General features: G+C 70.3%; 798 protein-coding genes, 2 tRNA genes, 3 rRNA genes, 23 pseudogenes and 3 riboswitches (1 of these 829 cut by a window edge). Of the genes and pseudogenes, 343 read left to right on the forward strand and 483 right to left on the reverse strand.

Annotation, left to right across the window (positions count from 1 at the left end):
• Positions 1-270: the 3' end of a gamma-glutamyl-gamma-aminobutyrate hydrolase family protein gene (locus AB5J53_RS10475; protein WP_369245349.1), read on the forward strand. Its footprint begins 420 nt before the window's first position; only the last 270 of its 690 coding nucleotides appear in the window; its start codon lies beyond the left edge, outside the window; its stop codon occupies positions 268-270.
• 188 nt (positions 271-458) lie between these two features.
• Here the strand turns inward: AB5J53_RS10475 and AB5J53_RS10480 are convergent, their stop codons facing one another.
• Positions 459-1,382, reverse strand: a complete 924-nt coding sequence (locus AB5J53_RS10480) for a LysR family transcriptional regulator (RefSeq protein ID WP_369252149.1) — start codon at positions 1,380-1,382, stop codon at positions 459-461.
• Between the two features lie 340 nt (positions 1,383-1,722).
• Here AB5J53_RS10480 and AB5J53_RS10485 point away from each other — a divergent pair, with 340 nt between their 5' ends.
• Genes AB5J53_RS10485 through AB5J53_RS10495 form a run of 3 tightly spaced genes read left to right on the forward strand, consistent with a single transcriptional unit; the run spans position 1,723 to position 3,690 of the window.
• Positions 1,723-2,856, forward strand: coding sequence for a TDT family transporter (locus AB5J53_RS10485; protein WP_369245350.1), 1,134 nt, complete (start codon positions 1,723-1,725; stop codon positions 2,854-2,856).
• Entirely contained in the window at positions 2,853-3,092 is a 240-nt protein-coding gene (locus AB5J53_RS10490) for a Tn3 family transposase (protein WP_369245351.1), read from the forward strand. Before AB5J53_RS10485 ends, AB5J53_RS10490 begins: the two co-directional genes overlap by 4 nt.
• 43 nt (positions 3,093-3,135) lie before the next feature.
• Positions 3,136-3,690 carry a Tn3 family transposase gene (locus AB5J53_RS10495; protein ID WP_369245352.1) on the forward strand — a complete coding sequence of 185 codons (555 nt, stop codon included), beginning with the start codon at positions 3,136-3,138 and terminating at the stop codon, positions 3,688-3,690.
• Positions 3,691-4,198: 508 nt separating this feature from the next.
• Here AB5J53_RS10495 and AB5J53_RS10500 read toward each other — a convergent pair.
• The 5 genes from AB5J53_RS10500 to AB5J53_RS10520 all read right to left on the reverse strand — a co-directional run bounded on the left by AB5J53_RS10500 (position 4,199) and on the right by AB5J53_RS10520 (position 8,469).
• Positions 4,199-4,564, reverse strand: coding sequence for a hypothetical protein (locus AB5J53_RS10500; protein WP_369245353.1), 366 nt, complete (start codon positions 4,562-4,564; stop codon positions 4,199-4,201).
• A gap of 832 nt (positions 4,565-5,396) precedes the next feature.
• On the reverse strand, positions 5,397-6,131 hold the full coding sequence (locus AB5J53_RS10505) for a helical backbone metal receptor (RefSeq protein ID WP_369245354.1): 735 nt from the start codon (positions 6,129-6,131) through the stop codon (positions 5,397-5,399).
• Positions 6,128-6,925, reverse strand: coding sequence for a class I SAM-dependent methyltransferase (locus AB5J53_RS10510; RefSeq protein WP_369245355.1), 798 nt, complete (start codon positions 6,923-6,925; stop codon positions 6,128-6,130). The genes AB5J53_RS10505 and AB5J53_RS10510 overlap by 4 nt, the downstream gene beginning before the upstream one ends.
• A gap of 143 nt (positions 6,926-7,068) precedes the next feature.
• Complete coding sequence (locus AB5J53_RS10515) at positions 7,069-7,647, reverse strand: helix-turn-helix domain-containing protein (RefSeq protein WP_369245356.1); 579 nt, start codon at positions 7,645-7,647, stop codon at positions 7,069-7,071.
• A gap of 150 nt (positions 7,648-7,797) precedes the next feature.
• A complete protein-coding gene (locus AB5J53_RS10520) occupies positions 7,798-8,469 on the reverse strand; it encodes a hypothetical protein (protein ID WP_369245357.1) in 672 nt (223 codons plus the stop codon).
• Positions 8,470-8,559: 90 nt separating this feature from the next.
• Here AB5J53_RS10520 and AB5J53_RS10525 point away from each other — a divergent pair, with 90 nt between their 5' ends.
• The gene (locus AB5J53_RS10525; protein ID WP_369252151.1) at positions 8,560-8,808 is read left to right on the forward strand and encodes a recombinase family protein; all 249 of its coding nucleotides are present in this window, start codon (positions 8,560-8,562) and stop codon (positions 8,806-8,808) included.
• A gap of 503 nt (positions 8,809-9,311) precedes the next feature.
• On the opposite strand, the gene AB5J53_RS10530 is transcribed toward AB5J53_RS10525, so the two are convergent.
• Positions 9,312-11,927 (reverse strand): ABC transporter permease/substrate binding protein, encoded by a 2,616-nt coding sequence (locus AB5J53_RS10530; protein WP_369245358.1) that lies wholly within the window; start codon positions 11,925-11,927, stop codon positions 9,312-9,314.
• Positions 11,920-13,008: a glycine betaine/L-proline ABC transporter ATP-binding protein gene (locus AB5J53_RS10535; protein ID WP_369245359.1), complete on the reverse strand. Its 1,089-nt coding sequence runs from the start codon at positions 13,006-13,008 to the stop codon at positions 11,920-11,922. The genes AB5J53_RS10530 and AB5J53_RS10535 overlap by 8 nt, the downstream gene beginning before the upstream one ends.
• Positions 13,009-13,297: 289 nt before the next feature.
• Between AB5J53_RS10535 and AB5J53_RS10540 the strand changes: the two genes are divergently transcribed.
• On the forward strand, positions 13,298-14,227 hold the full coding sequence (locus AB5J53_RS10540; RefSeq protein ID WP_369252153.1) for a 5'-3' exonuclease H3TH domain-containing protein: 930 nt from the start codon (positions 13,298-13,300) through the stop codon (positions 14,225-14,227).
• Between the two features lie 101 nt (positions 14,228-14,328).
• The gene (locus tag AB5J53_RS10545) at positions 14,329-15,165 is read left to right on the forward strand and encodes a siderophore-interacting protein (protein WP_369245360.1); all 837 of its coding nucleotides are present in this window, start codon (positions 14,329-14,331) and stop codon (positions 15,163-15,165) included.
• Positions 15,166-15,358: 193 nt separating this feature from the next.
• On the opposite strand, the gene AB5J53_RS10550 is transcribed toward AB5J53_RS10545, so the two are convergent.
• The 3 genes from AB5J53_RS10550 to AB5J53_RS10560 all read right to left on the reverse strand — a co-directional run bounded on the left by AB5J53_RS10550 (position 15,359) and on the right by AB5J53_RS10560 (position 17,984).
• Entirely contained in the window at positions 15,359-16,135 is a 777-nt protein-coding gene (locus AB5J53_RS10550) for an ABC transporter permease (protein ID WP_369245361.1), read from the reverse strand.
• Positions 16,132-17,145: an ATP-binding cassette domain-containing protein gene (locus tag AB5J53_RS10555; RefSeq protein ID WP_369245362.1), complete on the reverse strand. Its 1,014-nt coding sequence runs from the start codon at positions 17,143-17,145 to the stop codon at positions 16,132-16,134. Before AB5J53_RS10555 ends, AB5J53_RS10550 begins: the two co-directional genes overlap by 4 nt.
• Positions 17,146-17,333: 188 nt before the next feature.
• Positions 17,334-17,984, reverse strand: coding sequence for a PadR family transcriptional regulator (locus tag AB5J53_RS10560; protein ID WP_369252155.1), 651 nt, complete (start codon positions 17,982-17,984; stop codon positions 17,334-17,336).
• Positions 17,985-18,225: 241 nt separating this feature from the next.
• On the opposite strand from AB5J53_RS10560, the gene AB5J53_RS10565 reads away from it, so the two are divergent.
• Entirely contained in the window at positions 18,226-19,764 is a 1,539-nt protein-coding gene (locus tag AB5J53_RS10565; RefSeq protein ID WP_369245363.1) for an amino acid permease, read from the forward strand.
• A gap of 29 nt (positions 19,765-19,793) precedes the next feature.
• The gene (locus AB5J53_RS10570) at positions 19,794-20,780 is read left to right on the forward strand and encodes an RluA family pseudouridine synthase (RefSeq protein WP_369245364.1); all 987 of its coding nucleotides are present in this window, start codon (positions 19,794-19,796) and stop codon (positions 20,778-20,780) included.
• An 87-nt stretch (positions 20,781-20,867) separates the two neighbouring features.
• Here the strand turns inward: AB5J53_RS10570 and AB5J53_RS10575 are convergent, their stop codons facing one another.
• The 6 genes from AB5J53_RS10575 to AB5J53_RS10600 all read right to left on the reverse strand — a co-directional run bounded on the left by AB5J53_RS10575 (position 20,868) and on the right by AB5J53_RS10600 (position 26,388).
• Complete coding sequence (locus AB5J53_RS10575; RefSeq protein WP_369245365.1) at positions 20,868-22,337, reverse strand: cytochrome P450; 1,470 nt, start codon at positions 22,335-22,337, stop codon at positions 20,868-20,870.
• A gap of 74 nt (positions 22,338-22,411) precedes the next feature.
• Complete coding sequence (locus tag AB5J53_RS10580) at positions 22,412-23,032, reverse strand: ATP/GTP-binding protein (protein ID WP_369245366.1); 621 nt, start codon at positions 23,030-23,032, stop codon at positions 22,412-22,414.
• Positions 23,013-23,435 (reverse strand): DUF742 domain-containing protein, encoded by a 423-nt coding sequence (locus AB5J53_RS10585; RefSeq protein WP_369245367.1) that lies wholly within the window; start codon positions 23,433-23,435, stop codon positions 23,013-23,015. The genes AB5J53_RS10580 and AB5J53_RS10585 overlap by 20 nt, the downstream gene beginning before the upstream one ends.
• A complete protein-coding gene (locus tag AB5J53_RS10590; protein WP_369245368.1) occupies positions 23,432-23,839 on the reverse strand; it encodes a roadblock/LC7 domain-containing protein in 408 nt (135 codons plus the stop codon). The genes AB5J53_RS10585 and AB5J53_RS10590 overlap by 4 nt, the downstream gene beginning before the upstream one ends.
• On the reverse strand, positions 23,836-25,428 hold the full coding sequence (locus AB5J53_RS10595; RefSeq protein ID WP_369245369.1) for a sensor histidine kinase: 1,593 nt from the start codon (positions 25,426-25,428) through the stop codon (positions 23,836-23,838). The genes AB5J53_RS10590 and AB5J53_RS10595 overlap by 4 nt, the downstream gene beginning before the upstream one ends.
• Before the next feature lie 333 nt (positions 25,429-25,761).
• Positions 25,762-26,388: a TetR/AcrR family transcriptional regulator gene (locus AB5J53_RS10600; protein ID WP_369245370.1), complete on the reverse strand. Its 627-nt coding sequence runs from the start codon at positions 26,386-26,388 to the stop codon at positions 25,762-25,764.
• Between the two features lie 210 nt (positions 26,389-26,598).
• Here AB5J53_RS10600 and AB5J53_RS10605 point away from each other — a divergent pair, with 210 nt between their 5' ends.
• From AB5J53_RS10605 to atzF, 4 genes are all read left to right on the forward strand, one after another.
• A complete protein-coding gene (locus tag AB5J53_RS10605; protein WP_369245371.1) occupies positions 26,599-27,423 on the forward strand; it encodes an urea amidolyase associated protein UAAP1 in 825 nt (274 codons plus the stop codon).
• Positions 27,420-28,019, forward strand: coding sequence for an urea amidolyase associated protein UAAP2 (locus AB5J53_RS10610; protein WP_369245372.1), 600 nt, complete (start codon positions 27,420-27,422; stop codon positions 28,017-28,019). The genes AB5J53_RS10605 and AB5J53_RS10610 overlap by 4 nt, the downstream gene beginning before the upstream one ends.
• Positions 28,016-31,543 (forward strand): 5-oxoprolinase/urea amidolyase family protein, encoded by a 3,528-nt coding sequence (locus tag AB5J53_RS10615; protein ID WP_369245373.1) that lies wholly within the window; start codon positions 28,016-28,018, stop codon positions 31,541-31,543. Before AB5J53_RS10610 ends, AB5J53_RS10615 begins: the two co-directional genes overlap by 4 nt.
• A gap of 195 nt (positions 31,544-31,738) precedes the next feature.
• Positions 31,739-33,415 carry an allophanate hydrolase gene (gene atzF, locus AB5J53_RS10620; protein ID WP_369245374.1) on the forward strand — a complete coding sequence of 559 codons (1,677 nt, stop codon included), beginning with the start codon at positions 31,739-31,741 and terminating at the stop codon, positions 33,413-33,415.
• A 664-nt stretch (positions 33,416-34,079) separates the two neighbouring features.
• Here atzF and AB5J53_RS10625 read toward each other — a convergent pair.
• The 12 genes from AB5J53_RS10625 to AB5J53_RS10680 form a co-directional block, all read right to left on the reverse strand.
• Entirely contained in the window at positions 34,080-36,941 is a 2,862-nt protein-coding gene (locus AB5J53_RS10625) for a DEAD/DEAH box helicase (protein WP_369245375.1), read from the reverse strand.
• A gap of 40 nt (positions 36,942-36,981) precedes the next feature.
• The gene (locus AB5J53_RS10630) at positions 36,982-37,872 is read right to left on the reverse strand and encodes a diacylglycerol kinase (protein ID WP_369245376.1); all 891 of its coding nucleotides are present in this window, start codon (positions 37,870-37,872) and stop codon (positions 36,982-36,984) included.
• A gap of 31 nt (positions 37,873-37,903) precedes the next feature.
• Positions 37,904-38,848 carry a twin-arginine translocase subunit TatC gene (gene tatC, locus AB5J53_RS10635; RefSeq protein WP_369245377.1) on the reverse strand — a complete coding sequence of 315 codons (945 nt, stop codon included), beginning with the start codon at positions 38,846-38,848 and terminating at the stop codon, positions 37,904-37,906.
• 47 nt (positions 38,849-38,895) lie between these two features.
• On the reverse strand, positions 38,896-39,180 hold the full coding sequence (gene tatA, locus AB5J53_RS10640) for a Sec-independent protein translocase subunit TatA (RefSeq protein WP_189187874.1): 285 nt from the start codon (positions 39,178-39,180) through the stop codon (positions 38,896-38,898).
• 238 nt (positions 39,181-39,418) lie between these two features.
• Complete coding sequence (locus AB5J53_RS10645; protein WP_369245378.1) at positions 39,419-39,613, reverse strand: hypothetical protein; 195 nt, start codon at positions 39,611-39,613, stop codon at positions 39,419-39,421.
• A 10-nt stretch (positions 39,614-39,623) separates the two neighbouring features.
• Positions 39,624-39,950 (reverse strand): hypothetical protein, encoded by a 327-nt coding sequence (locus AB5J53_RS10650; protein ID WP_369245379.1) that lies wholly within the window; start codon positions 39,948-39,950, stop codon positions 39,624-39,626.
• Between the two features lie 20 nt (positions 39,951-39,970).
• On the reverse strand, positions 39,971-40,996 hold the full coding sequence (locus AB5J53_RS10655; protein ID WP_369245380.1) for a helix-turn-helix transcriptional regulator: 1,026 nt from the start codon (positions 40,994-40,996) through the stop codon (positions 39,971-39,973).
• 15 nt (positions 40,997-41,011) lie between these two features.
• Positions 41,012-41,965 (reverse strand): helix-turn-helix transcriptional regulator, encoded by a 954-nt coding sequence (locus AB5J53_RS10660; protein ID WP_369245381.1) that lies wholly within the window; start codon positions 41,963-41,965, stop codon positions 41,012-41,014.
• 199 nt (positions 41,966-42,164) lie between these two features.
• Complete coding sequence (locus AB5J53_RS10665) at positions 42,165-42,536, reverse strand: FKBP-type peptidyl-prolyl cis-trans isomerase (RefSeq protein WP_369245382.1); 372 nt, start codon at positions 42,534-42,536, stop codon at positions 42,165-42,167.
• 55 nt (positions 42,537-42,591) lie between these two features.
• Positions 42,592-43,575, reverse strand: coding sequence for an FKBP-type peptidyl-prolyl cis-trans isomerase (locus AB5J53_RS10670; protein WP_369245383.1), 984 nt, complete (start codon positions 43,573-43,575; stop codon positions 42,592-42,594).
• A gap of 370 nt (positions 43,576-43,945) precedes the next feature.
• Positions 43,946-45,307, reverse strand: coding sequence for a Pup--protein ligase (pafA, locus tag AB5J53_RS10675; protein ID WP_340382033.1), 1,362 nt, complete (start codon positions 45,305-45,307; stop codon positions 43,946-43,948).
• Positions 45,308-45,316: 9 nt separating this feature from the next.
• The gene (locus AB5J53_RS10680) at positions 45,317-46,576 is read right to left on the reverse strand and encodes an MFS transporter (protein ID WP_369245384.1); all 1,260 of its coding nucleotides are present in this window, start codon (positions 46,574-46,576) and stop codon (positions 45,317-45,319) included.
• 120 nt (positions 46,577-46,696) lie between these two features.
• Here AB5J53_RS10680 and AB5J53_RS10685 point away from each other — a divergent pair, with 120 nt between their 5' ends.
• On the forward strand, positions 46,697-47,725 hold the full coding sequence (locus tag AB5J53_RS10685; RefSeq protein ID WP_369245385.1) for a LacI family DNA-binding transcriptional regulator: 1,029 nt from the start codon (positions 46,697-46,699) through the stop codon (positions 47,723-47,725).
• Between the two features lie 710 nt (positions 47,726-48,435).
• Here AB5J53_RS10685 and prcA read toward each other — a convergent pair.
• The 6 genes and pseudogenes from prcA to arc form a co-directional block, all read right to left on the reverse strand.
• Positions 48,436-49,182, reverse strand: a complete 747-nt coding sequence (gene prcA / locus AB5J53_RS10690; protein ID WP_369245386.1) for a proteasome subunit alpha — start codon at positions 49,180-49,182, stop codon at positions 48,436-48,438.
• A gap of 53 nt (positions 49,183-49,235) precedes the next feature.
• Positions 49,236-50,051: a proteasome subunit beta gene (gene prcB, locus AB5J53_RS10695; protein WP_369252157.1), complete on the reverse strand. Its 816-nt coding sequence runs from the start codon at positions 50,049-50,051 to the stop codon at positions 49,236-49,238.
• A pseudogene (locus AB5J53_RS10700) lies at positions 50,033-50,113 on the reverse strand (recombination endonuclease VII); the annotation flags it as partial. The gene prcB and the pseudogene AB5J53_RS10700, both read right to left, overlap by 19 nt.
• Before the next feature lie 115 nt (positions 50,114-50,228).
• Positions 50,229-50,447: a ubiquitin-like protein Pup gene (locus tag AB5J53_RS10705; protein WP_054231164.1), complete on the reverse strand. Its 219-nt coding sequence runs from the start codon at positions 50,445-50,447 to the stop codon at positions 50,229-50,231.
• Between the two features lie 155 nt (positions 50,448-50,602).
• Positions 50,603-52,114 (reverse strand): depupylase/deamidase Dop, encoded by a 1,512-nt coding sequence (dop, locus tag AB5J53_RS10710; RefSeq protein ID WP_369245387.1) that lies wholly within the window; start codon positions 52,112-52,114, stop codon positions 50,603-50,605.
• A gap of 234 nt (positions 52,115-52,348) precedes the next feature.
• On the reverse strand, positions 52,349-54,115 hold the full coding sequence (gene arc, locus AB5J53_RS10715; protein ID WP_369245388.1) for a proteasome ATPase: 1,767 nt from the start codon (positions 54,113-54,115) through the stop codon (positions 52,349-52,351).
• A gap of 253 nt (positions 54,116-54,368) precedes the next feature.
• On the opposite strand from arc, the gene AB5J53_RS10720 reads away from it, so the two are divergent.
• Entirely contained in the window at positions 54,369-54,674 is a 306-nt protein-coding gene (locus AB5J53_RS10720; protein WP_369245389.1) for a ferredoxin, read from the forward strand.
• Positions 54,675-54,768: 94 nt separating this feature from the next.
• Here AB5J53_RS10720 and AB5J53_RS10725 read toward each other — a convergent pair whose 3' ends face one another.
• From AB5J53_RS10725 to AB5J53_RS10735, 3 genes are all read right to left on the reverse strand, one after another.
• Positions 54,769-55,341 (reverse strand): hypothetical protein, encoded by a 573-nt coding sequence (locus AB5J53_RS10725; protein WP_369245390.1) that lies wholly within the window; start codon positions 55,339-55,341, stop codon positions 54,769-54,771.
• A gap of 202 nt (positions 55,342-55,543) precedes the next feature.
• Positions 55,544-56,446: a tRNA (adenine-N1)-methyltransferase gene (locus AB5J53_RS10730; protein WP_339128330.1), complete on the reverse strand. Its 903-nt coding sequence runs from the start codon at positions 56,444-56,446 to the stop codon at positions 55,544-55,546.
• A 74-nt stretch (positions 56,447-56,520) separates the two neighbouring features.
• Complete coding sequence (locus AB5J53_RS10735) at positions 56,521-58,074, reverse strand: site-2 protease family protein (protein WP_369245391.1); 1,554 nt, start codon at positions 58,072-58,074, stop codon at positions 56,521-56,523.
• Positions 58,075-58,248: 174 nt separating this feature from the next.
• On the opposite strand from AB5J53_RS10735, the gene AB5J53_RS10740 reads away from it, so the two are divergent.
• Both AB5J53_RS10740 and AB5J53_RS10745 read left to right on the forward strand, forming a co-directional pair.
• Positions 58,249-59,295 (forward strand): RecB family exonuclease, encoded by a 1,047-nt coding sequence (locus AB5J53_RS10740; protein ID WP_369245392.1) that lies wholly within the window; start codon positions 58,249-58,251, stop codon positions 59,293-59,295.
• A 14-nt stretch (positions 59,296-59,309) separates the two neighbouring features.
• Positions 59,310-59,981, forward strand: a complete 672-nt coding sequence (locus AB5J53_RS10745) for a response regulator transcription factor (RefSeq protein WP_010988071.1) — start codon at positions 59,310-59,312, stop codon at positions 59,979-59,981.
• Positions 59,982-60,052: 71 nt separating this feature from the next.
• On the opposite strand, the gene AB5J53_RS10750 is transcribed toward AB5J53_RS10745, so the two are convergent.
• From AB5J53_RS10750 to metH, 4 genes are all read right to left on the reverse strand, one after another.
• A complete protein-coding gene (locus AB5J53_RS10750; protein ID WP_369252159.1) occupies positions 60,053-61,636 on the reverse strand; it encodes an ABC transporter substrate-binding protein in 1,584 nt (527 codons plus the stop codon).
• A 66-nt stretch (positions 61,637-61,702) separates the two neighbouring features.
• Positions 61,703-63,304 (reverse strand): ABC transporter substrate-binding protein, encoded by a 1,602-nt coding sequence (locus AB5J53_RS10755; RefSeq protein WP_369245393.1) that lies wholly within the window; start codon positions 63,302-63,304, stop codon positions 61,703-61,705.
• A gap of 421 nt (positions 63,305-63,725) precedes the next feature.
• Positions 63,726-64,427 (reverse strand): HAD family hydrolase, encoded by a 702-nt coding sequence (locus AB5J53_RS10760; protein ID WP_369245394.1) that lies wholly within the window; start codon positions 64,425-64,427, stop codon positions 63,726-63,728.
• Positions 64,428-64,679: 252 nt separating this feature from the next.
• Positions 64,680-68,207: a methionine synthase gene (gene metH / locus AB5J53_RS10765; protein ID WP_369245395.1), complete on the reverse strand. Its 3,528-nt coding sequence runs from the start codon at positions 68,205-68,207 to the stop codon at positions 64,680-64,682.
• Between the two features lie 269 nt (positions 68,208-68,476).
• On the opposite strand from metH, the gene AB5J53_RS10770 reads away from it, so the two are divergent.
• The 7 genes from AB5J53_RS10770 to AB5J53_RS10800 all read left to right on the forward strand — a co-directional run bounded on the left by AB5J53_RS10770 (position 68,477) and on the right by AB5J53_RS10800 (position 77,162).
• A complete protein-coding gene (locus tag AB5J53_RS10770; RefSeq protein WP_369245396.1) occupies positions 68,477-69,241 on the forward strand; it encodes an IclR family transcriptional regulator in 765 nt (254 codons plus the stop codon).
• Between the two features lie 327 nt (positions 69,242-69,568).
• Positions 69,569-70,363: an MIP/aquaporin family protein gene (locus AB5J53_RS10775; protein ID WP_369245397.1), complete on the forward strand. Its 795-nt coding sequence runs from the start codon at positions 69,569-69,571 to the stop codon at positions 70,361-70,363.
• Between the two features lie 116 nt (positions 70,364-70,479).
• Positions 70,480-72,018 carry a glycerol kinase GlpK gene (gene glpK / locus AB5J53_RS10780; RefSeq protein WP_369245398.1) on the forward strand — a complete coding sequence of 513 codons (1,539 nt, stop codon included), beginning with the start codon at positions 70,480-70,482 and terminating at the stop codon, positions 72,016-72,018.
• 8 nt (positions 72,019-72,026) lie between these two features.
• On the forward strand, positions 72,027-73,643 hold the full coding sequence (locus tag AB5J53_RS10785; protein ID WP_369245399.1) for an FAD-dependent oxidoreductase: 1,617 nt from the start codon (positions 72,027-72,029) through the stop codon (positions 73,641-73,643).
• 138 nt (positions 73,644-73,781) lie between these two features.
• Entirely contained in the window at positions 73,782-74,900 is a 1,119-nt protein-coding gene (locus tag AB5J53_RS10790) for an LLM class flavin-dependent oxidoreductase (RefSeq protein ID WP_369245400.1), read from the forward strand.
• A gap of 240 nt (positions 74,901-75,140) precedes the next feature.
• On the forward strand, positions 75,141-76,199 hold the full coding sequence (locus AB5J53_RS10795; RefSeq protein ID WP_369245401.1) for an LLM class flavin-dependent oxidoreductase: 1,059 nt from the start codon (positions 75,141-75,143) through the stop codon (positions 76,197-76,199).
• 291 nt (positions 76,200-76,490) lie between these two features.
• Positions 76,491-77,162 carry a FadR/GntR family transcriptional regulator gene (locus AB5J53_RS10800; RefSeq protein ID WP_369245402.1) on the forward strand — a complete coding sequence of 224 codons (672 nt, stop codon included), beginning with the start codon at positions 76,491-76,493 and terminating at the stop codon, positions 77,160-77,162.
• Between the two features lie 32 nt (positions 77,163-77,194).
• Here AB5J53_RS10800 and AB5J53_RS10805 read toward each other — a convergent pair whose 3' ends face one another.
• Genes AB5J53_RS10805 through AB5J53_RS10820 form a run of 4 tightly spaced genes read right to left on the reverse strand, consistent with a single transcriptional unit; the run spans position 77,195 to position 82,080 of the window.
• On the reverse strand, positions 77,195-78,214 hold the full coding sequence (locus AB5J53_RS10805; protein WP_369245403.1) for an ABC transporter permease: 1,020 nt from the start codon (positions 78,212-78,214) through the stop codon (positions 77,195-77,197).
• Positions 78,211-79,737 carry a sugar ABC transporter ATP-binding protein gene (locus tag AB5J53_RS10810; protein ID WP_369245404.1) on the reverse strand — a complete coding sequence of 509 codons (1,527 nt, stop codon included), beginning with the start codon at positions 79,735-79,737 and terminating at the stop codon, positions 78,211-78,213. The genes AB5J53_RS10805 and AB5J53_RS10810 overlap by 4 nt, the downstream gene beginning before the upstream one ends.
• Position 79,738: 1 nt before the next feature.
• Positions 79,739-80,770 carry a sugar ABC transporter substrate-binding protein gene (locus AB5J53_RS10815; RefSeq protein ID WP_369245405.1) on the reverse strand — a complete coding sequence of 344 codons (1,032 nt, stop codon included), beginning with the start codon at positions 80,768-80,770 and terminating at the stop codon, positions 79,739-79,741.
• Positions 80,767-82,080, reverse strand: a complete 1,314-nt coding sequence (locus AB5J53_RS10820; RefSeq protein WP_369245406.1) for an enolase C-terminal domain-like protein — start codon at positions 82,078-82,080, stop codon at positions 80,767-80,769. The genes AB5J53_RS10815 and AB5J53_RS10820 overlap by 4 nt, the downstream gene beginning before the upstream one ends.
• Before the next feature lie 270 nt (positions 82,081-82,350).
• On the opposite strand from AB5J53_RS10820, the gene AB5J53_RS10825 reads away from it, so the two are divergent.
• On the forward strand, positions 82,351-83,427 hold the full coding sequence (locus AB5J53_RS10825) for a PAC2 family protein (RefSeq protein ID WP_369245407.1): 1,077 nt from the start codon (positions 82,351-82,353) through the stop codon (positions 83,425-83,427).
• A gap of 77 nt (positions 83,428-83,504) precedes the next feature.
• Here the strand turns inward: AB5J53_RS10825 and AB5J53_RS10830 are convergent, their stop codons facing one another.
• Positions 83,505-84,440, reverse strand: coding sequence for an SMP-30/gluconolactonase/LRE family protein (locus AB5J53_RS10830; RefSeq protein ID WP_369245408.1), 936 nt, complete (start codon positions 84,438-84,440; stop codon positions 83,505-83,507).
• A gap of 361 nt (positions 84,441-84,801) precedes the next feature.
• On the opposite strand from AB5J53_RS10830, the gene AB5J53_RS10835 reads away from it, so the two are divergent.
• Positions 84,802-86,553 (forward strand): S8 family serine peptidase, encoded by a 1,752-nt coding sequence (locus AB5J53_RS10835; protein ID WP_369245409.1) that lies wholly within the window; start codon positions 84,802-84,804, stop codon positions 86,551-86,553.
• Between the two features lie 59 nt (positions 86,554-86,612).
• On the forward strand, positions 86,613-87,311 hold the full coding sequence (locus tag AB5J53_RS10840; RefSeq protein WP_369245410.1) for a hypothetical protein: 699 nt from the start codon (positions 86,613-86,615) through the stop codon (positions 87,309-87,311).
• A gap of 76 nt (positions 87,312-87,387) precedes the next feature.
• Here AB5J53_RS10840 and mshC read toward each other — a convergent pair whose 3' ends face one another.
• The 4 genes from mshC to AB5J53_RS10860 all read right to left on the reverse strand — a co-directional run bounded on the left by mshC (position 87,388) and on the right by AB5J53_RS10860 (position 91,126).
• A complete protein-coding gene (gene mshC, locus AB5J53_RS10845) occupies positions 87,388-88,617 on the reverse strand; it encodes a cysteine--1-D-myo-inosityl 2-amino-2-deoxy-alpha-D-glucopyranoside ligase (RefSeq protein ID WP_369245411.1) in 1,230 nt (409 codons plus the stop codon).
• Between the two features lie 329 nt (positions 88,618-88,946).
• The gene (locus tag AB5J53_RS10850) at positions 88,947-89,765 is read right to left on the reverse strand and encodes an SCO1664 family protein (protein ID WP_369245412.1); all 819 of its coding nucleotides are present in this window, start codon (positions 89,763-89,765) and stop codon (positions 88,947-88,949) included.
• Positions 89,729-90,319 carry a DUF3090 domain-containing protein gene (locus AB5J53_RS10855; protein WP_369245413.1) on the reverse strand — a complete coding sequence of 197 codons (591 nt, stop codon included), beginning with the start codon at positions 90,317-90,319 and terminating at the stop codon, positions 89,729-89,731. Before AB5J53_RS10855 ends, AB5J53_RS10850 begins: the two co-directional genes overlap by 37 nt.
• A gap of 120 nt (positions 90,320-90,439) precedes the next feature.
• Positions 90,440-91,126: a histidine phosphatase family protein gene (locus AB5J53_RS10860; protein WP_369245414.1), complete on the reverse strand. Its 687-nt coding sequence runs from the start codon at positions 91,124-91,126 to the stop codon at positions 90,440-90,442.
• A 62-nt stretch (positions 91,127-91,188) separates the two neighbouring features.
• Between AB5J53_RS10860 and corA (AB5J53_RS10865) the strand changes: the two genes are divergently transcribed.
• On the forward strand, positions 91,189-92,187 hold the full coding sequence (gene corA, locus AB5J53_RS10865) for a magnesium/cobalt transporter CorA (protein WP_369245415.1): 999 nt from the start codon (positions 91,189-91,191) through the stop codon (positions 92,185-92,187).
• A 60-nt stretch (positions 92,188-92,247) separates the two neighbouring features.
• On the opposite strand, the gene AB5J53_RS10870 is transcribed toward corA (AB5J53_RS10865), so the two are convergent.
• Both AB5J53_RS10870 and AB5J53_RS10875 read right to left on the reverse strand, forming a co-directional pair.
• Entirely contained in the window at positions 92,248-93,036 is a 789-nt protein-coding gene (locus tag AB5J53_RS10870; RefSeq protein WP_369245416.1) for a ferritin-like domain-containing protein, read from the reverse strand.
• A gap of 229 nt (positions 93,037-93,265) precedes the next feature.
• Positions 93,266-94,321: an LLM class F420-dependent oxidoreductase gene (locus tag AB5J53_RS10875; RefSeq protein WP_369245417.1), complete on the reverse strand. Its 1,056-nt coding sequence runs from the start codon at positions 94,319-94,321 to the stop codon at positions 93,266-93,268.
• Between the two features lie 151 nt (positions 94,322-94,472).
• On the opposite strand from AB5J53_RS10875, the gene AB5J53_RS10880 reads away from it, so the two are divergent.
• Positions 94,473-95,456 carry an aldo/keto reductase gene (locus AB5J53_RS10880; protein ID WP_369245418.1) on the forward strand — a complete coding sequence of 328 codons (984 nt, stop codon included), beginning with the start codon at positions 94,473-94,475 and terminating at the stop codon, positions 95,454-95,456.
• Positions 95,453-97,666 (forward strand): helix-hairpin-helix domain-containing protein, encoded by a 2,214-nt coding sequence (locus tag AB5J53_RS10885; RefSeq protein WP_369245419.1) that lies wholly within the window; start codon positions 95,453-95,455, stop codon positions 97,664-97,666. The genes AB5J53_RS10880 and AB5J53_RS10885 overlap by 4 nt, the downstream gene beginning before the upstream one ends.
• A gap of 634 nt (positions 97,667-98,300) precedes the next feature.
• On the opposite strand, the gene AB5J53_RS10890 is transcribed toward AB5J53_RS10885, so the two are convergent.
• Complete coding sequence (locus AB5J53_RS10890; protein ID WP_369245420.1) at positions 98,301-98,990, reverse strand: hypothetical protein; 690 nt, start codon at positions 98,988-98,990, stop codon at positions 98,301-98,303.
• A gap of 47 nt (positions 98,991-99,037) precedes the next feature.
• Here AB5J53_RS10890 and AB5J53_RS10895 point away from each other — a divergent pair, with 47 nt between their 5' ends.
• Positions 99,038-99,226, forward strand: coding sequence for a DUF5703 family protein (locus AB5J53_RS10895; protein WP_028801646.1), 189 nt, complete (start codon positions 99,038-99,040; stop codon positions 99,224-99,226).
• Positions 99,227-99,329: 103 nt separating this feature from the next.
• Here the strand turns inward: AB5J53_RS10895 and AB5J53_RS10900 are convergent, their stop codons facing one another.
• From AB5J53_RS10900 to AB5J53_RS10910, 3 genes are all read right to left on the reverse strand, one after another.
• On the reverse strand, positions 99,330-100,136 hold the full coding sequence (locus AB5J53_RS10900) for a chaplin (protein ID WP_369245421.1): 807 nt from the start codon (positions 100,134-100,136) through the stop codon (positions 99,330-99,332).
• Between the two features lie 149 nt (positions 100,137-100,285).
• Positions 100,286-100,519, reverse strand: coding sequence for a chaplin ChpH (gene chpH / locus AB5J53_RS10905; RefSeq protein ID WP_010988036.1), 234 nt, complete (start codon positions 100,517-100,519; stop codon positions 100,286-100,288).
• 167 nt (positions 100,520-100,686) lie between these two features.
• Entirely contained in the window at positions 100,687-102,012 is a 1,326-nt protein-coding gene (locus AB5J53_RS10910; protein ID WP_369245422.1) for a M20/M25/M40 family metallo-hydrolase, read from the reverse strand.
• Positions 102,013-102,198: 186 nt separating this feature from the next.
• On the opposite strand from AB5J53_RS10910, the gene AB5J53_RS10915 reads away from it, so the two are divergent.
• Positions 102,199-102,286: transfer RNA gene (locus AB5J53_RS10915), tRNA-Leu, on the forward strand.
• Between the two features lie 76 nt (positions 102,287-102,362).
• On the opposite strand, the gene AB5J53_RS10920 is transcribed toward AB5J53_RS10915, so the two are convergent.
• Both AB5J53_RS10920 and AB5J53_RS10925 read right to left on the reverse strand, forming a co-directional pair.
• Positions 102,363-103,718 (reverse strand): HEXXH motif-containing putative peptide modification protein, encoded by a 1,356-nt coding sequence (locus AB5J53_RS10920; RefSeq protein ID WP_369245423.1) that lies wholly within the window; start codon positions 103,716-103,718, stop codon positions 102,363-102,365.
• Positions 103,715-105,124: an FxsB family cyclophane-forming radical SAM/SPASM peptide maturase gene (locus AB5J53_RS10925; RefSeq protein ID WP_369245424.1), complete on the reverse strand. Its 1,410-nt coding sequence runs from the start codon at positions 105,122-105,124 to the stop codon at positions 103,715-103,717. Before AB5J53_RS10925 ends, AB5J53_RS10920 begins: the two co-directional genes overlap by 4 nt.
• A gap of 280 nt (positions 105,125-105,404) precedes the next feature.
• Between AB5J53_RS10925 and fxsA the strand changes: the two genes are divergently transcribed.
• The 3 genes from fxsA to AB5J53_RS10940 all read left to right on the forward strand — a co-directional run bounded on the left by fxsA (position 105,405) and on the right by AB5J53_RS10940 (position 110,555).
• Positions 105,405-105,623: an FxSxx-COOH cyclophane-containing RiPP peptide gene (fxsA, locus tag AB5J53_RS10930; protein WP_369245425.1), complete on the forward strand. Its 219-nt coding sequence runs from the start codon at positions 105,405-105,407 to the stop codon at positions 105,621-105,623.
• A 147-nt stretch (positions 105,624-105,770) separates the two neighbouring features.
• Positions 105,771-109,454 carry an FxSxx-COOH system tetratricopeptide repeat protein gene (gene fxsT, locus AB5J53_RS10935; RefSeq protein WP_369245426.1) on the forward strand — a complete coding sequence of 1,228 codons (3,684 nt, stop codon included), beginning with the start codon at positions 105,771-105,773 and terminating at the stop codon, positions 109,452-109,454.
• Between the two features lie 84 nt (positions 109,455-109,538).
• A complete protein-coding gene (locus tag AB5J53_RS10940; RefSeq protein ID WP_369245427.1) occupies positions 109,539-110,555 on the forward strand; it encodes a hypothetical protein in 1,017 nt (338 codons plus the stop codon).
• Here AB5J53_RS10940 and AB5J53_RS10945 read toward each other — a convergent pair.
• The 4 genes from AB5J53_RS10945 to AB5J53_RS10960 form a co-directional block, all read right to left on the reverse strand.
• Positions 110,533-112,842 carry a hypothetical protein gene (locus AB5J53_RS10945; protein ID WP_369245429.1) on the reverse strand — a complete coding sequence of 770 codons (2,310 nt, stop codon included), beginning with the start codon at positions 112,840-112,842 and terminating at the stop codon, positions 110,533-110,535. The two genes, AB5J53_RS10940 and AB5J53_RS10945, sit on opposite strands and share 23 nt — an antisense overlap.
• A 119-nt stretch (positions 112,843-112,961) precedes the next feature.
• A complete protein-coding gene (locus AB5J53_RS10950) occupies positions 112,962-114,029 on the reverse strand; it encodes a hypothetical protein (RefSeq protein WP_369245430.1) in 1,068 nt (355 codons plus the stop codon).
• Positions 114,026-115,279 carry a hypothetical protein gene (locus AB5J53_RS10955; protein WP_369245432.1) on the reverse strand — a complete coding sequence of 418 codons (1,254 nt, stop codon included), beginning with the start codon at positions 115,277-115,279 and terminating at the stop codon, positions 114,026-114,028. Before AB5J53_RS10955 ends, AB5J53_RS10950 begins: the two co-directional genes overlap by 4 nt.
• A gap of 221 nt (positions 115,280-115,500) precedes the next feature.
• On the reverse strand, positions 115,501-116,727 hold the full coding sequence (locus AB5J53_RS10960; protein WP_369245433.1) for a hypothetical protein: 1,227 nt from the start codon (positions 116,725-116,727) through the stop codon (positions 115,501-115,503).
• A gap of 622 nt (positions 116,728-117,349) precedes the next feature.
• Between AB5J53_RS10960 and AB5J53_RS10965 the strand changes: the two genes are divergently transcribed.
• The 3 genes from AB5J53_RS10965 to AB5J53_RS10975 all read left to right on the forward strand — a co-directional run bounded on the left by AB5J53_RS10965 (position 117,350) and on the right by AB5J53_RS10975 (position 123,080).
• Entirely contained in the window at positions 117,350-121,225 is a 3,876-nt protein-coding gene (locus tag AB5J53_RS10965) for a Pls/PosA family non-ribosomal peptide synthetase (protein ID WP_369245434.1), read from the forward strand.
• 77 nt (positions 121,226-121,302) lie between these two features.
• A complete protein-coding gene (locus AB5J53_RS10970) occupies positions 121,303-122,682 on the forward strand; it encodes a M1 family metallopeptidase (RefSeq protein ID WP_369245435.1) in 1,380 nt (459 codons plus the stop codon).
• Between the two features lie 20 nt (positions 122,683-122,702).
• On the forward strand, positions 122,703-123,080 hold the full coding sequence (locus tag AB5J53_RS10975; protein WP_369245436.1) for a YchJ family protein: 378 nt from the start codon (positions 122,703-122,705) through the stop codon (positions 123,078-123,080).
• A 44-nt stretch (positions 123,081-123,124) separates the two neighbouring features.
• Here AB5J53_RS10975 and AB5J53_RS10980 read toward each other — a convergent pair whose 3' ends face one another.
• Positions 123,125-123,826, reverse strand: coding sequence for a FadR/GntR family transcriptional regulator (locus AB5J53_RS10980; protein WP_369245437.1), 702 nt, complete (start codon positions 123,824-123,826; stop codon positions 123,125-123,127).
• Positions 123,827-123,956: 130 nt separating this feature from the next.
• On the opposite strand from AB5J53_RS10980, the gene AB5J53_RS10985 reads away from it, so the two are divergent.
• The 4 genes from AB5J53_RS10985 to AB5J53_RS11000 are packed head-to-tail and all read left to right on the forward strand — an operon-like array spanning position 123,957 to position 127,744.
• Positions 123,957-124,484, forward strand: a complete 528-nt coding sequence (locus AB5J53_RS10985; protein ID WP_369245438.1) for a gluconokinase — start codon at positions 123,957-123,959, stop codon at positions 124,482-124,484.
• Positions 124,485-124,538: 54 nt separating this feature from the next.
• A complete protein-coding gene (locus AB5J53_RS10990) occupies positions 124,539-125,936 on the forward strand; it encodes a GntP family permease (protein WP_369245440.1) in 1,398 nt (465 codons plus the stop codon).
• 10 nt (positions 125,937-125,946) lie between these two features.
• A complete protein-coding gene (locus AB5J53_RS10995; RefSeq protein ID WP_369245441.1) occupies positions 125,947-126,705 on the forward strand; it encodes an SDR family oxidoreductase in 759 nt (252 codons plus the stop codon).
• Between the two features lie 13 nt (positions 126,706-126,718).
• Positions 126,719-127,744 (forward strand): L-idonate 5-dehydrogenase, encoded by a 1,026-nt coding sequence (locus AB5J53_RS11000; protein ID WP_369252161.1) that lies wholly within the window; start codon positions 126,719-126,721, stop codon positions 127,742-127,744.
• Between the two features lie 194 nt (positions 127,745-127,938).
• Here the strand turns inward: AB5J53_RS11000 and AB5J53_RS11005 are convergent, their stop codons facing one another.
• The 5 genes from AB5J53_RS11005 to AB5J53_RS11025 form a co-directional block, all read right to left on the reverse strand.
• Positions 127,939-128,574 (reverse strand): cytochrome b/b6 domain-containing protein, encoded by a 636-nt coding sequence (locus tag AB5J53_RS11005; protein WP_369245442.1) that lies wholly within the window; start codon positions 128,572-128,574, stop codon positions 127,939-127,941.
• Entirely contained in the window at positions 128,558-129,253 is a 696-nt protein-coding gene (locus AB5J53_RS11010; protein ID WP_369245443.1) for a molybdopterin-dependent oxidoreductase, read from the reverse strand. Before AB5J53_RS11010 ends, AB5J53_RS11005 begins: the two co-directional genes overlap by 17 nt.
• Positions 129,254-129,531: 278 nt before the next feature.
• Complete coding sequence (locus tag AB5J53_RS11015) at positions 129,532-131,097, reverse strand: APC family permease (RefSeq protein ID WP_369245444.1); 1,566 nt, start codon at positions 131,095-131,097, stop codon at positions 129,532-129,534.
• A gap of 65 nt (positions 131,098-131,162) precedes the next feature.
• A complete protein-coding gene (locus AB5J53_RS11020) occupies positions 131,163-132,113 on the reverse strand; it encodes a hypothetical protein (RefSeq protein ID WP_369245445.1) in 951 nt (316 codons plus the stop codon).
• Between the two features lie 167 nt (positions 132,114-132,280).
• A complete protein-coding gene (locus AB5J53_RS11025) occupies positions 132,281-133,936 on the reverse strand; it encodes an FAD-binding dehydrogenase (RefSeq protein WP_369245446.1) in 1,656 nt (551 codons plus the stop codon).
• 312 nt (positions 133,937-134,248) lie between these two features.
• On the opposite strand from AB5J53_RS11025, the gene AB5J53_RS11030 reads away from it, so the two are divergent.
• Complete coding sequence (locus tag AB5J53_RS11030; RefSeq protein ID WP_369245447.1) at positions 134,249-135,142, forward strand: DMT family transporter; 894 nt, start codon at positions 134,249-134,251, stop codon at positions 135,140-135,142.
• A gap of 97 nt (positions 135,143-135,239) precedes the next feature.
• The gene (locus tag AB5J53_RS11035) at positions 135,240-135,773 is read left to right on the forward strand and encodes an NUDIX hydrolase (RefSeq protein ID WP_369252163.1); all 534 of its coding nucleotides are present in this window, start codon (positions 135,240-135,242) and stop codon (positions 135,771-135,773) included.
• On the opposite strand, the gene AB5J53_RS11040 is transcribed toward AB5J53_RS11035, so the two are convergent.
• On the reverse strand, positions 135,755-136,540 hold the full coding sequence (locus AB5J53_RS11040) for a hypothetical protein (RefSeq protein ID WP_369245448.1): 786 nt from the start codon (positions 136,538-136,540) through the stop codon (positions 135,755-135,757). The genes AB5J53_RS11035 and AB5J53_RS11040 overlap by 19 nt on opposite strands.
• A gap of 53 nt (positions 136,541-136,593) precedes the next feature.
• Between AB5J53_RS11040 and AB5J53_RS11045 the strand changes: the two genes are divergently transcribed.
• On the forward strand, positions 136,594-136,986 hold the full coding sequence (locus AB5J53_RS11045) for a YidH family protein (RefSeq protein WP_369245449.1): 393 nt from the start codon (positions 136,594-136,596) through the stop codon (positions 136,984-136,986).
• Positions 136,983-137,309, forward strand: coding sequence for a DUF202 domain-containing protein (locus AB5J53_RS11050; protein WP_369245450.1), 327 nt, complete (start codon positions 136,983-136,985; stop codon positions 137,307-137,309). The genes AB5J53_RS11045 and AB5J53_RS11050 overlap by 4 nt, the downstream gene beginning before the upstream one ends.
• A 99-nt stretch (positions 137,310-137,408) precedes the next feature.
• On the opposite strand, the gene AB5J53_RS11055 is transcribed toward AB5J53_RS11050, so the two are convergent.
• The gene (locus AB5J53_RS11055; RefSeq protein ID WP_369245451.1) at positions 137,409-138,344 is read right to left on the reverse strand and encodes an NADP-dependent oxidoreductase; all 936 of its coding nucleotides are present in this window, start codon (positions 138,342-138,344) and stop codon (positions 137,409-137,411) included.
• A 114-nt stretch (positions 138,345-138,458) separates the two neighbouring features.
• On the opposite strand from AB5J53_RS11055, the gene AB5J53_RS11060 reads away from it, so the two are divergent.
• From AB5J53_RS11060 to AB5J53_RS11070, 3 genes are all read left to right on the forward strand, one after another.
• Positions 138,459-138,755 (forward strand): hypothetical protein, encoded by a 297-nt coding sequence (locus AB5J53_RS11060; RefSeq protein WP_369245452.1) that lies wholly within the window; start codon positions 138,459-138,461, stop codon positions 138,753-138,755.
• Between the two features lie 138 nt (positions 138,756-138,893).
• A complete protein-coding gene (locus AB5J53_RS11065; RefSeq protein ID WP_369245453.1) occupies positions 138,894-139,916 on the forward strand; it encodes a phosphotransferase family protein in 1,023 nt (340 codons plus the stop codon).
• A 6-nt stretch (positions 139,917-139,922) separates the two neighbouring features.
• A complete protein-coding gene (locus AB5J53_RS11070; RefSeq protein WP_369245454.1) occupies positions 139,923-141,146 on the forward strand; it encodes an acyl-CoA dehydrogenase family protein in 1,224 nt (407 codons plus the stop codon).
• Positions 141,147-141,331: 185 nt separating this feature from the next.
• Here the strand turns inward: AB5J53_RS11070 and AB5J53_RS11075 are convergent, their stop codons facing one another.
• The 3 genes from AB5J53_RS11075 to AB5J53_RS11085 form a co-directional block, all read right to left on the reverse strand.
• The gene (locus tag AB5J53_RS11075) at positions 141,332-141,925 is read right to left on the reverse strand and encodes a TetR/AcrR family transcriptional regulator (protein WP_189187803.1); all 594 of its coding nucleotides are present in this window, start codon (positions 141,923-141,925) and stop codon (positions 141,332-141,334) included.
• 80 nt (positions 141,926-142,005) lie between these two features.
• Entirely contained in the window at positions 142,006-143,667 is a 1,662-nt protein-coding gene (locus tag AB5J53_RS11080; RefSeq protein ID WP_369245455.1) for a class I adenylate-forming enzyme family protein, read from the reverse strand.
• The gene (locus tag AB5J53_RS11085) at positions 143,664-144,428 is read right to left on the reverse strand and encodes an SDR family oxidoreductase (RefSeq protein ID WP_369245456.1); all 765 of its coding nucleotides are present in this window, start codon (positions 144,426-144,428) and stop codon (positions 143,664-143,666) included. Before AB5J53_RS11085 ends, AB5J53_RS11080 begins: the two co-directional genes overlap by 4 nt.
• Positions 144,429-144,664: 236 nt before the next feature.
• Here AB5J53_RS11085 and AB5J53_RS11090 point away from each other — a divergent pair, with 236 nt between their 5' ends.
• Both AB5J53_RS11090 and AB5J53_RS11095 read left to right on the forward strand, forming a co-directional pair.
• Positions 144,665-145,903: an exo-beta-N-acetylmuramidase NamZ domain-containing protein gene (locus AB5J53_RS11090; protein WP_369245457.1), complete on the forward strand. Its 1,239-nt coding sequence runs from the start codon at positions 144,665-144,667 to the stop codon at positions 145,901-145,903.
• Between the two features lie 93 nt (positions 145,904-145,996).
• Positions 145,997-147,319 (forward strand): serine-threonine protein kinase, encoded by a 1,323-nt coding sequence (locus AB5J53_RS11095; protein WP_369245458.1) that lies wholly within the window; start codon positions 145,997-145,999, stop codon positions 147,317-147,319.
• Between the two features lie 153 nt (positions 147,320-147,472).
• On the opposite strand, the gene AB5J53_RS11100 is transcribed toward AB5J53_RS11095, so the two are convergent.
• Complete coding sequence (locus AB5J53_RS11100) at positions 147,473-150,268, reverse strand: penicillin acylase family protein (RefSeq protein WP_369245459.1); 2,796 nt, start codon at positions 150,266-150,268, stop codon at positions 147,473-147,475.
• 288 nt (positions 150,269-150,556) lie between these two features.
• On the opposite strand from AB5J53_RS11100, the gene AB5J53_RS11105 reads away from it, so the two are divergent.
• The 3 genes from AB5J53_RS11105 (at position 150,557) to AB5J53_RS11115 (ending at position 153,231) form a co-directional block, all read left to right on the forward strand.
• Entirely contained in the window at positions 150,557-151,159 is a 603-nt protein-coding gene (locus AB5J53_RS11105) for a hypothetical protein (protein ID WP_369245460.1), read from the forward strand.
• A 149-nt stretch (positions 151,160-151,308) separates the two neighbouring features.
• Complete coding sequence (locus AB5J53_RS11110) at positions 151,309-152,037, forward strand: 3-keto-5-aminohexanoate cleavage protein (RefSeq protein ID WP_369252165.1); 729 nt, start codon at positions 151,309-151,311, stop codon at positions 152,035-152,037.
• Between the two features lie 126 nt (positions 152,038-152,163).
• Positions 152,164-153,231, forward strand: a complete 1,068-nt coding sequence (locus tag AB5J53_RS11115; protein WP_369245461.1) for an RNA ligase (ATP) — start codon at positions 152,164-152,166, stop codon at positions 153,229-153,231.
• Between the two features lie 120 nt (positions 153,232-153,351).
• Here the strand turns inward: AB5J53_RS11115 and soxR are convergent, their stop codons facing one another.
• A complete protein-coding gene (gene soxR / locus AB5J53_RS11120; RefSeq protein WP_369245462.1) occupies positions 153,352-153,861 on the reverse strand; it encodes a redox-sensitive transcriptional activator SoxR in 510 nt (169 codons plus the stop codon).
• A gap of 107 nt (positions 153,862-153,968) precedes the next feature.
• Between soxR and AB5J53_RS11125 the strand changes: the two genes are divergently transcribed.
• Positions 153,969-154,430, forward strand: coding sequence for a MaoC family dehydratase (locus AB5J53_RS11125; protein ID WP_369245463.1), 462 nt, complete (start codon positions 153,969-153,971; stop codon positions 154,428-154,430).
• Between the two features lie 108 nt (positions 154,431-154,538).
• On the opposite strand, the gene AB5J53_RS11130 is transcribed toward AB5J53_RS11125, so the two are convergent.
• From AB5J53_RS11130 to AB5J53_RS11140, 3 genes and pseudogenes are all read right to left on the reverse strand, one after another.
• Positions 154,539-155,165, reverse strand: a complete 627-nt coding sequence (locus AB5J53_RS11130) for a TetR/AcrR family transcriptional regulator (protein ID WP_369245464.1) — start codon at positions 155,163-155,165, stop codon at positions 154,539-154,541.
• An 86-nt stretch (positions 155,166-155,251) separates the two neighbouring features.
• Positions 155,252-155,458 (reverse strand): annotated as a pseudogene (locus tag AB5J53_RS11135) (YiaA/YiaB family inner membrane protein); the annotation flags it as partial.
• Between the two features lie 102 nt (positions 155,459-155,560).
• Complete coding sequence (locus AB5J53_RS11140) at positions 155,561-156,712, reverse strand: acyl-CoA dehydrogenase family protein (RefSeq protein ID WP_369245465.1); 1,152 nt, start codon at positions 156,710-156,712, stop codon at positions 155,561-155,563.
• A 111-nt stretch (positions 156,713-156,823) separates the two neighbouring features.
• On the opposite strand from AB5J53_RS11140, the gene AB5J53_RS11145 reads away from it, so the two are divergent.
• The 3 genes from AB5J53_RS11145 to AB5J53_RS11155 all read left to right on the forward strand — a co-directional run bounded on the left by AB5J53_RS11145 (position 156,824) and on the right by AB5J53_RS11155 (position 159,382).
• Entirely contained in the window at positions 156,824-157,465 is a 642-nt protein-coding gene (locus AB5J53_RS11145) for a TetR/AcrR family transcriptional regulator (RefSeq protein ID WP_369245466.1), read from the forward strand.
• A gap of 92 nt (positions 157,466-157,557) precedes the next feature.
• Entirely contained in the window at positions 157,558-158,283 is a 726-nt protein-coding gene (locus AB5J53_RS11150) for an ArsR/SmtB family transcription factor (RefSeq protein ID WP_369245467.1), read from the forward strand.
• Between the two features lie 127 nt (positions 158,284-158,410).
• Positions 158,411-159,382: a DMT family transporter gene (locus tag AB5J53_RS11155; RefSeq protein ID WP_369245468.1), complete on the forward strand. Its 972-nt coding sequence runs from the start codon at positions 158,411-158,413 to the stop codon at positions 159,380-159,382.
• Between the two features lie 22 nt (positions 159,383-159,404).
• Here the strand turns inward: AB5J53_RS11155 and AB5J53_RS11160 are convergent, their stop codons facing one another.
• The 12 genes from AB5J53_RS11160 to AB5J53_RS11215 all read right to left on the reverse strand — a co-directional run bounded on the left by AB5J53_RS11160 (position 159,405) and on the right by AB5J53_RS11215 (position 173,715).
• Complete coding sequence (locus AB5J53_RS11160) at positions 159,405-160,739, reverse strand: MFS transporter (protein WP_369245469.1); 1,335 nt, start codon at positions 160,737-160,739, stop codon at positions 159,405-159,407.
• A 193-nt stretch (positions 160,740-160,932) separates the two neighbouring features.
• Positions 160,933-162,015: a zinc-binding dehydrogenase gene (locus AB5J53_RS11165; protein ID WP_369245470.1), complete on the reverse strand. Its 1,083-nt coding sequence runs from the start codon at positions 162,013-162,015 to the stop codon at positions 160,933-160,935.
• Between the two features lie 16 nt (positions 162,016-162,031).
• On the reverse strand, positions 162,032-163,420 hold the full coding sequence (locus tag AB5J53_RS11170) for an aldehyde dehydrogenase family protein (protein ID WP_369245471.1): 1,389 nt from the start codon (positions 163,418-163,420) through the stop codon (positions 162,032-162,034).
• A gap of 127 nt (positions 163,421-163,547) precedes the next feature.
• A complete protein-coding gene (locus AB5J53_RS11175) occupies positions 163,548-164,003 on the reverse strand; it encodes a DUF3574 domain-containing protein (RefSeq protein ID WP_369245472.1) in 456 nt (151 codons plus the stop codon).
• Between the two features lie 20 nt (positions 164,004-164,023).
• Entirely contained in the window at positions 164,024-165,367 is a 1,344-nt protein-coding gene (locus tag AB5J53_RS11180; protein WP_369245473.1) for an ABC transporter ATP-binding protein, read from the reverse strand.
• Positions 165,368-165,641: 274 nt separating this feature from the next.
• Complete coding sequence (locus AB5J53_RS11185) at positions 165,642-166,406, reverse strand: class F sortase (protein ID WP_369245474.1); 765 nt, start codon at positions 166,404-166,406, stop codon at positions 165,642-165,644.
• The gene (locus tag AB5J53_RS11190; protein WP_369245475.1) at positions 166,393-167,055 is read right to left on the reverse strand and encodes a hypothetical protein; all 663 of its coding nucleotides are present in this window, start codon (positions 167,053-167,055) and stop codon (positions 166,393-166,395) included. The genes AB5J53_RS11185 and AB5J53_RS11190 overlap by 14 nt, the downstream gene beginning before the upstream one ends.
• A 102-nt stretch (positions 167,056-167,157) precedes the next feature.
• On the reverse strand, positions 167,158-168,387 hold the full coding sequence (locus AB5J53_RS11195) for an MFS transporter (protein ID WP_369245476.1): 1,230 nt from the start codon (positions 168,385-168,387) through the stop codon (positions 167,158-167,160).
• 172 nt (positions 168,388-168,559) lie between these two features.
• Complete coding sequence (locus tag AB5J53_RS11200; RefSeq protein WP_369245477.1) at positions 168,560-169,981, reverse strand: CitMHS family transporter; 1,422 nt, start codon at positions 169,979-169,981, stop codon at positions 168,560-168,562.
• A 121-nt stretch (positions 169,982-170,102) separates the two neighbouring features.
• Positions 170,103-172,370, reverse strand: coding sequence for a molybdopterin oxidoreductase family protein (locus AB5J53_RS11205; protein ID WP_369245478.1), 2,268 nt, complete (start codon positions 172,368-172,370; stop codon positions 170,103-170,105).
• A gap of 131 nt (positions 172,371-172,501) precedes the next feature.
• Positions 172,502-173,119, reverse strand: coding sequence for a TetR family transcriptional regulator (locus tag AB5J53_RS11210; RefSeq protein WP_369245479.1), 618 nt, complete (start codon positions 173,117-173,119; stop codon positions 172,502-172,504).
• Positions 173,116-173,715: a hypothetical protein gene (locus AB5J53_RS11215; RefSeq protein ID WP_369245480.1), complete on the reverse strand. Its 600-nt coding sequence runs from the start codon at positions 173,713-173,715 to the stop codon at positions 173,116-173,118. Before AB5J53_RS11215 ends, AB5J53_RS11210 begins: the two co-directional genes overlap by 4 nt.
• Positions 173,716-173,932: 217 nt before the next feature.
• On the opposite strand from AB5J53_RS11215, the gene hmgA reads away from it, so the two are divergent.
• From hmgA to AB5J53_RS11230, 3 genes are read left to right on the forward strand one after another with little or no spacing between them, the layout of a single operon-like run.
• Positions 173,933-175,285, forward strand: coding sequence for a homogentisate 1,2-dioxygenase (hmgA, locus tag AB5J53_RS11220; protein ID WP_369245481.1), 1,353 nt, complete (start codon positions 173,933-173,935; stop codon positions 175,283-175,285).
• 49 nt (positions 175,286-175,334) lie between these two features.
• Complete coding sequence (locus AB5J53_RS11225; RefSeq protein ID WP_369245482.1) at positions 175,335-176,084, forward strand: GntR family transcriptional regulator; 750 nt, start codon at positions 175,335-175,337, stop codon at positions 176,082-176,084.
• A 12-nt stretch (positions 176,085-176,096) separates the two neighbouring features.
• Positions 176,097-177,281 (forward strand): type ISP restriction/modification enzyme, encoded by a 1,185-nt coding sequence (locus tag AB5J53_RS11230; protein ID WP_369245483.1) that lies wholly within the window; start codon positions 176,097-176,099, stop codon positions 177,279-177,281.
• Here the strand turns inward: AB5J53_RS11230 and AB5J53_RS11235 are convergent.
• Complete coding sequence (locus tag AB5J53_RS11235; RefSeq protein ID WP_369245484.1) at positions 177,278-177,991, reverse strand: TetR/AcrR family transcriptional regulator; 714 nt, start codon at positions 177,989-177,991, stop codon at positions 177,278-177,280. The two genes, AB5J53_RS11230 and AB5J53_RS11235, sit on opposite strands and share 4 nt — an antisense overlap.
• Before the next feature lie 63 nt (positions 177,992-178,054).
• Here AB5J53_RS11235 and AB5J53_RS11240 point away from each other — a divergent pair, with 63 nt between their 5' ends.
• The 3 genes from AB5J53_RS11240 to AB5J53_RS11250 all read left to right on the forward strand — a co-directional run bounded on the left by AB5J53_RS11240 (position 178,055) and on the right by AB5J53_RS11250 (position 181,263).
• Positions 178,055-179,023: an ATP-binding cassette domain-containing protein gene (locus AB5J53_RS11240; protein WP_369245485.1), complete on the forward strand. Its 969-nt coding sequence runs from the start codon at positions 178,055-178,057 to the stop codon at positions 179,021-179,023.
• Complete coding sequence (locus tag AB5J53_RS11245; RefSeq protein WP_369245486.1) at positions 179,020-179,802, forward strand: ABC transporter permease; 783 nt, start codon at positions 179,020-179,022, stop codon at positions 179,800-179,802. The genes AB5J53_RS11240 and AB5J53_RS11245 overlap by 4 nt, the downstream gene beginning before the upstream one ends.
• 252 nt (positions 179,803-180,054) lie before the next feature.
• Complete coding sequence (locus AB5J53_RS11250) at positions 180,055-181,263, forward strand: CaiB/BaiF CoA transferase family protein (protein ID WP_369245487.1); 1,209 nt, start codon at positions 180,055-180,057, stop codon at positions 181,261-181,263.
• A gap of 177 nt (positions 181,264-181,440) precedes the next feature.
• On the opposite strand, the gene AB5J53_RS11255 is transcribed toward AB5J53_RS11250, so the two are convergent.
• The 3 genes from AB5J53_RS11255 to AB5J53_RS11265 all read right to left on the reverse strand — a co-directional run bounded on the left by AB5J53_RS11255 (position 181,441) and on the right by AB5J53_RS11265 (position 183,248).
• A complete protein-coding gene (locus AB5J53_RS11255) occupies positions 181,441-181,710 on the reverse strand; it encodes a hypothetical protein (RefSeq protein WP_369245488.1) in 270 nt (89 codons plus the stop codon).
• Between the two features lie 115 nt (positions 181,711-181,825).
• Positions 181,826-182,614, reverse strand: coding sequence for an anti-sigma factor (locus AB5J53_RS11260; RefSeq protein ID WP_369245489.1), 789 nt, complete (start codon positions 182,612-182,614; stop codon positions 181,826-181,828).
• Between the two features lie 91 nt (positions 182,615-182,705).
• A complete protein-coding gene (locus AB5J53_RS11265) occupies positions 182,706-183,248 on the reverse strand; it encodes a sigma-70 family RNA polymerase sigma factor (RefSeq protein ID WP_189191544.1) in 543 nt (180 codons plus the stop codon).
• Positions 183,249-183,488: 240 nt separating this feature from the next.
• On the opposite strand from AB5J53_RS11265, the gene AB5J53_RS11270 reads away from it, so the two are divergent.
• The 4 genes and pseudogenes from AB5J53_RS11270 to AB5J53_RS11285 all read left to right on the forward strand — a co-directional run bounded on the left by AB5J53_RS11270 (position 183,489) and on the right by AB5J53_RS11285 (position 190,036).
• Positions 183,489-185,027, forward strand: coding sequence for a DUF4331 domain-containing protein (locus AB5J53_RS11270; RefSeq protein WP_369245490.1), 1,539 nt, complete (start codon positions 183,489-183,491; stop codon positions 185,025-185,027).
• Between the two features lie 140 nt (positions 185,028-185,167).
• Entirely contained in the window at positions 185,168-186,664 is a 1,497-nt protein-coding gene (locus tag AB5J53_RS11275) for a tetratricopeptide repeat protein (RefSeq protein WP_369245491.1), read from the forward strand.
• A pseudogene (locus AB5J53_RS11280) lies at positions 186,661-188,347 on the forward strand (nickel transporter). Before AB5J53_RS11275 ends, AB5J53_RS11280 begins: the two are co-directional and overlap by 4 nt.
• Positions 188,348-188,392: 45 nt before the next feature.
• Entirely contained in the window at positions 188,393-190,036 is a 1,644-nt protein-coding gene (locus AB5J53_RS11285) for a serine/threonine-protein kinase (RefSeq protein WP_369245492.1), read from the forward strand.
• A gap of 8 nt (positions 190,037-190,044) precedes the next feature.
• Here AB5J53_RS11285 and AB5J53_RS11290 read toward each other — a convergent pair whose 3' ends face one another.
• Positions 190,045-190,854, reverse strand: coding sequence for an SGNH/GDSL hydrolase family protein (locus tag AB5J53_RS11290; RefSeq protein ID WP_369245493.1), 810 nt, complete (start codon positions 190,852-190,854; stop codon positions 190,045-190,047).
• A gap of 315 nt (positions 190,855-191,169) precedes the next feature.
• Between AB5J53_RS11290 and AB5J53_RS11295 the strand changes: the two genes are divergently transcribed.
• From AB5J53_RS11295 to AB5J53_RS11325, 7 genes are all read left to right on the forward strand, one after another.
• The gene (locus AB5J53_RS11295) at positions 191,170-192,378 is read left to right on the forward strand and encodes a S8 family peptidase (protein WP_369245494.1); all 1,209 of its coding nucleotides are present in this window, start codon (positions 191,170-191,172) and stop codon (positions 192,376-192,378) included.
• Positions 192,379-192,554: 176 nt separating this feature from the next.
• A complete protein-coding gene (locus tag AB5J53_RS11300) occupies positions 192,555-192,980 on the forward strand; it encodes a hypothetical protein (protein WP_369245495.1) in 426 nt (141 codons plus the stop codon).
• Between the two features lies 1 nt (position 192,981).
• Positions 192,982-194,076, forward strand: a complete 1,095-nt coding sequence (locus tag AB5J53_RS11305; protein ID WP_369245496.1) for a GNAT family N-acetyltransferase — start codon at positions 192,982-192,984, stop codon at positions 194,074-194,076.
• 373 nt (positions 194,077-194,449) lie between these two features.
• Positions 194,450-195,268: a glycosyltransferase family 2 protein gene (locus AB5J53_RS11310; RefSeq protein ID WP_369245497.1), complete on the forward strand. Its 819-nt coding sequence runs from the start codon at positions 194,450-194,452 to the stop codon at positions 195,266-195,268.
• Entirely contained in the window at positions 195,265-196,278 is a 1,014-nt protein-coding gene (locus AB5J53_RS11315) for a glycosyltransferase family 2 protein (RefSeq protein WP_369245498.1), read from the forward strand. Before AB5J53_RS11310 ends, AB5J53_RS11315 begins: the two co-directional genes overlap by 4 nt.
• A complete protein-coding gene (locus tag AB5J53_RS11320; RefSeq protein WP_369245499.1) occupies positions 196,275-197,072 on the forward strand; it encodes a polysaccharide deacetylase family protein in 798 nt (265 codons plus the stop codon). The genes AB5J53_RS11315 and AB5J53_RS11320 overlap by 4 nt, the downstream gene beginning before the upstream one ends.
• On the forward strand, positions 197,065-200,904 hold the full coding sequence (locus tag AB5J53_RS11325) for a lipopolysaccharide biosynthesis protein (protein ID WP_369245500.1): 3,840 nt from the start codon (positions 197,065-197,067) through the stop codon (positions 200,902-200,904). Before AB5J53_RS11320 ends, AB5J53_RS11325 begins: the two co-directional genes overlap by 8 nt.
• A 45-nt stretch (positions 200,905-200,949) precedes the next feature.
• Here AB5J53_RS11325 and AB5J53_RS11330 read toward each other — a convergent pair whose 3' ends face one another.
• A complete protein-coding gene (locus AB5J53_RS11330; RefSeq protein ID WP_369245501.1) occupies positions 200,950-202,365 on the reverse strand; it encodes a xylan 1,4-beta-xylosidase in 1,416 nt (471 codons plus the stop codon).
• A 167-nt stretch (positions 202,366-202,532) separates the two neighbouring features.
• Between AB5J53_RS11330 and AB5J53_RS11335 the strand changes: the two genes are divergently transcribed.
• Positions 202,533-203,627 carry a DUF5925 domain-containing protein gene (locus tag AB5J53_RS11335; protein WP_369245502.1) on the forward strand — a complete coding sequence of 365 codons (1,095 nt, stop codon included), beginning with the start codon at positions 202,533-202,535 and terminating at the stop codon, positions 203,625-203,627.
• A 35-nt stretch (positions 203,628-203,662) separates the two neighbouring features.
• Complete coding sequence (locus AB5J53_RS11340; protein ID WP_369245503.1) at positions 203,663-204,433, forward strand: DUF72 domain-containing protein; 771 nt, start codon at positions 203,663-203,665, stop codon at positions 204,431-204,433.
• A 200-nt stretch (positions 204,434-204,633) separates the two neighbouring features.
• On the opposite strand, the gene AB5J53_RS11345 is transcribed toward AB5J53_RS11340, so the two are convergent.
• Positions 204,634-205,002 carry a GntR family transcriptional regulator gene (locus AB5J53_RS11345; protein WP_369245504.1) on the reverse strand — a complete coding sequence of 123 codons (369 nt, stop codon included), beginning with the start codon at positions 205,000-205,002 and terminating at the stop codon, positions 204,634-204,636.
• 71 nt (positions 205,003-205,073) lie between these two features.
• Here AB5J53_RS11345 and AB5J53_RS11350 point away from each other — a divergent pair, with 71 nt between their 5' ends.
• A complete protein-coding gene (locus AB5J53_RS11350; protein ID WP_369245505.1) occupies positions 205,074-206,003 on the forward strand; it encodes a GNAT family N-acetyltransferase in 930 nt (309 codons plus the stop codon).
• Positions 205,984-206,484, forward strand: a complete 501-nt coding sequence (locus AB5J53_RS11355) for a DUF402 domain-containing protein (protein ID WP_369245506.1) — start codon at positions 205,984-205,986, stop codon at positions 206,482-206,484. The genes AB5J53_RS11350 and AB5J53_RS11355 overlap by 20 nt, the downstream gene beginning before the upstream one ends.
• A gap of 76 nt (positions 206,485-206,560) precedes the next feature.
• Here the strand turns inward: AB5J53_RS11355 and AB5J53_RS11360 are convergent, their stop codons facing one another.
• Entirely contained in the window at positions 206,561-207,178 is a 618-nt protein-coding gene (locus AB5J53_RS11360; RefSeq protein WP_369245507.1) for a class I SAM-dependent methyltransferase, read from the reverse strand.
• Between the two features lie 136 nt (positions 207,179-207,314).
• Here AB5J53_RS11360 and AB5J53_RS11365 point away from each other — a divergent pair, with 136 nt between their 5' ends.
• A complete protein-coding gene (locus AB5J53_RS11365) occupies positions 207,315-207,449 on the forward strand; it encodes a hypothetical protein (RefSeq protein WP_356140129.1) in 135 nt (44 codons plus the stop codon).
• 65 nt (positions 207,450-207,514) lie between these two features.
• Here the strand turns inward: AB5J53_RS11365 and AB5J53_RS11370 are convergent, their stop codons facing one another.
• Positions 207,515-207,964, reverse strand: coding sequence for a GNAT family N-acetyltransferase (locus AB5J53_RS11370; protein ID WP_369245508.1), 450 nt, complete (start codon positions 207,962-207,964; stop codon positions 207,515-207,517).
• A 169-nt stretch (positions 207,965-208,133) separates the two neighbouring features.
• Here AB5J53_RS11370 and AB5J53_RS11375 point away from each other — a divergent pair, with 169 nt between their 5' ends.
• Positions 208,134-209,159, forward strand: a complete 1,026-nt coding sequence (locus tag AB5J53_RS11375) for a lytic polysaccharide monooxygenase (protein ID WP_369245509.1) — start codon at positions 208,134-208,136, stop codon at positions 209,157-209,159.
• 58 nt (positions 209,160-209,217) lie between these two features.
• Here the strand turns inward: AB5J53_RS11375 and AB5J53_RS11380 are convergent, their stop codons facing one another.
• Positions 209,218-210,078 (reverse strand): esterase/lipase family protein, encoded by an 861-nt coding sequence (locus tag AB5J53_RS11380; protein WP_369245510.1) that lies wholly within the window; start codon positions 210,076-210,078, stop codon positions 209,218-209,220.
• Positions 210,079-210,249: 171 nt separating this feature from the next.
• The gene (locus AB5J53_RS11385) at positions 210,250-210,696 is read right to left on the reverse strand and encodes a MarR family winged helix-turn-helix transcriptional regulator (protein WP_369245511.1); all 447 of its coding nucleotides are present in this window, start codon (positions 210,694-210,696) and stop codon (positions 210,250-210,252) included.
• 116 nt (positions 210,697-210,812) lie between these two features.
• On the opposite strand from AB5J53_RS11385, the gene AB5J53_RS11390 reads away from it, so the two are divergent.
• Positions 210,813-211,187 carry a cupin domain-containing protein gene (locus tag AB5J53_RS11390; protein WP_369245512.1) on the forward strand — a complete coding sequence of 125 codons (375 nt, stop codon included), beginning with the start codon at positions 210,813-210,815 and terminating at the stop codon, positions 211,185-211,187.
• A gap of 111 nt (positions 211,188-211,298) precedes the next feature.
• Here AB5J53_RS11390 and AB5J53_RS11395 read toward each other — a convergent pair whose 3' ends face one another.
• The 12 genes from AB5J53_RS11395 to AB5J53_RS11450 all read right to left on the reverse strand — a co-directional run bounded on the left by AB5J53_RS11395 (position 211,299) and on the right by AB5J53_RS11450 (position 227,787).
• Positions 211,299-212,279: an ImpB/MucB/SamB family protein gene (locus tag AB5J53_RS11395; protein ID WP_369245513.1), complete on the reverse strand. Its 981-nt coding sequence runs from the start codon at positions 212,277-212,279 to the stop codon at positions 211,299-211,301.
• A complete protein-coding gene (locus tag AB5J53_RS11400; RefSeq protein ID WP_369245514.1) occupies positions 212,276-215,728 on the reverse strand; it encodes a DNA polymerase III subunit alpha in 3,453 nt (1,150 codons plus the stop codon). Before AB5J53_RS11400 ends, AB5J53_RS11395 begins: the two co-directional genes overlap by 4 nt.
• A 498-nt stretch (positions 215,729-216,226) precedes the next feature.
• Complete coding sequence (locus AB5J53_RS11405) at positions 216,227-217,309, reverse strand: S1 family peptidase (RefSeq protein WP_369245515.1); 1,083 nt, start codon at positions 217,307-217,309, stop codon at positions 216,227-216,229.
• Between the two features lie 298 nt (positions 217,310-217,607).
• Positions 217,608-218,489: a slipin family protein gene (locus tag AB5J53_RS11410; protein WP_369245516.1), complete on the reverse strand. Its 882-nt coding sequence runs from the start codon at positions 218,487-218,489 to the stop codon at positions 217,608-217,610.
• 176 nt (positions 218,490-218,665) lie between these two features.
• Positions 218,666-219,565 (reverse strand): S1 family peptidase, encoded by a 900-nt coding sequence (locus tag AB5J53_RS11415; RefSeq protein WP_369245517.1) that lies wholly within the window; start codon positions 219,563-219,565, stop codon positions 218,666-218,668.
• A gap of 267 nt (positions 219,566-219,832) precedes the next feature.
• Entirely contained in the window at positions 219,833-220,693 is an 861-nt protein-coding gene (locus tag AB5J53_RS11420; RefSeq protein ID WP_369245518.1) for a S1 family peptidase, read from the reverse strand.
• A 316-nt stretch (positions 220,694-221,009) separates the two neighbouring features.
• Entirely contained in the window at positions 221,010-221,792 is a 783-nt protein-coding gene (locus AB5J53_RS11425) for a DUF1684 domain-containing protein (RefSeq protein ID WP_369245519.1), read from the reverse strand.
• A 4-nt stretch (positions 221,793-221,796) separates the two neighbouring features.
• A complete protein-coding gene (locus AB5J53_RS11430) occupies positions 221,797-223,182 on the reverse strand; it encodes an NtaA/DmoA family FMN-dependent monooxygenase (protein WP_369245520.1) in 1,386 nt (461 codons plus the stop codon).
• A complete protein-coding gene (locus AB5J53_RS11435) occupies positions 223,179-224,258 on the reverse strand; it encodes an LLM class flavin-dependent oxidoreductase (protein WP_369245521.1) in 1,080 nt (359 codons plus the stop codon). Before AB5J53_RS11435 ends, AB5J53_RS11430 begins: the two co-directional genes overlap by 4 nt.
• A 49-nt stretch (positions 224,259-224,307) precedes the next feature.
• Positions 224,308-225,105, reverse strand: coding sequence for an amino acid ABC transporter ATP-binding protein (locus AB5J53_RS11440; RefSeq protein WP_369245522.1), 798 nt, complete (start codon positions 225,103-225,105; stop codon positions 224,308-224,310).
• A 43-nt stretch (positions 225,106-225,148) separates the two neighbouring features.
• Positions 225,149-226,930 (reverse strand): FAD/NAD(P)-binding protein, encoded by a 1,782-nt coding sequence (locus tag AB5J53_RS11445; RefSeq protein ID WP_369245523.1) that lies wholly within the window; start codon positions 226,928-226,930, stop codon positions 225,149-225,151.
• Positions 226,927-227,787: an amino acid ABC transporter permease gene (locus AB5J53_RS11450; protein WP_369245524.1), complete on the reverse strand. Its 861-nt coding sequence runs from the start codon at positions 227,785-227,787 to the stop codon at positions 226,927-226,929. Before AB5J53_RS11450 ends, AB5J53_RS11445 begins: the two co-directional genes overlap by 4 nt.
• A gap of 395 nt (positions 227,788-228,182) precedes the next feature.
• Here AB5J53_RS11450 and AB5J53_RS11455 point away from each other — a divergent pair, with 395 nt between their 5' ends.
• Positions 228,183-229,136 carry an ABC transporter substrate-binding protein gene (locus AB5J53_RS11455; RefSeq protein ID WP_369245525.1) on the forward strand — a complete coding sequence of 318 codons (954 nt, stop codon included), beginning with the start codon at positions 228,183-228,185 and terminating at the stop codon, positions 229,134-229,136.
• An 87-nt stretch (positions 229,137-229,223) separates the two neighbouring features.
• Here AB5J53_RS11455 and AB5J53_RS11460 read toward each other — a convergent pair whose 3' ends face one another.
• The 5 genes from AB5J53_RS11460 to AB5J53_RS11480 all read right to left on the reverse strand — a co-directional run bounded on the left by AB5J53_RS11460 (position 229,224) and on the right by AB5J53_RS11480 (position 234,639).
• The gene (locus AB5J53_RS11460; RefSeq protein WP_369245526.1) at positions 229,224-229,826 is read right to left on the reverse strand and encodes an ATP/GTP-binding protein; all 603 of its coding nucleotides are present in this window, start codon (positions 229,824-229,826) and stop codon (positions 229,224-229,226) included.
• Entirely contained in the window at positions 229,810-230,151 is a 342-nt protein-coding gene (locus AB5J53_RS11465; RefSeq protein ID WP_369245527.1) for a DUF742 domain-containing protein, read from the reverse strand. The genes AB5J53_RS11460 and AB5J53_RS11465 overlap by 17 nt, the downstream gene beginning before the upstream one ends.
• On the reverse strand, positions 230,148-230,576 hold the full coding sequence (locus tag AB5J53_RS11470) for a roadblock/LC7 domain-containing protein (RefSeq protein WP_369245528.1): 429 nt from the start codon (positions 230,574-230,576) through the stop codon (positions 230,148-230,150). The genes AB5J53_RS11465 and AB5J53_RS11470 overlap by 4 nt, the downstream gene beginning before the upstream one ends.
• The gene (locus AB5J53_RS11475) at positions 230,573-233,218 is read right to left on the reverse strand and encodes a nitrate- and nitrite sensing domain-containing protein (RefSeq protein WP_369245529.1); all 2,646 of its coding nucleotides are present in this window, start codon (positions 233,216-233,218) and stop codon (positions 230,573-230,575) included. The genes AB5J53_RS11470 and AB5J53_RS11475 overlap by 4 nt, the downstream gene beginning before the upstream one ends.
• 188 nt (positions 233,219-233,406) lie before the next feature.
• Positions 233,407-234,639 carry a DUF5685 family protein gene (locus AB5J53_RS11480; protein ID WP_369245530.1) on the reverse strand — a complete coding sequence of 411 codons (1,233 nt, stop codon included), beginning with the start codon at positions 234,637-234,639 and terminating at the stop codon, positions 233,407-233,409.
• Between the two features lie 290 nt (positions 234,640-234,929).
• Between AB5J53_RS11480 and AB5J53_RS11485 the strand changes: the two genes are divergently transcribed.
• Positions 234,930-235,367 carry a cell division protein SepF gene (locus AB5J53_RS11485; RefSeq protein ID WP_189191504.1) on the forward strand — a complete coding sequence of 146 codons (438 nt, stop codon included), beginning with the start codon at positions 234,930-234,932 and terminating at the stop codon, positions 235,365-235,367.
• A gap of 47 nt (positions 235,368-235,414) precedes the next feature.
• Here AB5J53_RS11485 and AB5J53_RS11490 read toward each other — a convergent pair whose 3' ends face one another.
• Positions 235,415-236,605: an acyl-CoA dehydrogenase family protein gene (locus AB5J53_RS11490; RefSeq protein WP_369245531.1), complete on the reverse strand. Its 1,191-nt coding sequence runs from the start codon at positions 236,603-236,605 to the stop codon at positions 235,415-235,417.
• Positions 236,606-236,799: 194 nt separating this feature from the next.
• Complete coding sequence (locus tag AB5J53_RS11495) at positions 236,800-238,404, reverse strand: MFS transporter (protein WP_369245532.1); 1,605 nt, start codon at positions 238,402-238,404, stop codon at positions 236,800-236,802.
• Positions 238,405-238,664: 260 nt separating this feature from the next.
• Here AB5J53_RS11495 and AB5J53_RS11500 point away from each other — a divergent pair, with 260 nt between their 5' ends.
• The gene (locus AB5J53_RS11500; RefSeq protein WP_369245533.1) at positions 238,665-239,846 is read left to right on the forward strand and encodes a glycosyltransferase family 39 protein; all 1,182 of its coding nucleotides are present in this window, start codon (positions 238,665-238,667) and stop codon (positions 239,844-239,846) included.
• Positions 239,847-240,086: 240 nt separating this feature from the next.
• On the forward strand, positions 240,087-241,115 hold the full coding sequence (locus AB5J53_RS11505; RefSeq protein ID WP_369245534.1) for a phosphatase PAP2 family protein: 1,029 nt from the start codon (positions 240,087-240,089) through the stop codon (positions 241,113-241,115).
• Positions 241,116-241,220: 105 nt separating this feature from the next.
• Here the strand turns inward: AB5J53_RS11505 and AB5J53_RS11510 are convergent, their stop codons facing one another.
• On the reverse strand, positions 241,221-241,436 hold the full coding sequence (locus tag AB5J53_RS11510) for an I78 family peptidase inhibitor (protein WP_189191499.1): 216 nt from the start codon (positions 241,434-241,436) through the stop codon (positions 241,221-241,223).
• Between the two features lie 405 nt (positions 241,437-241,841).
• Here AB5J53_RS11510 and ctaD (AB5J53_RS11515) point away from each other — a divergent pair, with 405 nt between their 5' ends.
• Entirely contained in the window at positions 241,842-243,533 is a 1,692-nt protein-coding gene (gene ctaD / locus AB5J53_RS11515) for a cytochrome c oxidase subunit I (RefSeq protein ID WP_369245535.1), read from the forward strand.
• Here the strand turns inward: ctaD (AB5J53_RS11515) and AB5J53_RS11520 are convergent.
• Complete coding sequence (locus AB5J53_RS11520) at positions 243,415-244,452, reverse strand: helix-turn-helix transcriptional regulator (RefSeq protein WP_369245536.1); 1,038 nt, start codon at positions 244,450-244,452, stop codon at positions 243,415-243,417. The genes ctaD (AB5J53_RS11515) and AB5J53_RS11520 overlap by 119 nt on opposite strands.
• A gap of 63 nt (positions 244,453-244,515) precedes the next feature.
• On the opposite strand from AB5J53_RS11520, the gene AB5J53_RS11525 reads away from it, so the two are divergent.
• A complete protein-coding gene (locus AB5J53_RS11525) occupies positions 244,516-245,688 on the forward strand; it encodes an epoxide hydrolase family protein (RefSeq protein ID WP_369245537.1) in 1,173 nt (390 codons plus the stop codon).
• A 144-nt stretch (positions 245,689-245,832) separates the two neighbouring features.
• Here AB5J53_RS11525 and AB5J53_RS11530 read toward each other — a convergent pair whose 3' ends face one another.
• Both AB5J53_RS11530 and AB5J53_RS11535 read right to left on the reverse strand, forming a co-directional pair.
• A complete protein-coding gene (locus AB5J53_RS11530; protein ID WP_369245538.1) occupies positions 245,833-247,119 on the reverse strand; it encodes an ABC transporter substrate-binding protein in 1,287 nt (428 codons plus the stop codon).
• Entirely contained in the window at positions 247,094-247,630 is a 537-nt protein-coding gene (locus AB5J53_RS11535; RefSeq protein ID WP_369245539.1) for a hypothetical protein, read from the reverse strand. Before AB5J53_RS11535 ends, AB5J53_RS11530 begins: the two co-directional genes overlap by 26 nt.
• A 129-nt stretch (positions 247,631-247,759) precedes the next feature.
• Between AB5J53_RS11535 and AB5J53_RS11540 the strand changes: the two genes are divergently transcribed.
• From AB5J53_RS11540 to AB5J53_RS11550, 3 genes are read left to right on the forward strand one after another with little or no spacing between them, the layout of a single operon-like run.
• Positions 247,760-248,242, forward strand: a complete 483-nt coding sequence (locus tag AB5J53_RS11540; RefSeq protein ID WP_369245540.1) for a hypothetical protein — start codon at positions 247,760-247,762, stop codon at positions 248,240-248,242.
• Entirely contained in the window at positions 248,242-251,526 is a 3,285-nt protein-coding gene (locus tag AB5J53_RS11545; RefSeq protein WP_369245541.1) for an ATP-binding cassette domain-containing protein, read from the forward strand. The genes AB5J53_RS11540 and AB5J53_RS11545 overlap by 1 nt, the downstream gene beginning before the upstream one ends.
• Positions 251,523-252,242 (forward strand): ABC transporter ATP-binding protein, encoded by a 720-nt coding sequence (locus AB5J53_RS11550; protein ID WP_369245542.1) that lies wholly within the window; start codon positions 251,523-251,525, stop codon positions 252,240-252,242. Before AB5J53_RS11545 ends, AB5J53_RS11550 begins: the two co-directional genes overlap by 4 nt.
• Here the strand turns inward: AB5J53_RS11550 and AB5J53_RS11555 are convergent.
• Both AB5J53_RS11555 and AB5J53_RS11560 read right to left on the reverse strand, forming a co-directional pair.
• On the reverse strand, positions 252,139-252,804 hold the full coding sequence (locus AB5J53_RS11555; protein WP_369252167.1) for a transglycosylase family protein: 666 nt from the start codon (positions 252,802-252,804) through the stop codon (positions 252,139-252,141). The two genes, AB5J53_RS11550 and AB5J53_RS11555, sit on opposite strands and share 104 nt — an antisense overlap.
• Positions 252,805-252,931: 127 nt before the next feature.
• Positions 252,932-253,600, reverse strand: a complete 669-nt coding sequence (locus AB5J53_RS11560) for a transglycosylase family protein (protein WP_369245543.1) — start codon at positions 253,598-253,600, stop codon at positions 252,932-252,934.
• 538 nt (positions 253,601-254,138) lie between these two features.
• On the opposite strand from AB5J53_RS11560, the gene AB5J53_RS11565 reads away from it, so the two are divergent.
• On the forward strand, positions 254,139-254,912 hold the full coding sequence (locus tag AB5J53_RS11565; protein ID WP_369245544.1) for a hypothetical protein: 774 nt from the start codon (positions 254,139-254,141) through the stop codon (positions 254,910-254,912).
• A gap of 423 nt (positions 254,913-255,335) precedes the next feature.
• Complete coding sequence (locus AB5J53_RS11570) at positions 255,336-255,536, forward strand: hypothetical protein (RefSeq protein ID WP_369245545.1); 201 nt, start codon at positions 255,336-255,338, stop codon at positions 255,534-255,536.
• A 58-nt stretch (positions 255,537-255,594) separates the two neighbouring features.
• Here the strand turns inward: AB5J53_RS11570 and der are convergent, their stop codons facing one another.
• From der to AB5J53_RS11600, 6 genes are all read right to left on the reverse strand, one after another.
• Entirely contained in the window at positions 255,595-257,070 is a 1,476-nt protein-coding gene (gene der / locus AB5J53_RS11575; RefSeq protein ID WP_369245546.1) for a ribosome biogenesis GTPase Der, read from the reverse strand.
• 78 nt (positions 257,071-257,148) lie between these two features.
• Complete coding sequence (locus AB5J53_RS11580; protein WP_369252169.1) at positions 257,149-257,766, reverse strand: lysophospholipid acyltransferase family protein; 618 nt, start codon at positions 257,764-257,766, stop codon at positions 257,149-257,151.
• Between the two features lie 53 nt (positions 257,767-257,819).
• Positions 257,820-258,512, reverse strand: a complete 693-nt coding sequence (gene cmk, locus AB5J53_RS11585; protein WP_369245547.1) for a (d)CMP kinase — start codon at positions 258,510-258,512, stop codon at positions 257,820-257,822.
• A gap of 243 nt (positions 258,513-258,755) precedes the next feature.
• Positions 258,756-259,841 carry a prephenate dehydrogenase gene (locus AB5J53_RS11590; RefSeq protein ID WP_369245548.1) on the reverse strand — a complete coding sequence of 362 codons (1,086 nt, stop codon included), beginning with the start codon at positions 259,839-259,841 and terminating at the stop codon, positions 258,756-258,758.
• Positions 259,838-260,200, reverse strand: a complete 363-nt coding sequence (gene aroH, locus AB5J53_RS11595; RefSeq protein ID WP_369245549.1) for a chorismate mutase — start codon at positions 260,198-260,200, stop codon at positions 259,838-259,840. Before aroH ends, AB5J53_RS11590 begins: the two co-directional genes overlap by 4 nt.
• A 115-nt stretch (positions 260,201-260,315) precedes the next feature.
• Positions 260,316-260,741 carry a YidB family protein gene (locus AB5J53_RS11600; protein WP_369245550.1) on the reverse strand — a complete coding sequence of 142 codons (426 nt, stop codon included), beginning with the start codon at positions 260,739-260,741 and terminating at the stop codon, positions 260,316-260,318.
• A 176-nt stretch (positions 260,742-260,917) separates the two neighbouring features.
• Between AB5J53_RS11600 and AB5J53_RS11605 the strand changes: the two genes are divergently transcribed.
• From AB5J53_RS11605 to AB5J53_RS11620, 4 genes are read left to right on the forward strand one after another with little or no spacing between them, the layout of a single operon-like run.
• Positions 260,918-261,586 (forward strand): hypothetical protein, encoded by a 669-nt coding sequence (locus AB5J53_RS11605; protein WP_369245551.1) that lies wholly within the window; start codon positions 260,918-260,920, stop codon positions 261,584-261,586.
• Between the two features lie 50 nt (positions 261,587-261,636).
• Positions 261,637-262,221, forward strand: coding sequence for a DUF6529 family protein (locus AB5J53_RS11610; protein ID WP_369245552.1), 585 nt, complete (start codon positions 261,637-261,639; stop codon positions 262,219-262,221).
• On the forward strand, positions 262,218-262,640 hold the full coding sequence (locus AB5J53_RS11615) for a Rieske (2Fe-2S) protein (RefSeq protein ID WP_369245553.1): 423 nt from the start codon (positions 262,218-262,220) through the stop codon (positions 262,638-262,640). Before AB5J53_RS11610 ends, AB5J53_RS11615 begins: the two co-directional genes overlap by 4 nt.
• A 22-nt stretch (positions 262,641-262,662) precedes the next feature.
• Entirely contained in the window at positions 262,663-263,457 is a 795-nt protein-coding gene (locus tag AB5J53_RS11620) for a nucleotidyltransferase domain-containing protein (RefSeq protein WP_369245554.1), read from the forward strand.
• On the opposite strand, the gene AB5J53_RS11625 is transcribed toward AB5J53_RS11620, so the two are convergent.
• The 15 genes from AB5J53_RS11625 to AB5J53_RS11695 all read right to left on the reverse strand — a co-directional run bounded on the left by AB5J53_RS11625 (position 263,353) and on the right by AB5J53_RS11695 (position 280,377).
• Complete coding sequence (locus tag AB5J53_RS11625) at positions 263,353-264,135, reverse strand: nucleotidyltransferase domain-containing protein (protein ID WP_369245555.1); 783 nt, start codon at positions 264,133-264,135, stop codon at positions 263,353-263,355. The genes AB5J53_RS11620 and AB5J53_RS11625 overlap by 105 nt on opposite strands.
• Before the next feature lie 3 nt (positions 264,136-264,138).
• Positions 264,139-265,161 carry an ADP-ribosylglycohydrolase family protein gene (locus tag AB5J53_RS11630; protein WP_369245556.1) on the reverse strand — a complete coding sequence of 341 codons (1,023 nt, stop codon included), beginning with the start codon at positions 265,159-265,161 and terminating at the stop codon, positions 264,139-264,141.
• The gene (locus AB5J53_RS11635) at positions 265,158-265,916 is read right to left on the reverse strand and encodes an NUDIX domain-containing protein (protein WP_369245557.1); all 759 of its coding nucleotides are present in this window, start codon (positions 265,914-265,916) and stop codon (positions 265,158-265,160) included. The genes AB5J53_RS11630 and AB5J53_RS11635 overlap by 4 nt, the downstream gene beginning before the upstream one ends.
• A gap of 159 nt (positions 265,917-266,075) precedes the next feature.
• The gene (locus AB5J53_RS11640; protein WP_369245558.1) at positions 266,076-267,557 is read right to left on the reverse strand and encodes a DHA2 family efflux MFS transporter permease subunit; all 1,482 of its coding nucleotides are present in this window, start codon (positions 267,555-267,557) and stop codon (positions 266,076-266,078) included.
• Between the two features lie 31 nt (positions 267,558-267,588).
• The gene (locus AB5J53_RS11645) at positions 267,589-268,203 is read right to left on the reverse strand and encodes a TIGR03086 family metal-binding protein (RefSeq protein WP_369245559.1); all 615 of its coding nucleotides are present in this window, start codon (positions 268,201-268,203) and stop codon (positions 267,589-267,591) included.
• Complete coding sequence (locus AB5J53_RS11650; protein WP_369245560.1) at positions 268,200-269,195, reverse strand: sigma-70 family RNA polymerase sigma factor; 996 nt, start codon at positions 269,193-269,195, stop codon at positions 268,200-268,202. The genes AB5J53_RS11645 and AB5J53_RS11650 overlap by 4 nt, the downstream gene beginning before the upstream one ends.
• A 189-nt stretch (positions 269,196-269,384) precedes the next feature.
• Positions 269,385-270,497: a pseudouridine synthase gene (locus AB5J53_RS11655; RefSeq protein ID WP_369245561.1), complete on the reverse strand. Its 1,113-nt coding sequence runs from the start codon at positions 270,495-270,497 to the stop codon at positions 269,385-269,387.
• Complete coding sequence (scpB, locus tag AB5J53_RS11660; RefSeq protein ID WP_369245562.1) at positions 270,497-271,153, reverse strand: SMC-Scp complex subunit ScpB; 657 nt, start codon at positions 271,151-271,153, stop codon at positions 270,497-270,499. The genes AB5J53_RS11655 and scpB overlap by 1 nt, the downstream gene beginning before the upstream one ends.
• The gene (locus tag AB5J53_RS11665; protein ID WP_369245563.1) at positions 271,150-272,349 is read right to left on the reverse strand and encodes a ScpA family protein; all 1,200 of its coding nucleotides are present in this window, start codon (positions 272,347-272,349) and stop codon (positions 271,150-271,152) included. Before AB5J53_RS11665 ends, scpB begins: the two co-directional genes overlap by 4 nt.
• Before the next feature lie 18 nt (positions 272,350-272,367).
• On the reverse strand, positions 272,368-272,940 hold the full coding sequence (locus AB5J53_RS11670) for a hypothetical protein (RefSeq protein ID WP_369245564.1): 573 nt from the start codon (positions 272,938-272,940) through the stop codon (positions 272,368-272,370).
• Positions 272,925-274,052, reverse strand: a complete 1,128-nt coding sequence (locus AB5J53_RS11675; protein ID WP_369245565.1) for a ParA family protein — start codon at positions 274,050-274,052, stop codon at positions 272,925-272,927. Before AB5J53_RS11675 ends, AB5J53_RS11670 begins: the two co-directional genes overlap by 16 nt.
• A gap of 388 nt (positions 274,053-274,440) precedes the next feature.
• On the reverse strand, positions 274,441-275,556 hold the full coding sequence (ald, locus tag AB5J53_RS11680) for an alanine dehydrogenase (protein WP_369245566.1): 1,116 nt from the start codon (positions 275,554-275,556) through the stop codon (positions 274,441-274,443).
• Between the two features lie 144 nt (positions 275,557-275,700).
• On the reverse strand, positions 275,701-277,782 hold the full coding sequence (locus AB5J53_RS11685; RefSeq protein ID WP_369245567.1) for a tetratricopeptide repeat protein: 2,082 nt from the start codon (positions 277,780-277,782) through the stop codon (positions 275,701-275,703).
• Positions 277,783-277,952: 170 nt separating this feature from the next.
• A complete protein-coding gene (locus AB5J53_RS11690) occupies positions 277,953-278,579 on the reverse strand; it encodes an NUDIX domain-containing protein (RefSeq protein WP_369245568.1) in 627 nt (208 codons plus the stop codon).
• 130 nt (positions 278,580-278,709) lie between these two features.
• On the reverse strand, positions 278,710-280,377 hold the full coding sequence (locus tag AB5J53_RS11695) for a CTP synthase (RefSeq protein ID WP_369252171.1): 1,668 nt from the start codon (positions 280,375-280,377) through the stop codon (positions 278,710-278,712).
• Positions 280,378-280,891: 514 nt separating this feature from the next.
• On the opposite strand from AB5J53_RS11695, the gene AB5J53_RS11700 reads away from it, so the two are divergent.
• Together AB5J53_RS11700 and AB5J53_RS11705 are read left to right on the forward strand one after the other, a co-directional pair.
• Positions 280,892-282,700, forward strand: a complete 1,809-nt coding sequence (locus tag AB5J53_RS11700) for a glycoside hydrolase family 15 protein (RefSeq protein WP_369252173.1) — start codon at positions 280,892-280,894, stop codon at positions 282,698-282,700.
• A gap of 152 nt (positions 282,701-282,852) precedes the next feature.
• The gene (locus AB5J53_RS11705; RefSeq protein WP_369245569.1) at positions 282,853-284,235 is read left to right on the forward strand and encodes an FAD-binding protein; all 1,383 of its coding nucleotides are present in this window, start codon (positions 282,853-282,855) and stop codon (positions 284,233-284,235) included.
• Positions 284,236-284,239: 4 nt separating this feature from the next.
• Here AB5J53_RS11705 and AB5J53_RS11710 read toward each other — a convergent pair whose 3' ends face one another.
• Entirely contained in the window at positions 284,240-284,446 is a 207-nt protein-coding gene (locus AB5J53_RS11710; protein WP_369245570.1) for a hypothetical protein, read from the reverse strand.
• Between the two features lie 61 nt (positions 284,447-284,507).
• Between AB5J53_RS11710 and AB5J53_RS11715 the strand changes: the two genes are divergently transcribed.
• Complete coding sequence (locus AB5J53_RS11715; protein WP_369245571.1) at positions 284,508-286,148, forward strand: PucR family transcriptional regulator; 1,641 nt, start codon at positions 284,508-284,510, stop codon at positions 286,146-286,148.
• Positions 286,149-286,160: 12 nt separating this feature from the next.
• Here AB5J53_RS11715 and AB5J53_RS11720 read toward each other — a convergent pair whose 3' ends face one another.
• Positions 286,161-287,297 (reverse strand): glycosyltransferase family 4 protein, encoded by a 1,137-nt coding sequence (locus AB5J53_RS11720; RefSeq protein ID WP_369245572.1) that lies wholly within the window; start codon positions 287,295-287,297, stop codon positions 286,161-286,163.
• A gap of 615 nt (positions 287,298-287,912) precedes the next feature.
• Positions 287,913-288,260, reverse strand: coding sequence for a hypothetical protein (locus tag AB5J53_RS11725; protein WP_369245573.1), 348 nt, complete (start codon positions 288,258-288,260; stop codon positions 287,913-287,915).
• Between the two features lie 823 nt (positions 288,261-289,083).
• Between AB5J53_RS11725 and AB5J53_RS11730 the strand changes: the two genes are divergently transcribed.
• The 4 genes and pseudogenes from AB5J53_RS11730 to AB5J53_RS11745 all read left to right on the forward strand — a co-directional run bounded on the left by AB5J53_RS11730 (position 289,084) and on the right by AB5J53_RS11745 (position 290,845).
• Positions 289,084-289,299, forward strand: a complete 216-nt coding sequence (locus tag AB5J53_RS11730) for a hypothetical protein (protein ID WP_369245574.1) — start codon at positions 289,084-289,086, stop codon at positions 289,297-289,299.
• A gap of 175 nt (positions 289,300-289,474) precedes the next feature.
• A pseudogene (locus tag AB5J53_RS11735) lies at positions 289,475-289,699 on the forward strand (UTRA domain-containing protein); the annotation flags it as partial.
• 61 nt (positions 289,700-289,760) lie between these two features.
• Complete coding sequence (locus tag AB5J53_RS11740) at positions 289,761-290,300, forward strand: transposase (RefSeq protein ID WP_369243776.1); 540 nt, start codon at positions 289,761-289,763, stop codon at positions 290,298-290,300.
• Entirely contained in the window at positions 290,297-290,845 is a 549-nt protein-coding gene (locus tag AB5J53_RS11745; protein WP_369251986.1) for a transposase, read from the forward strand. The genes AB5J53_RS11740 and AB5J53_RS11745 overlap by 4 nt, the downstream gene beginning before the upstream one ends.
• 230 nt (positions 290,846-291,075) lie before the next feature.
• On the opposite strand, the gene AB5J53_RS11750 is transcribed toward AB5J53_RS11745, so the two are convergent.
• From AB5J53_RS11750 to AB5J53_RS11770, 5 genes and pseudogenes are all read right to left on the reverse strand, one after another.
• Positions 291,076-292,548, reverse strand: coding sequence for a sialidase family protein (locus tag AB5J53_RS11750; RefSeq protein ID WP_369245575.1), 1,473 nt, complete (start codon positions 292,546-292,548; stop codon positions 291,076-291,078).
• Between the two features lie 835 nt (positions 292,549-293,383).
• Positions 293,384-293,590: a hypothetical protein gene (locus tag AB5J53_RS11755; protein ID WP_369245576.1), complete on the reverse strand. Its 207-nt coding sequence runs from the start codon at positions 293,588-293,590 to the stop codon at positions 293,384-293,386.
• A 350-nt stretch (positions 293,591-293,940) separates the two neighbouring features.
• Positions 293,941-294,216, reverse strand: a complete 276-nt coding sequence (locus AB5J53_RS11760) for a hypothetical protein (protein WP_369245577.1) — start codon at positions 294,214-294,216, stop codon at positions 293,941-293,943.
• 479 nt (positions 294,217-294,695) lie between these two features.
• A pseudogene (locus AB5J53_RS11765) lies at positions 294,696-294,833 on the reverse strand (o-succinylbenzoate synthase); the annotation flags it as partial.
• Between the two features lie 708 nt (positions 294,834-295,541).
• Positions 295,542-295,899: pseudogene (locus AB5J53_RS11770) on the reverse strand (hypothetical protein); the annotation flags it as partial.
• 359 nt (positions 295,900-296,258) lie between these two features.
• On the opposite strand from AB5J53_RS11770, the gene AB5J53_RS11775 reads away from it, so the two are divergent.
• The 3 genes from AB5J53_RS11775 to AB5J53_RS11785 all read left to right on the forward strand — a co-directional run bounded on the left by AB5J53_RS11775 (position 296,259) and on the right by AB5J53_RS11785 (position 298,271).
• Complete coding sequence (locus tag AB5J53_RS11775; RefSeq protein WP_369245578.1) at positions 296,259-296,696, forward strand: cupin domain-containing protein; 438 nt, start codon at positions 296,259-296,261, stop codon at positions 296,694-296,696.
• Positions 296,697-296,979: 283 nt separating this feature from the next.
• On the forward strand, positions 296,980-297,723 hold the full coding sequence (locus AB5J53_RS11780; protein ID WP_369245579.1) for an SDR family oxidoreductase: 744 nt from the start codon (positions 296,980-296,982) through the stop codon (positions 297,721-297,723).
• Positions 297,724-297,881: 158 nt separating this feature from the next.
• Positions 297,882-298,271, forward strand: coding sequence for a signal peptidase I (locus AB5J53_RS11785; protein WP_369245580.1), 390 nt, complete (start codon positions 297,882-297,884; stop codon positions 298,269-298,271).
• Between the two features lie 74 nt (positions 298,272-298,345).
• On the opposite strand, the gene AB5J53_RS11790 is transcribed toward AB5J53_RS11785, so the two are convergent.
• The 4 genes and pseudogenes from AB5J53_RS11790 to AB5J53_RS11805 all read right to left on the reverse strand — a co-directional run.
• The gene (locus tag AB5J53_RS11790) at positions 298,346-298,525 is read right to left on the reverse strand and encodes a hypothetical protein (RefSeq protein ID WP_369245581.1); all 180 of its coding nucleotides are present in this window, start codon (positions 298,523-298,525) and stop codon (positions 298,346-298,348) included.
• Between the two features lie 107 nt (positions 298,526-298,632).
• Positions 298,633-298,800 carry a recombinase family protein gene (locus AB5J53_RS11795; RefSeq protein WP_369245582.1) on the reverse strand — a complete coding sequence of 56 codons (168 nt, stop codon included), beginning with the start codon at positions 298,798-298,800 and terminating at the stop codon, positions 298,633-298,635.
• A gap of 350 nt (positions 298,801-299,150) precedes the next feature.
• Positions 299,151-299,324 (reverse strand): hypothetical protein, encoded by a 174-nt coding sequence (locus AB5J53_RS11800; protein WP_369245583.1) that lies wholly within the window; start codon positions 299,322-299,324, stop codon positions 299,151-299,153.
• Between the two features lie 4 nt (positions 299,325-299,328).
• Positions 299,329-299,595, reverse strand: a pseudogene (locus tag AB5J53_RS11805) (hypothetical protein); the annotation flags it as partial.
• Between the two features lie 394 nt (positions 299,596-299,989).
• Between AB5J53_RS11805 and AB5J53_RS11810 the strand changes: the two are divergent.
• Positions 299,990-301,192: an IS110 family transposase gene (locus tag AB5J53_RS11810; RefSeq protein ID WP_369244300.1), complete on the forward strand. Its 1,203-nt coding sequence runs from the start codon at positions 299,990-299,992 to the stop codon at positions 301,190-301,192.
• A gap of 77 nt (positions 301,193-301,269) precedes the next feature.
• On the opposite strand, the gene recN is transcribed toward AB5J53_RS11810, so the two are convergent.
• From recN to AB5J53_RS11830, 4 genes are all read right to left on the reverse strand, one after another.
• The gene (gene recN / locus AB5J53_RS11815; RefSeq protein WP_369245584.1) at positions 301,270-303,000 is read right to left on the reverse strand and encodes a DNA repair protein RecN; all 1,731 of its coding nucleotides are present in this window, start codon (positions 302,998-303,000) and stop codon (positions 301,270-301,272) included.
• A gap of 136 nt (positions 303,001-303,136) precedes the next feature.
• Entirely contained in the window at positions 303,137-304,042 is a 906-nt protein-coding gene (locus AB5J53_RS11820; protein WP_369245585.1) for an NAD kinase, read from the reverse strand.
• Positions 304,039-304,854, reverse strand: a complete 816-nt coding sequence (locus tag AB5J53_RS11825) for a TlyA family RNA methyltransferase (protein WP_369245586.1) — start codon at positions 304,852-304,854, stop codon at positions 304,039-304,041. The genes AB5J53_RS11820 and AB5J53_RS11825 overlap by 4 nt, the downstream gene beginning before the upstream one ends.
• Positions 304,855-304,861: 7 nt before the next feature.
• Positions 304,862-305,173, reverse strand: coding sequence for a hypothetical protein (locus AB5J53_RS11830; protein ID WP_369252175.1), 312 nt, complete (start codon positions 305,171-305,173; stop codon positions 304,862-304,864).
• Positions 305,174-305,302: 129 nt separating this feature from the next.
• On the opposite strand from AB5J53_RS11830, the gene AB5J53_RS11835 reads away from it, so the two are divergent.
• Positions 305,303-305,650, forward strand: coding sequence for an SCP2 sterol-binding domain-containing protein (locus AB5J53_RS11835; protein ID WP_369245587.1), 348 nt, complete (start codon positions 305,303-305,305; stop codon positions 305,648-305,650).
• Here the strand turns inward: AB5J53_RS11835 and AB5J53_RS11840 are convergent.
• The 4 genes from AB5J53_RS11840 to AB5J53_RS11855 all read right to left on the reverse strand — a co-directional run bounded on the left by AB5J53_RS11840 (position 305,634) and on the right by AB5J53_RS11855 (position 309,905).
• Entirely contained in the window at positions 305,634-306,566 is a 933-nt protein-coding gene (locus AB5J53_RS11840) for an ABC transporter ATP-binding protein (RefSeq protein WP_369245588.1), read from the reverse strand. The genes AB5J53_RS11835 and AB5J53_RS11840 overlap by 17 nt on opposite strands.
• On the reverse strand, positions 306,527-307,597 hold the full coding sequence (locus AB5J53_RS11845) for a FecCD family ABC transporter permease (RefSeq protein WP_369245589.1): 1,071 nt from the start codon (positions 307,595-307,597) through the stop codon (positions 306,527-306,529). The genes AB5J53_RS11840 and AB5J53_RS11845 overlap by 40 nt, the downstream gene beginning before the upstream one ends.
• Entirely contained in the window at positions 307,594-308,637 is a 1,044-nt protein-coding gene (locus AB5J53_RS11850; RefSeq protein WP_369245590.1) for a FecCD family ABC transporter permease, read from the reverse strand. Before AB5J53_RS11850 ends, AB5J53_RS11845 begins: the two co-directional genes overlap by 4 nt.
• A gap of 215 nt (positions 308,638-308,852) precedes the next feature.
• A complete protein-coding gene (locus tag AB5J53_RS11855; protein ID WP_369245591.1) occupies positions 308,853-309,905 on the reverse strand; it encodes an HAD hydrolase-like protein in 1,053 nt (350 codons plus the stop codon).
• A 72-nt stretch (positions 309,906-309,977) separates the two neighbouring features.
• Between AB5J53_RS11855 and AB5J53_RS11860 the strand changes: the two genes are divergently transcribed.
• On the forward strand, positions 309,978-311,270 hold the full coding sequence (locus tag AB5J53_RS11860) for a DUF1015 domain-containing protein (RefSeq protein WP_369245592.1): 1,293 nt from the start codon (positions 309,978-309,980) through the stop codon (positions 311,268-311,270).
• Between the two features lie 69 nt (positions 311,271-311,339).
• On the opposite strand, the gene AB5J53_RS11865 is transcribed toward AB5J53_RS11860, so the two are convergent.
• The 6 genes and pseudogenes from AB5J53_RS11865 to AB5J53_RS11890 form a co-directional block, all read right to left on the reverse strand.
• A complete protein-coding gene (locus tag AB5J53_RS11865) occupies positions 311,340-312,197 on the reverse strand; it encodes a hypothetical protein (protein ID WP_369252177.1) in 858 nt (285 codons plus the stop codon).
• A gap of 387 nt (positions 312,198-312,584) precedes the next feature.
• Positions 312,585-313,376, reverse strand: a pseudogene (locus AB5J53_RS11870) (hypothetical protein); the annotation flags it as partial.
• Between the two features lie 203 nt (positions 313,377-313,579).
• Positions 313,580-313,696: ribosomal RNA gene (gene rrf / locus AB5J53_RS11875) — 5S ribosomal RNA — on the reverse strand.
• Between the two features lie 104 nt (positions 313,697-313,800).
• Positions 313,801-316,923, reverse strand: a 23S ribosomal RNA gene (locus AB5J53_RS11880).
• 317 nt (positions 316,924-317,240) lie between these two features.
• A 16S ribosomal RNA gene (locus tag AB5J53_RS11885) occupies positions 317,241-318,766 on the reverse strand.
• The 16S, 23S and 5S rRNA genes sit together here, the layout of an rRNA operon.
• A 553-nt stretch (positions 318,767-319,319) precedes the next feature.
• Positions 319,320-319,715, reverse strand: a pseudogene (locus tag AB5J53_RS11890) (DNA-3-methyladenine glycosylase); the annotation flags it as partial.
• 16 nt (positions 319,716-319,731) lie between these two features.
• On the opposite strand from AB5J53_RS11890, the pseudogene AB5J53_RS11895 reads away from it, so the two are divergent.
• Positions 319,732-320,208 (forward strand): annotated as a pseudogene (locus AB5J53_RS11895) (recombinase family protein); the annotation flags it as partial.
• A gap of 16 nt (positions 320,209-320,224) precedes the next feature.
• Positions 320,225-321,253: a recombinase family protein gene (locus tag AB5J53_RS11900; RefSeq protein WP_369245593.1), complete on the forward strand. Its 1,029-nt coding sequence runs from the start codon at positions 320,225-320,227 to the stop codon at positions 321,251-321,253.
• 477 nt (positions 321,254-321,730) lie between these two features.
• Here the strand turns inward: AB5J53_RS11900 and AB5J53_RS11905 are convergent, their stop codons facing one another.
• A complete protein-coding gene (locus AB5J53_RS11905; RefSeq protein WP_369245594.1) occupies positions 321,731-322,249 on the reverse strand; it encodes a winged helix-turn-helix transcriptional regulator in 519 nt (172 codons plus the stop codon).
• Positions 322,250-322,347: 98 nt separating this feature from the next.
• Between AB5J53_RS11905 and AB5J53_RS11910 the strand changes: the two genes are divergently transcribed.
• The 3 genes from AB5J53_RS11910 to AB5J53_RS11920 all read left to right on the forward strand — a co-directional run bounded on the left by AB5J53_RS11910 (position 322,348) and on the right by AB5J53_RS11920 (position 324,533).
• A complete protein-coding gene (locus tag AB5J53_RS11910; RefSeq protein ID WP_369245595.1) occupies positions 322,348-323,133 on the forward strand; it encodes an SDR family oxidoreductase in 786 nt (261 codons plus the stop codon).
• 25 nt (positions 323,134-323,158) lie between these two features.
• Entirely contained in the window at positions 323,159-323,518 is a 360-nt protein-coding gene (locus AB5J53_RS11915; protein WP_369245596.1) for a nuclear transport factor 2 family protein, read from the forward strand.
• Positions 323,519-324,107: 589 nt separating this feature from the next.
• Positions 324,108-324,533 (forward strand): hypothetical protein, encoded by a 426-nt coding sequence (locus AB5J53_RS11920; RefSeq protein ID WP_369245597.1) that lies wholly within the window; start codon positions 324,108-324,110, stop codon positions 324,531-324,533.
• A 1,083-nt stretch (positions 324,534-325,616) separates the two neighbouring features.
• Here the strand turns inward: AB5J53_RS11920 and AB5J53_RS11925 are convergent.
• Both AB5J53_RS11925 and AB5J53_RS11930 read right to left on the reverse strand, forming a co-directional pair.
• A complete protein-coding gene (locus AB5J53_RS11925; protein WP_220294613.1) occupies positions 325,617-326,228 on the reverse strand; it encodes a DNA-3-methyladenine glycosylase in 612 nt (203 codons plus the stop codon).
• A gap of 14 nt (positions 326,229-326,242) precedes the next feature.
• Positions 326,243-326,500 (reverse strand): annotated as a pseudogene (locus tag AB5J53_RS11930) (DNA-3-methyladenine glycosylase); the annotation flags it as partial.
• A gap of 197 nt (positions 326,501-326,697) precedes the next feature.
• On the opposite strand from AB5J53_RS11930, the gene AB5J53_RS11935 reads away from it, so the two are divergent.
• The 3 genes from AB5J53_RS11935 (at position 326,698) to AB5J53_RS11945 (ending at position 328,728) form a co-directional block, all read left to right on the forward strand.
• The gene (locus AB5J53_RS11935; protein WP_369245598.1) at positions 326,698-327,483 is read left to right on the forward strand and encodes a sporulation protein; all 786 of its coding nucleotides are present in this window, start codon (positions 326,698-326,700) and stop codon (positions 327,481-327,483) included.
• Between the two features lie 40 nt (positions 327,484-327,523).
• Positions 327,524-328,063: a YbhB/YbcL family Raf kinase inhibitor-like protein gene (locus AB5J53_RS11940; protein ID WP_369245599.1), complete on the forward strand. Its 540-nt coding sequence runs from the start codon at positions 327,524-327,526 to the stop codon at positions 328,061-328,063.
• A 158-nt stretch (positions 328,064-328,221) separates the two neighbouring features.
• Positions 328,222-328,728 (forward strand): HNH endonuclease, encoded by a 507-nt coding sequence (locus tag AB5J53_RS11945; RefSeq protein ID WP_369245600.1) that lies wholly within the window; start codon positions 328,222-328,224, stop codon positions 328,726-328,728.
• A gap of 57 nt (positions 328,729-328,785) precedes the next feature.
• Here the strand turns inward: AB5J53_RS11945 and AB5J53_RS11950 are convergent, their stop codons facing one another.
• The 3 genes from AB5J53_RS11950 to AB5J53_RS11960 form a co-directional block, all read right to left on the reverse strand.
• Positions 328,786-329,721 carry an SPFH domain-containing protein gene (locus tag AB5J53_RS11950; RefSeq protein ID WP_362517106.1) on the reverse strand — a complete coding sequence of 312 codons (936 nt, stop codon included), beginning with the start codon at positions 329,719-329,721 and terminating at the stop codon, positions 328,786-328,788.
• 130 nt (positions 329,722-329,851) lie between these two features.
• On the reverse strand, positions 329,852-330,286 hold the full coding sequence (locus AB5J53_RS11955; RefSeq protein ID WP_369245601.1) for an NfeD family protein: 435 nt from the start codon (positions 330,284-330,286) through the stop codon (positions 329,852-329,854).
• Between the two features lie 120 nt (positions 330,287-330,406).
• Positions 330,407-331,198 carry an ABC transporter ATP-binding protein gene (locus AB5J53_RS11960; RefSeq protein ID WP_369245602.1) on the reverse strand — a complete coding sequence of 264 codons (792 nt, stop codon included), beginning with the start codon at positions 331,196-331,198 and terminating at the stop codon, positions 330,407-330,409.
• Positions 331,199-331,319: 121 nt separating this feature from the next.
• Between AB5J53_RS11960 and AB5J53_RS11965 the strand changes: the two genes are divergently transcribed.
• Entirely contained in the window at positions 331,320-332,108 is a 789-nt protein-coding gene (locus tag AB5J53_RS11965; protein WP_369245603.1) for a hypothetical protein, read from the forward strand.
• 342 nt (positions 332,109-332,450) lie between these two features.
• On the opposite strand, the gene chpE is transcribed toward AB5J53_RS11965, so the two are convergent.
• The 3 genes from chpE to AB5J53_RS11980 form a co-directional block, all read right to left on the reverse strand.
• The gene (gene chpE / locus AB5J53_RS11970; RefSeq protein WP_369245604.1) at positions 332,451-332,696 is read right to left on the reverse strand and encodes a chaplin ChpE; all 246 of its coding nucleotides are present in this window, start codon (positions 332,694-332,696) and stop codon (positions 332,451-332,453) included.
• A gap of 205 nt (positions 332,697-332,901) precedes the next feature.
• Positions 332,902-333,543: a response regulator transcription factor gene (locus tag AB5J53_RS11975; RefSeq protein WP_189187395.1), complete on the reverse strand. Its 642-nt coding sequence runs from the start codon at positions 333,541-333,543 to the stop codon at positions 332,902-332,904.
• The gene (locus tag AB5J53_RS11980; protein ID WP_369245605.1) at positions 333,536-334,681 is read right to left on the reverse strand and encodes a GAF domain-containing sensor histidine kinase; all 1,146 of its coding nucleotides are present in this window, start codon (positions 334,679-334,681) and stop codon (positions 333,536-333,538) included. The genes AB5J53_RS11975 and AB5J53_RS11980 overlap by 8 nt, the downstream gene beginning before the upstream one ends.
• Before the next feature lie 187 nt (positions 334,682-334,868).
• Here AB5J53_RS11980 and AB5J53_RS11985 point away from each other — a divergent pair, with 187 nt between their 5' ends.
• From AB5J53_RS11985 to AB5J53_RS11995, 3 genes are all read left to right on the forward strand, one after another.
• Positions 334,869-335,564 carry an SDR family NAD(P)-dependent oxidoreductase gene (locus AB5J53_RS11985; protein ID WP_369245606.1) on the forward strand — a complete coding sequence of 232 codons (696 nt, stop codon included), beginning with the start codon at positions 334,869-334,871 and terminating at the stop codon, positions 335,562-335,564.
• Positions 335,561-336,682, forward strand: coding sequence for an S-adenosylmethionine:tRNA ribosyltransferase-isomerase (locus tag AB5J53_RS11990; protein WP_369245607.1), 1,122 nt, complete (start codon positions 335,561-335,563; stop codon positions 336,680-336,682). Before AB5J53_RS11985 ends, AB5J53_RS11990 begins: the two co-directional genes overlap by 4 nt.
• Positions 336,683-336,983: 301 nt before the next feature.
• A complete protein-coding gene (locus tag AB5J53_RS11995; protein WP_369245608.1) occupies positions 336,984-337,766 on the forward strand; it encodes a transglycosylase SLT domain-containing protein in 783 nt (260 codons plus the stop codon).
• Positions 337,767-337,846: 80 nt separating this feature from the next.
• Here AB5J53_RS11995 and AB5J53_RS12000 read toward each other — a convergent pair whose 3' ends face one another.
• Positions 337,847-340,345, reverse strand: coding sequence for an FHA domain-containing protein (locus AB5J53_RS12000; RefSeq protein ID WP_369245609.1), 2,499 nt, complete (start codon positions 340,343-340,345; stop codon positions 337,847-337,849).
• A 241-nt stretch (positions 340,346-340,586) separates the two neighbouring features.
• On the opposite strand from AB5J53_RS12000, the gene AB5J53_RS12005 reads away from it, so the two are divergent.
• Together AB5J53_RS12005 and serB are read left to right on the forward strand one after the other, a co-directional pair.
• Positions 340,587-342,374, forward strand: a complete 1,788-nt coding sequence (locus AB5J53_RS12005; RefSeq protein WP_369245610.1) for a streptophobe family protein — start codon at positions 340,587-340,589, stop codon at positions 342,372-342,374.
• Positions 342,375-342,992: 618 nt separating this feature from the next.
• Positions 342,993-344,204, forward strand: a complete 1,212-nt coding sequence (gene serB / locus AB5J53_RS12010; RefSeq protein WP_369245611.1) for a phosphoserine phosphatase SerB — start codon at positions 342,993-342,995, stop codon at positions 344,202-344,204.
• Positions 344,205-344,267: 63 nt separating this feature from the next.
• Here serB and AB5J53_RS12015 read toward each other — a convergent pair whose 3' ends face one another.
• The 4 genes from AB5J53_RS12015 to AB5J53_RS12030 all read right to left on the reverse strand — a co-directional run bounded on the left by AB5J53_RS12015 (position 344,268) and on the right by AB5J53_RS12030 (position 346,782).
• Positions 344,268-344,786 (reverse strand): histidine phosphatase family protein, encoded by a 519-nt coding sequence (locus AB5J53_RS12015; protein WP_369245612.1) that lies wholly within the window; start codon positions 344,784-344,786, stop codon positions 344,268-344,270.
• Between the two features lie 100 nt (positions 344,787-344,886).
• The gene (locus AB5J53_RS12020) at positions 344,887-345,102 is read right to left on the reverse strand and encodes a hypothetical protein (RefSeq protein WP_369245613.1); all 216 of its coding nucleotides are present in this window, start codon (positions 345,100-345,102) and stop codon (positions 344,887-344,889) included.
• A 167-nt stretch (positions 345,103-345,269) separates the two neighbouring features.
• Positions 345,270-345,386: an SGM_5486 family transporter-associated protein gene (locus AB5J53_RS12025; protein ID WP_369245614.1), complete on the reverse strand. Its 117-nt coding sequence runs from the start codon at positions 345,384-345,386 to the stop codon at positions 345,270-345,272.
• Positions 345,387-345,417: 31 nt separating this feature from the next.
• On the reverse strand, positions 345,418-346,782 hold the full coding sequence (locus AB5J53_RS12030) for a CynX/NimT family MFS transporter (RefSeq protein WP_369245615.1): 1,365 nt from the start codon (positions 346,780-346,782) through the stop codon (positions 345,418-345,420).
• Between the two features lie 102 nt (positions 346,783-346,884).
• Between AB5J53_RS12030 and AB5J53_RS12035 the strand changes: the two genes are divergently transcribed.
• Positions 346,885-347,592: a FadR/GntR family transcriptional regulator gene (locus tag AB5J53_RS12035; RefSeq protein ID WP_369245616.1), complete on the forward strand. Its 708-nt coding sequence runs from the start codon at positions 346,885-346,887 to the stop codon at positions 347,590-347,592.
• On the opposite strand, the gene AB5J53_RS12040 is transcribed toward AB5J53_RS12035, so the two are convergent.
• The 3 genes from AB5J53_RS12040 to fabG form a co-directional block, all read right to left on the reverse strand.
• The gene (locus AB5J53_RS12040) at positions 347,576-347,920 is read right to left on the reverse strand and encodes a hypothetical protein (protein WP_369245617.1); all 345 of its coding nucleotides are present in this window, start codon (positions 347,918-347,920) and stop codon (positions 347,576-347,578) included. The genes AB5J53_RS12035 and AB5J53_RS12040 overlap by 17 nt on opposite strands.
• 153 nt (positions 347,921-348,073) lie before the next feature.
• Positions 348,074-348,841 (reverse strand): enoyl-ACP reductase FabI, encoded by a 768-nt coding sequence (gene fabI, locus AB5J53_RS12045; RefSeq protein WP_369245618.1) that lies wholly within the window; start codon positions 348,839-348,841, stop codon positions 348,074-348,076.
• A gap of 5 nt (positions 348,842-348,846) precedes the next feature.
• Complete coding sequence (gene fabG / locus AB5J53_RS12050; protein ID WP_189187409.1) at positions 348,847-349,551, reverse strand: 3-oxoacyl-[acyl-carrier-protein] reductase; 705 nt, start codon at positions 349,549-349,551, stop codon at positions 348,847-348,849.
• Positions 349,552-349,799: 248 nt separating this feature from the next.
• On the opposite strand from fabG, the gene AB5J53_RS12055 reads away from it, so the two are divergent.
• From AB5J53_RS12055 to tyrS, 3 genes are read left to right on the forward strand one after another with little or no spacing between them, the layout of a single operon-like run.
• Positions 349,800-351,323 carry a TldD/PmbA family protein gene (locus AB5J53_RS12055; protein ID WP_369245619.1) on the forward strand — a complete coding sequence of 508 codons (1,524 nt, stop codon included), beginning with the start codon at positions 349,800-349,802 and terminating at the stop codon, positions 351,321-351,323.
• Entirely contained in the window at positions 351,320-352,714 is a 1,395-nt protein-coding gene (locus tag AB5J53_RS12060) for a metallopeptidase TldD-related protein (protein ID WP_369245620.1), read from the forward strand. The genes AB5J53_RS12055 and AB5J53_RS12060 overlap by 4 nt, the downstream gene beginning before the upstream one ends.
• Before the next feature lie 43 nt (positions 352,715-352,757).
• Positions 352,758-354,026: a tyrosine--tRNA ligase gene (gene tyrS, locus AB5J53_RS12065; protein ID WP_369245621.1), complete on the forward strand. Its 1,269-nt coding sequence runs from the start codon at positions 352,758-352,760 to the stop codon at positions 354,024-354,026.
• Positions 354,027-354,167: 141 nt separating this feature from the next.
• Here the strand turns inward: tyrS and AB5J53_RS12070 are convergent, their stop codons facing one another.
• Positions 354,168-354,443 (reverse strand): GlsB/YeaQ/YmgE family stress response membrane protein, encoded by a 276-nt coding sequence (locus AB5J53_RS12070; RefSeq protein ID WP_369245622.1) that lies wholly within the window; start codon positions 354,441-354,443, stop codon positions 354,168-354,170.
• A gap of 245 nt (positions 354,444-354,688) precedes the next feature.
• On the opposite strand from AB5J53_RS12070, the gene AB5J53_RS12075 reads away from it, so the two are divergent.
• Complete coding sequence (locus tag AB5J53_RS12075; RefSeq protein ID WP_369245623.1) at positions 354,689-355,099, forward strand: DUF3099 domain-containing protein; 411 nt, start codon at positions 354,689-354,691, stop codon at positions 355,097-355,099.
• 211 nt (positions 355,100-355,310) lie between these two features.
• Positions 355,311-355,559: a hypothetical protein gene (locus tag AB5J53_RS12080; protein WP_369245624.1), complete on the forward strand. Its 249-nt coding sequence runs from the start codon at positions 355,311-355,313 to the stop codon at positions 355,557-355,559.
• Positions 355,560-355,609: 50 nt separating this feature from the next.
• Here AB5J53_RS12080 and moaA read toward each other — a convergent pair whose 3' ends face one another.
• From moaA to AB5J53_RS12095, 3 genes are all read right to left on the reverse strand, one after another.
• A complete protein-coding gene (gene moaA, locus AB5J53_RS12085) occupies positions 355,610-356,599 on the reverse strand; it encodes a GTP 3',8-cyclase MoaA (RefSeq protein ID WP_369245625.1) in 990 nt (329 codons plus the stop codon).
• 170 nt (positions 356,600-356,769) lie between these two features.
• Entirely contained in the window at positions 356,770-358,389 is a 1,620-nt protein-coding gene (locus AB5J53_RS12090) for a cation acetate symporter (protein ID WP_369245626.1), read from the reverse strand.
• Entirely contained in the window at positions 358,386-358,742 is a 357-nt protein-coding gene (locus AB5J53_RS12095; RefSeq protein WP_369245627.1) for a DUF485 domain-containing protein, read from the reverse strand. The genes AB5J53_RS12090 and AB5J53_RS12095 overlap by 4 nt, the downstream gene beginning before the upstream one ends.
• Positions 358,743-359,116: 374 nt before the next feature.
• Here AB5J53_RS12095 and AB5J53_RS12100 point away from each other — a divergent pair, with 374 nt between their 5' ends.
• The 5 genes from AB5J53_RS12100 (at position 359,117) to AB5J53_RS12120 (ending at position 365,503) form a co-directional block, all read left to right on the forward strand.
• Positions 359,117-360,643 carry a S8 family serine peptidase gene (locus AB5J53_RS12100; protein WP_369245628.1) on the forward strand — a complete coding sequence of 509 codons (1,527 nt, stop codon included), beginning with the start codon at positions 359,117-359,119 and terminating at the stop codon, positions 360,641-360,643.
• Between the two features lie 98 nt (positions 360,644-360,741).
• Complete coding sequence (locus AB5J53_RS12105; protein ID WP_369245629.1) at positions 360,742-362,268, forward strand: S8 family serine peptidase; 1,527 nt, start codon at positions 360,742-360,744, stop codon at positions 362,266-362,268.
• A 75-nt stretch (positions 362,269-362,343) separates the two neighbouring features.
• A complete protein-coding gene (locus tag AB5J53_RS12110) occupies positions 362,344-362,889 on the forward strand; it encodes a hypothetical protein (protein ID WP_369245630.1) in 546 nt (181 codons plus the stop codon).
• Between the two features lie 7 nt (positions 362,890-362,896).
• On the forward strand, positions 362,897-364,321 hold the full coding sequence (locus AB5J53_RS12115; protein WP_369245631.1) for a CoA transferase: 1,425 nt from the start codon (positions 362,897-362,899) through the stop codon (positions 364,319-364,321).
• A 171-nt stretch (positions 364,322-364,492) separates the two neighbouring features.
• The gene (locus tag AB5J53_RS12120) at positions 364,493-365,503 is read left to right on the forward strand and encodes a CopD family protein (RefSeq protein WP_369252179.1); all 1,011 of its coding nucleotides are present in this window, start codon (positions 364,493-364,495) and stop codon (positions 365,501-365,503) included.
• 3 nt (positions 365,504-365,506) lie between these two features.
• On the opposite strand, the gene AB5J53_RS12125 is transcribed toward AB5J53_RS12120, so the two are convergent.
• From AB5J53_RS12125 to AB5J53_RS12160, 8 genes are all read right to left on the reverse strand, one after another.
• Positions 365,507-366,550: a zinc-dependent alcohol dehydrogenase family protein gene (locus tag AB5J53_RS12125; protein WP_369245632.1), complete on the reverse strand. Its 1,044-nt coding sequence runs from the start codon at positions 366,548-366,550 to the stop codon at positions 365,507-365,509.
• Positions 366,551-366,589: 39 nt separating this feature from the next.
• Complete coding sequence (locus AB5J53_RS12130) at positions 366,590-367,276, reverse strand: lysoplasmalogenase (RefSeq protein ID WP_369245633.1); 687 nt, start codon at positions 367,274-367,276, stop codon at positions 366,590-366,592.
• Positions 367,273-368,145 (reverse strand): sterol desaturase family protein, encoded by an 873-nt coding sequence (locus tag AB5J53_RS12135; RefSeq protein WP_369245634.1) that lies wholly within the window; start codon positions 368,143-368,145, stop codon positions 367,273-367,275. Before AB5J53_RS12135 ends, AB5J53_RS12130 begins: the two co-directional genes overlap by 4 nt.
• Positions 368,146-368,267: 122 nt before the next feature.
• A complete protein-coding gene (locus tag AB5J53_RS12140) occupies positions 368,268-368,978 on the reverse strand; it encodes a VIT family protein (RefSeq protein WP_369245635.1) in 711 nt (236 codons plus the stop codon).
• A gap of 54 nt (positions 368,979-369,032) precedes the next feature.
• Positions 369,033-370,259, reverse strand: a complete 1,227-nt coding sequence (locus AB5J53_RS12145) for an amidohydrolase family protein (RefSeq protein ID WP_369245636.1) — start codon at positions 370,257-370,259, stop codon at positions 369,033-369,035.
• Positions 370,256-371,539 (reverse strand): amidohydrolase family protein, encoded by a 1,284-nt coding sequence (locus AB5J53_RS12150; protein ID WP_369245637.1) that lies wholly within the window; start codon positions 371,537-371,539, stop codon positions 370,256-370,258. Before AB5J53_RS12150 ends, AB5J53_RS12145 begins: the two co-directional genes overlap by 4 nt.
• An 11-nt stretch (positions 371,540-371,550) precedes the next feature.
• Positions 371,551-372,435, reverse strand: a complete 885-nt coding sequence (locus AB5J53_RS12155) for an SDR family NAD(P)-dependent oxidoreductase (protein ID WP_369245638.1) — start codon at positions 372,433-372,435, stop codon at positions 371,551-371,553.
• The gene (locus AB5J53_RS12160) at positions 372,435-373,232 is read right to left on the reverse strand and encodes an acetoacetate decarboxylase family protein (protein ID WP_369245639.1); all 798 of its coding nucleotides are present in this window, start codon (positions 373,230-373,232) and stop codon (positions 372,435-372,437) included. The genes AB5J53_RS12155 and AB5J53_RS12160 overlap by 1 nt, the downstream gene beginning before the upstream one ends.
• Before the next feature lie 123 nt (positions 373,233-373,355).
• Between AB5J53_RS12160 and AB5J53_RS12165 the strand changes: the two genes are divergently transcribed.
• The 7 genes from AB5J53_RS12165 to AB5J53_RS12195 all read left to right on the forward strand — a co-directional run bounded on the left by AB5J53_RS12165 (position 373,356) and on the right by AB5J53_RS12195 (position 382,036).
• Positions 373,356-373,973: a TetR/AcrR family transcriptional regulator gene (locus AB5J53_RS12165; RefSeq protein WP_369245640.1), complete on the forward strand. Its 618-nt coding sequence runs from the start codon at positions 373,356-373,358 to the stop codon at positions 373,971-373,973.
• A 166-nt stretch (positions 373,974-374,139) separates the two neighbouring features.
• Entirely contained in the window at positions 374,140-376,719 is a 2,580-nt protein-coding gene (locus tag AB5J53_RS12170; RefSeq protein ID WP_369245641.1) for an MXAN_6230/SCO0854 family RING domain-containing protein, read from the forward strand.
• Between the two features lie 168 nt (positions 376,720-376,887).
• A complete protein-coding gene (locus AB5J53_RS12175; protein WP_369245642.1) occupies positions 376,888-377,889 on the forward strand; it encodes a DEDDh family exonuclease in 1,002 nt (333 codons plus the stop codon).
• 251 nt (positions 377,890-378,140) lie between these two features.
• A complete protein-coding gene (locus tag AB5J53_RS12180; RefSeq protein WP_054232337.1) occupies positions 378,141-378,374 on the forward strand; it encodes a hypothetical protein in 234 nt (77 codons plus the stop codon).
• Between the two features lie 140 nt (positions 378,375-378,514).
• Entirely contained in the window at positions 378,515-379,306 is a 792-nt protein-coding gene (locus tag AB5J53_RS12185) for an SURF1 family protein (RefSeq protein WP_369245643.1), read from the forward strand.
• An 85-nt stretch (positions 379,307-379,391) separates the two neighbouring features.
• Positions 379,392-381,275 carry a glycoside hydrolase family 15 protein gene (locus AB5J53_RS12190; RefSeq protein WP_369245644.1) on the forward strand — a complete coding sequence of 628 codons (1,884 nt, stop codon included), beginning with the start codon at positions 379,392-379,394 and terminating at the stop codon, positions 381,273-381,275.
• A 5-nt stretch (positions 381,276-381,280) separates the two neighbouring features.
• Entirely contained in the window at positions 381,281-382,036 is a 756-nt protein-coding gene (locus tag AB5J53_RS12195) for an SDR family oxidoreductase (RefSeq protein WP_369245645.1), read from the forward strand.
• 87 nt (positions 382,037-382,123) lie between these two features.
• Here AB5J53_RS12195 and amaP read toward each other — a convergent pair whose 3' ends face one another.
• Genes amaP through AB5J53_RS12220 form a run of 5 tightly spaced genes read right to left on the reverse strand, consistent with a single transcriptional unit; the run spans position 382,124 to position 384,499 of the window.
• Positions 382,124-382,702 carry an alkaline shock response membrane anchor protein AmaP gene (gene amaP, locus AB5J53_RS12200; protein WP_369245646.1) on the reverse strand — a complete coding sequence of 193 codons (579 nt, stop codon included), beginning with the start codon at positions 382,700-382,702 and terminating at the stop codon, positions 382,124-382,126.
• 5 nt (positions 382,703-382,707) lie between these two features.
• Entirely contained in the window at positions 382,708-383,382 is a 675-nt protein-coding gene (locus AB5J53_RS12205) for a DUF6286 domain-containing protein (protein ID WP_369245647.1), read from the reverse strand.
• On the reverse strand, positions 383,379-383,762 hold the full coding sequence (locus tag AB5J53_RS12210) for a hypothetical protein (RefSeq protein ID WP_369245648.1): 384 nt from the start codon (positions 383,760-383,762) through the stop codon (positions 383,379-383,381). Before AB5J53_RS12210 ends, AB5J53_RS12205 begins: the two co-directional genes overlap by 4 nt.
• A 3-nt stretch (positions 383,763-383,765) precedes the next feature.
• Positions 383,766-383,951, reverse strand: a complete 186-nt coding sequence (locus AB5J53_RS12215; protein WP_369245649.1) for a hypothetical protein — start codon at positions 383,949-383,951, stop codon at positions 383,766-383,768.
• A 59-nt stretch (positions 383,952-384,010) separates the two neighbouring features.
• Positions 384,011-384,499 (reverse strand): Asp23/Gls24 family envelope stress response protein, encoded by a 489-nt coding sequence (locus AB5J53_RS12220; RefSeq protein ID WP_369245650.1) that lies wholly within the window; start codon positions 384,497-384,499, stop codon positions 384,011-384,013.
• Positions 384,500-384,586: 87 nt separating this feature from the next.
• Between AB5J53_RS12220 and AB5J53_RS12225 the strand changes: the two genes are divergently transcribed.
• Positions 384,587-385,318, forward strand: coding sequence for a nucleopolyhedrovirus P10 family protein (locus tag AB5J53_RS12225; protein WP_369245651.1), 732 nt, complete (start codon positions 384,587-384,589; stop codon positions 385,316-385,318).
• 59 nt (positions 385,319-385,377) lie between these two features.
• Here AB5J53_RS12225 and AB5J53_RS12230 read toward each other — a convergent pair whose 3' ends face one another.
• The 4 genes from AB5J53_RS12230 to AB5J53_RS12245 form a co-directional block, all read right to left on the reverse strand.
• The gene (locus AB5J53_RS12230; RefSeq protein WP_369245652.1) at positions 385,378-386,169 is read right to left on the reverse strand and encodes an enoyl-CoA hydratase/isomerase family protein; all 792 of its coding nucleotides are present in this window, start codon (positions 386,167-386,169) and stop codon (positions 385,378-385,380) included.
• Positions 386,170-386,306: 137 nt separating this feature from the next.
• Positions 386,307-386,528, reverse strand: coding sequence for a helix-turn-helix domain-containing protein (locus AB5J53_RS12235; RefSeq protein ID WP_006123601.1), 222 nt, complete (start codon positions 386,526-386,528; stop codon positions 386,307-386,309).
• A 373-nt stretch (positions 386,529-386,901) separates the two neighbouring features.
• Entirely contained in the window at positions 386,902-388,500 is a 1,599-nt protein-coding gene (locus tag AB5J53_RS12240; protein WP_369245653.1) for an ABC-F family ATP-binding cassette domain-containing protein, read from the reverse strand.
• 91 nt (positions 388,501-388,591) lie between these two features.
• Positions 388,592-389,179 (reverse strand): hypothetical protein, encoded by a 588-nt coding sequence (locus AB5J53_RS12245; RefSeq protein WP_369245654.1) that lies wholly within the window; start codon positions 389,177-389,179, stop codon positions 388,592-388,594.
• A gap of 689 nt (positions 389,180-389,868) precedes the next feature.
• On the opposite strand from AB5J53_RS12245, the gene AB5J53_RS12250 reads away from it, so the two are divergent.
• Both AB5J53_RS12250 and AB5J53_RS12255 read left to right on the forward strand, forming a co-directional pair.
• Entirely contained in the window at positions 389,869-390,759 is an 891-nt protein-coding gene (locus AB5J53_RS12250; RefSeq protein WP_369245655.1) for a neutral zinc metallopeptidase, read from the forward strand.
• 116 nt (positions 390,760-390,875) lie between these two features.
• Positions 390,876-391,298, forward strand: a complete 423-nt coding sequence (locus AB5J53_RS12255; RefSeq protein ID WP_369245656.1) for a VOC family protein — start codon at positions 390,876-390,878, stop codon at positions 391,296-391,298.
• A gap of 44 nt (positions 391,299-391,342) precedes the next feature.
• Here AB5J53_RS12255 and AB5J53_RS12260 read toward each other — a convergent pair whose 3' ends face one another.
• The 3 genes from AB5J53_RS12260 to AB5J53_RS12270 all read right to left on the reverse strand — a co-directional run bounded on the left by AB5J53_RS12260 (position 391,343) and on the right by AB5J53_RS12270 (position 395,071).
• Positions 391,343-392,737 (reverse strand): hypothetical protein, encoded by a 1,395-nt coding sequence (locus AB5J53_RS12260; protein ID WP_369245657.1) that lies wholly within the window; start codon positions 392,735-392,737, stop codon positions 391,343-391,345.
• Between the two features lie 213 nt (positions 392,738-392,950).
• Positions 392,951-394,078, reverse strand: coding sequence for an alpha/beta hydrolase (locus AB5J53_RS12265; RefSeq protein ID WP_369245658.1), 1,128 nt, complete (start codon positions 394,076-394,078; stop codon positions 392,951-392,953).
• 261 nt (positions 394,079-394,339) lie between these two features.
• Positions 394,340-395,071: a class II aldolase/adducin family protein gene (locus AB5J53_RS12270; RefSeq protein ID WP_369245659.1), complete on the reverse strand. Its 732-nt coding sequence runs from the start codon at positions 395,069-395,071 to the stop codon at positions 394,340-394,342.
• Positions 395,072-395,267: 196 nt separating this feature from the next.
• Here AB5J53_RS12270 and AB5J53_RS12275 point away from each other — a divergent pair, with 196 nt between their 5' ends.
• From AB5J53_RS12275 to AB5J53_RS12295, 5 genes are all read left to right on the forward strand, one after another.
• Complete coding sequence (locus tag AB5J53_RS12275; RefSeq protein ID WP_369245660.1) at positions 395,268-396,017, forward strand: lysozyme; 750 nt, start codon at positions 395,268-395,270, stop codon at positions 396,015-396,017.
• A 178-nt stretch (positions 396,018-396,195) separates the two neighbouring features.
• Complete coding sequence (locus AB5J53_RS12280; protein ID WP_369245661.1) at positions 396,196-397,437, forward strand: anion permease; 1,242 nt, start codon at positions 396,196-396,198, stop codon at positions 397,435-397,437.
• A 12-nt stretch (positions 397,438-397,449) separates the two neighbouring features.
• The gene (locus AB5J53_RS12285; protein WP_369245662.1) at positions 397,450-397,671 is read left to right on the forward strand and encodes a hypothetical protein; all 222 of its coding nucleotides are present in this window, start codon (positions 397,450-397,452) and stop codon (positions 397,669-397,671) included.
• 232 nt (positions 397,672-397,903) lie between these two features.
• Positions 397,904-398,758: a helix-turn-helix domain-containing protein gene (locus tag AB5J53_RS12290; protein ID WP_369245663.1), complete on the forward strand. Its 855-nt coding sequence runs from the start codon at positions 397,904-397,906 to the stop codon at positions 398,756-398,758.
• A 41-nt stretch (positions 398,759-398,799) separates the two neighbouring features.
• Complete coding sequence (locus AB5J53_RS12295) at positions 398,800-399,462, forward strand: hypothetical protein (RefSeq protein ID WP_369245664.1); 663 nt, start codon at positions 398,800-398,802, stop codon at positions 399,460-399,462.
• Here the strand turns inward: AB5J53_RS12295 and AB5J53_RS12300 are convergent.
• Together AB5J53_RS12300 and AB5J53_RS12305 are read right to left on the reverse strand one after the other, a co-directional pair.
• On the reverse strand, positions 399,395-399,703 hold the full coding sequence (locus AB5J53_RS12300) for a hypothetical protein (RefSeq protein WP_369245665.1): 309 nt from the start codon (positions 399,701-399,703) through the stop codon (positions 399,395-399,397). The two genes, AB5J53_RS12295 and AB5J53_RS12300, sit on opposite strands and share 68 nt — an antisense overlap.
• Positions 399,696-400,019 (reverse strand): DUF397 domain-containing protein, encoded by a 324-nt coding sequence (locus AB5J53_RS12305; RefSeq protein WP_369245666.1) that lies wholly within the window; start codon positions 400,017-400,019, stop codon positions 399,696-399,698. Before AB5J53_RS12305 ends, AB5J53_RS12300 begins: the two co-directional genes overlap by 8 nt.
• Positions 400,020-400,180: 161 nt before the next feature.
• A riboswitch (cobalamin riboswitch) is annotated at positions 400,181-400,324 on the forward strand.
• A 117-nt stretch (positions 400,325-400,441) separates the two neighbouring features.
• On the opposite strand from AB5J53_RS12305, the gene AB5J53_RS12310 reads away from it, so the two are divergent.
• From AB5J53_RS12310 to cobI, 7 genes are read left to right on the forward strand one after another with little or no spacing between them, the layout of a single operon-like run.
• On the forward strand, positions 400,442-401,497 hold the full coding sequence (locus tag AB5J53_RS12310) for a cobalamin biosynthesis protein (protein ID WP_369245667.1): 1,056 nt from the start codon (positions 400,442-400,444) through the stop codon (positions 401,495-401,497).
• A complete protein-coding gene (locus tag AB5J53_RS12315) occupies positions 401,494-403,005 on the forward strand; it encodes a cobyric acid synthase (protein ID WP_369245668.1) in 1,512 nt (503 codons plus the stop codon). The genes AB5J53_RS12310 and AB5J53_RS12315 overlap by 4 nt, the downstream gene beginning before the upstream one ends.
• Entirely contained in the window at positions 403,002-406,655 is a 3,654-nt protein-coding gene (gene cobN / locus AB5J53_RS12320; protein ID WP_369245669.1) for a cobaltochelatase subunit CobN, read from the forward strand. The genes AB5J53_RS12315 and cobN overlap by 4 nt, the downstream gene beginning before the upstream one ends.
• Positions 406,652-408,661, forward strand: a complete 2,010-nt coding sequence (locus tag AB5J53_RS12325) for a putative cobaltochelatase (protein WP_369245670.1) — start codon at positions 406,652-406,654, stop codon at positions 408,659-408,661. The genes cobN and AB5J53_RS12325 overlap by 4 nt, the downstream gene beginning before the upstream one ends.
• Positions 408,661-409,260, forward strand: coding sequence for a cob(I)yrinic acid a,c-diamide adenosyltransferase (cobO, locus tag AB5J53_RS12330; protein WP_369245671.1), 600 nt, complete (start codon positions 408,661-408,663; stop codon positions 409,258-409,260). The genes AB5J53_RS12325 and cobO overlap by 1 nt, the downstream gene beginning before the upstream one ends.
• A complete protein-coding gene (locus tag AB5J53_RS12335) occupies positions 409,260-410,696 on the forward strand; it encodes a cobyrinate a,c-diamide synthase (protein WP_369252181.1) in 1,437 nt (478 codons plus the stop codon). Before cobO ends, AB5J53_RS12335 begins: the two co-directional genes overlap by 1 nt.
• Positions 410,693-411,442: a precorrin-2 C(20)-methyltransferase gene (gene cobI, locus AB5J53_RS12340; RefSeq protein WP_369245672.1), complete on the forward strand. Its 750-nt coding sequence runs from the start codon at positions 410,693-410,695 to the stop codon at positions 411,440-411,442. Before AB5J53_RS12335 ends, cobI begins: the two co-directional genes overlap by 4 nt.
• Positions 411,443-411,459: 17 nt before the next feature.
• Here the strand turns inward: cobI and AB5J53_RS12345 are convergent, their stop codons facing one another.
• Complete coding sequence (locus AB5J53_RS12345) at positions 411,460-412,188, reverse strand: ZIP family metal transporter (RefSeq protein WP_369245673.1); 729 nt, start codon at positions 412,186-412,188, stop codon at positions 411,460-411,462.
• A 107-nt stretch (positions 412,189-412,295) separates the two neighbouring features.
• On the opposite strand from AB5J53_RS12345, the gene cobM reads away from it, so the two are divergent.
• The 6 genes from cobM to cobC are packed head-to-tail and all read left to right on the forward strand — an operon-like array spanning position 412,296 to position 418,814.
• A complete protein-coding gene (gene cobM / locus AB5J53_RS12350) occupies positions 412,296-413,120 on the forward strand; it encodes a precorrin-4 C(11)-methyltransferase (protein WP_369245674.1) in 825 nt (274 codons plus the stop codon).
• Positions 413,117-414,370, forward strand: a complete 1,254-nt coding sequence (gene cbiE / locus AB5J53_RS12355) for a precorrin-6y C5,15-methyltransferase (decarboxylating) subunit CbiE (RefSeq protein WP_369245675.1) — start codon at positions 413,117-413,119, stop codon at positions 414,368-414,370. Before cobM ends, cbiE begins: the two co-directional genes overlap by 4 nt.
• Positions 414,367-416,157: a precorrin-3B C(17)-methyltransferase gene (gene cobJ, locus AB5J53_RS12360; RefSeq protein ID WP_369245676.1), complete on the forward strand. Its 1,791-nt coding sequence runs from the start codon at positions 414,367-414,369 to the stop codon at positions 416,155-416,157. Before cbiE ends, cobJ begins: the two co-directional genes overlap by 4 nt.
• Before the next feature lie 5 nt (positions 416,158-416,162).
• Positions 416,163-416,783, forward strand: a complete 621-nt coding sequence (locus AB5J53_RS12365) for a precorrin-8X methylmutase (RefSeq protein ID WP_369252183.1) — start codon at positions 416,163-416,165, stop codon at positions 416,781-416,783.
• On the forward strand, positions 416,780-417,715 hold the full coding sequence (locus AB5J53_RS12370; protein WP_369245677.1) for a sirohydrochlorin chelatase: 936 nt from the start codon (positions 416,780-416,782) through the stop codon (positions 417,713-417,715). Before AB5J53_RS12365 ends, AB5J53_RS12370 begins: the two co-directional genes overlap by 4 nt.
• Positions 417,705-418,814 carry an Rv2231c family pyridoxal phosphate-dependent protein CobC gene (cobC, locus tag AB5J53_RS12375; protein WP_369252185.1) on the forward strand — a complete coding sequence of 370 codons (1,110 nt, stop codon included), beginning with the start codon at positions 417,705-417,707 and terminating at the stop codon, positions 418,812-418,814. Before AB5J53_RS12370 ends, cobC begins: the two co-directional genes overlap by 11 nt.
• 198 nt (positions 418,815-419,012) lie before the next feature.
• On the opposite strand, the gene AB5J53_RS12380 is transcribed toward cobC, so the two are convergent.
• Positions 419,013-419,921: an SCO1860 family LAETG-anchored protein gene (locus AB5J53_RS12380; RefSeq protein WP_369252187.1), complete on the reverse strand. Its 909-nt coding sequence runs from the start codon at positions 419,919-419,921 to the stop codon at positions 419,013-419,015.
• Between the two features lie 381 nt (positions 419,922-420,302).
• Here AB5J53_RS12380 and AB5J53_RS12385 point away from each other — a divergent pair, with 381 nt between their 5' ends.
• Positions 420,303-421,568, forward strand: coding sequence for a serine hydrolase domain-containing protein (locus tag AB5J53_RS12385; RefSeq protein ID WP_369245678.1), 1,266 nt, complete (start codon positions 420,303-420,305; stop codon positions 421,566-421,568).
• 184 nt (positions 421,569-421,752) lie between these two features.
• Here AB5J53_RS12385 and AB5J53_RS12390 read toward each other — a convergent pair whose 3' ends face one another.
• From AB5J53_RS12390 to AB5J53_RS12405, 4 genes are read right to left on the reverse strand one after another with little or no spacing between them, the layout of a single operon-like run.
• Positions 421,753-422,844 carry an amidohydrolase family protein gene (locus tag AB5J53_RS12390; protein ID WP_369245679.1) on the reverse strand — a complete coding sequence of 364 codons (1,092 nt, stop codon included), beginning with the start codon at positions 422,842-422,844 and terminating at the stop codon, positions 421,753-421,755.
• Positions 422,845-422,878: 34 nt separating this feature from the next.
• Positions 422,879-423,688: an amino acid ABC transporter ATP-binding protein gene (locus AB5J53_RS12395; RefSeq protein WP_369245680.1), complete on the reverse strand. Its 810-nt coding sequence runs from the start codon at positions 423,686-423,688 to the stop codon at positions 422,879-422,881.
• Entirely contained in the window at positions 423,685-424,518 is an 834-nt protein-coding gene (locus AB5J53_RS12400) for an amino acid ABC transporter permease (RefSeq protein WP_369245681.1), read from the reverse strand. The genes AB5J53_RS12395 and AB5J53_RS12400 overlap by 4 nt, the downstream gene beginning before the upstream one ends.
• Positions 424,515-425,381 (reverse strand): transporter substrate-binding domain-containing protein, encoded by an 867-nt coding sequence (locus AB5J53_RS12405; protein ID WP_369245682.1) that lies wholly within the window; start codon positions 425,379-425,381, stop codon positions 424,515-424,517. Before AB5J53_RS12405 ends, AB5J53_RS12400 begins: the two co-directional genes overlap by 4 nt.
• Before the next feature lie 341 nt (positions 425,382-425,722).
• Here AB5J53_RS12405 and AB5J53_RS12410 point away from each other — a divergent pair, with 341 nt between their 5' ends.
• The 5 genes from AB5J53_RS12410 (at position 425,723) to thpD (ending at position 430,559) form a co-directional block, all read left to right on the forward strand.
• Positions 425,723-426,823: an alanine--glyoxylate aminotransferase family protein gene (locus AB5J53_RS12410; protein ID WP_369252189.1), complete on the forward strand. Its 1,101-nt coding sequence runs from the start codon at positions 425,723-425,725 to the stop codon at positions 426,821-426,823.
• A 519-nt stretch (positions 426,824-427,342) separates the two neighbouring features.
• Positions 427,343-427,906, forward strand: a complete 564-nt coding sequence (gene ectA, locus AB5J53_RS12415) for a diaminobutyrate acetyltransferase (RefSeq protein ID WP_369245683.1) — start codon at positions 427,343-427,345, stop codon at positions 427,904-427,906.
• Positions 427,907-427,953: 47 nt separating this feature from the next.
• Entirely contained in the window at positions 427,954-429,225 is a 1,272-nt protein-coding gene (gene ectB / locus AB5J53_RS12420; RefSeq protein ID WP_369245684.1) for a diaminobutyrate--2-oxoglutarate transaminase, read from the forward strand.
• A gap of 35 nt (positions 429,226-429,260) precedes the next feature.
• On the forward strand, positions 429,261-429,665 hold the full coding sequence (locus tag AB5J53_RS12425) for an ectoine synthase (RefSeq protein WP_189187471.1): 405 nt from the start codon (positions 429,261-429,263) through the stop codon (positions 429,663-429,665).
• 6 nt (positions 429,666-429,671) lie between these two features.
• Positions 429,672-430,559: an ectoine hydroxylase gene (thpD, locus tag AB5J53_RS12430; protein WP_369245685.1), complete on the forward strand. Its 888-nt coding sequence runs from the start codon at positions 429,672-429,674 to the stop codon at positions 430,557-430,559.
• A 59-nt stretch (positions 430,560-430,618) separates the two neighbouring features.
• Here thpD and AB5J53_RS12435 read toward each other — a convergent pair whose 3' ends face one another.
• The 6 genes from AB5J53_RS12435 to AB5J53_RS12460 all read right to left on the reverse strand — a co-directional run bounded on the left by AB5J53_RS12435 (position 430,619) and on the right by AB5J53_RS12460 (position 435,901).
• Positions 430,619-431,647, reverse strand: coding sequence for a maleylpyruvate isomerase family mycothiol-dependent enzyme (locus AB5J53_RS12435; RefSeq protein ID WP_369245686.1), 1,029 nt, complete (start codon positions 431,645-431,647; stop codon positions 430,619-430,621).
• Between the two features lie 103 nt (positions 431,648-431,750).
• A complete protein-coding gene (locus AB5J53_RS12440) occupies positions 431,751-432,347 on the reverse strand; it encodes an RNA polymerase sigma factor (RefSeq protein WP_369245687.1) in 597 nt (198 codons plus the stop codon).
• A 53-nt stretch (positions 432,348-432,400) separates the two neighbouring features.
• Positions 432,401-433,486: an aminotransferase class V-fold PLP-dependent enzyme gene (locus AB5J53_RS12445; RefSeq protein ID WP_369245688.1), complete on the reverse strand. Its 1,086-nt coding sequence runs from the start codon at positions 433,484-433,486 to the stop codon at positions 432,401-432,403.
• A 60-nt stretch (positions 433,487-433,546) separates the two neighbouring features.
• Positions 433,547-434,266, reverse strand: coding sequence for a DsbA family oxidoreductase (locus AB5J53_RS12450; protein ID WP_369245689.1), 720 nt, complete (start codon positions 434,264-434,266; stop codon positions 433,547-433,549).
• A 133-nt stretch (positions 434,267-434,399) separates the two neighbouring features.
• Positions 434,400-434,906: an N-acetyltransferase family protein gene (locus AB5J53_RS12455; RefSeq protein WP_369245690.1), complete on the reverse strand. Its 507-nt coding sequence runs from the start codon at positions 434,904-434,906 to the stop codon at positions 434,400-434,402.
• The gene (locus AB5J53_RS12460; protein ID WP_369245691.1) at positions 434,903-435,901 is read right to left on the reverse strand and encodes a GlxA family transcriptional regulator; all 999 of its coding nucleotides are present in this window, start codon (positions 435,899-435,901) and stop codon (positions 434,903-434,905) included. Before AB5J53_RS12460 ends, AB5J53_RS12455 begins: the two co-directional genes overlap by 4 nt.
• A gap of 70 nt (positions 435,902-435,971) precedes the next feature.
• Here AB5J53_RS12460 and AB5J53_RS12465 point away from each other — a divergent pair, with 70 nt between their 5' ends.
• Positions 435,972-437,351: an MFS transporter gene (locus tag AB5J53_RS12465; RefSeq protein WP_369245692.1), complete on the forward strand. Its 1,380-nt coding sequence runs from the start codon at positions 435,972-435,974 to the stop codon at positions 437,349-437,351.
• A 182-nt stretch (positions 437,352-437,533) separates the two neighbouring features.
• On the opposite strand, the gene AB5J53_RS12470 is transcribed toward AB5J53_RS12465, so the two are convergent.
• Positions 437,534-438,142, reverse strand: a complete 609-nt coding sequence (locus AB5J53_RS12470; RefSeq protein ID WP_369245693.1) for a DUF1349 domain-containing protein — start codon at positions 438,140-438,142, stop codon at positions 437,534-437,536.
• Between the two features lie 179 nt (positions 438,143-438,321).
• A complete protein-coding gene (locus AB5J53_RS12475; protein ID WP_369245694.1) occupies positions 438,322-439,851 on the reverse strand; it encodes an aldehyde dehydrogenase (NADP(+)) in 1,530 nt (509 codons plus the stop codon).
• A 144-nt stretch (positions 439,852-439,995) separates the two neighbouring features.
• Between AB5J53_RS12475 and AB5J53_RS12480 the strand changes: the two genes are divergently transcribed.
• The 6 genes from AB5J53_RS12480 to AB5J53_RS12505 all read left to right on the forward strand — a co-directional run bounded on the left by AB5J53_RS12480 (position 439,996) and on the right by AB5J53_RS12505 (position 446,053).
• Entirely contained in the window at positions 439,996-440,769 is a 774-nt protein-coding gene (locus AB5J53_RS12480) for an IclR family transcriptional regulator (protein WP_028803360.1), read from the forward strand.
• 10 nt (positions 440,770-440,779) lie between these two features.
• Entirely contained in the window at positions 440,780-441,253 is a 474-nt protein-coding gene (locus AB5J53_RS12485) for a GNAT family N-acetyltransferase (RefSeq protein ID WP_369252191.1), read from the forward strand.
• 303 nt (positions 441,254-441,556) lie between these two features.
• A complete protein-coding gene (locus AB5J53_RS12490) occupies positions 441,557-442,582 on the forward strand; it encodes a hypothetical protein (RefSeq protein WP_369245695.1) in 1,026 nt (341 codons plus the stop codon).
• Positions 442,579-443,838, forward strand: a complete 1,260-nt coding sequence (locus AB5J53_RS12495) for a sensor histidine kinase (RefSeq protein ID WP_369245696.1) — start codon at positions 442,579-442,581, stop codon at positions 443,836-443,838. The genes AB5J53_RS12490 and AB5J53_RS12495 overlap by 4 nt, the downstream gene beginning before the upstream one ends.
• Positions 443,835-444,506: a response regulator gene (locus AB5J53_RS12500; RefSeq protein ID WP_369245697.1), complete on the forward strand. Its 672-nt coding sequence runs from the start codon at positions 443,835-443,837 to the stop codon at positions 444,504-444,506. The genes AB5J53_RS12495 and AB5J53_RS12500 overlap by 4 nt, the downstream gene beginning before the upstream one ends.
• A gap of 95 nt (positions 444,507-444,601) precedes the next feature.
• Positions 444,602-446,053: a peptidoglycan D,D-transpeptidase FtsI family protein gene (locus tag AB5J53_RS12505; RefSeq protein WP_369245698.1), complete on the forward strand. Its 1,452-nt coding sequence runs from the start codon at positions 444,602-444,604 to the stop codon at positions 446,051-446,053.
• A 120-nt stretch (positions 446,054-446,173) separates the two neighbouring features.
• Here AB5J53_RS12505 and AB5J53_RS12510 read toward each other — a convergent pair whose 3' ends face one another.
• Complete coding sequence (locus tag AB5J53_RS12510; protein WP_369245699.1) at positions 446,174-447,625, reverse strand: NCS2 family permease; 1,452 nt, start codon at positions 447,623-447,625, stop codon at positions 446,174-446,176.
• A gap of 258 nt (positions 447,626-447,883) precedes the next feature.
• Here AB5J53_RS12510 and AB5J53_RS12515 point away from each other — a divergent pair, with 258 nt between their 5' ends.
• The 4 genes and pseudogenes from AB5J53_RS12515 to AB5J53_RS12530 form a co-directional block, all read left to right on the forward strand.
• Complete coding sequence (locus tag AB5J53_RS12515) at positions 447,884-448,450, forward strand: SigE family RNA polymerase sigma factor (protein ID WP_369245700.1); 567 nt, start codon at positions 447,884-447,886, stop codon at positions 448,448-448,450.
• On the forward strand, positions 448,447-449,310 hold the full coding sequence (locus tag AB5J53_RS12520) for a hypothetical protein (protein WP_369245701.1): 864 nt from the start codon (positions 448,447-448,449) through the stop codon (positions 449,308-449,310). The genes AB5J53_RS12515 and AB5J53_RS12520 overlap by 4 nt, the downstream gene beginning before the upstream one ends.
• A 124-nt stretch (positions 449,311-449,434) precedes the next feature.
• A complete protein-coding gene (locus tag AB5J53_RS12525; protein ID WP_369245702.1) occupies positions 449,435-450,265 on the forward strand; it encodes a pectate lyase in 831 nt (276 codons plus the stop codon).
• A 163-nt stretch (positions 450,266-450,428) separates the two neighbouring features.
• Positions 450,429-450,938 (forward strand): annotated as a pseudogene (locus AB5J53_RS12530) (polysaccharide lyase family protein); the annotation flags it as partial.
• A 72-nt stretch (positions 450,939-451,010) separates the two neighbouring features.
• On the opposite strand, the gene AB5J53_RS12535 reads toward AB5J53_RS12530, so the two are convergent.
• Entirely contained in the window at positions 451,011-452,168 is a 1,158-nt protein-coding gene (locus AB5J53_RS12535) for a right-handed parallel beta-helix repeat-containing protein (RefSeq protein WP_369245703.1), read from the reverse strand.
• A 263-nt stretch (positions 452,169-452,431) separates the two neighbouring features.
• On the opposite strand from AB5J53_RS12535, the gene AB5J53_RS12540 reads away from it, so the two are divergent.
• A complete protein-coding gene (locus tag AB5J53_RS12540) occupies positions 452,432-454,642 on the forward strand; it encodes a family 43 glycosylhydrolase (RefSeq protein ID WP_369245704.1) in 2,211 nt (736 codons plus the stop codon).
• On the opposite strand, the gene AB5J53_RS12545 is transcribed toward AB5J53_RS12540, so the two are convergent.
• From AB5J53_RS12545 to AB5J53_RS12630, 18 genes are all read right to left on the reverse strand, one after another.
• Entirely contained in the window at positions 454,635-455,429 is a 795-nt protein-coding gene (locus AB5J53_RS12545; RefSeq protein ID WP_369245705.1) for an HAD family acid phosphatase, read from the reverse strand. The genes AB5J53_RS12540 and AB5J53_RS12545 overlap by 8 nt on opposite strands.
• Before the next feature lie 97 nt (positions 455,430-455,526).
• Positions 455,527-456,639: a chondroitinase-B domain-containing protein gene (locus AB5J53_RS12550; protein WP_369245706.1), complete on the reverse strand. Its 1,113-nt coding sequence runs from the start codon at positions 456,637-456,639 to the stop codon at positions 455,527-455,529.
• 100 nt (positions 456,640-456,739) lie between these two features.
• On the reverse strand, positions 456,740-457,753 hold the full coding sequence (locus AB5J53_RS12555; RefSeq protein ID WP_369245707.1) for a pectinesterase family protein: 1,014 nt from the start codon (positions 457,751-457,753) through the stop codon (positions 456,740-456,742).
• A 1-nt stretch (position 457,754) separates the two neighbouring features.
• Positions 457,755-458,897 carry a pectinesterase family protein gene (locus tag AB5J53_RS12560; RefSeq protein ID WP_369245708.1) on the reverse strand — a complete coding sequence of 381 codons (1,143 nt, stop codon included), beginning with the start codon at positions 458,895-458,897 and terminating at the stop codon, positions 457,755-457,757.
• A 2-nt stretch (positions 458,898-458,899) separates the two neighbouring features.
• Positions 458,900-460,216 (reverse strand): polysaccharide lyase family 1 protein, encoded by a 1,317-nt coding sequence (locus AB5J53_RS12565; protein ID WP_369245709.1) that lies wholly within the window; start codon positions 460,214-460,216, stop codon positions 458,900-458,902.
• 75 nt (positions 460,217-460,291) lie between these two features.
• Entirely contained in the window at positions 460,292-461,089 is a 798-nt protein-coding gene (locus tag AB5J53_RS12570) for a rhamnogalacturonan acetylesterase (protein WP_369245710.1), read from the reverse strand.
• A gap of 153 nt (positions 461,090-461,242) precedes the next feature.
• Positions 461,243-462,580, reverse strand: a complete 1,338-nt coding sequence (locus AB5J53_RS12575) for a sugar ABC transporter substrate-binding protein (RefSeq protein ID WP_369245711.1) — start codon at positions 462,578-462,580, stop codon at positions 461,243-461,245.
• A 293-nt stretch (positions 462,581-462,873) separates the two neighbouring features.
• Entirely contained in the window at positions 462,874-464,415 is a 1,542-nt protein-coding gene (locus tag AB5J53_RS12580; RefSeq protein WP_369245712.1) for a family 43 glycosylhydrolase, read from the reverse strand.
• Positions 464,412-465,254 (reverse strand): PmoA family protein, encoded by an 843-nt coding sequence (locus AB5J53_RS12585; RefSeq protein ID WP_369245713.1) that lies wholly within the window; start codon positions 465,252-465,254, stop codon positions 464,412-464,414. Before AB5J53_RS12585 ends, AB5J53_RS12580 begins: the two co-directional genes overlap by 4 nt.
• The gene (locus AB5J53_RS12590; RefSeq protein WP_369245714.1) at positions 465,251-466,396 is read right to left on the reverse strand and encodes a Gfo/Idh/MocA family protein; all 1,146 of its coding nucleotides are present in this window, start codon (positions 466,394-466,396) and stop codon (positions 465,251-465,253) included. Before AB5J53_RS12590 ends, AB5J53_RS12585 begins: the two co-directional genes overlap by 4 nt.
• Positions 466,393-466,581 (reverse strand): hypothetical protein, encoded by a 189-nt coding sequence (locus AB5J53_RS12595; RefSeq protein WP_369245715.1) that lies wholly within the window; start codon positions 466,579-466,581, stop codon positions 466,393-466,395. Before AB5J53_RS12595 ends, AB5J53_RS12590 begins: the two co-directional genes overlap by 4 nt.
• A 35-nt stretch (positions 466,582-466,616) precedes the next feature.
• Positions 466,617-467,522, reverse strand: coding sequence for a carbohydrate ABC transporter permease (locus tag AB5J53_RS12600; RefSeq protein WP_369245716.1), 906 nt, complete (start codon positions 467,520-467,522; stop codon positions 466,617-466,619).
• The gene (locus tag AB5J53_RS12605) at positions 467,519-468,454 is read right to left on the reverse strand and encodes a carbohydrate ABC transporter permease (RefSeq protein WP_369245717.1); all 936 of its coding nucleotides are present in this window, start codon (positions 468,452-468,454) and stop codon (positions 467,519-467,521) included. Before AB5J53_RS12605 ends, AB5J53_RS12600 begins: the two co-directional genes overlap by 4 nt.
• Positions 468,455-468,596: 142 nt before the next feature.
• Complete coding sequence (araD, locus tag AB5J53_RS12610) at positions 468,597-470,318, reverse strand: L-arabinonate dehydratase (protein ID WP_369245718.1); 1,722 nt, start codon at positions 470,316-470,318, stop codon at positions 468,597-468,599.
• Positions 470,315-471,223, reverse strand: coding sequence for a dihydrodipicolinate synthase family protein (locus AB5J53_RS12615; protein ID WP_369245719.1), 909 nt, complete (start codon positions 471,221-471,223; stop codon positions 470,315-470,317). Before AB5J53_RS12615 ends, araD begins: the two co-directional genes overlap by 4 nt.
• Positions 471,220-471,876: a GntR family transcriptional regulator gene (locus AB5J53_RS12620; protein ID WP_369245720.1), complete on the reverse strand. Its 657-nt coding sequence runs from the start codon at positions 471,874-471,876 to the stop codon at positions 471,220-471,222. Before AB5J53_RS12620 ends, AB5J53_RS12615 begins: the two co-directional genes overlap by 4 nt.
• A 227-nt stretch (positions 471,877-472,103) precedes the next feature.
• The gene (locus AB5J53_RS12625) at positions 472,104-472,859 is read right to left on the reverse strand and encodes an MBL fold metallo-hydrolase (protein WP_369245721.1); all 756 of its coding nucleotides are present in this window, start codon (positions 472,857-472,859) and stop codon (positions 472,104-472,106) included.
• A 127-nt stretch (positions 472,860-472,986) separates the two neighbouring features.
• Entirely contained in the window at positions 472,987-473,574 is a 588-nt protein-coding gene (locus AB5J53_RS12630; protein ID WP_369252193.1) for a TIGR03086 family metal-binding protein, read from the reverse strand.
• Between the two features lie 198 nt (positions 473,575-473,772).
• Between AB5J53_RS12630 and AB5J53_RS12635 the strand changes: the two genes are divergently transcribed.
• Both AB5J53_RS12635 and AB5J53_RS12640 read left to right on the forward strand, forming a co-directional pair.
• Entirely contained in the window at positions 473,773-474,741 is a 969-nt protein-coding gene (locus AB5J53_RS12635; protein WP_369245722.1) for an NAD(P)-dependent alcohol dehydrogenase, read from the forward strand.
• A gap of 63 nt (positions 474,742-474,804) precedes the next feature.
• Positions 474,805-476,042 (forward strand): annotated as a pseudogene (locus AB5J53_RS12640) (MFS transporter).
• On the opposite strand, the gene AB5J53_RS12645 reads toward AB5J53_RS12640, so the two are convergent.
• Positions 475,976-477,145, reverse strand: a complete 1,170-nt coding sequence (locus tag AB5J53_RS12645; protein ID WP_369245723.1) for a hypothetical protein — start codon at positions 477,143-477,145, stop codon at positions 475,976-475,978. The pseudogene AB5J53_RS12640 and the gene AB5J53_RS12645 overlap by 67 nt on opposite strands.
• A 66-nt stretch (positions 477,146-477,211) precedes the next feature.
• On the reverse strand, positions 477,212-478,153 hold the full coding sequence (locus tag AB5J53_RS12650) for a 5-dehydro-4-deoxyglucarate dehydratase (RefSeq protein ID WP_369245724.1): 942 nt from the start codon (positions 478,151-478,153) through the stop codon (positions 477,212-477,214).
• Between the two features lie 324 nt (positions 478,154-478,477).
• Here AB5J53_RS12650 and AB5J53_RS12655 point away from each other — a divergent pair, with 324 nt between their 5' ends.
• From AB5J53_RS12655 to AB5J53_RS12690, 8 genes are all read left to right on the forward strand, one after another.
• On the forward strand, positions 478,478-479,302 hold the full coding sequence (locus AB5J53_RS12655) for an NAD-dependent epimerase/dehydratase family protein (protein ID WP_369245725.1): 825 nt from the start codon (positions 478,478-478,480) through the stop codon (positions 479,300-479,302).
• A 274-nt stretch (positions 479,303-479,576) separates the two neighbouring features.
• The gene (locus AB5J53_RS12660; RefSeq protein WP_369245726.1) at positions 479,577-480,347 is read left to right on the forward strand and encodes a DeoR/GlpR family DNA-binding transcription regulator; all 771 of its coding nucleotides are present in this window, start codon (positions 479,577-479,579) and stop codon (positions 480,345-480,347) included.
• A 141-nt stretch (positions 480,348-480,488) separates the two neighbouring features.
• On the forward strand, positions 480,489-481,859 hold the full coding sequence (locus tag AB5J53_RS12665; protein WP_369245727.1) for a sugar ABC transporter substrate-binding protein: 1,371 nt from the start codon (positions 480,489-480,491) through the stop codon (positions 481,857-481,859).
• Entirely contained in the window at positions 481,856-482,794 is a 939-nt protein-coding gene (locus AB5J53_RS12670; RefSeq protein WP_369245728.1) for a carbohydrate ABC transporter permease, read from the forward strand. Before AB5J53_RS12665 ends, AB5J53_RS12670 begins: the two co-directional genes overlap by 4 nt.
• A complete protein-coding gene (locus AB5J53_RS12675; protein ID WP_189187512.1) occupies positions 482,791-483,642 on the forward strand; it encodes a carbohydrate ABC transporter permease in 852 nt (283 codons plus the stop codon). Before AB5J53_RS12670 ends, AB5J53_RS12675 begins: the two co-directional genes overlap by 4 nt.
• Positions 483,639-484,628: a zinc-dependent alcohol dehydrogenase family protein gene (locus tag AB5J53_RS12680; RefSeq protein WP_369245729.1), complete on the forward strand. Its 990-nt coding sequence runs from the start codon at positions 483,639-483,641 to the stop codon at positions 484,626-484,628. Before AB5J53_RS12675 ends, AB5J53_RS12680 begins: the two co-directional genes overlap by 4 nt.
• Before the next feature lie 264 nt (positions 484,629-484,892).
• A complete protein-coding gene (locus tag AB5J53_RS12685; protein ID WP_369252195.1) occupies positions 484,893-486,131 on the forward strand; it encodes a TerD family protein in 1,239 nt (412 codons plus the stop codon).
• Positions 486,132-486,353: 222 nt separating this feature from the next.
• Positions 486,354-488,969 (forward strand): NACHT domain-containing NTPase, encoded by a 2,616-nt coding sequence (locus AB5J53_RS12690; RefSeq protein WP_369245730.1) that lies wholly within the window; start codon positions 486,354-486,356, stop codon positions 488,967-488,969.
• Positions 488,970-488,992: 23 nt separating this feature from the next.
• Here the strand turns inward: AB5J53_RS12690 and AB5J53_RS12695 are convergent, their stop codons facing one another.
• On the reverse strand, positions 488,993-489,559 hold the full coding sequence (locus AB5J53_RS12695; protein WP_369245731.1) for a TetR/AcrR family transcriptional regulator: 567 nt from the start codon (positions 489,557-489,559) through the stop codon (positions 488,993-488,995).
• 136 nt (positions 489,560-489,695) lie between these two features.
• Between AB5J53_RS12695 and AB5J53_RS12700 the strand changes: the two genes are divergently transcribed.
• Positions 489,696-491,129: an MFS transporter gene (locus AB5J53_RS12700; RefSeq protein WP_369245732.1), complete on the forward strand. Its 1,434-nt coding sequence runs from the start codon at positions 489,696-489,698 to the stop codon at positions 491,127-491,129.
• Between the two features lie 64 nt (positions 491,130-491,193).
• Here the strand turns inward: AB5J53_RS12700 and AB5J53_RS12705 are convergent, their stop codons facing one another.
• The 4 genes from AB5J53_RS12705 to AB5J53_RS12720 form a co-directional block, all read right to left on the reverse strand.
• The gene (locus AB5J53_RS12705) at positions 491,194-492,210 is read right to left on the reverse strand and encodes a 1-aminocyclopropane-1-carboxylate deaminase (protein ID WP_369245733.1); all 1,017 of its coding nucleotides are present in this window, start codon (positions 492,208-492,210) and stop codon (positions 491,194-491,196) included.
• A 14-nt stretch (positions 492,211-492,224) separates the two neighbouring features.
• Entirely contained in the window at positions 492,225-492,878 is a 654-nt protein-coding gene (locus tag AB5J53_RS12710) for a GntR family transcriptional regulator (RefSeq protein WP_369245734.1), read from the reverse strand.
• Between the two features lie 78 nt (positions 492,879-492,956).
• Positions 492,957-494,537, reverse strand: coding sequence for a TROVE domain-containing protein (locus AB5J53_RS12715; RefSeq protein ID WP_369245735.1), 1,581 nt, complete (start codon positions 494,535-494,537; stop codon positions 492,957-492,959).
• A 494-nt stretch (positions 494,538-495,031) separates the two neighbouring features.
• The gene (locus AB5J53_RS12720) at positions 495,032-496,486 is read right to left on the reverse strand and encodes an alkaline phosphatase PhoX (protein ID WP_369245736.1); all 1,455 of its coding nucleotides are present in this window, start codon (positions 496,484-496,486) and stop codon (positions 495,032-495,034) included.
• Positions 496,487-496,889: 403 nt separating this feature from the next.
• Between AB5J53_RS12720 and AB5J53_RS12725 the strand changes: the two genes are divergently transcribed.
• The 3 genes from AB5J53_RS12725 to AB5J53_RS12735 all read left to right on the forward strand — a co-directional run bounded on the left by AB5J53_RS12725 (position 496,890) and on the right by AB5J53_RS12735 (position 498,740).
• Positions 496,890-497,027 carry a hypothetical protein gene (locus tag AB5J53_RS12725; RefSeq protein WP_369245737.1) on the forward strand — a complete coding sequence of 46 codons (138 nt, stop codon included), beginning with the start codon at positions 496,890-496,892 and terminating at the stop codon, positions 497,025-497,027.
• Positions 497,028-497,098: 71 nt separating this feature from the next.
• Positions 497,099-498,256, forward strand: a complete 1,158-nt coding sequence (locus tag AB5J53_RS12730) for a hypothetical protein (protein ID WP_369245738.1) — start codon at positions 497,099-497,101, stop codon at positions 498,254-498,256.
• 37 nt (positions 498,257-498,293) lie between these two features.
• A complete protein-coding gene (locus AB5J53_RS12735) occupies positions 498,294-498,740 on the forward strand; it encodes a hypothetical protein (protein ID WP_369245739.1) in 447 nt (148 codons plus the stop codon).
• A gap of 123 nt (positions 498,741-498,863) precedes the next feature.
• Here AB5J53_RS12735 and AB5J53_RS12740 read toward each other — a convergent pair whose 3' ends face one another.
• Positions 498,864-500,300, reverse strand: coding sequence for a hypothetical protein (locus tag AB5J53_RS12740; RefSeq protein ID WP_369245740.1), 1,437 nt, complete (start codon positions 500,298-500,300; stop codon positions 498,864-498,866).
• Positions 500,301-500,691: 391 nt separating this feature from the next.
• Between AB5J53_RS12740 and AB5J53_RS12745 the strand changes: the two genes are divergently transcribed.
• Positions 500,692-502,518 carry an endonuclease/exonuclease/phosphatase family protein gene (locus AB5J53_RS12745; protein WP_369245741.1) on the forward strand — a complete coding sequence of 609 codons (1,827 nt, stop codon included), beginning with the start codon at positions 500,692-500,694 and terminating at the stop codon, positions 502,516-502,518.
• Positions 502,519-502,647: 129 nt separating this feature from the next.
• On the opposite strand, the gene AB5J53_RS12750 is transcribed toward AB5J53_RS12745, so the two are convergent.
• The 5 genes from AB5J53_RS12750 to AB5J53_RS12770 all read right to left on the reverse strand — a co-directional run bounded on the left by AB5J53_RS12750 (position 502,648) and on the right by AB5J53_RS12770 (position 505,702).
• On the reverse strand, positions 502,648-503,382 hold the full coding sequence (locus AB5J53_RS12750) for an SRPBCC domain-containing protein (RefSeq protein ID WP_369245742.1): 735 nt from the start codon (positions 503,380-503,382) through the stop codon (positions 502,648-502,650).
• A gap of 19 nt (positions 503,383-503,401) precedes the next feature.
• On the reverse strand, positions 503,402-504,025 hold the full coding sequence (locus tag AB5J53_RS12755; protein ID WP_369245743.1) for an ArsR/SmtB family transcription factor: 624 nt from the start codon (positions 504,023-504,025) through the stop codon (positions 503,402-503,404).
• Between the two features lie 95 nt (positions 504,026-504,120).
• Complete coding sequence (locus AB5J53_RS12760) at positions 504,121-504,822, reverse strand: antibiotic biosynthesis monooxygenase (RefSeq protein ID WP_369245744.1); 702 nt, start codon at positions 504,820-504,822, stop codon at positions 504,121-504,123.
• Positions 504,823-504,911: 89 nt separating this feature from the next.
• Positions 504,912-505,577, reverse strand: coding sequence for a hypothetical protein (locus AB5J53_RS12765; RefSeq protein WP_369245745.1), 666 nt, complete (start codon positions 505,575-505,577; stop codon positions 504,912-504,914).
• Positions 505,574-505,702 carry a hypothetical protein gene (locus tag AB5J53_RS12770; RefSeq protein ID WP_369245746.1) on the reverse strand — a complete coding sequence of 43 codons (129 nt, stop codon included), beginning with the start codon at positions 505,700-505,702 and terminating at the stop codon, positions 505,574-505,576. The genes AB5J53_RS12765 and AB5J53_RS12770 overlap by 4 nt, the downstream gene beginning before the upstream one ends.
• Before the next feature lie 415 nt (positions 505,703-506,117).
• Here AB5J53_RS12770 and dapA point away from each other — a divergent pair, with 415 nt between their 5' ends.
• A complete protein-coding gene (dapA, locus tag AB5J53_RS12775; RefSeq protein WP_369245747.1) occupies positions 506,118-507,029 on the forward strand; it encodes a 4-hydroxy-tetrahydrodipicolinate synthase in 912 nt (303 codons plus the stop codon).
• Here dapA and AB5J53_RS12780 read toward each other — a convergent pair.
• Both AB5J53_RS12780 and AB5J53_RS12785 read right to left on the reverse strand, forming a co-directional pair.
• On the reverse strand, positions 507,016-508,221 hold the full coding sequence (locus AB5J53_RS12780; protein ID WP_369245748.1) for a WD40 repeat domain-containing protein: 1,206 nt from the start codon (positions 508,219-508,221) through the stop codon (positions 507,016-507,018). The two genes, dapA and AB5J53_RS12780, sit on opposite strands and share 14 nt — an antisense overlap.
• Entirely contained in the window at positions 508,218-508,775 is a 558-nt protein-coding gene (locus AB5J53_RS12785; RefSeq protein ID WP_369245749.1) for a SigE family RNA polymerase sigma factor, read from the reverse strand. Before AB5J53_RS12785 ends, AB5J53_RS12780 begins: the two co-directional genes overlap by 4 nt.
• A 137-nt stretch (positions 508,776-508,912) precedes the next feature.
• Between AB5J53_RS12785 and AB5J53_RS12790 the strand changes: the two genes are divergently transcribed.
• Complete coding sequence (locus tag AB5J53_RS12790) at positions 508,913-509,422, forward strand: hypothetical protein (protein ID WP_369245750.1); 510 nt, start codon at positions 508,913-508,915, stop codon at positions 509,420-509,422.
• On the opposite strand, the gene AB5J53_RS12795 is transcribed toward AB5J53_RS12790, so the two are convergent.
• The 4 genes from AB5J53_RS12795 to AB5J53_RS12810 all read right to left on the reverse strand — a co-directional run bounded on the left by AB5J53_RS12795 (position 509,404) and on the right by AB5J53_RS12810 (position 512,013).
• The gene (locus AB5J53_RS12795; protein ID WP_369245751.1) at positions 509,404-509,565 is read right to left on the reverse strand and encodes a hypothetical protein; all 162 of its coding nucleotides are present in this window, start codon (positions 509,563-509,565) and stop codon (positions 509,404-509,406) included. The genes AB5J53_RS12790 and AB5J53_RS12795 overlap by 19 nt on opposite strands.
• 82 nt (positions 509,566-509,647) lie before the next feature.
• Positions 509,648-510,637 (reverse strand): 2,3,4,5-tetrahydropyridine-2,6-dicarboxylate N-succinyltransferase, encoded by a 990-nt coding sequence (gene dapD / locus AB5J53_RS12800; RefSeq protein ID WP_369245752.1) that lies wholly within the window; start codon positions 510,635-510,637, stop codon positions 509,648-509,650.
• Between the two features lie 484 nt (positions 510,638-511,121).
• Positions 511,122-511,658, reverse strand: coding sequence for a TetR/AcrR family transcriptional regulator (locus AB5J53_RS12805; RefSeq protein WP_369245753.1), 537 nt, complete (start codon positions 511,656-511,658; stop codon positions 511,122-511,124).
• Positions 511,659-511,692: 34 nt separating this feature from the next.
• The gene (locus tag AB5J53_RS12810) at positions 511,693-512,013 is read right to left on the reverse strand and encodes a multidrug efflux SMR transporter (RefSeq protein WP_369245754.1); all 321 of its coding nucleotides are present in this window, start codon (positions 512,011-512,013) and stop codon (positions 511,693-511,695) included.
• Positions 512,014-512,279: 266 nt separating this feature from the next.
• On the opposite strand from AB5J53_RS12810, the gene AB5J53_RS12815 reads away from it, so the two are divergent.
• On the forward strand, positions 512,280-513,245 hold the full coding sequence (locus AB5J53_RS12815) for a hypothetical protein (RefSeq protein ID WP_369245755.1): 966 nt from the start codon (positions 512,280-512,282) through the stop codon (positions 513,243-513,245).
• Between the two features lie 133 nt (positions 513,246-513,378).
• Here AB5J53_RS12815 and AB5J53_RS12820 read toward each other — a convergent pair whose 3' ends face one another.
• Complete coding sequence (locus AB5J53_RS12820) at positions 513,379-514,389, reverse strand: sulfotransferase (protein WP_369245756.1); 1,011 nt, start codon at positions 514,387-514,389, stop codon at positions 513,379-513,381.
• A gap of 264 nt (positions 514,390-514,653) precedes the next feature.
• Between AB5J53_RS12820 and AB5J53_RS12825 the strand changes: the two genes are divergently transcribed.
• The 7 genes from AB5J53_RS12825 (at position 514,654) to AB5J53_RS12855 (ending at position 522,643) form a co-directional block, all read left to right on the forward strand.
• Positions 514,654-515,613 carry an AbfB domain-containing protein gene (locus AB5J53_RS12825; RefSeq protein ID WP_369245757.1) on the forward strand — a complete coding sequence of 320 codons (960 nt, stop codon included), beginning with the start codon at positions 514,654-514,656 and terminating at the stop codon, positions 515,611-515,613.
• 63 nt (positions 515,614-515,676) lie between these two features.
• Complete coding sequence (locus AB5J53_RS12830) at positions 515,677-516,048, forward strand: response regulator transcription factor (protein WP_369245758.1); 372 nt, start codon at positions 515,677-515,679, stop codon at positions 516,046-516,048.
• A gap of 4 nt (positions 516,049-516,052) precedes the next feature.
• Entirely contained in the window at positions 516,053-518,038 is a 1,986-nt protein-coding gene (locus AB5J53_RS12835) for a sensor histidine kinase (RefSeq protein WP_369245759.1), read from the forward strand.
• 31 nt (positions 518,039-518,069) lie between these two features.
• Complete coding sequence (locus tag AB5J53_RS12840) at positions 518,070-518,648, forward strand: hypothetical protein (RefSeq protein WP_369245760.1); 579 nt, start codon at positions 518,070-518,072, stop codon at positions 518,646-518,648.
• A gap of 4 nt (positions 518,649-518,652) precedes the next feature.
• Positions 518,653-519,741, forward strand: coding sequence for a TRAP transporter substrate-binding protein (locus tag AB5J53_RS12845; RefSeq protein WP_369245761.1), 1,089 nt, complete (start codon positions 518,653-518,655; stop codon positions 519,739-519,741).
• A 38-nt stretch (positions 519,742-519,779) separates the two neighbouring features.
• A complete protein-coding gene (locus tag AB5J53_RS12850; protein ID WP_369245762.1) occupies positions 519,780-521,975 on the forward strand; it encodes a histidine kinase in 2,196 nt (731 codons plus the stop codon).
• Positions 521,969-522,643: a response regulator gene (locus AB5J53_RS12855; RefSeq protein ID WP_369245763.1), complete on the forward strand. Its 675-nt coding sequence runs from the start codon at positions 521,969-521,971 to the stop codon at positions 522,641-522,643. The genes AB5J53_RS12850 and AB5J53_RS12855 overlap by 7 nt, the downstream gene beginning before the upstream one ends.
• Before the next feature lie 91 nt (positions 522,644-522,734).
• Here the strand turns inward: AB5J53_RS12855 and AB5J53_RS12860 are convergent, their stop codons facing one another.
• The 8 genes from AB5J53_RS12860 to AB5J53_RS12895 are packed head-to-tail and all read right to left on the reverse strand — an operon-like array spanning position 522,735 to position 529,286.
• Positions 522,735-523,073: a metal-sulfur cluster assembly factor gene (locus AB5J53_RS12860; protein ID WP_028803403.1), complete on the reverse strand. Its 339-nt coding sequence runs from the start codon at positions 523,071-523,073 to the stop codon at positions 522,735-522,737.
• Positions 523,070-523,534: a Fe-S cluster assembly sulfur transfer protein SufU gene (gene sufU / locus AB5J53_RS12865; RefSeq protein ID WP_369245764.1), complete on the reverse strand. Its 465-nt coding sequence runs from the start codon at positions 523,532-523,534 to the stop codon at positions 523,070-523,072. Before sufU ends, AB5J53_RS12860 begins: the two co-directional genes overlap by 4 nt.
• A 15-nt stretch (positions 523,535-523,549) precedes the next feature.
• Positions 523,550-524,806 (reverse strand): cysteine desulfurase, encoded by a 1,257-nt coding sequence (locus AB5J53_RS12870; protein ID WP_369245765.1) that lies wholly within the window; start codon positions 524,804-524,806, stop codon positions 523,550-523,552.
• Complete coding sequence (sufC, locus tag AB5J53_RS12875) at positions 524,803-525,567, reverse strand: Fe-S cluster assembly ATPase SufC (RefSeq protein ID WP_369245766.1); 765 nt, start codon at positions 525,565-525,567, stop codon at positions 524,803-524,805. Before sufC ends, AB5J53_RS12870 begins: the two co-directional genes overlap by 4 nt.
• A gap of 7 nt (positions 525,568-525,574) precedes the next feature.
• The gene (locus tag AB5J53_RS12880; RefSeq protein WP_369245767.1) at positions 525,575-525,895 is read right to left on the reverse strand and encodes a bifunctional 3-phenylpropionate/cinnamic acid dioxygenase ferredoxin subunit; all 321 of its coding nucleotides are present in this window, start codon (positions 525,893-525,895) and stop codon (positions 525,575-525,577) included.
• Entirely contained in the window at positions 525,895-527,076 is a 1,182-nt protein-coding gene (sufD, locus tag AB5J53_RS12885) for a Fe-S cluster assembly protein SufD (protein WP_369245768.1), read from the reverse strand. The genes AB5J53_RS12880 and sufD overlap by 1 nt, the downstream gene beginning before the upstream one ends.
• Positions 527,077-527,133: 57 nt before the next feature.
• The gene (gene sufB, locus AB5J53_RS12890; protein WP_369245769.1) at positions 527,134-528,558 is read right to left on the reverse strand and encodes a Fe-S cluster assembly protein SufB; all 1,425 of its coding nucleotides are present in this window, start codon (positions 528,556-528,558) and stop codon (positions 527,134-527,136) included.
• Positions 528,555-529,286, reverse strand: coding sequence for a helix-turn-helix transcriptional regulator (locus tag AB5J53_RS12895; RefSeq protein ID WP_369245770.1), 732 nt, complete (start codon positions 529,284-529,286; stop codon positions 528,555-528,557). The genes sufB and AB5J53_RS12895 overlap by 4 nt, the downstream gene beginning before the upstream one ends.
• A gap of 160 nt (positions 529,287-529,446) precedes the next feature.
• Between AB5J53_RS12895 and AB5J53_RS12900 the strand changes: the two genes are divergently transcribed.
• Genes AB5J53_RS12900 through AB5J53_RS12915 form a run of 4 tightly spaced genes read left to right on the forward strand, consistent with a single transcriptional unit; the run spans position 529,447 to position 533,035 of the window.
• Positions 529,447-530,283 carry an aminoglycoside N(3)-acetyltransferase gene (locus AB5J53_RS12900; RefSeq protein WP_369245771.1) on the forward strand — a complete coding sequence of 279 codons (837 nt, stop codon included), beginning with the start codon at positions 529,447-529,449 and terminating at the stop codon, positions 530,281-530,283.
• An 11-nt stretch (positions 530,284-530,294) separates the two neighbouring features.
• On the forward strand, positions 530,295-531,218 hold the full coding sequence (locus AB5J53_RS12905; RefSeq protein WP_369245772.1) for an ABC transporter ATP-binding protein: 924 nt from the start codon (positions 530,295-530,297) through the stop codon (positions 531,216-531,218).
• Positions 531,219-531,268: 50 nt separating this feature from the next.
• Positions 531,269-531,985 (forward strand): ABC transporter permease, encoded by a 717-nt coding sequence (locus tag AB5J53_RS12910; protein WP_369252197.1) that lies wholly within the window; start codon positions 531,269-531,271, stop codon positions 531,983-531,985.
• Positions 531,986-532,027: 42 nt separating this feature from the next.
• Entirely contained in the window at positions 532,028-533,035 is a 1,008-nt protein-coding gene (locus AB5J53_RS12915) for a heme A synthase (RefSeq protein ID WP_369245773.1), read from the forward strand.
• On the opposite strand, the gene AB5J53_RS12920 is transcribed toward AB5J53_RS12915, so the two are convergent.
• The 4 genes from AB5J53_RS12920 to AB5J53_RS12935 all read right to left on the reverse strand — a co-directional run bounded on the left by AB5J53_RS12920 (position 533,022) and on the right by AB5J53_RS12935 (position 536,535).
• The gene (locus AB5J53_RS12920) at positions 533,022-533,786 is read right to left on the reverse strand and encodes a nucleotidyltransferase (RefSeq protein ID WP_369245774.1); all 765 of its coding nucleotides are present in this window, start codon (positions 533,784-533,786) and stop codon (positions 533,022-533,024) included. The genes AB5J53_RS12915 and AB5J53_RS12920 overlap by 14 nt on opposite strands.
• Positions 533,787-533,807: 21 nt before the next feature.
• On the reverse strand, positions 533,808-534,914 hold the full coding sequence (locus tag AB5J53_RS12925; protein WP_369245775.1) for an amidohydrolase family protein: 1,107 nt from the start codon (positions 534,912-534,914) through the stop codon (positions 533,808-533,810).
• Between the two features lie 226 nt (positions 534,915-535,140).
• Positions 535,141-535,497: a hypothetical protein gene (locus tag AB5J53_RS12930; protein WP_369245776.1), complete on the reverse strand. Its 357-nt coding sequence runs from the start codon at positions 535,495-535,497 to the stop codon at positions 535,141-535,143.
• An 84-nt stretch (positions 535,498-535,581) separates the two neighbouring features.
• A complete protein-coding gene (locus AB5J53_RS12935; RefSeq protein ID WP_369252199.1) occupies positions 535,582-536,535 on the reverse strand; it encodes a heme o synthase in 954 nt (317 codons plus the stop codon).
• 355 nt (positions 536,536-536,890) lie between these two features.
• Between AB5J53_RS12935 and tkt the strand changes: the two genes are divergently transcribed.
• The 5 genes from tkt to pgl are packed head-to-tail and all read left to right on the forward strand — an operon-like array spanning position 536,891 to position 543,472.
• Complete coding sequence (tkt, locus tag AB5J53_RS12940; RefSeq protein ID WP_369245777.1) at positions 536,891-538,978, forward strand: transketolase; 2,088 nt, start codon at positions 536,891-536,893, stop codon at positions 538,976-538,978.
• A gap of 34 nt (positions 538,979-539,012) precedes the next feature.
• Positions 539,013-540,131: a transaldolase gene (gene tal / locus AB5J53_RS12945; RefSeq protein ID WP_369245778.1), complete on the forward strand. Its 1,119-nt coding sequence runs from the start codon at positions 539,013-539,015 to the stop codon at positions 540,129-540,131.
• A gap of 4 nt (positions 540,132-540,135) precedes the next feature.
• Entirely contained in the window at positions 540,136-541,659 is a 1,524-nt protein-coding gene (gene zwf / locus AB5J53_RS12950; RefSeq protein ID WP_369245779.1) for a glucose-6-phosphate dehydrogenase, read from the forward strand.
• Positions 541,656-542,693, forward strand: a complete 1,038-nt coding sequence (gene opcA, locus AB5J53_RS12955) for a glucose-6-phosphate dehydrogenase assembly protein OpcA (RefSeq protein WP_369245780.1) — start codon at positions 541,656-541,658, stop codon at positions 542,691-542,693. The genes zwf and opcA overlap by 4 nt, the downstream gene beginning before the upstream one ends.
• Positions 542,690-543,472 (forward strand): 6-phosphogluconolactonase, encoded by a 783-nt coding sequence (gene pgl, locus AB5J53_RS12960; protein ID WP_369245781.1) that lies wholly within the window; start codon positions 542,690-542,692, stop codon positions 543,470-543,472. The genes opcA and pgl overlap by 4 nt, the downstream gene beginning before the upstream one ends.
• A gap of 209 nt (positions 543,473-543,681) precedes the next feature.
• Here pgl and AB5J53_RS12965 read toward each other — a convergent pair whose 3' ends face one another.
• From AB5J53_RS12965 to AB5J53_RS12985, 5 genes are all read right to left on the reverse strand, one after another.
• The gene (locus AB5J53_RS12965) at positions 543,682-544,521 is read right to left on the reverse strand and encodes a carbohydrate ABC transporter permease (RefSeq protein WP_369245782.1); all 840 of its coding nucleotides are present in this window, start codon (positions 544,519-544,521) and stop codon (positions 543,682-543,684) included.
• Entirely contained in the window at positions 544,518-545,876 is a 1,359-nt protein-coding gene (locus AB5J53_RS12970) for an ABC transporter permease subunit (protein WP_369245783.1), read from the reverse strand. Before AB5J53_RS12970 ends, AB5J53_RS12965 begins: the two co-directional genes overlap by 4 nt.
• Positions 545,877-545,881: 5 nt before the next feature.
• A complete protein-coding gene (locus tag AB5J53_RS12975) occupies positions 545,882-547,207 on the reverse strand; it encodes an ABC transporter substrate-binding protein (protein ID WP_369245784.1) in 1,326 nt (441 codons plus the stop codon).
• A 57-nt stretch (positions 547,208-547,264) separates the two neighbouring features.
• Positions 547,265-548,902, reverse strand: coding sequence for a glycoside hydrolase family 13 protein (locus AB5J53_RS12980; protein ID WP_369245785.1), 1,638 nt, complete (start codon positions 548,900-548,902; stop codon positions 547,265-547,267).
• A 196-nt stretch (positions 548,903-549,098) separates the two neighbouring features.
• Positions 549,099-550,370: an ABC transporter substrate-binding protein gene (locus tag AB5J53_RS12985; RefSeq protein ID WP_369245786.1), complete on the reverse strand. Its 1,272-nt coding sequence runs from the start codon at positions 550,368-550,370 to the stop codon at positions 549,099-549,101.
• 189 nt (positions 550,371-550,559) lie between these two features.
• Between AB5J53_RS12985 and AB5J53_RS12990 the strand changes: the two genes are divergently transcribed.
• Genes AB5J53_RS12990 through AB5J53_RS13005 form a run of 4 tightly spaced genes read left to right on the forward strand, consistent with a single transcriptional unit; the run spans position 550,560 to position 554,306 of the window.
• Complete coding sequence (locus AB5J53_RS12990; RefSeq protein ID WP_369245787.1) at positions 550,560-551,075, forward strand: PadR family transcriptional regulator; 516 nt, start codon at positions 550,560-550,562, stop codon at positions 551,073-551,075.
• Positions 551,072-551,845 carry an ABC transporter ATP-binding protein gene (locus AB5J53_RS12995; RefSeq protein ID WP_369245788.1) on the forward strand — a complete coding sequence of 258 codons (774 nt, stop codon included), beginning with the start codon at positions 551,072-551,074 and terminating at the stop codon, positions 551,843-551,845. The genes AB5J53_RS12990 and AB5J53_RS12995 overlap by 4 nt, the downstream gene beginning before the upstream one ends.
• 35 nt (positions 551,846-551,880) lie before the next feature.
• Entirely contained in the window at positions 551,881-552,009 is a 129-nt protein-coding gene (locus AB5J53_RS13000; protein WP_369245789.1) for a hypothetical protein, read from the forward strand.
• A gap of 5 nt (positions 552,010-552,014) precedes the next feature.
• Positions 552,015-554,306, forward strand: a complete 2,292-nt coding sequence (locus AB5J53_RS13005; protein ID WP_369245790.1) for an FtsX-like permease family protein — start codon at positions 552,015-552,017, stop codon at positions 554,304-554,306.
• Between the two features lie 19 nt (positions 554,307-554,325).
• On the opposite strand, the gene AB5J53_RS13010 is transcribed toward AB5J53_RS13005, so the two are convergent.
• The 16 genes and pseudogenes from AB5J53_RS13010 to AB5J53_RS13085 form a co-directional block, all read right to left on the reverse strand.
• Positions 554,326-555,291, reverse strand: a complete 966-nt coding sequence (locus AB5J53_RS13010; protein ID WP_369245791.1) for a hypothetical protein — start codon at positions 555,289-555,291, stop codon at positions 554,326-554,328.
• 95 nt (positions 555,292-555,386) lie between these two features.
• Positions 555,387-557,039 carry a glucose-6-phosphate isomerase gene (pgi, locus tag AB5J53_RS13015; RefSeq protein WP_369245792.1) on the reverse strand — a complete coding sequence of 551 codons (1,653 nt, stop codon included), beginning with the start codon at positions 557,037-557,039 and terminating at the stop codon, positions 555,387-555,389.
• Between the two features lie 68 nt (positions 557,040-557,107).
• Positions 557,108-558,318 (reverse strand): annotated as a pseudogene (locus tag AB5J53_RS13020) (MFS transporter).
• 213 nt (positions 558,319-558,531) lie between these two features.
• The gene (locus tag AB5J53_RS13025; protein WP_003957010.1) at positions 558,532-558,867 is read right to left on the reverse strand and encodes an RNA polymerase-binding protein RbpA; all 336 of its coding nucleotides are present in this window, start codon (positions 558,865-558,867) and stop codon (positions 558,532-558,534) included.
• 236 nt (positions 558,868-559,103) lie between these two features.
• Positions 559,104-559,334, reverse strand: a complete 231-nt coding sequence (gene secG, locus AB5J53_RS13030; protein WP_362070579.1) for a preprotein translocase subunit SecG — start codon at positions 559,332-559,334, stop codon at positions 559,104-559,106.
• Between the two features lie 116 nt (positions 559,335-559,450).
• Positions 559,451-560,227, reverse strand: coding sequence for a triose-phosphate isomerase (tpiA, locus tag AB5J53_RS13035; RefSeq protein ID WP_369245793.1), 777 nt, complete (start codon positions 560,225-560,227; stop codon positions 559,451-559,453).
• 5 nt (positions 560,228-560,232) lie between these two features.
• Positions 560,233-561,444 (reverse strand): phosphoglycerate kinase, encoded by a 1,212-nt coding sequence (gene pgk / locus AB5J53_RS13040; protein ID WP_369245794.1) that lies wholly within the window; start codon positions 561,442-561,444, stop codon positions 560,233-560,235.
• A gap of 128 nt (positions 561,445-561,572) precedes the next feature.
• Positions 561,573-562,583 carry a type I glyceraldehyde-3-phosphate dehydrogenase gene (gene gap, locus AB5J53_RS13045; protein WP_369245795.1) on the reverse strand — a complete coding sequence of 337 codons (1,011 nt, stop codon included), beginning with the start codon at positions 562,581-562,583 and terminating at the stop codon, positions 561,573-561,575.
• Positions 562,584-562,774: 191 nt separating this feature from the next.
• Positions 562,775-565,732, reverse strand: coding sequence for a M14 family zinc carboxypeptidase (locus tag AB5J53_RS13050; protein ID WP_369245796.1), 2,958 nt, complete (start codon positions 565,730-565,732; stop codon positions 562,775-562,777).
• A gap of 175 nt (positions 565,733-565,907) precedes the next feature.
• The gene (gene whiA / locus AB5J53_RS13055; protein ID WP_010987695.1) at positions 565,908-566,897 is read right to left on the reverse strand and encodes a DNA-binding protein WhiA; all 990 of its coding nucleotides are present in this window, start codon (positions 566,895-566,897) and stop codon (positions 565,908-565,910) included.
• On the reverse strand, positions 566,888-567,958 hold the full coding sequence (gene yvcK, locus AB5J53_RS13060; RefSeq protein ID WP_369245797.1) for a uridine diphosphate-N-acetylglucosamine-binding protein YvcK: 1,071 nt from the start codon (positions 567,956-567,958) through the stop codon (positions 566,888-566,890). The genes whiA and yvcK overlap by 10 nt, the downstream gene beginning before the upstream one ends.
• On the reverse strand, positions 567,955-568,986 hold the full coding sequence (gene rapZ / locus AB5J53_RS13065) for an RNase adapter RapZ (protein ID WP_369245798.1): 1,032 nt from the start codon (positions 568,984-568,986) through the stop codon (positions 567,955-567,957). Before rapZ ends, yvcK begins: the two co-directional genes overlap by 4 nt.
• On the reverse strand, positions 568,983-571,028 hold the full coding sequence (gene uvrC, locus AB5J53_RS13070) for an excinuclease ABC subunit UvrC (RefSeq protein WP_369245799.1): 2,046 nt from the start codon (positions 571,026-571,028) through the stop codon (positions 568,983-568,985). The genes rapZ and uvrC overlap by 4 nt, the downstream gene beginning before the upstream one ends.
• A gap of 66 nt (positions 571,029-571,094) precedes the next feature.
• Positions 571,095-571,766, reverse strand: coding sequence for a response regulator (locus AB5J53_RS13075; RefSeq protein ID WP_369245800.1), 672 nt, complete (start codon positions 571,764-571,766; stop codon positions 571,095-571,097).
• 300 nt (positions 571,767-572,066) lie between these two features.
• The gene (locus AB5J53_RS13080; protein WP_369245801.1) at positions 572,067-574,793 is read right to left on the reverse strand and encodes a PAS domain S-box protein; all 2,727 of its coding nucleotides are present in this window, start codon (positions 574,791-574,793) and stop codon (positions 572,067-572,069) included.
• Entirely contained in the window at positions 574,790-576,157 is a 1,368-nt protein-coding gene (locus AB5J53_RS13085) for a sugar ABC transporter substrate-binding protein (protein ID WP_369245802.1), read from the reverse strand. Before AB5J53_RS13085 ends, AB5J53_RS13080 begins: the two co-directional genes overlap by 4 nt.
• Before the next feature lie 169 nt (positions 576,158-576,326).
• Here AB5J53_RS13085 and AB5J53_RS13090 point away from each other — a divergent pair, with 169 nt between their 5' ends.
• On the forward strand, positions 576,327-576,683 hold the full coding sequence (locus AB5J53_RS13090; RefSeq protein ID WP_369245803.1) for a response regulator: 357 nt from the start codon (positions 576,327-576,329) through the stop codon (positions 576,681-576,683).
• Positions 576,684-576,967: 284 nt separating this feature from the next.
• Here the strand turns inward: AB5J53_RS13090 and AB5J53_RS13095 are convergent.
• Positions 576,968-577,378, reverse strand: a pseudogene (locus tag AB5J53_RS13095) (hypothetical protein); the annotation flags it as partial.
• Positions 577,379-577,764: 386 nt separating this feature from the next.
• On the opposite strand from AB5J53_RS13095, the gene AB5J53_RS13100 reads away from it, so the two are divergent.
• Positions 577,765-578,712, forward strand: coding sequence for a hypothetical protein (locus tag AB5J53_RS13100; protein WP_369245804.1), 948 nt, complete (start codon positions 577,765-577,767; stop codon positions 578,710-578,712).
• A gap of 31 nt (positions 578,713-578,743) precedes the next feature.
• Here AB5J53_RS13100 and AB5J53_RS13105 read toward each other — a convergent pair whose 3' ends face one another.
• Complete coding sequence (locus AB5J53_RS13105) at positions 578,744-579,172, reverse strand: Rieske (2Fe-2S) protein (protein WP_369245805.1); 429 nt, start codon at positions 579,170-579,172, stop codon at positions 578,744-578,746.
• Positions 579,173-579,434: 262 nt separating this feature from the next.
• Here AB5J53_RS13105 and AB5J53_RS13110 point away from each other — a divergent pair, with 262 nt between their 5' ends.
• Both AB5J53_RS13110 and AB5J53_RS13115 read left to right on the forward strand, forming a co-directional pair.
• Entirely contained in the window at positions 579,435-580,493 is a 1,059-nt protein-coding gene (locus AB5J53_RS13110) for a LacI family DNA-binding transcriptional regulator (protein ID WP_369245806.1), read from the forward strand.
• A complete protein-coding gene (locus tag AB5J53_RS13115; RefSeq protein WP_369245807.1) occupies positions 580,490-581,401 on the forward strand; it encodes a carbohydrate kinase in 912 nt (303 codons plus the stop codon). The genes AB5J53_RS13110 and AB5J53_RS13115 overlap by 4 nt, the downstream gene beginning before the upstream one ends.
• Before the next feature lie 8 nt (positions 581,402-581,409).
• Here AB5J53_RS13115 and AB5J53_RS13120 read toward each other — a convergent pair.
• A pseudogene (locus tag AB5J53_RS13120) lies at positions 581,410-581,505 on the reverse strand (transcriptional regulator); the annotation flags it as partial.
• A gap of 3 nt (positions 581,506-581,508) precedes the next feature.
• Here AB5J53_RS13120 and AB5J53_RS13125 point away from each other — a divergent pair.
• Positions 581,509-581,850: pseudogene (locus AB5J53_RS13125) on the forward strand (YceI family protein); the annotation flags it as partial.
• 109 nt (positions 581,851-581,959) lie between these two features.
• Here the strand turns inward: AB5J53_RS13125 and uvrA are convergent.
• Positions 581,960-585,001 carry an excinuclease ABC subunit UvrA gene (gene uvrA / locus AB5J53_RS13130; RefSeq protein WP_369245808.1) on the reverse strand — a complete coding sequence of 1,014 codons (3,042 nt, stop codon included), beginning with the start codon at positions 584,999-585,001 and terminating at the stop codon, positions 581,960-581,962.
• Positions 585,002-585,224: 223 nt separating this feature from the next.
• Here uvrA and AB5J53_RS13135 point away from each other — a divergent pair, with 223 nt between their 5' ends.
• The 5 genes from AB5J53_RS13135 (at position 585,225) to AB5J53_RS13155 (ending at position 589,557) form a co-directional block, all read left to right on the forward strand.
• The gene (locus tag AB5J53_RS13135) at positions 585,225-585,914 is read left to right on the forward strand and encodes a maleylpyruvate isomerase family mycothiol-dependent enzyme (protein ID WP_369245809.1); all 690 of its coding nucleotides are present in this window, start codon (positions 585,225-585,227) and stop codon (positions 585,912-585,914) included.
• Positions 585,915-585,923: 9 nt separating this feature from the next.
• Positions 585,924-586,580: an MBL fold metallo-hydrolase gene (locus tag AB5J53_RS13140; RefSeq protein WP_369245810.1), complete on the forward strand. Its 657-nt coding sequence runs from the start codon at positions 585,924-585,926 to the stop codon at positions 586,578-586,580.
• Positions 586,581-587,024: 444 nt separating this feature from the next.
• The gene (locus AB5J53_RS13145) at positions 587,025-587,909 is read left to right on the forward strand and encodes an ABC transporter substrate-binding protein (protein WP_369245811.1); all 885 of its coding nucleotides are present in this window, start codon (positions 587,025-587,027) and stop codon (positions 587,907-587,909) included.
• Positions 587,906-588,808, forward strand: coding sequence for an amino acid ABC transporter permease (locus AB5J53_RS13150; RefSeq protein ID WP_369245812.1), 903 nt, complete (start codon positions 587,906-587,908; stop codon positions 588,806-588,808). Before AB5J53_RS13145 ends, AB5J53_RS13150 begins: the two co-directional genes overlap by 4 nt.
• Positions 588,805-589,557, forward strand: a complete 753-nt coding sequence (locus tag AB5J53_RS13155) for an amino acid ABC transporter ATP-binding protein (protein WP_369245813.1) — start codon at positions 588,805-588,807, stop codon at positions 589,555-589,557. Before AB5J53_RS13150 ends, AB5J53_RS13155 begins: the two co-directional genes overlap by 4 nt.
• Before the next feature lie 24 nt (positions 589,558-589,581).
• On the opposite strand, the gene AB5J53_RS13160 is transcribed toward AB5J53_RS13155, so the two are convergent.
• From AB5J53_RS13160 to aroQ, 3 genes are all read right to left on the reverse strand, one after another.
• Complete coding sequence (locus AB5J53_RS13160) at positions 589,582-589,776, reverse strand: hypothetical protein (protein WP_369245814.1); 195 nt, start codon at positions 589,774-589,776, stop codon at positions 589,582-589,584.
• 70 nt (positions 589,777-589,846) lie between these two features.
• Positions 589,847-590,437 carry a hypothetical protein gene (locus AB5J53_RS13165; RefSeq protein ID WP_369245815.1) on the reverse strand — a complete coding sequence of 197 codons (591 nt, stop codon included), beginning with the start codon at positions 590,435-590,437 and terminating at the stop codon, positions 589,847-589,849.
• Positions 590,438-590,496: 59 nt separating this feature from the next.
• Complete coding sequence (aroQ, locus tag AB5J53_RS13170; protein WP_369245816.1) at positions 590,497-590,970, reverse strand: type II 3-dehydroquinate dehydratase; 474 nt, start codon at positions 590,968-590,970, stop codon at positions 590,497-590,499.
• 101 nt (positions 590,971-591,071) lie between these two features.
• On the opposite strand from aroQ, the gene AB5J53_RS13175 reads away from it, so the two are divergent.
• Complete coding sequence (locus AB5J53_RS13175; RefSeq protein WP_369245817.1) at positions 591,072-592,118, forward strand: S66 peptidase family protein; 1,047 nt, start codon at positions 591,072-591,074, stop codon at positions 592,116-592,118.
• A 60-nt stretch (positions 592,119-592,178) separates the two neighbouring features.
• Positions 592,179-593,480 carry an MFS transporter gene (locus AB5J53_RS13180; protein WP_369245818.1) on the forward strand — a complete coding sequence of 434 codons (1,302 nt, stop codon included), beginning with the start codon at positions 592,179-592,181 and terminating at the stop codon, positions 593,478-593,480.
• 39 nt (positions 593,481-593,519) lie between these two features.
• On the opposite strand, the gene AB5J53_RS13185 is transcribed toward AB5J53_RS13180, so the two are convergent.
• The 7 genes from AB5J53_RS13185 to AB5J53_RS13215 all read right to left on the reverse strand — a co-directional run bounded on the left by AB5J53_RS13185 (position 593,520) and on the right by AB5J53_RS13215 (position 602,246).
• Positions 593,520-594,620 (reverse strand): calcium:proton antiporter, encoded by a 1,101-nt coding sequence (locus tag AB5J53_RS13185; protein ID WP_369245819.1) that lies wholly within the window; start codon positions 594,618-594,620, stop codon positions 593,520-593,522.
• Between the two features lie 96 nt (positions 594,621-594,716).
• Positions 594,717-595,019, reverse strand: a complete 303-nt coding sequence (locus AB5J53_RS13190; protein WP_369245820.1) for a hypothetical protein — start codon at positions 595,017-595,019, stop codon at positions 594,717-594,719.
• Between the two features lie 129 nt (positions 595,020-595,148).
• Positions 595,149-596,138: a TerC/Alx family metal homeostasis membrane protein gene (locus AB5J53_RS13195; protein WP_369245821.1), complete on the reverse strand. Its 990-nt coding sequence runs from the start codon at positions 596,136-596,138 to the stop codon at positions 595,149-595,151.
• Positions 596,139-596,408: 270 nt separating this feature from the next.
• Positions 596,409-598,427, reverse strand: coding sequence for a TerD family protein (locus AB5J53_RS13200; protein WP_369245822.1), 2,019 nt, complete (start codon positions 598,425-598,427; stop codon positions 596,409-596,411).
• Between the two features lie 43 nt (positions 598,428-598,470).
• On the reverse strand, positions 598,471-599,049 hold the full coding sequence (locus AB5J53_RS13205; protein WP_189187596.1) for a TerD family protein: 579 nt from the start codon (positions 599,047-599,049) through the stop codon (positions 598,471-598,473).
• 160 nt (positions 599,050-599,209) lie between these two features.
• Positions 599,210-601,339: an excinuclease ABC subunit UvrB gene (gene uvrB, locus AB5J53_RS13210; protein ID WP_369245823.1), complete on the reverse strand. Its 2,130-nt coding sequence runs from the start codon at positions 601,337-601,339 to the stop codon at positions 599,210-599,212.
• A gap of 40 nt (positions 601,340-601,379) precedes the next feature.
• Positions 601,380-602,246 (reverse strand): MHYT domain-containing protein, encoded by an 867-nt coding sequence (locus AB5J53_RS13215; protein ID WP_369245824.1) that lies wholly within the window; start codon positions 602,244-602,246, stop codon positions 601,380-601,382.
• A gap of 279 nt (positions 602,247-602,525) precedes the next feature.
• On the opposite strand from AB5J53_RS13215, the gene AB5J53_RS13220 reads away from it, so the two are divergent.
• Positions 602,526-603,395: a glycerophosphodiester phosphodiesterase gene (locus tag AB5J53_RS13220; protein WP_369245825.1), complete on the forward strand. Its 870-nt coding sequence runs from the start codon at positions 602,526-602,528 to the stop codon at positions 603,393-603,395.
• Between the two features lie 88 nt (positions 603,396-603,483).
• Positions 603,484-604,038 carry a methylated-DNA--[protein]-cysteine S-methyltransferase gene (locus AB5J53_RS13225; protein WP_369245826.1) on the forward strand — a complete coding sequence of 185 codons (555 nt, stop codon included), beginning with the start codon at positions 603,484-603,486 and terminating at the stop codon, positions 604,036-604,038.
• Positions 604,039-604,196: 158 nt separating this feature from the next.
• Here the strand turns inward: AB5J53_RS13225 and AB5J53_RS13230 are convergent.
• Positions 604,197-604,549: pseudogene (locus AB5J53_RS13230) on the reverse strand (cupin domain-containing protein).
• Positions 604,550-604,683: 134 nt separating this feature from the next.
• On the opposite strand from AB5J53_RS13230, the gene fdhA reads away from it, so the two are divergent.
• Positions 604,684-605,916: a formaldehyde dehydrogenase, glutathione-independent gene (gene fdhA, locus AB5J53_RS13235; protein ID WP_369245827.1), complete on the forward strand. Its 1,233-nt coding sequence runs from the start codon at positions 604,684-604,686 to the stop codon at positions 605,914-605,916.
• Positions 605,917-605,982: 66 nt separating this feature from the next.
• On the opposite strand, the gene AB5J53_RS13240 is transcribed toward fdhA, so the two are convergent.
• Complete coding sequence (locus AB5J53_RS13240; RefSeq protein ID WP_369245828.1) at positions 605,983-606,411, reverse strand: VOC family protein; 429 nt, start codon at positions 606,409-606,411, stop codon at positions 605,983-605,985.
• 97 nt (positions 606,412-606,508) lie between these two features.
• On the opposite strand from AB5J53_RS13240, the gene AB5J53_RS13245 reads away from it, so the two are divergent.
• On the forward strand, positions 606,509-607,414 hold the full coding sequence (locus AB5J53_RS13245; RefSeq protein WP_369245829.1) for a pseudouridine-5'-phosphate glycosidase: 906 nt from the start codon (positions 606,509-606,511) through the stop codon (positions 607,412-607,414).
• 38 nt (positions 607,415-607,452) lie between these two features.
• Positions 607,453-608,358 (forward strand): carbohydrate kinase family protein, encoded by a 906-nt coding sequence (locus tag AB5J53_RS13250; protein WP_369245830.1) that lies wholly within the window; start codon positions 607,453-607,455, stop codon positions 608,356-608,358.
• A 500-nt stretch (positions 608,359-608,858) separates the two neighbouring features.
• Here the strand turns inward: AB5J53_RS13250 and AB5J53_RS13255 are convergent, their stop codons facing one another.
• Entirely contained in the window at positions 608,859-609,653 is a 795-nt protein-coding gene (locus AB5J53_RS13255) for a methyltransferase domain-containing protein (protein WP_369245831.1), read from the reverse strand.
• 260 nt (positions 609,654-609,913) lie between these two features.
• Here AB5J53_RS13255 and corA (AB5J53_RS13260) point away from each other — a divergent pair, with 260 nt between their 5' ends.
• Positions 609,914-611,041, forward strand: coding sequence for a magnesium/cobalt transporter CorA (corA, locus tag AB5J53_RS13260; protein ID WP_369245832.1), 1,128 nt, complete (start codon positions 609,914-609,916; stop codon positions 611,039-611,041).
• A gap of 102 nt (positions 611,042-611,143) precedes the next feature.
• Here corA (AB5J53_RS13260) and AB5J53_RS13265 read toward each other — a convergent pair whose 3' ends face one another.
• The 3 genes from AB5J53_RS13265 to AB5J53_RS13275 form a co-directional block, all read right to left on the reverse strand.
• Positions 611,144-611,563 carry a CBS domain-containing protein gene (locus AB5J53_RS13265; protein ID WP_369245833.1) on the reverse strand — a complete coding sequence of 140 codons (420 nt, stop codon included), beginning with the start codon at positions 611,561-611,563 and terminating at the stop codon, positions 611,144-611,146.
• Positions 611,564-611,708: 145 nt separating this feature from the next.
• Complete coding sequence (locus AB5J53_RS13270; protein WP_369245834.1) at positions 611,709-612,122, reverse strand: PPOX class F420-dependent oxidoreductase; 414 nt, start codon at positions 612,120-612,122, stop codon at positions 611,709-611,711.
• Between the two features lie 59 nt (positions 612,123-612,181).
• Entirely contained in the window at positions 612,182-612,814 is a 633-nt protein-coding gene (locus AB5J53_RS13275; RefSeq protein ID WP_369245835.1) for a uridine kinase, read from the reverse strand.
• Between the two features lie 165 nt (positions 612,815-612,979).
• On the opposite strand from AB5J53_RS13275, the gene AB5J53_RS13280 reads away from it, so the two are divergent.
• From AB5J53_RS13280 to AB5J53_RS13290, 3 genes are all read left to right on the forward strand, one after another.
• Positions 612,980-613,672: a DUF2293 domain-containing protein gene (locus tag AB5J53_RS13280; protein ID WP_369245836.1), complete on the forward strand. Its 693-nt coding sequence runs from the start codon at positions 612,980-612,982 to the stop codon at positions 613,670-613,672.
• Positions 613,673-613,974: 302 nt separating this feature from the next.
• A complete protein-coding gene (locus AB5J53_RS13285) occupies positions 613,975-614,454 on the forward strand; it encodes a DUF1772 domain-containing protein (RefSeq protein ID WP_369245837.1) in 480 nt (159 codons plus the stop codon).
• Positions 614,455-614,671: 217 nt separating this feature from the next.
• Positions 614,672-616,159 carry a glutamate synthase subunit beta gene (locus AB5J53_RS13290; protein ID WP_369245838.1) on the forward strand — a complete coding sequence of 496 codons (1,488 nt, stop codon included), beginning with the start codon at positions 614,672-614,674 and terminating at the stop codon, positions 616,157-616,159.
• A 69-nt stretch (positions 616,160-616,228) separates the two neighbouring features.
• On the opposite strand, the gene AB5J53_RS13295 is transcribed toward AB5J53_RS13290, so the two are convergent.
• Positions 616,229-616,729 (reverse strand): carboxymuconolactone decarboxylase family protein, encoded by a 501-nt coding sequence (locus AB5J53_RS13295; protein ID WP_369252202.1) that lies wholly within the window; start codon positions 616,727-616,729, stop codon positions 616,229-616,231.
• 62 nt (positions 616,730-616,791) lie between these two features.
• Between AB5J53_RS13295 and AB5J53_RS13300 the strand changes: the two genes are divergently transcribed.
• Positions 616,792-618,234 carry a PLP-dependent aminotransferase family protein gene (locus AB5J53_RS13300; protein ID WP_369245839.1) on the forward strand — a complete coding sequence of 481 codons (1,443 nt, stop codon included), beginning with the start codon at positions 616,792-616,794 and terminating at the stop codon, positions 618,232-618,234.
• Positions 618,235-618,773: 539 nt separating this feature from the next.
• Positions 618,774-618,959: a hypothetical protein gene (locus tag AB5J53_RS13305; RefSeq protein ID WP_369245840.1), complete on the forward strand. Its 186-nt coding sequence runs from the start codon at positions 618,774-618,776 to the stop codon at positions 618,957-618,959.
• 13 nt (positions 618,960-618,972) lie between these two features.
• Here AB5J53_RS13305 and AB5J53_RS13310 read toward each other — a convergent pair.
• The 3 genes and pseudogenes from AB5J53_RS13310 to AB5J53_RS13320 form a co-directional block, all read right to left on the reverse strand.
• Positions 618,973-619,829, reverse strand: a pseudogene (locus AB5J53_RS13310) (SAM-dependent methyltransferase).
• 84 nt (positions 619,830-619,913) lie between these two features.
• Positions 619,914-620,177, reverse strand: coding sequence for a DUF397 domain-containing protein (locus tag AB5J53_RS13315; protein WP_189187615.1), 264 nt, complete (start codon positions 620,175-620,177; stop codon positions 619,914-619,916).
• Positions 620,178-621,038, reverse strand: a complete 861-nt coding sequence (locus AB5J53_RS13320; RefSeq protein WP_369245841.1) for a helix-turn-helix transcriptional regulator — start codon at positions 621,036-621,038, stop codon at positions 620,178-620,180.
• A gap of 179 nt (positions 621,039-621,217) precedes the next feature.
• Between AB5J53_RS13320 and AB5J53_RS13325 the strand changes: the two genes are divergently transcribed.
• The 3 genes from AB5J53_RS13325 to AB5J53_RS13335 all read left to right on the forward strand — a co-directional run bounded on the left by AB5J53_RS13325 (position 621,218) and on the right by AB5J53_RS13335 (position 624,530).
• A complete protein-coding gene (locus AB5J53_RS13325) occupies positions 621,218-621,931 on the forward strand; it encodes an ATP-binding protein (protein ID WP_369245842.1) in 714 nt (237 codons plus the stop codon).
• A gap of 77 nt (positions 621,932-622,008) precedes the next feature.
• Entirely contained in the window at positions 622,009-622,374 is a 366-nt protein-coding gene (locus AB5J53_RS13330; RefSeq protein WP_369252204.1) for a hypothetical protein, read from the forward strand.
• Between the two features lie 293 nt (positions 622,375-622,667).
• Positions 622,668-624,530, forward strand: coding sequence for an ABC transporter ATP-binding protein (locus AB5J53_RS13335; RefSeq protein WP_369252206.1), 1,863 nt, complete (start codon positions 622,668-622,670; stop codon positions 624,528-624,530).
• Between the two features lie 67 nt (positions 624,531-624,597).
• Here the strand turns inward: AB5J53_RS13335 and AB5J53_RS13340 are convergent, their stop codons facing one another.
• The 4 genes from AB5J53_RS13340 to AB5J53_RS13355 all read right to left on the reverse strand — a co-directional run bounded on the left by AB5J53_RS13340 (position 624,598) and on the right by AB5J53_RS13355 (position 628,461).
• Positions 624,598-624,771 (reverse strand): hypothetical protein, encoded by a 174-nt coding sequence (locus tag AB5J53_RS13340; protein WP_369245843.1) that lies wholly within the window; start codon positions 624,769-624,771, stop codon positions 624,598-624,600.
• 145 nt (positions 624,772-624,916) lie between these two features.
• Positions 624,917-625,630: a DUF899 domain-containing protein gene (locus tag AB5J53_RS13345; protein WP_369245844.1), complete on the reverse strand. Its 714-nt coding sequence runs from the start codon at positions 625,628-625,630 to the stop codon at positions 624,917-624,919.
• 153 nt (positions 625,631-625,783) lie between these two features.
• Positions 625,784-627,094: a cytochrome P450 gene (locus AB5J53_RS13350; protein ID WP_369245845.1), complete on the reverse strand. Its 1,311-nt coding sequence runs from the start codon at positions 627,092-627,094 to the stop codon at positions 625,784-625,786.
• Positions 627,095-627,117: 23 nt separating this feature from the next.
• Positions 627,118-628,461: an amidohydrolase gene (locus tag AB5J53_RS13355; RefSeq protein ID WP_369245846.1), complete on the reverse strand. Its 1,344-nt coding sequence runs from the start codon at positions 628,459-628,461 to the stop codon at positions 627,118-627,120.
• A 149-nt stretch (positions 628,462-628,610) separates the two neighbouring features.
• Between AB5J53_RS13355 and AB5J53_RS13360 the strand changes: the two genes are divergently transcribed.
• Positions 628,611-629,564, forward strand: coding sequence for an endonuclease/exonuclease/phosphatase family protein (locus AB5J53_RS13360; RefSeq protein ID WP_369245847.1), 954 nt, complete (start codon positions 628,611-628,613; stop codon positions 629,562-629,564).
• Positions 629,565-629,596: 32 nt separating this feature from the next.
• Here the strand turns inward: AB5J53_RS13360 and AB5J53_RS13365 are convergent, their stop codons facing one another.
• From AB5J53_RS13365 to AB5J53_RS13375, 3 genes are all read right to left on the reverse strand, one after another.
• Positions 629,597-631,477 (reverse strand): FUSC family protein, encoded by a 1,881-nt coding sequence (locus AB5J53_RS13365; protein ID WP_369245848.1) that lies wholly within the window; start codon positions 631,475-631,477, stop codon positions 629,597-629,599.
• Between the two features lie 547 nt (positions 631,478-632,024).
• Positions 632,025-632,756 carry a hypothetical protein gene (locus AB5J53_RS13370; RefSeq protein ID WP_369252208.1) on the reverse strand — a complete coding sequence of 244 codons (732 nt, stop codon included), beginning with the start codon at positions 632,754-632,756 and terminating at the stop codon, positions 632,025-632,027.
• A gap of 109 nt (positions 632,757-632,865) precedes the next feature.
• Complete coding sequence (locus AB5J53_RS13375; protein WP_369245849.1) at positions 632,866-633,651, reverse strand: nucleotidyltransferase domain-containing protein; 786 nt, start codon at positions 633,649-633,651, stop codon at positions 632,866-632,868.
• 277 nt (positions 633,652-633,928) lie between these two features.
• Here AB5J53_RS13375 and AB5J53_RS13380 point away from each other — a divergent pair, with 277 nt between their 5' ends.
• On the forward strand, positions 633,929-634,576 hold the full coding sequence (locus tag AB5J53_RS13380) for a hypothetical protein (protein WP_369245850.1): 648 nt from the start codon (positions 633,929-633,931) through the stop codon (positions 634,574-634,576).
• Between the two features lie 161 nt (positions 634,577-634,737).
• On the forward strand, positions 634,738-635,142 hold the full coding sequence (locus AB5J53_RS13385) for a RidA family protein (protein WP_369245851.1): 405 nt from the start codon (positions 634,738-634,740) through the stop codon (positions 635,140-635,142).
• Between the two features lie 114 nt (positions 635,143-635,256).
• On the opposite strand, the gene AB5J53_RS13390 is transcribed toward AB5J53_RS13385, so the two are convergent.
• Both AB5J53_RS13390 and AB5J53_RS13395 read right to left on the reverse strand, forming a co-directional pair.
• On the reverse strand, positions 635,257-635,997 hold the full coding sequence (locus tag AB5J53_RS13390) for an aspartate/glutamate racemase family protein (protein ID WP_369245852.1): 741 nt from the start codon (positions 635,995-635,997) through the stop codon (positions 635,257-635,259).
• Positions 635,998-636,002: 5 nt separating this feature from the next.
• The gene (locus tag AB5J53_RS13395; protein WP_369245853.1) at positions 636,003-637,478 is read right to left on the reverse strand and encodes an NCS1 family nucleobase:cation symporter-1; all 1,476 of its coding nucleotides are present in this window, start codon (positions 637,476-637,478) and stop codon (positions 636,003-636,005) included.
• A gap of 151 nt (positions 637,479-637,629) precedes the next feature.
• Between AB5J53_RS13395 and AB5J53_RS13400 the strand changes: the two genes are divergently transcribed.
• Entirely contained in the window at positions 637,630-638,307 is a 678-nt protein-coding gene (locus tag AB5J53_RS13400; RefSeq protein WP_369245854.1) for a GntR family transcriptional regulator, read from the forward strand.
• Between the two features lie 80 nt (positions 638,308-638,387).
• On the opposite strand, the gene pip is transcribed toward AB5J53_RS13400, so the two are convergent.
• Together pip and AB5J53_RS13410 are read right to left on the reverse strand one after the other, a co-directional pair.
• Positions 638,388-639,350 carry a prolyl aminopeptidase gene (gene pip / locus AB5J53_RS13405; protein ID WP_369245855.1) on the reverse strand — a complete coding sequence of 321 codons (963 nt, stop codon included), beginning with the start codon at positions 639,348-639,350 and terminating at the stop codon, positions 638,388-638,390.
• A 9-nt stretch (positions 639,351-639,359) separates the two neighbouring features.
• Positions 639,360-640,160 (reverse strand): uracil-DNA glycosylase, encoded by an 801-nt coding sequence (locus tag AB5J53_RS13410; RefSeq protein WP_369245856.1) that lies wholly within the window; start codon positions 640,158-640,160, stop codon positions 639,360-639,362.
• 190 nt (positions 640,161-640,350) lie between these two features.
• Between AB5J53_RS13410 and AB5J53_RS13415 the strand changes: the two genes are divergently transcribed.
• Positions 640,351-640,914, forward strand: a complete 564-nt coding sequence (locus tag AB5J53_RS13415) for an RNA-binding S4 domain-containing protein (RefSeq protein WP_369245857.1) — start codon at positions 640,351-640,353, stop codon at positions 640,912-640,914.
• Between the two features lie 106 nt (positions 640,915-641,020).
• Here AB5J53_RS13415 and AB5J53_RS13420 read toward each other — a convergent pair whose 3' ends face one another.
• The 3 genes from AB5J53_RS13420 to AB5J53_RS13430 form a co-directional block, all read right to left on the reverse strand.
• On the reverse strand, positions 641,021-641,461 hold the full coding sequence (locus AB5J53_RS13420; RefSeq protein ID WP_369245858.1) for a DoxX family protein: 441 nt from the start codon (positions 641,459-641,461) through the stop codon (positions 641,021-641,023).
• Positions 641,462-641,684: 223 nt separating this feature from the next.
• Positions 641,685-642,371 carry a class I SAM-dependent methyltransferase gene (locus tag AB5J53_RS13425; RefSeq protein ID WP_369245859.1) on the reverse strand — a complete coding sequence of 229 codons (687 nt, stop codon included), beginning with the start codon at positions 642,369-642,371 and terminating at the stop codon, positions 641,685-641,687.
• 69 nt (positions 642,372-642,440) lie between these two features.
• Entirely contained in the window at positions 642,441-643,427 is a 987-nt protein-coding gene (locus AB5J53_RS13430) for an acyltransferase domain-containing protein (RefSeq protein WP_369245860.1), read from the reverse strand.
• 94 nt (positions 643,428-643,521) lie between these two features.
• On the opposite strand from AB5J53_RS13430, the gene AB5J53_RS13435 reads away from it, so the two are divergent.
• Complete coding sequence (locus tag AB5J53_RS13435; RefSeq protein WP_369245861.1) at positions 643,522-643,818, forward strand: DUF6343 family protein; 297 nt, start codon at positions 643,522-643,524, stop codon at positions 643,816-643,818.
• A gap of 7 nt (positions 643,819-643,825) precedes the next feature.
• On the opposite strand, the gene AB5J53_RS13440 is transcribed toward AB5J53_RS13435, so the two are convergent.
• The 4 genes from AB5J53_RS13440 to AB5J53_RS13455 all read right to left on the reverse strand — a co-directional run bounded on the left by AB5J53_RS13440 (position 643,826) and on the right by AB5J53_RS13455 (position 647,610).
• Positions 643,826-644,206 carry a tetratricopeptide repeat protein gene (locus AB5J53_RS13440; RefSeq protein WP_369245862.1) on the reverse strand — a complete coding sequence of 127 codons (381 nt, stop codon included), beginning with the start codon at positions 644,204-644,206 and terminating at the stop codon, positions 643,826-643,828.
• Between the two features lie 50 nt (positions 644,207-644,256).
• Positions 644,257-644,865, reverse strand: a complete 609-nt coding sequence (coaE, locus tag AB5J53_RS13445) for a dephospho-CoA kinase (RefSeq protein WP_369245863.1) — start codon at positions 644,863-644,865, stop codon at positions 644,257-644,259.
• A 58-nt stretch (positions 644,866-644,923) separates the two neighbouring features.
• Positions 644,924-645,862 (reverse strand): PAC2 family protein, encoded by a 939-nt coding sequence (locus tag AB5J53_RS13450; RefSeq protein ID WP_369245864.1) that lies wholly within the window; start codon positions 645,860-645,862, stop codon positions 644,924-644,926.
• A 221-nt stretch (positions 645,863-646,083) separates the two neighbouring features.
• Complete coding sequence (locus AB5J53_RS13455) at positions 646,084-647,610, reverse strand: flavin monoamine oxidase family protein (protein WP_369252210.1); 1,527 nt, start codon at positions 647,608-647,610, stop codon at positions 646,084-646,086.
• A 300-nt stretch (positions 647,611-647,910) separates the two neighbouring features.
• Here AB5J53_RS13455 and AB5J53_RS13460 point away from each other — a divergent pair, with 300 nt between their 5' ends.
• Positions 647,911-648,873: a right-handed parallel beta-helix repeat-containing protein gene (locus tag AB5J53_RS13460; RefSeq protein WP_369245865.1), complete on the forward strand. Its 963-nt coding sequence runs from the start codon at positions 647,911-647,913 to the stop codon at positions 648,871-648,873.
• A 167-nt stretch (positions 648,874-649,040) separates the two neighbouring features.
• On the opposite strand, the gene rpsA is transcribed toward AB5J53_RS13460, so the two are convergent.
• Positions 649,041-650,540 carry a 30S ribosomal protein S1 gene (rpsA, locus tag AB5J53_RS13465; protein WP_369245866.1) on the reverse strand — a complete coding sequence of 500 codons (1,500 nt, stop codon included), beginning with the start codon at positions 650,538-650,540 and terminating at the stop codon, positions 649,041-649,043.
• 337 nt (positions 650,541-650,877) lie between these two features.
• On the opposite strand from rpsA, the gene AB5J53_RS13470 reads away from it, so the two are divergent.
• Together AB5J53_RS13470 and hrpB are read left to right on the forward strand one after the other, a co-directional pair.
• Positions 650,878-651,738 carry a class I SAM-dependent methyltransferase gene (locus tag AB5J53_RS13470; RefSeq protein ID WP_369245867.1) on the forward strand — a complete coding sequence of 287 codons (861 nt, stop codon included), beginning with the start codon at positions 650,878-650,880 and terminating at the stop codon, positions 651,736-651,738.
• Positions 651,739-651,899: 161 nt separating this feature from the next.
• A complete protein-coding gene (gene hrpB / locus AB5J53_RS13475) occupies positions 651,900-654,515 on the forward strand; it encodes an ATP-dependent helicase HrpB (protein WP_369245868.1) in 2,616 nt (871 codons plus the stop codon).
• Here the strand turns inward: hrpB and AB5J53_RS13480 are convergent.
• The 3 genes from AB5J53_RS13480 to AB5J53_RS13490 all read right to left on the reverse strand — a co-directional run bounded on the left by AB5J53_RS13480 (position 654,505) and on the right by AB5J53_RS13490 (position 657,526).
• A complete protein-coding gene (locus AB5J53_RS13480) occupies positions 654,505-655,497 on the reverse strand; it encodes a DUF3068 domain-containing protein (protein WP_369245869.1) in 993 nt (330 codons plus the stop codon). The two genes, hrpB and AB5J53_RS13480, sit on opposite strands and share 11 nt — an antisense overlap.
• Positions 655,498-655,559: 62 nt before the next feature.
• The gene (locus AB5J53_RS13485) at positions 655,560-655,694 is read right to left on the reverse strand and encodes an SPW_0924 family protein (RefSeq protein WP_369245870.1); all 135 of its coding nucleotides are present in this window, start codon (positions 655,692-655,694) and stop codon (positions 655,560-655,562) included.
• 143 nt (positions 655,695-655,837) lie between these two features.
• Positions 655,838-657,526 carry a lytic murein transglycosylase gene (locus AB5J53_RS13490; protein ID WP_369245871.1) on the reverse strand — a complete coding sequence of 563 codons (1,689 nt, stop codon included), beginning with the start codon at positions 657,524-657,526 and terminating at the stop codon, positions 655,838-655,840.
• 295 nt (positions 657,527-657,821) lie between these two features.
• Here AB5J53_RS13490 and AB5J53_RS13495 point away from each other — a divergent pair, with 295 nt between their 5' ends.
• Positions 657,822-658,676: a DUF4184 family protein gene (locus AB5J53_RS13495; RefSeq protein WP_369245872.1), complete on the forward strand. Its 855-nt coding sequence runs from the start codon at positions 657,822-657,824 to the stop codon at positions 658,674-658,676.
• On the opposite strand, the gene AB5J53_RS13500 is transcribed toward AB5J53_RS13495, so the two are convergent.
• Together AB5J53_RS13500 and polA are read right to left on the reverse strand one after the other, a co-directional pair.
• Positions 658,597-659,580 carry a serine hydrolase gene (locus AB5J53_RS13500; protein ID WP_369245873.1) on the reverse strand — a complete coding sequence of 328 codons (984 nt, stop codon included), beginning with the start codon at positions 659,578-659,580 and terminating at the stop codon, positions 658,597-658,599. The genes AB5J53_RS13495 and AB5J53_RS13500 overlap by 80 nt on opposite strands.
• A gap of 669 nt (positions 659,581-660,249) precedes the next feature.
• Complete coding sequence (polA, locus tag AB5J53_RS13505) at positions 660,250-662,976, reverse strand: DNA polymerase I (RefSeq protein WP_369245874.1); 2,727 nt, start codon at positions 662,974-662,976, stop codon at positions 660,250-660,252.
• A 123-nt stretch (positions 662,977-663,099) separates the two neighbouring features.
• On the opposite strand from polA, the gene AB5J53_RS13510 reads away from it, so the two are divergent.
• The 8 genes from AB5J53_RS13510 to AB5J53_RS13545 all read left to right on the forward strand — a co-directional run bounded on the left by AB5J53_RS13510 (position 663,100) and on the right by AB5J53_RS13545 (position 672,761).
• Entirely contained in the window at positions 663,100-665,403 is a 2,304-nt protein-coding gene (locus AB5J53_RS13510; RefSeq protein ID WP_369245875.1) for an FdhF/YdeP family oxidoreductase, read from the forward strand.
• A gap of 61 nt (positions 665,404-665,464) precedes the next feature.
• Positions 665,465-665,926, forward strand: a complete 462-nt coding sequence (locus AB5J53_RS13515) for a PaaI family thioesterase (protein ID WP_369245876.1) — start codon at positions 665,465-665,467, stop codon at positions 665,924-665,926.
• Positions 665,927-666,053: 127 nt separating this feature from the next.
• On the forward strand, positions 666,054-666,716 hold the full coding sequence (locus tag AB5J53_RS13520; protein ID WP_369245877.1) for a hypothetical protein: 663 nt from the start codon (positions 666,054-666,056) through the stop codon (positions 666,714-666,716).
• Positions 666,717-667,112: 396 nt separating this feature from the next.
• On the forward strand, positions 667,113-668,333 hold the full coding sequence (locus tag AB5J53_RS13525; RefSeq protein WP_369245878.1) for a branched-chain amino acid ABC transporter substrate-binding protein: 1,221 nt from the start codon (positions 667,113-667,115) through the stop codon (positions 668,331-668,333).
• Between the two features lie 111 nt (positions 668,334-668,444).
• Positions 668,445-669,377, forward strand: coding sequence for a branched-chain amino acid ABC transporter permease (locus AB5J53_RS13530; RefSeq protein ID WP_369245879.1), 933 nt, complete (start codon positions 668,445-668,447; stop codon positions 669,375-669,377).
• 5 nt (positions 669,378-669,382) lie between these two features.
• Entirely contained in the window at positions 669,383-671,152 is a 1,770-nt protein-coding gene (locus AB5J53_RS13535; protein WP_369252212.1) for a branched-chain amino acid ABC transporter permease, read from the forward strand.
• A 5-nt stretch (positions 671,153-671,157) separates the two neighbouring features.
• On the forward strand, positions 671,158-672,048 hold the full coding sequence (locus AB5J53_RS13540) for an ABC transporter ATP-binding protein (protein ID WP_369245880.1): 891 nt from the start codon (positions 671,158-671,160) through the stop codon (positions 672,046-672,048).
• Positions 672,045-672,761 carry an ABC transporter ATP-binding protein gene (locus tag AB5J53_RS13545; protein ID WP_369245881.1) on the forward strand — a complete coding sequence of 239 codons (717 nt, stop codon included), beginning with the start codon at positions 672,045-672,047 and terminating at the stop codon, positions 672,759-672,761. Before AB5J53_RS13540 ends, AB5J53_RS13545 begins: the two co-directional genes overlap by 4 nt.
• Positions 672,762-672,838: 77 nt before the next feature.
• Here AB5J53_RS13545 and AB5J53_RS13550 read toward each other — a convergent pair whose 3' ends face one another.
• A complete protein-coding gene (locus AB5J53_RS13550) occupies positions 672,839-673,495 on the reverse strand; it encodes an ANTAR domain-containing response regulator (RefSeq protein ID WP_369245882.1) in 657 nt (218 codons plus the stop codon).
• A 98-nt stretch (positions 673,496-673,593) separates the two neighbouring features.
• Between AB5J53_RS13550 and AB5J53_RS13555 the strand changes: the two genes are divergently transcribed.
• The 4 genes from AB5J53_RS13555 to AB5J53_RS13570 all read left to right on the forward strand — a co-directional run bounded on the left by AB5J53_RS13555 (position 673,594) and on the right by AB5J53_RS13570 (position 675,944).
• A tRNA-Leu gene (locus AB5J53_RS13555) sits at positions 673,594-673,676 on the forward strand.
• Positions 673,677-673,764: 88 nt separating this feature from the next.
• A complete protein-coding gene (locus tag AB5J53_RS13560; protein WP_369245883.1) occupies positions 673,765-674,544 on the forward strand; it encodes a helix-turn-helix domain-containing protein in 780 nt (259 codons plus the stop codon).
• Between the two features lie 106 nt (positions 674,545-674,650).
• Positions 674,651-674,881 carry a hypothetical protein gene (locus AB5J53_RS13565; protein WP_369245884.1) on the forward strand — a complete coding sequence of 77 codons (231 nt, stop codon included), beginning with the start codon at positions 674,651-674,653 and terminating at the stop codon, positions 674,879-674,881.
• 16 nt (positions 674,882-674,897) lie between these two features.
• Positions 674,898-675,944: an alkyl sulfatase dimerization domain-containing protein gene (locus tag AB5J53_RS13570; protein WP_369245885.1), complete on the forward strand. Its 1,047-nt coding sequence runs from the start codon at positions 674,898-674,900 to the stop codon at positions 675,942-675,944.
• Between the two features lie 64 nt (positions 675,945-676,008).
• Here the strand turns inward: AB5J53_RS13570 and pyk are convergent, their stop codons facing one another.
• A complete protein-coding gene (gene pyk, locus AB5J53_RS13575) occupies positions 676,009-677,439 on the reverse strand; it encodes a pyruvate kinase (RefSeq protein ID WP_369245886.1) in 1,431 nt (476 codons plus the stop codon).
• A 211-nt stretch (positions 677,440-677,650) separates the two neighbouring features.
• Positions 677,651-678,388, reverse strand: coding sequence for an SIMPL domain-containing protein (locus tag AB5J53_RS13580; protein WP_369245887.1), 738 nt, complete (start codon positions 678,386-678,388; stop codon positions 677,651-677,653).
• 138 nt (positions 678,389-678,526) lie between these two features.
• On the opposite strand from AB5J53_RS13580, the gene AB5J53_RS13585 reads away from it, so the two are divergent.
• The gene (locus AB5J53_RS13585) at positions 678,527-680,332 is read left to right on the forward strand and encodes a bifunctional UDP-sugar hydrolase/5'-nucleotidase (protein WP_369245888.1); all 1,806 of its coding nucleotides are present in this window, start codon (positions 678,527-678,529) and stop codon (positions 680,330-680,332) included.
• Positions 680,333-680,384: 52 nt separating this feature from the next.
• Here the strand turns inward: AB5J53_RS13585 and AB5J53_RS13590 are convergent, their stop codons facing one another.
• From AB5J53_RS13590 to AB5J53_RS13620, 7 genes are all read right to left on the reverse strand, one after another.
• Positions 680,385-681,533, reverse strand: coding sequence for a GDSL-type esterase/lipase family protein (locus AB5J53_RS13590; RefSeq protein ID WP_369245889.1), 1,149 nt, complete (start codon positions 681,531-681,533; stop codon positions 680,385-680,387).
• A gap of 51 nt (positions 681,534-681,584) precedes the next feature.
• Positions 681,585-683,006, reverse strand: coding sequence for a lysine N(6)-hydroxylase/L-ornithine N(5)-oxygenase family protein (locus tag AB5J53_RS13595; RefSeq protein ID WP_369245890.1), 1,422 nt, complete (start codon positions 683,004-683,006; stop codon positions 681,585-681,587).
• Positions 683,003-684,454, reverse strand: a complete 1,452-nt coding sequence (locus AB5J53_RS13600; RefSeq protein ID WP_369245891.1) for an aspartate aminotransferase family protein — start codon at positions 684,452-684,454, stop codon at positions 683,003-683,005. Before AB5J53_RS13600 ends, AB5J53_RS13595 begins: the two co-directional genes overlap by 4 nt.
• Positions 684,455-684,817: 363 nt before the next feature.
• Positions 684,818-687,307 (reverse strand): aminopeptidase N, encoded by a 2,490-nt coding sequence (gene pepN, locus AB5J53_RS13605; protein WP_369245892.1) that lies wholly within the window; start codon positions 687,305-687,307, stop codon positions 684,818-684,820.
• 141 nt (positions 687,308-687,448) lie between these two features.
• A complete protein-coding gene (locus AB5J53_RS13610) occupies positions 687,449-687,979 on the reverse strand; it encodes a two-component system response regulator (RefSeq protein ID WP_369245893.1) in 531 nt (176 codons plus the stop codon).
• A gap of 142 nt (positions 687,980-688,121) precedes the next feature.
• On the reverse strand, positions 688,122-688,490 hold the full coding sequence (locus AB5J53_RS13615) for a chorismate mutase (RefSeq protein WP_369245894.1): 369 nt from the start codon (positions 688,488-688,490) through the stop codon (positions 688,122-688,124).
• A gap of 75 nt (positions 688,491-688,565) precedes the next feature.
• Entirely contained in the window at positions 688,566-689,450 is an 885-nt protein-coding gene (locus AB5J53_RS13620) for a helix-turn-helix domain-containing protein (protein ID WP_369245895.1), read from the reverse strand.
• Positions 689,451-689,597: 147 nt separating this feature from the next.
• Here AB5J53_RS13620 and AB5J53_RS13625 point away from each other — a divergent pair, with 147 nt between their 5' ends.
• The gene (locus AB5J53_RS13625; protein ID WP_369245896.1) at positions 689,598-691,415 is read left to right on the forward strand and encodes a beta-galactosidase family protein; all 1,818 of its coding nucleotides are present in this window, start codon (positions 689,598-689,600) and stop codon (positions 691,413-691,415) included.
• Here AB5J53_RS13625 and AB5J53_RS13630 read toward each other — a convergent pair.
• The 5 genes and pseudogenes from AB5J53_RS13630 to AB5J53_RS13650 all read right to left on the reverse strand — a co-directional run.
• Positions 691,307-694,372, reverse strand: a pseudogene (locus tag AB5J53_RS13630) (endo-alpha-N-acetylgalactosaminidase family protein); the annotation flags it as partial. The gene AB5J53_RS13625 and the pseudogene AB5J53_RS13630 overlap by 109 nt on opposite strands.
• A 121-nt stretch (positions 694,373-694,493) precedes the next feature.
• Positions 694,494-694,970, reverse strand: a complete 477-nt coding sequence (locus AB5J53_RS13635) for a GNAT family N-acetyltransferase (RefSeq protein WP_369245897.1) — start codon at positions 694,968-694,970, stop codon at positions 694,494-694,496.
• Positions 694,971-695,209: 239 nt separating this feature from the next.
• Positions 695,210-696,454, reverse strand: coding sequence for a sensor histidine kinase (locus AB5J53_RS13640; protein WP_369245898.1), 1,245 nt, complete (start codon positions 696,452-696,454; stop codon positions 695,210-695,212).
• A gap of 928 nt (positions 696,455-697,382) precedes the next feature.
• Positions 697,383-698,039 (reverse strand): response regulator, encoded by a 657-nt coding sequence (locus AB5J53_RS13645; RefSeq protein ID WP_369245899.1) that lies wholly within the window; start codon positions 698,037-698,039, stop codon positions 697,383-697,385.
• Between the two features lie 253 nt (positions 698,040-698,292).
• Positions 698,293-699,075 (reverse strand): trypsin-like serine protease, encoded by a 783-nt coding sequence (locus tag AB5J53_RS13650; protein WP_369245900.1) that lies wholly within the window; start codon positions 699,073-699,075, stop codon positions 698,293-698,295.
• A gap of 220 nt (positions 699,076-699,295) precedes the next feature.
• Between AB5J53_RS13650 and AB5J53_RS13655 the strand changes: the two genes are divergently transcribed.
• Both AB5J53_RS13655 and AB5J53_RS13660 read left to right on the forward strand, forming a co-directional pair.
• Positions 699,296-700,192, forward strand: a complete 897-nt coding sequence (locus tag AB5J53_RS13655) for a hypothetical protein (RefSeq protein WP_369245901.1) — start codon at positions 699,296-699,298, stop codon at positions 700,190-700,192.
• A gap of 92 nt (positions 700,193-700,284) precedes the next feature.
• Positions 700,285-701,016 (forward strand): ankyrin repeat domain-containing protein, encoded by a 732-nt coding sequence (locus AB5J53_RS13660; protein WP_369245902.1) that lies wholly within the window; start codon positions 700,285-700,287, stop codon positions 701,014-701,016.
• A gap of 251 nt (positions 701,017-701,267) precedes the next feature.
• Here the strand turns inward: AB5J53_RS13660 and AB5J53_RS13665 are convergent, their stop codons facing one another.
• Positions 701,268-702,710: an MFS transporter gene (locus AB5J53_RS13665; protein WP_369245903.1), complete on the reverse strand. Its 1,443-nt coding sequence runs from the start codon at positions 702,708-702,710 to the stop codon at positions 701,268-701,270.
• 191 nt (positions 702,711-702,901) lie between these two features.
• Here AB5J53_RS13665 and AB5J53_RS13670 point away from each other — a divergent pair, with 191 nt between their 5' ends.
• Entirely contained in the window at positions 702,902-703,408 is a 507-nt protein-coding gene (locus AB5J53_RS13670; protein ID WP_369245904.1) for a MarR family winged helix-turn-helix transcriptional regulator, read from the forward strand.
• A gap of 189 nt (positions 703,409-703,597) precedes the next feature.
• Here AB5J53_RS13670 and AB5J53_RS13675 read toward each other — a convergent pair whose 3' ends face one another.
• The 4 genes and pseudogenes from AB5J53_RS13675 to AB5J53_RS13690 form a co-directional block, all read right to left on the reverse strand.
• A complete protein-coding gene (locus tag AB5J53_RS13675; RefSeq protein WP_369252214.1) occupies positions 703,598-705,433 on the reverse strand; it encodes a LuxR C-terminal-related transcriptional regulator in 1,836 nt (611 codons plus the stop codon).
• Between the two features lie 498 nt (positions 705,434-705,931).
• Positions 705,932-706,333, reverse strand: a pseudogene (locus AB5J53_RS13680) (ATP-binding protein); the annotation flags it as partial.
• A 419-nt stretch (positions 706,334-706,752) separates the two neighbouring features.
• Complete coding sequence (locus AB5J53_RS13685; protein ID WP_369245905.1) at positions 706,753-707,667, reverse strand: SDR family oxidoreductase; 915 nt, start codon at positions 707,665-707,667, stop codon at positions 706,753-706,755.
• Between the two features lies 1 nt (position 707,668).
• Positions 707,669-708,409: an SDR family oxidoreductase gene (locus tag AB5J53_RS13690; RefSeq protein WP_369252216.1), complete on the reverse strand. Its 741-nt coding sequence runs from the start codon at positions 708,407-708,409 to the stop codon at positions 707,669-707,671.
• A 101-nt stretch (positions 708,410-708,510) separates the two neighbouring features.
• On the opposite strand from AB5J53_RS13690, the gene AB5J53_RS13695 reads away from it, so the two are divergent.
• Genes AB5J53_RS13695 through AB5J53_RS13715 form a run of 5 tightly spaced genes read left to right on the forward strand, consistent with a single transcriptional unit; the run spans position 708,511 to position 712,658 of the window.
• Entirely contained in the window at positions 708,511-709,263 is a 753-nt protein-coding gene (locus AB5J53_RS13695; protein ID WP_369245906.1) for an enoyl-CoA hydratase family protein, read from the forward strand.
• The gene (locus AB5J53_RS13700; RefSeq protein WP_369245907.1) at positions 709,260-710,144 is read left to right on the forward strand and encodes a CoA transferase subunit A; all 885 of its coding nucleotides are present in this window, start codon (positions 709,260-709,262) and stop codon (positions 710,142-710,144) included. The genes AB5J53_RS13695 and AB5J53_RS13700 overlap by 4 nt, the downstream gene beginning before the upstream one ends.
• The gene (locus tag AB5J53_RS13705) at positions 710,141-710,956 is read left to right on the forward strand and encodes a CoA-transferase subunit beta (protein ID WP_369245908.1); all 816 of its coding nucleotides are present in this window, start codon (positions 710,141-710,143) and stop codon (positions 710,954-710,956) included. Before AB5J53_RS13700 ends, AB5J53_RS13705 begins: the two co-directional genes overlap by 4 nt.
• Positions 710,956-712,020 (forward strand): NAD(P)H-dependent flavin oxidoreductase, encoded by a 1,065-nt coding sequence (locus AB5J53_RS13710; RefSeq protein WP_369245909.1) that lies wholly within the window; start codon positions 710,956-710,958, stop codon positions 712,018-712,020. The genes AB5J53_RS13705 and AB5J53_RS13710 overlap by 1 nt, the downstream gene beginning before the upstream one ends.
• Positions 712,017-712,658 (forward strand): SIMPL domain-containing protein, encoded by a 642-nt coding sequence (locus AB5J53_RS13715; protein ID WP_369245910.1) that lies wholly within the window; start codon positions 712,017-712,019, stop codon positions 712,656-712,658. The genes AB5J53_RS13710 and AB5J53_RS13715 overlap by 4 nt, the downstream gene beginning before the upstream one ends.
• 69 nt (positions 712,659-712,727) lie before the next feature.
• Here AB5J53_RS13715 and AB5J53_RS13720 read toward each other — a convergent pair whose 3' ends face one another.
• The 3 genes from AB5J53_RS13720 to AB5J53_RS13730 are packed head-to-tail and all read right to left on the reverse strand — an operon-like array spanning position 712,728 to position 715,327.
• Positions 712,728-713,885, reverse strand: a complete 1,158-nt coding sequence (locus AB5J53_RS13720) for an acetyl-CoA C-acetyltransferase (RefSeq protein WP_369245911.1) — start codon at positions 713,883-713,885, stop codon at positions 712,728-712,730.
• A 23-nt stretch (positions 713,886-713,908) separates the two neighbouring features.
• A complete protein-coding gene (locus AB5J53_RS13725; RefSeq protein ID WP_369245912.1) occupies positions 713,909-714,520 on the reverse strand; it encodes a TetR/AcrR family transcriptional regulator in 612 nt (203 codons plus the stop codon).
• A gap of 15 nt (positions 714,521-714,535) precedes the next feature.
• On the reverse strand, positions 714,536-715,327 hold the full coding sequence (locus AB5J53_RS13730; protein WP_369245913.1) for an SDR family oxidoreductase: 792 nt from the start codon (positions 715,325-715,327) through the stop codon (positions 714,536-714,538).
• Positions 715,328-715,399: 72 nt separating this feature from the next.
• Here AB5J53_RS13730 and AB5J53_RS13735 point away from each other — a divergent pair, with 72 nt between their 5' ends.
• The 3 genes and pseudogenes from AB5J53_RS13735 to AB5J53_RS13745 all read left to right on the forward strand — a co-directional run.
• Positions 715,400-716,545 carry an acyl-CoA dehydrogenase family protein gene (locus AB5J53_RS13735; protein ID WP_369245914.1) on the forward strand — a complete coding sequence of 382 codons (1,146 nt, stop codon included), beginning with the start codon at positions 715,400-715,402 and terminating at the stop codon, positions 716,543-716,545.
• Positions 716,545-716,973 (forward strand): annotated as a pseudogene (locus tag AB5J53_RS13740) (acyl-CoA dehydrogenase family protein); the annotation flags it as partial. The gene AB5J53_RS13735 and the pseudogene AB5J53_RS13740, both read left to right, overlap by 1 nt.
• 486 nt (positions 716,974-717,459) lie before the next feature.
• Positions 717,460-717,978 (forward strand): annotated as a pseudogene (locus tag AB5J53_RS13745) (acyl-CoA dehydrogenase family protein); the annotation flags it as partial.
• Here the strand turns inward: AB5J53_RS13745 and AB5J53_RS13750 are convergent.
• The 3 genes from AB5J53_RS13750 to AB5J53_RS13760 are packed head-to-tail and all read right to left on the reverse strand — an operon-like array spanning position 717,953 to position 720,979.
• Positions 717,953-719,629 (reverse strand): cytochrome bc complex cytochrome b subunit, encoded by a 1,677-nt coding sequence (locus AB5J53_RS13750; RefSeq protein ID WP_369245915.1) that lies wholly within the window; start codon positions 719,627-719,629, stop codon positions 717,953-717,955. The pseudogene AB5J53_RS13745 and the gene AB5J53_RS13750 overlap by 26 nt on opposite strands.
• Before the next feature lie 58 nt (positions 719,630-719,687).
• Positions 719,688-720,263, reverse strand: a complete 576-nt coding sequence (locus AB5J53_RS13755; protein ID WP_369245916.1) for a HutD family protein — start codon at positions 720,261-720,263, stop codon at positions 719,688-719,690.
• Positions 720,260-720,979, reverse strand: coding sequence for a VWA domain-containing protein (locus AB5J53_RS13760; protein WP_369245917.1), 720 nt, complete (start codon positions 720,977-720,979; stop codon positions 720,260-720,262). Before AB5J53_RS13760 ends, AB5J53_RS13755 begins: the two co-directional genes overlap by 4 nt.
• Positions 720,980-721,145: 166 nt before the next feature.
• Between AB5J53_RS13760 and AB5J53_RS13765 the strand changes: the two genes are divergently transcribed.
• Together AB5J53_RS13765 and AB5J53_RS13770 are read left to right on the forward strand one after the other, a co-directional pair.
• A complete protein-coding gene (locus AB5J53_RS13765; RefSeq protein WP_369245918.1) occupies positions 721,146-722,066 on the forward strand; it encodes a rhomboid family intramembrane serine protease in 921 nt (306 codons plus the stop codon).
• 454 nt (positions 722,067-722,520) lie between these two features.
• Positions 722,521-723,429 (forward strand): chitosanase, encoded by a 909-nt coding sequence (locus AB5J53_RS13770; RefSeq protein WP_369245919.1) that lies wholly within the window; start codon positions 722,521-722,523, stop codon positions 723,427-723,429.
• Between the two features lie 42 nt (positions 723,430-723,471).
• Here the strand turns inward: AB5J53_RS13770 and AB5J53_RS13775 are convergent, their stop codons facing one another.
• A complete protein-coding gene (locus AB5J53_RS13775; RefSeq protein ID WP_369245920.1) occupies positions 723,472-724,509 on the reverse strand; it encodes a hypothetical protein in 1,038 nt (345 codons plus the stop codon).
• Between the two features lie 32 nt (positions 724,510-724,541).
• Positions 724,542-726,368: a DUF2334 domain-containing protein gene (locus AB5J53_RS13780; protein WP_369245921.1), complete on the reverse strand. Its 1,827-nt coding sequence runs from the start codon at positions 726,366-726,368 to the stop codon at positions 724,542-724,544.
• 584 nt (positions 726,369-726,952) lie between these two features.
• On the opposite strand from AB5J53_RS13780, the gene AB5J53_RS13785 reads away from it, so the two are divergent.
• From AB5J53_RS13785 to AB5J53_RS13795, 3 genes are all read left to right on the forward strand, one after another.
• A complete protein-coding gene (locus tag AB5J53_RS13785; protein WP_369252218.1) occupies positions 726,953-728,152 on the forward strand; it encodes a glycosyltransferase in 1,200 nt (399 codons plus the stop codon).
• A gap of 185 nt (positions 728,153-728,337) precedes the next feature.
• Positions 728,338-729,501: a non-hydrolyzing UDP-N-acetylglucosamine 2-epimerase gene (wecB, locus tag AB5J53_RS13790; protein ID WP_369245922.1), complete on the forward strand. Its 1,164-nt coding sequence runs from the start codon at positions 728,338-728,340 to the stop codon at positions 729,499-729,501.
• Complete coding sequence (locus tag AB5J53_RS13795; protein WP_369245923.1) at positions 729,498-730,202, forward strand: family 16 glycoside hydrolase; 705 nt, start codon at positions 729,498-729,500, stop codon at positions 730,200-730,202. Before wecB ends, AB5J53_RS13795 begins: the two co-directional genes overlap by 4 nt.
• Before the next feature lie 116 nt (positions 730,203-730,318).
• Here AB5J53_RS13795 and AB5J53_RS13800 read toward each other — a convergent pair whose 3' ends face one another.
• The 3 genes from AB5J53_RS13800 to AB5J53_RS13810 all read right to left on the reverse strand — a co-directional run bounded on the left by AB5J53_RS13800 (position 730,319) and on the right by AB5J53_RS13810 (position 737,468).
• On the reverse strand, positions 730,319-731,779 hold the full coding sequence (locus tag AB5J53_RS13800) for a glutamate synthase subunit beta (protein ID WP_369245924.1): 1,461 nt from the start codon (positions 731,777-731,779) through the stop codon (positions 730,319-730,321).
• On the reverse strand, positions 731,772-736,370 hold the full coding sequence (gene gltB, locus AB5J53_RS13805) for a glutamate synthase large subunit (protein WP_369245925.1): 4,599 nt from the start codon (positions 736,368-736,370) through the stop codon (positions 731,772-731,774). The genes AB5J53_RS13800 and gltB overlap by 8 nt, the downstream gene beginning before the upstream one ends.
• 366 nt (positions 736,371-736,736) lie before the next feature.
• Positions 736,737-737,468 carry a VIT1/CCC1 transporter family protein gene (locus tag AB5J53_RS13810; RefSeq protein WP_369245926.1) on the reverse strand — a complete coding sequence of 244 codons (732 nt, stop codon included), beginning with the start codon at positions 737,466-737,468 and terminating at the stop codon, positions 736,737-736,739.
• A 286-nt stretch (positions 737,469-737,754) separates the two neighbouring features.
• On the opposite strand from AB5J53_RS13810, the gene AB5J53_RS13815 reads away from it, so the two are divergent.
• The 7 genes from AB5J53_RS13815 to AB5J53_RS13845 all read left to right on the forward strand — a co-directional run bounded on the left by AB5J53_RS13815 (position 737,755) and on the right by AB5J53_RS13845 (position 746,669).
• Positions 737,755-738,966, forward strand: coding sequence for an ADP-ribosylglycohydrolase family protein (locus AB5J53_RS13815; protein ID WP_369245927.1), 1,212 nt, complete (start codon positions 737,755-737,757; stop codon positions 738,964-738,966).
• Positions 738,967-739,979: 1,013 nt separating this feature from the next.
• Positions 739,980-741,122 (forward strand): ADP-ribosylglycohydrolase family protein, encoded by a 1,143-nt coding sequence (locus AB5J53_RS13820; RefSeq protein WP_369252220.1) that lies wholly within the window; start codon positions 739,980-739,982, stop codon positions 741,120-741,122.
• 7 nt (positions 741,123-741,129) lie between these two features.
• Positions 741,130-742,299: an ADP-ribosylglycohydrolase family protein gene (locus AB5J53_RS13825; RefSeq protein ID WP_369245928.1), complete on the forward strand. Its 1,170-nt coding sequence runs from the start codon at positions 741,130-741,132 to the stop codon at positions 742,297-742,299.
• A complete protein-coding gene (locus AB5J53_RS13830) occupies positions 742,287-743,735 on the forward strand; it encodes an ADP-ribosylglycohydrolase family protein (RefSeq protein ID WP_369245929.1) in 1,449 nt (482 codons plus the stop codon). Before AB5J53_RS13825 ends, AB5J53_RS13830 begins: the two co-directional genes overlap by 13 nt.
• Positions 743,732-744,634 carry a ribokinase gene (gene rbsK, locus AB5J53_RS13835; protein WP_369245930.1) on the forward strand — a complete coding sequence of 301 codons (903 nt, stop codon included), beginning with the start codon at positions 743,732-743,734 and terminating at the stop codon, positions 744,632-744,634. Before AB5J53_RS13830 ends, rbsK begins: the two co-directional genes overlap by 4 nt.
• Positions 744,631-745,836, forward strand: coding sequence for a CaiB/BaiF CoA transferase family protein (locus AB5J53_RS13840; protein WP_369245931.1), 1,206 nt, complete (start codon positions 744,631-744,633; stop codon positions 745,834-745,836). Before rbsK ends, AB5J53_RS13840 begins: the two co-directional genes overlap by 4 nt.
• Positions 745,833-746,669 carry a CoA ester lyase gene (locus tag AB5J53_RS13845; RefSeq protein ID WP_369245932.1) on the forward strand — a complete coding sequence of 279 codons (837 nt, stop codon included), beginning with the start codon at positions 745,833-745,835 and terminating at the stop codon, positions 746,667-746,669. The genes AB5J53_RS13840 and AB5J53_RS13845 overlap by 4 nt, the downstream gene beginning before the upstream one ends.
• Positions 746,670-746,899: 230 nt before the next feature.
• Here the strand turns inward: AB5J53_RS13845 and lgt are convergent, their stop codons facing one another.
• The 11 genes from lgt to hisI form a co-directional block, all read right to left on the reverse strand.
• On the reverse strand, positions 746,900-747,862 hold the full coding sequence (gene lgt / locus AB5J53_RS13850; protein WP_369245933.1) for a prolipoprotein diacylglyceryl transferase: 963 nt from the start codon (positions 747,860-747,862) through the stop codon (positions 746,900-746,902).
• Positions 747,863-747,979: 117 nt separating this feature from the next.
• Positions 747,980-748,756, reverse strand: a complete 777-nt coding sequence (locus AB5J53_RS13855) for a DsbA family protein (RefSeq protein ID WP_369245934.1) — start codon at positions 748,754-748,756, stop codon at positions 747,980-747,982.
• A 103-nt stretch (positions 748,757-748,859) separates the two neighbouring features.
• Entirely contained in the window at positions 748,860-749,675 is an 816-nt protein-coding gene (gene trpA, locus AB5J53_RS13860; protein ID WP_369245935.1) for a tryptophan synthase subunit alpha, read from the reverse strand.
• Positions 749,672-750,964 carry a tryptophan synthase subunit beta gene (gene trpB, locus AB5J53_RS13865; protein ID WP_369245936.1) on the reverse strand — a complete coding sequence of 431 codons (1,293 nt, stop codon included), beginning with the start codon at positions 750,962-750,964 and terminating at the stop codon, positions 749,672-749,674. Before trpB ends, trpA begins: the two co-directional genes overlap by 4 nt.
• A 459-nt stretch (positions 750,965-751,423) precedes the next feature.
• Complete coding sequence (trpM, locus tag AB5J53_RS13870; protein ID WP_369252223.1) at positions 751,424-751,660, reverse strand: tryptophan biosynthesis modulator TrpM; 237 nt, start codon at positions 751,658-751,660, stop codon at positions 751,424-751,426.
• Between the two features lie 82 nt (positions 751,661-751,742).
• Positions 751,743-752,552, reverse strand: a complete 810-nt coding sequence (gene trpC / locus AB5J53_RS13875; RefSeq protein WP_369245937.1) for an indole-3-glycerol phosphate synthase TrpC — start codon at positions 752,550-752,552, stop codon at positions 751,743-751,745.
• A 166-nt stretch (positions 752,553-752,718) separates the two neighbouring features.
• Positions 752,719-753,165 (reverse strand): DUF2752 domain-containing protein, encoded by a 447-nt coding sequence (locus tag AB5J53_RS13880; RefSeq protein ID WP_369245938.1) that lies wholly within the window; start codon positions 753,163-753,165, stop codon positions 752,719-752,721.
• A 96-nt stretch (positions 753,166-753,261) separates the two neighbouring features.
• Positions 753,262-753,510: an HGxxPAAW family protein gene (locus AB5J53_RS13885; protein WP_369245939.1), complete on the reverse strand. Its 249-nt coding sequence runs from the start codon at positions 753,508-753,510 to the stop codon at positions 753,262-753,264.
• Between the two features lie 167 nt (positions 753,511-753,677).
• The gene (locus tag AB5J53_RS13890) at positions 753,678-754,340 is read right to left on the reverse strand and encodes a TIGR02234 family membrane protein (protein ID WP_369245940.1); all 663 of its coding nucleotides are present in this window, start codon (positions 754,338-754,340) and stop codon (positions 753,678-753,680) included.
• 76 nt (positions 754,341-754,416) lie between these two features.
• Positions 754,417-755,895 (reverse strand): anthranilate synthase component I, encoded by a 1,479-nt coding sequence (locus AB5J53_RS13895; RefSeq protein WP_369245941.1) that lies wholly within the window; start codon positions 755,893-755,895, stop codon positions 754,417-754,419.
• A gap of 11 nt (positions 755,896-755,906) precedes the next feature.
• A complete protein-coding gene (hisI, locus tag AB5J53_RS13900) occupies positions 755,907-756,320 on the reverse strand; it encodes a phosphoribosyl-AMP cyclohydrolase (protein WP_369245942.1) in 414 nt (137 codons plus the stop codon).
• 154 nt (positions 756,321-756,474) lie between these two features.
• On the opposite strand from hisI, the gene AB5J53_RS13905 reads away from it, so the two are divergent.
• Positions 756,475-757,110, forward strand: a complete 636-nt coding sequence (locus AB5J53_RS13905) for a TIGR03085 family metal-binding protein (protein ID WP_369245943.1) — start codon at positions 756,475-756,477, stop codon at positions 757,108-757,110.
• A gap of 9 nt (positions 757,111-757,119) precedes the next feature.
• On the opposite strand, the gene AB5J53_RS13910 is transcribed toward AB5J53_RS13905, so the two are convergent.
• The 10 genes from AB5J53_RS13910 to hisD all read right to left on the reverse strand — a co-directional run bounded on the left by AB5J53_RS13910 (position 757,120) and on the right by hisD (position 764,917).
• Positions 757,120-758,484 carry an MFS transporter gene (locus tag AB5J53_RS13910; RefSeq protein WP_369245944.1) on the reverse strand — a complete coding sequence of 455 codons (1,365 nt, stop codon included), beginning with the start codon at positions 758,482-758,484 and terminating at the stop codon, positions 757,120-757,122.
• Positions 758,485-758,510: 26 nt separating this feature from the next.
• The gene (locus AB5J53_RS13915; protein ID WP_369245945.1) at positions 758,511-759,098 is read right to left on the reverse strand and encodes a helix-turn-helix domain-containing protein; all 588 of its coding nucleotides are present in this window, start codon (positions 759,096-759,098) and stop codon (positions 758,511-758,513) included.
• Between the two features lie 129 nt (positions 759,099-759,227).
• Positions 759,228-759,983: an imidazole glycerol phosphate synthase subunit HisF gene (gene hisF, locus AB5J53_RS13920; RefSeq protein ID WP_369245946.1), complete on the reverse strand. Its 756-nt coding sequence runs from the start codon at positions 759,981-759,983 to the stop codon at positions 759,228-759,230.
• The gene (locus AB5J53_RS13925) at positions 759,980-760,375 is read right to left on the reverse strand and encodes a RidA family protein (RefSeq protein ID WP_369245947.1); all 396 of its coding nucleotides are present in this window, start codon (positions 760,373-760,375) and stop codon (positions 759,980-759,982) included. Before AB5J53_RS13925 ends, hisF begins: the two co-directional genes overlap by 4 nt.
• Complete coding sequence (priA, locus tag AB5J53_RS13930) at positions 760,372-761,100, reverse strand: bifunctional 1-(5-phosphoribosyl)-5-((5-phosphoribosylamino)methylideneamino)imidazole-4-carboxamide isomerase/phosphoribosylanthranilate isomerase PriA (protein WP_369245948.1); 729 nt, start codon at positions 761,098-761,100, stop codon at positions 760,372-760,374. Before priA ends, AB5J53_RS13925 begins: the two co-directional genes overlap by 4 nt.
• The gene (gene hisH / locus AB5J53_RS13935; protein WP_369245949.1) at positions 761,100-761,747 is read right to left on the reverse strand and encodes an imidazole glycerol phosphate synthase subunit HisH; all 648 of its coding nucleotides are present in this window, start codon (positions 761,745-761,747) and stop codon (positions 761,100-761,102) included. Before hisH ends, priA begins: the two co-directional genes overlap by 1 nt.
• A complete protein-coding gene (locus AB5J53_RS13940; RefSeq protein WP_189187717.1) occupies positions 761,738-761,902 on the reverse strand; it encodes a hypothetical protein in 165 nt (54 codons plus the stop codon). The genes hisH and AB5J53_RS13940 overlap by 10 nt, the downstream gene beginning before the upstream one ends.
• On the reverse strand, positions 761,899-762,492 hold the full coding sequence (gene hisB / locus AB5J53_RS13945) for an imidazoleglycerol-phosphate dehydratase HisB (protein ID WP_369245950.1): 594 nt from the start codon (positions 762,490-762,492) through the stop codon (positions 761,899-761,901). The genes AB5J53_RS13940 and hisB overlap by 4 nt, the downstream gene beginning before the upstream one ends.
• Entirely contained in the window at positions 762,489-763,598 is a 1,110-nt protein-coding gene (locus tag AB5J53_RS13950; RefSeq protein ID WP_369245951.1) for a histidinol-phosphate transaminase, read from the reverse strand. Before AB5J53_RS13950 ends, hisB begins: the two co-directional genes overlap by 4 nt.
• A complete protein-coding gene (gene hisD, locus AB5J53_RS13955; RefSeq protein ID WP_369245952.1) occupies positions 763,595-764,917 on the reverse strand; it encodes a histidinol dehydrogenase in 1,323 nt (440 codons plus the stop codon). The genes AB5J53_RS13950 and hisD overlap by 4 nt, the downstream gene beginning before the upstream one ends.
• 254 nt (positions 764,918-765,171) lie before the next feature.
• Between hisD and AB5J53_RS13960 the strand changes: the two genes are divergently transcribed.
• The 4 genes from AB5J53_RS13960 to ybaK all read left to right on the forward strand — a co-directional run bounded on the left by AB5J53_RS13960 (position 765,172) and on the right by ybaK (position 769,311).
• Positions 765,172-766,752: an oxidoreductase gene (locus tag AB5J53_RS13960; protein WP_369245953.1), complete on the forward strand. Its 1,581-nt coding sequence runs from the start codon at positions 765,172-765,174 to the stop codon at positions 766,750-766,752.
• A gap of 269 nt (positions 766,753-767,021) precedes the next feature.
• Positions 767,022-768,041, forward strand: a complete 1,020-nt coding sequence (locus AB5J53_RS13965; protein ID WP_369245954.1) for a hypothetical protein — start codon at positions 767,022-767,024, stop codon at positions 768,039-768,041.
• An 11-nt stretch (positions 768,042-768,052) separates the two neighbouring features.
• Positions 768,053-768,793 (forward strand): LON peptidase substrate-binding domain-containing protein, encoded by a 741-nt coding sequence (locus AB5J53_RS13970; RefSeq protein WP_369245955.1) that lies wholly within the window; start codon positions 768,053-768,055, stop codon positions 768,791-768,793.
• 14 nt (positions 768,794-768,807) lie between these two features.
• Complete coding sequence (ybaK, locus tag AB5J53_RS13975) at positions 768,808-769,311, forward strand: Cys-tRNA(Pro) deacylase (RefSeq protein WP_369245956.1); 504 nt, start codon at positions 768,808-768,810, stop codon at positions 769,309-769,311.
• A gap of 290 nt (positions 769,312-769,601) precedes the next feature.
• Here ybaK and AB5J53_RS13980 read toward each other — a convergent pair whose 3' ends face one another.
• From AB5J53_RS13980 to AB5J53_RS13995, 4 genes are all read right to left on the reverse strand, one after another.
• Positions 769,602-770,279, reverse strand: a complete 678-nt coding sequence (locus AB5J53_RS13980) for an AAA family ATPase (RefSeq protein WP_369245957.1) — start codon at positions 770,277-770,279, stop codon at positions 769,602-769,604.
• A gap of 34 nt (positions 770,280-770,313) precedes the next feature.
• Positions 770,314-771,135, reverse strand: a complete 822-nt coding sequence (locus AB5J53_RS13985) for an ABC transporter permease (RefSeq protein WP_369245958.1) — start codon at positions 771,133-771,135, stop codon at positions 770,314-770,316.
• 733 nt (positions 771,136-771,868) lie between these two features.
• Positions 771,869-772,891 (reverse strand): ABC transporter ATP-binding protein, encoded by a 1,023-nt coding sequence (locus AB5J53_RS13990; protein WP_369245959.1) that lies wholly within the window; start codon positions 772,889-772,891, stop codon positions 771,869-771,871.
• Positions 772,892-772,966: 75 nt separating this feature from the next.
• The gene (locus AB5J53_RS13995; RefSeq protein ID WP_369245960.1) at positions 772,967-774,184 is read right to left on the reverse strand and encodes an NYN domain-containing protein; all 1,218 of its coding nucleotides are present in this window, start codon (positions 774,182-774,184) and stop codon (positions 772,967-772,969) included.
• 231 nt (positions 774,185-774,415) lie between these two features.
• On the opposite strand from AB5J53_RS13995, the gene AB5J53_RS14000 reads away from it, so the two are divergent.
• Positions 774,416-774,595 (forward strand): hypothetical protein, encoded by a 180-nt coding sequence (locus tag AB5J53_RS14000; RefSeq protein WP_369245961.1) that lies wholly within the window; start codon positions 774,416-774,418, stop codon positions 774,593-774,595.
• A 113-nt stretch (positions 774,596-774,708) separates the two neighbouring features.
• Here AB5J53_RS14000 and dnaE read toward each other — a convergent pair whose 3' ends face one another.
• Complete coding sequence (gene dnaE / locus AB5J53_RS14005; protein ID WP_369245962.1) at positions 774,709-778,248, reverse strand: DNA polymerase III subunit alpha; 3,540 nt, start codon at positions 778,246-778,248, stop codon at positions 774,709-774,711.
• A gap of 278 nt (positions 778,249-778,526) precedes the next feature.
• Between dnaE and AB5J53_RS14010 the strand changes: the two genes are divergently transcribed.
• The 4 genes from AB5J53_RS14010 to AB5J53_RS14025 all read left to right on the forward strand — a co-directional run bounded on the left by AB5J53_RS14010 (position 778,527) and on the right by AB5J53_RS14025 (position 783,408).
• Positions 778,527-779,855: a DUF2252 domain-containing protein gene (locus AB5J53_RS14010; RefSeq protein WP_369245963.1), complete on the forward strand. Its 1,329-nt coding sequence runs from the start codon at positions 778,527-778,529 to the stop codon at positions 779,853-779,855.
• Positions 779,856-779,946: 91 nt separating this feature from the next.
• Positions 779,947-780,642, forward strand: coding sequence for a hypothetical protein (locus tag AB5J53_RS14015; RefSeq protein ID WP_369245964.1), 696 nt, complete (start codon positions 779,947-779,949; stop codon positions 780,640-780,642).
• A 79-nt stretch (positions 780,643-780,721) separates the two neighbouring features.
• Positions 780,722-781,540, forward strand: coding sequence for a thioredoxin domain-containing protein (locus AB5J53_RS14020; RefSeq protein WP_369245965.1), 819 nt, complete (start codon positions 780,722-780,724; stop codon positions 781,538-781,540).
• A gap of 197 nt (positions 781,541-781,737) precedes the next feature.
• Positions 781,738-783,408: an alkaline phosphatase gene (locus AB5J53_RS14025; RefSeq protein WP_369245966.1), complete on the forward strand. Its 1,671-nt coding sequence runs from the start codon at positions 781,738-781,740 to the stop codon at positions 783,406-783,408.
• A 7-nt stretch (positions 783,409-783,415) separates the two neighbouring features.
• Here the strand turns inward: AB5J53_RS14025 and AB5J53_RS14030 are convergent, their stop codons facing one another.
• On the reverse strand, positions 783,416-783,985 hold the full coding sequence (locus AB5J53_RS14030) for a dienelactone hydrolase family protein (protein WP_369245967.1): 570 nt from the start codon (positions 783,983-783,985) through the stop codon (positions 783,416-783,418).
• A gap of 108 nt (positions 783,986-784,093) precedes the next feature.
• On the opposite strand from AB5J53_RS14030, the gene AB5J53_RS14035 reads away from it, so the two are divergent.
• Complete coding sequence (locus AB5J53_RS14035; RefSeq protein WP_369245968.1) at positions 784,094-785,248, forward strand: mechanosensitive ion channel family protein; 1,155 nt, start codon at positions 784,094-784,096, stop codon at positions 785,246-785,248.
• Between the two features lie 58 nt (positions 785,249-785,306).
• Here the strand turns inward: AB5J53_RS14035 and AB5J53_RS14040 are convergent, their stop codons facing one another.
• The 6 genes from AB5J53_RS14040 to AB5J53_RS14065 all read right to left on the reverse strand — a co-directional run bounded on the left by AB5J53_RS14040 (position 785,307) and on the right by AB5J53_RS14065 (position 791,449).
• Positions 785,307-786,047 (reverse strand): SDR family NAD(P)-dependent oxidoreductase, encoded by a 741-nt coding sequence (locus AB5J53_RS14040; protein ID WP_369245969.1) that lies wholly within the window; start codon positions 786,045-786,047, stop codon positions 785,307-785,309.
• A gap of 106 nt (positions 786,048-786,153) precedes the next feature.
• Positions 786,154-787,740: a Na+/H+ antiporter gene (locus AB5J53_RS14045; protein WP_369245970.1), complete on the reverse strand. Its 1,587-nt coding sequence runs from the start codon at positions 787,738-787,740 to the stop codon at positions 786,154-786,156.
• Between the two features lie 217 nt (positions 787,741-787,957).
• Positions 787,958-788,446, reverse strand: a complete 489-nt coding sequence (locus AB5J53_RS14050; protein ID WP_369245971.1) for a GNAT family N-acetyltransferase — start codon at positions 788,444-788,446, stop codon at positions 787,958-787,960.
• Positions 788,443-789,387 (reverse strand): RluA family pseudouridine synthase, encoded by a 945-nt coding sequence (locus tag AB5J53_RS14055; protein ID WP_369245972.1) that lies wholly within the window; start codon positions 789,385-789,387, stop codon positions 788,443-788,445. Before AB5J53_RS14055 ends, AB5J53_RS14050 begins: the two co-directional genes overlap by 4 nt.
• 79 nt (positions 789,388-789,466) lie before the next feature.
• A complete protein-coding gene (gene lspA, locus AB5J53_RS14060) occupies positions 789,467-790,174 on the reverse strand; it encodes a signal peptidase II (RefSeq protein ID WP_369245973.1) in 708 nt (235 codons plus the stop codon).
• A gap of 129 nt (positions 790,175-790,303) precedes the next feature.
• Complete coding sequence (locus tag AB5J53_RS14065) at positions 790,304-791,449, reverse strand: TraR/DksA family transcriptional regulator (RefSeq protein ID WP_369245974.1); 1,146 nt, start codon at positions 791,447-791,449, stop codon at positions 790,304-790,306.
• A 597-nt stretch (positions 791,450-792,046) separates the two neighbouring features.
• Here AB5J53_RS14065 and ileS point away from each other — a divergent pair.
• The gene (ileS, locus tag AB5J53_RS14070) at positions 792,047-795,190 is read left to right on the forward strand and encodes an isoleucine--tRNA ligase (RefSeq protein ID WP_369245975.1); all 3,144 of its coding nucleotides are present in this window, start codon (positions 792,047-792,049) and stop codon (positions 795,188-795,190) included.
• Positions 795,191-795,574: 384 nt separating this feature from the next.
• Here the strand turns inward: ileS and AB5J53_RS14075 are convergent, their stop codons facing one another.
• The 16 genes from AB5J53_RS14075 to rsmH form a co-directional block, all read right to left on the reverse strand.
• Positions 795,575-796,729 (reverse strand): DivIVA domain-containing protein, encoded by a 1,155-nt coding sequence (locus AB5J53_RS14075; protein WP_369245976.1) that lies wholly within the window; start codon positions 796,727-796,729, stop codon positions 795,575-795,577.
• Between the two features lie 46 nt (positions 796,730-796,775).
• Complete coding sequence (locus AB5J53_RS14080) at positions 796,776-797,060, reverse strand: YggT family protein (RefSeq protein WP_028803186.1); 285 nt, start codon at positions 797,058-797,060, stop codon at positions 796,776-796,778.
• Positions 797,061-797,111: 51 nt separating this feature from the next.
• Positions 797,112-797,753 carry a cell division protein SepF gene (gene sepF, locus AB5J53_RS14085; RefSeq protein ID WP_369245977.1) on the reverse strand — a complete coding sequence of 214 codons (642 nt, stop codon included), beginning with the start codon at positions 797,751-797,753 and terminating at the stop codon, positions 797,112-797,114.
• A gap of 129 nt (positions 797,754-797,882) precedes the next feature.
• Complete coding sequence (locus AB5J53_RS14090; RefSeq protein WP_369245978.1) at positions 797,883-798,602, reverse strand: YggS family pyridoxal phosphate-dependent enzyme; 720 nt, start codon at positions 798,600-798,602, stop codon at positions 797,883-797,885.
• A 6-nt stretch (positions 798,603-798,608) separates the two neighbouring features.
• The gene (gene pgeF, locus AB5J53_RS14095; protein WP_369245979.1) at positions 798,609-799,346 is read right to left on the reverse strand and encodes a peptidoglycan editing factor PgeF; all 738 of its coding nucleotides are present in this window, start codon (positions 799,344-799,346) and stop codon (positions 798,609-798,611) included.
• Positions 799,343-800,533 carry a cell division protein FtsZ gene (gene ftsZ, locus AB5J53_RS14100; protein ID WP_369245980.1) on the reverse strand — a complete coding sequence of 397 codons (1,191 nt, stop codon included), beginning with the start codon at positions 800,531-800,533 and terminating at the stop codon, positions 799,343-799,345. The genes pgeF and ftsZ overlap by 4 nt, the downstream gene beginning before the upstream one ends.
• A 275-nt stretch (positions 800,534-800,808) precedes the next feature.
• Complete coding sequence (locus AB5J53_RS14105; RefSeq protein ID WP_369245981.1) at positions 800,809-801,594, reverse strand: cell division protein FtsQ/DivIB; 786 nt, start codon at positions 801,592-801,594, stop codon at positions 800,809-800,811.
• 25 nt (positions 801,595-801,619) lie between these two features.
• The gene (murG, locus tag AB5J53_RS14110) at positions 801,620-802,711 is read right to left on the reverse strand and encodes an undecaprenyldiphospho-muramoylpentapeptide beta-N-acetylglucosaminyltransferase (protein WP_369245982.1); all 1,092 of its coding nucleotides are present in this window, start codon (positions 802,709-802,711) and stop codon (positions 801,620-801,622) included.
• Positions 802,712-802,717: 6 nt separating this feature from the next.
• A complete protein-coding gene (ftsW, locus tag AB5J53_RS14115) occupies positions 802,718-804,082 on the reverse strand; it encodes a putative lipid II flippase FtsW (protein WP_369245983.1) in 1,365 nt (454 codons plus the stop codon).
• A gap of 191 nt (positions 804,083-804,273) precedes the next feature.
• On the reverse strand, positions 804,274-805,701 hold the full coding sequence (gene murD, locus AB5J53_RS14120; protein ID WP_369245984.1) for a UDP-N-acetylmuramoyl-L-alanine--D-glutamate ligase: 1,428 nt from the start codon (positions 805,699-805,701) through the stop codon (positions 804,274-804,276).
• Positions 805,683-806,756 carry a phospho-N-acetylmuramoyl-pentapeptide-transferase gene (gene mraY / locus AB5J53_RS14125; protein ID WP_369245985.1) on the reverse strand — a complete coding sequence of 358 codons (1,074 nt, stop codon included), beginning with the start codon at positions 806,754-806,756 and terminating at the stop codon, positions 805,683-805,685. Before mraY ends, murD begins: the two co-directional genes overlap by 19 nt.
• Positions 806,753-808,159 (reverse strand): UDP-N-acetylmuramoyl-tripeptide--D-alanyl-D-alanine ligase, encoded by a 1,407-nt coding sequence (gene murF / locus AB5J53_RS14130; RefSeq protein WP_369245986.1) that lies wholly within the window; start codon positions 808,157-808,159, stop codon positions 806,753-806,755. Before murF ends, mraY begins: the two co-directional genes overlap by 4 nt.
• A gap of 4 nt (positions 808,160-808,163) precedes the next feature.
• On the reverse strand, positions 808,164-809,684 hold the full coding sequence (locus AB5J53_RS14135; RefSeq protein WP_369245987.1) for a UDP-N-acetylmuramoyl-L-alanyl-D-glutamate--2,6-diaminopimelate ligase: 1,521 nt from the start codon (positions 809,682-809,684) through the stop codon (positions 808,164-808,166).
• A gap of 192 nt (positions 809,685-809,876) precedes the next feature.
• A complete protein-coding gene (locus tag AB5J53_RS14140; RefSeq protein ID WP_369245988.1) occupies positions 809,877-811,829 on the reverse strand; it encodes a peptidoglycan D,D-transpeptidase FtsI family protein in 1,953 nt (650 codons plus the stop codon).
• 5 nt (positions 811,830-811,834) lie between these two features.
• A complete protein-coding gene (locus tag AB5J53_RS14145) occupies positions 811,835-812,365 on the reverse strand; it encodes a hypothetical protein (protein WP_369245989.1) in 531 nt (176 codons plus the stop codon).
• 282 nt (positions 812,366-812,647) lie between these two features.
• Complete coding sequence (gene rsmH / locus AB5J53_RS14150) at positions 812,648-813,604, reverse strand: 16S rRNA (cytosine(1402)-N(4))-methyltransferase RsmH (RefSeq protein ID WP_369245990.1); 957 nt, start codon at positions 813,602-813,604, stop codon at positions 812,648-812,650.
• 421 nt (positions 813,605-814,025) lie between these two features.
• On the opposite strand from rsmH, the gene AB5J53_RS14155 reads away from it, so the two are divergent.
• The 4 genes from AB5J53_RS14155 to AB5J53_RS14170 all read left to right on the forward strand — a co-directional run bounded on the left by AB5J53_RS14155 (position 814,026) and on the right by AB5J53_RS14170 (position 819,625).
• Positions 814,026-814,574: a beta-class carbonic anhydrase gene (locus AB5J53_RS14155; protein ID WP_369245991.1), complete on the forward strand. Its 549-nt coding sequence runs from the start codon at positions 814,026-814,028 to the stop codon at positions 814,572-814,574.
• A gap of 262 nt (positions 814,575-814,836) precedes the next feature.
• The gene (locus AB5J53_RS14160) at positions 814,837-815,874 is read left to right on the forward strand and encodes a MoxR family ATPase (protein WP_189187758.1); all 1,038 of its coding nucleotides are present in this window, start codon (positions 814,837-814,839) and stop codon (positions 815,872-815,874) included.
• Positions 815,874-817,238 carry a DUF58 domain-containing protein gene (locus AB5J53_RS14165; protein WP_369245992.1) on the forward strand — a complete coding sequence of 455 codons (1,365 nt, stop codon included), beginning with the start codon at positions 815,874-815,876 and terminating at the stop codon, positions 817,236-817,238. Before AB5J53_RS14160 ends, AB5J53_RS14165 begins: the two co-directional genes overlap by 1 nt.
• Complete coding sequence (locus AB5J53_RS14170; RefSeq protein WP_369245993.1) at positions 817,235-819,625, forward strand: DUF3488 and DUF4129 domain-containing transglutaminase family protein; 2,391 nt, start codon at positions 817,235-817,237, stop codon at positions 819,623-819,625. The genes AB5J53_RS14165 and AB5J53_RS14170 overlap by 4 nt, the downstream gene beginning before the upstream one ends.
• A 493-nt stretch (positions 819,626-820,118) precedes the next feature.
• Here the strand turns inward: AB5J53_RS14170 and AB5J53_RS14175 are convergent, their stop codons facing one another.
• The 3 genes from AB5J53_RS14175 to AB5J53_RS14185 all read right to left on the reverse strand — a co-directional run bounded on the left by AB5J53_RS14175 (position 820,119) and on the right by AB5J53_RS14185 (position 822,287).
• Positions 820,119-820,514, reverse strand: a complete 396-nt coding sequence (locus AB5J53_RS14175) for a DUF3040 domain-containing protein (RefSeq protein ID WP_369245994.1) — start codon at positions 820,512-820,514, stop codon at positions 820,119-820,121.
• A 274-nt stretch (positions 820,515-820,788) separates the two neighbouring features.
• A complete protein-coding gene (locus AB5J53_RS14180; RefSeq protein ID WP_369245995.1) occupies positions 820,789-821,559 on the reverse strand; it encodes a methyltransferase in 771 nt (256 codons plus the stop codon).
• 188 nt (positions 821,560-821,747) lie between these two features.
• On the reverse strand, positions 821,748-822,287 hold the full coding sequence (locus AB5J53_RS14185; protein WP_369245996.1) for an SAV_6107 family HEPN domain-containing protein: 540 nt from the start codon (positions 822,285-822,287) through the stop codon (positions 821,748-821,750).
• Between the two features lie 168 nt (positions 822,288-822,455).
• On the opposite strand from AB5J53_RS14185, the gene AB5J53_RS14190 reads away from it, so the two are divergent.
• The 5 genes from AB5J53_RS14190 to AB5J53_RS14210 all read left to right on the forward strand — a co-directional run bounded on the left by AB5J53_RS14190 (position 822,456) and on the right by AB5J53_RS14210 (position 828,504).
• A complete protein-coding gene (locus tag AB5J53_RS14190; RefSeq protein ID WP_369245997.1) occupies positions 822,456-823,223 on the forward strand; it encodes an ATP-binding cassette domain-containing protein in 768 nt (255 codons plus the stop codon).
• A complete protein-coding gene (locus AB5J53_RS14195) occupies positions 823,195-825,279 on the forward strand; it encodes a YhgE/Pip family protein (protein ID WP_369245998.1) in 2,085 nt (694 codons plus the stop codon). Before AB5J53_RS14190 ends, AB5J53_RS14195 begins: the two co-directional genes overlap by 29 nt.
• Positions 825,280-825,314: 35 nt before the next feature.
• Positions 825,315-825,944, forward strand: a complete 630-nt coding sequence (locus AB5J53_RS14200) for a TetR/AcrR family transcriptional regulator (protein WP_369245999.1) — start codon at positions 825,315-825,317, stop codon at positions 825,942-825,944.
• A 376-nt stretch (positions 825,945-826,320) separates the two neighbouring features.
• Positions 826,321-826,935, forward strand: coding sequence for a DUF4126 domain-containing protein (locus AB5J53_RS14205; protein ID WP_369246000.1), 615 nt, complete (start codon positions 826,321-826,323; stop codon positions 826,933-826,935).
• 45 nt (positions 826,936-826,980) lie between these two features.
• Positions 826,981-828,504 (forward strand): phytoene desaturase family protein, encoded by a 1,524-nt coding sequence (locus AB5J53_RS14210; protein ID WP_369246001.1) that lies wholly within the window; start codon positions 826,981-826,983, stop codon positions 828,502-828,504.
• A gap of 69 nt (positions 828,505-828,573) precedes the next feature.
• Here the strand turns inward: AB5J53_RS14210 and AB5J53_RS14215 are convergent, their stop codons facing one another.
• From AB5J53_RS14215 to AB5J53_RS14240, 6 genes are all read right to left on the reverse strand, one after another.
• Complete coding sequence (locus tag AB5J53_RS14215; protein ID WP_369246002.1) at positions 828,574-829,551, reverse strand: hypothetical protein; 978 nt, start codon at positions 829,549-829,551, stop codon at positions 828,574-828,576.
• Between the two features lie 56 nt (positions 829,552-829,607).
• Complete coding sequence (gene metF / locus AB5J53_RS14220; RefSeq protein ID WP_369246003.1) at positions 829,608-830,531, reverse strand: methylenetetrahydrofolate reductase [NAD(P)H]; 924 nt, start codon at positions 830,529-830,531, stop codon at positions 829,608-829,610.
• Between the two features lie 150 nt (positions 830,532-830,681).
• The gene (thiE, locus tag AB5J53_RS14225; RefSeq protein ID WP_369246004.1) at positions 830,682-831,341 is read right to left on the reverse strand and encodes a thiamine phosphate synthase; all 660 of its coding nucleotides are present in this window, start codon (positions 831,339-831,341) and stop codon (positions 830,682-830,684) included.
• A 168-nt stretch (positions 831,342-831,509) separates the two neighbouring features.
• Positions 831,510-831,875, reverse strand: a complete 366-nt coding sequence (locus AB5J53_RS14230; RefSeq protein WP_028803215.1) for an Rv2175c family DNA-binding protein — start codon at positions 831,873-831,875, stop codon at positions 831,510-831,512.
• 196 nt (positions 831,876-832,071) lie between these two features.
• On the reverse strand, positions 832,072-833,307 hold the full coding sequence (locus tag AB5J53_RS14235; protein ID WP_369246005.1) for an NAD(P)/FAD-dependent oxidoreductase: 1,236 nt from the start codon (positions 833,305-833,307) through the stop codon (positions 832,072-832,074).
• A gap of 85 nt (positions 833,308-833,392) precedes the next feature.
• A complete protein-coding gene (locus AB5J53_RS14240; protein ID WP_369246006.1) occupies positions 833,393-833,752 on the reverse strand; it encodes a hypothetical protein in 360 nt (119 codons plus the stop codon).
• A 52-nt stretch (positions 833,753-833,804) separates the two neighbouring features.
• Positions 833,805-833,918: riboswitch (TPP riboswitch) on the forward strand.
• On the opposite strand from AB5J53_RS14240, the gene thiO reads away from it, so the two are divergent.
• From thiO to AB5J53_RS14270, 6 genes are all read left to right on the forward strand, one after another.
• Entirely contained in the window at positions 833,916-835,082 is a 1,167-nt protein-coding gene (thiO, locus tag AB5J53_RS14245) for a glycine oxidase ThiO (RefSeq protein ID WP_369246007.1), read from the forward strand. Its footprint overlaps the riboswitch before it by 3 nt.
• On the forward strand, positions 835,079-835,279 hold the full coding sequence (gene thiS, locus AB5J53_RS14250; protein WP_369246008.1) for a sulfur carrier protein ThiS: 201 nt from the start codon (positions 835,079-835,081) through the stop codon (positions 835,277-835,279). The genes thiO and thiS overlap by 4 nt, the downstream gene beginning before the upstream one ends.
• 3 nt (positions 835,280-835,282) lie before the next feature.
• Positions 835,283-836,077 (forward strand): thiazole synthase, encoded by a 795-nt coding sequence (locus AB5J53_RS14255; RefSeq protein WP_369246009.1) that lies wholly within the window; start codon positions 835,283-835,285, stop codon positions 836,075-836,077.
• 236 nt (positions 836,078-836,313) lie between these two features.
• A complete protein-coding gene (pknB, locus tag AB5J53_RS14260) occupies positions 836,314-838,257 on the forward strand; it encodes a Stk1 family PASTA domain-containing Ser/Thr kinase (RefSeq protein ID WP_369246010.1) in 1,944 nt (647 codons plus the stop codon).
• Between the two features lie 307 nt (positions 838,258-838,564).
• Positions 838,565-839,434 (forward strand): deoxyribonuclease IV, encoded by an 870-nt coding sequence (locus tag AB5J53_RS14265; protein WP_369246011.1) that lies wholly within the window; start codon positions 838,565-838,567, stop codon positions 839,432-839,434.
• A gap of 197 nt (positions 839,435-839,631) precedes the next feature.
• Positions 839,632-840,078: a DUF4396 domain-containing protein gene (locus tag AB5J53_RS14270; protein WP_369252225.1), complete on the forward strand. Its 447-nt coding sequence runs from the start codon at positions 839,632-839,634 to the stop codon at positions 840,076-840,078.
• A gap of 19 nt (positions 840,079-840,097) precedes the next feature.
• Here the strand turns inward: AB5J53_RS14270 and AB5J53_RS14275 are convergent, their stop codons facing one another.
• Positions 840,098-840,730, reverse strand: coding sequence for a sulfite oxidase-like oxidoreductase (locus tag AB5J53_RS14275; RefSeq protein WP_369246012.1), 633 nt, complete (start codon positions 840,728-840,730; stop codon positions 840,098-840,100).
• Between the two features lie 155 nt (positions 840,731-840,885).
• Between AB5J53_RS14275 and bfr the strand changes: the two genes are divergently transcribed.
• A complete protein-coding gene (gene bfr, locus AB5J53_RS14280; RefSeq protein WP_369246013.1) occupies positions 840,886-841,365 on the forward strand; it encodes a bacterioferritin in 480 nt (159 codons plus the stop codon).
• A gap of 7 nt (positions 841,366-841,372) precedes the next feature.
• On the opposite strand, the gene AB5J53_RS14285 is transcribed toward bfr, so the two are convergent.
• From AB5J53_RS14285 to AB5J53_RS14295, 3 genes are all read right to left on the reverse strand, one after another.
• Positions 841,373-841,615, reverse strand: a complete 243-nt coding sequence (locus AB5J53_RS14285) for a bacterioferritin-associated ferredoxin (RefSeq protein WP_369246014.1) — start codon at positions 841,613-841,615, stop codon at positions 841,373-841,375.
• A gap of 168 nt (positions 841,616-841,783) precedes the next feature.
• Complete coding sequence (locus AB5J53_RS14290) at positions 841,784-843,136, reverse strand: class II 3-deoxy-7-phosphoheptulonate synthase (protein WP_369246015.1); 1,353 nt, start codon at positions 843,134-843,136, stop codon at positions 841,784-841,786.
• 129 nt (positions 843,137-843,265) lie between these two features.
• A complete protein-coding gene (locus AB5J53_RS14295) occupies positions 843,266-844,486 on the reverse strand; it encodes a glycoside hydrolase domain-containing protein (protein ID WP_369246016.1) in 1,221 nt (406 codons plus the stop codon).
• 147 nt (positions 844,487-844,633) lie between these two features.
• Between AB5J53_RS14295 and AB5J53_RS14300 the strand changes: the two genes are divergently transcribed.
• Complete coding sequence (locus tag AB5J53_RS14300) at positions 844,634-844,690, forward strand: trp operon leader peptide (RefSeq protein ID WP_369252227.1); 57 nt, start codon at positions 844,634-844,636, stop codon at positions 844,688-844,690.
• A 106-nt stretch (positions 844,691-844,796) separates the two neighbouring features.
• Positions 844,797-846,677, forward strand: a complete 1,881-nt coding sequence (locus AB5J53_RS14305) for an anthranilate synthase family protein (protein WP_369246017.1) — start codon at positions 844,797-844,799, stop codon at positions 846,675-846,677.
• Here AB5J53_RS14305 and AB5J53_RS14310 read toward each other — a convergent pair.
• From AB5J53_RS14310 to AB5J53_RS14330, 5 genes are all read right to left on the reverse strand, one after another.
• Complete coding sequence (locus AB5J53_RS14310) at positions 846,629-847,624, reverse strand: 2-hydroxyacid dehydrogenase (RefSeq protein ID WP_369246018.1); 996 nt, start codon at positions 847,622-847,624, stop codon at positions 846,629-846,631. The two genes, AB5J53_RS14305 and AB5J53_RS14310, sit on opposite strands and share 49 nt — an antisense overlap.
• A gap of 71 nt (positions 847,625-847,695) precedes the next feature.
• Positions 847,696-848,724, reverse strand: a complete 1,029-nt coding sequence (locus AB5J53_RS14315; RefSeq protein ID WP_369246019.1) for a 6-phosphofructokinase — start codon at positions 848,722-848,724, stop codon at positions 847,696-847,698.
• Positions 848,725-848,867: 143 nt separating this feature from the next.
• Complete coding sequence (locus AB5J53_RS14320; RefSeq protein ID WP_189190613.1) at positions 848,868-849,515, reverse strand: response regulator transcription factor; 648 nt, start codon at positions 849,513-849,515, stop codon at positions 848,868-848,870.
• A 141-nt stretch (positions 849,516-849,656) separates the two neighbouring features.
• Positions 849,657-850,874, reverse strand: coding sequence for a MacS family sensor histidine kinase (macS, locus tag AB5J53_RS14325; RefSeq protein WP_369246020.1), 1,218 nt, complete (start codon positions 850,872-850,874; stop codon positions 849,657-849,659).
• Positions 850,875-850,918: 44 nt separating this feature from the next.
• Positions 850,919-851,725: a lysophospholipid acyltransferase family protein gene (locus AB5J53_RS14330; RefSeq protein ID WP_369246021.1), complete on the reverse strand. Its 807-nt coding sequence runs from the start codon at positions 851,723-851,725 to the stop codon at positions 850,919-850,921.
• A 171-nt stretch (positions 851,726-851,896) separates the two neighbouring features.
• On the opposite strand from AB5J53_RS14330, the gene AB5J53_RS14335 reads away from it, so the two are divergent.
• Both AB5J53_RS14335 and AB5J53_RS14340 read left to right on the forward strand, forming a co-directional pair.
• Positions 851,897-852,706 carry an alpha/beta hydrolase gene (locus AB5J53_RS14335; RefSeq protein ID WP_369246022.1) on the forward strand — a complete coding sequence of 270 codons (810 nt, stop codon included), beginning with the start codon at positions 851,897-851,899 and terminating at the stop codon, positions 852,704-852,706.
• A complete protein-coding gene (locus AB5J53_RS14340; protein WP_369246023.1) occupies positions 852,699-853,334 on the forward strand; it encodes a hypothetical protein in 636 nt (211 codons plus the stop codon). Before AB5J53_RS14335 ends, AB5J53_RS14340 begins: the two co-directional genes overlap by 8 nt.
• A gap of 7 nt (positions 853,335-853,341) precedes the next feature.
• On the opposite strand, the gene AB5J53_RS14345 is transcribed toward AB5J53_RS14340, so the two are convergent.
• From AB5J53_RS14345 to AB5J53_RS14370, 6 genes are all read right to left on the reverse strand, one after another.
• The gene (locus AB5J53_RS14345) at positions 853,342-854,106 is read right to left on the reverse strand and encodes an endonuclease/exonuclease/phosphatase family protein (protein WP_369246024.1); all 765 of its coding nucleotides are present in this window, start codon (positions 854,104-854,106) and stop codon (positions 853,342-853,344) included.
• 435 nt (positions 854,107-854,541) lie between these two features.
• Entirely contained in the window at positions 854,542-855,495 is a 954-nt protein-coding gene (locus tag AB5J53_RS14350; protein WP_369246025.1) for an ROK family glucokinase, read from the reverse strand.
• A 54-nt stretch (positions 855,496-855,549) separates the two neighbouring features.
• A complete protein-coding gene (locus AB5J53_RS14355; protein WP_369246026.1) occupies positions 855,550-856,035 on the reverse strand; it encodes a DUF5304 domain-containing protein in 486 nt (161 codons plus the stop codon).
• A 93-nt stretch (positions 856,036-856,128) separates the two neighbouring features.
• Positions 856,129-857,298 carry an ArsA family ATPase gene (locus AB5J53_RS14360; protein WP_369246027.1) on the reverse strand — a complete coding sequence of 390 codons (1,170 nt, stop codon included), beginning with the start codon at positions 857,296-857,298 and terminating at the stop codon, positions 856,129-856,131.
• Between the two features lie 200 nt (positions 857,299-857,498).
• Positions 857,499-857,942, reverse strand: coding sequence for an SRPBCC family protein (locus tag AB5J53_RS14365; RefSeq protein ID WP_369246028.1), 444 nt, complete (start codon positions 857,940-857,942; stop codon positions 857,499-857,501).
• A 394-nt stretch (positions 857,943-858,336) separates the two neighbouring features.
• Complete coding sequence (locus AB5J53_RS14370; protein ID WP_369246029.1) at positions 858,337-859,134, reverse strand: metallophosphoesterase; 798 nt, start codon at positions 859,132-859,134, stop codon at positions 858,337-858,339.
• Between the two features lie 296 nt (positions 859,135-859,430).
• On the opposite strand from AB5J53_RS14370, the gene AB5J53_RS14375 reads away from it, so the two are divergent.
• Positions 859,431-861,227 (forward strand): long-chain fatty acid--CoA ligase, encoded by a 1,797-nt coding sequence (locus AB5J53_RS14375; protein WP_369246030.1) that lies wholly within the window; start codon positions 859,431-859,433, stop codon positions 861,225-861,227.
• Positions 861,228-861,399: 172 nt separating this feature from the next.
• Here AB5J53_RS14375 and AB5J53_RS14380 read toward each other — a convergent pair whose 3' ends face one another.
• Complete coding sequence (locus AB5J53_RS14380; RefSeq protein WP_369246031.1) at positions 861,400-862,542, reverse strand: glycosyltransferase family 4 protein; 1,143 nt, start codon at positions 862,540-862,542, stop codon at positions 861,400-861,402.
• A 191-nt stretch (positions 862,543-862,733) separates the two neighbouring features.
• On the opposite strand from AB5J53_RS14380, the gene AB5J53_RS14385 reads away from it, so the two are divergent.
• Positions 862,734-863,927, forward strand: a complete 1,194-nt coding sequence (locus AB5J53_RS14385; protein WP_369246032.1) for a glycosyltransferase 87 family protein — start codon at positions 862,734-862,736, stop codon at positions 863,925-863,927.
• Here the strand turns inward: AB5J53_RS14385 and AB5J53_RS14390 are convergent.
• On the reverse strand, positions 863,888-865,198 hold the full coding sequence (locus tag AB5J53_RS14390; RefSeq protein WP_369246033.1) for an MATE family efflux transporter: 1,311 nt from the start codon (positions 865,196-865,198) through the stop codon (positions 863,888-863,890). The two genes, AB5J53_RS14385 and AB5J53_RS14390, sit on opposite strands and share 40 nt — an antisense overlap.
• 164 nt (positions 865,199-865,362) lie before the next feature.
• Between AB5J53_RS14390 and AB5J53_RS14395 the strand changes: the two genes are divergently transcribed.
• Positions 865,363-865,893, forward strand: a complete 531-nt coding sequence (locus tag AB5J53_RS14395) for a PadR family transcriptional regulator (RefSeq protein WP_369246034.1) — start codon at positions 865,363-865,365, stop codon at positions 865,891-865,893.
• A 103-nt stretch (positions 865,894-865,996) separates the two neighbouring features.
• Here the strand turns inward: AB5J53_RS14395 and AB5J53_RS14400 are convergent, their stop codons facing one another.
• The 5 genes from AB5J53_RS14400 to AB5J53_RS14420 form a co-directional block, all read right to left on the reverse strand.
• Positions 865,997-867,193, reverse strand: coding sequence for a hypothetical protein (locus AB5J53_RS14400; RefSeq protein WP_369246035.1), 1,197 nt, complete (start codon positions 867,191-867,193; stop codon positions 865,997-865,999).
• Positions 867,194-867,225: 32 nt separating this feature from the next.
• Positions 867,226-868,248, reverse strand: a complete 1,023-nt coding sequence (locus AB5J53_RS14405) for an NlpC/P60 family protein (protein WP_369246036.1) — start codon at positions 868,246-868,248, stop codon at positions 867,226-867,228.
• Positions 868,249-868,474: 226 nt separating this feature from the next.
• Positions 868,475-869,506 (reverse strand): NlpC/P60 family protein, encoded by a 1,032-nt coding sequence (locus AB5J53_RS14410; protein ID WP_369246037.1) that lies wholly within the window; start codon positions 869,504-869,506, stop codon positions 868,475-868,477.
• Between the two features lie 305 nt (positions 869,507-869,811).
• Complete coding sequence (locus tag AB5J53_RS14415) at positions 869,812-871,161, reverse strand: NYN domain-containing protein (RefSeq protein ID WP_369246038.1); 1,350 nt, start codon at positions 871,159-871,161, stop codon at positions 869,812-869,814.
• A gap of 34 nt (positions 871,162-871,195) precedes the next feature.
• Positions 871,196-871,435: a hypothetical protein gene (locus tag AB5J53_RS14420; RefSeq protein WP_037624014.1), complete on the reverse strand. Its 240-nt coding sequence runs from the start codon at positions 871,433-871,435 to the stop codon at positions 871,196-871,198.
• Between the two features lie 154 nt (positions 871,436-871,589).
• Here AB5J53_RS14420 and AB5J53_RS14425 point away from each other — a divergent pair, with 154 nt between their 5' ends.
• Both AB5J53_RS14425 and AB5J53_RS14430 read left to right on the forward strand, forming a co-directional pair.
• Entirely contained in the window at positions 871,590-872,342 is a 753-nt protein-coding gene (locus AB5J53_RS14425; protein WP_369246039.1) for a rhomboid family intramembrane serine protease, read from the forward strand.
• A gap of 42 nt (positions 872,343-872,384) precedes the next feature.
• Positions 872,385-872,666 (forward strand): Lrp/AsnC family transcriptional regulator, encoded by a 282-nt coding sequence (locus AB5J53_RS14430; protein WP_189190445.1) that lies wholly within the window; start codon positions 872,385-872,387, stop codon positions 872,664-872,666.
• A gap of 149 nt (positions 872,667-872,815) precedes the next feature.
• Here AB5J53_RS14430 and AB5J53_RS14435 read toward each other — a convergent pair whose 3' ends face one another.
• The 6 genes from AB5J53_RS14435 to AB5J53_RS14460 form a co-directional block, all read right to left on the reverse strand.
• Positions 872,816-874,177: an aminotransferase class V-fold PLP-dependent enzyme gene (locus AB5J53_RS14435; protein WP_369246040.1), complete on the reverse strand. Its 1,362-nt coding sequence runs from the start codon at positions 874,175-874,177 to the stop codon at positions 872,816-872,818.
• A 190-nt stretch (positions 874,178-874,367) separates the two neighbouring features.
• A riboswitch (SAM riboswitch) is annotated at positions 874,368-874,484 on the reverse strand.
• Positions 874,485-874,723: 239 nt separating this feature from the next.
• Positions 874,724-875,788 (reverse strand): anthranilate phosphoribosyltransferase, encoded by a 1,065-nt coding sequence (gene trpD / locus AB5J53_RS14440; protein ID WP_369246041.1) that lies wholly within the window; start codon positions 875,786-875,788, stop codon positions 874,724-874,726.
• A 140-nt stretch (positions 875,789-875,928) separates the two neighbouring features.
• On the reverse strand, positions 875,929-877,566 hold the full coding sequence (locus tag AB5J53_RS14445; RefSeq protein WP_369246042.1) for a cytochrome bc complex cytochrome b subunit: 1,638 nt from the start codon (positions 877,564-877,566) through the stop codon (positions 875,929-875,931).
• Positions 877,563-878,627 (reverse strand): Rieske 2Fe-2S domain-containing protein, encoded by a 1,065-nt coding sequence (locus tag AB5J53_RS14450; protein ID WP_369246043.1) that lies wholly within the window; start codon positions 878,625-878,627, stop codon positions 877,563-877,565. The genes AB5J53_RS14445 and AB5J53_RS14450 overlap by 4 nt, the downstream gene beginning before the upstream one ends.
• Positions 878,624-879,433 (reverse strand): c-type cytochrome, encoded by an 810-nt coding sequence (locus AB5J53_RS14455; RefSeq protein WP_369246044.1) that lies wholly within the window; start codon positions 879,431-879,433, stop codon positions 878,624-878,626. Before AB5J53_RS14455 ends, AB5J53_RS14450 begins: the two co-directional genes overlap by 4 nt.
• A 63-nt stretch (positions 879,434-879,496) precedes the next feature.
• Positions 879,497-880,117, reverse strand: a complete 621-nt coding sequence (locus AB5J53_RS14460) for a heme-copper oxidase subunit III (protein ID WP_369246045.1) — start codon at positions 880,115-880,117, stop codon at positions 879,497-879,499.
• Between the two features lie 178 nt (positions 880,118-880,295).
• Here AB5J53_RS14460 and AB5J53_RS14465 point away from each other — a divergent pair, with 178 nt between their 5' ends.
• On the forward strand, positions 880,296-880,697 hold the full coding sequence (locus AB5J53_RS14465) for a hypothetical protein (protein WP_369246046.1): 402 nt from the start codon (positions 880,296-880,298) through the stop codon (positions 880,695-880,697).
• Between the two features lie 122 nt (positions 880,698-880,819).
• On the opposite strand, the gene AB5J53_RS14470 is transcribed toward AB5J53_RS14465, so the two are convergent.
• The 4 genes from AB5J53_RS14470 to coxB form a co-directional block, all read right to left on the reverse strand.
• Positions 880,820-882,079, reverse strand: coding sequence for an Ig-like domain-containing protein (locus tag AB5J53_RS14470; RefSeq protein ID WP_369246047.1), 1,260 nt, complete (start codon positions 882,077-882,079; stop codon positions 880,820-880,822).
• Positions 882,080-882,209: 130 nt separating this feature from the next.
• Positions 882,210-882,608 carry a cytochrome c oxidase subunit 4 gene (locus tag AB5J53_RS14475; RefSeq protein ID WP_369246048.1) on the reverse strand — a complete coding sequence of 133 codons (399 nt, stop codon included), beginning with the start codon at positions 882,606-882,608 and terminating at the stop codon, positions 882,210-882,212.
• On the reverse strand, positions 882,605-884,341 hold the full coding sequence (gene ctaD / locus AB5J53_RS14480; RefSeq protein WP_369246049.1) for a cytochrome c oxidase subunit I: 1,737 nt from the start codon (positions 884,339-884,341) through the stop codon (positions 882,605-882,607). Before ctaD (AB5J53_RS14480) ends, AB5J53_RS14475 begins: the two co-directional genes overlap by 4 nt.
• On the reverse strand, positions 884,338-885,303 hold the full coding sequence (coxB, locus tag AB5J53_RS14485; RefSeq protein WP_369246050.1) for a cytochrome c oxidase subunit II: 966 nt from the start codon (positions 885,301-885,303) through the stop codon (positions 884,338-884,340). Before coxB ends, ctaD (AB5J53_RS14480) begins: the two co-directional genes overlap by 4 nt.
• A gap of 348 nt (positions 885,304-885,651) precedes the next feature.
• On the opposite strand from coxB, the gene AB5J53_RS14490 reads away from it, so the two are divergent.
• Positions 885,652-887,028, forward strand: a complete 1,377-nt coding sequence (locus AB5J53_RS14490; protein ID WP_369246051.1) for a cysteine desulfurase/sulfurtransferase TusA family protein — start codon at positions 885,652-885,654, stop codon at positions 887,026-887,028.
• Between the two features lie 138 nt (positions 887,029-887,166).
• Here the strand turns inward: AB5J53_RS14490 and AB5J53_RS14495 are convergent, their stop codons facing one another.
• The gene (locus AB5J53_RS14495) at positions 887,167-888,141 is read right to left on the reverse strand and encodes a carbohydrate kinase family protein (RefSeq protein ID WP_369246052.1); all 975 of its coding nucleotides are present in this window, start codon (positions 888,139-888,141) and stop codon (positions 887,167-887,169) included.
• Positions 888,142-888,275: 134 nt separating this feature from the next.
• On the opposite strand from AB5J53_RS14495, the gene AB5J53_RS14500 reads away from it, so the two are divergent.
• Both AB5J53_RS14500 and AB5J53_RS14505 read left to right on the forward strand, forming a co-directional pair.
• Positions 888,276-888,485, forward strand: a complete 210-nt coding sequence (locus AB5J53_RS14500) for a hypothetical protein (protein WP_369246053.1) — start codon at positions 888,276-888,278, stop codon at positions 888,483-888,485.
• A 184-nt stretch (positions 888,486-888,669) separates the two neighbouring features.
• On the forward strand, positions 888,670-890,274 hold the full coding sequence (locus AB5J53_RS14505; RefSeq protein WP_369246054.1) for a hypothetical protein: 1,605 nt from the start codon (positions 888,670-888,672) through the stop codon (positions 890,272-890,274).
• A gap of 123 nt (positions 890,275-890,397) precedes the next feature.
• Here AB5J53_RS14505 and AB5J53_RS14510 read toward each other — a convergent pair whose 3' ends face one another.
• A complete protein-coding gene (locus tag AB5J53_RS14510; RefSeq protein ID WP_161305473.1) occupies positions 890,398-890,754 on the reverse strand; it encodes an iron-sulfur cluster assembly accessory protein in 357 nt (118 codons plus the stop codon).
• Between the two features lie 349 nt (positions 890,755-891,103).
• Between AB5J53_RS14510 and nadA the strand changes: the two genes are divergently transcribed.
• Positions 891,104-892,288 carry a quinolinate synthase NadA gene (gene nadA / locus AB5J53_RS14515; protein ID WP_369246055.1) on the forward strand — a complete coding sequence of 395 codons (1,185 nt, stop codon included), beginning with the start codon at positions 891,104-891,106 and terminating at the stop codon, positions 892,286-892,288.
• Between the two features lie 175 nt (positions 892,289-892,463).
• Here nadA and AB5J53_RS14520 read toward each other — a convergent pair whose 3' ends face one another.
• The 5 genes from AB5J53_RS14520 to AB5J53_RS14540 form a co-directional block, all read right to left on the reverse strand.
• Positions 892,464-895,595: an efflux RND transporter permease subunit gene (locus AB5J53_RS14520; RefSeq protein WP_369246056.1), complete on the reverse strand. Its 3,132-nt coding sequence runs from the start codon at positions 895,593-895,595 to the stop codon at positions 892,464-892,466.
• Between the two features lie 168 nt (positions 895,596-895,763).
• Positions 895,764-896,447, reverse strand: a complete 684-nt coding sequence (locus tag AB5J53_RS14525) for a response regulator (RefSeq protein ID WP_369246057.1) — start codon at positions 896,445-896,447, stop codon at positions 895,764-895,766.
• On the reverse strand, positions 896,444-897,664 hold the full coding sequence (locus AB5J53_RS14530) for a sensor histidine kinase (protein ID WP_369246058.1): 1,221 nt from the start codon (positions 897,662-897,664) through the stop codon (positions 896,444-896,446). Before AB5J53_RS14530 ends, AB5J53_RS14525 begins: the two co-directional genes overlap by 4 nt.
• A 188-nt stretch (positions 897,665-897,852) precedes the next feature.
• Positions 897,853-898,131 (reverse strand): hypothetical protein, encoded by a 279-nt coding sequence (locus AB5J53_RS14535; protein WP_369246059.1) that lies wholly within the window; start codon positions 898,129-898,131, stop codon positions 897,853-897,855.
• Positions 898,132-898,174: 43 nt separating this feature from the next.
• The gene (locus AB5J53_RS14540; protein WP_369246060.1) at positions 898,175-898,969 is read right to left on the reverse strand and encodes a PspA/IM30 family protein; all 795 of its coding nucleotides are present in this window, start codon (positions 898,967-898,969) and stop codon (positions 898,175-898,177) included.
• Between the two features lie 266 nt (positions 898,970-899,235).
• Between AB5J53_RS14540 and AB5J53_RS14545 the strand changes: the two genes are divergently transcribed.
• The 3 genes from AB5J53_RS14545 to AB5J53_RS14555 all read left to right on the forward strand — a co-directional run bounded on the left by AB5J53_RS14545 (position 899,236) and on the right by AB5J53_RS14555 (position 901,805).
• Positions 899,236-899,862: a DUF3043 domain-containing protein gene (locus AB5J53_RS14545; protein WP_369246061.1), complete on the forward strand. Its 627-nt coding sequence runs from the start codon at positions 899,236-899,238 to the stop codon at positions 899,860-899,862.
• 83 nt (positions 899,863-899,945) lie between these two features.
• Positions 899,946-900,647, forward strand: a complete 702-nt coding sequence (locus tag AB5J53_RS14550; RefSeq protein ID WP_369246062.1) for a class I SAM-dependent methyltransferase — start codon at positions 899,946-899,948, stop codon at positions 900,645-900,647.
• Between the two features lie 60 nt (positions 900,648-900,707).
• On the forward strand, positions 900,708-901,805 hold the full coding sequence (locus AB5J53_RS14555) for a S1C family serine protease (protein ID WP_369246063.1): 1,098 nt from the start codon (positions 900,708-900,710) through the stop codon (positions 901,803-901,805).
• Positions 901,806-901,945: 140 nt separating this feature from the next.
• Here AB5J53_RS14555 and AB5J53_RS14560 read toward each other — a convergent pair whose 3' ends face one another.
• Entirely contained in the window at positions 901,946-902,158 is a 213-nt protein-coding gene (locus AB5J53_RS14560; RefSeq protein WP_099500908.1) for a hypothetical protein, read from the reverse strand.
• Positions 902,159-902,271: 113 nt separating this feature from the next.
• Between AB5J53_RS14560 and AB5J53_RS14565 the strand changes: the two genes are divergently transcribed.
• A complete protein-coding gene (locus tag AB5J53_RS14565; protein ID WP_369246064.1) occupies positions 902,272-903,471 on the forward strand; it encodes a bifunctional adenosylcobinamide kinase/adenosylcobinamide-phosphate guanylyltransferase in 1,200 nt (399 codons plus the stop codon).
• Positions 903,472-903,519: 48 nt separating this feature from the next.
• Here AB5J53_RS14565 and AB5J53_RS14570 read toward each other — a convergent pair whose 3' ends face one another.
• Positions 903,520-904,581: a class I SAM-dependent methyltransferase gene (locus AB5J53_RS14570; RefSeq protein WP_369246065.1), complete on the reverse strand. Its 1,062-nt coding sequence runs from the start codon at positions 904,579-904,581 to the stop codon at positions 903,520-903,522.
• 163 nt (positions 904,582-904,744) lie between these two features.
• Between AB5J53_RS14570 and cobT the strand changes: the two genes are divergently transcribed.
• From cobT to AB5J53_RS14585, 3 genes are all read left to right on the forward strand, one after another.
• Positions 904,745-905,836 (forward strand): nicotinate-nucleotide--dimethylbenzimidazole phosphoribosyltransferase, encoded by a 1,092-nt coding sequence (gene cobT / locus AB5J53_RS14575; RefSeq protein WP_369246066.1) that lies wholly within the window; start codon positions 904,745-904,747, stop codon positions 905,834-905,836.
• A 702-nt stretch (positions 905,837-906,538) separates the two neighbouring features.
• Positions 906,539-908,335, forward strand: coding sequence for a phosphatidylglycerol lysyltransferase domain-containing protein (locus AB5J53_RS14580; RefSeq protein ID WP_369246067.1), 1,797 nt, complete (start codon positions 906,539-906,541; stop codon positions 908,333-908,335).
• The gene (locus AB5J53_RS14585) at positions 908,332-909,042 is read left to right on the forward strand and encodes a hypothetical protein (protein ID WP_369246068.1); all 711 of its coding nucleotides are present in this window, start codon (positions 908,332-908,334) and stop codon (positions 909,040-909,042) included. The genes AB5J53_RS14580 and AB5J53_RS14585 overlap by 4 nt, the downstream gene beginning before the upstream one ends.
• Here AB5J53_RS14585 and AB5J53_RS14590 read toward each other — a convergent pair.
• Positions 908,979-909,746: a hypothetical protein gene (locus AB5J53_RS14590; RefSeq protein ID WP_369246069.1), complete on the reverse strand. Its 768-nt coding sequence runs from the start codon at positions 909,744-909,746 to the stop codon at positions 908,979-908,981. The genes AB5J53_RS14585 and AB5J53_RS14590 overlap by 64 nt on opposite strands.
• Before the next feature lie 157 nt (positions 909,747-909,903).
• On the opposite strand from AB5J53_RS14590, the gene AB5J53_RS14595 reads away from it, so the two are divergent.
• Together AB5J53_RS14595 and AB5J53_RS14600 are read left to right on the forward strand one after the other, a co-directional pair.
• Positions 909,904-910,698: an adenosylcobinamide-GDP ribazoletransferase gene (locus AB5J53_RS14595; RefSeq protein WP_369246070.1), complete on the forward strand. Its 795-nt coding sequence runs from the start codon at positions 909,904-909,906 to the stop codon at positions 910,696-910,698.
• A gap of 89 nt (positions 910,699-910,787) precedes the next feature.
• The gene (locus AB5J53_RS14600) at positions 910,788-911,411 is read left to right on the forward strand and encodes an RDD family protein (protein ID WP_369246071.1); all 624 of its coding nucleotides are present in this window, start codon (positions 910,788-910,790) and stop codon (positions 911,409-911,411) included.
• Positions 911,412-911,660: the final 249 nt, after the last annotated feature.

A 911,660-nucleotide genomic window follows, 5' to 3' on the forward strand; every position in this document is an offset into this window, starting at 1 on the left:
GACGTCGGGGTCTTCGGGCATCACGAGGTGTCGCCCGTGCCGGGCAGTCTCTACGCCGGGGTCGCGCCGGAGGCGTGCGCCGTGCCCACGTACCACCACCAGGCGGTGGATCGCCTCGGCGAGGGGCTGCTCGCGTCGGCGCACGCGGCGGACGGGACCGTGGAGGCGATCGAACTTCCCGGCTCCGCCTGGGTGTTGGGGGTGCAGTGGCACCCGGAGATGGGCGAGGATCTGCGGGTCATGCGGGCGCTGGTCCGCGCGGCCTCCTGAGCCACCCGGCGGGGGTGCTGGGCTGGAGGTTTTTCGCCCCCTCCGCCCCTACCCGTCCCGTACCTGGGGGCTGCGCCCCCAGACCCCCGGCAAAAGACCGCGCAGTTCCCCGCGCCCCTGAAAAGGGGCGCGGGGAACTGCGCGAACGGGGTCTGGGGCGGAGGGGGCGAAAAAACCCACCCCCGTCGCTACACCCCGCGCGTCAGTGACAGCAGGTCGCGGGCCGGGCCGGTGGGGCGATGCCCCGTCGGCCAGACCGCCCGGAGGGCGCGGTTGAGTTGGACGTCGGCCAGCGGGATGGTCACCAGACGGTGGGCCGAGAGTTCCTCACCGAGGGCCAGCTCGCTGAGGACGGCGGGCCCGGCACCGCTGACCGCGGACGCCTTGACCGCCGTCGTCGAGGAGAGCTCGATGAGCGGACGGGCGAGCCCGCCGAGCGCCGTGTCGAGGACTTGCCGCGTGCCCGACCCCTCCTCGCGAAGGATGAGCGGCGTGGCCGCGAGCTCCGCGGCGGACAGGGGCGAGCGGCGACGCGCCCACGGGTGCCCAGGCGCCGTCACGACGACCAGCCGGTCGTGGGCGATGGTCGTCGAGTCCAGGCCCGTAGGGACCGAGAGGCCCTCGACGAAGCCGAGATCCGCCTCGCCGGCGAGAAGTCGCTCCGCGACGGCGGCGGAGTTCCCGGCGAGCAGCGACACCGCCGTGTCGGGCCGCTGCGTGCGCAGTGCGATGAGCCAGCCCGGGAGCAGATACTCGGCGATCGTCATGCTCGCCGCCACCCGGAGCCGCGAGTCCCGACGGTCCCGCAGCGCCTGCGCCCCCGCGTCGAACGCCTCGGCCGCCTCCACCACCCGCCGCGCCCAGTCCGTGACGAGCGCCCCCGCGTCGGTGAGCCGGGATCCGCGCGGTGAGCGGTCGACGAGCGCCACCCCGAGCTGGCGCTCCATGGAGCGGATACGGCTGCTGGCCGCCGGCTGGGTGATCCCCAGTTCGCGTGCTGCGCGCCCCAGACTCCCAAGGCGCGCCACGGCCAGCAAGAGTTCCAGCGCGCCGAGATCCGGCACCCGGTGCGCGATCCCGGTCGCGGCCGGCGCCTCGCCCCTGCTCCCGATCGGTCCTGTACCGGTCGGCCCGGTTCCAGTCGGTCCTGTACCGGTCGGCCCAGGTCCGACCGGCCCCGTTCCCGTCAGCCCGGTTCCGACCGGCCCCGTTCCCGTCAGCCCGGTTCCGACCGGCGCCGTTCCCGTCGGCCCCGTTCCCGTCGGCCAGGCTTCGAACGGCTCTGTTCCGGTAGGCCCTGTACCGGTCGGCCCAGGTCCGACCGGCCGTGTTCCGGTCCGCCCGTTCCCGGTCGGCCCCGCCGTCTCTTCCGCCTTGCCCATAAACCCAGCTTATGCCCTCATAGAACGATGCTCCCTGGTGGGGAGCACCTCACCGCGCGACCGTGGGGACATGGTCACCGCAGCCCAGCCCCTCACCCTTCGCAAGGCGGGTACGTCCCGCAAGGCGGGAACCCCCCGCGCCGCCGCCGTCCGGTACCTCGGGCCGAACTGGTACGCCTCAGTGATGGGCACCGCGATCGTGGCGACGGCGGGCGCCGGGCTTCCTGGGCACGTTCTGGGCCTGCGGACCGCCTGCACGGCCGTATGGGCGCTCTCGTTCACGATGCTCCTGGCCCTGCTCGCCGCCCGCGCCCTGCACTGGACCTACCACCGCGACCAGGCCCGCGCGCACCTCCTCGATCCGGCGATGGCCCCTTTCTACGGCTGCCTCTCGATGGCTCTGCTGGCCGTCGGCGGCGGCGCCCTGGTCGTCGGCCAGGCCTGGATCGGGACACGAACGGCGGTCGTCCTGGACTTCGTCCTGTTCGGCGCCGGTACCGCGATCGGACTCGTCGCCGCCGTGGCCGTCCCGTACCTCATGGTCGTCCGCCACCGCATCGAGCCCGGCCAGGCCAGCCCCGTATGGCTCCTCCCCCTCGTCGCTCCGATGGTCTCCGCGGCCCTCGGCCCCCTGCTCATCCCCCATCTCCCGGCCGGACAGCCGCGGGAGACCCTGCTGCTCGCCTGTGTCGCGATGTTCGGGCTGAGCCTGCTCGCCGTCTTCGTGATGATGCCGGTGATCCTCGCGCGGCTCATCACCACGGGTCCGCTGCCGCTCGCGCTCACCCCGGCCCTGTTCCTCGTGCTCGGCCCGCTGGGCCAGTCGACCACCGCCGTCGGCAAGTTCGCGGACTTCGCACCCGGTGTGGTGCCCGCCCCGTACGAGCAGGGCTTCGGCACCCTCGCCGTCCTCTACGGCGTGCCCGTGATGGGCTTCGCGCTGCTGTGGCTGGGACTGGCCACCGCGATGGTGCTGCGGGCCCGTCGGCGGGGCATGGGCTTCGCGATGACCTGGTGGGCGTTCACCTTCCCCGTGGGGACCTGCGTCACCGGCGCCGAGGCGCTGGCCCGGCACACCGGCCTGGTCGCCTTCGAGGTGCTCGCGGTCGCCCTGTACGTACTGCTCGTGGCCGCCTGGTCCGTGGCGGCCGTCCGCACGGCCCGGGGTCTGGTCAGCGGCGAGCTGCTCGCAGCGCCTCGATGAAAGTAACCTCTTGCGTCGCGCCTCCAGCCTTCACCGTCCTCATTGGCCCCGGACTCCACTGCACGGACGCCGGGATCGAGTCGAACTACGTGGACACGCACTGTGCCTCCGTGGTCGGGTTCGCCTTCACCGAGCTGCTCAACTTCCGACTGCTGCCCCGACTGAAGAACATCGGCAGCATCCGCCTGTACCGCCCGGACGACGCCCCGGCCGGCCGGCGCTCGGCGGCTCGCTGACCAGGCCGATCCGCTGGGACTGATCGAGCAGCAGTACGACCAGATGGTCAAGTACGCCACCGCGCTCCGGCTGCGGACGGCCGAGGCCGAACAGGTGCTGAGGCGCTTCACCCGCCGCGACCCGAAGCACCCCACGTACCAAGCCCTCGAAGAGCTGGGCCGCGCCGTACGCACGATCTTCGCCTGCTACTACCCGGCCAGCCCCGACCTGCTTCGGGAGACCCACGGTGGCCTGCAGGTCGTGGAGAACCGGGACAGCGCCAACACCGTGCTGCACTACGGCAAGGACGGCGCCCTGACCGGCCCGGACAAGGAGCACATCGAGACCTCGATGCTCGCCCTGCACCTGCTCCAGTCTGCGCTCGTCCACGTCAGCACCCTGCTGTTGCAACAGGTCCTCGCCGAACCGGCCTGGGCCAAGAAGCTGTCCGACGCGGACCGGCGCGGTTTGACCGCGTTGTTCTGGTCGAACATCGACCCGTACGGCACCTTCCGCCTCGGCATGGACAAGCGGCTCGAACTTCCGCCGGCCGTCAGGGTGCCCGGTCCGCGCCATGCGGTCGGTGACGCTGCCAGAAAAGGCGATTCCTCATCATGACGCCATGCGGCGCCCTGCCCGGAGGAGGTATACCGATGCGGCCGCCGGGACCAGCACGCTGGGGCGACGAGAGTGAACAGCCCCGGATCGAGCGGCCCCGTTGTTGTCTCCGACAGCAGCTGAATCAGGATCGGATCGAACTCCTTAAGCGGGTGTTGCAGGTTCGAATCCTGCCGGGGGCACAGAGAGAAGGGCCAGCTCAGGAGGGGTTTCCTCCCAGGCTGGCCCTTCGGCGTTTCAGGCGCCGTGCCACAGGCGTGCCACTACGTGCCGGTGGGGTCCTCTTCGGGGGTTCTTTGTCGTCCAGATCGGTCGGCGGGTGCCGCACCACAACCCCACCATTGCCCGAGGCCGCCGCGTCCGTCGTCCCCTGTCCCGGAGCCAGTCGCAGCCGCATACGCAGGCCAGTCGTCGAAGTGACTGCCGGCGAGTGCGCACGACGGCGTTCTGGAAGGTCCGGCCAGGCCGAGGGGCAGGGGCGTCGGTACGGGAGCCTTCGGCGGGTGTGTCAGGCGGGTGGGCATCCGAACCAGTTCACCGTGCCGTTGCTGGAGGTATAGCCCAGGCACCTGATGGTTCTGTTGTGCAGGGTCTCGGTCCGGTCGACCCCTGCGTCCAGAGTGTCCCCCTTGTAGTGGGTCTGTTCGAGGGTGTCGATCTCGATGGTGTACCAGCGGCTCTTGTTGGTCGGGATGCTGCAGCGGTGGCCGGTCACGTTGCGGCTGGGCCCGTTGCTCCACATGTCCTGTTCGGCGCGGTCGCAGTACGCGCTGTCGGCGGCGCCGGCGGTGCCGGCGCCGGTGCCAAGCAGGGCCGCCGCGCCCGTGGCCACCGCCGCGGTAACGCCGAGCAGGCGCTTCAGAGTGAGGTTCATCGATTGGGTCCTCCTGCCAGGTGTGGTGACGGCTCGGAGTCGCCATGTCACCTTGGTGTGATCGTCACACTTATCCGGGATGTCCGGCCCGGCAGCCGACGGCGCAGTCCCCCGACCCGGTGACGTGGGTGATGCCAATGCAGCAGGCCGCGGTCACGCCCCCGGCCGGCCGCGGAGCGGGCCTCGGTTGGTGCCGGGGAGCGCCGCCCCATCCTGGTCACCGCCGACGGCCGACGAGCCCTCACGGTGTGGAGACAATGGCGGCCACGGCCGGCCGACCAGCACCGTGCCCAGGAGTGCGAGGCCCTGCGTCCCCTCCACCACGGCGAGCAGGTCGCGCGACTCGCAGCGCAGGCCCACGTGGAGGAGGAGCGCAGGCGGGCCGCAAGCGAGAAGTTCTACGCAGCCGCCGCGCGGCTGCACGGCTGGGTGAGCCATCGTCACCGAGCAGCGAGGGGAACAGCAACTCCTCCGGCCGGAGCATGACTTCTGAGCTGCCCCGAACTGTCGGCCGGAGTTGGTGGGTTGACGACCACTTTCGCGCTCTCCGGCAACTTCCCGAGCACCGCTCTAGCCGTCAGCTACCACTCAGCGCGCGCAGATCACAGAAGTTGACCAGGACCACGACTCGCTGACAAAGCTGCACTGTCGTGGCGGACTGTCGCCGGCCGGGGCTCAGACGTCCAGGGCCCCATCTGAGGTACTGCGGTACGAAGGCATCGTGTTCACGTGCCAGATCCTGCAGGGAACCACGGGAACACCGGGCCTTGGCTCCGCGATCAACCAGGCGCCGACACCGCCCCTCCACGGGTCGGCCCGACCGCTGCTTGGCTCATCCCGGTGGAACTCGCAGCGCCTCGCTGAGCAGCCGGGGCGCCTGCGCCAACGAGGGCCCGTACCAAGTCAGTTGGCGACCGTCCACGAGCGCGCAGGGCACGCCCTCGAAGGCCTCGGGTCCGTCGTCGGCGGTGAAGCGGTACGGCTCGTCGGGCAGGACGACCAGATCCGGGTCCGCCGCCCTGAGCTCGGGGAGCGGGATGCGGGGGTACCGGTCCTCGTGGCGCGCGTACACGTTGTCCACTCCGAGCCGGGCCAGCACGTCCCCGGCGAAGGTGTCCCGGCCGAGGACCATCCAGGGCCGCCGCCAGATCGGCACGATCGCGGTCCTACGGCGGTCGGGAGCGGGCAGCTCGGCCCACGCCGTCTCCGCCTCGTCGAGCCAGCGCGGCCGGGTCGCCGCCCCGCACGCGCCCAGCACCCGCGTCAGTTCACGGAAGGCGCCCGGCACATCGCGCACCTCGGTGACCAGTACGTCGATTCCCGACTGGCGCAAGGCGGTCAGATCGGGCTCGCGGTTCTCCTCCTCGTTGGCGACGACCAGGTCGGGGGCCAGCCGCACGATCCTGTCGACCTGAGGATTCTTGGTGCCCCCGATCCGTACGACATCGAGATCCGCGGGATGGCTGCACCAGTCCGTCGCGCCGACCAGGGCACCGGGTACGGAGACGGCCACCGCCTCCGTGAGCGACGGGACGAGCGACACCACGCGAGGCAGGGGACGCGTCATGGCCTTAGGCCCCAAGTCGTGATCAGCGGATAGGAGTTGACGGCGAAGTCGGGGTCGTCGAGGAGGCGCAGACATTGCTCCAGCTGCTCCTCCGTCAGGCCCTCCTCGGGCAGTCGGCCGCCCAGCCGGCGGATGTTGACCTGGTGCAGCCGGGCGCCCGGCGAGCCGACGCGCCACGATTCCGCGTACGTGGCGGACGCCACGTCGGTCAGACCCGCCCGACGCAGCGCCGCGTACGCGTGCGCGCCCCAGCGCATGTCGGCTCCGGCCGCCGTGATGATGCCCATCACCGCCTCATGCGTCTTCTCGAACAGTTCGGCCGCCCCGGGCGAGGGGGACGCGAGCACCGGGATCCAGCCGCAGTCGAACTCGTCCAGGACCAGCATGCCTCCTGGGCGCAGCGCCCGCACCAGCCGGTCCAGGGCCGCCCTGCGTTCGGGCACGTGCGGCAGCACGAGCCGGGCGTGGATCAGGTCGAAGCCGCCCTCCGGCAGCTCTTCCGCGCCGATGTCGTGCCGCACGACGCGCAGGTTGGCGCACCCGGGCAGGCCGTCCATCCAGCGCGGTTCGATGTCGGTGACGAGGACGGAACCCGTCGGACCGACCCGGTCGGCGAGCCAGACGGCGGCGGAGCCGCCGCCTCCGCCCAGCTCCAGGCAGCGCGTCCCGGGGCCGACGCCCAGGTCGGCGAGGCGGGCGGAGGAAACCGGGTCGTAGCAGCTCTCCAGGGCGTCGAAGCGCCCGCCGGCGTGCTCGGAGATGTCGTCGAAGGCGTAACCGGAGGTGCCGGACATGGCGTCAGTATCGCAGTGCGGCCCGGCACGGATCCGCCACGGAAGGGTCAGCGCCACCCAAAGGTGTACCGGCCCCCGTGGAGCGCTCGGCACCGCCCGAAGGCGTACCGGCTCTCAAGGCGTACCGGCCCTCCGGGGAGCGGTCAGCGCTTGCCGAAGCCGTGCCGGTCCTCCACCGCGTCGATGTGGTCGGCGACCTCGACGACGATCACCCGGGTGTCCGGCACGGTCGCCCGCCACCGATGGCGCACACCGCCCGTCAGATACAGCGTGTCGCCACGTCCGAGGCGATGAGCGCGGCCCTCCGCCTCGACCTCGACGGCGCCGTCGGCGACGTACATCAACTTGTCGTTGCGGTGCTGGAGTTCGCGCCCCTCGTCGTGGTCGCCGGTGAACTCTGTGGCGTGCAACTGGTGGTGACCGCGCACCAGGGGGCGCACCCGGGCCTCGGGGGTGAAATCCGCGCCGTCCGCGCGCACCACGTCGACGCTGCACGCCGGGTCGGCGGCGGCGAGCAGCTCGACCGCGGTGGTGCCGAGTGCGTCGGCGACTCTCTCCAGGGAGCTCTTGCTGGGCCGGGCCCGCTCGTTCTCGACCTGGCTGAGAAAGGGGACCGACAGGCCGCTGCGCTCGGCCACGACGGCGAGGGTGAGCTCCAGTGCCCGGCGCCGCCGCCGGACGGCCGCGCCCACTCGAAGGGGCTGTTCTTTGTGGTCGCCCATCGCTCCGGCTCCCTCCCTTGCGTCGTCGGTCCGCTGAATCTTCGGTTTCTTCGGTCCAATACTTCTGATGAGTTGTTTGCACCCTACGCATGTTCGGCAAACCGTTTCATGCACCCGTCACATCGCTGACACATCGAAGGAGTGCGAGGGTCACAGTTCTCGCCAATACACGAGCTGTCCCGACTCCCCCGGCGCCGCTCCCTCGCGCGGCACGAAAAGGCTGACCAGCAGGGCCGGATGTCCGTCCGGATCGATCAGCAGCGTCGCCGAGGGGTTGGCGGAGGCCCAGCTGCCGCCGTGGGTGCAAGGGGTCAGCCGGTCGGCCCGCCCGGTCACGGGATCGTAGGCGTACGCCCGCCGGCTCCCGAAGTCGTCACGCCACCGCTGGCCCTCGATCAACACCAGGCTCCTTCCCCCAAGTTCCGGGAGCGAGCTGTCGCCTATGTTGCCGCCGGTCCCCCAGGACTCCAGGGCACGGTCGAGGCGCCGGCCGGGCTCGGCGAGCCCGGTCGTGAAGTCCCTGAATGCGCTGCGGAGTTGGCGGTCCATGTCGCACTCGGCCCGGTAGTGGCCGGTGAGTTCGACCGTGCCGTCGTGCGCGGAGGTGATGTCCGGCGTGCCCTCGGCGCACCGCGAGAGGGTGCGCGGCGCGTCGTACGCGTGGGCGGTGTCCCCGGACAGGAAGGCGCCCAGATCGCGTAGACGCGTATCACGACGTGGTTGTCCGGATCCTTCTCGTACGCCAGTACGTAGCCACCGGTGTCGTCGACCGCGAGTGCGGGCCGGCTGGTGCCCGCGCCGAAGTCGTGACGGCGGGTCCACCAGAGTGACGGTTCAGGGCCTCCCCTTCGCCTCTGGTGCATCCGGATCTTCACCGACAAGAAGTCCGGCAAGAACGCCGACCGCGAGGAACTGTGGAAGGCCCTCGATTTCCTGCGCGAGGGCGACACGCTCGTCGTTCCGTCGCTGGACCGGCTCGCCCGTTCCATCCAGGACCTCATCGCCATCGTGTCCGGTTTGCGCAAGCGTGGCATCGGGTTCACCTCGCTGCACGAGGCGCTCGACACGACCACGCCCGGCGGGCGCCTGGTCTTCCACGTGTTCACGGCCTCGCGGAGTTCATCCGCGAGCTCATCGTGCAGGGCACCAACGAAGGCCTGAATGCCGCCCGCGCTCGCGGCGCCCGACTCGGCCGCCCGCCGGCCATGACCGACGAACAGGTACGCCACGCCCCCGGCACCCCGAGTCGGTCGCCTGCCCGGCGATCCGCAAGGTACGGGCCGAGGGCCTCACGGCGTGGGCCCAGCTGACGGAGGCGCTGGTGGCCGAGCGCCGCCCCGACCGGCCGGTACCGCCGATGGCCGGTACCGCCGGGATCGGGGCGGTTGTGGCGAACCTCGGCGACACCGCCGGGCGGTGTGCCGGCCAACCATGATCGTTCTCGCCGACAACCGCTGTACCGATGTTCTCCAAGGCCGGATTCCGCCCGCCTGACGCGGACCGCACGCACGACATCCGTCGCCGCCCGGGATGCGAAAGCGGAGGACCAGTGCGCCCAAGACCGCTCGGGACGCGCCGGCGGGTCTTGCTCACCGCCTGGGAACGCCCTCTCACGCGTGCGTGGGCGGTCGGTTTCGAGACGGACCGCCCACGCACGCGTGGTCCTACTGCGGAGTCATGCGCTCCACCATGTCCGGGTGCTCCTCCAGCCACGCGGCGACGGCGTCCTCCTCGTGCCCCTGGCCGCGCTGCTTGATCTCGCTCTCCAGGCTGCCGAGTTCGGACTCGCTCATCCTGAAGTTCTTGATCCACTTGGTGAGCTGCGGGTACTGGCCCGGGAACTTCGCGCTGGAGATGGTGCGGATCGTGTTGCCCTCGCCGAACAGCTTCTTGTCGTCCGCGAGCTTGGTGAGCTTGTACTCGCTGTAGGCCCAGTGCGGGGACCACAGGACGACGGCGACCGGCTGCTTCTTGGCGTAGGCGCGCTTCAGCTCGGCCAGCATCGCGGGCGTGGAGCCGTCGACGACCTTGTACTCCTTGTCCAGGCCGTAGCCCGGAAGCACCTTCGTCTTGAGGAGGTTCATCTCACCGGTGCCCGGCTCGATGCCGATGATCTTCCCGCCGAAGGTGCCGGCCTTGCCCTTGAGGTCGGCGAGGGACTTGACGTCCTTCACGTACGAGGGCACGGCGATCTCCAGAGAGGTCGGCTGGTACCAAGTACCGAGATCTCTCAGGTCGTTCTTGTGCTGGTCCCAGTAGTTCGCCTGGGCGTACGGCAGCCAGGCGTCGAAGTTGAGGTCGAGGTCACCGGAGGCCAGGCCCGTGTAGACGGGGCCGACGTCCATTTGCTTGAGGTTCAGCGTGTAGCCGCGGCGGGCCAGGACGTTCTTCCACAGGTAGGTGACGGCGACGTCCTCGTCCCAGGGGAACCACGCGACGTCCAGCGCGCGCTTCGCCTCGGCCGGGGCGGCGGCCGCCGAGCTCTTGACCGGGGCCAGCTTGTCGACGAGTCCCGGGTTCTTCTTCAGCCAGGCGCGCACGGCGTCCTGCTGCTTGCCCTTGCCCGCCTTGTTGATCTCGGCTTCCAGGCTGGTGAGCTGATTCTCGGTCATCTTGAAGTTCTTGAGCCACTTGCCGACGACCGGGTTGTCCTGGGCGAAGCTCTTGCGGGAGAGCGTGTGCACTCCGTCGCCCTTGCCCCAGGCGCCCTTCGGGTCCTTGAGCTTCTTCAGCTTGTAGTCGCTGTACGCCCAGTGCGGCGACCAGAGCGTGACGACGATCGGCTCCTGCTTGGCGTACGCGCGCTTCAGCTCGGCCAGCATGGCGGGCGTGGAGCTGTCGACGACCTTGTACTCCTTGTCCAGGCCGTACCCCCCCAGGACCTTGCTCTTGAGCAGGCCCATCATTCCGGCGCTGGACTCAATGCCGGTGATCTTGCCGCCGAAGGTGCCGGCCTTGCCCTTGAGGTCGTCCAGGGAGTTGACGTCCTTCATGTACGAGGGGACGGTCAGCTCAAGGGACGTCGGGCCGTACCAGGAGCCCAGGTCGTCGAGCTGCTTGCCGTACTTCTTCCAGTACTGCTCGTGCGTGGTCGGCAGCCAGGAGTCCGTCTCGAAGTCGATGTCGCCCTGGGCGAGCGAGGTGTACAGCGGACCCGCGTCGAACTGCTTGGTGTCGACCTGGAAGCCGCGCTGCTCCAGGACCTCCTTCCACAGGAAGGTGGAGGCGACGCCCTCGTCCCACGGGATGTAGCCGATGGTGACCTTCTTGCCCTGGCCGACGTTCTCGCCGTCGGCCGCGGTGGAGGTCGAGCTCGTACCGCCGAAGATGCCCATGCCGCCCGCGACCAGCGCGAGGACGACGACGCCCACCATGGCCACGGCGGGCCGGGGGCGGTAGGACCAGATCTTCAGGCCCTGCGCGGCACGCAGCTTGGCGGCGGCGCGGCGGCCCAGCGGCGAGACCTGGGTGCCCAGCGCGCTGGTCATGCGGTCCAGGTAGATGGCCAGGATGACGATGGCCACGCCGGCCTCGGAGCCGAGGCCGACGTTGAGCTGGCCGATGGCCTCGTTGACGTCGCCGCCGAGGCCGTCGGTGCCGACCATGCCCGCGATGGCGGCCATGGACAGGCTCAGCATGATGACCTGGTTGACGCCCGCCATGACCGTGGGCAGCGCGAGCGGAAGCTGGATGCGCAGCAGGGTGTTGCGGGGTGTGGTGCCGAACGCGTCGGCGGCCTCGACCAGTTCCTTGTCGACCTGGCGGATGCCCAGCTCGGTCATGCGGACGCCGGGTGCCAGCGCGAAGATCAGGGTGGCGACGATGCCGGCGGGGGCGCCGGTGCCGAAGAAGAGGATCGCCGGGATGAGGTAGATCATCGCGGGCAGCGTCTGCATGAAGTCGAGCACCGGGCGGACGATGCCGCTCACCCGGTCGGAGCGCGCCGCCCAGATGCCCACGGGCACGGAGACGACGAGCGCGATGATCGTCGCCACGAGGACGAGCGACAGGGTCATCATCGCGTCCTCCCACAGTTCGAGGGAGTCGATGAAGGCGAATCCCACGAAGGCGAGGGCAGCGGCGGAGGTGCCGCGCAGCCAGAACGCGATCACCGTGAAGATGCCCGCGAGGAGGAGCGGTTGGGGAGCCTGGAGGACGGCGTTGATGCCGTCGTAGGTGCCCTGGAAGACGGTCTTGAAGAAGTCGAAGAGCCACGACATGTGGTGCAGCAGCCAGTCGACCGTGTCGTTGACCCAGTCGCCGAAGGGGATCCTAGGCACCGGCCTTCACCGCCTCGTCGCGCTGGTCGCGCGGGCTGGCGCAGCGTTCGGGTGCGCCCTGTTCGTCGCCGAGGAAGCCGACGAGCCGCTGACGCGGGACGACTCCGACGAGTTTGCGGGTCTTGTCGAGCACCGCGACCGGGTGTGACAGGCGGGCACTGATCGCGCAGAGGTCCACGAAGGAGGTGTCGGGCGTGGCGGTCGCGCAGGCGCAGTCCGCCTCGTCGCCGCGTACGTCCGTGTCCATGACGGCGCCGGCGGTCAGGACGCGGGAGCGGTCGACGTCCTGGGTGAAGGAGGCGACGTAGTCGTTGGCCGGGCTGACCAGGATGTCCTCGGCGCTGCCGATCTGCACGATGCGGCCGTCGCGCATGACGGCGATCCGGTCGCCCAGGCGCATCGCCTCGTTGAGATCGTGCGTGATGAAGACGATGGTCTTCTTGAGCTTCTTCTGCAGCTCGATCAGCTGGTCCTGCATGTCGCGGCGGATCAGCGGGTCGAGCGCGCTGAAGGACTCGTCCATCAGCAGCAGGTCGGCGTCGGTGGCGAGCGCGCGGGCGAGGCCCACGCGCTGCTGCATTCCGCCGGACAGTTCGTCGGGCCAGGACTTCTCCCAGCCCGCGAGCCCGGCCAGCTCCAGGGCCTTGGTCGCGCGTTCCTTGCGCTCGGCACTCGGCACGCCCTGGACCTCCAGGCCGTACGCGGCGTTCTCCAGGACGCTGCGATGCGGGAACAGCGCGAAGTGCTGGAAGACCATGCTGATCTTCTTCGAGCGCACCTCGCGCAGTTCACGGGCGCTGAGCGCGGTCAGGTCCTGGCCGTCGAAGCGCACCTGTCCTGCGGTCGGCTCCAGAAGTCCGTTGAGCATCCGCAGCAGCGTGGACTTGCCGGACCCGGACAGGCCCATGACGACGAAGATCTGGCCCGGCTCCACCGTGAAGGAGGTGTCGATCACCGCGGCGGTCGTGCCGTCGGCGCGCAGTTCCTCACGGTCGGCTCCCTGCCGGAGCCGCTCGACCGCCTCTTCTGGTCGTCTTCCGAACACCTTGTACAGATGCTCCGCTTCAAGCCTGGCTGACACGTGTGCCTCTCGGTGGACGCTGGGACCGGTGCGAACGGTTGAAAACGCAACCGGGTTCGCCCCGATGCCGCGCCTGCCCCCGCTTACGCGGAGCAAACACAGGAGTGGCCGAGGTCACTGTCAGTGGCCTATGTGGTGGACGGTGACGGATGTGGTGGGCGGTGACGGAAAAGAAGGTCACTGTCGGTGGTCTACGTGGTGGACGGTGACGGACACGAGGGTCACTGTCAGTGGCGTACGTCGTTGTCGGTGGCGTACGGACACGTCACTGTCAGTGGCGTACGGCATGATGCGAAACGTGACCCGACGCCTGATGCTCCTCGACACCGCCTCGCTGTACTTCCGCGCCTATTTCGGCGTCCCGGAATCCGTGAAGGCCCCGGACGGCACACCTGTGAACGCCGTGCGCGGGCTGCTGGAATTCATCGACCGCCTGGTCAAGGACCACCGCCCCGACGACCTGGTCGCCTGCATGGACGCGGACTGGCGCCCGCAGTGGCGGGTCGATCTGATCCCCTCCTACAAGGCGCACCGGGTGGCCGAGGAGCACGAGGTGGGTCCGGACGAGGAAGAGGTGCCGGACACGCTGTCGCCGCAGGTGCCGATCATCGAGGATGTCCTGGACGCGCTCGGCATCGCGCGCGTGGGGGTCGAGGGGTACGAGGCGGACGATGTGATCGGCACGTTCACCGGGCGGGCCACCGGCCCCGTCGACATCGTCACCGGCGACCGCGACCTCTATCAACTCGTCGACGACAAGCGGGGAGTGCGCGTCCTGTATCCCCTCAAGGGCGTCGGCACGCTCCAGCTCACCGACGAGGCATGGCTGCGCGAGAAGTACGGTGTGGACGGCCCGGGTTACGCGGATCTGGCGCTGCTGCGCGGCGACCCGAGCGACGGTCTGCCCGGAGTGCCCGGCATCGGCGAGAAGACGGCGGCCAAACTGCTCGCCGAATTCGGCGATCTGGCCGGGATCATGGCCGCGGTCGACGACCCGAAGGCCAAGCTGACTCCCTCGCAGCGGGGGCGCCTCGACGAGTCGCGGCCCTACATCGCGGTCGCGCCCACGGTCGTCAAGGTCGCCGGTGACGTCCCCCTGCCGGATGTGGACACGGCACTTCCGCACGCGCCGCGCGACCCGGCCGCGTTGGACGAACTCGCCGTACGCTGGGGCTTGGGCGGCTCGCTGCAGCGGTTGCTGTCGACTCTGCAGACGTAGGTGAACTCTTCAGGCATAGGTCGTACCGCTTCACGCATAGGTCGCACAGAGGGAAGGGTGCTAACTTAGGTAAGCCTAAGCATGTGAATCTGGAGGTCGTCATGGCAGAGCGCCCGGCACGCAAGCCCCGGAAGCCCCACTCCGCGCAGGTGGTGCGGACCGAGCGACTGACCCCGCATATGCAGCGGGTCGTGCTGGGCGGCGACGGCTTGGCCGAGTTCACGGCGGGCAGCAGCACCGACCACTATGTGAAGCTGCTGTTCGGCGCCGAAGGTGTCACCTACCCCGAGCCCTTCGACATGCAGCGCATTCGCGAGGAGTTCCCGCGCGACCAGTGGCCCGTGACACGGACGTACACCGTGCGTGCCTGGGACTCCGAGGTGCGCGAGCTGACCCTGGACTTCGTGATTCACGGGGACGAGGGTCTGGCCGGCCCGTGGGCCGCCCGGGTCCAGCCGGGCGAGGTCGTACGGTTCATGGGCCCCGGCGGCGCGTACGCCCCCGACGCGAGCGCCGACTGGCATCTGCTGGCCGGCGACGAGAGCGCGCTGCCCGCGATCGCGGCCGCCCTGGAGGCGCTGCCCGACGGCGCGGTGGCCCATGCCTTCGTCGAGGTCTCCGGCCCCGAGGAGGAGCAGAAGATCGACTCCGATGTGGAGGTCGTCTGGCTGCACCGCGGGGACCGGCCCCTGGGCGAGGCCCTGGTGGAGGCCGTACGCGCCCTCGCATTCCCCGAGGGCCGGGTGCACGCGTTCGTGCACGGCGAGGCGGGCTTCGTGAAGGAGCTGCGCCAACTGCTGCGGGTCGAGCGCGAGATCGCGCGCGAGGACCTGTCGATCTCCGGCTACTGGCGCCTCGGGCACAACGAGGACGGCTGGCAGGCGACGAAGCGGGAGTGGAACGCGCAGGTGGAGGCGGAGCAGGAGGCGTCCGCGTAGGCGCTTGGAGACTTGAGTGACCAGAGGCGGCCACCTGCTCGGTGGCCGCCTCTGGTCAACTGCCCGGCGGTCGACGCCTGTTCAACTGCCCGGTGGCCGAGTTCTGTTCAACTGCCCGGTGGCCGACTCCTGTTCAACTGCTCAGTGGCCGCCTCTGTTCAACTGCCCGGTAGCCGATTCCTGTTCAACTGCATTACACCGACCGCTGGTACGACCGGAATGTGCGGATCGACAGCCACACCGCCGCCACCGCGAGCGCGAGCAGCGCGCCGCTCCGGCTGAACACGTCGCCCCAGTCGGGATGCGCGGACAGCGCCGAGCGGCCTGCCACCATCGCCCAGTTGAGCGGGTTGAAGTCGGCGATGTGCCGCATCCAGCCGGGCATCTGGGACGGGGCCATGAAGGCCGAGGACAGGAACGTCAGCGGCAGCAGCAGGAAGGTGTTGATGCCGATGATCGACTCCCGCTCCTGGACCAGCATGCCCAGCGCGTTGGAGAGCGCCCCGAAGATCGTGCCGAGCAGCACCGAGGCGATGATCAGGATCGCGACGCCGCCGATCCCGCCCGGATAATCGGCACCACCGAGCAGTCCGAGCAGCACGATGATGACCGATTGCAAGGCGGTGACCAGGCCGTTGTTGACGACATTGCCGTTCATCAGGGCCGCCCGGCTGACGGGTGTGGTCAGGAACCGGTCGAGCGTGCCCCGTTGGATCTCGTCGAGCGTGGTCATGCCCGCCCACATGTTGGAGCTGAGCGCGCTCATCACGACGACGCCGGGCACGAGGTAGTCGAGATACGAGGTGGTGCCGAAACCGCCGAGCTCGACGACCTTCTTGAAGAGGTTGCCGAACAGGAACAGCCAGACCACCGGCTGGATCAGGGTGATCAGCATGTACGCGGGCTGCCGTACGAACACCATGAGCTGACGCTGGGTCATGTACCAGGTCTGGGAGACAGCGGTACTCATCGGGCACCTCCGGTGAGGACAAGGCTGTCGGCGCCTTCCGCCTCGGCCTCGGAGTAACGGCGGCCCGCGTAGCGGAGATAGACGTCGTCGAGCGAGGGCCGGGCCACGGTCGCGGCGGCGACGCCGACCCCGGCGCGCTCCAGCGCCCCGAGCAGAGCGGGCACGGCGGCGGCCCCGTCGTCGGCGCGAACACTGATGCGGCGGCCGTCGAACAGCGCCTCGTGCACGCCGGGCAGCCGGGTGAGGGCGCCGCCCAGCAGCGTACGACCGGCTTCGCCGACCGCGTCCCGGAGCTCCAGATGGACGGCGTCGCCGCGGAGTTCGCCCTTGAGGGCATCCGGGGCTCCCTCGACCACGACACGTCCGCGGTCGACGATCGCGATGCGCTCGGCGAGCCGGTCGGCCTCTTCGAGGTAGTGCGTGGTGAGCAGGATGGTCAGGCCCTCGTCGCCGGCGAGGCGGGCGATCTCGTCCCACATCGCGGTGCGCGCCTCGGGGTCGAGACCGGTGGTGGGCTCGTCGAGGAAGAGCACCTCAGGGCGGTGGACTAGGCCGAGCGCCACGTCCAGGCGCCGCCGCATCCCCCCGGAGTAGCCCTTGACCTGGCGCTTCGCGGCGTCGGCGAGCCTGAAGCGGTCGAGGAGCTCGTCCACCCGGCGGTTCAGCCCGGCGCCCTTCAACCCGTAGAGCCTGCCCTGGAGTTGGAGGTTCTCCCGGCCGGTCGCCACCGGGTCGGCGCCCGAACTCTGGGCGACCACGCCGATCGCACGGCGCACCCGGTCCGGGTGGCGCAGCACGTCGTGGCCCGCGACGGTGGCGGTGCCCGAGTCGGGGCGGGCCAGAGTCGTGAGGATCTTGACGGTGGTGGACTTGCCGGCGCCGTTCGGACCGAGTAGTCCGAAGACGGTGCCTGGCTCGACGGTGACGTCCATGCCGCTGAGCGCGGTGACGTCGCCTGGATAGGACTTGATCAGCTGACGCGCCGCGACTGCGGGCGCACGGGTACTCATCGCGAGTGCTCTCCTGTGTGAGCGGTGATCTCGGGCAGGGCCGAACCGATCCGCGTGAAGAGCGCCGGGCTATCCTGGGTGTGCCGCACCTCGATCGCCTGGAACTGCCTCACGGCGGATTCAGTTCGGGGTTCGAGACCCTGGCGGGGCTGCTGCAACAGCTCTGCCGGGGTCTTTTTTCATGGGGGTCACTTCTCGAAGGGGCGGTCCTCCCCGTTCTCGATGTCCTGGAACTCCGGAGGAATCTCCCCCGTCTCGTGGAACGTCCGCCACCCCTTCACGCCGGGCAGAGTGCCTTCCCTCAACTCCGTGAGGAAGCCTCGGACCCACTCCGCCTGCGCCTCGATCATGTGCAGCTGGTACTCGCTCTCCACGAGGAAGATCCGGGGCAGCGTCTCGTACAGCTTCTCCAGACCTCCCCGGGCGCTCGCGGCCTGCACTTCAAGGGAGTTGAGCCGCTCTTCGACCAGCCGTGTCACCTCATCGGGATGGAGCACGCCCATCAGTGAGAGCGCGGTCTCGAAGATCGGATACTCCCGCGCCGGGACGGCCACCAGGTCGGAGAGCCACTCGGTCGTCTCCTCACGCCCGGCAGCGGTGATCCCGTAGATCGTGCGCTCCGGACGGTTGCCCTGCCGCTCCACATCCGTGACCTCCACGAAGCCGTGCTTCTCCAGGTTCTGCACGACCGTGTAGAGCGAGCCGTAGTTGATCTTCGTGCTGGTGTCTTTGCCCTGACGGCGCAGCGTCTGGGCGATCTCGTACGGATGCATCGGCTTCTGCCAGAGCGTCGTCAGCACGGCGAGCGCCAGCGGGTTGCTCAGCTTGCGCCGCTTCATCGCCACGATGACCTCACCTCGCCCCCGAATATCCGTAGCCGAACATATCGCGTATCGAGAGCAAGCGTCAATACACACGATGTATCGCGATTTTCTGCCGCCCGCAAGGGCGTGAGCACTTCGGCGCGACCCCGACATGGCCGCGTCACGCAAGCGAAACAGGGCCTCCCTAATTTCTGTCACCCGACAGGAACTCCGCTCGGATCCCGCCCACCCTTCCGCGCCGAAGGCAGGTGCCGCCGTGACCACCACCGCCCCCTCCGACGTACGCCCCGACCCGCCGGAGTCCTCCGGCGACCGCTCCCTTGCCGAGTTCGGCTACCGCCAGGAGCTGCACCGCAGCCTCGGCCGGTACGCCTCGTTCGCCGCCGGGTTCTCCTTCATCTCCGTCCTCACGACCGTCTTCCAGTTCTTCGCCTTCGGGTACGCGTTCGGCGGTCCGGTCTTCTTCTGGACCTGGCCGGCCGTGCTGGTGGGCCAGTTGCTGGTCGCCGCGTGCTTCGCGGAGCTGGCCGCGCGCTATCCGATCTCTGGCGCGATCTACCAGTGGTCGTCGCGCCTGTCGAACCTCTCGTTCGGCTGGTTCGCCGGATGGATCATGGTGATCGGGCAGATCGTGGTCGTCGCGGCGGCGGCGCTGGCGTTGCAGATGGTGCTGCCGGCGATCTGGTCCGGCTTCCAGCTGGTGGGCAGCGATCCGGCCCCGACGAGCCCCGACGGGGCGGCCAACGCGGCCGTGCTCGGCGTGATCCTGCTGGTCCTGACCACACTGGTCAACGTCGTCGACAACCGTGTGATGTCCGTGATCAACCGGATCGGCGTGACCGCCGAGATCATCGGCGCGGTCCTGATCATCGTGCTGCTGCTCACCCACTCCGAGCGCTCCCCCGGCATCACTTTCCACACCGGCGCGGGCAGCACCGGCCTCTTCGGGGCGCTGATGGTCGGGTCCTTCATGGCGGCGTACGTGATGATCGGCTTCGACAGCGCGGGCGAGATGAGCGAGGAGACCCGCAATCCGCGCCGCACCGCGCCCCGTACGATCCTCACCGCGCTCGGCGCGGCGGGCCTGCTCGGCGGGCTGATCGTGCTCGGCGGCCTGCTGGCGGCGCCCAGCCTCACGGACGGGCACCTCGGTGTCGACGGCCTGAGCTACGTCCTGACCAGCAGCCTCGGCGACGGGGTCGGCCGTGCGTTGCTCGCCGACGTGGTGGTGGCCATCGCGGTGGCGACGCTGGCGATCCAGACGGCCGCCTGCCGCATGCTCTTCTCGATGGCCCGCGACAACCAGCTCCCCTTCTCCCCCCGCCTCGCCAAGGTCAACCCGCGCACCGGCATGCCGAGCGCCCCCGCCCTGGTCGTCGGCATCCTCGCCGCCGCCCTGCTGCTCCTCAACTTCGCCTCCCCGGACGCGTTCCTGGCGATCGGCACCACCTGCATCGTGATGCTGTACCTGGCGTACGCGATGGTGACCGGGCCGCTGCTGGTGCGCCGCCTGCGCGGCGAGTTCCCCGGCTCGGACGGCGTCGACGAGGAGGGCCGCCCCCTCTTCTCCCTCGGCCGCTGGGGCGTCCCGGTCAACGCGCTCGCCCTCCTCTACGGACTCTTCATGACCGTCAACCTCGCCTGGCCCCGCGCCGCGGTGTACGACCCGGCGGGAGGGCACTGGTACTTCCAGTGGTTCACCCTGCTCTTCCTCGGCGTGACGCTGGTCGCGGGCGCGGCGTACCGGGCGTACCGGGCGCGGGCGACGGTGGCGGAGGCACCTGCGTACGCCTGACAGGCACCCGGCCTCGTACGCTTGACCAGGTGAGACGCAAGCCCCGGATCCCGCCCTCCCCCCTGCCGCAGCGCCACGGGGTCGACCCCGTGCGGATCAAGCTGCCGCAGGGCGGGGGCTGGGCCACCGTGCGGGAGCATCTGGTGGAGCGGCTCGCGGCGGGGGCCGGGGTGATCGACCGGATGATCGGCGAGGGGCTGATCATCGGGGAGGACGGGCGACCGCTGAGCGCCGACGCGGCGTATGCGCCGGGGATGTTCGTGTGGTTCCACCGGGAACTGCCGGACGAGGAGCGGGTGCCGTTCGCGCTCGACGTCGTGTACCGCGACGAGCACATCGTCGTGGCCGACAAGCCGCACTTCCTCGCCACCACCCCGCGCGGCAGCCATGTCGCCGAGACCGCGCTCGCCCGGCTGCGGCGGGAGCTGGACCTCCCGACGCTGGGCGCCGCGCACCGCCTGGACCGGCTCACCGCCGGACTCGTGCTGTTCACCGTGCGGCCCGAGGAGCGCGGCGCGTACCAGTCGCTGTTCCGCGACAAGCGCGTCGGCAAGGAGTACGAGGCCGTGGCCGCGTACGACGCCGAGCTGGACCTGCCGCGTACGCTCCGCAGCCGGATCGTGAAGGAGCGCGGTGTGATGGCCGCCCGGGAGGTGGCGGGCGAGCCCAACGCGGTCAGCCGGGTCGAGCTGCGCGAACACCGTGACGGAGTGGGGCGCTACCGGCTGACGCCCAGCACGGGGCAGACCCATCAACTCCGGGTGCACATGAACGCGTTGGGCGTGCCTATCCTCGGCGATCCGCTCTACCCGGCGGTGACCGGCCCCGTGCCGGCCGGTGACTTCCGGCGTCCGCTGCAACTGCTGGCGCGGGTGCTGGAGTTCACCGATCCGGTCACGGGGCACGCGCACCGGTTCGTCAGCGAGCGGGTGCTGGAGGCCTGGGCCTCGTACGACGCGTGGGCGTCCTGCGACGCCTGGACACCCTGTGGCACAGGGCCGCCTCGTGGCGCGTAGGCACCCACTGACGCGTAGCCGTCGTACGACTGTTGGGGCCGCGGCCGGACCCGCCGGGGTGGCCCGCGGCCCTCGCCGCGCGGCGGCTCAGTAGCCGCGCCACCAGCGCAGGAAGCGCTGCCAGGCGCCGAGGCGGTGAGCGGGTTCCGGTGCCGACGCGGGCTGGGGGGCCACCGGCTGCGGTGCGGGCGCGACCGGCTCGGCCTTCTCCGTCGTGACCTGCCAGTTCGGCCGCTGGCGCGGCACCGCGTTGACGGCGGGACGCTGCATCACGTCCTGCGGCGGCTTCGGCGCGAACCGCACGGGCAGCTCCACCAGGTGGCGCGAGGACAACGAAGCCCGCCAGCGCAACTCGCTCTCATCGCAGTCGAGTTCCACATCCGGCAGGCGCAACAGCAGTGCGTCGACGCCGACATCGGCGATGGCACGGCCGATGTCCTGACCGGGGCACTCGTGCGGGCCGCCGCCGAAGGCGAGGTGGGAGCGGTTGCCCTGCATGTTGGCGGCGAGGTTGGGGCGGACCCGCGGGTCGACGTTGCCCGGCGCGATCGCGAAGAGCAGTCCGTCGCCCTTGCGGATGCGCCGGCCGCCCAACTCCGTTTCCTGCTTGGCGAAGTAGCCAAGGACGGCGCTGAACGGCGGCTCGTCCCACAGGGACTGCTCGACCGCCTCGGGCACCGTCATCTGGCCGCCGTTCAGCTGGGCGCGGAAGCGCGGGTCGGTGAGCACCATGCGCAGCACGTTGGCGATGAGGTTGGCCGTGGCCTCGTACGCGGCGAGCAGGACGAGACGCAGATGCTGGGCGACCTCGTCGTCGGTGAGCCCGGCCGGGTGGTTGATGAGGTGGCTGGTGAAGTCGTCCTCGGGCCTGGCCCGGCGCCGGGTGGTGAGCTGCATCAGCACACCCATGACGTACTCGTTGCTGGCGATCGCGGTCTCGGTGCCCTTGAGCAGGTCGCGAGTGGCGTGCACCATGCGGTCGTTGTAGTCCTCGGGCATGCCGAGGATCTCGCAGAGCACGGCCATGGGCAGGTGCTCGGCGAACTGGCCGACCAGGTCGGCCTTGCCGATCTCGCAGATCTGGTTGACGAGGTGCTGCGTGGAGCGGTTGATGTGGCGCCGCAGGCTGCGGAAGTCGATGGTCGTCATGGCGCCGGTGACCGCCCCGCGCAGCCGCAGGTGCTCGTCGCCCTCGGCGTGCGAGCAGATGGGCTGCCAGGCGATGAGGGGCATCAGCGGGTTGTCGGGCGCCACCGTGCCGTCCTGGACGGCGGTCCACAGGCGGCTGTCGCGGGCGAAGTGCGAGGGGGTGCTCACCATGTGCAGGTTCTCGCCGTGGCCGAGCACCACCCAGATCGGCACGTCGTCGTGGAGCAGCAGAGGCGCGACGGCGCCGTGCTCGGCACGGAGTTTCTCGTACAGGGCTCCCAGGTCCTCCGCCTCGGGTCCGTACAGGCGGTGCAGCCCGCCGGGACCGAGGCCGTGGGCGGGGCAGCCGGGCGGCGGGCCGAGCGTGGGGTCGTCCGTACCGGTCGGGGAGTGGGATTCAGGCGTCACGGTGATCGCTCCGAAACTGAAATGGATCCGGCTTATGGGAAGTTGGCGTATGGGTGCTGCTGTCGGTGGGTGGCTCAGGCACGCGCCCGGGACATGGCCAGCGAGTGCAGGAAGCGCATCAGCGTCATCAGGACATCCCGGCTGGAAGCCCTGCGGCGCGCGTCGCACTTCACGATCGGGATCTCCTCGGACAGGTCGAGCGCCGTCCGCAGGTCCTCGATCGGGTAACGGGGCGCGTCCGGGAAGTCGTTTATGGCGACGACGAACGGCACACCGCGCTCCTCCAGGCGGCCGATCACGTCGAAGCTGACCTCCAGGCGGCGGGTGTCGATCAGCACGACCGCGCCGAGCGCGCCCTCGAAGAGGCCGTTCCACAGGAACCAGAAGCGCTCCTGCCCGGGCGTACCGAACAGATAGAGCACCAGCTGTTCCGTGATGGAGATGCGGCCGAAGTCCATGGCGACGGTGGTGGCCGTCTTGGTCTCGGAACCGTAGTTGTCGTCGACTCCGATGCCGGCCTGCGTCATGGTCTCCTCGGTGGTCAGCGGCCTGATCTCGCTGACGGAGCCCACCATGGTCGTCTTGCCGACCCCGAAGCCGCCCACGATCACGATCTTCACCGCCGCCTGTGTGGTGTGCGGCAGATGGTCCTCGGTGCGAGGGCCCGTGATGGTGTCAGAGCTTTTGAAGTCCATGCATCACCGCTTCGAGGAGGGAACGGTCGGGGAGCGCCTGACGGACGATCGGGGCGCGCGCCTGTACCAGTTCGGCCGCCAGCAGCTCGGTGAGCAGGACGGTCACCACGCTGAACGGCAGGTTGAGATAGGCCGAGAGCTCGGCCGCGGACAGAGGGGCCTTGCAGAGCCGCAGCAGCGCCGACTGCTCCGGCTGGGTGGCGGGCGGCGGCGCGTCGGCGCGCGCCACGATTAACGTGACCAGGTCGATGTCGGCCCGGTCGCCGCCCTCCCCTCCGCCCGTGAGCACATACAGGCGACCGGGATCCTTGGGGTTCTCCTCGCCCTCCGGAGCGGGACCCGCTTTGGGTGGCTCCGGGGGTTCTTCCTTGGGGTAGCGCCGCCGGCGTTGCGGAGGAGTCATACGGTCTGCCCGTTGCGCCGCGGCGGACTCGTCAGATGGGCGCCGATCCGTACGACGAGGTCACGCATGCGGTTGCTCATCAGCCCGGGCTCCGCGGTCTGGTTGGCGAGCACCGCGAGATACGCGTTGGGCCCCGCGGACATCAGATAGAAGTAGCCGCCGTTGATCTCGATGATGACCATGCGCATCCGGCCGTCACTGCGGGGGATCTCGCTCGCGACGGCTCCGGCCAGGCTCTGCAGGCCCGCGCAGGCCGCGGCGACACGGTCGGCGGCGTCCGGATCGCCGCCGTAGCGGGCGATGCGCAGTCCGTCGGCGGAGAGCACCACGATCTGCTGGATGCCTGGTACGCCGTCGGCGAGCTCCTTGAGCATCCAGTCGAAGTTGGCTCGCTGCTGGATCACTTGAGGTCCCCCTCGTCGTCGGCCTCGACAGGGGCCGGCTCGTTGTTCCTGGTGAATGCGGTCGGGTCCGGGTCACCCTTGAGTCCGTTCATGAACGCCTCGACCCACAGGCCCGGTTCGGGCTCCTTCTCCTCCGGGACGGGCTCGGGCGACCATGCGGAGGCCGCTGCGGCCTTGGCCTCGGCAGCCTCCGCCTCGGCCCGGGCGGCCTCGGCGAACCGCTGGCTGAGCGGGACCTTGACCCGGCTGCGACGCTGCGGCAGCCCGTTGGCCGTCCATTCGGTCACCGTGGGGACGTCGTCCTCCATGGCCTCGCCCGTCGGGGAGGGGATCCGGGGGCCGGTCGTCGGACGGCGCTTCTTGGGCTTGCGTGCCGGACCCTCGACACCGCCGGTGTCCACACCCGTCACGGAGGCCGCGCCGACGCCGTGCGCGAGACCGGGGGCCGGGTCGGTGGTGAGCATGTCGCGGGGCGCGACGAGGACGGCGCGGACACCGCCGTACGCGGACTGCCGCAGCGAGATCTGCATGTTGTACATCTGCGCGAGTCGGCCAACGACGGCCATGCCGAGCCGCGGAGCCTGGCCCATGACGTTCGGGTCGACGCCGGCCGCGGCCAGTCGGAGCAGCTCCTCGATCTTTCCGCGGGCCTCGTCGCTGAGGCTGACGCCGCCGTCCTCGATCTCGATGGCGACGCCGGTCTGCACCTCGATGGCGGTCACGTGCACCTTGGTGTGCGGCGGCGAGTAGCGCGTGGCGTTGTCGAGGAGCTCGGCCAGGGCGTGGATGAGCGGTTCGACGGATACGCCCTTGACGGCGACGTCGACGATGTTGTGCAGCTCGATGCGGCGGTACTCGAGGATCCGGGACATCGCGCCGCGCAGCACGCTGAACAGCGATACGGGCTGGGGCCATTGGCGTCCGGGACGGCCGCCGCCGAGGACGGCGATGGAGTCGGCGAGGCGGCCGATCAGCGCGGTGCCGTGGTCGATGCGCAGGAGGTCGTCGAAGACCTCGGGGTTGCGCCCGTGGTCCTCCTCCATCTCACGCAGTTCCTTGTTCTGCTGGTGGACGATGGCCTGGACGCGCCGGGCGATATTGACGAAGGAGCGCTGCGCCGCGTCGCGCATCGACTCCTCGATGTCGATGATCTTGAGCAGCGTCTTCAGCAGGTCGCGCTGCGCCTCGGGGATTCCGCGGTGGTCCGGGTTGTCTCGGCCCAGGGTGCGAATCACCTCTGCGGGGGAATCGCCGCCGCGCAGCTGGTCGAGCGCGGCGGGCAGGACGTTCTCGTGCAGGTACACGATGTCCTGGTCGTGGGCGGCGATGCGCTGTTCCAAGTAAGCGGTGCGTCGCGCGAGTTCGGCGCGAAGGTCGCGGGCGATGCGGCCGCGGCGTACGGCTTCGGCGCCGATCACGACGACCAGGAGCGTCGCGATGCCGCCGCACCAGCCGACGGCGGCCCGGGCCGGGTCGGTCACGACGGCGACGGCGGCTCCGGTCGCCGCGGCCATCAGTATGGCCGGCAGCAACAGCACGCGCGCGTAGGGAAGTTCACGGCCACCGGGAGGCGATTGAACACTCACCATGTATGCCCTCTGAGACAAATCGACTGGGGGGGTCGGGGAAGGTTGTGGGGGAAACGGCAGGGTCAAACTGAATCTTCGGAACTTTTGGGAACAAGCGCACGAATACACCTCAACTCGGTGCGCTGCGGGCGAGCTTAGTCCGACCGGATCATCGCTGTGTCATATTCAGCAAGCACCTGAAATCGCCTTCGGGACAGGAGTACCCTCGGTCTATTTACACGCTGAGGCTTCGTTCGCACACGGTGCGTGACGGCGTACGGGCATACGAATGCCACCCCCCGGAGGGGTGAGACCTCCGGGAACTCCTTCTCGGATTCCGGCTCGGATTCCGGCTCAGATTCCGGCGATCCGCAGCGCCGCGTCCGCCGTGGCCTCGGCGAACGCCGACACCGGCCGTTCCGGATCCGAGCGGTGCACGAGGATGACTCCCTCGATCAGCCCGAACAGCAGATCCGTCCGCAGATCCAGCTCACTCTTGGCGAGCGCGCCCCCCGCCGGCGTCGCGGCGAGCAACTGCCGGTAGGCGTCCTTGAGTTCGGCCCGTACGGCATGGAAGCCCGCGAAGCGTTCGGTGCGCACCTCGGGCAGCAGATAGAGCCCACCGAGGTTGTGCGGGCCGCCGCAGAGCAGCTCCACGTCCGTACGGCACAGCTCCCACAGTCGGCCCTCCGCCGGGGTCCCGTCGTCCGCGAGGAGCTCACGGGCGAGGGTCAGCGAGGGCGTGACCGTGGACTCCAGGAGCTCGGCGAGCAGTTCTTCCTTGCCGGAGACGTAGTGGTACATGGACGCCTGGCGCATGCCGGCCCGCTCGGCGACGGCACGGGTGGTCGTCGCGGCGTAGCCGCGCGTGGTGAACAACTCGGCGGCGGCGTCGAGCAGTTCGGCGCGCGGGGTCAGCCCGCTGTCCGGCCGCTGCGATGCGCGTGGCCTGCCGACGCGTCGTCCACCACCGGTTCCCATGCGTTCGATCCTAACTGCGGGCCGTACGCGGCCGGTCGCACCCATGCGGCGGAGCCGCACGACGCCACAGCCCCGCACCCCTGCGGGGCGCTCCCGTGAGGGATCGGTAACCCGACGGCAACGCACGAGACACGGCATCGACCCGACCCGCCCCTAATTTCTGTCGGGCGACAGAAATGACCCGAGCCGTCAACAGCCGGAGGTCCCGCGATGGCGACAGCGACCACTTACGGAGCCCGCGACCACGCCCGATCCCAGGAAGGCACTCGCGCCGAGGCCATGCCCGTCGTCCCGGCGAGTGCCTGGCCGACGCCCCCCTGCGAGGCGGGCCACCTGGTGTGGGCGGAGACGGTGGCGGGCGGCAACTACACGCACAAGGTGCTGGCCCGCGGCACCGAGCTGCGGCTGACCGACCTGCGCGGCGAGGCGTGCGCGCACCTCCTGCTGTACGTCGCCGACCGGCCCTGGGAGCGCCTGAACGTGGCGGACACGGTCAAGGTCCAGTGGAACGCCTACCTGGGCGAGGGGCAGCTGCTCCTGTCCGACCAGGGGCGAGTGCTGGCCTCGGTGATCGCCGACACCTCCGGGCGGCACGACGCGCTGTGCGGCACCTCCACGCTCGTACGGAACACGGAGCGGTACGGGGACGGTACGCCGCAGTCTCCCTCCCCGGCCGGCCGCGAGCTGTTCAAGCTGGCCGCCGCCAAGAACGGCCTCCAGCCGCGTGATCTGCCGCCGTCGCTCTCCTTCTTCCAGGGCGTGGAAGTCCGCGACGACGGCTCGCTGGACTTCACCGGCTCGGCCGGGCCCGGCGGCAGCGTGACCCTGCGCGCCGAGCAGGACGTCACCGTACTGATCGCGAACGTGCCGCACCCGGCCGATCCCCGGCCTGAGTACATGAGCACCCCGCTGGAGGTGCTCGCCTGGCGCTCGGAGGCGACCAAGCCGGGCGACCCGCTGTGGGAGGCGACGCCCGAGGGCCGCCGCGCCTTCCTGAACACCGCCGAATTCCTTGCCGCGAGGGGGATCGCATGACCCGCACCGTTGTTCCGGCCCGGGCCGCCTGGTCTGCCGTCGTCCGCGCCGGCCAGACGCTCACCGTCACCGATCTGCACGGCAACCAGGCCGTCGACTTCCTGGTGTACGACGCCCACGACACCGCCGTGCGCTACAGCGCGCCCGACACGATCCACGCGCAGGGCAACCTCTTCCTGACCACGGGCAGCGTGCTCATGTCCAACGAGCACACGCCGCTGATGACCGTCGTGGCTGACGAGGTCGGCCGGCACGACACGGTCGGCGGTGCCTGCTCCAAGGAGTCGAACACGCTGCGGTACGGGCACCACACCTGGTCCCAGCACGCCTGCGTGGACAACTTCCTCGCGGAGGGGGCCAAGTACGGCCTCGGCAAACGGGATCTCGTCTCGAACATCAACTGGTACATGAACGTGCCGGTCGAGAAGGACGGCACCCTCGGCATCGTCGACGGCATCTCGGCCCCGGGGCTCGAGCTCACCCTGCGCGCCGAGCGCGATGTGATCGTGCTGGTCTCCAACTGCCCTCAGATCAACAACCCTTGCAACGGCTTCGAGCCGACCGCCGTGGAGATGACCATCGGGGCGCCGGAATGACCTTCGACACGCTGCTCGTCGCCAACCGGGGCGAGATCGCGGTGCGGATCATCCGGACGGCCCGCGAACTCGGCCTGCGCACGGTCGCCGTGTACTCCGACCCCGACCGCGGCGCACCTCACGTCCGGCTCGCCGACGAGGCGGTACGGCTGGGGCCCGCGCCCGCGAAGGAGTCGTACCTCGACGCCGACCTCGTCCTGAAGGCGGCCAAGGACACCGGTGCCGGGGCGATCCACCCCGGGTACGGCTTCCTGTCCGAGGACGCGGCGTTCGCGCGGCGCTGCGAGGACGCCGGGATCGTGTTCGTGGGGCCGACTCCGGATCAGCTGGAGCTGTTCGGCGCGAAGCACACGGCGCGGGCGGCGGCCGAAGCTGCGGGCGTACCGCTGGCGCCGGGTACGGGGCTCCTCCCGGGCCTTCCACAAGCTCTGGAGGCCGCCGAGCGCATCGGCTATCCCGTCATGCTCAAGGCCACCGGCGGTGGCGGCGGCATCGGTATGTCGGCATGTCGCTCCACCGACGAGTTGACCGAGGCCTGGGAGCGGGTGCAGCGCGTCGCCGCCGCCTCCTTCTCCTCCGCGGGGGTCTTCCTGGAGCGCCTGGTCGAGCACGCCCGCCATGTCGAGGTGCAGGTCTTCGGCGACGGCCGGGGCCGTGTCGTCACCTTCGGCGACCGCGACTGCTCGCTCCAGCGCCGCAACCAGAAGGTGCTGGAGGAGGCTCCGGCCCCGGGACTGCCCTCCCGTGTGCGCGACCAACTCGCCTCTTGCGCCCGAGACTTGTGCGCCTCGGTGGACTACCGCTCGGCCGGAACGGTCGAGTTCGTCTACGACGCCGCCCGCGAGGAGGCCTACTTCCTGGAGGTCAACACCCGGCTCCAGGTGGAGCATCCGGTCACCGAGGAGATCTACGGCGTCGACCTCGTCGCCTGGATGCTGCGGCTGGCGCGCGGGGAATCGGATGTCGTACGGGACCCGGGGGCGCCCCGCGGTCATGCCGTCGAGGCCCGCGTGTACGCCGAGGACCCCTCGCGCGAACACCGGCCGAGCGCGGGCCTGTTGACGCGGGTCGAGTTCCCCGGCGGCATCCGCGTGGACGGCTGGGTCGAGACGGGCACCGAGGTGACCACGTCGTACGACCCGATGCTCGCGAAGGTCATCGCATACGGCCCGGACCGGGCGCACGCCCTGGAACGCCTCGACGACGCGCTGGCCAGGACCCGGGTCGACGGCATCGAGACGAACCTGGGGCTGGTGCGGGCGGCGCTCGCGGAGGAGACCTTCCGGGCGGCGGCGCACTCGACGGCGACGCTGGCCGCGGTCACCGACCCGACGGCACGCATCGAGGTCCTCGCCGGCGGCACCCTCACCACCGTCCAGGACTGGCCCGGCCGCACCGGCTACTGGCAGGTGGGTGTGCCGCCGTGCGGCCCGATGGACGACCTGTCCTTCCGGCTGGGCAACCGGGCGCTCGGCAACCACGAGGGCGCGCCGGGACTCGAATGCACCTTGCAGGGACCGACTCTGCGGTTCACCCACGCCACGACCGTGTGTGTCACCGGTGCTCCCGCGCCGGTCACGGTGGACGGCACGGCAGTCACGCAGTGGGAGCCGGTGACGGTTCCCGCGGGAGCCGTACTGGAGGTGGGCGCCCCCGCCGAGCACGGCCTGCGCACCTATGTGCTGTTCGCGGACGGCGGCCTGGACGTGCCGCCGTTCCTCGGCAGCGCGGCCACGTTCACGCTGGGCCGGTTCGGCGGGCACGGGGGGCGGACGCTGCGGACCGGGGATGTGCTGCACGGAGGGTCGGTGACGGATCGCGGGGTGCCCGTGCCCCTGGGCGACCGACCCGTGTTCGCGTCCGCATGGCGGGTCGGCGCGCTCGAAGGCCCGCACGCCGCACCGGAGTTCTTCACCGAGGACGACATCCACGACTTCTACGCCGCCGACTGGAAGGTCCACTTCAACTCGGCGCGCACGGGTGTACGACTGGTCGGGCCGAAGCCCCGCTGGGCGCGTACGGACGGCGGCGAGGCGGGCCTGCACCCCTCCAACATCCACGACACGCCCTACTCGGTGGGCGCGGTCGACTACACGGGTGACATGCCGGTGCTGCTCGGCCCGGACGGCCCCTCGCTCGGCGGCTTCGTCTGCCCCGCGACGGTCGTCAGCACGGAGCGGTGGAAGCTCGGGCAGTTCCGCCCCGGTGACACGGTGCGCTTCGCGCCGCTCGCCGAGGACGGCTCGGCGCGGGCCGCGATCGTGGACGGCGGGGTGCTCGCCCGGGACGGTGATGTGACCTTCCGCCGCAGCGGCGACGACAACCTGCTGGTCGAGTTCGGGCCCATGCAGCTGGACCTGGCCCTGAGGATGCGCGTCCACGCGCTGATGGAGGCGGTCGCCGAGGCGGATCTCGACGGCGTCACGGACCTGACACCCGGCATTCGCTCCCTGCAGATCCAGACGGACCCGCGCAGGCTCCCACAGCGCGAACTCCTCGCCACCGTCAGGGAGATCGCCGCGGCGCTCCCCCCTTCGGACCAGCTGGTGGTCCCCTCCCGCACGGTCCATCTCCCGCTCTCCTGGGACGACCCGGCCACCCGCGAGGCGATCGCCCGCTATATGGCGGGCGTCCGCGACGACGCGCCCTGGTGCCCGTGGAACATCGAGTTCATCCGCCGTGTGAACGGCCTGGACTCGGTGGAGGACGTGTACCGCACGGTCTTCGACGCGGAGTACCTCGTACTGGGCCTGGGCGACGTGTACCTGGGTGCCCCGGTCGCGACCCCACTGGACCCGCGCCACCGCCTGGTCACCACCAAGTACAACCCGGCCCGCACCTGGACGGCCGAGAACTCGGTCGGCATCGGCGGCGCGTACCTCTGCGTCTACGGCATGGAGGGCCCCGGCGGCTACCAGTTCGTCGGCCGTACGACCCAGGTCTGGTCCGGCTGGCAGCAGCGCGGCGCGTTCGAGCCGGGCTCGCCGTGGCTGCTGCGCTTCTTCGACCGCATCAAGTGGTACCCGGTGTCGCCCGAGGAACTGTTGCAGCTGCGCGCCGACATCACCTCGGGCCGCTTCGTCCCCCGCATCGAGGAGGGCGAATTCTCCCTGGCCGACTACGAGGCCTTCCTCGCCGAGAACGCCGACTCCATCGCGGAGTTCCGGTCCCGGCAGGGTGCCGCCTTCTCGACGGAACGGGATGCCTGGGAGGCGGCGGGCGAGTTCGCACGGGCGGAGGCGGCGACCGCGCCCGCCGCGACCCCCGTGGAGGTCTCCGTGCCCGAGGGCGGCCGCCTGATCGAGGCCGAATTCGCGGCGTCGGTTTGGCAGCTCAACGTCCGAAAGGGCGACGCGGTCACTGCCGGCCAGCCCCTCCTCGCCCTGGAAGCGATGAAAATGGAGTCAAGGGTGCCCGCGCCGATGAACGGCATCGTCCAGCAGATCCTCGCCAGGCCGGGCGACCAGGTGGAAGCGGGCACGGCCCTGATGGTCCTCGCGCCGACAGGACCAACAGTGTCTTGAAACCCCGCCCGGTGATCTGTGGGCGGGCGTTCCGCAGGGCACCTTGAAAACCCGCCGGTCGTCTGTGGGCAGTCGTTCCACAGGGCACCTTGAAAACCCGCCCTTCGTCCGTGGGCAGTCGTTCCGCAGGGCGGAACGGGTGGGCACGGACGACCACCGCCCGCAGTCGACCATCCACCCAGGCAAGGAGCACCGATGTCGTCCCCCACTCTCACCCGAGTCCGCATGGCGTACGCCCGCGTCGAGGCCACCGACCGCCCCGAGATCTGGATCGACCTACGCCCACGGGCGGAGGTCGAGCAGGAAGCCCGAGCCATCGACGCCCGCGTCGCCGCGGGCGAGCGCCTCCCCCTCGCCGGCAAGCTCTTCGCCGCGAAGGGCAACATCGACGTCGCGGGCCTCCCCACCACCGCCGGCTGCCCGGCCTACGCGTACACCCCGGAGGGCGACGCCCCCGTAGTCGCCCGTCTCCGCGCGGCAGGCGCGATCGTGCTGGGCACCACGAACCTGGACCAGTTCGCGACGGGCCTGGTCGGCACCCGCTCCCCCTACGGCGCCGTACGCAACGTCTTCGACCCGACCAGGGTCAGCGGCGGCTCCAGTTCAGGATCGGCCGTAGCCACAGCCCTCGGCATCGTCGACTTCGCCCTCGGCACGGACACCGCCGGCTCGGGCCGCGTCCCCGCCGCCTTCAACGGCGTCGTCGGCCTGAAGCCGACCCGCGGCCTGGTCCCGACGACCGGCGTCGTCCCGGCCTGCGCCTCGCTGGACTGCGTGACCGTGTTGGCCCGTACGCTCCCGGAGGCCGAGCAGGCCCTCGCGTACATGGCGTCCCCGTCCGGCCGTGACCTCCCGGCGCTCCCCCAGCGAGCCCCCGGCCCCTGGCGCATCGCCGTGGCGCCGACGGCACAGCTCGGAGAGCTGGACGAGGGCTGGGCGGAGGCGTACGAGGCGGCGGTGGCCCAGCTGGCGGCGGCGGGCGCGGAGATGCGCACCCTCGACCTCACCCCGTTCACCGAGGCCGCCGCGATGCTCTACGGAGGCGCGTTCGTCGCCGAGCGCTACACCGCCGTGGGGAGCTTTGTCGACAAGTTGATCGCCGAGGGCGGTGCGGGCCTCGACCCGACCGTCGCCGGGATCATCACCCGTGCCCGGGACATCCCGGCCCACCAGTTGTACGCGGACCAGGACCGGCTGGCCGAGCTCCGCGCCCGGGCGCTCACCGAACTCGGCGACGCGGACGCGCTGTTGCTGCCGACCACGCCGGGCCACCCCACGCTCGCCGAGGTCGCCGCCGACCCGCTGGGCGCCAACGCCCGCCTGGGCCGCTTCACCAACTCCACGAACCTCTTCGACCTGGCCTCGGTCGCCGTGCCCGGGGGCACCGTGGACGGGCTGCCCTTCGGTGTGATGCTGATCGGCCCCGCGTTCACCGACGAGCGCCTCGCCCGGATCGCCGCGCTGCTCCGACCGCGGCTGTCCGTCGCCGTCGTCGGCGCACATCTGTCGGGCCAGCCTCTCAACACCCAACTTCTCTCCCTGGGAGCCGAGTTCGAAGGTACGACCACGACGGCACCGGCCTACCGTCTGCACGCCTTGTCCACCACTCCCGCCAAGCCGGGCCTGGTCCATGTGGGCACGGGCGGCAGCGCCATCGAGACGGAGGTGTGGCGGCTGCCCGCCGAAGGCCTCGGGTGCCTGCTCGCCGAGCTGCCCCGGCCGATGGCACTGGGCCGGGTCGAGCTGGCCGACGGCACCCACGTACCCGGCTTCCTGTGCGAGCCCGGCGCGCTCGAAGGCGCTAAGGACATCACGGAGTACGGCGGCTGGCGCGGTTACCTGCGGGCGCGGTCCGCGCAGCCGAGGCTTTAGCCGCTCCCGCGACCATCGGAGTCCGCTCACCCTGCCCGGACAACCAGGGAATCAGGGAATCAGGGAGGCCGACTCCGATGACCAGGATCCTCACCGCCCGCCCCCGCGTCACCCTCCTGTTCGTCCTGCAGCGTGGCCGGTACGGCGCGCTGCTTGGCCGCCGAGGGCCTACGGGGTTCGAGCCGGACGGGACCGAGCACACGGAAGCGCATGACGACACCAGCTCCTCTCCACTCCGGGGGACCAGGGTCCCGCGGCCTCCGGGAGCCGCACGGGAGCCGGACGGGAGACCCGACTGGAGCCCCGCGGGAGACCCGACTGGAGCCCTTCGGGAGAAGCGGCGGGAGTCGGACGGGAGGATCTCTGGAGCCGCCGAAGGGGGCCGTCCCTCCGCGCACCGGACTTGATCGACCGGCCCCCGACCGCCGGGCCGGGCCGACCGCCCTCGGCGCCTTCGACGCTGATCTCGTACGTCTCTTCCGCCCCCCCGACGCCCCGTCCGCGGCCGTACGGCAGGCGGCCTCGGCCCTGTCCCGAAACGCCGCTCGACTCTCGTACGAGACGCGCAAGCCCCCGCACAAGCCGCTGTACAAAAAGGCGCGCCGCCTCCCGACCATCAGGGAGACGGCGCGCCACGAGCCCAGGCACCACGAGCCCACCAGGCTCAGCCCACCGACGAGTAGGCCACCACCCCGCGCAACAACGCGTCGACGGCCTTGCGCGCGTTCTTCGAGACCGTGGAGCCCCCACCGCCGGAGACGGGCGCGGCGGCCGCGATCTGGCCCAGTACGTCGATGACCTGCTTGCACCAGCGCACGAAGTCACCGGCGGGCATCTCGGCCTCGCGCAGCACCTCGTCGAGGCCCTTGCCGGAGGCCCACTCGTGGGCGGCCCAGGCGAAGCCGAGATCCGGTTCGCGCTGGCCGACGCCCTCGGTCTGGGTGATCCGGAAATCCTCCTCCAGCGCGTCGAGGCGGCCCCAGATGCGCACCATCTCGCCGAGCGCGGCCTTGGCCTTGCCGGACGGCACCTTCGGTGCCATCGCGTCGTCGGCGACCCGGGACTCGTACACCAACGCCGAGACGCAGGCGGCGAGTTCGGCGGGGCCGAGTCCCTCCCAGACGCCGGCGCGAAGGCATTCGCTGGCGAGCAGGTCGAGTTCGCCGTAGAGCCGGGCGAGCCGCTTGCCGTGTTCGGTGACCTCGTCGCCACGCAGGTAGTCCAGCTCGGTGAGGAGGGCGACGATGCGGTCGAAGGTTCGGGCGATGGTGTTCGTCCGGCCCTCGATGCGGCGCTCCAGCTGCGTGGTGTCGCGCTGCAGCCGGTGGTAGCGCTCGGCCCAACGGGCGTGGTCCTCACGGTCGTTGCACCCGTGGCAGGGGTGGGCCCGGATCGCCGTGCGCAGCCGGGCGATCTCACGGTCGTCGGCGGCCTCGGACCGCTTCTTGCGGTGCCGGTCGGGGACGATGTGCCCGGCCTTGGTGCGCAGCGCGGACGCCAGGTCGCGACGCGACTGCGGCGAGCGCGGGTTGAAGGACTTGGGGATCCGCATCCGGTCCAGCGCTTCGACCGGCACCGGGAAGTCCATCGAGGCCAGCCGCTTCACCTGGCGCTCGGCGGTGAGCACCAGCGGGCGCGGGCCGTCGTGGTACTCGAAGCCACGGTGGCCGTTCGATCGGCCCGCGGGCAGCCCGGGGTCCAGCACCAGGGCAAGTCCCGCGTACTTTCCGGTCGGAACGTGGATCACGTCACCGGGCTTGAGCTTCTCCAGGGCGACGGCCGCTTCGGCGAGACGCTGCGACGCTCCCTGCCTGGCCAGCTCGGTCTCGCGCTCCTTGAGCTCGCGGCGCAGCCGCATGTACTCGTCGAAGTCGCCCAAGTGGCAGGTCATGGACTCCTTGTAGCCCTCAAGACCTTCCTCGTTGCGCTGCACCTGCCGGGAGATCCCGACGACCGACTTGTCGGCCTGGAACTGCGCGAAGGACGTCTCGAGGAGTTCGCGCGAGCGGTGCCGCCCGAACTGCTCGACCAGGTTCACCGCCATGTTGTACGACGGCTTGAAGCTGGAGCGCAGCGGATACGTACGCGTGCCCGCGAGTCCCGCCAGGTGCTCGGGGCTGAAGCCGCGCTGCCACAGCACGACCGCGTGGCCCTCGACATCGATGCCGCGCCGCCCGGCGCGGCCGGTCAGCTGGGTGTACTCGCCGGGGGTGATGTCGGCGTGCTGCTCGCCGTTCCACTTGACGAGCTTCTCCAACACCACTGAGCGGGCGGGCATGTTGATACCGAGCGCGAGGGTCTCCGTCGCGAACACGGCCTTGACCAGGCCGCGTACGAAGAGTTCCTCGACGACCTCCTTGAAGGTCGGCAGCATGCCCGCGTGGTGGGCCGCGATGCCGCGCTCCAGACCCTCCAGCCACTCGTAGTAGCCCAGGACGTGCAGGTCCTCGGTCGGGATGGAGGCGGTGCGCTCCTCGACGAGTTCGCGCACCCTCGCCCGCGACTCGTCGTCGTTCAGCCTGAGGCCCGCGTACAGGCACTGCTGGACGGCGGCCTCGCAGGCCGCGCGGCTGAAGATGAACGTGATGGCGGGCAGCAGTCCTTCGGCGTCGAGCCGCTCGATGACCTCGGGGCGGCCCGGTGTCCACATGCGGGAGCGCTGTCTGCGCTCCCGCTCGCGGTCGGCCTCGCGCATGGCGCGGCCCCGTCTGCGGTCCTGGTACGAGGGACGGCTGGCCTCCATGCGCGCCATGCGTGTGAGGTCGGGGTTGACGGCCTTCTTCTGGCCCTCGCCCTCCTCGAAGAGGTCGTACATCCGGCGCCCGGCCAGCACGTGCTGGAACAGCGGCACGGGCCGGTGCTCGGAGACGATCACCTGGGTGTCGCCGCGCACGGTGTCCAGCCAGTCTCCGAACTCCTCCGCGTTCGACACGGTTGCCGAGAGCGACACCAAAGTCACCGACTCGGGCAGGTGGATGATCACTTCCTCCCAGACGGCGCCCCGGAAGCGGTCGGAGAGGTAGTGCACCTCGTCCATGACCACATAGCCGAGGCCGAGGAGGGTCTGGGAGCCCGCGTACAGCATGTTGCGCAGCACCTCGGTGGTCATCACGACCACCGGGGCTTCGGAGTTGACGCTGTTGTCGCCGGTGAGCAGGCCGACCTTGGACGCGCCGTAACGGCGGCACAGATCGGCGTACTTCTGGTTCGACAGCGCCTTGATCGGCGTCGTGTAGAAGCACTTCTTGCCCTGCTGGAGGGCGAGGTGGACGGCGAACTCGCCGACTACCGTCTTGCCCGAGCCGGTGGGCGCGGCCACAAGGACGCCCTTGCCCCCTTCAAGAGCTTCACAGGCCTCGATCTGGTAGGGGTCGAGGCCGAAGTCGTACAACTCGCGGAAGGAGGCGAGCGCGGTGGCCTGCTCGACAGCGCGCTGCCGTGCTGCCGCGTACCGCTCGGCCGGTGAGAGGTCCTCTGTCATCGTGCTTTCGAGACTACCGGGAGGCACTGACAACAGGACGATCAATATCCGGATCCCACGATGTGAGACCCGGGATCCGCGCAGCTCAGGGAACCGCCACCCGCACCGCCGCCGGTATGCAGCGCGCGGTGAGCGGCAACGGCCCGAGCTGCTCACCGTCCGCGTACCCGGTGATGCCCTCCGCGACGAGTTCGACCTTCGCCGCCCGGTGCACGGTGACCTTGGGATGGTCGAGGTGGGTGCCCTTGTAGACCCTCGGGAACACCTTGAGCAGCGTCGTGCGGCTGCAGTCCCCGACGACCGTGATGTCGAACAGCCCGTCACCGAGGTCCGCACCCGCGCAGATCTTCATGCCGCCGCCGTACGACGATCCGTTGCCGACGGCCACGAGCGTCGCCTCGATCTCCTGGACCTCGCCGTCGTCGAGCGTGATCCGGTACGGGAAGGGCTTGAAGGCGGCCAGTTCGGCGAGCATGGCCAGGTCGTACTTGAAGCGCCCTGTGGGCCATCGCATGCGATTGCCGCGGTCGTTGACACGGGAGTCGAAGCCGGAGGCGAGGACGGTGCCGAACCAGGTGTCGCCCACACGCCCCAGGTCGATGTCGCGCAGCCGCGCCCCCTTGAGGGCCTCGGCGACCCCCCGCCCCGCGGCCGCGGGGTCGCGTACGGGCAGGCCCAGCGCCCGCGCGAAGTCGTTCCCGGTGCCGACGGCGACGAGGCCGAGCGGGGTGCGGGTCCCGGCGACGGCCTGCAGGGCCAGGTTCGCCATGCCGTCGCCGCCGACGGCGATGAGGGCGCCGGTGCCGCCCTCCACAGCGGCACGCGCGCGCGTGAGGGCGTCTTCCGCGTTCTCGCCGAGGATCGTACGGACGGAGAATCCCGCTGCCCGCAAAGCCGAAGCGGCCGGCTGCGCCGCGTGGGCGCCCCGGCCGCGTCCCGCGGTGGGATTGACGAAGAGGGTGATCTCGCTGGTCACGGCCCTGACCCTACGAGGTCCGAGCGCTTCGTCAGGTCACGTCGTCATAACCGTTGACCCGGTCCGAGCTCGCCTGCTCCGGCAGTGCCCGGCTGGCCGACACGGTCTCGACCTCGCCGATCTCCTCGGGCGTGAGGTCCAGGTCGGAGGCCTCGTCGTCGTCCGGGCCCTCGGCCTCGCGCCGACGCTTGCGCCGGTCGTTGACGAGCGAGAAGGCGACGGCGCCGAAGTACAGGATCCAGATGGGTCCGGCGAGCGCCAGCATGGTCAGCGGGTCGGTGCTGGGCGTGGCGAGGGCGGCGAAGACCGTGATGCCCATGATCATGGCGCGCCACCAGCCGAGCATCCTCTTGCCGGTGATGGCACCAGTGAGGTTGAGCATGACGAGGAGCAGAGGCAGCTCGAAGGAGAGACCGAAGACGAGGACCATGCGCGTGACGAGGTCGAGCAGGTCATCCAGCGGCAGCAGGTTGGAGACGCCCGACGGCGTGAAGCCGATCAGCACCTTCGCCGTGGTGGGCAGCACCGAGTAGGCGAAGTACGCGCCGGCGAGGAACAGCGGGGCGCCCGTGCCGACGAAGGCGTACGCGTACTTCCTCTCGTGCCGGTGCAGGCCGGGCGCGATGAACGCCCACAGCTGGTACAGCCAGACCGGCGAGGCGAATACGACACCAGCCATCAGCGAAACCTTGAGCGCCAGCGTGAAGGGTGTGAGCAGGCCGTTGACCGTGATCTGCGCGCACTGGCCCTTGGAAGACTTCGCCAGCTCCTCGAAGGTCTTGTCGCAGCCGACCGAGTCGAGGATCGGCTTGGTGATGATGTTGATGATGTCGTTGTAGAAGAAGGCGGCCAGGACCGTGATGACGACGATGGCCAGCATCGCCTTCGCGAGCCGGTTCCGCAGCTCACGAAGGTGCTCCGCGAGGGGCATCCGCCCCTCGGGATCCTTCTCCTTGTTGCGGGCAGACTTGAGCAACCCACGTTCCCATCTCGTGCGGCGGGCCGGAGGTCACCGGCCCTGCGTCAGCGCTTGGTCGTGTCCGTCGGCTCGGTGACCGGGCGCGAGCTGGTCACGTCGCCGGGGGCGGCCTGGATGGTGCGCTGCGCGGGGGGCTGCTCGTCGGTGTTCGGCGGGCCGGCCGGGGCGGGCGTGCTGCCCTCGTCCTTCATCGCCTTGGCCTCGCTCTTGAGGATGCGCGCGGACTTGCCGAGGGAGCGAGCCATGTCCGGAAGCTTCTTCGCGCCGAACAGCAGGATGATGACGACGAGGATGAGAATGATCTCGGGAGCTCCGAGCCTTCCGAACATAAGTCTTTACCTTCTCACCGAGGCTGCATGGTCGGGGTGCTGTCCGATCGGTCGGACATGCGTCCGAACGTCGTGTTGACAGCGATCGTAACGCTCAGGGGTAAACGCGGGGCAATCCCTGTGCGTACTCCCAGTTCGCGACTCGCGCCTCGTTCTCCGGGCCGCGACCAGCAGCGTACCTGCCGTTGCCGGAAAGGTGACAGGGCGAAAGCCACTCAAAGCACAACGAGCCCGCGACTCACAGTGCATCCACAGAGCTCGCCGTGCTCACGGCCGCCCGCTCCAGATCCTCCGCGGCCCTGCTGATACGGCGCGCGGAGTCGGAAACCTGTCGGCCCAGACGCTCCGCCTCCAGAAAGACACGGACGGCGAGCACGCCGAGCACGGCGATTCCCAGGAATCCCACAGCGATCGCAAACATCGGCCAGAACATGACGCCGACCCTAGAGGGTGGAGTGCAGGCGCAGGGTCCGCACCCCGCCCCCGGTGAGCAGCTCGACGATGCGTTCACCCGCGGGCTTGCGCACGGCGGCGCCGCACTCGGGGCAGGTGAAGGAGTAGAAGGTGGTGCGGCTGCTGGCGCCGATGGCCAGCCGCAGGGCGCTCGCCGTGAGCTCGAAGCCGGCCCGGCAGTCGGGGCAGGCGGCCTTGAACATCACATCGACCACCCTTCTCATCCCGGCGAAGGCCGTCACCACCGACATCTCCGGCGCACCCGAGGGCGCGCCGGCCTTCCCCGGGGTGCCGGTCCGCTCCGGCGCACCGGACATCCCAGACATCGACGACGTGCTCAAAGGCCCTGCTCCTGCCTGTCGTACGGCCCGTCCTGATCCCCGTGCGGCCCGTCGAGCCCGTCGTAGGCGGCGAGCGCCTCGCGGGCCGCCTGCCGGGCGCTGTCCGCGAGGTCCTGCGGCGACACGATCCGGCCCTCGCCGCCGAGGCGCAGCGCCAGCCGCCGCAGTGACGTGGGATCGGGGGTCCGCAGAGTGATACGCAGCCCGCCGTCCGGCAGCTCATCCGCGCTGTCGTGCGGGTAGTACTCGGCGACCCAGCGCCCGCCGGGTCCGACCTCGACGACCACCTCGGGATCCTCGGCGGCGGGCTGCACCAGCCCCTCGGAGAGGTCCCGCAGCTCGACCTCGGGCGGCGCGGACGGCTCGTCCAGGATGCGGATCTCGGCGACCCGGTCGAGCCGGAAGGTGCGGCGCGCCTCGGAGCGGCGGCACCAGGCCTCCACGTACGTGTGCCCGACGCTGACCAGGCGGATCGGGTCGATCTCGCGCTCGGTGAGCTCGTCCCGCGAGGGCGAGTAGTAGCGGATCCACAGCCGGCGTCGCTCGGAAATCGCCCGGTCGACGTCCGCGAAGACACCGCCCTCGGACTCGAAGGTCACCGAAAGGCGGGAGCTGGCGCCCGCCGCCTCGCCCGAGGCGGCCTCCACCTTGGCGGTGGCGCGCAGCAGCGCCTGCCGGTCGCCCTCGCGCAGGCCGGGCAGCGTGGACACCGCGCGGGCGGCCACCAGCAGCGCGGTCGCCTCGTCGGCGGCGATACGCAGGGGCTCCGCGACGTCGTCCGGGTTGTGCCACCAGATCCGGTCACCGTCGGTGTCGATGTCGAGCAGATCGCCGCCGCGGAAGCTGGTCCCGCACAGCGGCAGTACGTCGAGGTCGGAGATCAGCTCGTCCTCGGTGATCCCGAAGGCCCGGGCGACGTCGCCGACGCGCGCGCCGGGGCGCTCACGCAGATAGGTCACCAGGGAGAGCATGCGCCGGGTCTGGTCGATCGCGTTCGTGGGCCTGGCCGGTTTTCCTACCACTTTCTTACGTCCCCCTCAGCCCTTGGCCACGGCGCGCAGCCGGTCCACGACGTCGGCCCGCAGCTCGGCGGGCTCCAGGACCACCACGTCGGGCCCGAACTCGACGAGCCAGGCGTCCAGGCCGTGCCCGTACGGAATCTCCAACTCGTCCCAGCCGTCGCCCAGTTCGCGTACGGAGACGGCCTTGGCCCGCAGCGGGTAGCCCGAGCCGGAGCGCAGCCGGATCACCGCGGAGCGGTCGGCGATCTCCCCCGCCCAGCCGGCGACCGTCTCGCGCACGGTGACGACGTCGGGCACCTCGGCCGTGTACCGCCCCGCGCGGGTGCGGACCTTGCCGGTGATCCGGGAGAGCCGGAAGACGCGCTCGGCGCCGCGGTCGCGGTCCCAGCCCGCCAGATACCAGTGGCCGCGCCAGCACTCCAGGGCCCACGGCTCGACGTGCCGGGTCTCGGGGTGCGCGGCGGTGGCCTTGCGGTAGTCGAAGACGACGGGGCGGCGGTCGCGGCAGGCGAGCATCAGCGGTTCGAAGGCCGCCTCGTGGACGGGGATGTGCGGCTCCAGGGCGCTATGGGCCTCGTACGGGTCCACGTCCTCTGGCATGCCCGCGGCGCGCAGCTTCTGCAGGGCGCCGCTCGCCGCGCCGGCGAGGCGAGCCTGCTGCCAGACCTTGGCGGCGAGGCCGAGGGCGGCGGCCTCCTCGGCGTCGAGCGTGATGGGCGGCAGACGGTTGCTGTCGCGGCGGGCGAGATAGCCGACCTCGCCGTCGAGGTTCTCCACCGTCTCGATGACCAGGCCGAGTTCGCGCAGATCGTCCTTGTCGCGCTCGAACATCCGGTTGAAGGAATCGTCCGAGCCGGCTTCGAGGTAGGCCTCGATGGACTCGCGCAGCTCGCGCTTGCTGAGCGGCCGCCGTGTCCCGAGCAGACACAGCGCCAGGTTCATCAGCCGCTCGGCCTTGGCAATGGCCATCGACGCCCTTCCCTATGGTGCTTCCGACCGATGACCGTACCGCTCCGGAGTGTCGCGGCAAAAGCCGAGGGCCCATGCCCGGACAGGCATGGGCCCCAGGTGATCGAGTCCGGTCAGACCCTGATCACACGGCATACGAAGATCGGACCGAAGTCCGGCCGTCATGATGATCGGGCCATAACCCGATCGCGGCGGCGGATCAGACCGAAACCAGGTCGCAGACGAAGATCAGCGTCTCGCCGGGGGCGATACGGCCGCCGGCGCCGCGGTCGCCGTACGCGAGGTGCGCCGGAATGATCAGCTGGCGGCGGCCGCCGACCTTCATGCCCTGCACACCCTGGTCCCAGCCGCTGATGACCTGGCCGACGCCGAGCTGGAACTCGAGCGGGGTGCCGCGGTTCCAGGAGGCGTCGAACTCCTCGCCGGTGGAGAAGGCCACGCCCACGTAGTGGACCTTGACGAAGTCGCCGGCCTTGGCGACCGGGCCGTCGCCCTCCCAGATGTCCTTGATCTCGAGGTCCGCCGGGGGCTCGCCGCCCGGGAAGTCGATCTCGGGCTTCTCGATGCTCACTTCATTACTCCTTGTTGCACGGCCTGCGTCCCGGACAGTCTCACAGACTCTGTGGTCAGACCGTGCCGAGGATATCGACCACGAAGACGAGAGTGTTCTTGGCCAGCTCGCTGCTGGGGCTCGCGCCATAGCCGAGGGACGGCGGGATCACCAGCAGGACGCGGTCGCCCACGTTCTTGCCGACGAGGCCCTTGTCCCAGCCGGCCACCACGGAGCCGGTGCCGATCTGGAAGGCGGTGGCGCCACCGTGGTCCCAGGAGGAGTCGAACTTCTTGCCGTCCTCCCACTTCACCCCGGTGTACTGGGCGATGAGGCCCTGGCCGGCCTCCACCTTCTTGCCGGTGCCCTTGATCAGCACCTGCTCCTTGAGGTCCTTGGGAGCCTTGGTGTCCTTGGGGATGGTGATGGTCGCCGCCTTCGGCGCGGGGGCCGACACCGTGGGCATGCCCGCATCGGGTGCCGCCTGCGTGCCCTTGACATAGGCCTTCGCGTCGACGTGGGCGGAGCCGACCGCGTCGACCACCCAGATCAGCACATCCTTGGCGGTGATGCCGGAGGAGGTGTTCAGTCCCGCGCCGATCAGGTCGCCCGCGGTGCCCTGCACCAGGATCCGGCTGCCCGTCTTCTGCCCCTTCACGGCGTCCAGGACCTTGGCGGGCAGCTGCTGGCTCTGCTTGCCGATCTGGTCGACGGACTGCTGCCGCGGCGTCTTGGAGCCGGCGGTCGCCGAGGCCCAGGTGCCACCCAGCGCCTGACTGCTCCCCCACTTCTCGACGGTCCAGTCCAGCCGTACGAAGTCGGAAGCCTTGATCACGGCTCCGCTGCCCGTCGAGACCGTCTTGACCACGGTCTTGTCGGACGGCTTCCCGCTCTTGGGCACGGAGATCTCGGGCTTGGCCCCGAACTCCCCCTTGACCTGAGCGACGCCCGCCGACGCCTCGCTGTCACTCTTGTCGTCCGATCCGCACGCCACGGCGGTGAACAACAGGGCGGGAACGGCCAGCAGCGCCACGGCACGTCGTTTCACGTTGTAGTTCATCAGTCCAACTGGGAGTCGGGGGTGGGGGGCAATGGCCGCCACTCTACGACCTACGTGCGCCCCGTACGGGCTGACGCGAGACACGCCGTCGCCCGGACCGGTGACCTGTCCGGGCGACCGTCAGCCCTGAGTGATCCGCGGACGGTCCGTCAGAAGGCCGTCTTCGCGGACAGCGGGCGCAGCTCGCGAAGGACTCCGTCCGGTTCATCCGGTCGGAGGGTCCCCGTCCTACGCACCACGCGCGTAGGTGGCGTCGACGACAGTGTCGCCGGCGTCCCGATAGGGGAAGACGCCCGATGCCCGGAGGTGGTGACACCTCCGGGCATCGGGCATCCAGGGCCGACCAGCACGCGAGCGGGCCGGAGCCGGCTCACATTCCGGCGATCAGCTTCTCCACCCGGTCGTCGACGGAACGGAACGGGTCCTTGCACAACACGGTGCGCTGCGCCTGGTCGTTCAGCTTCAGATGGACCCAGTCGACGGTGAAATCGCGGCGCTGTTCCTGAGCGCGCCGGATGAAGTCGCCGCGCAGCCGCGCCCGAGTGGTCTGGGGCGGCACGGACTTGCCCTCGAAGATCTTCAAGTCGTTGCAGATCCGGGTGGCCTGGCCCTTCCTCTCCAGCAGGTAGTACAGGCCACGGCGACGGTGGATGTCGTGGTAGGCGAGGTCTATCTGCGCGACCCGCGGGTGCGACATCGTCATGTTGTGCTTGGCGCGGTACCGCTCGATGAGCTTGTACTTCATGACCCAGTCGATCTCGGTGCCGATCCGGTCGAGGTCCTCGGCCTCGATCGCGTCGAGCGTGCGGCCCCACAGTTCGAGGACCTGCTCGACGGTGCCGGTGCGGATGCCGCGGCGCTCGCAGAAGTCCACGGCCTTCTCGTAGTACTCGCGCTGCACTTCGAGGGCGGAGGCCTCGCGGCCGCTGGCCAGGCGCACCTTGCGGCGGCCCGTGATGTCGTGGCTGACCTCGCGGATCGCCCGGATCGGGTTCTCCAGGGTGAGGTCGCGCATGACCGTACCCGCCTCGATCATGCGCAGGACGAGGTCGGTGGCGCCGACCTTGAGGAGCATGGTCGTCTCGGACATGTTCGAGTCGCCGACGATGACGTGCAGCCGGCGGTAGCGCTCGGCGTCGGCATGCGGCTCGTCCCGCGTGTTGATGATGGGCCGGGAGCGGGTCGTCGCGGAGCTGACGCCCTCCCAGATGTGTTCGGCGCGCTGGCTGACGCAGTACACGGCGCCGCGCGGGGTCTGCAGCACCTTGCCGGCACCGCACAGAAGCTGCCTCGTGACAAGGAATGGGATGAGGATGTCCGCGAGTCGGGAGAACTCCCCGTGCCGGGCCACAAGATAGTTCTCGTGGCACCCGTAGGAGTTGCCCGCCGAGTCGGTGTTGTTCTTGAACAGGTAGACGTCGCCCGCGATTCCTTCCTCGTGCAGGCGTCGTTCGGCGTCCACCAGGAGTCCTTCGAGAATGCGCTCGCCGGCCTTGTCGTGGGTGACGAGTTCCGTCACGTTGTCACATTCGGGTGTCGCGTATTCCGGATGTGATCCCACGTCGAGATAGAGGCGGGCACCGTTCCGCAGAAAGACATTGCTGCTGCGGCCCCATGACACGACACGGCGGAAGAGGTACCGCGCCACCTCGTCGGGAGACAGGCGGCGCTGTCCCCTGAACGTACACGTGACGCCGTACTCGTTCTCCAGCCCGAAAATGCGGCGGTCCATGACTGAACATTACGCCCGATCCCCTGAGCTGAAACGGGGTTCGACGGCACGGTTTGGATCATTTTCCGATGAAGCCGCAACCACCGCGCCCTTCCCGGTAGCTGCGAGGACCCGCCCCGTGGCCAGCAGAACCACCAGCGCGGCGGCCCCCGCGGCACCCGGCACGGCGAAGCCCCACACGGCCCCGCCCCACTCGACTACGGGACCCGCGAGGCCCGTTCCGACGGACGCTCCCACGGTGAACGTCGTCACGAGCCAGGAGAACGCCTCGGTGACCGTGCCGCGCGGCGCATGCCGGTCGACAAGGACGAACGCGCAGGCGATGCACGGCGCCAGGAAGACTCCCGCGAGCGTGGTGAGCGCCGTCATGGCGACCGGGCCCGGCACCAGCGTCAGTGGCACATAACACACCGCCAGAAGCGCCACGAGCACCCGCAGTCGCCGCTCGGGCGCACCAGTCCACTGCCGCATGCCGTACACCGCCCCGCCGATGAGCGCTCCGAGGCCGATGCCCGCCATCAGCCAGCCGTACACCGCGTCCCCGCCGTGGCCGTCCGCGTACGACACCGCGGCGACCGTGATCGAGCCGAGCGCGATCCCCACGAACAGGAAGGCACCCAGCAGAGCCAGCAGCCCCGACGAGCGCAACGCACCGAGCCAGTGCGCCTCGCGCGGAGCCGAGCGCCACGCGCGCGACGGCGGCGAGACGACTACGGAGAGGGCGCCCAGGACACCGATGACGTTCAGGACGAGCAGCGCGGCCTGCGCGGACCAGAGCGACACGCACAGCGTCACGAGCAGCGGCCCGACCGTGAACATGACCTCCTGGGCCACCGCGTCCATGGCGTACGCGGTGTGCACCTGGTCCTCCTTGCGCAGGACGGAGGGCCACAGCGCCCGCAGCCCGCCCTCCAGGGGCGGCGTGAAGAGCCCGGCGACGGCCATGGAGACATAGGCGAGCGGCAGCGGATCCGTGCCCGCGAACGCGAAGACACTCATCCCAAGGGCCGAGACGAGCGCGGCCGGCAATTGGACACGCGGCTGCCCGTAGAGGTCCACGAGCCGCCCGAGCAGCGGCTGCCCCACGGCATTGGCCACCCCGTAGACGGCGGCCAGCGCACCGGCCAGGCTGTACGTGCCGCCCTCCGCGCGAATGAAGAGCACGACGGCGATGGCGGCGGTGGCGTTCGGCAGCCGCCCTGTGAGCGTGCCGACGAGCAGCCGTGCGGCGTGCCTCGCCCTGAGGATCTCCAGGTATCCCGCAGCCATGTCCCGCCTTCTCTCGGAAGCACCCCAGCCGACCCGGCGACTCAAGTTTTACGTATAACGCCCTGTGTCATACGTACCATGTGCGCTGTCCGGGAGTCCAGACGAGGGAGCAGGTCGACGGTGGCACGAGGTAGCACGCGCCCTACGAGCCGGGACGTCGCCCAGGCCGCCGGTGTGTCCCAGGCCGCCGTCTCGCTCGTGCTCGGCGAGAAGTGGCGCGGCCGGGTCTCCGAAGCCACGGCGGAGCGCGTCCGGGAGGCCGCCCAGGAGCTCGGCTACCGCCCGAACCTGGCCGCCCGCAACCTGCGCCTGGGCCGCACCCGTACGGTCCTCCTGGTGGTCCCCGCGCTCACCACGGAGTTCTTCGCGGGCGTCTACACGGGCGCGGCCCGCGTCGCGGCCGAGCACGGCTTCGGCGTGGTCCTGTACCCCTCCCCCGAGGGCATCGGCCCCGCCCGCAACCCGTTCGGCTCGGCGGCGGCCGCCCTCGACGGCGTGATCGCCTCCTCCATGGCCGCCGACGCCCTCACGGCGATCCGTGGCGACCAGCTCCCCCTGGTCATGCTCGACAGCGACCCTGAGGGCAGCCTGGGCGCGGCCACGGTCAATCTCGACATCAAGGACGGCGTACGACAGGTCGCCGAACACCTCCTCGCCCTGGGGCACCGGCGCTTCCTGCACCTGGCGGCCGACATCGCCTCCTGGACCTTCGAGGTACGCGCCCGCGAACTCGCCACGCGCCTCGCCGCGGTCCCCGGCACGGACCTCCGCACCGCCCGCGCCCCCATCTCCATCGACGACGCCCTCGCCTCCGCGGCAGCCGCCCTGTCCGCCCCCGGCCCCCGCCCCACCGCCCTGGTCTGCGACGACGACAAGCTCGCAGCCAGCGCCTACAAGGCAGCCCGCCGCCTGGGCCTGCACATCCCCGACGACATCTCCATCACCGGTCTGGACGACCTGGCCCTGGCCCGAGCCATCGACCCCGAACTGACCACCGTCCGCCTGGACGCCGAACTCTTCGGCGAACGCGGCATGAAAGCGCTCCTGGCCGTCCTGGACGCCCGCACACCCCCACAGGGCGACATCCCAGTCGAACTGGTCGTAAGAGGCTCCACAGCCCCACCACGCCCCCCTCAGCCCCACGACTAGCCCCAATCCCCTGCGCACCCGGCACTGCTCGCCCCCTCCGCCCCTACCCGTCCCGCACCTGGGGGCTGCCGCCCCCAGACCCCCGCTACCGGCCTTAACGGCCTCGCCCTCAAACGCCGGACGGGCTGAAGACCTGCAGGCCGGGGTGGATGGGGTGCACCCGGGGAGGGTGGGAGACGGACGGACCCCGCTGCGGGCAATCGTGCCGCTGGGGCGGCGCCCGTCCCACAGCGAGCGGCACCCAGTAGGCGCCGGTAAGCGCACCCACCCCGACGTCGGCCCGGGTGCGCTCGGCCTAGTCGTCAGACGCCGGACCAGCCGGATGGTGTCGTCCGGGTTGGTGGGGAGCCACCTCCGGTCTCGTCCCGAGCAAGAGGGACGAGACGTCAGGTAGATGGTGTCGGCCAGGAGGCGAGAGATTGCTGGGCCCCGGCCCCCACGCACCCGCGGTCGGCGACGTACGGAAGGGGCCGTGCCGGTACATCGAATGCCCGCATCCGGACGGATCCAAAAAGACAGCACCCTTCCACCCCACAGCCGATCCGTTCGAATGCGGGCGGATGTACCGGCACAGCCCCGACCCACCCACGCACGGCCCCGACCCACCCACCGATGGACAGCCGCACCCGGCTCACAACCACCCCGAAACGCCACGCGCGCCCCGGCCGATGCAAGGCCGGGACGCGCGATGGGCAAGGCAGAGCCGAGGGTCACTCCTCGTCGTCGGAGTCCTCGGCCTCCGTGGCGGTCTCCGCGCCACCCGCCTCCAACAGACGGTCCAGCTGACGCCCCACAATCCGCTTGAACTTCCGCTGCTGCGGCCGCGTACGGTCCAGCACCGCGACCTCCAGGCGCTCCGCGGGAATCTCCCGCTCACCACCGTTCGGCTCCCGCGACAGCGACTGCACGGCCAGCTTCAGCGCCTCCGCCAGCGACATCCCGTCCTGGTGCCGCTGATCCAGATAGCTACTGATCTGCTCGGCATTGCCACCGACCGCGACCGAACCGTGCTCATCCACGATCGACCCGTCGTGCGGCAGCCGGTAGATCTGGTCACCCTCGGGGGTCTCCCCCACCTCGGCGACGACCAGCTCCACCTCGTACGGCTTCTCGGCCGCCGAGGAGAAGATCGTGCCCAGAGTCTGGGCGTACACATTGGCGAGACCCCGAGCGGTCACGTCATCACGGTCATAGGTGTAACCACGGAGATCGGCGTAACGCACACCACCGATCCGCAGGTTCTCGTATTCGTTGTATTTACCGGCGGCGGCAAAGCCGATCCGGTCATAGATCTCGCTGAACTTGTGCAGCGCACGGGACGGGTTCTCGCCGACGAACACGATGCCGTCGGCATACTGCAGCACGACCAGGCTGCGGCCGCGGGCGATGCCTTTGCGGGCGTACTCGGCCCGGTCGGCCATGGCCTGCTGGGGTGAGACATAGAACGGCGTCGACACCGGTTATCCGTCCCTTTCTGTCGAAGTCACTGGATCACCTGAAAGAGCCGGGCTCAGAGCAGCGCGGCCCGCGGACCGTCGGGCTGCTCAAGGCGCCGCTCCAGGATCGAGCGGGCGATCTCGGAGGACTCCTCGTCGGTGATACGACGGAATCCCTCTTCGGTGATCACGGTGACGATCGGGTAGATCCGGCGGGCGACATCGGGGCCACCGGTCGCCGAGTCGTCGTCGGCCGCGTCGTACAGGGCCTGGACGACGAGGGTCGTGGCCTGCTGTTCGGTCAGGTCGTTGCTGTAGAGCTTCTTCATGGCACCGCGCGCGAAGAGCGAGCCGGAGCCGGTGGCGGCGAAGCCGTGCTCTTCGGAGCGGCCGCCGGTGACGTCGTAGGAGAAGATGCGGCCCTTGCCGCGGTCCACGTCGAACCCGGCGAAGAGCGGGACCACGGCGAGGCCCTGCATGGCCATGCCGAGGTTGGAACGGATCATTGTGGAGAGGCGGTTCGCCTTGCCCTCCAGGGAGAGCGTGGCACCCTCCACCTTCTCGAAGTGCTCCAGCTCCAGCTGGAACAGCTTCACCATCTCGACGGCCAGGCCCGCCGTACCCGCGATGCCCACCGCCGAGTACTCGTCCGCCGGGAAGACCTTCTCGATGTCGCGCTGCGCGATGACATTCCCCATGGTGGCCCGCCGGTCACCGGCGAGCACCACGCCACCGGGGAACGTGGTGGCGACGATGGTCGTGCCGTGCGGGGCCTCGATCACGCCCTTCATGGGCGGCAGCTGCCGATTGCCCGGGAGCATGTCCGGCTGGTGCTCGGCCAGGAAGTCCATGAACGAGGACGAGCCGGGCGTCAGGAAGGCAGCCGGCAGACGCCCGGTGCTACGAGGGTTGGCTTCCACGCGATTCCTTCCACGTAGGCTGCGGCCCGCCGTGGACGGCCGAGCCGATCATCAAATCTGTGCACGGACCATACCCGCGCGAACGCCGGTCATCCGTCCCGGCGCCGACCAGCTGGATCGGGCCGGCTCCGGGGCGGACAACTGGCGTTACTCGCCGCCCTTTTGGACGAAGGAACGCACGAAGTCCTCGGCGTTCTCCTCGAGGACGTCGTCGATCTCGTCCAGCACGGAGTCGACGTCGTCCGACAGCTTCTCCTGGCGCTCCTTGAGGTCGTCGGATACCTGCGCGTCCTGCGCCTGCTCCTCGACCTCCTCGGTGGAACGCGTTGCCTTCTGCTGTCCGCCGCCGGTGTCCTTGGTCGCCATAACCCTCACCCCGCTCGGTTCGACGTTCTTGATCAGACCCTACAAGCAGGGTCCGACATCGGCCCCGCAGTTGCTACAACGTCCGGGGGCCACCTCGATGATTCCCGGACGTCGCCTTTTTCCACCCCGACCGGCCCGTACGCTCCCTGGGCCGCTCAGCCGCCCGACAGGACCCTGACCAGGTCTTCAGCCGTACGGCAGCGGTCGAGGAGCTCCTTGACGTGATTACGCGTTCCGCGAAGCGGCTCCAGGGTTGGAACGCGCTGGAGCGAGTCCCGGCCGGGCAGATCGAAGATCACCGAGTCCCAGGAGGCCGCCGCGACGTCGTCCGCGTACTGCTCCAGGCAGCGCCCGCGGAAGTACGCGCGCGTGTCCTCCGGCGGCTTGGTGCGGGCCCGGTCGACGTCCGCCTCGTCCAGGAGGCGCTTCATCTTGCCGCGCGCCGCGAGACGGTTGTAGAGGCCCTTCTCGGCCCGTACGTCGGCGTACTGGAGGTCGACCAGGTGCAGCCGGGCGGCGTCCCAGTCGAGGCTGTCACGGCGCCGGTAGCCCTCCATGAGCTCCCGCTTGGCGACCCAGTCCAGCTCTCCGGAGAGGCTCATCGGATCGTTCTCCAGGCGGTTCAGGGTGTCCTCCCAGCGCAGCAGGACGTCCTTGGTCTGCTCGTCGGCGTCGGCCCCGAACCGTTCCTCCACGTACTTGCGCGACAGCTCGAAGTACTCCATCTGGAGTTGTACGGCCGTCAGCGTGCGCCCGCTACGGAGCGTGACGAGTCGCTTCAGCGTGGGGTCGTGCGAGACCTGGTGCAGAGTGCGTACGGGCTGGTCGACGGCCAGGTCGACGGCGATGAAGCCGTCCTCGATCATGGACAGGACCAGGGCCGTGGTGCCCAGCTTGAGGTAGGTGGAGATCTCCGAGAGGTTGGCGTCGCCGATGATCACGTGCAGCCGGCGGTACTTCTCGGCGTCCGCGTGCGGCTCGTCACGCGTGTTGATGATCGGGCGCTTGAGGGTGGTCTCGAGGCCCACCTCGACCTCGAAGTAGTCGGCGCGCTGGCTGAGCTGGAAGCCGTGCTCGTGCCCGTCCTGACCGATACCGACGCGGCCCGCTCCGGTGACGACCTGGCGTGAGACGAAGAACGGCGTGAGGTGGCGCACGATGTCCGAGAAGGGGGTCTCCCGCTTCATCAGGTAGTTCTCGTGCGTGCCGTACGAGGCGCCCTTGTTGTCGGTGTTGTTCTTGTAGAGGTGGATCGGCTGGGCGCCGGGGAGCTGGGCCGCGCGCTCCGCGGCCTCCGCCATGATGCGCTCGCCGGCCTTGTCCCACAGGACGGCGTCCCACGGGTTGGTGACCTCCGGGGCGCTGTACTCCGGGTGTGCGTGGTCGACGTACAGTCGTGCGCCATTGGTGAGGATGACATTGGCCAGGCCGATGTCCTCGTCGGTGAGCTGGCTGGCGTCGGCGGCCTCGCGGGCGAGGTCGAAGCCTCGCGCGTCCCGCAGCGGGTTCTCCTCCTCGAAGTCCCAGCGGGCGCGGCGCGCCCGGTGCATCGCCGCCGCGTAAGCGTTGACGATCTGGGACGAGGTGAGCATGGCATTGGCGTTGGGGTGGCCGGGGACGGAGATCCCGTACTCCGTCTCGATGCCCATTACTCGCCGTACGGTCATGCGGCCCTCCTTGCCCGGCGGCGCCCTCGGTCGGGGACGCTGCTCAAGTACCGCTGGTGCTCCGGTGCGTGTGCGGTGCCCGTCCCCGCAACGCGCGACTCGGCGGTACGAAAGAGCCTAGAACGCCTTTGCGCTGGTGGGGAGATCATTTGCGTCATTGCTCTGCTCCAGCCGTGCCCCGGAAAACAGTCGACTGCGGGTACCCACTGAGGGCACCCGCAGCCGCCCTGTCTTTTACAGGTACTGACCGGTGTTCGCCACCGTGTCGATGGAGCGTCCGGTGTCCGCACCCTGCTTTCCGGTCACCAGGGTACGGATGTACACGATCCGTTCGCCCTTCTTGCCGGAGATGCGGGCCCAGTCGTCCGGGTTGGTGGTGTTCGGCAGGTCCTCGTTCTCCTTGAACTCATCCACGCAGGCCTGGAGGAGGTGGGAGACCCGAAGGCCCTTCTGGTTCTGTTCGAGGAAGGCCTTGATGGCGGCCTTCTTGGCGCGGCCGACGATGTTCTCGATCATGGCGCCGGAATTGAAGTCCTTGAAGTACAGGACTTCCTTGTCGCCGTTGGCGTAGGTGACCTCGAGGAAGCGGTTCTCCTCGGACTCGGCGTACATCTGCTCCACGGCGTTCTGGATCATGCCATGGACGGTGGCCGCCCGGTCCCCGCCGTGCTCACCGAGGTCGTCGGAGTGCAGCGGGAGGCGTTCCGTGAGGTACTTCGCGAAGATGTCCTTCGCGGCCTCGGCGTCCGGGCGCTCGATCTTGATCTTCACATCGAGTCGTCCGGGGCGCAGGATCGCGGGGTCGATCATGTCCTCACGGTTCGAGGCGCCGATCACGACCACGTTCTCCAGGCCCTCCACGCCGTCGATCTCGGCGAGCAGCTGGGGGACGATGGTGTTCTCCACGTCCGAGCTGACGCCCGATCCACGGGTGCGGAACAGGGACTCCATCTCGTCGAAGAAGACGATGACGGGTGTGCCCTCGCTGGCCTTCTCACGAGCACGCTGGAAGACCAGGCGGATCTGCCGCTCGGTCTCACCGACGTACTTGTTCAGGAGCTCGGGTCCCTTGATGTTGAGGAAGAAGCTCTTCCCGGCGGCCTGCCCGGTCACCTCGGCGACCTTCTTGGCCAGCGAGTTGGCGACGGCCTTGGCGATAAGTGTCTTGCCGCATCCGGGGGGCCCGTACAGCAGCACGCCCTTGGGCGGCCGCAGTTCGTGCTCCTTGAAGAGGTCGGGGTAGAGGTAAGGGAGCTCGACCGCGTCGCGGATCATCTCGATCTGGTTTCCCAGGCCGCCGATCTGCTCGTAGCCGATGTCCGGGACCTCTTCGAGGACGAGCTCCTCGACCTCGCTCTTCGGGACAACTTCGTAGACATAGCCGGAACGGGGTTCGAGAAGCAGGGCGTCGCCGGGGCGGATGGTGACGTCCAGCAGCGGCTCGGCGAGCCGTACCACCCGTTCCTCGTCGGTGTGCCCCACCACGAGGGCGCGTTCGCCGTCCTCGAGGATCTCCTTGAGGGTGACGATGTCGCCGACGCTCTCGTACTCCATGGCCTCGACCACGTTGAGGGCTTCGTTGAGCATCACTTCCTGGCCGCGCCTGAGCTCTTCGAGCTCGACGCTGGGGCTGACGTTCACCCGGAGCTTGCGGCCCCCGGTGAAGATGTCCGCCGTGCCGTCCTCGTTCGCCATGAGGAAGACACCGAAGCCCGCCGGCGGCTGCGCGAGCCGGTCGACCTCTTCCTTGAGGGCCACGATCTGGTCGCGGGCCTCACGGAGCGTGTTGGCGAGCCGCTCGTTCTGTGCGGACACGCCGGCCAGGTTGGTCTGCAGCTCGACGATCCGCTCTTCGAGAATCCTCGTGTGCCGCGGAGAGTCGGCGAGCTTGCGTCGCAGGACGGCGATCTCCTGCTCAAGGTAGGCAATCTGCCCGGCGGGGTCATCGGACCCTCGTCCCGGGCGGATGCCGCGGTTCATGTCGTCGTCGTGGGCTGCCACGGTCCTCACCTCCTCCAAGGGGAGCTGGACGCTTCCAGACCCTACCTGGGTGGGTGTCGATTGAAACCCCTAGATCACAAAGACTGTCGGGGTGTGTCCGATCTTCACCCTTGCGCTCTCCCTCACGCCAGGGGAATACCCACCGAACATGATTGGGAAGCGGACGGAGGTAGGGTCGAAGTGTTCAACACCCGTCAGAGCTGGCCCGATTCCCCAGTCTACGGATCGCTCGGCGCAGGAAACGGCAGGAGAAATGACCGTGCAGCAGGAGGCCGCAGTCGACGGCGAGGCGCTCGAGGTCTGGATCGATCAGGATCTCTGTACCGGCGACGGGATCTGCGCCCAGTATGCGCCCGAGGTCTTTGAGCTGGACATCGACGGCCTGGCCTATGTGAAGAGCCCCGACGACGAGCTGTTGCAGGCTCCGGGCGCCACAACGCCCGTACCGCTGCCGCTTCTGCGCGATGTGACGGACTCCGCGAAGGAGTGCCCGGGCGACTGCATCCATGTGCGTCGAGTTTCGGACAGGGTCGAGGTCTACGGCCCTGACGCGGAGTGACTTGAGAGGTACTCCGCGTCACTGCTGTCTGTTTGCTCACACCCTCCGCGGCGCGGGGGGTGTTTTCCTATGTTCCGCACGTCGGAAGGTGTGCTCAGACACTCCGTGCTTCGGACGGGGTCGAGCGGACGAACACGCCGCCCTTCCACTGCCACTTGGCGCTGTCCTTCACGTCCGGGCAGCAACTCGGTACGTCGGAGGAGGAGTAGCCGAGGAGGGTGGCGGTGACGGCTTCGTCGCGCAGCGCGAAGTCCGTGACGCTCAGGCGGTCCTTGGGATCGACCAGAGTCGCCACGACGCGGGGCTTCTTCGCACCCGCGGCCTGGGTGAGGACGTAGACGCCGTTGGGCGGGGTGCCCGAGCCCGCGTCGCAGCGGACGACGGCCACGGTCTCCGGGCGGCCGTCGCCGTCGAGGTCTCCGGAGGCCTTCTTCTGTACGAGGACCTTGGTGGGCCCGCACTCGATCGGGAAGTCGACACCGGCGGGGTCAGGAGCCGCGACGGCCGCCGCCGACTTCACCTCGGGGCCGGGCTGGGCCGCCCGCGCCGGGTCGGGCTGCAGGACGGAGGACAGCGCGACGACTCCGGCGACGGCGGTGGCCGTGGCGACCCACTGGATGGGGCTGGTGTTCGTGTGTGCCAGTTCCGGGACGGCGGATTGCTGCACTAGGAGTGTCTCCCGTGAGGGCTGTGCCGGTGGGGGTGTCCCGCATGGTGCCACACGTCACAGTGCGGCGGAACGGCGGGGTCCGGACTTCTGGCGGCGCGTCAACAGAAAAGGACTGTGGCCGAGTTCCCGGGCGATTTCGGGAACTCGGCCACATTTGTGGTGCGTTGGGTATGTCCGCGACAGGCGCGCGACGGATGCGTCAGCGGGCAGTGCCGCCATCAGCGTTGGGGCCGGCGTAGTCCTCGCCGTACGCGCCCTTGGCGGGGCGACGGCGGCGCATGGGCGGCTCGACGCCGTCCGCGAGGCGGCGGGCGGTGAGCAGGAAACCGGTGTGGCCGATCATCCGGTGGTCCGGGCGGACGGCCAGGCCCTCGATGTGCCAGTTACGGATCATCGACTCCCAGGCGGTCGGCTCGTTGAAGCAGCCGATCTCGCGAATGGACTCGACGGTCCGCGCGAGCTGGGTGGTGGTCGCCACGTAGCAGCACAGGATGCCGCCCGGGACGAGCGCCTTGGAGACGGCCTCCAGGCACTCCCACGGGGCGAGCATGTCGAGGATGACGCGGTCGACGTCGGTGTCGCTCAGGTTGTCCTGGAGGTCGCCGACGGTGAGCTGCCAGGCGGGGTGCGGGCCGCCGAAGTAGCGCTCCACGTTCTGCTGGGCGATCTCGGCGAAGTCCTCGCGGCGCTCGTAGGAGTGCAGCATGCCCTGGTCGCCGATGGCCCGCAGCAGGAAGCTGCTGAGCGAGCCGGAGCCGACGCCCGCCTCCACGACGCGCGCGCCGGGGAAGATGTCGGCGAAGGCCAGGATCTGCCCCGCGTCCTTGGGGTAGACCACGGCGGCGCCGCGGGGCATGGACAGGACGTAGTCGGGGAGCAGGGGGCGCAGCGCGAGATAGGCGACGTTCCCCGTGGTGCGGACAACGCTGCCCTCGGGAGCGCCGATCAGCTCGTCGTGCGGGAAGGAACCCTTGTGGGTGTGGAAGTTCTTCCCCGCTTCGAGCGTGAACGTGTAGTGGCGGCCCTTGGGGTCGGTCAGCTGAACCTGGTCCCCGACCTTGAAGGGCCCGCGCCTGCGGGCGGCACCGGTCGGTTCGGACATGTGACCAGCCTACCGGTCCTGGCAGGGGCCGAAGACCACGCACGCGTGCCGTGCGCTCGGCCCTGAGCCCGGCCTCAGCTGGGGCGGGCCATGGCCTTCACGAAAGCGCGCTCCACGTCGGCCGCGGACAGGACTCCGTAGATCTCACCGGACTCCTCCACCACCAGGTACTCGGTGGCCGGGGTCGCGCGCAGGGTGTCCAGGAGGGCCTCGCCCGCGAGCTCGGCGGACACGCGCATGCCGTCGGTGAGGTCCTGGGCGAGGCCGCTGACCGCGACCCAGGGGCGGCGGTGCTCCGGTACGCCGACGATGGCGGCCTCGCGGACGAGGGAGAGCGGTTCGCCGTCGGCGTCGACCACGACCAGGGCGCGGGCGCCGGCGTCGTTGGCGCGGCGCAGTGCCTCCGAGAGCGGGGTGTTCGTCTCGACCGGGACCGCGCGCCGGGTGAGCGAGCGGGCGCGCAGCTCCGGCAGGTGTTCGCGCAGCCGGGCCATCCGGAGGCTGTTGCCGGCGCCGGTCCAGATGATCGCGGCGAGGATGGCGGCCAGCAGGGCGTCCGTGACGGTGTCCATGCCGCCGATGTTGTCCGGGGTATCGCCGAGTGCTCCGGACTGGGTGAGCAGGGGCAGCCCGATCAGTACGGAGACGGCGAGGGCGCGGCCGACCCAGGCGGCGGCGATCGTGCCGCTCATCGGCCTGCCGGTGATCTTCCAGACGACGGCGCGGAGCATGCGGCCGCCGTCGAGGGGCAGTCCGGGCAGCAGGTTGAAGACGGCCACGATGAGGTTGGAGATCATCAGGCCGGCCACCAGGACGCCCGGGACGGTGCCCGGTTCGACGGTCTGCATGGCGAGAAAGAAGAGGCCGGACAGGATGAGCGAGAGCAGCGGGCCGACGAAGGCCAGCACGAACTCCCGGCCCGGGGTCTCGGCCTCCTTCTCGATCTCCGAGACTCCGCCGAAGAACTGCAGCTGGATCCGGCGCACCGGCAGCTTGAAGCGCAGGGCGGCAACGGTGTGGGCCAGCTCGTGGACGAGTACGGAGGCGTAGAAGGCCACCGCGAAGAAGAGGGAGACCAGGTAACGCGCGGCGCCGAGTTCCGGCAGCACACGGTCCAGCTGACCGCCGAACACCCAAGTGATCAGTGCGGCCACGAGGAACCAGCTGGGCGCGACATATACGGGTACACCGAAGGGCCGCCCCATGAGCAGCCCACCACCGGGCTCCCTGCCGCGCCGCGGCGGCCGTCCCTTGCCGGTTCCGGACTGGGCCAGAGTCCGGCCCGACTCGGGTTCCGGCGGCTGGGGGGCGTCCCGCACGAGGGTTTCCTCGGCGGCACCGGTGTCGGAGGGGGAGCCGTCCGGGCGACCCGTGTGCGCCTTGGGCTCGTTCGAGGCCTCGGTGGCGGTCTCGGCATCGTCCCCGGGCCGGGCCTCGTCCGAGGAGTCGGCATCGGACCGTGGCTCGGGATCGCCAGTGGGCGTCGGCCCGGTGGGGCGATCGTGCCGGGCCGGTCCGGGGCGCGCGGTGTCCGCGGCCGGGCCCGTGGAGCCCTGGGGCTCCTCGTGGCGCTCGGTCGCTTCATCGGTACCGGACCGCGGCTGCCCGCTCCCGCCGCTCTCGTCCACGATGTCCCCTCGTTCGAAGCGTCTCCCGCCCCGATCATGCGGAGCAGGAGGGTCTGTCGTCGATGGTATGCGGCCGTCGCGACGCGTTCCGCCCCGGCACCCCCTCCGTTTTCCAGGCCGTCGCCCGCGCCTCGGCCGGGTCACTGTCAGTGGCGGGCCGTAAGGTCTGTCGTCATGGAGACCAGCACCGAGGGCGTCGCGGAGACGGGCAGCGACGACAGCGCCGGGGCCGCCGTGCCGGCTGAGCGGCCAGAGGCCGTCGAGGCAGAGCCGACCCAAGCCGTCGCAGCCGAGCCGGCCGAAGCCGTCGAAGCCGTCGAAGCCGTCGCGACCATAGCGGCCGCACCGGCCGCACGGGCCGCCGCGCCCGCCGTGCCGCCCGCGTCCCTGTCGCCCTCGCGTGCCAGTGACTTCATGCAGTGCCCGCTGCTCTACCGGTTCCGGGTGATCGACAAGCTGCCGGAGAAGCCGAGCGAGGCGGCGACGCGCGGCACGCTGGTGCACGCGGTCCTCGAGCGGCTCTTCGACGCACCGGCGACGGAGCGGACGGCGCCGCGCGCCAAATCACTGATCCCCGGGCAGTGGGACCGGCTGCGGGAGACCAAGCCGGAGGTCGTGGAGCTGTTCGCCGACGACCCGGAGGGCGAGCGGCTGGCGCGCTGGCTGACCGAGGCCGAGCGGCTGGTGGAGCGCTGGTTCACGCTGGAGGACCCGACCCGGCTGGAACCGGCCGAGCGGGAGCTGTTCGTCGAGGCGCAGCTCGACTCCGGGCTCAAGCTGCGCGGCATCATCGACCGGGTCGACGTGGCGCCGACGGGCGAGGTCCGGATCGTCGACTACAAGACGGGCAAGGCGCCACGGCCCGAGTACGCCGAAGGCGCCCTGTTCCAGATGAAGTTCTACGCCCTGGTGGTGTGGCGGCTGAAGCGGGTGGTCCCGCGCCGGCTCCAGCTCGTCTATCTCGGCAGCGGTGACGTGCTGACGTACGACCCGGTGATCGCGGACCTGGAGCGGATCGAGCGCAAGCTGCTCGCCCTGTGGGACGCGATCCGGCAAGCCACCGAGACCGGTGACTGGCGGCCCCGGCCCACCAAGCTGTGCGGCTGGTGCGACCACCAAGCGGTATGTCCTGAATTCGGCGGTACTCCCCCGCCGTATCCGCTCCCGGTCAGGGCGCTGGAGTCCGGTGGTGACGAGCAGGGCAGAATGGGGCCGGACTAGCGAAGGAGACTTACGTGGCCATCCGTGTCCTACTGGTCGACGACCAGCCGCTACTGCGTACCGGCTTCCGGATGATCCTGGAGGCGGAGCAGGACCTTGCGGTCGTCGGCGAGGCCGGTGACGGTCTCCAGGCACTCGACCAAGTACGTGCCCTGCAGCCCGATGTGGTTCTGATGGACATCCGTATGCCGCGGATGGACGGTGTCGAGGCGACCCGGCAGATCACCGGCCCCGGCCGGGACGGTCCGGCGAAGGTGCTCGTCCTGACCACCTTCGACCTCGACGAGTACGTGGTCGAGGCGCTGCGCGCGGGCGCCAGCGGCTTCCTCCTCAAGGACGCGCCCGCCAATGAGCTGGTGCAGGCGATCCGGGTGGTCGCGGCGGGGGAGGCGATGCTCGCGCCGAGCATCACGCGTCGGCTGCTCGACAAATACGCGGGCCATCTGCCCTCCGGCGACGAGCCGGTTCCGGACACGCTGCACACGTTGACCGAGCGTGAGGTCGAGGTGCTGAAGCTGGTGGCGCGCGGTCTGTCGAACGCGGAGATCGCGGCCGACCTGTTCGTCAGCGAGACCACGGTCAAGACGCATGTGGGTCACGTCCTGACCAAGCTGGGGCTGCGCGACCGGGTGCAGGCCGCGGTGTACGCGTACGAGAGCGGGTTGGTGCGCCCCGGCGCGCAGTAGCCCACCACAGCACACGCGTTGAGGGCGCCCCCTTCTGGAAGGGGGCGCCCTCAACGTACGTACAGGGGTGGTCAGCCCTTGCTGATCTCCCAGAAGCGGAACACGGTCGAGGCGTCGAGGCAGTACTCCAGGCCGTAGACGTTGTCGCGGACGACGGCGTACTGCTTGGCCTGCCAGATCGGGATGACCGGCAGTTCGTCGGCCACGAGGTCCTGGAGCGTGCCGTAGTCGGTGTCCGTCGCGGAGCGGTCGCTCTCGGCGGCCGTCCTCGGGATGAGCTGCCCGGTGATCGTGCTGTTGGAGAAGTTGTTGCTCAGCACGTTGCCCTTGCCGAAGAAGGGGGCCGTGAAGTTGTCCGGGTCCGGGTAGTCGGGCACCCAACCCTTCACGTACACGCCGTACTTGCCCTTGGCGATGTCCGCCTCGTACTGGTCGAAGGCGACGGACTTCACGGTCGCGTCGAAGAGCCCGCTGGCGTTGAGCTGCTTGGCGATCGCCTTGAACTCCGCGTCGGTGGACGGGCCGTAGCGCGACGGTGTCGACCAGAGGGTCAGCTTCACCTTGCCGGTGATGCCCTCGGCCCGCAGCGCGGCCTCGGCCTTGGACTTCGAGGGGCGGGCGCCGTAGGTGTCGAAGAAGGACGTGTTGTGGCCCGTGATACCGGCCGGGATGATCGAGTAGAGCGGCGTCGCCGTGTCGTCGTAGACCTCGTTGACCAGGGCCTCGCGGTCGAGCAGATAGGCGATGGCCTTGCGCACGCCGAGCTTGCCGGCGACCGGGTCGTCCATGTTGAAGACCAGGTGCTGCACCTCGGCGCTGCTGCCCTCGACGACGTTGATGCCCAGGCCGGTGGAGGCGTTGTTCTCGATGTCGCTGATGTCGTCGGCGGCGAGGCCTCGGTAGGCGACGTCGATCTCGTCGTTCGTCAGCGCGTTCTTCAGGGCGGCCTGGTCGCCGTGGAAGAACTTCAGGGTCACGCCGGAGTTCTGCACCTTGGCGGTGCCCTTGTAGCTGTCGTTGACCGAGAAGACGGCCTTGTCCTTGCTGAAGGACTCCAGCTTGTAGGGGCCCGAGCCGACCGCTCCGTCGTCCTTGCGCAGTCCGTCGGCGGAGTACTGCTGGTGGTCCACGATCGAGCCGGCGCCGGAGGCGATCTTGCTCGGGAAGGTGGCGTCGGCGTACTTGAGGTGGAAGACGACGGTCTTGGCATCCGGCGTCTCCACCGTGCCGAGCATGGGGAACATGATCGCGGGACCGGCGTCGTCGTCGATCTTCAGCATGCGGTCGAAGGAGAACTTCACGTCCTTCGAGGTGAGCTCGTCACCGTTGCTGAACTTCAGCCCGTCCTGCAGCGTGCACTTGTACACCTTGGTCTGGGTGTCCGTGAAAGCGCACTCCTTTGCGGCCTCGGGTTCCGGCTCGGTGCCGCCCTTGGGGAAGCTCAGCAACGACTGGAAGACGTTGTTGAACAACAGCCAGGAGCCGGGGTCGTAGCCGGACGCCGGGTCGGTGGCCAGGACGTCGTCGGACATCCCCATGACCACGGAGGAGCCGCTGTCCCCTGCGTCGCCCGTGTCGGAGCCGCATCCGGTGAGAAGGCCGGAGGCCAGCCCCGCCACGATCGGCAGGACTGGCCACTGGTTGCGCATGTTCACGTGCATGTGCCTTGTCGTCGGGTCTCGGACCCCGGGGCAGTCCCAGCCCCGGGGCGGGGAGATCGGTCAGCCGATGCCGCGGCCGAGCTCCCACAGCTGGAGGGTCGAGGAGGAGTTGAGCGCCCACTCGGCACCGGTGATGTCGTCCCGCGCGGCGATGTACTGCTTGCCCTGCCACAGGGGCAGCAGCGGGACGTCGTCGGCCACGATGTCCTGGATGTCCGTGAGGCTCTTCGACGCGGTGAGGCGGTCGGCCTCACGCCGGGACTCCGGGATCAGGTTGTTGATGATGTTCTTGTTCGTGTACGGCGACTTGAGGAAGTTGTCCTTGTCGAGGAACGGCGCCAGGTAGTTGTCGGCGTCCGGGAAGTCGGGGAACCAGCCCATGCCCCAGACGTCGTAGTCGCCCGCCCGCTCGGCCGGGACGAACTTGTCCCAGGTCGTGCCGGTGATGCTGACATCGAACAGGCCGCTGGAGTTGAGCTGCTTCTTCAGCACCTCGAACTCCTGCTTGGTGGCCGCGCCGTAGTGGTCGGTCGTGTAGTGCAGGGTGACCTTGACCGGGGTGGTGATGTTGGCGCTCGCCAGCAGCGACTTGGCCCTGCTGACGCTCGGGTCCCCGTACTTGTTGAAGAACGAGTTGGAGTGGCCGGTGATGGTGGCCGGGACCATCGAGTAGAGCGGCTCGGCCTGCGAGCCGTACACCTTGGCGATGAGTTCGCCGCGGTTGACGATCTGCGCCATGGCCTGGCGGACGGCCCGGGTCTTCACCGTCGGGGCGTCGGTGTTGAAGGCCAGGTAGCGGATCTCCAGGCCGGGCATCTCGACCAGGTCGATCTTGCTGTCCGTGGCGCTGCCGAGCTTGTTGATCTGGGCCGGCGTCATCGAGCGGTTCATCAGGTCGATGTCGCCCTTTTCGAGCGCGGCGCCCATGGCATCGGCGCTCTCGAAGGAGCGCATCTCGACCTTGGAGTTCTTCACCTTCAACTGACCCTCGTAGTTCGGGTTCTTGGTGAAGACAGCCTTGACGATCGCGTCGTCCTTGACCTCGGTCTCGAGGGTGTACGGTCCGGAACCGTCCACCGAGAAGCCGTCGCGCAGCTTGCCCTTCTCGTAATCGTCGGGGTTGACGATGCCGGCGACCGGGGTCGACAGCTTGAACGGGAAGGTGGCGTCCGCGGTCTTGAGGTGGAAGATCACCTCGCGGTCGCCCTGCGTCTCGACGGTGTCGATGGTGGACAGCAGCGCGAACACACCACTGTCGGCCTTGAGCGACAGCGCGCGGTCGATGGAGAACTTGACGTCCTTCGCCGTAACGGGGTCGCCGTTGGAGAACTTCAGGCCCTTGCGCAGGGTGCACGCGTAGCGCTCGTTGCCGGTGTCGGTGAAGCCGCACTTCTCGGCGGCCTCGGGCTCCGGCTCACCGTCGCCGCGCGGCTGGACCATCAGGGTCTGCACGGTCTGGCGGAGGATGTTCCAGGTGCCGACGTCGTACGCGTATGCCGGGTCGAGGGGAGCCGGGGCATCCTTCGACGCTGTGAACCGGTCCGTGGTGCCGACAACGATGGCATCGCCGCTGTTGCTCCCGCTGTCCGACCCACCACAGGCGGCGAGCACGGGGGCGAGCAGGCCGACCACGGCCGGCAGCACCAAAGTCTTGCGGTTCATGCTCGAGTTTCTCCAGAGCTGTCGAGTCCGTGTACCCGGCATGCAGGGGTGTCGCTGCGGATCACGGGGTTGTGGCGATGTTCTCGCGATGAGATTAGTCCGCACCACCAGGACAGCTCACAGGGACCGGAGTTGAGTTTCCATCACGCTGCGAAACCGGGCGCGGACACACCGATAACCCGACAGCGGAAGGATTCGTACAGCGTTCCACCAATCGGGACACAAGGACACGTCCACCACCCCCGAAAGGGGGGTAAGGGCACACATCGACCCCGATGTCGACCCCCTGTCGGGTGACGAACGTCACACCCTCAACTGGGTTGGCGAGTACCGGAATTCGGCCATCCGCCGGCGATCGAATTCCCCGAGGCGGCTCTCTCCCGCTTTTCCGCGCATTCGGTCATGCACGCTGGGTGAACGCCTAGCGCATTTCCGTCATCAAGCCGCGTAGAAAAGGCAGGTCGACCTCTTCGAGAGACGTCACCACCGTGCGCCGGGCGGCCGGGGCGATGGGCGCGACCGAGGGTACGGCGACCACCTGGCAGCCCGCGGCCTCGGCGGCCGCGACGCCCGTGGCGGTGTCCTCGATGACGGCACAACGGGCCGGATGCGCGCCGAGCCCGGCGGCCGCGAGCAGATACGGGTCGGGGTACGGCTTGGTCCGTGTCACCTCGTCGCCCGCGACGGTCAGCGCGAAGTACTGGGGGCCGACCGAGCTCAGCACGCGGTCGATGATCCGCCGGTGCGAGGCGGAGACCAGGGCGGTGGGGATCTCGTGCGCCGCCAGCTCGGCGAGGAGTCTGGCCGCGCCCGGCATCAGCGGCAGCGAGCGGCCGATCCGGTCCTCGAACCCGTCGTTGAGCAGCACGGTCAGCTCGGCCAGGGTGATGTCGGCTCCGGTGGCCTCGATGAGGAATCCGGCACTGCGGGTCATGGGGCCGCCCACCACCACATGGCGCCAGGACTCGTCGAGGGCGTGGCCGAGGGCCTTGAAGACGTCGACCTCGACGTCCCACCAGAAGCCCTCGGTGTCCACCAGAGTGCCGTCCATGTCGAGGAGCACGGCCTCCAGGGCAGAGCCTTCGGCCGTACGGGTACCGAGCGCGGGGACCGTACTGGTCATCCGGGCGCACCTCCTTGAGGGACGATCAGGCCGGTTGCCCTTTTTTGGCAAAGGGGCAACCGGCCTGCAGTGGACCGACCAGTGTACGACGTATCCGATCAGCGCGCGTGCCGGTACTTCTCAGGGCGCGTCGCGCTACGCCTCAGGGCACCTCTCGGTACGTCTCAGCGCGCGTCGCGGCACATGTCAGCACGCGTCGACGTACTTTCTCAGCGCCGTCGGCGTACTTCTCATCGTCCTTCACCGTGCGTCTCAGCGCGCGTTGAAGTACTTCGCCTCGGGGTGGTGGATCACGATCGCGTCCGTGGACTGCTCCGGGTGGAGCTGGAACTCCTCCGAGAGGTGGACGCCGATGCGCTCCGGCTCGAGGAGGCGGGCGATCTTGGCCCGGTCCTCCAGGTTGGGGCAGGCGCCGTAGCCGAGCGAGAAGCGGGCGCCACGGTACTTGAGGTCGAACATGTCCTCGATGGCGACCGGGTCCTCACCGGCGAAGCCCAGCTCCGAACGCACGCGCGCGTGCCAGTACTCGGCCAGCGCTTCCGCCAACTGCACCGAGAGGCCGTGCAGTTCGAGGTAGTCGCGGTACGAGTTCGACTCGAAGAGCTTGGCGGTCTCCTCGCCGATCCGCGAGCCGACGGTGACGACCTGGAGGCCGACGACGTCCCTCTCACCGGACTCCTCCGGCCGGAAGAAGTCGGCCAGGCAGAGCCGGCGGCCGCGGCGCTGGCGCGGGAAGGTGAAGCGGGTGCGTTCATTGCCCTGCTCGTCCAGGATGATCAGGTCGTCATCCTTGGACACGCACGGGAAGTAGCCGTAGACCACGGCCGCCTCCAGCAGGTTCTCCGTCTGCAGCTTGTCCAGCAGCCCGCGCAGCCGCGGACGGCCCTCGGTCTCGACCAGTTCCTCGTACGTCGGCCCGTCGCCCGTGCGGGCCTGCTTGAGGCCCCACTGGCCCTTGAACAGGGCGCCCTCGTCCAGCCAGGAGGCGTACTCCTTGAGTTGGATGCCCTTGATGACGCGGGTGCCCCAGAACGGCGGCTTGGGCACGGGGTTGTCGACGGCGACGTCGGAGCGGACGTGGCCCTCCTCGGGGCGCTGCTCGACGACCGTGTCGGCCGAGGCGCGCACCCGGCGCTGCTTCAGCTCGGGCAGCACCGCTCCGGGCACCCCGCGCTTGACTCCGATCAGCGCGTCCATCAGGCGCAGGCCCTCGAAGGCGTCCCGGGCGTAGCGGACTTCGCCCTGGTAGATCTCGTACAGGTCCTGCTCGACATATGCCCGGGTCAGCGCCGCCCCGCCGAGGATGACGGGGTAGTCCGCCGAGAGGCCGCGCTGGTTCAGCTCCTCCAGGTTCTCCTTCATGATCACCGTGGACTTGACCAGGAGTCCGGACATGCCGATGACGTCGGCCCGGTGCTCCTCGGCGGCTTCCAGGATCGCGGAGACCGGCTGCTTGATGCCGAGGTTGACGACGTTGTAGCCGTTGTTGGACAGGATGATGTCGACGAGGTTCTTGCCGATGTCGTGGACGTCACCGCGCACGGTGGCGAGCACGATGGTGCCCTTGCCCTCGGCGTCCGACTTCTCCATGTGCGGTTCGAGGTAGGCGACGGCCGCCTTCATGACCTCGGCGGACTGGAGCACGAACGGCAGCTGCATCTGCCCGGATCCGAAGAGCTCGCCGACGACCTTCATGCCGTCGAGGAGCGTCTCGTTGACGATGTCGAGCGCGGGCCGGTCCTGGAGCGCCGTGTCGAGGTCCGCCTCCAGACCGTTCTTCTCGCCGTCGATGATCCGCCGCTTCAGCCGCTCGTCCAGCGGCAGTGCGGCCAGTTCCTCGGCCTTGCCCGCCTTCAGCGACTTGGTGGTGGCGCCCTCGAACAGGGCCATCAGCTTCTGCAGCGGGTCGTAGCCCTCGGAGCGCCGGTCGTAGATGAGGTCCAGAGCCGTCTGCACCTGCTCCTCGTCGAAGCGGGCGATCGGCAGGATCTTCGACGCGTGCACGATCGCCGAGTCCAGGCCCGCCTTGACGCACTCGTCGAGGAAGACCGAGTTGAGCAGGATGCGGGCGGCCGGGTTGAGGCCGAAGGAGATGTTCGACAGGCCCAACGTGGTCTGCACGTCCGGGCGGCGGCGCTTCAGCTCGCGGATCGCCTCGATCGTCGCGATGCCGTCCTTGCGGGACTCCTCCTGACCCGTGCAGATGGTGAAGGTCAGGGTGTCGATGAGGATGTCCGACTCGTGGATGCCCCAGTTCGTCGTCAGGTCCTCGATCAGCCGCTCGGCGATGGCGACCTTGGTCTCGACGGTACGGGCCTGGCCCTCCTCGTCGATGGTCAGCGCGATCAGCGCGGCGCCGTGCTCCTGCGCCAGACGGGTGACCTTGGCGAAGCGCGACTCCGGGCCGTCGCCGTCCTCGTAGTTGACGGAGTTGATGACCGCGCGGCCGCCGAGCTTCTCCAGGCCCGCCCGGATGACGGCGACCTCGGTGGAGTCGAGGACGATCGGCAGCGTGGAGGCGGTGGCGAAGCGTCCGGCCAGCTCCTCCATGTCGGCCACGCCGTCGCGGCCCACGTAGTCGACGCACAGGTCGAGCATGTGCGCGCCCTCGCGGATCTGGTCGCGGGCCATCTCCACGCAGTCGTCCCAGCGGCCGTCCAGCATGGCCTCGCGGAACTTCTTCGACCCGTTGGCGTTGGTGCGCTCGCCGATCGCCATATAGGCGGTGTCCTGGCGGAACGGGACGGTCTGGTAGAGGGAGGCGGCGCCGGGCTCGGGCTGCGGGTGCCGCTCGGGGGGCGTGACCCCGTTGACGCGCTCGACGACCTGGCGCAGGTGCTCGGGCGTCGTACCGCAGCAGCCGCCGATGAGGGAGAGGCCGTAGTCGCGTACGAAGTTCTCCTGGGCGTCGGCGAGCCCCTCCGCGTCGAGCGGGAAGTGGGCGCCGTCCTTGGTGAGGACCGGCAGACCGGCGTTCGGCATGCACAGCAGGGGGATGCGGGAGTGGCGGGTGAGGTAGCGCAGGTGCTCGCTCATCTCGGCCGGGCCCGTCGAGCAGTTCAGGCCGATCATGTCGATGCCGAGCGGTTCCAGGGCGGTCAGCGCAGCGCCGATCTCGGAGCCGAGGAGCATCGTGCCGGTCGTCTCGAAGGCCATCGAGACGAGCAGGGGGATGTCGACGCCGGTCGCCTCCATGGCGCGCCGGGCGCCCAGGACCGAGGACTTCGTCTGGAGCAGGTCCTGGGTGGTCTCGACGATCAGGGCGTCGGCGCCGCCGGCGATCAGGCCCTCGGCGTTCGCCTGGAATCCGTCGCGCAGGGTGCCGTAGCCGACGTGACCGAGGGTCGGCAGCTTCGTACCGGGGCCGATGGAGCCCAGGACCCAGCGCTGGCGGCCGTCACGGGCGCCGAACCCGTCCGCGACCTCGCGCGCGATGCGGGCCCCGGCCTCGGAGAGCTCGAAGACACGGTCGGCGATGTCGTACTCGGCCATCGCGGAGTGGTTCGCCCCGAACGTGTTCGTCTCGACGCAGTCGACGCCCACCTCGAAGTACGCCTCGTGGACGGAGCGGACGATGTCGGGACGGGTGATGTTCAGGATCTCGTTGCAGCCTTCGAGGTCCTCGAAGTCTTCCAGCGTCGGGTCCTGCGCCTGGAGCATCGTGCCCATCGCACCGTCGGCCACCACCACACGGGTGGCGAGGGCCTGGCGGAGTGCGTCGATGCGCCTGCGGCTCTCGGCAAGCTCGGACGAAAGGGACGGGTTCGGCAACGAGGCCATGAAGGTGCTCCCTGGAGTGCGACGGCTGTCGGCTTTGCGCTTCCCATGGAAGGCGCACGCCGTCAGGGTAGCCCGGAGCACGCCGAAGGGTCAGGGGCGTCCACGGGGCGGGACGGGCGTGGTGTGTGCGACGGCGGTGTGAAGACCGTCGAAACATGTGGCGACCACCCATTGGCGGGAGCTCGGTCACGACCGGTAGTGTTCGACATTGCCGAACGGCGTCGGGAAGCCGCACGCCGAAGGTCGAAGGGGACGGAGGCAGCACGGCGATGGCACGGAACATCCAGTCGCTCGAACGGGCGGCGGCGATGCTGCGGCTGCTCGCGGGCGGCGAGCGACAGCTCGGCCTGTCGGACATCGCCTCCTCGCTGGGCCTGGCCAAGGGTACGGCCCACGGGATTCTGCGCACCCTCCAGCAGGAGGGGTTCGTCGAGCAGGACGCGGCCTCGGGGCGCTATCAGCTCGGCGCCGAACTGCTGCGCCTGGGCACCACCTATCTGGATGTGCACGAGTTGCGGGCGCGCGCCCTGGTGTGGACCGACGACCTGGCCCGTTCCAGCGGCGAGAGCGTCTATCTGGGCGTGCTGCACCAGCAGGGCGTGCTGATCGTGCACCACGTGTTCCGGCCCGACGACAGCCGTCAGGTCCTGGAGGTCGGGGCCATGCAGCCGTTGCACTCCACGGCGCTGGGCAAGGTCCTCTCGGCGTACGACCCGGTGGCGCACAGCGAGGTCCTGGAAGCCGAGCGGAAGTCGTTCACGCCGCGCACGATAAGCGAGCTGGACCTGTTCGAGGGCGTGCTCGACATGACCCGCGCGCGTGGGTTCGCCGAGGACGTCGAGGAGACCTGGACGGGCGTCGCCTCGGTAGCCGCCCCCATCCACAACCGGCGGCGGATGCCGGTCGGCGCGGTCGGCATCACGGGGGCCGTGGAGCGCGTCTGCCAGGACGGCGAGCTGCGCCCGGACCTGATCGCGGCGGTACGGGACTGTGCCCGCGCGGTGTCGCGGGATCTGGGCGCCGGACGGTTCTGAGGCGCGGAGAGTTCTGAGATTCGTACAAGAAGAGGCCGGGACACCAGGGGTGTCCCGGCCTTCGTCGTGCGGCCTCAAGATCGACGTCTCACCAATAGCACACAGCGATCAATAACGATCGTGTTTTCGATGACAGGGCCCTTGACGAGCTGGTAACGCGGAAGCAAGACTCCCGTCCATCGGTCGGCATTGTCGAACACCTACCGGCAATACGCGCTAGAGTGTGGCAACGCCAAGGGCCGTATCGCTCTCGCTCCCTGAGAGCAACGAACCACCGGAGGGACCCGGGGTTCGGCTTCCCCTGGACGAAGGACAAAGGAGTCGCGGGTGTCCAGCTCCGACATCTTCATCGGCGAGACCATCGGTACCGCCGTACTCATCCTGCTGGGCGGTGGCGTGTGCGCCGCCGTCACGCTGAAGGCCTCCAAGGCGCGCAACGCCGGATGGCTCGCCATCACCTTCGGGTGGGGCTTCGCGGTACTGACCGCGGTCTACATCTCGGCGCCTCTCTCCGGCGCGCACCTCAACCCGGCCGTGACGCTCGCGCTCGCGATCAAGGACAACGACTTCAGCAACGTCGCCACCTACTGGAGCGGCCAGCTGCTCGGCGCCATGATCGGCGCGACCCTGGTCTGGCTCGCCTACTACGGCCAGTTCCACGCGCACCTCACCGACCGCGAGATCGTCGGCGGTCCGGGCGCGCAGGCCACCAAGACCAAGGCCGTCGAGGCGCAGGAGACCGGAGCCGGCCCCGTGCTCGGCATCTTCTCCACCGGCCCCGAGATCCGCAACGCGGTGCAGAACCTCGCCACCGAGATCATCGGCACCGTCGTGCTCGTCCTCGCGGTCCTCACCCAGGGCCTGAACGACAACGGCAACGGCCTGGGCACCCTGGGCGCCCTGATCACCGCCCTCGTGGTGGTCAGCATCGGCCTCTCCCTCGGTGGCCCCACCGGCTACGCGATCAACCCGGCCCGTGACCTCGGTCCGCGCATCGTGCACGCCCTGCTCCCCCTGCCCAACAAGGGCGGTTCCGATTGGAGCTACGCCTGGATCCCGGTCGTCGGTCCGCTGATCGGCGGAGCGATCGCCGCAGGCATATACAACGTCGCCTTCGCTTAACAGCACCGCTCAGAGCACTGCTTGAGAGCCGCTCGCTTCACAGCACCGCTTGGTAGCCACGCTCAACAGCACCGCGCCGTAGATACAGCCCCTCATACGGAATTCAGGAGCACACCGTGACCGACGCACACACCGCGGGCCCCTTCATCGCCGCGATCGACCAGGGCACCACCTCGTCCCGCTGCATCGTCTTCGACCGCGACGGACGCATCGTCTCCGTCGACCAGAAGGAGCACGAGCAGATCTTCCCGAAGCCGGGCTGGGTCGAGCACAATGCCGCCGAGATCTGGACCAACGTCCAGGAGGTCGTCGCCGGAGCCATCGAGAAGGCCGGCATCACCAGCGACGACATCAAGGCCATCGGCATCACCAACCAGCGCGAGACCACCGTGCTGTGGGACAAGAACACCGGTGAGCCCGTCCACAACGCCATCGTCTGGCAGGACACCCGCACCGACGCGCTCTGCAAGGAGCTCGGCCGCAATGTCGGGCAGGACCGCTTCCGCCGCGAGACCGGTCTGCCGCTCGCGTCGTACTTCGCCGGTCCGAAGGCCCGCTGGCTTCTCGACAACGTCGAGGGCCTGCGCGAACGCGCCGAGGCCGGGGACATCCTCTTCGGCACCATGGACTCCTGGGTCATCTGGAACCTCACCGGTGGTGTCGACGGCGGCCACCACGTCACCGACGTGACCAACGCCTCCCGCACCATGCTGATGAACCTGCACACCCTGGAGTGGGACGAGAAGATCGCCGAGTCCATCGGTGTCCCGCTGGCGATGCTGCCCGAGATCCGCTCCTCCGCCGAGGTGTACGGCGAGGTCACCGGCGGTTCGCTCGGCGAGATCCTCGGCGGCATCCCGGTCGCCTCCGCGCTCGGCGACCAGCAGGCGGCCCTGTTCGGCCAGACCTGCTTCTCGGAGGGCGAGGCCAAGTCCACGTACGGCACCGGCACGTTCATGCTGATGAACACCGGTGACAAGATCATCAACTCGTACTCGGGCCTGCTGACCACGGTCGGCTACCGCATCGGCGACCAGGCTCCGGTCTACGCCCTCGAGGGCTCGATCGCCGTCACCGGTTCGCTGGTGCAGTGGATGCGCGACCAGATGGGCCTGATCAAGTCCGCCGCCGAGATCGAGACGCTCGCGTCCTCGGTCGAGGACAACGGCGGCGCCTACTTCGTGCCGGCCTTCTCCGGTCTGTTCGCCCCGTACTGGCGCTCCGACGCCCGCGGTGTGATCGCCGGTCTGACCCGGTACGTCACCAAGGCGCACATCGCGCGTGCCGTCCTGGAGGCCACCGCCTGGCAGACCCGTGAGATCACCGACGCCATGACGAAGGACTCCGGCGTCGAGCTCGCGGCCCTCAAGGTCGACGGCGGCATGACCTCCAACAACCTGCTGATGCAGACCCTGGCCGACGTCCTGGACGCCCCCGTGGTGCGCCCGATGGTCGCCGAGACCACCTGCCTCGGCGCTGCCTACGCCGCCGGTCTCGCCGTCGGCTTCTGGTCCAACACCGAGGACCTGCGCGCCAACTGGCGCCGGGCCGCGGAGTGGACCCCGAACATGGCCGCGGAGACCCGCGACCGTGAGTACAAGAGCTGGCTCAAGGCCGTCGAGCGGACCATGGGCTGGATCGAGGACGAGGAGTAAGAACCCGCATGACCAGTCAAGCCACCCTGCAGTCCGTGCCTGCCCTCGGTACGCACCCGGCCTTCGGCGTAAGCCCGAGCCGCGCCGAGACCCGGGAGCAGCTTTCCAAGGCGACGTACGACCTCCTCGTCATCGGCGGCGGCATCCTGGGCATCTCCACCGCCTGGCACGCCGCGCAGTCCGGGCTGCGGGTGGCCCTGGTCGACGCCGGCGACTTCGCCGGCGCCACCTCTTCCGCCTCCTCCAAGCTTCTCCACGGCGGTCTGCGCTACCTGCAGACCGGCGCGGTGAAGTTGGTGGCGGAGAACCACTTCGAGCGCCGTGCGGTCTCCCGCCAGGTGGCCCCCCACCTGGCGAACCCGCTCACGTTCTACCTCCCCGTGTACAAGGGCGGGCCGCACGGCGCTGCGAAGCTCGGAGCGGGCGTCTTCGCCTACTCCGCACTGTCGGCGTTCGGCGACGGCGTGGGTCACCTGCTGAGCCCCTCGAAGGCCGCGCAGGACGTGCCCGAGCTGCGCACCGACAACTTGAAGGCCGTGGCCGTGTACGGCGACGACCAGATGAACGACTCCCGGATGGCCTTGATGACGGTCCGCGCGGCCGTCGAGTCCGGCGCCGTCGTCCTCAACCACGCCGAGGTCACCGGCCTGCGCTTCACCAAGGGCCGGGTCACCGGCGCCGACCTCAAGGACCGTACGAACGGCGAGGAGTTCGGCGTCAACGCCCGCCTCGTGCTCAACGCCACCGGCCCCTGGGTCGACCACCTGCGCAAGATGGAGGACCCGAACTCGGCGCCCTCCATCCGCCTGTCGAAGGGCGCGCACCTGGTCCTCAAGCGCACCTCCCCCTGGAAGGCCGCCCTCGCCACCCCGATCGACAAGTACCGCATCACCTTCGCCCTCCCGTGGGAGGACATGCTGCTGCTCGGCACGACCGACGAGGAGTACGAGGGCGACCCGGGCGAGGTCGCCGTCAACGAGAAGGACATAGCCCAGATCCTGGACGAGGCCGCGTTCTCCATCCGGGACCAGCAGCTGTCGCGTGACCTGATCACGTACTCCTTCGCGGGTCTGCGGGTGCTGCCGGGCGGTCCCGGCGACACGTCGAAGGCCAAGCGCGAGACGGTCGTCACGGAAGGCCGTGGCGGGATGCTGTCCGTCGCGGGCGGCAAGTGGACCACCTTCCGGCACATCGGCCGTACGGTCATGAAGAAGCTGGAGGCGCTGCCGGGCCAGCCGCTGGGCGAGGACTTCGAGCCGATCTCCCAGCTGCCGAAGAAGCTCCCGCTCCCCGGCGTCGCCAACCCGCGCGCGGTCGCCCACCGCCTGCTCGTCGACGGTCCGGCGCCCGGCCCGCGCATGGCGGCGGACACCGCCAAGCACCTGGCCACGCACTACGGCTCGCTGGCCTTCGACATCGCCCGCCTGGCGAACGAGAACCCCGAGCTCGGCGAGCGCGTCCACCCGGATGCCCCGGAGATCTGGGCGCAGGTCGTCTACGCCCGCGACAACGAGTGGGCCCAGACGGCCGACGACGTGCTGCGCCGCCGTACGACGCTGACGATCCGCGGGCTTGCCACGGACGAGGTGCGCGGCAAGGTGCAGGACCTGCTCGACAAGAAGTAGGCGTCCAGCGGCACTGGAGGGGCGGTTCCCACGGGGGGGAGCCGCCCCTCTCGCGTGTTCGGGCACCGGGGAAGGGCTTCCGGCACGCTGCCATACCGCGTACATACGCCCGCAATGTCCTGGAGCGAGAGTGGGAGGATGCCTCCGGTTCCCCTCTCCGTGCTCGATCTCGTGCCCATCTCGTCCGGCTCCGACGCTCCGACCGCGCTGCGCAATACCGTTGAACTGGCGCGTGCGGCGGAGGAGTTCGGCTATCGCCGCTACTGGGTGGCCGAGCATCACCTCAATCCCGGCGTCGTGAGCTCCGTGCCCGCGCTGGTGATCCAGGCCGTGGCGGCGGCGACCCGGGAGATCCGGGTCGGCTCGGGCGCCGTACTGCTCGGCCATCAGACGCCGCTGTCCGTCGTGGAGCAGTTCGGGATCCTCGACGCGTTGTTTCCGGGGCGGATCGATCTGGGGCTCGGGCGGTCGGGTCGGCCACGGAAGCCTCCCGCGGCGGTCGGTCCGGGTCAGGGCACCTTCACGGACGAGGGCCTGTATCTGCCGCCCCGCTTCACGGGCTTCGCCCGGCTCCTCCAGTCCCCGCGTTTTCGGCTCCAGTCGAGCCTGTTGCAGCAGCCCGGTGCCGAGGCTCCGGCGTACGAGGAGCAGGTTGCCGACATTCTCGCTCTGCTGGCCGGGACGTACGCCGACGAGGACGGCACCGAGGCGCGGGCGGTGCCCGGTGCGGGGGCCGACGTCGATGTGTGGGTGCTCGGCAGCAGCGCGGGCGAGAGTGCGGAAGTGGCCGGGGCGCGGGGGCTGCCCTTCGCCGCGAACTATCACGTCTCGCCCTCCTCGGTCGTGGAGGCGGTGACGGCCTACCGCAAGGCGTTCAAGCCGTCCTGGGCCCTCGCCGAGCCCTATGTCGCCGTCTCGGCCGACGTCGTGGTCGGGCCGGACGACGACACCGCGCGGCGGCTCGCGGCCGGGTACGCGCCCTGGGTGCGGTCCATTCGCAGTGGCGAGGGGGCGATTCCGTTTCCTGCGCCCGAGGAGGCGTATGCGCATCAATGGACGGACTCCGACCGGGAGTTGGTGGCCGATCGGGTCGATACGCAGTTCGTGGGGGCGGTGGGGACGGTTGTGGAGCGGTTGCATGCGTTGCGGCGGGCCACCGGGGCCGATGAGCTGGTGATCACCACCATTACGCATGATCACGCGGACCGGGTGCGCTCGTACGAGTCGCTGGCGCGGGCCTGGCAGAAGCCGGGGTGAGGGGGCTGGGTGGGGTTTCCTCGCCCCCTCCGCCCCTGCCCGTCCCGTCCCTGGGGGCTGCGCCCCCAGACCCCCGCTAAAAGATCGCGCAGTTCCCCGCGCCCCTAAAAAGGGGCGCGGGGAACTGCGCGACAAGCCCCCACCCACCCGCAGCCGAAAGGCTGGTCGGGACGGGCAGGGGCGGAGGGGGCGAAAACCATCCCCGTCCGATGCCACGTGCCTCTCCCCCGAAGGGACATCATGAAATTCCAGGTGCTCTCCATCATCGGTCACACCCCTCATCCGCTGAGCGGTGAACTTCCCTCGACCGCCGACCGGTTGGCGGAGGTCGTCGACGTCGGTGTGGCGGCGGAGCGGCTCGGCTATGACGCGTATGCGGTGGGCGAGCGGCACGCGGGGGCGTTTCTGTCGTCGTCGCCGACCGTGGTTCTGGGAGCGCTGGCGGCCCGTACCAGCCGTATCAGGCTGCTCACGGGCGTCACCGTGGTCGCGATCCTCGACCCGGTCCGGGTCGCCGAGGACTACGCGACGCTCGACCAACTCTCACGCGGGCGGATCGAGTTGGTGGTCGGCAAGGGCGCGGAAGCCGGGCACTTCGATCTCTTCGGGCTCGACGAGGAGCGGCAGTGGGATCTGCAGAAGGAGAAGTACGAGCTGCTGCGCCGGCTGTGGAGCGAGGAGAACGTCGACTGGGAGGGCGAGTTCAGGCCCGCGCTGAAGAACGTGACCACCGTGCCACGCCCGTACGACGGCCCGCCGCGCGTTTGGCACGGCTCGGCGACCTCGCTCAACTCCCCCGAGCTGGCGGCGAAGCACGGCGATCCGCTCTTCACGGCGAACGCCATCCAGCCGCGCGCCGCCTACGCCAGGCTGATCGACCACTACCGGGAGCGGTTCGAGGAGCACGGACACGATCCGGCGAACGCGCACGTGGCGGCGGGCTCAGGCGGGCTGCTCATCGCGGACACGCACGAGCAGGCGATCGCCCGGTACAAGGAGCTGTACGAAGCGAAGGTGCGGCAGTCGTTCAAGCCGCATCTGGAGGGCAGGGCGGGCTACAACACACCGTTCCGCACCATCGAGGACGCGATCGCCGACGGGCCGCAGCTCATCGGCTCTCCCCAGCAGATCATCGACAAGATCCTCGGCTATCACGAGGTGTACCGGCACGATCTCCAGTCGATCACCGTGGACGCCTACGGCCAGTCGACGGCCGAGCAGATCGAGACGCTGCAGCGGTTCGCGGAGGAGATCGCGCCGGTGGTGCGCCGGGAGGCGCCCTCCAGGCTGTGGGAGTGAGTGCCCGCACGACGGCGCGTACGTCCTCGGGGCCGGTCAACTCGGCCGTCTCCGCCCCGGCGAGGCCCAGGGACTCGGTCCAGCCGGGGACCAGGAAGCGGTCGAGGCAGCGTCGCTGGGTGCCGTCCGGCAGGCCGCCCTCGTCCACAAGGCGGCCGGCGACCCCACGGCTGCCGGCACCGGGCAGGTGGCCCTCACCTGATCCAACATCGGCTTCTCTGCCCCGTTCAGCCCACTGAACCCCCATAATGGCGTGAGACATCGGATGTCTGAGCGACAGGGAGGCCCGCCATGGCAGTCACCGATGAGGCGATCGAGAAGATCAAGGGAATGATCGTCTCCGGCTCGCTGCGCCCCGGCGACCGGCTTCCCAAGGAGAGCGAGCTTGCGGCCGAGCTGGGGCTGTCCCGCAACTCCCTGCGGGAGGCCGTACGCGCGCTGTCGCTCATCCGCATCCTGGACGTACGACAGGGCGACGGCACGTATGTCACCAGTCTGGATCCCCAACTCCTGCTGGAGGCGCTGAGCTTCGTCGTCGACTTCCACCGCGACGACACGGTGCTGGAATTCCTCGCGGTGCGCCGGATCCTGGAGCCGGCCGCCACGGCGATGGCGTCCTCGCGCATCAGCGAGCAGCAACTGGACGCGCTGACCGCCCAGTTGGACGCCCTTGGCGCGGCGCCCTCGGTGGAGGAGCTCGTCGCCTGTGACCTGGAGTTCCACCGGGGCATCGTGCAGAGCTCCGGCAACTCGGTGCTGTGCTCGCTCCTCGACGGCCTGTCCGGGCCCACGACCCGAGCCCGCATCTGGCGCGGCCTGACCCAGGAGGACGCGGTCAGCCGCACCCTGCACGAGCACCGGGCGATTCTCGCGGCCCTGCGGGACCGCGACGCGGAGGCGGCCCGCTCCTGGGCCACCGTCCACATCGCCAGCGTGGAGCAGTGGCTGCGCTCGACGCTGTAGTCCCCCGGCGAAGGCTCGTGGCCCCGGAAGACTCAGTCCTGCTTCTCGCCGCTCGCGAACCGCGAGATCACCAGCGCCACGATGATGATCGCCCCGTTGAGGAACTGGTTCCACAGCGCGGGCACGCCGCCCAACGTCATGACGTTGACGACGAGTTGCAGGGTCAGTACGCCGGTCAGCGCGCCGAAGAGGGTGCCCCGGCCGCCCTTCAGGCTGATGCCCCCGATCACCGCCGCCGCGAAGACCTGGAAGATCCATCCGTTGCCCTGTGTCGCCGCGACCGAGCCGTAGTGGCCGGTGTAGAGGACGCCGGCGAAGGCGGCGAGCAGGCCGCCGATCGCCAGGACGATCCAGGTGATGCGGTCGACCCGGATCCCGGCCGCGCGGGCGGCCTCCGGGTTGCCGCCGATCGCGTACAGCGCGCGCCCGTGCCGGAACCAGGCGAGCACACAGCCGCCGATCGCGAAGAGCGTGAGGCAGATCCAAACGGCGGCGGGCGCCCCGAGCCAGTCCGTCTTGCCCAGGTACCGGAAGGATTCCGGCACATCGGTGATCGACTTGCCCTCGGTGATGCCGATGTGGAGGCCGCGCAGCATGGTGAGCATGCCGAGCGTGGCGATGAAGCCGTTGACCCGCAGCTTGAGCATCAGGAAGCCGTTGACGCCACCGATCAGCAGGCCGGTCAGCAGGCAGAGGGGAATGGCCGTCCAGACGGGGAGCAGGCCGAGGCCCGCGAAACGCCCCCCGTGCGCCGGCAGCACCAGCCACATGGCGACGACCGGCGCGATGCCGATCGTCGACTCCAGCGAGAGGTCCATCCGGCCACAGATGAGGATCAGCGCCTGGCCCAGCACGAGCAGGCTCAGCTCGCTCGACTGCTGCACGACGTTGATGAGGTTCGTGGAGGTCAGGAAGACCGGCGAGACGATGTACCCGATCACCATCAGGACGAGGATCACGGGGACGAGCGAGAAGTCGCTCCAGCGCACATACCGCACGAACTGCAGAGATCGTTCCTTGGCGGCGGTCGGCGGCCGCAGGGTCTCCGTCATGCTCCCTCCTTCTGCCCGGTCACAGGGGACTCCCGCTCGCCCACGCCCTCCATGGCCGCCACCAGCTCCCGGTCGGTCCACCCGGCGCCGTACTCCCCCACCACTCGCCCGTGGAAGAGCACCAGCAGCCGGTCGCAGACCCGCAGGTCGTCCAGCTCGTCGGAGACGATCAACGCCGCCTGCCCCTCGTCGGCGACCCGTCGTACGACGGAGAGCAGGGCCTCTTTGGAGCGGACGTCGACCCCGGCGGTGGGGCGCAGCGCCACCAGGGCGTGCGGGCGGCGGGCCAGCGCCCGTGCCACGACGACCTTTTGCTGGTTGCCGCCGGACAGCCCCGACACGGGCTGGTCGGGTCCGCGGGTCTTGATGTCGAGCGAGCGGATCATGGAGGCCGCGAACTCCCGGGTGCGGGAGGGCAGTACGGTCCCCCAGGGGCCCAGCTGGTCGGCGACGGTGAGCGTGGCGTTCTCGGCGACACTGCGGCCGGTGACGAGTCCCTGGCGGTGCCGGTCCTCTGGGATGTAGCCGATGCCCGCCTCCAGGGCGTGCGGCACACTGCCGACCCGGATCGCTCGTCCACGGACGCGGATCGCGCCCGCCGTCGGCGTGCGCATGCCCACCAGCGTCTCGCCGAGCGCGGTGCCCCCACTGGCCGCCGCTCCGGCGAGGCCGAGTACTTCACCGGGGCGCACCGTGAAGTCGACGGGCTCGAACTCACCCTCCAGGGCGAGTCCTTGGGCCTCGAGGTGCGGTGGGACGTCGGCGCCGCCCGTCCGTCGCGGCTCCCAGTCGGCCATGGCCGACGCCTCCTCCCCCGTCATCGCCGCGACGAGGTCCGCCTTGGCCAGGCCCGCCACCGGCGCGGTCAGCACCCGGCGGGCGTCGCGCAGGACGGTCACGGTGGAGCAGAGCTCGTACACCTCCTGGAGGTGGTGCGAGATGTACAGGAACGCGACCCCGTGCGCCTGGAGGTCGCGGAGCTTGTCGAAGAGGCGCTGAATGCCGTGCGCGTCCAGCTGTGCGGTCGGCTCGTCGAGGATGATCAGCCGGGCGCCGAAGGAGAGCGCCTTGGCGATCTCGACGAACTGCCGCTGTTCGACCGTGAGTTCCTTGGCGCGTAGGCCCGGGTCGACGTCGACCCCGTACTCGGCGAGCAGCGCCCGCGCGCGGGCGCGAAGCCGCGGCCACCGGATGAACCGCCCGGCGAACCGGTTGAGGAACAGATTCTCCGCGACGGTGAGTTCCGGCACGACCATCGACTTCTGGTAGACGCAGGCCACCTTGGACTGCCAGGCCGCCGTGTCCCCGTACGGCGGCGCCGGCTCCCCGTCGAAGCGGACGGTCCCTGCGTCCGGGCGGTGCAGCCCGGTCAACACACTGACCAGTGTCGACTTGCCCGCGCCATTGCGCCCCACGAGCGCGTGCGACTCGCCGGGCCGTACGGTGAGGTCGACACCGTCGAGAGCGAGGGTCGGCCCGAAGCGTTTGCGGACGCCCTCGGCTTGAACTGCCGCCGCCCTCACGCTACTTGCCCAACTGATTGGCCCAGAGTTTCGGGTCGTCCACGTTGTCCTTGGTGACCAGCGGCGCGGGCAGCTGGTCCTCGTACCCGTTGGGGATCTTGATGATCATGGAGTCGTGATCGGTCGCGCCCGTCTTCACCTCGACGTCGTCCAGGGCCTGCTTCGCCCAGTAGAGCGCGTACTTGGCGTACAGGTCGGCGGGCTGCGAGACCGTCGCGTCGATCTTTCCCGCGCGGATCGCGTCCAGCTCCTGCGGGATGCCGTCATTGGAGATGATCGTGATGTGGCCCTTGGTCCCGGCGGGTTTGAGCAGCTTCTTCTGTTCGAGCAGAGCCAGGGTCGGCTCCAGGAAGACACCGCCGGCCTGCATGTAGATTCCGCTCAGGTCCGGGTTGGCGGCCAGCGTCGACTGGAGTTTCGCCGACGCGACCTCGCCCTTCCACTCCGTGGCCAGCTCGAAGACCTTGATCTTCGGATAATTCTTGGTCATGCAGGACTTGAACGCCTCGGATCGGTCCCGCCCGTTGATGGACGCCAAGTCGCCCTGGAACTCTGCGACTTTGCCCGTCCCCTTCAGCTGCTCGCCGAGATACTTGCAGGCCTTCTCGCCATACGCGCGGTTGTCGGCCCGTACGACCATGTAGACCTCGCCCTTGTCGGGGCGGGTGTCGACGCTGACGACCGGGATCTTCTTCTCCTGAAGGGTGTTGAGCGTCTCGGCGACCGCGCCGGTGTCCTGCGGGGCCATGATCACGGCCTTGGCACCCTGGTCGGTGAAGGTCTGTACGTTGGCCGCGAGCCGCCCGATGTCGTTCTGTGAGTTGGTCAGTGGCAGCGTGGAGAGCTTGTCGGCCTTGATGTCCTTCTTGACGTAGTCCTGGTAGGAGTTCCAGAAGTCGCTGTCGTTGCGGGGCATGTCGATGCCGATCTTGTCGCTCGACGAGCCGCCGCCCGAGTCCCGGTTGCAGGCGGCGAGCACGGTCGAGGCCAGCAGGGCGGCGCAGGCCAGCGCGGTTGTCGTACGCAGTCTCATCGGGTGCCACTCCCTTTCGACGTCTGCCAGACGGGCCCGTCCGGATAGGAATGCGCGGCGATCGACTCGGGGCGCATCCGGGCCGAGAAGCCGGGGGCGCTCGGCGCCCTGTAGCGGCCCGCCACGACGACCGCCGGGTCGGTGAAGTGCTCGTGCAGATGGTCGACGTACTCGATGACCCGGTCCTCGCGGCTGCCGGAGACCGCCACGTAGTCGAACATCGCCAGGTGCTGGACCAGCTCGCACAGCCCGACCCCGCCCGCGTGCGGGCAGACGGGGACCTGGAACTTCGCGGCGAGCAGCAGGATCGCGAGATTCTCGTTGACGCCGGCGACCCGGGCCGCGTCGATCTGCACGAAGTCGACGGCGCGGGCCTGCAGGAGCTGCTTGAAGACGACGCGGTTGGCGACGTGCTCACCGGTGGCGACGCGGACCGGCTGGCCGTCGCGGACGGCCGCGTGGCCCAGTACGTCGTCGGGGCTGGTGGGTTCCTCGATCCAGTGCGGCTCGTACGGAGCCAGGGCCGCCATCCACCGGACCGCCTCGCCGACGTCCCAGCGCTGATTGGCGTCGACCGCGATCCGCACGTCCGGGCCGACCGCCTTGCGGGCCAGGCGCATGCGCCGGACGTCCTCCTCGATGTCCACGCCGACCTTCAGCTTGATCTGGGTGAAGCCGTCCGCGACGGCGTGCTCGGCGAGGCGGACCAGCTTGGCGTCGTCGTAGCCGAGCCAGCCGGGCGTGGAGGTGTACGCGGGATAGCCGTCCTTGATCAGCTGCTCCGTCCGTCGTGCGCGGCCCGGTTCGGCGGCCCGCAGGACGGTCAGCGCCTCGTCCGGGGTGAGGGCGTCGCTGAGGTAGCGGAAGTCGACCAGGCAGACCAGCTCCTCGGGGGTCATCCCCGCGAGGAAGCGCCACACGGGCAGGCCCGCCCGCCGGGCCGCGAGGTCCCAGGCGGCGTTGATCACCGCGCCCGCCGCCATGTGCATCACCCCCTTCTCGGGCCCCAGCCAGCGCAGCTGAGAGTCGTGCGTGACCGCGAGATGGACGGCGGCGAGATCCGCCGCGGTACGAGGGACCGGGCGCCCGACGACATACGGGCGCAGCGCCTCGATCGCCGCGGCCACGACCTCGTTGCCGCGGCCGATGGTGAAGCAGAAGCCGTGGCCTTCCGATCCATCGGAGGTCTGCAGCACCAGATAGGCGGCGGAGTAATCCGGATCCGGATTCATCGCGTCCGAGCCGTCGAGCTGCTCCGAAGTGGGAAACCGGATGTCGTGCACCTCGAAGCCGGTGACGGTCTCGTCCATGCGTGCCCCTTGTCGCCCACTGAACATCGGACCTCTCGCGGTCATCCGACGTATAGCGCGGCCTCACGACAACGTCCAGGGTCCTCGGTGAAGTTGACCAAGGACAGCTCGGATGACTGAGAGGTGACCCAGGGCGGCGATCAAGAGTGTTCCCGGGCTCTCGGCGGGGCAGTGATCCGTTCACTCCCCCGTGCAAGGGGGCTGCGGAGGCCCCCTCGGAACGCCGTAAGGTTGGGGCGTACGCGAGGGCACGTCGGAAGGAGGCGCTGGGTGATCGAGCTGGAGGGGGTTCCCGAGCTGATCGACCCAGTCATGGTGGCCGCGTTCGAAGGCTGGAACGACGCCGGCGACGCCGCCTCCACCGCGGTCGCGCATCTGGACAGGGAGTGGAAGGGCGAGGTGTTCGCGGCACTGGACGCCGAGGACTACTACGACTTCCAGGTGAACCGCCCCACGGTGTGGCTGGACGGCGGCGTACGCAAGATCACCTGGCCGACCACGCGGCTGTCGGTGGTCCGGGTCGGCGGCGAGAAGCCGCGCGACCTGGTGCTGGTCCGCGGTATCGAGCCGTCGATGCGCTGGCGCTCGTTCTGCAACGAGCTGCTGGGCTTCGCGCACGAGCTGGGTGTCGAGCTGGTGGTGATCCTGGGCGCCCTGCTCGGTGACACCCCGCACACACGTCCGGTGCCGGTCAGCGGGGTCACGTCCGATCCCGATCTGGCGCGCACCATGGACCTGGAGGAGACCAAGTACGAGGGCCCCACGGGCATCGTCGGCATCCTCCAGGAGGCGTGCACGCACGCGGGCGTACCGGCCGTGTCCCTGTGGGCGGCCGTACCGCACTACGTCTCGCAGCCGCCCAACCCGAAGGCGACGCTGGCCCTCCTCAACCGCTTGGAGGACCTCATCGACCTGCGCATTCCGCTGGGCGAGCTGCCCGAGGACGCGCGTGCCTGGCAGCTCGGCGTGGACCAGCTGGCCGCCGAGGACAGCGAGGTCGCCGAGTACGTGCAGACGCTGGAGGAGGCCCGGGACACCGCCGAGCTGCCCGAGGCGTCCGGCGAGGCGATCGCCCGCGAGTTCGAGCGCTATCTGCGCAGACACGACGGCAGCGGTCCGGCGGCGGGGGCCGGCGGCCACGCCGCGGAGAGCGGCGACACCGCCTCGTACCTCCGCGACAGCCCCAGCGGCCGCAACCGGCCGCCGATGCCGCAGCGGCCCGAGACGGACGCCGGATCAAAGGCGGACACCGGATCGGACGCCGAGGCCGACCGCGAACCCGAGGCCGACGCCGGACCCGACGTCGACGGCAAGGAGAGCGGCTCCGAGGACTCCTCGGAGGACTGACCGAGGACTCCTCGGAGGACTGAACCAGCAGGGGCGGTGCTTACGACGCGCATCGCCCCTGAATCATCGGAGGCCCGTCAGACCCGGTCCACCGCCACCACGTCGTAATCCGTGTCCGGCGTCGGCTCGACGTCGAAGCGGGCGTTCGGCAGATACAGCCGGTCGTCCCACGCCGCGACCGTCGTCGGGATCCTGAAGCGCGGGTCGGTGATCCGGGCGATCGCCGTGCCCTTGGTGCCGGAGGCGTTCAGGCGGAAGACGTCGATCAGGTTCTGTTGCTGCTGAACGGCGTAGAGGGTGCGGCCGAGGAGCAACAGGCCGTCCCCGTTGGGGAGTTCGGAAGCCCCCAGGTCCACGGCGGTGGCCGCCCCCGTACGCGGGTCGACCCGCATGAGTCCGCCGCCGCCCGCGACCGTGTTCACCACGAGCAGCGCGCGGCCGTCGGGCGTGCGCTCGATGCCATTGGCGGTGAAGTCGGGGCCCTGCTCCCAGTCACCGGTGAGCGGCACGGTCGTGACGGCCCCCGGCTCACCGTGGCTGCCGAGCGCGAGCCGGTAGAGCCGCGCCTGATAGGAGTCGGTGAACCAGGCGGCGTCCGGGGTGAGGATCACGTCGTTCACGAAGGTGCCCCCGACGGCGTACACCTTCTCGATCTCGCCGCTGCGGGCGTCGACGGTACGCAGCTCGCCGCTGCCGCCGCCGGCGAGGAAGAGCCTGCCGTGGCGGCCGATCTTGAGGCCCACGGTGGGGTGTTCGGCCCCGAGGCCCTTGCTGATGACGCCGCCGAGCCCGGTGCTCAGGCTCGCGCGGTAGATGTCGCCGTTGGCGAGCGATCCGAAGTAGGCGAACGGGGCTGAGCCGATGGTGATGCCCTCGGGCTGGAAGCCATGGGGCAAGGAGAATTGGGTGGGCCGATGTTGTTCGGCCGCGTGGGCGGTACTGCCCAGCAACGCCGCTCCTCCCAGTGCGGCGGTCGCGGTGAGCAGTCTTCGACGTGCGAAGGAACGGTGCATGGAGCGTCCTTCCGCAGGGGGCCGGCTCGGGCCGGCCGAGGGGTCAACAGCCGCTGCCACCCCATCACATGACTTACGCCCCCGCAGCCTTTGGCCGGATTGCGGCGTGACATCTGTTTCAAGACGGATTGCACAGGGTTCCCCATTCAACTTGTTTTCAAACCAAGTTGGCGAAGGCGGGGTGGACGAGTTGCCGTGGGCGTGCCAGGTTGTGCCCCGAAGGCGCGGCCCGGGGACGGGACATGGCACCGCGTCGTCCCGCGACAGAGCACCGCAAGGAGTCACGGCACGGCAGTGGACAGGGCACGGCAGAGCACACGCAGGGACCGGCACCCGCATGGATCGAAGGGAGCGGTACGCGATGACCGACCAGGTACAGCCGGCGCAGGGCCCGGGAATGTCCGGGCCGGGGCCCGACGGAGCGGGATTCACCTACCGAGGAGCCGAGCAGGAGCTGATCGTCGTCGCACGCCCCGAGGCCCGGCTTCGCGCCCGGGCCGAGGGCGTCCGCTCGGCGGTGGGCGCTGACGTATCGGCCCTCAACATGTTCCTCAGCGACGAACAGCTCGCCCTGGAACCGCTGTTCGGCAGCGAGGAGCGCCTGCAGCAGTCGCAGCAGCAGTCCACGGCGGCGGGCACCGACGCCGGGCCCGACCTGGCGCTCTTCTACCGGGTGCGCGGCGTCGAGAGCCGCGCCCAGGAACTGCGCTCGCGGATCGCCGCGCTGCCGGAGATCGACACGGCGTACGTGAAGCCGGGTGCCGTTCCCGCCTCGGTGGGGTCGGTCGGGCAGAGCTCGGACGACAGTCGGCGGATGAAGGAAGGGGCGCCCGTCACCCCCGACTTCACCAGCCGCCAGGGCTATCTGCGTCCGGCGCCCGAGGGCATCGACGCCTACTGGGCCTGGCAGCGTCCGGGCGGTACGGGCCAGGGCGTGACGGTGATCGACGTGGAGGGGGCCTGGCAGCTGGGCCACGAGGACCTGGCCGCGAAGCTCGCCGGCGTCGTCGTCGGCACCCCGCTGACGGACGTCGCCTGGCGCAACCACGGCACCGCCGTGATCGGGGTGATCGGCGGCGACCGCAACGAGTACGGCATCACCGGCATCGTGCCGGACGCCGTGACCGCGGCCGCGTCCTTCCAGGGCATCGGCACGGCGGCCGCGATCCACGCGGCGGCCGACCGGCTCGGCCCCGGCGACATCCTCCTGATCGAACTGCACGCTCCAGGACCGCGGTTCGACTTCGAACAGCGCGACGACCAGCAGGGCTACATAGCGATCGAGTGGTGGCCGGACAACTTCGCGGCCATCCGGTTCGCGACCGCCAAGGGCGTCGTCGTCGTGGCCGCCGCCGGCAACGGCGCCGAGTCGCTCGACGACGCGGTGTACGAGCGCCGCCCCGCCGAGTTCCCCGAGTGGTGGCGCAACCCCTTCAACCCCTCCAACCAGTCCTCCGGCGCGGTCCTGGTCGGCGCGGGCGCACCGCCGCCCGGCACACACGGCCGCGACCACGGCCCGGACCGCTCACGGCTCGCGTTCTCCAACTACGGGGCACGCGTGGACGCGCAGGGCTGGGGACGCGAGGTCACGACCACCGGCGGCTTCTGGGACCGGCCCGGCGATCTGCAGGGCGGTGCCGAGGAGATCGGCTGGTACACGGACACGTTCTCCGGGACCTCCTCCGCCTCCCCGGTGGTGGTCGGTGCCCTGGCCGCACTGCAAGGCATGCTCAAGGCTGCGGGCCAGGAACCGATGTCCCCGGAGCGTGCCCGCGCGGTGCTGCGGGCCACGGGCTCCCCGCAGCAGGACGCGCCGGGCCGACCCGCATCCCAGCGGATCGGCAACCGGCCGGACATCAAGGCGGCGGTCACCCATCTGCTGCCGGAGGCGGTCGGCTCGGGCCAGGCCGAGCGGTACTGGGACGAGCTGCTGCCGTATCCGCGCGAACTCCCGCCCAGGCTCCGGCTGTACGTGTCCGGCGCCTGGCGCAACCTCAACAACCCGTCCCCCGAGATCCGCCAGGCGGTGCACACCGCGTTCGCGGGGGGACGGCCCGACGTACGTGTCTGGTTCTCGGACGACGAGATCGTCGGCCTGGTGGTCACGGGCTGATCGTCACGGGCTGACGGAACCCAACCAATGCTCAACCAATGAGGGAAGGTGGCACCCGCATGAGCACCACCCCGCAGATGAGCCAACTGGGACAGCAGCAAGGACAGCACATGGGCCAGCAGGGCCCGAGCACGGCACCGCCGCAGCAGGTCGGGCAGCCGCAGGGCATCGGCCAGCAGCAGCCCTTCGGGCAGCAGATGCAGCAGCCGCACGGACAGCAAGGCATCGGTCAGCAGCAGATGCAGCAGCCGCACGGACAGCAAGGCATCGGTCAGCAGCAGATGCAGCAGCCGTACGGACAGCAGGGCATCGGCCAGCAGCAGATGCAGCAGCCGCACGGACAGCAAGGCATCGGCCAGCAGCAGATTCCGCAGCAGCAGAACCCGCAGCAGATTCCGCAGCACCTGCAGCAGCAGCTCCAGCAGCTCGGCCAGCAGCAGCCCTTCCAGCAGCTGCTCCAGCAGCTCGGTGGGCAGCAGCAACAGCAGCAGCTGGGCCAGCCGCTGGTCCTGCAGAGCGCCGTCGAGACCCAGGCGCTGGTGAGTGGCGTGGCCACGCGTTTCTGGGACGTCGTCACGCCGCTCCCGGGCCAGCCGTCGATTCTCTACCTGCTCATCAACAACGTGTGGCGCGGTCTGGTCAACCCCAACCAGGTGACGCATGACGAGGTCCAGGAAGCCTTCGCCTACGGGCAGCAGGTCATCGGGATCTACGACTCCACCAGCGGCGCCATCCAGGCCGTCATCGTGAACAAGTAGCGGGGACGGCTCCACGCACAAAGGGCGCCGGGCGGGTGAGAACCCGCCCGGCGCCCGGCCGTTGCTGTCCCTGTTGTCAGAGAGCCACTCCGAGGAGGGCGTCCACGGCGCGCGAGACGACGCCGGGGCCGCCCTCGTCCGTGCCGCCCCGCTCGTGCTGGAGCGCGGCCCAGCGGTCGACCGCGGCGAGCGCCGCCGGCGCGTCCAGGTCGTTCGCCAGGGCGTCGCGGATCTCCTGGACGAGCGCGTCGGCGGACGGGCCGTCGGGCCGCGACACCGCCGCCCGCCAGTTCTCCAAGCGCGCGAGCGCCTCTTCGAGGACGGAGTCCGTCCACTCCCAGTCGGCCCGGTAGTGGTGCGCGAGCAGCGCGAGCCGTATGGCGGCCGGGTCGACCCCGTCGCGCCGGAGCTTGGACACGAAGACCAGGTTGCCCTTGGACTTCGACATCTTCTCGCCGTTGAGGGCGACCATGCCGGCGTGCACGTACGCCTTGGCCATCGGGAACTCGCCGGTCAGCACCTGGGCGTGGGACGCGCCCATCTCATGGTGCGGGAAGGCCAGGTCGGAACCGCCGCCCTGGACGTCGAAGCCCATCCCGAGGTGGTCGAGGGCGATCGCGACGCACTCGATGTGCCAGCCGGGCCTGCCGCGGCCCAGCGAGCCGCCGTTCCAGCTCGGCTCGCCCTCGCGGGCCGCCATCCAGAGCATCGGGTCGAGCGGGTTCTTCTTGCCCGGACGGTCCGGGTCACCCCCGCGCTCGGCGGACAGCAGGCGCATCGCGGCGGCGTCCAGGTTGGACACCTGCCCGAAGTGCGGGTCGGACTCGACGGAGAAGTACACATCCCCCTCGAGCTCGTACGCCGCTCCCGCGTCCCGCAGCCGCTCGACGAGCGGCACGATGCCGGGTATCGCCTCGACGGCGCCGATGTAGTGCCGCGGCGGCAGCATCCGTAGAGCGGTCATGTCCTCACGGAAGAGGGCGGTCTCCTTCTCGGCGAGTCCTACCCAGTCGACGCCGTCCCGCTCCGCCCGCTCCAGGAGCGGGTCGTCGACGTCGGTCACGTTCTGGACGTAGTGAACCTGCCGCTTGGTGTCGAGCCACACGCGCTGAACGAGGTCGAACGCGTTGTAGGTCGCCGCGTGCCCCATGTGGGTCGCGTCGTACGGCGTGATGCCGCACACGTAGATACGGGCGACGGGACCGGGGTCAAGGGTGACGAGCCCACCGGTCGCGGTGTCGTGGATCCGGAGGTCGCGGCCCTCACCAGGCAGGGCGGGGACCTCAGAAGCGGGCCAGGCATGCATGTCATGAGCCTAACCGGACGGAACTTCCGTATACGAACCGGCCAGCACGTGATGGCCGAGAGGGCACTCTTGCGCGCCATCGGGTGATGTGTCCTGGGACACCTGAGAGCTCGGGGGATCCGGCACTGCGGCACGCCTGACGCCGGGGCGGCTGCCCACTGTCCAGGCTGCGGGCAACCGTGCCGCTGGGGCGGCCGCCCACCCGGCAGCGGCAGTCTTCGTTGCTGCGGGCATGCGTGCCGCCAGGGGCGGCACCCGTCCCCGAGAGCGGCACCCCGAAAGCGCCGGGGTGCGCACCACCCCCTACGACGCCCCCACCCGGGGATACCTCACACCGGCGGCCAAGGAATCGCAGGCCACTCCCCACTCGGCTCCGGGTGCTTGCCGGAGGCGAGCATCGCCGAGACACGCGTGCGCGTGGCATCGACTTCGGCGACAGTGATGAGTTCGGCCAGCCGAGTGGAAAGCGGTGCGCCCGGCGCCAAGCCGTCCCGCAGGGACGCGAGCACGGACACCGCCTCCGCCGTCAGCGCCTCCCCCGCCCACCCCCACAACAGCGTCCGCAACTTGTTCTCGGCGTTGAAGGTGACCCCGTGGTCGATCCCGTACAGCCGCCCCTCACCATCGGGCAGCAGATGCCCGCCCTTGCGATCGGCGTTGTTGATCACGGCATCGAGCACGGCCAGCCGTCGCAGCCGAACATCGTCGGCGTGCACCAGCAGCGCCGTCTTCCCCTCACCGACCTCGGCGAAGCCGATCGCCTTCCAGCCCTCCTCGGGCTCCTCACGGTCCACCAGGGCGAGCAGCTCGGCCTCCGGGGACGCCTCGATCCACAGCTGGCACATGCCCTGCCCGTACGGCCCCTCACGCAGCACGGTGGGCGGCACGAGCCCCCACCCGGTCGCCTCGGACACCTCGTACGCCGCGACCTCGCGCTGCGCCAGCGTGCCGTCCGGGAAGTCCCACAGCGGCCGCTCACCGGCGACGGGCTTGTAGACGCAGAACGCGTCCCGGCCCTCGTACGACACGGAGCAGTAGAGCACCGCGTTCGACGCCTCACGAATCCGTCCGCGCACCTTCAGCTCACCCTTGGCGAGCAGCTCGGCCGTGGTCACGCTCCGCGGCGGTATCCGTTCTGGCGCGGACATACGTGTCCTTCCGGGTCGAGCGGGAGGCTGCACAGCGGGCAGGGCGGCCGGCCCGCGTTGACGACGTCGAGGGCGCGCTTGGCGAAGGCCCGGGCCTGCGCGCCGGTGAGCCGGACCCGGAGCATGGGCGGACCGTTCTCCTCGTCCTGGAGCAGCCGCTCCTCGGCCTCGGCGAGGTCCTCCTCGGAGTCCGCGTCGAGCTCCACGAGCGCCTGCGCCTCGACGATCATGCGCTGCTCGTCACCGTCCCAGGCCAGCGCCATGGTGCCGACCCGGAACTCCTCCTCCACGGGGGTGTCCAGGGGCGCGGTGTCGGACACCTCGGTCGGGGCCATGGCCGGAACGGGCGCGCTGCCACCGGTGCGCCGTACGACCTCGTCGAGGAGCTCGTCCATGCGCTCGGCGAGCGCGGCGACCTGGGTCTTCTCCAGGGCCACGCTGGTCACCCGCGGTCCTGAGGAGGCCTGCAGGAAGAAGGTACGGCGCCCGGGCAACCCGACCGTACCGGCCACGAAGCGGTCCGGGGGGTCGTAGAGGAACACCTGACGGGACACGTCCTGTCTCCATTGAATCGACATGAGGACCGGCTGACTGCGTCGGTCCGCATCGGCTGCTGAGAACCTGCTGACAACTACTGTGCTGCTTCGACCGCTTCACCCTACTGCGGCCGACGATCACGGTGCGCCCGCACCGCCCCCCACCGGGGCGTCCGCGCTCGGGGGCTCCTCGCGCGGCGCCAGGGACGCGAAATCACCGGTGTCGCCGAGGCGTACGAGAAACGGCCTCATGCGTGTGTAGCGGATCGCGGTGATGGAACACGGTTCAACAGAGATCCGCTGGAAGAGGTCGAGATGAAGTCCGAGTGCGTCCGCGACAAGGGACTTGATGATGTCGCCGTGCGAGCACATGAGGTACACGGCGTCACCACCGTGATCGCGCTCCACGCGCGCGTTCCACTCGCGCACGGCCTCGGCGGCCCGTGTCTGCATGGCCCGCATCGACTCGCCGCCGGGGAACGCGGCCGCGGACGGATGCGCCTGTACGACTTCCATCAGCGGCTCGTCCTTGAGTTCGGCGAGCTTGCGGCCGGACCAGTCGCCGTAGTGGGCCTCCCCGATGCGGTCGTCGGTGTGCACTCGCAGCTCGGGCCGGGCGTCGAGCAGCGGCTGGACGGTCTCCTGGCAGCGCTGCAGGGGGCTGGTGACGACCTCGGAGATCGGCAGGCCGGCGAGCCGCCCGGGCAGGGCCGCGGCCTGTTGGGCGCCGCGCTCGTCGAGGGCGACGCCGGGCGTCCAGCCGGCGAGCAGTCCCGCGGTGTTGGCGGTGGAACGTCCGTGCCGGACGAGGATCAGGGTGGGCATGCGGCCCAGCCTAGGCGCCCGCTGGGGTGCGCCCCCGAGCGGACGGCGGGAGAATACTCTCCGTGATCGTCGACTGCGCCATCTATCGTGACGGGCGCCGGACGGAGGGTCCCGACGACCTCTCCGACGCCTTGGCGCAGTGCCGTGCCGGGCATGACGCATTCGTCTGGATCGGCCTGTACGAGCCCACGGAGAAGGAGTTCGACCGGGTCACGGAGGAGTTCGCGCTGCACCCGCTGGCGATCGAAGACGCCCTCAAGGCGCATCAGCGCCCCAAGCTGGAGGTGTACGACGACTCGCTGTTCATGGTCCTCAAGCCGGTGGCGTACGACGCGGAGCACGACACGGTCTCGTCCGGCGAGGTCATGGTCTTCATCGGGGACTCGTTCGTCGTCACCGTGCGGCACGGTGAGGAGTCGCCCCTCGCGGCCGTGCGGCACCGGCTGGAAGAGGAACCCGAGATGCTCCGGCACGGTCCGACGGCGGTGCTGTACTCCATCGCCGACGCCGTGGTCGACCACTACGTGGACGTCGCGGGCGAGCTGGGAACGGACTTGGAGGAGCTGGAGGCGGAGGTGTTCTCGCCGTCCGGTGGAAGCTCCCGGAGCACCGCGTCCCGGATCTACAACTTCAAGCGGCAGATCCTCGAGTTCCGCAGGGCCACGGGTCCGCTGGCCCAGCCGCTGGTCCGGCTCGCGGGCATCGGGCCCTTCCTGGCCTCGCTGCCCTTTGTGCACGACAAGGCACAGCCGTTCTTCCGGGACGTCAGCGACCATCTGACCCGGGTCAACGAGTTGGTCGAGGGTCTGGACCGGCTGGTCTCGGACATTCTGTCGGCGCATCTCGCGCAAATGACCGTGCGGCAGAACGACGACGTGCGGAAGATCTCCGCATGGGCGGCCATGGCCGCGGTCCCCACGATGATCGCCGGGATCTACGGGATGAATTTCGACCACATGCCGGAGCTGCACTGGCTGTGGTCGTATCCGGCACTGATCCTGGTGCTGGTCATGCTGGAACTCTGCCTGTATCGCCTCTTCAAGCGGCGGGGCTGGCTGTAACAGAACACATCACGCTTCCCGTGGGGATCGTGAGGTGTTCCACGCACGCGTGAAGGTCGATCACGCGAACTCGGGAGCGGCCGCCGCCGGCCCGCCCAGTGCGTCGCGCCGTTCGGGCATCTTCAGGGAGACCATCCGGCGCCAGCCGACGGCCCGCTCGTAGGCGTGGACGGCGTGGATGCCGGCGGCGAGCGTCGCCGTCTTGGCCCTGGGCCAGCCCAGGATGCGCCCCATGTGGGCCATCACGGCGAGACTGACATCCCGGTAGATGCGGATCTCGGCGTGCGCGCACTCGCGCAGCGTCCGCTGGATGGCGCGGCCGTGTCCGGCGCACGCGAAACGCAGCAGCTCCTCGTGGCAGTAGGCGAGGTGGTTGTCCTCGTCGTTGGAGATCATCTTCACCGCGCGGCCGACATCCGGGTGGTCCGCGAAGTGCTTGCGCAGCAGCTCCATCTGCTCGGAGGCGCGCTGCTCGGTGACCCGGCTGTGGGCGAGATACGCGACGATGTCCTGCACGGTGAGCGGCTGATCGCCCTTGAGCTTCTCGTGCGCGAGGCCGATGCCGTGCCGCTCCAGGAGCATGGTGTAGTCGGTGTCGGAGGGAACCTCGACGGGTTCGAGGCCGCGCTTCTTCATAAGGGCGTTGAAGATCCGCCCGTGTTTGTCCTCGTCGGCGCCGTGCCGGGCGATCTTGGGCGCGAGCCCGCGCTCGCTCTGCGGAACGAGCGCCGCGATCCGGGCGTTCTCCCAGCCCCCTTGCGACTCCCCACTGGCGGCGATGGAGCAGAACAGCCGGAACGACTCGTCGTTGTCCAGGATCTCCTGGAACAGACTCTTCGCCGAAAGCATCACTGACACCTCTCTGCAGGGTTGCGCAGAAAACGAGTCAAATGGGATGCCAGGAGCGCGGCAACCGATGTGTCGGACAAATCCGCCAAACGACGGATGACGAGACAGGCCCGGGCGCGTAACCAAGGGGGCGCCGTCGCGTTGTTCCCCGTGACGGCCGTGGCGGGGAAGACCCCCCGAGCCCCCACCACGGCCGCAGAAACTCTCCTTGGACCTGTTACTCCGCGCCTTACGCGAGCCCTGCCCGCTCCAGCGCTTCGAAACCGGCCCGGAGCGAGGCGATCCGGTCGTCCAGCGTGAACCCCGCGGGGGCCAGCGTGAGCGTGGTGACCCCGGCGGCGGCATACGCCTTCATCCGGTCGGCGATGCGGTCGACGGAGCCGAGCAGGGTGGTCTGGTCGATCAGGGCGTGCGGGATGGCGGCGGCCGCGCCCTCCTTGTCGCCGGACAGGTACTTGTCCTGGATCTCGGCGGCTTCCTTCTCGTATCCCATGCGCTGGGCGAGCTGATTGTAGAAGTTCTGCTTGCGGCTGCCCATGCCGCCCACGTACAGCGCGGTGTAGGGGCGGAACATGTCGGCGAGCGCCGCCACGTTCTTGTCCTCGCCGAGGGCGAGCGGCAGCGTCGGGCAGACGTCGAAGCCCTCCATCGTCTTGCCGGCCTTCTCGCGGCCCGCGCGCAGGTGCCTGATCGCGGTGTCCTCGAGGTGGTCGGCGGAAGGGAAGATCAGCAGCGCGCCGTCGGCGATCTCGCCGGTCTGCTCCAGGTTCTTGGGGCCGATCGCGGCGACGTAGAGCGGAATGTGCTCGCGCTCGGGGTGCACGGTCAGCTTGATCGGCTTGCCCGGGCCGCCGGGCAGCGGCAGCGTCCAGTGCTCGCCCTCGTACGAGAGGCGCTCGCGCGTCATCGCCTTCCGTACGATCTCCACGTACTCGCGGGTGCGCGCCAGGGGCTTGTCGAACTTGACGCCGTACCAGCCCTCGGAGACCTGCGGTCCGGAGACGCCGAGACCGAGGCGGAAGCGGCCGCCCGACAGCGAGTCGAGGGTGGCGGCGGTCATCGCGGTCATCGCGGGCTGGCGGGCCGGGATCTGGAAGATGGCCGAGCCGACGTCGATGCGCTCGGTCTGGGCGGCGACCCAGGTGAGCACGGTCGCCGCGTCGGAGCCGTAGGCCTCGGCGGCCCAGCACACGGCGTATCCGAGCCGGTCGGCCTCCTGGGCGACGGCGAGATTGTCCGCGTCCATTCCGGCGCCCCAGTAGCCGAGGTTGATCCCGAGCTGCATGGCCGTTCCCCTTACCGATCAGTAACGTCCCTTGTTGCGGAGACCCTAGCGCGCTGGTGGGCGCGGCGGCAGGCACGGGTTCGCGCTTGCCCGAACCTCGTTGTCCACAGGGCCCCCACGTAGTGAGTTCTGGCCAGTAATCTCGGCGTCCATGGAGCAGAGGCATCTCGGCCGTACCGGCCTGCGTGTGTCCCGGATCGGACTCGGCACCCTCACATGGGGGCGGGACACGGACGAGCATGACGCCGCGGACCTCTTGAAGGTGTTCTGGGAAGCGGGCGGGACCCTCGTCGACACCGCGGACGTGTATGGGGACGGGGAGGCCGAGTATCTGCTCGGACGCCTCACAGAAGGGCTCGTGCCGCGCCGGGACCTGGTCATCTCGACGAAGGCGGGGAGTGTGCCCGACCCGGACCGCCGCTTCGACGGCTCGCGCGGCCATCTGCTGTCGGCGCTCGACGCCTCGCTCGCCCGCCTCGGCACGGACTACGTGGACCTGTGGCACGTCCACGCGTACGACCCCGACACTCCCCTGGACGAGACCCTTCAGGCGCTCGACCTCGCGGTCAGCAGCGGTCGCGCGCGCTACGCGGGAGTGTCCAACTTCTGCGGCTGGCAGCTCGCCAAGGCGGCGACCTGGCAGCTCGCGGCGCCCGGGATACGGACACGCCTCGCCAGTACGCAGATGGAGTACTCCCTGCTCCAGCGCGGCGTAGAGCGAGAGGTACTGCCGGCCGCTCTCGACCTGGGCATCGGCCTGCTGCCCTCCTCGCCGCTCGGGCGGGGCGTGCTCACGGGCAAGTACCGGAGTGGGACGCCCTCCGACTCCCGGGGCGGCTCGGAGCACCTCGCGCCCTTCGTCGCGCCGTACCTGGACGACACGGCGAGCGGCATCGTGGACGCGGTGACGACCGCGGCGGACGGTCTCGCCGTGACCCCGCTCCAGGTGGCTCTCGCCTGGGTCCGCGACCGGCCCGGCGTCGCCGCCCCCATCGTCGGCGCGCGCAACGCGCAGCAGCTCGCTGCCGCGTTGTCAGTGGAGACCCTTAGTCTTCCTGACGAGATCTGCCGGGCGCTCGACGACGTGTCGGCACCGGTGCACCACTATCCCGATCACGACTGGAGCACGCTGTGAGCACGGAGCCCGAGACCACGGAGGACGCGGAGCCGGGGGCACCGGGCGCGGACACGGCCGACGGCGCCGTCGAAGGCGCTGAGGCTGCCGCGGTCGACACGGCCGCGCCCGCCGAGGGCGTGGACGCCGACGCGGCAGCCTCCGCAGGGACCGAAGCCTCCGAAGCTGCCGCCCAGTTGTCCGAGGCCGAGGCCGAGCTGAAGGCCCAGCGCCTGGAGCGGGAGCGCATCGAGCGGCGGAAGGCCGAGAAGCAGGGGCCGATCGAGGCCGGGGCCAAGCTCAGCGGGAAGGCCGCGGATCTGCTCGCGGCGGTGCGGGCCGTGGAGAGCGGCGAGAAGCCGGTGGCCACCGCGTTCCACGAGCCCGAGCCCGCTCCGCGCGGGGTCACACAGGAGCCCGTGCGGCGGCCGCAGCCCGTGGTCGCCCCGGCCGCCGTGCCGTCGGCCGCCGCACCGCGGGCCGTCGAGGCCGTGCGGGCCGTACTGACCGAGGGCGGCGCGCCGGACGCGCTCGCGGCACAGGTCGTCACGGCCCTCGGCGAGGGCGCCGACGAGCAACTGCGCGAGGATCCCTGGCAGTTGCTGCGTGTCTTGGGCGTGCGGCCCGAGCAGGCCGACGGGTTCGCCCGCGCGATGCTCGGCGCGGAGTGCGGCCCGGACGACGAGCGGCGCGGCCGGGCGCTCACGGTCTGGCTCCTGGAGCAGGCCGCCCTCGCCGGACACACCGCCCTCGACGCCCCGGCGCTCACCGCCGCGCTCGCCCAGCGCTCGGTGCCGGACCCGGACGCGGCCGTGCAGAGCACCCTGGCGGAGGGTGAGGCCCTGGTCTTCCAGGACGCGCTCGACACGGCGGCCCCCGTTCAGGAAGAGGGCGCCGCGGAGGGCGAAGAGCGCCCGGTCCGCGTCCTGGTGGGCCTGGAGCGGTACGCCCTCGCGGAAGAGAGCCTCGCCGACGGGCTGGCCCGGGTGATGAACTCCGTGCCGAAGGAGGACGGTTCGGCCGCCGACTGGGAGCAGGCCGCCGCGTCGGCCACGCGCTCCGCCGCCGAGCTGATCCGCGCGGTCGCGGGCCACGGCCTGGTCCTGCACACCGGCGGGAACGCGTCCCAGGCCGAGGCGGCGGCGCTGCTGTGCGCCGCGCGCGGTCTCGGCCTGCGCGGCTGGGCCGCCACGCACACGCCGAGCGGCCGCGACCGCTTCACGGCCCACCCGGCCCTCCGCGACCTGCCGGACGGCGCCGAGGACGGCACGGGCACGGGGGTCGCCACCGTCGCCGGGCTCCTCTCCGGCGCCGAGGGCCCGGGCCGGGACACCGACGGCGCCTTCGATCTCGACCTCCTCGTCGTCCTGGACGCGCCGCAGCTCGACGTCGAGACGGCGGCCGTGCTCGCCGAGTCGCTGCCGGACGGCGCGCGGCTGGTGCTGAGCGGGGACCCGGGGGTGCTGTGGTCGGCGGGTCCGGGGAAGGTCTTCGCGGATCTCCTCGCCGCCCGCGCATGCCCGCAGGTGGCCTCCCGGACGCCGGACTCCGGGCCCATCGGAGAGCTGGTCTCCGGAGTCGGCATCGGTGAGCTGAACCAGGTCGAGGCGCCCGGCAAGGAGGTCGTGATCGTCCCGGTGCGCGACGCCGGCGAGGCGGTGCACCGGACCGTGCAGCTGGTCGCGGACTCGGTGCCGCGCGCGATCGGCATCCCGGCCGAGCAGACGCAGGTGATCACGCCGGGGCACGGCGGGGCGGTCGGCACGCGCGCGCTCAACACCGCGCTCAAGGAGCGACTGAATCCCGGTCCCGGCCGCTTCGGCGGCTTCGACCCGGGCGACCGGATCGCGTACTCCCCCGCGCCGGGGCGTTCGGTGCCGGGGCATGTGGTGAAGGCCGACGCCGAGGGGCTGCATCTGGAGTGCGCCGGGCTCCCCGTCGTCGTACCGAAGGAGCGGGTGGAGCAGTCCGTGCGGCACGGGTGGGCGCTCACGGCGCACCAGGCGGTGGGCGTGCGCTGGCCCGCCGTTGTCGTGGTGCTCCCCGGCGATGCCGCGCAGTCCCTGACCAGGCCCTGGGTGTACACGGCCTTCGGCCGCGCCGAGCGTCATCTGTCCGTGGTGCACGGGGTGGAGGGGGCCTTGCAGCGGGCGGTGGCGGAGGTGCCGCAGAAACCGCGCACCACGCGCCTGCCGGTCCTGCTCAAGGCACAGGCCCCGGCGGCCGGCTGACCTCCCGGCGCCGGAGTGCACCACCGTGTGTGGGAGCACCCGGCGCCGGGGGCAACCGGGGCTGGGTGCGCGGCTCGGCGCTTACGAGGTGCCGCTCTCTTTGGGACGGGTGCCGCACCAGCGGCACCATTGCCCACAGCTGAGACGGCTGCGACGGCCCGCGCCCAGCAGGCCCGCACCCCATGCCGCCGCAGGTCGGCTGCGACGGCACCCCGCAGGCTCGCACCCCATGCCGCCGCAGGTCGGCTGCGACGGCACCCCGCAGGCCAGCACCCCATGCCGCCGCAGGTCGGCTGCGACGGCACCCCGCGGGCCCGCACCCCATGCCGCCGCGGCTGGGCTGCCGTCCGCAGCGCCACGCACACCCGCAGCTACGACAGCTGCGACAGCGCCCACGCATGTCCCGCCCCGTGCCGCGGCGGGTGGGCTGCCCGCCGCTCGCCGCACGCACGCCCACGGCTAAGACGGCCATGACGGCGCCCCGCGTGCCCCCCATCCTGTGCCACTGCGGGTGGGGCTACCGCCCTAGCGGCACGCACGTTCACAGCCGCGGTGGCTGCCCCACGCCGCACGCAGGCCCGCAACCACGGTGGCTGCCCCTCCGGCGCTGCCGCCCGCGGCTGCGCCGTCGAGATCAGCGGTCCGCGTCCAATGGCTCCAGGTCGCCGTCGGGGCCGAGGCCGTCCTCCAGGTCGTCGTCGTCCGACTCTTCGTCGAAGACCGCGCTGACGTCGAAGCGGCAGACCACCCGTTGTGGGTCGATCGACTCGAACGGGGTCTCCAGCCATTCGCCGGGCTCGGCGGGTTCGTCGGCGGCGGTCACCCAGAGCGTGGAGTCACCCTCCTCCAGGCCGAACTCCTTGTGCCGGGAGGCGATCTCGTCCGGTTCGAACTCGCCGAACAGGACCCCGAGCGCCCCATGGATCGTGCCGGCCGCCGCGTCGAAGCCCGCGGTGGCGGTGGCCCCCTCCTCCTCCACGGCTTCCACCCGCTGGGCCTGCGCCAGCAGTCGCTGCGGTTCCACCACCGCGTAGTCCCGGCGGATCAGTACGCTCAGCGCATTCGGCTCCTCGGGGCCCGTGTACGGCGGCAGCGTGTCGTCACTGCCGGGGATCTCGAAGGGCGTGACCTCGTCGTAGCGGTCGTAGAGGAGCTCGTCGTACTCCTCGGCCGCGGCGGCCAGCTCATTGAACGCCTCGTAGACACCCGGGTCGTCTTCACCCGTCCTGCGCTCGACCGCGGCCAGGTGGCGGTCGAGCGCGGTCTTGACCGCCTCGGCGGCGGCGCGTACCTCGGCAGCGGTGGGCTGCACAGCATCAGACATAGTGCAGACGCTATCCGTACACGGGCTCTGCCCGCACAATAGATGCGATGCCGGAATACGAATTTGTCGACGTGTACGTACCGCGCGGGGTTTCCCGCAAGGAAACGACACGCCTGCTGACGGACCATGCCGAGTACGGACACTGGGAGTTGGACCGCCTGAGCCTGCTGCGCGACGGCAGCCGCAAGGTGCGGCTGCGCCGGCGGATCATCCGCCAGGTACGCGCCACGTGGTGACGGAAGGCGGCTGAGAACGGAGCGGGCCCCGCACTGGCGGGGCCCGCTCCGTTCTCCACGCCACCGGGGAAGTTTGTGGCGTTGTGATCAGGTTCGTACCGTTCTACGCCGCCGATCGTGCCCTGCGGTAGAGCATGGCGCCCGCCAGCAGCGCGCCCGCGCCAACCGGCACGACCACACCGAGCGGCAGGTCACTGCCGGTGTGGGCGAGCTGCGCGGTGCCCTGGGGCTGGGTGACGGACTGCGCCCCCGGGTGGTTGACGTGCGAGGAGCCGCCCGGCGTCCCCCCTCCGGGGTTGGAGGGCTGGCTCGGGTGGCCAGGATGCCCCGGAGTACCCGGCTGACCCGGCTGTCCGGGCTGGCCCGGGTGTCCGGGGTGCCCCGGCTGGCCGGGCGTGCCCGGAGGCGGCGTCTCGTGACCGCCGCCGGGCGGAGTGGTGGAGTGACCGCCACCCGTCCCGTTGGCACACTCGTTGCCCGCCGCCGCGTTGCCGATGCCGATCACGTTGACGCTGTTGCCGCAGACGTTGACCGGTGCGTCGATCGGCACCTGTACGTGGTTCCCGGACCCCACGCCCGGCGAGTCACTGGTGTGGCCGCCGGCCTGGGAGCCGCCGGAGTGGGAGCCCGAGTCGCCGTGGCCGCCCCCGGAGGAACCGCTGCCGCCGCCGTGGTTGACGCATGTGTTGCCCATCGCAGGGTTGAGCACCCCGACGACGTTCACGGTGTTGCCGCAGACATTGACCGGCACGTGCACCGGCGCCTGCACCGTGTTGCCCGACAGCACGCCGGGTGAGTCCGAACTGAAACCGTTCGCACCCGAGTCGGCGTGTGCGTAGCCGCCCGTCGCGGCGAGTACGCCGGTCGCGGCCGCCACCGTCATCAGGCCCTTGCGGGTGACCTGTCGCATAGCTGTATCCCTGCCTTAACCCTGTGTCATGGACCGTTCGGAACGCGCACGCACCCTCAGTGCGTGCGCGGAAAGCCGGTCGGCCCCGGAGCGCATGGCGCGCACTCCGGGGCCGACGGACTCAGACCCTCATGGGGTGAGGCACAACGTCACTTGTTGATGCAGGTGTTGCCGAAGGCGGGGTTCAGCAGCCCGATCACGGAGACCGTGTTGCCGCAGACGTTCACCGGGACGTGAACGGGCACCTGGATGACGTTGCCGGAGACGACACCCGGGGAGTGCACGGCGGCACCCTGGGCACCCGAGTCGGCGACGGCCAGGCCCGCACCCGCGAGAACCAGACCACCAGTGGCAGCCGCAGCAGCGACGACCTTCTTGATCATTATTCCTCCTTGTTGGCAAATGCGATCCCAAGCAGCGGATCACGTCACTTGTAACGAGGAGGGAGTAGTAGAGCTACGAGCTTATGGTCCGATTCACTCTTCTCAGTCAGTTCCGCACGGGCTGGCGAATACTGAAGTTTCGTTTCAGTGGGCGAATTCAGGACGCCTCAGGACGCCTCGATGAAACGGTCGAGCACGCGTACGCCGAACTTCAGCGCATCCACCGGCACCCGCTCGTCGACACCGTGGAACATGCCCGCGAAGTCCAGCTCCGGCGGCAGCTTCAGCGGGGCGAAACCGAAGCAGCGGATGCCGAGGTCCGCGAAGGACTTGGCGTCGGTGCCGGCCGAGAGCATGTAGGGCACGGCTCGCGCGATCGGGTCCTCGGCGGACAGCGCGGTCTGCATCGCGTCGACGAGGGCGCCGTCGAAGCTGGTCTCCAGTGCCTTGTCCGCGTGCACGTCCTGACGCTTCACGCTCGGGCCGAGAATGCGGTCCAGGTCGGCGAGGAATTCCTCCTCGTACCCCGGCAGATAACGCGCGTCGACATGCGCGGTGGCCTGCCCTGGAATCACGTTGACCTTGTACCCGGCACCCAGCTGGGTCGGATTGGCGGTGTTCTGCAGCGAGGCGCCGATGAGCTTGGCGATGCCGCCGAGCTTGGCGAGCGTCTCGTCCATGTTCTCCGGGTCGAGCTCGGTGCCGAGCGCGTCGCCGAGTTCGTCGAGGAAGTGCCGCAGTGTCTTGGTGACGCGCACCGGGAACTTGTGCCGGCCGAGCCGCCCCACGGCCTCGGACAGCTCGGTGATCGCGTTGTCCTTGTGGATCATCGAACCGTGGCCGGCGGTGCCGTCCACGGTCAGCTTCATCCAGTGCATGCCCTTCTGTGCGGTCTCCACGAGATACAGCCGCAGCTTCTCGTTGACCGTGAAGGAGAACCCGCCGACCTCACCGATCGCCTCCGTGACGCCCTCGAAGAGGTCCGGGTGGTTGTCGACCAGGTGCCGCGCGCCCCATGTGCCGCCCGCTTCCTCGTCCGCGAGAAAGGCCAGGACGATGTCGCGCGGGGGCTTCCTGCCACTGCGCAGCCGGTCCCGTACGACCGCCAGCGTCATGGCGTCCATGTCCTTCATGTCGACCGCGCCGCGGCCCCACACCATCCCGTCCGCGATCTCGCCGGAGAAGGGGTCGTGGGTCCAGTCCGCCGCGTTCGCCGGTACGACGTCGGTGTGGCCGTGGATGAGCAGTGCGGGCCGTGAGGGGTCCTCGCCCTCGATACGGGCCACCGTGGAGGCGCGGCCCCGGTGCGACTCGAAGATCTGCGGTTCGAGCCCCACCTCGGCGAGCTTCTCGGCCACGTACTCCGCGGCCTCGCGCTCGCCCGGCCCGGAGTGGTCCCCATAGTTGCTGGTGTCGATCCGGATCAGCTCGCGACAGAGGTCCACGACCTCGTCCTCGCCAGAGACGCTCCTGGCCGTGTTCGACTCGCTCACGCTGCTTCCTCCCACTGTCACTGCTGGTGGTCCCCCCCATCCTCTCTCCGACCCCCTGCCCTCCCCAAGGCCGGACCCGGCCCGTCACACGCCGTTCACGCGGGAACAGGGCGTGATCAGGAGCCCTCGAAAGCCTGGTAATGTTTCCTCTGTCGCCGCGAGGGAAACCCGCGCGACAGACACCTTGTCCGGGTGGCGGAATGGCAGACGCGCTAGCTTGAGGTGCTAGTGCCCTTTATCGGGCGTGGGGGTTCAAGTCCCCCCTCGGACACCAGATGATGCAGCAGAAGGCCCTGGCCGGGAGCAATCCCGGCCAGGGCCTTGTGCTGTGCGGGAGCGGGCGCCGGTTGTCACACGGGCAGCGCTCGCGCCCTCCCGTTGCGGTCGCGCCAGGCGTCCCGGTGCGCCTGTGCCGCGGCCTCGGCCCGGCGCAGGGCCGGGGCGGGCACCGGCAGTCGGCACAGGGCGTCGAGGGTGTCCAGCATCCGCCCGGCGAACCGCTGCCCGAGCGGAGTGAGCCGGCCGGAGTCCAGGAGCAGGAGGGTCGCCTCCCGGGTGGCCGTGCGCCAGCGCGCGAACCGGACGTGCGCGGCGGCCCGCAGCTCTGGGTCCCGCTCCGTCTCACGGCGCCGGTTCCAGAACTGTGCCACCCCCAGATGCGCGTACGCCCCGTGGAAGAGACCGAGCAGCGGGCGCGGGTCGGTGCGCCAGGGCGCGTAGTACAGCTCCTGGCCACCCGCCTCGAACAGGTCGAAGAGGTGCAGCAGGGCGGCGAACTTGTTGTGCTGCATCTCGTGCGCCATCGTCACCGCGAAAAGGGTCCCCGACGGGGGCAGCGACAGCGCGATGCAGCCGAAGGTCTCCGCGCTGCTGCCGCTGACGCTTCCCCGGCCGGTGCCGGTCAGGGGCACCAGGAGCCGTGGACCGGCGGCCAGCTCCGCGTAGGTCTCCGGATGGTCGGCCCGCAGCAACCGGCAGGCGTCGCGCGCCACCGCGCTCCAGCGGCGCACCTCGTCGACGCCGAGGTCTCCGGGCCGCCCCTCCGCGTGCGGGAAGCACGACGGGTCCAGGGGGTCGAGCAGGAGCGGGGAGTCGGTGTCGAGGGCGACCAGCAGGTGCGCGCCCCGCCAGCGCCCCTTGCCCCGGTACGGATCCCTGGGCACCGTGACCGGCCCGGGGGCGAGGGCTGATCCGGGGAGAGCGATCCGGGCCCGGCCGTCGTTGTCCACGCGGACCTCGACGCTCTCGCCGGGGCGGGCGCCGGGGAAGTGGGCCCGGCCGAGCGACGGCAGCGCCACCCAGGGGCCGGCCGCCTGCCACCGCACGCGCCCGGGCAACCCGGCGCGGACCGCCGCCGTGGCCGCGAGGGCGGTGAACCAGTGCACCGGCGGCTGCGCGTCCTCGCGGCGTTGGGTCAGGCGGGCGAGCAGGCCGAACAGCGCCGGACCGGCCGACGGATGGGTCAGGACGGCGGCCGCTGCGTCGGGCGCCGCGCTCCGGGCGGCGGCCAGGAGCTCCCACGCCCCCTCGGCCTCTTGGGCCACGGCGCCCCCGGTCTCACGGGCGGCGGCCGTCACCGCGTACACGCAGGCGAGACGTCGGCTGTGCTCGGCACGGGCGAGCAGCCGCAGGGCCCCGGCGCCGCCGCATCCCGCGGCGACCTCGTCGAACAACACGCCCGGCATGCGATGCGGCGACGGCGTCATGCCACCTCCGACGGCAACGAGGACGCCGGCCGCGCGGGCGCCGACGTGACGGGAGCCGGCGGCGGGGGCGTCGATTCCGTCTGCGGTGGCGGCGTCCGTCCCGACGGCCGTGAGGTCGCCGACCCCGTAGACGGTGAAGCCGACCCCGTAGACGGTGAAGTAGTCGCCGCCCTCTCGCCCAGGGGCCCCGAAGCCAGGCCCGGCACGTCCGCGGCCAGTCGTCCGCGCACCCGTCCGATCAGCGCCGTCAGGTCGGCGCAGTACACACTCGGATTGGCGAATCCGGTGTCGCGGCGGTACCGGTTGGCGTAGTGGCCGCCACCGCACACCCGGTGCAGCGGGCAGGCGCGGCATGCGGCGCACAGTCCGTCGGCGCCCCACTGGCGGGCCGCGACGCCGGGGTGGCGCAGCAGCGTGTCGAAGGAGTGCCGCCACACGTCGAGCCCGGTGCGCGCGGCCCCGTCGTACGCGGTGCGCAGGGTGTCGTCCTGGGCCAGCGAGCCGTCGGTCTCCACCACCGCGTAGCGGACCGGGGAGAGTCCGAGGGCCTCCGTCTGCGGGGCGGCGCCCAGCAGAAGGGCCATGAGGTCGTCGAGGAGACGTACGCCGGTCTCGCGCACAGCCGCTCCGTACCAGCGCTCGAAGACCGCCCACAGCCAGTCCGCGTACGGGGTGCGCCGCCCTGCGGAGTCGAGGCCGGGCGGCGGGGTGTGCCAATTGCCCAGCGGAAGAAGGAAGTCGACGGTGGGCGGACGGTGGGAGAGCAGCTGCTCATAGGTGCGTACGGGGTCGTTGCGCAGGTCGATCGTGCACAGCAGCGCGGCGAACAGCGGCCGGTAGGGCTCGCTCGCCAGGAGCCGCAGGGCCGCGTCGACCCGGCCGTGGCTGCCGCGCCCGTCGGCGCCGCGGCGGTGCCGGTCGTGGGCGGCGCGTCCGCCGTCGGTGCTCACCCCGATCCTTATGCCCAGTTCGCCGCAGAGGTCGAGCCGCCGCTCGGTGAGGCGTACGCCGTTGGTCTGCAGGGAGAGGTGGAGCCGTACACCGTCGCCGACGGCCGCGCGCAGCGCGCGGACCGTGCGGGCGAGCGCGGCGTCGCCGGCGAGCAGGGGTTCTCCGCCGTGCAGGACGACGCCCGCCTCGTACAGCCCGTGCGCGGACAGGTGCTCGGCGATCCGCTCGGCCGTGCGCTCGACGGTGGCGGGGGCCATGGCGCGCGGCTGGGTGCGCCAGCTCTGGTCGTGCGAACGGTACATGTAGCAGTAGTCGCAGGCCAGATCGCAGCGGCTGTGCACCTTGAGGACGAAGGAGTGGAGCGGGTACGGAACCCAGCCGGCCGTCTCCCGTGCCATCACGTCGGCAGCCCTCGGCCAGGGCGGCTCCGCATGGCGCAGTGGCGGTCGACTCATCCGCTTCCCCCCGAAGATGTGCGCCGCCGCCTGTCGCAGACCAGGACCGGGCGCACTCTGTTCGACCAGTATTCGTTCGGGGTGTGTCGAGCGTCAACATCACGAATGAGCCAACAGGTCTCGTGCCGCGGCCAGTTGAGGAGGCCCGGTGTTTGCACGACCGCTGCCGCTGGGGCAGGGGGTGGCGTTACGCTGAAGTGGACATCGGTCACCCGTTCCGCGTACACGCGGGGCGGGCCTCAGCCGCACAGCGGTCCACGAACACCATGGAGTGGACACCATGGCAGTTGCCGAGGGCGTCACCCCCGCCGAGCCGCGTACGGGCGAGGCCCGAGGTCCGGCGCCCGACGCCCAGTCCGTCGTCCTGGACATCGCCGGACTGGCGCTCGAAGACGTCGCCGCCCTGCCGGACTCCGTCCTCGGCGCGCTGCTGCGCCGGGTGCACGAGAGCTGCGCGGCGGGCGATCCGTTCGTCACCGGACACACCGAGAGCGCGTGAGCAAAGTGGGCGGGGTGCGGGCGAGCCGCGGATCCGCCGTACACCGGGCGCGCGCAGGCGGGCGCAGCACGGCGGACCCTATACTGACACCCTCGCATGTCCGTTATGTCCACCTTCCCTTGCTGTGCCGCGCCGAGCGGAGAGGTCATGCCAGACGCCAACCCCCTTGACCGCGCTGGTTCGTTCGCCATTTTCTTCACCACGTCGGAGAACCTCGGGCTGAGCACCACCCTGCGCAACGCGGCGGACATTCTCGCCGAGGGCAACCGCAGTGTGCTGCTCGTGGACGGCCGTTCGGGCGATCCGGCGGGCGGCACGGTGGTACCCGAACCGGTGCCTGGGCAGGTCGCCACCACGACGCTCACCGCCCCGCACGCGCTGACCGGGCTCGCCGACGACCCCGTCGCGACCCGCTTCGACCACGTCCTCGTCGAGGCCCCGGTGCCGGACGCTCCCGGCGCCGTGGAACCGGCCCGGCTGGCTGGGTTCGCCGACTCGATCGTCATCTGCTTCGCGTTGACCGCGTGGTCCATCGACGGTGCGGCCGCCCTCGCCGAGGACCTGTCCGGCCGGCAGGGCGACCGGCCCGTTCGGCTCCTCACTCTCGGGCTCAAGAGCGACGTCGGCGTGCACGACCGGCTGCGCGACGCGCGCGAGCGGGTGCGCCGCAAGTTCGGACCGCTCGCCCAGGCCCGCGACGAGCGCGAGTTCCCCTTCCTGGAGATCCCGTACAACCCCCTCTACCTGGACAGCCGCAGCCTCGCCGTCGAGGCCGAGGGCGTCGGCACGGTCACCGGCCTGCGTCCCTACTACGAGCGGCTCGCCGACTGGCTGCGCGTACGCCGCCCGGCCCGGTTGACCCACGTCACCGTCGTCCACTCCGCACGGCACGCCCTCTGGGCCGCCTGGCTGCAGGACCGGCTCGGCGAAAGAGACGTCCGGACCGAGCTGCGCAGGGACGACACCTACGCCGGTGAGCGCCCCGAGCCCGGTACGGCCCTGCTCTTCCTCTCACCGGGGGACGCGGACGACACCCTGCTCGCCCAGATCGGCGCCCTCTCCCACACCGACGTGCGGATCGTCCTGGTCGACGAGGCGTTCCCCAACACCGAGGCGGCCCACCACGAGCGGATCGACCTGCGCGACACCACCGAGGACGAGGCGCTGCGGCTGCTGTACAGCGGCCTCGGCCTCGGCGCTGCCCAGCCCCGAGAGGGCGGCCGGGGCGCTCGTTTCCCGCGACTGCCCGAGACCACCAACGTCGCCCCGCGCAACGGCGATTTCATCGACCGCGACGCCCTGCTCGCGAGGCTCGACGAGCAGCTGCGGGGGGCCGGCCGCGAGGGCAGCTGCCTGGTACTGCACGGCCCCAGCGGCTGGGGGAAGAGCGAGACGGCCCGGGAGCTGTGCCACCGCTACGGCGCCAGATACGACGTCGTGTGGTGGGTGCGCGCCTGGGAGACACTGCGGGTGCAGCGAGGCCTGGCCCGACTCGCCGGCCACCTCGGCACCGCGGAGGACCAACTCGGCATCGTGGCCCCCGACGGCGGCGTCTCCCGCCTGCTGACCCGTCTGTCGCGCCCCGACTCCGACTCGGTGAACTGGCTGATCGTCTACGACGGTGTGGTGGACCCCGCCGAACTGCACGGCCTGCTGCCCGTTCCGCACGAGCGGGGCCATGTACTGATCACCAGTCGCGTCCCACCGGCCGAGCCACAGCCGAACGTCCGCCCACCACACCTGGCGGCCCTCGGCATCGGCCCCATGAAGCCCGCCGAGTGCCGTGCCCTGCTGTGCGAACGGCTGCCGGAGATCACCGAGGAGCAGGCCCAACAGGTGGGCAGCGTGGTGGACTTCGTCCCGCTCGCCCTGCATCTGGCCGCCCACTGTCTCGCCGAGCGGGCCACTGCCCACCAGCGCGACGACCACATGGGGCCGGACGCGGCGGCCCGCGCGGCCGTCGCGGACCTCCTCGCGGAGTACCGCACCTGCAAGACCGAACTCCTGGGCGAGACCGGCGCCGTACCGCCCGTCACCGTCATGGTCCGGGTGGCCCAGCACGTCGCGCGGGGCACCCTCGGCGCCGCCGCATGGCGCGCCGAGAGCCCCGCGCACGACGCCCTGGGCTGGCTCCTTGGCGCCGCCTCCCTGCTCACCGGGCGAGGCACGGGCCTGGAGCTGCTGCGCTCGCGCCGCATCCTGTCCGAGCTGGCCCGCGACGACTCGGCCCAGCCACAGGCCGCCGCGGGCGCCGACCGGCGGCGCCACCCCGACGACGTACAGCTGCCCGACGAGCACATGGTGGACGTCGCCCTGTGGGCCCTGGCCCAAGTAGGTCTGCTCGACGTCGACTTCGACCGCAAGGAGCAGCCCCTCGTCCAGCACCACGCGCTGCGCGACCTGATCCGCGACGGCATGGACCCCGACGAGCGGCAGCACGTCGAGTCGGTGCTGCGCAGTGTTCTCGCCGAGTACGTACCGCAGGAGGACCAGGACCTGCCCGCCGACTGGGCGCGCGAGGTGTACTCGCTGCGACTGTGGGAGGACTCCCGGCCCCGGGTGCGCCGTTCGCTGCTGCGCCACCTCAACGCGCTCAGCCAGCGCGGCGAGAGCGCCGACCTCGACCGCCTCCTCGACATCGCCGGCCGGGCCCGGCAGGCCTGGCGGGCCGGCGGTGACGAGCAGACGCCCGAGTACCTGCGGCTGCTCAATCTCACCGCCCGCGCCCACCGCCTGGGCGGCGAGTACGAATGCTCCCGCGAGCTGTCCCAGGAGGCGCTGCGCGGCCACCGCAGGCTGCTCGGCCTGACGCACCCCCGCACCCTGCTGTCCGCCGACTCGCACGCCGCGACCCTGCGGGCGCTGGGCCGTTTCGAGGACGCCCTGATCCAGATCAGACCCGCCATGGACGGGCTGACGCTGCTGCTCGGCTGGAAGCATCCCGCCACGGTCCAGGTCGAGCACAACCTCGCCCTCACCGAGGCGCTCACGGGGCGAGTCTCCGTCGCCCTGAGCCGGCTCCAGGAGCGCTTCCGCTACCGGCAGGCCGTCGGCGGCAAGGAGGACCCGATCGCCTGGCGCGCGGCCGATCTGCTCGCCTACCTGTACCGGATGACAGGGCGTGACGGCGAGGCCCGGGACCTGCTGCGCCAGCGCCTTCGCCGGTACGGCGACACCTGGGACGGGGCGCGCCTGCGCACGGAGGTCGGCCTGGCCGTCAGCGAGCGCCGCCTCGCCGACGGCTTCCCCGCCGTCAGGGACCCCCGCTACGGCCTGGAGATGGCCCATGAGCGCGATCTGCGGGCCTTGAAGCTGTACGTCAGCCGCTTCGGCGCCGACCGTTTCGACACGCTGCGCTGCCAGTTCAGCTACGCCGCAGACCTGCACGCGCTCGGCAAGGTGGAGGAGGCCGAACAGCAGGCGCGCCAGTGCGGGGAAGCGCTGGCCACCCGGTTCGGTGTGGGGCACCCCTACACGGGGCTCAGCCAGGTCCGGCACGCGGTGTATCTGCGTGCGATGGGCGAACTGCAGCGCGCGGAGGACGAGGGCCGCGCCGCCGTGCACCTGCTGACCCACAAGGTCGGCCAGTCCCACCCGTGGGTGGCCGCCGCGGAGAACTCCCTCGCCGCCACCCTGGCCGCGGCAGGGCGCGGCGACGAGGCGGCCGGGCTCGCCCACAATGCCCTGAACCGGCTGCGCGACCTGGGCGTCGCACACCGCCCCGACGGGCGTCGGGTGCGCGCGCATCACGCGCGGCTGACCGGATCCGACACCTCCCGCCCGGTTCCGCCGTCGGGCTTCGACATCGACCTGGAGCTGCCGGGGCTGTAAGAAGAGCACGGACACGAGGAAGGCACCGGCAGGGACGCCGGCCGCACAGGCGTCCCCGTAGTCCCCACCGAAAGGCGAGCGCACGTGGCAGCCCCCGCACCGCACCGCATCGACATCCTGACGGAGTACCACTGGTCTGCCGAACGCCACGGCCGGATAACGGCGATGTGCGAGGAGGCGGCCGCCGCCGCTCCCGAGATCCGGTCGTTGTCCCACTACAGCAACGGCATCCTCGACTTCGTGGTCTGCCGCGCCGACCGGGCCCCCCTCAGCAGTCTGGTCACCGAGGCCGACGACGACCTGCACGACGAGTCGCTGCCGGGCAGTCGGCTGCTGCTCTGCGCGCAGGACCTCGGCGCGGTCCTGCGTCCGCTGGGCACCGGAGAGCTGATGCGTACCGTCGTCGCCAACGTGCGCGGCGGCCTGTGGGGCGGGCGTGTCAAGCCGGGTGAGTACCTGGCGGCCCTCAGCGACAGCCCCGACTGCGTGCCCGCCATGGACGCCGCCATGAACCACCTGGTCACCCGGGTCCGTACCGAAGTGCACACGCTGCCCGACGAGTTGCCCGGAGGCGCCCCGGACGCACCGCCGCGGCTCGCCTCCACGGACACCGAGAACGAGGCGCTGCGCATCGACTTCGGCACGGCCGCCGCGCCCGTCCCCGCCTACGAGCAGCGGCTGCGCGCCCTGTGGCACAACCATGTGAACACCACCGACCTCCAGTACGCCGGCTACTACCGCGACTGGACGCTGGTATGCGTCGGTGACGTCTTCGACGCGCCGGAACTCGGTCCGCGCTTCATGGACGTGAGCGTGCGCAGTCGGCGCACCGCCTACCGCGACCTCTCCCGGGGTCTGCGCGGCCACTTGGTCCGCCTCACCGACGCGCTGCATCTCGTGGCGCCGGCGGTGGACGGCCAGCCGCCGGTCGACCGGCTCGTCCTCGACGTGCAGGAGGGCGCGGTGTACGTCACCTGGCTCTCGCCCCGCGAGTTCGTCGTCGGTGTCACCCTCGACCAGACGCAGGTCGGCCACGCCGAGGCCCGGCTGCGTCGGCTCGCGCTCGCTCTCGGTGAGATCAGGGCACAGTCGCCGCGCTGAGCGTGCCCCACACCTCCTCGGCCAGCACCTCCACCGTGCGGGCCGCGGTCAACCGGTGCGGAGGGCCCGCACTGCCCAGCAGGTGCACCGGCAACACCTCGACCGCGCTCTCGTACTCCCGGCAGATCCGGCGCAGTTCGCTCAGCTGGTCCGCGGTCGGCACACCCCGCAGCGCGGTGCGGTGCCAGGCCGCGACGGCTCCCCGGAACTCCTCCGTCAGCGCCCGTACCAGCGTTGCGCAGCCCAGCGCGCCCAGCTCCACCGGTGTCGCGGTGCTGCGCCGTGTCATGGTCCGCCCGGCCACCCGCCGGGTCACCGTGTCGAGGACCGACAGCGCCTCCAGGAACCGGCGCCGCACCGGCCCCGGCAGTTCCGCCGCCGGTGACTCCGGCTCGGGCGTCGCTCCGGCGTGCGGCGTCGTGGACGGCTCCGCACGCGGCAGCACCGCTCCCGGGCGCGCTTCCAGCGCCAACGCGGCCATCGCCTGGCGGAGTTCGGCGAGCTGAGCCGTCTGCTGCTCCAGGTCCCGGCGCATCCGCTCGCCCAGCTGGACGAGATCCCCCTCCCTCCGGTCCTCCTCGAGCCGCCTGCCGAGCTGCCGCAGCGCCTCGTCGACGCCCTGCGCGAACGCCCCCTGCCGGTATACCAGCGGCCGCGAGCCGATCGAGCGCGCGAGGCGGTCCTGCATGGACTGCGACACATGGCCGTTGACCACGAGCAGCGCCTCGAACCGTGCCGGATGCACCGCGCTGCGCAGGCCGTGCACATGGGCGGCGACCCGTTCCGCGTCGTCGGCCAGGAGGACGGAGGAGGTGAGGATCAGCGCGAGATAGCTGTTGGGTGCGGGGGCGAGCCAGTACAGGACCTCCTCGTCGGTCCCCGGCGGGGACGACAGGCGGGGCGGGACCGGATCGCGGGAGGCGATGCGCCACTGCCCCAGGTCCAGGGCCTTGTGCACGTCCGCCGTGACCTCCCGCCGCGAGACCTTCTCGTGCAGTGAGCGGACCGCCGCCAGCACGGCCGTGGCGGTCACCTCCCGTACCGAGCCGTGCTCGTCCTCGCTGAGCTGCCAGGCCTTGCGGCAGGTCCTGAGCACCTCGCGGGGCACGCCCTCGGTCACCTCGTACAACAGCCGCAGCGCCTCCGCACCGAACGGGCCGGCGGACCGGCGCGCCCGCGGGCCGCTCCTGATGGGGCCCGCCTCGACGTAGGCCGCCACCAGCTCACCGGTGAGGTCCTGGTCGAAGCCGGTCGGCCACAGCTGCACCACGCGTTCGTGGACGCTCGCCCGCAGCGCCTGCAGCCCGTCCGGCGAGACGCAGAACACCAGGAGACCGCCCCGGCTCGCATAGATGTTGACGAGGCGTTCGAAGGCGTCCACGAAGGTGCGCCGGCTCTCCTCGGGCCAGTCGAGGACCTTCTCCAGGGAGTCCATCAGCAGCACATACGGACTGCCGACCCGGCCGTGCAGAAAGCCCTGCACCGCCAGCGCGTCGAAGACCCGGTCTATGCCGGCCGCGGTGTACTGCTGTCCGCCGGTGCCCGCCGACGGTCCGATGGCCTCGGTGATGCCACGTTCGCGCAGTGGCTCGGCGGGCTCTTCGCCGTTCAGCCACTTCCACACCATCCTGGTGAACGGCGGGTCCTGGAGCAGCGCCAGCGCGGTGGCGAACCGGCGGTGCTCGGTGACTTCGCCCAGCGTGCCGCGCAGATCCGCGTGGATCACCTCCGGGTCGTAGCGCAGCGCCGACACCACCTTGTCCGGGTCGAGACTGCCGTCCCGCAGTCCCGCGGCTATCTCGTCGAGCGTGCCAAGGCGCGGATCGCTGCCCTGTTCGCCGACGCGATTGGCGGTCACGTACGCGTAGTAGTCCCGGACCAGTCCTTCGAACGCGCGGCGGCCCCTGGGGGTGTCGCCGGGACCGCGTAACCGGTCCCGGTACATCCGCCCCATGTCCTGTGCCGGCTCGTCCACGATCCACATCGCGGGGCCGTCCGACCGGGCGCCGAGCGTGGCGTACACCTCGCGCAGCGCATGGCTCTTGCCCAGGCCGAACTCGCCGACCAGGGCGATCGTCCTGCCGCGCCGGCCACCGGCGGGACGGTCGGCGAGATAGTCGTCGACCAGTTGGGAGAGCTCCCTGAGGGTCGGGGTGCCGACGGTCGCGTTTCCGGAGTCCGCCGCTTCGACCGGCGCGGCCCCGAGGTCGGCGGAGGGGCCGAGGCGCACGACTGGGATCAGCGGGAAGGGGTTGCTGTGCCAGATGTCTCCACTGCCTGAGGCCACGATGGCACTCCTCGTGTTTCCGATGACGTCGATGCGAGCGGCGGGCGGGTGCGGGGGTGCGGTGCTGGTTCGAAAGCCCGTGGGTGGTCGGGCCGACGGGGCGGCGCCGTGCGGTGGGGTCACAGGCGCCGCAGGTCCGGACCGGATCCGCCCGACGTGTGCTGTCTCAGGTCGTCGGCGGTGATCCGCACTCTGCCCGAGTGCCGTTGTCCTTCGGCCACCGCGTGAAAGACCCGCCGCAACTCCCGTACGTCGGCGGGCTGCCACTGCTGGTGGACGCGGAGCAGCTCGTCCCCCGCGGTCGCCGGGTTGCGAGGGGGTGCGTCGTCCGGGTCGGGATGACCCGAGCGGACGCTCTGGCTGAATTTCACGGTGTCCTCCGGCCTGAGGCTGCCGAGGGCGAGATGGGTGACCGCGTCGTTGGGCAGCAGCTCCGCGACCACCTCGTCCGCGGTCTCGGTCGTTCCATGGCTGACTTCGACGAGGAGTACGATCCGGCTCTGCGCATGACTCAAGCAGGTTTTGAGGAATCTGGTCCGCACGCCCACGTCCTTCCAGTCGATGTGGGGAACCACGGCGAACAGCAGTGCGTCCTGCTGCGCCAGCAGCGCGCTGATCGCGCCGAACGCCTTGAACGGGGCTTCTTGGGACATCGCCGGGTCCAGCGCGATGCCGGCGAAGTGCGTGCGCAGCCTGGCGACGACCTTGTCGCGGATGGTGGCGTTGATGGCCGGGGTCGACGCGAAGTCGCCGTTCTCGTCGACGCTGATGGCGCGGCCGTCGTTGCCGTACCCGGCGGTCATCGCCACGAGCTGGCCCAGGGGGCCGCGCGCGCCGGGCTGCGGGGTGCCGGCCGCCTCGTTCAGCTGCCTGATGTACTCCCGGGCCCGGTAGATGCACTGGTGGATGAGGGTGGTCTTGCCCATGCCGACGGGCCCGGTCACCACCACCAGGCGCCCCTGGTCCACCCCCGGTGTGACCAGGTCCGCGAGTCTGAGCAGGCACTGCTCGAAGAGGTCCAGCTGCTCCCGCGCGTGATCGACGTCCACCCACTGGCCCGCGTGGCTCTCGTCCTCCCACGGCACCAGCGGGTGGTCGGCCCTCGGCGGGACGACGAACCCCGGCAGGCTCTGCCTGCTGCCCGGTACGTACACGCCGTACGGGTTGTCCTGGATCGGCGCGGTCATGCGGCCGCTCCAGGGGTGGCGGGGGCGGGATGTTCACGCAAAGTACGCCATCTCCAGTACAGCGCACGGCCGTTGAGGTCCGGCACGATGCGCAGCCGGCCGTCCACGGTCTGTCGTACCCCCTGTGCCTCCTGGGCGCGGGCGTGCGTCCCGAGGAAGGCGCCGTCGCGGGCGTCGGGGAGCGGCCGGGCCAGCGGCAGTTCGTCGGCCAGCCGGCGGGCCGCGCTACGGCGGGCGCCGGGGCCGGCCACCTGGGCGAGGGTGCCGGTCAGCGCGTCGCGCGCGGTGAGGACGGCCGTGTGGTCCGCGTGCGCGTCGCGCTCGTACGCCGCCAGGTACTCCCGTACGGCAGTCCGAAACGCCGCCTCGCCGGAGTCCAACTGCTGTTTGATCTGCCGACGTTCGGCCGAAACGCGCTCCGAGAGCTGGCCGCCGAGGGTGATCAGTGCACCGGCCGCCAGCAGGGGCAGTGATTTAAGGAGCGTCACGAACCAGTCGTCCTCCGCGGTGTCCTTGGCCGCCGCGCCCGGGGAGTCGGACTCGGCCGCCATCAGCGCGGAGCAGGCCCGTCCGAAGTCGTCCTGGCGGCGCTCGGCCCACTTCTCCAGCGTCATCCGCCCACCGGACCCGGTGGGTCTGACCGTGTCCTGAGCGGCCGCGTCGGCCTTGAGGAGGCCGAGACGTACGGCGGCCGCGACGAGGTCTCCGCGGTGCGAGGTGTCGAGGCAGTACACGAGTTGGGCGTCGCGCTCCTCGGATGCTCCGGGCGCGGCGAACGCCGGGGCGGCGGTGACGCCCAGCAGCACCAGTACCGCGACGGCGGCCGCCCGCCGGGTACGGCGGCAGCCGCGGCCTGCGCGGCTGGTTCGGTGGACGTCGCCGACGCGGGAAGGGGACGGGAGGTGCCACAGGCGCCCGTTCGGCCCACCCTGGGACGCGGGTAGCGCGTCGGCGCCTGACAACGGCGCCTCTCGCCCCTCGACCTCACCTCGGCTCAACCCTCCACCGCCCGAGGTGCCCGGCGGCGAGACCGCACGCACCACCGCCAACTCCCGGCCCAGCCATCCACCGCGCGCGATGCGCGGGAACACCCCCGCACACACCACGCCCAAGTCCTGCCTCAACAGCCCCCCTCGGCCCGTGCCCACCAGCGAGGCCGCACGCACCACTGCCAACTCCCGGCCCAACCAGCCGCCGCGCACGGTGCGCGGGAACAGCACCGCACACACCACGGCCAAGTCCTGCCTCAACAGCCCCCCGCGACCCGCACGCGGCAGCGAAGCCGCACACAGCGCGACCGTGTCCTCGTGCTGTCGGTCGGCGTGTGGTGATGCCGGTAAGCCGTGCTCCATCCCCTGCCCCATGCGGACTCTCCCCGTCCGGCCACTGCCGTGCGCCGGTTCCCTCGTCTGACTCCCCTGATTCCCGCGTTCCGGTACCGGGCCCGGGTGTGCGGCGCTCCGGACAGCGGTTACGCCGGGGATCGCCCGTTCGCCAACGGCTCCTGCGCCGGCGGCTTTTCGCATGGGGAGGGACGCTCGTCATCGGCGACGAGTTCCCGGCGCCCGCGCGTCCGCCGCAGGCGGGGCGAATGTGCGAGCAGCACATGCGACGTGCCGTACAGCACGTTCACGGTGACCACGGCGGGACCGACGGTGGAGACCGTGCCGGGGAAGTCGCGCTCCAGGGTGAGCGCGATGAGGATGGCCGTGATGCCGTTCTGCTGGCCGAGCCCGAGTGCGATCCAGTCCCGCCGTTCGAGGCCCCGTACGAACAGGGGCATCACCCCCAGCGCCACCACCGCCTGAGCGCCGAACGCCGCGACGCCGAGGACGAATCCCGGCAGCAGCGCCACGCCTTGCGCGAGGAACAGCCCGAGCGCGAGAGCCGCGGCCAGGAAGGCGCCGCCGACCGCGCGGTCGAGCGTCCTGTCGAATGCCGCCGTACGCACCACGAGGCCTGCCACCGCCACCGCGAGCATCAGCATGTTCCCCGCGGCGAGCGCCAGCATCGCCACGACGAGCAGTCCCGCCAAAGCCGTTCCGGCGCGTCGGGCGCGCGGCGAGGCGGACATCCGGGCCCCCGCTCTCCGTCCGGCCCACCACAGGAGCAACACCCCCGCGAGCAGCGCGGCGTTGAGGGCGATCCCGTTCGCGTAGCCGCGCGCGCCGCCGCCCGCGACCGCAGGTGTGCCCTCGTGCCCCGCCTTCGTATAGGCGTAACCGGCGACATACAGCGTCAGCAGTACCGTCATCGGGTCGTCGAACGACGCCCACGCTGCCAGCAGTGAGCGGGCACGCGGCGACATGCGTCCGCTTCTGCTGAGGGCCGCGACGGACAGCGGGTCGATCTGGGCCACCGCGATACCGAGCACCAGGTACTCGGGCCGCCCGAACGCCAGCACCATCACCCCCGTGATGAGCGCTGCCTTCAGGACGACGCCGAGCGTCACGGCCACCACCACGCCGCGCACGTCGGCGCGCACGGCCTGGAGGTCGATCGAGTACGTGCTCCCGTACAGGCCGACGGCGAGCAGGAGGCCCGCGCCGAAGACATAGCCGCTGGTGCCGACGAGTGCGGACGGATCCACCACCAGACCGGCGACCAGGCCGAGGCCCAGCAGACCGACCCCGCCGAGCACGATGCCGGGAACCGACGCCGGCAGCATCCAGGCACGGGCGCGTTCGGATGTCGCCACTGCCACTTCCCCCTCCCGTTCCCCCACGGCGCCCGCAGGACGGGCCCGTCGCCGTCGCCTCGCGATCCGCTCGGCACTGCCTACGGCGTCTTGCGTGGTTGCGGTCGTCCGCTGTGAACTCGGAACTGCCGTGCTGCCTGGCCTGTTCGGGTCGCCGCCTGCCGGCACGCGATACCGCCCCGCGGCTGTCCGCTGCCGTGGGGCAGCTGAATCGTAGGGGTCCCGAGTGCCGTGCGAAAGCCGAACATCGGCCTGTCGTACGGCAGTTGACCACCGCCCGTATGAATATTCGGAATGGAGCGCCGGAACCGCGTGGCACGGCCCTGCCTTGACGATGCCCGTTCCCGAGCACCGTCGAACGCGAGGCCCGCCGGGTGCCTCCTCCTGTGTTACGGCGATGTGTGGGGCAGATCTCGTCAGGATGACATACCCCCACGTCAGAGCTCCGGAACAAGGGCTTCCGGTGCCCCGGTAGGGCGTCTTCGCATGGCTGACGACCAGGTCCGCGGCTAGCGTCGTACTAAAATTTCACGCTTGTTCGGAGCTGGACCGGAAGATCCCCAGGCATACCTGCGGGCCCACCAGCGCCCCGGAGACTCCGGGAACAACACGTGAGGACCCGATGGCAGCCCTCGAGCAAGGCCCCGCACTCGCGCTGTTCGACGAGGAGGTGCGCGCGGAGTTCGGCGACCCCGCACGCTTCTCCGCCTCCTCCGCCGCCTCGCCCCGCACCCTTGTCGACATCCTCGACGCCTCCGTCCGGGCGTACCCCGACGAGCCCGCGCTGGACGACGGGCACCGCTGTCTCACCTACCGTGCCCTGGCCTTCGAGGTCGAGACCCTGCGGCGGCGGCTGAGCGAGGCCGGGGTCGGCCTCGGCGACCGGGTCGGTGTCCGGGTCCCCTCCGGCACCAACGAGCTGTACGTCGCCATCCTCGCCGTACTGGCCGCCGGTGCCGCCTATGTGCCGGTGGACGCCGAGGACCCGGACGAGCGGGCCGAGCTGGTGTTCGGCGAGGCGGAGGTGCGCGCGGTCGTCGGGGCCGGGCACGAGCTGACCGCGAGCGGCCGGTCGGAGGCTCCCGCCGCGCGGCCCGGTGTCGAGCACGACGCCTGGATCATCTTCACCTCCGGGTCCACGGGCAAGCCGAAGGGCGTGGCCGTGAGTCACCGCAGCGCCGCCGCTTTCGTCGATGCCGAGGCGGACCTCTTCCTCACGGAGGACCCGATCGGGCCCGGTGACCGGGTCATGGCCGGCCTCTCCGTCGCCTTCGACGCCTCCTGCGAGGAGATGTGGCTGGCCTGGCGGTACGGCGCCTGTCTGGTGCCCGTGCCGCGTGCCCAGGTCCGCAGCGGTGCCGACCTCGGGCCCTGGCTGGTCGAGCAGGAGATCACCGTCGTCTCCACCGTGCCCACCCTGGCCGCCCTGTGGGAGCCCGAGACGCTCAACGAGGTCCGGCTGCTGATCTTCGGTGGCGAGGCCTGCCCGCCCGAACTGGTCCAGCGGCTGGTGACCGAGGGCCGCGAGGTGTGGAACACCTACGGGCCCACCGAGGCCACCGTCGTCGCCTGCGCCTCCCTGATGACGGGCGAGGAGCCGATCCGGATCGGGCTCCCGCTGAACGGCTGGGAACTGGCCGTGGTGGACGAGGCCGGCGAACCCGTGGCCATGGGTGACAGCGGCCAGCTCGTGATCGGCGGCGTCGGGCTCGCCCGCTATCTCGACGCCGAGAAGGACGCGGAGAAGTACGCGCCGCTGGAGTCGCTGGGCTGGGAGCGGGCGTACCGCAGCGGTGACCTGGTCAAGGCCGAGCCGGAGGGCCTGATCTTCCTCGGACGGGCCGACGAGCAGATCAAGCTCGGCGGGCGCCGGATCGAGCTCGGTGAGGTGGACGCGGCCCTGCAGGCCCTGCCCGGAGTCGCGGGCGCTGCCGCCGCCGTGCGCACCGCCCGCGGCGGCAACCAGCTGCTCGTCGGCTATGTGGTCACCCAGGACGGCTGGGACCAGGCCACCGCCGTGGAGAAGCTGCGCGCCGAGCTGCCCGCCGCCCTGGTCCCGCTGCTCGCCCCGGTCGAGGACCTGCCGACCAGGACGTCCGGGAAGGTCGACCGCAACGCCCTGCCCTGGCCGCTGGAAGGCCTGCAGACCGGCGGCGCGAAGGAACAGCTCTACGGCACCGAGGCCTGGCTCGCCGAGCAGTGGAGCGAGGTACTCGGCATCCCCGTCGCCGGCGCGTCCGACGACTTCTTCGCGATCGGCGGCAGCAGCCTCGCCGCCGCCCAGCTCACGACCAGGCTGCGCACCCGCTATCCGAGCGCGGCCGTCCTGGACATCTACCAGCAGCCCGTCCTGCGCAAGCTGGCCCGGCACTTGGAGAAGTCCGCGCAGGACGACGGCGCCGAGCGGACGATCGCGCCGGTCCCGCTGCGCACCAAGGCGACCCAGTTGCTCCTGCTGATCCCGCTGTTCACGCTCCTCGGCCTGCGCTGGACCGTGGCGCTGGCCGCGCTCGGGAACGTACTGCACTGGTTCGGGCCGTATCCGTGGGCGCCGAGCGCGTCGTGGTGGCTCGTCGCCGCCGGTGCGCTCGTCTTCTTCAGCCCGCCGGGGCGGCTCGCGATCGCGGCGGGCGGGGCACGGCTCCTGCTGCGCGATGTGAAGGCCGGGCGCTACCCGCGCGGTGGAAGCGTCCACCTCCGGCTCTGGACGGCCGAGCGGCTCGCCGAGTTCAGCGGCGCGACCTCGCTCACCGGTTCCTGGCTCGAGCGGTACGCCCGTGCCCTGGGCGCCAAGGTCGGCCCGGACGTCGACCTGCACTCGCTGCCGCCGGTGACCGGCATGCTCAAGCTGGGCCGGGGTGCCGCCGTCGAGTCCGAGGTGGACCTGTCGGGTCACTGGCTGGACGGTGACCGGCTGGAGATCGGCCCGGTGAAGGTGGGCGCGCACGCGGTGGTCGGCACCCGCAGCCTGCTCTTCCCCGGTGCGCGCGTGGGCAAGCGGGCCGAGGTGGCCCCCGGTTCCGCCGTGGCCGGACACATTCCCACCGGGCAGCGCTGGGCCGGAGCGCCCGCGGTCAAGCTCGGCAAGGCGAAGCGCGCGTGGCCCAAGGAGCGGCCGCAGCGCGGCACCTACTGGCGGGCGATGTACGGGGCGACCGGCTTCGCGCTGAGCGCGCTCCCCGTCCTTGCGGGCGTCGCCGCCCTCCTGGTGGCCCGTGTGTTCGTGAGCGCGGACGCCGGGCTCGGCGCGGCCCTGCGTGGTGCCGCGCTCGCCCTGGTGCCGGCGACGCTCGCCTTCGGTCTCGCGTACGCGCTGCTGCTCCTGATCGCCGTACGCCTGCTGAGCCTGGGGCTGCGCGAGGGCACGCATCCGACGCACAGCCGGATCGGCTGGCAGGCCTGGACGGTCACGCAGCTGATGGACCGCTCCCGGGAGACGCTGTTCCCGCTGTACGCCGGGCTGATCACCCCGGTGTGGCTGCGGCTGCTCGGCATGAAGATCGGGCGGGGCGCCGAGGTCTCCACCGTCCTCGCGCTGCCCAGCCTCACCACCGTCGGTGAGGGCGCCTTCCTCGCGGACGACACGCTGACCGCGCCGTACGAGCTCGGTGGCGGCTGGATGCGGATCGGGCGGGCCGAGATCGGCCGCCGGGCGTTCCTCGGCAACTCCGGGATGACGGCGCCCGGCCGCAGCGTGCCGGACGGCGGTCTGGTGGGCGTGCTGTCGGCGACGCCGAAGAAGGCGAAGAAGGGCAGCTCGTATCTGGGGCTGCCGCCGGTGAAGCTGCCGCGTTCGACGCAGGACGGCGACCAGAGCCGTACGTACGACCCGCCCGCGCACCTGCTGTGGGCTCGGGGTCTGGTGGAGCTGTGCCGGATCGTGCCGGTGTTCTGCTCGGCGGCGCTGGCGGTGCTGACGGTGGCCGCGCTGAGTGCGCTGGGGGCGTGGGCCTGGGCCCTGTCCGGGGTCGTGCTGCTCGCCGTGGGCGCGGTGGCGTGCCTGGTCTCCATCGTGGCGAAGTGGCTGCTCGTGGGCCGGCACCGGAGCGGTGAGCACCCGCTGTGGAGCGGCTTCGTGTGGCGCAACGAGCTCGCGGACACGTTCGTCGAGGTCGTCGCCGTGCCATGGCTGGCCGGATCCGTGCCCGGTACGCCGCTGATGACGGCGTGGCTGCGCGGGCTCGGCGCCCGCATCGGCCGGGGTACCTGGGTCGAGAGCTACTGGCTGCCCGAGACGGACCTGGTGACGCTGGAGGACGCGGCGACGGTGAACCGGGGCTGTGTCCTGCAGACCCACCTCTTCCACGACCGGATCTTGCGGACGGATACTGTGGTCCTCCGTGAGGGCGCCACCCTGGGCCCGGGCGGAATCGTCCTGCCCGGCAGCACCGTCGGGGCCCGCTCCACCCTGGGTCCCGCGTCGCTGGTGATGGCGGCGGAGTCCGTTCCCGACGACACCCGCTGGCTGGGCAACCCGATCGAGGCATGGCGTTCATAGAAGACATGACCGGATCGGATACGAAGGGCGGTACAGCGGCACGTCGTACGAGCACAGGGCAGGGAGCAGTCGCAGCGGTGAGCGTTCAGCAGACAGTGGGATCGGACCCGTACTTCCCGGCCAACGGTGATCCCCGCTACCGGGTGCACCGGTATGAGCTCGCGCTGGACTACCGCCCCGGCCCGAACCGGCTCTCGGGCACGGCGCGGCTCAACGCCATAGCCGGCCGTGCCCCGCTCACCGAATTCCAGCTGAACCTGGCCGACTTCCGGATCGGCCGGGTCCGCGTCGACGGCAAGGCACCGCACTACACGCACCGCGGCGGCAGGCTGCGCATCCGCCCGCCCAAGCCGATCCGGGCCGGTGCCGCCTTCACCGTCGAGGTGCACTGGTCGGGCAACCCCAAGCCGGTGGGCAGCCCCTGGGGCGGGCTCGGCTGGGAGGAGCTGGAGGACGGGGCGCTGGTGGCGAGCCAGCCGATCGGCGCGCCCTCCTGGTACCCGTGCAACGACCGCCCGGCCGACAAGGCCTCGTACCAGATCTCGATCACCACACCCTCCGCCTACTCGGTGGTGGCGGGCGGCCGGCTGCTGACGCGTACGACGAAGGCTTCCACGACCACCTGGGTGTACGAGCAGGCGGCGCCGACGTCCAGCTATCTGGTCGGGCTGTCGATCGGGAAGTACCAGACGGTGCTGCTCGGCGACCCGGGTCTCGGCGGCATACCGCAGTCCGGTCATCTGCCCGCGCATCTGCTCTCCGAGTTCTCCCGGGACTTCGCGCGCCAGCCCGCGATGATGGAGCTGTTCGAGGACCTCTTCGGGCCGTATCCGTTCGGCGAGTACGCGGTGGTGGTGACGGAGGAGGAGCTCGATGTCCCCGTCGAGGCTCAGGGGTTGTCGCTGTTCGGCGCCAACCACGTGGACGGGGCGCGGGGTTCGGAGCGGCTGGTTGCGCACGAGCTGGCGCACCAGTGGTTCGGCAACAGTGTCTCCATCGCGGACTGGCGGCACATCTGGCTGAACGAGGGCTTCGCGAAGTACGCGGAGTGGCTGTGGTCGGAGCGGTCCGGTGGGCGCCCGGCGCAGCAGCTGGCCGGCGCCGCGCACCGGAAGCTGGCCGCGCGGCCGCAAGACCTGGTCCTGTCCGACCCGGGCCGCAAGCTGATGTTCGACGACCGGCTCTACGAGCGCGGCGGCCTCACCCTGCACGCGCTGCGCTGCGCGATGGGCGACGACGCGTTCTTCCGCATGCTGCGCGGCTGGGCGACCCTGCACCGGGGCGGAGCGGTCACCACGGCGGCCTTCACCGCGCACGTCGCGCGCTTCGCGCCGGAGCCTTTGGACGACGTGTTCGCGGCCTGGCTGTACGAGTCCGCCCTCCCGCCACTGCCGACGCTCGCCGTGCCGTTTCCCGCGCGGCCCACGTACCCGCCGACGAACGCCGACTCGGCCTAGGCCTCGGCAGAATGGCAGCCATGACCAGTCGTTCCTGCCCCTGCGGACTACCCGAGCCGTACGCGAAGTGCTGCGGGCGGTTCCACCGCGGTGAGGCCGCGGCGCCGACCGCCGAGACGCTGATGCGGTCGCGGTACTGCGCCTTCGTGAAGGAGGACGAGGGGTATCTGCTGCGGACCTGGCATCCGCGGACGCGGCCGGCGCGGGTGGAGTTCGACGCCGGGATGCGGTGGACGGGGCTGGAGATCCTCGGTACGAGTCAGGGGTCGGCGTTCCACTCCGCGGGGACCGTGACCTTCCGGGCCTCCTACCGGGGCGGCTCGCTGCACGAGCGCAGCCGCTTCGAGCGGGTCGACGGGGCGTGGGTGTACGTGGACGGGGACTTCCTCGACCAGTAGAACCAGCAGAACTCGACCAGTGGAACCAGAAGGAACCAGTTGGCCTACGGCGCCAGGATGTCCAGCTCCTGGAGCGCGCCGACCGTGATCTCGCGGGTGAGTTCCTCCGCGCGGGCCGCGTCGCCTTCCCGTACGGCCTCCGCGACCTGGACGTGCAGGGTGACGGCGGCGGGGTCGGGGTCCTCGAACATGACCTCGTGGTGGGTACGGCCCGCCAGGACCTCCGCGACGACGTCACCGAGACGGGCGAACATCTCGTTGCCCGACGCGTTCAGAATCACCCGGTGGAAGGCGACGTCGTGGACGAGATACGCCTCCAGCTGGTGCCCGCGTGACGTGGCGACCATACCCAGGGCGCACTCGGTGAGTTCGGCGCACTGCTCGGCCGTGGCATGCCGGGCGGCCAGGCCCGCGGCGATCGGCTCGACGGCGGAACGCAACACGGTGAGCGAACGCAGCTGGTGGGGGCGGTCGGCGCCGGCCAGCCGCCAGCGGATGACCTGAGGGTCGTACACGTTCCACTCGGCCTTGGGGCGGACCGTGACGCCCACGCGGCGGCGGGACTCGACGAGGTGCATGGATTCGAGCACCCGGACCGCCTCGCGCATCACGGAGCGTGACACCTCGAAGCGCTGCGCGAGCTCGTCCGTGCGCAGCACGCTGCCGGGCGGGTACTCGCCCGCCGTGATCTCCGGCCCGAGGGTCTCCAGTACATGTGCGTGCAGCCCCCGGCCCCGTGTGGTCATGGGGTCAGCGTACGAGGACATCGTCGTGAACAAAAAGTCAGACTTATATGTCACAGACTCTTGAATTCGTCGTACCTAATGAGTTTCAGTGTCGTCGACATCAGATGTCGATGAAGACAGCGAGAGCACGATGCAGCTGACGCGTACCCCCCATGTCGTCGTGGTCATGGGCGTGGCAGGAACCGGCAAGACCACCATCGGTCCCCTGCTCGCGGCCCGGCTCGGCGTTCCGTACGCCGAGGGCGACGACTTCCACCCGCAGGCCAACATCGCCAAGATGACGGCCGGCACACCGCTGACCGACGAGGACCGTTGGCCGTGGCTGGACGCGATCGGCGCCTGGGCGCACGAGCGGGCCGGACTCGGCGGAGTGGTCAGCAGTTCGGCGCTGAAGCGCAGTTACCGGGACCGGCTGCGGGCGGCGGCACCCGGAGTCGTGTTCGTGCACCTCACCGGTGACCGCAAGCTCATCGAGGACCGGATGTCGCACCGCCAGGGGCACTTCATGCCGACGGCGCTCCTGGACTCCCAGTTCGCCACCCTGCAGCCGCTGGAGGCGGACGAGTCGGGCGTCGCCGTGGACGTGTCGGGCGGCCCCGAGGAGATCACCGAGCGGGCCGTGGCCGCGCTCCAGAGGCTCGCCCAGCCCTCGCAGTAACCCTTCGCCGTACCCCTGTCCCCGTTCGTACCTTTCTCAAGCAAGGGATCAACCGTGACCAGACTCAGCGCCGAGATGCTGGCAGCGGACGCCGTCGAGCCGATCACCTCGGCGGGCCACGCTCAGCTGGGCATCGCCGTGCTGGCGGGCATCGCCGTCATCGTCGTGCTCATCACCAAGTTCAAGCTGCACGCATTCCTGGCCCTGACCATCGGCTCGCTCGCCCTCGGCGCGTTCGCCGGGGCCCCGCTCGACAAGACCATGCTCAGCTTCACGACCGGGCTCGGCTCGACCGTCGCCGGCGTGGGTGTACTGATCGCGCTGGGCGCGATCCTCGGCAGGCTGCTCGCCGACTCCGGCGGCGCCGACCAGATCGTCGACACGATCCTCGCCAAGGCGGGCGGGCGCGCCATGCCGTGGGCGATGGTCCTGATCGCCTCCGTGATCGGTCTGCCGCTGTTCTTCGAGGTCGGCATCGTGCTGCTGATCCCGGTCGTCCTGATGGTCGCCAAGCGCGGCAACTACTCCCTGATGCGCATCGGCATCCCGGCGCTGGCCGGTCTGTCCGTGATGCACGGTCTCATCCCGCCGCACCCCGGCCCGCTGGTCGCGATCGACGCGGTCAAGGCCAACCTCGGCCTCACGCTCGCGCTCGGTGTCCTCGTCGCGATCCCGACGGTGATCATCGCGGGCCCGGTGTTCTCGAAGTACGCGGCCCGTTGGGTGGACGTCCCGGCCCCCGACCGCATGATCCCCACCCGCGCCTCCGAGGAACTGGAGAAGCGTCCGGGCTTCGGCGCCACCCTCGCCACCATGCTGCTTCCGGTCGTGCTGATGCTGGCCAAGGCGCTGGTGGACATCATCGTCGACGACCCGACGAACATGACTCAGCGCGTCTTCGACATCGTCGGCGCTCCGCTGATCGCGCTGCTCGCGGCCGTGATCGTGGGCATGTTCACCCTGGGCCGGGCGGCCGGGTTCACCAAGGAGCGCATCTCGACGACCGTCGAGAAGTCCCTCGCCCCGATCGCGGGCATCCTGCTGATCGTCGGCGCGGGCGGCGGCTTCAAGCAGACCCTGATCGACTCCGGTGTGGGCCAGATGATCCTGGACATCTCCAAGGACTGGTCGATCCCCGCGCTGCTGCTCGCCTGGCTGATCGCGGTGGCCATCCGACTCGCGACCGGTTCGGCGACGGTCGCCACCATCTCGGCGGCCGGTCTCGTCGCACCCCTCGCGGCCGACATGTCGACCGCCCACACCTCCCTCCTCGTCCTGGCGATCGGCGCGGGCTCGCTCTTCTTCAGCCACGTGAACGACGCCGGCTTCTGGCTGGTCAAGGAGTACTTCGGTCTGAACGTCGGCCAGACCATCAAGACCTGGTCGGTCATGGAGACGATCATCTCGGTGGTGGCCGGTGGACTGGTCCTGCTGCTGTCCCTCGTGATCTAGGAGTACGCAGATGAGTCACCCGCTCTTCGACATCAGCGGCCGTACGGCTCTGGTCACCGGCTCCAGCCGCGGCATCGGGCTCGCGCTGGCGCGCGGTCTCGCGGAGGCCGGCTGCACGGTCGTCCTCAACGGGCGCGACGCCGAACGGCTCACCAAGGCCGCCTCGGAGCTGCCCGGTGACGTCCACACCGCGGTGTTCGACGTCACCGACGGACCCTCGGTGGCCGCCGGAATAGCGGACGTCGAGGAGCGGGTGGGTCCGCTCGACATCCTCGTCAACAACGCGGGCATGCAACTGCGCGCCCCGCTCCTGGAGTTCACGGACGCGGACTGGCACCGGATCCTGAACACCAACCTGACGAGCGCGTTCCTGGTCGGTCGCGAGGCGGCCCGCCGGATGACCGAGCGCGGCCACGGCAAGATCGTCAACATCTGCTCGTTGCAGAGCGAGGTCGTCCGCCCGGGCATCGCCCCGTACGCGGCCACCAAGGGTGCGCTGAAGATGCTCACCAAGGGCATGTGCGCGGACTGGGGCCCACTCGGTGTGCAGGTCAACGGACTCGGCCCGGGCTACATCGAGACCGAGCTCACCGAGCCCCTCGTGGCCGACGAGGAGTTCAGCGCGTGGGTGCGGCGGCGCACCCCGGCCGGGCGGTGGGGCCGCACCGACGACCTGGTCGGCGGAGTGCTCTTCCTCGCCTCCCCCGCGGCGGACTTCGTCAGCGGGCAGGTGCTGTACGTCGACGGCGGCATGACGAGTGTGCTCTGAAGGGGACTTGACGATGCTCGGTTGCGTGATCCACGGCCAGGGCGACCTGCGGGTCGACGAACTGCCCGTGCCCTCCCCCGGCCCGGGCCAGGCGCTCGTCGCCGTCCGGTACGGCGGGGTGTGCGGGTCCGATCTGCACTACTGGCGGCACGGCGGGGTCGGGGACTTCCGGCTGCGCGAGCCGATGGTGCTGGGACACGAGGTCGTCGGGACGGTGATCTCGTACGGTGACGGAGCCTCAGGTCCGCTGCCCGGTACGGCCGTTGCCGTGCACCCGGCCACTGCGTGCCGGGTCTGTCCCGAGTGCGTCGACGGCCGCGCCAACGTCTGCCGTGACACCCGGTACCTGGGCAGCGCGGCGCGCACTCCGCACGTCCAGGGCGGTTTCGCGGCCCAAGTCGTCGTCCCGGCCGACCAGTTGCGGGCGCTGCCCGCGGACCTGGACCTCGAGCGGGCCGCGCTCGCCGAGCCGTTGTCCGTCGCACTGCACGCGGTACGCCGGGCCGGGGCCGTGGCCGGCCGCCATGTGCTGGTGACGGGGGCCGGGCCCATCGGCTGCCTGGTGGTGGCCGCCGCAAAGGCCGCGGGCGCCGCGCGGGTCACGGTCACGGACCTGCTGCCGCAGGCACTGTCGTACGCCGTATCGGTGGGCGCGGACGCGGTCGTACGGGCCGACGATCCCGCCGATCCCTCCTGGCCCTCCGAGGTCGACGTCGCCATCGAGGCGTCCGGTGTCGCCGCGGGCCTCGACACCTGCCTCCGCCTCGTGCGACGCGGCGGAGTCGTGGTCCAGCTGGGCATGCTGCCGCCCGGGCAGAGCCCGTTCGCGGGGAACCTGGTGGTGAGCCGGGAGATCGAGCTGCGGGGCGCGTTCCGCTTCGACGCGGAGTTCGACGACGCGCTGGCGCTGCTCGCGGTCGAGCCTCGGTTCGACGAGCTGATCAGTGCGGTGGTGCCCCTTGGGGAGGCGGAGTCGGCGTTCGCCTTGGCGGCGGACCGAAGCCGGTCCTGCAAGGTGCTGCTGGACTTCGGGATGTAGCTCGCCCCCTCCGCCCCTGCCTGCGCAGTTCCCCGCGTCCCTGAAAAGGGGCGCGGGGAACTGCGCAATCTTTTTGCGGGGGTCTGGGGGCGCGGCCCCCAGGGACGATGGGGGTCCCCCCCGCTCGAGCGAAGCCGAGAGTGGGGGAGGGCAGGGGCGGAGGGGGCGAAAGAACCACCCGCGCACCCGGCGGCCTAAGGACGCCAGAGCGGATGCTCGCTCTCCGCCCACTCCCGGCTCACCGACCCCGTCCGCAGCCCCTCCCGGGCCTCCGGGTCCCCCAGCGCCATGCCGATGTGGCCCGCGAGGACGATGCCGATCGTCAGGGCCAGCCAGTCGTGCACGAAGGTCGCGCTGGTGCGCCACATCAGGGGGGTGAGGTGGGTGAACCACATCAGCAGGCCCGTGCCCAGCATCACCAGCGAGGCCCCGGCGATCCAGGCCGCGTAGATCTTCTGCCCGGCGTTGAACTTGCCCGCCGGGCGGGACTTCGGGCTCTTGCCGCGCCGCAGCGCCGCGCGCAGCCACACCCGGTCGTGCGGCCCGAAGCGGTTCAGGAAGCCCAGGTCCGCGCGGAAGGCGCGGGAGGCCAGCCCCGCCAGGACCGGCACGGGGAGCATCACCCCCGCAATCTCGTGGACGCGCACCACGAGCTCACGGCGGCCCACGAGTTCGGCGAGCTGGGGGATGTAGAGGCAGGCGGCGGTGGCCACGCACACACCCATCAGCAGGGCGGTCACGCGGTGCACCCAGTGCTCGGCGCGGCTGAAGCGCCGTACACGGGAGGAACGCGGCGACACCGCCGGGGTGTCGTCAACTCGTGGGTGCATCGTCGCGTCCGTTCGAGCGGCCGACCCACGCGTCCACGTCGTAGCCCCGGTCCTCCCAGTAACCGGGACGGACGTCCTCGGTGACGGTGATGCCGGAGAGCCACTTGGCGGACTTGTAGAAGTACATGGGGGCTACATAGAGGCGGACGGGGCCGCCGTGGTTGTGGCCGAGGGGCTTGTCCTGCATGCGCAGGGCCACCAGCACGTCGGCGCGACGGGCCTGCCGCAGCGTGAGGCTCTCCGTGTATGTCCCGTCGAAGCAGGTGAACCGGATCGCCCCGGCCGAGGAGCGCACCCCCGCGGCGTCCAGCAACCGGGACAGGCGTACGCCCTCGAAGGGGGTGCCCGGTACCCGCCAGCCCGTGACGCACTGGACGTCGTGCACGAGGCGGGTCTGGGGCAGGGCCCGCAGCTCGGCGAGGGTGTAGGACCTGGGGTGGTCGACCAGGCCGTCGATGGTGAGGCGGTAGTTCGTCTCGTTCTTGTGCGGGACGGACGACGCCACCGAGTAGTAGCGGAAGCCGCCGCCGTTGGGCAGCAGGCCGGTGAGGCCGGTGGGGTCCTTCTCGGAGGCACCGGCGAGGAAGGATTCGAGACCGCGCTGGAGCGGCGGCGCGGCGATCACGCCGAGCGCGCCGAGTCCGAGCGTGCCGAGCAGCACCCGGCGTCCGATCGGCACGCCGCGCTCCTCGGGCCGCTCCGGACTCCGGGCCTCGGGCCGCTCCGGACTCCGGGCCTTCGGAGTCCGGAGCTCCGGCCGCCTCGGACTTCGCTCTTCGGGCCGCTCCCGGGCGCGCTCGTCGGATCGCTCCGGTTCGCGCTCCTCGGGCTGTTCAGGGTTCACACACTGATTCGAGCACCCGCGACCCCCAAAAGGCCAGCGGCGGCGGGTGCCCGTCAGTGTTCCGTAATGACTTCTTACGTGCCGTTCAGGAAGCGTGCTCCAGGCGGGCCGCCTCAGGACGCGGACTCGGCCGCCTTGTCCAGTTGGAACGCCTCGTTGCCGAGCCCGATCCGGGCATGCGCCTCGGGCTTGCGGGCGCGCAGCACCAGGCCCTGGATCACGCCGACGACCAGGGCGGCCCCGATGATCGCGGGCAGCAGCCAGCTCAGCGAGGAATCCGGTCCCGCACCGACGAGCACGTCGAAGTCCTTGACCGTGTAGACCGCGATGACGAGCAGCGCGACGCCCGCGACGGCAGACGTGGCGAGGCGCCAGGCCTGGGCCCGGGCGGCGCCCCGGCGGACGAAGAAGACGATGACCGAGAGCGAGGCGGCCGCCATCAGGACGATGACGCCGAGCGCGCCGATGTTGCCGCCCCAGGTGAACAGGTGCAGCACGGGCGCGGTCGGGTCGCCGGTCGGCTTGTCGTCGGCGACCGCGAAGGCGATCACGAACACCAGGGACACGGCGGTCTGCAGCAGCGACCCGGTGCCGGGGGCCCCGCTGGTGCCGGTCGTCCGCCCGAACGCCCGGGGCAGCAGTCCCTCGCGGCCCATGGCGAAGGCGTACCGCGCGACGACGTTGTGGAAGCTGAGCATCGCCGCGAACATGCCGGTCACGAACAGGACGTGCAGGACGTCCGTGAAGGTGCCGCCGAGCCGTGACTCGGTGAGGAAGAAGAGCAGGCCCGCGCTCTGCTTCTGGGAGGCGCCGACGATCCCCGAGGGGCCGGTGGCCACGGTGAGCGCCCAGCAGCTGAGCGCGAAGAAGAGGGCGACACCGCCGACGGCGAGGAACATCACGCGTGGCACGAGGATGTGCGGGCGGCTGGTCTCCTCGGCGTACACGGGGGCCTGTTCGAAGCCGAGGAAGGCGGCGATGCAGAAGCACAGCGCGGTGCCGACTCCGGCGCCGGTGAGGGTGTCGGGGTTGAAGGCGTGCAGCGACAGGCCCTCCTTCGCCGGGTCGGCGACCGCGGCGATGTCGAAGATGACGACGAGGGCGACCTCGATGACCAGCAGAACGCCCAGCACGCGCGCGTTCACGTCGATCTTCAGCCAGCCGAGCGCGCCGACGACGAGCACGGCCACCAACGCCGGTATCCACCAAGCGACTTCGAGGTCCAGGTAGGTGGAGAACAGCCCGGACACCTCGAAGCCGAAGATGCCGTAGATGCCGACCTGGAGGGCGTTGTACGCGACGAGGGCGACCAGCGCCGCGCCCGCGCCGGCGGTGCCGCCGAGGCCGCGTGAGATGTACGCGTAGAAGGCGCCCGCGTTGTGGACATGACGGCTCATCTCGGCGTACCCGACGCTGAAGAGCACGAGGACGACGCCGAGGATGACGAAGAGCAGCGGCTGTCCCACGATGCCCATCACCGCGAATGTGGTGGGCATGACACCCGCGACCACCATGAGCGGGGCGGTCGCCGCGAGGACGGACAGCAGCAGGCCGCCCGTGCCCAGCCGGTCGGCGCGCAGGGCGCGCTCCTGTCCCTTGAAGGTGCTGATGCCGCCGCCGTCGGCGGCCGGTCTGCCCGTGCTCGACGTACTCGATGTGCTCGAACTGCCCGTCGTCATCGCGGGGTCGTCCCTTCGGAAGTTCGGATCTCAGGGGTGGTCAGGGGTTGGTCGCGCGTGGTCGTTCACACCGTGCCGAGCGCGCTGTCGCGTGCGGCACGGAAGGCTTTGTGCGGGTCGCGGTCCGGGTACGACCACGGCGCCGGGGTGGCGTGCTCTGCGATGCGGTGGAAGAGGGCGGCTGCCTCGGCACCCCGGCCCTCGCAGAACTTGGCGTGGGCGAGGAAGTTGAGGTCGATGAAGCGGCGCGGGTGGTCGTCGCGCTCCCACTCCAGCCACCAGTCGAAGGCGGCCTTCATCACCTGGCGGGCCCGGCGGCCGACCCAGTGCCCGGAGGCGACCGGATCAGCGGGCTCACTGCCGGCGGCGGCGAGCACGCGGTAGCGCTCGGCGTGCGCGACGACCGGGAGGATGGCGAGCGGCGAGTCGGCGGGGGCCTGCTCGGCGGCCCAGTTGGCGAAGTCGTACACCTCGTGCAGCGGGTCCTGGCCCGCTTCGGCGCGGCGCTCGGCGAGCCGGGCGACCATCAGGTGGTGCGCGTGGTGGTGGTCGGGGCAGCGGTGGCGCACCTCGTCGAAGAGCTGGACCACGTCGTCCTCGGTGCCGAGGGAGCGCTCCAGGACGAGCAGGCCGAGCCAGGGGGTGGGGTCGGCGGGCGCGAGTGCCGCGGCGGTGTGGCAGGCCTCGCGGGCGCGCTCCGGGCGTTCCTTGCCCTTCAGGGCGCGCTGGACGGCGGCACAGCCGAGGAGTGCGGCGGCGTCGGCGGACTCCGGTTCGGCGAGCTGCCAGTCGCGGGCCCAGGCGAGCGCGGCGGACTCCTGCGCGAGGACGGTGACGCGATGGCCACGCCGATCCCAGTCGTCGCCGGTCGCGGCGAGCAGCGCGCGGACCGCGGTCCATCGCCCCTGGTTCAACGAGCTGCGCGCGGCGGCGAGTTCGGCGTCGTCGAGCGCGGCGTCGAATGCCTGGGCCGCGCGCTTGCGACCGCGGCCGAGGGGAGGCGGGGGTGGTGACACCGCGGGTCTTCCTCACAGGCGCGGTTCGTCAGGAGCCGATCACGCACAGCAAACCCGCAGCCAAGGGTTTTAGTCAAGGGCCGCCCCATCCGCTACACGTGTCAACTACCCCTGCGGGCCGCGGAGTTGAACCCGCGACCCGCCACCTGCCGGAAGCTCGCCGGGGCTCAGCCCACGGCGTTGGCCGCCGCCCGTCCCGCCGTACGCCCGGAGAACAGGCAGCCGCCCAGGAACGTACCTTCGAGGGACCGGTAGCCGTGGACCCCGCCACCGCCGAACCCGGCGGCCTCTCCGGCGGCGTACACGCCCTCCAGCGGGTCGCCGCCCTCGGTGAGGACACGCGAGGAGAGGTCGGTCTCGAGCCCGCCGAGGGTCTTGCGGGTGAGGATGTTGAGGCGGACGGCGATCAGCGGGCCCGCCTTGGGGTCGAGGATGCGGTGCGGGGACGCGGTACGGATCAGCTTGTCGCCGAGGAACCTGCGGGCGCCGTGAATCGCCGTCACCTGAAGGTCCTTGGTGAACGGGTTGGCGACCTCCCGGTCGCGCGCGACGATCACCCGGCGCAGCTCCGCCTCGTCGATGAGCGGCTCCTTGGTGAGCGCGTTCATCCCGCGTACGAGCGCGCCGAGGTCCTTCTCGACGACGAAGTCCACGCCGTTGTCCATGAACGCCTTGACCGGGCCCGGCACATCGGCGCGCGCCCGCCCGATGACGTCCCTGACGGACTTCCCCGTGAGGTCGGGATTCTGCTCCGAGCCGGAGAGCGCGAACTCCTTGCCGATGATCTTCTGGTCGAGCACGAACCAGGTGTAGTCGTACCCGGTCCTCATGATGTGTTCGAGCGTGCCGAGCGTGTCGAAGCCCGGGAACAGAGGCACCGGCAGCCGGTTGCCGCGCGCGTCGAGCCAGAGGGAGGACGGGCCGGGGAGGATGCGGATGCCGTGGTTGGCCCAGATGGGGTTCCAGTTCTGGATGCCCTCGGTGTAGTGCCACATGCGGTCGCGGTTGATGAGGTGGGCGCCCGCCTCCTCGGCTATCCCGAGCATCTTGCCGTCGACGTGCGCGGGGACGCCGGAGATCATCCGCTCGGGCGCAGTGCCCAGTCGCTCCGGCCAGTTGGCGCGTACGAGGTCGTGGTTGCCGCCGATGCCACCCGACGTGACGACGACCGCCTGGGCCTTGAGCTCGAAGGCGCCGGTGACGCTGCGGCTGCTGGCCCGACCGCGCTCGATGCCGGACGGCTCCAGGATCTCGCCGGTGACCGTGTCGACGGATCCGGCGCTGCGCGAGAGGCCGGTGACGCGGTGGCGGAACTTCAGCTGCACGAGGCCGCGGGCGACGCCGGCCCGCACCCGCCGCTCGAAGGGCGCGACCAGGCCCGGCCCGGTCCCCCACGTGATGTGGAAGCGGGGCACCGAGTTCCCGTGGCCGCCCGCGTCGTAGCCGCCGCGCTCGGCCCAGCCCACCACCGGGAAGAAGCGCACGCCCTGCCGGTGCAGCCAGGAACGCTTCTCGCCTGCCGCGAAGTCGACGTACGCCTCGGCCCATTGACGCGGCCAGTGGTCCTCGGGCCGGTCGAAGGCGGCCGTGCCCATCCAGTCCTGGAGGGCGAGCGCGTGGCTGTCCTTGATCCGCAGGCGGCGCTGCTCGGGCGAGTCGACGAAGAAGAGCCCGCCGAAGGACCAGTGCGCCTGACCGCCGATCGACTGCTCCGGTTCCTGGTCGAGGAGGATCACCGTGCGGCCCGCGTCGACGAGCTCCGCGGTCGCCGCGAGCCCCGCGAGGCCCGCTCCGATCACGATCACATCTGCGTCGTAGGCCATGGGCGCGTCCTCTCGGCATTCCGACTGGTCGGATCGGCGTCGTCATGAGGGGGCCTCATGAAGTTCCCCATGAGCGTGGTCATGAGGTTTGTCACGAACCGATCGGCATCGTCGCTGGTTGATGAGACATTGGTGGAGGTTGACCGCGCTGGTCGGCCACACCTTGTTACTGATCGGTCAGATCCTTCGGCAAGAAGAGTGACCGAGTCAACTGCCTGGTTCCGGGTACTCCTGGGGGCAGGCCCCGGCCCTTGGCACTACAGTCGGCGGATACGCAACCGTGGCCCGCCTGACCGTCTCGAGGTACACAGCGTGTCGGTTCTCGTTCTGATCCTTGCCGTGAGCGCGGCCTGCTGTCTGGGCTTCGGCTTCGTGCTCCAGCAGAACGTCGCCTCGCATGCGCCGCTGAGCGACTTCCTCTCCCCCCGACTGCTGCTCGACCTGATCCGGGTTCCGCGGTGGCTGGGCGGCATCGGGCTCATGGTCTGCGGCATGGTCCTCGGCGCGATCGCCCTGGGCAAGGGCGAGATCTCCCTGGTGGAACCACTCCTCGCGACGAACCTGCTCTTCGCGCTCGCGCTCTCCCGTTACCAGACCAAGCAGGCGCTGGGGCGACAGGGCTGGACCGGGCTCGTGCTGCTCGCGGGCGGCGTCACGGCGTTCATCGTGGCGGGTCAGCCGCAGGGCGGCGACGCCGTCACCAACCCCCTTCGGCACTGGCTGATCATCGGGATCATGGTCGGCCTCGCACTGCTGCTGACCACCTACGCGAAGCGGTCCCGGCTGAGCTCCGGGCCCGTGCTGCTCTCGCTGGCCGCGGGGTTGCTGTACGGCGTCCAGGACGCGCTCACCCGGGTCAGCGGGCAGCGGTTCGGCGCCGGCGGCTGGAGCGAGCTGCTCACCGGCTGGCAGCCGTACGCGGTGCTGGTGCTCGGCGTGACGGGCCTGGTCCTGGTCCAGAGCGCCTTCGAGACCGCACCGCTGCGGATGTCACTGCCCGCGCTCACCGCGGCCCAGCCGCTGGCCGGGATCGTCTGCGGGGTGGGCTTCCTCGGCGACCAGCTCCGTACGGACGTGGGGGCGCTCGCCTGGCAGGCGGCGGGGCTCGCGTCCATCGTGGTGGGGATCGTGCTGCTGGGGCTGCATCCGGCGATGCCGGCGGGGACCGCACATGCGGAGCCGTCACGGGATCTTCAGGCGCATTGAGAGTGGCGGGAGCGCTGCCGCTCCACCCAGGGCCCGGGGCTGCTTGGATGGAGCCATGAGCGTGGACGGGGACGCCGACATGAGCGCGGCTTGGGGCATGGGTGTGGCCGGGGGCACGAGTCCCGCTGACGAGATCCTCGACATCGTCGACGAGAACGACCAGGTCGTCGGGCAGTCCCCGCGCGGGGAGGCGTATGCGCGTGGGCTGCGCCACCGGTGCGTGTTCATTCAGGCCCGGGATGCCGAGGGCCGCGTCTTCGTCCATCGCCGGACGCCTACGAAGCTGGTCTTCCCCTCCCTGTACGACATGTTCGTCGGCGGAGTCGTCGGGGCGGGCGAGTCCTACGACGACGCGGCGCTCCGCGAGGCCGAGGAGGAACTCGGCGTCTCCGGGCTGCCCCGGCCCTCGCCCCTCTTCACGTTCCTGTACGACAACGGTGCCGGTCAGACCTGGTGGTCGGCCGTGTACGAGGTCCGCTGCGAGCTGCCGGTGAACCCTCAGGCCGAGGAGGTCGCCTGGCACGACTTCCTCCCCGAGGAGGAGGTGGAGCGGCGGCTGACGGAGTGGGCGTGGGTGCCGGACGGGCTCGCCGCCTACGAGCGTCTGAGGGACTACCGCGCAGGGGACTGATCGATGGGCCCAGCCGCTCCCAGCGCACCGGCCAGCGCCCGCGCCTGGGCAGGCGTGATCCCCATGGCCAGGGGCACGGCCCGCGGGCTGTAGCGGCCGTCGCAGAGCGCGAGCGGGCTGGGCTCGGCCGTGCCCCCGCTCAGCGGGCTCGCGCCGCGGACCGCCCATGTGGGGCCGTCCCAGAACGGATGGTCAAGGAGTCGCTCCGCCACGCCGGACGCCGACTTCGCCGGAACCCCCACGGCGACGAGCGCGCCGGAAATCCGGGACAGGGCCTTGGCCATCGGCACGTCCGCGTCTCCGAACGCGGGCAGCAGCAGGAGCAGCCGCACGTCCGGGTCGCGTATGCCCTCCGCGTCCGCCGGAGCCGAGTCGGCAACGGCGACCAGCTCGGGCCAGGACAGCCCCGGACCGCTGAAGTGCCCCTCGATCGAGGCCAGGGACGCGTCCCGGTCCCAGTCGGTGTGCGTGATCAGATAGTCCGTGCCGGGGTCATCCGGAAAGTTGCGGTGGACGATCCACAGCAGGTGACCGCCGGTGAGCGGTATCCGGTAGGCGGGCCAGACCTCCGTCGCGTCGTACAGCGCCTCGGTCGCGGCGTCGACATCCGCCGCGTCGGCGCCGAAGAGCTCGGGCTCCTCCATGAACTCGTCCCAGCCCGGGACGAAGTAGGCGGGCCAGAACCCGGGCAGCTCGACCAGCTCCTCGGCGGGCGCGATGCCGTGGCCGGGCTCGGCATACCGGGCCAGTGACGTGGGACAGTCCATGCTCCGCACCGTAGCGAGCCGCACTGACAACACGCCCCGGTAGGGTCCTGCACGTGATCGAACTCGTGCGGAATGTCCGGCTGTGGTTCGCGCCCCAGGAGGTCCGGGAGGAGGGCAGGACGCCCGACTACCGGTTCTCGTTGGCGAACGAGCGGACCTTTCTGGCCTGGCTGCGCACCGCTCTCGCCCTGATCGGCGGCGGCTTCGCCGTGGACCAGTTCCTGCCCGATCTCCGGTGGGGCTGGCGCGTCGGCCTGGCCCTGGCCCTGCTGGGCGCGGGCGTGCTCTGCTCGCTGCGCGCCGTCAATCACTGGATCCGGTGCGAGCGGGCGATGCGGAAGGGCGAAGACCTGCCGGTGTCCCGCTTCCCGGCCGTGCTGAGCATCGCTGTCGCGATCGTCGCCGTCGCGATGGTCGTCGTCGTACTCGTCGGCTGGGAAGGATGACCGAGCCCACCCGGGAACGCGACCCGGGCCTGCAGCCGGAACGCACGCGGCTCGCGTGGCGCCGTACGACCCTGTCGGGCACCGTCGCCGCCGTGCTCGCCGCGAAGGCCGCCCTGCACGGCGGCCTCACGGTGGCCTCAGTCGTCGTCTGCGCCGTCTGCTGCGCGCTCTGGCTGGGTTTCCTGGCCGTCGCCCACCGTCGTATCCGTGTGCTCGCGGCATCCGGCACCGACGGCCCGCCGGCGCTCACGCCACGCCACGCGACGGCGGCGACCCTGTGCACGGTCGCACTGGCCGTATGCGCGGTGGCACTGGTGTTCTGAGGATGGCCCGGGGTTCAGTCCGCCTCTGAGGTGGGCCGGCGTCGAGTCCGCCTCTGAGGGTGGGCCGGCGTCGAGTCCGCCTCTGAGGATGGCCCGGGTTCAGTCTCCCCAGTCCACCGTCACCACGATCTTCCCCTGCGTACGCCCCTCCGCGCTCAGCCGATGCGCGTCCGCCGCCCGCTCCAGCGGGAACGTCTCGGAGACATGGACCGAGACGACGCCCTGCTCGGCGAGGTCGCACAGGCTCTGCAGGTCGTACGGGTCGGGGCGGACGAAGTAGTAGCGGCCGCCGAAGCCGACCACGTCGGGGTCGGCGATGGAGGCCAGCCGGCCTTCGGGGGCCAGCAGATCGGCGGACATCCTCATCGTGTCGCCGCCGATCGTGTCGAAGGCCGCGTCCACACCCTCCGGTGCGAGGGCCCGTACGCGCTCGGCGAGACCCTCGCCGTGGCTGACGGGGTCGCCGCCCAGGGACCGTACGAAATCATGGTGAGGCTCGCTCGCCGTGCCGATCACGCGTGCCCCCAGGTGGCGGGCGAGCTGGACCGCCATCGACCCGACGCCGCCCGCGGCCGCGTGGACGAGGACGGTGTCGCCCGCCGTCACGTCGAGCACCTTGGTGAGCATCTGGTACGCGGTGAGCCCCACCAGCGGCAGGCCCGCCGCCTGCTCGAAGGAGAGGTTCAGCGGTTTGCGGGCGAGGGTGCGCAGGGGCACCGCGACGTACTCGGCGAAGGTGCCGCGCGAGAGGAAGTCCTCGCGGGCGTATGCGATGACCTCGTCGCCGACCGCGAACTCGGTGACGGACACGCCGGGTTGGACGACCACGCCGGAGACGTCCCAGCCGGGGATCACCGGGAAGACGGGGTCCAGGATCCCGTCCAGGTGGCCCTCGCGGCACTTCCAGTCGACGGGGTTCACGGACGCCGCGCGCACCTTCACCAGGACGGAGTCGGGTCCGACCTTGGGGTCCCGGACGTCTCCGTACTCCAGGACGTCGGGCCCGCCGTACCGGCTGTAGCTGATCGCCTTCATGCCCTCGACCCTCCGGGGTAGTCGGACGGCACGCAAGCCGGAATAGCCGGAATTACTACAGTTTGCGGCGTTAGCCTGAGGCGTCCTTCCACGCCACTTCCGAAGGTGAGCAGCATGACCACCCTTCACCAGGAACACCCCACCCACGAGCACGCCCACGGCCCGAACTGCGGTCACACCGAGGTGCGGCACGGGGACCACGTCGACTACGCGCACGACGGCCATCTGCACCGCGAGCACGCGGGGCACTGGGACGAGTGCGAGCCGAGCGGTCACATCGCGCACGACGGACACGGCCACCAGCACGGCGAGGACTGCGGGCACCCCGCCGTCGCGCACGGCGACCACCTCGACTATCTGCACGACGGCCACCGGCACGCCTCGCACGAGGGCCACTGGGACGACCACTAGGCCGGTTCGACCGGCGTCTCGCCCCGGATTCGCCGACTCCGGGGCGAGACGCCGATCACGTTTGGCGCACTCTCTGGACGACATACCGACTGGTCGGCATCATAGTCACGTCCCGTTTCCGTGTGCGTAGGAGCAATGATGAGCCCAGACCACCCGCCAGGTCTCGATCTCGACCAGTTGCGCGGCCTGCTCGACCGTGAGCGGCCCGGACTGGTGAACGGCCCCCTGACCGGCCGGCTGATCGAAGGCGGACGGTCGAATCTCACGTACGCGGTCTCGGACGGTACCGCGAAGTGGGTCGTACGACGGCCCCCGCTGGGCCATGTGCTGGCCACCGCGCACGACATGAAGCGCGAGCACCGGGTGATCAGCGCGCTGCACCCGACGGCCGTGCCGGTGCCCCGCACGGTGCTGCTGTGCGAGGACGACGCGGTGCTCGGCGCGCCCTTCTACGTCATGGAGTTCGTGGAGGGCATGCCCTACCGCACCGCCGAGCAGCTCGCCCCGCTCGGCCCGGAGCGCACCCGCGACGCGGTGCTCGGGCTCGTGGACACGCTGGTGGAGCTGCACTCGGTGGACCCCGCCGAGGTGGGCCTCGCGGACTTCGGCCGGCCCGAGGGCTTCCTCGACCGGCAACTGCGCCGCTGGGGCAAGCAGCTGGACGCCTCCAGGAACCGTGAGCTCGCGGGGATCGACGAGTTGCACGCGGCCCTGGGGCGCGCGCTGCCGCACTCCCCCGCGCCCGCAGTCGTGCACGGCGACTACCGCCTCGACAACGTGCTGATCGGTACCGACGACCGGATCAAGGCCATCCTGGACTGGGAGATGTCCACGCTCGGCGATCCGCTCACCGACCTGGGGCTGCTGGTGATGTACAGCGCCCCGCTCGATCTCCCCGACTCCCCCATCAGCACGACCGCTTCGGCCGCCGGGCACCCGGCCCCGGCCGAGATCGTCGAGCGGTACGCCGCGCGCTCGGGGCGCGACGTGTCCGCCGTCTCCTGGTACACGGCGTTCGCCTGGTTCAAGCTCGCCGTGATCCTGGAGGGCATCCACTACCGCTACACGCTCGGCCAGACGGTCGGCGCGGGCTTCGACCGCATCGGTGAACTGGTCCCCTTCTTCATCGAGCACGGCCTGACCACCCTTCAGGAAGGCTGATCCGCCATGGACTTCGCATTCGACGCGCGCACCGAAGAGCTGCGCCAGAAGCTGCTCGCCTTCATGGACGAGTACGTCTATCCGGCGGAGGCCGTCGCCGAGGAGCAGCGCGCGCGGCTGGCCTCGCCGTGGGACACGCCGGCCGTGGTCGGGGAGTTGAAGGCCGAGGCCCGCAGGCAGGGTCTGTGGAACCTGTTCCTCCCCGACTCCGAGTACGGGGCCGGGCTCACCAACCTCCAGTACGCCCCCCTCGCCGAAATCACCGGCCGCAGCCCGCACTTGGCGCCCACCGCGCTGAACTGCGCCGCGCCGGACACCGGCAACATGGAGGTGCTCGCGCAGTTCGGCGACGAACAGCAGAAAAAGCAGTGGCTGGAGCCGCTGCTCGCCGGTGAGATCCGCTCGGCCTTCGCGATGACCGAGCCGGATGTGGCCTCCTCGGACGCCACGAACATCACTACCCACATCGAGCGAGCCTCCGATGGCACAGACGAGTACGTCATCACCGGCCGCAAGTGGTACATCTCCGGGGCGATGAACCCCGACTGCAAGATCTTCATCGTGATGGGCAAGACGGACCCGGAGGGCGCGGACATCCGCCGCCAGCAGTCCATGGTGCTCGTACCCCGCGACACCCCGGGTCTCGAAGTCCGGCGCGCCATGCAGGTGTACGGGTACGAGGACCACTCCCACGGCGGGCACGCCGAGGTCGTCTTCGACCACGTCCGGGTGCCCGTGAGCAACCTGGTAGGCGAGGAGGGCGGCGGCTTCGCCATCGCCCAGGCGCGGCTCGGGCCCGGGCGGATCCACCACTGCATGCGGCTGATCGGCATGGCCGAGCGGGCGATCGAGCTGATGTGCCGCCGGGCCGTGTCCCGTACGGCCTTCGGCAAGCCGCTCGCCCAGCAGGGCGTGGTCCAGAACTGGATCGCCGACGCGCGCGTGGCTGTCGAGCAGCTCCGTCTGCTGGTCCTCAAGACCGCCTGGATGATGGACACCGTCGGCAACAAGGGCGCCCACACCGAGATCCAGGCCATCAAGATCGCCACCCCGCGCACGGTCGTCGACATCCTCGACAAGGCCGTCCAGTTGCACGGTGCGGGCGGTGTCAGTCAGGACTTCCCGCTCGCCGAACTCTGGGCGAGCGCCCGCACGCTGAAGCTCGCGGACGGTCCGGACGAGGTGCATCAGCGCTCGCTGGCGCGACAGGAGATCAAGAAGTACGTGTGAGTCGGGCGGTGGGGTGGGGGTGGGGGTGGGTTTTTCGCCCCCTCCGCCCCTGCCCGTCCCGTACCTGGGGGCTGCCGCCCCCAGACCCCCGCTAAAAGATTGCGCAGTTCCCCGCGCCCCTTTTCAGGGGCGCGGGGAACTGCGCGAACGGGGTCTGGGGCGGAGCCCCACGTCGGATCCCCCAGCTACGGCCGCAGCGCTCGAAGCAGCAGGTCAGCCAGGTGGTCGGCGACCTGCTGTGGGGTGAGCGGGCCGTCGGGGCGGTACCACGTCGACAGGTGGTGCACGGAGCCGAAGTGGTAGTCGACGACCAGGTCGGCGGGGGTCGCCGTGGAGAAGACGCCCTTCTTCTGGCCCTCCTCGACGAGCGCGCGGAACCGCTCGTGGTAGCGGCGCCGCTCCGCGCGCACCTGCTTGTGCTTCTCGGGGCTGAGGTGATGCATCGAGCGGAAGAAGATCGACGCGTCGTCAAGATTGTCGATCGTGGTGACGACGACGTCCGCCGCGGCACCGCGCAAGCGCTCCTCGACCGGCGCGTCGGCATCCGCGAAGGCGTCCAGACGCTCCTGCTGGATGCGCAGCACGCGCGCGTACACCTCGTGCAGGAGGTCGTCCTTGGAGCCGAAGTAGTGGTACAGCGCCCCCTTGGTGACGCCCGCCGCCTCGACGATCTCCTGCACCGAGGTGCGGTCGTAGCCCTGCTCGGCGAAGAGCCGGGTGGCGGCGGCCAAGAGCCGCTGCGGGACGGGCGTACCGTCACCGTCCGTCGTCCTGGGCACTGCCGCCACCTGCCTTCCAATCGTTGTCGTCCATAACGCTCCAGTCAGTCCTGGTGCGTCTTGGTGCGTTCCAGAGGGTTTTACCGGGTCTCTTGGGACCGGGAACGAAGTTCCCGACGGAGGATCTTTCCACTCGCCGTCTTCGGCAAGTCGGGCAGGATCTCCACCTGCCGCGGATATTTGTAGGCCGCCAGTCTCTCCTTGCAGTACGCGGCGAGCGCGTCGGGGTCCTCTTCGGCCCCGGGCCGCAGGCTGATGTACGCCTTGACGGTCTCTCCGCGGTAGCCGTCGGGTATCCCGACGACGGCCGCCTCGCGGACCGCCGGGTGCGTGTAGAGGACGTCCTCGACCTCGCGGGGCCATACCTTGAAGCCGGACGCGTTGATCATGTCCTTCTTGCGGTCGACCACGTAGAGCCAGCCGTCGGAGTCCATGAAACCGATGTCGCCGGTACGCAGCTCGCCGCCCGGGAAGGTCTCCGCGGTGGCTTCGGGGCGGCGCCAGTAGCCGGGCACGACCTGCGGTCCGCGTACGAGGATCTCGCCCTGCTCCCCGAACGGCACCTCCTGGCCCTGGTCGTCGACGATGCGTACGACCGTGTCCGGGCCCGGCACACCGACGGCCAGCGTTCCCGAGACCGGGTCGACGGGAGCCTCCCGGCCCGGGGGCACGGAGGCGCAGGGCGCGGTGCACTCGGTGAGCCCGTAGCCGTTGCGGATGTAGGGACCGAAACCGGCCCGGAACTTCTCCACCAGGGCGGGCGGCAGCGGGGCGCCGCCGGAGGAGATGATCACGAAGGAGGAGAAGTGGTCCGGCGTGACCGCCGGGTGCGCGGCCAGCGCCATGAAGGCGGTCGACGGGCCCACCGTGTAAGCGGGCCGGTGCTCGGCGAACGCGTCGAGGACGACCCCGGCCTCGAAGCGGTACGCGAGGACCAGCGTGCCCGCGCTGTTGAGGCAGGCGGCGAGCTGGCAGACCATCCCGGTGATGTGGAACAGCGGCGCCATCGCGAAGTAGACGGGCGCCTCGGGCAGCCCCAGGCCCGTCCGCTGCCGCTCGGCGTTGTACATGATGTTGCCGTGCGTGTTGGTGGCCCCCTTGGGGGTGCCGCTCGTGCCGGAGGTGTAGCTGATCAGCGCGGTGTCAAAGGGGCCGAGGTCACGGCCCTCGGGGGCCTTGTGGCCTTGCCGGGCGACCGCCACGAGGTCGTCGGCACCCTCCGCTACCGGCAGTCGCTCGAAGCTCAGCACGCGCGCGTCGTTGCGGGTTTGGAGATCCAACTCACAGGCCGTCAGCACGATGCGTACGGGTGAGTCGGCGGCCGTCTCGCGCAGGTAGGACTCCCACGCGCGGTCCGAGCACACCAGGGCGCTCACTTCCGCGTCGTGGAGTACGTGCCGGACCTCGCCCGACTTGTACATCGGGTTGACGGGCACGACCGTCGCGCCCGCCTTCCAGGCACCGAGCAGGGCCAGCACGAAGTGCGGGGAGTTCTGCAGCAGGATCGCGACCCGGTCGCCGCGCTCCAGGCCGTGGGCGGCGAGGTGTCCGGCGACGGAGTCGCTCAGCTCGTCCACCTCGCGGTAGCTCAGCCGCCCGTCGAAGTAGGCGAGTGCGGTGCGGTCCGGGGTGTGCGTCACGACCTCGCGGAGGGCGTGCACCAAGGTGTCGGCGGGGCTCACCGGGCCGCGCTGGTCCTCGTTGAGCAGAGCCGCCCAGGGCCGGTCGGCGTAGGTGGTCACCGGCCCGCCTCCCACTTCTGCTGGATGTGGTTCATGTTCGTCAGCCAGCGGTCGGGCTCCGCGGCCCGCACCTGGTAGTACCCCGCGACCTCGGGGTGCGGCAGGATCAGGAAGCGGTCCTCCTCGATCCCCTTGAAGAGCGCGTCTGCGACGTCCTCGGGCTCGATGGCGGTGGGCTGGAGGACGAGATCGCCCGCGCTGCCGGTGGCGTCGAGCATGTCGGTGCGCACGCCCTGCGGACAGATCGCGTGGACCTTGAGGCCTCGGTGGCGGTAGGTCAGCGAGAGCCACTCGGCGAAGGCGTACGCACCGTGCTTGGTGACGCTGTAGGGCGCGGCGCCGATCATGGTGAGCAGTCCGGCGGCCGAGACGGTGGAGACGAAACGGCCGCTGCCACGCTCCAGCCAGGCCGGGAGCAGCTCCTGGGCCGCGCGGACGTGCGCCATCACGTTGACGTCCCAGGCGAGCGCCCAGACCTTCTCGTCGGCCGCCTCCGAGCCGCCGGAGGCGACGCCGGCGTTGGCGCAGTACACGTCGACCGTGCCGCCGAGGGCGTCGCGGGCCTCGGCCACGATCGCGGACGCGTCGCCCGGGACCGCGATGCCGCCGATCTCGTCGGCCACGGCCTTGGCCTTGGCGGCGTCGAGATCATTGACGACGACCCTGGCCCCCTCGGCCGCGAAGCGACGGGCCACCGCGGCCCCGATACCGCCTCCCGCTCCGGTGACGACCACTCCGGCATCCTGCACGGCTTCCACCATCGGTCTCCTTCGACGCGACGCGAATCGGCTCTGCTGCGACGCCAGACTAACCAGTCGGTATGTAAAGAGGGAAGGGGCGCCCTCGGCGGAGGCGCCCCTTCGGGGGCGCGGGGCTGTGACAGATGCGGCTCCGCCGCGTGGGCGCGACAAGCCACAGACGCCCCAGAGCTTACGAACTCACCGCGGGAGCGCTTAGCGTTCCCTGTGCAACCTTCCGCGATCACGGAGGTCACACCATGCGCTTGTCCAGACGGACGTTCCTCGCCGCAGGCACCGCCTCGGCGACCCTGGCATCGGTTCCGGCGATGGTGGGCGAGGCCGGTGGCGGCAGGCTCCGCACCGGCTTCGAGCGCCTGCAAGCAGACGGCTACGCCAAACTCCGCGGCCAGCGAACCGGCATCGTGACGAACCCCACGGGCATCACCAGAGACGTACGCCACATCGTCGACGTCATGCACGCCGACGACCGCGTGAACCTGGTCGCCGTCTTCGGCCCCGAGCACGGTTTCCGCGGCACCGCGCAGGCGGGCGGCTCGGAGGGCCGCTACGACGACCCGGCGACCGGGCTGCCCGTCTACGACACGTACCTGAAGAGCGGCCGGCCGCTCGCCGACATCTTCACCGCCTCCGGCGTGGACACCGTCGTCTTCGACATCCAGGACGTGGGCGCGCGCTTCTACACGTACATCTGGACGCTGTACGACTGCATGGAGGCGGCTCAGCTCGCGGGCAAGCGCTTCGTGGTGCTCGACCGGCCGAACCCGGTGACCGGGCGGGCGGCCCAAGGACCCGTCCTGCACAAGGAGTTCGCCTCCTTCGTCGGGCGGCAGCCGATCGCGCAGGCGCACGGGATGACGGTGGCGGAGCTGGCGCGGCTGTTCAACGGGGAGTTCCTGGCGGCGCCGGTGGCGCTGGACACCGTACTGATGTCGGGCTGGAAGCGCTCGGAGTTCTACGACACCTCCGGGCTCCCCTGGGTGCCGCCGAGCCCGAACATGCCGACGGCGGACACCGCCCTGGTGTACTCGGGGACCTGCCTCTTCGAGGGGACGAATCTGTCGGAGGGGCGCGGCACCACCCGTCCGTTCGAGCTGCTCGGCGCCGAAGGCATCGACGGACGTTGGGCCCTCGAAGCCGGTCGGCTGGGGCTCCCCGGCGTGCACTTCAGGGAGGCGTACTTCGCTCCCACCTTCTCCAAGTTCCAGGGCAAGACCATCGGGGGCGTGCAGATCCATGTGCACGACCGGGCGGCGTACGACCCCGTGCGCACCGGCATCGCCCTCCTCGTGACCGCCAAGAAGGTCTGGAGCGGCTTCACCTGGCGCTCCGACAACTGGATCGACAAGCTGACGGGCTCGACGCTGGTGCGCACGATGATCGACGCGGGGTCGACGGCCGACGAGGTCGTGGCGGCCTGGCAGGACGAACTCAAGGCATTCCAGCGGGTGCGGAAGGAGTACCTCCTCTACGGATGAGTTACGGATGAGTCGTGACGTATGGCCAACCTTCGCCCCCGGTAGGACGATGCGCCCAGATCGCACCGCCCACGGGGGACGAGGGGGCTTGTCATGGCCGATCCGGCAGTGAGTGTTTCTCCCTACTGGGAGCTCACCTTCGACGCGGACGGGGACGTCGACGGCCGGGAGCGGGACCGGCTGCTGAAAGAGGTACCGCAGCGCAAGGTCCGTGACGTGGTCGTCTTCGCGCACGGCTGGAACAACGACCGCTCGGGCGCCACCCGCCTCTACAGCCGCTTCTTCGAGCCCGTCCCGGCGCTCGCGCCCACGGCGCGCCTGGGATACGTGGGAGTGGTGTGGCCCTCGATGCGGTTCTCTGACGAGCCGATCCCCGACTTCCCGGCGTCAGTGGCCGCCGACACCGCCACGACCGCGCGGCCCGTCCTCGACAAGAACACCCGGCACGCGCTCCTGGATGTGTTTCCGGGCCGCGCGACGGTGGTCGAGCAGATCGCGCGGCTGCTGGACCAACAGCCCGACGAGGGCGCCTCGTTGGAAGAGTTCGGACGTCTCGTACGGCTGCTCGTAGAGGTCCGGCCGCAGGGGCCGCAGGCCGCCTTCACCGCGGACACGCTGGCGGAGGGGGTGCCGGAGAGCGACCCCGAGATGCTCTTCGGGGACACGGCGACGGTCTGCGGCGAGTTCGCGCAGGCGCTGGCCGAGGCCGAGACTCCCGGCGCCGCCTCGTTCGCGCTGCCACGGCTGTGGGACGGCGCGCACGAACTGCTGCGCCAGGCCACGTACTACGCGATGAAACGGCGCGCCGGCACGGTCGGCGAGCGAGGGCTCGGGCGCGCGATCGGGCAACTCGCCGAGGCGGCGCCCGATGTGCGCGTCCATCTCGTCGGGCACAGCTTCGGCGGGCGCCTGGTCTCCTTCGCGCTGCGCGGACTGCCCGAGGGCGTGCGCACGGTGAAGTCGGTGACGCTGCTCCAGGGGGCCTTCTCGCACTACGCGTTCGCGGCGCGGCTGCCGCACGACGCACGGGCGAGCGGTGTGCTGGACGGCCAGCAGAACCGGATCGACGGTCCCCTGGTGTGCTGCTACTCCCACTTCGATTCGGCGCTCGGCACGATCTATCCGCTGGCCTCGCGCATGGCGGGCGACTCCCGGACGGTCACGGCGGACTTCGGCATCGGCCGTGCCCTTGGCGCCCAGTGGGGTGCGATGGGGCACGACGGGGTGCAGGCGGTGGCGGGCACGAAGTCGTACACGCTCGCCGACGCCCTGCGCACGCGGCTCCCCACGTCGGGATGCGTGAACATCGACGCCGCGGCCGTGGTCAAGCGTGGCGGTCCCCCGTCCGGGGCCCACAGCGACATCTGCCATCGGGAACTGGCGCGGGTGGTGCTGGCGGCGGGCCGTATTCACTGACCCGCCGCCCACCGGCGTTGGCCAACCAGCGTTGGCCAACCGGTATTGACCAACCGGTGTTGGCCAACCGGTGTTGGCCAACCCGTGCTGACCAACCGGTGTCGGCCAACAGACGTAGGCGAAACGCCCGTTGGCCAACACCCGTAGGCACCGTCACCGGTGTGACGTGTACTCCACCACCTGCTGATAGGTTGGCCGGTTCTGCCAGCTGATCTTTCCGTGCTTGATGCCGCCGAGCGTCCGCTGGACGATCGAGTCGGCGCACCACTGGTCGCCCGCCGAGCACTGGTCGTCGCCGGGATAGACGTCGGACGCGGTCTGGCCGGCCGCCTCCTTCAGCGTGCTGATCAGGGTGTCCCGGCAGGCACTGAGGCTGCCGCCGCCGCAGTACTTCTGCGTCAGACCGCCCTGCACCGACTCCCCGAGCACCGCCCGGATGTCCTTGTCGACATAACTCCACCAGCCGTACTGGAAGGAGCTTCCGGCGTGCGAGCCGGTCGGGCCGTGCGCCGCCGACGGCGACTCGTCGATGGGGAGGTTGTTGCCGAACGCGGTGTACAGGTCGCTGCCGAGCCCCGGCTGGAACTCCGCCTTCACCAGCAGCGGCCACCAGGCGTCCAGGATGCGGATCGCGTCGGCGTTGGCATAGGTGTGCGAACCGGACGAGGTCTCCGTGCGCTTGGCACCCGCCGTCACCCACGCGGACAGCTTGCCGACGGCCGCCGCGGCCGTCGAGTCCGTGACCGTCGAGCTGTTGATGACCTTCAGCAGGTCCGGCAGCACGTCCTCGGCCCGCAGGTCGGCCAGGGCGGCGTCGGCCATGGCCTTCACCAGCGCGGACCGTGTGACACCGCCGGCCGCGACCAGCTTCTTCACCCGGTCTTCAAGCAGGTTGCCGCGGTGGACCGAGCCGTCACCCCAGGAGGCTGTCGTGTAGTCCTTGGCCTGCTTGTTGTTCCAGGAGATGTAGTAGTCCTGGTCGATGGAGTTGGGGTGGGCGGACGCCGGCGTGTAGTCGGCGGTGTTCGTCGTCGGGTTCCAGTTTTTCCATTCGTAGGCCGCCTGCGCCCACATGGGGAACTCGGCGTCGACACCGGTGGCGCGCACCGGGTTGTCGCCGCTGTTGTAGTACGCGGTGTGCGAGGAGTCGGCGTAGAACCAGTTGAAGGTGTAGTTGATGTGCTGCACCGCGCTCTGGAAGGTCGCCGGGCTCTTGACGTAGTCCGGGTCATTGAGCATCTGGAAGCCGATGATCGAGTCGGCCTCGTGCATGAAGGAGGAGCGCAAGGTGGTGTACGCGACCTTCTTGCCGCCGACCGTCGCGCGGTACTCCACCGGGCCGTACTTGGTCCGGTAGACCTGCATACGGTACGAGCCCGCGGCAGTGCCGTCGGCGACGGTCGGCTTCCACGAGTTGGTCCGCTCGACCTTGTCCATGGCCGTGCAGGTGCCGTGGTACAGGTAGTGGTAGTCGTCCTGGCACAGCTCGACGGCGTAGGTGTCGATGATGTCCTGGCCGGAGGTCGTCGCGCTCCAGGAGTAGTCCTGGCCGCGGCCGAGTTCGACGTACATGCCCAGGCCCGCGAAGGAGGCGCCGCGGGCGCTGATGCCCGGGCCCTGGATCTCCTGAAGCATGAGCAGCTGTGGCGCGAAGTAGCCGGTCTGCGGGCCGAAGACGGCGATCGGGTGGCCGCCGGCGGTGTACTTGCCGCTCACCACGAGGGCGTTGGACATGCCACGCTTTGCCGAGCCGAGGGAGGTCTTGGCCGCCGTGGTCGAGGCGCTGGTGGCACTGGCGGTGGCCGCGCTGCCGGTGCGGTCGTAGACCAACTGCTCCTGGGTCACCGAACCGGCGTCGGGCAGGGCCTCGCCCTGCGGGGAGCCGGGCTTCGAGGCGTACGGGAAGCTCTCGCCGTTGTGGACGGTCAGGACCGCTTCGGGGTCGTTGCGCTCACGGAAGGACTCCCAGATCTTGGTGCCTTCGGTCACGCCGTACTTGGATTGGGCGGCGAGGAGCGAGATGGCGTTGTTGACCTCGCCGCCTCCTCCTGAGCCGAAGAGCGCGCCGATGACGGAGGCCAGCGCGACCAGATCGGTGAGCTTGAAGTGGTCGATGGTGCCGGCGTTGGTGATGGAGTCCTTGTGGCCGGTCAGGACGTACTCGCCGGGGAAGTAGCGACCGCTGTCGGAGGCGTCGATATAGGCGTTGATGCCGTCGATGTAGGCGTCTGCGTCGGCGAGGGCCTGCTGACCGCGCGCGCCGTTGCCGGCGATGGCGTTGTCGATCTGGGCCTGCAGATCGGCCTCGGTGTAGGGAGCGTTGCGCCAGAACTCCTGCTCAAGGCCCTGGTTGGACGCCGCGCCGCCGGCGAAGGTGGTCAGCTGGCCGCGTCCGACGTGCCGGAAGACGTCCATCAGCCACAGTCGGTCCTGGGCGGCGGCGTACCCGGCGCCGTACTCGGTGCCGTAGCGGGTCGTGCCGGTGATGTGCGGAACGCCCGTCTTCTTGTCGCGGACGATCGTCACGTCGCTGCGCGGCTTGGTGGTCGAGGCGACCTGGTCCGAAGCGACTCCGAAGGACGCGTCGTTGAAGAAGTCGTTGATCTTGGCGTCGGTGAGCGTGGAGTGGCCCGAGGCCAGGTTGCCGTAGGGGGCGAGCTGGTCCTCGGCGTGGTCGGGCTGGGTGCCGAAGGCCTGGTTGAGGAGGATCTGGGCGAGGGTCGCGTTGCCGTTCTCGCCGGGCGGGAGGATGTCGGAACACTGGCCGCCGCAGTAGTCGTTCGCGGCAGCCGCCGACGGTGCTGCCGAGGTCTCGGCGGCCGCGGCCTGGGAAAGCGGCGACAAAAGACCGGCAATGAGCACGCATACGGATGCGGCCTTGAGGAACTTGGGGAATCTGCGGGGAGTTCTCAGTCTGTCGAGCGTGGTGCGTGGGGTGCGCCGTGGCATGGCAGCTCCTCCCGACGGGGGTGGGCCGGACGTTACCGCCGGTATCCCCGAGATTGAAGATGAACATGCGTCAGTTTTTGGGATTCATCACGTCCGGACAGCGCCGTCGACAGGCGGCTGACAGCGGCGGGAGGTAGGCCGGGGGCAGCTCGGCGGGTGGCTTATGGCGGTCATCGAAAAATGGATGGAGCCGAATCGCTTGTCGATACGTCTATTCGGCGACGTCCGTACGACGACGACGCCGAAGTGACCGAAGTTCAGGTGCAGGTGTGACGGAGGTGCAGGGCGATGGCGGGTTTCCGGAGTCTGGCGAGACAGGTGCGAGATCCGAGGTGCGACCTGGCACTGCGGCGCTACTCACTGCGCAAGTGCCTTGAGAAGTTCGCCCCTTACGGGCATCGGGCGACCTGGGACCATCTGTGCTCCCGGGCCGGGTTCGGTCCCGAGGACCGGTCCCCCGATCCAGCGCGGCTCGTGGCCGCACTGGACGAGTTGGAGGAGGCCCGCTCCGTCTGGCTCACCTACGAGGCCGAGTTCGCTCAGCGTCGCAAGAAGGAGAAGCACGACGGGCTGCGCAGCCCGGGCAGTGTGGACGACTGGCACCGGCTGACCTGGGGCGGCTTCGGGGTCGCGTGGTGCGACGACCCGAGGATCCACCCCCATGGACCACTGACCGAGGTGCTGCGCCGGCTGATCGCCGCGCTGGAGCGCGAGCCGGGCGCGGTCTGCCCGGTGTGCGCCGGGGAGCGCCTCTCATGGAAGTACGACCTGGCCCACGAACCGTCGTCGGGCCCGGTGTGCACGAGTTGCGGAATCGTGGTGCCGCGCCCCGTTCTGACGCCCGAGGCGCTGGCGGAGGCCAGGCGCGGGCGCCTCCTCGTATCGGCGTGAGCGCTCCGCTTGGTCGATCGGTTGGGTACGGGAACTGCGGGTGAGCCGTCCGCCGCGGGTGGTTCGTGGCTGGGCGCGCAGTTCCCCGCGCCCCTGTCAGGGCGCTGCACACACCGGCGGTGTCAGTCGTGACTGGCACTATCGAGAGCATGGTGCAGGTCTGTGTGAACGGAGCCCGCGGGTCGGCGGACGGCGCGGTCGTGCCGATGTCGCCCGAAGCGATGGCCCAGTCAGCGGCCGAGGCCGTCTCGGCCGGAGCGTCGGACATCCATGTCCATCCCAAATCCCCCTGTGGACAGGACACATTGTCGCCGAAGGCGGTCGCGGCGACGCTCGAAGCGATACGGGCGCGGGTGAGCGTCCCCGTCGGCGTGACCACCGGCGCGTGGGCCGAGCCGGATCCCGCGGCCCGCGTGGAGCGCGTGCGTTCCTGGACCGTCCTGCCCGACCACGCCTCGGTCAACTGGCATGAGCCGGGCGCCGAGGAGGTGGCGGCGGCGCTCCTCGACCGCGGCATCGGCGTGGAGGCGGGCATCTGGTCCGGCACGGAGGGCGCCGCACGCTTCGCGGCGTCGCCGCTCGCGCCCCGGGTGCTGCGAGTGCTGGCCGAGGTCATGGACACCACCCCTCAGACGGCCCAGGAGTCGGCCCGAGCCCTCCTCGCCGGCCTCGGCACACACCACGCCCGCCCTGTCCTGCTGCACGGCCTGGAGGGCGGCACCTGGCCGGTGCTGCGCCTCGCGGGGCGGCTGGGGCTCGCCACCCGGATCGGCCTGGAGGACACCTTGGTCCTGCCGGACGGGGAGCGGGCGATGTCCAACGGTCAGTTGGTGGCGGAGGGGTTGGTTCAGTACGAGGCTGCCCAGCGCCTGTCGTAGGCGAGCTCGCGGACTTCGGCGCGGGCGGCCCGACGCTACCAGCCGCAAATCCGCTCGCTCCAGTGCTTTCCCCTCCGGACAGTTGGGGGCGATGAAACCCGGCTGAGGAACCCGAGGAGTCCCGACATGTCGACGCTGCGCGTCACCGCCGAAGTGCTGAGCATCCATGAGCATCCGAACGCCGACGCGCTCGAATTGGCCCAGGTGGGCCTGTATCGAGCCGTCGTCGCCAAGGGCGCTTACCGCACCGGCGAGCGCGCTCTCTACATCCCGGAGCAGTCCGTGCTCCCGGCCGACCTGATCGAGGAGCTGGGGCTGACCGGGCGGCTGGCGGGAAGCAAGGCGGACCGGGTCAGGGCCGTACGGCTGCGCGGTGAGCTGTCGCAGGGAATCGTCTGCCGCCCGAAGGCACTGGCGGACGTCGACCTGGCGAAGGCCGCCGAGGACGGAACGGACTTCGCCGAGGCGCTCGGCATCGTCAAGTGGGTGCCGCCGATCCCGCCCACAATGAACGGCGAGGTCGAGTCCGCGCCCGATCTGCTGCCCTGGGTCGACATCGAGAACATTCAGCGGTATCCGGACATCTTCACCCCTGGCGAGCCCGTCGTCCTCACCGAGAAGCTGCACGGTTCGGCCTGCCTGCTGACATACGTCGCCGACGAGGGCCGCGTGCACGTCTCGTCGAAGGGCTTCGGCGCCAAGTCCCTGGCGCTCAAGGAGGATCCGCGCAATCTGTACTGGCGCGCCGTCCACGGCCATGGGGTCGCGGACGCCGCGGCCCGGCTCGCCGGACGGCTGGGCGCGCGCCGGGTCGGAATCTTCGGCGAGGTCTACGGGGCGGGCGTACAGGACCTGTCGTACGGCGCCGACGGACGCCGCGAGACGATCGGTTACGTCGTGTTCGACGTGTCCGCGGAGATCGACGGCGAGGTCCGCTGGCTGGACGCGGCGGCACTGCTGGACGGCGAACTCCCGCTGGTGCCACGGCTGTACGAGGGCCCGTACGACATCGAGCGCGTCCTGGAGGTCGCCTCGGGCCGGGAGACCGTGTCCGGGCGCGAGCTGCATCTGCGTGAGGGCGTCGTGATCCGCCCTGCCACCGAGCGGTACAGCCCGGTGACGGGCGGCCGGGCGATAGCGAAGGCGGTCAGCCCGGCGTATCTGACGCGGAAGGGCGGCACCGAGTACGAGTAGGGGGCGGGCGTACGGAGCCTTCGGGGTTCCGTACGCGCGCCGTCACCGTGTCACCGTGCGGACCTCCTAGGAGGCACGTGGGCGATCCTGAGGTGGCTGCTCCCGCCCATGCGGTCGCGGTCAGCGGCAGTCCTCGGGCTCCCGCTGCCGCTTCTGTGGTTTCCGCTGCGCGCCGTCGCGTTCCACCATGAGCCGGGAGCCGGTCCGGCGCTCGCCGAAGACGTCGTCCGGGTTGGAGAGCACGCAGTTCTCCAGTGACAGACAGCCGCATCCGATGCAGTCCGTGAGGTGGTCCCGCAGTCGGCTCAGCTGTGTGATCCGCTCGTCGAGTTCGGAGCGCCAGGCCTCCGAGAGCCGGGCCCAGTCCTCCCGCGTCGGAGTGCGCTCCTCCGGAAGTTCGGCGAGGGCCTCGCGGATGGTGGCGAGCGGGATGCCGACGCGTTGCGCGGCGCGCACGAAGGCGACGCGGCGCAGCGCGTCCCGGTGGTAGCGGCGCTGGTTTCCCGTGGTGCGGCGGCTGCTGATCAGGCCCTTTGACTCGTAGAAATGCAGGGCGGAGACGGCGGCGCCGCTGCGGGCCGACAGCTGGCCGACCGTGAGTTCATGGATCTTCTCGGGAATCTGGGGCACCCCTCGAACCTAACCCACCTCGGCACCCCCGCGGTGCGTTGACAGGAGGCCCTCACCCGACCATGCTAAGCAGTCGCTTAGACATTGCGACGCGGGAGGCCAGGGACATGGCAGAGCCGAGGATCTTCACGTCCGCCGACGAACTGAAGGCGGCGGTGGGCGAACAGTTGGGTCACAGTGACTGGCTGGAGATCGACCAGAAGCGGATCGACCTGTTCGCGGACGCAACAGGCGACCACCAGTGGATCCACGTGGACCCCGAGAAGGCGGCCGCGGGCCCATTCGGTACGACCATCGCGCACGGCTACCTCACGCTGTCGCTGCTGCCCGCGCTGGTGCCGCAGGTGATGCGCGTCGAGGGCATGAAGATGGGCGTCAACTACGGCTCGAACAAGGTGCGGTTCCCCGCCCCGGTGCCGGTGGGGTCCCGCCTGCGCGCGACCGCGGTCCTCACGGAGGTCACCGAGGCCGGGGGTGGCGTCCAGGTCACGGCCGCGGTGACCGTGGAGCGCGAAGGTGGGGACAAGCCGGTGTGCGTGGCCGAGTCGGTGTCTCGGTACTACTTCTGAGTGCACCGAACTACTTCTGAGTGCGCCGACGAAAGCCTCGGGCCGTCCGTTTTCCGCGGGTCGCCTGTGGCTGGGCGCGCAGTTCCCCGCGCCCCTACCGGGGCGCGGTCACTCCTTGGCCCCGACCATCCGCAGGACGAGGTCGGCATAGAGCGCGCCGACCTCGTCCGGGGTCCGGGGGCCGTTGACGTTGAACCAGCGGGCCACGTCGATGCACAGGGAGAGGATGGCGAGCGTGGTGCCGGGGATGTCCGGGACGTCGAAGTCGCCGGCGGCCACGCCCTCCTCGATGATGCCGCGCACCTCGGCGTCGACCTGGCGGCGCAGGGCGATGATCTCGGCGCGGGCGTCCGGGCCGAGCGAGTCCAGTTCGTACTGCACGACCCGTGCGGTGGTGCGACCCCCCGCGTGCCAGCGCACGAAGGAGCTCACGGCGTCGGCCAGGCGCTCGGTCGCGCCGCCCTCGCCCTGGGCGGCCGTCCGCAGGATGTCGAGGGCCTTCTCGTGGCCGATCCTGCTGATGCGGTGGAGCAGCTCTTCCTTGGTCTTGTAGTGGATGTAGAGCGCGGCCGGGCTCATGCCCGCGCGGCCCGCGATGTCCCGGGTCGTCGTCGCGTGGTACCCGCGCTCGGCGAAGGCCTCCACGGCGGCGACGAGCAGCCGTCGGGCCGCGTCCGGGGTGACCTCGGCCCACGGCTGCATCTCCGCGCCGGCCGTCTCCTCCGCCGTACTCATCGCTGTCCGCCCCTTCTCCACTGCCAGGGTGAACACCATACCCCCGAACCTGAGCGAGCGCTTAGTGTCCCCGCTCAGCGCACCGCCTCCTGGCGGTCCCGGATCACCTTGGCCAGCGTGAAGGACGAGGTCACCAGATAGAGGACGGCGACGCCCAGGAAGGAGCGCACCCAGGCGTCGGCCTCCAGTTTGAAGATGCCGACGGCGGTCGCGACGATGGCGACGGAGAACGAGGCGACCGCCTGGCCGTAGAAGGCCGCGGTCGACTGCTGCTTGACCGGTGTCCCATTCATGTTCATGCGGACCAGGGTCGGACGATGCGGCCGCCACCACATCCGCTCGGATACTCAGCCCACGTACTCAGAACATCGAGAGCGCTGTTCCGATTGCTAGGCTCAGAAGGCCGAGACTCCCGTCAGCGCCCGCCCGATGACCAGTTTCTGGATCTGGCTCGTGCCCTCGTAGAGGGTCATCACGCGGGCGTCGCGCAGCAGCTTCCCCGCCGGGTATTCGTCGATGTAGCCGTAGCCGCCGAAGACCTGGAGGGCGTTGTTCGCGGCGCGGACGGCGGCCTCGGAGGCGAAGAGCTTGGCCTTCGAGGACTCGGTGGCGAACGGCAGCCCGCGGTCGATGAGATCGGCGACCCGCCAGGTCAGCAGGCGAGCCGCGTCCACGTCGACGGCTATGTCACTGAGCAGTTCCTGCACGAGCTGGTGATGGGCGATGGTCTTTCCGAACTGCTCGCGCTCGGTCGCGTACGTCACCGCCGCGTCCAGTGCCGCCTGGGCGATCCCGACGCAGCCCGCGGCCACGGACATCCGCCCCTTGGCGAGCGCGGACATGGCGACGGTGAACCCCTTGCCCTCGGGCGCCATCATGGTGCTGGCGGGCACGCGCACGTCCTGGAGGACCAGCTCGGCGGTGGCCTGACCGCGCAGACCGAGCTTGCCGTGGATGGTGCGGCGGGTCAGACCGGGCGTGTCGGTCGGTACGAGGAAGGCGGAGACGCCCTGGTGGCCGGGCGCGTCCGTGGACCGGGCGAAGAGCAGCACGACGTCGGCCCAGGTGCCGTTCGTGATGAACATCTTGGTGCCGTTGATGACGTAGTCGTCGCCGTCGCGCACGGCCTTCGTCGACAGATTGCCCGCGTCCGAGCCGGTGCCGGGTTCGGTGAGCCCGAAGCAGCCGGTGTACTCACCGGAGGTCAGCCCCGGCAGCCACCGCCGCTTCTGCTCTTCGCTCCCCCAGTACGCGATCGACTTGGCGACCAGGCCCAGCGAGACGGAGACGATTCCGCGCACCGAGGAGTCACCGCGGCCCAGTTCCTCCGTGACGAGGCAGTACGCGAGGTGGTCGCCGCCGCTGCCGCCGTACTCCTCGTCGATGGTGAGCCCGAGGAACCCGACCTCGCCGAGCTTCTTCACGATGGACCGGTCGACCTCTTCGGCGCGGTCCCACTCGATGACGTGGGGGGCGATCTCGCGGTCCACGAAGTCCTTGGCGAGTTGCCGGACGGCGGTCTGCTCCTCGCTGAGCTCCAGGTTCATGCCGAGTCACCCCACAGATAGACGGACAGCGGCCTTCGAAAGCCGTCCATTGAAAACCGTACATTTAAATTAGCACTGCTAGTTTCTGTATGCAGCCCTACTATGTGCGCCATGGCCCGACCGCGCAAGCCCCTCCTCAGCACCGACCGCATCGTCCAGACGGCACGGGCCCTGGTGGACGCCGAGGGCCTGGCGGCCGTCTCGACGCGCAGGCTCGCGGCCGAGCTGGGGGTGAGCGGGCCGTCCCTCTACAACCACTTCCGCACCAAGGACCAGATCCTGGAGGCGGTCGCGGACTCGGTGAGCGCTCAGGTCGATCTGTCGATGTTCGAGGACGGCCGTGAGTGGCGTACGGCCCTGCACGACTGGGCCGTCTCCTACCGGGCGGCGCTGCGCGACCACCCGAACATCGTCCCGGTCCTCGCCCGCGGGCCCGGCCGCCGACCCGCCGGGCTGCGCCTTGCCGACGCGGTGTTCGGGGCGATGGTCGATGCGGGGTGGCCGGCGGCTCAGGCCACGTCGATCGGGGCGCTGATGCGGTACTTCATCATGGGGTCCGCGCTCGGCTCGTTCGCCGGCGGCTTCGTCGACGACGCGACCGCGTACGATCCGGCCGACTATCCCCACCTCGGACAGGCCCATCTCCTTGCCGAGCAGCAGGAGAAGATCGACGAGCGGGCGTTCGAGACGGGGCTCAGCGCGCTGCTGGACGGGCTGACGCTGCAGTACGAGCGGGTGACTCGGGGGGACTGAGGGTTTTTCGCCTCCGCTGCCCCTACCCGTTCCCGTCACTCGTGGGCTCCACCCCCACGACCTTTCGGTCGCCACCGAAGCGTTCATGTCGCATGCTGGGGAGCATGACGAGGCCGAAGGATCCGGTAGGCCCAGGGCTCGCGGCGTTGGCCGGGCTGATGGCGGACGAGACGCGGGCCGGGTTTCTGCTGGCGCTGCTCGACGGGCGAGCGTGGACGGCGGGTGAACTGGCGCGGTACGCCGGAGTCGCGCCTTCCACCGCCAGCGAGCACCTCGGCAAGCTCGTGACCGGCGGCCTCCTCACCGAGGAACGACAGGGCCGCCACCGCTACGTACGGCTGGCCGACGCCCGCGTCGCCCAACTCGTCGAGGATCTCGCCGCCCACGTGAGACCACATGCGGCCGAACGCCCCCGCACCCTGCGGGAGTCCAGCGCGGGCTCGGCGATGGCCCGCGGTCGCACCTGTTACGACCACCTCGCCGGACGGCTCGGCATCGCCCTCACCGACGCCCTGACCGGGCGCGGACTGCTCCGCCAGGACACGGGGTTCGCGCTCACGGACGCCGGATTGCGGTGGTTCGACACCGCGGGCATCAGCCTCGACCGCACCGGCCGCCGCCCCCTCACCCGCGCCTGCCTCGACTGGACCGAGCGTCGCCCCCACCTCGCGGGCACCGCCGGCGCGGCGCTGTGCCGTCACGCCCTGGACGCGCACTGGTGCGTACGCATCGGGTCGGAACGGGCGGTCAAGGTGACCTCCGAAGGCGAACGCGCCTTCGCGGAGCTCCTCGGGATCGAGCCGACGACGCTCCACTGATCAGGCGAAAACCCCTTACTCATGCGTCTCATGACGAGTGAAGGCGCCCCACCTGTGCCTACGCGCCGCACCACCGCGTCCGAAATCCGCCAGCCCCCACCCCGCACCCCCACCTAGCCTCAGGAGCATGATGACCAAGACCCGACCAGCCCCGCACCCCCGCCGCGCGGAACTGCTCGCCGCCGGCGCGGCGACCGTCACCGTCGTGCTGTGGGCCTCGGCCTTCGTGTCGATCCGGAGCGCGGGCGCCGCGTACTCGCCGGGCGCGCTGGCGCTGGGGCGGCTGCTGGCGGGAGCCGTCGCGCTCGGGGCCGTCTGCCTCGTGCGCAGGGAGGGTTGGCCTCCGCGCGCGGCCTGGCGCGGGATCGCCATATCCGGGCTGCTGTGGTTCGGCTTCTACATGGTCGTCCTCAACTGGGGCGAGCAGCAGGTGGACGCCGGCACGGCGGCACTGGTGGTGAACATCGGTCCGATCCTGATCGCCCTGCTCGGCTCCCGACTGCTCGGTGACGCGATGCCGCCGCGGCTGCTGGCGGGCATGGCGGTGTCGTTCGCCGGTGCGGTCGCCGTGGGGCTGTCGATGTCCGGCGAGGGCGGTTCCTCGGTCCTCGGGGTCGTCCTGTGTCTGCTCGCCGCCATGGGCTACGCGGCCGGTGTCGTCGCGCAGAAGCCGGCGCTCGGCCGGGCGAGCGCGCTCCAGGTCACGACGTTCGGCTGCCTGGTGGGAGCGGTCGCGTGCTTGCCCTTCGCCGGGCAGCTCGTCCAGGACGCGGCCGACGCGCCGGCTTCGGCCACGCTCAATATGGTCTACCTGGGCGTCTTCCCGACCGCTCTGGCCTTCACGACCTGGGCGTACGCCCTCGCCCGTACGACCGCGAGCCGCATGGGCGCGACCACGTACGCGGTGCCCGCCCTCGTGGTGCTGATGTCCTGGCTGTTCCTCGACGAGGTCCCGGGGCTGCTCACCCTGGCGGGCGGTGCGCTGTGCCTGGCGGGTGTGGCGGTGTCCCGTTCCCGTCCGCGCGCCGGGAGGGCCACGGCTCCGGAGCGCACTCCGCAGCCGCGGCCCGAGCCCGAGCCCGAGCGGGAACAAGCCTGATTCCAGGTTCCCTTCCCCTGCGTCAGTGCTCCTGCGCCGCCCGGCCCGCGAGGATCCTGATCGAGACGAGGGCGATCACCGCGAGCCCGATGATGTACGCGGACACGGCCATCGACGTGCCGGTCGCCTCGAGGAGCAGCACCATCACGAAGGGGGCGAGTCCGCCGCCGAACACGGCCGCGATCTGGTAGCCGAGCGAGGCGCCCGTGTACCGCATCTCGGGCGTGAACAGCTCGGCGAACAGGGCGGCTTGAGGCCCGTACATGATGCTGAGGAAGCAACTGGCGACGAATGTGCCGACGGCCAGCCACACCAGCGAACCGGTGTCGATGAGCAGGAACATCGGCACGGCCCACAGCGCGATGCCGGCCGCCCCGAGCGCGTAGATCCTGATGCGCCCGATGCGGTCGGAGAGCGCGGCGGACGCGGGGATCAGCACCAGCTGGGTGAGGCTGACGCAGAGCGAGACGGTGAGCACCGCGCTGCGTTTCATGTCGAGTTCGCGGGTGGTGTAGTCGAGGACGCCCGTGATGAGGATGTAGAAGGTCGCGGTGTTCACGGCGAAGGAGCCGCCCGCGAGGAACACCGTGCCGAGGTGCCCGCGCAGGATCGTGCGCAGCGGAGAGCTCCGGGATCCCTTCTCCTCGGCCGCCAACGCCGCCTCCGCCGCCCGGAATTCGGGCGTTTCCTCGACGCGGGTGTGGATGTACCAGGCGAGCCCGAGCACGAGCAGGCCGACCAGGAAGGGCAGTCGCCAGCCCCACGCCGCGAACGCGCTCTCACTGGTGGTCGCCCCGGCGACGAGGAAGACGGTGTTGGCCGTCACCACGCCGATGGGAACGCCGAGTTGGACGAAGCTGCCGTACACGCCCCGCTTGCCCTCGGGGGCGTACTCGGTGGCGAGCAGCATGGCGCCGCCCCATTGCGCGCCGACGGCGATGCCCTGCACGACGCGCAGGGCGACGAGCAGGATCGGGGCGGCGATGCCGATGGTGTCGTACGTGGGGAGCAGGCCTATGCCGGTGGTGGCCAGGCCCATCAGGGTCAGGGCGAGCACCAGCATGGGTTTGCGGCCGTGCTTGTCGCCGAGCTGCCCCGCGATGACTCCGCCGAGCGGACGGGCCAGGAAGCCGACGGCGAAGGTCGCGAAGGAGGCGAGGACTCCCGCGGACGAACTGCCCGCCGGGAAGTAGAGGTCGCCGAGCACCAGGGCGGCGGCGATACCGAAGACGAAGTAGTCGTACCACTCGACGGCCGAGGCGAGCGCGGCCGCGGTGGCCACCTTGCGTCGGTTGCGTACAGCGGGGGAAGTGGCGGACCGAGGGTGAGCGGATGCTGCGGAAGGTGCCGTGTTCATGCGTGCACACTCCGGTGGGTGCGGGGACGGAACTGGGGGGTGGCCGCGGTTCCGGGGAACATACTGACCGGACGGTACGGGGGTCAACGGGTCGTACAGCAGCAGTTTTTACCTGCACATGGCAACCATGGGTGACCGTGGGCACGCCGAAGACCCCGGGCGCCTCGGCGGCCGGGGTACCGGACAGAACCGACTAGAAGACGACCAGGGCGCGCCCGCCCTTGCCCGCGATCATGTTGTCGAAGGCCGCCGGAATGCCCTCGAGGGCGATCCGGTCGGTGACCAGGCTGCCGAGGTCGAGGCGGCCGGCGCGGACGTGCTCCGCCAGCACCGGCAGATCCCGCGCCGGGTCGGAGTTGCCGTACACGCAGCCCGAGAGCGTCCTGCCCCAGTGGAAGATCTCCAGCGCGTTGAAGGTGACCTGCTGGTCCTTGCCGCCGATGCCGACGACCGTGGTGCGGCCGCCGCGCCGGGTGGAGTCCCAGGCGGTGCGGATGGTCACGGCGCGGCCCACGCACTCGACGGCCACGTCGACGCCCTGCTTGCCGGTGAGGGCGCGGATCTCGCGTGCGGTGTTGTCGGAGGCGACGACATAGTCCGTCGCGCCCGCCTCGCGCGCCAGGGACTCCTTCTCGGGCGAGACGTCGACCGCGACGATCTTCGAAGCGCCCGCGATCCGGGCGGCCCGGAGAGCCGCGAGCCCCACCCCGCCGACCCCGAACACCGCGACGGTCTCGCCCTGCCGGACCTTGGCGGAGTGGTGGACGGCGCCGTATCCGGTGAGGACGGCACAGCCGAGGAGGGCGGCGTCGGCGAGGGGTACGCCGTCCGGTACGGGCAGGACGCATCCGGCGGCCACGACGGTCTCCTCCGCGAACGCGGCGACGTTCAGGCCGGGGTGGAGGTCACTCCCATCGGAGGCGCGATGCGCGTACACCTCCCCGGCGCCGGTCAGCGCGTTGGCGCACAGCCAGACCTCGCCGAGCGAGCAGGCGTGACAACTTCCGCAGGACGGCGCCCAGTTGAGGACGACACCGTCGCCGGGAACGACGTGCGTGACACCCTCGCCGACGGCCACGACGGTGCCGGCGCCCTCGTGGCCGAGGACGGCGGGGACGGGCACCCTCATGGTGCCGTCGGACAGGGAGAGGTCGGAGTGGCAGACCCCGGCGGCGGCGAGCCGCACGCGGACCTGGCCGGGGCCGGGGTCCGGCAGGTCGATCTCGGCGATCTCCAACGGAGCGCCCACGGCGGGAAGTACGGCAGCGCGAACCACGTGAATGCTCCTGGGCCTAGAACTGAAGGGACTTGGTCTGGAGGTACTCGGACAGCCCGTGCGAACCCAGCTCGCGCCCGACCCCCGACTGCTTGTAACCCCCGAACGGGGCAAGGGGGTTGAACCGTCCGCCGTTGATGTCGACCTGCCCGGTGTCGAGCCGCCGCGCGAAGGCGACCGCCTCGGCCTCGTCGTCCCCCCACACCGCGCCCGCGAGCCCGTACACCGTGCCGTTGGCGATCCGGACGGCGTCCTCCTCGTCCTCGTACCGGATGATCGACAACACCGGTCCGAAGATCTCCTCCTGAGCGATCGTCACGTCGGGTGTGACGTCGGCGAAGACGGTCGGGCTGACGAAGTACCCCTGATCGCGGGGAGATTCGGGGCCACCCGCGACGAGCCGGGCGCCCTCCGCGACGCCCTTCTCGATATAACTCCGCACCCGTGCCTGCTGCTTGGCGCTGACGACCGGGCCGATGCGATCGCCGTACTTCGCCGCAGCCGCCGCGGCCAGCTCGACCGCCTCGTCGTACCGCGCGGTGTGCACCAGCATGCGGGTCCAGGCGCTGCATGTCTGGCCGGAGTTGGACATCACGTTGGCGACGCCGACGTTGACGGCCTTGGCCAGGTCGGCGCTCGGCAGGATGACGTTGGCGGACTTGCCGCCGAGTTCGAGGGCGACCCGCTTGACCGCGGCGCCGGCCGTCGCGCCGATCCGCTTGCCGACCGCCGTGGAGCCGGTGAAGGAGACCAGATCCACGTCCGGGTGTTCGGCGAGGGCCTGACCGGCGACCGGACCGAGGCCGGTGACGAGGTTGAAGACACCGGCCGGGACACCCGCCTCGGCCACGGCCTCCGCGAAGAGCTGGGCGGTGAGCGGGGTGTCCTCGGCGGGCTTCAGGACGACCGTGCAGCCCGCGGCGAGCGCCGGGGCAACCTTGGCGACGATCTGGTGCAGCGGGTAGTTCCAGGGTGTGATGGCGCCGACGACACCTACAGGCTCCTGGTAGACGGTCGAGTTCCCGACCTTCTCCTCGAAGGGGTACGTCGCCGCCAGTTCGGCGTACGAGCCCGCCACCGCGATCGGCACGCCCGCGTGCACCGTCTGCGAGAACGGCAGCGGCGAACCGAGCTCGGCGGTGACGGTCTCGGCGATCTCGTCCTTGCGGGCGACGAGCACGTCACGCAGGGCGGTGAGCTTCGCGGCCCGTTCGGCGGGCGGGGTCGCGGCCCACCCGGGGAAGGCGGCGCGTGCGGCCCGTACGGCGGTGTCGACGTCCTCGGGGGTGCCCGCCGGGACCCGGCCGATCACCTGCTCGTCGACGGGGTTCACGACCTCGATCGTGTCCGCGCCGGCGGCGGGGCGCCAGGCGCCGTCGATGTACATGCCGTCCTGTGCCTTCATCGTGTTCCTCCCGGGCGGGGCCGCGTCGTCCGCACCCTAAACTAGCGATGATAGTTTTCGGGCGCCAGAGGGACCCGGCGGAACCGGGCCGGACCTGGTTCCCAGGGGCATCCTCGGCCCGTGCGGCTCAGAAGTCGACCCTGGTCCGATCGTCCACCCTGGCCACGGATTCCTGGGCGAAGGCCTTCTCGTAGGCGATGCGGATCTCCTCGATCTTCTTGTCGCTCGCGCGTGCCTGGGTCACCGGATACAGCAGGATCAGCGCGTAGGACCGCTCGCGCTCGATCGTGCCGTGCGCGTCCCGCCACTGCCCGCGCCCGTTCTGCACGGTGAGCCCGTTCGGGAAGTCCGGCGTCACCTCCTTGTCGACGAAGGCCATGAACTGCCGGTCGGTGACGGCCGCGCCGCCGTCGGGCCGTTCGGTGCCGAAGAAGAGCCGGCTCTCGATGTACGCCTCACCGCGGACCGGGACTTGAGGGTCGGGGTCGTCGAGGAGGGCGTACGCGGCCGGGGCGCCGACGGCGAGCAGGGCGGTGGCGGTCATGGCGCCCAAACGGGCGCGGGTGCCGCTGTGCGGAGTCATGCGCGCCTGCCTAGCGGAACTCACTCCTCCAGATCCGGCAGCCGCGCCGGAGCCGGGCAGATGCGTTCACCATGCTGGTCGAAGACGAACAGATGGGCGATGTCGACGAGGAGGGGAACCTGCATGCCGTGGCGGAGTTCGATGTCGGGGGTGGTGCGGACGACGAGGTCACCGGGCAGGCGGCCCTCCGGCGGCGCCGGTTCGGGGTAGTCGGATCCCGCATCCGCCGGATGCTCCATGACCACGACCGGTCCGGCCCGCAGCGCCCCGGCGCGCTCCCGCAGCCGGTCCAGGACAGTGCCGTCACGGCGCCGCCGCCGGGCCGGACGGGTCGGGCGCGGCGCCTCCAACTCCGGTACGACGGCGGGCCGCGAGCCGGTGTTGAAGTGGACGAGAACCTCGTGCCCCTGGAACTCCACGTGCTCGACGAGCCCGCTGATCGCCACCTCGCCGGGCCGCGCGGCGGACGGCTTGGCGAGCCGGACCGCCTCGGAGCGCAGCCCGACGATGACCTCGCGGCCCTGCTGCACCCGCAGCAACTGGTGGTCCAGGGAAAGCGGTTCGGGCAGCCGCAGGTACTGCTTGCCGAGGCTGATCGACATGGCTCCGTCGAGCGGCGCCCGGACGAGGCCGCGCAGCAGGTTGATCCGCGGGGTGCCGATGAAGGCGGCGACGAAGACGTTCGCGGGCAGCCCGTAGACCGTGCGGGGCGTGCCCAGCTGCTGCAGGACACCTCCGCGCAGGACCGCGACACGGTCACCGAGCGACATCGCCTCGGCCTGGTCGTGGGTGACATACACCGTCGTCGCGCCCAACTCCCGGGTGAGCTTGGAGATTTCGGCCCGAAGGTGATTGCGGAGCTTGGCGTCGAGGTTGGACAGCGGCTCGTCCATCAGGAAGGCGGAGGGATGGCGCGCGATGGCCCGGCCCATGGCGACACGCTGGCGTTCGCCGCCGGAGAGCTGATTGGGGAAGCGGTCGAGGAGGTCCTGAATGCCGAGCATCCGGGCGGTGGCGTCCACGCGCGGACGCGGATCCTCGCCGGGTGTCTCGATGCGCAGCGGGAAGCCGATGTTGTCGCGGCTGGTCATGCTCGGGTAGAGGGCGAAGTTCTGGAACACCATCGCCATGTCCCGTCCGGACGGCGGCAGATCGTTGGCGTACTCGCCGTCGAGGCGCACCTCGCCCTCGGTGACCTCTTCGAGCCCGGCGATCATTCTCAGCACGGTCGACTTGCCGCAGCCGGACGGCCCGAGCAGCACGAGGAACTCGCCCGGCCGGATGTCGAGCGACAGCCGCTCCACCACGCGGACACCGCGGGTGTACGCCTTGCTGACGTTGTGCAGAGAGATGGCGCGTGTCATGACAGGTGCCCCCGGGGGCTCACGGGACTCTGGTGCTCCGCGGTCGGACGTCCCGTGCGGGTCGTACGGGACGTATGAGTCACGGAAGTTAACGGACCGCGCACGCCCGGGGGAAGACGCGCGGCGGGATCGGACGGTCCGGTTCGACACGGGCGGAAACGGACGATCGCGTACCGGTGGAGCGGAGCATCGCGCACCAGGTGAAGCGGACGATCGGATACCGGGGGACCGACGTCCGGTTTTTTGCGCCGCCGGGCTCGACGCGGTGGGTGCCTCACGTGGTGCGGGCCCGCCCCCGGGTCCCGGTGAGGTGGGCGAACACGACGACGTTGCCGGCGTAGCCCTTCTTGCGGTCGTACACACCACCGCACGTGATCAGACGCAGTTCGGGACGCCCCCTGTCGCCGTACACCTGCTTGTCGGGGAAGTGGGCCTTCTCGTACGTCTTCACGGCGTCCACCGTGTAGACGGCGGTCCGCCCGTCGGCGCGGCGGGCTTCGACGAGCCTGCCGGGTCGGAGTTGGTCGAGCGCGACGAAGATCGCGGGCCCCGTCCTGGTGTCGCGGTGACCGACGGCGACGGCCGTGCCCGACTCGCCCGGCGTCGGCCCGCCCTCGTACCAGCCGACCAGTTTCGGATCATCCACGGGCGGCGCGGTCAGCCGCCGCTCACGATCGAGCCGGAGACCGGCGACCGGGGCCTCCAGACCGAAGTACGGGATGCGGAGCGAGGTCGCCGGGGAGCGCGGGAGCGGCTTGGGCGGGGGTGCGGGCCGCACCGGCCGGGCGGGCGAGAGACGGCGGGGCTTCGCGCCGCGTGCGTCGCCGCCGGGCCGACGGGAGTTCGTCCCGGCGGCGGGTCCGCCCGTCCCGGCGGAGTCGGCGTACTGGGCGCCGGCCGCGACGGGCTCCGCGGGCTCGTCGTCCCCCGCCCACCGGACGCCGCCCACCACCAGACCGACGACGACCACGACGGTCCGCGTCAGGCGATAGGCGCGCGTCCGGTACCAGGGCCTGCGGAAGCGTCTACGCGGCGCCATCGGGGCGGCGGCGCAGCCGGAGGTACACGACTCCCCCCGTCACGACGAGGCCCACGGCCACCGCGCCGGCGACCGGCGCGTAGTCCCGGGGGGCGACACCGCCGCCGCCGGCGGGGGGTCCGCCGTTCGGGCCGCCGTGGCCGCCGCCGTGCCCAGTCTTCGTCGGCGTCGGCGTCGGGGTCGGCGTCGGCGTCGGGGTCGGGGTTACGTTGGTGCAGTCGACCTTGAAGACCTTGTGCTTGCCCGCGCCGCTCTCGCCTGCGAAGGTCCAGGTGAGCTTGTACTGGCCGTTCGGCAGCGAGAGATCATCGGTCCAGCCGTGGCCGGAAGGGGGGATGGTGATGCTGCCCTTGAGCGTGACACCGTCCGCCACAAGGGGTTGTGTCTCGATGGACCAGCTGACGCTCTGCAAGCCGTCGAAGTTGAAGGCGTCGAGGTAGAACTTGCACACCTTCGGGTCGTTGTTCTGAGAGTCCTCAAGTGTGCGGGGGTTGTCCGCCTTGTGGATCTTTACGTCTCCGTTGTCACCGGGAGCTGCGACGGCGGCCGGTGCCCCCAGCAGGGCGGCGCTCGCGACAGTGAGGGCCGCCAGGGTGGCGGCGGCGCCCGTGCGTGCGCCCGCGCGGCGCGAAAGAGACGAGGTGGGCATGCGCAGTCCTCCGAGTCAGATGATTGTCATACGAATCCCGCTGTCATCTGACTGCTTCTCACATCCGCCCCGGCAAGTTCGGCAACAGCGCCCGACATCCCGTCAGATATCGCTCTTGCGGCGCAACGGGACCTCGGCCCGCCGCCCCTCGCCGCGGACCCGGGCAGGCTTCGCCGGCGAGCGCAGCGCGATCCCCGACGACACCAGCAACAACGCGCCGAGCATCACGAACGGCGCGGCCACACCGGCGACTCCGGCAACGAGACCCGCGGCGGCGGGCGCGGCGACCTGTCCGAGCCGGTTGCCGGTGAGGCGCAGGGCGAGGGCCGTCGAACGGGCTTCGTCCGGGGCCGCCTGGACGACCGTCGTCATGGACAGCGGCTGGCCGACACCTAGGCAGAAACCGAGAACGGTGAGCATCAGCGCCAGCGTCCACACCGGTACGGGCAGTGCGATGCCGGCGCAGAGCACGGCCGCCAGCAGGCAGGTGACGGTGAGCAGAAGGGCGCGGCCGAGCATCCGCAGCAGCGGCGTCAGCACCAGACGGCAGGCGATGGTCGCCGCCGCGCGCAGACTCAGCAACAGGCCGATCACGGACGGCGCGATGCCCCGGTGCTCGCCGACCACCGGGAGGTAGGCGGTGAGGATGTCGGTCGCGGACAGCACGGCGAGGCTGACGAAGATGCCCGCGGGCACGCCCCGGGTGCGCAGAATGCGCTGGACGGGGACCCGGTCGCCTTGCGCGGTACGGGACGTGTCGACCACAGGGTGCTCGATGCGCCATAGCGAGGTGAACGCGACCGCCGCGACCGCACCCGCGACGAGCAGCGCGAGCGCGCTGCTGCCCGCCATGTCGGGACCACCGATCAGGGCACCCGCCGCGATCGGGCCGACCAGCTGGCCGAGCGAGGCGCCGATGGTGAAGTGACCGAAGTTGCGGTCCTGTTCGTGCGGCGCGGACTGGCGAGCGACGAGCGACTGGGCGCCGATCACGAAGCAGAGGTGGCCGAGGCCCATCACCCCACTCCAGACAGCCATCCCCCACAGGCCGTCGGCCAGGCCGCTCATCGCGCAGCCACCGGATATGAGGACGACGCCGACGGGCAGCAGAGGTGCGCAGCGCCCGTGATCCGTGCGACGACCCAGCGGTACTGCGGCGAACAGCGGCAGCAGCGCGTACACGCCCGCGATCACACCGACCGCCCGCTCGTCCGCGCCCAGCGCGAGGGCCCGGTAGGAGACGGCGGGCCGGGCCATCGACACCGCCCCTTGCGCGAAGCCGAAGGCGATGACGAGGCGCAGCAGCCAGCCGCGGTTCCGACCGGGCCCCACAGGGATCCTCCATCCGATGAGGACGACAGATGATGGACGACAAGTGACGTACGACAGATATCAGATGACGGATATCGGCTGACAGATAACAGATATCGACATCTGTTATCTGACTTCTGTTATCTGACTTCTGTCAGCTGTCAGCCGATAGTTGTCAGCCGATAGTTGTCGGTCAGATGATGCCGAACAGAATTCCGGCCCCCAACACCACCAGCGACGTGAGCGCCGCCCACTTCACCACGAACCTCGTGTGGTCGCCGAACTCCACCTTCGCCATGCCGACCAGGACGTATACAGCCGGCACCAGCGGGCTCGACATGTGCAGCGGCTGGCCGATGAGCGAGGCCCGGGCGATCTCCAGGGACGAGACGCCGTGCGCCTGACCCGCCTCGGCGAGGACGGGAAGGATGCCGAAGTAGAAGCCGTCGTTCGACATGAAGTACGTGAGCGGGATGCTCAGGACACCGGTGACGAAGGCCATGTGCGGGCCCATGCCGTCCGGGATGTTGGAGACCAGCCACTTGGCCATGTGGTCGACCATGCCGGTGCCCTGCAGGACGCCGGTGAAGACGGCGGCGGCGAAGACCATGCCGGAGACGTTGAGGACGTTCTCGGCGTGGGCGCCGAGGCGGGCCTTCTGCTCTGCCATGTTCGGGAAGTTGACGGTCAAAGCCAGTGCCGCGCCGAGCAGGAAGAGGACCGGGATCGGCAGCCACTCCATGATCATGGCGGTGAGCAGCGTGACCGTGAGCAGCGCGTTGAACCAGTAGAGCTTGGGGCGCAGGGTGGCACGGTTGGGGTCGAGTCCCTGGAAGCCGTCGTCCTCGGAGGAGTCCGCCTCCGGGGCGTCCGCGTCCGTACCGGAGCCCGAACCCCCGGTCGCCACAGCCTTCTTGCCGGCGGAGCCGGACCCCGAGCCGCGCGAGCCGACCAGAACCGTCTCCGCCTCCTGCGGCTCCAGCACCTCGTCCAGCGTCAGCACGCCCAGCCGCTTGCGCTCGCGGCGACCGAGGACGTACGCGAGGGCGAAGACGCCGAGGAGGCCGACGGCGAGTGCGGGGATCATCGGGACGAAGATGTCGCTCGCGTCGAGCTTGAGCGCGGTCGCGGCGCGGGCGGTCGGGCCGCCCCAGGGCAGCGTGTTCATCACGCCGTTGGCCATCGCGGCGACACCGGTCATCACGACCAGGCTCATCTTCAGGCGCTTGTACAGCGGGTACATCGCCGAGACCGTGATCATGAAGGTGGTCGAGCCGTCGCCGTCGAGGGAGACGATCGCGGCGAGGACCGCCGTGCCGACCACGATCCGCAACGGGTCGGCCTTGCAGAACTTGAGAATCCCCCGGACGATCGGGTCGAAGAGACCGACGTCGATCATCACACCGAAGTAGACGATCGCGAACATCAGCATCGCCGCCGTGGGCGCGAGGCTGGTGACGCCGTCGATGACGTAGTCACCGAGCTTGGCGCCCTTTCCGACGAAGACGCAGAAGAGTGCCGGAATCAGCACGAGCGCCGCGATCGGCGACATCTTCTTCAGCATGATCAGGACCAGGAAGGTCGCGATCATGGTGAAGCCGAGGATGGTCAGCATGTGTGGATACCTAACGTTCGCCCTTGAACTCCCACCAGGGCCGGCGGTAGGGCGACGTTAGGTCGGGCCCGCAAGCGTTAACAAGATGTTGACACGCGAGCAATAAGCGCAAAACTCCAGGTCACAGGCTTGTCTCGGTGAGCGCGAGCTCCACGGGCACGCCATTGAGCACCGCCGTGCCCGACAGCGGGTCGAGGAGCGAGCCATCGAGGAGCTGGTTGACGTTGACGCCCGGGTCCAGGGCGGCGTGGCTCATCCGGGTGCCGGGGCGGTCGTGTCCCCAGCCGTGCGGCAGGCTCACCACACCGCGTCGTACCGCGTCGGTGAACTCGGCGGGGGCCGTCACCTCTCCCCCGGCGCCCTTGACGCGTACGGCGGCCCCGTCGGTGAGCCCGAGGCGTTCGGCGTCCTCGGGGTGGATGTGCAGGGTGCAGCGGTTGGAGCCACCGGTGAGGGCGGGCACGTTGTGCATCCAGCTGTTGTTGGAGCGCAGATGGCGGCGGCCCACCAGCACCAGGGCCGCCGGACGCTCGCGCAGGGCGGCCCGTAGGCGCGGCAGATCGTCGGCGATCGGTCCGGGCAGCAGCTCGATCTTCCCGCTGGGTGTCTTCAGCGGCTGGGGCAGGCGCGGCCGCAGCGGTCCGAGGTCGATGCCGTGCGGATGGGCGAGCAGCTTCGCCAGGCTCAGCCCGTCCGGCCGGGCGCCGAAGCCGTCGCCGTACGGGCCGAGGCGCAGCATCATGTCGAGCCGCCGCTCGGGGCCGTTCTCACCGGTGAGTTGGGCGGCGAGTTCCTTAGGGTCGCGGCCGTGCACCGGGGAGTGTGCCTCGGTGACGGACTTGCCGAGGGTGGTGTCGATGACCATGGTGTCGACGGCGGACGGGTCGGCGCCGTGCATGCCGGTCGCGGCGAGGACGAGCCGGGCGAGGATCTCGGTCTCCGCCATGCGACCCGGCTCCAGGGGGACGGCCGGGCGGTTGTAGCGGACCTGGTTGCGTACGGCGAGGGTGTTGAAGGCGAAGTCGTGGTGCGCGCTCTGCGAGGGCGGGGGCGGCGGAAGGACGACGTGCGCGTGGCGCGAGGTCTCGTTCAGGTACGGGTCGACGCTGACCATGAAGTCCAGCGAGTCCAGGGCCTTGTCGAGGCGGTCGCCGTCCGGTGCGGACAGGACGGGGTTGGCGGCGACGGCTATGACGGCGCGGACCGGGCTGCCCTCCTCGGTCGCGGTGTCGATCTCCTCGGCGAGGGCGGAGAGCGGCAGTTCGCCCTTGGCCTCGGGATAGCGGCTCACCCTGCTGTGCCAGCGGCCGAGCGCGAAGCCGCGGCCGGGGCCGGCGGGCCGGGGTGTCTTGTCGGTCGCGGCCTGCGGGAAGAGGGCGCCGCCGGGCCGGTCGAGATTGCCGGTGAGGATGTTGAGGACGTCGACGAGCCAGCTGGCGAGGGTGCCGTGCGGGACGGTGCAGCTGCCGATGCGGCCGTAGACGGCGGCGGTGGGCGCGGCGGCGAGCTCGCGGGCCAGTGCCCGGATGATGTCCGCGTCGACGTCGCAGGCCTCGCTCGCGGCTTCGGGGGTGAAGTCGCGGACGGCGTCGGCGAGTTCGTCGAGGTCCTGGACGTGCGGCGCGAGGGCGCCGAGGTCGACGAGCTTCTCCTCGAAGAGGACGTACGCCATCGCCGCGAGCAGCAGTGCGTCGGTGCCGGGCCGGATGGCCACATGCCGGTCGGCGAGCTTCGCCGTGCGCGTCCGGCGCGGGTCGATGACCGTCAGCGTGCCGCCACGTGCGCGCAGCGCCTTGAGCTTGCCGGGGAAGTCGGGGGCGGTGCACAGACTCCCGTTGGATTCCAGGGGGTTGGCCCCGATGAGCAGGAGGTGGTCGGTGTGGTCGAGGTCCGGTACGGGGATCGCGTTGGCGTCGCCGTACAGCAGTCCGCTGGAGACGTGCTTGGGCATCTGGTCGACGGTGGAGGCGGTGAAGAGGCTGTGGGTGCGCAGCGCGGTGAGCAGGACGGGCGGGTAGAGGGCGCCGGCCATGGTGTGCACGTTCGGGTTGCCGAGGACGATGCCGACGGCGTGCGGCCCGTACTGCTCGACGACGGGCCGCAGGCCCGCGGCCACCGCGTCGAACGCCTCGTCCCAGGTCGCCTCCCGCAGTTCGCCGTCCTTGCGGACGAGGGGAGCGCGCAGCCGGTCCGGATCCCCGTCGACCGCCCCGAAGGAGGCGCCCTTCGGGCAGATGAACCCTTTGCTGAACACATCGGCGCGGTCGCCCCGGGCGCCGGTCACGCGGGTGCCCTCGATGGTGAGCGTCAGTCCGCAGGTGGCCTCGCACAGAGGGCACACGCGCGGGGCGGTGCGGGAGTCGGGGGTGGTGCCGGAGGTGCGGGACACGGGTCCTCCCGGAGGGCGGTGACGGCGGTGGCACACGGGCTGGGGCGAGCATACCGACCGGTACGCATGGCGGGGAGGGCCTCCGAGGGGTGAGGTCGGAAATTCGCGAGCGGCTCACCGCCCGTGAACCCTCAGTCCAGGACCCTGGCCAGGTACGCCCGCAACAGCTCCCGCGCCTCCTCGATGATCCGTTCGTCCCCCTCCGGCGCGACCCGGAAGGCCAGGTGGACCAGGGTGTCCGCGGTCTCCACGGCGATCAGGAAGGTGCGGCGGAGGTCCTCGTCGGGGGTGCGGTCGAGGTAGCCGGAGAGCAGTTCGGTGAGGCGGTCGGCGACTCGGGTGTTGGGCTGGGCGGTTCCGGAGCCGACGGGGATCTGGTTGCCGAAGTCGACGAGGGAGAAGCCGGGCGCGGTGCGCTTCATGGCGAGGTATTCGTCGAGCACGGCGTCCATGGCCGCGCGCCAGCCCCCGCCGCCTGTCTCCAGGAGGCGCTCGGTGACGCGCTCGGCATAGCGCTCCAGGTTGCGCTGGGCGAGCGCGTCGGCCATGGCGCGCTTGTTGCCGAAGAAGCGGTAGACGGAGCCGATGGGCACGCCGGCCCGCTGGGCCACGGCGCGGGTGCTCAGGGCGTCGTAGCCGACCTCGTCGAGGAGGTCGGCGCAGGCGTCGAGGATTCTGGTCAGTCGTTCGGCACTGCGCCGTTGTACGGGCGCTCTGCGCAGCGAGGTCGCATGGGGCACGGGCTTCATGATGCCTTTCCGCCGGGGTCCGGTGAACCTCCCGTATCAGTACGGGCCCCGGTGCCGCTCCCACTCATGGTCGTGGTCGCGGTCGGTGGCGCCGCCGACCCGGCCTCCGACGCCGTGATGTCCGCGGTGCTTTCGACGGGCTTGCCGTGGACGGCCCACACGGTGCCGTCGTCCGCGTACAGGCGCGCGGTGACATGGTGGGTGCCGCGCGGGACGAGGTCGCCGTCGAGGTGGTACTCGGCGGTGCGGAGCCGGGCGATGGTCCGGCCGTCCACGTAGAGGTGGGCGATGCCCCGGCCGGCCACGGGAACGGAGCGCGTGCCGACGGGCGAGAAGCGGAAGTGGTGGACGGTCAGCGTCACGTCCCAGCTGTCGTCGGAGTCCGGCTGGATCTCGATCGCGACTTCCGGCGCACCCTTCTTGTCCACCTCACGGTAGAGCCGCCCCTCCTCGTCGGCCTCGTCCAGCAGCTTGCCCACGGGCGAGGCCGACGGTCCGTCCTTCCGCTCGTGCGCGTCGCTGGTGGCGCAGCCCGCCGATCCGCCGAGCAGGGCGCAGACCGCGAGCGCTGCGAGCAGTCCACGCGTCCACGACATGCCGGGGAGCGTAGAACAACGCTCTGACAGTCGGATCCCCCTGGAGTCGGGTTCTTGGGCCGTACGGCCAGCCCTGAGTAGTACGCCGGGCGGCGATTTCCGTCAGGCCGGTACGCCGACCATGGCCGATCCCATGCGGTGGGTCGAGTCGACCTCTTGCGCGCGGAAAATCTGAATCCTACGGTGATGCATAGGAATCAGGCGCAAGGGAGCGATCATGAGCGGGGACGCGAGGAAGACGGCCGAGGGGCTGACCTACCTCTCCGGTTTCGGCAACGAATTCAGCTCGGAGGCGGTCCCGGGGGCGCTGCCGCACGGCCGCAACTCGCCGCAGCGCGCCCCGCTCGGGCTGTACGCGGAGCAGCTGAGCGGCACGGCGTTCACCGAGCCGAGGGCACACAACCGGCGCTCGTGGCTGTACCGGATCCGTCCGTCCGCCGCGCACCCCGCGTTCACCCGCGTGGACAACGGCCCGCTCCGCACGGCTCCCTTCACCGAGACGGCACCCGACCCGAACCGGCTGCGCTGGAATCCGCTGCCCGAGCCCCCCGCCGGGACGGATTTCCTGCAAGGCCTGTGGACCCTCGGCGGCAACGGCGACGCGACCCAGCGCACCGGCATGGCGGTGCACCTCTATCACGCCAACTCCTCGATGGAGCGGGTGTTCAGCGACGCCGACGGTGAACTGCTGATCGTGCCGGAGCGCGGCGGGCTGCTGCTGCACACAGAGTTCGGCCTGCTGCATGTGGAGCCGGGCCAGGTCGCGCTGATTCCCCGTGGTGTCCGCTTCCGCGTGGAGCTCCTGGACACCGCATCGACCGGCGAGCAGAGCCCGACCGCCCGGGGATATGTGTGCGAGAACTACGGGGCGCCCTTCCGGCTGCCCGACCTCGGCCCGATCGGCGCCAATGGTCTCGCCAACGCCCGTGACTTCCTCGCGCCGGTCGCCGCGTACGAGGACATCGAGGGCCCGGTCGAGGTGGTGAACAAATTCTGCGGCAACCTCTGGACGGCGACGTACGACCACTCGCCGCTGGATGTCGTCGCCTGGCACGGCAACCATGTGCCGTACATCTATGACCTGCGCCGTTTCAATGTGATCGGCACCATCAGCTACGACCATCCGGACCCGTCGATCTTCACGGTGCTGACGTCACCGTCGGACACCCCGGGTCTGGCCGGCGTCGACTTCGTCGTCTTCGCGCCGCGCTGGCTGGTGGGCGAGGACACCTTCCGGCCGCCGTACTTCCACCGGAATGTGATGAGCGAGTACATGGGGCTCATCGAGGGCGCGTACGACGCGAAGGCGGAGGGCTTTGTTCCGGGCGGTGGTTCGCTGCACAACATGATGTCGGCGCACGGGCCGGACCGGGAGACCTTCGACCGGGCGAGCGCCGCGGAGCTGCGCCCGCAGAAGATCGACGACGGGCTCGCCTTCATGTTCGAGACGCGCTGGCCGGTGACCGCGACGGCCCAGGCGGCCCGGGCGGAGCATCTGCAGCAGGCGTACGACGACGTGTGGCAGGGGCTGCAGCGGCACTTCCGCCCGGACTCCCGCCCGGCCGACTGAGATTCACCGCCCGTTGCATTCACGGCCCGCGACCGGTACGGATACCCTCGTGACCTCCTTCGCCCCGGACTCGATCGTCCTGAACCGCAAGCTGCCGCTCTGGTATCAGGTCTCGCAGTCCCTGCGTGCCTCCATACTCGGCCGCTCGCCCCAGGACCCGCTGCGGCTGCCCACGGAGGAGCAGCTGGCGGGGCACTACGGGGTGAGCGTGCTGACCATGCGGCAGGCGCTCAAGGAGCTGGAGGTCGAGGGGCTCATCACGCGCCATCGCAGGCGGGGCACGTTCATCGAGCCGAGCGCCCAGCGGGGCGTGCCCGTGCGGCTGCTCGGCTCGGTGGACGCGATCGTGGCACAGCAGTCCGGCATGGCCACCGAGCTGCTGGAACAGGGGAAAGCTCCGGTTTCAGGTGAATTGGTGGAGTACTTCCCGGACTTGGACGAGGTCGCGACGTATCACCGGTTGCGCGGCGACGAGAAGACGGGCGAGCCGACGAACCACGCGCGCAACTACATCAGGCCGGAGCTGGCGGAGCGCATCGACCGGGAGGATCTGATCCGCTGGCCGATGACCAAGGTGCTGCGGGACGTGATCGGCGTCAGCATCAGCCGTATCACCGACACCGTGGAGGCGCGGCTCGCGGACCCGGAGACGGCGCGACTGCTCCAAGTGCCGCTGCTCAGCCCGATCCTGCGCTACACGGGTGTCATCTACGACCAGGACGGGCAGGCCCTCGACGTCGCCGTCATCCACTACCGGGGCGACCGTTTCTCCTTCACGGTCACCCTCGACACCCACTGATCACGTCGTACGATGCCGAGCGTGACGCACGACGACGCGCCGCTGCTCGCGGACCTCATGCCGTGGTCCGTCGCACCGCCGAGGCTGGGCCGGGGGTGGCCGACGGCCCCTGATGCCGCGTCTCTGAGGGCGCGCTGGGACGCCTTGGTGAAGGCCGAAGGGCCGGACCGCGAGGCGCTGTTCGGCCCGACGCGCTCGCGCACGACGCACTCGGCGGTGGCGCAGCTGCCGGGGCAGTCCACGGGGACGGGTCGTCTGGCACGCGAGTCGGGTCCCTGCCCGGAGCCGGTACGCGTGCTGCACGGCCCCTTCGACGAGCAGTGGCTGATTCCCGACCACCGGCTGATCGACGCGGCGCGCCCCGAGTTGTGGCGGGTGGCCGACGAGCGGCAGGTGTTCGCGGTCGAGCAGACGGTCGTGCCGGATGCGTCGGGGCCGGTGCTGCTGGCAGCCTCCGCGCTGCCCCTGAGCGCCGGTCGCGCGGGCCGCGTCCGTCCCCTCTACCGGCGCCCCGGCGGCCTCGAACCGAATCTGGCCCCAGGCCTGTTGGAGCACCTCGGCACCCGCCTGGGCCACTCCCCCGCCCCCGTCGACGTCCTCGCCTGGACGGTGGCGGTCGCGCGCCCCGGCCGCGACGGACGGGCCGTCCCGCTCACCGCCGAGCCCGAAGCATGGGCGCACGGTGTCGAGTTGGGCCGCCGGATGCTGTGGCTGATGCGCCGCGACGGTGAGCGCCCCAAGCTTCCGGGCGGCCGCCGCCCGTACGTCCGCGCCCCGCTCCCTGCCCGCCCCCTGGATCTGCGCTACGACCGTGACGAGGAGGCCCTCCACCTCGACGACGGCCGGATCTCGCCCGTACCGCCGCAGGCCTGGGACTTCGAGGTGGGCGGGGTGCGCGTACTGGAGCAGTGGTTCACGGCCAGGACGGAGCTGCCGCCCGAGCCGGGCGCCCTGGAGTCGATCCGCCCCGCCACATGGCCGCAGACGTGGACGTCCGAGTTGCTGGAACTCGTCACGGTGCTGGCGCTGCTCGCGGAATTGCGGCCCCAGCAGGCCGAGTTGACGATCGAATCACCGATCACACAGGCCGAGCTGCGCAAGGCGGGCGTGCTCCCGGTGCCGGACGCGGCGCGGCGGCCGGCCTCGGTCCTCGACCACCACGAAGAGGGCCCCGAGGGGCAGTTCGCCCTGCTCTAGCCTTTCGGTTCGAACGCGTCCAGGACCCGCCCCAGCGCCCGTTCGAAGACCGCCTCCAGGTCGATGGGCCCGGCGTCCTCCATGAAGGCCGCGGCCATGCGCGGATAGGCGCCGGTCGCCACCTGCGACCCCAGATAGGCGATCCGGACCGCGTTCTCCTGCTCCTCCGACCAGGGCAGCGACCGGGTGCGTTCGGCGGTGGCCAGCTCATTGCCGACGTATGTCGTGACGACCCCGTTGAGCATCGCGATCAACTCGAACTTCGTGCCGTACGGCACGTCGAGCGGGTCGAGGCAGGCCAGGCAGTGCTCCAGGTAGCGCAGGGCGTTGGGGCTGAAGCCGTAGACCGGGGACATCAGGCCCGGCAGCCAGGGGTGACGGTGCATGAGGGCGCGGGTCTGACGGGCGACCCGGAGCATGTCGGCGCGCCAGTCGCCCGAGGGCTCCTGGATGTCGTGCTCGCCGCTGATGGCGTCGACCATCAGCTCGTACAGGTCCTCCTTGCGCGGCACGTAGTTGTAGAGCGACATCGTGCCGCAGCCCAGCTCGGCGGCCACGCGCCGCATCGAGACCGCGTCGAGCCCCTCCGTGTCCGCGATGCGCACGGCGGCGGCCGCGATGTCCGCACGGCTGTACGCCGGCCGCGGACCACGGCCCGCGCGCTCGGGACGGGCCCAGATCACTTCGGGTACGACGTTGCGCCCTGCCATTGGTCGATCACCTCGCGACCATCCTAGTTACGTACAGCGTACGTAGTGCGCTATGGTCACTCCATGACTACTACGTACACTGTACTTAGTGAGGGTCTGGTGAAGCGCTTCGGGGACGTCCACGCGCTTCGCGGCCTCGACCTGGCGGTGGCGGAGGGCACGGTCTGCGGGGTGCTCGGGCCGAACGGCGCGGGCAAGACCACGACCGTACGGCTGCTCACCACACTGCTGCGACCCGACGCGGGGTCCGCGCGTGTCGCCGGGCACGATCTCGTACGGGAGGCCGCGGCCGTCCGCCGGAGCATCGGGGTCACCGGGCAGTACGCCTCCATCGACGGCGACCTCACCGGGCGCCAGAACCTGCGGCTCTTCGCGAAGCTGCATCGCATGAAGGACGCGGGGGCGCGGGCCGCCGAGCTTCTCGACCGCTTCGGGCTGGCCGAGGCCGCCGACCGGCCGGCGTCCACCTACTCGGGCGGCATGCGACGGCGCCTCGACCTGGCGGCGAGTCTGATCCGCCGCCCCTCGGTGCTCTTCCTGGACGAGCCCACCACCGGGCTCGACCCCGCGAGCCGCAACCAGATCTGGGCGGCCGTGCGCGCTCTGAAGGGCGAGGGCACGACCGTGCTGCTGACCACGCAGTACCTGGAGGAGGCCGACCAACTGGCCGACGACATCGTCCTCGTGGACCGGGGCAGGGCCACCCACACCGGCTCGCCCGCCGAACTCAAGGCGCTCATCGGCTCGTACGCCGAAGTCGTCGTCGCCCACGCGGAGGCCATGGCCGGGGCGGCCGCCGTACTGGACCAACTCACCGGCAATGAGCCCACGTTCGCCGAGGAGCGGCACGCGGTGGGCGCCGTCACCACCGATCCGACGCTGACACTCCCCCGTCTGGTCCGTGAACTCGACGCGGCGGGCGTTCCGTTGCTCGACGCGAGCCTGCGTCCGCCGACCCTCGACGACGTCTTCCTCCGGCTCACCGATGGCCAGAGCCAAGCCCCTACCGACCACAAGGAGCTCGTGACATGAGTGCGTTGGCCTACGACGGGACCGCCATGCTGGGCCGTCAGCTGCGGCGGATCCGGAACAATCCGGGCCTGGCGATCCTCACTCAGACCATGCCGATCACCATGCTGCTGTTCTTCGGGTATGTCTTCGGCAGCGCCCTCGCGATGCCCGGCGAGGAGTACCGGGCCTTCCTCGTGCCGGGGCTGATGGTGGCGACCGCGGCCAACGGGATCATGACCGGCATGTTCCAGGCGGCCCAGGACTCACACCGGGGCGTGATGGACCGCTTCCGCACGCTGCCGATGAGCCGGGCGGCCGTCCCGCTCGGGCAGGCGGTGGCGGACCTGGTCGTCACGGCCGTCGGGACGGTGCCGCTGCTGCTCGTCGGGCTCGCGGTCGGCTGGCGGATCGAGGGGTCGGCGCTCGAAGCGGCGAGCGCCGTCGGACTGCTGCTGCTGTTCCGGTTCGCGACCACGTGGATCGGGATCTTCCTCGGCCTCCTCTCCCGGAGCGAGGAGGCCGCCGGTCAGCTGGGCAGCGCGACCTTCATGCTGCCACTGCTGTCCAACGCGTACATTCCCACCGACAATCTGCCGGGCTGGCTGCGCGCGATCGCCGAGTGGAATCCGATCAGTGCGGTCACCACGGCCTTGCGGGACCTGTTCGGGAACGCCCCCGTGCCCGAGGGGGCCGCCTGGCCGGTGGCCCACCCCGTCGCCGGGTCGCTGGCGTGGTCCTGCGTGATCATCGCCGTATTCCTGCCATCGGCCGTCCGCCGGTACGCGACCGGCCGGGGGTGAAGGGCGTACCCCTTGCCCCGCGAAAGGCCGCGCGGGGCGTCGTACTCGCCGCTGAAGCCGATGACCGGGCCTCCGTGCCTGGCCGTTCGCGGTCGTCGAGTCGTGTTCATGCTGGTCGTGCGGGTCGCACACGCGCACCTCCGGGTGAGGTCGGGTGTATCGGTCAATGAGTCGTGTAAACGATCAGCCGCCCTGGCCCCGGAAGATTGTCCCGTCAACATCCACGCATGACAAAGGTGTTACGCACAGGACATGATCCAGCGCATGCAGCCACTTCCCCTGCCCTTGGAGGGCATCACCGTCGTCGCCGTCGAGCAGGCCGTCGCCGCGCCCTTCGCCACCCGCCAGCTCGCCGATCTCGGCGCTCGAGTCGTCAAGGTCGAACGGATCGACGGCGGGGACTTCGCCCGCGGTTACGACACCGCGGCCGCCGGACTCGCCTCGCACTTCGTGTGGTGCAACCGGGGGAAGGAGTCCGTCGCCCTCGACCTGAAGGACCCGCGCGGGCTCGATGTCGTACGCCGTCTGGTCGCGGACGCGGACGTGTTCGTGCAGAACCTCGCGCAGGGTGCGGCGGCGCGGCTCGGCCTGGACGCGGCGACGCTGTGCGCCGCGCATCCGCGGCTGATCGCCGTGGACATCTCGGGGTACGGGGCGTCGGGACCGTACGCCGACAAACGCGCGTACGACATGCTCGTGCAGTGCGAGGCGGGACTGGTGTCGGTGACGGGGACGCCGGAGCAGCCGGTGAAGGCGGGGATTCCGGCGGCGGACATCGCGGCGGCCATGTACGCGTTCTCGGGGGTGCTCGCGGCGCTGGTGAGGCGCGGCACGACCGGGCGCGGAGGGCCGGTGGAGGTGTCGATGCTGGAGTCGCTCGCCGAGTGGATGGGACATCCGCTGCACCATGCGATGCACGGCGGAACACCCCCGGCGCGCACGGGTCTCGCGCACGCCGTCATCGCGCCGTACGACGCCTATCCGACGGCGGACGGCGGGCGGGTGCTGCTGTCGGTGCAGAACGACCGGGAGTGGCGGCGGCTCGCCCAACAGGTACTGGACGAGCCGGAATTGGCGGACGATCCGGCGTACGCGACGAACGCGGCACGGGTCGAGAACCGGGAGCGCACGGACGCGCTGGTGGCGAAGGCGCTGGGCATGCTCGGCACGGACGAGGCCGTGGCCCGGCTGGAGGGGGCGGGCATCGCCTGCGCCCGCCTGAGGGACCTACGAGAAGTGGCGGAGCATCCACAGCTGGCGGCCAGGGACCGGTGGCGGGAAGTGGGGTCACCGGTGGGGCCGCTGCGGGCGCTGCTGCCGCCGATCACGCTGCCGGGTGGGGAGGAGGCGCGGATGGGGGCCGTCCCCCGGCTCGGGGAGCACACCGGGACGGTGCTGCGGTCGCTGGGGATGACGGATGCGGACGTCGCGGAGTTGCTGCGGGACGGGGTGGTCCGCTGAGCGTGATTGCTTACAGGGGGCGATGACCTGCCGAGTGTGGTGACCCGCGCCCCGGCGTGGTGACCCACCGGGCGCCGCTGCCTGCCGTGGGGATGACGGACGCGGAAGTGCAGCGCTGCGCCGGGTCGGTGGTGTCGCCGGAGCGCGGGTCGGGGAACGCCGGTGTCGAACCGCTGCTCAGCGGCTGCCGAACAGCGAACGGCGCAGCCGCCTCAGCGGTGCGAAGAGCGAGACCCGCCTCACTCGCGCGCCCCTGCCGCTGCTCTCGTGCGCGGTGTCACGCGCGGTGAGCTCACGCATCAGCGACGTCGCCTCGACCGTTTCGCGCTGCGGGATGGCAGGGCCACCCAGCACCGCGAGATGGCGGTCGAGGCGCGAACTGGTCGCGCTGCTCCCGCAGGTGATCGCAGGGACACGTGCCCTGCTGCGCACTGTTATCTGTTCCATGTCACTCCCCACCCGTACGAGTCCACCCGGCCCGGGCAGGCTAACCCTATCGCTCCCTCGTGGCACTCGTGTATCGCGGGCACAGGATTCACCTTCCACGTAAGGGTGTTGACGATTACTCTCCGAATCCAACCGATTCCAGGGCGAGTTGGACAACTGGTGTGGTGGTGGGCTGTACTGAGCCCCCGTGAGGTTCGACAGTCACAGCGAGTGACGTCGCATTCGTATTCAGTCCGTCGGCGACCAAGGGCGTGTCGCTGTCGAAGAGCCCCAGGGAGCGCGGATTCTCGCCCGGGCGCATGAGCCACAGCTGGTGCACCCGCCCTCCGGAGGGAGTGCCGAGTCCGCTCACCGTCACGACGGCGCGCCGCTCCGACGCGGAGGCGACAACTCCGATTCCGCGTCCCTGTGCGTCCCGTTCACTGGTCGCGCGTGCGTCGGGTGCCGCGAGAACGTGGGCGATCTCACGTGCCTGGGCGCGCTCCTGGTCGAGTTCGTCCTGGGTCTGCGTCGCCTGTACGGCGAACAGGGAGGCGACGACGAGGGCCGCGGCGGCCGTGGTGGTGGCGAGCGGGGCGAGGAGGGGCCGGAAGCGGGGGGCACGCGCGCGTGAGGGCTGCTGGGGGGCACGCGTGCGTGGTGCCTCCTGGCGCGGCGCCTCCTGCGGTGTGGTGCGTACGGCGGTCAGCACCCGGTCCCGCAGCGCGGCCGGCGCCGGCGCCGCCGTCGACCAGGCGAGCCGCACCGCGTCCTCGGTCAGCGCCCGCACCTCGGCGGCGCAGCGCACACAGCCACGCAAGTGGCGTTCGAAGCGGCGGCGCTCGTCGGGTTCGAGGGCGTCGAGGGCGTAGGGGGCGGCGAGGGAGTGCAGATCGCGGCGCAGGAAGCGGTCGAGCAGGCTCATGCGATGCCTCCCCCGAGGTAGCGGGCGCCACTGGGACGAGCCGGGGAGCCACCCCGGCCGTGCTGGGCGCCACCGGGGCGGTACAGGGCGCTCATGCGGCACCTCCCAGGCATTCGCGCAGGCGCGTGAGGCCGTCGCGCATTCGGGTCTTGACGGTGCCCAGGGGCAGCTTGAGCCTTTCGGCCACTTCACGGTACGTGTAGCCGTCGTAGTAGGCGAGGGTGACCGACTGGCGTTGCAGGGCGGTGAGCCGGTCGAGGCAGCGCCGCACCCACTCGCGTTCGAGCCCGGCCTCGACCTCCTCGGCGACCTGGTCGAAGGCGGGGTGATGAGCCCGCCGCCCCTCGCGCTGCTCGCGTTCGGTGGCCGCGCGGGCGCTGCGGACCCGGTCGACGGCGCGGCGGTGCGCGAGGGTGAGGATCCAGGACAGGGCGCTGCCGCGTCCGGGGTCGAACCGCGCGGCGGAGCGCCAGAGTTCGAGCAGCACCTCCTGGGCCACCTCCTCCGTCTGTGCCGGGTCCCGGACCACTCGGCGCACCAGACCGAACACCGGCCCGGACACCAGTCCGTACAGCTCCTCGAATGCCTTCTGGTCACCTCCGGCCACGAGCACCAGAAGTTCGTCCGCCTCCACCCGTCCCCCTCTCCGGCCGCACACGGCCCGTCCTTTCCCCTACGTGTTCGCAGCGAGCGTGTCTATGGATGGGGTTACGGATCAGCGAACCGAAAACGCGGGTCCGCGAGCCAACAAACGCCCTCGTCGATGAAACAAGCCGACGAAGCCGCCGTAAGAACGTTTGGGATTCGACCAATCCACCCCGGCGACCGCTCCGAATGGCGTGCGTCAGGCAATTGGGACGTGAGGACGGACGGCATGACACCTTTCTCCAGGAGCGGCGCGGGACGCAGGAGTCTCGCGACCCTCGTATGTGGTGCGCTGGCCGCCGGGGGGCTCGCAGCCGCCGGCATGACCGCGCTGGAACCGGGGGCGGCCTCCGCCTCCAGCCACCGGGAGGCCCCGCTGATCTCGGGGCAGCCCCAGTACGACAACACGGACGTGTACGCGTTCGTGAGCCCCGACAAGCCCAACACCACGACCATCGTGGCGAACTGGATCCCCTTCGAGGAACCGGCCGGCGGACCGAACTTCTACACCTTCGCCGATGACGCCCAGTACGACATCCACATCGACAACAACGGTGACGCGCAGGGCGAGTTGGTCTACCGCTACACCTTCAAGACGCACCGCAAGAACGGCGACACCTTCCTCTACAACACGGGTCCGGTCACCAGCCTCGACGACCCGGACCTGAACATCACGCAGACGTACGACATCGATCTGCTGCGGCTGCACAACCAGAAGCTGGTGTCGCGGACCAAGGTCGCCGACGACGTTCCGGTGGCCCCGTCGAACGTCGGCAAGGCGTCGATGCCGGACTACGGCAAGCTGCGCGACCAAGCCGTCTACAAGCTCGCCGGCGGTTCCACGACGTTCGCCGGGCAGGCGGATGACCCGTTCTTCCTGGACCTGCGCGTCTTCGACCTGCTGTACGGCGGGAACCTGACCGAGGTCGGGCGGGACACCCTCAAGGGCTACAACGTCAACTCGATAGCCCTGCAGGTCCCGAACGACATGATCCGTGAGTCGGCCGGACAGCCGGTCGTGGGCATCTGGTCCACCACCCAGCGCAAGGACGCGCACGGCGACTGGACGCAGGTCTCCCGGCTCGGCATGCCGCTGGTCAACGAGGTCGTCAACCCGCAGAAGGACAAGGACAAGTTCAACGCGTCCGCGCCGTGGAACGACGGCCAGTTCCTGAAGAACGTGACCAACCCGGAGCTGCCGAAGCTCATCGAGGCGATCTACAAGATCAAGGCCCCGGCGGAGCCCCGCAACGACCTGGTCGACGTCTTCCTGAAGGGCGTGAAGGGCCTCAACCAGCCGCCCAATGTGCGCCCGGCGGAGGAGCTGCGGCTCAACACCTCGATCAAGCCCACCATGCATCCCAAGCGGCTCGGTGTGCTCGACGGCGACAACGCGGGCTTCCCGAACGGACGTCGGCTCACCGACGACGTGATCGACGCCTCGCTCCAGGTCGTCGAGGGTGAACTGGTCGGGTCCAAGAACGACTTGGGCGACGCGGTCGACAAGAACGACAAGAAGTTCGAGAACTACTTCCCGTACGTGGCCGAGCCGACCTCGGGTTCGCGCGGACCGCTCGCCAAGGGCACGACCAGCGGGACCGATGTGCGCAACCAGCTGGGTGACGCTCTGAAGCCCGCGGGATCCTCCGGCGGCGGCACCGACACCACGCTGATCGCGGCCTCCGCGGCGGCGGGCGCGGCCGGGTTCCTGCTGATCGCCACCGGCCTCATGTGGTGGCGCCGGCGGATGCACAACCGGGCCTACTGACCCGGTTGCACGACCGGGCCTTCTGGCCCGGCCCACGGACTGGCGCGGCCCGCACGTACCCATCCCCCACGGCGCGGGCCGCGCCGCCCCGTCCCACCCCCGCAAGCGACCGTTTCCACCAAGGACTTTGAGGAGAGGGCATGGCCCCGCGTACGAACGAGAGCGCGACGACGGACGCCGAGGAGGCCACGCCCGACACCAGCACCACGGGCGCCACGGAAGCGACCGACACCAGCACCACGGGGGCCACGGAAGCGACCGGCGACGAGCGCGTCGCCGCCGTGCGACGGCTGTCGGCGTCCCAGCGACGTTGGCGTGCGGCCCAACTCACCGCCTGCGCCGCCGCGTTGGCTGTCGCGCTCACCGCGGGTGCGGTGGTGCTCGGGGCCGTCCGGGACGGCGGAACCACCACCTCCACCGTGGCGTCCGCGCCCAGCGGCGTATCGCCGCAGTTGCTCGCCAGTGGGGATCTGGACGCGAGCATCACCTCTCTGCAGGCCCATCTCAAGGATCAGCCGAAGGACTTCGGCGGCTGGGCCACGCTCGGGCTCGCGTACGTGGAGCAGGCCCGCACGAAGGGCGATCCCTCCCGGTATCCGCAGGCCGAACAGGCGCTGGACCGATCCCTGGAGCTGCGCCCCGACAACGAGTCCGCGCTCGCCGGACGCGCCGCCCTCGCCGCCGCGCGGCACGACTTCACCGGCGCCCTGAAGTACGCGGACAAGGTGCTGAAGGAGAACCCGTACAGTGAGCGCGCCCTGTGCTCCCGCATCGACGCCCTCGTCGAACTCGGGCGCTACGACGAGGCGTCGAAGGCCGCCGACCTGGCCGACTCGCGCCGCCCGGGCGTGCCCGTCTTCACGCGGTACGCCTATGTGCGCGAGCTGCGCGGCGATGTGAAGACCGCCCGCAGGGTCCTTCAGCAGGCGCTCAGCACGGCCACGACCCGCGGCGACGTCTCCTACGTGGCGACCGCCCTCGGGCAACTCGCCTGGAACCAGGGTCAGTACGGCACGGCACTCACGTACTACGCGCGGGCGCTCGGCGCCGACGACACCTATCTCCCCGCACTCGAAGGCCGCGCCCGCGCCCAGGCGGCGCAAGGGGACCGCGCGGCGGCGATCCGCGGCATGGAGCAGGTCGTGGACCGCTATCCGCTGCCCCAACCCCTCGTGGAACTGGGCGAGCTGTACGAGGCGCGCGGCAAGAAGGGCGATTCCCAGCAGGCCCACGACCAGTACTCCCTGGTGAACGCCTGGGTCTCGCTGGCCCGCGCCAACGGTGTCAACGCCGATCTCGACACCGCCCTGGCCGCCGCCGACCACGGCGACCGCGAGGCCGCGCTGAAGGCAGCCCGCGCCGAGTGGGCCCGCCGTCACACCGTGCACACCGCGGATGCCCTCGCCTGGGCCCTGCACGTCAACGGCCGCGACGGGGAAGCCCTGCCGTACGCCCGCCGGGCCACGGCCACCGGCTACCGCAACGCGTCCTTCCTCTACCACCGCGGCATGATCGAGCGCGCCACCGGCCACTCGAAGGAGGCCCGGGCCTCGCTGACGTCGGCCCTCGACCTGAACCCGGGCTTCTCGCCGCTGGGCGCCCGTGCGGCCCGTGAGGCACTGGAGGCCGCGAAGTGAAGCCCCGTCGCGTCCTCGCCTCCTGTGCGGCCGTCCTCACCGCCGCCTGCGCGCTCGTGCTCGTACCCACCGGGGCCGCGAGCGCGCACCCGCTCGGCAACTTCACCGTCAACCGGTACGACGGGCTCGTCGCCGCCCCCGGGCAGCTCAGGGTCGACCACGTCGAGGACCTCGCGGAGATCCCGGCCACGCAGGCCCAGCCGCAGATCAAGAAGCTCGGTATGACGGACTGGGCCCGCGAGCGGTGCGCGTCGGCCGCGCGTGGCAGCGAGGTCACCGTCGGCGGGCGCGAGGTGCCGCTCGCCGTCGGCGCGAGCCACGCACGCGTGCGGCCCGGGCAGGCGGGCCTCAACACCCTGCGTGTGGAGTGCCGGTTGACGGCGCCGCTGCCCAAGGGTGGCACCGTTTCGCTCGGCTTCCACGGCGCCGGGGCCGACCGGGGGCCCGGCTGGCGCGAGATCACCGCGCGCGGCGACCGGATGACGCTCACCTCGTCGGACGTACCGAAGAAGTCGGTGTCCAAGGAGCTGACCGACTACCCCAAGGCGCTGCTCTCCTCGCCGGCCGACACCGCGACCGCGTCCTTGCGGATCCGCCCCGGCGGTCCCGCTCTTGTCGAGGAGCGGCGGGACGCGCCCGCCGCCTCCGTACTGCCGCGCGGCGCCGACCGCTGGACCCAGGCGCTCGACGGCCTGGTCGCCCGCCATGATCTGACGTTCGGTTTCGCCGCCCTCGCCCTGCTCATCTCGGTGGGCCTGGGCGCGATGCACGCGCTCGCGCCGGGCCACGGCAAGACCCTGATGGCCGCGACGGCGGCGGCACGCGGCGGCCGGGCGCGTCTGAAGGACGTCCTGCCGCTGGCCGCCTCCGTGACGGTCACCCACACCCTGGGCGTCGTCGCCCTCGGCCTCCTGGTCACGGCCGGTTCGGCCGCGGCGCCCTCCGTGATCGCGTGGCTCGGCATCGCGAGCGGCGTCCTGGTGACGATCGCGGGCATGACGCTCCTTCGACGGGCCTGGCGCAACCGCGCAAATGGGCACGGGCACTCCCATGGTCACGGACATACGCACGACCATGCCCCCGGTCACGACCACACGCACGACCACGACCGTGACCACGGGCATACGCACGACCACAACCACGACCACCCACACCATCCTCACGAGCACGCAGAAGAGCACGAACGCCCCTTGGTCCTCGCACACGCCCACGCATCCCCGGCGACGGACACCGAAAGCGGGCCCCACCCCCACGGTCGCCCGCATACGCACACCCCCCCGCCCCCTCCCCCACCCTCGAAACACCCACGGCGGCTTCACCCACACCCACTCCACCGCCCCCACTGTCCGCGGCACGATCCTGCTCGGCTTCGCCGGGGGCCTCGTGCCCAGCCCGTCCGCCGTCGTCGTACTCGTCGGCGCCGCGGCCCTGGGACAGGCCTGGTTCGGTCTCCTCCTCGTCCTCGCGTACGGCGTCGGGCTCGCCCTGACGCTCACGGCGGCCGGGTTCGCCGTCGTCAAGCTGGGCGGCGGGATGACCCGGGCCCTGGCCAAGCGTCCGCGGTGGGCCGGGGGACCCATGGCGGCCCTGTTGCGCAGGACCGCACCGCTGGGATCGGCGTTCGTCGTCGTAGCGCTTGGGGCTGGATTGGTGTTCAAGGGGGCGGCATCCGCACTCGGCTGAGCTACTTTTGTGGAGAAATCGCGCGGATGCGAATGGGGGACGCACGTGTCCGAAGATCCGGGCAGTGAACGTGTGATCGCGGGGCGCTACCGTCTGCTGTCGCCCTTGGGCGAGGGCGGCATGGGGACGGTGTGGCGCGCCCGCGACGAGGTGCTGCAGCGCGAGGTCGCCGTCAAGGAGGTCCGCGCCCCGGCCGGGCTTCCGGCGCACGAGGTCGAGCGGATGTACGCGCGGCTGGAACGCGAGGCCTGGGCCGCCGCCCGTATCTCGAACCGCAACGTGGTGACGGTGTACGACGTGGCCACCGAGGACGGCCGGCCGTGGATCGTGATGGAGCTGATCCGTGGCCTCGCCCTCTCCGACCTGCTGGACGCCGAAGGCCCGCTGCCTCCGCAGCGGGCCGCGCACATAGGCGCCGAGGTGCTCGCCGCGCTGCGTTCCGCGCACGAGGCGGGGGTCCTGCACCGCGATGTGAAGCCGGGCAACGTCCTGATGGCGAACGACGGACGGATCGTCCTCACAGACTTCGGTATCGCGATGGTCGAGGGCAGTTCCGCGCTGACCATGACCGGCGAGGTCATCGGCTCGCCCGAATTCCTCGCTCCGGAGCGGGCGTTGGGCCGCACACCCGGGCCCGAGTCGGACCTGTGGTCACTCGGGGTGCTCCTGTACGCGGCGGTCGAGGGCAACTCGCCCTTCCGCCAGAACACTCCGCTGAGCACCCTGCGGGCCATCGTCGACGAGCCGCTTCCGACGCCCCGCCGTGCGGGCTCCCTCGGACCCGTCATCGAGGGGCTGCTCGCCAAGGATCCAGCCGAGCGGTTGGGCGCCGAACAGGCCGAGCACGAACTGCGGATCATCGCCGCGGGCGGCACTCCGCCCACCCCGACCCGGGGCATGCCGTCCCCGGCACCGCTCTACGCGCAGACGCGCGCGGCGTCCCCCCAGCCTCCGCCCGGACCGCCGCAACCGCAGGGGTTCGGGCCGGCCTCGGCCACCCTGCCCGCGGCCTCCACCACGCCCGAGCCCGCACGCAATCGCCGCGCCGCCGTGGTTCTGATCGCGGGCATGGTCGCACTCGCACTCGCCCTCGGCGGACTGACGTACGCCCTGTTGAACCGGGACAGCGGAGGCAACGGCAACGGCGGCCAAGGGACCGCCGGCAACAGCGGTGGCGCCAACAACGGTTCCAGTGGGGGAAGTTCCGGCGGAGGCAACACCAACAGCGGGAGCGGCAACACCGGCGCGACCGGCAGAACTCCGTCCACCACCCAGCCCGGTGGGGGGCATTCGACCACGACCCCGCCCGCGCAGTCCGTGCAGGTGACGGTCGCGGGCCGGCGAACCGACTACTCCGGTGCCTGTCCGCCGCCCGCCGCCCAGGCCCCCGCCTTCACCGCGACCTTCACGGTCGGCCGCGTGCCGGTGGACGTCGAGTACCGCTGGGTGACGAAGACCGGCGATGTCACGGACCCGGGCTGGAAGACGCTCTCGTTCCCGGCAGGCGGCGGCAAGACCCAGCAGAAGACGGTCGTGGCGACGACGTACGACACGAGCGGGACCTTCCAGAACGAGATCAGTGTGGAGGTCCGCAGTCCCGTTCGCACGACGTCCAACTCGGTGCCGTTCTCGATCACTTGCGCGACGGAGACCCCGACGGACGAGGCCTCCGCTTCCACGTCACCCTAGGTGGATGATCAGGCCACGCCGTTCAGGACCGGCAGATATCCGCCGGACTGGCCGGCCGCGGTCGGGTGGTACGACTCGCCGATGTTCAGCCAGTTGAGGCTGTGCAGCCAGGCGTCGCTGGAGCAGATCTCATGGCCGGTGAAGGTGCCCCTGACGTCGCCGAAGGTGAAGCCGTGGTCGGCTGCGCGCTTGGCGATCGCGCTGTCCAGATAGTCGGCCGCGCCGTTGATCGCGGACCGTTTGGTCTCCGAGAGGCCCGCCGCGCAGGAGCCGCTCAGCTTGTAGAAGCGGGGGTAGCCGAGGACGACCACGTGGGCGGCCGGGGCTTTCGCGCTGATCGCCGAGTAGACGGTGTCGAGTTGGCCGGGGAGCGTCGAGTCGACGTACGCCTTCGCCGTGGCGATCCGCGCGAGGCAGGAGCTGTCGGACTGGAGCACACACGTCGTCATGACGTCGGAGAAGCCCGCGTCGTTGCCGCCGATGGTGATGGAGACGAGGCCGGTGGAGGAGTTGAGCGGGCCCAGCTGGTTCGCCGTCACATCACCCGTTCGAGCGCCCGAGCAGGCGGTGAAGTCGAACGACGAGGGTGAGTGAGCGGCAGCCCAGAGGTAGGGGTACGCCTTCGTGCTGCGCTTGCAGTCGCCGCTGGCGCTGATGTAGCTGCCCGCGCCGACACCGGAGGAGTAGGAGTCGCCGAGGGCCACATAGCCGGTGGCCGCGGCGGTTTGGGACGCCTGCGCCGTCGCCGCCCCGGTAAGGGCGAAGCCGACGGCGAGGAGGAGTGAGGTCACGTATGCCGTAATTCGGGAACGTCTCATGGAACCTCCCTTTAGCAGGATCTCTGCCATAACCGTCGTAGCAGCTACGCGTGTTGACAGGAAGTGTCCATGCCAAGACTTTTCGACCCTTACCGGTTCCCACCCTGTGTGTTCACCATGTGTTTGATTACGTGTCCATGACAGCGTTGTGACAAGGCGTCAACTCCCTTGAGCCACACCGGTGGATGACCGAGGCTTTACTCGGTCTTGGGGCGGAACGCGACGCTCCAGGGCTGTGCGCGCGATGACGCGCGCATCCCCCACAGTCGTGCGCCCCACCCAGGCGCGCGCTGCCTAGAGGAGGACTCCCTCGTAATGGCACAGCTGCGTAGCAAGAAGATCCGGATAGCCGCGGTCACCTCCGTGGCGACCGCCGCCCTTCTGGGCGGACTCACCGCACTTCCCGCCCAGGCCGCCCCGGCCGAGGGCAAGGTGCTCGCCGCCGACTCCCCCACAGCGATCAAGGGCAGCTACATCGTCACGCTCAAGAAGGGCGCAGGCTTCAAGGCCGCGTCGAGCGCGGGCAAGGGCCTGATCAACGAATACGGCGGCACGGTGAAGAAGACGTTCGGCGCCGCGCTGAACGGCTATACGGCGGGCCTCTCCGCGACCGAGGCCAAAAGACTCGCCGCCGACCCGGCGGTGGCCTCCGTCGAGCAGAACCAGACGGTGCACCTGACCGACACCACGCAATCCAGCGCCCCCTGGGGCCTGGACCGCATCGACCAGGCGGCGCTGCCGCTGTCCGGCACCTACACCTACCCGGACACCGCGGGCAGCGGTGTGACGGCGTACGTCATCGACACCGGCGTCCGCATCACCCACACCCAGATCAGCGGCCGTGCCTCGTACGGCTACGACGCCGTGGACGGCGACACCACCGCCTCGGACGGCAACGGCCACGGCACCCATGTGGCCACGACCATCGCGGGCACGACCTACGGTGTCGCCAAGAAGGCGAACATCGTGGCCGTGCGGGTGCTCGACAACAGCGGCTCCGGCACCACCGCCGGCGTCATCGCGGGCATCGACTGGGTGACCGCGAACCACACCACCCCGTCGGTCGCCAACATGTCGCTCGGCGGCTCCGCCTCCACCTCGCTGGACACGGCCGTGGCGAACTCCATCGCCAGCGGTGTGACCTACGCGGTCGCGGCGGGCAACAGCAGCGCCAACGCCTCCTCCTACTCGCCCGCCCGCGTCGCCACGGCCATCACGGTCGGCGCCACCACCAGCACGGACGCCAAGGCCAGCTACTCCAACTACGGCTCGACCCTGGACATCTTCGCCCCCGGCTCCTCGATCCTGGCGGGCTACAACACCAGCGACACCGCCACCGCGACGCTCTCGGGTACGTCGATGGCCACCCCGCACGTCGCGGGCGCGGCCGCCGTCTACCTCGCGGGCCACACCTCCGCCACCCCGGCGCAGGTCGCCACGGCCCTGGTGAACGGCGCCACCTCCGGCGTGGTCACCAGCGCGGGCACCGGCTCGCCGAACAAGCTCCTGAAGATCGTGTCGTAGTAAGTCAACTCGCCTGACCTGAACGGAAGTTCCCCGGAGGCAGCCGGCGCCTCCGGGGAACACATGTTTGAAGATGGCCAAGAACCCGCGAGAGCGTCTTCCGCACCTTGACGGCCCCCCGCCCGCTGCGCGACATTGAAGCCCGGCATCCGGCGCTTCAGGGGGCAAAGTCGCCAATGCAGACCATACGCATCAAGACACCTTCGTCCGGCAGCGCGGAGCGGTCGGGACAGGATCCGGGGAGGGACCTGTTGCCGCTGCTCGCGGGTGCCGCGACGGTGGTCGGGGTGGTCGGTGCGGTCCTCGCGCTCGCCGACGTGGACTCACCGCTGCGTGGCCCGTTCACGTTGTTCTTCCTGCTCGCGGCGCCGTCGGTCGCCATTGCTGCCGCGCTGCGCGGGCTCGAACCGTTCAGCCGCATCCTGGCGTCGGTCGCGGGCGCGGTCGCCGTCAACATGCTGGTGGCCCAGGGCATGCTGGCCGTGCACCGGTGGTCGGTCCGCGGCGGGATCGCGGCCGTGACCGCGATCAGCTCGCTCATTCTCCTCCTGGTGCTGGTACGGCGCATGCGCGGCCGTACGGCGGGAACGCGGGCCTCCTGACGTGGACATCAGCGTGTACCGCCCCGGCGAGCTGAGCGCAGCCGACCGGGCGGCCTGGACCGCTTTCCAGTCGAAGGCCCACCTGAGCGGCTCGCCCGGGTTGGCGAACCCGTTCCTGTCCCCCGAGTTCACGCTCGCGGTGGGCCGCTGCAGACGCGGCGTGCGGATCGCGGTCTTACGCGAGGACGGCGAGCCCGCGGCGTTCTTCCCGTTCCACAGAACCACCGCCGGCGTCGGCCGGGCTGTCGGCCTCGGCATCTCCGACTGCCAGGGTCTCGTGCACCGCCCCGGTTTCACCTGGGAAGCCCACGAGCTGCTGCGGGCCTGCGGGCTCGCCGTCTGGGAGTTCGACCACTTGGCGGAAGGCCAGGGGCCGTTCGAGGCGGGAGCCTCCGGCACCTTCCCGTCCCCGGTCATGGACCTCGACCAGGGCTACGAAACATATCTGCGCCGACTGCGCGCCCGGTCGCCGAAGTTCACCCGTACCACCTTCGCCAAGGAGCGCAGGCTCGGCCGGGACGTCGGCGGGGTGCGCTATGTGCACGACGAGCGCGACCCGGCGGTGCTGCGCACGCTGATCGACTGGAAGTCCGCGCAGTACCGCAGGACCGGGCGCAGCGACCGCTTCGCGCACGCCTGGATCAGCCACCTGGTCCAGCAGCTCTACCACTCCCGCTTCGATCCGTTCGCGGGGATCCTGTCGGTGCTGTACGCGGACGGCAAGCCGGTCGCCGCGCACTTCGGGCTGCGCACCGAACGGGTCATGGCGTGCTGGTTTCCGGCGTACGACCCGGCGTTCGCGAAATACTCCCCGGGCCTGATCCTGCATTTGCGCATGGCCGAGGCGGCCGCCGCCGACGGAATTGCTTATGTGGATCTTGGGCGGGGCCAGAAGGATTACAAGGACTCCCTCAAGACACGGGATCTCTCCGTGTCCGAGGGGTGGGTGACACGACGTCATCCCGTCGCATTCGGGCACCGGGCGCACCGCGCCCCGGTCCGGGCACTGCGCAATGCGGTGCTGTCCCGGCCGGAGCTGTTCGAGCCGGCCGACAGTATCCTCAAACGGATGGGGAAAATCCGTTCGAGGCGTTAGGTAACGGCCATACCAACAAAAACGTGAGGCCTCGTTCCAGGTCTTGCCATAGGGACGCAATCGTCAATACCGTCATACATCTCACCCGCATCGGTCCATCTCGCTCGTGCGATCTAGGGGAGGGCTCAAGATCGCGTAGATGGCCCGGCGCGGGGCGCGGTAGGGGGGTGCCGTGCTCGGTGACCACATCTGTGCCGAGTCGTGCCGCGCGACCGGCTTCCGCTTTCCCGAAAGCCGGCCAGCTTTGCCAGCTCACCCGGCAGGCACGGAGATCCATTTCGTCATGCCGTAAGTGAGAACCCCCCTTTCGAACCGGACAAAGAACCGGACTGCCCAGGGGCGGGCGGTCCACCGGACGAGAGGGACCAGACTCATGAGCTCAGTCCTGCGCCCAGCCATTTCGGGCCAAGATCCGTTAATGGCCAACAAGTACCGGCCCATCTCCTCTCACCTGGCCATAGCGCCACCGGTGAGTGTCGTGATTCCCGCCATGAATGAGGCCGAGAATCTCCCGTACGTCTTCAAGACCCTTCCCGGCTGGATTCACGAAGTGGTTCTTGTGGACGGCAATTCCACCGACAACACCGTCGAAGTGGCCCGCGAGCTGTGGCCGGACGTCAAGGTCGTCGAACAGCACGGAAAGGGCAAGGGCGACGCCCTGATCACCGGATTCGAGGCGTGCACCGGCGACATCATCGTGATGGTCGACGCGGACGGCTCGGCCGACGGCAACGAGATCGTGTCGTATGTCTCCGCGCTGGTGTCCGGGGCGGACTTCGCCAAGGGCTCCCGCTTCGCCAACGGCGGCGGCACGTCCGACATGACGCCGATCCGCAAGCTCGGCAACCACGTGCTGTGCGCGGTCGTCAACGCCAAGTTCGGCGCCCGCTACACCGACCTCTGCTATGGATACAACGCGTTCTGGCGGCACTGCCTCGACAAGATCGAACTCGACTGCACCGGCTTCGAGGTCGAGACCCTGATGAACATCCGGGTGGTCAAGGCGGGCCTCAAGGTGCAGGAGATACCCAGCCACGAGTACCTCCGCATCCACGGCACGAGCAACCTGCGCGCCGTGCGGGACGGGTTCCGGGTGCTCAAGGTGATCCTCAAGGAGCGCTCCAACCGGCGCGCGCTGCGCCGCAGGCCGCACGCCGCTCAGCTCAACTCGGGTCGGGGAGAGGCGTCTTGAGCGAGACGGACATCTCCGTAGTGGTCTGCGTCTACACCGAGGACCGCTGGGAGGACATCCTGGCGGCGGTCTCCTCGGTGCGGGCGCAGTCCCTGCCCGCCCTGGAGACGCTCCTGGTCGTGGACCACAACGCCACGCTTCTGGAGCGGCTGACCAGGGAGTACAAGGAGACCGACGGGGTGCGGGTGCTCGCCAACGCGGGCCCCCGCGGGCTGTCCGCGGGCCGCAACACCGGTATCGCCGCCTCGCGCGGCGAGATCATCGCGTTCCTCGACGACGACGCCGTGGCCGAGCGGGACTGGCTGCGGCACTTCGCCGCGGGGTACGCGGACCCGCGGGTCATGGCCGTCGGCGGCCGTACGATGCCGATCTGGGCGTCGGGCCGCCGCCCGGTCTGGTTTCCCGAGGAGTTCGACTGGGTGGTGGGCTGCACATACAAGGGGCTGCCGCCGGGCCGTGTGCAGGTCCGCAACGTCCTCGGCGGAAACGCTTCTTTCCGTCGTACAGCGTTCGACGCGGCGGGCGGCTTCGCGACCGGCATCGGCCGCGACGGCGACAAGCGCCCGCTGGGCTGCGAGGAGACGGAGCTGTGCATCCGCCTCACCCGCGCACGCCCGGACGCGATCCTGCTGATCGACGACCGGGCGGTCATCCACCACCGGGTGCCCGAGGCCCGCGAGCACTTCGGGTACTTCCGCACGCGCGCGTACGCCGAGGGCCTGTCCAAGGCGCTCGTCGCCCGAAGTGTCGGTTCCGACAAGGGCCTTGAGTCGGAACGCCGTTACGCGACCCGCGTCCTGCCCGCCGGAGTGCTGCGCGGACTGCGTGACGCGGCGCTGGCCCGCCCGGGCGGCGCGGGACGCGCGGGCGCGATCGTCGCCGGGGTTCTGACGGCGGCCGGTGGGTACGTTCTCGGGAGCGTCCGGGCGCGCAGGGGCGGCGCCGTCTTTTCGGTGGTCTCCGTCGTGGAGATCGAGGGGGTCCCGGGCGACGAGGGGGCTGCAGCATGAGCGAACCTGTGCCGATTCTCATGTACCACTCGATCGCGACCGCGCCCAACGACGCGACCCGCGAACTGTCCGTGGCACCCGAGGCGTTCGCCGAGCAGATGGCGCTGCTCGACGACCGTGGGTTCACCCCGGTGGACACGGCACGGCTGGCGGCGAGTTGGCGCTCGGGCGGCCCGCTGCCGGCGCGTCCGGTCCTGATCACCTTCGACGACGGCTACGAGGGCGTGCACCGGCACGGCCTGCCCGTGCTCGCCAAGCACGGCTTCGCCTCCACGCTGTTCGTCTCGACGGGGTGGATCAAGGGCGCGTACGACACCGGGGGCGGCCTCGACACCATGCTGGAATGGGACCAGGTGCGCAGGCTCGCCGAGGAGCAGGTGGAGATCGGCGGGCACAGTCATACCCACCCGCAGATGGACCAGCTCCCCGACGACGCGCTCTGGTTCGAGCTGCTGCGCTGCAAGGAGATCATCGCCGACGAACTGGGCGCCCGCCCCGTGTCGTTCGCGTACCCGTACGGCTACTCCAGCCGCCGGGTGCGCCGTACGGTGCGCGAGGCGGGGTTCGCCCAGTCGCTCGCCGTCGGCAACGGTCTGGCGCGGCGTCGTCAGGGCCCGTACGCCCTGCAGCGCGTCACCGTGCGCCGCAGCACCGGTATCGAGGAGTTCGAGCGGCTGGTCGAAGGCCGTGCGATCGCCCGCAACTTCGCCCGGGACCGCGCCCTCACCAAGGGGTACGCCATGGTCCGAAGAGCACGACAGGTCCGCCGGAAGGCCATCCGTTCCCGTGTCTGACACGACGACCACAACCCAGGCTTCCACACCCACGACCGAGGCACCCGAGCAGCAGTCGGGGCGCCGCCTCCGCCTGCCCGGCAGGAGCCGCAAGGGTGCAGGAGGGGGCAACCAGCTGTTCCGCAACGCCTACGCCCTGATGCTCAACACCGGGATCTCCGCGGTGCTCGGGCTCGGCTACTGGCTGGTCGCCGCCCGCTACTACTCCGAGTCCGCGGTCGGCCAGGGCTCCGCGGCGATCGCCGCGATGAAGCTCCTCGCGGGCCTCACCGCGGTGACGCTGACGGGCGCCCTGGCCCGCTTCATCCCGGTCGCCGGACGCGCCACCGGGCGACTCATCTTCCGTACGTACGCGGGCAGTTCGGTGGTCGTGGCGCTGGCAGCCGTGGTCTTTCTGCTCACCCTGAACCTGTGGGGACCCTCGTACCGCTTCCTGCACGGGCCGCTCAACGGCCTCGGGTTCATCCTCGCGGTCGTCGCCTGGTCGCTGCTGACGCTCCAGGACGGTGTGCTGACCGGGCTGCGCAGCGCGCTGTGGGTGCCGGTGGGCAACACCGTGTTCTCCGCGGTGAAGCTGATGCTGCTCGTCGGCCTCGCCGCCGCGATCCCCACCACGGGCGTCTTCGTCTCCTGGGTGGCGGCGATCGCCCTGTCGGTGGTGCCGCTCGGGCTGCTGGTCTTCCGGCGCCTGGTGCCCCGGCACATCAAGGCGACCGAGGAGCACGCGAAACCGCCCTCCTTCAGGGAGATCGGGCGCTTCCTGGCCGGCGACTACACCGGCTCCCTCTTCTCGCTCGCCGTGGTCTACCTGGTCCCAGTGATCGTCGCCGCGCAGGTCAGCTCCACCGACAACGCGTACTTCTACATCACCACCACGATCGGCGGCACGGTCAACCTGCTCGCCATCAACATGGGCGCGTCGCTGACCGTCGAGGGCTCGCACGACCCGGCGCGCCTGGCCGCCAACACCCGGGCCGCGCTCAAGCGGATGGCGCGGATCATGCTGCCGGTGTGCGGGCTGCTGTTCCTCGGCGCGCCGTTCATCCTGCATGTCTTCGGCGACGGCTACGCGCACGCGGCGACCCCGCTGCTGCGCTGGTTCGCCGTCGGCGCGGTGCTGCGGGTCGTCATGGAGACGTACTTCGCGGTGCTGCGCGCCCAGAGCCGCACCTCCGGACTCGCCTATCTGCAGGGCCTGTTGTGCGTGCTGGTGCTGGGTCTCACGGTGATCCTGCTGCCGCGCATGGGCCTGACCGGCGCGGGCGTCGCCGAGATCTCCAGCCTCGCGGTGATCGTGACGATCGCCTCCCCCAAGCTGTACAAGATCGTGCGGACCGCGCCGCCCGCGGAGGTCCCCGCGGACGCGGCGCCGGACGGGGACCTCGCCGACCTGGGGGCGCGCGAGGTCCCCGCGACGAAGAGCGGTCCTTCCTGGGCGAAGAAGCTGGACGCCGACACCCTCGCGCTCGGTATCCACGTCGACTTCGACCACCAGGAACGCAGGCCGGACGTACGACCGGGACCGGGCACACCGCCCACCGGGACGCCCTCGGTACGGCCGGACCACCGCCCGACATGGGCGCTGCGGCCGCAGGTGGGGCTGCCGGTCGAGGCACGGGAGCCGGGTTCGGAGGCGTCGCTGGGCCCCTCCGAGGCCCCGGAGATCGACGCGCCCTTTGAAGCGGACGCCCAGGAGAGCGCCTCTCCAGGGGCGCGGGGCGTGACATCGAGCGGCTCCGCCGCGGCGGCGCGACAAGCCACCGACGACCCGCAGCCGGCAGACGACCGCACACCCCTCTCCCTTCGCGAACGCGTAACGCACCCGACCAAACCCGGCGTGGTCCTCGGCTGCCTACTGATCTCCGCGCTACTCCTCTACTGGGTCCCCGCACTCGGCCTCAACGACGGCTCCCTCGCCCGCATGGGCGGCCTGGGCCTGATCTCCGTCCTGCCACTGCCGACCCTGGTCGGCGCGGCCCTGCTGATCACGGTCTTCGCCTCGCTGCTCTGGATGAACCGCGAGCACAAGGGCCTGCTGCTCGTCACCCTGCTCGCCACCGTGGTCTCGCTGCACGCGCTCCCCGCCGTGATCGAGACCGAGCCGCGGTTCGCGACGGCCTGGCAGCACCTCGGGTTCCTCGACTACATCGACCGGACGGGCTCGGCCGTACCCGACCTGGATGCACGCTGGAGCTGGCCGGGCTTCTTCGCCGCGGCCGCGTTCATCGCGAAGGCCTGCGGGGTCACCGACCTCACCGAGGTCATCCGCTGGTGGCCGCTGGCCATCCAACTCCTCTACCTGGCACCGATGTTCCTTCTCGTGCGCTCGATGCGGGCGAGCTGGCGGGCCAAGTGGACGGGTATCTGGATCTTCGTGCTGAGCGGCTGGGTCGGGCAGGACTACTTCTCGCCGCAGGGCTTCACGTATCTGCTCTATCTCGTCTTCGTGGCGGTTCTGCTCGTGTGGTTCCGGGCGCCGCGTGTGCTGTGGGCGAAGGCGCGCCCCGGCGAGGCGGAGGTCGAGCCGACGAACCGCCGTCAGCGCGCCGTCCTCCTCATGGTCCTGATAGGGCTGTTCGCGGCGACCGTCCCGGCGCACCAGCTCACGCCGTTCGTGATGCTGGGCGTCCTCGCGGTCCTCGTCCTCATCGGCCGCTCCGAACTGCGCGGCCTGCCCATCCTGTTCGCGGTGCTGGTCTCGGTCTGGATCGCCTTCATGGCCGAGCCGTACTGGTCGGGGCACTTCGACGACCTGTTCGGCGGAGTCGGCGGCGTCGGCGGCAATGTGTCGTCGTCCGTCTCGGGCCGTATCCAGGGCGGCAGTTCGACCCACAAGCTCGTGCTGTACACGCGCGTGCTGCTGGCCGGCGGTGTGATGGCGTTCGCCTGCTGGGGCTGGTGGCGCCGACGCGACCACAAGTACCGCGAGCGCTCGCTGCTCGTCCTCACCTTCGTACCGTTCCTGGGCTTCGGCATGCAGTCGTACGGCGGCGAAATGGCCCTGCGCGTCTTCATGTTCGCCCTGCCGGGCGCGGCCCTGCTCGCCGGTCTCGCCCTCTTCCCGCGCACCGGCGTCACCGCCAAGGAGCGGGACAAGGACCGGGTGAGCCTCGCCCCCCTCGCGGCCCTCATGGCGGGCCTGCTCCTCATGGGCGGCTTCCTGGTGGCCCGTTGGGGCAACGAGTCCTTCGAGCGGATCAGGCCGGGCGAGGTCGCGGCCATGAACTACGTGTACGAGCACGACGACCCGACCGTACGGCTGCTGTGGCTGAGCAACGACACGCTCGACAACGTGACGCCGGCGATGCCCTGGGGCACACGGGACATGGAGAAGGTGAACTACGTGCCCACGCTGGCGCCCGCCGACCCGGTCCTGGTGTCCGGGCTCGTCAAGGCGCTCAAGGACGCGGGCCCGAACTCGTATCTGATGATCAACCGCAGTCAGGTGGTCTACCTCGAGATGGATGTGGGCTATTCGGCGACCTGGGAGTCGAGGCTGATCAGCAACCTCGACGACCGGCAGGAGCTGAAGAAGGTCCTCGTCAACGACGACGTGACGATGTACGCGCTGCGCAAGCAGCCCGCGGGCAAGGTCCCCAAGGCCGATCCGGGGCCGATCGGGCCCCAGGTGACCTGGACGCCGTGGTCGGTCGTCGGCGGTCTGGCGGCGATCGCGCTCATCGTGCTGCTGACGGCACGGGAGGTCGTACGGGTCGCGATGCGGCCGAGCGTGCGGCAGCTGCGCTGGCTGCAGAGCAGCTTCTGGTTCTCGCTGCCGCTGCTGGCGGTGTTGCTGGCCTCGATGGTGCAGCGGTTCCTGACGATGAAGTAGTACGCACTGCGCGAGTACTGAAGTGGCTCACCCGGTAAGCCCCGCTTACCGGGTGAGCCACTTCACCTCGTACGCCCGCATCTCGAACCGCTTGCCGTCCACCTGGGCGCTGATGGAGCGGTCCAGGGTGTTCACCACGAGGGCGACCTTGTCGGTGGCGAGGACGCGGACGTTGGGCACGTCGTCGGCGGCGACGGACACGGTCCGGTACTTCGTCCCGGGCGGGAACTCCTTGCTGAAGCGGGAGACCAGGTCGTACATGGGGAGTGCCTTCCCCCCGCCGGCGCTGTCGGTCGGTGTCCACAGGCAGCCCGCGCAGTCGGAGCCCTTCTCCTCCTCCGGGTTCCAGTAGAAGCCGGACGAGGCGCCGCCCTTGACCATCGCGATCATTCCGGCGGCCTGGACGGCGGCGCGGTGGGTCTCCGACCAGCCCTTGCGGTCGTCGTTGCCGTCGGCCGGTTCGACGTAGTACTCGGCCCACCACAGCGGCAGGTCGTGCGTCTGCTCGCGCACCCACTCGCCGACGGCCGTGAGCTTGTCGGTGGCGGCGAACTCATTGGGCAGCATGTCGTCGTCGTTGGTGTAGCTGGAGCCGTCCACGACGACGAAGTCGGCGCCCACCTTGTTCTTGTTCCAGTAGGCGAAGGCGTCGAGGACCCGCTGGTCCATGGCGCCCCAGGTGCCCTTCACGGTGGTGGACGCGTTGTCCGTCTGACGCGGGTCGAAGCTGTCCATGACCAGGTAGGGGCCGCCCACCATGATGCCCTTGTCGACCTTCTTCAGCGCCGTGTAGACCAGGTTGTAGAGCTCGGTGTAGCCCTCGTAGTCCCAGCGGGCCTCGCTGTCGTTCCAGAAGCCCTTGAACTCGTTCCAGACGATGAAGTGCCGTACGTCCGGATAGCGTTTGGCTACGGTCGCGGCGAGCGCGGCGAAGTCCTTGTAGTGGGCGCGGTCCGGGGCGGTCTCCAAGGAGGCCTGGCTCCAGTCGGTGACGCCGGACTTGCCGCCCTTCATCCAGTCCGGGGAGCAGCACAGGGTGACGATCGGGGTGCCGCCGGACTTGCGGATGAAGTCGATACGGCGGTCCATCTCGGAGAAGTCGTAACGCCCCCTGGACGGCTCGGGGTTGCCCGCGCCCCAGCCCATGATGTGCTGGTTCTGCGGCAGCGACTGCTTCTCCAGCAGCCCCTCGGCACGCTCGGTGGCGGCGGCGTCCCCCTCGTCGGCGCTGAACTGGGTGTGGGTGAAGCCCCAGCCCACCTCCGGCCTCGGCGACTGGGGCGGGGTGACCGGAGTGCCGTGCACCTTGTCCCCGTCGCGGGTCGTGCCCGCGGTGCTCCCGCCGTCTCCCGGCAGGGTGTTGAGCAGGGTCACGACCAGGGCCAGAGCGGCCGCACCGACACCGAGCAGCGCGGTGAGCCGCCACCGTCGTGCCTCCGAATTCCACCCATGACGTCCCATCATGGGCAACAGTAACGGCGGGGAACGGCCGTAGGACAGATCCCGTAACACCACAGCCCTGTAACAGGACGGAGGGGACACACCGGAAGCGGTGGACGACAGCCGACACACAGGACGCACTGCGGAAACCGGGTGCACAGGGCGCCCGCGTGACGGATCATGGCGGCATGTCTGCGAACCCACACGACGCTCTGCCGATCCGGCTCAACGTCGACGACAGCGACTCGCCGTCGGACGTCGTCGACGCGCTGTTCCTCGGCCGCTTCGCGACGGGCGAGCAGCCGCACTCGCACGCGGCGAACATCGACCGCGTACGGTCCGGGGCGACCCTGCTCCCGCCGGGCGCCCGTGTGCTGCGCTCCGCGCGGGACGACGACCGCAGCGCGACCCTCGCCGAGGGTGAGGGCTGGACCCTCCTGGTGTCCCGCTGGAACCGCGGCGCCGATGTCACGGTGACCGCGACCAGCGAGGAACTGGCCGAGAAGGTGCTCAACCAGGCGACGGACGGCGCGGCGGACGAGCCGGAGCCCCAGCCGGAGAACGTGACGATGGGGTTCTGGTACGTGTCTCCGCGCAGAGGCCCGCACCGTACGACACGCCAGATCTCGGCGGGTACGTGGGAAGAGGTCCGCCCCAACTACACGGCACCGGTGGCGGACGCGATGGACCGCCTGATGAAGACGACGCCGGAGGACATCGCGGGCCGTCTGCTGCTGTTGCACGGCCCGCCGGGCACCGGCAAGACCTCCGCGCTGCGCACGCTCGCCCGCTCCTGGCGCGACTGGTGCCAGGTCGACTGCGTCCTGGATCCCGAACGGCTCTTCTCGGACGTCGGCTATCTCATGGACATCGCGATCGGCGAGGAGGACGGCACGGGGAAGGGCCGCTGGCGGCTGCTCCTCCTGGAGGACTGCGACGAGCTGATCCGCGGCGAGGCCAAGCACACGGCGGGTCAGGCGCTCTCGCGCCTGCTCAACCTCACGGACGGGCTGCTGGGCCAGGGCCGCAATGTGCTCGTGGGCGTCACCACCAACGAGGACCTGGAGCGCCTCCACCCCGCCGTCGTCCGCCCCGGCCGCTGCCTCGCCCGCATCGAGGTCGGCCCGCTGACCCGCCGCGAAGCGGTGAACTGGCTGGGCACGGAGGAGGGCGTCTCGCGCGAGGGCGCGACCTTGGCGGAGCTGTACGCGCTGCGCCGGGGGACGACTCCCACGTCGGTACCGGACCAGCGCGAGGGCGCGGACGCGGGGCTGTATCTGTAGCCGCCGCATAGTCCATGCGGTGCTTTGATGGAGGTATGACCCTGTACGTCGGCACGTCGGGGTGGCAGTACAAGGACTGGCGCGGCGTCCTCTACCCGGACCGGCTGCCCCTGCGGCTGTGGCTGGAGGAGTACGCGGCGCGGTTCGCGACCGTCGAGATCAACAACGCTTTCTACCGGCTGCCGTCGCGGCAGAACTTCGAGAGCTGGCGGGAGCGCACTCCCCCGGACTTCGTCGTCGCCGTCAAGGCGAGCCGCTATCTGACCCACATCAAGCGACTACGGGACCCGGCGGAGCCGGTGCACCGCCTGATGACCCACGCGGCCGGCCTGGGCGACCGGCTCGGCCCGGTCCTGCTCCAGCTCCCGCCCACACTGCGCGCCGACACCACCCTCCTCGACGACTGCCTCGCCTGCTTCCCTTCAGGCACGCGGATCGCGGTCGAACCGCGCCACGACTCCTGGTGGACACCTGAGGTGCGCGAGGTGCTGGAGTCACGGGGCGCCGCCCTCTGCTGGGCCGACGTCCTGGCCCGCCCGGTGACCCCCCTGTGGCGGACCACCGACTGGGGCTACGTCCGCTTCCACCAGGGCCGCGCCCTGCGGTGGCCGCACTACGGCCGGCAGTCCCTGACGACCTGGATACAGCGCATCGCCGACACCTGGCCCGACGACCACGACGTGTACGTGTACTTCAACAACGATCCGCATGCGGCGGCGGTCCAGGACGCGGTGACCTTCGCCAGGGCGGCGAGGGCGGCGGGCCTGACGGTGACCCGCACACCGGGCCACATGCCGGCGTCGTGAGGTGACGGCAGCCTTTACTCGCCGCGGCTCTCCTTTCCGCCTCTTGCCACCTGGACGGCGCCGCGGCTCTTTCCGTCTGGACGGCGCTCCCGCTTTTTCCGCCTGGACGTGCTCCGGCTCTTTCCGCCCGGCGGCGCTCCGGCACGGCGACGTACCCGGCCGGCGGTGCGAACTCGCCCGGCCGCGCCGGCAACACTCTCCTAGCCTCCGTAAGCCGCCCGCAGGGCATCCCGTACGGCGTCGAGCGCGGCCGACTCGGTGAGGCCGAGGCGGCGCGCCCGATCGGCGTAAGCCTGCGCGGCGGTCGCGGCCTCGCGTGACGCGGCGTCGCCGGCGGCGGCCACGAACGTTCCGTTGCGCCCCCGGGTCTCGATCACCCCGTCCGCCTCCAGAGCCCGGTACGCCTTGGCGACGGTGTTGGCAGCGAGGCCGAGCGACTCGGCAAGGCCGCGCACCGTGGGCAGCTTGTAGCCGACCGGCAGCGCGCCGGACCGGGCCTGCTCGGAAATCTGGGCGCGCACCTGCTCGTACGGCGCGGCCCCCTCAGCGATGTGGATCTTCAGGGTCACGCAGCGATTGTCCCGTACCCACCGGAAAATGAGAGGCATCCGCACACGACCCACGCGTAGCGTGCGACTCCATGACAGTGCTCGTTCGCGAACTGCGCCGCGGGGACCGGGCGGACGCCGAGGCCTTCGCCCGCATCCGTCACCTGGCCCTCCCGTTCATGCTCTTCACCCCCGAGTCCATCGGCTACGACCTGGAGCACGCCCACCCCGACTCCCACTACCAGCCGCTGCTGGCCGAGGAGGACGGCGAGTCCATCGGCACGGCACAGGTGGGTGTCGTGTACGACAGCCCGGAGCCCGGCCAGGCGTACGTCAATGTCTATGTGCACCCGGAGCGGACGGGACGCGGCGCGGGTGCGCTGCTGGTGCGCGCCGCCGAGGAGCGGCTGAGCGCCCTGGACGCGACCAGGCTGCACGCCTGGGTCCTGGACGAACCCCGCAACCGCGCCTTCGCGGAGAAGCACGGCTACCGCGCCGCCCGCTCGGCGCACTTCCTCCGCCTCGACCTGGCGAACGGCACCCTGCCGCCCCTCCAGTCCCCGCCGCCCGGCGTGGAGCTGCGCACCGCCGCGGACTTCGCCGACGATCCGCGACCGCTGTTCCGCCTGGACGCGGAGACGCTCCTGGACGAACCGAGCGACGTCGACCGCGAGTTCACGGACTACGAGGCCTGGCTGACGGAAACCTGGCACCACCCCCTCCTGAGCCACGAGCTGACCTCGGTCGCCGTGGTCGACGGCCGGCCCGCCGCGTTCAGCGCGGCCCGCACCGACGGCGGCACCCGCTACGGCACGGTGATGACGGGCACCGCCCGCGCCTTCCGGGGCCGCGGCCTCGCCAAGCTCGCCAAGAACGACTCCTTGCACCGCGCCCGCTCGGCCGGCTTCACGGAGGCGTTCACGGGCAACGACTCCGGCAACGGGCCGATGCTGGCGATCAACAAGTGGTTCGGATACGAGATCTGCGCGACGGAGGTGAAGTATGTCCGCGACCTCGGCTGACACCCCGGGCTCGTTGGAGGTCGTCCTCGTCAAGTACGGCCGTACGAAGATCAGTTACCCCGCGGAGCTGCTCGACGACGACGGCACGCGCGTCATCGTACGCGCGCCGTGGGCGGGCGACAGCGCACGCGACTTCGGCTTCGTACGGTTCGAACAGGGCGATGTCTTCACCGAGTACTACTGGCGGGACCGCTGGTACGCGGTGAAGGAGGTCCGTGACGCGGAGGGTGTGCTGAAGGGCTGGTACTGCGACATCACCCGCCCGGCCACCGTCTCCGGCGGTGAGCTGGTCGTCGAGGATCTCGATCTGGACCTGTGGCGCTCGGCCGACGGCAAGGCCGTACTCCGCCTGGACGAGGACGAGTTCGCGGCGAGCGGTCTGGCGACCACCGATCCGGAGGCCGCGACCGCCGCCGAGAACGCCCTGGACGAACTCGAACGGCTGGCCCGCGGGGGCGACTTCGAGGGGCTGCTGGCCTAGGGCCTGTCGTCGAATTCCCTCCTGCCCCGCGGGCAGACGGCGGGAGTTCGACGACAGGCCCCAGACCCCCGTGTTGTCACTCGACGGTGGCCACCACCGCGTACCGCTCGTCCTCCACCTCCCGGCCCCACAGCCGCGCGTCGCCCGACAGCGGCTCCACGCTGAGGTGGGTCACCAGGGGGTCGAGGAGGGCGGTCAGCCGCTCGGCGGGTATGCCGACCGGGCTCACGGTGCCCCAGACGCCCTCGACGAGGACGAGCCGCCCTCCGGGGCGCAGCAGCCCGCGCCAGTGCCGCAGGACGCGCTCGGGGTCCGGCAGCGTCCACAGCACATGACGGCAGAGCAGCACGTCGAACCGCTGCTCGCCGATGGGCGGTGCCACCGCGTCACCCACCAGGAACACCGCGTCACGGCCGGCCAGCTTTGCGCGGGCGAGGTCGACCATGCGCGGCGAGCGGTCGACCCCGGTGACCCGGTGCCCCCGCTCGGACGCGAGGAGCGACAGGCTGCCGGTGCCGCAGCCCACGTCGAGGACGTCTGACGCGCGCTCCGGCAGCCATGCCCGCAGCCGGGCCGCCCAGGCCTCCCTTACGACGGGGGCGCGCAGGCCGTGGTCCGGCTCCTCGTCGAACGAGACGGACTCCGCGTCCCAGTCGACACCCGCCCCCGGATTCATGTCACTGTTACTCGCCATGCGCCCCAGGGTGACACCCGCCACTGACAGTCGATTCGTGACAGCCGCCACAGACAGATCCCGACCGATGAGGAACTCTCCCGGAAAGGGTCTACCTCCGTACACAACGGAACCCGGTAGGCACAAGGAGGCAGCCATGCGCCGTGTGACCGTGCAGAAGCCCCTGAGGAAGTCGGACTCCCGCCGCGTTCGGGACGAGGCCGACGAGCGCCCGGCCGAGCGCCCGGAGGTCCGAAAGGACATCGCACGAACGTGGTGGCCGGACGGCTGAGCCGCCACGACCACCACCAGGAACGTCAGTCCACCGACGAAACCGTCGGTCGACCACCAGAACCGTCAGGCCAGCCGCTTGCGATAGTGGATCCGGTCGTACGGACCGTCGACGCGCCGCTCGACCACCTCGTACCCGTACCTCGGGTAGATCTTCTGGTTCTCCCACATCAGCGCGTTCGTCAGGAGCCTGATCTCGGGCAGTCCGAGCTCACGCGCGCGTGCGTCCACGAAGTGCAGCAGCCGGCGCCCGATGCCCTTGCCATGGGCGTCGGGGTGGACGGCGATGATGTCGAGGTAGAGATGCTCCTCGCGCTCCTCGACCACCACGAGCCCTGTCACCGGCTTCCCCGTCACGAACACCTGCCCCGCGGCCACGTTCGCCGCGTGATCCGCCTCCATGGGCGCCGGAACCAGCCCGATGCGCGCGATGTAGGGATGGAACGCCGCGTCGATCACGGCCTTCACGACCGGCACGTCGGCGGCGACGGCCGACCGGATCTCCTCGTCTGTCATGCCGCGAACGCTACCTACCTGATCGCAGTCTCAGCACTCCCTTAACGCGGCCATAAGGATCTCCATCACCCGCCTCCAGCAGGCGATTTCACGGTTTCTTGAGGCTAGCTTGCTGATCGCCCCCGCGGGTTCGCCGCATGTCCGAAGGACCGTTTCGAGGAGTTCCCCCATGTCTGCTCGCCGCAAGGCCGCCGTCGTCGCCGTCGGCATCGCCCCGCTCGCCCTGACCGCGCTGGCAGCCGCGCCCGCGTCCGCGCACGGCACGATGGGTGACCCGGTCAGCCGGGTGTCCCAGTGTTATGCGGAGGGTCCCGAGAACCCCAAGTCGGATGCCTGCAAGGCAGCCGTCGCGGCGGGTGGCACGCAGGCGCTCTACGACTGGAACGGGATCCGGATCGGCGACGCGAACGGGCAGCACCAGGCTCTGATACCGGACGGCAAGCTGTGCAGCGCGAACAACGACGAGTTCAAGGGGCTCGACCTGGCGCGCGCCGACTGGCCCGCGACCGGGGTGAGCAGCGGCTCGTACACCTTCAAGTACCGGGTGACGGCCCCGCACAAGGGCACGTTCAAGGTGTACATCACCAAGGCGGGTTACGACCCGTCCCAGCCGCTCGCCTGGGACGACCTGGACCTGGCGCACCCGGTCGCGACGGCCACCGACCCGGCCGCCTCGGGCGGCTTCTACACCTTCTCCGGCACGCTCCCTGAGCGCTCGGGCAAGCAGCTCCTGTATGCGATCTGGCAGCGCTCGGACAGCCCGGAGGCGTTCTACTCCTGCTCGGACGTGGCCTTCGGCGGAAGCGGCGACGCAAGCGGCGGCACCGGAAGTGGCAGCGGTGGTGCGGGGAGCGGCTCCTCCCCCGCCCCGACGGCCTCCGCGCCCTCCGAGGAGCAGATCGAGGACGGTGCCGACAAGTCGACCGTCGAGCACCACGGTCACGGTGACGACGACGCCAGTACGTCGGCGGAGCCGACGGCGGCCGGGAGCACCGCGAGCGCCGCAGCGGCCGACGCGGACGCGGCGAACCAGCCGAAGACGGACGGTTCCTCGCAGAACCTCGCCGAGACCGGTGGCGACTCCTCCACCTCGTACATCGCGATCGGCGGGGCGACCGCCCTGGCGCTCGGTGCGGCGGCGCTGTTCGCCTCGGTCCGGCGGCGCGCGATGTCGGGCGGCCGCCACGGCCGCTAGGGCGCGGGACTCCGGGGTCTGTCCGGCGGCTCAGGCCGGACAGACCCCGGCGGCGTGCTCAACTGAACACGGACGCACAGGTGGTCGCGGTGGCATGCGCCGGATCGAGGGCGTTGGCCACCTCGTGGAACGCGATCCGGTCGAGGAGTCCGATCGCCACGTGCTCGGAGAGGTCGACCGAGCACAGGTTCTGCAGCAGGACGTTGTGCACGTCGGAGCCGGTGAGGAACTGGGAGTTGTACGGCGTGGCCACCTCGTCGTACTTGGTGGCGATGACCGTGTAGTGGACGCCCGCGACGGTGTCGCCGCCGGCGTTGAGCTTGGTCAGGAACGCGGATCCGGCGACCTGGTCCGCGAGTCCCGGTGTGGCCGTCGACAGCAGGTCCTCGGCGCCCGGGAAGTACGGCAGCAGGTTGGCGAGACCGCTGAGGGTGGTGCCGTGATTGTCGGGCGCGATACCGACGAGCGCGTTCACCTTGGCGGCTCCGCCGAGGAATTTGAGGTAGTAGCGGGGCATCATGCCGCCCTGCGAGTGACCGACGAGGTCGGCCTTGGCGGCGCCGGTCGCGGCGAGCACCTTGTCGACGAATGTCTGGAGCTGTTCGGCCGACTTGTCGATGGGGCCGAGGCCGTTGAAGAGCGGGACGCCGGGCAGTTGCCCGTAGTCGACGGAGTAGACGCAGTACCCGCGGCCCACCAGGTAGGGCGCGAGGGCCAGCCAGTTGTCTACGGAATTCCCGAAAGTGCCGTGGACGAGGACGACGGGGCGGGGGTGGGCGGCGGACGGTTTGCAGGAGTAGTTGTTCCAGCCACTGCTGGGGGCGGAGTCCGCCCGGGCGGTGGCGGCGGGGACGATGGCGACGGCGGCGGTCAGGAGCAGCGCGGTCAGGGGTCTGAGCACTCGCTTCCAGGGCAGCATCGTGTGATCTCCTTGCGGCTCAAGGGAGTTGCGACGGCGTACGCCCTGTGATCCGGATCACGAGGATGCTGTTCACTCGTCAAGTTACGGGCGAGTAGCTCAAGTGTGAAGTTACGCGTCAGTAAAAACTTCCAGTGGTAACCAGGGGCAGCGGTTGCAGCCGATGAACCGTCACCAGGCGGGCCTGATGGGACCGTAGGGCGCGATGCGCACCAAACGGTCGTGCAACGCGCGCATTTCACCCTCCCCGAGCAGCCCGCCCCACGCCCGCACGACGTCGGCGGCCGCCTCCTCCGCCGCGCGTGTGCAGGCCCAGCCGCGCTCGGTCAGCACGATCAGCCGGGCGCGTGCGTCGTCGGGATGCGGGCGCCGCTCGACGTACCCCTTGCGGACGAGCTCCTCGACGAGCTGACTGGCCGCTTGCTTGGTGACCCCGAGGTGGGCGGCGAGGTCGGTGACCGTCGCACCGTCCGGGGCGAGCCGTGTGAACGCGAAGCCGTGCGCGGGCCGCAGCCCCTCGAACCCCCGGGCGACCACGCCCTCGTTAATGCGTTGCGTCAGCTCACCGGCGACGGCGAGCAGCGCGGCGGACAGGGCCATGGCCTCGGAGTTCTGCACGCATGCATTGAAACACCCTTGACGAATTGGTCAAGCAGCTTGACCATAGGAGCCACGCACGTAGTCAAGCAGCTTGACCATCTCACCCTTTCGCATCCACCTCCCCGGAGGCACCTGTGCCCGTCATCCGTCCGTCCGAAGCCGTCGTCCACGAGATCCACGGAGCCCGTTTCATCTCGCACGCCACTCCCCTGAGCGGCAGCAAGGAGCTGTGCGCCTGGCGCGGCGAGATACCCGCGGGGACCAAGGCCCCCGTCCACACCGTCAACCGCGAGGAGATCTTCCATCTCCTCGCCGGCGAACTGCTGATCACCCTCGACGGCCACACCGATCGCGTCACCGCGGGCGACACGGTGATCATCAACCCGGGCGCCACCCTCGGCGTCGAGAACCCGACCGACGAGGTCGCGATCTCCTGGGTCACCACGTCCATCGGCCTTCAGGCGGAGCTGGCCGACGGCTCGGTCCTCACTCCGCCGTGGGCGAACTGACCTGGAGGGCGAACTCGGAGCGAGTGAACTCGAGCAAGCGGACGCCCATCCAGACTTCCATGCCCCACATGACCGCCTTCACCAGGAACCAGTGATTCTCGGCAAAGGCAGTCAGTCAGCCAGAGCGGCTGGGCGTACAGCCTCCGGCCCGAAGCGTCGACGGGCACGGTCGGCGGCGGCTTCGGCTGCGCGGGCACGAGCATCGCCAGGATCCAAAGAGAGCTGCCAGTAGGCACTGCCGGCCGGCAGCAAGTGGTCAGCACGGATGGCGAAGGCCCGGACTCGTGCCCGCTGCAGCCCCAGGTCGGTCAACAGCCCCAGGGCAGCTGCGGCAAGGGCTGGTGAGTGGTCAGTGGGTTCCGACAGCCCGCGGGTACGTGTGGTGGAGCTGCGGTCGGCGTACCGCACGGTGAGGGTGAGCCGGCCGGCGATCTGCCTTTCTCCGCGCAGGCGTTGGCCCATCCGGTCGGCAAGTCCCAGGACCGCTCGGTGATGCTGTGCCGGGTCCAGGCAGTCCTGCTCCAGCACGAGGTCGGCGACCAGGCGCGCTGCCGGTTCCGACGGGGTGACCGGGCGGGGATCACGGCCGCGGGCACGCTCGGCCAGCAGCCGGGCCGAGCCGGCTCCGAGCAGTCGCTGCAGGGTTGCTGCAGGCAGGTCGGCGACCTGGCCGATGGCGTGCAGCCCATACCTGTTGAGCGTTTCCGCTGTTGCGCGGCCGATGCCCGGCAGCGCGGTGACCGGGCGGGGGTGGAGCCAGTCGGCGGCCTGCCCGTCGCGGATCCAGGTGGTATGGCCCGGCGCCGACGCGTCGGCCGCCATGGCGGCCAGCATGCGGTTGCCGGCGAGGCCGGCGCTGCTGTCGATGCCATAGAGGGCCTTCAGCCTCATCTTCGCCAGCTGGACCACGTCGTAGGGAGGCAGATCGAAGTACCGGAGCGCCGATGTCAGGTCGAGTTGGACGGCATTGGGCGGGACGGCCTGAACGTGAGGCGTGATACCAGACATCAGTTCGATTATGTCGTCGTACTGAGCCTCGCTCAGTGCTGCGTGCAGATGGAGGTGGGCGATGTGCCGCTGACGTGTGGTCATCCCGCGCTCCCCGGACTGCGATGGCCGAGCTTCTTCAGGTCGGCCGAGCGGGTACCGGCGGGCTGCAGGTCGGCGTACGGGTGCAGCCTGGCGCCTGTGGTGCCGTTGGCCAGGGTGCGCTGCGGCTGGGCGGGGGTGGGGTGCGGGTGACTGGCGCCGAGGAGGGCGAGCGCGGCCTCGGGGCCGTTGTCGCGGCGGGCCGCGGCAATCTCATCGAGGTCCCAGGCCATGGTGCCGACGACGGTGCGACGGGTGCCGCGTACCTGGACCGTGCCGCGGACCAGCAGCAGTCCGCTGTGGAAGACGGTGTGCGCGCAGGCCGGGTGGGAGTCCTCGAAGAAGGCCAGGTCGACCAGGCCGGAGCCGTCCTCCAGGGTGACGAAGATGATCCGCTTGCCGCTGGCGATCGGCGGAGTCTGGGTCGAGGCCCGTACCCCGGCGACGAGGACCTGCTGCCCGGCGCGCAGACCGGCCAGGTGCGCCGCGTCTGTCGCGCCGATCTCCCGCAGCAGCCGGTGGTGATGCTCCATCAGATGCTTGGAGACGTCGATGCCCAGGGTGCCCAACTCGGCGCTCAGGGCTTCGCGTCCGGTCATCTCCGGCAGACCGCTCGGCTCCGCTCCTCCAACAGCGCCTGCGTCAAAGGGCAGTTGACCGACACCTGCGGACCGGGTCCGGGAGGCCCGGTGGAGTTCGGCGATCTGCAGCAGCAGATCGCGCCGCGTGAGGCGTCCGTCGTGGAGACAGTTCAGGGCGCCGATCTCGGCGAGGCGTTCGGCGACCGGTCTGCTCGGGTGGGCTCGCTGCCAGAAGTCCGACAACGATCCATACGGCTGACCCTCCTCGATCCGGGCGCACTCCTCCTCGCTGATGCCGCGCACCGCGGACAGCGCGAGCCGTACGCCCCACCGCCCTCCGTCGGCCTTCTCCGCGGTGTGCATCACCTTGGAGTGGTTGATGTCGACGGGCAGAACCGGCACGCCGCGTCGACGGGCGTCGGAGACCAGGACCCGCTTGGGCCACATACCGGGGTCGTGTTCGAGGAGGCCGGCCAGCAGGAAGGCCGGGTAGTGCGCCTTGAGCCAGGCGCTCTGCAGAGCCGGTACGGCGAAGGCGACCGCGTGGGCGCGGCAGAAGCCGTACGCGCCGAAGGCCTCGACGGTCTTCCACACCTCGTCCCGTACGGTCGCGCTGTAACCGCGCGCGCGTGCCAGTCCGTCGAACCAGTCCTTGATCCTGGGGAGTCGGTTCTTGTCGCCGAGCGCCCGCCGGGCGATCTCCGCAAGGGCCCGGTCGCAGCCGGTCATCACCGACAGCGTCTCGATGATCTGCTCGTGCCAGATGGTCACGCCGTAGGTGTCGGCGAGCACCGGCTCCAGGTCCGGGTGGGCGTACCACGGCGTGCCGCCGTGGCGGGCGGCGATGTACCGCTCGGGCATGCCACCGGCGACCGGTCCGGGACGGAAGAGACTGATGTCGGCGATGACGTCCTGCGGATCGCGGGGCTGCAGCCGAGACAGAAGATCCTGCTGGCCGGGCGACTCGAGCTGGAACAGGCCCAGGGTCTGACTCTCCTGGATGAGCTTGAACGCGAAGACGTCGTCGAGCGGCACCTGCCGCGGGTCGTCCAAGTCGATGTGGTTGCCGGTGGTCCGTTCGATCTCGGCGACGGCGTGAGCCATGGCGGACTGCATCCGAACTCCCAAGACGTCCAGTTTGATATTGCCCAGCGCCTCGATCTCCTCCTTCGCCGCCATTGCCATCGGGTAGTCGCCCTGCGGCGTGGGCTGCACCGGCAGGCGGTCCAGGAGCGTCGCGTCGCTGATGACCACTCCGCAGGGATGCATGGCCATGCCGTGGACCAGGGAGTCGAGGCCCTCGGCGAGTTCCCACAGAGGTCCGTACCGGTGCGCCTCGGCCGCCAGCTGACGCAGCTCGGGCAGTTCGGCGAGTGCACCGGTGATGTCGGAGGCCCGCAGGTGCGGGAAGCTCTTGGCGATCCGGTCCACCTCCGCCGGTGCTACGCCCAGGGCCAGACCGGTGTCCCGCAGGGCGCGGCGGGCCCGGTAGGTCTCGGGCATGGCGGTGACCGCCACCCGTTCCTTGCCGAACCGGTCGAAGATCGCGTCGTAGCACTCCAGCCGTCTGGCGGACTCCACGTCGATGTCGATGTCGGGGAGCGACGCCCGGCGCACACTCAGGAAACGTTCGAACAACAAGTGGTGGTCGAGCGGGTTGGCGGTGGCGATGCCCAGCGCGTGGCAGACCATCGACCCGGCGCCCGAGCCGCGGGCCGCGACCCGGATGCCCTTCGCCCGGATGTCGGCCACGACCTGGCCGATGGCGAGGAAGTACGAGTCGTAGTGCAGTGTGGAGATCACCTCGAGTTCTTCGTCCAGCCGGTCAAGGGCGGCTCGGTCGCGGTCCAGGCCACGTCGGGCCAGACCTGCCTCGCATTGTCGGCGCAGCAACTGTGCCGTTCCTCCCGCTCCGGGCCCGGCACCGAAGAGCGCCGGTTCCGGGAAGTGCCGCGTGCCCAGCCCGAGGTCCGCTTTCGGGTCGACGACGCACTCGGCCGCCGTGGCGGCGGTGTCCGCCATCAGGCGGCGGGCCCGCCGGGCGTCCGTTCCGGCGCATTCGGCGACCAGCTGCGCGACGGCTGTCATCGCCCTCTCGTCCTTGAGCCAGCGCTGCCCGCTGTCCAGGCGACGCCGGTCGATCGGCCGCAGCAGCCTCGCGGCGTCCAGGACATCGGCGAGCCGGTGCTGGTCCGGGTCGGCGTAGCGAACGGCGTTGGAGAGCACGGCGGTGGTGTGAGTGCGGTCGGCGAGTGCCAGGGTTCGTGCAGCCAGCCGGAGTGATCCAGGCCCGGTGCCGAAACGTTTATGCACAACAGCTTCCAGCCTGATCCCCCCACCGAAGATCTCCCGCCACGGCGTCAGCAGCTTCACCGCGACGTCCTCCCGTCCCGCCGACAGCGCCCGCACCGGCTCCGAGAGCGGTCCGAGCAGCACTGTCAGGCCAGGGCCGCCGTACTCGCGCAGCGCTTCCCACGGCACCACCGGTGGTGCGCCGGCTCCGGAGCGAGCATGGGCGGCCGATGTGATGCGGCACAGCCGCGCCCAGCCCGTTCGATTCTGGGCGAGCAGCACGAACCGCAGCGGCGGCTCGACGACGTGGGCGCCGCCGCGCGCCGGGGTGCGGCGTCGCTGCGCAGGAGGCGGCGGCGCGAGGGCCTCCACCGCCAGGTCGACACCGAAGATCGGCCGAATGCCGGTCCGGGCGCAGGCCTGCGCGAACCGGACGACACCGGTGACCGTGTCCCGGTCGGTGAGCGCGAGCGCCGGCATGCCCCGCTCGGCCGCCCGCCGGGCGAGATGCTCGGGGTGGGCGGCACCGTAGCGAGCGGAGTAACCGGACGCGACGTGCAGATGGGCGAAGCCCGCCATGCCGCACCTCCATCACTCCGCCCCTTTTCAGCCATACACCCGATATGTTCATCGTACGCCCGTTCGATTACTCTAACCTCATCAGCCCCGGTCAGCGACCTTATTCGAACGTGGAATCGAATCCGGGAGGACCGGAGAGGCGGCCGAAACAGGCGCCTTCCCGTCACCTCCGCTGCAGGGCAATGCACTTGGGGGCAATCGCCCTCCGCGCGCCCACATCCGCCCGCCGCGATGAGGTTCCTCACGTGACGCAGAGCGTGGGCCACCCCTGGCGGCCACGGCGATGGGCCGGCCCGCGATCACTCGAACCCGACACTGATGACGAGCACTGGAACCAGCACCGCGAGAAGCGCCCGCCGGTCCGCGGCGCGCGGTGATCCGGCTCCGCCGCACCCGGGGCACCCAGGGCACCCGGGGACGGCCGCACGGCATCGCGACAGACGAAAGCCCCGCCCCCGCACAAGGCGGGAACGGGGCTCCGTCGGACAGTGCCGGCCGTCAGCCGATCTGGGCGCCGAACGTCGAGAGCGCCTCGGTGACCGGCTGGAAGAAGGTCTCGCCACCCGAGGTGCAGTCGCCACTGCCGCCGGAGGTGAGGCCGATCGCGGAGTCGCCGTCGAACAGCGAGCCGCCGCTGTCACCGGGCTCGGCGCAGACGTCGGTCTGGATGAGTCCGTTGACGATGTCGCCGTTGCCGTAGTTCACGGTGGCGTCCAGGCCGGTGACCGTGCCGTCGTGCACGTGGGTCGTCGAACCGCTGCGGGTCACCTTCTCACCGACGGTCGCTTCGGCCGCCTTGGTGATCTTCTGCGTGGAGCCGTTGTAGAGGTCGACCTCGCTCGGGTGGTCCACGTTCCCGGTGTACTTGACCAGACCGAAGTCGTTGTCCGGGAAGCTGGACTGCTCGTTCGTGCCGATCTCGTTGCCGCTGGAGTCCGACCAGGTGGAGATCGCCTCGGTGCAGTGCCCGGCGGTGATGAAGTACGGCTGCCCGCCCTTGACCACGTTGAAGCCGAGCGAGCAGCGCCCGCCGGAGCCGCTGATGGCGTCGCCACCCGCGATGAAGGGCTTGAACTCCCCCTTCGTGTACTGGAGTTCGGCCTTGGCGCCGAGACCGTCGACGACCTTGGTCAGCTTCTCCAGAGCGGCGCCCTTGACCGTACGGTCCGCGGTGACGACGACCTTGTTGGTCGCCGGGTCGGTCGCCCAGGACGTGCCCGGGATGGTCGCGTCCTGCTTGAGCGTGGTACGGGCGCTCTTCAGCTCGGCGAGGGAGTTCTCGACGATTCTGGCCTTGGCGCCGGCCGCCGCGACGGTCTTGGCCGCGGTCTCGTCGAGCACGTTGACGACGAGGTGCTGAGACTTCGCGTCGTAATACGTTCCCGCCGCGTCGGCACCCAGGTCCTTGCCGAGTGTCGAGGCGAGCTTTCCGGCCGCTGCGACCGAGAGCGTGTGCGGCGCGGAGGTCTTGGGAGCCTCGCTCGCGTTCGCAGTCTGGAAGGTGACTCCGGCGGCGACGAGTGCGGCGATGCCCGCACCCGTCATGACGGCACGCCTCTTGGGTATGCGTCGATGCTTCAACTTACGTCCTCCTGTGGGGGGTTGGTCACGGAGGTTGTGGGGACCTCCGTGACCGGAAGGCGTACGGACATGGACCCGGCGCACGACAAAAAGTTGCGCCGAAACGCATTGAGCCGTGTCCATGCCAGTTGTTCGCGGCCCACTATTCCGAGGCGCACAGGGGGCACACAAGGTCGACTTCAGGACGTGCGTACACCAACGGGCGTACGCCCCCTGCGCCTTGACTGTGCGTGGTCACACCACGTCGGTTCCCAGTGCAAACACTGCGTGCGTGTGACCGTCGTACAGCCTGTGAGGTCTAGTCCTGTCTGGTTTTCGATCCCTCGGCGTCCGGATCCAAGGAGGCGTCCAGCGAAGGCGGTTGCTCCTGCACCGGTTGCTGAACCGCGGGCGGCGCCTGCTCGGGTGCCGGGGCGACCGGCTGTTGCGCCCGCTCAAGGAAGCGCAGCAGCTCCACCGGGAAGGGCAGCACGAGCGTGGAGTTCTTTTCGGCCGCGACGGCCACCACTGTCTGCAGCAGCCGCAGTTGGAGCGCGGCGGGCTGCTCCGACATCACGCCGGCGGCCTCCGCCAGCTTCTTCGACGCCTGCAGCTCCGCGTCCGCGTTGATGACCCGGGCGCGCCGCTCACGGTCGGCCTCGGCCTGCCGGGCCATCGACCGCTTCATCGTCTCCGGCAGCGACACGTCCTTGATCTCGACGCGGTCGATCTGCACACCCCAGCCGATCGCCGGGCTGTCGATCATCAACTCGAGACCCTGGTTGAGCTTCTCGCGATTGGACAGGAGGTCGTCGAGGTCGCTCTTGCCGATGATCGAACGCAGCGAGGTCTGCGCCATCTGCGAGACCGCGAAACGGTAGTCCTCGACCTGGATGACCGCGTCGGCGGCATCGATCACCTTGAAGTAGATGACGGCGTCCACCCGGACCGTGACGTTGTCCCGGGTGATGCCGTCCTGCGCGGGCACCGGCATCGTCACGATCTGCATGTTGACCTTACGCAGTCGGTCCACGAAGGGCACGACCATCGTGAACCCCGGCCCGCGCACCTCCGAGCGCAGCCGGCCCAGCCGCAACACCACGCCCCGTTCGTACTGTTTGACGACGCGGGCCCCGGCCATCACATAGACCAGCCCCACGGACGCGACGGAGACTCCCGCCGCCACCAGTTCACCGACCATTACGGCCCCCCAGGGTCCGAAGTGGTGCATCAGGCGTGTACAGCGTGTACTTCGACGGTAACTCCGTCACCTGACCAAGGGCGAGCCCCCGCACGTCAGTTGCGTGCGGGGGCTCGCCTGCTGCTGGCTGCAGGTCTGGCCGTGCGGAAGCCGTGTGGGGGGTGGCAGCCAGTCGGTCAGCCGACGCTCACGCCGTAGTAGTTCAGCGCCTCGACGACCGGCTGGAAGAAGGTCGTACCGCCGGAGGTGCAGTTGCCGCTGCCGCCGGAGGTGAGGCCGTAGGCGACGGTACCCGCGTAGAGCGGACCGCCGCTGTCGCCGCCCTCGGCGCAGACGGTGGTCTGGATCATCTGGTAGACCACGTCACCGCCGCCGTAGTTGACCGTGGCGTTCAGGGCGGTGACCCGGCCGCTGTGCGTGCCGGTGGTCGAGCCACGCCGGTAGACGGTCGTGCCCACGCTGGGCGTGGCGGCGCTGGAGATGGTCTGGCTGCCGACCGCGCTCGGGTGGGCGATCGAGGAGTTGGTGTAGCGGACCAGCGCGAAGTCGTTGGTCGGGAAGCTGTAGCTGACGTTCGTGCCCAGCGTCGTGGTGTGCCCGGAGTTGGAGTACCAGGTGGAGGCGACCTCACCGCAGTGGCCGGCGGTCAGGAAGTAGTAGGTGCTCCCGCTGTGCACGTTGAAGCCGAGAGAGCAGCGGTACTGGCCGCCGTAGATGGCGTCGCCGCCGGTGATCAGCTTCTTGAACTTGCCGGCGGTGTGCTTGATGGTGAGGGCGGAGGCGTTGCTGCCCGCGTCCTTCTTGATCTTCGCGATCTCGGCCTTCGAGACCGTGCTGTCGACGGTGACGACCACGCGGTTCGTCTTGGCGTCGACCGCCCAGGCCGTGCCCGCGATGTCGGACTTGAGTACCGACTTGTTGACACTGCTCAGCTGAGTGGCGCTGAAGGTCTGGACGTCGGACGCGTTCGCGCTGGGGACCGCGAACGATGCGGCGGCCACGAGGCCGGTGGTGACGGCGATCAGCCGGGTCCGTCTCGTTATGCCACTGCGGGGGGTGGTGCGCTTGATCCTCACGTTTCGTTCCTCCGAAGGGAAGTCGGGGGCCCCTCGTGTCGTGGGGTGGGGGGCCCGTGAGGCGCAGCCGGGGGCCGCACATCCGGATTCCGGACAAGCCGTGCCCCTGACAAGCGCTGTGGGGGAGTATTCGGCCGCACGGCCGACCGGCGCAAGGGCGCCTTTCGGCCGTGCAGCGTTCAACTTACGTACCCCGTACGGGGGTTGATCTTGCGTGGCAATCTCTTGCGGAGCTCTGCGCGGGGCCCGGTTCAGACCCCGTACGGATCAGTAGATGCTGACCCCGTACGCGCTGAGCGCCTCGGTCACCGGCTGGTAGAACGTCGTGCCGCCGGTCTGGCAGTCGCCGCTGCCGCCCGAGGTGATGCCGATCGCCTTGGTGCCGTCGTACAGCGGACCGCCCGAATCTCCGGGCTCCGCGCAGACGTTGGTCTGGATCATGCCGCTCACCGTGCCGCCGCCCTGGTAGTGGACCGTGACGTTCAGCGCGGTGACGGTTCCGCTGTGGGTGCCGCTGGTCGAGCCGGTGCGCCTGACCGACTCGCCCACATAGGCGTTGGCCGCGCTGTAGCCGCCGGGGTGGCTGAGCGCGGTGTTGTCGTAGCGCACGAGCGCGTAGTCGTTGCCGGGGAAGCTGTAGCCGATGGTCGGGCCGATCAGTGTGTTGTGCGCCTGGTCGGTGTACCAGCTCTTGGCCACCTTGCCGCAGTGACCTGCGGTCAGGAAGTAGTAGGTACTGCCGCTCACCACGTTGAAGCCGAGCGAGCAGCGGTACTGGCCGCCATAGATGGCGTTGCCCGCGGAGAGCAGCGGGCTGAAGACGCCCGCGGAGCGCTGGACTCTGAGGGTGCTCGCGTCGGCGCCCGCGGCCTTCTTGATCTGCGCGATCTCCGCCTTGGAGACCGTGCTGTCCGCGGTGACGACGACGCGGCCCGAGGCCTGGTCCACATACCAGGCGGTGCCGCCGACCGAGGCGCTGTGCACGGCGTCCTCGACCTGGGCGAGTTGGGCGGCACTGGGGGCGCTGGTGCTCGTGGCCGCGGCCGTCCCGGCGCCGGGCAGGGCGACCACGGTGGTGGCGACGAGTCCCGCGGCGACGGCGAGCAGTCGGGTGCGCTTGATCCTCACTGATCCTCCTCGTGGGAAGCGGAAGGCCCTACGGGGTGGGGGCCCGTGAGACGCTGCCGAGAATGGCGTGTTCCTGACATGCACCGTTGCGAGGATGACGCCGGACCAGAACGCGCACAAGAGGCTCACAGCAGAGGAAACGGGATGGGCACGCCAACGCAACGCGCGCGCCGACGGTGGTGATGCACCGTCGGCGCGCGCGTCAGGCCGGAACGGGATCGCGTTCCGCCGACCGAGGTTCGGGCCGGGTTCCGCCGACCGGGGTTCGGGCCGGGTTCCGCCGATCAGGGGTCAGGCCAGGTCCCGGCGATCGGGGTCAGGCCAGATTCCGCTCCCCCGCCGCGATCGCGGCGCCCAGCGTGTTCCCGGGCGGCGGGAACGGGCAGATGAAGTGGTCCGCGAAGGCGCACGGAGGCAGCAGCGCCCGGTTGAAGTCCACCGTCGTACGCCCCTCCGCGTCGGGCGCCGCGGGACGCAGGAACCGGAAGCGGTAACTGCTGTCCCCGCTGGTGGCGTCGGCGAAGACGGCCCACAGCGAACCGTCGCCCTCGACCGACACCTGGAGCGTGAGGTCCTCTCCGTCCAGGGTGAAGGCGAGGACGCCGCCGAGCCCAAGACCGCGGGAGACTCCGTCCGCGTTCTCCACACGTACGGTGCGGTCCTCGCCGTACGGCGTGAAGTGTCCCGGCACCGACCAGCGCGGATCGTAGGGGGTCGCCTCGATGCCCTGGAAGGCTCCCCGCGCGGGTGCGGCGGGGTCGTAGTCGCGTACGCCCCAGATCCCTTCGCGCACCAGGACGACGAAGCGGCGCTCGCCGCGCCCGACGCGGGCCCCGGACGCCGGCCCGAGGTCGGCGTCGAGCACGACCTCGCCGGCGAAGGGCTCCCCGTCGAGGGTGAGTCCGTCCTCGGCCGTCGCCGTCAGGACGACCGCGTCGTCCTTGGCGGCCCAGTGCCCGGGGATGTCCGGAAGTCGCCCCTCCGGATAGTCCTCGATCCAGTGCGTGCCCGTGAGCGCGAGCGGTCCGTAGGGCGCGGACACCGTCTCGGTGCGGTGCTCGTGCCAGTGCTTCCAGTCCTCGGATACGTCCGTCGTCATGTGATCAACCCTTCCATACGGACTCCGCCAACCCGAGGTGTGAGCGCAGCGTCGTGCCCGTGTATTCCGTGCGGAACGCGCCGCGCTCCTGGAGCAGCGGCACCACCCGGTCCACGAACTCGTCGAGTCCGCCGGGTGTCAGATGCGGTACGAGGATGAAGCCGTCGGCGGCATCCGTCTGGACGAACTCGTCCAGCTCGGCGGCGATCGCGTCCGGGGTGCCGATGAAGGACTGCCGCCCGGACGCCTCGATGACGGTCTGCCGGATGGACAGGCCCTTCTCGCGCGAGAGAGTCCGCCATTTCTCGGCGACCTCGAAGGGGTCGGCGACACGCACCCGGCCCTGCACCAGGGTCGACTCCGGGTCCGGGTCGATGTCGGGAAGCGGCCCGTCGGGATCGTACGAGGAGAGGTCGACGCCCCAGATCTGCTCCAGGGTGAGGATCGCGTTCTGCGGCGAGATCTGCTGCCGCCTGATCTCGGCGGCCCGCTCCTGCGCCTCGGCCGCCGTGTCGCCGAGCACGAAGGTGACCCCAGGCATGATCTTCAGGTCTTCGGGCGCCCGCCCGTACGTCGCGAGCCGCCCCTTCACATCGGCGTAGAACTCCCGGCCCGCCTCCAAGGTCCCGTGCCGCGTGAAGATGACGTCGGCGGCGGACGCGGCGAACTCGCGGCCCTCCGGCGAGTCCCCGGCCTGGATGATGACGGGGTGCCCCTGCGGCGAGCGCGGCACGGTGAATTCGCCCGCGATGTCGAAGTGCCGCCCTCGGTGCGCGAACGGGCGGGGCAGGCCGTCAGGTGTCCAGGAGTCCCACAACTCCCGGGCCGTCGCCACGAATTCGGCGGCGCGGGTGTACCGGTGGGCGCGGTCGAGATAGCCGCCGCGCCGGAAGTTCTCCCCGGTGAAGGCGTCCGACGACGTCACCACGTTCCAGGCGGCCCGGCCCCCGCTGAGATGGTCCAACGAGGCCAGCCTGCGGGCGAGTTCGTACGGCTCATTGAAGGTCGCGTTGACCGTGGCGGCGAGCCCCAGCCGCTCGGTGACGGCGGCGAGGGCGTTCAGCACGGTGAGGGACTCCGGGCGTCCCACGACGTCGAGATCGTGGATACGTCCCTTGTGCTCGCGCAGCCGCAGTCCCTCGGCGAGGAAGAAGAAGTCGAAGAGTCCGCGTTCGGCGGTGCGGGCGAGATGCGCGAAGGAGGCGAACTCGATCTGGGATCCAAAAGAGGGGCGGCGCGATGGGGGTCCCCCCAGGCGTTCAGCACTGGGGGAGCCTCCTGCCGGGGTGGTGGTCGGGTGACGGGAGGGACGGTCGGCCCAGACGGTGGTGTTGTTGACGCCCGGGAAGTGGGCCGCGAGATGAATCTCTTTGCGAGGCCGTACGGTCATGACGCTCCCCCTGCCACGGCGTACTGGTTGGCGGGCCGGGCAAGACCCAGGTGTTCCCTGAGCGTGCTGCCCGGATAGAAGGTGCGGAACAGACCGCGGTGCTGGAGCAGCGCGACCGTTCCGTTGACGAGCCGCTCCAGGTCACGGCGCGGCTCGACGGGCGTGAGGTGGAAGCCGTCGGCGGCGTCGGCCCCGTGCCAGGCGGCGATCAGCTCGGCGAGGTCGACGGGGCCGCCGCGGTACAGCGGACCCTGCGCGGTCTGCCGGGGCCCACCGCCGCCGTGGCCCGGCTCGGCCGCGTGCTCGCCGTCACCGAGGTCGACGGTGAGCCCGGCGAGGACGCGCAGATCGTCGGGGTTTCGCCCGAACTCGGCTGCCGTGTCGCGCAGTTCGGCCCGTATGGCGCGCACCTGTGCCGGGCCGGCGACCCGGACGAGCGCCACGTCCGCGTACCGGGCCGCGATCCGCCGGGCGGGCCCCTCGGTCGCGTCGACGATCCGTACGGGGTGGCCCTGCGGGGGCCGCGGCACGATCGAGGGGCCCTTCACGGAGAAGGTGGCGCCCTCGAAGTCGACGTAGTGCAGCTTGTCCCGGTCGATGAAACGGCCCGTGGCCTCGTCGCGTATCTCGGCGTCGTCCTCCCAGCTGTCCCAGAGCCGGGCCGCCGCATCGGCGACTTCACCGGCCTCCTGCCACAGCGCCTCGGCGGGGGCTGCGTGACGCCGGCCGAACAGCCGGGCCTCGCCCTCGGTCGTCGACACATCGATGTGCCAGCCGGCCCGGCCGCGGCTGACCCAGTCGAGGGTCGCTACGGCGGCCTGGACGTGGAAGGGCTCGGTGTGCGTGGTGGTGACAGTGGGCACCAGACCGATCCGGCCGGTGGCGGGCGCGACGCGGGAGAGCACGGCGAGCGCGTCGAGCCCGGGCCGCGCGAAGGTGTCGCCGAGTGTCACGAAGTCGAGCGCGCCGCGCTCCGCGAGTTGCGCGAGCTCCACGTGCGAGGCGGCGTCGTAGGCCGCCTGCTGATCGAGGGCCGCGGCCAGGTGCAGCAGCGCCCGGCCGTGCGGTGCGGTCATGCGGTGAACCTTTCTGTGGGGTGGCTTCGGATGACCAAGGCGACTGGATTCACAGGACCTTGGAGAGAAACGCGCGGGTGCGCTCGTGCCGCGGCCTGTCGAGTACGTCGGCGGGGGCGCCCTGCTCGACGATGCGGCCGTCGTCCATGAAGACCACGGTGTCGGCGACCTCGCGGGCGAACCCGATCTCGTGCGTGACGACGATCATCGTGGTGCCTTGGTGGGCCAAGTCCTTGATGACATCGAGGACTTCACCGACCAGCTCCGGGTCGAGCGCCGAGGTCGGCTCGTCGAAGAGCAGCAGCTTCGGTTCCAGCGCGAGGGCGCGGGCTATGGCGACGCGCTGCTGCTGGCCGCCGGAGAGCTGCTTCGGGTAGGCGTCGGCCTTGTCGGCGAGCCCGACCCGGTCGAGCAGCTTCCGCGCGGTCTCGACGGTGTCCTTACGGGGCCGCTTCAGGGCGGAGACCGGCGCCTCGACGATGTTGTCCAGCACGGTGAGGTGCGGGAAGAGGTTGAAGTTCTGGAAGACGAAACCGATCCGGGTGCGCTGCTTGAGGATCTCGCGCTCGGGCAGCTCGTACAGCTTGTCGCCGGACCGGCGGTAGCCGACGAGCGAGCCGTCGACACTGATCCGGCCCCGGTCGACCTTCTCCAGGTGGTTGATGGTCCGCAGCAGCGTCGACTTGCCGGAGCCGGAGGGCCCGAGGACGACCGTGACCTCCCCGGCCCGTACTTCGAGGTCGACGCCCTTGAGCACCTTGAGCGGACCGAAGCTCTTGTGGACGGACTTGATGTCGACCATGGCCGTGGCGTCGACCGGATCGTCCTTGGTGAGTGACGCGCTCATAGGGAAGTTCCTCACAGGTGTGGGTGATGTGGGCGGGGCGCGTTCAGGCGGCGGCGCGACAGGACAGCGCGCGCAGGAACGCCAGCGCGGCACGCGCCGTCGCGTCGTTCTGCCGGAAGGCGGGGCCACCGGTACGCGGCCGGGTGAACGCGCCCGAACCCCGGGCATCGGTGTGCGGGCCGAGGGCGAAGCGCCGGGGGTGCGGGGTGCCGGAGCGGTCCAGGACCCGCCCGTCGGCGGGGTCCACGGCGAGCAGTCCCTCAGGAGTGGCGGCGGCCCCGTCGGCGTACAGCTCCCGCAGCAGCGAGTCCCGGGTGCGCTCGACCGTGGGGTGCGGCAGCCGCGCTTCGACGAGCGCGCGTGCCTCGATCGTCGCGCCGGGCACGGTGGCGCTGCCCGCCCGGAAGACCCCGCCCTCGGCGGTGACGGTCATGTCTGCGCCGACGAACTTCAGGATCCCGGCCCGCGACAGCGCGAGCATCTGACGCAGCCGCGGCCCGGGCGGCCCCGACGCCAGATAGCTGAAGAAGCCGTGCCACCAGGACCCGATGTCACCGAGCCTGACCAGCTGCCCGTAGACGGAGAGCAGCCCGAGGAAGACCGCCAAGTCGGGGCTGTGCGAGGGGTCGTGACGTCTTTCCAGATCTCCCTCGATGTACCCGCGCAGGCCGCTTTGGAGCTCCTCGTACGAGGTGTGCCGCACCCCGTCCAACGGGTGATCGAGGGCGTCGAGGTCCAGCCGGTCGGCGGGGTCGGGCACGGCGGACGCCACCAGCGCCTGGATCTCGACGCCCTCCGCGGCCGCGTACTTCTCCTCGAAGTCCGTCCAGGCGATCCGGGTGCGCTCGGGGTGCGCGGCGAACAGCCGGTGGTAGTGCGCGAACCCCAGCTCCTTCTCGGCCAGCGGCCAGACGTCCCGCCGGAAGTCGAAGCCGCCGGGGCGCGCGAGGAGTTCGTCGATCTGGGCGGGCCCGAAGAACCGTGGCAGCGGGGGCCGTTCGCCCTCCCAGCCGTAGCCGATCTTGGAGTGGTAGGGGACACCGCGCCGCGAGCCGACGTGCAGGATCGGCTCCCGCCCGGACGGTTGGTACGTCTCCCCGTCGTAGCGTCCGCCGCGCCCCTCCGTCAGCAGCACCATCAGGTCGACGAAGGCGAGCCCGAAGCCGCGGACGAGGACGGGTTCGCCCGGAGCGAGGGCGGACAGATCGCTGTCGGCGGTGAAGTCCGGCGGCAGATGGACCAGCCCGTGCTCACGCGCGTACGCAGCCAACTCACGCTGTTCGTCGTCGAGTTCGGCGTCGAGGTGGCCGAGGGCCAGCACGACCAGGTCGGCGAGGAGCGGGCGCGGCCGGCCCTCCAGCCACACCTGCTGGCGGCCTTCGCGGGGTCCGTTGACGCGCAGGGCACGGCGCTGATGGTGCTGGACCCGGATGCCCGGCGGCAGGGCGGCCACGGCACGCTCGTACACCCAGCGCATGTACGCGCCCTGCCGTGGCCGGTCCGCGAAGGTGCGTCCGTCGAGGCTGGCCCACTCGTGCAGGGTGGGGCCTTCGAGCACCGGCCCGGCCATGTCCACCGTCTCGTCGGTGAACATCGTGACGTCCTGGGCCTCGGAGTTCATCCACAGCAGCGGCGACTGCTCCTCGCGCCAGATGCGTCCGGCGCCCGGCGGATACGGGTCGACGAAATGGATGTCGAGACCTTCGATGCCTTGAGTGCCCGAATCGCCGTACAGCTCGGGCGCGTTGGCGGCGATCCGCTCCAGGAGACCGGTCCCCCGCGGCCCGGCCCCCACGATCACGAGCGAGGGACGTCCTGTACTCATCGGCCGCGCTCCGAACCGCGCGCGTAGTGCTTCTCGGCGTAGTACTGACCGACGCTCAGCACCGAGGTGACGATGACGTACCAGAGCGTGGCCACCATCAGGAGCGGCATGACCTGGTAGGTGCGGTGGTAGACGAGCTGAACGGAGTAGAGCAGGTCCTGCACGGCGATGACGCTGACGATGGAGGTGCCCTTGAGGGTGCCGATCAGCATGTTCCCGGCCGGCGGCACGATGGAGCGCATCGCCTGCGGCAGCACGATCTTCCACCAGCGGCGCCATCGGCTCAGGCCCAGCGCCTGCGCGGCCTCGATCTGACCGCGGTCGACGGAGAGAATGCCGCCGCGCACCACCTCGGCGGCATACGCGGCCTCGTGCAGGGTGAGGCCGACGACGGCGACGGTGACCGGGCCGAGCAGATTCACCGTCTTCACGCCGAGGATCTGCGGGTAGAGCGCCCCGATGTTGAACCAGAACAGCAGCTGCACCAGGATCGGCATCGACCGGAACAGCCAGACGTATCCCCAACTCACCGCCCCCAGCACGGGATTGGTGGAGAGCCGGAACGCGGCGAGCAGGGTGCCGAGCGCGAAGCCGAGCGCCATCACGACCGCGGTCAGCCAGAGGGTGAGCCAGAGGCCGCGCAGGACGGAGGCCGAGGTGAAGTAGTCGCCGACGACGCCCCACTGGAACGCGTCATTGCGTACTACGGAGTTGAGGGTGAGCCCGAGCAGGGCCAGGACGACGACGGCGGCGGTCCACTGGCCGGGGCGGCGCTGCGGGACGATGCGCAAGGGCGCCGCGTCTTCCGGATCTTCCGGTGCGGCCGCGGCGGCCTTGGTAAGGGTGTCGGAGGACATGCGAAGGCTCCGTGATGCGTCGGGATCGAACGCGGCTGATGCCTTCACACGGAGCGCCACGAGGCGCGTACGGCCGAGCCCCTCAGCAGGACCGTCCACCGAGAGTACGGGGACGTTTCCCCTCACTGTCAAGGCTGTCCATACTGTGAGCGTTACGTCTCAGCACAGTTGACGCGGAAACGGATGCCTGTTCCACTTGGGCCCATGAATCGGCAGCAGTGGCTGGTCACGCGCTCCCACATCGACTTCGGTCGAGTGTGGTCCTCGTCCTGTTGAGCTGACCCCCTGCGCGCCCGCTTCTGACGGGCGCCTTCGCGTTCTCCCTCGCCTTCACACGCGCACCCCTCCCCTCGCGCTTCCTTCTCTCACCTTCTGCTTCCAGGAGACCGCACACCATGCGTACGCCCACGCGTGCCCGCAATCGGTATTTTGCGCCCTTTGCCCTGATCGCTTCGGCGACCCTGCTCCTCACCGCATGCGGCTCCGGCTCGGACGACTCCACCGGCGGCACCGCCCAGGCCGCGGCCAAGTCGGACAAGATCCCCACCACGGACGTCGTCTCCGCCGTCAAGAAGGACGAGGCCGCCGCCAAGCTGCTGCCCTCCGGAGTACGGAGCCTCACTGTCGCGGTCAGCGTCGGCGGTACGCCGCCCGGCACCGCGTACCTGAACGATGGCAAGACCCTGACCGGCCAGGACGTCGACTTCGCGAACGCCGTCGCCAAGGCGCTCGGCATCAAGCTCAAGACGGAGCAGGCCTCGTTCGAAGCGATCCTGCCGGCCCTCGACAGCGGCAAGTACGACTTCGGGGCCAGCAACTTCGGCGTGACCGACGAGCGCCGCAAGGTGATCGACTTCGTCACCTACATCAATGACGGCCAGGGCTTCGCCACCCGCAAGGACAGCAAGCTCACGAAGGTCACCGACCTCAAGCAGCTGTGCGGCCTGAACGTCGCGACCGGCGCGGGCACCACCTTCGAGGCGACGCTGGAGGAGAACAAGAAGGTCTGCGCCGACGCGGGCAAGAAGGCGTACAAGGTGCAGACCTACAGCGAGCAGGGCGCGATCTGGTCCTCGCTGCAACAGGGCCGCAGCGACATCGTGATGAGCACGATCAACGGCCTGCGCTACGCCGTCGCCCACCAGCAGGGCGTGAAGTTCCTCAACGAGTTCCATCGTCTCGATGTGGGCTTCGCCTTCAAGAAGGGCACGAAGCTGGCGCCCGCCTTCCAGGCCGCCGTGAACAAGCTCCTCGCCGACGGGACGTACGAGAAGATCCTGACGAAGTGGGGCACGACGGGTTCGGCGATCGAGAAGTCCCAGATCTCGCCACCGGAGCTGAAGAACTGAGGTACACGGCGCCTTCCCCGCGCCCTTCGCGGGAGCGCCCCGTCAGGGGCGCGGGGAACTTCGTGACCAGCCACGTACAACCCGCGGCTAACGAACGACCAACGCAGCCGTACGCCGCCGCGGCACCGCCCGAGTACCGATCACCCGATCCATCAGCGCGGCCAGCACATCCCGCACGGAGCTCCGGTCACGGGCGTCACACTCCAACACCGGTACGTCATCGGGGAGTTCAAGCGCCTCCCGCACCTCGTCAAGTGCGAACCGCTGAGAACCGTCGAATCGGTTGACCGCGAGTACGAACGGGGCGCGATGGGCCTCGAAATAATCGAGGGCCGGGAAACAGTCCTCGATACGCCGAGTGTCGACCAGGACAACCGTGCCGAGCGCCCCCTCGACCAGGTCGTCCCACAGGAACGAGAACCGGTCCTGCCCGGGCGTACCGAAAAGGTAGAGCGCGATCGACGGATCGAGAGTGATCCGTCCGAAGTCGAGGGCGACGGTGGTGGTCGTCTTGGACTCGACACCGTCGAGCGAGTCGACTCCGACGGACACCTGGGTGATCGCCGCCTCCGTGTCGAGGGGTTCGATCTCCGAGATGGCACCGATGAACGTCGTCTTGCCGACCCCGAGTCCGCCGCTGACCACGATCTTCACGGCCAGCGGCACGATCCTGTCAGAGCGCGCGGACATGGTCCCTGATCCTTTCGAGCGTGTGGAGCGGCAGCTCCGCGGGTTGTTGACAGGCGAGCCGCCCGGCCACGACGAGGTCGGAGATCAGCACCTTGGCGACCCCGAGCGGCACCCCGACGGCGTCGGCGATCTCGGCGACGGTCGTGGGCCGCTCGCACAGCGCGACGATCTGCTGCCGCTCGAGCGCGAGCGGTTCCTCGGACACACCGACGGCGACGACCAGGGTCTCCAGGCGCAGATCCGCCTGCGCGGGCTCGGACCGGCCGCCGGTGATGATGAACGGCCGCACGAACGTCGCCTCCTCCATGGGCTGTTCGCCGCTCACCGTGGCAGCACCTGGCGCAGATCGGCGATGAGTGCCGGGGTGAGCAGATCACCCGCCCGCTCCGCGAGCACCGCCATCTCGTAACCGACCAGGCCGAGTTCACCGCTGCTGTCGGCCAGGACCCCGAGACAACTCCCGTCCCGGACGGCCGAGACGAGCAGGAACCCACGCCCCATCTCGATCATGATCAGCTTGACCCCGTCGAAGCCGTACCGCTTGGACGCGCTGCGCGCCAGGCTGCTCAGCCCGGACACGATCGCCGCGAGATGGTCGGCCTCGGTCCGCCCGAGCCCGTCCGACACCGCGATCAGCAGCCCGTCCGACGAGACCGCGACGGCATCGCGCACCCCGTCGGTGTTCCGGACGAAGTTCGCGAGCAGCCAGTTGAAGGTCCGCGAGTCGTTGTGCGTGTCGAGGGTGGTCACTTGGCTTCACCCTTCTCCACGGAACCGTCCTCGACGGAATCCGTCTCGGCGTAGCCCGACTCGGCGTAGCCCGACTCGGCAGAGCCCGACTCGGGGGAGCCCGACTCGGCGGACTTCCCTGCGGACTTCCCGCTGGCGGGCGGTGCGCTCCTCCCCCTGTCGCGCCCTTTCTCCTTCTCCTTCTCCTTCTCCACGCTGATCCCGCCCCGCATGTGCGCGCTGCGCAGGGTCGAGAGCATCCCGGAGATCTCCTCGGGGCTGCGGTCGGGGGTCGGTTCGGAAGGTGCCGGACGGCTGGGGCGGTCGGTCTCGCTGACGGCCTCTGAGATCGCGCTGCGGCGGGGGCGCTTGACCAGCCCGTTGCGGGTACGTGCGGCCGAGGCGCCACGGGCGGGCTCCCCGCGCTGGGCGACCGTGTTCGCCGTACGCGAGGCGGGAGCATCCTGCGTACGTGAGGCAGGCGCGTCTTGCGTCGGTGAGGCAGGCGCGTCCTGCCTGCGTGAGGCGGACGCGTCCTGCGCACCTGAGGCGGACGCCTCCTGCGCGTCCTCGCCCGACCCGACGCGCGTGTCCTTTCCCGACCCGACGGAGACGAGCAGTCCGCCGCGCTCGTCGGACGGTGCGGCGCCCCGCCCGGCCGGCATCACGTCGGCCGCGCCGCGCGGCGAGGGCAGCGCGGCCTTCTCCTTCGGTGCCGCCACCGCCGGGGCGCCTTCCGTGAGCAGCGCCGTGGGGATCAGCACTCGCGCGACGACGCCCGCGGCGGGCGCCTCGCCCAGCCGTACCTCGATCCCGCACTTGCGGGCGAGCGCTCCGACCACGAAGTGGCCGAGGAACCGGGTGGGTTCGGCCATGAAGCTGGCGGTGCCGGAGAGCCGTACGTTCGCCTCGGCGAGTGCCTGGGTGTCCATGCCAAGCCCGTGGTCGACGATCGCGACCAGATACCCGGCACTGGTGCGGCGCCCCTCGATCTCCACATCGGAGTCCGGCGGCGAGAAGCCCAGCGCGTTCTCCACCAACTCGGCGAGCAGGTGCGCGATTTCGGCGACGACCGAGCCGTTGATGGACGCGGGCTCGATGCGGCGCAGCGTGACCCGGCGATACTCCTCGACCTCGGAGAGCGAGGCGCGCAGTACGTCCGTGACCGACAGCGGCGTGGACCAGGGCCGGGGGCTGGACTCCCCGGCGAGCACGAGCAGGCTCTCGGCGTTGCGGCGCATACGGGTGGCGAGGTGGTCGAGTTCGAAGAGGTTGGCGAGGGTGGCCGGGTCGGCGTCCTCGTGCTCCAGCTTGTTGATGAAGCTGATCTGACGACGCACCAGGTTCTGGTTGCGACGGCCGAGGCTGACCAGCGAGTCGGTGGTGTTGCGGCGCAGCACGGCCTGCTCGGTGGCGAGGTCGAAGGCGGCCCGCTGCACCCGGTCGAAGGCTTCGGCGACCTCCCGCACCTCGGCCCCGGCCTTCTCGGGCACGGCGAGAGGCGCGGGCGGCTCGGGGTTCTCCCCCGAGGACGCGGCCTGCACTCGGGCCACGGCCCGGGGCAGCCGCTTGCCCGCGACGTCGCGGGCCTGCTGGGCGAGGTCGGTGAGAGGCGTGGACACGGAGCGTACGCAGTCGAGGGCGAGCCCGCCGAGCGCGGCGATCGTCCCGAGTGCGAGCAGCACGAACAGCAGCAGATCGCGCTGGGCGGCGCTCTCCAGCCCGGCGGCCCGGTTCTCGACATCGGCGCCGAGCGAAATCTGCACGTCCCGCAGACCGTTGATGGTCGAGGTCATGCTGTCCCACCACGCCATCGGCGGGATGCCGCGCGAGCTGAGCTGCCCTCCGCCGTGCACGGCGACACTCTCGTACGACAGCGCGCGCTCGGCGTCGGGCGTGGTCAGCGCCGCGTCCAGGCGCCGCACCTGCGCGTCGGAGGCGGAGCGCGGGAACGCGTCGAGCGCGGCGAGTCGTCCGGCGCGGATCTCCATGAACCGGCTGTAGTCGTCGCCGCGGAACCGCCCGGCGCGCACCGAGCCGAGCACGATGGCACGTTCCTCGCCGGTGAACTCCTTGGCGTTGCCGAGGACTTGGAGCGTCTGATAGGCGTCCCGCAGCGTGCTGTCGTGGACGTCGTCGAGGCCGAGCCCGAGCCGGTCGAGGACGGTGATCGTGGTGGTGAAGTAGTCGAAGGTGTCCTTCACCACGCCGCTGCCGTCGTCGGCGTGCTTGCGGATCCCGGCGAGGCCCTTCAGCCGGCCGAGGGACTCGCGCACGGAGTCGGCGGCCTCGTCGCCGCGCCCGGCGAGCGCCCGGTCGAGCTCCGCCCGCGCCGCGTCCGTCGCCTTGCGCTGCGCGGGCAGCTTCGCGCTGAACTGCCGTACGCCGCCCACGAATCCGGTGGTGAGGCCGCGCTCCTTCTGCAGCTCGTGGACGAGGCCCTGGAGGGTGATCTCCAGGCGCGCGTTGTCGGCCGTGGTGGCGGCATTGCGATAGGCCACGATCTGCTCGACCGCGGCGGTGCCGAGCAGCGCGAGCAGCACGGCGAGGGCGAGGATCAGGATTCTGAGGAGCCTGGTGCGGATGGTGCGGGGAGCCGTACGGCCCGTCCCGCCGCGGGCGCCGGGCACGCGCCCGGTCGTCGCTTTCGGTGTGACGTCCACTGAAGTGCCTTATGGGGAGGACGAGTTGATGGCAGGCAGAAATGGTTCTGCGCCGGACCAACGACCCTCACGGCACCTCGGTCACCCGATCATGTTTTTGTTTTACCCTCCGGAAACAAGAGGTCCACGGTCCCGCAGGTCGGGTCCTCGCCGCCGAGCGACCACGGCACGGCCGTATACGCGGATCGTCACAATCCGCAGTCGCAGCACGAGCAGCACTCACAGCATTCGCAGGCCTCGCAGCAGCCGCAGTCACCATCGCAGTTGCTGAGGCACCCTTCGCGCTTCTTGCGCGACCACGGGCCCTCGTACTCGTCGGCGCAGCACACCTTGCATGTGCAGCACAGCCCGATCGCGGCCGCGCACCCGGCCCAGAAACCGCGCTTGCCGGGCCCCGGCGGCTGGAAGGAGGGCCCGCCGCCGAAGGGGTTGCCCCCGCCGACGTGGGGGCTCCCGGGGTCGTACGGGCTCTGCGGACTGTACGGCCCGCCCTGCTGCGGCGGCCCGAACGAGCCCTCCGGCGCGTGCCCGCAACCCGACGTCCCGAACGCCCGGTCCACCGACCTCGCGAGCTCGTGCGTGAGCAGCACATGCGCCAGCTTGCTGTCGGTGCTGTGCTTTTCCCGGGGGACCCCGGACCCCCAGGCCACCTCGCGCAGCGCGAGCCGTATCCCGTGCAGGGCGTCATCGGCGAGCCGGCGGGCCTCGGCCAGGGACGTGCCCGTGGCTGTCAGCGGGTTCCACGCCCCCGACGCGGCGTCAGTTTCCCTGTCCTCCACGGCATCCAGGAGATGCGCGAGCCGTCCGAAGAACCGTCCGGCCTCGGCGAGCGGCTCGGCGTTGCCGGGGCGCCCGGCCAGCACGGCCGTGTGCGCGAAGGCCGCGGCGGTGGCGGTCTCGGTCGGTTCGGTGACGCTCAGCAGCGGCGTTCCGAGCCCGGCCAGTGTCTCGATGCCGACCTGCCGGTCCACGGCGTCGACGAGTACGGCGGTGTCGAAGCCGACGTCGGAGCCGGTCCGCGCACCGGCCTTGCCCCAGCTCGCGGCGACCCGGCGCGCGGCGAGCGCCACGGGCCTGCGGGCCAAAAGCCCGTCACCGTCGGCGACATGGTCACGCACCTTCGCCGAGGCGAGCACCAGCGAGACGGCGGCGGCGAGCCGCGCGCCCTCGCCCCGCGCGACGGACGCGGTCCGCATACCCCGCAGCGGACAGGGCCCGGCGGTCCGTCGCAATCCTGTCGTCCGGTCGGCCTGAGCGTCCGTCAAAACCGATATCAGCAGCCCGTCGTAGTTGGTGACAACCCTGGCGAACTGACCGTGGTCCCCGCGCAGGGCGAGGCACAGCCCGCACAAATGCGCCATCCATTGCGTCTTGAGTCCTTCACCGAGGCGGTGACTGCAGGGCCTCACAATTCCGAACACGACACTCCCCCGTGACACGTACGACGTTGAGGTGCGGCATCGTATCGACCACTTCGTTCACCCGTACGCACCGCCCGTCACCCGAACGCCGTGAGAAATCATATTTCACTCTCAGTCAGCAGCCGTACACGGCAAGACCCTTGGGACACGCGGGCTCTCGACGGATTCGCTGTGCACCAGTACCGTCACGAAACCCCCGCGCGGCGTCTATCCACTTGGCGCGACATCCGCATCATGGACGACCATGGGGATGCGGAAAGCAAGAAAGACCGCTGTGAGAGGAGGCGTCCATGGGATCGGTGCGCAAGGCGAGTGCCTGGCTTGGCCTCGTCGACGACAACGATGACGAGCGTTACTACGACGACGACTACGCCGAGGGTCAGGAATCCGGCGATGCCTGGGTCACCGACCCGCGGGTGAAGGTCGCGTCCGAGACGGCGGAGGAGAAGGGCCGCCGGATCGGCACGGTCACCCCGGACAGCTTCCGGGACGCGCGCGGCATCGGCGAGCTCTTCCGGGACGGTGTCCCGGTCATCATCAACCTCACGTCCATGGAGCCCGCCGACGCCAAGCGCGTGGTGGACTTCGCGGCCGGCCTGACCTTCGGTCTGCGCGGCACGATCGAGCGGGTCGCCACCCGTGTCTTCCTGCTGACGCCTGCCAACACGGAGATCGTCAGCGGCGAGGCCGCGGGCCGTCAGACGGACGGTTTCTTCAACCAGAGCTGAGGCAGGGCCGCTCACCGGCCCTGCCCCATGGGGTCCCTCAAGGGTCCTCAGCGGAAGGCATCGAGTCCGGTGAGCGCCTTGCCCAGCACGAGTTGATGCATTTCGACGGTGCCTTCGTAGGTGAGCACCGACTCCAGATTCGTGGCGTGCCGCATCACGGGGTATTCGAGCGAGATGCCGTTGGCGCCGAGAATCGTCCGCGCGGTACGGCAGATCTCGATGGCCTCCCGTACGTTGTTGAGCTTGCCGAAGCTGACCTGTTCGGGGCGGAGCCGTCCCGCGTCCATGCGCCGCCCCAGGTGATGGGCGAGCAGAATCCCCTTGTGCAGCTCGACCGCCATGTCGGCGAGCTTGGCCTGGGTGAGCTGAAAGCCGCCGATGGGCCGTCCGAACTGCTCGCGCGTCTTCGCGTACTCGACGGCGGCCTCGAAGCTGGACCGCGCGGCGCCCATGGCACCCCACACGATCCCGTACCGCGCGTGCGAGAGACAGCTGAGCGGCCCCTTCAACCCGGTCACCTCCGGCAGCACGGCGTCGGCGGGCAGCCGTACGTCGTCGAGGATCAGCTCGCTGGTGACGCTGGCCCGCAGCGACCACTTGTGCTTGATCTCGGGAGCGGAGAATCCGGGCACGTCCGTGGGCACGACGAACCCGCGGATCCCGTCGTCGGTCTGCGCCCAGACGACGGCGACCCCGGCCACGGACCCGTTGGTGATCCACATCTTCCGCCCGTTGAGGACCCAGTCCCCGCCGTCGCGCTTGGCGTGCGTCCGCATGGAGCCGGGGTCGGACCCGTGGTCGGGCTCGGTGAGCCCGAAGCACCCGATGACGTCACCGGAGGCCATGTCCGGCAGCCACCGCTGCTTCTGTTCTTCGCTGCCGAACCGATGAATGGCGTACATGGCAAGGGAGCCCTGCACGGACACGAGCGAGCGAATCCCGGAATCGGCGGCCTCGAGCTCCAGACATGCGAGCCCGTACTGAACGGCACTGGCCCCCGCGCACCCGTACCCCTGGAGCGACATCCCGAGCGCCCCGATCCCGCCCAGCTCCCGCGCCAGCTCCCGGATCCCGGGCAGCTCCCCCTTCTCGTACCACTCGGCGACGTACGGCAGCACCCGGTCCGCGGCCCAGGCCCGCACGGTCTCGCGGATCGCGAGATCCTCCGGCTCCAGGAGGTCATCGATGCCGAGGGGGTCGGCGGGGTCGAAGGGCGGGAGCTTCGAGGACGCGGACATGGGGCAGCCTCCGGATGACTAAAACTAGCACCGCTAGTTACGATTCCGACCCGACGTTACGACGCAGTGTCCCGCAAGTCCAGGCCCCGCCCGACGCCGACCCGGCAGCCGCCGACGGCGCCCCGTCCCCGCAGGAGACCAGCACTTGCAAGCGTGGCAGAAACGGACATTGCGTGGGCGGGAGAAGAAGTCGGCTACGCGGACACGCGCGACTCGGCAACTTCCCTGGGCGCGGGAATCGCCGAGCCCGCCGCAGGCGCCCCGCACTCCATGACCCGCGGCAACCGCAGCGCCATCACGGCCCCCAGCATCAACAACCCCGCGCTGACCAGCAGGGTCACATGCAACCCGTGCACAAAGGAGTCCCGAGCAGCATGCCGAAGCGCCGCCCCGGGAGACCCCCCGAGCCGCCCGGCAACCTCGTACGCCTCCCCGAGCGAGTGTCCCGCGGCACGTGAATCGGCCGCCGAAACGCCGGGAACCGACGACAGTCCGGGCGCGTACGCCGCGTTCATCACGCTCCCCAGGAGCGCGATACCGATCCCGGCGCCCAGCTGGTACGAGGTCTCGCCGATCGCGGCGGCCCCACCCGCCTGCGCCGGCGGCGCCTCGCTGAGCATCGACTCGTACGCCCCGAAGAGCGTCGTCTCCAGCCCGAACCCCAGCAGAATGAACCCGAAGAGCAGCAGCCCCGTGTTGTCGTCCGCGCCCATCGCCGTGAGCGTCACCACCGCGGCCGCGGTGAGACAGAACCCGAAGCAGACCATCGCGCGTGGCCCGAACCGCCGCAGCATCTTCGCCCCGGCGAGCCCCGACGCCATCGCCGCGACCGTCAGCGGAAGCAGCCGCAGCCCGGTCTCCAGCGGCGACAGCCCGAGCACGAGCTGCAAGTACTGCGCGGCGATCAGCTCGAGCCCGACGAGGGCGAGCATGGCCAGCACGATGCACCCCACGGACGTACTGAACGCGGGCCGCGAGAACATCCGCAGATCGACCAGCGGCTGCTCACGCCGCCGCTGTCGCCGTACGAACCCGGCCATCAGCGCACCGCCCACGAGCAGCGGCACCAGCGTGAACGGACTGAACGGCGCCTCACCGCCACCGAGCCGCTTCACTCCGAGGACGATCCCGAAAAGCCCGGCGGCGGCCATCAAAGCCCCCACCACATCCCAGGGACCGTTCCGGTCGCCCCGCGACTCGGGCAGCAGCAGCCGCCCGATCGGCAGGCTGACCAGCATCAGCGGGATATTGACGAGGAAGACGGACCCCCACCAGAAGTGCTCCAGGAGGAAGCCGCCCAGCAGCGGCCCCACCGCCGCTCCCACCGCGGCGACCGCGCTCCAGATGCCGATCGCGAGCGCCCGCTCCCGCCGGTCGGGAAAGACCTGGCGCAGGATCGACAGCGTCGCGGGCATGATCATCGCGCCGCCGACGCCGAGCAGGGCGCGCGCGCCGATGAGGACCTGGGCGTTGTCGGCGAGGGCCGCGATCCCGGAGGCGACGCCGAAGAGCCCGTACCCGAGAAGGAGGACACGTCTGCGGCCGACGCGGTCACCGAGCGTGCCGAAGAGTATGAGCAGCGAGGCGCAGACGAGCGGGTAGACGTCGACGATCCAGAGCAGTTCTATCGCGCCGGGCTTGAGGTCCTCGGTGACGGCGGGCACCGCGACATGCAGCACGGTGGCGTCGAGGGCGACCAGCAAGAGGCTGACGCAGAGGACGACGAGGACGACCCAGCGGTTGGCACCGGCCCCGGCCTCCCGACGGCATCGCGCAGCGGCCGTGGTCGTCCCGGACATGTACGTACCTCCCAGATGTTCCCTCGCGTTCGGCGGAACCTCAGGGTGGGGACTCCCTGGGGCTGCGGCCTGGGAGAGCGGAATCCCGGGGCCCACGCAACAAAGGCGAGTGAGCGGCCAGCGTACGCGAGTTCCCGCCGATGACGCGTGGCAGACCTCTCACGTTCTTCCCGCCGAGCGTGTGGCGTGCGCCACGCTCCCCTTGGTGCACCACGCCCCGCGGGGCCTGCCGGTTCCGGGAGCAACCGATAATCGAGCCCGTGACCGATCTTGAGACGCCTGTCGCGACACCGCCCCGCACGGGCGCCCTGCGCCGGGCCGCGCCCGCACTCCTGGGGTACGCGGCCGTGCGCGCCCTGGGCCTCATCGCCCTGGCCGTGTGGAGCGCGGCGCACGGCAAGAGCGCCCACACGCTGCTGACGGCGCGCTGGGACTCGCTCTGGTACACCCGGGTCGCCGATCTCGGCTACGGCTACGAGGTCCGCCTCCCGAACGGCGACGTGCACTCGAACCTCGCGTTCTTCCCGCTGCTGCCCTGGCTGGAGCGGCTCGTCTCGGCGGTCACACCGCTGTCGTACGCGGACGCGGGCCTGCTGGTCAGCACCTTGGCCTCGCTCGCCGCGGCCTGGGGGATCTTCGCGGTCGCGGACCATGTGTACGGCCGCCGGGTGGGTGTCTGCGCCGTGCTCGTGTGGGCGGTGCTGCCCGTCGGCATCGTGCAGTCGATGGCGTACAGCGAGTCCCTGTTCACGGCGCTCGCGGCCTGGTCGCTCTACGCGATGCTGACCGGCCGCTGGCTGACGGCCGGCCTGCTCGCCTCGCTCGCCGGGCTGACCCGCCCGGTGGGCATCGCGGTGGTCGCTGCCCTGTGGACGGCGGCGATTACCTCGTTCGCGGGAGAATTCGTACGGGACCGGAGCGCGCCGCGGCCGGACGGCGCATTCGTGTGGCCGCGCGCCCTCGGCATGCTCCTCGCGCCCCTCGGTGCCGCGGGCTACGTGCTGTGGGTCGGCCATCGCACGGGCAAGGGCCCGCTCGGATATCTCGACGTCCAGGCGGGCTGGCGCAACGGCTTCGACGGCGGTTACGCCTTCGCCCGCTTCATCGGCGACAAGTTCACGTCATTTCCGTCGGCCCTGGCCGGTGTCGGGCTGATCGTCGGGGTCGCGCTGATCGTCTGGCTGTACGTGACGTGCGTACGCCAGGGGCAGCCGCTGCCACTCCTCGTGTACGCGGGTGTCGTCACCGCGCTCGCCCTGTGCGCGTCGAGCTACTTCGGCTCGAAACCGCGCCTCCTGCTGCCCGCCTTCCCCCTTCTCCTCCCCCTCGCGGTGGCCCTGGCCCGGCTGCGTACGTCCAGGTCAGCGCTGGTTCTCGGCGGTGTGGCGGTGGCTTCGGCGGTCTATGGCGCGTTCTGGCTGAACGGCTCCGGGCCGCCGTGATCCACTCCCCGGGGCCCGGTGAGCGGCCGGAGAATTCCAAGCCAGCATTCGGTGAACGAATATATAAGCGCCATAAAACCGAAGGCCGTACGAGATCAATGGAATTGAAGGGTCCGGGCGCCGATCATTAGTGATTCATTGGAAATAAACATGGTTCTGAGAGGAATCCCACATCACATCGTCATCACAAAGCGAGTGATTCGGCCTGGAACACAGCTCACTCGCTGTAACGTCGATTGAGTGCGTACCGAACGAAACCTCACCCGTCTGGACCGGGTCTTCGCCCGGCTGGACCGTGAGCCGGAACGACCGGCCCACATCGATGTGCCGAAGATGAGCCGGCACAGGGTTGTGCTCTTCGGAGCCACCCTGGCCTTCTACGTGGCCATTGTGTGGGCCGTGGCGATCACGTCGTGGCTTGTCCGGTTCGACTGGCAGGTCATGTTCTTCCGGCCCTATCAGCAGTGGCCGGAGATCCACGCGTTCCTCGACTACTACGTGGTGCTCGGCCAGCGCGGCCCCACCGCCGTGATGGTCGCCGCCTGGCTCGGCTGGCGCTCCTGGCGGCAGCACACCCTGCGCCCGCTGCTCACGCTGGGCGCCTCGCTGCTGCTGCTCAACATCACGGTCGGCGCCGCCAAGCTCGGCATGGGCCGCCTCGGCCCGCACTACGCCATCACGATCGGCTCGAACGAGATGGGGCTCGGCGGCGATATATTCCCTTCGGGCCACACCGCGAACGCCGTCGTGACCTGGGGAATCCTGGCCTATCTGGCCTCGACCCCAAGGGCCCGACGCTGGCTGTCCGCCCTGTCCGCCGTGACCTCGCTCGGCGTCGGCCTCACCACCGTGTACCTCGGTACGCACTGGCTGAGCGACGTACTCCTGGGCTGGGCCGCGGGTCTGCTGATCCTGCTGGCGCTGCCGTGGGTCGAGCCGCTGATCGCGCGTGCCGAGGCCGGGATCTTCTCGCTGCGCGACTCCTGGCGCGCGCGTCGCGACCGCAGCGTGCCCGCTCCGACGGCCTCGCCGGTCGCCGCGCCCGTCATGGTCCCGCAGCCCACCGGCGCGGACGGGGAGGTGCCTGCCCGCGAGACGGTCGGCGCCGCCCGCTCGCCCCGGGCGCCCGTCTACCTGGCCCCCGGGCCGCACACCGCCCGCTCGGAGCGCACCCCGGTCACGCCGGTCGGCAGCCGCCGTCCGCCGCACCCGGACCGCGTGGCACGCGGGACCACGGCCGCCTCGGCTCGCCCCCTGACCGGCGGCTGAGGACAATAGGACAGCGGGGCCGGTACGCACAGCCTCTCCCCGCACCGCGAAGGCCCCCGGCTCCTGACGAGCCGGGGGCCTTCGCACGTTCCGTGGGCTGTGCCGTCAGCCCTTCCAGCAGCGGGTCACCCTGCCGTCGGTGACCTCGAAGTTCAGTCGCCCGAAGCGGTACTCCATGGTGATGATCGCGCCGGGCGGCAGCGAACGCACCGAGGACCAGCCGTGCTCGCGGGCACGACGCTCGGCGCTGTTCGCCTCCAGCCCGACATAGCTCTCCGGACTGTCCTGGGGCTCCGCGGGAGGGGTGGGAATGGGTGCCATGACCGCCACGTTAGGCGGCACACTCCTGCCGGGGAAGCCCGAACCCGCCACCAAGCGTCACCCATCCCCCTCCGGTCACGCTTCTGTCACAGGATCACGACACGCGTTTCGGCCGAACTCCGTCACACGTACGAGGGGTTCCGTACGTGTTCCGCACGCCTTCGAACGTAATTCGGAGCTAACGTGGCGCAGTCCCGAATAGCCCAATGGAATGTGCGGATCCGACGGTGCGGCCAAGCCTTTTCATTCCGATTCCGGAGAGTGCCGTGGAAGCTGATGCCACATAGGAAATACACGGTTTAAGCACACAACCCCCGCACGCCCCCTGTCGGAGCGCGGGGCGACGCGAGCATCATGGCGTGAGCTTCAGCAGGCCCAGAACGCGCGACGGCGAAGGGGCGAGCGATGGGGACGGACACCGCGCAGGCGACGGCGCGACCCGTGCGGACCAATCGGCCGGGGCGACTGGTCGTCGACTGGCTGACGACCACCGATCACAAGAAGATCGGCCACCTCTACCTGGTCACGTCCTTCGCGTTCTTCCTGATCGGCGGCGTCATGGCGCTGATGATGCGCGCCGAACTCGCCCGGCCCGGCCTGCAGATCATGGACAACAACCAGTTCAACCAGCTGTTCACCATGCACGGCACGATCATGCTGCTGCTCTTCGCGACCCCGACGTTCGCCGGGTTCGCCAACGAGATCATGCCGCTGCAGATCGGCTCCCCGGACGTCGCGTTCCCGCGGCTGAACATGCTGTCGTACTGGTTCTTCCTCTTCGGCGGTCTGATCGTGCTGGGCTCGCTGCTGGTGCCCGACGGACCGGCCGCCTTCGGCTGGTTCGCCTACGCCCCGCTCAACAGCCTGGAGCGCTCGCCGGGCATCGGCGCCGACATGTGGATCATGGGCCTCGCGCTGGCCGGCTTCGGAACGATTCTCGGCGCGGTGAACTTCATTACGACCATCGTCGGAATGCGCGCGCCCGGCATGACGATGTTCCGGCTGCCGATCTTCACCTGGAACACCCTCTTCACCTCGATCCTGATCCTCTTCGCGTTCCCGGTGCTCGCGGCGGCGCTGCTGGTACTGGAGGCGGATCGGCGGTTCGGCTCGGTGGTGTTCGAAGCGGCCAACGGCGGAGCGCTGCTGTGGCAGCACCTGTTCTGGTTCTTCGGCCATCCCGAGGTCTACATCATCGCGCTGCCGTTCTTCGGGATCATCACGGAGATCCTGCCGGTCTTCAGCCGGAAGCCGATCTTCGGCTATCTGACGCTGGTCGCCGCGACCATGGCGATCACCGGTCTCTCGATCGTCGTATGGGCACACCACATGTTCGCGACCGGCGCGGTGTTGCTGCCGTACTTCTCCTTCATGTCGTTCCTGATCGCCGTGCCGACCGGCGTGAAGTTCTTCAACTGGTCCGGCACGATGCTCAAGGGGTCCCTGTCCTTCGAGACACCCATGCTGTGGGCGACGGGCTTCCTGGTGACGTTCCTGTTCGGCGGCCTGACCGGGGTGATCCTGGCCTCGCCGCCTATTGACTTCCACGTCACCGACTCGTACTTCGTGGTCGCCCACTTCCACTACGTCGTCTTCGGTACCGTCGTCTTCGCGACCTTCGGCGGCTTCTACTTCTGGTGGCCCAAGTTCACCGGCAAGATGCTCGACGAACGGCTCGGCAAGATCCATTTCTGGACGCTGTTCATCGGCTTCCAGACCACGTTCCTGGTGCAGCACTGGCTGGGCGCCGAGGGCATGCCGCGCCGGTACGCGGACTATCTGGCCGCCGACGGCTTCACCGCGCTCAACACCATCTCCACGATCGGCGCCTTCCTGCTGGGCATCTCGACCCTGCCGTTCCTCTACAACATCTGGAAGACCGCCAAGTACGCCGCGAACGTCGAGGTCGACGACCCCTGGGGCTTCGGCCGCTCCCTGGAGTGGGCGACCTCGTGTCCGCCGCCCCGGCACAACTTCGTCACGCTGCCCCGGGTCCGCTCCGAGTCCCCGGCGTTCGACCTGCACCATCCCGAGTACGCGGCGCTTGAGCCGAAGCCCGGTCCAGAGCCCGAGACAGCCGGTCCCGGGACGTCCTGATCGCGTCGGTGAGCTCGGCGGGTTCGAGGATCTCGAACTCGAAGCCCATCAACATCACGTGAATGACCATCACGTCGAGGCTCGCCGCTCCGGTGCGCAGAACGCAGCTGTCCGTCCCGTCGGCTTCCAGGGTCCCGGCGGAGGGTGAGATCCGCTCGGCCGCCTCCTCCAGGGGCACGAGCAGCCTGATGGCGGCGTGCGAGGCGTACGCGCGCGTGGAGACGCCCTTGGAGACGTACGCCGCCAGGTCCTCGGCCGGTGGCGTACGGGGCGGGAAGCGCGGTCCGTGCGGCGGCTTGGGCTTGATGCGGTCGACCCGGAACGTACGCCAGTCGTCGCGGTCGACGTCCCAGGCGACCAGGTACCAGCGGCGCTCGGTGCACACCAGGCGGTGCGGTTCGACCGTACGGCGGGTGGCCGCACCGCCGTGGTCGCGGTACTCGAAGCGCAGCCGCTCCGAGTCGCGGCACAGGTTGGCCAGCTCGGTGAGGACGGCGGGGTCGACGGCCGACGGCTGGGGGCCGCGCAGCATCGGCACGGTGAACGCGTTCAGGGCGCCCACCCGGCGGCGCAGCCGGTGCGGCAGCACCTGTTCGAGCTTGGCGAGGGCGCGTACGGAGGTCTCGCCGATGCCCTCGATGCCCTGCCCGGCGGCCGTGCGCAGCCCGACCGCCACGGCCACCGCCTCGTCGTCGTCCAGGAGCAGCGGCGGCAGTTCGGCGCCCGCGCCGAGCTGGTAGCCGCCGCCCGTGCCGGGACTGGCGTTGACGGGATAGCCCAGCTCGCGCAGCCGGTCCACATCGCGGCGGACGGTCCTGGGCGTGACGCCGAGGCGGTCCGCCAGGTCGGCCCCGGACCATTCGCGGTGGGCCTGCAGCAGCGAGAGCAGGCGCAGGAGTCGTGCCGATGTCTCCAACATGGTTCCGAGTCTGCCAGGAGTTGCGGACAGTAACTGTCCGCAAGGGTTCCTACCGTAGGAGACATGGCAGACAACGCAGACACCACGGTGCACCCCTTCCGGATCGAGATCCCCCAGGCGCAGCTGGACGACCTGCACACGCGCCTGGACCTGACCCGCTGGCCCGACGAGCTGCCGGACGCCGGCTGGGAGTACGGGGCATCACTGCCGTACCTCCGCGAGCTTGCGGCCTACTGGCGGAACGCCTACGACTGGCGCAAGCACGAGGCCGCGCTCAACGAGTTCCCGCAGTACGTCACGGAGATCGACGGCGCCCGCGTGCACTTCCTGCACGTGCGCTCGCCCGAGCCGGACGCCGTGCCGCTTCTGCTGACGCACGGCTGGCCGGGCTCGATCGTCGAGTTCCTCGGCCTGATCGGTCCGCTCAGCGACCCGCGCGCCCACGGCGGCGATCCGGCCACCGCCTTTCACTTGGTCATCCCGTCCATCCCCGGCTTCGGCTTCTCCGGCCCCACCAGGGAGCGCGGCTGGAACGTCAGCCGTACGGCCCGGGCGTGGGCCGAGCTGATGCGCCGACTCGGCTACGAGCGCTACGGCGCCCAGGGCGGCGACCTCGGCGCGCTGATCTCGCCCCAGCTGGGCCGGATCGCGCCCGAGTCGGTGATCGGCGTCCATGTGAATGCGGCGTCGGTGGGCTTCATCCCACTCGGTCCGGTGCCCGACGATGTGCGGGCCGAGCTGACGGAGAAGGAGCGGCGACGCCTTGCGTCCATCGCGACGTTCACGACGGACGGCTTCGGCTACAACGCGATCCAGTCGACCCGCCCGCAGACCCTCTCCTACGGCCTGACCGACTCGCCCGTCGGCCAACTCGCCTGGATCTTCGAGAAGTTCAAGGAGTGGACGCACTCCTCGGCGGAGCTGCCCGAGGACGCGGTCGACCGGGACGTCCTCCTGACGAACGTGATGCTGTACTGGCTGACCGGCACGGCCGGTTCGGCGGCCCGCATGTACTACGAGAACAGCCACTCCGGCGACTGGTTCCCGGTCAGCCGCTCCGACGTTCCCACCGCCGTCGCGAACTTCGACGAGGACGTCGCGATTCGCCGCTGGGCCGAGCAGACCAACACCGTGGTCCGCTGGACGGAGTTCGAGCGGGGCGGGCACTTCGCGGCCCTGGAGCAGCCGGAGCTGCTGACGGGGGACATCCGCGAGTTCTTCAGCACGCTGCGGTGACTGTGTAGGTTTTCGCGCCCCTGGAGGGGCGCGGGGAACTGCGCGACAAGCCCCCACCGGCCCGCGCCAAAAGAACAACCCGGGGGGTCTGGGGGGCAGAGCCCTCAGGTACGGGAATGGGTAGGGGCGGCGGGGGCGAAAAACTCAAGGCCGATACGACAGCTGCGGCACGTCGAAGCACGTGGTGTTCATGTTCCCTTGCGAGACCCAGCCCTTGCCGTCCTCCCAACGCGTCACGGACAGACACGTCCTGCGGGTCTTCGGCGGCTCGGGCAGACGCTCGTACGTGACGGGAACCAACAGCCCACCGGCGGTGTAGGGCTCGCCCCGGTTCATGAAGTCGTCGACGCACGCACGCGTGACCCCCGTACGCGCACAGGACTTCGCCGCGTCGGTGAACCACATCGCGGCGGCCCACCCCTCCAACTGCCACTGGGAGTGGGTGCCCAGCCCCTTGGTCGCGTCCCGGAACTCCCGTACGGCCGGATCCCCCATGTCCTCGTAGTTGCGACTGGAACCGGTGGCCCACAGGACATTGCGGCACCGCGGCGAGTCCCTGTAGTCCTGGGGAACGGTCGAGGCCCAGTTCTGCACATTGGTGACCTTGGCAATGACCTTGGCCCCGACGTCGTCCATCGCCTTGCACAGCTGCGCGTTCCCATGCGTGTCGATGGCGTCGAAGACGAGATCGGCGCCCTGCTCCTTCAAATCGGCTGCCGCGGCACGGAAGTTGGGCAGCGCGAAGTCGACCTGCTCCGTGACCACCTTGTAGCCCTCGGCCTTCAGCCCCTGGGTCACGAGCCGGGCGTACGCGGCGGACGCGGACTGGTTGTAGGAGATGACGGCGGCGGTCCGGGCACCCTGCGCGCGCTTGAAGTAGCGGTAGACCTCGGTGCCGCCGTACAGCTTGCCGTCCCAGCCGGTCCTGCCGTTCCGCGGAGCGAGGCTGCCGTAGATGCCGTACAGGTGCGGATACGTGTCGTACGCCGGGCCGATGGGCTGGCCGCCGATGTCGGGCACGCGCGCGTGGGACACGCGAGAGGCGCCCGCGTAGTCGAGGGCGGTGGTGGCGACGAGGGCGACGACCTTGTCCTCGTCGACGAGTTTGTGCACGCATTCGTTGTTGCCCACGCCGCTGCCGCCGTCGTCGCACAGGCGTACCTCGACCCGGCGCCCTTCGATGCCACCACGGGCGTTGAGGCGGTCGAAGTACGCCTTCGCCCCGTCCCGTGGCCCGGTGAAGGTCGAGCCGCCGACCGGGCTCGTGGCGCTGGTGATGACGCCGACGCGGATCGGGGCGCTGCCTCCTTGCCGCGTGGGCGTGGAGCGGTTCTCGAAGTCGCTCTCGGGGAGGCGGCTGCCGCAGGCCGTGCCGAGGAGGAGCAGCAGGCCCAGGGCAGCGCACTCAGCAGCCGGGGCCCGGCGACTCATTGCCGCTCAGCTGGACCAGCGCGCACAGCGTCTTGACGGATACCTTCCAGGTGCCGTCCTGTTCGACGGCCGTCCCGGAGGCGCCCGGCAGGGCGGTCGCGCCCTTCAGGGTCAGCGAGTACGTCACGTTCGCGTCGGTCGGCGAGGTGAACTCCACCTTCTCGACCTTCGCCTGCACCTGCCGGCCGCGCTTGTCGCCGTTGAAGCTCTGCAGGACCTTGGTCATCTGGTCGCCGTTCTCCAGCACGGCCTGCTTGTCCTTCTGCGCGACGGCGGGGTCGAAGAACTTCTCCCAGTTCTGCTTGATCTCCTGTTCGGCGGCCGCCGGATCGGACGGGGCCGTGGGACTGGGCTGGGCGCTGCTGGACTGCTGCACGGAGGGGGTGGGTGGGGCGGTGCTCCCGCCACCGCTCTCGTCGCTGCACGCCGTGAGGGCCGCGGCGAGGACGAGAACCGCCACCGCTGCCGCGCCCCCGCCGTTGCCCCGCCTGAGATCGCTCCCGAGAACCATCTGGCTCACCACCGGTGTCGGTCCGGGACATGTGCGCCCGGAGCTTTCAGGGTCAGCTTGCAGAAGGCATAGTGCAAGTCCATTGGCGGACTTGGAAGACAGACAGACACACGACGTCTGGGAGCCCGGATGCGGACAGCTCGACTGCGGACTGTGCACCCCGTCCTGTGGGCCGGGTGGGCCGCGCTCGCCGCCGGAGCGGTGTTGTGCGTCATCGGCTGGTACGGCATCTCGGGCGAGCGGTACGCGGAGCGGCAACTGCCGTATCTCGCGTCGTGCACGGTGCCCGGCGCGGCGCTGATCATCGCGGGCGCGGTGCTGCTCACACACGGCAGGAACGCGCTGGCGGCGGCGCGCGTCGAGGAGTTGTACGGGCTGCTCGTGGCGGCCGAGCCCGCCGACGTGGACGAGTCCGGGCAGGTGGCGGCCGCGCCCCTCGCCATCAGCGGCGAGCTGCTGATGGTGCCGGGCGGCACGCTGTGGCACCGCGCGGACTGTCCGCTGGTCGCCGGCAAGCCGGAGGCCGTCCCGGTGGACTCGCGGGTGCTGGCCGGCGGGGAGTTGGGGCCGTGCCCGATCTGTGAGCCGTCCGCCGCGGATCCGGTCGACTGATGGCGTCGCTGACGTACGACCTCACGCTCGCCGGTCTCTCGGTCGGCAGTGCCGCCGCGCTCACCGGGATCGGACTGGTCGTCACCCACCGGGCGACCGGCGTGCTCAACTTCGCGCACGGCGCGATCGCGATGGTGTGCGCGTATCTGCTGCGCCAGTTCACGGTCGAGTGGGGCTGGCCGCTCGCGCTCGGCGCCTCGGTGACACTGCTGCTGGTCGCACCGGCGATCGGCATGATCCTGGAGCGTTTCGTCTTCCGCCCCTTGTCGGTCCTCGGCAGCGACCCGGCGCAAACGCTCGTCGCGTCCATCGGCGTCTTCGTGCTGCTGGTCGGCGGGGCCGCGCTGGTGTGGGGCACAGGGGCGCGCGCGGACGCGCCGACGCTGGTGTCGGCGGATCCCTGGGGGCAGTTGGCGGTGGCCCTCGCGCTGGCCTTGGGCGTCGGCGCCGTGACGCGGTGGACCCGGTTCGGCACCGAGCTGCGCGCCGTCGTCGACGACCGCTCGCTCGCCGTCCTCGGCGGCATCGACGCGGACCGGGTGGCCGCGGCGGGCTGGGCCTTCGGCTCGTTCACGGCGGGCCTGACGGGCGTGCTCCTCGCGCCCTACGTGCGCCTCGACCCGTACGGCATGCCGCTGCTCGTCATGGAGGTGATGGCGGTGGCGGTGGCCGCCCGCATGCGCAGCCTCCCGGTCGCCGTCGTGGTGGCCCTCGGCATCGGGGTCGCCCAGAGCCAGCTGACGCGCCTGCACCCCGCGGGCTGGGCCGAACCACTGCTCCAGGCGGTCGGCGCGAACCTGTTCGTGGTCGCGCTGCTGATCGCGGCGCTGGTCCTCCCCGGCATCGGCACCCGCGACGCGCTCCCGCGCTCGGCGACGGCCCGCGTGGCGACGCCGCCGGGCGCGTGGATCGTGGCGGTCGTCCTCTTCCTGCTGCCCCTCGGCTTCGCGGGCTCCGACCTGCATACGTCGGTGCAGGTCCCGGCGTTGGGCGTGGTGCTGCTGTCGCTGGTCGTCGTGACGGGCCGGGGCGGCCAGATCTCGCTCGGGCAGGCCGCGTACGCGGGTCTGGGCGCCCTCTTCACGGCGCTGCTGGCGGCGGGCCGCTTCCCCGGCCTGCCGCGCCTGCCCGAACTCGCGGCGCTGGCAGTGGCCGTGATCCTGATCGCCCCGCTCGGCGTCCTGACCGGCTGGCCGGCCATCAGCCGCCACGGCCTTGCCCTCGCGCTGGCCACCTTCGCGGTCGGCGTGGGCGTCAGCCGCTTCGTCTTCGCCCAGCCGTACGCCACGTCGGGGCTCTCCCTCGACCGCCCGGCCGGCTTCGACGGCGACCGCGCCTACTACGTGCTCGAACTGGCCCTGCTGGCCACCGCGTTGCTCACCGCGAACGCCCTGCGCCGGGGCCGTACGGGCCGGGCCCTGGCCGCCATGCGCGACCACGAATCGGGCGCCTCGGCGGCGGGCGTCCGCGTCCCTGCCCTGAAACTGACCGCGTTCGTCGCGGGCGCCGCCCTGGCCGCGCTCGGCGGCGGCATGCTCGGCATGGGCCTGCGCGCCTTCGACGCCACGGCGTACGACCCCGTACGCGGGCTGCTCTGGTTCGCGGCGGTCGTCGTCCTCGGCGCCGACAGCGTCCTCGGCGCACTGGCCGCCGCGGCCCTCCTGGTGGGGCTCGACGCGGGGGCCCGGGGCGGCGTGGCGGCCGCCCTGATCGGCGTACTGGCCGTCCTCGTCGGCCGCTTCCCCGGAGGCCCGTACGAAGCGCTGCGCACGGCGGCCTCCCGACTGCGACTGCGCCGCCGGGCGACGCTGACACCCCTGGGGACACGGGTCCGACGCCAACTGCGGCCGGTGGAGCCGAGGAGAGCCGGGGCGCTTGTACCGACGGGGGCGACCGCGATGGCGGACACGGGGAGGAGCGCACCGGGCGTAGCGGGACGGCGCCCGGGAGCACCCGGTCTTGACGAGCCCGACCGACCAAGGGGCTCGGCACCGCGTCCGACCGCGCGGCGTCATCCGGAGACACCCGAACCGCGAAGCACCCGACACACCCCGGCCGAGCCCGCCCACCCCAGCGGCGGGCTCCTGGGGCCCGCCGCCCCCGCGCCCAGCACGACCGGATGGCCCGGCACCGGCCGGAAGGCGCGGGCCACCGAGCGGCCGGGCAGCACGGCAGAGCCGCTGAGCGAGACTCCCGCCCGGAAGCCGGGCGAGCCCCCGAACCACCCGGACGACGCCGCGCCACCCCGACGCGACGCGCCCGACGAAGAGCCGAGCCCCCCTCCGAACCGACGGGCCAACACTCCACCACCACGCGACGACACATCCGCCCACGCACGCCCCGGCCGACAGGCCGACCCCGCACCACCCGGCGACGGCGCCCCCGGCCAAGAACCGGACACTCCACCGAACCCACCGGCAAACACCCGACCACCACACGACGACGCGCCCGACCAAGAACCCCACGCACCGCCGGACAGCCCCCTGAGGACGCCCGGTACGGCGGCCGTACCGCGGCCGAGCTCGATCGGAGGGGCTCCGGCCCCGCGCCGCGCGATCGGCGCCCCCCGTCGTTCACGCGCCCCTGTCGAATCCACCCCCCAGCCCCTGACCGCCCGCCGACTCCACGTCACCTACGGCGGCTTCACCGCCCTCGACGGAGTCTCTCTCGATGTCCGGCCCGGGCGCGTCACCGCGGTCGTGGGACCCAATGGCGCGGGAAAGAGCACCCTCTTCCACTGTCTCGCCGGGACGCTGCGCCCTTCGCGCGGGCAGGTGCTGCTCGGGGGGCGGGACATCACCAGGACGGCCGCGTACGCCCGTACCCGGCTGGGGGTCGCGCGGACCTTTCAGCAGCTGGCGGTTTTCCCCTCGTTGACCGTGGCCGAGAATGTTCGGGTGGGCGCCGAGCAGGGACGGATCGCCGATCCGGGGGCGGTGGAGCGGGCGTTGCGGCTGCTCGCGCTCGACGGGCCGGTGCGGGCGCTGCCCGCGGCGGGGCTGCCGACCGGCACGCTCCGGCGCGTCGAGCTGGCGCGGGCGCTAGGCGGGAGTCCGCGCGTGCTGCTGCTCGACGAGCCCGCGGCAGGACTCGACACCGGTGAAGTGACGGCGCTGGCCCGCGTGTTGCGGGCCCTGGCCGCGGACGGCATGGCCCTGCTCGTCGTCGAGCACGACCTCGACCTGGTCGCCGACCTGGCGCATACGGTCCATGTCATGGCGGCGGGGCGGATCGTCACCTCCGGTCCCGCCGACCGCGTACTGGAGACGAGGGCCGGCGGATGAGCATCGCCCTGCGCCACGCGCACGTGCGCTACGGCCCCCTGGAGGCCCTGCACGGCCTGACCCTCGTCGCGCCGGGCCCGGGCCTCACCGTGCTGCTGGGCCGCAACGGCTCCGGCCGTACGACCGTGCTGCGCGCCCTCGCGGGGACCGTGCCGCTGTCCGGCGGCGCGGTCGTCTGGGACGGCGCCGATGTGACGCGCATGCCCGCGTACGAGCGCGCCCGGCGCGGACTGTGCCTCGTCCCGGAGCGCCGCGCCGTGTTCGGCTCGCTCACCGTCCGCGAGAACCTGGAACTGGCCGTGGGCGACCACACCGCCGCCCTCGACGCCTACCCACAGTTGGAGCCCCTCCTCCCCCGCCGCGCCGGCACCCTCTCCGGCGGCGAGCAGCGCATGCTCGCCCTCTCCCGCGCCCTGCTGGCACGCGCGCGCGTGGTGCTCGTCGACGAACCCGCACAGGGCATGTCGCCGTCGGTCGCGGCACGGACGTACGAACTGCTGAGCGGTCTCGACGCGTGTGTGGTGGTCGCGGACCAGCGGCTGCCGCCCGGCCTGCGCGAGCGGGCGGGCCGGACGACGTACGTCCATGAACTGCGCCGCGGAGCGGTCGTGTTCAGCGGAGAGGCGGCCGAGGTCGCACGGGGGACGACGGGGCGAGGGGCGGGCCGAACAGGACGCGGTCCGCGTGCCGGGCGCCGCCCGAACCCTTCGGGATGACGAGCAGCGTGCCCACGCTCAGCCGGCCCGGATCGCTGCCGATCATCTGCTTGTTGGCCTTGTACAGCGCCTTCCAGCCGCCCTTGACCTGATACTTGCGGGCGATGGAGGAGAGCGTGTCGCCGGCCTTCACCACATGCATACGGCCCTGGAGTTTGTACCTCTTGGCACAGACGGGCCAGGCCTCCCATCCCTGGAGGGCGAGCACCTCCTCGGCGACCTTGATCTGCTCCTCGCGCGTGGCGAGATCGGCCCGCGGGGCGTACGCGAGCCCACCGAACTCCTCCCAGGTGGGCTGCCAGAACTGCAGCCCTCCGTAGAAGGCGTTCCCGGTGTTCGCGTCCCAGCGTCCGCTGCTCTCGCACTCGGCGATGCAGGCCCAGGGCCACTGGTCCTTCACGCAGTCGTACGGCACCCGTACCGACTGGGAGCCAGGAAGCGGGGGCGGTGGCGCGGCGGCCGCCCCCGAAGGAGGAACGAGGACGGCCAGGACGGCGGCGATCACGGCCGCGCACCGAACGCGCCTGGTGTACAGGGTCGGCACGATCCGCGTGGTCGGCATCAGGAACATCCGGCCACGCTAAGCAGCGCGCCCCGCCCGCCCGTTGAGCCACGCCCGGGGCGGCCAGGGCCCCACCCGGTCGGAGGACCGGGTGGGGCCCCGTGCCCGGGACCGGGGGGAGCGGGACTCAGAAGTCGAGCCGCTGCCCGGGCACGATCATATTGGGATCACCACCGATGACCGCCCGGTTGGCGGCGTAGATCTTCCGCCAGGTGGTCCCGTGCCGCGCGGCGATACCGCTCAGCGTGTCTCCGCTGCGGACGGTGTAGTCGCCGCGGGAGGAGCCGCGGTTGGTGTGGCCCGACGTACGTGCCGGCGCCTTCGACGGCTTCGACTTCGACGGGGCCGACTTGGGTGTTGACTTCGTGGCGGCCGACCCTCCGGTCGACCCGGCGCCCGAGGACGCGGGCGCGTTGCCGTACGCTCCGGCGCGCGCCGAACAGGTGGGCCACGCGCCCCATCCCTGTGCGCGCTGGACCTTGGTGGCGACGGCGATCTGCGCGGCCTTGGAGGCCTTGTCGGCGGTCGACCCGTAGGCGGTGCCGCCGTAGGCGCGCCAGGTGCCGGCGGAGAACTGGAGTCCTCCGTAGTAGCCGTTGCCGGTGTTGATGTGCCAGTTCCCGCCGCTCTCGCACTTCGCGATGCGGTCCCACACTCCACTGTCGGCCGCTGCGGCGTTGCCGGTCGCGGCGAGCAGTCCGAGCGGGGCGAGCAGTGCCGCCCCGGCGAGGACCGCCGTCGTACGAGCCTTGGTCGTCGTACGAGCCTTATGAGTGTTCTCGGCACATGCGGACATGTATTTCCCTCTCGAAACACCCGGGGTCCCCCAAGGCGGGGCACGATTCCCTGCGCATAGGACGCCGGTCGTCGCGCTCCGCCCCGTCCGCCGGAGGCTGTGCTGCGAGCTGGCTTGGTTCGGCCGGCGGACGTACCCGAGCGGTGCTCGTTGCACACGGCCGAGGAATCTAGGGAGCTTGTCGCCCCGATATCAACCAACTCCTTGTCATTCGAGGCCAGTTCGCCGTTACCGCGAGTATCGTCGATTTTCGGCCACCCACTTCATTGGGTGATTTCCGGATTTGTCGACCTGTCACCCTGGCGATCTGTGACTCACTTCACCGCCTCAACTTCCTTGGCAGTCCGAGAAGTTGACTTGGAGTAACCGATTCCGCAGGTCAGCTCACCCTGCGCGTCGGATGGTTCGATTCCGTTCGCTCTCGGGCGTGACTCCGGCCACAGATCGCCCGTTGTCATCTTCATGAGCCGGGGACCCCCCGGCCTCATGGGCCGGGAGCCACCCGGCACCGCCACGCACCGCATCCCGAGGAGCCACCGTGCCGCGCATGCTCGACGTCAGCGACGACGTACGCGCCGAGATCGGCGACGAAGAAGCCGACCGGCTGCTCGCCGGAGAGAACGCCCCCGGCAGTTACGACTGCACGTCCTGCCGCACCCCGGGCGACTCGGAACAGGAGCGCACCAGCACCGTCCTGTTCATCGGCGACGAGACCGCCGTCCTCGCCTTCGCCCACGCCACCTGTCTGCCCTCGCAGGTCGTGCAGGTCACCGAGGAGCAGCTGCAGGGCGCCGTCCGCTCGATCAACCCCGACGGCCCGCCCGTCGAGGCCGCGCCCGAGCAGGCCGTGCTCGGTGTCACCAGCGGACTCGTCCTGATCAGCGGCGAGTTGCACCCGGCGCTCGTCGTCGAGCCGACCGGCCCCATCGTGCGCCCGGGCTCGACCGACGTCGGCGACGACTTCCTGCCCCTTCTCATCGAGCAGGGCTTCATGCCGGTGACCGAGCTGAACTCGGTGCCGCCGGTGCTGCACGGCTGGTCCGTACTGCTCGCCATGGGCCAGCTGCACGCCGTGCTGCAGCCGGGCACCGGCGGCGGCTCGCCCGTCGCCTGGTGGCAGGCGCACCAGGCGCTGCAGGTCGCCGAGAGCTGGCGGGCGGCCGCCAACAAGCACCAGCAGGTGCTCCTGTTCGCCGCCCCGGTCGGCTCGATCGGCCGCCAGCCCCGCGAGGACCTGCTGCGCGACGCGCTGGACAAGGCGGCGGCCAACGGCAAGCTCGTCGCGGCCGCGATGCCGCTCGCGGGGACCTGAGCCGGAGCCTGAGCCGGAGCCCGGACCGCAGCCCGATCCCGATCCCGATCCCGGGCCCGTACCCGAGCCCCGACCGGAGCGCGGACAGTCCGAAAGTGCGCCGGGCACACTCCGGTTGACCTGCGAAAAGCGACGCGGTGGCCGCATCCGTTGGGCGGCGGGGTCGTTGGCACATACGTGCACACCTACGACGTCCCCCGCCGCCAGTCCTTCCCGTCGGACCCTCCCCCAAGCTCTCAACTTCGTTCGAGCAGGGAGGTACCCCCGGCGCGACCGGCTCAGGATCCTCCGGGCAGCCCTTCGGCCACGCCGATCTACGACGCGCTCTCCGCCGAGTGGGTCAGATCCTTCAGGGCCCTGCCCGGCGACCGGCACGGCGAAGAGAACCTCGGCTTCACGGCTTTCGGGAGCCTCCCGCACGGCATGGGTTCGTACGGTGCGTCGAGCTCGTACAACTCCTACAGCTCGTACAGCGCGGGTGCGCACTCGGCGCGGCAGAGCGGCGCGCAGCACGGTCACACCGCGACGGCGACCGTCGTCTGGCAGACGAGCGGGCGGCAGCACAGCACGGGGATGCATCACATCCCGGCGGCGCTGCCGCCCGCACCCCGCAGAGGGCTCTGACGCACGCACGGGTAAGGGGCGGCTCCTTGAAGGAGCCGCCCCTTACGTTGTCGCTACGTCACTTCTTCTTGGCGCCGCGCTTCTCGCGCACCCGCACCGAGATGTGGATCGGCGTGCCCTCGAAGCCGAACTGCTCGCGCAGCCGACGCTCGATGAAGCGCCGGTAGCCGTGCTCGATGAAGCCGGAGGCGAAGAGCACGAACCGCGGGGGCTTGGTGCCCGCCTGCGTACCGAAGAGGATCCGGGGCTGCTTGCCGCCGCGGATCGGGTGCGGGTGGGCGGCGACGAGCTCGCCGAGGAAGGCGTTCAGCCGGCCGGTCGGGACGCGGGTCTCCCAGCCGTCCAGCGCCGTCTCGATCGCCGGGACGAGCTTCTCCATGTGACGCCCGGTGCGCGCCGAGACGTTCACGCGCGGCGCCCACGCCACCTGGAGGAGCTCGGTCTCGATCTCGCGCTCCAGGTAGTAGCGGCGCTCCTCGTCGAGGGTGTCCCACTTGTTGAAGGCGAGGACGATCGCGCGGCCGGCCTCGACGGCCATGGTCACGATGCGCTGGTCCTGGACGGAGATGGTCTCGGACGCGTCGATCAGAATGACGGCGACCTCGGCCTTCTCGACGGCGGCGGCCGTGCGCAGCGAGGCGTAGTAGTCGGCGCCCTGCTGGAGGTGGACGCGCTTGCGGATGCCCGCCGTGTCGACGAACTTCCAGGTGACACCGCCGAGTTCGATGAGCTCGTCGACAGGGTCGCGGGTGGTGCCCGCGACCTCGTTGACCACCACGCGGTCCTCGTTCGCCACCTTGTTCAGCAGCGAGGACTTGCCGACGTTCGGGCGGCCGATGAGGGCGATGCGGCGGGGGCCGCCGACCGCGGCGCCGAAGGTCTGCTCCGGGGCCTCGGGCAGCGCCTCCAGGACGGCGTCCAGCATGTCGCCCGTGCCACGGCCGTGCAGCGCGGAGACGGGGTGCGGCTCGCCGAGGCCCAGGGCCCAGAGATACGAGGCGTCTGCCTCGCCGCTCGGGCCGTCGACCTTGTTGGCGCACAGGACCACGGGCTTGCCGGCCTTGCGCAGGAGTCGTACGACCGCCTCGTCGGTGTCGGTGGCACCGACCTTGGCGTCGACGACGAAGACCACCGCGTCGGCCGCCTCGATCGCGTACTCGGCCTGGGCGGCCACGGAAGCGTCGATGCCGAGGACGTCCTGCTCCCAGCCGCCGGTGTCGACGAGCTTGAAGCGGCGGCCCGCCCACTCGGCCTCGTAGGTGACGCGGTCGCGGGTGACGCCGGGCTTGTCCTCGACGACGGCCTCGCGGCGGCCGATGATGCGGTTCACCAGGGTCGACTTGCCGACGTTGGGACGGCCGACGACGGCGAGGACGGGCAGCGGACCGTGGCCCGCCGCCTCGATCGCGCCCTCGACGTCCTCGATGTCGAAGCCCTCTTCCGCGGCGAGCTCCATGAACTCCGCGTACTCGGCATCGCCGAGCGCCCCGTGGTCGTGCTCTGCCGAGCCCTCGGGCTGGATGTCGTCGTTCATGAAGTCCGTACCTCGTCGTTCATTCGTGGTGATCGGTGGACCACCCGCATATCGGGTGATCCACTACTCAAGTGTCGCCTAGCGCCCGGTGGGGCGCCCGGCGTTTTCCCGGCGTCCGGTCAGACGCCTGGCGTGGTCCAGATGGGCGCTGAGATGCTTCTGGATGCGGGCGGTCGCCTCGTCCAGCGCCTTGCGCGTACGCCGTCCACTGCCGTCGCCCGCCTCGAAGGGGTCGCCGAAGACGACGTCGACCCGGCTGCGCAGCGGGGGCAGCCCCTTTATCAACCGGCTGCTCTTCTCGGAACTTCCCAGCACCGCCACCGGGACGATCGGCGCCCCGCTGCGTACCGCGAAGTACGCGAGCCCGGCGCGCAGCGAGGCGAAGTCGCCCTCGCCGCGGGTGCCCTCCGGGAAGATACCCAGGACGCCGCCATTGTCCAGGACACCCAGCGCCTGGGTGATGGCCGTGCGGTCGGTGGTCTCGCGGTCCACCTTCAGCTGGCCGATGCCGAGCAGGAAGGGGTCGAGCGGGCCGATGAACGCTTCCTTCTTGATCAGGAAGTGCGTGGGCCGGGGCGCCACGCCCATGACCATCGGGCCGTCGATGTTGTGCGAGTGGTTCACGGCCAGGATCGCCGGGCCGGTCGCCGGGACCTTCCAGGCGCCGAGGACACGCGGCTTCCACAGCCCGTACATCAGGCCGACGCCGATACGGCGCCCGACCTCGGCGCCCCGCTCCGAAGGTGCGGTCACTTGGCGGCCCGCTTCTCCTCGACGAGGGTGACGACGCACTCGATGACCTGCTGGAGCGTGAGGTCGGAGGTGTCCACCTCGACCGCGTCGTCCGCCTTGGCGAGCGGGGAGGTCTTGCGGCTGGAGTCGGCCGCGTCGCGCTTGAGCAGGGCCTGGCGCGTCTGGTGCACGTCGGCGCCCTTCAGCTCACCGCTGCGGCGGGCGGCACGCGCCTCCGGGGACGCGGTGAGGAAGATCTTCAGGTCGGCGTCCGGCAGCACGGTGGTGCCGATGTCCCTGCCCTCGACGACGATCCCGCGCTCCGCGGACCCGGCGAGCGAGCGCTGCAGCTCGGTGATCCGGGCACGCACCTCGGGCACCGCGCTGACCGCGCTCACCTTGGAGGTGACCTCCTGCGTACGGATCGGGCCCGCGACGTCGGTCCCGTCGACGGTGATCGTCGGCCCGGACGGGTCGGTGCCGGAGATGATCTCCGGCTTCTCGGCCGCGGCGGCGATCGCGGACGGGTCCGTGATGTCGATCCCGTTGTTGACCATCCACCAGGTGATCGCGCGGTACTGGGCCCCGGTGTCCAGGTAGCTCAGTCCGAGCTGCGCGGCGACGGCCTTCGAGGTGCTCGACTTGCCCGTGCCGGAGGGTCCGTCGATGGCGACAATCACAGCCGGGGCGGTCCGGGCGGCCTTTTCCACGGTGACGGACACCTTCCTGGTACGGGGTGGTGGGTATGTGCGGGACACGAACGCGCCCCGCACAAGGTTACTGGGTGCGCCGAGCCGCCCGGCACGCCGCTGCGCTCGGGGGTTCCAGCCCGTCCGGCGTTCGAGGACGAGCGCGTCGGCGCGATACGGGGGGTCTGGGGGGGCGGAGCCCCCAGGAAAGGGACGGGTAGGGGCGGAGGGGGCGAAACCGCCCTCACGCCGGCCCCCGCGCACCTACTGCCGCAACGCCCAGCCCCGCTCCCGCAACGCCGCGCTCAGCACCGGCACCGCCTTGGGCTCCACCATCAGCTGCACCAGACCGGCCTGCTGCCCGGTCGCGTGCTCGATCCGCACGTCCTCGATGTTGACCCCGGCCATCCCCGCGTCGGCGAAGATACGGGCCAGCTGGCCCGGCTGGTCGTCGATGAGGACGGCCACGACCTCGTACGCGCGCGGAGCGGACCCGTGCTTGCCGGGCACCCGGACCTGGCCCGCGTTGCCGCGACGCAGCACGTCCTCGATGCCGTCGGCGCCCTCACGACGCTTCGACTCGTCGGAGGACTGGAGGGCACGCAGGGCCTGGACGGTCTCGTCGAGGTCGGCGGAGACGTCCGCGAGGAGGTCGGCGACCGGCCCCGGGTTCGCGGAGAGGATGTCGATCCACATCCGGGGGTCCGAGGCCGCGATGCGGGTCACGTCACGGATGCCCTGACCACAGAGCCGTACCGCCGCCTCCTCCGCGTGCTCCAGGCGCGCGGCGACCATGCTGGACACCAGATGCGGCATGTGCGAGACGAGCGCGACCGCACGGTCGTGGGCGTCCGCGTCCATGACGACGGGCACGGCACGGCAGTGCGAGACCAGCTCCAGGGCGAGGTTGAGGACCTCGGTGTCCGTGTCCCGGGTGGGCGTCAGGACCCAGGGGCGCCCCTCGAAGAGATCACCGGTGGCGGCCAGGGGACCCGACTTCTCACGGCCGGACATCGGGTGCGAACCGATGTAGGAGGAGAGGTCGAGGCCGAGCGCCTCCAGCTCGCGGCGTGGGCCGCCCTTGACGCTGGCCACGTCGAGGTAGCCGCGGGCGACCCCGCGCCGCATGGCGTCCGCGAGGGTCGCGGCCACGTGCGCGGGCGGCGCCGCCACGATCGCGAGGTCGACGGGCCCCTCGGGCGCCTCGTCCGTGCCGGCGCCGAGCGCGGCCGCCGTGCGGGCCTGCTCCGGGTCGTGGTCGGCGAGGTGCACGACGACGCCGCGCGCGGCCAGCGCGAGCGCCGCCGACGTACCGATCAGCCCGGTTCCGATGACGAGTGCGGTCCTCACTGGGCGATGTCCTTGCGCAGCGCGCCCGCGGCGCCCAGGTAGACGTGCACGATGTCGGCGCGCGGCCGGTCGGACTCGATGTGCGCGAGGACCCGTACGACACGGGGCATCGCGCCCTCGATGTCCAGCTCCTGCGCACAGATCAGCGGTACGTCGACGATGCCGAGCTTGCGCGCCGCGGCCGCCGGGAAGTCGCTGTGCAGATCGGGCGTCGCGGTGAACCAGATGCTGATCAGGTCGTCCGTGGTGAGCTCGTTCCGCTCCAGGATGGCGGTGAGCAGCTCGCTGACCTGCTCGTCCATGTGCCCGGCCTCGTCCCGCTCCAGTTGGACGGCGCCCCGGACCGCTCGTACCGCCACGGTGATACTCCTCGCTGATCTGTCTGCACGTCTTGTCACACCAGCGTAGTCAGCCCGCAACACGCGGGTGCGCGGCGCCCGCCTGACGAGACGGCCGCCGCGCACCGGGCACGGCTCAGAGGTTCTGCGCCTTGATGATGTCCTCCAGGGAACCGGACGGCATCTCTCCGGTCGGCGTCAGCCTGTCGACCGCCTGGGGCAGGACCTGCGCGATCTGCTCCGCGGCGTGTTCCGGGCTGACACCGGCCTCGGCCGCGACCTTCTGGAGCGCGTCGTCGGGCAGCGCCTGGGCGACCTGCGCGCCGCTCACGGGCTTGTTCTCCCCGGTGCCGACCCAGGACTGCGCCTCCTCGGTCAGCCCGGACCTGGCCAGCATGTCCACCAGCCCGCCGAGCGGATTGCTCCCGCTGCCGCCGCCCTGGCCCTTCATGAGGGCCCCGAGCAGCGAGGCCAGGATGTTCCCGCTGCCGCCGGAGGTACCACCCTGGCCACCTCCGCCGAGGAGACCGCCGAGCAGGCTGCCGAGATCGTTACCCGCCATGGTCACGCCTTTCGAGAGTGCGGCCGGGGGCAGGTCCCCGCCCGGCCTCAAACCCTGCCAATGTCACTCGAATCGCCCCATTCCGCCACTTGTAGTGAGAACGCACCCGTGCGCCTCTGGACGCGCGGGCACGGGTCCGCTCTCATGGCAGGAGACTCGCCTCGGGGGAGGCCCGTATGAAGCGTCCAGGACCCCTTCTCACTCTTCTCGCGGGGCTGCTGCTCGGGGTGTTCATGCTGTCGCTCAACGCGACGACGGGGACGAAGAGCGCGTCGTCCTACCGGGAGGAGTCGCCGGGCGTCACGGTGTCGCCGAGCCCGCCGCCCAGTTCGTCGCCGACGAGGACCACTCCGTCACCGTCTCCTTCGAAGAGCGCTGCGCCCAACGCCGACTACGCGGGCCGAACCGACGACGACTCCTCCGCGGTCGCCGTCTCCCTGCGGAACGGCAAGGCGATCGCGTACTTCTGCGACGGGCACGACAAGGAGTCGTGGCTGAAGGGCGACGTCAAGGACGACGGCACCATGAAGCTCACCGGCAAGCACGGCGCCGAGCTGAACGGCACCCTCAAGGAGGGCAAGAGCATCCGCGGCACCGTCGACCTGGGCGGGCAGCGCTACGGCTTCACCGCCGACAAGGCGGTCAGGCCGTCCGGGCTGTACCGGGCGACGGCCACCGTACGGGGTGCCAAGCTCGACGGCGGCTGGATCGTGCTGCCCGGCGGCAAACAGGTCGGCATCCTCGACCGCGACGGCAAACCCGCGGCGGCACCCCGGATCGACCCGGAGACCGGCGCCGTGACGATCGACGGCGAAAAGCTCACCGCACGGCCCGTCACACCCTGACCCAGCCCCGCTCCTCCCGTTCCGACCCCCTCCTCCGCAGGGAGCCGATCATGACCGTGGACCCGAACGCAGCCACCCAGGGCTTCCCCTCGCCCCAGCCCGCCCACCGCCGCGCGAGTGCGGCGCGCTATCTCGTCCCGGCGCTGGTCGCCGCCGCGGTCGCGGTGGGGCTCGGCGCGTACGGCAAGGTGCACGACCCAGCGGGAACCGCCTTCAATCTCGCCGGTTTCAGCAGCACGGGCGCCGTGAAGTCGTGGCTGGCGACGACGGCGTTCGCCTTCGCTCTTGTCCAGCTCGTCTCGGCTTTCATGGTGTACGGAAAGCTGCCGGGGCCGAGTTGGGCGCCGGTACTGCACCGCTGGTCGGGACGGATCGCCTTGCTGGTGGCGGTGCCGGTCGCGGTGCACTGTCTGTACGCGTTGGGCTATCAGACGTACGAGCCGCGCGTGCTGTGGCACTCGTTTCTGGGTTGCTTCTTCTTTGGGGCATTCAGTGCCAAAATGCTCTTGCTCCGCTCGGAGCGACTGCCCGGCTGGCTGCTGCCGTTCGTCGGGGGACTCGTCTTCGTCGTCCTCACGGCCATCTGGCTCACGTCGGCTCTCTGGTTCTTCCGCACGTTCGGAGTGACGACATGACGAACCCCCCTGCGCGGCGCACAGTTCTTGGAACCGGCGCGGCCGCCGTCCTGCTCGTGGGGTGCAGCAAGTACGGCGACAACAACAGCAGCAGCAATAGCAGCAGCAACGCCTCCCCGGCGGCGGCCGGCGGTGACGTACTCGCCAAGACGTCCGACATCCCGGTCGGCGGGGGCAAGATCTTCAAGGACAAGAAGGTCGTGGTCACCCAGCCCAAGAAGGGCGAGTTCAAGTGCTTCTCGGCCATCTGCACGCATCAGGGCTGCACGGTGGGCAAGGTCGCGGACGGCACCATCGACTGCCCCTGCCACGGCAGCAAGTTCCGCATCACCGACGCTTCGGTGGCCCATGGGCCCGCCACGCGTCCGCTGCCCGCGGAGAAGATCACAGTGGACGGAAATTCGATCCGCCTGGCCTGACCGGGCACGTACGCTCCGGGGCATGGATTCCGAGGCTCTGGAGCCTGCCCACGAGGCGCTGGTGCGCGACCACACGATCTACTCCTGCGTGATGGGTTCACGCGCCTTCGGTCTGGCCACGGACACCAGCGACACGGACCGCCGGGGCGTGTTCCTCGCCCCGACCCCGCTCTACTGGCGTTTCGAGAAGCCGCCGACGCATGTCGAGGGCCCGGCCGAGGAGCAGTTCAGCTGGGAACTGGAGCGCTTCTGCGCCCTCGCGCTGCGTGCCAACCCGAACATCCTGGAGTGCCTGCACTCCCCCCTCGTCGAGTACGCCGACGACACGGGCCGCGAACTCCTCGCCCTCCGCGAGGCGTTCCTCTCCCGCCGGGCGCACGACACGTTCGCCCGCTACGCCCTGGGCCAGCACAAGAAGCTGGAAGCCGACGTACGCAAGCACGGCGCGCCCCGCTGGAAGCACGCCATGCACCTCCTGCGCCTCCTCATGAGCTCCCGCGACCTCCTGCGCACCGGCGTCCTGACGATCGACGTCGGCGACCAGCGCGCGCCGCTGCTCGCGGTGAAACGGGGCGAGGTCTCCTGGCCGGAGTTCGAGACCTGGATGTCCCGCCTGGCGACGGAGGCCGACGAGGCGGCCTCGCAAAGCCCCCTTCCACCCGAGCCGGACCACGCCCGCGTGGAGGACTTCCTGATCCGCGTGCGCCGCGCCTCAGCCCTCCAGGCCGTCCCGCTCGCCCCCGAAGCCCTCCAGGCGGACACGTACGACGAACGCGTGCAGGGCGTCGTACACGGACGGGGCGTCCGGCAGCGCTGAGGCGTTCTGCGCTTCGTCCAGCAGGGCGTGCAGCCGCTCCACGTCGTCCTGCACGCGCGCGTGGTCGACGTCCGCGTCCGAGTGTTCCTGTTCCGCCTTCGCGGCGATCAGGTCCGGCAGATACGCGGGAGCTTCGACCTGCCCGATCAGCGTGGGCAGATCGGCCTGCACCTCGCCGCTGCGCATGAGGTGAATGCCGGTGAGCAGCACGCGGAACGTGTAGAGCAGCGGCTTGAGTTCGCCGGTCTTCTCGAACAGCCGCCACTGCGTCGTCGCGAACCCCCGGTAGTGGTGGGCGTGATGGCTGGTGAGGACGCCGGGGGCGAGCGAGACCAGCTCGCGGTGTGCCTCACTGGTGTGCACGACGAGCGGCGAGAGCAGCTGTTCCAGCACATAGCCGTTGCGGCGCAGCATCAGCCGTACGAACTTGCGCAGGTCGTGCGTGACCAGGTCCATCTCGACCCCGTCCCGGTCCCACATCCGCGACCGGGTCTCCTCGGGCTCGCGCAGCCCCACCAGTGCGGCGGTCGGCAGCAGATGGACGCCCCGCAGGTCGACGTCCGAGTCGCGCGAGGGGAAGCCGTACAGGTGCGCCCCGGAGACGGTGGCGAACAGCACCGGGTCGGGCTGCTCGGCCACCACGGCCGCGAGGTCGATGTCCAGGACGTCGTCAGTCATCCCTCAAGCGTCCCAGAGGGCTCCCAACGACATCAGGTCGCCCTGGTACTCGATGCGGTCGGCCCACTCCGTCGGCCAGGCGTCCGAGCCGTGGTAGGCGCCCGCGAAGGCGCCCGTCAGGCAGGCGATGGAGTCGGAGTCGCCGGAGGTGCAGGCCGCGCGGCGCAGCGCGGTGACGGGTTCGTCGACCAGGAGCAGGAAGCACAACAGGCCGGTGGCGAGCGCCTCCTCGGCGATCCAGCCCCCACCGGTGGCCAGGCACGGGTCGGTCTCGGGCGAGACGGTGCGCACGGCGTGCCGGAGGTCGTCCAGGGCGCCCAGGCACTCGTCCCAGCCGCGGGAGATGAACTGCTCCGGCGTGGGGTCCTCGCTGTAGGTCCACAGGTCGCCGAGCCAGCGGGAGTGGTAGCGATGACGGTTCTCGTACGCGTACGACCGCAGCCGGCCGACGAGTCCCATCGGCTCGGCGCCCTGGGTGAGGAGCCAGATCGCGTGTGCCGTGAGGTCTGCCGCGGCGAGCGCCGTGGGGTGTCCGTGGGTGAGCGCGGCCTGGAACTGGGCGGCGCCCGCGCGCTGTTCGTCGCTGAGCCCGCGTACCAGCCCCACGGGCGCCACGCGCATGTTGGCGCCGCAGCCCTTGGAACCGATCTGGCTGGCCTCCTGCCAGCGGCGCTTCTCGTTCTTGAGGAGGTTGCAGGCGACGAGGCAGGTGCGGCCGGGCGCACGGTTGTTGTCGGGCGACTGGTACCAGTTCACGAACTCCTCGCGCACCGGCCGCTCCATCCGCAGCGGGCCGAGCAGGCCGCGGTCCGTGGCCGTGCGCAGCCCCCGCGCCAGCGCCAGCGTCATCTGTGTGTCGTCGGTGACCTTCGCGGGCCTGGGCAGCTTCATCTGCCGCCAGGGCCCGCACTTGGCGAGGATCGCCGGGACGGAGTTGAACTCGGTCGGGAACCCGAGCGCGTCGCCCAGCGCGAGTCCGATCAGGGAACCGGTGGCGGCGCGCTTCGCGAGCGTCGTGGTGGTCATGAGGGCCGTCCTTCCGAAGTGGGACGCAGCAGGGGTGGGTGCAGGGCTTTGGCACCGCCCGCCCGGTAGAGCGCGGCGGGCTTGCCCCGGCCTCCGGTGAGGCGCGCGGCACCGGGGATCCGTTCGACGAAGCCCGGCGTGGCGAGGACCTTGCGCCGGAAGTTGGGCCGGTCGAGGGCGGTGCCCCACACGGTCTCGTAGACCTGCTGCAGCTCTCCGAGGGTGAACTCGGGCGGGCAGAAGGACGTGGCGAGACAGGTGTACTCGAGCTTGGCGCCGACGCGTTCGTGGGCGTCGGCGAGGATCCGGTCGTGGTCGAAGGCGAGCGGACCGAGCGCGTTGTACCGCAGCCACTGGGCCTGCGCCGCGTCACCGCCGCCGCGCGGCTCGGGAGGGTCCGGGAGCAGCGCGGCGTAGGCGACGGAGACGACCCGCATCCTGGGGTCGCGGTCGGGTTCCGTGTACGTCCGCAGCTGTTCCAGATGGAGTCCGGAGACGTCCGACAGGCCGGTCTCCTCGGCGAGTTCGCGCCGGGCCGCGGTCTCCGCTGACTCGTGCGGCAGCACGAAGCCGCCGGGCAGTGCCCAGCGGCCCGCGTAGGGCTCCTGCCCCCGCTCGACGAGCAGCGCTTGAAGCACTCCCCCGCGAACCGTCAGAACGGCCAGGTCGACGGTGACGGCGAAAGGCTCGAACGCGTACTTGTCGTAGCCCTCCGGTGCCTTGCCGCCGGGCGCGCGGCCTTCCCGTGCGAGCACGCCCACCCACCCCCTATTAATAGTCAGATCGACTAATAGTCATTACGACTATAAAGAGGTGAGCGGGCGTCTACAAGCCCCCGGGCGTGGGGAATTAACGGTTTTTCAAGCACCGTTCGCGAAAATTGTCAGCCCCTGAGGCCGGGGCGGCGGAAGGTGTCAGCCCTGAGCACGGGCGCGGGAAACATCCGGCTTCCGAGCCCCGGCGCGGGGAGCATCCGGGCTCTGGGCCCGGGCGCGCGCCGGTGCGAACGCCGCCACCACCGCGCCCACCGCAGCGACTCCCGCCGATACCCACAGCGCGGGTCCGCAGCCGTCGACGAAGGACTCCGCCGAGCCGTAGCCCCCGTACCGCGTGAACACGGCCGCGGCGACGGCGACTCCGAAGACCCCGCCCAGCTCGCGCAGCGCGTTGTTGACGCCGGCCGCGACGCCCGCGTCCCCGAGCGGCACCGACGAGGTCACGGCGTTCGCGACGGTCGGGAAGACCATGGAGATGCCGATGCCCGCGACGATGAGCGGCACGACCAGGCTTCCGTAGCCGACGCCTGGCTCCACCTGCCAGGCCAGCAGCCCGAGGCCCACCGCCTGCAGGACGAGGCCCGTCAGCATGAAGGGCCGGTTCCCGAACCGGTCGGCGAGCGCGCCCGCGAGCGGCGCGACGACCAGCGGCATGCCGGTCCACACCAGGATCCGGACGCCCGCCTGCAACGGGGAGTTGCCCAGACCGAGTTGGAAGAGCTGCGTGATCATGAAGAGGGAGCCGAGCAGTGACATGAAGGTCAAGAACGCCACCCCGTTGGCGGTGGCGAAGCCGCGCCTCCTGAAGTGCGCGAGCGGCAGCATCGGGTAGCGCGCCCGCGACCGCTCCCAGCCGAGGAAGGCCGCCAGGAAGACGACGCCGACGGCCAGCGCGCCCAGGACCTCGACGCTCCCCCAACCCGCCTCCGGGGCGCGCACCGGCGCCCAGGCGAGACCGGTCAGGCCCACGGCCGCCAACAGCAGCCCCACGACGTCGAGTTGGGGACGGGGGCCGTGGCTCTCGCGGAGCTTGAGGGCGGCAAGCGGCAGCATCGCGAGCCCCGTCGGCACGTTCAGCCAGAAGATCCACTGCCAGGACAGGCCCTCGGTGACAGCGCCGCCGAGTACCGGCCCCGCGGCCACGCCGAGCCCGGTCACCCCGCCCCACACGCCGATCGCTACGCCCCGCTTCTCGGCCGGGAACGCCTCGCTGATCAGGGTCAGTGTGAGCGGCAGCAGCACGGCCGCTCCGGCGCCCTGGACCACCCGCGCGGCGATGAGCTGCCCCGGGCCTCCCGCGAGCGCGGCCAGGGCCGAGGCCAGCGTGAAGACCGCGAGCCCGACGACGTACATGCGCCGCCGCCCGAAGCGGTCCCCGAGCGCCGCTCCGGTCAGGGTGAGGCAGGCGAAGACGAGGTTGTACGCGTTGATCGTCCACTCCAGGTCGGACAGGCTCGCCCCGAAGTCGGCCCGCAGCGCGGGCAGCGCCGTGGCGACGACGACCACGTCGAGGGAGCAGAGCAGTGCCCCGAGTCCGGCCAGTACGACGGTCCAGGCGCGGTGCGGCGGCGCGGCACCGGCAGCCGGTGCGCGGACCGGGGCACGCAAAGTGTCAGCCATGACGGTTCCTTCCATGAGGTCAAGGGATCACTCACGGAAGGCAGACCGGGCCCGGTCCGGAAAGGAATCGCGGCGCCTCGGGAAGCCGCCCCAGGAAGGCGAGCAGCCGGTCACGGGGCGGGGCGGACGGCGACACGGCGACCGGCTGCGCGAAGCGCACGCCGCGATCCTCGTCCGCGACCACGCACCGCGCCACGGGCAGCAGTTCGACGGCGAGCGCGGACGGAATCGGCCGCGCCTGTCCGCAGGCCTGGGACACGTCCCACCCGTGCACGGCGATCTCCACGGCACCCACGGCCGTCATCACCCGGGCGTCCAGCGGCCGGTCACCCACCACCACGGCCTCCGGGTGCCCCGCGGCCCACGCGCCGAGCACGGCGCAGGCCCGCCTGCGGAAGCCGCAGACGGGGTCGGAGTCCGCTTCCAGGAAGAGCCCTCGCGGGAAAGGCCCTTCGGGAAAGAGCCCGATGGGCCTGCCCGTGAGTCCCTCGTACAGGGCGTCCAGCGAGTCGTCGAGGTGCCCGAGCAGCTCCCCCAGGTCCCACTCCGCGCAGGGTGTGACCCGCTCCAGACTCCCGGGTACGACGGCGGAAACGCTCCCCAGGGCGTAGGCGAGCGAACGCTCCAGCAGCTCCCCGGGGTTCACGACAGCACCGCCGGCATCCCGAAGCGTGCGAAGAGCCCCGGGTCCAGGAAGACGGTGATGCGCGCGATCGCCGGTTCCTCGGGCGCTCGCCCGACCGCCCCTTCGACCGCTCGCCCGACGGTGAGCACCTGCAGGGAGTGGGCCCTGAAGACGCCGTCGCCGCCGCGTTGGTACATGGCCGCGGTCGGCTGCCCGTTCGCGCGCGTGGGAAGCATCCGCAGCCCTCCCTTGACGTGTGCCCGTGTCTCCAGGAACCGCAGCACGTCCTTCTTGCCGCTGAACCACTCCACGTAGGGAGGCATTTCCAGTTCGACACCGTCCTGGAGGAGGCCCAGAAGCGCGTCCATGTCGGCGCGTTCGAAGGCCGCCATGTAGCGGTCGATCAGCTCGCGGTCCCCGGGGACGTCGGGCTCGGTCACCAGCTCCTCGTCGGGCGCCACCTCGTCGAGCCGGGCACGCGCGCGTTGGAGGCTGCTTTTGACGGCCGCCGTGGAGGTGCCGAGCAGGGCGGCGACCTCGGGTGCCCGCCATGCCAGCACGTCCCGCAGGATGAGCACGGCCCGCTGCCGCGCCGGCAGGTTCTGCAGCGCGGCGACGAGCGCGAGCCGCAGACTCCCCCGTGCCGCCACCACCCTCGCCGGGTCGACGAGCGCGTCGGGCAGCGGCTGCAGCCACGGCACGTCCGTAGCAGGGGCCCCCAGAGGCTCCTCAGGCCCGTCCGAGGGCCCGCCGAGCCCAGAGGGCAGCGGACGGCGCACACGGCCCTCCAGAGCCGTCAGACACGTATTCGTGGCGATCCGGTGCAGCCAGGTGCGCAGCGACGCCCGGCCCTCGTACCCCTCGTACGACCGCCAGGCCCGCAGATACGTCTCCTGGACGAGGTCCTCGGCGTCGTCGACCGACCCGAGCATGCGGTAGCAGTGGGCGAGCAGCTCCCGCCGGTACGGATCGGTCAGCCTTACGAATTCGTCGCGGTCCGTCGTCGTGGTCATCCCCGCTCCCTTCGCACACCGGCACGCGCCGGGGGATCGTCCACCGGCACACAGCGGTGGATCGTTCACCGGTACAGACCGGCGGAGCGGCGAAAACGAATCGGCCGGTCCCGGAGAAGTTCCGGGACCGGCCGTCGTATGGATGTGCTCTGCGAGCTCCAGAGCCCGACTGGATGTGCTCTACGAGTTCTAGAGCCCGACCTCGGCCATGAGCATGCCGACCTCGGTGTTCGACAGGCGGCGCAGCCAGCCCGACTTCTGGTCGCCCAGGGTGATCGGGCCGAAGGCGACGCGCACGAGCTTGTCGACCGGGAAGCCGGCCTCGGCGAGCATGCGGCGCACAATGTGCTTGCGGCCCTCGTGGAGGGTCACCTCGACGAGGTAGTTCTTGCCGGTCTGCTCGACGACGCGGAAGTGGTCCGCCTTCGCGTAACCGTCCTCCAGCTGGATGCCGTCCTTGAGCCGCTTGCCCAGGTCACGCGGGATCGGGCCCACGATGTGCGCGAGGTAGACCTTCTTCACGCCGTACTTGGGGTGGGTCAGGCGGTGGGCCAGCTCACCGTGGTTGGTGAGCAGGATGACGCCCTCGGTCTCGGTGTCGAGCCGGCCGACGTGGAAGAGCCGCGTCTCGCGGTTCGTCACATAGTCGCCGAGGCACTGACGGCCCTCGTTGTCCTCCATGGTCGAGACGACACCGGCGGGCTTGTTCAGCGAGAAGAACTGGTACGACTGCGTCGCGACCGTCAGCCCGTCGACCTTGATCTCGTCCTTCTCCGGGTCGACGCGCAGACCCTGCTCCAGGACGATCTCGCCGTTGACCTCGACCCGGGCCTGTTCGACCAGCTCCTCGCAGGCGCGCCGGGAACCGTAGCCCGCGCGCGCGAGCACCTTCTGCAGGCGCTCGCCCTCCTGCTCGGCGCCCGGGAAGGTCTTGGGCAGCTTGATGTCCTTCTTGCCCGCGTACCGATCCCGGTTGCGCTCCTCGGCCCGCGTCTCGTACTCGCGGGAGCGCGCGGGCTCCGTACGGCCGCCGCGCTGCTGGCCCTGCTTGGGTCCGCCCTTGGCGCCGCCGCGGGCCGCGTTGCCGCGCCCGGACTTCGGGCCGTCCTTGGAGGCGCCGGGGCCCACGTCGTAGCGGCGCTCCTCGGGGCGGGGCCTGCCCTCGCGCTTCGGCTTGTCGTCGCGCCCTGCTCCGCTCCTCGGCTGGGAGCCGCGCCCACCGGTCCCCCGGGCGCCGCCGCCCCCACTGGTCCCCCGGGGGTTGCCGCGCCCGCTGTTCCTGCCACTGCCACTGCTTCGCATCAAAGTTCCGTCGTCGTCGTGTCGTCTGCATCTGCATCCGGTGCATCCGGATCGAACGACGGGACCCCTTCCAGCGTCTCGGCCTCGATCGCGTCCGCCTCGGGGAGGAAGGGCGCGAGCTCCGGGAGCTCGTCCAGACCGCGCAGGCCCATTCGCTCCAGGAAGTAGTTCGTCGTCGTGTACAGGATCGCACCTGTTTCGGGTTCCGTGCCCGCCTCCTCGACCAGACCGCGCTGCAACAGGGTGCGCATCACACCGTCACAGTTCACTCCGCGGACCGCCGAGACCCTCGAACGGCTGACCGGCTGGCGGTACGCGACGACCGCGAGGGTCTCCAGAGCCGCCTGCGTGAGCCGGGCCTGCTGCCCGTCCAGGACGAAGCGTTCGACGGCCGCCGCGTACTCGGGCCGGGTGTAGAACCGCCACCCACCCGCGATGAGCCGCAGCTCGAAGCCGCGGGCCTGCACGGTGTACTCGTCGGCAAGCTCGCGCAGCGCGTCCGCGATCTGCCGCCGCGGCCGCTCCAGGATCTTGGCGAGGTGCTCCTCGGTCGCGGGTTCGTCCACGACCATGAGGACGGCTTCCAGGGCGGGCTTGAGATCGAGGTCGGCGACGGTGCGCAGCCCTGCCGGGATCTCGGTGGTGTCCTCGCTCACGCCTTCTCCTTCTTGGCGTCGTCCTTGAATTCCTCCGGCGGCCGGTCGAACTCGTCCGTGACGGTCGGCTGCTCGTCCCCGTCCCCGCCCGTCCAGCGCACCATCAGGTCCCCGAGGGCCTCCTCCTGGTCGAGCACGACGGCCTTCTCCCGGTAGAGCTCCAGAAGCGCCAGGAACCGCGCCACGACCGTGAGGGTGTCGTCGGTGTCCTCCACGAGCGCGCGGAAACTGGCCTCCCCGAGCTCCCGCAGCCGCGCCACCACGATCCCGGCCTGCTCCTGCACGCTGACCAGCGGCGCGTGGATGTGGTCGACGTACACCTGCGGCTTGGGCTTGGGCTGCATCGCCTTCACGGCGAGCTTCGCGAACCCCTCAGCCCCGATGCTGATGACCACCTCGGGAAGCAGCTCGGCGTGATGGGCTTCGAGCCCGACGGTACGGGGGTAGCGGCGGGCCTCTTCTGCCAGCCGCGCGTTGAAGATGTCCGCGATCTGCTTGTACGCGCGGTACTGCAGCAGCCGCGCGAACAGCAGGTCCCGCGCCTCCAGCAGCGCGAGGTCGGCCTCGTCCTCGACCTCGGCGGAGGGCAGCAGCCGAGCGGCCTTGAGGTCGAGCAGCGTGGCCGCGACGACGAGAAACTCGGTCGTCTGGTCGAGATCCCAGTCCGGCCCCATGGCCCTGATGTGCGCCATGAACTCGTCGGTCACCTTCGACAACGCGACTTCGGTCACATCGAGCTTGTGCTTCGAGATCAACTGAAGCAGCAGATCAAAGGGCCCCTCAAAGTTCGAGAGCCGCACTTTGAAGACACCGTCACCCGGCTCGGCGGAAGCTTCGGGCTCGGGCTGGGGCTCGGGCTCGGGGACGGCGACGGCATCGGGCTCGGCGACGGCTTCGGCAGCGGGCGGTTCCTCGGCCACTCCGCCGGCGTCGTGGGCAGTCGTCCCGCTGGGCGGGACGGGTGGGCACGACGCCCCACGATCTGCAGCCGAAGAATCCGTCTCGACCAGAGAAGCGCTGTCCGCCGCAGGCGGCTCGGGCTCCGCGGCAGGCGGAGCAGCCTCAGGCTCCGCCTCCGCAGGGGGCAAGACCTCAGCCGGAGGCTCAGCCAGGGGCGCAGCCCCAGGCCCCCGCCCGAGCGCACGCCGACGCCCGGCGGAGCCGGAAGCGGAGACAGGGGCGTCGTTCGAGGTCATAGCCGTCGCAGGCTACCGCTACCGCCCACGCAGCCGTCGTACGAGGATGCTCGCGTCCCCCCGGGACTCAAGATCCGCGAGCACCACGGCAACCGCCTCGCGGACGATCCGCCCACGGTCGACCGCGAGCCCGTGCTCCCCGCGGAGCACCAGCCGGGCGTGCTCGAGATCCATGAGCTCCTCGGCGGACACATACACCGTGATCTTCTCGTCGTGCCGCTCCCGCCCACTGGGTCGACGGTTGGCGGCACGCCCCCGCTTGCCGCGGGAGGACTGCCCGGCGGGGGCAGAACCTTCCTGCGCCGCCGGACGACGCCCGGAGCGCTCCGGAGCCGCACCCCGGCTGCGGGACTCTCCCGCGTCGGACTCGGCGTCGGCAGCGACGTGTTCGTCGCCCTCGCCGTCACCGCCCTGGACGGGCACCGACTGGGGCGCGTCCTCCCCGGCGGCCGCCGCGTCGCTCTCGCCCGCGGGAGCCGGCACCCGGGCCTCGCCGTTGGTCCGGCGTGAGGGCGTGGACGCCTGGAGCGCCATTCCCCCGGTGGTACGGAACAGTTCGTCGGCCCCCGGCAGACTCACTCGGCGTGACACCGGGCGAGCACCTCCCTGGCGAGCTGGCGATAGGCGGCGGCACCGACGGAGTTGGAGGCGTACGTGGTGATCGGCTCACCGGCGACGGTGGTCTCCGGGAAGCGGACGGTCCGGCCGATCACCGTGTGGTAGACGTGATCGTCGAAGGCCTCGACCACGCGCGCGAGCACCTCACGGCTGTGCACCGTGCGGGAGTCGTACATCGTGGCGAGGATGCCGTCGAGCTCCAGCTCGGGGTTGAGCCGCTCCTGGACCTTCTCGATGGTCTCGGTGAGCAGCGCGACACCACGCAGCGCGAAGAACTCGCACTCGAGCGGCACGATCACCTTGTGAGCCGCCGTCAGGGCGTTGACGGTGAGCAGGCCGAGCGAGGGCTGACAGTCGATCACGATGTAGTCGTAGTCGGCCATCAGCGGCTTCAGGGCGCGCTGCAGCGTGGACTCGCGGGCGACCTCGCTCACCAACTGCACTTCGGCGGCGGACAGGTCGATGTTGCTGGGCAGCAGGTCCATGTTCGGGACCGCCGTCTTCAGGAGTACGTCGTCGGCCGCCATGCCCCGCTCCATGAGCAGGTTGTAGACGGTGAGGTCGAGCTCCATGGGGTTGACGCCGAGACCCACGGACAGCGCGCCCTGCGGGTCGAAGTCGACGAGCAGGACCCGGCGTCCGTATTCCGCGAGCGCGGCACCCAGGTTGATGGTCGACGTGGTCTTGCCGACGCCGCCCTTCTGGTTGCACATCGCGATGATCTTCGCGGGGCCGTGGTCGGTCAGCGGGCCCGGGATCGGGAAGTACGGCAGCGGGCGCCCCGTCGGGCCGATGCGCTCACGGCGCTGACGGGCAGCGTCGGGCGCGAGCGTGGCCGCGTACTCCGGATCGGGCTCGTATTCGGCGTCGGGGTCGTAGAAGTGCCCCTCGGGCAGTTCGTCGTAGTCGGCGAAGTGGGTGTGGTTCTCGCCACTTCCGTTGCCGGCCATGGCGTTCACGTGATGGCCATCCATGCTCTGGTGTGCTGTCTGAGTCATCCGGGGACTCTTTTGGGCTGCGAAGGTTCGGACAGCGACGGAGCCGACAGCCTCGAGCCCCGTGGGGCTCTGGCCCCGCGCCGGCATTCCTGGTTGACCACCCCCGGGAGAAAATGTCGACTCATTCACAAGTCGTCTTACCTCCTTGGTGACCAGGAAACTTCTAGATAGGTCAGCGTGGCACCATGCCGACGGTTGGCGACTCTATGGCGTGTCACCGGTCCGCAGCAACACAATCCGCCGGACCCGACCCGATGTGTCGGCAACCGAACACCCCTCTGTCAAGGGCGTAAGGGCGTCGCACGGTAGGTTTCACCGGTGTGCGAATCGGTTGAAGAGTTACGTTCGTGGCGAGTTGAACGAGTGTCGCAAAGTGACCCGACACACATCCGGCCGGACCTTGTCGAGCAAGGTCCGGCCGGGTGCGCTGGGTTGACGACCTGTATTGACGTATCGCCTTTTACCCGTTGATGACTTAACCGAGCAGGGTCTCCAGCTCGACGTGCTCCAGGCCGTGCGCCTCGGCGACCTCGCGGTAAACCACTTGGCCGTCATGGGTGTTGAGACCCTTGGCGAGCGCGGGGTCACGGCGCAGCGCCTCGACCCAGCCGTTGTTGGCCAGCGACACGATGTAGGGCAGCGTGGCGTTGGTGAGGGCGTTGGTGGAGGTGTTCGGCACAGCGCCCGGCATGTTGGCGACGCAGTAGAAGACCGAGTTGTGGACCATGAAGGTCGGCTCGGCGTGCGTGGTGGGACGCGAGTCCTCGAAGCAGCCGCCCTGGTCGATCGCGATGTCGACAAGGACACTTCCCGGCTTCATGCGGGACACGAGCTCGTTGGTGACCAGCTTCGGGGCCTTGGCACCCGGGATGAGGACGGCGCCGATGACGAGGTCGGCGTCGAGGACGGCCTTCTCCAGCTCGAAGGAGTTGGACATGACGGCCTTGATCTTCGTGCCGAAGATCTTGTCGGCCTCACGCAGCTTGTTGATGTCGCGGTCGAGCAGCGTCACGTCGAAGCCCATACCGATGGCGATCTGCGCGGCGTTCCAGCCGGAGACGCCACCGCCGATGACGACGGCCTTCGCCGGGACCACGCCCGGGACACCACCCGGCAGGACGCCCCGGCCGCCGGCCGCGCGCATCAGGTGGTACGCGCCGACCTGCGGGGCCAGACGGCCCGCGACCTCGGACATCGGGGCGAGCAGCGGCAGCGCGCGGTTCGGCAGCTCGACCGTCTCGTAGGCGATCGCCGTGGTGCCGGACTCGATCAGCGCGTCCGTGCACTCCTTGGAGGCGGCCAGGTGCAGGTAGGTGAAGAGCGTCTGGTCCTTGCGGAGGCGGTGGTACTCCTCCGCGATGGGCTCCTTGACCTTCAGCAGCAGGTCGGCCGTGGCCCAGACCTCGTCGGCGGTGGGAAGGATCTGCGCACCGGCGGAAACGAACTCGTCGTCCGTGATCGAGGAGCCGACGCCGGCGTTCTGCTCGATGAAGACCTGGTGGCCGCCTCGCACCAGCTCGTGCACGCCGGCAGGGGTGATGGCCACCCGGAACTCGTTGTTCTTGACCTCGCGGGGGATACCGACCTTCACGTCGATCACGGTCCTTGGCTCAGGGGATGTGGTGCATTACAAGACATACCCACATGTGCGGGGGCACATCGGGAGACACCGCAGGAGAAGGTGCGGCAGAGCCAGTTTAATGAAGGTGTTCTCTCTGTCTAGCCTTTCATTGCATCAATCTTCCGCGGATGTACTGCGGATTTCGCAGGCGTTAGCGCCTTGTTCCCTGGCCGAAGCAGTCTCCGGGAGCTCATCACCCAGCATTCGCTCGGCCGCGCTGCGGTGCAGCCGGGCGGCCGCGGGGTCGCCGAGCCGGTCCAGGGTGTCGGCCAGCCTGAGCTGCAGCGCGGCCTGCAGCCGTACGTCGTCGGCGCGGCGCGCCCACTCGACCGCCTCCTGGCAGGTGCGCAGCGACTCCTCGGGCCGCCCCGCGTACTCCTGGACCCGCGCCAGCTCGCTCAACGCCCGGGCCTGGGCGGCCACATCACCGTTCTTGCGGTGACCGCTGACGGCGGCGCGCCAGTTGCGCAGCGCCTCGCCGTAGCGGCCCGCGTAGGTGTGCGCCGTGGCGATCCGGCCGTACAGCCGGGCCGCGTCCACGCGCTCGTCGCGGGCGAGGCGCTGGGCGAGCGCTCTTCCGTACCAGTCGGCGGCCCGGTCGTAGTCCCCCAGCTCCTGGTGGGCGCCGCCTACGGATTCCATCGCGCGGCCGGTCGCATACGGGTCATTCGCTTCGCGCCCGGCGTCCAGGGCGGCCCGGTAGCGGACCAGCGCCTCGGTCGTACGGCCGGTCTGCGCGTCCAGGTCGGCGAGGTTCAGCAGGGCCGCGGCCTTCTCGCGCGGCAGGTTCCGTCGCTCGGCGACGTCCAGGACGAGCCGGTGGATGCCGTACAGCTCGGGCGCCGCCGCCCGCGTACCGACGTGCGCGACCATCGCCCTCACCAGCGCGGCCATGAGGCGGCGGGCCAGCGTGTCCAGCTCTCCGTCGGCGACCGCGAGCCGGGCGGAGGCCAGCAGCGCGGGCTGCCGGATGCGCAGCCAGTCGGCGGCGGCCCGGGGATTGGGGAAACGCAGGGCGCGAGGCATTCCGGCGAGCTTCTCGCGGGCGGGCGAACTGTCGGTCTCGGTGATCGCGCGGCAGGACACCAGCAGCCGTACGGTCCGCTCGAGCATCCGGGCGCGGGCCAGCTGCAGCTCGGCCGGGCGGTCGTGAGTCTCGGCGAGCGCGCGCAGCAGCGGCTGCAGACAGCCGGGCACCTCGTACTGGGGCAGCGGCGACTCGACCGCCCTGACCAGGCCGAGCGCGGCGAAGTCGTCCAGTGCGGTGCGGGCGGCGCCCACCGAGCAGCCGGCCAGCGCGGACGCGGTGTGCGGGTCGACGAGGCCGGCGGGGGCCAGCGAGAGCAGTCGCAGTATCCGCGCGGCGGTGCTCGGCAGTGAGGCGTAGCTGAGCCGGAAGACGCGGGCCAGCGGGGTGCCCTCCTCACCGTCGCTGCGCAGATTCTTGGCGAGGTCGGCGACGGCCGACTGCGGGCGGGCCGCGAGCCAGCCGCCCGCGAGCACCAGGGCGGCGGGCTGGCCCGCGCACAGTTCCACCAGGCCCTCGGCGGCGAGCGGGTCGACGGTGATGCGCACCGAGCCGGTGAAGCGGTCGAGGAGTTCCAGGGCGGACTTGGTGTCCAGACCGCCCAGGGTGCAGGGGCGGACATCCGCGATGCCGGTGAGCGGTCCGCCGGAGACGGCGACGACCAGGCATTCCGGGGTGTCGGGCAGCAGCGCGTCGACCTGCTCGGCGTCGGCCGCGTCGTCGAGCAGGAGCAGTACGCGACGGGTGGCGAGGGCCTCGCGCACCGCCTCGCTCAGGTCGTCGGCGGCGGCCCCGGGCGGTGTGGGCCGCTCCAGGGCGCAGAGGAGCTCCCGAGCGGTGCGTTCGGTGGGCACCCGGGTGCCGTCGGGCTCGGTGAGCCGGGCGCGCAGCACACCGTCGGGGTAACTCTCGGCGACCTGCCGTACGAGCTCCTCGGCGAGCGCGGTGCGGCCCGAGCCGGGCTTGCCCGCGATGAGCAGCACGCGCGCGCGTGGCGCCTTCCTGCCGGAGAGGGTGTCCAGGCCCGCGCGCTCGATGTCGGCCCGGAGTTCCTTCAACTCTCTTGTACGGCCGAGGAACTGACCCTCCGTAGGAGCGGACCCGGCAGCCGGGCGCTGCCCCTTGGACGACACCTTCGTGCCGCCGTTGTCCACCGCCTGATCCGCCACGGGCCACACTCCCGTCCCACTGCACGCTGGGGCCCGCCGGGACTCCGGTTCGGGCGTTTCCAGAGCCTAGTTCACGCTCTGCGACGATCCGGGAGGAGCGCGGCGGACACGTCCCCCGATCGGATCAGGCGATCGTAGGACTGATGGCGTCGCGGTGCGTCAGAGGTGCGTCAGACCTCGAAGGGCCGCGCGGGCCACGGCGCCTCCGCCTGGCGCAGCGCGTCGAGGCCGTCGCCGTGCCGCGCGGCGACCAGGGAAAGGACACCGACGACGAGGCAGTTGTTGTGCAGGTCACCAGCGAGCACGCCCCGTACGAGCTCGTCGACGGAGACCCGGGCCAGCTCCATGTCGGCCTCTTCGTCCTCGACCTCGAAGCGCTGCCCCTCGGCTTCGGAGAGGTCGCGGGCGAGGAAGATGCGCACGGCCTCGTCGCAGCCGCCGGGCGTCGTGTAGACGTCGGTGAGCACGCGCCAGTCCTCGGCCTTGACGTGCGCCTCTTCGTAGAGCTCGCGCTGGGCGGCGTGCAGCGGGTTCTCGCCCGGGATGTCGAGCAGGCCCGCGGGGATCTCCCAGAGCTTGTGTCGTACGGGGTGGCGGTACTGGCGGATGACCAGCACACGGCCCTCGTCGTCGAGGGCGAGGACGGCCACGGAGCCGGGGTGGACCTGGTAGTCGCGGCGGGCGACCGATCCGTCGGGCATGACCACGTCGTCGGTGCGCACCGAGGTCTTGTTGCCCTTGAAGGGGGTCTCGGTCGCCCGGACCTCCCACTCCTCGGCGGTGTCCTTGAGCGTCATGGCCTGTCCTTCCCACACGTACAACAGAAGCCGGTCACGGCCGAAAGAAATCGGCCACAGCGGGGCTGCAACGGAAACCGGGGCGCGCACCTCGAAAGACGCGCACCCCGGCCACCGTACAACCCTTGTGTTACTTGCCCGTCTTGCGCTCCACCGCGGCCTTGACCAGGCCGGCGAAGAGCGGGTGCGGGCGGGTCGGGCGGGAGCGCAGCTCGGGGTGCGCCTGGGTCGCGACCAGGTAGGGGTGGACGTCACGCGGGTACTCGACGTACTCGACGAGCTTGCCGTCCGGGGAGGTGCCGGAGAACTGCAGAGCGGCCTTCTTCTCCAGTTCGGCACGGTAGGCGTTGTTCACCTCGTAGCGGTGACGGTGGCGCTCCTCGACGTACTCCTTGCCGTCGTACACCTCGCGCACGATCGAACCGTCGGCGAGCTTGGCCGGATACATACCAAGGCGCATCGTGCCGCCCATGTCGCCCTCGCCCGCCACGATGTCGAGCTGCTCGGCCATGGTGGAGATGACCGGGTGGGCGGTGGCGGAGTCGAACTCGGTGGAGTTGGCGTCCGGGATATCGGCCAGGTTGCGCGCGGCCTCGATCACGATGCACTGCAGGCCGAGACAGAGTCCGAGCAGCGGGATCTTGTTCTCGCGGGCGTACTGGATCGCGCCGACCTTGCCGGAGACGCCGCGGTCGCCGAAGCCGCCGGGGATGCAGATCGCGTCGACGTCGCCCAGCTGCCCCGCGGCACCCGCCGGGGTCTTGCAGTCGTCCGAGGTGACCCACTTGATCTTCACGCGGGCCTTGTTGGCGAAGCCGCCGGCGCGCAGGGCCTCGGTCACGGACAGGTAGGCGTCGGGCAGGTCGATGTACTTGCCGACGAGCGCCAGGTTGATCTCGTGGATCGGGTTGTGGACGCGGTCGAGCAGGTCGTCCCAGGTCGTCCAGTCCACGTCACGGAAGGGCAGGTCCAGCTTGCGCACGACGTACGCGTCGAGACCCTCGGTGTGCAGGACCTTCGGGATGTCGTAGATCGACTTGGCGTCGATGGCCGCGACCACGGCCGCCTCGTCGACGTCGCACATCAGCGAGATCTTGCGCTTGATCGCCGTGGGCACCTCGCGGTCGGCGCGCAGCACGATCGCGTCCGGCTGAATACCGATGTTGCGCAGCGCCGCAACCGAGTGCTGCGTCGGCTTCGTCTTCAGCTCCCCGGACGGGCCGATGTACGGGAGGAGCGAGATGTGCACGACGAACACGTTGTCGCGGCCGACCTCGTGACGGACCTGGCGGACCGTCTCCAGGAACGGCAGGGACTCGATGTCGCCGACCGTGCCGCCGACCTCGGTGATGACGACGTCGACGTCGTCGGTGGCCATGCGGCGGATGCGGTGCTTGATCTCGTTGGTGATGTGCGGGATGACCTGCACGGTGTCGCCCAGGTACTCGCCGCGCCGCTCCTTGGCGATGACCGTCGAGTACACCTGGCCGGTGGTGACATTGGCCGAGCCGTCCAGGTCCACGTCGAGGAAGCGCTCGTAGTGACCGATGTCCAGGTCGGTCTCGGCGCCGTCGTTGGTGACGAACACCTCACCGTGCTGGAACGGGTTCATGGTGCCCGGGTCGACGTTCAGGTAGGGGTCGAGCTTCTGCATCGTGACCCGCAGACCCCGCGCCTTGAGCAGCGCGCCCAGGCTGGAGGCGGTCAGGCCCTTGCCGAGGGAGGAGGCGACACCCCCGGTGACGAAGATGTGCTTGGTCGTCGTGGCTGTGCTGTTTCGAAAAGCAGCGGGCGGCATGGCCAAGAGGGGGCTCCCGTGGTCGCGGTCTGGGTGCGTACCGGCGTGGTGTCCGGAGATTTCCGGAGGCGCCGTCGCTGCGGTTCGGGGGTTTCTTGCCCACCGGTCCACGGGCTACCAGGGTATCAGCGACGGGACGAGACCGCTTCCGGCCACGCTCCGCACACACGTCGGCACAGACCCCACACGGCGCTCACTCGATCGGCCCCCCCGGGTTGCCGGGAGCGGCACGCGGATCTTCCACGTGCGTCGTATCCTGCTCGGACACTCGCTGCCGAGCCCGGCCGGCACACGGCACCATCCCCGCCCGTACCCCGGAACAACGAGAGCTCGTCAGTTCGTTTCGAAACGACAATCGCAACGACAATCGAACCGACAATTGACGTTTCGCAGCGACACATGACCATCGTTCCGCACAACTGACGTTCCCCATCAACCGACGTTCCGCATTAACAACGTTCCCTGACCGCAGAGCGACCGCCCCTCGGGGGGCGACGTGGCCGTTCGACTGGAGATGCACGTGGCCGGGCGCATCGAGGACTACGCACTCATCGGAGACATGCAGACAGCTGCGCTGGTCTGCCGGGACGGCACAGTCGACTGGCTGTGCCTGCCCCGCTTCGACTCGCATGCCATCTTCGCGGGACTGCTCGGCACGGAGGAACACGGATTCTGGCGGCTCGGTCCCGCGCACGCGACCGACGCCGAACCGCCGACGGCGGCGCGCCGCAGGTACCGCGGGGACTCGCTGATCCTCGAATCCGAGTGGGACACACCGCGCGGCACGGTCCGAGTGACCGATTTCATGCCCCCGCGTGACGGCGCCCCGCAGCTGATCCGGATCGTCGAGGGCGTCACGGGCCGGGTGCCGATGCGCTCGGCTCTGCGGATGCGTTTCAGTTACGGCCGAGTGGTGCCCTGGGTGCACAAGCACGAGGGGCGGACGGTCGCCGTCGCCGGGCCCGACTCGGTGTGGTTCGACACCGCCTGCGAGACCTACGGCAAGGCGCTGACCACGTACGCGGACTTCACGGTCGCGCCGGGTGACCGGATCGCGTTCACCATCTCGTGGGAACCGTCACACAAGGAGCCGCCCGCGCTGCCCGAGCCGGAGCAGTCCCTGGAGGCCACCGAGGACTTCTGGCGCGAGTGGGTCGAGCAGTGCACGTACCACGGCCCCTACCGCGAGGCCGTCGTCCGCTCGCTGATCACGCTGAAGGCCCTGACGTACGCGCCCACGGGCGGCATCGTCGCCGCCCCGACGACCTCGCTCCCGGAGGAGATCGGCGGTGTACGCAACTGGGACTACCGCTACACGTGGCTGCGCGACGCCGCGATCACCCTCTCCTCGCTGCTGCGCACCGGCTACCGCGAGGAGGCCCGCGCCTGGCGCGAATGGCTGCTGCGCGCCGTCGCCGGCGACCCGGAGAACCTGCAGATCATGTACGGCATCGCGGGCGAACGGGAGTTGGGCGAGGCGGAGCTCGACTGGCTTCCCGGGTACGAGAATTCGGGGCCTGTACGGGTGGGGAACGGCGCCGCGCACCAGCTTCAGCTGGACGTCTACGGCGAGGTCACCGAGGCCCTGCACCTGGCCCACATGACGGGCCTGTCGCGCAACGACTACGCCTCGCTCCTCCAGTTGAAGCTGATCCGCTACCTGGAGAACCACTGGGACCAGCCGGACGAGGGCATCTGGGAAGTCCGCGGCCCGCGCCGCCACTTCGTGCACTCCAAGGTGATGGCCTGGGTCGCCGTCGACCGCACCATCAAGCTCATCGAGTCCGGTGACGCGGACGGCCCGCTGGAGAAATGGCGCGAACTGCGCGACGACATCCACCGTGACGTGTGCGAGAAGGGCTACGACAAGGAGCGCAACACGTTCACGCAGTCGTACGGCTCCAGGGAGCTGGACGCCTCGCTGCTCCTCATCCCGCAGATGGGCTTCCTGCCCCCGGACGACAAGCGGGTGATCGGCACCATTGAGGCGATCCAGCGCGAGCTGTCCACCCCGGACGGCTTCATCCTGCGCTACCCGACCATCGGCGAGGAGGCGGGCGTGGACGGTCTGGAGGGCGACGAGGGCGCCTTCCTGGCGTGCTCGTTCTGGATGGCGGACGACCTCGCGATGATCGGCCGTGTGGACGAGGCCCGCAAACTCTTCGAGAGGCTGCTGGCACTCAGGAACGACCTCGGTCTGCTCGCCGAGGAGTGGGACCCGCGCCTGCAGCGACAGGTCGGGAACTTCCCGCAGGCGTTCAGCCACGTGCCCTTGATCGACACGGCACTGAGGCTGACAGCGAGCGGCGCGTACGGCGGCTGATGCCGAGCAAGTAGTGCAACCGCGCCCCGTGAGGGGCGCGGGGAACTGCGCGAACCAGCCACGGCCGGCTGCACAGCTCCGAACGGCGCCCGCCCAGGAGAACGCCTACGCTGAAAACAGCTCCTGTCCCCTGCTGAAAGGGGGCGGCTGCCATGGCTCCCCTTTCGAAGGCGCACGCGGCGCTTGCCGCGCTCCGCGCGGATTTGGTCGGCGACGTCTTCGCCCCGGACGACCAGGGGTACGACGAGGCCCGGACGGTCTTCAACGCGATGATCGACCGGCGCCCCGCCGTGATCGCGCAGTGCGAGAGCGAGGCCGATGTGGTCCGTTCGGTGCACTTCGCGCGCGACCTGGACCTGAAGATCGCGGTGCGCGGCGGCGGCCACAGTGTCTCGGGCATGTCGCTCAACGACAACGGCCTGGTCGTCGACTTGCGCCGGATGCACACGGTGACGGTCCATCCCGGTTCCGAGACGGTGCGGATCGAGGGCGGCGCCGTGATGAGCCACCTCGACCGCGCCACCCAGCCGTACGGCCTCGCGACCACCGGCGGCCGCGTGTCGACCACCGGCGTCGGCGGCTTCGTGCTCGGCGGTGGAAACGGCTGGCTCGACCGGACCTTCGGCCTCGCCGTCGACAACCTGCTCGGCATCGAACTGGTGACGGCCGACGGCTCGACGGTTCTGGCCACCGACCATGAGAACCCGGAACTGTTCTGGGCGCTGCACGGCGGCGGCGGGAACTTCGGCGTCGCGACCGCGCTGACCCTGAAGCTGCACCCGCTCCCCGAGCTCTCGATCGCCCTGCTGATGTACCAGCCGGACGCCGGCCCGGACGTGCTCCGCATCTACCGCGAGGTCATCGAGAACGGCGCGTCGGAGGTGAGCGGCGCGTTCATGTATACGACAGGGCCGCCCGAGGAGTTCGTCCCCGAGCACCTGGTCGGCAAACGGCTGATCGTCGCCCTCCTCACGTATGCGGGCAGCGAGGAGGACGTGCGCAAAACCGCCCAGCCACTGCTGGCACTGCCCCACGAGGCGGAGACCCTCACCGCCATCCCCTACGCCGACCTCCAGTGCATGCTCGACAACCCGCCCGGTATGCGGAACTACTGGTCGGCGGAGTTCCTGACGGGCCTTCCCGACGAAGTCGTGGACGTCTTCTGCGCCCTCGGCCGGTCCGTGCCCGTGCCCACGGGAACCCAGCACATGCTGTTCCCCCAGGGCGGCGCGATCGCCTCGGGCCCGGCCCGGTTCCCGGTGCCCTTCCGGGACGCGCTCTGGGGTGTGCACCCCTTCGGGATCTGGGAGGACCAGGCCGACGACGAGCGGTGCGTCCAGTGGGTCAAGAAGGTCCGCGAGGAGGTCCGGCCCTGGAGCACCGGCGCGGTCTACCTCAACTTCATCGGGGACGAAGGCGGCGACCGGGTCGTGGCCGGCCTCGGCGCGGAGAACCTCCGGCGCCTGTCCGCCGTGAAGGCCGAGTACGACCCGGACAACGTCTTCCGCTTCAACCACAACATCAGGCCCGCGTAAGCGTTTACGCAAGCGTATGAATAACCGCGCCCACGACGGCGATACCGGGAGCGGGGGAGGCAGCGGCGGCGTCTCCGGGAGCGGCCGCCACGCTCGCGGTCGTGGTCGCCGTAGCGGTCGCCGCGAGGGCCGCCGCGCCCTTCGGGAGGGAGCGCAGATACAGGAGGTCGCGCAATTTCGGCGCAGCGGCCGACGCATTGTTCGCGTGCATGCCGCCCGCCGTAGCCGGTCGGAGATGTCCCCGGAACGCGACCGCGGGTAGCGTCCGCTGCATGGACAGCCGTATGGACAGCCGTTACGACACCCAGGGCGCCGGAATCACCGTGCAGCGGGCGCTTGAGCTGCCCGGGCTGCGCAGTGGGCTGCCGGAGATCCTCGCGGGGGCCGACCGGCTGCAGCGCACCGTGCGCTGGGTGCACGCGGGCGAGGTCCCGAACATCGCCTCGCTGCTCAAGGGTGGCGAACTCCTGCTGACCACCGGCTACGGCCTCGGCACCCGCCCGGCCGATCAGCGCGCCTTCGTCCGCACCCTGGCCGAGCGCGGCATCGCGGCGCTGGTCGTGGAGCTCGGGCCGCGCTTCACCCGGCTGCCGGCGGCCCTCGTGGAGACGGCACGCAGCGCCGGCCTCCCGCTGGTCCAGCTGCACCGCGAGGTGCCCTTCGTGACGGTCACGGAGGAGATCCACACCGAGATCGTCAACGGCCACTACGCGCTGCTCCAGCAGGCCGAAGAGGTGCACCGACGATGCACCGAAGCGCTCCTCGGCGGCGGCGGAATCCCCCAAGTCCTCGGCATCCTCGCGGACTTCAGCGGCAACCCTGTCTTCCTGGAGACGGCGGACGGCCAGCTCCTGTACGCCGCCGGGGCCGGCTCCGCGGGCGCCGATCCGCTCCAGGTGTGGGACGGGCTGCGCGGCCAGCACAAGGAGCAGCCGCCCGCCGGAACGACCCTCGTGGACGTGCCCGGCGGCGGCCCCGGCACGGGCTCGGTACGGGCCCGGCTGGTCCTCCTGCCCGTCAGCTCCCCCGTCGCGCCGGTGCACCGGATCGCCGCCGAGCGGGCCGCGGGCATCCTGGCCGTCGTCCTGATGCAGGCCCGCCAGGAGGAGGAGCTCGCGGCGCGGGGGCGCGGCGACTTCCTCACCGACCTCGCGGAGGGCCGCATCGAGGCCGAGGACGCGCCCGCTCAGGCCCGCGTGCTCGGCTTCAAGCCCGGCAACAGCCCGCTCCTGCCGGTCGTGATGCGGCTCGCCGACGGCCTGTCCCCCGGCGGCGGCTGGGCGGTCCTGGCTCGGGCTGTCGCCGAAGAGCTGGCCTCCGTGGGAGTCCCGGTGCTTCTGGGCGTACGTCCGGTCGAGGGCCGTGTCCCGCTGCTCCTGGGCCTGCGCTCGGAGTCCGAACGCGCGGCCGTGGCGGACCGGGTCGCGGCGGCACTGCGGGCGGGCGTGGAGCGCGCCGGCATGCAGCGGCCCGGTGCGCAGCCGCCGGTGGTGGTGGTCGGGGTCGCGGGCGGCTGGGCGGCCGCGTCGGCGGGCCTGCGGCACGCGGCGGAGACGGCGACGGCGGCACAGGGCCTCTCGGACCGCCCGTGGTACGACGCACGCCGCCTGGACATCGACCTGCTCCTGTGGCGCCTTCGCGAGCACCCGGACCTGGCCGCCTTCGTGGACCGCGCGATCGGCCCCCTCCGCGACCACGACAACCGCTCCAAGCCGCCGCTGCTGCCCACCCTGGAGACGTACTTGGCCCACGCCGGCCGCAAGGCGGAGACCGCTCGCGAGCTGCACCTCAACCGGCAGACCCTCTACAACCGCCTGGCCCGGATCGGCGAGTTGCTGGGCACGGACCTGGACGACCCGCAGACGGTGCTGGCGTTGAGCCTGGCGCTGCGGGCGCGCCGACACGTTCCCTAGCCGAGACGTCCCCTAACCAAAGGGCCTGGGCTGGGTCAACTCGTCATAGACGCTGAGCACTTGGGCCACGGTCTCGTCCTCGGTGGGCCAAGTGGCGGCCTGTCGGGCACCCTTCGCCTTGAGGAGCTCCCGGCGACCGGGGTCGTCGAGGAGGCGGACGACGGCGTCGGCGAGCGCCTCCGCGTCCCCGTACGGGACGAGTTCGGCAGCGTCGCCGACCAGTTCGGGGATGCCGCCGACCGCCGTCGCGACGAGCGGCACGCGCGCGTGGAGGGCCTCTTGCGCGAGGACGGAGCGGGATTCCCAACTGCTCGGCAGCAGCGCGAGATCGGCGGCCGCGAGCAGCTCCGTGATGTCCTCGCGCCGGCCGATCAGCCGGACGGGCAGCCCTTCGTCCTCGATACGGCGCTGCAGAACCGTCCGCAGCGGCCCCTCCCCCGCGATCACGAGCAGCGGCAGGGGATCGAGGCGACGCCACGCGCGCGCGGCGTCCAGCAGGGTGTCGTAACCACGATGCCGGTCGAGCGAGCCGACGGCCATGAGCAACGGCCGGTCGGTGGCGCCGAGTTCGGCCCGCGCCTTGTGCCGCAACCGGTCGGGGTCGCCTTGCTCGACGGGCGTGCGCGGTGCGGGGAAGGCGACGGCGGCGAGCCGTGCGTCGCGCGCTCCCCTGCTGCGGGCACGGTCCACGAGGTCGGACGAGGTCCCCAGCACGACTGCCGCCGCTCTGGCCACCCTCCGCTCCAGGAGCCGCAGCAAGTGGGCCCGTGCCCCCTCCGCGTGCGAGCGCGTGTGCCAGGTGACGACGAGCGGCACGCGCCGCCCGCTGAGCGCGAGCGTGGCCCGCAGCGCCGCGTGCAGCCCGTGCGCGTGCACCAGGTCGGCGTCCGCGCAGGCCGTCCGCAGCGCGGCCACGGAGGCCGGGTCGCTGCTGCGCGGCACCGGAACGTGCTGCGCGCCCACGCCGGTGAACCCGTACGCGCGATCGGCCTCGACGGGTGCGCAGACGGTGACCCGCACACCCCGGGCGACGAGCCCCGAGGCCAGCGACCGCACATGCGCACTGCTGCCCGCGCTCCCGCCGCCGAGCACCTGCACGGTGCGCAGCGGCGACTGGCCGTGCGGTGAGTGGCTGCTCACGTGGCTCACGTGGCCGGGGCTCCTGGTTCGGCGTCGGACGGTCACGAAGAAACGTACAGAAGGATCGCGCAGAGGGGGGTGTACCGCACGTCGTGCTCCGCGTACTACGCCAAGGATGCCAGGCCGCACGGGTGTTCCGGGACGGCCGCCGAACGATGGTCGCGGGGAGTTGGGCAACACGCCTGGGGTAGTCACTCACACGAGTGAGAAGTGCGGGGGTTTTGGGTGGAGTTGGGGCGCTGGGGTGCTGGGAAGTTGCCGGGAGGCTTCGGGGGTGGGTCGCCGGGGGCGCCGGAAGGCGCTTGGGTGTGGGCGGCTGCGGGGCGCGCGCTTGCCGCCGCTCGGCGCGCCGGGGCGCGGGTCGCGAGCGTCCGACCTCTCGGCGGGCGTTAGTGTGCCGCGCTTTTAGAGCGGCCGTCCCAGAACGTCTTGAGCTTGATCGTCCGGATTGTTTCAGGGTGATGAGACGGAGGGAGGCCGGGCCGTCGTGGGCCGTCCGAGGTCGACCAACAACGACAGCCGACGGCAACTAACGGTAAGTCTCCCCCAGTTCGGAGACGGTCGCAGGTGTCCACCTCCGGAGCAGAGTTGAGGAACGACAGACGCCCGCTGTAGCGGGACCGCCTAGATCCAAACCGACCGGGCGCCTGCCACTGTCGCGATGACGACACCCGCGCCGGCGAGCCAGGCCGGACCACGGAGATCTTCCATCGCCTGTTCCCAGACGAGACGCTGCGCCCATTCGTAGCTGTACGCCAGGCGGCCCGTGTTGAAGGCGGGCTGACGGATGGCCGTCATGGCTGCCGAAGGGTCAGGGTAGGTCCCCGCAGGTGCTTGGATGATCTGGTCGATGGCTGTGAGGTCGGCTACGAGGCGTCGGTAGTCTCGCCGCAGGGAGACACCGCCCCAGATGACGGCCGCCAGCGGCAGAAGACCGCCACAGATGGTCATCAGGGTCAAGGTCAGTTTCATGGCCAGGCCCGGCTCCTCTGCTCGATGACGTGGCCGGCAGGGACAGCACGGCACGCTCACCCTGTGAAGATGCTGACATCCAGCCCTGACATCAACGCTGGCGGACGGGGGCAGACAGTGACGGTCCCCAGCGACTATGGTCACCGGCCGGTGCCCCTGGTCACCTGCGGAACCTTCACTGTTATGAGAACCCTAGGCATGCGCGGGTGTCACGCTCCCTAACAGCGCGCGCTGACACCCCCCTGACACCTGGCCCTGACACCCGCGCACGGTTCCCCCACGCTCCTGCAGACGGCAGCAGGCGGCAGACGTGGGCAGGTGCCGCCGGGCCTCCCCGCTCTCTGTGGTTCACCACGGCTTTTCAGGCGGGGCGGGAAGCCGGGCCCGCGATCCCGCCCCGCCTGAAAAGCCATCCCCAGCAAAACTTGAGAGTTAAGGGAAAATAGCGTCCGCAGCGTCCGCCGGGGATCGCTCGCCCCCCTCTGACCTGAACTTTTCCTGCGGACGCCAAACAGAATGTGTAGCGTCCGCCAGCGTCCGCAGTGTCCGTCCACCCTCCGCCACTAAGAGCGCGTTTCCGCAGGTCAACAGGGCTATGAGCATTGGGCCGGTTGCGGACGCTGCCCCCTCCAGAACAACGAAGGGACCACCCATCCGGCCGGGGTGGTCTCTTCGTTCCAGGGCCTGTCCGACGGGTCCCGTCACCGACCCCGCACCCGACAGCTTTTTCACCCGAATGGAGCAACATGACGTGCCACCCACATGGGTGAAGATCAAGCTGACTAGTGCCCCAACCGAGGCAATCCGTGAAAAGGGGAACCAAATGCGCATTCGACGAATCCTCGCCGCCGTCATCGCCACGGCAGCCCTCGCTGGACTCGGCCTCACAGGCGCCGTCACCGCCACCGCCGCCACCGCACAGGGTGCCCCTTCCTACGTCACCCCTTCTCAGTGCAAGCAGGGCGGCGGAACGCCCGCGATCAATGAGGCGGGCAACTACTGCAAGGGCGGTACGTACGACGGGGAGCAGATCGACTAAACCCCACAAGGCGCCCCGCAGCCACGCGCCGCGGGGCGCTCCCGCGCGAGCGTAGCCGGGAGAGTCGCAGGGACTGTGCCGACCCGTCGAACACGCTAGGTCCGAGTCGGCCCGGAAGCACGCGGCGGGCGGGAGCTCCCGAACGCCGTCGCGCGCGAGCGCAGCGAGCTGCGGCATGGCCGTAATCGGGGTCACCGTCAGCCACGGCGTGGAGCAGGCGGAGCCAAGGCAGGCGACTGCCGAGGAGGCATCACTGCTCGGCATTCAGAAGGCCGCGCTCGTCACGCACATCCGGCGGACGTACTACAGCGACCAGGGGCGGCCCGTGGAGACGGCGGACATCGTGGTGCCCGTCGCTCATTGCGAGATCGTCTATGAGATCCCGATCAACCGTTACTGACTTTTGCGGCGTGATGTCGTTGAGGGATGACGATGTGTGATCGTCGCGGTATGCCGGTTGTGTGAGATATCCGCAGGGTGGTGGGCTGACGCCTGAACGGCAGGCGTTTCGCGAGCGGATCCGGCTGGAGGCCGCGGAGCGCTTCGCAGTCGGTGCCTCCACCGCCGAGGTCGCCAAGGAATTACGGGTGAGTGTGCGCTCGGTGCAGCGCTGGCGCCGGGCCTGGCACGACGCCGGCGCGGAGGGGCTGCGGTCTGCCGGACCGGTATCGCTGCCCAAGCTGAGCGAGAAGCTGTTCGCCGTGCTCGAGCAGGAGCTGGCCAAAGGGCCGGTCGCCCATGGCTGGCCGGACCAGACGTGGACGCTGGCGCGGATCAAGACGCTGATCGGGCGCCGGTTCCACAAAAGCATGACGCTGTCGGCGATCGCGCGGATGCTGCACCGGCACGGCTTCAGTCACCAGGTCCCAGCCCGCCGAGCCATCGAGCGCGACGAGGAGGCCGTGGCGGGCTGGGTGAAGGAGACCTGGCCGCAGGTGGAAGGGCCGTGGCGGCGCTCGACGCCTGGCTGTGCTTCGAAGACGAAGCCGGGTTCTCGATGACGCCGCCCACCGCACGGACCTGGGCCCGACGCGGCCACACACCCGTCATCCGGGTCCGGGGACGCTCCCAGCGCCGCTTCTCCGTTGCCGCGCTCGCCTGCTACAAGCAGGGCGAACACTCACGGCTGATCTACCGGCCCAAACGGCATCTCGATCACAAACGCGGTGGCAGACGCAGTTTCACCTGGACCGACTATCGCGACCTGCTCATCGCCGCCCACCGGCAACTCGGCGCACCGATCGTGCTGGTGTGGGACAACCTCAACGTCCACAAAGACCGCCGATTACGGGAGTTCATCGACACCCACGACTGGATCACCTGCTACTTTCTGCCGGCCTACGCACCCGACCTCAACCCCGTCGAGGGCATCTGGTCCCTGCTGCGGCGCAGCAGCCAGACCAACACCGCCTTCACCGACCCCGACCACCTCATCAGCACGCTTCGGCACGGTCTCCGCCAGATTCAGTACCGCAGCAAGCGCATCGACGGATGCCTCGCCGAAACCGGCCTCACCTTGACGACATCACAGCGACAACGTCAGTAGCGGGCGGGCGACCGGCGGCGCGTTGGTTCTTCGAATGCCAGATCTCAGGCGTGTCCCACGCGTGCCCCTTCCGTGCCCGACAGACCGGGAAACCACGCGACCCCAGAGCAGCAGGCCCGCCCCGCCGGGCGGGACGCGGCCAAACCTCCCCGCCCGACGTGGTCACGGAGTGGGTCCGAGGCCTGTCTGCAGCCGTCGGCGGTCGGGCCGGCCGACGGCGTCCGCGTCGGTCAGCGCGTGCGGAGACTGCTGGTGTACACGTCCGTACGGTTCTGTGGTGCGCCGGAGTGGGTCTCGGTGAGCACCGCCCGTACTCCCTTGCCGTCTGCCACCAGGCCTTGGTAGTCACCGAGGAAGTAGCCCCCGGCGAACGGCGCCTGCAGCCAGTCGAAGACCCGCGAGATCCGTCGTTCGGTCCGGAGCTTCGGGTTTCCGTGCTGCAGCGTGGCCAGTTGGTGGGCGGTGGGCAGGGTGGTGGTGTTGCCGGGCTTGAGGAAGCGCAGGTCGTAGTAAGTGAGCGCGACCGTGCCCCGCTCGGCTACCGCGATCGACGGTGAGAAGGCCGGAACGCCCTTGGGGCTGACCAGCTCCGGGGTCCCCCAGGTGCGTCCGCCGTCGGTGGACCGCACAAGCTGGACGGAGTCGAACTTTCCACTGGAGAAGTCCGAGCCCTCGTAGGCCATGTACAGCGTGCCTGTCTTGGGGTCGACGGCCGGGCTCGGCAGGGTGGCCGCGGCGCGCAGCAGTTTGGTGGGGTCGTTCGGGTCGACCTCCGGTACGGACGTGTCCCGGGCCACGGTGACCGGGGCACTCCAGGTCTCTCCGGCGTCGGTCGAGGTGACCACCTCGTAGCGGGCTTCGACGACGGTGCTCAGGTCGTCGGAGTAGCTGATCCGGTCGAAGAAGTCGTACAGGGTGCCGGTGCGCCGGTCGGCGACGATCAGATGGCCGATGGTCTGGGTGTTGGGCACGGTGCTGGTGTCGACGAACGGCCGGGCCTTGCTCCAGGTACGGCCGCCGTCGCGGGTGAGGGAGATGTAGCCGGGACCGTCGAGGGAGCTGGGGCCGGGTGGGTCGTTGTCGAGGCGGTTCCAGACCTGGTAGGCGGTGCCCTTGCGGATCGGGTCGGCGGTGAGTGAGGGCTTGTCGTTGAAAAATGGCTGCTCGTCGACGTGCGTGGTGGTGAGGTTCTGCCAAGTGCGGCCGCCGTCGCGGGACGTGACTGCCAGGAGGGCGCTGCGCGTGCTCTTCGTGAAGTCGACGCCCTCCCCGCCGGCGTAGACCGTGCCGTCCGGTCCGGTACTCACCCAGGGGTCGGAGGCCCGTTCGTAATCCGCGCCGCCGGGGGCGCACAGGCTGAACGGCAGCGTGCTCCGGTGGAAGGTGTGGCCGTCCGTGGTCCAGCCGGCCGCCAGGCCACGCGCGCCGCCGTCGTTCCAGCGGTCCTGCTGGAACACGGTGACCACGCGCTTGGGGTCGCGCGGATCGACGGACAGGTACGGCTCGACCTCGGTGGCCGGGTAGACGATGCTGTCGGGGGACCTCGCTCCGATGGTGCACTTCGCGTACGGGTCGCCGTGGGACACCTTGACCAGTGGTGGGCCGTCGGGGTTCCGGTCTGCTGCGGCGGGAGTCGCGCCGGTGACCGTGACGAGCAGGAGCGCGGCGGCGGTGACGGCGGTCAGGGGCAGGAAGACGCGCATGCGGGATTTCCTCCGCGGGCCTGTCGGCCGGGTACGGGACCGCCGTCATCGGGGCGGACTGGGGCGCGGAGGCGTACGGGAACGCGAGGGTGGGGCGACTCCGCTTGGTCCTTTTCGGCGTTGCAGCCGGTGCCCTTGATGGGCCGAACGACGGAGTCATCCCCGGGGTCGTCGAGGAGCACGGCGGAGCCGACCGGCGGGTGCACCGTGCCGGTCGGCTCCTTGGTCGTGCTGTTACGGCGCCGTCTCGTAGGTCCCCGGAGAGGGCCGTGGGCCGCGTGCCGGTTGGCGATGCCGGCGGGGTCGGCCTTGGCTCAGACGGGTTGGAGCGGGATGGCCTGCTGGACCTCTTCCACAGTGGGGATGAGTCAGGGCATCGGCAAAGGGCCACCTCAATGCCGACAGCGGCGCGATCATCGCCCGCGCCAGAAGGAAGACTCCATCACCGTCGGCACATCCAGGCTCGAGGCCGGCGGGACTGCTCGTTCTTCTGCGCCTGTTCAAGACCTGCCGAGTGTCAACAACGCTCGTGATCAATACAGCTGGGAAATCCCAATCAATACAGCTAGGAAATGCGAACGACCTCGTCGGTCACTGTATGACGACATGGCCGAGGCCGTTCAGGACGGCGGCGAGCGCGGTGTTCAGGACAGCGCGGACCGTCTCGAAGCGGTGACGGCCTTGGCTTCGAGACGGTCGGCGTCCACCATCGCGAGTGCCGCGGTGTCGAGACGAGCGCGGGCGATCCACCCGACGGTGGACCGGGTGCCGTTACTCCATACCCACCGCGCCGGGTGCACCGGCCGGACTGGTTGCCCAGCCGTGCGCCGATCCCTCAAGTGATCGCCTGCGTGGTCCCGTCAGGCAGCGCGCAGGCCTCGCCGGCGTAGGGGCGTGAAATGATCTGTCCGCCGGCGGCCGTGCAGTCGTCTCTGGAGATTTTCGGAGACGAGGCGGCCCCGGCGCTGACAGCGCCGACGGCGCTCACGCCGACAAGGGTTGCCGCGGCCAGGGCGAGGCCCAGGATTCTTCTCATGCGCATGACTTCCTCCTCCTCTCAGGCGCCTTCGTTCGGCCTTCGGGAAGGACAAGTCTCAAGACGACGGCGCCCTCTTGCTCAGCATGGGCGCTCCGCATGAGGCCCGCGAGGCGAGGCTGGGCGCCGCGCCCGGGCGGTGACTGCCGGCCCCGGAGAGGCATGACGTCACCGACCTCGACCGGCCGCATCGGTACGCCGCGTACGCGTCGGTAGGAGCGGGGCGACGTCGATGTCCTTGGCGTCGAGACTGCCCACCGGGGCCGCGTTGTGTCCGGGCAGGCCGGGGGTTGGGGAGGAGACGGGCCGTACCTGCCTCCGACCGGTGCCGGCGGGCGGCTGCCCCGCGCGGTCCTCTAACGCGGTTCGTGGGCCGCCGCCCGGCAGGCAGCGGTCGCGGCGCCGCCCGCCACTCCGGCCCCGGTCAGCCCGGTCACACAACTCTGCAGGTCTCCGACCACGCCACGGCTGCAGGCCGCTGTCACGGAGTCGGAAGCGGTGGCACCGGCCAGTTCGGCCATCTGTATGCAGGCGGGGATGTCCGCCCGGACCGCGGGAGCGGCGAGGACCGCACCACCGAGGGTGAGGGTCAGGCCGGTGAGGGCACCGGCGATACGGGTCGACGTGTGCATGGGACGCACCTGCCTTCCGGGGTGGTCGCGCGGTCCTGGTCCCGGGGGGGGCCGGATCCACGCGGTAAGGCCGCCTGGCGACGCTCGGTGAGTGGTGCCCCGGCCGGCGGGCTCACAGACTGACCGCACGATTCTGCGTCGCATCCATTGAGCCGCACCGGGACATGGTCGCCAGGCCGAAGGAGAGGGCCTCGGACCGGATGAGACGCACTCGGACCTCCACTCGCGGGCCCCTCACTCCAGCGTCGCATCCTCTCCCCCGCCCGTCCTGGGCATCCGGGGGGGGCCGCGCTGAGTAACTGCGATTGCGCGAAGCGCGGTAGCCGGCCCGCCGGCCGACCAGCTGGATCGGACGGCCCAGCGTCCCGCCCGGCCTGTCCCCTGCACACCGCCGGGCGCGGCTCGGCCGGGGAGGCGGCCGGCTTTCGCTTCCCCGCGAGGTGCTGGGCCGCCACTGCGGTGGCACTTCACGGCGAGCGCCGATGGGAGGCCAAGGTGTCGCCGGGGAGAGCGGAGCCCGGCAGGGCCGCGAGGGCGGCGCGGCCCATGCCGGTCTCCAGCATGTCGCCACACCGGACCGGGACGCTGTGGGCGCGGGCGATGTCGCGGGTACGGCGGCCCCCGAGGCAGGCGTCGACGGCAGCGCCCCTCCCCAGCGTCCCAAGATCCGGACCGTTTCCGGACCAGCCCCGCCCAAGGAGCCGCACCGACCGCCGTCTTCGCTGGTCAGCGTGGGCGAAGCCGCTGTACAGCCAGCAGACGGCAGACGAAGAACATTCTTTGTTCCTACAGCCCCAAGAAACTTGGGTTCTTCTAGAGTCCGAAGTCGGTTGCCTGGAGGCCTCTTGCGCTTCAGGCAACCCGACACAGGTCACCATCCACGATCAGCGCGACAGCTTCCGTCACTGATTGAGTTGGGAGTGCATCCGCCCCGGACCAGCCGCGGACCAAGCGACGTCCTTGTGAAACGACTACGGACGGGTGTGTCCGAGGCCCGTGTCGCGTTCGGGGTTGACGACACCGGCTTTCCGGACCCGCAGAGAAATTCCCGGCTCGACCCTGACCGGGCAAGCCATGCTCATGGCAGCCCTTGTTATCGCGTACCAGCTGGTGACTTCCTGAGGAACGCCAGCAATCAATGCGGCTGCTTCGAAGGCATGCTGAGCAGAGCGGAGCTGCCCCCACTCCTCTTGTCTGCCTTCAGACCACACCGCTTCTTCCGAGGCGCTCATGGCGCTTCGGGCATCTGCACGAGCTTGGCGACGTTCGGGGCCAGCGCTTACGTACTGCGTGACGAGCCCACCCACGCTGCCGGCACCGAGGATCGCCCGCCGCCGCGGCGTGGGTTCGCGCTCGGGATCCTTGTGCTTGCCGCCGCGTTCGGCCCACTGCCTGCCGGGGTGCGGCTGGAGGTTGAGCGGACCGAACTCATCGACGCACAAGACCACGACCGGCTCACCGACTTCGGGTATGACCTCGCCGTGGGCGATCGCGTAGAGGTGCTCGATACGGGCCTTCTTCGCGGCGTAGTCGGGGTCGCGCGAGGCCTTCCAGGTGTGCTGACAGCAGCACCGTCTGGGCCCGCCGCCACGTCACGACCGAGCCGGTGCCTCTGCGGATGATCCGCAGCAACCTCCGGCCTTCATCGTCATCGATCGCACGAACCCGCACACGTGCTGCCACCCGGACCGACTCATGGTGACGCACCGCTGCGCCAGCACCCGAGCGGCGCGTCACACCACAACAGTGCAGACGCTGCTTGATACGGCGCTAGATGCCCGCCGATGCGGTCTCGATGCCGCTGGCTCTCGGATTGTGGCGGCCGCCGACGGGAGGCAGGGTGGTGTCGAGACCGTTTGGGCGAGGCAGAAGGCACACGGCCTGTCACGGATGCGGGCTGTGGCCTGTCCTCATCGCGAAGCGAGTTGTGTGAGCCGGGAACCGGCGAACTTGGTCACCGCCGAACGAGTGGGTCGGTACACCCGTCCGGAATGCGGTGACCAACGCAAGATCGTCTGGGCAGGCTTACGGAGGTGTGGTACATGTCAGCGAAGGACACAGAGCACGGGAGCGCCCATGAGGTCTCCTTGCCGCCCGAAGTCAAGTTGCTGCAGGAAGTCACTCCGCCCTTCTTTCCCGAAGGTGGTTCGGGAATGACCATCCTCGTCGAGTGGCCTCCCGGTCACCCCGGGCTCCCTCCGCATCGCCACTCGGGCCCGTCGTTCGGCTACGTGATGGAGGGCGCGCTCCGGTTCGAGCTCGAGGGTGAGCCGGAGCGTGTGGTCGAGGCCGGTGGGACGTTCTGGGAGCCAGGCGGTGACGTGATCCACTACCAGGACGGCAACGCCCTGTCGGACGCACCGACCAAGTTCGTGGTGACCATGGTGTGCGCGCCGGGTCAGCCGATGCTCACGCTGGTCGACGAGGAGGAGCTGAAGGAACGGGCGCACCTGCGCGCCCCGCGTCCCTCCGGAGGCTGATCCGCGAGATCGACAGTGCGGAGTCCGGAACACCGATCCAGGTGCCGGGCTTTGCAGCAACCTCCGGCCTTCATCGTCATCGATCTCACGAACCCGCACACGTTCTGCCACCCGGACCGACTCATGGTGACGCACCGCTGCGCCAGCACCCGAGCGGCGCGTCACACCACAACAGGGCAAACGTTGCCTGATACGGCACTAGGACACCGACTGCCGGGATGTGGTCGTGGCCGCTGAGGGTGACGCTGGGAAGGGCAGCCCGAGTGACGGAGGAGAGATCACCATGCGCATCGCCATCGCCGGCGCAACCGGGAACATCGGGGCCCGCACAGTCGCGGCCCTGGAACAGGCCGGCCACGAAGTCGTGCGCATCAGCCGCTCACTCGGCGTGGATCTGACCACCGGGGACGGTCTGGACGCCGCACTGACCGGCGTCGACGCCGTTGTGGACGCCACGAGCCACGAGGCAGACGACCGGGACCAGGCGGTGGCGTACTTCGGCACGACCACCCGGAACCTGCTCACCGCCGAGGAACGGGCCGGTGTCCGTCACCATGTGCTGCTCTCGATCGTCGGTGTCGATCGTATTGAAGGCAATCCGCACTACGCCGGCAAACGCGAGCAGGAGCGTCTCGTGACCGAGGGCCCGGTGCCATGGACGATCGTTCCTTTCACGCAGTTCCACGACTTCGCCGCAACGTTGACAAGTTGGACCGAGCAGGACGGCGTCGCCACGATCGCACCGCTGCTCGTACAGCCGATCGCTCCCACGGACGTGGCCGACATCCTCACCGAGATCGCCACGAGCGCACCGCAGGGGCGTTACCGCGATGTCGCCGGCCCGGAGACGCAGGACCTGGTGGACATGGCCCGGCGCACCCACGACGCGCGCGGACACGCGGTCAAGCTCGTGCCGACGTGGTCATCGCTGCTCGGCCCGGAGTGGGCCGGCGACGTACTCCTGCCCGGCGAGGGCGCCCGCATAGCGCCAACCACCTTCGAGGAGTGGCTCGCAAAGCCGCAATAGCGTCACCCGGCCCAGCACCCTGACTGGCGGAACAGGCAAGCCGCCGACGAACGCCTACGCAAGGTCGTCAACAGGGCGAACGTTGCCTGATGCGGCACTACTATCCGTCGCGGATGGGTTGATCATGCTCACGCAGCCCGCTGCTAGTGTCCGGGTGCGTGGATGGATGCGTGTACGTGGGGAACGCCGGCAAGGACGCAGCGCTCGACCGGGGTTGGCTCCTGGGGCACTTCAAAGGTGCTGGCGACCCTCGGCACAGTTCGGCCGTGGAGATCAAATGGGGCGTTCACCCGTGCGGCGATGAGCGAGCAGCGTGGGTGAAGGGCGAGGAACGAACAGCTCTCCTGGTCCTCATCAGCGGGCGCTTCCGCGTTGAATTCCGCGGCCGCAGTGTTCTCTTGGAACAGCAGGGTGACTACGTCGTGTGGGGGCACGGAATCGATCACTCCTGGTTCGCCGAGGAAGAATCAGTCGTGTTGACGGTTCGGTGGCCCTCCGTGCCCGGTTATGCGGTGCCGCAGACGGATCCGGCACCAGGGCACGGCTGACCTCAAACACTGGGCACAGTCACACGCCAAGCAAGATTCTTTCGACGTTCGCGGATCTACCTGCGATGCGCTTCCTAGTCGAGCGGGTTCGGCTCGATCTCCACTCGATCGGTGTCGAACACCCTGCCCTTCGACGTCGGCGGGCGGACGATCACAGCAGCGAACAGGAACCGATAGATCGCGTTCATGCGCGCGTGTTCCTCGCCTTTCTCCAGCCTCGTCCAGTTGGCTTCGGCCTCTGCGTCCGCGACCACGTCCGCTTCTGCTCGCCCTCGGCGCGCGGCTCGGAACTCCCTGAACCTTTGGACCTCGTCCCACTGGCCACGGTCGATGATGGCGGGCCACGCTCCGACTCCCACCTCTACGCCCCGGTGGATCCGGATGCCGGCCACAAAGACGACAGCACATGGCGAACGTTCTCAGGCGGCCATGGCTTTCCCTTGGCTGTGGGGATTGAACGTGCAGTGAGGTCCTGAGCGATCCCCTCCGGTGATTCACCATCCAGGTAGCGGCGGAAGTCCTCGCGCACGATCTCCGCCTCGTTCTCGATGACCTCGCCCCCGCGCGCCCTGTCCGCCAGAGCGTCTTTGATCCTTCGAGACGCATCGTCAGAGGAGCGTCAGGCGTGTGCCACTTCGATGCGGAGGATGAACCGGTCGTCCGGGTCTGACAGATCGCGTCGGTTCGCTTCTCAGGGCAGGAGGATGCGCTTGTCGTCGGCTATGGAGAGCAACTCTTCGGGATCCCTGGGCTGCCTCATGAGCCGGTCGGGGTGGTAGACGATGACATGGCGGATCTCTCCCTCCCCATCGCCTTGAGCATCTCTTCCCAACCTGGCCGCTTACGGTTGCGCTGCCAGGCGGAACGGTTGTTGTCCACCTAGACATGGGCCGACTCGACACGGAGTTGAAGCCGCTCGGCGATCACCCGGCAGATGCGTTCCTGCCGGTCGACTCCGGTCTGATCCTCGTCTTTGGTGTGCGAGATGCGGCAGTTGATGGCTGCGGACTCGCCTGGTGTGATCGCGGTCCTGCCTAACTTCGGTTGGCTCATGCCGAATACCGTATGAGCCGGGTATGACATCACCGTCCCGCAGCGCCCCCAGGTGTGCCCGGAACCCACGCCGGGGGTCATCCGCGCCCACGACATCGTCGTACGCCACACGCACCGGGCCCGCGTACAGCTCGACGGTCCGTCCGGCGAAGTTCTTGCGCTCCCAGCGCTCGGGACCGCCCGGCGCCTTGGAACGCAGGGCGGCGATTCCCGCTCGGGTGACCGCCGCAGCCGTGCCGAATGCGGCACCCCTACCCACAAATGTGCTGATCCCGGAAACCCTAAGGGCCCGTGGAGCGGGCCGGATACAGGGACCGCGGAGCGGTCGCCACGGGCAGGCGGGCGGGAAACCCCGCCGCGGAGCGGCGGAGACCGGACCCCGGGGCGGTCAAAGCCCCCCCCCGTTATCTTCTTCGCGGTCCTGCAAGAGGGCCGCTGGCCTCCGGGCCCGGCATGACTGTTCCCCCCTGTCGAACGGATGACCTGGGGGGTGGTGTCACCGGGCCCGAGAGGCGCCGTTGGAGACGCTGATGAGAGGTCTGACCACCGCCTGGCCTGGCGCAATGCCCGGCATCCCGCGGGCGGCAGGTCTGCATAACGTGGATGCGCGCATACGACGCCAACGCCCTGGCCAGCACCACACGAACCCCGCTCGGGAGGATGGGTTGTACGACATCGACGACGTGGGCGTCTTCCTCGGCCTGGACGTCGGCAAGAGCGTCCACCACGGGCACGGCCTCACCCCGGCCGGCAAGAAGGTCTTCGACAAACAGCTGCCCAACAGCGAGCCGAAGCTTCGGGCCGTCTTCGACAAGTTGGCCGCGAAGTTCGGCACCGTGCTGGTGATCGTGGACCAGCCCGCCTCGATCGGCGCCCTGCCCCTGACGGTCGCCCGGGACGCCGGCTGCAAGGTCGCCTACCTGCCCGGACTCACGATGCGGCGGATCGCCGATCTGTATCCCGGCGAGGCGAAGACCGACGCGAAGGACGCCGCGGTGATCGCGGACGCAGCCCGGACCTTGCCGCACACCCTGCGCTCGCTGGAGCTGACCGACGAGATCACCGCCGAACTGACCGTGCTGGTGGGCTTCGACCAGGACCTGGCGGCCGAGGCCACCCGCACCTCCAACCGGATACGCGGCCTGCTCACCCAGTTCCACCCCAGCCTGGAGCGCGTTCTCGGGCCGCGCCTGGACCATCAGGCCGTGACCTGGCTTCTGGAACGCTACGGATCCCCGCAAGCTCTGCGCATAGCCGGACGCCGCAAGCTGGTTGAGGTGATCCGGCCCAAGGCCCCGCGCATGGCCCAGCGGTTGATCGACGAGGTCTTCGACGCGCTCGACGAACAAACTGTCGTGGTCCCGGGAACCGGCACTCTCGACGTCGTGATCCCGTCCCTGGCCCGCTCGCTCGCGGCCGTTCACGAACAGCGACGAGCCCTGGAAGCGCAGATCGGGCAGTTGCTGGAGGCTCACCCTCTTTCCGCAGTCCTGACCTCGATGCCGGGGGTCGCGGTCAGGACTGCCGCCACCTTGCTGGCCACCGTCGGCGACGGCACCAGCTTCCCTACCGCCGCCCACCTGGCCTCCTACGCCGGCCTCGCCCCGACTACGAAGTCTTCGGGAACCTCGATCCACGGCGAACACGCGCCCAGAGGCGGCAACCGGCAGCTCAAGCGAGCGATGTTCCTGTCCGCGTTCGCCGCCCTGCACGATCCCGCCTCCCGCACCTACTACGACAAGTGCCGGACCCGCGGAAAGACCCACACGCAGGCTCTTCTCCGCCTGGCCCGCCACCGCATCAGCGTGCTGTTCGCGATGCTCCGCGACGGCACCTTCTACGAAGCCAGAACCCCGCGGCTCGCTTGACGAAAGACATAGAGGCACCCCCCGCGAAGCGGCTGAGACCAGACCGCGGAGCGGCGGAGAAGAAGGCCCTCCGACGGCTACCCGTCGGCCCGAGCCGTGGCCAGCAACTCCTCCGCATGTGCCCGAGCCGTCTCCGAGTCCTCCTGCCCCGCAAGCATCCGGGACAGCTCACGGATCCGGTCCTCGCCCTCCAGAACCTTGACCCCGGACCGGGTCACCGACCCGTCGTTGGTCTTCTCCACCAGCAACTGCCGGTCGGCGAACGCGGCCACCTGCGGCAGATGCGTCACCACGACCACCTGCGCGGTCTTCGCGAGCCGCGCCAACCGCCGCCCGATCTCGACCGCGGCCTTGCCGCCGACCCCCGCGTCGACCTCGTCGAACAAATACGTCGGCACCGGATCCGTACCCGCGAACACGACCTCCACCGCGAGCATCACGCGCGACAGCTCACCGCCCGACGCCCCCTTGGCGATCGGCCGCGGCGGCGCCCCGGGATGCGGGGCGAGCAGCAGCTCGACCTCGTCGACGCCGGCGGGCCCGTACGCGACCGTGCGTCCGCCAACCCCCACACCCTCCGGGTCGTCGGTCTGCCGGATCTCGAACGACACGCGCGCGTGCGGCATCGCGAGCGAGGCCAGCTCGGCGGTCACGGCGGCGGCGAACCGCTCGGCGGCCTCCGTGCGGGCGTCCGTCAACGCCTGGGCGAGCCCGCCCAGTTCGGTCCGCAGCGCGTCCCGCTCGGCGGTCAGCTCGCCGATCCGCTCGTCGTCGCCGTCGAGTTCGAGGAGCCGAGCGGCCCCTTCTTCGGCCCAGGCCAGCACCGCGTTGATGTCCTCGCCGTACTTCCGGGTCAGCTGGGTGAGTGAGGCCCGGCGCTCCTCTACGGCCGCGAGCCGCAGGGGATCGGCGTCGAGGTCGTCGGCGTACCCCGCCAATTCACCCGCCACATCGCCCAGCAGAATCCCGATCTCCCCGATCCGCCCGGACAGCGCGGCAAGGGCTGAGTCGTGGGACCGTACGGCCTCCAGGGCCCGGTGCGCCCCCGCGACGAGCGTGGTGGCGTCGATGCCCTCCGGGTCCTCGGGATTGCCCACGAGCGCGGCGTGCGCGGCCGTGGCGGCCGACGCGAGCGCCTCCGCGTGGCCGAGGCGCTCGGCCTCGGCGGCCAGCTCCACGTCCTCGCCCGCTCGCGGCTCGACCGCCGCGATCTCGTCGAGCCCGAAGCGCAGCATGTCGGCTTCCTGGGCCCGCTCACGCGCGCGCGTGGTGATCTCGTCCAGCTCGGCCGAGATGGCGCGCAGCCGCCGGTAGGCGCCCGCGTACTTGGCGAGCGGCACGGCGACCGCGTCGCCCGCGTACCGGTCGAGGGCCTGTCGTTGCCGGGACAGCTTGAGCAGCCCCTGCTGGTCGGTCTGTCCGTGCACGGCGACGAGCTCGTCGGCGATCTCGGCGAGCACACCCACCGGCACGGAACGCCCACCCAGGTGCGCCCGCGACCGCCCCTCGGCCGAAACGGTACGGCTGATCAGCAGCGCCCCGTCGTCGAGCTCGGCTCCGGCCTCCTCGGCCCGTACGACGGCCGTCCCGCCCGTGGGTACGGCGATCCGCCCCTCCACGACGGCGTTCTTGGCGCCGATCCGTACGAGGGCCGGGTCCGCGCGCCCGCCCAGCAGCAGCCCGAGGCTGGTGACCACCATCGTCTTGCCCGCGCCGGTCTCACCGGTCACGGCGGTGAAGCCTGGCGACAGCTCGACGACCGCGTCGTCGATGACTCCGAGCGACCGTATCCGCATCTCCTCCAACACGGACACGACCTTACGAGGTCGGGGCCCGGGTGTGCGACGGGCCCCGCCCCGCTGCCGCGAAGGCGCAGGTGACAAGGCCCCACAAAGAGGCCGTTGTCACCCGCGGGAGTGGGCTGCCGTACAAGCCGTCGTACGCCTAGTGCGGCGCCCCGCGCCACCCGGACACCGGCAACGCGAACTTGGCCACCAGCCGGTCGGTGAACGAAGCGTGGTGCAGCCGGGCCAAGCGCACCGGCACAGCCCCCCGCCGCACCTCCACCCGCGCCCCCGGCGGCAGCTCCACCGTCCGCCGCCCGTCGCACCACAGCACTCCCGGCGGAATGTGCGGCAGCACCTCCACGGCGAGCACGGAGTCCGGCGAGGTCACCAGCGGTTTGGCGAACAGCGCGTGCGCGCTGATCGGCACCATGAGCAGCGCCTCGACCTCCGGCCACACCACGGGCCCGCCGGCGGAGAACGCGTACGCCGTCGAACCGGTCGGCGTGGACAGCACGATCCCGTCGCAGCCGAACCCGGTCACCGGCCGCCCGTCGATCTCCAGCACGACTTCCAGCAGCTTCTCGGCGCCCGCCTTCTGCACGGCCGCCTCGTTCAGCGCCCAGTCGGTGTGCACGATGTCGCCGTTGCTGTGCACGACGACGTCGACGGTCATCCGCTCCTCGACCTCGTACGCCTTCGTCACCACCCGGTCGACCACCTTGTCGAGGTCGTCGCGCTCGGCCTCCGCGAGGAAGCCGACGCGGCCGAGATTGACGCCGAGCATCGGCACCCCTGAGGCGCGGGCGAACTCGGCGCCGCGCAGCAGCGTGCCGTCACCGCCCAGCACGATCAGCAGTTCGCAGCCGTCGAGGCACTGCGGAGTCGCCTCCTTGACCAGCTCCACCTCGCCCGGCAGCGGCAGGTCGGCCGCCTCCGCCTCCAGGACCCGTACGCCGATCCCGGAGCGCAACAGCCCCTGGACCACCAACTCGGCGCTGCGGATGGCTGCCGGCCGCCCGGTGTGGGCCAGCAGGAAAACAGTACGAGCTCGGGTCTGTGTCAACGCGGCCCCTCCGCCACTGCACGGTCAACGTCGGCCGGGTCGAGTTCGGGTGCCCCGGCACGCAGCCACAGAAAGTACTCGACATTGCCCGAGGGTCCGGGCAACGGGCTTGCGGTCACCCCCTGCACTCCGAGCCCCAGTTCCCGGGCTCGTTCGGCCACTCCGCGCACGGCCTCCGCGCGCAGTTCGGGGCTGCGTACGACACCGCCGCTCCCCAACCGATCCTTCCCCACCTCGAACTGCGGCTTCACCATCATCACCAGGTCGGCATCCGGCGCCGCGCACCGCACGAGGGCGGGCAGCACCAGTCCGAGCGGGATGAAGGACAGATCCCCGACGACAAGATCCACGGGCTCCCCATCGATCGCCTCCAACGTCAACTCGCGTACGTTCGTACGGTCCTTGACGGTGACGCGTTCATCGCTCTGAAGAGACCAGGCGAGTTGTCCGTAGCCGACGTCGACGGCGACGACATGGGCGGCGCCCGCGCGCAGCAGTACGTCGGTGAAGCCTCCGGTGGACGCCCCGGCGTCCAGTGCGCGCCTGCCCTCGACCTTCAGCCCCTGCGGCACGAAGGCCGCCAGGGCGCCCGCGAGCTTGTGCCCGCCGCGCGAGACGTAGTCGGGGTCACTGTCGTCCTGGGTGACCACGATCGCGGCCGCGGTCTCCACCTGCGTGGCGGGCTTGGTCGCGAGGGTCTTGCCGACGGTGACCCGCCCCGCGGCGATCAGCTGGCTGGCATGCTCGCGCGAGCGCGCCAGCTTCCGGCGGACCAGCTCGGCGTCGAGTCGGCGGCGTGCCACTCCTGCCACGTTCGGTTCAGCTCCTAGGGCCGTACGTCGATGGGGGCGCCGGAGGTCCCGGGCGGGCGTCGAGCGCGGTGAGCGCGTCGCGCAGCCCCCGATGTACATCCTCGTACACCTCGACGTGCCCGTCCGTGGCGAGGTGGTCGGCATCGGCCAGCCGGTCGAGCTGGGCGTCGACGTCGGCGTTGCCGGTGGGGGTGCGGTCCACGTTCAGCGGAGCCGGGGCGGCGGGGTCGTACGAGGGTTCGACCGCGAGCCCGGCACCCGGCTCATCGTCGGGTTCGGGTCCGGCCGCAGGGCCGGCCTCGGGTTCGGGTCCGGCCACGGGCCCGGCGTCCGGTTCGAAGGCAGTGCCGGGCTCCGGTGCCCGCACGTCCTGCCGGACCTCGGTCTCCGGCAATGAGTCGCTCATGCCCCGACGCTACCGCGAAGCGCTGCGGTACCGTCGATCACGATGGCGACGATTGAGGAGTGCCGCACCGCACTCGACAAGCTCTCGGACAACCTTGCTGGCGCCGAAGGGGACGTACGCAGCGCTGCGGCCCTGGACCGCTCGCTGAGCTGCCGTATCACCGACCTGGACATCACCTTCGTGGGCCGTCTCAGGGACGGCCGGATCGAGGTGCTCGACACGCTCCAGGGCCCGCCCCGCGAGAAGGCCCAGATCCGGCTCACGATGAAGGGGGACGACCTGGTGTCGATGGTGAACGGCGACCTGCACTTCGCGAAGGCCTGGGGCTCGGGCCGGGTGAAGCTGGAGGCGGGCCTGCGGGACCTGTTCCGCCTCAGGACCCTTCTGTAGCCGATACAGCCGATCCGGACACAGCCGATGCCGACGCGACCGATGCAGCCGATACCGACGCGGCCGTACGTGCCTTGCGTGCCGCCGGCACCACCAGCGGCGTCCCCGTCTCCGGGTCGTCGATGACCTGGCAGCGCAGCCCGAAGACCTGCTCGACCAGCTCGGCCGTGACGATGTCGTTCGGCGCGCCCTCGGCGATGACCTCGCCGTCGCGCAGGGCGATGAGGTGGGTGGCGTACCTGGCGGCGTGATTGAGGTCGTGCAGGACCGCGACCAGCGTCCGCCCCCGTTCCTCGTGAAGCTCCGCGCACAGGTCGAGCACGTCGATCTGGTGCTGGATGTCGAGGTAGGTCGTCGGCTCGTCCAGAAGCAGCAGCGGGGTCTGCTGGGTGAGCGCCATCGCGATCCACACGCGTTGCCGCTGACCGCCCGACAATTCGTCGACAAAGCGATCGGCGAGCTCGGCGACCCCGGTCGAGGCCATCGACTCCTGCACCACCCGCTCGTCCTCCGTCGACCACTGGCGCAGCAGCCCCTGGTGCGGATAGCGACCCCGGCCGACCAGGTCGCCGACCGTGATCCCGTCCGGCGCGATCGACGACTGCGGCAGCAGTCCGAGCGTGCGGGCCACCTTCTTCGCCGGCATCGACTGGATGACCTGTCCGTCGAGCAGCACCCGCCCCTCGGAGGGCTTCAGCATCCGCGAAAGGGCACGCAACAGCGTGGATTTGCCGCAGGCGTTCGGGCCGACGATCACGGTGAAGGAGTTGTCGGGGATCTCCACCGACAGCTTCTCCGCGATGACGCGCTGGTCGTAGCCGAGGGTGACGTTGTCTGCGGACAGGCGGTTCACAGTCGTAGCGCTCCTCTTGATGTTCAAATCCGGCCTGCCTTGCGCTCGGTGACAAGGAGCCACAGCAGATAGACCCCGCCCAGGACTCCGGTCACGACGCCGACGGGCAGCTGGTCGGCGCCGAAGGCCCGCTGGGAGGCCCAGTCCGCGACGATCAGCAGGGTCGCGCCCATGCACATCGACGGCACCAGGTTCGGTCCGGGCGACCGGGTCAGCCGCCGTGCCAGCTGCGGCGCGGTGAGCGCCACGAAGCCGACAGGGCCCGCGGCGGCGGTGGCGCCCGCGGTGAGGAGCACCGCGGCCAGCATCAGCAGCAGCCGCGTCCGCTCGACGCGCACTCCGAGGGCGTACGAGACGTCGTCGCCCATCTCCATCATGCGCAGCCCCCGCGCATTGCCCAGGACGAGCGGTACGAGGACGGCGCACATGACGAGCAGGGGCCAGACCTGGTCCCAGTCACGGCCGTTGAGCGAGCCGGTCATCCAGACGACCGCGCGGGCCGCGTCGACGATGTCGGCCTTGGTGAGCAGATAGCCGTTGACCGCCGTGACGATCGCGGAGACACCGATACCGACCAGGACCAGCCGATAACCGTGCACGCCCCGCTTCCAGGCAAGCAGATAGATGGCGAGTCCGGTCACGAGACCGCCGATGAGCGCCCCGAGGGCGACCTGGTTCGCGCTCCCCGAGAACAGCACGATCATCACGAGCGCGCCGGCCGTCGAACCCTGCCCGAGGCCGAGCACGTCCGGACTGCCCAGCGGATTGCGGGAGATGGACTGGAAGAGCGCCCCGCCGAGCCCGAGCGAAGCCCCCACGAGCAGTCCGACGAGGACCCGCGGCAGCCGCAGGTCGTTGACGATGAACTCCTGGCTCGCACTGCCGTTGCCGACCAGCGTCTTGAGGACGTCGGCGGCCGATATCGGGAAGTCGCCGGTGCCGATCAGCACCACACTCGCGGCGAGCGCGGCCACCAGCAGCAGCACGACGACGGTGAACGCCCTGACGTCGAGCCGGACGGAGAGACCGCCGGGCGTGCGGACCGACCGAATGACGGGAGTCGGCTTGTCTGTGGTCGTCCGAGTGGTCGTCACAGCTGTGCCGTCCTCCGCCGTCGTACGAGATAGATGAAGACCGGGCCGCCCAGGACCGCGGTGACGATGCCGACCTGCAGCTCAGCGGGCCGGGCGACCATCCGCCCGAGCACATCGGCGCCGAGCAGCAGCACGGGCGACAGGACGGTGGCGTACGGCAGGATCCAGCGCAGGTCGGGCCCGGTGAAGGACCGTACGACGTGCGGGACCATCAGCCCGACGAAGACGATCGGCCCGCAGGCGGCGGTCGCGGCACCGCACAGCACGGTCGCGGCGGCCATGGACAGCGCGCGGGTGCGGTTCAGGTTGGCGCCGAGCGCGCGGGCGGTGTCGTCGCCCATGGCCACGGCATTCAGCGGCCGGGCCAGGGCCAGCGCGACGACCGTGCCGACCGCGAGAAACGGCAATACCTGCTTGATGGTCGTGTCGGTGGCCGACGCCAGCGAACCGACGGTCCAGAAGCGCATCTTGCCGAGCGCGGCGTCGTCCATGATCATCACGGCCTGGAGGTAACCGTAGAGGGCGGCGCTGATCGCGGTGCCCGCGAGCGCGAGCCGCACCGGCGTCGCACCCCGGCTGCCGCCCAGGAACCAGACCAGAGCCCCCACCGCCGCCGCCCCGAAGAAGGCGAACCAGACGTAGCCGCTCAGACTCGTGACGCCGAAATACGTGATGGCGGTGACGACCGCGGCGGACGCGCCCGCGTTGATGCCGAGCAGTCCGGGGTCGGCCAGCGGATTGCGGGTGAGCGCCTGGAGGACGGCACCGGACAATCCGAGCGCGGCGCCGACCAGCAGCCCGAGGACGGTACGGGAGACCCGGTCGGCGACCACGACGTCGGCGTATGTCCCCGAGTCGTGGAACAGGCCGTGCCAGACCTGGTCCAGCGGCAGAGCCTTCGCACCGATCGCGATACTCGCGAGGGCGACGAGCACCAGGACCCCCACGGACGCGAGGAGCCCAAAGGCACGTATCGCCCTGCGGGTTGGGGGCGCGGGGGCGGTCTCCGCGCGCTGTTCGGGAGGACTGTCGACCAACACGAGGTTAGGTTAGCCTACCCTCGCATCGCGACTCGATCCCCCCGTCACCGCTGATGAGCCGCCGACTGTCCGGGGTCACTGGTGAGCAGTCGATCGTCGGAGCAGTCGCTGATGAGTCACCCGAATGCCCGAAGAGTCGTCCATGAGTTGACCGAGTACCCGGACAGTCGCTGACGAGCCGTCGACCGCCTCGCTGCCGGATGCCCGGGGTGTACTCAAAGCCCCAGCCGCGCCAGCGCCTTCCCCCCGTCCAGCTCGCAGGTGCCTTCCCCGGCCGCCGTCCACGCCGCCGCGCACAGCGCCCGCAGCCCGTCGAGGGCCTCGCCGTCGCCCTCCAGCTCCAGCCGCCCCCAAGCTCCCGACGTCGCCCCCATGCTGCCGGCCGTCGCCGTCCAGCCGCCGCAGCGGAACCCGTCGCCCGCCTCGACGACCTCGGGCTGCCCGGTGAGCAGACCGCGCAGATCCGAGTCGACGTACGTCGGCCGGTGCTGCGGCGGGGCCGCGAGAAGCTGCGCGCCGTCCGTCACGCCGGTGAGCACGAGCAGCGAGTCCACCTCGCCGTTGAACGCGCCCTCGATGTCCGTGTCCAGCCGGTCGCCGACCACCAGCGGCCGCTTCGCCCCGGTCCGCAGGATCGTCTCGCGGTGCATCGGGGGCAGGGGCTTGCCCGCCACCTGTGGCTCGGCGCCCGTGGCGATGCGCACGACCTCGACCGCCGCGCCGTTGCCCGGAGCGATTCCCCGCGCACTCGGGATCGTCAGATCCGTGTTGGACGCGAACCACGGCACCCCGCGCGCGATGGCGTAGCACGCCTCCGCGAAGCGCCCCCAGGGCAGGTCGGCGCCGCCGAAGCCCTGGACGACCGCCGCTGGATCGTCGTCGGCCGACTCGACCGGTTCGAGCCCGCGCTCGCGCAGCGCGACCCGCAGCCCCTCCCCGCCGATGACCAGCACGCGCGCGCCCGCAGGCACCTGCTCGCTGATGAGCCGGGCGGCAGCCTGCGCCGAAGTGATGACATCGGATGCCTCCGTCGGTATGCCCAGCTCCGTCAGGTGCTCGGCCACCACGTCCGGCGTACGCAGCGCGTTGTTCGTGACGTACGCGAGATGCATCCCGCCCGAACGGGCCGTGGCGAGGGACTCCACGGCGTACGCGATCGCGTTACCACCCGCGTACACCACCCCGTCCAGATCGAGCAGCGCCGTGTCGTACGCCTCGCTCAGGGCCTGGCCAGTGCCCTCGGGCCGCGTCCTGACGGTCTGGCTCATTACACATCGCTCCTCGTTCGATCCCTTTCCCCCGATCATCGCGCATGCCACTGACACACTTACGATGCCTCAATGAACTATGCAGGTCCCGAGGAGGAAACAGCGGCGCGCAGCGGCCTCGAACTGACCCCGTTCCGGGGCCTGCGCTACGACCCGGACCGGGTCGGCAGTCTGGCCGCGGTGACATCCCCGCCGTACGACGTCATCGTGCGGCCCGACGGCCTCCTCGAACTCGAATCCGCCGACCCGCACAACATCGTCCGGCTGATCCTCCCCCAGGACGGCACCCCCACCGCCCGCAACCAGCAGGCGGCCGAAACCCTGAGCCGCTGGCTGTCGGAAGGCGTCCTGACGACCGACCCCGAGCCGGGCCTGTACGTGTACGAGCAGCGCGACGGCGACCTGCTGCAACGCGGCGTCATCGGCGCCCTGCGCCTGTCGGAGCCGTCGGACTCCGTCGTCCTCCCGCACGAGGACGTCATGCCCCACGTCGTCGCGGACCGCGCGGCCCTGATGCGCGCCACCTCCGCCAACCTCGAACCCCTGCTGCTGACTTATCGCGGCAACGGCTCCCGGGTCGGCACGGCCGCCGTCATCGAACGCACCGCCGAACGCACACCGCTGCTGTCGACGACCACGGAGGACGGCTTCAGCCACCGTCTGTGGGCGGTCACCGATCCGGCCGAGCTGGCCGAGATCCAGACAGATCTCCACCACCATCAGGCCCTCATCGCCGACGGCCACCATCGCTGGGCCACATATCTGCGTCTACGCGCGGAGCACCCCTCCCCCAGCCCGTGGGACTACGGCCTGGTCCTCCTGGTGGACACCGTGCGCTTTCCGCTCCGCGTCCGCGCGATCCACCGCCTGCTGCACCGCCTGCCGGTCCCCGACGCCCTGGCCGCCCTCACGGACTCCTTCCGGGTACGCCATCTCGACGTCCCCCTCTCCGAAGCCCTGGAGGCCCTCTCCGTAGCGGCCGCCGAGGGAAACGCCTTCCTCCTTGCCGGCGACGGCGCCTTCCACCTGGTCGATCGCCCGGACCCCGACCTCCTCGCCCGTACGATCCCGGCCGACCACCCGGAAGCCTGGCGCACCCTGGACGCGACGGTCCTGCACGCCACGCTCCTCGACCACATCTGGGGCATCCCGGAGGACTCGCCCGAGCACATCGCGTACATCCACGACACGACCGCCACGGTCGAGAAGGCGGAGCACGACGGCGGCACAGCAGTCCTGATGCACCCGGTCCACGAGGAGGTCGTACGCGACCTCGCCCGCCAAGGCGTCACGATGCCCCGCAAGTCGACGTCGTTCGGCCCCAAGCCGGCGTCAGGGCTGGTGCTGCGGGCTCTCACCCTCTAGAGACGCCGACGGGCGGCGGGACTCCTTCCGGAGTCCCGCCGCCCGTGTGTTGCTCAGTGCGCCTGGATGTCAGCTCCGAGGAGCGTCGTCCTCGGAACCGTCCTCTTCGTCGCCGTCGCCTTCGGCCGGGGCCTGCGCAGCCTTCGGAGCGTCGGCCTCGTCTTCGTCTTCGACCTCGTCCTCGACCTTGGTCTCAAGCTCGGTCTCGGTGTCAAGCTCGGTCTCGGTCTCGGTCTCGTCCTCATCCTCGACGAGCGCGTCGACGAACTCGACGCCGTCCAGCTCCGCGAGCCGGTCGGAGGCGTCCGTGCTGCCGTCCTTGTCGGACTCGACCGCCTTGGCGAACCACTCGCGCGCCTCGCCCTCACGACCGGCCGCGAGAAGCGCGTCGGCGTACGCGTAGCGCAGACGCGCGGTCCAGGGCTGCACGGAGTTCGACGCGAGCTCCGGACTCTGGAGGGTCACGATGGCGGCCTCCAGCTGCCCCATGTCCCGCCGCGCACCGGCGGCCACGAGCCGCATCTCGACCTGACCGGCCTTGTCCAGCTTCTGCACCTCGGGCGCACCCGCCATGTCCAGCGCCTTCTCGGGCCGCCCCAGACCGCGCTCACAGTCCGCCATGACGGGCCACAGCTCCACGCTGCCGGTCATCCGACGCGCCGCCCGGAACTCGGCGAGAGCCTCGCTGAACTTCTGGTTCGCGTACGCGGCGAAACCGGCCGCCTCGCGTACGGCGGCGACGCGCGACGCCAGCCGCAGGGCGATCTTCGAGTACGCGTACGCGCCCTCGGGGTCCTCGTCGATGAGCCGGGCGACCATCACCAGGTTCCGCGAGACATCCTCGGCAAGCCCCTTGGGCAGGCTCTGGAGCTCCTGCCGTACGTCCTTGTCGATCTCCTCGCCCGTGACGTCATCGGGGATCGGCAGCCGCTTGATCGGCTCACGGTCACGATCCCGCTCGTCACGGAAACGGCCACCACCGCGCCGGTCGTCGCCCCCACGGTCGTCACGGCCGCGGAAGCCGCCGGGGCGCCCGCCCCGGTCGTCACGACGGGGACCACCGCGTTCGCGGTCGTCGCGGCCACGGAAGCCGCCGCCCCGGCTGTCGTCACGGCGGTCGTCCCGCCTGTCGTCGCGCCTGTCATCACGACGGACGGCCGGCCGGTCGCCCTCGCGGCGGTCGTCACGCCGGAAGTCGCCGCGGTCACCACGGTCGTCACGCCGGAAGCCACCGCGATCGCCACTGTCACGACGGTCATCACGACGGAAACCACCACGGTCATCGCCCCGACGATCATCACGCCGGTCATCCCTGCGGTCGTCACGGCGGAAGCCACCACGATCACCGCTGTCACGACGGTCGTCGCGGCGGAAGGCCGGACGGTCCCCGTCGCGACGGACGCCTCGGTCGTCGCCCCGACGATCGTCGCGGCGGTCGTCCCGCCTGTCGTCGCGCCTGTCATCACGACGGACGGCCGGCCGGTCGCCCTCGCGACGGTCGTCACGCCGGAAGCCGCCGCGGTCACCACGGTCGTCACGCCGGAACCCACCACGATCGCCACTGTCACGACGGTCATCACGACGGAAACCACCACGGTCATCGCCCCGACGATCATCACGCCGGTCATCACGCCTGTCGTCCCGACGGAAGCCGCCACCACCACGGTTGTCGTCGCGACGGAAACCACCGCGATCACCGCTGTCACGACGGTCATCACGACGGAACCCACCGCGGTCGTCATCGCGGCGCGGGCGACTGGCATCGTCACGACGGACGGCCGGGCGGTCGCCCTCACGGCGGAAGCCACGGTCACTGTCGCGGTCGTCGCGACGCGGCCCGCTGAGACGGTCGTCTCGACGCGGCCCGCTGGGGCGGTCGTCGCGGCGGAACGGCGGACGACCGCCGCGATCGCCCTCGCGCCGATCATCACGGCCACGGAAGCCACCGCCACCACGGTTGTCATCACGACGGCTGTCATCACGACGGCTGTCATCACGACGGAAGCCGCCGCGGTCGCCGCCTCGATCACCGTCGCGGCGGTCATCACGCCGGCCAAAGCCGCCCCGGTCAGACCCGCCCCGGTCGTTGTCGCGGCGGGGGCCCCCGCGGTAGCCGCCGCGGTCACCACTGTCCCGGCGGCGCTGGTCGCGCTCGGGTCGCTCATCGGGAGAGTTGGTGGACATGGGTGACTCCTGTCTTCGGTACCGCAAGTCATTCTCGCGCAGCCGGGTACCCGGCGCGCTTCGGAAAAACAAAAAAGGACCTCTGGCCCCAGCGAGTCGCTGGGACCAGAGGTCCTCCAAAGATTGTTCGGCGGCGTCCTACTCTCCCACAGGGTCCCCCCTGCAGTACCATCGGCGCTGTAAGGCTTAGCTTCCGGGTTCGAAATGTAACCGGGCGTTTCCCTCACGCTATGACCACCGAAACCCTAATGGTTTCGAGCGAACAAGCACACTCTTCAATTGAATGTTCTGCTCAAAGCCGACAACGGTCGTTGTCTCAGAACTAACACAGTGGACGCGAGCAACTGAGGACAAGCCCTCGGCCTATTAGTACCAGTCACCTCCAGCGGTTGCCCGCCTTCCAGATCTGGCCTATCAACCCAGTCGTCTACTGGGAGCCTTAACCCCTCAAGGGGGTGGGAGTCCTCATCTCGAAGCAGGCTTCCCGCTTAGATGCTTTCAGCGGTTATCCTTTCCGAACGTAGCCAACCAGCCATGCCCTTGGCAGGACAACTGGCACACCAGAGGTTCGTCCGTCCCGGTCCTCTCGTACTAGGGACAGCCCTTCTCAAGACTCCTACGCGCACAGCGGATAGGGACCGAACTGTCTCACGACGTTCTAAACCCAGCTCGCGTACCGCTTTAATGGGCGAACAGCCCAACCCTTGGGACCGACTCCAGCCCCAGGATGCGACGAGCCGACATCGAGGTGCCAAACCATCCCGTCGATATGGACTCTTGGGGAAGATCAGCCTGTTATCCCCGGGGTACCTTTTATCCGTTGAGCGACGGCGCTTCCACAAGCCACCGCCGGATCACTAGTCCCGACTTTCGTCCCTGCTCGACCCGTCGGTCTCACAGTCAAGCTCCCTTGTGCACTTACACTCAACACCTGATTGCCAACCAGGCTGAGGGAACCTTTGGGCGCCTCCGTTACTCTTTGGGAGGCAACCGCCCCAGTTAAACTACCCATCAGACACTGTCCCTGATCCGGATCACGGACCCAGGTTAGACATCCAGCACGACCAGACTGGTATTTCAACGACGACTCCACACTGGCTGGCGCCAATGCTTCACAGTCTCCCAGCTATCCTACACAAGCCGAACCGAACACCAATATCAAACTGTAGTAAAGGTCCCGGGGTCTTTCCGTCCTGCTGCGCGAAACGAGCATCTTTACTCGTAGTGCAATTTCACCGGGCCTATGGTTGAGACAGTCGAGAAGTCGTTACGCCATTCGTGCAGGTCGGAACTTACCCGACAAGGAATTTCGCTACCTTAGGATGGTTATAGTTACCACCGCCGTTTACTGGCGCTTAAGTTCTCAGCTTCGCCACCCCGAAGAGTGACTAACCGGTCCCCTTAACGTTCCAGCACCGGGCAGGCGTCAGTCCGTATACATCGCCTTACGGCTTCGCACGGACCTGTGTTTTTAGTAAACAGTCGCTTCTCGCTGGTCTCTGCGGCCACCCCCAGCTCAAGGAGCAAGTCCTCTCACCAGTGATGGCCCCCCTTCTCCCGAAGTTACGGGGGCATTTTGCCGAGTTCCTTAACCATAGTTCACCCGAACGCCTCGGTATTCTCTACCTGACCACCTGAGTCGGTTTAGGGTACGGGCCGCCATGAAACTCGCTAGAGGCTTTTCTCGACAGCATAGGATCATCCACTTCACCACAATCGGCTCGGCATCAGGTCTCAGCCTTGATGTGCGACGGATTTGCCTGCCGCACGGCCTACACCCTTACCCCGGGACAACCACCGCCCGGGATGGACTACCTTCCTGCGTCACCCCATCACTCACCTACTACCACCTTGGGCCGACGGCTCCACCACTTCCCTTTCCCCGAAGGGTCCGGGACGGCTTCACGGTCTTAGCATTAATGGGCTCGATGTTTGACGCTTCACAGCGGGTACCGGAATATCAACCGGTTATCCATCGACTACGCCTGTCGGCCTCGCCTTAGGTCCCGACTTACCCTGGGCAGATCAGCTTGACCCAGGAACCCTTAGTCAATCGGCGCACACGTTTCTCACGTGTGTATCGCTACTCATGCCTGCATTCTCACTCGTGAACCGTCCACCACTGCCTTCCGGCGCGGCTTCACCCGGCACACGACGCTCCCCTACCCATCACAGCCTCCGTTGGGAGTATTGCTGCAATGACACGACTTCGGCGGTACGCTTGAGCCCCGCTACATTGTCGGCGCGGAATCACTAGACCAGTGAGCTATTACGCACTCTTTCAAGGGTGGCTGCTTCTAAGCCAACCTCCTGGTTGTCTGTGCGACTCCACATCCTTTCCCACTTAGCGTACGCTTAGGGGCCTTAGTCGATGCTCTGGGCTGTTTCCCTCTCGACCATGGAGCTTATCCCCCACAGTCTCACTGCCGCGCTCTCACTTACCGGCATTCGGAGTTTGGCTAAGGTCAGTAACCCGGTAGGGCCCATCGCCTATCCAGTGCTCTACCTCCGGCAAGAAACACACGACGCTGCACCTAAATGCATTTCGGGGAGAACCAGCTATCACGGAGTTTGATTGGCCTTTCACCCCTAACCACAGGTCATCCCCCAGGTTTTCAACCCTGGTGGGTTCGGTCCTCCACGACCTCTTACAGCCGCTTCAACCTGCCCATGGCTAGATCACTCCGCTTCGGGTCTTGAGCGCGCTACTATACCGCCCTATTCGGACTCGCTTTCGCTACGGCTTCCCCACACGGGTTAACCTCGCAACACACCGCAAACTCGCAGGCTCATTCTTCAAAAGGCACGCAGTCACGACGCACTGAGTAAACTCAATGCGCGACGCTCCCACGGCTTGTAGGCACACGGTTTCAGGTACTATTTCACTCCGCTCCCGCGGTACTTTTCACCATTCCCTCACGGTACTATCCGCTATCGGTCACCAGGGAATATTTAGGCTTAGCGGGTGGTCCCGCCAGATTCACACGGGATTTCTCGGGCCCCGTGCTACTTGGGTGTCTCTCAAACGAGCCGTTGACGTTTCGACTACGGGGGTCTTACCCTCTACGCCGGACCTTTCGCATGTCCTTCGCCTACATCAACGGTTTCTGACTCGTCCTGTCGCCGGCAGACGACAGAAGAGAGATCCCACAACCCCCCAAGCGCAACCCCTGCCGGGTCTCACACGCTTGAGGTTTGGCCTCATCCGGTTTCGCTCGCCACTACTCCCGGAATCACGGTTGTTTTCTCTTCCTGCGGGTACTGAGATGTTTCACTTCCCCGCGTTCCCTCCACATGCCCTATGTGTTCAGGCATGGGTGACAGCCCATGACGACTGCCGGGTTTCCCCATTCGGAAACCCCCGGATCAAAGCCTGGTTGACGACTCCCCGGGGACTATCGTGGCCTCCCACGTCCTTCATCGGTTCCTGGTGCCAAGGCATCCACCGTGCGCCCTTAAAAACTTGGCCACAGATGCTCGCGTCCACTGTGCAGTTCTCAAACAACGACCAACCACCCATCACCCCCGGTACAACCCGGAGTTCACTGGGGCCGGCACTGAAGGCAGCCGCATTCGGCCGTACCCTCAGACACCCAACAGCGTGCCCGACCGGATCCCGTCCGGAGATCATGCGTTCCACGCCCCGAGGGGCAGTACTTGCAGCCTCCGACCCGTTGAACCCGGTCGAATAATCAACGTTCCACCCATGAGCAACCACCGTCGAACGTGTGCCGACGTAATGGCCCTGGACCACCGAGCAAGCTCGGCGGCCTAGATGCTCCTTAGAAAGGAGGTGATCCAGCCGCACCTTCCGGTACGGCTACCTTGTTACGACTTCGTCCCAATCGCCAGTCCCACCTTCGACAGCTCCCTCCCACAAGGGGTTGGGCCACCGGCTTCGGGTGTTACCGACTTTCGTGACGTGACGGGCGGTGTGTACAAGGCCCGGGAACGTATTCACCGCAGCAATGCTGATCTGCGATTACTAGCAACTCCGACTTCATGGGGTCGAGTTGCAGACCCCAATCCGAACTGAGACAGGCTTTTTGAGATTCGCTCCGCCTCGCGGCTTCGCAGCTCTTTGTACCTGCCATTGTAGCACGTGTGCAGCCCAAGACATAAGGGGCATGATGACTTGACGTCGTCCCCACCTTCCTCCGAGTTGACCCCGGCAGTCTCCTGTGAGTCCCCATCACCCCGAAGGGCATGCTGGCAACACAGAACAAGGGTTGCGCTCGTTGCGGGACTTAACCCAACATCTCACGACACGAGCTGACGACAGCCATGCACCACCTGTCACCCGACCACAAGGGGGGCACCATCTCTGATGCTTTCCGGGTGATGTCAAGCCTTGGTAAGGTTCTTCGCGTTGCGTCGAATTAAGCCACATGCTCCGCTGCTTGTGCGGGCCCCCGTCAATTCCTTTGAGTTTTAGCCTTGCGGCCGTACTCCCCAGGCGGGGCACTTAATGCGTTAGCTGCGGCACCGACGACGTGGAATGTCGCCAACACCTAGTGCCCACCGTTTACGGCGTGGACTACCAGGGTATCTAATCCTGTTCGCTCCCCACGCTTTCGCTCCTCAGCGTCAGTAATGGCCCAGAGATCCGCCTTCGCCACCGGTGTTCCTCCTGATATCTGCGCATTTCACCGCTACACCAGGAATTCCGATCTCCCCTACCACACTCTAGCCTGCCCGTATCGACTGCAGACCCGGGGTTAAGCCCCGGGCTTTCACAACCGACGCGACAAGCCGCCTACGAGCTCTTTACGCCCAATAATTCCGGACAACGCTTGCGCCCTACGTATTACCGCGGCTGCTGGCACGTAGTTAGCCGGCGCTTCTTCTGCAGGTACCGTCACTTTCGCTTCTTCCCTGCTGAAAGAGGTTTACAACCCGAAGGCCGTCATCCCTCACGCGGCGTCGCTGCATCAGGCTTTCGCCCATTGTGCAATATTCCCCACTGCTGCCTCCCGTAGGAGTCTGGGCCGTGTCTCAGTCCCAGTGTGGCCGGTCGCCCTCTCAGGCCGGCTACCCGTCGTCGCCTTGGTGAGCCACTACCTCACCAACAAGCTGATAGGCCGCGGGCTCATCCTTCACCGCCGGAGCTTTCAACCGCAGACCATGCGGTCCGCAGTGTCATCCGGTATTAGACCCCGTTTCCAGGGCTTGTCCCAGAGTGAAGGGCAGATTGCCCACGTGTTACTCACCCGTTCGCCACTAATCCACCCCGAAGGGCTTCATCGTTCGACTTGCATGTGTTAAGCACGCCGCCAGCGTTCGTCCTGAGCCAGGATCAAACTCTCCGTGAATGTTTTCCCGTAATCGGGACGACACCACGAGAGCGGAACCGTCCGAGGAATAATCGAAACGGTTCACAGCGTCCTCGCTGTGCGCCTGCCAGGCATCGCCCGGCAGGACTTTTTCAAAGGAACCTCGCCACCGGAAGTTTCCGGCAGACGGGGTATCAACATATCTGGCGTTGATTTTTGGCACGCTGTTGAGTTCTCAAGGAACGGACGCTTCCTTTGTACTCACCCTCTCGGGCTTTCCTCCGGGCGCTTCCCTTCGGTCTTGCGTTTCCGACTCTATCAGACTCTTTCGTGTCCGATTCCCGGTCGGCGGGCTGTCATTCGGGCTTTGAGTGCTTTCGCCTCGCGGCCTTTCGACATTCACTACGTTAACCGATTCCCTCCGCAACTCATAATCGAGTTCCGCGAGATTGAATTCAGGCATGCAGGCACGCCGAACTCGCCCCCGCCGAGGGGAAGTCGTAGGTAGTGGGTTGGCCACTCTCGGCTGCTGGCTGAACGCCGTAACCGGTTCAAGCGGCTCGGGCTACATTACGGATCCCCCAGGGACGCGTCAAGTTGAGCGACGGCGTGGCGTATGGGCCCGATAAGGGCTCACCGTCGGGTCGTTGGCGATCCAGAAGCGCCACGGGTGGACGCCCCCGTCGCCGGCCACGCCGGTGCGAGGACCACTGCGTACCTGGTCGGAGTGGACGGGGGTGCCCGTGAGGAGGGTCAGTGGGGAGCCCTCGGGGGCGCAGGCGTCCGTGCCGTCGAGCGATCGGTCCACCCCGAGTGCCGTGGCGAGGCGTGCGGACCCTTTGGCCAGTTCCTTGTCATTTCGGGCTGAGAGTCGACGTTTGCGGGCGCGTTCGGCGCCTGCGATGACCTCGCCGGCCCGTAGCAGCACCGCACTGGCTCTGCCCTCCGGACCGCACACCAGGTTCATGCAGTGCCACATGCCGTAGGTAACGCACTGAACATGTATGTCGTTGCATCATCGGCAGGGCGACGACGAGCAGGAGAGACAGGCAGTGCGAGCGATTATCTACGCCAGGCTCAGCCCGACCCCGAGGGGCGAGGAGTCCAAGGGTGGGAACCTCACGCAACAGGTCGAACTGAGCCAGGCACTGTGCGACCGGAACGGCTGGACGGTTGTAGAGGTCATCACAGAGAAGGACTCTTCGGCGTCGAAGTTCCGCGTCGTTGAGGGCCGCAAGGTGTCGGCTCGCGGTGAAGGCTGGAGGCGCGTGGTCGAGCTGGTTCGTACAGGTACGGCTGATGTCGTCGTAGCCAGGCACTACGACCGCCTCTACCGCACGACACGAGACTTGGTCGAGTTGGTGGACCTGGCCGAGGAGACCGGCGTTCATCTGGCCGCCGCACAGGCCCAGGGAGTCCTGGACTTGGCAACTCCTTCGGGTCGTCTGGCTGCGCGCATCGGCGCTGCGGTGGCCGAGAACGAGACCGAGAACCGAGATGCGAGTAGAGCGTCAGGTGCTCGGTCATCAGCGCCGCAGGGAGTCGGGCAGGCCCTTCTGGAGCACTCGCCCCTTCGGCTTCGAGCGGGACGGCACGCATCGCGAGGAGGAGGCGGAAGCCCTGAGGCAGGCGTACCGGGATGTCCTGGCCGGAGTCTCCCTGTGGTCCATCGCGAAGGACTGGAACGCTCGCGAGCTGCTCTCGCCGCACGGCAAGGAGTGGCGTAGCTCGAACCTCCGGGGCGTCCTCTTGAAGCCGAGGAACGCGGGCATCCAGACGTACTCCCAGTGGGTCGAGAAGCCGGATGGGAGACGCGTACGGGAGACCGAGGAAACCGGCACAGGCAACTGGGAGCCGATCGTCTCCGAGGGCATGTTCCGGGCCCTGGCGCGCTACCTGAGCGACCCTGAGCGCAACACGGGCGGCGGAGGGAAGCGCAAGGCTCTGTTGTCCGGCGTGGTCCGCTGCTCGAAGTGTCAGGCCGTCGTTACGCAGGGTTGGAGCCGGAAGGACGCGGCAGGCGAGCGATACCGCATCTACACCTGTTCGGGTGGCCGGTGCATCACATGCCCAGCAGACCCGCTTGACGCCTACGTGGTCCGGCAGGTCATCTCCCGAGCCGAGGAATGGAACCAGGCTCCGGCCACGGATGCCGCAGACGAGGAGCGCGAGGCCGAGCTACTGGCCGAGGAGGTGGCCACATCCGAGAGGCGTACCGCCCTGGCGGAGATGTTCGCCGTAGGGGACATCGACGCATCGACCATGCGTGCAGGCATCGGCAGGTGTGATGCCGACTTGGGGAAGATCAGGACCGAGCTGGCCGACCTGGCGGCGAAGCGGGTGCGGGTAGATCTGGGGGACGTCGAGTACCTGTGGGAGGAGTTGGACTATGAAGACCCCGACCGGATCGACTACGTGCGAACGGTGGTCATGCAGGTCTGCGAGCGGGTGGAGCTCCTGCCGAGGGGGCGAGGAGTCCGAGGGTTCAAGTCGGATCACTGCCGGATCACTTTCCGGAACCCGTGAGCGATGCGTGACAGCCGAGCGGACGATAGCCAACGACAGGGGCGCCCTACGAGGCGCCCCGTCGTGTCATCACTGCAAGTGGACGACCGTTCCCTCGACGGGCGGCGCGGCGGTTGACGTGGGTGCTCGCCTGCCAGCCGCCATGTCTTAGCAGCCGAGATTCCGCCACGGTTCCAGGGTCCGTCTGCTGTGCCGCAGGTCGCCACGGCGAACCCTATGACCTGGTCACAGGCTTGGCCTGCCTTGTTCGCAGCGGCGGAAGGCGGCAAGGAACTGCGTCTTGCGACGCTTCCTGTGGGGTGATGGGGATTCCTGGAAACGACCGGTGTTGCTCCTCGCCTCACTTGATCCACTTCTCAACGACTGGGGAGGGTTGGCAGGCATCACGCCGGCGACAAGCCGGTGCCGCGAGGCTGGTCAGGTGCAGCCCGTGCTCGCGGCCCTGCTCAAGGCTGTACGAGGCTCTCCCGGGCGCACTTACGCCTCTTCCGCGGGAATGGCCGGCCGTGCCGCGTAGCGGCTGCGCATCGCGTTGCTGGCTGCGGGGCCCGCGGTGAAGACGTAGGCGGTGCTGTCGTCGAGTCGGCGGCCGGTTTTGGCGTCGACGACGACGGGCTCGACTTCCTCGCCGCTGTGCGCGTCGACAAGGATCATGCTGCGCTCCGTCGGCGTGAGGCGGGCATTGCCCCACGCGGCCAGGGCGACGATCACCGGGCGCAGCGAGCGCCCGAGTTCGGTGAGTACGTACTCGTGCCGGACGGGGCTGGTCTGGTAGGGCCGGCGCTCCAGCAGACCGTCCGCGACCAGGGTCTTCAGCCGGGTGGTGAGCATGCTGGAGGAGATGCCCAGGCTCTCCTGGAACTGGTCGAAGCGGGTGTAGCCGTCGAAGGCGTCGTGGAGGATCAGCAGTGTCCACCACTCGCCGACGTGTTCCACCGTCGTGGACAGCGGGCACTCCCGGTCCTCCAGCCTGATCCGGCTTGCCACGGCGACCATCCCCTCAGTTACTGCTAAAGTCGAAGTTATTGGCTTCTATTTTAGCAGTCGAGACGGGACGGCGCATCGTATACCCGCGCCCGGGAACGGAGCACACCGTGAGCACATCCATCAGCGAATCCCTCGAAGGCCGACGCGCTCTGGTCACCGGCGGCACCAAAGGCACCGGAGCCGCGATCGCCCGACGGCTCGCCGAGGCCGGCGCGACCGTGCTGGTCACCGCCCGCAGCCGCCCCGACGACGTCGAGGAGAAGACGTTCATCACCGCCGACCTGTCCACCGCCCAGGGCGCCGCCCACGTCGCCTCCGAGGTGGACGCCCGCGTGGGAGGCGTCGACATCCTGGTCAACACCCTCGGCGGCTCCGAGGCACCGGCAGGAGGATTCGCCGCGCTCAGCGAGGACGACTGGGCCAGGGAGCTGAACACGAACCTGCTGGCCGCCGTCCGCCTGGACCGCGCACTCCTACCGCACATGATCGCCACGGGCAAGGGCGCGGTCGTGCACGTCACCTCGATCCAGCGCCGCATGCCGCTGTGGAACGGCACCCTGGCCTACGCCGCCGCCAAGGCCGCCCTGACCACGTACAGCAAGGGCCTGGCCAACCAGGTCGCCCCGCACGGCGTCCGCGTCAACACCGTCTCACCCGGCTTCGTCCAGACCTCGGCCGCCGACAACCTCGTCGCCCGGATCGCCCACGACGCCGGCATCAGCCAGGAAGCGGCGCTGGGCCGGCTCATGGACTCCCTGGGAGGCATCCCGCTCGGCCGTCCCAACCGGCCCGAGGAGGTCGCCGAGCTCGTCGCCTTCCTCGTTTCCGACCGCGCCTCGGCCATCGTCGGCGCCGAACACGTCATCGACGGCGGCACCACCCCCACCGTCTGAACCCGCCACCACCATCAGGAGCGTCATGCACGACAACCAGCCCCGGACCATCACCCCGGCCGACCTGCCCGAGGTGATCACCCGCTACCTCACAGCGCACCGCGCCCACGACACCGCCACCGCGGTCACGACGTTCACCGACGACGCCACAGTGATCGACGACGGCAACACCTACCAGGGCAGCGCCGCGATTGAGCGGTGGCTGGACCGATCCGCCACCGAATTCACCTACACCATCCACCTCACGAACGCTCAGGAGACCGACACGGCCCACTACATCGCCACACACCACCTCGAAGGGAACTTCCCCGGCGGCACCATCGATCTCCGCTATCGGTTCACGCTGCGCGACGACCTCATCGAACACCTCGCCATCGAACCCTGAGCCCGCTCCCGCACCACCTGTTCCCGCCCACGAGAGAGACCCCACCCACCCCAGACCGTCCCGTCCCAGCCCTCGTGCCCACCCAGCCACCCGACCCAGAGCCAGCCCTCAAGTTGGGCATCCACCCGCAGATCAGCACTTGCACGCCTGAGGAATCAAGGCGAGCAACTCCGGTGCCATCCTCAGCACAGGGTGAGGAGATTCAAAGATCCCCGTCAGGGGCGCGGTAGCGCCCCCCTCGGTCTTACTGGCTTGCTCCTGCCGGCCCCATCCGGGGCCGCATTGTCATTGGCTACTGCGACCGTGGCGGCCGGTAGGCCGCCCCTTCCGCTCCCTCCTTTGTCGCTGTCCCGCCCGCCCTAAGGAAGTCGTTGCTCTTGGTGGGCGGGTGCCGGGCATCATGGTCGTCGTAAGGGGCCGTACACGAGAGAGTGAGTGCAGCAGGTGCCTGAAGGCGGACAGCCGGCTTTGACGGAGCTCTGGCGGCAGAGATGGCCCGACTGCCCCCCCGGTTGGGTACAAGCTTCGTGACCCGTATCGAGATGTCTGGGTCCGCTTTCACAGCCTGCCGGAGTCAAAGCGGTACGCAGTGGACGAGAGCGAGCACGCCGTCGTTCTGGAGCGTTTCAACACCGTCCTCGACGAGTTGTTCGCTGGCACAGAGGTGTACGTGATCACTCCCTTCTGGGCGACCGAACCCGAGGTCCCGCTGCTCGAACCAGACGCAGGCTATTGGCAGAGCCTGCTGGTGGAGGACGATCCAGAGCCAGAGTTCCGCACGTACTGTCACCTCTTCGCCGCCCAGTTGCCTTGGCAACGCGGCTGCATCGACAAGCTGCTCCGAGACACTGCCGACGACAAGGTGGCAGGGGTCCTCGTCACCGACAGCCTGATGCAGCGCATCTACCACCCCTACGACGGTGGCGCCGACGTCTTCCTCACCACGCCCGAGGAACGGGACCGAATACGCGATCGGCATACCGACTGGCTCTCCAGCCATCCGTCAGGTCTCTGACCGGCAGTTCACCCCGCCCACCCACGCTGCACTGTCGTTGAGCGCTGCAACCATGGCGGCCGGGGCGCTGCCGCTCCCCTACTTCCCTTGCTGTTAATCCAAGCTGCTCTCCTCAGTCGGCCCCTTGAGGGCCGCACTGCACTGGAGGCTAAATAGATAAGAAAGGATGCGAACGTTTCCGCAGGTCAAAGCCTATGCCGATGCATGCCAGACGTGCTCTGGCTACACGCCTGGCGTGTAGTCACCGGTCCTGATGCAGACGGCAGGGGGCTGGCGCACCCTTGCCCTTCTGGTCTGGAACAGGTAAGGCGGAAGCAAGAGGCAGGCGGCCCCGGACCGGGGCGACACAAGGCCCAGCGCCTTGGCGCGGGCTACCGCGTTACGCGTGCTCTGTTCGGACAGCGGTTTGCCGTCCTTGCCCAGCAGTACGGCCAACCGGCCGGGACCGAAGCCTGCGTGTCCGTGCCGGTCGGCCCATCCGATGGAAACGCGGTAGGTGAGCGGGTGTCAGGGGTCTTGCGTCAAGCGCAGGAACTCGTGCTGGGAGACAGCGCCCCACGGGCGGTCATGGCCGAAGCTGATAGCCACCGGGAGTGGCTCCTTCCTGTGAGGCGCACACGGGTGCGCCAGTGACCCCCGCCGGATGGCGGGACATGTGCCTCCCTTTCTTCGCGGGGATGGACCGGCCATGGCTGGCACGGTCTCTTCACAGGTGACGCCCAAGGCTTTGTGCTTGGACTCGGTCTCGTGCAGTCGGGAGCGACGGCGGCGACCTGGCCGAGTGACCTTACACGAAGGAGGGGGCCCCGTTAGGGAGCCCTCCCGTGTGGTGCAGCCCTGTTCAGCCATCCGACTATGTACCCCTTCGCTGCTCGTCGTTGTGCACAGTGACCGAGATCCTGGCGGTGCGGACGAACGCACCAAGGGGTCATCCACCCACCTCTCCGGCCCGGGTCGGCGCACGTCGACAATCACCCGACCGGCCAGGAACGCGTCACGCGCCACGCTCGCGAGCGGTCACGCGTCTTCGGACCCAACTCCGCGCCGACCCACCGGCGAGCCGCGAGCAAGGCGCACAGCGGCTCAGGCTCCGGCGGACGGCTTGGCTCTCGGGCTCAGTCGGTACGCCGAGACCGTTGGATCACCGGCGAGGTAGAAGCGGTGCTGCCAGTCATGGGCTTTGCTCACGCCTACCCGAGGACCGACCCGGATGAGTGCGGCGGGTACCGGCTCACCCTCGGACAGCGCGACCGAGGCGCCTGTCAGCAGGTCTGTGCCGTTGTGCTCTGCCGTGATGCCGAGCGCTTGGCAGAAGTTCCCCGGACCCCGCGCGAGACGTGGACTCTCAACCTTTCCCCCTCGCCGCTCGCGGGCCAGGTCTTCCCCTTCGATGACCCTGCCTGCCCGGATGAGGACAGCTGTAGCGATGCCGTCTGCCCCGGTGACGACGTTTGCGCACCAGTGGAGTCCGTGAGACCGGTAGACGTACAGGTGTCCCGCACGTCCGAACATGACGGCATTTCGGGGTGTCCTGCCTCGGTACGCGTGGGAGGCGGGGTCGGCCGAACCGGAGTACGCCTCGGTCTCCGTGATCGTGATGCTCACGGTTCCCTCAGGTGTCTCGTGGGTGAGGATGGCACCGAGCAGCTTGGGGGCGACTTCTTCAGCGGGGTGAGCAAGATCCATGACGTTCATGCTGACCGCCTTGACATGCCGTAGGTGAAGTAGACGTACACGTGGCCTGGCGGACCGAACATCACGTCCTTGCGGGCTGTGGGGCCGCGATAGGCGTGGGAGCCGGGGTCGTTCGGGCCGTCGTACGCCTCGACCTCTGTGATGCGGAGTTCGATCGGACCGTCCGGGGTGGTGCGTACGAGGATGCGCCCCAGGAGGTCGGGGGCGACGTCCAGTACGGGGCGGTCGAAGAACTCGCGTGTGAGGGGCGTACGGTCAGGGGCCGCGATCATGGCGTCCGAGCGTAGTCCACCAGTCCGGCGTAGTACTGAGTAGTCCGGACGGATGCTTGTCGATGGGGTGGCCAGGGGTCCTCTCTCTTGGAAGGGTGAGGGCGTGGAACCGGCCGCGGTCGGATCGCGTTTGTAGGGATCAAGGAATACAGACGGACACGGCAGATGGAACAGGCGTTGCCTGGGGAGGAAGTGACATGGGGTTCAAGCGGCTGCTTGCGAGCCTGGGGGCCGGTGGGGCTTCGGTCGAGACGGTGCTGACGGAGGTCAACACCGTTCCGGGCGGCGTCGTCCAGGGTGAGGTGCGGATCCAGGGCGGGTCGGTGAATCAGGCGATCGAGGGTCTGTCGGTCGGTCTGCAGGCCAAGGTCGAGGTCGAGGGCCACGACGACCAGGAGTACAAGCAGGACATCGAGTTCACCAAGCTGCGGCTCGGTGGGGCCTTCGAGCTCCAGGCGGGCGCGGTGCACGCGGTGCCGTTCGGTCTGGAGATCCCCTGGGAGACGCCGATCACCATGATCGACCGGCAGAGCCTGCGCGGGATGCACATCGGTGTGACGACGGAGCTGGAGATCGCGCGCGCCTTGGACTCCGGTGACCTGGACCCGATCAATGTGCATCCGCTGCCGGCGCAGAAGGCGCTCCTGGACGCCTTCATCCAGCTGGGCTTCCGCTTCAAGAACGCGGACATGGAGCGCGGCCACATCCGGGGTACGCGGCAGAAGCTGCCGTTCTACCAGGAGATCGAGTTCTTCCCGCCGTCGCAGTACCGCGGACTGAACCAGGTGGAGCTGAGCTTCGTCGCGGACGACCGTGCGATGGACGTCGTCCTGGAGATGGACAAGAAGCCGGGCCTCTTCTCTGAGGGCAGCGACTCGTACCGGTCCTTCCAGGTGGGTCTGCACGACTACCAGGGCACGGACTGGGCCGCGTACCTGAATCAGTGGCTGTCGGAAGTCGGTAGCAAGCGCAGCTGGTTCTAGGCTGAAGACGCAGTCAGTCGGCCGAATCGGAGGTTGAGACGTGACCGAGGCGAAGAGAGCCCCGCTTCCCCATGACTTCCATCCGCCGGTGCCGTCGTTCACGGTGGTGAGCGACGACATCGCGCCGGGTGCGGTACTTGCGGACGCCCAGGTGTACTCGGCGGGCAATACGTCGCCGCATCTGCGCTGGGAGGGCTTCCCGGCCGGCACGAAGAGCTTCGCCGTGACGTGCTTCGATCCGGATGCTCCGACGGGCAGCGGGTTCTGGCACTGGGTGCTCTTCGACATCCCGGCGTCGGTGACGGAACTGCCCCCGGGCGCGGGCAGCGGCAAGTTCGAGGGGCTCCCCGAGGGCGCCGTGCACGTCCGCAACGACTACGGGTCGAAGGACTTCGGCGGGGCGGCGCCGCCGCCCGGGGACGGACCGCACCGGTACGTCTTGACGGTGTATGCCGTCGACAGCGAGAAGCTGGGGCCGGACTCCGAGGTGTCGCCCGCCGTCGTGGGCTTCAACCTGCGGTTCCACACACTGGCGCGTGCCCAGTTGATCGGCGAGTACGAGAATCGGTCGGCAAGCTGAGCCAGCCAAGCGTTCACTGAACGTTTGCCCGCCTCTGGTCTTGGAAGTGATCAGAGGCGGGCATTTTTTATTGCGTTGTCCATCTCGGCGCGCCCGGCCAGAGTTGATCCAAGCCCGTCCGCCAGGGGGTGGGCCGGTGCACACGGGAGGTGGGCTGGATGCGGGACACGCTGGTACTGAACGCGAGCTTTGAGCCGCTGTCGACGGTGACGTTGAACCGAGCCGTCGTTCTGGTGCTGCAGGACAAGGCGGTCGTGGAGCAGGCCCACCCCGAACTCCGTATGCGCGGAGCGGCGCTCGACATACCCGTGCCCCGGGTGATCAGGCTCTGCCGCTATGTCCGGGTGCCGTTCCGAAGACAAGCGCCGTGGTCGCGGCGCGGTGTGCTGGTACGTGACCGGCACAGGTGCGCGTACTGCGGTCGGCGCGCCACGACCGTGGACCACGTGGTGCCGCGGGCGCAGGGCGGCCGGGACTCCTGGCTGAACACGGTCGCCTCGTGCGCGCAGGACAACCACCGCAAGGCGGACCGTACACCGGAGCAGGCGGGTATGCCGCTGCTGCGGCAGCCCTTCGAGCCGACGCCCGCGGACGCGATGCTGCTGGCGCTCGGCCAGGACGACTTCGACGCGCTGCCGGAGTGGCTGGGACAGCCCGCGGCCTAGCTCGTACGACGATGGGGCCCACCTCCCGTGAGAGGTGGGCCCCATCGTCGTACACGGTCAGTCGGTGACGGACGGCTTCTCGCGGCGCTCTGTGCCGCCGTTGCCCGAACCGCCGCCCATGGGGCCGAAGTTGCCCATGGCGCCGCTCAGCCCCTTGAGCGCGTCGCCGATCTCGCTGGGCACGATCCAGAGCTTGTTGGCGTCGCCCTCGGCGATCTTGGGGAGCATCTGGAGGTACTGGTAGGCGAGGAGCTTCTGGTCCGCATCGCCGGCGTGGATGGACTCGAAGACCGTACGGATGGCCTGGGCCTCGCCCTCGGCGCGCAGGGCGGCCGCCTTGGCCTCACCTTCGGCGCGCAGGATCGCGGACTGCTTCTCACCTTCGGCGGTGAGGATCTGCGACTGGCGGATACCTTCGGCGGTGAGGATCGCGGCGCGCTTGTCACGGTCGGCGCGCATCTGCTTCTCCATCGAGTCCTGGATGGAGGTGGGCGGCTCGATCGCCTTGAGCTCGACGCGGTTGACGCGGATGCCCCACTTGCCGGTGGCCTCGTCGAGGACGCCGCGCAGGGCCGCGTTGATCTCCTCGCGGGAGGTCAGGGTTCGCTCCAGGTCCATGCCGCCGATGATGTTGCGCAGCGTGGTGACGGTGAGCTGCTCGATCGCCTGGATGTAGCTGGCCACTTCGTACGTGGCCGCGCGGGCGTCGGTCACCTGGTAGTAGATGACCGTGTCGATGTTGACGACCAGGTTGTCCTGGGTGATCACCGGCTGCGGCGGGAACGGCACGACCTGTTCGCGCAGGTCGATGCGGTTGCGGATGGAGTCGATGAACGGGACGACGATGTTCAGGCCGGCGTTCAGGGTGCGCGTGTAGCGGCCGAAGCGCTCGACGATGGCGGCGCTGGCCTGTGGGATGACCTGGATGGTCTTGATCAGGGCGATGAAGACCAACACCACCAGAATGATCAGGACGATGATGATCGGTTCCATCGTTGCTCCCCGTACCCTTCTCCGCTCGGTAACTCCGGAAGATCTTATGGTTGTTGAAGATCTTGCTGGACGAGTCTGACAGACCGTCGTCTGCCACGTGGGGCGTTCGGTTCACTTGCGTCGTACGAGGTCACATGACGATCGCCGTGGCCCCGTCGATGTCGACGACGTCCACTTCTTGGCCTACCTCGTAGGCCTGTCCGGCGTCGAGGGCACGTGCCGACCAGATCTCTCCGCCGAGTTTGATCCGGCCACCGCCCGAACCGTCCACCCGCTCCAGGACGATGGCCTGCTTGCCCTTCAACGCCTCCACGCCTGTGGCGAGTTGGGGCCGCTGGGCGCGGTGCCGGGCAGCGATGGGCCGTACGACGGCGATGAGGGCTACCGAGACGACGGCGAAGACGAGTACTTGGAGGACGACACCACCGCCGAGCCCCGCAGAGACCGCGGCGGCGACAGCGCCCACGGCGAGCATGCCGAACTCCGGCATCGCGGTCACGACGAGCGGGATGCCGAGCCCGGCCGCCGCAACGAGCCACCACACCCACGCGTTGATGTCGTTCACATGGTCATGGTAGGACCGCGCTGCTCTGGCGGACAGGGCGCGCGATCAACTGGGACACGCCCGGTCCGCAGATCGGGTGCGGGCGCTCCGGAGTTCAATCGGGTCCGGGCTCTGCGGTGTTCAGGCCATCGGCAGACCCTGCGCGGTCCAGCGCTCGCCGATCTGCTCGACGACGAGCGGGAGGCCGAAGCAGAGGGAGAGGTTGCGCGAGGTGAGTTCGAGCTCCAGCGGGCCGGCGGCGAGCACCTTGCCCTGACGAATCATCAGGACATGGGTGAAGCCGGGGGCGATCTCCTCGACGTGGTGCGTGACCATAATCATGGAGGGTGCAATCGGGTCGCGGGCGAGGCGGCCGAGGCGACGGACGAGGTCCTCGCGGCCGCCGAGGTCGAGGCCCGCGGCGGGCTCGTCGAGCAGGAGCAGCTCGGGGTCGGTCATCAGGGCGCGGGCGATCAGGGTCCGCTTGCGCTCGCCCTCGGAGAGCGTGCCGAACTTGCGGTCCAGGTACTCGCTCATGCCGAGGCGGTCAAGGAAGGCGCGGGCGCGCTGCTCGTCGACGTCCTCGTAGTCCTCGTGCCAGCCGGCGGTCATGCCGTACGCGGCGGTGAGCACGGTCTGCAGGACGGTCTGGCGCTTGGGAAGCTTCTCGGCCATGGCGATGCCGGCGACGCCGATGCGCGGGCGCAGCTCGAAGACGTCGACCTTGCCGAGCGTCTCGCCGAGGATGGTGGCGGTGCCCTGGCTGGGGAAGAGGTAGCTGGAGGCGACGTTCAGAAGGGTCGTTTTTCCGGCGCCGTTCGGGCCGAGGATGACCCAGCGCTCCCCCTCCTTGACCGACCAGGAGACCTGGTCCACCAGAGCCCGGCCCTCGCGGACCACGGATACGTCCTCCAGCTCCAGTACATCGCTCATGAGCGCGTTGTCTCCCATTGCAGTCTCGGCCGTCGCTTACGTCTGTGGACGCAGCCCCCAGGGAAAACCTACGCCACCGGTCGGTCGCTCCATTCCATCGGTCGGTCCTTAGGGTGGGGGGATGCTCTCGGAACCACGCTCTGGACGGCTGGCCGCATGGGGAAATGCCCTTTTGGCCGGACTTATTTCACCGGATGACGCGGTGCTCGCCATCGTCGGCGAGGACGCGGTGCACCGGGTCGAGGGGCTGCCGGGCGAGTCGGGGCCCGTGGGGCTCACGCTCGCCCTCGGCCGGCTGCGCACGCTCGGGGTGACCGGGCTGCGGGTCGCGCTGCCCGCGCCGGGGCATCCGCTCGGGCTGAGCGGCCCGCCGGACTTCAACGCGCGCGCCCTCGATGCCGAGGAGGCCGTCGTCTGCCATGGCGCTGCGCTGGGGCTGGTGCCGGAGGTGTACGAGGCGGGGCCTGATGGCGATGTGCACGTGGAGGTCGTCTGGCACTGTCTGCCGGTACGGCAGGCGCCGCCTGCCGATGTGCCGTCGCTCGGGGAGGCCGAGCGGGAGCTGGCGGAGGCGCTGCGCGAGGCGACGGAGGTGTTGTCGCGGCTGGATGTGGCGGGGTCGGGGCCGGTTGCCGAGGCTGCGATCGATGCGTATCGGGCTCGGGCGGAGCGGGGGCGGGAGGTTCTTGCTCCCGGGTATCCGCCGCGGGCGGTGCGGGTGCTGGAGCTTGCTCAGCGGGTGGGGCTGCTGATCTCGGTCGCGTACGAGAACGGGCACGGTGGGGCGATGAGTGCCTCGGAGATCGCGGCACGGGCGGAGGCCTTGCGGCCGGTGGAGCGGACGGCTCGGCGGGCGCAGGTGGCCGCGTACAACGCGTTTGTGGAGGAGCGGGAGCGGGGGGTTCGCTGAGCGGGGGTGCCTGTTGCCCCGAGTGGGGGCTGAACTCGGGGTGGGTGCGCGTACCGGCGCTTGAGGGTGCCGCTCTCTCTGGGACGGGTACCACCCTGGCGGCACGATTGCCCACAGCTGAGACGGGCGGGCCGGCCGCTTCCAGCACGCATGCCCGCAGCGCGGGCAACGTGGAAAGACCCCGCGAGGCGTCTTCCTTCGCGGGGCACCTACAGCTGCGGGTCAGTCGCTTACGACCTTGTTGCCGAAGGCCAGGTTCAGGCCGACGATGAGGCGACAACCTGACCGGCCTCCCAAGGGATCCCTGGAAGGCCGGTGGTCATGATGGTTCCGCTACGGAACTCAGCGGTTGACGCCGAGGTTGCCGAAGGCCGGGTTCAGAACGCCGATGACGTTCACGCTGTTGCCGACCGCGTTCACGGGGACGTGCACCGGGGCCTGGATGAGGTTGCCCGAGACGACGCCCGGGGAGCCCTCGGCGTTGCCGCTCGCGCACGCACCGTCGGTGGCGGAGGCCATACCGGCACCGGCGGCGACCAGGCCGCCGGCCACCATCGCGACAGCAGTGGCCTTCTTCAGGTTCTTCACTTCGAAACCCCTCCTTGCGATCACTGCGGCAAGTCGCCGCAGCACGCATTGGAGAACGGGTGAGATCCACAGAGGATGCGCCATCCGGGGGACATACACCCGACGGTATGAATCTCATCCCGGAGTGGAACCCTCCGAATTGCCGCGCGCCGACCGGTCCCCAGGAGCGCTGCGGAGCGCGCATCCGCCGCGTATCAGCTGGTGATCAGCCCGCCACCCCATGCCGTACGGCCCAGAGCGCGGCCTGGGTCCGGTCGGCGAGGTCGAGTTTCATCAGGATGTTCGAGACATGCGTCTTGACGGTCTTCTCGGAGAGGACGAGGGCGCGGGCGATTTCGCGGTTGGAGCGGCCGTCCGCGATGAGACCGAGCACCTCGCGCTCCCGCTCGGTGAGGGAACCGCCTCTCCCCTGGCCCGAGTTGGCCTCCTCCTGGGACAGCAGCGCGCCCGCGACCTCGGGCTGCAGCAGGATGTGCCCGGCGTGCACGGAGCGGATGGCGCCGGCCAGGGCGTCCGGGTCCACGTCCTTGTACACATACCCGGCGGCGCCCGCGCGCAGGGCCGGGACGACCGTGCGCTGCTCGGTGAAGCTGGTGACGATCAGCACGCGCGCGGGGTTGGCGAGTTCGCGGAGCTTGCGCAGCGCATCGATGCCGTCCATGCCCGGCATCTTGACGTCCATGAGGACGACGTCGGGCTTCAACTCCTCGGCGCGGGCGACTCCTTCGGCGCCGTCGGACGCCTCTCCCACGACCTCGATGTCGTCCTGAACTTCGAGGAAGGTGCGCAGGCCCCGGCGGACCACTTGGTGGTCGTCGACGAGCAGCACCTTGATTGCGTCAGCCACCAGGGACCTCCATCTCGATCGTGGTGCCCTTGTCGGGCGCCGATTCCACGGTGAGTGTGCCGCCGACTCCGCTCGCCCGGTCGCGCATCGACACAAGCCCGAGATGGCGGCCCGCGCTGCGTATCGCGGTGGGTTCGAAGCCGCTGCCGTCGTCGGTGACGCGCAGCACGGCGCCCGGTCCGCGCTTTTCCAGGGTCACGTCGACCTGGGCGGCGCCGGAGTGCCGCAGCGCGTTGTGCAGGGCCTCCTGGGCAACGCGCAGCATGGCCTCCTCCTGGGCGGCGGGCAGCGCCCGTACCCCACGGCCGGCGAAGGTGACGCGCGCGGAGTGGGCGCGGTCGAGGACCTGTATGTGGGTGCGCAGGGTGGCGACCAGGCCGTCCTCGTCGAGCGCGGCGGGGCGCAACTCGACGACGGCGGCGCGCAGTTCGTCGGCGGCCTCCGCCGCGAGCACGGCCACCTGCTGGAGTTCGCCCTTGGCGCGCGACGGGTCGCGGTCGACGAGGGCGGCGGCGGCCTGCGCGGTCAGGCGCAGGGAGAACAGCTTCTGGCTGACCGCGTCGTGGAGCTCATGGGCGAGCCTGGAGCGCTCTTCGGCGATGGTGAGCTCACGGCTGCGCTCGTACAGGCGGGCATTCGTCAGGGCGATCGCGGCGTGCTGGGCGAGGATCGTGAGCAGTTCCTCGTCGTCCTCGGTGAAGCCGCAACTGCCTTCCTCTTTGGGGCAGTTCTTGTTCGCGAGGAACAGTGCGCCGATGATCTCGTCGCCGTCGCGGATCGGCAGGCCCAGGAAGTCGGACATGTCGGGGTGAGCCGAGGGCCAGCCTTCGAAGCGGGGGTCCTTGCGCACGTCGGCCAGGCGCTCGGGGCGGGCCTCGTGCAGCATCGCGGCGAGGATGCCGTGCTGGCGCGGGAGCGGGCCGATGGCCTTCCACTGGGCGTCACTGACGCCGTCGACGACGAACTGGGCGAAGCCGCCGTGGTCGTCGGGCACGCCGAGGGCCGCGTACTGCGCGTCGAGCAGCTCTCGGGCCGAGGCGACGATCGTCTTGAGGACGTCGCGTACTTCGAGATGCCTGCTCATGGCCAGTAGCGCGGAACTCACCGCGTACAGGCCCGACCGGGGTACTTGGCTCATGACCCCAAAGTACCGGCGGGGTGTGACAACGCGTATCGGACCTGTGATGGCGGTCGCCTGGGCCGGGAGGACTAGGACGAAGGGCCCTGGATCATTGCGGCCCGCGCACGAGGCGGTGGCGCGGCCGGGTTCCTACGTTGAAGACACCCGCCGGCAGCGGCGGTCACGGGACGAGGGGACGGATGTCATGCCGGTAGCGATCATCACGGGGGCTTCGAAGGGGCTGGGGCGGGCGCTCGGTGCGGCCCTGGCGGAGCGCGGCTGGGATCTGGTGCTCGACGCCAGAACCGCCGGAGTACTGGAGGACACGGCGGTGGCACTGTCCGGGTACGGGACGCGCGTGGAGGCGCTCCCAGGGGATGTCATGGACGCCGGGCACCGCGCCGAGCTGGTCGCGGCGGCCCGGAAGCTCGGTGGTGTCGACCTTCTGGTGAACAACGCGAGCGCGCTGGGCGCCGAGCCGCTGGTGCGTCTGGAGGAGCTGCCCCTGGACGGGCTGCGGCAGGCCCTCGAGGTGAACGTGGTCGCCGCTCTGGGCCTGATCCAGGAGGCGCTGCCGCTGCTGCGGGCCGCGAAGGCGGGCACGGTCATCGACATCAGCTCGGACGCCGCCGCCGAGGCGTACGAGACGTGGGGCGGCTACGGGGCGTCGAAGGCGGCCCTCGACCACCTCTCCGCGGTCCTCGGCGAGGAGGAGCCAGGCCTGCGGGTCTGGGCGGTCGACCCCGGGGACATGGGCACGGACCTGTACGCGGCGGCCGTACCGGACGACGACGATCCACGGCCGACGCCGGACAGTGTGGTTCCGGCATTTCTGCGGCTGCTCGACGAGCGGCCGGTCAGTGGTCGTTACGGCGCCCCGGCCCTGCTGGAGGAGCGATGACGACCGCGACGGGTGTCCCCCCGCTCGACGAGCGGGGTTCAGAGTGGAGGGTTCCGGAGGAGCTGTCGGCGCGGGTGCCGGCCGAGCAGCGGGGGCCCGGGCTCGACCGGGACTCGGTACGGCTGCTGGTTTCGCGTGGCACCGAGGTGTCGCATCACGAGTTCGTGGAGCTGCCCCTGCAGCTGAAGGCGGGAGATCTGCTCGTCGTCAACACCTCCACCACCCTGGCGGCCGCCATCGACGCAAGCGTCGGGCACGCGCGCGTGGTGGTGCATTTCTCCACGCTCGGCGACGACGGGCGGTGGGCGGTCGAGCTGCGGGATCCCGACGGAAGGGGAACCACGCGTGCGCGTGCGGGCGGGCCCGCGGGGACAGAGGTGCGCCTCCCCGGGGACGTACGACTCGTACTGGAGGAGCCGCTGGCCGCGCGGAGCCCACGGTTGTGGTGGGGGCGGGTGTCGGACGCGGACGTCCTGGGGCTGCTGCGGCGGCACGGGCGGCCCATTCGCTACTCCTATACACAGAGGGATCAGCCGCTGTCCGTGTACCAGACGGTGTTCGCGCTGCCGTCCGCCGACGGCACGGGCAGCGCGGAGATGCCGAGTGCGGCGCGCCCCTTCACCGCGCGCATGGTGGCGGAGCTGGTGAGCCGGGGTGTGCAGTTCGCGCCGATCACGCTGCACACGGGAGTCGCGTCGGCTCAGGCCCATGAGCCGCCGTATCCGGAGCGGTACGAGGTGCCTCAGGCGTCGGCGCGGCTGATCAACGCGGCGAGGGCCGGTGACGGGCGGATCATCGCGGTCGGTACGACGGCGGTACGCGCCGTCGAGTCCGCTACGGGCCCCGACGGGGTGGTCCGGGCGGCGCAGGGCTGGACCGACCTCGTGGTGACCCCGGAGCGCGGGGTGCGGGTCGTCGACGGGCTGCTGACCGGGCTGCACGAGCCGGAGGCCTCGCATCTGCTGATGCTGGAGGCGATCGCGGGACGGGCGGCGATCGACCGCGGCTACGACGAGGCGCTGCGCGAGTTCTACCTCTGGCACGAGTTCGGGGACGTGCACCTCATCCTTCCGGAAGAGGGTCCTCACTCTGAGCATTGCTCCAGCAACTGCTGGTGAGATTGATACACGACCGATGTGAGCCCGCACATAGGGGGCACATCACATACGAAGGGACATAGGAGATAAAGGTAGCCCGCATGAGCGGGGCAGACGTGACAGTCTGCCCCGTTTTGCCCTTTCTAGGTCCACTACCCGGCTTCGTACGTCACACCTTTGCCACAGGATTTTGCGACCGCTAAGAATTGCCTCCGTCGCTCAGCGCCGCGAGGTTCCGCCCCACGGCGCTTGTTCCGGAAACACTCTGTCCCCCACCGGACCGAGAGCGACCTCCGCGCTATTCGAACGAGGTCCATCAGTGATGCGCAAGAACATCAACACTCCTGGTCATAGTCCGAAGCTGAGCAAGGCTCACAAGCTTTCCGTCGCGGGTGTCGCCACCCTCGGTGCCGCCGCTCTCGCCTTCTCCCTGGTCCCGGGCAACTCCCAGACCACCACGACCGACGCCGTCTCCACGGCCCAGGTCGCCTACAGCGAGCAGCCGATCAAGGACGTGAAGGCCCGCATCACGGACCAGCTGGCCGGCGCCGATCTGAAGGCCCAGGCCGTCGCGGCGAAGAAGAAGGCCGCTGACGACGCCGCTGCCGCCGCGAAGAAGAAGGCGGCCGACGCCGCCGCCGCGAAGAAGGCTGCCGCCGCCGCGAAGAAGGCCGCCGCCGAGGCCGCCGCGAAGAAGAAGGCCGAGGAGGACCGCGCCAAGGTGCAGGCCGCGAGCCGCTCCGCGCAGCGCCCCACGGTCCAGACCGTCGCCCTGAAGAGCTACACCAACAACCTCGACGGCTGGATCCGCCAGTCCCTCGACATCATGGCGAAGCACGGCATCCCGGGTTCGTACAACGGCCTGTACCGCAACATCATGCGCGAGTCCTCGGGCAACCCGAACGCCATCAACAACTGGGACATCAACGCCATCAACGGCATCCCGTCGAAGGGCCTGCTCCAGGTCATCCCGCCGACGTTCAACGCGTACCACGTGCCCGGCACCTCGTGGAACATCTACGACCCGGTCGCCAACATCACGGCCGCTGCCAACTACGCGGCCGACAAGTACGGCTCGATGGACAACGTCAACAGCGCGTACTGAGGCCGAGCGCGGAGCTCCGACACGTACGCGGAAGGGCGGCACCCCAGCTGGGGTGCCGCCCTTCCGCCATGGCTGAGCGATTACTTCCGCATGACCTCGGGCTCGTGGCGGCGCAGGAAGCGGGCCACGAAGAAGCCGCAGAGTACGCCGAGGACGATCAGGGCGACCATGTCCAGGGTCCAGGCCCCGGCCGTGTGGTCCCACAGCGGATCCGTGCTGCTCGGGTCGTCCTGGTTCGGGAAGATGTTGTTGAAGTCCAGCGTGGTACCGGAGGCGGCGACCGCCCAGCGGGCCGGCATCAGGTACGAGAACTGGTTGACGCCAGGTGTGCCGTTCAGGATGAACAGGCAGCCGGTGAAGACGACCTGGACGATCGCGAACATGACCAGCAGCGGCATGGTCTTCTCGGCGGTCTTCACCAGCGAGGAGATGACCAGGCCGAACATCATCGACGCGAAGCCGAGGACCATGATCGGGATGGTGAGCTCGACCTTGGGCAGGCTGGTCAGGATCAGACCCTCGTCCGGGACCGTGCGGCTGCCGAAGCCGATGGCGCCGACCAGGGCACCCTGCAGCAGGGTGACCACACCGAGGACGATCACCTTGGACATCAGATACGCGGACCGGGACAGGCCCGTCGCGCGCTCCCGCTCGTAGATCACCCGTTCCTTGATCAGCTCACGGACCGAGTTGGCGGCGCCCGCGAAGCACGCGCCGACCGCGAGGATCAGGAGCACCGTCGTGGCCGTGCCGTTCGCGACGTGTACGCCGGCCTGCGTCACTTGCTTGTTGACCAGGAGCGTCTTGTCCGAGTCGATGAGCAGGCTCACCGAGCCCAGCACCGCCGGCAGGATCACCGTCAGCGCCAGGAAGCCCTTGTCGGAGGCGATCACCGAGACATAGCGGCGGATCAGGGTCATCAGCTGGGAGCCCCAGCTCTGCGGCTTGGGCGGCTTCATCGCCTGCGGCGGCGGCATCTGCGTCGACTGCGGGGCGACCGCGTCGATGTCCGCGGCGTACATCTGGTAGTGCTGCGAGCCCTTCCAGCGGCCCGCCCAGTCGTAGTCGCGGTAGTTCTCGAAGGCGGAGAAGACGTCGGCCCAGGTCTCGTAGCCGAAGAAGTTCAGCGCCTCCTCCGGAGGGCCGAAGTAGGCGACGGAGCCGCCGGGCGCCATCACCAGGAGCTTGTCGCAGATCGCCAGCTCGGCCACGGAGTGCGTGACGACGAGGACCGTACGGCCGTCGTCGGCGAGGCCGCGCAGCAGCTGCATGACGTCGCGGTCCATGCCCGGGTCGAGGCCGGACGTCGGCTCGTCCAGGAAGATCAGCGACGGCTTGGTGAGCAGCTCCAGGGCCACGGAGACGCGCTTGCGCTGGCCACCGGAGAGGGAGGTGACCTTCTTCTCCTTGTGGATGTCCAGCTTCAGCTCGCGCAGCACCTCGTCTATGCGGGCTTCGCGCTCCTCGCCCGTGGTGTCCGCGGGGAAGCGCAGCTTGGCCGCGTACTTGAGGGCCTTCTTGACGGTCAGTTCCTTGTGCAGGATGTCGTCCTGCGGGACCAGACCGATGCGCTGGCGCAGCTCGGCGAACTGCTTGTACAGGTTCCGGTTGTCGTAGAGGACGTCACCCTGGTTGGCGGGGCGGTAGCCCGTGAGCGCCTTCAGGAGTGTCGACTTGCCGGAACCGGACGGGCCGATGACCGCGATGAGCGACTTCTCGGGCACGCCGAAGGAGACGTCCTTGAGGATCTGCTTGCCGCCGTCGACCGTGACGGTCAGATGGCGGGCCGAGAAGGAGACCTCACCGGTGTCGACGAACTCCTCGAGGCGGTCGCCGACCAGACGGAACGTCGAGTGGCCGACGCCGACGATGTCGTTCGGGCCGAGCAGCGCCGAGCCGCCCTTGGCGATCGGCATACCGTTGACGTACGTGCCGTTGTGCGAGCCGAGGTCGCGGATCTCGAAGCGGCCGTCGGGTGTCGCGTGGAACTCGGCGTGGTGGCGCGAGACCTGGAGGTCGGAGACGACCAGCTCGTTCTCCAGCGCACGGCCGATGCGCATCACGCGGCCCAGTGAGAACTGGTGGAACGTGGTGGGGCTGCGGTCGCCGTAGACCGGCGGCGCCCCCGCGCCACCACCGGGTCCCTGCTGCGGCGGGATCTTCGCCGCCTGTTGCGGCTGCTGCCAGCCCTGCTCCGGCGCCTGCTGCTGCGGCGCCTGTTGGGCCCAGCCGGGGCTCGCGCCCTGCGCCGCGTACGGCTGCTGCTGGGGCTGTGCGACCGAGGCCGCGGCGCCGGACAGGTTCAGGCGCGGTCCGTCGGTCGCGTTGCCGAGGTGCACGGCCGAGCCGGGGCCGATCTCCATCTGGTGGATCCGCTGCCCCTGCACGAACGTGCCGTTGGTGCTGCCGTGGTCCTCGATGACCCAACTGCGGCCGCCCCAGCTGATCGTGGCGTGACGCCAGGAGACCCTGGCGTCGTCGAGCACGATGTCTCCCTGCGGATCACGTCCGAGGGTGTATGGCCTGGACGCATCGAGCGTCCAGGTCCGTCCATTCAATTCCAGTACGAGTTCCGGCACTCCATGCCCCACTGAGTTGTCCCCCGAGTTACCCCCATCACAGGGAGTCTAGGGATGTCGAACATCGTGGGGAACTATTTCAGTAGGAGCCCCCTGACCGAAAGTCGGGCCTTGTGAAGGATGCGTACGGGCGGGTTGCCCGTTTCCGTTGACGGGGTTGAAACCGGACCGGAGAGTGGTAATCCCACGCGAGGGGGACATCCGCGGTGGATCGCCGCGGCGCGGATCGGGGGGTCTGACGATGAGTATCGAGACCGCGGACCACGGCGGGAGTGTCAGGAGTGTGCCCTGGGGGGACGTACTGCTGTCCGCGATCGCCTCTGTGAGCTGGGCGTTGATCGGAATGGCGGGCACGGCCGCGCTCGGGCTGCATCTGCTCGGGGCCGACTCGGCGGGCTCGCTCGGGCCGATGACCGCGGCGGTGGTGGCACTTGGGGCCAATGGTGCGGTCAAGCCGTCCGGCGATGTGTCGGCCTTCGGCCTGAAAGGAGCGGAGGCGCACACGGCCATTCAGATCACGCCACTGGGTGTGGGGCTGGTCGGCGCGCTTCTGATGTCCTGGTTCTTCTTACGGTCCCTGCGCGGGGCGGGAGTTGTGATCGCGCCCTCCGAACTCCTCGCGCGGGCGGGCGCGGTGGTTCTTCTCTTCGTGGCGACGCTGGGCGGGCTCGCCTGGGCCGGTCACGACGTCATCACGATCGACGGGAGCAAGCTCGGACTCGACAAGGTCACGGGCGGCGGCGGGCTCGGTGACATCACGGACAAGCTCCCCGGCGGGCTCGGAGACCTCGGCGGGCTGCTGCCCGACAAGATCGGCGATCTTGTGAACGCCAAGGCCGCCGTGGGGTTCACGGTCGACACCGCGCCCACGCTGCTCGGCGGCGCGGCCTGGGCCGCCGGCATCCTGGTGATCGCCCTGCTGGCCTCCCGGCGTACGCCGCTGCCGCGCGGCTGGGAGGCCGTGCACCGGGTGGTGCGCCCCGCCGCCTCCGCGCTCGTCACCGTGTTGCTGGTGGCGGTCCTGGCCGGGCTCGCGGCGGCTGCGTACGCGGCGATCGGCGACGCCCATCCCAAGCGGATCGCGGGCGCGGCCCTGCTCGGCGCGCCCAACGGTGTGTGGCTCGGCATCCCCATCGGCCTCTTCGTCCCTTGGGACGGAAAGGCCACCGGCGAGCTCGCCAAGCTGCTCCCCGACCCCCTGGACAAGTTGCTGAGCGTCAACTCCGACCAGCCCGTCACGCTGGGCCGGCTCGCGGAACTCGACGGACGCGTGTGGCTGTTGGGGGTCGCGACCGCGGTCATGATGCTGTTCGCGGGTGTCCTGGCCGCCTCGCGTACGCCTTTTGTACGGGTGCCGGGTGCCGCCGTCGCGGGAGCCGCGGGTGCCACAGATGTACGGGGCGGGGGTGCCCTCGGCTTCGCGGGGCGCTGCGCTCTTCGGCTGGGGGTCGTGACGGCGCTGGCACTGCCGCTGCTCGCGTGGCTGACGGACGTGTCGGCGGACGCCTCGCTGTCGGTGCTGGGCTTCGACGCGTTCGGTGCCGGGATCGTGTTGCACGGGCACCTTGGCATGGCGCTGCTGCTCGGCGCCGCGTGGGGGGCGGGCGCCGGGGCGGCGGGGGCGCTGCTGGCTTACGCGAGCGGGGCCGCGGGGCGGCGGGCGGCGCCACTGGCTCTGGGTGACGCGGGGGGCTCGGTGCCCGCGACCGAGTACTCCGTGCTCGCCGGGGAGTCCGGACCGTACAGGCCCCAGGCCTCGTACCGTCCGCCGAATCCCGACACCAATCCGTATCTGCGCCTGCCCGACGAGCTGCGGGAGCCGGAGGACGGACGGCCGCCAGGAGGTGTGCGGCCGCCGGGGGCTTCGCGGCCGCGCGACGACGTGTACGGCGCGCCGACGGTGGTGGGGCCGATCGGGCCTCAGCCCAAGCGGCGGCAACGGGCGCGGCCGCAGGAGGGGCCGCCGCCTCCGCCGCCCCCGGACGAGGGGTCACCGCCGCCGCCGCGGGGGCCTCGGGGACGGGGCTGAGGCGTTCGCCCGCCGGTCGGCGGGACTGAGGCGTTCGCCTGCCGGTCGGTGGGGGTCGGGGCGTTCGCCTGCCGGTCGGTGGGGGTCGGGGCCGTGCCGGTACATCCGCCCGTCGCCGGTGGATCAGACGTTGGGTTGTGGGGAGCCGTTTCCAGATCCGGGCGTAAGCGACGGGCATTCGATGTACCGGCACGGCCCCTTCCGTGCGTTCGCGGCTGCGGGTGCGTCGAGCTTGCGGCACGGGCCCTTCCGTGCGTTTGCGGCTGCGGGTGCGTGGGGTCTGCGGCACGGGCCCTTCCGTGCGTTTGCGGCTGCGGGTGGGTGGGGCCTGCGGCACGGGCCCTTTCGTACGTCGACGGACGCGGGGGCGCTTTTTCAGCCCGTCCGGCGTTTGAGGACGAGGCCGTTCAGGCCGATGCGGGGGTCTGGGGGCGGCAGCCCCCAGGGACGGGACGGGTAGGGGCGGAGGGGGCGAAAAACCCGGGGCTGCGGACCGTCGGGCAGCGCCACCCGTCGGCGTACGGTGGCGGCGAAGGCGGGCGTCACCCAGAGTTCACTGTCCGCAAGGCGGACCGCGCGGGCGTAGGGCACTGGGTGCCGGATACGGTGGGAGGCACCATGAGCGCTTCGCAGACCTCTGACGTCCCCACTCTCCTCGTCAAGATCTTCGGCAAGGACCGGCCCGGCATCACGGCCGGACTCTTCGACACCCTCGCCGCCTACTCCGTCGACGTGGTCGACATCGAGCAGGTCGTCACCCGTGGCCGGATCGTGCTGTGCGCGCTCGTGACCGAGCCGCCCGCCGGGTTGGAGGGTGATCTGCGGGCCACCGTCCACAGCTGGGCGGAGTCGATGAAGATGCAGGCGGAGATCATCTCCGGCCTGGGCGACAACCGGCCGCGGGGACTCGGACGTTCGCTCGTCACCGTGCTCGGCCACCCGCTCACCGCGGAGTCGACAGCGGCGATCGCCGCGCGGATCACGAAGACCGGCGGCAACATCGACCGTATCTTCCGGCTCGCCAAGTACCCGGTGACGGCGGTCGAGTTCGCCGTGTCCGGTACGGGGACCGAGGCGCTGCGCACCGCGCTGGTGACCGAGGCCTCGGCACTCGGTGTCGACATCGCGGTGGTCGCGGCGGGGCTGCACCGGCGGGCCCAGCGTCTCGTGGTGATGGATGTGGACTCGACGCTCATCCAGGACGAGGTGATCGAGCTCTTCGCCGCGCACGCCGGCTGCGAGGCCGAGGTCGCCGAGGTGACGGCGGCCGCGATGCGCGGGGACCTGGACTTCGAGCAGTCGCTGCACGCGCGCGTGGCGCTCCTGAAGGGGCTGGACGCCTCGGTGGTGAACAAGGTGCGCGCGGAGGTGCGGCTCACGCCGGGGGCGCGCACGCTGATCCGTACGCTGAAGCGTCTCGGCTTCCAAGTCGGTGTCGTCTCGGGCGGGTTCACTCAGGTCACCGATGACCTCAAGGAGCGGCTCGGGCTCGACTTCGCGCAGGCCAACACGCTGGAGATCGTCGACGGGAAGCTGACCGGCAGAGTCACCGGCGAGATCGTGGACCGCGCGGGCAAGGCGCGGCTGCTGCGCCGCTTCGCCGCCGAGGCGGGTGTGCCGCTCGCCCAGACCGTGGCGATCGGCGACGGCGCCAATGACCTCGACATGCTCAACGCGGCCGGCCTCGGCGTCGCGTTCAACGCCAAGCCGGTCGTGCGCCAGGCCGCGCACACCGCGGTGAACTTCCCCTTCCTGGACACGGTCCTGTATCTGCTGGGCGTCACCCGCGAAGAGGTCGAGGCGGCGGACATGCACCTGGGCGACCACTGAGCGCACATACGCAGATGGGGCCCGGCACCGCCTCGGTGCCGGGCCCCAATGCGTAGACGTGGGTTACTCGGTCGGCGCCCAGTAGTCGATCATCGTGGCCACTCCGGGCTCCAGGGACTTCCAGGAGCCGTCGAAGGAGAGCACCGCGAAGGCGGCGGTGGGGAATCCTCGGCTGTTCATCCGGGTGCGGGTGTCGCCCTCGGCCTGGCCGGCCAGGATCTCGGCGAGGCCGTGCACGCCCGGGTTGTGGCCGATCAGGACCACGTTCTGCGCGTCGTCGGGGGTTTCGTTGAGCACGGTGATCAGCTCGCCGGGGGAGGCTTCGTAGAGCCGCTCCTCATAGACCGTTTTCGGCCGGTGCGGGAGCTCATGGACGGCGAGCTTCCAGGTCTCGCGGGTCCGGGTCGCGGTGGAGCAGAGGGCCAGATCGACGGGGATGCCGGTGTCGGCCAGCTTGCGTCCGGCGACGGCGGCGTCCGTGCGGCCCCGGTCGGCGAGCGGCCGCTCGTGGTCGGACATCTGTGGCCAGTCGGCTTTCGCATGCCGGAAGAGAACAATCCTGCGGGGTTCTGCGACGCTCATGCGTCCCAGCTTCGCATGAAACAGGCCATGTGGCGCAGGGAGTTGACGCGCTCCCCCGGCAGGGGTGACGAGGCGGTCCGGCACGGCCGGACGAGGCTGGTCAGGGCCCCTGGTGCAGCACCGTGTGCTGGACGTGCTCGAAGACCTGGGTGATCGCCGCGTCGCCGCCCGCCGCGTGCGCGTCCACCGGGTTGAGTATCAGGAGCAGAAGGGTGACGAAGGCCAGCGTCGGCAGCGCGAGGGCCCACCAGGGCAGCCGGATGTCGACGCGGCCCGACGTCGCCGGGTATGGCCGGGTGTACGTACGGGCCGACATGACGCCTCCGTGGCTTCGAGTGCTCCGTGGTCCGCGTCCTCGCGGCCACATCTCGAAACTACGGAATCCGCAGCCCTCAACCCATCCGGTGATCCACCCACTTGACCCTGACACTCACCCCCTAGGGGATGGGGGGTTAGCCCCACCATCGGTGGCGGGCGGGCACCTCAGGGCGAGGCGATCGTCGCGATGATGCCGATGATCACGGTGATGGCGAGGAACGTGCCGAAGACGAGCAGCATCTTCTTCTGGCCGTTCTGGGGGTTCGGTTCGAGCACGGGCATACAGCCAGTCTCGCACCCTTCGTCCGCCCCCTCAGGGGTGGGGTCGGCGTGCGGCCTCGTCCTCCACCGTGCGGTTGCGGCCCGCCAGGATGCCCACCCCGATCTGCGGGACCATGAGCCCGGCCATGAGCGCGAGCGGCAGGCCCCAGCCGCCGCTGTGCTGGTAGAGCACGCCCACCAGCAGGGGGCCCGGGATCGAGAGCAGATAGCCGGTGCTCTGGGCGAACGCCGAGAGCTTGGCGACGCCCGCGCCGGTCCTGGCCCGCATGCCGACCATGGTGAGGGCCAGCGGGAAGGCGCAATTGGAGACGCCGAGCAGCAGGGCCCAGGCCCAGGCGCCGCCCGCCGGGGCGAAGTAGAGGCCCGCGTATCCGGCGAGTCCGCAGGCGCCGAGCGCGACCACGATCGGCCCCTGGTGGGGCAGCCGCGTGGCGAGGCGCGGGATGACGAAGGCCAGCGGCACGCCCATCACCATCGTGACCGCGAGAAGCAGTCCCGCGGTGCCTGCTGCGACGCCCGCGTCGCGGAAGATCTGCGCCATCCAGCCCATCGTGATGTACGCGGCGGTGGCCTGGAGCCCGAAGAAGACGGCGAGCGCCCAGGCGGTACGACTGCGGGTGATGCGCAGCCCGTCGGGCTCCTGTCGAGCGGGCGTACCGGTGCCGGTCTCGGCGCGCCGATCGGCGACACCGGTCTCGCCATCGGTACGCCGATCGGCGGTACCCCGCGCCGATTCGGCACCCCGCGCGCGTACGAGCAGAATCCACGGCACGACGGCCGCCGCCGCGAGCCCCGCCCACACCGCGAGCCCGGACTTCCAACTGCCGCCCAAGGCGTCGGTCATGGGCACGGTCACCGCGGCGGCGGCCGAGGTGCCGAGTGCGAGGGCCATCGAGTACAGGCCGGTCATGGAGCCGACCCGGTCCGGGAACCAGCGCTTGACGATCACCGGCATCAGGACGTTGCTGACGGCGATGCCCATGAGGGCGAGGGCGCTGGCGGCCAGGAAGCCGGCCGTGTTCCCGGCATACGGCCGGATGGCCAGGCCCGCCGTGATGGCGACCATGCCCGCGCAGACGACCACGCCGGGGCCGAAGCGACGGGCGAGCCGCGGCGCCATGACGCCGAAGACGGCGAAGCAGAGCGGCGGTACGGAGGTGAGCAGTCCGGCGACGCTGCCGCTCATGCCGAGCCCGTCGCGCACCTCTTCGAGGAGGGCGCCGAGGCTGGTGATGGCCGGGCGCAGATTGAGTGCGGTGAGGACGATGCCGACGACCACGAGCCGCGTCGTCCACGCGCGCGTGGACGACGACGGGGACTCCACGCTCTCGGCGGAGCTGCGTATCGGTGTGGACGTCATCGTCCGGGTCTCCTCGCCAGTCATGTCGCCCATCATAGAATCATGGGATGATTGGCTGTCCAATCCCCTTGCGTTAATCTCCGGAGCCTCCGGCCCCGCGCGACCGACCACCCCGGGCCGCCCGTACGAAGGACCGCCATGCCGCTGAGCCACCCCCGCCGTTCGGCGCTGTCCGAGCAGGTCATCGCCGAGCTGCGGAACCAGATCACCTCGAGCGAGTGGCCGGTGGGCTCCCGCATCCCCACCGAGCCGGAGCTGGTCGAGCAACTCGGCGTCGCGCGCAACACGGTCCGCGAGGCCGTCCGCGCCCTCGCCCACAACGGCCTGCTCGACATCCGCCAGGGGTCCGGTACTTACGTCGTGGCGACCAGCGAGCTGGCGGGCGTGATGCACCGCCGCTTCGCGGACGCCGATCCGCGGCACATCGCCGAGCTGCGCTCCACCTTGGAGTCGAGTGCCGCGAAGCTGGCCGCGGAGCGGCGCACCGAGCGCGATCTGAAGCAGCTGGACGCGCTCCTCGTACGCCGGGAGGAAGCGTGGGAGTCGGGCGACGCGGAGGCCTTCGTGACCGCCGACGCGACCTTCCACCTGGCGGTGGTGGCCGCGTCCCACAACGACGTCATGACGGCGATGTACGCGGACCTGGGCGAGGTGCTGCGCGACTGGCTGCGCGAGGACGTCGGCAAGGAGCTGACGCCCGAGACGTACATGGATCACACCCGGCTCGTCGACGCGATCCGCGCGGGCGACGCGCAGGTGGCGGCTACGGAGGCCGCGGGCTATCCGTTCCTGTGCCGTCCGGGACGGCTCGGCGGGCAGGGTCCTGACCTCACCTCTGGTGGCTGATCCAGACCGAGCGGACCTCCTCCCAGCACCGGCCGGTGAGCCGCACCGTGGCGGCGGGCGCGGTGTCGACGAGGGCGCTGTCGGTGTCGAGGTCCCACCAGCGGGCGCACTCGATGTGCAGGCTGACCCGGTCGGTCTCCGGGTACGGGTTGTGGCAGTAGGCGACCACGTGGGAGCCGGTGACGCTGGTGCGGCAATCGGCACCGAAGAGCTGCGGGCCAACGGGTTTTCCGGCCCCCACGCGCGCGTGGGGCGTGGCGTCGTACGGCAGAGCCATCACCAGAGCGAGAGCGGCGAACACCGGGGCGAAGCGGCGGGACAGGCGCACAAGGGGGACCTCCTCGGCCGTACGGCTGCGGGGCGGTGCGTACTCCCAGCGTGCGCGGTATGGCGCCCGCGCCGCCCGACCGGATGGGCCGAATGGGCGACGCCCCGGTCCCCGTGCACTGCGGGAAACGGGGCGTCGGCCTGGCAGAGGAAATCAGGCGCCGATGGCGTGCAGACCGCCGTCCACGTGGATGATCTCGCCCGTGGTCTTCGGGAACCAGTCGCTCAGCAGTGCGACGACACCGCGCCCGGCCGGCTCCGGGTCCTTGAGGTCCCACTCCAGGGGCGCGCGGGAGTCCCACACGGCGGCGAGCTCGCTGAAGCCCGGAATCGACTTCGCGGCCATCGAGCCGATCGGGCCCGCCGAGATGAGGTTAGAGCGCACGTTCTGCTTGCCCAGGTCGCGGGCGAGGTAGCGGTTGGTGGCCTCCAGGGCGGCCTTGGCCGGGCCCATCCAGTCGTACTGCGGCCAGGCGTACTGCGCGTCGAAGGTGAGGCCGACGACCGAGCCGCCGTTCTGCATCAGCGGCAGGCAGGCCATGGTCAGCGACTTCAGGGAGAACGCCGAGACGTGCATGGCCGTGGCGACCGACTCGAAGGGCGTGTTCAGGAAGTTGCCGCCGAGGGCGTCCTGCGGCGCGAAGCCGATGGAGTGGACGACGCCGTCGAGGCCGCCCAGCTCCTCGCCGACGAGGTCGGCCAGACGGGCGAGGTGCTCGTCGTTGGTGACGTCGAGCTCGATGACCTTGGTGGGCTTCGGGAGCTTCTTGGCGATGCGCTCGGTCAGCGTGGGCCGCGGGAACGCGGTCAGGATGATCTCGGCGCCCTGCTCCTGGGCCAGCTTGGCGGTGTGGAAGGCGATGGAGGACTCCATCAGCACACCGGTGATCAGGACGCGCTTGCCCTCGAGAATTCCGCTCATGGTGTTCAGTGACCCATTCCCAGTCCGCCGTCAACGGGGATGACGGCTCCAGTGATGTACGAGGCGTCGTCCGAGGCGAGGAACCGCACCGTCGCGGCGATCTCCTCGGGCTGCGCGTACCGGCCCAGCGGCACCTGCGACACGATGTTCGCACGCTGGTCGTCGGTGAGCGCCTGGGTCATGTCCGTGTCGACGAAACCGGGCGCGACGACGTTGAAGGTGATGTTGCGCGAGCCGAGCTCTCGGGCGAGCGAGCGCGCGAAACCGACCAAAGCCGCCTTGGAGGCGGCGTAGTTCGCCTGCCCCGCCGAGCCGAGCAGCCCGACGACCGACGAGATGAGGACGACGCGGCCCTTCTTGGCGCGCAGCATGCCGCGGTTGGCGCGCTTGACGACGCGGAAGGCGCCGGTGAGGTTGGTGTCGATGACCGAGGTGAAGTCCTCCTCGGACATGCGCATCAGCAGCTGGTCCTTGGTGACGCCGGCGTTGGCGACGAGGACCTCGACCGGGCCGTGCTCGGCCTCGATCTCCTTGTAGGCCTGCTCCACCTGCTCGGTGTCGGTGATGTCGCACTTGACGGCGAGGAAGCCGGCGGGCGGCTCACCGGAGCGGTATGTGATCGCGACCTTGTCGCCGGCATCGGCGAACGCGCGGGCGATGGCGAGGCCGATGCCCCGGTTGCCTCCGGTGACGAGAACCGAGCGGCTCAACGGATCACCCTTTCGTTAGCGGAATGGAACCCCTGCAGGACAGGCGCCTTCATCGAAAACCTATCGGTCTCGTCCGCCGTGCGGAGAATCGGGCACCGACAGTGGGATCGGGGCCTCGCTGTCGGATCCCTACAGAAAGCAGTGGTCGGCCGACCGAAAGTTGCGGCCTGCCCGGGAAAGACGTGGCCGCCGGGCCCGCCCGCGCGACATGATCGGACCCGACAGGCCACGACAGCAGGGAGACCTCGGTGCCTCATTCCATCGACGAAGCCTTCACGGCGCTACCGCTGCGCGCCCTGGCCGACGCCGCGCTCGCGCGGGCGCGGGCGCTCGGCGCCGACCACGCGGACTTCCGGTTCGAGCGGGTGCGCAGCGCGGCCTGGCGGCTGCGGGACGCCAAACCCGCCGGGTCGTCGGACACCACGGATCTGGGGTACGCGGTCCGGGTGGTGCACGGCGGGACCTGGGGGTTCGCCTCGGGCGTGGATCTGACGATGGACGCCGCGGCGAAGGTGGCGTCGCAGGCCGTGGCGATGGCGAAGCTGTCCGCCCAGGTGATCAAGGCGGCCGGGTCCGACGAGCGCGTGGAGCTGGCGGGCGAGCCGGTGCACTCCGAGAAGACGTGGATCTCCTCGTACGACATCGACCCGTTCTCCGTACCCGACGAGGAGAAGGCGGGGCTGCTCTCGGACTGGAGCGCGCGGCTGCTGGCGGCCGACGGCGTCAATCACGTCGACGCCTCGCTGCTGACCGTGCACGAGAACAAGTTCTACGCCGACACCGCCGGAACCGTGACCACACAGCAGCGTGTGCGGCTGCACCCGCAGCTCACCGCCGTCTCCGTCGACGAGTCCAGCGGCGAGTTCGACTCGATGCGGACCCTCGCGCCGCCGGTCGGGCGCGGCTGGGAGTACCTGACGGGCACCGGCTGGGACTGGGAGTCCGAACTCGGGCAGATCCCGGAGCTGCTGGCCGAGAAGATGCGGGCGCCGAGCGTCGAGGCGGGCGTGTACGACCTCGTCGTCGACCCCTCCAACCTGTGGCTGACCATCCACGAGTCCATCGGCCACGCCACCGAGCTGGACCGGGCGCTCGGCTACGAGGCCGCGTACGCCGGGACCTCCTTCGCCACCTTCGACCAGCTGGGCAAGCTGAGGTACGGCTCCGAGCTGATGAATGTCACCGGTGACCGGACCGCCGAATACGGCCTCGCGACCATCGGGTACGACGACGAGGGGGTGGCGGGGCAGTCCTGGGACCTCGTCAAGGACGGGACGCTCGTCGGGTACCAGCTGGACCGGCGCATCGCGAAGCTCACCGGCTTCGAGCGGTCCAACGGCTGCGCGTACGCCGACTCCCCCGGGCATGTGCCCGTGCAGCGCATGGCCAACGTGTCACTCCAGCCGGATCCCGCCGGGATGTCGACGGAGGATCTGATCGGGGGCGTGGAGCGCGGCATCTATGTCGTCGGCGACCGGTCCTGGTCCATCGACATGCAGCGCTACAACTTCCAGTTCACCGGGCAGCGCTTCTTCCGGATCGAGAACGGCCGGATCACGGGCCAGCTGCGCGATGTCGCGTACCAGGCGACGACCACCGACTTCTGGGGTTCGATGGCCGCGGTGGGCGGCCCGCAGACGTATGTCCTGGGCGGTGCCTTCAACTGCGGCAAGGCCCAGCCGGGCCAGGTCGCGGCGGTCTCGCACGGCTGCCCGTCCGCCCTCTTCAAGGGTGTCAACATCCTCAACACCACGCAGGAGGCCGGTCGATGAGCGCCCGTACGAACAAGCCGCACGAGGTCGTCGAGCGCGCCCTCGAACTCTCCCGCGCCGACGGCTGTGTGGTGATCGCCGACGAGGAGTCGACCGCCAACCTGCGCTGGGCCGGCAACGCGCTGACCACGAACGGGGTCACGCGCGGACGCACGCTGACCGTGATCGCCACCGTCGACGGCCGCGAGGGCACGGCGTCCGGGGTCGTCTCGCGCTCGGCGGTGACCGCCGACGAGCTGGAGCCGCTGGTGCGGGCCGCCGAGGCCGCCGCGCGTGGCGCCGGTCCCGCCGAGGACGCCCAGCCCCTGGTCACCGGCGTGCCGGAGTCCCCCGACTTCACGGACGCGCCCGCCGAGACCTCGTCCGCCGTGTTCGCGGACTTCGCGCCGGCGCTGGGCGAATCGTTCGCACGCGCGCGTGCGGGTGGCCGCGAGCTCTACGGGTTCGCCAACCACGAACTCGTCTCCAGCTATCTCGGCACGTCGACGGGCCTGCGCCTGCGGCACGACCAGCCCAAGGGCACGCTGGAGCTCAACGCCAAGTCGCCGGACCGTACCCGGTCGGCGTGGGCGGGGCGGTCGACGCGGGACTTCAAGGACGTCGACCCGGCGGCGCTGGACGCGGAGCTGGCCGTACGGCTCGGCTGGGCCGAGCGGCGCGTCGACCTGCCCGCGGGGCGCTACGAGACACTGCTGCCGCCGACCGCCGTCGCGGACCTGCTGATCTACCAGATGTGGTCGGCGGCGGCCCGGGACGCGGCCGAGGGCCGGACGGTCTTCAGCAAGCCCGGTGGCGGCACCCGTGTCGGCGAGAAGCTCACCGAGCTGCCGCTGACGCTGCGCAGCGACCCGAACGAGCCGGGTCTGGAGACCGCCCCGTTCGTCCTCGCGCACTCCTCTGGCGACGACGCGTCCGTGTTCGACAACGGGCTGCCTCTCACGTCCACCGAGTGGATCCGCGAGGGCGAGCTGAAGCACCTGTCGACCACCCGGCACAGCGCGGGCCTGACCGGGCTTCCGGTGACGCCGTCGATCGGCAACCTCGTCCTGGACGGTGGCGAGGACCGCTCCCTGGAGGAGATGGTCGCCGCCACCGAGCGCGGTCTGCTGCTGACCTGCCTCTGGTACATCCGCGAGGTCGACCCGGCGACGCTGCTGCTGACCGGGCTGACCCGGGACGGCGTCTACCTCGTCGAGAACGGCCAGGTCGTCGGCGAGGTGAACAACTTCCGGTTCAACGAGTCGCCGGTGGACCTGCTGGGGCGGGCGACGGAGGCGGGGCGGACGGAAAAGACGCTGCCCCGGGAGTGGAGCGACTGGTTCACTAGGGCTGCGATGCCCGCCCTGCGGGTGCCGGACTTCAATATGAGCTCTGTCAGTCAGGGCGTATAACCTCGTACCTGATTACGAGACCACCGAAGGAGATACGAGAACCGTGACGGACATCGTCGACGAGCTGAAGTGGCGGGGGCTGTTCGCCCTGTCCACTGACGAAGATGCTTTGCGCAAGGCGCTCGCGGACGGTCCCGTCACGTTCTATTGCGGCTTCGACCCGACCGCGGCCAGCCTGCACGTCGGCCACCTGGTGCAGGTCCTGACCATGCGCCGCCTTCAGCAGGCGGGCCTGCGCCCGCTCGCCCTGGTCGGCGGCGCGACGGGCCAGATCGGTGACCCGCGCCCGACGGCGGAGCGCACGCTGAACGACCCGGAGACGGTCGCGAACTGGGTGACCCGGCTGCGCTCACAGATCGAGCCGTTCCTGTCCTTCGAGGGCGAGAACGCCGCGGTCATGGTGAACAACCTCGACTGGACCGCCGGCCTGTCGGCCATCGAGTTCCTGCGGGACATCGGCAAGCACTTCCGCGTCAACAAGATGCTGACGAAGGACTCCGTGGCCCGGCGCCTGGAGTCCGAGGAAGGCATCAGCTACACGGAGTTCAGCTACCAGCTGCTGCAGGGCATGGACTACCTGGAGCTGTACCGGCGCTACGGCTGCACGCTGCAGCAGGGCGGCAGCGACCAGTGGGGCAACCTCACCGCGGGCCTCGATCTGATCCATCGCCTGGAGCCGCACGCCAATGTGCACGCGCTGGCGACGCCGCTGATGACCAAGGCGGACGGCACCAAGTTCGGCAAGACCGAGGGCGGCGCCATCTGGCTCGACCCCGAGATGACGACGCCGTACGCGTTCTACCAGTTCTGGCTGAACGTGGACGACCGGGACGTCTCGACGTACATGCGGATCCTGTCCTTCAAGTCCCGCGAGGAACTCGAAGAGCTGGAGAAGCAGACCGAGGAGCGCCCCCAGGCCCGCGCAGCGCAGCGCGCGCTGGCCGAGGAGCTGACGACGCTGGTGCACGGCGCCGACCAGACGGCCGCCGTGATCGCCGCGTCCAAGGCCCTCTTCGGCCAGGGCGAGCTGGCTGAGCTCGACGAGAGGACGCTGGCCGCGGCCCTCTCCGAGGTGCCGCACGTCCAGGTCGCCGAGCTCGGCCTCGTCGTGGACCTCTTCGCGGAGGTCGGCCTGGTGGCGAGCAAGTCGGCCGCGCGCCGCACGGTCAAGGAGGGCGGGGCGTACGTGAACAACGTGAAGGTCGCCGCCGAGGACGCGACCCCCGCCAAGGAGGAACTGCTGCACGGGCGCTGGCTGGTCCTGCGCCGGGGCAAGAAGAACCTGGCCGCGGTGGAGGTCACGGGCGCCTGAGCCCGAGCACATACGTAGGGGGCGGCTCCGTCACGGGCCGCCCCCTACGTCGTACCGCCGAGCCTTCCCTTCGCACCGCCCGAACCTTCCGGCCACGCCGCCGAACCTTCCGGCGCACCGCCGAACCTTCCGGCAGCGCCGTCAGGCCTTCACCTTGTTGCCCCGCACCGCCATGTAGAGCATGTCGCCCAGGAACACGATGATGATCGCGGCCACGAGCTGGAACAGATGCCGCATCCAGTCGATGCCGGGGGTGGCGTCCACGCCGACCGCGCGCGCGATCGCGTTGCCGACGATGGCTCCAAGGATGCCGAAGATGGTGGTCAGCCAGAGCGGGCTGTGCTGCTTTCCCGGAATGATCGCCTTGGCGATCAGGCCCAGCACGAACCCGACGATGATCGCCCACAACCAGCCCATGTCTGCCTCCTCATACGGCTCTATGTGAGCAGTACGCCCAGTCTCGGGCTGCCCGCCATACGGCGCATGTCGGGCAGAGCCATACGCGGTACGACGCATCATGTCCGCCCAGTCAGGACATGACCCGGTCTCGAAGGCGACGCAGCCGCGGCGTAACGTGGAACGTGTTCGGGCCTGCTTCCTTGACCGGGTTCGGACCGGGTACGGACCGGGGAGCGTCCGATACAGGCGGGTGGTGGAACGTGATGCGGAAGCAGAGCAACGTCCAGGTCTTCCGGATCACCGGGGCCAGGCAGGGGCTCGAGGAGGACGTACGGGGCAGGCAGCGCCGCTATGTCATCTCGATGTCCGTCCGCACGGTCTCCGTGATCCTCGCCGCGACACTGTGGAACGTCGAGCGGCATGTCGCCATCGTCGCGCTGGTGCTCGGGCTGCTTCTCCCCTACATCGCCGTGGTGATCGCCAACGCGGGCCGGGAGAACGCACCGTCGCTTCCCTCGACGTTCGTCGCCGCCCCCACCCGTCCGATGATCGCTCCGCCGCGTGAGGACGGCTTCGCGGAATCCGTCCCGGAGGACGTCCCGGAAGATGTCGCGGCCGACCCCGGGGACACACCTGCGGGGCACGGCGCACGACCTGACGTGACCCCGACCTGACCACGGAGGATCCTCCGAAAACGGAATCCCGCCGCGCACCAAGCTCAAGAAAAGCTCAGATCAATCATGTTGTTCCAGTGCCGGGCGACGGGTTACCCGTGACATACTTCGTACGCGCTCCGCATCCCCCGTCGGAGCGACGGACCGACGCCGGGCAGCTCCCCCCGTGGCTGCTCGGCGTCGCCTTTTCGGAGCCGTCTAGGGTTGAGCCGTGACTTTCCCGCTCCCCGATACCTCCCCCGCAACTCCGCAGTGCTCGGCCAAGGGCTGCCGTGCCGATGCCGAGTGGGTGCTCGCCTGGAACAACCCGAAGCTGCACACGCCGGAGCGTCGCAAGACGTGGCTCGCGTGCGAGGAGCACCGCGAGCATCTGTCCAAGTTCCTTGGTGTGCGCGGGTTCCTGAAGGACGTCGTGAAGCTCGACGAGTGGGAGGAGCCCCAGCCGCCGGAGACCCGCTAGGGGCAGCTCAGCCGCCGGAGACTCGCGAGGGCTGGCTCACGAGGGCCGGCTCAGCCGCCGATCGCCGACATCGGGCGCTCCGGCTGCAGGAACGAGGGGTCGTCCAGCCCCGAGCCCGCCTTCTTGCCCCACATCGCGAGCCGCCATATGCGGGCGATCTCCTCGTCGGGGGCGTCCGAGCGCAGCGCGGCCCGCAGGTCGGTCTCCTCGGTGGCGAACAGGCAGGTGCGGACCTGGCCGTCGGCCGTCAGGCGCGTACGGTCGCAGGCCGAGCAGAACGGGCGGGTGACCGAGGCGATCACGCCGACGCGGTGCGGGCCGCCGTCGACGATCCAGCGCTCGGCGGGGGCGGAGCCGCGCTCGTCGGCGCCCTCCTCGGTGAGCTCGAACCGCGTGCGCAGTGCGGCGAGAATGTCACCGGCGGTGACCATGCCCTCGCGCTTCCAGCCGTGCTGGGCGTCCAGGGGCATCTGCTCGATGAAGCGGAGCTCGTAGTCGTGCTCCACGGCCCAGGCGAGCAGGTCCGGGGCCTCGTCCTCGTTCAGCCCCGGCATCAGTACCGAGTTGACCTTGACCGGGGTCAGGCCGGCGTCGCGGGCGGCTTCGAGGCCCTCGATCACGTCCTTGTGGCGGTCACGGCGGGTGAGGGTCTTGAAGACGTCGGGGCGCAGGGTGTCCAGCGATACGTTCACCCGGTCCAGGCCCGCCGCCTTCAGGGCGGTCGCGGTGCGCTTGAGGCCGATGCCGTTGGTCGTCAGGGACATCTGGGGGCGCGGCTCCAGGGCGGCGACCCGCTCGACGATGCCGACGATGCCGGGGCGCAGCAGGGGCTCGCCGCCGGTGAAGCGGACCTCGGTGATGCCGAGGCTGGTGACGGCTATGTCGATGAGACGGACGATCTCGTCGTCCGTGAGGAGATCGGGCTTGGCCAGCCACTGCAGCCCTTCTTCGGGCATGCAGTACGTACACCGCAGATTGCAGCGGTCGGTCAGCGAGACGCGCAGGTCGGTGGCCACTCGGCCGTAGGTGTCGATGAGCACGTGGGCCCCCTCCCTCGATCCGGATCACATCTTTCAGACACCTGCGAGCCTACGTGACGCAACCGACATCGACAGCGGCCGGATCCCACGAGGTACCGCTCGGCCCCGTCGTAGGGACCTACTAGTAGTGATCTACCAGCGTCTACGACGGGGCCGTCGGCGGTGCGGACTCAGTGCGCTCCCGTGCCCGTGAGGGACCGAACCTCCAGCTCGGCGTACTTGCCGGCGTCCGGCTCCTCCTTGGACAGGATCGTGCCCAGCCAGCCCAGCAGGAAGCCGACCGGGATCGAGATGATGCCCGGGTTCTCCAGCGCGAACCAGTGGAAGTCGACGTCCGGGAACATCGACGTGGGCTTGCCCGAGACCACCGGCGAGAACAGCACCAGGCCGACCGCGGTGACCAGACCGCCGTAGATCGACCAGAGTGCGCCCTGCGTGGTGAACCGCTTCCAGAAGAGGCTGTAGAGGATCGTCGGCAGGTTGGCGGACGCGGCGACCGCGAAGGCGAGCGCGACCAGTCCTGCGACGTTCAGGTCGCGGGCGAGGGCGCCCAGGCCGATGGAGACGGCGCCGATGGCGATCGTCGCGTAGCGCGCGGCGCTGACCTCTTGTTTCTCGGTGGCCTGCCCCTTCTTGATGACGTTCGCGTAGATGTCGTGCGCGAACGAGGAGGACGAGGCCAGTGTCAGACCCGCGACGACGGCGAGGATCGTGGCGAAGGCGACGGCCGAGATGGAGGCGAGCAGGATGGCGCCCCAGTTGGAGTCGACGCCTCCCAGGTGCAGCGCCAGGAGTGGTGCCGCCGTATTGCCCGCCTTGTTGGAGGCGACGATCTCATCCGGTTTGATCAGCGCGGCGGCGCCGAAGCCCAGCGCGAGGGTCATCAGGTAGAAGCCGCCGATGAGGCCGATCGCCCAGTTCACGGACTTCCGGGCGGTCTTGGCCGTGGGCACGGTGTAGAAGCGGATCAGGATGTGCGGCAGGCCCGCGGTGCCCAGGACCAGCGCCATGCCCAGGGAGATGAAGTCCAGCTTGGTCGTGGACGTGGCGCCGTACTTGAGGCCGGGCTCCAGGAAGGGCGTGCCCTTGCCGCTGTTGTCGGCCGCCTTGCCGAGCAGGTCGGAGATGTTGAAGTTGAACTTCAACATCACCAGGAAGGTGAGCAGCAGGGCGCCGACGATCAGCAGCACCGCCTTGACCATCTGGACCCAGGTGGTGCCCTTCATGCCGCCGATGGTGACGTACACGATCATCAGAACGCCGACCAGGGCGACGATGCCGATCTTGCCGCCGTCGCTGGTGATGCCGAGGAGCAGCGAGACCAGGACGCCCGCACCCGCCATCTGGGCCAGCAGATAGAAGATCGACACGACGATCGTGGCCGTGCCCGCGGCCGTACGGACGGGGCGCTGGCGCATGCGGTACGCGAGGACGTCGCCCATCGTGTACCGGCCGGAGTTGCGCAACGGCTCGGCGACCAGGAGCAGGGCCACCAGCCAGGCGACCAGGAAGCCGATGGAGTACAGGAAGCCGTCGTACCCGAAGAGGGCGATCGCGCCCGCGATGCCGAGGAAGGACGCGGCGGACATGTAGTCGCCGGAGACGGCGAGGCCGTTCTGGAAGGCGGTGAACTGGCGGCCGCCCGCGTAGAAGTCGGCGGCGCTCTTGGTCTGGCGGCCGGCCCAGACGGTGATGACGAGGGTCGCGGCGACGAACACCGCGAACAGGGTGATGATCAGTGGCCGGTGCTCACTGGCCTCACCGGCGGCCAGGGTGATCGCGGGGCTCATGCGCCGCCCTCCATCCGGGACTTGATGGCCTCGGCCTTGGGGTCGAGCTTCGCGGCGGCGTGCCGCGAGTACCACCAGGCGATGAGGAACGTGGTGAGGAACTGGCCGAGGCCCAGCACCAGGGCGACGTTGATGTTGCCGAACAGCTTGGTGCCCATGAAGTCGCCCGCGTAGTTGGAGAGCAGGACGTACAGCAGGTACCAGGCGATGAAGGCGACGGTGAGCGGGAAGGCGAAGGAGCGGTAGGAGCGGCGCAGTTCACCGAACTCGGCGCTCTCCTGCTCCTCGACGAACTCCTCGGTGGAGGGGAGTGGGGATCCGGCTTTCGAGGGTGGCGGTGCGTCGGTGGCCACGGTGTCTCCTCGCGTTACGGGTGCGGTTGCGACGGTGGACGGGGGCGAGTCGGAGCTCGCGGACGGGGACGGCTCGGGTACGGACATGCGGTTCTGACCTCACAGTGATGCGGATCACGTAACCAAAGGCGACGGTTCGACTCCTGTACGTAATCCAGTAGGGGGCTCGATCGTCCTCGGGCTCCCTGCTCAAGGTCACGGCGCCACGCGTGGACCGGTTCAACTCCCCCGACTTCTTTCGGAAGTCATCGACGGAAGTCATTGCTGGCCAGGTCGGACCGGGGATAGCTTCGGCCTGCACCACTCCGTCATGTACCTGCCCGAGCACCACCTGTGTTCGGGCAGCTCCGTTTTCCGGATGATGTGGAGATCCCATGGCTCATCTGCGATCCAGACGTCGCCTCGCCCTGGCCGTTCCGGTCGTTCTGTCGCTCACCGCCTCGCTCGGCTTCCTGCCGGGCGTCGCATCGGCCGCCCCGCTCACGGCGCCCGCCGCGACGAGCGCCGACGGCCCGAACCTGGCGTACGTGGTCAACACCAAGACCGACCACCACACGATCGAGTCGGTGAAGAAGGCGATCGCGGCGGCCGACGGCACCGTCGTCATCGCGTACGAGAAGATCGGTGTGATCGTCGTCCATTCCGCCAACCCGGACTTCGGGAAGCAGATCCGGGCGGTACGCGGAGTGCAGTCGGCAGGCGCGACGCGAACGGCGCCGCTGACGCCCGCGGGAACCACGGAGGAGGGCGCGGCGCAGGTGCTGTCGGCCGCGCAGGCCGCCAAGGTCTCGCAGAGCGCCACCACGGGCGAGGAGCCCCTCGAGGCCGACCAGTGGGACCTGCGCGCGATAGGCGCCGACAAGGCCGCGAAGATCAACCCGGGCAGCAAGAACGTGACGGTCGCCGTGATCGACGTCGGCGTCGACGACACCCACCCGGACATCGCCCCGAACTTCTCCGCCTCGCAGTCCGCGAACTGCGTGGGCGGCAAGCCGGACACCACGTACGGCGCCTGGCGTCCCGTGGACGCCGACCACTACCACGGCACCCATGTCGCGGGTGAGATCGCCGCGGCCCGCAATGGCATCGGCGTGGCCGGCGTCGCGCCCGGCGTGAAGGTCGCGGGCATCACGGTGGCCGAGCCGGACTCCACCCAGCTCTTCTTCCCGGAGAGCGTCGTCTGCGCCTTCGTCTTCGCCGCCGATCACGGTGTGGAGATCACCAACAACAGCTATTACGTGGACCCGTGGCTCTACAACTGCCTGGACGACCCCGACCAGCGGGCCATCGTCGACGCGGTGAACCGGGCCCAGCTGTACGCCCAGAAGAAGGGCACCCTGAACGTCGCCGCGGCGGGCAACTCCAACGACGACCTCGACTCGGACGCGCTCGTCGACGACTCCAGCCCCGACGACTCGACCCCGGTCACCCGCACGGTCGACCCGCACAAGTGCTTCGACGTGCCGACCCAGCTGCCGGGCGTCGTCACGGTGAGCTCGACCGGCGTCAAGGGCGCCAAGTCGTACTTCTCCAGCTACGGCGACGGCGTGATCGACGTCGCGGCTCCGGGCGGCGACAAGTACCAGATCCCGGACACGCCGTCGATGAACGGCCGCATCCTCTCCACGATGCCGAACAACCAGTACGGCTTCCTGCAGGGCACCTCCATGGCGACGCCGCACGTCGCCGGTGTCGCGGCGCTGCTGAAGTCCAAGTACCCCTGGGCCACCCCCGCCCAGCTCCAGGCGCTGCTCAAGGCTGAGGCGGACAACCCGGGTTGCCCGGCCGACCCGTACGACGGGGACGGCGACGGTGTCGTGGACGCCACCTGCGTGGGCGGCAAGCGCGTGAACGGCTTCTACGGATCCGGGATCGTGAACGCGCTGCGAGCGGTCAGGTAACCCGTTGCCGATCGTTGGATCAAGTAACCGCCGCTGACCGCCGGTTGAGCTTCCGCACGGCTCGTACAGCTCGTCCCGCGAATTGAACTGGAGACTAAATGACAGCGCCCTACCAGCGCTCCCGTCGCGCCATAGCGATCCCGCTCGGGATGGCCACGGCGACGGCCCTCGCCTTCCTGCCGAACGTCACCGCGTCGGCCGCGGAGGCGCCCCAGCAGGTTGCCGCCGCCGACGCGACCTCGCTCAGCTATGTCGTCAACGTCCGCCCCGGGCATGGCACTTCCGCCTCCGTGAAGAAGGCCATCGCCGAGGCGGGCGGCACCATCGTGACGTCGTACGACCAGATCGGCGTGATCGTCGTGCACTCGTCGAACGCCGACTTCGCCAAGACGATCCGTGGCGTGCGCGGCGTGGAATCGGCCGGGAACACGCGCAACGCTCCGCTGCCCGCCCAGTCGACCACCGACGTGGGCACGCCGAAGGCGCTCACCGCCCAGCAGGAGGAGGTGGCGAGCGCCGAAGCCGTCGACGGACAGGACCCGTTGGAGCCGCTGCAGTGGGATCTGCCCGCCATCAAGGCGGACAAGGCGCACGAGAAGACGCTCGGCAGCAGCAAGGTCACCGTCGCCGTGATCGACACCGGTGTCGACGACACGCACCCCGACATCGCGCCGAACTTCGACCGGGACGCGTCGGTCAACTGCGTGTCGGGCAAGCCGGACACGGCCGACGGGGCCTGGCGGCCCACGGCCGCGGAGAGCCCGCACGGCACGCATGTGGCGGGTGAGATCGCAGGCGCCAAGAACGGCGTCGGCATCACCGGTGTCGCGCCGGGCGTGAAGGTCGCCGGCATCAAGGTGGCCACCACGGCCGGCTACTTCTACACGGAGGCCGTGGTCTGCGGCTTCGTGTGGGCGGCCGAGCACGGTGTCGACGTCACCAACAACAGCTATTACACCGACCCCTGGTACTTCAACTGCAAGGACGACCCGGACCAGAAGGCCCTGGTCGACGCGATCACCCGCGCCTCGCAGTACGCGGAGAAGAAGGGCGCGGTCAACGTCGCGGCGGCGGGCAACGAGAGCTACGACCTGGCGGCCGACACGATCACCGACCCGGTCTCCCCGAACGACGGGACCCCGTCGGACCGGGTGATCGACCCGTCCAAGTGCTTTGACATCCCCACCCAGTTGCCGGGCGTCGTCACGGTCGCGGCGACCGGCGCGAAGGGCATCAAGTCGTCCTTCTCCAACTACGGCCTGGGCGTCATCGACATCGCCGCACCCGGCGGCGACTCGACGCGCTACCAGACGCCGGCCCCGCCCGCCACGAGCGGTCTGATCCTGGGCCCGCTGCCGGGTGGCAAGTGGGGCTACATGGCCGGTACGTCGATGGCGACCCCGCATGTCGCGGGCGTGGCCGCCCTCATCAAGTCGACGCATCCGCACGCCCCCGCCGCCCTGGTGAAGGCGCTGCTGTACGCCGAGGCCGACGCCACACCGTGCACCGACCCGTACGACATCGACAGCGACGGCAAGGTCGACGCGGTGTGCGAGGGGCCGAAGAACTACAACGGCTTCTACGGCTGGGGCACGGCGGACGCATTGGACGCGGTGACCAAGTAGGGCTTGTGTGCAGATGGGCCGGGCCGGGCGGACGATCCGCCCGGCCCGGCCGTCTCGTACGGCAGGATCTCCGGCATGCATGTGTACGAAGATCCCGCGACCTGGACTCCTGAACCGGTCCGGCCCACGTGGCAGTTGGTGCTCCGTTTCATCGCGACCGTGGTGTACGTCCCGGTGCTGTGCGTGGTGTGGGCGGCGACGGCGCTCGCCTTCATCGCCATCGGTCTCCTGGTGGAGGTGGTCGCCGCGTTCAGTGAACGTGTCGAGCACGACTTCGGAGAGTTCATGGGACGGACGCTGGACCGGCTCGGTGACCTGGCCTCCTGGTGCGTGTGGTGGCCCGAGGTGCGGCACGAGGGCGACACCGAGTACTACAGGGCGCGGGTCGACAAGGCGGTCGCCCGGTGGACCGCGGCGGCCTCGGCGCCGCGCAAGCCGAAGAAGGCGAAGCCGCCGGTCGAGTGCGCGATACCACTGCACGTCTACCGGGGCGTCGGCGGCAGTTACGTCGCCGAGGTCGCCCTCGCCCAGGGCTGGGAGCTGCGCCCGACGGACGTACGCAAGGAGGTGCGTCTGTGGTGGGCGGCCGCCTCTCATGTTGATCGAGTCCACCCGGCATAGTGCCTGTATGACGCATTCACCGATGGTTGCTGTGTGGGAGGAGCTGGGCGGAGATCCCGCGCTGCTCCCCCGGGTTTCGACCGTTGCGCGGGAGGGCGCGCTCAAGGCCCGGCTGCCTGTGCGGGAGTTGGCACGGGGCTGTGTGGGGGCGTGTGCGCTGGCGGCCGCCGAGTTGGCGGCGCGGCGGGCCGGGCTCGCGGAGGTGCCCCGGGTGCGGGTGGACGACGGGGCCGTCGCCACGGCGTTCGTCAGTGAGCGGCATCTGCTGATCGACGGGCGGGCGCCGGTCAGTTTCGCACCGTTGTCGCGGTTCTGGCGGACGGCGGACGGGTCGGTGCGGACGCACGCGAACTATCCGCATCACCGGGCAAGGCTGCTGGGCGCGTTGGGGCTTGCGGACGACGCGACGGTGGAGGACGTCGCCGGCCTGCTCGCCGAGCGGTCCGCGGCGGAGGTGGAGGAGACGGTGTACGGCGCCGGGGGCCTCGCCGTCGCGCTGCGCACGGCCAAGGAGTGGGCCGCGCACGAGCAGGGGATCGCGGTGGCCGGGCGGCCGTTGATCGAGCACGACCACGTGGACACCGCACGCGCGCGTGTGCTCCCCCCTCTCGACGGCGATCCGCTGCTGCCCGCCACCGGGGTGCGTGTCCTGGACCTGACCCGGGTCATCGCGGGCCCGGTCGCCACCCGCACACTCGCCCTGCTGGGCGCGGACGTGCTGCGCGTGGACGCGCCGCGGCTTCCCGAAGACCCCGACGCTCACGCGGACACCGGCTTCGGGAAGCGGTCGACGACGCTGGACCTGGCGACCGACCGGAGCACCTTCGACGAGCTGCTCGCTGCGGCGGACGTCGTCGTCACCGGGTACCGGCCCGGCGCGCTGGACCGGTTCGGGCTCTCCCCCGAGGCGCTGGCCGAGCGCAAACCCGGGCTGATCGTGTCGCAGTTGTCGGCGTGGGGAGCGTACGGGCCATGGGGTGAGCGGCGGGGCTTCGACAGCCTGGTGCAGGTGGCCACCGGGATCGCCGCGACCGAGGGCTCGCCCGAGCAACCGGGTGCGCTGCCCGCGCAGGCCCTCGACCACGGCACGGGCTATCTGCTGGCGGCGGCCGTACTGCGCGCGCTGACCGAGCAGTCGGAGCAGGGGTACGGCCGGGTCGTACGGCTGGCGCTGGCGCGGACGGCGGCCTGGCTCACGGACGGGATCGAGCGGGGTGAGGCGGGGCCTGCCAAGATTGGTGAGGCGAGGCCCGTCGAGCGGCGCGAGGGGCAGGACCTGGCGTACGACCGGCCGGACGCCTGGCTCGCCGAGCGGGACAGCGGGATCGGACGGCTGCGGTACGCCCTGCCGCCGGTCTCCTTCATGGGCGGACCGGCCGACTGGGCGCGACCGCCGGGGGCTTGGGGGACGGACCCGGCTCGGTGGGCCTGAGCCGGACGGAACCGGACCGAGTGCGGTCGGCCGCCCCGGACGGACACGGCCTTCGATCGGCCTGAGTCTCGGAGCAGCCGGGAACGTACCTATGAGCGGAATGCCGTCCCATCAGTTGTTTCGATCCACTTGCCCAGATCTGTAACGCATGTTGAAGATCGTGAGGTGACGTTGACAAGACCCTCGGCCGACGTGGCGGACGCGAGCGGGCCGACGCGGGGCCGTGTCACCGGCCGGGCCGTCGCCGTACTCGCCCTGGTGGCCGTCGCGGCCTTGATACCACTGCTCGGCCCGCGCACCGCGCTGCAGGGTACGGGCGAGGCCGCGGCGCCCGGCGTCGGCGGCATCGCCGTGCTGCGTACGGTGCTGTTCGCGGCGCTGTGCGTCCCCGCGGGCGAACTGTTCGCGGCCCGGCTGGCCCGCCGCGTGCCCGGGGCGCCGCTGGAGGACGCGCCCCGCAGCTGGGCGCCGTACACCGCTGCCGCCGGGTTCGTCGCAGCGTTGGGGCTCGCCTCCGTCGTGGCGACCGGCAATCTGCTGCCGCACCACCTCTCCGACATGGACGTCGGCGGGCTCTACCGGACCCGGGACGGAAAGCTGGCGCTCCTGGAGGTCAACGCGTTCGCGGTGGCATGGCTGTGCGCCCGCTCACGCCGACCGGGCGCCCAAGTGTGGCCACTGGCCGCACTGGTGGTCGCGGAGGCGCTGCGCGCCCACCCCGCGACGGAACACGGCACGCTGGTCGGCTCCGGTCTGACACTCATTCATGTCACCTGCGCCGCGCTGTGGGCGGGCGGTCTGCTGCACGTCCTGCGGATGCTGCGGAAGTGGCGTGTCACGGCTTCGGAGGCGGGTGCCGCGCTGCTCGGCCTCTACGCGCGCGTGGCGGCCGTCCTGTTCGCGGCGATCACCGCGACAGGCATCTGGAGCGCGCTGCGCCGCATGCCGCCCGGCACGGTCCTGGACCAGCTGACGTCGACGGCGTACGGCCGCACCCTGCTCGCCAAGGTGCTCGTGGTGGCCGCCGTCGCCGTCCTGGCCGTGTGGGCGCGACTGCGGCTGCGCCGGGCGGCGGACCCGCTCAGTGCCTACTCCCCCGCGCGTGCGGAGGTCGTGGCACTGGGCGTGGTCGTCGCCGTCTCGGGTGTGCTGACGGCACTGCCGGTGCCGATCAGGTGGTGACCGTCAGTTGGTGACAAGCACCTTGAGGGCGGTCCGCTCGTCCATCGCCTTGTAGCCGTCGGGCACGCCCTCCATGTCGACCGTCATGTCGAAGACGGGCGACGGATCGATGGTCCCGTCGAGGACGTCGGGCAGCAGCTCCGGAATGTACGCGCGCACAGGCGCGACACCGCCGCGCAGGGCGATGTTCCGGTCGAACATGACGCCCAGGTCCAGGCCCGTACCGCTGCCGTGCGGGACGCCGACGAAGCCGATGGCGCCGCCGTCGCGAGTGATGTTCACGGCCGTCTTCATGGACTGCTCGGTCCCGACCGCCTCGACGACACAGTGCGCGCCCTGTCCCCGCGTCAGCTCTCGCACGGCCTCGACGGCCGCGTCGCCGCGCTCGGCGACGACATCGGTGGCGCCGAAGCGACGCGCGATGTCCGTACGCGCCTGGTGGCGTCCGAGCGCGATGATCCGCTCGGCCCCGAGCCGCTTGGCGGCCAGCACGGCGCACAGTCCGACGGCCCCGTCGCCGACGACGGCGACGGTGGCGCCCTTCCGGGCCCCGGCGCCGAGGGCCGCGTGATGGCCGGTGCCCATGACGTCGGACAGCGTCAGCAGGGCCGACAGCAGATGGTCGTCGGAGGCCGCGTCCTTGGGCAGCTGTACGAGGGTGCCGTCGGCGAACGGCACGCGCACGGCCTCGCCCTGCCCGCCGTCGTACCCCACGGCACCCCAGAAGCCGCCGTGCTCGCACGACGTGGTGAGCCCCTCGCGGCAGTAGTCGCACACGCCGTCGGACCACATGAAGGGCGCGACGACCAGGTCACCGCGCCGGACACCGGTCACCTCGGAGCCGGTGTCCTCCACGATGCCGAGGAACTCGTGCCCGATCCGCTGACCCGGCTGCCGGGCCGCCTCGCCGCGGTACGCCCACAGGTCGCTGCCGCAGATGCAGGCGCGCAGCACCCGTACGACCGCGTCGGTGGGCAGCTGTGCCACGGGCTCGGGCACGTCCTCCACGCGCATGTCGTACGGGGCGTGGATGGTGGTGGCGCGCATGGCGAGGATCCTTCTCGTGCGGGGCGTCGGTGGATGCGCTCAGGGGGTGGTTGAGCGCATCTCACCGTACGCCGCCGTCGGCGCGGGGCGCGCGCCGAGGGTGCCCAGCACTCCGCGGACCAGCAGATACTGTGCCGCGGCGTAGGTGAGCATGATCCAGAAGTCCGGCCTCGGGAGCTGCGGCCAGTCGGCGACCCCGGTGGCGATGAGCGTGTCCGAGAGCATGAAGAGAGCGCCCCCAAGACCCGCGACGAGCCCGAGCCGGCCGGCCCCGTACGCCATCGCGGTCAGCAGGAGGCTGTAGCCCGCGACGGGGATACGAAGACCGGCGGGCAGGTCGGGCCACAGGAGGATGACGGTGGCCACGAGGGCGATGACGTATCCCCCCGCGAGCCAGGTTCCACGCGCGCGTGGAGTGCCTTTTGCGAAATGAGGCTTGAAGAGCACGAGGTAGCACACGTGCCCCGCCGCGAAAGAGGCCATCCCGACGAGGAAGGCCGGGTCGGCGTCGGACAGGAGCATGACGTCGCCGCCCCAGCCGCAGAGCAGCGCGGCGACCAGGAGCCGCGGGCCGCCGCGTACACCCGCGTGGGCGGCGAGCAGTGGCATCAGGAGCGGCTTGGCGATCCGGTGCCCGAGGTCGTACCCGGCGGCCAGGGAGACGAGGTCGACGACCACCGCGAGAGCGAAGGCGACGAGCAGCACGCGCGCGTGGCGTGGGTTCACGCGACGGGCTCCGTGACCGGCTTCTTCGCAGTGACCGCTCCGGCCGGCTGCCAGCCGGGCCCGCGGAAGACCCGCCCCGCGCGCTCGCGCCAACTCGCCGCCGCCTTCAGGTCCCTGGCGATGGCGGCGTACTCATGGGTGGCCACCCGCAGGGGGTTGTACGTGGCGATGTTCTTGGTGAGCCCGTAGACGGGCCGCTCGGTCTCGGCGACGAAGGATCCGAAGAGCCGGTCCCAGACGATGAGGATCCCGCCGAAGTTGCGGTCCAGGTAGCCGCCTTGGGAGGCGTGGTGCACCCGGTGGTGCGACGGGGTGTTGAAGACGAACTCGAAGGCCCGGGGCAGCTTGTCGATGCGCTCGGTGTGGATCCAGAACTGGTAGACGAGGTTCGCCGACGAGCAGAACGCGAGCGCCGCCGGGTGCACGCCCAGGGCGATCAGCGGGACGTAGAAGGGCCACACGGTGAGGGACGTCCACGGCTGGCGCAGGGCGGTGGTGAGGTTGAACTTGCGGCTGGAGTGGTGGACTACATGGCAGGCCCAGAGGATGCGGATGACGTGATGCCCGCGGTGGGACCAGTAGTAGAAGAAGTCCTGGGCGAGCAGCATCAGCGGCACGGTCCACCACAGGACGGGCACGCGGAGGGGTGTGAGCTCGTAGATCGCCGTGTAGACCGCGACGATCGGGATCTTCCACAGGAAGTCGAAGACGAGGCTCCCGAGCCCCATGCCGACACTCGTCGCGGCGTCCTTCGCCTCGTACCCCGCGGCGTCCTCGTCCGGATGGATCCGGACGCTCACCATCTCGATCACGGTGAGCAGCACAAAGGCGGGTATCGACCACAGCACGACATCGGGCAGGTTCGGCATGGGTGCACCGTAGAACCGCTGGTCGGCTGCGGCTAGAGGTTGTTACCCACAAGTATTACCGGCGGTACGCGCTTGCTTCTTGGTGATCTCCGCCAATGGCCGTGCGGCACCGGACAGCGCGTTCACACGCCGGCCGCCCCGAGCAGGGCCCCCGCCGCGTACGTCACGGCCATCGCCAGGGCGCCCCCGGCCACGTTCCGCAGCACCGCCCGCCCCGCGTCCGCCGAGCCCAGCCGCGCGCTGCTCCAGCCGGTGAGGACGAGCGCGGCCAGCACGGACACGACCGTGACACCGAGCCGCCAGTCCGCCGGCGGGAGCACGATCGCCAGGAGCGGCAGCAACGCGCCCACGGTGAACGAGAGGAAGCTCGCCCAGGCCGCATGCCACGGATCGGTGAGCTGGTCGGGGTCGATGCCGAGCTCCACGCGCGCGTGGGCCTTCAACGCGTCCCGTTCGGTCAGCTGGACCGCCGCCTCCCGGGCCACGTCCCGTGACAGGCCCCGCTCCTGCAGCAGGTCCGTCAGCTCAGCGAGCTCGGCCTCCGGCTGCTCCTTGAGCTCGCGTTTCTCCATGGCCAGGGCGGCCAACTCCGAGTCCCGCTGGGTGGAGACGGACACGTACTCGCCCGCCGCCATCGACATCGATCCGGCCAGCAGTCCCGCGAGACCCGCCGTGAGCAGCGCGGAGCGGTCGGCGGTGGCACCCGCCACGCCGACGACAAGGCCAGCGGTGGAGACGATGCCGTCGTTGGCGCCCAGGACCGCGGCCCGCAGCCAGTTCAGCCGCGAGCCGAGCGCGCCTGCGTGGGCTTCGTCGTGCGTTGGTTCGGTCACAGGGGGAGGATCGCACTCCGGGCGCCCACAGCCGCGTACCGACCCCTTGGGGTGTCACCACACCCGTACCGACCCTCCCTTCGCGAACACCGGGCTCGTCGCGTCCGCCGGCGGAGCGCCGAGCGGCTCGGCGATCTCCGCCACCGTGGGACCGACTTTCGCCGCGATCCCGTCCAGGTACGCCAGGTCGAAGCCGTACACGCGGGCCGCGTTGCCGCCGACCATCGCGGCGATCTCCTCCCGGGGCAGGCCCGCGTAGGCGATGCGCAGGCCCTCCCGGGAGTAGGGGTGGGTGCCCTCGTCGTGCGGGTAGTCGCTGCCCCACATGATCTTGTCGAGGCCGATGCGGTCGCGCAGCGGCACCTCGTGCGGGCGCATGAAGCTGGCGCCGACGAAGCAGTTGTCCCGCCAGACTTCCGAAGGGCCCTTGCCCATCGCCGCGGCCAGTCCCGCGCCGAACTTCGACTCCGCCGTCGACGCCTTCGTGGCGGCCGCCACCAGCCGCCCGTGGTAGTAGTCCAGCATGTCGAGCACCCCGGGGATCCACCCCGAGCCCTGCTCGGTCAGCACCAGTTTCAGGTCCGGGTGGCGGCGGAACGCACCGCCGAAGATCAGGTGCCACAGCGCGCGGTGCGAGAACCAGGTCGTCTCCACCATGAACACCGCCCGGGCGGCAGGTTCGTCGCCCAGGGGCGGCGACGCCGAGCCCGCGTGGTGGTTCACCGGGACGCCCAGCTCCGCGCAGACCGCCCAGATCGGGTCGTACGCCGAGGAGTACAGCTCGGGCAGACCCGAACCCGGCGGGGTGCCGGGCAGCAGGAGGCCGCCCCTGAGGCCCGCACCCGCCGCCCGGCGGATCTCCTTCACCGCCTCGTCCACGTCGTTCAGGAGGATCTGGAACACGCCCGCGCGGCGGCCAGGAGCTGCCGCGCAGAAGTCCGCGAGCCAGCGGTTGTGGGCGCGCAGCCCGGCCCACCGCTGCTCGAACTCCTCCGCCGTCGGGGCGGGCGCCATCAGGGAGGCCGACGGGAAGAACGGCGGGATGGTGTTGGGGAAGACCACCTCCGCGACGATCCCGTCCTCCTCCAGCTCCGCGAGGCGCCGCTCGGAGTTCCAGTTCTTGTCGGCCGTGTCGGCGAGCAGGTCCTCGTACGGATTGACGTATGTGGCCGCCCACGCGTCGAACGCTTCGTGGTGCCGCCTCTCCAAGTACGGCTTGTAGTCGAGAAGATCGGCGCCCGCGTGACAGTCCGCGGAGATCACCGTGTACCGATCGCTCATGACGTGGCTCCCAGGACCGGGAAGTCGTGGTCGGTCAGCCAGTGGCGGCCCACCTCGCGCGAGCGCGCCCAGGACGCCTCCACGGCCGTCTGGTCGTCGCTCTGGCCGAGGTCGGCCGGCGTCGGGCCGATGCGCCGGGCGAGCGGTGCCAGCGTCTCGACGTCGAAGCCGAAGATCTCCGCGGCCGCCAGGCCCAGCATCCGGCGCGTCTCCTCGACCGGGATGTCATGGAAGGTCTTCGCCAGCCACGCGCGCGTGTCGGGCCAGGTGCCCTCGGGGTGCGGGAAGTCGCTGCCCCAGAGGATGTTGTCGACGCCGATCTCGTACCGCTGGGCCAGTTCTCGGCGCTTGGTGTTCGTCGCGCAGATGAAGAGCTGCCGGTCCAGGTACTCGTGCGGAGGCCGCTTGAGCTCCGCGAAGGGCGACAGCTTCTTGCCGCCGTGCGCGCCCAGGTAGAGGCGGTCCATGAACCAGAGGAGGTTCGGCAGCCACCAGCAACCGGACTCCGCGACCCCGAACTTGAGGCCCGGGTGCCGCTCGAAGACTCCCGACCACAGCAGGAACCAGAGGGGACGGGCGGGCCACCACGTCACCTCGCTGACGTAAATACCGAGGTGGTCGCCGTACTCGTGGCGCGGCGCCGCCCCGGAGTGGGTCACCACCGGCATCCCGCACTCGGCGGCCGCCGCCCACACGGGGTCGTAACGCCGGTCGTGGTACGGCTCCTTGTCGACCCACATGGAGGGGATCATCAGGGCGCCGAGCCCCGACTCCTTCGCCCGGTACACCTCCTCCACCACGCGCGACACCTCCGCCGTGATGGGCAGCAGGGCGACTCCGCAGTGCCGTTCCGGGTTCTCGGAGACGAAGTCCGCAAGCCAGCGGTTGTGCGCCTGCGCGCCCGCCATGCCGAGCTCGGGGTCCTGGTCGCCGGAGAGGCCGAGGCCCACGCCGAAGGGGGCGGCCGTCTGGCTGTCCACGGCGTCCGCGTCCGGGAAGACGACCTCCGCGGCCACGCCGTCGCCGTCCAGCTCCTTGAGGCGCTGCGCGGTGTCCCAGCCGCCGCGCAGGCCTTCCTCGTTGTCCTGGAACCACTTGTTCGCGAACGCCTCGTTGCGGATGCCGAGCCGCGTCATCTCCTCGCGGCGCCGGTCGCGGCCCGCGAGGAACTCGTCGAAGTCCCGGTGGAAACGGGGGTCCAGATAGGGCCGGTACTCCTCGGTGGGGAGTCCGGCGTGGCAGTCGGAGGAGATGATCAGGTAGGGGTCCTGGCCGGCCATCGCCCGCCTCCTCAGTCCAGAATGAAGTTCTCCAGGTACGACGGTTCGGAACGGTCGAGCATCGACTGCGACCGCGCCCGGATCTGCCGGTCGCTGTGCTCGCTCTCCGGCAGCAGCCAGAAGCGGTCCTGTCGGATCCCCTCGGCGACGAGGTCGGCGACCTCCTCGACGGGTGTGAACCGCACCTCGTGGCCCGCCTCCTTCATCGCGGCCTCCCACTGGTCGAGACTGCGGTACGGGGTCTTCCTGGGCCTCTGCTTCGCGTACCGCGACGGCCGGTTGCGGTGCGACTCCCACAGGCCCGTACGGAGCATGTGGGGCCCGGGGAAGAGCACGGACGCGCCCACGCGCGCGTGCTCCGCCTTCAGGTGGGCGTACAGCGACTCGGTCATCGTCACGACGGCCGCCTTGGTGACGGCGTACACGGAGGCGGTGGGCAGCGGGGCGATGCCGCCGTCCCCGGAGGAGGTGTTGACGACGTGGCCCGGCTCGCCCTGGGCGATCATCCGGGGGACGAACGCCTGGACGCCGTGGAAGACGCCCCAGACGTTGACGGCGAACGCCCACTTCCAGTCGTTCGGGTCGTGCTCCCACATGCGGCCCTCGGCACCGGATCCGACCCCGGCGTTGTTGCACAGCACGTGCACGGCGCCGTACTTCTCGTACGCGGCCTCGGCCAGCTCGACGACCTCCGAGCGCTCCCCGACGTCCACCACGCGCGCGTGCACGTCGGCGCCGTCCTCCCGCAGCTCGGCCGCGGCCTTCTCCAGGGCGCCCTCCTCGACGTCCGCGAGGACGACCTTCAGACCGTCCGCCGCGAACCGCCGTGCCATCGCGAGCCCGATCCCGCTCGCCGCGCCGGTGACGACGGCGACCTGACCTTCCCGGAGATCCATCAGGCACTCCCCTCCGGCGGCCCGTCGAGGATCTGCTGGGGATCGTCGTAGCGCTGGTGGATGTACGGCAACAGGGCCTGGGCGCTGACCCGTTCGACGACCTTGCCCTTCTGGTCGGTGGTCTTCTCGCCGATGGTGATCTCGACGAGTTCGCGTACGGGGAGATCGGCGACGGGGTCGTACATCGACTCGCGCAGGACGACGTCCCCGGTGACGCGCTCCAGCTTGCGCACCTTCTCGTTGCGCACGCAGTGCACGAGGACGGGGTCGGCGTCGAAGCCGGAACCGTCCACCGCGGGAAGGAACTTGAAGTAGAAGTCGGTCTTCTGTGCGGGCTCGGGCAACGGCAGGTCGCCGCTGACGGCGCCGCGCACCTCGACGAACGCGATGCCGTGCCGGGCGAGTGCGGCGCGGACGACGAGACCGTCGCGCTCGACCGTCACCTCGCCGAGCCTCTTGGGCTCCCCGAAGACCTCGCGACCGCCGATGAGAGCCCGCTCGTGGGTCATCGGCATGACGAGCGGGTACCAGCCCTCGACGCCGTCGTGCGCTGCGGCGACGGCGAACGAGCCCGCGCCCAGCGGGTATCCGGGCAGGTCGACCTTGCTGATGTTCACCCGCACCAGCGGCCGCCCGGTGGGTTTCAACGGGGGCGGCAGGACCGCCGCGACCGCGTCCGGATCGCTCTCCCAGACGGCCACCACGCCGGTGGACCAGATGTCGGGGAGTCTGGAGCTCGCGGCGCGCGCGGCGGCGATCTCCGCCTCGGTCCGTGCCCCGTACCTCACTCGTGCCATGTCGTACCGCCCTTCACCGAAGGCATCGAAAGTTCCTGATGGTCCGTCACTGGCGCCTGTAACACAGTTACAGCAGACTCCGCGAAGGGTAAATACTTGTGCGGACACGGACTTGGGAGCACCATGGGAAGACCGGCACTCACGCGCGACGAGGTCCTGGAGACCGCCGCCGGACTCGTGAAGCAGCACGGCCCGGACGCCCTGACGATGCGCAAGCTCGCCGCCGAGCTGGGCACCGCGGTGACCTCGATCTACTGGCACGTCGGCAATCGCGAGTCCCTGCTCGACGCACTCGTGGAGCGGACCGTCGCGGATCTCGGCGTGATCCGCCCCACCGGGCGCACGCCGGCGCAGCGCATCGTGTCGGTGGCCCGCGCCCTGCGCCGACAGCTGCGCGACCACCCGCACCTCGTCGCGATGGTGCACGAACGCGGCCTGACCGAGCGGATGTTCCTGCCCGCGCAGCGCGCCCTGGTGCACGAGGTGCACGCCACGGGGCTGCGGGGCGCCCGCGCGGCCGAGGTCGTACGGGCCGTGCAGTTCCTGGTCGTCGGCTTCGTCCTGGTCGAGCGCAATCGGGAGCGCGCGCCGGTGCAGCGGCCCGCCGAGGAGGAGTTGTGGGGCTCCGAGACCGCGGAGGACGATCCGGGCCTGGCCCGTGCGCTGGCCGGGCCGGTCGACCAGGAGCGGCTGTTCGTCACCTCCGTACGGGCGTTGGTGGAAGCGCTGCTCGCCCGCTGATCCGGACCTCGAAAATATTCGGTGGCAGTGCGGACCGCCGACTCCCTAGACTCCGTGATCGCGGGGGCGGCTCCGCAAGCGTGCTTCCTTCTCACTCTTTCTATGACACCCGTAGCGCGCTCACTCCCCGCCCCCGCCTCACACACACTTTCCGGGGGGAATCCGTTTGTCCGTGCTGTCGTCCGTGCTGCTCCGCCGCCTCCGTACCGTCTACGTCGACCAGGCCGGACCACGCCCGGGCGACCCGTCGACGACCGAGGGCCTGACCGCCCTGGAGGCCGAGCTGCTCGACCGGGGATTCGCCCCGACGGCACCGCTGCGCGCCGCGCTCGCCTGGCTCGGCCCCGCCGGACTCGCCGACGCCGGCGGCTCCCTGATCCGGCGGATCGACGCGGAGCTGGGCGCCGACCGCACACACATGCCGTTGTTCCGCAGCTTCCCGGCATCGGTGCCCGACGACACCTTCGAGCTCTACGTCGACCGCGTCTTCACGCTGCTGCTGCAGTGGCCGGCGCAGCCGTGCGTGCTGTGCGGCACCGTCGGCAGCGTGCACCCCGTGTCGCCGTGCGCCCACCTGGTGTGCCGCACGTGCTGGGACGGCGCCGACTATTCCGGCTGCCCGATCTGCCATCGCCGTATCGACGGCGGCGACCCGTTCCTGAAGCCGGCCGAGCCCCGCCGTCGGCTCGAAGTGCCCACCGGCCCACTGAAGTTGCTCGCCCTCGGCACCGACCGGAAGGCCGACGCCACGAAGGCGCTGCTCCGGCTGCTGGCCCGGCGTACGCCGCTGCCGCCGCAGGACCGCGCCGACGTGAAGCTGCTGCTTGCGCACGCCTCCGCCTCGCTGAGCTGGATGCCCGAGGACATCCCGGTCCGCGAGACGAAGGCGCTGGTCCTGGGCAGCCTCCTGCTGGACCGGCGTACGCGCGAGGCCGTGCGCCCGCTGCTCGCCGCACACCTGACCACCGCGACCGACGTCCTGCGTCTGCTGCAGGTCTGGTCGGGCGGCGAGGCCGATCTGATCGAACTGCGGCGCCTGCGCTCGCTTCCGCGCGCGCTGCGCCGCGAACTCCTCGCCGTGCTCGACGGGTTCGAGGCGTCGTCGCTGGTCGAGGACGTTCTGCGGCATCCGGTCGCCTGGAAGCGCGCCGCCGAGATCCTGCACCCGTACGAGCAGCACGCGCGCCGCCCGAAGGCCGCCCTCGCCTTCGCCGTACTGCGCGCCACGGACACCTCCGCCACACCGCTGGGCGAGGCCCTGCTGCGTACGGCGGCCGCGCACCCTGACGCGGTACGCGTCGACGGCACGCGCCTCAAGGCCGACACCTGGGGAGCGCGCACCGAACAGGCCCTGCGGGAAGGCGATTTCACCGCAGCGCTCGCCCTGCTGGCCCAGCGCCCGGGCGAGCTGCTGCGCAGGATGGACCACTTGCTGCGACTGCACGACCTGACGGGGCTGCCGGACGGGTTCGCCGACACCCTGCGGCGGGTCCTGCCCAAGGCCGGTCCCGGCCCGCTGCTCGCGGCGCTCGGCCGGCTGCGTGTCCGGCATCTCCCGGGCGAACGGCGGGTGTTCTTCCCGCGCGGCCAGGTGACGCACTCCTTCACCCTCGACGACACCCGGGCCCCACTGGCCGAGGCGGTCGCCGAGGGCGTGTGCGCGCTCCTGGAGGAGGAGGCCCTGCGCCGTCTGGCCGACGCCTCGCGCTTCGACCTCGCGGTCCTCGACTCGGGTCTCGCGGGCCTGGCCGTCCCCTCCGCCGAACGCGCGTCCGCGAAGGCGCTCGTCTCCGTGCCGCGCGGCAGCAGCCAGCCGCTGCCCCAGGGCGAGGTCCTTCGGCTCTTCCTGCACTGGACGCAGCCCGACAAGACGCGCGTGGACCTCGATCTGTCCGTCGCGCTGTACGACGAGGACTGGACGTTCGTGGGCGTGTGCGACTACACGAACCTCGTGTACGGGGACCGGGCCGCGGTGCACTCCGGGGACCTCACCTCGGCTCCGGCACCCGACGGCGCGACCGAGTACGCGGACCTGGACCTCGCGGCGCTCGCCGACGGCCGGGTGCGGTTCGCCGTGCCCATCGTCTTCAGCTACAACAACGTCCCCTTCGAGCGGCTCCTCGACGCCTTCGCCGGGTTCATGGCGCTGCCCTCGAAGGACAGCCGCGATGCCTCGTACGATCCTCGGACGGTGCGCCAGCGCTACGACCTGGAGGGCGAGTCGCGCATCCACGTCCCGATGCTGGTCGATCTGGAGCGCCGCACGTTCCTGTGGACGGACCTGCATCTGCCGCCGTCCGAGGGCTTCCACAGCGTGCACCGGCACAGCGCCGACCTCGGCCGTGTCGGCAAGGACCTCTTCCAGTACTTCACCTCGGGCCGTACGACGCTGTGGGACCTCGCGGTCTGGCACGCCGCGGCCCGTACGGATGAGGTCGCGGTGGTCCGCCGCGCGCCCTCGACCGATGAGCTGTGGCACTACCACCGCCGGGAGGGTGAGACCGACTTGGCCTTCGCGGCACGCGTGCGTGCCCTGGAGCCGCCGGAGTGGCGGCGCCCCTCGGAGGACGCGAAAGCGCTCGCCGCCGAGACGGCCGCCAAGAAGCACGCGCTGCTCGCCCTCGTGCACGGCGGTGTCGCCCCGGAGGGCGCGACCGGGTCCGTGTACCGGCTGCTGCCCGGCCCGGTCGACGGCTGCGGTCTGGAGCCGCTGACGGCGGGGGACCTCGTGGCGGCACTGGGCTGAGAGCCCGCGGCGACGCCGGGCCGGCAGGCGGGCGCGGCGTCAACTCGGGGCCGGCGCGGCGCCCTTGCGGGGTCCACGCGCGGGTGGCCATGTCCGGGGCCCTGGGAGCCCCGCGTTCCGGGAAGGCGACGGCCTGACTGTCAGTCGCGGCCCGTATCCTCAATGACCATGCTCGAAGACCTCACGACCGCAGCGTCCCCAGCCTCCTGGCCGGCCGCGTATCCGCAGGGGTACGCGGTCGTTGACGTGGAGACCACAGGCCTGGCCCGCGACGACCGGATAATCTCGGCCGCCGTCTACCGGCTGGACGCGCGCGGTGAGGTCCAGGACCACTGGTACACGATGGTCAACCCGGAGCGGGACCCGGGCCCGGTGTGGATCCACGGCTTGACGAGCGAGATGCTCGAAGGGGCGCCGCTCTTCCAGGAGATCGCCGAGGAGTTCGCCGACCGGCTCGCCGACCGCGTGCTGGTCGCGCACAACGCGGTCTTCGACTGGTCGATGATCGCGCGCGAGTACGCGCGCGCGGAGCGCGAGGCGCCGGTGCGCCAGCGGCTGTGCACCATCGCCCTCTCCAAGGAGCTGGGGCTGCCGCTGCCCAACCACAAGCTGGAGTCGCTGGCCGCGCACTTCGGGGTCGTGCAGCAGCGGGCGCACCACGCGCTGGACGACGCGCGCGTGCTGGCCGAGGCATTCCGGCCGAGCCTTCGCGCGGCCGCGCGCGACGGGGTGCGGCTGCCGCTGCTGGAGTGCCGGCCGCTCAAGGAGTGGTCCGACAGCCCCGCGACGCCGCGGATCGGGCGCCAGTCGGGCGGTTACCCGTCCGGGAGCGGCTACCCGTCCGGTAGTTGGCGCCCTTCCCGTAAGCGTCCCGCATGCCCCTATCCCAACCCAGGCCGTTATGAAGAGGGCAAACCGCTCAAGCAGGGCATGCGGGTCGCCTTCTCCGGGGACACCTCCGTCGACCGCGAACTGCTGGAGGACCGCGCCGTCGAGGCCGGGCTGCATGTCGCGACGAGCCTGTCCCGGCTCACCAGCCTGCTCGTCACCAACGACCCGGACTCCAGTACGTCGAAAGTGGTCAAGGCCAAGCAGTTCGGGACACCGGTGATCGACGAGGCGGCGTTCGGCCAGCTGCTGGGGGACGTGGAGCCGGCGACGGAGAGGTGACCGACGACCGCCGACGTCCACCGAGGGCCACTGACGAACGCCCGGCGGGCACCGCCTGACGGCCGAGGGCCACTCACGAACGGGCGGCGGCCACCGACGGAGGACCGAGGGCCACCGACGGAAGACCGCCGCTGAGGGACCCCCGGGGCCCCTGACGGACGTACGAGGGCTGACGGACGTACGGGTGATTGGCGGGCGACTCGCCCGGCGCCCGCTCGCCCGCACCGCGTCGGCCCCTCACCCTGTGGCGCATGGCGAGATGTGAAGTATGTGGCAATGACTACGGCATGACGTTCGAGGTGCACGCGCAGGGCGCGGTGCACGTCTTCGACTGCTTCTCCTGCGCGATCCACCGGATGGCCCCCATCTGCGAGCACTGTCGCGTCCAGATCATCGGCCAAGGAGTCGAGGTCGAGGGCCACTGGTTCTGCGGCGCGCACTGCGCCCGCGCGGAGGGGAAGGTGGGGATCATCGACAAGGTCTGAGCCTCGCTCCCCGGCCCGGCACGGGGCAGCGTCCCGAGCCCGTCACAGGGCCGCGTCCCGAGCCCGGCACGCGGCATCCGCACGGCCCTCGGCGGGACCCTCCCGTCGGGGGCCGAATCGTGCCGAGTAACGTCAATGGGGTGTACCGCTTCCTGTTGACCCGGCAGTGGGTGATTCTCACCCTCGTGACCCTCGCGCTCATCCCGACGATGATCCGACTGGGCTACTGGCAGCTGCACCGCCATGAACACAAGGTCGCGCTGAACACGGTGATCTCCGACTCACTGGCCGCCGAGCCGGTGCCCGCCGAGTCGCTCACCGCGCCGGGGCAGCACATCAAGCACGACGACCTGTACCGCCGGGTGACGGCGAAGGGGCACTTCGACACCGCGCACGAAGAGGTCGTACGCCGCCGCACCAACTCCGACGGCGAGGTCGGCTACCACGTCCTGACCCCGTTCGTCCTGGACGACGGCCGGGTCCTCGTCGTCAACCGGGGCTGGATCCCGGCGAACGGCGCGCAGACCGCGTTCCCGAAGATCCCGGCGCCCGCGCAGGGCGAGATCACCGTCACCGGCCGGCTCATGGCCGACGAGACGACCGCCGACAGCGGCATCAAGAACGTCGAGGGCCTGCCCGACCGCCAGGTCATGCTGATCAGCAGCGAGCAGCAGGCGCAGCGGCTCGGCAAGCAGGTCCTCGGCGGCTACATCGAGCAGACCGCGCCGGAGCCCAAGGGCGACTCCCCCGAGCTGATCCCCGACCCCGAGCACAGCGACATCGGTCCGCACATGGCGTACGCGATCCAGTGGTGGCTGTTCTCGGCGGGCGTTCCCGTGGGCTGGGTGATCCTGGTCCGCCGCGAACGCCGTGACCGGGCGGAGGCCGCGACGGCGCAGGCCACGCCGGAAACGGCAGCGGCGGCCGTCTAGCGCCAGGGCCGCCACCCCGGCGCGGACGGTTCGCGCCACTCTGGCGGCCCGATTGGCCACCGCTCCCCTCGGGAACCCGTCCACCGTGCACCAACGCATCGAGGACTACGCGCTCATCGGGGACGAGCAGACCGCCGCTCTGGTGGGCCGCGACGGCTCCGTCGACTGGCTGTGTCTGCCCCGCTTCGATTCCGCGGCTTGTTTCGCCGCGCTTCTTGGCGACGAGAACAACGGGCACTGGCGCATCGCACCCAAGGGCGCCGGCCCCTGCACCCGGCGCGCGTACCGTCCGGACACACTCGTGCTCGACACCGAGTGGGACACGGACGAGGGCTCGGTCCGGGTGACGGACCTGATGCCGCAGCGCGAGCACGCCCCCGATCTCGTACGCGTCATCGAAGGGCTGAGCGGCCGGGTCACCATGCGCAGCCTGCTCCGGCTGCGCTTCGACTACGGCTCGATCGTGCCGTGGATGCGCCGGGCGGACGGCCACCGTGTGGCGGTCGCGGGCCCGGACTCGGTCTGGCTGCGCAGTGAGCCGCCCGTGCGCACCTGGGGCAAGGACTTCTGCACGTACTCGGAGTTCACGGTCGAAAAGGGGGAGAAAGTCGCCTTCGTTCTGACCTGGCACCCCTCGCACCAGCCGCGTCCACCCCTCTGCGACCCCTTCGAGGCGCTGCGCACCAGCGTCGAGGACTGGCAGGCGTGGGCGGCGCGCTGCCGTTATGACGGCCCGCACCGGGACATCGTCGTGCGCTCCCTGATCACTCTCAAGGCACTCACCTACGCGCCGACCGGCGGCATCGTGGCCGCCCCCACCACCTCGCTGCCCGAAGAGCTGGGCGGCGTCCGCAACTGGGACTACCGCTACTGCTGGCTGCGCGACTCCACGCTCACCCTCGGCGCGCTCCTGGAGGCCGGCTACCTCGAGGAGGCCGAGGCCTGGCGCGACTGGCTGCTGCGCGCGGTCGCGGGCGACCCGGCGGACCTGCAGATCATGTACGGCCTCGCGGGCGAACGCCGCCTGTCCGAGTACGAACTGCCGTGGCTGAACGGCCACGCGGGCTCGTACCCGGTGCGGGTCGGCAACGACGCCGTGCAGCAGTTGCAGCTCGACGTGTACGGCGAGGTGATCGACTCACTGTCGCTGGCCCGGCGTTCGGGCCTGCCGTCCAAGCCGCACATGTGGCGGGTGCAGGTCGCCCTGATGGAGTTCCTGCGGACGGCGTGGCGACAGCCGGACGAGGGGATCTGGGAGGTGCGCGGCCCGCGTCGGCACTTCGTGTACTCGAAGGTCATGGCCTGGGTGGCCGCAGACCGCGCCGTACGCACCCTGGAGGGCGACCCGGACCTCGAAGGCGACCTGGAGGGCTGGCGCGCGATGCGCGACGAGGTGCACCGGGAGGTGTGCGAACGCGGCTACGACCCCGAGCGGAACACCTTCACGCAGTCCTACGGCTCGCGCGAGCTGGACGCCTCGCTGCTGCTCATCCCCCACGTCGGCTTCCTGCCGCACGACGATCCGCGGGTTCTCGGCACGATCGCCGCGGTCCGCGAGGAGCTCGACCACAACGGCTTCCTGCGCAGATACAGCATCGAGGAGACCCGGATCAGCTTCGAGCAGACCCGGGTCAGCATCGAACAGACCGGCACCGAGTCGACCGCCATCAGCACCGAGCAGATGGGCGTCGGCACCGAGCAGTCCGCCCTCGACGGGCTGCCGGGCGGTGAGGGCACCTTCCTCGTCTGCTCGTTCTGGCTCGCGGAGGCACTGCATCTGACGGGTCGTACGGAGGAGGCCCGTGAACTGTTCGAACGGCTGGTGGGACTCGCCAACGATGTGGGCCTGCTCTCCGAGGAGTACGACCCCGTCTCCGGCCGCCAGCTCGGCAACTTCCCTCAGGCGTTCAGCCATATCGGCCTGGTGGGTACCGCCCTCGCCCTGTTCGGGGGCGAGCAGGCAGGATAGGGGCCATGGATCTTGGACTGAAGGACCGTGTGTACGTCGTCACGGGAGCCACCCGTGGCCTGGGCAACGCCGCCGCGCGTGAACTCGTCGCCGACGGTGCGAAGGTGATCGTGACGGGGCGCGACGAGAAGCGCGTCGCCGACGCCGCCTCCGCGCTCGGCCCGAACGCGGTCGGGGGCGCCGCCGACAACGCCGACCCGGGGACCGCGGCCCGGCTGATCGCCGCCGCCCGTGACCACTTCGGCGGCTTCGACGGCATCCTGATCAGCGTCGGCGGCCCGCCGCCCGGGTTCGTCGCCGACAACACGGACGAGCAGTGGACGGCCGCGTTCGAGTCGGTCTTCCTGGGCGCGGTGCGGCTGGCCCGCGCGGCCGCCGCGGAGCTCGGCGAAGGCGGTGTCATCGGTTTCGTGCTGTCCGCCTCGGTGCACGAGCCGATCCCCGGGCTGACCATCTCCAACGGTCTGCGCCCCGGTCTGGCGGGCTTCGCCAAGTCCCTCGCGGACGAGCTGGGCCCGCGCGGCATCCGCGTCGTCGGCCTGCTCCCGTCCCGCATCGACACCGACCGCGTCCGCGAACTCGACGGCTACTCCGCCGATCCGGAGGCCACCCGCGCGGCCAACGAGGCCCGCATTCCGCTGCGCCGCTACGGCACCCCGGAGGAGTTCGGCCGCACCGCCGCGTTCCTGCTCTCACCGGCGGCGTCGTACCTCACGGGCATCATGCTGCCGGTGGACGGCGGAATGCGGCACGGCTTCTAGGTTCCTCGCCGACAGATTCCTGGCCGACAGGTTCTGGCCGACAGATTCCTGGCCGACAGATTCTGGCCGACAGGTTCCCGGCAAGGATCAACTGACCCGCTGGGCACGGTGCTTGACCCCGCGGAGGCGTACCTCCGCGGGGAGCGCGGCGAGGCCCGCCGAGTCCCGCGCGTGCGCCAGCGCCTCCGCCGTCAGCAGGTGCAGGGCCTGCCCGGGGTCCACATGCGGTTCCAGCAGAAGCTGCACCCGCGCCTCGGGTGCGCTGCGCCGCCCGGTCAGCAGGATCTGTGCCTGCTCGACGCCGTCCAACTGCGTCGCCTCGGTGGCCAGTACGCCTTCCAGGGCCCGCCCGCGCAGCAGCGCGCCCTCGCCGTCGCCGGTGTCGACGAGCACCTCGGCGAGCCGGCGCCGCCGCAGCACGGCCGCCAGCCACCACAGGGACAGCAGCACCAGAATCGCGAGGACGGCGATGACGGTGGGCCACCACCAGCCGTTGTCCCGCCACCGGGTCCGCTCGGCCTGGCTGAGCAGCACGTCGTGCTGCCCGTCGTGGATCCACCACGAGGGCGGCTTCGCGCCGAGCCCGACGGCGAGCACGGAGCCGCCGATGACGACCAGCGCGAGGCCGACGATCCCGAGCAGTACGCGGTTGACCATCCGGAGCATGGGCCTCACCCCTTCCGTCCGGGGCGCCGGACGTGCACCGACAGCGCGGGCGGCCGGGCGAGTCCGAGCCCCCTGATGCCGTCGGCGAGCGTGGCGTCCAAGTCGGCACGTACGTCGTCGAGTTCACGGAAGTGCGAGACCGCACGGACGTCGGCCTTCGTACGGCCCATGCGCACCCGGACCGACTGCACCCCGGCGACCTCCATGGCCCGGTCGCGCAGCGCCATCGCGGCGGCGCCCCGGTGCAGCCCGGCCCGGACGTCGGCATGGGTGCGCCGCATCGGCAGCACGTCGCGCAGTCCGGGCGTGACGGCGAGGACGATCAGCCAGATCCCGAGGGCGGCCGCGACTCCCGCGCCGACGAGCACCCAGGTGTCGTCGAGGGACCGTTCGGCGAGCTGCCGGGCCAGCGACTTGCGCCAGTGCATGGCGGACCGGTGGGCTCGTACGGCTGCGATGTCGTAGAGGAAGACGGCAGCCACGACGAGGATCACCACCGCGAGGATGCCCGCGGGGACGCGGCGCGCGGACCAGAAACGGCCCTGACCGCCGTCCTCGTCGTCCACGGTGTGCAGCGGTTCGTACGCCGCCGCGGAGGCGGACTGACCGAGTGCGCTCTCACCCGCTTTCTCCAGTACAGGCATGCGCTGGGTGCTGTCGGAGCCCTGGGACTCGCTCATCGCGTCCTCCCCTGTGCCACGCCGGGCGCCTGCGCCAGGTGCAGCCGCTCCACCTGGACGGCCACCTCCGGCACTTCCATCCCCGCCAACGCCCTTACCCGCTCAGCGACATGGCGACGCACCGCGTTGCACCGGCCGCCGATGTCGGAGGGGTAGTCGAGTTCGAGGCTGACACGCAAGCGGGCGCTCTCGTGGTGCACGACGACGCTCGCGTGCGGGGGCACGGCGTCCGGGGGCAGCGCGGGCAGCACCTCGCGCGCCGCCTGGGCGGCGATCTTCGCGACGACCCGGTCGGCGATCCGGGTCGCGCCCCGGTCGGCCGCCGCGACGACCGTCGCGGGCCGCCGCGTCTCACCGAGCCGGTCGACATGACCTGGCACGCGTCACCGCCGTCGGTTGTCGCGGGTGCGGAAGAAGTCGCCGACGTCCAGGTCCCCCTCCAGGAACCGCCCGACGACGAACCCGATGGCCCCCAGGGCGGCCACCAGCAAGAAGGCCCCGAATCCGCCGAAGTACCCGGCGAAGCCCAGCGCCATTCCGGCGATCATGCCGATCACGGCCAAGCTCATGGTGTGCTCCTCAGCAGTTCGGTGGCCGAGTGATCACTAGCGGTACGGTGACCGGGCGGTCACTGGAGCCGTGTCTCCGGCTCCTCCTCTTCTTCCTCGGGAAGCTTCACATCACTCACCGCGATGTTGACCTCGACGACCTCAAGGCCCGTCATGCGCTCGACGGCCGCGATGACGTTCTCGCGCACGGCACGGGCCACGTCGCCGATCGACACGCCGTAGTCGACGACGATCTCCAGGTCGAGCGCGGTCTGCAGCTCGCCGACCTCGGCCTTCACACCTCGCGAGACGGACTTCGTACCGCCGGGCACACGATCGCGCACCGCCCCGAAAGTCCGGCTCAGTCCGCTGCCCATCGCATGCACACCGAGCACGTCGCGGGCCGCGAGCCCGGCGATCTTCTCCACGACGCCGTCGGCGATCGTGGTCCGTCCCCGGGTGGCGGGGTCACCGCCGCCTCGCTTGGTGACTCCGGGCTTACGGGTCTGGGGCGACCCCTTCTCGCCGGCGGGGGTCTCCGTCCGGTCCGGCTCTGTCATGTCAGTCATCGCCGTACGTCCCTTTCGGTCGTCCTCCTGCACCCACAGTAAGTGGGGTTGCGCGGTCGCGCGCCGGGGATGCGGCAGGCTGGAGCAATGACGGCGGACCGGTGGGCGCAGGTAGTACGACACCAGCTCGGGCTCGGCAGACTGCCGGCCCTCGGCCTCCCGCGCGACGGCGCGTGGATCACGGAGGAGGCGGCCGACTCGGTACTGCGGCGTGCGGCCGATCCCGTGCGCGGTGTGCGCCTGGGCACGCTCCGGATCTCACTCGCCGACCCGGAGGAGACGTACGACCCCGCCGTACCGCCCCCGCCCGGCGCGCTGCCGCCCGGTCCGCTCCGCATCACCGCGGAGTTCGCGGCGAGGACGGACCCCACCGCCCCGGGCGTCGAGCCGCTCCAGACGACAGCGGCCCGCCTGCGCCTGGCCCTGGCCACGGCGGCGACGGAACGCCTCGGTCTGACGGTCAGGGAAGTGGATCTACGGGTGACGGGACTGCTCGACGAGGACGAGCCCCCCGCCGCCGTACGCCCTGACGAGGTCCGAGAGGCCGCCGAACCGACGGACCCCGAGGAGGCCCGGGTAGCGGCAGCCGCCCTGTCGGTGCTGGGTGTGACCCACCTGACGGACCTCCTGGGCCGCCCGGTGCACATCGAGGACGTGCGCGGCGACGACTCAGCCCTGCCGCGCCGCCACGTCCGCGTCGAGCTGGCGGTCGCGGCGGACGAACGGACCGTGGAGGTGGCAAGGGCCGTCAGGACGGCGGTCACGCAGACCCTGACGGACACGCCATCAGTGGCCGTACTGGTAACCGCCGTGCGCTGATTCAGGGGCGCGGGGAACTGCGCGACCCACCCCCGGCGGCCCGCAGCCCCAAGCCGGTCTCAGTCACCCACCCCGGCGAGGTCCCGAAGCCGCCGGGCCTGAGCCGCACGCTCGGCAAGCCGCTGCTCCTCGTACGACCGCTCCTGCGCCCCGCGCAGGAGCGCCTTGGTCTCGATGACGGCATCCCGCGGCGCGGCGAGCACCGCGGCGGCAAGGTCACGCACCGCGTCGTCGAGCTGCCCGCCGGGCACCGCGAGGTTGGCGAGCCCCGTGCGCTCGGCCTCCTCGGCCAGCACAAAACGCCCCGTCGCGCAGATTTCGAGCGCGCGGGCGTACCCCACCAGGCTCACCAGCGGATGCGTCCCCGTGAGGTCGGGCACGAGCCCCAGGCTGGTCTCGCGCATGGCGAATTGCACGTCGTCCGCGACGACGCGCAGATCACAGGCGAGCGCGAGCTGGAACCCCGCGCCGATGGCATGCCCCTGCACAGCGGCGATGGACACGATGTCGCTGCGCCGCCACCAGGTGAAAGCCTCCTGGTACTCCGCGATGGTCGCGTCGAGCTCGGCATCGGAACCACGCGCGAGGTCGATGAACGACGGTTCCCCGTCGAAGCCCTCGGGCGTGAACGCCTGCCGGTCGAGCCCGGCGGAGAAGGACTTGCCCTCGGCGCGCAGGACGACCACGCGCACAGAGCCCGGCAGTGACCGGCCGGCCTGCGTCAACGCCCGCCACAGAGCAGGACTTTGGGCGTTGCGCTTGGTCGGGTTGGTCAGCGTCACCGTGGCGATCGCGTCGTCGACGGTGAGCCGTACGCCGTCCTTGTCGAGTACCGGGTCGAGCGAAGCCATGGGGCGCCTCCGATGGGTGCGGTCGGATCAGGTGCGTACCCCACGAGGGACACACCTAAGTGACTGCACAGTAACCACCCGGTCGATCACCCGACCGACCGGGTGGCCACCACCGAAGCCGATGGGGACGCCCGGCCTCAGGCCGAGGCGGCCTTCTTGCCCCGCGTCGCTCCGCCACGCCCTCGGAGCGTGACGCCCGACTCGCTGAGCATCCGGTGCACGAAGCCATACGAGCGGCCGGTCTCTTCGGCCAGCGCCCGGATGCTCGCACCGGAGTCGTACTTCTTCTTCAGGTCTGCCGCGAGCTTGTCGCGCGCGGCGCCGGTCACCCGGCTGCCCTTCTTCAGAGTCTCGGCCACCCGTGCCTCCTCATGGGAAGTGCGCTCTGGACTCTCATGATCACCCCTCACGGGCCTCATGGCCACCCATTCGGCAAGGTCCGTAAGACAAGGTTTTGACGACAGGAGCCCGTCCCCACGAGTGGAATTCCAGGTTCCGGCCGCCGTCGTCCGTACGGCCGAACGGGTTCTTCCGCGAAGTACCTGGTCAGCGACGCGAGACGGCCGAGCCCTTGGGAACAAAGGGCTCGGCCGCGAAATCGATGTACGACACACCTCGGTACGAGGAGATCTCACACAGATGATGGATCACGGATCGGCCGAATGATCCATACGCAGTGGATCAGTCATTCGATCACGCGGGGCTGACCCCCGCCCGAGGGGTGCGCAAGGGCTAGGCGAGAGCCACCAGGTCCGCGTAGTCGGCGCCCCACAGGTCCTCGACACCGTCCGGCAGCAGGATGATCCGCTCCGGCTGGAGCGCCTCGACGGCGCCCTCGTCGTGGGTGACGAGGACGACGGCGCCCTTGTACGTGCGCAGCGCGCCGAGGATCTCCTCGCGGCTGGCCGGGTCGAGGTTGTTCGTCGGCTCGTCGAGCAGGAGGACGTTCGCGGAGGAGACCACGAGGGTCGCGAGCGCGAGGCGGGTCTTCTCGCCGCCGGAGAGGACGCCGGCGGGCTTGTCGACGTCGTCGCCGGAGAACAGGAACGAGCCGAGCGTCTTGCGGACCTCGACCAGGTCGAGGTCGGGGGCGGCGGAGCGCATGTTCTCCAGCACCGTGCGCTCGGGGTCGAGGGTCTCGTGCTCCTGCGCGTAGTAGCCGAGCTTGAGGCCGTGGCCCTGCACGACCTCGCCGGTGTCGGGCGTCTCGACGCCGCCGAGGAGCCTGAGGAGGGTCGTCTTTCCGGCACCGTTCAGACCGAGGATGACGACGCGGGAGCCCTTGTCGATGGCCAGATCGACGTCGGTGAAGATCTCCAGGGAGCCGTACGACTTCGACAGGCCCTCGGCGGTGAGCGGCGTCTTGCCGCAGGGCGCGGGCTCCGGGAAGCGCAGCTTGGCGACCTTGTCGGAGGCCCGGACCGCTTCGAGTCCGGCGAGCAGCCGGTCGGCGCGCTTGGCCATGTTCTGCGCGGCGACCGTCTTGGTGGCCTTGGCGCGCATCTTGTCGGCCTGCGAGTGGAGCGCGGAGGCCTTCTTCTCGGCGTTCTGACGCTCGCGCTTGCGGCGCTTCTCGTCGGCCTCGCGCTGCTGCTGGTAGAGCTTCCAGCCCATGTTGTAGACATCGATCTGGGCGCGGTTGGCGTCCAGATAGAAGACCTTGTTGACGACCGTCTCGACGAGGTCGACGTCGTGGGAGATCACGATGAAGCCGCCGCGATAAGTCTTCAGGTAGTCGCGCAGCCAGACGATCGAGTCGGCGTCGAGGTGGTTGGTCGGCTCGTCGAGCAGAAGCGTGTCGGCGTCCGAGAAGAGGATGCGGGCCAGCTCGATACGGCGGCGCTGACCGCCGGAGAGCGTGTGCAGGGGCTGGCCGAGCACACGGTCGGGCAGGTTGAGCGCGGCGGCGATGGTGGCGGCCTCTGCCTCTGCGGAGTACCCGCCCTTGGTGAGGAACTCCGTCTCCTGGCGCTCGTACTGCCGCATCGCCTTCTCGCGGGTGGCACCCGATCCGTTGGCGATGCGCTGCTCGTTCTCCCGCATCTTGCGGATCAGGGTGTCCAGGCCGCGTGCGGAGAGGATGCGGTCACCGGCGAGTATGTCGAGGTCGCCGGTGCGGGGGTCCTGCGGCAGATAGCCGACCTCGCCGGAGCAGGTGACGGTGCCCGCGGCGGGAATGCCCTGGCCTGCGAGGACCTTGGTGAGGGTCGTCTTGCCCGCGCCATTGCGGCCGACCAGACCGATGCGGTCGCCCTTGGCGATACGGAAGGTGGCGGACTCGATGAGAATGCGGGCGCCGGCGCGCAGCTCGATACCGGAGGCGGAGATCACGGACAGACTCCAGGGCGGGGTTGTTGGCGGGGTGGACGGCTGAGGGCGTTCCCGCCGTCTAATGCGCGAGGAGAATGGCCATGGGCCAAGTCTAACGGGGCCGTGCAACCACTTTTTCTGTGTGCGGGTGTTCGACGCTGTGACGCTCGCCCCTCCGCTCGTTGCCCAGCGGCGTCCGGTCCGGGGTGATCCTGCCCAGGTCGTCCACCGCGACGATCTCGTCGGTCCAGATGTCGGTGGCCGCGCAGGGCTGGGCGATCAGCAGCGCCGTACGGTCACGCACCGCGCGCGCGGGCGCGAAGGCGCAGCCCGGGCGGGCGGGCAGCACCCAGCGCAGGTCGCCGTCGGCGATGCGGTACGCGGCGATGCGCTGCGGGGTGACGACGGCGAGCATGCGGGCGCCGAGGGTACGCAGCACGCCGTTGCCCCGGTGGGCCGCCAGCCAGGGCGCGGCCCCGGGAAGGGCCCGGTGCCAGCGGACCGCGCTGCCGTCGCCCCGCACGGTGGCGGTGACCAGCCCGTCGTCCCAGAGTGCGATCGCGTCCCCGCGCGCGGGGACGACGGCGAGCGGACGGCGGTCCTCCCGCGTGTACGTCCACCGAGGGCGCCCGGTTCCTTCGTCGTACGCCTCGACGGTGGTCCCTGTCGTCCGCAGCGACGGCCGGCTCCCGTGCTCCACGCGCGCGTGGACGGTGACGTGGTCTCCGTAGGGGGCGGTGCGGGCCTGGTGGGCCGCCGCGAGGAGGGGGGCTGCCAGGAGCAGGGCGAGGGTGGTGGGGAGGACGCGACGAAGGGCGCGGCCCGCGGGAGCGGGGGGAAGGGGTGGCTCGGCCTTCGCGGGGCGCGGAGCGGTGGGGCCGGTCCGCGGGACGGGTTCTGTGACAGTCGGTCGCGGCGACGAGGCGGACTCCGCGTGAACCAGTCGCGGCGACGAGGACTCCGCACACGCCGGTCGCGGCGACGAGGAGTCCGCATACGCCGGTCGCGGCGACGAGGTCTCCGCACGCGCCGGTCGCGGCAGCGGTACGGGTACCGCCTGGGCCGGTAGCGGCGGCAGTGCGGGCTCCACTCGGGTCGCTCGCGGCGGTGGGACGGTGCTGGGGGTGGGCTCGGTCGGGGTGTCCTGTGGATGCCGGGCGGGTGAGTCCGGATCCGTCACCTCGATCGGCAGAACGACCACCTTGCCCCCTCGCCACCACAACCCACGGATCCGGCGCAGAGCGTAGACGCGGGTGGCTCGGAGAGCCGCCGGGACACGGCGGACCGGCGAGAGCGCGTCCCCCGTTCGGACCTCCGCCCGGGGCCGGGGACCTGGGGGCGTACGAGGATGGCGCCACAGAGCGACGTACGGCGGAGGGTGGTGCGCCCATGCAGTTCGACGACGACGCCGACCTGGACACCTCCGAGGTCCAGGATGTGCGCGGCAGTCGAATCCCCGGCGGCAGAGCGACCATCGGGGGTGGCATCGCCGGCCTGCTCGCCCTGCTCGTCGGACTGTTCTTCGGAATCGGTCCCGACGAGCTAGGGCTCTCCTCCGGGAACGACCAGCCCGCGTCGACCTCCTCCTCCCTCGCGCAGGTCCAGCAGACCTGCAAGAAGGGAAGCGACGCGAACGCCAAGGAGGACTGCCGGATGGTGGCGGTGGTCAACAGCGTGCAGGACTACTGGGCGCAGGAGTTCGCGCGCCGCAGGGGCACGTACACACGCTCCCCGACGGTCTTCTTCAGCAACCGGATCGGTACGGCCTGCGGCACCGCCACGTCCGCCGTCGGGCCCTTCTACTGTCCCGGCGACCGCAAGGTCTATCTGGACCTGGGCTTCTTCGACGAGCTGCGCACCAAGTTCGGCTCCAGCGGCGGGCCGTTCGCGCAGGCGTACGTGGTGGCGCACGAGTACGGGCACCACGTGCAGGACCTGATGGGGACGCTGGGCAAGTCGCAGAACGGACTGACCGGCGCGAACAGCAACTCGGTGAAGGTGGAGCTGCAGGCCGACTGCTACGCCGGGGTGTGGGCGCACCACGCGACGACGACGAAGGACCCGTCGACGGGCCGGCCGCTGATCACCAGCCTCACGGACGCCGACATCCGCGACGGCCTGGACGCGGCGGCGGCCGTCGGCGACGACCGGATCCAGGAGAGGTTCCAGGGCCGGGTGACCCCGGAGACCTGGACGCACGGCTCGTCCAAGCAGCGGCAGCAGTGGTTCTACGAGGGCTACAGCACAGGCGACATGGCGCGGTGCAACACCTTCCGCTGAGGCCGGACGGCAGCGGCTTCCGCTCGGCGGGGCGTTGTCAGTGCCCGGTGCGAGACTGGGCAACAGGTCGGATTCCGGCGGCGGTTCCGGCGGCGCGACGAGAGGGAGTGATCGGCATGGCAGGCATGGACGGCGGGCGCCCGAGCATCTACCCGACACTGCTGTACGCGGACGCGAAGGCGGCGATCAGGCAGCTCACGGAAGCCTTCGGCTTCAGCGAGGCATCGGTGTACGAGAGCGACGAGGGCGGGGTCACCACGGTGATGCACGCCGAACTGGTGCAGGGCAATGGCGTGGTGATGCTCGGCTCCAAGGGCCGCGGCGGCATCTTCGACACCGCGATGAAGGACGCGGGCCCGACCGCGGTGTACGTGGTCGTGGACGACGTCGACTCGCACCACCAGCGGGCCGTGGACCACGGCGCGGAGATCCTGATGCCCCCGACGGACCAGGACTACGGCTCGCGGGACTACATGGCCCGGGACCTCGAGGGCAATATCTGGAGCTTCGGCACGTACGCCCCTGAGATAGGGGCGTAGGACTCCGCCGGCTCCCTCGCCGGCTCCTTTCCTCGGCTCCCCCGTCAGCTTCCTCCGGTGTGCACCTGGAAGGCGGCCCGGCGTACGGCCTTGGCGAGCGCCGGGTCCGGGTGCGCGGCGGCGAGCGCGACCAGGACCTGCACGGTGCGGGGGTGCCCGACCGCGCGTACCTCGTCGAGGAGTGCGGGCACGGTGGGCTGCACCGCGGACTCCAAGTGCCGTACGAGGAGCGGGGCTTCACCGTGGTCGGCGACAGCGGCCGCGGTGTCGACCCACAGCCAGGTGGCCTCCTCGCGGGTGAGCACCTCGTGGGCGTCCTCGGGGTCGTGACCGTCGTGCTCGGCGAGCCACAGCAGGGCGTAGGGACGCAGCGAGGTCTCCTCGGCCACGGTGCGCACGTCGGGCTCGGCGGGGGCGCCGACCACGCGCAGCGCCTCGAAGGCGAGACCGCGGGTGAGGGCGTCCTCGCCGCGGGCGGCGTCGAGGAGTTCGGTGACGGCGCTGCCGACGGGGCGGGCGGCCAGCCAGGCGCGGTATTCGGCGCGGGCCGCGTTGGGGCGCAGCTGAGCGCAGCCGCGGAGCATGTCCTCGGCGGACTGCTCGATGTTCCCGGCCGGGCTCTGCGCGGCGACGCAGATCTGCTCCAGCTTGACCCAGACCGCCCAGCTGCCGAGCGGGGTGAGGGTGGCCTGGCCGTCGGCGCAGGTGAGCGCGCCCACGGAGGCGAGGGCGTGCAGGGCCCAGTCGAGGAGGGGGGCGAGCGGGGTGTCCGCGACCTCGGCGTTGGCCTCCGGCTGGGGGCCGTAGGGGATTTCGCAGCGCTCGGTGCGCAGTTCCGTGACCCGCTGCTCGAGGAGGTCGAGGAGTTGTTCCACGGGGACGGGCCCCGCGGAGAGCTGGAGGAAGGAGAGCACCTGAGGCATCGCGGAGACGACCTCGGCGACGGCGGCGGGTTCGCGGTCCGCGGGCTCCGCATACGCGAGCGACCAGGCGTCGAAGAGGGCGACCCAGCCGCGCAGTACGGCGCTGTCGTCGCGGTTCCAGGCGCGCAGCCGCCAGCCCGGGCGGGCGCTGCCGCCGTGCACCTCGACAAGGCCCGCCAGGCGTGCGGTGTCCCAGTCCGCGCGGACCTGAGCCGGGCTCAGCCCCAGTTCGGCGGCGGCCCGTTCGGCGGTGGCGTCGGAGAGGGTGCCCTTGCTGTCGGGGGTCGCACCGTCGCGCCCCGGGCGCAGGGCGGCATCGGCCCAGCGGGCGACACGGGCCGCGCCGGCCAGGCCGGTGCGCGCCATACGGGCCAGTTCCGCGGGCGGCGGTGTGCCCTCGGGCGGCCGCGGTGCGGGGCGGCGCGTGCGGCGCTGGGTCACCGCTCGGGGGGCGGCGGCCAGGGGCCGCGGGCTGACGAGTCGGAGCCTGGAGTCGCGCGGATTACGGGACGTCACGGGTGCAGTCTTCCGGTTGACGGTCCGAAAACCCAAACGGAATGTCACGGCAGGCGACGGGGGTGGTGAGCGCGGGGGTTTCTGGGGGCGCTCGACACGCGGGAACGAGCCCTCACGAGAGTTGTCCAGGACCGAAGCGGAAGGGCGCCGTCGGGTTCGCCGGGGTGCTTCGTGGAGGCCCGCGATCCGGCTCGGTCGCGGGCGTGCCGAGGCTTACATCAGGGGGGTGAGGAAGCGGCGCAGGGCCTCTTCGTAGCCTTCCGGGTCGGCGTTCCACATGGCGCCGTGCGGGGCCTGCGGGACCGTGTGCAGGGTGACCAGGTCCGGGCGGCGCTCGGCGAGGCGGCGTGAGGTGCCCCAAGGGGCGATGGTGTCGTCCGGGCCGTGCACCACCAGGGTCGGCACTTTGAGGTGGTCGGGGTGCGCGGCGTTCTCGATGCGGTCGCCGTGCAGGCCCGTGCGGCCCTGGGCGGCGCGCACCGCGAGGGGCAGCAGGGCGCTGGGGGTGCGGCGGGCCGTGGCGAGGGCGCGCAGCGTGGTCTCCCAGCTGAGGACGGGCGAGTCGAGGACCAGGCCGGAGATCCGCTCGCGCAGGGCGGAGTGCGCGGCGGCGCGCAGAGCCATGGTGGCACCGATGGACCAGCCGTACAGGACGACCTGCTCGGCGCCGTACCGCACGGCGTACCGGATGGCCGCGTCGAGGTCGCGCCACTCGGTCTCGCCGAGGTGGTTCAGGCCGTCCTGGGAGCGGGGTGCGCCGAGGTCGCCGCGGTAGGCGAGGTCGAGTACCGGGAAGTGGTGGCGGTTCAGGAACTCCATCACGTTCATCGGATGTTCGCGGGTGGCGCCCAGGCCGTGCACGGTGATCACCCAGGTGTCGCGGACGGCGGGCACGAACCAGGCGGGCAGGGCGCCGAGTTCGCCGGGTATGTCGACGTCGGCGTGGGCGAGGCCGAGGGCGGCGCTCGGGTCGCCGATGTGCAGGTTCGGGGTGAGCCAGACCTTGTCGCCGGGTTCCAGGGAGCCGTGGGTGACGCGTTCCAGGCGGCGTACGACCGTGTCGACGGGGTGGGGAGTGGCCTTCATGACCGGGCCGACGACCGCGTGGGAGCCGTCCCCGGCGAGGCCGTAGGTGCCCGGGCGCTGGGAGGCCAGGTCCCGGGTGAGCGTGATGCCGCCCGCCGTCGTGCCGTGCACGGTGAGCCGGGGCTCGGTGGGCAGGGGTCTGCCGGGCGACGTCTTCAGCGCGGCGTCACTCGCGAACCGGCCCGCCGCCACGGAGGCCGCGCACGCGGCTATGGCTGCGGTGACGGCTGCGGCCGCGGCTCTGATGGTGCGCACGCGTCCAGTCTCCCGGGGGACCCAGCTCTCGGCCAGCGGGAGCGGGGCTCGGATGACGTCTTTCGCCCCGGGTCGGGGCCTGTGCGCTCTCGTGGTGCGGGTGGTGCGGCACGGCCGGATCCGTACGTCTCGTCCGAGCGCCGTCGCGGCGGGGAGGAGGCCCCGCCCCCGGTGCGGCGGGGCTGCTTGTCCGCCGCGCTTCAGTGCGGCGGACAAAGACAACCCGGCGGACAAGGCAAGCCGGCGGGCGGAGCACACGGGCTAGTCCCGCTGTCCGTACCCCCGTAGCCGCTCCCCCGCCTCCTGGGTCTGCTGGGGTGACAGCAGCGTGGGGGTCAGGCCCGGGACGGAGGAGGCCAGGAGCCAGACGCGGGACATCCACTCCAGCTGGGCTGTGCGGTCGTACGCCTGGTTCAAGGAGTCTCCGTAGGCGATGGTGCCGTGGTTCTGGAGGAGGCAGGCGGTGCGGTGGTCGAGGGCCTGGAGCATGTTCTCGGCCAACTCCGGAGTGCCGTATGTCGCATAGGGGGCAACACGGACCGGCCCGCCGAGGGCGCCCGCCATGTAGTGGATCAGCGGGAGCTCGGGGACGAGCGTGGAAACCGCCGTCGCGTGCGCGGCATGGGTGTGGACGACGGCGCGCGCGTCGGTCGCACGGTAGATCGCGAGATGCATCGGCAGTTCGCTCGTCGGAAGAAGCGAACCGAGCACCTGCCGGCCGTCGAGATCGACGCCGACGAGGTCGTCGGGCGTCAGCCGGTCGTACGGCACTCCCGTGGGCGTGACCAGGACGGTGCCGCCGACCCGTACCGACACATTGCCCGACGTACCGACGACCAGTCCGTCGGCCACCGTCCGGCGGGCTGTCAGGACGAGCTCGTCCCACGCCCGTTCCATCGCGTCCCGGGCGCCACTCGCGCCCAACTCGCCCCGCCCAGGCGCATCCTGTGCGTCCTCCCGCACGTCCCGTGCGTCCCGCCGCTGCTCAGCCATGCCGCGATCCTGCCAGGCACGGACGTCAACACGCCGCAGGCGAGGGCACTTTAGGGCGGAATCCGTGCGTCCGTAAGGGCGCATATGGGCATACATCACCCTCTGTTGGCGATTGGCTGGCGATCGACGGGCATTCACCGATCTTCAAGTAATCTCTGGGGGATTTGTCGTGCACGTCGCCATTCCGGGGGGAAATATGGCCCGTGATCACAAACCATTCCGTCGCCGTGCCCGCGTCGTCGCGGCAACGGCCATCGTGGGGGCACTCACCGCCGGTGGGACCGCCCTCGTCGCGGTTCCGGCCTCCGCGGCGAGCAGGCCCAAAGGGCACGACGTCTCCTCGCACCAGAAGAACGTCGACTGGCAGAGCGCGAAAGCAAAGGGCGCCCGGTTCGTCTACGTCAAGGCGACTGAGTCCCACACCTACCGCAATCCGTACTTCAGCCGGCAGTACAACGGCGCACGCAACGCGGGCATCCTTCACGGCGCCTATCACTTCGCGGTGCCGAACAAGTCGTCCGGCACCGCCCAGGCCACATACTTCGTGCGCAACGGCGGCGCCTGGCGCTCGGACGGCTGGACGCTGCCGCCCGCGCTGGACATCGAGTACAACCCGTACAGCAGCCACAAGTGCTACGGCCTGAGCAAGGCCAAGATGGTGAGCTGGATCAAGGCGTTCAGCGACGAGGTCAAGCGGGAGACCGGCCGTCGTCCGGTGATCTACACGACCACGCACTGGTGGAACACCTGCACCGGCGGCAGTCGCGCCTTCGCCGCGAACCACGCCCTGTGGCTCGCCCGCTACGACTCGGCGGACGCGGGTGCGCTGCCGGCCGGCTGGTCGTACTGGACGTTCTGGCAGTACGACAACAGCGGCAGCCTGCCGGGTGACCAGAATCTCTTCAACGGATCCATGACCGCGCTCAAGAGGCTCGCGCGAGGCTAGAGACCGGTACCGGAGCCCGATATTCCGCCTCTGTTCGAGATGCCGGGCCGCTCCTTCGTCGTAAACGGAGGGGCGGTCCGTCGATTGAGACACCCCACCGCCTGCCCTAGTTCATCTTCCGTTCACTCAGGTTGCCTACGGTCCACCTGCCACTGACGTCAAACAGAAGCCTGGGTAAATGGAACACATCACGCTCCTCCTCGGAATCGTGATCGTTACCGCTCTCGTGTTCGATTTCACGAACGGTTTCCACGACACTGCCAACGCGATGGCGACGACCATCTCGACCGGCGCTCTGAAGCCCAAGACGGCGGTGGCCATGTCCGCCGTGCTCAACCTCGTCGGTGCGTTCCTCTCCGTGGAGGTCGCCAAGACGATCTCCGGCGGGATCATCAACGAAGAGGGCATCCGCACCGAAGTGATCTTCGCGGCGCTCGTCGGCGCCATCCTCTGGAATCTGCTGACCTGGCTCCTGGGTCTGCCCTCCAGCTCCTCCCACGCACTCTTCGGCGGCCTGATCGGCGCCGCGGTCATGTCGGCCGGCTGGTCGTCGGTGAACGGCTCGACCGTCGTCACCAAGGTGCTGATCCCCGCGGTCGCCGCGCCCGTCGTGGCCGGACTCGCCGCGATGCTGGCCACCCGGCTGACGTACAGGATCGGCAACCGCGCCGAGGAGAAGGCGACCGCCAAGGGCTACCGCGCGGGCCAGATAGCCTCCGCCGGCCTGGTCTCACTGGCCCACGGCACGAACGACGCCCAGAAGACGATGGGCATCATCACCCTGGCCCTGGTCACCGGCGGCGTCCTCGCCCCGGGCTCGAACCCTCCCACCTGGGTCATCGTCTCGGCTGGTACGGCCATCGCGCTCGGCACCTACCTGGGCGGCTGGCGCATCATCCGCACCATGGGCAAGGGCCTGACGGACCTCGCGCCGCAGCAGGGCTTCGCCGCCCAGACCAGCGCCGCGACCGCCATCCTGGCCTCCTCGCACATCGGCTTCTCCCTCTCCACCACCCAGGTCTGCTCCGGCGCCGTGATGGGCTCCGGCCTCGGCCGCAAGGGCGGTGTCGTCCGCTGGTCGACCGCGACCCGGATGTTCATCGCGTGGGGCCTGACGCTTCCGGCCGCCGGTCTGGCCGGTGCCTCCGCCGAGTTCCTCACCAAGCAGGGCACGTGGGGCATCGTCGCCACGGGCGTGCTGCTCGTCGCGGGCGCCGGCGCCATCTGGAACCTCTCCCGTCGCCAGCCGGTCACCGTCGACAACGTGAACGATGTCGCCGCCGAGCCCGCGGGCGTCGTCACCACGGCGATCGCCGCGGTCACCCCGCCGCCGGCCGGCTCGATCGCCACGGCCGACACCGATCTGAAGACCACCATCCCGGCCCCGGACGCGGAGCCCACCCGCCCGGCCACGGTGTAAGGAACGAACAGCATGCACATCGACTGGGCGGCCCTCGCCTCCGTCTTCGGAGTCAGCCTCCTCACCACCGTGGCCCTCGTCGGCCTCTTCACCCTCGGCATCGTCGGCCTCTCCAAGCGCGAGTCGGCGTCGGCCCAGGGCGGCTCCGCCACCCTCGCGGTCACCGGCGCCTACGCCTGCTTCGCGGCGTGCGCGGCGGCGGTGGCGTACGGGATCTTCATCATCGTGGCCTGACCGACCGCCGGAACCTCGGCCTTCCGCCGGGTGGGGCGCACTTCTCCAGTGCGCCCCACCCGGCTTTTTCATGCCCACCGCTCACTCCCCGCTCACTCGATCGAGCGCATGCGATGCAGCGAAGTGACATATGGCATACTGACATCAAGCTGTCTGCTAGCGTCGACCGCACATACGGCTCCTTGCCATATGCCAAGCATGGAACCGTCACGACGACAGCGAGGAGCCACCCATGCCGAGGGATGTCGACCCCAGCCTGAATCGCCGGAGACTGCGCATCGCGCTCCGCAAGGCCCGCGAGGCCACCGGGCAGTCACAGGGGCAGGCCGCCCACGCCCTCGACTGGTCGCTTTCCAAGATCATGAGAATCGAGCAGGGCGTCGTCAGCCTCTCGGTCACCGATCTGCGCGCCCTGCTCCAGCAGTACGAAGTGACGGACCCTCAGCTCAGCGCCGAGCTGGAGGAGGCCGCCCGTGGCTCGAAGGGCGCCAGCTGGTGGGCCGAGTACAACGACATCATGGGGCCCGGGTTCAGTCAGTACCTGGGGTACGAGAGCGCGGCCGCCTCCATCCGCACGTACAACCCGATCGTGGTGCCGGGCTTCCTGCAGACCGATGAATACGCGATGGCCCTGCTCGCCCCGCGCGTCGACGAGGCACGGGCCCGGCGCATCGTCGAGCTGCGCACCGCGCGCCAGGAGCGCGCGCTGGAGGGCGACGAGCCGCCGTGGACCTTCTTCGTCGTCGACGAGGCCGCGCTGCACCGGCAGATCGGTGGACCCCGCGTGCAGCGGGCGCAGTTGCAGCACCTCATCGACCTGTCGGAGCGCCCCAAGGTCTCTCTTCAAGTACTCCCGTTCACCGCGGGCGCCCACTACTCCACCCCGAACAGCTTCATCCTGCTGGGCTTCACCGATGACGAGGACCTGCTGTATCTGGAGGTCCAGGGAAACCAGTCGATGCGTGACGACCACGAGCTGATCGTGCGCCACCAGGAATGCTTCGAATACCTCCGCGAGATCGCCCTGCGCGGAGACCAGGCCATCGACCTGATCAGCCGCATCAGGGAAGGCATCGACAGCAGCTGACCTCCCCGGCCCAGGAGCCCGGAGAAGCAAGGAGGCCTCACATGCTGCCAGCCGCGTGGAAAGAGTGGTGGCGGGAGGTCCTCACTGCCATCAGGCGAACGCCCTGGCGCACTGGCGGTACGGATGGTGCTCAGGGGGCCGCCGGGCCTTCCGGCAGGGGGCTCCCCACCGGCTCGGCCTCCGCCACCCCGGCCTCCGCCGGTACGGCCCGCCCGGGCTCCACCGATGGCTCCGGCTCCACCGCGTCCGACACGGTCGATACGACCGCCGCCGACACGGCGGCCCATACGGCTGCCGGTTCGGGTCTCTGGCAGACTCCCGTCGCCGACCTCTCCTACAACCAACTCGTCCGTGACGCGATGGCCGACGCCGGTCGCGCCCAGCGGATGGACGACCTGGATCGCCACCGCACCGACGACCACGTCCGGATGTTCACCACCAAGATCGTCTACTGCACCGGCTGCATCCTGGTCCTCGTCGCGGGTCTGGCCGGGCTTCTGGCCGTCATGGGTGCCTTCCACATGAACAACCCATGGCTGATGGGCACCGTGACCACCGTGGTCCTGTCTCCGGTGGTCGCGGTGAGCCGTCAGCTGGCCAAGGTGATATCGCAGGCCGGTGCCGACGTTCCCACCCTCAGCAACGACCGCCGGGCCGTGGTCCCGGCTCAGCGACCCGAGCAGTCGGCAGACGATCCCTCCTGACCTCCGAGAAGCCCCACCGCAGTCCCACGGTCACCGCGACCGCGGCGGCCACCAGCACCCAGGTGGCCAGCCGTGCGGGCGGACCGTCCACGAACAGTGCGGCGGCCGCGCCGACCAGAGTGGCCGCCGCGCCGAGCAGCACGCACGTCAGCGCGATCGCCAGGGCCACGGACCCCCTTCGCGCGCCCCCACGCACGCCGTTCACCGAGGCCCGTACCTCGGCGAGATGATGGTCAGTCATCCTTCTCCCCTCCCCCCGAACCGGCGAAAGCCGTCAGAAACGTCCGCCACCGCTCGGCGGAGAGGACGACATACGGCCCCGACGGATGTTGCGAGTCACGGACGATCACCCCGTCTTCGACGAAGGCCACCTCGACGCATTCGTAATCGGCCCCGCTGAAGCTGCTCTTGCGCCAGGTTCGCCCGAACGAGTTCTCATTGGACACGCCGACCTCCTGCTGCCCGAGAGCCGGCGTCCCCCGACGCGTGTCCGTCGTTTCCCGCCCATGCCGATGCACGATAGCGCCGTGATCTTGGTCGGCCCAGAGGGCCGCCACGAACCACCCCACCACGCCACGACCCGGAACCAACCACTCTCGGACCGCTCTCCGATTGTCGTATTCCAGTCTATGAAGGCTCAATTTGTCGGCCTAGGGGAAAACCGGCCCCGTGTGGGCCTCAGCACACTCTTCCGCCCCAGGTCAACAGCAAGTTGACGGCTGTTCTAACCCCGTGGTGGACTGCCGGAGCCAAGTACGGCGACATGAGAGGAAGCCGGTGTGAGTCCGGCGCGGTCCCGCCACTGTCACCGGGGAAGGAAGCCCCCGGGAGCCAGGAACTCTCACCGCCGGTCTCGTCGAACCAGGGCGTGGACACCCTGAGTGAGGACATATCGCCATGCGCGGCTGCCCAAGTTCTGTGCGAACGACGCGAACTACGCGAACTACAGTTGTGCCCGACCTGACGGTCGGCTGAACCGGTGCGTGCCGATCGCGTCTTCGCGTACGGCGCCGCCGCCGGCCTTCTCGCTGACCTGCTGCTCGGCGACCCTCGCCGGGGGCATCCGGTCGCCGCGTTCGGGCGGGCCGCGGGAGCCGTGGAGCGGGTGCTGTGGCGGGACCACCGCGGGTGGGGCGCGCTGCACACCGCCGTGTGCGTGGGCGGTGCCACCGGCCTCGCGGCGCTGGCCCGCCATTCCGTACGCCGATCCCGTACCGCCTCCATCGCACTGACCGCCGCGGCCACTTGGGCCGTCGTCGCAGGGACCTCCCTCGGGCGCGAGGCCCGCGCGATCGGCGACGCGCTCGCGGTCGGCGACGTCGAAGTGGCCCGGGAGCGACTGCCGCATCTGTGCGGGCGGGATCCCCAGGCGCTCGACTCCGACGGCATCGCGCGAGCCGTCGTCGAGTCCGTCGCCGAGAACACCTCCGATGCCGTGGTGGGGGCCCTGGTGTGGGGGGCTGTCGGCGGCGTGCCCGGGCTTGTCGCCTTTCGTGCCGTGAACACGCTCGACGCCATGGTCGGGCACAAGTCCCCCAAGTACCGGCGGTTCGGGTGGGCTTCCGCGCGGCTCGACGATGTCGCGGGCTGGCCGGGCGCGCGGTTGACCGCCGTGCTCGCCGCCGTCGCGGGACGCGACCGGCGCGGGGCCGTGCGCGCCTGGCGTGCGGACGCGCACAAGCATCCGAGTCCCAACGCGGGGCCCGTGGAGGCCTCGTTCGCGGGGGCGCTGGGGGTGCGGCTGGGCGGGACGCTCTCGTACGGGGGGCGGGTCGAGCACCGGCCCGTACTCAATGGGGAGGGCCGCGCTGTCGTGGTCGACGACATCGAACGGGCCGTGCGGTTGTCGCGGCGCGTCGGCTGGCTGGCGTTGGGGGTCAGTGCCGGGGCCGCGCTGTTGCGGGGCCGGGTCATGAGGCGCCCGGCGCTGGTCGCTGTGTCCACCCTCCCGCAAGCTCTCGGCCTGGCCCGAGCAGGGGGAACCCCCATCGCCCTGCGGAACGATTGCCCACAGCACTTGGGAAGGACGTCATGACGGGCGGCGGGCTGCTCATCGCCGGGACCACCTCCGACGCCGGCAAGAGTGTCGTGACCGCCGGGGTCTGCCGGTGGCTGGTGCGGCAGGGCGTCAAGGTCGCGCCCTTCAAGGCGCAGAACATGTCGCTGAATTCGTTCGTGACGCGCGAGGGCGCCGAGATCGGGCGCGCGCAGGCCATGCAGGCGCAGGCCGCGCGCGTGGAGCCCACCGCGCTCATGAATCCCGTACTGCTCAAGCCGGGGAGCGACCGGAGCAGTCAGGTCGTCCTCATGGGCAAGCCCGTTGGGGAGCTCTCGGCGCGCGGCTACCACGGAGGGCGGCAGGAGCAGCTCCTCGGGACGGTGCTGGACTGCCTCGCCGAGTTGCGGGGCACGTATGACGCGGTGATCTGCGAGGGGGCCGGCAGTCCTGCCGAGATCAATCTGCGGCGTACCGACATCGTGAACATGGGGATCGCCAGGAATGCCCGGCTCCCCGTGCTCGTCGTCGGCGACATCGACCGTGGCGGCGTGTTCGCCTCGTTCTTCGGGACGGTCGCGTTGCTGTCGCGCGAGGACCAGGAGCTCGTCGCCGGGTTCCTCGTCAACAAGTTCCGCGGGGACGTCTCCCTGCTGGAGCCCGGGCTCGAGATGCTGCACGGCCTCACCGGCCGGCGCTCGTACGGCGTCCTGCCCTTCCAGCACGGCCTCGGCATCGACGAGGAGGACGGGCTTCGGGTCTCTCTGCGCGGGGCGGTCCGGGAGTCGGAGGTCACCTCCCCCGTCGGCGAGGACATCCTCCGGGTCGCGGTCTGCGCGATCCCGCTCATGTCCAACTTCACGGACGTGGACGCGCTGGCCGCCGAACCGGGTGTCGTCGTGCGGTTCGTGGACCGGGCCGAGGAGGTCGCCGATGCCGACCTCGTCGTCATTCCCGGTACGCGCGGGACCGTGCGTGCCCTGGAGTGGCTGCGGGAGCGCGGCCTCGCGGACGCCGTCGCGCGCAGAGCCGCCGAGGGACGGCCCGTGCTGGGCATCTGCGGTGGCTTCCAGGTACTCGGCGAGCACATCGAGGACGAGGTCGAGAGCCGCCGAGGTCATGTCGAGGGCCTCGGGCTCCTGCCCGTCCGCGTGCGGTTCGCGCGGGAGAAGACCCTCACGCGGCCCGTCGGTGAGGCGCTCGGCGAGCGCGTCGAGGGGTACGAGATCCACCACGGAGTCGCCGACGTCACCGGCGGAGAGACCTTCTTGGACGGGTGCCGGGTCGGCGCCGTCTGGGGCACGCACTGGCACGGCTCGCTGGAGTCGGACGGATTCCGGCGTGCCTTCCTGCGCGAGGTGGCGGCCGCCGCGGGCCGTCGTTTCGTGCCGGCCGCCGGCACGTCGTTCGCGGCGCTGCGCGAGGAGCAGCTGGACCGGCTCGGCGATCTGATCGAGGAACACGCGGACACGGACGCGCTGTGGCGGCTCATCGAGTCGGGCGCGCCGTCAGGACTGCCTTTCATTCCACCGGGAGCGCCCGCATGAGCACAGTGTTGTTGTTGTCGACCGCCGACACGGATCTGCTGGCGGCGCGTGCCTCCGGCGCCCCGTACCGGATCGGGAATCCGACCCGGGTGGATGTCACGGAGGAGCTCCCGGGGCTCATCGAGGGCGCCGACATCGCCGTCGTACGGCTCCTGGGGGGCAAGCGTGCCTGGGAAGAGGGCCTGAGCAAGCTGAAGGCCTCGGGCATCCCGACCGTCCTGCTCGGCGGGGAGTCCGTCCCGGACGCCGAGTTGATGGCCGAGTCGTCGGTGCCGGCCGGTGTCGTGGCCGAAGCGCTGCGCTACCTCGTGGAGGGCGGCCCGGCGAACCTCACCGAACTGGCTCGCTTCCTCTCCGACACCGTGCTGCTCACGGGTGAGGGCTTCGAAGAGCCGCGGAAGATGGCCGAGTACGGCGTCCACGGCGAGCGTGCCTTCGTCGAGGGGCGCCCGACGGTCGGCGTGCTCTTCTACCGGGCGCACCAGTTGTCCGGCAACACCGCCTTCGTCGACACGCTGTGCGACGCGATCGAGGCGCGGGGCGCCAACGCCCTTGCCGTCTACTGCGGTTCGCTGCGCGGCGCGGACGCGGGCCTGTACGAGATCCTCGGCAAGGCCGACGCGCTGGTCGCCACCGTGCTCGCGGCGGGCGGCGCGCACGCCTCACAGGCGTCCGCGGGCGGTGACGAGGAGGCCTGGGACATCGGCGCGCTCGCCGACCTCGACATCCCCGTGCTGCAAGGGCTCTGCCTGACCTCGTCGAAGCAGGCCTGGGACGAGTCGGACGCCGCCCTCTCCCCCATGGACGCGGCGATGCAGGTCGCGATCCCGGAGTTCGACGGACGCCTCATCACCGTGCCGTTCTCCTTCAAGGAGCAGGGCCCCGACGATGTGCCGGTGTACGTCGCCGACCCCGAGCGGGCCGCGCGCGTCGCCGGGATCGCCCTGCGCCACGCGCGGTTGAAGCACAAGCCGAACGCGGAGAAGAAGCTCGCGCTCGTCTTCACCGCCTACCCGACCAAGCACTCGCGGGTCGGCAACGCGGTGGGGCTCGACACGCCCGCTTCGGCCGTACGGGTCCTGGACGCGCTGCGGGGTGCCGGGTACAGCCTCACCGAATACCCTGCGGGCGGCGACGAGTTGATCCACCGGCTCATCGCGGCCGGCGGTCACGACGTCGAGTGGCTCACCGAGGACCAGCTCGCCGCGGCCCCCGCACGGGTACCGCTCGCCGACTACCGGGCGTGGTTCGACAAGCTCGACCCCGAGCTGCGGGACGGGATGCTGGAAGCGTGGGGCGAGCCGCCGGGCTCCCTCTACGTCGACGGCGACGACATCGTGCTGGCCTGTCTCCAGTTCGGGAACGTCGTCGTGATGATCCAGCCGCCGCGCGGCTTCGGCGAGAACCCCATCGCGATCTACCACGACCCGGACATGCCGCCGTCGCACCACTACATGGCGGCCTATCGGTGGCTGGAAAACTCGTTCGGCGCGGACGCAGTCGTGCACATGGGCAAGCACGGCACGATGGAGTGGCTGCCGGGCAAGGGACTCGGTCTCAGCGGCGGTTGCGCGCCCGACGCCGTCCTCGGTGAACTCCCCCTCGTCTACCCGTTCATCGTCAACGACCCGGGCGAGGGCACCCAGGCCAAGCGCCGCGGCCACGCCACCGTCGTCGACCACCTCGTACCGCCGATGGCGCGCGCGGACACGTACGGCGATCTGGCGAAGCTGGAGCAACTCCTCGACGAGTACGCCCTCGTGTCCGACCTGGACCCGACCAAGGCCCCGGCGGTCCGCGCCCAGATCTGGACCCTCGTCAAGGCCGCGGAACTCCACCACGACCTGCATGTCGACGAGCAGCCGGACGACGCGGCGTTCGACGAGTTCGTCATGCACATCGACGGCTATCTGTGCGAGATCAAGGACGTCCAGATCAGGGATGGCCTGCACATTCTCGGCGGTGGGCCGGAGGCCGAGCCGCGGGTGAACCTCGTGCTGGCGGTGCTGCGCGCCTCGCAGGTGTGGGGTGGCGCGGCGAACGCGCTGCCCGGTCTGCGGGCCTGCCTCGCCGAGCACTTCGGCCTGGTCGAGAAGGAGTTGCTCGCGGAGCCGGGCGCGCCGGTGAAGGTGCCGGTCGAACTGACGGATCTCGTCGAGGGCCCGTCCCGTTCCGCTGCCGACGCGATCGATCTGCTGGAGCAGCTGTGCCGCCGGTTCGCCGAGGGCATGGAGGAACGCGGCTGGGTGACTGCCGAGAGCGCCGCGCTCGTACGGGAAGTCCTCGGCGTCGAACTCCCGGACGCCGTCGCGGTGTTGGAGTTCGCCTGCCGTGAGGTCGTGCCGCGGCTCGCCCGGACGACGGACGAGATCGACCACATCCTCCTGGCCCTCGACGGCGGTTACGTCCCGGCGGGTCCGTCGGGTTCGCCGACCCGTGGGCTCGTGAACGTCCTGCCGACCGGCCGCAACTTCTACTCCGTCGACCCCAAGGCGATCCCGTCCAGGCTGAGCTGGGAGGTCGGGCAGTCGCTCGCCGACTCGCTCGTGGCCCGCTATCTCCAGGACACCGGCGAGTACCCCACATCGGTCGGTCTGACCGTCTGGGGTACGTCCGCGATGCGCACCCAGGGCGACGACATCGCCGAGATCCTCGCCCTGCTCGGCTGCCGCCCGGTGTGGGACGACGCGTCGCGCCGTGTGACCGGCTTCGAGGTCGTGCCCCTGGAGGAGCTGGGCCGGCCGCGCATCGACGTCACGGTCCGCATCTCCGGCTTCTTCCGGGACGCGTTCCCGCACGTCGTCGGTCTCATCGACGACGCGGTGCGGGCGGTCGCAGAACTGGACGAGCCCGCCGACCTCAACTACGTGCGCAGGCACGCCGACGAGGACACCGCCGAGCACGGCGACCGGCGGCGCGCGACGGCCCGTATCTTCGGCTCCAAGCCGGGCGCGTACGGGGCCGGCCTGCTTCCCTTGATCGACGCGCGCAACTGGCGCTCCGACGCGGACCTCGCCGAGGTGTACGCGGTGTGGGGCGGCTACGCGTACGGGCGCGGGCTCGACGGACGGGCGGCGCGCGGCGACATGGAGACCGCGTTCAAGCGCATCGCCGTCGCCGCCAAGAACGTCGACACCCGCGAGCACGACCTGGTCGACGCGGACGACTACTTCCAGTACCACGGCGGCATGGTCGCCATGGTGCGCCATCTGACGGGCGCGAGCCCCGAGGCGTACGTCGGTGACAGCGCCGTACCGGACCAGGTGAAGACCCGGACCCTCGGCGAGGAGACGCACCGCGTGTTCCGCGCCCGGGTCGTCAACCCGCGCTGGATGGCGGCGATGCGGCGGCACGGCTACAAGGGCGCCTTCGAGATGGCGGCGACCGTCGACTACCTCTTCGGGTACGACGCCACGGCCGGGGTCGTGGACGACTGGATGTACGAGAAGCTCAGCGCGGAGTACGTCTTCGATCCGGAGAACCAGGACTTCATGAAGAAGTCCAACCCCTGGGCGCTGCGCGGCATCACGGAGCGCCTGCTGGAGGCCGCCGACCGCGGGCTGTGGGCCGAGCCGGACGCGGACACCCTGGAGCGGCTGCGCGCCACCTATCTGGAGCTCGAAGGCGACTTGGAGGGCGACGACCAGTGAGTACTCCGTTCCCGTTCACGGCCGTGGTCGGCCAGGACGACCTGCGGCTCGCGCTGCTGCTGAACGCCGTCTCGCCGGCCGTGGGCGGCGTGCTCGTCCGAGGCGAGAAGGGCACCGCCAAGTCCACTGCGGTACGGGCCCTCTCGGCCCTCATGCCGCAGGTGGACGTCGTCGCCGGGTGCCGCTTCTCGTGTGCTCCCGCGTCGCCCGATCCGGCCTGCCCGGACGGGCCGCACGAGCCCGGGACGGGCACTCAACGGCCCGCCCGCATGGTGGAGTTGCCGGTCGGCGCCTCCGAGGACCGGCTCGTCGGCGCGCTGGACATCGAGCGGGCGCTCGCGGAGGGCGTGAAGGCCTTCGAGCCGGGGCTGCTGGCCGACGCGCATCGCGGGATTCTCTATGTCGACGAAGTGAATCTGTTGCACGACCACCTCGTCGACCTGCTGCTCGACGCCGCCGCGATGGGCGCCTCGTACGTCGAACGCGAGGGCGTCTCCGTACGGCATGCCGCCCGCTTCCTGCTCGTCGGCACGATGAACCCCGAAGAGGGCGAGCTGCGGCCGCAGTTGCTGGACCGGTTCGGGCTGACGGTCGAGGTCGCGGCCTCCCGGGAGCCCGATCAGCGGGTCGAGGTCGTCCGGCGCAGGCTGGCGTACGACGACGATCCGGACGGGTTCGCTCAACGGTGGGCCGACGAGGAGTCCGCCGTACGGGCGCGGATCGTGGCGGCGCGGGAGCTGTTGCCGTCCGTACGGCTCGGGGACGGGGCGCTGCGGCAGATCGCGGCGACCTGCGCGGCCTTCGAGGTGGACGGCATGCGGGCCGACATCGTGATGGCCCGGACCGCGACCGCGCTGGCCGCCTGGGCGGGGCGGACCGAGGTGCTCGCCGAGGACGTACGCCAGGCGGCGCTGCTCGCGCTGCCGCACCGCCGGCGGCGCAACCCCTTCGACGCCCCGGGCCTCGACGAGGACAAGCTCGACGAGACGCTGGAGGAGTTCGGCGGGCAGGACGGGGACGGCGACGACGAACCGGATCCGGACGGGCCTGGTGGCGGCGGGCAGCCGCCTCAGGACGGGCCTGACGACGGCTGCGCATCTCAGGCGCCGGGGGACGCTCCCGCGCAGCCCGAAGCCGGCGAGGGCGGGCAGCCTCGGGCAGGCGGCGAGCAGTCCCCCGTACGGGCCGCCGAACCCTTTCGTACGAAGGTGCTGAGCGTGCCCGGTCTCGGTGAGGGCGCGGCCGGCCGGCGTTCGCGGGCGCGGACCGAGCACGGGCGGACGACCGGGTCGCGGCGGCCCCAAGGGGCGCTCACCAAGCTGCACCTGGCGGCGACAGTGCAGGCGGCGGCGCCGCATCAGCGGGCGCGCGGGCGGTCGGGGCGCGGTCTCGTCGTACGGCGGGACGATCTGCGCCAGGCGACGCGGGAGGGGCGTGAGGGGAACCTCGTGCTCTTCGTCGTGGACGCCTCCGGGTCGATGGCGGCGCGGCAGCGGATGAGTGCCGTGAAGGGTGCGGTGCTGTCGCTGCTGCTCGACGCGTATCAGCGGCGGGACAAGGTGGGGCTCGTGACCTTCCGGGGGTCCGCGGCCGAGGTCGCGCTGCCGCCCACCTCTTCGGTGGACGCGGCCGCGGCTCGGCTCGAGTCGCTGCCCACGGGTGGGCGTACGCCGCTCGCGGCCGGGTTGCTCCGGGCGCACGACGTGCTGCGGGTCGAGCGGCTGCGGGACGCGGCCCGACGGCCGCTGGTTGTTGTCGTGACGGACGGGCGGGCCACGGGCGGCCCTGAGCCGGTCGCGCTCGCGGGGCGGGCGGCGCGGCTGTTCGCGGCCGACGGGGTCGCCTCCGTGGTCGTCGACTGCGAGGCCGGGCCCGTGCGGCTCGGGCTCGCGGGGCAGCTCGCGGGTGAACTGGGCGGCACCGCGGTGACGTTGGACGAGTTGCGGGCCGATTCCATCGCCGGGCTCGTGCGTGATGTGCAGGGGACTTCGAGGAGGGCCGCGTAATGCCGCAGGGGCAGCCGAGTGTGGTGCCGGACGACGGTCTGACGACGCGTCAGCGCCGGAATCGGCCACTTGTCGTCGTGCACACGGGGATCGGGAAGGGCAAGTCGACCGCCGCCTTCGGGCTCGCGCTGCGCGCCTGGAATCAGGGGTGGCCCATCGGGGTCTTCCAGTTCGTCAAGTCGGCGAAGTGGAAGGTCGGGGAGGAGAACGCGCTGCGTGTGCTGGGCGCGTCCGGTGAGGGCGGGTCCGTCGACTGGCACAAGATGGGCGAGGGCTGGTCCTGGGTCCAGCGCGACTCCCAGATGGACAACGAGGAGAAGGCCCGCGAGGGGTGGGAGCAGGTCAAGCGGGACCTCGCCGCCGAGACGTATCGGTTGTACGTCCTCGACGAGTTCGCGTACCCGATGCACTGGGGGTGGGTGGATGTCGACGAGGTGGTGGCCGTGCTGCGGGATCGGCCGGGGACTCAGCATGTGATCATCACCGGGCGCAATGCCCCCGAGAAGCTCATCGAGTTCGCCGATCTTGTGACGGACATGTCCAAGGTCAAGCACCCGATGGACGCCGGCCAGAAGGGCCAGAGGGGTATCGAGTGGTGATGTCCGTCCCTCGGTTGGTCATTGCCGCGCCCTCGTCGGGCAGCGGCAAGACCACCGTTGCCACGGGGCTGATGGCGGCGTTCGCCTCGCGGGGGCTTGCCGTGTCCCCGCACAAGGTGGGGCCCGACTACATCGATCCCGGGTATCACGCGCTCGCGACCGGGCGTGTGGGGCGGAATCTTGACGCGTATCTGTGCGGGGCGGAGCTCATCGCGCCGTTGTTCGCGCATGGGGCGCGTGGGTGTGATCTTGCGGTTGTCGAGGGTGTCATGGGGCTGTTCGACGGGGCCGCGGGACAGGGGGAGTTGGCCTCCACGGCTCATGTCGCGAAGTTGCTTCGGGCGCCGGTGGTACTGGTCGTCGACGCGTCGTCGCAGTCGCGGTCCGTTGCCGCGCTGGTGCACGGGTTCGCTTCCTGGGATCCCGAAGTGCGGGTTGCGGGGGTGGTCCTCAACAAGGTGGGGTCCGAGCGGCATGAGGCCATGCTGCGGGAGGCGTTGGACGAGTCAGGGGTGCCTGTTCTTGGGGTGCTTCGACGGGTTCAGCAGGTGGACACGCCTGCTCGGCATCTTGGGCTGGTGCCTGTTGCCGAGCGGCGTTCGGAGGCTGTTGAGGCGGTTGCCGCCATGGGCTCGCAGGTGCGGGAGGGGTGTGATCTCGACGCGCTCCTTGCGCTGGCGCGGAGTGCGCCTGAGTTGTCGGGTGCGGCTTGGGATGCGGCTGAGGTGGTTGTTTCTTCGCCCCCGCCGCCCCTTCCCGTTCCCGTCTCTGGGGGCTCCGCCCCCAGACCCCCGTGTCGGCCTGAACGGCCTCGTCCTCAAACGCCGGACGGGCTTAAAGTGGTCGCCCTTGCCGGGGGGCCCGCCTTCACCTTTTCCTACGCCGAGCATGCCGAGTTGCTCACCGCCGCCGGGGCCGAAGTCGTCACGTTCGACCCCCTTCGGGACGAGCAACTGCCCGAGGGGACGGGCGGGTTGGTCATCGGGGGCGGGTTCCCCGAGGTGTACGCGCCGGAGCTGTCGGCCAATGAGGCGCTCCGTAAGTCCGTTGCCGAGCTGGCGCTCAGTGGCGCGCCCGTCGCCGCCGAGTGCGCCGGGCTGCTCTACCTGTGCCGGGAGCTCGACGGGCAGCCCATGTGCGGAGTGCTCGATGCCACGGCCCGGATGAGCGAGCGGCTCACCCTGGGCTACCGGGACGCCGTCGCCGTGTCGGAGAGTGTGCTCGCGCAGGCGGGAGCCAGGATGCGCGGGCACGAGTTCCACCGGACCGTCGTCGAGCCCGGCGCCGGGGCGGCTCCCGCCTGGGGGGTGCGCGCCCCTCAAAAGCGCGTCGAAGGTTTCGTACAACAAGGTGTGCACGCGAGTTATCTGCACACGCACTGGGCGTCCGAGCCCGGTGTCGCCCGTCGGTTCGTGGAGAGGTGCCTGACGTCATGAGCAGCAAGCTGATCGGAGTCGGGGTCGGACCCGGTGATCCGGAGCTGGTGACCGTCAAGGGCGTCAACGCTCTGCGGACCGCCGAGGTCGTCGTCGTACCGGTGATGGCTGCACCCGATGGAAAGGATGGCGGGGAGCGGGGGCGGGCTGAAGCGACCGTTCTTCACTACGTGCCCGAGGAGAAGGTCGTACGCGTCGTCTTCGCGCTCAACGAGCGCAGTGACCGGGAGCGGCGCGAGGCCGCCTGGGATGCCGCCGGTGCGCGGGTCGCCGAGCTGCTCACCAGGCACGCCGCCGTCGCCTTCGCCACCATCGGCGACCCCAACGTGTACTCGACCTTCACCTATCTCGCGCAGACCATCGGGGAGCTCGTTCCCGGCACGGTCGTCGAGACCGTGCCGGGGATCACCGCCATGCAGGACCTCGCCGCGCGGTCGGGGGCCGTGCTCACGGAGGGGACCGAGCCGCTCACCCTGGTGCCGGTGACTGCGGGGGCCGCTGTACTCAAGGACGCCCTGAACGGGCCCGGCACGGTCGTCGCGTACAAGTTCGGGCGGCAGGCGCGGGAGGTCGCCGAGGCGCTGCGCGAGACCGGGCGCATCGACGACGCCGTGTGGGGCTCCGCGCTCGGGCTCGAGGACGAGTCGATCCGGCCGGCGGGCGAACTCGACGGTGGGCCGCTGCCGTACCTCTCCACGCTCATCGCGCCCGCTCGGCGCGACGGCGGACGCGGCGGAAAGCTGTGAGCGGTCCAGGGTGCGGCTCACGCCGCGATGCCCACCACCAGCCAGATGAAGCCCACGCCCGCGACCGTGCACAGCAGGGTCGAACGGGCCGGGTGCTCGTGGTGTGCCTCGGGGAGGATCTCGGCGGCGGCGAGGTACAGCAGTACGCCGCCGAAGAGGCCGAGATAGCCGCCGAGCAGCTCCTCCGGGATCGTGACGAAGAGGGTGGACGCCGCGCCGACCACCGGGGCCGCCGCGTCCGCGATCAGCATCGTGATCGCCTTGCGGCGGGCGTTCCCGTACAGGCTCGTGATCGTGTACGTGTTGAAGCCGTCCGCGAAGTCGTGGGCGATCACCGCGAGGGCGACCGCCAGGCCCATACCGCCGCCGACCTGGAAGGCGGCGCCGATCGCGACGCCGTCCATCGCGCTGTGGCCGACCATGGCCGCGGCCGCCGTCAGACCCACCTCGGGCGCGCGTCCGCCGTTCTCCTCGCCGCCGTGCGCTGCCTGACGGTGGGCCAACAGGCGTTCCACCAGATGGGCCAGCAGGAATCCGGCCACGAAGAGGAGGAGCGCGGCGGGTACGCCGAAGACCTCGTCACCCGCCGCGTGCAGCGCCTCCGGCAGCAGGTCCATGCCGACCACGCCGAGCATCAGGCCGCCGGCCAGGCCCAGCACCAAGTGGCGGCGGTCGGTCACGCGCTGTGCCGTCCAGCCGCCGGCCAGCGTCATCAGGAACGCGCCGAGCGCGACGAGGACCGCCATACGCCCTTGCTATCCGATCGACCCCCGTTCGCGCACGTCCGACGACGGCCGCGCGCGCACTGACTTTTCGCAGCACCCGAGTTTTTCGTAGGAGAGGACCGATTCCCATGGCCGATGCCCCCACCGGCAAGGTGACCTTCGTCGGGGCAGGGCCCGGCGCCGCCGACCTGCTGACGTTCCGCGCCGCGCGCGCCATCGCCGAGGCCGACGTCGTGATCTGGGCGGCCAGCCTGGTGCAGGCCGAGGTCCTCGACCACGCGCGCGAGGGCGCGGAGATCCTCGATTCGGCGACCATGTCGCTGGAGGACGTGGTCGCCGTGTACGAGCGGGCCCATGCGGAGGGTCTGCGGGTGGCTCGGATCCACTCCGGCGACCCGGCCCTGTGGGGCGGCACGCAGGAGCAGGTCGACCGGTGTGCGGAGATCGGCATCGAGACCGAGATCGTCCCGGGCGTCTCCTCCTTCTCCGCCGTCGCCGCGCTCGCGCAGCGCGAACTGACGATTCCCGAGGTCGCGCAGTCCGTGATCCTCACCCGGCTCGGCGGCGGCAAGACGCCGATGCCGCCCGGTGAGGAGGTCCGCGAGTTCGCCCGGCACGGGACGACCATGGCGCTGTTCCTGTCGGCCGCCCGCAGCGGCCAGCTCGTACGGGAGCTGCTGGAGGGGGGCTACCCCACCTCTACACCGGTCGTGGTCGCGTATCAGGCGACCTGGCCGGAGGAGCTGATCGTGAAGTGCACGATCGAGACGCTCGAGGAGACCGTCAAGGAGCACAAGCTCTGGAAGCACACCCTCTTCCTGGTCGGCCCGGCCCTCGACGCCAGCGGCACCCGCTCGCACCTCTACCACCCCGGTCACTTCCACGGGTTCCGCAAGGCCGACCCGCGGGCGCGCGCGGAGCTGCGCGCGGCGCGGAAGGGCGGTCCGTCGTGATCAGTGTCTTCGGTACGGGGACGGGGGCGCCGCTGTCCCCGGATGCCATGTCCGCTCTCGCCGAGGCCGGACTGGTCGTGGGTGCCCGGCGGCATCTGGCGGCCACGCGGCTGCCGGAGGAGGCCGAGCAGGTCGTCCTCGGGCCGCTCGCACCCGCCCTCGACGCCATCGAGCGGTACGTGGAGAAGCAGGAGGGCCGGGTCGTCGTACTCGCCTCCGGCGACCCCGGGTTCTTCGGAATCGTGCGGGCGCTGGCCGAGCGGTTCGGGGCGGAGCGGTTGGACGTCAGACCCGGCGTCTCGTCCGTCGCCACCGCTTTCGCACGGCTCGGGCTGCCCTGGGACGACGCGGTGGTGGTCAGCGCGCACGGGCGTGACCTGCGCACGGCCGTCCAGGTCTGCCGGTCCCGGCCCAAGGTGGCCGTGCTGACCGGACCCGGCTCCGGACCCGCCGAGTTGGGCGCCGCGCTCGCGTACCGCAGCGCCGAACGCGTCCTCGTCGTGGCGAGCGCCCTGGGCGACCCCGACCACGAGCGCGTGGAGCGGGTCACGCCCGCCGAGGCCGCCGCCCGTGACTGGGGTACGGCGGTGAGCGTCGTCCTGTGCCTGGACGAGTCACGTGCCCTCGCCCCCGTACGGACCGTCGCCGGGCCGCCGCCCGGTCCCGCCCAATGGGCCCTGGACGAGAGCGAGTTCGCCCACCGCGACTCGATGATCAGCAAGTTCGAGGTACGGGCGCTCGCGCTGGCCCGGCTCGGGCCGCGCCTCGGCGAGCTGATCTGGGACGTCGGCGCGGGCTCCGGGTCCGTCGCCGTCGAGTGCGCGCGGTTCGGCGCCGCCGTCACCGCGATCGAGAAGACGCGGGACGGCTGCGACCGGATCCGCGCCAACGCCGGGGCGCACGGCGTGGACGTACGGGTCGTGCACGGGGCCGCGCCCACGGTGCTGTCCGATCTGGACGATCCGGACGCGGTCTTCATCGGCGGCGGTGGGCGCGAACTGCCCGCCATCGTCACGGTCTGCGCGCGGCGGGCACGGCGTGCCGTCGTGGTCGCCATGGCCGCGCTGGACCGCGTGTCGGCGGCCCGGGACGCGCTCACCGGCGCCGGGTTCGACTGCGACGGCGTGCTGTTGCAGTCGTCGCGGCTGGCGCCGCTGCCGGGTGGCGTCACCCGGCTCGCGGCCACCAATCCCGTCTTTCTGCTGTGGGGCGTCCGCCCTCCGGCCCGTACCGAAGGAGTCCCCCAGTGATCGGCCTGATTTCCGCCACGGCGGCGGGGGCGGTGGCCCGTGACCGGCTTGCCACCGCCTGGCCCACCCGTACGCGGGTGTACGACGGGTCCGTGGGGGACGCCGTGCGGGCCGCGTTCGCGGAGTGCGAGCAGGTGGTGTGCTTCCTTGCCACGGGGGCCACTGTGCGACTGGTTGCCCCGCTGCTGGGTGACAAGACGTCCGACCCGGGGGTCGTCTGCGTCGACGAGGGCGGGCGGTTTGCCGTGGCCCTCGTGGGGGGCCACGGGGGTGGCGCCAATGAACTCGCCCGGGAGGTCGGCGAGTTGCTCGGGGCCGAGCCGGTGGTGACTACCGCGACCGACTCCGTCGGGGTGCCTGGGCTGGATACGCTCGGGTTCCCCGTGGAGGGGGATGTCGCCGGGGTCTCCAGGGCCATGTTGGACGGGGAACCCGTTGCGCTGGAGGCGGAGGTGAGCTGGCCCCTGCCTGCGTTGCCGTCGAATGTGGGGCGCCCGGCGGTGGGGGCTGTGCCCACCCTCCCCCAAGCTCTCGGCTCCGCTCGAGCAGGGGGGACCCCCATCGCCCTGCGGGACGATTGCCCACAGCCAGGTACACCCGTCATCCGCGTCACCGACCGTGCCGTTGAGCCCGTGAGGCGCGAAGTCGTCCTCCGGCCGCCCTCCCTCGTCGTCGGCGTCGGCGCTTCCAAGGGCGCGCCCGTCGATGAGGTGCTCGGGCTGGTCGAGGACGCGCTCCGGGAGGCCGGGCTGTCGGCGAAGTCCGTCGCCGAGCTCGCCACCGTCGACGCCAAGGCCGACGAGCCCGGCATCGTCGCGGGCGCCGAGCGGCTCGGGGTGCCCGTAGTCACGTACACCGCAGAGGAGTTGGCGAAGGTCGAGGTGCCGAACCCCTCGGACGCGCCGCTCGCCGCTGTCGGTACCCCTTCCGTGGCAGAGGCCGCCGCCCTCGTACGCGGCGGTGAACTCCTGGTCCCCAAGCGGAAATCGGAGCGCGCGGACGGGCAGCCGGCGATGGCGACCTGTGCCGTCGTGCGTCGGCCGGCGCGCGGGCGGCTCGCTGTCGTCGGGCTCGGGCCCGGCGCGCGTGATCTCCTCACCCCGCGGGCCAAGGACGAACTCCGCCGCGCCTCGGTGCTCGTCGGGCTCGATCAGTACGTCGACCAGATCCGCGATCTGCTGCGGCCCGGGACCCGGGTGCTGGAGTCGGGTCTCGGTGCCGAGGAGGAGCGGGCGCGTACGGCGGTGGCGGAGGCCCGGCGCGGGCAGGCCGTCGCGCTGATCGGCAGTGGCGACGCGGGCGTGTACGCGATGGCGTCGCCCGCGCTGGCCGAGGCGTCCGACGACATCGACGTGGTCGGGGTGCCGGGCGTGACCGCCGCGCTCGCGGCCGGAGCGATCCTGGGCGCGCCCCTCGGGCACGACCATGTGTCGATCAGTCTCTCCGACCTCCACACTCCGTGGGAGGTCATCGAGCGGCGGGTGCGCGCGGCGGCCGAGGCGGACATCGTGGTCACCTTCTACAACCCCCGCAGCCGGGGCCGGGACTGGCAGCTGCCGAAGGCGCTCGCCATTCTCGCCGAGCACCGGGAGCCGACGACGCCGGTGGGTGTCGTACGCAATGCCTCCCGTGCCGACGAGTCGAGCCGGGTGACGACGCTGGGGTCCCTGGATCCGGCGATCGTGGACATGATGACCGTGGTGACCGTGGGCAATACGGCGACCCGTGAGATCGCCGGGCGCATGGTGACGCCGCGCGGCTACCGCTGGCAGGAGGAGCCCAAGTGAGCCGAGTGAGCCAGGTGTTCCCCGAGACCCGGGTCGTGCACCCCATCGAGCAGGAGTCCTTCCGGCGGCTGCGCGCCCGCCTGGACACCTCGCACTTCGCGCCGCTGACCCGAGCGGTGGTGGAGCGGGTCATCCACTCCGCCGCCGACCTGGAGTACGCGAGGGACCTCGTCACCGACGAAGTCGCCCTCGAGAAGGCGCACGCGGCGCTGCACGCCGGGGCCCCCGTCGTGGTGGACGTCGAGATGGTCGCGGCGGGCATCACGCGCCGCGACACCGTCTGCCGCCTCAAGGACGCCAAGTCGGGCCCCGGCCTGACCCGTTCGGCCCATGCGATCCGGCTCGCGTACGAGGATGTCGGGCCCGGCGCGCTGTGGGTGATCGGCTGTGCGCCCACCGCCCTGGAGGAGTTGCTGAGGCTGGACGCCGATCCGGCGCTCGTCATCGGTCTGCCCGTCGGTTTCGTCGGCGCGGCCGAGTCCAAGGCCGCGTTGCGCGAGAGCGGGCTGCCCGCCGTCAGCAACGTGTCCGAGAAGGGCGGCTCGGCGGTCGCCGCCGCCGCGCTCAACGCCCTGCTGTACCACCCCGTGACCAAGGCCTTCGAGCCTTCTAAGGAGAAATCGTGACCACCCCGCCCCCCGCCCTGCTCATCGCCGGACACGGCACCCGGGACGAGGCCGGAGCCGAGGCCTTCCGCGACTTCGTACGGGAGCTGGGGCACCGTCATCCCGAACTGCCCGTCGCGGGCGGGTTCATCGAGCTGTCCCCGCCGCCGCTGGGTGACGCCGTGAGCGAACTGGTCGAGCAGGGGGTACGGCGTTTCGCCGCCGTACCCCTGATGCTGGTGTCCGCCGGGCACGCCAAGGGGGACATCCCGGCGGCGCTGGCCCGTGAGAAGGAGCGGCACCCCGGGATCTCGTACACGTACGGACGTCCGCTGGGCCCGCACCCGTCGCTGCTCGCCGTTCTGGAGCGGCGGCTCGACGAGGCCCTGGGAGGCAGGGCCCGTACGCCCGAGGACCGGGCCGATGTGACCGTGCTGCTCGTCGGACGCGGCTCCACCGACCCGGACGCCAACGCCGAGGTGCACAAGGCGGCGCGGCTGCTGTGGGAGGGCCGGGGGTACGCGGGCGTCGAGACGGCGTTCGTGTCGCTGGCGGCGCCGGACGTGCCGTCCGGGCTCGACCGCTGCGTGAAGCTGGGCGCGCGCCGGATCGTCGTGCTCCCCTACTTCCTCTTCACGGGCATCCTCCCCGACCGGGTGCGGCAGCAGACCGAGGGCTGGGCCGCCGCGCACCCCGACGTCGAGGTGCGGTCCGCCGATGTGATCGGCCCCGAGCCGGAGCTGCTCGACCTCGTCATGGAGCGCTACCGGGAGGCCGTCCAGGGCGACCTGCGGATGAACTGCGACTCGTGCGTGTACCGCATCGCCCTGCCCGGCTTCGAGGACAAGGTGGGGCTCCCCCAGCAGCCGCACTTCCACCCGGACGATGACGGTCAGCACCATCACGGGCACCACCACGGTGGTCACGCGCACTCGCACTCCCATGCGCACTGAGGCGGCGGGCGAGGGCGAGGCGCACGAGGCCGACGTGCACGAGGGCGGTGCGCACGATCTGCGTCACCACGGTGACGCCGAGGTGCGCGACGACGGTTCGACGCTCACCGATCTCGCCGTGAACGTCCGCGCGGACACGCCTCCGTCGTGGCTGCGCGAGCGGATCGCCGCGTCGCTGAGCGGGCTCGCGGCCTACCCGGACGGGCGGGCCGCGCGGGCCGCGGTGGCGGCGCGGCACGGGCTGCCGGTGGAGCGGGTGCTGCTCACGGCGGGCGCGGCGGAGGCGTTCGTGCTGCTCGCGCGTGCCCTGAAAGTCCGCCAACCAGTCGTCGTGCACCCGCAGTTCACGGAACCCGAGGCCGCCCTGCGGGACGCGGGCCATACGGTCGACCGTGTCCTGCTCCGCCCGGAGGACGGCTTTCGTCTCGACCCCGCGGCCGTTCCCGAAGACGCCGACCTCGTCGTGATCGGCAATCCGACCAATCCGACGTCGGTGCTGCACCCGGCCGCCTCGATTGCCGGACTCGCCCGGCCCGGGCGGGTGTTGGTGGTCGACGAGGCATTCATGGATGCGGTGCCGGGTGAGCGGGAGGCGCTTGCCGGCCGGACGGACGTGCCCGGGCTCGTGGTGCTGCGCAGCCTCACGAAGACGTGGGGGCTGGCCGGACTGCGCATCGGCTACGTCCTCGCCGCTCCCGAGACGATCGCTTCGCTGGAGCGTGCCCAGCCGCTCTGGCCCGTCTCCACGCCCGCCCTCGCCGCGGCGGAGGCCTGTGTGTCCTCCCAGGCGCTGGCGGAGGCCGCGCACGCGGCGCACCGGGTCGCGGCGGATCGGGCCCATCTTGTGGCTGGGCTCAAGGAGTTCGAGGCCGATGGGCTGCGGGTCGTGGAGCCCGCGGAGGGGCCGTTCGTCCTGATCCGTCTCCCGCGTGCGGCTTCCGTGCGGCGGCGCCTTCGCGGGCTTGGCTTCGCCGTGCGGCGCGGGGACACCTTCCCCGGGCTCGACGAGGAGTGGTTGCGGCTGGCGGTACGGGACCGGGGGACGGTGAACCAGTTCCTGCAGGCCTTGGATCGGGCGGTGACGGTGGGCGGGGACTGAGGCAGGGGTTCTTCGCCCCCTCCGCCCCTACCCGTCCCGACCAGCCTTTCGGCTGCGGCTGCGTGGGGGCTGGTCGCGCAGTTCCCCGCGCCCCTTTTAGGGGCGCGGGGAACTGGGTAATCTTTTAAGCGGGGGTCGGGGGGCGCAGCCCCCAGGGACGGGACGGGTAGGGGCGGAGGGGGCGAAAACCCTCCCCCGTCAGCCCCGCCGGCGGCGCGTCAAAGCCACCGCTCCCCCGCCCGCCGCGAGCAACGCGACCGCGCCACCCGCGATGTACGGCGTCACGGAGCTGCCCCCGGTCTCGGCGAGGTCCGCCTCCGCGGGAGCCCCTTGGGGCTTCACGTCGGACGCCGGACCGGCGGGCTCGGTCTGCGGGGCGGGTGGCGCCGCGGGCGACGAACAGGTCGCCCCGGCCAGGGTCACGGTGCCCTCGACCTCGGCCACGTTCAGCTTCAACGGATTGATGGACACCGTGAGTTCGAGCGCGGACGCGGCGGCCGTACGGGACGTGGTCTCGGTCTTGGAGAGGTCGAGCCGGACCTCACCGACCCCGGGCACCTTCACCTCCGTCGGCCCGCCCACCGACAGCGTCACCTTCTTGCCGAGGACGGTGACCCCGCCGAGAAGGTTCGCGGTGGCCACGGGCTTCTTCCCGGCCTCGCACGTCGCCTTGGAGGTCACCTGCTCGACCTCGATGAGCGACAGCAGCGGCAGCCCGGGAACATGGACCACCGCGTGCGCGAGATGCGTGGAGCCCTCCGCCTTCCCGGCGGACACGGTGGCCTTCGCGGTGGCGACGTCCGCGCGCAGCACGCTGAACGCACGCCCGCCGTCGACACCGTCCAACCGCGCGGTGAGCGCGGTCTTCTGGGCGCTCTGCGGCGCCCGCACCTCGTTGAGGGAGACCGAAAGCGGAACGTTCACGGTCTTGTTGAGCAGGGACACGTCGAGCCCGGTACGGAGCACGACGGCGCTCGCGCGACCGTGGTCGGTGGTCGCGTGAGCGGAGCCCGCGCCGGCCAGCGCCGCGGGACCGGCGGCGAGGACACCGGCGGCCGCGGTGGCGGCGAAACGACGTGCGGGCATGCGGAAGTTGTTGCTGTTCAAGGGTGGGACCCCCATGGGAGAAAAGCTTGGGACCCGGCAAGAATTACGCACTGAGAGTGAACAGTCAGCAACCTGACGTGACTTCACTCCAACGTGGGGTTTCCGTAAATCAATTCGATTCTCCCGGCACGGATGTTCTCTGCCGTCACCCACTCAACTACCCCTGCGCGAATACGCCGGTTGACGCTCCGGCGCATGGGCGAAGGTGTTCAACGAGCCGGTCCGGCCAATCGTCACGCTCCGTCAACAGGCCAAAGGCAGCCTGTAGTGGCCGGACTTCCCGTCCACCCGACAGGCGGCGGGGCACAGGCGCTCCTATGCTGTTCATGCGGGGCCTTGGGGCCCGAGGGTGGGGCGGGGCATCCATGCTTGGAGTCAGCCATGACGCACTCATCCGGACGCTTGCGCAGGGGTGCCGTCACCGCCACGGCGGTGGGAACGCTCGTGGTGCCCCTCGCGGGCGGGACCGCCTTCGGGGCGCCCACTCCCGGTCATACGGCTGCCACCACCGTCACCGCGACCGAACCACCTTCGCCGTCCGCCTCGTCCTCGGGCGATGTCCGCGCGCTCACCCCTGATGTGACGCACCAGCTCGACGTGGCCGTGCAGCAGGTCATGCGGCAGGCGAACATACCCGGCGTGACCGTGGGCATCTGGACACCCGACAAGGGAAATTACGTGCGGTCGTTCGGGGTCGCCGACAAGAGCAACGGCCAGAGGATGTCACCGGATCTGTACATGCGGATCGGCAGCGAGACCAAGACCTTCACCGTGACCGCGCTGTTGAAGCTGGTGGACGAGGGCAAGGTGGGACTGGACGATCCGATCGGCAAGTACATCTCCGGCGTGCCCAACGGCGACAAGATCACTCTGCGTCAGCTGGCCGGGATGCGCAGCGGGCTCTTCAACTACTCCGAGGATCCGGACTTCTTCAAGGCGCTGACCACCGATCCTGAGCGGCCGTTCACGCCGCAGGAGCTGCTCAACTACTCCTTCAAGCACCCCGTGCTGTTCCCGCCGGGCGAGAAGTTCTCCTACTGCAACACCAACCTCATCCTGCTCGGCCTGGTCGTCGAGAAGGTGGGCGGTCAGCCGATTCAGGACTTCATCAGGAAGAACGTCCTCATACCGGCCGGAATGAATCACACGGTCTTCCCGACCGACGCGGCGTTCCCGAGCCCGCACGCCCAGGGGTACACGAACCAGACCGCGGACGGGAAGGTCGCGAACTCGACCAACTGGAACCCCTCCTGGGGCTGGGCGGCCGGCGCGATGATCTCCAACCTGAACGATCTGCGCACCTGGGCGCCCACGGTGGCCACGGGCGTGTTTCCCGACGGCTCCTACATGATCAGCCCCGCCACACAGAAGGAGCGGCTCACCACGCCCCCGACCACGATCCCCGGCGCCGGGTACGGCCTCGGTATCTTCAACGTCCAGGGCTGGATCGGACACAACGGCTCACTGCCGGGCTACGAGTCCCTGACGATCTACCTCCCGTCGGCGAAGACGACCCTCGTCGTGGTGCTCAACACCGACATCAACTACCAGGGCTCGGAGCCCAGCACCGTCGTCGGCGAGGCGGTCACGAAGATCGTCAGTCCGCAGCACGTCTTCAACCTGCCGGCACAGCCGGCCGCGCATTGACCGTCGCGCCGCGCAGGGTGCGCAGGCGCCGGACCCGCGGCACGGGCCGGGGACACCCGCTCCTCGACGCACGTCGGCCCTGGGGCCTGTCTTTCGGATCACGCCCGGGCCGCGGGGGTTGGCGCGCACATGAGCAGCTGTGAGGCGCCGTCGTCCGAAGTCGGCGTGATCCGAAAGGCAGGCTCTAGCCGACCACCCGCCCGTTCAGCACCACCCGGCGCGGAGCCACGAGCACCCGTACGTCCGCCCGCGGATCCGCCTCGTACACCACGAGGTCCGCGGGCGCCCCCTCGTCGAGGCCGGGCCGGCCGAGCCACTGCCGCGCGCCCCACGTGGTGGCGGACAGCGCCTCGACGGGCGGGATGCCGGCGGTGACGAGTTCGGCGACCTCGGCACCGGCCAGCCCGTGCGCGAGTGAGCCGCCGGCGTCCGTGCCGACGTAGACGGGGATTCCGGCGTCGTACGCGGCGCGCACGGTGTCGTAGCGCCGCTCGTGCAGTCGTCGCATGTGCGCCGACCAGCGCGGGAACTTCGCCTCGCCACCGGCCGCGAGCTGCGGGAAGATCGCGATGTTCACGAGCGTGGGGACGATCGCGACTCCGCGCTCGGCGAACAGCGGGATGGTGTCCTCCGTCAGGCCCGTCGCGTGCTCGATGCAGTCGATGCCCGCCTCGACCAGGTCCCGGAGCGAATCCTCCGCGAAACAGTGCGCGGTCACCCGCGCGCCCAGGCGGTGCGCTTCGGCGATCGCCGCCTCCACGGCGCCGCGCGGCCAGCAGGCACCCAGGTCACCCGTGCCGCGGTCGAGCCAGTCGCCCACCAGCTTGACCCAGCCGTCGCCGCGCCGGGCCTCCTGGGCGACGTACGCGACCAGGTCCTCCGGCTCGATCTCCCACGCGTAGTTACGGATGTAGCGGCGCGTGCGCGCGATGTGCCGGCCCGCGCGGACGATCTTCGGGAGGTCGTCGCGGTCGTCGATCCAGCGGGTGTCGGAGGGCGAGCCGGCGTCCCGGATCAGCAGGGTGCCCGCGTCGCGGTCGGTCAGCGCCTGCTTCTCGGAGACGCCCTCGGGGACGGGGCCGTGGGTGTCGAGCCCGACGTGGCAGTGCGCGTCGACGAGGCCGGGCAGCGCCCAGCCCTCGACGGTACGGACGTCACGGGCGCCGGCGGGACGCTCGTACGAGATCCTCCCGCCGACGACCCAGAGTTCGTCACGGACGTCGTCGGGCCCGACGAGGACCCGCCCCTTCACGTGCAGCACCGCGCGATCGCTCATGACGGCACCCTAATTCCTGCGGAACGGCGAGGCGCTAGGACCCCTTTTCGGCCTCTTCCTCGACATCCGCCATCGCCGGGTCGAGGAGCCGGGACAGGAAGTGGCGGGTGCGCTCGTGGCTCGGGTTGCCGATGACCTGCGCGGGTGTGCCGTCCTCGACGATCACTCCGCCGTCCATGAAGACGACGCGGTCGGCGACCTCGCGCGCGAAGGTCATCTCGTGGGTGACGACCATCATCGTCATGCCCTCGTTCGCGAGCATCCGCATCACGGCGAGTACGTCGCCCACGAGCTCGGGGTCGAGCGCCGACGTCGGCTCGTCGAAGAGCATCACCTCGGGGCCCATGGCGAGCGCGCGGGCGATGGCGACGCGCTGCTGCTGCCCTCCGGAGAGGGAGGCCGGGTACGCGTCGGCCTTCTCCGACAGGCCCACACGCCGAAGGTTCTCGGCGGCGATCCGGGCGGCCTCCTCCTTGCCGCGCCGCAGCACCCGGCGCTGCGGCAGGGCCAGGTTCTCGGTCACCGACAGGTGCGGGAAGAGGTTGAACTGCTGGAAGACCATGCCGATGCGACGGCGTACGGCGTCGATGTCGACGTCGGGGTGCGTGACCTCCGTACCGCCGACGAAGACCTGGCCCTTGGTGGGCTCTTCGAGGAGGTTCACGCAGCGCAGCAGCGTGGACTTGCCGGAGCCGGACGGACCGATGACGCAGACGACTTCGCCCTGTCCGACCTCCAGGTCGATGCCGCGCAGGACTTCGTTGTCGCCGAAGGACTTGTACAGGTCCCGGACCTGGATCTCCGGCGTACCGCTCGTGCGGTGGGTCTGAGGAGCACTGCTCACTTGGTGGCCTCCCCGGCCTTGGCCTCCAGGCGGCGTACGACGAAGCCGAGCGGCACGGTGACCAGCAGATAGCACAGGCCCGCGACCAGGATCGGCGTGGAGTTGGCGGTCTGGCTGGCCAGATCGCGCCCGAACTTGGTGAGTTCGCGCTCCTCCAGGGTGACACCGAGGAACAGCACCAGCGAGGAGTCCTTGAAGAGGAGGACGAGTTCGTTGGTGAGCGGCGGGATCACGATGCGGAACGCCTGCGGAATGACGATCGAGACCATGGCCCGCGTGTGCGAGAAGCCCAGCGAACGGGCCGCCTCCATCTGTCCCTTGGGCACCGCCTGGATGCCCGCGCGGATCGTCTCCGCCATGTACGCGGCCGACACCAGGCCGAGCGCGAGCGCCACCTTGCCGTATGTGCCGCCGGGGATCTCCGTGCCCGGGAACGCCAACGGTACGGCGACACCCACGAAGACGAAGATCAGCAGGGCGGGCAGGCCGCGGAAGATCTCGATGTAGATACCGGCGAGCCAGCGGTAGGGGCCCACCGGGGACAGCCGCATCAGGGCGATGACCATGCCGAGCACGAGACCGACGACGAAGCCGGACATCGTGTAGAGCACGGTGTTCTTCAGCGCCAGTGTGATGACGTCCGGGAACATCTTCTTGACCAGGTCCCACTGCGCGAACTGGTTCTTCAGCCGATCCCAGTCGGCCGTGACCGCGAAGGCGATCACGGCGGCGACGAAGACGACGTACTGCACGCCACGCGACAGGGCGCGCTTCTGACGTCGGGTCAGGCCGGTCCTGCGGGGCTGGACTTGTGCGTCGGCACCGCTCATGAGGCGGACGGGGCGGCCGAGGCCGTGGACGCACCGGTTGCCGCGGGAGCGGTGTAGGGGCCGATCCACTGCTCGTACAGCTTCTTGTACGTGCCGTCGGCCTTCGCGTCCTTGATCGTCTTGTTGATGGCGGCGAGGAGCTTGGTGTTGCCCTTCTTCACCGTGAAGCCGTACTGCTCACCGGTGTTGAGGTTGTCGACCACCTTGAAGGCGTCGGCGTTGGCCTTGTCCTTCAGCCAGCCCTGGACGACCGGGTAGTCGATGACGACGGCCTGGACCTGGCCGGTGCGCAGGCCGTTGAGGACCGCGTCGGAGGACTCGAAGGAGACCGGGTCGAAGCCTTTCTTCGTCACGTAGTCCTCGCCCGTGGTCTGCGCCTGCGCGCCGAGCTTCTTGCCCTTGGACTTCACGTCGGCGAGGGAGTTGATGCCGCTCTTCTTGTCGACCAGGACGGCCTGGGTCGCGTCGAAGTACGGGTCGGAGAAGTCGACGTTCTTCTTGCGCTCCTCGGTGATCGTCATGCCGGCCGCGGCGAGGTCGCACTGGCCGGAGTTGAGGAACGCGCCCGTCTTGAAGGTCTCGAAGGGCGTGTCGACGATGGCCTGCTTCACACCGAGGTCCTTGGCGACCAGGTCGATGAGAGATACGTCGAAGCCCTCGTACTTGCCGTTCTTCTCCGACTGGAACGGCGGGTACGGGAGGTGCGTGCAGGTCGTGAGCTGGCCCGCCTTCACCACGGGGACCCCCTTGGCGGTGGCCTTGCCTCCTCCGCTGTCCGAGGAGCATCCGGCCACGAGCAGCAGCCCGGCCGTCGCGGTGGTGGCGGCCAGAATGCGGGTCCGGCGTCCGAGGACCGAGTTCACGGGGACCTCCTGTGGGGGAACTGTGGGTTCCGATTATAAGGAAAGGTTTGAGTTGCTCAAATCAATCCGATGGTTGCTGGGCCGTCCGGCCTCAGATCTGCTGCCGGGAGGGGGCCCGGTGGCCCTGTGCCGGCCCTAGGGTTCGGCGCATGAGCGCGCCGGCGCCGTACCTGGTGGTCGTCGGGTGGCGCGGGATCGCCTCGGGCGCCGCCGCTGACCGGCGGGCCCCTCCCCCGCCGCGTCCGGGGCCCACGGGATCGCCGGTTACGCTCGAATCCGGGCACTCGCGTGCTGGAAACGCGGACCCGCGCATTGGAACCGTGAGCGAAGAGAGCACCGCCGTGACCCATCCCTTCCTGGACCTGGCGCCGCTGAGCGCCGCGCACTTCGCGTCGATCGAGGACCGCGTGGCCCGGCTGCTCTCCACCGAGCAGGACGTCGTGATCATGCAGGGCGAGGCGCTGCTCCCGCTGGAGGGGGCCATTCGCGCCACGGCCGGGCCCGGTACGACCGCGCTCAACGTCATCACCGGTCCGTACGGGCAGACCTTCGGGGACTGGCTGCGGGACTGCGGCGCGACGGTGATCGATCTGGCGGTGCCCTTCCACACGGCCGTCACCGCCACACAGATCCGCGAGGCCTTCGCCGAGCACCCGTCGATCGACTTCGTGTCGCTCGTGCACGCGGAGGCCGCCACCGGGAACACCAACCCGGTCGCGGAGATCGGCGAGGTGGTGCGCGAGCACGGCGCGCTCTTCTACCTGGACGCGGTCGCGTCGATCGGTGCCGAGCCGGTGCTGCCGGACGCGTGGGGTGTCGACCTGTGCGTGATCGGGGCGCAGAAGGCGATGGGCGGCCCCGCGGGGGTGTCGGCGGTGTCGGTGAGCGAGCGGGCGTGGGCGCGGATGGCCGCGAATCCTGCGGCGCCGCGTCGCTCGTATCTCTCCTTGCTGGACTGGAAGCACAGGTGGGTCGACGGCGGGCGCAAGGCGTTGCTGCACGCGCCGGCGCAGTTGGAGATGCTCGCGCTCGAGGCGTGCGTCGAGCGCATCGAGGGTGAGGGACTGGCTGCGGTGATGGACCGTCATGCCTCGGCCGCGGCGGCGACTCGGGCGGGGGCCGTTGCCCTGGGCGGCGGGCTCGAGCCGTATGTGTACGCGGCGTCCGACGCCGCGCCTGTCGCCACGACGTTGCGGGTGCCGGTGGGGGTCGACGCGTCGGCGCTGGTCGCCAAGGCGTTGGCCGCGGATCCGGTGCTTCCGTTGGTTGCGGGTGGGGGTGCGCTCGCGAAGGAGATGATCCGGGTGAACCACTATGGGCCCGATGCGACTCGGGGGGTCGTGCACTCCAGCCTTGCGGGGCTGGGGGCCGCGCTGGCCGAGTTCGGCGTTCCGGTGGATCTGGAGGGGGCGCGGAGGGCTGTGGCGGGGATGTGGGGCTGAGGCCCGAGCGGTTGTTCGCCCCCTCCGCCCCTGCCCGTCCCGACCAGCCTTTCGGCTGCGGGTGCGTGGGGGTTGCTCGCGCAGTTCCCCGCGCCCCTGAAGGGGCGCGGGGAACTGCGCAATCTTTTAAGCGGGGGTCTGGGGGCGGCCGCCCCCAGGTACGGGACGGGCAGGGGCGGAGGGGGCGAAAAAATTCCGCTCGATACCCGCAGGAAATAGGGATCCCTCTCCCGCCTGTCCAGTAATTAATTCAGCGTAGCTTCCCGTATTCTTCTGCCCGCTTTCCGGGTGCCTAAACGCAAAGATTTCGCGAACGCCAACCAACGTAATTCGGGCAGATCTCGTGGCCATTACGTGGCTGTGACGCACTCCACACCCCGCCCGTTTCCTCCCCAATTTCCCGGGCAAAACGGGAGTTATCGCCGCCCCCTCCGCGGGCGCGCGATAACACATGGGCGCGCCGCACGTAACCCCCACCGACGATGCAATTTGAACTTTCCCTCGGTAAATTCAATCCGCATGACCGCCGCACACGCAGACCTGCAAGCGGAATTCCTGGAAATGCCGGAGGGCCTTCGGATAGACCGTCCGGAGGTGGCCGACGGGGCCACGCTCTGGCGTATCGCCAAGGACTCCAGAACCCTCGATCTGAACTCTTCGTACAGCTATCTCCTCTGGTGCCGTGACTTCGCCGGCACCTCGGCGGTGGCGCGCGACGCGGAGGGGACCCCCGTCGGTTTCGTCACCGGGTACGTCCGGCCCGAGCGCCCGCGCACGCTGCTCGTGTGGCAGGTGGCCGTCGACGGCGCGTACCGCGGGCGCGGGCTCGCCGCGGCGCTGCTCGACGGACTGACCGCGCGGGTCGCGGAGGAGAGCGAGCCGGCGCTGAACACCGTCGAGACCACGATCACGCCCGGCAACACCGCCTCCGAGCGCCTGTTCACGTCGTACGCGCGACGCCACGGCGCGACCGTCGAGCGCGAAGTGCTGTTCCAGGCCGGGCAGTTCCCCGACGGATCGCACGATCCCGAAGTGCTGTACCGCATCGGCCCCCTCTCCCCCCACTCCTCCCTCTCCCGCTGAACTCCCCCGATCTCCTTCTCCCCCCACGCTTCGAGGAGCGATTCGCTGTGAGCATCACCCAGCCCGACCTGAGCGTCTTCGAGACCCTGGAGTCGGAGGTGCGCAGCTACTGCCGTGGCTGGCCCACCGTCTTCGACCGGGCGCAGGGCAGCCGGATGTACGACGAGGACGGGCACGAGTACCTCGACTTCTTCGCCGGTGCGGGGTCGCTGAACTACGGGCACAACAACCCCGTGCTCAAACGGGCCCTCATCGACTACCTGGAGCGCGACGGCGTCACCCACGGGCTCGACATGTCGACGACCGCCAAGCGCGCCTTTCTGGAGGCCTTCCAGAACCTCGTCCTGCGCCCGCGCGATCTGCCGTACAAGGTCATGTTCCCGGGACCGACCGGCACCAACGCCGTGGAGTCCGCGCTGAAGTTGGCGCGGAAGGTGAAGGGGCGCGAGGCCATCGTGTCGTTCACGAATGCCTTCCACGGGATGTCCCTCGGATCGCTCGCCGTGACCGGCAATGCCTTCAAGCGGGCGGGCGCCGGGATTCCGCTCGTGCACGGCACTCCGATGCCGTTCGACAACTACTTCGACGGGCAGGTCCCCGACTTCCTCTGGTTCGAGCGGCTGCTCGAGGACCAGGGGTCGGGTCTCAACCAGCCCGCCGCGGTCATCGTCGAGACCGTGCAGGGCGAGGGCGGCATCAATGTCGCGCGGCCCGAGTGGCTGCGCGCCCTCGCCGATCTGTGCCGGCGGCGCGACATGCTGCTGATCGTCGACGACATCCAGATGGGCTGCGGACGGACGGGGGCGTTCTTCTCCTTCGAGGAGGCGGGCATCGTGCCCGACATCGTGACCGTCTCCAAGTCCATCAGCGGGTACGGGCTTCCCATGTCCCTGTGCCTGTTCAAGCCCGAGCTGGACATCTGGGAGCCGGGCGAGCACAACGGCACCTTCCGCGGCAACAACCCGGCGTTCGTGACGGCCACCGCGGCCCTGGAGGCGTACTGGGCCGACGGCTCCGCCATGGAGAAGCAGACCCGCGCCCGCGGCGAGCAGATCGAGCAGGCGCTGATCTCCATCACCGAGGAGAACCTCGCCGACGTCAAGGAGTACCGGGGGCGGGGACTCGTCTGGGGCATGGAGTTCACGGACAAGGAGCGCGCGGGGCGTATCGCGCAGCGCGCCTTCGAACTCGGGCTGCTCATCGAGACGTCCGGGCCGGAGAGCGAGGTCATGAAACTCCTCCCGGCGCTCACCATCACCCCCGACGAGCTCGACGAGGGGCTGCGCACCCTCGCCCGCGCCGTACGCGAAACCGCCTGAACACCCGAGCCACGAGAGAGAGGCATCGCACCACCGTGATAGTCCGTTCGTTCAAGGACATCGAAGGCACCGACCGGCACGTCAGGTCGGCCTCGGGCACCTGGGAGAGCAAGCGCATCGTCCTCGCCAAGGAGAAGGTCGGCTTCTCCGTGCACGAGACGATCCTGTACGCGGGTACGGAGACGTCGATGTGGTACGCGAACCACATCGAGGCCGTCGTGTGCGTCGAGGGCGAGGCCGAGCTCACCGACGACGAGACCGGGCGGAAGTACACGATCACGCCCGGAACCATGTACCTCCTCGACGGCCACGAGCGGCACACGATGCGGATCAAGGAGGACTTCCGCTGCATCTGCGTCTTCAATCCGCCCGTCACCGGACGGGAGGACCACGACGAGAACGGCGTCTACCCGCTGCTCACCGAACCCGAGGAGGTCTGAGGCCCCATGACCACCATCACCGACCTCTACCCCAGTCGCGGCGCCACCGAGGTGTCCGTGCCCCGCCAGGACCCGGTCGTGTGGAGCGCGCCGGGCGAGCCGGGACCGATCGCGGTGTCCGAGCTCCAGGCATACGAGCGTGACGGCTTCCTCCCCGTCGAGGAGCTCATCACCGAGAACGAAGTCGCCGTGTACCGCCAGGAGTTGGAGCGGCTCGTCACCGATCCCGCGATCCGCGCCGACGAGCGGTCCATCGTCGAGCCGACGTCGCGGGAGATCCGGTCCGTCTTCGAGGTGCACCGGATCAGCGAGGTCTTCGCCCGTCTCGTCCGTGACGAGCGCGTGGTCGGGCGGGCCCGGCAGATCCTCGGCTCGGACGTGTACGTCCACCAGTCGCGGATCAACGTCAAGCCGGGGTTCGGGGCCAGCGGCTTCTACTGGCACTCGGACTTCGAGACCTGGCACGCCGAGGACGGTCTGCCGAACATGCGGACCGTGTCCGTCTCGATCGCGCTGACCGAGAACTACGACACCAACGGCGGCCTCATGATCATGCCCGGGTCGCACAAGACGTTCCTCGGGTGTGCGGGGGCCACACCGCAGGACAACTACAAGAAGTCGCTGCAGATGCAGGACGCGGGCACGCCCTCCGACGAGGCGCTCACCCGCTTCGCCACCCGGCACGGCATCAAGCTCTTCACGGGCAGGGCCGGTTCGGCGACCTGGTTCGACTGCAATTGCATGCACGGCTCGGGGGACAACATCACGCCGTTCCCGCGCAGCAATGTCTTCATCGTGTTCAACAGCGTGGAGAACGCGGCCGTGGAGCCGTTCGCGGCGCCGGTGCGCAGGCCCGAGTTCATCGGGGCCAGGGACTTCACGCCGGTGAAGTAGCGGTGACGTAACAGGGCACTCGAAGGGCGGTTGGCCCGGCACTTCCACAAGTGCCGGGCCTACAGCCACGCCAGTGACGCGGCCCTCTCCAGTACGTCCCTGATCGCGGCCTCGTCCCCCGCCGCGCCCCGGGGCACCTCGTCGGGTGCGTACCGCCCGCCCACCAGCAGGCAGAAGTCGACGGGATCCAGGACGAGTTCGGCCTGTACGGGCTCGTCCTCGGAACCGAGCACCCACTGGGCGTCGGGCTCTCCCCCGGTCACCGCGAACAGCACCGGCGGCGCCGTCGGGCCCAGTGCCATGCCGAGGATGCGGACGGCCAGCCGGACGAGTTGCCACAGGTGCGGATCCGGGGGCGGGGGCACGGTGAGCCCGAGGGCCCGCCCGATGTCGTCGGTGTGGATCCACGCCTCGAAGGCCCGCACGACGAAGTGGTCCGCGACGGGCAGCCGTACGCCCATCAACGTGGTGGCGTGCGCGGCCCGCTCGGGATCCCTCGCCTCGGGCGTGGCCAGCAGCGCACCGGCCTGCGCGGTCCACGCGGCAACCGTCTCCTCGGGCGTACGCCCCTGCTCGTACGCGATCACGTCGGCGGTCCGCGCGGCCCAGGCGTCGGCCCATCCCGCCCCCTCCGCGATCCGGGACTCGGGCACCCGCGCCGCAAGGCCCAGTCGTCGCGCCAGCGGCTCGTCCGCCGCGATCAGATGAGCGACGACGGCATGCACGTCCCAGTCGTGCACGACCGGCGTACCCCAGGGGCCCTGAGAGTCCAACTCCCGCAGCAGCGCACGGAGTCCGGCGACGGCGGCGGCGTACGGGGCGGCGTGCGAGGCCACGCGGGGCGCCGCGGGACGGGCGCGCAGGGCGACGGTGAGGACGCCGTCGATGCCGGCCGGGGCGCCGTTCGCCAGGGGTGGCCGTGGTGCGCCGTCCAGCAGCCGTACCGTCTCCCGCAGCCGTTCCGCCTCCGCCGCGCAGGACTCGCATTCCGCCAGGTGCAGGGGGACCGTCTTCTCGTCGGCGGGGGTCAGCGCGCCGACCGCCCAGGCCGCCAGCAGGTCCCGTACACCTTCATGGTCGGTGCTCATCACGTGCCGCCCTTCCGGGCCACGGCCGGCATGGTGGCCGCACCTCGCCCCGCTGTGGCCACCATACGCACGCCCGGCCCGGCCGGGCCCACCCGCGCCGCCATCACGCACCCCTCTCCAGTGCCGGATCCGGTGGGTCGGCCAGGGATTCGGCGAGTTTGCGCAGGGCGGAGCGCAGCCGGGTCTTGGCGGTGCCTTCCGGGATGCCCAGTTCCACGGCGGCCTGCCGATAGGTGCGGCCCGCGAAGTAGGCGAGGTGGACGACTTCCCTTTGTGGCTGCGGGAGTTCCGCGAGGGCGGTGTGCAGCAGCAGCGAGCGTTCGCGGTCGACGACCGTCTCGTCGGGGCCGGGTCCGGCGTCGGGGATGGCGTGCAGCGCCGAGTCGTCCGCGCGGGCGTCCTTGCGATGCCTGGCCTCGCTGCGCACCCAGTCCACGGCCCGCCGGTGGGCGAGCATGGACAGCCAGGTGCGCAGCGAGCCACGGCGCGCGTCGAAGGCGTACGGCCTGCTCCACAGCTGCGCGAAGACCTCCTGCGCCACGTCCTCGGCGGCGGCCGGGCTGCGGGTGACCCGGACGGCGACCCGTCGCACGAGCCCGCCGTACGCCGCGTACGCCTCGGCCAGCGCGGTCTCGTCCCCGTACACCAGCCGCCGATGCAGTTCGGCGTCCGTGAGCGTCGGATCCACCGGCACCACCACCTCGTGGTGCCTTCCTAGCGCCCTCCCGCACCCCGCGCCAGAGGGCGAGCCCCTCAGCCGGACAGGACGTCCAGCAGCCGGTCGACATCCGCGGGCGTGTTGTACAGGTGGAAGGCGGCCCTCAAGTTGCCCGCACGGTCCGACACTTCGACACCGGCGCGGCTCAACTCGGGCTGACGGACACCGAGTTCGGGTACGGAGACGATCGGTGAGCCGGGAGCGGGGATCGGCTCGTGTCCCAGGGCGCGCAGACCCTCGCGGAAGCGGCCGGCGAGGGCGAGGTCGTGGGCGTGTACGTTCGCCACGCCCAGCTCCTCGATCAGGGCGAGGGAGTGCCGGGCGCCGGCGTACGAGAAGAGGCTCGGGCTCTCGTCGAACCGCCGTGCGGAGTGGGCGAGTTCCTCGACGGGGCCGTAGCAGCTGTCCCAAGGGGCCTCCCCCGCGACCCAGCCCGCGAACACCGGGGTGAGCCCGCCGAGGTCCTCCGGGACGACCAAGAAGGCCACGCCACGCGGGCAGACGAGCCACTTGAAGGCGACGGAGGAGAGATAGTCGTACGCGTCCGCCCGCAGCGGCAGCCATCCGGCGGCCTGGGACGCGTCGATGTACGTACGCGCCCCGTGCGCCCGCGCGGCTTCGCGGATCCCCTCCAGGTCGGCGACCCGCCCGTCCGCGGACTGCGCGGCGCTGACCGCGACGAGCGCCGTGCCCGGGCGCACTGATTCGGCCATCCGCTCCAGCGGTACGGCACGGACCTTGAGGTCGCCGCGGACATGGAAGGGGGTCACGACGGAACTGAAGTCCGCCTCGGCGGTGAGGACTTCCGCGCCCTGCGGCAGCGAGGCCGCGATCAGCCCGCTGTAGACGGCGACCGAGGCCCCGGCCGCCACCCGGCGTCCGGGAACCCCGACCAGCCGGGCGAACGACGCGCGGGCGGCCTCGACGTCCGCGAACATGTCGGCCGGCCGGCCGGCGGCGACGGACTCGACGGCATCGCGCATGGCTGCCACCGTGCGCGCCGGTACGAGTCCGGTGCTCGCGGTGTTCAGGTAGGTGTTCTCCGGGGCGAACTCGGCACGTACGAGGCTCTCGAAGGTCTCCATGGGACCACTCTGCGGTCCCAGGAACCCCCCGTCCATTGCCGATTTTTACGTGGAACCGCTAAGAGGCGCTTATACGTGGGCTCCGACCTGCGCTTTTCAGTTCTGCGGTACCGCGCATCCGTCCGGGCCGCAGGCCTCCGCCTCGGCGGAACCGTCCTGGATCAGCTTGAGCGGCGGCCGCTCGCCCCACGCCTGGGTCAGCGCCTGCGCGAAGACCTCGGCGGGCTGGGCACCGGAGACGCCGTACTTGCGGTCGAGGACGAAGAACGGCACGCCGTTCGCGCCCAGCTCGGCGGCCTCGCGCTCGTCGGCGCGCACGTCGTCGGCGTACGCGGCCGGGTCGGCGAGCACCCTGCGGGCGGCGTCGGCGTCGAGCCCGGCGGCGACGGCCAGCTCCACGAGCCGCTCGTCGTCGTCGAAGACGGTCCGCTCCTCGGCGAAGTTCGCCTTGTAGAGCAGGCCGATCAGCTCGTCCTGCCTGCCCTGCTCCTTGGCAAGGTGCAGCAGGCGGTGCATGTCGAAGGTGTTGCCGTGGTCGCGGTCCCGGGTGCGGTACTCCAGGCCCTCGGCGGCGGCCTGCGCGCCCAGGTTCTCCTCGCCGGCCTGCGCCTGCGCCTCGCTCATGCCGTACTTCTTGGTGAGCATCTTGATGACCGGCTGGATGTCGCCCTTCGCGCGGCCCGGGTCGAGCTCGAACGAACGGTGCACGACCTCGACCTCGTCGCGGTGCGGGAAGGCGTCGAGCGCCTTCTCGAAGCGGGCCTTGCCCACGTAGCACCAGGGGCAGGCGATGTCGCTCCAGATCTCGACGCGCATGTCTTCGGCTCTCTCCAGCTCGTACAGGTACGGGGTAAGGGGACACCCTCCAGGGACGTCGGTATGTGAACGTTCAAGCGGCGGGTTTCATTCCCCGGTCTCGGAGGCGGTCATTCCTCGGTCGCGGAGACGGTCATTCCCCGGTCACGGAGAAGCGCAGGTACAGGTGGTGGTCACCCTCGGCCGGCGGGTTCTCCGGGTCGGGGACCCAGCCCTGGCGGGCGTAGAAGGCCTGGGCGCGCCGGTTGTCGACGTGCACGTCCAGGACGGCGGTGCGCTTGCCGTCGGCCTGCCACTCCTCGACGCAGGCGGCGTGCAGCGCGGTGCCGATGCCGCCCCGCCAGCGGTCGGGGTCGACGTGGAACTGAAACAGCTTGACCGTTTCTGCCGGGGCGCCCTCGGGGGTTCGGAACGAGGCGATGCCCGTGATCCGGCCCTCGTCGACGACGCACAGCACATGCGCGTCCGGCCGCTCGATGACGCTCCGCCAGGCCGCGAGCCAGTCGGTGCCGTCCTGCGGGATCCCTTCCGGGTAGTACGTCGCCCGGGCCCGGGCATGCAGGGCGGCGATGGCCGCGGCTTCGGCGGGGAGCGCGGTCCTGATCACACGGCCCACTTGTTTCACACGGTCTTGGATCATGCAGCCGAGGACGCTCCCGAGGCGACCGCAGTTCCCAGACGGCTGAACTGGGTGCGGTACGCGCTCGGCGTGAGACCGGTGCGGCGGACCAGATGGCCGCGCAGCGAGTCGGCCGTGCCGAGACCACAGGCGCGGGCGACCTGGTCCATGGGGAGGGTGGTCGTCTCCAGGAGCTCCTTGGCACGCTCGATGCGCTGGTGGAGGAGCCACTGCAGGGGGCTGACCCCGCTCTCGGCGTGGAAGCGGCGAGTGAGCGTGCGCACGCTGACGCCCGCGTGCCGGGCGAGGTCGGTGAGTGTGAGCGGCTTGTCGAGGTTGCGCATGGCCCAGCCGCGGGTGTCGGCGCAGACCTCGCCGCGCTCGGGCGGCAGCGGAGTCTGGGTGAACTGGGTCTGACCGCCCGGCCGTACGGGGGCGACGAGGGCGAGCCGCGCCACCTGGTTGGCGGCCGCGGCGCCGTAGTCGGTCCGGATGATGTGCAGGCAGAGGTCGATCCCGGCGGCGTATCCGGACGAGGTCATGATCTGGCCGTCCTGCACGTACAGGACGTCTCCCTTGAGGTCGAGCGCCGGGTACCGCTTGCGCAGCTCGTCCGCGAGCTCCCAGTACGTGGTGGCGCTGCGCCCGTCGAGCAGTCCGGCCTCGGCCAGCACGAAGGCACCGCTGCAGATGGAGGCGATCCGCTTGCCCTCGGCGGCGGCCTCGCGGACGGCGGCCACGGTGGCCGGATCGGGCGTGTACCGCTGTCCGGTGCCGGCGACGAGCACGGTGTCCGCGTCGCGTACGGCGTCCAGGCCCCGCCCGACGTGCAGGTCGAGCCCGCCGGTGGTGGCGATCGGGCCCGGCTTCGGGGTGCAGACGACCAGTTCGTATCCCGGGCCGCTGTCCACCTCGACCTTCTCGAAGAGGAGCTCGGGGATCGCGAGGTTGAACATCGAGACGGGGGACGGGGCGATCACGGCGATGCGGTGGGGTTTCCCCTGCGCGGCGAGCATGGCCAGAACCTCCGGACGTATGGCATTCAGGCCACTACTGTACGCCGACGGAGATCCGCAGCATGGGGACATGTCAACGAAACCGGCTACCGAGACCCGTACCATCGACCGCCAACTTCCGTCGTCCGCGGCCCTGTTGAACACATCGCCCACCCTCACCCTCATCGCCGCCCTGCTCGGCTTCGCGCTGATCACGCTCGACGCGTCCGTGGTGAACGTGGCGCTCCCGTCGATCGGGGCGACGCTCGGGGGCGGAATGTCGGGGCTCCAGTGGGTGGTGGACGCCTACACGCTGGCGTTCGCGGCGCTGATGCTGTCCACCGGGGCCTTCTCGGACCGGGCCGGGGCGAGCCGGGCGTACGGGATCGGGATCACGGTGTTCACGCTGGCGTCGGTGGCGTGCGGCCTTGCGCCGAGTCTGCCGGTGCTGGTCGGCGCGCGTGCCGTGCAGGGCGTCGCGGCGGCCGTGGTGCTGCCGGCCTCGCTCGCGCTGGTGCGGCAGGCATACGCGGATGCCGCACAGCGGGCGCGGGCGGTGGCCCTGTGGGCCGCGGGCGGTTCGGTCGCGGTGGCGCTGGGCCCTGTCGCGGGCGGTGCGCTGACCACGGTGTGGGACTGGCGGGGGATCTTCTTCATCAACGTGCCGCTGGGCGCGGTGGCGCTCGCGCTGCTGGTACGGGCGCCACGCTCCGAGCGCCGTCCCGCGCCGCTGGACCTGCCCGGCCAGCTGACGGCGATCGTGGCGCTCACCGCTGTGACGTTCGCGGTCATCGAGGGCGGCGGGACGGGGCTTGCCGCACTGGCGGTGGCGGTCGTCGCGGCGCTGGGCTTCCTGCGGGTCGAGGCGCGGCAGACGCATCCCGTGGTGCCGCTCGGCCTGTTCCGCAGCCGGAGCGTGACCGTGGCGGTGGCCGCGGGCGCCGCCTGCAGCGTGGCGTTCTACGGAGTGGTGTTCCTGTTCTCCCTCTTCTTCCAGCAGGTCCAAGGCCGCTCCGCGCTGTACGCGGGTCTGATGTTCCTGCCGATGACCGGGCTGATCGCGGTCACGAACATCGCGGCAGGCAAGTTGGCGGGGCGCTTCGGGCCCCGCTTGCCGATGCTGCTCGGCCAGTCCCTGGCCGCGGTGGGGCTGCTGATCCTGCTCGACGTCGACTCGTCGACCCCGCCCGTTCTGGTGGCCCTGCTCCTGGTCCCCATGGCCCTGGGGTGTGCCCTGACGATTCCTCCGCTCACGGCCGCGATGATGGACGCGGTGCCCTCGGACCGGGCGGGGCTGGCGGCGGGTGTCCTCAACTCGGCCCGGCAGGTGGCGGGCGGGCTGGCCATCGCGGTCTTCGGTTCCCTGGTATCGGGTGACTTCGAGTCGGGGCTACGGGTGAGTCTCGCGCTGAGTGCGGTGCTTCTGGTGGTGACGGCGGGGGCGACGTGGGGGTTGCGGGCGGCTCGCTAGGGCGTTTCTTCGCCCCCTCCGCCCCTACCCGTCCCGACCAGCCTTCGGCTGCGGGTGCGTGGGGGTTGCTCGCGCAGTTCCCCGCGCCCCTTTTAGGGGCGCGGGGAACTGCGCAATCTTTTAAGCGGGGGTCTGGGGGCGGCAGCCCCCAGGGACGGGACGGGTAGGGGCGGAGGGGGCGATCAACTGCCGTCTCTCAAGTCCCGTGGCCAGTTCGGGCGGTACTCGATGTCGTCGTAGGTCACCACGCAGCCCTCGCCCATGGGCGACTGGGCCATGAAACCGACGAGAGCCGCCCCGGTCTCCTTCTCGTCGCCCAGCGTGAAGAGGCGCACGAAGGTCCAGCGCTCGCCGTCGCGCGAGGCGTGGAAGGCGAAGGCGCGACCCGTGCGGCTCACCCGGAGCCAGACGGAACTGCCGTCCACGGTGAAGGAGTTGGCGTCGTCGGAGTGCCCCCGGGTGACCACCGTGCAGACGGTGGGCACGTCCGGGGAGTACTCAAGGCACAGCTTCGCCCAGGCCCGCTCCCCCACATGGACGTAGAGGACCCCCGCGTCGAAGGAGGCCGCGAAGCCCACCGTGACCCGGGCGATCAGCTGGAAGTCCCCCTCGGGCGCGCCGAGCAGCCGGGGCGCGTCGGAGGCGGGGTCCAGGCCCTCACCGGTGGGCGGCACGAAGCGGTCCTGGCGGGGGCCGGCCCAGCCGGTGAGCACTCCGTCCTCATACGACCAATGGCCGTCGGGGCCGTAGGTACGGAGGGGGAAGGGGAGTTCGGGGAGTTCGACGTCCATCCGCTGAGTCTCTCAGGTCCACCCCCGCGCCCTGGAAGGGGCGCGGGGCAGTGACAGTTGCGGTTCCGCCGCTCGGGCGCGACAGGCCACGGACGGCCCGCGGCTCACGCACAACCGAAGGCCCAACGGCGCTGCGGAGCTACCGCTCCAGGAAACCGTTGAAACGACGCGGCGGAGGGCTATCGCTCCAGACGGCCGTTGAACCGACGCGGCAACCCCAGCGGATTGTCATCCCGCAGCTCCGCCGGCAACAGCGCCTCCGGCGCGTTCTGGTACGCCACCGGCCGCAGCCAGCGCTCGATGGCCGTACCGCCGACCGACGTCGAGGTCGAGGTCGTCGCCGGGTACGGACCGCCGTGGTGCTGGGCGGGGGCGACCGCGACACCCGTCGGCCAGCCGTTCACGAGGACGCGCCCCGCGAGCGGCGTCAGCTCGGCGAGGATCTCGGCGCCGCGGCCCTCGCCGGCGGCCTCCTCGGCGGAGAGCTGGACGGTCGCGGTGAGGTTGCCGGGAAGGCGGGAGAGGACCGCTCCGGCCTCGGACTCGTCCTCGTAGCGCGCGACCACGGTGAGCGGGCCGAAGCACTCCTCCAGGAGCAGGTCGTGCTCGCCCTCGGTGGTGAGCTTCTGCGCGGGCACGGTCAGGAAGCCGGGGCTCACGGTGTGCTCGCCGCCCGCGCCGGGGGTCACCGGGGACTCCACGTCGGGGAGTTCGGCACGCGCGGCGACACCGGCGATGAAGTTGTCCCGCATGCGGTGGTCGAGGAGGACACCGGCGTCCGTGTCGCTGACGGCATCCGTCAGGGACTTCACCAGGCGGTCGCCCGCCGCGCCCGCCGGCGCCAGCACCAGGCCCGGCTTCACGCAGAACTGGCCGACGCCCAGCGTCATCGAGCCCGCGAGCCCGGCACCGATCGCCTCGGCCCGCTCGGCGGCGGCGGCCTCGGTGATCACGACGGGGTTGAGGGAGCCCAGCTCGCCGTGGAAGGGGATCGGCACGGGCCGGGCGGCCGCCGCGTCGAAGAGGGCACGGCCGCCGCGTACCGAACCGGTGAACCCGGCGGCGGCGATCAGCGGGTGCCTGACCAGTTCGACGCCCGCCTCGAAGCCGTGGACGAGGCCGACGACGCCCTCGGGGATGTCGTGCCGGGCGGCGGCCCTGCGCAGTACGGCCGCGACCAGCTCCGACAGCGCCGGGTGGTCGGGGTGCGCCTTGACCACGACCGGGCACCCGGCGGCCAGCGCGCTCGCGGTGTCGCCGCCCGCGACGGAGAAGGCGAAGGGGAAGTTCGAGGCGGAGTAGACGGCGACGACGCCCAGCGGCACCTTGTAGCGGCGCAGGTCCGGGATCGGCGGGGTCGCGGTGTCGTCGGGGTGGTTGATCACGACGTCGAGGAAGGCGCCCTCGTCGACGATGTCCCCGAAGGCACGCAACTGATAGCAGGTGCGTGCGAGTTCGCCGGTGAGCCGGACCGGGCCGAGCGCGGTCTCCGCGTCGGCGGCCTCGACGAGCTGGTCCTTGGCGCCTTCGAGCAGGTCGGCGGCGGTGCGCAGGAACGCGGCGCGTACGGTGCGGTCGGCGAGCGCCGGGCGCGCGGCGTGCGCGGCGCGCACTGCCTCGTCCACCTCCTGGGCTGTGGCCTCCACCGCAACCTGTTCACGCTGCTTCCCGGTACGGGGGTCGACACTCCAGACTGGTGCTGCTGCCACCGCGGATCCCTCCAGATGTGTTGCCGCAGTTCTTCACCGCAGTTCTTATGTCACCCACCAGGGGCGTTCGATATACTGAACGCTGTCTCTGTTGGTGAATATGATGCGGAGACTATTTCCCGTCCAACGAAGGGGTCAAGGGCGATGTCGGCAGGCGAGACAGGCGGCGGGGCGCAGGTCAAGTCCGCGGTGCGGACCGTGGAATTGCTCGAATACTTCGCCGGCCGGCCCGGAATGCACTCCCTGGCCGCGGTCCAGGAGGCCGTTGGTTATCCCAAGTCCAGCCTGTACATGCTGCTGCGTACGCTCGTGGAGCTCGGCTGGGTCGAGACGGACGCGACGGGCACGCGGTACGGCATCGGCGTACGCGCGCTGCTGGTCGGCACGTCGTACATCGACGGCGACGAGGTGGTCGCGGCGGCCCGGCCCACGCTGGACCGGCTCTCCGACGACACGACGGAGACGATCCACCTGGCGCGCCTGGACGGCACGAACGTGGTCTACCTGGCCACCCGCCAGTCCCAGCACTACCTGCGCCCCTTCACCCGGGTGGGCCGCCGTCTCCCCGCGCACTCCACCTCCCTCGGCAAGGCCCTGCTCGCCACCCACACCGACGAGCAGGTCCGCAAGATGCTCCCCGAGACCCTCCCCGCGCTCACCGAGCACACGATCACCGACCGGGAGAAGCTCATCGAGGAGCTGCACCAGGTGCGGGAGCAGGGCTTCGCGGTGGACCGCGAGGAGAACACGCTGGGGCTGCGCTGCTTCGGCGTGGCGATCCCGTACCGCACGCCCGCCCGCGACGCGATCAGCTGCTCGGTCCCGGTGGCCCGTCTCACCCCCGCGCACGAACAGATGGTCAAGGACGCGCTGTTCGACGCGCGCGACCGGCTCACGCTCGCGACGCGGAGGCTCTGACGTGTCCCCCATGGATGTCGTCCTCCGCGAGGTGCACGACAGCGACCTGCCGGTCTTCTTCCGCCAGATGAACGACCCGGAAGCGCTCCGCATGGCCGCGTTCACCCCGCAGGACCCCGCCGACTGGACCGCCTTCGACGCCCACTGGCGTCGTATCCGCTCCTCGTCCGACGTCGTCGTCCGTACGGTCCTGATGGACGGCGACGTCCTCGGCAGCGCGTCGGTGTACGGCTCGCCGGGCGAGCGGGAGGTCACGTACTGGATCGACCGCGCGTACTGGGGCCGCGGCATCGCGACAGCGGCGTTGCGAGCCCTCCTGGAGCAGGTCCACGAACGCCCGCTGTACGCCCGCGCCGCCGCGGACAACACCGCCTCCCGCCGGGTCCTGGAGAAGTGCGGCTTCCGCGTAACCGCCCAGGCCAGCGGCTACGCCAACGCCCGCGGCGAGGAGATACCCGAGGTCGTACTCACTCTGGAGACCTGAGCACGACGTGGACCGGGCCCGACCCGGAGCCCATCCGGTACCGCCGCACAGCACCCTCGTGGTCGCGCGCCGTCGCGGCGGGGTGAGGGGGCAGCACCATCCGGTTGCGCCCCCTCGCCTCCTCGTTGGTTGGTCCGGCACCGCAGATGCCCGACCAACCGATCCGCCGTGACGGCGCTCAACCCCGGGTGCGCCTCGGCGGTGCCGACCCCCGCAAGTCAGACGCCCCCTCCCCCGTCCGGCGGAGGCGGATCGTCGCCGCGCAGGACGTGGGGGGAGGGCCCGCCACGGGAGCGTGGAGGCATGACGCAGACACTCGCCTCCGCTTCGGACACGACCCCCGCGGGTTCCGTGGGCAGCAGTCGGCTTCGCCGGATCCTCCGCGGCGTCGCCATCGTCTCGTGCGTGCCGTATCTGTCCCTCAAGGTCGCCTGGATCGCCGGGAGTCACCTCGGTGTCCCCGAGGGGAGCTCGCTGCTGAAGCACCGGACCGGCATGGCCGTGGCCAACGGCATCACCGTGCTGATGGACGGGGCCGTCATCGTGATCGCACTGCTGCTCACCCGGCCCTGGGGACTGCGGGTGCCCGCGTGGCTGCTGGCCCTGCCGATGTGGGTGGCCACCGGCCTGCTCGCGCCGATCATGACCGGCTTCCCTCTCCAGATCCTGGTGAAGGCACTCGGCGGGTCCGGGAACAAGGCCTTGGAGAGCGGTCGGGAACCGTTCCTGGACGAGTGGGTGTTCGGGGTCGTCTACACAGGTTTCATCCTGCAGGGCCTCGCCCTGGGCACCCTGTTCGTGCTGTACGCACGGGACCGCTGGGGGTACCTGTGGCGCGGGCGGGTGTGGGAGCTGCCGGTCAGCCGGGTGGGAGCGGCCCAGCGGGCGACGGCGGTCGCCGCGGCCGTGCTCGCGCTCTTCCCGCTCGTCACGCATCTGGTGTGGGCCTGCGGCGGCACGGCGGGGCTGAGCCCCGGCCGGGTCGCGGACCGGACCGGCGACTTCTACGTACTGGAGGCCATGGACGTCGTGTTCCTGGTGTCCGCCGTCGCCGGCGCGTGGATGCTCGCCTTCCGGCGCGGGCGTGCCCTGCCCGTGATGGCGCCCCTCGCCCTCGCCTGGATCGGCTCCGGGGCGGTGGCCTGCTGGGGCGGCTGGCTGTCGCTGGCGAGTCTCGGCGGCGTGGACGACATCGCCGAGCGCCCGACGGAGCTGATGAACCTCACCTACGCTGTGCACATGATCGTCGGCATGCTCGTGGTCATCCTCGGCGCGTACTTCTTCGCGGAGCGGACCGGCGCAGCCAGGCCGCCGCGGCGCATCACGTGAGGGAGTTCGCCCGGTTCCTGTTCGGACGGCGGGCGCGCCGGCGGTGGATCCATCTGATCCTCGGCGGCGCGCTCGCGATGCCGTACGTCCTCGTCGGTGAGGTCATCGTCGGACCAATCACCGACTCGCGTTACGTGTTCAACTCGCTCCCCCTGCAACTCATGTCCTTCGCCGTCGGGTTGCCGCTCGCTGCGATCACCGCGCTGTTCCCGCTGACCCGGCCGATGTCGGTGGCCGGGGTGCGCGCGCTGTGCGGGGTCGACGGCGATCGGCTCGCGGACGGGCCCCCGCACACCTGGGCGGCCCGTCGACGCGCCGTCGGCTGGTTCACGCTGCACCTCGGCTTCGGCGGGGTCATCAGCGGGATGTCGCTGGCCGTACCGCCCTTCGCGGCGGTTCTCATCGTGCTGCCGGTCGTCGCGGGGCTGCGGGACTCACGGCTCGGTCTGCCCGAAGTCCTCGACCACACCTGGGCGTTGGCGCTGTCGCCGGTCGCCGGTGCCGCGACGCTCATCGCGCTCGCGGCCTGCGCCGACGCCCTCGGAAACCTGCTGGCCCGCTGGGCGCTCGCGCTGCTCGGGCCCACGCCCGAGGACCGGCTCGCGGCGGCCGAACGCCGCGCCGCCGACCTCGCCGTACGCAACCGGCTCGCCCGGGAGCTGCACGACTCCGTCGGCCACGCCCTCAGCGTGGTCACCCTCCAGGCGAGCGCCGCCCGCCGTGTCCTCGACACCGACCCGGACTTCGTCCGCGAGGCCCTCGCCGCGATCGAGGACACCACACGGCGGACGGTGGGCGAACTGGACGCGGTACTGGGCGTGTTGCGGGAGGGCGGCGATCGCTCCACCGCTCCTGCCCCCACCCTCGCCGCCGACCTCGACGGCCTGCTGCACCGCACCCGCGCCGGCGGCCTCCGAGTGACCGCCACCGTCGAGGTGGACCCGGACACCCTGCACCCGCTCGTCTCCCGGGAGGCGTACCGCATCGTGCAGGAGGGCCTGAGCAACGCCCTCAAACACGCGGGCGCGCGAACACCGGTGACCCTGCGGATCGCGGGCGTCGGCGACGAACTGGAGATCACCACGGAGGACCCGAGCACCGCGACCGGCGTTCCCCGTCCGGGCGGCGGTCACGGGCTGCGTGGCATCGCCGACCGCGCCCGGTTGCTCGGCGGCACGTGCGAGGCGGGCCCGACGGACGGGGTGTGGCGCCTGACCGTACGACTGCCCCTCCAGAGAACCGAAGGAAGCTCATGATCAGCCCGCGCGGCCACTCCCTCCGCATCGTCCTCGCCGACGACGAACGCATGGTGCGCACCGCCCTGCGCGTGATCCTCGCCGCCGAGCCCGACCTGGAGGTCGTCGGCGAGGCGGCGACCGGTGCCGAGGCGGTGTCCGTCGTCCGGGAGCTCACACCGGACGTCGTCCTCATGGACGTGCGCATGCCCGAGATCGACGGCATCCGCGCCACCGAGCAGATCCTCGCGACGCTCCCCGATCCCCCGCGGATCATCGTCGTGACCACCTTCGAGAACGACGCCTACGTGTACGAGGCGCTGCGCGCCGGAGCCTCGGGGTTCCTGCTCAAACGGGCCGAAGCCGACGCGCTCGTGCAGGCCGTACGGCTGGTCGCGCGCAGCGACACGCTGCTGTTCCCGTCGGCGGTGCGGGCACTGGCCCGTGAGCACGCGCGGTCGCGGCCCGCCCCGCCGCCATGGGTGGCGAAGCTCACCGTGCGGGAGCGCGACGTACTGCGGCTGATGGCCGCGGGGCTCACGAACGCCGAGATCGCCGGGCGTATCGGGGTCGGCCCCGCGACGGTGAAGACCCACGTCGCGGCCGTCCTGGCGAAGACGGGCACCCGCGACCGCACCCAGGCGGTCATCGCCGCCTACGAAGCGGGCTTCATGAAGGACGGCGGCTGACCCCCTTCGAGGGAGGACGCACTTCATGAAGGACGCATGAGAAATCCGGGCGGAAGGGAACGATTCGCTCCTCCTCGCTCGTCCTTCTGAGCGGGATGAACAAGACGATCAGGCGTGCCGCCGTCTTCACTCTGCTGCTCGTGCTCTCCCTGCTGATCAGGGCGACCTGGGTGCAGTTCTACGACGGCAAGGCGCTCGCGGACAACAAGGACAACCGGCGGAACGCGATCTCGCTGTACGCGAACCCGCTCGGGAACATCATCGTGGCCGGCGACGCGATCACCGGTTCCGCGCAGACGAAGGGCAGCGACCTCAAGTACAAGCGCACGTACAAGGACGGCAGTCTGTATGCGGCGGTCACGGGCTACAGCTCACAGGTGTACGGGGCGACCCAGCTGGAGGGCGTCTACCAGGACCTGCTCGACGGCACGGACACCCAGCTGAAGAACCCGCTCAGCGTGATCACCAACAAGCGCGCCGACCCGGGTGACGTGATCACGACGATCGACCCCGATGTGCAGAAGGCGGCTTACAACGCCCTCGGTGACAAGAAGGGCGCCGCCGTCGCGATCGACCCGAAGACGGGCAAGATCCTCGCGGTCGTCTCCACACCGTCGTACGACCCCTCGCAGCTCAGCACCGGCAACTCCGCCGCCTGGAAGAAGCTGACGAAGGACGCGGACAAGCCGATGACGAACCGCGCACTGCGTCAGCCGCTGCCTCCGGGCTCGACGTTCAAGCTGGTCGTCGCCGCGGCCGCGCTGGAGGACGGGCTGTACTCGGACGTGGACACGAAGACGGACAGCCCGGACCCGTACACGCTGCCGGGCACGACCCGGGTGCTGTCGAACGAGAACCCGAACGCGCCCTGCGAGAACGCCACGATCCGCGTCGCGCTCCAGTACTCGTGCAACAACGTCTTCGCGAAGATGGCCGTCGACCTGGGCCAGGACAAGGTCAAGGCGATGGCCGAGAAGTTCGGCTTCAACGACAAGACGCAGGACGTGCCGGTGCGGGCGTACACCAGCGTCTACCCCTCGGACATGGACAAGTCCTCGACGGCGCTGACCGGCATCGGCCAGTTCGACGTGACCGCGACCCCGCTCCAGATGGCCATGGTGTCCGCTGCCATAGCCAACGACGGCAAGCTGGTCTCACCGCACATGGTGTCGCAGACCAGTGACGCCGACGGCAATGTGCTGAAGAACTACGACGACAGCACGGAGACCAAGGAGATCGTCAGCTCGTCCACGGCCCAGCAGCTCCAGTCGGCGATGCAGACGGTCATCAAGGACGGCACGGGCTCGAACGCCCAGATCTCCGGCGCGACCGTGGGTGGCAAGACCGGTACGGCCCAGCACGGCGAGAACAACAGCAAGACGCCGTACGCCTGGTTCACGTCGTACGCGAAGTCCGACTCCAACGGCAAGGAGGTCGCCGTGGCGGTCATGGTCGAACAGTCCGACGCGGCCCGCTCCGAGGTCAGCGGCAACGGCTTGGCGGCTCCTGTGGCCAAGGCGATGATGAAGGCAGCCCTGAAGAACTAGGGGCTTGCTCCCCCGCGCCCCGTTCTCAGGGGCGCGGGGCTGTGACATTGTGCGGCTCCGCCGCGTGGGCGCGACCAGCCACATACGGCCCGCAGCCGGCCAACCAGCGGCGGAAGCTCCTTACTTCACGTTGAAGAGCTGCTCGATCGGGTCGATCGCGAAGTACACCAGGAACAGCGCCGACGCCCCCCACAGCAGCCAGTGCACGTCCTTCGCCTTCCCCAACACCGTCTTGATCAGGACGTACGCCAGGAACCCGGCCCCGATCCCGTTGGTGATCGAGTACGTGAACGGCATCACCGCGATGGTCAGGAACGCCGGAATGGCGATCTCGTACTTGTCCCAGTCGATGTGCTTGACCTGGGTCATCATCAGGAAGCCCACCGCGACGAGCGCGGGCGCCGCGGCCTGCAGCGGGACGATCGTGAGCAGCGGAGTCAGGAAGAGGGCGAGCGCGAACAGGCCACCGGTGACCAGGTTCGCGAACCCCGTGCGCGCACCCTCGCCGACGCCCGCCGCCGACTCGATGTACGAGGTCGAGGAGGAGGCCGAGGCCGCGCCACCGGCGACCGCCGCGGCACCGTCGATGAGCAGCACCCGGCCGAGGTTGGGCACCCTGCCCTCCTCGTCGAGGAGGCCCGCCTCCGCGCTGATGCCGACGACCGTGCCCATGGTGTCGAAGAAGTCGGACAGGATCAGCGTGAAGACGAGCAGGACCACGGTGATCGCGCTGGTCTCGCCGAAGGAGCCGAACAGGCTGAAGTGACCGAGCAGTCCGAAGTCCGGCGAGGCCACCACGTCGTCGGGGACCTTCGGCGTGGTCAGGCCCCAGCTCTTGATGTCGGCGGCGGAGTTGATGATGATCGCCACGATCGTCATGGTGACGATGCTGATCAGGATCGCGCCCTTGACCTTGCGCGCGAGCAGCCCGATGGTCAGCAGAACTCCGAGGCAGAAGACGAGAATCGGCCAGCCGGCGAGCGCGCCCGTGCCGCCGAGCTGCACCGGCACCGTCGTGTTCGCGACGTCCGGGATACGGGTGACGAACCCGGCGTCGACGAAGCCGATGAAGGCGATGAACAGGCCGATGCCGACACTGATCGCCTGCTTCAACGGCTGCGGTATCGCGTGCATGACGGCTTCGCGCAGGCCCGTCACCACCAACACGCAGATGAGCAGGCCTTCGAGGACGATCAGGCCCATCGCGTCGTCCCAGCTCATCAGCGGGGCGATCTGAAAGGCGACGACCGCGTTGAGGCCGAGGCCCGCGGCGAGCGCGAGCGGGAGGTTGCCGCCGATACCCATGATGATCGTCATGACCGCGGCCACCAGGGCGGTGGCGGTGGTGAGTTGGACGGCGTCGAGCTGGTGGCCGAACTTGTCCTTGGCGCTGCCCAGGATGATCGGATTCAGGACAAGTATGTAGGCCATGGTGAAGAACGTGGCGAAGCCACCGCGTATCTCCCGGCCGAAGGTGGAGCCCCGGGCGGAGATCTTGAAGAACCGATCGACGCTGTTCCCCGTCGGTGGCGCGGCACTTGGCCGATCGGTCACCTTCTGCGTTTCGGACATGGCGATACTCCTCGTTACCTGCGTGCTCTGTGCGCGGATGCTGGCTGGATTGTTCCCGCGTTGAACCGGTTTCAGGTTTTCTCCGTGTTACGGAATCGAGTTCGGCCCGCCATACGACGTTCGAAGTCCTGTACGGAACGCTGGTACGCTCTCGCACCTCGCCCCACGTGATCACCATTCCTTCACAGGTGGCGCACAGGGGTGGTATACGCACGCACCCGTACCGGTGCCGAAAGCCACAGCGAGGAGAGGTCGCCCGTGGGCACTGTCGTCGACGACGCCGCCTCCGTGGAGTTCCACGCCTTCTTCGAACGGCACTATGCCGAACTGGCCCGACTGGCGAACCTGTTGACGGGCGAGCCGGACGCCGCCGACGATCTGGCGGCGGACGCGCTGCTCGCGCTGTGGCACCGCTGGGACCGGGTGCGCGCGGCGGACCACCCGGTGGCGTACGCGCGCGGTGTGGTCGCCAACCTCGCCCGCACCCGCATACGCAGCGCCGTGCGCGAGCGTCGGCGGATCACGCTCTTCTGGTCGCAGCGTGAGGACAAGACCGAGAACCCCGATATACCGGGCAAGATCGATGTCCAGGAAGCGCTGCGCAGACTGCCGTTCCGCAAGCGCGCGTGTGTCGTTCTACGGCACGCTTTCGACCTCTCGGAGAAGGACACGGCTCTCGCCCTCGGGGTTTCCGTGGGTACGGTGAAGAGCCAGACGTCGAAGGGCATGGCGGAATTGAAACGGCTTCTCGGCACCGACGAGGCACCGATGCGGGTGCACGCGGGAGTGCTGCCCACGGGCGGAGCCGGAGGTAGGGACCGATGAGGAAGGCGCAGGACGTGCACGACGAGCTGCGCGCCGGGCTGCGTGAGGCGGCCGAAGCGCACGAGCCCGACCGCGCGCGCATCCTGGCCCGGGTCGAGCGCGGGATGGCGGGAGGCAACGAGCGGCGGCCCGTGCGGCGCGCGGCGCGTCCGCCGCTGCTCGGCTGGGCCCGTGTCGTGGGCGCCACGGCCGCGGTCGCGAGCGTCCTCGCGGTGGGCGGCTACGCGGTCGCCTCGGCGGTGAAGGGCGACACTCCGGCGCAGCAGACCGTCGCGGTCTCGCCGACCCCCGATCCGTCGCCGGACGCGACGAGCCGGGCGCCGGTCGCCCCGGACCCCACCCACCGTTCCGGTACGCCGAAGCAGTCCGGGAAGCCGAGTCCGTCGCCCTCCGGTACCCCGACACCCGAGAACTCCACCACGGCCGGGCCGCCCGCCACGGGCAACGCGGACGGCCCGCTCTGGTCCGACGGCTCGGTCGACCCGCACAGCAACGAGTTCTGGGCGCAGAGCAATGTGACCCTGAAGCCGAGCAAGGAACTCGCCTCGCTCACCGTCGAGTTGAAGGTCAAGCAGACCGGCGGGGTCACCGACGCGGGCGCCTGGCGTTCGCTGCCCGAAGACGACTTCACCACGACGGTCGCGGAGAAGGACGGCTTCCTCGTCTACACCTGGGTGCTCAAGCCGGACCACAAGGTCTGGCCGGGCGAGTGGGTGTTCGCGGGCCAGTACGACCACGACCGCGGCGGCCGGGACGCGAAGGACGACAGCTACTCGGCGACGGCCACCACCACGGACGGCGAACAGTCCACCGTGACCGGGGACTTCGCGGCGCACGACACCGGTGACGGCGACTCGTAGCGATCGCCGGCAGGAGAACTCGTAGCGGACTTCCGTAGAGAAATCCGCGGACCCGGCAACCCTTTCCTCACCAGTGGCGACCAGGAGACGCAAAGGTCTCCTCACCACTCAAGGAACTCGGTCCATGACTGCACGAGTTGAACAGCGCGTACGCCACCGCCGCCGGGTCACCAGGCGGCGTGCCGTGATCGGCGGCGTGGCCGCTCTCGGCATCACCGGCGCGGCGATCGTCACCACGACGATGCTGTCCTCCGCCGGCGCGGCGTCGGCCTGGCCGACGGCCACGGGCAGCAAGGCCGTCCCGTCGACGATCTCGGTGTCCGGCACGTACGACGGCAAGCTGAAGAAGTTCTACGGCTCCGGCGACCTCGGCACGAGTGACCAGTCCGAGGACCAGGGCCCGATCTTCGAGCTCAAGGACGGCGCGGTCCTCAAGAACGTCATCATCGGTACCCCGGCCGCCGACGGTGTCCACTGCCTGGGCAGCTGCACGCTGCAGAACGTGTGGTGGCTGGACGTCGGCGAGGACGCGGCGAGCTTCAAGGGCAAGTCGTCGTCGGCCGTGTACAAGGTCTACGGCGGCGGCGCGAAGAACGCGGACGACAAGGTGCTGCAGTTCAACGGCGCGGGCAAGCTCGTCGTCAGCAAGTTCCAGGTCGAGAACTCCGGCAAGCTGGTGCGCTCCTGCGGCAACTGCAAGACGCAGTACAAGCGCACGGTCATCATCAACGACGTGGATGTCACCGCGCCCCTGAAGGCGATCGTCGGCATCAACTCCAACTACGGCGACACGGCCGCCCTGCGCAAGGTGCGCATCCACGGCGACAGCGGCAGGAAGATCAAGACCTGCGTCCGCTTCCAGGGCAACAACACCGGCAAGGAGCCCACTGAGATGGGCACCGGCCCGGACGGCACGTCCTGCAAGTTCACGGCGTCCGACATCAGCTACGAGTGACGGAATCCCCTTGAGCATGCACGGAAAACGCCTCACGCGCCGACGTGTGCTCGGGGCCTCGGCGATCGGCGTCGCCGCCACCGGCGTCGCCGGGGGCACCGGCCTCCTGTCGTCCGCCTCGGCCGCGGCCTTCGGCTACACGGACGACGGCTCCAACTATGTGCGGCTCGGCGACTGGGACGGCACACCCGGCGAGTTCAAGAACGCCGAGCTGATGACGTACGCGCATCCCTCCGACGCCCGCGCGGCGAAGTGGACCGGGAACGTGACCATCGGCAGCGGCGGCGAGGCCGCGTCCTTCCCGGCCTACATCTGGAAGGACGTCAACGACGGCATCCTCGTCTACTTCAAGCTGACCGCGGCGCAGGCCGCCGCCGCGCACACCCTGCGCATCGGGGTGACGGACGCGTTCCTCAACGGGCGTCCGCGGGTGACGGTCAACGACTGGGTCTCGGCCATCCCTTCGGCGCCCACGCAGCCCTCGACGCGCTCGCTCACCACGGGTTCGTACCGGGGAGTGAACCACTTGTTCGCTTTTGACGTCCCTAGCAGTGCGTGGAAGTCGGACGCCTCGCAGGACAACGTGCTGAAACTCAACATCGTCAGTGGTTCGACCGGCTCGGCATACCTCAGCCCGGGCACGTCGTTCGACTGCATTGACCTGCTGGCCTGAGCCCCCCTCGGTCAGCAGAGGAACGCCCCCGCCGGTGACGACCGGCGGGGGCGTTCATTCATACGCGCCGGGTCAGTTCATGGTCGAGCCGATGGTCGTGGAGCCCGTGGTCAGGAACGTCGTCGAGGGCAGCGAGCCGCTCGACGGGCGAGCCCCGTACGCGGTCGTCGCGTCCGTCGACTTGAAGGACGGCGTGGAGACACCGCTGTCCCAGTTGTTGGACGCGGAGACGGTGGACGAGCCGAGCTTGTCCAGGCCGCCCTTGTTGCTCACCGCGAGATTCCTGGCGAGCCGCGCCTTCCCCGTGGCGAAGTAGAAGCCGGCCTCGGTATTGGCGTACGCGGTGTTGCGGTTGAGCACGATCGCCCCGGTGTTGGAGTTCTCGGTGAAGCCGTTCAGCGTGTTGTCCCAGGCGGCGTTGTTGTTCACGACGTGCGCGACCGCGACACCTCCGCCGCCCAGCTTGAACCCGTTGCCGTTGCCCTCGAAGGCCGAGTCGTTCCAGCGGTTCTTGCCGTTGCCGAAGGCCCAGGAGTGCTCGATGGTGACGGGCGAGGAGAACTGCCACAGGTCGAGGCCGTCGTCCGAGTTGCTGTAGAGGCGGGCTCCGGTGACCTTGTTGCCGGTGCCCGAGCCGAACTTGATCGCGATGCCGTCGGCGTTCTGGCCGTGGCCCGCCGCGTCGTAGTTGCCGTAGCTGTCCAGGTTCTGCACGAGGTTGTTCGTCGTGTCGTCACCTCGCAGGGTGAAGCCGGAATCGCCGTTGTTCGCGGTGACCAGGTTCTTGAAGACGCCGCCGACGGAGGAGGTGGCGACGAAGCCCTGGGCGGGCGAGTTCTGCCAGGTGATGTTCTGGACGGTCCAGTAGTCGCCGTAGATCCCGGCCAGCCAGGAACCGGCGGCGAGCTTGGAGCCGTCGATCTTCACCTTCTCGCTGCCGTACGCGGTGAGCGTGATGCGCGTAGAACTGGTGCCGTTGGCCGTGGACTTGAGCGTGGCCGTCGGGTAGTACGTGCCGCCGCGCACCTGGATGGTCGTACCGGCGGCGGCGCCCGCGACAGCCGACTCCAGCTGGGCGGTGGTGGAGACGGTGACCGTGGTGGCGGCGGCCTGGGCCGAGCCGTTGCCCGAGAGGCCGAGGTAGACGCCACCCGCCCCCGCGGCGACGGCCACCGCGGCGGCGATCGAGAGCGTGCGGGTCCTGCGATGGCGTCCGATGCTCTGACGCACGGGGCGTTCCTTTCCTAGGGAAATGGGGCTGCCGCTCCTGGGGAATCGGAGCTGCCGCGAAGCGGGCCGGAGGGGCCGCCCCGGCCCGCTTCTGCTCTCTGGTCGCCGCCGCGGCCAAAAGGGTTGCCGAGGGCCCTGCGAAAGCGATCGAAATTTTTCGCCACCCTCACCCCGCTCGCATCGATTGACGCACCGTTCCCAACTGGTGACACTCCGAGGGCAGTTCGATCAACAGAATCCATCAGACTCCGACAGGATGTGTCATGCGACGCCGCACCGCCCGCACGCTCCTGATCCCCCTGTTCGCCCTTCTGCTGGGCCTGCTCGCGGCACCGCCCAGCCCCGCCGCGCAACCCGGAGCACCCCACGTGAACAAACAGAAGTACGCCGGCTATCTCTTCGCCTACTTCACCGGCGAGGGCACCGCCGACGGCGAGCAGATCCGATACGCCCTCAGCCGCGGCAACGACCCTTTGCACTGGCGGGAGTTGAATGCCGCAAAGCCCGTCCTCACCTCGGACCTGGGTGAGAAGGGGCTGCGCGACCCGTTCGTGATCCGCTCCCCCGAGGGCGACAAGTTCTATCTCATCGCCACCGACCTGAAGATGTACAAGAACAGCAGTGGCAGCTGGGACTACGTCCAGCGGCACGGCAGCAAGTCCATCATGATCTGGGAGTCCACCGACCTGGTCCACTGGACCGACCAGCGGCTGGTGAAGGTCGCCCCCGACAACGCGGGCAACACCTGGGCACCGGAGGCCTATTGGGACGACACGCTCGGCGAGTACGTCGTCTTCTGGGCGTCCAAGCTGTACGCCGACGACGATCCCGATCACACCGGATCGACGTACAACAAGATGCTGTACGCCACCACGAAGGACTTCCGCACCTTCAGCGAGCCGAAGGTCTGGGACGACCCCGGCTACTCGGTGATCGACTCAACGGTCATCAAGAACAAGGGCAGTTACTACCGCTACACCAAGGACGAGCGCGACCCCACCTCGTCCAGCCCCTGCTCGAAGTTCATCACCGCGGAGAAGTCGACGTCGCTCACGAACACGAAGTACGACTTCGTCTCCGACTGCATCGGCAGCGGCTCGATCGACCGCGGCGAGGGGCCGACGGTCTTCAAGTCCAACACCGAGAACAAGTGGTACCTGTTCATCGACGAGTACGGCGGCCGCGGCTACGTCCCCTTCGAGACGACCGACCTCGACTCCGGCAAGTGGAGCATGTCGACGGACTACCAGCTGCCCGCGAGCCCGCGGCACGGCACCGTCATGCCGGTGACACAGGCGGAGTACGACCGGCTGCTCGCCGTGTATCCGGTGACGGGAACCTCGGTCGTGGACGCGACGGCGCACGGGCAGAAGGGATACGCGGTCGTCACCGAGGCCTCCTCGAAGGTCGTGCTGCCGATGGAGCCCGGAGCGGACCTCTCGCGGCTCGCGCCGAAGCTGTGGGTCGGCGAGGGCGCCGAGCTGAGCCCCGGGTCCGGCACGCGCCGCGACTTCCGCAAGCCACGGACGTACACCGTGACCGCCGCGGACGGAGCCACCCGCACCTGGACGGTCGAGGCGGTCCCGACCCGAAGTCCCGTCCTCCCGGGCCTCAACGCCGATCCCGACGTCCACTACCTGGACGGCCAGTACTGGATCTACCCGACGACGGACGGCTACGCGGGCTGGAGCGGGACGAGCTTCAAGGCGTACTCGTCGAAGGATCTGGTGCACTGGAAGGACCACGGCGTGATCCTGGACCTGGGTCCTGATGTGTCGTGGGCGGACAAGAACGCCTGGGCACCCGCGATCGCTTCGAAGAACGGCAAGTACTACTTCTACTTCTGTGCCGAGCAGCAGATAGGTGTGGCCGTCGCGGACTCCCCGGCGGGTCCCTTCACGGACGCGCTCGGCAAACCCCTGGTCGCCAAGGGGCAGTTCACGGGCCAGATGATCGACCCGGCGGTCTTCACGGACGACGACGGCCAGGCGTATCTCTACTGGGGCAACGGGCACGGGTACGTCGTGCCGCTGAACGACGACATGGTCTCGTTCGACGCGACGCGGGTGAAGGACATCACCCAGACGGACTTCCGCGAGGGATCCTTCGTGGTCAAGCGGCGGGGCACGTACTACTTCATGTGGTCCGAGGACGACACCCGCAGCGAGAACTACCACGTCGCCTACGCGACGGGACCGTCCCCGCTCGGCCCGTGGACCAAGCGGGGCACGATCCTGTCCAAGCGCCCGGAGTACGGCATCAAGGGCACCGGACACCACTCCGTGGTGAACGTCCCCGGCACGGACGACTGGTACATCGTCTACCACCGGTTCGCCCTCAACGGCCCCGGGAAGCCCGGCGGGGACGGCACGCACCGGGAGACGACGATCGACCGACTCACCTTCGCGGCGGACGGGACCATCGAGCCGGTGGTGCCGACCCTGGAGTCGATCAGGCCCGTACGGACTAGCTGACGAAGTACGTCGGGTTCGGGAGCTTGTACGTCTTGTCGGCGTAGCCCCCTTCGAGGTCGGAGTACTGGTCGCCGAAGTTGGCGACGATCTCGTACCCGAGGGACTCGATGTGCTGACGGGTGCCGGACTTGTACTGCACAGTGGTGCAGTTCCACGCGGCGGCGGTGGCGCAGTCGCTCAGGTACGCGGGCGGGTTCGCCGCGTCCTTGAGGAACATGTGGTCGGCGTCCAGGTTGATGTCGACGCCGACCTTCTTCAGGTTCTCGACCGCGGAGGCGCGCTGCGACTCCTTCAGACCCGAGTTGTAGAAGACCTCGACGCCCTTGGACTCGGCGTACTCGACGAGTTCGGGGGTGCCGAAGACGGCCGGGCGGTCGGCCTGGGCCACGTATGCGGCCCAAGAGGCCGAGTTGTACGTGTAGTTGGTCTTCTTCTCGTAGTCGAGGGAGAGCAGCAGCGTGTCGTCGATGTCGAAGACGACCGCGGGGTTCTCGCCCCGGTGGTGCGCCTTGCGCGCCGCCTTGTCTATGTACTTCTTGGCGTCGGAGTCGATGCGCGCCAGGTCCTTGGCGTACGGGCTGTCCGTGGACGCCTGGTACACGCCGTTGCTGTCGAGCGTGGTGCCGTAGTAGGTGTCGATGTCCTTGACCAGGAGCCCGATGTTGTAGGGCTCGTGGGTCGAGTTCGCCGTCGACTGACCGGCGGTTGCGACGCCGGTGCCGTACAGGGCGGCACCGGCGACGGCACAGGTGGCGGCGATGGCCGCGATACGCAGTGGCTTATGCATGACAGGTTTCTACGCGCGTCACCCCCTTCAACGCGAGGCCCGTTGCCTGATCGATACATAGTCCACAGACAACTTTGGCCTCGCGCCGCCGGAGGGGTCAGTTCATGGTGGCGCCGATCGTCGTGCTGCCCGTCGTCAGGAACGTGGTCGCGGGCAGCGAGCCGTCGGACTTGCGGGAGTTGTACGTGCTGGTCGCGTCCGTGGAGATGAAGGACGGGGTGGCGATGCCGGAGTCCCAGTTGTTGCCGGCGGAGGTCACCGAGGCGCCCTTGGAGACGGCCGCGGAACCGTTGCTCACGGCCAGGTTCTTGCCGAGCTTCGCGGAGCTGGTCGCGAAGTAGTAGCCGTACTTGCCGTTGGCGTACGCCGTGGTGCGGTTGATGACGATCGCGCCGGTGTTGGAGTTCTCGGTGAAGCCGTTGCCCGCGTCGTCCCAGGCGGCGGAGTTGTTGACGACGTGCGCGACGACCTCGCCGTCGCCGCCCAGCTTGTAGCCGTTGCCGTCGCCCGCGAAGGCCGAGTCGGACCAGCGGTTCTTGCCGTTGCCGAAGGACCAGGTGTGCTCGATGGTGACGGGGGACGAGAAGGACCAGAGGTCGATGCCGTCGTCCGAGTTGTTGTACAGGCGGGCGCCGGTGATCAGATTGCCGGTGCCGGAGCCGAACTTCACCGCGACGCCGTCCGCGTTCTCGCCGTGGCCCGCGGCGTCGTAGTTGCCGTACGAGTCGATGTTCTTGACCGTGTTGTTGACGGTGCCGTCGCCGGTGAGCGTGAAGCCGGAGTCGCCGCCGTTGATGGTCTTGATGTTGTTCCAGTTCGTGCCGGTGCAGGACTGGCAGACGACGGCGCTGTCCGGGGAGTTCTGGAAGGTGATGCCCGAGACGTTCCAGTAGTCGGCCGTCAGCTTGAAGATCCAGTCGCCGGACGGCAGCGAGGAACCGTCGATCTTCACCGTCTCCGAGCCGTACGCCTGGAGGGTGACCGGGTTCGACGAGGTGCCGTTGGCGGTCGACTGGAGCGTGGCCGTCGGGTAGTACGTGCCGCCGCGCACCTGGATGACGGTGCCCGCGGTGGCGTTCTTGATGGCGCTGGTGAGGTCGGCCGTGGTGCTGACGACGACCGTCGCCGCCTGGGCCTGGGTGGGGAGGGCGGCGAGTCCGGCGCCGAGCGCCAGGGCGGCGGCGAGGGTGAGAGCGGTACGACGAGACATAGGAGTGCGGTCCTTTCGTCGATTCCTGCTGGGGACTTGTCGATTTCTTCGGGTGACTTGTCGATTCCGTCGGGGGATTTATTGATTTTTTCGGGCGCCTTCAGGGGCGCCAGTCGCCGAGATACGCGGCACGGGTGTGAGACTCGGCCTCGGCGTCCGTGAACTGGGGACGGTTCTCCGGCACGGTGACCTCCGCGCCGGGGCCCGTGTTGCGGTACTCCCGAAAGCGCATGGACTGCCAGGGGTAGGCCTCGCGCATGTCGATGTACGGCGTCACGGCGTCGATGCCGGGCCCGAGCCAGGTCTCCCTGACGACGAGCGAGGGCCGGGCCGTGGTCTCGTACGACGGGACCCACGGCCGTGCGATCTTGTACGCACCGTCCTCGGCGCCGGAGGTGACCCGACTGAGCACCGCCAGGAAGCCGTACGGGTTGGCGCGGGCCGTGGACGGTGCGAAGACCATCCCCTCGGGCCTGAAGGTGACGTCCCGGTCGAGGGTGTGGAAGTGGCAGCGCTCGAAGACGGCGGTGGCCCGGCCGAAGACGAAGTCGACGTCGCCCTCGATGTAGCAGTCGCGGTAATAGTGGCGGTCGAAGGCGGTGAGCGCCGTCGTGTCCGCGAACAGGGTGTCCTGGTGGGCCAGCAGGCGTACGCGCGAGAAGTGCGAGCGGTCCCCGGTGACGTACGCCGCCACCGCCTGCGTCCCCGTGATCTCCGGGTGGTCCGCGCGCAGCCAGTCGTTGGCGATCGTCAGCCCGTGCACGCTCAGCCCGGGCGCCGCCGAGGTGAGGGTGGCGGAGCCCGCGGTGCCGTAGGTCCCGGAACCGTCCGGCTTCTGCGTCCCGTTGGCGTTGTCGTACACGATGACGGCGTCGCGCGGATCGCGGCCGGCGCCGCGCAGGGTCAAATCCGCCTTGTCGGACGGGATGTTGACGACTTCGCGGTACGTTCCCGGGTGGACGACGATCGTCCGGCCGGGGCCGTCGACCGCGTCCACGGCGGCCTGGACGGAGTCGCCGGGGCGGACGTGGATGTCCCGGCGTCCGCCCGCGAAGGCGGGCGTCGCGCCGAGAGCGGTCAGCGCCCCTGCCGCGAGGAATGAGCGTCGGCGCATCTCAACACCCCTTCCACGGAGTCCAGTCACTCAGGTACGCCTCGCGCGTCGCCGACTCGGCCTCCTCGTCGGTGAGCCGGGGCCGGTTCTCGGAAACGCTGACGACCGCGCCCGGACCCGTGTTGCGGTACTCGGCGAAGCGCTGGCTCTGCCACGGGTAGGCGGCCGACATGTTGGTGTAGGGCGCGACCGCGTCGATCCCGGCGCCGAGGCGCGTGTCGCGGACGGTCAGCATCGGCCGGGCCGTGGTGTCCGAGCCGGGCACCCAGGGACGCGCCAGCTTGTAGTACGCGTCCGGGGCCCCGCTGGTGATACGGCTCCGGGTGACCAGGTAGCCGCGCGGGTTGGCGACGGCGGTGGACGGCGCGAAGACGAAGCCGTACGGGGCGGCGGTCAGGTCGGTGCGGTTCAGGGTGTGGAAGTGGCAGTGCTCGTAGACCGCCGTCGCACGACCGAAGACGAAGTCGACGTCACCCTCGACGTAGCAGTCGCGGTAGTACTGGCGGGCGAAGGCGCCGAGCGCGATGGAGTCGGCGTACAGCGTGTCCTGGTGTCCGAGGAACCGGCAGTGGTGGAACGCCGAGCGGTCACCCTGCACCTTGATGGCGACGGCCTGGGTGCCGGTGATCTCGGGGTGGTCGGCACGCAGGAAATCGTTGGCGAAGGTGATCCAGCGGGCCGTGAAGCCGTCGGTGCGCACGGTGGTCGTGGCCGACCCCGTGGTGCCGTGGGTGCCCGAACCGTCGGGCTTCCGCGTGCCGTTGGCGTTGTCGTACACGACGACGACGTCGCGCGGTTCCTCCGAGGCGCCGATCCAGGTCATCCCCGTCCCCGCGACGCCGGGCAGGCCCGTCGCCGGGTCGATCACTCCGACGGAGACCGTCTCGCGGTACACGCCGGGCGCGATGACCAGGGTGTGTCCCGCGCCGCTCGCGGCGGTCACGGCGGCCTGGACGGTGGTGTGGTCGCCGAGACCGCCGGGATGGACGTACAGCGTCCGCTCGGTGAGGCGCGCGGACGGCGAACCGTAGCGCCCGAAGGGGGACGGCTGTGTGGCACGGGCGGGTCCCGCGAGCCCGAGAGCCAGAGCGGCTCCGGTGCTCGCGACGACGAATGCCCGTCTGCTGACAGGGAGTCCGGCCATGATCAGCAGATCTTTCCGGCGCCGGCGCGGTGGTCGACGATCCCCGGTACCGCCTTGGGCGAGTCGACATGGGTCCGCAGGGTCGGCGTCCAGCCGGCGCCCGACTGGAGCGTCTCCGCCGGGATCTCCGCGTTGTGCACGGCGATCAGGTCGGTCGCCGTGCCGTTGACGTAGTTGTCGTCGGCGGTGACCGGCGCCTCCTTCCACTTCTTCAGGACCTTGGCCGCGCTGGTCCCGGCGGGGAGCGTGAACGCGTTGTGCTCGGCGACGAGTTGGGACTCCATGCCGATGCCGAAACTGTAGGAGTACGCGGAGTCGGCCGCGAAGTGGTTGTTGTACGAGTCGACTTGGCCGAAGCGGACGCGGGGCGCGCGCTCGACCAGGCCGGTGAACAGGTTGTGGTGGAAGGTGACCTTCAGGTGCCCCCGGTCGACGGCGGCGGTCGAGGCGCTGTCGCTGTTGCCGATCAGGATGGTCTTGTCGTGGTCGGCGAAGACGTTCCAGGAGGCGGTCACGTAGTCCGCGCCCTTGACGATGTCGAGCTCGCCGTCGTGCTGTTCGTAGATCCGGCCGTAGTACGTCGGCAGCGTGCTGTCCGGGTGGTCCCCGTCGGTGAATGTGTTGTGGTCGAGCCAGATGTGCGTGGCCGCGTACACCACCGCGCTGTCGTACTCGGAGTTCCAGTTCCCGGTGTCGCCGTCGGTCGGGTCCCACTGCGGAAAGCAGTCGAGGGGGCTCTCGAAGGCGAGGTTGCGGACGATGACGTTGTCGACGGCCTTGATCTGCAGGCTCGCGCCCTTGAAGCCCGCGTCGTCGCCGATGCCGACGATGGTGGTGTTGGCGGGGACGAAGGCCTTGATGACGGCGTCCTGGCCGGCCGCGGATGCCGCGCGCAGATCCTCCTGCTCGCCGCTGACCACCTTGTCGTAGCCCCAGACCGCCGGGTCGTAGTCGGCGAGGTACTGGGCGAAGTCGTAGCCGGGCGCGGCGAAGGAGTCGCAGCCATCGGCGTTGGCGTCGATCGTGCCCTTGATCTTGATGATCTTCGGGGCGGAGCCGCCGTCCGCCAGCGCCGCCTTGAACCCGTCCCAGGTGGTGACGGTGTAGACGTGCGCGGCATCGGCGGCCGAACCGCCGGTGGTGCCGGCGCCGTCGGAGGCCCAGCCGTCGCCGGCGGCGAGGGTCTGGCGGGCGAGGTCGCGGGGCTGGGCCTGGGCGGTGGTGCCGGTGACGGTGAGCACGAGGGCGGTGCAGCCGATCAGCGCGGCCGCTCGCGTTCCGATTCTTGTGATGTGCTCATGCCAAATCTGTGAGTTCATTGTGCGGCTCTCTCTTTCCATCAGGCCAAGAGGGGCAGGGGGTCGAGCAGGTCAGGAGGACAGGCGGTCGAGCGGTCAGGCGGTCGGCCAGGTGATCCAGGACTCGGGGATCTCCTCGTCGAGCCGGCGCAGGTCCCGGGGCGCGAGCACCCGGTGCCGCAGCAACTCGGCGGCGACGAGACGGGCCACGGCGATCGCTCCTGGCGGGTTGAAGTGCGTGTTGTCCTGCTCGGTCGCCGTCCAGTTGAAGTACTTCTTCGTCTCCTCGACACCGAGCTTCTGCCACAGGGCGAGCGACAGGGCCTGGATGTCGAGCAGCGCGACGTGCTCGTCCTCGGCGAGGGCGCGCATCGCCGCCGGGTAGTCGCCGTGGGTCGGCACGGCGTTGCCGTCCGCGTCGAACTTCCTGCGCTCGACGGAGGTGGCGAACGCCGGCCGCGCACCACGGGCCCGCGCTCCGTCGACGTACTGACGCAGATGGTCCTGGTACGTCGTCCAGGGCTCGGTGTAGCGAGTGGGGTCGGCGCTCTTCTCGTCGTTGTGGCCGAACTGGACGATCAGGAAGTCGCCGGGTGCGATCGCTTCGAGGATGGTGTCGAGGCGCCCTTCGTCGATGAAGCTCTTCGAACTGCGGCCGTTCACCGCGTGGTTGGCGACGGGGAGGTCGTTGCCCAGGAAGAACGGGAGCGCCATGCCCCACCCGGTCTCCGGGGCGGCGTCGGCGTACTTCTGGGCGGCGGTGGAATCACCGGCGATGTAGAGGGTGCGGTGCCTTCTGGGGGACGGCGCCGCGAAGGCGGGTGCCGACGCGGCGACGGCGAGGGGTAAGGCGGCGAAGGCCGCCGAGGTTACCTGTCTGCGGGTTAGGGACACAGGGGGTGCCTTTCAAACGGGGGTGACTGAAAAGGGGCGCGGGGCTGCATCGACATGCGGCTCCGCCGCGCGGGCGCGACCAGCCACGGCCGGTCCGCGGCCGGATGACGACCTGCCGGACCACGGACCGACCCATGGAGGCTCAACCGGGACCTAGTGATTCGACTTCCAGTCGGCCTGCGCCTTGTTCAACTGGTCCGCCAGCGTGTCCAGGAACGCCTTCGCCGACATCTTCCCGAGCAGCAGCTTCTGGAAGTTCGGCTCGTTGTCGGCCTTGGAGATCGTGTTCCAGTCCGGCAGGTAGTACGGCAGCTGCACGATCTTCGTGTCAGCGCCGTTCAGCGCCTCCGCGGCCAACCTGGTCGGCTCGGCCTGCTGGATCCACGCGTCCTTCGCGGCATCCGTGTTCGCCGGGACCTGCCCCGCGGACTCGTTGAACTTGGAGTTCTCCTCGGCCGAGACGGCGAACTCGATGAACTTCCAGGCGGCGGCCTTGTTCTTGCTCGACTTGAACAGGCTCAGCCCGTCGACCGGGTTGGAGATCTGCACGCGGGTGCCGTCGTCCATGGTCGGGTTGGGGATGCCCTTGAACTTGTCCGCGCCCAGCGCCTTCAGGTGGTCCTGGTAGGAACCGAGGTTGTGGCTCAGCATGCCGATGGTGCCGCTGTCCCACTGGGCGACCATCTTGGTGAAGTCGTTGTTGAGGTCGGCGGACGGAGTGTCCTTCTTGTACAGGGCGATGTACTTCTCGAGGGCGGCCACGTTCTTCGGGTCGTTGACGGTGGTCTTGTCGCCGTTCCAGAACGAGGTGATGCCGGTCTGGCCGTACACCGCGTCCAGGGCCGGCGCGATGGACCCTTCGCCGCCTCGGATGGTGAAGCCGAACTTGTTCTTGCCCTTGTCGGTGAGCTTGTCGGCGGCCTCGTAGAACTTCGACCAGGTGGTCGGCGCGTCCAGGCCCGCCGCCTTGAAGAGGTCGGTGCGATACCACAGCGTGCCGTTGTTGGCGGAGGTCGGCACTTGGTACAGGGTGTCCCCGCCGCCCGCGGCCTTGCTGACGTCGAGCAGGTTCTGGCTCAGCTTGCCGTTCAGCGAGCCCTTCGTGATCCGGCTGTCCAGCGGCTCCAGCGCGCCCTGGACCGCGACCTCGGCGAGCATCGCGGTACCCACGCCGCCGACGTCGGGCAGGCCGCCGCCCTGGATGGCGGTGTCGTACTTGGACTGGGCACTCGCCGCGGGGACTCCGACGTAGTTGACCTTGATGTCCGGGTACTTCTTCTCGAAGTCGGCGATGATCTGCTTCCAGATGTCGGTGCGGACACCCCCGTTGTTGTCCCAGAAGGTGATCTCGCCCTTGCCGGAACCCTCGTTGCCCTTGTCCCCGGCCGAGCCGCTGCCGTCGTCGCCGCAGGCGGTGGCGGTGAGCGCGAGCGCGGAGCCCAGGGCGACGGCCACGGCCGCGCGCCTGCTTCTACGGATGCTGATCTTCATTGGTCGGCTCTCTTCTTCTGGATCCAACGGATGGTGAAGCTGTGGGGGTCGGTGACCGGCGTGGGGAGCCCAGTCGTCGTTGCCGTTCGGGTGATTGCGGCGGCCTGACGGGTCGGCTGGTCGGCGGGCACGCTCAGCACGGTGCCGATCCGCTGTCGCGGGCCCGAGATCGTGCGCACCGGCGCGGGCACGGCGGACGCCGGGTGCAGCCGAGACCCAGACTCGGTAAGCGCTTGCTACGGAGGTGCGTCATTGCGGCTCCCAACAGGCGTACGGATGGCAGGAAGTGACCCTCAGCGGGTCTTTGCGGCGATGATCCGGAACTGTGTGAACGAGGCCGCGCCGGCGTGTCCCCCGCCGACGGGCGCGAGCGCGAAGAGCCCGAGCAGGGCGCCGACCCAGCGCCAGGGGGTGGCGGCGAAGACCTGACCGGAGGCCTGCCGGCCACCGCCGACGTCGTAGGAGAAGCGGCAGCGCGCCCCCGCGCCGATCTCGACCCACAGCCGCGCCCGCCCCTCGGGCGCCACCTGCGGATGCGCGGCGTCACGCTCTCGCTCCGCGACCGACTCGGCGAACCGGTGCACGAGCCGCACCGATCCATCGGCCTCCCGCTGGAGCCCGATCCAGCTGAACGCGTCCCCGAGCACGGCGAGCCCCGCCCGCGCCCCCGGCTCCTCGCTGTCGAGCCGCAGCTCCACCTCGACGGTGGCGGCGACGCCGGGCAGCCGCTGGGTGAGCACGTTCGGCAGCTTGCGCAGATCGTGCGCGTCGACCGTCCGTACGCAGCTCAGCCGTAGCCCGTCCCCGGAGTGCTGGGTGGCCCAGCCGTCCTGCGGATTGGCCGTCCACTGCCACTGGCGTCCGAACCGGCCCCCGGGGAAGTCGTCGTCGGTGGCGGGCGCGGACGGCGGCTGGGGCGGCAGATCCGGCTTCTTGTGTACGGCGACGGGGGCGCCCTCGTTCCCGAGCACGGGCCACCCGTCCGCACCCCAGCGCATCGGCTGCAGGTGGACGACCCGCCCGTACGCACCGCGCTGCTGGAAGTGCGCGAACCAGTCCTCACCGCTCGCCGTGCGCACCCAGCCGCCCTGGTGCGGGCCGTTGACCTCGGTGTCGCCCTGCTCCAGGACGATCCGTTCCTCGTACGGCCCGAAGAATCCGCGCGAGCGGAACGCGCCCTGCCAGCCGGTCTCCACTCCCCCGGCGGGAGCGAAGATCCAGAACCAACCGTCGTGCTTGTACGGCTTGGGACCTTCGAGGGTGAACCAGCCGGGCAGACGGTCCGCGTCGACGATCACCTTGCCCTCGTCGAGCAGGCCGGTGGCGTCGGGGCGCATCCGGTGCCCGGTGAGCCGGTTCTTCACGCCCGCGCGGGACTTGGCCCAGGCGTGCACCAGATACGCCTCGCCGGTCTCCTCGTCCCACAGCGGGCAGGCGTCGATGAGCCCCTTGCCCTCCTTGACCAGGTGCGGCCGGGTCCAAGGACCGCGGATCTCGGGGGCGTTGACCTGGAAGACGCCGTGGTCGGGGTCGCCCCAGAAGATCCAGAAGCGGTCGTCGTGGTGACGCAGGGACGGTGCCCATACTCCGCAGTCGTGCCGCGGTTTCCTGAACTCACCTGCGGGTTCCAGGCGTTGGAGCGCGTGCCCGACCAGCGTCCAGTTGACCAGGTCGCGGGAGTGCAGCAGCGGCAGGCCCGGGGCGCGGCCGAAGCTGGAGGCGGTGAGGTAGAAGTCGTCGCCGACGCGGAGGAGGTCGGGGTCGGACCAGTCGGCGTCGAGGACGGGGTTGCGGTAGGTGCCGTCGCCGAGGTCGGCGCTGAAGTCGCTGTTCACGGGCTCACCGACTTCCGTACCAGCGCCGCGGCCTCGCCCCGGTCGAGGGCGCCGTCCGCGACGACGGTGACGACCCGGCGTACGACCGTCTCCCCGGCCGGGATCGGCAGCCGCGTGTCGTGCGCGAGGGACGAGCCCACGCCCGGGTATTCGGCGGTGCGCACGAACCACGGGTCGCGGCGCGTTTGTTCGGTGGCCCCGGCGAACACGAGCGTCCAGGTGGCACCCGCGAGCGCGAGCCAGTCGGCGCGGGCGCCGTGGACCGCCTCCTCGCCCTCGGTGTCGGCGGTGAAGACCCGCGGCGCCTCGGCCCCCTTGCGGGCACGCCAGAAGAAGCCGCCGTACGCCGCGCCGGGCCGCCCGTTGGTGGCGGGACTGCCGATGGACAGCTCCTGATCCGTCGTATTCGTGAGCGAGAAGGTGAAGTCCAACGCCCAGGCGGATTCGGTGAGTTCGGTCGCCGCGACGGTACGGCGCTCGCGCAGCAGCTCGCCGCCCGCGGCCACCCACCGCAGCTCCTCCACGAAGCCGTCGGGGTCGCGCAGCTGGAAGGCGGCGTGCCGCTGGGCGCCGTGGTTGTCGAGCTCGGTGGGCCCTTGGCCCCGCACATAGGTGCGCCCGCCCCAGAAGTTGTGCCCCTCGACGTCGGGAACGGCGACACCGACGCCGAGGTGGTGTGCGTGGTCGGCGGGGCTGAGCTCGGTGACGGCCGTGCCGGCCAGGGTGGTGACGGGGTGCAGATACGGACGCGGTGAGAGCCGGGGCGGCAGTTCGGGCCGGGTGATGTACCGGGCGACCGGTCGGCCCGTGATGCGCAGGACGAGTGACTCGTTGTTCATCGGGTACTCACCTCGTTCAAGGCTGCCCAGGGGGCGCCCAGCTCGGAGTAGAGGGCGAGGGTGTCGGCGGCCGCCGCGACGAGTCCGTCGATGCCGCGCACCACCCGGCGGTTCTCGCCGGGAAGCAGCTCCCAGGCCTCCTCGGGCAGCGCGACCGGGTCGGGCGCCTGTCGAATCGCTTCAACGACCTTCATGAAGGCGCCCGTTGACTCAGGTGTGACCAGCAGCTCGGCGCCGTCCGTCAGATGCGCGACCAGGTTCTCCAGCAGGTCCGTCCGGCCGTACTCGATCTCCTCCGGGCCGCGCCCGGACCGCTGCACGAGCACGCGGTCCTGCTTGTACCAGAAGGTGATCCGTCCGCTGGTGCCGTGCACGAGGACGTACGGCTCGCCGGGCCGCTCGGCGCAGAGCGTCGCGGCCACCGTGATACGGCTCGTCGCGGTGGCGATGCGCACGCACGAGGTGTCGTCCGACTCGATGTCGTTGGCGCGCAACAGCTCGGTCTCGATCTCGGTGACGTCCTCGGCGCGGCTGGAGCTGTCCAGCGCGAGGGCCGTCGCGACAGCGTGGGCGAGGGGGTTCGTCAGCACACCGTCGACCACGTCCACACCGTTCAGACGGCGCTTTCCCGCCCACGGCGCACGCCGGTAGTACGCCTCGTCGCGCGCCCAGGCGCCTGCCCCGCCGATCCCGATCACCGTGCCGAGCGCGCCCTGGGCTATCAGCTCCCGGATGGCCGGCACGGCGTGCGAGCCGAGCGACTGGAAGCCGATCTGGCAGACGACTCCGGCCGCGGCGACCCCCTCGGCCATCCTGCGGAACTCCTCGTACGAGGGTGCGGGAGGCTTCTCCAGGAGCAGGTGTACGCCCTTCTCTGCGGCGATCAGCGCCAGGTCGGTGTGGGTGGGGATGGGCGTGCAGATCACGGCGACCGCGGGGCGGGTGGAGTCGAGCAGGGCACCGAAGTCGGCGGACTGCTCCGGCGAGCCGAGCCCGTCCAGCTCCTCCTCGGTGAGCGGTGTCAGCTCACAGATCCCCGCGAGCCGTACGAGCCCCTTGTCCTGGAGGCGGCGGATGTTGTGCAGATGCCAGCGGCCGTGACCGCGCGCGCCCGCGAGGACCATCGGCAAAGGTGTGCTCATCGCGCCCTCCCCGCACCCGCGCCGCGCGCCACGTCGCGGTCGGCCTGCCGGGCGCTGTCGGTGCTCCCGTGCGGTGTGGGCGTCCTGCCGTCGTCGGCGGCCAGGGTGTCGCGGCCGATGTCACGTGCCTCGGCGCCCGCCGGAGTACTGAGCACGGCGCCCAACAGGCCGACCACGGCCGCCACTTGAAGAGTGTGTCTCGTCCCTCGCAGAAGGCGCCTCATCCCTTCACCGCCCCCGCGCTGAAGCCGGTGATCAGCCACTTCTGGATGAACGCGAAGACGATCACGACCGGTACGGCGGCGATGATGCCGCCCGCGGCGAGCGCGCCCAGGTCGACGCTGTCGGAGCTCATCAGGGTGTTGAGGCCGACGGGGATGGTCTGCTTGCTCTGGTCGCTGAGGAACATCAGGGCGAACAGGAAGTGGTTCCAGGCGTGCACGAAGGCGAAGGAGCCCACGGCGATCAACCCCGGCCGCAGCAGCGGGAGTACGACGATCCGGAAGGAGGTGAAGCGGTTGCAGCCGTCGACCCAGGCGGCCTCTTCCAGGGAGTACGGGACGTTCCTGATGAACCCGCTGATGAGGATCATCGACAGCGGCAGCTGGAAGACCGTCTCGGCGATGATGACGCTGCCCAGCGAGTTGATCATCTGGAGCTTGGCGAAGATCTGGAAGAGCGGGACGAGAAGCAGCGCGCCCGGCACGAACTGGGAGCAGAGCAGCGCCAGCATGAAACCGCGCTTCATCCTGAAGTCGAAGCGGGCGAGGGCGTAGCCGCCGGCGAGGGCGACGACGGTCGTCATCACCAGGGTGGCGACGGCGATGAGCACGCTGTTCTGGAAGTAGGTCCCGAAGCTCCGCTCGGTCCACACCTTGTCGAAGTGCTCGAAGGTCATGGGCCACGGCACGAGCGAGGTCGATCCTGCCGGGCGCAGCGCGAAGAGCAGGATCCAGTAGAAGGGGATCAGGGTGAAGAGGAGGTAGATCGAGAGGGGGAGGTAGATCTGCCAGCGGGGGACCTCGTCCCAGGCGCGCCGGTTCTTCCCCCGCGGGCGCTGCCGGGGCTCGTCGGCCACCGGGGCGGGCGCCTTCGGAGCGCTGATCGTGGCGTCCTCGGTGATCACTTGTCTCCACCTCCGAACTTGCTCAGTCGCAGGTAGACGATCGAGCAGAACAGCAGAATCACGAACGCGACCGTGGTCAGGGCCGACGCGTAGCCGAAGTTGTGCGCGTCGACGCTGGTGTTGGCGATGTAGAGCGGGAGGGTCGTCGTCTCGCCCGCGGGACCACCGCCCGTCAGCGTGTAGAGCAGGTCGACGTTGTTGAACTCCCACACCGCGCGCAGCAGCGTGGACAGGACGATGGCGTCCTTCAGGTGCGGCAGCGTGATGTGCAGGAACTGCCGGAAGCGGCTGGCGCCGTCGACCTCGGCGGCCTCGTACAGGTCCTTGGAGACGGACTGGAGATCGGCGAGGATCAGGATCGCGAAGAAGGGGACACCGCGCCACAGGTCGGCGACCACGGCGGCCGGGAAGACGGTGGAGGTGTCGGACAGCCAGCTGGTGCCGTACTGCCCGATGCCCGCGTCGGCGAGGTACCGCGTGATCCCCGTCTGGGAGTTGTAGAGCAGCACCCAGATCGCGGAGGTCAGCACACCGGAGACGGCCCACGGGGAGAAGACCATCGCGCGGCCGACCGCGCGTCCCACGAAGGTCTGGTTGACGATCAGCGCCAGCGCCAGCCCGAACAGCAGCTGCAGTCCGACCTCGACGAAGACCCACTTGGCGCTGAAGGTCAGCGTGTCCCAGAACTGCGGGTCGTCGGTGAAGGCGTGCACGAAGTTGTCGAAGCCCGCGTAGCCGTTGCGCCACGGCTTGGTCGGGTTGTAGTTCTGCAGGCTGTAGTAGAAGACGCTGATGACCGGGTAGGCGATGAAGCCCAGCATCAGCAGGCCCGCCGGGGCGATCAGCAGATACGGCAGTTTGCGCGGCGTCGCCGAGCCACGGCGCCGCCGGGGTGGCGCGGGCTGTTTCGCCACGGCTGCGGCTTGGGCCATGACTGTTCTCCGTTCTTACGGGTGCCGTGGAACGCTTGCTGTCAGTCGCACAGGAAGCGCTTGCTACATGCACATGGTTGAAGCGCTTCACAGATGCGGTTCGAGATGTCGGCCAGGAGAGAGCGGTCCTCGCGGGCCCCCCTCACCCGGCGTAGGGATCCGGCACCTTGCCCGGCCGGGCCAGAAAAGCGAAGTCGCAGCCGGTGTCCGCCTGGGTGATCTGCTCGTTGTAGAGCGCCCCGTAACCGCGCTCGTACCGCTCGGGCGGCGGCGTCCACTCCGCCCTCCTGCGCTCCAACTCCTCCTCGTCCACATTGAGTTGAAGTGACCGCGCCTCGACGTCGAGGGTGATCGTGTCCCCGGTCCGCACCAGCGCGAGCGGCCCGCCGACGTACGACTCGGGCGCCACGTGCAGCACACACGCGCCGTAACTCGTGCCGCTCATCCGGGCGTCGGAGATCCGCACCATGTCCCGTACTCCCTGCTTCAGCAGGTGGTCGGGGATGGGCAGCATCCCGTACTCGGGCATGCCGGGCCCGCCCTTGGGCCCGGAGCCCCGCAGCACGAGCACGCTGTCCGCGGTGATCCCGAGGGACGGGTCGTTGATGGTCCGCTGCATGGTCTTGTAGTCGTCGAAGACCACGGCGGGACCGGTGTGCTTGAGCAGCTGCGGCTCGGCGGCGATGTGCTTGATGACCGCGCCGTCCGGACACAGGTTGCCGCGCAGCACGGCGACTCCGCCCTCGGCCGCCACCGGGTTCTGACGGGTACGGATGACCTCGTCGTTGTGGACGAGCGCGCCGTCGAGCTGCTCCCGCATGCTGTCGTGCGACACCGTGGGCCGGTCCAGGTGCAGCAGATCGGTGATCCGCGACAGGAAACCCGGCAGGCCGCCGGCGAAGTGGAAGTCCTCCATGAGGTACGTCTGTCCGCCGGGCCGGACGTTGGCGAGCACCGGCACGGTCCGCGCGATCCGGTCGAAGTCGTCGAGCGTGAGCGTGACGCCGGCCCGCCCGGCCATGGCGATCAGATGGATCACGGCGTTGGTGGAGCCGCCGAGCCCGAGGACGGTCGTCACCGCGTCCTCGAAGGCGTCCGCGGTGAGGATGTCGGACAACTTCCGGTCCTTTTGGACGAGTTCGACGATCCGGAGCCCCGCCGCCGCGGCCATCCGGTCATGACCGGAGTCGACGGCGGGAATGCTCGACGCACCGGGCACGGTGACGCCGAGCGCCTCGGCGGCCGCGGTGAGCGTGGACGCCGTACCCATGGTCATGCAGTGCCCCGGAGAGCGGGCGAGCCCGCTCTCCAGCTCGGTCATCTCGCAGTCCCCGATGAGACCGGCCCGCTTGTCGTCCCAGTACTTCCACATGTCGGTGCCGGAGCCGAGGACCTCATTGCGCCAATGCCCCGGGAGCATCGGCCCGGCGGGCACGAAGACGGCCGGCAGATCGACGGACGCGGCGCCCATGAGCAGCGCGGGCGTGGACTTGTCGCACCCGCCCATCAGCACGGCCCCGTCCACCGGATAGGACCGCAGCAACTCCTCGGTCTCCATCGCGAGCAGGTTGCGGTAGAGCATCGGGGTGGGCTTCTGGAAGGTCTCGCTCAGCGTGGACACCGGGAATTCGAGCGGGAAGCCCCCGGCCTGCCACACCCCCCGCTTCACGGCCTGCGCACGATCCCGCAGATGCACATGGCACGGATTGATGTCGCTCCACGTATTGAGGATCGCGATGACCGGCTTGCCCAGATGCTCCTCGGGCAGATAGCCGAGCTGCCGCGTCCGGGCCCGGTGACTGAAGGAGCGCAGCCCGTCGGTCCCGTACCACTGGTGGCTTCTCAGCTCCTGCGGGCGCTTCATATGGACCACCCCGCGGCGATGGCGGCGACCTCCGCGCGCTCGGACTCGGGCAGCGGCTTGCTCGGCGGGCGGACGTCACGGCGGCACAGCCCGAGCGAGGCCAGGGCCTCCTTGACCACGGTCACGTTGTTGGCGGAGCCGTTGGCCGCGCGCAGCTCCTCGAACCGGCGGATCTGCTCCCACACCTTCATCGCCCCCGGATAGTCCCCGGATCGAAGCGCTTCGATCATGTTCAGCGAAACGGAAGGGGCGACGTTCACAAGCCCGGAGGTGAACCCGGTGGCACCCGCCGAGAAGTACGAGGGCGCGTACGGCTCGGCGAGCCCGGCCACCCACACGAACCGTTCGAGCCCGGCGTCCCGCGCGAAGGCGGCGAAGCGCGCGGCGTCCGGAACGGCGTACTTCACCCCGATGACGTTCGGGCATACGTCGGCGAGCTCGGCCAGCCGCTCCCCCGCGAGCAGCGGATTGCGGATGTACGGAACGACGCCCAGCTCCGGCACGGCCTCGGCGATGGCCCGGTGGTAGTCGACCCAACCGCCCTCCGACACATACGGATGCACGGGCTGATGGACCATCACCATCTGCGCCCCGAGCTCCCGCGCGTGCCGCGCCGAGGCGACGGCGGTCGGCACGTCGTGCCCGACACCGACAAGAATGACCGCCCGGTCCCCGGTCTCCTCGATGGTCAACTCGGTGACAAGCTGCCGCTCTTCAGGAGTGAGGGCATAGAACTCACCGGTATTGCCGTTCGGCGTAAGGGTTCTCACCCCGCCGTCGAGCAGCCGACGCAACAGGGCCCGATGGGTGCCGCGATCGATCGACCCGTCTCCCGCGAAGGGTGTCACGGGGATCGCCACGACCTCGGCGAGCGCCGCCCGCTGGGTCTCGTACGTCGCTGTCATTCCTGTCCATCCTCTTCCTGGCCCTGGGGGAAGGCCCGTTGCACGAACGACGCGATATGAGCGTGCAGCGCGTCGGCCGCACCGTCGGCGTCACCGTCGAGCGCGAGCCGCAGGATCTCCCGGTGCTCACCCGCCTCGCGCTCCCAGGACGGGTCGGCGGCCCAGGCGACCGCGGACACCAGGGCGGCCTGGTCCCGCACTTCGTCGAGCATCCGGCCGAGCAGCGGGTTGCCGCAGGGCACGTACAGGGCGCGGTGGAACTCCCGGTTGGCGAGCGAGCGTTCGGCGGTGTCGGTGGCGTCGTCGGCGCGGGTCAGCGCGTCCCGCGCGGCATCGAGCGAGGCTCCGCGCCGCACGGCCCGCCGCAGCGCCTCCGGTTCGAGCAGCAGCCGCACGTCGTACACCTCGCGCGCCATGTCCGCGTCCACCATGCGCACCGTGACGCCCTTGTACTGGTTCATCACGACGAGCCCGGTACCGGCCAGGGTCTTGAGCGCCTCGCGCACGGGCGTCTTCGACACCCCGAACTGCGCCGCGAGTTCGGTCTCGACCAGAGCCTGTCCCGGGGTCAACTGCCCGGTGAGGATGCGGTGTTTGATCCCCTCCAGCACGAACTGCGTGCGGGACGGGATCGGGGTGGGCACAGAGGTCATGCGCGCCTCTCGGATCTCACGTGTCGGATCGCGAGGACCAGATGCAATCGAATCCATGGGATTCATGAGACCCATGGGACCCATGGATCCATCGACCGCATCTGATCTCGCATATCGCGTCTCATATATGACGTACGAAGTACGACGCGTTGAAGGTAGGAGCGTGACTGTGTTTCGTCAACGCTTCTGACAAAAGAAGTTGGAGTGACCGGCGGGTGGGCCGGCCCTCAAAGAGCCGTGCTGTCGCCCTCACGAGCCGTGGCGGTCCGGCCGCCGAAGACGGCCGCGGCACGCTCGGTCGCCGACTCCGGCGTGAGCGTCGGCCCTACGTGGGTGACGAGCAACTCCCCCACGCCCGCCCGCTCGGCGACCGCGCCGGCGTCCTCGGGCGTGAGATGCACCTGGCGTTCGCTTCCGCGATGCCGGTCGATGTCGGCCTCGCAGAGGAAGAGGTCGGCGCCGACGGCGAGTTCGGCGAGCGCGGGGCACGGCCCGCTGTCCCCCGAGTACGCGAGAACGCTCCCCTCGCACTCGACCCGCAGCCCGTACGCCTCGGTGTCGTGCACGACGGCGCGCGCATGGAGCCGCAGCTCACCCAGGCGCGCCTCGTGCCCGTCGTGCAAGGTCCGGAAGTCGAAGACCGCACCCAGAAACCCGGGATCCGACCGCCCGAAGAACCCGGCGAGCCGCCGCCCGAGCTCGGGCGGCCCATAGACCGGAAGCGGCGCGGAAGGGGTGAGACCGCCGTACGCGAGCCCGTACGCGGCGGCGAGCAGATCAGCACAGTGATCCGCATGGAGATGCGAGATCCAGATGGCGTCCAGTCGTGCCGGATCCGTGTGCCTCTGCAATTCGGCGAAGCTCCCGGGCCCGGCGTCGACCCACACCTCGGCGCCCCCGCCGCGCAGCAGATAGCCGGAACAGGGACGCCCCGGCTGGGGGTGCGGGGAGGCGGTACCGAGGACGGTGAGGCCGAGAGACATGCGGGGAGCGTACGAAATGGCGCGTAGGCGGGCGCCCCCTTTTCGTCGTGCGCCTACGCGTGCCCGTCTTACGTCGTACGCCTGCGCGGGGCGTGCTCGTCTTTCGTCGTACGCCTACGCCTGCTCGCTATGGCTTCCAGCCCGGGTCGCGCCCGCTGAGTCCGATCGCCCGGTCCAGCAGCGGCGCGTCGTCCGGCACCGGCACGACCGGGCCGAAGATGCCGCCGCCCCGGCTCGGATCCTCGGCCGCGGCGGCGAGGAATTCGTACGACGCCCGCAGGGCGGCGGCGTCGGGCTCGTACGTCTGGCCGGTGGCCCGGGCGAGATCCCACCCGTGCACCAGCAGCTCGTCGGCTGCGACGGCAGCCGCCACCGGCCCCGGCAGGGTCACGCCGCCCGCCCGGGTCACACCGGTCCAGGCGGCCGGGTCGCGCCAGGCCTCGGCGAGCTCGTCGAGCGCCTTGGGCAGGGCCTCGCGCCAGCCGGGCTCGATGTCGGGCGCGACGTCGCTCGGGCTGGTGTCCGTCGTGGAGCCCAGGTCCTTGCGCCCGGCATCACGGAAGGCGATGGCCAGCCCGGCCAGATGCCCCAGCATGTTGTGCACCGCGTAGCCCGGGCAGGGGGTCACGCCGTCGAGCTGCTCCTGTGTCACGCCCTCCGCGAGGCGCGCCACGATCAGGGCCTGCGGGCCCAGGTCCAGTGTTGTCGGTGTCATACCGCCATCGCCCATGGTCGGACTCCTCTCGTCACGGGGTCGTCAGGAGGTAGACCGTCGGCCGTACGGAAACTCATCGCTCCCGCTGCCGAGATCATGCTCAGGCCTCTGTTCACGCGTTCGAGCCGCCGTGATGCTCAAGCGTGGGACCACGAAAAGCGTGATGCTCATGCAGGGGCCACAAAAGGGAGTCACGCCATGAAGGCGATCGTTCAGGATGCCTACGGATCCGCAGACCTCCTGGAACTGCGCGACATCGACCGTCCCGTACCCCGCGACGACGAAGTGCTCGTCCAGGTCCACGCCGCCGGTGTCGACCCGAGCGTGTGGCACCTCATGACGGGCCGGCCCTATGTGGCCCGTCTCGCCCTCGGGCTCCGCAAGCCGAAGAACCCGGTCCGGGGCTGGGACGGCGCCGGACGCGTCGAGGCGGTCGGGGCGAAGGTGACCGGCTTCAAGCCGGGCGACGAGGTCTTCGGCAACTGCGAGGGCTCGTTCGCCGAGTACGCGCGCGCCAAGGCCGACCGGCTGGCGCCCAAGCCCGCCAACTTCACGTTCGAGCAGGCCGCCGCCCTCCCCGTCTCGGGCATGACCGCCCTCCAGGCCCTGAGCGGCAAGGCGCGCCCGCAGCCGGGTCAGCGGGTCCTCGTCATCGGCGCCTCCGGCGGCGTGGGGACCTTCGCCGTCCAGCTCGCCACGATGTACGGCGCCGAGGTCACCGGCGTGTGCGGTCCCGCGAGTGCGGACCTCGTCCGCTCGCTGGGCGCCGCCCACGTCATCGACTACACCCGCGAGGACATCACCGACGGCCCGCACCGCTACGACGTCATCGTCGACAACGCGGGCCTTCGCCCACTGCCCGTCCTCCGCCGCGCCCTCGCCCCACGCGGCACCCTGGTCATCGTCGGCGGCGAGGGCGGGACCGGCTTCTTCGGCGGTCTGAGCCGCGGTCTCCGGGCCGTCCTGCTGTCCCCCTTCATCGGGCAGAACCTCCGCAACCTCATCTCGGTCCCCCGCCGCGATGACCTCCTGACCCTCAAGGAACTCGCCGAGAAGGGCAGCATCACGCCGCCCATCGACCGCACCTACCCCCTCTCCGAGGCCGCCGAGGCCGTCCGCCACCTGGAGAAGGGCCACCCCCGGGGCAAGCTCGTCATCACCATCTGACGGCGCTGCCCAGGGCACCTTCCCGATCCCGGGGCCACCGCCTTAGCTCCACGATGACGATCCATGGCGACATGGACAGTGACGCGCGTCCTGCGGGACCGCAACGCGGGGTTGTATCTGGGCGGGGTGGTGGTCTCCGGCTTCGGCTCGTCGGCGATGTGGCTGGCGTCCGGCATCTGGGTCAAGGATCTGACCGGCTCGAACGGCCTGGCCGCGCTCTGCGTCTTCGCGCTCTGGGCGCCCATGCTCATCGGCCCGGTCCTCGGCACCCTCGCGGACCGCATCCGCCGCAAGCCCTTGCTGGTGTGGACGAATCTGGGCCTGGCCGCCCTGCTCCTGTCGCTGTTCACCGTCGACTCACCGGCGACCGTGTGGATCCTGTTCGCCGTCCTCCTCGTCTACGGCGCGACCGGCGTCGTCCAGGACGCGGCGGAGTCGGCGCTGGTGGCCACGGCGTTCGACAAACGCCTCCTCGGCGACTTCAACGGCCTGCGCATGACGGCCAACGAGGGCATGAAGCTGGTCGCCCCGCTCGCCGGAGCGGGCCTGTACGCGTCGTACGGCGGCGCCCGCGTCGCCCTCCTGGACGCGGTCACATTCGTACTCGCCGGGGGCCTGTACACCCTTCTGCGCGTACGCGAGACGAGGCCGCGCCCGGCCCCGACGGACCTGCGCACGCGGACGGCCGAGGGCGCCCGTCACCTCTGGAGCCACGCGGGGCTGCGCCCGCTCGTCGTCGCGGGCGGCACGACCCGCTCTTCGCGGGCCTCAACGGCGCGACGGTCTACGCGGTGGTGGACGGCCTGGGCCACTCCCCCACGTACGTGGGCCTCCTGTCCATGGTCCAGGGCGCCGGCTCGGTGGTCATCGGCCTGGTCTCCGGCCCCCTCCTGCGCCGCCTCGGCACACACCGCTTCGCGGGATACGGCATCGCGCTCACCGCCCTGGCCGTGACGGCTCAAGCGCTCCCGTACGACATGGTGGCCCTCGCCTCGGCCGCGGCGGTCGGCGTGGGCCTCCCCTGCGTGCTGATCGCGGCCCTCACCGCGGTCCAGCGCGAGACCCCCGACGCCCTCCTGGGGCGCACCGCGGCGACCGCCGGCACGCTGATGTACGCCCCGACCGCGGTGGGGCTCGCCGTGGGCGCGGGCCTGGTCGAACTGGTCGACCATCAGGTGCTGTTGGTGGTGACCGGGCTGGCGCGACTGGTGGCGGTCGCGCCCCTGCCCAAGGCTCAGCCGAGCCGCGCAAGCGCCTCCGCCGTGAGCGACAAGTCCTCGTCGGACGCCAACCCCGCGTGATACAGCCGCACTTCGGTGGCCCCGAGCCCTGCGGCCCGCGCCACGTCCTCGCCGAGGGTTCCGGGGCTGCCGCCCATCCCGCTCACCACGGTGAAGTTGGCCGCCAGCACACTCCCCCCGACACGCCGCTCGGCAAAGGGAGTCAGCAGTCCCGGCCCTCCCGCGCACGGCACGACCACGCCGTCGGCGACTGAGAGGATGTGCTCGGGGTCCACACCGGCGTTCGCTCCGCAGTGGTACGAGGCCGGGTCCGCGTGGAGCAGGATCCGGAACCCCTCCGGGGCGGCCGCGCGCACCGCGGCGACCGTGTCCGACTGGAGCGAGCCCGCCACGGAGTCCCGCCACGCGCGCGTGGCCGTCGCGAGCTCGCCGCCGAGGAGCTTCTCCACCGCCTCCCAGCCCCCGGCCGGAGCCTCGCCCCGCCACACGGGCTCCAGGGCACGCCGCACCGAGGACGCCAACTCGTGGGGATTCAGGCCCAGTTGCGTATATCCGTCACGGCACGAGGGGCAGAAGCACAGCGACATCAGATACTGCCCGGCATCCCCCAGCCCCACCCCGCCGATCTTGTCGTGCGCGTGCAGATGGGCCAGCCCGTACCACCCGAGCGACTCCAGCTCCGTACCGCGAGCCCCGGGCCGCACCGCGGCCTCCGCCGCGAGGTCGACCAGATAGGCCCGCGTCCCGGGCTGCGCGATGCACGGCGCCCAGGGATACCGGTCCCCGTACGCGTTGACCACGGAGGTCGACGGATGCTCGGTCCCCATACGGGAGTTGTGCGCGAGGACCACCCAGGTGTGGACCTCGAGCCCCGCACCGGCAAGCTCGGCGGCAGCCGCCCCGTACGCGTCCCCGGCCGCCCACTCACCGGCCGCGTACGGCCGGAGCGAACGCCCCTCCCACCGCGAGTCCTCCACCGGATACAGCACGGCGGCATGCGAGGCCGTCACGATCCGATGCCGAGGATGCCGAGGCGTCAACGCCCGCGTGGAGTGGTACGCGGACGCGAGCGTCACCTGCGGCACCCCGAGCCCGACCATCCGCCAGGCGGCCTCCGGATCCCCGTTGACGTCCCACGGGTACAAAAACGCGGACGCCTTCACGCGCCCTCCCCAAGAAGCCCGGCCCGCACGGTCACACGCCCTCCCCAAGAAGTCCCGCCCACACCGTCACACGCCCTCCTCGAGCAACCCATGCCCCCGCTCGATCAACTGCGCGAGCTGCTTGACATGATCCTCGGCCGGCTCGTGCAACGGCGGCCGCACCTCACCCACGTCCAGCCCCCGCAACCGCACCCCCGCCTTGACGAGGGAGACCGCGTACCCCCGCCCCTGCGCCCGCAGATCGACGAACGGCCGGTAGAACCCGTCGAGCAGCCGGTTCACCACCTCGTCGTCCCCGGCGTTCAGCGCACGGTGGAAGGCCAGCGCGATCTCGGGAGCGAAGCAGAACACCGCGGACGAGTACAGCGTGATCCCGATACCCCGGTACGCGAGCCCGGTCAGCTCGGCCGTCGGCAGCCCGTTGAAGTACAGGAAATCCCCGGGGACTTCGCTCCGCACCGCGCTCACGATCCGCTGCATCAGGTCCAGATCGCCCAGCCCGTCCTTGAACCCGATGATCCCGTCGGTGCGTGCCAGTTCGACCACGGTCTCGGGCGTGAACACGGCGTTGTCGCGCTGGTAGACGATGACGTCCAGCGAGGTGGCCGCGGCGACCTCGCGATAGTGCCGCAGCAGCCCCTCCTGCCCGGCCACGACGAGATACGGCGGCATGGCGAGCAGCCCGTCGGCCCCTGCGCCCTCCGCGAGCCGAGCGAACCGTACGGCGAGCGCGGTCCCGTACCCGGCGCCGGCGACCACCGGCACACGCCCCTCCGCAGCCTCCACGGCCGCCCGCACACACGCCTCGAACTCCTCCGGCGTGAGCGCGTGGAACTCTCCCGTGCCGCAGCAGGCGAAGACGGCGGCGGCGCCCGCCTCGACGCCGCGCCGCACGTGCTCCCGGTAGACGTCGAGGTCGACGGAGCCGTCGGGGCCGTACGCGGTGACGGGGAAGAACAACGGCCCGCTGGGGACGCTGAGCCGAGCGGCGAGAGGGGCTGACGTCACGGACTCTCCCTAAACAGGTGCCCACCGGTGCACGTTTCTGATCCACGTCTATATTTCTGAACGCGCCCACGCTAAGCCGCGACCTTAGGGCCGGTCAAGCACGCAAACCCGCAACACGAAGGCGGATTCCCCACCTCCGCGCGACACTTGACGCAGCACGTCAGCGATCCTTAGCGTGTCCACGCATGTGAATGCCGTACACGGATACAGCCGCACACCGTGACACCCGTTGCGACACCCACTGGTACCCCAGCCGTGACACCCGTCGCGACACCCGCCCCGACACCGCCGCGGCACAGAGACCCGCACCGAGGAGACCCCCGCATGCCCGCTCCCCGCACCGTTCTGCTCACCGGCGCCGCCGGCGGACTCGGCACCCTGATGCGGGGACTGCTGCCGAAGTACGGATACGAGCTGCGCCTCCTGGACCTGCGGCCCATCGAGGGCGAGCCGGACGCGATCACCGCGGATCTGTCCGACAAGGCGGCGCTGCGCGAGGCGGTACGGGGCGTCGACGCGATCGTCCACCTCGCGGGCATCTCCCTGGAAGCCTCCTTCGAGAAGATCCTCAGGGCGAACATCGAGGGGACGTACAACCTGTACGAGGCGGCCCGCGAGGAGGGCGTACGCCGGATCGTCTTCGCCTCCTCGAACCACGCGGTCGGCTTCACCCCGCGCCCGCAGGGCGACGCCCCCTTCGACGACAGCGCCCTGATCCCCATCGACACCCCGCGCCGCCCGGACACCTTCTACGGCCTGTCCAAGTCCTTCGGCGAGGACCTGGCGCAGTTCTACTGGGACAAGTACGGCCAGGAGACGGTCTCTGTCCGCATCGGCTCCTGCTTCGCCGAGCCCACGAGCGTGCGCATGCTCTCGGTCTGGATGAGCCCCGAGGACGGCGCCCGCCTCTTCCACGCGGCGCTGACCGCCGAGGACGTACGGCACACGGTCGTCTACGGCTCGTCCGCCAACACCCGACTGTGGTGGGACCTCTCGACGGCCCGGGCGCTCGGCTACGAGCCGCAGGACGACTCCGAGCCGTACGCCGAGAAGCTCATCGCCGAGCAGGGCGAGCTCGACCCGGCCAACCCGGACCACGCCCACCTGGGCGGCCACTTCACCACGCACCCGCCGATCTGGCCTTACTGACGCGGCGGCGGAAGCCGGAACACGGGGCGGGCGGGCACCGAACGGGCCCGCCCGCTCCCGTGTTCGGGCAGGAAGCCTGCCCGATCCCACCTCGCCACCCGCTCCGCCCCAGGTCCGCCGCGGGCACCCGTAGCGCGAAACGGACACAGACGGTCACCATCGGGCACGCAACAGGCCTGGTCAGTGGCCGATACCCGCTGTAGAACTTCCCTCAAGGCCCCACCGGGCCCGAACGGGCAGTGCGCGACGGAGCGCAAGGGAGCAGGTGACGACCATGACGGCGATGACGGCGGAGGAACGGCAGCGCGAGATCGTCCGGGCCGCGCGCCGCACGGGCTCGGTCGACGTCACCGCGCTCGCCGCCGAACTGGGCGTCGCCAAGGAGACCGTACGGCGGGATCTGCGCACCCTGGAGGACCACGGTCTGGTGCGCCGCACCCACGGCGGCGCCTACCCCGTGGAGAGCGCCGGCTTCGAGACCACGCTCGCCTTCCGCACCACGAGCCATGTGCCCGAGAAGCGCCGGATCGCGGCCGCGGCCGCCGAGCTGCTCGGGGACGCCGAGACGGTCTTCGTCGACGAGGGGTTCACCCCGCAGCTCATCGCCGAGGCACTGCCCCGGGACCGGCCGCTGACCGTGGTCACCGCGTCCCTGGCCACGGCGGGCGCGCTCGCCGAGGCCGACAACACGAGCGTCCTGCTGCTCGGCGGCCGGGTCCGCCCCGGCACGCTCGCGACAGTCGACCACTGGACGACGAAGATGCTCTCCGGCTTCGTCATCGACCTGGCCTACATCGGCGCCAACGGCATCTCCCGCGAGCACGGCCTCACCACGCCCGACCCGGCGGTCAGCGAGGTCAAGGCGCAGGCGGTCCGGGCCTCCCGGCGCACGATCTTCGCCGGCGTGCACACCAAATTCGGGGCGGTCAGCTTCTGCCGGTTCGCCGACATCAGCGCCCTGGAGGCGATCGTCACGAGCACGCTGCTCCCGGCGTCCGAGGCCCACCGGTACTCGCTGCAAGGCCCTCAGGTCATCCGAGTCTGAAAACCAAACCGACCCACCTTCCGTTCAGTTCGAAATCCAAATCCGCACCCCCCACCGCCCGAAAACACAAACCCACATACCCCGTAGGGCGCCCCACGCCCGATCGCACCCCTTATCTCCCCATACGTCCAGGAGTGATCCATGCGAACCCCGAGCCGACGGAGGCCGCGCGCACTGCTCGCCGCGGCCGCCGCAGGGACGCTGCTCACCCCGCTGCTCTCCGGCTGCTGGACCGGAGCGGGCGGCGCGGGCTCCGGAGGCAACTCCATCAACGTCCTGATGGTCAACAACCCGCAGATGGTGGAGTTGCAGAAGCTCACCAAAGCCCACTTCACCAAAGAGACCGGCATCAAGGTCAACTTCACCGTCCTGCCGGAGAACGACGTCCGCGACAAGATCAGCCAGGACTTCGCCAACCAGGCGGGCCAGTACGACGTCGCCACGCTGTCCAACTACGAGATACCGATCTACGCCAGGAACGGCTGGCTGCACGAGATGGACTCCTACGTACGCCAGGACAGCGCGTACGACGAGCAGGACATCCTCAAACCCATGCGGCAGTCCCTGACGGCCGACGACGGGAAGCTCTACGGGCAGCCGTTCTACGGCGAGTCGTCCTTCCTGATGTACCGCAAGGACGTGTTCGCCAAGAAGGGCCTGACGATGCCGGCGCATCCCACCTGGGATCAGGTGGGCAGGCTCGCCGCCGAGGCCGACGGCGCCGAGTCCGGCATGAAGGGCATCTGCCTGCGCGGCCTGCCCGGCTGGGGCGAGCTAATGGCCCCGCTCACCACCGTCGTGAACACCTTCGGCGGCACCTGGTTCGACAAGGACTGGAAGGCGCGCCTCGACTCCCCTGAGTTCGAAAAGGCGACGAAGTTCTATGTAGACCTCGTCCGCAAGCACGGCGAGTCCGGCGCCGCCCAGTCCGGCTTCGCCGAGTGCCTCAACAACATGACCCAGGGCAAGACGGCCATGTGGTACGACGCCACCTCCGCCGCCGGTTCGCTGGAGGCGTCCGACTCCCCGGTCAAGGGCAAGATCGGCTACGTACCCGCGCCCGTCGACAAGACCCAGTCCTCCGGCTGGCTCTACACCTGGGCCTGGGGCCTGCAGAAGGCCTCCCACAACTCGGACAAGGCCTGGAAGTTCATCTCCTGGGCCTCCAGCAAGAAGTACGAGCAGCTGGTCGGGGACACGATCGGCTGGTCCAACGTCCCGGCCGGCAAGCGCGCCTCGACCTACACGAACGCCGCCTACGTCAAGGAGGCCGCGGCCTTCCAGGCCACAACGCGCGACGCCATCGAGGGCGCCCGGCCGCGCGACCCGGGGGTGCAGCCGCGCCCCGCGCCCGGCATCCAGTTCGTCGGCATCCCCGAGTTCACCGATCTCGGCACCAAGGTCTCGCAGGAGATCAGCGCGGCCATCGCCGGACGCCAGTCCGTCGAGTCGGCCCTGAGCAAGTCCCAGCAACTCGCAGAGAAGATCTCCAAGGAGTACGAGGGACGATGACCGCAACGACAACGGCCCCTCTGGCCGCCCCCTCCGTACGCGCCACCCGCCGTCCCTCCGGCCGGATGCGCGCCTGGGCCACCCGCGCCCCGCTCCTCCCCGCCCTGATCTTCATGATCGCCGTGACTCAGCTCCCCTTCGTGGCCACGCTGGTGATCTCCTTCTTCGACTGGAACTCCCTCTACCCGAAGGCCCGCCACTTCACGGGCTTCGGCAACTACTCGGACGTACTGACCGATCCCGACCTGCGCCACTCCGTCTGGACGACGGTCCTGCTGACCGTCACCGTGGTCCTGGTCAGCCTGGTCCTCGGCCTGGTCCTGGCGCTGCTCCTGGACCGGAAATTCCGCGGCCGGGGCATCGTCCGTACGCTCCTGATCGCACCGTTCCTGGTGGTCCCGGTAGCCGCGGCCCTGCTCTGGAAGCACGTCCTCTACAACCCCGAGTACGGCCTCCTGAACGGCCTGCTGCACTACGTGGGCGGCCCCCAGCCCGACTGGATCTCCAACACCCCACTGCTCGCGGTCGAGGCTTCCCTCGTCTGGCAGTGGACGCCCTTCATGATGCTGATCCTGCTCGCGGGCCTGCAGAGCCGCTCCCACGAACAGATCGAGGCCGCGAAGGTGGACGGCGCGAGCGACTGGCAGGTCTTCCGCTACCTCACACTCCCCCACTTGCGCCGCTACCTGGAACTCGGCGCCCTGCTGGGCTCGATCTACATCGTCCAGAACTTCGACGCGGTGTTCACGATCACCTCCGGCGGCCTCGGCACCGCGAACCTGCCCTACACCGTCTACCAGAGCTTCTACCAGGCCCACGAGAACGGCCTCGCCTCGGCCGCGGGCGTCCTGGTCGTCATCGGCTCGATCATCATCGCGACCTTCGCGCTGCGCGTGGTGTCGTCCCTGTTCCGCGAGGAGGTGTCCCGCGCATGAGCGCCACCGCGATACGAGTACGTCCCCGCCGCACCCGGGGAGCGGGCCTGGGCCTGGCGGCCTGGCTGGCCGGAGTCGTCTTCTTCCTGCCCATCGCCTGGATGGCCCTGACGTCGTTCCACTCGGAGTCCGACGCGGCGACCAACCCGCCGTCCTTCGGCGCCGCCCTCACCCTCGACGGCTACCGGGAGTTCTTCGGCACGGGAGGCGGCGCGAGCCCCTGGCCCGCGCTGATCAACTCGACGGTGGCGTCGTTGGTCTCGACGCTCTGCGTCCTCCTCCTGGCCTTCCCGGCGGCGTACGCGCTCTCCATCCGCCCGGTGAAGAAGTGGACGGACGTCCTGTTCTTCTTCCTGTCGACGAAGATGCTGCCGGTGGTGGCGGGGCTGCTGCCCATCTACCTGTTCGCCAAGAACACCGGAATGCTGGACAACATCTGGCTGCTGGTCATCCTCTACACCTCCATGAATCTGCCGATCGCGGTGTGGATGATGCAGTCGTTCCTCGCCGAGGTCCCGGTGGCGGTGATCGAGGCGGCGCAGATAGACGGCGCGAGGCTGCCCACGATCCTCGCACGCGTGGTGGCCCCCATCGCCCTGCCAGGCATCGCGGCAACGGCGTTGATCTGCTTCATCTTCAGCTGGAACGAGCTGCTGTTCGCCCGCGTACTGACGGGCGTGGTCGCCGAGACCGCCCCCGTCTTCCTGACCGGCTTCATCACCAGCCAGGGCCTGTTCCTGGCGAAGGTGTGCGCCGCGTCGCTGGTCATCTCCCTGCCGGTGCTCGCCGCGGGGTTCGCCGCCCAGGACAAGCTGGTCCAGGGCCTGTCACTGGGAGCCGTGAAATGAAGGCCGCCGTCATCGAGTCCGTGGGCCGCGCCGTCGTCGCCGAGGTCCCGGACCCGACGCCAGGGCCCCGCGAGGTCGTCGTCGAGGTCGCCGCCTGTGGCCTGTGCGGCACCGATCTGCACATCCTCCAGGGCGAGTTCGCGCCCAAGCTGCCGATCGTGCCGGGGCACGAGTTCGCGGGCGAGGTGGTCGGGGTCGGCGCCCAGGTCACCGAAGTCTCGGTCGGCGACCGCGTGGCCGTGGACCCGTCCCTCTACTGCTACGAGTGCCGCTACTGCCGTACGGGCCACAACAACCTCTGCGAGCGGTGGGCGGCGATCGGCGTGACGACCGCGGGTGGAGCCGCCCTGTACGCGGTCGCCCCCGTGGCCAACTGCGTCAAGCTCCCCGAGCACGTCCGCACCCAGGACGCGGCCCTGGTCGAACCGCTCTCCTGCGCGGTACGCGGTTACGACGTCCTGAACTCCCGCCTGGGCGCCCACGTCCTGATCTACGGCTCCGGGACGATGGGCCTGATGATGCTGGAGCTCGCGAAGCGCACCGGTGCGGCGAGCGTGGACGTCGTGGACCTCAACCCGCAGCGGCTGGCCACGGCCCAGCAGCTGGGCGTCTCCGCTTCCGCGGCCGATGCCGACGAGCTGGAGCGGCCCCAGGGCTGGGACGTGGTCGTCGACGCGACGGGGAACGCGGCGGCGATCCAGGACGGCCTGGGCCGTGTCGCCAAGGCGGGCACCTTCCTCCAGTTCGGTGTCGCCGACTACGCGACCCGCGTGACCATCGACCCCTACCGCATCTACAACCAGGAGATCACCATCACCGGCTCGATGGCGGTCCTCCACAGCTTCGAACGCGCGGCGGAACTCTTCGCGACCGGGGTCCTCGATCCATCCGTCTTCATCAGCGACCGCCTCCCCCTGACGAGCTATCCCCAGGCACTGGAACAGTTCGCGTCGGGCGTGGGCCGGAAGATCGTGGTGGTGCCGTAAGGCTTTTTCGCCCCCTCCGCCCCTGCCCGACCCGACCTGGGGCTCCGCCCCAGACCCCGTTCGCGCAGTTCCCCGCGCCCCTGAAAAGGGGCGCGGGGAACTGCGCGATCTTTTAAGCGGGGGTCTGGGGCGGCAGCCCCCAGGTACGGGACGGGCAGGGGCGGAGGGGGCGAAAAACCCACTCGCCCGCACCCCCCCACCAATCAACTCCCTGGGTAAGGGAACGGTAAAGCGCCCCCGCTCGTTACCCCTGGCATGACAGCTATGACCCCCGGCTCGAACATCCCTCTCCCCGTCACCCGTGTGACGGTGGACGTCGCCGCCCCGGTGCGGCTCGACGTATCGGGCCTGCTGCTCACCGCCGACGGCAAGGTGCGCTCCGACGACGACTTCATCTTCTACAACCAGCCCGCAGGCCCGGGCGTGACGTACCGCTCGGGCGGCGGCACGGCCCCGGACGCGATCACGGTCGACACGACCGCGGTCCCCCCGGGCATCGAGAAGATCGTCGTCACCGCGAGCCCGGACGCGGCGGGCCAGACCTTCCAGGGCATCGAACCCACGGCCACCATCCGCAACGCGGACGACACCTCGGTGCTCGCGACCTTCACCCCGCCCCAGCTGGGTGCGGAGACGGCCCTGGTGATCGTCGAGATCTACCTCCGCAACGGCGCGTGGAAGGCCCGAGCGGTCGGCCAGGGCTACGCGAACGGCCTGGCGGGCATCGCCACGGACTTCGGTGTGACGGTGGAAGAACCGGCAGCCGCACCGGCCCCGGCACCCGCACAGCCGATCGCCCCGCCCGCCCCCGCGATGCAGCCCCCGGTCGCCCCGCCGGCCCCGCCCCTGGACCCCCGCCTCACGGCCCCGCCGGCCCCGGCCGCTCCCCCCGCCCCCGCGGCGGCAGCCGCGCCCGCGCCCTCCGGCAAGATCAACCTCGACAAGGGCCGGGTGAGCCTCCAGAAGAACCAGACCGTCTCCCTGGTCAAGGGCGGCCGCCCGCTCCTCTCCCAGGTCAAGATGGGCCTCGGCTGGGAGCCCGCCTACCGCGGCAAGGACATCGACCTGGACGCCTCGGTCATCGCGTACGGACCGCAGCGCAACCACATCGACAGCTGCTACTTCGGCAAGCTCTCGATCGTGAACGGCGCGATCAAGCACTCCGGCGACAACCTCACGGGAGAGGGCGGCGGCGACGACGAGGTGATCGTCGTGGACCTCGGCCGTCTCCCCCAGGACGTCACCGGCCTGGTCTTCACGGTCAACTCCTTCTCCGGCCAGAAGTTCACCGAGGTGGCCAAGGCCTACTGCCGCCTCCTCGACGCCGCCACCGGCGAGGAACTGGTCCGCTTCGACCTCACCAACGCCGAACCCCAGACCGGCGTCATGATGGCCAAGCTCATCAAGCAGTTCTCCGGTGAGTGGGAGATGACGGCCATCGGCGACTTCGTGAAGTCCCGCACGGTCCGCGGCATGGTGAAGCCGGCCGCCCAGGCGCTCTAGCGACGGCTCGCCGGCGACCGGCGCACGGGAGCGCGAAAGGGCGCGCAAGAGGCAGACGGCGGTGGGGACTTGAGGTCACCACCGCCGTGCTTCATGTCCGGCGACATCCCACGCCGTTCCCCCTCCGCGGTACCCGCCTTTGTCCTACTCTGCTCAGTCCGGGCACCCGGCGCCGGGCCACACCGAGGTGGCCGCCGTCCGCACGCACCCGACGGGGGGCAGATGGATCCCGCTGCCATTGGCGCTCGGCTCGCGTCGAGCGTGGTCGCACCGCTGATCAAGAAGCTGTTCGTGGCCGAGGGTCCTGGAGCGGGGCTGGTCGACAAGCCCGTACGCATCTCGAGCCTGGTCTCCTTCACGGGCGAGAAACGCGTTCTGTCCGACCTCGACCTGCACAAGATCGCCAGGGAGCTGGTCAACCGGGCCGCGCAGTCGACGGGCGTGGCGGAACGCCTCCCGTCGTACGAACTGGCCGCCGTGGCCCACTCGGTCGCCGACACCCTGCGCGCCATGGACAGCATCGACATGGACGACGTACAGGCCGTCCAGCTCGGCCACATGGCTCTGGCGCAGCATCTGCGGGCGCAGAGCCCGTCCGCCACGCTCGGGCTGTCGAGCGACGCGGTCTATCTCTATGTGAGCGTGCTCGACACCGCGTCTTTGCACATCGTGCATTTCTTCACCCAGAGGTCGACCTTTGTCGCCCGCACGCTGGTGGAGCAGAGTCACCGGATCGAGGAGCTGTCGAAGAAGATCGACGGGCTGATCGCGCGGACACCGTCGCCGGCCGACGCCCCGTTCGAGGAGCGCTACGCCCGCTACATCGCCTCCAAGCACGGCAAGCTGACGATCTTCGGGCTCGATCTGTCCGAGTCCCCGGGCACCTGGCCGCTCGACGCCGCGTATCTGAGCCTGGACGCGGTGGGCGACACGACGAACCCCATGCTGCTGCCCGCCGACCAGGTGCTGGCGGGGCGCAATCGCGTGCTCCTGCGCGGAGTGGCCGGTTCCGGGAAGACGACGCTGGTGCAGTGGCTGGCGGTGTCCACCGCGCAGAAGGCGCTCGACGAGCGACTGCTGTACTTGTACGGCCTCGTTCCGTTCGTCCTTCCGCTGCGCACGCTGACGCGGGGCGGTGCCAAGCTCCCCACCCCCGACGAGTTCCTGTCCGAGGTCGGCTGTCCGATCGCCGCCCTTCAGCCGACGGGTTGGTTCGACCGGGTATTGCGGTCGGGGCGCGGGCTCATGCTGGTCGACGGCATCGACGAGATCCCGGAGAACGAGCGCGAGGAGGCCCGCCGCTGGCTGCAGGATCTGGTCGACTCCTATCCGCGCAACCGGTGGCTGGTCACGTCACGGCCGTCCGCCGTACGGGAGGACTGGCTGGTCGGTGACGACTTCGCGGAGCTCGACCTGGCCCCGATGAGCCGGGACAACGTGGCCGAGTTCGTCCGGCGATGGCACAAGGCCGCCGGTATCGGCGACCAGTACGCGCAGGATCTGCTGCGGGCGATCCGGGCGAAGCAGGATCTGGGGCGGCTGGCCACCAACCCCCTGATGTGTGCGCTGATCTGCGCACTCCATCAGGACCGCCGCGGCCATCTCCCCGACGGCCGCAAGGAGATCTACGACGCCGCGCTCTCCATGCTGCTGTCCCGGCGCGACCGCGAGCGGGGCATCTACAAGCCGGGCACGATCCGTATCGGCGAGGCCCATCACGTCCAGCTGATCCAGAAGCTCGCGTACTGGATGATCCGCAACGGCCGTTCGGAGATGGACCGGGCCGACGCGGTCGACCTCCTGGCACATGCCCTGCCCGCGATGCCGCGCATCGCCGAGCAGGGCACCGCGGAGGAGATCTACCGCCATCTGCTGGTCCGCAGCGGCCTGTTGCGCGAACCGACCAAGGGCTCGATGGACTTCATCCACCGCACCTTCCAGGACTACCTGGGCGCCAAGGCGGCGGTGGAGGGTCTCGACTTCGACTTCCTCATCGCGCACGCCCATCTCGACCAGTGGGAGGACGTCATCCGGATGTCCGTCGCCCATGCGCGGACGACGGAGCGTACGCGGCTGCTCACCGGGCTCATCGAGCGCGGCGACTGCTCGGAGCAGGAAAGCCGTCGGCTCCACCTCCTGGCGGCCGCCTGCCTGGAGCACGCGACGGAGCTGGACCCCGAGGTGAGAACCGAGGTGGAGCGGCGGGCCGCGGCCCTGATTCCGCCCCAGTCGGCGGAGCAGGCCCGGACGCTGGCCGATGTCGGCCCGGTCGTCCTGGATCTGCTTCCGGGACCGGAGGAGCTCTCGCAGGACGAGGCCTACTTCACCGTGCTGACCGCGACGCGCATCGCGACCGACGCGGCGATTCCCGTGCTGGCCGCGTACCGCGAGCTGACCGACATCCGGGTGCGGGCCGAACTGGCCCGGGTCTGGAGCCGGTTCGACTGCGACCGCTACGCCGAGGAGGTCGTCGCGCACCTGGCCGACGACTATCTGTACTTCCCGGTCTCCAACCCCGCGGAACTGCGGGCGCTGCGCGGCTTCGGCGGCCGGTCCCGCATCAAGATCTCGGGTCCGTTCAGGCCGGAGGAGTTCCAGAGCGCGTGTGACGCGAACAGCCTCTACGACCTCTGGGTGGAGGTCGACCTCGACTGCACCTGGGAGTGGCTGAGCGCCTTCCCCCATCTCAGTACCGTCTTCTTCGAGATACCGGAGACTCGCGCGGAGACGCTTCCTCCTTCCGTACGGGTCCTCCGGGAGCCCATCGGCCCGCCCTCGGTCCCTCCGGAAACAGCCACGGACAGTGCCGCGGACCTCTTGGGCGAGCTTTCGCCGTAGAGCCCGTCGTCGAGTTCCCGGCCCTAGGGGCGCAGCCCCTCCGTCAGCAGCGACAGGTACCGGCGAATATGCTTCCCCTGCCCATTCGCCAGCTCGGACGCGCCGGCCACCCCATGTGCCAGCCGCAGCACCTCGATCGGCTCGATATCCGCCCGGAGCGTTCCCTCCCGCTGAGCCGCCTCGACCAGCCGTGTGGCCGCCCCCTTCACCGACGTTCCGCATGCGGTCACCGCGGCCGAGCTGCCATCCGTGACGGCCGAACCCAGCAGCGCCTTCATACCGCGCACCTGGATCGTGCCGACGCAGAGCTCGTTCAGCCACTCCACCAGTGCCTCGCCCGGCGGCAACTCCTTCGCGATCTCGTCGGCCCGCGCCGCGATCGCCTCGACCCGGCCGACGTAGGCAGCCTCCAGCAGCGCCTGCCGTGTCGGGAAGTGGCGGTACAGCGTGCCGGACCCCACTCCGGCGCGCTTGGCGATGTCGTCGAGCGACGCACCTTCCCCATGCTCGGCGAATGCCTCTGCCGCAGCCTTCAGCAACCGCTCATAGTTGCGCCGAGCGTCCGCGCGCATAGGCCTGACCTGCGTCATTCAGATACTCCTTGCAAACCGGGGAGTCTCTCCGTATCTTAGCGAGAACTAAACGGAGACAGTCCCCGCTTATCCGGCGGGCAGTCCTCGCTGCCCGCGCGCACCTCACTCGGGGGCACCAGACAGGGAGCACTCCATGTCCACCCCGTCCACGACCACCGACGCGCTCTCGGCACCACCACAACCCGCCAGGCTCGGCACCGCCCTCTTAGTCATCGTCACCGCCTACCTGATGGTCGGCGTCGACTCCACGGTCGTCAACGTCGCGCTGCCCGACATCCAGAAAGACCTCGACTTCACCCCCACCGACCTCTCCTGGGTCCTCAACGCCTACACGCTCGCCTTCGGCGGTCTGCTGCTCCTCGGCGGCCGGGTCGGAGACATCGTCGGCCGCCGCCGCACACTCACCATCGGCGTCCTGCTCTTCGCCACCTCCTCTCTCCTCGGCGGACTCGCCACCGAGAACGCCTGGCTGCTCGCGGCCCGCGCGCTGCAGGGCGTGGGCGCCGCCCTCACGGCCCCCAGCACCCTCGCCCTGATCACCACCAACTTCCCCGAGGGCCCGCGCCGCCACCACGCCCTCGGCGTCTACTCCTCCATGGCGGGCATCGGCGCCTCCGTCGGCCTGGTCCTCGGCGGCATGCTCACCTCGTGGGCGTCCTGGCGCTGGGCCCTGCTGATCAACGTACCGATCGGCATCGCGGTCGCCGTGGCCCTCCCGCGCTTCGTCACCGAGACGCCGCGCCACGCGGGCCGGTTCGACGCGGCGGGCGCGCTCACCGGCACCGCCGGGATGACTTCGCTCGTCTACGCGTTCATCCGGGTCTCGCAGGACGGCTGGGGCGACACCCAGGCGCAGCTCGGTTTCAGCGCGGCGGCGGCCCTGCTGGCGGGCTTCACGCTGATCGAGTCCCGTGCGGGCCAGCCGATCATGCCTCTGCGCCTGTTCGCCAGCCGCAACCGCGCGGGCGGCTACGCGGGCGTCCTGCTGCTGCCCGCCGGCATGTTCGGCGCGTTCTACTTCCTCACCCTGATCTGCCAACAGGTCCTCGAATACAGCCCGCTTCGCGCAGGCTTCGCCTTCCTTCCGATGACCCTGGCGATGTTCACGACCGTGCGCTTCGTACCGCGGCTCCTGGCCCGCCTCGGCGCCAAGCCGGTGCTGCTCACCGGCATGGCCCTGCTCGTCACCGCGGCCGCGTGGCTGTGGCGGCTCCAGCCCGGCGACGGCTATCCGACCGGCCTGTTCGGCCCGTTGCTGCTGATGGGCGTAGGCGTGGGCCTGAGCTTCATGCCGCTCAACGCGACGATCCTCGCGGGCATCGAGCCGCGTGAGGCGGGCGCCGCGTCCGGTCTGCTGCAGACCCTCCAATGGCTCGGCGGCACGCTCGGACTGTCCATCCTGGTCACGGTGTTCGGCACCGTGACCCGGCACGCGACCGGGTCACGGTCCGAGATCCTCACCCACGGCGCGGCCCGCGCCTTCGGCATCGGCTCGCTGATCGCGCTCACCGCCCTGCTGGTGTCAGCACTCGTGATCACCGGCACCAAGCCGAAGACCACCGCATAGAAGACCACCCGCGCAGGAGACCACCGCATAGAGGCCGAAGCCCCCGACCGAGAGAAGGCACCGCCTAGAACAGCGCGCTGTACGCGTTCAACGCCGGCTGCCCGCCCAGATGGGCGTAGAGCACGGTCGACTCCCGCCCGATCTCACCCCGCGCCACCAGATCCACCATTCCCGCCATGGACTTCCCCTCGTAGACGGGGTCGGTGACCATCCCCTCGGTGCGCGCCGCGAGCCGCATCGCCTCCAGCGTGGCCTCGTCCGGAATCCCGTACGTGCCCGCGTGGTAGCGCTCGTCCAGCTCGACGTCCGCCTCCGTCAATTCCTTCTGTACGCCGATGAGTCGGCCCGTTCCGTGGGCGATCCGCGCGATCTGCTCACGGGTACGGGAGGGCGCCGCCGACGCGTCGATCCCGAGGACGCGCCGCGGCCGCCCGCCCGCCTCCTCCAGCGCGGCGAACCCGGCCACCATGCCCGCCTGGGTCGACCCGGTCACGGAGCACACCACGACCGTGTCGAAGAAGACGCCCAACTCCCGCTCCTGCTCGGCGACTTCACAAGCCCACCCGGCGAACCCCAGTCCGCCCAGCGGATGGTCGGAGGCCCCCGCCGGGATGGCGTACGGCTTGCCGCCCGACTCCTCGACCTCCCGCAGCGCCTGCTCCCAGCTCTCCTTGAACCCGATCCCGAACCCGGCCCGCACGAGCCGTACGTCCGCGCCGGCGAGCCGGCTGATGAGGATGTTGCCGACCTTGTCGTACACGGAGTCGGGCCACTCCACCCAACTTTCCTGCACCAGTACGCACTTGAGTCCGGCGCGGGCGGCGCAGGCCGCGACCTGGCGGGTGTGGTTGGACTGCACCCCGCCGATCGAGACGAGCGTGTCGCAGCCCTGTGCGAGCGCGTCGGCGACGAGATACTCCAGCTTGCGGGTCTTGTTCCCGCCGTACGCGACACCGGAGTTGCAGTCCTCCCGCTTGGCCCACAGGGAGGCGCCGCCGAGGTGCTTCGTCAGCCGCTCCAGCGGATGCACGGGCGAGGGTCCGAAGAGCAGCGGGTAACGCTCGTACGAGGAAAGGGACATGGGTCCTCCCGGGTTCAGTGGGCCTCTTCGTCGGCGAGCTCTTCCAGGCCCCGCCAGATCTCCGCCGTGACGCGGACCGCCTCGTCCACCTCACCGCCCGCACAGGCCTCGATCAGCCGCTCGTGCAGCCCGGCCGAACGGCAGTTGCCGCCCTCGCCGAAGCGTCGCCGCTCCAGCCGGCGGATGAGCGGGGTGTAGCGGGCGATGGTGGCGTCGGCGGCACGATTGCCGCCGACCCGGACGAGAACGTCGTGCAACTCGTCGTCGGCGCGCAGGGCGGCGTCCACGTCGCCGTCCCGTACAGCCGCGGCGAACCGCACATTGGCGTCCCGCATGGCACCCACGTGGTCCGCGAGAAGCCGGGGCACGGCCGCCCGCGTCACCAGCTCGTGCATGGCGCCGACGACGGCCGCGGCGTCCCGCACATCGGCGGCCACCACAGGCGTCACCCGTGTGTAACTCTGCGGCTTGGACTCCAGGAGCCCCTCGTCGACCAGTCGTGAGAAGGCCTCCCGCACCGGCGCCCGCGACAGCCCGAGCAGCTCGGCCAGCTCGGCGTCCCGCACCACCGCGCCCGGCGCGATGTCGCCGGCCACGATGGCGTCCCGTATCGCCTCGTAAGCGCGGTCCCGGAGCAGGGTCCGCCGCACGGGCCGTATCGCCTCCATGAACTGAAATGTTAGATATCAGTACTCGATACGCACAAGAGTGCGGCCCGCACCGAAGTACGGGCCGCACTCATCCGCTCACTTCCAGGGCCAGTCCGCGTCCCGCGCCGACTCAAGGAGCGGCACCATCCGGAAGGCCGCGTCCGAGAGCCCGCCGAACGTGTGCCTGTTCCCCTTCCCGGACGGGGCGTGGCCCGCCCGGTATCCCGCCAGGTTCCACGTGTAGACCGGTACGTGCGCCGGGACCTGCTCGGTCGGGTCGCCGTAGTGGCTGTACGTGGCCTGCTCGTCGGTGACGATCAGCACACGGTCGTGCTTCTTGTAGTGCTCGCGGACCGCCTCGCTGGTGTTGGTGCCGCCGAGGTCCCCGAAGCGCTCCAGCACCTTGAGCACCGACTCGCCCTTGCGGAACTTCACGCGGTTGCTGCTGGTGCCGAACTCGACGAGATCCGCGTCCGCCGCCCGCAGCGCGAGCGCCGTGCCGAAGATCGCCGCCGCGTCCGCCCGGTTGAGCTCGGAACGGTCGGACAGCCGCGAGTAGAACATCGAACCGGACCGGTCGACGAGCACCAGCGTCCGTCCGCGCAGCGCCGGCACATTGGCCAGCGAGTGGCCGAGCGCCTGCTCCAGCGGGTACGACCAGCGCAGCGAGGGCGCGTGCTGGTACGCGGCGAGGTAGCGGAACGGGAACTGCCGCGAACGCGCGACCTCGGCCGGGTCGCTGATCTTGGCGGCGACCTGAGCCGCCACCTCGTCGCTGACACCCGCCTCGTCGAAGTTCCGCAGGTTCCGTACGAGCGCCATCGCGCCCATGGACGGGATCACGGCCTCCCAGGCCGCCTTGTCCATCGGGCCCTGCAGCCAGCCGGCCAGCGCCTCCCAGGTCATACCCGCCTCCGCCAGGCGCTGCGCGCCATGCGCTGACGTCACGACCTTGCGCCGCTTGGCGGGCCGCAGCGCCATCAGGTCACGGTGCGCCACGAGCACGGGCAGCGACTTGGGCACCACGGCCGTGTCCGGGTTGTGACGCCGGTCCAGCGCGTACTGGAACAGCTCGCCCTGCCACGGCTTGTCCGGGTCCGGCGCAGCGTGCACCAGGTTGAGGATGTCGCCGAAGCGGTAGCCCTTGGACGCGGTGTCGTACTTCAGCAGCGCCTTGCCGTTGTAGAGACGTCGTACGGCGTCGGCGATGCCCCGCTTGACGGGCTTGGGCACGTTGCGGCCGTACTGCGAGGTCCAGTACGCGAGCAGCTCGCCGGGCTCGTCCGGGCGGCGCAGCACGGACGCGATGACCTGGCGGTTGGCCGGGCCGTCGGTGGCGCCCGCGTCGAGACGTGCCTTCACGTACTCGGCGGCGCCCACGATCGAGGCCGTACGCAGGTTGCCCTCACCGCGCAGCCAGCCGAGCAGGGCGGCCGTCCACGACGGGTCGGCGACGGCGAGCTCGCGCACCAGCGTGGCGAAACGGTCGTCGCGGGCCGCGCCGGACTCGTAGAAGGTCTGCTGCGAAACGAAGTTGGCGATGGCGAGCAGGAAGAGCTCGGAGCGCGCGTCGCGCTCCTGGCCTCGGCCGCCCTCGTACGTACGGAGCACACGGCCGGTCGAGGTCACCCGCGAAGTGGGCTGCGCCTTGGCCGCCTTGGTGTTGAATCGCGCCATGATGAATTCCCCCGAATTCGTTTACGACTTTCCAGTCGTGTTTCGAGGGGAGGCGCAGCAAATGGAGCGTGCCCGAGATCAGGAGTCGGCGACGGACTTAGCCAGATGCTCTACCGAATTGAGCTACACCGACCCGAAGTCGATGACGGGATTTGAACCCGCAACCGTCCGATCCAATGAAGTAACCGTTGCCTGCGCACCGGGCACCCACCATGAGCTGCGCCTCCCGAGATCAAATCGGCGGCGGCGTGGATTCTTTGAGAGAGAAGTAGCCGCAGCCCGCGCACCGGGAGGTGCATGAAGTTGTGGTGTCCAGAGTTCAAGGCCGACGGAACCGACGTAGGTGCTCTAACCCCTGAGCTACACCGGCGCGTTGTACCGGTGGCGGGACTCGAACCCGCGGCCGCCCCATTATGAGTGGAAGTAGGTCCTGCCTTCGCACCTGGACGTGCACCACTTTAGGAGGGCGGCCGCGGGTCGAGCCATTGAATTAATCAGCCGCGCTTCTGGCGCTTCCAGGGGCCGGTGATGGCGAGCATGATGCCCGGCTCCTGGATGTTGGCGAAGAGGGTCTTGCCGTCGGGCGAGAAGGTGACGCCGGTGAACTCGCTGTACTCGGGCGCCTCAGCGGTGCCGTTGTTCAGCTCGTTACGGGCGATCGGGTACGTACGGCCGCTGTCGGTGGCTCCGAAGAGGTGCTGGATGCCCTCGCCGTCCTCGGCGATGACGAGGCCGCCGTACGGGGAGACGGTGATGTTGTCGGGGCCGTCGAAGGCGCCGTCGACGGACGGGTCGGGGTTCACGCCGATCAGGACCTTCAGCGTGAGGGTGCGGCGCTTGGGGTCGTAGAACCAGACGGCGCCGTCGTGCTGGACGGGGCTCTCCGCGCGAGCGTACGAGGACACGATGTACGTGCCGCCGTCGCCCCACCACATGCCTTCGAGCTTGCGGGCGCGGGTGACCTGGCCGTCGGCGAACTGCTTGCGTACGGACGTGGTCTTGGCGTCGCGGTCGGGGACGTCCACCCAGTCGACGCCGTACACCGTGCCGATCTTCGTGGCACGGGAGAGGTCGTCGACGAACTTGCCGCCGGAGTCGAAGCACTTGAAGGCCTGCAGCGCGCCGGCGTCGTCGGCGAGGGTGGCGAGCCGGCCGTGGCCGTGCTCGAAGCCCTGCGGCGGGGTCCAGCGGTAGAGGAGGCCGTTGGGGCCGGAGGCGTCCTCGGTGAGGTAGAGACGGCCGCGCTTGGGGTCGACGACAACGGCCTCGTGGGCGTAGCGGCCCAGCGCCTTGATGGGCTTGGGGTTCTGGTTGCGGCGGCGGTCCTCGGGGTCGACCTCGAAGACGTACCCGTGGTCCTTGGTCATGCCGTTCTGGCCGGCCTTGTCCTCGGTCTCCTCGCAGGTGAGCCAGGTGCCCCAAGGGGTGTTGCCGCCCGCGCAGTTGGTGGAGGTGCCCGCGATGCCGACCCACTCGGCGACCTTGTCGCCCCGGACCTCGACGACCGTGCAGCCGCCGGACGCGGCCGGGTCGTAGACCAGGCCGTCGGTGAGCGGCACGGGGTACTTCCAGCCGGCGCGCGGGCCCTTGAGCTCGTGGTTGTTGACGAGGAGGGTGGCGCCGCGCGGGCCGCAGAAGGTGGAGGTGCCGTCGTGGTTGGAGGGCGTGAACTCGCCGGACTCCAGCTTGGTCTTGCCGCTGTAGGTGATGACGCGGTACGAGAACCCGGCGGGCAGCGCGAGCAGCCCCTGCGGGTCGGGGATCAGCGGTCCGTAGCCGACACCGCTGTACTCCGCCGACGCCTCGCCCGCGCTCTCGGTGTCGATGTCCGTGTCCGTGGACGCGAGGGCGTTGGGAGCGGTGGCGAGGGCGCCAACGCTGCCGGCCAGGGCGACACCTGCACCGGTGATCGCGGATCGTCTGGCGAAGTCCCTGCGGGTGAGCGACATGGTGTCTCCTGTGACGGTGGAGTGGGACTGTCGTGGGGGGCGGGTGGCGGCCCTCGGTTCGCGGCCACACGGTCCCGCCCGCGCCTGAACGGGAGTTGAACATGGGCCAACTTCAGGGGTCCCGCTTCCGTGAATCCGTCAAACCTCTCGCACTCGAACCGATGAGCGGAATAATCTTCGTAAAGAAGGTCAACAGGCGCGAATAGTAGCGAAACTCGTGATTCATTTCAGAATGCCTTGACTCCGGGGACCCCGGGCCATAGACAGGAAGAGCACACCACCCGAACGGGAGGCGAGCCCGATGGACGCAAAGCGGGTACTTCGCCTCCATGAAGGCCGGCTCATGAAGCTGGCCAACGTGAGTGGAGTCAGCACCGGGAGGGACGAGCACTCGGGACAGGACGTGATCATCGTCTTCGTCACCCGGAAAGTGCCCCGTGACCGGCTCCTTCAAGAAGACGTGGTTCCGGACGAGCTCGACGGCGTACCGGTGCGCGTGCTCGCGATCGGTGAAGTGAGCGCTCAGGAAGGGAACTTGTGAGCCCTGAGCGCTGAGTCATCGCGCCGCGGCCCGTAAGGAACCCAGAGCCGAAACTGAAGAGGTGGTCTGGCGTGAGCCAGCCCGAAATGATGCGAGGACCGACTGGTGGTCAGCTGAGTGACAGCTCCCGCCAGCAAGCGAATTCAGACTTCCTGCGGCCGCAGTCGCCGCTGGCCAATGTCGTCGGCTTCGGCCACGGCGTGAAGTGGATCGACGGACAGGCCACGGGCGAGGCAGCCGTGCTGGTGTTCGTGACCCAGAAGGTTCCGGAGTCCCAGCTTCCCGAGCGGGACGTCATCCCGCGGGTGATGGACGACGGCACCCCCACCGACGTAGTCGCGGTCGGCCATGTCGCCGCGCAGCGTCAGCAGCAGCGCAGGACCTCGCCCCGCTCCGAGGACCGCGGCGCCTACCAGCCCGACGGCAGCATGGCCGAGCAACTCGCCGGCCTCTCACAGCCGTTGCTGGAAGAGCTCAGTGGGCTTGGACAGTTCGAGCCGCAGCTCCTCAAGCGCCGTATGCGCCCGTCCCCTTCCGGCTTCTCGGTCGGCAACGTACGGGTGACCGCGGGCACACTGGGCAGCGTGGTGTACGACTTCCTGCCGGGCGCCACCGTCGACCCCCCGGGGCCCGGCCTCGGCACACCGTCGAAGTTCTACATCCTCTCCAACAACCACGTGCTGGCCGACTCCAACCGGGCACAGCTGGGCAGCGCGATCCTGCAGCCCGGAGTGTTCGACGGCGGCACGGACCCGGCGGACCGCATCGCGACCCTGGACCGGTTCATCACGATCCAGTTCGCACCGCAGACCCCGGTGGAGCGCCACAACAACGTGGTCGACTGCGCGCTCGGCGCGGTGGAGTTCCAGGACGCCACCCGTGAGCAGTACTTCAGCGGTGCGCCGCGCGCCTGGCGGCGCAAGGCCAACGTCGCGGTCGGCGACCTGGTGAAGAAGACCGGCCGCACGACGAACATCAGCTTCGGCCGGATCATCGCGGTCGACGCCACGATCGACGTCAGCTACGGCACGGCGGGGACGGCCCGGTTCAAGGACCAGATCCTGACCACGAACATCTCGGCGGGCGGCGACTCCGGTTCGCTGGTGACCTCGCTCGACAACGTCGCGACCGGTCTGCTCTTCGCGGGCTCCTCGGTCGTCACCGTGGCCAACCACATCGAGAACGTTCGCACACTGCTGCGGGTGGAAATCGCCGAGCAGCTGGCCTGACGGTCACTCAATACCCGCACAGGAAGAGGGAATCAGCATGACCACGCAGGCCAAGCGGCAGAAGAGCCACGCCGGCTCCGAGCACCGCTTCCACAACCCGCAGGGCGCGGAGGTCAAGACCCGGGACGAGGCGTTCGCCTCACAGCAGGACGTCTCCGTCGAGGCCGTCTCCACGTCCGCCCAGCTGGAACTGCACAACGGGGCGGTCACCTTCGCCATCGAGGTGAAGTACAACCCCAACACCTACCCGCACGTCGTGACCGGCGGCAAGATCACCTCCGGCATCTGCGGCGCCCCCTGGGACATCACGGGCGGCTACGTAGGGGAAACGATCCGCCTCGACGCGAAGCGTGCCGGCCAGGGCTCCTGCGCCAACACGATCACTATCGTCGGCGAGTTCCAGAACCCGCCGGCCTACCGCGGCACCTACGGCTTCAACGGCGCGACGTCGTCGTTCAAGCACACGACGCGGTACCACTGCTGACACATCGAGCGGTACGCCTGCCGACGCATCGAGCGGTACCACTGCCGACGCATCGAGCCGACGCATTGACCTGACGCATGGAGCGGCGGGGGCAAACCTTGCCCCCGCCGCATCGCCGCGCTCTCAACTCCCTTGCTGGGAGCGGGCCTTGAACGCCGCTTTACGAGCCTCCTTGGCGACCTTCTTGTCGGGGTGGAGGCGCCCCATGGCCTCGAGGACGTCCGGGGTGGCCGGGTGGTCGACACGCCAGGCGGTGGCGAAGAAGCCGCTGTGCTGCTGGGCCAGGCCCTCCACGAGGGCCTGCAGCTCGGCGGAGTTGCCCTCGGCCGCGAGCTGCGCCGCCACGGTGTCGACGGTGAGCCAGAAGACCATCGCCTCGGACGGCGCGGGCACGTCGGCCGCGCCGTGCTCGGAGAGCCAGACACGGGCGAGCCCGCCCAGCTCCGCGTCGTCGAGGACCTCGCGCAGCGCGGGCTCGGCCTCCATGCCGACGAGGGAGAGCGCCTGCTGACAGTGCAGGCGGCGCAGCGGGGCCCCGGCATCGCCGCCGCGGGCCGCGGCGAGCAACTCCCGTGCGGCGGGCAGGGGTTCACGCCGGGCGAGCCACTGCTCGGTCTCGGCCTGCGCGGCCGCCGGCCCGAACGCGGCCGTGCCGTCCAGCAGCGCGTCGGCCCCCTTGTCCGCCAGGTCGCCCACCGCAGGAGCGGACACGCCCGCTTCCAGAAGCCGCGTCCGGATCCCGTACAGCCCGAGCGGAGTCAGCCGCACCATCCCGTACCGCGAGACGTCCGTGTCGTCGACGGCCGCCGCCGGCTCCTCGGCAGCGTCCTCGTCGTCCGCCATCAACGCCTCGTCGACCGGCTGGAAGTCGACGAGCCCGACGGGCTCCAGCAGCCGGAACTGGTCGTCGAGCCGCATCATCGCGTCCGACACCTGCTCCAGCACGTCGTTGGTGGGCTCCCCCATGTCGTCGGGCACGATCATCGACGCGGCGAGCGCGGGCAGCGGCACCGGCCCGTCACCGGACCCGCTCTCGCTCACGGTCAGCAGATAGAGATTGCCGAGCACCCCGTCGAGGAACTCGGCCTCCGCCTCCGGATCCCAGTCCAGGGAGGAGAGGTCGATCTCGCCGCTCTCGTCCATCGCGCCGACGAGATCGTCCAGGTCGGGCACGCTCGCGTCGGCCAGCACCGTGTCAAGGGCGCCGAGCCAGACACCCAGCACATCCTGCGGCCCGCCGGAGGTGAGGAGCGAGAGGTCCTCGCCCGCGACGACCGTACCCTCGTCCTCGTCCACGATCTCGACGAGCCCGGTGTCGACGGCCACCCGCCAGGCCTCACTGGCGAAGGCGGCCGCGTCGTCACCCGACAGCCCGAGTTCAAGAGCCGCCTGCGGAAGCTGCTCCTCGACGAGTTCGCCCCCCGCGCCGACCCGCGTGTCCGGACCCGCCCAGCGGGCCAGCCGCGCGGCGCGGGAGAGCAGCGGCGCGGCGAGCGCGTCCCGCGCCAGCTCCGCTTCGGAGTGCAGCCGCACCGGCGGCAGGGGGGAGCTGTCTGACATCAGCTGGGTTCTCCTCCGAACAACCAGGACAAGCAGGGCAATCGTAAAAAGCAGCAATGATCACTAGCAAGTAGCGACAAGTGCCATCGGCGCCGGGCCCCGAGGGCCGTCCAGGGACACATGGACCCCGAGGCCGCCCCGGAATTCCGCACCGACGGCTCAGCCTAGACGGATTTCCACCCATGCCGCCCGGTTCATGTCCCTGACAGCAGCCGTACACCCCTGAAACCTTGACAACTCCCCTGCCCACACACGAGATTGACGCGCGTAGAAGTTCAACGGCAACCTGTTCATCAGCTTCTACGCGCGTCACCGGTCCGCACGCAGGTCGCGTTCCCCCCACTGCTCCACCCTCGTCCCGGCGCTCACGTACGTCCCCGGAGGGATTCCCTTGCCGAGCAAGAGAACCGCGCGCATAGGCGCGCTGACCGTCGCCGCGGTCTGTTCCACCCTGTCCGCCGTGGTGCTCACCACACCCGCCCACGCGGACACCGTCCACATCCACGACATCCAGGGCACCACCCGGATCTCCCCGCTCGCGGGCCAGAAGGTCACGGACGTGGCGGGCATCGTCACCGGCGTGCGGACCTACGGTTCGTCGAAGGGCTTCTGGTTCCAGGACCCGAACGCGGACGACGACCCGGCCACCAGTGAGGGCGTCTTCGTCTTCACCAGCTCCACGCCGAAGGTCGCCGTGGGCGACTCGGTCACGGTGTCGGGCACGGTCTCGGAGTACGTTCCGGGCGGTGCCTCCAGCGGCAACCAGTCCCTGACGGAGATCACCAAGCCGACGGTGACGGTGGTCTCCAGCGGCAACGCCGTCCCGGCCGCGACGGTCGTCGACGCCACGTCCGTACCGGACGACTACACCCCCGCGGGCGACACCGCGGCGAGCGGTTCGATCAACGGCCTGACCCTGGAGCCGACGAAGTACGCCCTGGACTACTACGAGTCCCTGGAGGGCATGAACGTCCAGGTCTCCGACACCCGCGTGGTCACCGCCACCGACCCGTACAGCGAGCTGTGGGTCACGGTGAAGCCGCGCGAGCACGCCAACCGCCGTGGCGGCACGGTGTACGGCGCGTACACCTCGCAGAACACCGGCCGGCTCCAGATCCAGTCGCTCGGCTCGACCGCGGACTTCCCGACCGCGAACGTCGGCGACGAGCTCACGGGCACCACCGCGGGCCCGCTGGACTACAACCAGTTCGGCGGCTACACGCTCGTCGCGAGCCGGCTCGGCACCCTGGAGAAGGGCGGCCTGGAGCGCGAGACGACGACGAAGCAGTCGCGCGGCGAGCTGGCCGTGGCGACGTACAACGTCGAGAACCTGGACCCGGGCGACAGCACCTTCGACGCCCACGCGTCCGCGATCGTGAACAACCTGCAGTCGCCCGACATCGTGTCCCTGGAGGAGATCCAGGACAACAACGGCGCGACGGACGACGGCACGGTCGCCGCCGACCAGACGGTGAACAAGCTGATCGACGCGATCGTCGCGGCGGGCGGCCCGACGTACGACTGGCGCTCCATCGACCCGGTCAACGACAAGGACGGCGGCGAGCCCGGCGGCAACATCCGCCAGGTCTTCCTCTTCAACCCCGAGCGGGTCTCGTTCACCGACCGCGCGGGCGGCGACTCGACGACCGCCGTGGGCGTCACGAAGGTGAACGGCAAGGCGCAGCTGACCGCGTCCCCCGGCCGCGTCGACCCGGCCAACGCGGCCTGGACCTCCAGCCGCAAGCCGCTCGCGGGCGAGTTCGTCTTCCGCGGCAAGACGGTCTTCGTGATCGCCAACCACCTCAACTCGAAGGGCGGCGACCAGGGGCTGACCTCGCAGTACCAGCCGCCAGTACGCAGCTCGGAGATCCAGCGGCACGCCCAGGCGACCGCGGTGAACTCCTTCGTGAACGAGATCCTGAAGACGCAGAAGAACGCCGACGTCATCACCCTCGGCGACATCAACGACTTCGACTTCTCGGACACCACCAAGATCCTGGAGGGCGACGGCGAGCTCTGGTCGGCGATCAAGTCGCTGCCGAAGAGCGAGCGTTACACGTACGACTACCAGGGCAACAGCCAGGTCCTGGACCAGATCCTGGTCAGCCCCTCGATCCGCAGGGGCTGCGACTTCGAGTACGACAGCGTGCACATCAACTCGGAGTTCTCCGACCAGATCAGCGACCACGACCCGCAGGTGCTGCGGTTCCGGCCGTAGGCCTGTAGCGCCGCCGCGGTTCATGCGGTAGGCAGCACTGGGAAGAGCCCGGCCCCGTCGTCCGGGGGGCCGGGCTCTTCCCATGCCTGGTATCCGTGCCCAGGCGCTCCGTGCGCAGGCGATCTATGCCTAGGCGCCGAACACCCCGTTCAGCCAGCCCTGCCAGGCGGTCTCGTTCCGCTTCGCGTCGGCGTCGGCCGCGAAGTCGTGGACGCTGATGCCGACCGGCGCGCCCCAGTGGTTGCGCCCGAAGAAGCGGATGAGGGCGTTGTCGGTGCGCAGCCCGATGAAGTACGGGTTGCGGTAGTCGACCACGGCGTCGAGGACCTGGCCGCCCGGCCCCTGGGCCTGAACCCGCTCTCCCTCGGATGTGTCGTCCGCGAGGCCGAGCGCCCGCCCGACCGCGGCGAAGGCGTCGGACGTCACGGACGCCCCGGGTCCGTCGAACGTCGAGAAGGCGACGGGGCGGCCCGCGAAGTGGGTGACGTACTCGCGCAGGGTGTGCAGATAGAAGTCCGTGTGCTTGTTCGCGCCGTCGTACTGGTTGTCCCAGTCCTCGACGAAGATCCCGCTGTGCACGTACCGCACCCAGGACCGGCGGCCGTCGTCGCGCGGCTCGATGGTCTCGTCGATCTGGTTGAGGGTCTGCTGGGAGATGCCCTCGACGTTCTCGACCAGGCTGGTCAGCCGGTGCGGCGGGTCCCAGTTGGTGAGTGTGGAGCCGAAGGGCCCGGCGCCGCCCTGGCGCGGCTCGAACTCCATCGGCCACAGCCAGCCGCCGGTGCCGCTGGTGATGGCCTCCCACACCTGCTCCGGCGTGGCGTCGACCTCGAACTCACGGGCGATCTCGAATTCCTTGGACATGGTGGTGGCTCCTGAGTGATCAGTGGGCGGCTTCAACGGCCGCGGCGGCGTCCGCGGCCTCGGGTTTGACCGTGGGGTGGACGGCGACGACGATCCGGTGCGGGCGGCCGCCCTCCGCGTCCCCGTCGTGGTACTTGCGGATCAGGGCGCCGACGCCGGCCGTCAGCTCCTCGATGAACGCGGCCCGGTCGGCGGCCGAGGCGAAGGTCACCTCGCCGTCGAGGGCGTAGGTCGCGAGCCGCTTGCGGGCCTTCGCCGCGCCGGTGATCAGCGAACCGACGTCCCGGACGAGCCGGGCGCCGAGCGCGAGCAGCCAGCGGGCGGAGAGCTGGTCCCGGAAACGGTCGGGGTCGGGCTGCACGGCGGCCAGAGCGAGCGGCGAGATCACGTACGACGCCGCGGTCGCGCGCATCAGCCGCTCGGTGACGTTCCCCTTGCGGCGCTCGCCCGCGAGCTCGACCAGGCCGTGCCGCTCCAGCGTCTTCAGGTGGTAGTTCACCTTCTGCCGGGGCAGGCCGACCTTGCCGGCCAGCATGGCGGCCGACGCGGGCCCGGCGGCCAGCTCGGCCAGCAGCCGGGCCCGTATGGGGTCCAGCGAGACGGCGGCGGCCTCTGCGTCCTCGATCACGGTCACGTCCAACATGACTCCACCGTCTCACCGAAAACTTTTTTTGTCTAGACGGTTGAAGTTGTCGGCAGAGGGGCGCGAAGGGGTACGAGGCGGGGCGCGAGAAACCCTCAGGGCACGAGCCCGAGCACGTACGCGTAACGGCTGCCCTTGAACCCCGTCACTCCCGGGTACGTCCGCACGCGCTCCCACCGCGGAGTCGGCGACCCGATGCCCTCACCCGGCGCCGCGAGGGCCTTGTCGTACGCCTCCGCGCTCTCCCACTCGGCGTAGTTGAGGACCGTCGTGCCGTCGCCGCTCAGGTGGAAGTGGGCGGAGATGAGCCCCGAATGACCGGCCGGATCATCGGCGAGGGCGCCCAGGACGAGGTCGGCCCAGTCGCGCCGCCGCTCGGCGGCGGCCGGCTCGAAGCCGATCTCGACGACCACGATCAGTCCGGGAGCCCGGGTGTCGTCCGCCGCGCGCTCCAGACTCCGGTACCGCCGGTACCGTCCGAGCCCCACCCGCTCGATCCCCGGCACGGCCTCGTCGATCTCGTCGACCCGCTCCTGCCGCTGCGCGGCGACGAAGTCCTCGTACGCCCGCTCACTCGTCCACCTGGAGTGGTGCATCAACGTCGTGCCGTCGTGACCGGCGTAGACGTAATAGCCCAAGAGCCCCTCGGCCGGCCACGGCCTGCTCTCCCAGGTGGCGGCGATCGCCTCGACGACCGCGCCTTGGCGCTCGGGGGTGCCGACGCGCCACGTGCTGAAGAGCGGGGACGCGGCGCGGGAGTCGGCGAGTTCGGGGTGGGCGACGGTACGGCGGGTCATGGCGGCCTCCGGCGGTCGGTACGTGCTGCGTGTACCGCCACCTTCCGACCTCAACCAAGATTCAGGTCAAGGACGTGCTGAACCGGCCCTCAAGAGGCCTGCGGCCCGCCCTCGTCGAGGCGCGCCAACTGACTCTGGAACCAGTCGAGTCGGGCTTGCAGCAAAGCCGCCTCGGCGACGAGTTCGGACACGCCGAGATCGGCGGGCGCGGCCACCGCACCGCTCGTGGCCCGGACCCGCAGCCCTTCCCCCGCCAGCCGCGCGAAGGAGGCCAGCGACAGGGACGTACGACCACGTACGCATCCCGCGCACGCCGCCGCCAGTGCGCGCCAACCCGGCCTGCCCCAGCCCGCGTCGGCCAGCGCGCCGGCCACGGCGCCGCACGCACACGGCTGGACGGTCGCGGTGCGCACCCGCTGCCGGGCGTACCGGAAGCCCTGTTCGAAACGGATGTAGGCACCGAGAACGGAGACTTCGAGGAGGACGGCCGCGCGGTGCTCGGCGGTGCAGAGCAACGCCTCGGCGGTGGCGGACTCGTGCACGCAGTGGAAGCCGCAGTCGCAGCGGCGGTGCGGCGCCCGGTGCCGTCGCCCATAGACACAGCGCGCCTCGTCCAGCACTCCGTACGGCAGCGCGCCGCCCAGCGATACGCCGGTGAACCCGGCCTTGGTGCCGTCCTGGGACAGCACCGGGTGGGCGATCTTGTATCCGGTCGGCGGCTCCGTCGGGCGTTCCTCGGGGAGCCGCAGCCTCATCGGCCGACCGGAACCTCTTCGGACACGGACGCTTCCAACTCCTCCACCATCTCGGGGAGTTCTTCTTCCTCGAGGTGAACCTGCTCTTCCGCAACTCCGGTGGCGAGTGCTTTGCCGAGCCTCATGACGCCTCCCGCGGTCTGCCGCCGACTTCCGTCCTCGCCATGGTGACCCATAAGGGGCCGATTTGGCACTAGGGCCTGCCCGGCGGATCATGCCGAAGAAGCGGGGTCCGGCACGCACATCTGCGGCGTTGCCGCCGATTGCCGACTCCCCCACTCTCGACTTCGCTCGAGCGGGGGACCCCCATCGCGTCGACGCCCTCCTCCGCCTTGCAGCTGCACGCACCAGACCCCGCTCACGGGCACTTATCAGGCGCCGTCGCTTCCTTTCGACCTGATCCGCCGGACAGGCCCTGGGCCTCGGCCTCCCGGAAGGCCGCCGTCGCCTCCCGGAAGTCCCCGCTTCGTAGCATCCGTTGCCAGTACCTCGTAGAAGAATTAAGTGGAGCTTCACAGTGCGGATGCCGACACTGCTCTCATGACCACCACGGCCTCGGCGCCTGCCGCCGCCCCCTTCGGCCGCGCCCTCTGCGCGATGATCACGCCCTTCACCGAGGCGGGCGCACTCGACCTCGACGGTGCCCAGCGCCTCGCCGACCGGCTGGTCTCGGAGGGGTGTGACGGGCTTGTCCTCTCCGGCACCACCGGCGAGTCGCCGACCACGACGGACGCGGAGAAGGCCGCGCTGGTGCGGGCGGTGCGGGAGGCTGTCGGTGACCGGGCGTCGATCGTGGCGGGGGTCGGTACGGCCGACACCCGGCACACCGTGGAGCTGGCCCTGGAGGCCGAAAAGGCGGGCGCCGACGGGCTGTTGGTGGTCGCGCCGTACTACAGCAGACCGCCGCAGGACGCGGTCGAGGCGCACTTCCGGGAGATCGCGGACGCCTCGGGGCTGCCGCTCGCGCTGTACGACATCCCGGGCCGCACCGGCACGCGCATCGAGCCGGACACGATGATCAGGCTGGCCGAGCACCCGAGGATCGTGGCGGTCAAGGACTGCGCGTACGACCTCCTGGGCACCCAGAAGGTGCTGGCCCGCACGGAGTTGGCGTACTACGCGGGCTGCGACGAGTACGTCCTCGCGCTGTACGCGATCGGCGCGAGCGGTTACATCAGCACCGTCGCGAATGTGGTGCCCCGTCAGTTCCGCGCGATCCTCGACGCGTTCGACGCGGGGGACACGGCCCGGGCGGCCCGCAACCAGCAACGGGCCGTCCCGCTCGTCGAGTTGATGATGTCCTCCGGTCTGCCCGGCACCGTGACGGCGAAGGCGGTGCTGGGTGCGCTGGGGCTGCCCGCGGGGCCGGTCCGGTCACCACTGCGGCCCGCCGGCCGGGAGACGGTCGACGGGCTGCTCGCCGCGTACGGGGAGTTGGTCAGCGCCCGCTGAACAGGGGCTCCCAGTGTCCGGGGTCGTAGTAGTCCTGCGTCATGAAGTCGCTGAGCGGCACGATCTTGTCGTTGCCGAGGGTGATGAGGACGAGGCGCATCGGGTTCCCCTTCCGGCCTTCGTCGATCCGCCAGGCGATGAACCGCTTGTTGCCGGCCCAGGCGAGCGGGTCGATGTGGTCCGCGTCGGGCACCTCGCGGACCGGCTTGCCCGTCGCCACCTCCCTCACCCCCGAGGGATATCCCACGAGCTTCCCGTCGGGAGAGAACCCGATCTCCTCGTTGGCGAGCTTCGTCTCGGCGGCGGGCGTGGGCACCGTCCTGCCTCGCAGGTCGCGGTAAACGCGATAGGGCTCCTTGGAGATGAACTCGTAGAGGAGTCTGCCGTCGTGGTTGAACGTGAAGTTCTCGCGGGAGTTGAGCGAGTTGCCGTACGCGTCCTTCCGGTAAGGCGCTTTGTGCCAGTCGGACTTCCCGGATGCGACATCGATGAGGGTGAACCCGGTCCTGCTGGGAACGGGCGACGGCTCCTCCCACACGCCGTCGTCGTGGTGGGCCTTGAACCGGTGGCTCCAGTACAGCCGATCCGGGTTCTTGGCGTACGTCGTCGCGACGAGCTTCTTGCCGTCGGGCGAGAAGTCGACGCCGGCCACGCCCTGCGGCACCGGGATCCAGCGGTCCACCTTGCCGGTCGTCAAGTCGAGCAACCCGACGCGCCGCGCGGGCAGTTGACGCTCGAGGACGGCCGCCGTCCGGCCCCCCGGCGCGAGGTCCACGAAAGACCACCGGGAGTCCTTCACGTACTTGCCCGTCTTCTGGTCGAGCAGACTGTACGTCCGCGTGATGACCTGGTCCTTGTTCGGCTGCGTCACCATCTTGGTGGTGCTGAACGCGGCGACCACCGTGCTCCCCGCCGCGATCGGATCGCGCGGCGGCGACTGGTCGGGGTGGGCGATGATGTCGCTCGGGTTCATCGGGCCGGCCGGGCGGACGTCGTCCCCGCCGGTGTCGAGCAGCGGCACGGCCACGGCCATCGCGACGGCGGCCGCCGTCGCCGCCGCGGCGCCCGCGATGGTCCGGGTCCTGCGGCGCCTGCGGACGGCGAGCACACGGTCCGCGAAGTGGGGCGGTGCGAGCACGCCGTCGGCGGCCTGCTCGCGGAGCGTGTCGCGTACGAGTTCTTCGACGTTCACGAACGTACCTCCACGGGCGAGAAGTCACGGGACGGAGGCTGCGCGCCGCCCTCCGGGCCGAGCGCGGCCAGTTCGGGGGCGAGCGCCCGCAGCCGGGCGAGCGAGCGGTGCGTCGTGGACCGTACGGTCCCGACGGAGCAGCCGAGGAGCCGGGCCACGTCGGACTCCGGCAGGTCCTCGAAGTAGCGCAGCACGAGCACGGTGCGCTGGCGCGCCGTCAGCCGGGCGAGCGCCCCGCGCATCACGACGCGCAGTTCGGCGGCGGACAGGGCGTCCGCGCCGGGCGACGCCTCGGGCGGCTCGGCGACGCTCAGCTCCCGCCTCGGCCACTTCAGCCGCCAGCGGCTCACCTGCTGCCGGTAGAGGATCTGCCGCACGTACGCCTCGGGCTCGTCGATGCGGTGCCACCGCCCCGCCGCCTTGATCAGGGCGTTCTGCAACAGGTCCTCGGCGGCGTGCCGGTCGCCGCCGCTGAGCAGCACGGCCGTCTTCAGCAGCGCGGACGACCGGTTCGCCACGAACTCCCGGAAGCTCTCCTGCGCTTCGGCATCCATCGTCACCTTCTCTTCCCCGGCGTCCCCTGCGGCCCGCCCCTGTGCCCCTTGTGACGCGCGTGCCCGCCCGCCGCTATGTCCCCGGGCCGGAAACAATTTCCCGGCCTCCCCCGCTCGGCCTCCCTTACGGTGGCCTGGTGAGCCGACCGCTGCTGTTCCTCGACGTCGACGGCCCCCTCAACCCGTGGGCCGCCCAGCCGGAGCGCCGGCCCGAGGGCTATACGACGATCCGGGTGGCCCTGACCCCCGGCAGACCCCTGCGCGTCTGGCTCCACCCCGACCACGGCCGCGCCCTCCTCGGCCTCGGCTACGACCTGTGCTGGGCCAGCACCTGGATGGACGCCGCGAACCGCTGGATCGGCCCGGTCATCGGCCTCCCCGAGCTCCCGTACGTCGACTTCACGGGCGCCCTGTTCGCCGACCGGCCCGACGGGGTGCACTGGAAGACGGAACGGATCGTGGCGTACGCGCGGGGCCGCCCCTTCGCATGGGTGGACGACGAACAGAGCCCGGCCGACGACGCATATGTGGCCGCCCATCATCCCGCGCCCGCGCTGCTCCATTACGTCAGCCCCCGACTCGGCCTGGGCGCGGACGACTTCGCGCGGCTGGCGGAGTTCGCCGCGGCTCAGGCGGCGGAGCGGTAGCACTCCAAACAGGAGTGGGGGTTGTGCACGTCGAGGAGATGGTCGACGGCCACGGTCGCGGCCGCGGTCGCATGCAGCAGACCGTACGACAGCCACGTCAGCGTGGCGCGCCTTGGGCGGCAGCGGCCTGAAGTACGCGCCAAGCAGAGCGCCCGCGCTCCCTGAGGGGCGCGGGCGCGGGCAACTGCGCGAGCGGCCACGAACCGTCCGTGGCCGGCGTATCGCCTAGTTGTGGCTGTGCAGGACCTCGTTGAGGCCGCCCCAGACCGCGTTGTTCGGGCGGGCCTCGACGGCGCCGGTGACCGAGTTGCGGCGGAAGAGGATGTTCGAGGCGCCGGAGAGCTCGCGGGCCTTGACGATCTGCCCATCGGGCATGGTCACACGCGTACCGGCGGTGACGTACAGACCCGCTTCCACCACGCACTCGTCGCCGAGCGCGATGCCGACGCCCGCCTCGGCGCCGATCAGGCAGCGCTCACCGATGGTGATACGGACGTTGCCGCCGCCCGAGAGGGTGCCCATGGTGGAGGCGCCGCCGCCGATGTCCGAGCCGTCGCCGACCACGACGCCGGCCGAGATGCGGCCCTCGACCATCGAGGTGCCGAGCGTGCCCGCGTTGAAGTTCACGAAGCCCTCGTGCATGACGGTCGTGCCCTCGGCGAGGTGCGCGCCGAGGCGGACACGGTCGGCGTCGGCGATGCGGACGCCCTTCGGGGCGACGTAGTCCGTCATGCGCGGGAACTTGTCGATGGACGTGACCTGGAGGTGCAGGCCCTGCGCGCGGGCGTTCAGCCGGACCTTCTCGACGTCGTCGACGGCGACCGGGCCGAGCGAGGTCCAGGCGACGTTGGCGAGGTGGCCGAAGATGCCGTCCAGGCTCTGGCCGTGCGGCTTGACCAGGCGGTGCGAGAGCAGGTGCAGACGCAGGTAGGTGTCGTGCGCGTCGAGCGGCTTGTCGTCCAGCGAGGCGATGACCGTACGGACCGCGACCACCTCGACGCCACGACGGGCATCCGGGCCCATGGCCTTCGCCGCACCCTCGCCGAGCAGCTCCACGGCCCGCTCGGCGGACAGCCGCTCGGTACCGGCCGGGCCGGGCTCGGCGGACAGCTCGGGAGCGGGGAACCAGGTGTCGAGAACAGTGCCGTCGGCGGTGAGGGTGGCGAGCCCGGCGGCGACGGCGCCGGTGGTACGAGAAGCAGTCGTGTCGGTCATGGGTGAAACCTAACTTGGCGGGGGCCGCCCCGGCGAACCGGTGCGCCCGGCATCTCACGTGCCGGGCGCACGCTACGGCTGCTGCCGGGGACACCCTGCGGGAGCGCGCTCCGTAAGGCTCCTGCCGGGGACGTCCTCCGGGGGCGCGGTCCGCGAGGCTCCCGCCTGAGACACCCTCCGAGAGCGCGCCTGAGGGCCGCTCGCCCTCCTCGCCTCAGGGCCGCTCGCCCTCCTTGCCGACGAGCGCGGTCTCAAGGACGGCCTCGTTGTTCACCGCCGCGACCGACTTCCACGTACCGCCGCTGCGGCGCATGGTCCCCCAGCCCCTGAAGTGGTACGTCCGCGGTCGAGGAGCAGCAGGTTCGACAGACGGGGCCGCGCCTGACCGGGCAGAGGCGTGGTCGGGGTGAGCATGTCACCCGCTGTTCCCCGACAGGGGCGCGGAGGTTCACGACCCACACCGCCCCCCACCGAGCCGCCGCCATCAGCCGATGATCCGCCCCAGCATGTCCCGCGCGTACTCCTCGTCGTACGAAGCGTCGGTGAGCAGCACCTGGAGACAGATGCCGTCCATGAGCGCGACCAGCGCCCGCGCGGTGACCGGATCCGTGCGGCGGGACAGCAGCTCGGCGAGGTCCTGGGCCCACTCGGCGGCGACGGTCCGCAGGGCGGGGCGGCGCAGGGCGGCGAGGTAGAGCTCGTACTCCAGCTCGACACCGTTGCGGTCCCCCGCGAGCCACTCGCCCATCCAGCCGGCGAGCTCCGCGGCCAGATCGGTCCGCGGATCCTCCAGGCCGCCGCGCGCGGCGACCACCTTGGCGAAGCCCTCGTTGGCCTGCCGCAGGGCGGCGACCATCAGTTCGTCGAGGGTCTTGAAGTGGTACGTGGTGGAGCCGAGCGGCACATCGGCCTCCGCCGCGGCGGAGCGATGGCTCAGCCCGGCGAGCCCCTTGGCGCCCACGACCCGGATCGCCGCGTCGATGATCCGCTGCCGCCGCTCGGGGTCGTACCGGCGCGCCATCAGGACTCACCGCCCGGCCCGGTGCGCGGCGCCATCAGTGCGCACCGCCCAGGTTCAGCAGCACGACCCCGCCGATGATCAGCGCGATCCCGGCGGCCTTCGCGACGTTGAGCCCCTCCCCGAGGAACACCATGCCGATCGCGGCGATGACGGCGGTGCCGACCCCGGCCCATATGGCGTAGGCCGTACCGACCGAGACGGTCTTCAGGGTCTGCGCGAGCAGCGCGAAGGCGATGACGTATCCGAGGAGGGTCACCAGCGACGGCCACAGCCTGCTGAAACCGTCGCTGTACTTCATGGCGGTGGTGGCCGCCACCTCCGCGGCGATGGCTCCGGCGAGCAGTACGTATCCCATGCGTACGAGTGTACACATCGATGCGTACGCCCGTACACAAAGCCGCCACGCACACCCCATAGGCACCACCAGCCGCACCGGATATCGTTCGCGATCACAGTGGGGGCGGAGTCACGGGACTCCCGGAGCAGCGGAGCGCAAGAGCGATGTCGGACAGTTCGGGGTGGGGACCATCGGGGCCGTACGGAGGCCCTCCGGGCGGCTGGGGCTGGGCACCGGCACCCCCTCCGCCCAAACCGGGTGTCATACCCCTGGCGCCGCTCGGCGTGGACACGGTCTTCGGCGGCGCCTTCACGACGATGCGGCGGTACGGGCGGCCACTGTTCGGGCTCGCGGCCCTCGCGTACGTCGGGCTGGGCGTCCTGATCGCGGGCGCGGCGGGTGTCGCCTACGCCGCCGTGGCCGATCATCTGCACACCCTCTACGACACCCCCCGTCACGTGCCCTGGACCGACGCCCGGCCCGTCGTGGTCGCGTTCGTCGGCGTATGGGCCTTCGGCATGGTGGCCACGCTGGCGACCAACGCGCTCATCCAGGCCTCGTGCGTGGCGACTCTGCACGACGCGGTGCTCGGCCGGCGGGCCACGCTCGCCCAGGTCTGGCGGCGCGCCTGGCCGCGCACCCCGTCGGTGCTCGGGGTGACCCTGCTGATGGGTCTGATCGTGCTGATCCCGATGCTGGTGCTCGCCCTGGCGTTCTTCGGGCTGTTCCTGGCGGTCGTCTTCAGGACGTCACTGCCCCTCGGGCTCTTCTTCCTGCTCGCGCTGCTCATGGTGCCGCTGACGGTGTGGCTGTACGTCCTGTTCGGCTTCGCCCCGGCCGCCGCCGTGCTGGAGGCCGCACGGCCCGTCCAGGCGATGCGGCGTTCGGTTCGGCTGGTCCGCGGCGCGTGGTGGCGCACGTTCGGCATCACGCTGCTCGGCGGTCTGACCGTGCTGATCGTGTCGCTCGCGATCCGACTGCCGCTCACGTTCGCCATGCCCAGTCCGCAGCCGTACGACGCGTCGGCGCCGCCGCCCACGGACATTTCAGACGCCTTCGCGCAGACTCTGCCCGACATCGGGCTCTACATGGCGCTCTCGGTGGCCGGAAGTCTCGTCGCCCAGCTGTTCGCCATGGTGTTCCTGCCGCTGATCACGACCCTGCTCTACATCGACCAGCGCATCCGCAAGGAGGGGCTCGCGGACGTGCTGCTGCGGGTGTCCGGATCGCCGGGGTCAGTCCACGAGTGACTTCTCGGGACGCAGCACACAGAACTCGTTGCCCTCGGGGTCGGCCACCACGACTACAAGCCCCGCTCACCGGCAGTGCGAGGCCCCGCCGTCCGAAATCGGCGTGATCCGAAAGGCAGACCCTAGGCCAACCCTAGGCCCTGAACTCGGACGTGGTCATGGCCATCGGCTGACGGGCCACGGGCCCCGGTTCACGCACCCGCGCCAAGCGGTCGAGCATTCGCCGCTTGGCGTGGGCGGCCCGTCGCAGGAGCTCCACGCGCCGGTAGCGCAGCAGTTCCGCGGGGTCCGGCCGGACGGCGCCGGCCAGTTCGTAGCCGTACGAGGTGAGGCGGTCCCCCAATACGTCGTCGCACAGCGCGATCTGAGCGGGCGTCAGCCTGGTGGCCCAGTTCCCGGCGCGCGAGGTGTCCAGCGCGCCGTGAGTACGCCGGTGCCAGGTCTTCCGCGCGGGGACGGCCACTTCGGCCACCCGGTACGGCTCGCTCATCTCGGGAACGTACTCCTCCCCCAAGAAGCGGCACACACCCCGCAGTTGGCCCTCGGGGTCGGTCACCAGATCCTCGAAGCGCAGCTCGTGCCAGCTGCCGGAGTCCAGCCTGCTGGCGTACCTGCGCGTGGTGTCCATGACCTGCGACCAGGTGGCCACGGCCTCGTGGAAGCCGCGGTGCCACCAGGGCATCCCCAGCAGCGAGGCGACGCAGTCCCGTCCGTCCCGTACGAGATGGATGAACTGCGCGTCGGGGAAGAGCCGAAGGATCTCGGCCACGTGGAGGGCGTAGGCGGGTCGCTTGTCCCCCCAGCGGACCTTTCCGTGCTCCTCGGCATACGCCTGGAGCGCGAGCCCGAGCGCCGACCCGAGCGTGGGCGGCCCCTCGGTGATCCGCTCGGCCACACGCCCGGCGTCCACCCCGAGCTCGTGGAATCGCGTCTCCTCACGCCCGGTGATCCACTGCGCGAGCCCGGCCCGGTTGCCGCGTTCGCGCAGGTCACCGAAGCCCAGCCGCCCCTCGTAGGCGGGCAGCACGAACCGCGTCTCGGGCGGCAGCGCGATCCGGGGATGCGCGTGCAGCATCAGCTGCAGAAGGGTGGTCCCGGAACGGGGACAGCCGAGGACGAAGAGGGGTCGCACAGAATCAGACACGGCGCCACGCTGTCGCGCCCCGATGAGTCCGGTCTGGGATCACGCTGAGAATGCCGTGTGAACGCGCCGTCTGCCCGTCGCGCCCCACTCCGGGCCCGCTGCGAGGTTGCGTGGACCAGCGGATCAGCGGAGATCAGCGGGGAAACGGCTGCTCAGAACTCACCATGTCCACTACTGTTTCACCAGTCGCGCACATGGCTTCCACGGCTACCGCCGTTACGTGTGCCTGCGCCTCCCCCCTCTTCTCTTGTGCGAGGAACGCGCATGCCAGGAACAACGCCCGTGCCCGGGCCCAAGGACGACGACCAGCCGGCCCCCTCCACGGAGATGGTGCCCTGGCGCCCGCGCCCGCACGGCACTCCCTACCCCGTGCAGACAGACTTCCTCCCCGAACCCCCGGCGCCGTGGGAGCCCGGTCAGGCCGCGGACGAGGGCCGGCTGCCCGGGACTCGGCGGCTCTGGCTGGCCGGCGGGCTCGCGTTGGCGGTACTGATCGCCGCCGCGACCGCAATCGCCGTACAGAACAGCGGTACTGACACCTCATCAGAGAACCGGGCGAACGAGACCGCCTCCGACACTGGCCTCCTGTTCCCGCCCGGCGGGGCCGCGGCGGACACCGACGCGGCCGTCACGGCCCCGATCGGCAAGAGCGCCCTGTCCTCCCCGCGGTCCACCCCCTCCGCCTCGCGGGGATCGGCCTCGGCCAAGGCCTCGGAGCAAGGCTCCGACGCACAGCCCGCCCCCGGACCGTCGAAACCCGCCGCGTCCAGCAAGTCCCCCTCGTCCACGCCGGCCTCCTCACGGAAGTCGATCCAGTCCGTCAACTACCCCGACCGCTACTGGCACGTGAGCGACGGTGCCGTTCGGCTGGATCCGGTGGGCTCGGGCAGTCCGGCCACGACCAAGCAGGCGGCCGGCTTCAAAGTGGTCCAGGGACTCGCGAACTCCTCCTGCTACTCCTTCACCACCGCCGACGGCGCCTACCTCCGCCACCGCGACTTCTCTCTGCGTGCCGACCGCAACGACGGCTCCGACCTCTTCAAGAAGGACGCCACCTTCTGCCCCCGAGCGTCGTCGTACACCGGTGCCGTCATGCTGGAGTCGGTCAACTACCCGGGCCGCTACCTGCGTCACCGCAACTTCCAGCTCCGCCTGGATCCGTACGACAACAGCGGGCTGTACCGCGCGGACTCGGCGTTCCGTGTGGTGAAGGGCTGGGGCTGAGCCCCTGAGCCCCGAGGGTTTACCCGGGTGTGCCGGGCTCCCGGAGCGTGTCACCATGCGCTCATGCGGCCGACGGTACTCATCGTCGATGATCACCCGCCGTTCCGGGCCGCCGCGCGGGCGGTGCTGGAGGCGGAGGGATTTGGTGTCGTCGGCGAGGCCGGTGACGCCACGGCCGCCCTGCTCGCCTGCGCTCGGCTGAACCCCGAAGTGGTGCTGCTGGACGTGCAGTTGCCGGGCCCCGACGGGTTCGCGGTGGCGGAGTTGCTCGCCGCGCAGCCGCACGAGGGCCCCGCCCCGGACGTCGTCCTCATCTCCAGCCGGGCGCGCGGCAGTTACCGCGAGCGGCTGCGCACCAGTCCGGTCAGGGGCTTCCTCGCCAAGGACGAGCTGTCCGGCGCGGCTCTGCGCGCGCTGCTGGCACGGGAACGGTGAGACCGTGGACAGCTGGGACGTCTTCACCGGCTGCGCACTGCTCGCGAGCGGCGCGGTGTGCGTCCGGCGACGGGCCGGCCTGCCGCTGATCGCGTCCGGGGTCTGCTGGTTCCTCGGCGACGTCGTGGGGTGGGCGGTGTTTGTCCACCGTGGGGTGCTGTTCTTCCTGGTACTGACCTGTCCGGCGGTGCGGCTGGGGTCGGGCGGGCGGTCGTACGGGGAGGGGGCGCGGGGGCGGAGGGGCACGCTGTCGTCGGCTTCGGGGGAGCGGCCCCGGACAGTCACGCCGTCCACCACTTCGGTGCGGACGACGGCGTGGAAGCTCGGCTCGCGGACGCGTGTGCGGACGGTCATGTCGGGGCTACTGGGACGCGCGCGTGTGCGGACGGTCGCATCGGGGCTCTTGAGGCGCACGCGCGTGCGGACGGTGGCGTCGGCGCTCTCATGGCAGACGGCGGAAGGCCGCCGGACGCATGCCGGCGCGCGGAACCCCACGCGTCTGCGGACGGTCACGCCGAAGGTCCCGGGGCAGACGCGCGTGCCGCCGGTCGCACCGAAGCCCCCTTGGCGAATGCGCCTACGGTTGATCACAGCGAGCCTCCCCGCGCAGATGCGCCTGCCATTGGTCGCACCGGTGCTCGGCCCCGCCGTGGTCGCCTGCTGTACCGCGCTGTATCCGCTCACCAGGATCGACGCGGTGGCCGTCGTCGAGGTCGCCGCTCTGGTCGGCGGAGCCGGCCTGAGGCTGCGCGCGACGGCGGCCGGGGCGCATGAGCGCCGGGCGCGGGGTATCGCCTTCGCGGCGGCGGTCCTGCTGGCAGGCGCGGTGGTGTGGGGCGTGGTGGCACGCCGGTCGGGCGTGGCGGGTGACCTCGTGGTGCTGCGGACGTACGAGCTGGTCGTCGCGGTGGCCGGCGGCGCACTGTGCGCCGGGGCGCTGCTCTCCGGGTCCGCACGGGCCGCTCTCACCCGTCTCGTCGTCGACCTGGGCGAGCCGGCCGGCGGCGGCCCGCTGCGCGCCCGGCTGGCCCCGGTCCTGGGCGACCCCGGGCTGGAGCTCGGTTACTGGGTGCCCGAGCTGGGCGGATACGTCGACGAGGCGGGGCGTCCCGTACGGCTGCCGCCCGCCGGGGCGGCCCGGGTGGTGACTCCGCTCGAGCAGGACGGCAGGCCGCTCGCGGTGCTGGTGCACGACGGCTCCATGCCGCACGACCGTGCCCTGCTGTCCGCCGTCGCCGCGGTGGCCCGGCTCGCGGTCAGCAACGCGCGGCTCCAGGCGGAGATCCGCGGCCGGTTGGCCGAGCTGGAGTCCTCGCGGCGCCGGCTCGTCGAGGCCGCCGACACCGAACGGCGCAGGCTGGAGCGGCAGTTGGACGAGGATGTGCTGCACCGGCTCGACCGGGCCGCCGAGGTGCTGGCCGATTCCGGCGACTGGGCCGGACCCGTACTCGACGCGCTGCGGGCGGCCCACGCCGAGCTGCGTGAGTTCGCGCGGGGCATCCACCCCGCGACGCTGGTCCGCGACGGTCTGGCCGCCGCACTCGGGGAACAGACCGCGCAGTGTCCGCTGCCGCTCACCCTGGACGTGCCGGAGGGCCGCTTCGACCCGGCGGTGGAGGCGGCCGCGTACTTCATCTGCTGCGAGGCGCTCACCAACGCGGTGAAGCACGCGCACGCCGGCCGGGTGAGCGTGCGGGTCACCGCCCGGCCGGACGGCGGGGTCGAGGTCGAGGTGCGCGACGACGGCGCGGGCGGGGCGCGGCCGGAGCTGGGCACGGGGCTGCGCGGCCTCGCCGACCGGGCCGAGGCGCTCGGCGGCACGCTGCGCGTCGAGAACGCGCCGGGCGGGGGCACGTGGCTGTTCGCACAGATTCCCCAAGGGATAGCCCTGGGGGCGGGGGCGCGGGATTCGGGGGCTGGCCCTGATGTGCGCGAGGTGTCCGATCCGTACCGTCGTAACAGGTCGGAACAGTCGGCCGGCGGCGAGTAGCCCGCCGGGGCGGGCAAAGGGGGACGGCTGCATGCACAGGGTCAGGTCGACGGCTCGGTCGCTGATCGCGGGGCTGACGCTCGTCACGGCGGTGGCCTGTTCCGGCGGGGAGAAGACACAGTCCGCAGGGGGGCCGGACGGGCGGTCGGGGGTTCCGTCCGTCCGGCCGAGCGGGGTCTACACGGTGACGACGACCCACGCCGACCTCGTCAAGGCCGGATCACCTGACGAGGACGTCCCGGAGAACTACGGAAAGTGGGTCTACGTCTTCAGGGGCGACCGGCTCGCCTTCACCCAGGAGAACAAGGACGCCTGTACGTGGGCGTACGGAGAAGTCCGCTTCCACGGCCGGTATTTCGACTGGGAGATCATCGACGGAGGCTTCACCAAGGCGCCCCACAACGCCTACAACAAGCCAGGCGAGCTGTTCACGTTCGGGATGAGCGTGTATCGGGACACTCTCACTCTGTCGAAAGGGGAGGGCGCGATATCGCCCGAGAACTTCCTCAGCAAGCCCTGGCGCCGGATCAGCAAGACGCCGTCCGACAGGTACTTCAGCAAGAACTGCCCGCCACCGAAGCAGTGGGCGACGAGCGGGAAGGGGGCATGACGCCATGCGCGCACGACGTACGGGCATCAGTGGTTCGCTGGGCGCGGTGGTGGGACTCGTCCTGCTTGCCGCCACCGGCTGCTCGGGCTCGGCCGCCGCCGACAAGGCCGGCGGCCACAGCGCGGCCAAGCCGGTCGAGCTGACCCTGGCGACGCCCATGGGCACGTCGGAGGAGTTCGAATCCTTCCTCCTCAACGTGGAGATGCTGTCCCACGGATCGATCCGCATCCAGGTGCAGACGGACGCCCACCATCAGGAAGGACCCGACTTCGAGACCCGGCTTCTCGACGACGTCAAACAGGGAAGGGTCGACCTCGCCGCTCTCGGCAGCCGCGCCTTCGACTCCACGGGGGCGCGCCCCCTGCGTGCACTGACCGCACCCCTGCTCATCACCGGCTATGACGCCGAGGAGAAGGTGCTCGCCGCCCCTGTGGCGCGGCGCATGGTGCGGGAGGTCGACGGCGACGGGCTGACCGGGGTCGGTCTGCTGCCCGGCACCCTGCGTCGCCCCCTCGGCGCGCGCACTCCGCTGCTCGGCCCGGCCGACTACAAGGGGCGAACGATCGGCGAGCAGCAGTCCCAGGTCGCGGACGCCACGCTGCGGGCGCTCGGCGCGAAGCCTGTGGCGTTCCCGGCGGGCGGGTCGGTGGACGCCTTCGGGGGGTACGAGCAGCAGCTCACCTCGGGCGACGGGAACCGGTATGACAAGAACGGAATGATCGCGACGGCCAATGTCGTGCTGTGGCCGCGCCCGGTGGTCCTGGTCGCCGGTACCAAGGCCTTCCAACGGCTGACCAGCGACCAGCGGGCTGTGCTGCGCAAGGCGGGACAGCAGGCCGTGTCCGGCTCGGCCGCCGTGCTGCGCTCGCACGAGAAGGAGTCCCTGGGCAATCTGTGCCGCCGCGGCCAGAAGCTCGCCACCGCGACCCCGTCCCAACTGGCCGGGCTGCGCAAGGCCGTTCAGCCGGTGTACGACCAGCTGGCCCGCGACCGGCGCACCAAGGAGTACCTCGACGCCATCACCTCGCTGGTGCGGAACATACCGGCCGAGCCCACCGTGTCCTGCAAAGGCATGACATCCACCACCGACTGAGGCTGGCCCGGACCCCGTCCGGCTGCCACCATGCAGCCATGACACGGGCAACCTCCGTGCAACTCCCGCTCTGGGTGGCCGGTTTCGCACTGGGACCGGCCACCTTCGCGCTGGTCCGGGCCCACCCCGGCCAGGCCCTCGCCGACACGCCGGCACTGGTCGCCCTGGAACTCGCCACGGGCTGGGGACTGTTGGCGATCGGGCTGATCGCGCGGCTGCGCCGGCCGGCCCATCGCGGCGGTGTACTGCTCGCCACCGCGGGAGCCGGCTCGTTCCTCGCCGAATGGGCCAACCCGGGCATCAGCTGGGCACCGGCGTTCACCGCGGGGCTCGTGCTGTACGCGGCCGGACCGCCCCTCGTGGCCCACGCGGTGCTGGCCCATCCGTCCGGACGGACCGGCTCCAGAACCGCACGCGGCCTGATCCTGCTCGCGTACACCAACGCCGTGCTGTGCCTCGGACTGCTCCAGGCGGTCGTGTACGACCCCTGGGGCGCGGGCTGCGCGGAGTGCCCCGGCAACGGTCTGCTGATCGTCGCGAGCCCCCGCACGCTGGACGCGCTCGGCCGCACCGGGATCGCGGTGGGCGCCGCATGGCCGTGCGTGCTCATCGTGCTGCTGGGGTGGCGTGCCGGCCGGGCCTCCTCCGCGCTGCGCCGGCAAGCCGCTCCGATGTGGGCCGCGGGCGCCGTGTACGCGGTTCTGGTCGCGGCCGACTACGCGCACAGCCTGCCCCGGCACACGCTGAGCAACGACCCCACCGACCGTCGGCTGTGGCTGGCCCAGGAGGTGGCACTGCTGCTGCTCGCGGCCGCCGCGGCCTGGCCATGGCTCCAGCAGCGCCGGACCCGTGGCGCCCTGGCCGACCTGGTCGTCGAACTGGCCGCCGCCCCGGCGCCGGGCGGCCTGCGTGACGCCCTCGCCCGCCTCCTGGGCGACCCGACACTGACGCTCGCGTATCCCCTGGCTGACGGCAGGCTGGTCGACGCGCGGGGGCGCCCTACCGGCGTTCCCCACCCGCACGGCGGCCAGGCCGTCCCACACCGTGACCAGCCCACCTTGCGAGCCGACCCGACCGACCCACACCATGACCAGCCCACCTTGCGAGCCGACCCGACCGACCCACACCATGACCAGACGGCCGTGCGAGCCGACCCGACCGACCCACACCGTGACCAGACGGCCGTGCGAGCCGACGCGACCGACCCACACCGTGACCGGACGGCCGTGCGAGGCGACGAACCCGCCCCGCACGGCGACCAAACGGACTCGCGAAACGACAAAATGGCCTCGCACGGCGGCCAGACAGACCTTTCTTCGCCCCCTCCGCCCCTACCCGTCCCATCCCTGGGGGCTCCGCCCCCAGACCCCGATATCGCGCTTCGCGCTTGTCCCCCCGCCACCGGCGACGCGACTAGCGCACCCATCACCGGCCGCACAACCACCACGCACACCCCCACCACCACCGCGACCCCCGACACCGCGACCGCCCGCAGCGACGCACCTCCCACCCCCACCACCGTCACCGAACTGGTCCGCGGCGACCGCACCCTCGCGCTCCTAGGCCACCGTCCCGAGCTGCTCTCCGAACCCGGTCTGGGCCCGGCCCCGGAGATCGCGAGGATCTCCCGGCTCGCCCTCGACAACGAGCGGCTGCATGCCGAACTGGCCGCGCGGATGGGTGACTTGCGGGCCTCGCAGGCCCGGATCGTCGCGACCGGTGACGCCGAGCGCCGTCGGCTGGAGCGCGATCTGCACGACGGCGCCCAACAGCGGCTGCTGGCCCTGGCGTTGACGCTGCGCCTCGCCCGTACGGGTGCCGTCGAGGCGTCCACCACGGCCGACGTGGCGGAGCGCGAGCTGCGCGCGGCGGTGGCGGCGCTGCGCGCCCTGGCCCACGGGCTCTTCCCGGCCGTCCTCGCCGACGAAGGCCTCTCCGCGGCGGTCGGCGCACTTCTGGAGGAGACACAGTCACCGGTCGCGGTCACGGCTCTGCCCGGGCGGCGACTCGGCCGAGCAGTCGAAGCGGCCGCCTACTTCACCATCGCCGAGGCGGTCGCGCACCACGCCACCGCGGTGAGTGCCGACGTCACGGACGGTCGGCTGCTCGTCGCGCTCGACGGCTGCCACGGCCTCGACGTTCTGCGCATCGCCGACCGGGTAGGCGCCCTCGACGGCACCGTCACCGCCCCCGAACCCCCGCACACCGCGATCCGTGTGGAGATCCCATGCTGAAGACCCCGTTGCGCGTGGTGATCGCGGACGACGAAGTGCTGCTGCGCGAGGGGCTGGAACGGCTGCTCACCGAGTCGGGCCTGGACGTCGTCGGCAAGGCGGGCACCGTACCCGAGCTGCTCGACGCCGTGGCGGCCACCGACCCGGACGTGGCGATCGTCGACATCAGGATGCCGCCGACCCACACGGACGAAGGCCTGGTGGCGGCAAGGGAGTTGGGTCTCAAGCACCCGCGCGTCGGGGTCCTCCTCCTCTCCCACCACCTCGAATCCACGTATGCGGTACGCCTGTTGGAGCAGCACCCCGGTGGCGCGGGCTATCTCCTCAAGGACCGTGTCCTCGACGTGATCGTCCTGGTGGACGCCCTGCACCGGATCGCCGACGGGGAGTGCGTGGTCGACCCGGCCATCGTCACCCGCCTGCTGGGCCGTCCCCGCCCCCGCTCACCCCTGCCGAGGCTGACGGAACGGGAGAGCGAGGTCCTGCGGCTGATGGCCGAGGGCCGCTCCAACCGCGGCATCTGCGCGCGCCTCCACATGAGCCCGAAAACCCTCGAAGGCCACGTCCGCAGCATCTTCGGCAAGCTCGGCCTCCTCGACTCGCCCGACGACCACCGCCGCGTACTGGCGGTACTGGCGTATCTCCAGGTCTCCGTGGACCGCGCCTGACCACGCGTGACCGCGAAAGGCGATGGGCGACACCCCCGGCTGGGGGTGTCGCCCATCGCGAAGTGCAGAAGGCCAAGACGTACAGAAAAGATCAGACGTTGAACCCGAGCGCCCGAAGCTGCTCGCGCCCGTCATCCGTGATCTTGTCCGGGCCCCACGGCGGCATCCAGACCCAGTTGATGCGCAGCTCGTTGACGAGGCCGTCCGTGGCGGACTTGGCCTGGTCCTCGATGACGTCGGTGAGCGGGCATGCCGCGGACGTCAGCGTCATGTCGATCGTCGCGATGTTCGCGTCGTCGATGTGAATGCCGTAGATCAGGCCGAGGTTGACGACGTCGATGCCCAGCTCGGGGTCGACGACGTCGTACAGCGCCTCGCGGAGTTCTTCCTCCGAGGCCGGCTTCGTCGTCAAGGTCTCGTTCTCGCTCATGCCGTCTTCCTCTCGGCGCTCTCGCCCAGAGCCTGGGCAGTCGCGTCCTTCCACGCCATCCAGCTCAGGAGAGCGCACTTGACCCGGGCCGGGTACTTGGAGACACCGGCGAACGCGACCGCGTCCTCCAGCACCTCCTCCATCGCGTCGTCCGGCTCGATCCGGCCCTTGGACTGCATCAGCTCCAGGAAGGTCTCCTGGATCTTCTGCCCCTCGGACACGTCCTTGCCGACCAGGAGCTCGTTCAGCACGGAGGCCGAGGCCTGGCTGATCGAGCAGCCCTGACCCTCGTACGAGATGTCCGCGATCCGCTCGCCGTCGTACTTCACGCGCAGCGTGATCTCGTCGCCGCACGTCGGGTTGACGTGGTGCACCTCGGCATCGCCATCCCGCAAGCCCCGCCCGTGCGGGTGCTTGTAGTGGTCCAGGATGACTTCCTGGTACATCGAATCAAGCTTCACGTCTCAGCCAGCCCCTCAGCCGAAGAAGTTCCGGACGTGCTCCAAGCCGTCGACCAGTGCGTCGATCTCGGCCGGCGTGGAGTACAGATAGAACGACGCTCGCGTGGTCGCAGGAATTCCGTACCGCAGGCAGACCGGGCGGGCGCAGTGGTGGCCGACCCGGACCGCGATGCCCTGCTCGTCGAGAACCTGGCCCACGTCGTGCGGATGGATGTCACCCAGCGTGAACGAGATCGCCGCGCCGCGGTCCTCGGCCGTGGTCGGGCCGATGATCCGCAGGTCGGGGACCTCCGCGAGCCGCTTCACCGCGTACTCGGTGAGCGCGTGCTCGTGGGCGAGGATCTTGTCCATGCCGATCGCGCTCAGGTAGTCGATCGCCGCGCCCAGGCCGACCGCCTGCGCGATCGGAGGCGTACCGGCCTCGAACTTGTGCGGCGCGGGAGCGTATGTCGACGAGTGCATCGACACGGTCTCGATCATCTCGCCGCCGCCGAGGAACGGCGGCAGGTCCTCGAGGAGCTCCTGACGGCCCCAGAGGACGCCGATGCCCGTCGGACCGCACATCTTGTGGCCGGTGAAGGCCACGAAGTCGGCCTGCAGAGCCTGGACGTCGAGGGGCATGTGGGGCGCCGCCTGCGAGGCGTCGATCAGGACCAGGGCGCCGACTTCCTGGGCGCGGCGCACTATCGCCTCGACCGGGTTCACGGTGCCCAGGATGTTCGACACCAGCACGAAGGAGACGATCTTCGTCTTCTCCGTGATGATCTCGTCGATGTTCGAGAGGTCGAGGCGGCCGTCGTCGGTGAGGCCGAACCACTTCAGCTTCGCGCCCGTGCGCTGCGACAGCAGCTGCCAGGGAACGATGTTGGAGTGGTGCTCCATCTCCGTGATGACGATCTCGGTCTCGTGGTCGACCCGATAGGGCTCGTCGGCCCAGCCGAGCATGTTGGCCACGAGGTTGAGCGACTCCGAGGCGTTCTTGGTGAAGATCACCTCGTCGCGGCTCGGCGCGTTGATGAACGCGGCGACCTTGTCGCGCGCGCCCTCGTACAGCGCCGTGGCCTCCTCGGCGAGCACATGCACACCGCGGTGGACGTTGGCGTTGTAGCGCTCGTAGTACTCGTTCAGGGCGTCCAGCACCTGGCGCGGCTTCTGCGAGGTCGCCGCGTTGTCCAGGTACACCAGCTTCTTACCGTCGTGGACCAGGCGGTCCAGGATGGGGAAGTCCTTGCGGATCGCCTCGGTGTCGAGGAGGCCCGGCAGCTGCGTCACGCGGATACGCCACCCTTCGTGTAAGCCTCGTAGCCCTCGTCCTCCAGCTTGTCGGCGAGTTCGGCGCCGCCGGACTCGACGATCCGGCCCGCGGAGAAGACGTGGACGAAGTCGGGCTTGATGTAGCGCAGGATGCGCGTGTAGTGCGTGATCAGCAGGGTGCCGACCTCGCCGGTCTCGCGGACGCGGTTGACGCCCTCGGAGACGATGCGCAGGGCGTCGACGTCGAGGCCGGAGTCGGTCTCGTCGAGGATCGCGACCTTCGGCTTGAGGAGCTCCAGCTGGAGGATCTCGTGGCGCTTCTTCTCACCGCCGGAGAAGCCCTCGTTCACATTGCGCTCGGCGAAGGCCGGGTCCATGTTGAGGCGCTCCATGGCCTCCTTGACCTCCTTCACCCAGGTGCGCAGCTTGGGGGCCTCGCCGCGGATCGCCGTGGCGGACGTACGAAGGAAGTTGGAGACCGAGACGCCGGGGACCTCGACCGGGTACTGCATCGCCAGGAACAGGCCCGCGCGGGCGCGCTCGTCGACGGACATCTCCAGGACGTTCTCGCCGTCGAGGGTGACGGTGCCGCCGGTGATCGTGTACTTCGGGTGGCCCGCGAGCGAGTAGGCGAGGGTCGACTTGCCGGAGCCGTTGGGGCCCATGATGGCGTGCGTCTCGCCCTGCTTCACGGTCAGGTCGACGCCCTTGAGGATCTCCTTCGTGGCGTTGTCGGCCTCGACGGTGACGTGCAGGTCGTGGATTTCAAGCGTTGCCATGGGTTCCTCAGGACTCCTGGGTGAGGGAGACGAGTACGTCGTCCCCTTCGATCTTTACGGGGTAAACGGGGACGGGGCGCGTCGCGGGAAGGCCGGACGGCTTGCCGGTGCGGAGGTCGAACGAGGAGCCGTGCAGCCAGCACTCGATCTGACAGTCCTCCACCTCGCCCTCAGACAGCGAGACGTTCGCGTGCGAGCAGATGTCGTTGATCGCGAACACCTCCCCCTCGGTCTTCACGAGCGAGACCGGCGTGCCGTCGAGTTCCACCCTCTTCGGGGTGTCCTCCTCCAGCTCGCTCAGCCCACAGGCGCGTACGAAAGCAGTCATCAGACCGACGCCTCCAGCTCCTCGTCGATCTTCACGAGAAGGCGCTCTTCGATGTCGTCGACACCGATCTGCTGGACCAGCTCGGCGAAGAAGCCACGGACCACCAGACGGCGGGCCTCGTCGGCCGGGATACCGCGGGCCATCAGGTAGAAGAGCTGCTCGTCGTCGAAGCGGCCGGTCGCGGAGGCGTGTCCGGCGCCGACGATCTCGCCGGTCTCGATCTCCAGGTTCGGCACGGAGTCGACCCGGGCGCCGTCGGTCAGAACCAGGTTGCGGTTCATCTCGTAGGTGTCCGTGCCCTCGGCCTTGGCCTCGATGAGGACGTCGCCGATCCACACCGCGTGCGCGTCCTGGCCCTGCAGCGCGCCCTTGTAGGCGACGTTCGACTTGCAGTGCGGGGTGTTGTGGTCGACGAAGAGGCGGTGCTCCTGGTGCTGGCCGGCGTCCGTGAAGTACAGGCCGAAGAGCTCGGCCTCGCCACCGGTGCCGGCGTACGAGACACGCGGGTGGAGGCGTACGAGGTCGCCGCCGAAGGTGACCACGAACGACTTGAAGGTGGCGTCCCGGCCGATCTGCGCGTTGTGCTGGCCCACGTGCACGGCCTTGTCGTCCCAGTCCTGGACGGAGACGACGGTGAGCTTGGCACCGTCGCCCAGGATGTAGTCGACGTTGGCGGCGAGCACGGCGTCACCGGTGTGGTCGATGACGACCACGGCCTCGGCGAAGGCTCCGAGCTGCACGACCTGGTGGCCGTAGGCGACCCCGCCCTCGCCGTGCACGGCGATGCGGATCGGCTCGGTGAGCACCGTCTCCTTGGGGACGGTGACGACACCGGCCTTCTCGAACGCCGAGTACGCCTGGGCGGCGATGCGGTCCACCGGGGTGCCGGCCTTGCCCAGCCGGGCGTCGTCGCGGTCGACGGTCTCGACGAGGACGCCCTCGGGCGCCTCGATGTCGACCTTCACGCCGTCGCCGGTGGCGACCGCGGTGCCGTCGTGCAGCCCGCGCAGCCGCTCCAGCGGGGTGAACCGCCACTCCTCCTCGCGGCCGTGGGGGACCGGGAAGTCCGCCACGTCGAAGGACGGGGGCGCGCTCATGCGCGTGGCGACGGTCGACTCGGCGGCGACCGCGATCTGGCCGGCGGTGGTGGAACCCACCGGGATGTTCTGAGCCTCAGCCATGGCTGTCGTAGTGCTCGCTTTCTGAAGTCAAGACGTGTGCTGACCGATGGGGCGGGGTTAGCCGACCGCGCCTTCCATCTGCAGCTCGATCAGCCGGTTGAGCTCAAGGGCGTACTCCATGGGCAGTTCCTTGGCGATCGGCTCGACGAAGCCGCGCACGATCATCGCCATCGCCTCGAACTCGGTCAGACCACGGCTCATCAGGTAGAAGAGCTGGTCGTCGGAGACCTTGGAGACGGTCGCCTCGTGGCCCATGGACACGTCGTCCTCGCGGACGTCGACGTACGGGTACGTGTCGGAGCGGGAGATGGTGTCGACGAGCAGCGCGTCGCACAGCACGTTCGACTTCGAGCCGTGGGCGCCCTCGCCGATCTCGACCAGACCGCGGTAGGAGGTGCGGCCGCCGCCGCGCGCCACGGACTTCGACACGATGTTCGAGGAGGTGTTCGGCGCCATGTGGACCATCTTGGAGCCGGCGTCCTGGTGCTGGCCCTCGCCCGCGAAGGCGATGGACAGGGTCTCGCCCTTGGCGTGCTCGCCCATCAGGTAGACGGCCGGGTACTTCATGGTGACCTTGGAGCCGATGTTGCCGTCGATCCACTCCATGGTCGCGCCCTCGTACGCCACGGCGCGCTTGGTGACCAGGTTGTAGACGTTGTTCGACCAGTTCTGGATGGTCGTGTAGCGGCAGCGGGCGCCCTTCTTCACGATGATCTCGACCACCGCGGAGTGCAGGGAGTCCGACTTGTAGATCGGGGCCGTACAACCCTCGACGTAGTGGACGTAGGCGTCCTCGTCGACGATGATCAGCGTCCGCTCGAACTGGCCCATGTTCTCCGTGTTGATGCGGAAGTAGGCCTGGAGCGGGATCTCGACGTGCACGCCCTTCGGCACGTAGATGAAGGAGCCACCGGACCACACGGCGGTGTTCAGCGACGCGAACTTGTTGTCACCGACCGGGATGACCGTGCCGAAGTACTCCTTGAAGAGCTCCGGGTGCTCCTTCAGAGCGGTGTCGGTGTCCAGGAAGATGACGCCCTGCTCCTCCAGGTCCTCGCGGATCTGGTGGTAGACGACCTCGGACTCGTACTGGGCCGCGACACCGGCGACGAGGCGCTGCTTCTCCGCCTCGGGGATGCCGAGCTTGTCGTACGTGTTCTTGATGTCCTCGGGCAGGTCCTCCCAGGACTCCGCCTGCTTCTCCGTGGAGCGCACGAAGTACTTGATGTTGTCGAAGTCGATGCCCGACAGGTCCGAGCCCCAGTTCGGCATGGGCTTCTTCTCGAAGAGGCGCAGGCCCTTGAGGCGGAGCTTGGTCATCCACTCCGGCTCGTTCTTCTTCGCGGAGATGTCGCGGACGACGTCCTCGTCGATGCCACGCCTGGCAGAGGCACCGGCCACGTCGGAGTCGGCCCAGCCGTATTCGTACGTGCCCAGACCCTCGAGCTCGGGGTGGGCAGTCTCCTCGATGGGGAGCGTCATGCGGGGTTCCTCCCGGCGGTGCTTGCAGATGCGTTATGGCCGTGAAAATCGGTCTTGGAAATCTTTGGGATAAACGTGGTGCATACGCCGTCGCCGTGGGCGATGGTGGCCAGTCGCTGGACGTGCGTACCGAGCAGCTGGGAGAAGATCTCGGTCTCCGCCTCGCACAGCTGCGGGAACTGCTCGGCGACATGGGCGACCGGGCAGTGGTGCTGGCAGAGCTGCTCGCCGACCGGTGCGCTACGCGCCGTAGCAGCGTACCCGTCCACACTCAAGGCCTTGGCCAGCGCTTCGGTGCGCTCCTCGGGGGCGGCAGCCTCGATGGCCTCGCGGTACGCACGGGCCTGCGCGGCGATCCTGGCGCGGGCGAAGGCGACGACTGCCTCTTCCCCGCCCTCACGCTCGGCGATCCAGCGCAGGGCGTCCGCGGCGAGCTTGTCGTAGGACTGGTCGAAGGCGTCCCGGCCGCAGTCGGTCAGGGCGAACACCTTGGCGGGGCGGCCGCGCGTACGCGCTCCGTAGACCCGCTGCTCACGCGCTTCCACGACGTCGTCGGCGACGAGTGCGTCGAGATGACGGCGTACGGCGGCCTGGGTCAGTCCCAGGCGTCCCGCGAGGTCGGCCACGGTCGAGGGGCCGTGGTCCAGGATGGACCGCGCGACCCGGTTGCGGGTGGACCGCTCCCCGGTCGCGAGTTCCTCCTGCGGAGCCTCGCCAACGTTTTTCACAACGCCATTGTTGCGTAATTCCTCAGAGCCTGACAAGCCGCGTCCTGAGGGGTGGACGGTGCGCTGCATCACTTAGGTATACCTAAGGTGACCTGCGGAAAGATCTTTGATCGATCAATTCGGTGGCGGCCGACCGGGCTCTGGGGGAAACTGCCGAACCATGCCGACACCCCCTCCGACCGGCCCACTCGTCACTCGGGACACGGTCGCCGCACAACTTCTCTCGCTGGGCATACGCCCGGGAGAAACGCTGCTCGTGCACTCCTCCCTCAGCTCCCTCGGCTGGGTCAACGGCGGCCCGGTCGCCGTCGTCCAGGGACTGCTCGACGCGCTGGGCCCCGAGGGCACTCTGGTGGTTCCTACCCAGTCCGGAGACCTCTCCGATCCGGCCCTGTGGAGCAACCCGCCCGTACCCGAGGAGTGGTGGTCGACCATTCGGGCGACGATGCCCGCCTACGACCCGCGTGTGACGCCCTCCCGCGGGGTCGGCGTGATCCCGGAGACCGTACGGAACTGGCCCGGCTCCCTGCGCAGCGCGCACCCGGAGACCTCGTTCGCGGCGCTCGGCCCGCGCGCGGCGGCGATCACCGAGGGGCACGCGCTCGACTGCCGCCTCGGCGAGCGCAGCCCGCTGGCCCGCCTGGAGGCCGACGGCGCCCGGGTCCTGCTGCTCGGCGCGGGCTACGACACCTGTACGAGTTTCCATCTGGCCGAGTACCGCATCCCGTCGCCCGTCGTGGAGGTGGGGCGACCGTCGCCGGCGGGCTGGGAGGTGGTCCGGGAGGTCTCGATCACCTCCGAGCTGTTCGAGGAGCTGGGCTCCGACTTCGAACGGGACCGTCCCGTCGTGCGGGGCACGGTGGGCGCGGCCGACGCCCGGCTGTTCCCGGTGGCCGACGCGGTGGCGTACGCCGAGCGGTGGCTGGCGCTGCACCGGCCACGGGACCTGTACGTGGATGCGGGACCCGGCGCCCGCGAACCGCGGCGGCGTCCTTAGACTTGCGCCTCATGCGAAGCGAGCCCGTGGTCCAGGTCCAGGCCCTGGTGAAGCGGTACGGCACGAAGACCGCGGTGGACGGCCTCGACCTGGTGGCCAAGGCGGGCATCACCGCCGTACTCGGACCCAATGGCGCCGGCAAGACGACCACGGTCGAGACCTGCGAGGGGTACCGCAGACCGGACTCGGGCTCGGTGCGCGTCCTGGGCCTCGACCCGGTCCGGGAGGCCTCGGCGCTGCGTCCCCGCATCGGCGTGATGCTCCAGTCCGGAGGCGTCTACTCGGGCGCCCGGGCGGACGAGATGCTCCGCCACGTCGCCAAGCTCCACGCCGACCCGCTGGACGTGGACGCGCTCATCGAACGGCTCGGCCTCGACAGCTGCGGCCGTACGACGTACCGGCGGCTCTCGGGCGGCCAGCAGCAGCGCCTCGCGCTGGCGATGGCCGTGGTCGGCCGTCCCGAACTGGTCTTCCTCGACGAGCCGACCGCCGGACTCGACCCGCAGGCGCGTCACGCCACCTGGGACCTGGTCCGCGATCTGCGCGCCGACGGCGTCTCCGTGATCCTCACCACGCACTACATGGACGAGGCCGAGCAGCTCGCCGACGATGTCGCGATCATCGACGCGGGCAAGGTCATCGCCCAGGGCTCCCCCGAGGAGCTGTGTCGCGGCGGCGCCGAGAACACCCTGCGGTTCACCGGCCGCCCGGGGCTCGACGTGGGGTCCCTGCTGAAGGCCCTCCCGGCCGACTGCACGGCCGCCGAGCTCACGCCGGGCGCCTACCGGGTGGGCGGCAAGGTCGATCCGCAGCTGCTGGCGACGGTCACGTCGTGGTGCGCGCAGCACGGGGTGATGCCGGAGAAGATCTCGGTCGAACGCCACACACTCGAAGACGTCTTCCTGGAACTCACGGGCAAGGAGCTGCGTTCGTGACCGTCGCCGGTACGTACACCCCGAAGCCGAGTGCGGCTCCCCTGCCCCGCATGATCGGCGCGCAGGCCGCCCTCGAGACGAGGATGCTGCTCCGCAACGGCGAGCAGCTCCTCCTGACGGTCGTCATCCCGACCCTGCTGCTCGCGCTGTTCAGCTCGGTCGACATCGTCGACACCGGCAAGGGCGAGGCGGTCGACTTCCTGGCCCCCGGCATCCTCGCGCTCGCCGTGATGTCGACGGCGTTCACCGGCCAGGCGATCGCGACGGGCTTCGAGCGGCGCTACGGCGTGCTCAAGCGGCTGGCCGCATCACCGCTCCCCCGCTGGGGCCTGATGACCGCGAAGACGGCGTCCGTGCTGGTCACGGAGGCCCTCCAGGTCGTCCTGCTGACGGTGATCGCCTTCGCGCTGGGCTGGTCGCCGCACGGCAACCCGCTGGCCGTGCTGCTGTTGCTGGTTCTGGGGACGGCCGCGTTCTCGGGGCTCGGCCTGCTGATGGCGGGCACGCTGAAGGCGGAGGCGACGCTGGCCGCCGCCAACCTGGTCTTCCTGCTGCTCCTGGTCGGCGGCGGCGTGATCGTCCCGATGGACAAGTTCCCCGCCGGCGCTCAGGACGTCCTCGGTCTGCTGCCGATCTCTGCGCTCTCGGACGGGCTGCGGGATGTGCTCCAGCACGGTGCGGGGATGCCGTGGGGAGACCTCGGGATCCTGGCCGTGTGGGCGGTCGTGGGTCTCGGAGCCGCCGCCCGATTCTTCCGGTGGGAGTAGAGACCTCCCCCTCGTGAAGGCGTGCACAAGCGGCCCCCTACGATGGGGCACGTGCCAAACGTGACCCGAGCCGACGCCCTGCGCGCGGTGCGCAACCCGCTCGTCTTCATCGCCGAACGCTGGACCCCGACATCCCGGACGGTGCAGCGCGCGGCCCTCGCCGCGCTCGTCATGTCGGTGGTCATCGTGGTCACCGGCGGCGCCGTGCGGCTGACCGGCTCGGGCCTGGGCTGCCCGACGTGGCCCGAGTGCACCGACGGCTCGCTCACCCCCACCAGCGCGATGGACTTCCACGGCGCCATCGAGTTCGGCAACCGCATGCTGACGTACGTGCTGTGCGCGGCGGTCGGCTGGGCGATCATCGCCGCGCGCTCGCAGAAGCCGTGGAGGCGGGGCCTGACCCGGCTTGGCTGGGCCCAGTTCTGGATCGTCATGAGCAACGCGATCCTCGGCGGCATCGTCGTCCTGGTCGGCCTCAACCCGTACACGGTCGCCGCGCACTTCCTGCTCTCCACGGCGCTCATCACCGTCGCGACGCTCATGTGGCAGCGCACCCGCGAGGGCGACGCCGAACCGCGTCCGCTCGTCGGCAAGTCGGTGCAGCAGCTGGTCTGGTTCCTGGTCGCCGCCGCCGTGCTGCTGATCGCGGTCGGCACGGTCGTCACCGGTGCGGGACCGCACGCGGGCGACTCGAGCGAGGTCGACCGCATGCACGTGAACTGGGAGAACGTCGCCAAGCTGCACGCCGTGCTGGCCTGGATCGTGGTCACGCTGACCTTCGCCCTGTGGTTCGTCCTGAAGGCGGTGGACGCGCCCAAGGGCCCCCTGTACCGCACCCGCGACCTTTTCCTGGTCCTCCTTTCCCAGGGCGTCATCGGCTACGTCCAGTACTTCACGGACCTCCCCGAGGCCCTGGTCGGCCTCCACATGTTGGGCTCCTGCCTGGTGTGGATCGCGGTCCTGCGCGTCCTGCTGGCGCTGCGTGAACGCCCGGACGCCGTGGCGGATCTGCCCGGTCCTTCGACGGAAGCGACGCTCACGCGCGCGTGAGTCCTTCGTAGGCGGCGACAAGGCCGTCGATGGCGGGACCCAGGTAAGCCCTCGTGAGCTCGGCCCGGCGCACCGTCCACTCCTGCGTGGGCGGCGCGGAGTCCTCGTATCTCCGCCGCCTGATGTCCGCGACCACGTCGACGGGCGCCCCCAGTCCCGGCAGCGCCTCCAAGGCCTCCCTCTTGGAGATCAGGCGGCCCTCCCGCAGGGTGACGGTCGCGCGGGCGAAGGTGACCATCCCCAGGTCGACCCAGACGTTCTGCTTCCAGAGCCGGGCCTTGCGCACCGCGGGCCGCCAGAAGTCCTTCTGGTCACGCACGACGAAGGCGGTCAGTTCGCGGTCCGGGGTGGGCGGGAGCAGGTCCTCGGGCGGTTTGCCGTGCAGGACGAGTCCGAAGGCGTGCAGTTCGCGGCGGGTAACCGGGGTGACCGGCCGCTTCATCAGACGGTTGTGCGCCCAGGTGAGGTACGACCGCTCCGCGCCGGCCATGGTGTCCGGCGTCAGATAGCTGCAGTGCAGCTTGTCGGCGAGCGGCTCGTCGGTGCGCAGCCGGCGGTGCAGCCGCACCACTTCGCGCACGGTCCCGAGCGAGATCGGGCCGTCAAGGACCGCGATCAGGTCGAGATCGCTGCGTCTCTCCTGGTAGTCGCCCCCCGCGAGCGAGCCGTGCGCCCATAAGGCGACCGGGGCAAGAAGCCTCAGATCGGTGAGGAAGCGGTCGAGGAGAGAAGCCGTGGCGTTGTCGGTCATGGGGTCAGAGTCTGGCGGGCCTCACTCCACCCCGTACACCCGCCGGGCGTTCCCGGCCGCGATCAGCCCCGCCACCCGCTGTGCGTCGGCCAACGACCAGGCCCCCTCGGCGACCCAGGTGCCGAGCACGCGCGCCAGCGCCTCGCGGAAGAGGCGTGCCCCGACCACATGAAGTTCGGGCAGTCCATGTGCCCCGCTGGAGAACAGGAGCTTGCCGAAGGGCGCCAGCTCCAGGATCTCGGCGAGGACGGCGGCCGCCCGCGCTCCCGTTCGGACCAGGGCCGCGCCCAGGTCGGCGTATACGTGCGGGAAGACTCCGGCGAGATGGGCCGCGTGCCGGTGGTACGGGTAGCCGTGCAGGAGGACGAGGTCGGTGCCGAGGCCGGCCGTGGCGCGGGCGAAGTCGGTGAGCAGGACGGGGTCGGTGCGGTCGATGCGCAGACCGGGCTCGCCGAGTCCGGCGTGGAGTTGGAGGGGCAGCCCCGAGGCCACCGCGATCCACAGCAGATGGCGGAGGAGGACGGGATCGCTGAGCGGCCCGCCCACCCGGCGGTCCGCCAGCCAGCGACCCGCCGCCCCCCGCACCTCGCCCGGTCCGGGCGGCTCGGGCGCGAGCGCAAGACCGTGCCGCATGCCCGCCACGGAGGTGAAGGCGACGGCGTTCGCGGCGGCCCCGTGGACGGACTCGGCGAGATTGGCGAGAAAGGACTCGACCGTGCCGGAGGTATCGGCGACCTGCTCGGCGAGCAGCTCCAGGCGGACGATCTCGTGCGCCTCGGCGGCTCCCGTGGAGGCCATCTCGCCCGGCCCCGTCAGATCGCCGGGCAGCCCGGTGTCGACGAGATACGTCGTGATGCCGCTGCCGCGCAGCAGCCTGCGGCCCGACTCCAGTACGCCGAGTTCACGACGCCGGGCCAGATAGCGGGCCGGGGGACAGTGCGGCTCCAGACCGAGCAGCGGCGGACACCAGCGCCGTACGGCGAAACCGGTCTGCGTGTCGAAGAAGGTGGTGCCGGGGGCCGGTGGGCCCTCGGTTCTGGCGAGGTGGGCCTCGAAAGTGCCGAGGCCCAGCTCCGTCCTCAGTACGCCGTGGCAGTACTGGTCCACCAGGGACGGCGTTTCGATCATCCGGACTCCCCGCATAGACGCTGCGCTGCTTACAGGTCCTAACGGGTGTACCGGGTGTCAGGTGTTGCTTGGGCACACCCCGTGCGAAGGCGCTCCGCTGTTTTGTGCGGTTCGGGGTGCGGGTTGTAGTGGGGGGCGGGCCGTCCTTGGCTGGTCGCGCCCACGCGGCGGAGCCGCATGGCGATACAGCCCCGCCCCTGACGGGGCGCTCCGACCCACGTCGGGTTCAGGCGTTGCGCGGGCCGCCCACCTGGATTCCCGCCATGCGCGTCCACTCGTACGGGCCGGTCTTCACCTTCGCCGCGAACTCGCCGTCGAACTCTTCGTGAACTGTGATGCCGGACCTCTTCACGGCTTCCTCGGCGATCGCGTAGGTGGGCGCCACGAGGTCGCCCCAGCCGCCGTCCTCGCCGACGAGCACGATCCGGGCGCCCTTCTGCCCGATGTACGCGACCTGTCCCTCGGCGCCGCCGTGCGCCTTGGAGAAGGCGGAGATCTGCTGGGCGAGCTTGGCGGCCCTGCGCTCGGCCTTGGCGTCCTGGGTGGCGCCGGTCGTCTCGTCGTCCTGCTGGGTGTCTGCCATGGCCAGGATGCTACCGACGAGTAGATCAAACGGCGACGGGTGGGGTGCGTGGCTTTGACCACGCACCCCACCCGTCGAGAAGTCTCAGCGCAGGAAGGGGTCCACCGCGACGGCCACGAAGAGGATCGACACGTAGGTGATCGACCAGTGGAACAGCCGCATCTCCTTGAGCTTGCCGCCCGTCGCCTCGGCCTTGGCGCGGTTTTGCAGACCGTGCGCCTCCCACAGCCAGAACCCGCCGGCGGCGAGCGCGACCAGTGTGTAGAACCAGCCCGTGTAGCCGAGCGGGGTGAGCAGCAGCGAGACCGCGACCATCACCCAGCTGTAGATGACGATCTGGCGGGCGACCACCTTGTTGGTGGCGACGACCGGCAGCATCGGCACGCCCACGCGCGCGTAGTCCTCCCTGACCTTCATGGACAGCGGCCAGTAGTGCGGCGGCGTCCAGAAGAACATGACGAGGAAGAGGATGATCGGCGCCCACGACATGGAGTTCGTGACGGACGACCAGCCGATGAGCACCGGGAGGCAGCCCGCGATGCCGCCCCACACGATGTTCTGCGACGTACGGCGCTTGAGGATCATCGTGTAGACGACGACGTAGAAGAGGAGCGCTCCGAGCGACAGCCAGGCGGACAGCCAGTTGACGGTCAGGCCGAACAGGAGCGTCGAGACGACCGCGAGCGTGATGCCGAAGGCCAGGCACTCGCGGGGGCTGACCATGCCGGTGACCAGCGGGCGCTGCGAGGTGCGCTCCATCAGGGCGTCGATGTCACGGTCGATGTACATGTTCAGCGCGTTGGCGCCGCCCGCCGACAGATAGCCGCCGAGGCAGGTGAGGAGCACCAGCTTCAGGTCGGGCACACCCTGCTGGGCCAGGAACATCACCGGAACGGTGGTGATCAGCAGCAGTTCGATGATGCGCGGCTTGGTCAGCGCCACAAACGCTTTGACACGGGCCCCGAACGGCCGCTGGCCCCGGCTGCTGCTCGACTCGAGCACCCCCGCTGGACGGGATTCGACGGCCGTCACGCACACCCCTGACAGAGACATCCCAGCAAGCCCCCAGGTGTGAACTCCCCGTAAAGGCTCGCGCGTACCACGCCACTGTAGACGTTGCCCAGACCCCGACATTCGCGGGGGTGGGGTCGTGTTGAGCAGCACCGCTGGAAGAGCCGAGCACCACTCGATTGAGCACTCTTACGAGCGGCTCCGTATTCACTTGCCGAACACGGAACGGGCCAGTCGGGAGGCGGATCCCGAAGAGTCCCGGCAGTCTGGAATGAGTCGAAAAAACGCACGTACTTACGGGGGTAGGCTCGACACCGCCGGTGGGCGCCCAGTGCACCGGCATTCGACATGCGTGACATGTGGAGAGGAGCCCTGACCCAGGGTGAGCACCAAGCCGACCACCACAGACCTCGAGTGGACCGAGTTGGACCAGCGGGCCGTCGACACCGCCCGCGTCCTGGCCGCCGATGCCGTACAGAAGGTCGGCAACGGCCATCCCGGTACGGCGATGAGCCTGGCGCCCGCCGCGTACACCCTCTTCCAGAAGGTGATGCGGCACGACCCGGCGGACGCCGACTGGGTAGGACGCGACCGCTTCGTGCTGTCCGCGGGCCACTCGTCCCTGACCCTCTACACCCAGCTCTACCTGGCCGGTTTCGGCCTGGAGCTGGACGATCTGAAGGCCTTCCGTACGTGGGGCTCCAAGACGCCGGGTCACCCCGAGTACGGGCACACCACCGGTGTGGAGACCACGACCGGTCCGCTCGGCCAGGGTGTCGCCAATGCCGTGGGCATGGCGATGGCCTCCCGCTACGAGCGCGGTCTGTTCGACCCGGACGCCCCTCAGGGTGAGTCGCCCTTCGACCACTTCATCTACTGCATCGCCGGTGACGGCTGCCTCCAGGAGGGCATCTCCGCGGAGACGTCCTCGCTGGCCGGCCACCAGAAGCTCGGCAACCTGATCCTGCTGTGGGACGACAACCACATCTCGATCGAGGGCGACACCGAGACCGCGGTCTCCGAGGACACCGTCAAGCGGTACGAGGCGTACGGCTGGCACGTGCAGCGCGTGGCCCCGAAGCCGGACGGCGACCTGGACCCGCACGCCATCTACAACGCGATCGAGGCCGCGAAGAAGGTGACGGACAAGCCGTCCTTCATCGCGATGCGCTCGATCATCGCCTGGCCCGCCCCGAACGCGCAGAACACCGAGGCCGCGCACGGCTCGGCGCTCGGCGACGACGAGGTCGCGGCCACCAAGCGCGTCCTCGGCTTCGACCCGGAGAAGTCCTTCGAGGTCACCGACGAGGTGCTCGCGCACACCCGCCAGGCCCTCGACCGCGGCCGCGAGGCCAAGGCCGAGTGGGAGAAGGGGTACGCCGCCTGGCGCACCGCCAGCCCGGAGCGCGCCGCCGAGTACGACCGCATCGCCGCGGCCGAGCTGCCGGCCGGCTGGGAGGAGAAGCTCCCGGTCTTCGAGGCGGGCAAGGGTGTCGCCACGCGTGCCGCGTCCGGCAAGGTGCTGCAGGCCCTCGGCGCGGTCGTCCCCGAGCTGTGGGGCGGCTCCGCCGACCTCGCGGGCTCGAACAACACCACGATCGACAAGAACTCCTCGTTCCTGCCGGCCGACAACCCGCTGCCGGGCGCCGACCCGTACGGCCGCACGATTCACTTCGGTATCCGCGAGCACTCCATGGCCGCGGAGATGAACGGCATCGCGCTGCACGGCAACACCCGTATCTACGGCGGCACCTTCCTGGTGTTCTCCGACTACATGCGCAATGCCGTACGCCTTTCCGCGCTGATGCACGTGCCGGTCACGTACGTGTGGACGCACGACTCGATCGGCCTCGGCGAGGACGGTCCGACGCACCAGCCGGTCGAGCACCTGGCCTCGCTGCGCGCGATCCCCGGTCTGAACGTGGTCCGTCCCGCGGACGCCAACGAGACGGCGATCGCCTGGCGCGAGATCCTCAAGCGCTACACGAAGGTGTTCGGCAAGGGCGCCCCGCACGGCCTCGCACTGACCCGCCAGGGCGTGCCGACGTACGAGCCCAACGAGGATGCCGCCAAGGGTGGTTACGTCCTCTTCGAGGCCGAGGGCGGCGAGCCCGAGGTCATCCTCATCGCCACCGGGTCCGAGGTGCACGTGGCCGTCGAGGCGCGCGAGCAGCTCCAGGCCGAGGGTGTGCCGACGCGGGTCGTGTCCATGCCGTGCGTGGAGTGGTTCGAGGAGCAGGACCAGGGGTACCGGGACAGCGTCCTGCCGCCGTCGGTGAAGGCGCGGGTCGCGGTCGAGGCCGGTATCGGTCTGACCTGGTACCGGTTCGTCGGGGACGCCGGACGCATTGTTTCGCTGGAGCACTTCGGTGCTTCGGCCGACGGCAAGGTGCTCTTCCGCGAATTCGGTTTCACTGCCGAGAATGTCGCGGGTGCCGCCCGGGAATCGATCGCCGCAGCCCAGCGCTGACGCTGATATACGACACGTAGGAGATGCAATTTCCATGACAGACGCACTCAAGCGCCTCTCCGAGGAAGGCGTCGCGATCTGGCTGGACGACCTGTCGCGCAAGCGGATCACGTCCGGCAATCTTGCCGAACTGATCGACCAGCAGCACGTCGTGGGCGTCACCACCAACCCGTCGATCTTCCAGAAGGCGATCAGCAGCGGCGACGGTTACGAGCAGCAGCTCGCGGATCTCGCCGCCCGCAAGGTCACCGTCGAAGAAGCGATCCGCATGATCACGACGGCGGACGTCCGTGACGCCGCCGACATCCTGCGCCCGGTCTTCGACGCGACCGGCGGCCAGGACGGGCGCGTGTCGATCGAGGTCGACCCGCGTCTGGCGCACAACACCAAGGCGACCGTCGCCGAGGCCAAGCAGCTGGCCTGGCTGGTGGACCGCCCCAACACCCTGATCAAGATCCCGGCCACCAAGGCGGGTCTCCCGGCGATCACCGAGACGATCGGCCTGGGCATCAGCGTCAACGTCACGCTGATCTTCTCGCTGGAGCGCTACCGCGAGGTCATGGACGCCTACATCTCCGGCCTGGAGAAGGCCAAGGAGCGCGGCCTGGACCTCTCGAAGATCCACTCCGTGGCGTCCTTCTTCGTGTCCCGCGTGGACACCGAGATCGACAAGCGGATCGACGCTCTCGGCACCCCCGAGGCGAAGGCCGCCCGCGGCAAGGCCGGCGTCGCCAACGCGCGTCTGGCGTACCAGGCGTACGAGGAGGTCTTCTCCTCCGACCGCTGGGCCGCCCTCGACAAGGCGCAGGCCAACAAGCAGCGTCCGCTGTGGGCCTCGACCGGCGTCAAGGACAAGGCGTACAAGGACACCCTGTACGTCGACGAGCTGGTGGCACCGAACACGGTGAACACCATGCCGGAGGCCACTCTGGAGGCCACCGAGGACCACGGGCAGATCACCGGCAACACCATCGCCGGTACGTACGAGCAGGCCCGCGCCGAGCTCGACGCGGTGGAGAAGCTCGGGATCGCGTACGACGACGTGGTCCAGCTCCTGGAGGACGAGGGCGTCGAGAAGTTCGAGGCGTCCTGGAACGACCTGCTCAAGTCCACAGAGGCGGAGCTCGAGCGCCTCGCCCCTTCGGAGGGCTGAAACCTTGTCAAGCAGCAACCCGCTGCGTGACCCCGCAGACCGACGGCTCCCGCGTATCGCGGGGCCGTCGGGCCTGGTCATCTTCGGCGTCACGGGCGATTTGTCACGTAAAAAGCTGATGCCCGCCGTGTACGACCTCGCCAACCGGGGTCTGCTGCCGCCGGGCTTCTCGCTCGTCGGCTTCGCACGCCGTGAGTGGGCCAACGAGGACTTCGCCCAGGAGGTCCACGACGCGGTCAAGGAGCACGCACGGACGCCCTTCCGCGAGGAGGTCTGGCAGCAGCTCGTCCAGGGCATGCGCTTCGTGCAGGGCACCTTCGACGACGACGACGCCTTCGAACGGCTGCGCTCCACCATCGACGAGCTGGACAAGGCACAGGGCACGGGAGGCAACTTCGCCTTCTACCTCTCCGTGCCGCCGTCCGCCTTCCCGGTGGTCATCAAGCAGCTGAAGAAGCACCGCCTGGCCGAGCAGTCGAACGGCTCCTGGCGCCGCGCGGTCATCGAGAAGCCCTTCGGTCACGACCTCAAGTCGGCCGAGGAGCTCAACGCGGTCGTCCACGAGGTCTTCGCCCCTGACCAGGTCTTCCGCATCGACCACTACCTGGGCAAGGAGACCGTCCAGAACATCCTGGCGCTGCGCTTCGCCAACACGATGTTCGAGCCGATCTGGAACCGGTCCTTCGTCGACCATGTGCAGATCACCATGGCCGAGGACATCGGGATCGGCGGCCGGGCCGGTTACTACGACGGCATCGGCGCCGCCCGCGACGTCATCCAGAACCACCTGCTCCAGCTGATGGCGCTCACCGCCATGGAGGAGCCCGCCTCCTTCGACGCGGACGCCCTCGCCGCCGAGAAGACCAAGGTGCTCGGCGCGGCCAAGCTGCCGAAGGACCTGGGCAAGAACACGGTCCGCGGGCAGTACGCGGCGGGCTGGCAGGGCGGCGAGAAGGTCGTCGGCTACCTCCAGGAAGACGGCATCGACGCCAAGTCGAAGACCGACACGTACGCCGCGATCAAGGTGGAGGTGGACAACCGCCGCTGGGCAGGCGTCCCCTTCTACCTGCGCACCGGCAAGCGTCTCGGCCGCCGCGTCACCGAGATCGCGGTCGTGTTCCAGCGCGCCCCGCACTCCCCCTTCGACCACACGGCGACGGAGGAGCTGGGCCAGAACGCGATCGTCTTCCGCGTCCAGCCCGACGAGGGCGTCACGGTCCGCTTCGGCTCCAAGGTGCCCGGCACCTCGATGGAGATCCGGGACGTCTCGATGGACTTCGCGTACGGCGAGTCCTTCACGGAGTCGAGCCCGGAGGCGTACGAGCGCCTGATCCTGGACGTCCTGCTGGGCGACTCGAACCTCTTCCCGCGCACCGAGGAGGTCGAGCTGTCCTGGAAGATCCTCGACCCGATCGAGGAGTACTGGGACAAGCACGGCAAGCCCGCGCAGTACCCCGCGGGCACGTGGGGCCCCGTCGAGGCGGACGAAATGCTCGAGCGAGACGGACGGAGCTGGCGTCGCCCATGAAGACCGATCTCACGGACACCACGGCCAGCAAGATCAACAAGGCGCTCGTGCAGGGCCGCCGCGCCATCGGCACGCCCGCCGTCGGCATGGTTCTCACCCTCGTCATCGTCACCGACGAGGAGAACGCCTACGACGCCCTGAAGGCCGCCAACGAGGCCTCGCGCGAGCACCCCTCGCGCACCCTTGTGGTCATCAGGCGCGTCTCGCGCTCGCCCCGCGACCGCACGAAGTCGCGTCTCGACGCCGAGGTGCGGCTCGGCGTGGAGGCCGGCACCGGCGAGACGGTGGTGCTGCGCCTGTACGGCGAGGTCGTCAACCACGCCCAGTCGGTCGTCCTGCCGCTGCTGCTGCCGGACGCCCCGGTCGTCGTGTGGTGGCCGGTGAACGCGCCGCCCGACCCGGCCAACGACCCGCTCGGCGCGCTCGGCCAGCGCCGCGTGACCGACACCTACGCCGCCGAGGCGCCGGTACGGGAGCTCAGCGCCCGCGCCGACGCCTACACGCCGGGCGACACCGATCTCTCCTGGACCCGCATCACGCCCTGGCGCTCGATGCTGGCCGCGGCCCTGGACCAGGTCACCTGCGAGGTCGACGCGGTCGAGGTGGAGGGCGAGGAGTTCAACCCGAGCTGCGAGCTGCTCGCCATGTGGCTCGCGGACCGCCTCGACGTGCCCGTCAAGCGTTCGCTGTCCTCCGGTCCCGGTCTCACCGCCGTCCGGATGAACACGAGCTGCGGCCCGATCGTCCTGGACCGCGCGGACGGCACGTTGGCGACCTTGTCCATCCAGGGACAGCCCGACCGCGCGGTGGCGCTCAAGCGCCGCGAGACGTCCGAGCTGATCGCGGAGGAGCTGCGCCGCCTGGACCCGGACGACACATACGCGTCGGCGCTGCGCTACGGGGTGGACCGGCTGAACGCGTCGGAGGCGGAGGCCTCCCCCTCCGCGGCGACCGCGACGAAGGCTTCCGCCAAGGCTCCGGCCAAGAAGACCGCGGCCAAGCGGGCTCCCGCGAAGAAGGCGGCCGCCAAGTGAGTACTCCGCAGCTCGTCGTCCACCGCGACAAGGAGCTGATGGCCCAGGCCGCCGCGGCCCGGCTGATCACGAAGATCGTGGACGCGCAGGCCTCGCGCGGCTACGCCTCGGTCGTGCTCACCGGCGGCCGCAACGGCAACGGCCTCCTGGCCGCGCTGGCCGCCGCGCCCGCCCGGGACGCCATCGACTGGGGCCGCCTCGACCTGTGGTGGGGCGACGAGCGGTTCCTGCCCGAGGGCGACCCGGACCGCAACGACACGCAGGCCCGGGCGGCGCTGCTGGGCTCGGTGCCGCTGGACCCCGCGCGGGTGCACGCGATGCCGACGTCCGACGGTCCCTACGGCACCGACGTGGACGCGGCGGCGGAGGCGTACGCCACCGAGCTCGCGAAGTCCGCGGGGCCCGAGAACCACGGCTCGGTGCCGACCTTCGACGTCCTGATGCTGGGCGTCGGTCCCGACACCCACGTGGCCTCGCTCTTTCCGGAACTCCCCGCGGTGCGGGAGACGGAACGGACGGTCGTCGGTGTACACGGCGCACCGAAGCCCCCGCCGACGCGGATCTCACTGACCCTGCCCGCGATCCGCTCCGCCCGCGAGGTCTGGCTCCTCGCGGCAGGCGAGGACAAGGCCCAGGCCGCGGCGATCGCCCTGTCGGGCGCGGGCGAGGTACAGGCCCCGGCGGCGGGTGCGTACGGCCGCTCGCGCACGCTGTGGCTCCTGGACGCGGCGGCGGCTTCGCAGCTGCCGCGGTCGCTGTATCCGCCGGCTTCGCCCTGAGCCCCGTGGGTAGGGGCGGCGGGGTTTGATTCGCCCCCTCCGCCCCTGCCCATTCCCGTCCCCTGGGGGCTGCCGCCCCCAGACCCCCGCCAAAAGATTGCGCAGTTCCCCGCGCCCCTGAAAAGGGGCGCGGGGAACTGCGCGAACGGGGTCTGGGGCGGAGCCCCAGATACGGGACGGGCAGGGGCGGAGGGGGCGAATCAAACCCCTCACTTCACCGACCCGGCCATCACCCCCTGCACAAAGTGCCGCTGGAAGGCGAAGAACACCACCACAGGCACCACCAGGGACAGAAACGCCCCCGGCGCCAGCACATCGATGTTGCTCCCGAACTGCCGGATCTGCGACTGGAGTTCCACGGTCAACGGCTGCGATGAACTGTCGGCGAACAGCAGCGCGACCAGCATGTCGTTCCACACCCACAGGAACTGGAAGATGGCCAGGCTGGCGATGGCGGGCCGGCCCACGGGCAGGACCAGCCGCGTGAAGATGCGCCACTCGCTGCCCCCGTCCATGCGCGCGGCCTCCAGCATCTCCTTCGGCATCTCAGCGAAGTAGTTGCGCAGCAGGAAGATCGCGAACGGCAGCCCGTACGACACATGGAAGAGCACGACACCCGGAATCGTGCCGAAGAGCCCCAGCTCACCGAAGAGTTTGGCCACCGGCAGCAGCCCCACCTGGACCGGCACCACCAGCAAGGCCACCACGACCAGGAAGATCGCGTCCCGGAAGGGGAACTCCAGCCAGGCGAAGGCGTATCCGGCGAGCGCCGCGATGACCACGACGAGGACGGTCGCCGGCACGGAGATCAGCACGGTGTTCCAGAAGGCCCGTGTCATCCCCGCATTGCCCAGCAGCGCCGAGTAGTTGTCGAAGGACAGCTGACTCGGGCTGGTCAGCGCCGTCCACCAGCCCCCCTTGGCGGTGTCCTGCGCCGAGCGCAGGGAGGAGAGGAACAGCCCGGCGAGCGGGGTGACCCACACCAGCCCGACGACCACGAGGAACGCCTGCACCAGGCTGTTGCCGAGCCCCCGCCTGAGCGCGTTCATCGTTGACTCCTTCGGAAACGGCGGACGTTGAAGACCATGGCGGGGATCACGAGCAAGAGGAGCAACACCCCGAGCGCGCTGCCCAGGCCCTGGTTGTTGCCGCCGCCGAAGGACACCAGCCACATCTGGGTGGCGAGCACCGTGGCGTCCTCCTGCACGGGGCCTGGCGCGATGATGTAGACGAGGTCGAAGACCTTCATCACGTTGATCACGAGGGTCACGAAGACCACCGTGAGCACGGGCGCCAGCAGCGGCACGGTGATCCGGCGGAAGATCTGCCACTCGTTGGCCCCGTCCATCCGCGCCGCCTCCAGCGCGTCACGCGGCAGCGCGGCGAGCCCGGCGCCGATCAGCACCATGGCGAAGCCGGTCCAGATCCACAGGTAGGCGCCGATGATGGCGGGCGTGACGAGCGCCGGGCCGAGCCAGGACACTCCCTCGTACGGCGGGCTGAAGTTCGACGCGGGCAGCCGCACGGTGTAGGAGCGGGAGTCCAGCCCGGAGAAGCGGAAGGATCCGTCGGCCGCGGTCGTCGTACTCGCGACCGTCTTCCCGTCACGCACCGCCTCGACCTCCATCTCCGGCAGTCCGCTCTCCCCTCGGTCGACCTTGCCCTGCTTGCCTCCCCCACCGGGCGTGAAGTCCAGGTAGACGACACCGCGCAGCTCGTCCCCGGCCGCCTTCCGGCCGGCGGCCGCGTACGCGGGCTTCGCGTCCTTCGGCAGTTCCGTGGGGAGTACGCCGACGAGGCCGAGGCCGACCGTGTGGCCGGGCGACGCGGCGGCGGTCGTCCGGTACGAGCCGTCGGCTCCCTTGGTGAGGCCCTGGCCGTCGCGGGCCCGGGCGGCCGGGTAGGACGAGGTCCCCTTGAACGCGTCGTGGACGCCGACCACGGCGGCGTTCAGGACGCCCTTGTCGGGGTCCTCGTCGTACGCGAGCCGGAAGATGATGCCGGCGGCCAGGAAGGAGACCGCCATGGGCATGAACAGCAGCAGCTTGAACGCGGTGGCCCAGCGGATCTTCTCGACCAGTACGGCGAGCACGAGACCGAGCCCGGTGAGCAGCGTCGGCGCGACGACGACCCAGATGGCGCTGTTGCGGACGGCCTTGAGCGTGGCCGGGTCGCGGAACATCTCGGTGTAGTTGTCGCCGCCCACGAACCGGCTGCCGGAGGCGTCGAAGAAGCTGCGGCCCACGGAGAAGATCACGGGGTAGACGACGAGCGCGCCGAGCAGGAGCAGGGCGGGGAGGACGAAGGCGAGGGCGATGATCCGGCCGCGGCGTCTGGCACGCCGTCTGCGGTCTGCCATGGTCACGGCCGGAGGGCTCGCCTCTTTCACGAGGGTGGCGGTCATGACGATCAGCCCTGGTACGCCTTGGCCGCCGCGTTCTCCAGCTCGGCGGCCGTCCCCTTCGGGTCCGACGGGTCGCGCAGGAAGTCCTGGAGGACCTTCCACTCGCCCGCGCCCTTGGTGCCGCCGAACGCGGCCGGGGCCTGGTCGGACATGTCGAAGCGGACCGAATCCCCGGCCGCGATCAGGGACTTGGCGGTCTCGCGGGTGATGTCGTCGCCGTAGGAGGCGAGGTCGAGCTTCTTGTTCGGGGAGAGGAAGCCGCCCGCCTCGGCCCAGACCGCGGACGCCTCCGGGGTCGCCAGGTACTCCAGGAACGTCATGGCGGCCTTCTGGTTCTTGCCCTCCTTGAGGACCACGGCCGCGTCACCGCCGCTGACCACGGGGGCCTTGCCGCCGTCGACCGCGGGGAAGGGGAAGAAGTTGGCGTCCTGGCCGATCTTCTTGCCGAACTGGTCCTTGGCGACGCCTGCGACGAAGTCGCCCTCGTAGACCATGCCCGCCTCGGGCTTCGGTCCGAAGACCTTCTCGACGGAGCCGGGGAAGTCGGTGTTCAGGGCCTCCTTCTGGCCGCCGGCTATCAGCTGCTTGTCCTTGAAGAGCTTGCCGAGGGTGGTGAGGGCCTTCACCACGGTCGGGTCGGTCCACTTGAGCTTGTGGGCGGCGAGAGCGTCGTACTTCTCGGGCCCCGCCTGGGAGAGGTAGATGTTCTCGAACCAGTCGGTGAGCGTCCAGCCGTCCTGTCCGGCGACCGAGAAGGCCGCGAGGCCCGAGTCGGAGACGGTGTGCCCGGCCTTCAGCATCGCGTCGTACGTGGTCGGCGGCTTGACGCCCGCCTGGGCGAGGGCGTCGGGGCTGTACCAGACGGTCGACTTGTGAGCGGCCTTGAAGTACAGGCCGTAGAAGGTGTCGTCGACGCTGCCGTACTTCTTCCAGACGCTCGCGTAGTTGGTGTCGACGGACTGTTCGGTGGTCTTGGAGAGGGGCTTGAGCCAGCCCTTCTTCGCGAACTGCTGGAGGACGCCGACCTGCGGGACCATCACCACGTCGGGGGCGTTGCCGCCCTCGATCTTGCTGCCGACGACGGTGGAGACGTTGTCGCCGGTGGAGACGAACTGGGTCTTGGCGCCGGTCTTCTCGGTGAAGGCGTCCAGGACCTTCTGGAAGTTCTTCTGCTCACTGCCGGACCAGACACCGGCCACGGTGATCGTCTGTCCGCTGAGCGACTTTCCGCCGCCTCCCGCGGCGACGGGCCCGCCTCCGCAGGCGGTCGCGCCGAGGGCCAGGGCGAGGGCGGTGCAGCTCGCGAGCAGGGTGGTACGTCGTCGCATCATCGTTGATGTCCCTTTCAGGGCAGGGGAATTGACGGAAAATCTTCAGGGAGGTGGCGCTCAGGGATTCGTGCAGTCGCTGATCCACCAGGCGGCCGTCGAGCCGGGCAGGACGCCGGCCGGGCAGGGGCCGCTGGACAGCAAGGGGGTGCCGGAGACCGGCGCGGGCGTCGGGGCCGTACCGAAGTTGACGGCGCACACCAGGCCGTCGCCGCGGACGAAGGCGAGGACGCCGGGCGGCGCTTCCAGCCAGCGCAGCGTGCCCTCGCCCAACTGAGGGAGGGCGGCGCGCAGTTGCAGTCCGTCGCGGTAGAGGTGCCAGAAGGAGCGGGTGTCGGCGAGCGCACGGTCGGTGGCGTACTCGGCGAAGTAGTCGGGCTGCGGCAGCCACGGCTTGGCGCTCTCGGCGCCCGAGGTGAAGCCGAACGGCGAGGCGTGCCCCGACCACGGCAGCGGCACCCGGCAGCCGTCGCGGATCCGGGCGCGGCTGCCCGTACGGCGGAAGATCGGGTCCGTCAGCACGTCGTCGGGCAGGTCGACGACCTCGGGCAGCCCGAGCTCCTCGCCCTGGTAGATGTACGCGGCTCCGGGCAGCGCCAGCATCAGCAGCGCCGCGGCGCGGGCGCGGGCGGCGCCGAGCCCGCTGCCCTCGGTGCCGAGTTCGCCGTACCGGGTGACGGTGCGGACCTGGTCGTGGTTGTTGAGGACCCAGGTGACCGTCGATCCGGTGCCGGCTATGTCCTGCATGGCCTCGGAGATGACCTTGCGGAAGGCGTCGGCGTTCCAGGGCGCGCTGAGCAGGTCGAAGAAGAAGGCCTGGTGGAGCTCGTCGGGCCGTACGTACTGCGCGTGTTCGCGGGCCGTCGGCACCGAGACCTCGCCGACCAGCAGCCGGTCGCGGCCGTCGCGCTCGGTGTACTCCTCGCAGACGGACCGCCAGTGGCGCCACACGTCGTGCACCTCGGGGCGGTTCCAGGCGAGCGGGTTGACCGAGTCGCGGGTACGGGCGTCGGCCTCCGGGTCGGGCGAGTCCGGCAGGTCGGGGTGCTTGAAGAGACCGGCGGCCACGTCGATGCGGAAGCCGTCGACGCCCCGGTCGAGCCAGAACCGCAGCACCTGGTCGAAGTGCGCACCGACTTCGGGGTTGCGCCAGTTCAGGTCGGGCTGCTCGGACGTGAACATGTGCAGGTACCACTGGCCGGGGTTGCCGTCCGCCTCGGTGACGCGGGACCAGGCGGGGCCGCCGAACATGGCGTGCCAGTTGTTGGGCGGCTCGGCGCCCTCCGGGCCGCGTCCGTCGGCGAAGTGGAAGCGGGCGCGGGCCTCGCTGCCGGGCTCCGCCGCGAGGGCGTCACGGAACCACGGGTGCTCGCTCGAGCAGTGGTTGGGGACGATGTCCAGGAGCACCTTGATGCCGAGGCGACGGGCGTCGGTCATCAGCAGGTCGAACTCGGCGAGGTCGCCGAAGAGCGGGTCCACGTCGCAGTAGTCGGCGACGTCGTAGCCGTGGTCGTGCTGCGGCGAGGGATAGAAGGGACTCAGCCAGATGCCGTCGACCCCGAGCTTCTTGAGGTACGGCATGCCCGCCCGGACTCCGGCGAGATCGCCGATGCCGTCCCCGGTGCTGTCCAGGAAGCTGCGGACGTACACCTGGTAGATCACTGCGTCGCGCCACCAGCGGTGCGTGTTGAGGGTCACCCGTTGACCTGTCTGTGCGTGCCTTCGGTTATGCATGCATGTTAAGTAGGCGTGTCACACAGGTGTCAACGAGTAGGCAGCAGCAACCGGGAAGTTGGGAAGTTATATGCGTACTTTTCGGGCACAAAACCCGGAGATGGGATGCTCCCGTTACCTAACATGTAACTAGCAGGGCTACCGGGGCACTCCCTCGGTGCTACCGGCGCGAGATGGCCGCCAGCTCGCGCGCCAGCCGCCGTACCGCCGCGGAAGGCGTCTCGTACCCCGCCAACGCGTCGTGCACGACGGCCTGCACGGCCAGGCTGACCTGGTCGTAGCGCGGGCTCTTGGGGCGCGGCGCCGCCGCGAGGACGCTCGCGCGCAGCGTGGTCAGGTACGGGAACTCCCGGATCAGCTCCGGGTCCTCGTAGAGCGCGGCCCGCACGGGCGGCAGTGCGCCCTTGGTGAGGACCTGGCGCTGCGCCCGCTCGGTGGTGAGGTACGCGATCAGGCGCGCGGCCGAATCGGGGTGCCGCGCATGGGCGTTGACGGCGAGGTTGGAGCCGCCGAGCACGCTCGTGCCCGGTCCGTCGGGGCCGGGCAGGGGTACGGCGCCGATCTTCCCGGCGACCGCCGATCCCTTGCCGGAGGCGCTGACGTAGGCGTAGGGCCAGTTGCGCAGAAAGAGGAGGTGGCCGTCCTGGAAGGCCTGTTTGGACTCCTCCTCCTTGTACGTCAGCGCCTCCTTCGGGATCCAGCCGTCGCGTACCCCGTCGGCGAGGAATCCGATGCCCTCGCGTGCCGCCTCGGAGTTCACGGTGACGCGCTCGCCCTCGTCGCCGAGGATCGTGCCACCCGCCGAGTAGACCGCCTCCGCCGCGTTCACGGTGAGTCCCTCGTAGGGCAGGAACTGGCCGGCGTAGCCGTCGAGTCCGTACTTCGGGGCGATGGTTTTCGCCTGCCGCTCCAGTTCGGCCCAGGTGCGCGGCGGTGCGACGCCCTCCTTGGCGAGGACGTCCTTGCGGTACAGGAGGAGTCCCGCGTTGGTGACGTAAGGGACCGCGTACAGCCTGCCGTCGTACGTCGCCGTGTCCACGACCGGCTGCAGGAAACTGTCGAGCGGGAAACGATCGCGGTCCAGCGGGGAGATCCAGCCCGCGGCGGCGAACTCCGAGGTCCAGGCGACGTCGATGTTGAGGACGTCGAAGCGGCTTCTGCCGCCGCCGCGCAGGTCGGTCGTCATCTGCGCGTGCGTCTCGTCGGCGGAGTCCGGGAGCTCGACGAGGGTGACCTTCTCGCCGGGGTGAGTACGGTTCCACCCTTCGAGCAGCGGTCCCAGATAGCCGGTGAGGTCACCCGCGGTCGCCAGGGTGAGCGGGCCGCGACCGGCGCCGTGCGCCCCGTCCGCGGGGGTGCCGGAGGCGACGTAACCGGTCAGGACCACCGCGGCGACCAGGAGACCCCTACCGGCGGCACGTATCCACCGCATAGGTTCCTCCCTGTACACCGGCGACGGGCACCTTCGCCCGGCGTCAGTGGCCATGTATACCTGTTAGGTATGGGCGATACTAGGGCCTGCGACACATTGGCCTCCCGGTTGCATCGACCGGGCAACGGCCTGACATCGGTCTGACATCGGTCTGCGGCACATGACGAGGATGCGGGGAGGAGAGCACGGGTGCGGCTGCCCCTCCTGGCCCTGCTGGCGCGTGGCCCGGCCCACGGGTACGAGCTCAAGCAGGACCTTGAGCAACTGCTGGGCTCCGCGTACCCTCAGCCCAACGTCGGCCAGATCTATGTCACGCTCGGCCGCCTCGAGAAGTCGGGACTGATCGAGGGCGAGGAAGTCGAGCAGTCGAGCCGGCCCAACAAGAAGATCTACCACCTCACTGATGCCGGGCGCGAGGCGCTGCACACCTGGTACCAGGAGACGGCGGACGAGCCGCGGGTACGGGACGAGTTCTTCATGAAGCTCGCCCTCGCCCCGACGACCGGTCTTGCAGACCAGATCGCTCTGATCAACAAGCAGCGGCGTCAGTATCTGAACACCATGCGCAACCTGTCGAAGCTCGCCGCGGCCGAGGACCGGGACAACCGCATCTCCCATCTGCTGATCGAGGGCGCCATGCTGCATCTGCAGGCCGATCTCGACTGGCTGGAACGCTGCCAGGAGGAACTGGAGGAGCTGGAGTGAGCCACACCGCTCCTTTGCCGCGCGCCGAGGGTCTGGTTCCCTTGCTGCGCGCCGAGGGCCTGGTCAAGACCCACCACGGCGAGGGCGCCCCGGCGCATGCCGTGCGCGGAGTGGACCTGTCCGTGCGCCAGGGCGAGTTCGTGGCCATCACCGGCCCGTCCGGCGCCGGGAAGTCGACGCTGCTGCACCTGCTCGGCGGGCTCCAGCGGCCCGATTCCGGCAGCGTCTGGCTGGACGGCGAGTGCACGGACGCGTACAGCGAGGCGCGCTGGGCGGTGGAGCGCCGACGCCGCATCGGCATCGTCTTCCAGTTCTTCAACCTGGTCTCCAATCTGTCGGTCGCCGACAACGTCGAACTGCCCGCCCTGCTGGCCGGGGTCTCCCCCAAGCAGGCGCGCGCTGAACGCGAGCGGCTGCTGTCCGAGCTGGGCCTGGAGGGCAAGGGGCGCAGCATGCCGGGTGAGCTGTCCGGCGGTGAACAGCAGCGCGTCGCCCTGGCCCGGGCGCTGGTCAACCATCCGTCCCTGCTGCTGGCCGACGAGCCCGCGGGCAGCCTGGACAGCAAGGGCACCCGCGAGGTGATGCGGCTGCTGTCCCGCTTCCACCAGCGCGGGCAGACCATCCTGCTGGTCACCCATGACGCCCGGCTCGCCAGCGCCGCGGACCGTGTCATCAGCTTCTTCGACGGCCGCATCGCCGACGACGCGGAACTCGACGGCACGCCGTCGCGCGGCGCCGGGATATCCGGCGTACTGGAACTGAGGGACTGAGCCGAGTGCACGACCAGCTGCTGGACCCTGTGCGGATGGACCGTCCCGTCGTACGGGAGCACACGAGCCTGCCCGCCGTACGCGAGCCGAAGCACGCGCCCGGCGTACACCGGCCCGATGTACGCGAGGTACGCGAGGTCGTCGTACGCGAGCCGAAGGGCTGACCGGCGTGCGGGCCACTCTGCGCTGGGCGCATGCCGATCTGCGGACGCATCGGGGCGAGGCGCTGTTCATCGTGCTCGCCACCGCGGGGATCGTCGCCTCGCTGCTGCTGGCCGCGGCGCTCTTCGGATACGCGACAAACCCCTGGCAGCGCGTCTTCACGCAGTCGCACGGCGCCCATGTGTGGATCCACACCGGCGCGTCCGCCGACGCCGGGCGGCTCGCGAAACTGGACGGTGTCGAGTCCGTCGCGGGCCCGTACCGCACCGCGTCCGCCACCGTCGAGTCCCGCGGCACCCGCGCCTCCGTCGAACTGCGCGGCGCCGTCGAGCCGCCCGCCACCGGTCGGCCGCTGCTCGCCTCCGGCCACTGGCTCGACCCCGCCCGACCCGACGGAGTCGTCCTGGAGGACAGCCTCGCCCGGGCGCTGTGGGCCGAGCCCGGGGACACCCTCACCGTGCCCGGCACCGCCCGGACCCTGACCGTCCTTGGCGTGGCGGACAGCGCCGAGCCCCGCTACAGCCCCGGCGAACGGTCGGGGCTCGTCTGGGCTCTGCCGTCCGCCGTTCAGGGTGCCGACGGACGCACCGGCCAGGTCATCGGCCTGCGGCTGACCGATCCCGGCGACACGGACTACGCGGTGCAGCGCGCGGTGACGGAACTCGGTGCCGGCGCGGTCACCCAGGTGTCGAACTGGCAGCAGGCCCGCGCCGAGGCCCAGGGCGACAACCGGCTGCTGGGGCAGGTGCTGGGCCTCTTCGGCCTCGGCGCGCTGGTCGCCGCTGCACTCGCCGTGTACGGCGCGATCGGCACCCGTATCCGCGGCCACCTGCGGGACATCTCGGTGCTGAAGGCGATCGGGTTCACACCCGGCCAGGTGGTGCGCATCTTCCTGATCCAGCACGTGGCGTACGCGTCCCTGGGCGCCCTGGTCGCCGGGGCGCTCACCCAGGCGCTGGGGAGCCGGATCCCCGGCCGCCTCGGAGACGCCGTAGGCGTGTGGCAGGGGCTGCCCGGGCACACCGCGGCGCTGTTCGCGGTGCCGGTCGCCGCGGTGCTCTTCATCGGTGCGACGACCGGGGTCGCGGCGTGGCGGGCGGGCCGGGTGCCTCCCGTGCCGGTGCTGCGGGCCGCGGCACCGCCGGCCGGACGCCTGTCGGGCGTGGCACGCCGCGCGCTCGGACTGCGGCTGCCGCCGGCGCTCGTGCTGGGCTGGCACCAGGCGTTCCCGCGGCGGCCGCGCTCGCTGGCGACGGTCGCCCGGCTCGCCCTGCCGCTGCTGCTGATCGTGGTGGCGCTGAGCGCGTGGACCACCATCGACCGCTTCCACAACGAGCCCGAGCGGATCGGCCTCGCGGCCGCGCTCACGGCACACGCGGACGAGAGCCTGAGCGACCCTGGGGCGCGTGCGCTGCTGGCCGGGAACACGCAGGTCGCCGCCGTGCACCCGGGCGCCGAGGTGGCCGCTCTGGTCCCGGGCCAGACGGCCACGATCGCGCTGCGCGGGCTCGGCACGCGTCAGGACCCGTACCCGTTCACGCTGGCCGAGGGCCGCCCGGCCCGCGAGCCCGACGAGGCGGTGGCCGGTCAGGGGCTGCTCGATCTGCTGGATGTGCGCGTCGGGGACTGGGTGCGGATGACCGTCGGCGCGCGACCGCAGATCCTGCACATCGTCGGCCGCAGCATCGAGCCGGAGAACGGCGGCCGCGTCATCTCCACCTCGCTCGACACCCTCCGCGAGAACGACCCCGAGCTCGGCCCGACCCTCTACCAGCTCCAGCTGCGCCCCGGCGCCGACCCGGGCAAAGTCGCCACCGAGCTGACCGCGGCCGGGCACGGGCACCTGGACGTGCACGCCGTGACCAACCCGGCCGACGGTCTCTCACCGCTGCGCGGCGTCGTCGTCGGGCTGATCGCCGTACTCGCCCTCATCGGACTCATCGAGCTGCTCACCGCGATCGGTGGCACCGTGCGCGAGGGCGAGCGGGATCTGCTGGCGCTCAAGGCCATCGGGCTGTCCCCACGGCAGATCACCGCGGTCACCGTCACGGCCACCGCCTGCACGGCCCTGGCCGCGGTCCTCGCGGGTACGGCGCTGGGGCTGCCCCTCGCGCACTGGCTGATCGACGTCCAGGGGAGGTCGAGCGGCATCGGCGCCGGTATCGCCCGGGGGCCGTCCCTCCTCCTGCTGTCGCTGTTCGGCCTGGCCGCGGTGCTGGGCGCCGCCGCCCTCGCCGCGCTCCCCGCGGCCCGCTCCGCCCGACGGCGACTTGCGGACACCCTGAGCGCGGTGGCCTGAGCCCCGAGCCTGAGCGCCGTCAGAACCCGTGCGGGTTCTGCTGGTTGTACGGGTTCTGCGGCCACTGCGTGTACGGGGCGCCGTTTCCAGGGGCGTACGGGTTGCCGTGGCCTGGCGCGTACGGCTGGCCTGGCGCGTACGGCTGGCCCGGCGGCATATACGACTGGCCGGGCGGCATGTACGGCTGGCCCGGCGGCGGCACGAACCCCGCGTTCGGCGCGTACGCCGGCGTTGTGGGAAGCGGCGGCAGCGTGGCGGGGTGCGCGCCCAGCCGTATCCCGTAACGGCGGCGGAGCCGGTTCATCTCCAGGAAGGCGATGGCCGTGACCGTCACCGGCGCGCCCAGGATGAAGACGATGCCCATCGTGAAGCTCAGCCCGTGCAGGTCACCGGTGACCAGGTCGGGAATGGCCATCAGCCAGGCCGTCACCGTGGCGAGCAGCGGCGGCAGACAGCGGTGCACGGCGGCGGAGCCGAAGAAGTTCCCGGACAACTGCACCGCTCCGTAGGCCAGGAATCCGGTCAGCCAGAGCGCCATCAGACCGAGCACCGCGAGCATGATGCCCCCGAGTGAGGTCGACAGCTGCCACAAGAACACCGTCGCAACGACCATGCCGATGAAGAGCAGCAGCAGCTTGAGCGCGTTGAAGAGGGGCACGCGCAGCTGACGGATCCTCCCGGTGCGCCGCCAGACGAAAAGCATCACCCCCACCGTCAGGGGCGTGATGAACAGCAGGACGGCGGCCGCCGTCAGCATGTTCTCCAGGACCTCCGTGAAGTCGAACTTGCCCTGCACGAAGGTGTACACACCGAACGCCGCGACCGCCCCGGCAATGACACGCACGCGCTTGAGCCGTTCCACCGATGGATCGACCGACGCCGGAATCCACGCCGGGTGGAACACCGCCTGCGCCACGGCCTTGGGCTGCAGAATCGACCTCGCCGACAGCGTGCCGCTCAGCCATCTTCCCCGCGAACCGGCCAACTTCCGCTCCCCCGAGCCCTCGGCACCACGATCGCCGCGGAGTCTACGGGAAGCGGACGGACTCCCGCCGCCCGCTTTCCGTACCCACGGCCCTTCTACCGGCCGCGCAGCTCACGGTACTTGGCGACCAGCGCCTTGGTGGACTCATCCAGGCCTGGCACCTCGGCGCCCTCGGTCAGGGCCGGCTCGACGCGCTTGGCAAGGACCTTGCCCAGCTCGACGCCCCACTGGTCGAAGGAGTCGATGTTCCAGATCGCGCCCTGGACGAACACCTTGTGCTCGTAGAGGGCGACCAACTGGCCCAGCACCGACGGGGTCAGCTCACGCGCGAGGATCGTGGTCGTCGGGTGGTTGCCCTTGAACGTCTTGTGCGGCACCAGCTCCTCCGCCACACCCTCGGCGCGCACCTCGTCCGGCGTCTTGCCGAAGGCCAGCGCCTGCGTCTGCGCGAAGAAGTTCGCCATCAACAGGTCGTGCTGGGCGATCAGACCCGGCAGCAGATCGGCGACCGGCTCGGCGAAGCCGATGAAGTCGGCCGGGATCAACTTCGTGCCCTGGTGAATGAGTTGGTAGTACGCGTGCTGCCCATTGGTGCCCGGCGTGCCCCACACCACAGGACCCGTCTGCCACTCCACCTCACGCCCGTCGCGGTCCACGGACTTGCCGTTGGACTCCATGTCCAGCTGCTGCAAGTACGCCGTGAACTTGGACAGGTAGTGCGAGTACGGCAGTACGGCGTGCGACTGGGCATCGTGGAAGTTGCCGTACCAGATGCCCAAGAGGCCCAGGAGCAGCGGCACGTTGGACTCGGCGGGGGCCGTGCGGAAGTGCTCGTCGACGAGATGGAAACCGTCGAGCATCTCCCGGAAGCGGTCCGGACCGATGGCGATCATCAGCGATAGACCGATCGCCGAGTCGTACGAGTACCGCCCGCCGACCCAGTCCCAGAACTCGAACATGTTGGCCGTGTCGATGCCGAAGTCCGACACCTTCTCGGCGTTGGTCGACAGCGCCACGAAGTGCTTGGCGACGGCGTCCTGACCCGCCTTCAGCTCGGTCAGCAGCCAGTTGCGCGCGGAGGTCGCGTTGGTGATCGTCTCGATGGTGGTGAAGGTCTTCGAGGCGATGATGAACAGCGTCTCGGCCGCGTCCAGGTCCCGCACGGCCTCGTGCAGGTCGGCGCCGTCCACGTTCGACACGAAGCGGACCGTCAGATCGCGGTCGGTGAAGGAGCGCAGCACCTCGTACGCCATCGCCGGGCCGAGGTCGGAGCCGCCGATGCCGACGTTGACGACGTTCTTGATGCGCTTGCCGGTGTGTCCGGTCCACTCGCCCGAGCGGACGCGCTGGGAGAAGTCGGCCATCTTGTCGAGCACGGCGTGCACCGCGGGGACGACGTTCTCGCCGTCGACCTCGATGACCGCGTCGCGCGGAGCGCGCAGCGCGGTGTGCAGCACCGCGCGGTCCTCGGTGACATTGATCTTCTCGCCGCGGAACATGGCATCCCGCAACCCGAAGACATCGGTCGCCGCGGCCAGGTCGCGCAGCAGCCGCAGCGTCTCGTCGGTGACCAGGTGCTTGGAGTAGTCGACGTGCAGATCGCCGACCTGGAGCGTGTAGCCGGAGCCGCGCCCGGGGTCGGTCGCGAACAGATCCCGCAGATGGGTGTCCCCGAGCTCCTCGCGGTGCTTGGCCAGAGCGGTCCACTCGGGCGTCTGGTTGAGCCTGGTACGGCTTTCTGCGTTCATCTCGGACTTCCGCCTCTTTCCTGCGTGTGCTGCGTACCTTGCCCCGCTGCCGGTCCCAACCTAATTGATCAGGGCTTGACGTGAGCTGTCGTAGCGCCGTCGTCCGGCTCAACAACAGATACGTCCGGCTTGAGCACAGGTATCAGCGAGGTGACGGCAAGGGCGAAGAGCACGGCCGCGAACAGTGCCGGACCGTTCAGCCCGTACGCCCCCGCCACCGCGCCGCCCAGCAGGGCGCCGAGCGGGGCACCGGAGGTCGAGGCCGTGCGGAACGCGGAGCTGATGCGGCCCACCATGGATTCCGGGCTGCGCTGCTGCATCAGCGTGACCTGGTTGACGTTCCACACCATGTTCATCGCGCCGAGCAGCACCATGCCCACCAGGAGAGCGCCCAGGTGGCGGATGGTGCCCATGAGCACCAGTGACGACGTCTGGACGCACCCCGCCAGGAGCAGGCTGCGGGCCCGCCCGATCCGGTGAGCGACGCGCTGGGCGACGAAGCCGCCGGAGAAGCTGCCCGCCGAGTACGCCGTCATCGCGGCCGCGTATCCCGCGTTCCCCGTGTGCAGCCAGCGCGTCACGTGCAGCACCAGCGTGGCGATGAGTGCGCCCATGCCGATGTTGCACAGCAGCGTGGCCGCGCGCACGTCGCCCGCAGCACCCGGTCGCGCCACAGGGCGCGCAGGCCCTCGCCGATCTCGGCGCGCAGGGTGCTCCCGGCCGGACGCGGATCCCGCTCGGGCGCCCGTATCCGCAAGGAGCCCACGAGCGCGGCGGCGAGCAGATAGGTGGCCGCGTCCGCCGTGAACGGCATGGCGGCCCCGACGGTCAGCAGCAGCGGCACGACCGGGCCCGCCAGCAGGCCCCCGGCGAGCTGCTGGCCGGTCATCAGCCGGGCGTTCGCGCTGCCCAGGGCTTCGCGCACCACGAGGGACGGCAGCAGGGCCGTGGTGGCGTTGTCGAACAGCGTCTGGAGGGTGGTCAGGGTGAAGGCGAGGGCGATCAGCAGGACGATCGACGCGTGCCCGAGCCCGACGGCCAGGGCGAAGCAGGCCACCAGGGAGCCGCGTACCGTGTCCACGGCCCACATCGCCCGGCGCTGGTCCACCCGGTCGGCGATCGCCCCGCCCAGCAGCCCGAAGAGGAGCCACGGGAGATAGCCGCAGGCCGTCACGGAGGCGATGACGAGCGGATCGTCGGTGAGCCGCACGGCGAGCAGCGGCAGCGCGGCGGTGCGCAGCGCGTCCCCGAACCGCGACACCACGGCCGCGGTCCACAACCGCCCGAACCCCCCGCGCCACGCGGGCGCCCGCACGCTCGCCACGTCCGCCGTCGTCACAACGCCCCCTCCGGTTCCGCCACTTCAAGAACCGTAGAGGGCAGCACTGACAATCGGCCTCGGCGCATGCGGCCACGGACGGCCACGAGCCGCGAGAACCGTACGAAACGGCTCCGGCCAGGCCCCCGCAGGTGCCCGGCCGGTTCTCAACTTCTAGATCTCGCCCCGCAGTTTGGCGAGCGCCTCGGCGAGGATCGCCTCGCCGTCCGCGTCGCTGCGTCGCTCCCGTACATACGCGAGGTGCGTCTTGTACGGCTCGGTGCGCGGCGGGTCCGGCGGGTTGTCCCGGTCCTGTCCGGCGGGGAAGCCGCAGCGCGGGCAGTCCCAGGTGTCGGGAACCTGCGCGTCGCTGGCGAAGCTGGGCTGCGTCTCGTGCCCGTTGGAGCACCAGAAGGAGATGCGCAGCCTGGGTGCGGACTCGCCGCGCTCGGCCTCGCCCATCGGCCCCGCCCCGACCCGGCTTCCTCGGATCGCGTTGCCACTTGCCACGGTCGTAACTCCCTGCGTGATGGTGCCGCGAAGCGAGTCGGCGTGACGCTTCGCTGCGAGCGCCTCAGTCTACGTAAGGCCCAACGCGCGTCCAGTGATTGGAGTTACACCCCCGCCCCTAGACGCAAGCCCCATGATAGGCCGCGCCTGAGGGCGCGTACCGGACATGGGGCCTTACGTGCGGAATGTGCTTGCGTAATGTGCAGTTGTGCTGCCGTACCGATGTCAGCCGGTGATCAGTTGTTGACCTTCATCAGGATGCCGAGCACGACAATGCACGCGAACCAGAGCAGACCGATCACCACGGTGATGCGGTCGAGGTTGCGCTCGGCGACCGAGGAGCCGCCGACGGACGACTGCATGCCGCCACCGAACATGTCGGAGAGGCCGCCGCCCTTCCCCTTGTGCATCAGCACCAGCAGCATCAGCAGCCCGCTGAAGACGATCAGGGCGATCGAGAACCCCAAAACCACGGCTGAACCAACTTCCTCGGAACTGGATGGACGACGGGGGTCCAGCGCTACAGCACCAGACCCCCGCAAGGGTACGACGGATCGCCGCTAGCGCATACTCACTGCTCGGCTCACTGGTCGCGGAACCGGACGATCTTGACGAACTCGTCGGCGTCCAGCGAGGCACCGCCGACCAGCGCGCCGTCGATGTCGGGCTTCGCCATGATCTCCGCGACGTTCCCGGACTTCACCGAGCCGCCGTACTGGATGCGGACCTGGTCGGCCAGCTCCTGCGAATACAGCTCGGCCAGCTTGCCGCGGATCGCAGCGCAGACCTCCTGGGCGTCGTCGGCGCCGCAGACCTTGCCGGTGCCGATGGCCCAGACGGGTTCGTACGCGATCACGATCGACTCGGCCTGCTCGGCCGGGAGGCCCTTGAGACCGCCCTCGACCTGCGCGAGCGTGTGCGTGACGTGGTTGCCCGCGTCGCGGATCTCCAGCTCCTCGCCGACACACAGGATCGGGGTCAGACCGTGCTTGTAGGCGGCCTTGACCTTGGCATTGACGATCTCGTCGGTCTCGTTGTGGTACTGCCGGCGCTCGGAGTGCCCGATCGCGACGTACGTGCACTTCAGCTTGGCCAGCATCGGGCCCGAGATCTCGCCGGTGTAGGCGCCGGAGTCGTGAGCCGAGACGTCCTGGGCGCCGTACTTGATCTTGAGCTTGTCGCCGTCGACCAGGGTCTGCACGGAGCGCAGGTCGGTGAAGGGCGGCAGGACGGCGACCTCACAGGCCTCGTAGTCCTTGTCGGCCAGGGCGAAGGCGAGCTTCTGGACGTGCGCGATGGCCTCGAGGTGGTTGAGGTTCATCTTCCAGTTGCCCGCCATCAGCGGCGTGCGCGTGCTCATTAAGGTCAGTCCTCCAGTGCGGCGAGGCCGGGGAGCGTCTTGCCCTCGAGGTATTCGAGGGAGGCGCCGCCGCCGGTCGAGATGTGGCCGAATGCCGTCTCGTCGAAGCCCAGGATCCGGACGGCCGCGGCGGAGTCGCCACCGCCGACGACCGTGAAGGCCGGGGAGTCGAGAAGGGCCTGGGCGACCGCCTTGGTGCCCTCGGCGTAGTCGGGGTGCTCGAAGACGCCCATGGGGCCGTTCCAGAAGACGGTGGCCGCGTCGGCGAGCTTCGAGGCGTACAGCTTGCGGGTCTCAGGACCGATGTCGAGACCCTCCTGGTCGGCCGGGATGGCGTCCGCGGCGACGGTGGTGGGGTTGGCCGGGGCCTTCGTCTTCAGGTCCGGGAACTCCGTGGAGACGAGGACGTCGACGGGGAGGACCAGCTCGACGCCGTTCTTCTCCGCGCGCTCGATGTACTCCTGGACGGCCGGGACCTGGTCCTCCTGGAGGAGGGAGATGCCGACCTCGTAGCCCTTGGCCTTGAGGAAGGTGTAGGCCATGCCGCCGCCGATGAGGAGACGATCGGCCTTGCCGAGGAGCTGGTCGATGACGGCGAGCTTGTCGGAGACCTTGGCGCCGCCGAGCGCGACCACGTAGGGGCGCTGGACGTCCTCGGTGAGCTTCTTCAGGACGCCGACCTCGGTGGCGATGAGGTAGCCGGCGTAGTGCGGCAGGCGCGCCGGGAGGTCGTACACGGAGGCGTGCTTGCGGTGCACGGCGCCGAAACCGTCGCCTACGTAGACATCGGCCAGGGCGGCGAGCTGGTCGGCGAACTCGCCACGCTCGGTGTCGTCCTTGGACGTCTCACCGGCGTTGAAGCGCAGGTTCTCGATGACCGCGACCTGGCCGGGCTCCAGGCCGTTCACGGCGTCGTGGGCGGCGGGGCCGACGGTGTCCTGGGCGAACGCGACGGGCGCGCCGAGGAGTTCACCGAGGCGCTCGGCGGGCTGCAGCAGGGAGAAGGCCGGGTCCGGGGCGCCCTTGGGGCGGCCCAGGTGCGAGGCGACGACCACCTTGGCACCCGCGTCCGCGAGGGCCTTGATGGTCGGCAGGACGGCGCGGATGCGGCCGTCGTCGGTGATGAGGCCGTCGGCCAGCGGCACGTTCAGGTCGGCGCGGACGAAGACCCGCTTGCCGTCCACGCCTTCGGCGAGAAGTTCGTCAATCGTCTTCATAAGTGGACTCCTAGGAAGGCTCTTTTGATCCGAGAGGGCTGATCGATCAGTACGCGAGTCAGGGCCCGGACAGCGCGGCGGTGCGCTGCCCGAGCCCTGTGCTCACATCGAGGTGCCTGCTCTGGGACTTAGAGCTGGTTGCCGACGAAGACCGTGAGGTCGACGAGGCGGTTGGAGTAGCCCCACTCGTTGTCGTACCAGCCGAGGATCTTCACCGAGTTGCCCTCCTGGACCATGGTCAGGGAGGAGTCGAAGGTGCAGGAGGCCTGGTCGCCGACGATGTCCGAGGAGACGATCGGGTCCTCGGTGTACGCCAGGTAGCCCTTGAGGTCACCGTCGTCGGAGGCCTTCTTGAACGCGGCGTTGACCTCGTCCTTGGTGACCTCGCGCTGCAGGGTCACGACCAGGTCGGTGGCCGAACCGGTCGGGACCGGGACGCGCATGGCGATGCCGTCCAGCTTGCCCTTGAGCTGCGGGAGGACCAGGGCGGTGGCCTTGGCGGCACCGGTCGTGGTCGGGATGATGTTCTCGGCGGCGGCGCGGGCGCGGCGCAGGTCCGAGTGCGGGAAGTCCAGGATGCGCTGGTCGTTCGTGTACGCGTGGACCGTCGTCATCAGGCCCTTCACGATGCCGAAGTTCTCGTCGAGCACCTTGGCCATCGGCGCCACACAGTTGGTGGTGCACGAGGCGTTGGAGATGACGTGGTGGTTCGCCGGGTCGTACTTGTCCTGGTTGACGCCCATCACAATGGTGATGTCCTCGTCCTTGGCCGGAGCCGAGATGAGGACCTTCTTGGCGCCGCCGGCGATGTGCTTCTCGGCGTCGGCCTTCTTCGTGAAGATGCCGGTCGACTCGATGACGATGTCGACCCCCAGCTCGCCCCACGGGATGTCGGCGGGGTTGCGCTCGGACAGGACCTTGATCGTGTGGCCGTCGACGGTGATCGTGTCGGCGGTGTGCGACACCTCGGCCTTGAGACGGCCCAGGATGGTGTCGTACTTCAGCAGGTGAGCGGTGGTCGCGGTGTCACCCAGGTCGTTGACAGCCACGATCTCGATGTCTGCACCCTGCTCCAGCAGCGCGCGGAAGTAGTTACGACCGATGCGGCCAAAGCCGTTGATGCCTACGCGGATCGTCACGAACCGATCTCCTCGTTAGGTACGCCGACTCAGATGCCGGCGAGTTGTATGGGATGTCCCCGACCGCCTCTGACCCTACCTCCCTGAGGCGCCCGTGGTGACATCGAGATGCCCCATACACGGCACGGTGTTCCGTACCCACCAGTAGGGGTACGGAACACCCTCCGTGTTGACGAGGTCGTCACTCAGGGTCAGCTCTGCAGTGCCGCGAGTGCCTTCTTGACGAGGGCCGCGCGGTCGGCCGCCGCGGTGACGTGCTCCAGGCCGAAGCCCAGCAGCACGGTGTCGTCCGTGGTGACTCCTCCGTACGTCTTGAAGAGCTCTCCATAGCGCGCCCAGTCCTTGAGGACGGCCGGGCTGCCCGCGGGCGGTCCCGAGACGCTCCAGGGGCCGAGCGAGGTCTCGAAGCCCTCGGTCTCGGTGGCCGCGCCGCCGACGACGAGCGAGGCGTTGTCCGCCAGGACGCCGTGGCCGCCGGTGTTCGGGTCGGTGATGTAGCTGAGTGAGACCTCGATCGACTTGCCGGCGTAGGCGCTCAGGTCGAAGTCGACCTGCTGCCAGCCGTTCGAGGCGCCGGTGAAGCTGTTCCAGGACCCGCTGGTGCCGGTGTTGGTGCAACCGGCCGAGCTCACGGTCAGATAGCGCTTGATCCAGGGGTGCTCCCTGGCGAGGAATCCCGCCTCGCACTCCGCGGGAACCGCCGTGCTGGTGGCGCCGCCTGCCTCCGGGAGCGTCGTCCAGTCGTCGGCCCCGGTCGTGTGGACCTCGAGCACGGCGTGATCGTAGCCGGGCTCGGTGTCCCACAGGAGCTGGGTGCGCAGCGTCGGCTTGCCCGCCGCAGCGACACCGGTGAGGTCGATGGTGCGGGTGAGGCGCTTGTAGGCGTCGTCGGTGTGGACCGCCGCGGCCATGTACGAGCCCGCGTAGGGCCCGTACGGGTTGACGGTCCCGGCGAACTGCCCCGCTCCCGCGCTCGATGCGAACTGCGGGTACTGCGCGGCGGGCAGCGAGTCCGAGGTGACGCCGTAGGTGCCCGCCGCGTTCAGCGGATTGCCGGGCGCGTCGCCGAGCACCCCCGTGAAGCCGGTGAGCTTGCCGGAGCCGGTGTAGCCGGTGGCCCCCGGAGTCGACGTACGGGAGTAGGCGCCCAGGTAGTACTGGCTGAAGTCGTTCGAGAAGGTGCCGCCGCCGAGGTCGACGCTGCCGCCGGCCAGCTCGCCCGCCTCGATCAGCTTGCCGCCCTCGTTGAGGAAGGAGCGCAGCTGGAGCTGCGTGGCGTTGCCCGGCCGTACGGCGCCCGTGTAGTGGACGACCGTCCTGAAGTGGTCGAGCACGCCGAGCGCGTCCGGCGCGCCCAGGGTCGCGACGTCCCAGACCAGGGGCTTCTTGCCGTTGGCCTTCAGCGCGTCGACGTAGGCCTGCGCCTGTGTGGCGGTCGCGCCCTCTTCGGCGACCACGAGCGTGTCGGCGCGTGGCCGTTCGGCCACGGTGTACGTGAAGTGCGTGCTGGAGGTGGGCTTCCCGCTCTTCGTCTTGCCGGTGAACCAGACCTCGACCTTGTCGCCCGGATCGCCGTCCTGGACCCTCGCGCGGTACTCGTCGAAGTAGAGGTTGTCCTTGCCGCCGTAGGTCTCGCCGCCCCTCCAGGCCTTGAGCGCCATGTCCTGCGTACGGCCGCCGTCGACGCGGTACTTGAGCTCCTTGTCGCGTACGGACTTGCGTACGACGACGGAGACCTCCTGGTCGGCGCCGCGGGAGTACGACGTGGAGAAGGCGGCCGGGGTGAAGTCGGGGGCGTCGATGCCGACCGAGGAGGACGGCTGGTCGGGGTGGGCCGCGGTCTCGGCGACGGAGAGCGCGAACGGGATGTTCTTCTCGAACTCCTGCTCAATCAGCTTCTCGTCGTCCGGGAAGGTGAAGACCGAGGCACAGTCGGCCGCGTTCCAGGTGTCGCCCGGGTCGAGGTTCGACGCGGTCTGGCAGGTCGACATCTCGGGGGTGAACATCGCCATGCCGTTGACGTTGCCCGCGTGGCCGTCCGCTTCGCCGTTGGTGGTGTAGAGCTCCGAGGAGACCTGCGGGTGGTAGCCCGGGATCGCCGACTTCTCCGGGGTCCCGGCGAGCGCCTTGTAGAGCACGTCGTCGGGGGTCGGCGTCGCCACCTGCCAGCCCACTCCGTAGAGGAGCAGTTCGGCGGCGGAGTGGTAGTTGATGCCGTACGCGAAGCCGATGCGCTTCTCGAAGGCATCGAGGGCCTTGGTCTCGGGCTCGGAGCTGGGGCTCGTGCCGCGGTAGGTCTCACTGGTGGGGTTGGGGGACGAACCCTCGTCGTCGTAGCCCCACTTGTAGGCGAAGTTGCGGTTGAGGTCCACGCCGTCGCCGGTGGAGATGGCACCGTCGCCGTTCACGTCCCGGAGGTTCTTGCGCCACTGGCGCTCGTCCGTGCCCTTGAACGTGTAGTCGTAGCCGTCCGGATTGGCCGACAGGACGAACCACAGCTCGGTGTTGTCGACGATCTTCTTGATGCGCTTGTTCGTCGCGTAGTTGTCCAAGTAGTAGTGCATCAGACGCCGCGTCATCTCGGGCGTGATCCACTCGCGCGCGTGCTGGTTGGACAGGTACAGCACCGACGGCTTGGCGCCGTCCTTGGTCCTCTTGGCGCCCTTGGTCAGTTTGAGCGCCAGGATGTCCTGGCCGTTGATGGTCTTGCCGATGGAGACGACCTTGGTGAGGTCGGGGTGTTCCTGGCCGGTCCTGACGATCTCCTCCTGGAGATTGCCTTTTCCGCTGTACGGGCGGAACACGCCCTGGGCCGCGTCCTCGACTCGGTCCTCGGCCTTGGCGGAGAGCGTGTGCTCGGTGAGCTCGACTCCCTGCTTCTCCAGCTTCTTGGCCTGCTGGTCGGTGACGTAGACCTCGACCGTGCTCTTGCCGTTCTTCCAGGTCGTGTCGCCGAGTTCGTGGCCGTCCTGTCCGGCCGCGAGCAGCAGGGGTATCTGCTGCTTCGTGACCTCGGCGCGAAACACCTTCACGGCGTTCGCGTCGGGCTTGGGTGAACTGCCGCTCTGCGCCTGGGCGATGGGCGCCATGCCCGCACCGCCCAGCAGGAGCGCGCCCGTAGCGAGGATCCCTCTCGCTCTTCGTCTCATGAGCCCCCCTTGCACTGGTCCGCCACAGCAGCGAACAGATGCCAGGCTCATGACACTTCATGGTCAAGTCAAGGGCGCCTCAAGGACGTAAAAACGCCGGTGCCGACCTCCCAAGTGGGCGTCGGCACCGGCGTGTTGAGATCTTGACCTGTTTTCAGATCCTGACTGTGGGAGGTCACCCGGCGAGGTTGTCCGCCATCTCCTCGGTGAGGTTCGACTCGGTCCCGGGGATGCCGAGATCCTGCGCCCGCTTGTCGGCCATCGCCAGCAGGCGGCGGATACGGCCGGCAACGGCGTCCTTGGTCAGCGGCGGGTCGGCGAGCGCGCCCAGCTCCTCCAGGGAGGCCTGCTTGTGCTCCATGCGCAGCCGTCCGGCGGCCGCGAGGTGCTCGGGGACCTCGTCGGCAAGGATCTCCAGGGCGCGCTGCACGCGGGCACCGGCGGCGACGGCGGCGCGGGCCGAGCGGCGCAGGTTGGCGTCGTCGAAGTTGGCCAGCCGGTTCGCCGTGGCGCGGACCTCGCGGCGCATCCGCCGCTCCTCCCAGGCCAGCACGGACTCATGCGCGCCGAGACGGGTGAGCAGAGCCCCGATCGCGTCTCCGTCGCGTACGACGACACGGTCCACGCCGCGCACTTCGCGGGCCTTCGCCGCGATCGACAGCCGACGGGCGGCACCGACCAGGGCGAGCGCGGCCTCAGGGCCCGGGCAGGTCACCTCGAGCGAGGAGGAACGGCCGGGCTCGGTCAGCGAGCCGTGCGCCAGGAACGCTCCGCGCCAGGCCGCCTCGGCGTCACAGGTGGCCCCCGAGACCACCTGCGGGGGCAGCCCGCGGATCGGGCGGCCCCGGCCGTCGACGAGTCCGGTCTGGCGGGCCAGCTGGTCGCCGCCCGCGACCACGCGCACGACATAGCGGGAGCCGCGGCGCAGACCGCCGGGCGCCATCACGATCAGTTCGGAGCTGTGGCCGAAGATCTCCAGGATGTCCCGCTTCAGCCGGCGCGCCGCCATCGCGGTGTCCAGCTCCGCCTCGATCACGATCCTGCCGCTCACCAGGTGAAGGCCGCCCGCGAACCGCAGAATCGCGGAGACCTCCGCCTTTCTGCAGCAGGTCCGGGTGACGGGGAGCCGGGAGATCTCATCCTTCACCGCTGCCGTCATCGCCATGGGCCGATCCTTCCATGCATCCGAAAAATACGGTCGTACGCGGCGGCCAACAGCTCCGGGTCGTGCCGCGGAGATCCATCGGTCCGGGCCACCGGCGCCAGCTCGACCGCGGCGCCGAACCGCTTGGCGGCGTCGGTGAGTGAGTCGCGGTCGGGCACGGCGGCCTCGTCGGCCAGCACCACGTCCAGGGCGAGTTTAGGGGCGTGTCGTCCCAAAACCTCCAAATGACGCTGCGGGGAGAAGCCTTCGGTTTCTCCGGGCTGCGGGGCGAGGTTCAGCGAGAGTACCCGGCGCGCCTTCGTCTGGATGAGCGCGTCGAGCAACTCGGGCACGAGCAGGTGCGGGATCACCGAGGAGAACCAGGAGCCGGGGCCGAGGACCACCCAGTCCGCGTCGAGGACCGCCGCCACGGCCTCGGGGACGGCCGGCGGGTCGTGCGGCACGACGTGCACGGACTGCACCTCGCCGGGCGTGAGCGCAACCGTCGCCTGCCCTCGTACCGTCTCGACGTCGTCCGGCCGCTCCGGGTCGTGCCCCTTGACCAGGGCCTGGAGCTCCAGAGGTACGGCCGACATCGGCAGCACACGGCCGTGCGCGCCAAGGAGCCTGCCGACCAGGTCAAGGGCCTGGACGTGGTCGCCGAGCTGCTCCCACAGGGCGACGATCAGCAGATTGCCGACCGCGTGCTCGTGCAGGTCGCCCTGGGACTGGAAGCGGTGCTGGATGACGCGGGCCCAGGTCTGGCCCCAGTCGTCGTCGCCGCACAGCGCGGCCAGGGCCTTGCGCAGGTCGCCGGGCGGGAGCACGCCCAGTTCGTCGCGCAGGCGCCCGCTGGAGCCGCCGTCGTCGGCCACGGTGACGACGGCGGTGAGGTCGCCGGTGATCCGGCGCAGCGCGGCGAGCGAGGCGGACAGGCCCATACCGCCGCCGAGCGCGACGACCTTGGGCTGGGCGCCCCGGCGGCGCGGCTTCCCGCCGCGCGCCTCGGCGGGCTTGCCACCGCGTCCCTCGGGGGTGACGCGGCGCAGCCTGCTCAGCCGCAGAGCAGCACGTCCGGTCACTCGCGCCCCATGTCCCGGTGCACGACCACGGTCTCCACGCCCTGGGAGACGAGACGGGCGGCGAGCTTCTCGGAGGTGGCGACCGAGCGGTGCTTGCCGCCGGTGCAGCCGACCGCGATGGTCACATAGCGCTTGCCCTCACGCCGGTACCCGGCCGCGATGAGCTGGAGCAGCTCGGCGTAGCGGTCGAGGAACTCCTTGGCGCCTGGCTGGTTGAAGACGTAGGCCGCGACCTCCTCGTTCAGGCCGGTGAAGGGGCGCAGCTCGGGGACCCAGTGCGGGTTTGGCAGGAAGCGCATGTCCACGACCAGGTCGGCGTCGACCGGCAGGCCGTACTTGAAGCCGAAGGACATGACGGTGGCCCGCAGCTCCGGCTCCTCCTCGCCGGCGAACTGGGCATCCATCTTGGCCCGCAGCTCGTGCACGTTCAGGCTGGAGGTGTCGATCACCAGGTCGGCGTCGCCGCGCAGCTCGCGCAGCAGCTGGCGCTCGGCGTCGATGCCGTCGACGATGCGGCCGTCGCCCTGGAGGGGATGCGGGCGGCGCACCGACTCGAAGCGGCGTACCAGGGCCTCGTCGGAGGACTCCAGGAAGACGATCCGCCGGGTGACGTTCTTCGACTCCAGGTCTGCGAGGGACTCGCGGAGGTTGTCGAAGAAGCGGCGGCCGCGTACGTCGACGACGACCGCGATCCTGGCCACATTGCCCTGGGAGCGGGCGCCGAGCTCCACCATGGTGGGGATCAGCGCGGGCGGCAGGTTGTCGACGACGAACCAGCCGAGGTCCTCCAGACACTTGGCGGCGGTCGAGCGGCCCGCTCCGGACATGCCGGAGATGATCACCAGCTCGGGGATGGCCGCCTCGGGGACCCCGGCCGTTTCGCTACCCGTACCCACCTGTGCTCCGTCTTCCTGGGGTGCTTCCTGCTCCAGATGATCTTCGCCTGTTTCCTTGTGTGCTTCGTGTGCGTCGTGTGCTTCCTGGCCCTGCGCCGGGCGTTCCTCTTCGCGCGCGTCGTTCTCGGTCATCTCTCCTGCCCCCGTCGCTCGTCCGAGGCGCCCGCGGTCACGGGCTCCTCTGAGGAGCCCGCCGTCGTTTCGGGCTCCCCGTCTTCCTCGTCTCCCATGATCTCTCCAGTCGCCGTGTTCACGGCGGGGGCGGCCGGGGCCGCCTGGGCGAGGGCCACGGCGATCGTCTCGGCCGTCTTGCGGCCTATGCCGGGAACCTCACAGATCTGGTCGATTGTCGCGGAACGCAGCTTTTTCACCGAGCCGAAGTGCTTGATCAGCGCCTGCTTGCGCGTCTCGCCCAGGCCCGGCACGTCGTCCAGCGGGCTCGCCCTGAAGCGCTTGGCCCGCTTGGTGCGCTGGTAGGTGATCGCGAAGCGGTGGGCCTCGTCACGGACGCGCTGAAGCAGATACAGGCCCTCGCTGGTGCGCGGCAGGACCACCGGGTCGTCCTCGTCCGGCAGCCACACCTCCTCCAGGCGCTTGGCGAGGCCGCATACGGCGATGTCGTCGATGCCGAGCTCGTCGAGGGCCTTCTTGGCCGCCGCGACCTGCGGCTGGCCGCCGTCGACCACGACGAGCTGCGGGGGGTAGGCGAAGCGCTTGGGGCGGCCGTCCTCCTCGGTGAGGCCGCTCTCGCCGTCGGTCCACTCCCCCGTCTTCTCCTTCTCGGCGAGGTAGCGCCTGAAGCGGCGGGTGATCACCTCGTGCATGGAGCGGACGTCGTCCTGGCCCTCGAAGCCCTTGATCTGGAAGCGCCGGTACTCGCTCTTGCGCTGGAGCCCGTCCTCGAAGACGACCATCGACGCCACGACGTCGTCGCCCTGGAGGTGCGAGATGTCGTAGCACTCGATCCGCAGGGGTGCGCTGTCCAGGTCGAGTGCCCCGGCGATCTCCTCCAGGGCGCGCGAGCGGGTGGTCAGGTCGGAGGCGCGCTTGGTCTTGTGCAGCGCGAGCGACTGGAGCGCGTTGCGCTGCACCATCTCCATGAGGGCCTTCTTGTCGCCGCGCTGCGGGATGCGCAGCGACACGTTCGACCCGCGGCGCTCGGTGAGCCATTCCTGGACGGGCTCCACCGGGTCGGGCAGCGCCGGGACGAGCACCTCCTTGGGGACGGAGTCGCCCGTCTCCTCCCCGTAGAGCTGCTGGAGCGCGTGCTCGACGAGGTCACCGGTGGTGACGGCCTCCACCTTGTCCGTGACCCAGCCGCGCTGGCCGCGCACGCGACCGCCGCGTACGTGGAAGATCTGCACGGCCGCTTCCAGCTCGTCCTCGGCGACGGCCATCAGGTCGGCGTCGGTCGCGTCGGCGAGCACGACCGCGTTCTTCTCCATGGCCTTCTTGAGGGCTTCGATGTCGTCGCGCAGGCGGGCCGCCCGCTCGTACTCCATCTCCTCGGCCGCGTCCGTCATCTGCTTTTCCAGGCGGCGGAGGTACGTCCCCGTACGCCCGGCCATGAAGTCGCAGAACTCCTCGGCCAGGTCGCGGTGTTCCTCGACGGAGACGCGCTCGACGCAGGGTGCGGAGCACTTGCCGATGTAGCCGAGGAGGCAGGGGCGGCCGGTGCGGGCCGCGTTCTTGAAGACGCCGGCGGAGCAGGTGCGGACCGGGAAGACGCGCAGCAGCAGGTCCACGGTGTCGCGGATCGCCCACGCGTGCCCGTACGGACCGAAGTAGCGCACGCCCTTGCGCTTGTGGCCGCGCATCACCTGCACGCGCGGGAACTCCTCGTTCATCGTCACCGCGAGGTACGGATAGCTCTTGTCGTCGCGGTACTTGACGTTGAACCGGGGGTCGAACTCCTTGATCCAGGAGTACTCCAGCTGAAGCGCCTCGACCTCCGTGGACACGACCGTCCACTCCACCGACGCGGCCGTCGTGACCATGGTGCGGGTGCGGGGGTGCAGGTTCGCCAGGTCCTGGAAGTAGCTCGCCAGGCGCTGGCGCAGGCTCTTCGCCTTTCCGACGTAGATCACCCGGCGGTGCTCGTCGCGGAATTTGTACACCCCGGGAGAGTCCGGGATCTGTCCCGGCTTGGGGCGGTAGCTGGAGGGGTCGGCCATGTCACACACCCTACTGGCGAGGGCTGACAGCGCGGCGGCCCTGTGGACAAGGCCCGGGGCCCTGCCTCAGCGCGACTCCAGGAAGGTCAGGACCGCCAGGACACGTCGGTGGTCGTCGGGCTCCTCCTGGAGGCGGAGTTTTCCCAGGATGCTGCGGACGTGCTTCTCGACGGTGCCCTCGGTGACCCACAGGCGGCGGCCGATGCCCGCGTTGGAGCGGCCCTCGGCCATGAGGGCGAGGACCTCGCGCTCGCGGGAGCTGAGGAAGGACAGCGGATCGTCGCGGCGCTGGGCGGAGACCAGCTCCTGCACCAGGGAGGGGTCCACGACCGAGCCGCCCTTGCGGATCCGGTCGAGCGCCTCGATGAACTCCTCCACGACGGTGATCCGGCTCTTGAGGAGGTATCCGACCTTGCGGCCACTGGCCAGCAGTTCCAGGGCGTCCTCGACCTCCACATAGGCCGACAGGACCAGGATGCCGGTGGCGGGGTGGTGCTCGCGGATCGTGCGGGCCGCCTTGAGACCCTCGGTCGAGTGGGACGGCGGCATTCTTATGTCGATGATCGCCAGATCGGGCCGCTCGTCGGCCACCAGCTCCAGGAGCCGCGCGGCGTTACCGGCCTGCCCGGCCACCCCATAGCCGACGCGCTCGCACAGGCTCGCCAGACCCTCCCTGAGCAGGACGTCGTCATCGGCGAGGACGACCCGTCCCCGCCCGGGCTGCTGTGATGCGTCCATGGTCCCGGCTCCCCTTGCCCGACCCGTCCGGTGCGCCCCCAACAGCCTGCCGGACCACCGGGGTTACGGCTAGCAGTAAGCGGGATTGGGGGCTGGCCGTGACGACAAAGGGACCTTCCGGCGCGATGCTCGAACCAGCACGGATGCAAGGGACCGGCCGCCCCGGGCGAGGGGCGGCCGGTCGGACGGACGGTCGAAGGGCTGCGGGAGACGCGGCGGACACGGATCGAGAAACGACGGTGGTCGGTCCGTGCCCGCCGGTACGCGTCCCACCCCTGGCGCCCGGCACGCCCTGGGCGGTCACTGCTCCGACGGCGGTTCCCGCAGCGGCAGCCGTACCGTCAGGGTGGTGCCGCTCCCCGGCGGGCTGCTGATCGCGAGCTTGCCTCCGATCGCCTCGACGCGGTCGGTCAGCCCGACGAGACCCGAGCCGGCGCCGGGTCGGGCGCCCCCGGTCCCGTCGTCGCCGATGGACACCTCCAGGACGTCGTCGTGCGTCCGTGCCTCGACCTGTACGACCGTGGCGTGGGCATGCTTGGCCGCGTTGGTGAGGCATTCGGAGGTCACGTAGTAGACGGCGACCTCGGTCTGTTCCGGAAGGCGCGCGGAGGGCAGCTGGAGATCCAGTTCCACGGGTACGGCGGAGCGGCGGGCCAGGGCGCGCAAGGCGGGGCCCAGGCCGCCCCTGGAGAGGATCGCCGGGTGGATGCCGCGGGAGACCTGCAACAGGTCCTCGAAGGCGTCGTCCAGGCCCTTGCTGATGTGCGCCAACTGCTCGACGAACTCGGCCGATTGGTCGTCCATCATGGATTCGGCCATCCGCAGGCCCAGCTGGAGCGAGACCAGCCGTTGCTGTATGCCGTCGTGCAGATCGCGCTCGATACGGCGCCGCGACGCGTCCGAAGCGGCCACCACGCGCGCGCGTGAAGCCGTGAGCTGAGCCCGGCTGTCGGCGTTGGCGATGGCGGTGGCGACGAGTTCGGTGAAGTCGGCGAGCCGGGACTCGGTGCCCGGGGGCAGCGGTTCCGGGCCCGTCGGGGCCGCGACGACCGCGCCCCACAGACGGTCGTCGACGACGATCGGCGCGCCGACCGAGCGTCCGGCGCGGGCCGCCCGGCGGGTCTCGGCCACCGCGGCGGCCGCCGCCGCCTCGCCCGCGCTCGCGGCCGCGTGGGCCGAACCGAGGAGCGTGACGGCACCGTCGGTCCCGTAGCGCAGAACGGCGGCGGCCCCCGTGCTCAGCACCATCCCCACCTCGCGCGCGACCGCCGCGAACACCTCGTGCGGCGACTGGCCGCGGGCCACGAGGGTGGCGACGCGGCGCAGCGCGGCCTGCTCGCGGTCGGCGCGGCGGCTCTCGGTGACATCGCGCGCGGCGGCGTAGACGAGGCCCTCTCCTGTCACCGGGCGGGCGCTCCACTGCAGCCAGCGCTCGGTGCCGTCCGCGCGCAGGCAGCGGTTCTCGAACTCGCCGAGGTCGACCCCGTCGGCCAGGCGGCGGAGGACGGCACGCGTGCGTGCCCGGTCCTCCGGGTGGACGAACTCCAGCCAGGGCTTGGTGAGGAGCACTTCGGCGGGGTACCCCAGAGTTCGCTCGAAGGCCGGATTCACGCGCTTGAGGTAGCCGTCGATCCCGCAGATGCACAGCAGCTCGAGGGAGAGGTTGAAGATGCTCGCCAGCTCCCGCTCGGCCTCGCGGCGCCTGCCGTGTGCGGCGGCGAACGACGCCATGGTGTCGTTCATGCCGCCCAGCAGCTGTGCCCAGGTCCCGTCGAACCCGGCGACGTCCGCACGGTGGCCGAGCCGGTTGTCGTCGATCGCCGTGTTCATGGTGCGGATCTCGGCGGCGAGCCGCTCGCTGGTGACATGGAGTTCGCGGAAAGTGTCGGCGACGACGCCGATCTCGTCGCGTCCTCTGTAGTGGACGTCGTACGACAGGTCGCCGGCGGCAAGGGCCTTGGCGCCCTGGGACACCTCGGTGAGCGGGCGCGTGATGGAGCGGCGCAGCGTCAGCGCGAGGACAGTGACGGCGAAAAGCACTCCTACGGAGAGGGCGAGTTCGCGCTCGCCACGGTCCTGGGCACTCTTCAGGCCGTGGTCGGCGTCGGCCGCGAGTTCGCGGGCCGTGTCGTGCCCGATGCCGCGCAGGGCGTCGAGCCGGTCTGTGGAGGCCATGAGCCACAGGTCCAGGGAGGGGAGTTCGGGCTTCGCTCCTTCGGTTGCCATGAGGGCTTCGCGGGCCGCGCGCACGGTGCGCCCCGGGGGTTGCAGCAATACGCGGGCGAGGCGGGTGCGCAGCGGCCCGGAGGCGGTCTGGCGGAAGGTGTCGAGCTGGGCGGTCTCCAACGCGGGCCAGCGGCCGGCGGGGGCGCCTTGGCCGTCGGGGCGCGGTGCCGCGAGCAGGACGGCGAGCTCGACGCGTTCGCGCTCGGCGGCCTCGATGGCGCCCAGGATCGCCAGATAGGCGTCACCGGAGCGGCCCGAGGCGCGCGTGGGGCGGCTGGAGTCGAGGCGGCGGACGGTGTCGAGGAGATACGTCTCGACGGTCGAGTACCGCTGCTCGATCCCCGCCGCGCTGAGCGCGTCGCCTGCCGACTCCAGCCGGACCGCGTGGAGTTGGTTGCGCAGCGAGCCCAGGACGCCGAGGACGTCGGGCTGTCCCCGGTGCCGGGACGCGGCGCTCTCAGCGGCGGTCAGGGCGCGGTTGGTGGCGCCCCTGGCCGCGTCCCGCTCGGCCGCCGTGTCCGCCCGGTCGGGGGCCGCCTCGGCGAGCACCTCCGTGAGGCGCTCAAGGGCAACGGCCTCGTAGAGCCCGGCCGTCGCGAAGGACACCTTTGTGGAGACCCTGAAGTGCTCCAGAGTGCGCGCCTCGTGCCACTGGGCCACGGCCGAGAAGACCGTGAAGGCGAGCAGTCCGGCGACCGGCAACAGGGCGAGCAGCATGAGCTTGGTGCCCACCCGCAGCCGCGCGAGCAGCGGCGGACGGGCCCCGGCTGCGCGCGCCGTGCGCCGGCCGCCGGGTCTCATGGCCCGCCCGCCGGGTAATCCTGGTGGACGGCCAGATCCTTGTCGATCTCACGGACCGCCTGGTCCAGCGCGGCCTTGACCGGAGCACGATCGACGACGATCCTCGCGAAGGCCTTGGAGAAGGCCACGGTCACGGCGGGATAGGCGGGAGTCTGCGAGCGGGGCCGCGCGACGGTCCTCAGCTGCTCGATGAAGAGCTGCTCGGGGCCGCCCCGGGCGAAGGCCGGCGAGATCCTCACGGCGCTGTTCGTCGCAGGGATCGCCCCGTTCGCCACGGTCATGCGGTGGATCTGGCCGGGCTTGAGCAGATAGGCGAGAAAGCGCCAGGCCGCGTCCCCGTCGGTGGCGCCCGTGGTGATCCCCCACTGCCAGGACCCCATCCCGGTGACCGTGCCTTTGCCGAAGTCGGGCAGCGGGACGATCTTCACGTCACCCGGGAACGTCTTGGTGTAGTCGGGGTACATCCAGTGCCCCACCCAGGAGATGGGACTGCGGCCCTTCGTGAACGCCTTGTCGTCCTTGTCCGGGTCGATCAGCCCCTCCTTGGCCCACCTCTGCATGGTGGTGAGCGCCTCGACCGCTTCGGGGCTGTTCAGGAAACCGTCGGCCGTGCGGTGGGTCCTCGGGTCGATGAGATCGCCGCCGGCCGACCAGACGGCGGGCGCGAAGCCGTACGTGTTCCATTCCTGACCCGGAACGGAGTGGTTGAGCCGGAGGTCGAGCGGGCGCTGGTACCCCTGCTTCCTGAGCTGGTGGAGGATGCCGGTCAGCTCGGTGGCCGCCCACGCGTCGCCCGGCCCGCTCGGGACGCGGATGCCGGCCTTCTTCAGGACGGAGGGGCGCACGTAGAGGCCGAGCCCGGAGTCGAAGGTGCCGACGCCCCACAACCGGCCCGCATAGGTGCCCTGCTCACGGATCGAGGGCAACAGGTCGTTCTTCACGCTGTCGGGCACACAGGAATCGATCGGCTTGAGTTTGCCCGACCAGGCGTAGTTGTAGAGGTTCGGGCCGTCGAAGTCGAGCAGGTCGGGCAGGTCGCCGCCGGCGGCCGCGGACTCGACCAGATCCGTGTACGGGCGCTCTTCGGGAAGGGTGATCAGCTCGACCCGTACGGCCTTCTGCGCGGCGTTGAAGTCCTCGACCTGGTGGCGCATCGTGTCGAGCTCCCCGCTCGGGCCCGCGTGGAACCACACGGTGATGTCGGTGGTGCCCTTGAGTTTTCCGTCGCACGTGGTGTCCCCGCGCGCCTTGGAACGCTGTCCGTCGTCGCCGTCCCCGCCGCATCCGGCGACGAGGAGGGCCGCGCACACCGCTCCGGCGAGGAACGCCCGGCCTGGTATCGGTTTCCTGCGGAGCAACTTCATCGTGTACCCCCCAACCGACGGGACACGGCCACCCCAGGGCATCGACATGCTACCGCCGGTGACACGCCGCTGCTCTCCGTGAACGTGGACCTCCCTTTCTGGCAAAGGACTTCAGCACTTTCCGGCTAGCTGGAAAGCGCGAAGGTCAACCTGTTGGGAAGCTGTCACCATGTCCATGCGCTGTCTCCTCGTCGACGACAGCGCCCGGTTCCTGGAGGCCGCGCGCGCCCTGCTGGAGCGTGGCGGGGTGCAGGTCGTCGGTGTCGCCACGACGGGCGCGGAGGCCTTCGCGCGAGCCGTTGAACTGGCCCCGGACGTCGCCCTTGTCGACATCGACCTCGACGGCGAGAACGGCTTCGAGGTGGCGGGACGGCTCGCGGGAAGCGTGCCCGCCGTGATCCTGATCTCGACGCACTCCCTGGAGGACTTCCAGGAACTCGTCGCGGCCAGTTCGGCCCGCGGCTTCCTCCACAAGTCGACGCTCTCGGCACGGGCTATACGGGAGTTGCTGGGACGCGAGGAGTAGGGCCTGTCCGGCGGATCAGGCCGGAGGAAAGCAGCGGCTCCTCATAAGTGCAGGTGAGCGGGGCCTGGTGCGTCGAGCTGCAATGCGGAGGAGGGCGTCGACGCGATGGGGGTCCCCCCGCTCGAGCGAAGCCGAGAGTGGGGGAGTCGGCAACCGACGACAACGCCGCAGATCGGCGTGCCAGGCCCCGCGTCTGCGGCATGATCCGCCGGACAGGCCCCAAGCGCCGCTGCGGCAGCCGGGCGGAGCGGGAGTGTGACTCCGCCCGGCGCCGGGAGGCGGAGTCAGCGGCGGCGACGGCGCAGGGCGCGGGAGGCGCTCAGGGCGAGGGCGACGAGGGCACCGACGCCGGCTGCCGCCGAGGCGATGACGACGGCGGGGCCGGGGCTCTCCGGGGCACGCGGGCGGCCGGTCCCCGGGGACTCGGAGCCGAATCCGCCCGCCTCGCCAGATCGCGCGTACGCGGAGCCGGGGAGCTTGTCCGCGTACGCCTCGTGCACGCGATAGGCGGCGAGCGTCGTGCCGTGAGGACCGATCGCCTGCTGGGTGTCCGCATCGAGGGGCAGCACGCGCGCGTGGCGCCGGACGTACCAGGCGTCGATCTGCGGCTCCCTGAAGACCGCGCCACCCGGCAGCAGACGGGCGCCCAGGGCCGCGTAACGCGTCTCGTCGTCCCCGGAGGCGATGTTCACCACCATGGTGATGTTCAGGCGCTTGTACACGAGAGCCGTCGGAGCCGATGTCGTGGCGGCTGCCGTCGGATCGGAGGCTGTGGCGGTTGCCGTCGGAGCGGCGCCGAGGGCGACCAGAACGGCGGCGAGAGCGAGCAGTCTTCTGTGACGCATCGCGGTCCTCCCGAGTGGGGTTCGAGGAGTGGAGGAGCGCGTCCGGACGCTGCGGTCAAGCATGTTGAGCATCAGGTGTTGTCGGGGCTTGGTCAACACGCTTCAATGCGGAGGAACTCGGGGCGTGAACGGCGGCAGACGCGTGTGAACGGACCGCGCGCGCCGACCTGGCGACCCCGACGACTCGCACGAACGGCCTGACCAGCCGTAGTGAACATTCACAGAAAGGCCCCTGCATGCGGCACGGCACACAGCACGCGGACGTCGCCACGGCGGAGCTGGAGACGGCTCTGCGGGGCGGCCCCTTCCATGTCGCGCTGCGCGCCGCGATCGCCGCCCGCGGACTGCCACTGCAGCGCGTCCAGCACCATCTGTCGCGGTACGGGGTCAAGGTCGGTGTGACGAGCCTGAGTTACTGGCAGCAGGGCGCCAGGCGCCCGCAGCGCCCCGAGTCGCTGCGGGCCGTCCGCGCCTTGGAGGAGATCCTCCAGCTCCCGGACGAGTCACTGATCCGGCTGCTCGCCAAGGCGGACGACCACTCCGGTCCGGAACGCCCCGCGGGTCGTTCGTACCGCTCCCTCGTGGAGGCCTCCGGCGTCCTGGAGCGGCTCCTGGCCGAGTTGGAGTCACCGCTCGACGGCGGGCTGCACACCCTCGGCCACCACGAACGCGTACGGATCGGCGCGCACCGCGAGCTGCTGGGCCGCGAGTCGCACCACATAGTGCGCGCCCACAGGGACGGCGTGGACCGCTATGTGGCCATTCACCACGGCGACCCGGGATGCGCTCCGGAGCGGATGGCGGTACGCGCCCTGGAGAACTGCCGTACGGGGCGGGTGCGCTGGCACCACGACACCGGGGTGCTCGTGGCCGAGCTCCTCTTCGACACGCGCCTGCGCGCAGGCGATACGTTCCTGTTCCGCTACGGCTTCGACGACGGCACGGCCGGCGCGTCCAGCGAATACGTCCGCGGCTTCAGCTTCGCGGGCGGCCAGTACGCCCTCCAGGTGCGGTTCGCCGAGGAGGCGTTGCCCGTGCGCTGCCACCGGTTCACCCAGCACTCGGCGGCGGCTCCGCGCAGCGGCCGCCAGGAACTGGCGCTGAGCGGTCGCCATCGCTCGGTGCATCTGGTCGAGCCCCGCGTGCGGTCGGGGATCCTGGGGATCGGGTGGGACTGGGAGTGACCGCTCCCGGGTGGGAGTCGCGCGGCCCCGATCAGGCGCCCGGGCCCGCGACGATCTTCCCGTCCTTCGCCTCCACCGACAGCTCGTGCAGCGGCACGGTGGCCGGCGCCTGCAGCACCTCGCCCGTCGCGGCGTCGAATTCACTGCCGTGGCAGGGGCAGATGAGCGTCGTGCCCTGAAGCTTGTTGATGGCACACCCTGCGTGCGTGCAGATCGAGCTGAACGCCTTGAGCGCACCGTCCTCGGCACGGCTGACGACGACATTCCGATCCCGGTACAGCTTGGCACCGCCCTTGGCGATCTCGCTCTCCGTACCCAGTTCGACCGGCGCGGTCGGCGTCGCGGGTGCCCCGCCACCGTCACCACCGCCGGAGCACGCGGTGAGGGCGAGCCCGGCGACCGGGGTGAGCGCCGCTCCCCGCAGGACGGTACGGCGGCTCGCGGACGGACGGCCGGGCATGGCATCTCCACTGGTCGGGGGCGGTGGACGCCGACACGGGTAGGGGCAGTGAACACCGACGATACCGGCATGAATCATTCCGCTCGTGGCGGGGGGAGCCGACTCCACGGTGCGCACGTAAACGCTTACGCATACGCGCACGCAATCACCCAGGTAATCGCTTGCGTAAACGCTTGCGTAAACGTTGACGTAAGCGTTTACGTCCGGCGCCGGATGGGATACGTTCCCCTGCGAACAACCAGGCCCGCAGGGAGGGAGCACCATGGCAACGATGGTCGATGTGGCCCAGCGGGCAGGCGTGTCCACCGCGACCGTCTCGCACGTGCTCAACGACACGCGCCCGGTGCTGCCCCAGACACGCCAGGCCGTCCTCGACGCCATCGACGAGCTCGGATACACACCCAACACCCTGGCCCGTTCGCTGGTCACCGCACGCACGCGGTCCATCGGACTCGCGGTGTCGGCGATCAGCAACCCGTACTTCACGGAGATCCTTCAGGGCGTCGAGGCCGGCGCCCTGAAGCACGGCTACAGCCTGCTGATCGCCGACCCGCACGACGATCCGCAGCACGAGCGGAAGATCGTCCAGCTGCTGCACGAGCGACGCGTCGACGGCGTGATCATCGCGCCCTCCGCGGCCCCGGCCGAGCTCCTCGGCTACCTCGGGCAGCACGACGTGCCCACCGTGTTCCTGGACCGACTCGTCGACTCCCCCGCCGAGGGCCCCTACCGCTTCGACCAGGTCTGCACCGAGAACACCGAGCCCATGACGAGGCTGGTCACCCACCTCGCCGAACTGGGCCACCAACGCATCGCCCTGGTCGCGGGCCTGCCCGGGCTCAGCACCACGACCGAGCGGATCACCGGCTACCGTCACGGCCTCGCGCACGCCGGACTCCCGTACGACGAGCGGCTCGTGGCGCAAGGCAACTCCCAGGCGGAGGCCGCCGAGGAGGCCACCCACGCCCTGCTGTCGCTCGCGACGCCGCCCACCGCGCTCGTCACCGCCAACAACGCCATGACCATCGGCGCGCTGCGATCCCTGCGCGAGCGGGACCTGTCCGTGCCGGACGACCTGGCGCTGTGCTGCTTCGACGACTTCTCCTGGGCGGACCTGTTCACGCCCCGGCTGACCGCGATCTCCCAGCCCAGCAAGGAGATAGGGGCCCAGGCCGTCCAACTGCTCCTGGAACGGCTGACGTCACCCGGCCGTCCGGGCCGCACCGTCCGGCTGCCCTCCGCCTTCGTCCACCGCACCTCGTGCGGCTGCCCCGAGAGCTCCAAGCACCCCGAGAGCCACAGGAAAGGACCCGAGTCGTGATCGTCGTCGCCGGTGAGGCCCTGATAGATCTGGTACCGCAGGGCGCGGGCGCCCTGGTGGGCCTGCTGCCGCGCCTGGGCGGCGGCCCCTACAACACGGCCGTGGCACTCGGCCGCCTCGGCTCCCCCACGGCCTTCTGCTCCCGGGTCTCGTACGACGCGTTCGGCGAGGCACTCCTCAGCGGTCTCGGCGAGGCGGGCGTCGACGTGTCGTCCGTGCAGCGCGGAACGGAGCCGACGACCCTCGCGGTCGCCTCGATCGATACGGACGGCTCGGCCGCGTACTCCTTCTACGTCGAGGGCACGGCGGACCGTCTCTTCTCGACACCGGACCAACTCCCCGACGCCACAAGGGCGGTGTCCTTCGGCACCTGCTCGCTCGTCCTGGAGCCGGGCGCGAGCGCGTACGAGGAGCTGATGCGGACCGCCGCCGCGCGCGGCGTGTTCACCGCGCTCGACCCGAACATCCGGGCCGGGCTGATCCCCGACGCCGACGCCTACCGGGCCCGCTTCAAGAGCTGGCTGCCGTCGGTGTCGCTCCTCAAGCTCTCGGAGGAGGACGCCCTGTGGCTCGGGGGCACCCCGCGCGAGTGGCTGGCGTCCGGCCCCGCCGCCGTGGTGATCACCCAGGGCGGCGACGGCCTGACGGCGTTCACTCGCGACGGCTCGGTCCACTCCGTCCCCGGCGAATCGGTCGACGTCGTGGACACCATCGGCGCCGGCGACACGGTGAACGCGGCGCTGCTGCACGGCCTGGCCTCGCGGGACGCCCTGTCACCGGCGGCGATGGCGGCCCTCGGCGCCGACGGATGGACCGAGCTGCTGCGCTTCGCGGCCCGCGCGGCGGCGATCACCTGCTCACGCGCGGGAGCAGAACCGCCGTACGCCTCCGAGCTCGGCGACCTGTAGCGGGACGCTCAGCTGCCGACCGCCCGCAGCGCCCCGGGCCGTCGCCCATTGAGCCGGTCGAGCGCGCTCGCGGCGGCTTCGTCGGCGGGGAGGTGTACGACCATGCCAACCCGGACCGCGACGCGCACACTCGCTCGCCCGAACTGCTCGACGTCGAGAAGCGTCCGACGACGACCTTCCGCTCGACGCGGGTGTCCGGGGACGGCGAGGAGTGGTCGATGGAAGGGGACTTGACCATCGGGGACGTGACGCTGACGGTGACGCTCGCCGTCGATTTCGGCGGGGTGGTGGACTCCCCCGTCGACGGTCGCAAGCACGCGGGATTCGAGGGGACGGGCGAGATCCGGCGCGGCGACTTCGGTCTGGACTTCGGGACCGGGTTCCTCGGTGATGTTGTCAAGGTGCGGCTGGACATGCAGTTCGTCGAGCCGCAGGGGCAGGGCGGCTGATTGTGCAACGCGCGGCGCCCCACGGGGAGTTCCCGTGGGGCGCCGTATTTCTTGGGACTTGTCAGGCCTTGCGCAGCCGTCCCGTTCAGGCCCCGAAGGCTCGATGGGGTCAGGCCTTGCTGGCCCGCGTGGTCTTCTTCGCGGGGGTCGCCTTCTTGGTGGCCGTCTTCTTCGTGGCCGCGGCAGCCTTCTTGGTGGCCGTGTTGTTGACGGCCTTCGTGGTCGTCTTCTTCGCCGTCGCCTTGGCCGCCACCACCTTCTTGGCGGCGGTCTTGCGCACGACCTTCACGGGGGCCGCGTCGCTGATCCGGTCGGCGCCGAGGATCTCGCGCAGGAACTTTCCGGTGTGGCTGGTCGGGACGCCGGCGACCTGCTCGGGCGTGCCCTCGGCGATCACGAGACCGCCGCCGTTGCCACCCTCGGGACCCATGTCGACGACCCAGTCCGCGGTCTTGATGACATCGAGGTTGTGCTCGATGACGATGACCGTGTTGCCCTTGTCGACCAGGCCGGACAGCACCGTGATGAGCTTGCTGATGTCCTCGAAGTGCAGACCTGTGGTCGGCTCGTCGAGCACGTACACCGTGCGGCCCGTGGAACGCTTCTGCAGCTCGCTCGCGAGCTTGACGCGCTGCGCCTCACCGCCGGACAGCGTCGGCGCGGACTGGCCGAGCCGGACGTAGCCCAGACCGACGTCGTTGAGCGTCCGCAGGTGGCGGGCGATCGCCGGGACGGCCTCGAAGAAGCCGAGGGCCTCCTCGATCGGCATGTCGAGGACCTCGGAGATGGACTTGCCCTTGTAGTGGACCTCCAGGGTCTCCCGGTTGTAGCGCGCCCCGTGGCAGACCTCGCAGGGGACATACACATCCGGCAGGAAGTTCATCTCGATCTTGATGGTGCCGTCGCCGGAGCAGTTCTCGCAGCGGCCGCCCTTGACGTTGAAGGAGAAGCGGCCGGGCAGGTAGCCCCGCACCTTCGCCTCGGTCGTCTCCGCGAACAGCTTGCGGACGTGGTCGAAGACTCCGGTGTACGTCGCAGGGTTCGACCGGGGTGTACGGCCGATGGGCGACTGGTCGACGTGCACGACCTTGTCGACGAGGTCGTCACCCTCCACACGCGTGTGCCGCCCGGGAACGTTCCTCGCGCCGTTCAGCTCGCGGGCCAGGTGCGTGTACAGGATGTCGTTGACCAGTGTCGACTTGCCGGAGCCCGAGACGCCGGTGACGGCCGTGAGGACGCCCAGCGGGAAGGACACGTCGATGTCCTGGAGGTTGTTCTCCCGGGCGCCGTGCACTGTGAGCTTGCGGCTCGGGTCGGCGGGGCGGCGGATGTCCGGGGTCGCGATCTCCTTCTTGCGCGACAGGTACTGGCCGGTCATCGACTCGGGGTTGGTGAGCAGCTCCTTCAAGGGGCCGCTGTGCACGACCTTGCCGCCGTGCTCGCCCGCGCCGGGGCCGATGTCGACGATCCAGTCGGCGACCTTGATGGTGTCCTCGTCGTGCTCGACGACGATGAGGGTGTTACCCATGTCGCGCAGCCGGACCAGGGTCTCGATCAGCCGGTGGTTGTCGCGCTGGTGCAGACCGATGGAGGGCTCGTCGAGGACGTACAGGACGCCCACGAGCCCGGAGCCGATCTGGGTGGCCAGACGGATGCGCTGGGCCTCACCGCCGGAGAGGGTGCCGGCGGCGCGGTTCAGCGACAGGTAGTCGAGGCCGACGTCGACCAGGAAGCGCAGCCTTTCGTTGACCTCCTTCAGGACGCGCTCGGCGATCTTCTTGTCGCGGGCGTTGAGCTTCAGCTCGCCCAGGAAGTCCGCGCAGTCGCTGATGGACATCGCGGAGACCTCGGCGATCGACTTCTCCATGACGGTGACCGCGAGGACGAGCGGCTTCAGACGCGTGCCCTCACAGGTGGGGCAGGGCACCTCGCGCATATAGCCCTCGAAGCGCTCTCGGCTCGCGTCGCTCTCGGCGTCGCTGTGCCGGCGCTTGACGAAGTTCACGGCACCCTCGAAGGACGCCATGTACACGCGCTCGCGGCCGTACCGGTTGCGGTAGCGGATCTGGATCTGTGTCTTGTGGCCGTAGAGCAGGGCCTTCTTGGCGCGCTGCGGCAGGCCCGCGAAGGGGATGTCCGTCCGGAAGCCGAGTGCGTCCGCGAGGGCGCCGATCTGGCGGTCGAAGTAGTCCTTGGTGTGTCCGTGCGACCAAGGGTGGATGGCGCCCTCGTCGAGGGACTTCTCCTCGTCCGGGATGATCAGCTCGGGGTCGACCTCCATGCGCGTACCGATGCCGGTGCACTCGGGGCAGGCGCCGAAGGGCGAGTTGAAGGAGAAGGAGCGGGGCTCCAGCTCTTCGAAGGACAGGTCGTCGTACGGGCAGTACAGGTGCTCCGAGTACATGCGCTCGCGCTCGGGGTCGTCCTCGGGGAGGTCGACGAAGTCGAGAACGACCATGCCGCCGGAGAGGCCGAGGGCGGTCTCCACGGAGTCGGTCAGGCGGCGCTTGGCGGAGTCCTTCACCGTGAGGCGGTCGACGACCACCTCGATGGTGTGCTTCTCCTGCTTCTTCAGCGTGGGCGGCTCGGTGAGCTGGATCGTCTCGCCGTCGACCCTGGCCCGACTGTACCCCTTGGTCTGAAGATCGGCGAAGAGGTCGACGAACTCTCCCTTGCGCTCGCGCACCAGCGGCGACAGGACCTGGAAGCGGCTCCCCTCCGGCAGCTCCAGGACCTTGTCGACGATGGCCTGCGGCGACTGGCGCGTGATGGGGCGGCCGCACTCGGGACAGTGCGGCTTGCCGATGCGCGCGAAGAGCAGGCGCAGATAGTCGTAGACCTCTGTGATGGTGCCGACCGTCGAGCGCGGGTTGCGCGAGGTCGACTTCTGGTCGATGGAGACCGCCGGGGAGAGGCCTTCGATGAAGTCGACATCCGGCTTGTCCATCTGGCCGAGGAACTGCCGGGCGTACGAGGAGAGCGACTCCACGTAGCGCCGCTGCCCCTCGGCGAAGATCGTGTCGAAGGCCAGCGAGGACTTGCCCGACCCCGACAGGCCCGTGAAGACGATGAGCGAGTCGCGCGGGAGGTCGAGCGAGACATTCTTGAGATTGTGCTCGCGCGCTCCACGGACGATGAGACGGTCGGCCACGCCGGTCCGCACCTTTCTTGAGAGAAGTGACAGGGGCGGGGCCCCCGTCATTTTTCAGAGTAGGGGGAGCCACTGACAGCGCCGGTTGGTTTCCCTGGTTCACAACAATCCCGGGCCATCCAGCATGCCCGACGCCGTGCCCGAGCTTATAGCACGGGTATTCGATTTGCGGGGGTGGTCGACCACCTTCACCCAAACGTGTGGCAGGGCTAGGGTCGGCCTCATGATTGATCATGTGCGCGACCTGGCGTCTGTACGTGACGCGACCGAACGGCTGCTCACCGCAGCGGCCAAATTGGACAACGCATCCGTGGCCGAGCCGTCACGGCTTCCCGGCTGGAGCCGCGGCCACGTCCTCGCCCACCTCGCCCGCAACGCGGACGCTCTCGTGAACGTCCTCGAAGGGCATCCCATGTACGCCTCGGGCGACGCCCGGGACACCGACATCGAGCGGGACGCGCCGCGCCCCCTGGACACGCAGCTCGCGGACGTGCGCGAGAGCGCGGCCCGCTTCCAGGAGGCGGCGGCCGCGCCCGCGGACTGGTCCCGCACGGTGGAGCTGCGCAACGGGGTCACGGACTCGGCATCCCGGGTGCCGTTCCGGCGGTGGGTCGAGGTGGAGCTGCACCACGTGGATCTGGGGATCGGGTACGAGCTCGAGGATCTTCCAGAGGAGTTCGTGGAACGGGAGATCGAGTTCCTCGCCGCCCGCTTCGCCGGGCATCCCGATGTGCCGCCCACACGGATCACGGACGGCACGCGCGCGTGGAGCACGGGACGCGGCACGGAGGGCACCCCGGAGGTCATCGTGACCGGCCCGACGCCTGTACTCCTGGGCTGGCTCGCGGGGCGCCGCGACGGGGCCGATCTGACGGTCGACGGTGGCCTGCTTCCCGCCCTCCCCCCGCTATAGGCTGCCGTCATGACGTACAGCGGAGCGGTGAAGGTCGGCGGCCCTGCCGATGTGCACGAGCTGCAGAACCTGATGATCTCCAAGGTCGCCGTCGGCCCGATGGACAACAACGCCTATCTGCTGCGCTGCCGGGCCACCGACGAGCAGCTTCTGATCGACGCGGCGAACGACGCCTCGACGCTGCTCACGCTGATCGGCGACGACGGCATCGCGTCCGTCGTGACCACCCATCAGCACGGCGACCACTGGCAGGCGCTCGCGGAGGTAGTGGCGGCCACCGGCGCGCGCACCTACGCGGGCCGGGACGACGCCGACGGCATCCCGGTGCCGACCGACGTCCTCGTGGACGACGGCGACACGATCCGGGTGGGGCGCGTGGAACTCACCGCGCGCCACCTGGTGGGGCACACACCGGGCTCGATCGCCCTTGTCTACGACGACCCGCACGGGCATCCGCATGTGTTCACAGGGGACTGCCTGTTCCCGGGCGGTGTGGGCAACACACGCAAGGACCCGAAGGCGTTCGCCAGCCTCATCCACGACGTCGAGACCAAGATCTTCGGCGTGCTGCCGGACGAGACCTGGGTCTACCCCGGGCACGGCAACGACACGACGCTGGGCGCGGAGCGACCGCATTTGCCGGAGTGGCACGCGCGGGGGTGGTGAACCCGCGCTCAGGGGCGCGTGTTCACAAGCACGCGCCCCGCGCTTTCTCGTGAGTGCACACCTCGTGTGTCTCACGAGCGCGTACCCCGCACGCCGCACGGGCGCGCTCCGTGCCATTCAGGTGCACGTGCCCCCGCGCGAAGGGTGAAGCGCGCGCCCCGTGTGAACCGAGCGCACGCGCCGGTGTCACGCGCGCGCTCCCGGCGCGGGCACTGGTGCAGTCCACTGGAGGCAGCCCCGCGCAGGATGACGGCTCCTGCGCGGCAACGGGCCGCCGGCCTTTCGATCCCCGCCCTCGGCCGGCGGCCCCGGCAGAGCTTCTCGTCGAGCACACGGCCGAGCTTCTCGTGGAGCGTTCACGGGACTGCAACACACGTTCCCACTATGCGGACATTTGCCCTTGTGACCTCGACAAACAGCGGGGTGCACTGCCACTCTCCCGCCATGCATCTCGCCCAACGCGCCCTGCGCCGCACCGCGTCCGCCGCCACCGTCGCCCTGCTCGCCCTGGCAGTGGGCTGTGCTCCGCAGCCGGAGGAGAAGGCGACCGACAAGGCCTCCGGAGCAACCGGGGAGACCTGCGCCAAAGGCAAGTTGAGCACCCAGACCTCCGGCAAGCTCACGATCGCGACCGACGAGCCCGCGTACGAGCCATGGTTCAAGGACGACAAGCCCGCCAACGGCAAGGGCTTCGAGTCTGCGGTCGCATACGCCGTGGCCAAGCAACTCGGCTACGCCAACGGCGATGTCGTCTGGCAGAGCGTCCCCTTCAACAAGGCCTTCGCGCCCGGCCAGAAGACCTTCGACTTCGACATCAACCAGGTGTCGATCAGCACCGAGCGCAAGAAGGCCGTGGACTTCTCGTCCGGCTACTACGACGTGCGCCAGGCCGTCATCGCGCTGAAGAGCTCCAAGGCCGCGAAGGCGAAGAGCATCGCGGACCTCAAGGGTCTGAAGCTGGGCGCCCAGGTCGGCACCACCAGCCTGAACTACATCGACGACGTGGTGAAGCCGACCCAGGAGCCGGCCGCGTACGCGAAGAACGACCAGGCCAAGTCCGCGCTGAAGAACGGCCAGGTGGACGCCATCGTGGTCGACCTGCCCACCGCGTTCTACATCACGGCGGCCGAGGTGACCGACGCGAAGATCGTCGGGCAGTTCGAGAACCAGGGCGGCACGCCCGAGCAGTTCGGGCTCGTTCTCGACAAGGGCAGCGCGCTGACCTCCTGCGTGACGAAGGCCGTGGACACCCTGCGCGAGGACGGCACGCTGGCGAAGATCGAGAAGCAGTGGCTCTCCGAGGCCGTCGACGCTCCGGTGCTCAAGTGACGGTCCTGAAGGAGGAGTCGGGAGAGGACTCCGGCGAAGGAGACATGCGCGACGCCTACGTGCCGTCGCAGCGGCGGCTCGAGCGCGAGCGCCACAAGCGCGCCCGCGCCCGCCGCGCGACGGCGATCGCCGCGCTCTCCACCCTGGTCACCGGCGTCGTGCTGTACTTCGTCGTCGTCAACGCGCCCGGCTGGCCGCGCACCAAAGAGACGTTCTTCAACGCGCAGTACGCGCGCGAGGCGTTCCCCAAGGTTCTCGAAGGACTCTGGCTCAACGTCCGGCTGCTGCTGATATGCGGCGCGGCGGTCCTCGTCCTGGGGATGCTGATCGCCATCGCCCGCACGCTGCGCGGCCCGGTGTTCTTCCCGCTCCGGGCGCTGGCCGCCGCGTACACCGACTTCTTCCGCGGACTCCCGCTGATCATCAACCTGATGATCGTGGTCCTGGGCGTCCCCGCGCTGCGGCTGCAGGGCGTCACGGTGGACCCGGTCCTCCTCGGCGGGACGGCGCTGACGCTGACGTACTCGGCGTATGTCGCCGAGGTGTTCCGCGCCGGCATCGAGTCCATCCACCCCTCGCAGCGCGCGGCGGCCCGCTCACTGGGCCTGACCAACCGGCAGGCCCTGCGCTACGTCGTCCTCCCCCAGGCCGTACGCCGCCAGGTGCCACCCCTCCTCAACGACCTCGTGTCCCTCCAGAAGGACACCGGACTCGTCTCGATCGGCGGCGCGGTGGACGCGGTACGCGCCGCCGACATCATCGTGGGCCGTAGCCTCAACTACACGCCGTACATCGTCGCGGGACTGGTCTTCGTCGCCCTGACCATCCCGATGACCCGCTTCACGGACTGGGTCACGGCCCGGATGGACCGTCAGCGGGCACAGGGAGGGACCATATGACCGACGCTCCGGTGCTGCGGATGGAGTCCGTCCGCAAGACCTTCGGTGAATCGGTCGTGCTGCGGGACGTCGACCTGGAGGTCGCCCCGCACACGGTGACCGCGCTCATCGGCGCCTCCGGCTCCGGCAAGTCGACCCTGCTGCGCTGCGCGAACCTCCTCGAAGAGATAGACGACGGCGCGATCTGGCTGGACGACGAGGAGATCACCGACCCCCGGGCCGACCAGGACGCGGTGCGCCGCCGGATCGGCGTGGTGTTCCAGGCGTACAACCTCTTTCCGCACATGACCGTCCTGGAGAACATCACCCTCGCACCGCGCCGCGTGCACGGCGTGAACCGCGCGGAGGCGGAGGCACACGCGTGTGAGCTGCTCGAACGGCTCGGGCTCGGCGCCAAGGCGGGCGAGTACCCGGACCGGCTGAGCGGCGGCCAGCAGCAACGGGCCGCGATCGTCCGCGCCTTGGCCGTACGCCCCCGACTGCTCCTCCTCGACGAGATCACCGCAGCTCTCGACCCGGAACTCGTGGGCGAAGTCCTGAACGTCGTCCGGGACTTGAAGGACGACGGCATGACCATGGTCCTCGCCACGCACGAGATGGGCTTCGCCCGCGAGGTCGCGGACCAGGTCTGCTTCCTGGACGGCGGTGTGGTCCTCGAGCGCGGCACGGCCGAGGAGGTCTTCGGAGACCCCCGGGAGGAGCGCACCCAGCGGTTCCTGCACCGGATCGTGGAGGCGAGGCGACTCTGACGCCTGCCTCCGTCACGCCGCGGATCAGTACAGCAGCTCACTGCCCTCGGGTATCTCGGCCCAGCGCCGCGGCGGCCCCTCGACGGCGCGGCGGTCGGTGACGCGTACGCCGCCCATGTACGAGGCGTAGGCGAGCTCGTAGGCGCCCCACATCCCCTCGGCCTTGTCCCACTGCCAAAAGCGGTACAGCCAGTGGATGTCGGGTTCGTCCCCGAACACGAAGCCGATCTCCTCGTGCAACTCGCTGTGGCCGTCGCGCGAGAAGTCGCCGAAGGTGCTCGTCCTCCGGTCAGATCCGCACCGCCTCGGCGGCCGCGGCTCGCAGCGCCGTGGCGTCGATCTCCGTACGGGTTTCGGGCACGCCCTGATCGGGCCATTCGGCCTCCAGCCGCATGGGCCCCTCCGGGGGCAGCTGGGAGACGTGCAGCTCCACTTGGTAGTGGAATCCGCCGCCGCCTCCACCACCCAACTGAAGTGTCGGCCGTGGCGGCCCGCCCGTCGGCGCGGGCCACGGGTGTCCGTCGAGGGTGGTGACCCGCCGTCCGTCCGAGAGCGATACGCCGAACCGCAGGGCTCCGGCGCCCGCGTGCCCGCCGCCGAAGTGGACGGGGCGTGCGGGCACGCCTTGCCGTATGGTCCGCAGGAAAACGCCGAGTTGGAGGGTCACCGAACCGGGCCACACCTGCCAGCCGGTGAGCATGATGCGCGTGTCCGGGCCGGCTCCGAGCTCGGTGACCTGCGGCAGTTGGGCAGGCACGAACCAGTCCGCGGGCGGTAACGACTCTTTCTCGCCCGGCCGGTAGGCGCCTAATCGGTGCTGTGTCTCCGGCTGCGGCTCGTCCGGTGGGTCGGGCGCGATCAATCCCTCAAAGAAATTCATGAATTGATCGTGGCACCCGCCACTGACAATCGGACTTCGCGCGTCCGCTTACCCCTCCGTCAGGCGTCCGCCTGCCCCGCACCCGCCAGCGTCGCGACCCGCTCCACAGCGAACGCGTACCCCTGCACACCGCAGCCAGCGATGACCCCGTCGGCGCGGAGCGAGACGTACGAGTGGTGCCGGAACTCCTCGCGCTGGTGAATGTTGGAGATGTGGACCTCCACCACAGGTAGGCCGTCACAGGTGTTGAGCGCATCCAGGATCGCGACGGAAGTGTGCGAATAGGCGGCCGGGTTGATCACGATCCCCGCGTGGTTCAGGCGCGCTTCGTGGATCCAGTCCACCAGTTCGCCCTCGTGGTTGGACTGCCGGAAGTCCACCGTGCCGCCGTGCGCCGCCGCTGCCTTGGCGCACAGCGCCTCTACGTCCGCGAGCGTGTCGGAGCCGTAGATCTCCGGCTGGCGCTGCCCGAGGAGGTTCAGATTGGGCCCGTTGAGGATCATGATCGGGGCGTTGGCGAGGGTGCGGGGCACAGTTCCTCCGGTCCTTCAGGTCTGCCGGCCCATTGAGGACCGCTGCTCAGACCCGGTTTATCACGGTGCACGCGCGTGGTGACGGCCCGTACCCTCCCGTCATGACGACGCCCACCTACCCTCCCAAGCCCGCGCCCGGCGACCGGATAGCCGTGGTCTCACCGTCCGGTGGACTGCCGGGACTCCTCCCGCTCCCGTACGAGCTGGGCCTGGAGCGACTGCGCCAGGAGTACGGCCTCGAACCGGTCGAGTACCCGACGACCCGGAAGATGGGCTCGACGCCGCAGGAGCGGGCGGACGACATCCACGCAGCGTTCGCCGATCCGACGATCAAGGCCGTCATCGCGTCGATCGGCGGCTCCGACCAGATCACGGTGCTGCCGCTGCTGGACCGGGAGTTGATCCGCGCGAACCCGAAGCCGTTCTTCGGTTACAGCGACAACACGAACCTCCTCGCATACCTGTGGAACGCCGGAATCGTGGGCTACCACGGCGGAACGGTGATGTGCGAGTTCGGCCGCCCCGGCGCCATGGATCCGCTGACCGCCGAGTCACTGCGGGCCGCGCTGTTCACGTCCGGGCCGTACGAACTGCGCCCTGCTGACCGCTTCGGGGACATCAACGGCCCCTGGGACGATCCGGCGACCTTCGACTCCGAGCCCCCGACGGAACCGGGCGCCGGCTGGACCTGGCACCGTCCCGACCGCGTGGTCGAGGCCCCCTCCTGGGGCGGCAACATCGAGATCCTGTCCTGGCTGCTGATGGCCGACCGTGAGATCGCCCGTGATCCTTCCGTGTACGACGGTCATGTGCTGTTCCTGGAGACCTCGGAGGACATGCCCAAGGCCAACGACGTCTTCTGGATCCTGCGCAGCATGGGCGAGCGTGGACTGCTGCAGCGCTTCCCGGCGCTTGTGATGGGCCGCCCGAAGGCGTGGTCGTTCGAGCAACCCAACGACGCCGAGGCCAGGGCCCGTTACGTGCGAGAGCAGCATGAGGCGGTGCTCCAGGCCGTCGACATTTATGCCCCCGACATGATGGTCGTCTTCGACGTGGACCTCGGCCACACCGATCCGCAACTCGTCATTCCCTACGGAGGCACGATCCGCGTCGACGGCCCTGCCCGGCGCATCACCGTCACTTACTGACACGGACCTCACCACCACGCGCCCCCGTAACCGTTGGTCACCGTGGGTAGTTGACGCGGCATGCACGACGTACGCACCGTAAGGGCGCCTTCCATGCTGCGGCTCGCGGCCGCCTCGCTCGCCGGGACGGCCATCGAGTTCTATGACTTCTTCGTCTACGGGACCGCGGCCGCGCTGGTCCTCGGGCCCCTGTTCTTCCCGACGTTCTCACCACTGGCGGGGACGCTGGCGGCCTTCGCGACGTTCGGCGTCGGGTTCGTCGCACGCCCTCTCGGCTCGGTGCTGTTCGGGCACATCGGGGATCGGCGCGGGCGGCGCCCTGTCCTGGTCGCCTCGCTGCTGCTGACCGGCGCGGCGACCGTCGCCGTCGGCTGCGTACCGACGTACGACAGCATCGGTGTGGCCGCTCCCGTACTCCTTCTTGTACTGCGTTTTCTGCAGGGGTTCGGGCTTGGCGGCGAGTGGGGCGGGGCTGTGCTGCTGACCGCCGAGCATGCGCCCGCCGAGCGGCGCGGGCTGTGGTCGAGCTTCCCGCAGATCGGGCCTTCTCTGGGGTTCGTGCTGGCCAACGGCGTGATGCTGGTGCTGTCGGCGACACTGACCGACGCGCAGTTCGCGGCGTGGGGGTGGCGGGTGCCGTTCTGGGCGGCGGGGATCCTCGCTGCGGCGGGACTGTGGCTGCGCGGCTCGCTCGCGGAGAGCCCGCGCTTCCTGGAAATGCAGGACCACGCGCGCGTGCCGCTCGCCGAGGTGGTGCGCGACCACTGGCGACTCGTCCTGCTGACGGCCGGCGGACTCGCCGTCGGATACGCCGTGTTCTACGCGGTGACGACCTGGGCGCTCGCCTACGGCGTCGAACGGCTCGGTGTGAGCCGTACCGTCATGCTGGCCTGCATCATGGCCGCCGTGGTGGTGAAGGGCTCCCTGACGCCCGTGATGGCCCTGCTCGGCGACCGTTTCGGGCGGCGGCCGCTCTGTCTGGTGGGCTGCGCGGGCGCCGCGCTGTGGATGTTCCCGATGGTCGGGCTGCTGTCCACCGGCGAGCCTCTGCTGATGTTCCTCGGTTTCCTGGTGGCGCTGATCGCGTTCATCACGATGTTCGCCGTCATCGCCGCCTATCTGCCGGAGCTGTACGAGCCCCGGGTGCGCTGCACGGGCGCGGCGGTGGGCTACAACCTGGGCGGGGTCCTCGGGGGCGCGCTCACGCCGATCGTGGCGACGGCGCTGGCGAGCGGAGAGCGTGTCCCATGGGGCGTGGCCGCGTATCTGACCGGGATCGCACTGCTCAGTCTGGGGTGCTTCGCGCTGCTCCCGGAGACCCGGCCCGTGGCGCGGCTGGCGGTGGTCCAGGCGACGGATTGACGGACCACGCCGTCGTACGAGCCTCTGGGTTACCGCGCGCTAGGGGGTGACAGCCAGTTCCAAATAGGCCGCGAAGATGACCAGATGGACGCCTCCCTGGAGCGGAGTCGCGCGCCCGGGAACCACGGTCAGGGAGCTCACCACCACGGTCAGCGCGAGCAGCACCATATGGGTGGAACCGAGGCCGAGGACGAGCGGCCCGGAGAGCCACACGGACGCCAGGGCGACGGCGGGGATCGTCAGTCCGATGCTGGCCATCGCGGAGCCAAGGGCGAGGTTCAGACTGGTCTGCACCCGGTCACGGCGGGCGGACCGCAGGGCGGCGATGGTCTCGGGGAGCAGCACGAGCAGCGCGATGATCACACCGACCACGGACTGCGGCATGCCGGCCGCCTGGACGCCGGACTCGATGGTGGGCGAAACGCCCTTGGCGAGGCCGACCACGCCGACGAGAGCCAGGCCGAGCAGCCCGAGGCTGATCCCGGCGTCGCGGGCGGACGGGGCGTCGGCGTGGTCGTCCACGTCGATCACCTCGCCCTGCCGGGTGATCGGCAGGAAGTAGTCGCGGTGGCGCACGGTCTGGGTCGTCACGAAGAGGCCGTACAGGACCAGCGAGGCGAGCGCGGCGAAGGTGAGCTGAGCCGTGGAGAACTCCGGGCCCGGCTTGCTGGTGGTGAACGTCGGGAACACCAGGCTGAGCGTGGCGAGCGTCGCGACGGTCGCGAGGGCGGCGCCGGTGCCTTCCGCGTTGAAGACGGCGAGCCCATGGCGCAGCGAGGCGACGAGCAGGCACAGCCCGACGATTCCGTTGCACGTGATCATCACGGCTGCGAACACCGTGTCGCGGGCCAGGGTCGAGCTCTTGTCGCCGCCATCCACCATCAGGGTGACGATCAGCGCGACCTCGATGATCGTGACGGCGACGGCGAGCACGAGTGAGCCGAATGGTTCGCCTACCCGGTGCGCGACCACCTCGGCGTGGTGGACGGCGGCCAGCACGGCCCCGGCGAGGACCAGCGTCACCAGCGCGACGACCGCGCCGGGCAGGTCGCGTCCCCACGTGAAGGCCAGCAGCACCACCGCGACCACGGGCACGACCGCCGTCCACTGCGTCACGAGTGACCGGAGCCGAGCGATCATGCTGCGATCGTCGCAGGCGCACGCGGGCCCCGCACTCCGGTGGCGCGGGGCCCGCTCCGAGACAGCGCTGAAGGAACCCGTTCGGGAACCGGCTCGCTACTTGAGCTCAGTCATCTCGCGTACGTCGCAGTCGGTGAAGGACGGTGGCCGGGTACACAGCGCGGCCATTTGCTCCGCCATCTTGGTCGTCTCGGGGTCGTTGCTGTTGCGCATGGCGTCCTCGTACGAATCGAACTCGATCACCACGAGGTAGCGGTTGGGCGTGTTGCGGTCCTGCAGGACGAGGCGGTGCGTGGGGCCGCCGCTGCGGCCGGTCATGCGCTTGTCGGCCTCCTCGGCCAGCTTCTGCATCTCATCGATGCGCTCGGTCTCGAAGTCGACGATCTGCACGAACTTCATGGGTACCTCCACCCGGCCTGGGCGCCCCCGAGCAAGGGAACGCGCAGAACCCAAGCAAGCACCGGGAGCGGTGGTCGGCAATTCACCGCGCACCGCTCCCGGGGATGGTTGTTCCTACGTCCGACGCGGTCAGACGTCGATGCTGTCCTTCGGAGCGCTCTTGGCCTTGTCGAGCGCCGCCTGCTTCTTGGAGGCGATCAGGCTGGTGATCGTGGTGACCACCAGGACCGCGCAGATCACGCCCAGCGAGACCGGGATGGAGATCTCGGGGACATGGACCCCCGACTCGTGCAGTGCGTGCAGCACCAGCTTGACGCCGATGAAGCCGAGGATGACCGACAGGCCATAGCTGAGGTGGACCAGCTTCTTGAGCAGGCCGCCGATGAGGAAGTACAGCTGTCGCAGACCCATCAGCGCGAACGCGTTGGCCGTGAAGACGATGTACGGGTCCTGGGTCAGACCGAAGATCGCGGGGATCGAGTCGAGCGCGAAGAGCACGTCGGTGGTGCCGATCGCGAGCATCACGACCAGCATCGGCGTCATGACGCGCTTGCCGTTCTGCTGGATCCACAGCTTGGTGCCGTGGTACCGGTCGGCCACGCCGAAGCGCCGCTCGGCGGCCTTGAGCAGCCGGTTCTCCTCGAACTCCTCGTCCTTCTCCTCGGTCCTGGCTTCTTGGATCAGCTTCCAGGCGGTGTAGATGAGGAACGCGCCGAAGATGTAGAAGACCCACGCGAAGCTCGCGATGATCGCTGCACCCGCGGCGATGAATATCGCGCGAAGGACGAGGGCTATCAGCACACCGACAAGGAGCACCCGCTGCTGGTACTGCGAGGGCACCGCGAACTTCGCCATGATCAGGACGAAGACGAAGAGGTTGTCGACGCTCAGAGACTTCTCGGTGATGAAGCCCGCGAAGAACTCTCCGGCGGGCTCACCGCCGGAGAAGAGGAGCAGTCCGAGTCCGAACAGTCCGGCCAGGACGATCCAGACGACGGTCCAGATTCCGGCTTCCTTGATGGATACGTCGTGCGGCTTGCGGCCGATGAAGAAGTCGATCGCGATGAGGGCGGCAAGCCCCACGATCGTGAGGACCCACAGGGTCACGGAAACATCCACTGCGCCTCCGGCAGTTCGTAACGGCAGATTTCAGCGTCGTCGCTACCGGAGGTCTCTTCCACCCGTGACACTCACGGGCCGGCGCCCCGGGATCTGGCCAGATCCGTATTGACGGGTACGCCGCAGCAGGTAGGGAGTACTCCCCTCCGTACGGAAAAGAGTACCCGAACCACCAAGGAAAGGTAAAGAGATTAGTAAAAGAAGGTCAAAATCCCCTGGTCAGACAGCTTTACTGATGCTTGACACGACCCTTCGGGGCCCGTTGACACGTCAGCGGTTCCAGGGGCGGCGGGCCGCCGCCACCTGTGCGAGCACCTGCTGGAGCACCTGGCTGCCCGGTGGGACAAGCGCGGGCTCGTACGTCCAGGCGTGCCCGACCCACGGGTCGGCAAGATGGTCGTCGGGCACTGGAGTGATGCGCAGCAGCGAGCGCCAGAGCGGGTCGAGCAGCGGCCCGTAGGCGGCGGCGTCCTCCCGGTCGGCCACCATCATGAGATGAACGCCGACGGCCGGGCCCTCGTCCGCGAGATAGCGCAGCTGGGTCACGGCGCGGTCGTCGAAGCCATGCGGAAAGTCGTTGACGATCAGCAGTTGCTCGGCGGTGTCGAGGCCCGGCGGCAGCGAGTCGGCCGCTCCGCCGCGCATCGCCATCTGCACCAGGTCGACGCGCTGGGTGAGCCGGGCCAGGACGTCGGCCACGCCCGCGGCGCCGACGGCGGGCGGTCCGCCGAGTACCCCGGACTGCACCAGTGGCGCGAGGGACGAGGCACCCGAACCGGCCGGGTCGATGACATGCACCGTGAACTCACCGACGGGATACACGGCGAGCAGCCGCGCGGCATGCGCCACCGCCGTGTCCATGGCGAGGCGACGCAGTTGGTCGGAGTCGGCGAGCGAGTCGTCCAGGCCGGCGCGACCGCTGTCTATCCACAGGCCGCGCTCCAGCGGCAGCCGGACCAGCATCGGGATGCTCAGGCCCTCGCTCTCGGGCAGATGGAGGTCGCCGAGGCGCAGCGCCATGGGGATCTCCATCGGTACCCGGTAGCCGTGCCAGACCGGGTTGTCCCAGCGCGCGTACGCCGCGGGCAGCGCGGGCTCGACGACTTCGGCCTCGGCGGTGAGCTGTGCGAGGTCCCGGTCGAGGGCCGCCCTGGCCTGGTCGACCAGCTGGGCATGCTTGGCCTGGGCCGCCTCGCGCGCGGCGTCGCCCTGTCCGCCGATCCTGCTGCGCGGGTCGGACAGGACCTTGTCGAGCTCCTGCTCCATGCGCGAGTCGGCGAAGTCGACGGCGCTGCGATACGCGGCGGTGCTGCGGGCCAGGTCCTCGAACATGCCCCACACCTGGTTGTAGAGCCGCTCCTCCATGGACCAGCCGGTCGCATCGCCCGCGACGGGCTGTGCGGGCTGCCCGGGCCGGGCCGGTGGTGCGGTCGGCGGGGGCGGTGGCGGGGCGGCGGTCTGCCGGCCGGGGTGGCTGTAGTTGACCGGGCCGCCTGCCGTGGGCCCGGCCGGCTGGGTGACCGCGGAGGGGTCCGAGGCGTGACTCCCCTGCGGCGCCGTGCTGCCTTGCGGACCTGGTGCGTCGTACGGGGACGAAGAAAGCGGGCCCTGGGGTACGTTCCCGGTGGCGCCCTGGGACCCGGTGTACGGCTGGTCCGGTCCCGGCGCCGAGGTGGCCGCCTGTCGTGAGCGGTCGCCGTCGGGCGTACGCGGCGGAGGTGCCGCCACCGAGCGGGCCAGGCCCTGGACCACCGCCTCGTTGATACAGCCCGCGAGCTGCTGAGCTTCGGGCAGGCCCTGGTCTGTGAGGAGTTCGGCGAGGCCGCCGGCGTATCCCTGGCCGACCGCGCGGACCTTCCAGGCGCCCTGTCTGCGGTAGAGCTCCAGGGCGACGACGGCCGACTCGGCGTCCAGGCCGGTGATGGTGTAGCTGGCTACCTCGGAGCCATCAAGGCCGGTGACCGCGACGAAGGGGGCGGCGACGGCGCCGAACCGAACCGGGCCGCCGACCCCGGACGGCAGTGCGAGCAGCACATTGACTCGGTGCACGGTCTCCGGCAGGGCATCCAGGTCGAACGCGAGGCGGTGGTCGGCCGCCGCCTGCTTGGAGACCTCGAGTCCGGGCAGCGTCGGCGCGCCCGGGTGGGCCACCCACTCCACACCGCGGACCTTGCCCTGCTCGTCGCTGAGCGTGGCGCCGGCCACGATCGGCTTGCCGGCCGAAACACGGACCTCAAGACGGACCTGGGAGAGCGGATGGTTCTGCCCCCGGACCAGCTCGGCCGTCATCGCCTTGTCCCCCTACGTCGCTTCTTGTGCTGCGCCCGGCTGCCTACAGGTGCGGCAGGATCGCGGGCATCAGGTCCTGGAACGTACGGCCGTTGGCCGGCGTGCCGAGGGCCGTCATCTGCCAGCCCGCGCCCGCGCGGTGCACCTTCGCCATGATCTGAGCCGTGTACTGTCCGCCGCCCGCGAGCGTGTAGCGGGCGAGCTCCTGGCCGTTGGTCTCGTCGACCAGACGGCAGAACGCGTTCTGCACTTCCTGGAACGTCTGGCCCGTGAAGGAGTTCACGGTGAAGACGATCTGGTCGATGTGGACCGGGATGCGCTGCAGATCGACGAGGATGGCCTCGTCGTCGCCGCCTTGGCCCACACCGCCGACCAGGTTGTCACCCGTGTGCCGTACGGAGCCGTCGTCGCTGACGAGGTGGCGGAAGAACACCACGTCGACGGGCTGCTTGTCCGCGAACAGCACAGCGGAGGCGTCGAGGTCGATCTCCCGGGTGCGCGAGCCGAACAGGCCGCGCCGGGGGGCCGCCTGCCAGCCGAGCCCCATGCGCACCGCGGTCAGGGTGCCCCCGTCGTTCTTCTGCAGACTGATGGCCTGACCCTTGGTCATGTTGACCGTCACGCGCTGTTCCCCTCTCGAACTGTCCCCTGTTGCCGCGGAGTCCGCGGATGACCAGAACCCTACGCAGCGGCACTGACAGTGCCGAACCCTGGGGCGCGCTTTGTGTCGGTCTTGCAACACAGCGCGCATATGCCGAGGTCCGGCACGGCCCGCGAAGGCGTCAGGCCAGGCCTGCCTCCTTCATCTGGCGCAGCTCCTTCTTCATCTCGGAGACCTCGTCGCGCAGCCGGGCCGCGATCTCGAACTGGAGATCGGCCGCGGCGGCGCGCATCCGCTCCGTCATCTCCTCGATCTGCCCGGCGAGTTCGGCCACGGGGCGGTCGGTCGGGACCGTCTCCTTGGCCTTGCCCTTGGCGGACTTGGCCGCCTTGCCGCTGAGCGAGGGCACGGGGGCTTTGGCGCCCTTGCCATCCTTGCCCTTGCGGTAGCCCGAGCCGAGCAGCTGCTCTGTGTCGACGTCCTCGCGGGCGATCTGCGCGACGATGTCGTTGATCTTCTTGCGGAGGGGTTGCGGGTCGATGCCCCGCTCCGTGTTGTACGCGACCTGCTTCTCCCGGCGCCGGTTGGTCTCCTCGATGGCCTTCTCCATCGCCGGTGTGATCTTGTCGGCGTACATGTGGACCTGCCCGGACACATTGCGCGCCGCGCGGCCGATGGTCTGGATCAGTGAGGTGCCCGAGCGCAGGAAGCCCTCCTTGTCGGCGTCGAGGATCGACACCAGGGAGACCTCGGGCAGGTCGAGGCCTTCGCGGAGGAGGTTGATGCCGACCAGGACGTCGAACTCGCCCGCGCGCAGTTCGCGCAGCAGCTCGACGCGGCGCAGGGTGTCGACGTCGCTGTGCAGATAGCGCACCTGGATGCCGAGCTCCAGGAAGTAGTCGGTGAGGTCCTCGGCCATCTTCTTGGTGAGCGTGGTGACCAGGACGCGCTCGTCCTTCTCGGTGCGCTTGCGGATCTCGTGCACCAGGTCGTCGATCTGACCCTGGGTGGGCTTGACGACGACCTCGGGGTCGATCAGGCCGGTGGGGCGGATGATCTGCTCGACGAAACCGTCCCCGCGGGAGAGCTCGTACTTGCCCGGAGTTGCCGACAGGTACACGGTCTGGCCGATGCGCTCCTGGAACTCCTCCCACTTCAGGGGGCGGTTGTCGAGCGCGGAGGGCAGCCTGAAGCCGTGGTCGACGAGCGTGCGCTTGCGGGAGGCGTCGCCCTCGTACATCGCGCCGATCTGGGGAACGGTGACGTGCGACTCGTCGATGACGAGCAGGAAGTCGTCCGGGAAGTAGTCGATCAGTGTGTTCGGCGGGGAGCCGGGGTCGCGGCCGTCGAAGTGCATCGAGTAGTTCTCGACGCCGGAGCAGGAGCCGATCTGGCGGAGCATCTCGAGGTCGTACGTCGTCCGCATGCGCAGGCGCTGGGCTTCCAGGAGCTTGCCCTGCTTCTCCAGCTCGGCGAGGCGCTCCCCCAGCTCCTTCTCGATGTCGTTGACCGCGCGCTCCATGCGCTCGGGGCCCGCCACGTAGTGGGAGGCGGGGAACACATAGATCTGGTTGTCGTCGCTGATGACCTCGCCGGTGAGCGGGTGCAGCGTGGAGAGGGCCTCGATCTCGTCGCCGAACATCTCGATGCGGACGGCCAGCTCTTCGTAGACCGGGAAGATCTCGATGGTGTCGCCACGGACCCGGAAGGTGCCGCGCGCGAACGCCACGTCGTTGCGCGTGTACTGGATGTCGACGAAGCGGCGCAGCAGGTCGTCGCGGTCGATCTCGTCGCCGACCTTGAGCGAGACCATCCGGTCCACGTACTCCTGCGGCGTACCGAGGCCGTAGATGCAGGAGACCGAGGCGACCACGACGACGTCACGGCGGGTCAGCAGCGAGTTGGTCGCGGAGTGACGCAGGCGCTCGACCTCCTCGTTGATCGAGGAGTCCTTCTCGATGTAGGTGTCCGACTGCGGGACGTACGCCTCGGGCTGGTAGTAGTCGTAGTACGAGACGAAATACTCGACGGCGTTGTTCGGCAGCAGCTCGCGGAACTCGTTGGCCAGCTGGGCGGCCAGGGTCTTGTTCGGGGCCATCACCAGGGTGGGGCGCTGGAGCTTCTCGATCATCCACGCCGTGGTGGCGGACTTGCCGGTGCCGGTCGCGCCCAGCAGAACGACATCCTTCTCACCTGCGCGGATGCGCTTTTCCAGCTCGGCGATGGCCGTGGGCTGGTCACCGCTTGGCTGGTAGGGGCTGACGACCTCGAAGGGCGCCACCGAACGTTCGATCTTGGATACGGGCCGCATGGAATCCACCGTACGACCCCGCACTGACAACCGGGCCGGATCACCAGCTCTGCGGGGTGCGGGAGCTGCGGTGCCGCTGGTTCCGCTCGGCGCCGGACGGAGGACGGCGGCCGGGGTGCGGGGCGGCGGGGTGGGCCGGAATGCCGGGCCGGTTCTCCGTGGGGGTCCAGTCGGGCTTTCCCATGACCATCATCGGGTCGAACATCACGACGACGCCCGCCAGACACAGGAAGGCCAGGGGGCCGATCATCATGGGCGCGAGCAGGGCGGCGGGCGAGTCGCCCCCAGGGGTGCTGGACGCGCCGTGGAGATGGACGCTGAGGGCGGCCATGCCCGTGTAGTGCATGCCGCTGACGGCGAGTCCCATGACGAGACTGGCGCCCACACTCCAGAGAAATCCTCGCACTTGTCCCGCCGCCCACAGGGCGGCCGTGGCGGCCACGACGGCAATGACGACCGAGGCGGAGACGGTGAGGGTGTTGTATTCGAGTTTCCCGTTGAGGCGCATGCCGGCCATGCCCAGGTAGTGCATCGACGCGACCCCCAGGCCGGTGATGGTGCCCCCGGTGAAGAGTGCCGTTCCGCGGGCGCCGCGGTAGCCGACGATGAAGATCCCGATGCCGACCATCACGATGGCCACGCCCAGGCTCGCGAACGTCGTCGGCTTGTCGTAGTGGATCGGGGTCTCCTTGACCGTGAACCCCATCATCGCGATGAAGTGCATGGTCCATATCCCCGAGCCGATCGCGGCCGAGCCGAGCGCCAGCCAGCCGGCGCGCCAGGAGCGGGCGACGAGCATCGATCTGGTGGTGCAGCGCAGCCCCAGTGCTCCGCCCAGGCAGGCCATGAGATAGGCCACCAGCGGTGTGACGAGTCCGTAAGTGAAGCCGTCGACCGTGCCCTGCATGCGCGGCTGCCCTTCCCGCCCTGTTGCTCCTGAAATTCCCTGAAATGCCCCCGCCCTCAGGACCGCAAGAGCGGACAGGGTCGAGGCAGAGAGTATGACTCCCACCGGAATGGTCGAACGATTTTCCGGCAAAGAATCACGGCCTCGCCCCACTTGTGCGGCGCCAGTGAGCGGACTTGGACAACTCCATTCAATCTGTGGCCATCTCGCACCCCTCCTCCATTGACTCTCTGCTGTCACTCTTGTGCTGTCAGTGATCACTGGACGCGAGGAGAAGGAATGCACGCGCGCGTTGCCGCAGCCACGACCGCCGCGCTTCTAGGGGGCGCTGTTGTGATACTCCCCAGCCCGCACGCCCGAGCCGGGTCCCAGAGCACCGGGCCGGTGATCGTCTCCCACCGCGGCGCCTCCGCCTATGCGCCCGAAAACACCCTGGCCGCCATCGACAAGGCGGCCGCGATGGGGTTCACCTGGGTCGAGAACGACGTCCAGCGCACCAAGGACGGTGAACTCGTCGTCCTCCACGACGCCACGCTGGCGCGTACGACCGACGTCGAGACGGTCTATCCCCACAGGGCGCCCTGGAAGGTCAAGGACTTCACCGCCGCGGAGATCGCTCGCCTGGACGCCGGGAGCTGGTTCAGCCACCGGTACGCGGGCGCGCGCGTGCCGACACTGAAGCAGTACATGAACCGCGTTTCGCACAATCATCAGAAGCTCGTCCTGGAGATCAAGAACCCCGATCTTTATCCCGGCATCGAGCGGCAGACGCTCAAGCTCCTGAGCAACGAGGGCTGGCTCGATCCGGCGCATCTCAGGAGCAGCCTGCTCGTCCAGAGCTTCAGCGCGGACAGCGTTCGAACGGTCCACGATCTGCGCCCGGGCATCAGGACGGCCTTCCTGGGCAAACCGTCGATCGCGCAGCTCCCCCAGTACGCCCGATTCGCCGATCAGATCAACTCGGATCACACCTCGCTCTCGTCCGGCTACATCTCGGCGGTCCACGGGTTCGGCGGACCGCACGGCAGTCCGATGAAGGTCTTCGCCTGGACCGTGGATGACGCGAACACCGCCCGGCGCCTGACCGGATTCGGCGTGGACGGCATCATCACGAACGTGCCCGACGTCATCAGGACGACATTGCGGTAGCGCTACGCGGCTCTCTCGCCCGTGGTGCGGACATGTGCCCGCGTCCGCACCACGGGCGTTGTCAGTGGCGGGCCGTACGGTGGATCGCATGGACAGCCATGGGCAGTACGAGCAGCAGGTCGTGTGGACCGTCGTCGGCACGGACATCGGTCCGCTGCTGCTGGCGGCGACACGCGACGGCCTGGTGAACGTCGTCTTCCACGCCACGGACGAGGTACGCGACAAGGCGCTCGACCGACTCGCGTCCCGTCTGGGCGCCGAGCCCGCCGAGGCACCCGAGTCGCCTCTGCTGGCCGAGGCGATACGTCAGGTCACGGCGTACTTCGCCGGCGAGCGACGCGACTTCGAACTGCCGCTGGACTGGTCGCTGATCTCCGGGTTCAACCGTCAGGTGCTGCGCGAGCTTGCGTCCGGCGTTCCGTTCGGCGCGGTCGTGGGCTATGGCGACCTGGCCGGGCGGGTCGGCCAGCCGGGCGCGGCGCAGGCCGTGGGCGTGGCCATGGGCTCGAATCCGCTGCCGGTCGTCGTGCCGTGCCACCGGGTGGTCGAGAGCGACGGCGGTATCGGCGGGTTCGGGGGCGGCCTGGAGACGAAGCGGAAGCTGCTCGCGCTGGAGGGAGTGCTTCCGGAGCCGCTGTTCTGACGGCTCTCCCGAGAGACGGGGGCCGGTGCCGCACAGCTGAGCCGGTGCCCAGATCCCGTTTCGCATCCCATTCCGCCGCGTCCCTGGGCCTCGCCGCGTGCCTGCTGATGCCGCTGGGTGGGTCGGCTTCGGGGCGTCGCCGTCGGTGAGAAATGGTGTCAGAGGCTGATGTGGTACGCCTTGCGGAGTGTCTCGTGCACGGTCCAGGTGGTGCGGTCGCCCTCGCGCAGGATCGCCGCGTCGCCGGGGCCCACCTCGATGACGTCGCCGCCCTCGTGGCGCGGCCGCTGACGACGACGAAGAGTTCGTTCGCCTCCGTGTCGGTCACCACGCCGGGCGTGATCTGCCAGATGCCGCGCAGTTGCTTGCCGTCGGCCGACTCCCACAGCACCTTGCCCGTCACAACCGGGTCGCCGGAGACGATCTGAGCCGGGTCCAGGGGCTCCGGTTCGAGCTCGGCGTCGGGAATGTGTACGGCGAAGGACGGGGTGGCCTGGGTGTTCGTCGTCATGAGCGGTCACCTTAAGGGCATTCGAGAAAGACCTCACGCGGAGGGTGGCCGGAACGCGCGGCCGGTAGCAGACTCCGCCCTGCGCACAGCCGCTGGCATCCGAAGTCACGGAGCCGAAGGGACGGCGATCACGCATGAGCGGAAGCGGAAACAGGGCAGTCGCGTATCTCAAGCCGGGTGCGGTGGAGGTCAGGACCATCGACCATCCGACGCTTGAACTGCAGGACGGGCCGGGAGTGGCCCCCGAGAACGTCGGTCGCAAGTGCCGGCACGGGGTCATTCTCAAGGTGCTCGCCAGCAACATCTGCGGAAGTGACCAGCACATGGTGCGCGGCCGTACGACCGCGCCCGAGGGGCTGGTCCTCGGCCACGAAATCACCGGAGAGGTACTGGAACGCGGCCCGGACGTCGAGTTCATCGAGGTCGGGGACATCGTCTCGGTGCCGTTCAACATCGCCTGCGGGCGGTGTCGTAACTGCAAGGAACGGAAGACCGGTATCTGCCTGAACGTGAACCCGGCACGTCCCGGGGCGGCCTATGGCTATGTCGACATGGGCGGCTGGGTCGGCGGTCAGGCCGAGTACGCCATGGTCCCGTACGCGGACTTCAACTTGTTGAAGTTCCCCGACCGCGACCAGGCGCGCGAGAAGCTCCTGGACCTGACCATGCTGTCGGACATCTTCCCGACCGGCTTCCACGGTGCGGTCACCGCGGGCGCCGGGGTCGGTTCGACGGTGTACGTCGCCGGAGCGGGCCCGGTCGGTCTGGCCGCCGCCGCGTCGGCGCAGCTCCTTGGGGCCGCCGTCGTCATCGTCGGGGATCTCAACGCCGAACGCCTGGCCCAGGCAAGGAGTTTCGGCTGCGAGACCGTCGACATCTCACGTGGCAGCGTGGAGGACCAGATCGCGCAGATCCTCGGTGAACCCGAGGTCGACGCGGCCGTCGACGCGGTCGGCTTCGAGGCCCGGGCCCACGGCCCGAACGCCCAGGAGGCACCCGCGACCGTCCTCAACTCGCTGATGGGCATCACGCGCGCGGGCGGCGCCCTGGGCATCCCAGGGCTGTACGTCACGGACGACCCCGGCGGGATCGACCAGGACGCGCGGACCGGGACGCTGAAGGTGCGGCTCGGTCTGGGGTGGGCGAAGAGCCATCACTTCACCACGGGCCAGTGCCCGGTGATGCGGTACCACCGGGGGCTGATGAAGGCGATCCTGCACGAGCGCGTGCACATCGCCAAGGCGGTCAACGCGACCGTGATCGGCCTGGAGGACGCACCGCGCGGCTACGCCGAGTTCGACCAGGGCGCCAGCCGCAAGTACGTACTCGATCCGCATGGGGCGCTGGAGGGCGTGCGGCCTGTCTGACCTCGCGCCTGTCTCCCGGAGGGGTGCTCCCGCACGCGTGGGAGCACCCCTTCTCCGAGCAGAGGGTCACTCGTAGTGCCGTGCCTCGAAGACGTTTCCGTCCGGGTCGCGGAAGTAGAAGCTGCGCTTGGCCATCCCACGGGCGCCGTAGGAGTCGTACGAGAAACCTGAGAGGGGGACGGACCGCTCCTCCAGACGTGCCCGTAGCGCTTCGAAATCAGGCCCACTGAGGGACAGGCATACGTGGTTGACCGGGTGCCCGGCGCTGTCGGCGCCTCCGGGGACCACGTTCATGTACTCCGCCAGAGGGAGGGGTGCGAGGTCGAAAATGGTCTCTTCATTGAGGCGTACTGAGGGGAACGACGCCTTTCCGGCGGCGAATTCCGTGACCCTCAGAGGCTCCAGGCCCACCGCCTTCTCGTAGAAGTCGGCCGAGGCGACCGGATCGCGCACCCACAGGACGACATGGTCGAGACGCGTCGAGTTGTCCGTCATGCCCCCAGGCTGGTGTCGTACGCCGCAGGTCGCAAGGGTTTGACCAGGCGCGCCGCCCGCCAGAGATGAGGAAAGACGACCGACAGGAGGCAGACGCGTGATCGTGGTGTCCGAAGAGGTGCGGGAGGCGCTCGACGCGCGCCGGCCGGTGGTAGCCCTGGAGTCGACGATCATCGCGCACGGGCTGCCCCGCCCGCGCAATCTGCAGGTCGCGCTGGAGCTGGAGGAGGTCGTACGACGGGAGGGCGCCGTCCCCGCGACGATCGCCGTGCTCGACGGGCGGCCCCATGTCGGTCTGGACAAGGAGCAGCTGGAACGGGTCGCGAACGAGGACGGGATCCGCAAGCTGGGTCACCGCGATCTGCCGCTGGCGGTGGCGTCTGGTGCGAGCGGGGCGACGACCGTGTCCGCGACGGCGCTGCTGGCCGCCCGCGCGGGCGTACGGGTGTTCGCGACGGGCGGGCTCGGCGGGGTGCACCGGGAGTGGACGGTGACGCAGGACGAGTCGGCCGACCTGGGTCTGCTGGCGCGCACCCGGATCACCGTGGTCTGCGCGGGCGTGAAGTCGATCCTGGACGTGCCCGCGACGCTGCAGCGCCTGGAGACACTCGGCGTGGCGGTGGCGGGGTACGGCACGGAGCGCTTTCCCGGCTTCTATCTGTCGGACTCGGGGTATCCGGTGGACTGGACGCTGGACTCCCCCGAGCGGGTGGCGGATGTCATGCGGGCGCAGGACGCGCTGGACGCTCCCGAATCGGCGCTCATCGTCGCGAACCCCGTCCCTGAGGAGGAGCAGCTCGATCCCGCGCTCCACGCGCGCGTGCTCGCCGACGCGCTGCACGCGTGCGAGGCGGAGGGCGTGACCGGGCAGGCCGTGACGCCGTTCCTGCTCGACTATCTGGTGCGGCACACCGACGGCGCCTCGCTGAGCGCCAACCTGGCGGCGGTGCGCGGCAACGTACGGCTCGCGGGGCGTATCGCGGCGGCCTGGGCCAGGGCGTGAGCGGAACGGATCGCGGGGGTGCCGGGCGGGGTACGGGGGTGCCTGCGGGCGCTCTGCTCGTCGTCGGGGACGTGGTCACGGACATCGTCGCCCGGCATCGCCGACCGCTCGCGGCGGGCACCGACACGGCCGCCGCGATCCGCATGCTGCCGGGCGGCGCGGGCGCCAACGTCGCGTGCTGGGCAGCGCACTGGGGCTGCTCGGACGTACGGCTTCTCGGCCGGGTGGGCGCGGACGCGGCCGGGTGGCACGAGCGTGAGCTCGCGGCCTGCGGCGTACGTCCCCTTCTCGTCGTTGATCCGCAGGCGCCGACCGGGACGGTGATCTGCCTGGTGGACACGGGCGCTTCGGCGGAGCGCACGTTCCTCACGGACAGCGGGGCCTCCCTGCGGCTCGACCCCGGCGACTGGTCGCCCGCGCTGCTCGACGGTGTCGCGCGGCTGCATCTGTCGGGCTACTTGTTCTTCTCCGAGCCGAGCCGGGCGCTGGTGTCGGTGGCACTGGAGTCGGCACGCGCGCGTGGCGTGCCGGTGAGCCTGGATCCGGCGTCGGCGGGGTTCCTCACCGAGCTGGGTGTGGACCGATTCCTCGAGCTCGCCGAGGGCGTCGACATCCTGCTGCCCAGCCGTGACGAGGCGTACCTGCTGACCGGGCTGCCCGATCCCGCGGACGCGGCGGCCAAGTTGAGCCGCCACGTCCCCCTGGTCGTCGCCAAGCAGGGCGGTGACGGGGCCCTGGTGGCCCGCTCCGGGACCGTCAGGGCCCATGTCCCGGCCGTGCCCGCCACGCCCCGCGACACCACAGGCGCCGGCGACGCCTTCACCGGAGCGTTCCTGGCCGCCTTGCTCGCGGGCGCGGAACCCGAGGAGGCGGCGGCCGAGGGGTGCGGGGCGGGCGCGATGGCGGTGGAGCGGGTCGGGGGGAGGCCGCCGGTGGGCGTCTGACGCCGGCCGGACCGGGGCACATCAGGTGAGGTCGACGACGCCGGCTCGTAGGACCGATACACAGGTGGGCTGACGGCGCCACGGCGTAGAGCCGTCATGCCTGCGGGCATACGAAGCCGACCGGGTGGGCGGCACGCAGGCGGGTTGACAGCGCCGCCGCACAGAGGTGACACGCGGGCGGGCGAAGCCGACCAGGTAGGGGCGACACACCCGTGGGATGACACCGCCGCCGCACAGAGCCGTCACGCCGCCAGACGGGCAGACGGGCAGACGGGCAGGCAGGCAGGCGAAGCCGACCGGCACCGTGCCCGGCGGCGCCGACCAGCCGTCGGCCAGCCGCCAGCGCTCACGCAAGCGGGCCGGCGAGGCCGACGCGGCGGCCACGACGCCGACCGCAACCGCTGGGCCGGCGGGCCGGCGCGGCCCGGCGCCACCAACCGCTGGGCCGACACCCAGGTGGACGGCCATACCCGAGGCGCCCCGCCAACTCCCCTCCCCGTCTACCGCTTGCGGCCCCAAGCCGAGATCATGGGTGCCGTCGCCAGGTCCATGGAGTCGGAGGCGACATTGGCCAGGTGGCGGTCGATGTCCTGGTGGGTGGCCAAGCCCGCGGTGACGAGCTGGTCGCGGATCTGGCGGATCGTCGCGGACTCCAGAGCGGCGCAGGCGGGCGAGGTGACGGGGAAGTACGCGTCGGCCTCCACGCCGCTCAACCCCACCTCGCGGAGCAGGCGCGGAAGTTTGCGGCCGTACGCGAGGTCGGCGCCGCGGTCCGCGAGCAGGCTGCGGAAGCCGTTGCGCAGCCGATTCGCGAGCTGTTGCTCGGGGCCGTGCTCGTCGGGGCAGAGCAGGGGCTGCAGCGCGGGGTCGGCGTCCTCGACGAGGAGCCGGCCGCCGGGCCGCAGGGCCTTGACCATCGACCGCAACGCCCGCTCCCGATCCGGCACATGGACCAGCACGAGCCGTGCGTGCACGAGGTCGAAGCCCTCTCCCGGCGGTTCCTCGGCGCCCACGTCGTGGACTCGGACCTCGACCGGCGGGCGGGCGGCGGAGGCCGCCCAGGAGGTGTCGATGTCGGTCGCGATGACCCGCCCGGTCGGGCCGACCTTCTTGGCGAGCCAGGACACCACGGACGTACCGCCCGCGCCGACCTCCCAGCAGCGCCAGCCGGAGCCGATGCCGAAGCGCTCGATGTGCCGGAATGTCGTGGGGTCGAAGAGAGTGGCGAAGGCGTCGAAGCGCTGTCCCGCCTCGTTCTGCTGGTTGTCGAGGAGATACCCGTCGGTTCGCGTCATAGGGCGATCATCCCAGTTGACCGGCTTGTCCGGAATCGCCGACGCTCCCGTTGTCGTCACCCGCGCGATCGGGCGAGCACCGCCTGCGCGATCGGGCGAGCGCAGCCTGCGCACTCGGGCGGACATCGCGTGCGCCCAAACGCACAGTCGGAACGGAATATTCCGTTCCCACAGGCTTTTCCGGCGCTCGATCAGGCCTGGCAGACTGGCACGCCAAGGCGCAAAGTGCGGCGCGAGGGGATCCACGCAAGGAGATCCAGATGTCCATGGCAGGGAATCTGCGGAAGGTCACGGCCCTCGGCGCGGTCGACGGCCTCCGCAGGGTGGCGCGGCTGACGCGGCGGCGCGCCCGTGTCGACCTGAGTCACCCCGCCCGGTCTCCGCTGGGCTCCGCGGTGGTCAACTGCGTGGCGTACCAGGACGGTGCCCGCGTCCCGGGCGGCCGGGATCTGGTCGACACCGTGGAGCGGATCCGCAAGAGCGACGAGGGATTCGTCTGGCTCGGACTGCACGAGCCGACGGACCGCGAGTTCGCCGGCGTCGCCGAGCTCTTCGACCTGCACCCGCTGGCCGTGGAGGACGCGGTGGAGGCGCATCAGCGCCCGAAGCTGGAGCGGTACGGCGAGACGCTGTTCGCGGTGTTCAAGACGGTCTGCTACGTCGAGCACAAGGAACTGACGGCGACCAGCGAGGTGGTGAACACCGGCGAGATCATGGTCTTCGTCGGTCCCGACTTCGTCATCACCGTGCGGCACGGACGGCACGGTTCCCTGGGCCCGCTGCGCGAGGAGCTGGAGGCCGACCAGCAGCAACTCTCCAAGGGACCGGCCGCGGTACTGCACGCGATCGCGGACCATGTGGTCGACGACTATGTGCATGTCACGGACTCGGTCCAGGCGGACATCGACCAGGTCGAGGCCGATGTGTTCGCGGAGAACGGCGCACGGACGGACGCCGGACGCATCTACCAGCTCAAGCGTGAACTCCTCGAACTGAAGCGGGCCGTGGTCCCGCTCGCCCGCCCGGTCCAGGAGCTCTCCACCCGGCCGATACGGGTGGTCGACCCGGAGATACAGGCCTACTTCCGAGACGTCTCGGACCATCTGCTGCGCGTCACCGAGCAGATCGCCGCCTTCGACGAGCTGCTCAACTCGATCCTGCAGGCGCACCTCGCACAGGTGACGGTGGCGCAGAACGAGGACATGCGGAAGATCACGGCATGGGCGGCGGTCATCGCCGTCCCGACGATGGTCTGCGGGGTGTACGGCATGAACTTCGACAACATGCCGGAGCTGCACTGGAGGTTCGGCTACCCCCTCGTCATAGGCGTGATATCCGCCGCCTGCCTCGTCCTGTACCGGGGATTCAGGCGCAACGGCTGGCTCTGACACGCCCTCGCCCGGCACGGCCGGCCGGACGAGAGCGCGCACCAGTGAACGGCTGGAAAGTGGGAACAGGCAGATCGAGAGGGGTAGGTGGGACGAGCCGGGTCAGCTCCTGGCGTAGACGCTCTCGACCCAGGCGGCGAGCTGTTCGTCCGTCAGGTGCCGGGCCAGGTCGGCCTCGCTGATCATGCCGACCAGTCGCTTGTTCTCAATCACGGGAAGCCGACGGATCTGGTGCCCCTTCATCTCCTGGAGCACCTCGCCGACATCGGCGCCCGATTCGATCCAGCGCGGTGTGCCCTGGGCCATCTCACCCGCGGTGACTCGCGCCGGGTCGTGGCCCATGGCCACACAGCCGACGACGATGTCGCGGTCCGTGAGGATGCCGCAGAGTCGTTCGTTCTCGTCACTGATGGGCAGGGCGCCCACGTTGAGCTCGCGCATCAGCTGGGCGGCGCGGTCCAGGGTCTCGTGGGCGGGAATCCACTGGGCACCACGGTGCATGATTTCTCCGGCGGTGGTCATGAAGTACCTCCCGGTGCCGGACGGCCGGCGCGGCGCGGAACACACCGCTAGTCCCGGCGCCCTACATTCTTGCCGTGTCCCCAGGGATGCGCACCCGGAAGTCCGCGGTTACCGAAGGTTGCCCGCCGCGTCGGCCCGCCCGGGGTCAGGCCGAGAATCCGACGATCTTCTGCGGGACGACGCGGATGATCACGCGGACCTCGTCGTCCTTCTCCGCCGGAGGGTCGATACCGAGGTACTTGTGCGAGAGCTCGTACGGGAGGCGCTTGGCGTCGTCCGGGAGGATCTCGGCGGTGCCACGGATCTCGACCGAGGTGTAGGGGTTGGCGAGGTCGAAGACCGAGAGGCTGATGCGGGGGTCCCGCTGGAGGTTGCGCACCTTCTGGCGTCCGGCGGTCGAGGAGAAGAGGACGGTGTCGCCCTCGCGCTTGATCCAGACCACCGAGTTCTGGGGAGCGCCGCCGGGACCGAGGGTGGCGACGCTGGCGAAGTTCTTGCCGTCGAGGAGGGCGCGGACCGAGTCGTCGAAGGTGGCCGGGTTGCCGGCGGAGAGCGTCATGGACTCAGACTAACTACATGCACGTGCATATAAAAGCCCTGAGGGATCGGCACTTTCGATCAGCCGCTCCACGCCGGGTGGCGCGGATCGTCGGCACGCACCAGGACGTCGGCCGTACCGCCTGGGTCCACCTCGGTCTCGTAGCGCTCGAAAGCGGGGAGCGTCCAGTGCTCGGCCTCGGGGGTACGGCGGCGGAGGGCGCTCGGGGACAGGAGCACGTGGACGCTGAGGTCGAAGGGGAACCAGTGGCGCAGAAGGAGGGGGCCGTGCAGCAACAGGAGACCGCAGGGTGGCAGTTGGACGTAAGGGCTGCGGGTGGCACGGTCGGTGACCGGGTCCCAGAGGTCGGGCAGGACGCGGCCGTTGCCGCCCACTTCGAGGGGACCGAAGACCTCGCGCCAGAGGGCGCCGGTGTCGACCCAGCCGTCGTAATAGGCCTCGACGTCCTGGCGGCCGTACTCGAGCCGGAGCGACGCGGGACGCAGGAAGCCCTCCGCACCGACCACGAGCGAGGACCGGCCGCGTATGCGCAGCGCCTCGGACACGCGGTGCGCGAGGTCGCCGGGGCGGGCGGCCGCGGCTCCGTCGAAGGCGATGCGCGGCCAGGGGCTGCCGTCGTCCGGTTTCAGGTCGAGCAGCCGCTCGGCGAGGAGGTCTCCGAGTCGTTCCCAGGTGATCGCTTCGAGTCGCACAGGCCCATGATGCCGCGATCAGGAGGCGTTCTCGTGGGGGTGGCGGGCGCGAGGCGCTCAGGAGGTTCGCCTCCGGCTGCACCGGAGGACGGCTCCCGCCGACGGCTGACGCGCGCGGCTCACCGGCGGCGTAGATCCCGGGGCGGACGGGGGAATGAACCGCGTATGGCACCGATCGCAACTCCCCCGCATCGCACCGGACTTCTTGTCATCCAGCCACTCAAGAAGCGGCACTGTGCCGAGTGCCGGACCGGGCCGCTGGCGCTGCTGGTGCTGGAGGAGGGATTGCCGCGGTGTCTGGACTGCGCGGATCTGGGGCATCTGGTGTTCCTGTCGCGCGGTGACACGGCGCTGACGCGGAGGTCGCGGGAGGGCAGTGCGCTGTCGGCGGTGGTGGTGCGGTTCAACCGGCGGCGGAGCCGGTACGAGCGGCAGGGCGTTCTCGTCGAGGAGGCGGCGCTCGCCCGGGCCGAGGAGTGGTGCCTGGCGGACGCGGAGGCGCGCCGGCGCCGCCGGGTGCGGGACGCGCGGCGGCGGGAGGCGGAGGATCTGCGGTTCACGGACGCGTTCGCGCGGGAGATACGCCGGCTGTTTCCCGGTTGCCCGGCCGACCGGGCGCGGGCGATCGCCGCGCACGCCTCGGTGCGCGGCAGCGGGCGGGTCGGGCGCAGTGCGGCGGGCCGCGCGCTGTCCGAGGCCGCGGTGACGGCGGCGGTCCGTGCCGCCGTACGGCACACGGACACTCCGTACGACCAGCTGCTGATGAGCGGTGTGCCGCGGCATGAGGCACGGCGGAGGATCGCCGGGGCGGTGGACGCCACACTGCGGGGATGGCACGCCGGGCCTGCGCCGACGTGACCGGGCGCCGTCGCCCGCTTCGGCCGCGCCGACCGCGCCAGTCGCGCTGACGGCGCCGACCCCGCCGGCCTGCCGGATCGGCATCGCCGCGCCACGCCGCGGTCCGCATCGCCCGATCACATCAGGTCAGCATCGCCCCGGCCACGCCGGGGTCGGCTCCACCCCCACGCCCCCGCCTGGACTCTCGCGTATGCGCCCGCGGCCCTTGACCATGGTCACTGTCCCCGTACGGGATTTCACTTGTGGTGACGGCAGGGCGCCGTGCAGGATCTTTGACCTCGGGGAACGATGCGGGAGTTGTCATGATCGATGGGCCGTATTTCGTGCTGACGTTGCTGGGCGTGCTCGGCTGCGGGTTGGTGGCCGGGGTGTTCTGCGGGTTCTCGACGTTCGTGATGAGGGGGCTCGCCGAGCTGCCGCCCGCACAGGGGGTCGCCGCGATGAACGCGATCAATGTCGCCGCGTTGCGCCCGGCGTTCATGCTGGTCTTCATCGGCTCGGCGGGGCTGTGCGCGGTGCTCGCCGTGGTGACGTTCGTGCTGTTGCCGGACGACGGGACGGTGGAGCTGCTGCTGGGTAGCGCACTGTATCTGTTCGGGTCGTTCGGGGTGACGGTCGTCGCCAACGTGCCGCGCAACGAAGCGCTGCTCAAGATGGACCCGGGGGCGTCGGAGACCGCCATGTACTGGCGTACGTACGTGCGCCAGTGGACGACGTGGAACCACGTCCGCACGGTCGCGTCGGCCGCCGCGGCGATCTCGTACACACTCGCCCTCACCTGAAGTGTGTGTTCGCCCTCACCTGAGGCACTCGCTCGCCCTCACCCGAGCGGGGCGTGCGCGATGAGCAAGCCCAGCGGAAGCGACCCCTCACCTGAGCGGCGACGCCCACGGAGGCGACGTATCGTGGCGGGAAAGGAGTGTCGCCCGACGGCCGCGGGCCGATGACGTCCGACGGCCGCGCGGCCCCGTGCCCGTCGCGTACGCAAGGGAGACGGCCATGGCCGATCCCAAGGGATTCATGACCACACCGCGCGAGGAGTACCCGCGCCGGCCCGTCGAGGAACGCGTACGGGACTGGAACGAGGTGTACGTCCCCGGGGCGCTGCTGCCGATCATCAACAGACAGGCCGACCGCTGCATGGACTGCGGCATCCCCTTCTGCCACGAAGCCTGTCCACTGGGCAATCTGATCCCCGAGTGGAACGACCTCGTCTCGCGGGACGACTGGCGGGCGGCGAGCGACCGGCTGCACGCCACGAACAACTTCCCCGAGTTCACCGGACGGTTGTGTCCCGCGCCCTGCGAGGCGGGCTGTGTGCTCGCGATCAACCAGCCCGCCGTCACCATCAAGAACGTCGAGGTGGCCATCGCCGACCGCGCCTGGGAGGACGGTTTCACGCCACCGCGTCCACCGGACCGGCTCTCCGGACGGACCGTCGCGGTGATCGGTTCCGGGCCCACCGGGCTCGCCGCGGCGCAGCAGCTGACGCGGGCCGGGCACACCGTCGCGGTGTACGAGCGGGCCGACCGGATCGGCGGGCTGCTGCGGTACGGGATCCCCGCGTTCAAGATGGAGAAGCGGCACCTGGACCGGCGGCTCGAGCAAATGCGGGCGGAGGGAACGAAGTTCCGTACGTCGACGGCGATCGGCACGGACATCCGCGCCGCCGACCTCAAAGCACGCTACGACGCGGTCATACTCGCCATAGGCGCCACAGCATGGCGTGAACTCGACGTACCCGGGAGGGAGTTGGCCGGCATCCATCAGGCGATGGAATATCTGCCGCTGGCCGACCGGGTGTGCGAGGGGGATCTGGAGGTCTCGCCGCTGTCCGCGGCCGGCAAGCACGTCGTCATCGTCGGCGGCGGTGACACCGGCGCCGACTGTCTGGGGACGGCCGTACGGGAGCGCGCGGCGTCCGTGACCCAGCTGGACATCTATGCCCAGCCGGAGGCGCAGCGCGACGAGGACGTCGAACCGTGGCCGACGTATCCGAAGATCTACCGGCTCTCGGCCGCGCACGAGGAGGCCGGCGTGCTGGGGACGGCGCCCGCGGCGGACGCGGACGCCCGGCTGTTCGCGGCGTCCACGCTCCGCTTCACCGGGGACGCGGACGGGCATGTGCGCTCGCTGCACCTCGTCGAGGTCGACGAGCGGCGCCGCCCGGTCCCCGGCTCGGGCCGGACCCTCCCCGCCGACCTCGTGCTGCTCGCCCTCGGCTTCTCCGGCCCCGACCGGCACGACGGCCTGATCGACCAGCTCGGCCTCGCCCTCGACCCGCGCGGCACGATCGCCCGCGACGCGGACTTCACGACCAACGTCCCCGGGGTGTACGCCGCCGGGGACGCGGCCCGCGGCCAGTCCCTCATCGTCTGGGCCATCGCCGAGGGCCGCGCCGCCGCTGCCGCGGTGGATCGCGCGCTGACCGGGGCGTCGCGGCTTCCGGCGCCGATCGGGCCGTACGACCGCCCCATGAAGGTGTAGGAATCCCGCTACCGAATGGCCACCGATCGCGGCCCGGTTCGGCACCGGCGGAACGCAGGCCCCATCGGTTCAGCGTTCGTCCGTGCCCGCCGTCTTCGCCGTCGACAGCGCCACCCGGTTCCATGTGTTGATCGTGAAGATCAGGGCCAGGACGTGGGCCAGTTCCTGGTCGTCGAAGACCGCGGCGGCCTGTGCGTACACATCGTCGGGCACGCCCGCGTCGGCGACGCGCGTGACCGCCTCCGTCAGCGCGAGGGCCGCCTGCTCCCGGGGCGTGAAGAAGTGCCGGGCCTCGCGCCACACCGCGACCATGTGCAGCCGGTCCTCGCTCTCGCCGGCCTTGCGGGCGTCGTTGGTGTGCATGTGGAGGCAGTACGCGCAGTGGTTGAGGTGCGAGGCGCGGATCTGGATCAGTTCGACGAGGGCCGGGTCGAGCCCCTCGCGGGCCGCCGCGTCGAAGCCGATGAGGGCCCGGAAGACCTTCGGCGCGGACTTCGCGAAGTCGAGGCGAGGGTTTTCGGCCACGGCCGCCACGCCCGGAACAACAGTGGTGCCGGCCGTCGTGTGCATCGTGTTCGTCGTCATGCCCATGAATCTACGGGCCTGAAAGACCGGCTGTAGGGTGCATTTCTGTGGCGGAATCATGGGTCAATTACGCGGAGCGCATCGGCGCCGACCTGCACTTGGAGCTGTCGGGTTCGGGCGGGCGGCGAGCCGCGCTGATCCGCGCGCTGCGCGAGGCCGTACGCAGCGGCAGGCTCGCGCCGGGCACCCGACTGCCGCCGTACCGCTCGCTCGCAGCCGACCTGGGCGTCGCGCGCAACACCGTCGCCGACGCGTACGCCGAACTCGTCGCCGAGGGCTGGCTGACCGCCCGGCAGGGCTCGGGCACGCGGGTGGCCATGGGGGTACCGTCCACGCCCTCAAGGCAGTTGGGGAGGGCCGCACCGCCGGGCGCCCCCGCGCGCGTACCCAAGAAGGCACCTCCACGCGCGCGTGGACCCCGGCACGACCTGCGGCAGGGCACCCCGGACGCGTCCTCGTTCCCGCGCGCCGCCTGGCTCACGTCGTACCGCCGGGCCCTCCAGCAGGCGCCCAACGAGGCCTTCGGGCCGGGCGATCCGGCGGGGCGGATCGAACTGCGCGAGGCGCTCGCCGAGTATCTGGCACGCGCGCGTGGCGTACGCACGGAGCCCGGCCGGATCGTGATCTGCTCCGGCTTCGCGCATGCCTTGCGGCTGCTCTTCCCCGCCGTCCTGCGGGGCCCGCTGGCTGTCGAGTCGTACGGCCTCGGCTTCCACCGCGAGCTGCTGGCCGCCGCGTCCGTGCGGACCGTGCCGCTGCCCGTGGACGAAGACGGCGCTCAGGTGGCCGAGTTGGGCCGGGAGTGGGGCGTACTGCTCACGCCCGCCCACCAGTTCCCGACCGGAGGTCCGCTGCATCCCGAGCGGCGGGCCGCGGTGATCGACTGGGCACGCGCGCGTGGCGGGGTGATTCTGGAGGACGACTACGACGGGGAGTTCCGCTACGACCGCAAGCCCGTCGGCGCCGTACAGGGCCTGGACCCCGAACGGGTCATCCACATCGGCTCGGTCAGCAAGAGCCTGTCGCCCGCACTGCGGCTGGGCTGGATGGCCCTTCCGGAGCGGTACGTCGATGCCGTACTCGCCGTCAAGGGCGAACGGGAGGCTTGGGCCAGTGTGTTGGACCAGCTGACCCTCGCGGACTTCCTCGTCTCCGGGTCGTACGACCGCCACGTGCGGCGCATGCGGCAGCGGTACCGGGGGCGGCGGGACCGGCTCGTCGCCGCGCTCGCCGCGCGGGCGCCGCACATCGAGGTCACCGGGATCGCGGCCGGGCTGCACGCGGTGCTGCGGCTGCCGCCCGGGACCGAGCGGTCGACGGTGAAGGCCGCCGTCTGGCAGGGCGTCGCGCTCGACGGTCTCGCCGAGTTCCGGCACCCTGCGGCGGTGACGGCCGCGCCGGACGGGCTGGTGGTCGGCTATGCGACGCCCGCGGAGCATGCCTACGGGGCGGCTCTCGACGCGTTGTGCGGGGTGCTGCCACCGGGCTGACCATCCGACGTTCGTCGAGTGTCGTCATCGCCCGTCACTGGCCGGAAAGTGACCGCCGGCCGACATGCGACGCAACAGCGGTGGGACCACTGAGGACAGGAGGCGTGTTGTCGACGCGGCCGTGAAACGGGCGTGGCGAGGACCCGCCCCCATCCTTCGTCCCGTCGTCAGGCGCAGGGCCACCCCCGCGCATCCCCCGGCCGCGCTGCCCCGACTCGCAGGCTCCAAGGCCGCGCGTCTCGCGCGGGCGGCACGCGCCGGGCTGCCGGTGCTTGCCGGGTGCGTGGTCCCCTACGAGGACGTCGGTGATCCCGAGGCCCTCCGCCGCGCCTGGCACGAGCTCTCGCACGGCGGCACGCGCCCCCTCGTCGTACGGTCCTCGTCTCCGCAGGAGGACACCCAGGGTTCCGTGACGGGCAGACGCCGACGTCCCGCCAGGTGGAGCGCTTCCTCGCTGTGGTCGGCGAGGCGTCGGCGCCGGTGTTCGTGCACCGCGGCGCGGGAGTCGGGCGTACGGGGCGATGGCGGCGGCGTATCTCGTGCGTACCGGGAGGGCGTCGCCGCCGGGGGCGGTCCGGCGCAATCTCGCGGTCGGACCGCCGTCGATCGAGCGGATCTACTACGGGCTGAGCCTCGGCCCGGGTCGCGCGGAGCAGCCGCCGTTCCCGGTGGTGGCCGTGAGCCGTCCGGTGGACGCCCCACGGCGCATGTGGTCGTGGCTCTGACCGTCCCGGCCGGTCAGCACTTGCGACCCACCGCCCCGTACCCGGGAATGACCCCGTCGTCCTGCCCGGGAACCGGCTCGCCCAGCTCGGGGCGCCACTGATGCGGCACCTCGACACCCGGCTCGACCAGGTCGAGGCCGTCGAAGAAGCGGGCGAACTCCTCTCGGGAGCGCAGCGCCAGTGTGACGCCGGCCGCCTTGAGCTTCTCGATGGCGGCTGCCGACTCCTGCGGTGTGAAGTCGGCGGTGGCGTGGGTCATCATCAGGTAGCTGCCGGAGGGCAGTTCGGACAGCAGCCGGCCGACCAGGGCGTGCGCGCCGTCCTCGTCGGAGACGAAGTGCAGCAGTGCGACGAGGGAGAGCGCCACGGGCCGGCTGAAGTCCAGGACCTTCTTCGCCCCGTCGACGATGGCGTCCGGGTCCCGCACGTCGGCCTGCAGGTACTCGGTCGCCCCCTCGGGCGTGCTGCGCAGCAGGGCCGCCGCGTGGGCCAGCACGATCGGGTCGTTGTCGCAGTACACGACGCGCGCGTCGGGCGCGACGCGCTGGGCGATCTGGTGCAGGTTGGGCTCGGTCGGGATGCCGGTGCCGATGTCCAGGAACTGCCGTACCCCGTTCTGGGCCAGCCTGGGGGTCCCCCAGGCGTTTAGCACTGGGGGAGGGTGGCACGCTGCATGAGCGCGCGGTTGACCCGTGCCATCACCGGCACCCTCGGGTCGAGGGCGAGCATCTGCCGCCCCATCTCCTCGTCGACTGGGTAGTTGTCCTTGCCGCCGAGATACCAGTCGTACATCCGCGCGGTATGCGGCTTGCTCGTGTCGATCTCGACGGAGGTCGGGACGGGGGGCTCAATGGGGGGCTGGCCGGTCATGACCGTCTCCGTAAGTCCGTGCCGCGGTAAGTATTCAAGTCACTGCCAAAATCAGGGAAGTCGGAAAAAGGGAGCGCAAGTGGTTCAGGAGAGAAGGAAGTCCGCCTCTCCCGCCTTCGCGCCCTGGATGAACGCGGTCATCTCGCCGGGTGTGTAGATGAGGGCGGGTCCGTCCGGATCCGCCGACTGGCGGACCGCGATGCGCCCGTCGGCGAGCTTCATCGCCTCCAGGCAGTTGCCGCCGTTTCCGCCGCTCCACGGCTTGTGCCAGCCCTCGTTGCCCAGTTCGCGAGCGGGCATTCCGTTGTAGATGCGCACATTGCGTATCCGCGGCTTGATGCGTTCCATTCACAGCTCCTTGCGGAGATCCCGGAGGATCTCCTTCGTGCGATGTGCCGTAGCGGCCTGAGCCGCCATGCGGTCCATGACCTCGAGGTGGGTCGCCACCTCCGAGCGCGCGTCCAGGTAGACGGCGCCGGTCAGGTACTCGCTGTAGACCATGTCCGGGAGTTCCGGCATGGCAAAGCGGAACAGCACGAAGGGCCCGTACGTGCCGGGGTGCGGACCCGAGGAGAACGGGATCACCTGCAGCGTCACATTGGGCAGCTTCGTGGCCTGGAGAAGCTTGTCGATCTGGGCGCGCATCACCTCGGGACCGCCGATGGGACGGCGCAGGGCCGTCTCGTCCATCACGGCCCAGATCCGGGGTGCGCCCTCACGAGTGAGCAGATCCTGGCGTTGCATGCGCAGCGCCACATGCCGCTCGATGTCCTCGGGTCTGGTCTGGCCGATGGCGCCCGCCTTCAGGACGCCGCGCGCGTAGTCCTCGGTCTGCATCAGTCCGGGCACGAAGTGGGGTTCGTAGGAGCGGATGAGCGCGGCCGCGCCCTCCAGACTCACATGCATCGAGAACCAGTCCGGCAGGATGTCGTGGAACCGCTGCCACCAGCCGGGTCTGTTGGCCTCCTCGGCCAGTTGGACGAAGGCCTCGGCCTCCTCGTCGCTGACGCCGTAGGACTTCAGCAGCAGTTGGAGGTACGGGATTTTGAGGGAGACCTCGGCCATCTCCATACGGCGGACCGTGGCGGGCGCGACACGCAGGATGCGGGCGGCCTCCTCGCGCTTGAGACCCGCGCGTTCGCGCAGGTCCAGCAGGCGCCGGCCGAGGACGACCTGGCCGACCGTCGGCGCGGACCGCGGTTCGCTCACGTCCCACCTCCACTGAGTCCGGACAGCCCGGGCGGCGCCGTTCGGGGTCTGTTTCGACCGCCCCAACTGGCGCCGCTCGCCGTGCTGTTGCGAGCAGTGTGCCACGCGCCCTCACGGAGTCACACGGCACTCTGCATTTTTCAGAGTGACACTTGCCAAGTGTTCACGGCGGGGCGATAGTGGCAAGCGTGACTCCGTCCGCGCCGTTAGGAACAGACGCCGCCGAGGACCGGATCGGTCTCCGTGCCGCCGCAGGGCTTGGCCCCGGCGCGGCCGCCGAGCGCCGGTTCCACTTCGAGCTGGCCGCACACCCGGGATCCGTCGCTCGGGCCAGACGCCTGGCGCATGCCCGGCTGTCCGGCTGGGCGGTGTGCGAGGACACCTGCGACACGGCGGCCCTCGTCATCTCCGAGCTGGTCACCAACGCGATCGTGCACGCCGCGGGCGAGCGCGTCGTGTGCGAGCTGCACGACCGGGACGACGTCGTACGGATAGCCGTACGTGACGAGGGATGCGCTCCGGGTGAGCCGCACGCCTCGCCGCAGCGGCCCGAGGAGGAGCACGGGAGGGGATTGCTCCTCGTCGCGGCCGTGTCCAGGGCCTGGGGGGCCCAGGACACCGGGCCCGGCCTGTTGGTCTGGGCGGAGCTGGAGCGCGCGGCGGACACCGAAGCGCCGCCCCACGTCGGCACGGACACGTGGCCCGACGCGAACACCGAGGCCCGGTCGGACCTGGGCTGGAGCGCGACGGACACCGAAGTACGGTGCGACCTGGGCTGGAGCGCGAAGAAGCCACCGGCCGACGGCCGGGGCGCCGGGACGGAAGCGTCCTGGGGAACGGGGACCAAGGGGGTCCCCCCGATCGCGCGGAGCCGAGATGGGGGGAGGGTGTGAGGGGTACGCCGGCGGCGGGACCCGGAGCGCAGGTCCTGAGCCTGGACACGCTGGTCCGTCTGAAGCGCGGGCAGCGGATGCCGGGCCCGTTGAGGCGTCTCCTCGTACCCGAGGGCATGACCGTGCCGCTGGGCTGCGACGCGGTGTCGGTGCCCGCCCGGTTCGGACCGCTGCTGCTGCCTCGGCTGCCCCGGGTGGGCTGTGTCTACGCCGACGGGGCGCACTGGTGGTGGATCGTGCCCTCCGACTCCGACGTCGCGCTGGAGTGGCCGGCGCCCTCGCGTTACGCCACGGGGGCGGTCGTACCGGACGCGCCCGACGCGCCCGGACTCATCCACAAGCCGGACGGCACGCTTCCGTACACCCCGCCGATCCCCCTCTATCTGGCCCTGTGCCGGGTCACCGGGACTACACCCGCTTGGTCGCGTCCGATCAGCGCGTGAGCCTCCGGACGGGACCGGAGCGGCGCATGGGCTCGTAAAGCCCCGGACGGGCCGGAAGGCACTGCAGGCGTGTCCGAAGTGCGCCCGTCGGTGCGCCGGTCGCCGCAAAACTCCGTTGCCACCGTGGGTGGAGGGCCGCGTTCCTGGGGAATGCACCGTTCGTCCGCTCTCGGGGGAGGCCAACGGTGGGGAAGACCGCACGAAAATCGGCGGGGAAGAAGAAGCGCGGTGACGACAAGCCGCCGCCGTCCGACTCGGAACACCTGCTCTTCGGCGGCCCGCTCCGCTACGACATGGGCTGGTCCCAACACGCCGACGCGTTCATGGAGTTGAACTTCCGCGCGATGGTGACCCGGCTGCCGTCGCTGCTCGCGTCCAGTTTCCGCCTCGCCTGGAGGGCGGACCCGCGCGCCGCCCGTATCGTGCTGGCCTCCGAACTGGCCCGCGGCGGAGCTCAGGCGGTCAGCCTGCTGGCGGTCAACAGCGTCCTGGGGCGGCTGATGACGAGCGGCCCGGTCGAGGACCGCTTACGCGGCGCGCTCCCCGCACTGGTGACCGTCGCCGCCGTGATGCTGGTCGCCGCGCTGCTGCGGGCCGCGTCGACGTACGCCACCGGACGCCTGGAGCCGAAGGTGGAGCGGGTGGCGACCGAGTTGTACCTGGAGCGGGCGGCGGCCGTGGAGCTGGCCGCGATCGAGGACGACGCCTTCCACAAGCTGCTGGACACGGCGCAGTACGGCGCCCGGTCCGCCCGGAGCATGATCACCATCGCCACCCGGGTCGTGAACGCGATGATCTCGCTGTGCGCGGCGGCGGGCGTCCTGACGGTGCTGCACCCCGCGCTGCTGCCGCTGCTCGTCACGATGACGCTGCCGAGCGCGTGGAGCGCGCTGACGATCGCGCGACGCCGCTACGAGTCCTTCCACACCTGGGTGCAGCACGCCCGCGCCGGGCATCTGATCAGCAGTCTGCTCACCGAGCCGGGTGCGGCCCCGGAGATCCGTGTGCACGGCGTCGGGCCGTTCCTGCTGCGCCACTTCCGCTCGATGTCGGAGACCGCCGAGGCGGAACAGGCCCGGCTGGCCCGGCTCTCCGCCCGCACCGGTCTGATCGCCGCCGCCTGGACGGGACTTGCCACCGTGGCGACGTACGCGACCCTCGGCGGACTGCTGCTGGCCGGCGCGATGGCGCTTTCCGTCGCCGGTACGGCCGTGATCGCGATCCGCACCGGCTCCGCGAGCCTCGACACGCTGGTCCTGGAGGTCAACTCCCTCCACGAAGAAGCTCTCTTCGTCGGCGACCTGCAGCGCCTGTACGTCGAGGCCGCCGAGCGCGCGATCCCGGTGGGCGGCGATCCGCTCCCCGACGACCCGAGTGAAATCCGCTTCGAGAACGTCACGTTCACCTATCCGGGGACGTCGGCCCGGCCCGCGCTCGCGGACGTCACCCTCAGTGTGCCGCTCGGCAAGATCGTGGCGCTCGTCGGTGAGAACGGCTCGGGCAAGACGACCCTGGTGAAGCTGCTCGCGGGCCTCTACGCACCCGAACACGGCCGGATCCTGTGGGACGACGTCGACGCGGCGACCGCGGACCGGCATCAACTCGCCGAGCGCATCGCGATGGTGGCCCAGGACTTCAAACGGTGGCCGTTCACGGCGCGCGTGAACGTGGCGGTCGGCCGCGCCTCGGCCCCGCTGACGGACGAACGTCTCGCCTCGTCGGTCGCCGAGGCCGGGGCGGAGGACGTCGTGGCGGATCTCCCGCGCGGCCTGGACACGCTCCTCGCCCGCGGCTTCAGCGGCGGTCACGAGCTGTCGGGCGGCCAGTGGCAGCGCCTGGGCATCGCACGGGCCGCCTACCGGCGCGGCGCCATCCTGATCGTGGACGAACCGACGGCGGCGCTCGACGCCCGGGCCGAGCTGGAGGTCTTCGAGAAGATCAGGGCCCTGGCGGGCACCGGTCAGACGGTCATCCTCATCACGCACCGGCTGGCGTCCGTACGCCACGCCGACCTCGTGCACGTCCTCGACCAGGGTCGCCTCGTGGAATCCGGGAGTCCGGACGAACTCCTGGCCACGGGCGGCATCTACGCGGAGCTGTACTCACTGCAGGCGGAGCAGTTCACGACGCATCCGCCCTCGCCGAAGGCGAGTTGACCTCATTCGGCGGTGCCGCAGCCCTCGCCAGGGCGAGCCGACCTCATTCGAGGGTGTCGCCCGAGTGTCACTCGACGACGTCGACACCTCGTACGACCACCAGGAACGCGTCCGTGGAGAGGTCCATGACGACCTCAGCGGCCTGGCCCTCCTGGCGGCGCGCCTGTGCGAACTCCTCCGCGGGCCACGACCCGCGCGGCCCACCGGCGGGAAAGCGCTCCAGCACCGTTCGCCCGTTCACCCTGCACCTCCATGTAGCGCTGCTCTCATTGAGTTAAACGCCCTCCATGGGGTGAACGGCTCGCGAAGTGACGGTACTGAGACGTAGTCGACACTTGGCCACGGGTTCGGTGTGAGGGAACTCTCAGCTCCGGTTACCCGCCGTGTCAGTCCTCGTACTCGTCGTGGTATCGGATCCGCTCACTGCCCGCGGGCGCCCCCAGCGCCGATGCGCGCCCCTTGGGCTCCTCCCACTCCTCCTGCCGTCCGAGTGCGGTGAGGTCGAGGAAGCTGGTCGTGGAGCCGAGCCCGTCGAGGCCGCGTTCGTACGTGGAGTACGTGTGGAAGACGCGGTCGCGGTCCCGCAGGAAGCAGCTGACGCCCGGGCGTTCACAGGGCTCGCCGCCGCCCTCTTCGTCACCCTCGTCGCTCCCCATGAAGGACACCTGGAAGTCGTAGTTGAAGTCGCTGTCGTACGACGAGTACCAGGGCACGGTCCAGCCCATGCGTGCCTTGAAGGGCAGGATTTTCGTGTACGGCGCCCGGGACACGGCGGCGAACTCGGTCCCGCGGGCCCGCAGATGCGCGAGGTGCCCGATCTGGTCGAGGAATCCCGAGCAGCTGCGGCAGCCCGCGTCCCATTCCGGCGCGAACATGAAGTGGTAGACGACGAGTTGGTGCCGCCCGCGGAAGAGGTCGAGCAGCGTCGCCTTCCCGTCGCCGCCCTCGAACACGTACTCCTTGTCGATCTCGACCATCGGCAGCCCGCGCCGCTCCGCGTTGAGCGCGTCACGCGCGCGCGTGGCGGCCTTCTCCTTGGCCAGCAGTTCCGCGCGCGCGGTCCGCCATTCCTCGCGCGAGACGATCTGCGGAAGCGTCATGTGCTCCTCCTACGGAACGGTGCCTTCTGTGTGGTGACCGGCCGCAGAAGCAGAACTCATCGGCGTATCGCCGAGATTTTCCTCAGCACCTCAGCACCTCAGCACCTCAGCACCTCAGTACGTCGTGGATGAGTACCTCAGTACGCCATGGGCTCAGTACGTCACCGGAAGCGCGAGCAGGCCGCGGGCGCGCAGGGAGGGCCGCCACCGCAGATCGGCGGGGTCCACGTCGAGCGCGAGGTCCGGGAGGCGTTCCAGGAGCGCGGTCAGGGCGATCTCCGTCTCCAGGCGGGCCAGCGGAGCGCCCAGACAGTAGTGGATGCCGTGGCCCAGCGCGAGATGCCCCGAGGCGTCGCGGCCGAGGTCGAGGCGGTCGGGGTCGGGGAAGCGGCGCGGGTCGCGGTTGGCGGCGGAGAGGGACAGCAGGATGGTCTCGCCCGCGGGCACGGCGACCCCGCCGATCGTCACGTCCTCGACGGGGAAGCGCCGGATGGCGAGCAGGGCGGGACCGTCGAAGCGGGCGAACTCCTCCAAGGCTGCCGGCAGTTGGTCCGGGTCGGTCAGCCGGCCGGGATGGGTGAGCAGCGCCAGGACGGCGTTCCCGATGAGCTGCACCGTGTTCTCGTACCCCGCGAAGAGGATGAGGAAGGCGAGCGACATCAACTCGTCCTCGGTGAGCCGGTCGCCCTCGCCGTGCCGGTGACCCCCTGCGAGCCGGTCACCCCCGGTGAGCCGGTCGTCCTCGTCGCGCACCGCGATCAGGTCGGAGAGCAGGTCGTCCGCCGGCTCCTCGCGCTTGGCCGCGAGGAGCCCGGTGAAGAACCCGAGCATCGCCACGATCGCCTCCTTCGCGGCCCCGGGGCGTGCCGGGTCGGGCGCGACGAGCGCGTCCGTCCAGGCCCGGAAGTCCCGCCGGTGCTCGTCCGGAACGCCGAGCAGGTCGCAGATGACGGTGATCGGCAGGGGCGCGGCGTAAGAGGCGATCAGATCCGTACGGCCGTGCGCTCCGAGCGCGTCGAGAAGCCGGTCGGCGGTCTCCCTGACGGGCGCCCGGAGTTGCTCGATACGGCGCGGTGTGAAGGCCCGCCCGACCAGCCGCCGGATGCGGGTGTGGTCGGGCGGATCCATGTTCAGCAGGTTGGCGTCGAGGGCCGGCGGAAGGGCGAAGCCCTGGTAACTCCCGGGCAGCGCATGCCTCTTGTCCAGCGAGAGCAGCGGATTCGCCAGGGCCTCGCGCACGTCGTCGTACCGCGTGACCAGCCAGGCGGGGCTGCCGTCGGGGCCGGCGACGCGATGAACGGGTGCGGTGTCGCGGAGGCGGGCGTAGACGGCGTACGGGTCGTCGATGAGGCCGGCTGCGGGGTCCTGGAGGTCTTCTGCGGAGTCCCGGCGGTCTCCTGTGGGGCCCCGAAGGCCTTCCGTGGGGCCCTGAAGGCCTTCTGCGGGTTCGTGGTCCAAGGGCATGGCTCCACCCTAGGCAGAGTGGATCAGGTGTCGTACTCCTGGATCCGCCGGCCGTGGCCACGGTCGACGAGAGCGGGCAGCCGCTCCCCCAACTCCCGTACGGTGGACGGCAGATCGAGGGTCAGCAGCCGCCGGTCCCGCATCAGCACCCGACCGTCGACGATCGTCGTCCGTACGTCACCGGCGCGGGCGCTGTGCACGAGCGTGGCCGCGAGGTCGTGCACCGGCTGGGTGTGCGGGCCGGTGAGGTCGACCAGGATGATGTCGGCCCGCCGCCCCGGCGCGAGACTCCCGATCCGCTCCCCCAGGCCGACGGCCCTGGCGCTCTGGAGCGTGGCGTGGTGCAGGGCTTGACGGGACGTCAGCCACCGTGGGTCGCCCTCGGCCGACTTCTGCGCGAGGGAGGTGAGCGCCATGGACTCCCACACGTCCAGGGAGTTGTTCGAGGCAGCTCCGTCCGTGGCGAGCCCGACGGGGACGCCGATCTCGCGCAGGGCCCGCACGGGTGTCGGGCCCCAGGCGAACTTCAAGTACCCGCGCGGTGCGGTCGCGACGGCCACACGACCCGTCGCGCGCTCCAGCACGGGCAGGTCGCGCTCGATGATGCCGGTGCCGTGGGCGATGAGGATCTCCGTGTCGAGGAGTCCGGTGCGCTCCAGGATCTCGATCGGTGTACGGCCGTGGCGGGCCAGGCTGTTGTCGGTCTGCTCGCGGCTCTCGGAGGCGTGGAGGTGCACGGGAAGGCCGTGCTCGCGGGCGAGTTCGGCGGTCGCGGCCAGATCGGCGTCGTCCACGGTGTACGGAGCGTGCGGGGCGAGTGCGGTGGTGATGCGCCCGTCGGCACCGCCCCGGTGCCGCAACGCGAACTCCAGGGATTTTTCCCGCCCTTCGACGCCCTGCGAGGAGAAGAAGGCTTCCCCCAGGTGAGCGCGCAGCCCGCTCTCGGCCGTCACGGCGGCGACGGTGTCCATGGAGAAGTAGTGGTCGGCGAAGCAGGTGACGCCACCGCGGATCATCTCGGCACAGGCGAGCCGTGCGCCCAACTCCACGTCCTTTTCCGTGAGGTTGGTCTCGATGGGCCAGATGAAGTCGTTGAACCACTCCTCGGCGGGCAGGTCCTCGGCGATGCCGCGCAGGGCGACCATCGGCGAGTGGGTGTGGCAGTTGATCAGGCCGGGCATCGCCACGTGACGGCGGGCGTCGATGCGCTCGACGGCGTCCAGGTCCCGTACGTCGTCGGTGATCGCCTCGATCACCCCGCCCCGTACGACGATCGAGGCGTCCTCGACGAACCCGATCTCCTCATGATCGTCGTGCACGAGGGCGGTGCATCCGGTGATGATGAGATCAGCGGGAGACTGCGTCATTGCGTCACCGTACGACGGTGTCGTGCCGCGGGGGGAGGTGAACCGCGCATCCCGTCCCAGCCCTGTCGCCAGGCCGGTTGCGCGAGCACCCTGACGTCATCGAAGCCCGCCTTCTGACGTCACCGCCCCGCCTTCTGGAAGGATCCGGCATGCTCCTCGGCACCTGGAACCTGGAGAACCTGTACCGGCCCGGCGGCCCCTTCGGACCGAAGGACAAGGCCGCGTACGAGACGAAGCTCGCCGCCCTGGCCGCCGTCATCACGGAACTCGACCCGACGCTGCTGGGTGTGCAGGAGGTCGGGGACCCGGACGCGCTCGCGGACCTGGCCGGAATGCTGGACGGCGACTGGCAGGTCACGCTCTCCGGTCATCCGGACGACCGCGGGATCAGGGTCGGCTTCCTCAGCCGAGTGGTGCCACAGGTACTCGCCGACACGAACGCCTTCCCCGAACTGCTGCGCCCCGTCCAGGCCGACGACACCGGGACCACCGTCTCGCACGCCGGCCGCGGCTTCCTCGCCGTGGAGATATCCACACGGGCCCTGACCCTCAAGGTGGCCGTCTGCCACCTGAAGTCGAAGCTGCTGTCGTACCCCGGCGGACGCTTCCAGCCGCGCGACGAGGGCGAGCGGGCCCGCTACGGCGCGTACGCCCTGTACCGCCGCGCCGCCGAGGCCACGGCGCTGCGCGCGCTGGCCGACGATCTCCTGGCCGGCGAGGGCCGTACCCGTGACGTGGCGGTGCTCGGCGACCTCAACGACGAGGTGCAGGCCGCGACCACCCAGATCCTCCTCGGCCCGCCCGGCTCCGAGATCGGCACCCCCGGGTACGACCGTCCCGACTCGGGCGACGCGATGCGCCTTTGGGACGTGGCCCCGCTCATCCCGGCCGACCAGCGCTACTCCCGCATCAACTCGGGGCGCCGCGAACTGATCGACCACATCCTGGTCAGCCATCGCCTGGTCCACCGTGTCACCGCCGCGGGTACGGGCCTGCCCGGCACGGAGCAGCTGACGCTGCCGTCGGTCGGTGCGGATCCGGGCGAGCGGCGCGGGGCGGCGGGGTCGGATCATGCGCCGGTGTGGGTGCGGGTGCAGCCGTAGTTTCTGTCGGTGCGGGCGAACTACCGTGCGGATCAGACGGCGATGGGGAGCCAGGGTGCCTTGGGTGCCCTGGTAGCGACCAGCCCCGCCCGCTCCCGGCGCTCGGCCAGCTCGTCGAGGAGTTCGGCGATCCGCTGAGTGTGGTGGGGTGTGAGCCGCCCGGTGTCGTCGAGCTGGACGGCGCATGCGGTGGTCGTGTCCACGAGCCGTTCGAGAGTGGCCGCGACCTCGCCCGCGCCCTCGGCATGCCGTGCCAGGGCGGGGAGTTCGGCGGCGGCCAGGTCGATCGCGGCGCGGGCCTCGGCCAGCGCGCGATAGGCCTCGCGCCGCAGCATCCACCGGCCGGCCCGGTTCTCCGCCGTGCCGTCGCTCAGCACATGCGCGAGATAGGCGTCCGCCGCCTCCACGGCGCGCACGAGCCGCGCCCGTACCGTCCCGCCACGCTGCCCGAGCGCCGGCAGATGCCCCACGAGCAGCACGATCCCGCAGGCCAGCAGCGTCTCGCCGATCCGGCTCCAGGAGGCCTGCGGTTCCCCTCCCACCATGACGAGGGCGAGCACGAGGACGGTGACGACGGCGGTCTGCGCGGCGAAGTGCCGGGTGGCGACGGGGATCAGGGCGCCGCTGACCGCCACCAGGGCGATGAGTCCTTCCGGCCGCGGCAGCAGCGCCGCGAGCCCCGCGAAGACGACCGCGCCGAGCACGGTCCCCGCCGCCCGGCACAGCACGCGCGAGGCGAGCGGCCCGAGATCGGGCTTGACGAGAAAGACGGCGGTGGCGGGGAGCCAGTACCAATGCGAGTGGTTCCCGTACCAGCGAGCCTGATGCAGGGCCTGCGCCACGGCCGCGCTGGCGCCGAAGCAGAGGGCGACCCGAAGCCCGTACTCGCGCCCTCCGGAGCCGAGAGCGGTGCGTACGAGGGAGACGGCGGTACGACGCCGGGTGTGCAGCGTGTCTCCGGTGCCGCCCCGGTCGAAGGCGTCGGCGGCGTGCAGCAGCGCGTCGTCGAGGGCGCGCAGCGCGGGGGCGGACCGGTGTGGCGCGGGCAGCGGCCCCGTGTGGGTGCCGGTGCGGACGGCGACCGCGAGCCGCTGCGGCCCTTCCGCCGCCCGCGCGGGCACCGCCTCGCCCGCCCACGCGAGCGCCGTCGCGGCCTCGGCGAGCGGCAACGCGGCGGCGTACTGCGCGTGCAGCCGCCGCTCGGCCGCGGAACTGGCGTACCGCCGCAGCCGGGGCCCGGCGAGCGCGTCCTGCGCGTGGTCGAGCGCGGCGGTCAGCGCGACGCGCCGCGCGCTCGCGTGCGGCCCGCCGGCCGCTTCGAGCAACGCGGCGATCGCGTCGTACACGGCCCCGACGGCGTCCCGCTCCCCGTCGAACCGGTAATCCCCGGCGGTGACGCCGGTCGTCGGCAGCGCGAGCCGCAGCGCAAGCAGCCACCCGGCCCCTCCCAGGAAGAAGAGCGCACGCTGCCAGCCGGGCTCGGGCAACGGCATCCCGGCCCCGATCGCCGAGGCGACAAGCAACTGCGTCCCGGCCCCGGAGGCGACGGGCCCGACGGCACTGACGGCTCCGGCGACGAGCCCGAGTCCGGTGAGGAGGAGGGTGAGCACCACGGCATCGACGCGCTGTCCGGCGTACGACCCGACGAGCAGCCCACCGGCCCCGGCGAGGGCGGGCACCCCCAGCCTCCTGACGGCAGCCCGCCGACTCCCCGGCCGGTCGTTGATCCCGGCGAGCATGGCGCCGAGCGCGGCGACGACTCCGACGGAGGTCCGCCCGGCGAGGACGGCCACGAGGAGCAGTGGCCCGGCTGCCAGCGCACCCCGTACGACGGCGTTCCACGGCACGGGCCCGCGCTGCGCACGCAGGGCATGGGCGAGCCAGGGCGGTACGGCGACGCTGGGGAGGGGCACGGGGCTCCTGTCGGACGAGGGCGGGCGGGGTGCCTTCGGGCGACGTCGGCCGGGCTGTTGTGATGCCTACGGTAGATCGCGTTGCTGGAGAAAATGGGACGTGGACGTTTCCACGATGTGACGCTTGGCGAGGATGCCGCGTTCTTTATGAACGCAATTGGCGGCGGTGGGCCATGACGACCCCGTGATCGTCACTGAACGCGGAGCGGGCCCGAGGGCGTAGCCGGCCCCCGGACCCTGTGATGCCACCCACTTCACACGCCGGCACGCTTGAGAACCCAGGTCAGTCGTTATGTCGCCGCGTCCTGCCTTTGGACCACCACGCATCGAGCTGCGCGGACTGGACTTGAACCAGCATTTCGGCGCGCCGGGGCCTGGGCCCGGTCGATCCGGCGATCGGCGGCGAATACTGAGTCTGGAGCAAGAGTCTGAGATTGATCGCGGCCGGCTCTGAGTCCTGGCCGCTCCATCACGACAAGCTTCAGCTTCAGCTTGCGCTCCTCGCGCACCCCGGCCGTAGTGCGTGGTGGCCGGGGAGAACTAGAGGCTACCCAAACAGGTAGCCGAACACAGCATCGCCCAGCCGCTGGTCGACGACATCCACGCCGTTCGCCTCCTCACGGGCGAACTTGACGGCCTGCTGCAACTTCTCGACACGGTCGAGAAGTTCATTGATACGGCGCGCGGGCAGGGCACCGGAGAACTTCACGGTCGTCCAGTACCCGACGGGAATGTCCTCGTAATACACCTCGACCTGAGCCGGATGCTTGTCGGTCGCCTCGGCCTTGACGTGATTCCGAGGCACTTTCTTCGTACGAAGCGTGCGCACGGGCTCGGTCTTCCACGCATCGGTGGACGGATCCTGCACCCAGGACTCGGAGGCGTCGAGGACGGGCAACTTCCTTACGAAAGTGTTGAGATCGGTGAGCTGCTTCTCAAGGAAAAGCAGATACGACACGGGAACATCGGCGACCAGTACCCGCCCGTCCACCTTCACGTCCGCGCGAGCGGTGCAGTTGGCCCAGTCCTTGGTGGCGGTCACATCAAACAGCCGCGTCAAGGTGGCCGCGGTCTCCCGCAACACATCCTCAGCCTTCACCTGCACCCGAGTCGACTCGGGCGGCAACTGCTCACCCTCCTCGTCCTTCGGCTGGTAGGTCCGCGAGATTCCTGCCAGCAACGCGGGCTTCTGCAGCCCATGATGAGCAGACGTCAGGTCCTGATGGGACTTGGACTTGATGCCCTTCTCCACTGCGATGATCTGATTGAGTTTCGCCACGTCGGAGACGGTAGCAGCGTCAACGGCCATGAATCGAAGGATTATTCGCGGAACGAGACAGTAGGGAGCGTATTCGAGGGCCTGTACGCTTTGATCCCCATCCGATCCTTCAGAGGCCTGCGGCTTGACCCAGTCCTTTTGACTCGAAGAGCGACTGAGCCGCCACAAGCGCGCGGGACAGGTGATCCGGGGCCGATTCTGTGGACAGAGACTCAATAATTCGGTCGACGGTTCGCAACTCCGCGCGTTCCAACAACCGCTTCTCGTTCGTCACCCACTCCCCCCGCGCCGCCAGCACCGCGTGCGCGGCTTGCGTGGCGGCTGTCGCCAGGGCTCCGGCGACCTCTGTGAGGCGGCCGGCAGGCGCATGGTTGGCCTTCGCGTACGCGAGGGTGGCCCGGGCGGTGCCGTACCAGCGTTCGGAGGCGGAGATGCGGAGCTCGGCCGGGTACGTGGACGGGCGCGGGAGGGCGCCACGCAGGACGCGGTTGATGGCCAGCTCGGCGACGATCAAGTAAGTGGGGATGCCCGCGAGGTGGAAGAGGAGCGGCTCCACGCGGAAGCGGCCGGCTTGCACCTCCGCCAACTCGTGTTCGACGACGTCGAGATCGCGGTAGTGGACGTCGACGCGGCGGTCGTCGATGGTCACCCAGGCACCGCCGTTGAACACGCCGCCGCCCCAGCCGCCGACCTCGGAGACCTCGCCCGCCCAGCCGATGGCTCTGAGGTCGCCGGGGTCGAAGTCTCCCCGGTAGTAGATCGCCAAGTCCCAGTCACTGTCGGGTCCGTGAGTGCCCTGCGCGCGGGAACCGCCGAGGGCTACGGCGCGGACGGTGGGGAGGGTAGCGAGGCGGTCGGCCACGTGGGTGAGGAACGTGTCGTCGTCGGGGTTCAACAGCGCGACTCTCCGATGGTCAGGTTGCCGATCGACTGGGCCTGGACGACCGAACCGTGGGGTCGCGCTCGTCCAGGTCTTCGGCCGCGTGGAGCGCTGAAGCGTCCTGGGTGCTTGGTGCGCATGGGGTGAGGATCGGGGTGCCGTGGCGGCGGTGTCGAGTCAATATCCACCGTCCCGTGCACCCGGCTCGCAGTGATTGTCAGTGGTGCGCGCTATTAATGGGGAGTGTCGTCACAGAGCGTCACGACTGGTGGCTACGGGGGAGGTAGCAGCGGTGGGTTACGAGGTGGACGGGCAGAGGTACGTGTCGTTGGCCGGGCTGCGGGCGCGTGGGTGGAGCGGCGCCATAGTGCATCGGCTGCTGGGGCCGCCGGATCGGCTCGGTGTCGATCCGCGGTTCAGGACCGCGCCGTACACCCGGCTCTACCGCGCCGAACGGGTCGAGGCCGCCGAGCGGAGTGAGGAGTTCCGGGCGGTGGCGGAGATGGCGGTGCGGCGGTCGGAGGAGGTGCGGGCGGCGGTGGCGCGGCGTCGGGAGGCGGTTCTGGAGCGGATCGCAGTGGAGCCGATCGAGGTGCCGCGCCTCGACCCGGGCAAGCTGGCGCTTCGGGCTGTGGAGTATCGGGCCCGGCGGGAATTGGTGGAACAGGGTCGCCTCGCACCGGCGAGGGCCGAACGCAGTGGGTCCACCGGCCGCGCCTCTCTCGACCCGTGGAAGGTCGACTACTTGCGCCATCGGCTCACCCACTACGACAAACTCCTGGACGCACTGCCCGGACGCGCGCGCTCCGCCGAGCGCGCGGAGGCCGTCACGCTGCTTCGGCGACGGATCTACGCGGCGATTGCTGAGTCGTACCCGGCCCTGGCCCACGAGTGCGCAAGGCAACTGCGTGAGCTAGGGCTTGGTCCACCGCCTGGGTGAGGTGACCTTGGGGCCTCCGCCCGCGGCCGGGGTGGGTGCTCGGTGCGCTCGGTGCGCCCTCGGTGCGCTCGATACGAAATTCAGATGCAGGGGCAGTCACCCCACCCGCATCATCGGCAGGTTGCAGCCAGGCCGTAAGCCGAAGACCCCTAGGAGTCCTCATGGTCCAGCGCGTCACCGTCCCCAGCCTCTTCACGCCGCCCGTCTACTCCCACGCGTCCGTCGTCGAGGCCGGGACCAAGCTGGCCTTCCTCGCCGGGTCCGTGCCACTCGACGCCGACGGGAAGATAGTCGGCGAGGGCGATCCCGTACGGCAGGCCGAGCAGGTGCTGGCCAACCTGGACGAGCAACTGCGCGCGGTGGGGAGCGATATGGAGCACGTCGTGTCGACCGACGTGTACGTCGTCGGCAGTGAGCCGGCGGTGCTCTCCGCGGTCTGGGATGTCGTCGAGGCGTCCGGGCTCAGCATCGGCCCGCACTCGTCGACGCTGATCGGGGTGGCCTGCCTCGGGTACACCGGGCAGCTCGTGGAGATCACGGCAACCGCCGTCGTGCCCGAGCCCTGACCGGTGCCCGGACCGGCCGACGTGTCCAAGCGCACGCACGTGTCCGAGCCCGCGCACGTGTCCGAGCGCGACCGCGCCCAAGGCTGGCTCCGACGGAGGCGAGCCCCGGTCGCATCACCCCGACCGAGGCGAGCCCCCGGCGGCCCCAAGGGACCCCCACGTCCGCCGCTTGGGCAACGGCCGCGCATAACCCCCCGCCCGACTCGTCGTCAGCCCCAGCGACACCAGCGACTCCGCGAGCTTGACCGCCGCGGCCACCCCGTCGACGACGGGCAGCCCCAGCTTCTCCCCCACCGCCCGCTGCAGCCCGGTCATCCCCGCGCAGCCGAGGACCAGCACTTCGGCCCCGGCCTCCACCGCACGTTCGGCGGCCGCGACGAACGCCTCCTCGGTGCGTTGCGCGTCGCCGAGGTCGAGGACGCCGAGGCCGGTGCCGACGACTGCGGCGCAGTTGCGCCCCACCCCGGCCGTCTCCAGGCTGTCCTCGATCTGGCCGCACGACCGCTCCAGCGTGGTGACGACGCCGTACCGGCGGCCGAGGAGGCACGCGAGGTGAGCCGCCGCCTCGGTGATGTCGACGACGGGTACGTCCACCAACTCGCGGGCTCCCTCGCGTCCGTGCTCCCCGAACCCGGCCATGACCACGGCGTCGTACGGGCCCTCGTACGTCCGCAGGGTGTCGAGGACGGCCGCCGCCGAGAGGTAGCTGTCGAGCCAGCCCTCCGCGGACTCGGGTCCCCACGCGGGGGTGAGTCCGAGCACGGTGGTGCCCGGGCCTGCGGCGGCCCGGGCACCTCGTACGATCTCCTCGGTCATCCCCTGCGTCGTGTTGCAGTTGGTGACGACGATCCGCACGCCGATCAGACCTCCACAGGCTCGGGAACGGTGGCCTCGGTGGCTGCGCGCTCCGCGCGGCACAGCACCGCGTACAGTCCGGCCGCCAGCGCCGTCCCGATGAACCAGGAGTACGGCGCCACGTCGCTGAAGGCCTTCACCAGGGCGAGGACCGCGGCCACCGCCGCCGAGGGCAGGAAGGCCCACAGCGCCTTGGGGTTGACGCCCTTGCGGTAGTAGTACCGCGATCCCGGCTGGGCGTTGAAGAGCTGCTCGACGTCGATGCGGCCGCGCTTGACCCAGTAGTAGTCGAGCATGATCACGCCGAACAGCGGTCCCAGGAAGGCGCCGAGGCCGCCGAGGAAGTAGTTGACGACGGTGGGGTTGGAGAAGAGGTTCCAGGGCGTCACGACCAGCGCGGCGACCGTGCTGATCATGCCGCCGACCTTGAAGGTGATCTTCTGGGGCCAGACGTTGGCGAGGTCGTACGCCGGGGAGACGAAGTTGGCGACGATGTTGACGCCCATGGTGGCGATGGCGAAGGTCAGGGCGCCGAGGATCAGGACCCAGGTGTTGCCGACCTTGGCGACGAGCAGCGCCGGGTCGGTGATGGCCTCGCCGAACGCCTCGATGGAGCCGGCCGTGACGATGACCGACACGATCACGAAGGCCGTGGAGTTGATGGGCAGGCCCCAGAAGTTGCCCCGCTTGACGGTCTTGTAGCTGGGGGCGAAGCGTGAGAAGTCGCAGAAGTTGAGCATCAGGGTGCCGTAGGTGGCGAGGATCAGCCCGACCGCGCCGAACCACTGGCGCCACTGCTCGCCCACCGAGACCGGGTGCGGGGTAGAGGTGAGCGAGATGCTCCAGCCGGCCTTGGCGAGGACCCAGATGGCCAGCGCGATCATCACGAGCCAGATGGCCGGACCGCAGAAGTCCTGGAACTTGCGGACCGACTCCATGCCCTGGCTGATGATCACGGCCTGGATCAGCCACAGCGCGAGGAAGGACGCCCAGCCGAGCGCGTCCAGGCCGAGGAAGGAGTGGTGGGTCCACGACTCCAGGCCCGGCCAGGCGGCCAGCAGCATGACGTTGACCGCGACGGAGGCCAGATAGGTCTGGATGCCGTACCACATGATGGCGATGATCGCCCTGATCAGCGCGGGGATGTTGGCGCCCCAGACGCCGAAGCTGATACGGCTGACGACGGGAAAGGGCACGCCGGTGCGCTGCCCGATGCGGCCCATCAGGTTCATGCCGCCATAGATGATCACGAAGCCGACGAGCAGCGACGTGAAGATCTGCCACACGTTCATGCCGAGGACCAACAGACCCGCGGCGAACGTGTAGTTGCCGAGGTTGTGGACGTCGGACATCCACATGGCGAAGAGGTCGAAGACCTTCCAGTTGCGCTTCTCGGCGGGCGCGAGGTCTTCGTTGGTGAGCCGGGGGTCGGGGACGAACGCTGGTGCGCCGGTGGCTTCGGCGCTGTCGGCGAGGGACACGGGGCCTCCATGGGCGAGGGGACGGGGGGCGGCCTTATGGAGCGCGTTTGGTATACCAAACTGCCTCATGGTCCCTCCGTCAACCGTTCTGACCGATGTCCGTGCCGTTACGGCTCCGTAAAACACCCCTCGAGTCGGCGAAGATGGCCCCATGACGAAGATCGAACCCCTCGACGCGGAACGGGAACCCCTCGGCGCGGTGCGTGAGCGCGTCCTGGCCGCGCTGCGGCAGGAGATCATCGCGGGGCGGCTGCGCCCCGGCGACCGTCTGGTCGAGCGCGAACTGGCCGAGCGTTTCGGGGTCTCCCGGGTGCCGGTCCGCGAAGCGATCCGCGCGCTGGTCGCCGAGGGGTTCGTTCTCTTCGAGACGCCGCGTCGGACCGTCGTACGTCGTCTGACTCCGACCGACGTCAAGGAACTCTTCGAACTACGCGAGGCTCTTGAGGTCTACGCGGCCGGACTCGCCGCGTCCCGCGCCACAGCCGAAGCCCTCGCGGAACTGGAGGAGCTGCTCGACCGCGCGGCGACCGCCACCCACGCCGACGACGCGGAGGCGATCACCGACATCAACACCCGTTTCCACGACCGCATCCTGGCCATGGCGGGCAACAACCTGCTGATCTCCGTCATGGAACCGGTGGACGGCCGACTGCGCTGGCTCACCCGGCAGAACGAGGAGTGGCCCCAACTCCTGACCGAGCACCGCGAGTTGTACGAATCCATCGCGTCCGGCGACCCGGAGCGGGCCCGGGCACACGCGCTCGCACACGTCCAGGCCAACTACCGGTCGACCGTGCGGCACCTCTTCGGAGACGCACAACTCCCCTGACGAGTCGGGCACTTGCCCCGTCAGCGAGTGCGTACTCACCCTCATCGGCGAGTCCCTCAGCGAGTGGGCACCCGCCCTCGTCAGCGGTTCGCGTACCTGTCCGTGGCCGCCACCAGCACGTCCACCATCCCCGGAGCCCCCGCGTTGTGGCCCACGTCGTCGACGACGACCAACTCGCTGCCGGACCAGGCATGGTGGAGGCGCCAGACGATGCCCAGCAGATTCCCGAAGTCGAGGCTGCCCTGCACGAGCGTGCCGGGGATGCCCTTGAGCAGGGGTGCGTCACGCAGGACGACGCCCTCGTCGTTGCCCTCCCCCAGGAAGTGGTCGTTGCCCCAGTAGTGCGTGACCGTGCGGGCGAAGCCCATGCGGAAGGCCGGGTCCTCGTAGCGCTCCACCGACCGCGGCGGCGCGGGAATGATCGCCGTCTCCCAGTCGGTCCAGGCGCGTGCCGCCCGTGCCCGCACCTCCGGGTCGGGCGATTCGATGAGCCTGCTGTACGCGGCCGCGAGGTTCCCGTCGCGCTCGTCCTCGGGCAACTCGGCGAGGAACCGCTCGAAGGCCTCGGGGAAGACCTGGCCAAGTCCCCTGGTCAGCAGGGCGACTTCGGCGTTCGAGCCGGTGGCCACCCCCGTCAGCACCAGCTCGGACACGGCATCCGGATGCGTCTGCGCGTACCGCAGCCCCAGCACCGACCCCCAAGAGACCCCCCACACCAGCCACCGGTCGATGCCCAGGTGGCCGCGCAGCAACTCCAGGTCCCGGATCACATGGGCCGTCGTATTGACGCTCATGTCTGTCTCGTACGCGCTCGCGCCGGGCGTGGAGCGGCCGGCGCCGCGCTGGTCGAGCAGGACGATGCGGTACGCTCCCGGGTCGCAGTACCGCCGGTACCAGGCACCGCACCCCGAGCCGGGGCCGCCGTGCAGCATCACCGCGGGCTTGCCGCGCGGGTTGCCGCAGACCTCCCAGTACACGCGGTTGCCGTCCCCGACGTCGAGCATTCCGTGGTCGTACGGTTCGATCTCCGGATAGATGCCCATCGCGCGAGGCTAACCCGCGTACGGCTGGGGCGTCAGCCCCGCCGCCCGAGCCGCCGTGCTCAGCACGTCCCGGAGCATCGCGGGCGTGAGGCGTCCGGTGAAGGTGTTCCGCTGGCTGACGTGGAAGCACCCGAAGAGTTCGAGCCCGTCCAGGGACACATGGGCTCCGTGCGCGAAGGCGGGCCGCGGCCGGGGCACGGTCCAACCCGCCTCGGCGAGCGCGGGCAGCGCGGCCTGCCACCCGAAAGCCCCGAGCACCACCACCGCCCGCAGCGTGGGCCGCAGCAGCTCCAGCTCCCGTACGAGCCAGGGCCGGCAGGTGTCCCGCTCCCCGGGCGTCGGCTTGTTGGCCGGCGGGGCGCAGTGCACGGGCGAGGTGACGCGTACGCCATACAGTTCAAGCCCGTCGTCCGCGCTCACCGACGTTCCCCGCGACGCGAGACCCAAGTCGTGCAGCGCCGCGTAGAGCACGGCTCCGGACCGGTCACCCGTGAACATCCGCCCGGTCCGGTTTCCGCCGTGCGCGGCGGGTGCGAGTCCGACGATGAGCAGCGAGGCGTCGGCCGGTCCGAAGCCCGGGACCGGGCGGCCCCAGTATGTCTGGTCGGCGAAGGCGGCGCGCTTGGTGCGGGCCACCTCCTCGCGCCACGCGACCAGGCGCGGACAGGCCCGGCACCCGGTGATCCGCGCGTCCAGTTCGGCGAGGCCCCTGCCGTCCGAGCCCCTGCCGTCCGGGCCGTCGCCCTTGAGGCCCCCGCCCGCCAGGCCCTTGCCCTCCGGCCCGCTGCCGTCCAGGCCTCTGCTGTCCATGGCTTCACCGTACGACTGGAAAGTCACGGGCACGACTACGTCATCACCGCCCCCGCCGGCACGAGACCGCAGATCAGCAGGAGGATGATCGCGAGGAGCGGCCGGAGGAAGCGCAGGTACGTCCGTGCGGTGCTTCGTGCGAGGGGAAATCCACCCGGCGTCCCGGGCCGCGGGGACTAAAGTCGAGGGCATGGCTTCTCAGGGTGCTGACGGGGAGAAGAAGGGCACGGGTGCCGACGGTGCGCGTGGCTCCGGCGACGCGGTGGCCGCCGCCGAGGCCGCCGGTCCCGCGGGCGGCGAGAGCGTGCGCGTCGACAGCTGGATCTGGTCCGTCCGTCTCGTCAAGACCCGCTCGATGGGCGCCACCGCCTGCCGGGGCGGTCATGTCCGGGTGAACGGCGAGCGCGTCAAGCCCGCGCATGCCGTGCGCGTCGGGGACGAGGTGCGGCTGCGGCACGACGGCCGGGAGCGAGTCGTCGTCGTGAAGCGCGTGATCCGCAAGCGGGTCGGTGCACCCATCGCCGCCGAGTGCTACGTCGACAACAGCCCGCCGCCTCCGCCGCGCGAGGCCGTCGCCCCTGCCGGTATCCGCGACAGGGGTGCGGGGCGCCCGACCAAGCGGGACCGGCGTGACCTTGAGCGGCTGCGGGGGCTTGCCTCCGGATCCTCCGGTTTCTCCGAGCCCTCCGGCTCGCCCGGCTTCTCCGGCTCGTCTCGCTCCTCTGGCCGGCAGGGCGGTCCCGGCGGCTCCTGAAGCATGGGTGGCCGGGGCGCCGGGCGCCGGTTCCGCAGCCGTACGACGTCGAAGGCTCCCCCTGATTGATACGGGGGAGCCCTTCGCCTTGCACGGCCTACGGCCTTCACGCCCGCCGGCGTACGAGGCGGAGCAGTTCCTTGGTGTGGCTCCGTCGGGCCCACGCGATCAGGGCGAGCGGCAGGATCAGGATCAGCGGGGTCGCCACGTACGGGCCGTGGATGACGGTGACGTTCACGATGAACGCGCCGACCATCAGCGCGCTGAGCGCCACCGCCGCCACGGAGTCCAGCAGCGGGACCAGCAGGGCGATGCCACCGGCGAGTTCGAGCGCGCCGATGATGTACATGCCGGTGTGGCCCCAGCCGAGCTTGTCGAAGGCCTCGACGGCCGACGGGTGCGCGATCAGCTTGGGCAGCGCGCTTGCGATCGCGTAGAAGAGGCCGAGGACGATCTGCAGGGCGGTCAGGGAGATGCGGGCGCGGCGGGCGCGGGGGGTGCCGGTGGCGTGGGAGACGGCGGTGACGGGGGCGGTGGTGTCGGACATGGGGGTCTCCTGTGTGAGCGGTAGCTGCTGCATTCACAGAGGTAGACCGGGCGGTGGTGCGGAACTCATCGGTGCGGGGCGGGATTTGTCTCGCCCCGTCCGCCCCTACCCGACCCGTGCCTGGCTCCGCCCCCAGACCCCCGTGATCGCGCTGACGCGCTCGTCCTCGAACGCCGGACGGACTGAATGATCCCGGCCCGCCCTGGCTCAGCGCGTCGACCCGTCAACGCACCGCCCTCACCCACACCCCGTCCCCCGTCAAGTACCGATCCACCCTCAACCCCGCCTCCGCCAGCGCCTCCTTGAACTCATCCTTCGTAAGGGGCCGGGCCCGGAAGGTCTGGGTCCAGGTGGCGTCGGGGAACTCGTACTCCGCGCGGACCGAGTTCACCCCGTCGCCGACCGGCTCCGTCGACACGATCCGTAGGGTGAAGCCGGAGGGGTCGACCCGCTCGCGGGGCACGTTCGTGTGATAGTCCTCCCCCTCGCGCTGGATCAACACACAGCCGTCCTCGGCCACATGACGGGCGCAGGTCTCCAGGAATGCCCGCCGTACCGCTGTGTCCCCGGTGTGGACGAGGAACGACGCGAGCATCACGACGTCGAACGTCTCGCCCAGGTCGAGGTCCTCGATCGTGCTGCGTATCGTGCGCGCTCCGCGGACCCGCTCCAGCATCTCGGCGGACTCGTCCACGGCCGTGATCGTGAACCCGCGCTCCAGGAGCGGGTGGGTCATCCGTCCGACCCCGCTGCCCAGTTCCAGGATGTGCGCGCCCGCGGGCACCGCCGCGGTGATGATGTCCGGCTCGTCCCTGACGGGCAGGCGCTCGTAGAGCTCGACCGCGCAGCCGTCCGGTGTGATGGCACCGGGTCCGGTTCCTTCGTGTCCCTGACGCTTCTCGATCCTCATATCCGTCCAACGGGCCGCCCTCATCAGCCCGTTCCCATCTCGCACCCATTCACCCGTTCGAGTGGCGAGCTACAGCGCGAACCATCCCTGCCCGCCGTACCAGTGCCCGCCCGTGCGCAGATGGTCACCCACCGCCCGCTCGACGCTGTTGCGCCGCGGCAGCTCGTCCGGCGGCAGCTCCGGATCGCCGAAGACGAAGCCCACGGGCACCCCGTCGTCCGGTGTCTTCTCCTCGTACGCGGTCTCGAAGCGGTCCTGGAAGCGGATGATGTTGGAGTCGGCCGACAGATAGCGCTTGAGCTGCGAGTCGAGCAGCCAGGAGTGGCACACGGCGACTTCATAGCGCTCGTCGGGATAGTGGCGGGCGAAGAACTCCCGTGCCAGCGCGAGCGACCGGTCGCAGGCGGTGGGTGACAGGGGGCCGCGGAAGTCGGTGATGTGCAGGCTCAGGCAGGGATCGCCGGGGCCCAGGCCCAGGCCCGCCGCCGCGACGGCCCCACCCGTGTGCCTGCCCAGTCGCGCCCGCTGGAACTGCAGTCGACCCAGCTGAAAGAGCTCGCCGTGGAAGTGCAGGGCGATCCACCAGGGGAACAGCAACCCCGGCGAACCGACCCGCCTGTGGTGCACGGCCACATGCCGGCCGAGGTCGGCGAGGGTACGCCGGGACACCGCCTCCGGGACGCCGCGCTCCCGGTGATAGGCGCGCACATAGGGAAGCGCGGCGATGAAGACGTACACATGGAAGCAGCGCCCGAGCGCCCCGGCCGACGCGGGGAACGCGGGCGGCTCCCAGCCCTTTCCTATCTCCCCCATGTCCCGTACGAAGCGTCCGACGCAGCGCGCGAGGAGCGTCATCGCCTCCGGGTCCGCCGCCAACCGGGCGCGCAGCGCGACGAGTTCATTGATGTGCTCGTGGGCCACGGTCAGGTCGAGCAGGACGTCGGGCAGCTCGTCCGCGTCCGGAAGCACCGCTTCCACCCGGGGCGCGCCCTCGCTCTCCAGGTCCCTCAGCCACTCCGCGAGCCTCGCGTCCGCCCGCAGCGCCTCCAGCAGCACCGTCGCCTCCCCCCGTCGGCCGTCGGTCCGACCGCTCTCCCATGGTGAACGTGCACCACGAAGAGTACGTTTCCGAGTAGGAGTAGTGATCCGGATGCGTACGGGCAGTGAACCGACGACAGCGCGCAGTGCTCTGCGGCTGCGCTTCTGGCTGAGCCTCTGGGGCCTGATCTGGGCGATCTTCGGAACGACCGCGTTCGCCCTGGTCGGGCGGCCCGGATGGGCGGCCGCGTGTGGCGTGCTGTGCCTGGTCGTCGCCGTGGATATGACCATGATCTTGCGGCACATCCACCAGGGGGCGCACTACCAGCCGGGCCCGGACGTCCCGCCCTACCCGCCGCCGGACAGCCGCCTCCCGCCGTACCGGCCGAGGCAGCACCGGCTTCCTTAGCCGAGCGTCACGTGTCGAAGCGCGCCGCTTCCAGGTACTGCGGCTTCGGGTCGAGCGCCGCCGCAAGCCTGAAGTGCCGCCTCGCCTGCTCGGGGCGGCGCTGGCGCTCATAGGTGCGGGCGAGCGCGAAGTGCGCGAACGCGTTGTCCGGCTCGCGCTCCAGGACGATCGTGAACTCCAGCTCGGCGGGGCGCAGTTGCGCGGCGGCGAAGAAGGCACGTGCGCGCAGCAGCCGGGCTGCCGTGTTCTCCGGATGCGCGGCGATGACTGAGTCGAGCAGCTTCACCGCGCCCCGCGGGTCCCGCGCGGCGAGCAGTCGCTCGGCGGCGCGGAAGTCGATGACATGCGTCTCCGGAGTACGTCCGGTCGAACCGCTGGTCTCGGGCACGGCAGAGTCCTTCCCTCACTGCAAGGGTTCAACGCCCCCACAGGGGGCCGCTATTCCTGGGGCTGGTGGGCCCTGCGGACGAGATCGGCCCATACATCCCGTACGCGCCGCTCCAGGTCCTCCCGGGGTACCTCGTTGTCGATGACGATGTCGGCGATCTCCAGGCGCTTCTCGCGCGGGGCCTGGGCGGCCATGCGGGCGCGGGCGTCTTCCTCGGTCATCCCGCGCAGCCGTACGAGGCGGTCCAGCTGGGTTTCGGGGCTTGCGTCGACGACGATCACGAGGTCGTACAGCGGCCCGAGGCCGTTCTCGGCGAGCAGGGGCACGTCGTGGACGACGACGGCCTCTTCGGAGGCGGCGTCTTCTAGCTCGCGGGAGCGTGCGCCCACCAGGGGATGCACGATCGAGTTGAGGACGGCGAGCTTCTCGGGGTCGGCGAAGACGATCGAGCCCAGCCTGGGCCGGTCCAGGCTGCCGTCCGGCGCGAGCACGTCCTTGCCGAAGGCATCGACGACCGCCGCGAGGCCGGGAGTTCCGGGCGCGACGACCTCCCGGGCGATTCTGTCCGCGTCGATCAGCACCGCGCCGTGCTCGACGAGCAGCCGCGACACTTCGCTCTTGCCGGCGCCGATACCACCGGTCAGGCCCACCTTCAGCATGCCCAGCAGCTTAGGGCCTGCCACTGACAGGCCCTTCGAGAGGGAGCCTGGACCAGGGCTAGGCGTCGCCCTCCCGCTCGGCCAGGAACCGCTCGAACTCCAGGCCGATCTCGTCCGCCGACGGGATGTCCACCGGCTCCGCGAGCATGTTGCCCCGCGTCTCGGCGCCCGCCGCGGCGTCGTACTGGTGCTCAAGGCCCTGGACGAGGGCGACGAGCTCTTCGTCGCCCTCCTGGATCTGGCGGTCGATCTCCGTCTGCGTACGGTGCGCTTCCGTGCGCAGCGAGTGCGCGATGCCGGGGAGCACCAGGCCGGTCGCGGCCGTGATGGACTCCAGGACGGTCAGCGCGGCGTCCGGGTACGGGGAACGGGCGATGTAGTGCGGCACGTGCGCGGCGACACCGAGGACGTCGTGTCCGGCCTCCATGAGGCGGTACTCGACGAGGGACTCGGCGCTTCCGGGGACCTGCGCCTCGTCGAAGGGGCTGCGGTGGCCGGGCACCAGCTCGGTGCGGTTGCCGTGCGGGGTGAGGCCCACGGGGCGCGTGTGCGGGACGCCCATGGGGATGCCGTGGAAGTTCACGGAAAGGCGGACGCCGAGCCGCTCGACGATCTGCTGGACGGCGGCGGCGAACCGCTCCCACTCGACGTCCGGCTCAGGGCCGGACAGCAGCAGGAAAGGCGCCCCTGTCGCGTCCTGCACGAGGCGTACGTCAAGCGTGGGCTCTTCGTAGTCGGTCCAACGGTCGCGCTTGAACGTCAGCAGCGGGCGCCGCGCCCGGTAGTCCACGAGCCGGTCGTGGTCGAAGCGGGCCACGACCTGGTGGGGCAGCGAGTCGAGCAGCCGGTCGACGATCTGGTCGCCGGTCTCGCCCGCGTCGATGTATCCGTCGAAGTGGTAGAGCATGACAAGACCGGCCGACTCCTGGGCGAGTGCCATGTCGACAACGGCCAAGCCCTTCGGCTCCCATGCGTACAAACCCTGCGGATCAAGCACTGTGACCGCTCCTCCTCGTGTTCGTACTGCACAACATGGTGCGGAGCGCCGGCATTCCCGCCCGCGCTCCGCACCATCGCCTCTCACCGACTTCTCAGCCGCCACGAGCGGCTGGAAAGGCATCTACAGAAGGTTGCCAACTCATCCACAAAGGGCTGTCGAGGCATCCACAGATGGCTGTTGATGCATCTACCGACGGCTACCAGGACAGCACGCGCGTGTTACGAGGACAGCACGCGCGCGTGGAGCGCGGTGACCGCCTTGCGGGCGGACGTGAAGGCACCGTGCTGCCAGGCGTCGGTATAGCTGAGCCAGTCGCCCGCGAAGTAGACCCGCCCGGTGGGCTCGTTCAGCGGCTTGTACCGGACGTCGTCGGGTCCGCCGGGGGTGTCGTGCCAGGCGGCCTCCAAGTGGGGTGTCTGGCGCCAGTGGTGCGAGAAGGAGGACGCGAGTTCGGTGCGGTACTTCTCGCCATAGATCTTCACGCCCGCGGCCACCGCGCGCTTCTCGCGCTCCTCGGGGGTGAGTTTCGCGTACGAGTCGGCGTCGTCCCCGTAGTTGTAGTAGCCGATGAGCACGCCGCGCTCGCCGTGGAAGCCGTACGAGGGGTGCCAGATGTGGGTGACGTCCTGGTCGGTCTCGGTGATGCCGCCGTAGATGTTGTGATCAAGCTCCCACCAGCGCGAACGGTACTCCAGACCGATCTTGGCCGCTGACGAGGGAGTGATCGCCTCCAGGGCGCTCTGCACTCCGGAGCCGAGGTTGTGCGGGATCTTGGCGAGGATGTTGGGCGGCAGGGCGCCGATGCAGTAGTCGGCGTCGATGGACTTCGTACGGCCGCCCTGGGTGTAAGTGACCGTGACGCCACTCCCCTTGTCGGTGATTTTGGAGACCGCGGCGCCCGTACGGATGCGGTGGGCCCCGATCGCCTTCGTCAGCGCCTTCGGTATCTGGTCCATGCCGCCCACCGGTTGGAACATCAGCATCGCCTGGTCGAAGCCGAACTCGAAGGAGAAGTAGCGGCCGACGCCGGTGGCGAAGACATCGGAGGCGGTGGGGATGTCGCCGAGGAGCACACCTGGGGTTCCCGCGGCGGCGGGGACGGTGGTGTAGCCGCGGCGCTCACCGCCTTCGTACGTCAGCTTGTCGCCGAGCTCGCCGAAGTCCTTGAGGAACTCGACGAGTTTCTCCTGGTCCGTGGCGGTCAGCTCCTTGTCGAGAGCGCCCTTGTCGGTGGCCTTGGCGAGCAACTCGGAGACGTAGCCGTAGACATCGGCCTTGGCGGTGCGGTACCGCATCGGCTTGGTCATGCCGGTCGACTCGTTGTAGATGTACGCGTCCGCGTTCGTGTTCGTGAACACCTCGATCGGGACGCCGAGTTCGCGGCAATAGTCGAGGGTGACCATCCACTGCGGAAGGCGGGCCGGGCCCGCATTCATGTAGTGGCCCTCGCTGAAGCGGGCCGTCTGTGTGTTGCCGTAGAGGTCGGTGGTCGAATCGCCGCCGCGCACGGTGAAGTTGCGGCCGCCGGTGCGGTCCCTTGCCTCCAGGACCGTACAGTCGTAGCCCGCCTTGCCGAGCTCGTACGCGGACGCGAGCCCGGCGATGCCGCCGCCGACGATGACGACCTTGGCGGCGCCGCGTCCGGTGAGTGTGAAATCGCTCGACTTCAGTGCGCGGAAGGGCTGTTCACGTCCTGCGGCCTGCGCGGTGGGCGCGAGGCCGAGGGCGCCCATGGTGGCGAACATCGCGCCCGCCCCACCGGTGAGACCCACATTGCGGAGAAAGGTGCGCCGGCTCGCATCGGTAGATCGTCGCTGTGCTGCCATGACTTCGGCTCCCCTCACGATCTTGAATGACCCGGGGATCCTGGCAACGCCCTGTTACAGCACGGGAGTTACTCGTGTATCTGCCACGTTTCCCTCCCCGCACACTCGAACTGGTCCAGACCTTGACGCGAGCATGAGGCGCATCTACGTTCACATGAGCACCCAAAGTTCATGTACAAGAACACGCTTCTATGCGAACCGACGGGAAGGTCCCCCCACATGCGCATGCGACGCACGCTCGTCATCCCTCTGCTCGCCGCGACGACAGCCTCGGTCGGGGCAGCCCTGACCGCTCCCCCTGCCGAGGCCGCCCAGGTCATCGAGGTCTCCACCGCTGCCCAGCTGAAGTCCGCACTCACCTCGGCATCGCCCGGCGACACGATCCACCTCGCCGACGGCACGTACACGGGCAACTTCAAGACGTCGACGGCGGCAAGCTCAGGCTCCCGCATCACCCTCACCGGGTCCTCGAAGGCGGTCCTCAAGGCGAGCGGCGGCTACGGCCTCCATCTCAACGGCGCCTCGTACTGGACGGTCCAGGGCCTCACCGTCACCGGCGGACAGAAGGGCATCATGATCGACTCGGCGAAGGGCGTCGTCGTCGACGCAGTCACCGTCCACGGACTCGACATGGAAGGCGTCCACTTCCGCAACTCCAGCACGGACGGCATGATCAAGAATTCGAAGATCTACGACACCGGCAACGACGGCCGTGGCATGGGCGAGGGCGTGTACGTCGGAACGGCCGGCGGAACCTCCGACAGGAGCGACCGCGTCCAGATCACCGGCAACACGATCGGCCCGGACGTCGGCGGCGAGAACGTCGACATCAAGGAGGGCACCACGGGTGCCCGCATCACCGGCAACACCTTCGACGGCAGCGGCCTCACCGGCGCCAACTACGACGACTCCTGGGTCGACGTGAAGGGCAACGACGTCCTCGTGGAGAACAACAAGGGCAGGTCCACGACGAACGACGGTTACGAGACCCACACGCAGCAGTCCGGCTGGGGCTGCGGCACAGTGTTCCGCTCCAACACCTCGGACCTGACGGGCGCGACGGGCGACAAACAGCTCGCGATCAACGTGACCAACTACAGCACGAACTGCAAGGCGACGGTGTATGCCTCGAACACGGTGACGGGAGGCAAGGGCCTCACCAACATCACGGTCACTCCATAGCACCGTCCAGGGGAGCGCCCCACAGGGACGCGGGGGTGTGACAGGTGCGGCTCCGCCGTGTGGGCGCGACCAGCCCCCACACCCTGAAGACAAAAAAACCGGTGGGCCGCACCCCCACAAGGGGTGCGGCCCACCGACCAGCTACTGCCTGGCGGAACCTACACGGTTCAGCTCTGGCCACCCGCGAGCTTCTCGCGAAGCGCGGCGAGGGCCTCGTCCGACGCCAGGGCGCCGGAGGTGTCGTCCGACTCCGAGGAGTACGAACCGCCACCGGTGGCGGCCGGAGCCGCACCCGCGGCGCCAGCACCCTCGGCCTCGGCCTGCGCGTCGGCCTCGCGGGACTTGATGACCTGCGCCTGGTGCTGCTCGAAGCGCTGCTGCGCCTCGGCGTACTGGTGCTCCCACGCCTCGCGCTGGGTCTCGTAGCCCTCGAGCCAGTCGTTGGTCTCGGGGTCGAAGCCCTCGGGGTAGATGTAGTTGCCCTGGTCGTCGTACGACGCGGCCATGCCGTACAGGGTCGGGTCGAACTCGACCGAGGCCGGGTCGGCACCGAAGGACTCGTTGGCCTGCTTCAGCGAGAGGCTGATGCGGCGGCGCTCGAGGTCGATGTCGATGACCTTGACGAAGATCTCGTCGTTGACCTGGACGACCTGCTCCGGGATCTCCACGTGGCGCTCGGCCAGCTCGGAGATGTGGACCAGACCCTCGATGCCCTCGTCCACGCGGACGAACGCACCGAACGGAACGAGCTTGGTGACCTTACCCGGGACGACCTGACCGATCTGGTGCGTACGGGCGAACTGCTGCCACGGGTCTTCCTGCGTCGCCTTGAGCGACAGGGAGACGCGCTCGCGGTCCATGTCGACGTCGAGGACCTCGACGGTGACTTCCTGGCCGACCTCGACAACCTCGGAGGGGTGGTCGATGTGCTTCCAGGAGAGCTCGGAGACGTGCACCAGACCGTCGACGCCACCCAGGTCCACGAACGCACCGAAGTTGACGATCGAGGAGACGACGCCGGAGCGGACCTGACCCTTCTGCAGGGTCGTGAGGAACGTCTGGCGAACCTCGGACTGGGTCTGCTCCAGCCAGGCGCGGCGGGACAGGACCACGTTGTTGCGGTTCTTGTCCAGCTCGATGATCTTCGCCTCGAGCTCCTTGCCCACGTAGGGCTGGAGGTCGCGGACACGGCGCATCTCGACGAGAGAAGCCGGCAGGAAGCCACGGAGGCCGATGTCGAGGATGAGACCACCCTTGACGACCTCGATGACGGTACCGGTGACGATGCCGTCCTCTTCCTTGATCTTCTCGATGGTGCCCCAGGCGCGCTCGTACTGGGCGCGCTTCTTCGAGAGGATCAGGCGGCCTTCCTTGTCCTCCTTCTGGAGAACAAGGGCTTCGATCTCGTCACCGACGGCGACGACCTCGTTCGGGTCGACGTCGTGCTTGATCGAGAGCTCGCGGCTCGGGATGACACCTTCGGTCTTGTAACCGATGTCGAGCAGGACCTCGTCCCGGTCGACCTTCACGATGACGCCGTCGACGATGTCGCCGTCGTTGAAGTACTTGATCGTCTCGTCGATCGCGGCGAGGAAGGCTTCCTCGTTACCGATGTCGTTGACCGCAACCTGCGGGGTGGTGGCGGTGGTCTCGGTGCTGCTCGTCATGTGGGAAAGGGCTCCGGTACGGACGGTGAGTCGTAGGTACTGCTTACGCCGGGAGCCCGTTTCGCTCTGCAGAAGGCCGGACAGCCAAGGAAGCGCCCAGCCTGGAGGGTGTTTTTACAAACACAACCCAGTGGCGCCTCGAAAACCGAGGGGACATACATACAGATGCGAGCGCAGCCTGCTACGTCTGAGGAGCGCAGGCTCGCAGCGCAACTTGTAGCATACGGGGGCAGCCGGGCAGGGTCAATGCGCGAAGGCGCACACCCGGGGCGGATCGCCGCATACCCGGCACAAGACCTGTCTCATGAGGCCACGCGGGCCATAGCGCGCCTCTGTCGTGACACCCCCGAGACGGGTTGGACGGAAGAGTACGACGAGGGAGCCGATCATCCAAGAGCCCGAACCGTTCGAGCCAGAAGCCACCCGACGCGAGGCGGGTGTCACGGAGAGTTCCCGTGCCAATCGTGGCTGGTGGGACCGGAACGCGGACGAGTACCAGATCGAGCACGGCACGTTCCTCGGAGACGACCGTTTCGTGTGGGGACCCGAGGGTCTCGACGAGGTGGAGGCCGAGCTGCTCGGCGCGCCGGAGGACCTGAAGGGCAAGGACGTCCTGGAGATCGGCGCCGGCGCGGCCCAGTGCTCGCGCTGGCTGGCCGGCCAGGGGGCGCGTCCGGTGGCCCTGGACCTCTCCCACCGCCAGCTCCAGCACGCTCTGCGCATCGGCCAGGGCGTGCCCCTCGTGGAGGCCGACGCGGGCGCCCTGCCGTTCGCCGACGGCTCCTTCGACCTCGCGTGCTCGGCCTACGGCGCGCTGCCGTTCGTCGCCGACCCGGTCCGCGTCCTGCGGGAGGTGCGCCGGGTGCTGCGCCCCGGGGGACGCTTCGTCTTCTCGGTGACGCACCCGATCCGCTGGGCGTTCCCGGACGAGCCGGGCCCCGAGGGACTGAGCGTCTCCGCCTCCTACTTCGACCGCACGCCTTACGTGGAGCAGGACGACGAGGGCCGCGCGGTGTACGTCGAGCACCACAGGACGATCGGCGACCGCGTCCGCGACGTCGTGGCCGGCGGGTTCCGCCTGGTCGACCTCGTCGAGCCGGAGTGGCCCGCCTGGAACACCCAGGAGTGGGGCGGCTGGTCCCCGCTGCGCGGGAATCTGATCCCGGGGACGGCGATCTTCGTGTGCGAGCGGGACTGAGCGCACACAAAGCGGGACTGAGCGCACACAAATGGGGTGCCCGCGCGTGCGTGGGCACCCCATTTGTGTCGCGCACGCGCGCGTGAAGGGCCGCACGCGTGCGCGGACGGCATTTCTACGCGTGTACGAGACGGGTTTGACGCTCGTACGAGACTGGGGGCGTGATCCGTTACGACGCCCTGGACCTGCTGCCCGTGCGCGGCGCGCTGCCCGGTCTGAACGACGCCCTGGAGGACGGCGGCAGCGCGGTGCTCGTGGCGCCGCCCGGTACCGGCAAGACGACCCTCGTACCGCTGGCCCTCGCCGGTCTGCTGGACGACGGCCGGCCGGTACGCCGGGTCGTCGTCGCCGAGCCGCGGCGGATCGCCGCCCGGGCCGCCGCGCGGCGGATGGCGTGGCTGCTCGGCGAGAAGGTCGGCGAGAGCGTCGGCTACACCGTGCGCGGGGAGCGGGTGGTCGGTCGCCACGCACGCGTGGAGGTCGTCACGACCGGAGTCCTGCTGCAGCGGCTCCAGCGGGACCAGGAGCTGGCGGGCGTCGACGTGGTCGTGCTCGACGAGTGCCATGAACGGCATCTGGACGCGGACACGGTGGCCGCCTTTCTGCTGGACGTACGGGCCGCTCTCCGCCCCGAGCTGCGACTTTTGGCCGCGTCCGCGACGACGGACGCCGAGGGGTGGGCCCGGCTGCTGGGCGACGCGCCGGTGGTCGAGGCGCAGGGTGTCTCGTATCCGGTCGAGGTGGTGTGGGCTGCGCCGGTACGCCCCGTACGGCCGCCGCACGGCATGCGGGTGGACCCGGCGCTGCTGACGCATGTGGCGTCGGTGGTGCGGCGGGCGCTGGCCGAGCGCGAGGGGGACGTGCTCTGCTTCCTGCCCGGCGTCGGGGAGATCGCGCGGGTCGCCGGGCAGCTGGGGGATCTCGGCGAGGTCGACGTGCTTCAGGTGCACGGGCGGGCGCCGGCCGCCGTGCAGGACGCGGTGCTGTCGCCGGGTGTACGGCGCCGGGTGGTCCTCGCGACCTCGGTCGCCGAGTCGTCGCTGACGGTTCCCGGGGTACGGGTGGTCGTCGACTCCGGGCTCGCGCGGGAGTCGCGGGTGGACCACGCGCGCGGGCTGAGCGCGCTGACGACCGTACGAGCCTCGCAGGCGGCGGGGCGGCAGCGGGCCGGGCGCGCCGGGCGTGAGGCGCCGGGAACGGTGTACCGGTGCTGGACGGAGGCGGAGGACGCGCGCCTGGCGCGCTTCCCCGCGCCGGAGATCAAGGTGGCCGACCTGACCGCGTTCGCCTTGCAGGCGGCCTGCTGGGGCGATCCGGACGCGACGGGGCTCGCGCTCCTCGACCCACCGCCGGCTGGGGCGATGGCGGCGGCGCGGGCGGTGCTGTCGGCCGTGGGTGCGGTGGATTCCGCGGGGCGGGCCACGGAGCGGGGTGCGCGTATGTCCCGGCTCGGGTTGCATCCGCGGCTCGCCCGGGCGCTGCTGGACGCGGCGCCGGTGGTCGGTGCGGACCGGGCCGCCGACGTCGTCGCCCTGCTGAGCGAGGAGCCGCCACGGGAGTACGGCGACGACCTCGCCGGGGCTTGGCGTTCCGCCCGGCGCGGCGGCGACGCCTACGCCGGTCGCTGGCGCGCGGAGGCCCGGCGCCTGCGGGCCGGTGCGTCTGCCGGTACAGGCATGTCCCGCTCGCCCATCCGTGACGCTCTTTCGGACCCGGTCACCGTCGCCGCACCTCACCGCGGCGCCGTTGCGCCGCCCTCGAACACCGCCGCCGCTTCCGCCGCGGGTGGGCGGGCAAGTGCCGGGGACGACCGTGTCGTGGGTCTTGTCGCCGCCCTCGCCTTCCCGGAGCGGGTCGCGCGGGCTCAAGGCGGGTCCTATCTGATGGCCTCCGGGACCCGGGCCGAGCTCGGGGACGGCACGGGGCTGCGCGGAGCGGCCTGGATCGCTGTCGCGGTGGCGGATCGGCCCGTGGGCGCCGGGCACGCGCGTGTGCGGCTCGGGGCCGTCATCGACGAGGAGACGGCACGACGGGCCGCCGCGAGCCTGTATGCCGAGGGGGACGAGGTCCACTGGGCCGGCGGGGACGTCGTCGCGCGGCGGGTCGAGCGGCTGGGGGCCGTGGAGTTGGCGGTGCGCCCGATGATGGACGCCGACTCCAGGCTCGTACGAGAGGCGCTTCTGGAGGGGCTGCGGGAGGAGGGGCTGGGGCTGCTGCGGTGGACGCGGGACGCGGAGCTACTGCGGCAGCGGCTGGCCTTTCTGTACCAACACCTCGGCGCTCCTTGGCCCGACGTCCGCGACGATGCCCTCCACGCGCGCGTGGAGGAGTGGTTGGAGCCGGAGCTCGGGCGGGCGCGTCGGCGGAGCGATCTGGCGCGGATGGATGCGGGGCAGGGGCTCACCCGGCTGCTTCCGTGGGCCACCGGCGATGCCGCGCGGCTCGACGAGCTCGCGCCGGAGCGGATCGAGGTGCCGAGTGGGTCCAGAATCCGGATCGACTACGGGGATCCTGAACGGCCCGTCCTGGCGGTGAAGCTGCAGGAGATGTTCGGGCTGGCCGAGACTCCCCGCGTCGCCGGTGTGCCGGTGCTCGTGCATCTGCTCTCCCCCGCGGGACGACCCGCCGCCGTCACCGCCGACCTCGCCTCGTTCTGGGGGGACGGCTACAAGGCCGTGCGGGCCGAACTGCGCGGCCGCTATCCCAAGCACCCCTGGCCCGAGGACCCGGCCACCGCCGAGCCCACCCGGCACACCAACGCACGGCTCAGGCGTTGACCGGCTCGGGTTCCGCGGCCTGAGTCGGCGCCGGGTCGCCGGGCCTGCGGCTGCGTGCCTCCAGGTACAGGGAGAGGGACAGCAGGGCCGCGCCCAGGAACAGGAAGCCCCACGGCAGATAGGACGTCATCAGGAGGACCAGAGTGCGGTTGGACTTGACCAGGTCGACCGTGTACTTGATGTAGTCCTCGCGCATTTTCACGTGCCCGGAGAAGGCGGTCACTTTGTCACGGCCGCCCAGCAGGGTCCCGCCGCGGAGTTCCTCCTTGTGGATCTCCTCGCCGTAGACGGGCGCTCCGGTGACCGGCTCCACCCAGAACTTGCGAACCGTGGTGTACCAGCGGGTGGTGCCGGTCTTGGCGACGGACTCCGGAGTGATGCCCTTGACGGGCATGACCTTGGGGAACTTGACCTTCGTCCAGGGGATGGTCTGCTCGAAGTAGTAGACCTTGACGCCCCGGAAGTTCTGGGTGCCCTTGTAGTGGATGGGGGCCGAGGTACGGGTCTGCGCGTCGAAGTACTCGTAGTCCCGCTTCTCCGTCCGGAAGGGCCACTTGAATTCGATGCCCTCGCGGGTGACGGGGTCGCCGTCGACCATCTCCCCCGTGGCGTGGACGGGTTCCTGGCTGTGCGCGTCGAAGATGTAGCGCTCGGGGAGCTTGGAGACCATCTTGCCGTCGGGGCCCTGGACGTAGGAGAGGGAGTCCCAGACGACGACGTCCCGGCCCGCGGTCTTCTCGATCTTCTCGGATGCCTCGACGTTGCCCTTGAGGGTCTGTACGACGGTGACCTCGGGGACCTTCCTGGCCTTCATGGTGCCGTAGTCGAGGAGGGTCGCGTCTTTCGCCTCCAGGACCATGTCCTGGTACTGGTTGGCGGGGATCTTCGCCAGGCGCGGGAAGGCGTACCAGCGCAGGAGTGGGGACAGCGCCGTGAAGAACACGGCGAAGGCGAGCAGGATCAGGCTTGCCTTGCGGCGCATCTCGGCGTCCCTCCCTGGGAGTTACGGGTGTGCGGGCACGGTGTACGGGTGCGGGGCACGGTCTACGGGTGTTTGGGCACGGTGGTCAGCAGCGGCTTCGGTGACGTCTTTCCCGCGGGTGAGCCCATGGCCGTGATGGTCAGCACCAGGGCGAGCGCCACGGCGAGACCGATCGCGGCGGCGATGAGGGCACGCATGCGGCCTCCCGAGGGCCAGGAGCTGATAGGTCGTCAGGTCCGGCACCGTAGCAACGGCGGGGCGAGATGAGAACACGTTGCACACACAGACGAGGGCGCCCCTCCGCCGGACAGCGGAGGGGCGCCCTGGACGCGCGTACGGACTACGAGGTGGCCGCGGCCACCTTCAGCTCCACGGTCAGCGTCGCGCCGCCCGTGGTGTTGATGCGGAGCAGGAACGTGCCGGTGGTGTCGTCCGCGTACAGCTTCGGGAGCTTCAGCACGCCGTCGGCGTCCGTGGTGAGGTCCGTGAGGGTGCGTACGGTCTTGCCGTCCGCGTCCTTGAAGTACGGGCCCTTGTCGTTCTCGGTCGCGTCGTCCGCCGACTTGACGAGCGTCGCGGTGGCCGCGACCTTGTCCGCGACTGCGCCCTTGTAGGTGGCCTTCACCTCGACCTGGTCGGCGAACTCGCCGCCCGGCACGCAGGTCAGCGCGGTGTCGCTGGTGCGGGTGAGGGTGTCGGCCTGGCGCGGGTTGACGGTCGCCGTGTAGTCGAGGCCGGCCATGACGCGGCCGACGACGGTGGCGCGGACCGTGAAGTCGCCGGTCTTCTCGCCGGCCACGAGCGCGGGCGCGGTGGCCGTACCCGCGCTGTTGGTGACGACCGTGGCGACGGTCTCGCCGCCGGTGAAGGTGGCGTCCGTGTCGTCACCGACGATCGTGAACCGCACCCGGACCTTCGCCACCGCCTTGCCGGCCTCGGTCTCGGTCCGTACGGCGACCTTCTCGCCGAACATGTCGCCCGCCGTCGCGGTGAGCTTCCCGGTGCCCGCGTCCTCCAGGTGGTCCACCGTCTGGGTGGGCGTCTGGGTGGGCGGTGTCGTCGTCGGCGGCGTCGTGGGCGGCGTGGTCGGCGGCGTGCTCGGCGGCGGCGAAGCCGGCGGGGTCGGGCTGCCGTCGCCAGGCTCGGGGGAGTTCGGCGGCGTGGTCGCGGGCGGCGTCGGGCTGGGGCTCGCCCCGGAGCTGTCGTCGCTGTTTTGCGAGGGCAGCGTGCCCGTGCCGTCCGGCACCTCGTGGGTGCCCTTGCGGTAGTACTCCAGCCACGACAGGACCGTGTTGAGGTACGCCGTCGAGTTGTTGTAGCTGAGAATCGAGGCGTTCATCTGCGACTGGACCGACATGTCGTGGTCGAACCGGCAGAGGTAGTGGCCGGCCGCGAGCGCCGCGTCGTAGATGTTGTTGGGGTCCTTCTTGCCGTCGCCGTTGCCGTCGCGGCCCGCCCACTCCCAGGTGGAGGGGATGAACTGCATCGGCCCCACCGCACGGTCGTGCGTGGAGTCGCCGTCGTACGCGCCGTTGTCGGTGTCGCTGATGTTCGCGAAGCCGTTGCCGTTGAGGACCGGGCCGAGGATGGGCGAGTACGTCGTGCCGGCCGCGTCGACGCGGCCGCCGCGGGCCTGGCCCGACTCGACCTTGCCGATGGCGGCGAGGAGCTGCCAGGGCAGGTTGCAGCCCGGCTTGGACTCGCGCAGGGACGCCTCGGCCTTCTTGTAGGCGTCGAGGACGGTCGCCGGAATGCCCGCCTCGGCGTCGCCCCTGGAAACCGGCGTGCCTATGGTCGGCGACGGGCTCGGGCTGTCGAGCGGCGGCAGGTCCGTGTAATAGCGCGAGTTGCCGGTCGCGGTGTCGTCGCCGCTCGCGTCCGGTGTGGCCTCGGCGCCGGTCGTCTGTCTGCCGTGGTCGTCGGTGGTCACTCCCGGGGCCTGGGACGCGGACAGGGCCGCGACCGCGGCCGCGGCCACGGCGGTGGTAGCCGCCCCTTTGCGCAGCCTCCTGCCGAATTGCGCCGCCATTGAGTGAACCCCTCCCGTGGACGACCGCTTCTGCGCTTCTTCGCGTTCTGCGCTTCGTACGTTTCCTGCCGGTGTTCGACCGTGCTCCCCGGCACAGTGACCCAGGTGACCCTACGACAACTTCCGTCGCGCGGGCACCCGTTCGCGCCCGATATTCACCGGTTGGCCATGTGTGATGATGCGCGGAATGCCGCGTCCGAGTGGCCCACTCGGATGTTTTCACACGTCCCTCATACTGGGCGTCAGCGATCGGCGGGCCGGACATACCGCCCAACATCAGCCGCAGGGGGACGACTTGCCCTTCACTCTCAGCCATGCGGCGGCCGTGCTGCCCGCTGTGCGCGGTGACGGAAGCGGTCGCGGTCGGCTGGTTCCCGCCGTTCTCGTGGCCGGATCGTTCGCTCCCGACATGACCTACTACGCGGCGAGCGTGCTGCCCGGGGCGATGGAGTTCGGCACCTTCACGCACTCGTTCACCGGCGTGTTCACCTTCGACGTGCTCGTCGCATGGGCGCTCGTGGGCGCCTGGCTGGTGCTGCGCGAACCCCTGGTGGCACTGCTGCCGCCGGCCCGGCAGGGGCGTCCGGCACGGCTGCTGCGCTGCGGGGCGCCACGCCGACGCCTCCGCCCGTCGACGGCCTTGTGGTGGTACGGCTCCGCGGCGCTCGGCGCCCTGACGCACGTCGTGTGGGACGCGTTCACGCATCACGACCGGTGGGGAGTGCGGCTGCTCCCCGTCCTGGGGCGGGACGTCGGGGGCACGCCGATGTTCTTGTACGCGCAGTACGGCAGTTCGGCGGTGGGGGCGGTCGTGATCGCGGTCTTCGTGGTCGTCGCGCTGCGCGGGACGTCCCCCGACGAACCCGTGGGGGTGCCGGCGCTGTCCGCTTCCGACCGGTGGCTGGCGGCTGCCGTTCTCGGGTGCTGCGCGCTGGTGGGCGCGGTGCAGCGGGCGTCGCGCTGGTGGGCCTACTGGGGTTCAAGCGCGAAGCCCTGGGAGTTGGTCCCGACGCTGTGCTTCGGCGCGGGCGCGGGCCTGGTGCTCGGCCTGGGGCTGTACGCCGTGGGGGTCAGGATGTGGCGTCCGGCTCCGGCTCGTCCCAGCCCGGCAGCGGCTCGTACGGAGCCGAGCCGTCCGACTTCTCACTGATCGCACCCTCCGGGGTGGGGCTCTGGATCGCGCCGCGGCCCGGGTTCAGGCCGCGGTGCACGGCCTGGGCGATGCGCTCGATGGTGCGGATCCCGTACGCCATCGTCGGGTTGTCGTGCGACAGGACGACGATGCGGTACGTGCGGTTGGGGCCCGTGAACGCGCCGACGCTGTGCACTCGCCAGCCGTGTGTGGCCCGGGGCAGCCAGCCGTTCTTCACCTGGGCCGTGAGGCCTTTCGGCATGCCGGAGGGCACGCCCCAGCGCTGGTCGCTGCGGACCTGGCTCATCAGCTTCAGGCCGTAGGCGCGGGTCTTCAGGAACGAGCCGGCGTTGGTGAGCACGTCCAGCAGCCGCATCTGGTCGGCGGCCGTGGTGCGGGTCAGGCCCCAGTAGCCGTCCGGGCCGAGGATGGTGCCGGTCGTCCCGACGCGGGCGATGAGGCGATCGAGGTAGGCGTGGCCGAGGTCGGTCCACAGCCGCAGGGCGGACGTGTTGTCGGACTTGGTGATCATGGGGCGAATGTTGGCCAGTTCCCAGTCGGTGAGTGTGCGGCCGAGTTCCTCCGCCCGTCGCAGGGTGCCCTCCATGATCATGACCTTGGCGATGCTCGCCGAGTCGTACTGCCGTTCGCTCGCGAGGGCGCAGGTCAGACCGGTGTCGTCGTCGTGCACCGTCACGGAGACCGTGCCCTGGCGAGACGACAGCTCCGCCTGGATGTCGCGGGACAGCCGGGCGGCGAGGTCGGGGTCACTGGTGGAGCGGCAGGCCGCGGGCACCTGGGCGGTACTGGCTTCCGCGGCGACCGCGGGTATCGGCGCGAGCAGCGCCGAGACGACAGCTGTGGCCGCGAGGACGACGGCGGTGGCCATGGCCGTGCGGCAGTGGAGCATGCGTATACCCATGCCCGCATCCTTACGGCCCCGCCGGGCGGGGGGCGTCTTTGCGGGGGCCACGCGGGTGACGGTTCCCTCCGGGGGTTGGGCGGAGTACAGCGGGCCTGCGCGCTCCGGCCCCGCCGGGTGCGGCCTGCCCTGCGGGCGGCCTTTGGAGCCAGGGCCCGGCTCCGACCGAACCGAGGTGGGGCCCTGCCCTGCGGGCGGCCTTTGCAGCCGGGGCCCGGCTCCGACCGAACCGAGGTCGGCCCACCATGCGGGCGGCCTTCCGAGCCGGGCTCGGCTCCTACCGAACCGAGGGAGCCATGCCCTACGGGCGGCCTCAGGCGCTGGGACTCGCCCCCCGGCCGAACCGAGGTAGGCCCGCCCTGCGGGCCGCCGTTGGGGTCGGGGTCTTGCTTTCAGGCCGGGCCGGGACGGTGCTCGCCCCGCGGGCGGCCCGCCGGGCTTCCGGCCGGTTCGGCACCGTCGAAAAGCGCGGTGGAGGTTCTCGCCGTGGCCGCGGACGTTCAAGGGCCCGGCACCTTGTGGTGCCGGGCCCTTGAATGTGCGAGCCGGAGGACGGTGACTCCCCGTCCTTCGATGAGTCCACTCCGCAGGAGCGCTCGACCGCTCGGCCCCTCAGCCACTCCGCGACTCAGCCGCTCGGCGCGTGCGGTTCCGCTCAGCCGCCGGAGGCTAGTGCGCCGCCGACTCCCAGTCCGCGCCCGAGCCGATGGACACGTCCAGGGGAGCCCGGAGGTGGACGGCGGACGCCATTTCGTGGCGGAGGAGCTTCTCGGTCTTGGCGCGCTCGCCCGGGGCGATCTCCAGGACGATTTCGTCGTGGACCTGGAGGAGCATGCGGGACTTGAGGCCCGCCTCGCGCAGCGCGCGGTCCACGTTCAGCATGGCGATCTTGACGATGTCCGCCGCCGTGCCCTGGATGGGGGCGTTGAGGGCCATGCGCTCGGCCGCCTCGCGGCGCTGCCGGTTGTCGCTGTTGAGGTCCGGCAGGTAGCGGCGACGTCCGAAGAGCGTCGCCGTGTAGCCCGTCGCCCGCGCCTCGTCGACCGCCCGGCGCAAATAGTCCCGTACGCCGCCGAAGCGCTCGAAGTACGTGTCCATCAGGGCACGCGCCTCACCCGCGTCGATGTTCAGCTGCTGGGAGAGGCCGAAGGCCGACAGTCCGTACGCCAATCCGTAGGACATCGCCTTGATCTTGCGCCGCATCTCCGCGTCGACCGCGGACCGCTCCACGGAGAACACCTGGGAGGCGACGGTGGTGTGCAGGTCCTCACCGGAGGTGAACGCCTCCAACAGGCCTTCGTCCTCCGACAGGTGGGCCATCACGCGCAGTTCGATCTGGCTGTAGTCCGCGGTCATAAGGGATTCGAAGCCCTCGCCGACCACGAAGCCGCGGCGGATCGCGCGGCCCTCGTCCGTACGGACCGGGATGTTCTGCAGGTTCGGGTCCGTGGAGGAGAGGCGGCCGGTCGCCGCCACCGTCTGGTTGAAGGTGGTGTGGATGCGGCCGTCCGCGGCGATCGTCTTGATCAGACCCTCGACCGTGGAACGCAGCTTCGCCTGCTCGCGATGGCGGAGCATGATCACCGGCAGTTCGTTCTCGGTCTGCGTCGCGAGCCATGCCAGCGCGTCCGCGTCCGTCGTGTAGCCCGTCTTCGTCTTCTTCGTCCTGGGCAGGGCCAGCTCGCCGAAGAGGACTTCCTGAAGCTGCTTGGGGGAGCCCAGATTGAACTCGTGCCCGGCGGCCGCGTGCGCCTCCTTCACGGCCTGCTGCACGGCGCCCGCGAACATCTGCTCCATGGCCTCAAGATGGGCCCTGTCCGCCGCGATGCCGTGCCGCTCCATGCGGGCCAGCAGCGTGGAAGTGGGCAGTTCCATGTCCCGCAGCAGGTCGGCCGCGCCGACCTCCGTCAGCTTCTGGCCGAACGCCTCGCCCAGGTCGAGGATCGTGCGGGCCTGCGCCATCAGCGCATCGGCCTCGGCCTGTTCGTCGGTGCCGAAAGCGAGCTGGCCGTCGGCCGCGGCGGCGGGCCCCAGCTCCCGGCCCAGATACTCCAGGGACAGCGCGTCCAGCGCGAAGGAGCGACGCCCGGGCTTGACCAGATAGGCGGCGAGCGCGGTGTCCATGGACACGCCCTCGATGCTCCAGCCGTGCTCGGCGAAGACCCGCATCGCGCCCTTGGCGTTGTGCATCACCTTGGGCTTCTTGGGGTCGGCGAGCCACTTCGCGAACGCGTTCTCATCGGCCTCGTCCAGCTGCGACGGGTCGAACCACGCGGCCGCACCGTCGGCGGCGGCGAGCGCGACCTCGGCCACGGAGCCCGTGCCCAGAGCCCACGCGTCGACCGTGGCCAGGCCGAGGACCGCCTTGCCGTGCTCGGCGAGCCATGGCTTCAGCTCGCCCGCGCCCAGCACCGTGCCGTCGAGCTCCACGCCCTCGGCGACCGGCTGCGCCTCTTCGGCCTCCTCGGCGCCCGGGTCGACGGCGAGGAGCCGCTCCCGCAGCGACGGGTTGCGGATCTCCAGGGTGTCCAGGACCATCGCGACGGCCTTGCGGTCGTACGCCGCGCGCTCCAGGTCGGCGACCGTCCTGGGCAGCTCCACGTCCTTCACCATCTCGGTGAGACGGCGGTTGAGCTTCACCGCCTCCAGGTGGTCGCGGAGGTTCTGCCCGACCTTGCCCTTGACCTCGTCGACGCGCTCTACCAGATCCGCGAACGAACCGAACTGGTTGATCCACTTCGCGGCCGTCTTCTCGCCGACCCCGGGGATGCCCGGCAGGTTGTCGGAGGGGTCGCCGCGCAGCGCCGCGAAGTCGGGGTACTGGGCCGGCGTCAGCCCGTACTTCTCGAAAACCTTCTCCGGGGTGAACCGGGTCAGCTCCGAGACGCCCTTCGTCGGATACAGCACCGTCGTGTGCTCGGAGACCAGCTGGAAGGAGTCGCGGTCGCCGGTGACGATCAGCACCTCGAAGCCCTCGGCCTCGGCCTGCGTGGCGAGCGTCGCGATGATGTCGTCGGCCTCGAAGCCGTCGACCGCGAACCGCTGGGCGTGCATCGCGTCGAGCAGCTCGCCGATCAGCTCGACCTGCCCCTTGAACTCGTCCGGGGTCTTCGACCTGTTCGCCTTGTACTCGGTGAACTCCTCGGAGCGCCACGTCTTGCGCGAGACGTCGAACGCCACCGCGAAATGCGTGGGCGCCTCGTCGCGCAGCGTGTTCGCCAGCATCGACGCGAAACCATAGATGGCGTTCGTCGGCTGGCCGGTCGCGGTGGTGAAGTTCTCAGCGGGCAGCGCGAAGAACGCGCGGTACGCCAGCGAGTGCCCGTCCATGAGCATAAGGCGCGGACGGCCCCCACCAGGCTTCTTCTCGGTCTTCTTCGATGCTGTTTCTGCCACGCCCCCGATCCTGCCACGGCGCACTGACAGTGCGGACCGTCCGGGACCGCCACAGTCGTTGTCGGCGCCCCGTGCGAGGATCGATGACGTTCAGGCGACGTGTGCACGCGAAGGGGTTCAGCGATGGCCAGCAAGCCGCCGAAAAGCGATCCGGTTCAGGACGCACCGCAGGTCGCCGAGCCGAAGCGCGCGGCGGCCGGGCTGCCCGCCATCGGGCACACCCTGCGCATCGCGCAGCAGCAGATGGGTGTGCGCCGCACCGCGCTGACCCTGCTGCGTGTCAATCAGAAGGACGGCTTCGACTGCCCGGGCTGTGCCTGGCCCGAGCCGGAGCACCGGCACACGGCGGAGTTCTGTGAGAACGGCGCGAAGGCGGTCGCCGAGGAGGCCACTCTGCGCCGGGTCACCCCGGACTTCTTCGCCGCGCACCCGGTGACCGACCTCACGACCCGCAGCGGCTACTGGCTCGGCCAGCAGGGCCGCCTCACCCACCCCATGTACCTCCCCGAGGGCGGCGACCACTACGAGCCGGTCACCTGGGAGCGCGCCTTCGACATCATCGCCGAGGATCTGAAGAGCCTGGGTTCCCCCGACGAGGCCCTCTTCTACACCTCCGGGCGCACGAGCAACGAGGCCGCCTTCCTCTACCAGCTGTTCGCCCGCGAGCTCGGCACGAACAACCTGCCGGACTGCTCGAACATGTGCCACGAGTCCTCGGGCTCCGCCCTCTCCGAGACCATCGGCATCGGCAAGGGCAGCGTCCTGCTCGACGACCTCTACAAGGCGGACCTGATCATCGTCGCCGGGCAGAACCCCGGCACGAACCACCCGCGCATGCTCTCGGCCCTGGAGAAGGCCAAGGCGAACGGCGCGAAGATCATCACGGTCAACCCGCTGCCCGAGGCGGGCCTGGGGCGCTTCAAGAACCCGCAGACCCCCCAGGGCATGCTCAAGGGCGCCGCCCTCACCGACCTGTTCCTGCAGATCCGCCTCGGCGGCGACCAGGCCCTCTTCCGCCTCCTCAACAAGCTGATCCTGGCTGAATCCGACAGCGCCTCCGGCGCGGGGTCCGGCGCCGTCGACGAGGAGTTCATCCGCGAACACACCCACGGGTACGAGGAGTTCGCCGAGGCCGCCCGCGCCGCAGACTGGGACGAGACGCTCACCGCGACCGGCCTCACCCGCGAGAAGATCGACGAGGCCCTCCGCATGGTCCTCGCCTCCAAGCGCACCATCGTGTGCTGGGCGATGGGCCTCACCCAGCACAAGCACGCCGTGCCGACGATCCGCGAGGTCGTCAACTTCCTGCTGCTGCGCGGCAACATCGGCCGACCCGGCGCGGGCGTGTGCCCGGTGCGCGGCCACTCGAACGTGCAGGGCGACCGCACGATGGGCATCTTCGAGCGCCCCGCCCCCGCCTTCCTGGACGCCCTGGAGAAGGAGTTCGGGTTCGCACCGCCCCGCGAGCACGGCTACGACGTCGTACGGGCCATCCGCGCCCTGCGCGACGGCGAGGCGAAGGTCTTCTTCGCGATGGGCGGCAACTTCGTCGCCGCCTCTCCCGACACCGAGGTGACGGAGGCGGCCATGCGCCGCGCCCGCCTCACCGTGCACGTGTCGACGAAGCTGAATCGCTCGCACGCGATCACCGGCGCGCGTGCCCTGATCCTGCCCACCCTCGGCCGCACCGAGCGCGACCTCCAGGGCAGCGGCGAGCAGTTCGTGACCGTCGAGGACTCCATGGGCATGGTGCACGCCTCACGCGGCCGTCTGGAGCCCGCGAGCCCCCATCTGCTGTCCGAGCCGGCCATCGTCTGCCGCCTCGCCCGCCGGGTCCTCGGGCACGAATCCCGTACCCCCTGGGAGGAGTTCGAGAAGGACTACGCGACGATCCGCGACCGCATCGCGCGCGTGATCCCCGGCTTCGAGGACTTCAACGCGCGCGTGGCGGACCCCGGAGGCTTCGCGCTGCCGCACGCCCCGCGCGACGAGCGCCGCTTCCCGACGGCCACCGGCAAGGCCAACTTCACCGCCGCGCCCGTCGAGTACCCGAAGCTCCCCGAGGGCCGCCTGCTGCTGCAGACCCTGCGCTCGCACGACCAGTACAACACCACCATCTACGGCCTGGACGACCGCTACAGGGGCATCAAGAACGGCCGCAGGGTCGTGCTCGTCAACCCCGAGGACGCGCGCGAGCTGAAGCTGTCGGACGGCTCCTACGTCGACCTGGTCAGCGAGTGGAAGGACGGTGTCGAGCGGCGCGCGCCCGGCTTCCGCGTCGTGCACTACCCGACCGCCCGGGGCTGCGCGGCCGCCTACTACCCGGAGACCAACGTCCTCGTCCCGCTGGACTCGACCGCAGACACCAGCAACACCCCTGCCAGCAAGTCCGTCGTCGTACGTCTGGAACAATCGGCAACCGACTGAGCGTTTGCTCAGCGAGAGTGATCCACGACGAAGTGATCCACGACGAACGGAGTCTGGCCCGATGGGCGAGCAGCGCACGGTGAAGTTCCCGCAAGAGGTCATCGACGAGTACGCCGCGCTCGGCGTCGACCTGCCCGCGCTGTTCTCCGCGGGCCACCTCGGCACCCGCATGGGCGTGCAGATCGTCGAGGCCTCCGCGGACCGCGTCGTGGGCACCATGCCGGTCGAGGGCAACACCCAGCCCTACGGCCTGCTGCACGGAGGCGCCTCCGCCGTCCTCGCCGAGACCATCGGATCCGTCGGCGCCATGCTCCACGGCGGCAGCACCAAGATCGCCGTGGGCGTCGACCTGAACTGCACGCACCACCGCGGAGTCCGTTCCGGCCTGGTCACCGGCGTGGCCACACCCGTACACCGCGGGCGCACCTCGGCGACGTACGAGATCGCCATCACGGACGAGGACGGCAAGCGCGTCTGCAGCGCCCGCCTGACCTGCGTCCTCAAGGACGCGCCCACCCGCTGACTTCGAAAGGCACCCGGTGCGCGGTGCGGGAGTTCGCCCGCCTCCCGCAGCGCCGGGGCCACCGACCTCGCGCCGCCAGGGGCGAGCCGGCATTGGCGGAGCCGCACGCTCCGGCATAGCGTGAAGCATGACCGGCATCGGGCCCGTCGAGCCGTACCACCCCGATGACACCGACGGCCCTCACGAGGACACCCCGACCGACCTGCTGTGGTCGAAATCCCCACCCGCCACCACCCGTTGGGCCGCGCTCCCCCGCTCCCGCCGTCGCCTCCTCCAGGCCCTGATCATCGCCGCGGCCGCCACCGGCGCCTTCTTCGCGCTGCGCCCGACCCCGGTCACCCAGGCCACCCCGAACCCCTACCCCTGGCCCGCCGGCGTCACGAGCCTCCACTACAAGGGCCGCGGCCCCACCCCCGCGACCTACCGGTTCGAAATCGACGTCGCCCGCGGCAGCCCCGTCACCGTCCACCAAGTCCTCGCCGGACTACCCGAGTTGGGCGCCACCACCACACCCCCACTGCCACTGACAGTGAGGGCCGGGTCGCCACGGCTGATCACCGTACGCATCTCCGTATACAAGTGCGCCGCCCTGCCGCCCGCCCTCGATCTCCCCCACCTCGACCTGCTCCTCAGCAACAGGACCGCACGGCAACAGCAGAGCTTTCTCTTCGGTGGCGCCTACCCCCGCGACCTGTGGACCGACCTGCGTGCCTCCTGCTTCCCCAACCCCGCATCCGCCGCGCCCACTTCCCCCGTCGAGGACACCCGGCACGACCTCACACGGCGGTAACAGTCGGTTACCTCTGCCGTAATGAAGCAATGCTTAGGCCACGGCCCCCCACGTGGCCCGACCCGCAGGCCACCCCAACCCGCCGCCGCGCCAGTCGAGATCAATCCGTGCCACGAACCGGAACAGGGCGTTCTCAGCATGCGAACACGCAGTCACCTCCCAACAGGCAACCGAAATGCCCGAATTGCCCGTCCTGCGCCCACCAGGACACTCCCCGCATAACAAGAGCGTCACAGCCTTCCCCACGCTCCTGTGAGCACCCCCTACCTGCGCTTATAGTCACGGCCAGTCACCGCGCCGCCGGGCGCGTCTACTGCACGGCCTGCATCACCCAGTACGGCCCGGCGAGACACACGGCCCCCACCCTGGGGTGCCGCGCCAGGGAGAGGATTCAACGTGCGACAGCGTTCTTTGGTCATACTCACCTCCGTGCTCACCACAGGAGCACTCACGCTGACCGCCTGCGGCTCGCGCGACGACAGCGGGGACAGCAAGAGCAGCAAGAAGACCGAGATCATCATCGGCGTGGACGCGCCGCTGACCGGTCAGAACTCCGCCACGGGCCTCGGCATCCAGGGCGGCGTACAGATCGCTGTCGACGACGCCAACAAGAACAACACCGTTCCCGGCGTGAAGTTCAAGGTCGTGGCGCTCGACGACAAGGCGATCCCGGCCTCCGGCCAGCAGAACGCCACCCAGCTCGTCCAGAACGACAAGGTCCTCGGCGTCGTCGGCCCGCTGAACTCCGGCGTCGCCACCCAGATGCAGCAGGTCTTCGCCACCGCCAACCTGGTCGAGATCTCGCCGTCCAACACGGCGCCCGAGCTCACCCAGGGCAAGAACTGGCAGACCTCGAAGTCGCGTCCCTTCAAGACGTACTTCCGCACCGCCACCACCGACGCCCTCCAGGGCGGCTTCGCCGCCGACTACGCCTACAACACCCTGAAGAAGCGCAAGGTGTTCGTGGTCGACGACAAGCAGACCTACGGCGCCGGCCTCGCCAAGCTCTTCAAGGCGGGCTTCACCAAGGCGGGCGGCAAGGTCGCGGGCGAGGACCACGTCAACACCGGCGACACCGACTTCTCGGCCCTCGTCACCAAGATCAAGAACTCCAAGGCCGACCTCGTGTACTACGGCGGCCAGTACGACGAGTCCGAGAAGCTCACCAAGCAGCTCAAGGACGGCGGAGCCAAGATCCCGCTCTTCGGCGGTGACGGCATGTTCACCCCGACCTACATCGAGACCGCCGGCAAGACCTCCGAAGGCGACCTCGTCACCTCCGTCGGCCAGCCCGTCGACTCCCTGCCCTCCGCCGCCGAGTTCATCAAGAAGTACAAGGCCTCCGGCCTCAAGGGCGACTACGGCACCTACGGTGGCTACTCCTACGACGCCGCCACCGCCATCATCAAGGCCATCGGCAACGTCGTGAAGGACGGCAAGGTCCCGAGCGACGCCCGCGCCAAGATCGTCGACGAGGTGCAGAAGACCAAGTTCGACGGCATCGCCGGCCCGGTCTCCTTCGACGAGTACGGCGACACCACCAACAAGCAGCTCACCGTCTACCAGGTCGTCGACGGCAAGTGGAAGGCCGTCAAGAGCGGCACCTTCAACGGCTGATCTCCACCTGCCGCTAGCACCACCCAAGGGCCGCGCGGCCAGACCACCCGTCACCGCGCGGCCCGTTTCATACGCCCTGCTCAACTCTCCCCACCACATGGAGGCCATGCGGTGAACACCCTGCCGCAGCAGCTGGCCAACGGGCTGTTCCTCGGCTCGATGTACGGGCTGATCGCCATCGGCTACACGATGGTGTACGGCATCGTCCAGCTCATCAACTTCGCCCACGGCGAGATCTTCATGACCGGCGGCTTCGGCGCACTCACGGTCTACCTCTACGTCCTGCCCGACGGCACATCCATGTGGATAGCCCTTCCAGCGATGCTCATAGGCGGCGGAATCGTCGCCGTCCTCATCGCCGTCGGGGCCGAACGCTTCGCCTACCGACCACTACGCGGAGCACCACGCCTCGCACCACTGATCACCGCCATCGGCCTCTCCCTCGCACTCCAGCAGATCGTCTTCAACGCGTACCCCGACGCCAAGACCGACCGAAACTTCCCCCAACTCCCCTTCGGTCCCTGGCACATCGGCTCCATCAGCGTCCAGAGCGGCTCCGTCTTCGTCATCATCGCCGCCCCGATCTGCATGGCCGCCCTCGCCTTCTTCGTCCGCCTCTCCCGCACCGGCCGCGCCATGCAGGCCACCGCACAGGACCCGGACACCGCCCAGCTCATGGGCATCGACACCAACCGCATCATCGTCATCGCCTTCGCCATCGGCGGCTTCTTCGCCGCCGTCGCAGCCGTCGCCTACGGCCTGCGCTACGGCACGGTGAAGTACGACATGGGCTTCCAGATGGGCCTCAAGGCCTTCACCGCGGCCGTCCTCGGCGGCATCGGCAACATCTACGGCGCCATGATCGGCGGCCTCGTCCTCGGCCTCGCCGAAACCATGGCCACCAGCTACATCGACGGCATCCCCGGCATGCAGCAGCTCGGCGGCGGCGGCTGGTCCTCCGTCTGGGCCTTCGTACTCCTCATCCTCGTACTGCTGTTCAGGCCACAAGGCCTCGTCGGCGAACGCGTCGCGGACAGGGCGTGAGCACCATGGCAACCACCGAGACCACCGCCACCGCGCGCGGCCTGATCGCGCTCCCCCAGAGCGCCGCCCGCGCCCTCATCGCCTTCGGCGCCATCGCCACCATCGCCAGCACGTTCATGTCCTGGACCTACACCTCCGATTTCCCCGGGGACCTCACCTACTACGGCTCCCCGGCCGGACTCCAGGTCCTCGACCTCGTCGCAGGCGCCCTCACCCTCCTCTTCGCGCTCACCCTCTTCAACGTCCGCGGCCTCGGCTGGCTCAACCCGGCAGGCGCCACCCAGCCCGCCGTCCTCGCCGCCGCCTCCGCGTTCGCCGTCAGCTGGTTCAGCGCCATCGCCATCGCCGTCGACCTCAAGGGCCTCGTCGCCCTCGACCCCGGCGCCTACATCGCCGCCATCGGCTCCCTCGTAGCCCTCCTCGGCACGCTGGCACTCCCCAAGCCCGGCGACACCTTCAAGGACTACGTCACCAAGCCCGAGAACATCCCCCCGGCAGCCAAACTCCCCGCCTGGGGCGAACGCCTCGTCATCACCGCCGCCACCGCCGTCGCCCTGATCGTCTTCACCTACGGCATCGGCGTCGACCCCGACGCAAGCGAAACGTTCCTCGGCTACCTCCTCCTGGTCATCTTCGGCACCTGGTCACTCCTCGCCGCCGGACTCTTCGACCGCTTCGCCGAACTCAACGCCCGCCACAAGGGATTCGCCACCTCCATGGCATTCCTCGCAGCGGCGATCTTCCCCTTCGTCGAGAACAACGAACACAACGCCAACCTCGGCGTGAACATCCTCGTCGTCGGCACCGTCGCCCTCGGCCTCAACATCGTCGTCGGCCTCACCGGACTCCTCGACCTCGGATACGTCGCCTTCCTCGGCGTCGGCGCCTACGCCGCCGCCCTCGTCTCCGGCTCCGAGTTCTCCCGCTTCTCCGGCGTCCAGTTCCCCTTCTGGGCCGCCATGCTCACCGGCATGGCCGCATCGCTCGTCTTCGGCGTCCTCATCGGCGCCCCCACTCTGCGACTGCGCGGCGACTACCTCGCCATCGTCACCCTGGGCTTCGGAGAGATCTTCCGCATCTCCGTCAACAACATGGACGGCTCCAGCGGACCCAACCTCACCAACGGCCCCAACGGCATCTCCATGATCCCGGACCTCAAGATCTTCGGGTTCAACTTCGGAAGCACCCACGACATCGGCGGCATCACCCTCGGCCGATTCGCGAACTACTTCCTCCTGATGCTGCTCATCACCGCACTCGTCGTCATCGTCTTCAACCGCGCCGCCGACTCCCGCATCGGCCGCTCCTGGATCGCCATCCGCGAAGACGAGACCGCCGCCACCGCCATGGGCATCAACGGCTTCCGCGTCAAGCTCATCGCCTTCGCACTCGGCGCGTCGCTGGCGGGCCTCGCCGGTACCGTCAGCGCCCACGTCGGCTACAGCGTCAACCCGGCCCCGTACCAGTTCGCCGGCTCCGTGCCCCCGAACTCCGCCTTCCTGCTCGCCGCGGTCGTCCTCGGCGGCATGGGCACGGTGAACGGCCCCATCCTCGGCGCCACGCTGCTCTACCTCCTCCCCGAGAAGCTCAGCTTCCTCAAGGAGTACCAGCTCCTGGCCTTCGGCATCGCGCTCGTCATCCTCATGCGCTTCCGCCCCGAAGGCATCATCGCCAACCGCCGCCGCCAGCTCGAATTCCACGACACCGGCCAACTCGACATCCCCGAACAAGGCCTGCCCGACAGCACCGTCGGCGTCACCAAGGCAGGGGCGTGACCCACATGACCACCACAACAGCCCCCAGCCCCGTTCTCGAAGCCAGCGGCGTCACCATGCGCTTCGGCGGCCTCACCGCCGTACGCAGCGTCGACCTCACCGTCAACACCGGCGAGATCGTCGGCCTCATCGGCCCCAACGGCGCCGGCAAGACGACCTTCTTCAACTGTCTGACCGGCCTGTACATCCCCACCGAGGGCAAGGTCTCCTACAAAGGCAAGGTCCTCCCGCCCAAGCCCCACCTGGTCACCAGCGCCGGCATCGCGCGAACCTTCCAGAACATCCGGCTCTTCGCCAACATGACCGTCCTGGAAAACGTCCTCGTAGGCCGCCACACCCGGACCAAGGAAGGCCTCTGGTCGGCCCTCCTCCGCGGCCCGGGCTTCCGCAAGGCGGAGGCCGCGTCCCGCGAACGCGCCATGGAACTGCTGGAGTTCATCGGCCTCGCCCACAAGGCCGACCACCTCTCCCGCAACCTCCCCTACGGCGAACAGCGCAAGCTGGAGATCGCGCGAGCGATGGCGAGCGAGCCGGGGCTGTTGCTCCTCGACGAGCCCACCGCGGGCATGAACCCCCAAGAAACGCGGGCAACGGAGGAGTTGGTCTTCGCCATCCGCGACAGGGGTATCGCCGTCCTCGTCATCGAGCACGACATGCGCTTCATCTTCAACCTGTCGGACCGCGTCGCCTGCCTCGTCCAGGGCGAAAAGCTCGTCGAGGGAACGTCGGAGGTCGTCCAGGGCGACGAACGCGTCATCGCCGCGTACCTCGGTGAGCCGTTCGAAGGCGCCCCCGGCGACGAGGAAGTCGCCGAAGTCGAAGCCGCCGAGGCCGCGGAGGGCGCCGAGGCCTCTGAGGCAGAGAGCACCACCAGCAAGGAAGGAACCGCCCAGTGACCGCACTGCTCGAGGTCGAAGACCTCAAGGTCGCCTACGGCAAGATCGAAGCCGTCAAGGGCATCTCCTTCACCGTCGAAGCCGGCCAGATCGTCACCCTCATCGGCACCAACGGCGCCGGCAAGACGACGACCCTGCGCACCCTCTCCGGACTCCTCAAGCCCAGCGCGGGCCGCATCCTCTTCGACGGCAAACCCCTCAGCGGCGTCCCCGCCCACAAGATCGTCGCCCTCGGCCTCGCCCACTCCCCCGAGGGACGCCACATCTTCCCCCGGCTGACGATCGCCGAAAACCTCCAACTCGGAGCGTTCCTCCGCTCCGACAAGGCGGACATCGAAAAGGACATCCAGCGGGCGTACGACCTGTTCCCCATCCTCGGGGAACGCCGCAAGCAGGCGGCGGGCACGCTGTCCGGCGGCGAGCAGCAGATGCTCGCCATGGGACGCGCGCTCATGTCCCAGCCCAAACTGCTCATGCTCGACGAACCCTCCATGGGCCTCTCGCCGATCATGATGCAGAAGATCATGTCCACCATCGCCGAACTCAAGGCCTCCGGCACGACCATCCTCCTCGTCGAGCAGAACGCCCAGGCGGCGCTCTCCCTCGCCGACCAAGGACACGTCATGGAAGTCGGCAACATCGTCCTCTCCGGCACCGGACAGGACCTGCTGCACGACGAATCCGTACGGAAGGCGTACCTCGGCGAGGACTGAGTTCGCTCCGGGTGTACGAAGAGGCCCGCGCCCCATATCGGGGACGCGGGCCTCTTCCGCTGTACTGGGGGGCCGGGCTAGCCCTTCGCGGACTTCTTCTCCTCGGCGTCCTGAATGACCGCCTCGGCGACCTGCTGCATGGACATGCGACGGTCCATCGACGTCTTCTGAATCCACCGGAACGCGGCCGGCTCGGTCAGCCCGTACTCCGTCTGAAGCACCGACTTCGCCCGGTCGACCAGCTTCCGCGTCTCCAGACGCTGCGTGAGATCCGCGATCTCCTTCTCCAGCGCCTTCAGCTCCGTGAACCGCGACACGGCCATCTCGATCGCCGGCACGACGTCACTCTTGCTGAACGGCTTCACGAGGTACGCCATCGCGCCGGCGTCCCGCGCACGCTCCACCAGGTCGCGCTGCGAGAAGGCGGTGAGCATCAGCACGGGGGCGATGGACTCCTCGGCGATCTTCTCGGCCGCCGAGATCCCGTCCAGCTTGGGCATCTTCACGTCGAGGATCACAAGGTCCGGCCTGTGCTCCCGGGCCAGCTCGACGGCCTGCTCACCGTCACCCGCCTCGCCTACGACGGTGTAGCCCTCTTCCTCCAGCATCTCTTTGAGGTCGAGACGGATCAGCGCCTCATCCTCGGCGATGACGACGCGGGTCGTCAGCGGAGGCACGTGCGACTTGTCGTCGTCGGGCGCGTCTACGGGCTGGGGCGACTCGGGGGCGGTCACGGGGGCTCCTCGTTACGGGCCGGGCAGTGCTGCTGCTCAAGAGCCTACCTAGCTGCAGCGCGCTCCGGTGAACCGGTATGCTTCCGGCAGCCACTTAGGCCGGGTTGGTGGAACGGCATACACGGAGGTCTCAAACACCTCTGCCCGTGAGGGCTTGCGGGTTCGAATCCCGCACCCGGCACAGTTTCCCCACTAAGCGGATGTTCACGTTCTCGTGAACGTCCGCTTTTTCATGCACATGGTGACGATTAGTAACGCAGAGTGTCCGCATGGAACAGCACAGCTCTTCGATTCGCGCCCAGGCTGTCGCACTATTGCGTCAAGGCACCCCCAACCGCGTAGTCGCGGAGCGTCTCAACATCCCGCGCGGAACCATCGGCTGGTGGCGCAGCGAAGATCGCAGAGCGCACGGCGAATCCTACGAACAACCGACGGACTGCCCCCGCTGCACCGCCCGGGACTTCGACAGGGTCGCGTACGCCTACTTGCTCGGCCTCTACCTCGGCGACGGCCACATCATCTCGAAGCGCAAGCAGCACCACCTGTCCATCTTCTGCAACGCAACGCAGACCGGCCTGATCGCAGCTGCCGAAGAGGCCATGCGAAAGGTGATGCCGCTGCCAAGCGTCAACCAGCGCCACAAGCGGGGCTGCACCGAGGTTAAGTCATTCACCAAGCACTGGACATGCATGTTCCCCCAGCACGGCCCCGGCAAGAAGCACGAGCGCCCCATCGTCCTCGAACCCTGGCAGCAGGAAATCGTCGACGCCCACCCTTGGGAGTTCATCCGCGGTCTCATCCACTCCGACGGCTGCCGCATCACCAACTGGACAACCCGCCTCGTGGGTGGTGAACGCAAGCGCTACGAGTACCCCCGGTACTTCTTCACCAACGTCTCCGACGACATCCGCCGGCTCTACACCGACACCTTGGACAAGCTCGGCATCCAGTGGACCCACTGCACCCGCAACGGGAACCCGTACAACATCTCCGTCGCCAGGAAGGCCTCCGTCGCCCTCATGGACACCCACGTGGGCCCCAAGTACTGACCCGCAATATGACCCGTCACTGTTCGCCCCGCCCCCGATTGGGAGCTGCCCCAAATCGCGAAGGAACCGTTGACCGGAGTCGGCCCGCGCGGCGATCTTCGGCCGCATGACTCCCATGAACCGACGAGGTTTCGTCGCCGCGGCCGCCGGTGCGGCTGCGGCGGCCGTGTCCCTGAATCCGCAGTCCGCTGCCGCATTCGGTGTCCCCAGGACCGGTACGACGGATGCCGGTGACTTCGAGGCCGCCGACAGGGGGTTCATCGCCGCGCTGGAACCGGGCGTGGTGAAGAATTCGGCCGGCACCGTGGTGTGGGACAACGACGTTCCTCTTCCCTGAGCTGCGTGCCGTCTGTATGGCGGAGAACGCGACGCACACGATGCACAACATCATCACCCTGCGCGGTGCGCAGGTCAGGGACGCCAAGCAGTGGGCCGCGTATCTGACCGAGTCCATCGGGCTGTACGACGGTCGGGTCGACGTCGCTTTCGCTTCACACCATTGGCCGACGTGGGGGAACGAGGAGATCGTCGCGCTTGTCGAGCAGCAGCGGGATTTGTACGCGTACATACATGACCAGACCCGGCGGATGCTGAATTCCGGGATGACGGGACGGGAGATCGTGGAGGAGTTCGTGTTGCCTCCGGCGCTCGCCGAGGTGTGGGCGAATCGGGGTTATTACGGGGCTCTGAGTCATAACGTGAAGGGTATTTATCAGCGTTACATGGGGTGGTTCGATGCGAATCCCGCGCATTTGTGGGAGCATCCGCCGGTCGCTGAGGCGAGGCGGTATGTGAGGGCGTTGGGTGGGATGTCGTCCGCTGTTTCGAAGGCTCGGGGATTTGTTCGGGATGGTGATCTGCGGTTTGCGGCGACTCTGCTCAATCATTGTGTTTTCGCGGAGCCCGATGCCGAGAGGGCGAAGCAGCTTCTCGCGCGGGTCTACGAGAGGCTGGCGCATGCGACCGAGAATGCCGTGTGGCGGAACTTCTATCTGACTGGCGCGATGGAGCTTCGTGAAGGGGTGAAGCCGCCGTCGGCTGCGTCGGACAGTTCGGATGTGAGGGCCGCGCTGTCCGTCGATCAGCTGATCGACGCGATGTCGGTGCGCGTCAACGGTCCGAAGGCCTGGGATCTGGATCTGGCGATCGACTGGTGTCTGCCGGCGCAGGGCAAGTACTGGCATCTGCGGTTGAAGAACGGGGTGTTGACTCACACGGTCGGCACGGAGGCCAGTGCTTCGGCCGGGCTCACGCTCACCATGACCAAGGTGCAGTTGTTGCAGCTGTTGGCCGGTAAGGGGCTGGGGTCGATTCAGGTCTCCGGTGACGCGGCGCTGCTCACCAGGTTGTTCTCGGTGATCGTGACGCCGACGGCGGACTTCAACATCGTCACGCCGTGAGAAAGCAAACGGGGGCCCTCCGTAAGAACGAGGGGCCCTCCGTAAGAAGGGCCCCTTTACGCAACTACTTGTCGTCCTCGCCGATGTGGTGGACGCGTACGAGGTTCGTCGAGCCGGAGACTCCGGGCGGGGAGCCTGCGGTGATGACGACGATGTCGCCTTTTTGGCAGCGGCCGTACTTGAGGAGGAGTTCGTCGACCTGGTCGACCATGGCGTCGGTGGAGTCGACGTGGGGGCCGAGGAAGGTTTCGACGCCCCAGGTGAGGTTGAGCTGGGAGCGGGTCGCGGGGTCCGGGGTGAAGGCCAGCAGGGGGATGGGTGAGCGGTAGCGCGAGAGGCGGCGGACGGTGTCGCCGGACTGGGTGAAGGCGACGAGGAACTTGGCGCCGAGGAAGTCGCCCATTTCGGCGGCGGCTCGGGCGACGGCGCCGCCCTGGGTGCGGGGCTTGTTGCGTTCGGTCAGGGGTGGGAGGCCCTTGGCGAGGATGTCTTCCTCGGCCGCTTCCACGATCCGCGCCATCGTCCTGACCGTCTCGATGGGGTATTTGCCGACGCTGGTCTCGCCGGAGAGCATCACCGCGTCCGTGCCGTCGATGACGGCGTTGGCGACGTCGGAGGCTTCCGCGCGGGTGGGGCGGGAGTTGTCGATCATCGAGTCGAGCATCTGGGTGGCGACGATGACCGGCTTGGCGTTGCGCTTGGCGAGCTTGATGGCGCGCTTTTGGACGATGGGGACTTGCTCCAGGGGCATCTCGACGCCGAGGTCGCCGCGGGCGACCATGATGCCGTCGAAGGCGGCGACGATGTCGTCGATGTTGTCGACGGCCTGGGGCTTCTCCACCTTGGCGATGACGGGGAGGCGTCGGCCTTCTTCGTCCATGATGCGGTGGACGTCGTCGATGTCCTTGCCGCTTCTTACGAACGACAGTGCGATGACGTCGAAGCCGGAGCGGAGGGCCCAGCGGAGGTCTGCTTCGTCCTTGTCGGAGAGGGCGGGGACGGAGACGGCGACGCCGGGGAGGTTGAGGCCTTTGTGGTCGGAGATCATGCCGCCTTCGACGACGGCGGTGTGGACGCGGGGGCCGTCGACGGCGGTGACTTCGAGGGTGACTTTGCCGTCGTCGACGAGGATGCGTTCACCGGGGGTGACGTCGGCCGCGAGTCCTTCGTAGGTCGTTCCGCAGGTCTGGCGGTCGCCTTCGATGCCTTCTTCGACGGTGATGGTGAAGGTGTCTCCGCGTTCAAGGAGTACGGGGCCTTCGCTGAAGCGGCCGAGTCGGATCTTCGGGCCTTGAAGGTCGGCGAGGATTCCGACGCTGCGGCCGGTCTCGTCGGAGGCCTTTCGCACGTGGTGGTAGCGCTCCTCGTGTTCGGCGTAGGTGCCGTGGCTGAGGTTGAAGCGGGCTACGTCCATTCCGGCTTCGACCAGGGCTTTGATCTGGTCGTACGAGTCGGTGGCGGGGCCCAATGTACAGACGATTTTTGCTCGGCGCATGGTTCGAGCCTAGGCCTTACCGGCGGGTAGAGAATTGGTCGTGCGTGACTACCCAACAACCTTTGCGTGAAGAGCTATTGACAACTGTTGAATTGTGCGCGGGTGCGCTCCGATGAGCAGGCCGGGTTTTGGGCACACCCCGGTCGCATTTATCCATTCGGCCGTGCGACCCCGCGCAGGAGATGCAGTCGGTCACCGAGTGTCACATTGGCTACAACTGTGGTGGTGCCATGGTGAATCGGGCGTTGACCTGGGCGTAGACGTGTTGGCGTTGGGGTTCGAGGTCGAGGGTGGCGGCTTCGTCCTCGATGGGGCCGCCGCCGTAGGCGGATCTGGTGCGCATGGCGCGGGAGGCCTGGGCTTCGAATGCGTACGGTTGGGCATTTTCGGCGCCGATGTCGGCGAGTTCGACGAGGGCGGACAGGTGGGTGCCGAGCGCTTCGGCGTATTCGCGGGCGCGTTGGAGGGCTTCCCGGACGGCTTGCTGCCTTGCGGTGCGGTGGGCGGGTGAGTCGGGGCGCAGGGCCCACCAGGGGCCGTCGACTCGGGTGAGGTCGCGGTCGGCGAGTGCGGTGGTGAGTTCGCCGAGTGCGGTGAAGTCGGTGAGTTCGGCGTTGATGTGGACGCGGCCGTGGTAGGTGCGGACACGTTCGCCACGGCCGCGTCTGCTGAGTTCGGGGCTGATGGAGAAGGCGCCGGTTTCCAGGCGTTCGACCGCGTCGCCGTACGACTTCACGAGGTCGAGGGCGGCGGCGTTGCGGCGGGTGAGGTCGGTGAGGGCTTCGCGGCGGTCCCGGCCGTGGGCCTCGACGGTGATGCCGATGCGGGCGATTTCGGGGTCGACTTCGAGGTGGGCTTCGCCTCGGACGGCGATGCGGGGGGATTCGGGTGTGCCGTAGGGGACGGCGGGTTGGGGTTCTTGTGAGGTGGAGTCCGCGGTGGGGGCCATACGTCCCACTCTGTCACTGGGAGGGGTGGTTGTGGTGCTCACAGGTCATCAGATCGAAACCTCCTGGACCTGTTGCGGTGGTGGCTGTTGGGTCAGAATCTACGCGCGTCGTTGACCCTTTCCCTAGGAGCCGTAGAGATGCCGTTGAACCGCCGGAAGTTCCTGAAGAAGTCCGCCGTGACGGGTGCGGGGGTCGCGCTCGCCGGGGCGGCCGCCGCTCCGGCGGCGCAGGCTGCCGAGGCAGCGGGGGTCAAGAAGTCCCCGAAGCGGTACTCGCTGACGGTCATGGGCACGACGGACCTGCACGGTCACGTGTTCAACTGGGACTACTTCAAGGACGCGGAGTACACGGACAAGGCGGGCAACGCGCAGGGTCTGGCGCGGATTTCGACGCTGGTGAACGAGATCCGCGAGGAGAAGGGCCGCTGCAACACACTGCTGCTGGACGCGGGCGACACGATCCAGGGCACTCCGCTGACGTACTACTACGCGAAGGTGGACCCGATCACCGCCAAGGGCGGTCCGGTTCACCCGATGGCGCAGGCGATGAACGCGATCGGGTTCGACGCGGCAGCGCTCGGCAACCACGAGTTCAACTACGGCATCGAGACGTTGCGGAAGTTCGAGTCGCAGTGTCACTTCCCGCTGCTGGGTGCGAACGCGCTGGACGCGAAGACGCTGAAGCCGGCCTTTCCTCCGTACTTCATCAAGAAGTTCCATGTCGCGGGTGCCCCGCCGGTGAAGGTGGCCGTTCTCGGTCTGACGAACCCGGGTATCGCGATCTGGGACAAGGCCTATGTTCAGGGCAAGTTGACGTTCCCGGGTCTGGAGGAGCAGGCGGCGAAGTGGGTGCCGAAGCTGCGGTCGATGGGTGCGGACGTCGTGCTCGTGTCGGCGCATTCCGGCTCGTCGGGCACCTCCTCGTACGGTGACCAGCTGCCGTACGTCGAGAATTCGGCGGCGCTGGTGGCGCAGCAGGTGCCGGGTATCGACGCGATTCTCGTCGGGCACGCGCATGTGGAGATTCCCGAGCTGAAGGTCACCAACACGGCGACCGGTAAGACGGTCGTCCTGTCGGAGCCTTTGGCGTACGCGGAGCGGTTGTCGGTCTTCGACTTCGAGCTGGTTTTCGAGAAGGGGAAGTGGCAGGTCGAGTCGGTGGCGGCGTCGGTCCGCAACTCGAACTCGGTGGCGGACGACCCGAGGATCACCAAGCTGTTGAAGGACGAGCACGACGTGGTCGTGGCGTATGTCAACCAGGTGGTCGGTACGGCGACCGAGACGCTGACGACGGTGGAGGCGCGGTACAAGGACGCCCCGATCATCGATCTGATCACCAAGGTGCAGGAGGACGTGGTCAAGGCGGCGTTGGCGGGCACGTCGTACGCGTCGCTGCCGGTGATCGCACAGGCGTCGCCGTTCTCGCGTACGTCGGAGATTCCGGCCGGCGATGTGACGATCCGGGATCTGTCGAGCCTGTACGTGTACGACAACACACTGGTCGCGAAGGTGATGACGGGGGCGCAGATCCGGGCGTACCTGGAGTACTCGGCGAACTACTTCGTGCAGACGGCGGCGGGCGCGGCGATCGACGTGGAGAAGCTGACGAACGCGAACAACCGTCCGGACTACAACTACGACTACGTGTCGGGGCTGCGGTACGACATCGACATCGCGCAGGCGGAGGGTTCGCGGATCAAGAACCTGACCTACGACGGTGCGGCGCTGGACGACGCGCAGCAGTTCGTGCTGGCGGTGAACAACTACCGGGCCAATGGCGGTGGCGCCTTCCCGCATGTCGCTTCGGCCACCGAGGTGTGGGCGGAGTCGACGGAGATCCGTACGCGGATCGCCGAGTGGGTGACCGCGAAGGGCACGCTCGATCCGAAGGAGTTCGCTTCGGTGGACTGGAAGCTGACGCGGGACGGTACGCCCGTCTTCTAAAGATCCAGTAGCTCCGTCCAGAGCTGTCCGTCCAGCTGGAGCTGTCCGTCTTCTAAAGATCCAGCAGGGATACGTCCACGGCGTCGGCGATGGCTTTCGCGCCGGCGTCGTTGACGTGGAGGCCGTCGCCGCTGTTGAACTCGTCACGGATCCGGTCGGGTCGCTCCGGGTCCGCGACGGCGGCGGCGATGTCGACGATCGCGTCGAAGGGGTGCTCGTCGCCGAGCAGCCAGGCGTTGACCGCGCCGCGGACGGCTTGGCCCGTCTCGCTGTCGTAGCCCTCGTACACGGTGCCGCGGTAGGGGCCGATGGTGGAGCCGATGACGGTGAGTCCGGCGGTGTGGAGGCGGTCGGCGAGGGCGGTGAGTCCGGCGGTGAACGCGTCGGCGGTGGGGAGTGAGCCGGGTTCGGGGTAGGAGATGGCTCCGGGCAGGCCGAAGTCGTTGAGTCCCGTGTGCACGAGGACATGGCTCACGCCCGGGACGCCGAGAACGTCACGTTCGATGCGTGCCAGCAGGTGTTCGCCGATCTCGTCGGTGAGCAGGCGGTTGCCGGAGATGCCGTGGTTGACGATCCAGCCGTGGGTGAGGCGGCGGCTGAGCTGGGCGGGGAAGCTGCTGTCGGTGCCGGGGGTGGTGGCCTGGCCTTCGATCCAGGAGTCTCCGAAGGCGACGGCGATTCGGGTGTCTTCCGCCGCGAGGACGTCGACACCGGTGATGAGGTGCCCGGTCGTCAGTTCTTCGGCGTCCTTGAGGACTTCGGCGCCGAGCTGGTCGCCGGGGGCGGCGTATCCGATGTCGTACGGCACGGCGGAGTAGGTGGTGAGTCCGGTGTCCGCGGGCAGATGGAGGCTGAGGACGATCTCCTCCCCCGCGCTGACGGCCTGCTCGACGGTGTCGCTGACGATCTCCTCGCCGGCGGGGATGGTGACGCTCGCGGCGCCCGCGAAGAGCAGGGCGGTGTCCGTCGCGGGGTCGATGCCGCTGTCCTGGGTGCGTCCGGCGATGTGTGCTCCGGCGATGTCCAGGGGTTCTTTTCCGTAGCGGTTGCTCAGTCGCACCCGCAAGGCCGCGCCGCCGCCGGCCAGTCGCAGGGCCTGGCGTACGGTCTGGCCGGCGAAGCGGCGGGGTTCGAAGAGGTGGAACGTCTCGTACGGGTCGATGACGGCGGAGCGGTGCGCGGCGATCCACGTGGTGGTCATGCCGGGCCCAACGTCGTCGCCGTCGGGCTGCTTCCGCTCCCGCCGCATTTCTTACCGTCCCTCGACGAGGGGCGTCAGTGTCCGGGTCGTCTGGCGTGCGGGTGGGACCTGCGGATGCGGTTCGAGTCCGAAGGTGGTGAAGGCGGTTCGGCCGGGCAGCGGGTAGGGGTCCTTGCCGGTGAGGGAGTTGAGGATGGTGGCGCTGCGCCAGGCGGCGAGGCCGAGGTCGGGGGCGCCGACGCCGTGGGTGTGGAGTTCGGCGTTCTGGACGTAGACGTGGCCGGCGACGGAGGGGTCGAGGACGAGGCGGAACTGGTCGTCGATGCGGGGGCGTTCGCTGCTGTCGCGGTGCAGGTAGGGGTCGAGTCCGGCGAGGATTTGTCCGAGGGGGCGTTCGCGGTAGCCGGTGGCGAGGACGACGGCGTCGGTGGTGAGGCGGGAGCGGGCGCCCTGCTGGCCGTGTTCTAGGTGGAGTTCGACCTTGGTGGTGGCGACGCGGCCCGCGGTGCGGACGGTGACGGCGGGGGTGAGGACGGCGTCGGGCCAGCCGCCGTGCAGGGTGCGGCGGTAGAGCTCGTCGTGGATGGCGGCGATGGTGTCGGCGTCGATGCCTTTGTGGAGCTGCCATTGGGCGGCGACGAGCCGGTCGCGGACGGGTTCGGTGAGGGCGTGGAAGTAGCGGGTGTAGTCGGGGGTGAAGTGTTCCAGGCCGAGTTTGGAGTACTCCATGGGTGCGAACGCTTCGGTGCGGGCGAGCCAGTGGATCTTCTCGCGGCCCGAGGGGCGGTTGCGCAGGAGGTCGAGGAAGACTTCGGCGCCGGACTGCCCCGCGCCGATGACGGTGATGTGTTCGGCGGTGAGGAACTGTTCGCGGTGTTTGAGGTAGTCCGCGGCGTGGATGACGGGCACGCCGGGGGCGTCGACGAGGGGTTTGAGCGGTTCGGGGATGTGGGGGGCGGTGCCCACGCCGAGGACGATGTTGCGGGTGTAGGAGCGGCCGAGGGATTCGGCTTCTCCGTCGGTGTCGAGTTGGGTGAAGTCGACTTCGAACAGGGCGCGTTCGGGGTTCCAGCGGACGGCGTCGACCTGGTGGCCGAAGTGGAGTCCGGGGATGCTGTCGGCGACCCAGCGGCAGTAGGCGTCGTATTCGGCGCGCTGGATGTGGAAGCGCTCGGCGAAGTAGAAGGGGAAGAGGCGTTCGCGGGCTTTGAGGTAGTTGAGGAACGACCACTGGTTCACGGGGTCGGCGAGGGTCACCAGGTCGGCGAGGAAGGGGACTTGGAGGGTGGCGCCGTCGATGAGGAGGCCGGGGTGCCAGTCGAAGCCGGGGCGTTGTTCGTAGAAGACGGTGTCGAGTTCGACGAGGGGGTGGGCGAGGGCGGCGAGGGAGAGGTTGAAGGGGCCGATGCCGATGCCCACCAGGTCGCGGGGTGCTTCGGCGGCGGGGCGTGGAGGGGTGGGCGTCGGGCTCATCGTGGTGTGTGTCCTTCCACCAGTTTCAGGAGCGCGGCCAGGTCGCCCGGCCGGGTGTGAGGGTTGAGGAGGGTGGCTTTGAGCCAGAGGCGGCCGTCGAGCGCGGCGCGGCCGAGGACGGCGCGGCCTTCGTGCAGGAGGGTGCGGCGTACGGCGGCGACGGTGTCGTCGGTGGCCCCGGCGGGCCGGAACAGGACGGTGCTGATGACCGGCCGGTCGTAGAGCTCGAAGCCGGGGTGGGCGGCTGTCAGGTCGGCCAAGTCCTGGGCGTGGGCGCAGACTTGGTCGACGAGGGCGCCGAGGCCGTCCCTGCCCAGGGTTTTGAGGGTGACGGCGATTTTGAGGATGTCGGGGCGCCGGGTGGTGCGCAGGGAGCGGCCGAGGAGGTCGGGTAGGCCTGCCTCGGTGTCGTCGTCGGCGTTGAGGTAGTCGGCGCGGTGTTCCAGTACGGCGAGGTCGCTCGCGTCGCGTACCGCGAGGAGCCCGGCGGCGGCCGGCTGCCAGCCGAGTTTGTGCAGGTCGAGGGTGACGGTGTGGGCGCGGTCGAGTCCGTCGAGTCGGGCGCGGAGCCGGTCGCTGAAGAGGAGGCCTCCGCCGTAGGCGGCGTCGATGTGGAGGCGGGCGCCGTGGGTGGCGCACAGGTCGGCGATGTCGGGCAGCGGGTCGATGAGTCCGGCGTCGGTGGTTCCGGCCGTGGCGGCGACGAGGAGCGGGCCGTGCAGCTCGGTGAGGGCCTCGTCGAGGGCGGCCGGGTCCATCGTTCCTGCGGGGGCGGGGACGACGACGGGGTCGGGCAGGCCGAGCAGCCAGGCGGCGCGGTGCAGGGAGTGGTGGGCGTTGGCTCCGCGGACGAGCTGTACGCCGCCGTGGGCTTCGCGGGCGAGGAGGAGGGCGAGTTGGTTGGACTCGGTGCCGCCGGTGGTGACGAGGGCGGCGCCCTCTTTTCGTGGCTCGTTCGCCCTTGCGTAGACCTCCGCGGCCAGAGCTGTGGTCACGAGGGCCTCCAGCTCCGAGGCTGCCGGTGCCTGGTCCCAGGAGTCGAGGGACGGGTTGAGGGCGGAGGCGGCGAGGTCGGCGGCGGTGGCGACGGCGAGGGGTGGGCAGTGCAGGTGGGCCGCGCAGAGCGGGTCCGCGGGGTCGGCGGCGCCCTCGGCGAGGGCCCGCACGAGGACGCGCAGGGCGTCTTCGCTGCCTTGCGGGGGCAGTACGTCGCCGGCCGCGTCCCGGACGCGCCGTGCCACTGCCTCGGGCCCTCCGGCGGGCAGCGGTCCCCCGCGTGCCGCGCCGCCGTCCTGGAGTGCGTCGAGGACGGTGTCGAGCAACGGCCGCAGTGCGCTGGGGCCTTCGGGGCCTGAGGCGAGGCTGGTCCGGGGAAGAGCGGGTGCGTTCCCGTGTCGTTCGGTGCGTGCTCGCGCTTCCTCGAGGTCGCCTGGGGGCGGCGTGCTCATGGGTGTCCTCCGGTGGGCGCGCGGCAGGGGGAATCCAAGCGTGTACGCATTTAGGGTCGGCGCGCCCGTATAGACAACGATCCGACCCAAAAGGGGGTACTGCCGTGCGGAGGAAACGTGTTGGGGCGGCGGAGGTGCTAGGTGTCGTGGGTGCGGGGCCCTTCGGCGGCTGGGGGTGGGATTTCGCCCCCTCCGCCCCTGCCCTCCCCCACTCTCGGCTTCGCTCGAGCGGGGGGACCCCATCGTCCCTGGGGGGCTGCGCCCCCAGACCCCCGCTAAAAGATCGCGCAGTTCCCCGCGCCCCTTTTCAGGGGCGCGGGGAACTGCGCGACCAGCCCGGGTAGGGCGGTGGGGGCGAAAAACCTACGCCTGGCGTACCCGCAACGCCCTTGTCAGGTCGTCGAGTTGGTCGGCGAGCTTGCGGCGCAGGGCCGGGATGGGGTCGGCGTCGCGCAGGCAGGTCTCGCCGAGGGTGAGGGTCTCGGCGGAGATGGCGTGGACGGGAAAGGCCCAGCGGCCCGCGGCTTCGGCGATGGCGGGGCCGCGGCGGGCGGCGACGGCCACGGCGTCGGGCCAGAAGCGCTCGACGTACTCGCGGACGAGGTCGGCCTGTTCGGGCTGCCAGAAGCCCTGGGCGGTGGCGGTGAAGAGGTAGTTGGAGAGGTCGTCGGTCGAGAACATCGCCTCCCACGCCGTCCGCTTGGCCTCGGGGTCGGGCAGCGCGGCATGACAGCGGGCGGCGCCTTCCTGGCCGGTGGCGCTGGGGTCCTGGACGAGTTCGGCGTCGATGACGGCGTCGTCGACGGCGCCGAGGACGGCGAGCCGCCCGAGGATGCGCCAGCGCAGCTCGGGGTCGAGCTCGGGGCCGCCGGGGACGGTGCCTTCGGAGAACCAGGCGCTGATGGTGTCGGGGTGGGCGGCGACGTCGATGAAGTGGCGTACGGCGGTGAGGCGCAGGCCGGGGTGGGAGCCGTCCTCGGTGCGGCGGATGAGGTCGCGGCACAGGGCGGTGAGGGTGGCGAGGGCGGTGGGGCGGTCCTCGGGGGCCAGGTAGCGGTCGGCGACGTGGGCGGCCGCGAAGGACAGGACGCCTTGGACGAGAGCGAGGTCGGTCTCGTGCGGGAGGTGGGCGCGGGCGGCGTCGATGTAGGCCATGGCGGGCAGTTCGCCGTCGCGTACGGCGTCGCGCAGGGCGTTCCAGACGACGGCGCGGGTGAGCGGGTCGGGCAGGCCGGAGAGGGTCGCGCTGACGGTCTCGAAGGACTCGGGGTCGAAGCGGACCTTCGCGTAGGACAGGTCGCCGTCGTTGAGGAGGAGCAGGGCGGGGCGCATGCCGATCGCCGTCGGTTCGGCCTGCGGTACGTCGACGTCGAGGCGCTCGCGCAGGGTGAGGCGGCCCTCGCCGGTGAGGTCCTGGTCGTAGAGGCCGACGGCGATGCGGTGCGGGCGGCTGCCGTCGTGCCGCACGGTGAGGGTGTGGGTGCCGTCGGCCGCCGCGGTGATCGTGGGGGTGAGGGTGTCGACACCGGTGGTGCGCAGCCAGGCGTCGGCCCAGGCGTGCACATCGCGCTCGGTGGCGGAGGCGAGGTTGTCGATGAAGTCGGCGAGGGTGGCGTTGGCGAACTTGTGGCGGGCGAAGTGGGTGTTGATGCCGGCGAGGAAGTCCTTCTCGCCGAGCCAGGCCACCAGTTGACGCAGCGCGGAGGCGCCCTTGGCGTAGGAGATGCCGTCGAAGTTGAGCATGGCGGACGCGGTGTCGGGGACGGCGTCCGGGTCGGGGGCGACGGGGTGGGTGGAGGGGCGCTGGTCGGCGTCGTAGCCCCAGGATTTGCGGGCGACGCCGAAGTCGGTCCAGGTGTCGGTGAAGCGGGTGGCTTCGGTGAGGGTCTGGTAGCCCATGTACTCGGCGAAGGACTCGTTCAGCCAGATGTCGTCCCACCAGCGCAGGGTGACGAGGTCGCCGAACCACATGTGGGCCATTTCGTGCGCGATGACCATGGCGCGGGTCTGCCGCTCGGTGTCGGTGACGGCGGAGCGGTAGATGAACTCGTCGCGGAAGGTGACGAGCCCGGGGTTCTCCATGGCGCCGGCGTTGAACTCGGGGACGAACGCCTGGTCGTAGGAGTCGAAGGGGTAGGGCTCGTCGAACTTCTCGTGGTAGCGGTCGAAGCAGGCGCGGGTGACGTCGAGGATCTCGTCGGCGTCGGCGTCCATGTGGGGGGCCAGGGAGCGGCGGCAGTGGATGCCGAAGGGCAGTCCGCGGTGTTCGGTGCGCACGGAGTGCCAGGGGCCGGCGGCGACGGCGACCAGGTAGGTGGAGATCAGTGGGGTGGGCGCGGCCTTCCAGCGGCCCTGACCGAGGTGTTCGGTGACGCCGTTGGCGAGGACGGTCCAGCCGTCGGGGGCGGTGACGGACAGGTCGAAGACGGCCTTCAGGTCGGGCTGGTCGAAGGCGGCGAAGACGCGCTGGACGTCTTCCATGAACAGCTGGGTGTAGAGGTAGGTCTCGCCGTCGGTGGGGTCGGTGAAGCGGTGCATGCCTTCGCCGGTGCGGGAGTAGCGCATGGCGGCGTCGACGCGCAGTTGGTGCTCGCCCGCGGTCAGTCCCTTGAGCGGCAGCCGGTTCTCGACGAGGGTCTCGGGGTCGAGGGGCTGCCCGTCGAGGGTGACGGAGCGCAGTTCGGCGGGCTTCAGCTCGACGAAGGTGTCCGCGTCGGCGCGGACGGTGAACCGGATGACGGTCAGGGAGTCGAAGGTCTCGTCCCCGCGGGTCAGGTCGAGTTCGATCCCGTAGTGGTGGACGTCGAGGAGCTTGGCACGGGTCTGCGCTTCGTCGCGCGTCAGTACGGACATGGGGACATGCTGCCTGATGCCGCTGACAGGGCACAGAGGTGGCCCGGTACGGGCTTTATGTCCCGCGGCGGTTACGGGGGCAGGTACCCGTCGGCCAGGGGGCGCGTGTACCCGTCGGCCACCGGGCGCGGGATCCGTCGGCTATGGGGTGCGGTCCTGCTCCAGCCTCTTGTTGCGGGCCTCGCGCTGGAGGGGGACGCGGGTTTCGGGGTGCGCGAGGGCGGGGTCCGGGAAGTGTTCCTTCACCAGGGCTCGCAGTTCGCGCAGCTCGCGCTCCAGGGCCTGGTGGCGCTGGTGGGTGTCGTACAGGTAGCGGACCTTGGTGCGCAGCGCCCAGGGGTCGATGGGTTTCATGACGAGGTCGGCGACGCCGAGGCCGAAGGCGATGGAGGTGAGTTCGGCGTTCGGGCCGAAGCCGGTGAGCAGGATGATGGGGATGTGCTGGGTCTGCTCCACGCGCCGCATGTAGCGCACGACGTCCAGGCCGCTGACGCCGGGCATGCGCACGTCGAGGAGGAGCAGTCCGACCTGGCCGCGCAGCACTTCCTTGAGCGCTTCGTCGCCGCTGGTCGCCCGGGACACCTGGTAGCCGAGCGGGGCCAGGGCGCTCTCCAGGGCGTACAGCGTGTCCTCATGGTCGTCGACGATGAGGATCTTGGCATCCGACGGCATGGCCCGACGTCCCCTCGTTTGGACATACCAGCTTATGCCCGTACCGACTCACGAAGTGCGCCCGTGGTTGTGGCGGGAAGTGCCGGCGGCGAGTGCCCGGCGAAGAGTTCTCCCGCAGGATGCACGCTCCGACCGCCCGCTGTCACTCCCCCGTGTCGGCCGCTGCGCTGCCCGCGTCGTCCGCGATGCGCTCGTGGTGGCGGATGACCTCGGCGATGATGAAATTCAGCAATTTTTCGGCGAAGGCCGGATCCAGTTTGGCGTTCTCGGCGAGCCGGCGCAGCCGGGCGATCTGGTGTGCCTCGCGGGACGGATCGGCGGGCGGCAGCTGGTGTGCGGCCTTGAGGTGGCCGACCTGCTGGGTGCACTTGAAGCGCTCGGCGAGCATGTGGACGACGGCGGCGTCGATGTTGTCGATGCTGTCGCGCAGCCGGGCGAGTTCGGCGCGGACCGCGGGGTCGACCTGGCCGCTTCCGCCGGCGGTCGCTTCGTTGGTGTTGCTCGTGGTCATGGGATCCAACCCTACGTGGCGTACGGGGGCTCGATCATGGTCCCTATGTGGCGCGCAGGGACTTGATCATGGTCCCTACTTGGCGTGGAGGGGCTCGATCATGGGCGGATCGTCGGGGTCCGGTATCTGGTTGCTCCAGCCGCCGGGGACGGTTCGGCCCTGCTGTTCGCGGAAGCGGACGGGTGCCATGCCGACACGGCGGGTGAACAGGCGGGAGAAGTAGGCGGGGTCGTCGTAGCCGACGCGGCGGGCGACGGCGGCGACCGGGAGCTCGGTGGCGGCGAGGAGTTCCTTGGCGCGGCCCAGGCGGATGCCGAGGAGGTAGTCCTTGGGGCTGCATCCGGCGCCGCGGCGGACGGCGGTGCGCAGTTCGGCGGGGGTCATGCCGTGCCGGGCCGCGTGTTCGGCGACGGACAGCGGCTGGAAGGCGTCGCGGGCGAGGGCCTGCAGGACCTCGTCGCCGTCGGGGGCGAGGTCGGCGCGGGCGCGGCGCAGGGCGACGAGGAGTTCGTGGATGGCGGCGCCCGTCTCGACCTCCAGGAGGGGGTTGCCGCGGCGGGCGGCGCGGGCGATGCGGCCGACGACCGCGCGGGCGGCGCCCGCGTCGGCGAGGGGCACGACGGGCCGGCCGGGTTCGATGTAGCCGAGTTCGGTGTACGTCGCTGTCGCGGGCCCGGTGAAGTCGACGAAGCATTCGTCCCAGCTCGGGTCGGGCCCGTAGTGGTGCGGTACGCCGGGGGTGAGCCAGATCAGGGCGGGCGCGGTGACGGGGTGGCGGTGTCCGTCGGGGGCCCGGTACCAGCCGCTGCCCGCGCTGATCACGACGGCGACGTGGTGGTCGAGGGTGCGCGGCCCGACGACGGGCAGCTCGCCGTGCTGGAGGCCGACGCCGAGGCAGGCGAGGCCGAGCCGGTGATGGGCGGGGGCGGGGGTGAAATAGCGCATCCAGGTGTGGTACATCCGCTTTCCTCCCGCCCGGCTCGGCGACTCCGGCGTGTCTCCCCGCGTACCTGAGCGTCACTGCGTGTCCGTACGCGTCTCTTGCGTCCAATCAGCGCTGATCTTTGTCCATGGACGCGGCTGCCGCCAGGGGGTGATCGTGTGGCCATGAGCGAGTTCACGGTGGGGGACACGGATTTTCTGCTGGACGGACGCCCGGTGCGGCTGCTGTCGGGCGCACTGCACTACTTCCGGGTGCACGAGGAGCAGTGGTCGCATCGGCTGGGGATGCTGCGGGCGATGGGGCTCAACTGCGTGGAGACGTACGTTCCGTGGAATCTCCACGAGCCGCGCCCCGGCGTCTTCCGGGACGTCCAGCAACTGGGCCGGTTCCTGGACGCGGCCCGCGAGGCCGGGCTGTGGGCGATCGTGCGCCCGGGCCCGTACATCTGCGCGGAGTGGGACAACGGCGGGCTGCCGCACTGGCTGACGGGGAGGATCCGGACGCGGGACGCCGAGTATCTGGGGCACGTGGAGCGCTGGTTCCACCATCTGCTGGGCGAGATCGTGCCGCGGCAGATCGACCGCGGCGGCCCAGTGCTCATGGTGCAGGTCGAGAACGAGTACGGCAGCTACGGCTCCGACCAGGTGTATCTGCGCAGGCTCGCCGACCTGTTGCGCGCCGGGGGCGTGAGCGTTGCGCTGTTCACCTCGGACGGCCCCGAGGACCACATGCTGACCGGCGGTTCGATCCCCGGCGTCCTGGCGACCGCCAATTTCGGCTCCCACGCGCGCGTGGCCTTCGAGACGCTGCGCCGGCACCGGCCCGAGGGCCCGCTGATGTGCATGGAGTTCTGGTGCGGCTGGTTCGATCACTGGGGCGCCGACCACGTCGTACGCGATCCCGGGGACGCCGCGGACGCGCTGCGGGAGATCCTGGAGTGCGGGGCGTCGGTCAACCTCTACATGGCGCACGGGGGCACCAACTTCGCGGGCTGGGCGGGCGCCAACCGGGGCGGCGGCGATCTGCACGAGGGCCCGCTGGAGCCGGACGTCACCTCGTACGACTACGACGCGCCGATCGACGAGCTCGGGCGCCCCACCGAGAAGTTCTGGCGGTTCAGGGAGATCCTCGCCGCGTACGCCGACGGGCCCCTGCCCGACGTACCCCCACCGCCCGCGCCCCTCGGGGCACCCGCGTCGGTCGACCTTGGTGAATGGGCACCCCTGGGCGCCGTACTGGAGACGCTGGGCGGCCCCGAGGCCGAGTACGCCGTGCCGCCGACCTTCGAGGAATTGGACGTGGACCAGGGGCTGGTCAAGTACGAGGTGACCGTGCCCGGCCCCCGGCAGCCGTACCCGTTGACCCTGCGCGGGCTCCGGGACCTCGCGGTGGTGTACGTCGACGGCGCGCGGGCCGGTGTGCTCACCGAGGACGAGCCGCAGCTCAAGGAGCCCGTCGCGGGGCACGCGCGCGTGGAGCTGTGGGTGGAGTCCCTGGGGAGGGTCAACTACGGGCCGCGCACCGGCGAGCCGAAGGGCATCACCGGGGGTGTGCTGCACGAGCGGCAGTATCTGCACGGAGTGCGGGCGCGGGGGCTGCGCCTCGACGCGCTGGACGACATCGGGGGTGTCCCCTTCCGGGAACTCCCCGAGGACGGCGCCCCCGGCCTGTACCGCGGCACCGTCGAGGTGCGCGGCGCCGGGGACGCCCTCCTCGAACTCCCGGGCTGGACCCGGGGGTTCGTGTGGATCAACGGGTTCAATCTCGGACGCTACTGGTCCGTGGGCCCACAGCGTTCGCTGTACGTCCCTGGTCCCGTCCTGAGGGAGGGCGTGAACGAGGTGTGGGTGCTGGAGCTTCAGGAGGCTCCGGAGACCTCGGTGACCTCGAAGGAGTCCAGCGCGAACTCCGCCGTGCCGTCGTCCCCGATCTTGCGGAGTCCGACCCAGGCCTCGCCGTCGGCGGGCGCGGTGAACTCGTAGGCGATTTCTGCCGGTTCGGTGGCGGCGGGGAGGTCGGTGCGGTCGAGCTCACCAGTCGTCGCCCCTCGGTCGACGGCGGTGATCCAGGCGTACTGCACGGCCTTCTCGTTCTCGTAGCGGAAGGCGACCCGGTAGCGCCTGCCCGGCTCGAACCGGACCGTGTGCGGCACGGTCCGGTAGACCAGGCCGTCGTTCTCGCCGCGCGACTTCAGCGACTGGGAGCCGTCGATGACGTCGTCGATCGCCTTGCCGTTCCAGCCGCGCTGGGTGAACGGCGCGTGCCGCTGGGCGATGTGGGTGCGCGGGTCGGTGGCGCCGCCCGCGTCACCCTTCACGAAGGGTCCCCAGCCCTGGGGGACGTTCTCGAAGTCCTCGAAGACGAGGGTGCCTTGCTTCGTCGTACGGCGCGCCGGCACGACCCGTACGTTGTCGAACCGCACGCGCGCGTACCCGGCGTCGGCGCGCAGAGTGAGGTCGACCCGGCCGCCGCCCTCGGGCACCGTGAAGTAGGTGAACAGCCTCTGGAAGCGGGTGCCGTGCTTGCGGTCGGCGGCGACATGGTTGCCCGCGGTGGACGTCTCGGTCCAGTTGGCGGCAGTGACACCGTCGGCGGTACGGACCTGGAGGGACGCCTTGCGGGTGTCGTCCGCGCTCTCGCCGACCTCGACCTGGACGGAGGCCGCGTACGGGCCGGGCCTCAGGCGGGTGAGCCGCTGGGAGACGGTGGCGGCGCCGCCGGAGCCGATCACCAGCTCGTAGTCGCCGAGATCGCTGAGCTCGACGGAGGCGGGCCCGCTGACCGTCCAGCCCTTCAGCGAACCGGAGTTGAAGCCGGGGTCGTGGAGTGGTGTGGCCTGACCCCAGGCGGGGTCGGGGGCGTCGGAGACGCGGGTGCGGTAGAGGACGTACGGCTGCTTGGCCGTGGCGTCGAGGGTGATCCCGCCGTCGCGTACGGGGACGTACTTCAGGAACACCCGGCCCTGGTCGGTGAGCCGGTACAGGGCGACCCGGGACAGGCTCCCCCACGCGCGCGGGAGCCGCCAGCGGCTGGTGCCGCCCCCGGGGTTGTAGTGGTAGAGCTTCGTGGGTCTCTTCGGCTCCCAGGGCAGGAGGTAGGTGCCGCCGTCGTAGACGAGCCGTCCGTCGGTGGTGATGCGGCGGGTGCCGTCGGCGTCGGAGACGGCAGTGGACCCGTCGAAGGTGATCCGGTGCTCGCCCCATGTCCTGATCGGATACGCCTGGAGGTACTTGGCGGGCAGCGAGTGGGTCCAGATCAGGTCGTAGAAGTAGGTCCAGTCGGTCTTGCCGGTCCAGCCCTCGAAGTTGCCCATGCGGGCGATGCCCAGCAAGGTGGGCCACTTGTCGGCGAAGACGTCCTTCTGGTGGTTGCGGATGAAGCGGATGAGCTGCGAGTTGATGCCGCGGGAGGTGTCGGGGCCGTAGTCCGTCTCGGTCGCCCAGTGCGACCACAGGGAAGAGCGTTCCAGGCCGTGGCCCCACTCGGAGGTGACGTGCCAGCCCTGGTCGCGCAGGGCGCGCTGGAGACGGTCGGAGGTCCAGCCGGACTCGCGGAAGACGTCGATGTAGAGGGAGTTGAGGGCGGGGTCGGCGTCGGCTCGCAGATCCGCGAAGCGCTTGATGATGTCGCCGGAGACGAGGTCGCGGCGCTGGTCGATCCGGTAGGACTGGTCCAGCCAGTCCCACTGCTCGTTGGTCTTGTCGACGAGGGTCTCGGAGAAGGCGTGGGCGACGGGGTAGGACTCGGTGGCGTTGACGTGGACGGCGAAGTCGCTGTTCCACTTCTTGCCCTCGCCGACCAGGGTGTTGAGGTCGTCGAGGCCGCCCGCGCGCTCGTTGTAGTTGCCCGCGTAGTCGGGGTGCGCGGAGTCGTGGCCCTCGGACTGGTAGCCCTTGAGGAGCGTGAACTGCCTGAGTCCGTCGGTCGCCAGGGAGATCCGCTTGACGTTGTCGAGGGTGGCGAGGAACGGGTTGGTGGCCTGCGAGGCGAAGTTGAACGGGATGTGCGGCACGACGCGCAGATATGTCTCGTCGGCCCCGAGCGGGGTGACCATGATGTCACGGAAGGCGATCGCGGCGTCCTGCCAGTCGATCACGCCGTCGCCGTTGCGGTCGCCGGTGACGATGACCGTGGCGTACGGGAGGGGCTCGGTGTCGGTCGCGGTCGCCGCGCGGTGGGTCCACTGGCCGGGGGCGAGCTGCGCCTTGACGTAGCCGTCCTTGCGGACCGTCTGCCGCCACAGCCTGCCGTTCTCCCACGAGCTGGTGCTGTCGGGCTTGTCGTAGACCGTGTTGGTCTCCACGGCACCCGCGAGTCCGTGGTGCGCGACAACGGCGTACGCGCACCCCGTGGCGGTATCGGCCGGGGTGTCGGCGGTCGGGACGATCAGGGTGTCGCCGCTCTTGGACTTGTCCAACTGGACTCGGGCGGCGAGGAGTTGGGCGCCGGGCTGGTCGCTGCGGACGGAGAGCAGGGCGAGGCCGGGGATACGGAGAGTGCCGACCGGGAAGGCAGCGGAGTCGGCGATCTCCGTGACGCGCCAGGTCACTTGACGATCCGTCACCGTGATCTCGACGTGGATCGTGGTGCCGCCGTCGAAGGAGAGGCGGTACGCGACCGCGGTGTCGCCCGCCGTGGTGGTGACCGTCGGGGTGCGCTCGGCGTTGTCGACGAGGACGGAGGTGACCTCGTCCTCCTGGCCGTGCAGGACGGCACCGGTGGCGCGGTCGGTGTAGGAGACGATCCGCGGGAAGGCGGCGGCGACGCGGACCTCGAGGGCGCGGGAGCGGATGACGAGGTCCTCACCGGAGGCGGCCGCCTCGGCGGAGGCCGTACCCGGTGTGCCGAGTGCGGCCCCGATTCCGGCGGCGGCACCCACCGCGACGACGGCGCGGCGGGTGGGGGCGAACGAGTCCGAGGGCAGGGCTTGTGAAGGCATGGCTGAGGGCTGCAAGGCACTCCTCCTGGAGGCGGCGTTCGGTGCCGTCAGCCTGCGCCGGGTGGGGCGGACGTGCCCATGGACAAAGGAGGGAGAGGAGTTGGACTAACGGGCTGCCGGTCTAACGGTCCGACGCCCGCAGCACCTTGTGCAAGTGCACGTCCTGATGACCGCCCGGGATGCCCTCCGTGCGGCCCGTCTCGCGGTAGCCGTGCCCGCGGTAGAAGTCGGGGGCCTGGAAGGTGAACGACGAGACGATCATCTCGGCGCAGCCGCGCCGGACTGCCTCCTCCTCGGTCGCCTTCAGCAGCTTGCTCCCCCAGCCCGCGTGCCGCTGGTCCGCACGCACCCACAGCATGTCGACCGCGCAGCAACTGCCCCAGACCCAGGCGGTGAGTCCGCCTACGAGTTCGCCCGCGGTGTCGGTCACGCGGACCGAGAGCGGGATCGGCGCACCGGCACCGGTGGCTTCCGCGTTGAACGCGGTGAGTTCGTCGTCGAGGCGCTGCTCCAGGGCGTCGTCCTTGCCGCCGACCTCCAACGATGCGGGGACGGGCGGCTGCTGGGCGGGGCCGACGGGGTGCTCTTCGGTGGTCATGGCGCGGAGTATGTCAGCGTCCCGGGGCCACCGCCGAGGGCTTTTCCGGCGCCGGACGCGGGCCACGGCTGTGGCCTTTCCCGACGCCGGACGCGGCCACGGCCGAGGGCTTTCCCGACGCCGGACGCGGGCCACGGCTGTGGGCTTTCCCGGCACCGGACGCGGGCCACAGTTGCAGCCTTTCCCGACGCCGGACGCGGCCACGGCCGAGGGCTTTCCCGACGCCGGACGCCGCCGCGTCATCGCCCGCCGGTCTTCTCGTACGGCAGGACCGCGCGGACCTGCCAGCCGCCCTCCGGGGCGGGGCCGGCGGTGAGGCTGCCGCCGAGGGCGGTGACGCGTTCGGTGAGGCCGACGAGGCCGAAGCCGCTGCCTGGGAGGCCGGGGAGCGGCTTGGTGCCGTCGTCGGCGACGCGTACCTCCAGGCCGGTGGGGACGGTGCGCAGGGCGATGCGTACGGCTGTGGCGTCCGCCGCGTGTTTACGGATGTTGGTGAGGGACTCGCGCACGATGCGGTGGGCGGCGGCCGCGAGGTCGGCGGGGAGGTCCTCGGGCAGGCCCGGTTCGACGTACAGGACGGCGGGCGGGCCGATGCGCGAGAAGGTGTCGGCGAGTTCGCGGATCTCGCCGAGGCCCGCGATCGGCGCGGTCGGCGCCCGTTCCTCGCGCAGGACGCGCACGAGGCGGCGCATCGCACCGAGCGCCTCGTCGCCCGCCGCGGCGATCCGCTCGAAGGCGTCGGTGGCCCGTTCGGCGTCGGCCGCGGTGGGGTGTCTTCCCGGGGCACCCTGCGTCCCGTTGTCGCCGCGCGACGGGCCGGACTCCCGGCCGGAACGGCTTCCCCGGGATTCTCCAGCCGGCTGGGTACCGGTGAACGCGGCGGCGCGGGCCTGGACAACCATGCCGGTGACGTAGTGGGCGACCAAGTCGTGGAGCTCCCGGGCGAGTTCGAGACGTTCGGCGGTGCGTACGGCCTCGAGGTCGCGGACGCGCTGCGCGTTCTGGGCACGCAGCAGCAGCGAGAACGCGGTGACGACGACGGTGAGCACGGCGAACAGGAGAGTGAAGCGGCCCGGGTCCGCGTCCCGCACCGGTGCCGCCATGCAGGCGACCGCCAGCAGCGGCCCGAGCACGGCGGCGCGGCGCGCGGGCGCGTGCAGCAGGACGCCGGTGAGCAGTACCAGCAGGGCGACGGCTTCGCCCATCCCCCACACGACCAGCGGCCGGTCGACGATCAGCAGATACAGAGTCACCGCCCAGGACACCCCCACCGCGACCCAGGCCCGCACATCCCGGGGCACCCTCCCCCACGGCACCGCACACAGACACACCACGATCCCCGACCCCCACACCACGACATGCGGCCCCGTGGGCTGCCGCGCCAGCGCGACCCCCTCGTACGTCACGAGCAGTATCAACACCCCGGCCAGCACGAACTTGGCAGCCAACGCGACGGCGGGGTGCCGCTGAAGGGAGCGGGCCAAACGGGCGATGACGGCGGGGCTGGGGGGCTCGGGGCGGGGTCGCGGGCGGGGTCGGGGGCATAGCCGGGATCGGAGCCCGAAGCGGGACCTGGGCCGGAGCCGGGACCGGAGCCCGAAGCGGGACTGGGGCCCGGACCGAGACCCGGATCGGGACCTGGACCTAGACCCGGACCGGGACCGGCAGCGGGATCGGGGCCCGGAAGGGGACTGGGTTTGGGGCCTGGACCAGGACTTGGGTCGGGATCGGGACCGGAGCCGGAGCTGGGATCGCGGCCCTGATGGGCGCCGGAGCCCGGACCGGGGCCGGAACCGGAACCCGAGCTGGAAGCGGGGCCCGAGCCCGGACCAGGACCGGCAGCAGGACCGAGGCCCGGAAGGGGACCGGGGTCGGGGCCTGGACCAGGACTTGGGTCGGGATCGGGACCGGAGCCGGAGCTGGGATCGCGGCCCTGATTGGCGCCGGAGCCCGGACCGGGGCCGGCACCGGAACCCGAGCTGGAACCGGGACCGGGACCGGGACCGGCAGCAGTACCGGGGCCTGGACCAGGACTTGGGTCGGGATCGGGACCGGAGCCGGAGCTGGAAGCGGGGCCCGAGCCAGAACCGCGACCGGGACCCAGATCGGGGCCGGGACCGGAGCTGGGACCGGGACCCGAGCCCGGACCGCAACCCGAAGCGGGACCGCAACCGGAGCCCGGATTCAGGCCGAGGTTTCCGCCGCTTCGTGCCGGTGCCGGTGTGCCCCCGGGCACCCCGGCACCGGCAGACTCGCTCGCCCCGTCGCCATCCAAAGCCTCGCGCCCGGCAGGCGCCAGGCCACCCCCGCCGGACCCGGCGCCCGCGCCCGCGTCGGCCCTCGGCCACGCCCCTCCGCCACGGCGTCCGCCCGCTCCGCCGTCTCCTCGTTCCGCCCCCTCCGCCGCGCCCTTCACGAGCCCCGGGCGGTGAGCCCGCTCTCCCAGGCCCACGCCGCGATCTCCACCCGGTTGCGGGCGTCGAGCTTGGACTGGACGTGGGTGAGGTGGGTCTTGACGGTGGAGAGGGAGACGGAGAGATCGGTGGCGATCTCGGCGTTGGTGAGGCCGCGGGCGAGGCAGCGGACGACGTCCTCCTCGCGGCCGGTGAGGGGCTCTCGGGGAACGCGAGGCGGGGTGCGGTTGGCCGATGTCAGTTCGCGCAGGAGCCGTACCGTGATCGCGGGCGAGACGAGGGAGTCGCCGACGGCCGCGGCCCGCACCGCTTCGACCAGCATGGCGGGGCCGGCGTCCTTCAGGAGGAAGCCACTGGCCCCGCCGTGCAGCGCCGCGAACACGTATTCGTCCAGGTCGAAGGTGGTGCAGATGACGATGCGGGGACGTTCGGCGCCGGTGGCCACAAGGCGCCGGGTCACTTCCAGGCCGTCAAGTCCGGGCATCCGGATGTCGAGCAGGAGAACGTCCGGATCGTGCGTGGCGACCGACGCGAGCGCCGCCTCGCCGTCCACCACGTCGTCGACGACCTCGATGTCGGACTGGCTCTCCAGGATCATGCGGAAGCCGGTGCGGACCATCTCCTGGTCGTCCGCGATGACCACCGTGATCGCCATGCGCCTGCCTGTCCTCAAGTCTCGTCCTCAAGTCCCGGAAAGACTTCGGAGAGCCGCCCGAGAGAGCCGAAACACGATCCCGAAACGGCTCCGAAAACAGGGTCCGGGGACCCGGGAACGGGACCCGGGAACGGGACCCGGGAGCGGACCCGAAACGCGCTCTCCCCTCCATGGGACCGGCGCAGCGGGGCGCCCGCAACCGGGGGTCACGGGCGCCCACACCGTCAGGCGTACGAGGCGACGGCCTCGGATCTCACAGCCCGGCCGCCGCCCGGGCTATGTCGGCCGCGAACGTCGAGACCTCGCTGTACACGCCGGGGTATCCGGGCTCCGCGCAGCCCTGGCCCCAGCTGACGATCCCGACCTGGATGTAGGCCCCCGTGTTGTCCTTGCGGAACATGGGCCCGCCGGAGTCGCCCTGGCAGGTGTCGACCCCGCCCTGCTGGACGAATCCGGCGCAGATCTCGTCACCGGGGACGAGATCACTGCCGTACGCCTGCTGGCAGGTGGCGTCGTCGACGAAGGGGACGGTGGCCTTGCGCAGGTAGCGCTGCTGGCCGCCGCCCTCGCGGGTGGCGCCCCAGCCGGCGACGGTGAAGTTCCCGTTGTTGTACGCGGTGGTGGTGGCGATCTTCAGGGTGGGCTGCTCTATCGGTTTGGCGAGCTTGATGAGGGCCCAGTCCTTGCCCTTGCCGTTGTAGCCGGGCGCCTGGAGCACCTTGGTCGACTTGACCTTGATCGCGCTGCTGCTCTGCAGGTCGACGACGCCGGCGGTGGCGGTGATGGAGGTGTTGGTGCCGGAGCCGTCCACACAGTGCGCGGCGGTCAGGACGATGTCCTTGGTGTAGAGGGCGCCGCCACAGCCCATGGACAGCCGCACCATGAACGGGAACTCGCCCTGCGCGGCCCGGGTCCCGCCGACGACGGGCGCGGGCGCGGCGTGCGCGGACAGCGGCTGGAGAGACACCGCGGCCAGGGCGACCGCGGCGACGGCGAGCGTTCTTCTTATGAAGCTGAACTTCTTGAGAGACTTCAACGCGCTTCCTTTCGTGGGGGGTTGAACGCGAGGCGAGGGGCATGGAGAGGCGCTATGGCATGCCCCTGCCAAGCTGGTGCGGATTATGGGGACCACCGCGCGGCCCGGGCAAGGGCCGCATTCCGGCCAGACGCGGCTCCGGGCGCCCGCGCACCCCCGCCGCCGGGAGAAACCCCGCTTAGAGTGGAATCCAGTGCTGACGTCTTCAGGGGGTACGGACGTGGCGAACGGCGGACCCGTCGAGCACGGCTACCCGCATCTGGACACGGTGCGGGCGTCGATCACCGCGCTGTACAAGCGGCTCTCGTACGACACCATCCACACCTTCGCGACCAGCGTGGCCCCCGCCGACGTGGCCTTCGCCGACATCGACGACCTGCACCTGGGCGCCCAGCGCGTGGCCCGCGAGATGGTGCGGCACTACCGGCTGCCGGACGCCCGGATGATCATCGGCTTCCGCGAGATGACCCACGCGGCGAACGTCGAACTCGCCGCGGGCCCCGAGTACTTCATCGAACTCAACGACCGCTTCCGCACCCACCGCCGCGACATCGGCGCCGCCCTCGCCCATGAGGTGATGCACGTCTATCTGCACCGCCTCGATCTCTCCTTCCCCGGCACCCGCGACAACGAGATCCTCACGGATACGGCGGCGACGTACCTCGGCGCGGGCTGGCTCCTCCTCGACGCCTTCCGCGAGGACGCGGCGTCCTCGCAGAAGCTCGGCTACCTCACCCCCGAGGAATTCGGCTACGTCCTCGCCAAACGCGCCCTCGTCTTCGGCGAGGACCCCTCGATCTGGTTCACCAGCCCGCAGGCGTACACCGCGTACACCAAGGGCATGGCGCAGGCCCGCCGCGACGAACAGCAGCCTCCGCTGACCGCCGCCGGCTGGGCCGGCCGCCGCCGCTACGCGAAGGACCGCCGCTACGCCCAGGACCACCACGCCCCCGGCTCCCACCCCGGCGTCCCGTACGCCTTCACCCCGGACACCCGTGGCCCCCTGCGCGTGTCGTTCCCCTGCCCGACCTGCCACCAGCGGATCAGGGTGCCGGTGCGCGGCAGGGTACGGGCACGCTGCGCGCTGTGCCGGACGGTGCTGGAGTGCGACACGTAAGGGGTGAGGTGTGAGAGGTGAGGTGTAAGAGGTGAGACAGAACACCCCAAAAGCCTTTGCCTCGCGCGTCCTTCGCGAGCGAGGGTCGAAGGATGAGCACGAACGACCCTCCGGCGCACCTCTTCACCGCTGTGTACGAGGGTGACGAGGACGCGGTCGTACGGCTGCTGCGCTCCGGCGTGAGCCCGGAGGCGGTGGACGAGGACGGCCAGACGGCGCTGTACCTGGCCGCGGTGAGCGATCAACCCGGCATCGTACGACTGCTGTTGGCGGCCGGCGCCGCCCCCGACCGGCTCAGCCAGGGTACGGACGCTCCGCTGTGCGGTGCGGCCTGCGGCGGCCACACGGCGGTCGTGCGCGCGCTGCTCGCGGCCGGGGCCGGCCCCGACACGGTGGAGGCGTTCGGCTTCACGGCCCTGACGTGGGCGCTGCGGCGGGGGCACACCGCCGTGGCGGAGGCCCTCCTCGCGGCCGGGGCGGACCCGAACCGGCCCGGCCCGACCGGCGAGCCGCCGCTCGTGGCGGCCGCGCACCGTGGCTCGCCGGGCTGCGTGAGAGTCCTGCTCGCGCACGGAGCAGGGGCGAGGACCGAGGCTCTCGTCGAAGCCCGCCGGTGGCTTTCCCTGAACGTGGAGGCCGAACTCCGCGCGAGCTTGGCCCGGACCCACGGCCCCGGGCACCCGTCCGTCACCCACCGCTATCCGGACGCCGACGGCATCACCGTCGAGGTCCAACTCCTCGACGCCGAGGGGCACCCGTTCGCCGCCGACGACCAGGAGACGGGGCACGCCGAGATAGCGGCGCTCCTGGAGGCGGCTCCCTGAGCCGGGGCCGCTCACGGATTTTTTCGCCCCCGCCGCCCCTGCCCATTCCCGTCACTTGGGGGCTCCGCCCCCAAACCCCCGCCAAGGGGCTGTGCCCCCTGGCCCCCCATCGGCCTTGACGGCCCCGTCCTCAAACGCCGGACGGGCTGACAACAGCCCGTCCGGCGTTTGAGGAGCGGGGGTCTGGGGGCGGAGCCCCAGGGATGGGCGGGTAGGGCGGATGGGGCGAAAACCCCATCCGCCCTCACCGTTCACCCCTGATGCCCAGTCACCGCCCGCCCCGGCAATGCCACACACAGCCCCGCGCAGAGCACGAACCCACCCATCACCCAAGGCATCGCCGAGGTCAGCGCCCCCGTCAGCCCACCCGACGCATGCCCGAAGAAAACGCTCCCGATCACCGCGGCCCCCACCGCCCCGCCGAACTGCTGAGCCGTGGAAAAGATCCCGGACGCCCCACCCGCAAGCTCAGCGGGCACCGCGGACAGCACCACATTCACCAGCGGAACCACCAGGAACCCCAGCCCAGCCCCCGCAAGCACCAGCCCCGGTACCAAGGGCCACGCCCCGGTGTGCGCGGCGGAGGAGTCCTCGACCGCCGCCCAGATCCACCCGAAACCCCCGGCCATCAGAAGCGCCCCCGCCCCCAGCACCAGCCGCCCGAACCGCACGGCCAGCCCGTCCGCCGCGGGCGCGGTGAGGAAGCCGCCGACCGAGAAGGCCACGGTCAGCACGCCCGCCTGGGTCGGCGTGTAGCCCTCACTGCCCTGCAGCCAGATCGCGAAGATCAGGAAGAAGCCCTGCATCCCGACGGAGAAGATGAGTTGGACGAGGACACCCACGGAGAACGCGGGGAGCCGGAAGGCACGGGAGGGCAGCAGCGGCACCGTCACCGACCCGCGTCGACGGGCCTCGTACACCCCGAGCCCACCCACCGCGAGCACCCCACCGGCGAGGCAGATCCATCCCCACAGCGGCCACCCGTTGCCGCGCCCCTGCACCAGCGGAAGCACGATCGCGACGAGCCCGCCGGCGAGGAGCACGCTGCCGAGCGCGTCGGGCCGCCGGGCGGACCGCTCACGCGTGGCCGGGACGAGGACGAGTCCCGCCACGAACGTGCCGACGGCGACCGGTATGTTCACCAGGAACACGGACCGCCAGCCCCAGCCGAACAGATCCGCGTCGGTGAGCACGCCGCCGAGCAGCAGCCCGACCGCGGAGGCGAAGCCGGCGACGGCGCCGTACATCCCGAAGGCTGCGCCGCGCTCCTTGCCCTGGAAGAGCGTGCGGAACGAGCCGAGCACCTGCGGCATCAGCACCGCCGCCATCACGCCCTGCACGGCCCGCGCGGCGATCAGCTGTCCCGGGGACTGGGCGATCCCGCACCCGAGACTCGCGAGCCCGAAGCCTGCCGTGCCGACGAGGAAGAGGAAGCGGCGCCCGAATCGGTCCCCGAGGTGCCCGGAGATGATCAGGGTCGCGGCGAAGCCCAGCAGATACGCGGAGACCAGCCACTGCAGCGCGCTCTGCGAGGCGTGCAGGTCACGGCCCATGGACGGGATCGCGACGTTCACGATCGTCACGTCCAGCAGGTCCATCAGCGCCGCGATCATCATCACGACGGCGGCGGCCCAGCGGCGCGGATACGGCTCCGTGAGGGGTGAGGGGGGTGCTGCTGTGAGGCTCGTGGACATGGCGTCTCCCGTTGCTCCGGATTCGTCGCGCTCGGATTCGTCGAGCTCGGATTCGTCGAGCTCGGATTCATCGCGCTCGGATCGATTGCGCTCGGATTTATTTCGTTCGGACTAACGAAAGACTTGCATCGACACTGCCGTGATCGCAAGTCCTTAGTTCGTCCGAACGAAATATTTGTTAGCCTGAACCCATGAGCAGCGCAGACAAGGACGCCACGGGCGACAGGGGCGACGGAGCCGCCGACGACAGGCGGGCCAAGACGCTGGACCAGCTCATGACGGTGGGCCGCGAGCACAGTGGCGTCACGGTGATGTTCCATTCGGCGGTCGCTGCCATGCAGGGCCTGAGCGCCACCGAGAGCAAGACCCTCGACCTGCTCCAGCGGTACGGATCGCTGACTGCGAAGGACCTGGCCGAACGCACGGGCCTGGCTCCCGCGTCCGTCACCGGACTGGTCGACCGTCTGGAGGGCAAGGGCTTCGCCCGCAGGGTCAAGCACCCGACCGACAAGCGCCGGGTGCTCGTCGAGTTGAACGAGGAGAAGATCGCCGAGCTGGCCGTGTTCTTCGACGACTGGGCGCGCGATGTCATCGAGGCCTGCGAGGAGTTCAGCACGGAGGAGCTGGAGACGGTGATCCGCTTCCTGTCCGTCATGTCCGACCAGCAGCGGAAGGCCGCCGCCCGTCTCTCCCGCTAGACAGGCAACGGCCTTCCGGCCCCCGTACCCCCGGTATCCCCCGTACCCACCGGGGTTCCGCGGACGCCACGCTCCACCGCCGAGAACGCGCCGCCCGCGGGGCTTTCCCACGCGGTTCAACCGACGGTACGGGCAGGCGGGTCCGGGCGCCCCGGGATGCGCCCCGGGGAAATCCCCAGGGCCGAGAGCTCATTGCCTGGCTCGCGGCTCGTCCGTCAGCACCGCCGCGAGACGGGTGCGTGAGTCGACGCCGAGCTTGGGGAAGATCCGCCCGAGGTGGTACTCGACCGTCTTGACGCTGATGACGAGTTCGCGCGCCACCTGCCGGTTGGTCAGACCGGAGCACACCAGACGGGCGACGGCCAGCTCCTGCGGGGTGAGCAGGTTCGCGCCGCGCATCCTCGGCTCCCGCTCGGCCGGGCGCAGCCCGCACGCGGCCAACTCCCGCTCACAGCGCGCCAGATCGGGCGCCGCGTCCAGCCGTACGAGGAGGTCGCGGGCGCGCTGCAACTGCTCCCCCGCCCGGCTGCGCTTGCCAGTGCGGCGCAGGAAGCCGCCATACGCGAGGTGCAGCAGCGCGCGGTCGAAGGGCGCCTCTACGTGGGCGGCGTGCTTGAGGGCGGAGCGGAAGGCGCGCTCGGCGGTGGCGGTGTCGCCGCGCGCGGCCTCCAGCGTGCCGCGGGCGCGGGCGGCGGCGAGCAGTGCCCCGTGATGTCCGCGCTGGGTGGCCAGTACCTCGTACGGAGCGAGGACCTGGGCGGCACGCTTCTCCTCGCCGAGTGCGGACCATGCGTCGGCGAGCAGGTCGGCCCAGGACACGGTTCCGGGCTCCTCGAAGTCGCCGCGCGGGCCAAGGCCGAGGAGCGGCTCCAGGGCCACGACCACATCTTCCGGATGCCCTTGGGCGCGGGCGAGGCAGCCCTCGGCGAGCGCGGCCCACAGGGCCGGGTTCACGTGGTCCCCCCTGGCGTATTCGCGGGCCACGCGCGCGTGGGCCTGCGCCTTGCCGAACGCGCCGCGCGCGGAGTGCACTTGGGTCGCGAGCATCCGGCAGAACAGGGCGATGTGCGGCTGGTCGGTGTCGGCGGCGAGCGAGAGCGCCAGGTCGCTGTGGACGATCGCGTCGTCCCAGCGGCCCGCGCGGTACTCGGCCGAGGCGAGCGCGGTCGCGGCGACCACCCGGAAGGAGGCCGCGCGTCCGTGGCACGCGCCGAAGACCCCGCTCAAGTCCCGTACGGCACCGGTGAGATCGCCGGTGAACTCGCGCAGGCTCCCACGGCCGAGCAGCTCCTCCAGCTGGGCGGGGGACGCGAGCGCCGGGTCGGGCAGCGGACCGAGCGCGGCCAGCGCCTGTGATGCGTGCCCGCTCATCGCCAGGCCGGTGAGCCGCAGGAACCGGATCATGTCGGTGGCGGTGTCGTCCGGTGCGAGCCGCAGCGCGAGGTCCGCCCACGCGGCCATCTCCGTGCCGTGCGACATGCTGCCGTGCAGCGCCGCGAACTGCCCCGCGATCCGAGCGCCCAGCACCGGCTCCGCCTCCGGATCGCAGCGCTGCCAGGCATCGGTGAGCAGCGCCTTCGCCCTGTCGAGGTCGAAGAGGCTCAGCCGCCCCAGCAGATAACTGCGCCAGCCACCGGGCGCGAACCGCCCGATCCGCCGGGCCACCTCCCCCACATCGGGCACATCCCCCGCCAGCAGCCCGCACTCGACGGCTTCCAGCGTGCACCGCTCATACGTCGCCGTGTCCGTGCTCAGCCGCGCCGCGGCGGCCAGCTGCCCCGCCGCGTCGGCCCAGGTCCCCTCGGCGGCGAACCTCCGTCCCAGCGCGGCCAGTTCGGCCGACAGTGCGGCGTCGGGTCCGGCCACCGCGAGCGCCCGGTGCCGCAGCCGCTGCGCCTCGCCCGTGACCACGCCGGCGGCCCGCAGATGCAGCGCGGCCCGCCGCGAGGGCCCGAGCTGGTGATACACGGCGGCATGCACGAGCGGATGCGGAAACCCGATGACGGGTCGCCCGGGCACCTCCATGAGCAGCCCCGCCCGTACGGCTTCGTCGAGGCCGCCGAGCGGATCCGCGCGCCCTGGGTGGGCGGCTTCCGCCTCCCCCGCTGCAACCTCCGCCGCGTCCGCCGGTGTGCACTGTGTGCCGAGTACCGCCGCCGCGCACACCAGGGCCTCGGCCGGCGGGCCGCACGCGGCGAGGCGGGCGAGCACGAGGGCCGTGAAGGACTTCGGTGCGGGCGGCGCGACGTCGGTCTCGGCCAGCGCGTCCAGCAGCGCGGATCCCTCCTGTTCCAGCAGGGCCCGTACGTGCAGGGGGTTGCCGCCGGTGTGCGCGTGGAGGCGTACGGCGGCCCGGGCGGTCAGCCCCGGGACGCCCAACTCTCCGCTCAACTCGCACAGTTCGGCGGGCCCGAGTCCGTCGAGCCGGACCCGTACCGCGTCATCGCCGGTGAAAAGCCGCCGGGGCCCCGCCGGCAGCCGGGGATCACCGCCATCCCTTACGACCACGAGTACCAGCACCCGATCGGCCCGCAGCCGCCGGACGGCGAAGGCGAGAGCCTGGAGGGAGGGGTGGTCGGCCCATTGGGCGTCGTCCACCACGACGACGACTGGTTCGCCGGACTCGGCCGGGGGCTTCGGGGCCGGGGTCTGCGCCTCGTCCAAGGCCTCCAGCAGCTCCGTACCGGCCGCGGGTGCGTCCGCCCAGCGGGCCCTCGTGCCCAGGAGCTGTTCCAGGACGCCGAAGGCGAGTCCCGACTCCGCCTCCTCGCCGGCGGCGTGCAGGACGTGGCCGGCGTCGCGCAGGAAGTGGCGTACGAGGGCGGTCTTGCCGATGCCCGCCGGGCCTTCGACGAGAACGCGTTGGGGGCGACCGGCGCGGGCCCGTTCGCGGGCGGAGGTCAGCAGCGCGAGGCTGTCCGCGCGGCCGACGAACTCACCGGCCGAATCACCGCCCGGCTCCGGTCGAGCGAAGGGCCCATCAGTGTCCGCCTCGGCTCACCTCCCCGGCCCCCGTGCCCGCGTCCTCCTCAACCCCGCCCCTGCTGTCATCCCCTCCGGTACTAGGCACCCGGTGCTGGGGGCTCTGCCCGCCCGTCCCGCCTGGGGGTCCCCCAGGCCCTTCAGGCAATGGGGGCGGGACGACTGCACAGAGCGGTAGGCCTCAGAGGGCGCCCGCCTCCCACGACGCGCCGGCCACGGTCACCCGACCGTCACCGGCGACCCCCGCGTCACCGACGCCCCACCCCTGAGGGCGTCCTCTTACCCGCCCTCTGCGGGCATCCTCCCCAGCCTGGGCTGCGCGGTCCAGGGCCCGAACTCCTGGATGTCGTACGCCGATCGCACTACTGCGCCCCGTACACCGCCCCCGGAACCTCCGCCTCCGCGAGCAGCTTCAGCGTCGCCTCACCCGCCTCCGACGGCGTCCATCGCGCGCCCTTGTCCGCGGTCGGGCCCGGTCGCCAGCCCTCCATCACGGTGATCCGCCCACCCTCGGTCTCGAAGACCCGCCCGGTGACGCCCGCGCTCGCGGCCGACCCCAGCCAGACGACCAGCGGCGAGACGTTCTCGGGTGCCATGGCGTCGAAACCGGTGCTGGGCGTCGCCATGGTCTGCGCGAAAGTCCGCTCGGTCATCCGGGTGCGGGCCGCGGGAGCGATCGCGTTGACCTGGACGCCGTACCGCGCGATCTCGGCGGCGGCGACGAGCGTCAGCCCGACGATCCCGGCCTTCGCGGCGCTGTAGTTGCCCTGCCCGACCGATCCCAACAACCCCGCCCCGCTACTGGTGTTGACGACCCGGGCCGTCGGCATCCGACCCGCCTTCGCCTCCGCCCGCCAGTGCGCCGCCGCGTGCTTGAGCGGCAGGAAGTGGCCCTTCAGATGGACGCGCAGCACGGCGTCCCAGTCGTCCTCGTCGAGGTTGACGAGCATCCGGTCGCGCAGGAACCCGGCGTTGTTGACGAGGGTGTCGAGGCGTCCGTACGTCTCCAGCGCGGTGCGGATGAGCGACGCGGCACCCTCGGTCGTCGCGATGTCACCGCCGTGGGCCACGGCTTCGCCGCCCGCCGCGCGGATCTCGTCGACGACCGATCGGGCGGGGCTGTCCGGTCCCGGCATGCCGTCGAGGCCGACCCCGAGGTCGTTGACGACGACGCGCGCGCCCTCGGCGGCGTACGCGAGCGCGTGCGCCCGGCCGAGTCCGCGGCCCGCGCCCGTGACGATCACGACACGCCCCTCGCACAGCAGCGGTGCGCTCATCTCACTTCTCCTTGTTGGCAGTTGCGGCATCGAGGAAGGCGGGCAGCTCCCCGCCCCCATGGACGAGCAGCGAGGCCCCGCTGATGTAGGCGGCGGCGTCCGAGGCGAGGAAGACGGCGGCCTCGCCGATGTCGGACGGCTGGGCGAGACGGCCGAGCGGGACGGTGCGCGCGACGGCGGCGACGCCGTCCTCGCCGCCGTAGTGCAGGTGCGCCAGCTCGGTGCGGACCATGCCGACGACCAGGGTGTTGACCCGGATGTCGGGGGCCCATTCGACGGCCATCGAACGGGCCAGGTTCTCCAGGCCCGCCTTGGCAGCCCCGTAGGCGGCCGAGCCGGGTGACGGTCGTGTCCCGCTCACACTGCCGATCATCACGACCGAGCCCTTGGCCTGCTTGAGGTGCTCGTACGCGGCGATCGACGCGGTCAGCGGGGCGGTGAGGTTGAGCTCGATCACGCGCGCGTGCCGCTCGGCGTCCGCCTGTGCCAGCGGCCGGTAGGGCGTGCCGCCCGCGTTGTTGACCAGGACATCGAGCCGGGGCAGCGCGTCGAAGAAGGCGTGCACGGCGGCCGGGTCGCGCAGGTCGACGGACACGAAGTCGGTTCCCTCCAGGGGCAGCTCGGGCGGCCTGCGCGCGCAGACCACGACGTGCGCGCCCGCCCGGGCGAACGCCCGCGCGATCCCGGCCCCGACCCCACGGGTGCCGCCGGTGACGACGACGGTCCTGCCTCCGAGATCCACGGTGTCCACGTTGTCCACAGGGCCTCCCGCGCGGATGCATTCGCTGCTAGCTTCGAGATTGCGCCTAACAAACGTTTGGTGGAAAGGTAGCTGATGCGCCCATGGGTGTCTCCACCTCGTCCCCGGAAAAGGGGATTTCCGTCGTCACGGTCGACTTCCCGCCGGTGAACGCACTGCCGGTGAAGGGCTGGTACGACTTGGCCGACGCCGTCCGCGCGGCGGGCCGCGACCCCGAGATCCGCTGTGTGGTGCTGAGGGCCGAGGGGCGCGGTTTCAACGCGGGCGTCGACATCAAGGAGATGCAGCGCGACACGGAGGGTCATCGCGCCCTCATAGGCGCCAACCGCGGCTGCTTCGAGGCCTTCGCCGCGGTGTACGAGTGCGAGGTGCCCGTTGTCGCGGCCGTGCAGGGCTTCTGTCTGGGCGGCGGGATCGGGCTCGTGGGGAACGCGGACGCGATCGTGGCGAGCGAGGACGCGACCTTCGGGCTGCCCGAGCTGGACCGGGGCGCACTCGGCGCGGCCACGCATCTGGCCCGCCTCGTACCGCAGCACCTGATGCGCGCCCTGTACTACACCTCGCGCACCGCCACCGCCGCCGAGCTGCACGCGCACGGCTCGGTGTGGAGGGTCGTGCCGCGCGAGGAACTGCACGCGGCCGCCCTGGAGTTGGCGCGCGAGATAGCCGCCAAGGACGGTCACCTCATCCGGCTCGCGAAGGCCGCGATCAACGGAATCGATCCCGTCGACGTGCGCCGCAGCTACCGCTTCGAGCAGGGCTTCACCTTCGAGGCGAACCTCAGCGGGGTCGCCGACCGTGTCCGCGACACCTTCGGAAAGGAGGCCGCCCAGTGAGCGACAAGACCATGTCGGCCGAGGAAGCCGTCGTCCGGCTGGAGAGCGGGATGACCCTCGGCATCGGCGGCTGGGGCTCCCGCCGCAAGCCGATGGCGCTGGTGAGAGCACTGCTCCGCACCGAGATCACCGATCTCACCGTCGTCTCGTACGGCGGCCCGGACGTAGGCCTGCTCGCCGCCGCCGGACGGATACGGAAACTCGTCACCGCCTTCACGACCCTCGACTCGATCCCGCTCGAACCGCACTACCGCGCGGCGCGCGAGAGCGGCGCCTTCGAGCTGATGGAGGTCGACGAGGCGATGTTCATGTGGGGGCTGCGCGCCGCCGCGAACCGCCTGCCCTTCCTGCCCGTGCGGGCCGGGATCGGCTCGGACGTGATGCGGGTCAACCCCGGCCTGCGGACGGTCACTTCGCCGTACGTCGACGAGTCCTCGGGGACACGGGAGGAGTTCGTCGCCATGCCGGCCCTGCGCCTGGACGCGGCCCTGGTCCATATGAACCGGGCGGACCGCCTCGGCAACGGCCAGTACCTGGGTCCGGACCCGTACTTCGACGACCTGTTCTGCGAGGCGGCGGACGCCGCGTATGTGTCATGCGAGCAGCTCGTCGAGAACATCGGCACGGCGGAGCTGACCAAGGAGGCCGCCCCGCAGACGCTGCTGCTCAAGCGGTCGAGCGTGACGGGGGTCGTCGAGACGCCGACCGGCGCGCACTTCACCTCGTGCGTCCCCGACTACGGACGCGACGAGGCCTTCCAGAAGCTGTACGCCACCACGCCGTACGCCGAGTTCGCCGAGCGGTTCCTGGGCGGGGACGAGCACGCCTACCGGAGCGCCGTCCAGGCCTGGCAGAAGGAACAGAAGGGGCAGCACCAGTGACCGTCTCCCGTGCCGAGTACTGCGTGATCGCCTGTGCCGAGGCCTGGCGGGGCGACGGCGAGGTGCTCGCCAGCCCGATGGGCGTGATCCCGGCCATCGGCGCCCGCCTCGCCAAGCGCACCTTCTCGCCCGACCTGCTGCTGACCGACGGCGAAGCCATGCTCGTCGGCCTCGACGGCACACCGGAAGGCTGGCTCCCGTACCGGCAACATCTGACGATGGTCACCGGTGGCCGCCGGCACGTGATGATGGGCGCGAGCCAGATCGACCGCTTCGGCAACCAGAACATCTCCTGCATCGGCGACTGGGCCAAGCCCAAGCGCCAGCTGCTGGGCGTGCGCGGCGCCCCGGTCAACACGCTCAACAACCCGACCAGTTACTGGATCCCGAAGCACTCGCCGCGTGTCTTCGTCGAGCGGGTCGACATGGTGTGCGGGGTGGGGTACGACCGTGCCGCCGCCGCGGGGCCGAGCGCCACGCGCTTCCACCGCATCCCGCGCGTGGTGACCGACCTCGCCGTCCTCGACTTCGCGACGCCCGACCACTCGATGCGCCTCGCCTCACTGCACCCGGGCGTCACGATCGCGCAGGTGAGGGAGGCGACAGGCTTCGCGCTGACCGTCCCCGAAGAGGTGCCGTACACCCGTGATCCGACCCCGGAAGAGCTGGAGTTGATCCGCGCGGTCATCGACCCGAAGGGCACCCGGGATCGCGAGGTCACCGAACCGAAGGGCACACGGGATCGCGAGGTCACCGAACCGAGGAACACGCGGGATCGTGAGGTCCCGGACAGTGGCAGGGTCGGACGCTGATGGACACCGCGCTGACCCGGCTCGTAGGCGTCCGCCACCCCATCGTGCAGACCGGCATGGGCTGGGTGGCGGGCCCACGCCTGGTCTCCGCCACGGCGAACGCCGGCGCGCTGGGCATCCTGGCCTCCGCGACGATGACGCTCGACCAGCTGCGGGACGCCGTACGAGAGGTCAAGTCCCGTACGGACCAGCCGTTCGGTGTGAATCTGCGCGCGGACGCCGGGGACGCGGACGACCGGGTGCGGATCATCGTCGACGAGGGCGTGCGCGTCGCGTCCTTCGCCCTCGCCCCCTCGCGCGAGCTGATAGCCGAGCTGAAGGAGGCGGGCGTGATCGTCGTCCCGTCCATCGGGGCGCGCCGGCACGCCGAGAAAGTGGCCGCCTGGGGCGCCGACGCGGTGATCGTGCAGGGCGGCGAGGGCGGCGGGCACACCGGCGAGGTGGCGACGACCGTGCTGTTGCCGCAGGTGGTGGACGCGGTCGACATCCCGGTCGTGGCGGCGGGCGGCTTCTACGACGGGCGGGGACTGGTGGCGGCGCTGGCGTACGGCGCGGCGGGCATCGCGATGGGTACGCGCTTCCTTCTGACCTCCGACTCGACGGTGCCGGACGCGGTGAAGGCGAGGTATCTGGCAGCGACGGTCAAAGACATCACCGTGACCACGGCGGTGGACGGTCTGCCGCACCGGATGCTGCGTACGGACCTGGTGGACGCCCTGGAGAACTCCGGCCGCGGGAAAGCCCTGCTCCACGCCGTCCGCCGGGCGGCCGGGTTCCGGAAGCTGTTCGGGCTCACCTGGCGACGGATGGTGCGCGACGGGCTCGCCCTGAAGCACGGCAAGGAGCTGTCCTGGAGTCAGGTCCTGCTCGCCGCGAACACCCCGATGCTGCTGAGGTCGGCGATGGTGGACGGGCGTACGGACCTCGGGGTGATGGCGTCCGGGCAGGTCGCCGGGGTGATCGACGACCTGCCGTCGTGCGCCGAGCTGGTGGAGCGGGTGATGGCCGAAGCCACGGAAATCGTCGGCGCGCTGTCGGCGGGCGGTGCTTCAATGCGCGCATGACAGAGACGATCAAAGAGCCCTGGGGGCTCAGTGTGTTCGGTGCCGGCAGCGTGCGGGTCGAACCGCAGCTGGTGCGGGTGAAACTGACGGTGGACGTGCTGGAGCCCGTGCCCGACAGGGCGTTTCAGGAGGCGGGCGCCGCGGTGGCGCGGCTGCGCGATGTGTTGCGCGAGCACGCGATACCGGATGCGTCGGTTTCGGGCTCCCGGCTCAAGCTCAGCTCGGACTACGACGGTTACGGCGGCGAGCGGAAGTTCCTCGGATACCGCTGCCGGGCCTCGTACGTCATCGAGACGGAGGCGCTCGACGACCTCCAGCGGCTGATCGTGGACGCCGTCGATGCCGGGGCGCACCAGATCGACAGCGTGGAGTTCGACGTGCACGACAAGCCGGCGCTGCGGGACGAGGCACGCCGGAAGGCGGTGGCGGCCGCCCGCCGCAAGGCCGAGGTGTACACGGAGGCGGCGGGCGTGCCGCTGGGCCCTGTGGTGCACATCCAGGACGTGGACTCGGAGTCGTACGAGTTCCGCCAGTACCGGGGCCATGGTGGCGGCGGTGGCAGCTCGGCGGGCGATCTCGCGCCCGGAAGGGTGGAGGTGTCCGCGGGCGTGGTGCTGGGCTTCTCCCTAGGACGCTGACGCCCGCCGACAGACTGCCCGCGACCGCGCACCGCCGACCGCCGGGCGTCCACTGCCGACGTATGGCCCTCAGACCCGTTCGATGATCGTCACGTTGGCCTGACCGCCGCCCTCGCACATGGTCTGCAGTCCGAAACGGCCACCCGTGCGCTCCAGTTCATGGAGGAGGGTCGTCATCAGCTTCACACCCGTCGCGCCGAGCGGATGCCCCAGCGCGATCGCGCCACCGTTGACGTTGACCTTGTCCGGGTCCGCGCCGGTCTCCTTCAGCCAGGCCAGGACGACCGGCGCGAACGCCTCGTTGATCTCGACGAGATCGATGTCGCCGATGGACATGCCGGTCTTCTTCAGGGCGTACGCGGTGGCCGGGATGGGGGCCGACAGCATGCGGATGGGATCCTCGCCCCGCACCGAGAGGTGGTGGACTCGCGCGCGGGGCGTCAGCCCGTGTTCGCGGACCGCCCGCTCCGAGGCGAGCAGCATCGCCGCGGCGCCGTCGGAGACCTGGGAGGAGCAGGCGGCGGTGATGGTGCCGCCCTCGACGACCGGTTTCAGGCCCGCCATCTTCTCCAGCGAGGTGTCACGGCGCGGGCCCTCGTCCACGGCGACTTCCCCGTACGCCACCGTCTCGCGCGCGAAGCGCCCCTCGTCGATGGCACGGATCGCCCGCTGATGGGAGCGGAGCGCGAACTCCTCCTGGTCACGGCGGCTGATACCCCACTTGGCGGCGATCAGCTCGGCGCCGTGGAACTGGTTGACGGGCTGGTCGCCGTAGCGCGCCCGCCAGCCCTCGCTGCCCGCGAAGGGCCCTTCGGTGAGACCGAGCGGTTCGGCGGCCTGGCGGGAGGCGAAGGCGATGGGTATCTGCGACATGTTCTGGACGCCGCCGGCGACCACCAGGTCCTGGGTGCCGGACAGCACGCCCTGCGCGGCAAAGTGGATCGCCTGCTGGGAGGACCCGCACTGCCGGTCGATCGTGACGCCCGGCACCTCCTCGGGCAGCCCGGCCGCCAGCCAGCAGGTGCGGGCGATGTCCCCGGCCTGCGGCCCCACCGTGTCCAGGCAGCCGAAGACGACGTCCTCGACGGCGGCCGGGTCGACACCGGACCGCTCGACCAGGGCCCTTAGAACATGCGCTCCGAGGTCGGCCGGGTGGACACCGCTCAGGCCTCCCCCGCGCCGCCCGACGGGCGTGCGGACCGCTTCGACGATGTAGGCCTCGGCCATGACAACTCCCTCGCAGACATGGGTTATTCGCGTACGGAGATCCCGTCGAGGACCATCGAGAGGTACTGCCGGGCGATCTCCTCCGGGCTGTGCTGTCCACCGGGCCGGTACCAGGACGCGGCGACCCACACGGTGTCGCGCACGAACCGGTAGGTGAGCCGGATGTCGAGGTCGGCCCGGAAGACCTCGGCATCGACGCCGCGCTCCAGCGTGCTCAGCCACGCCTTCTCGAAGTTGCGCTGCGACTCGGCGAGGAAGGCGAAGCGCTGCTGGGCGGCGAGGTGCTTGGACTCCTTCTGGTAGATGGCGACGGCGGCGCGGTGCCGGTCGATCTCCCGGAAGGACTCGGTGACCAGGGCCTCCAGGGTCTCCCGGGGGTCCAGTTCGGCGTCCAGGACGGTGTCGTACCCGTTCCACAGCTCGTCGAGGAAGGTCCGCAGGATTTCCTCCAGCATCGATTCCTTGGAGTCGAAGTGGTAGTAGAGGCTGCCCGCGAGCATCCCGGCCTCGTCCGCGATCTTGCGGACGGTGGTGGCGTTGTAGCCCTGCTCGGCGAAGACCTCGGCGGCGGTGTCGAGGAGTTCGCGGCGGCGCTCCGGCGAGGCGGTCACCTGGGGCTTCTTCTTGGTAGGCACGGGTCCATTGTCGTCCTAGGCGCGCTGACTACTGACGGAGACGACCTCACCCGTCATGTACGAGGAGTAGCCCGACGCCAGGAACACGATCACGTTGGCCACCTCCCATGGCTCGGCGTGGCGTCCGAAGGCCTCGCGCGCGGTCAGCTCTTCGAGGAGCTCGGGTGTGGTGACCTTGGCGAGGTGCGGGTGCATGGCGAGGCTCGGTGACACCGCGTTGACTCGCACTCCGTACGCGGCGGCCTCGATGGCGGCGCATCGGGTGAGCGCCATGACGCCGGCCTTCGCGGCGGCGTAGTGGGCCTGGCCTGCCTGGGCGCGCCAGCCGACGACGGAGGCGTTGTTCACGACGACCCCGCCCCCGTCCTGCTCCTTGAGCCGGCGCAGGGCTGCCCGGGTGCACCGGAACGTGCCGTTCAACGTCACGTCGAGCACCTTCGACCACTGCTCGTCGGTCATGTCGACGAGAGCGGAAGTGCCGCCCAGGCCCGCGTTGTTGACGACGACGTCCAGGCCGCCGTGCAGTCCGGCGGCCGTGTCGAAGAGGGACTGGACCTGGTCCTCGTCGGTGACGTCGCAGGGCAGTGCGGCGACACTCGCGGCACCGAACTCCTCGGCGAGTGCCTGCTCGGCCTCCTTGAGCCGCCGCGCGTGCGCGTCGCTGATCAGCACGCGCGCGCCCTCCTCCAGAAACCGACGGGCCGTGGCTCCGCCGATCCCGGCACCCGCGGCGGCGGTGACAACGGCGGTGCGCCCCTTCAGCAGCCCGTGCCCAGGCACGTACTCCGGACCCTCGACGTCTGTCATGACTCCACGCTAACCTACCAAACACTTGTTAGGGAAGGTTGCCGCAGAGATCACCGCCGAAAGGTGCCGCCGATGGATCTCGCCCACTCGCCCGCCGACGAGGCGTTCCGCGCCGAGGCCCGGGCCTGGCTCGACGCCCACGTCCCGGCCGTCCCCCTCCCCTCGCTGGAGACCGAGGAGGGCTTCGGCGCGCACCGCGCGTGGGAGGCCGAACTGGCCGCGGACCGCTGGTCGGTGGTGTCCTGGCCGACGGCGTACGGCGGCCGGGGCGCGGACATCGTCCGCTGGCTGGTCTTCGAGGAGGAGTACTACGCGGCGGGCGCGCCGGGCCGGGTCAGCCAGAACGGCATCAGCCTCCTCGCGCCGACACTCTTCGACCACGGGACGCGGGAGCAACGCGCGCGCGTGCTGCCGTCGATGGCCACGGGCGAGGTCATCTGGGCGCAGGCCTGGTCCGAGCCCGAGGCGGGCTCCGACCTGGCCTCCCTCACCTCGCGCGCGGTGCGCACGGACGGCGGCTGGCTGCTGAGTGGGCAGAAGACCTGGTCGTCGAGGGCCGCGTTCGCCGACCGCGCCTTCGGTCTGTTCCGCAGCGATCCGGACACCCCGAAACCCCACCAGGGCCTGACCTACCTGATGTTCGACCTGCGCGCGCCGGGCGTGACGGTCCGCCCGATCGGCCGTCTGGACGGCAGACCGGCCTTCGCGGAGCTCTTCCTGGACGACGTGTTCGTCCCGGACGAGGACGTGATCGGCGAGCCGGGCCAGGGCTGGCGGGTCGCCATGTCGACCGCGGGCAACGAACGCGGGCTGACGCTGCGCTCACCGGGCCGCTTCCTCGCTGCCGCCGAGCGGCTGGTGGACCTCTGGCGCACCTGGGCGGACCCCTCGGACACAGCCCTGCGCGACCGGGTGGCCGACGCGGTGATCGGCGCCCGCGCCTACCAGCTCTTCACGTACGCCAACGCCTCCCGTTTCCTCGACGGCGAGAGCATCGGCCCGGAGTCCAGCCTGAACAAGGTCTTCTGGTCCGAGTACGACATCGCGCTGCACGAGACCGCACTCGATCTGCTGGGCCCGGAGGGCGAGTTGGCGGACACCGACTGGTCCGAGGGGTACGTCTTCTCCCTCGCGGGTCCCATTTACGCGGGCACCAACGAGATCCAGCGCGACATCATCGCCGAGCGGCTGCTCGGCCTCCCGAAGGGACGCCGCTGATGCGTTTCCTCCTCGACACCGAGCAGCGCGCCTTCGCGGCCTCCCTGGACGCGATGCTGACCTCCGCGGACACCCCGGCGGCTGTCCGCGCCTGGGCCGCGGGCGACCACACCCCGGGCCGCGCCCTGTGGTCCCGCCTCGCCGACGCGGGCGTCTTCGCGCTGGCGATACCCGAGGCGTACGAAGGTGTGGGCCCCCTTCCCGTGGAACTGGCCGTCGCTTTCGTGGAGTTGGGCCGACACGCGGCGCCTGGCCCGCTGGTGGAGACGGTGGCGGCGGCCGCGCTCCTGTCCTCGCTCGGCGAATCGGGCCCCGCCAAGCGCCTCCTGCCGACGCTTGCCTCGGGCGAGGCGGTGGCCACGGTGGCCCTGCCGGGCGGGGGGCCGTATCTGCTGGACGGGGACGCGGCTGAGGTGCACCTGACGGTGCGGAACACCGCGAAGACCGCCGAGTTGCACCTGACACAGGCGCCGGTCCACGCGTCCACGCCGACCACGACCCCGACAGCCGCCGGCGATACCGACAGCAGCGGCTCGCCGGCCGCGACGCACGGCACGACAGCTCAAGCTCCGGTCCGCAGCCACCAGCACGCGCACAGCGGCAGCGGCAGCGGCAGCGGCAGCGGCAGCGGCAGCGGCAGCGGCAGCGGCAGCGGCAGCGGCAGCGGCAGCGGCAGCGGCAGCGGCAGCGGCAGCGGCAGCGGCAGCGGCAGCGGCAGCGGCAGCGGCAGCGGCAGCGGCAGCGGCAGCGGCACAACGGGATCGGGCGCGCCGGGACACGGGGCCTCTCAGCCCTCCGGGATCTCCGCACTCCCCGGGACCTCTGCCGGCTCCGCAACCCCCGGCGCCCCCAGCACCCCCGGAACCCCTGGAACCCCCGCGACGTCCACACCCCCCGCGCCCCCCGCGACTTCCCTCCGCCCCTCCCTCGACCCGGCCCGCCGGCTAACCCGCCCCCGCCCGGGCGCTGAGCTCCTCACCACGGGCCCGCACGTGGCCCGCGCCGCCGTCCACGCCCTCACCTGGGCTCGTCTCGCCACCGCTGCCCAAGCCCTGGGGGTGGGGCTGGCTCTCCTCGACCGGACGGTCGGCTACGTGAAGCAGCGCAGCCAGTTCGGGGTGCCCATCGGCTCGTTCCAGGCAGTCAAGCATCAGCTGGCGGACGCGAAGATCGCCCTGGAGTTCGCGCGGCCGCTCCTCTTCGGAGCCGCCCTGTCGATGGCCCCGGCCGATGTGGCCGCCGCGAAGGTCACGGCCTGCGAGGCCGCGTACGCGACCGCCCGTACCGCGCTGCAACTGCACGGCGCGATCGGCTACACGGCCGAGTACGACCTCTCCCTCTGGCTCACCAAGGCCCGTGCCCTGCGCACCGCGTGGGGCACGCCGGCGGAGTGCCGGGCCGAGGTCCTCAGTGGTGATGGTCCTCGCTCGTGAGCTCCCGGTACTCCTCGACGGTCGGCTTCGCAATCTGCGTACCGGGTCCGTACAGGGCCCGGGCCAGCCGGGCGCGCAGCCGGCGGGAGGGCCCCACCCGGCGGGCGACGCCGTTCGCGTCGACGAGCGGCCCCACCTCGTACGGCGGCGCCTGCTCGTGCTGGGTCAGGGTGAACCGCTGCGACTGCGTGAGCGGTTCGTGGACCTCGACGTACTCGCCGTGCGGGAGCCGCTTGATGATGCCGGACTCGCGCCCGTGCAGCACCTTGTCGCGGTCCCGGCGTTGCAGCCCCAGACAGATCCGTTTCGTGACGACGAAGGCGAGCGCGGGCCCGACGAAGACGGCGACCCGTACGAACCAGGTGATCGCGTTGATCGAGAGATGGAAGTGGGTGGCCCACAGGTCGTTGCCCCCGCCGACGAGCAGGACGGCGTAGAGCGTCAGCCAGGCGACGCCGAGCCCGGTGCGGGTGGGCACGTTGCGCGGCCGGTCCAGGATGTGGTGCTCACGTCTGTCCCCGGTGACCCACGCCTCGATGAACGGATAGACGGCGATGGCGGTCATGATGAGCGGGAAGAGGGAGAAGGGGATGAAGACGCCCAACTGCAGGGTGTGGCCCCAGGCGTTGATCTCCCATCCCGGCATCACCCGGATCAGCCCCTCGGAGAACCCCAGATACCAGTCGGGTTGCGCGCCGGTGGTCACCAGGTCGGGCCGGTAGGGCCCGAAGGCCCACACGGGGTTGATCGTCGCGATCGCACCCATCACCGACAGCACGCCGAAGACGAGGAAGAAGAAGCCGCCCGCCTTGGCCATGTAGACGGGCATGAACGGCATGCCGATCACGGACTTCTGGTCCCGTCCGGGCCCGGGGTACTGCGTGTGCTTGTGGTAGAAGACCAGGATCAGATGGGCGACGACCAGGCCCAGCATGATCCCGGGCAGCAGGAGTACATGGATCGGGAAGAAGCGCGGAATGATGTCGTGCCCCGGGAACTCCCCTCCGAAAAGGAAGAAGGAGAGGTACGTCCCCACGATCGGGACCGACAGGATGGCGCCCTGCGCGAAGCGGACGCCGGTGCCGGAGAGCAGGTCGTCGGGGAGCGAGTAGCCGGTCAGGCCGGTGATGAGGCCGAGCATCAACAGGGTCCAGCCGAACAGCCAGTTGACCTCGCGCGGCTTGCGGAACGCGCCGGTGAAGAACACTCGCATCATGTGCACGAGCATCCCGGCGAGGAAGACGAGCGCCGCCCAGTGGTGGATCTGCCGGATCAGCAGTCCGCCGCGCACGTCGAAGCTGATGTCGAGCGTGGACTCGTACGCCCGCGTCATGATGATGCCGTTCAGCGGCTTGTACGAGCCGTGGTAGACGACCTCGACGCCGCTCGGCTCGAAGAACAGGGTGAGATAGACGCCGGTGAGGATCAGGATGAGGAAGCTGTAGAGGCAGACCTCGCCGAGCATGAACGACCAGTGGTCCGGAAAGACCTTGCGCATATTGGCCTTGGCCAGCGCGTAGATGCCCAGTCGCCCGTCGGCCCAGTCCGCGAGCCGCTCCCCTTTGCCGGCCTCGTCCCGCCGCCCGGCACTCGACGTCCCGACACCTGAAGTCCCCGTAGCCCGCGCGGAGTTGATCTCTCGTGCGCCCATACGCCGCTCCCCTCGGCCCCCCAGGGTGGCATGACGCCTCCCCGAAGCCAACGGGGCGTCACGAGCCGAGCTCGGCACCCCGTGGCACGAGACCGATGACAGCGGTACGCCCCATCGCACGCAGCTCGGCGTCCTCGCCGGTCAGCAGCGCGGCGTCGTACCGCCCGAGGGTCAGTCCGGCCACCTCGGCGGTCCCCTCGAGCGCGACGACCAGCACGGCCGGCCCCGCCGGGACAGCGACCGGCAGCCGGGAACGCACCACCCTGACGGTCGGGACCGCCGCACCGCCCCTGCGCCACATGACATTGAGGTTCACGACCGGCCCCCCGAGCAGCCGGCAGTCGGTCGCCAGGTCACCGGGGAAGCCCTGAGGCACATACCGCGTATCGACACGACGATGTTCGCCCCCGACGGTCAGGTCCATCCCCTCGCCCTCGACCATGGTGAGGATCCGGTCCACCCCGGCGAACGCCGAGAACGGCCCGTCGGCGCCGACGTCGGCGAGGCTCACTCGCCGCACGAAGTCGCCCATGTCCGCGCCCTCGGGCCAGGCGGCGATCTCACGGGTCACCCCGCCGCCGTTCTTCCAGGGCACGGCGACCCGCTCGGCGGCGGGCAGGGATCGTACGGTCACTGCACGATCCCCCGCGCCCTTGCCGCCACCAGCCACTGCGGGAACTCCGCCACCAGCCGGTCGTACAGCTCCCCGTCGGACACCTTCCGCGGATCCGAACCGGCGTGGAAGAACCCGGCGTTGTCGAGGACCCGCTTCTGCGGCACCGCCAACTCGTCCAGTTTGCGCAGGAATTCGAACTGCCTACTCCCCGGATCCCCGAACCCTATGAACTGCCAGAACAGCGGAAGCTTGGCCGCCTTGCACAAGTACCGTTCGGCGGCGAGCTTGTTGATCGGCCCGCCGTCGGTCTGGAAGACGACGAGGGCGGGGTCCTTGGAGCCGCTGTCCAGGTAGTGGTCGATGACGGCGTCCATGGCGAGGTGGTAGCTGGTCTTGCCCATGTGCCCGAGCCCGGCCACGATCCGCTCGATGCGACCTTGGTGGTTGTCGAGCGCGATGTCGGTGACGGCGTCGATGTCCGTCGAGAAGAAGACGACCGGCACCGTCCCGTCGTCGTCGAAGTGGGCCGCCATCCCGAGTACCCGGTCGGCGAGCGCCTGCACACTGCCGTCCTGGTAGTACGGCTTCATCGACCCCGAGTAGTCGACCACCAGATACACGGCGGCCCGCTGACCGTTCAGCCCGTGCTTGGTGAGGGAGACCCCCGCGCTCTTGTACAGACTGACCAGCGCGGGCGCGGTCTCCTCCACCTTGGTGAGGCTGATTCCGGCCATGCGGGGGCTCCCATCGCGCGAGGGTTACGGAAACGCCGAGATTACGTCACCGCAGGCACCCCGGGCCCCTGCCGTCCCACCCGGCCACAGGTGTTCGCTATTTTGTTCGCCGCCGACCCCACCGGCTGATCGTTCCCCCATCCCGTTGCACTCCGAGGAGCCGGCCGTGGAGCCCGAGTCCGCCGTCACCACCTGCTATCGCCATCCAAAGGTGGAGTCCCATGTGCGCTGCACCCGGTGCGACCGCTACATCTGCCCGGACTGCATGCGCGAGGCGGCGGTCGGCCACCAGTGCGTGGAGTGCGTGAAGGAGGGCGCGCGCTCGATCCGCCAGGCCCGCACGGCCTTCGGCGGCCGTATCTCCACGGTGCCTCTGGTGACGTACGCCCTGATCGGCCTCAACGTACTCGCCTATCTGGCCGAGTTGGTGCGTACGTCGGTCGTGGACCGGTTCGAGATGCTGGGCGCCGGTCTGCTGGGGCCCGACGGCGGTCACTACATGTGGCAGTCCCCTTACCCGTCGGACTTCCACCCGGAGGGGGTCGTCGACGGCGAGTGGTACCGGCTGCTGACCGGGGCGTTCCTCCATCTTCCGCCCACCGAGGGCACGTTCGGGATCCTGCACATCGTGATGAACATGGTCTCGCTGTGGAACATCGGCCGGGTCGTGGAGGCCCAGCTCGGCCGCGCCCGCTACATCACCCTCTACCTCCTCTCGGCACTCGGCGGCTCCGTCCTCGTCCTGCTGATCGCGCCGGACACCCCCACGCTCGGCGCGTCAGGCGCGATCTTCGGCCTGGGAGCGGCCTACTACGTGATGGCCCGCCGACTGGGCGCGGACATGCGGAGCGTCAACCGCTTCATGGCGGGCCTGCTGATCTGGCTGCTGATCTCGGCGGGGCTCACCTCGTGGCAGGGCCACCTCGGCGGCCTGCTGGCGGGCGGCGTCGTGACGTTCGCCTACGCGTACGCACCCCGCGACCACCGCCGCACCCCGATCCAGGCCGCGGCCTGCGCCGGGCTGCTGATCCTGCTGGTCGTGTCGGCGCTGGGCAAGGTGATGGAGCTGAAGAACGGAACGGCGTAACGGCGGCCCCGAGGACTACACGGCGGACGTGGAGGCCCCCGGCGTACAGGCGGAACCACCCCCAGCCACGGCGGGCGCCACCCACTAGGCACCCGGCGCCGGGGATGCCGTCGGGGTGGGTGCACTGCCGGCGCTCGCAGGGTGCCGCTGCGCCCACCCGTGCCGCCCCAGCGGCACGATTGCCCGCAGCTGAGCCCCCACGGCCCCGCACCCGCCCACGCACGCCCCCACTCACCCGCACCCGCCCACGCACGGAAGGGGCCGTGCCGGTACATCACATGCCCCGTCGCTTACGTGGTTGCCAACAGGCAGAGCCATGCAAGCCAAGCGATCTGCCACCGGCGACGGGGCGGATGTACCGGCACGGCCCCGACCCACCCACCGACGGAACGCGATACGCCCACCCACACCCGCACCCGCACCCCGTGCGCACCCCCGCCGTACGCTGTGCGCCATGAAACGCGCTGGTTGCCTCCTGTTCGCCACCGTCCCACTCCTCGTTACCGCGGCGGTCTACTTCGTCACGCCCGAGCACAAGGACGCGCAGAACGCCAAGGGCAGCACGTCCGCCGCGGAGCAGGCGCGCGAGGACGCCAAGGCGCACGCCGAGCGCACGGCCGAGCAGGCGGCCGACGACGAGCTGATCGCCGACCTGCCGCCCGGCCTCGCCGCCCCGGCCAAGAAAGAGCTCGCGCAGCAGATCGTGGCGAGCGCCGAGAACTCCACCCTCGACTGGCGCAGCGCATACGCCTACATCGAGGACATCGGCGACGGCCAGGGCTACACCGCGGGCATCATCGGCTTCTGCACCGGCACCCACGACCTGCTCACCCTGGTCGAGCGCTACACGAAGGACCACCCGGCCAACGGCCTCGCCCGCTACCTCCCCGCCCTGCGCAAGGTCGACGGCACGGGCTCCCACGAGGGCCTCGACGGCTTCCCGGCCGCCTGGCGCAAGGAGGCCGGTGTCACCGCCTTCCGCAAGGCCCAGGACAGCGAACGCGACCGCGTCTACTTCGACCCCGCCGTCCGCCTCGCCAAACTCGACGGACTCGGCACCCTCGGCCAGTTCATCTACTACGACGCCATGGTCCTGCACGGCCCCGGCACCAACCCCGACAGCTTCTACGGCCTGCGCGAACGCGCGATGCGCGAGGCCGACCTCCCCTCCGAGGGCGGCAGCGAGAAGTCGTACCTCGACATCTTCCTCGACATGCGCCGTACGACCATGAAGTCCAAGAACCCGGACCGCGACACCACCCGCATCGACACGGCCCAACGGCAGTTCCTGTACGACGGGAACCTGGACCTGCGCACACCGCTGCGGTGGAAGGTGTACGGGGAGACGTACCACGTGCCGTAGCGCCGCTCAACGGACCGTAGCGCCGCTCAGCACGTAGCGCCCTCAGCGGATCCACTTCTCCTTCAGCACCCCCTCCGCCGCTTTGCCATGCGGGGTGTACGCGAGCTTCACCGGCGTCTCCCCGCTGTCCGGCCAGTCGTCCCACATCCACCAGCACACCCCGGCCCACCACCGCCGACCCTCGAAGGACTCCAGCAACGCCCGGTACGCGGCGGCCTGTTCGGCGTCTGAGGTGCGGTTGCTGACGGTCCAGGAGTAGGGAGCGGTCGTGGAGCCGCGCTGGCTCACGTACCCGGCCTCCGTGAACAGGATCCGCCGACCCTGCCGCGCCGAGAACGCGGCGAGGCTCTTCCCGATCGGCTCCCACGCGCGGCGCAGCCGGGCCGTGTCGTCCGTGGGCGTGGCGGACAGCGGCCAGTAGGCGTCGATCCCGATGAGGTCGAGCGCCTTCCAGAAGCGGATCTTCCGGTACTCGTCGTAGTTGGCGGCATAGGTGAGCGGTCCGTCGTACCGGTCGCGGACCGCCGCGACGACCTCGGTCCAGGCCGTCCGGTCGCCCGAGACTCCGGCCAGTTCGGTGCCGACCACGAACTGCTCGGTGTCCGTCTGGGCCGCGAGGTCCGCGTAGTGGGTGATGAACTTCCGGTACGCGGCGAACCAGGCGGCCCGGTCCCGGGGACGGATCTCGGCGCGGTCCACATCACCCGGCAGATCCACGTGCGGCTTGATCATCACCTTCAGGCCGGCCCGGTGCGCCCGGCGCACGATCCGGCGCAGACTCGCGTCGCTCGCGGTCTCCTCCGTGCTGTGCAGGGTCGAGTCGCCGACGTGCGTCTGGTACCAGGTCGGGGTGAAGGCGACCCAGCGTGCGCCGGTCGCCCTGATGTCCCGCAGATACGTGGCCGCGGCCGGGCTGTCGTAGTCGGTGCGGGACCAGGAGGGCAGCGCGATGCCCCGCATGACCGACGCCTTCTCGGACACCTCGGAATCCTGGGACTTCTTCTCGGCCCCGGCCTTGCCGCCGGAGTCGGCCCCCCGCACCTGTGTGCAGCCCGTCACGGCGAGGAGGACCGCTGCCACGGTGGCAGCGGTCCTCCTCAGGGCCTGTGCCCTCACAGGGCGGCCGGACTGACGAAGGTGTAGCCGAGCGCCTTGATCCCGGCGATCGTGTCCTTCAGCGGCTGGAGCGGGAAGTACGGGTGGTAGAAGAAGCTGGCGAATCCGTCCCGGACCGCGAGATTGGCCTTGGCCGAGGCGATGAGATCGGCGGGCAGCCGCGGCGGGTGATTGTTGTACGCCTCCGGCTCGTAATTCCCGAGATTCTCCGGAACCACCTTCGTCCCATACACATCACGCACCATATACGGGAAGAACTGTCCGATGAATCGGTTCGGGTCCGACGAGGCACCACTCAAAGTTCCCGCGAAATAAAGCGAACGTTCGAGCCGGGCCGAGAAATTCGAACTGAATACCTTGTAGTCGGCGGCCGAGCCCGCGTAGTGCGGGGTGGTCCACAGCGCCGGCTTCGCCAGGCCCGCCCTGGTGAACTCGGCGAGCGCGCTGGTGATCCGGCCCTGGGCCCACACCGTCGAGTCCTCGGGGACCGGACCGTCGTAGACGACGTTGTTCGCGGCGTCCACATGGGCCCGGTAGAACTCGAAGTCGTCGCCGCTCACACCGTTGTACGGGTTGGCGATGTTGCCGTACTGGTGGGTGTATCCGTGGTCCATCAGGACCGCGCCCCGGGCGATCATGTACTTCAGGGCGCTGACCACCTGCGGTCGCTGCGAGAGCGTGAAGGTCTCGGGGACACCGTTGTTGTAGGTGCCGTTCGGGTCGGTGTAGACGGGGATCACGTTGATGCCGTACGGGATCCGCTGGGAGTACAAGTAGTCGGCCATGGAGCGCAGTTCGGCCGGGTCCGAGTTGGGGCTGATGTCCTCGAGGCGGACGATCGCCCGGTGCCGCTCGGCCGTGGTGGGCGCGAGGGCGTCGAAGAGCAGGTCCTCGAAAGCGATGACGCGGTCGCTCTCGGAGACGTAGGCGAACGGGATCTCACCGATGTACGTGAGGTTGGACGACCTGACCGCCCAGCCGAAGGTGTGCCCGTTCGAGGTGTCCAGGCCCTCCGCGAGCCGGGTGACCACCGGATATCCCGTCCCCGTCAGGACGTTGGGGCGCAGCACGCCGCCGTCCTGCCCGGCGGGGATGTTCCGGGTGAGGGGCTGGCCCTTGTACGTCACCTGCGTCACGGTGCCGATGGATCCGCCGTCCTCGTAGTACGACGTCGTCGGGTCCCAGCCGTACTTCTGGGTGAACTGGGCTACGCCCGCGGCGTTCGCCATGTTCCAGATGTTGGCGCCGATCCAGGTCACGGGCTTGGTGGTGGTCAGCGCGTCCTGGTAGAAGGCGGCCGGGATCACGTCCGGGACGTCACCGCCGTAGTAGGTCGAGCCGATGTAGACGACGGCCGTGTACGAGTCGAGCATGCCCGCGGTGTACTGCTGGACCGGCTTGGCCGTCACGGTGCCGAAGTGTCCTGCGAGATTGGCCGTGGCCATCGCGTACAGCTCGCCCAACTGCCCGTAGGGGCCTGCCGTGTCGTAGAGCACGAGCGCCGACGGGTTGGCCTCGGCGGCCAGGTCGGCGGCCGGCTTCAGCGCGGCCGGCTTCAGCAGGGCCGCCTGCTGCCGCAGGGCCGTGGCGGACGAGCGGGTGGACGTGGCCGACGCCGTGGCGACCGACAGGCCGGTCGTCCTCGTCCGGGGTTTGCCGTGGCGCTGCTTGTCGGCCTTGACCTGGGCCTTGGCCCAGCCCTTGAGGTCGACGCGGTTCATCCCGGAGGAGGTGCCGCGGACCTCTCCGGGGTGCCTGCCGTGCCCCGCCGCCTGGGCGGACGAGGTCACGAAAGCACCGCCCAGCAGGGCGGCGACGAGCATCAGGGCAAGGGTGATCCTGGAGGTTCCCCGTCGCCTCCCGAAGATTCCCCGTCGCCTCCGGGACTGGTTCCACACTGGTCTCATGATGTTTATCCCCCCACTTTGCCAATCATTGACAAAGGCTTTTCTTCTTCCGGGAAGCCCCCGATTCTTGTGACGGTCCACAAGAGTGTCAACGGGCCGTTCGGTGAATTCCTCGGGACCCATCAGACCCTGTCGAAAGATCCGGTGTCCTCAATTTCCGATTGAGCTTCTGGACGGCCTTGTACGTCTGCTACGTTCGCCTTCCACGCGTTGGGGACGCGTGGTGATAAGTGGGGGGACAATGTATGGACGACCCGCCCTGGGGGCTCTTCTGCCCTTGGCAGGGGGTATGGCCGCACCCGAAGCGATACCCGGGATGCCTTTGGCCAAAGCCTTACAGGCCACCGCCGGAGTCGGTTTTCTGTTCTACTGCCTCACGGCGATCCTGATACTTCTGGCCCGGATACGGCTCCGTCGGCAAGCACCAAAAGTGCAGGTCAGTGCCGAGAGCAGTGATGATCACTGAGCTGCTGCTGTGGTCGAGCATCACCTTGATCGTGATGGCCGGCTGTTACAACACCAGTCTTTTCCTTCTCTCCAGGCGCAGAATACGCCGCGCCCGCGGCCCGCGTAGAGAACGCTTCTACGTATTTCTGCTTGCATGCCTCAACGAAGAGCAAGTGCTTTCCGAAAGCCTGGCGCGCATCACCTCTCTGCCCGCCGGGAATTTCATGGCGCTCGTCATCGACGACGCCTCGGACGACCGCACGGGTGAGATCGCGCTCGCCGCCGATCCCACCCGGGTCCGACTGCACCGGCGGACACTGCCGAACGCGCGGCGGGGCAAGGGTGCCGCGCTCAACGACGGCGTGCGTCATCTCAGGGAGTCCGGCCTGCTTGCCGGGCACGACCCCGACGACGTGGTGCTCTGCGTCGTCGACGCCGACGGACGGCTGGATCCGCACATCGTCCAGTCGGTGGACCCGTACTTCGATGATCCCCGTACGGGCGCGGTTCAGGTCTGCGTCCGTATGTACAACCGGGACCAGGGGCTCCTCGCCCGGATGCAGGACATGGAGTTCGTCGTCTACGGCGACGTGTTCCAGAGCGCGCGCCGCTTCATCGGCAGCGTCGGCATGGGCGGCAACGGACAGTTCATGCGGCTGTCGGCGCTCAACACCCTTGACGGCGACGGCCCCTGGAGCGACAGCCTCACCGAGGACCTCGACCTCGGGGTGCGGCTGCTCGCCAAGGGCTGGACGAACATGCACTGCACCACCGCCGCGGTGTCCCAGCAGGCCGTACTCGATCTGCGACGGCTGGTCCGCCAGCGATCCCGCTGGTTCCAGGGCCACTTGCAGTCGGCGAACCTCGTCCCGCTCATCCTGCGGGAGGTCCCGACCCGGGCAGCGCTGGATCTGCTCTACCACCTCTCCAGCCCGGTGCTCATCCTGCTCACCTCGCTGCTGCCGCTCTCCTTCCTCGTCGCCCTGGGCGCCACCACCGTGGCCTCGCTCCAGGTGGGACACCCGCTCGTCTCGCCCATGTGGCTGCTCGGCCCGTATCTGCTCTCGTTCACGGCCGCCTACACCTACGGCTTCGTGTACGCCAAGCGTGAGCGCGACCTCGGCCTGGTGCGCTCGGTCCTCCTCGCGCACGTCTTCATCTTCTACGGCTACATCTGGTTCGCCGCCGGCTGGTGGGGGTTCTGGCGGATGCTCACCGGCAAGCGGGGCTGGCTGAAGACCGCCAGGACCTGATGAGCACCGCCGGGATGTGAGCACCACGAGGCCTCGGTAAGTCCCGGGCAGCCCCGAGCTCCAGCGCGCCCGCTACCAGCCTCCTCCGTGCCTTCGTACGTCTCTCGTCACTCAACTCTGCTCTCTCATCACCGCTCTCTCATCACCCTCGCGCGACTGCGCTCGCGCATGCCCTAGGGGGGCTCATGTCCACACACCCGTCAGCCGTGCCCGTACGCGCCATGCTGGTGCTCGGGACCCGGCCGGAAGCGATCAAACTGGCGCCGGTGGCGCGCGCGATGACCACCGGCACGCAGTTCGAGCCGATCGTCGTCACCACCGGGCAGCACCGCGAGATGCTCCACCAGATGCTCGGACTGCTGGGGGTCGACGTCAGGGTCGCCCTCGACGTGATGCGCAGCCGCCAGCAGCTGTCCGAGCTGACCGCCCGCCTTGTCGGTGAACTGGGCGAGGTCATGCGTCAGCAGCGGCCCGACCTGGTCGTGGTGCAGGGGGACACCACGACCGCGCTCACCGGAGCGCTGGCCGCCTTCTACGAGAAGATCCCGGTTGCCCACGTCGAGGCCGGACTGCGTACCGGAGTGCTCGACAACCCCTTCCCCGAGGAGCTCAACCGCTGCCTCATCGGGCGCATCGCCCGCTGGCACTTCGCCCCGACACGCCGCGCGGCCCGGCACCTCACGGACGAGGGTGTTCCGGCGGAGCAGGTGTTCACCACCGGCAACACAGTGATCGACAACCTGCTGTGGGTGCTCGCGGAGGGCTCCGGGACCTCCGCGTTCCGCAGCGGCGCCAAGCGCATCCTGGTGACCCTGCACCGCAGGGAGAACCAGGGTGAGCGGATGCGCGGCATGGGCCGGGCGCTCGGCCGGCTCGCCGAGCGCGGGGACGTGGAGATCGTGCTGCCGCTGCACAAGAGCCCGGCCGTGCGGGAGTCCCTGCTGCCCGAACTCGAAGGCCGGGCCGGCATTTCGCTGATCGAGCCGCTGGACTACCTGGACTTCGCGGCGACGCTCGCCGAGTGCGATCTCGTCCTCACGGACTCCGGCGGCATCCAGGAGGAGGCCCCCAGTCTCAGCAAGCCCGCACTGGTGCTGCGCACCACCACCGAGCGCCCGGAGGCGGTGGAGGCGGGCGCGGCCCGACTCATCGGCACGGACCCGGACGTCATCGTGGGCGCCGCGACCACGCTGCTCGACGACCCGGCCGAGTACCGGCGGATGGCGCGCGCGGGCAACCCGTTCGGCGACGGACAGGCCGCGACCCGCGTACTCGCCCAACTGGCCGAGGACTTCGCCGCCGATGTACCCGTCACGGTCGCCGCTCCGAGGCCATACTCGACGGCATGACCTCGTCGCCTCCGCGCCCCCGATGGCGGATTCCGCTGAGTCCGCCGGAGCGCAGAGGACGTGTACTCGCCCTCCTGTCACTGGCCGCCGCGCTGACCGCGGTGCTCGCGATCACGCTGAGCCAGTGCCAGGGGGACGACGCGCCACCGCCGGAGCCCTGGGCCGACGGCTCCACGCACGGCCGCTGGTTCTCGGTGTTCAACGGCCATGGCACCAACAGCGGTGGGGACGACGCCCTTTCGCTCTCGCCCAGGGCGGCCGAGGACCCCGGTACGACGCACGCCGGGTTGATCGTGAGCACGACGTCGTACGGGGATCTGCGCTACGAGGCCCGGATGCGGACGGTCCGGCAGCTGCGCGACCCGGATCCCAACCCCTGGGAAGTGCCGTGGCTGGTCTGGGCGTACACCGACCCCGAGCACTTCTACTACATCACGCTCAAGCCGAACGGCTGGGAGCTCGGCAAACGGGACCCGGCCTACCCGGGCGGCCAGCGCTTCCTGGCGACCGGGCGGCAGAAGTACCCCGTGGGCAAGTGGTACGAGGTCGTGGTCGAACAGCGCGGTGCCGTACTCAAGGTCACGGTGGGCGACCGCCTCCTGGTGACCTTCACCGACACCGAACGCCCTTACACCCAGGGCAAGGTGGGCGCCTACACCGAGGACGCCACGGTGAAGTTCCAGGATCTGAAGGTGAGTTGACGAAACGCCAGCGGCGCCCGCCAACGTCCGGTCGGGGACAAGGCGAGCGCCGTGGTTGTTCCGTACGCCTTTGTACGGGACGTTTTTGAGTGACCGTCAGGTCACAGCCAGGGGGGTCAGACCATCAGCGAGCGGTCCGTCGGGCGGATCGGGGCCGGGAGGTCGCTGGCGCCGGTGAGGAAGCGGTCGACGCCGCGGGCGGCCGAGCGGCCCTCGGCGATCGCCCAGACGATCAGCGACTGGCCGCGACCGGCGTCACCGGCGACGTACACGCCGGGGACGTTCGTCGCGAACTCGGCGTCGCGTGCGATGTTGCCGCGCGCGTCGAGCTCCAGACCGAACTGGGAGACCACGCCGTTCTCGACGTCCGTCCCCGTGAAGCCCATGGCCAGCGTCACCAGCTGGGCGGGGATCTTGCGCTCCGTGCCCGGCTTCGGAGTCAGCTTGCCGTCGATGAACTCGACCTCGCTGAGGTGCAGCCACTGGACGTTGCCGTCCTCGTCTCCCTCGAAGTGGGTGGTCGAGACGGAGTAGACGCGCTCGCCGCCCTCCTCGTGCGCGGAGGTGACCTTGTAGAGCATCGGGAACGTCGGCCAGGGCTGGCCCGGGTTCCGCTCCTCGCCCGGTCGCGGCATGATCTCCAGCTGGGTGACCGAGGCCGCGCCCTGGCGGTGGGCGGTGCCCACGCAGTCCGCGCCCGTGTCGCCGCCGCCGATGACCACGACGTGCTTGCCCTCGGCCGTGATCGGGGGCGCCACGTAGTCGCCCTCCTGGACCTTGTTGGCCAGGGGCAGGTACTCCATCGCCTGGTGGATGCCGTTCAACTCCCGCCCGGGGACGGGGAGATCACGAGCGGTCGTCGCACCGGCGGCGATGACCACGGCGTCGTACCGCTTGCGCAGGTCCGTCGCCTTGAGGTCGCGGCCGATCTCGATGCCGGTACGGAAGCGGGTGCCCTCCGCGCGCATCTGCTCGATGCGGCGGTTGATGTGCCGCTTCTCCATCTTGAACTCGGGGATGCCGTAGCGCAGCAGGCCGCCGATGCGGTCGGCGCGCTCGTACACCGCGACCGTGTGGCCGGCCCGGGTCAGCTGCTGGGCGGCGGCGAGACCGGCGGGACCGGACCCGATGACCGCCACCGTCTTGCCCGACAGGCGCTCGGGGATCTGCGGGGCGACATCGCCCGTGTCCCACGCCTTGTCGATGATCGAGACCTCGACGTTCTTGATGGTCACGGCGGGCTGGTTGATACCGAGCACGCACGCCGACTCGCACGGAGCGGGGCACAGGCGGCCCGTGAACTCCGGGAAGTTGTTCGTGGCGTGCAGGCGCTCCGACGCGGCGGACCAGTCCTCGCGGTACGCGTAGTCGTTCCACTCGGGGATCAGGTTCCCCAGCGGACAGCCGTTGTGGCAGAACGGGATACCGCAGTCCATGCAGCGCGAGGCCTGCTTGGAGATGATCGGGAGCAGCGAGCCCGGAACGTAGACCTCGTTCCAGTCCTTGACGCGCTCGTCGACCGGGCGGGTCCGGGCGACCTCGCGGCCGTGGTTCAGAAAGCCCTTGGGATCAGCCATTGGTCGCCGCCTCCATCATCTTCTCGGTGATCTCGGACTCGGGGAGTCCGGCTCGCTCGGCGGCGTCCTTGGCGGCGAGCACTGCCTTGTACGTGCTGGGGATGATCTTGCTGAAGCGGTCCACGGAGACGGACCACTCGGCGAGGAGCTTCTCGGCGACCGTCGAACCGGTCTCCTCCGCATGACGGCGCACCACGTCGTGCAGCCACTGCTTGTCGGTGTCGTCGAGCTCCTCGACGGCGCCCACGTTGCCGACGTTCACGTTGTCGCGGTTCAGGTCGATGATGTACGCGATGCCGCCGGACATACCGGCCGCGAAGTTGCGGCCCGTCTCGCCGAGGACCACCGCGTGACCGCCGGTCATGTACTCGCAGCCGTGGTCGCCCACGCCCTCGGACACGACCGTCGCGCCGGAGTTGCGGACGCAGAAGCGCTCGCCGCTGCGGCCGCGCAGGAAGAGCTCGCCGCCCGTCGCGCCGTACGCGATGGTGTTGCCCGCGATCGTCGAGAACTCGGCGAGGTGGTCGGCGCCCCGGTCGGGACGGACGATCACCCGGCCGCCGGAGAGGCCCTTGCCGACGTAGTCGTTGGCGTCGCCCTCCAGGCGCAGCGTGACACCGCGCGGCAGGAAGGCGCCGAAGGACTGGCCCGCGGAACCCGTGAAGGTGATGTCGATGGTGTCGTCGGGCAGACCCGCGCCGCCGAACTTCTTCGTCACCTCGTGGCCGAGCATGGTGCCGACCGTGCGGTTGATGTTGCGGATGGCGACCTGGGCGCGGACCGGCTGAGCGTCGGTCGCGGAGTCCGCGGCCAGCGCGTCGGCGGCGAGCTTGATCAGCTCGTTGTCGAGCGCCTTCTCCAGGCCGTGGTCCTGTTCGACGACCTGGTGGAGCGGGGTGCCCTCGGGCAGCTCCGGCACGTAGAAGAGCGGGGACAGGTCCAGGCCCTGCGCCTTCCAGTGGTCGATCGCCTGCGCCACGTCGAGGGTCTCGGCGTGGCCGACGGCCTCCTCGATGGAGCGGAAGCCCAGCTCGGCGAGGATCTCGCGGACCTCTTCGGCGATGAAGTGGAAGAAGTTCACGACGTACTCGGCCTTGCCGGCGAAGCGGTCGCGAAGCACCGGGTTCTGCGTGGCGATGCCGACCGGGCAGGTGTCCAGGTGGCAGACGCGCATCATGACGCAGCCGGAGACGACGAGCGGCGCGGTCGCGAAACCGAACTCCTCGGCGCCCAGCAGCGCGGCGATGACGACGTCACGGCCGGTCTTCAGCTGGCCGTCGGTCTGGACGACGATGCGGTCGCGCAGGCCGTTGAGCAGCAGGGTCTGCTGGGTCTCGGCGAGACCGAGCTCCCAGGGTCCACCGGCGTGCTTGAGCGACGTCAGCGGCGAGGCACCCGTACCGCCGTCGTGGCCGGAAATGAGCACCACGTCCGCGTGCGCCTTCGACACACCCGCGGCGACCGTGCCGACGCCGACCTCGGAGACCAGCTTCACGTGGATGCGGGCCTGCGGGTTGGCGTTCTTGAGGTCGTGGATCAGCTGAGCCAGGTCCTCGATGGAGTAGATGTCGTGGTGCGGGGGCGGGGAGATCAGGCCCACGCCCGGGGTGCTGTGCCGGGTCTTGGCGACCCAGGGGTACACCTTGTGGCCGGGCAGCTGGCCGCCCTCGCCGGGCTTGGCACCCTGCGCCATCTTGATCTGGATGTCGTCGGCATTGACCAGGTACTCCGAGGTCACACCGAAGCGGCCGGAGGCGACCTGCTTGATGGACGAACGGCGCGCCGGGTCGTACAGCCGGTCCGCGTCCTCGCCGCCCTCACCGGTGTTGGACTTGCCGCCCAGCTGGTTCATGGCGATGGCGAGGGTCTCGTGCGCCTCCTTGGAGATGGAGCCGTACGACATGGCGCCGGTGGAGAAGCGCTTGACGATCTCGGAGACGGGCTCGACCTCGTCGATGGAGATCGAGGGGCGGTCCGACTTGAAGCCGAACAGGCCGCGCAGCGTCATCAGCCGCTCGGACTGCTCGTTCACGCGGTCCGTGTACTTCTTGAAGATGTCGTAGCGGTTGCTGCGCGTCGAGTGCTGGAGGCGGAAGACCGTCTCCGGGTCGAACAGGTGCGGCTCGCCCTCGCGGCGCCACTGGTACTCGCCGCCTATGTCGAGGGCGCGGTGCGCGGGCGCGATGCCGGAGGCCGGGTAGGCCTTGGCATGCCGGGCGGCGACCTCCTTGGCGATGACGTCGAGACCGGCGCCGCCGATCTTCGTGGCCGTGCCGTTGAAGTACTTCTCGACGAAGGCCTGGTCGAGACCGACGGCCTCGAAGACCTGGGCGCCGCGGTAGGAGGCGACGGTCGAGATGCCCATCTTGGACATGACCTTCAGGACGCCCTTGCCGAGCGCGTAGATCAGGTTGCGGATGGCCTGCTCGGGCTCGATGCCCTGCAGGAAGGTGCCCGCGCGGACCAGGTCCTCGACGGACTCCATCGCCAGGTACGGGTTGACCGCCGCGGCGCCGAAGCCGATGAGCAGGGCCACGTGGTGGACCTCGCGGACATCGCCCGCCTCGACCAGCAGGCCCACCTGGGTGCGCTGCTTGGTGCGGATGAGGTGGTGGTGGACGGCCGCGGTGAGCAGCAGCGACGGGATCGGCGCGTGCTCGGCGTCCGAGTGGCGGTCCGACAGGACGATCAGCCGGGCGCCGTTCTCGATGGCGGCGTCGGCCTCGGCGCAGATCTCCTCGATGCGCGCGGCGAGGGAGTCACCGCCGCCGGAGACCCGGTACAGGCCGGACAGGGTCGCGGCCTTCATGCCGGGCATGTCGCCGTCGGCGTTGATGTGGATGAGCTTGGCCAGCTCGTCGTTGTCGATCACCGGGAAGGGCAGGGTGACCGAGCGGCACGAAGCGGCGGTCGGTTCCAGGAGGTTGCTCGCGGGACCGAGAGACGAGCGCAGCGAGGTGACGAGCTCCTCGCGGATGGCGTCCAGCGGCGGGTTGGTGACCTGCGCGAAGAGCTGGGTGAAGTAGTCGAAGAGCAGCCGCGGGCGTTCGGACAGGGCCGCGATCGGCGAGTCCGTGCCCATGGAGCCCAGCGGCTCACCGGCGGTCTTGGCCATCGGCGCGAGGATGATGCGCAGCTCTTCCTCGGTGTAGCCGAAGGTCTGCTGGCGACGGGTCACCGAGGCGTGGGTGTGCACGATGTGCTCGCGCTCGGGCAGGTCGGAGAGCTCGATCTCCCCGGCCTCCAGCCACTCCGCGTACGGCTTCTCGGCGGCGAGACCGGCCTTGATCTCGTCGTCCTCGATGATGCGGTGCTCGACGGTGTCGACGAGGAACATCTTGCCGGGCTGCAGCCGGCCCTTGCGGACGACCTTCGCGGGGTCGATGTCGAGGACGCCGACCTCGGAGCCAAGGACGACGAGGCCCTCGTCGGTGACCCAGTAGCGGCCGGGGCGCAGGCCGTTGCGGTCGAGGACCGCGCCGACCTGGGAGCCGTCGGTGAACGTGACACAGGCCGGGCCGTCCCAGGGCTCCATCATCGTGGAGTGGAACTGGTAGAAGGCGCGCCGGGCCGGGTCCATGGAGTCGTGGTTCTCCCACGCCTCCGGGATCATCATCAGCACGGAGTGCGGCAGCGAACGGCCGCCCAGGTGCAGCAGTTCGAGCACCTCGTCGAAGGAGGCCGAGTCGGAGGCGTCCGGCGTACAGACCGGGAAGATCCGCTCCAGGCCCTTGTCACCGAAGAGGTCGGAGACCAGCTGGGACTCGCGGGCGCGCATCCAGTTGCGGTTGCCCTTGACCGTGTTGATCTCGCCGTTGTGCGCGACGAAGCGGTACGGGTGGGCGAGCGGCCAGCTCGGGAAGGTGTTGGTGGAGAACCGGGAGTGCACGAGCGCGATCGCGGAGGCGAAGCGGCGGTCGGACAGGTCCGGGAAGAAGGGCTCCAGCTGGCCGGTGGTCAGCATGCCCTTGTAGACGATGGTGCGCGCGGAGAGCGACGGGAAGTAGACACCGACCTCGCGCTCGGCGCGCTTGCGCAGCACGAAGGCCTTGCGGTCGAGGTCGATACCCTCCGAGGCCGACTCGCCGTCGGCAACGAAGACCTGGCGGAAGACGGGCATCGTCGAGCGGGCGGTGGCGCCGAGGAGTTCGGGGGCGACCGGGACCTCGCGCCAGCCGAGGACGGTGAGGCCCTCGCCGGCGGCGATCGTCTCGATCTGTGAGACGGCGGCGTCGGCGCCGTCCTCGGGCAGGAAGGCGATACCTACCGCGTACGCACCAGCCTGGGGCAGTTCAAATCCGGCCACCTCGCGGAAGAAGGCGTCGGGAACCTGGGAGAGAATGCCGGCGCCGTCACCGGAGTCGGGCTCGGACCCGGTGGCACCGCGGTGCTCCAGGTTGCGCAGAACCGTGAGCGCCTGCTCGACCAGCGCGTGGCTCGCCTCGCCGGTGAGGGTGGCCACGAAGCCGACGCCACAGGCGTCGTGCTCGTTGCGGGGGTCGTACATACCCTGCGCAGCAGGGCGAGCATCCATGAAGGACCAGTTCTGGCCGTTCGTGGAGTGCTGGGACGGCTGGCGCGGCGTACGCATCGGCTCTCCCGTCGTCGTCGTGGCATATGACATCTGCCGAGGGACGACGTTGGCCCTCTGCTGGGGTGCAAAATTTCACGCAGGTTACATGATGGAGCGATTCTCGGGAACCGGATACCGCGTTCCAACATGCGGACACCGCGGGGTGGCGGCGCGGGCACCGCGCTCGGCGGTGGAGTTAAGGGGACCTAAGCGGACAGATCAGTGTCCGTCGGTCCGGTTCGCGGCAGACTTCGTCGCCCGCTACGAGAGGTGCGGCGCAGGCGTCATTGCCCGAGGCGCTTACGGCTCATGCCCAGTGGTTAAGGAATCGAAACCGCCGAGTAACGGCTACTTATGCAGTCCCTTGCATAGGTGCTCGAGTCATCATCCTACGGCGGTACCGAACAAGCTGCCCAGGACGTACGTCACACCGGCCGCGGCACCCCCGAGAGCGAGCTGTCGCAGCCCGCTGAACCACCAGGAACGCGCGGTCACCTTGGCCACGACGGCGCCGCACGCGAAGAGCCCGATCAGCGCGAGCAGCAGCGCGGGCCACAGGACGGTCGCGCCGAGCAGATACGGCAGTACGGGGAGCAGGGCGCCGAGCGCGAAGGAGCCGAAGCTCGACACGGCGGCGACGGTCGGGGAGGGCAGGTCGCCCGGGTCTATGCCCAGCTCCTCGCGCGCGTGGATCTCCAGGGCCTGCTCGGGATCGCGGGAGAGCTGCCTGGCGACCTCCAGCGCGAGCTCGGGCTCGACGCCACGGGCCTGGTAGAGCTCGGCGAGCTCGCGCTCCTCGTCCTTGGGGTGCTTGCGCAACTCCCTTCTCTCCACGTCGAGTTCGGCCTCGACGAGTTCGCGCTGCGAGGCGACGGAGGTGTACTCGCCGGCGGCCATGGAGAAGGCGCCCGCGGCGAGACCCGCGAGCCCGGTGATGACGATGGTCTGATGGGAGACGGACCCGCCGGCGACGCCGGTCATCAGGGCGAGGTTGGACACGAGCCCGTCCATCGCGCCGAACACGGCCGGGCGCAGCCATCCGCCGTTCACATCCCGGTGGGTGTGGTTGTCGCGGTGCGCCTCGTGCAGTGTCGCTTCGGTCTCGATGATGGCCATGCCGGTCCCCCAGGACGCTTGATTGGACTGCTTCCACTTTTCGACAACTCCGAAAGTACGCCTGGTATTTCTCTCTCGCCAGCAAGGAAAGGCTGCGCTTACCTGCACCTTTACGCTGTTTCGCTCATCCGTGAACGATCATGCGCAGATGTCGACCGGGTGACGCTGGGGCTCGCGAGGCTCCTGTCAACCGCCAATGTGGGACAGATCCGCAAAGGGTTCCGCGCGCCGAGCTCCGCACACCGAGCTCCGCGTCCTGACAGGGGCCCTGAGAGGAGAGGCACGTATGGCTTCCATCGCCTGCATTCCCTCGGTCCCGGCGCCCGGGGACGCCGCCGATCTCCGCGAACGGGCGCGCGGTGCGCTGCTCGGACTCGCCGTCGGGGACGCGCTCGGCGCGCCCGCCGAGAACATGAAGCCGTCGGAGATCCGTGCGAAGTGGGGCCGGATCACGGGGTACGTCGACGAGCACCCGGCCGGGACGGACGACACCGAGTACGCGATCTTCTCGGGCCTGCTGCTGGCCCGGCACGGTTCGGCGCTCACCGTGGCCCATGTCGAGTCGGCCTGGCACCAGTGGATCGCGGACCGTGACGAGGGCCCGTTCCGCGGCGCGGGCTTCAGTGAGCGGGGCACGCTGGAAAACCTGCGCCGAGGCCTGGCCGCCCCCATCTCGGCGCAACACCGGCACGCCTGGAGCGACGGCCTGGCCATGCGCGCGGCCCCCTTCGGCGTCTTCGCGGCGGGCCGTCCCGCCGAAGCCGCCCGGCTCGTGGCGATCGACGGCTCGGTGAGCCACGACGGTGAGGGCATCTACGGCGGCCAGGCGGTCGCGGCGGGCGTCGCGGCGGCCATGGCGGGCGCCCCCACGATCGCGGTGGTCGCCTCCGCGCTCGCGGTGATCCCGGACGACTCCTGGACGGCCCGCTCGCTGCGCCGGGCGGTCGCCGTCGCCCACCGCGGCGAGCGTGCGGTCCGCTCCGCGGTCGTCATCGGCGGCTACCCCTGGACGGACCTCGCCCCGGAGGCCGTCGCCCTCGCCTTCGGCGCGTACGCGGCCGCCGACGGCTCCTTCACCGAGTCCGTGCTCACCGCCGTGAACATGGGCCGCGACGCGGACACGACGGCCGCGGTCGCGGGCGCGCTGGCCGGCGCCACACGCGGCGCCTCGTCGATCCCACCCGCCTGGGCGGCGGCGATCGGCCCGGCCCGGGGCAGCTGCCTGCCCTCCATGGAGGGCCACCACGTACTGGACGTGGCGGCCCTGCTGACACCGGGGGACGACGGGAAGTGGGCGGCCGGGGGGCTCCTACGAGGTGCGGGTGCGGGTCCCGGTGGGTTCGTACGAGATCCGGGGGGCGAGTGGGCGCCCCCCGACCCGGGCGGATACGTGCTGCCCGCCCCGGACAGGTACGCCCTGCCCTACGCGCAGGCGAACGCGCTTCCCGTGGCGGACGCCTACGTACTCGCCACCGATGACGACGAGGTACGACCGTGAGGCCCGGCCTGGTCGGAGACGAACCCGGAGAGGGCACCGGCGAGGGAGCGGGCGCGGGCGCCGACTCCGCGACGGAGGCCGGGACCCCGCGACCACCGGTCCCAACGGAGCCCGCCGGCACGACGGAGCCCGACACGGCGGAGCCCGCCGGCACGACGGAGCGCGACATGACGGAGCCCGCCGGCACGACGGAACCCTGGGCGGATGAGCCCCTCGCGGAGGCGCTCGCCACGATGACGTCACGCTTGGCGGAATCCGGCATGGAGGAAGCCCTCGCGGCGATGCTCGGCAGGGCGACATCCCGCTCGGCGACCCCCCACGCGAACGAAGCCCACGCCGAGCCACTCGGCACGGCGACATCCCGCTCGGCGACCCTCCACGCGAAGGAAGCCCTCGCGGAGATGCTCGGCGGGGCGACATCCCGCGCGGCGACGCCCCGCACGGACGAAGCCCTCGCAGAGCCACTCGGCACAACGGCACCCGGCACGGCCAAGCCCCACGCGAACGAAGCCCACGCCGAGCCACTCGGCAAGGCGACGCCCGGCATGGCAATGCACCGCTCAGCCGAGCCCCGTACGGAGAAACCCGGCACAGCAGCGCCCCCCACGGCAGCGCCTCGCTCAGTCGAGCCCTGCCCGGAGGAACCCGTCGCCGAGCCACTCGGCACCACGACACCCCACTCAGCGACGCCTCGCATGCAGCAAGCCCTCGCCAAGCCACTCGGCACGACGACGCCCCACTCGGCGAAACCCCGCACGAAGCAAGCCCTCGCCAAGCCACTCGGCACAACGACGCCCCACTCGGCGAAACCCCGCACGAAGCAAGCCCTCGTCAAGCCACTCGGCACAACGACGCCCCACTCGGCGAAACCCCGCACGAAGCAAGCCCTCGCCAAGCCACTCGGCACAACGGCACCCGGCACGGCAATGCACCGCTCAGCCGAGCCCCGCACGGAGGAACCCGGCACAGCGGCGCCCCCCACGGCAGCGCCCCGCGCCGAGGGGCTCGCCCCTGTGCTCCGCGCGGAGGCGACCCGTACGCGCCCCCGCCGTATCGAGGGGCTGCTCCTCGGGCTCGCCGCAGGTGACGCCGCCGGGTGGCCTGCCGCTCGGCATCGGGCGGCGCGGATGCCCGAGTGGACGCGGCGGCTGACGCGGGAGCTGGACACGTTCGCGGAGCAGAACGCGACCACGACGCTGCCCGTGCCGATCGCGCTGAACCAGCCGCCGGAGCCGCTGCGGCTCGGCCCGTCGGACGACGCGGAGTGGGCGGCGTTCGCGGCGGAGGCCGTACTGCGGGCCGGTGAGGGCGCCGCGCTCGGGGACCTGAGCCGGGAGCGGCGGATGCGGGCGTCCATCGACCTGTCGTGGAACGCCATCGCCAGCGAGGTCGCCGCCGCGGCCGAGCGCGCCCCCGAGGTCGAGTCCGCGCTGCTCCCCCTCCGCGCCCGTATCTCCGTACGGGCCGGACTCGGCAACCTCGCCACCGGCCTGCGCCCACCCGCCACCGGCCACGACAACCCGCACTACTTCGACGACGCGGCCTGTGTACGGGCCTGCGTCCTCGCCGTGGCCCACCCTGGCGACCCCCGACTCGCAGCGGAACTCGCCGAGTTCGACGCCCGCTACACCCAGGACGGCGACGGCGTGCACGGCGCCCGCGCCATGGCCTCGGCGCTGGCCCTCGCCCTCGCCGGGGCCGACGTCGACGCCTGTGTGGACGCCGCCCTCGCCGAACTGCCCGAGTCGACCGAGATCGGCCGCAACGCCCGGCACGCGATCAAGCTCGCCCGCGACAGCGAGGGCACCTTCGCCCTCGTCCCCCTCCTCGAGCACCAGATCGTCGACCACGTCTACAGCTACGGCATCGCGGCCGCCGAAACCGTCCCCGTCGCCCTCGCCCTCGCCACCGCCGCCCGCGGCCGGATCGCCGAGGCGGTGCCCGCCGCCGCGTGTCTGTCCCGGGTCGCGGACTCGGCGCCGGCGCTCGCGGGCGCGCTCACCGGCGCGCTCGGCGGCGGCGACGCGATCCCCGCCGCCTGGCGCGACGCCTGCCGCACCCTGTCCGGCTGCGCGCTGCCCCGACTGACCGGCACCGATCTCATCGGACTCGCCGATCTGCTGGAAGCGACGGAACTGGCCATCCCAGAGGGATGATTCGGGCATGACGCCCAAAGGAGAAGGAACGGGAACCCTCGACGAACGGATCACCGGAGCCCTCGTCGGAGCCGCCGTCGGCGACGCGCTCGGCGGCCCCGTCGAGGGGTACTCCCCCGAGCAGATCACCGAACGCCACGGCGGCCGCGTCCACGGCGTGGTCGGCCCCTGGAACGGCGACCACTGGCGTACGGCCCGCCCCATCGCCCCGTACCACAAGGGCGACGGGCACGTCACCGACGACACCTTGATGACCCATGCGCTGGTACGGGTGTACGCCACCGTCCGCGACCACCTCGACGCCTACGCCATCGCCGAGCACCTCGTCCCCGACCTCATGGGCACTCCCCGCTGGATCCCCGAACTGGAGGCCGAGGCCCTCCCCCTCCAGCGGATCTTCCTCGCGGAGAAATGGCTGGTGGCCCGCCTCCACTACGGCCATGTGGACCCCCGGGAGGCGGGCACCGGCAACATCGTCAACTGCGGAGCCGCGATGTACATGGCCCCGGTCGGCCTGGTCAACGCGGCGAACCCACCGGCCGCGTACGCCGAGGCGCTCGACATCGCTGGCGCCCACCAGTCGTCGTACGGCCGCGAGGCGGCCGGGATCTTCGCGGCGGCGGTCGCGGCGGCCTGCGCACCCAAAGCGACCCCGGACTCGGTCGTCTCCGCCTGCCTGGCCCTCGCGAAGGACGGCACGCGTTCGGCCATCCAGGCGGTCTGCGAAGTCGCCGCCCGCCATGCGGACTTCGAGTCGGCGCTCGGCCCACTACGGGAGGCGGTGGCCCCCTACGACACGGTGGGCCCCGACTACCGGTCCCCGTCCCTCGGCGCCCGCCGCCCGTCCCGCCTCCACTCCATCGAGGAACTCCCCATCGCCCTGGGCATGTTGGTGGTCTCCGGCGGCGACTACCGCCACGCCGTCCTCGGCTCGGTGAACTACGGCCGCGATTGCGACTCCATCGCCACCATGTCCGGCGCCCTCGCCGGCGCCCTCGGCTCCGAGGTCCCCCACGACTGGGCGAAGACGGTGGCGGAGTCGAGCCGCCTCGACCTCGAAGCCCCGGCGAGAACACTCGCGGAGGTGACGCGCGAGATCTTCGAACGGGACGTACACCGCCGCCGCACCCACGAGTCGGCGTACGCCGCGCTGACGGGGACACCATGCTCCGACTGACCTGGGTCCAACCGGAAGACCTCCTCGGCCACGAACTCCACCAGGCCTCCCAGGACGGCCGCGAGCCGGCGGCCATCGCAACCCGCTGGCGCGCAGCGGGCGGCCACGAGGCCCCCCTCCGCGCGGGCGCGTCCCCCACCCCGGCGTCCCCCTACCTCCGAGTCCTGGCAAAGGACCTCCTGGACGAACTCGCCGACCTGCCGAGCACATTGGCGGATCAGGAGCCAACGGACCTGAGCAGGATCAGGACCCACTGCCCGAACTGGCCAGCTGCCGTAGCTGTGGGCATGCGTGCCGCCAGGGGCGGCACGGGTGGGCACTGCGGCACCCTGCAAGCGCCGGTAAGCGCACCCACCCCGACGCCCGCCCCCACCCAGGCCCGCCTGGAAGCAGCCTGGCTGGGCAGAGCCGTAGGGTGCCTACTCGGCAAGCCGGTGGAGAAGCTTCCCCTGCAAGGGATCCGAGAACTGGCCCGAGCCACGGGAAACTGGCCCCTGCACACGTGGTTCACCGCCCGCGGCGTCCCCGACGACGTCAAGAACGCCTACCCCTGGAACAAACGCTCCGCCCCTACCTCCCTCGCCGAAAACATCGACGGCATGCCGGAGGACGACGACCTCAACTACCCCCTCCTCAACCTCCTGCTGCTCCAACGCCACGGCCGAACCTTCACCACCACGGACGTGGCCCGCCTCTGGCTGGACGAACTGCCCGCAGGCCGCACCTTCACCGCGGAACGCATCGCCTACCGCAACCTCCTCACCGGCATCGAACCCCCACGCACGGCCCGCCACCGCAACCCGTTCCGCGAATGGATCGGCGCCCTGATCCGCGCCGACGTCCACGGCTGGACGAACCCCGGCGACCCGGCCGCCGCCGCGGAACAGGCCCACTGCGACGCCACCCTCACCCACACCGCCAACGGCGTCTACGCGGCGATGTTCACGGCGGCCACCATCGCCGAGGCGGCCACCGGAGCGAGCGACGTCCACGCATGCCTCCGCACCGGCCTCACCGTCGTCCCACCGGCCTCACGCCTGGCCCAGGCGATCGGTCACGCCGTCCAACTGGCCCGTACGACACCCGACTTCGACGCGGTCGTAGACGAACTGCACACCACCCACTCCGCCTACCACTGGGTCCACGCCGTCCCCAACACCGCCCTGATCGCCGCCGCCCTCACCCACGCGAACGGCGACTTCACCGGCTCCATCTGCCGTGCCGTGTCGGGCGGCCTGGACACCGACTCGAACGGCGCGACGGCCGGAAGCATCGCGGGCCTGCTCGCGGGAGACCCCACCTCCCTCCCCGACCGCTGGACCACCCCGCTCAAGAACCGACTCGCCACCTCGATCGCCGACTTCAACGGCATCGGCTTCGACACCCTCGCCCAGCAGACCCATCTGCTCACCCGCCGGGAGGCACCCCGCCCATGACCCACATCGCCGTACTCGGCAGCACGAACATGGACCTCGTCGCGTACGTCGCCAAGGCCCCGCAGCGCGGCGAGACCGTGACGGGACGCGAGTTCCGTACGATCCCCGGCGGCAAGGGCGCCAACCAGGCGGTGGCCGCGGCGCACGCGGGCTCCGACGTCTCGTTGATCGGCGCGGTGGGCGCGGACGGCTTCGGCAGCCAGCTCCGGTCCACGCTGGAGCACTCGGGCGTGGACACCGACCATCTGCGCACCACCGAGGGCCCGTCCGGCACCGCACACATCGTCGTGGACGACGAGGGCGGCAACGCGATCGTCGTCATCCCCGGCGCGAACGGCACCGTCACCGCCCTGGCCCCCGGCGACGAGGCCCTCATCGCGACCGCCGACGCACTGCTGCTCCAGCTCGAGATCCCGCTGGACGCGGTCCTCGCCGGCGCCGAGGCCGCGCGCCGCCACGGCGTCCGTACGATCCTCACCCCCTCCCCCGCCCAGCCTCTGCCACCCAGGCTCCTCTCCTCCATCGACCTGTTGGTGCCCAACGAGCACGAGGCCGCCGCGCTCACCGGCGTCACCGACCCCCGCGAGGCCGCCACCGCCCTGCTCGACCAAGTCCCGGAAGTCGTCGTCACACTGGGCGCGGCGGGCAGCCTGTACGCGGCCCGGGGCGCCGCACCCCTCACCGTGCCCGCGCCCCGGGTGACCGCCGTGGACTCGACGGGCGCGGGCGACACCTTCGTCGGCAACCTCGCCGTGGCGCTCGCCGAGGGCCGGGAGATGTCGGAGGCGCTCGTGTGGGCGTCGGCGGCGGCAGCCCTGTCGGTGCAGCGGCCCGGGGCGTCGTCCTCGATGCCGTACCGCTCCGAGATCGACGCCCAGGCGTCGCAGCGCACCTCATGAGCGCGCGCCCCGAACAGAGCGGCCCGCTCACCGGCCTGCGCGTCCTCGACCTCGCGACCCTCTTCGCCGGACCGCTCGCCGCCACCATGCTCGGCGACTTCGGTGCGGAGGTCATCAAGGTCGAGCATCCGGCCAAGCCGGACCCGTCCCGGGGCCACGGCCCTTCGAAGCACGGCGTCGGCCTGTGGTGGAAGCTCCTCGGCCGCAACAAGCGCACGATCACGCTCGACCTGTCGAAGCCCGGCGGCCGCGAGACCCTGCTCCGGCTCGCCGCCACCACCGACGTGATCGTCGAGAACTTCCGCCCCGGCACCCTGGAGAAATGGGACCTGGGCTGGGCGGAGCTGTCGGCCGCCAACCCGGGACTCGTCCTCGCCCGTGTCACCGGTTTCGGACAGTTCGGCCCGTACGCGCACCGCCCCGGATTCGGCACCCTCGCCGAGGCGATGAGCGGCTTCGCGGCGATCACCGGCGAACCGGACGCCCCGCCGACCCTCCCGCCCTTCGGCCTGGCCGACTCGATCGCGGGCCTGGCGACGGCGTACGCGGTGATGACCGCGCTGACGGCCCGCGAGCGCACCGGCGAGGGCCAGGTGATCGACATGGCGATCATCGAACCGATTCTGACCGTCGTCGGCCCGCAGCCCATCTGGTACGACCAGTTGGGCCACGTCCAGCCCCGTACCGGCAATCGCTCCGCGAACAACGCGCCCCGCAACACCTATCGCACGGCGGACGGTTCGTGGGTCGCGGTCTCCACGTCGGCGCAGTCGATCGCCGAGCGGGTGATGCGACTGGTCGGGCGCCCGGACCTGATCGCGGAGCCGTGGTTCGCCACGGGTGCGGACCGGGCGCGCCACGCGGACATCCTCGACGACGCGGTCGGGACCTGGATCGCCCGCCGCACCCGCGCCGAGGTCCTGGAGGCCTTCGAGAAGGCGGAGGCGGCGGTGGCCCCCATCCAGGACGTACGGGACGTCATGACCGACCCGCAGTACGCGGCCCTGGACACGATCACCACGATCGACGACCCCGAACTGGGCCCCCTGCGCATGCAGAACGTCCTCTTCCGGCTCTCCGCCACCCCCGGTGCGATCCACTGGGCGGGCCGCCCGCACGGCGCGGACACGGATGCGGTACTCGCCGAAGTCGGCCTGACGGGGCCCGAGATCGCCGCCCTGCGAGCGGAGGGCGCCTTGTGACCGCGGAGTTCCCCCTCACTTGGCTGTACGTCCCCGGGGACCGCCCCGAGGTGGTGGTCAAGGCCCTCGCCTCCGGAGCTGACGTCGTCCTCGTCGACCTGGAGGACGCGGTCGCCCCGGACCGCAAGGAGTACGCCCGCGCGGCCACGGCGGACCTCCTCTCCGAGCCGCCGCCGGTGCCGGTCCACGTCCGCGTGAACGCCCTGGACAGTCCCCTGGCCGAGACCGACCTCAAGACCCTGGCCCCGCTCCCCGGCCTGTCCGGTCTCCGCCTGCCCAAGGTGAGCGCGCCCGCCGACGTCGTACGGGTCGCGGAGGGCGCCACCCCCGCGGAGGGCGGGGCGATCCCCGTGTACGCCCTCCTGGAAACCGCCCTCGCCGTGGAACACGCCTTCGCCATCGCGTCGTCGCACCGCGCACTGCGCGGCATCGCCATCGGGGAGGCCGACCTGCGGGCCGACCTGGGCGTACGCGACGACGTCGGCCTCGACTGGTCGCGCGCCCGCGTGATCGTGGCCGCCCGCGCGGCCGGGCTGCCCCCGCCGGTCCAGTCCGTCTACCCGGACATCCGCGACGTGGAGGGCCTCGCCGCGTCCTGCGCCCACGGCCGCGCCCTCGGCTTCCTCGGGCGCGCGGCCATCCACCCCCGCCAGCTCCCCATCATCGAGCGGGCCTACCTCCCCACCCCCGCCGAGATCGACTCCGCCGAGGCCATCGTCAAAGCCGCCGCCAACGCTCCCGGCGCCCAGGCCCTCCCCGACGGCCGCTTCATCGACGCAGCGGTGGTGACCGGCGCCCACCGCACCCTCGCACTCGCACGCCGCCTGAGCTGACGGTCCCGCCGCCAGGTTTCTTGTGCCCCCTCCGTCTCGTACCTGGGCCGCCGCCCCGAATGGGGCGCGGGGAACTGCGCGACAAGCCCCCACCGACCCGCAGCCGAAAAGGGGGTCGGGACGGGTAGGGGTGGAGGGGGCGAAAACCCAGGCGCCGGCACCGGAGGCCGGCACGCGAAGGGGGCGCCGCGTTCCAGGACGCGGCGCCCCCTTCGACGTAGCGAAAGCCGTCAGCTCTTCTTGGCCGACTCGGCCTCGTCCTCCGTGGCCGACTCGGTGGACTCGGCGGATCCCTCGGCCTCGGCGTCAGCCGACTTGTCGAGGTCGACGGACTCGCCGTCGGCGACACGCTCCCTGTCCCCGTCGCCGGACGCGTCCACGTCGGGCTCCACCACTTCCTCACGCCCCGGCCGACGACGCGCAGAGATGACGATGTAGATCACCGCGAGGAGGAAGACACCCATCGCGGTCCAGTCGTTGAGACGCAGGCCCAGGATGTGGTGGGCGTCGTCGACACGCATGTACTCGATCCACCCGCGGCCGACGCAGTACGCGGCGACGTACAGGGCGAACGCCCGCCCATGGCCCAGCTTGAAGCGGCGGTCGGCCCACAGGACGAGGAAGCCGACACCGATGCACCACAGCGACTCGTACAGGAACGTCGGGTGGTAGTACCCCGGCACCCGCCCGTCGGTGGAGGACGTGATGTGCAGCGCCCAGGGGACGTCCGTCGCCTTACCGTAGAGCTCCTGGTTGAACCAGTTGCCCCAGCGCCCGATCGCCTGCGCGAAGGCGATGCCGGGTGCGACGGCGTCGGCCCACGCGGGCAGCGGGATGCCACGACGGCGGCACCCGATCCACGCGCCCAGCGCGCCGAGCGCGATCGCGCCCCAGATGCCGAGCCCGCCCTCCCAGATCTTGAAGGCGTCCACCCAGTCGCGGCCCTCGCTGAAGTACAGCTCGTAGTCCGTGATCACGTGGTAGAGCCGACCGCCGACGAGGCCGAAGGGGACGGCCCAGACCGCGATGTCGGCCACTGTGCCGGACCGCCCTCCCCGGGCGATCCAGCGCTTGTTGCCGAGCCAGACGGCTACGAAGACGCCGATGATGATGCAGAACGCGTAGGCACGCAGCGGAATGGGGCCGAGGTGCAGCACACCGCGCGACGGGCTGGGAATGAAGGCAAGTTCCATGGCAAGGTCGACGCTACCGTGCCGGATACCACCCACGGCAAGCAGCCCGGCAACGGGTCCATAACGTGCGGTGCCCCCGGCCTGCCGACGGCCGGGGGCACAAGGGCTGCGAAGGACTCAGCCCTTGTTCTCCGCCTCCACCATCTGCTTCAGCTTGGCGGGGGTCATCGTCTGGTCCGCGTAGATGTTCTTGCCGCCGAACAGCACGGTCGGCGTGCCGGTGAAGCCGCTGCTCTTGAAGGCGGCCTGCGACTTTTCGACCCAGCTGTCGTGCGTGCCGTCGTTGACGCACTTCTGGAAGGCCGGGGTGTCCAGGCCGTCGACCTTGCCCGCGAGCTCGATGAGCTTGCTGTTGTCGGCGAAGGCGTCGACGGTTTCCTTGGGCTGGTTCTCGTACAGCACGTCGTGGTACGCGGTGAACTTTCCGGCGTCCTGGGCGCAGGCCGCGGCGTTGGCGGCGCGGAGGGAGCCGCTGCCGCCGAGGTTCCCGTCGATGAGGGTGACGAGGTGGTACTCGACCTTCAGCTGACCGGCGTCGACCAGCTCGTGGATCGTCGGGCGGTACACCGTCTCGAAGGCCTGGCAGGCCGGGCAGCGGAAGTCCTCCCATACCGTGAGGGTCGACTTGGCGCCGTCCTTGCCGACGGGAATCGCGAGGGCGTCCTTGCCGGTCGCTCCCGAGGGCGACACGACGGGGCCCGACGCCTCGCTCTTCTTTTCCTTGCCGGAGTTGGCGGCCAGCACGCCGACCACCGCGGCAAGGCCGAGGACGCAGACCACCGAGGCGCCCACGATCAGCGCCCGTCGGCGCTTCTCCGCGGCCCTCTGCTTCTCTCGCTCGACCGCCAGCCGCTCGCGGGCGGTGCGCTTTCCGTCACGGTTCTTCTCGCTCACATCCGGCAGAACGAACCGGGGAGGCGCAGCGCGCCTCCCCGGTCCCAGGTCCACCCGTTCGGGTGAGTGGATTGTCCGTTACGTACCTACGTGAGCCCTTGCGTTACGCCGTTCCGCGCACGCCCTTCGCCAGGTCGGCCGCGAGCGCCCGTACGGCCTCCAGGCCTGCCGCCTCGTCCGGGGCGTCCAGCATCCGCTTCACGAAGGCCGAGCCGACGATCACGCCGTCGGCGAAGCCGGCCACCTCGGCGGCCTGGGCGGCGTTGGAGACGCCGAGGCCGACGCAGACGGGCAGCTCGGTGGTGGCCTTGGTGCGCCGCACCAGGTCCTGGGCCTGGGCCCCCACCGACTCCCGCGTGCCCGTGACGCCCATCAGCGAGGCCGCGTACACGAACCCGCTGCCCGCCGCGGTGATCTCGGCGAGCCGGGCGTCCTTGCTGCTGGGCGCGACGACGAAGACGGTGGCGAGGCCGTGCTTCTCGGCGTGCTCCCTCCACAGGGCCGACTCCTGGACCGGCAGGTCGGGCAGGATGCAGCCCGCCCCGCCCGCTTCCGCCAGCTCGGCGGTGAAGCGCTCGACGCCGTAGCGGTCGATCGGGTTCCAGTACGTCATCACGAGGACGGGCTTGCCGGTCGCCCCGAACGTCTCGCGGACCGTCCGCATGACATCGGCGATCTTCACTCCACCGCGCAGGGCGATGTCGTCGGCCGTCTGGATGACCGGACCGTCGAGGACCGGGTCGCTGTGCGGCAGACCGATCTCGACGATGTCCGCGCCGCCCTCGAAGACGGACTTGACGGCCGCGATGCCACCGTCGACGGTCGGGAAGCCGGCCGGGAGGTACGCGATGAGGGCGGACCGCCCTTCCGCCTTGGCACCGGCGAGGGTGTCGCTCAACAGCTGGATGTTGCCGCTCACTTCACGTCCCCCTCGATCTCGGCGTTCTCGCTGTCGGCGTCCGCGGCGACGACGGCGTCGGCGCCGGTCTCGTACAGGCCGAAGTAGCGGGCGGCCGTGTCCATGTCCTTGTCGCCGCGGCCGGACAGGTTGACGATGATCAGCCCGTCCTTGCCGAGCTCCTTGCCGACCTCCAGGGCCCCGGCGAGCGCGTGGGCGCTCTCGATCGCCGGGATGATGCCCTCGGTGCGCGACAGCAGGCGCAGGGCCTGCATGGCCGCGTCGTCGGTGACCGCGCGGTACTCGGCGCGGCCGCTGTCCTTGAGGTAGGAGTGCTCGGGCCCGATGCCCGGGTAGTCGAGTCCGGCCGAGATCGAGTAGGGCTCGGTGATCTGGCCCTCCTCGTCCTGAAGGACGTACGACCGCGATCCATGCAGGATGCCCGGCTCGCCGGCGGTCAGGGTCGCGGCGTGCTCCCCGGTCTCGACGCCGTGTCCGGCGGGCTCGCAGCCGACGAGGCGTACGTCCGCGTCGGGGATGAAGGCGTGGAAGAGACCAATGGCGTTCGACCCGCCGCCTACGCAGGCGATGGCGGCGTCGGGGAGCCGTCCGGCGCGCTCCAGGATCTGCCGCCGGGCCTCGACGCCGATGACGCGATGGAAGTCGCGGACCATGGCGGGGAAGGGGTGGGGCCCGGCGACGGTCCCGAACAGGTAGTGGGTGTGATCGACATTGGCGACCCAGTCCCGGAACGCCTCGTTGATGGCGTCCTTGAGGGTGCGGCTGCCGGACTTCACGGCGATGACCTCGGCGCCGAGCATGCGCATGCGGGCGACGTTGAGGGCCTGGCGCTGGGTGTCGATCTCACCCATGTAGATGGTGCATTCGAGGCCGAAGAGCGCGCAGGCGGTGGCGGTGGCGACGCCGTGCTGACCGGCGCCGGTCTCCGCGATGACGCGGGTCTTGCCCATCCTCTTGGTGAGGAGGGCCTGGCCGAGCACGTTGTTGATCTTGTGGGATCCGGTGTGGTTGAGGTCCTCCCGCTTCAGGAAGATGCGGGCGCCACCGGCGTGTTCGGCGAACCGGGGCACCTCGGTGAGTGAGCTCGGGCGCCCGGTGTAGTTGACGAGCAGGTCGTCGAGCTCGCGGGCGAACTCGGGGTCCGCCTTCGCCTTGTCGTACTCGACGGCGACCTCGTCCACGGCGGCGACCAGCGCCTCCGGGATGAACTTGCCGCCGAACGCGCCGAAGTAGCCCTCGGCGCTGGGGACTTGACCCTCCGGGTCGGGAATGAAGAACTCGCTGGGCATGCGGTTACCTCGCAGGGGCGACAGCCCCGGTTACAGGTCGGACAGGGGTCACGTTAGCCACGTACGCACGCAAACGCCTCCGGCACCGGGCCCCGGCTGGGGGCACCCTCACCTGGACCGGCCGGCCCAGTGGCGGCACCGCCGGCTGCCCGCACACCCGCCCTTGACCGGAGCGGGTGTCCCCCACACAGGGGGAGGCAGGTTTGCCGCCGCCAGGCGGTTTCTCCCGCCGCGGGGAGGGGCCGCCGTCAGGCGGCTTCCCCCATCGGGGAGCAGAACCACCGACAGACAGTCCTCCCCGCCGCAACGGCGAGAAGCCCCACGGCGGTGACGGGCGGTGCCGAACCGGCCGGAGCCACCGTGAGGGAACCGGGCGAAGCCCGAGCCGTGCGGTGGGGCCGCCGACGGCCCGCGACCGGGACAACCCCCACGGCGTGGACCGACGGTGCCGGACTCGGCTCAGCCCACCCGCAGGGTGAACTCGGCGGGAGAGAGCGCGAGCGCGCGTACGCGCTCGGGCCATCGCATGCCGTTCACCTGGCCCGGCTCATCCCCGATGACATAGCGAACCCGGCGCCCGTGCACACGCCGTGCGGGCGCCCGGCAGCCCCGCGGACGGCAGCCGCGGGCAAGGCGGGCATAGGGGTCCCGGGCCGCCGAAGCGACCGGGAGCGACGCGGCGCCCAAGCCCGGCACAGCCGCCCCCGTGCGTGTCGAGCCGCCGTCGGGGCTCAGGCCCGGACGGGGAGCGGCGGGGGGCGGGGTGGGCACCGGTGCGTCAGTCCCGTCCGTGGCGCAGTGCGGGGTGAGCCCCGGCCGCGACGAGGTCGGAGACCGCCGTCTTCGGGTCGCGGCCGGTGACGAGCGACTCGCCCACCAGGACCGCGTCGGCGCCGGCATTGGCGTACGCGATGAGGTCGTGCGGCCCGCGGACACCGGACTCGGCGACCTTGACGATGTGGGCGGGGATCTCGGCGGCGACACGGTCGAAGGTCGAGCGGTCGACCTTCAACGTCTTCAGATCGCGCGCGTTGACACCGATCACCTTCGCACCGGCGTCCACCGCCCGCTCGACCTCGTCCTCGTCGTGCACCTCGACGAGCGGCGTGAGCCCGATGGACTCGGCGCGCTCGATGAGGGACTCCAGGGCCGACTGTTCGAGGGCGGCCACGATCAGCAGCGCGAGGTCGGCGCCGTACGCACGGGCCTCCCACAGCTGGTACGACGTGACGATGAAGTCCTTGCGGAGGACCGGGATGTCCACGCGGGCACGGACGGCCTCCAGGTCCGCGAGCGAGCCGCCGAAGCGGCGCTGCTCGGTGAGGACGGAGATGACGGCCGCGCCACCCGCCTCGTAGTCCGCGGCGAGAGCGGCCGGATCGGCGATCGCGGCGAGCGCGCCCTTGGACGGGCTGGAGCGCTTGACCTCGCAGATGACCTTGACGCCGTCACCGCGCAGGGCGGCCACTCCGTCCTTGGCAGCCGGAGCCTTCGCCGCGCGCTCCTTGAGCTCGTCGAGGCTGACGCGCGCCTGCCGCTCCGCGAGGTCGGCACGGACTCCGTCGATGATCTCGTCGAGCACACTCACGCGAGCGGCCCCCTTCCCTGCGGTGGACAGTTGAAGCGGTTGAGCATCTGACCCGGGTTCACCGCCTCGGACGGCAAAGACTTGTCACTGTGATGGTATCCGGAGGAAGGCGTAGGCCTCGCATCCGGTTGACGCCGGTCCCACTACCTGGACATTTGCCATTTGATCAAGGATGCAACCAGCCGCCGAACGGTAGGTTCCGGACAACGGTGAAGACCAGCACCAACGCGCCCACGCTCCACAGGTGGACCGGCCCGAGATCCAGCCGCACCGGCCGTCCGCGCGCCGAACGGACCACCCAGACGGTCCACACCACCGCGAAGACCAGGTATCCCGCGACAGCGAGCGCGTTGTCGGTGAGCGCCGCCGCGAAGTCCCCGTGCACGAAGGCATGCGCGCTGCGCAGACCGCCGCAGCCGGGGCAGTACAGGCCCGTGAAGCGCAGCAGCGGGCAGACGGGGTAGTGCCCGGGCTGATTGGGGTCGACGGCCCCGACGTACGCGAAGGCGCCCACGACGGACGCGAGCACCCCCGTGGGGACGACGAGCCGCCGCAGCACGACAGGGCCCGCGGCCCGCGTCACCCTCTGGGTCTCGGCGTTCACCCCACGCATTCTGCCCCTCCCCCGCGCGGCGCGCCCGCCGCCCACATGGGAGAGGCGGCCCCGGCAGGTGCGCCGGGGCCGCCTCTCACGAAGCGCTGGGTGCGATCAGCTCTCGGCGCCCACGGTCTCGCGGGCCTGGCGCACGGGCTCCGCGTGCGTGGTCTTCGGCTGGCCCAGGCCCGCCGCCCGCATCGCCAGGCCGACGACACCGCCGAGGGCGACGACGACCATGCCGGCCCAGAAGCCCAGCGGGTTGGCCATCACCATGAAGGCACCCGCCACGCAGAAACCGATGAAGGCGATGATGACACCGGTCCAGGCGGCCGGGGTGTGACCGTGGCTGCTGCCCGCCATGACTTGCTCCTCGTTGCTGTATGCGTGTGTGAGTCGGACACTCGATGTCCATTGTCCCGTACAAGCGCCCGTGCCGTGAGCGGGGGTCTCCGCTCGCGCGTCGGTTCGACCAAGTCACGACCAAAGTCCTGGGGCGAAGGACCCTGGGAACGCGGGGACGGCGGGACCTAAGTCCCTTGCGCCCCGGCCGGGTCCGGCCCCGTCGGGTCCTCGCCGCGGTCGAGCGCCTTCCAGAGGTCCTCGGGGCGGTCCGGGTCGACAGGCTTGGCCTTGCGCGGCCGGGGCGTCCCGTCGCGCTCGTAACGGCCCGACATCGCGGGCCACAGCCGCCCGTAGCGCAGCGCGAGCAGCCCCGCGAGGAGGATCAGCGCCCCGCCCGCGGCCGCGACGTACGGCCAGACGGTGTGGCTGAGCGCGTCCGCGGTGGCGGCGGTGTTGCCGGAGGCCGCCGCGGCCTTCTCGTCGAGCGCCGAGCTGTCGCTCGCGCCGAGCACGGCCGCGGCGACCGTGCCCGCGCCGGAGAGCGCGAGCAGCGCGGAGACCAGGAGGCGGCCGGAGCGGCGTACGGCGAAGACGGCGACGAGCGCGGCGAGGCCCACTATGGCGAGCGCCGCGGGCACGCCCGTGACGTCGCTGCCCTTGGCGGTCAGCGGGAAGGCGCCGCCGGCCACTGTCGCGGTGCCCTCCGACCAGCTCTGCCGGGTGGACAGCAGGGCCACGGCCGCGCCGAGCGCGCCGCTGAGCAGGGCGACGCCAAGGCTGCGGCGGCCGGACCGGGCGGGCCCGGCGGCTTCGGATCGGGGGTGAGGAACAGCAGTCACGTACTCCACTATCGCCTGAACCCCGGGCGAACCGTCACCCGGGGTTCACGTGAGCCTCGTCCCAGTACCGAAGGGAGTTGGCCGTCTACTGTCCGAGCCGGTTCGCCGTGTGCACCGCGCGCAGGACCGCCGCGGCCTTGTTGCGGCACTCGTTGTCCTCCGCGACGGGGTCGGAGTCGGCGACGATTCCGGCGCCCGCCTGGACGTACGCGGTGCCGTCCCGGAGCAGGGCCGTGCGGATGGCGATGGCGGTGTCGGAGTCGCCCGCGAAGTCCAGGTAGCCCACGCAGCCGCCGTACAACCCGCGCCTGGACGGCTCCAGTTCGTCGATGATCTGCATCGCGCGCGGCTTGGGGGCGCCGGAGAGGGTGCCGGCCGGGAAGCAGGCCGTCAGTACGTCGAAGGCCGTACGGCCCGCCGCGACCCGCCCGGTCACGGTTGACACGATGTGCATCACGTGCGAGTACCGCTCGATGGACATGAAGTCGACGACCTCTACGGAGCCGGGCTCGCAGACCCGGCCGAGGTCGTTGCGTCCCAGGTCGACGAGCATCAGGTGCTCGGCGCGCTCCTTGGGGTCGGCGATCAGCTCGTCGGCGAGGGCCTGGTCCTCCTGGACGGTGGCGCCGCGCGGCCGGGTACCCGCGATCGGGTGCACCATCGCCTGCCCGTCCTCGACCTTGACCAGGGCCTCCGGGGAGGAGCCGACGACATCGAAGCCGTCGAAGCGGAACAGGTACATGTACGGGGAGGGATTGGTCGCCCTCAGCACGCGATACACGTCCAACGCGCTTGCCGTGCACGGGGTCTCGAAGCGCTGGGAGGGGACGACCTGGAAGGCCTCGCCCGCCCGGATGCGCTCCTTGATGTCCTCGACGGCGTCCTGGAAGTCGGGGCCGCCCCAGAGCGCGGTGTACTCGGGGAGCTCGGAGGGCGGCAGCGCGGCCGGCGGCTGCGAGATCGCGCGCGAGAGGTCGGCCTCCATGGCGTCGAGGCGGGCGACGGCGTCCGCGTAGGCCTCGTCGACACCCGTGTCGAGGTCGTTGTGGTTGATCGCGTTGGCGATCAGCTGGACCGAGCCGTCCCAGTGGTCCATCACCGCGAGATCGCTGGTGAGCAGCATGGTCAGCTCGGGCAGCTTCAGGTCGTCCCGCTCGCCGGGGCCGATCCTCTCCAGGCGGCGCACGATGTCGTAGCCCAGATAGCCGACCATGCCGCCGGTGAACGGGGGCAGGCTCTCGCCGTGCGGGGTGTGCAGCGCCTCGATGGTGGCGCGCAGGGCGGCGAGCGGATCGCCGTCGACGGGGACGCCCACGGGTGGCGTACCGAGCCAGTGGGCCTGCCCGTCGCGCTCCGTGAGGGTGGCGTGGCTGCGGACGCCCACGAAGGAGTAGCGGGACCAGGAGCGGCCGTTCTCAGCGGATTCCAGGAGGAAGGTGCCGGGGCGCTCGGCGGCGAGCTTGCGGTAGAGCGCGACCGGCGTGTCGCCGTCCGCGAGGAGCTTGCGGCTGACGGGGATCACGCGGCGGTCTGTGGCCAGCTTGCGGAACGTCTCGAGGTCCATGGCGGCTGACCTTACTGATCCAGTGACGGCACGCCGGAATCGGCGTCCTTGAGGAGCTCGTCGAGCAGTACGTCGGCGTCGAAGCAGGTGCGGGCGCCGGTGTGGCAGGCGGCGCCCACCTGGTCGACCTTCACCAGGACCGTGTCGGCGTCGCAGTCCAGGGCCACGGACTTCACGTGCTGGAAGTGGCCGGACGTGTCGCCCTTGACCCAGTACTCCTGGCGGCTGCGCGACCAGTAGGTGCAGCGGCCCGTGGTGAGCGTGCGATGCAGCGCCTCGTCGTCCATCCAGCCCAGCATCAGCACCTCACCGGTGTCGTACTGCTGGGCGATGGCGGGGACGAGCCCGTCGGCGCTGCGCTTGAGGCGCGCGGCGATCTCGGGATCCAGGCTGCTGGGCCTGCGGGGCAAGGGCGTGCTGGTCATGGGTGCCATTGTGCCGCGCCGCACGGACGTGCCCCCCGATTGTCCACAGGCCGGACCTCAGCGTTGTCCACAGGCCGGTCCCTGCCACCCGCACAGGCCGGTCCCCGCCGTCGTCCACTGGGCGGACCAGTGGGGCGGTCGTAGGCTGATTGTCATGTCGACCCATGCCAAGCGTGAACGACTCCTCCTGGCCGATCTGTTGGAAGCCGTGGGACCGGACGCCCCGACCCTGTGCGAGGGCTGGAACACCCGGGATCTCGCCGCGCACGTGGTGGTCCGCGAGCGCCGCGCCGACGCCGCCGGCGGGATCCTGATCAAGCAGCTGGCGCCACGCCTGGAGCGGGTGATGGCGGAGTTCGCGGAGAAGCCGTACGAGGAGCTGATCCAGCTGATCCGTACGGGTCCGCCGCGCTTCTCGCCCTTCTCGGTGAAGCAGATCGACGAGGCCTCGAACACGATCGAGTTCTACGTCCACACCGAGGACGTGCGGCGCGCACAGCCCGACTGGACGCCGCGCGAGCTGGACCCGGTCTTCCAGGACGCCCTGTGGTCCCGGCTGGAGCGCACGGCCCGGCTGACCGGCCGCGGGGCGCCGACGGGCCTGGTGCTGCGCCGCCCGGACGGCCAGACGGCGGTCGCGCACAAGGGCACGCCGGTCGTGACGGCGACCGGCGAGCCCTCGGAGCTGCTGCTGTTCGCGTACGGGCGGCAGAAGGCGGCCGACGTGGAGCTGGCGGGCGACGAGGACGCGATCGCCAAGCTGCAGGAGGCGAAGCAGCTGGGGATCTGAGCGGCCGGCTCAGCGGGGCAGTTCGGCGCGGCGCAGGTCGCGGACGCACAGGGCGAGGACCCCGCCGAGGCCGCAGACCGCGGCGCTGGTGACGAAGACGGGCCCGGTGCCCCACCAGCCGATCGCGGCGGCGGTCAGCGGCATGCTGAGCGGGGCGAGACCCAGGCTGACGATGCCGGAGACGGCGCTGACCCGGCCCAGGTAGGCGGGGTCCGCCTGGGTCTGCAGCAGCGCGCCGCACAGCGCACCGCTGAGCCCGGCGAACAGCCCGATGAGCAGGGCGACCCCGATGGCCGCTGCGACGTTCGGTACGAAGGCGAGCGCGCCGATCGCGACCGAGCCCGCCAGGATCGCCACCGCGGCCAGATGTCCCGCGTGCGGCAGCCGCCCCCGCACGGTCAGCAGCAGCGCGGCGGTCCCCGCGCCGGCCCCGAACCCGGCGAGCACGCAGCCCATCCCGGACGCGCCCCAGCCACGCTGATCGGCCAAAAGGGTCAGGCCCACATTCAGCGGCCCGACGAATCCGAGGTCGCCGAGCGCGATGGCGGCGATGAGCGGGGCGAGGACGCGGTGGCGCCGGATGTAGCGCAGGCCTTCGCGGAGGTCCCGCCAGGCGGTGGGCCGTGCGGGCTGACCCTGCGCGGCTGGCGCACCATCGTCGGCGGCGGCCACGCGCGCGTGGCCCGTGTCGGCAGCCACGCGTGCGTGTCCCGTGTCCGCCGGGGCACCTGCCCCGCCTGCCCCGTTCACGTCGTCAGTGGGCAGCTCCCGCATCCGTACGGAGATCAGCAGCGGCACCGACACGGCGATCAGCATCCCCGCGAGCCCGAAGGCCGCCGCCGCGCCGCCGAGCGCCACACCGAGACCGCCGAGCGGTGCGCCGACCACGTTGGCGAAGCGGATCGCGAGGCCCCGCATGCCCTGGACGCGGGCGAGTTGTTCCCGGCTCGTGATGCGGGCCGGCAGGGCACCCACGGCGGGCATGAAGACGGCGTCGACGGTGCCGAAGACGACGGCGAGCAGGGCCAGCAGCCACAGACTCGGGCTGGTCGCGAACAGCAGCGCGGCCAGCGCGAGCACGGCGGCGCAACGCACGGTGTCACTGCCGATGACGACCTTCCGCGGCCCGAACCGGTCGGCGACCACACCTCCGCCGAGCATCAACAGCGCCCGGGGAACGGCGCTCACGGTCATCACGAGCCCTGCCTGCGTGGGCGTTCCGGACTGCACAGCCGCCCAGGACAGCGCGATGTAGCAGACGTTGTCGCCGATCATCGACGAGGCGTAGGCACCGAGCCAGCGCAGGACGTTGCCGTCGCGGTGGGCGGGTCTGCCGGTGGTGGCGGGAGCCGGGGGAATGACGTTCGTGGTCACGGAGCCAGGTCCTCTCAGACGCTCAATCAGGCGCGGAACGGGAAGCCGTACAGGTGCAGCGCGACGTTCTCGCGCCCTTCGGTGTCACCGGCCGCTTCGTCGGCGCGGCCCTTGTCGTCGTACTTCTTGATGACCGTGAGCAACTCGTCCTTGAGCGCGTCGAGTTCGGCGGCCGTCAGACGGAGCGTGGCCTCCGAGTCGGCGGCGGCGTCGTTCCACTCCGTGGGCCAGGTGGCGCGCTCGTCGAGGTAGCGCCGGTAGAGGTCGCCGCGCTGCTCGTGGAAGAGCCGGGTGAAGGCCAGGTGCGCGGCCTCCTTCTCGGGCGCGTCCCGGAAGTCCACGCCCCGGACACTCACGCCGTCCGAGGCGGGCTCCCACCAGCGCTCCCTGCCGTCCCCGCTGCGCGGCTCGGCCTCCTCGATCAGCCCGTGCTCGGCGAGCTTGCGCAGGTGGTAGCTGACCAGCGAGGGCGCCTCGTCGACCTGTTCGCCCAACTGGGACGCGGTCGCGGCGCCGGTCACGATCAACGCCCGATACAGCTTCATCCGCAGCGGATGTCCCAGAGCCTTGAGCGTGCCCACATCCGTGATGCGGCGGTTCTCCTTGCTTGCCATGCCCTGACCTTAGATGCGAAAGAAAAGTTGCGCAACTAAAATTGCGCAACTTCCCTTTCTCATCTGGACGGTGTCCGGACACAGCTGAGCCCCGGCCACCAAGTGACCGGGGCTCAAAGGCAGCTGACCTCAGCGAACGGGATGCCCCGCCCCCCGCAACGTCTCCTTCACCTCACCGATCCGCAGATCCCCGAAGTGGAAGACGGACGCTGCGAGCACCGCGTCGGCGCCCGCGGCGATGGCCGGCGGGAAGTCGGCGAGCCGCCCCGCGCCGCCGCTGGCGATCAGCGGCACGGTGACGTGCTTGCGTACGGCCTCGATCATCTCGATGTCGTACCCGTCCTTCGTGCCGTCCGCGTCCATCGAGTTGAGCAGGATCTCCCCCGCGCCCAGCTCGGCGGCCCGGTGCGCCCACTCGACGGCGTCGATGCCGGTGCCCTTGCGCCCGCCGTGGGTGGTGACCTCGAAGGAGCCGCTCTCGGTACGCCGGGCATCCACCGACAGCACCAGCACCTGCCGCCCGAACCGCTCCGCGATCTCACGGATGAGATCCGGCCGGGCGATCGCGGCGGTGTTGACCCCGACCTTGTCGGCGCCCGCCCGCAGCAGCTTGTCCACGTCCTCCGCGGTGCGCACGCCGCCGCCCACGGTCAGCGGGATGAAGACCTGCTCGGCCGTGCGGCGCACCACGTCGTAGGTGGTCTCGCGATTGCCGGAGGACGCCGTGATGTCCAGGAACGTCAGCTCGTCGGCGCCCTCGGCGTCGTACACCTTGGCCATCTCGACGGGGTCGCCCGCGTCGCGCAGGTTCTGGAAGTTGACGCCCTTGACGACCCGGCCGTTGTCCACGTCCAGGCAGGGGATGACTCGTACGGCGAGGGTCATGACTGCACTCCTCGGAACGCCTCCACCTCGACCTCGACGACCAGACGCGGGTCCACGAGGCCGGAGACGATGATCATGGATGCGGCGGGACGGACGGCGTCGAACAGCTCCTTGTGGGCGCGTCCGACATCCTCCACGTCCCGGGCATGGGTGATGTACATGCGTGTACGGACGACGTCGTCGCGGCCGAGGCCGAGCTGCTCCAGCGCGGCGAACGCGGCGTTGAAGGAGTTGACCGCCTGTTCGTACGGGTCGCCGGGGGCGATCTGGCCGTCGATCACGGAGGTGCAGCCGGCGACCAGCACCAGGCCGTTCGGCAGCTCCACCGCGCGGGAGTAGCCGAAGGCCTCCTCCCAGGGCGCGCCGGTCGTGACGCGTCGCACGTCGCTCACTTGGCTACCGCCTCCAGGGCCTCTTCCAGTGTGAACGCCTTGGCGTACAGGGCCTTTCCGACGATGGAGCCCTCGACACCGAGGGGCACCAGCTCGGCGATGGCGCGCAGGTCGTCCAGCGAGGACACCCCGCCCGACGCCACCACCGGGCGGTCCGTCGCCGCGCAGACGTTGCGCAGCAGTTCCAGGTTCGGTCCCTGGAGCGTGCCGTCCTTGGCGATGTCCGTGACGACGTACCGCGCGCAGCCCTCCTTGTTGAGACGCTCCAGCGTCTCGTAGAGGTCACCGCCGTCGCGCGTCCAGCCGCGGCCGCGCAGCGTCGTGCCGCGTACATCGAGGCCGACCGCGATCTTGTCGCCGTGCTCGGCGATGACCTTGGCGACCCACTCGGGCGTCTCCAGGGCGGCGGTGCCGAGGTTCACACGGGTGCAGCCGGTGGCGAGGGCGGCGGCGAGCGTGTCGTCGTCACGGATACCGCCGGACAGCTCCACCTTGATGTCCATCGCCTTCGCGACCTCGGCGATCAGCGCCCGGTTGTCACCGGTGCCGAACGCGGCGTCCAGGTCGACGAGATGCAGCCACTCGGCACCCGCACTCTGCCAGGCGAGAGCGGCCTCGAGGGGAGAGCCGTAGGACGTCTCGGTCCCGGACTCGCCGTGGACGAGGCGGACGGCCTGGCCGTCGCGGACGTCGACGGCGGGGAGGAGTTCGAGCTTCGAAGCCATCAGAGGGTTCCGATCCAGTTGTTCAGCAGCTGCGCTCCGGCGTCGCCGGACTTCTCGGGGTGGAACTGCGTGGCCCACAGGGCGCCGTTCTCGACGGCCGCCACGAAGGGCTTGCCGTGCGTCGACCAGGTGACCAGAGGTGAGCGCATCGCCGGGTTCGCGACCTCGAGGGACCAGTCGTGGACGGCGTAGGAGTGGACGAAGTAGAAGCGCGCGTCGGCGTCGAGACCCGCGAAGAGCTGCGAGCCGGCCGGCGCCTCGACCGTGTTCCAGCCCATGTGGGGCACGATGTCGGCCTGCAGCGGCTCGACCGTGCCGGGCCACTCGTCGAGGCCCTCGGTCTCCACGCCGTGCTCGATGCCGCGCGCGAAGAGGATCTGCATGCCGACGCAGATGCCCATCACCGGGCGGCCACCGGACAGGCGGCGACCGATGATCCACTCGCCCCGGGCGTCCTTCAGGCCCTTCATGCAGGCGGCGAAGGCGCCGACGCCGGGCACCAGCAGGCCGTCCGCGTTCATGGCCGTGTCGAAGTCGCGCGTTATCTCCACGTCGGCACCCGCGCGCGCGAGGGCGCGCTCGGCGGAGCGGACGTTACCGAAGCCGTAGTCGAAGACGACGACCTTCTTGGGTGCGCTCAATTCCACACCTCCAGCCTCATGACGCCCGCGACCAGACACATCGCGGCGCCGATGGAGAGCAGCACGATGAGGCTCTTGGGCATCTGCTGCTTGACGAAGGAGTAGATGCCGCCGAGGAGGAAGAGTCCGACGACGATCAGGATGCTCGACAGGCCGGTCACAGCGCGCCCTTCGTGGAGGGGAGGATGCCGACGGCGCGCGGGTCGCGCTCGGAGGCGTAGCGCAGCGCGCGGGCCAGCGCCTTGAACTGGCACTCCACGATGTGGTGCGCGTTGCGCCCGTAGGGCACGTGCACGTGCAGCGCGATCTGGGCCTGCGCGACGAAGGACTCCAGGATGTGCCGGGTCATCGTCGTGTCGTACTCGCCGATCATCGGCGCCATGTTCTCGGGCTCGGTGTGCACGAGGTACGGGCGCCCGGAGAGGTCGACGGTCACCTGGGCGAGAGACTCGTCGAGCGGGACCGTGCAGTTCCCGAATCGATAAATCCCCACCTTGTCGCCGAGCGCCTGCTTGAAGGCGGCGCCCAGCGCGAGGGCGGTGTCCTCGATGGTGTGGTGCGAGTCGATGTGCAGGTCGCCCTCGGTCTTCACGGTCAGGTCGAACAGACCGTGCCGGCCGAGCTGGTCGAGCATGTGGTCGTAGAAGCCGACGCCTGTCGACACATCGACCTTGCCGGACCCGTCGAGATCGATCTCGACGAGGACCGACGTCTCCTTCGTCGTTCTCTGGACACGTCCTACGCGGCTCATGCGTTCTGCTCCTTCTTCAGTTCACGTACCGCGTCGAGGAACGCGTCGTTTTCGGCGGGGGTTCCGGCGGAGACCCGCAGCCACCCCGGTACGCCGTTGTCCCGGACCAGGACGCCCCGGTCGAGGATCTTCTGCCAGGCGGTGTGGGAGTCCTCGAACCGCCCGAACTGCACGAAGTTCGCGTCGGATTCGATCACCTCGTATCCGATCGCGCGCAGTTCGGCGACCAGCCGGTCCCGCTCGGCCTTCAGCTGCTCGACGTACCCCAGCAGCGTGTCGGTGTGCTCCAGGGCGGCCAGCGCCGTGGCCTGCGTGATGGCCGAGAGGTGGTACGGCAGCCGTACGAGCTGGACCGCGTCCACGACCGCCGGGTGCGCGGCGAGATAGCCGAGGCGGAGCCCGGCCGCGCCGAACGCCTTCGACATCGTCCGCGAGACGACGAGATTCGGCCGACCTTCGATCAGCGGCAGCAGCGAGGCTCCGTGGCTGAACTCGATGTACGCCTCGTCCACGATCACCATCGACGGCTTCGCCGCCTGCGCGGCCTCGTACAGCGCGAGGACCGTCTCGGGCGGGACCGCGTTGCCCGTGGGGTTGTTGGGGGTCGTGATGAAGACGACGTCCGGCCGGTTCTCGGCGATGGCCTGCTCGGCGGCGGCGAGGTCGATCGTGAAGTCCTCGTTGCGGGGACCCGAGATCCAGCCCGTGCCCGTGCCGCGCGCGATGAGCGCGTGCATCGAGTACGACGGCTCGAAGCCGATCGCCGTACGGCCCGGTCCGCCGAAGGTCTGCAGCAGCTGCTGGATGACCTCGTTCGAACCGTTGGCCGCCCAGACGTTCTCCATGCCGACCCGGTGGTTGCCGGTCTTCGTCAGGTACTTGGCCAGCTCGGTGCGCAGCTCCACCGCGTCCCGGTCGGGGTAGCGGTTGAGGTCGCGGGCGGCCTCGCGCACCCGCTCGGCGATCCGCTCGACGAGCGGCTCGGGCAGCGAGTACGGGTTCTCGTTGGTGTTCAGCCGTACGGGGACGTCCAACTGGGGCGCGCCATAGGGGGACTTGCCGCGCAGCTCGTCCCGTACGGGGAGATCGTCGATTCCGAAGCTCACTTGCTGGGTACCTTCCAACCGAACCGAGCCTTGATCGCCGCCCCGTGGGCCGGCAGGTCCTCCGCCTCCGCCAGCGTCACCACGTGATGCGCCACGTCGGCCAGCGCGTCCTTCGTGTAGTCGACGATGTGGATGCCGCGCAGGAAGGACTGGACGGACAGGCCCGAGGAGTGGCAGGCGCAGCCGCCGGTGGGCAGGACGTGGTTGGAGCCGGCCGCGTAGTCGCCCAGCGACACGGGCGCCCAGGGACCGACGAAGATTGCGCCCGCGTTCTTCACCCGGTCCGCGACGGCAGCGGCGTCCGCCGTCTGGATTTCCAGGTGCTCGGCGCCGTACGCGTCGACGACCCGCAGGCCCTCGGCCACGCCGTCGACCAGCACGATCGCGGACTGCTTGCCGCTCAGCGCCGGGACGATCCGGTCCTCGACGTGCTTGGTGGCCGTGACCTGCGGCTCCAGCTCCTTCTCGACGGCGTCCGCGAGCCGGCGGGAGTCCGTGACGAGAACGGCGGCGGCCAGCGGGTCGTGCTCGGCCTGGCTGATCAGGTCGGAGGCGACGTGCACCGGGTCGGCGGTCTCGTCCGCGAGGATCGCGATCTCGGTGGGGCCGGCCTCGGCGTCGATGCCGATCTTGCCCGCGAAGTATCGCTTGGCGGCCGCGACCCAGATGTTTCCGGGACCGGTGACCATGTTGGCGGGCGGGCAGGACTCGGTGCCGTACGCGAACATCGCGACGGCCGTCGCACCGCCGGCCGCGTAGACCTCGTCGACGCCGAGCAGGGCACAGGCGGCGAGGATCGTCGGGTGCGGCAGCCCGCCGAACTCGGCCTGGGCGGGGGAGGCAAGCGCGATGGACCCGACCCCGGCTTCCTGGGCGGGGACCACATTCATGATCACGGAGGACGGGTAGACGGAGCGTCCGCCCGGCGCGTACAGCCCGACGCGCTCGACCGGCACCCACTTCTCGGTGACCGAGCCGCCGGGCACGACCTGGGTGGTGTGCGTCGTACGGCGCTGCTCGCGGTGGACCAGGCGGGCGCGGCGGATGGACTCCTCCAGGGCCGCGCGCACGGCCGGATCGAGCTGTTCCAGGGCGTCACTGAGCGCCTGGGCCGGAACCCGTACGGAATCGAGCCGCACGCCGTCGAATTTCTCCGCGTAGTCGATCAGCGCCGCGTCGCCCCGATGATGCACGGCCTCGCAGATCGGACGCACCTTCTCCAGGGCGGACGATACGTCGAAGTCGGCTCGGGGCAGCAGGTCGCGCAGGGCGGAGCCCTCGGGGAGGGCGTCGCCGCGCAGATCGATTCGGGAGATCACGGTCCCAATTCTCTCAGACGGCGATAAGACGCCGGACGGCTGTATCAATGGCTGATACAACGCCGGAACAGCGGCTGACACGACGCGGTGACCTGTGGCTGACACGACGCCGTGATCCGGCTGGCCAGTGGCTGATACCGGCCACCTTCGGTTCCGCGGAAGATCCCCTTCACCAGTAGCGTTCGGGCCGTCACTGAGCGGGCATTGGACGGTTGTACGAAACCCGCGAGTAGCTGGGGAGGAAGGGAAGTGCCGTGACCGAGGGTGCCGGCATCCGCGGTGGGGACCTGCCGGACGAACTGACCGCCGCCGAGGCCGGAATGTGGCAGGCCTTCCGCAACGGCAGCGTGTACGACCTGCGCAGCGGGGACACGACCGTCGACGATCCGCACGGGGGCCATCCCTGGGGCCCCGAGCGCAGCGTCCGGGCCCGGATCGTGGCGTGGCTGCTGCTCGACGGCCCTCCCGCACTCCAGGGCAGGGTCTCCTCCCTGAAGCTGACCGGCGTGCAGATCACCGACGTTCTCGACCTCGCGGGCGGCACCGTGGGGCCGTACGTCGAGATGAAGGGGTGCCGGTTCGAGAAGGAGATCCTGCTGCCGGAGGCGCGGTTCCAGACCGTGCGCCTGGTCGACTGCTCGGTGCCACGCCTGGAGGCCGCCCGGGTGCACACCGAGGGCGATCTGCATCTGCCGCGCTGCCGGTTCCACAACGGCGTACGGCTGACCGACGCGCACATCGGCACGGATCTGCTGCTCAACCAGGCCGTGGTCTACCGGGACCGGCGTGGGCGCTCGCTCACCTGCGATGGCATGACCGTGGGGCAGGATCTCCAGGCCGAGATGCTGGAGTCGCACGGCGAGCTGAGCCTGCGCGGCGCCACCGTAGGGGTCTCCCTCAGCCTGCGCGGCAGCAAGCTGAACAACCCGTACACACGTCTCGCCCTGAACGCCCCGCAGCTCACCGTCAACCGCACGCTCTACATGACCCCCGCGGCCGTCGGCAATCCGCTGGTGACCAGCGGCACGACCCCGGCGCGCGGCACGCTGGTGCAGCGGTTCGAGTGCCAGGGCGGGATCCGCCTCGACGACGGGCGGTTCGGGGACGCGGTCGACTTCGAGGGAGCCCGTTTCCTCTTCGACGACGACCAGGAGCTGTCACTGCGCCGGGTTCAGACGCCCGAGCTGCGCTTCCTCGGGGAGAGACCCGAGCGCGGCAAGGTGGTCCTGTCGGGCGCGCGGATCGTCAACCTGGTGGACAGCGCGTCCAGTTGGCCGGGGCCCGGCAGCCTCCACATGGGCGGCTTCGTCTACGAGAACCTCGTGCCGCAGGGCGCGTTCCCGCTGACCCGGCGGCTGGAGTGGGTGACGGCGGCGACCGCCGAGTACAACCCGGAGCCGTACGAGCGCCTCGCCACCGTGCTGCGCAACTCCGGGGAGGACGAGGACGCGCGCGAGGTGCTGCTCGCCAAGCAGCGCCGCCGCCGCGAGACCCTGCCGCTCGCCGCCAAGCTCTGGGGGTACGCGCAGGACTGGACGGTCGCCTACGGGTACCGGCCCGGGCGGGCCGCGCTGTGGATGGCGTTGCTGTGGGCGGCGACGTCGATCGCCTTCTCGCACGCCAGCCATCCGCCGATCAACGACGACGGGCATCCCCCGTGGAACGCCTCACTGTTCGCCCTGGACCTGCTGCTGCCGGTCATCGACCTCGGCCAGGTCGGCTTCTGGCAGCTGCGCGGCGGCTGGCAGTGGCTGGCCGCCGTGGTGATCCTCCTCGGCTGGATCCTTGCGACGACGGTGGCGGCGGGGGCGACACGGCTGCTGCGGCGCAGCTGACGCGGCACCTCCTCCGCACAGATCGCGGCTGGAGCGGCACCTCCCCCGCACAGATCGCGGCTGGAGCGGCAGCTACCCGCACAGATCGCGGCTCACACAGCGCGTTCCCGCGCAGATGCGGACCCTTCCCGCACAGATGTCGAACAGTGGAACAACAGTCACCTTTTACTCCCCCTTGACCGCCCGGCATACAACCAATCGACGGTTACAAAAGTGTCACCGCACGCCTCTGGTACAGCTCCGACCTGCGGCTTTCAATGGTCTTCACCATGGCTCTGCTGCGCGCGTTCATCCGTACGGCACGGATGGTCAGGAACACCTCGCGCCTCGCCGACGGACTGCCCACCGACGACGAGGTACTGCTCGACGCCCCGGACGAGCGCCTCGGCCCCACGCTCGTCGCGGCGGGCCGCGGCGAGTACGAACCCGCCGCCAAGCTGCTCGCCACCACGCGCGAGGCCGCCGAGTGGGAGAACCGCGACCGGTACGCGATGCGCCTCGCGACCTTCGCGCGCTCCCGGGACGAGTGGCTCCGGGAGTGGCAGGACGCCTCGGCGCACGATCCGGACGCGCTGCTGGTCAGGGCCGAGCTCGCGGTGCGCCGCGGCTGGGAGTCGCCCGCACGCGTCGAGCTGCTGCGCCAGGTCGGCCCGCTGATCCTCGCCGCCGCCGAGGGCGATCCGCGCGATCCGGTGCCCTGGCGGATCGCGCTCGACCACGCCCGCGGCACGCATGCCGGGCACACCGAGTTCGAGAAACTGTGGGGCGAGGCCGTGCGCCGCTCCCCGCACCACTACGGCTGCCATGTGGCCGCCCTGCAGTACCTGTCGGCCGCCTGGTACGGCTCGCACCGTGAGTGCTTCGACTTCGCCGAGCGGGCCGCGCACGACGCGCTGCCGGGCTCCCTGGTGCAGGCACTGCCGGTGCGCGCGGCCTTCGCCTATCTGACCGAAGGTGGCGGTGCGGTGGTGCCGCGCGAGCGCCTCGACGCCGCGGCCGACCTCGCGATCGCGGTCTCCGCGACGTACGGCGCCGCCGATGCCTGGCCCGCGGAGGTCCGCAACCTCCTCACGTACGTGCTGATCCGGCTGGAGCGCTGGACGGACGCCCTGGAGCAGCTCCGCCTGATCGGTCCGTACGCGACGTCGTTCCCCTGGGACCGGGTGTCGGACGACCCGCTCGGCCAGTTCCTGGAGCTGCGCGACGGCGTCCGTCTGGAGGTCGCTTCCGACATGCCCCTGCATCCACGGAATGGGCACGACGGACGCGCCCGCTCCGGCGACCATTAGGCTTTCCCGTCGTGACCACCGTCCGGCTCCCGCTCTTCCCCCTGAACTCGGTGCTGTTCCCGGGGCTCGTGCTCCCCCTGAACGTCTTCGAGGAGCGCTATCGCGCCATGATGCGCGATCTGCTCAAGACCCCCGAGGACGAACCGCGCCGGTTCGCCGTCGTCGCCATCCGCGACGGCCATGAGGTCGCGCCCACCGCGCCCGGCATGCCGGACCAGACCGCCGTGCCCGAGCGCGGGCCCGCGGCCGGTTTCGGCGACGACCCGGCGAAGGCCTTCCACGAGGTGGGCTGCATCGCGGACGCGGCGACCATCCGGGAGCGCGCCGACGGCAGCTTCGAGGTACTGGCGACGGGCACGACACGCGTACGGCTGCTGTCGGTGGACGCGTCCGGCGCGTTCCTCACGGCCGAGCTGGAGGAACTGCCGGAGGACCCGGGCGAGGAGGCGGGCGCGCTCGCCGAGGGCGTGCTGCGGGCCTTCCGCCAGTACCAGAAGCGTTTGGCGGGCGCTCGTGAACGCTCGCTTTCCACGGGCGCGGATCTCCCGGACGAGCCGGCCGTCGTCTCGTACCTCGTCGCGGCCGCGGCGATGCTGGACATCCCGGCGAAGCAGCAGCTGCTCCAGGCCCCGGACACGGCGGCGCGGCTGCGCGAGGAGCTGAAACTCCTGCGCGCGGAGACCGCGATCATCCGTAATCTGCCGTCGTTGCCGGCGTCGGACCTGACGCGCGGCCCGACGAGTCTGAACTGAGGCCGGAATCCTCGATGGCGAAGAAGCCGAAGAAACGGCAGCAGTCCGCAGGCACCCCGGCGACGGTGGCCCTGACCGCGGCGGGCGTCCCGTACACGGTCCACGCCTACGAGCACGACCCCGCGCACCCCTCCTACGGCGAGGAGGCGGCCGAGGCGATGGGCGTCTCGCCGGAGCGGGTCTTCAAGACCCTGGTGGCGGACGTGGACGGCTCGCTCGTCGTCGCGGTGGTCCCGGTGGCCGGCTCCCTGGATCTGAAGGCCCTGGCCACGGCGGTGGGCGGGAAGCGCGCGGCGATGGCGGACCCGGCGGCGGCCGAACGCACGACGGGCTACGTCCGCGGCGGCATCTCCCCCCTGGGCCAGCGCAAGAAGCTCCCCACCGTGCTCGACTCCTCGGCCTCCGCCCACACCACGATCTGCGTCTCGGCGGGCCGCCGCGGCCTTGAGGTCGAACTCGCCCCCGCCGACCTGGCGAGCCTCACGGAAGCGGTCTCCGCGCCCGTCGCCCGTGCGTGACCCCTCGACGTCCGTCCCGTCCTCGGTTAAGCACAAGGGACATGTCGAAGAAAACACGGAAACGCAAGTGGCGCACAAAAAAGGGCCGCTCCAACCACGGCAGCCGCCCGGCATAGCCGTCGGACCGTTCAGCTCCCCGCGCCCGTAAGGGGCGCGGGGAACTGCGCGACAAGCCCCCACAGGCCCGCACCAAAAGAACAAGGCAGGGGGGTCTGGGGGGCGAAGCCCCCCAGGTACGGGACGGGCGGAGGGGGCGAAACAACACCCACGGTCACCCCGGCGCCGAGTGCCTACCCAGCCGGAGGCGCAGGAGGCGCCCCGTACGGGCTCTGATACGGGTCGGGGTCCCGCGGCCCGAACAGGGCGGTGAGACCGAGGTGGACCACCAGCCCCGCCAGGGACCACGCGAGCAGCGCCCCCTTCGCCCCAAGCTTCAACGGCGCGGAGAACGTAACCCCCTTGCCCACGGCCTTCGCATGCGCGACCACGTTCTGCGTGGGCCCGAGCCAGACCCCCACGCGCCAGGCCAGCAGCGACCCGAGCAGCCCCCCGACGGCGAGCGCGACGACCAGCGGCACACCCCCACGCCGCCGCGCCAGAAAAACGACCAGCGCACTCACCGCACCGAACCCCAGCGCAAGCAGAGTGAACGTTCCGTCGACCCCGATGGCCTGCTCACCCTCGGTGTCCTTCAGATACACCGCACTGTCGTCCGCGATCAGCGGCACGTGCGGCGCCAGCCACCACCACAGCACTCCGAGCAGCACCCCCGCGAGCGCCACTGCCACCGTGATCACGGCGGCCTCCCGCACTTCGGTCTTCATCCCGGGGCCGTCCTGTCCATACGAGGCTTCATACGCGGCCGGATACGCCGCGGGAGCCCCATGTCCGGGAACGGGCGAACCCTGCCAGGCATTGTGCGGGGAGTGTTCATGCGGCGGCGGAGGCGGAGTCAACGGAGCGGTCACCCTGACATCGTGCCAGGCCCGGCTGTCAGCCGCGTCACCGGACGGCTGCCCGGCGGTACGCCCAGGTCGCGAGGGCCAGCGAGGCCACCCCGACACCGGCGCAGACGGCCAGGTCACCGAGGACGGCGGCCCAGTCTGGATGCGCCTCGAAGGTCCGCGCGAAGGCCTCCACCCCATACGTCGAGGGCAGCAGATCACGCCCGTACCGCACGACCGTGGGCAGCCGGTCCGCCGGCAGCACCCCCAGCAGAAGGGCCGCCGACATCCCCAACTGCCCCATCAGTGTGGCGAGTTCGGGCCGCGGGGCGAGCAGCCCGAGGGCGGCCCCGAGCCCGGCGAGCGCGGCACCGGCGAGCGGGACGACCGCGGCGAGCACCCACAGGTGGGCCATCGGCAGCCCGAAGAGCACGGAGCCGAAGACGGCGGTGGCGACGGTCCCGGGCACGGTGAAGGACGCGTACGCTCCCGCGACGCCGAGGACGACGGCGGCCGGCGGCACGGGCAGAGTCGCGTAGTGGTCGAGCCCGCCGCTGGCGCGCAGCTGCCCGAAGTACTGGGCGAGGAGGTTGAGGGCGACGAAGGCCACGACCAGCACCGACGACCCGGCCACCACGGCCCGCGCCTCGCCCCCGCCGTCCACCACGCCCCGCATCAGGATCATGATCCCGACGGACTGGAAGGTGGCCACGAACAGCAGCGGGATCCGCGCGACGCGCGCGCGGGAGAGCTGCGCGCGGTACACGGCGGCCAGCGACGGCCACAGCCGCGCCCGCGGCCCCAGCTCCGCTGCATCGCCGGGGTCCTCGGCCACGGGCAGCGCACTGCCCGGCAGAACTCCAGCGGGTACGACACTCACGTCGAGCTGCTCCCCTTCACTCCGGCAGCCGTCCTGTTCCCAACGCCCACGACGTCCCCCGGGTTCCACACACCCACGGCCTCCCCCGGGTTCCACACACCCACGGCCTTCCGCGGCTTCCGTACGCTCACGGCCTCCGGCAAGTTCCACGCACCCACGGCCCCGCGCAGCATCCGTACACCCACGGCCTCTCGCGAGTCCCGCGAAACCGCGGCATCCCGCAAGTCCCGCACGCCCACGGCCCCGCGCACCTTCCGTACGCCCACAACCTCCCACGAGCCCCGCGCACCCACGGCATCCCGCAAGTCCCGCACGCCCACGGCCCCGCGCACCTTCCGTACGCCCACAACCTCCCACGAGCCCCGCGCACCCACGGCATCCCGCAAGTCCCGCACGCCCACGGCCCCGCGCACCTTCCGTACGCCCACAACCTCCCACGAGCCCCGCGCACCCACGGCATCCCGCAAGTCCCGCACGCCCACGGCCCCGCGCACCTTCCGTACGCCCACAACCTCCCACGAGCCCCGCGCACCCACGGCATCCCGCAAGTCCCGCACGCCCACGGCCCCGCGCACCTTCCGTACGCCCACAACCTCCCGCGAGACCCGCGCACCCACGGCATCCCGCAAGTCCCGTAGACCCACGGCCGCCTCCCCGGTCCCGGCGCCCAAGGCACTCAAGGCGCCCATCCCCTCCCGTACAGCCTCCCGTACGGATTCCGCACGCCTCGCGCTCACGCCTTCACCAGCCCCTGCATATTGCCCCCGAGCGCGAGGTACACGTCCTCCAGGCTCGGCGTGGCCAGGGTGAAGTCGTCGAGGGCGGCGAAGGCGGCGCCTCCGGTGACCGTGGCGACGGCCGCGCGGGCCTCCTCGGGGGCGAGCCGTAGGGTCCAGCGGCGGCCGGACTCGACGGCGCGGGCGCGCAGCGCGGCGACCTCGGGGACGTCGAGCGGAGCGCTCTCGCGCCAGACGAGTTCGACCCGCACCTCGCCCGCGACCCGCTCCTTCAGCCCGGCCGGGGAGTCGCAGGCGATGACGCGGCCCCGGTCGAGGACGGCGACCCGGTCGAGGACGGTCTCGGCCTCGATGACGTTGTGGGTGACGAGCAGGACGGTCGTGCCGTGTTCCGCGCGGCGCCGGTCGACGGCGGACCACACGGCGCGGCGGGCCACGGGGTCCATCCCGGTGGTCGGCTCGTCGAGGACGAGCAGCGGCCGCTCCCCCACGAGCGCGGCGGCGAAGCAGGCGAGCCGCCGCTGTCCGCCGGACAGCTTCTTCAGGGCGCGCGAGGCGAGCGACGTGAGGCCGAGCTCCTCCAGGACGGCGTCCCGCTCGACCCGTGCCTGCCGCAGGTCCAGGCCGCGCAACCGCCCGGTCGTCTCGGCGGCGAGCGACACGGTCAGCTCGTCGAGGGCGGTGGACTCCTGGCCGAGGTACGCGAGGATCCGCGCCGCCCGCTCCGGGTGGCGCACGATGTCGTGCCCGAGGATCTCCACGCTGCCGCTGTCGGGACGCATGAGCCCGGTCAACTGCCGTACCAGGGTCGATTTACCCGCGCCGTTCGGCCCGAGCAGCCCGAAGATCTCGCCGCGCCGGATGTCCAGACGTACCCCGTCGGTGGCCCGCACCTCGGGCGTGGCCGGGGTGCCCCGGCGTCCGCGCACCGCCGGGTAGGTCTTGGTCAGACCGCGCACCGCGCACACGACATCACCTTTGTGTCCGTTCCGGACTGCCTGTGCCGTGCGCGTACTCACGAAGGACGAGAGTACGGGGTCCGATGCCCCGTTATGCGCCCGGGGCCTCGGCGCAGCCCTGGCGAAGGCTCTGGCTCACTCCCCCGCCGGAGCGTGCTCCGCCGCCGTACGTACGTCGATCTCGCGCCAGAAGCCCGCCCGGATCGCGTACCGGTCGTGCTCGTCGATCTGGTCGTCCTTGTGCGCGAGCAGGCCGAAGCGGGCCGCGTAACGCAGCAGCTCGCCGTCCACGCGGTGCGGAATCCGCGGGTACATCGTGGACAGCTTCTGCAGATGGCTCTGGTCGGTGAGGCGCTCCATCCAGCGGCGCGCGAAGACCTGCCCCACCTCGTACGGATCGCCGCCGACGGTGGTGATGTCCTCCTCGCGGTCCGCCCACCGCTGCTCGGCGGAGGTGAGCTGGGCGAGGGTGGGCAGCGCGGAGGCCTCGGCGGACTCCGTGGCGCCGCCGGGCCGCTCGATCCAGCCCTTGTCGGAGGACCAGCGCAGCGTCGCGCTGGCGGGGTGCTGGGCGGGCTGTGTGCCGGGTCCGCGCAGCGCGGCCAGATCCTTGGGCGTAGGGACGCCCTTGGGTGCGGGCACGCGCTCCTCGGTGCCGTTCTGCGACTCGGCCGCCGCGTGGTGCTCGGCCTCCCGGGCGGGCCGCTCGGTCGCGGTGGTGAGCGCCGACTCGGGCAGCGGCGCGGAGAGGATCGCGGCGATCTCGGGGCGCGGCGCGGGCGGCGGGGCGCAGATCCCGCCGAGTTCCTTGGCGCGTACGGCCTTGGTGATCCAGGCCCGGTCGAGCACGCGGCGCTCGTCGGCCTCGGCGACCAGGTCCTCGGACTGGTTGTAGTCGCCGTCGGCGGCCTGTACGGCCCACAGGTGTACGGCGACCCCGTGCTCCTTGGCGGCCATCATGCCCGGCAGCAGATCCCCGTCGCCGGTCACCAGGACCACGTCGGAGCAGGCGCGGTTGCGCGCCAGCTCGGTCAGCTCGGCGTGCATGGCGGCGTCGACGCCCTTCTGCGCCCACCGCCCGTCGCTGCGGGTCAGGGCGCCCAGGCGCACCGTCACGCGGGGCATCACGCGCAGCCTGCGGTGCTCCGGCTGCGGTACGCGGTCGGGGGCGCCGTCGAACCAGTAGATGCGCAGCAGGGGCCGCTCCGTGTCGGACTCGGCGCGCTCGCGCAGACCCTGGATGAGGGCGGCGTGGTCGACGGTGATCCGGGAGCGAGAGGGTTCCCCGGCGAGAAGGCTGGCGGCAGCCCCGAGCAGGTACCCGGCGTCCACCAGGACGATGCAGCGGTCCACGCGGTCCACCCTCTTTCCGGTTTCCGGGAGGTTTGCTTCGGGCTTCCTTCGAGTCTGCCCGACCGCGCGGAGGTTAACGGCCGGAACTCGATCTTCGGCGTGGCGTATCGGGAGAACACTCCCCGACAGGCCTTATTACGCACGGTAATTCTCTGAAATGCGCTGGTTGTCAGCCTATGTGAATCTGGTCGCGGCCCTGGCCCCTAGATCCCCCCCAGGAGGCAGATCACCATGGCCAAGAACAAGAACCGCAAGCAGGGCAGCCAGCAGAACCGCGCCTCGCAGGCCGAGCAGGCCCACGAGCAGGCGCAGCGTTCCTCGGCGGAGGCTCAGCAGTCGCCGATCACGCACACCCAGGGCAGCCCCGCGGATGTTGCCCGTAAGCAGCAGAAGCGCTTCGGCCACAACTGAGGCCCTGCGCACGGGCTGTTGAGGCCCAGGCACACACCGAGGGGCGCATCCGTTGGCGGATGCGCCCCTCGCGTATGTCGGCCCTCGACTGTGTGAGCCCGCTTCTTCTGGTGTCAGCCGGCCAGGCAGGACGGGCCCAGCAGCACCTTCAGGTCGCCGAAGAGCGCCGGATCCGGCTTCACGCGGTGCCGGTCGAGCCGCAGCACCGTCGTCTTGCGCGGGCCCTGCAGCTTGATGCGGACCTCGCTCTCGCCCTTGTGGTGGCTGAGGATCTCGCCGAGGCGGCTGACCATGGGCGGGGTGACCTTGACCGCCGGGATGGTGAGGATCACGGGCGCGTTGGTGCCCGCGTTCGACAGATCCGGGACCTGGAGCTCCATCGCGACCAGCCGCGGCACGTCCTCGCGCTTGTCGAGGCGTCCCTTGACGAACACGACCGCGTCCTCGACCAGTTGGGTCGACACCAGCTGGTAGGTCGCCGGGAAGAACATGCACTCGATGGAGCCCGCGAGGTCCTCCACCGTGGCGATCGCCCAGGCGTTGCCCTGCTTGGTCATCTTCCGCTGCAGACCCGAGATGATGCCGCCGATGGTCACGACCGCGCCGTCCGCGTGCTCACCTCCAGTGAGCTGGGAGATGCCCGCGTCCGCCTTGTCGGACAGCACGTGCTCCAGGCCGAAGAGCGGGTGGTCGGAGACGTACAGACCGAGCATCTCCCGCTCCTGGGCGAGCAGATAGGCCTTGTCCCACTCCTCGGTGGTGAACTCGACGTCGAGTCCGAAGCCGGGCTCGCTCGTCTCCTCCTCGCCCATGCCGCCGAAGAGGTCGAACTGGCCCTCGGCCTCCTTGCGCTTGACCTGCACCACGTTGTCGATCATCGGCTCGAACTGGGCGGTGAGGCCCTTGCGGGTGTGCCCCATCGTGTCGAACGCGCCCGCCTTGATCAGCGATTCCGTGGTGCGCTTGTTGCAGGCGACGGCCTCGACCTTGTCGAGGTAGTCCGGGAAGGAGGCGTATTTCCCCTTGGCCTTGCGGCTCTTGATGATCGACTCGACCACGTTCGTACCGACGTTGCGGACGGCGGAGAGGCCGAAGAGGATCACGTCGTCGCCCTGCGCGGCGAAGTTCTGCTCCGACTCGTTGACGTTGGGCGGCAGCACCTTGATGCCCATGCGCCGGCACTCGTTCAGATAGATCGCGGACTTGTCCTTGTCGTCCTTGACCGAGGTGAGCAGGCCCGCCATGTACTCGGCGGGGTAGTTCGCCTTCAGGTAGGCGGTCCAGTACGAGACCAGGCCGTACGCGGCCGAGTGGGCCTTGTTGAAGGCGTAGCCGGCGAAGGGGACCAGCACGTCCCACAGGGCCTGGATGGCCTCGTCGCTGTAGCCCTTCTTCTGGGCGCCCTCCTGGAAGAGGACGAAGTTCTTCGCCAGCTCGTCGGGCTTCTTCTTGCCCATCACACGGCGGAGGATGTCGGCCTCGCCGAGCGAGTACCCGGCGATGATCTGGGCGGCCTTCTGCACCTGCTCCTGGTAGACGATCAGGCCGTAGGTGACCGCCAGAACCTCCTGGAGGGGCTCCTCCAGCTCCTTGTGGATCGGCGTGATCTCCTGCAGGCCGTTCTTGCGGAGCGCGTAGTTCGTGTGCGAGTCCATGCCCATCGGGCCGGGACGGTAGAGCGCCGAGACGGCGGAGATGTCTTCGAAGTTGTCGGGCTTCATCAGGCGCAGCAGCGAGCGCATGGGGCCGCCGTCGAACTGGAAGACGCCGAGCGTCTCGCCGCGCTGGAGCAGTTCGAAGGTCGTCGGATCGTCGAGCGGGAGGGCCAGCAGGTCGAGGTCGACGCCCTTGTTGGACTTCACCATCTTGACGGCGTCGTCCATGATCGTCAGGTTGCGCAGGCCGAGGAAGTCCATCTTCAGCAGGCCGAGCGACTCGCACTGCGGGTAGTCCCACTGCGTGATGGTCACGCCGTCCGTGTGCCGCACCCACACCGGCGCGTGGTCGACGATGGGCTCGCTGGACATGATGACGCCGGCGGCGTGCACGCCCATCTGCCGGACCAGGCCCTCGACGCCCTTGGCGGTGTCGATGACCTTCTTCACGTCCGGCTCGTTCTCGTACATCGCCCGGATCTCGCCGGCCTCGCTGTAGCGCGGGTGCGAGGAGTCGGTGATGCCGCTGAGGTCGATGCCCTTGCCGAGGACGTCGGCGGGCATCGCCTTGGTGAGTCGGTCACCCATCGCGTACGGGTAGCCCAGCACACGCGCGGAGTCCTTGATCGCGTTCTTCGCCTTGATCTTGCCGTAGGTGCCGATCATGGCGACCTTGTCGGCGCCGTACTTCTCTGTCACATACCTGATCACTTCGACGCGCCGACGCTCGTCGAAGTCGATGTCGACGTCGGGCATGGAGACGCGCTCGGGGTTCAGGAAGCGCTCGAAGATCAGACCGTGCGGGATCGGGTCGAGGTCGGTGATGCCCATGGCGTACGCGACGATCGAACCGGCCGCCGAACCACGGCCCGGGCCCACCGCGATGCCCTGCTTCTTGGCCCACATGATGAAGTCGGCGACGACGAGGAAGTACCCCGGGAACCCCATCTGGATGATGACGTCCATCTCGTACTCGGCCTGCTTCTGGCGGTCCTCGGGAATGCCGCCCGGAAAGCGGCGCTCCATGCCCCGGCGGACCTCCTCCTGGAACCAGGTGACCTCGGTGTACCCCTCGGGGATGTCGAACTTCGGCATGAGGTTCTTCGCCTCGAACATGCCGGAGGTGTCGATCTGCTCGGCCACCAGGAGGGTGTTGGCACAGCCCTCCTGCCAGGCGTCCGAGGAGTCGATGGCGTACATCTCGTCCGTGGACTTCAGGTAGTAGCCGGTGCCGTCGAAGCGGAAGCGGTCCGGGTCGGAGAGGTTCTTGCCGGTCTGGATGCACAGCAGGGCGTCGTGCGCGGTCGCCTCGTGGGCGTACGTGTAGTGCGAGTCGTTCGTCACCAGGGGCGGGATGCCGAGCTTCTTGCCGATCTCCAGGAGGCCGTCGCGGACCCGGCGCTCGATGTCGATGCCGTGGTCCATCAGCTCCAGGAAGTACCGGTCCTTGCCGAAGATGTCCTGGTACTCGGCGGCCGACTTCAGGGCCTCGTCGTACTGGCCGAGGCGCAGCCGCGTCTGCAGCTCACCGGAGGGGCAGCCGGTGGAGGCGATGAGCCCCTCGGACCACTGGGAGATGGTCTCCTTGTCCATGCGCGGCCACTTCTGCAGCCAGCCCTCGGCGTACGCGTCCGAGGAGAGCCGGAAGAGGTTGTGCAGGCCCGTCTTGTTCGCCGCCCAGATCGTCTTGTGCGTGTAACCACCCGAACCGGACACGTCGTCGCGCTTCTGGTGCGGCTGGCCCCACTGGATCTTGCGCTTGTTGCGCCGGGACTCCGGAGCGACGTAGGCCTCGATGCCGATGATCGGCGTGACGCCCGACTTCTTGGCCGTGTGGAAGAAGTCGTACGCCCCGTGGAGGTTGCCGTGGTCGCTCATGGCGATGTGTGTCATGCCCATCTCGTTGCAGGCATTGAACATGTCCTTGAGCCGCGCGGCACCGTCCAGCAGCGAGTACTGGGTGTGGACGTGCAGGTGCGTGAACGGCGGCTTTGACACGGCTTCGGCCTCCAAGAAGAACAATCGTCGACAGGCTGCGGACAGTCTGGGGGGACAGCGTCGAAGTCTATGCCGGGCCACTGACACTCCGCGGGGGATCACACGTACCTTCATCCGGGGTACTCGGATCCCATGGCGTCGGCGTACCTTCGTCGACGGAATCCGGGCACTCCGGCGGTCCGTCGTCCGTTGGAGCTGGACGGACGGACCACTTGTCCCCGGGACGGCGCGCCCGTCCCCCCATGTCACGCACCACCTGCACCAGGAGGCACCCAGCGATGTCGGTCCCGCAGCTCAGCGCCGAGCAACGCGGCGAGCAGATCCTCGCCGTCTTCGACACCGCCTTCGGCGAGCTCCTGGCCGCCGACCCGGCCGCGTTCCGCGTGAAGTTCCGCAAGATGGCAGCCTCCGCATTCGCGTTCTACCGGGGCACGGCGGGCCTCTTCTACCACGACCTGGACCAGGAAAAGCGGGGCGGTCCGTACCTGGACGAGCGGACCTCCCGGGTCTGGATCCACGGCGACCTGCACGCCGAGAACTTCGGCACGTACATGGACGCCCAGGGCCGCCTGATCTTCAATGTGAACGACTTCGACGAGGCGTACGTAGGCCCCTTCACCTGGGACCTCAAGCGCTTCGCGGCCTCCGTGGCGCTCATCGGCTACGCGAAGGCGCTCAGCGACGAGCAGATCACCGAGCTGGTCAAGGTGTACGCGGCCGCCTACCGCGAGCGCATCCACGCCCTGGCCACCGGCGCCAAGAGCGACGAGGTGCCCCCCTTCACGCTGGACACCGCCGAGGGCCCGCTGCTGGACGCGCTGCGCGACGCCCGCTCGCTGACCCGCTTCGGGCTGCTCGACTCGATGACCGAGATCCGTGACTTCGAGCGCCGCTTCGCGCCGGGCGGCGGCTCCATCGAGCTGGACGCGGCCACCCGCTACAAGGTGCTCGCCGCGTTCGACGGCTACCTGGAGACGCTGCCCGAGTCGTCGCTGGCCCGCCCGGACTCGTACCGCGTGAAGGACGTCGTCGGCCGCCGCGGCATCGGCATCGGCTCGGCCGGCCTGCCCTCGTACAACATCCTTCTGGAGGGCGCCACCGACGCCCTGGAGAACGATGTTGTGATCTACATCAAGCAGGCCCAGACCCCGGCCGTCTCCCGGCACATCACGGACTCCGCGATCCGCGAGTACTTCCAGCACGAGGGCCACCGCACGGTGATCTCGCAGCGCGCGCTCCAGGCGCACGCCGACCCGTGGCTGGGCTGGACCGAGCTGGACGGCGCGGGCCAGCTGGTCGCCGAGGTCTCGCCGTACGCGGTGGACCTGGACTGGGGCGACATCGACGACCCCGAGGAGATCGCCTCGGTCGTCGCCGACCTCGGCCGGGCCACGGCCACGATGCACGCGGCGGCGGACGACGAGAGCGGCCACTCGGAGCTGGTCCCGTTCTCCACGGAGCGGGCCATCGACGCGGCGATCGCGGCCGACGAGGACGGCTTCGCGGGCCTCCTGGTGGACTTCGCGCACAGCTACGGCGCACGCGCGCGCGGCGACCACCAGATCTTCGTGGACCTGTTCCGCAACGGCCGGATTCCGGGCCTGTAGGCACGCCGACGACGGACCCACAACGCTCCCGTAACGCATAGGAACCCTTTAGGGGACCCTTACGGGAGCGCGTGGGAGACTCTCCTCCGCCATGGACATATCCGGGACCCAGTTCAGAGCCGTGCGCGCGGCGCTGTTCACGGCCTTCGTCGTGACGCTCAGCACCGCGTCGCACGTTCTGCTGTCCCGGGCGCCGCTGCCGTTCACGACCGTGGCCGCGGTCGCCGTCGGCATCTACGTCACCGCGTACGCGGTGGCCGGCCGCGAGCGCGGCTTCGGCCGCATCGCGGCGCTGCTGATCCCTCTGGAACTGGCCGCCGACACGGTGTTCACCACCGGCCAGCACGCCTGCTACGGCAGGGCGGGCGGCCCGATCGCCGGCCCGCTGCGCGCGGTCGGCCTCGACGTGCTGTGCCGCGGCGGTGCCGTCGGCACCCCGCTGGCCCAGGTGACCGGCGGCTCCGGCCGTGCCTCCGCGCTGCTCGCGCACGCCGACCCTGCCGCCGCGTGGCTGCTGCTTGCCGCGCACGTCGGCGTCGGCCTCCTCGCGGCCGCCTGGCTGCGCCGCGGTGAGCGGGCGCTGACCCAGCTGCTGCGCGCGATGGCCGCGACCGCGTTCCGTCCGCTGCTGGTGGCGGTGGCCGCGGTGTCGGTGCGGCCGGCTCCGGTACGCCGGCTGCCGCGCCCCGCGCCGCGCGCGGCCGCCGCCCGCGACCTGATCCTCGTGCACTCCCTGGGACGGCGTGGACCGCCGTGCTCGAGCTCCCGCTCTCTGGCCCTCGCCTGAGCGCGGCATCTGAGCACAAGCAGTCCCCCACACGTATCCCGCGTACGACGTGTGCGCGTCCCACATGGAGATCATCAAGATGAGCAAGCGAAACAGCCAGGCGGCGAAGAGCGCGGCCCGGGAGCGGCTGCGCCTGGAGCGCGAGAAGCAGGCCAAGCGTGCCAAGGCCAAGCGGCAGGTCATCGTGGCCTGTTCGGTGGTGGCCGTACTGGCCGCGGCGGGCGGCATAGGCTACGCCGTCGTCCAGGCCAACAAGCCCAGCTACTGGGACGGTCTGAAGGACGCCAAGGTCGTCACCCCGGCCAACACCACAGGCACGAAGGGCACCACGGTCGTCATCGGCAAGGACACCGCCAAGAAGACCCTCAAGCTCTACGAGGACCCGCGCTGCCCGGTGTGCGCCCAGTTCGAGCAGACCGTCGGCTCGACCGTGAAGAAGGACATCGACGACGGCAAGTTCAAGATCCAGTACATCGGCGCCACGTTCATCGACAACAAGGACAACGGCCAGGGCTCCAAGAACGCGCTGAGCGCCCTGGGCGCCGCGCTGAACGTCAGCCCCGAGGCGTTCCTCGAGTACAAGACCGCGCTGTACTCGGCGAAGTGGCACCCGGACGAGACGACCGACAAGTTCAAGGACGACGCCTACCTCATCAAGGTCGCGAACACCGTTTCCGCGCTGAAGGACAACACGAAGTTCCAGGACGCGGTCAAGAAGGGCACCTACGACGCCTGGGCGATGGCCATGTCGAAGACCTTCGACACCAACAAGGACGGCGTGACCGGCACCCCGGGCTTCGTCATGGACGGCAAGCAGCTCACCGCCGACAACAAGGGCACCCCGCTCCTGACGGTGGCCGACTTCAACAGGGTGGTGGACGCGGCTCTCAAGGGCTGACGCCAACTGGGAAACCGGCGGCTCTGAAGGGCTGACGCCGGCTGGGAAACCGGCGGCTCTGAAGGGCTGACGCCGGCTGGGAAACCGGCGGCTCTCAAGAGCTGACGCCAACTGGGAAATCGGCCTCCGCATGAAGAGCGGGCGAACTTCCGGGATTCGCCCGCTCTCGTGCATACCGATCAGTAACCTGATCGGTCGTGACCAGTCGATACAGATCATCCGAGGCAACCCAGGGCCTCAACTCCCTTTCGCCACGCCGCCGTACGGTCGTCAAGGCCGCGGCGGCGACCGCTGTCCTGGCAGGCCCGCTCGCCGCCGCTCTTCCGGCCCGCGCCGCCACGGACGCCCCCGCCTTCCTGCACGGTGTCGCCTCCGGTGACCCGCTGCCCGACGGCATCCTGCTGTGGACCCGGGTGACGCCCACCGCCGAGGCGATACCCGGCTCCGGGCTCGGCCCGGACACCGAGGTGAGCTGGATGGTGGCGAAGGACAAGACGTTCACCACCGTCGTCGCCAAGGGCTCCACCACCGCGACGGCCGCCTCCGACCACACCGTCAAGGCCGACATCCGCGGCCTGGCCCCGGCCACCGACTACTGGTTCCGCTTCTCGGCAGGCGGCACCGACTCCCCGGTGGCGCGCACCCGCACCGCGCCGGCGGCGGACGCGGCCGTGTCGGGCCTGCGCTTCGGCGTCGTCTCCTGCGCCAACTGGGAGGCCGGCTACTTCTCCTCCTACCGCCACCTCGCGGCCCGGAACGACCTCGACGCCTGGCTGCACCTCGGCGACTACATCTACGAGTACAAGTCCGGCGAGTACGCGGCCCGCGGCACAGTCGTCCGCCCGCACGCCCCGACGAACGAGATCCTCACCCTCGCCGACTACCGCACCCGGCACGGCAAGTACAAGACCGACCCGGACCTGCAGGCCCTGCACCTCAAGGCGCCGGTCGTCGCGATCTGGGACGACCACGAATTCGCCGACAACGCCTGGTCGGGCGGCGCGGTCAACCACACCGAGGGCGCCGAGGGCACCTGGAGCGCCCGTCAGGCGGCCGCCAAGCAGGCCTACTTCGAGTGGATGCCGGTCCGCCCGGCCGTCGCCGGCACCACCTACCGCCGGCTGCGCTTCGGCAAGCTCGCCGATCTGTCCCTCCTCGACCTGCGCTCCTTCCGCTCACAGCAGGCGGCCACGGCCAGCGGCTCGGTCGACGACCCGGACCGCACGATCACCGGCCGCACCCAACTCGACTGGCTGAAGGCCAACTTGAAGGCGTCCGACACCAAGTGGCGGCTGGTCGGCAACTCGGTGATGATCTCGCCGTTCTCCTTCGGCTCGCTCTCCGCCGACCTGCTCAAGCCGCTCGCCAAGCTGCTCGGGCTGCCGCAGGAGGGCATCGCCGCCAACACCGACCAGTGGGACGGCTACACCGACGACCGCCGTGAGGTGCTGGCCCACCTGCGCTCCAACGCCATCGGCAACACCGTCTTCCTCACCGGTGACATCCACATGGCGTGGGCCAACGACGTGCCGGTGGACGCCGGGACCTACCCGCTGTCCGCGTCGGCGGCCACCGAGTTCGTGGTCACCTCGGTCACCTCCGACAACCTCGACGACATCGTGAAGGTCCCCGAGGGCACGGTCTCCGCCATCGCCGCGCCGATCATCAAGGCCGCCAACCGGCACGTCCACTGGGTCGACACCGACCGGCACGGCTACGGCGTCCTGGACATCACCGCCGACCGCGCGCAGATGGACTACTACGTCCTGTCCGACCGCACGAACGCGAACGCGACCTCGTCGTGGGTGCGTTCGTACCGCACCCGCACGGGCACGCAGAAGGTCGAGCGCACCTACGACCCGGTGTAGCCGCGCCCTACAGGCTGTCGAGGAAGCCGAGCGCCACCCGCCAGGTGGCCTCGGCGGCCTCCTCGTCGTAGTCCGGGAGGTCGGGGTCGGTGTAGAGGTGGCCGGCCCCGGCGTATCTGTACACCTCGACGTCGGCGCCCAGCCTTCCCATCTGCAGGTACCAGGAGCTCAGCCAGTCGTCCGTCTCGAACGGGTCCGGCTCGGCCACGTGCAGCTGGACCGGCAGCTCGTCCACCGACGCGCTCTGAGCGATGTCCGACGTGCCGTGCAGGAGCAGCAGCCCGCGGGCCTTCTCGTCACCGAGCGCCAGGGTCTGCGCGATGGAGGCGCCCAGCGAGAACCCGGCGTACACGAGCCCCCGATCCGAGTAAGGCGCGGCCGCCAGAACGGCCCGCTTCAGCAGCTCGTCCTTGCCGATCTCCTCCTTGAAGGCCATGCCCTCCTCCACGGTCTCGAAGGTGCGCCCGTCGAAGAGATCGGGCGTCCACACCTCGTGTCCCGCGGCGCGCAGCCGGTCCGCCGCGGCGCGCACCGCGGGCCGCGGCCCGTAGGTCGAGTGAAAGAGCATGATGTTCATGAGCCCCATGGTGCCAGCCGGGACCGACAACGCCGGGCCGGACCATTCCCTGAACCCGGGCTGGGACCACATGTTCATGACGGCCCCCGGCCGGATACGGTCGGAGGCATGGAGACCGTACTGCGCCCGCTGATCGTCATCGGTGGCTCGGTCGTGCTCACGCTGCTCATCGGATGGGCCGTGGACCAGCTGCTGCGACGGGCCGACCACCGACACCACGAGGCCACCCCGCTGTGGGGCCTGCTCCGCCGCGGCCGAGTCCCCCTCATGCTCGTGCTGTTCGCGGCCCTGCTCAGAGGCTCGTACGACCAGGCGAAACTGCTGATGGAACACCGGGTCGGCATCGGCCGGACCCTGACACTGATCCTCATCGGGTCCGCCGCATGGCTGGTGGTGCGCATCGCGACGGCGATCGTCGAGACCTCGTACACCCGCTACGCCACCGCCCACCGCGATCCGGCGAGGGTCCGCCGGGTGCGCACGCAGGTGACGCTGATCCAGCGCGTGGTGTCCGCGATCGTCGCCGTGGTGGCGATCGCGTCGATGCTGCTCACGTTCCCCGCGATGCGTGCCGCCGGTGCCTCGCTGCTCGCCTCGGCCGGCATCCTCGGCATCGTCGCCGGTGTCGCCGCGCAGTCCACGCTCGCCAACCTCTTCGCCGGGCTGCAGATCGCCTTCGGCGACATGGTGCGCCTCGGCGACACCGTCGTGGTGGACGGCGAGTGGGGCACGGTCGAGGAGATCACGCTGACGTTCCTGACGGTACGGACGTGGGACGAACGCCGGATCACCATGCCGGTCTCGTACTTCACCTCCAAGCCCTTCGAGAACTGGTCGCGCGGCACCCCCCAGATGACCGGCATCGTCTTCTTCCACGTCGACCACTCCGCGCCCGTGGAGGCGATGCGCGAGAAACTGCGCGACATCCTGCGCGAGTGCCCGGCCTGGGACGGCCGCGACTACGGACTGGCCGTCACGGACTCGACGCCCAACACCATGCAGGTACGCGCCCTGGTCACCGCGAAGGACGCGGACGACATCTGGACGGTACGGGTCACGGTCCGCGAGCAGATGATCCGCTGGCTGACCGAGAAGCACCCCTACGCACTCCCCCGCGTCAACACGACGGACGCGGCACTGCCGCCGGGCCGGGCACCGCGTGCGGGGCGCGGCGAATCGGACGGAGCGGACGGGGCCGCAGCCCGTGCGGACCACGGTCGGACCGCGCACGAGCCTCCGCGGACGGGGCCGGGCCGCGGTTGACCCTCCGGCCGGACGGGCCCGGGCCGTGGTTCCCCCGGTTTCCGGAGGGGTACGGGGCTCAATGCCCGCGTTCCGCGCCCCCGTTGACCTGGATCACCTGCGCGGTGATGTGTCCGGCGCCCGGGGACGCCAGCCAGTGAAGAGTCCCGGCGACGTCCCCGGGCGTACCGGCCCGCCCCGTCGAGGTCTCCGCGACGAGCCGCTCCCGCCGGGCCTGCTCGATCTCGCCGCCGAAGAACCCGGTGTCCTCGACATAGCCGGGCGCCACCACGTTCACGGTGATGCCCCGCGGCCCCAACTCCCGGGCCAGATCGTAGGCGTACGGGTGCAGCGCAGCCTTGGACGCCGCGTACGCGCCGCTGCCGGATCCCCGGTAGGCGGCGATGGAACTCAGGAACAGCACCCGTCCGCCGGGCGAGGCCAGCCGCTCCCGCAGGGCCTCCGTGAGCAGGGCCGCGGTCAGCGTGTTGAGCCGGAAGTTGACGGTCCAGTTGTGCGCGACGGCTTCGAGCGGGTCCTCGCTCTCGACCTTCGGCTCCAGATTCCCGGCACCTCCGGCACTGTGCACCAGCACGTCCACGGTGCCGAACTCGTCCCCCACGAACTCGGCGACACCGCGGACACTGTGCGGATCACTCAGATCGGCGGCGTACGTGAGCGCTCCGGGCACCCCGGCCTTCTCCAACACCTCGGCCCGCCGCCCGAGCAGCAACACCCGATCCCCGTCGGCCGCGAAGGTCTGCGCCGTCGCGAGCCCGATCCCCGAACCACCACCGCTGATCACAACGTTGCGCGCCATGATCCGATCTTAGGAGCGACAGCCGCCGACGGCGAGAAAGCGCCACGGGAGACCCGCACATCCTCGGCCAACCGGAAACGGGCGGTGCGCGTGTGGGAGATCCCCGTCATCGCAGGCTGCGCACGTCCAGGTGTCGCAGCACCCGGTCCACGATCTCCGGATCCGCCCCCGGCTCACTCCGCGCCGACAGCACCTCGTGCCGGGCCGCGCTCATCATCTCCCCCTGGATCCGCCGCATCCTCTTGACCCGCCGAGCCCGCTGCTCGTGCGCCTCCCTGCGCTCCTCGTCCCCCACGTCGGGACTGATCCGCACCCCGATGTCGAAGGCCCGCCGCAGCAACTGCTCGGACACCTCCTCCGGCAGCTCCTCGACCTGCTCGATCTCCTTCAGCCTCCGCTTCGCGGCCTTCGCGGCCCGCATCGCCAGCTCCTTCTCGAAGGCCTTCTCGACATCCGTGTCGGCCCGGACCCCGAGCTTCCTGACCAGCCAGGGCAGCGTGAGCCCCTGCAGCACGAGCGTCGCCATGATCACCCCGAAGGCGATGAACACGATCTCGTCCCGGTCCGGGAACGGCGACCCGTCGTCCATCTTCAGCGGAATCGCCAGCGCCAGGGCCACGGACGCGACCCCTCGCATCCCCGACCACCACATCACGACGGTCTCCCGCCACGAGGTCGGAATCTCTTCGTCGTAGTCCCGTTTCGCGTGCAGCCGTTTGGTCAGCCAGGTCGCCGGCATCAGCCACGCCAGTCGTACGAGCACCACCACGACCACGATCGCCGCGGCCCACCCCAGCATCTCGCCCCAGCGCCCCGCCGCCGTCCTGATCGCGTTGTGCAGCTCGAGACCGATCAGCCCGAACGCGACCCCGGTGACGAGCGTGTCCACCACGTCCCAGAACGTGTAGCCGGCGAGCCGCGTCATGACGTCGTCGGCGTCGGTGGCGTACTCCGCCAGGAACAGCGCCGTGGTGAGCACGGCGAGCACCCCGGACCCGTGCAGCTCCTCGGCCAGGACGTAAGAGGCGTACGGCACGATCAGCGTCAGTCCGATCTGCAGCGTGGCGTCGCCGAGCAGGTCCATCAGCTTGTTCGCGACCCAGCCGAGCGCCACCCCGATGACGAGCGCGACGACGGCGGACAGGACGAGGTCGAGCCCGGCGCGCCACGGCGAGAAGGTCCCGCTGACGGCGGCGGCGATCGCGACGTGGTAGAGCACGATGGCCGTCACATCGTTGAAGAGCCCCTCCCCCTCCAAGATGGACACCAGCCGGCGCGGCAGCCCGAGCTGTCCCGCGACGGCGGTCGCCGCGACCGGATCGGGCGGTGCCACGAGGGCGCCGAGCGCCACGGCGGCGGCGATCGGCAGCCCCGGCACGATCGCGTTGGCGACGACCGCCACGACCGCGGTGGTGACGAACACCAGCGCCACGGCCAGCAGGAAGATCGGCCGTTTGTTGGCGGCGAACTGTCTCCACGACGTCCGTCGCACCGAGGCGTAGAGCAACGGCGGCAGCAGCAACGGCAGGATCAGGTCCGGCGGGATGTCCACATCGGGCACGAAGTCCAGCACGGCCAGCACGATCCCGAGGAGCGTCATCAGCACCGGCGCCGGCAGCCGGAGCCGGTCCCCGACCGGGACGCTCACCACGGCCCCGAGCAGCAGTATGAACAGCAGGGCCAACTGATCCACGGTCAGCGCTCCGGCGAGGTCTAGACGATCAAGGGCGGCCAGACCTCCAGCGTGCCACGCGCCGATTCCTTCCGCCGCGACGGCGAGCGGCCGGGACGGCGGCTTCCGGCGGCGCCGAGTGCGGGGTCCGGGGCGGCAGCCTCATGAAGACGGGCAGGCGGGCGAGAACGAAATCGCCCGCCGCGGGCGCCCTCCATTGCAGAGAGCGCCACGTCTGTTACAGAGAGCGCCGCATCGCCCGGTGCGGAATGCCCGCGTCCGGGAACTCCTCGCCGTACGCCACGTACCCCAGCCGCTCGTAGAACCCCAACGCGTGCGTCTGTGCGTGCAGGTCCACCGCGGCCAGTCCACGCGCGCGTGCCGCGTCCTCGATGGCGCGTACGAGGGCGACGCCGACGCCGAGCCCGCGCGCCTCGCGCGTCACGGCGAGCCGACCGAGCGAGCCGACCGTCGGGTCGCCGTCGGTCTTCGCGGCAGCCGCCTCGCCGTACAGGAGCCGTCCGGTGCCGAGCGGCGCCCCGTCCTCCCGGACGGCCAGCACATGCAGGGCGACGGCGTCGTACGCGTCGTACTCGATGTCCTCGGGGACGCCCTGTTCCCCGACGAAGACCTCCTTGCGCACCGCGAAGCACGCCTCGCGGTCGGCGGCGTCCTCGGCCACCCGCAGCGCGTAGGAGCCGCTCTGCGCCCCGTGGGACGCGCTCACGCGTAGCTCTCCTCACGCACCTTGTCGAGCGCCTTCTGCAGGTCCTCGGGGTAGTCGCTCTCGAACTCCACCCACTGCCCGTCGCCGGGGTGCTCGAAGCCGAGCCGCACCGCGTGCAGCCACTGCCGGGTGAGGCCGAGCCGCTTGGCGAGCGTCGGGTCCGCGCCGTAGGTCAGGTCGCCGACGCAGGGGTGCCGGTGGGCCGCCATGTGGACGCGGATCTGGTGGGTGCGCCCCGTCTCCAGCTTGACGTCGAGGAGCGAAGCCGCGCGGAACGCCTCGACCAGGTCGTAGTGCGTGATCGAGGGCTTGCCCTCGGCCGTGACCGCCCACTTGTAGTCGAGGTTCGGGTGGCGTCCGATGGGCGCGTCGATGGTGCCGCTGGTCGGGTCCGGGTGGCCCTGCACGAGCGTGTGGTAGCGCTTGTCGACCGTGCGCTCCTTGAACTGGCGCTTCAGCGACGTGTACGCGTACTCCGACTTGGCGACCACCATCAGGCCCGAGGTGCCTACGTCGAGGCGGTGCACGATGCCCTGGCGCTCGGAGGCTCCCGAGGTCGAGATCCGGTATCCGGCGGCCGCGAGACCACCGATCACGGTCGGGCCCGACCAGCCGGGGCTGGGGTGCGCGGCCACGCCGACCGGTTTGACGATCACGACCACGTCATCGTCGTCGTGCACGATCTCCATGCCCTCGACGGGCTCGGCGACGACCTGCACGGGTGCGGGCGCCTGCGGCATCTCGACCTCGAGCCAGGCGCCGCCCTGCACCCGCTCGGACTTGCCGACCACCGAGCCGTCGACCGTGACCTTCCCCGCCGCGGCAAGCTCGGCGGCCTTCGTGCGGGAGAAGCCGAACATGCGGGAGATGGCGGCGTCGACGCGCTCGCCCTCCAGACCGTCGGGCACGGGCAGGGTGCGGATCTCGGGAATCGTGCTCACCCGTCGAGTATGCCGGACGGGTCGGACACCACCTGACCACAGCCCGAACATCAGTGCCCGCGCAGCGCCGTCCGCGGGGTCAGTCGCGGTGGACGGTCCCGTCGGGGTCGAGCCCCCGGAAGGACAGCAGCACGATCAGGATGCCGCCGCAGACGATCGCCGAGTCGGCCAGGTTGAAGACCGCGAAGTGCTTGGGCGCGATGAAGTCGACGACCGCGCCCTCGAAGACGCCGGGCGAGCGGAAGATCCGGTCGGTCAGGTTGCCCAGCGCACCGCCGAGGAGCAGGCCCAGCGCGATCGCCCAGGGCAGGCTGTAGAGCTTGCGCGCGAGCCGTGCGATGACCACGATCACGGCCGCGGCGATCACCGTGAAGATGACCGTGAAGGCCTCGCCGAAGCCGAAGGCCGCGCCCGCGTTGCGAATCGCCTCGAACTTCAGCCAGTCGCCGATGATCTCGATCGAGTCGTGGTGCTCCAGCTTCGCGACCACGATCATCTTGCTCACGAGGTCGAGGGCGTACGCCAGCACGGCGACCGTGAACAGGACAGCGATCCTGCGCTTGCCCTTCGGCCGCTCGTCCGCGGTCGGCGTCTCGTCCACTCCGGAGTCCGCTCCGGAGACCGCGCCTGAGTGCGCGCCTGCATTCGCGCCGGACCGCTCGCCCGTGGCCGACTCGTCGGATCCGGACCGGTCGCCCGAAGCCGCGTTCCCTTCGGACTGCTCCGGACCGGCCCCCGCCGCGCCTGGGATGTCCGGCGTACCGATGATGCGCTCCGCCTCTGCCACGTGAGTGAGTCCCTCGACCTAGGTTCCTGACTGAGGACGAGGGTACGGCACACCCCCCGGGGCCCACGTGCTCAGGAGCCCTCCCGCGCCCTTCGGTGATGGCGTTCCCGCTTCCGCTCAACCGTGGGCTCAATAACGCCGTTCCTGCTTCTGCTTGCACTCGACGCACAGGGTGGCGCGCGGGAAGGCCTGCATCCGCGCCTTGCCGATGGGGTTGCCGCAGTTCTCGCAGAGTCCGTACGTGCCCGCGTCGAGCTTCTCCAGGGCGCGCTCGGTCTGGATGAGCATCTCGCGGGCGTTGGCCGCGAGGGCCATCTCGTGCTCGCGCGTGATGTTCTTGGTGCCGGTGTCCGCCTGGTCGTCGCCCGCGCCGTCGCCGGAGTCGCGCATCAGGCCCGCGAGCGCCTGCTCGGACGACGAGATCTCGGTGCGCAGCCGCAGCGCCTCCGACTGCAGCTCCGCGCGCGCCTCCCCGACCTCTTCCGGGGTCCAGGGGTCCTCACCCGGGCGCACAGCGAGCTCGCCGGGCTCCGCCGCGGCGATCCGCGCCTTGGGGACCGCGGTGGGCTTCTTGGCCGCCGTGGCCGTGCCAGGAGTCTTCTTCGCAACCACCGTCGTGGCTCCCGTCGTCTTCGCGGCCTGGGCCGCGCCCTCGGCCGCGGAAGCGACCGTCTTCTTGGCCGTACTGGTGCTCTTCGTGGCCGCGCTCCTCGCACCGGCCCTCTTCGTGGTGCCGCCCTTCGCCCCGGCGCCCTTCGCCTGCGCCGTCTCCTCCGGGACGGTCTGCGTCGCCGCGGCCTTGGTCCCGGCGGCATTCCTGGCCACCGCCTTCTTCGCCGCCGTCTTCTTCGCCGCGGCCTTCTTGACGACCGACTTCGTAACCGCCGTCTTCGTAGCAGCCGTTTTGGTAGCGGTCGTTTTGGCAGCGGCCTGTTTGGGGGCTGCCGTCTTCGAAGGGGCCGCCTTGGTCGTCGCAGTCTTCGTAGTGGCCGCTTTCTTGGTGACCGTCTTCGTAGCGGCCGTCTTCTTGTTCACCGTCTTCGTGACGGCCGCCTTCTTGGTCACCGTCTGCGCAGCGTCCGTTTTCCTGCTCGCGGCCTTGGTCGCCGCCTTCGTCGCCGTCTCGGAAGCCGTTTTGGAAGCCGTCTTCACCGGCTTGGCCGCGCCCGTCGCGGGCGCTACCTGCGTGCTCTTCTTCCCACCCACATCCTTGGCCGCCGGACCCGTGGATCTGCCGGACGCCGACTGCTGTACGGCGGTCTTCTTCGCCACCATGGCCGCGGCCCCTTCACATATTGTGATTTCGCTCGCGAATCGTGCTGGGACGATAAATCGACTTCTGGCTCGCGGCAACGGGGCACGCCCTCCATTCGCCCGCCCCGCGGGTCCCGCGTGCCAAGCCTGCATGCGTTGTGCCCAGCTCCCCGCCCGGTAATCCGCCGGGCCCCGCGTCCCAGCATCCGGACACCCGGGCCTCGCCATTCGGGTCACCGCGCAGGCCGCCGGGGCACCCCGGAAAACCGGTCGGCCGCTGTCCCCGCGGCGCCGTACACTGGGCGGAGCGAGAAGCGTGGATGGGGACGAGTAGCGGCGTACGCAGCCAAGAGCGACCCGGGGACGGTGGAAGCCCGGGGGCGAGCGCGACGCGAAGATCACCCCGGAGCCGCCGGCAGAACACCCCGCAGGGGCCAGTAGACCCGGCATCGCGACCCCAATGAGGGGGTTCACCGGTGCACACGGGCACCGGGGAGCCAAGGAGGGTGGTACCGCGGGAGCGCGCCGCACACGGCGTCCGCAGCAGCTACGAGGTAGCAGCACAGGCTCTCGTCCCTCCGGACGGAAGGCAGAAAGTCCGCCGGAGGAAGCTCGCCGATGAAATCGCCGCAGTACCGCCAGGTGCCCGCCCAGGTCGACCTGCCCGCCCTCGAGCACGCCGTGCTCGACTTCTGGCGCGAGCAGAAGATCTTTGCCAAGAGCCTTGAGCAGTCCGAGGGCCGCCCCGAGTGGGTGTTCTACGAGGGCCCGCCCACCGCCAACGGCATGCCGGGCGCCCACCACATCGAGGCCCGCGTCTTCAAGGACGTCTTCCCGCGCTTCCGCACCATGCGCGGCTACCACGTGGCCCGCAAGGCCGGCTGGGACTGCCACGGCCTCCCGGTCGAGCTCACCGTGGAGAAGGAGCTCGGCTTCACCGGCAAGCAGGACATCGAGGCGTACGGCATCGCCGAGTTCAACGCCAAGTGCCGCGAGTCCGTGACCCGCCACACCGACGCCTTCACCGAGCTCACCAACCGCATGGGCTACTGGGTCGATCTGGACGACGCTTACCGCACGATGGACCCCGAGTACGTGGAGTCCGTCTGGTGGTCGCTGAAGGAGATCTTCAACAAGGGCCTGCTGGTCCAGGACTACCGCGTCGCCCCGTGGTGCCCACGCGACGAGACGGGCCTGTCGGACCACGAGCTGGCGCAGGGCTACGAGACGATCGTCGACCCCTCCGTGTACGTCCGTTTCCCGCTCACCTCCGGTCCGCTCGCCGGTCAGGCCGCGCTCCTGGTGTGGACGACCACCCCCTGGACGCTGGTCTCCAACACCGCCGTCGCCGCGCACCCCGAGGTCACCTACGTGGTCGCGACGAACGGTGAGGAGAAGCTGGTCGTCGCCGCGCCGCTCGTCGAGAAGGCTCTCGGCGAGGGCTGGGAGACCACCGGCGAGACCTTCACCGGCGCCGAGATGGAGCGCTGGACGTATCAACGTCCGTTCGAGCTCGTGGAGTTCCCCGAGCCGGCCCACTACGTGGTGAACGCGGAGTACGTGACGACCGAGGACGGTACGGGTCTGGTCCACCAGTCCCCCGCCTTCGGTGAGGACGACCTCAAGGTCTGCCGCGCGTACGGGCTGCCCGTCGTGAACCCCGTCCGCCCGAACGGCACCTTCGAGGAGGACGTCCCGCTCGTGGGCGGCATCTTCTTCAAGAAGGCGGACGAAAAGCTCACCGAGGACCTCCAGGCCCGCGGGCTGCTCCTCAAGCACGTCCCGTACGAGCACAGCTACCCGCACTGCTGGCGCTGCCACACGGCGCTCCTCTACTACGCGCAGCCGTCCTGGTACATCCGCACCACGGCCGTCAAGGACCGCCTTCTCGAGGAGAACGAGAAGACCAACTGGTTCCCGGAGTCGGTCAAGCACGGCCGCTTCGGCGACTGGCTGAACAACAACATCGACTGGGCGCTGTCCCGCAGCCGCTACTGGGGTACTCCGCTCCCGCTGTGGCGCTGCGAGGAGGGCCACCTCACCTGCGTCGGCTCCCGCGCCGAGCTGTCCGAGCTGACGGGCACCGACCAGTCGAATCTGGACCCGCACCGTCCGTTCATCGACGAGGTCACGTTCGCGTGCCCCCAGGACGGCTGCGGGCAGACGGCCACGCGTGTGCCGGAGGTCATCGACGCCTGGTACGACTCGGGTTCGATGCCGTTCGCGCAGTGGGGCTACCCGTACAAGAACAAGGAGCTCTTCGAGAGCCGCTATCCGGCGCAGTTCATCAGCGAGGCCATCGACCAGACGCGAGGCTGGTTCTACACCCTCATGGCCGTCGGCACGCTGGTCTTCGACAAGTCGTCGTACGAGAACGTGGTCTGCCTCGGCCACATCCTCGCCGAGGACGGCCGCAAGATGTCCAAGCACCTGGGCAACACTTTGCAGCCGATCCCGCTGATGGACCAGCACGGCGCGGACGCGGTCCGCTGGTTCATGGCGGCGGGCGGCTCCCCGTGGGCGGCGCGCCGCGTGGGCCACGGCACGATCCAGGAGGTGGTGAGGAAGACCCTCCTCACCTACTGGAACACGGTCGCCTTCCAAGCCCTCTACGCCCGCACCTCCAACTGGGCGCCCAGCGAGGCCGACCCGGCGCCGGCGGACCGCCCGGTCCTCGACCGCTGGCTGCTCTCCGAACTCCACGCGCTCACCGACCAGGTGACGCTGGCCCTGGAGTCGTACGACACCCAGCGCGCCGGAAAGCTCCTCTCGGCGTTCGTCGACGACCTGTCCAACTGGTACGTGCGCCGCTCGCGTCGTCGCTTCTGGCAGGGCGACAAGGCCGCGCTGCGCACGCTGCACGAGGTCGTGGAGACGGTCACGCGCTTGATGGCCCCGCTGACCCCGTTCATCACGGAGCGGGTCTGGCAGGACCTGGTCGTCCCGGTCACGCCGGGCGCCACGGAGTCCGTGCACCTCTCCTCCTGGCCGGAGGCGGACCTGTCCGCCATCGACCCGGAGCTGTCGAGGCAGATGGTGCTGGTACGCCGTCTCGTGGAGCTCGGCCGTGCCACGCGCGCGGAGTCGGGCGTGAAGACGCGCCAGCCGCTGTCCCGCGCGCTGGTCGGAGCGGTGGGCTTCGAGACGCTCGACCGCGAGCTGCACGCGCAGATCACGGAAGAGCTGAACGTGAGCTCCCTCGCCTCACTCTCCGAGGTCGGCGGCTCATTGGTCGACACCACCGCCAAGGCGAACTTCCGCGCGCTCGGCAAGCGCTTCGGCAAGGGCGTCCAGGCGGTCGCGAAGGCCATCGCCGAGACGGACGCGGCGGCGCTGTCGCTGGCCCTGCGCGAGGGCACGGCGTCGGTGGAGGTCGACGGTGAGACGGTGACGCTGGCCCCGGACGAGGTGATCATCACGGAGACCCCGCGCGAGGGCTGGTCGGTGGCGTCCGACTCGGGTGCGACGGTCGCGCTGGATCTGGAGATCACGGAGGAGCTGCGCCAGGCGGGCCTCGCCCGTGACGCGATCCGGCTGATCCAGGAGGCCCGCAAGAACAGCGGCCTCGACGTGGCCGACCGCATCGCGCTCCGCTGGACCTCCACGGACCCGGCGGTCATCGCGGCCCTGTCCGAACACTCCGGCCTCATCGCCGACGAAGTCCTCGCCACGGACTTCGCCCAGGGCGAGGCCGACGACGCCTACGGCGCCCCGTTCACGGACGACTCCCTGTCCCTGACGTTCCGCCTCCACAAGGCGTAGCACCCGGGGGGCGGCGCGGGGTTCTCTCGCCCCCGCCGCCCCTGCCCATTCCCGTCCCCTGGGGGCTGCCGCCCCCAGACCCCCGCTTAAAAGATTGCGCAGTTCCCCGCGCCCCTTTTCAGGGGCGCGGGGAACTGCGCGAACGGGGTCTGGGGCGGAGCCCCAGGTACGGGATGGGCAGGGGCGGCGGGGGCGAGAGAACCCCGCGTCAGCCCCCCACCGGCACACCACAAGGCCCGGGGCCGCAAGAAATCTGGCGGCCCCGGGCCTTCGGCGTTGCGTACCACGTACAGATGCCCCAGCGACCGCACAAAAGGGCGGGGCCCCCGGAATCCGGGGGCCCCGCCCTGAACGCTGCCGACGCCTAAGGCGTACTAATGGCCGTCAGTTGTCGTCCTCGTCGATGAGGAACCCACGCATCGGCGAGGGCGCCTGCTGCATCGGCGACGGCCCCTGAGGCCGCACCGGAGCCATCGGCTGGGTCATGGCCGGAGACATCTGCTGCTGCCCACCGTAGGAAGGCGCGGCCTGTGCCGGGCCGCCACCCATGCCCTGGTTGCCGCCGTACGACGGCGCGCTGGCGCCGGCCGGGGCCATCGAGGGCGCGGAGGGCGACGGCAGGGAGGCCGTGGCCGGGGCGCGCGGCGGAGCGAGCGAGTCGTCCGCCTGCGTCTCCAGCTGGCGCAGCTGCGACTCCAGGTAGGACTTCAGCCGCGTGCGGTACTCGCGCTCGAAGCCGCGCAGGTCCTCGACCTTGCGCTCCAGCGTGGCGCGAGCGGACTCCAGGGAGCCCATCGCGACGCGGTGCTTCTCCTGCGCGTCCCGCTCCAGGGCGTCGGCCTTGGCACGGGCGTCGCGCTCCAGACCCTCGGCGCGGCTGCGGGCCTCGCCGACGATCTTGTTGGCCTCGGAACGGGCCTCGGCGATCGCCTGGTCGGCGGTCTGCTGAGCCAGCGAGAGGACACGCGCGGCGCTGTCGCCACCGGGGCCCTGCTGCGGCATCTGCGGGCCGTGACCGCCCATGGGGCCACCCATGGGACCGCCCATCGGGCCACCCATCTGCTGCTGCATCTGCGGCTGCATCTGGCCGTGACCCTGGCCCATCGGCCCCTGGCCCATCGGGCCCTGGCCCATCGGGCCCTGACCCTGCGGACCGCCCTGCCCGCTGGGGCCCGCGGGCAGCTGCGGCGCACCGCTCGGCAGCTGGGGCGGACCACCCATGGGGCCACCCATCTGCTGCTGCGGCGGGCCCGATATGCCGGCGGGCACGGGAGCGCCCGGACCTCGCATGCCCTGCGGCGGGCCCTGCTGCTGGTCCTGCTGCTCGGGCGGCTTGCGCATGCCCTGCTGCTGGTTCTGCGCGGCCGCGCGCGTGGCAGCGGCCAGCTTGGCGCGCAGGTCCTCGTTCTCGCGGAGCAGTCGGGTCAGTTCGGCTTCGACCTCGTCGAGGAAGGCATCGACCTCGTCCTCGTCATAGCCTTCTCGGAGGCGGACGGTCGTGAACTGCTTGTTCCGCACGTCCTCGGGGGTCAACGGCATCTCTTCACCTCAACGTAGTCGTCGGCATTCGGCAAGACCGTATCGTTCACAGCCGGCTCACGACGGAGATCAGGATGTAGACGATGATCATCAGTACGAAGAAGGACAGGTCGAGCGCCACGCCCCCGAGACGCAGCGGCGGAATGAACCGCCGCAGAAGCTTGAGCGGTGGATCGGTGACAGTGTAGGTGGCCTCGAGAACGACCACCATCGCCTTGCCGGGTTGCCATGAGCGGGCGAACTGGAAGACGTAGTCCATGACCAACCGGAAGATCAGCACGATGAGGAAACACATCAGCGCGATGTAGAGAACCTGCCCGACCACGCTCATGATCCGTGCTTCCCTCTCCCCTGTTTTCGTGCGTCATTCCGGTCCTGCGTCTCAGCTCTGGTTGAAGAACCCGCCCTCTGCGATGCGGGCCTTGTCCTCCGCCGTGACATCGACGTTAGCAGGCGACAACAGGAACACCTTCTGCGTCACCCGCTCGATGCTGCCGTGGAGACCAAACACCAAACCGGCCGCAAAGTCGACAAGTCGCTTCGCATCTGTGTCATCCATCTCAGTCAGATTCATGATCACCGGGGTGCCCTCACGGAAGTGTTCCCCGATGGTACGGGCCTCGTTGTAGGTCCGGGGGTGCAGCGTGGTGATCCGGTACGGCTCTCGCTCGGACACGACCTTGGGCATGATCACCGGGGCATTCTTCTCCAGGCTTTGACGTTCTTGTGTGATGGATGCCACGGGGGCGATTCGCGCCGGACGCCCGGATTCCGCGGCGAGCGAAGCCGAATGCGGCACCGGATCGCGTGGCGCCGGAGGCTGCACCACTCGTACCGATTCGTCCCTTTGGGACTGGTGTGCCTGATGTGACTGGTGCGGCGGCTCATGCCGCCGACGGTCCCGCTCGGGCTCCGGGTCAAGCTCGGGCTCGAAGTCGTCGTCGGGGTCGAATCCCCTGCCGTCGTACCCATCGTCCTCCACGAGGCCGAGGTAGACCGCCATCTTGCGCATCGCGCCGGCCATGCTCTGAGTCCTCCGCTCTGTGGTGGATCGGCTGACGACTTGCCAAGTGCCCGCGATCCACGAGGTCGTTATGCCCGCCTGTGGCGGTAATGACCATATTTTCTGCTGTGGTCCGACTTCTTGGCGACGTTACCCGAGCCTGGGTCGGACTCCGAGTACCGCAGTACCGACGCGTACATGTGTCGCTCCGGCTGCCACGGCCTGTTCGAGGTCCGTACTCATACCTGCCGAGACCATGTTCGCAGCCGGATGGGCGCGGCGCAGGGCAGTCGACAAATCCATCAGCCGCTCGAACGCCGCCTGTTGGCGCCCCGCGTACGGTCCGGTGAGCGGCGCGACGGTCATCAGCCCGTCGAGCCGGAGCCCCGGAGCCCGAGCGACGAGGTCGCCCAACTCTTCGATTCCGCCGACTCCTACGCCTCCTCGCTCACCCCGGCCACTCTCCTCCGCGTCCAGCGCGACCTGAATGAGACAGCCGACTTCGCGCTCCGCCCGCACCGCCTCCTTCGACAGAGCCGTGACGAGCTTGGAACGATCGACGGACTGCACGAGATCCGCGTAACCGACCACGGAACGCACCTTGTTGGTCTGCAACTGGCCGACAAAATGCCACGAGAGGGGCAGATCCGAACACTCCGCGGCCTTGGGCGCCGCGTCCTGGTCCCGGTTCTCGGCGACATGGCGCACACCGAGTTCCGACAGGATCCGCACATCGCTCGCGGGGTAGGTCTTGGTGACCACGATCAGGGTCACCTCTTCGCGCTTGCGTCCGGCGGCGATGCACGCCGCCGTGATGCGCTCTTCCACTTTCGCCAGATTTCCGGCGAGTTGAGCCTTACGGTCTGTCATGCCCCATCAGTCCAGCCAGACATAACCGGCGAGCCGCCCGGTGGTGCGGTCGCGACGGTACGAGAAGTGGTCCCCCGATTCGAGCGTGCACACCGGCGACTGCTCCCGGTCGCGCACCCCGAGCCGTTCCAACTGTGCGTGCACTCCGGCGGTCACGTCGACCGCGGGCGTGCCCCAACTGGTCTCGGCGTACGCCGCGGGTTCGACGGCGGCGACGTCGGCGCGCATCTGCTCCGGCACTTCGTAGCACCGCCCGCAGACGGCGGGGCCGGTGCGGGCGACGATCCGGGCGGGCTCGGCGCCGAGTTCCGCCATGGCCCGTACGGCGGCGGGGACGACCCCGGCGACCATGCCGGGCCGCCCCGCGTGTGCGGCGGCCACGACTCCGGCGACCGGATCGGCCAGCAGCACCGGTGTGCAATCGGCGGTGAGAACGGCGAGGGCGAGCCCCCGCCGCGCGGTGACGATCGCGTCGACCGACGGAATCTCCGCCGAGCGCCACGGCCCGTCGACCACCGCCACCTCCGGCCCGTGCACCTGGTTCATCCAGACCACCCGGGCCGGGTCAAGACCGAGTGCCTTGGCGGCCAGTTCTCGATTGGTCCGTACGGCGTCGGGGTCGTCGCCGACCGCTCCGCCGAGGTTGAGCTCCTCGTACGGAACGGCGCTCACCCCGCCCCACCGGTCGGTGAAGGCGAAGTGCGCGCCGCTCACTGTGCTCGTTTCGGAGCGCTGTCCTATCACTTCAGGAAGTCCGGCACGTCCAGCTCTTCGGCCGCGCTGTCCGAGTAGGCGCGGGACGGCGGGACCGGCGGGGAGACCTGGATCTCGTTGACCGGCTCCGGGGTCGGCTCCGGCGCCTCCTTCGGCGTGACGCTGCCGAGCGAGCCGAAGGACGGGCGGCTGTCGGAGGACCGTACCGGCGTGGGCTCGTCGCGCTTGGCGGACGACGCCCCAAGGACGTTGTCCCGCTTGGCCGGCGGCTGGCCGCCGTCGAAGCCGGCGGCGATGACGGTGACCCGCACCTCGTCGCCCAGGGCGTCGTCGATGACCGCGCCGAAGATGATGTTGGCCTCGGGGTGTGCGGCCTCGCTGACCAGCTGGGCGGCTTCGTTGATCTCGAACAGGCCGAGGTCGGAGCCGCCGGAGATGGAGAGCAGGACGCCGCGGGCGCCGTCGATGGAGGCTTCGAGGAGCGGCGAGGAGATCGCCATCTCGGCCGCGGCCACCGCGCGGTCGTCGCCGCGGGCCGAGCCGATGCCCATGAGCGCCGAACCCGCCTCGGACATCACGGACTTGACGTCGGCGAAGTCGAGGTTGATCAGACCGGGCGTGGTGATGAGGTCGGTGATGCCCTGAACACCGGAGAGCAGGACCTGGTCCGCCGACTTGAAGGCGTCGAGGACCGAGACCTGGCGGTCCGAGATGGACAGCAGCCGGTCGTTCGGGATGACGATGAGGGTGTCGACCTCTTCGCGGAGTTCGGCGATGCCGTCCTCGGCCTGGTTGGCCCGGCGCCGTCCCTCGAAGGTGAACGGGCGGGTGACCACACCGATGGTGAGGGCGCCGAGCGAGCGGGCGATGTTGGCCACGACGGGTGCGCCGCCGGTACCGGTGCCGCCGCCTTCACCGGCTGTCACGAAGACCATGTCGGCCCCCTTGAGGACCTCCTCGATCTCCTCGCGGTGGTCCTCGGCGGCCTTGCGGCCCACGGCCGGGTTGGCTCCGGCGCCGAGTCCGCGGGTCAGTTCGCGGCCGACGTCGAGCTTGACGTCGGCGTCGCTCATCAACAGCGCCTGCGCGTCGGTGTTGATGGCGATGAACTCGACGCCCTTGAGACCGACCTCGATCATCCGGTTGATGGCATTGACACCACCGCCGCCGACACCGATGACTTTGATGACTGCGAGGTAGTTCTGCGGTGCTGCCACGTCGAAGGCCTCTCGCCTCGAGTTACGTGTCGTCGCCTCGCACGCTCGCGATCCGACGACTGATGCCGAATGGGACGGTCCGAACGCCGACCCGAACCCTAACGCTGAAGTTTAGGGTTACCAGTGTGTCTGTTCCTTGGACTCTTCCGAACAGGACACTAAGTCGACAAGTGGCGCACGTTCAACGAACACGCCGAACCTCCCGTTTTTCTTTTCACCCTATGTGATCAGGCGTAGCGCTGCCCAACCAGGGTGCTGGCCTGCGCGGATGTGCGTCAACTCCCCGATGACGCAGGGGCGGTGGGAGCACTCACGTCGAAGTGCCTGGCGCTGGGCGCGGCTTTCATGAGAGCGGTGAGCGTCCTGGCCTTCGTTCGGCCCTTCTCGCCACTGCCCCACTCGACAGTGCGGCCGCCCTCCAACTCCAGCGAGATGGAGTCGTAGGAACGGACCTTGAGGGTACGAGTGTCACGGGCGACGGCGGCCGGAATGTCACCGGCGACCCGCACCGCCTCACGCACCAGTCGGTCGGTGCCGAAGCGGCGCAGCTCCGCCGACCGGGACACCGTCAATTCCAGTGCGGGCACGCCCTTCGGAGCGTCGGAAACCGTGGCGAATCGCACGCCTTTGGCGTCCACTTCGATGAACTTTGCGCCTTTTCCGACAATCAGGACCGGAGTGCGTTCGGTCACTTTCAGACCGATTCCATGCGGCCAGGAACGGACGACATCAACCGAGTCAATTCGGGGCAATTTCCGGCGCAGTCGTTCCTCAATGGCGTCGGTGTCGACGGAAATCAGTGGGGATCCGACCGGAACATCGGCCGCTTCTCGCACCTGCTCGGCCGTCAGCACCCGCATCCCGGAAGCCGATACGCGCTCCACGCGCAGCCACCGCGAGCCGTACAGGACCCAGACCGAAGCGGCGCCGGCCAACACCATTGCGATCAAAAGGATGATGAGCATACGAGGGCGACGCAACCGCCCGAGACGGGGCGGCCGGGGCGGGCCGGACTCCAGCTTCTGCCGTTCGCCGCGCTCGGCGGTGTTCGGTCCGGCCACGCTCCCTGCCTTCCCTCATGCGGTGCTAGTGACGGCGAGAGGCGATCGCCTCGTACACCATGCCGACGAGCAGGTCGTCGGCGTCCCGGCGGCCGAACTCACTGGCGGCACGGGACATCTCGTACAACCGGTGCGGGTCGGCGAGCACGGGCAGCACGTTCTGCTGCACCCACTGGGGCGTCAGTTCCGCGTCGTCGACAAGGAGGCCGCCGCCGGCCTTGACCACCGGCTGGGCGTTCAGCCGCTGTTCGCCGTTGCCGATGGGCAGCGGGACGTAGGCGGCGGGCAGCCCGACGGCGGAGAGTTCGGCGACGGTCATCGCGCCCGCACGGCAGAGCATCATGTCGGCCGCGGCGTACGCGAGGTCCATCCGGTCCACGTACGGTACCGGGATGTACGGGGGCATCCCCGGCATCTGGTGCACCTGCGGCAGTTCGTTCTTCGGGCCGACCGCGTGCAGGATCTGGATGCCCGCCTGCTGGAGGTACGGAGCCGCCTGCTCGACCACCTCGTTGAGGCGGCGGGCACCCTGCGAGCCGCCGGACACCAGCAGGGTCGGCAGCGCGGGGTCGAGGCCGAACGCGGCGCGCGCCTCGGGGCGTACGGCGGCCCGGTCGAGGGTGGCGATGGAGCGGCGCAGCGGGATGCCGATGTAGCGGGCGTCGCGCAGTTTGCTGTCCGGCGTGGAGACGGCGACCCGGGCGGCGTACCGCGAACCGATCTTGTTGGCGAGGCCTGGGCGGGCATTGGCCTCGTGGATCACGATCGGCACGCCGAGGCGCTTGGCCGCGAGGTAGGCGGGCAGGGCGACATAGCCGCCGAAGCCGACGACCGCGTCCGCCTTGGTGCGCTCCAGGATCTGCTCGGCCGCCTTGATCGTGCCGCGCAGCCGTCCGGGGACGGTGATCAGCTCGGGCGTGGGCTTGCGCGGCAGCGGGACGGCGGGGATCAGCGCGAGTTCGTAGCCGCGCTCGGGTACGAGTCGGGTCTCAAGTCCGCGTTCCGTGCCCAGGGCCGTGATCCCCACGGTCGGGTCCTGCCTGCGCAGGGCGTCCGCGAGGGCGAGCGCGGGCTCGATGTGGCCGGCGGTCCCCCCGCCGGCGAGTACGACATGCACCGAAATTCACCGCTCTCCGGACGAACGCGCCGCGGCGCGCCGTCGCATCGTGTTCCATCTCCGAGGCCCCGCGGCCCCCACGGAGCCTCTCACCGCAGCCCGCTTTCTACCAAAGCGGGGTTGCCGCATCGCAAGCGCCGCCCGCGCAGCGGGCTCGTCGCGTGCGAAGGCGATCAGCAGCCCGATGGCGAACATGGTCGGCAGCAGGGCGGAACCCCCGTAGGAGAACAGCGGGAGCGGGACTCCGGCGATCGGCAGCAGACCGAGCACCGCACCGATGTTGATCACGGCCTGGGCCGTGATCCAGGTGGTCACGCCTCCCGCGGCATACCTCACGAAGGGGTCCTCCGTGCGTCCGGCCACGCGGATACCCGCATAGCCTAGAGCCGCGAAGAGGGCGAGCACCGACAGCGTCCCCGCGAGGCCCAGTTCCTCACCGGTGACGGCGAAGATGAAGTCGGTGTGGGCTTCGGGCAGTTGGCCCCATTTTTCCACGCTCGCACCGAGTCCGGAACCGAAGAGCCCGCCGGAGGCGAGCGCGTAGATCCCGTGCACGGCCTGCCAGCACGAGGTGACTCCGGTGCCGGGTTCGGTGGCACCGATGCAGGAGAACCGGGCCATGCGGTTCGGGCTCGTCTTGATGAGGATCACGCCGAGCGTGCCGGCGACGGCCAGCACGCCCACGAACAGCCGGGTCGGCGCACCGGCCAGCCACAGCAGGCCGAACAGGATCGCGGTGAGGATGATCGCCGTCCCCATGTCGCCGCCGAGCATGATCAGCCCGAGCAGCATGAACGCCACCGGGACGAGCGGCACCAGCATGTGCTTCCACTGCGTGAGCAGCCGCTTGTCCTCCTTGCGGGCGATCAGGTCGGCGCCCCACAGCACGAGGGCGAGCTTGCCGAACTCGCTGGGCTGGATCTGGAAGGAGCCGCCGAGGGAGATCCAGTTCTGATTGCCGTTGATCGCGAGTCCTATCCCGGGCACCTGCACCAGGATCATCAGGAAGACCGACCCGGCCAGCATCGGATACGCCAGCGCCCGGTGCAGCTTCACCGGCATCCGCGAGGCGACGAGCAGCAGCACCCCGCCGATCGCGGCCGCCAGGAACTGCTTGCGGAAGAAGTACGACCCGGGCAGCGACAGCTGCAGCGCCGTGATCTGCGACGCCGAGTACACCATCACCAGGCCGAGCACGGTGATCAGCAGACTGCCACCGAGGATCAGGTAGTACGCGGTCAGCGGCCGGTCCCAGGCCTTGCGGGCGCGGGTGTAGAGACGGCCTACGGGGTTGTCGCGCGACGTCCGGGCGACGGGGGACCGCCCGGTGGCCCGCTGCACGGGAGGTCGGCCTGTACGACTACTGGGCATCGGCGGCACCTGCCACGCTGAGGGAGGCCGTCCCGCCGGGGGTTCCCCCGGGCCGTTCAGGCACTGGAGGAGGGACGGGCCGGCACAGCGCCGTACCACCGGCCGAAAGCCGCCTACGAAGCGCCGACCACGATGGCGTCACGCGTCCCTCCCAAGGGTCCCGGGCGCCCCGGACCAGCTCCGACCCGCCGTCAGGCGTTCGCGGCGCCGAGTTCGCGGACCGCCTCCGCGAACGCGTCCCCGCGCTTGTTGTAATTGGCAAACATGTCCATCGAGGCGCAAGCCGGGGCCAACAGCACCGTGTCACCGGTGTGAGCGAGCCCCCGCGCCTCCTGAACCGCCGCGAGCATCGCCCCAGTGTCGGTCCGCTCAAGGTCGACGACGGGTACTTCCGGCGCGTGTCGCGCGAGCGCTTCCCGGATGAGGGCACGGTCCGCACCGATCAGGACGACGCCCCGAAGCCGCTGTGCCGACTTGGCGACCAGCTCGTCGAAGGTCGCGCCCTTGGCGAGCCCGCCCGCGATCCACACGATCGACTCGTACGCCGCCAAAGAGGCTTCCGCGGCATGGGTGTTGGTGGCCTTGGAGTCGTCGACGTACGCGACCCCGTCCACGTCGGCGACGTGCGCGATGCGGTGGGCGTCCGGCTCGAAGGCCCTCAGCCCGTCGCGTACGGCCTGGGCGGGCACCCCGAAGGCGCGCGCCAGGGCCGCCGCCGCAAGGGCGTTGGCGATGTTGTGCGGGGCGGGCGGATTGACGTCCGACACCTCCGCCAGCTCCTGGGCGTTCTTCTGCCGGTTCTCGACGAAGGCGCGGTCGACCAGGATGCCTTCCACGACGCCGAGTTGGGACGGCCCCGGCGCGGCGAGCGTGAAGCCGATCGCCCGGCAGCCCTCCTCGACGTCCGCCTCGCGCACCAGGTCCTCGGTGGCCTTGTCGGCCGCGTTGTACACGCAGGCGACCCGATTGCCCTCGTAGATACGGCCCTTGTCGGCGGCGTACGCCTCCATGGAGCCGTGCCAGTCGAGGTGATCGGGCGCCAGATTCAGTACGGCGGCGGAGTGGGCGCGCAGCGAGGGCGCCCAGTGCAGCTGATAGCTGGAGAGCTCGACGGCGAGGACGTCGTACTGCTCCTCGCCGAGGACCGCGTCAAGCAGCGAGACGCCGATGTTGCCGACCGCAGCCGTACGCAGTCCGGCCGCCTTCAGGATCGAGGCGAGCATCTGGACGGTCGTGGTCTTGCCATTGGTGCCGGTGACCGCGAGCCAGGGCGCGGCGTCGGGGCCGCGCAGCCGCCAGGCGAGCTCGACGTCGCCCCAGACGGGGACGCCCGCCTCGGCGGCCGCGGCGAACAGCGGCTTGTCCGGCTTCCAGCCCGGCGCGGTGACGATGAGCTCGGTGCCCTCGGGCAGGGTCGCGCCGTCACCGAGGCGCACGGTGATGCCGAGCGCCTCCAGCTCCGCGGCCTGGGCCCGGGCGCGCTCGTCGTCGCCGTCGTTGACGACCGTGACGACCGCGCCGAGGCCGTGCAGGACCTTGGCCGCCGGGATGCCGGAGACGCCGAGCCCGGCGACGGTGACGTTCTTGCCCTGCCAGTCGGTCACTTCTTGGCTGCCCATCCTGCGTAGAAGAGGCCCAGACCCACGATGACGCACATGCCCTGAATGATCCAGAACCGGACCACCACAAGGACTTCGGACCACCCCTTGAGTTCGAAGTGGTGCTGGAGCGGAGCCATGCGGAAGACGCGCTTGCCGGTCAGGCGGAAGGAGCCGACCTGGATGACGACCGACATGGTGATCAGGACGAAGAGACCGCCGAGCAGCGCGATCAGGAACTCCGTGCGGGAGCAGATCGCCAGACCCGCGAGCGCGCCGCCGAGAGCCAGCGACCCGGTGTCGCCCATGAAGATCTTGGCGGGCGAGGTGTTCCACCACAGGAAGCCGAAGCAGGCGCCCATCAGCGCGGAGGCGACGACCGCGAGGTCGAGTGGATCACGTACTTCGTAGCACGCGGCCGGGTTGGTCAGGGTCGTCGCGTTGGCGCAGGACTCCTGGAACTGCCAGACGCCGATGAACGTGTACGCGCCGAAGACCATCACGGAGGCGCCGGTGGCGAGACCGTCCAGACCGTCCGTGAGGTTCACGCCGTTCGACATGGCGAGGATCATGAACAGCGCCCAGACCACGAACAGCACCGGGCCGATGGACCAGCCGAAGTCCTGGACGAAGGAGAGCTTCGTGGAGGCCGGGGTGTTGCCGCGGTTGTCCGCGAACTGCAGCGAGAGCACCGCGAAGGCGATACCGACGGTCAGCTGGCCGGCCATCTTCGCCTTGGCCCGCAGACCCAGCGACCGGCGCTTGACGATCTTGATGTAGTCGTCGAGGAAGCCGACCAGGCCCATACCCGCCATCAGGCCGAGCACCAGCAGTCCGGAGAACGTCGGCGGCTTGCCGGTGATCACCTTGCTGAGGAAGTACGCGATGAGCGTCGCCAGGATGAAGGCGATACCACCCATGGTCGGTGTACCGCGCTTGGCGTGGTGCTCGCGCGGGCCGTCGTCGCGGATGTACTGGCCGTAGCCCTTCCGGGCCAGCAGCTTGATCAGCAGCGGGGTGCCGACCAGGGTCAGGAAGAGGCCAATGACTCCTGCGAACAGGATCTGCTTCATCATCGGGCGGCAACCTCACCCTCAACGCCGCTGTCGAGCAGCGCTTGCGCCACCCGTTCGAGCCCGACCGACCTGGACGCCTTCACGAGTACGACGTCCCCTGGGCGCAGTTCACTGCGCAACAGGTCGACAGCCGCCTGTGCGTCGGACACGTGCACCGACTCCTCACCCCACGAACCCTCGTTATATGCGCCCAGTTGGAGCCAGGACGCTTCCCTGCCCCCGACCGCGACGAGCTTGCTGACGTTGAGCCGGACGGCGAGCCGCCCGACCGCGTCGTGCTCGGCGAGCGCCTCGTCCCCGAGCTCGGCCATCTGACCGAGCACCGCCCAGGTCCGCCGCCCCTTGCCCATCGCCGCGAGCGCGCGCAGGGCGGCTCGCATGGACTCGGGGTTCGCGTTGTAGGCGTCGTTGACGACCGTCACGCCGTCCGGGCGCTCGGTGACCTCCATCCGCCAGCGGGAGAGGGAGCCCGCCTCGGAGAGCGCGAGGGCGATCTCGTCTGCGGACATGCCCAGCTCATGGGCGACGGCGGCCGCGGCGAGCGCGTTCGACACGTGGTGCTCACCGTACAGGCGCATGGTCACGTCACTGCACCCGGAGGGTGTGCGAAGGCTGAAGGAAGGCTGTCCAGTCTCCGTGAGACGGACGTTCTCGGCGCGTACGTCCGCTTCGTCGGACTCTCCGAAGAGAATCACGCGGGCCTTCGTACGGGACGCCATCGCGCGTACGAGGGGATCGTCGGCGTTGAGGACCGCGGCGCCGTCCTCGGGGAGCCCTTCGACCAACTCGCCCTTTGCTTGCGCGATTTGCTCGCGGCCGCCGAACTCGCCGATGTGGGCGGTGCCGACATTGAGGACGAGACCGATCTTCGGCGGGGTGAGGTCCGCGAGGTAACGGATGTGGCCGATACCGCGCGCCCCCATCTCCAGCACGAGGAACCTGGTCTCCTCGGTGGCGCTGAGCGCGGTGAGCGGCAGCCCGATCTCGTTGTTGAGCGAGCCGGGCGTGAAGACCGTCGGCGCCTTGCTCCTCAGGACCTGGGCGATCAGGTCCTTGGTGCTGGTCTTGCCCGCGGAACCGGTGAGGGCCACGAGGGTCGCGCCGAGCCGTTCGACGACATGCCGGGCGAGAGCGCCGAGAGCCGCCTGTACGTCCGCGACGACGATGGCGGGCACGCCGACGGGTCGGGACGCCAGTACGGCGACCGCACCGGCGTCCACGACCGCCTGGGCGAAGTCGTGGCCGTCCACGCGCTCGCCGACGAAGGCGACGAAGAGGCTGCCGGACTCCACCTCACGGGAGTCTCTGACGACCGGTCCGGTGACCTGTACCGCCGGATCCGGTATGTCGTACGTCTGCCCGCCGACGACTGCTGCGATCTCGGCGAGAGAGAGGGCGATCACAAGTTCATCCCTGGGTCTTCTGGATAGCTTCGCGAAGCACCTGGCGGTCGTCGAAGGGACGCACCACCCCGGCGATGTCCTGGCCCTGTTCGTGGCCCTTTCCCGCGACCAGCACGGTGTCACCCGGCTGTGCGCGCGCGACGGCGGCGGCGATGGCCGCGGCCCGGTCCTCGAAGACCTGGACCTCACCGCGCTCGTGCGACGGCACCTCGGCGGCGCCCGCGAGCATCGTCGCGAGGATCGCGAGGGGGTCCTCGGAGCGAGGGTTGTCGGAGGTCAGTACGGCGGTGTCGGCGAGCCGGGCCACGGCCGCGCCCATCGGCATCCGCTTGGTCTTGTCTCGGTCGCCGCCGCAACCGAGCACCACGTGCAGACGACCGCTCGTCACCTTGCGCAGGGCGCGCAGGACCGATTCGACGGCGTCCGTCTTGTGGGCGTAGTCGACGACGGCCAGGTAGGGCTGGCCCGCGTCCACGCGCTCCAGGCGGCCCGGGACGCCCGGCACGGCCGCGATGCCGTCGGCGGCGGTCTGCGGGTCGAGCCCTGCGACGGCGAGGGCGACGATCGCGGCAAGGGTGTTCGCCACGTTGAAGGGGCCCGCGAGCGGCGACCTGGCGGTGATCCGCTCGCCCTTGGGGCCGATCGCGGTGAACGTCGAGTCCATAGGGCCGACTTCGACGTCCTGGGCGCGCCAGTCGGCGTCGGGGTGCCCCTCGGCGGAGAAGGTGACGACCGGGACGGTGGCCTCCTTGGCGAGCCTGCGGCCGTACTCGTCGTCGAGGTTGATGACGCCGAGTTTGCTGCGCTTCGGTGTGAACAGCTGCGCCTTGGCCCGGAAATAGTCCTCCATGTCGGAGTGGAACTCCATGTGTTCCGGGCTGAGGTTGTTGAAGACGGCGATGTCGAAGACGCAGCCGTCCACGCGGCCGAGGACCAGCGCGTGGCTGGAGACCTCCATCGCGACCGCCTCGACCCCGCGCTCGCGCATGACCGCGAACAGGGCCTGGAGGTCGGTGGCTTCGGGGGTGGTGCGCTCCGACTTGATCCGCTCCTCGCCGATGCGCATCTCGACAGTGCCGATCAGACCGGTGGAGCGGACCGTCTTCAGGCCGCCCTCGACGAGATACGCCGTCGTGGTCTTGCCGGAGGTGCCGGTGATCCCGATCTGGAGCAGGTCGCGCCCGGGGTGGCCGTAGATCGTGGCCGCGAGCTCGCCCATCCGCCCGCGCGGATCGTCGACGACCAGGACCGGGAGGCCCGTGGCGGCGGCGCGCTCGGCGCCGGTCGGGTCGGTCAGCACGGCAACGGCACCGAGGCCGGCCGCCTGGGTCACGAAGTCGGCGCCGTGCAGGCGGGCGCCGGGCAGCGCGGCGTACAGATCGCCGGGGCGCACGGCCCGCGAGTCATGGGTGATGCCCGTGACCTCCGCGGTCGACGCCGGGGCGGCGGCACCCAGCTGATCGGCCAGTTCCGCGAGGGGTGCGGCGGAGACGTGAACCGGTCGTGGCGGCCCCGGATATGTCACAGGAACGCCCTTCTGGGTGGTTTGGGACTGATCAGCGTGTGGCACGGCGGTGAGCGTACCGGGCGCACCCCCGCCGGAGCGAAGCGAGGGGTTTGACGGGGGCTGGTTCCCGGAGGCCGGGGTGATCGTTGTCACGAGCTGTTCCTGGTCCGTTGTGCGTGGGGGCTGATCAGGGCGTGCGGTCGCAGTGGATCACGGCTGGAAGCTGACGGGCAGGTTCGCGGCCTTCGCCCCGGTGGGCGGGACCTGGAGGGTCTTCAGGGCGAACTCCATGACCTGCTTGTAGATGGGTCCGCAGGTCTGGCCGCCGAAGTAGCTGCCCTTGGTGGCGTTCTGAATGGCGCAGTAGACGGTGATTCTCGGGTTGTCCGCGGGGGCGAATCCGGCGAATGACGAGGTGTAGCCGTGGTACTTGCCGGTGGCCGGATCCACGCGGTTGGCCGTACCCGTCTTGCCCGCGACTCGGTAGCCGGGGATGCGCGCCTTGATGCCGGTGCCCTGCTCGTCGTCCACGACGGACTCCAGCATCTGGGCGAGGGCCTTCGCCGCCTTCTCGCTCACGACCCTTGTCTTCTTGGGCTGGGCGGCGGGGGTGAAGCGGCCGTCGGGCCCCTTGGTGCCGCGCACCAGCGTCGGCTCGATGCGTACGCCGCCGTTGGCGATCGTCGAGTAGACGGAGGCCGCCTGCATGGCGTTGATCGACACGCCCTGGCCGAAAGGAATCGTGTACTGCTGCGAGGTCGACCAGGTGTCGGGGGGCGCGAGGATGCCCGCGGTCTCACCGGGGAAGCCGAGCCCGGTGTGACTGCCGATGCCGAACTTGCGCAGATACGAGTAGAGGACCCGGTTGGCCTCCTTCTGCGTCTTGCCGAGCTGTCCGGTCGCCAGGATGGTGCCGATGTTGCTGGACTTGGCGAGCACGCCATTCAGCGTCAGGTACCAGGTCGGGTGGTCGACGTCGTCCTGGAAGAGCCGGTCGCCGCGGTGCAGCCGGTTGGGCACGACCACATGCGTGTCGGGCGTGGCGACGTTCTCCTGGAGGACGGCGGCCATCGACATGAGCTTGGCGGTGGAGCCCGGCTCGTAGGCGTCCTGGAGGGCCGCGTTGCCCATGGCCGCCGAGTTGGCCTGGGAGAGGTCGTTCGGATCGAAGCCGGGCGAGTTGGCCATGGCGAGGACCTGGCCGGTCCGGGTGTCCTGCACTATCACGTACCCGCGGTCCGCATGGGACTTCTTCACCTGCTCGGTGATGGCGTTCTGCGCGGCCCACTGGATGTCCCGGTCGATGGTCAGCTCGACGTCGGAGCCGGCCACGGCAGGCGTCTCGGTGGAGCCCACGGTGGGCACCTGACGGCCGCCGGACTGGGCGTAGCGGATCTTGCCGTCCTTGCCGGCGAGCTCCTTGTTCAGCTGCTGCTCGATGCCGCCGCCGCCCTTGCCGTCGGCGTTGACCCAGCCCAGTATCCCGGCGGCGAGATCACCGTTCGGGTACACACGCTTGCTGGCCGGGACCGCGAGGACGCCCGCGAGGACGTTGACCGTGCTCTTGTCCGTCTCCGCCTTGGCCCCGAGCGTGGTCTTCAGGTCCTTGATCTGCTTCCAGACCTCGGGGGTCTGGCGGTGCGCGAGCAGGGTGTAGCGGGTGTTCTTCGCCTTCAGCTTCTTGGCGACGGCGTCCATGCTCTGGCCGAGAATCGGGGCGAGCAGCGCCGCGGCCTGCTCGGGCGCGTCGGTCACCTTCGTCGCCGTCTGCGTGAACATCGTCGGATCGGCCGTGATGTCGTACGCGTCCACGCTCGTCGCCAGCTCCACGCCGTTGCGGTCGGTGATCCCGCCGCGCTCGGCGGCCAGGGTGCGTCCGACGTACCGGTTCTGTTCCGCCTTCGCGGCATACGTGCTCGCGTCCACGGCCTGTACCTGGAGCAGCCGTACGACGAAGGCGACCATCACCAGGGTCAGCGCGAGGCTGACCATGCGCAGGCGCGGGCGGGGGCTGCCGAGCCGGATGACGCGCGGGCCGCTCGGCCGGGGTGCGCTCGGGCGGCGTGCGGGGCGGGCACCGGGGCCCGGGCGGCGCTGGCCTCCGGGGCGTACGGGCCTGGCGGGGCCGGGCACGCGGCGGCGCGGCGGTTCCCTGTCGGACACTTCCGTCACCTGCCGGGGATCGTGGAGGGCTGTGCGGACGGGGCGGGGGCCTGGATGGAGGGGGCAGCCGCGGACGGCTGCGTGGCAGGCGTCGGGGCGGGACTCGGGGTCGGGTACGGGGCCGGGGTGAGGGCCTCGGGCGCGAGGACCATCGGGATGGATGCGGAGGACTGCTGGGCGGGGCCCGGGACGCCCTTGACGGTGCCGTCGGGGTTGAGGAAGGCCGGGTCGCCGCCGGGGACCATGCCCAGTTCGCGGGCGCGGCGCTGGAGGGCGTCGGGGGCGGAGTAGGCGTCCACGTCCCGCTGCAGGGCCTGCTCCTCGTCGGTGAGGCTCTTGGTGTCCTTCTGCAGGTCGTCGAGGCGGAACGCCCCCTCGCTGAGCGCGGAGTTCAGCACGAGTAGCCCGATGAGACCGCCGCCGAGCAGAAGCACGACCAACAGGACGAAGGGGGTGCGGGCGGCCTGTCCGGCACCGACCGGCAGCAGCCGTGCGAGCCGGGCGGCCCGCCCCCTGAGCTCCGGTTTCCTGCTCACGCGCCCTCCCTGCGGGTCTGGTGTCCCGACTGCACGGTCGCCTCGCGGGTGTGGCCTCCGGACCGCACGATTGCCTCGGGGGTGTGGCCTCCGGGCCGGAGGGTCGCCTCGCGGGTATGTCCTCCGGACCGCACGCTTGCCTCGCGAGTTTGACTTCCGGACTCACTGAGCCATCGCGAGTTCGGATCCCCAACCAACAGCATTCTGCGGGTTTGGATATCCAACCCACAGCACCTCGCGAGTTCGGGTTTCCGACTCACGCGCCCTCCCTCCCCCCGCGCCTCACTCGGCGTCCTCGCGGATGCGCTGCGCCCCCCGCAGCCGGGCGGGAGCCGCTCGTCGGTTCTCGGCGACCTCTTCCTCCGTGGGAAGTTCGGCACCGCGGGTGAGCAGCTTGAGCCGGGGCTGGTAGCGCTCGGGGACGACCGGCAGGCCGGGCGGCGCGGTGGTGGCGGCGCCGGCCGCGAACACGTGCTTGACCAGCCGGTCCTCCAGCGAGTGGTACGACAGCACGGCGATGCGGCCACCGACGGCGAGAGCCTTCACGGCCGCCGGAATCGCCCTCTCCAGGACGCTGAGTTCGCCGTTGACCTCGATGCGCAACGCCTGGAAGGTGCGCTTGGCGGGGTTGCCGCCGGTGCGCTTGGCCGCCTGGGGCAACGAGTCACGGATCAGCTCGACGAGCCGCGCGCTGTTGCTGAAGGGCTCCTTCTCGCGTTCGCGCACGATCGCGGACACGATCCGCTTGGCCTGCTTCTCCTCGCCGTACGCGCGCAGGATCCGCACCAGTTCGCCGGCCGGATAGGTGTTGAGCACCTCGGCCGCGCTGATGCCGGTCGTCTGGTCCATGCGCATGTCGAGCGGGGCGTCCTGCGCGTACGCGAACCCGCGGTCCGCCTCGTCGAGTTGCATGGAGGAGACGCCGAGGTCGAACAGCACGCCCTGGACGCGCGGGATGCCCAGGCGGTCGAGCACGTCGGGGAGTTCGTCGTAGACCGCGTGCACGAGGGTGGCACGGTCGCCGAAGGGGGCGAGCCGCTCCCCGGAGAGGCGCAGCGCCTCCTTGTCGCGGTCGAGGGCCACGAGCCGGGCCCCGGGGAACCGGGTGAGCATCGCCTCACTGTGACCGCCGAGTCCCAGGGTGCAGTCCACGACGACGGCTCCCGGCTCGGTGAGGGCCGGGGCCAACATGTCCAGGCACCGCTGGAGCATCACCGGGACGTGTCGACTCTGGCTCAAGGGGCCCTCTCAGGTCCGGCGCGGCGTACGCACCGCCGGGTCCCCGCCCGCTCGAGAAGGGGAGGCCTGCTGGCGCCGGGTGAGTGGCGTCAGCCGACCGGGAGCGGGAGGAGGCCGAGCCGTACGTACGCGCCGCGCACGCGAGGAGACGCCGGAAAATCGCCGGGTCTCCGGGGGATAACACCAGCAGGGAGAGCCTCGCCTCCCGCTTCGCGTCACTTTAGTCCACGGTGTCTCGCGGTCAATCAACCGGCATGCGCGTCGCGAGGCCGGACGCGTGCGAAGCGGTAAATCGGAAAGAATCACTCGGAAGGGTGCACTTCCGCCACCCGTGTGGGTTACCTCACAAGAGGACACGATGACGTTGTTTTTCCGATCTCACAACAGGACCGGACCCCACGTGACCAGTACCGTCATAGCTATGACGACCTCTGCATCCGTTCCCACCGAGCCCGAAGACGCCATAGCCAGTGATGGCACCGTCACGGACCGCCTCGTCGAGGCGAACGAGCAGTACGCCGCCGCCTTCACCGACCCGGGGATGGACGCTCGTCCCGTCCTCCACGTCGCCGTGGTGGCCTGCATGGACGCCCGGCTCGACCTGCACGCCGCGCTCGGCCTGGAGCTGGGCGACTGCCACACCATCCGCAACGCGGGCGGCGTCGTCACCGACGACGTGATCCGCTCGCTCACGATCAGTCAGCGGGCGCTCGGCACCCGCAGTGTGGTCCTCATCCACCACACCGGCTGCGGCCTGGAGTCCCTCACCGAGGACTTCCGGCACGAGCTGGAGATGGAGGTCGGCCAGCGCCCCGCCTGGGCGGTCGAGGCCTTCCGGGACGTCGAACAGGACGTACGGCAGTCGATGCAGCGCGTGCGCACCTCGCCCTTCCTGCTGCACACCGACGATGTGCGCGGCTTCGTCTTCGACGTGCACTCGGGCCTGCTGCGGGAGATCGACCCCGCCTGACCGGCTGCGCCGGACCCCCGCTCGTCGCCCCTTGACGCCTCGTGGGACTCTCTCTTCACGAAATAACCCCTGCCTTCCGGCGCCCAAAGGGCCGTAAGACCTGACATATCGCGGCCAGTTATCCACAGGCGAGTGACACGAACCGGTAACGGCAACAAGAATGCGGGTGTGGCGTCACGCGGAACTATTCGCGCGTGGTGTCCGTGTTTCGGGGTGGGCCGGTCCGCACAGGGCGGCCCGAGAACGGGCCGAGGAGGGCCGGGTGACGACCTATGACGATCGAGCGAGCCTTACGGATCTGACCGCCACTGTGGAGCGTGTCCGCAGTTCGGTGGAAGGAGTGATCGAAGGCAAGCCTGAGGTCGTACGGCTTTCGCTGACCGTGCTGCTCGCCGAGGGGCATCTTCTGATCGAGGATGTCCCGGGCGTCGGCAAGACCATGCTCGCCAAGGCACTGGCGCGGTCCATCGACTGCTCGGTGCGGCGTATTCAGTTCACGCCCGACCTGCTGCCCTCGGACATCACAGGTGTGTCCATCTGGGACCAGCAGCGCCGGGACTTCGAGTTCAAGCCGGGCGCGATCTTCGCCCAGATCGTGATCGGCGACGAGATCAACCGCGCCTCGCCCAAGACGCAGTCCGCGCTCCTGGAGTCGATGGAGGAGCGCCAGGTCACCATCGACGGGCAGACCTACGAACTGCCCAGCCCCTTCATGGTGGTGGCCACGCAGAACCCGGTCGAGATGGAGGGCACCTACCCGCTGCCGGAGGCCCAGCGCGACCGCTTCATGGCCCGCGTCTCCATCGGCTACCCCAGCGCGGACGCCGAGTTGCAGATGCTGGACATCCACGGCGGGGTGAACCCTCTGGACGACCTCCAGCCGGTGGCGCACGCCCACGAGATCGTGAAGCTGATCGACGCGGTCCGCACGGTCCATGTCGCCGACCCGGTGCGGCGCTACGCGGTGGACCTGGTCGCGGCCACGCGCACGCACCCCGACCTCAGACTCGGCGCCTCGCCGCGTGCCACGCTGCACCTGCTGCGCGCGGCGAAGGCGTCCGCAGCCCTCAGTGGCCGGGAGTTCGCGCTGCCTGATGACATCCAGGCGCTTGCCGTGGCAGTCCTGGCCCATCGCCTCCTGCCCACGGCCCAGGCGCAGTTGAACCGTCGCACGGCCGAGCAGGTCGTCCAGGAGATCCTGCAGCGCACCCCGGTGCCCGCGGCTCCCCAGCAGCAGGCCGGCTTCACGATGGGCCGCGGCACGACCGCCTATGGCCAGCAGCCGCCCCGGAGGCTGTGATGACGCAAGGGGGCACGGGGCACACCGCCGAGGAGGACAAGGGCGGGCTGCGCACCGCGCTCGCCGGACTCACCACGCGCGGGCGCTCCTTCCTGGCCGCCGGAGTCGCCGCCGCGATCTGCGCGTACGTCCTGGGGCAGAGCGATCTGCTCCGGGTCGGCCTGCTCCTCGCCGTCCTGCCGCTGGTCTGCGCGACCGTGCTGTACCGCACCCGCTACCGGGTCGCGGGCAGTCGCAGGCTCTCCCCCGCGCGCGTGCCCGCCGGTTCCGAGGCCCGCGTCCACCTGCGGATGGACAATGTCTCGCGGCTGCCCACCGGACTGCTGATGCTCCAGGACCGGGTGCCCTACGTGCTCGGTCCGCGGCCCCGCTTCGTCCTGGACCGGGTCGAGGCGGGCGGCCGCCGCGAGGTGTCCTACCGCGTGCGCTCGGACCTGCGCGGCCGCTATCCGCTGGGACCGCTGCAGTTGCGGCTCACCGACCCCTTCGGGATGTGCGAGCTGACCCGCTCCTTCTCGACGTACGACACCCTGACGGTCATCCCGCGCGTCGAGGCGCTGCCGCCGGTGCGACTGACCGGGGAGGCGAAGGGGTACGGCGACGGACGGCAGCGCTCGCTGGCGCTGGCCGGCGAGGACGACATCATCCCGCGCGGGTACCGCTACGGCGACGACCTGCGCCGGGTGCACTGGCGCCTGACCGCGCGCTACGGCGAGTTGATGGTCCGTCGCGAGGAGCAGCCCCAGCGCTCCCGTTGCACGGTGCTGCTCGACACCCGGGGCAGCGCCTTCCAGGGCGCGGGCCCGGACTCGGCCTTCGAGTGGGCCGTCTCGGGCACGGCGTCGACGCTGGTGCACATGCTCGAACGGGGCTTCTCGGTACGGCTGTTGACCGACACCGGCAGCTCGGTGCCCGGCGAGGGCGCCGACGGGTTCGCGGGCGCCAGCCAGGAGTCGGCGGACGCGGCCGGGCTGATGATGGACACGCTCGCCGTCATCGACCACTCGGACGGCACGGGCCTGTCCCGGGCGTACGACGTGCTGCGCAGTGGGAACGAGGGGCTGCTGATCGCCTTCCTCGGTGATCTGGACGAGGAGCAGGCGACGGTGCTCGGCAAGATGCGCCAGCGCAGCGGCGGGGCCGTCGCCTTCCTGTTGGACAGCGGGACCTGGGTGCGGGAACCGACGGACATCCCCGGCCCGTTGGACCAGAGCGAGGACCGATTGCGCATGCTGCGCGAGGCGGGCTGGACCGCCGTGATGGTGCCACGGGGGGCGGGGCTCGCCGACCTGTGGCGGGAGGCGGACCGACAGCGCACACACATGGCGTCGACGGGGAGTACGGCTGGGGGTGATGGCTCATGAGCGGGCGCGCGCGACTGGCACTGTGCGCGGCGGCGGCCACGCTGATGGCTGCCTGCGCCCTGCTGCCGCTGGTCGACCCGGCGACCTGGATCTTCCAGGCGGCCTTCCTGCTGGCGGTGCAGACCGGGGTGGGCGCGCTGACCCGGCGGGTTCCGCTGGCCCGGCCGCTGACCGTGGCGGTGCAGGCGCTGGTGACGCTGATGCTGCTCACGCTGTCCTTCGCCCGGCAGCAGGCCGTCATCGGGATCGTCCCGGGACCCGAGGTCTTCCACCAGTTCGGCGTCCTGCTGCAGGCGGGCACCGACGACGTCGGTCGGTACTCGATCCCGGCGCCGCTGTCCGACGGCATCCGGCTGATGCTGATCGGCGGCGTCCTGGTGATCGGGCTCGCGGTCGACGCGCTCGCGGTGACGTACCGCAGCGCGGCCCCCGCCGGACTGCCGCTGCTCGCGCTGTACTCGGTCGCCGCGGGTCTCTCCGGTGGCGGCGCCGCATGGCTGTGGTTCCTGCTCGCGGCCGCCGGCTATCTCATGCTGCTGCTGGCCGAGGGCCGCGACCGGCTCTCCCAGTGGGGCCGTGTCTTCGGCGGGGCGCCCCGAACACCAGGCCCCGACTCCGCGGGCGGCGTCGTCGCGCCGGTTCGCACCGGGCGGCGCATCGGCGCGGTCGCGCTGGGCATCGCCCTGGTGGTGCCACTCGGCCTGCCCTCACTCGACGGCGGCCTGCTGGGCAGCGCGAGGACGGGCGTGGGCACAGGCACCGGGGGCGGTGGCACGATCTCCGCGGTGAACCCGCTGGTCTCGCTCCGCGACAGCTTGAACGTGGACGAGGACCGCCAGGTCATGTCCTACCGCACCAACACCGAAGACACCCAGGACCTGTATCTGCGGATCGTCTCCCTGGACGACTTCGACGGCACGGCCTGGAAGCCCGCCCAGCGGCACATCCAGGATGTGCCGGACACGTTCCCGACGCCGATCGGTCTCGGCAGCGACGTCCAGCGGGCCTCGATCCAGACCCGTATCTCGGCGGCCGACTGGTACGCGCAGGACTGGCTCCCGATGCCGTATCCGGCCAGCAAGGTGAAGATCAAGGGCAGCTGGCGGTACGAGCCCGTGGGGCGCACCCTCGTCGGAGACCACGGCCAGAACACGCGCGGCGCGCAGTACGAGGTCACGAGCCTGATCGTGCAGCCGACGGCGGCGCAGCTCGCGAGCGCGCCGGAGCCGTCGGCGGCGCTGAAGCGCGAGTTCACCAAGGTGCCGGGGTCGTTGCCTCCGGTGGTGGCGGCGACCGCGCGCAAGGTCACCGAGGGCTCGATCAACCACTACGAGCAGGCGGTCAAGCTCCAGGACTACTTCGCCGTCAGCGGCAACTTCCGGTACGACACCCAGGTGCAGGTCGGCAGCGGCTCCGCCGCGATCGCGCGCTTCCTGAAGGAGAAGGAAGGCTTCTGCGTCCACTTCTCCTTCGCGATGGCCGCGATGGCCCGGACGCTGGGGATACCGGCCCGCGTGGCGGTGGGTTTCACCCCGGGCTCCCCGCAGGCCGACGGTTCGATGTCGGTGGGGCTGCGGGACGCGCACGCCTGGCCCGAGCTGTACTTCGAGGGAGTGGGCTGGACCCGCTTCGAGCCGACCCCGAACCGGGGCACGGTGCCGCAGTACACCCAGACGGAAACGCCCGGCACCAACGTGCCGAACGTGCCGAAGCCGACGCTGTCGTCCTCCACGGCGCCCTCCACCGCGCCGTCGGCCAGCGAGAGCTGCACGGCGCAGCAGCGGAAGCTCGAGGCCTGCCCGAGCCAGTCCTCGCCGGCCGCGGTGGGCTCCCACGACGACAGCTGGCCATGGTTCAAGATCCTTGGGCTGACCTTGGCAGGCCTCCTGATCCTCGGAGTGCCCCTGCTGCCGATGCTGTGGCGGATGCGGATACGGGCCGTGCGGCTCGGCGGGCACGGCCGCACCGATGCCGACGCGGCGGCGTACACGCTGGGGGCCTGGCAGGAGGTGACCGATACGGCGTGGGACTACGGGATCGCGCCGGACGAGTCGCAGACGCCGCGCAAGGCCGCCGCGCGGATCGTTCGTCTCGGGGGTCTCGATCCGACGGCGTCGGACGCGGTGCACCGGCTGGCCGCGGCCGTGGAACAGGTGCTCTACGCCCCGCATCCGCGACCGGTGGCGGGCCTCGCGGACGACGCGCGGCGCATCGCCGACGCCCTCCGCACCTCCGCGAGCCGCGGCGGCCACCTCCGCGCCCTCCTCGCGCCCCGCTCAGCCGTCCGCGTGGCCTGGGCCGCCTCGGCCCGCTGGACGACCCTCAGGGCCCGACTGGTGGCCCGCAGGGAGACCTTGCTCCGCCGCCCTTCGAGCCAGAACGGCTAACGCCGGCAAGCAACCGTGCCGCCCCTGCCCCTACCGGGCGGGGGCGGTGCGCTGACCGCCACCACTGCACTTGGCCGATGGCGCACCGACGGCTGCGGCGGGCGCCGTCGCTTCCCCCTTGCGCTAGCGCTACTGCTGTGGGCAATCGTCCCGCAGGGCGATGGAGGTCCCCCCGCTCAAGCGAAGCCGAGAGTGGAGGAGGGTGGGCACAGCCACCAGCGCCGGGGGCCGTTGCAACCAAGGTTCCCGGCACCGGGGGTGGGAGCGCTTACCGGCGCTTACAGGGTGCCGCTCTCTTTGGGACGGGTGCCGCCCCCTGGCGGCACGCAGGCCCACAGCTATGACGGATGAGACAGCTGGCGGCGGCACGCATGCCCACGGCGAGGGAGAGTGACGACGGTGCCGGGGGTTTCAGGGCATGTGCGAGGGGGTGTCCACCCGGGTCCGGGTGGACACCCCCTCGCAGATGTCTTCGGCTACGGCGCCCGAAGGGCTACTGGCCCTGTTCGTCGCGGCGGCGCTGCCAGCGTTGTTCGATGCGGTCCATCAGGGAGCGGCGCTGTCGACCCTGGCGGCGAGCGGCCGGTGTGCCGGGCGCTGCCGGCTGTTCACCCGGCTTGGGAGCCTTGCGCCAACCGGTGACGGCAAGCACCGCACAGCCCAGCATGACGAGGAACCCCACCACGCTCAGCCAGATCTGAACTGCGACCATTCCGGCCATGAGGAGCGCGATACCCACCAGGAAGCCCGCGACCGCCTGGTAGACCCGTCGCCGGGTGTACGTACGCAGCCCGCTTCCCTCAAGCGCTGTCGCGAACTTGGGATCTTCGGCGTACAGCGCTCGCTCCATCTGCTCGAGCATTCGCTGCTCGTGCTCCGAGAGCGGCACGGAGTCCTCCTCATCGTGCAGTCGCCGGGGCGACCGGGGGTCCCCTTCAGGATAGGCAGGGAATCGCCCCCGTGAAACCCGCCCCTCTACGCCAATTCGCCAACCGGAACCCGCCATGGCACCCCGATCCACTGAGGCGTGCATTCCCCAGCGAACGGTCCGTCATGCCGGACGGTCTCCCTCGATCATACGGCGCCGAGCACCCGATCGGGGTGTCTGTGGCGTACTCCATCTGCCGACAAGCCCCTGATCAGCGGCGCACCACGGGAGGCGCTCAGCCCTCGGCAGCCCCCTGCGCCTCACCGAGCACATGGAGCTGCGTCGCCACGGAGTGGAACGCGGCGAGCTCGGCGGCCGCCGCCTCCAGCTTCAGCAGTGCCTCCAGGGCCCCCGGTTCGGTGTCCACGAGGACCCCGGGAACCAGGTCGGCGAAGACCCGGACGCCGTGCACGGCAGCGACGCGCAGGCCCGCGCCCTCGACCAGGGCGGTGAGCTGTTCGGCCGTGAAGCGGTGGGGTACGGGATCACCCTCGCCCCAGCGTCCGTCCGGGTCATCGAGTGCCTGCCTGGCCTCCTTGAAGTGCCCGGCGAGGGCGCGGGCCAGCACGGCTCCGCCCAGGCCCGCGGCGAGGAGGCTGAGCACGCCCTCGGGCCGCAGCGCGTCCACCACGTTGCGCACGCCCTCGGCCGGGTCGTCCACGTACTCCAGGACGCCGTGGCAGAGCACCGCGTCGTAGCCACCGCGCTCGACCACGTCGAAGAGGCCGTGCGCATCGCCCTGGACGCCCTGTACGCGGTCGGCGACGCCGGCCTCGGCGGCCCGGCGCTCAAGCGCGAACAGCGCGTTCGGGCTGGGGTCCACGACGGTGACGCGGTGACCGAGGCGGGCCACCGGCACCGCGAAGTTGCCGCTGCCGCCCCCGGTGTCGAGTACGTCGAGGGACTCCCGCCCCGTGGCCTTGACCCGGCGGTCCAGGGCGTCCTTGAGAACCTCCCAGACCACGGCGGTACGGAGAGAAGCGCGGGGGCGCATCGGGTCCGACACGGCAGTTGACTCCTCGGCGCGGCACCGCCTCTTGAACGGCGGAGCGATCTTCGGGGCCTCCCGGTGGGGAGACCGCGGGCGCCTCCACCCTATTGCCTCCGCCGCCTTGGCCGGTCCTCCGTCTCACGCGGCGGATCGCGTGGTGGGCGCACGGCCGCCGATACGTCGGTCCGCGGCTCCCGCCCCGGTCAGCCCGCGTCCGGCACCTCCTGGTCCGTGTCCTGTCGGGGCTGGGGCAGCACGGGTTGCAGCACGAGCATCCGCTCGACGAGGCGCAGGAACATCGCCACGTCCCGTATCAGGTCGTCGGCGTCTCGGCTGCCGGCCGCGCCCTGGATGCCCGCCTCGGCGCGGGCGCGGCGGGTGGCTCCTGAGGCGAACAGGGCGCTCCACTCGGTGAGTTCGGGCGCGATTTCGGGGAGCACTTCCCAGGCGCTCCGGATGCGGGCCCGGCGTCGTGCCGTGGGCTCCGGGCGCCCCCGCGCGGCGAGGACGGCGGCGGCGGTGCGCAGGGCGGCCAAGTGGGCCGTCGCATACCGCTCGTTGGGCGTTTCGAGGGCCGTCGCCTCTTCGAGCCCGGCGCGGGCCTGGGCGAGCAGATCGAGGGCGGCGGGCGGGGCCGTGGCCCGGCGCAGCACGGGGTGCACGTCGCTCGCCGGGCCGGTCAGTGAGGGGGCAGGGCCGGTGGCGCGGCGCCGGTGGGCGGCGGCTGCGGAAGAGCTGGCCATGACGAACCTCCTGTCGTCTGTGTGACGGCACTGTGGCCGTATGTGCCCATCGTGAGGTATGCCACTGACAATCCGTTCTGACCTGGCCTTTTGCTTCGATCGAAGGTTCGAGGTAGTTTTTGCACTGACCAGTCAGTTCAAAAATAGTTCCAGGGGGATGGGGAAGCTGTGGACAGTCCGCACGGACTGGGCGTCACGGCCGAGGACTTCGGGCTCGAGGGACCCCGCGGCTGGGCGTTCCGCGGGGTCTGCGTCGACGCGGAGCCCGGCTCGCTGATCGCGATCGAGGGGCCCTCGGGATCCGGCCGTACGTGCCTGCTGCTCGCGCTCACGGGGCGGATGAAGCCCACCGAGGGGACGGCCACCGTGGGTGGGTCGAGGCTGCCGAAGCAGATGACCGCCGTACGCCGGGCGAGCGCGCTCGCGCACGTACCCGGCGTCACGGACCTCGACCCGGCCCTGACCGTCGGAGAGCACCTGAGTGAACGGGCGCTGCTGCAGCGGCAGTTCGGGGACTCCGTGCGCGGACTGCTGCGGCCGCGTGCGGAGCGGACCACCGAGGCGAAGCTGCGGATCGACACCGCTCTGGCCGCCGCGGGGCTCGACCGGGAGACCCTGCCCAAGGGCTCCCGGACCGCCGTACGCGACCTGGAGCGCCTCGAAGCCCTGCGGCTGTCCGTCGCGCTGGCCCTCATCGGCCGGCCGGGGCTGCTCGGTGTCGACGACACCGACCTCAAGCTCTCGGACGCCGAACGGGCCGAGGCCTGGGCCCTGTTGACGTCGCTCACCGAGACCGGCACCACCGTCGTGGCGGTGTGCAGCGAGGCCCCCGAGGGCGCCACGGTCGTCAACCCGCAGAAGAACCCGCCGAAGGACCAGCAGCAGAACCAGAAGAAGGAGACGGCCGATGCGCTCGCCGAAACTGGCCGCGCTTGAGCTCAGGCGCTTCGGCCGGGGCAAGCTCCCGCGCGCCGCGCTGGCCGCGCTCCTGTTGCTGCCGCTGCTGTACGGCGCCCTCTACTTGTGGTCGTTCTGGGACCCGTACGGCCGCCTGGACCGCATCCCCGTGGCGCTCGTGAACGACGACAAGGGGGCGAGCGTCGCGGGCAAGAAGATCGCGGCGGGCGACGACATCACCAAGGGGCTGCGCGACAGCGACACCTTCGAGTGGCACGAGGTGAGCGCCGCCGAGGCCCGCGAGGGCGTCGAGGACGGCACGTACTACCTGTCTCTGACCATGCCGGGCGACTTCAGCGAGCGGATCGCCTCCAGCTCCGGGGACATGCCGCAGACGGGTGCGCTCCAGGTGCGCACGAACGACGCGAACAACTACATCGTCGGGCAGATCTCCCGGACGGTGTTCAGCGAGGTGCGCACGGCCGCGTCCACCAAGACCTCGCGGTCGTTCCTCGACAAGATCTTCATCTCGTTCTCGGACATCCACGGAGCGACAGAGAAGGCCGCCAAGGGCGCCGACAAGCTCAAGGGCGGGATCGGCAAGGCGAAGAAGGGCTCCAAGGATCTCGCGGACGGTCTGCAGGAGGCCAAGAAGGGCAGCGGAAAGCTTTCCGGGGGCCTGAAGAAGCTCAACAAGGGCGCGGGCGACCTGGAGGACGGTTCGCGGCAGGTCGCGGACGGCACGCAGTCGCTGGCCGACAAGGTCAACGGGGTCGCGGACAAGGTGGGCCCCTTCCTGAAGGACAACGAGAAGTCGATCGGCGACACGGCTCAGCTCGTCGCCGACTCCGCCGCGGGGATCCGCCACAACCTCGACACCCTGGTGGAGACGGCCCCGGCCGCGGCCAAGGGCGCCCACACGGCCTCCACCGCGCTGAACGCCGTCTACAAGGCGCGCTGCGAGACCCTGCCGATCCCCGACGCCGCGTGCCCCGACCTGAAGAAGGCCAAGGAGGCGGCCGCGGACGTGGCCAAGGTCGCCGACGACGTGAACACGCTGATCGACGACCAGGACGGCGATCTGGACAAGCTCGACAAGAACCTGGCCACGCTCCAGAAGCAGTCCCAGGCCCTCGCCGACCGCTCGCCGCACCTCTCCGAGGATCTCGACGACGCCGTCGCCAAGATCAACAAGCTGAACGAGGGCGCCGAGAAGGTCGCCAAGGGGACCAGGAAGCTGCACACCGGGCTCAGCACGGCCAAGACCGGCGCGGGGGACCTCGACACGGGCGTCGGCAGGCTGAAGACGGGCGCGAGCGACCTCAACGGGGGCATGTACAAGCTCGTCGGCGGCTCCGGGAAGCTCGCCGGCGGACTGCACGACGGCGCCGACCAGATCCCCGACTACGACAAGCGGGACCGCGAGCAGCGCGCCCAGGTCATGGCCGACCCCGTGCAGCTCGCCTCCAGGGACCTGCACAAAGCGCCGAACTACGGCACCGGCTTCGCCCCGTACTTCATCCCGCTGTCCCTGTGGGTGGGCGCGATGGTGGCGTACATGCTGATCCAGCCGCTCAACCGGCGCGCGCTCGCCGCGGGCGCCTCGGCGTGGCGCATCGCGCTGGCGGGCTGGCTGCCGGTGGCCGCCGTAGGAGTGCTGCAGACGGCGGCCCTGATGTCCGTGCTCCACTGGGCGATCGGCCTGGAGATGGCGCGGGCGGCCGGCACGGTGGGCTTCCTGTTCCTGGTGACGGCATGCTTCGCGGCGATCGTGCAGTGGCTGAACGCACGCTTCGGAGCGGCGGGCAGGATCCTCGTCCTCGCCCTCCTGATGCTCCAGCTGACGTCGGCGGGCGGCACGTACCCCGTCCAGACCAGTCCGGGCTTCTTCAACGCGATCCATCCCTTCTTGCCGATGAGTTACGTCGTCGAGGCCCTCAGGAGGCTCATCACGGGCGGCGGCCTTGGGCCTGTCTGGCAGGCGTGCGCCGTCCTGGTGGCCTTCACGGCGGGCGCCCTCGCGCTCACCGCCCTGTCGGCGCGCCGCAAGCAGGTGTGGACCCTCGACCGGCTGCACCCGGAGCTGAGCCTGTGACCGCTCACCCGACCGCTCCTGTGACAATCGGGGCCATGGAAAGCAGCAGCACCACGGCGGGCGGCGGCGGCCGTCGCGAGGCGACCCGGCAGAAGCTCTACGAGGCGGCCGTCACCCTGATCGCCGAACAGGGCTTCTCCGCCACCACGGTGGACGAGATCGCCGAGCGCGCCGGGGTCGCGAAGGGCACGGTCTACTACAACTTCGCGAGCAAATCCGTCCTCTTCGAAGAGCTGCTGCGGCACGGCGTGGGACTCCTCACCGCCTCCCTCCGGGAGGCGGCCGAGGCGACCGCGCGCAGCGGCGGCAGCAAGGTCGACGCACTGGACGCGATGATCCGGGCCGGGCTCGTCTTCATCGACCGCTACCCCGCCTTCACCCAGCTGTACGTGGCCGAGCTGTGGCGTACCAACCGGACCTGGCAGTCCACGCTGATGGTGGTCCGGCAGGAGGCGGTCGCGGTCGTCGAGGGCGTCCTGCGCGACGGTGTGGCGAACGGCGAGCTCAGCGACGAGATCGACATCCCGCTGACGGCGTCCGCGCTGGTCGGCATGGTCCTCGTGGCTGCCCTTGACTGGCAGGCCTTCCAGCCGGAGCGCTCCCTGGACGACGTCCACGCGGCGCTGTCCCGGCTGCTCCAGGGGCGCGTCAGCGGCAACCGCTGAAGCACTGAGCGCGTACGAAAGCGCCGGTCCGATGTGGCCGCGTCCCCCGCGGGCCACTTCGAACCGGCGCTTCGCCGTACTCCCCCGTGCTTCCCCCGTACTCCCCCTTGGGTCCCCGTTCGGTCGTCCCCGGGTTCCCCCCGTGCCTCGCTCCCGCCGACCGCGTCGGCGGAAGGAGCGGCCAAGGGCGCGAGATCCGTTCCGCCGCCCCGTGTCGGCGGTACCGGAGCCGCGCCCCCTTCCGTGCCTCCACTCTCTCGTTCGCGCAGGTCGGGCCCATCCGCGCGCGTACTCATCTCACTCACTAGGTACGAATACTCAGTCCTGCGCACTCATGCCCAGGACGCACCGTTGTCGACTGGTTACGATCGCGTCCGTGTCCGTACTCCCCCTGGTCTTCACCAGCGGCTGGGCCAGCGGCATCAACGCTTACGCGGTGGTGTTGCTCCTCGGCGTCTTCGGCGCGACCGGCCTGAGCGACGACGTCCCGGAGTCCCTTCAGCGCCCTGAGATCCTGGTCACAGCGGGCGTTCTCTTCCTCTGCGAGGCGGTCGCCGACAAGATCCCCTACGTGGACTCGGTGTGGGACTCGGTGCACACCGTGATCCGTCCGGTGGCGGGCGCCTGGGTCGGGGTGCTGCTCGCCGGGCAGAGCGGTTCGCTCTCGGATCTGGCGGCGGGCGCGATCGGCGGCTCGACGGCGCTCGCGAGCCACACCGTCAAGGCCGGGACGCGGATGGCGATCAACACCTCGCCGGAGCCGTTCAGCAACTTCGTGATGAGCACCGCCGAGGATCTCGGCGTCGCCGGGATCCTCACCTTCGCGATGTTCCACCCCGAGGCCGCGGCGATCATCGCGGGCGTCCTGCTGCTCGCCGGCCTGGTGCTGCTCTTCTTCCTCGTCTCACGGATCAGGCGGTTCCTGCGCCGCAGAGCCCAGCGCCGGGAGGAGAGACGGCTGGCGGCGCGGGCGGGAGCACCACCCGACTGACCTCCGCGGACGGGACTGTCAGTGGCGGCCGATAAAGTCCCTGGCATGGCACGAATTGCGGTGATCGGCGCCGGGATGGGCGCGATGGCGACCGCCGCCCGGCTGGCCGTCGCGGGCCACCGGGTGGTGGTGTACGAGCGCGCGGCGACGTACGGCGGTGCGGTGGGCCGCTTCGAGCGCGACGGCTTCGCCTTCGACACGGGCCCGGGGCTGTTGCCGCTGCCCGCGGTCTACCGCGACCTGTTCGTCAAGACGGGCAAGCAGCCGCTGGAGGAGTGCGTCGAGCTGGTCCAGGTGGACCCCTCATCACGGCATCTCTTCGCCGACGGCACGCAGGTATCCCTGCCGAACGCCTCGCGCGCCGGAGTAGTCACCGCGCTGGACGAAGCGCTCGGGGCGGGCGCGGGCAAGCGGTGGGGCGACTTCCTGGTGCGGGCCCGCGAGGCCTGGGACCGCACGCGCCGTCCGCTCCTGGAGGAGCCGCTGTGGCCCAACTGGTCGGTGCTCGCCGACCGCGAGCCCTACCCCTCGGTGCCGCACAAGAAGCTCCTGCGCACCCGCCGGGCCACCACCCTCGCCGAGGTCGCCGCCTGGGAGCTGCGCGACCCACGCCTCACGGCCCTCCTGGAGAGCCACGCCCTCGCGTACGGGCTCGACCCGCGCACCTCCCCGGCCGCCGCCGCCGTACTGCCCTACATGGAGCACGCCTTCGGCACCTGGTATGTGCGCGGCGGCATACGGGAGTTGGCGCGCGCGGTGTACGAGCGGTGCCTCGCCCGCGGAGTCGAGTTCCACTTCGAGGCCCGCGTCGAGCGGATCGTCGAGAAGGACGGCCGGGCGGCCGGCGTGGAGCCGGCTGGGGGCACCTCCCAGGCATTCAGCTCTGGGGGAGGCACTGTCGCGGACGCCGACTTCGTGGTCGCGGGCGTGGCGCCCGGCGTGCTGGACAGCCTCGTCCCGGGGACGGCGATTCGCGGGGCCGGCGAGGTCTCGCCGCAGCGCGGGGCGCCGAGCCGGCTGACCGTGCTGCTGGCGCTGCGAGGTGGGCGGCCCGAGGGGGTGGCGCATCGGACGGTGGTGCATGCGGCCGACCGCGAGGACGAGTTGGGCCGGCTCTTCGGCGAGCGCCCGGGACTCCCGGCCGCGCCCACCGTCATGGTGTCGCGCCCCGACGACCCCGCGCTGGTACCGGACGCCGAGCACGAGGCGGTCACACTGACCGTCACCGTGCCGTCGGGCCTGCCGGTGTCCGAGTCGGAGGTGGAGCGGGTCCTCGGCGTCGCCGAGCGCGCCATACCCGACCTCCGCGACCGCCTGCTGTGGCACGAGGTCCGCACCCCGGCCGACATCGCGGAGGCAACTGGCGCGGACGGCGGCGCGGTTCCCGCCCCGGCGCTCGCCGCGGCGGACGGCCGTCTGCTGCACCCGTCGAACGGCACCCGTATGCCGGGGCTGTTCGCGGCGGGCGGCTGGGCACACCCCGGCGGCGGGCTCCCGCACGCGGGCATGTCGGGCGCGTTGGTGGCCGGACTGATCGTGGAGGGACCGGAGTTCCGGGGCTCGCAGTGAGCATGTCGCTGCGCTGACGGACCGTCGGTCACTGGGCGCCGACAGCCTCAGCAGTCCAGGCTGGAGGCCTCAGTACCGGTACTGCTGCTCGTCGTACCCGGTGCCGTTGCCGTTCCCCTGGTACGGATACGGCTGCTCGGGCGGGAGTTCGCCGCCGTACGGGTCGTCGGTGGTGCGCTGCTGCGGCACCCAGACGCCGTCGGCCGGGGTCTCGCCGCCGTAGGTCCCGGTGGCATACTGGTCCTGGCCGTAGCCCTGCTGCTGCACGTACTGCTGCTGGTCCCCGCCATACGTGGTGTCGTACGAGGCTCCGGTGTAGTTCTGTGTGCCGATGTACGGGTCGGAGTAGGCGGCGTACTGCTGCTGGCCGTTGTCGTAGGCGTACTGCTGCTGGTCGTAGCCGGAGTAGCCGTCGTACGCGTAGGCCTGCTGGTCCTGGGACTGCCCGGCCGTCGCGTAGGCCTGCTGGTCCTGGGACTGGGCGGCGGCAGCGTAGGACTGGTCGCCGGCCGCCGCGTACCCGGTGTCGCTGTAGATGCCGTACGAGCCGGTGTCGTCGGGCAGCGGCTGCGGCTCGTACACGGCGGTGGTCTCGGCGGCCGCGGGCTCGCCGGATCCCGGCGGCGTGAACCGGTCGGACGGTGCGGGCGAGAAGACGTCGTCCTCACCGGCGTACTCGTCGTCCTGCTGATAGGCGGCGCCGCCGGTCGCTTCGAGGTCGGAGACCTCCAGCGACGGGTCCTGGTACTCCGGCTCGCCGCGGCGGCGCTTGCTGGGTTTGCCGGGCGCGGAGCGGCCGTTGATGGCCCAGCCCTGGGCGAAGCCACGGCGGAACGACAGGGTGACGTACGTCTGCCCGACCGCGAAGGCGGCCGCGCCCAGGCCGATGACGACCACGGAGGGCATCAGCACGCCGAGGACCACACCGAGGAAGCCGACGAAGGCGAGCAGCCGGTAGCGCAGCCGCGCCTTGTACTGCAGCAGCACCTCGCCGAGCAGCCACAGCGCGACAATGCCGAACGCGATATAGAGGACCGTCCAGCCCATGTACGCCCCTCTCCCAGTGGCCGCTACGCAGTCTGTCGTACGCGAGTGCGACCGGTCTAGGCCCGCTGTGGGTGGTGCAGGCCCAGATTCTCGTAGATTTCCAGCGTCGCCGTGGAGTTGTTGAGCGTAATGAAGTGCAACCCGGGGACTCCCTCGGCCAGCAGCCTCGCGCAGAACTCCGTCGCGAACTCAATGCCAATGGAGCGTACAGCCGCCGGATCGTCTTTGGCTGTGAGGATCCGCTCTTTCAGGGCGTCCGGGAACGAAGCGTTGCTGAGCTTCGGGAGCCGCTCCAGCATCTTCACGCTCGTCACCGGCATGACCTCGGGGATGACCGGGGTCTCGCAGCCGGCCGACGCGACGCGGTCGCGCAGGCGCAGATACGACTCCGGGTGGAAGAACATCTGCGTGATCGCGTAGTCGGCGCCTGCGCGGCACTTGTCGACGAAGTGCGCGACGTCCAGGTCCCATTCGGTGGACCGCGGGTGCATCTCCGGGAAGGCCGCGACGCCGACGCAGAAGTCGCCCGACTCCTTGATGAGCCGGACGAGTTCGGCCGCGTAGGTCAGGCCCCGCGGGTGCGGGACCCACTCGCCCATGGGGTCGCCGGGCGGATCGCCGCGGACCGCGAGGATGTTGCGGATACCGGCGTCCGCGTACTGACCGATGATGTTGCGCAGCTCGGCGATGGAGTGGTTGACCGCGGTCAGGTGGGCGACCGGGGTGAGCGTCGTGTCGACGACGATCTGCTGGGTCTCCTTGACCGTGCCCGCGCGCGTGGAGCCGCCGGCTCCGTAGGTCACGGAGACGAAGTCGGGAGCGACGGCCTCGACCCGGCGGAGGGCGTTCCACAGGTTCCGCTCGCCCTTGGGGGTCTTCGGCGCGGAGAACTCGAACGAGTACGTCTTCTTGCCGGTCGCGAGCATGTCGCGCACGGTGCGTGCGCGATCAGTCCTGGTGGAAGCAGATCCGAGGGCCATACTCGCAGGTTAGCCAGGGGGCGCCGGTCCCCCAACCGGACCGATGTGATTTGTCGGATTTGTCGACTTCTTGTCCACCCCTCGGACAATTCTCGGACGCCTGTGCGGGACGGCTGTGCGGGACGGCCGCTCCGGACGGTCACCGGATGACTATGCGTGACGAAGCCGCTTCGCGAACTCTCCCGCCGCCGCGCCCGGGTCGTCCGCCTCGGTGATCGCCCGTACGACGACGACACGCCGGGCGCCCGCCTCCAGCACCTCGTCGAGGTTGCCCAGGTCGATACCGCCGATGGCGAACCAGGGACGGTCGGTGCCCAGCGAGGCCGTGTGACGGACCAGATCGAGCCCGGGTGCGTGGCGGCCCGGCTTGGTCGGGGTGGGCCAGCAGGGGCCGGTGCAGAAGTAGTCCACGCCCTCCTGGACGGCGGCGGCCGCGGCCTCGGACTCGGCGTGGGTGGAGCGGCCGATCAGGATGTCGTCGCCGAGGACGGCGCGGGCCGCGGGGACCGGGAGGTCGCCCTGGCCCAGATGCAGTACGTCGGCGCCGATCGCGTGGGCGACGTCCGCCCGGTCGTTGACCGCGAGGAGCCTGCCGTGGCGTGCGCAGGCGTCCGCGAAGACCTGGAGGTGCTCCAGCTCCTCGGCCGCCTCCATGCCCTTGTCGCGCAGCTGCACGATGTCGACCCCGCCCTCAAGGACGGCGTCCAGGAACTCGGCGAGGTCTCCCTGGCGCTTGCGGGCATCCGTGCACAGGTAGACGCGGGCGTCGGCGAGCTGGGCGCGTGCGGTGGCGGCGGCGTTCTCGGGCATGCGTGTATCCCCCGTTGTCGGTGCGTACGGACCACGGTGGACCGGTGGCCTTGCGGCGCGCGTACGGATCACGATGGCCCGGTGGCCTTGCGGCGCGTACGGACCACGATGGCCCGTGGCCTTTCGGCCCGGTGCCGGCCGTGGTCCGTACGCCGGACGGTTGTCAGGTCAGACGGCGAGCGCCTGGGCGCGGCGCTTCACCTCCGTGCCGCGATTCTCGCTCAGAGCCTGCGCGGGGGTGCCGGGCAGGGTCGGGTCGGGGGTGAAGAGCCACTCGAGCATCTCTTCGTCGGTGAAGCCGTCGTCCCGCAGGAGCGTCAAGGTGCCGGACAGGCCCTTGACGACCTTGTCCCCGTCGATGAAGGCGGCGGGGACGTGCAGCGCGCGGTTCTCACCACGGCGTACGGCGATCAGCTGGCCCTCCTTGACCAGCTGCCGGACGCGGGTCACCTCGACGCCGAGCTGTTCGGCGATGTCGGGGAGGGTGAGCCAGGCGGGGACGAGAGCATCGATCTTTGCGTCAATCTCGGTCACGGGACAAGCCTGCCATCCCGGACTGACACTCGGTACCCGAGTCCCGCCCGGGCCGGGGTCCCACGCTCGTGCGATCGGGTGGGTTTCGGCCGCTCGGCACCGCCGGAAAGCGCGGTCGGGGGGACGCCCCGTCACGCCGAAACGATCGCGGGGCTCCGCCGAACCGGTGCATCCTCCGGTGGCGTAGAAGTCTCGGCTACGCCGCCGTCGCCGCCTTCAGCGGTTTCGACGGGTCCGTCAGAAGTTCCGGGTTCATCGGGGTGCCCGCCTCGATGAGTCGGCGGCCCTGGGCCAGATCCCTCGGTCGGCCCACCGCCAGCAGGGCGACCAATCGGGTGTCGCGGAGCCAGCAGACCGTCCAGGCGGCGCCGGAGGGGTCGCCGCGCCAGAGGGTCGTGTCGGCGGGGGCGTGGTGGCCGACGTACTGGACGAAACGGCCGAACTGCTCGGACCAGAAGTACGGGACGGGGTCGTACGCGGCGGGGGCCTCGCCGATGATGTTCGCGGCGACCGTACGCGGGCCCTGCAGGGCGTTGTCCCAGTGGTGGACCAGAAGGCGGTCCTCGTACCTTCCCGAAGGGAAGGAGGCGCAGTCACCGACCGCGTAGACGTCCGGTACGGAGGTGCGCAGATGGTCGTCGGCCACCACCTCACGGTGGGCGCCGAGCGCGATCCCGGAGCCGGCCAGCCAGGCGGTCGCGGGGCGTGCGCCGATTCCGACGACCACGGCGCCCGCGGGCACCCGGGAGCCGTCGTCCAGCACCACCGCGCCGGGCTCGATGCGCTCCACGCGCGCGTGCGTACGCAGCGAGGCCCCGCTGTCCGCGTACCAGGCCGCCATCGGCGCGGCCACCTCGGCGGGCAGCGCGCCGGCGAGCGGCCGGTCGGCGGCCTCGACGACCGTCACCGCGCACCCCGCCTCGCGCGCCGCCGTGGCGAACTCGGCGCCGATCCAGCCGGCCCCGACGACCACGATGTCGTGCTGCTGGGCGAGGACGGGGCGCAGCCGCTCGGCGTCGTCCAGGGTGCGCAGCAGATGGACCCCGGGCACGCCCTCCGCGCCTGGCAGCTGAATCGGTTCCGCGCCGGTCGCGATCACCAGGACGTCGTACGGCTCGGGCCCGGTCTCGGTGTCCAGCTCATGGTCCTCGGGGCGTACGCCGAGCGCCTCGCGTCCGAGCTGCAGTTCGATGTCCAGTGCCTCGAAGTCGACGTCGAAGGCGGAGCCCTCGGCCTTGCCGAGCAGTACGGCCTTGGACAGCGGCGGCCGGTCGTACGGCTGATGGGGCTCCGCGCCGATCAGCGTCACGCTGCCGGTGAAGCCCTGTTCACGCAGGGCGACCGCGGTCTGCACACCGGCCATGCCCGCGCCCACGACGACGACTCGCTGTGCCGTACGCCCCTGCGCCTGCGCCTGCGTCTGCTCGCTCACCTGATCACCATAGACAACTGACAAATTGTCAGTCAGGGGACGTGCTCAGTGACCTGTTGCACATTGCACGTCCCTCTTCCACCGCTCACCCGTCCACTTCTCCCGCTTTTTCCACTTCTTCCACCACGCTCGTCCCGCTGCCCGTCTGCGACTCCCATTCCCAGGTCTCCTCCAGGCGTACGCGCCCGTCGGGCAGTTCGACCACGCGGGACACGCAGTGCCCCGACGAGGTGCCGCCGTCGCGCTTCAGCTGCACGTACCGGAAGTCGAGGCGGTCACCCTCACGAGTACCCACGAGATGTCCGCGTACGACATCGCCGCCCGCGTACTCGGCGCAGATCTCGCCGTCCTTCTCGTGGTACGTGAACCGGGTGCGGGTGCCCACCTGACCTGGTGCCTGGTCGGCGACCGGGGCGAGGACGAGGCCGTCGAGCGAGCGGGGCATGGGCGGAGGCTCCCTTACTGAGACAGCCGGCGGCGGGCTAGGGTGGCCAACGTAAAGCACTCGCGGGAGCCCGGACGCACCGGGCTGAGAGGGAGGCTGGGACGGCCTCCGACCGTACGAACCTGATCCGGGTCATGCCGGCGAAGGGAGGGGCTGGACGCCCATGTCGCCTACACGTACGTCAGACGTCCTCGTCATCGGGGGCGGAATCATCGGGCTCGTGACGGCCTGGCGGGCCGCGCAACGCGGGTTCACCACCGCCCTCGTGGATCCCGAACCGGGCGGCGGAGCGGCCCAGGTCGCGGCCGGAATGCTCGCCGCCGTCACCGAACTGCACTACGGCGAGCAGACCCTGCTGGGCCTCAACCTCGCCTCCGCGCGCCGCTATCCGGACTTCGCCGCCGAACTCACGGAAGCCACGGGCCAAGACCTCGGCTACCGCCAGTGCGGCACACTGGCCGTCGCACTGGACGCCGACGACCGCGCCCATCTGCGTGAACTGCACGCCCTGCAAAGCCAGTCGGGGCTCGACTCGGAGTGGCTGAGCGGGCGCGAGTGCCGCCGTCTGGAGCCGATGCTCGCACCCGGCGTACGCGGCGGTCTGCGGGTCGACGGCGACCACCAGGTCGATCCGCGCCGACTCGCCAAGGCCCTGGTCACGGCGTGCGAGCGGGCCGGAGTGGTGTTCCACCGGACCTGGGCGGAGCGGCTGAGCGTCGTACGGGACCGTGCCGCCGGAGTCGTCACCACGGACGGCACCGAGCCGGCCGCGGGCCAGATCGTGCTCGCCGGGGGCAGCCTCAGCGGGCGTCTGGCGGGCGTTCCCGACGACGTCCTGCCGCCCGTGCGCCCCGTGAAGGGGCAGGTGCTGCGGCTGACCGTGCCGAATCGGTACGCGCCCTTCCTGAGCCGTACCGTCCGCGCCGTCGTGCGCGGGAGCCAGGTCTATCTGGTGCCGCGCGAGAACGGCGAGCTCGTCGTGGGCGCGACCAGCGAAGAACTGGGCTGGGACACGACGGTGACCGCGGGCGGCGTGTACGAGCTGCTGCGCGACGCCCATGAGCTGGTCCCCGGGATCACCGAGCTGCCGCTCACGGAGACCCGGGCGGGGCTGCGCCCCGGCTCACCCGACAACGCGCCGCTCCTCGGACCGACCGAGCTGGACGGCCTCCTCCTCGCCACCGGGCACTACCGCAACGGTGTGCTCCTCACGCCCATCACCGGTGACGCGATGGCGCACGTGCTGACCACCGGTGAACTCCCCGACGTGGCCCGCCCCTTCACTCCACGGCGCTTCGGCGCCGCCGCCCTCACGGAGCAGCCCGCATGAACATCTTCGTCAACGGAGAGCGGCAGCGGATCGCCTCGGGTACCGCTCTCGACACACTCGTCGCGGCCCTCACCGCCGCTCCGTCCGGCGTGGCCGCCGCCCTCAACGAAACCGTCGTCCCGCGCGCGCAGTGGTCGTCCACTGCCCTCTCCGAGGGAGACCGCGTCGAAGTCCTCACCGCCGTCCAAGGAGGCTGACCCATGGCCGACGATCCCTTTGTCCTCGGTGGTACGTCCTTCTCCTCCCGGCTGATCATGGGTACGGGCGGTGCGCCAAGCCTCGACGTGCTGGAGCGCTCTCTCGTGGCGTCCGGTACGGAGCTGACGACGGTCGCGATGCGGCGCGTGAACGCGTCCGTGCACGGGTCGGTCCTGTCCGTGCTCGACAAGCTCGGCATCCGCGTGCTGCCGAACACGGCGGGCTGTTTCACCGCGGGCGAGGCCGTGCTGACCGCACGTCTCGCGCGCGAAGCGCTCGGCACGGACCTGGTCAAGCTGGAGGTCATCGCCGACGAGCGCACGCTGTTGCCCGACCCGATCGAGCTGCTCGACGCCGCGGAGACGCTCGTCGACGACGGGTTCACCGTGTTGCCGTACACGAATGACGACCCCGTCCTGGCGCGGAAGCTGGAGGACGTCGGCTGCGCCGCGATCATGCCGCTGGGCTCGCCCATCGGGTCCGGGCTGGGGATCCGGAACCCGCACAACTTCCAGTTGATCGTGGAGCACGCGCGCGTGCCGGTGATTCTGGACGCGGGGGCCGGTACGGCGTCGGACGCGGCGCTCGCCATGGAGCTGGGGTGTGCGGGTGTGATGCTTGCCTCAGCGGTGACGCGGGCGCAGGAGCCCGTCCTGATGGCGGAGGCCATGAAGCACGCGGTGGACGCGGGGCGGCTCGCGTATCGCGCGGGCCGGATTCCTCGGCGGCACTTCGCCGAGGCGTCGTCTCCTGCGGAGGGCTTGGCGCGCCTGGATCCCGAGAGGCCCGCCTTCTAGGCACCCGGCCCAGCGGGGGTCTCCCGCCCACGCACCACTCGTTTCCGGTTGGCTGGGAAGTGCGGGTCTCCTCTGGGGCGATCTCGCCGTGCCCGGCCGCGGCCGGGCTCGCGGCGGCGGGGCCTCTCTTCGACGTCCGCGCATGCGTGCGATGTGCGTCACAGGTCGGCTGCAGTCGCGCTCCGGTATCGGCCGAACGGGGCGTCGTGACAGTGGCGGCTCGTACACTCACCTGCGTGGATACGACCCTTCAGGACCCGCTTGTCGGGCAGGTGCTCGACGGCCGCTATCGCGTAGACGCACGGATCGCGGTCGGCGGGATGGCCACGGTCTACAGGGCCCTGGACACCCGTCTCGACCGCGTGCTCGCGCTCAAGGTGATGCACCCGACGCTGGCCGCCGACGGCTCGTTCGTCGAGCGTTTCATCCGCGAGGCCAAGTCGGTGGCCCGGCTCGCGCACCCCAATGTGGTGCAGGTCTTCGACCAGGGGGCGGACGGGTCGTACGTCTATCTGGCCATGGAGTACATCGCCGGGTGCACCCTGCGCGACGTACTGCGCGACCGCGGCGCCCTGCAGCCGCGGGCCGCGCTCGACATCCTGGAGCCGGTGCTCGCCGCCCTCGGCGCCGCGCACCGCGCCGGATTCGTGCACCGCGACATGAAGCCGGAGAACGTCCTCATAGGGGACGACGGCCGGGTCAAGGTGGCGGACTTCGGTCTCGTACGGGCCGTGGACACCGTGACGAACACGACGGGGGCCGTCCTCGGCACCGTCTCGTACCTCGCTCCCGAGCAGATCGAGCACGGCACCGCCGACCCCCGCGTCGACGTCTACGCGTGCGGGGTCGTCCTCTACGAAATGCTCACCGGCGACAAGCCGCACTCCGGGGACTCCCCCGCCCAGGTGCTCTACCAGCACCTGCACGCGGACGTGCCGCCGCCGTCGGCCGCCGTGCCGGGGATGCCGTACGAGCTCGACGAGCTGGTCGCCACGGCGACCGCCCGCAATCCCGAAGTGCGCCCGCACGACGCGGTGGCGCTGCTCGGCCAGGTGCTTCAGGCGCGCGCGGGGCTCACCGCCGAGCAGCTCGACGCCGTCCCGCCGGGGGCCCTCGCCATGGGCCACGACAACGCCGAGGACCGTACGAGTGTGATCCCGCGCTCGCTGTCCGTACCGCGGCCGCTGCCCGTGAACGAGGACGACGAGAACGGCGCACTCAACCGGACGAGCCGGTTCGAGCAGAGCAGTCCGTTCACGTCCGGGCAGGCCGCTCCGTCCCGGCGTGCCGCGCGGCCCCGCCGCGGGATGCTGGCGATCGTCGCCGCCATCGTGCTGGTGCTGGGCCTCGGTGCCGGCGTCTGGTACATCAACTCCGGCCAGTTCACCAAGGTCCCGCCGATCCTCGCGAAGACCCAGACCGAGGCCAAGGACCGGCTGACGCAGGCCGGGCTCGATGTCGGTCAGGTCAAGCACCAGTACAGCGACACCGTGAAGCGCGGCACCGTCATCAGCACCGACCCCGAGGTCGGCGCCCGGATCCGTGACAACGACTCCGTGACGCTGACCATCTCGGACGGCCCGGAGACGGTGAAGGTGCCCGCCCTGAAGGGCTTCGCCCTGTTCAAGGCGAAGGAAGTGCTGAAGGGCGACGGCCTCGCCGCGGGCATGGTCACCCGGGAGTTCAACGAGGACGTGCCCAAGGGCTTTGTGATCAGCACGGATCCGGCAGCGGGCACCGAGCGACACGCGGGTTCGGCCATCGCGCTCGTCGTCAGCAAGGGCAGCCCGGTGGAGGTGCCCGAGGTCACCGGCGCGTCAGTGGAGGACGCCACGGCGGAGCTCGAGGACTCGGGTCTGAAGGTGAAGATCTCCTCGGAGCGGGTCAACTCGGAGTTCGACAAGGGCCAGATCGCCGAGCAGTCGCCGGCGGCGGGTCGCGAGGTCGCCACCGGCGACACGGTGACGCTGACGATCTCCAAGGGCCCCGAGATGGTCGAGGTCCCGGACGTCGTGGGCGACAGCGTGGACGACGCGAAGCAGAAGCTGGAGGCCGCCGGGTTCAAGGTCAACGAGGACCGGGGTCTGCTCGGGCTCTTCGGGGACCACGTCAAGAGCCAGTCGGTGGACGGCGGCGAGACGGCGCCCAAGGGCTCGACGATCACCATCGAGATCCGCTGAACCCCCGGGACCGGGACCGTCGGCTTAGAGATCCACTGAACCCCCGGGACCGGGACCGTCGGCTTCGAGATCCACTGAACCCCCGGGACCGGGACCGTCGGCTTAGAGATCCACTGAACCCCCGGGAGCGGGACCGTCGGCTTCGAGATCCGCTGAACCCCCGGGACCCAGGCCACCGGCTTCGAGATCCGCTGAGCCCCCGGGACCGGGACCGTCGGCTTCGAGATCCGCTGAGCCGTCGGGACCGAAGCCGCGGCTTCGAGGTCCGGCGACGGGACGCCGGGGAGCACGTGACACCCTGAAGGGTGTGACCAGCAAGCAGCTCCGCAACCCCGTCGGCGGCCATGTCCCGGTGGCCGGCGGTCTCAACTCCGTCGGCCTCTCCTATGCCCGCGATCTCCAGGCCGAGACCGTCCAGGTCTTCGTCGCCAACCCGCGCGGCTGGGCGACGCCCGCCGGAAACCCGAAGCAGGATGAGGAGTTCCGCGCGGCCTGCGCCGCCGAGTCGATCCCCGCGTACGTCCATGCCCCGTATCTGATCAACTTCGGCTCGCACACCGAGGCGACGGTCGAGAAGTCGGTGGAGTCCCTGCGGCACTCGCTGAGGCGCGGGCGGGAGATCGGCGCCCTGGGTGTGGTCGTGCACACCGGAAGCGCCACGGGCGGCCGGGAGCGGTCCGTCGCCCTCAAGCAGGTGCGTGCGCACATGCTGCCGCTGCTCGACGAGCTGACCCATGACGACGACCCCTATCTGCTCCTCGAGTCGACCGCCGGGCAGGGCGCCTCCCTCTGCTCCCGGACCTGGGACTTCGGGCCGTACTTCGAGGCACTCGACGCCCACCCCAAGCTGGGCGTCTGTCTCGACACGTGCCACATCTTCGCGGCCGGCCACGATCTGACCGGGCCGAGCGGCATGCACCAGACCCTCGACCTGCTGGTGGACACGGTCGGCGAGGGCCGGCTCAAGCTGATCCACGCCAATGACTCCAAGGATGTGGTCGGCGCCCACAAGGACCGCCACGAGAACATCGGCTCCGGCCACATCGGCGAGGACCCGTTCCGTGCCCTGATGACGCACCCCGCCACCGAGGGCGTACCCCTGATCATCGAGACGCCCGGCGGCAAGGAGGGGCACGCGGCGGATGTCGAGCGCCTGAAGAAACTCCGCGACGGCTGAGTCCGACAAAGCCCATTGAGGAATACCCCTAGGGGGTATACGGTTCCTGCTCTAGCAGCAACCGTTACTCGGCGTTGGGGGCCCTCATGCAGCACGACACACACGCGCAGAACGAGCACGAGCACGACACGCATGCGCACGCGCAGCACGAGCACGACACGCACGCGCATCCCGAGGAGCACGCGCACACTCACGACATGGGCGGCAAGGTCACCTGGTCCATGGCGGCCCAGGCCACCCTGCACTGCCTCACCGGCTGCGCCATCGGCGAGGTGCTGGGCATGGTGATCGGCACCGCGTTCGGGTGGGGCAATGTGCCGACGATGGTGCTGGCGATCGTCCTCGCCTTCGTCTTCGGCTACTCGCTCACGTTGCGCGGAGTACTCAAGGCCGGCGTCGACTTCAGGACGGCGTTCCGGGTCGCGCTCGCCGCGGACACCCTGTCCATCGCGGTGATGGAGCTGATCGACAACGGTGTGATCGCCCTGTGGCCGGACGCGATGGACGCGCAGTTGGCCGACCTGCTGTTCTGGGCCGCGCTCGCCATCTCACTGGCGATCGCCTTCGTGGTCACGACGCCCGTCAACAAGTGGATGATCGGCCGCGGCAAGGGACACGCGGTGGTGCACCAGTACCACCACTGATCAGCGGCCGCAGCAGGAGTCAGAGCTCGGGGCCGTCCCCGGGCTCCTCCTGGTAGGAGTAGCGCTGCTCACGCCAGGGGTCGCCGATGTTGTGGTAGCCGCGCTCCTCCCAGAAGCCGCGACGGTCGGCCGTCATGTACTCGACGCCGCGGACCCACTTGGGGCCCTTCCAGGCATAGAGGTGCGGGACGATGAGGCGGAGCGGGAAGCCGTGTTCCGCCGTCAGCAGCTCGCCGTCCTTGTGGGTGGCGAAGATGGTGCGGTCGGAGGCGAAGTCCGACAGGCGGAGGTTCGAGCTGAATCCGTACTCGGCCCAGACCATGACATGAGTGACGGTGGGCGCGGGCGGGGCGATCTCCAGGATCGTACGGGCGGGGATGCCACCCCATTCGGCCCCGAGCATGCTGAACTTCGTGACGCAGTGCAGATCGGCCACGACGGACGCGTACGGCAGGGCCGTGAACTCCTCGTGGGTCCAGCAGTGCTTCTCGCCGTCGGCGGTGGCGCCGAAGACCCTGAACTCCCAGCGTTCGGAGCGGAACTTGGGTACGGGCCCGTAGTGCGTGACCGGCCAGCCGCGCTGAAGTCGCTGCCCCGGCGGAAGCTCCGACTGCGCCGCTTCTCGAGATTCACGCTCCACCGGCTGACCCATGACTCCATCCTGACAGACCCGGGACAGTGCACATGACCAGCCCTGGTCGGATTCGGGCAACTCCTACTAAGCGTGCACTTACTGGACGGCCTTGTGTGCCGGTGCAAGGATGCGGCCCAACCTGCCCAGTCCCCCGCTTGGAAGGAGCCTCTGCGATGCAGGGCGACCCCGAGGTCCTCGAGTTTCTGAACGAACAGCTCACCGGCGAGCTGACGGCGATCAACCAGTACTGGCTGCACTACCGCATCCAGGACAACAAGGGCTGGACGAAGCTCGCCAAGTACACGCGTGAAGAATCCATCGATGAGATGAAGCACGCGGACAAGCTCACCGAGCGCATCCTCATGCTGGACGGCCTGCCGAACTACCAGCGGCTGTTCCACGTACGGGTCGGACAGACGGTCACCGAGATGTTCCAGGCCGACCGGCAGGTGGAGGTCGAGGCAATCGACCGCCTCAAGCGGGGGATCGAGGTGATGCGCACGAAGGGCGACATCACGTCCGCGAACATCTTCGAGTCGATCCTCGAGGACGAGGAGCACCACATCGACTATCTGGACACCCAGCTGGAGCTGATCGAGAAGCTCGGCGAGGCGCTCTACATCGCGCAGCAGATCGAACAGCCGGACAGCTGAACAGCCTCTAAGCGGCCTCGTCCAAAGAGGCAGACACCCGGACCTCGGAGAGCACCGGCCTGCCCTCGTCCGCGAGCTCACGGCGCGGGCACGCGCCCCGGCCCAGCAGGGCCTGAATCCGGCGGACGCACGAACCGCAGTCCGTGCCCGCCTTGCACGCCGACGCTATCTGGCGGGGGGTGCAGGCACCGTCCTCCGCGTGCCTCTTCACCTGCGCCTCGGTGACACCGAAGCAGTTGCAGACGTACACGCGGTCCACCTCCCGACGGGATTCCTAGTCGCGCCATCCCGATGATCGGTGAGGCTAACCTAACCTTACCCGTCTCCCCTGGACCGCAAAAGTGCGAAGGGGCGCGGATCGTATGTGATCCGCGCCCCACTTCACATGCCGGTAACAGCCGATACGGCTGCTGATCTGCTACTGGTCCCGGTACATCTCGGCGACCAGGAACGCCAGGTCAAGGGACTGGCTACGGTTCAGGCGCGGGTCGCAGGCCGTCTCGTAGCGCTGGTGCAGATCGTCGACGAAGATCTCGTCGCCGCCGCCCACGCACTCGGTGACGTCGTCACCGGTGAGCTCGACATGGATGCCGCCCGGGTGCGTGCCCAGACCCTTGTGCACCTCGAAGAAGCCCTTGACCTCGTCGAGCACGTCGTCGAAGCGGCGGGTCTTGTGGCCCGATGCCGCCTCGAAGGTGTTGCCGTGCATCGGGTCGGTCACCCAGGCCACGGTCGCACCGGAGGCGGTGACCTTCTCGACCAGCTCGGGCAGCTTGTCGCGGACCTTGTCCGCGCCCATCCGCACGATGAAGGTGAGGCGGCCCGGCTCGCGGTCCGGGTCGAGGCGCTCGATGTACTGCAGCGCGTCCTCGGCCGTCGTCGTGGGGCCCAGCTTGATCCCGATCGGGTTGCGGATCTTCGAGGCGAACTCGATGTGCGCGCCGTCCAGCTGACGGGTGCGCTCACCGATCCACACCATGTGGCCCGAGACGTCGTACAGGTGGCCCGTACGCGAGTCGACCCTGGTCAGCGCCGACTCGTAGTCGAGGAGCAGCGCCTCGTGCGAGGAGTAGAACTCGACGGTCTTGAACTCCTCCGGGTCGGTCCCGCAGGCCCGCATGAAGTTCATCGCGTTGTCGATCTCGCGCGCCAGCTGCTCGTAGCGCTGGCCGGAGGGGGACGACTTCACGAAGTCCTGGTTCCAGGCGTGCACCTGGCGCAGGTCGGCGTAGCCGCCGGTGGTGAAGGCGCGCACCAGGTTGAGCGTGGAGGCGGAGGCGTTGTACATCCGCTTCAGGCGCTCGGGGTCCGGGATGCGGGCCTCTTCGGTGAAGTCGAAGCCGTTGACGGAGTCGCCGCGGTAGGTCGGCAGCGTCACGCCGTCGCGGGTCTCGGTCGGCTTGGAGCGCGGCTTGGAGTACTGGCCGGCGATACGGCCGACCTTCACGACCGGCACCGAGGCGGCGTACGTGAGCACGGCGCCCATCTGGAGCAGGGTCTTGAGCTTGTTGCGGATGTGGTCGGCGGACACGGCGTCGAAGGCCTCGGCGCAGTCGCCGCCCTGGAGCAGGAACGCCTCGCCCTTGGCGACGGCTCCCATCCGGGCGCGCAGCTGGTCGCACTCGCCCGCGAAGACGAGCGGCGGATACGACTCGAGGTCCGCGATCACATCGCGCAGAGCCTCGGCATCGGGGTACTCGGGCTGCTGCGCCGCGGGCAGGTTTCGCCAGGTGTTGCCAGCGCTCGCGCTGGACTTAGCGTTCACGGTCACCTCCACAACATTACGGGGTCGTGTCGGGCGTCCATTCACGTGCTCATCAAGTGAGACGCGGCGCGCTCGATCGGGGCGCTCCGGGCGGCCGTGCGACAGGTACCCGCGCCGCCCGGAGCAGGCTCGTTCCTAGTCCACGTTGAGCCGGTCGCGGTCGATGGCGATGGTCACGCCGCCGTGGGTCTCGGTCGTGTCGCCGACGTACTGGTGGATGCGCTGGTGCTTGGCCCACAGGGACGCGGGGACCGACGGATCGTCGGTGGTCGACTCGTAGTTCCAGCGGGCGAAGTGGATGACGTCGGGCAGGGTGGCGCCGTCGCGGTGGGCCACCAGGTCGGTGATCAAGGACGAGGTGTTGCCGTAGGCGCCGGAGCGATAGCCGAGCTTGTGCAATCGCTCGGTGAAGGCGCCGAGATAGGCGAGGACCTGGGCGGTCACGGTGCCTCCGGGCTGGTAGTGCTCCAGGTCGTCGTAGATCACCGTTCCCTTGCCGAGCCCCAGCGCGGCGGCCTGCCGGGACGCGTCGTCGGCCGCCGCCGTGCCCTGTGGCACCGGGTCGGTGATCTCCGCGCAGCCGCCCCCGCAGCTGCCGCCGTCCGAGGTGGGCTGCCGGCCTACGTACAGCGGGATGAACCGCCAGCCGGCCGCGTACTGCTTCCGCACCCACTCGGCGGTGAGGTTCGGCTGGGCGCAGGCGCGGTTGATCCCGCCGATGTAGATGCCTACGGCGCCGTAGCCGGACGCCTTGTGCCAGGCGTCCATGGCCTTCTGGCTCGGTGCGGTACAGGAGTCGAAGCCCTCGCCCCGGAAGGAGGTCGCGTCCTTGGCGAGGGGCGCCGCGGCGGGTGGCGGCTCGGCGGCCGGTGCGGCGACGGGCAGATCGGCGCTGCGAAGGATGTCCTGGATCTTCGTACGGTCGTCCCCGTACGCGGCCGTCACGGCGATGCGGTCCGCGGTGACCCGGTACGTACCGGCCGTGCGGTTCTCGGTGGCGCCGCCGGCGACGGCCTGGGGGCTCCCGGCGGCGGGTACGGCGCTCTCGGCGCCGGTGGCGGGCTGGATCACGAGCGCCTCGGTACGCCCCCGTACGCGCGCCGGGCAGCTCTGTCGTTCGCCCGGCGCACCGAGGTACACGACGTGACGGTCGAAGCGGACACAGGCCTCCGGGTGCTTCTCCAGGTCCACGACCCACCAGGATGCGGGCACGGTGAAGACGTGGCCCCGGTAGGTGACCTGGGTGGTGTCGTCGGAGGAGCGCGGGGCCGACTGGGCGGCGCCGGGCAGGCCGGCGGCGAGGGCCGCGGCCGCGGCGCACACGGCGAGGGCGCGTGCGCCGCTCCGGCGAGGCATGGGTGAACGAGCTGCGTGAATGACTCTCTCCTCGGTCGGATCGGTCGGGCTACCTGGCCATGAATGGCCGGTGCACGAGCGGTCCGAACCCCGTACGCGAACGGTTCACGCTGTTGCCGGGCCCACACGTCGGGTAAGGTGCGGCGCATGTTCGCGCAATCGATCCAGAACTGGTGGTGGACCGCTCGTCCGGCGGCCCACTGACTGCGCGTACGCAAGACTTCGCGAAGGCCGCCCGAGGGGCGGCCTTCGGTGTTTCCGGAGTCCGTTCCTCTCTGACTGAGTCTCTGAGTGAGAAGGAACAGGACCCGTGAACCTGCTCGACCTCCTGGACGATCCCCGTCCGTTCGCCCTGCTGCGTCGCCGCACCCCCGGCCACGACCATGACGTGGTCGAGGTGCTGCTCGGCCCGGTCACCACCCACGACCGCCTCGCCGACATCCCCGACGAGGGCCTCGCGCTCATCCCCTACCGCCAGATCCGGGAGCGCGGCTTCGACGTCCGCGACGACGGCACGCCGCTGGCGGTACTCACCCCAGAGGAGACGTACGAACTGCCCCTGGAACAGGCCCTGTCCCAGCTGCCGTCGCACGAGGTGCGCGTCGAGGGCGGGGGCTTCGACGTCGCCGACGAGGAGTACGCCCAGATCGTCGGGCGGGTGCTGCGCGAGGAGATCGGGCGGGGCGAGGGTGCGAACTTCGTGATCCGGCGTACGTACCAGGGGGAGATCCCGGGGTTCGGGAGGGCCGACGCCCTCGCCCTGTTCCGTCGGCTCCTCGTCGGTGAGCGGGGCGCGTACTGGACGTTCGTCGTGCACACCGGGCAGCGCACGCTGGTCGGGGCCAGCCCCGAAGTGCACGTCCGGATGTCCGGGGGGACCGTCGTGATGAACCCGATCAGCGGCACGTACCGCTACCCGGCCGAGGGCCCGACGCCCGAGGATCTGCTCGCCTTCCTCGCCGACGGCAAGGAGATCGAGGAGCTCTCGATGGTGGTCGACGAGGAGCTCAAGATGATGTGCACGGTCGGCGACATGGGCGGGGTGGTGATCGGTCCGCGGCTGAAGGAGATGGCCCATCTCGCCCACACCGAGTACGAGTTGCGGGGGCGTTCCTCGCTGGATGTGCGCGAGGTGCTCAAGGAGACGATGTTCGCGGCGACCGTCACCGGGTCGCCGGTGCAGAACGCGTGCCGGGTGATCGAGCGGCACGAGGTCGGCGGGCGGGGCTATTACGCGGGTGCGCTGGCCCTCGTCGGACGGGACGCGGGCGGGGCGCAGACGCTCGACTCCCCCATCCTCATCCGCACCGCCGACATCGACGCGGACGGGAGGCTGCGGGTGCCGGTGGGCGCCACACTCGTACGGGGATCGGATCCGGCGGGCGAGGTCGCCGAGACGCACGCGAAGGCGGCGGGGGTGCTCGCGGCGCTGGGAGTGGTGGAGACCAGGCCGCGCGAGGAACGCGTACGGCCGAAGCTGGGCGACGACCCGCGTGTGCAGGCGGCGCTCGACGGGCGGCGGGCCTCGCTCGCGCCGTTCTGGCTGCGGATGCAGGAGCGGGCCGACTCGCTGCGGGGACATGCCCTCGTCGTGGACGGCGAGGACACCTTCACGGCGATGCTCGCGCATGTGCTGCGGTCGAGCGGTCTAGAGGTGACGGTTCGGCGCTACGACGAGCCGGGGCTGCGCGAGGCGGTTCTCGCGCACGAGGGGCCGGTCGTGCTGGGGCCCGGCCCCGGTGACCCCTCGGACGTGACCGATCCCAAGATGCGGTTCCTGCGGGAGCTCACCGCCGAGGTGATCCGCGGTCACCGTCACGGCGTGCTCGGGGTCTGCCTCGGCCATGAGCTGATCGCGGCCGAGCTGGGCCTGGAGATCGTCCGCAAGGAAGTCCCGTACCAGGGTGCGCAGACCGGGATCGACCTCTTCGGGCGGATGGAGACCGTCGGCTTCTACAACAGCTTCGTGGCGCGGTGCGACGAGGAGACCCTCGCGGAGTTGTCCGCGCACGGCATCGAGGTCAGCCGCGGTGACAGCGGCGAGGTGCACGCGATGCGCGGCCCGGGGTTCGCGGGGGTCCAGTTCCACCCGGAGTCGGTGCTGACGCTGAACGGCGCGGCGGTCGTGAGCGAGCTGATCGGTCAGCTGCGGGGCACCAGCACGTTGTCGGAGCGGCGGCCCGCGGTGTAGTCGAGGACGTTCTTGACCGTGGCCTCGATGATCTGGCCGACGGCGTCCTCGGTGTAGTAGGCCTGGTGGGACGTGACCAGGACGTTCGGGAAGGTGACGAGGCGGGCCAGGGTGTCGTCCTCGATGGCCTCCAGGGACTTGTCGAGGAAGAAGAGGCCCGCCTCCGCCTCGTACACGTCGAGGCCGACGCCCGTGAAGCGGCCCTCGCGCAGCTCGGCGACGAGGGCCTGGGTGTCGATCAGGCCGCCGCGGCTGGAGTTCACCAGGATCGCGTCGTCCTTCATCGCGCGCAGCGCGGCGGCGTCGATCAGGCGCTGGGTCTGCGGCATCAGAGGAACGTGCAGGCTGATCAGGTGGGACTCGGCGAGGAGTTGCTCCTTGGGGACGTACTTCATGCCGAGTTCGACGCAGGCCGGGTTCTCGGCGACGTCCCAGCCGAGCAGGTTCATGCCGAAGCCGTCGGCGATCCGGGTGAACGCCTCGCCGATCTTGCCGGTGCCGAGGACGCCCGCGGTGCGGCCGTGCATGTCGCGGCCCATCAGCCCGTCGAGGCGGAAGTCGAAGTCGCGGGTGCGGGTGGCGGCGCGCACAATACGGCGGTTGACGGCCATGCCGAGGGTCCAGGCGAACTCGGCGACGGAGTACGGCGAGTAGTACGAGACCCGGGCGACCGTCATGCCGAGGCGCTCGGCGACCTTGAGGTCGATGTTGTTGAAGCCGGTGGAACGCTGGGCGACCAGCTGGGTGCCGCCGGCTGCCAGGGTCTGCAGGACACGGTGGCCGAGGCCGCAGTTGACGCTGGTGGAGATGGCCTCGTAGCCGGCCGCGATGCGAGCGGTGTCCTCGGTCAGGAAGACGTCGAGACAGTGGACCTCGTGGTGGCCCGCGAAGGCCTTCTCGAGCAGGGGCTTCTCGTCGGCCTGGACACCAAAGGCGAGGATCTCCACGCTTCCTCCCGTTCTGCGGGGCTATGGGCCGAATATACGGCCCATAGCCCCCGTGCGCCGGGCTGCCGCGGTCAGCCGAAGAAGACCCCGACCTCCTCGTAGAGCTTCGGGTCGACCGTCTTCAGCTTGGCCGTGGCCTCCGCGATCGGGACGCGGACGATGTCCGTGCCACGCAGGGCGACCATCTTGCCGAAGTCGCCGTCGCGGACGGCCTCGATGGCGTGCAGCCCGAAGCGGGTGGCGAGCCAGCGGTCGAAGGCGCTGGGGGTGCCGCCGCGCTGGACGTGTCCGAGGACCGTCGTGCGGGCCTCCTTGCCGGTGCGCTTCTCGATCTCCTTGGCCAGCCATTCGCCGACCCCGGAGAGGCGCACATGCCCGAAGGAGTCGAGGGACTCGTCCTTGAGGACCATGTCGCCGTCCTTGGGCATCGCCCCCTCGGCGACGACCACGATCGGCGCGTACGAGGCCTTGAAGCGCGAGGTCACCCAGGCGCACACCTGGTCGACGTCGAAGCGCTGCTCGGGGATGAGGATGACGTTGGCGCCGCCGGCCAGGCCCGAGTGGATGGCGATCCAGCCCGCATGGCGGCCCATCACCTCGCAGACGAGGACGCGCATGTGCGACTCGGCGGTGGTGTGCAGGCGGTCGATCGCCTCGGTCGCGATGCCGACGGCGGTGTCGAAGCCGAAGGTGTAGTCGGTGGCGGACAGGTCGTTATCGATGGTCTTCGGTACGCCGACGACGGGGACGCCGTACTCGTCCGTGAGACGCGCGGCGACGCCGAGCGTGTCCTCGCCGCCGATCGCGATGAGCGCGTCGACCTCCTGCTTGGCGAGGTTCTCCTTGATACGGCGGATGCCGTTCTCCTGCTTGAGGGGGTTGGTGCGCGAGGAGCCGAGAATGGTGCCGCCGCGCGGCAGGATGCCGCGCACGGCGGAGATGTCGAGCCGAACGATGTCGCCTTCCAGTGGTCCCCGCCAGCCGTCCCGGAAGCCGACGAAGTCATAGCCGTACTCCTGCACGCCCTTGCGGACGATGCCCCGGATGACGGCGTTGAGCCCGGGGCAGTCGCCGCCTCCGGTCAGTACTCCGACCCGCATGGAAAGTCCCTTCGCCGCGGTTGCCTGATGGACTCACGCTAATAGTGATGCAGGTCACTTCGGCATGGTGCGGAAGGTCAATTCCAGTGAATTGTGCGGGTGTTGATCAGTCACCTTCACTCGAAGGTGTGAGTGCGTGAGGTTTACGCCTCGTCAAGACCGCGTTCTATGGCGTAGCGCACCAGCTCCACGCGGTTGTGGAGCTGCAGCTTGCCCAGGGTGTTCTGCACATGGTTCTGGACCGTGCGATGGGAGATGACGAGGCGCTCGGCTATCTGCTTGTAGCTCAGGCCCTTGGCGACCAGCCGGAGCACCTCGGTCTCGCGGTCGGTGAGTTGCGGAGCCTTGGGCTCGTCGACGCCCGCGGCGGGGGCCGGTTCGGAGGCCAGCCGGCGGTATTCGCCGAGGACCAGACCCGCGAGGCCCGGGGTGAACACCGGGTCGCCGACCGCCGTACGACGCACCGCGTCGATCAGCTCCTCCGTGGACGCCGACTTGAGCAGATAGCCGGTGGCGCCGGACTTCACCGCCTCCAGAACGTCGGCGTGCTCGCCGCTGGCCGACAGGACGAGGACGCGCAGGGCCGGGTTGGCGCCGACCAGCTCCTTGCAGACCTGGACGCCGGGCTTGGCGGGCAGATTCAGGTCGAGTACGAGGACATCGGGCGCGGCGGCCTGGGCGCGGCGCACGGCCTGCTCGCCGTCGCCCGCGGTGGCGACCACGTCGAAGCCGGCCTCGGCCAGGTCGCGGGCGACGGCGTCGCGCCACATGGGGTGGTCGTCGACCACCATGACCTTGATCGGGCCCTGCCGCCGCACGTCCTTCGCCTCCGCCGTCCCCGTCATCGCTGCTCCGCCGTCTTAGTCGTCGCCGTCGTCCCCGTCATCGTCGTCATCGCCGTTTTGCCGCCTTCGTCTTCCCCGCCGTCTCCGTCATCGCCGTTCCGCCTTGCCCCGTGAAACCTTCGGAACCTTCAGCTCGACTTCCGTGCCCTGCCCCGGGACCGAGATCAGCTCGGCCGTGCCACCCAGCTCGCGCAGCCGTCCGCGGATCGACAGGGCGACGCCGAGCCGCCCCTCGCCCTCGGCCTGGGCGAGCCGGCCCTCCGGGATGCCGGGGCCGTCGTCGCGTACGGTCACGATCACCGCGTCCGGTTCGTCCTCGACCAGGATCCAGGCCCGGGCCTCCGCGCCGGCGTGCTTGCGGACATTGTCCAGGGCGGCACCGACAGCGGCGGTCAGCTCTTTGGCGGCGGCCCGGGCGAGCGGCACGGGCGCGCCGGGCTCGGAGAGGGTGACGCGCGCGGTGGCGTACTGGGCGAGCAGTGAGCGCAGGTCGAGGGGGCCTTCTTCGTCGTCGGGTTCGTCGACGGCTCGTACGACGGCACCGAGGGCGGCGTCCTCCGACACCCGCGAGACGGGAACCAGGCCGCCCGAGACCAGCGTGCGCAGCGCCACCTCCTGCTCGCCGGCCATCCGGCCCAGCTCCGCCGCCTCACCGCCGAGCGCGGACGCGCGCCGCTGCACCATGGCGAGGACCTGGAGGACGCCGTCGTGGATGTCGCGGGCCAGCCGCTCCCGCTCGCGGGTGGCGGCCTCGATCTCCAGGGCGCGGGCGAGGGTGCGCTCGGAGGCGCGGGCGACCTCTACGACGTATCCGATGGCGATGGACGCGACCCAGACGAGGATCACGTTGTGGACGGTGTCGCGGGTCGGGGCGCCGCGCTCGACGATGTTGACGGCCGCGACCAGCGTGGAGGCGAAGGCCGCCCAGCGCCAGCCGCCCTTGATGGCGAAGGCCAGGACGGATCCCGCGGTCCATATCGACGGCAGGGTCGGGCCGTCGGCCTCGATCCGCGAGGAGGCGTCGGCGACCCGGGTGAGCAGGATGCCGGCGAGCGCGATGGTGAGGTCGGCGGTGAGGAACCGCTTGGTGCAGCTGGCCGCGTTCGCGACCCTGGGGAGGGTCGCCAGGGTCCACACGAACAGCAGCGCGTAGAACGCGATGGCCACCCAGGGGCGGGCGAACTTGTCGTACGCGGTGGCGAAGAGGCCGATCGCGTACAGCATCGTCAGGACGCGGTACGCGGTGAGCGCACGCCACAGCGGCTGCTCGACCGACATCCTCATCACGCGCTCGCGCTTGGCCATCTCCCCCACCCCACCCCCACTCCCGCACGTCCTGACGGACGCGTCTAGGAGCCGGACCGTTCCCTGTCCGCCTGCTCCGCTTCCTTGGCGGCCTGCTTCTCGGCCAGTTCCTTGGCCGCTTGCTTCTCGGCTTGCGCGAGGGCGGCCTTCGCCGCCTTCTCCGCGTCCTTCTCGGCCTTCGCCGCCTCCGCGATCTGCCGCTTGGCGGCCGTCGCGTACATGTCGACGTACTCCTGGCCGGAGAGCTTCATGATTTCGTACATGACCTCGTCGGTCACCGCGCGGAGCACGAAACGGTCGTGCTCCATGCCCTTGTACCGGCTGAAGTCCAGCGGCTTGCCGATGCGGATGCCCGGGCGCATCAGCTTGGGCATCACCTTGCCCGGCGGCTGGATCTTCTCGGTGTCGATCATCGCGACCGGGATGACCGGCGCGCCGGTGGCGAGCGCCACGCGCGCGAGACCGCCGGGCTTTCCGCGATAGAGGCGGCCGTCGGGCGAGCGCGTGCCCTCCGGGTAGATACCGAACAGCTCACCGCGCTCGATGACGTCGATACCGCTCTTGATGGCCGCCTCACCCGCGCCGCGCGCTCCGGAGCGGTCCACGGGGAGCTGGCCGACGCCCTTGAAGAAGGCGGCGGTCATCCGGCCCTTGATGCCGGGCGTCGTGAAGTACTCGGCCTTCGCGATGAAGGTCACCTTGCGGTCGAGAACCGCGGGCAGGAAGAACGAGTCCGAGAACGACAGATGATTGCTCGCCAGAATGGCGGGGCCCTCGGCGGGGATGTTCTCGAGGCCTTCCACCCAGGGTCTGAAGGCGAGCTTCAGTGGCCCTCCGATGGAAAACTTCATTGCGCCGTAGATCAACCGAGTGCCTCCTGTGTCGTAGCTCAGACCTTAACCCGGAGCACTGTCAAAGGACCCGACGACCCTGGTCGGTGTCAGTGCGGTCGCGTACGGTGAAGTACGCCTCGAAGCCTCGGGGGTTCCGTTTCGCCCGCTTCTATGAACAGGAGACCGAAGGTGCCGGTCCTTCCTGGAGCCGAGCCGTTCCGCCGCGAGGGCGGAGAGGTCGGCGTCCTTCTCTGCCACGGCTTCACCGGGTCCCCGCAGTCGCTGCGGCCCTGGGCGGAGTATCTGGCCGAGCGCGGCCTGACCGTCACGCTGCCGCTGCTGCCGGGGCACGGGACGCGCTGGGAGGACATGCAGCTCACCGGCTGGCAGGACTGGTACGCGGAGGTGGACCGGGAGCTGCGCGCCCTGCGGGAGCGCTGTACGCAGGTGTTCGTCTTCGGCCTCTCCATGGGCGCCGCCCTCGCACTGCGCCTCGCCGCCAAGCACGGTGACGAGATCAGCGGCATCGTGGTCGTCAACCCGCTGAACAAGGTGCACGGCCCGGCGGCACACGCCCTTCCGGTGCTCCGGCACTTCGTACGGTCGACGAAGGGCATCGTGAGCGACATCGCGAAGGAGGGCTCCGAGGAGCTCGGGTACGACCGGGTGCCGCTGCACGCCGCGCACTCGATGCGGAATTTCTGCGCGATCGTCGATGGCGAGCTGCCGCAGGTCACCCAGCCGATAGTGCTGCTGCACAGCCCCCAGGACCATGTCGTGTCCCCCGCCGACTCGGCGCGCGTCCTTGGCCGGGTGTCCTCCACGGACGTGACGGAGATCCTGCTGGAACAGAGCTACCACGTCGCGACGTTGGACCACGACGCGGACCGGATCTTCGAGGAGAGCTACGCGTTCATCGCCCGGCTCGCGCCCAGTGTCGGCAAGGAGTCCGGCGCGGGTCAGGTGGGTCAGCAGGAAGGGACGGCCACCGGTGGCTGAGCACGACGCGGAACGCGGCGATTCCGAGGAGAAGGGCGTGCCCCTCGACGGGCCTCTCGGCGAGGAGCAGAGCGTGCCCTTCGACGAGGACGCCGCGTGGCAGGCGATCGTCGCCGGGTACGGCGAGGAGCCGCCGGACCCGCCCGGCGCGAAGCCGTACAAGTCGGTGGAGGACCTGGCGCTCCTCGACCCGGAGACGAACGACGGCAACAAGGACGACCCAGGGTCCGGACCCGGAGCCGAAGCCGGTTCCGGGTCGGGAGACAAGCCCTCCCCACCCCAGTCCCTCGGCAGCTCGGTCGCCTTCGCGCCCGGTGTCGGCGGCCCGCGCGACTACGAGGCGCCCGAGCCCGCCGACGACGACTTCGACGAGGACGACGAGGGCCACTTCGTACCGCCCGAGCCGCCCCCGCTGCCGACGGCCGACACCACCGCCAAGTTCGCCTGGCTCGGCGTCATCGGCGGCCCCATCCTGCTCCTGCTGGCCGTCCTCCTCGGCTGGGACATGACCTGGTGGCTCACCACCCTCGGCATCGGCGGCTTCCTCGGCGGCTTCGCCACGCTCGTGATGCGCATGAAGACCGACGACGAGGACGGAGACGATCCCGGGCGGGGCGCGGTGGTCTGACCCCGCCTCAGGACGCGGGCACTCTGAGGGCGGCCAGCACGGGCAAGTGGTCCGTGGCCGCCCTCAGGTCTGTCTCCAACACGCCGGGGAGGCCCAGCGGCACCCCACAGCCCAGGACCTCCACGCCCTCCGTGGCGAAGATCGCGTCGATGCGCTGGTGGGGGTCGGTGGGGGTGGAGGTGTACTCCGCACCCCACGGGCGGGTCGCCCAGCCGTCCTGAAGGGCACCGGCCAGGCGCTTGAAGGTGGGACCGTCCGGGCGTTCATTGAGGTCACCGCCCGCGACGGCGTGCGGCATGCCAAGGCCTGCGAGACGGTCGAGGAGCATGCCGCCCTGCGCGTACCGCTCGTCCTTCTGCAGCGAGAGATGGCAGCTCAGCACCCCGAGCCGGGCGCCGCCGAACCGTACGACAGCGGTGGCGAAGCCACGGCGGTGCAGGCCGGGGGTGAGGGGGAGCAAGACGTCCTCGGTGCGCTCGACGGTGGCCCGCAGGGAACACAGGAGCGCGGGGCCCGCTGCCGGCGCACCGCCCGAGAGAATCATCTGCCCGGACGCCGCCGCGAGCCGGGCCAGTTTCTTGCGCCAGCGGAAGAAGCGGGGCGCTTCCTGGACCAGGACGAGGTCCGCTTCGCAGGCGCTGATCACCCGGGCCAGGGCAGCGGTGTCATCGCGCATCGACCGAATGTTGTAACTGAGCACGCGAATGACGGCCGAACCGTCGACTTCGGTACGGGAGTTGGGCAGCGGACTGGCTGAGGGGCTGGTCGGCATGGCGATCAAGATACGACAGCCAGAAGAACCACACGAGGGACAACCCGCAGCCACCCCCCACACAGAGCGACCACACCAGCACGAACCGCACACGGAAAGCCTCCCACGGAAGGCCGCGCAAGTACGAACCGCACACGGGACAACCCGCAGCCGCCCCCGCACGGAAGGGGCCGTGCCGGTACATCGAATGCCCGTATCCGGACGGATCCCCGGCAGAGGGCTCCCTGGGAACCCCCGGCCGATCCGTTCGGATACGGGCGGATGTACCGGCGCGGCCCCGACCCACGACGCACGGCAGGCGCCCCACGCACCGGCGGACACCCGCCCGACAGGGCAAGGCAGGGCAAGGCAAGGCACTGCACGGCACTGCACGGCAGTGCACGGCACCCAGCACGACAGGCCGCCGTACCGCATGCCGTGCCGGCTGCCGACGGGTCACATGATCGGGTCGGGCTCCCGTGCCAGGTCGGCGGCGCCGACCAGACCCGCCTTGTTGCCCAGCTGAGCCGCGATGACATCGGCGACCGGCCGCCAGTTGCCGCCCACCAGCCAGCGCTTGTACGACTTGCGGATCGGGTCGAGGACCAGCTCGCCCTCGTCCGAGAGACCGCCACCGACGATGAAGGCGGACGGGTCGAAGAGCGAGGCAAGGTCGGCGAGGCCGGCACCGGCCCAGCGGGCCAGCTCGCGGTAGGAGTCCACCGCCACCGGGTCGCCCTGGCGCGCGGCCACCGAGATGTGCTTGCCCTCGATGCCGTCGGGGGTGCCGTTGCCCAGCGCGAGCAGGATCTCCGCGTTCTCCGGAGTCGCGTTGGCGCGCTGCTTGGCGTAGCGGACGAGGGCGCGCCCGGAGGCGTACTGCTCCCAGCAGCCCTGCGAGCCGCAGCCGCACAGCAGCCCGTCCGGCACCATGCGGATGTGGCCGAACTCGGCGGCCACGCCGAAGTGCCCGCGGCGCAGCTTGTTGCCGATGATGATGCCGCCGCCGAGGCCCGTGCCCAGGGTGATGCAGATGACGTTCCGGTGGCCCTTGCCCGCGCCGAACTTGTACTCGCCCCACGCCGCCGCGTTCGCGTCGTTCTCGACGACGACCGGCAGCCCCACACGCGCCTCGACCTCGGCCTTGAGCGGCTCCTGCCGCCAGTCGATGTTCGGCGCGAAGTAGACCGTCGAGCGCTGGCGGTTCACGTATCCGGCCGCACCGATGCCCACGCCGACGATGTCATGGCCTGCGCGCGCACCCTCGACAGCAGCGGCGATGGCGTCCACGATGGCCTGCGGCGTGGTGGGGGTCGGCACCTTGTGGGTCGAGAGGATGTTGCCTTCCTCGTCGACCACACCGGCCGCGATCTTCGTGCCGCCGATATCGACGCCGATGGTGAGTCCCATGAATCCCTCAGTTTCGGTCGAGCCCCGCTACGGCCAACCGTACCCGAGGGGCCCTCAGTCCAGGTCGATGTGCTCCCCTGGACCGGTCCCCTCGTCGCGGGGGCCCGTGTCCCGGCTCGTCCAGCGTCGTTCCTGTGCCTCGACGGCCGAGCGATAGGCGGCGAGCAGCTCGGAGCCGGCGGCCGCGAGGTGGTCGAACACATCCGGATTGCGCTCTATCACGGGCTCGACGGCGGCCTTGGCCTGCTGCACGACCTGGTTGACCATCTGCTGGGCCGTGCCGGAGGCGACCGCGCCGAAGAGCGGCGAATTCAGCCCGGACAGCTTGTCGGCGACGGCCTCGACGAGCTTGCGCAGTTCCTCGGCGGCCGAGCCCGGCGGTGTGCCGTACGCGGCGCGGCGGCGGGCCTTCTCCGCCGCGAGGTCCTCGGCACAGGCCTTCGCCCAGGCGTCGGCGTCGGTCGTGCGCGCCTCTTCGGCACGCACCTCGTCGCCCGCTTCCTCCTGAGCGGCGTCGAATGTGGGGCGCTCTTCGCTCATGGCGGACTCCTGCCTACGGTTCGTGCCTTCGACGTTACCCGAACGGGGGTACACCGTTCACCGTGTCCGCCCCCACACAGGGGAGCGGCTCGGTCATCTCGTACGCGGCCACAGATCCGGATCCGGCGCGAAGCGGACCCTCAGCTCGCCCTCGCGCAGCGCGGCGCCGGCCACGGTGCAGCGGCGCAGGGCCGACGGGAGCGCAACGATGCGGCGGAACTGCCCTGCCGTGACCACGAGTTCGTCACCGCGCCGGATGAGATCCAGTTCCTCGCGTATCGCGCCGGGCAGCGGGATGTGCCACACGAGCACGCCGTCGTCGGCCAGGTGGTCGATGACGGGCCACTCGACCGGGGGCGGAGCCTGGTTGACGCCGGGCACGGGGAGCGCGGCGAGGTCGTGGACGCCGCGCGGGTCGTGGCCGAGATGCGGGACCTCGTGGAGGGCGTACGTCTCCTGCCACTCGTCCAGTGCCTTGCGCTGCTGGGCCGCGAGGGACGCCAGCCAGGTGTCGTTCGTGGCGCCGGGCAGGACGCGGCTCGCGACCAGGGCGTCGACGGACAGTCCGCGCAGGGCGAGGGCGGTGACGGCGGCGCGTACGGCGTCGGTGCCAGTCGGGCCCGGCTCGGCGACCAGTCGTACGGTCGTGGCGCGGTCCTCGACGACCGCCTCCGCGGCGGCCAGCTCGATGTCCCAGCGGGCCGCCGTCTCGTACAGCCACTCCGCGGGCATCGGGACGCCCGCGAGCCGGCCGAGGACGGGGCGCAGGGCGCGGGCGGCCTGGCGCTCCGGCGGGAGCAGGCGGCGCAGGTAGCGGCGGAGTTCCTCGGGGAGGGCGAGGAGGGCGAGTGCCTGGGGGGCCGGGGGGAGGTCCACGACCAGGAGGTCGTACCGCTGCGACATCGCCGCGTCGCGCAGGGCGCGGAGCAGGGCGAGTTCCTCGGCGCCGGGGAGGGGCGTGACTTCCTCGGCGTCCAGGCGGGAGGCGCCGAGCAGGTCCAGGGCGGTTTGCGCGCGCTGCTGGAACGCGGTGAGGTCCTCGCGGAAGCGGGCCGCCGCGTCGGGGCGCCAGGCGGTGAGGCCCGGGGCCGCCTCCACGGGGGTCGCGCCCGTGGGTACGCCGAGGGCGGCACCGAGGGTGTCCGTGCGGTCGGCGCCGAGCACCAGGGTGCGGGTGCCCTCGCGGGCTGCCTTCAGCGCGGTGGCCGCGGCGACCGTCGTACGGCCGGTGCCGCCTTGGCCGGTGATCAGGATGGTGCGCATGGGGGTGAACGGTACCTCCGGCGATGGGGCACTGGGTTTTTCGCCCCCTCCGCCCCTGCCCGTCCCGAACTCGGGGGCTGCCGCCCCCAGACCTCCGCATCGGCCTGAACGGCCTCGTCCTCAAACGCCGGACGGGCTGAAAGACTGCCGGGTGCCTGGGGGTGGGGCGCTGCCTCGAACGCCGGACACACGCTGGAAGATCAGGCCTCGCCCGACTCCACCCGCTTCTTCAAGCCCGCCAGTGCCCGGTCGATGATGACCTTCTCGGCCTTGCGCTTGATCATGCCGAGCATGGGGATCTTGACGTCGACGGTCAGCTGGTAGGTGACCTCGGTGGCGCCGGCGCCCGCGGGCTTGAGGATGTAGGAGCCGTCGAGGGAGCGGAGCATCTGGGACTTGACCAGGGTCCAGGAGACCTCGTGGTCGCCGGTCCAGGTGTAGCCGAGGGTCTGGTCGTCCTTGATGGCGCCGGCGTCCATGACGAGGCGCACCTGCTCGGCGCGGCCCTGCTCGTCCGTGGCCAGCACCTCGGCCTCCTTCACCTCACCCGTCCAGTCCGGGTAGCGGGCGAAGTCGGCGATCACCGCCATGACGTCAGCCGGTGCCGCCTCGATCGTGATGCTCGAACTGGTGTGTTCCGCCATCGCGGTGGCTCCTCCAGATGCGGTCCGGTGAGGGAGGGTGGTGCGCACGTGTATGCAGCGTGAAGGCTACCGCGCACCGAGCGGGGTGCCGTCACCGCGTCCGACCCGGACGCGAGTCGGGACCATCACCGCGTCCGACCCGCACACGAATCGGGACCATCACCACCCCCGACCCGCACACGAATCGGGACCACCACCACCCCCGACCCGCACACGAATCGGGACCACCACCACCCCCGACCCGCACACGAATCGGGACCACCACCACCTCCGACCCGCACACGAATCGGGACCACCACCACCTCCGACCCGCACACGAATCGGGACCGTCACCGCCTCCGACGGGACGGGGGTTGGGACCTCACCGCGTCCGACCCGGACGCGGCTGGGACCGTCACCACTCCAGCACCCACGGTCTTCCCGACCCCGCGAAGTGCCCCACGTTCACGCACTCCGTCACCCCGATCCGCATCCTCCGCGCCAGCGGCTGGTGGACATGGCCGAAGAGCGAGTAGCGGGGGCGCGTGCGCCGGATCGCGTCCAGGAGTGCGCGGGACCCGCGCTCGAAGCGGCGCGCCACCGTGTCGTACACCAGCTCCGGCACCTCCGGCGGGATGTGCGTGCACAGCACGTCGACCTCACCGACCGCCTCGACCTTGGCCGCGTACTCCTCGTCGTCGATCTCGTACGGCGTCCGCATCGGGGTCCGGAGGCCGCCGCCCACGAAGCCGAAGACCCGGCCGCCGATCTCGACACGCTCACCGTCGAGCACGGTCGTGCCGGGGCCGGCGTACTCCTGCCACAGGGTCGGCATGTCGACATTGCCGTAGGTCGCGTACGTCGGTGTCGGGAACGCGGCGAACATCTCGGCGTACTGCTTGCGTACCGCCTTCTCGATGGCCGCGGCCCGGTCCGTGCCGATGCCGGACCAGAGCTGGGCGCCGAACTCGCGCGCTTCCGCGAAACGGCGGGCGGTGCGCAGCTCGACGATGCGATCCGCGTTCTCCTGGCCGAACAGGTCCGGGAAGATGCCGCGCGAGTGGTCGGCGTAATCGAGGAAGAGGACCAGGTCACCGAGGCAGATCAGGGCGTCCGCGCCGTCACCGGCTCTGGCCAGGTCCCGTGCGTTGCCGTGCACGTCACTGACCACATGAATGCGCGTCCTCGGGTTACCGACCGGTGTGGATGCCATGACGATCAAGCGTAGGCCTGTGGGGCAAACGTGAATAGAGGCGGCCGGACCTGGGGTTACTGGCTAGTCAGTAAGGGGGTGGACTACTGTGCGCGAAGGAACGCCAACACGTGTGACGCACAGAACATCTCGCCGGAACCCCCTGTCGAAGAAGCCATACCGGCGGGTAACGTCCGGGCCGTCCAGTCGTACTCAGGATTTCAACAAGTGATCTCTTGAGTACTTGCCCGAGCCTTGGACCGCACCGTCGCATCACACAGAGTCGTGGCGCCGGCGCCCTATGAGGAGCAGCAGTCTTGCGCGAGTTCAGCCTTCCGGCTTTGTACGAGGTCCCTGCGGACGGCAACCTGACCGACATCGTCCGCAGAAACGCCGCGCAGCATCCCGACGTAGCCGTCATCGCCCGCAAGGTGGGCGGCACTTGGACGGATGTCACCGCCACCGCCTTCCTCGCCGAGGTGCGGGACGCCGCCAAGGGCCTGATCGCCTCCGGCGTCCAGCCGGGCGACCGGGTCGGCCTGATGTCCCGTACCCGCTACGAGTGGACGCTGCTCGACTTCGCGATCTGGAGCGCGGGCGCGATCACCGTGCCGGTGTACGAGACCAGCTCCGCCGAGCAGGTGCAGTGGGTCCTCGGCGACTCGGGCGCGACCGCCTGCATCGTCGAGCTGGACACGCACGCGGCCTCCGTGGAGTCGGTGCGCGACCGGCTGCCCGCCCTCAAGCACGTCTGGCAGATCGAGGCCGGCGGCGTGGAGGAGCTGGGACGCCTCGGCAAGGACGTCAGCGACGCCACCGTCGAGGAGCGCAGCTCGCTCGCCAAGGCCGACGACCCGGCGACCATCGTCTACACGAGCGGCACGACCGGCCGCCCCAAGGGCTGTGTCCTCACCCACCGCGCCTTCTTCGCGGAGTGCGGCAACATCGTGGAGCGGCTGCGCCCGCTCTTCCGCACGGGCGAGTGTTCCGTCCTGCTCTTCCTCCCGCTCGCCCATGTCTTCGGGCGGCTCGTGCAGGTCGCGCCGATGATGGCGCCGATCAAGCTGGGCTGTGTCCCGGACATCAAGAACCTCACCGACGAGCTGGCCGCGTTCCGGCCGACGCTGATCCTCGGTGTGCCGCGCGTCTTCGAGAAGGTCTACAACTCGGCGCGTGCCAAGGCGCAGGCGGACGGCAAGGGCAAGATCTTCGACAAGGCGGCCGACACGGCGATCGCGTACAGCCGCGCCCTGGACACCCCCTCCGGCCCGTCGCTCGGTCTGAAGATCAAGTACAAGACCTTCGACAAGCTCGTCTACAGCAAGCTGCGCGCGGTGCTGGGCGGTCGCGGCGAGTACGCGATCTCGGGCGGAGCCCCGCTCGGCGAGCGGCTCGGCCACTTCTTCCGCGGCATCGGCTTCACGGTCCTGGAGGGCTACGGCCTGACGGAGTCCTGCGCGGCCACCGCCTTCAACCCCTGGGACCGTACGAAGATCGGCACCGTCGGCCAGCCGCTGCCGGGTTCCGTGATCCGCATCGCGGACGACGGCGAGGTGCTGCTGCACGGCGAGCACCTGTTCCAGGGGTACTGGAACAACGAGGGCGCGACCGCCGAGGCCCTCGCCGACGGCTGGTTCCACACCGGTGACATCGGCACCCTCGACGAGGACGGCTACCTCCGGATCACCGGCCGCAAGAAGGAGATCATCGTCACCGCGGGCGGCAAGAACGTCGCCCCGGCCGTGATCGAGGACCGCATCCGCGCGCACGCGCTGGTCGCGGAGTGCATGGTGGTCGGCGACGGGCGCCCGTTCGTCGGCGCGCTGGTCACCGTCGACGAGGAGTTCCTGGGCCGCTGGGCCGAGGAGCACGGGAAGCCGGCCGGCTCGACCGCGGCGTCACTGCGCGAGGACGCGGACCTGGTCGCCGCGATTCAGGACGCGGTCGACGACGGCAATGCTGCCGTCTCCAAGGCGGAGTCGGTGCGCAAGTTCCGGATCCTCGCCTCCCAGTTCAGCGAGGAGTCGGGGCACCTCACGCCGTCACTCAAGCTCAAGCGGAATGTGGTGGCGAAGGATTACGCCGACGAGATCGAAGCGATTTACCGGGGCTGACGCCCCAGCGGCCGACCTCCCGCCGTAGGGGCGGGGGTTTCGGTACGGCTGACCGGCCGCGAGTGGTTGCTCGCGCAGTTCCCCGCGCCCCTTCAGGGGTGCGGGGAACTGCGCGATCAGCCCCCACCGACCCACAGTCGCCCGAAGCCGGCCGGCGGCACCCCTGTAGGCGCTACAACAGCTCCCGCAGCCGCTCAGCCAGCAGATCCCAGCGCCACTTCTCCTCCACCCACTGACGCCCCCGCTCCCCCATCCGGCGGCGCAGCTCGGAGTCCCCGAGAAGGGTGATGATGCGGTCGGCCGACTCGTCCGGCGACCCTCCGCGTACGACCCAGCCGGTCTCACCGTCGAGGACGGCGTCCGGCGCCCCGCCCGAGTCGCCGGCGACGACGGGCAGCCCGGTGGCCGACGCCTCCAGATACACGATGCCGAGACCCTCCACGTCGAGCCCGCCCCGGCGCGTCCGGCAGGGCATCGCGAAGACATCCCCCGCGCCGTAGTGCGCGGGCAGCTCGGACCAGGGCACCGCCCCGGTGAAGCGGACGGACTGACCGACACCGGTGTCGTACGCGAGCTTGCGCAGCTCCTTCTCGTACGGCCCGCCGCCGACGATCAGCAGCACCGCGTCCGGCTCCTTGGCCAGGATGCGCGGCATGGCGAGGATCAGCGTGTCCTGGCCCTTGCGCGGGACCAGGCGGGAGACGCAGACCACCACGGGGCGGTCCGTCAGGCCGAGGCGGGCGCGGATCGCGTCGCCGCCGGAGCCGGGGTGGAAGGTCTTCTCGTCGACGCCGGGCGGCAGTTGGACCATGCGGGACGCGGCCTCGGGGGTCAGCGCGGAGGCGATCCGCGAGCGCGTGTACTCCCCGAGGTAGCTGATCGTGTCCGTGGACTCGCCGATGCGGCGCAGCAGCCCGCGCGCGGCGGGCAGCTGTGCCCAGCCCGCCTCGTGGCCGTGCGTGGTCGCCACGAGCCGTCGCGCGCCCGCCCTGCGCAGCGCGGGCGCCATCAGGCCGAGCGGCGCCGCCGCCCCGAACCACACCGACGTACAGCCGTGTTCGCGCAGCAGCCCGACGGCACGCCGGGTGGCGCCCGGGGTCGGCAGCAGCATCGTCGTGCGGTCCCGTACGACGGTGAAGGGCTGTTCGGCGTCGAAGGCGGCGGTCGCCTCGACGCCCTCGCGGCCACGCTTCCACGTGGAGGCGTAGACGACGAGCTGCTCGGGGTCCAGGCGCAGCGCCATGTTGTGCAGGAACGCCTGGATGCCGCCGGGGCGGGGCGGGAAGTCGTTCGTCACGATCAAGGTCTTGTGCATCGTGTTCGACAGTATCGAACCTATACTCACAGGTCCGCATGGCCGCGCTTGATGGCTCGCGCACAGGGCGGCGCGCGATCATGACTCCGCGACATCACGGCAGCGAAGTACATGGGTTCGGGACGGACAAGGGCCAGGTGGGCATGACGGGCGCAAGGGGGGCGAGGCTCCCGTTCGGAGTGCTCGCACTCATGGGAACCTGGGGCCTGACCAGGCTGGCCCTGCTGCTCTTCGTGTACAAGGTGTACGTCTTCCCCGGCCCGGATGTCACGAGCGACGTCTCCGTGATCTACCAGGGCTGGTACGAGGTCCTGCGGCACGGCACCTTCCCGCTCGACGACGTCACCTGGCAGTACCCGCCTGCCGCCGCGCTCCCGATCCTCTCCCCCGCCCTGCTGCCCTTCCTCGACTACGCGCATGCCTTCTATCTGCTGGCCTTCCTCGCCGACTTCGTGGTGTTCGGGCTGCTCCAGTACGCGGGCCTGCGCTCCGGCAAGACGATGCGCGGCGCCTGGGTGTGGGTGATCGGCGTACCGCTGCTCGGGCCGACCGTGTACGCCCGCTACGACGTGATGGTGACGGCCGTCGCGGTCGCGGCCCTGCTCGCCGGGGCGCGCCATCCGCGGGTGATGGGCGCGCTGGTGGGCTTCGGCGCGATGCTGAAGGTGTGGCCGGTGCTGCTGCTCGTCGGGGCCGTCCGGCGCCGCGCGTGGGCCGCGGCTGCGCTGACCGCCGGCGGGATCGCGGCGCTGTTCGCCATGGCGATGCCCGGCGCCTTCTCCTTCCTCACCTTCCAGCGCAACCGCGGCACGGAGGTGGAGTCGCTCGGCTCCCTCGTCTTCCATGTGGCCCGGCAGCACGGCTGGAACGGCCAGGTGCTGCTGAACTACGGCTCCGTGGAGTTCCTCGGCCCGTACGTCGACGTGGTGAGCACGGTGGCCCTGGTGCTCACCGCGGTCGCGCTCGGCTGGCTGCTGATGTGGCGACTGTGCGCCAAGCGGTTCCTGCCGCACACGCTCGCCGACGCCGCTTTCGTGGGCGTGCTGATGTTCACGACCACCAGCCGGGTCATCAGCCCGCAGTACATGGTCTGGCTGGTCGGGCTCGCGGCGGTCTGCCTGTGCTTCCGCGGCAGCCGGATGACCCTGCCCGTCGTTCTGGTGCTGGCCGCGTGCTTCGTGACCGTCCTGGAGTTCCCGATCTGGTTCTCGCACGTCGTGTCCAGCAACCCGCTCGGCGTCACTCTCCTCTTCGCGCGCAACGGTCTGCTGGTGATCGCCACGCTGCTCGCCGCCCTGGAGCTGTGGCGGGGCACGGTCTCCGAACCGGCCGCGGCACTCCCCTCTCAGGCCGCCCGCACCAAGGAGAGCCTGGCGTCCTCCTGACGCCTGACCCACACCAGGAGCGCGGCGCACTGCACCGTCATGGACAGCGCGAGGGCGAGGCAGATCCCGGGCAGCCCGAACCCCGACAGGGCGTAGGCGAGCGGGAGTTGGACCGCCGTACCGACCACGGTCACCCGGAGCAGCAGCGGCGCTCCCCCGCTCCCCTCGAAGACCCCGCCGAGCGCGATGAAGCAGGCCATCAGCAGCAGGTAGGGCCCGACGCAGCGCAGGAACAGCACGCCCTCGTGCGCGACCCCGGGTCCGGCGCCGAAGGCACGCATGATCCAGGGGGCGAGGAGACCGAGCAGGGAGGCGGCGAGCACGCCGACCGCTCCCGAGACGAGCACGGCCTGTCGCCCGATGGCGCCCCGCTCGTCCCCGCCCGCGCCCCGCGTGTGCGCGGTGTGGATCGAGGCGGCCTGCCGTACCGAGTAGAAGGCCATGGTCGCGATGTACATGACCTTGTACGCGATCGAGTACGCGGCCACGGCCGTCACCCCGAGCCGGGCCACGATCGCGACCAGGACCAGCGCCCCGCCCTGCCGCACGGTGAAGTCGGCGGACATCGGCAGCCCGGTCGTGAGGGTCCGGCGCAGCGCCGCACCGGTGGTCTCCGAGGGCGGGACGGCCGCCGCCTCCCGCAGCAGCTCGTTCCCACGCAGCGCGCGCAGCCCCACGGCCAGGGCCACACAGCGGCACAGCACCGTGGAGGCGGCGGCGCCCTCGACGCCGTACGCGTGGATGAGCAGCGGGTCGAGCCCGAGGATCAGTCCGTTGGCCAGCAGGGCGAGCCGCATCGGGGTGCGGGTGTCGCCGGTGCCCTTCAGGATCCCGTCGACGAGGTTCTGCGCGAAGAAGACGGCGATGCCCGGCAGGGAGATCGCGAAGTAGGCGACGGCGAGCGCCAGGGCTCGCCCGTCACCGCCCAGCACGAGCCGGGCCAGCGGCTCCCGCAGCAGATACCCGCCCACCGCGACCACCGGCGTGACCGCCGCGCACAGCGCCCATCCTCCGCGTACGGCCGCCCGGACCGCCCCCGGATCCCGTGCGCCCCTGGCGTGCGAGACCAGGACCGTCGTCCCGGAGGCGAAGACCAGGGCGACGCCGAGGAGCACGTTCTCGGTGTTGGTCGCGACCGCGACGGCGGCCACGGCGGCTCCGCCGAGCCGGGAGACCCAGACGGTGTTGATGATCCCGGCGGCGACGGAGGCGAGCAGGGAGAAGTACACGGGGTGGGCGAGAGATATGAGCTGCTTTCGGTGGACGTTCACGCATGACTCCCTCGGCACGAGTTTTCTTGGCCGCCTCGATACGAACTACCTCGACACGAGCCGCATCGATACGAGCTACCTCGCTACGAGCTATCTCGTTTCGAGGTAGCTCGATAAGAGGTATCATGCACTCAAGAGACCCGCAACCACCACGGAGCCGCCGCATGCTGGAGCTGTCGATCCTCGGCTTCCTCTTCGAGGAGCCCTTGCACGGCTACGAGCTGAAGGAGCGCATCAAGGCCCTCAGCGGCCATGTCCGCCCGGTCAGCGACGGCGCGCTCTACCCCGCGATCACCCGCCTCGTCGCCGCGGGAAAGCTGGACCAGCACACCGAGCCGGGCAGCAGCGCGGCCCCGCGCCGCATCCTGTCGCTCACCGACAAGGGCCGCGAGGAACTCCTGGAGCGGCTGCGTCACCCCAAGCAGGCCGAGATCACCGACCACGTGCGCTTCAACACGCTGCTGGCGTTCCTGCGCCACCTCCCCGACCCCCGGGAGCAGGCCGCGGTCCTGCGCCGCCGCCAGGAGTTCCTTCAGACGCCCGCGAGCTTCTTCTACCGGGACGGCGAACCCGTACGGGCGGAGGAGACGGACGACCTCTTCCGGCAGGGCATGCTGCGGGTCGCTCGGGCGACGGGCGAGGCGGAGCGGAAGTGGCTCGCGGAAGCGATCGCCCAGCTCGATCGGCGGAGTTGACCTCTGGACGGCGGAATCAGCCGAGTTGACCCCTGGACCGCGGAATCAGCCGAATTGAGCCCTGGACCGCGGAATCAGCCGAATTGAGCCCTGGACCGCGGAATCAGCCGAGTTGAGCCCTGAGATAGTCCCGCCACTGCTCGGTGAACTTCTCCGGCGTCGTGTGCAGCACGTCGCGCAGCGCGCCCTCGACCGCCCCGGCCCGTTTCTCGTGGTCGCCCACCGCCCGGTAGAAGTCGTTCAGCCGGACCTCGCCCCAGCGGTCGGCGATCAATCGGCAGGCCATCCAGCCGCCCTCGTACGCCTGCGCCAGCCGCGCCGCGTCCCCGGTGAACCCGAAGTCCTTGTCCTCCGGCAGTGCGGCCGGGACATGCCCCTCCACGACGGCGCGCTCCAGCTCCGGCGCGACCTGCGCGGCCGTCCGCCCGCTGCCGCGGTAGCCCACCCAGTCCGCGTATCCCTCGGAGAGCCACAGGGGCGTGGCCGCCGTGGTGTGAGTGCGGGTGGCGACATGCGTCGTCTCGTGGGTGAGCACGACCTGTTTGCCGAAGTCGCCGAGGACGCTGTACGCGTCGGGGTTGACGATGATCCGGTCCGCGGGCGCCCGCGCCGAGCCGCCCGCCTCGCCGGTGGTGACCGCCGCGATCCCCCGGTAGCCGGACGCCGGAGCGCCGAGCAGCCCCGCCATCGCCTGCAGCGACTTCGGTACGAGCACGACGACGTGCCGCGACCAGTCGGCGCCCCACGCCTCCGACACGGCGGGCACGGCGTGGTCCGCGAGATCCGCGTACGCGCGAAGGCGCTCGCCGGACTGGCCGACCCCCAGGACGAGGCTGTGCTCACCGCGTACGACCGTCACGGCCCCTTGCTCCCACAGCTGCTCAGTGGCCTTCTCTGCGGGCTCGTCGGAAGCGACGTACCAGGTCCCCCCGCCGCGGGTCAGGCGGAGGGTGCGGGCGGCGGTGACGGGCGCGGTGTCGTAGCCCTTGATGCGGTAGCGCAGCTCCGCATCCGCCGTGGCGCGGTCGCCGGAGCGGTGCAGGGCGGTCAGGTGATACGACCAGGACGCCAGCGGGACATCGCGCAGATTCCCGAACTCGGTGTCGGCGGTGGCCGGTCGCCCGGTGGCCCGGTACGCCGGCTCGTCCCGGTCGAGGACCGCCGCCGCCCGCTTGTCGAGCACCCGCTGCACCTCGGCCGTCGTGGTGTCCGACGGCGCGCGGCCGCCGCAGCCGACGAGCACGGCGAGCAGCAGCACCAGGGAGAGCACCGCTCTCGACGCACGCCTTCGACCAGCCACGTTCCCGATCGTACGGCGGCTTCGCCCATGGGTCAGACCCGCGTCACGGACGCGATCGGCATCATGCCCACCGGGTCGTAACGCACCGGGGCGCCCGGGTAGGGCGCGTGGATCACCTGGCCGTTGCCCATGTACATCGCGATGTGGCTCGCGTCCGAGCGGTAGGTGACCAGGTCGCCGGGCTGCGCCTGGGAGAGCGGTACCTGGTGTCCGGCGTACTGCTGGGCCTGCGAGGTGCGCGGCAGACCGACTCCGACCTGCGCGTACGACCACTGCACGAGGCCCGAACAGTCGAAGCCGCCGGGCCCGTTGGCACCCCACACGTAGGGGCGGCCGAGCGCCGAGCGGGCCGCGGCGACGGCGGCGGCCGCCCGGGCCGAGGAGGGGACGACGCCCCCGAGGTCGGGCATGTCGGCGCGCGCGGAACGCGACGCCCGGTCGTAGGCGTCACGCACGGCGTCCGGCAGCGAGTTGAGCAGCTGCTGCGCCTTGGCCAGTTTCCGCTCGACGATCCGCTTGTTCTGGGCGACGGCCTTGCGGCTGCGCTCCAGCTCCGCGAGTTTGCCGGTGGCCTCCTCGCGTTTCTGGGCGAGGTCGCGCATGGCGAGCTGGAGGTCCTTGAGTTCACCGGCCTGGTACACGGTGATCCGGTCAAGGGCGGCGGCCTTGTCGAGGTAGTCGCCCGGGTCGTCGGCGAACAGCAGCGCGAGCGAGGCGTCGAGGCCACCGGTCCGGTACTGGGCTCCGGCGAGCGAACCGAGCGCGTCCCGCATGGTGTTGACGCGCTCCTGCTGCCGGGCGATCTCGTCCTGTGCCGTGCCGACTTCCTTGCGCAGCGAGTCGGCGCGCTCGTCGGCCTTGTTGTACGCCTCGGTGGCCTTCTCCGCCTGTGCGTACAGGCGGTCCACCTCGGCCCGGGTGTCTTCCTGCGGTGCTGCGGCGGCCGGCAGGGCGCCGAGTGCCGCGGCCGCGGCGGACATCACGCAGACGGCGAAACCGGCGGCGCCGGCGCCCCGGTCGAAGCCGGACGGTGCAAGGCGGCGATGGGACCCCACGGGTAGCCGCTCTCCCTTCCGCTGACAGTCCCCCGGAATTGGGGGAAACGCGCCAGACAGTAGCCGTGCGGCTGCGCACCGACCAAAGCCCTCCTGCGGGCACACAAAGGGACGCCCCGCCGGAGACGCAGGTCACCGACGGGGCGTGGGGTCAGCAGGAGGTGCCGCGATTCGCCCGTTTGGGCGGAGCTGCGAGGGGTCCCTGGGCCCCTTCAGGAGGTGTGCGTCAGATCCGGACGCCGAACTGGAAGGGCATGTTGCCGATCGACTCGTAGCGGACGACCGCGCCGGTGTGCGGGGCGTGCAGCACCTGGCCGTTGCCCGCGTAGAGGCCGACGTGGTGGTAGTCGCCGTAGAAGATGACCAGGTCGCCGACCTGCAGGGCGCTCTGCGAGTAGATGCGCGTACCGGCGTTGGCCTGCGCCTCCGAGGTCCGGGGTATGGAGACACCGGCCTGGGCGTACGCCCACGAGGTGAGGCCCGAGCAGTCGAAGGAGCTGGGGCCGGAGGCGCCGTAGACGTACGGCGAGCCGATCTTGCTCTGCGCGGCGGAGAATGCGGCCCCGGCGCGCCCGGAGCCCTTGCTGTTGCCGAGGTCGACGCGCTCGCTGGCCCGGGTGGCGCGCTCCTGCTCGGCGGCCGCGAGGGCCGCCTTCTCCTTGGCCGTCAGGGTGTTGAGGAGCTTCTGGGCCGAGCCGAGCTTGGCCTGGACTTCCTTCTTCTTCTTGGCCAGCTCCGCCCGGGTGTCGGCGAGGTCCTTGAGCTTGTCGGAGGCTTCCTTGCGCTGCTGGGCGAGCGAACGCTGCTTCTCCTGGACCTTCTTGAGCGCCTCGACCTGCTGAGCGCTCAGCTGGTCCATCGTGGACGCCTTGTCGAGGTAGCTGTCCGGGTCGGAGGAGAGGAAGAGGGCCACGGAGGGGTCGATGCCTCCGGTGCGGTACTGGGCGCTGGCCATCGAACCGAGGCCGTCGCGCAGCTCGTTGAGCTCTTCCTGGCCGCGGGCGACGTTGTCCTGAAGGGCGCTGATCTCCTTCTGCAGCTTCGCCTGCTTCTCCTTGGCCCCGTCGAGCTTCTCGGTGGCCTTCTCGGCCTCCTCGTAGAGCTTGTCGACCTTGGCCTTGACCTCGTCCTTGCTCGGCTTCTCGCTCGGCGCGGCGTTGGCGACGTTCGCGCTGAGGGCCACGGCAGCTGCGGCGGCGGTGGTGAGCACGGTCACACGGGTGCGGCTCGGCTGCTTGGGTCGACGGTGGGACGCCACGAAGGCGAGCTCCTTCTTCCTCCAGCCGCCTGCCGAATGCGCCGACGGGCGGTGCCCCTCCGCCGTCACTCCCAATGAGTGATCACCCGAGCGGAGGTTCGAGGCCTGACCCTAGTGACCTTCTTGTGATCAGTTCAAATCCTCATAGGAAAAATCTCGGTCACCGAGTGCATTCTTTGCCGACAACTCACGTGCAGTAATGCGCGCTTGACACTACGTTGCGTGAAGGTTTCGCCAATTCGGGCATCACGCCCGGACGTTACGCATGGGACTTACGTTGCCAATGAGACGTAGGCCCCAGATGGTCAACCGCGCGAAAAGCGCTTGAGGAGCACCGCCGAAGCGACCGGCCGCGCACCCGCCTTGGCGATGCCGTCGGCCACCTCACGGTCGGTGGAGACCACGATGACCGGCCGCCCGGGCGGCTCGGCGCGGACCAGCTGACGGATCAACTCGTCAGCGGTGACACCGGGCTTGGAGAACAGCACCCGCACCCCGCGCGGCGGCGCGAGCAGCACGGGCGCGGCCAGCTCGGCCCCGTCGAAGACGCACGTCACCTCGGCACCGGTCTGCGCGGCGAGCTGCGAGAGCTGCCCGAGCAGCCTCAGACGCTGCTTCTCGAGCGGCATCTGCGGATAGCCGGTCTTGGTGACGTTGTAGCCGTCGACCACCAGATGCGCCTGCGGCAGCGCGAGCAGCTGGTCGAGGATCGCCGGGTCGTTTTCGGACAGGGCGCGGGCGGCGATGTCTTTTGGTGTCATCCGTCCCGGTTCGACCGCATCGACGGTCTCCGCCGGCCGCACCGACACGGGCGGCAGGGCGAGTTCGCGCCGCAGCCCCTGAGTGGCCTCCAGCACGGTGTCGAGCAGCAGCCGTACCCGCATGTCCTCGACGCTGCGCCCCTCGCGCGCCGCGCGCCGCGTCGCCTCCAGGGCCGCCTCGGCCTCCCCCAGCCGCGCCTTGAGCCGCCGGGTCTCGCTCTCGGCGGCGGACACCTGGATCTGCCCCTCGGCCCGTACGGCGTCCATCTCGGCCCGGAGCTTGCGCAGCGCCGCCTCGCCGCGCTTGACGTCACTGAGGGCGCCGCGCAGTTTGCGGTGAAGCGATTCGGCTTCCTTCTTCGCCGACTCCAGGTCCGTGCGCAGCCGTTCGGTCTCGGCCTTCGTCTGGCCGCGGGCCTCCGCGAGCTCCTCGCGCAGCCGCTCCAGCTCGGCCCGGCTCTCCTCGCCGGCCCGCTCGGCGTCCGCCCGCAGGGCCTCCTCGCCCGCGGCGGTCACCAGCTTCACCCAGCCCGCGGGGCGCAGCACATAGGCCGCGGCCGCCACGTCCAGCGGATCCGCGGCCGGGGGCGGCGCGCCCGAGTCGAGGGCACCGGTGAGCTCCGGCTGAGCCTCTCTCAGCTTCTCGGCGATGCGCTGTCTGAACAGCGGGTCGGTCTCCAGAGCCGCGGCCATGGCGTTACCGGCGAACTTGGCCCGGCGATTAGGAGCGAACCGGGCGTACTGCCGCAATTGGACAGGAAGTTCGGCGACGGTCAACCCGCCGAACCCGTCCGAAACAATCTGGACGACTCTTCTGCGCACACCATCGGGCAGCGGACGGTCGAGCACCTCAGCGGTGCCGTCGTCCGGCTCCCCGCCTGTGGTCTCCACCATCAGTCACCCCAATACCTGTGCGGGGCCCGCTCCCTCAGGAGCCGGCACCCGGCCTGTCCACGAGTTCCACCTGATCCACCGCGTTGCACCAACGGCAGCGGACCGACTCGATGGTCTCACTGACCACCTCGCGCTCCTCGACCTTCGGCTCACCGGCCAGGTCGAGGTGCACATACTCGACGACCTTCGACGAGCGGGTCACGTCAAAACGCGTGAGGTTGCCGCAGAGCGTGCAGCGCCAGCGAGTCTTGGCGTCCGGCAGGGGAACCGTCATGTGGCAGTCGCTTTCCTTCTAGTGTCCGTCCAGCGCCAGTCTCCCTGGTGCATGTGGCTCGTAACCCTACGGCCTGGCGGGTACCCGACGCTCGGCCGTCCGCGGCGGCGAGGCGGTCTGTCCGCATGGCTCCCGTTACGCCATGCTCTGCACCATGATCAGCAAGTGGACTACGACGGTCGGCAGAGCGATGCGAGGACAGTCGGCGCCGGTGACATACGGCCTGATCGCCCTGTGCTGCCTGATCTTCGTGATCGGCCCGGCGGCGGGCCTCAATCCGGCGTACGGCACCGGAGACGAACTGCTGGTCGCCCAGCGGGCCTACTTCCGGCGCTGGGGCGTGCTGCCCGCCGAACTCTTCGACGGCGCGCCCCGCGAGGCGCTCACCCCGGCCACCGCCCTGTTCATCCACGGCAGCTGGCTCCACCTCCTGGGCAACATGCTCTTCTTCTACGTCTTCGGAGCGATGGCGGAGGAACGCATGGGCCATGTGCAGTTCGCCCTCTTCTACGTGGGCTGCGGCTATCTCGCCCTGCTCGGCTACGCGGCCGCCAACGCCGAGTCGCAGCAGTCCCTGGTCGGCGCCTCCGGAGCGATCTCCGCGATCCTCGGCGCGTTCCTGTACCTGTTCCCCAAGGCCCGGGTGACCAGTCTCTTCCCGTTCCTCTTCTTCCTGCCGCTGCGCTTTCCCGCCTGGGTGGTGCTGCCGTTCTGGGTGACCCTGCAGTGGCTCGCGGCCGGCCGCGACACATCGGGCCCCGGGGTCGCCTATCTGGCCCACCTGGTGGGCTTCTCACTGGGGTTCGTCTTCGCGTGGGTCCGATTCGGCCGTACGACTGCTGTGTCTTCCCGGGGGCCAACCCCCGGACCCCCGGCAGAACAACCTGGCCAACTGGACCGCGAGTAGGGTGAGAGCCTCAGCAGCGGCACCCGAGGGAGAGAACCAACCGTGATCACCGCGATCGTCCTCATCAAGACCAGCGTGGACCGGATCCCCGAGATCGCCGAGTCGATCGCCGCGCTGGACAGTGTCAGCGAGGTCTTCTCCGTCACCGGTACGTACGACTTGATCGCCATGGTCCGGGTGAAGGAGCACGAAGACCTGGCGGACGTCATCCCCGGCCGCATCAGCAAGATCCCGGGCGTCGAGGCCACGGACACGCACGTGGCCTTCCGCACGTACTCCCAGCACGACCTGGAAGCGGCGTTCGCCATCGGCCTCGACGGCTAGTTCTTCGCCCCCGCCGCCCCAAACCCCGTTCGCGCAGTTCCCCGCGCCCCTAAAAGGGGCGCGGGGAACTGCGCAATCTTTTAGCGGGGGTCTGGGGGCGGCAGCCCCCAGGTACGGGACGGGCAGGGGCGGAGGGGGCGAAAAAACCCTCAGACGGCCGGGACGCAGCGGCCGTCCTCCGTGCGGTACTGCCACCGCGCACCGTCCCGGACCAGTTCCTTCACGGCGCGCACGAAGCGCTCCACGTGCTCGTCGGGCGTCCCCGCCCCGAAGCTCACCCGGATGGCGTTGAGGGACTTCTCGCCCGGCGCGGCCTCGGGCGCACCGCACTCGCCCTGGGCCTGCGGATCGCTGCCGAGGAGCGTGCGCACCAGCGGGTGGGCGCAGAAGAGCCCGTCGCGGACACCGATGCCGTACTCGGCGGAGAGCGCGGCGGCGAAGTGCGAGCTGTTCCACCCCTCGACGACGAAGGAGATGACCCCGACGCGCGGGGCGTCGTCGCCGAAGAGGGAGAGGACACGCACCTCGGGCACCTCCGCGAGCCCCGCGCGGACCGTGTCGATCAGGTGCCGCTCCCGGGCGACCAGCGTGTCGAACCCGGCCTCGCTCAGCGCCTTGCAGGCCGAGGCGATCGAGTAGGCACCGATGACGTTCGGGGACCCGGCCTCATGACGGGCGGCCGTCTCGTGCCACTCCACGTCCACTCCCCCGTCCTCCCGCCGCGACACCTTGCGGCTGGCCCCGCCACCCGCGAGGTACGGCTCGGCCTCGCGCAGCCAGTCGGAGCGGCCGGCGAGGACGCCGGACCCGAAGGGCGCGTACAGCTTGTGACCGGAGAAGGCGACCCAGTCGACGTCCAGGTCACGGACGGACACCGGGTGGTGCGGGGCCAGCTGCGCGGCGTCGAGGACGATACGGGCGCCGTGTGCATGGGCGGCGGCGGCGAGCTCACGCACCGGCCACAGCTCGCCGGTGACGTTGGACGCGCCGGTGACGCAGACGAGGGCCGGGCCGTAGGGGTCGCGATCGGCTAGCGCGCGCTCCAGGGTCGCGACCGCCTCGTCGGGCGTGCGCGGGGCGTTCAGGTACGTCACCCGGGCGTCCCGCCAGGGCAGCAGCGAGGCGTGGTGCTCGGTCTCGAAGACGAAGACCTGGCAGTCAGCCGGAAGCGTGGCGGCGAGCAGGTTGAGCGAGTCGGTGGTGGAGCGGGTGAAGACGACCTGGTCGCCGTCCCGGCAGTCGAGGAACTCGGCGACGGCCTTGCGGGCGTTCTCGAAAAGGTCGGTGGACAGCTGCGAGAGGTAGCCGGCGCCGCGGTGGACGCTGCCGTAGTACGGGGCGTACGCGGCCACGTCGTCCCACACCCGCTGCAGGGCCGGGGCGCTGGCGGCGTAGTCGAGGGCGGCGTAGGTGACCTCGCCACCGGTGACGAGCGGGACGGTGACATCCCTGCCCAGAACGGGCAGCGGGGCACAAACGGTCTGGTCGGCGACAGTGGTGGAGACAGACATGGCGAGCTCCTGTGAGAGGCGCGGGGAATCACCACGCGAGCGGGTACACGGGGGTACGGCTCAGCGCGGGAAAGGGTGAAAAGGGGTATGCGGAGGCGGGGCTCTACGCCCTATCGCATTCGCTTGCTCACAGAAGGCTCCCTCGAACGACCAGGACCCCTGGGCTGTGTCCACTCAAAAGAGGGCGAGGGGTCCGCGCTTGCCGTAGACCTCGCTGCCTACGGCCTGGTCTTCACCCGGGGCACCCCGCCACGGACGGAGGGTTGCCGGACAGTCGGCCGGGGCCTCATGACTGTCGCTCATGACCTGGTACAGCATCCTGCCACACGATCTTCGGCTCGCAACCCCCGTGTCCGGATACCGGGACGCCGGGCGGCCTCTTGGGGGTTTCTTCGCCCCCTCCGCCCCTGCCCTCCCCCACTCTCGGCTTCGCTCGAGCGGGGGGACCCCCATCGTTCCCGGGGGCTGCGCCCCCAGACCCCCGCTAAAAGATTGCGCAGTTCCCCGCGCCCCTTAAAGGGCGCGGGGAACCGGCGGTCACGCCCGCTACGCGTTGCTGGCCGCCACCCACCGGTCGAGGGTCTTCTTCGCGGCCCCCGAGTCGATGGCGTGCGCCGCCTTCTCCATGCCGGCGCGGAGCTGGTCCGCGAGCGGCCCCTCGCCCGGCGACAGGGCCACGAGCGCCGCCGCCGCGTTGAGCAGCACCGCGTCCCGTACGGGCCCGGTCTCGCCGTTCAGGAGGCGACGGGCGACGTCCGCGTTGTACGACGCGTCGGCGCCGCGCAGGGCCTCCACCGGGACGAGCTCGATGCCGACGTCGCGCGGGTCGAAGCGCTCCTCGGTCACCTTGCCGTCGCGGACGACCCAGACCCTGGAGGTCGACGTGGTGGTCAGTTCGTCGAGGCCGTCGTCGCCGCGGAAGACCAGCGAGGAGTTGCCGCGCTCGGCGAAGACACCCGCCACGATGGGCGCCATGCGCGGATCCGCGACACCCACCGCCTGCGCCCTCACCCGCGCGGGGTTCGTCAGCGGACCGAGGACATTGAACGTCGTCCGGATCCCCAACTGCCCGCGCGCCGCCGCCACATGACGCAGCGCCGGATGGAACTTCACCGCGAAGCAGAAGGTGATCCCGGCCTCCTCGGCCACCTCGACGACCCGCTTCAGGGACAGCTCGAGGTTGACGCCGAGCTTCTCCAGGACGTCCGAGGAGCCGGACGCCGAGGACGCCGCCCGGTTGCCGTGCTTGACGACCTTGGCGCCGGTCCCGGCGACCACGATCGCCGACATGGTGGAGATGTTGACGGTCTTGGCACCGTCGCCGCCCGTACCGACGATGTCGACGGTCGGCCCCGGCACCTCGATCACATTCGCGTGCTCGTACATCGTCCGGACGAGCCCGGTGATCTCCTCGACGGTCTCGCCCTTGGCCCGCAGCGCCACCACGAACCCGGCGATCTGCGCGTCGGTCGCCTCGCCGCGCAGGATGCGGTCCATCGCCCAGGCGGTGTCGTCCGCGCTCTGGTCACGTCCGTCGAGGAGGCCGTTCAGTACCACGGGCCAGGAACGGCCCGCCGCGATGTCGCCTCCAGCGGGGTTCACAGCGCTCATAAGCCGCTCCTGGGTCCGTCCCGGAAAGGGACTCCTGTAGATGGGACCACCCTATCCAGCCGGAGGGACGGCAAAGAGCCCCCGTCCAGGCAATGGACGGGGGCTCTTGCCGTGGCGATCAGTACAGATCGGTCAGCAGATCAGTGGTGGCCGTGGCCGCTCGTGATCTCCTTGTACTCCTCGACCGTGGGCTTGGGGATCTGGTTGTTGTCCCCGTAGTAGCCCTTGCTGAGCTTGGCGCGCAGCCTCTGCGTGCCCTTGACCTTGCGCTCGACACCGTTCTCGTCGACCGTCGGGCCGATCTCGGCCGGCTTGTACTGCTCGTGCGCGGTGAGGGTGTGCAGCGCGTCCTGGCTGAGCGGCTCGTGCACCTCGATGAACTCACCGTGCGGCAGGCGCTTGATGATGCCCGACTCGCGGCCGTGCAGCACCTTGTCCCGGTCGCGGCGCTGGAGGCCGAGGCAGATCCGCTTGGTGGCGATGAAGACGAGCACCGGCACGACGAAGAACGCGATCCGGACGAACCAGGTGATCGAGTTGATCGACAGGTGGAAGTGCGTGGCCCAGAGGTCATTGCCACCACCGACGAGCAGAACGAAGTACCAGCTGATCCAGGCGGCACCGAACGCGGTCCGGGTCGGGACGTTGCGCGGGCGGTCCAGGATGTGGTGCTCGCGCTTGTCGCCGGTGACCCAGGACTCGATGAACGGGTAGACCGCGATCGAGACCAGGACCAGCGGGAAGATCACCAGCGGGATGAACACACCCAGGACGAGCGTGTGACCCCAGACGTTGACCTCCCAGCCCGGCATGACACGGATCAGGCCCTCGGAGAAGCCCATGTACCAGTCGGGCTGGGCGCCCGTGGAGACCTGGTCCGGACGGTAGGGGCCGATGGCCCAGATCGGGTTGATCGAGGCGATCGCCGCGATGGCCGCGATGACACCGAAGACCAGGAAGAAGAAGCCTCCGGCCTTGGCCATGTAGACCGGCAGCAGCGGCATGCCGACGACGTTGTTGTTCGTCTTTCCGGGGCCCGCGAACTGCGTGTGCTTGTGGTAGAAGACCAGGATCAGGTGGCCGACGACCAGGCCGAGCATGATGCCCGGCAGCAGCAGGACGTGCACCGAGTAGAAGCGGGCCACGAAGTCGCCGCCCGGGAACTCGCCGCCGAAGAGGAAGAACGACAGGTACGTGCCCACGATCGGCACGGACAGGACCGCGCCCTCCATGAAGCGGACACCGGTGCCGGACAGCAGGTCGTCCGGGAGCGAGTAACCGGTGAAGCCGGTGAACATGCCCAGGACGAACAGCAGGAAGCCGAACACCCAGTTGACCTCACGCGGCTTGCGGAACGCACCCGTGAAGAACACGCGCATCATGTGCACGAACATGCCGGCGAGGAAGATCAGCGCCGCCCAGTGGTGGATCTGCCGGATCAGCAGACCACCGCGCACATCGAAGGAGATGTGCAGGGTCGAGTTGAACGCCTCGGACATCAGCTGTCCCTGCAGCGGGACGTAGCTGCCGTGGTACACCACCTCGTTCATCGACGGGTGGAAGAACAGCGTCAGATACACACCCGTGAGGATGATGATGATGAAGCTGTAGAGGCAGACCTCACCCAACATGAACGACCAGTGGTCGGGGAAGATCTTGCGCATGTTGGCCTTGGCCAGGGAGTAGATCCCCAGGCGGCCGTCGGCCCAGTCGGCCACCCGCTCACCGGCGGGCGCCTTCTCGCGCGAGCGCGAGTCGGAGGTGGTGGTAGTGCTCATCCGCGCTCCCAGAATGCAGGACCGACGGGCTCTTCGAAGTCGCCGAGCGCCTCGAGGTAGCCCTCGTCGTTCACGCCGATGCGCAACTGCGGCAGAGCGTGACCGGCCGGGCCGAAGATGACTCGGGCACCGTCGGAGAGGTCGAAGGTGGACTGGTGGCACGGGCAGAGGACGTGGTGCGTCTGCTGCTCGTACAGGGAGATCGGGCAACCGACGTGGGTGCAGATCTTCGAGTAGGCCACGATGCCCTGGTAGGACCACTCGAGTTCCTGCTTGTCCTTGATGTTGTCCGGCTGCAGCCGGACGATCATCAGGGCCGCCTTGGCGATCTCCTTCTGGAAGTCCTCGTCGTGCTCCTCCAAGCCCTCGGGCTTGACGAAGGTGAGCGAACCGACGGCGACGTCCGAGGGACGCAGCGGCTCGTTCGTGTTCATGTTGACGAGCAGCTTGCCCTTGGACCAGAGCGTGTGGCGCAGCTTCGTGCCGGGCAGCGGACCGAGGTCGCGCAGCAGCATGACGCCGGAGAGCGGGAACAGGGCCAGCGCGCCGAACATCGTGTTGCGGATCAGCTTGCGGCGGCCGAGCGCGGACTCCTTGGCGCCCTGCTTGAAGTCGGCCAGGACCTTGGCCTTGACCTCGGGCTCCGCCTCGATCGGGTGACGCTCGTCGGCGATCTCCATGTCGGACATCAGGGTGCGGGCCCAGTGGACCGCGCCCGCGCCGATCGCGAACAGCGCGATGCCGAGGGTCATGCCCAGCGCGAAGTTCAGCGCGCTGATGTGCCCGAGCGGGAAGACGTAGATCGACTTGTCGTTCGGGATCGCCACGTACGAGGCGATGAAGGCGACGGTCGCCAGCATCGACAGCGTGAACAGCATGGCGACCATGCGCTCGGACCGCTTGGCGGCCCGCTCGTCGATGTCCTGGACACGGTGCTCATGGGGCGGCAGCCCCGGGTCCGCGAACGGGTTGGTCTCGTCCGCGACGGCTACCGCGTGACCGTGCTCGTCGGTGGCCCGCTCAGCGGGCACGTTCTCTTCTGGAATCTCTTGGCTACTCATGACTTCTTGGCCTTTGCGGTCCGAGCGGCGACCCAGACGGCGACGGCGACCAGGGTGCCGAGACCGAAGATCCAGCCGAAGAGGCCTTCACTGACCGGCCCGAGGCCGCCCAGTTCGAGACCGCCGGGGCTCTCGGTGTCGTCACCGTTGACCGCGTCGAGGTACGCGATGATGTCCTGCTTGTTCTTCGTCGACAGCGTGGTGTCGGGGAAGGACGGCATGTTCTGCGGGCCGGTCTGCATGGCCTCGTAGATGTGCTTCGGGTCGACACCCTCAAGGTCCGGCGCGAACTTGCCGTGCGTCAACGCACCGCCCTTGCCGGTGAAGTTGTGGCACTGCGCGCAGTTGGTGCGGAAGAGTTCGCCACCCTTGGCGACGTCCGCGCCCTCGGGGCTGACCTGGCTCTTCGTCGGGATCGACGGACCGGCGCCGAGCGAGCCGATGTACGCCGCGAGCAGGTCGATCTCGGCCTGCGAGTAGATGACCTTCTTCTTCGGGATCTGCGCGCCCGGCTGCTGGGCCGGCATGCGGCCGGTTCCGACCTGGAAGTCGACCGCGGCGGCGCCGACGCCCACGAGGCTCGGACCGTCGGAGGTGCCCTGACCGCCGGTGCCGTGGCAGCTGGCGCAGCCGACGGCGTAGAGCTTCTTGCCCTCGTCGATGGCGAGGGACTGGGCGGTTTCATCGGCCTGCGCCTTGCTCGCGGGTGCGAACGCGGCGTACAGCCCCCCGGTGGCCGCCAGCGCGAGGAGTAGGACGACGACCGCCGCCAGCGGATGGCGTCGTCGTGCGGAGAGCTTTTTCACGGATTACCCCGGTGTCAGGATCTTCTGCGTCGATGCTTCTGGATGTTTCGGGCGTGGGCCCGATTACTTGATCATGTAGATCGTGGCGAAGAGGCCGATCCAGACGACATCGACGAAGTGCCAGTAGTAGGACACGACGATGGCGGCGGTCGCCTGCTCATGGGTGAACCTCCGGGCCGCGTAGGTGCGGCCGAGGACGAACAGGAAGGCGATGAGGCCGCCCGTCACGTGCAGTCCGTGGAAGCCGGTGGTCAGGTAGAACACCGAGCCGTACGGGTCGGAGGAGAGCGAGAGCCCGTCCTTCTTGACCAGTTCGGTGTACTCGAAGACCTGACCGCCGATGAAGATCGCACCCATGATGAAGGTGACTGTGAACCACATCCGGAGCTTCTTCACGTCCCCGCGCTCGGCGGCGAACACGCCGAGCTGGCAGGTCAGGGAGGAGAGCACCAGGATCGTGGTGTTCGTCGCCGAGAACGGGAAGTTCAGGCTGGACGCCATTTCCTTCCAGTGTTCTGGCCCGGTCACCGATCGCAGGGTGAAGTACATCGCGAAGAGGGCCGCGAAGAACATCAGCTCGGAACTCAGCCAGATGATGGTTCCGACGCTGGTGAGGTTCGGCCGATTGACCGACGGGTGCGCGTGCCCGGTTTCTACTGTCGTTGCTGTCGCCACGACCGACATTATGTCGGTCGCTTATCCCGCCCTCACCCCGGGGGGTGCCGTTCGGAGTGTTGACGGGGTCTGTCCAGCCCGTATGGCCCATCGAAGCCCTGTCCGAACCGGTGTTGACGAGGTGTTCAAGGGAGTAGCATCCGCGCCATCGGTACCAGTGGTTCCCGACCAAAGACGCGGAGGAACAATGCAGCCGACCGCCACGGTGCTCGTCTACAGCGACGACTCCAACACCCGCGAACAGGTGCGGCTGGCGACCGGGCGCAGGCCCGCTCCGGACGTTCCCACCGTCGAGTTCATCGAGTGCGCGACTCCCGGCGCCGTCATCAAGGAGCTGGACAAGGGCGGGATCGACGTCTGTGTGCTGGACGGCGAGGCAGTGCCCTTGGGCGGCATGGGGGTGTGCCGGCAGATCAAGGACGAGGTCTTCAACTGTCCGCCCGTGCTGGTGCTCATCGGTCGGCCCCAGGACGCCTGGCTGGCCACGTGGAGCCGTGCGGATGCGGCAGTGACGCTGCCGGTGGACCCGGTGGAGTTCGCGGCTGCTCTGGCCTCCCTGCTGCGTCGTAAGGCTCTTTTGGGTGCCTGAGGGCTCGGGCCCGTATGTGGTCCCGCGACTGCGAGCAGTATCCGGCTGGTCGCGCGCGTGTGGCGGAGCCCCACATGTCACAGCCCCGCGCCCCTTTCGGGGCGCGGTGGCGCGTGCCTGCCTCACACTGACTCGGGGCGCAGTCTGGCCCTGTCCTGCGGGGTCGGGCCCTCGGGAGTCCCGCCCACCAGGGCGCTGCCCTGGCGCCAGGTCTTCCAGTTGAGGTTCCAGTCGCCGAAGCCGTTGTCGAACGGGGCCATCGTGTCTCCGTTGGAGTTCTGGACCTTCACGATGTCGCCCTGGCGCACGTTGTTGAAGAACCACTCGGCGTTTCCGGTGCTCATCCCGGTGCAGCCGTGGCTGACGTTGGAATACCCCTGGTCGCCCACCGACCAGGGCGCCGCGTGCACGTACTCGCCGCTCCAGGTGACACGGGTCGCGTAGTACACGGGCAGGTCGTAGGAGTCCGCGCTGCCCTCGGCGATGCCGACGGTGGTCCCGCGCATCCGTACGAAGTACTGCTTCTCCAGGACGACCTTGACGCCGTTGCGGGTCTCGTAGCCGGGCTTGCCGGTGGTGACGGGGATCGTCTTGATCGCCTGGCCGTCGCGGTAGACCGTCATGGAGTGCGCGGAGGCGTCCGTGACGGCGATGAGGCGCTCGCCCGTGGTGAGCTGCAGGGACTTGGCGTTACCGCCCCAGAGACGGTCGGCGATCTTGATGCCCGCGAGGTTGCTGTGCGCCTGGATGGTGGCGTTCGTGGGCCAGTAGTCCTTGGGGCGGTAGTGCAGCGTCTTGTCGTTCACCCAGTGCCAGGCGCCCTCCACAGCGGGCACCGAGTCGACCTTGAGGGCGCGCTCGACGATCGTGCGGGCGGCCTTGTCCTTGACGGGGACGCTGAGTTCGGCGGTGACGGGCTGGCCGACGCCGTACTTGCCGGCCCCGGGCCCGAACTTCACGTCCAGCTGCTTCTTCGTCTTGGGTGTGGTGGTGTCGAAGTCGAGGACCTTGCGGCCGGGGGCGCCGCTTCCGTCCTCGGTGCTCACGCGCACCGTGTAATGGGCCCCTGCGGCCAGCGGCGAGGTGCTGTGCCAGCGGCTGCCGTCGGCGGCGAGTTCGCCCACGACGTAGCGGCCCGAGGCGTCCGTGGCCGTGACGTCGGTGATACGCCCGTCTTCGGTCAGGGCGATGATTTCCAGGGGCTTGTCGGGGTCGACCTTCTGGTTGCCGCTGCTGCCGTTGAAGGAGATCAGTCCCGCCGCGTCGTACGGCTTCGCCGAGAGCGGGTGGTCGTCTCCGCCGCAGGCGGTGACGCCCACGCCGAGGGCGACCACCAGCGTGGTGCAGCTGACGACCGTGCGGATGCGCGGTGAGTGGTTCATGGTTCCACGCTATGAAGGCCCGTCAACTAAGGCACGGTGAGTCACCCGTGTGACGTACATGACGTGTGGCAAACGAGGGAGCCCGGACACTCCTGGCGGAGTATCCGGGCTCCCGGGTGTTTCGCGCGTGCTACTGAGTGCGGTTCTCACCGTGGTAGTACTCGAAGACCCAGCCCCACAGGCCGATCACGATGATCGGGGCCGAGAAGTACAGCAGCCACCAGCCGAAGACGACGCCCAGGAAGGCGAGCGCCCCACCGACGCCGAGCGCGAGCGGCTGCCAGCTGTGCGGGCTGAAGAAGCCCACCTCGCCGGCCTCGTCGGCGACGTCCGCGTCCTTGTTGTCCTGTGCCAGCGCGTCGACCCGCCGGGCCGTGAAGGCCAGGTAGTAGCCGATCATCACGCTCAGCCCGAAGGCGAGGAAGAGCGCCGTCGTACCGGCCGGCTCCTTCGACCACACGCCATAGACGATCGCCATGACGAGGATGAAGGCAGCGAGCCAGAGGAACATCTTGCCTTGGACCTTCACTTGCCGGCCTCCTTGCCACCAGCCAGAGCCGACGTCCCGTGACCGGCGTTCTCGAGCTGGTCGAGAGCGGCGATCTCCGGGTGGTGCAGGTCGAACGCCGGGGATTCACTGCGAATCCGCGGCAGGGTGAGGAAGTTGTGCCGCGGCGGCGGGCACGAGGTGGCCCACTCCAGCGAACGGCCGTAGCCCCACGGGTCGTCGACGCCGACCGGCTTGCCGTACTTGGCCGTCTTCCACACGTTGTAGAGGAACGGCAGGATCGACAGGCCGAGCAGGAACGAGCTGATCGTCGAGATCGTGTTCAGCGCGGTGAAGCCGTCGGCCGCGAGGTAGTCCGCGTACCGACGCGGCATGCCCTCCGCGCCCAGCCAGTGCTGGACGAGGAACGTGCCGTGGAAGCCCACGAACAGCGTCCAGAAGGTGATCTTGCCGAGGCGCTCGTCGAGCATCTTGCCCGTCATCTTCGGCCACCAGAAGTGGAAGCCGGAGAACATCGCGAACACCACGGTGCCGAAGACCACGTAGTGGAAGTGCGCCACCACGAAGTACGAGTCCGAGACGTGGAAGTCCATCGGCGGCGAGGCCAGGATGACACCGGTCAGACCACCGAACGTGAAGGTGATCAGGAAGCCGGTGGCCCAGAGCATCGGGGTCTCGAAACTCAAGGACCCCTTCCACATCGTTCCGATCCAGTTGAAGAACTTCACACCCGTTGGCACGGCGATGAGGAACGTCATGAAGGAGAAGAACGGCAGCAACACACCGCCGGTGACGTACATGTGGTGGGCCCACACGGTCACGGACAGACCGGCGATGGAGATGGTGGCCGCGATGAGGCCCATGTAGCCGAACATCGGCTTGCGTGAGAACACTGGGATGACTTCGGAAATGATTCCGAAGAATGGCAGGGCGATGATGTACACCTCTGGATGGCCGAAGAACCAGAAGAGGTGTTGCCAGAGCAATGCCCCGCCATTTGCCGCGTCGAAGATGTGGGCGCCGAACTTGCGGTCCGCCTCCAGGGCGAACAGCGCCGCCGCCAGAACGGGGAAGGCCAGCAGCACCAGCACCGCGGTGAGCAGCACGTTCCACACGAAGATCGGCATGCGGAACATCGTCATGCCGGGAGCGCGCATGCAGATGATGGTGGTGATGAAGTTGACCGCGCCGAGGATGGTGCCGAAGCCCGAGAAGGCCAGACCCATGATCCACATGTCGGCGCCGATGCCCGGCGAGCGGACCGCGTCCGACAGCGGCGAGTACGCGAACCAGCCGAAGTCGGCCGCGCCCTGCGGGGTGAGGAAGCCACCCACCGCGATGGTCGAGCCGAACAGGTAGAGCCAGTAGGCGAACATGTTCAGCCGCGGGAACGCCACGTCGGGCGCACCGATCTGCAGCGGCATGATCCAGTTCGTGAAGCCGGCGAACAGCGGCGTCGCGAACATCAGCAGCATGATCGTGCCGTGCATCGTGAACGCCTGGTTGAACTGCTCGTTCGACATGATCTGCAGACCCGGTCGGGCGAGTTCGGCGCGCATGAGGAGCGCCATGACGCCACCGATCATGAAGAACGCGAACGACGTGACCAGATACAGCGTGCCGATCGTCTTGTGGTCAGTGGTGGTGAGCCACTTGATCACGACGTTGCCGGGCTGCTTGCGCCGTACCGGCAGCTCGTTCTCGTACGAGTCTTCGGCTTCGGCGGCACCCTGGGGTTCGTTGAGGATGCTCACAGGTTGTTCGTCTCCCGGTTCTTCTCGTGGCCCGTCTGCTCAATGCCGGCCGGGACGTAACCGGTCTGACCCTTCGCCGCGAGCTCCTTGAGGTGGGCCTCGTAGCGCTCGGGGGAGACGACCTTCACGTTGAAGAGCATCCGGGAGTGGTCGACGCCGCAGAGTTCGGCGCACTTGCCCAGGAAGGTGCCCTCCCTGTTGGGGGTCACCTGGAAGGAGTTGGTGTGGCCCGGGATGACGTCCTGCTTCATGAGGAACGGCACCACCCAGAAGGAGTGGATGACGTCACGAGAAGTGAGAACGAAGCGGACCGTCTTGCCCTTGGGAAGCCACAGGGTCGGACCGGGGTTACCCGTCTGCGGGTTCCGCGTGCCGGGTGTGCCGACGTCGTAGACACCGCCGGCGTTCGCCGGGAAGTCCTTCTTGAACCGGTCCGGAATGGCGGCCAGGTTCGGGTTGATCTTGGCGTTCCCGGTGGAACCGGGGACGTCCGCGATGTAGTTGAAGCCCCAGCTCCACTGGAAGCCGACCACGTTGACCGTGACGTCGGGCTTCGGGGAGAGACTGAGGAGCTTCGTCTCGTCGCGGGCGGTGAAGTAGAACAGCACCGAGACGATGATGAGCGGGACCACCGTGTACAGCGCCTCGATGGGCATGTTGTACCGGGTCTGCGGAGGAACCTCGACCTTGGTGCGGCTGCGCCGGTGGAACATGGTCGCCCACAGGATCAGGCCCCACACCAGCACGCCGACGGCGAGCGCGGCCGCCCAGGACCCCTGCCACAGCGAGAGGATCCGCGGAGCCTCTTCCGTGACCGGGGTGGGCATACCAAGGCGGGGGAAGTCTTCCCAGTTGTACGAGCAACCGGTGGCTGTCGCCAGGACCAGGCCCGCAGTCATTGCCTGCAGCAGCTTCCGCCGCATCGGGCGCCGCGGCGAGCGGTCGGAGCCGTTGGGACTCACGTAGCGCCTTCCCGAGAGTCTCGCCCGCGCTACTGGCTGCGGCCTTCTCGCTGGTCGGTCGCCGCCCTGCGTCGGGCAGGGGTTTGGATGTTTATGCGGACCAAACCCTACTGGACGCTATTTGGGGTCGCGCGGGGAGGGTGCCCAACGCGCCGCCAGGCACCCCGAAGGGGTGGAATGCCCGGCTCCGGGTGCCTTCTGACGGGGGGTTGGGGCGCCTGGCAGCCCGGGGGGCGCGGCGAACACGGCGACTGCGGGTCGTCTGTGGTCGATCGCGCTCACGCGGCGGAGCCGTACATGTCACAGCCCCGCGCCCCTTATGGGGCCCGGAGGATTTAGCGTTGCTGTGTGGTCTACTTCGATGCCGCTTCTGGCGCTCCCCTTCATTCCGTTGCCCGGCAGGCTCTGCAGGCCTCGTTCGAGGAGGGATGGGCCGATCCCGCGCGGCTGTACCGGGAGGGGCGACGGGCGCGGTTGCTGCTCGACGCGGCGCGGGAGGCGGCGGCCGAGGCGGTGGGGTGCCGGGTGGACGAGCTGGTCTTCACCACGTCGGGGACGCGGGCGGTGCACGCCGGGATCGAGGGCGCTCTGGCCGGTCGGCGCCGCGTCGGACGCCACCTGATCGTGTCAGCGGTCGAACATTCGTCGGTGCTGCATTCGGCGGACGTCCATGAGGCGGCGGGCGGATCGGTGACACAGGTCCCGGTCGACCGTGCGGGCCGGGTGTCCCCTTCCGCGTATGCGGACGCCCTGCGCCCCGACACCGCCCTCGCCTGCCTCCAGTCCGCCAACCACGAGGTGGGCACGGAGCAGCCGGTGGCCGCGGTGGCCGAGACCTGCCGGGCGGCGGGCGTGCCCCTGCTGGTGGACGCGGCGCAGTCGCTGGGCTGGGGGCCGGTCGAGGGCGACTGGTCCCTGTTGACGGCGAGTGCCCATAAATGGGGTGGCCCGTCGGGGGTCGGGCTGCTCGTCGTACGCAAAGGAGTGCGGTTCGCTCCCCAAGGGCCCGCGGACGAGCGGGAGTCGGGGCGGGCCGCCGGCTTCGAGAACATCCCGGCGATCGTGGCCGCGGCGGCTTCGCTGCGGGCGGTGCGGGCGGAGGCGGCCCAGGAGGCGGTACGGCTGCGGGAGCTGACGGAGCGGATCCGGGCGCGGGTACCGCAGGTGGTGCCGGACGTGGAGGTGGTGGGCGATCCGGCCCATCGGCTGCCCGGCATCGTCACCTTCTCCTGTCTCTATGTCGACGGAGAGGCTCTGCTCCACGAGTTGGACGCAGAGGGTTACTCCGTCTCGTCCGGATCGTCCTGTACGAGCAGCACGCTGACGCCGAGCCATGTGCTCAAGGCGATGGGTGTGCTGAGCGAGGGGAACGTACGGGTGTCGCTGCCGCTCGGGACGGCGGAGGCGGACGTCGAGCGGTTCCTGTCGGTCCTTCCGGGGGCCGTGACGGGAGTGCGGGAGAAGCTCGGCGCACCGTCGCCCGCGACGGCGGTGCGCGAGGACGTCCTCGTCGTGGACGCCCTCGGCAAACGCTGCCCGATCCCCGTGATCGAGCTGGCGAAGGTCATCGGTGACGTGCCGGTGGGCGGCTCGGTGCGGGTCCTCTCGGACGACGAGGCGGCACGGCTCGACATCCCCGCGTGGTGCGAGATGCGGGGGCAGGAGTACGTCGGGGAGGAGCCGACGGACCGGGGCTCGGCCTATGTCGTCCGCCGGGTGACGTAACCGGGGGCGCCGCGGCGCGGCGCCCCCGAAGGTGCGGGGCCGTATCGATGTGCGGCTCCGCCGCGTGGGTGCGACCAGCCCCCGCGGACCCGCGGCCGACGGCGGCCCCGCAGGGACAGACGCATGGTCCCGGCAGGATCAGGCCAGGTGCTCCTGGACCTCCGCCGCGGCCTCATGGCCGTACGCCTTGGTGAAGCGGTCCATGAAGTGGGCGCGGCGCAGCTGGTACTCCTGGGTGCCGACCGTCTCGATGACCAGCGTGGCGAGCATGCAGCCGACCTGGGCGGCGCGCTCCAGCGGGACGCCCCAGGCGAGGCCGGAGAGGAAGCCCGCGCGGAACGCGTCGCCGACGCCCGTGGGGTCGGCCTTGCGCTCCTCCTCCGGGCAGCCGACCTCGATGGGCTCCTCGCCCGCCTGTTCGATACGCACACCCTGCGCGCCGAGGGTCGTCACACGGTGGCCGACCTTGCCCAGGATCTCCTCGTCCGTCCAGCCGGTCTTGGACTCGATGAGCCCCTTCTCGTACTCGTTCGAGAAGAGGTACGTCGCTCCGTCCAGCAGTATCCGGATCTCGTCGCCGTTCATCCGGGCGATCTGCTGCGAGAAGTCGGCGGCGAACGGAATCGTGCGGGAGCGGCACTCCTCGGTGTGGCGGAGCATCGCCTCGGGGTCGTCCGCGCCGATCAGGACCAGGTCGAGACCGCCGACCCGGTCCGAGACGGCCTTCAGCTCGATGAGGCGGGCCTCGCTCATCGCGCCCGTGTAGAAGGAGCCGATCTGGTTGTGGTCGGCGTCGGTGGTGCACACGAAGCGCGCGGTGTGCAGCACCTCGGAGATGCGGACCGAGTCGGTGTCGACGCCGTGGCGGTCGAGCCAGGCGCGGTACTCGTCGAAGTCGGAACCCGCCGCACCGACCAGGATCGGCCGGGTGCCGAGCTGGCCCATGCCGAAGGCGATGTTCGCGCCGACCCCGCCCCGGCGCACGTCGAGGTTGTCGACCAGGAAGGAGAGGGAGACCGTGTGCAGCTGATCCGCGACCAGCTGGTCGGCGAATCGGCCGGGGAAGGTCATGAGGTGGTCGGTGGCGATGGAGCCGGTGACTGCGATACGCACGGCTAGGACACGCTCCTGCGAGGGGAGGGGATTGACAGTTCACGCTACCCGGTCCGTGGGCGCCTGCTGAAGCGGGCAAAACTACCCGATAGTAGATCTTTCTTCGTGAGGGGAACGGTGCATACGGTTCCGGTATGACGAACCTCAAGGTCCACGGCTCCGCTCCGCTCGACCTCGAAGGCGATCTGGCGTCGCTGCGCGGCGACTGCGCCCGGATGGCCCCGCACTGGACGGCTCCCGCCAAGGTCACTTCCCGCCCGGTGTCTCCGTCACGCATCCACGGGGTGACCGTGCCGCCGACGTCCGCGCGGCTGCTGGACGCGATGTCCGACTACGGCGACTGATCCCCGTACGGCCGATCGGGCGGCGCCGAACGGGGGAATTCGGCGAGCGCTCGCGGGGAACCGCGCGCTCCCCCGCTGCGTCCCATCGCTGTCCCCCGTAATGGGGATGCGGTATACGACCGTCAGTGCCCATATTTGACAGGGCCGGGTCATGGGACAGCAGTGGAGCCGAAGGAGCGATGCGGTGAGCACCGAGCGACCCGACAACGACGCGACCGATCCCGCCGAGGGTCCTGCCGTGGGTCCCGCCGAGGGCGCCGAGCCGGGCACGCCGCGCCGTCGGCATTCTCCGGTGATCGTCGCCTCGGTCGCCGCCGCGGTCCTGCTGGTCGGGGGCGGCGGGGCGTACTTCGCGACCACCGCGTCCGGCGGGAACGGCCGAAGCGGCTCCGGGGCCCCCGGCGGCGACGGCACTCCCCCGCCGCTGGCTCTCGACGGCTACTCCGAGGGCACCACGAGCGGTACGGGCGGCACGAACGGCATCGCGCCCGGCGAGCCCAACCCGTACGGCGCGACCTACCACGCGGACGGCAAGCTGCCGGGCGGCCCGGACTCGGCGCCCGTGTACTGGGCGAAGGGCGACGTGACGAAGGCGGAGGTGGCCCGGCTCGCGAAGGCCCTCGGCGTGGCGGGCACGCCGAGGCTGGTCGGCGACGGCTGGACGGTCGGCTCCACGAAGGACGGTTCGGAACCGAACCTGCGAGTGAGTCTGAACGCGCCGGGCACCTGGACCTTCAGCTCGTATGTGCCGGGGACCGACAACTGCCCGAAGGGCAAGCGCTGTGTACCGGTCGGGTCCAGCGGCCTGGCGGGTCTGCGCCCTGGGGCGGTGAGCGAGGAGGAGGCCAAGAAGGCGGCCGCTCCGGTGCTGAAGGCCGTCGGCCAGGACGACGCGAAGCTGGACGCGAGCCAGCTGATGAGCGACGACCAGGTACGCGTGGTGAACGCTGACCCTGTGGTCGGCGGGCTGCCGACGTACGGCTGGACCACCGGTCTCCAGGTCAACTCCGAGGGCAAGGTCTTCAGCGGCAGCGGCCAGTTGAAGGCGCCGGTGAAGGGTGACACCTACCCCGTCATCAGTGCGCGGAAGACCTTGGACCTGATGAACGGGTCGGCGTCCGCGTCGGGCGGCGGGCGCAAGGGCATCGGCGGCTGCGCCAGCCCCGTACCGCTGAAGGACCGGGACGAGATGCCGTGCGAGCACTCGACGGTGACGCCGGCGCCTCAGACGGTGACCGTCGAGAAGGCCACCTTCGGGCTGGCGACGCACTACGCGAACGGGCGGCAGACGCTGGTGCCGTCCTGGCTGTTCCAGGTACGGACGCAGGGTGCGGACGACAGCTTCACGGTGACGCATCCGGCCGTCGACCCGCAGTATCTGACCTCACCGACGGCCCCCGGGCAGCCGTCCGTCCAGCCGAGCCCCACGCCGACCGCGCCGGGCGACGAACCGACCGCGGCGCCGACGTCGCGCGACGTCAAGGTGCAGGGCTACACCGTCGACGGGAAGGACCTGACGGTCAGCTTCACGGGCGGGGTGTGCGCGGACTACTCCGCTTCGGCGAGCGAGAGCTCGGACAAGGTGACCGTCACGGTGACCGAGAAGCCCTGGCCGGACAAGATCTGCATCCTGATCGCCAAGATCTACGAGAAGACCGTCCACCTGGACAAGCCGCTCGGCGACCGCAAGGTCGTGGGATCGGACGGCAAGGAGATCCCCGAGGGGAAGGTGCCCGGCGCCTCGCTGCAGTCGCCGTCGGGCGCTCAGAAGTCGGTGCAGCCCCAGTAGCTGCCGCGGCGCTCCGGATACGCGAAGGCGGCGTCCCTGTCGGAGGGGGACGCCGCCTTCGTACGCGTTCAGCCGTACGTGCTCAGCCGTGCGCCGCGGGCTCGGCGCCGGTGAGCCGGGGGCTTAGCTGAAGGAGTCGCCGCAGGCGCAGGAGCCCGTCGCGTTCGGGTTGTCGATCGTGAAGCCCTGCTTCTCGATGGTGTCCACGAAGTCGATGGACGCGCCGCCCAGGTAGGGGGCGCTCATGCGGTCGGTGACGACCTTGACGCCGCCGAAGTCCTTGACGACATCGCCGTCGAGGGAGCGCTCGTCGAAGAAGAGCTGGTAGCGCAGGCCGGAGCAGCCGCCGGGCTGAACTGCGACGCGCAGCGCCAGGTCTTCGCGGCCTTCCTGGTCGAGCAGGGCCTTGACCTTGGCAGCGGCGGCGTCGGACAGGATGATGCCGTCGCTCACGGTGGTGGTCTCGTCCGATACGGACATCTGCTTCTCTCCCGGGTTGTACGGAGACTGCTTGCCGACGATTGCAACCGGCGGGGCCGCGGATTCATTCCGGGCCGAGCGCTTGTCTTTTGCCTTCGCTCTTCATGCTCGCACATGCGCCCAGACACGAACACCGACCTGTGGACAACCCCACGGACAACCCGGCCGACACCTGTATGTCACCCGCCGTAGAGGCGACCGGGATTCACGTCACATCGACGCTATGGACATCGTCAACGTGACGTGAAGGGGTTATGATAGATAGCGTCAATTCGACGAAAAGGCATCGTTCCGCCGGGCCCGCTTCCCTACGAGCCCGGCGAGCCGCAGAACAGAAAGGGTGCGTGTCGTGACCACCGCCCAGACCCAGGAGCTCGACGTACAGCCGACGCCCCTCGCCCTGCTGCTGCTCGGCCGCGAGGCCGACCCGAGGAGCGAGCGGGGCGTCGAGTGTCCCGGCGACCTGCCCTCGCCGTCCGACCCGGACCTGGTGGAGCGCGCCCGCGCGGCCAAGGAGAAACTCGGGGACAAGGTCTTCGTGCTCGGCCACCACTACCAGCGCGACGAGGTCATCCAGTTCGCGGACGTCACGGGCGACTCCTTCAAGCTGGCCCGGGACGCGGCCGCGCGCCCGGAGGCCGAGTACATCGTGTTCTGCGGTGTGCACTTCATGGCGGAGTCGGCGGACATCCTGACGGGCGACGACCAGAAGGTCGTCCTGCCGGACCTCGCCGCGGGCTGCTCGATGGCCGACATGGCCACCGCCGAGCAGGTCGCCGAGTGCTGGGACGTGCTCACCGAGGCCGGGATCGCCGAGCAGGTCGTGCCCGTCTCGTACATGAACTCGTCCGCGGACATCAAGGCGTTCACGGGCAAGCACGGCGGCACGATCTGCACGTCGTCGAACGCCCAGCGGGCCCTTGAGTGGGCCTTCGAGCAGGGGTCGAAGGTGCTCTTCCTGCCCGACCAGCACCTCGGCCGCAACACCGCGGTCCGCGACATGGGCATGTCCCTCGACGACTGCGTTCTCTACAACCCGCACAAGCCGAACGGCGGGCTGACGGCGGAGCAGCTGCGGGACGCGAAGATGATCCTGTGGCGGGGTCACTGCTCGGTCCACGGCCGCTTCTCGCTGGACTCGGTGAACGACGTCCGCGAGCGGATCCCCGGTGTGAAGGTCCTCGTCCACCCCGAGTGCAAGAACGAGGTCGTCGCGGCAGCCGACTACGTGGGGTCCACGGAGTACATCATCAAGGCCCTCGAGGCCGCCCCGGCCGGCTCGAAGTGGGCGATCGGTACGGAGCTGAATCTCGTACGGCGGCTCGCGAACCGTTTCGCGCCCGAGGGCAAGGAGATCGTCTTCCTCGACAAGACGGTGTGCTTCTGCTCGACGATGAACCGCATCGACCTGCCGCACCTGGTGTGGACCCTGGAGTCCCTCGCCGAGGGCAACCTGGTCAACCGCATCGAGGTGGACCGCGAGACGGAGCAGTTCGCCAAGCTGGCGCTGGAGCGCATGCTGGCGCTCCCGTAGCCACGGGGGGCTGCTCGCCGTAGGCGGGCGCGGGGCCTCGGCCGCTGCGCGGCCAGGCTCGTCCCCATCCACCCGCCCCCTCCGGGCTGTTGGGGGTACCGCGTCCCCCCCCCACGCCCCCGGCAACGGCGGAGGCCCGGCCAACACCACGTGTCGGCCGGGCCTCCGCCGTTCGCTAGACGCCCGCGGGTTCGGGCTCCTCGGACTCCGCCCCGGCCGGCTGGGACGGCGCCCCGGTCTTCTTCGCCCGCTTCGCCGCCTTCTTCTTCGCCCGGCGCTCCTTGCGGAGTTCGATCACCGTGTACAGCGTCGGGACCAGCAGCAGCGTCAGCAGGGTCGACGTGATCAGGCCGCCGATGACGACCACGGCCAGGGGCTGGGCGATGAAGCCGCCCTCGCCGGTGACGCCCAACGCCATGGGGAGCAGGGCGAAGATGGTCGCCAGAGCCGTCATGAGGATCGGGCGCAGCCGGTGACGGCCGCCCTCGATGACCGCCTCGACCGTGCCGTAACCCTGCCGCCGGTACTGGTTGATCAGGTCGATCAGCACGATCGCGTTCGTCACCACGATGCCGATGAGCATCAGCATGCCGATCATCGCCGGAACGCCCATCGGGGTACCGGTGGCGACCAGCAGACCGATAGCGCCCGTCGCCGCGAAGGGAATGGAGACGAGCAGGATCAGCGGCTGGACCAGCGAGCGGAAGGTCGCCACCAGCAGCATGAAGACGATCGCGATCGCCGCCAGCATCGCCAGGCCCAGGGACGCGAACGCGTCATCCTGGTTCTGGGACACCCCGCCGATCTCCGCCGTCGCACCCGCGGGGAGCTTCAGCGCCTTCAGCTTCGAGGTGAGATCGGCGCTGACCGCACCGGTGTTGTCGCCGGTCGGCTTCGCGCTGATCGTGGCGGCCCGCTGACCGTCGATCCGGGTCATCGAGACCGGACCGTCGACCAGCTTCACGTCCGCGATGTCACCGAGCTTCACGGCACCCAGCCGGAGCTTCTTCAACTGGGCCAGCGTCTCGGCCGGCTTCGCCGACCTGATGACGACGTCCCGCTCGGTGTCGTCCAGGATCGCCTTGCCGCTGGTGGTGCCGCGGACCGCCTCGGCGACGGCCGCGCCGAGCGTCGTGTCGTTGAAACCGGCCGCCGCGGCCTTGGAGTTGGCCTTGACCGAGATACGCGGCACGCTCTGCGCCAGGTCGCTGGTCACGTCCGTGACGTCGTCCAGCTTGGCGACCTCGTCACGGACCTGGTCGGCCGCCTTGCGCAGCACGTCCGCGTCGGCCGCCTTCACGACGACGCTCAGGTCCTGATTGCCGAACCCGTCTCCGGCCGAGACCGTGGTCGTACCGATCCCGGAGAGCTTGCCGAGACCGTCCTCGATACGGCTCTGGACATCGTCGTACGACGCCGAGTCGTCCAGCATGACCTGGTACGAGGCCTGGTTGGTGTCCGTACCGCCGCCGAAGGCTGCCATGAAGCCGGAGGAACCGATCGTGACCTGGTAGTCCTTGACGCCCTTGACGCCGTCCAGCAGCTTCTCGACCTTCTTCGCCTGCGCGTCGGTGGCCGCCAGGCTGGTGCCCGGCTTCAACTCCTGCTTGACGGTGAGGACTTCCTGGTCGCCCTGGTCGAAGAAGTTGGTCTTCAGCAGGGGCGCCATGCCGAACGTGCCGACGAGGATCGCGCCCGCGATGAGCACGCTCGTCAGACGGCGGCGGGTCGCGAAGCGCAGGACGGGAACGTAGAAGCGCTGCAGACGGCTGCGCGCCTCCTTCTCCTCCGCCTTGCGCCGGGCCTCGTCCGCGTCGGCCGGGGTGCCCTTGGGGGCGCGCAGGAACCAGTACGACAGGACGGGGACGACCGTCAGCGAGACGAGCAGGGAGGCGAGCAGCGCCGCCGTGACCGTCAGGCTGAAGGAGCCGAACAGCTCGCCCACCATGCCGCCGGTCAGGCCGATCGGGAGGAACACCGCGACCGTCGTCAGGGTCGACGACGTGACCGCGCCCGCCACCTCACGGACCGCCTTGAGGATCGCCTCCTCGCGCTCCTCGCCGTAGCCGAGATGCCGCTTGATGTTCTCCAGGACGACGATCGAGTCGTCGACGACGCGGCCGATGGCGATGGTGAGCGCGCCGAGCGTGAGCATGTTGAGCGACAGGTCGCGGGTCCACAGCACGATCAGGGCCAGGACCACCGACAGCGGGATCGAGACCGCGGTGACCAGCGTCGAGCGGATCGACGCCAGGAAGACGAGGATGACCAGGACCGCGAAGAGCAGGCCCAGGGCGCCCTCCGTGGTCAGGCCGTCGATGGACTTCGACACCGCCGGACCCTGGTCGCTGACGACGGTGATCGTCGCCCCGGTCCCCAGGTCCTTGCGCATGCCGGGCAGCTTGTCCTTGACCGCGTCGGAGATGGCGACCGCGCTGCCGTCGTGGTCCATGGTGACGTTGACGGCGAGGCTCGGGCGGCCGTCGGTGCGCGTGATGGAGTCGGCCTTGGCCTGCTCCTGCTTGACGCCGGCGACGGCACCGAGGCGTACCGGCTTCTTCCCCTGGGCGCCCGTGACCATCAGGTCCTCGATCTGCTTCAGGGAGGTGAAGCCGCCGCCGACCTGGACGGTGCGGTTGCTGCCGTCCTCGTCGAAGGAGCCGGCGGGGACGGTCGCGCCGCCCGCCTGCAGGGCCTGGCCGAGGGCGGCGGAGGTGAGGCCGGCCCTCGCCATCTTCTTGTCGTCGGGGGTGACCGTGACCTGGACGTCGCGTACGCCGTCGACCGTCACCTGGCCGACGCCGTCGATGTCCTTCAGGTCGGGCACGACGGTCCGGTCGAGCTGGTCGGACAGCGCCTGCTGGTCCTTGTCCGAGGTGACGGCGAGGACGACGGTCGGGATGTCGTCCGTCGAACCGGCGATGACCTGCGGGTCGACGTCGTCCGGGAGCTGGACGCGCGCGCGGTTGACGGCCTGCTGGACGTCGGCGACGAGCTGCTTGGTGTCGTTGCCGTAGTCGAAGGACGCCATGATCACGGCGTTGCCCTCGCTGGCCGTGGACGTGACACCGGTGATGCCGTCGACGGCTTCGAGGGTGTCCTCGATGGGCTCGACGACCTGCTTCTCCACCACATCGGGAGACGCGCCCTGGTACGGCGCGAGCACGGAGACCATGGGCAGTTCGATGGTGGGCAGCAGCTGCTGCTTGAGCTGGGGGATCGCGATCGCTCCGAAGGCGAGCGCGATGATCGAGATCAGCCCTATGAGGGCCCGTTGCGCGAGGCTGAATCTGGACAGCCAGGACATGGGTGGCGGGTCTCTCTTCTGTGGCTTGAGCGGAACGTGGAGCAATGGGGCGAGCACATGTGAGCGCCCCACGTCACACCCTGAGCCATGGAAAGGGCCCGATCCGTAGCCCCTGAGTCCATTTCCTTATGCCGCTCCTACTCCAGGCGCAGTACGCCCGGGTGGAGCTCAGTCCACCCTTGGACGGACCAGCCCGGACTCGTACGCGATGACGACCAGTTGCGCCCGGTCGCGCGCGCCGAGCTTCGCCATGGCCCGGTTGACGTGCGTCTTCACCGTCAGCGGGCTGACTTCGAGCCGCTCGGCGATCTCGTCGTTGGAGTGCCCGCCCGCGACCTGGACGAGCACCTCGCGCTCGCGTCCGGTGAGCGCGTCGAGCCGCTCGGCGCGGGCCGGATCCCGCTCCTCGTCCGCACCGTCGCCCTGCGCGAGGAACTTGGCGATCAGCCCCTTGGTGGCCGCCGGGGACAACAGCGCCTCTCCACCCGCGGCAATCCGAATCGCGTTCAGCAGCTCCTCGGGCTCGGCGCCCTTCCCGAGGAACCCGGACGCGCCGGCCCGCAGCGACTGCACCACGTACTCGTCGACCTCGAAGGTCGTCAGCATGACCACCCGTACGTGCGCGAGCCCCGGGTCGGCGGTGATCAGCCGTGTGGCGGCGAGCCCGTCGGTCCCGGGCATCCGGATGTCCATGAGGACGACGTCGGCGCGCTCGTCCCTCGTCAGCCGCACCGCCTCCGCGCCGTCGGACGCCTCGCCGACGACCTCCATGTCGGGCTCCGAGTCGACGAGCACACGGAAGGCGCTGCGCAGCAGTGCCTGGTCGTCGGCGAGCAGGACACGGATGGTCATACGGGGTCCCCCATGGCAGGCGTGCGGTTCTTGACCGGAAGGATCGCATGGACCCGGAAGCCGCCTCCGTATCGGGGACCGGCCGTGCAGACACCGCCGAGCGCGGTGACCCGCTCGCGCATGCCCAGCAGCCCGTGCCCGCCGCCCTCCTGTGGCCCGTCGTCCTGCCCGGGCCCGTTGTCGAGCACCGTGACTTCCACATTCGGTCCCACCCGGACGACGCTGACCTCGGCCTTCGCCTCCTGGCCCGCGTGCTTCTGCACATTGGTGAGGGCCTCCTGGATGACGCGGTACGCGGCGAGGTCGACGGCGGCGGGGAGGGTGGTGCCCTGGTCGCAGCGGGCGACTTCGACGGGGAGGCCGGCGTTGCGGAAGGTGTCGGCGAGTTCGTCGAGCCGGGCGAGGCCGGGGGCGGGTTCGGTGGGGGCCTCGGGGTCGCCGGACTGGCGCAAGAGGCCCACGGTGGCGCGGAGTTCGTTGAGGGCGGAGCGACTGGCCTCGCGGACGTGCGCGAGGGCTTCCTTGGCCTGGTCCGGCCGCTTGTCCATGACGTGGGCGGCTACGCCCGCCTGGACGTTCACCAGGGCGATGTGATGGGCGACGACGTCGTGCAGATCGCGGGCGATCCGCAGCCGTTCCTCGGCGACGCGGCGGCGGGCCTCTTCCTCGCGGGTGCGTTCGGCGCGTTCGGCGCGCTCGCGGATGGCGTGCACGAAGGCGCGCCGGCTGCGTACGGCGTCGCCCGCGGCGGCGGCCATGCCGGTCCAGGCGAAGATGCCGAGGTTCTCCTGGGCGTACCAGGGCATTGGTCCCGCGGGCATCGCGACCGCCGTCAGGACCGTCATCGTGATCAGTCCGACGCGCCAGGTCGTGGGGCGGTCGGTGGCCGACGCGACGGTGTAGAGGGCGACGACGGCGGACATCGCCACCGGGGCTCTGGGGTCGCCGGTGGCCAGCTCCACCAGGGAGACGGCTCCCGTGGCCGCGAGGACCGTCATCGGGGCGCGGCGGCGGAAGACCAGGGCCGCGGCGCCGAGCACCATCAGAGCGAGGCTGAGGGCGTTCGGGGTGCGGGCGCCCCAGGTCGCGCCGTTCTCGCCGTGCGGGTCGACGAAGGAGCCGGCGACCATGCAGGCGAGGACGCCTGCGGCGAGGGCGGCGTCCAGGGCCAGGGGGTGGGCGCGCAGCCAGTCCCTCGTCCGCTCCAGAGTGCTCACTCCGTTTACGGTACGGGGCCCCTGCGGGGCTTGGAACGGGTGCTACCGGGTACCGCGAAGCAGGTTTTCGCCCCCTCCGCCCCTACCCGTCCCGTACCTGGGGGCTGCCGCCCCCAGACCCCCGCTAAAAGATTGCGCAGTTCCCCGCGCCCCTTTTCAGGGGCGCGGGGAACTGCGCGAAAAACCCGTCAGCCGGGGATCAGGCCCTCGTCGCTCAGCATTTCGCGGACCTCTTCGAGGGTCGCGTCCGGGGACGGGAGGATCAGTTCCGAGGGTTCCAGCGCGTCGTCGGGGAGCGGAGCGCCGAGGCGGCGTACCGATTCCAGGAGAGCGCACAGCGTGCGGCGGAAGCCGGACTCGTCACCGCTCTCCATCTCGGCGAGCAGCTCGTCGTCCAGTTTGTTCAGTTCGGTGAGGTGGCTGTCGTCCAGCCTCACCTGCCCCTCCCCCATGATCCGTACGATCATGTCGCCCTCCTCAGGCGTGGGACCCGATCAGTCGGTCACTCGCTCACTGCTTGTCGAAGCGCGGAGTGTCCTGCGGCTGCGACGGGGACTGCGACTGCCCGGTACCGCCCTCGATCGCCTGCTGCGGCGAGGACCCACCGGCCAGCTCCGCCTTCATACGCTGCAGCTCCAGCTCTACATCCGTACCACCGGAGAGCCGGTCCAGCTCGCTCTGGATGTCGTCCTTGGCCAGCCCGGACTGGTCGTCGAGGGCACCGGAGGCCAGCAGCTCGTCGATGGCGCCGGCGCGCGCCTGGAGCTGCGCGGTCTTGTCCTCGGCACGCTGGATCGCCATGCCGACGTCGCCCATCTCCTCGGAGATGCCGGAGAACGCCTCGCCGATACGGGTCTGCGCCTGGGCCGCCGTGTACGTCGCCTTGATCGTCTCCTTCTTGGTGCGGAAGGCGTCGACCTTCGCCTGGAGACGCTGGGCCGCGAGGGTGAGCTTCTCCTCCTCGCCCTGGAGGGTCTGGTGCTGCGTCTCCAGGTCGGTGACCTGCTGCTGGAGGGCGGCGCGGCGGGACAGCGCCTCACGCGCCAGGTCCTCGCGGCCCAGCGCGAGCGCCTTGCGGCCCTGGTCCTCCAGCTTGGTGGACTGGCTCTGGAGCTGGTTCAGCTGCAGTTCGAGGCGCTTGCGGCTGGTCGCCACATCCGCGACGCCGCGGCGCACCTTCTGCAGCAGCTCCAGCTGCTTCTGGTACGAGTAATCGAGGGTTTCGCGCGGGTCCTCGGCCCGGTCAAGGGCCTTGTTCGCCTTCGCGCGGAAGATCATCCCCATACGCTTCATGACACCGCTCATGGGCTTCGCGCGCCCCCTTCTGACGGACTCCAGCTCCAGGTACTGCAACAGAACCCACAGTACGGGCCCTGCATCCATTACCGCACTGTTCGGGGACGGATGCGCTCATCCCCAAGGACGACTGCGTACGGCACCGCTCCGGCGTAGGGAGTAGGTGGACCTCGGGGTCCCCGGCCCCGCCACCCGGCAAAGCCGCGCGCAACGTCCCCTCTGTCCCACTACAGACGCACGGTGTTGCCAGATCGTTCCCCACTCGAACGACGTCCATGCCCCCGAACCCCGTACCCTTGGGTTTTGTGTTCCGTAGCCGTGCCAAGGAAGAGAAGGCCCCCGCCGACAAGGCGCAGGTGACCGACTCCAAGCAGACCCGTGACCCGCAGGCCCCCAAGGGCCGCCCCACGCCCAAGCGCAGTGAGGCCCAGACCCAGCGTCGCAGCGTGGCCACTACGCCGACGAACCGCAAGGAGGCGGCCAAGCGGCAGCGCGACGATCGCCGTGCCGCGATGGAGCGACAGCGCCAGGCGCTGGCCAGCGGTGACGAGCGCTATCTGCCCGCCCGCGACAAGGGGCCGGTGCGGAAGTTCGCCCGCGACTTCGTGGACTCGCGCTTCTGCATCGCCGAGTTCTTCCTGCCGCTGGCCGTGGTCATCCTCGTCCTGAGCATGGTCCGCGTGGGCTCGCTGCAGAACATCGCGCTGCTGCTGTGGCTCGTGGTGATCGTGATGATCGTGGTGGACTCGATCGGTATCGCGATCCGCCTGAAGAAGCAGCTCAACGCGCGCTTCCCCGACGTGCCCAAGAAGGGTGCGGTCCCCTACGCGCTGATGCGCACCCTCCAGATGCGTCGACTCCGGCTTCCGAAGCCGCAGGTCAAGCGCGGAGAGCGGCCCTGAGCACGACGTCTTTCTCCGGGGGCGCGGCGGACGCCTGGCTGAACAAGCTGGGCGGCCTGCGTGATGTCGTACGACAGGAGCTGGTGGCCCGGCAGCTCGACGAGCAGATAGCCGCGCGGTTCCCGGTGGGCCTGCGGCTGCGGATCCTCGACGTCGGGATGGGCCAGGGCACGCAGGCGCTGCGCCTTGCCCGGGCCGGGCATCAGGTGACCGGTCTGGAGCAGGACGCGAAGATGCTCGCGGTGGCCCGGGAGGCGCTGGCCGCCGAACCCGAGGGCATCCGTGGACGCGTACGGCTCATCGAGGGCGACGGCCGGGAAACCGGCGTCCACTTCCTGCCGGGCAGCTTCGACGTGGTGCTGTGCCACGGCGTACTGATGTACGTCGAGGAGCCGGACGCGCTGCTGGCCGGCCTGGCGCGGATGCTGGCCCCCGGCGGGCTGCTCTCGCTGCTCGTGCGGAACGCCGACGCGCTGGCCATGCGGCCCGGGCTGTCCGGGGACTGGGCGGCGACGCTCGCCTCGTTCGACACGACCGCGTACACGAACCGGCTCGGTCTCGACGTCCGCGCCGATCGGCTCGCCACGCTGACGTCCACGCTCGCGGGGATCGGCGCGCCGTTGCACGCCTGGTACGGGGTGCGGGTCTTCACGGACACCGCGGCCGACGGGGCGCCGGTTCCGCCGGATGCGGAGAGCCTGCTGGCCGCGGAGGAGCGGGCCGGGCGGACAGATCCCTATCGCCAGGTGGCGGCGTTGCTGCACCTGTGCGGAGTGCGTGGCTGAGCGACCCGTTCGGGTGCGCATCACACGTCAGGGCATCCGCCGAAAAGGGACACTTCGGGCATGGATGCTCCCTGTACGCCTACCCGCCCCCGCGCCCGTACTCGCACCCTCCGGCTCCTTGCGTCCGTAGCCGTTCTCGCCTGTTCGGCGGCCCTGCTCGCCGGCTGCACCGACGAATCCTCGTCGTCCAAGAAGGACGGTGCGACGACGACGCAGGCCGCTGTCCCCCAGGTGTCCAATGACCTCCAGGACGACTACCTGAAGGTGATCAAGGAAGTCCTGCCGTCGGTGGTGCAGATCCAGGCGAGCCATGATCTGGGGTCGGGCGTGGTGTACGACGACAAGGGGCACATCGTCACCAACGCGCACGTGGTCGGCAACGAGAAGACATTCAGGGTCACGACGGCCAACAACGAGGACGCACTGACGGCGACGCTCGTCTACGCGTACCCGGAGCAGGATCTCGCCGTCATCAAGCTGGACAAGATCCCCGAAGGACTGAAGGCGGTGACCCTCGGGGACTCCTCGAAGGTCGAGGTCGGCCAGATCGTGCTGGCGATGGGGTCGCCGCTCGGGCTCTCGTCCAGCGTGACCCAGGGCATCGTCTCGGCGACCGGACGCACCGTCAGCGAGGGCACCACCGGCGGCGGTACGGGGGCCACCATCGGGAACATGGTGCAGACCTCGGCGGCGATCAACCCCGGCAACAGCGGCGGCGCGCTGGTGAATCTCGACGCTCAGATCATCGGCATCCCCACACTCGCCGCGACCGACCCCGATCTCGGCGGCAGCGCGGCGCCCGGCATCGGCTTCGCGATCCCCGCGTCGCTGGTGAAGACGATCGCCGACCAGATCATCAAGAACGGCAAGGTCACCGACTCGGGACGGGCCGCGCTCGACATCACGGGCCGTACGGTCGTCAACGACAACTACCAGCCCGCGGGGGTCGCCGTGGTCGCGGTGAAGAGCGGCGGCGCGGCCGACAGGGCGGGCATCCAGCCCGGTGACGTCATCATCAGGGTCGGCGACACCGACATCACGACGATCATCTCGCTCTCCGAGGCCCTCGCGGCCCAAAAGCCGGGCGACAGGACGAAGGTGACGTTCTTGCGGGGCGGAAGCGAGAACACGGTCGTGGTGACGTTGGGGGAGATCTGACGTCGGGCGACCAGCGGCTTTCGGGCTACCGCGGTGGGCGACCAGCAGCCGTCGGGCGACAACGGTGGGCGAGGAGCGCGGGGGGCGGGCGGCCGCAGTGGGCGGGTTGCCGGGGTCGGGCCCCGGCAACCCCGACCGGCCTACTCCGGTTCGGCGTGCAGGCTCATCGGCCCGTAGATCTGCGTGCTGTCCTCGAAGAGGAACACCTGGTCCGCGCCGCCCTCGAGCAGGTCCTTCCACACCTCGCCGATCCAGGACTCGGCGTCCCCCTGCGTGGTGAACTCCTCGGGCTGCACCGCGGGTTGGACCTCTGTCCCGTCGGACTTCTCGAACCGCCACGTCCATGCCGCCATGTACGCCTCCAGGGTGTGAGCACACTGCACAGCAGGAGCCGGACAAGATCCGGCTCCTGTCCGAAGCCTAGCCGGACGCGCAAGACCTGCGGCGACACGTAAAAATCAACCTCGTGGAACTGACTCTGCTCGGCACCGGTGCCCCCGAGGGCCTGCCCCGCCCCGACTGTCCCTGCGCGGCCTGCGCGACCGCGCTCGGCGAGAACGCGCGGGCGGCCACCGCGCTGCTCGTGGACGGCACGCTGCTGCTCGACCTCACGCCCGGCGCGGCGTTCGCGGCCGCCCGCGCCGGGCACTCGCTGGGCGGCGTACGGCAGGTGCTGCTCTCGCATCCGCACGACGGGCCCGCGGTCGAGGTGCCGGCCGGGCTGCCACAGCCCGGGCGGGTGCCCGACGGGCGTGAGTTGGCGCTGCTCACCGGGCACCGGGTGCGGGCGGTGCCGATGGACGCGCCCGGCACGGGGTACGCGGTGACCGGGCCGGACGGTCAGCGGCTGCTCTATCTGCCGCCGGGCGCGGCGCCCGCCGGGCTCGACGCGAACGGTGACACGTACGACATGGTGCTCGCCGATGTGGTGGGGCGCCCCGACGGCCTGGCGAAGCTGCGGGCGGTCGGCGCGGTCGGGCCGACGACGGACGTGATCGCGGTGCACCTCGACCACGACGTGCCGCCGGGGCCCGAACTGCGGCGGCGGCTCGCGGCGGCGGGCGCGCGGGCGGTGCCGGACGGGACGACGCTGGACGTGGGCGTCTACGAGGACGTACCGGATGTGCCGCGCCGCACGCTCGTGCTCGGCGGCGCGCGTTCGGGCAAGTCGGTGGAGGCGGAGCGGCGGCTCGAGGCCTTCCCCGACGTCCTGTACGTCGCGACGGGCGGCTCCCGCAACGGGGACATCGAGTGGGCGTCACGGGTCAGCGCGCATCGTGAGCGGCGCCCCGGCTCCTGGCGCACCACCGAGACCTGCGACCTCCTCCCCCTCCTGGCGGAGGACGGCCCTCCCCTGCTCATCGACTGCCTGTCCCTGTGGCTGACGGACGCGATGGACTCCGTGAACGCCTGGGACGACGCGGAGTGGGCGGGCGGCGGCGAACGCGCGTTGCGCGCCCGCGTCGAGGAACTCACCACCGCCGTCCGCAACACCCGCCGCACCCTCGTCGCCGTCTCCAACGAGGTCGGCTCCGGCATCGTCCCCGCCACCGCGTCGGGGCGGCGCTACCGCGACGAACTCGGGCGGCTGAATGCGGTGTTCGCGAAGGAGTGCGAGCACGTGCTGTTGGTGGTGGCCGGGCAGGCGCTGTCCCTGCGGGGTTGAGAGGGCCGCGGAGCGGGCCGATGCCGAGCAGCGGAGCGGCACAAGGCCTCACCGCCGCGCGATGATGCGGAACGCGTTGGAGAAGCGGGTGCGGCGGAAGAGGGGGGCGAGGGCGTGGTCCAGGGCTGAGGTCGTGGCCAGAAGGGGGCTGGACGCTCGGGTCAGGGCCGTGTGCAGCGTGCGCTGGAGCGGGCTCGGCGGCGTGGGCCGCCAGGGCGCGTCGAGGTCGGGCAGAACGCGACCGAGGGCCAGAGCGAGGGCGCCCGCGAGGTCGTACGGGATGTGCGGTTCGCGACGGTCCGTCGCGACGATCGCGCAGCCGAGGGACTCGAGTTCGCCCAGCAGGTTGGGCAGCGGCATGAGGTGGAGGTGGCGCGGCTGGCCGTACGACACCCACCACTTGCCCAGCAGCGCGCCGAACGCGCAGTCGGGGTCCGGGACTTCGACGAGGAGGTGCCCGCCGGGCCGCAGCACCACCATGGCGGCGCGCAGTTCCTCGCGCGGGTCGGGCGTGTGCTCCAAGTGGTGGAACATGCTGACGACGTCGTAGCGGGCGCGCAGCCGCTCGGCGATGTGGGAGTCGGTGAGCCGGCCCTGGTGCGCCTCCTCGACGCGCCCGGCCGCCCGCGCCTTCGCGACGCGCCGCGTGGCGTCGAGCCCGTCGAAGGCCGTGTACGGGTGGACCGCCTTGGCGACGGCCGGGAAGTGCCCGTGCCCGGTGCCGACGTCGAGCCAGCTCTCGGGCTCGGCGTACGGCAGCATCGCGCGGGCGGCGGCGCGGTGGCGTGCGCGGCTGCCCCGGGCGCCGAGGAGCCGCTCGACGAGGCCCTCGTGAGCGCCGCCCCTCAGGTCCCGGTGATAGAAGGCCAGCCCCTCCGCCGTGAGCCGCGGGTTCTGGAAGGCGTGGGCACAGTCCCCGCACTCGTCGACGACGAACGTGCCGGGCTTGCGCTGCACCAGATCCGGCGTACGCAACCGGGTGTGCAGCCACCTCGAGCCGCACCAGGGGCAGTCGTCCCGGCGCGGTTCGTGGAACCGTTCGGTGCCCTGGGCGAGTTCGGCGGCGTAGGCGGCGCGGCGTTCGGCGATCGACTGCGGGGTGGGGGGCATGGGCACTCCTGGGGGACGCGGGGCCGTGGGGGCGGCTGGAGGACCTGAGTGAGGACTACCGGGCCGTACGACAATCCGACACAAACGGTACGTAGCGGAACGCGATCCGGGGTGCAACGACGTGGCGCGGACGTGTTCGATCGCTGCCGGTACTGTTCGGCGAATGAGCTCGCTTAATCTCGACGACTTCACCGATCTGATCGAGCGCCCCGACGGAGGCGTGCGCCGGGACGCCGAGGCGCGCCGGGAGCGCCAGATCGTGCCGCCCGGGGCACTGGGCCGCCTCGACGACCTGGGTGAGTGGCTGGCGGCGGCGCAGTCCGCGGTGCCTGTGCGGCCGATCGAGCACCCGCGTGTGGTGCTGTTCGCGGGCGACCACGGGGTCGCCGCACTGGGCGTGTCGGCGCGGCCCGCGGGCAGCGCCGACCAGTTGGTGCGGGCGGTCCTGGAGGGCGCGAGCCCGGCGGCGATCCTCGCCCGGCGGCTCGGCGTGCCGGTGCGCGTCATCGACATGGCGCTGGACTGCGAGCCGGAAGGGCTGCCCGACGAGGTCGTACGGCATCGGGTGCGACGTGGTTCGGGACGTATCGACGTCGAGGACGCGCTGCCCCTGGAGGAGGCGGAGGCCGCGTTCCGCGTGGGCGTCGCGATCGCGGACGAAGAGGCGGACTCCGGTACGGATCTGGTGGTGCTCGGCGACATCAGCGTCGGCGGGACCACGGCGGCCGCCGTGCTGGTCGCCGCGCTGTGCGGAACCGACGCGTCCGTCGTCACCGGGCGGGGCGGGCAGGCCATCGACGACCTCGCGTGGATGCGCAAGTGCGCCGCCGTGCGGGACGCCCTGCGGCGGGCCCGGCCCGTGCTCGGGGATCAGCTGCAACTGCTCGCGACGGTCGGCGGGGCGGACCTCGCGGCGATGACCGGGTTCCTCTTGCAGAGCGCGGTGCGGAAGATGCCGGTGATCCTCGACGGCGTCGTCTCCGCCGCGTGCGCCCTGGTCGGGCAGCGGGTCGCCTTCCGCGCGCCGGACTGGTGGCTGGCCGGCCAGAACAGCGGCGAGCCGGCCCAGGCGAAGGCGCTGGACCGGATGGCCCTCGAGCCGCTCCTCGACCACGGGGTGACCGTCGGCGAGGGCGCCGGCGCACTGCTGGCACTCCCCCTGGTCCAGGCGGCGGCAGCCTTGGCGGCCGACCTGCCGGAGGCCCCCTCCCCCGAGGCGAAGCCCGAGAACGAGGACTCCGACGAGGACGAGTAATCGCCCGACGGTTGGCCCGGGACCCCCGAAATCCGCCGCCACGGCGCTCGGCCGATGCGGCGGATTCTCCTTGCCCGGAAGCAGGGGCGGCAGCGACGGCGACCGGCAACGGCGGGCAATAGGTCGAGGGCCACCTCGGCAGCAGACCGAGTCGAGTGGGCGGACGGGCGGGAAATACCCGGCGCGGAGCGCTGTCGATCCCACCGTGGAGCGGCGCGACGGCAGCCGTGAGAGGGCACCTCGGCAGTCGGCCGAGTCGGGCGGGCAGGAGAACACCCGCGCGCAGCGCCGTAGATCCCGCCGCGGAGCAGCGCGACGGCAGCCGTGAGAGGGCACCTCGGCAGTCGGCCGAGTCGGGCGGGCAGGAGAACACCCGCGCGGAGCGCCGTAGATCCCGCCGCGGAGCAGCGCGACGGCAGCCGTGAGAGGGCACCTCGGCAGTCGGCCGAGTCGGGCGGGCAGGAGAACACCCGCGCGCAGCGCCGTAGATCCCGCCGCGGAGCAGCGCGACGGCAGCCGTGAGAGGGCACCTCGGCAGACGGCCGAGTCGGGCGGCCGGGCGGGAAACACCCGGCGCGGAGCGCCAAGGATCCCGGCGCGGAGTGGCGAAGAGCTCACCACAGAGCCCAGCCGCAGCGCAGACGTATCAGCAGCCGCACCCCTCCCCCGCACACACCACCCCGCCCCATATCATCGCGCTTTATGGGAGATGCCCGAATTGCCGCCGAGCGGGAGCGGGCGTCGGCCCGCCAGGGGGACGGGGACCGGCGGTCCACCGCTGCCTCAGGGCGCGCCGCCGCCTTCGCCGTCTGGTATCTGCGTGCCGTCACGTTCATCAACTTCCTGAGCGCCGCGTGGGTCTCGCTCGGGCAGGACGTGCGCCGGCACAACACGGAGAACTACTTCACGCCGTACCTGCTGACGGCAGGCTTCGCCTCCGGTGTGTTCACGATGTTCCTCGCCATCACCATGCGGCGGCGCAAACGGGCCGCGTGGATCCTCAACTTCGTCCTCAGCGGGCTGTTCCTGCTGCTGTTCGCCGTGGCGATGGCGTTCCCGGAGATCCGCCAGTACGCGCAGAACTGGATCTCGCTCGTCCTGACCGCCGCGTTCGTCGCCTCGCTCGTCGTCGGCCGCCGGGAGTTCTACGCGAAGGGCGACCGCTCGAATCCCAAGCTCGCCGCGGTCGTCGCGGTCGGCGGGCTGCTGGTCACCTCGCTGCTCGCCACACTGCTGGTCACGGTCACCAACCACGCCCATGACGCGCACCGTTCGACCTTCCCGGACCGCTGGCGCTACGGCACTCTGCGGCTCGTCTCGGTCGCCGCCGACGACTCCCACTTCCCCGGGATCGCGACGCCCAACTGGGTCAACGTCACCATCAACGTGTTCAGCACCCTGCTGGTCCTCGCCGTCTTCTACGCGGCCTTCCGCTCCCGCCGCGCCGTCGACCCGCTCACCGAGGACGACGAGAAGCGGCTGCGCGCGCTGCTGGAGAAGAACGGCGACCGGGACTCGCTCGGCTACTTCGCCCTGCGCCGTGAGAAGAGCGTGGTCTGGTCGCCGACCGGCAAGGCCGCGGTGGCGTACCGCGTCGTCGGCGGGGTCTCGCTGGCCTCCGGCGACCCGATCGGCGACCCGGAGGCATGGCCCGGCGCCATCGAGCCCTGGCTCGCCGAGGCCCGCGCGCACGGCTGGATCCCGGCGGTGATGGGCGCGAGCGAAGAGGCGGGCACGATCTACTCCCGGCACGGCCTCGACGCCCTCGAACTCGGCGACGAAGCCATCGTGGAGACCGCCGAGTTCACCCTCGCGGGGCGGGCGATGCGCACCGTCCGGCAGGCCTACAACCGCGTCAAGCGCGCGGGCTACCAGGTGCGCATCCGGCGCCACGAGGACATCCCGGCCGAGGAGATGGCGTATCTCCTCATGCGCGCCGACGACTGGCGGGACGGGGCGACGGAGCGCGGGTTCAGCATGGCGCTCGGGCGGCTCGGCGACCCGGACGACGGACAGTGCGTGATGCTCGAATGCACCGATGCCCAGGGTGAGTTGAGGGCGGTGCTGTCCTTCGTGCCGTGGGGGCCGCACGGGCTCTCCCTGGACCTCATGCGGCGCGACCGGGCCTGTGAGAACGGGCTGATGGAGTTCATGGTGATCGAACTCCTGCGACGGGCCCAGGAGATCAAGATCACTCAGATCTCGCTCAACTTCGCCATGTTCCGTTCGGTCTTCGAACGTGGCGCGCGCCTCGGCGCCGGGCCGGTGCTGAGGCTGTGGCGCTCGCTGCTCAGCTTCTTCTCGCGCTGGTGGCAGATCGAGTCGCTGTACCGCGCCAACGCAAAGTACCGGCCCATCTGGGAGCCACGGTTCCTGCTCTTCGAGAAGAGCGCGGACCTGCTGCGCATCGGTGTCGCGTCCGCGCGCGCCGAGGGGTTCCTGGAGGCGCCGGGACTGCCGAAGTGGCTGCACCGAAAGCACCTGGAGTCGCACAGATGAACACGCTCGCCCGCTGGGCCCGCGCCGAATGGGGACTGCTGTACGTCACCGTTCGCGGCGCGCTCGCCGAAAGGCGCCTGCGGGCGATCCCCATGACCATCGGCGCGGTGTGCCTGACGGCCGTGCTCCAGTTCGTGCAGAACCAGTCGTGGGGCTTTCAGTTCGTCCAGAACATCGGCTCCGTACGGGCCGAGGAGCCGCTCTGGGCGGCCCTTCTGCGCACCCCGCTCTCCTTGTTCGTACCGGCCCTGGATCTCCCGGTGTGGGGTGCGCTCGCGCAGATCCTCATCGTGTTCGGCATCGCCGAGATCTGTCTCGGCTGGTGGCGCACGCTCGTCATCGCGTACGTCGCCACGCTGGCCGGGACGCTCTACGCGCGCGTCGGCATCGCCCTTGGCCCGCACAGCCCGCTGGGTCTGCCCGGGTCGGACGCGCCGGTCGTCGACACCGGCCCGTCGGCGGCCGTGGTGGGTCTCGCCGTGTTCCTCGGCTGGCGCTATCGCGCACACATCACGGCGGGTGTGGTCGTCGGCGCCATGGTGGTCGAGGTGCTCCTCAAGGAGAACCTAGCGGGCAAGGAACACCTCGCGGCCATCGCCGCCGTGCTGGTGGTGTGCGGGATTTCCGCGCTGCGCCACCGGCTTCATCGGTGTCCGGGCAGGGGCCGGGCGAGTTCGTCGTCCGGTTTGCCGCCGATCCAGTCCTGAAACTTGCGACTTGGGCCCGCCCAGCGGCGGTCATGGCGGTAGGCGCGCAGTCGCGACCTGGCCCGGGCGCGCGGCCGTCGGCGATAGAGGCGTTTGGCCCACGGGGAGCCGGGCCGGGCCAGCCGGACCGCGCCGATGAGGGCGATGAAGGGGACGATCACGCCGAAGACGGCGGTGCGCATCTTGCCCTTGCTGAGGGCGAGCAGCGCGAAGAGGAAGTTCACCGCGACGGTCAGGATCACGCCTCCGCGGTCCTGCAGTTCCTGATCGCTGAGGTCGTTGACGCCGAACGGCGAGAAGCCGATGAGTGCGAGGCCGACGAGAGCCGCCGTGACCACCACGACCTCGACGCTCTGGCGGCCGGCCTCGGTCCAGTAGACGTCGTCGAGGTGCAGGATCAACGCGAACTCGTCGAGCACCAGGCCCGCGCCGATCCCGAACAGCACGGCGCTCAGGCCCGCGCCGAACCCGTACCGGCTGCTGGCCACCGCGCCGAAACCGCCGATCACCATCAGCACGACACCGGGCACGACGTGGTGGATGTGCAGGCCGCCGGCCTTCACATTGCCGAAGGGGCCCTTGCCCGCACGGATCAGCCGGACGATGACGCGGGTGATCACGAAGGTCAGCACGAAGGAGGCGAGTGCCAGCAGCAGTGGCAGCTTTCCCGGTTCGATGATGTTCCGGTACAACCAATGACCCATATGCGAACTTTATCCAGGTGTGCCGGGTGATGTTCGCGCCGGTCGCGTCGGGCCGACGTGCTTTTCCGGCCGGGGGTCCAGGGGTTGCCCCCCCCGGGAGAACGCAGCATCCACAGCCGCTGTCCGCGCCCTCCGGGCACCCGAGTACTCTGCGCCGGTGTCCAAGACGGCGTCCAAGATCCCCCTGCCCGACGGCCTCCGCTTCGCCTTCGGCACCCTCACCGTGCTGCCCGTCAAGGTGACCCGCTGGGACCGTGAAGCCGCGCGCGGCGGAATGCTGTGCGCGCCCGTGGCCGGGCTGGTGGTCGGGGCGGGCGCGGCGCTCGTGGGTGTGGCGCTGCTCGCGATGGGCGCGGGCCCCATGCTTGCCGCCGTGGCCTCCGCCTCCGTACCGGCCGCGCTCACCCGGGGCCTGCATCTGGACGGCCTCGCCGACACCGCGGACGGGCTCGGCAGCGGCAAGCCCGCCGAGGACGCGCTGCGGATCATGAAGCAGTCGGACATCGGCCCGTTCGGCGTGATCAGCCTGCTGTTCGTACTGCTCGCCCAAGTGGCCGCGCTCTTCCAGGCGTACGACACCTCGTGGGCCCGGGGCGCGCTCGCCGCCGTCGTCTCGGCGACCGCGGCTCGCCTCGCCCTCACGCTGGCCGCTCGCACCGGAGTGCCCCCGGCCCGCCCCGAGGGCCTGGGCGCGGCGGTCGCGGGCACGGTCCCGGTGCGCGGCGCGCTGCTGGTGACGGTGGCCGTCGTCGGCGCGGCGGCGGGCGCGGGCGCGCTCGTCGGGACGTACGACCTCGTGCGCTGCGCGGTGGCGGTACTCGCCGCCTGCGCGGCGGCCGAACTGCTGCTGCGCCACTGCACGCGCCGCTTCGGCGGCATCACGGGCGACGTGTTCGGCGGCCTCGCCGAGACGGCGGCGACGACGGCCCTGGTCGTTCTGTCACTGGGCTGAAACGATCACCGGAGAACGGCACTCGTGCCCCTGCACCCCCACTAATCTGATCCGCCGAGCAGACAAAGGATCGTGATCGGGGGACGTCTGTGCCGAATCCGCTGCGACTGCCGAAACTTCGGCGGTTCCTGGCCTGGTTCATCGACTTCGCGCTGGTGCTCGCGGCGGCTTCCGCGCTCGCCGTGCTCACCTTCCACCGGATATCCGCACTCGTGACGGACGTGCCCGACCTCGCCGCGCGGGGCGGCTGGGACATCCTCACCTCGCGCGGCGATGTCATCGACGCCTCCGAGGGCTTCGGGCTCTCCCTCTGGCACAAGGTGGTCCGGGACGTGGAGCAGGCCTTCGGGCTGCTCGTCGTCGCCACCTTCCTCTACCAGTGGGCGGCGCTCGCCCTCACCGGATGCACGATCGGCAAGGCCCTGCTCGGCCTCAAGGTCACGCCGAGCCCCCCGCGCCGGGCGGCGCTGCGGGCCGCGGTGACGACGACGGCCGACGTCGCCGTGTACGCGCTGGCCTGCATCCTGCTGGTACAGGGCGAGTTCGCGCTCTCGGTGCTGGTGTGGGCCGTCGCCGTCGTGATCTTCTTCCTCAACGCCCTGCCCGTGCTCTCCCCGAGCCGCCGCTCCCTGGCCGACCGGCTGGCCGGCACGGCGGTCACCGGCCTCGGGCTCGCCATGCCCGGCGCCACGCCCCCAACTCGTACTTCTTGAGCATCGAGCTCGGTGGAAATGACGCAAAGCGGTGAGTGGCATGCTCACTGGAACACGATGAGTGTGGCTCGGGTCACCGGGAGTGAGGGGTGAGAGGTGGACGCGACGCCATCGGGCGGTGAACAGCCGCGGGAATGAGCGAAACCCGCCCCCGAGCGTAGGCTCGTCCCGGGTACTTACCTAAGCGACCCCCGGGGAAGTGCAGGCACGCCCCCACGCCGCCCGGCACGCACTCTCGCCAACCCGGCC

The organism is Streptomyces sp. R41, assembly GCF_041053055.1.
GTDB lineage: Bacteria > Actinomycetota > Actinomycetes > Streptomycetales > Streptomycetaceae > Streptomyces.

Excerpts from the sequence above, each read along its gene's own strand:
- AB5J53_RS10485 (WP_369245350.1), top strand. The coding sequence starts at position 1,723 with ATGGTCACCGCAGCCCAGCCCCTCACCCTTCGCAAGGCGGGTACGTCC.
- AB5J53_RS10490 (WP_369245351.1), top strand. The coding sequence starts at position 2,853 with ATGAAAGTAACCTCTTGCGTCGCGCCTCCAGCCTTCACCGTCCTCATT.
- AB5J53_RS10495 (WP_369245352.1), top strand. The coding sequence starts at position 3,136 with ATGGTCAAGTACGCCACCGCGCTCCGGCTGCGGACGGCCGAGGCCGAA.
- AB5J53_RS10500 (WP_369245353.1), bottom strand. The coding sequence starts at position 4,564 with ATGAACCTCACTCTGAAGCGCCTGCTCGGCGTTACCGCGGCGGTGGCC.
- AB5J53_RS10505 (WP_369245354.1), bottom strand. The coding sequence starts at position 6,131 with ATGACGCGTCCCCTGCCTCGCGTGGTGTCGCTCGTCCCGTCGCTCACG.
- AB5J53_RS10510 (WP_369245355.1), bottom strand. The coding sequence starts at position 6,925 with ATGTCCGGCACCTCCGGTTACGCCTTCGACGACATCTCCGAGCACGCC.
- AB5J53_RS10515 (WP_369245356.1), bottom strand. The coding sequence starts at position 7,647 with ATGGGCGACCACAAAGAACAGCCCCTTCGAGTGGGCGCGGCCGTCCGG.
- AB5J53_RS10540 (WP_369252153.1), top strand. The coding sequence starts at position 13,298 with ATGCGAAACGTGACCCGACGCCTGATGCTCCTCGACACCGCCTCGCTG.
- AB5J53_RS10545 (WP_369245360.1), top strand. The coding sequence starts at position 14,329 with ATGGCAGAGCGCCCGGCACGCAAGCCCCGGAAGCCCCACTCCGCGCAG.
- AB5J53_RS10550 (WP_369245361.1), bottom strand. The coding sequence starts at position 16,135 with ATGAGTACCGCTGTCTCCCAGACCTGGTACATGACCCAGCGTCAGCTC.
- AB5J53_RS10555 (WP_369245362.1), bottom strand. The coding sequence starts at position 17,145 with ATGAGTACCCGTGCGCCCGCAGTCGCGGCGCGTCAGCTGATCAAGTCC.
- AB5J53_RS10560 (WP_369252155.1), bottom strand. The coding sequence starts at position 17,984 with ATGAAGCGGCGCAAGCTGAGCAACCCGCTGGCGCTCGCCGTGCTGACG.
- AB5J53_RS10580 (WP_369245366.1), bottom strand. The coding sequence starts at position 23,032 with ATGGACTTCAAAAGCTCTGACACCATCACGGGCCCTCGCACCGAGGAC.
- AB5J53_RS10585 (WP_369245367.1), bottom strand. The coding sequence starts at position 23,435 with ATGACTCCTCCGCAACGCCGGCGGCGCTACCCCAAGGAAGAACCCCCG.
- AB5J53_RS10595 (WP_369245369.1), bottom strand. The coding sequence starts at position 25,428 with ATGGTGAGTGTTCAATCGCCTCCCGGTGGCCGTGAACTTCCCTACGCG.
- AB5J53_RS10600 (WP_369245370.1), bottom strand. The coding sequence starts at position 26,388 with ATGGGAACCGGTGGTGGACGACGCGTCGGCAGGCCACGCGCATCGCAG.
- AB5J53_RS10605 (WP_369245371.1), top strand. The coding sequence starts at position 26,599 with ATGGCGACAGCGACCACTTACGGAGCCCGCGACCACGCCCGATCCCAG.
- AB5J53_RS10610 (WP_369245372.1), top strand. The coding sequence starts at position 27,420 with ATGACCCGCACCGTTGTTCCGGCCCGGGCCGCCTGGTCTGCCGTCGTC.
- AB5J53_RS10615 (WP_369245373.1), top strand. The coding sequence starts at position 28,016 with ATGACCTTCGACACGCTGCTCGTCGCCAACCGGGGCGAGATCGCGGTG.
- atzF (WP_369245374.1), top strand. The coding sequence starts at position 31,739 with ATGTCGTCCCCCACTCTCACCCGAGTCCGCATGGCGTACGCCCGCGTC.
- tatA (WP_189187874.1), bottom strand. The coding sequence starts at position 39,180 with ATGTTCGGAAGGCTCGGAGCTCCCGAGATCATTCTCATCCTCGTCGTC.
- AB5J53_RS10645 (WP_369245378.1), bottom strand. The coding sequence starts at position 39,613 with ATGTTCTGGCCGATGTTTGCGATCGCTGTGGGATTCCTGGGAATCGCC.
- AB5J53_RS10650 (WP_369245379.1), bottom strand. The coding sequence starts at position 39,950 with ATGTCCGGTGCGCCGGAGCGGACCGGCACCCCGGGGAAGGCCGGCGCG.
- AB5J53_RS10660 (WP_369245381.1), bottom strand. The coding sequence starts at position 41,965 with ATGGCCATTGCCAAGGCCGAGCGGCTGATGAACCTGGCGCTGTGTCTG.
- AB5J53_RS10670 (WP_369245383.1), bottom strand. The coding sequence starts at position 43,575 with ATGAACTACAACGTGAAACGACGTGCCGTGGCGCTGCTGGCCGTTCCC.
- pafA (WP_340382033.1), bottom strand. The coding sequence starts at position 45,307 with ATGGACCGCCGCATTTTCGGGCTGGAGAACGAGTACGGCGTCACGTGT.
- AB5J53_RS10680 (WP_369245384.1), bottom strand. The coding sequence starts at position 46,576 with ATGGCTGCGGGATACCTGGAGATCCTCAGGGCGAGGCACGCCGCACGG.
- AB5J53_RS10705 (WP_054231164.1), bottom strand. The coding sequence starts at position 50,447 with ATGGCGACCAAGGACACCGGCGGCGGACAGCAGAAGGCAACGCGTTCC.
- dop (WP_369245387.1), bottom strand. The coding sequence starts at position 52,114 with ATGACCGTACGGCGAGTAATGGGCATCGAGACGGAGTACGGGATCTCC.
- AB5J53_RS10720 (WP_369245389.1), top strand. The coding sequence starts at position 54,369 with ATGACCGTGCAGCAGGAGGCCGCAGTCGACGGCGAGGCGCTCGAGGTC.
- AB5J53_RS10730 (WP_339128330.1), bottom strand. The coding sequence starts at position 56,446 with ATGTCCGAACCGACCGGTGCCGCCCGCAGGCGCGGGCCCTTCAAGGTC.
- AB5J53_RS10740 (WP_369245392.1), top strand. The coding sequence starts at position 58,249 with ATGGAGACCAGCACCGAGGGCGTCGCGGAGACGGGCAGCGACGACAGC.
- AB5J53_RS10755 (WP_369245393.1), bottom strand. The coding sequence starts at position 63,304 with ATGAACCGCAAGACTTTGGTGCTGCCGGCCGTGGTCGGCCTGCTCGCC.
- AB5J53_RS10760 (WP_369245394.1), bottom strand. The coding sequence starts at position 64,427 with ATGACCAGTACGGTCCCCGCGCTCGGTACCCGTACGGCCGAAGGCTCT.
- metH (WP_369245395.1), bottom strand. The coding sequence starts at position 68,207 with ATGGCCTCGTTGCCGAACCCGTCCCTTTCGTCCGAGCTTGCCGAGAGC.
- AB5J53_RS10770 (WP_369245396.1), top strand. The coding sequence starts at position 68,477 with ATGGCACGGAACATCCAGTCGCTCGAACGGGCGGCGGCGATGCTGCGG.
- AB5J53_RS10785 (WP_369245399.1), top strand. The coding sequence starts at position 72,027 with ATGACCAGTCAAGCCACCCTGCAGTCCGTGCCTGCCCTCGGTACGCAC.
- AB5J53_RS10790 (WP_369245400.1), top strand. The coding sequence starts at position 73,782 with ATGCCTCCGGTTCCCCTCTCCGTGCTCGATCTCGTGCCCATCTCGTCC.
- AB5J53_RS10795 (WP_369245401.1), top strand. The coding sequence starts at position 75,141 with ATGAAATTCCAGGTGCTCTCCATCATCGGTCACACCCCTCATCCGCTG.
- AB5J53_RS10800 (WP_369245402.1), top strand. The coding sequence starts at position 76,491 with ATGGCAGTCACCGATGAGGCGATCGAGAAGATCAAGGGAATGATCGTC.
- AB5J53_RS10805 (WP_369245403.1), bottom strand. The coding sequence starts at position 78,214 with ATGACGGAGACCCTGCGGCCGCCGACCGCCGCCAAGGAACGATCTCTG.
- AB5J53_RS10815 (WP_369245405.1), bottom strand. The coding sequence starts at position 80,770 with ATGAGACTGCGTACGACAACCGCGCTGGCCTGCGCCGCCCTGCTGGCC.
- AB5J53_RS10820 (WP_369245406.1), bottom strand. The coding sequence starts at position 82,080 with ATGGACGAGACCGTCACCGGCTTCGAGGTGCACGACATCCGGTTTCCC.
- AB5J53_RS10830 (WP_369245408.1), bottom strand. The coding sequence starts at position 84,440 with ATGCACCGTTCCTTCGCACGTCGAAGACTGCTCACCGCGACCGCCGCA.
- AB5J53_RS10835 (WP_369245409.1), top strand. The coding sequence starts at position 84,802 with ATGACCGACCAGGTACAGCCGGCGCAGGGCCCGGGAATGTCCGGGCCG.
- AB5J53_RS10840 (WP_369245410.1), top strand. The coding sequence starts at position 86,613 with ATGAGCACCACCCCGCAGATGAGCCAACTGGGACAGCAGCAAGGACAG.
- mshC (WP_369245411.1), bottom strand. The coding sequence starts at position 88,617 with ATGCATGCCTGGCCCGCTTCTGAGGTCCCCGCCCTGCCTGGTGAGGGC.
- AB5J53_RS10850 (WP_369245412.1), bottom strand. The coding sequence starts at position 89,765 with ATGTCCGCGCCAGAACGGATACCGCCGCGGAGCGTGACCACGGCCGAG.
- AB5J53_RS10860 (WP_369245414.1), bottom strand. The coding sequence starts at position 91,126 with ATGCCCACCCTGATCCTCGTCCGGCACGGACGTTCCACCGCCAACACC.
- AB5J53_RS10870 (WP_369245416.1), bottom strand. The coding sequence starts at position 93,036 with ATGCTTTCGGCGAAGAGTCTGTTCCAGGAGATCCTGGACAACGACGAG.
- AB5J53_RS10875 (WP_369245417.1), bottom strand. The coding sequence starts at position 94,321 with ATGCAGCTCGGGATCAACCTCGGCTACTGGGGCGCCGGAATGGACGCG.
- AB5J53_RS10880 (WP_369245418.1), top strand. The coding sequence starts at position 94,473 with ATGGAGCAGAGGCATCTCGGCCGTACCGGCCTGCGTGTGTCCCGGATC.
- AB5J53_RS10890 (WP_369245420.1), bottom strand. The coding sequence starts at position 98,990 with ATGTCTGATGCTGTGCAGCCCACCGCTGCCGAGGTACGCGCCGCCGCC.
- AB5J53_RS10895 (WP_028801646.1), top strand. The coding sequence starts at position 99,038 with ATGCCGGAATACGAATTTGTCGACGTGTACGTACCGCGCGGGGTTTCC.
- AB5J53_RS10900 (WP_369245421.1), bottom strand. The coding sequence starts at position 100,136 with ATGCGACAGGTCACCCGCAAGGGCCTGATGACGGTGGCGGCCGCGACC.
- chpH (WP_010988036.1), bottom strand. The coding sequence starts at position 100,519 with ATGATCAAGAAGGTCGTCGCTGCTGCGGCTGCCACTGGTGGTCTGGTT.
- AB5J53_RS10920 (WP_369245423.1), bottom strand. The coding sequence starts at position 103,718 with ATGACGCCGTCGCCGCATCGCATGCCGGGCGTGTTGTTCGACGAGGTC.
- AB5J53_RS10925 (WP_369245424.1), bottom strand. The coding sequence starts at position 105,124 with ATGAGTCGACCGCCACTGCGCCATGCGGAGCCGCCCTGGCCGAGGGCT.
- fxsA (WP_369245425.1), top strand. The coding sequence starts at position 105,405 with ATGGCAGTTGCCGAGGGCGTCACCCCCGCCGAGCCGCGTACGGGCGAG.
- fxsT (WP_369245426.1), top strand. The coding sequence starts at position 105,771 with ATGCCAGACGCCAACCCCCTTGACCGCGCTGGTTCGTTCGCCATTTTC.
- AB5J53_RS10950 (WP_369245430.1), bottom strand. The coding sequence starts at position 114,029 with ATGACCGCGCCGATCCAGGACAACCCGTACGGCGTGTACGTACCGGGC.
- AB5J53_RS10965 (WP_369245434.1), top strand. The coding sequence starts at position 117,350 with ATGGCAGCCCTCGAGCAAGGCCCCGCACTCGCGCTGTTCGACGAGGAG.
- AB5J53_RS10975 (WP_369245436.1), top strand. The coding sequence starts at position 122,703 with ATGACCAGTCGTTCCTGCCCCTGCGGACTACCCGAGCCGTACGCGAAG.
- AB5J53_RS10980 (WP_369245437.1), bottom strand. The coding sequence starts at position 123,826 with ATGACCACACGGGGCCGGGGGCTGCACGCACATGTACTGGAGACCCTC.
- AB5J53_RS10985 (WP_369245438.1), top strand. The coding sequence starts at position 123,957 with ATGCAGCTGACGCGTACCCCCCATGTCGTCGTGGTCATGGGCGTGGCA.
- AB5J53_RS10995 (WP_369245441.1), top strand. The coding sequence starts at position 125,947 with ATGAGTCACCCGCTCTTCGACATCAGCGGCCGTACGGCTCTGGTCACC.
- AB5J53_RS11000 (WP_369252161.1), top strand. The coding sequence starts at position 126,719 with ATGCTCGGTTGCGTGATCCACGGCCAGGGCGACCTGCGGGTCGACGAA.
- AB5J53_RS11005 (WP_369245442.1), bottom strand. The coding sequence starts at position 128,574 with ATGCACCCACGAGTTGACGACACCCCGGCGGTGTCGCCGCGTTCCTCC.
- AB5J53_RS11015 (WP_369245444.1), bottom strand. The coding sequence starts at position 131,097 with ATGACGACGGGCAGTTCGAGCACATCGAGTACGTCGAGCACGGGCAGA.
- AB5J53_RS11025 (WP_369245446.1), bottom strand. The coding sequence starts at position 133,936 with ATGGCCTACGACGCAGATGTGATCGTGATCGGAGCGGGCCTCGCGGGG.
- AB5J53_RS11035 (WP_369252163.1), top strand. The coding sequence starts at position 135,240 with ATGGGTGTGGCCGGGGGCACGAGTCCCGCTGACGAGATCCTCGACATC.
- AB5J53_RS11040 (WP_369245448.1), bottom strand. The coding sequence starts at position 136,540 with ATGGACTGTCCCACGTCACTGGCCCGGTATGCCGAGCCCGGCCACGGC.
- AB5J53_RS11050 (WP_369245450.1), top strand. The coding sequence starts at position 136,983 with ATGACCGAGCCCACCCGGGAACGCGACCCGGGCCTGCAGCCGGAACGC.
- AB5J53_RS11055 (WP_369245451.1), bottom strand. The coding sequence starts at position 138,344 with ATGAAGGCGATCAGCTACAGCCGGTACGGCGGGCCCGACGTCCTGGAG.
- AB5J53_RS11060 (WP_369245452.1), top strand. The coding sequence starts at position 138,459 with ATGACCACCCTTCACCAGGAACACCCCACCCACGAGCACGCCCACGGC.
- AB5J53_RS11065 (WP_369245453.1), top strand. The coding sequence starts at position 138,894 with ATGAGCCCAGACCACCCGCCAGGTCTCGATCTCGACCAGTTGCGCGGC.
- AB5J53_RS11070 (WP_369245454.1), top strand. The coding sequence starts at position 139,923 with ATGGACTTCGCATTCGACGCGCGCACCGAAGAGCTGCGCCAGAAGCTG.
- AB5J53_RS11085 (WP_369245456.1), bottom strand. The coding sequence starts at position 144,428 with ATGGTGGAAGCCGTGCAGGATGCCGGAGTGGTCGTCACCGGAGCGGGA.
- AB5J53_RS11090 (WP_369245457.1), top strand. The coding sequence starts at position 144,665 with ATGCGCTTGTCCAGACGGACGTTCCTCGCCGCAGGCACCGCCTCGGCG.
- AB5J53_RS11095 (WP_369245458.1), top strand. The coding sequence starts at position 145,997 with ATGGCCGATCCGGCAGTGAGTGTTTCTCCCTACTGGGAGCTCACCTTC.
- AB5J53_RS11100 (WP_369245459.1), bottom strand. The coding sequence starts at position 150,268 with ATGCCACGGCGCACCCCACGCACCACGCTCGACAGACTGAGAACTCCC.
- AB5J53_RS11105 (WP_369245460.1), top strand. The coding sequence starts at position 150,557 with ATGGCGGGTTTCCGGAGTCTGGCGAGACAGGTGCGAGATCCGAGGTGC.
- AB5J53_RS11110 (WP_369252165.1), top strand. The coding sequence starts at position 151,309 with ATGGTGCAGGTCTGTGTGAACGGAGCCCGCGGGTCGGCGGACGGCGCG.
- AB5J53_RS11115 (WP_369245461.1), top strand. The coding sequence starts at position 152,164 with ATGTCGACGCTGCGCGTCACCGCCGAAGTGCTGAGCATCCATGAGCAT.
- AB5J53_RS11125 (WP_369245463.1), top strand. The coding sequence starts at position 153,969 with ATGGCAGAGCCGAGGATCTTCACGTCCGCCGACGAACTGAAGGCGGCG.
- AB5J53_RS11130 (WP_369245464.1), bottom strand. The coding sequence starts at position 155,165 with ATGAGTACGGCGGAGGAGACGGCCGGCGCGGAGATGCAGCCGTGGGCC.
- AB5J53_RS11140 (WP_369245465.1), bottom strand. The coding sequence starts at position 156,712 with ATGAACCTGGAGCTCAGCGAGGAGCAGACCGCCGTCCGGCAACTCGCC.
- AB5J53_RS11145 (WP_369245466.1), top strand. The coding sequence starts at position 156,824 with ATGGCCCGACCGCGCAAGCCCCTCCTCAGCACCGACCGCATCGTCCAG.
- AB5J53_RS11150 (WP_369245467.1), top strand. The coding sequence starts at position 157,558 with ATGCTGGGGAGCATGACGAGGCCGAAGGATCCGGTAGGCCCAGGGCTC.
- AB5J53_RS11155 (WP_369245468.1), top strand. The coding sequence starts at position 158,411 with ATGATGACCAAGACCCGACCAGCCCCGCACCCCCGCCGCGCGGAACTG.
- AB5J53_RS11160 (WP_369245469.1), bottom strand. The coding sequence starts at position 160,739 with ATGAACACGGCACCTTCCGCAGCATCCGCTCACCCTCGGTCCGCCACT.
- AB5J53_RS11170 (WP_369245471.1), bottom strand. The coding sequence starts at position 163,420 with ATGAAGGCACAGGACGGCATGTACATCGACGGCGCCTGGCGCCCCGCC.
- AB5J53_RS11175 (WP_369245472.1), bottom strand. The coding sequence starts at position 164,003 with ATGACTCCGCACAGCGGCACCCGCGCCCGTTTGGGCGCCATGACCGCC.
- AB5J53_RS11180 (WP_369245473.1), bottom strand. The coding sequence starts at position 165,367 with ATGACACGCGCCATCTCTCTGCACAACGTCAGCAAGGCGTACACCCGC.
- AB5J53_RS11185 (WP_369245474.1), bottom strand. The coding sequence starts at position 166,406 with ATGGCGCCGCGTAGACGCTTCCGCAGGCCCTGGTACCGGACGCGCGCC.
- AB5J53_RS11190 (WP_369245475.1), bottom strand. The coding sequence starts at position 167,055 with ATGCCCACCTCGTCTCTTTCGCGCCGCGCGGGCGCACGCACGGGCGCC.
- AB5J53_RS11200 (WP_369245477.1), bottom strand. The coding sequence starts at position 169,981 with ATGCTGACCATCCTCGGCTTCACCATGATCGCGACCTTCCTGGTCCTG.
- AB5J53_RS11210 (WP_369245479.1), bottom strand. The coding sequence starts at position 173,119 with ATGAAGCCCGTGCCCCATGCGACCTCGCTGCGCAGAGCGCCCGTACAA.
- AB5J53_RS11215 (WP_369245480.1), bottom strand. The coding sequence starts at position 173,715 with ATGTCGTGGACGCGTGGACTGCTCGCAGCGCTCGCGGTCTGCGCCCTG.
- hmgA (WP_369245481.1), top strand. The coding sequence starts at position 173,933 with ATGAGCGGGGACGCGAGGAAGACGGCCGAGGGGCTGACCTACCTCTCC.
- AB5J53_RS11230 (WP_369245483.1), top strand. The coding sequence starts at position 176,097 with ATGCCGAGCGTGACGCACGACGACGCGCCGCTGCTCGCGGACCTCATG.
- AB5J53_RS11235 (WP_369245484.1), bottom strand. The coding sequence starts at position 177,991 with ATGGCAGGGCGCAACGTCGTACCCGAAGTGATCTGGGCCCGTCCCGAG.
- AB5J53_RS11240 (WP_369245485.1), top strand. The coding sequence starts at position 178,055 with ATGACTACTACGTACACTGTACTTAGTGAGGGTCTGGTGAAGCGCTTC.
- AB5J53_RS11245 (WP_369245486.1), top strand. The coding sequence starts at position 179,020 with ATGAGTGCGTTGGCCTACGACGGGACCGCCATGCTGGGCCGTCAGCTG.
- AB5J53_RS11250 (WP_369245487.1), top strand. The coding sequence starts at position 180,055 with ATGATCCAGCGCATGCAGCCACTTCCCCTGCCCTTGGAGGGCATCACC.
- AB5J53_RS11255 (WP_369245488.1), bottom strand. The coding sequence starts at position 181,710 with ATGGAACAGATAACAGTGCGCAGCAGGGCACGTGTCCCTGCGATCACC.
- AB5J53_RS11260 (WP_369245489.1), bottom strand. The coding sequence starts at position 182,614 with ATGAGCCTGCTCGACCGCTTCCTGCGCCGCGATCTGCACTCCCTCGCC.
- AB5J53_RS11270 (WP_369245490.1), top strand. The coding sequence starts at position 183,489 with ATGACACCTTTCTCCAGGAGCGGCGCGGGACGCAGGAGTCTCGCGACC.
- AB5J53_RS11275 (WP_369245491.1), top strand. The coding sequence starts at position 185,168 with ATGGCCCCGCGTACGAACGAGAGCGCGACGACGGACGCCGAGGAGGCC.
- AB5J53_RS11290 (WP_369245493.1), bottom strand. The coding sequence starts at position 190,854 with ATGAGACGTTCCCGAATTACGGCATACGTGACCTCACTCCTCCTCGCC.
- AB5J53_RS11295 (WP_369245494.1), top strand. The coding sequence starts at position 191,170 with ATGGCACAGCTGCGTAGCAAGAAGATCCGGATAGCCGCGGTCACCTCC.
- AB5J53_RS11300 (WP_369245495.1), top strand. The coding sequence starts at position 192,555 with ATGCAGACCATACGCATCAAGACACCTTCGTCCGGCAGCGCGGAGCGG.
- AB5J53_RS11310 (WP_369245497.1), top strand. The coding sequence starts at position 194,450 with ATGAGCTCAGTCCTGCGCCCAGCCATTTCGGGCCAAGATCCGTTAATG.
- AB5J53_RS11320 (WP_369245499.1), top strand. The coding sequence starts at position 196,275 with ATGAGCGAACCTGTGCCGATTCTCATGTACCACTCGATCGCGACCGCG.
- AB5J53_RS11330 (WP_369245501.1), bottom strand. The coding sequence starts at position 202,365 with ATGGGACGTCATGGGTGGAATTCGGAGGCACGACGGTGGCGGCTCACC.
- AB5J53_RS11335 (WP_369245502.1), top strand. The coding sequence starts at position 202,533 with ATGTCTGCGAACCCACACGACGCTCTGCCGATCCGGCTCAACGTCGAC.
- AB5J53_RS11340 (WP_369245503.1), top strand. The coding sequence starts at position 203,663 with ATGACCCTGTACGTCGGCACGTCGGGGTGGCAGTACAAGGACTGGCGC.
- AB5J53_RS11350 (WP_369245505.1), top strand. The coding sequence starts at position 205,074 with ATGACAGTGCTCGTTCGCGAACTGCGCCGCGGGGACCGGGCGGACGCC.
- AB5J53_RS11355 (WP_369245506.1), top strand. The coding sequence starts at position 205,984 with ATGTCCGCGACCTCGGCTGACACCCCGGGCTCGTTGGAGGTCGTCCTC.
- AB5J53_RS11360 (WP_369245507.1), bottom strand. The coding sequence starts at position 207,178 with ATGGCGAGTAACAGTGACATGAATCCGGGGGCGGGTGTCGACTGGGAC.
- AB5J53_RS11365 (WP_356140129.1), top strand. The coding sequence starts at position 207,315 with ATGCGCCGTGTGACCGTGCAGAAGCCCCTGAGGAAGTCGGACTCCCGC.
- AB5J53_RS11370 (WP_369245508.1), bottom strand. The coding sequence starts at position 207,964 with ATGACAGACGAGGAGATCCGGTCGGCCGTCGCCGCCGACGTGCCGGTC.
- AB5J53_RS11375 (WP_369245509.1), top strand. The coding sequence starts at position 208,134 with ATGTCTGCTCGCCGCAAGGCCGCCGTCGTCGCCGTCGGCATCGCCCCG.
- AB5J53_RS11380 (WP_369245510.1), bottom strand. The coding sequence starts at position 210,078 with ATGCTGCCCTGGAAGCGAGTGCTCAGACCCCTGACCGCGCTGCTCCTG.
- AB5J53_RS11395 (WP_369245513.1), bottom strand. The coding sequence starts at position 212,279 with ATGACCACACGTCAGCGGCACATCGCCCACCTCCATCTGCACGCAGCA.
- AB5J53_RS11400 (WP_369245514.1), bottom strand. The coding sequence starts at position 215,728 with ATGGCGGGCTTCGCCCATCTGCACGTCGCGTCCGGTTACTCCGCTCGC.
- AB5J53_RS11410 (WP_369245516.1), bottom strand. The coding sequence starts at position 218,489 with ATGGTCGGTGAACTGGTGGCGGCGGGAGTCTCCGTCGCGTCCGTGGGG.
- AB5J53_RS11425 (WP_369245519.1), bottom strand. The coding sequence starts at position 221,792 with ATGACGACGGACGTATCCGAGGACTGGAAGCACTGGCACGAGCACCGC.
- AB5J53_RS11430 (WP_369245520.1), bottom strand. The coding sequence starts at position 223,182 with ATGACCGTACGGCCTCGCAAAGAGATTCATCTCGCGGCCCACTTCCCG.
- AB5J53_RS11435 (WP_369245521.1), bottom strand. The coding sequence starts at position 224,258 with ATGACCGCACCGCACGGCCGGGCGCTGCTGCACCTGGCCGCGGCCCTC.
- AB5J53_RS11440 (WP_369245522.1), bottom strand. The coding sequence starts at position 225,105 with ATGAGCGCGTCACTCACCAAGGACGATCCGGTCGACGCCACGGCCATG.
- AB5J53_RS11445 (WP_369245523.1), bottom strand. The coding sequence starts at position 226,930 with ATGAGTACAGGACGTCCCTCGCTCGTGATCGTGGGGGCCGGGCCGCGG.
- AB5J53_RS11450 (WP_369245524.1), bottom strand. The coding sequence starts at position 227,787 with ATGTCCTCCGACACCCTTACCAAGGCCGCCGCGGCCGCACCGGAAGAT.
- AB5J53_RS11455 (WP_369245525.1), top strand. The coding sequence starts at position 228,183 with ATGCGTACGCCCACGCGTGCCCGCAATCGGTATTTTGCGCCCTTTGCC.
- AB5J53_RS11460 (WP_369245526.1), bottom strand. The coding sequence starts at position 229,826 with ATGTCCGCGCGCTCTGACAGGATCGTGCCGCTGGCCGTGAAGATCGTG.
- AB5J53_RS11485 (WP_189191504.1), top strand. The coding sequence starts at position 234,930 with ATGGGATCGGTGCGCAAGGCGAGTGCCTGGCTTGGCCTCGTCGACGAC.
- AB5J53_RS11490 (WP_369245531.1), bottom strand. The coding sequence starts at position 236,605 with ATGTCCGCGTCCTCGAAGCTCCCGCCCTTCGACCCCGCCGACCCCCTC.
- AB5J53_RS11495 (WP_369245532.1), bottom strand. The coding sequence starts at position 238,404 with ATGTCCGGGACGACCACGGCCGCTGCGCGATGCCGTCGGGAGGCCGGG.
- AB5J53_RS11510 (WP_189191499.1), bottom strand. The coding sequence starts at position 241,436 with ATGGCACCCATTCCCACCCCTCCCGCGGAGCCCCAGGACAGTCCGGAG.
- ctaD (WP_369245535.1), top strand. The coding sequence starts at position 241,842 with ATGGGGACGGACACCGCGCAGGCGACGGCGCGACCCGTGCGGACCAAT.
- AB5J53_RS11520 (WP_369245536.1), bottom strand. The coding sequence starts at position 244,452 with ATGTTGGAGACATCGGCACGACTCCTGCGCCTGCTCTCGCTGCTGCAG.
- AB5J53_RS11525 (WP_369245537.1), top strand. The coding sequence starts at position 244,516 with ATGGCAGACAACGCAGACACCACGGTGCACCCCTTCCGGATCGAGATC.
- AB5J53_RS11530 (WP_369245538.1), bottom strand. The coding sequence starts at position 247,119 with ATGAGTCGCCGGGCCCCGGCTGCTGAGTGCGCTGCCCTGGGCCTGCTG.
- AB5J53_RS11535 (WP_369245539.1), bottom strand. The coding sequence starts at position 247,630 with ATGGTTCTCGGGAGCGATCTCAGGCGGGGCAACGGCGGGGGCGCGGCA.
- AB5J53_RS11540 (WP_369245540.1), top strand. The coding sequence starts at position 247,760 with ATGCGGACAGCTCGACTGCGGACTGTGCACCCCGTCCTGTGGGCCGGG.
- AB5J53_RS11545 (WP_369245541.1), top strand. The coding sequence starts at position 248,242 with ATGGCGTCGCTGACGTACGACCTCACGCTCGCCGGTCTCTCGGTCGGC.
- AB5J53_RS11550 (WP_369245542.1), top strand. The coding sequence starts at position 251,523 with ATGAGCATCGCCCTGCGCCACGCGCACGTGCGCTACGGCCCCCTGGAG.
- AB5J53_RS11555 (WP_369252167.1), bottom strand. The coding sequence starts at position 252,804 with ATGCCGACCACGCGGATCGTGCCGACCCTGTACACCAGGCGCGTTCGG.
- AB5J53_RS11560 (WP_369245543.1), bottom strand. The coding sequence starts at position 253,600 with ATGTCCGCATGTGCCGAGAACACTCATAAGGCTCGTACGACGACCAAG.
- AB5J53_RS11570 (WP_369245545.1), top strand. The coding sequence starts at position 255,336 with ATGGGTTCGTACGGTGCGTCGAGCTCGTACAACTCCTACAGCTCGTAC.
- der (WP_369245546.1), bottom strand. The coding sequence starts at position 257,070 with ATGAACGACGACATCCAGCCCGAGGGCTCGGCAGAGCACGACCACGGG.
- AB5J53_RS11580 (WP_369252169.1), bottom strand. The coding sequence starts at position 257,766 with ATGTACGGGCTGTGGAAGCCGCGTGTCCTCGGCGCCTGGAAGGTCCCG.
- AB5J53_RS11600 (WP_369245550.1), bottom strand. The coding sequence starts at position 260,741 with ATGGCGGGTAACGATCTCGGCAGCCTGCTCGGCGGTCTCCTCGGCGGA.
- AB5J53_RS11605 (WP_369245551.1), top strand. The coding sequence starts at position 260,918 with ATGAAGCGTCCAGGACCCCTTCTCACTCTTCTCGCGGGGCTGCTGCTC.
- AB5J53_RS11610 (WP_369245552.1), top strand. The coding sequence starts at position 261,637 with ATGACCGTGGACCCGAACGCAGCCACCCAGGGCTTCCCCTCGCCCCAG.
- AB5J53_RS11615 (WP_369245553.1), top strand. The coding sequence starts at position 262,218 with ATGACGAACCCCCCTGCGCGGCGCACAGTTCTTGGAACCGGCGCGGCC.
- AB5J53_RS11620 (WP_369245554.1), top strand. The coding sequence starts at position 262,663 with ATGGATTCCGAGGCTCTGGAGCCTGCCCACGAGGCGCTGGTGCGCGAC.
- AB5J53_RS11625 (WP_369245555.1), bottom strand. The coding sequence starts at position 264,135 with ATGACTGACGACGTCCTGGACATCGACCTCGCGGCCGTGGTGGCCGAG.
- AB5J53_RS11630 (WP_369245556.1), bottom strand. The coding sequence starts at position 265,161 with ATGACCACCACGACGCTCGCGAAGCGCGCCGCCACCGGTTCCCTGATC.
- AB5J53_RS11640 (WP_369245558.1), bottom strand. The coding sequence starts at position 267,557 with ATGGCTGACACTTTGCGTGCCCCGGTCCGCGCACCGGCTGCCGGTGCC.
- AB5J53_RS11650 (WP_369245560.1), bottom strand. The coding sequence starts at position 269,195 with ATGACCACGACGACGGACCGCGACGAATTCGTAAGGCTGACCGATCCG.
- AB5J53_RS11655 (WP_369245561.1), bottom strand. The coding sequence starts at position 270,497 with ATGCGAAGCAGTGGCAGTGGCAGGAACAGCGGGCGCGGCAACCCCCGG.
- AB5J53_RS11665 (WP_369245563.1), bottom strand. The coding sequence starts at position 272,349 with ATGACCTCGAACGACGCCCCTGTCTCCGCTTCCGGCTCCGCCGGGCGT.
- AB5J53_RS11675 (WP_369245565.1), bottom strand. The coding sequence starts at position 274,052 with ATGCCGGCGCGGGGCCAGAGCCCCACGGGGCTCGAGGCTGTCGGCTCC.
- AB5J53_RS11690 (WP_369245568.1), bottom strand. The coding sequence starts at position 278,579 with ATGACGCTCAAGGACACCGCCGAGGAGTGGGAGGTCCGGGCGACCGAG.
- AB5J53_RS11695 (WP_369252171.1), bottom strand. The coding sequence starts at position 280,377 with ATGCCGCCCGCTGCTTTTCGAAACAGCACAGCCACGACGACCAAGCAC.
- AB5J53_RS11700 (WP_369252173.1), top strand. The coding sequence starts at position 280,892 with ATGCACGTGGCCGGGCGCATCGAGGACTACGCACTCATCGGAGACATG.
- AB5J53_RS11705 (WP_369245569.1), top strand. The coding sequence starts at position 282,853 with ATGGCTCCCCTTTCGAAGGCGCACGCGGCGCTTGCCGCGCTCCGCGCG.
- AB5J53_RS11710 (WP_369245570.1), bottom strand. The coding sequence starts at position 284,446 with ATGCACGCGAACAATGCGTCGGCCGCTGCGCCGAAATTGCGCGACCTC.
- AB5J53_RS11715 (WP_369245571.1), top strand. The coding sequence starts at position 284,508 with ATGGACAGCCGTATGGACAGCCGTTACGACACCCAGGGCGCCGGAATC.
- AB5J53_RS11725 (WP_369245573.1), bottom strand. The coding sequence starts at position 288,260 with ATGAAACTGACCTTGACCCTGATGACCATCTGTGGCGGTCTTCTGCCG.
- AB5J53_RS11730 (WP_369245574.1), top strand. The coding sequence starts at position 289,084 with ATGCGCATTCGACGAATCCTCGCCGCCGTCATCGCCACGGCAGCCCTC.
- AB5J53_RS11745 (WP_369251986.1), top strand. The coding sequence starts at position 290,297 with ATGACGCCGCCCACCGCACGGACCTGGGCCCGACGCGGCCACACACCC.
- AB5J53_RS11750 (WP_369245575.1), bottom strand. The coding sequence starts at position 292,548 with ATGCGCGTCTTCCTGCCCCTGACCGCCGTCACCGCCGCCGCGCTCCTG.
- AB5J53_RS11755 (WP_369245576.1), bottom strand. The coding sequence starts at position 293,590 with ATGCGCATGAGAAGAATCCTGGGCCTCGCCCTGGCCGCGGCAACCCTT.
- AB5J53_RS11760 (WP_369245577.1), bottom strand. The coding sequence starts at position 294,216 with ATGCACACGTCGACCCGTATCGCCGGTGCCCTCACCGGCCTGACCCTC.
- AB5J53_RS11775 (WP_369245578.1), top strand. The coding sequence starts at position 296,259 with ATGTCAGCGAAGGACACAGAGCACGGGAGCGCCCATGAGGTCTCCTTG.
- AB5J53_RS11780 (WP_369245579.1), top strand. The coding sequence starts at position 296,980 with ATGCGCATCGCCATCGCCGGCGCAACCGGGAACATCGGGGCCCGCACA.
- AB5J53_RS11800 (WP_369245583.1), bottom strand. The coding sequence starts at position 299,324 with ATGAGCCAACCGAAGTTAGGCAGGACCGCGATCACACCAGGCGAGTCC.
- AB5J53_RS11835 (WP_369245587.1), top strand. The coding sequence starts at position 305,303 with ATGGCGACGATTGAGGAGTGCCGCACCGCACTCGACAAGCTCTCGGAC.
- AB5J53_RS11855 (WP_369245591.1), bottom strand. The coding sequence starts at position 309,905 with ATGAGCCAGACCGTCAGGACGCGGCCCGAGGGCACTGGCCAGGCCCTG.
- AB5J53_RS11860 (WP_369245592.1), top strand. The coding sequence starts at position 309,978 with ATGAACTATGCAGGTCCCGAGGAGGAAACAGCGGCGCGCAGCGGCCTC.
- AB5J53_RS11900 (WP_369245593.1), top strand. The coding sequence starts at position 320,225 with ATGCGAGTAGAGCGTCAGGTGCTCGGTCATCAGCGCCGCAGGGAGTCG.
- AB5J53_RS11905 (WP_369245594.1), bottom strand. The coding sequence starts at position 322,249 with ATGGTCGCCGTGGCAAGCCGGATCAGGCTGGAGGACCGGGAGTGCCCG.
- AB5J53_RS11915 (WP_369245596.1), top strand. The coding sequence starts at position 323,159 with ATGCACGACAACCAGCCCCGGACCATCACCCCGGCCGACCTGCCCGAG.
- AB5J53_RS11925 (WP_220294613.1), bottom strand. The coding sequence starts at position 326,228 with ATGAACGTCATGGATCTTGCTCACCCCGCTGAAGAAGTCGCCCCCAAG.
- AB5J53_RS11935 (WP_369245598.1), top strand. The coding sequence starts at position 326,698 with ATGGGGTTCAAGCGGCTGCTTGCGAGCCTGGGGGCCGGTGGGGCTTCG.
- AB5J53_RS11945 (WP_369245600.1), top strand. The coding sequence starts at position 328,222 with ATGCGGGACACGCTGGTACTGAACGCGAGCTTTGAGCCGCTGTCGACG.
- AB5J53_RS11950 (WP_362517106.1), bottom strand. The coding sequence starts at position 329,721 with ATGGAACCGATCATCATCGTCCTGATCATTCTGGTGGTGTTGGTCTTC.
- AB5J53_RS11960 (WP_369245602.1), bottom strand. The coding sequence starts at position 331,198 with ATGAGCGATGTACTGGAGCTGGAGGACGTATCCGTGGTCCGCGAGGGC.
- AB5J53_RS11965 (WP_369245603.1), top strand. The coding sequence starts at position 331,320 with ATGCTCTCGGAACCACGCTCTGGACGGCTGGCCGCATGGGGAAATGCC.
- AB5J53_RS11980 (WP_369245605.1), bottom strand. The coding sequence starts at position 334,681 with ATGAGCCAAGTACCCCGGTCGGGCCTGTACGCGGTGAGTTCCGCGCTA.
- AB5J53_RS11985 (WP_369245606.1), top strand. The coding sequence starts at position 334,869 with ATGCCGGTAGCGATCATCACGGGGGCTTCGAAGGGGCTGGGGCGGGCG.
- AB5J53_RS11990 (WP_369245607.1), top strand. The coding sequence starts at position 335,561 with ATGACGACCGCGACGGGTGTCCCCCCGCTCGACGAGCGGGGTTCAGAG.
- AB5J53_RS11995 (WP_369245608.1), top strand. The coding sequence starts at position 336,984 with ATGCGCAAGAACATCAACACTCCTGGTCATAGTCCGAAGCTGAGCAAG.
- AB5J53_RS12005 (WP_369245610.1), top strand. The coding sequence starts at position 340,587 with ATGAGTATCGAGACCGCGGACCACGGCGGGAGTGTCAGGAGTGTGCCC.
- serB (WP_369245611.1), top strand. The coding sequence starts at position 342,993 with ATGAGCGCTTCGCAGACCTCTGACGTCCCCACTCTCCTCGTCAAGATC.
- AB5J53_RS12015 (WP_369245612.1), bottom strand. The coding sequence starts at position 344,786 with ATGAGCGTCGCAGAACCCCGCAGGATTGTTCTCTTCCGGCATGCGAAA.
- AB5J53_RS12020 (WP_369245613.1), bottom strand. The coding sequence starts at position 345,102 with ATGTCGGCCCGTACGTACACCCGGCCATACCCGGCGACGTCGGGCCGC.
- AB5J53_RS12025 (WP_369245614.1), bottom strand. The coding sequence starts at position 345,386 with ATGCCCGTGCTCGAACCGAACCCCCAGAACGGCCAGAAGAAGATGCTG.
- AB5J53_RS12030 (WP_369245615.1), bottom strand. The coding sequence starts at position 346,782 with ATGATGGGCGACATGACTGGCGAGGAGACCCGGACGATGACGTCCACA.
- AB5J53_RS12035 (WP_369245616.1), top strand. The coding sequence starts at position 346,885 with ATGCCGCTGAGCCACCCCCGCCGTTCGGCGCTGTCCGAGCAGGTCATC.
- fabI (WP_369245618.1), bottom strand. The coding sequence starts at position 348,841 with ATGAGCGGAATTCTCGAGGGCAAGCGCGTCCTGATCACCGGTGTGCTG.
- AB5J53_RS12060 (WP_369245620.1), top strand. The coding sequence starts at position 351,320 with ATGAGCGCCCGTACGAACAAGCCGCACGAGGTCGTCGAGCGCGCCCTC.
- AB5J53_RS12070 (WP_369245622.1), bottom strand. The coding sequence starts at position 354,443 with ATGGGCTGGTTGTGGGCGATCATCGTCGGGTTCGTGCTGGGCCTGATC.
- AB5J53_RS12075 (WP_369245623.1), top strand. The coding sequence starts at position 354,689 with ATGCGGAAGCAGAGCAACGTCCAGGTCTTCCGGATCACCGGGGCCAGG.
- AB5J53_RS12090 (WP_369245626.1), bottom strand. The coding sequence starts at position 358,389 with ATGAGCCCCGCGATCACCCTGGCCGCCGGTGAGGCCAGTGAGCACCGG.
- AB5J53_RS12100 (WP_369245628.1), top strand. The coding sequence starts at position 359,117 with ATGGCTCATCTGCGATCCAGACGTCGCCTCGCCCTGGCCGTTCCGGTC.
- AB5J53_RS12105 (WP_369245629.1), top strand. The coding sequence starts at position 360,742 with ATGACAGCGCCCTACCAGCGCTCCCGTCGCGCCATAGCGATCCCGCTC.
- AB5J53_RS12110 (WP_369245630.1), top strand. The coding sequence starts at position 362,344 with ATGCATGTGTACGAAGATCCCGCGACCTGGACTCCTGAACCGGTCCGG.
- AB5J53_RS12115 (WP_369245631.1), top strand. The coding sequence starts at position 362,897 with ATGACGCATTCACCGATGGTTGCTGTGTGGGAGGAGCTGGGCGGAGAT.
- AB5J53_RS12125 (WP_369245632.1), bottom strand. The coding sequence starts at position 366,550 with ATGCGCGCCACCACCATCCACGCCCCGTACGACATGCGCGTGGAGGAC.
- AB5J53_RS12135 (WP_369245634.1), bottom strand. The coding sequence starts at position 368,145 with ATGCCGAACCTGCCCGATGTCGTGCTGTGGTCGATACCCGCCTTTGTG.
- AB5J53_RS12145 (WP_369245636.1), bottom strand. The coding sequence starts at position 370,259 with ATGAGCGATCGGTACACGGTGATCTCCGCGGACTGTCACGCGGGCGCC.
- AB5J53_RS12150 (WP_369245637.1), bottom strand. The coding sequence starts at position 371,539 with ATGGCCGGCCAGGACCCCTACCTGATCATCTCCTCCGACTGCCACGCC.
- AB5J53_RS12155 (WP_369245638.1), bottom strand. The coding sequence starts at position 372,435 with ATGGATCTCCGGGAAGGTCAGGTCGCCGTCGTCACCGGCGCGGCGAGC.
- AB5J53_RS12160 (WP_369245639.1), bottom strand. The coding sequence starts at position 373,232 with ATGGCACGAGTGAGGTACGGGGCACGGACCGAGGCGGAGATCGCCGCC.
- AB5J53_RS12165 (WP_369245640.1), top strand. The coding sequence starts at position 373,356 with ATGGGAAGACCGGCACTCACGCGCGACGAGGTCCTGGAGACCGCCGCC.
- AB5J53_RS12175 (WP_369245642.1), top strand. The coding sequence starts at position 376,888 with ATGCTCGAAGACCTCACGACCGCAGCGTCCCCAGCCTCCTGGCCGGCC.
- AB5J53_RS12180 (WP_054232337.1), top strand. The coding sequence starts at position 378,141 with ATGGCGAGATGTGAAGTATGTGGCAATGACTACGGCATGACGTTCGAG.
- AB5J53_RS12195 (WP_369245645.1), top strand. The coding sequence starts at position 381,281 with ATGGATCTTGGACTGAAGGACCGTGTGTACGTCGTCACGGGAGCCACC.
- amaP (WP_369245646.1), bottom strand. The coding sequence starts at position 382,702 with ATGCTCCGGATGGTCAACCGCGTACTGCTCGGGATCGTCGGCCTCGCG.
- AB5J53_RS12205 (WP_369245647.1), bottom strand. The coding sequence starts at position 383,382 with ATGAGCGAGTCCCAGGGCTCCGACAGCACCCAGCGCATGCCTGTACTG.
- AB5J53_RS12215 (WP_369245649.1), bottom strand. The coding sequence starts at position 383,951 with ATGAGCTTGGCCGTGATCGGCATGATCGCCGGAATGGCGCTGGGCTTC.
- AB5J53_RS12220 (WP_369245650.1), bottom strand. The coding sequence starts at position 384,499 with ATGACTGACATGACAGAGCCGGACCGGACGGAGACCCCCGCCGGCGAG.
- AB5J53_RS12225 (WP_369245651.1), top strand. The coding sequence starts at position 384,587 with ATGACGGCGGACCGGTGGGCGCAGGTAGTACGACACCAGCTCGGGCTC.
- AB5J53_RS12230 (WP_369245652.1), bottom strand. The coding sequence starts at position 386,169 with ATGGCTTCGCTCGACCCGGTACTCGACAAGGACGGCGTACGGCTCACC.
- AB5J53_RS12250 (WP_369245655.1), top strand. The coding sequence starts at position 389,869 with ATGCAGTTCGACGACGACGCCGACCTGGACACCTCCGAGGTCCAGGAT.
- AB5J53_RS12255 (WP_369245656.1), top strand. The coding sequence starts at position 390,876 with ATGGCAGGCATGGACGGCGGGCGCCCGAGCATCTACCCGACACTGCTG.
- AB5J53_RS12270 (WP_369245659.1), bottom strand. The coding sequence starts at position 395,071 with ATGGCTGAGCAGCGGCGGGACGCACGGGACGTGCGGGAGGACGCACAG.
- AB5J53_RS12275 (WP_369245660.1), top strand. The coding sequence starts at position 395,268 with ATGGCCCGTGATCACAAACCATTCCGTCGCCGTGCCCGCGTCGTCGCG.
- AB5J53_RS12280 (WP_369245661.1), top strand. The coding sequence starts at position 396,196 with ATGGAACACATCACGCTCCTCCTCGGAATCGTGATCGTTACCGCTCTC.
- AB5J53_RS12285 (WP_369245662.1), top strand. The coding sequence starts at position 397,450 with ATGCACATCGACTGGGCGGCCCTCGCCTCCGTCTTCGGAGTCAGCCTC.
- AB5J53_RS12290 (WP_369245663.1), top strand. The coding sequence starts at position 397,904 with ATGCCGAGGGATGTCGACCCCAGCCTGAATCGCCGGAGACTGCGCATC.
- AB5J53_RS12295 (WP_369245664.1), top strand. The coding sequence starts at position 398,800 with ATGCTGCCAGCCGCGTGGAAAGAGTGGTGGCGGGAGGTCCTCACTGCC.
- AB5J53_RS12300 (WP_369245665.1), bottom strand. The coding sequence starts at position 399,703 with ATGACTGACCATCATCTCGCCGAGGTACGGGCCTCGGTGAACGGCGTG.
- AB5J53_RS12315 (WP_369245668.1), top strand. The coding sequence starts at position 401,494 with ATGACGGGCGGCGGGCTGCTCATCGCCGGGACCACCTCCGACGCCGGC.
- cobN (WP_369245669.1), top strand. The coding sequence starts at position 403,002 with ATGAGCACAGTGTTGTTGTTGTCGACCGCCGACACGGATCTGCTGGCG.
- cobO (WP_369245671.1), top strand. The coding sequence starts at position 408,661 with ATGCCGCAGGGGCAGCCGAGTGTGGTGCCGGACGACGGTCTGACGACG.
- AB5J53_RS12335 (WP_369252181.1), top strand. The coding sequence starts at position 409,260 with ATGTCCGTCCCTCGGTTGGTCATTGCCGCGCCCTCGTCGGGCAGCGGC.
- cobI (WP_369245672.1), top strand. The coding sequence starts at position 410,693 with ATGAGCAGCAAGCTGATCGGAGTCGGGGTCGGACCCGGTGATCCGGAG.
- AB5J53_RS12345 (WP_369245673.1), bottom strand. The coding sequence starts at position 412,188 with ATGGCGGTCCTCGTCGCGCTCGGCGCGTTCCTGATGACGCTGGCCGGC.
- cobM (WP_369245674.1), top strand. The coding sequence starts at position 412,296 with ATGGCCGATGCCCCCACCGGCAAGGTGACCTTCGTCGGGGCAGGGCCC.
- cobC (WP_369252185.1), top strand. The coding sequence starts at position 417,705 with ATGCGCACTGAGGCGGCGGGCGAGGGCGAGGCGCACGAGGCCGACGTG.
- AB5J53_RS12385 (WP_369245678.1), top strand. The coding sequence starts at position 420,303 with ATGACGCACTCATCCGGACGCTTGCGCAGGGGTGCCGTCACCGCCACG.
- AB5J53_RS12390 (WP_369245679.1), bottom strand. The coding sequence starts at position 422,844 with ATGAGCGATCGCGCGGTGCTGCACGTGAAGGGGCGGGTCCTCGTCGGG.
- AB5J53_RS12400 (WP_369245681.1), bottom strand. The coding sequence starts at position 424,518 with ATGAGCGGTGCCGACGCACAAGTCCAGCCCCGCAGGACCGGCCTGACC.
- ectA (WP_369245683.1), top strand. The coding sequence starts at position 427,343 with ATGACCGCCGCACACGCAGACCTGCAAGCGGAATTCCTGGAAATGCCG.
- thpD (WP_369245685.1), top strand. The coding sequence starts at position 429,672 with ATGACCACCATCACCGACCTCTACCCCAGTCGCGGCGCCACCGAGGTG.
- AB5J53_RS12435 (WP_369245686.1), bottom strand. The coding sequence starts at position 431,647 with ATGAGCACCGACCATGAAGGTGTACGGGACCTGCTGGCGGCCTGGGCG.
- AB5J53_RS12445 (WP_369245688.1), bottom strand. The coding sequence starts at position 433,486 with ATGGACGGGGGGTTCCTGGGACCGCAGAGTGGTCCCATGGAGACCTTC.
- AB5J53_RS12450 (WP_369245689.1), bottom strand. The coding sequence starts at position 434,266 with ATGCGCGTCGAGATCTGGAGCGACATCGCCTGCCCCTGGTGCTACGTG.
- AB5J53_RS12455 (WP_369245690.1), bottom strand. The coding sequence starts at position 434,906 with ATGATCCAAGACCGTGTGAAACAAGTGGGCCGTGTGATCAGGACCGCG.
- AB5J53_RS12460 (WP_369245691.1), bottom strand. The coding sequence starts at position 435,901 with ATGCTCGCCGCGCAGGGGAAACCCCACCGCATCGCCGTGATCGCCCCG.
- AB5J53_RS12465 (WP_369245692.1), top strand. The coding sequence starts at position 435,972 with ATGTCAACGAAACCGGCTACCGAGACCCGTACCATCGACCGCCAACTT.
- AB5J53_RS12470 (WP_369245693.1), bottom strand. The coding sequence starts at position 438,142 with ATGGACGTCGAACTCCCCGAACTCCCCTTCCCCCTCCGTACCTACGGC.
- AB5J53_RS12480 (WP_028803360.1), top strand. The coding sequence starts at position 439,996 with ATGTCGGCAGGCGAGACAGGCGGCGGGGCGCAGGTCAAGTCCGCGGTG.
- AB5J53_RS12485 (WP_369252191.1), top strand. The coding sequence starts at position 440,780 with ATGGATGTCGTCCTCCGCGAGGTGCACGACAGCGACCTGCCGGTCTTC.
- AB5J53_RS12490 (WP_369245695.1), top strand. The coding sequence starts at position 441,557 with ATGACGCAGACACTCGCCTCCGCTTCGGACACGACCCCCGCGGGTTCC.
- AB5J53_RS12500 (WP_369245697.1), top strand. The coding sequence starts at position 443,835 with ATGATCAGCCCGCGCGGCCACTCCCTCCGCATCGTCCTCGCCGACGAC.
- AB5J53_RS12505 (WP_369245698.1), top strand. The coding sequence starts at position 444,602 with ATGAACAAGACGATCAGGCGTGCCGCCGTCTTCACTCTGCTGCTCGTG.
- AB5J53_RS12510 (WP_369245699.1), bottom strand. The coding sequence starts at position 447,625 with ATGTCCGAAACGCAGAAGGTGACCGATCGGCCAAGTGCCGCGCCACCG.
- AB5J53_RS12520 (WP_369245701.1), top strand. The coding sequence starts at position 448,447 with ATGAGGAAGGCGCAGGACGTGCACGACGAGCTGCGCGCCGGGCTGCGT.
- AB5J53_RS12525 (WP_369245702.1), top strand. The coding sequence starts at position 449,435 with ATGACTGCACGAGTTGAACAGCGCGTACGCCACCGCCGCCGGGTCACC.
- AB5J53_RS12540 (WP_369245704.1), top strand. The coding sequence starts at position 452,432 with ATGCGACGCCGCACCGCCCGCACGCTCCTGATCCCCCTGTTCGCCCTT.
- AB5J53_RS12545 (WP_369245705.1), bottom strand. The coding sequence starts at position 455,429 with ATGCATAAGCCACTGCGTATCGCGGCCATCGCCGCCACCTGTGCCGTC.
- AB5J53_RS12550 (WP_369245706.1), bottom strand. The coding sequence starts at position 456,639 with ATGTCTCGTCGTACCGCTCTCACCCTCGCCGCCGCCCTGGCGCTCGGC.
- AB5J53_RS12555 (WP_369245707.1), bottom strand. The coding sequence starts at position 457,753 with ATGCGCCGACGCTCATTCCTCGCGGCAGGGGCGCTGACCGCTCTCGGC.
- AB5J53_RS12560 (WP_369245708.1), bottom strand. The coding sequence starts at position 458,897 with ATGGCCGGACTCCCTGTCAGCAGACGGGCATTCGTCGTCGCGAGCACC.
- AB5J53_RS12565 (WP_369245709.1), bottom strand. The coding sequence starts at position 460,216 with ATGAACTCACAGATTTGGCATGAGCACATCACAAGAATCGGAACGCGA.
- AB5J53_RS12575 (WP_369245711.1), bottom strand. The coding sequence starts at position 462,580 with ATGAAGATCAGCATCCGTAGAAGCAGGCGCGCGGCCGTGGCCGTCGCC.
- AB5J53_RS12585 (WP_369245713.1), bottom strand. The coding sequence starts at position 465,254 with ATGAACAACGAGTCACTCGTCCTGCGCATCACGGGCCGACCGGTCGCC.
- AB5J53_RS12590 (WP_369245714.1), bottom strand. The coding sequence starts at position 466,396 with ATGAGCACACCTTTGCCGATGGTCCTCGCGGGCGCGCGCGGTCACGGC.
- AB5J53_RS12605 (WP_369245717.1), bottom strand. The coding sequence starts at position 468,454 with ATGGCCCAAGCCGCAGCCGTGGCGAAACAGCCCGCGCCACCCCGGCGG.
- araD (WP_369245718.1), bottom strand. The coding sequence starts at position 470,318 with ATGAAGCGCCCGCAGGAGCTGAGAAGCCACCAGTGGTACGGGACCGAC.
- AB5J53_RS12615 (WP_369245719.1), bottom strand. The coding sequence starts at position 471,223 with ATGACAGCGACGTACGAGACCCAGCGGGCGGCGCTCGCCGAGGTCGTG.
- AB5J53_RS12620 (WP_369245720.1), bottom strand. The coding sequence starts at position 471,876 with ATGACCTCTGTGCCCACCCCGATCCCGTCCCGCACGCAGTTCGTGCTG.
- AB5J53_RS12625 (WP_369245721.1), bottom strand. The coding sequence starts at position 472,859 with ATGTCTCTCGGCCTCACCGTCCTCGGTACCGCCTCCCCGCACCCCCAG.
- AB5J53_RS12630 (WP_369252193.1), bottom strand. The coding sequence starts at position 473,574 with ATGACACCGACAACACTGGACCTGGGCCCGCAGGCCCTGATCGTGGCG.
- AB5J53_RS12635 (WP_369245722.1), top strand. The coding sequence starts at position 473,773 with ATGAAGGCGATCGTTCAGGATGCCTACGGATCCGCAGACCTCCTGGAA.
- AB5J53_RS12655 (WP_369245725.1), top strand. The coding sequence starts at position 478,478 with ATGCCCGCTCCCCGCACCGTTCTGCTCACCGGCGCCGCCGGCGGACTC.
- AB5J53_RS12660 (WP_369245726.1), top strand. The coding sequence starts at position 479,577 with ATGACGGCGATGACGGCGGAGGAACGGCAGCGCGAGATCGTCCGGGCC.
- AB5J53_RS12665 (WP_369245727.1), top strand. The coding sequence starts at position 480,489 with ATGCGAACCCCGAGCCGACGGAGGCCGCGCGCACTGCTCGCCGCGGCC.
- AB5J53_RS12670 (WP_369245728.1), top strand. The coding sequence starts at position 481,856 with ATGACCGCAACGACAACGGCCCCTCTGGCCGCCCCCTCCGTACGCGCC.
- AB5J53_RS12675 (WP_189187512.1), top strand. The coding sequence starts at position 482,791 with ATGAGCGCCACCGCGATACGAGTACGTCCCCGCCGCACCCGGGGAGCG.
- AB5J53_RS12680 (WP_369245729.1), top strand. The coding sequence starts at position 483,639 with ATGAAGGCCGCCGTCATCGAGTCCGTGGGCCGCGCCGTCGTCGCCGAG.
- AB5J53_RS12685 (WP_369252195.1), top strand. The coding sequence starts at position 484,893 with ATGACCCCCGGCTCGAACATCCCTCTCCCCGTCACCCGTGTGACGGTG.
- AB5J53_RS12690 (WP_369245730.1), top strand. The coding sequence starts at position 486,354 with ATGGATCCCGCTGCCATTGGCGCTCGGCTCGCGTCGAGCGTGGTCGCA.
- AB5J53_RS12695 (WP_369245731.1), bottom strand. The coding sequence starts at position 489,559 with ATGACGCAGGTCAGGCCTATGCGCGCGGACGCTCGGCGCAACTATGAG.
- AB5J53_RS12700 (WP_369245732.1), top strand. The coding sequence starts at position 489,696 with ATGTCCACCCCGTCCACGACCACCGACGCGCTCTCGGCACCACCACAA.
- AB5J53_RS12705 (WP_369245733.1), bottom strand. The coding sequence starts at position 492,210 with ATGTCCCTTTCCTCGTACGAGCGTTACCCGCTGCTCTTCGGACCCTCG.
- AB5J53_RS12710 (WP_369245734.1), bottom strand. The coding sequence starts at position 492,878 with ATGGAGGCGATACGGCCCGTGCGGCGGACCCTGCTCCGGGACCGCGCT.
- AB5J53_RS12715 (WP_369245735.1), bottom strand. The coding sequence starts at position 494,537 with ATGGCGCGATTCAACACCAAGGCGGCCAAGGCGCAGCCCACTTCGCGG.
- AB5J53_RS12720 (WP_369245736.1), bottom strand. The coding sequence starts at position 496,486 with ATGTCGCTCACCCGCAGGGACTTCGCCAGACGATCCGCGATCACCGGT.
- AB5J53_RS12735 (WP_369245739.1), top strand. The coding sequence starts at position 498,294 with ATGACCACGCAGGCCAAGCGGCAGAAGAGCCACGCCGGCTCCGAGCAC.
- AB5J53_RS12740 (WP_369245740.1), bottom strand. The coding sequence starts at position 500,300 with ATGTCAGACAGCTCCCCCCTGCCGCCGGTGCGGCTGCACTCCGAAGCG.
- AB5J53_RS12750 (WP_369245742.1), bottom strand. The coding sequence starts at position 503,382 with ATGTCCAAGGAATTCGAGATCGCCCGTGAGTTCGAGGTCGACGCCACG.
- AB5J53_RS12755 (WP_369245743.1), bottom strand. The coding sequence starts at position 504,025 with ATGTTGGACGTGACCGTGATCGAGGACGCAGAGGCCGCCGCCGTCTCG.
- AB5J53_RS12760 (WP_369245744.1), bottom strand. The coding sequence starts at position 504,822 with ATGACCCGCCGTACCGTCGCCCACCCCGAACTCGCCGACTCCCGCGCC.
- AB5J53_RS12765 (WP_369245745.1), bottom strand. The coding sequence starts at position 505,577 with ATGAGGCTGCGGCTCCCCGAGGAACGCCCGACGGAGCCGCCGACCGGA.
- AB5J53_RS12770 (WP_369245746.1), bottom strand. The coding sequence starts at position 505,702 with ATGAGGCTCGGCAAAGCACTCGCCACCGGAGTTGCGGAAGAGCAGGTT.
- dapA (WP_369245747.1), top strand. The coding sequence starts at position 506,118 with ATGACCACCACGGCCTCGGCGCCTGCCGCCGCCCCCTTCGGCCGCGCC.
- AB5J53_RS12785 (WP_369245749.1), bottom strand. The coding sequence starts at position 508,775 with ATGGATGCCGAAGCGCAGGAGAGCTTCCGGGAGTTCGTGGCGAACCGG.
- dapD (WP_369245752.1), bottom strand. The coding sequence starts at position 510,637 with ATGACCGACACGACTGCTTCTCGTACCACCGGCGCCGTCGCCGCCGGG.
- AB5J53_RS12805 (WP_369245753.1), bottom strand. The coding sequence starts at position 511,658 with ATGGCGCGCCGGTACGACCCCGAGCGGCGGCAGCGGATCATCGACGCG.
- AB5J53_RS12810 (WP_369245754.1), bottom strand. The coding sequence starts at position 512,013 with ATGGGATACGTACTGCTCGCCGGAGCCATCGCCGCGGAGGTGGCGGCC.
- AB5J53_RS12825 (WP_369245757.1), top strand. The coding sequence starts at position 514,654 with ATGCCAGGAACAACGCCCGTGCCCGGGCCCAAGGACGACGACCAGCCG.
- AB5J53_RS12830 (WP_369245758.1), top strand. The coding sequence starts at position 515,677 with ATGCGGCCGACGGTACTCATCGTCGATGATCACCCGCCGTTCCGGGCC.
- AB5J53_RS12840 (WP_369245760.1), top strand. The coding sequence starts at position 518,070 with ATGCACAGGGTCAGGTCGACGGCTCGGTCGCTGATCGCGGGGCTGACG.
- AB5J53_RS12845 (WP_369245761.1), top strand. The coding sequence starts at position 518,653 with ATGCGCGCACGACGTACGGGCATCAGTGGTTCGCTGGGCGCGGTGGTG.
- AB5J53_RS12850 (WP_369245762.1), top strand. The coding sequence starts at position 519,780 with ATGACACGGGCAACCTCCGTGCAACTCCCGCTCTGGGTGGCCGGTTTC.
- AB5J53_RS12855 (WP_369245763.1), top strand. The coding sequence starts at position 521,969 with ATGCTGAAGACCCCGTTGCGCGTGGTGATCGCGGACGACGAAGTGCTG.
- AB5J53_RS12860 (WP_028803403.1), bottom strand. The coding sequence starts at position 523,073 with ATGAGCGAGAACGAGACCTTGACGACGAAGCCGGCCTCGGAGGAAGAA.
- sufC (WP_369245766.1), bottom strand. The coding sequence starts at position 525,567 with ATGGCAACGCTTGAAATCCACGACCTGCACGTCACCGTCGAGGCCGAC.
- AB5J53_RS12880 (WP_369245767.1), bottom strand. The coding sequence starts at position 525,895 with ATGACTGCTTTCGTACGCGCCTGTGGGCTGAGCGAGCTGGAGGAGGAC.
- sufD (WP_369245768.1), bottom strand. The coding sequence starts at position 527,076 with ATGGCTGAGGCTCAGAACATCCCGGTGGGTTCCACCACCGCCGGCCAG.
- sufB (WP_369245769.1), bottom strand. The coding sequence starts at position 528,558 with ATGACGCTCCCCATCGAGGAGACTGCCCACCCCGAGCTCGAGGGTCTG.
- AB5J53_RS12900 (WP_369245771.1), top strand. The coding sequence starts at position 529,447 with ATGCCGACACCCCCTCCGACCGGCCCACTCGTCACTCGGGACACGGTC.
- AB5J53_RS12905 (WP_369245772.1), top strand. The coding sequence starts at position 530,295 with ATGCGAAGCGAGCCCGTGGTCCAGGTCCAGGCCCTGGTGAAGCGGTAC.
- AB5J53_RS12910 (WP_369252197.1), top strand. The coding sequence starts at position 531,269 with ATGATCGGCGCGCAGGCCGCCCTCGAGACGAGGATGCTGCTCCGCAAC.
- AB5J53_RS12915 (WP_369245773.1), top strand. The coding sequence starts at position 532,028 with ATGGGGCACGTGCCAAACGTGACCCGAGCCGACGCCCTGCGCGCGGTG.
- AB5J53_RS12920 (WP_369245774.1), bottom strand. The coding sequence starts at position 533,786 with ATGACCGACAACGCCACGGCTTCTCTCCTCGACCGCTTCCTCACCGAT.
- AB5J53_RS12925 (WP_369245775.1), bottom strand. The coding sequence starts at position 534,914 with ATGATCGAAACGCCGTCCCTGGTGGACCAGTACTGCCACGGCGTACTG.
- AB5J53_RS12930 (WP_369245776.1), bottom strand. The coding sequence starts at position 535,497 with ATGGCAGACACCCAGCAGGACGACGAGACGACCGGCGCCACCCAGGAC.
- tal (WP_369245778.1), top strand. The coding sequence starts at position 539,013 with ATGACAGACGCACTCAAGCGCCTCTCCGAGGAAGGCGTCGCGATCTGG.
- opcA (WP_369245780.1), top strand. The coding sequence starts at position 541,656 with ATGAAGACCGATCTCACGGACACCACGGCCAGCAAGATCAACAAGGCG.
- AB5J53_RS12965 (WP_369245782.1), bottom strand. The coding sequence starts at position 544,521 with ATGAACGCGCTCAGGCGGGGGCTCGGCAACAGCCTGGTGCAGGCGTTC.
- AB5J53_RS12970 (WP_369245783.1), bottom strand. The coding sequence starts at position 545,876 with ATGACCGCCACCCTCGTGAAAGAGGCGAGCCCTCCGGCCGTGACCATG.
- AB5J53_RS12975 (WP_369245784.1), bottom strand. The coding sequence starts at position 547,207 with ATGATGCGACGACGTACCACCCTGCTCGCGAGCTGCACCGCCCTCGCC.
- AB5J53_RS12985 (WP_369245786.1), bottom strand. The coding sequence starts at position 550,370 with ATGCGGTGGATACGTGCCGCCGGTAGGGGTCTCCTGGTCGCCGCGGTG.
- AB5J53_RS13000 (WP_369245789.1), top strand. The coding sequence starts at position 551,881 with ATGGACCGTCCCGTCGTACGGGAGCACACGAGCCTGCCCGCCGTACGC.
- pgi (WP_369245792.1), bottom strand. The coding sequence starts at position 557,039 with ATGAACGCAGAAAGCCGTACCAGGCTCAACCAGACGCCCGAGTGGACC.
- tpiA (WP_369245793.1), bottom strand. The coding sequence starts at position 560,227 with ATGAGCACGCGCACGCCGCTGATGGCGGGCAACTGGAAGATGAACCTC.
- pgk (WP_369245794.1), bottom strand. The coding sequence starts at position 561,444 with ATGAAGACGATTGACGAACTTCTCGCCGAAGGCGTGGACGGCAAGCGG.
- AB5J53_RS13050 (WP_369245796.1), bottom strand. The coding sequence starts at position 565,732 with ATGAGACGAAGAGCGAGAGGGATCCTCGCTACGGGCGCGCTCCTGCTG.
- whiA (WP_010987695.1), bottom strand. The coding sequence starts at position 566,897 with ATGGCGATGACGGCAGCGGTGAAGGATGAGATCTCCCGGCTCCCCGTC.
- rapZ (WP_369245798.1), bottom strand. The coding sequence starts at position 568,986 with ATGACCGAGAACGACGCGCGCGAAGAGGAACGCCCGGCGCAGGGCCAG.
- uvrC (WP_369245799.1), bottom strand. The coding sequence starts at position 571,028 with ATGGCCGACCCCTCCAGCTACCGCCCCAAGCCGGGACAGATCCCGGAC.
- AB5J53_RS13075 (WP_369245800.1), bottom strand. The coding sequence starts at position 571,766 with ATGGACGCATCACAGCAGCCCGGGCGGGGACGGGTCGTCCTCGCCGAT.
- AB5J53_RS13080 (WP_369245801.1), bottom strand. The coding sequence starts at position 574,793 with ATGAGACCCGGCGGCCGGCGCACGGCGCGCGCAGCCGGGGCCCGTCCG.
- AB5J53_RS13085 (WP_369245802.1), bottom strand. The coding sequence starts at position 576,157 with ATGAAGTTGCTCCGCAGGAAACCGATACCAGGCCGGGCGTTCCTCGCC.
- AB5J53_RS13090 (WP_369245803.1), top strand. The coding sequence starts at position 576,327 with ATGTCCATGCGCTGTCTCCTCGTCGACGACAGCGCCCGGTTCCTGGAG.
- AB5J53_RS13100 (WP_369245804.1), top strand. The coding sequence starts at position 577,765 with ATGCGGCACGGCACACAGCACGCGGACGTCGCCACGGCGGAGCTGGAG.
- AB5J53_RS13105 (WP_369245805.1), bottom strand. The coding sequence starts at position 579,172 with ATGCCCGGCCGTCCGTCCGCGAGCCGCCGTACCGTCCTGCGGGGAGCG.
- AB5J53_RS13110 (WP_369245806.1), top strand. The coding sequence starts at position 579,435 with ATGGCAACGATGGTCGATGTGGCCCAGCGGGCAGGCGTGTCCACCGCG.
- AB5J53_RS13135 (WP_369245809.1), top strand. The coding sequence starts at position 585,225 with ATGATTGATCATGTGCGCGACCTGGCGTCTGTACGTGACGCGACCGAA.
- AB5J53_RS13140 (WP_369245810.1), top strand. The coding sequence starts at position 585,924 with ATGACGTACAGCGGAGCGGTGAAGGTCGGCGGCCCTGCCGATGTGCAC.
- AB5J53_RS13145 (WP_369245811.1), top strand. The coding sequence starts at position 587,025 with ATGCATCTCGCCCAACGCGCCCTGCGCCGCACCGCGTCCGCCGCCACC.
- AB5J53_RS13155 (WP_369245813.1), top strand. The coding sequence starts at position 588,805 with ATGACCGACGCTCCGGTGCTGCGGATGGAGTCCGTCCGCAAGACCTTC.
- AB5J53_RS13165 (WP_369245815.1), bottom strand. The coding sequence starts at position 590,437 with ATGAATTTCTTTGAGGGATTGATCGCGCCCGACCCACCGGACGAGCCG.
- AB5J53_RS13175 (WP_369245817.1), top strand. The coding sequence starts at position 591,072 with ATGACGACGCCCACCTACCCTCCCAAGCCCGCGCCCGGCGACCGGATA.
- AB5J53_RS13180 (WP_369245818.1), top strand. The coding sequence starts at position 592,179 with ATGCACGACGTACGCACCGTAAGGGCGCCTTCCATGCTGCGGCTCGCG.
- AB5J53_RS13185 (WP_369245819.1), bottom strand. The coding sequence starts at position 594,620 with ATGATCGCTCGGCTCCGGTCACTCGTGACGCAGTGGACGGCGGTCGTG.
- AB5J53_RS13190 (WP_369245820.1), bottom strand. The coding sequence starts at position 595,019 with ATGAAGTTCGTGCAGATCGTCGACTTCGAGACCGAGCGCATCGATGAG.
- AB5J53_RS13200 (WP_369245822.1), bottom strand. The coding sequence starts at position 598,427 with ATGACGGCCGAGCTGGTCCGGGGGCAGAACCATCCGCTCTCCCAGGTC.
- uvrB (WP_369245823.1), bottom strand. The coding sequence starts at position 601,339 with ATGCGGCCCGTATCCAAGATCGAACGTTCGGTGGCGCCCTTCGAGGTC.
- AB5J53_RS13215 (WP_369245824.1), bottom strand. The coding sequence starts at position 602,246 with ATGCAGGGCACGGTCGACGGCTTCACTTACGGACTCGTCACACCGCTG.
- AB5J53_RS13220 (WP_369245825.1), top strand. The coding sequence starts at position 602,526 with ATGCACGCGCGCGTTGCCGCAGCCACGACCGCCGCGCTTCTAGGGGGC.
- AB5J53_RS13225 (WP_369245826.1), top strand. The coding sequence starts at position 603,484 with ATGGACAGCCATGGGCAGTACGAGCAGCAGGTCGTGTGGACCGTCGTC.
- fdhA (WP_369245827.1), top strand. The coding sequence starts at position 604,684 with ATGAGCGGAAGCGGAAACAGGGCAGTCGCGTATCTCAAGCCGGGTGCG.
- AB5J53_RS13240 (WP_369245828.1), bottom strand. The coding sequence starts at position 606,411 with ATGACGGACAACTCGACGCGTCTCGACCATGTCGTCCTGTGGGTGCGC.
- AB5J53_RS13255 (WP_369245831.1), bottom strand. The coding sequence starts at position 609,653 with ATGACGCGAACCGACGGGTATCTCCTCGACAACCAGCAGAACGAGGCG.
- corA (WP_369245832.1), top strand. The coding sequence starts at position 609,914 with ATGTCCATGGCAGGGAATCTGCGGAAGGTCACGGCCCTCGGCGCGGTC.
- AB5J53_RS13265 (WP_369245833.1), bottom strand. The coding sequence starts at position 611,563 with ATGACCACCGCCGGAGAAATCATGCACCGTGGTGCCCAGTGGATTCCC.
- AB5J53_RS13270 (WP_369245834.1), bottom strand. The coding sequence starts at position 612,122 with ATGACGCTCTCCGCCGGCAACCCGGCCACCTTCGACGACTCGGTCCGC.
- AB5J53_RS13280 (WP_369245836.1), top strand. The coding sequence starts at position 612,980 with ATGGCACCGATCGCAACTCCCCCGCATCGCACCGGACTTCTTGTCATC.
- AB5J53_RS13285 (WP_369245837.1), top strand. The coding sequence starts at position 613,975 with ATGATCGATGGGCCGTATTTCGTGCTGACGTTGCTGGGCGTGCTCGGC.
- AB5J53_RS13290 (WP_369245838.1), top strand. The coding sequence starts at position 614,672 with ATGGCCGATCCCAAGGGATTCATGACCACACCGCGCGAGGAGTACCCG.
- AB5J53_RS13295 (WP_369252202.1), bottom strand. The coding sequence starts at position 616,729 with ATGCACACGACGGCCGGCACCACTGTTGTTCCGGGCGTGGCGGCCGTG.
- AB5J53_RS13315 (WP_189187615.1), bottom strand. The coding sequence starts at position 620,177 with ATGGAACGCATCAAGCCGCGGATACGCAATGTGCGCATCTACAACGGA.
- AB5J53_RS13330 (WP_369252204.1), top strand. The coding sequence starts at position 622,009 with ATGCCGGGCCCGTTGAGGCGTCTCCTCGTACCCGAGGGCATGACCGTG.
- AB5J53_RS13335 (WP_369252206.1), top strand. The coding sequence starts at position 622,668 with ATGGGCTGGTCCCAACACGCCGACGCGTTCATGGAGTTGAACTTCCGC.
- AB5J53_RS13345 (WP_369245844.1), bottom strand. The coding sequence starts at position 625,630 with ATGACGCTTCCGCAGATCGTCTCGCGCGAGGAATGGCGGACCGCGCGC.
- AB5J53_RS13350 (WP_369245845.1), bottom strand. The coding sequence starts at position 627,094 with ATGCCCTTGGACCACGAACCCGCAGAAGGCCTTCAGGGCCCCACGGAA.
- AB5J53_RS13355 (WP_369245846.1), bottom strand. The coding sequence starts at position 628,461 with ATGACGCAGTCTCCCGCTGATCTCATCATCACCGGATGCACCGCCCTC.
- AB5J53_RS13360 (WP_369245847.1), top strand. The coding sequence starts at position 628,611 with ATGCTCCTCGGCACCTGGAACCTGGAGAACCTGTACCGGCCCGGCGGC.
- AB5J53_RS13385 (WP_369245851.1), top strand. The coding sequence starts at position 634,738 with ATGGTCCAGCGCGTCACCGTCCCCAGCCTCTTCACGCCGCCCGTCTAC.
- AB5J53_RS13400 (WP_369245854.1), top strand. The coding sequence starts at position 637,630 with ATGACGAAGATCGAACCCCTCGACGCGGAACGGGAACCCCTCGGCGCG.
- pip (WP_369245855.1), bottom strand. The coding sequence starts at position 639,350 with ATGGGCATCTATCCGGAGATCGAACCGTACGACCACGGAATGCTCGAC.
- AB5J53_RS13410 (WP_369245856.1), bottom strand. The coding sequence starts at position 640,160 with ATGGACAGCAGAGGCCTGGACGGCAGCGGGCCGGAGGGCAAGGGCCTG.
- AB5J53_RS13415 (WP_369245857.1), top strand. The coding sequence starts at position 640,351 with ATGGCTTCTCAGGGTGCTGACGGGGAGAAGAAGGGCACGGGTGCCGAC.
- AB5J53_RS13420 (WP_369245858.1), bottom strand. The coding sequence starts at position 641,461 with ATGTCCGACACCACCGCCCCCGTCACCGCCGTCTCCCACGCCACCGGC.
- AB5J53_RS13425 (WP_369245859.1), bottom strand. The coding sequence starts at position 642,371 with ATGAGGATCGAGAAGCGTCAGGGACACGAAGGAACCGGACCCGGTGCC.
- AB5J53_RS13435 (WP_369245861.1), top strand. The coding sequence starts at position 643,522 with ATGCGTACGGGCAGTGAACCGACGACAGCGCGCAGTGCTCTGCGGCTG.
- coaE (WP_369245863.1), bottom strand. The coding sequence starts at position 644,865 with ATGCTGAAGGTGGGCCTGACCGGTGGTATCGGCGCCGGCAAGAGCGAA.
- AB5J53_RS13455 (WP_369252210.1), bottom strand. The coding sequence starts at position 647,610 with ATGTTCGCCACCATGGGCGCCCTCGGCCTCGCGCCCACCGCGCAGGCC.
- AB5J53_RS13460 (WP_369245865.1), top strand. The coding sequence starts at position 647,911 with ATGCGCATGCGACGCACGCTCGTCATCCCTCTGCTCGCCGCGACGACA.
- rpsA (WP_369245866.1), bottom strand. The coding sequence starts at position 650,540 with ATGACGAGCAGCACCGAGACCACCGCCACCACCCCGCAGGTTGCGGTC.
- AB5J53_RS13480 (WP_369245869.1), bottom strand. The coding sequence starts at position 655,497 with ATGCGCCGCAAGGCAAGCCTGATCCTGCTCGCCTTCGCCGTGTTCTTC.
- AB5J53_RS13485 (WP_369245870.1), bottom strand. The coding sequence starts at position 655,694 with ATGCGTGCCCTCATCGCCGCCGCGATCGGTCTCGCCGTGGCGCTCGCC.
- AB5J53_RS13490 (WP_369245871.1), bottom strand. The coding sequence starts at position 657,526 with ATGGCGGCGCAATTCGGCAGGAGGCTGCGCAAAGGGGCGGCTACCACC.
- AB5J53_RS13500 (WP_369245873.1), bottom strand. The coding sequence starts at position 659,580 with ATGGGTATACGCATGCTCCACTGCCGCACGGCCATGGCCACCGCCGTC.
- AB5J53_RS13510 (WP_369245875.1), top strand. The coding sequence starts at position 663,100 with ATGGCCAGCAAGCCGCCGAAAAGCGATCCGGTTCAGGACGCACCGCAG.
- AB5J53_RS13515 (WP_369245876.1), top strand. The coding sequence starts at position 665,465 with ATGGGCGAGCAGCGCACGGTGAAGTTCCCGCAAGAGGTCATCGACGAG.
- AB5J53_RS13520 (WP_369245877.1), top strand. The coding sequence starts at position 666,054 with ATGACCGGCATCGGGCCCGTCGAGCCGTACCACCCCGATGACACCGAC.
- AB5J53_RS13535 (WP_369252212.1), top strand. The coding sequence starts at position 669,383 with ATGGCAACCACCGAGACCACCGCCACCGCGCGCGGCCTGATCGCGCTC.
- AB5J53_RS13540 (WP_369245880.1), top strand. The coding sequence starts at position 671,158 with ATGACCACCACAACAGCCCCCAGCCCCGTTCTCGAAGCCAGCGGCGTC.
- AB5J53_RS13560 (WP_369245883.1), top strand. The coding sequence starts at position 673,765 with ATGGAACAGCACAGCTCTTCGATTCGCGCCCAGGCTGTCGCACTATTG.
- AB5J53_RS13565 (WP_369245884.1), top strand. The coding sequence starts at position 674,651 with ATGACTCCCATGAACCGACGAGGTTTCGTCGCCGCGGCCGCCGGTGCG.
- AB5J53_RS13570 (WP_369245885.1), top strand. The coding sequence starts at position 674,898 with ATGGCGGAGAACGCGACGCACACGATGCACAACATCATCACCCTGCGC.
- pyk (WP_369245886.1), bottom strand. The coding sequence starts at position 677,439 with ATGCGCCGAGCAAAAATCGTCTGTACATTGGGCCCCGCCACCGACTCG.
- AB5J53_RS13580 (WP_369245887.1), bottom strand. The coding sequence starts at position 678,388 with ATGGCCCCCACCGCGGACTCCACCTCACAAGAACCCCAACCCGCCGTC.
- AB5J53_RS13585 (WP_369245888.1), top strand. The coding sequence starts at position 678,527 with ATGCCGTTGAACCGCCGGAAGTTCCTGAAGAAGTCCGCCGTGACGGGT.
- AB5J53_RS13590 (WP_369245889.1), bottom strand. The coding sequence starts at position 681,533 with ATGACCACCACGTGGATCGCCGCGCACCGCTCCGCCGTCATCGACCCG.
- AB5J53_RS13595 (WP_369245890.1), bottom strand. The coding sequence starts at position 683,006 with ATGAGCCCGACGCCCACCCCTCCACGCCCCGCCGCCGAAGCACCCCGC.
- AB5J53_RS13600 (WP_369245891.1), bottom strand. The coding sequence starts at position 684,454 with ATGAGCACGCCGCCCCCAGGCGACCTCGAGGAAGCGCGAGCACGCACC.
- pepN (WP_369245892.1), bottom strand. The coding sequence starts at position 687,307 with ATGTCCGTACTGACGCGCGACGAAGCGCAGACCCGTGCCAAGCTCCTC.
- AB5J53_RS13610 (WP_369245893.1), bottom strand. The coding sequence starts at position 687,979 with ATGCCGTCGGATGCCAAGATCCTCATCGTCGACGACCATGAGGACACG.
- AB5J53_RS13615 (WP_369245894.1), bottom strand. The coding sequence starts at position 688,490 with ATGACCACGAGCAACACCAACGAAGCGACCGCCGGCGGAAGCGGCCAG.
- AB5J53_RS13620 (WP_369245895.1), bottom strand. The coding sequence starts at position 689,450 with ATGTACCACACCTGGATGCGCTATTTCACCCCCGCCCCCGCCCATCAC.
- AB5J53_RS13625 (WP_369245896.1), top strand. The coding sequence starts at position 689,598 with ATGAGCGAGTTCACGGTGGGGGACACGGATTTTCTGCTGGACGGACGC.
- AB5J53_RS13635 (WP_369245897.1), bottom strand. The coding sequence starts at position 694,970 with ATGACCACCGAAGAGCACCCCGTCGGCCCCGCCCAGCAGCCGCCCGTC.
- AB5J53_RS13645 (WP_369245899.1), bottom strand. The coding sequence starts at position 698,039 with ATGGCGATCACGGTGGTCATCGCGGACGACCAGGAGATGGTCCGCACC.
- AB5J53_RS13660 (WP_369245902.1), top strand. The coding sequence starts at position 700,285 with ATGAGCACGAACGACCCTCCGGCGCACCTCTTCACCGCTGTGTACGAG.
- AB5J53_RS13665 (WP_369245903.1), bottom strand. The coding sequence starts at position 702,710 with ATGTCCACGAGCCTCACAGCAGCACCCCCCTCACCCCTCACGGAGCCG.
- AB5J53_RS13670 (WP_369245904.1), top strand. The coding sequence starts at position 702,902 with ATGAGCAGCGCAGACAAGGACGCCACGGGCGACAGGGGCGACGGAGCC.
- AB5J53_RS13675 (WP_369252214.1), bottom strand. The coding sequence starts at position 705,433 with ATGGAGGTGCCCGGGCGACCCGTCATCGGGTTTCCGCATCCGCTCGTG.
- AB5J53_RS13685 (WP_369245905.1), bottom strand. The coding sequence starts at position 707,667 with ATGAGCGCACCGCTGCTGTGCGAGGGGCGTGTCGTGATCGTCACGGGC.
- AB5J53_RS13695 (WP_369245906.1), top strand. The coding sequence starts at position 708,511 with ATGGGTGTCTCCACCTCGTCCCCGGAAAAGGGGATTTCCGTCGTCACG.
- AB5J53_RS13710 (WP_369245909.1), top strand. The coding sequence starts at position 710,956 with ATGGACACCGCGCTGACCCGGCTCGTAGGCGTCCGCCACCCCATCGTG.
- AB5J53_RS13715 (WP_369245910.1), top strand. The coding sequence starts at position 712,017 with ATGACAGAGACGATCAAAGAGCCCTGGGGGCTCAGTGTGTTCGGTGCC.
- AB5J53_RS13720 (WP_369245911.1), bottom strand. The coding sequence starts at position 713,885 with ATGGCCGAGGCCTACATCGTCGAAGCGGTCCGCACGCCCGTCGGGCGG.
- AB5J53_RS13730 (WP_369245913.1), bottom strand. The coding sequence starts at position 715,327 with ATGACAGACGTCGAGGGTCCGGAGTACGTGCCTGGGCACGGGCTGCTG.
- AB5J53_RS13735 (WP_369245914.1), top strand. The coding sequence starts at position 715,400 with ATGGATCTCGCCCACTCGCCCGCCGACGAGGCGTTCCGCGCCGAGGCC.
- AB5J53_RS13750 (WP_369245915.1), bottom strand. The coding sequence starts at position 719,629 with ATGGGCGCACGAGAGATCAACTCCGCGCGGGCTACGGGGACTTCAGGT.
- AB5J53_RS13760 (WP_369245917.1), bottom strand. The coding sequence starts at position 720,979 with ATGGCCGGAATCAGCCTCACCAAGGTGGAGGAGACCGCGCCCGCGCTG.
- AB5J53_RS13770 (WP_369245919.1), top strand. The coding sequence starts at position 722,521 with ATGAAACGCGCTGGTTGCCTCCTGTTCGCCACCGTCCCACTCCTCGTT.
- AB5J53_RS13780 (WP_369245921.1), bottom strand. The coding sequence starts at position 726,368 with ATGCTCGTCGCCGCCCTGCTGGGCGGTGCTTTCGTGACCTCGTCCGCC.
- AB5J53_RS13785 (WP_369252218.1), top strand. The coding sequence starts at position 726,953 with ATGGCCGGCTGTTACAACACCAGTCTTTTCCTTCTCTCCAGGCGCAGA.
- wecB (WP_369245922.1), top strand. The coding sequence starts at position 728,338 with ATGTCCACACACCCGTCAGCCGTGCCCGTACGCGCCATGCTGGTGCTC.
- AB5J53_RS13795 (WP_369245923.1), top strand. The coding sequence starts at position 729,498 with ATGACCTCGTCGCCTCCGCGCCCCCGATGGCGGATTCCGCTGAGTCCG.
- AB5J53_RS13800 (WP_369245924.1), bottom strand. The coding sequence starts at position 731,779 with ATGGCTGATCCCAAGGGCTTTCTGAACCACGGCCGCGAGGTCGCCCGG.
- gltB (WP_369245925.1), bottom strand. The coding sequence starts at position 736,370 with ATGCGTACGCCGCGCCAGCCGTCCCAGCACTCCACGAACGGCCAGAAC.
- AB5J53_RS13810 (WP_369245926.1), bottom strand. The coding sequence starts at position 737,468 with ATGGCCATCATCGAGACCGAAGCGACACTGCACGAGGCGCACCGCGAC.
- AB5J53_RS13815 (WP_369245927.1), top strand. The coding sequence starts at position 737,755 with ATGGCTTCCATCGCCTGCATTCCCTCGGTCCCGGCGCCCGGGGACGCC.
- AB5J53_RS13825 (WP_369245928.1), top strand. The coding sequence starts at position 741,130 with ATGACGCCCAAAGGAGAAGGAACGGGAACCCTCGACGAACGGATCACC.
- AB5J53_RS13830 (WP_369245929.1), top strand. The coding sequence starts at position 742,287 with ATGCTCCGACTGACCTGGGTCCAACCGGAAGACCTCCTCGGCCACGAA.
- rbsK (WP_369245930.1), top strand. The coding sequence starts at position 743,732 with ATGACCCACATCGCCGTACTCGGCAGCACGAACATGGACCTCGTCGCG.
- AB5J53_RS13840 (WP_369245931.1), top strand. The coding sequence starts at position 744,631 with ATGAGCGCGCGCCCCGAACAGAGCGGCCCGCTCACCGGCCTGCGCGTC.
- lgt (WP_369245933.1), bottom strand. The coding sequence starts at position 747,862 with ATGGAACTTGCCTTCATTCCCAGCCCGTCGCGCGGTGTGCTGCACCTC.
- trpB (WP_369245936.1), bottom strand. The coding sequence starts at position 750,964 with ATGCCCAGCGAGTTCTTCATTCCCGACCCGGAGGGTCAAGTCCCCAGC.
- AB5J53_RS13880 (WP_369245938.1), bottom strand. The coding sequence starts at position 753,165 with ATGCGTGGGGTGAACGCCGAGACCCAGAGGGTGACGCGGGCCGCGGGC.
- AB5J53_RS13885 (WP_369245939.1), bottom strand. The coding sequence starts at position 753,510 with ATGGCGGGCAGCAGCCACGGTCACACCCCGGCCGCCTGGACCGGTGTC.
- AB5J53_RS13895 (WP_369245941.1), bottom strand. The coding sequence starts at position 755,895 with ATGGACCTCGAGACGTTCCGCAAGCTGGCCACAGACCGCCGCGTGATC.
- hisI (WP_369245942.1), bottom strand. The coding sequence starts at position 756,320 with ATGACCAGCACGCCCTTGCCCCGCAGGCCCAGCAGCCTGGATCCCGAG.
- AB5J53_RS13905 (WP_369245943.1), top strand. The coding sequence starts at position 756,475 with ATGTCGACCCATGCCAAGCGTGAACGACTCCTCCTGGCCGATCTGTTG.
- AB5J53_RS13915 (WP_369245945.1), bottom strand. The coding sequence starts at position 759,098 with ATGGCAAGCAAGGAGAACCGCCGCATCACGGATGTGGGCACGCTCAAG.
- hisF (WP_369245946.1), bottom strand. The coding sequence starts at position 759,983 with ATGACCCTCGCCGTACGAGTCATCCCCTGCCTGGACGTGGACAACGGC.
- priA (WP_369245948.1), bottom strand. The coding sequence starts at position 761,100 with ATGGCTTCGAAGCTCGAACTCCTCCCCGCCGTCGACGTCCGCGACGGC.
- hisB (WP_369245950.1), bottom strand. The coding sequence starts at position 762,492 with ATGAGCCGCGTAGGACGTGTCCAGAGAACGACGAAGGAGACGTCGGTC.
- AB5J53_RS13965 (WP_369245954.1), top strand. The coding sequence starts at position 767,022 with ATGGCTCTGCTGCGCGCGTTCATCCGTACGGCACGGATGGTCAGGAAC.
- ybaK (WP_369245956.1), top strand. The coding sequence starts at position 768,808 with ATGGCGAAGAAGCCGAAGAAACGGCAGCAGTCCGCAGGCACCCCGGCG.
- AB5J53_RS14000 (WP_369245961.1), top strand. The coding sequence starts at position 774,416 with ATGGCCAAGAACAAGAACCGCAAGCAGGGCAGCCAGCAGAACCGCGCC.
- AB5J53_RS14010 (WP_369245963.1), top strand. The coding sequence starts at position 778,527 with ATGTCGGTCCCGCAGCTCAGCGCCGAGCAACGCGGCGAGCAGATCCTC.
- AB5J53_RS14015 (WP_369245964.1), top strand. The coding sequence starts at position 779,947 with ATGGACATATCCGGGACCCAGTTCAGAGCCGTGCGCGCGGCGCTGTTC.
- AB5J53_RS14020 (WP_369245965.1), top strand. The coding sequence starts at position 780,722 with ATGAGCAAGCGAAACAGCCAGGCGGCGAAGAGCGCGGCCCGGGAGCGG.
- AB5J53_RS14030 (WP_369245967.1), bottom strand. The coding sequence starts at position 783,985 with ATGAACATCATGCTCTTTCACTCGACCTACGGGCCGCGGCCCGCGGTG.
- AB5J53_RS14035 (WP_369245968.1), top strand. The coding sequence starts at position 784,094 with ATGGAGACCGTACTGCGCCCGCTGATCGTCATCGGTGGCTCGGTCGTG.
- AB5J53_RS14040 (WP_369245969.1), bottom strand. The coding sequence starts at position 786,047 with ATGGCGCGCAACGTTGTGATCAGCGGTGGTGGTTCGGGGATCGGGCTC.
- AB5J53_RS14065 (WP_369245974.1), bottom strand. The coding sequence starts at position 791,449 with ATGGTGGCGAAGAAGACCGCCGTACAGCAGTCGGCGTCCGGCAGATCC.
- ileS (WP_369245975.1), top strand. The coding sequence starts at position 792,047 with ATGAAATCGCCGCAGTACCGCCAGGTGCCCGCCCAGGTCGACCTGCCC.
- AB5J53_RS14075 (WP_369245976.1), bottom strand. The coding sequence starts at position 796,729 with ATGCCGTTGACCCCCGAGGACGTGCGGAACAAGCAGTTCACGACCGTC.
- AB5J53_RS14080 (WP_028803186.1), bottom strand. The coding sequence starts at position 797,060 with ATGAGCGTGGTCGGGCAGGTTCTCTACATCGCGCTGATGTGTTTCCTC.
- sepF (WP_369245977.1), bottom strand. The coding sequence starts at position 797,753 with ATGGCCGGCGCGATGCGCAAGATGGCGGTCTACCTCGGCCTCGTGGAG.
- AB5J53_RS14090 (WP_369245978.1), bottom strand. The coding sequence starts at position 798,602 with ATGACAGACCGTAAGGCTCAACTCGCCGGAAATCTGGCGAAAGTGGAA.
- ftsW (WP_369245983.1), bottom strand. The coding sequence starts at position 804,082 with ATGCCCAGTAGTCGTACAGGCCGACCTCCCGTGCAGCGGGCCACCGGG.
- murD (WP_369245984.1), bottom strand. The coding sequence starts at position 805,701 with ATGGGCAGCCAAGAAGTGACCGACTGGCAGGGCAAGAACGTCACCGTC.
- mraY (WP_369245985.1), bottom strand. The coding sequence starts at position 806,756 with ATGATGAAGCAGATCCTGTTCGCAGGAGTCATTGGCCTCTTCCTGACC.
- AB5J53_RS14155 (WP_369245991.1), top strand. The coding sequence starts at position 814,026 with ATGACGACCTCTGCATCCGTTCCCACCGAGCCCGAAGACGCCATAGCC.
- AB5J53_RS14165 (WP_369245992.1), top strand. The coding sequence starts at position 815,874 with ATGACGCAAGGGGGCACGGGGCACACCGCCGAGGAGGACAAGGGCGGG.
- AB5J53_RS14170 (WP_369245993.1), top strand. The coding sequence starts at position 817,235 with ATGAGCGGGCGCGCGCGACTGGCACTGTGCGCGGCGGCGGCCACGCTG.
- AB5J53_RS14185 (WP_369245996.1), bottom strand. The coding sequence starts at position 822,287 with ATGGCCAGCTCTTCCGCAGCCGCCGCCCACCGGCGCCGCGCCACCGGC.
- AB5J53_RS14195 (WP_369245998.1), top strand. The coding sequence starts at position 823,195 with ATGCGCTCGCCGAAACTGGCCGCGCTTGAGCTCAGGCGCTTCGGCCGG.
- AB5J53_RS14200 (WP_369245999.1), top strand. The coding sequence starts at position 825,315 with ATGGAAAGCAGCAGCACCACGGCGGGCGGCGGCGGCCGTCGCGAGGCG.
- AB5J53_RS14210 (WP_369246001.1), top strand. The coding sequence starts at position 826,981 with ATGGCACGAATTGCGGTGATCGGCGCCGGGATGGGCGCGATGGCGACC.
- AB5J53_RS14215 (WP_369246002.1), bottom strand. The coding sequence starts at position 829,551 with ATGGGCTGGACGGTCCTCTATATCGCGTTCGGCATTGTCGCGCTGTGG.
- metF (WP_369246003.1), bottom strand. The coding sequence starts at position 830,531 with ATGGCCCTCGGATCTGCTTCCACCAGGACTGATCGCGCACGCACCGTG.
- thiE (WP_369246004.1), bottom strand. The coding sequence starts at position 831,341 with ATGCCCGAGAACGCCGCCGCCACCGCACGCGCCCAGCTCGCCGACGCC.
- AB5J53_RS14240 (WP_369246006.1), bottom strand. The coding sequence starts at position 833,752 with ATGCCCCGCTCGCTCGACGGCCTCGTCCTCGCCCCGGTCGCCGACCAG.
- thiO (WP_369246007.1), top strand. The coding sequence starts at position 833,916 with ATGTCGCCTACACGTACGTCAGACGTCCTCGTCATCGGGGGCGGAATC.
- thiS (WP_369246008.1), top strand. The coding sequence starts at position 835,079 with ATGAACATCTTCGTCAACGGAGAGCGGCAGCGGATCGCCTCGGGTACC.
- AB5J53_RS14255 (WP_369246009.1), top strand. The coding sequence starts at position 835,283 with ATGGCCGACGATCCCTTTGTCCTCGGTGGTACGTCCTTCTCCTCCCGG.
- AB5J53_RS14270 (WP_369252225.1), top strand. The coding sequence starts at position 839,632 with ATGGGCGGCAAGGTCACCTGGTCCATGGCGGCCCAGGCCACCCTGCAC.
- AB5J53_RS14275 (WP_369246012.1), bottom strand. The coding sequence starts at position 840,730 with ATGGGTCAGCCGGTGGAGCGTGAATCTCGAGAAGCGGCGCAGTCGGAG.
- bfr (WP_369246013.1), top strand. The coding sequence starts at position 840,886 with ATGCAGGGCGACCCCGAGGTCCTCGAGTTTCTGAACGAACAGCTCACC.
- AB5J53_RS14295 (WP_369246016.1), bottom strand. The coding sequence starts at position 844,486 with ATGCCTCGCCGGAGCGGCGCACGCGCCCTCGCCGTGTGCGCCGCGGCC.
- AB5J53_RS14315 (WP_369246019.1), bottom strand. The coding sequence starts at position 848,724 with ATGCGGGTCGGAGTACTGACCGGAGGCGGCGACTGCCCCGGGCTCAAC.
- AB5J53_RS14320 (WP_189190613.1), bottom strand. The coding sequence starts at position 849,515 with ATGGTGGTCGACGACCACCCCATGTGGCGCGACGCCGTCGCCCGCGAC.
- macS (WP_369246020.1), bottom strand. The coding sequence starts at position 850,874 with ATGGCCAAGCGCGAGCGCGTGATGAGGATGTCGGTCGAGCAGCCGCTG.
- AB5J53_RS14330 (WP_369246021.1), bottom strand. The coding sequence starts at position 851,725 with ATGAAGTTTTCCATCGGAGGGCCACTGAAGCTCGCCTTCAGACCCTGG.
- AB5J53_RS14345 (WP_369246024.1), bottom strand. The coding sequence starts at position 854,106 with ATGCCGACCAGCCCCTCAGCCAGTCCGCTGCCCAACTCCCGTACCGAA.
- AB5J53_RS14350 (WP_369246025.1), bottom strand. The coding sequence starts at position 855,495 with ATGGGACTCACCATCGGCGTCGATATCGGCGGCACGAAGATCGCGGCC.
- AB5J53_RS14355 (WP_369246026.1), bottom strand. The coding sequence starts at position 856,035 with ATGAGCGAAGAGCGCCCCACATTCGACGCCGCTCAGGAGGAAGCGGGC.
- AB5J53_RS14360 (WP_369246027.1), bottom strand. The coding sequence starts at position 857,298 with ATGCGCACCATCCTGATCACCGGCCAAGGCGGCACCGGCCGTACGACG.
- AB5J53_RS14365 (WP_369246028.1), bottom strand. The coding sequence starts at position 857,942 with ATGGCGGAACACACCAGTTCGAGCATCACGATCGAGGCGGCACCGGCT.
- AB5J53_RS14370 (WP_369246029.1), bottom strand. The coding sequence starts at position 859,134 with ATGGCATCCACACCGGTCGGTAACCCGAGGACGCGCATTCATGTGGTC.
- AB5J53_RS14380 (WP_369246031.1), bottom strand. The coding sequence starts at position 862,542 with ATGCACAAGACCTTGATCGTGACGAACGACTTCCCGCCCCGCCCCGGC.
- AB5J53_RS14385 (WP_369246032.1), top strand. The coding sequence starts at position 862,734 with ATGGGAACCTGGGGCCTGACCAGGCTGGCCCTGCTGCTCTTCGTGTAC.
- AB5J53_RS14395 (WP_369246034.1), top strand. The coding sequence starts at position 865,363 with ATGCTGGAGCTGTCGATCCTCGGCTTCCTCTTCGAGGAGCCCTTGCAC.
- AB5J53_RS14415 (WP_369246038.1), bottom strand. The coding sequence starts at position 871,161 with ATGGTGGAGACCACAGGCGGGGAGCCGGACGACGGCACCGCTGAGGTG.
- AB5J53_RS14420 (WP_037624014.1), bottom strand. The coding sequence starts at position 871,435 with ATGACGGTTCCCCTGCCGGACGCCAAGACTCGCTGGCGCTGCACGCTC.
- AB5J53_RS14425 (WP_369246039.1), top strand. The coding sequence starts at position 871,590 with ATGATCAGCAAGTGGACTACGACGGTCGGCAGAGCGATGCGAGGACAG.
- AB5J53_RS14435 (WP_369246040.1), bottom strand. The coding sequence starts at position 874,177 with ATGTCTGTCTCCACCACTGTCGCCGACCAGACCGTTTGTGCCCCGCTG.
- trpD (WP_369246041.1), bottom strand. The coding sequence starts at position 875,788 with ATGAGCGCTGTGAACCCCGCTGGAGGCGACATCGCGGCGGGCCGTTCC.
- AB5J53_RS14445 (WP_369246042.1), bottom strand. The coding sequence starts at position 877,566 with ATGAGCACTACCACCACCTCCGACTCGCGCTCGCGCGAGAAGGCGCCC.
- AB5J53_RS14450 (WP_369246043.1), bottom strand. The coding sequence starts at position 878,627 with ATGAGTAGCCAAGAGATTCCAGAAGAGAACGTGCCCGCTGAGCGGGCC.
- AB5J53_RS14460 (WP_369246045.1), bottom strand. The coding sequence starts at position 880,117 with ATGTCGGTCGTGGCGACAGCAACGACAGTAGAAACCGGGCACGCGCAC.
- AB5J53_RS14465 (WP_369246046.1), top strand. The coding sequence starts at position 880,296 with ATGCAGCCGACCGCCACGGTGCTCGTCTACAGCGACGACTCCAACACC.
- AB5J53_RS14470 (WP_369246047.1), bottom strand. The coding sequence starts at position 882,079 with ATGAACCACTCACCGCGCATCCGCACGGTCGTCAGCTGCACCACGCTG.
- AB5J53_RS14500 (WP_369246053.1), top strand. The coding sequence starts at position 888,276 with ATGACGAACCTCAAGGTCCACGGCTCCGCTCCGCTCGACCTCGAAGGC.
- AB5J53_RS14510 (WP_161305473.1), bottom strand. The coding sequence starts at position 890,754 with ATGTCCGTATCGGACGAGACCACCACCGTGAGCGACGGCATCATCCTG.
- AB5J53_RS14520 (WP_369246056.1), bottom strand. The coding sequence starts at position 895,595 with ATGTCCTGGCTGTCCAGATTCAGCCTCGCGCAACGGGCCCTCATAGGG.
- AB5J53_RS14525 (WP_369246057.1), bottom strand. The coding sequence starts at position 896,447 with ATGACCATCCGTGTCCTGCTCGCCGACGACCAGGCACTGCTGCGCAGC.
- AB5J53_RS14535 (WP_369246059.1), bottom strand. The coding sequence starts at position 898,131 with ATGATCGTACGGATCATGGGGGAGGGGCAGGTGAGGCTGGACGACAGC.
- AB5J53_RS14540 (WP_369246060.1), bottom strand. The coding sequence starts at position 898,969 with ATGAGCGGTGTCATGAAGCGTATGGGGATGATCTTCCGCGCGAAGGCG.
- AB5J53_RS14545 (WP_369246061.1), top strand. The coding sequence starts at position 899,236 with ATGCCCCCGAACCCCGTACCCTTGGGTTTTGTGTTCCGTAGCCGTGCC.
- AB5J53_RS14555 (WP_369246063.1), top strand. The coding sequence starts at position 900,708 with ATGGATGCTCCCTGTACGCCTACCCGCCCCCGCGCCCGTACTCGCACC.
- AB5J53_RS14560 (WP_099500908.1), bottom strand. The coding sequence starts at position 902,158 with ATGGCGGCATGGACGTGGCGGTTCGAGAAGTCCGACGGGACAGAGGTC.
- AB5J53_RS14570 (WP_369246065.1), bottom strand. The coding sequence starts at position 904,581 with ATGCCCCCCACCCCGCAGTCGATCGCCGAACGCCGCGCCGCCTACGCC.
- cobT (WP_369246066.1), top strand. The coding sequence starts at position 904,745 with ATGAGCTCGCTTAATCTCGACGACTTCACCGATCTGATCGAGCGCCCC.
- AB5J53_RS14580 (WP_369246067.1), top strand. The coding sequence starts at position 906,539 with ATGGGAGATGCCCGAATTGCCGCCGAGCGGGAGCGGGCGTCGGCCCGC.
- AB5J53_RS14585 (WP_369246068.1), top strand. The coding sequence starts at position 908,332 with ATGAACACGCTCGCCCGCTGGGCCCGCGCCGAATGGGGACTGCTGTAC.
- AB5J53_RS14590 (WP_369246069.1), bottom strand. The coding sequence starts at position 909,746 with ATGGGTCATTGGTTGTACCGGAACATCATCGAACCGGGAAAGCTGCCA.